Annotated in this window: 823 protein-coding genes, 11 tRNA genes, 5 pseudogenes, 7 riboswitches and 1 other annotated feature (1 of these 847 only partly in view); of the genes and pseudogenes, 610 read left to right on the top strand and 229 right to left on the bottom strand. The window is 51.7% G+C overall.

What is annotated here, in order from left to right; genetic code table 11:
* The 5 genes from KI809_RS04185 to adeC form a co-directional block, all read left to right on the top strand.
* Positions 1 to 319, top strand: partial view of a carbonic anhydrase gene (locus KI809_RS04185; protein ID WP_214170235.1) — the final stretch only. The gene continues 374 nt to the left of window position 1, outside the view; the window shows 319 of its 693 coding nt (coding positions 375–693); its start codon lies off the left edge, out of view; the stop codon is at positions 317 to 319.
* Between the two features lie 165 nt (positions 320 to 484).
* Positions 485 to 1,060, top strand: coding sequence for a TetR/AcrR family transcriptional regulator (locus KI809_RS04180; RefSeq protein WP_214170234.1), 576 nt, complete (start codon positions 485 to 487; stop codon positions 1,058 to 1,060).
* A 63-nt stretch (positions 1,061 to 1,123) separates the two neighbouring features.
* Positions 1,124 to 2,335 (top strand): efflux RND transporter periplasmic adaptor subunit, encoded by a 1,212-nt coding sequence (locus KI809_RS04175; protein WP_214170233.1) that lies wholly within the window; start codon positions 1,124 to 1,126, stop codon positions 2,333 to 2,335.
* Positions 2,336 to 2,360: 25 nt separating this feature from the next.
* Positions 2,361 to 5,528 (top strand): efflux RND transporter permease subunit, encoded by a 3,168-nt coding sequence (locus tag KI809_RS04170; protein ID WP_214170232.1) that lies wholly within the window; start codon positions 2,361 to 2,363, stop codon positions 5,526 to 5,528.
* A 1-nt stretch (position 5,529) separates the two neighbouring features.
* Positions 5,530 to 6,963, top strand: coding sequence for an AdeC/AdeK/OprM family multidrug efflux complex outer membrane factor (gene adeC / locus KI809_RS04165; RefSeq protein ID WP_435052241.1), 1,434 nt, complete (start codon positions 5,530 to 5,532; stop codon positions 6,961 to 6,963).
* A gap of 129 nt (positions 6,964 to 7,092) precedes the next feature.
* Here the strand turns inward: adeC and recQ are convergent, their stop codons facing one another.
* Both recQ and KI809_RS04155 read right to left on the bottom strand, forming a co-directional pair.
* A complete protein-coding gene (recQ, locus tag KI809_RS04160; RefSeq protein WP_435052240.1) occupies positions 7,093 to 8,922 on the bottom strand; it encodes a DNA helicase RecQ in 1,830 nt (609 codons plus the stop codon).
* A gap of 64 nt (positions 8,923 to 8,986) precedes the next feature.
* Positions 8,987 to 10,057, bottom strand: a complete 1,071-nt coding sequence (locus KI809_RS04155; RefSeq protein WP_214170231.1) for a glycosyltransferase — start codon at positions 10,055 to 10,057, stop codon at positions 8,987 to 8,989.
* 104 nt (positions 10,058 to 10,161) lie between these two features.
* Here KI809_RS04155 and KI809_RS04150 point away from each other — a divergent pair, with 104 nt between their 5' ends.
* On the top strand, positions 10,162 to 10,872 hold the full coding sequence (locus tag KI809_RS04150; RefSeq protein ID WP_214170230.1) for a response regulator: 711 nt from the start codon (positions 10,162 to 10,164) through the stop codon (positions 10,870 to 10,872).
* Here KI809_RS04150 and KI809_RS04145 read toward each other — a convergent pair whose 3' ends face one another.
* Positions 10,873 to 12,888 (bottom strand): molybdopterin oxidoreductase family protein, encoded by a 2,016-nt coding sequence (locus KI809_RS04145; protein WP_214170229.1) that lies wholly within the window; start codon positions 12,886 to 12,888, stop codon positions 10,873 to 10,875.
* A 338-nt stretch (positions 12,889 to 13,226) separates the two neighbouring features.
* On the opposite strand from KI809_RS04145, the gene KI809_RS04140 reads away from it, so the two are divergent.
* From KI809_RS04140 to KI809_RS04125, 4 genes are all read left to right on the top strand, one after another.
* Positions 13,227 to 17,459, top strand: a complete 4,233-nt coding sequence (locus KI809_RS04140; protein ID WP_214170228.1) for an RCC1 domain-containing protein — start codon at positions 13,227 to 13,229, stop codon at positions 17,457 to 17,459.
* A gap of 120 nt (positions 17,460 to 17,579) precedes the next feature.
* Positions 17,580 to 18,476, top strand: a complete 897-nt coding sequence (locus KI809_RS04135; RefSeq protein WP_214170227.1) for an ATP-binding protein — start codon at positions 17,580 to 17,582, stop codon at positions 18,474 to 18,476.
* Between the two features lie 105 nt (positions 18,477 to 18,581).
* Positions 18,582 to 19,571, top strand: coding sequence for an NAD(P)H-quinone oxidoreductase (locus KI809_RS04130; RefSeq protein WP_214170226.1), 990 nt, complete (start codon positions 18,582 to 18,584; stop codon positions 19,569 to 19,571).
* A 14-nt stretch (positions 19,572 to 19,585) separates the two neighbouring features.
* A complete protein-coding gene (locus tag KI809_RS04125) occupies positions 19,586 to 19,876 on the top strand; it encodes a Dabb family protein (protein ID WP_214170225.1) in 291 nt (96 codons plus the stop codon).
* A gap of 28 nt (positions 19,877 to 19,904) precedes the next feature.
* Here KI809_RS04125 and KI809_RS04120 read toward each other — a convergent pair whose 3' ends face one another.
* Complete coding sequence (locus tag KI809_RS04120) at positions 19,905 to 20,660, bottom strand: class I SAM-dependent methyltransferase (RefSeq protein WP_214170224.1); 756 nt, start codon at positions 20,658 to 20,660, stop codon at positions 19,905 to 19,907.
* A 50-nt stretch (positions 20,661 to 20,710) separates the two neighbouring features.
* Entirely contained in the window at positions 20,711 to 21,691 is a 981-nt protein-coding gene (locus tag KI809_RS04115) for a cytochrome c3 family protein (RefSeq protein ID WP_214170223.1), read from the bottom strand.
* 141 nt (positions 21,692 to 21,832) lie between these two features.
* On the opposite strand from KI809_RS04115, the gene rpsA reads away from it, so the two are divergent.
* Positions 21,833 to 23,026, top strand: a complete 1,194-nt coding sequence (gene rpsA / locus KI809_RS04110; protein WP_214170222.1) for a 30S ribosomal protein S1 — start codon at positions 21,833 to 21,835, stop codon at positions 23,024 to 23,026.
* The gene (locus KI809_RS04105) at positions 23,023 to 24,135 is read left to right on the top strand and encodes a S8/S53 family peptidase (RefSeq protein WP_214170221.1); all 1,113 of its coding nucleotides are present in this window, start codon (positions 23,023 to 23,025) and stop codon (positions 24,133 to 24,135) included. Before rpsA ends, KI809_RS04105 begins: the two co-directional genes overlap by 4 nt.
* On the opposite strand, the gene KI809_RS04100 is transcribed toward KI809_RS04105, so the two are convergent.
* The gene (locus KI809_RS04100; RefSeq protein WP_214170220.1) at positions 24,086 to 25,021 is read right to left on the bottom strand and encodes a YbgA family protein; all 936 of its coding nucleotides are present in this window, start codon (positions 25,019 to 25,021) and stop codon (positions 24,086 to 24,088) included. The two genes, KI809_RS04105 and KI809_RS04100, sit on opposite strands and share 50 nt — an antisense overlap.
* A gap of 88 nt (positions 25,022 to 25,109) precedes the next feature.
* Here KI809_RS04100 and KI809_RS04095 point away from each other — a divergent pair, with 88 nt between their 5' ends.
* The 7 genes from KI809_RS04095 (at position 25,110) to KI809_RS04065 (ending at position 39,267) form a co-directional block, all read left to right on the top strand.
* Positions 25,110 to 25,904, top strand: coding sequence for a DNA-binding protein (locus KI809_RS04095; protein ID WP_214170219.1), 795 nt, complete (start codon positions 25,110 to 25,112; stop codon positions 25,902 to 25,904).
* 170 nt (positions 25,905 to 26,074) lie between these two features.
* Positions 26,075 to 30,658, top strand: a complete 4,584-nt coding sequence (locus KI809_RS04090; protein ID WP_214170218.1) for a CxxxxCH/CxxCH domain c-type cytochrome — start codon at positions 26,075 to 26,077, stop codon at positions 30,656 to 30,658.
* 344 nt (positions 30,659 to 31,002) lie between these two features.
* Positions 31,003 to 32,631, top strand: coding sequence for a methyl-accepting chemotaxis protein (locus KI809_RS04085; protein ID WP_214170217.1), 1,629 nt, complete (start codon positions 31,003 to 31,005; stop codon positions 32,629 to 32,631).
* A gap of 281 nt (positions 32,632 to 32,912) precedes the next feature.
* Positions 32,913 to 33,368 (top strand): cache domain-containing protein, encoded by a 456-nt coding sequence (locus KI809_RS04080; protein ID WP_214170216.1) that lies wholly within the window; start codon positions 32,913 to 32,915, stop codon positions 33,366 to 33,368.
* Between the two features lie 58 nt (positions 33,369 to 33,426).
* Complete coding sequence (locus KI809_RS04075; protein WP_214170215.1) at positions 33,427 to 35,064, top strand: methyl-accepting chemotaxis protein; 1,638 nt, start codon at positions 33,427 to 33,429, stop codon at positions 35,062 to 35,064.
* Between the two features lie 193 nt (positions 35,065 to 35,257).
* A complete protein-coding gene (locus KI809_RS04070) occupies positions 35,258 to 38,089 on the top strand; it encodes a CxxxxCH/CxxCH domain c-type cytochrome (RefSeq protein ID WP_214170214.1) in 2,832 nt (943 codons plus the stop codon).
* A gap of 500 nt (positions 38,090 to 38,589) precedes the next feature.
* Positions 38,590 to 39,267, top strand: coding sequence for a PEP-CTERM sorting domain-containing protein (locus tag KI809_RS04065; RefSeq protein ID WP_214170213.1), 678 nt, complete (start codon positions 38,590 to 38,592; stop codon positions 39,265 to 39,267).
* A 29-nt stretch (positions 39,268 to 39,296) separates the two neighbouring features.
* Here KI809_RS04065 and KI809_RS04060 read toward each other — a convergent pair whose 3' ends face one another.
* From KI809_RS04060 to KI809_RS04050, 3 genes are all read right to left on the bottom strand, one after another.
* Positions 39,297 to 40,625 carry a radical SAM family protein gene (locus KI809_RS04060; RefSeq protein ID WP_214170212.1) on the bottom strand — a complete coding sequence of 443 codons (1,329 nt, stop codon included), beginning with the start codon at positions 40,623 to 40,625 and terminating at the stop codon, positions 39,297 to 39,299.
* A 98-nt stretch (positions 40,626 to 40,723) separates the two neighbouring features.
* Positions 40,724 to 43,240: a molybdopterin-dependent oxidoreductase gene (locus KI809_RS04055; RefSeq protein WP_214170211.1), complete on the bottom strand. Its 2,517-nt coding sequence runs from the start codon at positions 43,238 to 43,240 to the stop codon at positions 40,724 to 40,726.
* 33 nt (positions 43,241 to 43,273) lie between these two features.
* A complete protein-coding gene (locus tag KI809_RS04050; protein ID WP_214170210.1) occupies positions 43,274 to 45,292 on the bottom strand; it encodes an FAD-dependent oxidoreductase in 2,019 nt (672 codons plus the stop codon).
* A gap of 419 nt (positions 45,293 to 45,711) precedes the next feature.
* On the opposite strand from KI809_RS04050, the gene KI809_RS04045 reads away from it, so the two are divergent.
* The 3 genes from KI809_RS04045 to KI809_RS04035 all read left to right on the top strand — a co-directional run bounded on the left by KI809_RS04045 (position 45,712) and on the right by KI809_RS04035 (position 51,120).
* Entirely contained in the window at positions 45,712 to 48,237 is a 2,526-nt protein-coding gene (locus KI809_RS04045) for a PAS domain S-box protein (protein ID WP_214170209.1), read from the top strand.
* A 2-nt stretch (positions 48,238 to 48,239) separates the two neighbouring features.
* Entirely contained in the window at positions 48,240 to 49,379 is a 1,140-nt protein-coding gene (locus KI809_RS04040) for an aminopeptidase (RefSeq protein ID WP_214170208.1), read from the top strand.
* Between the two features lie 91 nt (positions 49,380 to 49,470).
* Positions 49,471 to 51,120, top strand: coding sequence for a flagellar assembly protein A (locus KI809_RS04035; RefSeq protein ID WP_214170207.1), 1,650 nt, complete (start codon positions 49,471 to 49,473; stop codon positions 51,118 to 51,120).
* Between the two features lie 15 nt (positions 51,121 to 51,135).
* On the opposite strand, the gene KI809_RS04030 is transcribed toward KI809_RS04035, so the two are convergent.
* Positions 51,136 to 51,540: an OsmC family protein gene (locus KI809_RS04030; protein ID WP_214170206.1), complete on the bottom strand. Its 405-nt coding sequence runs from the start codon at positions 51,538 to 51,540 to the stop codon at positions 51,136 to 51,138.
* A gap of 111 nt (positions 51,541 to 51,651) precedes the next feature.
* On the opposite strand from KI809_RS04030, the gene coaE reads away from it, so the two are divergent.
* Entirely contained in the window at positions 51,652 to 52,263 is a 612-nt protein-coding gene (gene coaE, locus KI809_RS04025; RefSeq protein WP_214170205.1) for a dephospho-CoA kinase, read from the top strand.
* Positions 52,264 to 52,313: 50 nt separating this feature from the next.
* Here the strand turns inward: coaE and KI809_RS04020 are convergent, their stop codons facing one another.
* Positions 52,314 to 53,096, bottom strand: a complete 783-nt coding sequence (locus tag KI809_RS04020; RefSeq protein ID WP_214170204.1) for an IclR family transcriptional regulator — start codon at positions 53,094 to 53,096, stop codon at positions 52,314 to 52,316.
* A gap of 292 nt (positions 53,097 to 53,388) precedes the next feature.
* On the opposite strand from KI809_RS04020, the gene KI809_RS04015 reads away from it, so the two are divergent.
* Entirely contained in the window at positions 53,389 to 53,844 is a 456-nt protein-coding gene (locus KI809_RS04015) for a universal stress protein (protein ID WP_214170203.1), read from the top strand.
* 44 nt (positions 53,845 to 53,888) lie between these two features.
* Here the strand turns inward: KI809_RS04015 and KI809_RS04010 are convergent, their stop codons facing one another.
* From KI809_RS04010 to trmB, 6 genes are all read right to left on the bottom strand, one after another.
* Entirely contained in the window at positions 53,889 to 54,683 is a 795-nt protein-coding gene (locus KI809_RS04010; RefSeq protein ID WP_214170202.1) for a sugar phosphate isomerase/epimerase family protein, read from the bottom strand.
* Between the two features lie 26 nt (positions 54,684 to 54,709).
* Positions 54,710 to 55,912, bottom strand: coding sequence for a putative nucleotidyltransferase substrate binding domain-containing protein (locus KI809_RS04005; RefSeq protein ID WP_214170201.1), 1,203 nt, complete (start codon positions 55,910 to 55,912; stop codon positions 54,710 to 54,712).
* 25 nt (positions 55,913 to 55,937) lie between these two features.
* The gene (locus KI809_RS04000; RefSeq protein WP_214170200.1) at positions 55,938 to 57,473 is read right to left on the bottom strand and encodes a VC_2705 family sodium/solute symporter; all 1,536 of its coding nucleotides are present in this window, start codon (positions 57,471 to 57,473) and stop codon (positions 55,938 to 55,940) included.
* A complete protein-coding gene (locus KI809_RS03995) occupies positions 57,466 to 57,792 on the bottom strand; it encodes a DUF4212 domain-containing protein (RefSeq protein WP_214170199.1) in 327 nt (108 codons plus the stop codon). The genes KI809_RS04000 and KI809_RS03995 overlap by 8 nt, the downstream gene beginning before the upstream one ends.
* 134 nt (positions 57,793 to 57,926) lie before the next feature.
* Complete coding sequence (gene truD / locus KI809_RS03990; RefSeq protein ID WP_214170198.1) at positions 57,927 to 59,141, bottom strand: tRNA pseudouridine(13) synthase TruD; 1,215 nt, start codon at positions 59,139 to 59,141, stop codon at positions 57,927 to 57,929.
* On the bottom strand, positions 59,138 to 59,773 hold the full coding sequence (trmB, locus tag KI809_RS03985) for a tRNA (guanosine(46)-N7)-methyltransferase TrmB (protein WP_214170196.1): 636 nt from the start codon (positions 59,771 to 59,773) through the stop codon (positions 59,138 to 59,140). Before trmB ends, truD begins: the two co-directional genes overlap by 4 nt.
* A 122-nt stretch (positions 59,774 to 59,895) precedes the next feature.
* Here trmB and KI809_RS03980 point away from each other — a divergent pair, with 122 nt between their 5' ends.
* The 4 genes from KI809_RS03980 (at position 59,896) to KI809_RS03965 (ending at position 62,937) form a co-directional block, all read left to right on the top strand.
* On the top strand, positions 59,896 to 60,633 hold the full coding sequence (locus KI809_RS03980; protein WP_214170195.1) for a DUF3108 domain-containing protein: 738 nt from the start codon (positions 59,896 to 59,898) through the stop codon (positions 60,631 to 60,633).
* 74 nt (positions 60,634 to 60,707) lie between these two features.
* Positions 60,708 to 62,039 carry a DEAD/DEAH box helicase gene (locus tag KI809_RS03975; protein ID WP_214170194.1) on the top strand — a complete coding sequence of 444 codons (1,332 nt, stop codon included), beginning with the start codon at positions 60,708 to 60,710 and terminating at the stop codon, positions 62,037 to 62,039.
* Positions 62,040 to 62,106: 67 nt separating this feature from the next.
* The gene (locus tag KI809_RS03970; protein WP_214170193.1) at positions 62,107 to 62,475 is read left to right on the top strand and encodes a hypothetical protein; all 369 of its coding nucleotides are present in this window, start codon (positions 62,107 to 62,109) and stop codon (positions 62,473 to 62,475) included.
* 33 nt (positions 62,476 to 62,508) lie between these two features.
* Positions 62,509 to 62,937 (top strand): hypothetical protein, encoded by a 429-nt coding sequence (locus tag KI809_RS03965; RefSeq protein WP_214170192.1) that lies wholly within the window; start codon positions 62,509 to 62,511, stop codon positions 62,935 to 62,937.
* 88 nt (positions 62,938 to 63,025) lie between these two features.
* On the opposite strand, the gene KI809_RS03960 is transcribed toward KI809_RS03965, so the two are convergent.
* The 5 genes from KI809_RS03960 to KI809_RS03940 all read right to left on the bottom strand — a co-directional run bounded on the left by KI809_RS03960 (position 63,026) and on the right by KI809_RS03940 (position 70,982).
* Positions 63,026 to 64,663 (bottom strand): methyl-accepting chemotaxis protein, encoded by a 1,638-nt coding sequence (locus KI809_RS03960; RefSeq protein WP_214170191.1) that lies wholly within the window; start codon positions 64,661 to 64,663, stop codon positions 63,026 to 63,028.
* Positions 64,664 to 64,928: 265 nt separating this feature from the next.
* A complete protein-coding gene (locus KI809_RS03955) occupies positions 64,929 to 66,542 on the bottom strand; it encodes a methyl-accepting chemotaxis protein (RefSeq protein WP_214170190.1) in 1,614 nt (537 codons plus the stop codon).
* A gap of 239 nt (positions 66,543 to 66,781) precedes the next feature.
* A complete protein-coding gene (locus KI809_RS03950) occupies positions 66,782 to 67,420 on the bottom strand; it encodes a response regulator (RefSeq protein WP_214170189.1) in 639 nt (212 codons plus the stop codon).
* Entirely contained in the window at positions 67,417 to 68,868 is a 1,452-nt protein-coding gene (locus KI809_RS03945) for a PAS domain-containing sensor histidine kinase (protein ID WP_214170188.1), read from the bottom strand. Before KI809_RS03945 ends, KI809_RS03950 begins: the two co-directional genes overlap by 4 nt.
* Before the next feature lie 80 nt (positions 68,869 to 68,948).
* Positions 68,949 to 70,982, bottom strand: a complete 2,034-nt coding sequence (locus tag KI809_RS03940) for an ATP-dependent helicase (protein WP_214170187.1) — start codon at positions 70,980 to 70,982, stop codon at positions 68,949 to 68,951.
* A 602-nt stretch (positions 70,983 to 71,584) separates the two neighbouring features.
* Between KI809_RS03940 and KI809_RS03935 the strand changes: the two genes are divergently transcribed.
* The 5 genes from KI809_RS03935 to KI809_RS03915 all read left to right on the top strand — a co-directional run bounded on the left by KI809_RS03935 (position 71,585) and on the right by KI809_RS03915 (position 76,766).
* Positions 71,585 to 72,340 carry a PEP-CTERM sorting domain-containing protein gene (locus KI809_RS03935; RefSeq protein WP_246559168.1) on the top strand — a complete coding sequence of 252 codons (756 nt, stop codon included), beginning with the start codon at positions 71,585 to 71,587 and terminating at the stop codon, positions 72,338 to 72,340.
* Positions 72,341 to 72,598: 258 nt separating this feature from the next.
* The gene (gene ligA / locus KI809_RS03930) at positions 72,599 to 74,614 is read left to right on the top strand and encodes an NAD-dependent DNA ligase LigA (RefSeq protein ID WP_214170186.1); all 2,016 of its coding nucleotides are present in this window, start codon (positions 72,599 to 72,601) and stop codon (positions 74,612 to 74,614) included.
* A complete protein-coding gene (locus KI809_RS03925) occupies positions 74,614 to 74,889 on the top strand; it encodes an acylphosphatase (RefSeq protein ID WP_214170185.1) in 276 nt (91 codons plus the stop codon). Before ligA ends, KI809_RS03925 begins: the two co-directional genes overlap by 1 nt.
* A gap of 53 nt (positions 74,890 to 74,942) precedes the next feature.
* Complete coding sequence (locus KI809_RS03920; protein ID WP_214170184.1) at positions 74,943 to 75,764, top strand: formate/nitrite transporter family protein; 822 nt, start codon at positions 74,943 to 74,945, stop codon at positions 75,762 to 75,764.
* Positions 75,765 to 75,782: 18 nt separating this feature from the next.
* Positions 75,783 to 76,766 (top strand): AMIN domain-containing protein, encoded by a 984-nt coding sequence (locus KI809_RS03915; RefSeq protein ID WP_214170183.1) that lies wholly within the window; start codon positions 75,783 to 75,785, stop codon positions 76,764 to 76,766.
* A gap of 87 nt (positions 76,767 to 76,853) precedes the next feature.
* On the opposite strand, the gene KI809_RS03910 is transcribed toward KI809_RS03915, so the two are convergent.
* The 3 genes from KI809_RS03910 to KI809_RS03900 all read right to left on the bottom strand — a co-directional run bounded on the left by KI809_RS03910 (position 76,854) and on the right by KI809_RS03900 (position 78,949).
* Positions 76,854 to 77,030 carry a hypothetical protein gene (locus tag KI809_RS03910; protein WP_214170182.1) on the bottom strand — a complete coding sequence of 59 codons (177 nt, stop codon included), beginning with the start codon at positions 77,028 to 77,030 and terminating at the stop codon, positions 76,854 to 76,856.
* A 217-nt stretch (positions 77,031 to 77,247) separates the two neighbouring features.
* The gene (locus tag KI809_RS03905) at positions 77,248 to 78,165 is read right to left on the bottom strand and encodes an RluA family pseudouridine synthase (protein ID WP_214170181.1); all 918 of its coding nucleotides are present in this window, start codon (positions 78,163 to 78,165) and stop codon (positions 77,248 to 77,250) included.
* A 25-nt stretch (positions 78,166 to 78,190) separates the two neighbouring features.
* Positions 78,191 to 78,949 carry a DUF4350 domain-containing protein gene (locus tag KI809_RS03900; RefSeq protein ID WP_214170180.1) on the bottom strand — a complete coding sequence of 253 codons (759 nt, stop codon included), beginning with the start codon at positions 78,947 to 78,949 and terminating at the stop codon, positions 78,191 to 78,193.
* Between the two features lie 284 nt (positions 78,950 to 79,233).
* Between KI809_RS03900 and KI809_RS03895 the strand changes: the two genes are divergently transcribed.
* Positions 79,234 to 80,304 carry a class I SAM-dependent methyltransferase gene (locus KI809_RS03895; protein WP_214170179.1) on the top strand — a complete coding sequence of 357 codons (1,071 nt, stop codon included), beginning with the start codon at positions 79,234 to 79,236 and terminating at the stop codon, positions 80,302 to 80,304.
* A 26-nt stretch (positions 80,305 to 80,330) separates the two neighbouring features.
* On the opposite strand, the gene thiC is transcribed toward KI809_RS03895, so the two are convergent.
* The gene (gene thiC, locus KI809_RS03890) at positions 80,331 to 81,632 is read right to left on the bottom strand and encodes a phosphomethylpyrimidine synthase ThiC (protein WP_214170178.1); all 1,302 of its coding nucleotides are present in this window, start codon (positions 81,630 to 81,632) and stop codon (positions 80,331 to 80,333) included.
* A 98-nt stretch (positions 81,633 to 81,730) separates the two neighbouring features.
* The gene (thiD, locus tag KI809_RS03885; RefSeq protein WP_214170177.1) at positions 81,731 to 83,209 is read right to left on the bottom strand and encodes a bifunctional hydroxymethylpyrimidine kinase/phosphomethylpyrimidine kinase; all 1,479 of its coding nucleotides are present in this window, start codon (positions 83,207 to 83,209) and stop codon (positions 81,731 to 81,733) included.
* Between the two features lie 76 nt (positions 83,210 to 83,285).
* A riboswitch (TPP riboswitch) is annotated at positions 83,286 to 83,391 on the bottom strand.
* A 249-nt stretch (positions 83,392 to 83,640) separates the two neighbouring features.
* On the opposite strand from thiD, the gene alr reads away from it, so the two are divergent.
* From alr to KI809_RS03670, 44 genes and pseudogenes are all read left to right on the top strand, one after another.
* Positions 83,641 to 84,768, top strand: coding sequence for an alanine racemase (alr, locus tag KI809_RS03880; RefSeq protein ID WP_214170176.1), 1,128 nt, complete (start codon positions 83,641 to 83,643; stop codon positions 84,766 to 84,768).
* Positions 84,765 to 85,730 (top strand): glycosyltransferase family 2 protein, encoded by a 966-nt coding sequence (locus KI809_RS03875; protein ID WP_214170175.1) that lies wholly within the window; start codon positions 84,765 to 84,767, stop codon positions 85,728 to 85,730. Before alr ends, KI809_RS03875 begins: the two co-directional genes overlap by 4 nt.
* Entirely contained in the window at positions 85,714 to 87,228 is a 1,515-nt protein-coding gene (locus KI809_RS03870; protein ID WP_214170174.1) for a hypothetical protein, read from the top strand. The genes KI809_RS03875 and KI809_RS03870 overlap by 17 nt, the downstream gene beginning before the upstream one ends.
* On the top strand, positions 87,225 to 88,259 hold the full coding sequence (gene selD / locus KI809_RS03865; RefSeq protein WP_214170173.1) for a selenide, water dikinase SelD: 1,035 nt from the start codon (positions 87,225 to 87,227) through the stop codon (positions 88,257 to 88,259). Before KI809_RS03870 ends, selD begins: the two co-directional genes overlap by 4 nt.
* Positions 88,228 to 89,529, top strand: coding sequence for an ASKHA domain-containing protein (locus tag KI809_RS03860; RefSeq protein ID WP_214170172.1), 1,302 nt, complete (start codon positions 88,228 to 88,230; stop codon positions 89,527 to 89,529). Before selD ends, KI809_RS03860 begins: the two co-directional genes overlap by 32 nt.
* The gene (locus KI809_RS03855; RefSeq protein WP_214170171.1) at positions 89,526 to 91,619 is read left to right on the top strand and encodes a tetratricopeptide repeat protein; all 2,094 of its coding nucleotides are present in this window, start codon (positions 89,526 to 89,528) and stop codon (positions 91,617 to 91,619) included. The genes KI809_RS03860 and KI809_RS03855 overlap by 4 nt, the downstream gene beginning before the upstream one ends.
* A gap of 118 nt (positions 91,620 to 91,737) precedes the next feature.
* The gene (locus KI809_RS03850) at positions 91,738 to 93,858 is read left to right on the top strand and encodes a tetratricopeptide repeat protein (RefSeq protein WP_214170170.1); all 2,121 of its coding nucleotides are present in this window, start codon (positions 91,738 to 91,740) and stop codon (positions 93,856 to 93,858) included.
* Positions 93,859 to 93,960: 102 nt separating this feature from the next.
* The gene (gene purH, locus KI809_RS03845) at positions 93,961 to 95,526 is read left to right on the top strand and encodes a bifunctional phosphoribosylaminoimidazolecarboxamide formyltransferase/IMP cyclohydrolase (RefSeq protein WP_214170169.1); all 1,566 of its coding nucleotides are present in this window, start codon (positions 93,961 to 93,963) and stop codon (positions 95,524 to 95,526) included.
* A gap of 103 nt (positions 95,527 to 95,629) precedes the next feature.
* Entirely contained in the window at positions 95,630 to 96,901 is a 1,272-nt protein-coding gene (gene purD, locus KI809_RS03840) for a phosphoribosylamine--glycine ligase (protein WP_214170168.1), read from the top strand.
* Positions 96,902 to 96,955: 54 nt separating this feature from the next.
* Positions 96,956 to 99,154 carry an STT3 domain-containing protein gene (locus tag KI809_RS03835; RefSeq protein WP_214170167.1) on the top strand — a complete coding sequence of 733 codons (2,199 nt, stop codon included), beginning with the start codon at positions 96,956 to 96,958 and terminating at the stop codon, positions 99,152 to 99,154.
* 38 nt (positions 99,155 to 99,192) lie between these two features.
* Positions 99,193 to 99,939: a glycosyltransferase family 2 protein gene (locus KI809_RS03830; protein ID WP_214170166.1), complete on the top strand. Its 747-nt coding sequence runs from the start codon at positions 99,193 to 99,195 to the stop codon at positions 99,937 to 99,939.
* Positions 99,940 to 99,956: 17 nt separating this feature from the next.
* Positions 99,957 to 101,597, top strand: a complete 1,641-nt coding sequence (locus KI809_RS03825; RefSeq protein WP_214170165.1) for an ArnT family glycosyltransferase — start codon at positions 99,957 to 99,959, stop codon at positions 101,595 to 101,597.
* Positions 101,598 to 101,600: 3 nt separating this feature from the next.
* The gene (locus KI809_RS03820; RefSeq protein WP_214170164.1) at positions 101,601 to 103,796 is read left to right on the top strand and encodes a hypothetical protein; all 2,196 of its coding nucleotides are present in this window, start codon (positions 101,601 to 101,603) and stop codon (positions 103,794 to 103,796) included.
* 27 nt (positions 103,797 to 103,823) lie between these two features.
* Positions 103,824 to 104,342, top strand: a complete 519-nt coding sequence (gene purE / locus KI809_RS03815) for a 5-(carboxyamino)imidazole ribonucleotide mutase (protein WP_214170163.1) — start codon at positions 103,824 to 103,826, stop codon at positions 104,340 to 104,342.
* 107 nt (positions 104,343 to 104,449) lie between these two features.
* Positions 104,450 to 104,710, top strand: a complete 261-nt coding sequence (locus KI809_RS03810; RefSeq protein ID WP_214170162.1) for a cytochrome c3 family protein — start codon at positions 104,450 to 104,452, stop codon at positions 104,708 to 104,710.
* A 183-nt stretch (positions 104,711 to 104,893) separates the two neighbouring features.
* The gene (gene resB, locus KI809_RS03805) at positions 104,894 to 106,258 is read left to right on the top strand and encodes a cytochrome c biogenesis protein ResB (protein WP_214170161.1); all 1,365 of its coding nucleotides are present in this window, start codon (positions 104,894 to 104,896) and stop codon (positions 106,256 to 106,258) included.
* Between the two features lie 78 nt (positions 106,259 to 106,336).
* A complete protein-coding gene (gene ccsB / locus KI809_RS03800) occupies positions 106,337 to 107,185 on the top strand; it encodes a c-type cytochrome biogenesis protein CcsB (RefSeq protein WP_214170160.1) in 849 nt (282 codons plus the stop codon).
* A gap of 134 nt (positions 107,186 to 107,319) precedes the next feature.
* Positions 107,320 to 108,315: a cytochrome c3 family protein gene (locus tag KI809_RS03795; RefSeq protein ID WP_214170159.1), complete on the top strand. Its 996-nt coding sequence runs from the start codon at positions 107,320 to 107,322 to the stop codon at positions 108,313 to 108,315.
* Between the two features lie 36 nt (positions 108,316 to 108,351).
* Positions 108,352 to 109,428: a 6-bladed beta-propeller gene (locus tag KI809_RS03790; RefSeq protein WP_214170158.1), complete on the top strand. Its 1,077-nt coding sequence runs from the start codon at positions 108,352 to 108,354 to the stop codon at positions 109,426 to 109,428.
* Between the two features lie 273 nt (positions 109,429 to 109,701).
* Complete coding sequence (locus KI809_RS03785) at positions 109,702 to 110,376, top strand: cytochrome c3 family protein (RefSeq protein WP_214170157.1); 675 nt, start codon at positions 109,702 to 109,704, stop codon at positions 110,374 to 110,376.
* 407 nt (positions 110,377 to 110,783) lie between these two features.
* The gene (locus KI809_RS03780; protein ID WP_214170156.1) at positions 110,784 to 113,036 is read left to right on the top strand and encodes a hypothetical protein; all 2,253 of its coding nucleotides are present in this window, start codon (positions 110,784 to 110,786) and stop codon (positions 113,034 to 113,036) included.
* Between the two features lie 69 nt (positions 113,037 to 113,105).
* Positions 113,106 to 114,047, top strand: coding sequence for a glycosyltransferase family 2 protein (locus tag KI809_RS03775; RefSeq protein ID WP_214170155.1), 942 nt, complete (start codon positions 113,106 to 113,108; stop codon positions 114,045 to 114,047).
* A gap of 46 nt (positions 114,048 to 114,093) precedes the next feature.
* Positions 114,094 to 115,041 carry a glycosyltransferase family 2 protein gene (locus tag KI809_RS03770; protein ID WP_214170154.1) on the top strand — a complete coding sequence of 316 codons (948 nt, stop codon included), beginning with the start codon at positions 114,094 to 114,096 and terminating at the stop codon, positions 115,039 to 115,041.
* On the top strand, positions 115,034 to 116,221 hold the full coding sequence (locus KI809_RS03765; protein WP_214170153.1) for a glycosyltransferase family 4 protein: 1,188 nt from the start codon (positions 115,034 to 115,036) through the stop codon (positions 116,219 to 116,221). Before KI809_RS03770 ends, KI809_RS03765 begins: the two co-directional genes overlap by 8 nt.
* Positions 116,218 to 117,363 (top strand): SDR family NAD(P)-dependent oxidoreductase, encoded by a 1,146-nt coding sequence (locus KI809_RS03760; RefSeq protein WP_214170152.1) that lies wholly within the window; start codon positions 116,218 to 116,220, stop codon positions 117,361 to 117,363. Before KI809_RS03765 ends, KI809_RS03760 begins: the two co-directional genes overlap by 4 nt.
* Before the next feature lie 22 nt (positions 117,364 to 117,385).
* On the top strand, positions 117,386 to 119,104 hold the full coding sequence (locus tag KI809_RS03755; protein ID WP_214170151.1) for a tetratricopeptide repeat protein: 1,719 nt from the start codon (positions 117,386 to 117,388) through the stop codon (positions 119,102 to 119,104).
* Positions 119,105 to 119,281: 177 nt separating this feature from the next.
* Positions 119,282 to 119,452 (top strand): annotated as a pseudogene (locus KI809_RS20910) (hypothetical protein); the annotation flags it as partial.
* Positions 119,453 to 119,467: 15 nt separating this feature from the next.
* Positions 119,468 to 121,228 carry a YncE family protein gene (locus KI809_RS03750; protein WP_246559166.1) on the top strand — a complete coding sequence of 587 codons (1,761 nt, stop codon included), beginning with the start codon at positions 119,468 to 119,470 and terminating at the stop codon, positions 121,226 to 121,228.
* 125 nt (positions 121,229 to 121,353) lie between these two features.
* Entirely contained in the window at positions 121,354 to 122,163 is an 810-nt protein-coding gene (locus tag KI809_RS03745) for an ABC transporter permease (RefSeq protein ID WP_214170149.1), read from the top strand.
* 79 nt (positions 122,164 to 122,242) lie between these two features.
* Positions 122,243 to 122,440: pseudogene (locus tag KI809_RS20905) on the top strand (four helix bundle protein); the annotation flags it as partial.
* Between the two features lie 520 nt (positions 122,441 to 122,960).
* Entirely contained in the window at positions 122,961 to 123,677 is a 717-nt protein-coding gene (locus KI809_RS03735) for a hypothetical protein (protein WP_214170148.1), read from the top strand.
* A 272-nt stretch (positions 123,678 to 123,949) separates the two neighbouring features.
* Positions 123,950 to 124,897 (top strand): glycosyltransferase family 2 protein, encoded by a 948-nt coding sequence (locus KI809_RS03730; protein ID WP_214170147.1) that lies wholly within the window; start codon positions 123,950 to 123,952, stop codon positions 124,895 to 124,897.
* 389 nt (positions 124,898 to 125,286) lie between these two features.
* The gene (locus KI809_RS03725) at positions 125,287 to 126,081 is read left to right on the top strand and encodes a hypothetical protein (protein ID WP_214170146.1); all 795 of its coding nucleotides are present in this window, start codon (positions 125,287 to 125,289) and stop codon (positions 126,079 to 126,081) included.
* A 141-nt stretch (positions 126,082 to 126,222) separates the two neighbouring features.
* Positions 126,223 to 127,095, top strand: a complete 873-nt coding sequence (locus KI809_RS03720; protein WP_214170145.1) for a Pnap_2097 family protein — start codon at positions 126,223 to 126,225, stop codon at positions 127,093 to 127,095.
* A gap of 32 nt (positions 127,096 to 127,127) precedes the next feature.
* Complete coding sequence (locus KI809_RS03715) at positions 127,128 to 127,364, top strand: acyl carrier protein (RefSeq protein WP_214170144.1); 237 nt, start codon at positions 127,128 to 127,130, stop codon at positions 127,362 to 127,364.
* A gap of 7 nt (positions 127,365 to 127,371) precedes the next feature.
* Positions 127,372 to 128,655 (top strand): dTDP-4-amino-4,6-dideoxygalactose transaminase, encoded by a 1,284-nt coding sequence (gene rffA, locus KI809_RS03710; RefSeq protein WP_246559164.1) that lies wholly within the window; start codon positions 127,372 to 127,374, stop codon positions 128,653 to 128,655.
* 20 nt (positions 128,656 to 128,675) lie between these two features.
* Positions 128,676 to 130,841, top strand: a complete 2,166-nt coding sequence (locus KI809_RS03705; RefSeq protein WP_214170143.1) for an ATP-binding cassette domain-containing protein — start codon at positions 128,676 to 128,678, stop codon at positions 130,839 to 130,841.
* Between the two features lie 189 nt (positions 130,842 to 131,030).
* The gene (locus KI809_RS03700) at positions 131,031 to 132,746 is read left to right on the top strand and encodes a hypothetical protein (RefSeq protein WP_214170142.1); all 1,716 of its coding nucleotides are present in this window, start codon (positions 131,031 to 131,033) and stop codon (positions 132,744 to 132,746) included.
* A 54-nt stretch (positions 132,747 to 132,800) separates the two neighbouring features.
* Positions 132,801 to 134,078 (top strand): ATP-grasp domain-containing protein, encoded by a 1,278-nt coding sequence (locus KI809_RS03695; protein WP_214170141.1) that lies wholly within the window; start codon positions 132,801 to 132,803, stop codon positions 134,076 to 134,078.
* 108 nt (positions 134,079 to 134,186) lie between these two features.
* On the top strand, positions 134,187 to 134,933 hold the full coding sequence (locus tag KI809_RS03690; RefSeq protein WP_214170140.1) for a class I SAM-dependent methyltransferase: 747 nt from the start codon (positions 134,187 to 134,189) through the stop codon (positions 134,931 to 134,933).
* A 5-nt stretch (positions 134,934 to 134,938) separates the two neighbouring features.
* Positions 134,939 to 136,084: a DegT/DnrJ/EryC1/StrS family aminotransferase gene (locus tag KI809_RS03685; RefSeq protein ID WP_214170139.1), complete on the top strand. Its 1,146-nt coding sequence runs from the start codon at positions 134,939 to 134,941 to the stop codon at positions 136,082 to 136,084.
* A complete protein-coding gene (locus KI809_RS03680; RefSeq protein WP_246559162.1) occupies positions 136,038 to 136,934 on the top strand; it encodes a glycosyltransferase in 897 nt (298 codons plus the stop codon). The genes KI809_RS03685 and KI809_RS03680 overlap by 47 nt, the downstream gene beginning before the upstream one ends.
* Positions 136,935 to 136,986: 52 nt before the next feature.
* Complete coding sequence (locus tag KI809_RS03675) at positions 136,987 to 138,360, top strand: glycosyltransferase (RefSeq protein WP_214170137.1); 1,374 nt, start codon at positions 136,987 to 136,989, stop codon at positions 138,358 to 138,360.
* Entirely contained in the window at positions 138,360 to 139,124 is a 765-nt protein-coding gene (locus KI809_RS03670; RefSeq protein ID WP_214170136.1) for an FkbM family methyltransferase, read from the top strand. Before KI809_RS03675 ends, KI809_RS03670 begins: the two co-directional genes overlap by 1 nt.
* Before the next feature lie 236 nt (positions 139,125 to 139,360).
* Here the strand turns inward: KI809_RS03670 and KI809_RS03665 are convergent, their stop codons facing one another.
* Entirely contained in the window at positions 139,361 to 141,073 is a 1,713-nt protein-coding gene (locus KI809_RS03665) for a hypothetical protein (RefSeq protein WP_214170135.1), read from the bottom strand.
* A 168-nt stretch (positions 141,074 to 141,241) separates the two neighbouring features.
* On the opposite strand from KI809_RS03665, the gene KI809_RS03660 reads away from it, so the two are divergent.
* From KI809_RS03660 to KI809_RS03635, 6 genes are all read left to right on the top strand, one after another.
* On the top strand, positions 141,242 to 142,528 hold the full coding sequence (locus tag KI809_RS03660; RefSeq protein WP_214170134.1) for a glycosyltransferase: 1,287 nt from the start codon (positions 141,242 to 141,244) through the stop codon (positions 142,526 to 142,528).
* A 200-nt stretch (positions 142,529 to 142,728) separates the two neighbouring features.
* Positions 142,729 to 143,637, top strand: coding sequence for a sulfate adenylyltransferase subunit CysD (cysD, locus tag KI809_RS03655; RefSeq protein ID WP_214170133.1), 909 nt, complete (start codon positions 142,729 to 142,731; stop codon positions 143,635 to 143,637).
* Entirely contained in the window at positions 143,637 to 145,508 is a 1,872-nt protein-coding gene (gene cysC, locus KI809_RS03650) for an adenylyl-sulfate kinase (protein WP_214170132.1), read from the top strand. The genes cysD (KI809_RS03655) and cysC overlap by 1 nt, the downstream gene beginning before the upstream one ends.
* On the top strand, positions 145,498 to 146,514 hold the full coding sequence (locus tag KI809_RS03645; RefSeq protein WP_214170131.1) for an ABC transporter substrate-binding protein: 1,017 nt from the start codon (positions 145,498 to 145,500) through the stop codon (positions 146,512 to 146,514). Before cysC ends, KI809_RS03645 begins: the two co-directional genes overlap by 11 nt.
* A 6-nt stretch (positions 146,515 to 146,520) precedes the next feature.
* Complete coding sequence (locus KI809_RS03640; protein ID WP_214170130.1) at positions 146,521 to 147,303, top strand: ABC transporter ATP-binding protein; 783 nt, start codon at positions 146,521 to 146,523, stop codon at positions 147,301 to 147,303.
* Positions 147,296 to 148,075, top strand: coding sequence for an ABC transporter permease (locus tag KI809_RS03635; protein WP_214170129.1), 780 nt, complete (start codon positions 147,296 to 147,298; stop codon positions 148,073 to 148,075). Before KI809_RS03640 ends, KI809_RS03635 begins: the two co-directional genes overlap by 8 nt.
* Here the strand turns inward: KI809_RS03635 and hpnH are convergent, their stop codons facing one another.
* From hpnH to shc, 4 genes are all read right to left on the bottom strand, one after another.
* Positions 148,076 to 149,074 (bottom strand): adenosyl-hopene transferase HpnH, encoded by a 999-nt coding sequence (hpnH, locus tag KI809_RS03630; RefSeq protein WP_214170128.1) that lies wholly within the window; start codon positions 149,072 to 149,074, stop codon positions 148,076 to 148,078.
* A gap of 164 nt (positions 149,075 to 149,238) precedes the next feature.
* Positions 149,239 to 151,149 (bottom strand): 1-deoxy-D-xylulose-5-phosphate synthase, encoded by a 1,911-nt coding sequence (gene dxs / locus KI809_RS03625; protein ID WP_214170127.1) that lies wholly within the window; start codon positions 151,147 to 151,149, stop codon positions 149,239 to 149,241.
* Positions 151,150 to 151,256: 107 nt separating this feature from the next.
* A complete protein-coding gene (hpnA, locus tag KI809_RS03620) occupies positions 151,257 to 152,252 on the bottom strand; it encodes a hopanoid-associated sugar epimerase (RefSeq protein ID WP_214170504.1) in 996 nt (331 codons plus the stop codon).
* A gap of 95 nt (positions 152,253 to 152,347) precedes the next feature.
* A complete protein-coding gene (gene shc, locus KI809_RS03615) occupies positions 152,348 to 154,393 on the bottom strand; it encodes a squalene--hopene cyclase (RefSeq protein WP_214170126.1) in 2,046 nt (681 codons plus the stop codon).
* A gap of 168 nt (positions 154,394 to 154,561) precedes the next feature.
* Here shc and mnmM point away from each other — a divergent pair, with 168 nt between their 5' ends.
* From mnmM to KI809_RS03600, 3 genes are read left to right on the top strand one after another with little or no spacing between them, the layout of a single operon-like run.
* Positions 154,562 to 155,170: a tRNA 5-(aminomethyl)-2-thiouridylate-methyltransferase MnmM gene (mnmM, locus tag KI809_RS03610; RefSeq protein WP_214170125.1), complete on the top strand. Its 609-nt coding sequence runs from the start codon at positions 154,562 to 154,564 to the stop codon at positions 155,168 to 155,170.
* Positions 155,167 to 156,306 (top strand): bacteriohopanetetrol glucosamine biosynthesis glycosyltransferase HpnI, encoded by a 1,140-nt coding sequence (hpnI, locus tag KI809_RS03605; protein ID WP_214170124.1) that lies wholly within the window; start codon positions 155,167 to 155,169, stop codon positions 156,304 to 156,306. The genes mnmM and hpnI overlap by 4 nt, the downstream gene beginning before the upstream one ends.
* Positions 156,303 to 157,163 (top strand): ChaN family lipoprotein, encoded by an 861-nt coding sequence (locus tag KI809_RS03600; RefSeq protein ID WP_214170123.1) that lies wholly within the window; start codon positions 156,303 to 156,305, stop codon positions 157,161 to 157,163. Before hpnI ends, KI809_RS03600 begins: the two co-directional genes overlap by 4 nt.
* A gap of 6 nt (positions 157,164 to 157,169) precedes the next feature.
* Here the strand turns inward: KI809_RS03600 and KI809_RS03595 are convergent, their stop codons facing one another.
* Positions 157,170 to 157,559, bottom strand: a complete 390-nt coding sequence (locus KI809_RS03595) for a PilZ domain-containing protein (protein WP_214170122.1) — start codon at positions 157,557 to 157,559, stop codon at positions 157,170 to 157,172.
* 597 nt (positions 157,560 to 158,156) lie between these two features.
* On the opposite strand from KI809_RS03595, the gene KI809_RS03590 reads away from it, so the two are divergent.
* The 10 genes from KI809_RS03590 (at position 158,157) to KI809_RS03545 (ending at position 167,449) form a co-directional block, all read left to right on the top strand.
* Positions 158,157 to 158,663: a chemotaxis protein CheX gene (locus KI809_RS03590; RefSeq protein WP_337833273.1), complete on the top strand. Its 507-nt coding sequence runs from the start codon at positions 158,157 to 158,159 to the stop codon at positions 158,661 to 158,663.
* Between the two features lie 196 nt (positions 158,664 to 158,859).
* Positions 158,860 to 159,219: a 30S ribosomal protein S6 gene (gene rpsF, locus KI809_RS03585; RefSeq protein WP_214170121.1), complete on the top strand. Its 360-nt coding sequence runs from the start codon at positions 158,860 to 158,862 to the stop codon at positions 159,217 to 159,219.
* A 26-nt stretch (positions 159,220 to 159,245) separates the two neighbouring features.
* Complete coding sequence (rpsR, locus tag KI809_RS03580; RefSeq protein ID WP_214170120.1) at positions 159,246 to 159,518, top strand: 30S ribosomal protein S18; 273 nt, start codon at positions 159,246 to 159,248, stop codon at positions 159,516 to 159,518.
* Positions 159,519 to 159,526: 8 nt separating this feature from the next.
* Positions 159,527 to 160,465, top strand: a complete 939-nt coding sequence (locus tag KI809_RS03575; RefSeq protein WP_214170119.1) for a YybS family protein — start codon at positions 159,527 to 159,529, stop codon at positions 160,463 to 160,465.
* A gap of 23 nt (positions 160,466 to 160,488) precedes the next feature.
* On the top strand, positions 160,489 to 160,932 hold the full coding sequence (rplI, locus tag KI809_RS03570; protein ID WP_214170118.1) for a 50S ribosomal protein L9: 444 nt from the start codon (positions 160,489 to 160,491) through the stop codon (positions 160,930 to 160,932).
* Positions 160,933 to 161,119: 187 nt separating this feature from the next.
* Positions 161,120 to 161,995 (top strand): glycine--tRNA ligase subunit alpha, encoded by an 876-nt coding sequence (gene glyQ, locus KI809_RS03565; protein ID WP_214170117.1) that lies wholly within the window; start codon positions 161,120 to 161,122, stop codon positions 161,993 to 161,995.
* 2 nt (positions 161,996 to 161,997) lie between these two features.
* Entirely contained in the window at positions 161,998 to 164,061 is a 2,064-nt protein-coding gene (gene glyS / locus KI809_RS03560) for a glycine--tRNA ligase subunit beta (protein ID WP_214170116.1), read from the top strand.
* Positions 164,062 to 164,195: 134 nt separating this feature from the next.
* Positions 164,196 to 166,856, top strand: coding sequence for a pyruvate, phosphate dikinase (gene ppdK, locus KI809_RS03555; RefSeq protein WP_214170115.1), 2,661 nt, complete (start codon positions 164,196 to 164,198; stop codon positions 166,854 to 166,856).
* Between the two features lie 104 nt (positions 166,857 to 166,960).
* Positions 166,961 to 167,161, top strand: a complete 201-nt coding sequence (locus KI809_RS03550) for a cold-shock protein (RefSeq protein ID WP_214170114.1) — start codon at positions 166,961 to 166,963, stop codon at positions 167,159 to 167,161.
* 63 nt (positions 167,162 to 167,224) lie between these two features.
* Complete coding sequence (locus KI809_RS03545; protein WP_214170113.1) at positions 167,225 to 167,449, top strand: outer membrane protein assembly factor BamD; 225 nt, start codon at positions 167,225 to 167,227, stop codon at positions 167,447 to 167,449.
* Here the strand turns inward: KI809_RS03545 and KI809_RS03540 are convergent, their stop codons facing one another.
* From KI809_RS03540 to KI809_RS03460, 17 genes are all read right to left on the bottom strand, one after another.
* A complete protein-coding gene (locus KI809_RS03540; RefSeq protein WP_214170112.1) occupies positions 167,450 to 168,106 on the bottom strand; it encodes a fumarylacetoacetate hydrolase family protein in 657 nt (218 codons plus the stop codon).
* 11 nt (positions 168,107 to 168,117) lie between these two features.
* Complete coding sequence (gene thiE / locus KI809_RS03535; protein WP_214170502.1) at positions 168,118 to 168,765, bottom strand: thiamine phosphate synthase; 648 nt, start codon at positions 168,763 to 168,765, stop codon at positions 168,118 to 168,120.
* Positions 168,766 to 168,772: 7 nt separating this feature from the next.
* Entirely contained in the window at positions 168,773 to 169,921 is a 1,149-nt protein-coding gene (thiH, locus tag KI809_RS03530; RefSeq protein WP_214170111.1) for a 2-iminoacetate synthase ThiH, read from the bottom strand.
* A gap of 46 nt (positions 169,922 to 169,967) precedes the next feature.
* Positions 169,968 to 170,747 (bottom strand): thiazole synthase, encoded by a 780-nt coding sequence (locus KI809_RS03525; RefSeq protein WP_214170110.1) that lies wholly within the window; start codon positions 170,745 to 170,747, stop codon positions 169,968 to 169,970.
* A 2-nt stretch (positions 170,748 to 170,749) separates the two neighbouring features.
* Complete coding sequence (thiS, locus tag KI809_RS03520; RefSeq protein WP_214170109.1) at positions 170,750 to 170,947, bottom strand: sulfur carrier protein ThiS; 198 nt, start codon at positions 170,945 to 170,947, stop codon at positions 170,750 to 170,752.
* 47 nt (positions 170,948 to 170,994) lie between these two features.
* Positions 170,995 to 171,100, bottom strand: a riboswitch (TPP riboswitch).
* A 76-nt stretch (positions 171,101 to 171,176) separates the two neighbouring features.
* Positions 171,177 to 171,716: a menaquinol oxidoreductase gene (locus KI809_RS03515; protein ID WP_214170108.1), complete on the bottom strand. Its 540-nt coding sequence runs from the start codon at positions 171,714 to 171,716 to the stop codon at positions 171,177 to 171,179.
* Positions 171,713 to 172,531, bottom strand: a complete 819-nt coding sequence (locus tag KI809_RS03510; RefSeq protein ID WP_214170107.1) for a HAMP domain-containing protein — start codon at positions 172,529 to 172,531, stop codon at positions 171,713 to 171,715. Before KI809_RS03510 ends, KI809_RS03515 begins: the two co-directional genes overlap by 4 nt.
* A gap of 39 nt (positions 172,532 to 172,570) precedes the next feature.
* Entirely contained in the window at positions 172,571 to 173,107 is a 537-nt protein-coding gene (locus KI809_RS03505; protein WP_214170106.1) for a cytochrome c3 family protein, read from the bottom strand.
* Between the two features lie 100 nt (positions 173,108 to 173,207).
* The gene (locus tag KI809_RS03500; RefSeq protein WP_214170105.1) at positions 173,208 to 173,462 is read right to left on the bottom strand and encodes a GSU3473 family protein; all 255 of its coding nucleotides are present in this window, start codon (positions 173,460 to 173,462) and stop codon (positions 173,208 to 173,210) included.
* 129 nt (positions 173,463 to 173,591) lie between these two features.
* A complete protein-coding gene (locus KI809_RS03495; RefSeq protein WP_214170104.1) occupies positions 173,592 to 174,362 on the bottom strand; it encodes a cytochrome c3 family protein in 771 nt (256 codons plus the stop codon).
* 19 nt (positions 174,363 to 174,381) lie between these two features.
* Positions 174,382 to 175,782 (bottom strand): polysulfide reductase NrfD family protein, encoded by a 1,401-nt coding sequence (locus KI809_RS03490; RefSeq protein ID WP_246559159.1) that lies wholly within the window; start codon positions 175,780 to 175,782, stop codon positions 174,382 to 174,384.
* Between the two features lie 3 nt (positions 175,783 to 175,785).
* Positions 175,786 to 176,697: a 4Fe-4S dicluster domain-containing protein gene (locus tag KI809_RS03485; RefSeq protein ID WP_214170103.1), complete on the bottom strand. Its 912-nt coding sequence runs from the start codon at positions 176,695 to 176,697 to the stop codon at positions 175,786 to 175,788.
* A 51-nt stretch (positions 176,698 to 176,748) separates the two neighbouring features.
* A complete protein-coding gene (locus KI809_RS03480) occupies positions 176,749 to 177,273 on the bottom strand; it encodes a cytochrome c3 family protein (RefSeq protein ID WP_214170102.1) in 525 nt (174 codons plus the stop codon).
* Between the two features lie 71 nt (positions 177,274 to 177,344).
* Positions 177,345 to 177,503, bottom strand: a complete 159-nt coding sequence (locus tag KI809_RS03475) for a hypothetical protein (protein ID WP_214170101.1) — start codon at positions 177,501 to 177,503, stop codon at positions 177,345 to 177,347.
* A gap of 24 nt (positions 177,504 to 177,527) precedes the next feature.
* Entirely contained in the window at positions 177,528 to 177,767 is a 240-nt protein-coding gene (locus tag KI809_RS03470; protein WP_214170100.1) for a hypothetical protein, read from the bottom strand.
* Positions 177,764 to 178,174, bottom strand: a complete 411-nt coding sequence (locus tag KI809_RS03465) for a response regulator (protein WP_214170099.1) — start codon at positions 178,172 to 178,174, stop codon at positions 177,764 to 177,766. Before KI809_RS03465 ends, KI809_RS03470 begins: the two co-directional genes overlap by 4 nt.
* 54 nt (positions 178,175 to 178,228) lie before the next feature.
* A complete protein-coding gene (locus KI809_RS03460) occupies positions 178,229 to 178,471 on the bottom strand; it encodes a hypothetical protein (protein ID WP_214170098.1) in 243 nt (80 codons plus the stop codon).
* A gap of 493 nt (positions 178,472 to 178,964) precedes the next feature.
* On the opposite strand from KI809_RS03460, the gene KI809_RS03455 reads away from it, so the two are divergent.
* On the top strand, positions 178,965 to 180,380 hold the full coding sequence (locus KI809_RS03455) for a sigma-54-dependent transcriptional regulator (RefSeq protein ID WP_214170097.1): 1,416 nt from the start codon (positions 178,965 to 178,967) through the stop codon (positions 180,378 to 180,380).
* Here KI809_RS03455 and KI809_RS03450 read toward each other — a convergent pair.
* Positions 180,371 to 181,990, bottom strand: a complete 1,620-nt coding sequence (locus KI809_RS03450) for a sensor histidine kinase (RefSeq protein ID WP_214170096.1) — start codon at positions 181,988 to 181,990, stop codon at positions 180,371 to 180,373. The two genes, KI809_RS03455 and KI809_RS03450, sit on opposite strands and share 10 nt — an antisense overlap.
* Positions 181,991 to 182,191: 201 nt before the next feature.
* Here KI809_RS03450 and KI809_RS03445 point away from each other — a divergent pair, with 201 nt between their 5' ends.
* From KI809_RS03445 to KI809_RS03350, 20 genes are all read left to right on the top strand, one after another.
* Positions 182,192 to 183,058 (top strand): polysaccharide deacetylase family protein, encoded by an 867-nt coding sequence (locus KI809_RS03445; RefSeq protein ID WP_246559157.1) that lies wholly within the window; start codon positions 182,192 to 182,194, stop codon positions 183,056 to 183,058.
* The gene (locus KI809_RS03440; RefSeq protein ID WP_214170095.1) at positions 183,043 to 183,738 is read left to right on the top strand and encodes a glycosyltransferase family 2 protein; all 696 of its coding nucleotides are present in this window, start codon (positions 183,043 to 183,045) and stop codon (positions 183,736 to 183,738) included. Before KI809_RS03445 ends, KI809_RS03440 begins: the two co-directional genes overlap by 16 nt.
* A complete protein-coding gene (locus KI809_RS03435) occupies positions 183,722 to 185,098 on the top strand; it encodes a radical SAM/SPASM domain-containing protein (protein ID WP_214170094.1) in 1,377 nt (458 codons plus the stop codon). The genes KI809_RS03440 and KI809_RS03435 overlap by 17 nt, the downstream gene beginning before the upstream one ends.
* Before the next feature lie 17 nt (positions 185,099 to 185,115).
* A complete protein-coding gene (locus KI809_RS03430; protein ID WP_214170093.1) occupies positions 185,116 to 185,991 on the top strand; it encodes a lysophospholipid acyltransferase family protein in 876 nt (291 codons plus the stop codon).
* A gap of 26 nt (positions 185,992 to 186,017) precedes the next feature.
* A complete protein-coding gene (locus KI809_RS03425) occupies positions 186,018 to 186,275 on the top strand; it encodes a phosphopantetheine-binding protein (RefSeq protein WP_214170092.1) in 258 nt (85 codons plus the stop codon).
* Positions 186,272 to 187,555 carry a B12-binding domain-containing radical SAM protein gene (locus tag KI809_RS03420; protein WP_214170091.1) on the top strand — a complete coding sequence of 428 codons (1,284 nt, stop codon included), beginning with the start codon at positions 186,272 to 186,274 and terminating at the stop codon, positions 187,553 to 187,555. The genes KI809_RS03425 and KI809_RS03420 overlap by 4 nt, the downstream gene beginning before the upstream one ends.
* The gene (locus tag KI809_RS03415) at positions 187,555 to 188,394 is read left to right on the top strand and encodes an ACP S-malonyltransferase (protein ID WP_214170090.1); all 840 of its coding nucleotides are present in this window, start codon (positions 187,555 to 187,557) and stop codon (positions 188,392 to 188,394) included. The genes KI809_RS03420 and KI809_RS03415 overlap by 1 nt, the downstream gene beginning before the upstream one ends.
* Before the next feature lies 1 nt (position 188,395).
* Entirely contained in the window at positions 188,396 to 188,818 is a 423-nt protein-coding gene (locus tag KI809_RS03410; protein WP_214170089.1) for an acyl-CoA thioesterase, read from the top strand.
* On the top strand, positions 188,818 to 190,197 hold the full coding sequence (locus tag KI809_RS03405; RefSeq protein ID WP_214170088.1) for a lipid biosynthesis B12-binding/radical SAM protein: 1,380 nt from the start codon (positions 188,818 to 188,820) through the stop codon (positions 190,195 to 190,197). Before KI809_RS03410 ends, KI809_RS03405 begins: the two co-directional genes overlap by 1 nt.
* Positions 190,198 to 190,418: 221 nt before the next feature.
* On the top strand, positions 190,419 to 191,159 hold the full coding sequence (gene fabG / locus KI809_RS03400) for a 3-oxoacyl-ACP reductase FabG (protein WP_214170087.1): 741 nt from the start codon (positions 190,419 to 190,421) through the stop codon (positions 191,157 to 191,159).
* Positions 191,159 to 192,364, top strand: a complete 1,206-nt coding sequence (locus tag KI809_RS03395) for a beta-ketoacyl-[acyl-carrier-protein] synthase family protein (protein ID WP_214170086.1) — start codon at positions 191,159 to 191,161, stop codon at positions 192,362 to 192,364. The genes fabG and KI809_RS03395 overlap by 1 nt, the downstream gene beginning before the upstream one ends.
* Positions 192,361 to 193,401, top strand: coding sequence for a beta-ketoacyl synthase N-terminal-like domain-containing protein (locus KI809_RS03390; protein WP_214170085.1), 1,041 nt, complete (start codon positions 192,361 to 192,363; stop codon positions 193,399 to 193,401). Before KI809_RS03395 ends, KI809_RS03390 begins: the two co-directional genes overlap by 4 nt.
* Positions 193,340 to 193,780 (top strand): 3-hydroxyacyl-ACP dehydratase FabZ family protein, encoded by a 441-nt coding sequence (locus KI809_RS03385; protein WP_246559156.1) that lies wholly within the window; start codon positions 193,340 to 193,342, stop codon positions 193,778 to 193,780. Before KI809_RS03390 ends, KI809_RS03385 begins: the two co-directional genes overlap by 62 nt.
* A complete protein-coding gene (locus KI809_RS03380) occupies positions 193,777 to 194,385 on the top strand; it encodes a LolA family protein (protein WP_214170084.1) in 609 nt (202 codons plus the stop codon). The genes KI809_RS03385 and KI809_RS03380 overlap by 4 nt, the downstream gene beginning before the upstream one ends.
* Positions 194,382 to 195,074, top strand: coding sequence for an outer membrane lipoprotein LolB (locus KI809_RS03375; protein WP_214170083.1), 693 nt, complete (start codon positions 194,382 to 194,384; stop codon positions 195,072 to 195,074). Before KI809_RS03380 ends, KI809_RS03375 begins: the two co-directional genes overlap by 4 nt.
* A gap of 2 nt (positions 195,075 to 195,076) precedes the next feature.
* On the top strand, positions 195,077 to 197,593 hold the full coding sequence (locus tag KI809_RS03370) for an MMPL family transporter (protein ID WP_214170082.1): 2,517 nt from the start codon (positions 195,077 to 195,079) through the stop codon (positions 197,591 to 197,593).
* A complete protein-coding gene (locus tag KI809_RS03365) occupies positions 197,590 to 198,858 on the top strand; it encodes a B12-binding domain-containing radical SAM protein (protein ID WP_214170081.1) in 1,269 nt (422 codons plus the stop codon). Before KI809_RS03370 ends, KI809_RS03365 begins: the two co-directional genes overlap by 4 nt.
* Before the next feature lie 64 nt (positions 198,859 to 198,922).
* The gene (locus tag KI809_RS03360; protein WP_214170080.1) at positions 198,923 to 199,531 is read left to right on the top strand and encodes a flavodoxin family protein; all 609 of its coding nucleotides are present in this window, start codon (positions 198,923 to 198,925) and stop codon (positions 199,529 to 199,531) included.
* Positions 199,528 to 200,997 (top strand): B12-binding domain-containing radical SAM protein, encoded by a 1,470-nt coding sequence (locus KI809_RS03355; RefSeq protein ID WP_214170079.1) that lies wholly within the window; start codon positions 199,528 to 199,530, stop codon positions 200,995 to 200,997. Before KI809_RS03360 ends, KI809_RS03355 begins: the two co-directional genes overlap by 4 nt.
* On the top strand, positions 200,994 to 201,287 hold the full coding sequence (locus tag KI809_RS03350) for a hypothetical protein (protein WP_214170078.1): 294 nt from the start codon (positions 200,994 to 200,996) through the stop codon (positions 201,285 to 201,287). Before KI809_RS03355 ends, KI809_RS03350 begins: the two co-directional genes overlap by 4 nt.
* A 32-nt stretch (positions 201,288 to 201,319) precedes the next feature.
* Here the strand turns inward: KI809_RS03350 and KI809_RS03345 are convergent, their stop codons facing one another.
* The 10 genes from KI809_RS03345 to pstS all read right to left on the bottom strand — a co-directional run bounded on the left by KI809_RS03345 (position 201,320) and on the right by pstS (position 210,584).
* Positions 201,320 to 201,919 carry a DUF4410 domain-containing protein gene (locus KI809_RS03345; protein WP_214170077.1) on the bottom strand — a complete coding sequence of 200 codons (600 nt, stop codon included), beginning with the start codon at positions 201,917 to 201,919 and terminating at the stop codon, positions 201,320 to 201,322.
* A gap of 132 nt (positions 201,920 to 202,051) precedes the next feature.
* The gene (locus tag KI809_RS03340) at positions 202,052 to 202,732 is read right to left on the bottom strand and encodes an outer membrane protein (protein WP_214170076.1); all 681 of its coding nucleotides are present in this window, start codon (positions 202,730 to 202,732) and stop codon (positions 202,052 to 202,054) included.
* A 208-nt stretch (positions 202,733 to 202,940) separates the two neighbouring features.
* Positions 202,941 to 203,897, bottom strand: coding sequence for a CsgG/HfaB family protein (locus KI809_RS03335; protein WP_214170075.1), 957 nt, complete (start codon positions 203,895 to 203,897; stop codon positions 202,941 to 202,943).
* Between the two features lie 147 nt (positions 203,898 to 204,044).
* On the bottom strand, positions 204,045 to 204,638 hold the full coding sequence (locus tag KI809_RS03330) for an acyloxyacyl hydrolase (RefSeq protein ID WP_214170074.1): 594 nt from the start codon (positions 204,636 to 204,638) through the stop codon (positions 204,045 to 204,047).
* A complete protein-coding gene (locus tag KI809_RS03325) occupies positions 204,632 to 206,050 on the bottom strand; it encodes a B12-binding domain-containing radical SAM protein (RefSeq protein ID WP_214170073.1) in 1,419 nt (472 codons plus the stop codon). The genes KI809_RS03330 and KI809_RS03325 overlap by 7 nt, the downstream gene beginning before the upstream one ends.
* A gap of 70 nt (positions 206,051 to 206,120) precedes the next feature.
* The gene (gene phoU, locus KI809_RS03320) at positions 206,121 to 206,792 is read right to left on the bottom strand and encodes a phosphate signaling complex protein PhoU (protein WP_214170072.1); all 672 of its coding nucleotides are present in this window, start codon (positions 206,790 to 206,792) and stop codon (positions 206,121 to 206,123) included.
* Positions 206,793 to 206,882: 90 nt separating this feature from the next.
* Complete coding sequence (gene pstB, locus KI809_RS03315) at positions 206,883 to 207,641, bottom strand: phosphate ABC transporter ATP-binding protein PstB (protein WP_246559231.1); 759 nt, start codon at positions 207,639 to 207,641, stop codon at positions 206,883 to 206,885.
* A gap of 8 nt (positions 207,642 to 207,649) precedes the next feature.
* On the bottom strand, positions 207,650 to 208,492 hold the full coding sequence (gene pstA / locus KI809_RS03310; protein WP_214170070.1) for a phosphate ABC transporter permease PstA: 843 nt from the start codon (positions 208,490 to 208,492) through the stop codon (positions 207,650 to 207,652).
* On the bottom strand, positions 208,489 to 209,487 hold the full coding sequence (gene pstC, locus KI809_RS03305) for a phosphate ABC transporter permease subunit PstC (protein WP_246559153.1): 999 nt from the start codon (positions 209,485 to 209,487) through the stop codon (positions 208,489 to 208,491). The genes pstA and pstC overlap by 4 nt, the downstream gene beginning before the upstream one ends.
* Before the next feature lie 77 nt (positions 209,488 to 209,564).
* Positions 209,565 to 210,584 (bottom strand): phosphate ABC transporter substrate-binding protein PstS, encoded by a 1,020-nt coding sequence (gene pstS, locus KI809_RS03300; RefSeq protein WP_246559152.1) that lies wholly within the window; start codon positions 210,582 to 210,584, stop codon positions 209,565 to 209,567.
* A 468-nt stretch (positions 210,585 to 211,052) separates the two neighbouring features.
* On the opposite strand from pstS, the gene KI809_RS03295 reads away from it, so the two are divergent.
* From KI809_RS03295 to KI809_RS03275, 5 genes are read left to right on the top strand one after another with little or no spacing between them, the layout of a single operon-like run.
* Positions 211,053 to 213,713, top strand: coding sequence for an ATP-binding protein (locus tag KI809_RS03295; protein WP_214170068.1), 2,661 nt, complete (start codon positions 211,053 to 211,055; stop codon positions 213,711 to 213,713).
* 22 nt (positions 213,714 to 213,735) lie between these two features.
* Positions 213,736 to 214,773: a sensor histidine kinase gene (locus KI809_RS03290; RefSeq protein ID WP_214170067.1), complete on the top strand. Its 1,038-nt coding sequence runs from the start codon at positions 213,736 to 213,738 to the stop codon at positions 214,771 to 214,773.
* Entirely contained in the window at positions 214,679 to 215,059 is a 381-nt protein-coding gene (locus KI809_RS03285; protein WP_246559150.1) for a response regulator transcription factor, read from the top strand. The genes KI809_RS03290 and KI809_RS03285 overlap by 95 nt, the downstream gene beginning before the upstream one ends.
* Positions 215,060 to 215,623: a CheB methylesterase domain-containing protein gene (locus tag KI809_RS03280; protein ID WP_214170066.1), complete on the top strand. Its 564-nt coding sequence runs from the start codon at positions 215,060 to 215,062 to the stop codon at positions 215,621 to 215,623.
* Positions 215,624 to 215,654: 31 nt separating this feature from the next.
* The gene (locus KI809_RS03275) at positions 215,655 to 217,370 is read left to right on the top strand and encodes a methyl-accepting chemotaxis protein (protein WP_214170065.1); all 1,716 of its coding nucleotides are present in this window, start codon (positions 215,655 to 215,657) and stop codon (positions 217,368 to 217,370) included.
* 80 nt (positions 217,371 to 217,450) lie between these two features.
* Here KI809_RS03275 and KI809_RS03270 read toward each other — a convergent pair whose 3' ends face one another.
* Positions 217,451 to 217,888 (bottom strand): phosphate-starvation-inducible PsiE family protein, encoded by a 438-nt coding sequence (locus tag KI809_RS03270; RefSeq protein WP_214170064.1) that lies wholly within the window; start codon positions 217,886 to 217,888, stop codon positions 217,451 to 217,453.
* 75 nt (positions 217,889 to 217,963) lie between these two features.
* Here KI809_RS03270 and truC point away from each other — a divergent pair, with 75 nt between their 5' ends.
* On the top strand, positions 217,964 to 218,752 hold the full coding sequence (truC, locus tag KI809_RS03265) for a tRNA pseudouridine(65) synthase TruC (RefSeq protein WP_246559149.1): 789 nt from the start codon (positions 217,964 to 217,966) through the stop codon (positions 218,750 to 218,752).
* 38 nt (positions 218,753 to 218,790) lie between these two features.
* Here the strand turns inward: truC and pnpS are convergent, their stop codons facing one another.
* Positions 218,791 to 220,560, bottom strand: a complete 1,770-nt coding sequence (pnpS, locus tag KI809_RS03260; protein WP_214170063.1) for a two-component system histidine kinase PnpS — start codon at positions 220,558 to 220,560, stop codon at positions 218,791 to 218,793.
* Complete coding sequence (locus KI809_RS03255; RefSeq protein WP_435052239.1) at positions 220,557 to 221,240, bottom strand: response regulator; 684 nt, start codon at positions 221,238 to 221,240, stop codon at positions 220,557 to 220,559. Before KI809_RS03255 ends, pnpS begins: the two co-directional genes overlap by 4 nt.
* A 172-nt stretch (positions 221,241 to 221,412) precedes the next feature.
* Here KI809_RS03255 and KI809_RS03250 point away from each other — a divergent pair, with 172 nt between their 5' ends.
* From KI809_RS03250 to KI809_RS03220, 7 genes are all read left to right on the top strand, one after another.
* The gene (locus tag KI809_RS03250) at positions 221,413 to 224,865 is read left to right on the top strand and encodes an alpha-amylase family glycosyl hydrolase (protein ID WP_214170061.1); all 3,453 of its coding nucleotides are present in this window, start codon (positions 221,413 to 221,415) and stop codon (positions 224,863 to 224,865) included.
* Between the two features lie 52 nt (positions 224,866 to 224,917).
* The gene (locus KI809_RS03245) at positions 224,918 to 225,439 is read left to right on the top strand and encodes a transposase (RefSeq protein ID WP_214170060.1); all 522 of its coding nucleotides are present in this window, start codon (positions 224,918 to 224,920) and stop codon (positions 225,437 to 225,439) included.
* Between the two features lie 215 nt (positions 225,440 to 225,654).
* Positions 225,655 to 226,041 carry a hypothetical protein gene (locus KI809_RS03240; RefSeq protein WP_214170059.1) on the top strand — a complete coding sequence of 129 codons (387 nt, stop codon included), beginning with the start codon at positions 225,655 to 225,657 and terminating at the stop codon, positions 226,039 to 226,041.
* A 275-nt stretch (positions 226,042 to 226,316) separates the two neighbouring features.
* A complete protein-coding gene (locus tag KI809_RS03235) occupies positions 226,317 to 230,738 on the top strand; it encodes a PEP/pyruvate-binding domain-containing protein (RefSeq protein ID WP_214170058.1) in 4,422 nt (1,473 codons plus the stop codon).
* A 74-nt stretch (positions 230,739 to 230,812) separates the two neighbouring features.
* The gene (locus KI809_RS03230; RefSeq protein WP_214170057.1) at positions 230,813 to 232,396 is read left to right on the top strand and encodes a glucose-6-phosphate isomerase; all 1,584 of its coding nucleotides are present in this window, start codon (positions 230,813 to 230,815) and stop codon (positions 232,394 to 232,396) included.
* Positions 232,397 to 232,458: 62 nt separating this feature from the next.
* Entirely contained in the window at positions 232,459 to 233,742 is a 1,284-nt protein-coding gene (locus KI809_RS03225; protein ID WP_214170056.1) for an HDOD domain-containing protein, read from the top strand.
* Positions 233,742 to 234,188, top strand: coding sequence for a hypothetical protein (locus KI809_RS03220; protein ID WP_214170055.1), 447 nt, complete (start codon positions 233,742 to 233,744; stop codon positions 234,186 to 234,188). The genes KI809_RS03225 and KI809_RS03220 overlap by 1 nt, the downstream gene beginning before the upstream one ends.
* 3 nt (positions 234,189 to 234,191) lie before the next feature.
* Here the strand turns inward: KI809_RS03220 and KI809_RS03215 are convergent, their stop codons facing one another.
* Complete coding sequence (locus KI809_RS03215; RefSeq protein WP_214170054.1) at positions 234,192 to 235,553, bottom strand: MATE family efflux transporter; 1,362 nt, start codon at positions 235,551 to 235,553, stop codon at positions 234,192 to 234,194.
* 175 nt (positions 235,554 to 235,728) lie between these two features.
* On the opposite strand from KI809_RS03215, the gene KI809_RS03210 reads away from it, so the two are divergent.
* The 3 genes from KI809_RS03210 to KI809_RS03200 all read left to right on the top strand — a co-directional run bounded on the left by KI809_RS03210 (position 235,729) and on the right by KI809_RS03200 (position 240,482).
* The gene (locus KI809_RS03210; RefSeq protein WP_214170053.1) at positions 235,729 to 236,589 is read left to right on the top strand and encodes a cytochrome C; all 861 of its coding nucleotides are present in this window, start codon (positions 235,729 to 235,731) and stop codon (positions 236,587 to 236,589) included.
* Between the two features lie 132 nt (positions 236,590 to 236,721).
* On the top strand, positions 236,722 to 239,427 hold the full coding sequence (secA, locus tag KI809_RS03205) for a preprotein translocase subunit SecA (RefSeq protein ID WP_214170052.1): 2,706 nt from the start codon (positions 236,722 to 236,724) through the stop codon (positions 239,425 to 239,427).
* A gap of 326 nt (positions 239,428 to 239,753) precedes the next feature.
* A complete protein-coding gene (locus tag KI809_RS03200) occupies positions 239,754 to 240,482 on the top strand; it encodes a substrate-binding domain-containing protein (protein WP_214170051.1) in 729 nt (242 codons plus the stop codon).
* 78 nt (positions 240,483 to 240,560) lie between these two features.
* On the opposite strand, the gene KI809_RS03195 is transcribed toward KI809_RS03200, so the two are convergent.
* Positions 240,561 to 242,261, bottom strand: a complete 1,701-nt coding sequence (locus KI809_RS03195) for a YpsA SLOG family protein (RefSeq protein WP_281416760.1) — start codon at positions 242,259 to 242,261, stop codon at positions 240,561 to 240,563.
* A 103-nt stretch (positions 242,262 to 242,364) separates the two neighbouring features.
* On the opposite strand from KI809_RS03195, the gene argJ reads away from it, so the two are divergent.
* From argJ to KI809_RS03165, 6 genes are all read left to right on the top strand, one after another.
* Positions 242,365 to 243,546 carry a bifunctional glutamate N-acetyltransferase/amino-acid acetyltransferase ArgJ gene (argJ, locus tag KI809_RS03190; RefSeq protein WP_214170050.1) on the top strand — a complete coding sequence of 394 codons (1,182 nt, stop codon included), beginning with the start codon at positions 242,365 to 242,367 and terminating at the stop codon, positions 243,544 to 243,546.
* Between the two features lie 17 nt (positions 243,547 to 243,563).
* The gene (locus tag KI809_RS03185; protein WP_214170049.1) at positions 243,564 to 243,968 is read left to right on the top strand and encodes a DUF2914 domain-containing protein; all 405 of its coding nucleotides are present in this window, start codon (positions 243,564 to 243,566) and stop codon (positions 243,966 to 243,968) included.
* A 72-nt stretch (positions 243,969 to 244,040) separates the two neighbouring features.
* Entirely contained in the window at positions 244,041 to 245,216 is a 1,176-nt protein-coding gene (locus KI809_RS03180; RefSeq protein WP_214170048.1) for a serine hydrolase domain-containing protein, read from the top strand.
* Between the two features lie 156 nt (positions 245,217 to 245,372).
* A complete protein-coding gene (locus KI809_RS03175) occupies positions 245,373 to 246,572 on the top strand; it encodes a response regulator transcription factor (protein ID WP_214170047.1) in 1,200 nt (399 codons plus the stop codon).
* Between the two features lie 111 nt (positions 246,573 to 246,683).
* Entirely contained in the window at positions 246,684 to 249,350 is a 2,667-nt protein-coding gene (locus KI809_RS03170) for a valine--tRNA ligase (RefSeq protein WP_214170046.1), read from the top strand.
* Positions 249,351 to 249,677, top strand: coding sequence for a hypothetical protein (locus tag KI809_RS03165; RefSeq protein ID WP_214170045.1), 327 nt, complete (start codon positions 249,351 to 249,353; stop codon positions 249,675 to 249,677). It begins immediately after the preceding gene.
* Positions 249,678 to 249,778: 101 nt separating this feature from the next.
* Here the strand turns inward: KI809_RS03165 and KI809_RS03160 are convergent, their stop codons facing one another.
* Complete coding sequence (locus KI809_RS03160) at positions 249,779 to 250,276, bottom strand: chemotaxis protein CheW (RefSeq protein ID WP_214170044.1); 498 nt, start codon at positions 250,274 to 250,276, stop codon at positions 249,779 to 249,781.
* A 249-nt stretch (positions 250,277 to 250,525) separates the two neighbouring features.
* Positions 250,526 to 253,153: an ABC transporter substrate-binding protein gene (locus KI809_RS03155; protein ID WP_214170043.1), complete on the bottom strand. Its 2,628-nt coding sequence runs from the start codon at positions 253,151 to 253,153 to the stop codon at positions 250,526 to 250,528.
* Positions 253,154 to 253,339: 186 nt separating this feature from the next.
* Here KI809_RS03155 and KI809_RS03150 point away from each other — a divergent pair, with 186 nt between their 5' ends.
* From KI809_RS03150 to KI809_RS03070, 19 genes and pseudogenes are all read left to right on the top strand, one after another.
* Positions 253,340 to 253,801, top strand: a complete 462-nt coding sequence (locus tag KI809_RS03150; protein WP_214170042.1) for a Fur family transcriptional regulator — start codon at positions 253,340 to 253,342, stop codon at positions 253,799 to 253,801.
* A gap of 108 nt (positions 253,802 to 253,909) precedes the next feature.
* Positions 253,910 to 255,850, top strand: coding sequence for a ferrous iron transport protein B (feoB, locus tag KI809_RS03145; protein WP_246559148.1), 1,941 nt, complete (start codon positions 253,910 to 253,912; stop codon positions 255,848 to 255,850).
* Positions 255,847 to 256,029 (top strand): hypothetical protein, encoded by a 183-nt coding sequence (locus KI809_RS20460; RefSeq protein ID WP_246559147.1) that lies wholly within the window; start codon positions 255,847 to 255,849, stop codon positions 256,027 to 256,029. Before feoB ends, KI809_RS20460 begins: the two co-directional genes overlap by 4 nt.
* On the top strand, positions 256,026 to 256,670 hold the full coding sequence (locus KI809_RS03140; protein ID WP_214170040.1) for a metal-dependent transcriptional regulator: 645 nt from the start codon (positions 256,026 to 256,028) through the stop codon (positions 256,668 to 256,670). The genes KI809_RS20460 and KI809_RS03140 overlap by 4 nt, the downstream gene beginning before the upstream one ends.
* Before the next feature lie 107 nt (positions 256,671 to 256,777).
* The gene (locus tag KI809_RS03135; protein WP_214170039.1) at positions 256,778 to 257,455 is read left to right on the top strand and encodes a heavy metal response regulator transcription factor; all 678 of its coding nucleotides are present in this window, start codon (positions 256,778 to 256,780) and stop codon (positions 257,453 to 257,455) included.
* A gap of 7 nt (positions 257,456 to 257,462) precedes the next feature.
* A complete protein-coding gene (locus KI809_RS03130) occupies positions 257,463 to 258,881 on the top strand; it encodes a heavy metal sensor histidine kinase (protein ID WP_214170038.1) in 1,419 nt (472 codons plus the stop codon).
* Between the two features lie 101 nt (positions 258,882 to 258,982).
* Positions 258,983 to 259,414 (top strand): Spy/CpxP family protein refolding chaperone, encoded by a 432-nt coding sequence (locus tag KI809_RS03125; RefSeq protein ID WP_214170037.1) that lies wholly within the window; start codon positions 258,983 to 258,985, stop codon positions 259,412 to 259,414.
* Positions 259,415 to 259,535: 121 nt separating this feature from the next.
* The gene (locus KI809_RS03120) at positions 259,536 to 260,012 is read left to right on the top strand and encodes a cytochrome P460 family protein (RefSeq protein WP_214170036.1); all 477 of its coding nucleotides are present in this window, start codon (positions 259,536 to 259,538) and stop codon (positions 260,010 to 260,012) included.
* 196 nt (positions 260,013 to 260,208) lie between these two features.
* Positions 260,209 to 260,625: pseudogene (locus KI809_RS21015) on the top strand (MCP four helix bundle domain-containing protein); the annotation flags it as partial.
* Between the two features lie 222 nt (positions 260,626 to 260,847).
* A pseudogene (locus KI809_RS21010) lies at positions 260,848 to 261,714 on the top strand (methyl-accepting chemotaxis protein); the annotation flags it as partial.
* A gap of 132 nt (positions 261,715 to 261,846) precedes the next feature.
* Entirely contained in the window at positions 261,847 to 262,719 is an 873-nt protein-coding gene (locus tag KI809_RS03110) for a CheR family methyltransferase (protein WP_246559228.1), read from the top strand.
* 10 nt (positions 262,720 to 262,729) lie between these two features.
* Positions 262,730 to 263,479, top strand: a complete 750-nt coding sequence (locus KI809_RS03105) for an Hpt domain-containing protein (protein WP_214170034.1) — start codon at positions 262,730 to 262,732, stop codon at positions 263,477 to 263,479.
* A gap of 27 nt (positions 263,480 to 263,506) precedes the next feature.
* The gene (locus KI809_RS03100) at positions 263,507 to 264,574 is read left to right on the top strand and encodes a protein-glutamate methylesterase/protein-glutamine glutaminase (RefSeq protein WP_214170033.1); all 1,068 of its coding nucleotides are present in this window, start codon (positions 263,507 to 263,509) and stop codon (positions 264,572 to 264,574) included.
* A gap of 40 nt (positions 264,575 to 264,614) precedes the next feature.
* Positions 264,615 to 265,859, top strand: coding sequence for an EAL and HDOD domain-containing protein (locus KI809_RS03095; protein WP_214170032.1), 1,245 nt, complete (start codon positions 264,615 to 264,617; stop codon positions 265,857 to 265,859).
* A gap of 131 nt (positions 265,860 to 265,990) precedes the next feature.
* Complete coding sequence (gene kdsB, locus KI809_RS03090; RefSeq protein WP_214170031.1) at positions 265,991 to 266,749, top strand: 3-deoxy-manno-octulosonate cytidylyltransferase; 759 nt, start codon at positions 265,991 to 265,993, stop codon at positions 266,747 to 266,749.
* Between the two features lie 25 nt (positions 266,750 to 266,774).
* Complete coding sequence (pyrG, locus tag KI809_RS03085) at positions 266,775 to 268,379, top strand: CTP synthase (RefSeq protein ID WP_214170030.1); 1,605 nt, start codon at positions 266,775 to 266,777, stop codon at positions 268,377 to 268,379.
* Between the two features lie 72 nt (positions 268,380 to 268,451).
* Complete coding sequence (kdsA, locus tag KI809_RS03080; RefSeq protein ID WP_214170029.1) at positions 268,452 to 269,276, top strand: 3-deoxy-8-phosphooctulonate synthase; 825 nt, start codon at positions 268,452 to 268,454, stop codon at positions 269,274 to 269,276.
* On the top strand, positions 269,273 to 270,238 hold the full coding sequence (locus KI809_RS03075; protein ID WP_214170028.1) for a KpsF/GutQ family sugar-phosphate isomerase: 966 nt from the start codon (positions 269,273 to 269,275) through the stop codon (positions 270,236 to 270,238). Before kdsA ends, KI809_RS03075 begins: the two co-directional genes overlap by 4 nt.
* 18 nt (positions 270,239 to 270,256) lie before the next feature.
* Positions 270,257 to 270,778, top strand: coding sequence for a KdsC family phosphatase (locus KI809_RS03070; RefSeq protein WP_214170027.1), 522 nt, complete (start codon positions 270,257 to 270,259; stop codon positions 270,776 to 270,778).
* On the opposite strand, the gene KI809_RS03065 is transcribed toward KI809_RS03070, so the two are convergent.
* On the bottom strand, positions 270,769 to 271,182 hold the full coding sequence (locus KI809_RS03065; RefSeq protein ID WP_214170026.1) for a response regulator: 414 nt from the start codon (positions 271,180 to 271,182) through the stop codon (positions 270,769 to 270,771). The genes KI809_RS03070 and KI809_RS03065 overlap by 10 nt on opposite strands.
* Positions 271,183 to 271,275: 93 nt before the next feature.
* Positions 271,276 to 272,184, bottom strand: a complete 909-nt coding sequence (locus KI809_RS03060; protein ID WP_214170025.1) for an SDR family oxidoreductase — start codon at positions 272,182 to 272,184, stop codon at positions 271,276 to 271,278.
* Positions 272,185 to 272,411: 227 nt separating this feature from the next.
* Between KI809_RS03060 and lptC the strand changes: the two genes are divergently transcribed.
* The 13 genes from lptC to metK all read left to right on the top strand — a co-directional run bounded on the left by lptC (position 272,412) and on the right by metK (position 283,045).
* Complete coding sequence (lptC, locus tag KI809_RS03055; protein ID WP_214170024.1) at positions 272,412 to 272,993, top strand: LPS export ABC transporter periplasmic protein LptC; 582 nt, start codon at positions 272,412 to 272,414, stop codon at positions 272,991 to 272,993.
* On the top strand, positions 272,990 to 273,505 hold the full coding sequence (gene lptA, locus KI809_RS03050; protein WP_337833272.1) for a lipopolysaccharide transport periplasmic protein LptA: 516 nt from the start codon (positions 272,990 to 272,992) through the stop codon (positions 273,503 to 273,505). Before lptC ends, lptA begins: the two co-directional genes overlap by 4 nt.
* Positions 273,486 to 274,226, top strand: coding sequence for an LPS export ABC transporter ATP-binding protein (lptB, locus tag KI809_RS03045; protein ID WP_214170023.1), 741 nt, complete (start codon positions 273,486 to 273,488; stop codon positions 274,224 to 274,226). The genes lptA and lptB overlap by 20 nt, the downstream gene beginning before the upstream one ends.
* Before the next feature lie 11 nt (positions 274,227 to 274,237).
* Positions 274,238 to 275,710: an RNA polymerase factor sigma-54 gene (gene rpoN / locus KI809_RS03040; protein ID WP_214170022.1), complete on the top strand. Its 1,473-nt coding sequence runs from the start codon at positions 274,238 to 274,240 to the stop codon at positions 275,708 to 275,710.
* Between the two features lie 89 nt (positions 275,711 to 275,799).
* Positions 275,800 to 276,339, top strand: a complete 540-nt coding sequence (hpf, locus tag KI809_RS03035; RefSeq protein WP_214170021.1) for a ribosome hibernation-promoting factor, HPF/YfiA family — start codon at positions 275,800 to 275,802, stop codon at positions 276,337 to 276,339.
* Between the two features lie 37 nt (positions 276,340 to 276,376).
* Complete coding sequence (locus tag KI809_RS03030) at positions 276,377 to 276,838, top strand: PTS sugar transporter subunit IIA (RefSeq protein ID WP_214170020.1); 462 nt, start codon at positions 276,377 to 276,379, stop codon at positions 276,836 to 276,838.
* On the top strand, positions 276,835 to 277,794 hold the full coding sequence (hprK, locus tag KI809_RS03025) for an HPr(Ser) kinase/phosphatase (protein WP_214170019.1): 960 nt from the start codon (positions 276,835 to 276,837) through the stop codon (positions 277,792 to 277,794). Before KI809_RS03030 ends, hprK begins: the two co-directional genes overlap by 4 nt.
* A gap of 1 nt (position 277,795) precedes the next feature.
* Complete coding sequence (gene rapZ / locus KI809_RS03020; protein ID WP_214170018.1) at positions 277,796 to 278,656, top strand: RNase adapter RapZ; 861 nt, start codon at positions 277,796 to 277,798, stop codon at positions 278,654 to 278,656.
* Positions 278,657 to 278,660: 4 nt separating this feature from the next.
* The gene (locus tag KI809_RS03015; RefSeq protein ID WP_214170017.1) at positions 278,661 to 279,053 is read left to right on the top strand and encodes a PTS sugar transporter subunit IIA; all 393 of its coding nucleotides are present in this window, start codon (positions 278,661 to 278,663) and stop codon (positions 279,051 to 279,053) included.
* Between the two features lie 148 nt (positions 279,054 to 279,201).
* Positions 279,202 to 279,468 (top strand): HPr family phosphocarrier protein, encoded by a 267-nt coding sequence (locus tag KI809_RS03010; protein ID WP_214170016.1) that lies wholly within the window; start codon positions 279,202 to 279,204, stop codon positions 279,466 to 279,468.
* Positions 279,449 to 281,212, top strand: a complete 1,764-nt coding sequence (gene ptsP / locus KI809_RS03005; protein ID WP_214170015.1) for a phosphoenolpyruvate--protein phosphotransferase — start codon at positions 279,449 to 279,451, stop codon at positions 281,210 to 281,212. Before KI809_RS03010 ends, ptsP (KI809_RS03005) begins: the two co-directional genes overlap by 20 nt.
* 46 nt (positions 281,213 to 281,258) lie before the next feature.
* Positions 281,259 to 281,774: a 3'-5' exonuclease gene (locus KI809_RS03000; protein ID WP_246559146.1), complete on the top strand. Its 516-nt coding sequence runs from the start codon at positions 281,259 to 281,261 to the stop codon at positions 281,772 to 281,774.
* A 98-nt stretch (positions 281,775 to 281,872) separates the two neighbouring features.
* Positions 281,873 to 283,045, top strand: coding sequence for a methionine adenosyltransferase (gene metK, locus KI809_RS02995; protein WP_246559144.1), 1,173 nt, complete (start codon positions 281,873 to 281,875; stop codon positions 283,043 to 283,045).
* Positions 283,046 to 283,125: 80 nt separating this feature from the next.
* Here the strand turns inward: metK and KI809_RS02990 are convergent, their stop codons facing one another.
* Complete coding sequence (locus tag KI809_RS02990) at positions 283,126 to 283,845, bottom strand: response regulator transcription factor (protein ID WP_214170014.1); 720 nt, start codon at positions 283,843 to 283,845, stop codon at positions 283,126 to 283,128.
* 50 nt (positions 283,846 to 283,895) lie between these two features.
* Positions 283,896 to 284,840, bottom strand: a complete 945-nt coding sequence (locus KI809_RS02985; RefSeq protein ID WP_214170013.1) for a sensor histidine kinase — start codon at positions 284,838 to 284,840, stop codon at positions 283,896 to 283,898.
* A gap of 134 nt (positions 284,841 to 284,974) precedes the next feature.
* On the opposite strand from KI809_RS02985, the gene KI809_RS02980 reads away from it, so the two are divergent.
* From KI809_RS02980 to KI809_RS02965, 4 genes are all read left to right on the top strand, one after another.
* Positions 284,975 to 286,072: an NAD(P)H-dependent flavin oxidoreductase gene (locus KI809_RS02980; RefSeq protein WP_214170012.1), complete on the top strand. Its 1,098-nt coding sequence runs from the start codon at positions 284,975 to 284,977 to the stop codon at positions 286,070 to 286,072.
* Positions 286,073 to 286,201: 129 nt separating this feature from the next.
* The gene (locus KI809_RS02975; RefSeq protein ID WP_214170011.1) at positions 286,202 to 287,161 is read left to right on the top strand and encodes an ArsR/SmtB family transcription factor; all 960 of its coding nucleotides are present in this window, start codon (positions 286,202 to 286,204) and stop codon (positions 287,159 to 287,161) included.
* A gap of 2 nt (positions 287,162 to 287,163) precedes the next feature.
* The gene (ahcY, locus tag KI809_RS02970) at positions 287,164 to 288,558 is read left to right on the top strand and encodes an adenosylhomocysteinase (protein WP_214170010.1); all 1,395 of its coding nucleotides are present in this window, start codon (positions 287,164 to 287,166) and stop codon (positions 288,556 to 288,558) included.
* Between the two features lie 134 nt (positions 288,559 to 288,692).
* Positions 288,693 to 289,439: an AAA family ATPase gene (locus tag KI809_RS02965; RefSeq protein ID WP_214170009.1), complete on the top strand. Its 747-nt coding sequence runs from the start codon at positions 288,693 to 288,695 to the stop codon at positions 289,437 to 289,439.
* Positions 289,440 to 289,457: 18 nt separating this feature from the next.
* On the opposite strand, the gene KI809_RS02960 is transcribed toward KI809_RS02965, so the two are convergent.
* The 4 genes from KI809_RS02960 to lptF all read right to left on the bottom strand — a co-directional run bounded on the left by KI809_RS02960 (position 289,458) and on the right by lptF (position 293,374).
* Positions 289,458 to 290,009: a hypoxanthine-guanine phosphoribosyltransferase gene (locus KI809_RS02960; RefSeq protein WP_214170008.1), complete on the bottom strand. Its 552-nt coding sequence runs from the start codon at positions 290,007 to 290,009 to the stop codon at positions 289,458 to 289,460.
* Between the two features lie 52 nt (positions 290,010 to 290,061).
* Positions 290,062 to 290,970, bottom strand: a complete 909-nt coding sequence (locus KI809_RS02955; protein WP_214170007.1) for a choice-of-anchor Z repeating domain-containing protein — start codon at positions 290,968 to 290,970, stop codon at positions 290,062 to 290,064.
* Positions 290,971 to 291,041: 71 nt separating this feature from the next.
* Entirely contained in the window at positions 291,042 to 292,121 is a 1,080-nt protein-coding gene (gene lptG, locus KI809_RS02950) for an LPS export ABC transporter permease LptG (RefSeq protein ID WP_214170006.1), read from the bottom strand.
* Complete coding sequence (gene lptF / locus KI809_RS02945) at positions 292,118 to 293,374, bottom strand: LPS export ABC transporter permease LptF (RefSeq protein ID WP_246559143.1); 1,257 nt, start codon at positions 293,372 to 293,374, stop codon at positions 292,118 to 292,120. Before lptF ends, lptG begins: the two co-directional genes overlap by 4 nt.
* 107 nt (positions 293,375 to 293,481) lie before the next feature.
* Here lptF and rpsB point away from each other — a divergent pair, with 107 nt between their 5' ends.
* The 9 genes from rpsB (at position 293,482) to tsaB (ending at position 300,946) form a co-directional block, all read left to right on the top strand.
* Positions 293,482 to 294,252, top strand: a complete 771-nt coding sequence (gene rpsB, locus KI809_RS02940) for a 30S ribosomal protein S2 (protein ID WP_214170005.1) — start codon at positions 293,482 to 293,484, stop codon at positions 294,250 to 294,252.
* Positions 294,253 to 294,328: 76 nt separating this feature from the next.
* Positions 294,329 to 294,979 (top strand): translation elongation factor Ts, encoded by a 651-nt coding sequence (gene tsf / locus KI809_RS02935; RefSeq protein ID WP_214170004.1) that lies wholly within the window; start codon positions 294,329 to 294,331, stop codon positions 294,977 to 294,979.
* 97 nt (positions 294,980 to 295,076) lie between these two features.
* On the top strand, positions 295,077 to 295,793 hold the full coding sequence (gene pyrH / locus KI809_RS02930) for a UMP kinase (protein WP_246559140.1): 717 nt from the start codon (positions 295,077 to 295,079) through the stop codon (positions 295,791 to 295,793).
* 1 nt (position 295,794) lies between these two features.
* Entirely contained in the window at positions 295,795 to 296,352 is a 558-nt protein-coding gene (gene frr / locus KI809_RS02925) for a ribosome recycling factor (RefSeq protein ID WP_214170003.1), read from the top strand.
* Between the two features lie 91 nt (positions 296,353 to 296,443).
* Positions 296,444 to 297,184 carry an undecaprenyl pyrophosphate synthase gene (gene uppS, locus KI809_RS02920; protein ID WP_214170002.1) on the top strand — a complete coding sequence of 247 codons (741 nt, stop codon included), beginning with the start codon at positions 296,444 to 296,446 and terminating at the stop codon, positions 297,182 to 297,184.
* A gap of 10 nt (positions 297,185 to 297,194) precedes the next feature.
* Positions 297,195 to 297,989: a phosphatidate cytidylyltransferase gene (locus KI809_RS02915; protein WP_214170490.1), complete on the top strand. Its 795-nt coding sequence runs from the start codon at positions 297,195 to 297,197 to the stop codon at positions 297,987 to 297,989.
* A gap of 21 nt (positions 297,990 to 298,010) precedes the next feature.
* Positions 298,011 to 299,168, top strand: coding sequence for a 1-deoxy-D-xylulose-5-phosphate reductoisomerase (gene dxr, locus KI809_RS02910; RefSeq protein WP_214170001.1), 1,158 nt, complete (start codon positions 298,011 to 298,013; stop codon positions 299,166 to 299,168).
* A gap of 30 nt (positions 299,169 to 299,198) precedes the next feature.
* Entirely contained in the window at positions 299,199 to 300,266 is a 1,068-nt protein-coding gene (gene rseP / locus KI809_RS02905; protein WP_214170000.1) for an RIP metalloprotease RseP, read from the top strand.
* The gene (gene tsaB, locus KI809_RS02900; protein ID WP_214169999.1) at positions 300,263 to 300,946 is read left to right on the top strand and encodes a tRNA (adenosine(37)-N6)-threonylcarbamoyltransferase complex dimerization subunit type 1 TsaB; all 684 of its coding nucleotides are present in this window, start codon (positions 300,263 to 300,265) and stop codon (positions 300,944 to 300,946) included. Before rseP ends, tsaB begins: the two co-directional genes overlap by 4 nt.
* Positions 300,947 to 301,032: 86 nt before the next feature.
* On the opposite strand, the gene KI809_RS02895 is transcribed toward tsaB, so the two are convergent.
* On the bottom strand, positions 301,033 to 305,886 hold the full coding sequence (locus KI809_RS02895; protein WP_214169998.1) for a choice-of-anchor D domain-containing protein: 4,854 nt from the start codon (positions 305,884 to 305,886) through the stop codon (positions 301,033 to 301,035).
* Positions 305,887 to 306,208: 322 nt separating this feature from the next.
* Between KI809_RS02895 and ilvD the strand changes: the two genes are divergently transcribed.
* The 10 genes from ilvD (at position 306,209) to KI809_RS02845 (ending at position 318,841) form a co-directional block, all read left to right on the top strand.
* A complete protein-coding gene (gene ilvD, locus KI809_RS02890; protein ID WP_214169997.1) occupies positions 306,209 to 307,864 on the top strand; it encodes a dihydroxy-acid dehydratase in 1,656 nt (551 codons plus the stop codon).
* Between the two features lie 99 nt (positions 307,865 to 307,963).
* Complete coding sequence (gene ilvB / locus KI809_RS02885; RefSeq protein WP_214169996.1) at positions 307,964 to 309,664, top strand: biosynthetic-type acetolactate synthase large subunit; 1,701 nt, start codon at positions 307,964 to 307,966, stop codon at positions 309,662 to 309,664.
* 87 nt (positions 309,665 to 309,751) lie between these two features.
* Entirely contained in the window at positions 309,752 to 310,243 is a 492-nt protein-coding gene (ilvN, locus tag KI809_RS02880; protein WP_214169995.1) for an acetolactate synthase small subunit, read from the top strand.
* A gap of 93 nt (positions 310,244 to 310,336) precedes the next feature.
* A complete protein-coding gene (gene ilvC, locus KI809_RS02875; RefSeq protein WP_214169994.1) occupies positions 310,337 to 311,347 on the top strand; it encodes a ketol-acid reductoisomerase in 1,011 nt (336 codons plus the stop codon).
* A gap of 84 nt (positions 311,348 to 311,431) precedes the next feature.
* Positions 311,432 to 312,076 (top strand): phosphatidylserine decarboxylase family protein, encoded by a 645-nt coding sequence (locus KI809_RS02870; protein WP_214169993.1) that lies wholly within the window; start codon positions 311,432 to 311,434, stop codon positions 312,074 to 312,076.
* A gap of 32 nt (positions 312,077 to 312,108) precedes the next feature.
* Positions 312,109 to 312,861: a CDP-diacylglycerol--serine O-phosphatidyltransferase gene (gene pssA, locus KI809_RS02865; RefSeq protein ID WP_214170489.1), complete on the top strand. Its 753-nt coding sequence runs from the start codon at positions 312,109 to 312,111 to the stop codon at positions 312,859 to 312,861.
* On the top strand, positions 312,858 to 314,507 hold the full coding sequence (locus KI809_RS02860) for an ArnT family glycosyltransferase (protein WP_214169992.1): 1,650 nt from the start codon (positions 312,858 to 312,860) through the stop codon (positions 314,505 to 314,507). Before pssA ends, KI809_RS02860 begins: the two co-directional genes overlap by 4 nt.
* 3 nt (positions 314,508 to 314,510) lie before the next feature.
* Positions 314,511 to 315,194 (top strand): glycosyltransferase family 2 protein, encoded by a 684-nt coding sequence (locus KI809_RS02855; RefSeq protein WP_214169991.1) that lies wholly within the window; start codon positions 314,511 to 314,513, stop codon positions 315,192 to 315,194.
* A gap of 64 nt (positions 315,195 to 315,258) precedes the next feature.
* Positions 315,259 to 315,479, top strand: a binding site (T-box leader).
* A gap of 52 nt (positions 315,480 to 315,531) precedes the next feature.
* A complete protein-coding gene (locus tag KI809_RS02850) occupies positions 315,532 to 317,088 on the top strand; it encodes a 2-isopropylmalate synthase (protein WP_214169990.1) in 1,557 nt (518 codons plus the stop codon).
* A gap of 112 nt (positions 317,089 to 317,200) precedes the next feature.
* Positions 317,201 to 318,841, top strand: a complete 1,641-nt coding sequence (locus tag KI809_RS02845) for an MXAN_6640 family putative metalloprotease (RefSeq protein WP_246559137.1) — start codon at positions 317,201 to 317,203, stop codon at positions 318,839 to 318,841.
* Positions 318,842 to 318,930: 89 nt separating this feature from the next.
* On the opposite strand, the gene KI809_RS02840 is transcribed toward KI809_RS02845, so the two are convergent.
* Both KI809_RS02840 and KI809_RS02835 read right to left on the bottom strand, forming a co-directional pair.
* Positions 318,931 to 319,131: a cold-shock protein gene (locus KI809_RS02840; RefSeq protein WP_214169989.1), complete on the bottom strand. Its 201-nt coding sequence runs from the start codon at positions 319,129 to 319,131 to the stop codon at positions 318,931 to 318,933.
* A gap of 211 nt (positions 319,132 to 319,342) precedes the next feature.
* On the bottom strand, positions 319,343 to 320,371 hold the full coding sequence (locus KI809_RS02835) for an LOG family protein (protein WP_214169988.1): 1,029 nt from the start codon (positions 320,369 to 320,371) through the stop codon (positions 319,343 to 319,345).
* A gap of 195 nt (positions 320,372 to 320,566) precedes the next feature.
* On the opposite strand from KI809_RS02835, the gene KI809_RS02830 reads away from it, so the two are divergent.
* The 6 genes from KI809_RS02830 (at position 320,567) to KI809_RS02805 (ending at position 327,083) form a co-directional block, all read left to right on the top strand.
* Positions 320,567 to 321,850, top strand: coding sequence for a 3-isopropylmalate dehydratase large subunit (locus tag KI809_RS02830; protein ID WP_214169987.1), 1,284 nt, complete (start codon positions 320,567 to 320,569; stop codon positions 321,848 to 321,850).
* A 166-nt stretch (positions 321,851 to 322,016) separates the two neighbouring features.
* Positions 322,017 to 322,544, top strand: coding sequence for a 3-isopropylmalate dehydratase small subunit (gene leuD / locus KI809_RS02825; protein ID WP_214169986.1), 528 nt, complete (start codon positions 322,017 to 322,019; stop codon positions 322,542 to 322,544).
* 215 nt (positions 322,545 to 322,759) lie between these two features.
* On the top strand, positions 322,760 to 324,271 hold the full coding sequence (locus KI809_RS02820) for a hypothetical protein (protein ID WP_214169985.1): 1,512 nt from the start codon (positions 322,760 to 322,762) through the stop codon (positions 324,269 to 324,271).
* Complete coding sequence (locus KI809_RS02815; protein WP_214169984.1) at positions 324,268 to 325,044, top strand: MlaE family ABC transporter permease; 777 nt, start codon at positions 324,268 to 324,270, stop codon at positions 325,042 to 325,044. The genes KI809_RS02820 and KI809_RS02815 overlap by 4 nt, the downstream gene beginning before the upstream one ends.
* Positions 325,045 to 325,075: 31 nt before the next feature.
* On the top strand, positions 325,076 to 326,146 hold the full coding sequence (locus tag KI809_RS02810; RefSeq protein WP_214169983.1) for an MlaD family protein: 1,071 nt from the start codon (positions 325,076 to 325,078) through the stop codon (positions 326,144 to 326,146).
* Between the two features lie 70 nt (positions 326,147 to 326,216).
* Positions 326,217 to 327,083, top strand: a complete 867-nt coding sequence (locus KI809_RS02805) for a carotenoid biosynthesis protein (protein ID WP_214169982.1) — start codon at positions 326,217 to 326,219, stop codon at positions 327,081 to 327,083.
* 1 nt (position 327,084) lies between these two features.
* Here the strand turns inward: KI809_RS02805 and KI809_RS02800 are convergent, their stop codons facing one another.
* On the bottom strand, positions 327,085 to 327,834 hold the full coding sequence (locus KI809_RS02800) for a phosphorylase family protein (protein ID WP_214169981.1): 750 nt from the start codon (positions 327,832 to 327,834) through the stop codon (positions 327,085 to 327,087).
* 161 nt (positions 327,835 to 327,995) lie between these two features.
* Between KI809_RS02800 and KI809_RS02795 the strand changes: the two genes are divergently transcribed.
* From KI809_RS02795 to rsmI, 13 genes are all read left to right on the top strand, one after another.
* Positions 327,996 to 329,570: a CHASE4 domain-containing protein gene (locus KI809_RS02795; RefSeq protein WP_214169980.1), complete on the top strand. Its 1,575-nt coding sequence runs from the start codon at positions 327,996 to 327,998 to the stop codon at positions 329,568 to 329,570.
* A 146-nt stretch (positions 329,571 to 329,716) separates the two neighbouring features.
* Positions 329,717 to 331,072 (top strand): signal recognition particle protein, encoded by a 1,356-nt coding sequence (ffh, locus tag KI809_RS02790; protein ID WP_214169979.1) that lies wholly within the window; start codon positions 329,717 to 329,719, stop codon positions 331,070 to 331,072.
* 45 nt (positions 331,073 to 331,117) lie between these two features.
* The gene (rpsP, locus tag KI809_RS02785) at positions 331,118 to 331,387 is read left to right on the top strand and encodes a 30S ribosomal protein S16 (protein ID WP_214169978.1); all 270 of its coding nucleotides are present in this window, start codon (positions 331,118 to 331,120) and stop codon (positions 331,385 to 331,387) included.
* A gap of 194 nt (positions 331,388 to 331,581) precedes the next feature.
* The gene (locus tag KI809_RS02780) at positions 331,582 to 331,812 is read left to right on the top strand and encodes a KH domain-containing protein (RefSeq protein ID WP_041974007.1); all 231 of its coding nucleotides are present in this window, start codon (positions 331,582 to 331,584) and stop codon (positions 331,810 to 331,812) included.
* Complete coding sequence (gene rimM, locus KI809_RS02775; RefSeq protein ID WP_214169977.1) at positions 331,812 to 332,333, top strand: ribosome maturation factor RimM; 522 nt, start codon at positions 331,812 to 331,814, stop codon at positions 332,331 to 332,333. The genes KI809_RS02780 and rimM overlap by 1 nt, the downstream gene beginning before the upstream one ends.
* On the top strand, positions 332,330 to 333,070 hold the full coding sequence (trmD, locus tag KI809_RS02770) for a tRNA (guanosine(37)-N1)-methyltransferase TrmD (protein WP_214169976.1): 741 nt from the start codon (positions 332,330 to 332,332) through the stop codon (positions 333,068 to 333,070). The genes rimM and trmD overlap by 4 nt, the downstream gene beginning before the upstream one ends.
* The gene (locus KI809_RS02765; protein ID WP_214169975.1) at positions 333,060 to 333,638 is read left to right on the top strand and encodes an RNA methyltransferase; all 579 of its coding nucleotides are present in this window, start codon (positions 333,060 to 333,062) and stop codon (positions 333,636 to 333,638) included. Before trmD ends, KI809_RS02765 begins: the two co-directional genes overlap by 11 nt.
* Before the next feature lie 57 nt (positions 333,639 to 333,695).
* Positions 333,696 to 334,052 carry a 50S ribosomal protein L19 gene (gene rplS / locus KI809_RS02760; RefSeq protein WP_041974017.1) on the top strand — a complete coding sequence of 119 codons (357 nt, stop codon included), beginning with the start codon at positions 333,696 to 333,698 and terminating at the stop codon, positions 334,050 to 334,052.
* Between the two features lie 46 nt (positions 334,053 to 334,098).
* Positions 334,099 to 334,764 (top strand): ribonuclease HII, encoded by a 666-nt coding sequence (rnhB, locus tag KI809_RS02755; RefSeq protein ID WP_214169974.1) that lies wholly within the window; start codon positions 334,099 to 334,101, stop codon positions 334,762 to 334,764.
* Entirely contained in the window at positions 334,761 to 335,150 is a 390-nt protein-coding gene (locus tag KI809_RS02750; protein ID WP_214169973.1) for a YraN family protein, read from the top strand. The genes rnhB and KI809_RS02750 overlap by 4 nt, the downstream gene beginning before the upstream one ends.
* 70 nt (positions 335,151 to 335,220) lie before the next feature.
* The gene (locus KI809_RS02745) at positions 335,221 to 336,081 is read left to right on the top strand and encodes a nitrilase-related carbon-nitrogen hydrolase (protein WP_214169972.1); all 861 of its coding nucleotides are present in this window, start codon (positions 335,221 to 335,223) and stop codon (positions 336,079 to 336,081) included.
* Positions 336,082 to 336,091: 10 nt separating this feature from the next.
* Positions 336,092 to 336,913 (top strand): NAD+ synthase, encoded by an 822-nt coding sequence (locus KI809_RS02740; protein WP_214170487.1) that lies wholly within the window; start codon positions 336,092 to 336,094, stop codon positions 336,911 to 336,913.
* A gap of 1 nt (position 336,914) precedes the next feature.
* Positions 336,915 to 337,754, top strand: a complete 840-nt coding sequence (gene rsmI / locus KI809_RS02735; RefSeq protein WP_281416749.1) for a 16S rRNA (cytidine(1402)-2'-O)-methyltransferase — start codon at positions 336,915 to 336,917, stop codon at positions 337,752 to 337,754.
* Between the two features lie 45 nt (positions 337,755 to 337,799).
* Here rsmI and KI809_RS20675 read toward each other — a convergent pair whose 3' ends face one another.
* Both KI809_RS20675 and htpG read right to left on the bottom strand, forming a co-directional pair.
* Positions 337,800 to 339,515 (bottom strand): DUF5666 domain-containing protein, encoded by a 1,716-nt coding sequence (locus tag KI809_RS20675; RefSeq protein WP_281416748.1) that lies wholly within the window; start codon positions 339,513 to 339,515, stop codon positions 337,800 to 337,802.
* Between the two features lie 155 nt (positions 339,516 to 339,670).
* A riboswitch (cyclic di-GMP riboswitch) is annotated at positions 339,671 to 339,746 on the bottom strand.
* 231 nt (positions 339,747 to 339,977) lie between these two features.
* Positions 339,978 to 340,054, bottom strand: a riboswitch (cyclic di-GMP riboswitch).
* A 117-nt stretch (positions 340,055 to 340,171) separates the two neighbouring features.
* Positions 340,172 to 342,118 (bottom strand): molecular chaperone HtpG, encoded by a 1,947-nt coding sequence (gene htpG, locus KI809_RS02725; protein WP_214169971.1) that lies wholly within the window; start codon positions 342,116 to 342,118, stop codon positions 340,172 to 340,174.
* A 124-nt stretch (positions 342,119 to 342,242) separates the two neighbouring features.
* Between htpG and KI809_RS02720 the strand changes: the two genes are divergently transcribed.
* The 3 genes from KI809_RS02720 (at position 342,243) to KI809_RS02710 (ending at position 345,600) form a co-directional block, all read left to right on the top strand.
* On the top strand, positions 342,243 to 343,427 hold the full coding sequence (locus tag KI809_RS02720) for a sensor histidine kinase (RefSeq protein WP_214169970.1): 1,185 nt from the start codon (positions 342,243 to 342,245) through the stop codon (positions 343,425 to 343,427).
* A gap of 125 nt (positions 343,428 to 343,552) precedes the next feature.
* On the top strand, positions 343,553 to 345,031 hold the full coding sequence (gene trpE, locus KI809_RS02715; RefSeq protein WP_214169969.1) for an anthranilate synthase component I: 1,479 nt from the start codon (positions 343,553 to 343,555) through the stop codon (positions 345,029 to 345,031).
* Positions 345,031 to 345,600 (top strand): anthranilate synthase component II, encoded by a 570-nt coding sequence (locus KI809_RS02710; protein ID WP_214169968.1) that lies wholly within the window; start codon positions 345,031 to 345,033, stop codon positions 345,598 to 345,600. Before trpE ends, KI809_RS02710 begins: the two co-directional genes overlap by 1 nt.
* A gap of 95 nt (positions 345,601 to 345,695) precedes the next feature.
* On the opposite strand, the gene KI809_RS02705 is transcribed toward KI809_RS02710, so the two are convergent.
* Positions 345,696 to 347,414, bottom strand: a complete 1,719-nt coding sequence (locus KI809_RS02705; RefSeq protein WP_214169967.1) for a SulP family inorganic anion transporter — start codon at positions 347,412 to 347,414, stop codon at positions 345,696 to 345,698.
* 30 nt (positions 347,415 to 347,444) lie between these two features.
* On the bottom strand, positions 347,445 to 347,948 hold the full coding sequence (locus tag KI809_RS02700; protein WP_214169966.1) for a MarR family winged helix-turn-helix transcriptional regulator: 504 nt from the start codon (positions 347,946 to 347,948) through the stop codon (positions 347,445 to 347,447).
* A gap of 214 nt (positions 347,949 to 348,162) precedes the next feature.
* Here KI809_RS02700 and trpD point away from each other — a divergent pair, with 214 nt between their 5' ends.
* The 4 genes from trpD (at position 348,163) to KI809_RS02680 (ending at position 352,160) form a co-directional block, all read left to right on the top strand.
* Complete coding sequence (trpD, locus tag KI809_RS02695) at positions 348,163 to 349,221, top strand: anthranilate phosphoribosyltransferase (protein ID WP_214169965.1); 1,059 nt, start codon at positions 348,163 to 348,165, stop codon at positions 349,219 to 349,221.
* 3 nt (positions 349,222 to 349,224) lie between these two features.
* Complete coding sequence (trpC, locus tag KI809_RS02690; protein ID WP_214169964.1) at positions 349,225 to 350,025, top strand: indole-3-glycerol phosphate synthase TrpC; 801 nt, start codon at positions 349,225 to 349,227, stop codon at positions 350,023 to 350,025.
* Between the two features lie 26 nt (positions 350,026 to 350,051).
* Positions 350,052 to 351,407 (top strand): TrpB-like pyridoxal phosphate-dependent enzyme, encoded by a 1,356-nt coding sequence (locus tag KI809_RS02685; RefSeq protein ID WP_214169963.1) that lies wholly within the window; start codon positions 350,052 to 350,054, stop codon positions 351,405 to 351,407.
* 141 nt (positions 351,408 to 351,548) lie between these two features.
* A complete protein-coding gene (locus KI809_RS02680; RefSeq protein ID WP_214169962.1) occupies positions 351,549 to 352,160 on the top strand; it encodes a phosphoribosylanthranilate isomerase in 612 nt (203 codons plus the stop codon).
* A gap of 53 nt (positions 352,161 to 352,213) precedes the next feature.
* Here KI809_RS02680 and KI809_RS02675 read toward each other — a convergent pair whose 3' ends face one another.
* A complete protein-coding gene (locus tag KI809_RS02675; protein WP_214169961.1) occupies positions 352,214 to 353,491 on the bottom strand; it encodes a substrate-binding protein in 1,278 nt (425 codons plus the stop codon).
* A gap of 248 nt (positions 353,492 to 353,739) precedes the next feature.
* On the opposite strand from KI809_RS02675, the gene trpB reads away from it, so the two are divergent.
* Both trpB and KI809_RS02665 read left to right on the top strand, forming a co-directional pair.
* Complete coding sequence (gene trpB, locus KI809_RS02670; RefSeq protein ID WP_214169960.1) at positions 353,740 to 354,936, top strand: tryptophan synthase subunit beta; 1,197 nt, start codon at positions 353,740 to 353,742, stop codon at positions 354,934 to 354,936.
* A gap of 331 nt (positions 354,937 to 355,267) precedes the next feature.
* The gene (locus KI809_RS02665) at positions 355,268 to 355,885 is read left to right on the top strand and encodes a transglycosylase SLT domain-containing protein (protein WP_246559132.1); all 618 of its coding nucleotides are present in this window, start codon (positions 355,268 to 355,270) and stop codon (positions 355,883 to 355,885) included.
* A gap of 108 nt (positions 355,886 to 355,993) precedes the next feature.
* On the opposite strand, the gene KI809_RS02660 is transcribed toward KI809_RS02665, so the two are convergent.
* A complete protein-coding gene (locus KI809_RS02660) occupies positions 355,994 to 357,751 on the bottom strand; it encodes a cytochrome C (protein ID WP_214169958.1) in 1,758 nt (585 codons plus the stop codon).
* A 267-nt stretch (positions 357,752 to 358,018) separates the two neighbouring features.
* Between KI809_RS02660 and KI809_RS02655 the strand changes: the two genes are divergently transcribed.
* The 16 genes from KI809_RS02655 to KI809_RS02580 all read left to right on the top strand — a co-directional run bounded on the left by KI809_RS02655 (position 358,019) and on the right by KI809_RS02580 (position 376,280).
* A complete protein-coding gene (locus tag KI809_RS02655; protein WP_214169957.1) occupies positions 358,019 to 358,300 on the top strand; it encodes a cytochrome c3 family protein in 282 nt (93 codons plus the stop codon).
* A gap of 85 nt (positions 358,301 to 358,385) precedes the next feature.
* Positions 358,386 to 359,774 (top strand): hypothetical protein, encoded by a 1,389-nt coding sequence (locus KI809_RS02650; RefSeq protein ID WP_214169956.1) that lies wholly within the window; start codon positions 358,386 to 358,388, stop codon positions 359,772 to 359,774.
* A gap of 16 nt (positions 359,775 to 359,790) precedes the next feature.
* Complete coding sequence (locus KI809_RS02645; protein WP_246559131.1) at positions 359,791 to 360,159, top strand: cytochrome C; 369 nt, start codon at positions 359,791 to 359,793, stop codon at positions 360,157 to 360,159.
* A gap of 33 nt (positions 360,160 to 360,192) precedes the next feature.
* A complete protein-coding gene (locus tag KI809_RS02640; RefSeq protein WP_214169955.1) occupies positions 360,193 to 362,376 on the top strand; it encodes a HAMP domain-containing methyl-accepting chemotaxis protein in 2,184 nt (727 codons plus the stop codon).
* Between the two features lie 86 nt (positions 362,377 to 362,462).
* Positions 362,463 to 363,254 carry a tryptophan synthase subunit alpha gene (gene trpA, locus KI809_RS02635; RefSeq protein ID WP_214169954.1) on the top strand — a complete coding sequence of 264 codons (792 nt, stop codon included), beginning with the start codon at positions 362,463 to 362,465 and terminating at the stop codon, positions 363,252 to 363,254.
* Positions 363,255 to 363,354: 100 nt separating this feature from the next.
* Entirely contained in the window at positions 363,355 to 364,209 is an 855-nt protein-coding gene (gene accD / locus KI809_RS02630; protein WP_214169953.1) for an acetyl-CoA carboxylase, carboxyltransferase subunit beta, read from the top strand.
* A 110-nt stretch (positions 364,210 to 364,319) separates the two neighbouring features.
* Positions 364,320 to 365,594, top strand: coding sequence for a bifunctional folylpolyglutamate synthase/dihydrofolate synthase (locus KI809_RS02625; protein ID WP_214169952.1), 1,275 nt, complete (start codon positions 364,320 to 364,322; stop codon positions 365,592 to 365,594).
* Positions 365,591 to 367,645, top strand: coding sequence for an LPS-assembly protein LptD (locus tag KI809_RS02620; protein ID WP_214169951.1), 2,055 nt, complete (start codon positions 365,591 to 365,593; stop codon positions 367,643 to 367,645). Before KI809_RS02625 ends, KI809_RS02620 begins: the two co-directional genes overlap by 4 nt.
* Before the next feature lie 56 nt (positions 367,646 to 367,701).
* Entirely contained in the window at positions 367,702 to 368,775 is a 1,074-nt protein-coding gene (rfbB, locus tag KI809_RS02615) for a dTDP-glucose 4,6-dehydratase (protein WP_214169950.1), read from the top strand.
* Positions 368,776 to 368,785: 10 nt separating this feature from the next.
* Positions 368,786 to 369,616: a dTDP-4-dehydrorhamnose reductase gene (gene rfbD / locus KI809_RS02610; protein ID WP_214169949.1), complete on the top strand. Its 831-nt coding sequence runs from the start codon at positions 368,786 to 368,788 to the stop codon at positions 369,614 to 369,616.
* 5 nt (positions 369,617 to 369,621) lie between these two features.
* Complete coding sequence (locus KI809_RS02605; protein WP_214170484.1) at positions 369,622 to 369,981, top strand: cupin domain-containing protein; 360 nt, start codon at positions 369,622 to 369,624, stop codon at positions 369,979 to 369,981.
* A 45-nt stretch (positions 369,982 to 370,026) separates the two neighbouring features.
* The gene (locus KI809_RS02600) at positions 370,027 to 371,085 is read left to right on the top strand and encodes a PilZ-like domain-containing protein (protein ID WP_214169948.1); all 1,059 of its coding nucleotides are present in this window, start codon (positions 370,027 to 370,029) and stop codon (positions 371,083 to 371,085) included.
* Positions 371,075 to 372,259, top strand: a complete 1,185-nt coding sequence (locus KI809_RS02595; protein ID WP_214169947.1) for a sensor histidine kinase — start codon at positions 371,075 to 371,077, stop codon at positions 372,257 to 372,259. Before KI809_RS02600 ends, KI809_RS02595 begins: the two co-directional genes overlap by 11 nt.
* A 36-nt stretch (positions 372,260 to 372,295) precedes the next feature.
* Entirely contained in the window at positions 372,296 to 373,372 is a 1,077-nt protein-coding gene (locus KI809_RS02590; protein WP_214169946.1) for a mannose-1-phosphate guanylyltransferase, read from the top strand.
* A 5-nt stretch (positions 373,373 to 373,377) separates the two neighbouring features.
* On the top strand, positions 373,378 to 375,117 hold the full coding sequence (locus KI809_RS02585; RefSeq protein WP_214169945.1) for an aldehyde ferredoxin oxidoreductase family protein: 1,740 nt from the start codon (positions 373,378 to 373,380) through the stop codon (positions 375,115 to 375,117).
* On the top strand, positions 375,114 to 376,280 hold the full coding sequence (locus tag KI809_RS02580) for a class II aldolase/adducin family protein (protein ID WP_214169944.1): 1,167 nt from the start codon (positions 375,114 to 375,116) through the stop codon (positions 376,278 to 376,280). Before KI809_RS02585 ends, KI809_RS02580 begins: the two co-directional genes overlap by 4 nt.
* A gap of 70 nt (positions 376,281 to 376,350) precedes the next feature.
* Here KI809_RS02580 and KI809_RS02575 read toward each other — a convergent pair whose 3' ends face one another.
* The gene (locus KI809_RS02575; protein WP_214169943.1) at positions 376,351 to 377,241 is read right to left on the bottom strand and encodes a phosphoribosylaminoimidazolesuccinocarboxamide synthase; all 891 of its coding nucleotides are present in this window, start codon (positions 377,239 to 377,241) and stop codon (positions 376,351 to 376,353) included.
* Between the two features lie 38 nt (positions 377,242 to 377,279).
* Positions 377,280 to 378,866, bottom strand: a complete 1,587-nt coding sequence (locus tag KI809_RS02570; protein WP_214169942.1) for a SurA N-terminal domain-containing protein — start codon at positions 378,864 to 378,866, stop codon at positions 377,280 to 377,282.
* A gap of 215 nt (positions 378,867 to 379,081) precedes the next feature.
* On the opposite strand from KI809_RS02570, the gene miaB reads away from it, so the two are divergent.
* From miaB to KI809_RS02535, 7 genes are all read left to right on the top strand, one after another.
* Positions 379,082 to 380,410 (top strand): tRNA (N6-isopentenyl adenosine(37)-C2)-methylthiotransferase MiaB, encoded by a 1,329-nt coding sequence (miaB, locus tag KI809_RS02565; protein ID WP_214169941.1) that lies wholly within the window; start codon positions 379,082 to 379,084, stop codon positions 380,408 to 380,410.
* Between the two features lie 33 nt (positions 380,411 to 380,443).
* The gene (locus KI809_RS02560; RefSeq protein WP_214169940.1) at positions 380,444 to 380,944 is read left to right on the top strand and encodes a bifunctional nuclease domain-containing protein; all 501 of its coding nucleotides are present in this window, start codon (positions 380,444 to 380,446) and stop codon (positions 380,942 to 380,944) included.
* 24 nt (positions 380,945 to 380,968) lie between these two features.
* On the top strand, positions 380,969 to 382,039 hold the full coding sequence (locus KI809_RS02555) for a M42 family metallopeptidase (protein WP_214169939.1): 1,071 nt from the start codon (positions 380,969 to 380,971) through the stop codon (positions 382,037 to 382,039).
* Between the two features lie 161 nt (positions 382,040 to 382,200).
* Positions 382,201 to 383,673 carry an IMP dehydrogenase gene (gene guaB / locus KI809_RS02550; RefSeq protein WP_214169938.1) on the top strand — a complete coding sequence of 491 codons (1,473 nt, stop codon included), beginning with the start codon at positions 382,201 to 382,203 and terminating at the stop codon, positions 383,671 to 383,673.
* Complete coding sequence (gene guaA / locus KI809_RS02545; protein WP_214170483.1) at positions 383,670 to 385,232, top strand: glutamine-hydrolyzing GMP synthase; 1,563 nt, start codon at positions 383,670 to 383,672, stop codon at positions 385,230 to 385,232. Before guaB ends, guaA begins: the two co-directional genes overlap by 4 nt.
* 95 nt (positions 385,233 to 385,327) lie before the next feature.
* Positions 385,328 to 385,654, top strand: coding sequence for a flagellar biosynthesis anti-sigma factor FlgM (gene flgM / locus KI809_RS02540; RefSeq protein ID WP_214169937.1), 327 nt, complete (start codon positions 385,328 to 385,330; stop codon positions 385,652 to 385,654).
* Between the two features lie 119 nt (positions 385,655 to 385,773).
* A tRNA-Gly gene (locus KI809_RS02535) sits at positions 385,774 to 385,848 on the top strand.
* Between the two features lie 514 nt (positions 385,849 to 386,362).
* On the opposite strand, the gene KI809_RS02530 is transcribed toward KI809_RS02535, so the two are convergent.
* From KI809_RS02530 to KI809_RS02495, 8 genes are all read right to left on the bottom strand, one after another.
* Positions 386,363 to 387,832, bottom strand: a complete 1,470-nt coding sequence (locus KI809_RS02530) for a Fic family protein (RefSeq protein ID WP_214169936.1) — start codon at positions 387,830 to 387,832, stop codon at positions 386,363 to 386,365.
* A 460-nt stretch (positions 387,833 to 388,292) separates the two neighbouring features.
* The gene (locus tag KI809_RS02525; RefSeq protein ID WP_214169935.1) at positions 388,293 to 389,180 is read right to left on the bottom strand and encodes a ParM/StbA family protein; all 888 of its coding nucleotides are present in this window, start codon (positions 389,178 to 389,180) and stop codon (positions 388,293 to 388,295) included.
* 202 nt (positions 389,181 to 389,382) lie between these two features.
* Positions 389,383 to 390,003 carry a hypothetical protein gene (locus KI809_RS02520; RefSeq protein ID WP_214169934.1) on the bottom strand — a complete coding sequence of 207 codons (621 nt, stop codon included), beginning with the start codon at positions 390,001 to 390,003 and terminating at the stop codon, positions 389,383 to 389,385.
* Between the two features lie 57 nt (positions 390,004 to 390,060).
* On the bottom strand, positions 390,061 to 390,549 hold the full coding sequence (locus KI809_RS02515; protein ID WP_214169933.1) for a hypothetical protein: 489 nt from the start codon (positions 390,547 to 390,549) through the stop codon (positions 390,061 to 390,063).
* A 36-nt stretch (positions 390,550 to 390,585) separates the two neighbouring features.
* The gene (locus KI809_RS02510; protein WP_214169932.1) at positions 390,586 to 391,143 is read right to left on the bottom strand and encodes a sigma-70 family RNA polymerase sigma factor; all 558 of its coding nucleotides are present in this window, start codon (positions 391,141 to 391,143) and stop codon (positions 390,586 to 390,588) included.
* A 194-nt stretch (positions 391,144 to 391,337) separates the two neighbouring features.
* Positions 391,338 to 391,655, bottom strand: coding sequence for a hypothetical protein (locus KI809_RS02505; protein ID WP_041969936.1), 318 nt, complete (start codon positions 391,653 to 391,655; stop codon positions 391,338 to 391,340).
* Positions 391,656 to 391,898: 243 nt separating this feature from the next.
* Positions 391,899 to 392,738: a plasmid replication initiator TrfA gene (gene trfA / locus KI809_RS02500; protein WP_214169931.1), complete on the bottom strand. Its 840-nt coding sequence runs from the start codon at positions 392,736 to 392,738 to the stop codon at positions 391,899 to 391,901.
* Between the two features lie 44 nt (positions 392,739 to 392,782).
* On the bottom strand, positions 392,783 to 392,956 hold the full coding sequence (locus tag KI809_RS02495) for a helix-turn-helix transcriptional regulator (RefSeq protein WP_214169930.1): 174 nt from the start codon (positions 392,954 to 392,956) through the stop codon (positions 392,783 to 392,785).
* A gap of 345 nt (positions 392,957 to 393,301) precedes the next feature.
* On the opposite strand from KI809_RS02495, the gene KI809_RS02490 reads away from it, so the two are divergent.
* The 15 genes from KI809_RS02490 to KI809_RS02420 are packed head-to-tail and all read left to right on the top strand — an operon-like array spanning position 393,302 to position 409,484.
* Positions 393,302 to 393,907: an OmpA family protein gene (locus KI809_RS02490; RefSeq protein WP_214169929.1), complete on the top strand. Its 606-nt coding sequence runs from the start codon at positions 393,302 to 393,304 to the stop codon at positions 393,905 to 393,907.
* Complete coding sequence (locus KI809_RS02485) at positions 393,904 to 394,656, top strand: DsbC family protein (RefSeq protein WP_214169928.1); 753 nt, start codon at positions 393,904 to 393,906, stop codon at positions 394,654 to 394,656. Before KI809_RS02490 ends, KI809_RS02485 begins: the two co-directional genes overlap by 4 nt.
* A gap of 51 nt (positions 394,657 to 394,707) precedes the next feature.
* On the top strand, positions 394,708 to 395,007 hold the full coding sequence (locus KI809_RS02480) for a hypothetical protein (RefSeq protein ID WP_214169927.1): 300 nt from the start codon (positions 394,708 to 394,710) through the stop codon (positions 395,005 to 395,007).
* Between the two features lie 57 nt (positions 395,008 to 395,064).
* Positions 395,065 to 395,331 carry a type IV conjugative transfer system protein TraL gene (locus KI809_RS02475; protein WP_214169926.1) on the top strand — a complete coding sequence of 89 codons (267 nt, stop codon included), beginning with the start codon at positions 395,065 to 395,067 and terminating at the stop codon, positions 395,329 to 395,331.
* 22 nt (positions 395,332 to 395,353) lie between these two features.
* The gene (locus KI809_RS02470; protein ID WP_214169925.1) at positions 395,354 to 395,932 is read left to right on the top strand and encodes a type IV conjugative transfer system protein TraE; all 579 of its coding nucleotides are present in this window, start codon (positions 395,354 to 395,356) and stop codon (positions 395,930 to 395,932) included.
* Positions 395,932 to 396,867 (top strand): type-F conjugative transfer system secretin TraK, encoded by a 936-nt coding sequence (locus KI809_RS02465; protein WP_246559129.1) that lies wholly within the window; start codon positions 395,932 to 395,934, stop codon positions 396,865 to 396,867. The genes KI809_RS02470 and KI809_RS02465 overlap by 1 nt, the downstream gene beginning before the upstream one ends.
* On the top strand, positions 396,857 to 398,134 hold the full coding sequence (locus KI809_RS02460; RefSeq protein WP_214169923.1) for a TraB/TrbI/VirB10 family type IV secretion system protein: 1,278 nt from the start codon (positions 396,857 to 396,859) through the stop codon (positions 398,132 to 398,134). The genes KI809_RS02465 and KI809_RS02460 overlap by 11 nt, the downstream gene beginning before the upstream one ends.
* Positions 398,131 to 398,625, top strand: coding sequence for a TraV family lipoprotein (locus tag KI809_RS02455; protein ID WP_214169922.1), 495 nt, complete (start codon positions 398,131 to 398,133; stop codon positions 398,623 to 398,625). Before KI809_RS02460 ends, KI809_RS02455 begins: the two co-directional genes overlap by 4 nt.
* Before the next feature lie 3 nt (positions 398,626 to 398,628).
* Positions 398,629 to 401,076 (top strand): TraC family protein, encoded by a 2,448-nt coding sequence (locus tag KI809_RS02450; RefSeq protein ID WP_214169921.1) that lies wholly within the window; start codon positions 398,629 to 398,631, stop codon positions 401,074 to 401,076.
* Complete coding sequence (locus tag KI809_RS02445) at positions 401,039 to 403,036, top strand: hypothetical protein (RefSeq protein ID WP_246559218.1); 1,998 nt, start codon at positions 401,039 to 401,041, stop codon at positions 403,034 to 403,036. The genes KI809_RS02450 and KI809_RS02445 overlap by 38 nt, the downstream gene beginning before the upstream one ends.
* Before the next feature lie 6 nt (positions 403,037 to 403,042).
* Positions 403,043 to 406,414 carry a conjugal transfer protein TraN gene (gene traN, locus KI809_RS02440; RefSeq protein ID WP_214169919.1) on the top strand — a complete coding sequence of 1,124 codons (3,372 nt, stop codon included), beginning with the start codon at positions 403,043 to 403,045 and terminating at the stop codon, positions 406,412 to 406,414.
* Positions 406,411 to 407,067 carry a hypothetical protein gene (locus KI809_RS02435; RefSeq protein WP_214169918.1) on the top strand — a complete coding sequence of 219 codons (657 nt, stop codon included), beginning with the start codon at positions 406,411 to 406,413 and terminating at the stop codon, positions 407,065 to 407,067. Before traN ends, KI809_RS02435 begins: the two co-directional genes overlap by 4 nt.
* Positions 407,064 to 407,534 (top strand): hypothetical protein, encoded by a 471-nt coding sequence (locus KI809_RS02430; protein ID WP_214169917.1) that lies wholly within the window; start codon positions 407,064 to 407,066, stop codon positions 407,532 to 407,534. Before KI809_RS02435 ends, KI809_RS02430 begins: the two co-directional genes overlap by 4 nt.
* Entirely contained in the window at positions 407,512 to 408,540 is a 1,029-nt protein-coding gene (locus KI809_RS02425) for a TraU family protein (RefSeq protein WP_214169916.1), read from the top strand. Before KI809_RS02430 ends, KI809_RS02425 begins: the two co-directional genes overlap by 23 nt.
* Positions 408,516 to 409,484, top strand: coding sequence for a type-F conjugative transfer system pilin assembly protein TrbC (locus KI809_RS02420; protein WP_246559127.1), 969 nt, complete (start codon positions 408,516 to 408,518; stop codon positions 409,482 to 409,484). The genes KI809_RS02425 and KI809_RS02420 overlap by 25 nt, the downstream gene beginning before the upstream one ends.
* Positions 409,485 to 409,498: 14 nt before the next feature.
* Here KI809_RS02420 and KI809_RS02415 read toward each other — a convergent pair whose 3' ends face one another.
* Complete coding sequence (locus KI809_RS02415) at positions 409,499 to 409,999, bottom strand: GNAT family N-acetyltransferase (RefSeq protein ID WP_214169915.1); 501 nt, start codon at positions 409,997 to 409,999, stop codon at positions 409,499 to 409,501.
* Positions 409,987 to 410,268 carry a type II toxin-antitoxin system TacA family antitoxin gene (locus KI809_RS20670; protein ID WP_337833271.1) on the bottom strand — a complete coding sequence of 94 codons (282 nt, stop codon included), beginning with the start codon at positions 410,266 to 410,268 and terminating at the stop codon, positions 409,987 to 409,989. Before KI809_RS20670 ends, KI809_RS02415 begins: the two co-directional genes overlap by 13 nt.
* A 152-nt stretch (positions 410,269 to 410,420) precedes the next feature.
* Here KI809_RS20670 and KI809_RS02405 point away from each other — a divergent pair, with 152 nt between their 5' ends.
* From KI809_RS02405 to KI809_RS02380, 6 genes are read left to right on the top strand one after another with little or no spacing between them, the layout of a single operon-like run.
* Positions 410,421 to 410,813, top strand: coding sequence for a hypothetical protein (locus KI809_RS02405; protein WP_214169913.1), 393 nt, complete (start codon positions 410,421 to 410,423; stop codon positions 410,811 to 410,813).
* The gene (locus tag KI809_RS02400; RefSeq protein WP_214169912.1) at positions 410,791 to 411,285 is read left to right on the top strand and encodes a S26 family signal peptidase; all 495 of its coding nucleotides are present in this window, start codon (positions 410,791 to 410,793) and stop codon (positions 411,283 to 411,285) included. Before KI809_RS02405 ends, KI809_RS02400 begins: the two co-directional genes overlap by 23 nt.
* Positions 411,286 to 411,307: 22 nt before the next feature.
* On the top strand, positions 411,308 to 411,559 hold the full coding sequence (locus tag KI809_RS02395; RefSeq protein WP_214169911.1) for a hypothetical protein: 252 nt from the start codon (positions 411,308 to 411,310) through the stop codon (positions 411,557 to 411,559).
* A gap of 9 nt (positions 411,560 to 411,568) precedes the next feature.
* Complete coding sequence (locus KI809_RS02390) at positions 411,569 to 412,309, top strand: hypothetical protein (RefSeq protein ID WP_214169910.1); 741 nt, start codon at positions 411,569 to 411,571, stop codon at positions 412,307 to 412,309.
* Positions 412,287 to 415,895, top strand: a complete 3,609-nt coding sequence (locus tag KI809_RS02385) for a conjugal transfer protein TraG N-terminal domain-containing protein (protein ID WP_214169909.1) — start codon at positions 412,287 to 412,289, stop codon at positions 415,893 to 415,895. The genes KI809_RS02390 and KI809_RS02385 overlap by 23 nt, the downstream gene beginning before the upstream one ends.
* A gap of 3 nt (positions 415,896 to 415,898) precedes the next feature.
* Positions 415,899 to 416,219, top strand: coding sequence for a hypothetical protein (locus tag KI809_RS02380; protein WP_214169908.1), 321 nt, complete (start codon positions 415,899 to 415,901; stop codon positions 416,217 to 416,219).
* Here KI809_RS02380 and KI809_RS02375 read toward each other — a convergent pair.
* The 6 genes from KI809_RS02375 to KI809_RS02350 all read right to left on the bottom strand — a co-directional run bounded on the left by KI809_RS02375 (position 416,207) and on the right by KI809_RS02350 (position 423,998).
* The gene (locus tag KI809_RS02375; protein ID WP_214169907.1) at positions 416,207 to 416,521 is read right to left on the bottom strand and encodes a hypothetical protein; all 315 of its coding nucleotides are present in this window, start codon (positions 416,519 to 416,521) and stop codon (positions 416,207 to 416,209) included. The genes KI809_RS02380 and KI809_RS02375 overlap by 13 nt on opposite strands.
* Positions 416,522 to 416,539: 18 nt before the next feature.
* Complete coding sequence (locus KI809_RS02370; RefSeq protein ID WP_214169906.1) at positions 416,540 to 418,534, bottom strand: ATP-binding protein; 1,995 nt, start codon at positions 418,532 to 418,534, stop codon at positions 416,540 to 416,542.
* 12 nt (positions 418,535 to 418,546) lie between these two features.
* Positions 418,547 to 421,195, bottom strand: a complete 2,649-nt coding sequence (locus tag KI809_RS02365; RefSeq protein WP_214169905.1) for a DEAD/DEAH box helicase — start codon at positions 421,193 to 421,195, stop codon at positions 418,547 to 418,549.
* A 10-nt stretch (positions 421,196 to 421,205) separates the two neighbouring features.
* On the bottom strand, positions 421,206 to 422,816 hold the full coding sequence (locus KI809_RS02360) for a site-specific DNA-methyltransferase (RefSeq protein WP_214169904.1): 1,611 nt from the start codon (positions 422,814 to 422,816) through the stop codon (positions 421,206 to 421,208).
* 75 nt (positions 422,817 to 422,891) lie between these two features.
* Positions 422,892 to 423,587 (bottom strand): RES family NAD+ phosphorylase, encoded by a 696-nt coding sequence (locus KI809_RS02355; protein WP_214169903.1) that lies wholly within the window; start codon positions 423,585 to 423,587, stop codon positions 422,892 to 422,894.
* A 3-nt stretch (positions 423,588 to 423,590) separates the two neighbouring features.
* A complete protein-coding gene (locus KI809_RS02350) occupies positions 423,591 to 423,998 on the bottom strand; it encodes an antitoxin Xre/MbcA/ParS toxin-binding domain-containing protein (protein ID WP_214169902.1) in 408 nt (135 codons plus the stop codon).
* 218 nt (positions 423,999 to 424,216) lie between these two features.
* Here KI809_RS02350 and KI809_RS02345 point away from each other — a divergent pair, with 218 nt between their 5' ends.
* The 3 genes from KI809_RS02345 to KI809_RS02335 are packed head-to-tail and all read left to right on the top strand — an operon-like array spanning position 424,217 to position 425,923.
* Positions 424,217 to 424,867: a type IV toxin-antitoxin system AbiEi family antitoxin domain-containing protein gene (locus KI809_RS02345; RefSeq protein ID WP_214169901.1), complete on the top strand. Its 651-nt coding sequence runs from the start codon at positions 424,217 to 424,219 to the stop codon at positions 424,865 to 424,867.
* Complete coding sequence (locus KI809_RS02340; protein WP_214169900.1) at positions 424,867 to 425,736, top strand: nucleotidyl transferase AbiEii/AbiGii toxin family protein; 870 nt, start codon at positions 424,867 to 424,869, stop codon at positions 425,734 to 425,736. Before KI809_RS02345 ends, KI809_RS02340 begins: the two co-directional genes overlap by 1 nt.
* 22 nt (positions 425,737 to 425,758) lie before the next feature.
* Complete coding sequence (locus KI809_RS02335; RefSeq protein WP_214169899.1) at positions 425,759 to 425,923, top strand: hypothetical protein; 165 nt, start codon at positions 425,759 to 425,761, stop codon at positions 425,921 to 425,923.
* Positions 425,924 to 425,929: 6 nt separating this feature from the next.
* Here KI809_RS02335 and KI809_RS02330 read toward each other — a convergent pair whose 3' ends face one another.
* A complete protein-coding gene (locus tag KI809_RS02330) occupies positions 425,930 to 426,157 on the bottom strand; it encodes a DUF2188 domain-containing protein (protein WP_214169898.1) in 228 nt (75 codons plus the stop codon).
* Between the two features lie 168 nt (positions 426,158 to 426,325).
* Here KI809_RS02330 and KI809_RS02325 point away from each other — a divergent pair, with 168 nt between their 5' ends.
* The gene (locus KI809_RS02325) at positions 426,326 to 427,462 is read left to right on the top strand and encodes a helix-turn-helix domain-containing protein (RefSeq protein ID WP_214169897.1); all 1,137 of its coding nucleotides are present in this window, start codon (positions 426,326 to 426,328) and stop codon (positions 427,460 to 427,462) included.
* Complete coding sequence (locus KI809_RS02320; protein WP_214169896.1) at positions 427,443 to 427,964, top strand: hypothetical protein; 522 nt, start codon at positions 427,443 to 427,445, stop codon at positions 427,962 to 427,964. The genes KI809_RS02325 and KI809_RS02320 overlap by 20 nt, the downstream gene beginning before the upstream one ends.
* A 76-nt stretch (positions 427,965 to 428,040) precedes the next feature.
* On the opposite strand, the gene KI809_RS02315 is transcribed toward KI809_RS02320, so the two are convergent.
* The 24 genes and pseudogenes from KI809_RS02315 to KI809_RS02200 all read right to left on the bottom strand — a co-directional run bounded on the left by KI809_RS02315 (position 428,041) and on the right by KI809_RS02200 (position 446,448).
* Positions 428,041 to 428,178, bottom strand: coding sequence for a hypothetical protein (locus tag KI809_RS02315; RefSeq protein ID WP_160295206.1), 138 nt, complete (start codon positions 428,176 to 428,178; stop codon positions 428,041 to 428,043).
* Between the two features lie 138 nt (positions 428,179 to 428,316).
* A pseudogene (gene radC, locus KI809_RS02310) lies at positions 428,317 to 428,691 on the bottom strand (RadC family protein); the annotation flags it as partial.
* Positions 428,692 to 428,885: 194 nt separating this feature from the next.
* The gene (locus KI809_RS02305; protein WP_214169894.1) at positions 428,886 to 429,401 is read right to left on the bottom strand and encodes a CHC2 zinc finger domain-containing protein; all 516 of its coding nucleotides are present in this window, start codon (positions 429,399 to 429,401) and stop codon (positions 428,886 to 428,888) included.
* Between the two features lie 35 nt (positions 429,402 to 429,436).
* Entirely contained in the window at positions 429,437 to 429,892 is a 456-nt protein-coding gene (locus KI809_RS02300; RefSeq protein ID WP_214169893.1) for a hypothetical protein, read from the bottom strand.
* 88 nt (positions 429,893 to 429,980) lie between these two features.
* Positions 429,981 to 430,502, bottom strand: a complete 522-nt coding sequence (locus tag KI809_RS02295; RefSeq protein ID WP_214169892.1) for a hypothetical protein — start codon at positions 430,500 to 430,502, stop codon at positions 429,981 to 429,983.
* Positions 430,499 to 430,924, bottom strand: a complete 426-nt coding sequence (locus KI809_RS02290) for a hypothetical protein (RefSeq protein ID WP_214169891.1) — start codon at positions 430,922 to 430,924, stop codon at positions 430,499 to 430,501. The genes KI809_RS02295 and KI809_RS02290 overlap by 4 nt, the downstream gene beginning before the upstream one ends.
* A gap of 83 nt (positions 430,925 to 431,007) precedes the next feature.
* The gene (locus KI809_RS02285) at positions 431,008 to 434,364 is read right to left on the bottom strand and encodes a DEAD/DEAH box helicase family protein (RefSeq protein ID WP_214169890.1); all 3,357 of its coding nucleotides are present in this window, start codon (positions 434,362 to 434,364) and stop codon (positions 431,008 to 431,010) included.
* A gap of 110 nt (positions 434,365 to 434,474) precedes the next feature.
* Positions 434,475 to 434,744, bottom strand: coding sequence for a hypothetical protein (locus KI809_RS02280; RefSeq protein WP_214169889.1), 270 nt, complete (start codon positions 434,742 to 434,744; stop codon positions 434,475 to 434,477).
* The gene (locus KI809_RS02275) at positions 434,728 to 435,291 is read right to left on the bottom strand and encodes a hypothetical protein (protein ID WP_214169888.1); all 564 of its coding nucleotides are present in this window, start codon (positions 435,289 to 435,291) and stop codon (positions 434,728 to 434,730) included. Before KI809_RS02275 ends, KI809_RS02280 begins: the two co-directional genes overlap by 17 nt.
* Before the next feature lie 78 nt (positions 435,292 to 435,369).
* Positions 435,370 to 437,088 (bottom strand): VWA domain-containing protein, encoded by a 1,719-nt coding sequence (locus KI809_RS02270; protein ID WP_214169887.1) that lies wholly within the window; start codon positions 437,086 to 437,088, stop codon positions 435,370 to 435,372.
* Positions 437,089 to 437,097: 9 nt separating this feature from the next.
* On the bottom strand, positions 437,098 to 438,057 hold the full coding sequence (locus KI809_RS02265; RefSeq protein ID WP_214169886.1) for a DUF3150 domain-containing protein: 960 nt from the start codon (positions 438,055 to 438,057) through the stop codon (positions 437,098 to 437,100).
* 78 nt (positions 438,058 to 438,135) lie between these two features.
* On the bottom strand, positions 438,136 to 438,552 hold the full coding sequence (locus KI809_RS02260) for a hypothetical protein (protein WP_214169885.1): 417 nt from the start codon (positions 438,550 to 438,552) through the stop codon (positions 438,136 to 438,138).
* On the bottom strand, positions 438,549 to 439,490 hold the full coding sequence (locus KI809_RS02255; RefSeq protein WP_214169884.1) for an AAA family ATPase: 942 nt from the start codon (positions 439,488 to 439,490) through the stop codon (positions 438,549 to 438,551). Before KI809_RS02255 ends, KI809_RS02260 begins: the two co-directional genes overlap by 4 nt.
* A 93-nt stretch (positions 439,491 to 439,583) precedes the next feature.
* A complete protein-coding gene (locus KI809_RS02250) occupies positions 439,584 to 439,985 on the bottom strand; it encodes a TSCPD domain-containing protein (protein ID WP_214169883.1) in 402 nt (133 codons plus the stop codon).
* Between the two features lie 40 nt (positions 439,986 to 440,025).
* Positions 440,026 to 440,295 carry a hypothetical protein gene (locus KI809_RS02245; RefSeq protein ID WP_214169882.1) on the bottom strand — a complete coding sequence of 90 codons (270 nt, stop codon included), beginning with the start codon at positions 440,293 to 440,295 and terminating at the stop codon, positions 440,026 to 440,028.
* Entirely contained in the window at positions 440,292 to 440,492 is a 201-nt protein-coding gene (locus KI809_RS02240) for a hypothetical protein (protein WP_214169881.1), read from the bottom strand. Before KI809_RS02240 ends, KI809_RS02245 begins: the two co-directional genes overlap by 4 nt.
* A gap of 85 nt (positions 440,493 to 440,577) precedes the next feature.
* On the bottom strand, positions 440,578 to 441,552 hold the full coding sequence (locus KI809_RS02235) for a PD-(D/E)XK nuclease family protein (RefSeq protein WP_214169880.1): 975 nt from the start codon (positions 441,550 to 441,552) through the stop codon (positions 440,578 to 440,580).
* 12 nt (positions 441,553 to 441,564) lie between these two features.
* Positions 441,565 to 441,729: a hypothetical protein gene (locus tag KI809_RS02230; RefSeq protein ID WP_214169879.1), complete on the bottom strand. Its 165-nt coding sequence runs from the start codon at positions 441,727 to 441,729 to the stop codon at positions 441,565 to 441,567.
* Between the two features lie 124 nt (positions 441,730 to 441,853).
* Positions 441,854 to 442,810 carry a hypothetical protein gene (locus KI809_RS02225; protein WP_214169878.1) on the bottom strand — a complete coding sequence of 319 codons (957 nt, stop codon included), beginning with the start codon at positions 442,808 to 442,810 and terminating at the stop codon, positions 441,854 to 441,856.
* 110 nt (positions 442,811 to 442,920) lie between these two features.
* Positions 442,921 to 443,337, bottom strand: coding sequence for a single-stranded DNA-binding protein (locus tag KI809_RS02220; protein WP_214169877.1), 417 nt, complete (start codon positions 443,335 to 443,337; stop codon positions 442,921 to 442,923).
* Between the two features lie 584 nt (positions 443,338 to 443,921).
* Positions 443,922 to 444,452 (bottom strand): hypothetical protein, encoded by a 531-nt coding sequence (locus KI809_RS02215; RefSeq protein ID WP_214169876.1) that lies wholly within the window; start codon positions 444,450 to 444,452, stop codon positions 443,922 to 443,924.
* Positions 444,449 to 444,823, bottom strand: coding sequence for a hypothetical protein (locus tag KI809_RS02210; RefSeq protein WP_214169875.1), 375 nt, complete (start codon positions 444,821 to 444,823; stop codon positions 444,449 to 444,451). The genes KI809_RS02215 and KI809_RS02210 overlap by 4 nt, the downstream gene beginning before the upstream one ends.
* Positions 444,824 to 444,847: 24 nt before the next feature.
* On the bottom strand, positions 444,848 to 446,059 hold the full coding sequence (locus KI809_RS02205; RefSeq protein ID WP_214169874.1) for a DUF4346 domain-containing protein: 1,212 nt from the start codon (positions 446,057 to 446,059) through the stop codon (positions 444,848 to 444,850).
* Entirely contained in the window at positions 446,056 to 446,448 is a 393-nt protein-coding gene (locus KI809_RS02200) for an ArsR/SmtB family transcription factor (RefSeq protein WP_214169873.1), read from the bottom strand. The genes KI809_RS02205 and KI809_RS02200 overlap by 4 nt, the downstream gene beginning before the upstream one ends.
* 122 nt (positions 446,449 to 446,570) lie before the next feature.
* On the opposite strand from KI809_RS02200, the gene KI809_RS02195 reads away from it, so the two are divergent.
* The 23 genes from KI809_RS02195 (at position 446,571) to KI809_RS02085 (ending at position 471,875) form a co-directional block, all read left to right on the top strand.
* Complete coding sequence (locus KI809_RS02195) at positions 446,571 to 446,939, top strand: ArsR/SmtB family transcription factor (protein WP_214169872.1); 369 nt, start codon at positions 446,571 to 446,573, stop codon at positions 446,937 to 446,939.
* On the top strand, positions 446,936 to 447,331 hold the full coding sequence (locus KI809_RS02190) for a hypothetical protein (RefSeq protein ID WP_214169871.1): 396 nt from the start codon (positions 446,936 to 446,938) through the stop codon (positions 447,329 to 447,331). Before KI809_RS02195 ends, KI809_RS02190 begins: the two co-directional genes overlap by 4 nt.
* A gap of 74 nt (positions 447,332 to 447,405) precedes the next feature.
* On the top strand, positions 447,406 to 447,804 hold the full coding sequence (locus KI809_RS02185) for a DUF302 domain-containing protein (protein ID WP_214169870.1): 399 nt from the start codon (positions 447,406 to 447,408) through the stop codon (positions 447,802 to 447,804).
* Between the two features lie 741 nt (positions 447,805 to 448,545).
* Positions 448,546 to 448,863, top strand: a complete 318-nt coding sequence (locus KI809_RS02180) for a hypothetical protein (RefSeq protein WP_214169869.1) — start codon at positions 448,546 to 448,548, stop codon at positions 448,861 to 448,863.
* 103 nt (positions 448,864 to 448,966) lie between these two features.
* A complete protein-coding gene (locus tag KI809_RS02175; protein WP_214169868.1) occupies positions 448,967 to 449,926 on the top strand; it encodes a hypothetical protein in 960 nt (319 codons plus the stop codon).
* 225 nt (positions 449,927 to 450,151) lie between these two features.
* A complete protein-coding gene (locus tag KI809_RS02170; protein WP_214169867.1) occupies positions 450,152 to 451,480 on the top strand; it encodes a hypothetical protein in 1,329 nt (442 codons plus the stop codon).
* A gap of 216 nt (positions 451,481 to 451,696) precedes the next feature.
* On the top strand, positions 451,697 to 452,905 hold the full coding sequence (locus tag KI809_RS02165) for a porin (RefSeq protein ID WP_214170481.1): 1,209 nt from the start codon (positions 451,697 to 451,699) through the stop codon (positions 452,903 to 452,905).
* Positions 452,906 to 453,799: 894 nt separating this feature from the next.
* Entirely contained in the window at positions 453,800 to 455,098 is a 1,299-nt protein-coding gene (locus KI809_RS02160; RefSeq protein WP_214169866.1) for a TolC family protein, read from the top strand.
* Positions 455,095 to 456,351: an efflux RND transporter periplasmic adaptor subunit gene (locus KI809_RS02155; RefSeq protein ID WP_214169865.1), complete on the top strand. Its 1,257-nt coding sequence runs from the start codon at positions 455,095 to 455,097 to the stop codon at positions 456,349 to 456,351. The genes KI809_RS02160 and KI809_RS02155 overlap by 4 nt, the downstream gene beginning before the upstream one ends.
* Before the next feature lie 14 nt (positions 456,352 to 456,365).
* Positions 456,366 to 459,470: an efflux RND transporter permease subunit gene (locus KI809_RS02150; protein ID WP_214169864.1), complete on the top strand. Its 3,105-nt coding sequence runs from the start codon at positions 456,366 to 456,368 to the stop codon at positions 459,468 to 459,470.
* 29 nt (positions 459,471 to 459,499) lie between these two features.
* Positions 459,500 to 459,841, top strand: coding sequence for a P-II family nitrogen regulator (locus KI809_RS02145; RefSeq protein WP_214169863.1), 342 nt, complete (start codon positions 459,500 to 459,502; stop codon positions 459,839 to 459,841).
* 51 nt (positions 459,842 to 459,892) lie between these two features.
* Positions 459,893 to 460,477, top strand: a complete 585-nt coding sequence (locus KI809_RS02140) for a hypothetical protein (RefSeq protein WP_214169862.1) — start codon at positions 459,893 to 459,895, stop codon at positions 460,475 to 460,477.
* A gap of 71 nt (positions 460,478 to 460,548) precedes the next feature.
* Positions 460,549 to 460,953 (top strand): hypothetical protein, encoded by a 405-nt coding sequence (locus tag KI809_RS02135; RefSeq protein WP_214169861.1) that lies wholly within the window; start codon positions 460,549 to 460,551, stop codon positions 460,951 to 460,953.
* Positions 460,954 to 460,982: 29 nt separating this feature from the next.
* On the top strand, positions 460,983 to 461,681 hold the full coding sequence (locus KI809_RS02130; protein WP_214169860.1) for a hypothetical protein: 699 nt from the start codon (positions 460,983 to 460,985) through the stop codon (positions 461,679 to 461,681).
* Positions 461,682 to 462,194: 513 nt separating this feature from the next.
* Positions 462,195 to 463,574 (top strand): cytochrome c biogenesis protein ResB, encoded by a 1,380-nt coding sequence (gene resB, locus KI809_RS02125; protein ID WP_214169859.1) that lies wholly within the window; start codon positions 462,195 to 462,197, stop codon positions 463,572 to 463,574.
* Entirely contained in the window at positions 463,571 to 464,419 is an 849-nt protein-coding gene (gene ccsB, locus KI809_RS02120; protein WP_214169858.1) for a c-type cytochrome biogenesis protein CcsB, read from the top strand. The genes resB (KI809_RS02125) and ccsB (KI809_RS02120) overlap by 4 nt, the downstream gene beginning before the upstream one ends.
* Positions 464,420 to 464,523: 104 nt before the next feature.
* Positions 464,524 to 464,922: a DUF302 domain-containing protein gene (locus KI809_RS02115; protein WP_214169857.1), complete on the top strand. Its 399-nt coding sequence runs from the start codon at positions 464,524 to 464,526 to the stop codon at positions 464,920 to 464,922.
* A gap of 47 nt (positions 464,923 to 464,969) precedes the next feature.
* Positions 464,970 to 466,544: a hypothetical protein gene (locus KI809_RS02110; RefSeq protein ID WP_214169856.1), complete on the top strand. Its 1,575-nt coding sequence runs from the start codon at positions 464,970 to 464,972 to the stop codon at positions 466,542 to 466,544.
* A gap of 56 nt (positions 466,545 to 466,600) precedes the next feature.
* Positions 466,601 to 468,976 (top strand): heavy metal translocating P-type ATPase, encoded by a 2,376-nt coding sequence (locus KI809_RS02105; RefSeq protein WP_214169855.1) that lies wholly within the window; start codon positions 466,601 to 466,603, stop codon positions 468,974 to 468,976.
* Between the two features lie 74 nt (positions 468,977 to 469,050).
* Positions 469,051 to 469,413 (top strand): response regulator, encoded by a 363-nt coding sequence (locus KI809_RS02100; protein WP_214169854.1) that lies wholly within the window; start codon positions 469,051 to 469,053, stop codon positions 469,411 to 469,413.
* A gap of 472 nt (positions 469,414 to 469,885) precedes the next feature.
* The gene (locus tag KI809_RS02095) at positions 469,886 to 470,194 is read left to right on the top strand and encodes a hypothetical protein (RefSeq protein ID WP_214169853.1); all 309 of its coding nucleotides are present in this window, start codon (positions 469,886 to 469,888) and stop codon (positions 470,192 to 470,194) included.
* Positions 470,195 to 470,269: 75 nt separating this feature from the next.
* Complete coding sequence (locus KI809_RS02090; RefSeq protein WP_214169852.1) at positions 470,270 to 470,842, top strand: hypothetical protein; 573 nt, start codon at positions 470,270 to 470,272, stop codon at positions 470,840 to 470,842.
* A 223-nt stretch (positions 470,843 to 471,065) separates the two neighbouring features.
* Positions 471,066 to 471,875 (top strand): transporter family protein, encoded by an 810-nt coding sequence (locus KI809_RS02085; RefSeq protein ID WP_214169851.1) that lies wholly within the window; start codon positions 471,066 to 471,068, stop codon positions 471,873 to 471,875.
* Positions 471,876 to 471,932: 57 nt separating this feature from the next.
* On the opposite strand, the gene KI809_RS02080 is transcribed toward KI809_RS02085, so the two are convergent.
* The 13 genes from KI809_RS02080 to KI809_RS02015 all read right to left on the bottom strand — a co-directional run bounded on the left by KI809_RS02080 (position 471,933) and on the right by KI809_RS02015 (position 482,960).
* Complete coding sequence (locus tag KI809_RS02080) at positions 471,933 to 472,334, bottom strand: hypothetical protein (protein WP_214169850.1); 402 nt, start codon at positions 472,332 to 472,334, stop codon at positions 471,933 to 471,935.
* A gap of 22 nt (positions 472,335 to 472,356) precedes the next feature.
* Positions 472,357 to 473,841 (bottom strand): conjugal transfer protein TraH, encoded by a 1,485-nt coding sequence (locus KI809_RS02075; protein WP_214169849.1) that lies wholly within the window; start codon positions 473,839 to 473,841, stop codon positions 472,357 to 472,359.
* A 40-nt stretch (positions 473,842 to 473,881) separates the two neighbouring features.
* Positions 473,882 to 474,724, bottom strand: a complete 843-nt coding sequence (locus KI809_RS02070; protein WP_214169848.1) for a conjugal transfer protein TraF — start codon at positions 474,722 to 474,724, stop codon at positions 473,882 to 473,884.
* Positions 474,709 to 476,130 carry a phosphohydrolase gene (locus KI809_RS02065; protein WP_214169847.1) on the bottom strand — a complete coding sequence of 474 codons (1,422 nt, stop codon included), beginning with the start codon at positions 476,128 to 476,130 and terminating at the stop codon, positions 474,709 to 474,711. Before KI809_RS02065 ends, KI809_RS02070 begins: the two co-directional genes overlap by 16 nt.
* The gene (locus tag KI809_RS02060) at positions 476,127 to 477,521 is read right to left on the bottom strand and encodes a type IV secretory system conjugative DNA transfer family protein (protein WP_214169846.1); all 1,395 of its coding nucleotides are present in this window, start codon (positions 477,519 to 477,521) and stop codon (positions 476,127 to 476,129) included. Before KI809_RS02060 ends, KI809_RS02065 begins: the two co-directional genes overlap by 4 nt.
* On the bottom strand, positions 477,493 to 478,221 hold the full coding sequence (locus KI809_RS02055; RefSeq protein ID WP_214169845.1) for a hypothetical protein: 729 nt from the start codon (positions 478,219 to 478,221) through the stop codon (positions 477,493 to 477,495). Before KI809_RS02055 ends, KI809_RS02060 begins: the two co-directional genes overlap by 29 nt.
* On the bottom strand, positions 478,202 to 478,714 hold the full coding sequence (locus tag KI809_RS02050) for a lytic transglycosylase domain-containing protein (RefSeq protein ID WP_214169844.1): 513 nt from the start codon (positions 478,712 to 478,714) through the stop codon (positions 478,202 to 478,204). Before KI809_RS02050 ends, KI809_RS02055 begins: the two co-directional genes overlap by 20 nt.
* A 91-nt stretch (positions 478,715 to 478,805) precedes the next feature.
* Complete coding sequence (locus KI809_RS02045) at positions 478,806 to 479,165, bottom strand: hypothetical protein (protein ID WP_214169843.1); 360 nt, start codon at positions 479,163 to 479,165, stop codon at positions 478,806 to 478,808.
* 150 nt (positions 479,166 to 479,315) lie between these two features.
* Positions 479,316 to 480,680 (bottom strand): nickel-dependent hydrogenase large subunit, encoded by a 1,365-nt coding sequence (locus tag KI809_RS02040; protein ID WP_214169842.1) that lies wholly within the window; start codon positions 480,678 to 480,680, stop codon positions 479,316 to 479,318.
* Between the two features lie 18 nt (positions 480,681 to 480,698).
* On the bottom strand, positions 480,699 to 481,883 hold the full coding sequence (locus KI809_RS02035; RefSeq protein ID WP_214169841.1) for a hydrogenase small subunit: 1,185 nt from the start codon (positions 481,881 to 481,883) through the stop codon (positions 480,699 to 480,701).
* A 100-nt stretch (positions 481,884 to 481,983) separates the two neighbouring features.
* The gene (locus KI809_RS02030) at positions 481,984 to 482,160 is read right to left on the bottom strand and encodes a hypothetical protein (RefSeq protein WP_214169840.1); all 177 of its coding nucleotides are present in this window, start codon (positions 482,158 to 482,160) and stop codon (positions 481,984 to 481,986) included.
* A gap of 20 nt (positions 482,161 to 482,180) precedes the next feature.
* Positions 482,181 to 482,342 (bottom strand): hypothetical protein, encoded by a 162-nt coding sequence (locus KI809_RS02025; protein ID WP_214169839.1) that lies wholly within the window; start codon positions 482,340 to 482,342, stop codon positions 482,181 to 482,183.
* 300 nt (positions 482,343 to 482,642) lie between these two features.
* Positions 482,643 to 482,960 (bottom strand): hypothetical protein, encoded by a 318-nt coding sequence (locus tag KI809_RS02015; protein WP_214169837.1) that lies wholly within the window; start codon positions 482,958 to 482,960, stop codon positions 482,643 to 482,645.
* 160 nt (positions 482,961 to 483,120) lie between these two features.
* On the opposite strand from KI809_RS02015, the gene KI809_RS02010 reads away from it, so the two are divergent.
* The gene (locus KI809_RS02010; RefSeq protein ID WP_246559124.1) at positions 483,121 to 484,143 is read left to right on the top strand and encodes an HD-GYP domain-containing protein; all 1,023 of its coding nucleotides are present in this window, start codon (positions 483,121 to 483,123) and stop codon (positions 484,141 to 484,143) included.
* A 4-nt stretch (positions 484,144 to 484,147) separates the two neighbouring features.
* On the opposite strand, the gene KI809_RS02005 is transcribed toward KI809_RS02010, so the two are convergent.
* From KI809_RS02005 to KI809_RS01995, 3 genes are all read right to left on the bottom strand, one after another.
* The gene (locus tag KI809_RS02005) at positions 484,148 to 485,419 is read right to left on the bottom strand and encodes a type II restriction enzyme NmeDI-related protein (protein ID WP_246559122.1); all 1,272 of its coding nucleotides are present in this window, start codon (positions 485,417 to 485,419) and stop codon (positions 484,148 to 484,150) included.
* A gap of 198 nt (positions 485,420 to 485,617) precedes the next feature.
* Positions 485,618 to 485,794: a PocR ligand-binding domain-containing protein gene (locus KI809_RS02000; protein WP_214169836.1), complete on the bottom strand. Its 177-nt coding sequence runs from the start codon at positions 485,792 to 485,794 to the stop codon at positions 485,618 to 485,620.
* A gap of 118 nt (positions 485,795 to 485,912) precedes the next feature.
* Positions 485,913 to 486,935 carry a transglutaminase family protein gene (locus KI809_RS01995; RefSeq protein WP_337833270.1) on the bottom strand — a complete coding sequence of 341 codons (1,023 nt, stop codon included), beginning with the start codon at positions 486,933 to 486,935 and terminating at the stop codon, positions 485,913 to 485,915.
* A gap of 348 nt (positions 486,936 to 487,283) precedes the next feature.
* Here KI809_RS01995 and KI809_RS01990 point away from each other — a divergent pair, with 348 nt between their 5' ends.
* From KI809_RS01990 to KI809_RS01860, 27 genes are all read left to right on the top strand, one after another.
* Positions 487,284 to 487,550 carry a nicotinamide mononucleotide transporter gene (locus KI809_RS01990; protein WP_214169835.1) on the top strand — a complete coding sequence of 89 codons (267 nt, stop codon included), beginning with the start codon at positions 487,284 to 487,286 and terminating at the stop codon, positions 487,548 to 487,550.
* Positions 487,551 to 487,563: 13 nt separating this feature from the next.
* Positions 487,564 to 487,995, top strand: a complete 432-nt coding sequence (locus KI809_RS01985; protein WP_214169834.1) for a heavy-metal-associated domain-containing protein — start codon at positions 487,564 to 487,566, stop codon at positions 487,993 to 487,995.
* Positions 487,996 to 488,009: 14 nt separating this feature from the next.
* Positions 488,010 to 488,483: a DUF2318 domain-containing protein gene (locus tag KI809_RS01980; protein WP_214169833.1), complete on the top strand. Its 474-nt coding sequence runs from the start codon at positions 488,010 to 488,012 to the stop codon at positions 488,481 to 488,483.
* Positions 488,483 to 489,643: an ABC transporter permease gene (locus tag KI809_RS01975; RefSeq protein ID WP_214169832.1), complete on the top strand. Its 1,161-nt coding sequence runs from the start codon at positions 488,483 to 488,485 to the stop codon at positions 489,641 to 489,643. The genes KI809_RS01980 and KI809_RS01975 overlap by 1 nt, the downstream gene beginning before the upstream one ends.
* Positions 489,644 to 489,656: 13 nt before the next feature.
* The gene (locus KI809_RS01970; RefSeq protein ID WP_214169831.1) at positions 489,657 to 490,334 is read left to right on the top strand and encodes an ABC transporter ATP-binding protein; all 678 of its coding nucleotides are present in this window, start codon (positions 489,657 to 489,659) and stop codon (positions 490,332 to 490,334) included.
* 19 nt (positions 490,335 to 490,353) lie between these two features.
* On the top strand, positions 490,354 to 490,746 hold the full coding sequence (locus KI809_RS01965) for a response regulator (RefSeq protein WP_214169830.1): 393 nt from the start codon (positions 490,354 to 490,356) through the stop codon (positions 490,744 to 490,746).
* 35 nt (positions 490,747 to 490,781) lie between these two features.
* Complete coding sequence (flgC, locus tag KI809_RS01960) at positions 490,782 to 491,186, top strand: flagellar basal body rod protein FlgC (RefSeq protein ID WP_214169829.1); 405 nt, start codon at positions 490,782 to 490,784, stop codon at positions 491,184 to 491,186.
* Between the two features lie 32 nt (positions 491,187 to 491,218).
* Positions 491,219 to 492,148, top strand: coding sequence for a cysteine synthase A (gene cysK / locus KI809_RS01955; RefSeq protein WP_214169828.1), 930 nt, complete (start codon positions 491,219 to 491,221; stop codon positions 492,146 to 492,148).
* 15 nt (positions 492,149 to 492,163) lie between these two features.
* Positions 492,164 to 492,739, top strand: coding sequence for a M23 family metallopeptidase (locus KI809_RS01950; RefSeq protein ID WP_214169827.1), 576 nt, complete (start codon positions 492,164 to 492,166; stop codon positions 492,737 to 492,739).
* Between the two features lie 34 nt (positions 492,740 to 492,773).
* Positions 492,774 to 493,328 carry an OsmC family protein gene (locus tag KI809_RS01945; RefSeq protein ID WP_214169826.1) on the top strand — a complete coding sequence of 185 codons (555 nt, stop codon included), beginning with the start codon at positions 492,774 to 492,776 and terminating at the stop codon, positions 493,326 to 493,328.
* A gap of 23 nt (positions 493,329 to 493,351) precedes the next feature.
* Positions 493,352 to 493,855, top strand: a complete 504-nt coding sequence (locus tag KI809_RS01940) for a hypothetical protein (RefSeq protein ID WP_246559121.1) — start codon at positions 493,352 to 493,354, stop codon at positions 493,853 to 493,855.
* Between the two features lie 129 nt (positions 493,856 to 493,984).
* On the top strand, positions 493,985 to 495,094 hold the full coding sequence (locus KI809_RS01935; protein ID WP_214169825.1) for an ATP-binding protein: 1,110 nt from the start codon (positions 493,985 to 493,987) through the stop codon (positions 495,092 to 495,094).
* Positions 495,091 to 496,449, top strand: coding sequence for a sigma-54-dependent transcriptional regulator (locus tag KI809_RS01930; RefSeq protein ID WP_214169824.1), 1,359 nt, complete (start codon positions 495,091 to 495,093; stop codon positions 496,447 to 496,449). Before KI809_RS01935 ends, KI809_RS01930 begins: the two co-directional genes overlap by 4 nt.
* 214 nt (positions 496,450 to 496,663) lie before the next feature.
* Positions 496,664 to 498,055: a TolC family protein gene (locus tag KI809_RS01925; RefSeq protein WP_214169823.1), complete on the top strand. Its 1,392-nt coding sequence runs from the start codon at positions 496,664 to 496,666 to the stop codon at positions 498,053 to 498,055.
* 25 nt (positions 498,056 to 498,080) lie between these two features.
* On the top strand, positions 498,081 to 499,514 hold the full coding sequence (locus tag KI809_RS01920) for an efflux RND transporter periplasmic adaptor subunit (RefSeq protein ID WP_214169822.1): 1,434 nt from the start codon (positions 498,081 to 498,083) through the stop codon (positions 499,512 to 499,514).
* 42 nt (positions 499,515 to 499,556) lie between these two features.
* Positions 499,557 to 502,694, top strand: coding sequence for an efflux RND transporter permease subunit (locus KI809_RS01915; RefSeq protein ID WP_214169821.1), 3,138 nt, complete (start codon positions 499,557 to 499,559; stop codon positions 502,692 to 502,694).
* Between the two features lie 350 nt (positions 502,695 to 503,044).
* Positions 503,045 to 503,512: a hypothetical protein gene (locus KI809_RS01910; protein WP_214169820.1), complete on the top strand. Its 468-nt coding sequence runs from the start codon at positions 503,045 to 503,047 to the stop codon at positions 503,510 to 503,512.
* Between the two features lie 82 nt (positions 503,513 to 503,594).
* A complete protein-coding gene (locus KI809_RS01905; RefSeq protein WP_214169819.1) occupies positions 503,595 to 503,864 on the top strand; it encodes a hypothetical protein in 270 nt (89 codons plus the stop codon).
* 57 nt (positions 503,865 to 503,921) lie between these two features.
* Positions 503,922 to 504,773: a GerMN domain-containing protein gene (locus KI809_RS01900; RefSeq protein ID WP_214169818.1), complete on the top strand. Its 852-nt coding sequence runs from the start codon at positions 503,922 to 503,924 to the stop codon at positions 504,771 to 504,773.
* On the top strand, positions 504,773 to 505,210 hold the full coding sequence (locus KI809_RS01895; protein ID WP_214169817.1) for a cytochrome c: 438 nt from the start codon (positions 504,773 to 504,775) through the stop codon (positions 505,208 to 505,210). Before KI809_RS01900 ends, KI809_RS01895 begins: the two co-directional genes overlap by 1 nt.
* A 526-nt stretch (positions 505,211 to 505,736) precedes the next feature.
* Complete coding sequence (locus tag KI809_RS01890) at positions 505,737 to 506,135, top strand: DUF302 domain-containing protein (protein ID WP_214169816.1); 399 nt, start codon at positions 505,737 to 505,739, stop codon at positions 506,133 to 506,135.
* Between the two features lie 12 nt (positions 506,136 to 506,147).
* Positions 506,148 to 507,383: a two-component system sensor histidine kinase NtrB gene (locus KI809_RS01885; protein ID WP_214169815.1), complete on the top strand. Its 1,236-nt coding sequence runs from the start codon at positions 506,148 to 506,150 to the stop codon at positions 507,381 to 507,383.
* Positions 507,380 to 508,732 carry a sigma-54-dependent transcriptional regulator gene (locus KI809_RS01880; RefSeq protein ID WP_214169814.1) on the top strand — a complete coding sequence of 451 codons (1,353 nt, stop codon included), beginning with the start codon at positions 507,380 to 507,382 and terminating at the stop codon, positions 508,730 to 508,732. Before KI809_RS01885 ends, KI809_RS01880 begins: the two co-directional genes overlap by 4 nt.
* Before the next feature lie 171 nt (positions 508,733 to 508,903).
* Positions 508,904 to 509,185, top strand: a complete 282-nt coding sequence (locus KI809_RS01875) for a hypothetical protein (protein WP_214169813.1) — start codon at positions 508,904 to 508,906, stop codon at positions 509,183 to 509,185.
* 21 nt (positions 509,186 to 509,206) lie between these two features.
* Positions 509,207 to 509,746: a MamS/MamX family magnetosome protein gene (locus tag KI809_RS01870; RefSeq protein WP_214169812.1), complete on the top strand. Its 540-nt coding sequence runs from the start codon at positions 509,207 to 509,209 to the stop codon at positions 509,744 to 509,746.
* A gap of 34 nt (positions 509,747 to 509,780) precedes the next feature.
* Complete coding sequence (locus tag KI809_RS01865) at positions 509,781 to 510,647, top strand: transporter (RefSeq protein ID WP_214169811.1); 867 nt, start codon at positions 509,781 to 509,783, stop codon at positions 510,645 to 510,647.
* A 26-nt stretch (positions 510,648 to 510,673) separates the two neighbouring features.
* Entirely contained in the window at positions 510,674 to 511,561 is an 888-nt protein-coding gene (locus KI809_RS01860) for a peptidase associated/transthyretin-like domain-containing protein (RefSeq protein WP_214169810.1), read from the top strand.
* A 135-nt stretch (positions 511,562 to 511,696) separates the two neighbouring features.
* Here the strand turns inward: KI809_RS01860 and KI809_RS01855 are convergent, their stop codons facing one another.
* Positions 511,697 to 511,975, bottom strand: coding sequence for an integration host factor subunit alpha (locus KI809_RS01855; protein WP_214169809.1), 279 nt, complete (start codon positions 511,973 to 511,975; stop codon positions 511,697 to 511,699).
* 160 nt (positions 511,976 to 512,135) lie between these two features.
* Positions 512,136 to 513,503, bottom strand: a complete 1,368-nt coding sequence (locus tag KI809_RS01850) for a tyrosine-type recombinase/integrase (protein WP_214169808.1) — start codon at positions 513,501 to 513,503, stop codon at positions 512,136 to 512,138.
* A 334-nt stretch (positions 513,504 to 513,837) separates the two neighbouring features.
* On the opposite strand from KI809_RS01850, the gene KI809_RS01845 reads away from it, so the two are divergent.
* From KI809_RS01845 to KI809_RS01690, 32 genes are all read left to right on the top strand, one after another.
* Positions 513,838 to 514,707: a shikimate dehydrogenase gene (locus KI809_RS01845; RefSeq protein ID WP_214169807.1), complete on the top strand. Its 870-nt coding sequence runs from the start codon at positions 513,838 to 513,840 to the stop codon at positions 514,705 to 514,707.
* Positions 514,704 to 515,210, top strand: a complete 507-nt coding sequence (locus KI809_RS01840; protein ID WP_214169806.1) for a shikimate kinase — start codon at positions 514,704 to 514,706, stop codon at positions 515,208 to 515,210. The genes KI809_RS01845 and KI809_RS01840 overlap by 4 nt, the downstream gene beginning before the upstream one ends.
* Positions 515,211 to 515,264: 54 nt before the next feature.
* Positions 515,265 to 517,076 (top strand): ABC transporter ATP-binding protein, encoded by a 1,812-nt coding sequence (locus KI809_RS01835; protein ID WP_214169805.1) that lies wholly within the window; start codon positions 515,265 to 515,267, stop codon positions 517,074 to 517,076.
* 74 nt (positions 517,077 to 517,150) lie between these two features.
* Complete coding sequence (gene gmd / locus KI809_RS01830) at positions 517,151 to 518,200, top strand: GDP-mannose 4,6-dehydratase (protein ID WP_214169804.1); 1,050 nt, start codon at positions 517,151 to 517,153, stop codon at positions 518,198 to 518,200.
* A complete protein-coding gene (locus KI809_RS01825) occupies positions 518,193 to 519,131 on the top strand; it encodes a GDP-L-fucose synthase family protein (protein ID WP_214169803.1) in 939 nt (312 codons plus the stop codon). Before gmd ends, KI809_RS01825 begins: the two co-directional genes overlap by 8 nt.
* A gap of 2 nt (positions 519,132 to 519,133) precedes the next feature.
* Positions 519,134 to 520,333: a GumC family protein gene (locus KI809_RS01820; RefSeq protein WP_214169802.1), complete on the top strand. Its 1,200-nt coding sequence runs from the start codon at positions 519,134 to 519,136 to the stop codon at positions 520,331 to 520,333.
* Positions 520,334 to 520,771: 438 nt separating this feature from the next.
* Entirely contained in the window at positions 520,772 to 521,578 is an 807-nt protein-coding gene (gene cysD / locus KI809_RS01815) for a sulfate adenylyltransferase subunit CysD (protein ID WP_214169801.1), read from the top strand.
* Positions 521,578 to 522,792, top strand: coding sequence for a GTP-binding protein (locus tag KI809_RS01810; protein WP_214169800.1), 1,215 nt, complete (start codon positions 521,578 to 521,580; stop codon positions 522,790 to 522,792). Before cysD (KI809_RS01815) ends, KI809_RS01810 begins: the two co-directional genes overlap by 1 nt.
* A complete protein-coding gene (locus KI809_RS20845) occupies positions 522,789 to 524,522 on the top strand; it encodes an alkaline phosphatase family protein (RefSeq protein WP_214169799.1) in 1,734 nt (577 codons plus the stop codon). Before KI809_RS01810 ends, KI809_RS20845 begins: the two co-directional genes overlap by 4 nt.
* Before the next feature lie 133 nt (positions 524,523 to 524,655).
* The gene (locus tag KI809_RS01800) at positions 524,656 to 526,500 is read left to right on the top strand and encodes a sulfatase (protein ID WP_214169798.1); all 1,845 of its coding nucleotides are present in this window, start codon (positions 524,656 to 524,658) and stop codon (positions 526,498 to 526,500) included.
* Positions 526,501 to 526,519: 19 nt separating this feature from the next.
* Positions 526,520 to 527,407 (top strand): class I SAM-dependent methyltransferase, encoded by an 888-nt coding sequence (locus KI809_RS01795; protein WP_214169797.1) that lies wholly within the window; start codon positions 526,520 to 526,522, stop codon positions 527,405 to 527,407.
* Positions 527,404 to 528,711: a lipid II flippase MurJ gene (locus KI809_RS01790; RefSeq protein WP_214169796.1), complete on the top strand. Its 1,308-nt coding sequence runs from the start codon at positions 527,404 to 527,406 to the stop codon at positions 528,709 to 528,711. The genes KI809_RS01795 and KI809_RS01790 overlap by 4 nt, the downstream gene beginning before the upstream one ends.
* Positions 528,708 to 530,078, top strand: coding sequence for an O-antigen ligase family protein (locus KI809_RS01785; protein ID WP_214169795.1), 1,371 nt, complete (start codon positions 528,708 to 528,710; stop codon positions 530,076 to 530,078). Before KI809_RS01790 ends, KI809_RS01785 begins: the two co-directional genes overlap by 4 nt.
* Before the next feature lie 8 nt (positions 530,079 to 530,086).
* A complete protein-coding gene (asnB, locus tag KI809_RS01780) occupies positions 530,087 to 531,961 on the top strand; it encodes an asparagine synthase (glutamine-hydrolyzing) (protein WP_214169794.1) in 1,875 nt (624 codons plus the stop codon).
* A gap of 3 nt (positions 531,962 to 531,964) precedes the next feature.
* A complete protein-coding gene (locus tag KI809_RS01775; protein ID WP_214169793.1) occupies positions 531,965 to 533,062 on the top strand; it encodes a glycosyltransferase family 4 protein in 1,098 nt (365 codons plus the stop codon).
* Between the two features lie 39 nt (positions 533,063 to 533,101).
* Positions 533,102 to 533,710: a class I SAM-dependent methyltransferase gene (locus KI809_RS01770; RefSeq protein WP_214169792.1), complete on the top strand. Its 609-nt coding sequence runs from the start codon at positions 533,102 to 533,104 to the stop codon at positions 533,708 to 533,710.
* A 70-nt stretch (positions 533,711 to 533,780) separates the two neighbouring features.
* Entirely contained in the window at positions 533,781 to 534,566 is a 786-nt protein-coding gene (locus KI809_RS01765; RefSeq protein WP_214169791.1) for a glycosyltransferase family 2 protein, read from the top strand.
* A 1-nt stretch (position 534,567) separates the two neighbouring features.
* Positions 534,568 to 535,644, top strand: a complete 1,077-nt coding sequence (locus tag KI809_RS01760) for a methyltransferase domain-containing protein (protein ID WP_214169790.1) — start codon at positions 534,568 to 534,570, stop codon at positions 535,642 to 535,644.
* A gap of 28 nt (positions 535,645 to 535,672) precedes the next feature.
* Positions 535,673 to 537,550, top strand: coding sequence for an asparagine synthase (glutamine-hydrolyzing) (gene asnB, locus KI809_RS01755; protein ID WP_214169789.1), 1,878 nt, complete (start codon positions 535,673 to 535,675; stop codon positions 537,548 to 537,550).
* Entirely contained in the window at positions 537,547 to 538,674 is a 1,128-nt protein-coding gene (locus tag KI809_RS01750; protein WP_214169788.1) for a glycosyltransferase family 4 protein, read from the top strand. The genes asnB (KI809_RS01755) and KI809_RS01750 overlap by 4 nt, the downstream gene beginning before the upstream one ends.
* Positions 538,675 to 538,746: 72 nt before the next feature.
* Positions 538,747 to 539,856 (top strand): DegT/DnrJ/EryC1/StrS family aminotransferase, encoded by a 1,110-nt coding sequence (locus tag KI809_RS01745; protein ID WP_214169787.1) that lies wholly within the window; start codon positions 538,747 to 538,749, stop codon positions 539,854 to 539,856.
* A 10-nt stretch (positions 539,857 to 539,866) separates the two neighbouring features.
* Positions 539,867 to 541,279, top strand: a complete 1,413-nt coding sequence (locus tag KI809_RS01740; RefSeq protein ID WP_214169786.1) for a sugar transferase — start codon at positions 539,867 to 539,869, stop codon at positions 541,277 to 541,279.
* 12 nt (positions 541,280 to 541,291) lie between these two features.
* Positions 541,292 to 542,293: a Gfo/Idh/MocA family protein gene (locus tag KI809_RS01735; protein ID WP_214169785.1), complete on the top strand. Its 1,002-nt coding sequence runs from the start codon at positions 541,292 to 541,294 to the stop codon at positions 542,291 to 542,293.
* A gap of 24 nt (positions 542,294 to 542,317) precedes the next feature.
* On the top strand, positions 542,318 to 542,812 hold the full coding sequence (locus KI809_RS01730; protein WP_246559115.1) for an acyltransferase: 495 nt from the start codon (positions 542,318 to 542,320) through the stop codon (positions 542,810 to 542,812).
* Between the two features lie 59 nt (positions 542,813 to 542,871).
* Entirely contained in the window at positions 542,872 to 544,473 is a 1,602-nt protein-coding gene (locus tag KI809_RS01725) for a capsule assembly Wzi family protein (RefSeq protein WP_214169784.1), read from the top strand.
* Position 544,474: 1 nt separating this feature from the next.
* Positions 544,475 to 545,449 (top strand): glycosyltransferase family 2 protein, encoded by a 975-nt coding sequence (locus KI809_RS01720; RefSeq protein WP_214169783.1) that lies wholly within the window; start codon positions 544,475 to 544,477, stop codon positions 545,447 to 545,449.
* 169 nt (positions 545,450 to 545,618) lie between these two features.
* Positions 545,619 to 546,608 (top strand): UDP-glucose 4-epimerase GalE, encoded by a 990-nt coding sequence (galE, locus tag KI809_RS01715; protein WP_214169782.1) that lies wholly within the window; start codon positions 545,619 to 545,621, stop codon positions 546,606 to 546,608.
* Positions 546,605 to 547,483, top strand: a complete 879-nt coding sequence (locus tag KI809_RS01710) for a YicC/YloC family endoribonuclease (protein ID WP_214169781.1) — start codon at positions 546,605 to 546,607, stop codon at positions 547,481 to 547,483. The genes galE and KI809_RS01710 overlap by 4 nt, the downstream gene beginning before the upstream one ends.
* Positions 547,484 to 547,498: 15 nt before the next feature.
* The gene (gene gmk / locus KI809_RS01705; protein WP_214169780.1) at positions 547,499 to 548,107 is read left to right on the top strand and encodes a guanylate kinase; all 609 of its coding nucleotides are present in this window, start codon (positions 547,499 to 547,501) and stop codon (positions 548,105 to 548,107) included.
* Positions 548,108 to 548,130: 23 nt separating this feature from the next.
* Complete coding sequence (gene rpoZ / locus KI809_RS01700; protein ID WP_214169779.1) at positions 548,131 to 548,340, top strand: DNA-directed RNA polymerase subunit omega; 210 nt, start codon at positions 548,131 to 548,133, stop codon at positions 548,338 to 548,340.
* A gap of 205 nt (positions 548,341 to 548,545) precedes the next feature.
* Complete coding sequence (locus KI809_RS01695; protein ID WP_214169778.1) at positions 548,546 to 550,690, top strand: RelA/SpoT family protein; 2,145 nt, start codon at positions 548,546 to 548,548, stop codon at positions 550,688 to 550,690.
* Positions 550,691 to 550,712: 22 nt separating this feature from the next.
* Positions 550,713 to 551,096: a RidA family protein gene (locus KI809_RS01690; RefSeq protein WP_214169777.1), complete on the top strand. Its 384-nt coding sequence runs from the start codon at positions 550,713 to 550,715 to the stop codon at positions 551,094 to 551,096.
* A 74-nt stretch (positions 551,097 to 551,170) separates the two neighbouring features.
* Here the strand turns inward: KI809_RS01690 and rpmB are convergent, their stop codons facing one another.
* Entirely contained in the window at positions 551,171 to 551,362 is a 192-nt protein-coding gene (gene rpmB / locus KI809_RS01685) for a 50S ribosomal protein L28 (RefSeq protein ID WP_214169776.1), read from the bottom strand.
* A 108-nt stretch (positions 551,363 to 551,470) separates the two neighbouring features.
* Here rpmB and KI809_RS01680 point away from each other — a divergent pair, with 108 nt between their 5' ends.
* On the top strand, positions 551,471 to 552,085 hold the full coding sequence (locus KI809_RS01680) for a YdcF family protein (protein ID WP_246559113.1): 615 nt from the start codon (positions 551,471 to 551,473) through the stop codon (positions 552,083 to 552,085).
* Here KI809_RS01680 and metG read toward each other — a convergent pair.
* The 4 genes from metG to tmk are packed head-to-tail and all read right to left on the bottom strand — an operon-like array spanning position 552,082 to position 556,188.
* Positions 552,082 to 553,611: a methionine--tRNA ligase gene (metG, locus tag KI809_RS01675; RefSeq protein WP_214169775.1), complete on the bottom strand. Its 1,530-nt coding sequence runs from the start codon at positions 553,609 to 553,611 to the stop codon at positions 552,082 to 552,084. The genes KI809_RS01680 and metG overlap by 4 nt on opposite strands.
* On the bottom strand, positions 553,608 to 554,564 hold the full coding sequence (locus KI809_RS01670) for a PSP1 domain-containing protein (RefSeq protein ID WP_214169774.1): 957 nt from the start codon (positions 554,562 to 554,564) through the stop codon (positions 553,608 to 553,610). The genes metG and KI809_RS01670 overlap by 4 nt, the downstream gene beginning before the upstream one ends.
* A 22-nt stretch (positions 554,565 to 554,586) precedes the next feature.
* Positions 554,587 to 555,546, bottom strand: a complete 960-nt coding sequence (gene holB, locus KI809_RS20840) for a DNA polymerase III subunit delta' (RefSeq protein ID WP_214169773.1) — start codon at positions 555,544 to 555,546, stop codon at positions 554,587 to 554,589.
* Between the two features lie 3 nt (positions 555,547 to 555,549).
* The gene (gene tmk / locus KI809_RS01660; protein WP_214169772.1) at positions 555,550 to 556,188 is read right to left on the bottom strand and encodes a dTMP kinase; all 639 of its coding nucleotides are present in this window, start codon (positions 556,186 to 556,188) and stop codon (positions 555,550 to 555,552) included.
* Positions 556,189 to 556,344: 156 nt separating this feature from the next.
* On the opposite strand from tmk, the gene rnc reads away from it, so the two are divergent.
* The 22 genes from rnc (at position 556,345) to holA (ending at position 580,997) form a co-directional block, all read left to right on the top strand.
* Entirely contained in the window at positions 556,345 to 557,070 is a 726-nt protein-coding gene (gene rnc, locus KI809_RS01655; RefSeq protein ID WP_214169771.1) for a ribonuclease III, read from the top strand.
* Positions 557,039 to 558,139, top strand: coding sequence for an elongator complex protein 3 (locus tag KI809_RS01650; RefSeq protein WP_246559111.1), 1,101 nt, complete (start codon positions 557,039 to 557,041; stop codon positions 558,137 to 558,139). The genes rnc and KI809_RS01650 overlap by 32 nt, the downstream gene beginning before the upstream one ends.
* On the top strand, positions 558,132 to 559,028 hold the full coding sequence (era, locus tag KI809_RS01645) for a GTPase Era (RefSeq protein WP_214169770.1): 897 nt from the start codon (positions 558,132 to 558,134) through the stop codon (positions 559,026 to 559,028). The genes KI809_RS01650 and era overlap by 8 nt, the downstream gene beginning before the upstream one ends.
* Before the next feature lie 22 nt (positions 559,029 to 559,050).
* Positions 559,051 to 560,136, top strand: coding sequence for a radical SAM/SPASM domain-containing protein (locus tag KI809_RS01640; protein ID WP_214169769.1), 1,086 nt, complete (start codon positions 559,051 to 559,053; stop codon positions 560,134 to 560,136).
* Positions 560,137 to 560,242: 106 nt separating this feature from the next.
* Positions 560,243 to 561,565 carry a ribosome biogenesis GTPase Der gene (der, locus tag KI809_RS01635; RefSeq protein WP_214169768.1) on the top strand — a complete coding sequence of 441 codons (1,323 nt, stop codon included), beginning with the start codon at positions 560,243 to 560,245 and terminating at the stop codon, positions 561,563 to 561,565.
* Positions 561,566 to 561,662: 97 nt separating this feature from the next.
* Entirely contained in the window at positions 561,663 to 563,357 is a 1,695-nt protein-coding gene (locus KI809_RS01630; protein WP_214169767.1) for a DUF4388 domain-containing protein, read from the top strand.
* Entirely contained in the window at positions 563,354 to 563,719 is a 366-nt protein-coding gene (locus KI809_RS01625; RefSeq protein ID WP_214169766.1) for a response regulator, read from the top strand. Before KI809_RS01630 ends, KI809_RS01625 begins: the two co-directional genes overlap by 4 nt.
* 29 nt (positions 563,720 to 563,748) lie before the next feature.
* Positions 563,749 to 565,800, top strand: coding sequence for a chemotaxis protein CheA (locus KI809_RS01620; protein ID WP_214169765.1), 2,052 nt, complete (start codon positions 563,749 to 563,751; stop codon positions 565,798 to 565,800).
* Positions 565,801 to 565,812: 12 nt separating this feature from the next.
* Positions 565,813 to 566,616 carry an ExeA family protein gene (locus tag KI809_RS01615; protein ID WP_214169764.1) on the top strand — a complete coding sequence of 268 codons (804 nt, stop codon included), beginning with the start codon at positions 565,813 to 565,815 and terminating at the stop codon, positions 566,614 to 566,616.
* A 28-nt stretch (positions 566,617 to 566,644) separates the two neighbouring features.
* Positions 566,645 to 567,589: a chemotaxis protein CheW gene (locus KI809_RS01610; RefSeq protein WP_246559110.1), complete on the top strand. Its 945-nt coding sequence runs from the start codon at positions 566,645 to 566,647 to the stop codon at positions 567,587 to 567,589.
* A gap of 12 nt (positions 567,590 to 567,601) precedes the next feature.
* Entirely contained in the window at positions 567,602 to 567,988 is a 387-nt protein-coding gene (locus KI809_RS01605) for a response regulator transcription factor (protein WP_246559108.1), read from the top strand.
* An 8-nt stretch (positions 567,989 to 567,996) separates the two neighbouring features.
* On the top strand, positions 567,997 to 568,479 hold the full coding sequence (locus KI809_RS01600) for a chemotaxis protein CheW (RefSeq protein ID WP_214169763.1): 483 nt from the start codon (positions 567,997 to 567,999) through the stop codon (positions 568,477 to 568,479).
* A gap of 6 nt (positions 568,480 to 568,485) precedes the next feature.
* On the top strand, positions 568,486 to 569,448 hold the full coding sequence (locus KI809_RS01595) for a response regulator (protein ID WP_214169762.1): 963 nt from the start codon (positions 568,486 to 568,488) through the stop codon (positions 569,446 to 569,448).
* 14 nt (positions 569,449 to 569,462) lie between these two features.
* Positions 569,463 to 571,478 carry a HEAT repeat domain-containing protein gene (locus KI809_RS01590; RefSeq protein WP_214169761.1) on the top strand — a complete coding sequence of 672 codons (2,016 nt, stop codon included), beginning with the start codon at positions 569,463 to 569,465 and terminating at the stop codon, positions 571,476 to 571,478.
* Positions 571,478 to 572,350, top strand: coding sequence for a CheR family methyltransferase (locus KI809_RS01585; RefSeq protein WP_337833278.1), 873 nt, complete (start codon positions 571,478 to 571,480; stop codon positions 572,348 to 572,350). Before KI809_RS01590 ends, KI809_RS01585 begins: the two co-directional genes overlap by 1 nt.
* Entirely contained in the window at positions 572,347 to 573,426 is a 1,080-nt protein-coding gene (gene cheB, locus KI809_RS01580) for a chemotaxis-specific protein-glutamate methyltransferase CheB (protein WP_214169760.1), read from the top strand. Before KI809_RS01585 ends, cheB begins: the two co-directional genes overlap by 4 nt.
* 32 nt (positions 573,427 to 573,458) lie before the next feature.
* A complete protein-coding gene (locus tag KI809_RS01575; protein WP_214169759.1) occupies positions 573,459 to 574,283 on the top strand; it encodes a GAF domain-containing protein in 825 nt (274 codons plus the stop codon).
* 31 nt (positions 574,284 to 574,314) lie between these two features.
* Complete coding sequence (locus KI809_RS01570) at positions 574,315 to 574,692, top strand: response regulator (RefSeq protein WP_214169758.1); 378 nt, start codon at positions 574,315 to 574,317, stop codon at positions 574,690 to 574,692.
* A 63-nt stretch (positions 574,693 to 574,755) separates the two neighbouring features.
* Entirely contained in the window at positions 574,756 to 576,885 is a 2,130-nt protein-coding gene (locus KI809_RS01565; protein ID WP_214169757.1) for a c(7)-type cytochrome triheme domain-containing protein, read from the top strand.
* 20 nt (positions 576,886 to 576,905) lie between these two features.
* Positions 576,906 to 579,380, top strand: a complete 2,475-nt coding sequence (leuS, locus tag KI809_RS01560) for a leucine--tRNA ligase (protein ID WP_214169756.1) — start codon at positions 576,906 to 576,908, stop codon at positions 579,378 to 579,380.
* A gap of 76 nt (positions 579,381 to 579,456) precedes the next feature.
* Positions 579,457 to 579,963: an LPS assembly lipoprotein LptE gene (lptE, locus tag KI809_RS01555; RefSeq protein ID WP_214169755.1), complete on the top strand. Its 507-nt coding sequence runs from the start codon at positions 579,457 to 579,459 to the stop codon at positions 579,961 to 579,963.
* Positions 579,964 to 580,001: 38 nt separating this feature from the next.
* Complete coding sequence (gene holA / locus KI809_RS01550) at positions 580,002 to 580,997, top strand: DNA polymerase III subunit delta (RefSeq protein ID WP_214169754.1); 996 nt, start codon at positions 580,002 to 580,004, stop codon at positions 580,995 to 580,997.
* A gap of 65 nt (positions 580,998 to 581,062) precedes the next feature.
* Here the strand turns inward: holA and rpsT are convergent, their stop codons facing one another.
* Positions 581,063 to 581,326: a 30S ribosomal protein S20 gene (gene rpsT / locus KI809_RS01545; RefSeq protein ID WP_214169753.1), complete on the bottom strand. Its 264-nt coding sequence runs from the start codon at positions 581,324 to 581,326 to the stop codon at positions 581,063 to 581,065.
* A 213-nt stretch (positions 581,327 to 581,539) separates the two neighbouring features.
* On the opposite strand from rpsT, the gene KI809_RS01540 reads away from it, so the two are divergent.
* The 20 genes from KI809_RS01540 to KI809_RS01450 all read left to right on the top strand — a co-directional run bounded on the left by KI809_RS01540 (position 581,540) and on the right by KI809_RS01450 (position 599,199).
* On the top strand, positions 581,540 to 582,583 hold the full coding sequence (locus KI809_RS01540) for a rod shape-determining protein (protein ID WP_214169752.1): 1,044 nt from the start codon (positions 581,540 to 581,542) through the stop codon (positions 582,581 to 582,583).
* Between the two features lie 138 nt (positions 582,584 to 582,721).
* The gene (locus tag KI809_RS01535) at positions 582,722 to 583,789 is read left to right on the top strand and encodes a glycosyltransferase family 2 protein (RefSeq protein WP_214169751.1); all 1,068 of its coding nucleotides are present in this window, start codon (positions 582,722 to 582,724) and stop codon (positions 583,787 to 583,789) included.
* Between the two features lie 16 nt (positions 583,790 to 583,805).
* Positions 583,806 to 584,375: a D-sedoheptulose 7-phosphate isomerase gene (gene gmhA, locus KI809_RS01530; RefSeq protein ID WP_214169750.1), complete on the top strand. Its 570-nt coding sequence runs from the start codon at positions 583,806 to 583,808 to the stop codon at positions 584,373 to 584,375.
* On the top strand, positions 584,372 to 584,977 hold the full coding sequence (gene gmhB, locus KI809_RS01525; RefSeq protein ID WP_337833269.1) for a D-glycero-beta-D-manno-heptose 1,7-bisphosphate 7-phosphatase: 606 nt from the start codon (positions 584,372 to 584,374) through the stop codon (positions 584,975 to 584,977). The genes gmhA and gmhB overlap by 4 nt, the downstream gene beginning before the upstream one ends.
* A gap of 70 nt (positions 584,978 to 585,047) precedes the next feature.
* The gene (gene rfbA, locus KI809_RS01520) at positions 585,048 to 585,950 is read left to right on the top strand and encodes a glucose-1-phosphate thymidylyltransferase RfbA (protein WP_214169749.1); all 903 of its coding nucleotides are present in this window, start codon (positions 585,048 to 585,050) and stop codon (positions 585,948 to 585,950) included.
* A complete protein-coding gene (locus KI809_RS01515) occupies positions 585,943 to 586,425 on the top strand; it encodes a dTDP-4-dehydrorhamnose 3,5-epimerase family protein (RefSeq protein ID WP_214169748.1) in 483 nt (160 codons plus the stop codon). Before rfbA ends, KI809_RS01515 begins: the two co-directional genes overlap by 8 nt.
* An 88-nt stretch (positions 586,426 to 586,513) precedes the next feature.
* Positions 586,514 to 587,338 (top strand): rod shape-determining protein MreC, encoded by an 825-nt coding sequence (gene mreC, locus KI809_RS01510; protein ID WP_214169747.1) that lies wholly within the window; start codon positions 586,514 to 586,516, stop codon positions 587,336 to 587,338.
* On the top strand, positions 587,331 to 587,819 hold the full coding sequence (gene mreD, locus KI809_RS01505) for a rod shape-determining protein MreD (protein WP_214169746.1): 489 nt from the start codon (positions 587,331 to 587,333) through the stop codon (positions 587,817 to 587,819). Before mreC ends, mreD begins: the two co-directional genes overlap by 8 nt.
* Complete coding sequence (gene mrdA / locus KI809_RS01500) at positions 587,816 to 589,717, top strand: penicillin-binding protein 2 (RefSeq protein ID WP_214169745.1); 1,902 nt, start codon at positions 587,816 to 587,818, stop codon at positions 589,715 to 589,717. The genes mreD and mrdA overlap by 4 nt, the downstream gene beginning before the upstream one ends.
* Complete coding sequence (gene rodA, locus KI809_RS01495; RefSeq protein ID WP_214169744.1) at positions 589,714 to 590,814, top strand: rod shape-determining protein RodA; 1,101 nt, start codon at positions 589,714 to 589,716, stop codon at positions 590,812 to 590,814. The genes mrdA and rodA overlap by 4 nt, the downstream gene beginning before the upstream one ends.
* 117 nt (positions 590,815 to 590,931) lie before the next feature.
* A complete protein-coding gene (amrS, locus tag KI809_RS01490) occupies positions 590,932 to 591,945 on the top strand; it encodes an AmmeMemoRadiSam system radical SAM enzyme (protein WP_214169743.1) in 1,014 nt (337 codons plus the stop codon).
* A gap of 61 nt (positions 591,946 to 592,006) precedes the next feature.
* Positions 592,007 to 593,341 carry a sensor histidine kinase gene (locus KI809_RS01485; RefSeq protein WP_214169742.1) on the top strand — a complete coding sequence of 445 codons (1,335 nt, stop codon included), beginning with the start codon at positions 592,007 to 592,009 and terminating at the stop codon, positions 593,339 to 593,341.
* Positions 593,338 to 593,991 (top strand): lysophospholipid acyltransferase family protein, encoded by a 654-nt coding sequence (locus KI809_RS01480; protein WP_214169741.1) that lies wholly within the window; start codon positions 593,338 to 593,340, stop codon positions 593,989 to 593,991. Before KI809_RS01485 ends, KI809_RS01480 begins: the two co-directional genes overlap by 4 nt.
* Positions 593,975 to 594,409: a ribonuclease HI gene (gene rnhA, locus KI809_RS01475; RefSeq protein ID WP_214169740.1), complete on the top strand. Its 435-nt coding sequence runs from the start codon at positions 593,975 to 593,977 to the stop codon at positions 594,407 to 594,409. The genes KI809_RS01480 and rnhA overlap by 17 nt, the downstream gene beginning before the upstream one ends.
* Positions 594,410 to 594,584: 175 nt before the next feature.
* A riboswitch (SAM riboswitch) is annotated at positions 594,585 to 594,689 on the top strand.
* A gap of 70 nt (positions 594,690 to 594,759) precedes the next feature.
* Entirely contained in the window at positions 594,760 to 595,908 is a 1,149-nt protein-coding gene (locus KI809_RS01470; protein ID WP_214169739.1) for a trans-sulfuration enzyme family protein, read from the top strand.
* Complete coding sequence (locus KI809_RS01465; RefSeq protein ID WP_214169738.1) at positions 595,905 to 597,041, top strand: trans-sulfuration enzyme family protein; 1,137 nt, start codon at positions 595,905 to 595,907, stop codon at positions 597,039 to 597,041. Before KI809_RS01470 ends, KI809_RS01465 begins: the two co-directional genes overlap by 4 nt.
* Positions 597,042 to 597,155: 114 nt before the next feature.
* A complete protein-coding gene (locus KI809_RS20835) occupies positions 597,156 to 597,266 on the top strand; it encodes a rubredoxin-like domain-containing protein (protein ID WP_337833268.1) in 111 nt (36 codons plus the stop codon).
* 42 nt (positions 597,267 to 597,308) lie between these two features.
* Positions 597,309 to 597,761 carry a ferritin family protein gene (locus KI809_RS01460; RefSeq protein ID WP_214169737.1) on the top strand — a complete coding sequence of 151 codons (453 nt, stop codon included), beginning with the start codon at positions 597,309 to 597,311 and terminating at the stop codon, positions 597,759 to 597,761.
* 124 nt (positions 597,762 to 597,885) lie between these two features.
* Positions 597,886 to 598,653, top strand: coding sequence for a slipin family protein (locus KI809_RS01455; RefSeq protein ID WP_214169736.1), 768 nt, complete (start codon positions 597,886 to 597,888; stop codon positions 598,651 to 598,653).
* A 30-nt stretch (positions 598,654 to 598,683) separates the two neighbouring features.
* Entirely contained in the window at positions 598,684 to 599,199 is a 516-nt protein-coding gene (locus KI809_RS01450; RefSeq protein ID WP_214169735.1) for a ferritin, read from the top strand.
* A 77-nt stretch (positions 599,200 to 599,276) separates the two neighbouring features.
* Here the strand turns inward: KI809_RS01450 and KI809_RS01445 are convergent, their stop codons facing one another.
* On the bottom strand, positions 599,277 to 600,341 hold the full coding sequence (locus tag KI809_RS01445) for a peptidylprolyl isomerase (protein WP_246559104.1): 1,065 nt from the start codon (positions 600,339 to 600,341) through the stop codon (positions 599,277 to 599,279).
* A 275-nt stretch (positions 600,342 to 600,616) separates the two neighbouring features.
* On the opposite strand from KI809_RS01445, the gene KI809_RS01440 reads away from it, so the two are divergent.
* The 4 genes from KI809_RS01440 (at position 600,617) to KI809_RS01425 (ending at position 607,356) form a co-directional block, all read left to right on the top strand.
* Positions 600,617 to 604,063, top strand: coding sequence for a pyruvate carboxylase (locus KI809_RS01440; protein ID WP_214169734.1), 3,447 nt, complete (start codon positions 600,617 to 600,619; stop codon positions 604,061 to 604,063).
* Positions 604,064 to 604,208: 145 nt separating this feature from the next.
* Positions 604,209 to 604,991: an HD domain-containing protein gene (locus tag KI809_RS01435; protein ID WP_214169733.1), complete on the top strand. Its 783-nt coding sequence runs from the start codon at positions 604,209 to 604,211 to the stop codon at positions 604,989 to 604,991.
* A 95-nt stretch (positions 604,992 to 605,086) separates the two neighbouring features.
* Positions 605,087 to 606,052 (top strand): Tim44 domain-containing protein, encoded by a 966-nt coding sequence (locus KI809_RS01430; RefSeq protein ID WP_214169732.1) that lies wholly within the window; start codon positions 605,087 to 605,089, stop codon positions 606,050 to 606,052.
* 185 nt (positions 606,053 to 606,237) lie between these two features.
* A complete protein-coding gene (locus KI809_RS01425) occupies positions 606,238 to 607,356 on the top strand; it encodes a THUMP domain-containing class I SAM-dependent RNA methyltransferase (protein WP_214169731.1) in 1,119 nt (372 codons plus the stop codon).
* 303 nt (positions 607,357 to 607,659) lie between these two features.
* Here the strand turns inward: KI809_RS01425 and KI809_RS01420 are convergent, their stop codons facing one another.
* The 3 genes from KI809_RS01420 to KI809_RS01410 all read right to left on the bottom strand — a co-directional run bounded on the left by KI809_RS01420 (position 607,660) and on the right by KI809_RS01410 (position 611,743).
* On the bottom strand, positions 607,660 to 609,756 hold the full coding sequence (locus KI809_RS01420; protein ID WP_214169730.1) for an NHL repeat-containing protein: 2,097 nt from the start codon (positions 609,754 to 609,756) through the stop codon (positions 607,660 to 607,662).
* A 223-nt stretch (positions 609,757 to 609,979) separates the two neighbouring features.
* Positions 609,980 to 611,062, bottom strand: coding sequence for a ribosome small subunit-dependent GTPase A (gene rsgA / locus KI809_RS01415; RefSeq protein WP_214169729.1), 1,083 nt, complete (start codon positions 611,060 to 611,062; stop codon positions 609,980 to 609,982).
* Positions 611,063 to 611,149: 87 nt separating this feature from the next.
* On the bottom strand, positions 611,150 to 611,743 hold the full coding sequence (locus KI809_RS01410; RefSeq protein ID WP_214169728.1) for a TetR/AcrR family transcriptional regulator: 594 nt from the start codon (positions 611,741 to 611,743) through the stop codon (positions 611,150 to 611,152).
* Positions 611,744 to 611,826: 83 nt separating this feature from the next.
* Here KI809_RS01410 and KI809_RS01405 point away from each other — a divergent pair, with 83 nt between their 5' ends.
* Positions 611,827 to 612,183 (top strand): hypothetical protein, encoded by a 357-nt coding sequence (locus tag KI809_RS01405; protein ID WP_214169727.1) that lies wholly within the window; start codon positions 611,827 to 611,829, stop codon positions 612,181 to 612,183.
* A 498-nt stretch (positions 612,184 to 612,681) separates the two neighbouring features.
* On the opposite strand, the gene purT is transcribed toward KI809_RS01405, so the two are convergent.
* Both purT and KI809_RS01395 read right to left on the bottom strand, forming a co-directional pair.
* Positions 612,682 to 613,866 (bottom strand): formate-dependent phosphoribosylglycinamide formyltransferase, encoded by a 1,185-nt coding sequence (gene purT, locus KI809_RS01400; RefSeq protein WP_214169726.1) that lies wholly within the window; start codon positions 613,864 to 613,866, stop codon positions 612,682 to 612,684.
* Between the two features lie 53 nt (positions 613,867 to 613,919).
* Positions 613,920 to 614,390: a tRNA (cytidine(34)-2'-O)-methyltransferase gene (locus KI809_RS01395; RefSeq protein ID WP_214169725.1), complete on the bottom strand. Its 471-nt coding sequence runs from the start codon at positions 614,388 to 614,390 to the stop codon at positions 613,920 to 613,922.
* 102 nt (positions 614,391 to 614,492) lie between these two features.
* Between KI809_RS01395 and serA the strand changes: the two genes are divergently transcribed.
* Together serA and KI809_RS01385 are read left to right on the top strand one after the other, a co-directional pair.
* Complete coding sequence (serA, locus tag KI809_RS01390) at positions 614,493 to 616,121, top strand: phosphoglycerate dehydrogenase (RefSeq protein WP_214169724.1); 1,629 nt, start codon at positions 614,493 to 614,495, stop codon at positions 616,119 to 616,121.
* A 10-nt stretch (positions 616,122 to 616,131) separates the two neighbouring features.
* Positions 616,132 to 617,577: a glycosyltransferase family protein gene (locus KI809_RS01385; protein ID WP_214169723.1), complete on the top strand. Its 1,446-nt coding sequence runs from the start codon at positions 616,132 to 616,134 to the stop codon at positions 617,575 to 617,577.
* A 66-nt stretch (positions 617,578 to 617,643) separates the two neighbouring features.
* Here KI809_RS01385 and KI809_RS01380 read toward each other — a convergent pair whose 3' ends face one another.
* The 4 genes from KI809_RS01380 to eno form a co-directional block, all read right to left on the bottom strand.
* Entirely contained in the window at positions 617,644 to 618,708 is a 1,065-nt protein-coding gene (locus KI809_RS01380) for a 3-deoxy-7-phosphoheptulonate synthase (protein WP_214169722.1), read from the bottom strand.
* 77 nt (positions 618,709 to 618,785) lie between these two features.
* Positions 618,786 to 619,373, bottom strand: coding sequence for a bifunctional nicotinamidase/pyrazinamidase (gene pncA / locus KI809_RS01375; protein ID WP_214169721.1), 588 nt, complete (start codon positions 619,371 to 619,373; stop codon positions 618,786 to 618,788).
* Positions 619,366 to 620,802: a nicotinate phosphoribosyltransferase gene (locus KI809_RS01370; protein WP_214169720.1), complete on the bottom strand. Its 1,437-nt coding sequence runs from the start codon at positions 620,800 to 620,802 to the stop codon at positions 619,366 to 619,368. Before KI809_RS01370 ends, pncA begins: the two co-directional genes overlap by 8 nt.
* Before the next feature lie 99 nt (positions 620,803 to 620,901).
* Positions 620,902 to 622,191: a phosphopyruvate hydratase gene (gene eno, locus KI809_RS01365; RefSeq protein ID WP_214169719.1), complete on the bottom strand. Its 1,290-nt coding sequence runs from the start codon at positions 622,189 to 622,191 to the stop codon at positions 620,902 to 620,904.
* 223 nt (positions 622,192 to 622,414) lie between these two features.
* Here eno and KI809_RS01360 point away from each other — a divergent pair, with 223 nt between their 5' ends.
* From KI809_RS01360 to KI809_RS01310, 11 genes are all read left to right on the top strand, one after another.
* Positions 622,415 to 624,820, top strand: a complete 2,406-nt coding sequence (locus KI809_RS01360; RefSeq protein WP_281416726.1) for an HD family phosphohydrolase — start codon at positions 622,415 to 622,417, stop codon at positions 624,818 to 624,820.
* Positions 624,717 to 625,172, top strand: a complete 456-nt coding sequence (ybeY, locus tag KI809_RS01355) for an rRNA maturation RNase YbeY (protein WP_281416725.1) — start codon at positions 624,717 to 624,719, stop codon at positions 625,170 to 625,172. Before KI809_RS01360 ends, ybeY begins: the two co-directional genes overlap by 104 nt.
* A gap of 16 nt (positions 625,173 to 625,188) precedes the next feature.
* Positions 625,189 to 625,896: a diacylglycerol kinase gene (locus tag KI809_RS01350; protein ID WP_214169718.1), complete on the top strand. Its 708-nt coding sequence runs from the start codon at positions 625,189 to 625,191 to the stop codon at positions 625,894 to 625,896.
* Positions 625,897 to 625,930: 34 nt separating this feature from the next.
* Positions 625,931 to 626,779: a hemolysin family protein gene (locus KI809_RS01345; protein ID WP_214169717.1), complete on the top strand. Its 849-nt coding sequence runs from the start codon at positions 625,931 to 625,933 to the stop codon at positions 626,777 to 626,779.
* A 7-nt stretch (positions 626,780 to 626,786) separates the two neighbouring features.
* Entirely contained in the window at positions 626,787 to 628,343 is a 1,557-nt protein-coding gene (lnt, locus tag KI809_RS01340) for an apolipoprotein N-acyltransferase (RefSeq protein ID WP_214169716.1), read from the top strand.
* Between the two features lie 9 nt (positions 628,344 to 628,352).
* Positions 628,353 to 629,469 (top strand): peptide chain release factor 2 gene (prfB, locus tag KI809_RS01335; RefSeq protein WP_214169715.1). Its coding sequence is split into 2 segments (ribosomal slippage): positions 628,353 to 628,421 and positions 628,423 to 629,469, totalling 1,116 coding nucleotides; the frame shifts between segments, so codons are not numbered across the junction.
* A 12-nt stretch (positions 629,470 to 629,481) separates the two neighbouring features.
* Positions 629,482 to 630,279, top strand: coding sequence for an NlpC/P60 family protein (locus KI809_RS01330; RefSeq protein ID WP_214169714.1), 798 nt, complete (start codon positions 629,482 to 629,484; stop codon positions 630,277 to 630,279).
* A gap of 49 nt (positions 630,280 to 630,328) precedes the next feature.
* Positions 630,329 to 631,570: a DUF1015 domain-containing protein gene (locus tag KI809_RS01325; protein WP_214169713.1), complete on the top strand. Its 1,242-nt coding sequence runs from the start codon at positions 630,329 to 630,331 to the stop codon at positions 631,568 to 631,570.
* Between the two features lie 53 nt (positions 631,571 to 631,623).
* The gene (locus tag KI809_RS01320) at positions 631,624 to 632,082 is read left to right on the top strand and encodes an FKBP-type peptidyl-prolyl cis-trans isomerase (RefSeq protein WP_214169712.1); all 459 of its coding nucleotides are present in this window, start codon (positions 631,624 to 631,626) and stop codon (positions 632,080 to 632,082) included.
* The gene (locus KI809_RS01315) at positions 632,069 to 633,103 is read left to right on the top strand and encodes a hypothetical protein (protein WP_214169711.1); all 1,035 of its coding nucleotides are present in this window, start codon (positions 632,069 to 632,071) and stop codon (positions 633,101 to 633,103) included. The genes KI809_RS01320 and KI809_RS01315 overlap by 14 nt, the downstream gene beginning before the upstream one ends.
* A gap of 23 nt (positions 633,104 to 633,126) precedes the next feature.
* Positions 633,127 to 634,419 (top strand): RCC1 domain-containing protein, encoded by a 1,293-nt coding sequence (locus KI809_RS01310; protein WP_214169710.1) that lies wholly within the window; start codon positions 633,127 to 633,129, stop codon positions 634,417 to 634,419.
* A 125-nt stretch (positions 634,420 to 634,544) separates the two neighbouring features.
* Here the strand turns inward: KI809_RS01310 and KI809_RS01305 are convergent, their stop codons facing one another.
* On the bottom strand, positions 634,545 to 636,539 hold the full coding sequence (locus tag KI809_RS01305; RefSeq protein WP_214169709.1) for an ATP-binding protein: 1,995 nt from the start codon (positions 636,537 to 636,539) through the stop codon (positions 634,545 to 634,547).
* Positions 636,540 to 636,703: 164 nt separating this feature from the next.
* On the opposite strand from KI809_RS01305, the gene KI809_RS01300 reads away from it, so the two are divergent.
* From KI809_RS01300 to KI809_RS01285, 4 genes are all read left to right on the top strand, one after another.
* Positions 636,704 to 637,108 (top strand): response regulator, encoded by a 405-nt coding sequence (locus KI809_RS01300; RefSeq protein WP_214169708.1) that lies wholly within the window; start codon positions 636,704 to 636,706, stop codon positions 637,106 to 637,108.
* 157 nt (positions 637,109 to 637,265) lie between these two features.
* Positions 637,266 to 639,482 (top strand): chemotaxis protein CheA, encoded by a 2,217-nt coding sequence (locus tag KI809_RS01295; protein ID WP_214169707.1) that lies wholly within the window; start codon positions 637,266 to 637,268, stop codon positions 639,480 to 639,482.
* The gene (locus KI809_RS01290; protein ID WP_214169706.1) at positions 639,482 to 641,146 is read left to right on the top strand and encodes a methyl-accepting chemotaxis protein; all 1,665 of its coding nucleotides are present in this window, start codon (positions 639,482 to 639,484) and stop codon (positions 641,144 to 641,146) included. The genes KI809_RS01295 and KI809_RS01290 overlap by 1 nt, the downstream gene beginning before the upstream one ends.
* A 103-nt stretch (positions 641,147 to 641,249) precedes the next feature.
* The gene (locus tag KI809_RS01285) at positions 641,250 to 641,939 is read left to right on the top strand and encodes a cytidylate kinase-like family protein (RefSeq protein WP_214169705.1); all 690 of its coding nucleotides are present in this window, start codon (positions 641,250 to 641,252) and stop codon (positions 641,937 to 641,939) included.
* Positions 641,940 to 641,998: 59 nt separating this feature from the next.
* Here KI809_RS01285 and KI809_RS01280 read toward each other — a convergent pair whose 3' ends face one another.
* Complete coding sequence (locus KI809_RS01280; protein WP_214169704.1) at positions 641,999 to 642,913, bottom strand: GGDEF domain-containing response regulator; 915 nt, start codon at positions 642,911 to 642,913, stop codon at positions 641,999 to 642,001.
* A 439-nt stretch (positions 642,914 to 643,352) separates the two neighbouring features.
* Between KI809_RS01280 and KI809_RS01275 the strand changes: the two genes are divergently transcribed.
* From KI809_RS01275 to KI809_RS01255, 5 genes are all read left to right on the top strand, one after another.
* The gene (locus tag KI809_RS01275) at positions 643,353 to 644,135 is read left to right on the top strand and encodes a hypothetical protein (protein ID WP_214169703.1); all 783 of its coding nucleotides are present in this window, start codon (positions 643,353 to 643,355) and stop codon (positions 644,133 to 644,135) included.
* An 84-nt stretch (positions 644,136 to 644,219) separates the two neighbouring features.
* A complete protein-coding gene (locus KI809_RS01270) occupies positions 644,220 to 644,558 on the top strand; it encodes a P-II family nitrogen regulator (protein ID WP_214169702.1) in 339 nt (112 codons plus the stop codon).
* A 38-nt stretch (positions 644,559 to 644,596) separates the two neighbouring features.
* On the top strand, positions 644,597 to 646,063 hold the full coding sequence (locus KI809_RS01265; protein WP_246559102.1) for an ammonium transporter: 1,467 nt from the start codon (positions 644,597 to 644,599) through the stop codon (positions 646,061 to 646,063).
* 291 nt (positions 646,064 to 646,354) lie between these two features.
* Positions 646,355 to 647,107 carry a sensor histidine kinase gene (locus KI809_RS01260; RefSeq protein WP_246559100.1) on the top strand — a complete coding sequence of 251 codons (753 nt, stop codon included), beginning with the start codon at positions 646,355 to 646,357 and terminating at the stop codon, positions 647,105 to 647,107.
* A gap of 148 nt (positions 647,108 to 647,255) precedes the next feature.
* Positions 647,256 to 648,029 (top strand): inositol monophosphatase family protein, encoded by a 774-nt coding sequence (locus KI809_RS01255; RefSeq protein ID WP_214169701.1) that lies wholly within the window; start codon positions 647,256 to 647,258, stop codon positions 648,027 to 648,029.
* Here KI809_RS01255 and KI809_RS01250 read toward each other — a convergent pair.
* The 3 genes from KI809_RS01250 to KI809_RS01240 all read right to left on the bottom strand — a co-directional run bounded on the left by KI809_RS01250 (position 648,013) and on the right by KI809_RS01240 (position 651,650).
* Positions 648,013 to 648,606: a hypothetical protein gene (locus KI809_RS01250; protein WP_214169700.1), complete on the bottom strand. Its 594-nt coding sequence runs from the start codon at positions 648,604 to 648,606 to the stop codon at positions 648,013 to 648,015. The genes KI809_RS01255 and KI809_RS01250 overlap by 17 nt on opposite strands.
* Positions 648,607 to 648,707: 101 nt before the next feature.
* A complete protein-coding gene (locus tag KI809_RS01245) occupies positions 648,708 to 650,192 on the bottom strand; it encodes a TolC family protein (protein WP_337833267.1) in 1,485 nt (494 codons plus the stop codon).
* 183 nt (positions 650,193 to 650,375) lie between these two features.
* Positions 650,376 to 651,650: a TolC family protein gene (locus tag KI809_RS01240; RefSeq protein ID WP_214169699.1), complete on the bottom strand. Its 1,275-nt coding sequence runs from the start codon at positions 651,648 to 651,650 to the stop codon at positions 650,376 to 650,378.
* Between the two features lie 135 nt (positions 651,651 to 651,785).
* On the opposite strand from KI809_RS01240, the gene KI809_RS01235 reads away from it, so the two are divergent.
* The 6 genes from KI809_RS01235 to glgA all read left to right on the top strand — a co-directional run bounded on the left by KI809_RS01235 (position 651,786) and on the right by glgA (position 660,254).
* Positions 651,786 to 653,753 carry a sensor histidine kinase gene (locus KI809_RS01235; RefSeq protein ID WP_214170463.1) on the top strand — a complete coding sequence of 656 codons (1,968 nt, stop codon included), beginning with the start codon at positions 651,786 to 651,788 and terminating at the stop codon, positions 653,751 to 653,753.
* 126 nt (positions 653,754 to 653,879) lie between these two features.
* Positions 653,880 to 655,268, top strand: a complete 1,389-nt coding sequence (locus KI809_RS01230; protein WP_214169698.1) for a sigma-54-dependent transcriptional regulator — start codon at positions 653,880 to 653,882, stop codon at positions 655,266 to 655,268.
* Between the two features lie 719 nt (positions 655,269 to 655,987).
* A complete protein-coding gene (locus KI809_RS01225) occupies positions 655,988 to 656,239 on the top strand; it encodes a hypothetical protein (protein WP_041969608.1) in 252 nt (83 codons plus the stop codon).
* 120 nt (positions 656,240 to 656,359) lie between these two features.
* Positions 656,360 to 657,424, top strand: a complete 1,065-nt coding sequence (locus KI809_RS01220) for a hypothetical protein (protein WP_214169697.1) — start codon at positions 656,360 to 656,362, stop codon at positions 657,422 to 657,424.
* A 202-nt stretch (positions 657,425 to 657,626) separates the two neighbouring features.
* Complete coding sequence (locus KI809_RS01215) at positions 657,627 to 658,577, top strand: aldo/keto reductase (protein WP_214169696.1); 951 nt, start codon at positions 657,627 to 657,629, stop codon at positions 658,575 to 658,577.
* 102 nt (positions 658,578 to 658,679) lie between these two features.
* The gene (gene glgA / locus KI809_RS01210) at positions 658,680 to 660,254 is read left to right on the top strand and encodes a glycogen synthase GlgA (RefSeq protein WP_214169695.1); all 1,575 of its coding nucleotides are present in this window, start codon (positions 658,680 to 658,682) and stop codon (positions 660,252 to 660,254) included.
* Here the strand turns inward: glgA and KI809_RS01205 are convergent.
* Positions 660,160 to 660,717: a DUF2721 domain-containing protein gene (locus KI809_RS01205; protein WP_214169694.1), complete on the bottom strand. Its 558-nt coding sequence runs from the start codon at positions 660,715 to 660,717 to the stop codon at positions 660,160 to 660,162. The genes glgA and KI809_RS01205 overlap by 95 nt on opposite strands.
* 270 nt (positions 660,718 to 660,987) lie before the next feature.
* On the opposite strand from KI809_RS01205, the gene KI809_RS01200 reads away from it, so the two are divergent.
* From KI809_RS01200 to KI809_RS01190, 3 genes are all read left to right on the top strand, one after another.
* Positions 660,988 to 661,665: a CAP domain-containing protein gene (locus KI809_RS01200; protein WP_214169693.1), complete on the top strand. Its 678-nt coding sequence runs from the start codon at positions 660,988 to 660,990 to the stop codon at positions 661,663 to 661,665.
* Between the two features lie 302 nt (positions 661,666 to 661,967).
* Entirely contained in the window at positions 661,968 to 662,639 is a 672-nt protein-coding gene (locus KI809_RS01195) for a spore germination YkwD domain-containing protein (RefSeq protein ID WP_214169692.1), read from the top strand.
* A 62-nt stretch (positions 662,640 to 662,701) separates the two neighbouring features.
* Positions 662,702 to 663,553, top strand: a complete 852-nt coding sequence (locus tag KI809_RS01190) for a PEP-CTERM sorting domain-containing protein (RefSeq protein ID WP_214169691.1) — start codon at positions 662,702 to 662,704, stop codon at positions 663,551 to 663,553.
* Here KI809_RS01190 and KI809_RS01185 read toward each other — a convergent pair.
* Both KI809_RS01185 and KI809_RS01180 read right to left on the bottom strand, forming a co-directional pair.
* The gene (locus KI809_RS01185) at positions 663,550 to 664,434 is read right to left on the bottom strand and encodes a carbon-nitrogen hydrolase (RefSeq protein WP_214169690.1); all 885 of its coding nucleotides are present in this window, start codon (positions 664,432 to 664,434) and stop codon (positions 663,550 to 663,552) included. The genes KI809_RS01190 and KI809_RS01185 overlap by 4 nt on opposite strands.
* A gap of 46 nt (positions 664,435 to 664,480) precedes the next feature.
* Entirely contained in the window at positions 664,481 to 665,512 is a 1,032-nt protein-coding gene (locus KI809_RS01180; RefSeq protein ID WP_214169689.1) for an agmatine deiminase family protein, read from the bottom strand.
* A gap of 331 nt (positions 665,513 to 665,843) precedes the next feature.
* Between KI809_RS01180 and KI809_RS01175 the strand changes: the two genes are divergently transcribed.
* The 5 genes from KI809_RS01175 (at position 665,844) to KI809_RS01155 (ending at position 673,272) form a co-directional block, all read left to right on the top strand.
* Positions 665,844 to 667,469: a methyl-accepting chemotaxis protein gene (locus tag KI809_RS01175; RefSeq protein ID WP_246559099.1), complete on the top strand. Its 1,626-nt coding sequence runs from the start codon at positions 665,844 to 665,846 to the stop codon at positions 667,467 to 667,469.
* A 65-nt stretch (positions 667,470 to 667,534) separates the two neighbouring features.
* Positions 667,535 to 669,181 carry a methyl-accepting chemotaxis protein gene (locus KI809_RS01170; RefSeq protein ID WP_214169687.1) on the top strand — a complete coding sequence of 549 codons (1,647 nt, stop codon included), beginning with the start codon at positions 667,535 to 667,537 and terminating at the stop codon, positions 669,179 to 669,181.
* Positions 669,182 to 669,276: 95 nt separating this feature from the next.
* Positions 669,277 to 669,783, top strand: a complete 507-nt coding sequence (locus KI809_RS01165) for a chemotaxis protein CheW (protein ID WP_214169686.1) — start codon at positions 669,277 to 669,279, stop codon at positions 669,781 to 669,783.
* 68 nt (positions 669,784 to 669,851) lie between these two features.
* A complete protein-coding gene (gene nudC / locus KI809_RS01160) occupies positions 669,852 to 670,718 on the top strand; it encodes an NAD(+) diphosphatase (RefSeq protein ID WP_214169685.1) in 867 nt (288 codons plus the stop codon).
* 163 nt (positions 670,719 to 670,881) lie between these two features.
* Positions 670,882 to 673,272 (top strand): hypothetical protein, encoded by a 2,391-nt coding sequence (locus KI809_RS01155; RefSeq protein WP_214169684.1) that lies wholly within the window; start codon positions 670,882 to 670,884, stop codon positions 673,270 to 673,272.
* Positions 673,273 to 673,333: 61 nt separating this feature from the next.
* On the opposite strand, the gene KI809_RS01150 is transcribed toward KI809_RS01155, so the two are convergent.
* The gene (locus KI809_RS01150; protein WP_214169683.1) at positions 673,334 to 673,657 is read right to left on the bottom strand and encodes a hypothetical protein; all 324 of its coding nucleotides are present in this window, start codon (positions 673,655 to 673,657) and stop codon (positions 673,334 to 673,336) included.
* Positions 673,658 to 673,761: 104 nt separating this feature from the next.
* Here KI809_RS01150 and KI809_RS01145 point away from each other — a divergent pair, with 104 nt between their 5' ends.
* The 4 genes from KI809_RS01145 to KI809_RS01130 all read left to right on the top strand — a co-directional run bounded on the left by KI809_RS01145 (position 673,762) and on the right by KI809_RS01130 (position 678,838).
* Complete coding sequence (locus KI809_RS01145; protein ID WP_214169682.1) at positions 673,762 to 674,676, top strand: DUF2156 domain-containing protein; 915 nt, start codon at positions 673,762 to 673,764, stop codon at positions 674,674 to 674,676.
* A 108-nt stretch (positions 674,677 to 674,784) separates the two neighbouring features.
* Positions 674,785 to 675,234 carry a FecR family protein gene (locus KI809_RS01140; protein WP_214169681.1) on the top strand — a complete coding sequence of 150 codons (450 nt, stop codon included), beginning with the start codon at positions 674,785 to 674,787 and terminating at the stop codon, positions 675,232 to 675,234.
* A 54-nt stretch (positions 675,235 to 675,288) separates the two neighbouring features.
* Positions 675,289 to 675,897, top strand: a complete 609-nt coding sequence (locus tag KI809_RS01135; protein ID WP_214169680.1) for an OmpA family protein — start codon at positions 675,289 to 675,291, stop codon at positions 675,895 to 675,897.
* Positions 675,898 to 675,988: 91 nt separating this feature from the next.
* Positions 675,989 to 678,838, top strand: coding sequence for a CHASE2 domain-containing protein (locus KI809_RS01130; protein ID WP_214169679.1), 2,850 nt, complete (start codon positions 675,989 to 675,991; stop codon positions 678,836 to 678,838).
* A gap of 15 nt (positions 678,839 to 678,853) precedes the next feature.
* On the opposite strand, the gene mnmH is transcribed toward KI809_RS01130, so the two are convergent.
* Positions 678,854 to 679,888, bottom strand: a complete 1,035-nt coding sequence (gene mnmH, locus KI809_RS01125; protein ID WP_214169678.1) for a tRNA 2-selenouridine(34) synthase MnmH — start codon at positions 679,886 to 679,888, stop codon at positions 678,854 to 678,856.
* Between the two features lie 182 nt (positions 679,889 to 680,070).
* Here mnmH and KI809_RS01120 point away from each other — a divergent pair, with 182 nt between their 5' ends.
* The gene (locus KI809_RS01120) at positions 680,071 to 681,402 is read left to right on the top strand and encodes an OmpA family protein (RefSeq protein WP_214169677.1); all 1,332 of its coding nucleotides are present in this window, start codon (positions 680,071 to 680,073) and stop codon (positions 681,400 to 681,402) included.
* Between the two features lie 120 nt (positions 681,403 to 681,522).
* Here the strand turns inward: KI809_RS01120 and KI809_RS01115 are convergent, their stop codons facing one another.
* The 3 genes from KI809_RS01115 to fliK all read right to left on the bottom strand — a co-directional run bounded on the left by KI809_RS01115 (position 681,523) and on the right by fliK (position 684,554).
* A complete protein-coding gene (locus KI809_RS01115) occupies positions 681,523 to 682,242 on the bottom strand; it encodes a Crp/Fnr family transcriptional regulator (RefSeq protein ID WP_214169676.1) in 720 nt (239 codons plus the stop codon).
* Positions 682,243 to 682,315: 73 nt separating this feature from the next.
* Positions 682,316 to 682,597, bottom strand: a complete 282-nt coding sequence (locus KI809_RS01110; RefSeq protein ID WP_214169675.1) for an EscU/YscU/HrcU family type III secretion system export apparatus switch protein — start codon at positions 682,595 to 682,597, stop codon at positions 682,316 to 682,318.
* The gene (fliK, locus tag KI809_RS01105; RefSeq protein ID WP_214169674.1) at positions 682,581 to 684,554 is read right to left on the bottom strand and encodes a flagellar hook-length control protein FliK; all 1,974 of its coding nucleotides are present in this window, start codon (positions 684,552 to 684,554) and stop codon (positions 682,581 to 682,583) included. The genes KI809_RS01110 and fliK overlap by 17 nt, the downstream gene beginning before the upstream one ends.
* Positions 684,555 to 684,851: 297 nt before the next feature.
* On the opposite strand from fliK, the gene KI809_RS01100 reads away from it, so the two are divergent.
* The 4 genes from KI809_RS01100 (at position 684,852) to KI809_RS01085 (ending at position 687,987) form a co-directional block, all read left to right on the top strand.
* Positions 684,852 to 685,661 (top strand): extracellular solute-binding protein, encoded by an 810-nt coding sequence (locus KI809_RS01100; RefSeq protein ID WP_214169673.1) that lies wholly within the window; start codon positions 684,852 to 684,854, stop codon positions 685,659 to 685,661.
* Positions 685,662 to 685,931: 270 nt separating this feature from the next.
* A tRNA-Arg gene (locus tag KI809_RS01095) sits at positions 685,932 to 686,008 on the top strand.
* Between the two features lie 476 nt (positions 686,009 to 686,484).
* Complete coding sequence (locus KI809_RS01090) at positions 686,485 to 686,994, top strand: prepilin-type N-terminal cleavage/methylation domain-containing protein (protein WP_214169672.1); 510 nt, start codon at positions 686,485 to 686,487, stop codon at positions 686,992 to 686,994.
* Between the two features lie 66 nt (positions 686,995 to 687,060).
* Positions 687,061 to 687,987 (top strand): hypothetical protein, encoded by a 927-nt coding sequence (locus tag KI809_RS01085; RefSeq protein WP_214169671.1) that lies wholly within the window; start codon positions 687,061 to 687,063, stop codon positions 687,985 to 687,987.
* Between the two features lie 152 nt (positions 687,988 to 688,139).
* Here KI809_RS01085 and KI809_RS01080 read toward each other — a convergent pair.
* From KI809_RS01080 to rph, 5 genes are all read right to left on the bottom strand, one after another.
* A tRNA-His gene (locus KI809_RS01080) sits at positions 688,140 to 688,215 on the bottom strand.
* Positions 688,216 to 688,234: 19 nt separating this feature from the next.
* A tRNA-Arg gene (locus KI809_RS01075) sits at positions 688,235 to 688,311 on the bottom strand.
* Between the two features lie 6 nt (positions 688,312 to 688,317).
* Positions 688,318 to 688,395 (bottom strand) — tRNA-Pro (locus KI809_RS01070).
* Between the two features lie 72 nt (positions 688,396 to 688,467).
* The gene (locus tag KI809_RS01065) at positions 688,468 to 689,064 is read right to left on the bottom strand and encodes an XTP/dITP diphosphatase (RefSeq protein ID WP_214169670.1); all 597 of its coding nucleotides are present in this window, start codon (positions 689,062 to 689,064) and stop codon (positions 688,468 to 688,470) included.
* Positions 689,061 to 689,777, bottom strand: a complete 717-nt coding sequence (gene rph / locus KI809_RS01060) for a ribonuclease PH (RefSeq protein WP_214169669.1) — start codon at positions 689,775 to 689,777, stop codon at positions 689,061 to 689,063. Before rph ends, KI809_RS01065 begins: the two co-directional genes overlap by 4 nt.
* 812 nt (positions 689,778 to 690,589) lie before the next feature.
* Between rph and KI809_RS01055 the strand changes: the two genes are divergently transcribed.
* From KI809_RS01055 to hgcB, 13 genes are all read left to right on the top strand, one after another.
* Entirely contained in the window at positions 690,590 to 690,901 is a 312-nt protein-coding gene (locus KI809_RS01055) for a YcgN family cysteine cluster protein (protein WP_214169668.1), read from the top strand.
* 2 nt (positions 690,902 to 690,903) lie between these two features.
* Positions 690,904 to 692,172, top strand: coding sequence for a DUF6178 family protein (locus KI809_RS01050; protein ID WP_214169667.1), 1,269 nt, complete (start codon positions 690,904 to 690,906; stop codon positions 692,170 to 692,172).
* A gap of 21 nt (positions 692,173 to 692,193) precedes the next feature.
* Complete coding sequence (locus KI809_RS01045) at positions 692,194 to 693,615, top strand: DNA recombination protein RmuC (RefSeq protein WP_214169666.1); 1,422 nt, start codon at positions 692,194 to 692,196, stop codon at positions 693,613 to 693,615.
* Positions 693,616 to 693,717: 102 nt separating this feature from the next.
* On the top strand, positions 693,718 to 693,870 hold the full coding sequence (locus KI809_RS01040) for a hypothetical protein (RefSeq protein WP_214169665.1): 153 nt from the start codon (positions 693,718 to 693,720) through the stop codon (positions 693,868 to 693,870).
* 88 nt (positions 693,871 to 693,958) lie between these two features.
* Positions 693,959 to 694,045 (top strand) — tRNA-Leu (locus tag KI809_RS01035).
* Between the two features lie 102 nt (positions 694,046 to 694,147).
* Entirely contained in the window at positions 694,148 to 695,020 is an 873-nt protein-coding gene (locus KI809_RS01030; protein ID WP_214169664.1) for an EamA family transporter, read from the top strand.
* 108 nt (positions 695,021 to 695,128) lie between these two features.
* Positions 695,129 to 696,409, top strand: a complete 1,281-nt coding sequence (locus KI809_RS01025) for a class II fructose-bisphosphate aldolase (protein ID WP_214169663.1) — start codon at positions 695,129 to 695,131, stop codon at positions 696,407 to 696,409.
* Between the two features lie 129 nt (positions 696,410 to 696,538).
* Entirely contained in the window at positions 696,539 to 697,594 is a 1,056-nt protein-coding gene (locus KI809_RS01020; protein WP_214169662.1) for an AI-2E family transporter, read from the top strand.
* Between the two features lie 37 nt (positions 697,595 to 697,631).
* Positions 697,632 to 699,347 carry a thiol reductant ABC exporter subunit CydD gene (gene cydD / locus KI809_RS01015; protein WP_214169661.1) on the top strand — a complete coding sequence of 572 codons (1,716 nt, stop codon included), beginning with the start codon at positions 697,632 to 697,634 and terminating at the stop codon, positions 699,345 to 699,347.
* The gene (cydC, locus tag KI809_RS01010) at positions 699,344 to 700,978 is read left to right on the top strand and encodes a thiol reductant ABC exporter subunit CydC (protein WP_214169660.1); all 1,635 of its coding nucleotides are present in this window, start codon (positions 699,344 to 699,346) and stop codon (positions 700,976 to 700,978) included. Before cydD ends, cydC begins: the two co-directional genes overlap by 4 nt.
* A 162-nt stretch (positions 700,979 to 701,140) precedes the next feature.
* A complete protein-coding gene (locus KI809_RS01005; protein WP_214169659.1) occupies positions 701,141 to 701,611 on the top strand; it encodes a MarR family winged helix-turn-helix transcriptional regulator in 471 nt (156 codons plus the stop codon).
* 19 nt (positions 701,612 to 701,630) lie between these two features.
* Positions 701,631 to 702,785 carry a mercury methylation corrinoid protein HgcA gene (hgcA, locus tag KI809_RS01000; protein ID WP_252989037.1) on the top strand — a complete coding sequence of 385 codons (1,155 nt, stop codon included), beginning with the start codon at positions 701,631 to 701,633 and terminating at the stop codon, positions 702,783 to 702,785.
* Positions 702,786 to 702,798: 13 nt separating this feature from the next.
* Positions 702,799 to 703,089, top strand: coding sequence for a mercury methylation ferredoxin HgcB (hgcB, locus tag KI809_RS00995; RefSeq protein ID WP_214169658.1), 291 nt, complete (start codon positions 702,799 to 702,801; stop codon positions 703,087 to 703,089).
* A 136-nt stretch (positions 703,090 to 703,225) separates the two neighbouring features.
* On the opposite strand, the gene KI809_RS00990 is transcribed toward hgcB, so the two are convergent.
* Positions 703,226 to 706,219 carry a PAS domain S-box protein gene (locus KI809_RS00990; protein ID WP_214169657.1) on the bottom strand — a complete coding sequence of 998 codons (2,994 nt, stop codon included), beginning with the start codon at positions 706,217 to 706,219 and terminating at the stop codon, positions 703,226 to 703,228.
* 175 nt (positions 706,220 to 706,394) lie between these two features.
* Entirely contained in the window at positions 706,395 to 707,774 is a 1,380-nt protein-coding gene (locus KI809_RS00985; RefSeq protein ID WP_214169656.1) for a sigma-54-dependent transcriptional regulator, read from the bottom strand.
* Between the two features lie 130 nt (positions 707,775 to 707,904).
* On the opposite strand from KI809_RS00985, the gene opp4C reads away from it, so the two are divergent.
* The 7 genes from opp4C to KI809_RS00950 all read left to right on the top strand — a co-directional run bounded on the left by opp4C (position 707,905) and on the right by KI809_RS00950 (position 714,838).
* Entirely contained in the window at positions 707,905 to 708,756 is an 852-nt protein-coding gene (gene opp4C, locus KI809_RS00980) for an oligopeptide ABC transporter permease (RefSeq protein ID WP_214169655.1), read from the top strand.
* A 204-nt stretch (positions 708,757 to 708,960) separates the two neighbouring features.
* Positions 708,961 to 709,440 carry a hypothetical protein gene (locus KI809_RS00975; protein WP_214169654.1) on the top strand — a complete coding sequence of 160 codons (480 nt, stop codon included), beginning with the start codon at positions 708,961 to 708,963 and terminating at the stop codon, positions 709,438 to 709,440.
* A 267-nt stretch (positions 709,441 to 709,707) separates the two neighbouring features.
* Entirely contained in the window at positions 709,708 to 710,517 is an 810-nt protein-coding gene (locus tag KI809_RS00970; protein WP_214169653.1) for a substrate-binding domain-containing protein, read from the top strand.
* 18 nt (positions 710,518 to 710,535) lie between these two features.
* Positions 710,536 to 712,560: a methyl-accepting chemotaxis protein gene (locus tag KI809_RS00965; RefSeq protein WP_214169652.1), complete on the top strand. Its 2,025-nt coding sequence runs from the start codon at positions 710,536 to 710,538 to the stop codon at positions 712,558 to 712,560.
* 219 nt (positions 712,561 to 712,779) lie between these two features.
* Positions 712,780 to 713,451, top strand: a complete 672-nt coding sequence (locus tag KI809_RS00960) for a hypothetical protein (protein ID WP_214169651.1) — start codon at positions 712,780 to 712,782, stop codon at positions 713,449 to 713,451.
* Positions 713,448 to 714,125 (top strand): FlgO family outer membrane protein, encoded by a 678-nt coding sequence (locus tag KI809_RS00955; protein ID WP_214169650.1) that lies wholly within the window; start codon positions 713,448 to 713,450, stop codon positions 714,123 to 714,125. Before KI809_RS00960 ends, KI809_RS00955 begins: the two co-directional genes overlap by 4 nt.
* 65 nt (positions 714,126 to 714,190) lie before the next feature.
* Complete coding sequence (locus KI809_RS00950) at positions 714,191 to 714,838, top strand: outer membrane beta-barrel protein (protein WP_214169649.1); 648 nt, start codon at positions 714,191 to 714,193, stop codon at positions 714,836 to 714,838.
* A 72-nt stretch (positions 714,839 to 714,910) separates the two neighbouring features.
* On the opposite strand, the gene KI809_RS00945 is transcribed toward KI809_RS00950, so the two are convergent.
* The 3 genes from KI809_RS00945 to KI809_RS00935 all read right to left on the bottom strand — a co-directional run bounded on the left by KI809_RS00945 (position 714,911) and on the right by KI809_RS00935 (position 723,075).
* Positions 714,911 to 716,176 carry a hypothetical protein gene (locus KI809_RS00945; RefSeq protein ID WP_214169648.1) on the bottom strand — a complete coding sequence of 422 codons (1,266 nt, stop codon included), beginning with the start codon at positions 716,174 to 716,176 and terminating at the stop codon, positions 714,911 to 714,913.
* An 11-nt stretch (positions 716,177 to 716,187) separates the two neighbouring features.
* Positions 716,188 to 721,008 carry an Ig-like domain-containing protein gene (locus KI809_RS00940; protein ID WP_214169647.1) on the bottom strand — a complete coding sequence of 1,607 codons (4,821 nt, stop codon included), beginning with the start codon at positions 721,006 to 721,008 and terminating at the stop codon, positions 716,188 to 716,190.
* Between the two features lie 300 nt (positions 721,009 to 721,308).
* The gene (locus tag KI809_RS00935) at positions 721,309 to 723,075 is read right to left on the bottom strand and encodes a M3 family oligoendopeptidase (RefSeq protein ID WP_214169646.1); all 1,767 of its coding nucleotides are present in this window, start codon (positions 723,073 to 723,075) and stop codon (positions 721,309 to 721,311) included.
* A 157-nt stretch (positions 723,076 to 723,232) separates the two neighbouring features.
* Here KI809_RS00935 and KI809_RS00930 point away from each other — a divergent pair, with 157 nt between their 5' ends.
* A complete protein-coding gene (locus KI809_RS00930) occupies positions 723,233 to 724,345 on the top strand; it encodes a sensor histidine kinase (RefSeq protein ID WP_214169645.1) in 1,113 nt (370 codons plus the stop codon).
* Positions 724,346 to 724,402: 57 nt separating this feature from the next.
* Here the strand turns inward: KI809_RS00930 and KI809_RS00925 are convergent, their stop codons facing one another.
* Positions 724,403 to 725,623, bottom strand: coding sequence for an ammonium transporter (locus tag KI809_RS00925; protein ID WP_214169644.1), 1,221 nt, complete (start codon positions 725,621 to 725,623; stop codon positions 724,403 to 724,405).
* Positions 725,624 to 725,909: 286 nt separating this feature from the next.
* On the opposite strand from KI809_RS00925, the gene KI809_RS00920 reads away from it, so the two are divergent.
* From KI809_RS00920 to coaBC, 13 genes are all read left to right on the top strand, one after another.
* Positions 725,910 to 726,362: an FKBP-type peptidyl-prolyl cis-trans isomerase gene (locus KI809_RS00920; RefSeq protein WP_214169643.1), complete on the top strand. Its 453-nt coding sequence runs from the start codon at positions 725,910 to 725,912 to the stop codon at positions 726,360 to 726,362.
* 34 nt (positions 726,363 to 726,396) lie between these two features.
* A complete protein-coding gene (gene mtnP, locus KI809_RS00915) occupies positions 726,397 to 727,260 on the top strand; it encodes an S-methyl-5'-thioadenosine phosphorylase (protein ID WP_214169642.1) in 864 nt (287 codons plus the stop codon).
* A gap of 18 nt (positions 727,261 to 727,278) precedes the next feature.
* The gene (locus KI809_RS00910; RefSeq protein WP_214169641.1) at positions 727,279 to 728,199 is read left to right on the top strand and encodes a PfkB family carbohydrate kinase; all 921 of its coding nucleotides are present in this window, start codon (positions 727,279 to 727,281) and stop codon (positions 728,197 to 728,199) included.
* Between the two features lie 119 nt (positions 728,200 to 728,318).
* Entirely contained in the window at positions 728,319 to 729,059 is a 741-nt protein-coding gene (locus tag KI809_RS00905) for a tetratricopeptide repeat protein (RefSeq protein ID WP_337833266.1), read from the top strand.
* Between the two features lie 8 nt (positions 729,060 to 729,067).
* Entirely contained in the window at positions 729,068 to 729,904 is an 837-nt protein-coding gene (locus KI809_RS20830) for a helix-turn-helix domain-containing protein (RefSeq protein WP_214169639.1), read from the top strand.
* 203 nt (positions 729,905 to 730,107) lie between these two features.
* On the top strand, positions 730,108 to 730,488 hold the full coding sequence (locus KI809_RS00895) for a response regulator (RefSeq protein WP_337833265.1): 381 nt from the start codon (positions 730,108 to 730,110) through the stop codon (positions 730,486 to 730,488).
* A gap of 19 nt (positions 730,489 to 730,507) precedes the next feature.
* Positions 730,508 to 730,951 (top strand): universal stress protein, encoded by a 444-nt coding sequence (locus KI809_RS00890; RefSeq protein ID WP_214169637.1) that lies wholly within the window; start codon positions 730,508 to 730,510, stop codon positions 730,949 to 730,951.
* 71 nt (positions 730,952 to 731,022) lie between these two features.
* On the top strand, positions 731,023 to 732,213 hold the full coding sequence (locus KI809_RS00885; protein WP_214170461.1) for a hybrid sensor histidine kinase/response regulator: 1,191 nt from the start codon (positions 731,023 to 731,025) through the stop codon (positions 732,211 to 732,213).
* Between the two features lie 17 nt (positions 732,214 to 732,230).
* The gene (locus tag KI809_RS00880) at positions 732,231 to 732,638 is read left to right on the top strand and encodes a response regulator (protein WP_214169636.1); all 408 of its coding nucleotides are present in this window, start codon (positions 732,231 to 732,233) and stop codon (positions 732,636 to 732,638) included.
* Positions 732,639 to 732,643: 5 nt separating this feature from the next.
* Positions 732,644 to 734,224, top strand: coding sequence for an NAD(P)/FAD-dependent oxidoreductase (locus KI809_RS00875; protein WP_214169635.1), 1,581 nt, complete (start codon positions 732,644 to 732,646; stop codon positions 734,222 to 734,224).
* A gap of 83 nt (positions 734,225 to 734,307) precedes the next feature.
* Complete coding sequence (locus tag KI809_RS00870; RefSeq protein WP_214169634.1) at positions 734,308 to 735,402, top strand: 3'-5' exoribonuclease YhaM family protein; 1,095 nt, start codon at positions 734,308 to 734,310, stop codon at positions 735,400 to 735,402.
* 126 nt (positions 735,403 to 735,528) lie between these two features.
* The gene (locus KI809_RS00865) at positions 735,529 to 736,158 is read left to right on the top strand and encodes an MBL fold metallo-hydrolase (protein WP_214169633.1); all 630 of its coding nucleotides are present in this window, start codon (positions 735,529 to 735,531) and stop codon (positions 736,156 to 736,158) included.
* Between the two features lie 31 nt (positions 736,159 to 736,189).
* Positions 736,190 to 737,392, top strand: coding sequence for a bifunctional phosphopantothenoylcysteine decarboxylase/phosphopantothenate--cysteine ligase CoaBC (coaBC, locus tag KI809_RS00860; RefSeq protein ID WP_214169632.1), 1,203 nt, complete (start codon positions 736,190 to 736,192; stop codon positions 737,390 to 737,392).
* Between the two features lie 12 nt (positions 737,393 to 737,404).
* Here the strand turns inward: coaBC and KI809_RS00855 are convergent, their stop codons facing one another.
* Complete coding sequence (locus tag KI809_RS00855) at positions 737,405 to 738,313, bottom strand: zinc dependent phospholipase C family protein (protein ID WP_214169631.1); 909 nt, start codon at positions 738,311 to 738,313, stop codon at positions 737,405 to 737,407.
* On the opposite strand from KI809_RS00855, the gene KI809_RS00850 reads away from it, so the two are divergent.
* From KI809_RS00850 to KI809_RS00830, 5 genes are all read left to right on the top strand, one after another.
* Complete coding sequence (locus KI809_RS00850; RefSeq protein ID WP_214169630.1) at positions 738,312 to 739,127, top strand: uracil-DNA glycosylase; 816 nt, start codon at positions 738,312 to 738,314, stop codon at positions 739,125 to 739,127. The genes KI809_RS00855 and KI809_RS00850 overlap by 2 nt on opposite strands.
* The gene (locus KI809_RS00845; RefSeq protein ID WP_214169629.1) at positions 739,124 to 740,407 is read left to right on the top strand and encodes an endonuclease Q family protein; all 1,284 of its coding nucleotides are present in this window, start codon (positions 739,124 to 739,126) and stop codon (positions 740,405 to 740,407) included. Before KI809_RS00850 ends, KI809_RS00845 begins: the two co-directional genes overlap by 4 nt.
* A 136-nt stretch (positions 740,408 to 740,543) precedes the next feature.
* Positions 740,544 to 740,981, top strand: a complete 438-nt coding sequence (mscL, locus tag KI809_RS00840) for a large conductance mechanosensitive channel protein MscL (protein ID WP_214169628.1) — start codon at positions 740,544 to 740,546, stop codon at positions 740,979 to 740,981.
* A 44-nt stretch (positions 740,982 to 741,025) separates the two neighbouring features.
* On the top strand, positions 741,026 to 741,985 hold the full coding sequence (locus KI809_RS00835) for a diguanylate cyclase (protein WP_214169627.1): 960 nt from the start codon (positions 741,026 to 741,028) through the stop codon (positions 741,983 to 741,985).
* 22 nt (positions 741,986 to 742,007) lie between these two features.
* Positions 742,008 to 742,457, top strand: coding sequence for a PaaI family thioesterase (locus KI809_RS00830; protein WP_214169626.1), 450 nt, complete (start codon positions 742,008 to 742,010; stop codon positions 742,455 to 742,457).
* On the opposite strand, the gene ptsP (KI809_RS00825) is transcribed toward KI809_RS00830, so the two are convergent.
* Positions 742,446 to 744,788, bottom strand: a complete 2,343-nt coding sequence (gene ptsP, locus KI809_RS00825; protein WP_214169625.1) for a phosphoenolpyruvate--protein phosphotransferase — start codon at positions 744,786 to 744,788, stop codon at positions 742,446 to 742,448. The two genes, KI809_RS00830 and ptsP (KI809_RS00825), sit on opposite strands and share 12 nt — an antisense overlap.
* Before the next feature lie 153 nt (positions 744,789 to 744,941).
* On the opposite strand from ptsP (KI809_RS00825), the gene KI809_RS00820 reads away from it, so the two are divergent.
* Entirely contained in the window at positions 744,942 to 745,733 is a 792-nt protein-coding gene (locus tag KI809_RS00820) for a tetratricopeptide repeat protein (protein WP_214169624.1), read from the top strand.
* Positions 745,734 to 745,806: 73 nt separating this feature from the next.
* On the top strand, positions 745,807 to 746,154 hold the full coding sequence (locus tag KI809_RS00815) for a YtxH domain-containing protein (protein ID WP_214169623.1): 348 nt from the start codon (positions 745,807 to 745,809) through the stop codon (positions 746,152 to 746,154).
* Here KI809_RS00815 and KI809_RS00810 read toward each other — a convergent pair.
* Positions 746,144 to 746,818, bottom strand: coding sequence for a DUF3047 domain-containing protein (locus KI809_RS00810; protein WP_214169622.1), 675 nt, complete (start codon positions 746,816 to 746,818; stop codon positions 746,144 to 746,146). The genes KI809_RS00815 and KI809_RS00810 overlap by 11 nt on opposite strands.
* A 16-nt stretch (positions 746,819 to 746,834) precedes the next feature.
* Positions 746,835 to 747,101 (bottom strand): cytochrome c3 family protein, encoded by a 267-nt coding sequence (locus KI809_RS00805; protein WP_214169621.1) that lies wholly within the window; start codon positions 747,099 to 747,101, stop codon positions 746,835 to 746,837.
* A gap of 194 nt (positions 747,102 to 747,295) precedes the next feature.
* Between KI809_RS00805 and murJ the strand changes: the two genes are divergently transcribed.
* The 3 genes from murJ to KI809_RS00790 all read left to right on the top strand — a co-directional run bounded on the left by murJ (position 747,296) and on the right by KI809_RS00790 (position 749,766).
* Positions 747,296 to 748,867, top strand: coding sequence for a murein biosynthesis integral membrane protein MurJ (gene murJ, locus KI809_RS00800; RefSeq protein ID WP_214169620.1), 1,572 nt, complete (start codon positions 747,296 to 747,298; stop codon positions 748,865 to 748,867).
* Between the two features lies 1 nt (position 748,868).
* Positions 748,869 to 749,429: a methylated-DNA--[protein]-cysteine S-methyltransferase gene (locus tag KI809_RS00795; protein ID WP_214169619.1), complete on the top strand. Its 561-nt coding sequence runs from the start codon at positions 748,869 to 748,871 to the stop codon at positions 749,427 to 749,429.
* 79 nt (positions 749,430 to 749,508) lie between these two features.
* Positions 749,509 to 749,766 (top strand): hypothetical protein, encoded by a 258-nt coding sequence (locus KI809_RS00790; protein WP_214169618.1) that lies wholly within the window; start codon positions 749,509 to 749,511, stop codon positions 749,764 to 749,766.
* 52 nt (positions 749,767 to 749,818) lie between these two features.
* On the opposite strand, the gene fdhE is transcribed toward KI809_RS00790, so the two are convergent.
* The 9 genes from fdhE to KI809_RS00740 form a co-directional block, all read right to left on the bottom strand.
* Positions 749,819 to 750,742: a formate dehydrogenase accessory protein FdhE gene (gene fdhE / locus KI809_RS00785; RefSeq protein ID WP_214169617.1), complete on the bottom strand. Its 924-nt coding sequence runs from the start codon at positions 750,740 to 750,742 to the stop codon at positions 749,819 to 749,821.
* Complete coding sequence (locus tag KI809_RS00780) at positions 750,739 to 751,371, bottom strand: formate dehydrogenase subunit gamma (RefSeq protein ID WP_214169616.1); 633 nt, start codon at positions 751,369 to 751,371, stop codon at positions 750,739 to 750,741. Before KI809_RS00780 ends, fdhE begins: the two co-directional genes overlap by 4 nt.
* A complete protein-coding gene (fdxH, locus tag KI809_RS00775; protein WP_214169615.1) occupies positions 751,361 to 752,242 on the bottom strand; it encodes a formate dehydrogenase subunit beta in 882 nt (293 codons plus the stop codon). Before fdxH ends, KI809_RS00780 begins: the two co-directional genes overlap by 11 nt.
* A gap of 10 nt (positions 752,243 to 752,252) precedes the next feature.
* Entirely contained in the window at positions 752,253 to 755,243 is a 2,991-nt protein-coding gene (fdnG, locus tag KI809_RS00770; RefSeq protein WP_492207404.1) for a formate dehydrogenase-N subunit alpha, read from the bottom strand.
* A gap of 119 nt (positions 755,244 to 755,362) precedes the next feature.
* Positions 755,363 to 756,754, bottom strand: a complete 1,392-nt coding sequence (locus tag KI809_RS00760; RefSeq protein WP_214169612.1) for a hypothetical protein — start codon at positions 756,752 to 756,754, stop codon at positions 755,363 to 755,365.
* A 520-nt stretch (positions 756,755 to 757,274) separates the two neighbouring features.
* The gene (locus tag KI809_RS00755; protein ID WP_214169611.1) at positions 757,275 to 757,487 is read right to left on the bottom strand and encodes a hypothetical protein; all 213 of its coding nucleotides are present in this window, start codon (positions 757,485 to 757,487) and stop codon (positions 757,275 to 757,277) included.
* Positions 757,488 to 757,552: 65 nt separating this feature from the next.
* Positions 757,553 to 758,551 (bottom strand): DUF2950 domain-containing protein, encoded by a 999-nt coding sequence (locus KI809_RS00750; RefSeq protein ID WP_246559096.1) that lies wholly within the window; start codon positions 758,549 to 758,551, stop codon positions 757,553 to 757,555.
* A gap of 53 nt (positions 758,552 to 758,604) precedes the next feature.
* The gene (locus KI809_RS00745; RefSeq protein ID WP_214169609.1) at positions 758,605 to 759,873 is read right to left on the bottom strand and encodes a DUF3300 domain-containing protein; all 1,269 of its coding nucleotides are present in this window, start codon (positions 759,871 to 759,873) and stop codon (positions 758,605 to 758,607) included.
* Positions 759,874 to 760,386: 513 nt separating this feature from the next.
* Positions 760,387 to 760,463: transfer RNA gene (locus KI809_RS00740), tRNA-Arg, on the bottom strand.
* A gap of 108 nt (positions 760,464 to 760,571) precedes the next feature.
* Between KI809_RS00740 and KI809_RS00735 the strand changes: the two genes are divergently transcribed.
* Entirely contained in the window at positions 760,572 to 761,429 is an 858-nt protein-coding gene (locus KI809_RS00735; RefSeq protein WP_214169608.1) for an MBL fold metallo-hydrolase, read from the top strand.
* Positions 761,430 to 761,434: 5 nt separating this feature from the next.
* Here the strand turns inward: KI809_RS00735 and KI809_RS00730 are convergent, their stop codons facing one another.
* Complete coding sequence (locus tag KI809_RS00730; RefSeq protein WP_214169607.1) at positions 761,435 to 762,118, bottom strand: DUF1573 domain-containing protein; 684 nt, start codon at positions 762,116 to 762,118, stop codon at positions 761,435 to 761,437.
* A gap of 180 nt (positions 762,119 to 762,298) precedes the next feature.
* Between KI809_RS00730 and KI809_RS00725 the strand changes: the two genes are divergently transcribed.
* A complete protein-coding gene (locus tag KI809_RS00725) occupies positions 762,299 to 763,684 on the top strand; it encodes a DUF3426 domain-containing protein (RefSeq protein WP_214170460.1) in 1,386 nt (461 codons plus the stop codon).
* Between the two features lie 60 nt (positions 763,685 to 763,744).
* On the opposite strand, the gene fdxA is transcribed toward KI809_RS00725, so the two are convergent.
* A complete protein-coding gene (gene fdxA / locus KI809_RS00720) occupies positions 763,745 to 763,972 on the bottom strand; it encodes a 4Fe-4S ferredoxin (RefSeq protein WP_435052237.1) in 228 nt (75 codons plus the stop codon).
* A 201-nt stretch (positions 763,973 to 764,173) separates the two neighbouring features.
* Between fdxA and KI809_RS00715 the strand changes: the two genes are divergently transcribed.
* Positions 764,174 to 765,439, top strand: a complete 1,266-nt coding sequence (locus tag KI809_RS00715) for an acetate kinase (RefSeq protein WP_214169605.1) — start codon at positions 764,174 to 764,176, stop codon at positions 765,437 to 765,439.
* Positions 765,440 to 765,557: 118 nt separating this feature from the next.
* On the opposite strand, the gene pta is transcribed toward KI809_RS00715, so the two are convergent.
* Positions 765,558 to 766,559 (bottom strand): phosphate acetyltransferase, encoded by a 1,002-nt coding sequence (pta, locus tag KI809_RS00710; protein ID WP_214169604.1) that lies wholly within the window; start codon positions 766,557 to 766,559, stop codon positions 765,558 to 765,560.
* A gap of 212 nt (positions 766,560 to 766,771) precedes the next feature.
* On the opposite strand from pta, the gene KI809_RS00705 reads away from it, so the two are divergent.
* The 36 genes from KI809_RS00705 (at position 766,772) to KI809_RS00530 (ending at position 804,915) form a co-directional block, all read left to right on the top strand.
* A complete protein-coding gene (locus KI809_RS00705) occupies positions 766,772 to 767,803 on the top strand; it encodes an NAD-dependent epimerase (protein WP_246559095.1) in 1,032 nt (343 codons plus the stop codon).
* 39 nt (positions 767,804 to 767,842) lie between these two features.
* Complete coding sequence (gene prsK / locus KI809_RS00700; protein ID WP_214169603.1) at positions 767,843 to 769,903, top strand: XrtA/PEP-CTERM system histidine kinase PrsK; 2,061 nt, start codon at positions 767,843 to 767,845, stop codon at positions 769,901 to 769,903.
* A gap of 22 nt (positions 769,904 to 769,925) precedes the next feature.
* Positions 769,926 to 771,290 (top strand): PEP-CTERM-box response regulator transcription factor, encoded by a 1,365-nt coding sequence (gene prsR, locus KI809_RS00695; RefSeq protein WP_214169602.1) that lies wholly within the window; start codon positions 769,926 to 769,928, stop codon positions 771,288 to 771,290.
* A gap of 45 nt (positions 771,291 to 771,335) precedes the next feature.
* The gene (locus tag KI809_RS00690; protein ID WP_214169601.1) at positions 771,336 to 772,943 is read left to right on the top strand and encodes an NAD(P)H-hydrate dehydratase; all 1,608 of its coding nucleotides are present in this window, start codon (positions 771,336 to 771,338) and stop codon (positions 772,941 to 772,943) included.
* A 43-nt stretch (positions 772,944 to 772,986) separates the two neighbouring features.
* Positions 772,987 to 773,445, top strand: coding sequence for a CBS domain-containing protein (locus KI809_RS00685; protein WP_214169600.1), 459 nt, complete (start codon positions 772,987 to 772,989; stop codon positions 773,443 to 773,445).
* Positions 773,442 to 773,912 carry a tRNA (adenosine(37)-N6)-threonylcarbamoyltransferase complex ATPase subunit type 1 TsaE gene (gene tsaE, locus KI809_RS00680; protein ID WP_214169599.1) on the top strand — a complete coding sequence of 157 codons (471 nt, stop codon included), beginning with the start codon at positions 773,442 to 773,444 and terminating at the stop codon, positions 773,910 to 773,912. Before KI809_RS00685 ends, tsaE begins: the two co-directional genes overlap by 4 nt.
* Before the next feature lie 106 nt (positions 773,913 to 774,018).
* Positions 774,019 to 775,236: an aspartate kinase gene (locus KI809_RS00675; RefSeq protein WP_214169598.1), complete on the top strand. Its 1,218-nt coding sequence runs from the start codon at positions 774,019 to 774,021 to the stop codon at positions 775,234 to 775,236.
* A gap of 131 nt (positions 775,237 to 775,367) precedes the next feature.
* The gene (gene cimA / locus KI809_RS00670; RefSeq protein WP_214169597.1) at positions 775,368 to 776,936 is read left to right on the top strand and encodes a citramalate synthase; all 1,569 of its coding nucleotides are present in this window, start codon (positions 775,368 to 775,370) and stop codon (positions 776,934 to 776,936) included.
* A 149-nt stretch (positions 776,937 to 777,085) separates the two neighbouring features.
* A tRNA-Leu gene (locus KI809_RS00665) sits at positions 777,086 to 777,170 on the top strand.
* A gap of 308 nt (positions 777,171 to 777,478) precedes the next feature.
* On the top strand, positions 777,479 to 778,774 hold the full coding sequence (gene tig, locus KI809_RS00660; RefSeq protein WP_214169596.1) for a trigger factor: 1,296 nt from the start codon (positions 777,479 to 777,481) through the stop codon (positions 778,772 to 778,774).
* Positions 778,775 to 778,810: 36 nt separating this feature from the next.
* On the top strand, positions 778,811 to 779,407 hold the full coding sequence (clpP, locus tag KI809_RS00655) for an ATP-dependent Clp endopeptidase proteolytic subunit ClpP (protein ID WP_214169595.1): 597 nt from the start codon (positions 778,811 to 778,813) through the stop codon (positions 779,405 to 779,407).
* Positions 779,404 to 780,657 (top strand): ATP-dependent Clp protease ATP-binding subunit ClpX, encoded by a 1,254-nt coding sequence (gene clpX / locus KI809_RS00650; protein WP_214169594.1) that lies wholly within the window; start codon positions 779,404 to 779,406, stop codon positions 780,655 to 780,657. The genes clpP and clpX overlap by 4 nt, the downstream gene beginning before the upstream one ends.
* Positions 780,654 to 783,083 (top strand): endopeptidase La, encoded by a 2,430-nt coding sequence (lon, locus tag KI809_RS00645; protein ID WP_214169593.1) that lies wholly within the window; start codon positions 780,654 to 780,656, stop codon positions 783,081 to 783,083. The genes clpX and lon overlap by 4 nt, the downstream gene beginning before the upstream one ends.
* Before the next feature lie 64 nt (positions 783,084 to 783,147).
* Positions 783,148 to 783,224: transfer RNA gene (locus tag KI809_RS00640), tRNA-Asp, on the top strand.
* A 13-nt stretch (positions 783,225 to 783,237) separates the two neighbouring features.
* A tRNA-Val gene (locus KI809_RS00635) sits at positions 783,238 to 783,313 on the top strand.
* A gap of 263 nt (positions 783,314 to 783,576) precedes the next feature.
* A tRNA-Asp gene (locus tag KI809_RS00630) sits at positions 783,577 to 783,653 on the top strand.
* A gap of 123 nt (positions 783,654 to 783,776) precedes the next feature.
* Entirely contained in the window at positions 783,777 to 784,769 is a 993-nt protein-coding gene (locus tag KI809_RS00625) for a peptidylprolyl isomerase (RefSeq protein WP_214169592.1), read from the top strand.
* On the top strand, positions 784,766 to 785,494 hold the full coding sequence (locus KI809_RS00620; protein WP_214169591.1) for a polyprenol monophosphomannose synthase: 729 nt from the start codon (positions 784,766 to 784,768) through the stop codon (positions 785,492 to 785,494). Before KI809_RS00625 ends, KI809_RS00620 begins: the two co-directional genes overlap by 4 nt.
* A 392-nt stretch (positions 785,495 to 785,886) precedes the next feature.
* Entirely contained in the window at positions 785,887 to 786,849 is a 963-nt protein-coding gene (locus KI809_RS00615) for a 6-bladed beta-propeller (protein ID WP_246559094.1), read from the top strand.
* The gene (locus KI809_RS00610) at positions 786,842 to 787,645 is read left to right on the top strand and encodes a cytochrome C (protein ID WP_214169589.1); all 804 of its coding nucleotides are present in this window, start codon (positions 786,842 to 786,844) and stop codon (positions 787,643 to 787,645) included. Before KI809_RS00615 ends, KI809_RS00610 begins: the two co-directional genes overlap by 8 nt.
* Before the next feature lie 20 nt (positions 787,646 to 787,665).
* Complete coding sequence (locus KI809_RS00605; protein ID WP_214169588.1) at positions 787,666 to 788,742, top strand: cytochrome c3 family protein; 1,077 nt, start codon at positions 787,666 to 787,668, stop codon at positions 788,740 to 788,742.
* Between the two features lie 47 nt (positions 788,743 to 788,789).
* Positions 788,790 to 789,215, top strand: a complete 426-nt coding sequence (locus KI809_RS00600; protein ID WP_214169587.1) for a cytochrome C — start codon at positions 788,790 to 788,792, stop codon at positions 789,213 to 789,215.
* A gap of 98 nt (positions 789,216 to 789,313) precedes the next feature.
* Entirely contained in the window at positions 789,314 to 790,522 is a 1,209-nt protein-coding gene (locus KI809_RS00595) for a type II secretion system F family protein (RefSeq protein WP_214169586.1), read from the top strand.
* 2 nt (positions 790,523 to 790,524) lie between these two features.
* A complete protein-coding gene (locus tag KI809_RS00590; protein WP_214169585.1) occupies positions 790,525 to 792,246 on the top strand; it encodes a GspE/PulE family protein in 1,722 nt (573 codons plus the stop codon).
* Positions 792,246 to 793,172, top strand: a complete 927-nt coding sequence (pilM, locus tag KI809_RS00585; protein WP_214169584.1) for a type IV pilus biogenesis protein PilM — start codon at positions 792,246 to 792,248, stop codon at positions 793,170 to 793,172. The genes KI809_RS00590 and pilM overlap by 1 nt, the downstream gene beginning before the upstream one ends.
* Positions 793,172 to 793,708, top strand: a complete 537-nt coding sequence (locus KI809_RS00580) for a PilN domain-containing protein (RefSeq protein ID WP_214169583.1) — start codon at positions 793,172 to 793,174, stop codon at positions 793,706 to 793,708. The genes pilM and KI809_RS00580 overlap by 1 nt, the downstream gene beginning before the upstream one ends.
* Positions 793,705 to 794,253: a type 4a pilus biogenesis protein PilO gene (gene pilO / locus KI809_RS00575; protein ID WP_214169582.1), complete on the top strand. Its 549-nt coding sequence runs from the start codon at positions 793,705 to 793,707 to the stop codon at positions 794,251 to 794,253. Before KI809_RS00580 ends, pilO begins: the two co-directional genes overlap by 4 nt.
* Complete coding sequence (locus tag KI809_RS00570) at positions 794,250 to 794,882, top strand: hypothetical protein (RefSeq protein WP_214169581.1); 633 nt, start codon at positions 794,250 to 794,252, stop codon at positions 794,880 to 794,882. The genes pilO and KI809_RS00570 overlap by 4 nt, the downstream gene beginning before the upstream one ends.
* A gap of 54 nt (positions 794,883 to 794,936) precedes the next feature.
* Positions 794,937 to 797,684, top strand: a complete 2,748-nt coding sequence (locus KI809_RS00565) for a secretin GspD/PilQ domain-containing protein (RefSeq protein WP_214169580.1) — start codon at positions 794,937 to 794,939, stop codon at positions 797,682 to 797,684.
* Between the two features lies 1 nt (position 797,685).
* Entirely contained in the window at positions 797,686 to 798,222 is a 537-nt protein-coding gene (locus KI809_RS00560; protein WP_337833264.1) for a type II secretion system protein, read from the top strand.
* A gap of 7 nt (positions 798,223 to 798,229) precedes the next feature.
* A complete protein-coding gene (locus KI809_RS00555; protein WP_214169579.1) occupies positions 798,230 to 798,637 on the top strand; it encodes a type IV pilin protein in 408 nt (135 codons plus the stop codon).
* A gap of 55 nt (positions 798,638 to 798,692) precedes the next feature.
* Positions 798,693 to 799,361 (top strand): cell division ATP-binding protein FtsE, encoded by a 669-nt coding sequence (ftsE, locus tag KI809_RS00550; RefSeq protein WP_214169578.1) that lies wholly within the window; start codon positions 798,693 to 798,695, stop codon positions 799,359 to 799,361.
* On the top strand, positions 799,348 to 800,295 hold the full coding sequence (gene ftsX, locus KI809_RS00545) for a permease-like cell division protein FtsX (protein ID WP_337833263.1): 948 nt from the start codon (positions 799,348 to 799,350) through the stop codon (positions 800,293 to 800,295). The genes ftsE and ftsX overlap by 14 nt, the downstream gene beginning before the upstream one ends.
* Before the next feature lies 1 nt (position 800,296).
* The gene (locus KI809_RS00540; protein ID WP_214169577.1) at positions 800,297 to 801,478 is read left to right on the top strand and encodes a murein hydrolase activator EnvC family protein; all 1,182 of its coding nucleotides are present in this window, start codon (positions 800,297 to 800,299) and stop codon (positions 801,476 to 801,478) included.
* Positions 801,479 to 801,546: 68 nt separating this feature from the next.
* Positions 801,547 to 802,890 carry a S41 family peptidase gene (locus KI809_RS00535; RefSeq protein WP_214169576.1) on the top strand — a complete coding sequence of 448 codons (1,344 nt, stop codon included), beginning with the start codon at positions 801,547 to 801,549 and terminating at the stop codon, positions 802,888 to 802,890.
* Between the two features lie 138 nt (positions 802,891 to 803,028).
* On the top strand, positions 803,029 to 804,915 hold the full coding sequence (locus tag KI809_RS00530; RefSeq protein ID WP_214169575.1) for a hypothetical protein: 1,887 nt from the start codon (positions 803,029 to 803,031) through the stop codon (positions 804,913 to 804,915).
* Positions 804,916 to 804,999: 84 nt separating this feature from the next.
* On the opposite strand, the gene KI809_RS00525 is transcribed toward KI809_RS00530, so the two are convergent.
* Complete coding sequence (locus tag KI809_RS00525) at positions 805,000 to 806,415, bottom strand: hypothetical protein (protein ID WP_214169574.1); 1,416 nt, start codon at positions 806,413 to 806,415, stop codon at positions 805,000 to 805,002.
* 103 nt (positions 806,416 to 806,518) lie between these two features.
* Here KI809_RS00525 and KI809_RS00520 point away from each other — a divergent pair, with 103 nt between their 5' ends.
* Genes KI809_RS00520 through KI809_RS00510 form a run of 3 tightly spaced genes read left to right on the top strand, consistent with a single transcriptional unit; the run spans position 806,519 to position 808,191 of the window.
* Positions 806,519 to 807,274, top strand: coding sequence for a TlyA family RNA methyltransferase (locus KI809_RS00520; RefSeq protein WP_214169573.1), 756 nt, complete (start codon positions 806,519 to 806,521; stop codon positions 807,272 to 807,274).
* Positions 807,275 to 807,619, top strand: coding sequence for a histidine triad nucleotide-binding protein (locus KI809_RS00515; RefSeq protein WP_214169572.1), 345 nt, complete (start codon positions 807,275 to 807,277; stop codon positions 807,617 to 807,619). It abuts the gene before it with no gap.
* 26 nt (positions 807,620 to 807,645) lie between these two features.
* Positions 807,646 to 808,191, top strand: coding sequence for a DUF4124 domain-containing protein (locus tag KI809_RS00510; RefSeq protein WP_214169571.1), 546 nt, complete (start codon positions 807,646 to 807,648; stop codon positions 808,189 to 808,191).
* A gap of 355 nt (positions 808,192 to 808,546) precedes the next feature.
* On the opposite strand, the gene KI809_RS00505 is transcribed toward KI809_RS00510, so the two are convergent.
* The gene (locus KI809_RS00505; RefSeq protein ID WP_214169570.1) at positions 808,547 to 809,842 is read right to left on the bottom strand and encodes an Nramp family divalent metal transporter; all 1,296 of its coding nucleotides are present in this window, start codon (positions 809,840 to 809,842) and stop codon (positions 808,547 to 808,549) included.
* Between the two features lie 12 nt (positions 809,843 to 809,854).
* Entirely contained in the window at positions 809,855 to 811,126 is a 1,272-nt protein-coding gene (locus tag KI809_RS00500; protein WP_214169569.1) for a magnesium transporter, read from the bottom strand.
* A 62-nt stretch (positions 811,127 to 811,188) separates the two neighbouring features.
* A riboswitch (M-box (ykoK) riboswitch) is annotated at positions 811,189 to 811,356 on the bottom strand.
* Between the two features lie 143 nt (positions 811,357 to 811,499).
* On the opposite strand from KI809_RS00500, the gene KI809_RS00495 reads away from it, so the two are divergent.
* Positions 811,500 to 812,816: a hemolysin family protein gene (locus KI809_RS00495; RefSeq protein WP_214169568.1), complete on the top strand. Its 1,317-nt coding sequence runs from the start codon at positions 811,500 to 811,502 to the stop codon at positions 812,814 to 812,816.
* Positions 812,817 to 812,845: 29 nt separating this feature from the next.
* On the opposite strand, the gene KI809_RS00490 is transcribed toward KI809_RS00495, so the two are convergent.
* Complete coding sequence (locus KI809_RS00490; RefSeq protein WP_214169567.1) at positions 812,846 to 813,769, bottom strand: TerC family protein; 924 nt, start codon at positions 813,767 to 813,769, stop codon at positions 812,846 to 812,848.
* Between the two features lie 174 nt (positions 813,770 to 813,943).
* Here KI809_RS00490 and KI809_RS00485 point away from each other — a divergent pair, with 174 nt between their 5' ends.
* Complete coding sequence (locus KI809_RS00485) at positions 813,944 to 814,768, top strand: energy transducer TonB (protein WP_214169566.1); 825 nt, start codon at positions 813,944 to 813,946, stop codon at positions 814,766 to 814,768.
* An 8-nt stretch (positions 814,769 to 814,776) separates the two neighbouring features.
* On the opposite strand, the gene galU is transcribed toward KI809_RS00485, so the two are convergent.
* From galU to KI809_RS00445, 8 genes are all read right to left on the bottom strand, one after another.
* Positions 814,777 to 815,640, bottom strand: a complete 864-nt coding sequence (gene galU / locus KI809_RS00480; RefSeq protein ID WP_214169565.1) for a UTP--glucose-1-phosphate uridylyltransferase GalU — start codon at positions 815,638 to 815,640, stop codon at positions 814,777 to 814,779.
* A 50-nt stretch (positions 815,641 to 815,690) separates the two neighbouring features.
* Positions 815,691 to 816,563 carry a methylenetetrahydrofolate reductase gene (locus tag KI809_RS00475; protein WP_214169564.1) on the bottom strand — a complete coding sequence of 291 codons (873 nt, stop codon included), beginning with the start codon at positions 816,561 to 816,563 and terminating at the stop codon, positions 815,691 to 815,693.
* Positions 816,564 to 817,211: a methylenetetrahydrofolate reductase C-terminal domain-containing protein gene (locus KI809_RS00470; RefSeq protein ID WP_214169563.1), complete on the bottom strand. Its 648-nt coding sequence runs from the start codon at positions 817,209 to 817,211 to the stop codon at positions 816,564 to 816,566.
* Positions 817,208 to 818,056 (bottom strand): bifunctional methylenetetrahydrofolate dehydrogenase/methenyltetrahydrofolate cyclohydrolase FolD, encoded by an 849-nt coding sequence (gene folD / locus KI809_RS00465; protein WP_214169562.1) that lies wholly within the window; start codon positions 818,054 to 818,056, stop codon positions 817,208 to 817,210. Before folD ends, KI809_RS00470 begins: the two co-directional genes overlap by 4 nt.
* Positions 818,057 to 818,181: 125 nt before the next feature.
* On the bottom strand, positions 818,182 to 818,433 hold the full coding sequence (locus KI809_RS00460) for an FmdB family zinc ribbon protein (protein WP_214169561.1): 252 nt from the start codon (positions 818,431 to 818,433) through the stop codon (positions 818,182 to 818,184).
* Between the two features lie 63 nt (positions 818,434 to 818,496).
* Complete coding sequence (locus KI809_RS00455; protein ID WP_214169560.1) at positions 818,497 to 818,814, bottom strand: DUF167 domain-containing protein; 318 nt, start codon at positions 818,812 to 818,814, stop codon at positions 818,497 to 818,499.
* The gene (locus tag KI809_RS00450) at positions 818,804 to 819,253 is read right to left on the bottom strand and encodes a DivIVA domain-containing protein (protein WP_214169559.1); all 450 of its coding nucleotides are present in this window, start codon (positions 819,251 to 819,253) and stop codon (positions 818,804 to 818,806) included. Before KI809_RS00450 ends, KI809_RS00455 begins: the two co-directional genes overlap by 11 nt.
* 2 nt (positions 819,254 to 819,255) lie before the next feature.
* Positions 819,256 to 819,567 carry a YggT family protein gene (locus tag KI809_RS00445; RefSeq protein ID WP_214169558.1) on the bottom strand — a complete coding sequence of 104 codons (312 nt, stop codon included), beginning with the start codon at positions 819,565 to 819,567 and terminating at the stop codon, positions 819,256 to 819,258.
* Positions 819,568 to 819,755: 188 nt separating this feature from the next.
* Here KI809_RS00445 and KI809_RS00440 point away from each other — a divergent pair, with 188 nt between their 5' ends.
* Together KI809_RS00440 and KI809_RS00435 are read left to right on the top strand one after the other, a co-directional pair.
* On the top strand, positions 819,756 to 820,925 hold the full coding sequence (locus KI809_RS00440; RefSeq protein ID WP_214169557.1) for a tetratricopeptide repeat protein: 1,170 nt from the start codon (positions 819,756 to 819,758) through the stop codon (positions 820,923 to 820,925).
* Positions 820,926 to 820,997: 72 nt separating this feature from the next.
* Positions 820,998 to 821,222, top strand: coding sequence for a GSU3473 family protein (locus KI809_RS00435; RefSeq protein ID WP_214169556.1), 225 nt, complete (start codon positions 820,998 to 821,000; stop codon positions 821,220 to 821,222).
* A 51-nt stretch (positions 821,223 to 821,273) separates the two neighbouring features.
* Here the strand turns inward: KI809_RS00435 and KI809_RS00430 are convergent, their stop codons facing one another.
* Genes KI809_RS00430 through KI809_RS00420 form a run of 3 tightly spaced genes read right to left on the bottom strand, consistent with a single transcriptional unit; the run spans position 821,274 to position 825,576 of the window.
* Positions 821,274 to 822,254 (bottom strand): ABC transporter permease, encoded by a 981-nt coding sequence (locus KI809_RS00430; protein WP_214169555.1) that lies wholly within the window; start codon positions 822,252 to 822,254, stop codon positions 821,274 to 821,276.
* Positions 822,254 to 823,870, bottom strand: a complete 1,617-nt coding sequence (locus tag KI809_RS00425; RefSeq protein WP_214169554.1) for a peptide-binding protein — start codon at positions 823,868 to 823,870, stop codon at positions 822,254 to 822,256. The genes KI809_RS00430 and KI809_RS00425 overlap by 1 nt, the downstream gene beginning before the upstream one ends.
* Entirely contained in the window at positions 823,867 to 825,576 is a 1,710-nt protein-coding gene (locus KI809_RS00420; RefSeq protein ID WP_246559092.1) for a tetratricopeptide repeat protein, read from the bottom strand. The genes KI809_RS00425 and KI809_RS00420 overlap by 4 nt, the downstream gene beginning before the upstream one ends.
* 256 nt (positions 825,577 to 825,832) lie before the next feature.
* On the opposite strand from KI809_RS00420, the gene KI809_RS00415 reads away from it, so the two are divergent.
* The 5 genes from KI809_RS00415 (at position 825,833) to KI809_RS00395 (ending at position 831,756) form a co-directional block, all read left to right on the top strand.
* Positions 825,833 to 827,392: a bifunctional aminoglycoside phosphotransferase/ATP-binding protein gene (locus KI809_RS00415; protein ID WP_214169553.1), complete on the top strand. Its 1,560-nt coding sequence runs from the start codon at positions 825,833 to 825,835 to the stop codon at positions 827,390 to 827,392.
* On the top strand, positions 827,392 to 827,637 hold the full coding sequence (locus tag KI809_RS00410) for a hypothetical protein (protein WP_214170455.1): 246 nt from the start codon (positions 827,392 to 827,394) through the stop codon (positions 827,635 to 827,637). Before KI809_RS00415 ends, KI809_RS00410 begins: the two co-directional genes overlap by 1 nt.
* 8 nt (positions 827,638 to 827,645) lie before the next feature.
* Positions 827,646 to 830,885 carry a sodium:solute symporter family transporter gene (locus KI809_RS00405; protein ID WP_214169552.1) on the top strand — a complete coding sequence of 1,080 codons (3,240 nt, stop codon included), beginning with the start codon at positions 827,646 to 827,648 and terminating at the stop codon, positions 830,883 to 830,885.
* 93 nt (positions 830,886 to 830,978) lie between these two features.
* A complete protein-coding gene (locus tag KI809_RS00400) occupies positions 830,979 to 831,314 on the top strand; it encodes an STAS domain-containing protein (protein ID WP_214169551.1) in 336 nt (111 codons plus the stop codon).
* Between the two features lie 13 nt (positions 831,315 to 831,327).
* A complete protein-coding gene (locus tag KI809_RS00395) occupies positions 831,328 to 831,756 on the top strand; it encodes an ATP-binding protein (RefSeq protein WP_214169550.1) in 429 nt (142 codons plus the stop codon).
* A 26-nt stretch (positions 831,757 to 831,782) separates the two neighbouring features.
* Here the strand turns inward: KI809_RS00395 and lgt are convergent, their stop codons facing one another.
* Genes lgt through nadB form a run of 4 tightly spaced genes read right to left on the bottom strand, consistent with a single transcriptional unit; the run spans position 831,783 to position 834,696 of the window.
* Positions 831,783 to 832,562: a prolipoprotein diacylglyceryl transferase gene (lgt, locus tag KI809_RS00390; RefSeq protein WP_214169549.1), complete on the bottom strand. Its 780-nt coding sequence runs from the start codon at positions 832,560 to 832,562 to the stop codon at positions 831,783 to 831,785.
* Entirely contained in the window at positions 832,559 to 832,774 is a 216-nt protein-coding gene (locus tag KI809_RS00385) for a hypothetical protein (protein WP_214169548.1), read from the bottom strand. Before KI809_RS00385 ends, lgt begins: the two co-directional genes overlap by 4 nt.
* Positions 832,758 to 833,054 carry a chorismate mutase gene (locus KI809_RS00380; RefSeq protein ID WP_214169547.1) on the bottom strand — a complete coding sequence of 99 codons (297 nt, stop codon included), beginning with the start codon at positions 833,052 to 833,054 and terminating at the stop codon, positions 832,758 to 832,760. Before KI809_RS00380 ends, KI809_RS00385 begins: the two co-directional genes overlap by 17 nt.
* A 46-nt stretch (positions 833,055 to 833,100) precedes the next feature.
* Positions 833,101 to 834,696, bottom strand: coding sequence for an L-aspartate oxidase (gene nadB, locus KI809_RS00375; RefSeq protein WP_214169546.1), 1,596 nt, complete (start codon positions 834,694 to 834,696; stop codon positions 833,101 to 833,103).
* Positions 834,697 to 834,903: 207 nt separating this feature from the next.
* On the opposite strand from nadB, the gene KI809_RS00370 reads away from it, so the two are divergent.
* From KI809_RS00370 to KI809_RS00350, 5 genes are all read left to right on the top strand, one after another.
* Entirely contained in the window at positions 834,904 to 835,485 is a 582-nt protein-coding gene (locus KI809_RS00370; protein ID WP_246559191.1) for a transglycosylase SLT domain-containing protein, read from the top strand.
* A gap of 7 nt (positions 835,486 to 835,492) precedes the next feature.
* On the top strand, positions 835,493 to 836,083 hold the full coding sequence (gene pgsA, locus KI809_RS00365) for a CDP-diacylglycerol--glycerol-3-phosphate 3-phosphatidyltransferase (protein WP_214169544.1): 591 nt from the start codon (positions 835,493 to 835,495) through the stop codon (positions 836,081 to 836,083).
* Positions 836,084 to 836,135: 52 nt separating this feature from the next.
* On the top strand, positions 836,136 to 838,598 hold the full coding sequence (locus KI809_RS00360; RefSeq protein ID WP_214169543.1) for an AMP-binding protein: 2,463 nt from the start codon (positions 836,136 to 836,138) through the stop codon (positions 838,596 to 838,598).
* A 111-nt stretch (positions 838,599 to 838,709) separates the two neighbouring features.
* Positions 838,710 to 839,999: a homocysteine synthase gene (locus KI809_RS00355; protein ID WP_214169542.1), complete on the top strand. Its 1,290-nt coding sequence runs from the start codon at positions 838,710 to 838,712 to the stop codon at positions 839,997 to 839,999.
* 197 nt (positions 840,000 to 840,196) lie between these two features.
* A complete protein-coding gene (locus tag KI809_RS00350) occupies positions 840,197 to 841,282 on the top strand; it encodes a hypothetical protein (RefSeq protein WP_246559091.1) in 1,086 nt (361 codons plus the stop codon).
* A gap of 146 nt (positions 841,283 to 841,428) precedes the next feature.
* Here KI809_RS00350 and KI809_RS00345 read toward each other — a convergent pair whose 3' ends face one another.
* The gene (locus KI809_RS00345; RefSeq protein ID WP_214169540.1) at positions 841,429 to 842,142 is read right to left on the bottom strand and encodes a CAAX prenyl protease-related protein; all 714 of its coding nucleotides are present in this window, start codon (positions 842,140 to 842,142) and stop codon (positions 841,429 to 841,431) included.
* A 165-nt stretch (positions 842,143 to 842,307) separates the two neighbouring features.
* On the opposite strand from KI809_RS00345, the gene prsT reads away from it, so the two are divergent.
* From prsT to KI809_RS00160, 37 genes are all read left to right on the top strand, one after another.
* Entirely contained in the window at positions 842,308 to 844,974 is a 2,667-nt protein-coding gene (prsT, locus tag KI809_RS00340) for an XrtA/PEP-CTERM system TPR-repeat protein PrsT (RefSeq protein WP_214169539.1), read from the top strand.
* Entirely contained in the window at positions 844,971 to 846,332 is a 1,362-nt protein-coding gene (locus KI809_RS00335) for a TIGR03013 family XrtA/PEP-CTERM system glycosyltransferase (RefSeq protein ID WP_214169538.1), read from the top strand. The genes prsT and KI809_RS00335 overlap by 4 nt, the downstream gene beginning before the upstream one ends.
* 17 nt (positions 846,333 to 846,349) lie before the next feature.
* On the top strand, positions 846,350 to 847,150 hold the full coding sequence (locus KI809_RS00330) for an XrtA/PEP-CTERM system exopolysaccharide export protein (protein WP_214169537.1): 801 nt from the start codon (positions 846,350 to 846,352) through the stop codon (positions 847,148 to 847,150).
* A 15-nt stretch (positions 847,151 to 847,165) separates the two neighbouring features.
* A complete protein-coding gene (locus KI809_RS00325) occupies positions 847,166 to 848,638 on the top strand; it encodes an XrtA system polysaccharide chain length determinant (protein WP_214169536.1) in 1,473 nt (490 codons plus the stop codon).
* A gap of 20 nt (positions 848,639 to 848,658) precedes the next feature.
* Positions 848,659 to 849,504 (top strand): XrtA-associated tyrosine autokinase, encoded by an 846-nt coding sequence (locus KI809_RS00320; RefSeq protein WP_214169535.1) that lies wholly within the window; start codon positions 848,659 to 848,661, stop codon positions 849,502 to 849,504.
* Between the two features lie 20 nt (positions 849,505 to 849,524).
* Entirely contained in the window at positions 849,525 to 850,685 is a 1,161-nt protein-coding gene (locus KI809_RS00315; protein ID WP_214169534.1) for an XrtA/PEP-CTERM system-associated ATPase, read from the top strand.
* Positions 850,686 to 851,924: a TIGR03016 family PEP-CTERM system-associated outer membrane protein gene (locus tag KI809_RS00310; protein WP_214169533.1), complete on the top strand. Its 1,239-nt coding sequence runs from the start codon at positions 850,686 to 850,688 to the stop codon at positions 851,922 to 851,924.
* A 1-nt stretch (position 851,925) separates the two neighbouring features.
* Positions 851,926 to 852,798, top strand: a complete 873-nt coding sequence (locus KI809_RS00305) for an XrtA system polysaccharide deacetylase (RefSeq protein ID WP_214169532.1) — start codon at positions 851,926 to 851,928, stop codon at positions 852,796 to 852,798.
* Between the two features lie 14 nt (positions 852,799 to 852,812).
* Positions 852,813 to 853,676: an exosortase/archaeosortase family protein gene (locus KI809_RS00300; protein ID WP_246559188.1), complete on the top strand. Its 864-nt coding sequence runs from the start codon at positions 852,813 to 852,815 to the stop codon at positions 853,674 to 853,676.
* Positions 853,664 to 854,341: an exosortase C-terminal domain/associated protein EpsI gene (locus tag KI809_RS00295; protein WP_214169530.1), complete on the top strand. Its 678-nt coding sequence runs from the start codon at positions 853,664 to 853,666 to the stop codon at positions 854,339 to 854,341. The genes KI809_RS00300 and KI809_RS00295 overlap by 13 nt, the downstream gene beginning before the upstream one ends.
* A 2-nt stretch (positions 854,342 to 854,343) precedes the next feature.
* A complete protein-coding gene (locus tag KI809_RS00290) occupies positions 854,344 to 855,486 on the top strand; it encodes a glycosyltransferase family 2 protein (RefSeq protein ID WP_214169529.1) in 1,143 nt (380 codons plus the stop codon).
* Between the two features lie 44 nt (positions 855,487 to 855,530).
* A complete protein-coding gene (locus tag KI809_RS00285) occupies positions 855,531 to 856,601 on the top strand; it encodes a glycosyltransferase (RefSeq protein WP_246559089.1) in 1,071 nt (356 codons plus the stop codon).
* Positions 856,598 to 857,704: a glycosyltransferase gene (locus tag KI809_RS00280; protein ID WP_214169527.1), complete on the top strand. Its 1,107-nt coding sequence runs from the start codon at positions 856,598 to 856,600 to the stop codon at positions 857,702 to 857,704. The genes KI809_RS00285 and KI809_RS00280 overlap by 4 nt, the downstream gene beginning before the upstream one ends.
* Positions 857,694 to 858,689 carry a GNAT family N-acetyltransferase gene (locus tag KI809_RS00275; RefSeq protein ID WP_214169526.1) on the top strand — a complete coding sequence of 332 codons (996 nt, stop codon included), beginning with the start codon at positions 857,694 to 857,696 and terminating at the stop codon, positions 858,687 to 858,689. The genes KI809_RS00280 and KI809_RS00275 overlap by 11 nt, the downstream gene beginning before the upstream one ends.
* Positions 858,686 to 859,294 carry a serine O-acetyltransferase gene (locus tag KI809_RS00270; protein WP_214169525.1) on the top strand — a complete coding sequence of 203 codons (609 nt, stop codon included), beginning with the start codon at positions 858,686 to 858,688 and terminating at the stop codon, positions 859,292 to 859,294. Before KI809_RS00275 ends, KI809_RS00270 begins: the two co-directional genes overlap by 4 nt.
* A 9-nt stretch (positions 859,295 to 859,303) precedes the next feature.
* Positions 859,304 to 860,308, top strand: coding sequence for a polysaccharide deacetylase family protein (locus KI809_RS00265; RefSeq protein WP_214169524.1), 1,005 nt, complete (start codon positions 859,304 to 859,306; stop codon positions 860,306 to 860,308).
* Positions 860,309 to 860,337: 29 nt separating this feature from the next.
* On the top strand, positions 860,338 to 861,447 hold the full coding sequence (locus KI809_RS00260) for an ATP-grasp domain-containing protein (RefSeq protein WP_214169523.1): 1,110 nt from the start codon (positions 860,338 to 860,340) through the stop codon (positions 861,445 to 861,447).
* Positions 861,444 to 862,454, top strand: coding sequence for a polysaccharide deacetylase family protein (locus tag KI809_RS00255; protein ID WP_214169522.1), 1,011 nt, complete (start codon positions 861,444 to 861,446; stop codon positions 862,452 to 862,454). The genes KI809_RS00260 and KI809_RS00255 overlap by 4 nt, the downstream gene beginning before the upstream one ends.
* Positions 862,455 to 862,509: 55 nt before the next feature.
* Entirely contained in the window at positions 862,510 to 863,805 is a 1,296-nt protein-coding gene (locus tag KI809_RS00250; RefSeq protein WP_214169521.1) for a glycosyltransferase, read from the top strand.
* Entirely contained in the window at positions 863,802 to 865,307 is a 1,506-nt protein-coding gene (locus tag KI809_RS00245) for an oligosaccharide flippase family protein (RefSeq protein ID WP_214169520.1), read from the top strand. Before KI809_RS00250 ends, KI809_RS00245 begins: the two co-directional genes overlap by 4 nt.
* Before the next feature lie 23 nt (positions 865,308 to 865,330).
* Positions 865,331 to 866,596 (top strand): O-antigen ligase family protein, encoded by a 1,266-nt coding sequence (locus tag KI809_RS00240; protein ID WP_214169519.1) that lies wholly within the window; start codon positions 865,331 to 865,333, stop codon positions 866,594 to 866,596.
* Entirely contained in the window at positions 866,574 to 867,482 is a 909-nt protein-coding gene (locus tag KI809_RS00235; protein ID WP_214169518.1) for a glycosyltransferase, read from the top strand. The genes KI809_RS00240 and KI809_RS00235 overlap by 23 nt, the downstream gene beginning before the upstream one ends.
* A gap of 47 nt (positions 867,483 to 867,529) precedes the next feature.
* Positions 867,530 to 869,410, top strand: a complete 1,881-nt coding sequence (asnB, locus tag KI809_RS00230; protein WP_214169517.1) for an asparagine synthase (glutamine-hydrolyzing) — start codon at positions 867,530 to 867,532, stop codon at positions 869,408 to 869,410.
* A complete protein-coding gene (locus tag KI809_RS00225; protein ID WP_214169516.1) occupies positions 869,403 to 870,575 on the top strand; it encodes a glycosyltransferase family 4 protein in 1,173 nt (390 codons plus the stop codon). Before asnB (KI809_RS00230) ends, KI809_RS00225 begins: the two co-directional genes overlap by 8 nt.
* A gap of 56 nt (positions 870,576 to 870,631) precedes the next feature.
* Complete coding sequence (locus KI809_RS00220) at positions 870,632 to 872,005, top strand: phenylacetate--CoA ligase family protein (RefSeq protein ID WP_214169515.1); 1,374 nt, start codon at positions 870,632 to 870,634, stop codon at positions 872,003 to 872,005.
* A 168-nt stretch (positions 872,006 to 872,173) separates the two neighbouring features.
* Complete coding sequence (locus KI809_RS00215) at positions 872,174 to 872,998, top strand: glycosyltransferase (RefSeq protein WP_214169514.1); 825 nt, start codon at positions 872,174 to 872,176, stop codon at positions 872,996 to 872,998.
* Entirely contained in the window at positions 872,985 to 874,127 is a 1,143-nt protein-coding gene (locus tag KI809_RS00210; protein WP_214169513.1) for a sugar-transfer associated ATP-grasp domain-containing protein, read from the top strand. Before KI809_RS00215 ends, KI809_RS00210 begins: the two co-directional genes overlap by 14 nt.
* Before the next feature lie 150 nt (positions 874,128 to 874,277).
* Positions 874,278 to 875,240, top strand: a complete 963-nt coding sequence (locus KI809_RS00205) for an NHL repeat-containing protein (protein ID WP_214169512.1) — start codon at positions 874,278 to 874,280, stop codon at positions 875,238 to 875,240.
* A complete protein-coding gene (locus KI809_RS00200) occupies positions 875,237 to 877,822 on the top strand; it encodes a CARDB domain-containing protein (RefSeq protein WP_214169511.1) in 2,586 nt (861 codons plus the stop codon). Before KI809_RS00205 ends, KI809_RS00200 begins: the two co-directional genes overlap by 4 nt.
* 338 nt (positions 877,823 to 878,160) lie before the next feature.
* Positions 878,161 to 879,519: a hypothetical protein gene (locus tag KI809_RS00195; RefSeq protein ID WP_214169510.1), complete on the top strand. Its 1,359-nt coding sequence runs from the start codon at positions 878,161 to 878,163 to the stop codon at positions 879,517 to 879,519.
* Between the two features lie 417 nt (positions 879,520 to 879,936).
* On the top strand, positions 879,937 to 880,692 hold the full coding sequence (locus KI809_RS00190) for a PEP-CTERM sorting domain-containing protein (RefSeq protein WP_246559087.1): 756 nt from the start codon (positions 879,937 to 879,939) through the stop codon (positions 880,690 to 880,692).
* Between the two features lie 148 nt (positions 880,693 to 880,840).
* The gene (locus KI809_RS00185) at positions 880,841 to 881,872 is read left to right on the top strand and encodes an endonuclease/exonuclease/phosphatase family protein (protein ID WP_214169509.1); all 1,032 of its coding nucleotides are present in this window, start codon (positions 880,841 to 880,843) and stop codon (positions 881,870 to 881,872) included.
* 177 nt (positions 881,873 to 882,049) lie between these two features.
* A complete protein-coding gene (locus KI809_RS00180) occupies positions 882,050 to 883,333 on the top strand; it encodes a nucleotide sugar dehydrogenase (RefSeq protein WP_214169508.1) in 1,284 nt (427 codons plus the stop codon).
* Positions 883,334 to 883,423: 90 nt separating this feature from the next.
* Positions 883,424 to 883,500, top strand: a riboswitch (cyclic di-GMP riboswitch).
* Positions 883,501 to 883,554: 54 nt separating this feature from the next.
* Positions 883,555 to 884,109: a fibronectin type III domain-containing protein gene (locus KI809_RS00175; RefSeq protein WP_214169507.1), complete on the top strand. Its 555-nt coding sequence runs from the start codon at positions 883,555 to 883,557 to the stop codon at positions 884,107 to 884,109.
* Positions 884,110 to 884,311: 202 nt separating this feature from the next.
* A complete protein-coding gene (locus tag KI809_RS00170; protein WP_214169506.1) occupies positions 884,312 to 886,009 on the top strand; it encodes an Ig-like domain-containing protein in 1,698 nt (565 codons plus the stop codon).
* Positions 886,010 to 886,103: 94 nt separating this feature from the next.
* Positions 886,104 to 886,580: a hypothetical protein gene (locus KI809_RS00165; RefSeq protein ID WP_214169505.1), complete on the top strand. Its 477-nt coding sequence runs from the start codon at positions 886,104 to 886,106 to the stop codon at positions 886,578 to 886,580.
* Positions 886,581 to 886,650: 70 nt separating this feature from the next.
* Positions 886,651 to 886,863: a GSU3473 family protein gene (locus tag KI809_RS00160; RefSeq protein ID WP_214169504.1), complete on the top strand. Its 213-nt coding sequence runs from the start codon at positions 886,651 to 886,653 to the stop codon at positions 886,861 to 886,863.
* An 11-nt stretch (positions 886,864 to 886,874) separates the two neighbouring features.
* On the opposite strand, the gene KI809_RS00155 is transcribed toward KI809_RS00160, so the two are convergent.
* Positions 886,875 to 888,329 carry a response regulator gene (locus KI809_RS00155; protein ID WP_214169503.1) on the bottom strand — a complete coding sequence of 485 codons (1,455 nt, stop codon included), beginning with the start codon at positions 888,327 to 888,329 and terminating at the stop codon, positions 886,875 to 886,877.
* 110 nt (positions 888,330 to 888,439) lie between these two features.
* Between KI809_RS00155 and mutL the strand changes: the two genes are divergently transcribed.
* The 4 genes from mutL to KI809_RS00135 all read left to right on the top strand — a co-directional run bounded on the left by mutL (position 888,440) and on the right by KI809_RS00135 (position 892,820).
* Entirely contained in the window at positions 888,440 to 890,251 is a 1,812-nt protein-coding gene (gene mutL, locus KI809_RS00150) for a DNA mismatch repair endonuclease MutL (RefSeq protein WP_214169502.1), read from the top strand.
* A gap of 4 nt (positions 890,252 to 890,255) precedes the next feature.
* Positions 890,256 to 891,191, top strand: a complete 936-nt coding sequence (miaA, locus tag KI809_RS00145) for a tRNA (adenosine(37)-N6)-dimethylallyltransferase MiaA (RefSeq protein WP_214169501.1) — start codon at positions 890,256 to 890,258, stop codon at positions 891,189 to 891,191.
* Positions 891,192 to 891,202: 11 nt separating this feature from the next.
* On the top strand, positions 891,203 to 891,427 hold the full coding sequence (hfq, locus tag KI809_RS00140; RefSeq protein WP_214169500.1) for an RNA chaperone Hfq: 225 nt from the start codon (positions 891,203 to 891,205) through the stop codon (positions 891,425 to 891,427).
* Between the two features lie 76 nt (positions 891,428 to 891,503).
* On the top strand, positions 891,504 to 892,820 hold the full coding sequence (locus tag KI809_RS00135) for a DUF512 domain-containing protein (RefSeq protein ID WP_214169499.1): 1,317 nt from the start codon (positions 891,504 to 891,506) through the stop codon (positions 892,818 to 892,820).
* 60 nt (positions 892,821 to 892,880) lie between these two features.
* Here the strand turns inward: KI809_RS00135 and KI809_RS00130 are convergent, their stop codons facing one another.
* Positions 892,881 to 893,906, bottom strand: coding sequence for a cytochrome c3 family protein (locus tag KI809_RS00130; protein WP_435052242.1), 1,026 nt, complete (start codon positions 893,904 to 893,906; stop codon positions 892,881 to 892,883).
* A 111-nt stretch (positions 893,907 to 894,017) separates the two neighbouring features.
* Between KI809_RS00130 and KI809_RS00125 the strand changes: the two genes are divergently transcribed.
* On the top strand, positions 894,018 to 894,560 hold the full coding sequence (locus tag KI809_RS00125; protein ID WP_214169497.1) for a DUF4124 domain-containing protein: 543 nt from the start codon (positions 894,018 to 894,020) through the stop codon (positions 894,558 to 894,560).
* Between the two features lie 9 nt (positions 894,561 to 894,569).
* Here KI809_RS00125 and KI809_RS00120 read toward each other — a convergent pair whose 3' ends face one another.
* Positions 894,570 to 895,124, bottom strand: a complete 555-nt coding sequence (locus tag KI809_RS00120; RefSeq protein WP_214169496.1) for an outer membrane protein assembly factor BamD — start codon at positions 895,122 to 895,124, stop codon at positions 894,570 to 894,572.
* A complete protein-coding gene (locus KI809_RS00115; RefSeq protein WP_214169495.1) occupies positions 895,121 to 896,464 on the bottom strand; it encodes a HAMP domain-containing protein in 1,344 nt (447 codons plus the stop codon). Before KI809_RS00115 ends, KI809_RS00120 begins: the two co-directional genes overlap by 4 nt.
* Before the next feature lie 183 nt (positions 896,465 to 896,647).
* On the opposite strand from KI809_RS00115, the gene nadC reads away from it, so the two are divergent.
* From nadC to KI809_RS00070, 9 genes are all read left to right on the top strand, one after another.
* The gene (gene nadC / locus KI809_RS00110; RefSeq protein ID WP_214169494.1) at positions 896,648 to 897,478 is read left to right on the top strand and encodes a carboxylating nicotinate-nucleotide diphosphorylase; all 831 of its coding nucleotides are present in this window, start codon (positions 896,648 to 896,650) and stop codon (positions 897,476 to 897,478) included.
* The gene (locus tag KI809_RS00105) at positions 897,475 to 898,476 is read left to right on the top strand and encodes a biotin--[acetyl-CoA-carboxylase] ligase (RefSeq protein WP_214169493.1); all 1,002 of its coding nucleotides are present in this window, start codon (positions 897,475 to 897,477) and stop codon (positions 898,474 to 898,476) included. The genes nadC and KI809_RS00105 overlap by 4 nt, the downstream gene beginning before the upstream one ends.
* A gap of 33 nt (positions 898,477 to 898,509) precedes the next feature.
* Complete coding sequence (locus KI809_RS00100; protein ID WP_214169492.1) at positions 898,510 to 899,274, top strand: type III pantothenate kinase; 765 nt, start codon at positions 898,510 to 898,512, stop codon at positions 899,272 to 899,274.
* Between the two features lie 42 nt (positions 899,275 to 899,316).
* Entirely contained in the window at positions 899,317 to 901,416 is a 2,100-nt protein-coding gene (gene fusA / locus KI809_RS00095; RefSeq protein WP_214169491.1) for an elongation factor G, read from the top strand.
* Positions 901,417 to 901,441: 25 nt separating this feature from the next.
* The gene (locus KI809_RS00090; protein ID WP_214169490.1) at positions 901,442 to 902,416 is read left to right on the top strand and encodes an SPOR domain-containing protein; all 975 of its coding nucleotides are present in this window, start codon (positions 901,442 to 901,444) and stop codon (positions 902,414 to 902,416) included.
* Positions 902,417 to 903,301, top strand: coding sequence for a hypothetical protein (locus KI809_RS00085; protein WP_337833262.1), 885 nt, complete (start codon positions 902,417 to 902,419; stop codon positions 903,299 to 903,301).
* Between the two features lie 10 nt (positions 903,302 to 903,311).
* The gene (locus tag KI809_RS00080) at positions 903,312 to 904,163 is read left to right on the top strand and encodes a GTP-binding protein (protein WP_214169489.1); all 852 of its coding nucleotides are present in this window, start codon (positions 903,312 to 903,314) and stop codon (positions 904,161 to 904,163) included.
* Positions 904,153 to 904,836, top strand: coding sequence for an MgtC/SapB family protein (locus tag KI809_RS00075; RefSeq protein ID WP_214169488.1), 684 nt, complete (start codon positions 904,153 to 904,155; stop codon positions 904,834 to 904,836). Before KI809_RS00080 ends, KI809_RS00075 begins: the two co-directional genes overlap by 11 nt.
* Before the next feature lie 124 nt (positions 904,837 to 904,960).
* Positions 904,961 to 905,785 carry a cytidylate kinase family protein gene (locus KI809_RS00070; protein WP_214169487.1) on the top strand — a complete coding sequence of 275 codons (825 nt, stop codon included), beginning with the start codon at positions 904,961 to 904,963 and terminating at the stop codon, positions 905,783 to 905,785.
* A 64-nt stretch (positions 905,786 to 905,849) separates the two neighbouring features.
* On the opposite strand, the gene KI809_RS00065 is transcribed toward KI809_RS00070, so the two are convergent.
* On the bottom strand, positions 905,850 to 908,822 hold the full coding sequence (locus KI809_RS00065) for a proline dehydrogenase family protein (RefSeq protein WP_214169486.1): 2,973 nt from the start codon (positions 908,820 to 908,822) through the stop codon (positions 905,850 to 905,852).
* A 2-nt stretch (positions 908,823 to 908,824) separates the two neighbouring features.
* Positions 908,825 to 909,916, bottom strand: coding sequence for a putative NPN-dependent ornithine cyclodeaminase (locus KI809_RS00060; protein ID WP_214169485.1), 1,092 nt, complete (start codon positions 909,914 to 909,916; stop codon positions 908,825 to 908,827).
* A 149-nt stretch (positions 909,917 to 910,065) separates the two neighbouring features.
* Here KI809_RS00060 and KI809_RS00055 point away from each other — a divergent pair, with 149 nt between their 5' ends.
* The 11 genes from KI809_RS00055 to KI809_RS00005 form a co-directional block, all read left to right on the top strand.
* Complete coding sequence (locus KI809_RS00055) at positions 910,066 to 911,397, top strand: cyclic 2,3-diphosphoglycerate synthase (protein WP_214169484.1); 1,332 nt, start codon at positions 910,066 to 910,068, stop codon at positions 911,395 to 911,397.
* Between the two features lie 106 nt (positions 911,398 to 911,503).
* Positions 911,504 to 912,670 (top strand): recombination-associated protein RdgC, encoded by a 1,167-nt coding sequence (gene rdgC / locus KI809_RS00050; RefSeq protein WP_214169483.1) that lies wholly within the window; start codon positions 911,504 to 911,506, stop codon positions 912,668 to 912,670.
* Between the two features lie 303 nt (positions 912,671 to 912,973).
* The gene (locus KI809_RS00045) at positions 912,974 to 914,332 is read left to right on the top strand and encodes a response regulator (RefSeq protein WP_214169482.1); all 1,359 of its coding nucleotides are present in this window, start codon (positions 912,974 to 912,976) and stop codon (positions 914,330 to 914,332) included.
* 31 nt (positions 914,333 to 914,363) lie between these two features.
* Positions 914,364 to 914,762, top strand: coding sequence for a response regulator (locus KI809_RS00040; RefSeq protein ID WP_214169481.1), 399 nt, complete (start codon positions 914,364 to 914,366; stop codon positions 914,760 to 914,762).
* Between the two features lie 138 nt (positions 914,763 to 914,900).
* Positions 914,901 to 916,733 carry a methyl-accepting chemotaxis protein gene (locus KI809_RS00035; protein WP_214169480.1) on the top strand — a complete coding sequence of 611 codons (1,833 nt, stop codon included), beginning with the start codon at positions 914,901 to 914,903 and terminating at the stop codon, positions 916,731 to 916,733.
* Positions 916,734 to 916,748: 15 nt separating this feature from the next.
* A complete protein-coding gene (locus KI809_RS00030) occupies positions 916,749 to 917,102 on the top strand; it encodes an STAS domain-containing protein (RefSeq protein WP_214169479.1) in 354 nt (117 codons plus the stop codon).
* A complete protein-coding gene (locus KI809_RS00025) occupies positions 917,102 to 917,467 on the top strand; it encodes a response regulator (protein ID WP_214169478.1) in 366 nt (121 codons plus the stop codon). The genes KI809_RS00030 and KI809_RS00025 overlap by 1 nt, the downstream gene beginning before the upstream one ends.
* The gene (locus KI809_RS00020) at positions 917,464 to 919,569 is read left to right on the top strand and encodes a chemotaxis protein CheA (RefSeq protein ID WP_214169477.1); all 2,106 of its coding nucleotides are present in this window, start codon (positions 917,464 to 917,466) and stop codon (positions 919,567 to 919,569) included. Before KI809_RS00025 ends, KI809_RS00020 begins: the two co-directional genes overlap by 4 nt.
* A gap of 186 nt (positions 919,570 to 919,755) precedes the next feature.
* Positions 919,756 to 920,361 carry a CheR family methyltransferase gene (locus KI809_RS00015; RefSeq protein ID WP_214169476.1) on the top strand — a complete coding sequence of 202 codons (606 nt, stop codon included), beginning with the start codon at positions 919,756 to 919,758 and terminating at the stop codon, positions 920,359 to 920,361.
* A gap of 2 nt (positions 920,362 to 920,363) precedes the next feature.
* Entirely contained in the window at positions 920,364 to 920,963 is a 600-nt protein-coding gene (locus tag KI809_RS00010) for an MBL fold metallo-hydrolase (protein ID WP_214169475.1), read from the top strand.
* A gap of 135 nt (positions 920,964 to 921,098) precedes the next feature.
* The coding region (locus tag KI809_RS00005) for an MCP four helix bundle domain-containing protein (protein ID WP_214169474.1) at positions 921,099 to 922,746 on the top strand (1,648 nt) is incomplete at its 3' end.

The raw sequence follows: 922,746 nt of genomic DNA, 5'->3' as shown, positions 1-922,746 counted from the left end.
TTCGCCGCTGGTCATGGTGCTTGGCCATGAGCGCTGTGGGGCGGTAACGGCGGCAGTCGATGCCAAAGGAAAGCCGGAAGGGAACATCGGCGCCATCATCAGCAAGATCACCCCGGCAGTGAAACAGGCCAAGAAGGAAGCTGCTGGCAAGCCCAAAGCGGAACTGGTTGAAACTGCCATTGACGACAATGTCAAACTAGTTTCTGCGGCGTTGACCAAGCAGTCCAAAGTTATCAAGCACCTGGTTGATGCCGGTAAAATCAAGATCGTCAGTGCCAAATATGACCTTGATGACGGCAAGGTAACGGTTCTTAAGTAAGTTTTTTTGCCATAGCTTGCGCCAAAGCCCGTTCGGCAACTGCCGGACGGGCTTTGTTTATCCGATTTCCAGAATGAATTCTTTTCGCCGCACAAATATGATCTTGACATTTTTCCCGGCGGCGTTAATTATTGAATGAACGTTCATTCTGAAAGGGGTATGCTGGTGTCTGGAGCAGACAAACGAGACGATATTGTACGTGCCGCCCTTGAGCTTATCGCCGAGCACGGCTTTCATGGCGCGCCGATGGCGATGATTGCCGAACGGGCCGGTGTGGCAGCAGGGACCATCTACCGCTATTTCGAAAACAAGGACGTTCTGATCAAAGAGTTGTATGGGGCATTGGAAAAAAAAATGTATCCGTTCATTCTGGAGGGGTATTCCAATGAGGCGCCGTTTCGAGCCCGTTTCCTGCACCTCGGTTCGGCGATGCTCCGTTTTTTTATCGAGAATCCCCTGGATTTCCGCTATCTGGAACAATTTCACAACTCTCCCTATGGCGTCGCATTCCGCCGCGACAAGCTCATGGGGAAAGCTGGCGGCTGTGATGTTTTTCGAGAGCTGTTCGAGCAGGGAATCAAGCAGCAGGTGCTCAAGGATTTCCCTGTCGTCATCTTCTTCGATCTGGCCTTTGGCTCCCTGGTGGCCTTGGCCCGGGATCACATTCTCGGTTTTGTACAACTGGATGAAACCTTGATCAACCGGGTCGTGGAAGCTTGTTGGGACGCTGTGAAAAGGTAGTTTGCCGTGTATTTGGTGGTAGCAGTGAATGAACATTCATTTCAATAGGGTGTCGAGGTGTTTATGCAAAGCAAATTCAGAGTAACATTTGGGGCCGTTGCCGGATTCCTTGTCTGCTGTCTTGCCATGGCCGGTTGCGGTAAGAAGCCGGCTGCCAAGCCGCCGGCAGGGCCGCCGGAAGTCGGCGTTATAACGGTTAAGACGCAGCGGGTCGCCATAACAACGGAATTGCCCGGTCGCACTGCACCCTATTTGGTGGCCGAAGTTCGTCCACAGGTTAGCGGCATTATTAAGAAGCGGGTTTTTACCGAAGGGAGCGATGTCAAGGCCGGTCAGGTGCTTTACCAGATTGATCCTGCCACGTACCAGGCTGCCTATGCCAGCGCCAAGGCATCAGAAGCGAGGGCCGAAGCCAACCTGATCCCTGCCCGTCTCAAAATGGAGCGCTATAAGGATCTGGTGAAGATCAAGGCGGTGAGCCAGCAGGACTACGATGATGCCTTTGCCAGCTTCAAGCAGGCCGAGGCTGATGTTGCCTCTACCAAGGCGGCGGTGGAAACGGCCCGGATCAACCTGGCCTACACAAAGATCACCGCCCCCATATCCGGTCGCATCGGTCGCTCGACCGTAACCGACGGGGCGCTGGTGACCGCCAACCAGGCGGCAGCATTGGCTACCATCCAGCAGTTTGATTCCATGTATGTGGATATTACCCAATCCAGCGCTGATCTGCTCCGTCTGAAACGGACCCTGTCCAGCGGTCTCTTGAAAAAAGGTGGCGCAGCCCAGGCTCCAGTAAGGTTAATGCTGGAAGATGGCACGCCGTATCCGCTGGAGGGAACCCTCAAGTTTTCCGACGTTACTGTTGATCAGAGCACCGGATCGGTGACGCTTCGCTGCATCTTTCCTAACCCGAAGCAGCTGCTGCTGCCAGGAATGTTTGTCCGCGCAGTGGTCCAGGAGGGAGTCAACGAGCAAGCGATCCTAATGCCGCAGCGCGGTGTGACCCGCAATCCGTCAGGCAGCGCCATGGTGATGGTGGTTGGTGCCGAAGAGAAGGCTGAGCCGCGGGTGATAAAGGTCGAGCGTACCGTCGGCGACAATTGGCTGGTAAGTGATGGCTTGAAGACGGGTGACCGGGTCATACTCGAAGGCACCCAGAAGGCGCGGCCCGGCACACCGGTGAAGGCTGTACCTTTCGGGACCAAGCCTGCTGAGGGGGCACCTGCTGCTGCAGCCACTCAGCCTACGCCGACTACGGGATCAAAGAAATAAACCTGTAACGACCAAGGAGTCTTTCATGCCTCGCTTTTTTATAAACAGACCGATCTTCGCCTGGGTTATCGCCATAATGGTCATGCTGGCCGGTCTGCTGGCGATCAAGAAACTGCCGGTATCACAGTATCCGCCGATTGCGCCGCCGCAGATTGCCATCAACGCCGTGTATCCGGGCGCCTCGGCCCAGACCGTACAGGATACGGTTACCCAGATTATCGAACAGAAACTGAACGGCATTGACAATCTGATCTATATGTCTTCTACCAGTGACTCGGCAGGAGCGGTATCGATTACCTTGACCTTCAAGGCCGGTACGGATCCCAATATTGCCCAGGTACAGGTGCAGAACAAGCTGCAGCTGGCCGTGCCACTCCTTCCGCAAATTGTCCAGCGTTCGGGGATTCAGGTGGTAAAGTCCACCAGGAACTTCCTGTTAATCGTGGGTCTTGTCTCGGAAGACGGTTCCATGGACCGCAACGCCTTGACTGATTACATGGTTTCAAACCTCCAAGACATTGTCAGTCGCCTGGAGGGGGTAGGGGAGTTGCTGCTGTTTGGCACCCAGAACGCCATGCGTATCTGGTTGAACCCGACCAAGCTGAATAACTATCATATGACCTCCAACGATGTCACCGCTGCGCTGCAGTCCCAGAACGTCCAGGTTTCGGCCGGACAGTTCGGTGCCGTACCAGCCAATCAGGGGCAGCAGCTCAATGCCACGATCAACGCCCGGTCTCTGCTCCAGTCTCCGGAACAGTTCGATGCCATTGTGCTGCGCACCAATCCAGACGGCTCAACCGTTAAGCTCAAGGATGTGGCCGAAAGTAAGATCGGCACCGAGAACTACGAAGTTCAATCATACTACAACGGCAAACCATTAGGTGGTATGGCGATTCGTCTGGCGGCCGGGGCCAACGCCCTGGAGACCGGCAACCGGGTCAAGGCCAAGATGGCGGAGCTGGAGAAATACATGCCGCCCGGCATGAAGGTGGTCTATCCTTATGACACCACCCCGTTCGTCAAGATCTCCATTGAAGAGGTGGTTCAGACCCTGATCGAAGCGGTCTTCTTGGTCTTTATCATCATGTTCCTCTTTTTGCAGAACATCCGCGCCACCTTGATTCCCACCATCGCGGTGCCAGTGGTACTCCTCGGCACCATGGGCGTTTTGGCAGCCTGCGGCTTCTCCATCAACACCTTGACCATGTTTGCCTTGGTTATCGTCATCGGCCTGCTGGTGGACGACGCTATTGTTGTCGTCGAAAACGTCGAACGGATCATGACCGAGGAAGGGTTGTCGCCCCATGATGCCACCATCAAATCCATGGGGCAGATCACCAGCGCCTTGTGGGGTATTGCCACAGTTTTGACGGCAGTTTTTCTTCCCATGGCTTTCTTCCCCGGCTCCACCGGTGTCATCTACCGCCAGTTCTCCATCACCATCATCTCCGCCATGATCCTTTCGGTGCTGGTGGCAATGATTCTTACTCCGGCACTGTGCGCAACGCTGCTCAAGCCTGTTGAAAAAGGGCATACCCCGGGCGAGTGCGGCTGGTTTTGTCAATTTTTCCGCTGGTTCAACAAGCTGTTTGACTTCTGCAGGATGAAGTATGAGGGGATTGTCGGTCGTTCCTTTGGCAAGCCGGTGCGCTATCTGGTGGTCTATGCTGCCATAGTCGGTGTCATGATATTCTTCTTCATGCATCTCCCTACCTCGTTCTTGCCGGACGAGGACCAGGGCTTCATTATCTGCCAGGTCCAGTTACCGGCCGGCGCCACCCAGGAACGTACCATCCAGGTGATACGGCAGTTGGAACAACACTTCCTGGAAAAGGAGAAAAAGGCGGTAGAAGGGGTCATTACCGTGGCCGGATTCAGCTTTGCCGGACGGGGCCAGAACATGGGGCTGGCCTTTGTCAGGCTCAAGCACTGGGATGTTCGTAAGAGCAAGGATATGAAGGCCGCCGCCATTGCTGGCAGGGCCATGGGGGCATTTTCCAAGTTCAGGGACGGCCTCGCCTTTGCTTTTTCACCGCCGGCCGTACTTGAGCTTGGCGTGGCCAACGGCTTCGATCTTCAGCTTCAGGATCGCGGCGGCCTGGGACATGACAAGTTGATGGAGGCGCGCAATCAGCTGTTAGGTATGGCGATGAAGAATCCGAAGTTGATGGCGGTACGCCCCAATGGTCAGGACGATTCGCCCCAGTTCAAGCTCGACATCGATGATGTGCGGGCCGGTGCTTTGGGCATATCCCAGGCAGATATCAACAGTGTCCTTGCCACAGCCTGGGGTAGTACCTATGTCAATGACTTCATCCAGAACGGTCGGGTCAAGAAGGTCTACCTTCAGTCCGACGCCAAATTCCGAATGGTGCCTGAGGACATCAACCGCTGGTATGTCAGCAACAAACAGGGGGAGATGGTGCCGTTTTCCGCCTTTGCCACTGCTCGATGGCAGTATGGCTCGCCCCGTCTGGAACGTTACAACGGGATTCCTGCCGTTGAGGTTTTGGGCCAGGCAGCCCAAGGGATAAGCACCGGCGAAGCGATGGCCGAGATGGAAAAGATGGTGGCACAACTGCCGCCGGGAATCGGCTATGAATGGACCGGGCTTTCCTACGAGGAAAAGAACGCCGGTGCCCAGGCCCCGGCACTGTACGCTATCTCGCTGCTGGTAGTGTTCCTCTCTGTGGCAGCGCTTTATGAGAGCTGGACCATCCCCTTCGTCAACCTGCTGATGCTGCCGCTTGGCTTGGTGGGGGCGGTGACGGCGGTAAAGCTGAGGGTCTTCCCCAACGACATCTATCTCCAGATCGGCCTGCTGACCACCGTGGGGCTTTCTACCAAGAACGCCATCCTGATCATTCAGTTCATCAAGGATCAGCTGCACCAGGGTCATGAGCTGGTTGACGCCACCCTGGCGGCGGTGAAGATCAGGCTGCGGCCGGTTATCATGACTTCGCTGGCCTTCTTCTTCGGCACGCTGCCGTTGGCACTTACCAAAGGCGCGGGCGCTTCGGCTCAGAATGCCATCGGTACCGCCGTTACCGGTGGTCTGCTTTCGGCTACATTCATTGACCTGATTTTTATTCCGTTTTTCTTCGTGTTGGTGTCGCGGCTGTTCGGCCGGAAAAAATACAAACCACACCCTGGAGAACCTGCTGCAGCCAATGCTACGGAGGGACATTGACATGAAACAGATGCGACAGATGACAACAGTTTTATGTTTCTCCCTCGGGGCGATGCTCTCCTTGAGCGGCTGTACCACCATGGCCCCGAAATACAGCCAGCCGGCGGCACCGGTGCCGGCAGTTTGGCCCAGCGGCGCTTCATACAAGGCTGAAACTGCCAAGCCTGCTGATAAGCCGGTTGCCGAGATCCCCTGGCAGGAGTTCTTTGTTGACAGCCAGCTCCGCAAGCTGATCGCCCTGGCTCTGGAAAACAACCGTGACCTGCGGGTGGCTGCGCTCAATATTGAGCGCTCCCGCGCCCTTTACCAGATACGACGCGCCGATCTCCTGCCCAAGGTAGATGCCTCTGCCAGTGCCAGTTTCCAGAGGATTGCCGAGGATCTGTCGGCATCGGGCCGGGCCACGACCGTTGAGCAGTACAATGTCGGGCTCGGGGTGAGTTCCTACGAGCTTGATCTGTTTGGCCGGGTGCAAAGCCTCAAGGATCAGGCTCTGGAGCAGTATCTCAGTACCGAGCAGGCCCAGCGCAGTGTCCAGATCAGCCTGGTTTCCCAGGTTGCTGCCGGTTACCTAGCTTTGGCCGCCGACCGGGAGCGACTGAAAATCGCCAAAGAAACACTGACGAACCAACTGGATTCCTACAAGCTTACCAAGAGTCGCTTCGATGCTGGTGTTTCTTCAGCCCTTGCTCTGTATCAGGCCCAGACCATCGTCGATACAGCCAGGGTCGATATCGCCCGCTATACGACTCTAGTGGCTCAGGATGAAAACGCCCTGAGCCTGGTGGTCGGCTCTCAGGTGCCACCCGAACTGTTGCCGTCTAATCTTTCCGAAACGCTGGCATCGCTCAAGGATATCACCCCTGGATTGCCGTCCGATGTCCTGCTGAGCCGTCCCGACATCCTCCAGGCCGAGGGTGATCTCAAAGGGGCTAACGCCAACATCGGCGCGGCACGGGCGGCATTTTTTCCGAAGATTACCCTTGTTTCCAGCGTTGGCTTCGGCAGTGACGAATTGGCCGGGCTTTTCAAGTCAGGTTCTTTTGCCTGGAAATTCGCTCCGCAAATTACCCTGCCGATCTTTGACGGCGGCAGTAACAAGGCCAATTTGACCGTGGCCGAGGTTGATCAGAAGATCGCCGTGGCCCGCTATGAAAAGGCGATTCAGAGCGCTTTTCGTGAAGTGGCCGATGCTCTGGCCCAGCGGGGGACTATCGACGAACAGCTATTGGCGCAGCAGTCTCTGACCGATGCCTCTGCCGAGAGCTTTCGACTGTCGCAGGCACGGTTCGATAAAGGGGTGGACAGTTACCTGCCGGTACTGGATTCCCAACGCTCTCTTTACGGTGCCCAACAGAACCTTATTTCTGTGAGACTTGCCAGACTAGCAAACCTGGTGACCATCTACAAGGTACTTGGCGGCGGCACAAAGTAGCCTAGTTATCGATTTGCCCTTTGGTGGGATGACAGACATGCAAAAAGACATAACGACAAAGGCCCGCCAGATTACTCTGGTGGGCCTTTGTACGTCTTGCTTACCTGCTTGGGCCGGCTGGCAGTACTGTCAATCCTGCCGGATGACCTCAAGGAAGGCGGCGCCGTAGCGCCCGAGTTTCTGCACCCCTACGCCGTTGACCTTGAGCAGCGCTTCACTGTCGAGGGGGCGAAGCGCCGCCATCTCCGCCAGGGTGGCGTCGCTGAAAATGACATAAGGCGGGACATTCTGTTCGTCAGCCAGCCGCTTGCGCAGGGCGCGCAACGACTGAAAGAGGTCTTCGTTGTACTCCATGTTGAGAACCGTCCCGCGGCGGCGCGGTTCCTTCTTTGCCTCAGCCACTTTGATCCGCGGCTTTGCCAGGACGAGCCGCTCCTCTCCCCGCAGCAGCGGCAGGGCTGAAGGGGTCAGCTTCAGTACCGAGAAGTTGGCCAGATCCTGCTGCAGGTAGCCTCGGTGGATCAACTGGCGAATGATGCTCCCCCATGCCTCCGCGGCGAGGTGGGCACCGATGCCGTAAGTGGAGAGGCGGTCGTGACCCAGTTGTCGGATTCGCTCGTTCTTTGAGCCCCGGAGTACGTCGATCACGTGGCCGGCGCCGAATCGCTGTCCTACCCGGTAAACACAGGAAAGTGCTTTGCGCGCCTCTTCGGTGGCATCGAAGCTGTCGGGCGGGTCAAGGCAGAGATCGCAGTTGCCGCAGGGTTCCTCAAGCCGTTGGCCGAAGTAGCCGAGCAGAGCTCCCCTGCGGCAGCTCCCGGCCTCGGCAAAGCCGATCATGGCGCTCAGTTTGTGCAGCTCTATCCGCACCTGCTCCGGGTTGGTCCCTGATTCTATCAGGGAGCGGCTGATGGGGATATCTCCGTAGCCGAATAGGAGCAGCGCTTCGGCCGGCAAGCCATCGCGACCGGCTCGGCCTGTTTCCTGGTAGTAACTCTCGATATTTTTCGGCAGGTCATAGTGGACCACGAAGCGGACGTTGGGCTTGTCAATCCCCATGCCGAAGGCGACGGTTGCCACCACCACGCGGATGTCATCCCTCAGGAACGCCTCCTGGACCCGGCTGCGCTCCCGATCTGCAAGCCCGGCGTGATAGGGTGCTGCTTCAATCCCAAGCTCTCTGAGTTTGCTGGCCACTTCCTCCACCCGTTTGCGGGAAAGGGCGTAGACGATCCCTGCCTCATCAGGCCTTGTCCCCAGGAACTCTTGCAGTTGCTGAAAAGGTTTGCGTTTTTCCATCACTGTGTAACGGATGTTGGGGCGGTCGAAGCCGGTAATGTAAACCTGCGCATCCGCGAGCCCCAGGCGTTCCATGATATCGTTGCGGGTCTGATGGTCGGCAGTGGCGGTTAGGGCGATCAGTGGTATTCCGGGGAAGATTCCCCGTAGCCGCCCCAGCGCCACATACTCAGGACGGAAGTCATGGCCCCACTGGGAGACACAGTGGGCCTCGTCAATGGCAAAGAGGGCAACTGGGATCTCCCGCAGCCGCTCCAGGAAGCTGTCGTTCATGAGCCGTTCCGGCGCTACATAGAGGAGGTCCAGTTCGCCGGCGTGGAGGCGGGCCAGCAACTGCCGGGAGTCGCGCTCGCCCAGGGAGGAGTTGTAGGCTGCTGCTGCCACGCCATTCTCCCGCAGGGCGTCAACTTGGTCCTTCATCAACGAGATGAGAGGCGAGACGACGATCGCGACCCCATGCCGGTGCAGGGCCGGTATCTGGTAGCAGAGGGACTTGCCGCCGCCGGTGGGCATAAGGACAAAGGAGTCATCACCAGCCATGAGGCGGTTGATTATCTCCTCCTGAAAGGGGCGGAAGGCATGGAAGCCGAAGACGGTCTGCAGGGTATGTAAAGGCAGGCAGTCCATTGAACCTGAATTTTTAGCTATTTTGGGCGACATAGAGAGCATCCTAGCAGAAGGACTGCCCAGGCGCCACCGGCATTTGAGCGGCGGCAAGCCCGGATCAGCTTCGGAACACCAGAGACTGCAGCCTGGTGAGGTTGAACCAGGCCCAGGTCAGAACGGTTGCCAGCAGGTTGAAGAACTGGTTGTCCAGTATTGGAGCGATAAACCGATCGTACCGGTCGAGAATCGGGGTTGAGCCTTGGCTGGGGGGCCCTCCTTTTTTGAAATTCCGCCGGACATCAAGAAAAAACGCGATCTGCCAGGCGTTGTAACGCACATACGAGCCGGTGTCTTTCCAGAAGCGGTATCGCTCATGGGGCGGAAGTGACGAGATGAGCTTTCTGATCGATGCAAACAGCGGGTAGAGCTGCAGCTTCCCGGTACACGACTGGCTTCGGTACAGCTCGGCTATGGCCAGGAATGGGGCATCCCAACCCTGGTTGGCGCAGTTCAGCAGGATCGCGTTGACCGTTTGCCTCTGAGGCAAACCTTCGCTTTCGAAGCGCCGTGCTGAGGTGAAGATCTCGGCCGGGATCAGGAGCAGCCTGCCGTTGTGCCGGATCTTGTCTGCTAGGCGGGTTTCTGCAAGCATCGCAGGGAATACTTCACAAGGACCCAGCAGCGCAAAGCAGTCCCTGGACATTATCAACCCCTGGTCGCCGTGGCTGCATTCCGGGCGCAGCAGTCGACCTTTTGTTTCGTAATAATAGTAGCCAAGGGAGGGAGAGGCGGCTCCCTTGGCAAATCTGAGGGCGAATTTTGCGGCAATGGCTTTGTCCTGGCAGTGGGCAACGGTGTCGACCCCTTTTCGCAGCGCAAACCGGTCTTCGAAGCTGGAGTCAGCATGCAGGAACAGGAGATACGACCCGCTGCTCGCGGCAACGCCTTCATTCAACTGGGCGCCGCGCCCCTTACCGCCGGCGACCAGCTTCAGCGGGATGCGGTACTGAGATGCTATTTCCGCTGCCCAATCGGCAGTACCGTCAGTGGAGCCGCCGTCACTGATGATGACCTCGAAATCGACCTCTTGCTGTCTTGCTATCATGGCCAACAGCTCGGCAATTGTACCTCTCTCGTCGAGCGTAGGAACGATAATGGACAGTTCTGGTTGCGTTCTTTGGTCTGTCATGGTGGTTCCCTGATAAAATCCTAAACTTTTTTCCGGCCGGGCCGATAGAAAAGTACTGGTAGTCTGCCTTAATTCCGGTTTCGCCGCTCATGGAGGCAAGCAACATGTCTGTTCCCAAAGTTCTTCTCGTTGATGACGTCAAGCTGCTTCTTGAGCTGGAAAAGAATTTCCTAAAGCATTCCTCGGTTCGCGTATTGACCGCCGGCAATGGCGAAGAAGCACTGGAGATCGCCAGAAAAGAACATCCGGACCTCATTTACATGGACCTGAACATGCCGAAGATGGACGGTAAAAGCTGCTGTGCCATCCTCAAGGCAGACCCCGAACTGCGCTCCATTCCGGTGATAATGGTGACCACTGCCGGTAGTCAGGTTGACGAACTGCGCTGTCGCGAAGCAGGTTGCGACGACTATCTCACCAAGCCGATTGATCGCCGGCTTTTTCTCGCAAAAGGGCGCAGCTTTGTTCCGGCAATAGACCGCCGAGAGCCGCGAGTCTCCTGCATGGCCGAGGTTGCCCTGGTAAACGGAGTTGTGATCGGCAGCGCCAGCTGTTCGGATATAAGTGTCGGTGGCCTGTACATTGCTGCTGAGAACAAACCGAAAACCGACCATGAGCTGCAAATCTCTTTTACCCTCCCTGGAAGCGGTCTCAAGATCAAGGCAAAAGGGCGTGTCGCCTGGGACAATAGCGGCAACCCCAGGAGCAAACCGAAGCTTCCGTCCGGATTCGGTGTTGAGTTCACCGAAATCGATACTGATGCCATAAAAGAGATCAAGAGTTATGTGGAAGGTCAACACATCAAGAATGGTTGATCAGGTCTTCCCCCTGATATCAACCCGGTTGTCGTAGAAGGTGCTCCCCCGACCCATGTCCGTAAGTCGCTGCGAAGTAAGGGCATTTACCGTTCTCCTCCCCGGAGAATGAGCGATCCACCAGGCCCCTTCAGTCACTGCAATACTGCTTGGCACCTTTTCGCTCAGCCCCAGAATGAAATCGACTTCACCGTACGAATTCCATGCTGTGACGACGGAACCGTCACTAATCCCGAGATCGGCTGCATCTTGGGGATTGATGATGATCCGCATCCCCCCCTGCTTGCTGCGCAGTTCTTCGCGCTCGAAAAATGAAGAGTTCAGGCCATAAAAGGCCGGAGCTGTCATGAGCCAGAACTGCCCCGGATCTTCTGCTGCATGGGGAGGCAAGTAGTGTGGCAACGGATTGGCAAGGGTTGGGTTCAGCAGTTCGATTTTGCCGGAAGGGGTCAGATAAGGGCGAGATGGGTCGCTGGGCACGGTGAGGCGAACTCCTTTGCCGGAATTGATGATGCCTGTCTCGATGTTGTTCGTCCAGGGGGAATCGCCGGACATGACTTTATCGATAAGTTCGTCGGTGCTCTGCCGAAAAAATGATTGCTCAAATCCCAGTTCCCCGGCTAGCAGGGCAAAGACCTCCCAGTTGGATTTGCTTGCGCCGACCGGGGGAATTGCCGCTATTGCTCGCTGGATGCAGTAACTCCCGTATGATCGGTAGATATCGCTATGTTCCATGGAAGAGGTTGCCGGAAGCACCAGATCGGCATATCGGGCAGTGTCGGTCAAGAACCGCTCATGCACCACAGTAAAGAGCTCTTCACGGCTAAGGCCTTTTATGACACTGTTTTGGTCAGGGGTGATTGCCGCAGGGTTGGAGTGATAGACATAGAGCGACATAACCGGCGGATCGGAAAGATTGTTCAAGGCCTCTCCCAACCGGTTCATGTTCACAATCCTGGTTGGCCGGGCCATGAAATCTTCCCTGGTGATCTCGTTCATGGCAAAGGCGCCGGAAGTGGCGGTGCCGCCGAAACAGCCTCCGCCGGGCTTGGCGTAAGCTCCGGTCAATGCCGGCAGGCAGGCGATGGTTCTGATGGTCATGGCCCCGTTGCCATAACGGGACAAGCCACTACCAAGCCTTATGAGCGGAGCATTTGCCTGCCCATATGTTGCTGCAAGTTGCTCTATCTCCCGGACACTAATGCCAGTGAGGGCGCTGACCTTGTCTGGCGAGTATTCGGGTAGGATATGGCTGGCCAGTTCCGGAAAGCCCTGTACGTTGTCTTTTATGAAATCCCGGTCGATGCGATTGTCTCTGTCGAGAATATGCATGATTCCCAAGGCCAATGCCCCGTCGGAGCCGGGACGAACCAGAAATGCGTGGTCAGCGGCTGCTGCAGTTCGGGTTAGATAGGTGTCGATCACCAAGAGCTTTGCGCCTCGTTTCTTTGCCTGTGCCGCCCGGTGAAGGAAATGCACGCTGGTGGCGGCGGCATCGATCCCCCACAGGATCACCAGGTCGCTCTCAGTTATGCTGTCTGGATCAACAGCCGGCGTATTGCCCATGACCGCTCGCCATCCCTCGTCTTTGGCCGGAGAGCAGATAGTTCTGTCAAGCCTGCTGGCACCGAGGCGGTGGAAAAACGAGTGGCCGCTGTTTCTCTGGATAATCCCCATGGTACCGGCATAGGAATAGGGGAGTATGGCTTCTGCTCCATGGGCGGCGATAATTCCTCGCCATTTTTCAGCGATCATGGCAATCGCCTCATCCCAGGAAATCGGCCGGAATTGCCCGCTTCCCTTGGGGCCGGAGCGGACAAGGGGAGTGGTCAAGCGATCCGGTGAGTGCACGGTGCGCTCATAATTATTCATTTTGGCGCAAAGCGTTCCCTTGCTGTAGGGGTGATCAGGGTCGCCAGAAACCGCAATTACCTGCCCGTTTTCAATGGTGGCGAGGATTCCGCAGGTATCGGGACAATCGTAAGGGCAGGCAGATCGTACTATGGTGCTGGGCATTGGTATCCCTCCAGTTACGAGCTTGAAACGCCGATTAAAACAAGGCAAAGAGGCCCTGTTTTTCCGTAGCAGATAAATAATTTCACGCATAAAGCATCGTGTCAATATATTGCGAATTTCCATTGTAAAAGCCGTTAGAAAACGTCATTTTCTTAGCGTGTATAGCAAAAATATACATGGATTTACCTTTAAAATCAGTCTGTTGTGTATCGGAGTGGATATTGCATTAATGGTGGTTAATGGCTTAACGTGCTGTACCTGTTTAATACTATTTTGGTAACCCAATGGAAATGCCCATTAAATATCTGACAATGAGTTCGAATGTATTAGGGGGGACTGTGATTGCCAGTATTCTGGTGACATTATGCCTGACCTTGGGATTCTCTTTCAGTGCCAGAGCTGAAACTCCACCGGATATTGCTGCCGGCAAGTATCACACGGCAACATTGAAAAGTGACGGTACGGTGTGGACCTGGGGGGATAATGTCAACGGGCAACTGGGGGATGGCACCTATCTGGACCGGAGTTCTCCGGTTCCGGTCAGCCAGTTGACCGGAGTAGTCGGTATTGCCACCGGCGGGTTTCATACCATTGCTGTAAAAGGGAACGGCACGGTCTGGGCATGGGGCAACAACGGTAGCGGCCGGCTTGGCAACGGTTCTACCACGCAGAGAAACACCCCGGTGCAGGTGACCGGGCTTACCGGAATGATTGCGGCAGGTGGCGGCTATGCCCATACCGTGGCCCTTAAAAATGACGGCACGGTCTGGGCATGGGGGAGAAACCTCGAAGGTGAGCTGGGGATTGGATCTTTTTCGGAGATGAATACCTCCCCAGTCAAAGTAAGCGGGCTTACGGGGGTGACGGCCATTGCCTCAGGTGATATGCATTGTCTCGCCTTGAAATCAGATGGCACGGTCTGGGCATGGGGCGCCAACGGCTACGGCCAGTTGGGGGATGGCGGCGTTGTCAATAGTAGCTTGCCGGTACAGGTGAGCGGGCTTTCACAGGTGGTTGCCATTGCTGCCGGCGGCTACCATTCGCTTGCACTTATGCAAGACGGCACTGTCAAGGCATGGGGATACAATTTCAATGGTCAGCTGGGCGATGGTACGGTCAGTAACAGGAGCACGCCGGTAGCGGTTTCCGTTCTGAGCGGCGTGCTAAAGGTTACTGCCGGGTATAGCCATTCTCTGGCCATTATGGCAGACGGAACCGTCCAGGGGTGGGGGTGGAATACCTATGGCCAGCTTGGCGACGGCAGCACCCAGGACCGGAGACTGGCCGTGCCGGTATCCGGCCTTAGCGGGGCAAGATTGCTTGCCGGCGGCTATGGCCATTCCGTTGCCATGAAGCACAACGGGCAGGTGGTAGCCTGGGGCAACAATGGCTATGGACGGCTGGGTGACGGCACTTTTGGTCAACAGACTGTTCCAGTCCGGATTAACGGATTGAATGGGCCGCTGTCTTTATCTGTCGGCCATTATCACTCGTCCGCTATAGCAAGTGACGGTTCGGTCTGGGCATGGGGACGGAATTCCGAAGGGGAACTCGGTGACGGCACAACAGCCATGAAGAGTATCCCTGCAAAGTTGTCCGGGCTTACCGCGTTCACTGCCGTTGCTGCCGGCGGCTACCATACCGTTGCCCTGAAGGGTGATGGTACGGTTTTCTCCTGGGGATACAATATCAATGGCCAGCTTGGCGATGGTACCTTGACAGACAGAATCTCCCCGGTGCAGGTCTCCGGCCTGTCAGGGGTTATCGCAGTGGCAACCGGATGTGATCATTCAGTGGCGCTTAAGAGTGACGGTACGGTCTGGGTGTGGGGCGATAACTATTATGGCCAGCTCGGCGACGGGACCACGACTGACAGAAACACCCCGGTGCCGGTCAGCGGTCTTGAAGGGGTGGTTGCCATTGCCGCCGGCAGTTACCACACCGTTGCGCTCAAAAACGACGGTACCGTCTGGGCATGGGGGTATAATAACTCCGGCCAGTTGGGGGATGGGACAACGATTGACCGGCATACCCCTGTCCAGGTTTCCGGTATTTCTGGAGTCAGTGCGATTGCTGCAGGGTGCTACCATACCTTGGCAATTTTGAGTGGAGGAGTTCTCAAGACATGGGGTGACAACACCTATGGGCAGCTTGGTGACGGCACACAGACCGGACGACTTGCTCCCGGTGACGTGAGCGGACTTACCAACGTGGTTGTCATCAATGGTGGCGGTTACCATTCCGTTGCCATCAAAAGTGACGGAACTATCTGGTTGTGGGGAGAAAACGCGGAAGGACAGCTTGGCAACGGCACTTTTACCGGTAGCTTGGTGCCGGTGACGTTGAGCTCGCTTTCCGGAGTTGCGGCTATCTCAGCCGGGTATTTCAATACAGTTGCCGTTTTGGGTGACGGTACGGTCTGGGGATGGGGTGACAATCTCTACGGCCAGGTAGGTGACGGTAATGGCAGCATGCTTCCCCATAACTCATTGATCAATCTGGATAGCGTGGCGCCCGTTGCCAGCGCGACCCCCGGTGGCGGAGCCTTCGCCGAGAGCGTTTCCGTTACGCTCGGCTGCAGTGATACCGGAACCGGCTGTACTGCTCTCTATTATACCCTTGACGGCACATCTCCGACCTTTCCGGTATCCGGCAGCACCGAGCTTTACCTCAGCCCGCTGAATCTCGTCGACAACGGCACCATTGCATTTATCGCAACAGACTTGGCCGGCAATGTCAGTGCTGTGCAGAGGCAGGCATACTCAGTTTTGCACTACTTCCCTCTCACGATCCAGCTCGGAGGGACAGGCGGCGGAAGGGTAACCGTGTTGCCGTCACCTCCGGGGATCGGTTGCTCCACCAATTGCAGCCAGTCATTTGTCGATGGCACTATCGTCACGGTAACCGCCATGGCCGATGATAGTTCGGTTTTCAGGTCCTGGACAGGGTGCGGCTCGGTCGTCGGCGCGGCTTGCACTGTTACTGTAAGCTCCATGCGTTCCGTATCCGTTGAATTTGCCAGGACCCCGTCGGCAGTAATTTCCGGAAAGCCGGCAACCACGACAAATCAGGTGTCGGCCGAGTTTATTTTTTATTCGGACGATCCGGGTGCCACCTTTGAATGTAGACTGGATAACAGCGAATGGTCCGCCTGTGCCAGTCCTCAAAGCTACAGTGCCCTTACCGATGCCGTGCATAGTTTTTCCGTAAGGGGGGTGGATGCTGCCGGAGACAGGACAGCAAACCCGCCGGTGTGGAGCTGGACTGTGGACACAGTCCCGGCTGATACCTCGTTTGCCGTCACTCCGCCGACGCAATCCAATAGCACCGGCGGTAGCTTCACTTTTGCTGCTACCGAGGCCGGGGCAACATTCGAATGTCAACTGGACAGTGCTAACTGGAGCGGCTGCAGCAATCCTTTCTCCTTCAGCGGTCTGACCGCCGGCAGTCACACCTTACAGGCCCGATCCATAGACCTTGCCGGAAACATTGATCCGTCTCCGGCAAGCTATTCCTGGATCATCGACACAACCGCTCCGGTTACCTATATCACTGACAAACCCAAGTCTCCGGTCAATCAGACCTCAGGCACTATCAGCTTTATCTCAAGTGAAGCGGGATCGACGTTCCAATGCAAGCTGGATTCGGGCCAGTACGGGCCATGTACATCACCCTACAGCTTCAGCAACCTGTCGGGTGGTTCGCACGTATTCATGGTCCGGGCAATCGACCCGGCGGGGAATGTCGACAACAGTCTGCTCGGATGTTCGTGGACAATCGACATCACCCCGCCGAATACCACGGTTACGGCCCAGCCGGTAAACCCATCCAACAAGGTGTCCGGCGGGATCGGCTTCACCTCGAACGAGTCAGGTTCTACCTACGAATGCTCGCTCGACAATGCCGCATTCACAAGCTGCACCTCTCCTTATTTTTTCAGCGGCCTGAGCAACGGCACCCATCAGTTCCAGGTCCGAGCGAAAGACCTTGCCGGCAACCTGGACCAGAGCCCGGCGGTGGTAAGCTGGACGATCGATACGGTCTGGCCAGATACGAGTATTATCTCCGCCCCCCCTCTGACCAGCGTCGAGAATTCCGGGAGTTTCACCTTCTCGGCGACTGAGGCCGGGGTGAGATACGAGTGCAGTCTGAATGGCGGTGCCTTTGCATCTTGCAGCAATCCCTACAGTTTCAGCGGGCTTGCCAACGGTCTTCATGTCTTGCAGGTAAGGGCCATAGATACAGCGGGCAATCTCGACCTTACCCCTGCTGTTTACAGCTGGACCATCAATGTCCCGCCACTACCATGCAATGCAATGATCGGCAGTAGTTGTTATCCCAGCATTACCAGCGCCTACAATTCGATTCAATCGCCGGGAACCGCTAAAATCCTGGTGAAAGGGGTTGTCTTAACTGAAGAGACTCTTGTGCAGCATGATGTCGCTGTAACCATTGAAGGGGGGTACGACGAAACATTTGCAGCGCGGCCCGAAGGAACTATCACTGTAATTGCCGGCAGTTTTACGGTAGGTCTGGGCAGCGTAGTCATCGACACCCTGGAAATTCGTTGACTTAAGATAACTCGCAAACGGTTTTTACCTCCTCATAACGGCTTTTTACTTGCCGCTCCAACTCCTTCCTGCTATAAAATCTTGGGCAGATCTCGTATATAAATCCGTCGTGAGGCGCCAATGGAACTGGATCGCGAACTGGCAGCACAACTCAAGAGGGTTCTGTGTTCACTGGAACAGCTTCTACCGAATCCGGTTGATAAAATTGACTGGAAATCCACGTTTGCCGCCAACTGGCACCGGCACTCATTTGCCGGATTTCTGGAGCCGCTGGAGGCGATCGAAGGGATTCGGCTCGATGACCTGCTCGGCATTGACAGCCAGAAACTGGCGGTTGAAGAGAACACCCGCCAGTTTCTGGCCGGTTACCCTGCTAACAATACTCTGCTCTGGGGCACTCGCGGCACCGGGAAATCCTCACTGGTGCGGGCGCTTTTGAACCGTTACGCAACAGACGGCCTCAGAGTGGTGCAGGTCGACAAGGATGATCTCGTGCATCTGCCGGACATTGTGGCCGCGATCAAGGATCAGCCTTACAAATTCATCGTATTTTCCGACGACCTCTCTTTCGAAACCGGCGAATCCAGCTACAAGATGCTTAAGAGCGCTTTAGACGGCTCGGTCTACGCCCCTCCACCCAATGTTCTGATCTATGTCACCTCCAATCGCCGACACCTTCTTCCCGAGTATGAAAGCGACAATCGTGGTGCCATGATGGTCAACAACGAGATCCACCATGGAGAGGCTGTCGAAGAGAAAATATCGCTATCCGGACGTTTTGGCCTCTGGGTGGGGTTTCACCCTTTCAGCCAGGACCAATACCTGGAGGTGGCCCGGCAGTGGGTGGATAAGCTCTGCGTTCGTCACGGCATTGTTGTTGCCTGGGGTGACGAGAGCCGGCATGCTGCCCTGGATTGGTCTCATAAAAAAGGTGATCGCAGTGGTAGGATTGCCTACCAGTTTGCCAGCGACTGGGTCGGAAGGACGCTGCTGCAACAAGCTTCAGTTAAGGACTGAAGGGCCTGATGGGATAATGGGCGATATCTACCTGTTGTTGCTTAAATAATTAGATATGAAATGTGGCCAATATAATAAAAGTCGGATAGCCAAGGGGGAACAATTATGAGAGCAGTGTTGATGGATGGTTTCGGCGGAGTTGAGGTGATGAAGGTCGGTGAGGTCGAGAGGCCGGTTGCCGGAGAGGGGCAGGTTTTGGTCAAGGTCCATGCCACCTCGATCAACAGGCCGGACCTGGTCCAGCGGGTCGGCAACTACCCACCCCCTGCTGGTGATTCCGAAATACTCGGGCTTGAGGTCGCCGGTGTTATTGAGGAGCTTGGCCCGGGAGTTACCGGCTGGCAGAAGGGTGAGCGGGTCATGACCTTGGTCGGCGGTGGTGCCTATGCCGAGTACGCTGTTGCCTATGCGAGCCATCTGATGCGGATCCCCGAATCAATGAGCTTTGAAGAGGCTGCCTGCGTCTGCGAGTCCTACATCACGGCATTTCTTAACCTGTTCATGGTCGGCGGGCTCAAGGACAAGAATACCGTCATCATTCACGGCGGCGGCGGCGGGGTGAATACTGCCGGAATCCAGCTCTGCAAGGCGCTGGTGCCAGAGACAAAGATCATTGTCACGGCAAGCCCGGCAAAGATGGGGCGGGTCAAGGAGATCGGCGCCGATCTCGTCATCGATTTCACTACCACCCCTGATTTTACCGATGCCGTCAAGGAGTTCACCAATAAGAAGGGGGTCGATGTCATTCTCGACCACGTCGGTGCCAAGTACCTGGCGCCGAACATGAATTCCCTCGGCTACGCGGGGCGGCTGGTCTTGATCGGCGTCATTAGCGGCATCAAGGCTGAACTCAACCTCGCACTGATGATGGTCAAGCGTCAACAGATCATCGGTAGCGTACTTCGCTCCCGCCCGGTCAAGGACAAGGGGGATATTGTTGCAGAGTTCACCAGGACGGCACTCCCCAAGTTTGCTGACCGGACCATAGTACCGATCATCGAGAAGGTGTTCCCGCTCGATCAGGTGGTAGAGGCGCACCGGATGATGGAAGAAGACAAACATTTCGGCAAGATTGTCCTGAAAATAGCCGGTTAAGGAGTAATGAACTGATGATAACCCATATAGTTTTGTTCAAGCTGAAGGAGCCGACGGCCGAGAATGTCGCAGCTGCTCGGGAGAAACTGGAGAGCATGGCCGGCAAGGTACCGATGCTCAGGCATCTTGAGGTAGGGGTGGATGTCGTGCGGTCGGAACGTTCCTACGATGTGGCGTTATACACGAAATTCGATTCAATGGCGGATTTGCAGGCCTACCAGGTTTATCCATACCATGGCGAGGATGTGGCGCCGTACATGCGGTCGATGAGTGCGGCGGTTGTAGCAGCGGATTACGAATCCTGATATAGAACTGGGGCGGGCAATCCCGCCCTTATTCTACTCTTCCAGCCTTCACGGTGAGGGGCCATTTCACAGTGCGCCGGACATGGGGATCGCCCCAGGCAGCTTCCAGTTCCTTGGCGATCAGTTCCAGGGGATCACAACCGTTGGCTGCTATATAGCGTCTCACTGCAGACCACGTTCCCAGATAACCGGTCAGACGCTTGAGGGTCCAGTGCTCTTTCATGGTGAGTCGAGGTGGTTCGAGCTGCTCGAAAGGGAATTCGAGTTCTGCATAGCCGGTATCGACATGGCGTCGCTCCGGAGGCCAGAACTGACCGACAATGTCGCTGTGTAGCTTTCTTATCAGCCGGTCGACTCCCGGTGATACCTCAAGCAGCCCATAGCTTACTGCCGCAACCATCCCTCCTGGTTTTGCAACCCGGCGGACTTCCGAGTAAAACAGGTCCAGATTGAACCAGTGCAGGGCCTGGGCCGCAACAATCAGGTCAGCGCATCCGTCAGCCAGTGGCGCTTGTTCTGACAGTGATGCCAAGTAAGCAATCTTCGGGTTGATGGGGGCCTGCCTGATCTGCTGAAAACTCAGATCAGTCGCCACCACCCGGTCAAACCATCCTGCCAGACCTGCGGAGAATTGCCCGCTGCCGCAACCACAATCCCACGCCAGCGAACGCCCTGGTGAGCGCGAGGCGAAAAATGCCGTAAGCGCGGGTGGGTAGACCGGCCTGAACTCATGGTAGGCTGCTGCTTGATCGGAAAAAAGATCTGGCGCGTGGATTGGGGACATAAGTCACTGGCTGCAGCTAAGGAGGCTCCGGGGGCGGAGCCTCCTGAAAGCTAGCGCTTGTAGTTGGACGGTGAGTGACAGGTCATCTTGCAACTGCCGCCGGCACCGGTTACCGTGACATTCAGAAGTATTTCGGAGCCATTTTTGGCTTTGGTCGCATTGTTAAGCAGCTTTTCCTGGGGCGCGGCATGGACACTATGGCAGGCCCTGCAGGAGAGGGATGCCCCTTTGACATGGAGCGCATGGAGGTTGGTTTTGCCGTCACGGAAACCGGTTGCCGAATTTATTTCGTCCTCGGTAAATGCCTTCTTTTCATGGCAGCTGAGACAGAGTGAATAGGCGTCTTCGCTGAAAGCTGTTTCAGGAACAACCGGATAATTACCTTTCAGAAATTTAGCCAGTACGCCGCCATGGGGTTCATGGCAGCCGGCACAGTCGTTTTCCGCAACCGGCGCATGCACTGATTTCCCTTTTGCCATTTCCGCATCGTGGCATTCGTAGCAGAGCGGTACCTTGCCGGCTTTCACCAGCTTTGCCAGCGGTGACTGGTGCGGCAAGTGACAGTCGCTGCAACTGCCGGACACCACTGGCGGGTGCGGGAATTTTTTGCCAGAGAACTTGGCCTTTTCATGGCATTCGAAACAGAGGTCAGCCAAGGCAACCTTGAGCAGTTTTTTGTACGGTGAATGGTGGGGCGCATGACACCCGGTGCAATCACCTTCCTTAACTGGGGCATGCACTGATTTTTCCTTGGCCAGGTTGTCGTGACATTCGTAACAGAGGGCGGCCCCCTGTTTTTTTACCCCGAAAAGCCCTTTTTGCCGCTGGTGGTTGCCCCCTTCCGAGTTGTGGCAGGCCTTGCAGTCTTTTTCCGCCACCGGGGGATGAGGTACTGCTCCGGTTACTTTGCTGGCGTGGCAGCTGTGGCATGGTTTGTCAGCAGCTGACGCAGCTCCTGGAAACAGCTGGGAAACCATTAGAATCATTGCTGCAGTTGCTGCCGTATTCAGAAATCGATAATTTATCTTCATTCCGGATTCCTTTCCGTTTATGATGGAGAACAATTATATAGTATCAGCAGACTATTGCTACTATGTGATGTAACTTTTATATAACCAAGCGTCCGAATGAAGCCGGACACACCATAAAAATAAAGATCCGGAGGATAGTCAATGTCGAATGAAAATGATCTGCGCCTAGAAGGGGAAGAGGATTTTGCAGCGCTACTGGCTGCAAGCGACAGCTCGTTTGCCCGTTTTACCCCAGGCCAAAAGATAGAGGCAACAGTCATCAAGGTTACTGCTGAATGGGTGTTTATCGATACCGGCACCAAGGGCGAAGGGGTCTTGGATCGTAAGGAGTTTCTCAAGGACGACGGCTCTCTTACCGTAAGTGAAGGAGATGTAATCCCTGCCTGGTTTATTGCCAGTCGTCACGGTGAGATGCGTTTCACCACGAGGCTTGACGGTTCCAGTGGTGGGAACGGCCAGCTGGAAGAGGCTTTCAATGGTGGGATACCGGTTCAGGGGTTCGTGGAAAAAGAAGTCAAAGGTGGCTATGAGGTGAAGCTGGGTGGAAGCCGTGCTTTTTGCCCCTTTTCCCAGACCGGACTCAGGCGGGACGAAGCACCTGAGACCTTCCTCGGCAAACATCATCAGTTCCGGATAACCGAATACCGCGAAAATGGCCGCAGTATTGTGGTTTCCCGGCGCGCCTTGCTGGACGAAGAGCGCCAGGCAAAGCGCGAGGCAGCATGGGATACGGTGCGCGAAGGGGAGATCGTCGTTGGGACTGTTGCTTCTCTGCGGGAATTCGGCGCCTTTGTTGAAATCGGCGGGATCGAAGGGTTAATTCCGATGTCGGAGCTCGGCTGGAAGCGGGTCAAAGATGCCGCCGAGGTGCTTACCGTTGGGCAACAGGTCAAGGTACTGGTCAAGAGGGTCGATCGTGAAGCCGGTAAGATCTCCCTGAGCCTGCGCGACACCCTTGCCGATCCCTGGGAGACGCTGGCAGGGAATTTCCCTGAAGGGTCCTATGTCAACGGTATGGTGTCCCGCCTGGCAAATTTCGGGGCCTTTGTCACCCTGGCCGATGGCATCGACGGCCTGATTCCGATATCGCGCTTAGGTAGTGGCAAGCGGATCAATCACCCCCGCGAGGTCCTGAAAGAAGGGGAGCGGATCGAGGTGAAGGTAGAGAGCCTTGATATGGCTGCTCGCAGGATATCTCTGTCATTAGGGGCCGCCAGCCGGGCGGTTGAAGAAGAGGAGAGCGAGCTGGCAGCTTTCCGGCAACAGGCTGTAGAGGGTTCGACCAAGTCTCTCGGCTCCCTGGGCGAACTGCTGAAGGCAAAGATGAAAAAATGAAGCATATCGGCTTCTTCTGCCGGATGATTGCGGCAACTGCCGCAATCATCTGCAGCTGCAGCACCTTTGTTCATGCTGATCCCGGCAGGGTGCTGAAACTCCGGGTAAATACCTCCCATGGTCTTGCCAATGCCCGCGGTGCGGTGGTTGACGCAGGGTTGAAGCTGCAGGACGAGGTTATCGTAACGCCGTCTTCTCCGGAAGACGGCCGTCCCTTCCTGCCCCCCGAAAAGTTCATAGTTGACGCGTTGAACGACGGCGCGTCTCTGATGTCGTCCAGCTTTAGTGGCTGGGACAGCCGGTTTGATTCGGCCCTCTACCCGAAGATGGTCGCCTATTCCCTTGCCCATGTCTATGCCTACGTCCCCAAGAAGCCGCAACCGAAAAATGTTCCCCCGCCGGCAGTATTTGTTACTGTTAATATGGTCGGAGGGCAGTCGGGCCATGGTATCGAGTTCGGTATGCCAACTACCTACATGGACGGCAAAGGCAAGAGCTCCTATCCTTCCGGGGTAACAGCGCAGCTTGCCGGGCTTCTTGCCTCTCTGAAATTCCGCCATCCTGACTGGAACTGGTTCGATGTGAAGGCTGCCCTGCGCGCAACTGCAGCCAATTATCTCTCCGGCTATGATCCGGCACGATACGGCTATGGCTTGATCGACTACTTTGCCGCAAACGCGTTAACGGATGCCGCCGCACTCCCTTTGTTTGCCCCTGCTGCTGTTGTTGCCCGGATTCGCAGCAGCAGTATCGATTTTGCCGTCAACTCTTTCCGGCAGTCTCGGCGTTCGGTTGACGCGGTTTTTACCTTTAAGACCCCTCCTGCAACCGGCGGCAAAGAGCTTACTTTGGGGGAGATAACTGCAATGGGGGGTACTCAGGCCTTTTCCGGAGAGACCTCGCTGCGCACCAACAGATACCGCTATACTGCAGCCAAAGAGGAAACCTTATTCTTTGTCTGGTTCACCAGAGATGCGCGCGGCTTTTACTCACGGATAGAGCCATATTCCATCATCGGGCCGGTCACGCTTAAACCGGGTTCTGGCCAACCCGGTGCCGCTAATTCAATTCTAAGAGAGGATTCGGATTTAAGTAGGTTTGCCCCTTGAGCCATGCCTGGTCATATGTTTCGGCATACTGCCTCAGCAGGGCGAGGGGCGCTGCCAGAGGAATGTTCCCCTGGCGGTAGCTTTCGATGGTTGCCGCTATTGCCTGTTTTTCTCCGCCGGAGAGATTTTTTTTGAAATATCCCATGACATGTTGCAGCACGTTGACATGTTTCCGAGGCGTTGCCTGCTGGGCGAGCGCTCTCATCAACAGCTTCCCGTAGCCCATTAACAGCTGTTCCCGATCGTGACCCATAGCTGTTGCCACAAGCCGCCCCATCTCCCGATAGATCACGATGCTATGCGCCATAACCTGTAGTTTGTATCTGGTATGAAACGCTACCAGGTCGCCATGCGACGGGCTATTCTTTGCAAACTGTTGCCAGTTGTGAATGGCGATCGCCCGTTCCATGAAATTTGCCCGCAGAGCCGGGTCGGCCAGCCTTTCCTCGTTCTCTACCGGCAGCAGCGGGAGCTCCCTGATCACTGCCGCAGCAAAGAGACCACTCCCGGATCTGGGGGCGCTTTTCCTGTTGGAAACCGCTACCCCGGAGATTCCGCAACTTGGCGAGCGCGCCTTGAGAATGAAACCGCACAGCTCCTCCCTGCGCAATTTCTCGATCTTTACCCCGCAGTATTCAAGCAGTTGTGCAGTCAGTTCTGCCCCGGAGCTGGTCACCACCAGTCGCGGGGCAGCAGGGTCACCCTCAAGATGCATTGCTTCCCGGGGGACCGGCAGGCCGCATTCCACCTCGGGACAAATCGGTACGAAGTCGAAGATAATGCCAAGGGTATCGGTGAGAAAGCGGTTGTGCTTATGGCCGCCGTCATACCTGACCTTTTCACCAAGCAGGCAGGCGCTTATGCCGATCCTGATCTTGCCTCCCATATATCACACTCCTAAATTTGACAATATTTGCCGGCTGCTTTATAACTGGAACGTTATCCCAATCTATTCCTGCGTCAAGGAGATTTACATGAAACGCCTTTTAATGGCAGTCGCCCTTTCTCTAAGCATAGTACCGGTCACAGCCTTCGGTTTCGGCAATATGGGTCAGCCACAGTGGAACTCTGCCAACCCCTCGACAGCTCCTGCTGCGCCGCAGTCTGCCCCACAGTCTCCCGCTCAGGGGGCTGACATCTCCGGACGGGTGGTGCAGACCATAAACAGCGGTGGATACAGCTATGTGCTGCTGAAAAAAGCCGATGGCGAAAAAGTCTGGGTGGCTGCGCCGGAGTTGAAGGTGAACGTTGGTGAGCAGCTGACATTCGAGGGGGGAATGGAGATGATCAATTTCCAGAGTTCCACTCTGAAGCGGACTTTTGAAAAGGTAGTATTCTCCAATGGTATTGCCAAGGGTAAAGACGGCAAGGCAAAGGAAGCGAAGAAGGATCAGCGTTCACCAGGGAGCATGGGTGCCGCAGTGGCAGTCACCGACGAGAAGATCAAGGTGAAGAAGGCCACCGGGAAAAACGCTTACTCCATTGCCGAGGTCTTCAAGAAAAAGGACAAGCTAAAAAACAAGCAGGTGGTGATCAATGCCAAAGTGGTCAAGGTGTCGTCCGGCATCATGAACAAGAACTGGATTCACCTGCAGGATGGCACCGGTAGCCACATGACTGCAGACAATGACCTGGTGGTCACCTCTGATGACATCCCGATTGTAGGTGACCTCGTCACGGTCAAAGGGAAGATCGAGACCAACAAGGATTTCGGGGGCGGTTACAAGTACAATGTCATCATTGAAAAAGCGAAGATAACCATCAATTAGTAGCCAAAAAGATAAAATAAGCTGTTTGCCAAGCCCCTGACTCAGGGGCTTTTTTTGTGTAATGGCCTGTTCGGGAGGGGCATGAAAATTGCTTAATTGTCTATTGTTAATTTTAATGCCGGGCTGTAGCTGACTGCAGCCTATGTATTGATGCGTGTTCCGGAGTTTTCATGATAAATATCTTTGCTGCCCTGATCCGGCTGTTTGCCGCTGTTCTGCTGTTTTTCACCGTTTCCATCCCCGCCGAAGCCCTTGCAATCGAATGTTATCAATGCCACGGCACTAAAATAGATGATACAAGCGGCGATTACCGGCCACTTGATGATTCGGTGCGGAATCCGCTGACCGGCGGTTTTCAGGGGAGTCACCGCAGGCATATGTCCGAAGGGGCAACCCCCTCGGCATGCGAAGCCTGCCACCCAGGCAGCGGGAGTTACCAGAGCGACCACCGGAACGGCTTGATATCAGTTTCGTTCACGCGGCCGGCAATTTACGGTAACCACTCTTCGCCTTTTCCACAGCGTCCAGATCAGGCGCCTGGCAGGTGTAGCAATGTTTCCTGCCACAGCGACGGAACCTCGGTGGCTACCGGAGTCGCCTCAAGTCTCACTCCCGTATGGGGGAGTTCCGGACAGCTCTGCTCCGCCTGCCATAGCAATCCACCGGCCTACAAGAACCATTCAAGCAAGGCTAACGCACACCAGAGGCATACTGCTTATTCCTGCAACTTCTGTCATTACGGTACCACCAGCGACGGTATTTCCATAACCGACCCCAACCTGCACGCTAACGGCGCCTATGACCTGTCTGACCCGTACGGATGGTATTTCAGCTACAGCTTTGCTGCTGCCGGGGGGAGCTGCAGTAACATCGTCTGCCACACTGACGGCACCGAAGTGGTGACTGAGAACTGGGTCTACCGCTCCGCCAACTGGGGGGACAGCGGCAAATGCACCGGCTGTCACAGTTATCCGCCCAACTACGCCAACGGCTCACCCAAGGCCAACAAGCACCAGATGCATCAGTTCAGCTGTAACCGCTGCCATTACTCCACCACCAGCAACGGCACATCGATAACCGGCCAGGGGTACCACCGCAACTGGAACTATGATATTTCCGGCCCTCCTGGCGAGACGTCGATGTATTACAATGGATCGTGGTGCGTAAACAGCTACTGTCACAGTAACGGCACCGGTGTTACCACCGGCACGGTCAGCAACAACAGTTCGCCGGGGTGGGGTGCCGCACCCTCACCTTTAACCTGCACAAGCTGCCACGCCTATCCGCCTGCTTACTCCAAAGGTTCCCCCAAGTCCAACACCCACCTGCTGCACAACTCCTATGGGTACAAATGCAGCCAGTGCCATTACGCGACCACGCAGAACGGCACAAGTTTGACTGCCGGCGGTAACAGCCACTTGAATCATGCCTACGATATCTCCGGCCCTCCGGATAAACCTTTAACCTACAGTTTCAGTTCAACCGGCGGAAGTTGCGGAAACAGTTACTGCCACAGCACCGGACAGGGGAAAGTGAATCCGGCAGACCCGCCGGTTTATGCCACGCCGACCTGGGATCAGAAGCGTACGGTCAGGTGCAGGATGTGCCACAAGGCTGGCTATCACGCCTATGACAGTTTTATGATGGATACCGGAAGTCATTACAAGCATATTCAGTTCGAGTCTACGCTCAGCACCTGCAAGCTTTGCCATTTTACCGAGAGATACAGCGGCATCGGGAGTTGCGGCGAGTGCCACAATTCAGGCACCACCACCATCGGCTCCGGCATCTATACCGATTTCTCGCCGCGAGGCCCGGAGCATGCCAATGGCGTGGTGGATGTGAGATTCATGCCGACTTATCCTGATCTCGGGAGTACGGTTAACTGGCAGTATACCGGGGATAGTGTGCCCGGAACAGCTTATGGTTCATGCCGCAATGTCTACTGCCACAGCAAGGGAACTCGCAATCAGCCGCCGTTCGAGTTCGGCAATATCTCGACGGTAAAATGGGGCGCAGGGCCGCTCCCGGTGGACTGCACCGGTTGCCATGGCGGCGACCTTGCCTCATCCAGTCCGATTACGACAAAATCCCACGGCAAACATCTTGGCCAGGATTGCAATAAATGCCATGCCGATACCGCTTACAACAGCCGTAGCGCAAAGCCGAACCGGCCGCTGAGCGATATGTACCAGATGTATTCAAAGGGGAGTTACCACACTGACGGTTATGTTGAGGTGAACTTCAACAATACGACCACAGCAATCGGCGGCAAGTATGCCGGGCAGACTGCAACCATCAACCGACTCCCGGGAGCAGCAACGGGAAGATGCAACAATGTCTACTGCCACACGAACGGAGTTGTGGTGGTTACCGGCGGAAGCTTTGGCAATATTTCAACGCCGCTCTGGGGAACCACCGGTCGGTTGAACTGCGGTTCATGCCACGGCAACCCGCCCGCCAATTACGATGGCCACCCCAAAGCGAATGCCCATCAAAAACATACATCAGACTGCAAGCAGTGCCATTATCAGACTACTGCCGACAATGTGACCATCAACAACCGGGCAAAACATGCCCAACACCGTTACGAGCTGAGCAGCGCACCGGGAACATCATTCATTTACACCTTTGCGGCCAACGGCAGCAGCTGCAGCAATGTCAGCTGTCATTCCAACGGCGGCGCCTCCCGCGACTGGGGCACCAGCTGTATCCATTGCCATGGCAATCCGCCAACTCCGGGCGGGCACCAGAGGAGCCATCTTGCCTATGGCTGCCAGAACTGCCATTACAGCGTGACCAGTAACGGCAACTGGATTACCAACACTGCCCTGCACAACAACGGCAGGAAAACCATCTCTGCCGGCCCTGGAGTCACTTTCACCAACCTTTCGACGATGACTAACTATTGCAGCAATGTCTCCTGCCACAACGACGGCACAAAAGTAGCTACCGGCCAACTCCACAACAGCGGGTACGGCTCCACCTGGTGGAACGCCACTGCCACTCTCAGCTGCTCTGCCTGCCATCGTGACCGGAGCTACTGGAGCGTTTACGACTACCCCAACGGCTCGCCCAAAGCCAACAGCCATCAGAAGCATTCCGGCACCAACCGGATCAGCTGTGTTTACTGCCACGCCTCCACCATGGACGGTGGCGGCAATCTTCTTGCCGGGCATAAGAACGGCCAGTACGATCTGAAGGCGTACTACAGCAGAATCAACTTTGCCTATACCTATGCTACCAGTACTGATCACAAGCTGGGGGGAACCTGCGCCAACATCTACTGCCATGGCGACGGCACCGCAGTTACCACCAATCTGCCGGTGACCGCAACGGCAACCTGGGGCGGCGCCTCGCTTGCCTGTAATTCCTGTCACGGCTATCCCCCTGCATACACGAGCAGCAATCCGAAAGTAAACGGTCATATGGGCAAGCATCTGCCGTACAGCTGCGATAAATGCCACTACGGATTCCCTTCCGGACACACCGACGGCTCTTACAATGTCTCTCCCGGAAATTATCTCAGGATGACCTATACGAAGTCATACTATTCGACCTGCAGCAATGTCTCCTGCCACGGAGACGGAACATCGACCACCACCTACATTGCGCCTGTGAACGGCCCTCTGCAGTGGGGAGCGACGCAGTCATTCAGCTGCACCAGTTGTCACGCAATGCCTCCGGCCTACCCTGACCGATCTCCCAAGGTCAATGCACACGGCAGCCACACCTCATACGGTTGCCAGGTCTGCCATTTCAACATCACCCCTGACGGTCTTACCATCAGTGACAAGAGTCGTCATGCAAACGGCTATTACAATATATCCAGCAACGGCAGCAACCCGTTCCGTTTTACATTCGGCTACAAAGGGAGTTCGTGCAGCGATATCTCATGTCATGCCGCTGGCGCAAAGCAGCGCAACTGGACCTATCAGCCGCTTGACCTCAACTACGTTATCCCCTCAGCCGACAGCACCGGTAATAATGTTACTACTCCGGTTCAGCTGGTGTTCTTTGAACCGGTGGATATGAACACTGTTAACGAAAACAGTTTCTACCTGAAGCAGGGAGAGACTCCGGTTGCAGGGAACTACAGCTACTCTAATCTCGGAGAGAACTACTATCTCGTATCGTTTACACCGACCCAGCCGCTGCAGTATTTCACAACGTACACAACTACATTTACCAACGACATAAAGGCTGCCACCGGAGTGAATGTGTCAACCGGCAGAACCTGGAGCTTCGCAACGGGTCACTCGCCTCAGTACGGAGCGGTTCTGACCCAGGAGTTCCCGTCTCCCTTTGATCTGAGCCCGTTCGCAGTTGCGAAAGGCTCGTGGGTACCAGATTATTATGTAAGCAAAACTTATATGAATGGTGTGTGGGCGACTTCTGCGGAAACATCGGTTGCGGAATCCGTTCTGCAGACACCGCAGATAGATTTGAGCATTTACAAAACCGTCATGCTCCAGTTCTCTTACAATCTGAAGTACACTGCACCAAACGCTGCATACGTTGATGTGAGTACGAACGGCATCAGCGGCCCCTGGACAACAATCTGGAGCAAAGCTGATCCCCTGGCTGCCGGTGTAACGGAAGGGAGTTATAGTGAAACGCTTGATCTTTCGTCGCTGATCAAGTACCAGCCAAACGTGATGCTCCGGTTCCGGTTCAATGTAACGCAGGTTCCGCAGGCCAACCAGGGGGCGTTTTCGGTGGACAACATCTATCTTTACGCCGACCCGAATTAGATCAGCCATTAAAACAAAAGGGCGCGACAGATGACCTGTCGCACCCCCCCTGACGGTTAAAGGGAAGATCGAGACCAACAAGGATTTCGGGGGCGGTTACAAGTACAATGTCATCATTGAAAAAGCGAAGATAACCATCAATTAGTAGCCAAAAGATAAAATAAGCTGTTGGATAAGCCCCTGACTCAGGGGCTCTTTTTTGTCTTATTAGGAGTTTGTTGAGTTTTGTTTAATATTGTGGATATCTGTGATTGACTTGAAACGGTTTATCGATATTCTTTTGTGTATACAGCCATTTGTGGTGTAACAACGGGTTATTCGGAATACAACTTTAGGAGGGGTTTATGGGACTGGCTAATTTCAGTGTGCGAACCAAAATATTGCTTGGGTTTTTCGTTGTTATTGCAATTACCGTAGCTCTCGGCCTCTTCTCTCTCTACGAGGAACGCAACTTGGGCGCAGAAGCGGAAAATATGGGGACTAACCTGATTCCGAGCATTGTGTCTCTGAGCTCTATCGAGCGAGGAATTAATGATACCCGGCGTGGCGAAATTCAGGCCAGCAACAAGCAGGATGACCTTAAGGCGGTTGATAAATACCAAACCAGACTTGGTGAAAAAAAAGAAGCTGTGGCAAAGTTTGCAACTGTATATGACAAGATGGAGTTGAGCAACGATGAAAAGAAAGAGTGGGTGGCAACCAAAGAGCTGATCGACAAATATTTTAAGTCAGCGAATCAGACCTTTGTTCTGATCAAAGAAGGGAAGAAGCAGGAGGCGCTCGACCACCAGAATAACGTCACGAAGACTGATTTTGACGAGCTATCGAAAAAGTTGGGAGAGTTGATCAAATATAATGAAAAAGAGGCCGAGGAAACCCTTAAGCGGGTTATCGCAGATAATCGCCAGGGGGTGGTGATGAGCATCGTGCTGCTGGCAATCTCGATAATTGTTGCCATTGCAATTGCCATTGTCATTGCCCGTATGATCAGTTCACCGGTGCAGCGACTGACCAGGGAGGTTGAGCGGGTTGCGCAAGGAGAATTGAACGTTCATATCGAGCATTCCGGCAGTGACGAAATAGCTCAGCTGTCTGCTGCTTTTGCAACGATGGTGGAAAGCTTGCGCACCCTTATCGGTAAGGTCAGCTCTACATCAACAACAGTCTCCTCGGCTGCCACCCAGTTGATGGCAACCTCAGAGCAGATTGCCACCGGTGCCGAGGAGGTAGCGGCCCAGGCCGGCACCGTAGCCACTGCCGGTGAAGAGATGTCAGCCACCTCCGGCGATATCGCCCAGAACTGCCAGATGGCGGCCGAGGGGAGCAATCAGGCGAGTCAGGCTGCCAGTTCAGGCTCAGAAGTGGTTAACAATACTGTCCAGGTCATGGCACGGATCGCCAGCCGGGTGCAGGAGACCGCCAAGACAGTCGAGAGCCTGGGGGCCAGGAGCGACCAGATTGGTGAGATTGTTGCCACCATCCAGGATATCGCCGACCAGACCAACCTGCTGGCTTTGAACGCTGCCATTGAGGCGGCCCGTGCCGGTGAGCAGGGGCGCGGTTTTGCTGTTGTCGCCGACGAGGTGCGGGCCTTGGCCGAGCGGACCACCAAGGCAACCCGCGAGATCAGCGAGATGATCAAGGCAATCCAGAACGAGACCAAGGGAGCCGTTGCCGCCATGGAAGCCGGAGTACAGGAGGTTGAGCAGGGGACCACGGAAGCAGCCAAGAGCGGCCAGGCGCTGCAGGAAATCCTTGAGCAAGTCAATGCTGTCACCATGCAGGTGAACCAGGTAGCTACCGCTGCCGAAGAGCAGACCGCTACCACCAGCGAGATCAGCAACAACATCCACCAGATCACTGAGGTAGTGCAGGAGACAGCCAAGGGCGCCCAGGAATCGGCTGCTGCCGCCAACCAGCTGGCCAGGACCGCCGAGGAGCTGCAGAGGCTGGTGGGGCAGTTCAAGCTGTAAGACCGCGATCTGCTATTTTTTTAAGGGGGGGGCTTTGCCCCTCTTTTTTTTAGTTATTCACTGGTAGGTAGAGAATGATGAACTGTTAATCTAAATTAATTTTAAGAGGATCTTATACAAACCGATATAAGTAGAATAGCGTTATAGGTATGAGTGTGGTGGTGTAATGGATAGGTATAAATAGTGTTCTCTCTATAGTCTAAGGGAGCCATGTCTAGAAACCTGACTCTTGGCATTCGTTATTAATGACTGCCAAACATCACGAAATATAGGAGGGTAAAATGAAGAGAATTGTTGCTTTGTGTGTGGGGATGATGCTTGTGATGGGCTTATCAGGGCTTGCTTCTGCAGCAACAACCAAAGCTGATGCTGAAGCGATGGTCAAGAAGGCGATTGCCTTCGTCAAGGAGAACGGCAAGGAAAAGGGGTTTGCTGAGATCAACAATCCCAAAGGGAAATTCGTCAAAGAAGATGTATATGTTACCGTTTATGACCTCAACGGAAAATGTCTGGCTCACGGCAGTAACGCCAAGATGGTCGGTAAAGACCTGATGGGGATGAAAGACCCTGATGGAGTAGCTTACGTAAAGGCACGTGTGGATATTGCCAAGTCCAAAGGTAAAGGATGGCAGGATTACAAGTTCAATAACCCGGTAACCAAGAAGATTGAGCCGAAAACGGTTTATGTAGAGAAATACGAGGATATGGCTTTTTCCGCAGGTGTTTATAAACACTAAGAGGTAGCGGTGGCCAGGCATAACCTTGTCTGGCCACCGCAAGACTGGAGGGGGTTGTATGGGTGCTGTAAAGAACCTTTCATTGGGTAAAAAGCTGTTCCTTTCCCCGGCTTTGCTGATGCTGTTCATGGTGCTTTCCGGTGTTTGCGCCTTCTGGGGGCTCAACAACCAGAACCGTGTCATAGATGATATGTACAACAATCGATTCGGAGCATATCGTTCATGCGCAGAGGTAATGGACAATTCCCTGCAAGTCCAGACCGATCTCTACAAGCTGCTGGGATGGGCAAACGCCAAATACGACTCCGCAAAAATAGAAGCACTTGCCAAGGAGCAGACGGTAAGTCTTAAAGCTACAGCAGATGCTCTGAAAAAATTGCATGATTCCCCAAAGACCAGTGCCGAAGAGAAAAAGCTCTATCAGGAGACCATGAAAAACCAGGCAGAGTATGCCAAGGCAGCTACTGATATGATGGACATGCTGCAGGCTGATCTGAATGCGGCAACCATGTTTATGGGGACGGCCGAAGAAAAATACCAGGTGCTGGGTAAGAGCCTCGCCGCACTGATTGCCCATCAGCAAAAGATAAGTGATGCCAGCTTTAAGTCATCCAACGAGAACTACCGTAAGGTGCTGTTAATATTTGCAAGCGTGCTGGTTGTCGCGATCATAATCTCGATTATCGTAAGCTTTGCCGTCAACAGAACGGTACTCTCGCCTGTCAGCCGGACTGTTACAGTAATCGAAGAGATCGCTGCCGGAGATCTGACAAAAAGAATAGATGTTGACTCCAATGATGAAATTGGCCAGATGGCCCAGCATTTTAACGGGTTTGCAGACAGGCTTCATGACACTGTGTCGAATATCGCCAGCTCTGCAACCCAGGTTGCTTCTGCATCCCAACAGTTATTGTCAGTGGCTGATCGGATTGCCACCGGAGCTGAAGAAGTTGCGGCTCAGGTTGGCACTGTTGCTACTGCAGGCGAAGAGATGTCTGCCACCAGTGGTGACATCGCTCAGAACTGCCAGATGGCTGCGCAGGGCGGATTGCAGGCAAGCAGTGCCGCATCCAGCGGGGCTGAGGTGGTGGACCGAACCGTTCAGGTCATGCACCGGATTGCCAGCCGGGTCCAGTCAACGGCAAAGAACGTAGAGAGTCTGGGCTCGCGGAGCGACCAGATAGGGGCCATTATCGGGACTATTCAGGACATAGCTGATCAGACCAATCTTCTGGCGTTGAACGCTGCAATTGAGGCCGCACGCGCGGGTGAGCAAGGGCGTGGTTTTGCCGTTGTCGCCGACGAAGTAAGGGCCCTTGCCGAGCGGACCACCAAGGCGACCCGTGAGATCAGCGAAATGATCAAGGCCATTCAGAACGAGACGAAGAGTGCTGTTGCTGCTATGGAAGAAGGTGTCAAGGAAGTTGAGAGTGGCACTGAAGAGGCAGCTAAGTCCGGGCAGGCGTTACAGGATATTCTTGAGCAGATAAATGCCGTCACCATGCAGGTGAACCAGGTGGCAACTGCCGCAGAAGAGCAAACAGCAACCACCGCCGAGATCAGTAACAACATCCATCAGATTACCGAAGTGGTTCAGGGAACGGCAAACGGTGCTCAGGAATCGGCAACTGCTGCCAGCCGGTTGGCCGGTTTAGCCAACGATTTGCAACAGCTGGTAGGGCAGTTCAAGCTATAAATGACTTAGGAGCACTTGCGGTAGCTTCTCTGTGTTGATTGTAGTTATGAAACCCCCTGATAACAGGGGGTTTTTTGTTGTGCTGGCGGTTTGGGGGGCATGAAAATTGCTTTAAAATAAGCAGGTTAAGCCCGTTTTACCTGTTGTTTTAGGCTAGAGTGCCTATGGGAGTTATCTCCTGGGGGGGATGCGCATGTTTCGATTAATGTCGGCTCCGCGATTTGCCTGCCTGATTACCTTCTTTTCACTTCTTTCTGCGATCCCTGTTTTTGCCATTGAATGCTATCAGTGTCACGGTGGGCAGACTCCACAGGATTACCGTCCGATCGATGCGGGATATCGCAATATCAGCACTGGCGGGTTCCAGGGAAGCCATCGTACTCATATGGCTACAACGGCTGTTCCGGTTACCTGCTCCCGCTGTCATCAAGGGGCCGCCGAATACGGCCCCGGACATGCCAATCGCCTGATAGAACTTGCTCCTAACATCAACTCCTCGCCATTGGCAGCGGTCTATCGTAACGGCAGCACCGCTTTCCCGCAAAGGCCGGTGCCGAGACTGGGGAGTTGCAGCAATGTCAATTGCCATTTCGAGCGGGAAACAAAGGTCTGGGGAGTTCCTCCACTGACAGTGCCGGATGGCTGTAAGGAGTGCCACGGCGCTCCTCCTGGGGGCGGCGATAGCGGCGCTGCTGGGAGCCATCCCCAGCACGATCTTTACTTTCCCGGTGCCAGTGGCTGCGTCAAATGCCATACGGATCACACTAAGGATGCTTTTCCGTTTAATCATGCAACCAGTGTCGGCAGAGGTTTGCTGCTTGGGATCCAGAACCCGGTCTCTTCAGTCCGCAGTCTTTATTCCGGGGCTCTGAACGATTATCTTCCTAAAAGCAGCAGTAACCAGTTTGGCAGTTGCAGTAACGTCTATTGTCACAGCAAAGGTGATAGTTTGACCAGCTATCAGCCGAATGTCGTGCCTTCCTGGGGAATATCGCTTCCGGGAGACTGCTCCGGGTGTCACGGCAATGGCCACGGAACCGGCACTGAGATTGTCAGCGGTTCGCACACTATTCATGTTGGCAAAGATTTTTACGGTCAATACGTCTATCAATGCTCAACTTGCCATTTCTACACCGCGGCAGGCAGCCAGGCCATAGCCAACCGTGCTAATCATGTCAATTCGCAGGTAGACGTATCGCTTGCCCCCAGTTTCGGTGGGGTCTATACCGCTGATGGGCATGCCCCGGGAGCGCCGGTCGGCACTTGCCAGAACGTCTACTGTCACTCCAATGTCCAGCCCGATGGCGGTATTGGCGGACCTACTGCCTATAACACACCGGAATGGGGCGATGCCGGCTCGATTCAGTGCGGGGGATGTCATGCCGGAGATGGTGGCCATGGCCACGGTGGTGTCAAGATGGCCACCGGCAGTCATACCAGGCACCTGGCTTACTCGTTTACCACAACAACCAACACGGTAAAATGCATGGTTTGCCACAAGTACACTAACCAGCCTTTTGTCACCAGCTGCTACGGCAATCCGCTCGCTGTTGAGTATGGGAACACGGTGTGCCACTGGGGTACCGGCGAACTACATGCAAACGGCAAGGTAAATGTCAGGATCGAGCCGACTTTCGGCAACATGAGCGCCTACCAAGGGAGCCCTGAGCCTGGTAATGGCTATGCAAATTGCACTAACACTTACTGCCACAGCAATGGTACCGCTATTGCCACCGGCGTCAACACGCCCAGCGCCACCCCCAACTGGGGAAGCGGGGCGATCGGTTGTACTTCCTGTCACGGCTATCCTCCGAATTATGCCAACGGTACGCCGAAGGCCAACAGCCACGCACGGCACTCAACCTGCAACCTTTGCCACTATGGCACCACCACTAATGGCGTTACGATCACCAATATGGCAACGCATGTCAACAAGGCATATGACCTAGCTCCGGGGAGCGGGGTATCTTTCAGCTACACCTATGCGTCAACCGGCGGCACATGCAGCAGCATCAGCTGTCATGGCGGCGCGAGCGCAGTTTGGGGGGCAACCATCCAATGCGGCGGCTGTCATGAGGTACCTCCGGCCACACCCTCTCACCTCAAGCATTTTTCCGGTTCCGGGGTAGAGGCAGCGTACGGCGACGTGCGGATCGCCCAGGATTTCTCCGCCAATGCCACCGGTTACCTTATGAACTGTGGCAACTGTCACCCGCTTGACCAGGCAAAGCATGGCAACGGTGCGGTTGATGTCGAGTTGTTCAATGCACTCGCTCCGGCAGGCTCGCTTAAGGCGCGGAACCCTTCAGCCGCGGCCTACAGCAATGGCACCACAGTTCACACCGACAGCAGAGGTTTTCGTTATACCAACGGCACTTGCAGCAGTGTCTATTGCCACAGCTATAACGAATGGACTACACCAGGCGGCGTGGCGAACTACACCAACTATTCAACTTACTTGCCACCGAACCTGGTCGAAACTAGAAATTACCGTCCTGTTACCTGGAACGGCTCAGCTCTCACCTGTTCAGGATGCCATGCCAATCCGCCTCGAACGAGGTATCCTGACAACGATCTTGGCTCAGGCGACAGCCATTCCTGGATAAATGCCGGTGGCGAGTACAATGCGCCATATGTGAACGGGGTGGAAGAGCGGCATAACGCGAATATGGGGTATGGGCCGATGTCTTGCCGGACCTGTCATTATGAAACCCTGAGAGTTGCCAATACTTGGACCCTCTATACCAGTAACAGTCAATACATGTGGAATGCCGGCGATGTCCCGATAAGCAATTATTCGAAGCATGTCAATGGCAGTGGCAGTGTTGATTTTGACCGGACCGACCCGGTTGTCTACAATACCTACTGGTCAGGCACTGTCACCATGAACCTCAATTCGGCTCAGTATGATGTCTCGCGCAAGACCTGCTCGAATGTTTCCTGTCATCAGGACCAGAAACTGATCCGGTGGGGCGTCCCGTACGACAGCTGGACTAACCAATGCTATGTTTGCCATAGCTATTGATGCTTTGTTTGCAGTGTGGTGTATCGCTAAAACTTATGCTCACTAACAAGTCACTTCCTGTTCTCAAGAAGTTACATTTTCATGCCACCGGAGACAGTCCGCCACTATTGCCGTAATGGTGGGGAGATTTCCTAGCGATTGAAGATGTTTTCCCTTGGTTTAGCTCTGTAAAGCCCAACGGGCTACTCCTTCAACTCTCTTTTCTTAACCAGGAGTGTCTTGATGCTTAAAGGTGATAGTCGAAAAAATTTACAGCGTGTAAGGACTAACAATTAGTTAGTTAGCTGTTTTTAAACGGAATCGTACAATATGCCCCCTCAACATTGTCGGCATAGCTTACAGTTATGTCATTAGTTGTTGTTGTTAAAACTAAAACCCTTTAATTATTGGGATGTTTACTCTGTGGCGCAAAATTTGCAATATTTTTCATTGGTGAGGTTTAAGGTGGGCCGTTTTTGAGTGAAATATGTAATTTTTTCTTGTATTAAATGGGGGGGGGAATGGTCATAAGTAAATTGGTTAATGTTTATACCAGCTCATTTCTAGTTTTGGTTGTGTGGTGCGGCACTGCGTTTGGAGCGTCATATACAAAACAATACACTATTGACCTATCTGACTCGGCTTATACTTTGAATTCCAATTACAGGTTTAATGTTGATAAATGGTCACCTTCTTTAGCGGGAGAGCAACTTACTTCTGTAGATGTATCATATAAGGTATCAACAGAAGGGCCCATGGTGTTTTATAATTGGAATAATCCTGGAATCTTATTAACCGGAGTGTCAGCTTCCTATCTTTTTAACCTTAACTTTCCTGTAAATGGCAGTCCTATCAACACTCAGAGTAATTTTTTCGGTGGAGATGTATTTGTTGATGCTGATTCTACCAATTACATTTGGGCTATCACTGCAGCAGAAGTTGGCTCAGGCGTTGATATTGCCCCGTTTGTTGGCAGTGGAACAATTCCTTTTGATTTTAAAGCCACTGTCGATTTGTTTTGGTTGGATAGAGGCGTTACCTGTTGCTATGATCAATTTTTAGTCCATTCTGATGTGTTCGTAACGTATCACACTCAAATCACACCTGACCCGCCACCTGTGCCAGAACCATCTACGATTCTTCTTCTCGGTGTTGGCCTTGCAGGACTCGCCTTCAAACGAATAAATAGACGTTTTTGATTAATCTTGTGGCCATCACAAGAGTCTAACTAGGCTGAAATTGGCCATCCCTTCTCATAACCCGCGGGATAGAATTTCTCTCTGGTTCGGTTGAAGTAGCCGAACTGGACCTGCGGGTATTCCTTTTTAATGGTTTCCAGAAGACGGTACATCCCAACCCCTTTCCCCTTCACCTCCATCCGCTTGTTGTAGAAATCAGGGTCTATGGAGAGGTTGCGCATCTGGATCATATCAACACCGGTCCGGCCAATGAAGGCCAGGAGCTGCTGCACTTCGTCGGGATGGTCCGAGACCCCCGGTGATACCAGGTAGTTGATCATGGTGAAGCGGCCGGCATCCTTGGCAATCCTCAGCGATTCCTCAACTGCAGAAAAATTGTAGCCAACTGGCCGGTAATAGGCATTGTACAGTTCTTCACGCACCGAATTCATGGAGAACCTGAATGAATCCATCCCGGCATCACACAGCATCCTGATCCGGTCCGGGAATGAGCCGTTGGAGTTGAAGTTTATCGTGCCGCGACTGGTGGCATTTTTCAACCGTCTGGTAGCTTCAGCAATGGTGTCTGCCTGCATGATTGGGTCACCTTCGCACCCTTGGCCGTAGGAGACGATCGGCTCATCTGCCTCGTTCAGGTGCGGCAGCATCAGTTCGCAGATCTCCTCAGGAGTGGGGACAAACGGTATCCGTTCGTGGTTGGAGGGACAGCAGTCGGACGGCTGGAGGCTGATGCAGCCAAGGCAGCGGGAGTTGCAGGCAGGGGAGGTGGGGATCGGGGCTTCCCAGCGCCTATAGAAAAGGTTTTTCGCGGCAAAACAGTGGTAATCAACGGCACAGCGGGCAAGCTGCACCAGCAGCCGGTTTTCCGGAAACTCCTCTACCCGCTTCTTTACCAGCGGGTCGAGCAGTCGGTCATCGTAATTACGCGGCAGCCAGTTTTCGTTGGTATCAACCCGGCTTGCTGCAACCACAAACCGCTCGTTCTCTTCATCCCACCCCACCGCAGTGTATGACCAGAGCGGGAGATGAACCTTCTTTTTGCTGTAGTCACAGGCCGGCAGCAGTGTTCTGACAAAACCGGGAGCCATGAAGGCCGATACTGCCTGGATCCGGTTCTCCCGCCTGCCTTCGCGGACCGTCTCTACGGTAACGTATTTTTTCTGCCTGTTGTCCCAGGCAATGGGCGGAGTGTTGGGGATGGTGAACAGCCGGCTGTCTTCCGGCAGGGGGATCAATTCGACATCTGCGGGGAGCACGGCAGTGTCACCGTTCATCCCTGCCATGCACAGCTGCGGATGATCGTAGATATTTCCCTGGGAATCAGCGTAGAGGAGTTTTGGCAGTCGTGACATTTTCATGCGGCTAATATGCCGTATCAATGACCTGTGGTCAAGAGCGTAAAAAAAGCCCCGGAGGTCCGGGGCTTGATAGAGTGCAGTCAGATAATGTCAATAAATCAGGTTTTTTCGATTTTTACCGTGGTGATGTTACCGCTTCGCTGAAGCAGTGCAGCAGCATTAAGTTCGCGGAAGTGGTAAGGGGCGAATAGCAATCCCGGCTGAAGTTTGGCGCTGACCTTGGCCAATCCCGAGATGCCGCCAGCTGTAGAGCTTACTTTGACGGTCGAGCCGTCGGCAATTCCGAGCCGCTTGGCATCTTCTTCGGCAATCTCGATGTAGCCGGTGCCGGAAACCGACAGGTTATTCTCCGAGCGGGTTGACATGGTGCCGTTATGGAAGCCGATGGCGCCAACGGAAAGGAAGAATGGAAACTGGTTGTCGACTGTGGCGGCACCAATGGTGCTGATGCCGTTAAAGTTGAAAGTTGCCGGTGTTGCATCAAGCTGTTTGACCAAACCGGAACAACGGCCATCTACCATTTGGCAGCTGCCGGTGTAAAAGGCGACTTCCTCTTTCAGCTCAGCCGTTACATCCGAGACTTTCCGGGCGTGCGGTTCACCGGTCAGCCGGTTGTACAGCTCGGCAATGATATCCCAATCCTCTCTTGCTTCGCCCGGAGGGGATACGGCGCGGGTCAGACACTGGATGCGATTGTCCGGAGTGGTGAAGGTTCCGTTCTTCTCAGCAGCGGCAGCCCCCGGAAAGACCACATGGGCCATCTCGGTCAGCTCGCTAGATGCGATATCCTGCACTATCAGCAGTTCGAGTTTGGCGAGGGCAGCCTTGATCCTGCCATTCTCGGGGAATGATGCCAGCGGGTCGGCACCGAGGATATAAAGACCTTTGATGGAACCCTGCTCAATGGCCTCGATGATCTGCCACAGGTCTTTGCCCGGTTTGTCAGCGTGCTTGTAACCAGGGAGGAAGTTGGGAGAAACCCCCATGTCGAGCATCCCCTGGATGTTGTTCTTCTGCTCGATCGCGATGATGCCGCCGTTTTCAGCAGTAGGAGCGCCGAGCAGCAGCGCGAGGTCGGTAATGGCATTGACGGCGTCGGTTGTAGCGTTGCCCCGGATGACATCGGCGCCGAAAAGGATCATGACATTCTTTTTCCCTTTCAGGTAACCGGCAGCTTCGTTGAGATCGGCTTCTGATACGCCTGCCGTTTCCGCAATGACCGACAGTTGCTGGGCTGCCAGTGATGCTTTGAGGGTGTCGAGCCCCGCTGTTTTCGCTGCGATAAAATCGGTCTTTTCTGCGCCGTTATCCAGGATAGCCTTGATCAGGCCGGCAACAACAGCTGTTTCCGCCCCTGGCTTGTATTTGAGATGGGTGTTGGCAAACTTCTTCATCTTGACGTCGCGGCTATGTGCCAGGATCACCCGGGCGTCATTCTTGGTGGCAGCCTTGATGGCCCGGTATTCCACCCCGGTTGATTCGGCGTTGAGATCGCTGCCGATAATGATGATCGCGTCAGCCTTGTCGATCTTGTCGATGGTCGGTCCGGCACCGGCGCCACCCAGGCGCTTCCAGAGGAGTTCCTTTGCCTGGGCAAAGCCAAATCTGGCCTCAGAATCGATATTGTTGGAACCGATCCCTTTTCTGATCAGCTTCTGGAACAGGAAGCTCTCTTCGTTGGTGACCCGCGGTGAACCGATTCCTGCAAAGGCATCGCCGCCGAGCTCCTTGATCTTCTGGGAGGCAAAGGCCATGGCCTTGTTCCAGTCGGATTTGGCTTGCGAAACCATCGGTACGGTAAGACGGGTTGCATCGTTGAGATAGGCATAGCCGAAGCGGCCGTTGATGCAGATGTTGCCGCTGTTGTAGGTGGAGTCGTCGCTGGTAACCCGCTCGACGCGGTTGTTGCGAGAGTGGTATTCGATCTGGCAGCCAGTGGAGCAGAAACCGCAGATGCTTTTGGTTACGGTAAAGGTCCAGGGGCGGCCGCGGAATTTGAACGGTTTGGAGATGAGGGTCCCGGTCGGGCAGGCGCCGACGCAGTTGCCGCAGAATTCGCAATTGAGAGGCTTAGCGTCAATCGTGTCGATAATGGTGTTGTCGCCGCGATTGACAACATGAATGGCATCGCAGCCAACGACTTCATGGTCGACCTTGACGCACTTTTCGCAGAGGATGCAGCGATTGGGATCGCTTTCGATCAGCGGCCAGTCGTAGCGGATCTGCTGACGCTCCAGGTTGGCTGAGTACCCCGGCCGATTGGCTTCCATCCCGTAGGTGCAGTTCTGCAGGTCGCACTCGCCGGCTGCATCACACACCGGACAGTCCAGCGGGTGGTTCACCAGCATCAGTTCCATGACTTTGCGCCGGATTACGGTAAGGTTCTCGGACTGGGTGGTTACCTTGATCCCTTCCTTGACCGGGGTGTTGCAGGCGGTCATGGTGCGGTCAACCCCTTCAACCTCGACTGCGCAAATTCTGCAGGCGCCGGTCGGGGAGACTTTTTCCAGCCAGCAAAGGGTTGGGATCGATATTCCTATCTGACGAGCGGCCTCAAGGATTGTGGAACCTTTTGCTACGGTTACGTCCCTGCCGTCGATTGTCAATGTGACCATATGCATTAACTCCCTGAAAGAGAAAAATATTTGTTAGACGGCGATCATTGCCATTCTATAGCAGCGCAGGCATCTCTCCGCTTCTTTGACCGCCTGACTATCCTTAAATCCCAGTTCTACTTCGCTGTAGTTACCGCAGCTTGCGCGCTCTTTGCCATGGACTTCGGCCTGGTGGGCCCGGCTGGCCGAATCAAGCCATGGCACCTGCTCGTTCTTGTCATAAACAGGGAGATAATTGAGGATATCTTCCATCAGGTCGTCATCCGACAGGTATGCCTTTCCTTCTTCGAGCCATCTCTGGATAACCCTGGCGGCGCGATGGGCGTTACCGATGCAGGCCACAACGGTCAGAGGCCCGATTTCGGCGTCACCACCGGCGAAAACTCCATCCATGTCGGTGATCAGGATCCGCGAAAGCGGGTTGCCCATGCCATCGAGCAGCGCCTTGCCGTCAGCCCCTTTGAGCGGGACGTTTTTGGTGACGACGGTATTCCACTTGGTGATGTCGATCCCGAGGTCAGGTGGAATGAACGACAGGTCCGGGTCCTGGCCGATAGCCGGGATTACGGTATCGCATTCAACGATGAACTCGCTGCCGGCAACCGGTTCCGGACGACGACGGCCTGAAGCATCAGGCTCACCCATGGCCATGCGAACGCATTCGACGCCGGTCACCTGATCCTTGTCATCGACAATGATCTTGGTGGGGAGCACCTGAAACTCGAAACGTACCCCTTCTTCGTCGGCTCCATCAACTTCCCAGACGTCAGCCGGCATTTCCTTGCGGGAGCGGCGGTAGAGAAGGATCGATTCGTCGGCGCCTTCGCGCAGGGCAACCCTGACACAGTCAATGGCGGTATTGCCGCCGCCGACTACGCAGACCTTTTTGCCCATGCCGGTCGGTTGTTTCATGTAAGCTTCGCGGAGGAAGTCGATGCCGCCTCTGAGGAATCCTTTATAACCCTTGTCTTCACCTTCCACGCCCATCGGCTTGGAGCGGTGGGCACCGGGCGCAATGAATACTGCCTCATGCTTCTGCTTCAGTTCTGTCAGCGAGATATCCTTGCCGACTTTGACGCCGTATTTGATCTCGGAACCCATGGAGCAGATAATGTCGATATCGCGCTGCAGCAGGTTACGCGGCATACGGTAGGGGGGGATGCCTACTGCGATCATCCCGCCGGCGAACCCTTCGGGGAGTGCCTCGTAAATAGTGCTGGTGTAGCCCTCCAGCGCCAGATAGTAGGCTGCTGCCACACCGGCCGGTCCGGCGCCGATGATGCCGACGGTCTTGGACTTTTTCGGTTTGGGAACCATGGGCGGCTTGATCTGATGTTGCCACTCATAGTCGGAGGCGGTACGTTTGAGCACCATGATGCTGATCGGCTCATCCACCTGCTTGCGACGGCAGGCGGTTTCGCAGGGGTGCGGGCAGACGCGGCCGCAGACGGATGGCAGCGGCATGTTTTCGCGAATGATCTCCAGCGATTCATCGTAACGATACTCTTTTATCGCCTCAATGTAGGCAGGTATATCGATGTGGGCAGGACATTTGTCCTGGCAAGGAGCGGTATAACGATGGATGAGGCGGTGTTTCGCCTGGGCGGTCTTGGTGCCGTTGATATAAGCGATGAAATCGTCACGGAAATGTTTTACCGCGTCGAACACCGGCACTGTCGAGGTCGGGCAAAGGGTGCATTTGCAGTTCTTCAACAGCTCTGCAAGATCCTCTACGACGGCCAGATCGGATTCCTTGCCTTTACCGTCGATAATGGCCGCAAGGGTATCCATGATAACCTTTGTCCCTTTTTTGCCCGGGGTGCATTTACCGCAGACATACATGGTCTGAAGGCGGCGCATGTATTCTGCCACCATTGCCGGGACGTCCACATCCCTGTCGTAAAGAATTATTCCGTCCCAGCCCATGAATGCGCCGAGGGGGGTCTCGCCGTTAAAGGTTGTAGGGAGGCGAAATACCGCCTCTTTTGCCTCACCGCTTGCGCGGTTGTCAACTATGTTTCTCCCCCAGCTGGAAAAAACCACCTGTGCCACGTGCGCCTCCAAATAACCGTGCGGCAGTGCCCGGAAATGTAGTAACTATTTGCTTTTGTTTGGGAAATTGCCTTGATGCCTGTGTATACAGTATGCAACTATTAGCACAACACGCCTTGTCTAATCAAGCTAAAAATAAAGTCCATTGGAGTTTGTTCAGAATCAGCCGGACAAAATCTTTCATATTTATCTGATGGCTGTTTAGGATACATGTGAGTATGATTATCAGTAAGGCGCCTATCTCAGTGGCTAATCTGGTTATTGCCATTATTTTATTGGCGTTGACAATTCACTTCTATGAATTATTAATAGTAACACACGCTTCGTTCTTCTTTCATGAGTTAGCGATTCTCTGGCAGACCATTTTCTTGCAGCAACCGGCACACCTCTGACTTTGGAGGTGCAGACTGGGAGTCAATATGACTGATAAGCGAGGCGCAACCGCGCGATACATCCCGTCAAGACCGGCATTCAAGATAGTATTGATATATTCTGTTGTCTCCAGCCTGTGGATTCTGCTCTCCGACCGGATGCTCTCACAGTTTGTCACCGACAAGGAACTTATAACGTTACTAGCTACCATCAAAGGATGGTTTTTTGTGCTGGTGACGGCAATTCTTCTGTACGGGTTGATCTCGCGTCTGGCGGCACGGATCGGAGTGGTTAAGGAGCTGAAGACCATCCTCGACACCACCCGCGACGGTTTCTATGTGAGCGACATGGAAGGCAGGTTTCTCGAGGTCAATAACGCTTACTGCTCAATGTTGGGTTACAGCCGTGAACAGCTCCTGTCGATGCAAATCTCGGATGTCGAAGCCTGTGAGAGCAGCGATGAGGTTGTGGAGCATTGCCGGGCAATCATTGATAAGGGCTATGACTGTTTCGAATCCGTGCATCGCAGGAGTGACGGTTCGTTGTTGGATTTGGAGGCCAGCGTCAACTACAGTAGTGACCGGGGAGGGATATTCTACAGTTTTGTCCGCGATATCTCAGAGCGTAAACATGCTGAAGCTGTGTTGCGCGAGAAGGATGAGCAACTGCAGATGGCGATATTTTCTCTGGACCGGATTGTCGATTCTATTTTCTGGCTCGATCACGAGGGGCGTTTCTGTCGAGTAAACGATGCTGCATGCTTGATGCTTGGCTACTCGCGAGAAGAGTTCCTGCAAATGTCGGTTATGGATATTGACCCCGGGTTCCCTACAGGCAAGTGGTCGGAGCATTGGCAGGAGCTTGCAGAGAAAGGGGGCCAGAGGGTTGAAACCATTCACAGGGCCAAGGACGGCAGGCTCATCGATGTAGAGGTGATGGCCAATTTTGTCAAGTTTCAGGGCAAGGAGTATAACTGCGCCGTAGCCAGGGATATGAGTGAGCGGAGGCAGGCGCTCCGGGAGCTGGCGGCAAGTGAAAGCAAATTCCGCTCCCTGTTCGAGAATATGGGCGAAGGGGTGGCATTGCATCGCATCGTGCGGGACAGCACTGGTGCCATTGTAAACTACCGCATTGTCGATGCTAACCCTGCCTATGAGAGTATCATCGGCCTTTCGAGAAGTACCGTTATTGGCAAACTTGCCACCGAAGCTTATAGTACCGAGTCGCCGCCCTATCTGGATGAGTTCCTGACGCCGATTTCGACCGGCGCTCCCCTGAACTTTGAGACTTATTTCGAGTCGATGGGGAAGTATTTCTCGATATCTGCCATAAAGTGGGAGGATGAAGGCTTTGCCACAATCTTTTCCGACGTGACATTGCGGAAACGGGCTGAAGAAGAAAAACGGCTGCTTGAAGATAAAATGCGCCATTCGCAAAAACTGGAAAGCCTTGGGGTCTTGGCCGGTGGGATAGCACACGATTTTAACAACATCCTTACTGCCGTTATTGGCAACGCCGATATTGCTTTAATGCAGATCAGTCCGGAATCGCCAATTGTGGAAAACCTGCGGCGGATCGAAAGCGCTGCTACTCGCGCAACCGACCTGGCACGCCAGATGCTCGCCTATTCGGGCAAAGGTAAGTTTGTCATCGAGTCGATCGATATGAACAGGCTGATTGAAGAGATGGGGCATATGCTGGAGGTGTCGATCTCGAAGAAGGCGGTGCTCAGTTTTAGCCTGACGAGACCTCTTCCCTTGGTTGAAGCTGATGCGACTCAGCTCCGGCAGGTGCTCATGAACCTCGTGATTAATGCCTCAGAGGCTATCGGCGAGAGGAGTGGAGTCATTTCCATTGCGACCGGCAGCATGGAGTGTAACAGTGCTTTCCTGCGGGACGTGTGGCTGGAAGATAACCTGCCCGGTGGTGTATATGTCTATGTCGAAGTCTCTGATAATGGATGCGGCATGGACAAGGAGACCATGAAGAGGATCTTTGACCCGTTTTTCACCACCAAGTTTACCGGGCGTGGCCTCGGGATGGCTGCCGTGCTTGGCATAATCAGGGGTCACAAAGGGTTAATAAAGATTTACAGTGAGCCTGGACAAGGGAGTGTGTTCAAGATCCTGTTGCCATCGACCAGTAAACCTGAAGAGCAGGCGAATGAAACTCGGGATGCCCGGGAAAGCTGGCAGGGTAGAGGCCTGGTGCTCTTTGTCGATGACGAAGAGACAGTGTGCGATATTGGCAGCGAAATGCTGAAAATGCTCGGTTTTGAAGTGATAACCGCTTTAGACGGCAGAGAAGCACTCGATGTCTTCCAGCGGCATCCCGAAATATCGCTGGTTATCATAGATCTTATGATGCCGCATCTTGACGGAGAGCAGACCTTTACCGAGCTCAGGAAGCTGAGGCCGGACCTCAAGGTTATCATGAGCAGCGGCTATAACGAGCAGGAAGTGACGCAGCGGTTTCTGGGCAAAGGGATTTCCGGGTTTATTCAGAAGCCGTACCGGCTTTCTGACCTGGAAACAGTCATTAAGAAGATATCTTTTGAGAGCCGGGAGGCCTGAACATGCAGTATGGCAGTTTTAACGATGCGTTTGCCTCGCTGTTTGAGGTTAATATGGGAGTTAAGCGTGGAGAGCGGATTGTTGTCTTTAGTGATCTGATCCGCGATGATGAGATGCCGGGGCCCGTGGAAACAGAGCGCCGCAGGAAGCTTTTTGAAGTAGCAGGGAGGGCTGCAGACTTTGCCTCAGACAAATACGGCAATGCCACATTTGTCGGCTTTCCGGCCACGTCCGGTTCCGGGGTGGAACCACCGGCGGCGCTGTGGCTGGCTGTGTTTGGCGATCGAAATATGGATCGGCTTAAGGAAAAGGGCCTTCTGGAGCCTTTAATCTCTAAGACCGCCGGGCACGCTGAGCTGGAAGCGGCAACGGCTATCGTGGTTGCCGGCAGGAATGACGTGGCTGATATTGTAGTGGCCCTTGCCAATAACTCCACGAGTCACACCAGGTTCCGGGCTCTGGCAAATGCTGCCGGGTGCCGCTTTGCCAGCCTGCCGCATTTTGACCCTGATATGTTTTTCGGATCGATGCAGGTCGATTGGGACCGCCTGAAGCTTCGCACTGAGCTTCTTGCTGCTGCCCTTCAAGGGGCTGTGGAAATCAGGCTTTCCACTCCGAACGGGACACGGATGACTTTTGGCTGCAGCGGCAGAAATGCTGCCGGCGATGACGGAATGCTTTCTGCACCGGGGAGTTTCGGCAATCTACCTGCGGGAGAGGTATATCTTGCCCCGGTCGAGGGGACGAGCAGCGGGGTCATGGTGCTGGAATATGCCCCTTCGCGAAAACTTGATGCTCCGGTGAGGGTGACGGTTGAAGGCGGCATTGCGGTAAGTGTCGAAGGAGACGACCTCCTTGCCGGCTTCTTAGCCGATACCTTTGCCGCCAATCCGCTCACCAGGAATATTGCCGAACTTGGTATCGGAACCAATGACCGGGCAACTCGGCCGGATAATATTCTGGAGGCCGAAAAGATCCTCGGTACCATTCATATCGCCCTGGGAGACAACTCCGGTTTTGGGGGTAATGTCCAGGTGCCATACCATGAAGACTACATCTTTTTTCGACCGACTCTGACGGCACTGTTCGCTGACGGCAGGGAGGTCCCATTATTAAAGGACGGAGGCCTGCTGGTTGGATGAAAATCCGCTAAAGACGGCTGCTTATCGACCGATACAGGATACATAGGACTGCTGAATCCCTTAGCACAAAAAGACAGGGAGAGTGTCGGCTATGGATGAGGAGAATCTGCAAGGCCGCGGGTTGAAGTTTCATCTCAGCGAAGACAATAATCGGCTGCAGGTTGACTATCAGCCTGACGGACCAGTGGTGCCGGTTGATTTCGCCTGGCTGAAGCATGCGCTTGATGCCCAGCGGGCGGCAACCGGCTTTTTCATCTTTGAACACGCCTCCGGCGATCTTAAAAAGCGTTACAACGAAGCGACCGAGGCCTTTACTCTTGATATCGGGGAACGACGTGACGGCTGCTTTACGGTCTCTCTCGCCCCTGACCGCATGTCCGCGATGCTGAATCTTTCCCCGGCATACGGCGGCATCCCGGTAGCCCGCGAAAAGATCCTCGAAACCCTCAATTCTATGCATATCGTCAGTGGCATCTTACCTGAACGGATCGATACTGCCCTTATGTCAGGGCGCGAGACGGAGAATCTGGTAATAGCCGAGGGGCGTCCGCCGGTAAACGGGGAAAATGCTCAATTGCTGAGCCTGTTGCCGGAAGTTGCCGAGCATGTGCCCGAAGAATCTGACACAGAGGTTGTGGATTATCGCAACATCAGTGACATCATCAGCGTAAAGGCAGGCACGCCGGTCATGCGAAGGATTCCACCGACGCTGGGGGTGCCCGGTGAGGATGTGACCGGGGAACCTTTGGCGGCTGAAGATGGTGTCGATCTGTTATTTGCCGACAATCTTTCCGGGGTCTGTTTTGACCCGGCAGACCCAGACCTGCTGCTTGCCGAAATTGGCGGGATGCCAGTGCTGGTGCCCGATGGGGTAACGATAGAACCGGTCATAAAGGTCAAGAATGTTGATCTCTCTACCGGAAACCTGCATTTTGACGGTTCCGTAGAGGTTGAAGGTGATGTCAAAGAGGGTATGGAGCTTAGAGTTGCCGGTGATGTGAGCGTCAAGGGGGTTGTGGAAGCAGCAACCATCATTTGCGAGGGAAATGTTACTGTCATGGGTGGTGTTATCGGTCATGGGCTGGAAGCGGCACACCCGGAGCACCCGTCTGAGCATGCAGTGATCAAGGCCCAAGGGAATGTCGCAGCTTTGTTTGTCGAGAATGCGATTATTGAGTCAGCGGCGGACATAGAGATCAAGGAACTGGCCATGAAGAGCGAGCTTACGGCATCGGGTCAGATTCAGATCGGCGAAGATGGCTCGAAAAAGGGGCACCTGATCGGTGGTAGCTGCCGGGCTGGTAAGAAGATCAAAGCGATTATTGTCGGTTCCCGGGCAAGCGTTCAGACTAGGATTGAGGTCGGAGTCGAGCCGATGGTAAGCGAACGTCTCAAAGAGACGCAGCAGCTCATTGAAGCCAAGGAAAAAGAACTGGAAGAGATAGAAAAGGATCGTGTTTACTGCCGGGAACACCCGGAGCGGTTTACCGCGGATCGAAGCCAACAGTTAGAACATGGCTATCAGGAGCTGCAATCGAACCTTGCGGAACTGTTCGGGCAAAAGAAACGGTTGCAGAAGCAGTTGACCCCTGATCCCGATGCCTGCGTAGAGGTCGAGCGGGACATCTTCTACGGGGTGTCGGTCAAGATCGGCGAGCATCATTTTCTTGTGGAAGACGACCAGTTCGGCGGCACATTCATGGTTGTCGGCGAAGAGCTTGTGCTTGCTTCCTCTTCTTGATTATTGGTTGCGGAACTAGGCAACAACCGTTGAGATTGAGAACTCCGGCGGGTCCATGACCGCTTTCTTGACGGCACAAAGTTCAGCGGTTTTTATCAAGGCATTGTGATATTTTTGCGGGAAATCCTCTGGCACCCGAATTTCCAGGGAAACTCTGGCCAGCCTCTTCTTGCCGTCTTCGCCTTCCGTGTGCTCCATTTTCTGATGAATCGTTATCCGCTCGCTACTGATCCCCCGTTGTTGGCAGAATGAGGCAATGTAGACCCCGGCACACGTGCCGAGCGAGGCCAGAAACAGCTGGAAAGGAGTGGGTGCTGACCCGTCCCCACCGGACGATGGCGGCTGGTCGGTTACAATGCTGAAATTGTCAAACTCTGCGGTTACTTTCATTCCGGTGCCAAGTCTTATAAGCATTTCCATCGGATCTCCTCTCTGACGCTTCTTAAGTTAATGATGACAGGTTTTTCTGGCAGTTCAACCGTCCAGGTTGACACCGATCATTGGGTGTGGAAATATTTCTGCGGAGGGTGTATGCGGATCATTGGTCTGACAGGTGGCATTGCCTCGGGGAAGAGTAGCGTGGCTCGATTGCTTGAACAGCTGGGGGCCTCTGTGGTCGATGCTGATCAGTTGGCGCGGGATGCCGTTATGCCCGGCACCCCCGCGTACCTGGCAATCGTTGAATTGTTCGGCTCGGAAATCGTGCATGCTGACGGTTATATTGATCGTGAGCGGCTCGGCAGGATCGTCTTCAGTGATAGTGGGGCGAGAAAGCGTTTGGAAGCGGTCGTCCATCCTGCCATAAAAGACCTGGCCGAAGAGCGGTTGTCCGCTTTACGCAATGCCGGGGACGGAGTGGCTGTCTATATGGCGCCACTTCTTGTTGAGGCCGGGGCTGTTGATCGAGTGGACGAGGTCTGGGTGGTATATCTGGACAGTACAAGCCAACTTGAAAGGTTGATGCAGCGGGACCATCTTTCTCGTGAGGCTGCGCAGCAGCGCATTGCCAGCCAGTTGCCGATGGAAGAAAAAAGAAAATACGGCAAGATTGTCATCAACAACAGCGGCCCATGGGAGGAAACAGAGCGTCAAGTCAGGGAGGTGTGGCAACGCGAGGTAGTTGCAGCAGGGACAGGGAATTAGGGGTTGGTTCAGGGGTTTTTTACCGTCAGGCAAAAAACCCCTGGTTATTACTATTTGTGGTAGCCGAGTTTTGTGGAGATCTCTTCACCGGCTTTTTTGACCAGAGGGATAAGCTCTTTCTCGATTCTTTCATCAGTGAAGCGCATGGAAGGTCCTGAGATGCTGACTGCACCGATTATGCGACGGGTATAATCGCGGATCGGGGCGCCAACGCAGCGAACACCGGCATCGAGCTCTTCGTTGTCAACCGCATACCCCTGCTCGGCAACCTTGGCAAGGAGCTTCCTGAATTCATCCTTGTCGACAATGGTATTAGGGGTATAGCGTTTAAGCTCTTTTCCCGGCAGATAGTTGTCAAGTTCCTCGTCGGTCATATATGCCAGCTGCACCTTGCCTGCGGCGGTGCAGTAAGCAGGGAGGCGTGATCCGACCCGCGGCACGACCCGTACGGTCAGATCGGTTTCCACGGTATCGAGGTACACGATGTGGAAGTCTTTCAGGATTGCAACGTAGGTAGTCTCATTGCACTCTTTGACCAGAGCCTCAAGGACCGGCCTGGATTGGCGGAGCAGTCCCATCTGCTTAATGAAAGTTTGCCCCAGCTCCAGGGTCTTCAAGCCGAGACGATAGTTCTCTGTGACCCTGTTCTGCTCAATATAGTTTCTTGACTCAAGCGTCGCCAGCAGCCGGAACACGTTGTTCTTATGGAGTTTGAGCCGCTTGCTGAGCTCAGTTACCCCAAGTTCGTCAACGTCGTCGTGAAACTGCTCAAGCAGGTCGAGCGCATGATCAACTGCCTGGATGATATATTCGGATTTTTCTTTTTTAGCCATATTTTCACCTGTGTACGGATTCAAAAACCTTTGATTTATAGGCGGAAGCTAGTTAGATGTCAAGACAAAAACAGGTGCCAAGAGTTCTGCGGATTGTTTTACTTGACTACATGTTCCCCTGATTGCTGGTATAATAATCAGCCGACTGTTGTTCGGAACTACTCATTATTCTAATGGTAAATGTTGTTTGAAAATGTAGAATAATGTTTTATAATTGTCAAGTGCAAATACCCGACTTTTTATTCATCCAAGGCTGCAGATCAGTGGACGCCTCGTTTGATAGGAGATTTTGATGCTTAACTTGCCCAAAAAAATTCTGGTGGCCATTGATGGCTCGCCGATATCAGACAAAGCCGCCGAAGAGGCTGTCAGAATGGCAGCCTCAAATCAGGGGCCATATAAGAGCACGATAATTGCGCTTTTGGTGTTGCCGAACGCTCCGCGCAGCACTTTCACTGATTTTGTCCCTGCACCGCCGGTAACTCAGACCGATCAATGGGATGATCTCCGCAAGCGGATCTTTTATGTCATTCAGAAAAATGCGGAAGAATCTGCAACCCCTCTGGATATCAGGGTGGCTTATGGCGATCCGGCCGATGAACTTCTGACTCTGGCCGACCGTGAGAAGGTGGATGTCATCGTGATCGGGAGTTCCGGCAAGGGGTTTATCAAGAGAAAGGTTCTGGGGAGCGTCTCCAACAGGGTGGTGCAGAACGCCAAATGCTCGGTCTACGTTGTGCGGGGATGAAGCCCTTTCTGCCAGGGACTTGATAGTGTGACGTCAGAGGTGCGTTACGGGGCGAATTTCTCGGTTTCACAGCGCAGGTAAAGCAGGATCTCCCGCAGGCTGGCAATGATAATCTCCTCGTCCTGCGGGAATTCATGGGGCGAGAGTTCCAGGGTCAAGGTGTAGTCATACTCAGTGTTGCGCAGGTGGTTGAGGAATCGTGTCAGCGGCAGTATGCCGTGCCCGGGGATAAGGTGTTCCTTGCCGTGACCGTAGTCGGAAAAGTGAATATTCTTGATGCGTCCGGTATTGTAGCACTGGTAAAAGTCGTTGATGAAATTGGTCTTGCCTGAACCCATGTGCGTACAGTCGAAGGTTAGGTCCAGATTTCGTTCCTGGATGAATTCGATCATTGCCCCGGTATCAGAGAGGATGTATGGGTTCATCTTGAACCGGCCAACCCAGGGCATGTTCTCAATAGTTACGGTGACATTCTCCTTTCCCACCTCCTTCTGGTAGTCCCTGACCCGGTACATCCAGCGCCAGAAACCGGCTTCAAGCCCCATCCATGAGGCTGGATGAAAATTAACCAGCGGTACTCCGCAGTCGGCGGCAATCTCCACGCAAAGTTTCAGGGCATCCACCGGCCCTCCCCAACCGTCCAGAGGCATGAATGGGGCATGTATCGAGTGAATCGGCAGAATTGCCGCTAGTTCACAGACCACTTTTCTGCTGTTTACTCTCTGGAAATCCTGGTTGATGATCAACTCCACGCCATCAAAACCGATTTCGGCCGCGATTTCGAAAATTCGCTTGATGGGGAAGGTGAACAGGGTTCCGGAAGAGATGGATATCAGCATTTATAAACATTCTCCAGGCGGAATAATCATCCTTCTACATTCTGGTAGACGATCCGCTGCAGGTTGAACAGGGCGTCGAGCCCCTGTTTCAGGCAGATCTCGTCATCGTGGGAAATCTCTTCCCGTTCGAGATAGAAGCCGTCTTGCTCGTTACCCTTGTGCGCCACTTCAGCTGACATCTTGATTCGATGAAAGTCGTGGTATGCTTTCAGCAATTTGGCGGCAAGGTCAACCCCGAGCTCACCGGCTGCCAGCAGCTTGCTGATCCGGTCGGATGTGGCTGTGTCGCTGATGGCTTTCTGTATTGCCATCATGCGGATAGTCACCACCATCGGGTTCAGGGCAAACTGGACAAGGTTGAATTCGCCCCGGTGGCTGCCGCTTTTCTCCATCCTCAATCTGCCGAAAAAGTTGAATCCCACCGGCATAATGGAAGCGCTCCGCAATGCGGCCATCAGAGTAAGCTGATCGCTGTTGAGTGAGCGAACTGCCATTGATCGCAGTTCCAGTGCCAGTTCCTGGCTGCCGAAAACCGGCCGCAGATCACAGAGGGCAACGGTCTCGCTTGACGGATCGGGTGTGCCTGCCTGGGAGGCAATGCGGCTCTTCCACAAACCAATGTCGCCACACCATTCCGGATCATCCAGCCTCATGAAGTTTGCCGAAAGCTCCAGCTGGTCAAGGATTGCTGATACCTTCCCGCTAAATGTCGCAAACCATTGCTCAGCCGAGGGGTCGCTGCTACCGTAAACCAGCAACAGGTCACATCGAGACGAGAAGGTCGTCTCGTGACGGCCATAATTGCCGAGGGCGCAAATTGCGAAAGGTGCCGGGCTTTCTCCGCAAGTAGCCAGCCCTGATCGGATTGCCCAGTGGATCATGATATCGCGGCTTTGGCTGCAAAACCGGTGCATGGAAAGCACTGACTGTCGGCGGGCGAAATAGCTGGTAGCGCTGTCAACCGCAGAGAGGTACTGCTGCTGCAGAGAGGCGATATCGGGCGCCTTTTCCAGGGCGGCCAGTGCGTCGTCTAGTTGTGCAGCGAACCGTTCTTCCCATTCCTGCTCTTCCAGAAGGTTTTGGGCAATGCCGTTAACCAGGGAGCGATGCTGCTCCGGCATCAGGTAAGCGGCCTGGTCAGCAATCATCCGGTCAAGGTCTGCCACCAGTTCCTGCATGGCCTTGCTGTTAACGATGTCGCCGTCCCTGCTGCCGAGAATTAGTGCCATTCATCACTCCAGTAAAGGTTTTCAGCTATGATCTTTCCAGGCGGCCGTGTACTTCTCTGGCCAGGAACTGCCGCATTGCTTCAGGAGGTGGCGGGGTGAGCATGGAAACAATTATGATCACCAGGATGACAATGGGAGCGCCGCACAGTGCCGAGGAGGTCAACGGGAAGATGGTGGCCGCCAGTGGAAAGATCCTGCCGAAAAGCGGTTCGGCAAAGGTCAGGACCATGCCGGTCAGCATCCCGGCGACCACGCCGTTGCCGTTGGCCCGACCCCACCAGATTCCGAGCAGGAAGGCGGGAAAGATCGTATTCCCTGCCAGGGCAAAAGCGGTTGCGGTTATCTCGGCGATCATCCCCGGCGGCTTCATGGCGCACAGGGTGGCGATGGCAGCTAAGACCAGGGTCGCCCCCTTGGCCACCGCCATCTTTGAGCCTTCAGAGGCGTGCGGATTGAGTACGCGGTAGTAGATATCATGGGAAAATGACGAGGCCCCGGTAATCAGCAGCCCGGCGCTGGTAAAGAACGCCGCACAGGTGGCTCCGGCGGCAAGGATGCCGACCATCCAGACCGGCACCTGTCCCATGACCGCAGACCTGATGACAATGATATCGGCCATCTGCCGCGCAGATGCCGATGGCTCGGGCATGCCGGCGCTTGCTTCCATCAGTCGGGCGAACACGGCATAGGCTGGGGCGGACCAGTAAATCAAGGCAATGAAGAACAGTCCCCAGGCCACGCTCCAGCGCGCGTCACGCACGTTGGGCACAATATAGAACCGTGACAGGACATGCGGCAGCCCGGCAGTGCCAACCATGAGGGTAAAGCAGAGCGCAACCCACTGAAAGAGCGTGCCATTGGCAAACGGGGCGCTGAGATTCACCTGGAACTCGCGCGCCAGGTCCTGGATCGCCACGCCGTAGCCAAACTGGGGCAGCAGCCAGAAGTAGCCAAGGCTGTGGGCAAGGTACATCAGCGGCACGATGAAAGAGACGATCAGTACGAAATACTGCATCTGCTGGTTCCGGGCAACTCCCAGCATTCCGGCCACGACGACATACGAGATGATTGCCCCGGCGCCGAGCAAAAGCCCGCGTGAGTAGTCCAGGCCGAAGAGCCAGCCGAATATCATGCCAATGCCTTTGAGCTGGGCAATGATGTAGATAAGCGAGATGCCGATTGACACTACTGCGGAGATAATCCGGGCCGTAGAGGAGCCGTAACGTTCACCGACAAAGTCCGGGGCGGTGTATTTGCCGAACCGGCGAATTTGGCCGGCCATCAGCACCAGCAGCAGGACATAACCCCCGGTCCAGCCGATGACATAGGCTAGGGCAAAGTATCCCTTCAGGTAGATCAGCCCGGCCATCCCCAGAAAGCTGGCGGCGCTCATCCAGTTGCTGGCAATTGCCGCGCCGCCGCCGATCCGGCCGATGTAGCGCCCGGCGAACAGGTAGTCCGAGCCTTCACGGGACTTGTTGATCAGGCCGACCACGATGAATGAGGTAAGAACTCCGGCAACGATGATAATCGGCCAGAGGTTGGCGCCGCTGTCACTCATAGGTGCGGTCTCTCCTGTGGCTGTGGCGTTCAGTAACCCGGTCGGTGTAGAGGTTGAAGATCACGCAGAGAACAACGAACCAGAGCGGCAGAAACTGGCCGGTAAACCAGAAATGGAACGGGAACGAGAGAAAGGTGAGGCGGGTCAGCATTCCGTCTCCGGTGGCCGATTCTGCCAGCAGGGACAGCAGCGCCTGAAAGCCGAAGTTGAGCAGCCCCCACCCCACCAGAATGGCAACGATAACGGCCAATTCATCGACCATCGAGCCCTCCTTCGGTTTGAAGGGGTTCACTTCATACATCTCTTCGTGATGTTGCATAAAGCCTCCCGGTTCATCGGCGCACAAGATCAATGATCCCAGTGCCACTCAGCAGCCGATTTCTGGTTGAGATGCGGGACAACTATAAAAGCGTATACGCCATTTTAACAGTAAAACAAAGGTTGTCCAAGCAACTACCAGTCTTTCATCACTTCTCTCAGCACCGCGGTGGCGTATGATCCCTTCGGCAGGGTGAAGCCGACCACCAAGTCGGGGCCATCGGCAGTAGAACTACAATCGAGTAGCGGCACCCGCAATGGACGGCGCGCGCCTTCAACTCTTTGCGGCCAGCCGTTGGCCGGCCCGGCCGGGGTCAGACCTTCCGCTGCCAGGGCCTGCTCTTCCCGAAGTTTCACCTCTCCGCCAGGCCAGGTCATGCTGGCGCCGAAGAGCGGCCCGCTCGGCGATATTTCAAAGGCAGCAGCACGCGGTGCCTCTGTTGCCGCATCTTCCACCAGGAAACAGGCGCCATTGACATGTTTCCAGGCAAGGTCGCCGGTTTCCAGCTGGTCGAGCGCGTTGATGCGCTGCCGAACCATCTTGTCGAACAGTGCTGACTGCCAGGCGGAAAGATAGAGTGACTTCATCCTTGGGTTCAGGGCATGCAGCGCTTTGTCCGGCTTGTCCGGCCGGTCTGCCAGTCTTTGCAGGATGTCGCGCTCGGTGCGGCAGCTGTTGGGAAACAGACCGAGGCTTGTCGCCAATTCTCCGCGCCGGTAAGCCTCGATCGCCGCCTGCCAACGCTCGTCGGTAATTGCCGAGGTATCGCCGATGATGGAGTCGATTGCTCCCTGGTGGTCGCCGCAGAGCAGGGCGCGGCCGATCAGGTGCGAGTTGCCCTGAATGCCGTAGCGCTGCGGTCCGAAGATATTGGGGACACCTCGCTTGGCCAGAATCCCGAGAACTGCTTTGGCGCGTTCAGCGGCACCAGCAGCGACGCCTCTGATGACCAGGCGAAAGCGGTTGCCTGCCAGGTGGCCGAGCTTCAGCTTATTCCGGTGCCTGATTGCCGACAGGATGCGGATTCCCGGGATTTCTACCCCGGTAAACTGCTCCGGCTTGACCCGCGGGATGGAAAGGGTCTGGCGGGTGATCCCCTTGGCGTCTTTCATCCCGGCATAGCCGATATCCCGTTCCTGGATGGCCAGGACCCGAGCGATGCGGCGGATCGCCTCCAGGGTGGTGATCCCCCTTTTTTCGATCTCCACGTAGAGGTGTTCACCTTCGCCGGTCGGCTGGTATAAAGGGATTTCCTCAACCAGGAAATCTTCGGCACTCTCCTTGATGACTCCGCCGCTGCCGGGGATGTCACCGGTAAGGTAGCTGTTTGCGGTTGGTTGAGAATTCACAGGGCACCCGTCATTTTCTTCCGGTAGTTGATAAAGTAAATGTTCTTTCCTTCAGCCATGAATTTCTTCATGTACTTGGAGAGGTGATATCCTGCCAGTTCGTGACGGAAAAGATCCGGGGCCAGGGCGTTTTCAAAGCCCTCGACCGACGGCATCATCCCGGCCACATCAATGCCGTAGTCGTCAAAATCGGTGGCAAAATAGAAATTGCCACCCGGCACCAGGTAGTCGCGGAGGAACTCCATGAACTGGCGGCTCACCAGCCTCCGTTTCCGGTGGCGCTTCTTGGGCCAGGGGTCGGGGCAGTTGATATAGACTGCGGAAAGAGAACCTTTGGGCAGCCGCTCAGCAATGAACTGGCGCGCCTCGATCCGCACCACCCTGACATTGGTCACGCCATGACGGTCCAGGCGGCGGCAGGTGCTATCGCACCCCTTGTTGTAATAGTCGAGGGCAATGATGTTGCTATCCGGATGGTCAACTGCGGTCTTGGCGATGAAGTCGCCGATACCGCACCCTATTTCCAGGGCCAACGGTCGTTCCGCGCCGAATAAGGCGCTCCAGCCGTCCGGTGCCGGGAGTTTTTCTGCCGGGATGTAACAGGGGGAACTGATTTTGATCATGGTCTGCATGCTGTAAGACTCTCCTGCGGTGTGATGGAGGGAACATACCACAGAGCCGAGCGTAACTGAAAGGGCCAATCTGCATCGTTGCCGCTCTGGACGTCGTCGTGCAACTGAGGTAAGCTTACACCATGAAATTATTAGCCAAAATATTTGCTTCGTCGCTGGCGTTGTTTGTCTTGTTTGCCTCTGGTAGCGTCTTTGCTGCGGGCCGGATACCGGAAAAGCTCATCTATCGGCTCTCCTGGTCCGGCATCCCGGTGGGAACCGCCACCCAGGAGATTGTTGACGAGGGGGAGGTGCGGCGGGTTGTTTCCACTGCCAAATCCAACGAGTGGCTCTCCGCGTTCTTTCCGGTCAATGATCGTACCGACAGCTTTACCACCAAAGAAGAGCCGTTTCCCGGCAAGTCTTATTACTTCAGAATGCAGATCCGTGAGGGGCGCAGGGCGCGCGACCGGGAGATCACCTTTGACCAGGCCGGCCGCAAGGCGGTCTACCACGATCTGATGGGCACCGAGCGGGTCGAAGTGCCGATTGTGGAAAATACCTACGATATTTATTCCAGTTTTCTGCATGCCCGGTTTCTCGACCTGCAGGTCGGCAAGCCGGTTTATCTGCATGTCCTTGACGGCAAGGAGTTGCAGCGGATCGAGATCCGGGTGCTGCGCAAAGAACGGGTCAGCACCCCGGTCGGCGAGTTCGACACCATTGCCATTGAGCCGATGGTCAAGCCGGAAGGGGTTTTCGAAGGGAAGAAGGGGGCGGTTATCTGGTTGACCGACGACCATCGGAGAATACCGGTCAAGGCCCAGACCAAGGTCAAGGTGGGGAGTGTCACGGCGCTGCTCATCGGCGGCAATTATTAGATGGCGTCGTTCCTTGCCATTACCCCCCTCCTGTGTTACGGTGATCGAGAAATTGCCAACTCTAAGGAAAATAAATGAAATTTAGTGAATTGAAACTGCCGGAACAAGTTATGAAGGGGATCGAGGATGCCGGGTTTGTCGATTGCACCCAGATCCAGGCTGAAACCCTACCGCTAGCGCTTTCCGGCAAAGATGTGGCCGGCCAGGCCCAGACCGGTACCGGCAAGACCGCAGCATTTCTAGTGACGCTCTTTACCCGGTTGTTGAACCAGGAGAAGCAGGGTGACAAGCAGCATCCGCGGGCGCTGGTTCTGGCGCCGACGCGTGAGCTGGTGGTGCAGATAGAACAGGATGCCCAGCTGCTGGGCAAGCACTGCGGCCTCTCGGTTCAAGCGATATACGGCGGCGTGGATTACATGCTGCAGCGGAACGCCCTGCGCGAGGGCGCCGATATTGTCATCGGCACCCCGGGCCGGCTGATCGATTACCTGAAGCAGAAGGTCTACTCGCTGAGCAAGATCGAGGCGCTGGTCATCGACGAGGCGGACCGGATGTTCGACATGGGTTTCATTGCCGACCTCCGGTTTATTCTCCGCCGGCTGCCGCCGTTCGACAAACGCCAGAACCTGATGTTTTCGGCTACCCTCAACCAGCGGGTTATGGAGCTGGCTTACGAGTTCATGAACCTTCCGCAGAAGGTCCAGGTAACCCCGGAGCAGATGACTGCGGAACGGGTACAGCAGGTGCTGTACCATGTGGGCCGCAAGGAGAAGTTTCCGCTGTTGCTGGGACTACTGCGCCGCGAGGGGATGGAACGCACCATGATTTTCATCAATACCAAGCGGGAGGCAGAGTTTCTCAATGAACGGCTGATGGCCAATGATTTCCCCTGCCGCATGATTTCCGGCGATGTTGACCAGAAGAAGCGGATGAGGATCCTGGAACAGTTCAAAGAGGGGAAGCTGCCGATCCTGATCGCCACGGATGTCGCCTCCCGGGGGTTGCATATCGAGGGGGTATCGCACGTCATTAACTACGATCTGCCGCAGGATGCCGAGGATTATGTCCACCGCATCGGCCGGACGGCCAGGGCCGGAGCCGAGGGGAAGGCGATTTCCTTTGCCGACGAGGATGGGGCCTTTCACCTCGAGGCGATCCACGAGTACATCAAGGAGAAGATCGAAGTAGAATGGGCCGAAGACGATCTCTTTGTTCACGACTACAAGCGGAGTAAGCCGAAACACAAGCAACTTGAAGTGAAGACCCACGGCAAAAGCCATCAGCATCCGCATGCGCGGCCGGGCGAGGCCACCGGAAATACTGCGCCGCCCAAGAAGAAGCGCAGACGACCGGCCAAGAAAAAGCCGGAGGCTGGCAGTGCGCAACCGGGAACCGCTGCAAACTGAACCTCTGGACAGGCAGCCGGAAGTTGTTATTCTGTAAGGATATCAATCTAACCATGGAGGTGCTTTCATGAAAAAAGGGATTATCGCTGTTGTCGTTGCTTTAACCTTTGCCCTGGCCGCTTCGGTTTATGCCGACAAGGAGCTGCCGGTCTACAAGAAGGGCGATGCTGTGTACGTCTGCGCCTGCGGCGCCGGGTGCGACTGCATGACTATGTCGCGCAAGGCAGGGAAGTGCAGTTGCGGCAACGAGATGGCCAAGACCACGGTTGAAAAGGTGGATGCCGGCAAGATCTTTGTCAAGGTCGAGGGGAAAGAGCTTACCTTTCCGACAAAGGCCAAGTATGCCTGTGCCTGTGGCGAAGGGTGCAGCTGCGGCACGGTAAGCCAGAAACCGGGCAACTGTAGCTGCGGAACCGAGATGAAAAAGGTCGAGTAGCATCATATCCAATAGCGTGGGGGGATTTCTCAAATGAAGAAGATGATGACACTTGTGGTAACTCTGGCAGCCTGTGCTGCACTGTGCGGCACCTGTCTTGCCGCTGAGCCGGTATCGCCTGCCGATAAGCTGCTCAAAAAGGAGTCCGAGCTGAAGGGCAAGCTGGACAAGGCTGACAAGGATCTTAACACCAAGGCCGAAGATGCCAAGAAGAAACAGGCTGACAAGAAGGCCGAGATGAAGAAGAAGCAGGATGAGCGCAAGGCCGAGCTGGACAAGAAAAAGCAGGAAGGGAAGAAGGCTGCAGACGACACCAAGGCTGAAGGGGAAAAGCTGAAGGAAAAGGCCAAAGGTGATGTCAAGGACCTGAAGAAAAAGAAAGACACCAAGAAACAGCAGCTCAAGGGCGCCCATGAGGATGCCAAAAAAGAGGTCAAAGAGATGAAAGAGGGGCTGAAGTAGCCGGTCTTTCGTAACTGCTCATGATGGATAACAAAAGGCCTTCCGTTTCCGGAAGGCCTTTTTGCATGAAAAGTGTCGCTTGAGGCTGCTATAGCTTGAACTGCCTGACGATCCGCTGCAGTTCCTCGGCGGTCCTGGCCAGCTGGTTGGCGGAAGTGGCCGACTCATGGGCGCCTTTTGAGGTCTCCTGCACCACCTCGGTGATCTGGTGGATGTTGTTGCTGATCTCGCCGGTGGTAGCGGTCTGCTCTTCGGCAGCAGTGGCCACCTGGTTCACCTGCATGGTAACGGCATTGATCTGCTCCAGGATCTCCTGCAGCGCAGTACCGCACTTGGCGGCTTCGCTGGTCCCCTGTTCAACCTCGCGCACTCCGGCATCCATGGCCGCTACCGCCCCTTTGGTCTCGTTCTGGATCGCCTTGATCATCTCGCTGATCTCGCGGGTTGCTTTGGTGGTCCGCTCGGCCAGGGCCCGCACCTCGTCGGCGACCACGGCAAAGCCGCGCCCCTGCTCACCGGCCCGGGCCGCCTCTATGGCAGCGTTCAAGGCGAGCAGGTTGGTCTGGTCGGCGATATCCTGGATGGTGGCGACGATGGCGCCGATCTGGTCACTCCTGGCGCCCAGGCTCTCGACGGTCTTAGCGGTCTCCTGTACCCGGCTGGCAATCCGTCCCATAACCTGGACGGTGTTGTTGACCACCTGCGAACCTTCGCTGGCGGCCCGGCTCGCCTGGTTGCTCCCTTCGGCGGCCATCTGGCAGTTCTGGGCGATATCGCCGGAGGTGGCTGACATCTCTTCGCCGGCAGTGGCTACGGTGGAAGCCTGGGCCGCAACCTCTTCGGCGCCGGTGGCAATCTGTTCTGAAGCGGTCATCAGTTGCGAGGCGGCAGCCGCCACCTGGGTGGTGTTGCTGGCAATGCTGGTGATGATCGCGTGCAGTTTGTCCATGAAGGTGTTAAACCCGGTGCAGATATCCCCCAGTTCGTCCCGCGACCGGTAATCGAGCCGTTTGGTCAGGTCTCCTTCTCCCTGGGCGATATCGATAACCATGTCATGCACTGCGGTGAGCGGTTTTTTGATGGAACGGATAACCACCAGCATCATGGCCAGGGCAAGGATGATGGCGACTATCGCCAGCCCCAGCATCGTGGTTTGGATTTTACTGCTTGTAGATTCAGCTTCTTTTACCTGTTTTTCCAGTTCGGCATCCTGCTCTTTTGCCAGATTAGTTATTGCAGCTTCGGCACCGTGAGTTTGCTCTTTGTACTGACCGATTGCCTTGTTGCCATCCTGCGGCGTGGTAATTGCGCCGCTCTTAACCTGCTCATAAACCTTGCCGAAGCCATCGGCATAACCCTTAATATTGGTCTTGATCGTTGCCAGGGTCTCTTTCTGTTTTGTCGTATCCGCCAACTTTTCCATAGAAGCGATGCGGTCATTAAAGTGTTCCAGTGATTCATTCCACTTCTTTTTATAATCCTCTACCTTGTCTGCAGAGCCGATATTCATGAACAAGTCTTTTTCATAGCGGCGGAGCATATTGATATTGGCGCGTGTGCGCTGGGCGTACTCGACCAGTTTGGCATCCTTTTCAGCTATTTCATAGATATAGAACTTTGATTTCTGCTGCCCAAAGTACCCGGTACCGCTGACAACCACCAGGATAAACAGGATGAGACTGAAACTGAGGATAAGCCTGGTAGAGATTTTCATGTTGCTGAGCATGTACACCCTCCTTGCAATTAATAACCAGTGTTGAGTCTGTAAAGAATTGTTACTGTTTGGTTGGTATTTAGTGTTGAGTCTGTAAAGAAGTATCACTGTTTAATTAATATGGTTTATCGGCATACATGAATATGGCTTTAGATTTTTTTAGGGAAAACCCTACTTGTGCTATCAGGGGTTCCCTGATAATGGTCTCTTTTCCCAATAAAAAAGAGGGCTGGGCCCCCTTTTTTATCCTTAATGATATGTGTCGTAAGCTGCATTATTACAGTTTGAACTGCCCGACAATCCGCTGCAACTCCTCAGCGGTCCTGGCCAGTTGGTTGGCGGCAGTGGCTGATTCCTGGGCGCCCTTGGCTGTCTCCTGAACCACTTCGGTAATCTGGTGGATGTTGTTGCTGATCTCGCCGGTGGTGGCGGTCTGCTCTTCGGCAGCTGTGGCCACCTGGTTCACCTGCATGGTGACGGCATTGATCTGCTCCAGGATCTCCTGCAGCGCTGTGCCGCTCTTGGCTGCTTCCATGGTCCCCTGCTCAACCTCCTGTACCCCGGCCTCCATGGCCGCCACTGCTCCCTTGGTCTCGTTCTGGATCGCCTTGATCATTTCGCTGATCTCGCGGGTCGCCTTGGTGGTCCGCTCGGCCAGGGCCCGCACCTCGTCGGCGACCACGGCAAAACCGCGCCCCTGCTCACCGGCACGGGCCGCCTCGATGGCAGCGTTCAAGGCCAGCAGGTTGGTCTGGTCGGCGATGTCCTGGATGGTGGCGACGATGGCGCCGATCTGGTCGCTCCTGGCCCCCAGGCTCTCAACGGTCTTGGCGGTCTCCTGTACCCGGCTGGCGATCCGGCTCATGACCTGGACGGTATTGTTGACCACTGCAGAGCCGGAACTGGCAGCCTGGCTCGCCTGATTGCTTCCCTCGGCAGCCATCTGGCAGTTCTGGGCGATATCGCCGGAGGTGGCTGACATCTCTTCGCCGGCAGTGGCCACGGTGCCGGCCTGGGCCGCAACCTCTTCGGCGCCGGTGGCGATCTGTTCCGCCGTAGCCATCAACTGGGTGGCGGCAGCGGCCACCTGGCTGGTGTTGCCGGCTACGCTGGAGATAATCCGATGCAGTTTTTCCACGAACTGATTGAAGAAGCCGCTGGCAACAGCGATTTCGTCCTTGCTGTCAGCATTGAGCCGCTGGGTCAAATCCCCTTCGCCTTGCGCCATATCCCGGAACATGGTTACCATGGCGGTTACCGGCTTGAGTATCGAATTGAGCAGCCAGCCGGCAAGACCCATCTGGAGCAGAATGCCGATCAACCCTATTATCAGCGATTCCGTGATGGTCTTACGGATTTCCGCATCATACTCCTTGTCCGCCTCTTTGGCTTCTTTGCGGATGGACTCTTCTATCTTCAACATATTTTCCCGAATGATCTGTACCTGCTTGTCGCTCGCCTCGTCCAGGGCAATGATTTCTTTGGTTATGCCGGTCGTGGAACGCAGCAGGGGCAAGGTTTTGTTTTCGAAGATGTTTGCTACCTCTACCGCAGCCTTTTTCGCCTCAACAGCCCATTCTTTTTCTTCTTTGGTGTCAGCGGCCTTTTCGACCTCATCCAGTCGCTTGAAGTTTTTCTCCTTGGTTTCGGGCCAGCTCTTGGCCACTTCGTCCAGGTCCCTGTTGATGATGGCACCGGAGATGACAGAGGATAGCGACAGTCCGACCCTGGCCCCGGTGCCGGCAAGTATGGCATTATCGGCCCGTTGTGCTCCCTGGTCCTGAAGATTTTTCAGCACGTTCAGCTCATGATATTCCATGCCGATGATCGCCACTACGGTCAGCAGCACAATGATTGCGTTTGCGATCAGCTTTGACTTGATGGTTGCCATGTTGCACATCTCCTTTGATATGATGATGAGGATGCAAGAACAGATCTAATGTTGCAGGGCTATTCCCGCCTTAACTACATATCGTTATCGCGTTATTTATATTAATACCGGCAAATGCGGAATCGGCTGTGCGGCATTTACCTACAACAAAAGTAGTGATGGGGATTTGTGGATTGAGTCCGTGGGGTTAGCTATGCGGTTTAACGGCAGTTGCGGCTGGTTGCAGGGGTGGTGAGCTGTTATGACACCAAGGCGTGGCGGATACAGTAAGAGGTCAGTTCGGCGTTGTTTCTTACGTTGAGTTTTTGCATCAGCCTGGAGCGGTATGAACCGATGGTCTTTACGCTCAGGCAAAGTTCGGCCGCCGCCTCTTGGGAACTCTTGCCCGAAGCCAACAGGCAGGCTATCTGCAGTTCCCGGTAGGACAACATCTCGTGGGGGAGTTTCCCCAGCGGTCTCCCCGAGGCTACTTCCGCTGCCAGGAGGGAAGAGAGGGCGGGACTGATATATTTGCCGCTGGTCGTTAGCTGCTTGATCGCGCAAATCAGGTCTTCCGCGGCCGTAGCCTTTGACAGATAGCCGTTGGCGCCGAGTTTGAGGGCGCGGATGGCATACTGCTCCTCAGGGTACATGCTGACGATCAGAACCGGTACCTCGTTTTTCCCGGTGCGGATCTCTTTCAGCAGGTCCAGTCCCCCCTTGCCCGGGAGCGAAATATCCAGGATCACCAGTTCAATAGGGTGACCGGCCAAGATCCGGGTTGCCTCCTGGGCCGTGGCTGTCTCAAAAAAGCGCGCTTCCAGCGAGGGATCTTCTTCGATGATCTGCATCAGCCCTTTGCGCACTACGGAATGGTCGTCCACAATCAGGATATTCATGGGTTTTCCCCGCACGGTATGGTCAGTTTTATTGTGGTGCCTTTGGTGCGATGCCCTTTGATGGCCACGGTTGCGTTCATCAGTTTTGCCCGCTCGCGAATCCCCATGATGCCGTAAGAATTCCCGCCTTCGGCTTGCTTTTGGGTAATGCCTTTACCGTTATCAGTAATTTCCAGGATACAGGAGTTCCTTTTCTTGTAAAAGGCGATTGAGGCTTCCGTGGCACGCGAGTGGCGGGCAATGTTGGTCAGGGCCTCCTGGCAGATTCTGAATATCGTGGTGGCGTGATCAGCAAAGATGCAGACAGCCGGGTCGACCTCGGCATTACAGCTGATGCCGGTCCGGCCGGTGAACTCCTTTGCCGACCAATCTATAGCTGCGCTTAGACCGACTTCGTCAAGCAGTGATGGCCGCAGCCTGGTGCAGATGGAGTTTACCGCTTTGATGCTATCCCGGGCAAGCTGCTCCAGCGCGGTTAGCCGCTGTTGGGCATCAGCATCATCTGGGGCGATTTTCTTTTTGAGATGGGACAGCTCAAAGGAAATAACAGTCAGATTCTGGCCCAGTTCGTCGTGGATATCCCGGGCGATATGCAGCCTTTCATCCTCCAGCCGCATTACTTGCTGCCGGGCATAGGCTTTCAGCTTTTCATGCTCCTCGCGCTGCCGCTGCTCGGCTTCCATTTCACTGGTCACGTCGAGGAACATCCCCAGAACGCCGCAGATCGAGCCGCGCTCATCTCGAACCGGGGACTTGCAGGTGTGGACCGATAGCTTGCGGCCATGAGCACTGACCTGCTCAATGAACTCTTCGGAGACGCCGTTGGCCATGATTCTCAGGTCATCCTCGCGAATTCTATCTGCTTCCTGCTGGGGGAGATAATCGAAATCGGTCTTGCCGGCAACCTCTTCCGGCGAACTCCCCAGGATTTGGGCAAATCTTCGATTGCACGCCACAAATACCGAGTCCTGGTTCTTGAGGAAGATCGACCGCGGGATGTTGTCCAGCAGGATGCGGTAGTTTGCTTCGCTCCGGTTGAGCGCTTCCTCCGCCGCCTTGCGCTGGGTAATATCCCTGCCGATGGACTGAAACTCTACGATGTGGTTATCATCGTCAAAGAGCGCCTTGGTGAACCATTCCACCCAGTGCTGGGAATTTTCGCCAAACTGTTGCTGGTATTCAAAGACATTTGTGGGGCTGGTGCGCTGCAGCGTTTGAAAATGACACTCTATGACCGTTGCCAGGGTGGCTCTGTTGGCGGCATCGAGCAGATCAAGAAAACGCTTGCCGAGCAGTTCGGTTCGGGGCATCCCGATAAACCGGCTATATGCCTCATTAACAAAAATAATGGTTGTGTCCGGCAGCCAGCGACAGATCAGTTCCGGATAGTCTTCGATCAGTGACCGGTAGAATAGGTCGGGTTCTTTGGGCAGGCTCTTAAGGGGCATTGTTCAGTCGGTTCCTGGTCCAGCTGATGATTTGGTCGAACTCGGGAAAATGTTGGCAGCAGATGCAAGCGGATCGGCTCTCACCCTAGCATCCCTTTCATCTTGGCAAAGAAGTCTCCGGCCATTTTCTCGGCCTCATCTTCGTTGAGCGCCTGGGCCCCGGCAACCTGCTGCAGGTTGACCAGCTGTTCCGGAATCTCTTCCAGAAAGCGGGAGGGGTGGCGCTCCTGCATCTTGCCGTACTGTTTCCGTTGCAGGCAGCGGGTGATGGTCAGGTGGCGCCGGGCGCGGGTGATCCCCACATACATCAGCCGCCGTTCCTCGTCAATGGAAAAATCCTCGTAGATCGACTTCTTGTGCGGCAGGATCTCCTCTTCCAACCCCACCAGCCACACCATGGGGAACTCCAGACCCTTGCTGGAGTGGAGCGACATCAGGGTGACGGCATCGCGGCCATGCTCTTTCTTATCTTTGCCGGAGAAACGGTCCTCGTCCATCAGGGTTACTTTTTCCAGAAAGAGCGGCAGGGTGGCTTTTGCTGAGCTGCTCTCGAAACCGGCCAGCGAATTGATCACCTGTTCGATGTTCTCCACCTTTCTGCGGGCAGTGGCCTGGTCGTCAATGGTGCGGTACAGCTCCTCCTCAAGGCCGATCTTGCGGAACAGCCGGTCGACCTTGTCCGCCAGGTGACCGGGGGCGGCGAAATTCGCGATTTCTCCGCTCAGCAGGTCATGAAACGCCTGCACCTTGGCCCGCACCGCTTCGGTGATGCCGTCGATCTCCGCAGCCCTCCCCAATGCCTCGAACAGCGGTATCCCCTGCTCCATGGACCACTGGTTGATCTTGAGGATGGTCGTCTCGCCGATGCCGCGTTTCGGAAAGTTGATGATCCGCAGCAGCGACTGCTCATCCTCGGGGTTGGCGATGGTCCGGAGCCAGGCCAGGGAATCCTTGACCTCTTTCCGCTCATAGAACTGCATGCCGCCTATCAGGACATAGGGGATGCCGGCAAAGCGGAGCTGCTCCTCGAACGGCCTGCTTTGGGCATTGGTGCGGTAGAGGATGGCGCAGTCGCCGTAGCTGACCTTGTCGCGGAAACAGGTGGTCTCGATCCGCTCGACCACAGTGGTGGCCTCCTCTTCGTCGTCGGCGGCCACGATCAGGTCGATCGGCCGTCCCGGCCCGCTTTCGGTCCATAGAGCCTTGACCTTGCGCTTGGTATTGTTGCTGATGACATGGTTCGCCGCATCGAGGATGTTGCCGGTGGAGCGATAGTTCTGCTCCAGCATCACCACCTTGCAACCGTGGTAATCGTGCTCGAAATTGAGGATCTTTTCGACGTCTGCACCGCGCCAGCCGTAGATCGACTGGTCGTCGTCGCCGACCACGCAGATGTTGCGGTTCTGTGCGGCGAGCATCGAGATCAGCAGGTACTGGGAGGGGTTGGTGTCCTGGTACTCGTCCACCATGATGTAGCGGAACTGTTGCTGCCACTTGGCCAGCACCTCGGGGAAGTCGCGCAGCAGCCTGACGGTCAGCATGATCAGGTCGTCGAAGTCGATGGCGTTGCAGCTCTTGAGCAGCGCCTGATAGCGGGGGTAGATGGCAACGGCCATCTGTTCGCTTTCGTCAAAACCGGTTGGCCGGTACTGCTCCGGAGTGAGCAGGGCGTTCTTAGCGCCGGAGATCTTCCACAGGATCGAGTCCGGGTCGAACTTCTTCTGGGTGTCGTTGGTTTCCCGCAACGCTTGCCGGATCAGGCCAAGCTGGTCGGAGGTGGAGTAGATCGAGAAATTCTTTTTGTAGCCGAGCTTGCGGATATCCTGGCGGAGGATCTTTACCCCGAGCGAGTGAAAGGTGGAGATTGTCATCCCTTTGCCGCGGCTCCCCACCAGTTCTTTCATCCGCTCCTGCATCTCGCGGGCCGCCTTGTTGGTAAAGGTGACCGCTAGTATGTTTTCCGGCGGCACCTCTTTGTTTTCAATGAGATGGGCGATGCGACAGGTGATGACCTTGGTCTTGCCGGAACCGGCGCCGGCCAGTACCAGCAAAGGTCCTTCAGTATGGGTGGCAGCGGTTCGCTGCTGGGGATTCAGTGATTTCAGGTCGAACATGACAGTTCCTTCTTATGACGAAAAGAGACCTGGCAGGGATAGGATCTGCCAGGTCTCCTTATCAACGTCGCGATTGTAATCTGTAAGTTTGCAGGTTACAAGTCGGTTTTTCAGTCAAGCTTCAAACGGCAGAAAGTGGCACAAGTTAAAGCAGTGGTTGCATGTGCCCAGCACCGACTATTTATTCTTGTGCCGCATAGATTAACTGCTTTGGCTCTATTCACCTAACCGAATTCTATCGCTTTAAGTTTTTCCATCGAAACCGGGCAACAGTTTCTTGAATCGCTAGTGCTGAACTTTGATGATTCGTTGCCTTTTGTCGAGATGATTAACAGTATTTAAACTTATCTGACGTTAAAGGTGTACTCTATCATAGTCTGCAAGAGCCTTGCATTAGGGCTTTTAGCTGGTAATGACTTGTCGTGGGCGTAAAACGTCGTTGTTAATCCTTGTCGACATTATTTACAAACTAATTCTTATCTGTTTTTTTGCGACGTTGAAATCAAGTAAATCAGTATGTTATACGGCTGGCACATAAAATGCTCGCTAATTAAATTAGATTAATTATATCCCACACTCACTTTAAAAAGGAGGATCTGATTATGAAACGCGTATTGGTAATAGGCGTCGCTTTTGTAGCACAGCTTGTCATAAGCCAGGCTGCTAATAGTGAAACAGTAAGTTTTGATGATCCGACAACACACTGGGCTGGTTGGGATTCTAGTGCTTATCAGGATTCTAAGGATGTTCTCGGCAAGCCTCAGATTACTGGCGGGACTTATGAGGTTTCTAATAACATGCTATCGAGCTTTTCAATTTCTAATGACCCTTCTTGGGAACATGGTATTGGTTGGGGAACATTCAAAGCCGGCGACCTGTTTATTAATGTAAAAAGTTCAGCCGATGATCATATATGGGATTATATTGTGAGGACCTTTGATAAATCAGCCGCCGGTGATTATGCATTGTACGATATTTCCTCGCTCAATGCATCGGATCAGAGGTTTTTGTATGGACCAAATACTAATTCTGGGCCGGGTTTTGGGCAAATCGGACCGTATATCACAGCTTATGAGCGTCATAATCAGCCTGTTGCAATAGCTGATGAGCTTCTGAAAGGTCTTCCATCGCTTGGAACGGTTTTCTTTAGCGGTTTAACCAATGATCCTTTCAATGCTTCGTATACATTCAATACTCCTCTTCTTGTTGGGGACAGTTGGAGTTATTCCTGGACATTGACGTGCGGCAATGATGTCGTCCAGAGCCCTGTTCCTGAACCGGCTTCTATAGTGCTCCTCGGGGCCGGACTTTTGGGGCTTGCGGGGTACGGTATCCGCAGGAAAAATAGGAAAGCGTAACTTGCAAATACAGGTTTTCCTGAATCAGTAAAAAAGGCGGTGCTTTCAAAAGCATCGCCTTTTTTTTGAGGCAATTGACTATTAATACTGTCCATTTATTTGTCTGCTTACAAAAACCTGAGAAGTTTTTGTAAGCAAAGGGCAATGCCTAACTTCACGCAGGGAACATGCAGTTCTAGTATGGCAAAACCTCATGTTGACAGCGACAGGCGCGATGGATACCATGTACGCCGACTAATCGACACTCTGGGAGCAGTTATGGACCTTTTCACACCATGGCAGCGTGTTGACGAACTCCGCCGCCTGATAGAACACCACAACCGGCTGTATTACCAGGATGACCGGCCGGAGATCACCGATGCGGAGTACGATGCGCTGTTTCGCGAACTGCTGGCGCTGGAGGAGAAGCATCCAGAGCTGGTTATCCCTTCGTCACCTACGCAGCGGGTCGGTGGCAGTCCTCTTGAGAGGTTCAGCCAGGTGGTACACCGGTTGCCGATGCTCTCCCTGGAAAACGCCATGGTCGAGGCGGACATCATTGAGTTTGACCAGCGGGTCAAACGGTTTCTCGGCCTGGTTGCCGACCCGGTCATCGAATATGTCTGCGAGCCCAAGATGGATGGCCTAGCAGTGGAACTGGTCTATGAAAAAGGGGTGCTGACCGGTGGCTCCACCCGTGGCGATGGTGTAACCGGCGAGGATGTGACCGCCAACCTCCGCACGGTGCGTGACATCCCGCTGAAGCTTAATACTGCCGAGCCGCCAGAGCTGTTTGAGGTGCGGGGCGAGGTCTTCCTGCCTTTGGAACCGTTTCGCAGGTTCAATGCCGAACGGGAGGAGGCCGGGGAACAGCCGTTTGCCAACCCGCGCAACGCCGCCGCCGGCTCGATCCGCCAGCTTGATCCGCGCATTGCTGCCAAACGGCCGCTGGCATTTTTCTGCTACGCCCCAGGGGTGGTGAGCGGCCATGGTTTCCTGGCGCAAAGCCAGTTCTTAAAGGCGGTGCAGCGCTGGGGCATCCCGGTGAATCCGTTGGCGCGGAAGGTTCATGGCGTGGCCGAGGTGGTGGCGTATTACCGTGAGATGATGCGGGACCGCGAAACCCTGCCGTACGAGATCGACGGGGTGGTGGTCAAGGTCGATCCCTTTGCCATGCAGGCTGAATTGGGGGAAAAGAGCCGCTCGCCTCGCTGGGCCATCGCCTGGAAGTTTCCGCCGCGCCAGGCCGAAACCGTGGTCGAGGCGATCATGCCGTCGGTGGGCAGGACCGGGGTGATTACGCCGGTTGCCCAGTTACGGCCGGTCGAGGTCTCCGGGGTGATCGTCTCCAGGGCGACTTTGCACAACTGGGAGGAGCTGGAGAAAAAGGATATCCGGGTCGGTGATACCGTGATCATCGAGCGGGCCGGGGATGTGATCCCGGCCGTGGTCAGGGTGATCGTCGAAAAGCGGACCGGCGTTGAACAGCCGTTGCCGGTGCCGGAATTCTGCCCGGAATGCGGTTCCCGGGTGGTGAAGATCCCGGACGAAGTGGCGGTGCGCTGCCTCGGACTCTCCTGCCCGGCGCAGATCCGGGAATCGATCATCCATTTTGCTTCGCGCCGTGCCATGGATATCGAGGGGCTGGGGGACAAGTACATTGAGCAGCTCCTTTCCCTGGGGCTGGTTCGCTCGGTGGCCGACATCTACCGGCTCACCAGGGATGATTTCGACCGCTTCGAGCGGATGGGGGACAAGCTGGCGGAAAATCTGCTGGCTGCCATTGACAAGAGTAAGCGGTGTGACCTGGGTCGCCTGGTCTTTGCCCTTGGCATCCGCCACGTGGGGGAGCATACCGCGGCATTGCTGGCGCAGGCGTTTGGCAGTATCGAGAACCTCGCCAAAGCTACCGAGGCAGAGTTGATGGCGATTCGCGAGGTTGGGCCGCAGGTGGCGCGCTCCATAGCCGGATTCTTTGGCGAGCCTGCCAACCAGGCGGTACTGACGGCATTGTTCAGCGCAGGGGTCACCCCGGCGGCCCAGGAGAAGAAGACCGGCGGGCGCTTTACCGGCTTGACCTTTGTCTTTACCGGTTCGCTCTCCCGCTTTACCAGGGACGAAGCCAAGCGGATGGTAGAGGCTGAAGGTGGCCACGCGGCCGGATCAGTCTCGAAAAAGACCAGCTACGTAGTTGCCGGGGAAGAGGCCGGGAGTAAGCTGGACAAGGCTCGGGAACTGGGCGTGCCGGTACTGACTGAAGACGAATTCCTGGAGATGGTTGGAGGTGAGGGATAATGCCAGTGCGGAAGAGGATTGTGATTGCCGGTCGGGTGCAGGGAGTGGCGTTTCGCAACAGTACCGAGATGGCGGCGGTTGGCCTTGGGGTGACAGGCTGGGTGCGGAACCTCCCCAACGGCGATGTGGAGGGGTGTTTCGAGGGCGAAGAGGCAGCGGTGCAGCAGCTGGTGGACTGGTGCCGTCGAGGCCCTTCTGCAGCCAGGGTTGACCGGTTGATAGAGCATGAGGAGTTTTACAGCGGCGAATTCAGCCGCTTCGAGATCAGGTATTGATTGACAATCTGCTGGTACATGCGAGAATTGCAGCTCAGGGGAGTACGGCATAAATGGAGAAGCGGTTCCTGACACCTGTTGAGACAGTTGCTGCAATCGTTGCCGGCGGCAAGCGGGTCCTGACCCAGTCACGGGGACGCACCTTTGTGTTGAGCCTTCTGGCAGGGGTCTATATCGCCTTTGGCGCGCAGCTGTCAACCGTGGTGACCTCGGATGCCGCGAACTATGCCGGCCTGGGAATCTCCCGCTTCCTTGGCGGGAGCGTGTTTTCTCTCGGCCTGATGCTGGTGGTGATCTGCGGCGCCGAACTCTTTACCGGCAACAGCCTGCTGGCCAACGCAGCGCTGCATGGCGAAATATCCTGGCTGAAGCTGGCGGAGAACTGGACCATCGTCATTGTTGGCAATCTGCTCGGATCGCTCTTCTTTGCCTGGCTGATGTTCGAGACCCGCTTGTGGGAAGGGAGCCCGGTTGCCGAGCATGCGATCCGGATCGCTGCGGCCAAGTGCCGCTTGCCGTTCATGGCTGCCCTGGTGCGCGGTATTCTTTGTAACTGGCTGGTCTGCCTGGCCGTGATGATGGCTACCGCAGCGTATGACATCCCGGGGAAACTGATGGCCTGCTATGTGCCGATCATGGCCTTTGTCACCAGCGGTTTCGAGCATTCCATCGCCAACATGTATTTTATCCCTGCCGGACTGTTCCTGGCTGGGGCAACCGGCAGGGTCGAGGCCGGGCTTACCTGGTCCGGTTTCTTTATCGATAACCTGGTGCCGGTGACGCTGGGGAATATTCTCGGCGGGGTTATCTTTGTGGCTTTTGCCTACTGGTTTGTCCATCGGCGCACTGTTGATGAGGGGAACAAATCATCCTGAACAGATGACGGAGGGGTAATGAGATACGGCATAATCGGTTTCGTTGCATTGCTGGCACTGGTGGTTACAGAGACATCCTTGCTGGCCGCCACGGCCACCATTGGTTCCATCAAGGTTGCTCCGGGTGGGTCCCGCATTGAGATCCAGGGTGACCAGCCCTTGACTTACCTGTATCGGAAGATGACCGGCGGCAGTGGCATCATGCTCGATATCGCACCGGGAAAGACCAGGGGGATTGTTGGTGAGATTCCAGGCGCAGGGTTGGTGACCGGCATCTGGGTCAAGGAGCTTCAGGTTGACGGCATTCCGGTGACTCGCCTGGTGATAGGCATGGAGAAAGATGTTGTGGTCAATGTCAACCGGGACGCGGCAGACGCTGGGCGGCTGGTGATCTCATTTCCGTCGCTGGCTGCGCCCAACGCTGCCATGCCTGGTGATCCCTCGCTGAACGATCTGCTTGAGCCGCAAAAGAAAGCAGTAGCCGAACCGTCGCCGGTTAAGGCGGACAAGCCGGTCGAACCGAAGCTTGCAGCAAGGTCGACTGTCCCATCAATTGCCCAAGAGCTTGCCGTTCAACCTGAAGCTAAGGCCAACACCGTGTCGGTTCCCGTGCCTGCTCCGGTGGTTGTGTCCAAGGCCGAGGCAGTCGTCGCCAGGACGGTTGCACCTATTGCCGGCGGACAGCAGCTGGAGTCTGTTGTTATCGGCAACGACGCAGTGGAAATAATTTCCGGTGTGGCCATTGCCCATTACGACGCGTTCAAGCTCTCTGGCCCGGAGCGGCTGGTGGTGGATATTCCAGGAGCAGCAACGACCCTGAAGAGCCGCGAAGTGAAGGTAGGTAAATTCGGGGTTTCCCGGCTGAGGGTCGGCGTTTACCCGGACAAGACCAGGCTGGTGTTTGATGCCGCTGATGCCAAGGCCGGCCTGCCGCTGCATATTATCCAGAAGACGGCTAAAGGGCTGAAAATAACCTTTGCTGCGGCCAAAGGGAAAAAATGACGTCTTAATCAATAGGAAATGCTGCACATAATAAAAGGCGCCCCCGGAAACCGGAGGCGCCTTAGTCGTTGTTTTTGCGGGCCAAAACTATTTGCGGCCGGAATACATGGGGGACTGAGCCGTGCCAAATAGTGCGCCGCATCCCTTTAGAAAACTGTCCAGAAAGATGCTGAGAGCGATCCGCAGCCGCATCGTATTAAAGCCGGTCTGATTGACCGGGGCCTTTCTTGCCTGCCACACACTTCCTTTTATCCTGTTTTCCATCGTGTTCTCCTTGCTGCATCAATGATACTGAACCGGCTCTTGATCTGATGCTATCAATTTAGCAACATCCATACCCACGGTAGAAAAAATGAGTGTGTAGTGTAAATGTCATGATATCAGGTTGTTACAGGTTTGGCTGCGTTGGCGGTCTCTCCAGAACTTTGCATTGGCGCAAAAAAAGGGGCATCCGGAGTTGCAAATTTAAGAAACGCTGTTCTTAGGAAAGGAGCTGCAGTTGCTGCAGGATGTTGGAGAAACTATCCTGGCTCGCTGAGCGGACCAGAGAGAGGAACTCCTGGGGGAGAGGGGCATGAATCACGGTTGCCTGACCGGTTTCCGGATGGGTGAATCCGGTCCTGAAAGAGTGGAGGGTGAATCCCTGGTATGCCGGGAGTGACGGCCCGCCGTAGCGTTTGTCGCCCATGACCGGATGGCCGATGTGTCGCAGGTGAATCCTGATCTGGTGCATCCGGCCGGTATCGGGGCGGAGGGCGAGCAGCGAACATCTGCTGGTGCTGAAGATGGCGCTGTAGCGGGTGAGAGCCTCTTTCCCTTCAACCGGTTCTCTGATCGTGCCGTTACCGGTGATGTTACCAGCTGCCAGTGCCAGGTACAGCTTGTCCAGGCCGCCCTCCATGACCAGCTTACCGAAGATCCCTGCTGCGGTGGAGGATTTGGCGAGGAATACCCCTCCTGAAGTGCCGCGGTCCAGGCGGTTGATCGGGCGCAGCTTGAAGGTCGGTTCTGCCGCATGGGGGTGGGCGGCGCGTTCGCGGGCATGCAGGTAGGTGGTGGCACGCTCGGTGATGGTTTCGCCGGCCTCGGCAGCGGCGTGCATTGAGATGCCGTTCGGTTTGTTGATGCACAGAACCAGGCTGTCTTCGTAAAGGATATCTATTTCTGGCGCGAGCAATTTGGCATTCAGCAAGGCACGGGTGCGGCCACTCTCTTTCAGTGACACGCAATCACCTGCAACTAGCGGGCGCAGCTCTGAAACTGTCCCGCCGTTGACCGTGACATGCCCTTTTTTCAGCAACTGGTTGATGTATCCGGCAGTTGCCGTTGGTATCCGCATTCTTAGCCAGCTTCCGGCCGGGCGGCAATGGTCCTCTTCGGTGATGCGGAATTCCAGCATAATGACTTGCGCCTTTGTTGTTCGGTTATTTTAACCAGGTTGCCAGGTTGGCTGCCAGTTTGGCGTTATTCTCATCCAGATACTGGTTCTGGAAGATGGCATCGTCGGCAAAAATCACGAATTTGCCGTTGCCGTAGCTGCCGCTGACGATCACCGCAAACTCCTGCACCGCGTCACCCTGTGACAGCTTGCGGTCACCGTTCAGGTCAATCCAGGCCTTTTCTCCGGTTTTGGCTACAACCGTCGTGCCCGGGCGCTCATTGAGCAGGGCCCAACCTCCGTAGAGGCTAAACTGTTCGATGCCGGATGTCAACGGTCCAGCTTCGAGCCGGGTAACCTTGAAATTGATGTCGTCGGTTTTGACCAGGTTCTCCTGTTCATGAATAACGCTGCCTGATACTATCACTCCCAGCATGTCGAGCAGCGGCACCAGGGGCGGACCGATATGGAGCATTACGGCGAGCTTGCCTCCCTTGTCCAGATAGGCGGCAATTGCCTCCAGCTCTTCCGGGGGGAACGTGTTGAAGGCGCCGGAGATGACCAATGCCTGGGCACCGGTCAACGCGTCCTTGGTCATAGGACCATCAAGGGTCTCCACCTTGAAGCCCTGCTCCTTGAAGACGCCTGCAAGCCCGGAAAGGTGCAGCGGCCCCTCTTTACCTGTAAGAAAGCGCTGGTTGTGGCCCTGGTCGAACATTACAACGGGAAGATCTTCTGCCATGGCCGGCAGGATGGACATGAGCGACAAAACAGCGGTAAGCAGGACCTTGATTAAACGTGGCATAAACGCTCCTTTTTTCTAAAAGACAAATAGGATTATTTTTATCTTTTGTAGCAGCAAATCAACTATTGTGCAACTCCTTTTATTGGCTGCCGCTTATGCCTGATCAGAAGTTTGTTCTGCAAGACGGGACTCAGGCGCTTTCCAGTTGCAATGACGGGTAGCTTATTATAAAAACTTACGGAATTCAGGGTAATGGAGTGGTCTTGCTAATCAATAACGGTGATTCTATATCTAATTGTCGGTGCGCCGCTCTGTCCTGCGGGCTTTCGGGGGCAACACACTAAATGACCGACCTTGTCCGTAATCATTATAATACTCATCCATATCCGCAGGTCAGTCTTCTTGCCTCAATTCGGCGGTGCGACAGCTACGCGCTCAATCTGACCAGCCTCTGGGCCAGATTCAACGGTGAACTGCTGCCGCCAGAGTCCCAACGATTGCTGCTGGCCGGTTGTGGGGCTTTTTCTCCCTATCCCTTCAGCATTGCCAATCCCCAGGCAGAGATCATTGCTCTGGACCTTTCCGAGGCCTCGCTGGCCAGGGCAAGGCTGCATCTTCGGCTCCATGGCTGCAGCAATGTCAATACTGTTGCCGGTGACTTGCTGCGGCACGCGCCGGAGGCGGCTCCGTTTCATTTTATCGATGCCTTCGGGGTCATCCACCATATGAGCGATCCGTTAGCGGGGCTTGCCGCACTGGCAAATAGCCTGGTCGACGGCGGCATCCTGCGTTTGATGGTTTACAGCAAGGGAGGACGTGGTGAGATCGAATCCATCAGGAGGGCGCTCAGGTTGCTGCGCGTGACAGATGAGATGACTGCCCGAAGGTTGCTGTCACGGGCGCCGGAGGGCTCCAGGGTTGCAGAGTGCTTGAACGGCTTGCCCGAGGCAAGGAATTCGTGGGGTTTTAGTGATGCCTTCCTCCATCCGTCTGCCATGACATTCAGAATTGACGAGCTGTTGGAGATGACCGAAGCGGTTGGGCTGACGCCGCTGCTCTTTGCCCATCCCGGCGCCGTAAGGGATGTGGCTGAGGAGGTGCTGCGGCTGAGGGGGGGAGAGATCTCTCACAACTATCTGCTCTATCTCGGCAAACGGTCGCTAGGGGCGGCCCCCATTGAGCCGGGGGCCAGGCTGATGTTGAATCCGGTTTTGCAGAAGGTGGTGGCGTTCCCCGGTCTGTTGCCTCACAGGATCGATAACCGGCTCGGATTTGCAAACCCGGCGCTCGACAATGCTGCACGACGCTTCTTAAGGCGGTTTCGGGAACCGGTGGCCGTTGCGTCACTCTCCCGGAGCGATATTGACCGGGTCATGCCGTTTCATGACGCCTTATTCCTGGTCAGCATCCGCTGACGCCGCTTCACTTTTTTACGATACGTTCAGTTATTGGCTGCCTGTCGTTCCATGGCATCATCCATAACCTTATAGGCGCAGAACTCGCCGCACATGGTGCAGGCGCCGTGTTCGGCGACTCCTGATTCGGCCCTGAGCTGACGAGCCCGGTCCGGGTCGAGCGCCATGTTGAACTGCCCCTCCCAGTCGAGCTTCTTGCGGCACCTGGCCATCTGGATGTCTTTTTCGATTGCCCCTTTAACCCCTTTGGAGATATCAGCTGCATGGGCAGCAATGCGCGAGGCGATCACCCCGTCGCGCACGTCCTGTACCGACGGCAGTTTCAGATGTTCGCTCGGGGTGACATAGCAGAGGAAGTCGGCCCCGGCAGCGGCGGCAATGGCACCACCGATGGCGCAGGTGATATGGTCGTAACCGGGCGCGATATCGGTTACCAGCGGTCCGAGGACATAAAATGGCGCTCCGTGGCAGAGGCGCTTCTGCAGAGTGATGTTCGCTTCGATCTGGTTGAGTGGCACATGTCCGGGGCCTTCGATCATCACCTGCACCCCTGCAGCCTGGGCTCTCTGGGTCAGTTCGCCGAGGATGATCAGTTCATGGATCTGGGCCCGGTCGGTGGCATCGGCCAGGCATCCCGGCCTGAAACCGTCCCCGAGCGACAGGGTCATGTCGTATTCCCGGACAATTTCCAATAGCCGGTCAAAATGCTCATAGAGCGGGTTTTCCTTGTTATTATAGGCCATCCACTCCACGGTAAAGGCGCCGCCGCGGGAGACGACATCCATTACTCGGCCTTCGTTGCGCATCCGTTCCACAGTGCTGCGGGTAACGCCGCAGTGGACGGTGATGAAGTCAACCCCGTCATCGGCATGCTTGATGATCCCGGCAAAGATATCGTCAACCGTCATATCGACAATGGCCTTCTTTTTGGTCCGTACCGCATCTAGAGCTGCCTGGTAGAGCGGCACCGAGCCGATGCAGGCGTTGGTTTCGGCAATGATGGCGCGCCGGATTTCGTCAACCGGGCCACCGGTTGACAGATCCATAATGGCGTCCGCACCGTACTTCACTGCAACGCGGGCCTTTTCCAGCTCCTTGGATATGTCCAGGTCATCTGCTGAGGTGCCGATATTGGCGTTAACCTTGGTGCGCAATCCTTTGCCAACAGCCAGGGGTCTGCCGGCGGTCCGCTTTATGTTGTGACAGATGATGATGTTGCCGTCGGCAATGCCGTTTCTTATGAATTCAGGCGTTACCCCTTCGGCTTGGGCAACCTCCTGCATGTTCTTCGAGATTATCCCTTTTCGTGCGTGATCCAGTTCGGTCATGGTATTCCTCTATTTATGGTTTTATATTGACATCTTTTGCAGTTGCGAATCGCTCGATTATCGGGTTGTTACCCCGAGAATCTATCAGAATGATTTTGTCATGATTGATCCCTGAAGGTGAGGGCGGAGATATAGTGGTTTACCGGCCCGTGGCCTTTGCCGATGGGCTGAGCGGTTTTAATGGCTTCGGTAATGAACTGTTTTGCCTTGGCGACCGCTATTTGCAGCGGTTCTCCCTGGGCAAGGAATGTGGCGATTGCCGACGCGAAGGTGCAGCCGGTTCCGTGGGTGTTTTTGGAATGAATCCGCTGCGCCGGATAACGGATAAAGGCGCTGCCGTCAAAGAGGATGTCCACGGAATTGTTGTCGCCAAGGTGGCCACCCTTGATCAGCACGTTTCTGCTCCCCATGCGGTGGATGGCCCTGGCTGCCTGCTGCATGCCATCTTCATCGATGATGTCGATGCCGCTCAGTCGCTCTGCTTCGGGAATGTTGGGCGTTATCAGATAGGCCAGGGGGAGGAGCCGGAGCTTGAGGAAGGTGACGGCTTCTCTGTCAATAAGCGCCGCACCACCTTTAGCGAGCATTACCGGGTCAAGGACCAGCAGACAGTTACGGTTCGACTCTATGGCAGAGGCAACGGCGTCAATAATCTGCGACGAAAAGAGCATTCCTGTTTTGATGACGTCAACCGGGATGTCGGACAGAACAGCGGTAAGTTGTTCGGCCACGAATTCAGCTGGCACCCCGTGAATATTGCTGACCCCTCTGGTATTCTGCGCCGTCAGCGCGGTCAGCACTGATGAGCCGTATGAACCGAGTAGGGTGACGGTTTTCAGGTCTGCCTGGATGCCGGCCCCTCCGCCTGAGTCGCTCCCTGCTACGGACATGACCGAGCCGCGGGGAAACGGCGCCTTCCTGTTGAACATGAGAGCCAGTTCGCTTGCGGCAACAGAGGGATCCCGGTTGTCTAGAACTGCCGAAATCACGGCTATTGCATCAGCGCCGCTGTCGATCACCTTGTGGGCGTTGTTCCTTGATATGCCGCCGATGGCGACAACCGGGATCCGGATGTGAGGACGGATCTCTGCCAGCCCGGCCGGACCGGCAAGGTGTTCAATCTCCTTGCTCCGGGAAGGAAACATGGCGCCGAAACCGATATAATCTGCTCCGGCTTGCTGGGCTGCCAAAGCTTCTTCCAGGTTATGGGTGGAGATGCCAAGGAGGCGATGAGGACCGAGGAGTTGCCTTGCTTCGGCCGGATCTCCATCCCCCTGGCCCAGATGCACTCCGTCGGCATCGAGCTCAAGGGTGAGAGCCAGGTCGTCATTCACGATAAAAGGGATGGCATTTTCTAGCGCCAGTTGGCGAAGTTCTGTGCCAAGCCGGACTTTTTCGGCCCGGTCGTGTCCCTTGTGGCGGAACTGGAGAGCAGCGACACCTCCGGCTATGGCTCGACGAACCCGCTCAACGAGGTTTTCTCCTCCGTCAGTCACCAGATAGAGACCTTCAATGCGGCTGTCCGCGCAGCTGCGGTCAACTACCAGACGGAGATGATCGGTTTTTCTTCGGACCATAAATAATTTCCACAGGGCTGGTTATCAGGCTGTCAGTGATTAGTGGCGAGGGGGCACACGGAGCAGGGAATGGGAGAGTATCGTGGCGCCGCTTCCCTACGCCGGTATTACCCGGATCAGGTCTTAAGGGTCTGGGACCGGAAGTCTCATCTCAGTTCTTGCGAACTCCCCCAGCAGGCATTGCTGTATGCACAAACTAAAATATCCTGATCGGATAGTCAATGAATTTCCTGGGAGATCTGCGGAAAATCAATAAAAAATGCGACGTTTTGCCATATCGTTTCCGCCCGCCAAATCAGCTAACGGAGCGCATAGGTAATGTTCCTATGAAATTGCCGGATAAGTCAATAGGTATAGGTATTTCGCCTTTACACCGGATAGCGTCCATGCTAGAAATTAACGTCAGTTCAATCTGAAACCACGAGCCCCCTATGGACAGTCGCCCGACAATAGCAGAAATCGATCTTAACGCGCTGCGGTCCAATTTTTTACAGGCCAAAAAGGCGGCCGGAGCGGGAGTCGGTATCCTTGCCGTAGTAAAGGCCGATGCCTACGGCCATGGTTTCATGGATGTCGCCACTTTACTGGAAAATGAAGGGGTTACCGCTTTCGGCGTCGCTTTTCTGGCCGAAGGGATCCAGCTTCGCAAAAGCGGCATTGACCGCCCTGTGCTCATACTGGGAGGGGTCTATCCCGGCCAGGAGAGAAAATGCGTCGGGTATAACCTGTCAACGGCTGTGTTCTCTCTTGACCAGGCCCGTTCTCTTGATGCGGTTGCCGGTCGACTCTACCGCAAGGCAAAGATTCATGTGAAGATCGATACCGGGATGGGTCGGCTGGGAATAACCCCTGCCGAAACCCGTAATTTCTTCGAAGCGTTGCGCGGGATGCGGAACATCGAACTCGAAGGAGTGATTTCTCATTTTTCCTCTGCCGATGAACTGGATAGTAATGGCGATGCTTACAGTGCCAGTCAGGCTGCACAGTTCGAACAGGTGGTTGCTGATTGCCGGGCAGCAGGATTCGAGCCGCGGTTTGTGCATATCGCCAACAGTGCTGCTCTGTTTACCAGAACCCTTCCTTTCTGCAATCTCGCGCGGCCAGGGATTGTCCTTTACGGTGCGCTTCCTTCGCCGGATTTTGCCGGTCGCCTGGATCTGAAGCCAGTGATGCGGCTTATGAGCAGAGTGGCAATGCTGAAGCAGGTCGAGCCCGGAACCAGTATCAGTTATGCTCGCAGATACACTGCCAGCGAGCCTCGGTTGATCGCGAGCGTGCCGGTCGGCTATGCCGACGGCTACCCCCGGTCGCTTACCAACCGCGGCGAAGTGATTGTCAGAGGCTGTCGCGCCCCTGTTGTCGGGACTGTATGCATGGACTGGATAATGATCGATGTGACTGGCGTCCCCGGAGTGGCGGTCGGTGATGAGGTGACGCTTCTCGGCTGTGACCGTGAAGGGAACTGTATCGGGGCGGAAGAGCTTGCGGAAAAGGCCGGCACAATACCATATGAAATCTTTTGCGGGATCAGCAAGCGGGTTCCAAGGGTCTATATATGAAAACCAGTGCAGAGAATAAGACAAAGCTTATTTCCATTGTCACCCCCTGCTTTAACGAAGAAGACAATGTGGCTGAACTCTACCGTCAGGTGCAGGAGGTTCTTGCAACCCTGCCGGAGTACCGGTTCGAGCATATTTTCATAGACAATGATTCAAAGGATCGAACGGTTGAGATCCTGAAAGGGATCGCCGCAAGGGACCGGAATGTTAAAATAATTGTCAACAGTCGTAATTTCGGTCATCTGCGCTCTCCTACCCATGGCATTCTTCAGGCCCATGGCGATGCTGTGATCTTGCTGGTGGCCGATTTGCAGGACCCGCCCCCCATGATTCGTGATTTTGTCCGTAAATGGGAAGAGGGGTACAAAGTGGTGCTGGGGGTCAAGACCAACAGCGAAGAGACCCCGGCCATGTTCATGATTCGGAAAATGTACTACAACCTGATCGGCAGGCTTTCCGATATTGAACTGACCAAGAACAATACCGGTTTCGGTCTCTATGATCGGTGCATCGTTGAACCGCTCCGGAGGATGGATGACCCTTATCCGTATTTTCGCGGCATTGTTTCCGAGATAGGGTTCGAGAAGGCCATCATCGAATACCTCCAGCCGGTGCGCAAGCGGGGGATCACCAAAAACAACTTCTACACCCTCTATGACACCGCAATGCTGGGCATCACCAACCATTCGCGGGTGCCGCTCAGGATGGCCACCATGCTCGGTTTTGCCATGTCTGCCTTGAGCCTGCTGGTGTCGATCGGTTATCTTGCCGCCAAACTGGTATTCTGGGACAGGTTCAGTGCCGGCATGGCCCCAGTGGTGATCGGGCTGTTTTTCTTTTCGTCGGTGCAGCTCTTTTTCATCGGAATTCTCGGCGAATACATCGGCCTGATTTATACCCAGGTGCAGAAGCGGCCGCTGGTGATCGAGAAGGAGCGGATTAATTTTGACAAAGACGCATAAATACCTGCCAATAGCTCTCTGGTCGCTTGTGTATCTCTGTGTAATCGGTGGCCTCCAGCTTTTCTCCACCTATCCATTTGACAACGATACCGCCTATCATGCTGCTGTCGGCGGGCTGATACGCAAATACGGGATACTCCACACCTTTCCGTGGACGACGTTCAGCGTCATGGCAGACCGGTATGCCGACAAGGAGTTGTTGTTTCATCTGCTGTTTGTGCCTCTTGTTGGACTCGATTTTGTCACTGCATCGAGAATAGTCGGGACTGTCGGTGGAACCGGCGTTCTCCTGACCGTCTATCTGATACTGCGAAAAGAAGGGGTCCGTTATGCCGGGTTGTGGGCTCTGGCACCGCTGACAGCTTCCGGATTCTATGTCTATCGCCTGGCACTCGTGCGGCCGCACCTGATTTCCATAACTTTGGCACTGCTACTGCTATGGGCTGCAGTGCGATGTCGCTATTGGACGGTTGCGATAGTTGCCGTTATTTACCCTCTGGCGTATGTGGCGTTCTGGCAGATTCCGCTGCTTCTTCTTTGTGCTGTTGAAACCGGAAGGTTTCTGAGCGGGCAGACGTTCCGCTGGAAAACTTCTGCGGTTGCGGTAGCGGGAATCCTGATCGGTGTGGCTGTGCACCCCAATGCGCAAAACCTGCTGCAGCTGAACTGGGCGCAGATGTCGGTGCTGATAAACGCCTGGCAGATGAAGGAGGGGTTCGACCTCGGCGGAGAATTCACCCCACCCCCGCTCAACATATGGATGATACACATCATCCCTCTGGTAATTATGGTCGGTATCAGTATTGCCGTCGCATTGTATAACCGTACCAGAGACACCCTGCTGATCGCCTGTTTGATTGCTGCAATAGCTTTCGGCATTCTCACGGCACGAACTATCCGTTTTGTCGAATATTTTGCGCCGTTTGCCGCAGCTTCGCTGGCGCTGGCGTCGCGACAGATACCGTATCGATACTTTTCCCACGCGATCCTGATTGTTTCGTTAATCAGCACCACCCTCTTCGGCCGCATGGAGATAATAAAACTGGCGATGAGGCCACACAACATGCCGAATAACGTTGACGCTGCCTTACGTCAGCTGATCCCCCCCGGCGCACAGGTGTTTACTCCTGACTGGCAATGCACCGGGGTATATATGCTTGCGCTGCCTGAAAGGCGTTTTGTTGTGGCGCTTGACCCGACCTTCTTTTATCTGAAAGATCCCGAATTATACAAAGTTTGGTATTCCATATCCCGTAAAGCACCTGCAGATACTGTTGACATCATTCGTAACAGATTCAGGTCACGGTATGTCCTATTCTTCCATCTTGCGTTCTGGGATCAGTTCGGCCCGCTGTTCAATCGCCTGTTAACAGACTCGCGAGTAAAAACTTTGTACCGAAACGAAGGCATAGCACTATTTGATATCGGTGAGGCGAACGGTCTGCCGGTGAGTTGGGGAGAGCAGATTCCAGACAGAAAGGAACTGACCAGAAAATGATCAAGCTATCGCAAATGGTCAAAGCTGCCGGTTGAGCCGCTAAGCTGGGTCCGGCGGGCCTGGAAGCAGCCATTAAGAAACTCCCTCTTTCGACAGATCCTGCCCTGCTGGTTGGGCCGGAAACAGCCGACGATGCCGGAGTTTATCTTCTTTCCCCGGAGCAGGCACTGGTCGAGACTGTTGACATCATAACGCCGCTGGTTGACGATCCGCACACCTTCGGCCGGATTGCGGCAGCCAATGCCCTGTCGGATGTGTATGCCATGGGGGGGCGACCGATCACCGCGCTCAACCTGGTTTTTTTTCCGGCCTGTCTGCCTGCGGAAATCCTGCCGGAAATTCTCTCCGGCGGGCTGGCAATGCTGGCAGAGGCTGGTGTCTGCCTGGTTGGCGGGCATACGGTCGAAGACGATGAGCTGAAATACGGCCTGAGTGTTACCGGGATCATTCACCCTGATTGCATTGTTCGGAATTCAACGGCCCGGCCAGGTGATAAGCTCTTCTTGACCAAACCACTTGGCTTCGGCATTGTAAGCACCGCGATCAAGGCAGAGATGGCTGACACCGCGACGGTTGAGGAAGCGATGCGCTGGATGACCACCCTCAACAACCATGCAGCGCAGCTGATGGTCGAGTGCGGCGCAACGGCATGCACCGATGTTACCGGTTTCGGGCTTTTGGGTCATGCGATTGAAATGGCCCGTGGCGCGGGTGTCGGCATGCGCATCGATTTTGCTTCAGTGCCGCTCGTGCCTGGGGTAACCGGCTTGATAAACGATGGTTTGGTTCCTGCCGGGTGTTACCGGAACCGGGATCATTTTCAGCGATTCATCCAGCCAGGACCCGGATTCAACAGTGGCGATGACCGTCTTTTGCCGCTATTCGATCCGCAGACATCCGGCGGTTTGTTGATCGCCCTGAAGCCTGCTTCGTCTGAGCGGTTTCTGGCTGAGGCCGCACGCCGAAAGCTTTTTGCCGTGCGGATCGGCGAGGTAACCGATGTCGGAGAACCCGTCATTGCCGTTGACTAACGCTCCATGCCTGGCAGTTGATCTGGGGACCACGACCATCGCCGCATCCATTATCGACGGTGAGACCGGGAAACGCCTGGCTTTGACAACGGCCCTCAATCCTCAGCGACCGTATGGCGCGGATGTAATATCGCGTGTTGCCGCAGCTGCCGGATCAGAAACTCTACGCCATGAAATGTCCCGCTTGATCAATCGGCAGCTTGAAGACCTGGCTGCTGCAATGCTCGAAGATATCGGACTGGCTGCCGGTGCCCTGAAGAAAGTGGCTATTGCCGGCAATCCTGCCATGGAGCACCTGTTGTTGGACCTGCCGGTTGATACTCTGGCCGGTATCCCGTTTCGACCGCTGTTTTCCGCGGGTAAGGTGTCTGACACCTCAGTGCTCGGCTGGGCCGACCATGCAGAAGCCTATATTTTCCCGGTGCCTGGCGGTTTTGTCGGTGGTGACCTTGTCGCGTTTCTCTATGGCCAGGGCCTCGGGCAAATCTCTGCAGCAGAGTTTCCGCGTCTGTTTCTTGATCTGGGGACCAATGCCGAAATTGCCCTTCATGTGGGAGAGAAGGTGTATGTTACCTCTGCAGCTGCCGGTCCTGCCTTTGAGGGGGGCAATCTTTCGTGCGGGATGCCGGCATTGGCCGGGGCCATAACGTCGGTCAGTATTGATCATGAACGAGTGGTTATTACCACGCTGGACAATGCCTCGCCACAAGGGTTATGCGGTACCGGAGCATTGACGCTAATTGCTGCGCTGCTTGCTGAAAACGTTATTGATGCCAGCGGTATGCTCCTTGAGCCGTCAAAGATCTCTTCCAATCTGGCCAATCGTATCAAAGATGTTAACGGGGTAAGGGCTTTCGTTGTTTACCGGGATGCCAGTCGGGAGATCCTGCTGACCCAGGAAGACATTCGCCAGATTCAGTTTGCCAAGGCCGCAATCAGGGCCGGTATCGAGATGCTGGTAGCACGTGGCGGCATGGAATTTAGCGATATCTGTGAATTGGTTATCACCGGTTCTTTCGGGGAACGCCTGGGAACTCAAATGTTGCAGGTCCTTGATATTGTTCCTCCCGGAGACTGTCGGCCTGCGTATGTGCTGCAAGGCCCTCTGCAGGGGGCGGAACGCTATCTGTGCAATGTTGACGGCAGCGATACGCCGGATACCCTCATGGGAAAACTGACAGTGGTTCCTTTATCCGGCAACCCCCGTTTTGAGGCAAATTTCATCAAGTTCATGGATTTCTGTAGCAATTGTTATACGGAGAAGATATGAAAGCCAGCCGTCTCCCTGCATTGGGGATTCTTGCCGTTTTAACCTTGGGGACCTATTGCCGGGGTGTTGTTAATGGGTTTGTTACCGATGATCATTTGTATCTTCTGGGAATGGATGCGTACAAACAGTTTGATATCATCAGGATTTTCACCACCCTTGCCAACGGGATCGAATATCTCCCGGTCAGGGACCTGACCCTGGCTGTTGATTATGCGATGTTCGGTGAAAGCGCTGCCTGGCTTCATTTTAGTAATTATCTCTATTTTCTGCTGGCGGTTTTTGCCGTTTATTTTCTTGCCGTGGAACTGGTCTTATTTACTAAGACCGTGAGAGATAAGGTTGACGATAACTGGTCGGGCTTTCTGCCACTTTTTGCCGCATCTCTTTTTGCCGTTCATCCCCTGAATGGCGAGGCTGCCAACTGGATCAGCGGTAGAAATGTCATTCTTGGCGGACTATTTTTTTCACTCTCGGCACTTTTTTACCTCAAGTCGGCTAATGCCGGAGAAAAATGGTATCGCAATTATCTGGTGTCCCTCGGAATCTTCCTGCTCGCGCTGCTGTCAAAGGCAACAGTAATAATCCTGCCGGCAGTACTCTTTTGTATAATGATGGTCTTCTCCGATGCCAGGAAACGCCATGCCGTCCGGCTCATTCCTTTTTTCGCGCTGTCGCTGGCCTTTTTCTTCGTATTGACCGAAGTGGCGAAGCAGTCGAAAATTATCGTAGAGAATGCCGTCACTGGGGCAACAGGAATTCAAGCCAAACTGGCTGTTGCTTCCCAGATTCCTTATTTTTATGTCGGAAAGTTCCTGTTCCCGGCAAACTTCACTACTCATTATGTTGTAAAGTTTTCCCGGGAGCTGCTTTCGCTGCAGGTTGTACTGGCAATTTTCGGCCTGGTGGCATTGATCTTATTGGCTTTAACCTGCCGCAAAAGATCCCCCGAAGTAACTCTCGGAATTCTCTGGTTCCTGATTTCTTTGATCCCGGTGCTCAATTTCTTTGCGACATATCCTGTAGTTGCAGACCGCTACTTATTCATTCCGATGTTCGGTCTGGTCTTCCTTTCCTCGGTGTTGCTGGTGCGGTTAGGTTCATTCTGCGGCGAGCAATGGCGAAACGGGGCAGCCGTGGTGGTGGTGCTTATCATGATAGCTGTTTCGTGCTACCGGGTTGGGTACTGGAAGGACGAAAAGAGTATCTGGGGAGTTACAGTAAAAAATTCACCGCAAAATATTGCCGGATATGTCGGTCTTGGAGCAGCATATTTTAATGAAGGTAGTTATGAAAAGGCCCTTGAATACTATTCTAAGACAAGGGAGATGAATCCACCCAATGTGATGTATGAAATAGCACTCGGCAAGTATTACACAATAAAAGGGCAGCTGGATGAGGCAATCAAGGTCTACGGACAGGCAGTGAGGAAAAAGCCGGATTCGATAGAATCGCTCTATTCTCTGGGAGAGATCTATTTCAACCGGGGGGATTTCGAGCAGGCCAGGGGATATTTTCTGAAGATCTTCGATTCAAGGGAGCAGGATCATAGACTGGTGGCAAAGGCGAAACAGAAGCTCAAGACGATCGCGGGAGGCTCTCAGGGGGATGTAGACTCTCTGCAGGCTAAGCTCGCGCAGGAGCCAGGCAACCTGTCCGTCAGGGGTGAACTGGCATTGAAGCTCGATGGCATGGGACTTTACGACGAGGCACTCCGGCAGTACCTTGAGATGGAGCGCCAGGGGATGAACCGGTGGCAGCTTCAATACAATATCGCCAATGTATATAAAAAGAAAAAAATGTTTCCCGACGCCGCTAACTATTTTCGCCTCAGTTTGAAGGCCAACCCTGAAAATCCGGATGCCTGGAACAATCTCGGCGTGGTCTGCCGTGAAATGAGGGAATACGCCGACGCGATTAAGTCTTTCGAAAAGGCAATGGCTGTGCAGCCTCTGTTTGCCTATGCTCCGCTCAACCTTGCCCTTACTTATCAACAGATGGGGGATAAGAAAAATGCCGACCGCCTCTTTGCATATACCAAGGATAGGTTTCCCGAGCTCTCGACTACTGTTGACAACTACATGAAAGAGTGACATACCCTGACGAGTTGTGGCATACTCCCGGTCCGGCCGGGGTGCTGCCTTCAGGGGTCGAGAACGGCTTGGATTAGAGTGATTCAAATATTATTTTGCTGAAAGCTGGAGGGGAAAGATGCGGCCGGCGTCGTTATTTGACAGGCGGATTGTGCAGATTTCGTTTCTTGGATTCATTGTCTGTGCCATCTATTGGCGAGGGGTTTTCAACGGCTTTGCCTACGATGACTGGTATTATCTCGTTGGCAACGAAGCGTACCGAACCTTTGACCTGAAGAGGATCTTCACCTCAATGGCCAACGGGATCGAGTTCCTCCCCATCCGGGATCTCACCCTGTTGCTGGATTACCAGTTCTGGGGAGAGAAAAATCCGGGGGGGTTCCATTTTTCCAACATCGTCTGGTTCGTCTTTGCCACGGTGGCACTTTATTATCTGGTTAACGAACTGGTCGCCAATGTCTCCTGCGATACGACTGAATCCAGAGGGATCAGCTATCTGCCGTTCCTGACCGCGGCCCTGTTTGCCGTACACCCGGTCAACGGTGAGGCCGTGAACTTTATCGGCGGCAGAAATGTTGTCCTGGCGGCTTTTTTCTTCTTTCTTTCGACCACACTGTACTGCCGCTTTTTGCGTACCGAGAAGCTTTCTCTCGTAATTTACGGCGCTTCCCTGTTGTTTTTTTTGTTCGCCATGCTCTGCAAGGCAACAGTCATCATGCTCCCTTTTCTCCTGCTTGCGCTGCAACTGCTCGCCTATGGACGGCGTACCGGGTTGCGCCGGCTCATCTGGCTCGACCCTTTCTTTGTTCTGTCGGCCCTGTTTTTTTACCTCTTTACCCGGGTGGGGGTCTCGGCAAAACTGATCGAAAAATCGCCGATGTTGCACGACATCTCCGCCTCCTGGCTTGTCGCTAAGCTGGCTAAGGCGGTCCAGATTCCGTTCTTCTATCTGGCCAAGCTGTTCGCACCAATAGGGCTGACCATCCGTTACGAGCCCCAGTTTGCCTCATCACTCTCCTCTCCCCTTGTCCTTGCGGCAGTCGCCGGGGTGCTGACCCTTGCGGCGCTTCCGTTCATCCTGGCGCGTACGGCCCCACTACTTTCCTGCGCTATTATCTGGTTCCTCGTCACGCTGCTTCCAGTGCTCAACCTCTATGATACCTATCCGGTGGTTGCCGACCGCTATCTCTTCATCCCGGGGGTCGGTATTTTTCTGGGTATTGCCCTCCTGCTCGTCAAGCTCTTCGACAGTGGCCGCAAGCCGGCGGCCATAGCGCTTGTCGTCGCCATCATCTTCTGCTCCGGTGGGTATTCATACGCCAGGGTCGGTGTCTGGAAAGATAACAAGAGCCTTTGGCAGGCCACCATCGCCGCGAATCCCTCAGCAGTGGAGGGGTATACTGCCCTGGGCGCAGAATGTCTGAAAGATGGGGATTATGACCGCGCTATTACGCTGTTCAAGGAAGCGAGCCGGATCAATCCGCAGTCGCTTGGTTATGAACTGGGGATGGGGAGCATTTACTTCATCCAGGGAGATAGCCGTAATGCTATCGCCATGCTTGTCCGGGGTCTCACCATCAATCCAAACTCGGCCCGTGCCCACAACCTCTTGGGTGATGTCTATTCCCGCATCGGCGAGACCGACAAGGCGTTGGAGCATTTCTCGGCAGTGCTGATGACCGGCCAGGAGGGACACCACCTGGTTCCAGGGGTACGGGCGAAAATGGCCCTTCTCAAGGCTTCGCAGCCAGAAAGTCTGGCGGCACTGAAGCAAAAGGCGGCGAGCGATCCGAACGATCTCAAGACCCTGGGCAATCTGGCGTTACAGCTGGACAAACGCGGCGAGTACCGGGAGGCCATGTCTTACTATCGGAGAATGGAAAGCCTCGGTATGAAGGATTGGCGGCTTTTCAACAATATGGCCAATATCCTGATGAAATGGAACATGTTCAGCCAGGCATCATCATATCTGGAACGGAGCCTGGAGCTCAATCCGAAAAACCCCGATGCCCTCAATAATCTGGGGCTGGTCCGGATGAATATGAGAGATTTCCGGGGAGCGATCAGCGCCTTTGAGAAGGCAATTGCCATTGATGGCAGTTACTCTTACGCCCAATTAAATCTGGCGCGTACCTATCTCAAAATGGGGGACCGGCAGACCGCCGAGCGTTATTTCAATTACATCACGACGAAGTTTCCGCAACTGAGAGATCGAGTGCGGGAGGCGATGCAGTCGTGACATGCTCGTGAATATTCGTCTGGCGGTTGGTTTGACAATTTGATATATTCAACCTCTTTAAAATTCAAGAACCGCTCAACGAACAAAGGAGATCAGACAACAATGGCAAAAATCACCCGTGCACTTATCAGCCTTTCAGACAAGGCTGGAATCGTTGATTTTGCAAAGGAACTCGCAGCCTTCGGCGTGGAGATCCTATCCACCGGGGGGACTGCCAAACTGCTTCGCGAAACTGGGCTTGCAGTAAAGGATGTTTCCGAATTCACTGGATTCCCCGAGATGCTTGACGGTCGTGTAAAGACCCTGCACCCCAAGGTGCATGGCGGTCTGCTCGGCATGCGTGGCAACCCAGAACATGTGGCAACCATGAAACAGCACGGCATTGAGCCGATCGATATGGTGGTGGTAAATCTCTACCCGTTTGAGGCAACTGTTGCCAAGCCTGACTGCACTCTTGAAGATGCTATCGAGAATATTGATATCGGTGGTCCGACCATGCTCCGCTCTGCTGCCAAGAACAATGCCGATGTTACGGTCATTGTGGATCCTGCTGATTATCAGAAGGTGCTGGCCGAGATGAAAGCTAACGGCGGGTCAGTATCAAAAGAATCCAATTTCCGTCTGGCTGTTAAGGTCTATCAGCACACTGCCGCCTATGACGGCGCGATCTCCAACTGGCTGGGCAGTCGCACCGGCGACGGGGTGGAGCGTTACCCCGACACCTTGACCTTCCAGTATCGAAAGGCCCAGGGGATGCGCTATGGCGAGAATCCCCACCAGTCGGCGGCTTTCTATGTGGAAAAAGACGTCAAGGAGGCCTCCATCGCCACTGCCCGGCAGATTCAGGGCAAGGAGCTCTCTTATAACAATATTGGCGATACCGACGCTGCGCTGGAGTGCGTCAAGCAGTTTTCGGAGGGCCCGGCGTGCGTAATCGTGAAACATGCCAATCCCTGTGGCGTGGCCATCGGCAAGACGTTGCTCGATGCCTATGACCTTGCCTACAAGACCGACCCTGAGTCGGCTTTCGGCGGGATTATCGCTTTCAACCGCGAACTTGACGAGGCGACGGCACAGGCGATCTGTGATCGTCAGTTTGTTGAAGTCATTATTGCCCCGAAGGTGTCTGCCGGTGCCAGTGCCGTTGTTGCCTCCAAGAAAAATGTCCGGCTTCTGGAGTGCGGCGAGTGGCCGGCAACTTCACTTGCCCGGCTTGATTTCAAGAGGGTCAATGGCGGGATCCTGGTACAGGACACCGATTTGGAGCTGCATGGGGATCTGAAAGTGGTTACTACCCGCAAGCCGACCGACAAGGAGATGATTGACCTGCTCTTCACCTGGAGAATCTGCAAGTTCGTCAAATCAAACGCCATTGTTTATGGCAAGGACGGCATGACCATCGGCGTCGGCGCCGGTCAGATGAGCCGGGTTAATTCAGCCAGGATCGCCGCCATAAAGGCAGAGCATGCCGGTCTTGAGGTCAAGGGGGCAGTGATGGCTTCCGATGCCTTTTTCCCGTTCCGTGACGGCATCGACAATGCTGCTGCTGCGGGGATAACTGCGGTAATCCAGCCTGGGGGAAGCATGCGTGACGAAGAGGTGATTGCTGCTGCCAATGAGCATGGCATGGCGATGGTGTTCACCGCTATGCGTCACTTCAGGCACTGATCACGCGTTAATAACGGCGTTGGTTGTGTCGTCGGCTCTCTCTTGCCGCCTCGCATCCGGCCATTTGGGAACATGCTTTGAAGATTTATACGAGGTGAACAAGATGAAAATTCTGGTAATCGGTTCCGGTGGGCGGGAGCATGCGCTGGTCTGGAAAATAAGCCAGTCGCCGCTGGTGACTAAGGTATATTGTGCGCCGGGTAACCCCGGTATCGGCCAGATCGCCGAGAATGTGGCGCTGAAGGTGGACGATCTGCCCGGTTTGCTGTCATTCGCCCAAAAAGAGGAAATCGGGCTCACGGTCGTGGGTCCGGAACTCCCCTTGTCCCTTGGGATCGTCGATCTTTTTGAAGAGTATGGCTTGAAAATCTTTGGAGCGCGGCGCAATGCTGCGCTGATCGAAGCGAGTAAGGCGTTCTCCAAGGATATTATGAAGAAGTACCAGGTGCCGACCGCGTTTTATGAGGTGTTCAGTGAGGTGGAACCCGCCATTGCCTACATAGAAAAGCATGGTGCCCCGATTGTGGTCAAGGCGGACGGTTTGGCAGCGGGTAAAGGGGTTATTGTCGCCCAGACCAAGGATGAGGCAATCGTCGCGGTCAGAGACATGTTGTCGGGTAACGCCTTTGGCGATGCCGGTTCCCGGGTGGTCATCGAAGAGTTCCTCCGGGGGGAAGAGGCGTCATTCCTGGCGATCACCGATGGTAAGAACATCATCCCGCTGGCCAGCGCCCAGGACCACAAAGCGGTCTTCGACGACGACAAGGGGCCGAATACCGGAGGCATGGGGGCTTACTCCCCGGCGCCGGTCGTTACCCCAGCCATTCATGAAAAAGCAATGACCGAGGTCATGCGTCGTACCATAGACGGAATGGCTGCCGAGGGGCGGCCATATCGCGGAGTCCTGTATGCCGGTCTGATGATCGACGGCGATTCCGTCAAGACACTGGAGTTCAACGCTCGGTTCGGCGACCCAGAATGTCAGCCGTTGCTGATGCGGATGAAGTCGGATATCGTTCCGGTTCTTCTTGCCGTGGCCAACGGCGATATCTCCGGGTTTACGCTTGAATGGCACGACCAGGCTGCGGTGTGTGTCGTGATGGCGGCAAAAGGGTATCCGGGGGATTATCCCAAAGGGGATCTGATCAGCGGCCTCGATCTTGCAGCAACAATGCCTCACCTGATGGTCTTCCATGCCGGCACCTCGTCTGCCGGGACCTCATTCGCCACCAACGGCGGCCGGGTTCTGGGCGTAACCGCACTGGGTGATACGGTGAAGGACGCCATAGATCGAGCATATGCCGGTGTTTCGGTCATCGGCTGGGACGGTGTGCATTTTCGCAGGGATATCGGCAGCAAGGCATTGGGGCGGTGAACACTAGGTCCGCAGTTGACAAATTGAGCCAGTTCCTTTCTCTCGGGAGAATAGATGTTGCCTAAAAGGGGTGGCCTTGATAGTTCCTGGTTATGCCTGACTGCAATAGCCATAATCGGGCTCGCTTTCCGGGCCGCATCATACGGGAATTTCCTGAACCCTAACGGCGGGTTCTGGTTTGACGGTCCTGATCCGTACGACCACCTTAGAAGGATCTTCCTGGGGGTAAAGTCTTTTCCTACCATCCCGTCCTTTGACAGTTATGCCGCTTATCCCAAAGGTCTGGGACAGATATGGTCGCCCCTTTACGATTATCTGTTGTCGGCAATAGCGCTTCTCTTCGGCGGCTCTGATGCCGTTATCCAGACCGTCGGGTTTTTGGCAAACCCGGTGTATACTGTGGCGACACTGATTCTCACCTTTCTGGTGTCCGCTCGATTATTAAACAGTAAAATTTCCGGATTGGCGGCGGCCTTCACTGTGGCGGTATTTCCGGGACACATCGCTTATACTCATGCAGCAAAGCTCGATCATCACGTCTGGGAGCCGCTTGCCATCCTGACGCTGGTCTCCTTCTCGTTTCTCGGCAGGAAAGAGACCTTCGAAGGGCGGAAAGCCGCGCTTGCCTCTCTGGCCTTTCCCCTCACGATACTGATGTGGCGGGGAGCCACGCTCTTCTGGGGGATACTTTTTCTGTATCTGCTGCTCCGGGGAAGGATGGAATATGCCAGGGGAAGGACCAGCTACCTGTACGAGTCTATTGTGGCCTGTTTTGGTGGCGCTGTATGGGTAAGTCTTGTTTGTCTGTTCAATACCTGGGGCTCCTCAGGGTTTTCGTACGGAATCGTCTCGTGGTTTCATGTGTGCGTGCTAGTCCAGTTTGCCCTTGTCCTGACAATCCTCGGCACAGCCGGTTCTGTTTCGGCCTTGGCCAAACGGTTGGCTGGGATAGCTCTGCTGGTGGGGGTGGCAATGCTGTTCCCGCCGGTCAGGACCCTGGGGTATGAAATCCTTTCCGGTCTCAGTTTCATCGGCGGAAGCGATTCCTGGCTCGACTCCATCGGCGAGCAGCAGAGTCTGTTTCGTTGGGGGGTAGCCGGTTTTTTCAGGTTTGTCACCCTGTTGTGGGTCGCTCTGCCAGTTGCGGTGATCCTGGCTTTCAGGGAATGGCGGCAGGGTGGTACTCGCGACATGAACCTGCTGGCTCTCATGGTGTGGGGAACCGGGATGTTGCCGTTGCTTCGTCTGCGGTACTCGGTCGTGCTTTCAATACCGGTTGCCCTGGGTACGGCTTATCTCTTCGGGAAGATCTGGCATCGATGGCCGCAGATCCGGCATCGGGTGGCTGCCTGTGGAGGCATTTTGCTTTGTCTTGCACCGGCCGGGCAAGACTACCGCTCTTTCCTGACCTTTGCCAGCCCTCCAGTGGTTGTCACAGGCGAGTATGGCAAGGGAGGGGTCTTCGAGTGGTTGAAGAACAACACTCCAGTCACTTCATATTACGATTGTCCGCTAACGGTGCCAGAATACGGCATTCTCGCGTCTTGGGGGTTGGGGTCGAAGCTTTACTACCTGGCACACCGCCCCTCAGTTGCCACGGCATTCGGCTGGGAGGCCCATGGGATCTACGAGATCTCAGGATTCCTAACGACTGGGAACCCAGCGATTGCCTATGATATTGCGACCAGGAATCGGGCCCGATACATACTGATACGGGACGAGGACTATAACTTCGAATTCGGGATCGCCAAGGACGGTGTGAAAAAGGGTAAACTCCCTCCGGGAACAGTCAGTGTCCCTGACCCGGACGGATCGGTCTATCAGCGGTTGAAATACTTCGACGGCTCTGCCATAAGCTCAAAGGTTAGGTTCCTGCCTGCTCTGGGTAACTACCGGCTGGTACACGAATCTTCGGAGCAGTTTGACACGCCGGTAATGCCGGTAAGCCACTACAAGGTCTTCGAAGTCGTTCCGGGGGCAATGGCGAAAGGCGTCTGCCTTCCCGGAGATCCGGTCACGCTCACGCTTTCGTTGCGCACCTCTACCGGTCGCACCGTGCCGTTTTCCGACAGGACAGAGGCCGACGCTGCCGGCAGATTTTCATTTCGGGTTCCGTACGCGACCGGAACTCGTCAGGGAGATACGGTCCCGTTGGGGAAGTATGCCGTGTCTTGCGGCAGGCAATCGAGTTATTCGTTCGCCGTATCTGAAGAAATGATAGTCCGCGGGGGTACGGTTTCTCTGGCCAAATAGGTCAGTGCCCAAAAACCTTCAACAATCAAGGATAGATCATGATAAATGGTAAAAAAATAGTTGTTGTGCTTCCGGCATACAATGCATCGAAGACCCTGGAAAAGACCTACAGCGAGATCCCGCTTGAATTCGTGGATGATCTGGTCCTTGTTGACGATGCCAGCAAGGACGATACTGCGGCAGTGGCGCGCAACTTAGGGATTAATACCATTGTTCACGAGCAGAACAAGGGGTATGGTGGCAACCAGAAAACTTGTTATCGGGCTGCCCTCGATCTTGGTGCGGACATCGTGGTAATGCTGCACCCGGATTACCAGTACACTCCCAAACTGGTCACCGCCATGGCGTCGATGATCGCCTTTGGCGAGTTTGATGCCGTTCTTGCTTCAAGGATTCTTGGTGTAGGCGCGCTGAAGGGTGGTATGCCGCTGTATAAATACATCTCAAACCGCTTTCTCACTTTCGTGGAAAATCTCCTGCTCGGCCAGAAACTGTCGGAGTATCACACCGGATACCGAGCCTTTTCCCGTGAGGTCCTGGAACGATTGCCACTTGATGCCAATTCCGACGATTTTGTGTTTGACAACCAGATGCTTGCCCAGATTGTCTGGTACGGTTACCGGATCGGCGAGGTAAGCTGTCCGACGAAATATTTCCCCGAGGCCTCGTCAATCAATTTCTTGCGCAGCGTAAAATACGGGTGCGGCGTACTAATGACTGCCGTTGAGTTTAGGCTCGCCCTCCTTGGCCTGATTTCTCCCGAACGTTTGCCGCGTTTGCGTTGATTTCATGGGTTGCTGAATTGAAATCTACTTTGAAAACCGATATGCGGCAAATGATGCTCCTTAGTGTTGTCTGCCTGATCTGCCTCATTCCATTTATCGGCAAACCACTGCATATTGATGATCCTCTCTATGTCTGGACTGCGAAACAAATCGCTGTTGCCCCGACTGATTTTTACGGCTACCGCATCAACTGGGACTGGGGTGTTGAACTCCCGGCATCGGACATCATCAAAAACCCGCCGGGGATGTCGTATCTTCTGGCCCTGGCAGGGGTTGCCGGCAACTGGAGCGAGACATGGCTCCATCTGCTCGTGGTCGTCATCTCGCTTTTTCTCATTCTCGGCACCTACTGCCTAGCACGTGAGCTTGAGGCCGATCCGCTTGTCGCTGCACTGGTCACTCTCTGTACTCCCCTGTTTATGATGTCAGCCACCGTCGTGATGGGAGATATCCTGATGGCGACGAGTTGGCTCTGGGCGGTTTTTTTCTGGATCAGGGGTGGGCGCACAAGCTCCCATGCCTGTCTTGTCGTTGCGGCACTGTTGGTCTCGGTCTCGTTCTTCACAAAGTACTTCGGAATCTGCCTCGTCCCGCTGCTTCTGTGCTACCAGTTGATCAAGCGGAAAAACCTGGCACTCTGTCTTCCCTATCTGCTGTTGCCGGTTCTCGCAGTTGTGGTTTACCAACTGTGGACCGCCGGACTGTACGGGCGGGGGCTGCTGTTCGATGCCGCGCGTTTCTCCGTTGCCAGCAAAGGGGGGAAACTCAGCCTGTTCGGGCAAGGGTTCGTCTGTCTCGTTTTTACCGGCGGCGGCATGCTTTCGCTGGTATCGCTCTTGCCGCTCGTCCCAGGAGCGAGGAAGGCCTGTTCCTGCCTCTTCGTCCTGTTCTTGGTGATCTCATCCGTGCTGTTCTTGCAGGGGGGATATGCTGGCCGTCCCTTTGCCGGTCCGGAAGGGTTTCAGTGGCTCCAGTTGCTGCATGCCGCTTTATTCGGTGCTGTCGGCACCGCTCTTATAGCTCTTCTCTTGTGGGCAGTCATTGTTGATCGATCTGCCGAAACCCTGTTCCTGGTGCTCTGGATTGCGGGGACGCTGGTTTTTACCGCATACCTTAACTGGACCATAAGCGGCCGCAACCTGCTCCCCAGCCTGCCGGCCGTGGGGATCCTTGCGGGACGGTTATTGCCCGTAACCGTCAATTCTCGATCCCCGGTGCTCAGGTATGGTTTCTTTGGTCCAGTACTGCTCCTCTCTCTCATGGTTGCATGGGGTGACAAGAGCCATGCCGAATCAGCAAGACTCGCCGCTGTCCGAGCCGGCAGTCTCAAGACCTCAGCTTCGCAAAAGCTCTATTTCCAGGGACACTGGGGGTTTCAGTATTATCTGCAGCTTCTTGGTGGTGTCCCGGCGGATACACGCAATATGGCCGGAAACAGGGGTGATGTCCTGGCAATCCCTGCCAACAACAGCTTTACCAGAATGCCGGATATGAACGCCGTAGATCTGCTCGAGACCGTTACCTACCGGGCCGGCCAGTTAGTTTCGGTCATGAATCCGGCAGCTGGTGCAGGCTATTATGCGTCAGCCCGCGGCCCTCTGCCGTACCTTTTCGCGAAAAAGCATGATGAAACGTATTATGTCTTCAGGTACAGGTAGGACATGAACAAGGAACGCCTTTCACTGCGGACAATCCTGCTGCTCTGCACGGTGTGCTTGCTCGGGTTTTTCCTGAGAACGGCTTGCTACCGGAATTTCATCCAGCCCAACGGAGGGTTCTGCTTTTACAGTCCAGATCCGTACGACCACCTGCGGCGGATCGTCCTCGGCGTAAAGTCATTCCCCCTCGTGCCTTCATTCGACAGTTATGCCGCATACCCCAAAGGGCTGGGGCAGATCTGGTCGCCGCTATTTGATTATCTGCTCTCAGCGTTTTCCCTCATCTTCGGCGGTTCAGATACAGTTGTCGAGCAGATCGGTTTTTTTGCCAATCCGGTCTTGAGCGTTGCCACCATTGCTGCGACATTCCTCATAGCCCGCAAGTCCTTTGGCAACAAGAACGCAGCCATTCTGGCCGCCTTTGTCGTGGCCGCGTCGCCTGGGCACATCTCCTATACCCTGGCGCCGAAACTTGATCACCATGTCCTGGAACCGATGGTAATCCTGATTCTTTACTCTTTCACCTTTCTCGGTACAGAGGGTCGCCTGTCGGTCCGGGAGTCACTTGCGGCCATTTCCGCGTTTCCGCTTACGATTCTCATGTGGCGGGGAGCCACGTTGTTCTGGGCATACCTTTTCATCTACCTGTTAATCCGGGGAGCCTTGGAGAGCGCCAGAGGCAACAGGAGGTGCCTTGATGACTATACAAAGGTCTTTCTGGGGGCCGCCGCAATCATTGCCGTGATATGCGTTGCCGATCCGTGGCGGACCTCTGCCAGGTTTTCTTTCAATATTGTCTCCTGGTTCCATGTCGTGGCGCTGGCCTTTTGCGCCCTGCTCCTGCAGTTCCTCGGAACTAGTGGTTCCGTCAAAATCTTTTGCCGGCGTTTCTTCTTTTTGCTGGCCCTTTTGCCGACGGCCCTCTTGTTTCCCTTTGTCAGGTCGTTCGGGACTGAGATCCTCTCCGGAATCAGTTTTATTGGTGGAACCCACGACTCATGGCTCGAATCGATACCCGAGCAGCAGTTCTTTTTCGTCTGGGGCTTCTGGTATGGGGTCATTGGTACCGTGACCCTGCTCTGGTTTCTGATCCCGCCGGCAGTGGTCCTGTCGTTTCGCGAATGGCGCCAGGGTGGGTTTCGCAATGGCACTCTCCTGGCGGTTGCTGTCTGGGGCGCAGGGATGTTTCCTTTGGTAAAACTCAGGTATTCCGGTGTGATGGCGATCCCGGTGGCCTTGGCTTCTGCCTGGCTTTTCAGCTGGGCATGGGTTAGATGGCATGCTGTCCTGCCTCGAATCGCTCTGGCCTCTCTGGCTCCCATCCTCCTTATTCCGGGATATAAGGGGTATGTGAGCAATGTGACCTTTACCAATTCTCCGATAACCAGGGTCGGCGAGTACGGCAGATCAGGTGTGTTCGAATGGATTCGCAAAAACACCCCTCAGACGTCCTACTACTTGAATCCTCAAAGGGAGCCGGAGTACGGCATCCTTGCCCCGTGGCGGTTCGGTGCCAAGCTCTATTACCTTGCGCAAAGGCCTTCAGTTACCACTGCTTTCGGCTGGGAAGCCCACGGGCTCTATGAAATCGGCGGGTTCATGGCTACGGATAAACTCGAGGTTGCGGCACAAATTGCATCTTTAAACAGAGTACGATACTTGCTGGCAGTGCCCGACGAATTCGCCCCATATTACCGGTTGGCGGCAGACGGGGTACGGAAGGGAGTTCTCCCGGCTGAGACCCTGGGGACGGTTGACGGAACCGGATCCATGCTGCAGCGTCTGGCCACACATGACGGGTCTTCATATCCCATGGGGGGGGGGTATGTAACGGCATCGCAGCGATATCGCTTGGTGTATGAGACACCTAACCCTGCAGACATGGGGGCTGAGAACAGTTTCTACAAGGTGTTTGAGGTGGTTCCTGGTGCCGTCATCTACGGCAGATGCGGTGCCGGTAATGCCGTCGGACTGGAAATGCCTCTACGTACCTCGTCAGGCAGGCTTCTTCGCTACACTGACAGGGCTATCACCAATGAGCAGGGCGAGTTTTTGTTCAGGGTTCCATATGCAACCGACGTTCGCCAAGGTGACACCCTCCCTCTGGATAGTTACTCCTTGTCCTGTTCTGGCGGGGCCTTGCGAAAAGTCTCGGTTCCGGAGCAGGCGATAGCATCAGGGCTGACAATTACAAGATAATAAGGCGATAAAAGGAGAGATATGACAATGAAGAATCCTCAAGTGCTGGTGATAATGGGGAGTGACTCCGATCTTCCGGTCATGGAAGAGACCTCCAAGATTCTGAAACAATTCGGGGTAACATTCGAGATGAGAGTTTCATCCGCTCATCGCTCTCCGCAGAGGACGGCAGAACTGGCAGCCGGGGCGGCAAAACGTGAGGTAAAGGTAATAATTGCTGCTGCCGGGATGGCGGCGCATCTGGCTGGGGTAATCGCTGCAGAGACAACACTGCCGGTTATCGGGGTGCCGATCGGTGGCGGTCCGCTTAATGGCGTAGATGCCCTGTATGCGATGGTGCAGATGCCAGGGGGGATTCCGGTGGCAACGATGGCCATAGGCAAGGCCGGCGCAAAAAATGCCGGGATACTGGCGGTACAGATGCTTGCCCTTGCGAATCCTGGGCTTGCAGAACAATTATCTGCCTATAAATCGCAGCTTTCTGAAGAAGTGGCGGAGAAGGATGCTGCTCTCCAGGTAAAATTGACGGCGGGGATTTCTTCTTGAGAGACAACACGCCGTAGCAGCATTAAACGGTTTTCCCTTGACAACGCGCGGTTGCTGTATTAGTTTCCTTTCAAAATTTTCATCTCAGGGAAAAGGGGGAATATTTAATGAAGACCATCGTTGCTTTGTTCGCAGTAGTTGCCTTTGCCGGAACCGCCTTTGGTGCAGATGTCATCGAAATGAAAAAAGGCGTCAAGTTCAATCACAAGGCTCACCAGGCTTCTGTTGGTGATTGCAAGAAATGCCATGAAAAAGGGCCGGGCAAGATCGCTGGATTTGGCAAGGAAATGGCTCACGCCAAGGGTTGCAAGGGATGCCACGCTGAGCTGAAGAAGGGGCCCACAAGCTGCAAGGATTGCCATAAATAATTACGCTTTTTGACAGTTTTTTTATTAAAGGGATAACGGCTAGTTCGTTGTCCCTTTTGTTTTTATATGGTTATAAAGCAAGTCTTTTTTGCCCGCAAAATAGATTGTAATTGTTTTAGTGATTCCTGTATAATCACCCGTTGTTTGGCGGTATGCACATAACTGGTACTTAAGGAGTAAATCTTGACAACGAATAACAAAGGCTTTCTACAGTCACTCTGGGATTTCTTCTGTTCACTCAAGCTGGCAATTTCCCTTATTATTGCTCTTGCCGTCACGTCGATCATCGGGACCGTGATTCCACAGGCTCCGAACATTCCCGAGCAATACATCCAATCACTGAGCCAGACAAAGCTCCAGCTCTATGAAAAGCTCGGTTTTTTCGACATGTACCACTCGTGGTGGTACATTCTGCTCCTCTATCTTTTTACCGTAAACCTGGTAGCATGCTCAATGAAAAGGCTCCCCAGGGTATGGAAGACGGTTACCGAGCCGAGCCTGACCCTTGATGAAGGGCTGGAAAAATCTCTGTCTTTGACTCGCGACCTTAAGCTGAAGGGTGGACTTGCCTCGTTGAAGGATGGGCTTGCCGGTTTTCTTTCCAAGGAGTTTTCTTCCCCTGTTGTAACGGAAAAAGATGGCGAAGTGCATCTTTATGCTCAGAAAAACCCCTGGTGTCGCCTTGGTGTTTATGTTGTTCATTTAAGCATTGTCATCATCTTTATCGGGGCTATCGTCGGATCGTTATTTGGCTACAAAGGATGGGTGCAGATAACTGAAGGCACAAGCGAATCAAAGGTTCTTGGCCGCAATAACAAGACAATCGACCTTGGTTTTGCCGTAAAGCTTGAAAAATTTTCGGTCGCTTTTTATGAGACCGGCGCTCCCAAAGAGTTCAAGAGTATCCTCACTGTGCTTGAGAACGGTAAGCCGGTTTCGGGTTATGTCAATATTCCGATAGTCGTCAATGATCCGCTGACCTACAAGGGAATAACTTTCTACCAGTCCAGCTACGGCCCTGCAGGCGAGGGTGGGACTTTTTTCTTTACCGTCAAGGATAGAAAGGGTGGGGCGCCCATAAAGATTACCGCTCGGCAGGGAGAGTCTGTTCAGCTCCCTGGAGGACGGACCATGCATGTTACCGAGTCTACTCAGGATGTGCGCCAGTTTATCCCGCAGATGTCGGGGCCCGCAGCCCGGATTGAAGTTCACTCACCAGGCAAACAGCCGGACAGCTTTATTGTGTTCCGCAATTTCCCGAAACTGGATGAGGATCGCGGGGGCGACTTGATCTTCTCTTATGACGGCTCAGATGAGAAGTTTTATACCGGACTGCAGGTTGCGAAGGATCCGGGAGTGTGGGTGGTCTGGTTTGGCTGCACTCTTATGGTCATCGGGATAATAATGGCCTTTTTCATGTCGCATAAACGAATTTGGGTCAGGATCTCGTCCAATGGTCGGGTTGTAGTTGCCGGCAGTGCAAGCAAGAATCAGCCGGCCTTTCAAGGTGCTTTTGAAGAGCTCACTGCTAAGATGGAAAAACTTTAACGCTCGAAAATCAGGCTTAATTGCCGCTGTTTCTGACTCAAGACTATCAACGATTTACGATTCCGGAGGATACAATCGATGTCCAGTTCTATGCTGTTCAATGTCACAACGATAGTTTACATGATATCTATGATTGTCTTTTTTGCCTTTCTTGCCACCAAAAACAAACAGATCGGTTTGGTTGGCAGCTGGGCGGCTTATGCCGGCTGGATTGTTCAGTCTGCTGCCATACTCCTGCGCTGGAAAGAGTCCTACGACATGGGGGTCGGCCATGCGCCTCTCTCCAATCTCTATGAGTCCGTGGTCTTTTTTTCCTGGACGATCATTCTTATCTACGGAATTATCGAGGTAAAGTACAAGTACCGAGTTATCGGTGCGTTTGTTGTCCCTTTTGCGCTTCTTGGCATGGCATGGGCTCAGCTTGGCCTCAATAGTGGGATAGAGCCACTGGTTCCAGCTCTTCAGAGCAACTGGCTCCTTTACCATGTTATCACATGCTTCCTTGGGTATGCTGCGTTTGCTGTGGCTTGCGGAATTTCAATCATGTACCTGATCAAGGAGCGTCAGGAATCATCAGATGGAGACTCTCCAGCTGGGGGTATTTTCTCGATGTTCCCGGCAATAAGAGTGCTCGATGATCTTAATTACAAGGCGATTATGATCGGATTCCCCTTGCTTACCTTGGGAATTGTGACTGGTGCTGCTTGGGCCAACTATGCTTGGGGTACCTATTGGAGTTGGGACCCTAAAGAAACATGGTCTCTCATCGTCTGGTTTGTATATGCGGCTTTTCTTCATGCAAGAATTACCCGTGGCTGGGTTGGGAGAAGGGCGGCAATCCTATCTATTGTCGGCTTTGCCGCAACTATTTTCTGCTATCTTGGGGTTAACTTGTTTCTCTCAGGGCTACATAGTTACGGAAAATAATATCTGCCATTTGTTGTTCAAGCGCGGTGATCTCACCGCGCTTTTTTTTCAACTATCAGCCGAATTGTTGATAGGATTGCAGTGGTTGTGGAAGCCTGAAATAACAACATTTGATCTAATTAGAAAGGCCTTTTATGGGATGTCGCAAGAAGGGCGTTTTCCTTGTTCTGCTGCTTCAGATGCTTTTGCCGGCAAGTCTCCACGCTGCTATGCAGTTAATTTATCCAGCAGAGAAAAGCTGGGTCTATCGCTCAGATTATCTTATCGTAAAGACCAACGATTCTTCTATTTCCGGGATCAAGTTAACTGTAAATGGGGTTGATTCTGAAATTTTGCAGATTTCATCATCTGACTATCGCAAACTGTTTCAGGATATTCTTATTGTGCAGCCGGTTTGGGATGCCGGAAAGAATACTCTCCTGATTGAGGGTTACAATGGCGGTCAGAAGGTGCAAAGTATTGCAACGGAAATCTTCTACAACCCTTTAGGGGATAGATCCTTAGTCCCGCAAGAATTTATTGAGACCACTTTGCATAGTGCCGAAAATGAGAAAATTTGTGCTATTTGCCATGTCATGACAGCGTCGAGTGATAAAAAAGCTTCACAGAATCCAGCTTCCAGCCCTTGCGCTACTTGTCATCAGAAATTAGTTAAGGTTAAGTATCCACATGAACCGGCAGTAAATTTTTCTTGCCAATATTGTCACGTAAAAACTGATAAGCCCCGGCACGGAACGGCAAGGCGTGACTCTACTCTTTGTGTAGAGTGTCATTCGGATAAGACTGATGAGATTAAGAAGAATACTTTCAAGCATGGTCCGGTGGCTGCAGGTTATTGTGAGATATGTCATGATGCGCATGGCAGTGACTTCCCTGGGTTTATGCGTCGGCCAATCAACGAGGTTTGTCTCTCCTGCCACGAAAAGATTGGCAAGGGGCCTCATGTCCTCCGGAATACTTCGCAAAAAGGCCATCCCCTTTCCGGGAAAAACGACATTTCTCCTAAAAGAAAAGGCAAGGAACTGTCTTGTGTTTCCTGCCATGACCCTCATGGTGGTGTAGTAAGGTATTTTCTGCAGAGTCGCAAAGAGGAAAGAATGGCTTTGTGTCAGTTCTGTCATAATAAATAGCTTTAATGCTCATAACTCAAAAGGAGGAGTACCACGATGCGTTTGCTTATTCTGATCTGCCTGTTAATCGTTTGTTGTGCCGGCGGGACTTTACTTGGGGGCTGCGCCGCAACTACGCAGATCGCTCCGGTTAAGGCAGAACGGTATTTTTGGCCACCACTGCCGGATACCCCACGTATTGAGTTTATAGGCGCCTATACCGGAACCGACTCATTCAAAAAGAAAGAGGGTTTCATGGACCTTCTTCTTGGCGAGGAGGCTGGTGGCGTGATGTTGGATGCCCCTGTCTATGTAACTGCGGACGGCTTAGGCAAGGTTTATGTTGTCGACCAGCGATCGCGCGGTGTTTATCTGTTCGACCTGAAGGCACGTACTGCGGCTCTGTTCGGAGGTGAGGGTTCGAGCAGTATCCTGACGCGGGGCACTGGCATCGCAGTAGATGGTAATGGCAATGTTTATGTGGGGGATTCGCAGTTCCAGAAGATATTTGTATTGGACAAGACTGGTAAGGTAACTGCGGTTTGGGATGCTTCGAAGTATGTAAAGTCGATTGCTGGGATAGAGGTCGATAAGTCGAGAAAGAGACTGGTTTTGGCTGATGTTGGTGGCCACAGGATTGTTTTATTCGGGCTTGACGGCTCATACATCGATTCAGTTGGAAAGAGAGGGCAGGGTGACGGAGAGTTCAACTTCCCCACTGCTGTGGCAGTCGATAGGGAAGGGAATATCATTGTCAGCGATTCACTGAACTCCAGGGTCCAAAGGTTTAGTTCTGACCTCAAGTTCATTAATAAATTTGGGAAACGAGGCGATGGGCTCGGAGAGATGGGGGTAATCAAAGGGGTGGCTGTTGATTCTGAAGGACACATTTATGTGACCGACGGAAAGATGAACAAGATCATGATCTTCAATGATCAGGGTGATTGTCTGCTGCAATTCGGAGGCAGGTATGTTGCCGGCCCTGGCATCTCTATCGGTCCAGGCGGCTTCCAGACCCCGCAAGGAATTTACGTCGATCAGAACGATACCGTATACGTGGCCGACCAGTTGAATTCTCGGTTCCAAGTCTATCAGTACATGAATGAAAAATACGTTAGGGAAAACCCGTATTAGCCGGGGCTGGCTATTCGGTTAAATGGCCGTGAAAATACCAGAAGTAATAGTTAATTCACAATTGATGTCAGCGATATTTCATGTAGTGTAAAAATTTTATTTAATGATATTAACATGTTGTGTGTATGGATGCAGTTTGGCACAAGAGGTGCTTATAAGTTAACAATTACTTGCTGGTGCTCAGTGTTTTAACGCTTGATAAGCGCTAGTGTTCACGAAACTGTTTTTCACGACTGCGCCAGACGCAGAAAAAAAGAAAGGAAGGAAAGAAACATGAAAAAGCAAATCGTATTACTCGCAGCAGTAGCATTGGCAGCAGCAGCAACATCGGCATTCGGCCTCGGTTCCATCGTCGGTACTGCCCACGACCTGAAGGGTACTTACGGCACGAAAAACCAGGGTGCAGACGAAATCTGCATCTACTGCCACACCCCGCATAATCCGGTACAGGCAATCCCCCTCTGGAACAGGAACAATCCTTCAGGCGCCGGCTTCACCCTCTACAAGACTAGCCCGACTCTGACCGCCGCTACACAAGCAGCTGCATTTAACGACAGCAGCGTTTCCCTCTTCTGCATGAGCTGCCATGACGGCGTAACTAAGCTTGGCAACATCAAGAACGCCATGGGCCACGACATGAGCGGTTCCGAAGTTATCTCCAATACTAATAACGATCGTCTTGGCACCAACCTCAGCAACTCTCACCCGGTAGGGTTTGACTATGCTTCCGCTCAGAGCACTGATGCTACTCTTCATCCGATTGCTTCTGCAGCAGCCAGCCTCGGAACCGTTTCCGGTGGTAGCTTCCCGTTCTTCAACAACGCTCTTGGTACAGGCACCATGATGGAGTGCGCCAGCTGTCACAAGGTTCATGATGACGAGTACGGCAAGTTCCTCCGCAAAGCCAATACTAACAGTGCTCTTTGTCTTGCTTGCCACAAGAAGTAATTGCTTGATTTAAGATGAAGCTGAGGGGGATGGGAAACCATCCCCCTTTTTTTTGCTTCAAATTTTTGACAGTAATAAGGGAAACCTACCGGATTATTGATTGCTAATAGTTTTGTCTTGACATCTTTTCCCTTCACTGATAATAATCACGTCTCCGTCTATTGACTGAGTCCGGGTTAAATCACCTCTTCATTGCTCCGTAAATACCGTTAATTATTGAGGAGTGTTAATATTGCGGTGCTATCTAATGACCGGTATACTGCGTGTGACGGGCTCTGAAGTGTTTTGTCGGAAATTTGACATGGCTGGGTACAACAGTTGCATTAATTGGATAAAGATTACGTTACGTAAGCTCTCAGTTATGAGTCCGCGATTATGCCCATGGCAAAAAACCATATAGGGAATCAATGTTGATTATGTGGAAACATGGTATTGCGTCGTTGACTGTGCTTGGTACCTTGCTTTTGGGTATCGTCTTGATGTTGCCAGGACGTGCTCTTGCCAAGATTTCGGGCGAAGTTGAAGTTTCCTATGATGATTATCATATCAAGGATAGCCATTCCGATATTGCCAAAAGTGCACTTTTTCAGCGATATACGATTCTATATGATAAAAAAGGCCGACTCGGTAAATTTGGCAATTACGGCTTTAATCTCGGCTATGAATGGGGTGCGCTCAATGTCTCCCAATCTGATAAGGGAGAGGATTCCAATTCATCTATAAAAAAGGGCCATCTTCTTTATGGCGCCGAGTACGCTTATAATAGCAGGACTCTGCCGTTGAACATTTCATTATTCAGTCGCGATCTAACTAGAATATCAAACAGTGGTGTTAGTATTAATTCTCTTGATTCGATCAATGGGATCAACATCATTCCTACGGTGACTACTCCAGAACTTCAAGGAGGGACAAAGATCACCTCTGGGGCAAAAATCGTTTTCGGCGAGATGTCGAGTGATTCGCTGGCCTCGAAATTCCCACGGCTGGTCGAATTGCCGAAAATAATCCTGGATTACCGAGAAAATTACGTTAGTAACCTGAATAGTGCTGCTCCTGAACACTCGCGTACACGGTTATTGAATGCCGGTATCGCTAAGAATTCCCTCTGGTTGACCTATAAAATGCTTGATACTAAGGATTATTTGAGTAAGTCCGATACGTTAGGTCTTTTTTATTCATTGGGTCAGAACACTCAGGAGCAATCATTTCGCCTTGGTACCGTCGACATTGTTGGCGAACGTATCTGGGTTGAGCTTACCAACTGGATTCGGATCTCTGCTGACGGGGTTATGACCAAGACATATGATCCTGCCAGTAAGACCAACTCGTTAACTGACTATACCCTGAACCTCTTTGCCTCGGCTAAGAGAGATAACTGGGATGCTCGATCATTCAATTCGCTTTCGCGGAAGCTTGACGGAAATAATCAGCTGGAGGAGGAGTTGAAGATTCCGCTTTATGTAAGCGGATCTTGGGGGACGGATACTTCTTGGCAGGCCAGGTTCGAGCAGAAAGACCACCGCATCTCAAATTCGGGTTTTGGGTCAAAGGAGCAGTCTTCCTTAGCATCGTTCAGGGTTGAGACTCTAAAGCGCTCGCTTTTTACTCTGACCCCAACAGTTTCCGTGGAGTTGTATAACACCGATATCACCAGGAAACTGGCCTTGCACGGAAGCATTGAGACCTCCAGCACGCGTCGATTTTCCGATAAGCTGGCCCTTAATGCATCGTACACTATAAAAAGCTTTTCCGAGGAAACGTCAAACAATAACTCCAAGCAGCTTACCCAGACACTGGTTGGTAAGGCGATTTACCGCATCAATAACTTGTTGGTTTTCAGCGCTGATCAAAATTTGACAATTAATCTTGGGGCAATTACTGCTACACAGGGAGCAGTCTCGTCATCCGAGAAATTTTCGGATTTCGGTTCCCGAGTTTCCGGGCGTACGGATAGTGTGACCAACGACTATTATCGATCGGTAACAAATGCTAAAATCGCTTGGTCTCCTGGGGAGCGTCTCAGGACAGATGCGCAGGCCACGGTGGATGTCTATGGGGTAAAGGGCGGTGATCTAGACTCGATTATGACGCTCACCGGGAGTATCAATTACTCATTGCCCCAATATGCGGTGGGTGCGAACACCCGTTACTCTCGACGGACTATCGGTTCTATATCCGGTGATGAGCTTGCTGTGACCGGTTTCGCGCAGGTTGCACCGTCTCCTTATGCTAGTTCGACTCTCAAAGGGACTTACACGAGAATCAACGAATTTGGCAATCTGAAAAATACCTCTGACATTTCTCAACGATTCACCTATATGGTACCAAGTAAAAGATTCAGGGGTACACTCTTTGAGGTGACCCAGCAATCGGCATTCCTGCAAAGTAGCGAATCCCCAATATACGCGAATTTGTATACTACGGCCCGTCAGTTCTCCTTACAGGGCAAATATTTCTTTAACAGTAATCTGTACGCAGCCGCTCTTTCTAGGTATTCGCTTCTCAGTCCCGGTAATGTTTCCGAGTGGATGGGAGGGGCTTCAATTGGCGTCCAGTACAAGTTGCTGCAGGGGAATGTTGAATACTATCAAGGCAAACGGACCGGCAACGACAATCGTACGGAGCGGCGCTTTTCCGCAAACCTGAAAAAGCAGTTCTAGGAGGTTCGTTGTGCTGGTTGCAAACCGGGGAATCCCCGGTTTTTTTATGCCCGCTGACGGAGAATGCACATGTACCCTTCTTGGAGCATTATCATTCCGGTAAAGCCCGGCGGCGAAGTCAAAGCCATCGAGGCGCTTAAGGGGATGGACTATCCGCACCACCTGGTCGAGATAATTGTCAGCGAGGGGTGCCGCCCCAGTTGCCAGAGAAACCGAGCTGCGGCCACCGCTACCGGCGAGCTGTTGTATTTTCTCGACGATGATTCCCAGGTTCGCCCCGACTTCCTGCGCCGGGCTACCACTCATTATGCGGATCGCCATGTTGCGGTTGTTGGCGGACCTTCCTTGACTCCTCCAAGTGATACCCCACTGCAGCAGGCCTTTGGTGCAGCGTTTAGCTCCTTGATCGGCGGGGGAAGCGTCAGGAATAGATACCGGCTAGCGGGAGCCGCCCGGTCAGCAGCTGAGAATGAGCTGATTCTGTGCAATTTGAGTTTCCGGCGAGAGATTTACAGCGGCTGTGGCGGGCTGGATGAGCGTCTTTATCCCAACGAAGAGAACGAATTGATGGATCGAATTCTTCATATGGGATGGGAGCTGATACACGATCCGGAATTGGCTGTCATGAGAAGCCAGCGAAGACGATATGCAGATTTTGTCAGGCAGCTCTTCACTTACGGCCGCGGCAGGGGCGAGCAGACAATAGTTAGCAGGAAGGTTAACTGTGCAAGCCTTGTACCCTCGGCCTTTCTTCTTTATCTTCTGATCGTCCCGTTTCTGGACAACCCTGTTTACACCCTCCCCCTTTTATGTTATGCAGGAACTGTTGCCATAACAGCTTTGTGGGAGGCTTGGCAGCGGAAGATGGCAGTGCTGATTCCGTTTTTGCTATTGGTAATCCCGACGCTCCACCTGTCATACGGAGCCGGCATGGTGGTCGGACTTGCCAGGCCGCGGTTTAGCAAAGCCTCGTCTCAGGCAGAGGTGAAATTACGCCGAGTACAGCTATGAATTTGACGGATGGCCACCTCATTATATGCAAGATAATGGACTAATTATGGACTTGAGTATCGTTATCCCGATTTATAACGAAGTGGAAAACCTTCCGATTCTCCATCAACGAGTTGTCGAGGCCGTCGCAGGTCATGGTTTTTCGTGGGAGCTCATCCTTGTGGACGACGGTTCTACTGATGGCTCCTGGGAATTGATGAAGCAGATGGCTCTCAACGACCCCTCGTGTAAGGTGATCAGGTTTCGGCGCAACTTCGGCCAAACCCCGGCAATGGCTGCTGGGTTTGATGCCGCATCCGGACATGTAGTGGTGCCGATGGATGGCGACCTGCAGAACGATCCTGCCGATATCCCATTACTGCTCGAAAAGATAGCCGAAGGTTATGATGTGGTTTCCGGATGGCGGAAGGACCGTCAGGACACCTTCATCAGTCGCCGACTGCCGTCGGTGATAGCCAATGGACTGATATCCAGGATGACCGGCGTCCACCTCCATGATTATGGGTGCACCTTGAAGGCGTACCGCCGTGAGGTACTCGATGGGATAAACCTTTATGGCGAAATGCATCGGTTTGTCCCGGCGTTGGCCTCCCAGGTTGGTGCCCGGGTGGCGGAACTACCGGTCCGTCACCATCCAAGGATGCACGGAACCAGCAAATACGGGATTTCCCGGACAATGAGGGTCGTGCTGGATCTAATGACGGTTATGTTCCTGCTCAGCTACTCTACCAAGCCAATCCAGCTTTTTGGCAAATGGGGGATCTATTCGTTTGCCGCCGGTTCTGTTACCGGTTGCATCACCATCTACATGAAGATTTTCGAACATATGAGCATGAACCGGAATCCCTTGCTGATACTGACTGCTTTTCTGCTATTCATGGGGGTGCAGTTCATTGCCCTCGGCTTGTTGGGCGAACTCAACGCCCGGACATACTATGAGGCCCAAGGGAAACCGATTTACTCAGTTCGAGAGCGAATCAACTTCAATGGCTGATTCGTCAGTCCGCTTGAAAGTAGCTGTGATTGCCCCCTGTCCTTTCTACATTGACCGGGGGACCCCGCTTCGGATCCGGCGGTTGGCAGAGGCAATGTCCACCGAGTTCGATATTCGGGTCATATCGTTCTTCCAAGGTGAACAAGGATGTTTCCCCTTCCGGATCCACCGGACAGTCCCGCTGCCGCTCACCATCAAGCGCACCGGCGCTAATATGGCAAAACTGCTGTATGATATCCTGTTGCTCTGGACCGTATTGCGCGTGGTGCGGGAGGAGCGGATCAGGGTCATAGACGGGCATCTGCATGAAGGGGCTCTTATCGGGATAATTGTCAGGCTGCTCACTGGAGCGCGGGTGATCTATAATGCCCACGGCACCTTTGTCCCGGAGTTAATCGCCACCGGGACTATTTCAGCAGCATCGCCTCTGATCAAGCCGCTGGCAAAATTTGAGCGATGGATCGAGCGGAGGGTGGACCGGATCGTAGCGCAATCGATTCTGCGGCGCGACGAGTTTATTGCGGCCGGTCATGATGCCGATAAGATCGTGCTGGTTGAGGATGTCCCGGAACTCGATTCCTTTTATCTGCATGATGAGCAGGTTGACCGGGAACTGGAGCGGCGCCTTCGCCCCAACAACGAAAAGCTCCTGATCTATTCCGGAGGGATGGAAGAGTATCAGGGGGTAGATTTTCTCCTAGAGGCGTTTCGCCGGGTTGTCGATCAACGTGATGACGTGCGTTTGGTACTGTTCGGCCGGCCTCTTCCCCCATACCGCACCATTGCCGGAGAGTTGGGTATCGCTCATCGGATCTCGTTCGTCGATAACGAGCCGTTTGAACGGTTGCCCCAGTATTTGAAGATCTGCGACATCGGCTTTTGTCTGCGGTTGTACGGCGACAATGTCCCCGGCAAGTTGCCGGTGTATCTCGCCAGCGGCATTGCCGTAATTGGAACCGATATTAAAGGGGTCAACACAGTGGTGACGCATGATTGCAACGGCCTTCTAGTTCCTCCGGGGGATGTTGACGCGCTTGTTGCCGTCATCGACAGGCTTGTCGATATGCCAGAGGATATCAGGCGTCTCGGAGAATCAGGTCGGGCAGAGGCGGTCAGGCGTTACGACCCAGTAGTGGCATATGCTGAACTGGCAAAGGTATATAGGGATCTGATGCAATGACAAACAACTCCAGTCTAGTACCCGGTTCTTTGATTTTAATCACCGGCGGTGCCGGTTTTATCGGCTCCCATACCTGCGATGCCCTGCTTACCAGCGGCTATCGCGTCAGGGTTCTTGATTCGCTCGATCCGCAGGTTCATGGCAAGGAAAGAAAGTTGCCTGCCTGGATCGATCGTCGAGTCGAGTTTTACCAGGGCGATGTTCGGTGTCGCGATGATTTGGCCCGGGCTATAGCAGGGGTGGATGCTATCTGCCATTTTGCGGCACAGACCGGGGTCGGCCAGTCGATGTACGAGATCCACAGCTACTGCGATGTGAATGTCGGCGGCACGGCCATGCTTCTGGATGTCCTGGCCAACAGCGATCACGGAGTTCGCAGGATTATTCTTTCTTCTTCCCGGGCGGTCTATGGCGAAGGTGCCTATCTATGCCCTGCCTGCGGACCGGTTTTCCCGCCGTTACGGAGCAGAGCGGCGCTTGAGGGATCGGAATGGCGGATATTCTGCCCCTCCTGCTGTGAGCCGCTCGAACCGCTCCCCACCGCCGAAGGGAAGCCGCTGGCACCGATTTCCGTCTATGCCGAAACCAAAAGGGTCCAGGAAGAACTACTCAGGATTTTTTCCGCCACCTATGGCATCCCCTCGGTGGTGCTGAGGTATTTTAATGTCTACGGGACCCGGCAGGCGCTCGGGAACCCTTATACCGGTATCGGGGCTATCTTTGTGACTCGCCGACTCTCCGGCAGCCCGATAGCGATCTATGAAGACGGTCTGCAGGGGCGTGACTTCGTCAATGTCCGCGACGTCGTCCAGGCCAACCTGTTGGCTCTGGCTCATGTGACTTCGGGGTGTGATGTCTTCAACATCGGGAGCGGCGAGCGATTGACGGTGCTGGATCTTGCTCGTCACGTCTGCCGGGAGCTGGCAACCCCGGAGGAGTTTCTCTATCAGGGCCAGTTTCGGGTGGGAGATATTCGGGACTGTTTTGCCGATCTCACCAAGAGCCGCTCCGAACTCGGTTATGAACCTGCGGTGCCTTTTGCCGCCGGCGTGGCCGAGTTGGTGTCTTGGGCCCGTGGAGAGCGGCGCGACGATCGACTCGAAGAGGCGGAATCAGCCCTCAGGGTGCGCAATCTCATGTAGGCCGGAAAGGGGTGGTGGTGGCATGTCACACCGGCTGGGCCGCTTATACAGCAGTCTTACTATTGTTCTACTTATTGTTTTTGGAGCCCTGCTTTACTCCGGAACCCTTCATGTCCCGTGGCTCTTTGACGACACCCAGAACATTACGGAAAACCCTATTGCGCACGACCTGACGAAAGCGGTCGCGGGGCTGTTCTCGGTCAGAGGGCTTGCCTACCTCTCCTTTGCACTTAATTATCACTTCGGCGCTCTCGATGTCACCGGTTATCACTTGGTCAATATCACCGTGCATCTCCTAGCTGCCTGTATGGTCTGGCTCTTGGCAAAGCGTGCCTTTGCTAACGGCCAGGAGCAAAGCCGCTTTCTTTTATCTGTCCCGGATTCAGTGATCTTGCCGGCAGCTGCCGCGTTCATTTTCCTGGTTCATCCAATTCAGACCCAAGCCGTCAACTATATTGTGCAGAGAATGACAATCCTTTCGTCGCTCTTCATCCTTGTTGCTCTCTATGCCTACTGTCGGGCCCGCGAGTCTCGCGCCACCTTCTCTGAGGCCGGCTTATATGCACCGACCATCTGGTTTGTCCTGTCGTTGATTGCCATGGTGCTTGCCTGTATGACCAAGCAGAATGCCGTCCTGATCCCTGCGGAAATTTTCCTGTTCGACTGGCTGGTTCTGAGCCGGGGCAGGTTTTCGGCACATGATTGCAGGCGCCTAGTCTATCTCGTGCCCTTCGTGCTCATATCCGTTCTGTTTATTTATCTGCATGTGGGCAAAGACGAACTGGTGCTCAAAGAGGCCGGTCGAGCCGAATACTGGGTGCGCGCAGAGGCTGCTTCTGCCACGCAAAAGCTTGTGCCCGGCCAGCCGCCACTGAAACCTGCCGACCTCGCCAAGCCCAAGAGGGCTGAGACCCCACCGGAAAACCTGCAGTCGCTCTATCTTGCCACTGAAATGACAGTGCTCTGGAAATATTTACGGCTACTGGTCTTGCCGTACGGACAGGTGTTCGACTATGGCTATCCGCTGGTTTCCGATCCGGTTGCTTTGCCGAACGTTGCGGCTGGTGCCGGGCACCTGTTGCTTATTGCTCTGGCGCTGCTGCTGGCCCGACGACGACCGCTGTTGTCTTTCGGGATCTTGTGGTTTTATGTCTCTCTCTCCGTAGAATCTTCGATCATTCCACTTGACGCAATGGTAGAACACCGGCTTTACACGCCGATGCTCGGTTTTGCCGTGGCGGTTACCGATCTTTTCCGATGGTTTTCCGGGAAAAGGGTTGCTCTGGTGCTTCTTTGCATAGTAATAGCTGGTTATGCCTTTGCTACCGTAAAACGCAACCTTCTTTGGTCGGATCCGATAGCATTTGCACTTGACGGCAGGGATAAAGCGCCTCACAACCAACGAAACCACCTGACTCTTGCCACTGCTTACGCCGATGCGGGGAGGTGGGGGGATGCCGAAAATGCTCTCCGTAAGGCGATTCCTGTTCGTCCTTATCATTATGTGCCATACGACAATCTGGGAGTAGCTCTTGCTCAGCAGGGTAAATATAACGAAGCTCGGACCTGGTTCAGTCTCGCTTCGTTGTTGAGTCCAGACTATCCCAATTCTGTTTATAATTACGGCTATGTCTCGCTGCGCCTGGGGGACACTGCTGCCGCGACCCGATCTCTGGAACGGTTAAGGGAGCTTCAGTCGCCATTGGCTACGCAGCTGGGTGCGCAGTTTATGGGCAAGTGATGGCCACGTTTGAACTTTGCCGGCCCGTTCTTTGCGGTTGATTTCAAGTCACCCCGCGTGATAGAGTGTCACAGCTTCGGCGGCGCTACTGTTTGCCAAGCGGTTAGAGTTGGTTTTAATTTTGCATATTATGAAGAAATCGAATCGAACATCGTCGTAACTGCACAGGAGGAAAAAATGTACTTCAGGGTAATACTCAGTGTCTTCAGTCTGCTAATGTATGCGGGAATCGCTCAGGCTGCTCCCTTCGCATATATAGCAAACAATGCCGATAACACGGTATCGGTTCTGGATACTGCCTCCAATCAAGTCACTGCGGTACTGCCTGTGGGCTCGAGCCCCGCTGGAGTGGCTGTTAACAGAATGGGAAGTAGAGTCTACGTCTCCAACCAGAACAGTAATACGATATCGGTCATCGATACCCTGGACAATTCCATCACATCAATTCCCTTGGCGATACAGCCCGGTGCTTTGGCGGTGAATGCCGCGGGAACGCGGCTATTTGTTGCCAACCCGGCTGATGACTCGGTGTCGATCATTAATGCAGTCAACAAGTCATTGATTTCTACAGTGACGATGTCGACAAGCTGCCAGCCCCAAGGGGTCGCAATCGGTCCTGTGGATGGCTCCGGTAATTACAACGCCTTTATATCCTGCTACGGTACCGCGAAAATGGCGGTGATCAATGCCAATGATACCGGTAGCTATGTTAAAAATGCTACGGAGGCCTTGGTGCCCTCCGGTCCAAGAGGGATTGCCGTATCGGCTGACGGTAAAAAGGTCTTTGTTGCCAGTTTTAATGCCTCTAAACTGACAGTAGTCAATGCATTGGATTTGACACAAACGCTGAGTATTGCGGTCGGCCTTACACCGTGGGGCGTTGCTGTTGACCCTACCATTGCTGACTCGGCAAACACGACCCGGGTATATGTCGCCAATACAGCCAGTGATTCTGTGTCGGCCGTAGACGCTTCGGGCAGTGGTGTAGGCAGCATGGCTGTCGTTGCCACCAAGTCCGTTGGGACAATGCCGATTGGGATCGCCTTTACTCCCGACGGCGTCAAGGCAATCACTGCCGACAATAATTACAACTCGCTTGGCACGGCATCCATCGTACTCAAGTCTAATAATAATGTTGCCACCACTACTGGCAGCTCCGGAGCTGGGGTAATCGGTACCGGTCCCTACTCCTTCGGCAAGTTTGCCGGCCCGGATTTTGTGGCTGTCACCACTGGCGTGAACGATTACAACTGTGGCTCGGTGACTACGGCTGAGCTGATCACCCCGAATGCCTCCGGTGTCTACCAGGTTGCAAAAAGTCAGAATATTACATTTGATATCACCCCGTTTACCAACTGCTCCATTTCCGATGTGGCACTTAATGGCGGCAGCATCGGTGCCGTGTCTTCGCGGGTCATTAATGCAACAACGGCGCAGGACCTCTACGCATCTTTTACTCGTACTGCTTATGTCGTTACGGTATCAAAGACGGGTACCGGCTCCGGCAAGGTTGTCAGTACTATTTCCACCGGTGGCCCCTATATCGCCGGGGGCGGGATAGATTGCGGCACATCCTGTTCCGGGACCAGCAACGCCGGCACCAAGATTCTCCTGACCCCTACTGCTGATCCAGGTAGTGCCTTTACCGGCTGGACGGGTGTTTGCGGAGGCTTGTCAGCTTCCTGTGGCTTTACGCTTGATCAGGCTACTGCATCACTGAAGGGAGCTGACGGCGGGACCTTTACGACCACAGCGATTTTCAATCTGCAAGCTGGCAATATCAGAACTAACCGGGGCGGTACTGTTCAATACAAGTCGACGCTGGACGATGCTTATTCTGCGATTGCCCAAGGTACGGCACTAAACCCGATCGACACAAAAGCTACTCCTGATATTTCTCTTAACAACTGTACCTTGGGTACTAGCTCGTCAATTGCAGCTGTAACTATTGTCGGTGGTTGGGCTGATTACACCACCAACAGCATCGGGACTATCGCCGCCGGCACCGCTTCTGTAATCAATACGGCTGCATGCACAACCAACGCTGGGAAACTGACAATCGCTTATGGCAGCGTGACACTTGGCTCCAACAGTGAAGGTAGGGGCGCAGTCATTATCAAGTAAGGACAAAAGTCAGCAGGCACTATGAACGGCGGTCACGGTATGGTGGCCGCCGTTTTTATGTCAGGGTTAATCATGACAAGAAGTATCATCTGGCTTCACCGTGTGTTCTGTAGGAGGATGGTGTCATGACCTATTTCAGGGTATTCATGGCTTTTATCGCCGAACTCTTTTCCCGGCGCCAGCTGATCTTGGAGATGACCCGTCGTGACTTCAATGCCAAGTACTTGGGCTCTTATCTCGGTATGCTCTGGGCATTCGTCCACCCCACGGTCTACATCGTGATCCTCTGGTTCATCTTCGGCTATGTTTTCAGGAGCCAGCCAGTCAGCGGCGTGCCGTACATTATCTGGCTGTCCGCCGGGATCATCCCCTGGTTCTTTTTCTCCGATGCCCTGTCCTCTGCCACCTCTTCGATCCTGGAAAACTCATTCCTGGTGAAGAAGGTTGCCTTCAGCATCGGTATCCTTCCGCTGGTCAAGCTCCTTTCAACCTTGGTGATCCATCTCTTCTTCATGGTGCTGATCGTGCTACTGTTTGCCGGTAACGGCTCTATACCGCCGCTCCAAACCCTGCAAATCCCATATTACCTCTTTGCTTCACTGGTGCTGCTCACCGGCCTCTCCTGGCTCTTCTCCGCCCTGATCATCTTTCTGCGTGACATCGGCCAACTGGTGGCCATGGCACTGCAGTTCCTCTTCTGGGGCACTCCTATCTTCTGGTCGGTCAAGCAGCTTCCATCCAAATACCAGCCGATTATCAAGCTCAACCCGGTGGTCTATATCGTTGAAGGTTATCGCGACTCGCTGATCAACCGTGTCTGGTTCTGGGAACACTGGCTACAGACCGTTTATTTCTGGGTGATCGCCATACTGCTGCTCTTGATCGGCGCTGTGGTGTTCCGCCGTCTCCGACCGCACTTTGCCGATGTGTTATAACTGCCAGTGAATGGTAAAAAGTCAAATGGTGAAAAGAGCACATAAGTACCTTGATATTTGTGAATAGGCCGTTTCGCTTGCAACGCTTGTTTATCGAATCACAGAAGGTTTTGCCAAATCTAAATTTTATGGAATTACCTTGCAAATGCGGCGAGCGGCTGTTTCAATACCGAGCAATATTGTGGGAGGAACAGCCCGTTTTTTCAGTAAAAGAGCTCTTAAGTTTTTAAACATTGCAGGTGGTTCCTTAAGTGAACTGGATACACAGGTGAGGTAGCCTGAACATTCCTTTGTTATCGCTGACGATTTGATGCAAGGTGAAAGTCAGCTTCAGTCAGTTTCCGGGCTGCTGGTCACTTAATCTCTAATGTACGTAAAAAACTATGAAATATGAAATGCTAATAGTGAATTACCCAGTGAAATGTTAGGAGTGTGAAGAGAATAAAATTTCTATCTATCCACTTTTCGCGGCTTCAAAATCACTATTTGCTGACTTTGGTTTTGGCCTCTGAATTGCATGATTTGTTTGTGAGCAACATGCATCAATCACCAGAATAAGATTTTTAGTTGCAGTTCTTTAATATTTGATTTATTGTTTCCCTGCAAACAGCCCGTGAAAGCAGAACCTTTGCAAACAGGCAGTTTCAGATAAACACTCACGAGTTAGTTGCGTAAACCAAAGTGTTACGCTAAATTGAGAAGCACTCGGCTAAATAACGACTCTCGCTTGTAACTTGGTCAGGATTCACTTTTTACTATTCACTCTTCACAGAAATAAAAACAAGGAGGCATTCACAATGCGGAAGATGATGAAGGCTATAGCAGCAGTACTTGCAGTTTCGGCCCTGACGGCTGGCTCGGCGTTTGCCGCGGACAAGTTGGTGGTTATGGGGACTGATGGGACAACAAAAAAGGTTGTAGTAACTGATTCCGGGCAGATAACCTTTAACTCTACTTCCACTGGAAAGACGCCGTCTCTTGTTAATGCTGAAGGTCCGTTGCTCAATTTTGGATTGCTTTCACTTTATGGTGACACCTCAGTTCCAAATGCAGGGGCATCTCTGCAAGTCGTTCCAAAAGGGACTGGCTATAATGCAAACATAAAAACTCAACTTTCTGTTTTTGCCACAGATTATAATGCTGATCCTGTCAATTATGAATTTTTGGTTTTAAGGGCTGGAAGTACAAAATATTCAATCAACGCTTCAACGGGTGGTACTGGACTACCTAAGCCTATAACCTTTGAAATGTTAAACTATCCTAAAGTTGTCTATGCCACCAATGGTTATGTTGGTATTAACCCTACCCTTTCAGGTACAAACGTTTCAGTAATGCCAACACATCACTTAGAGGTAGGTAATGCTGCTGCTGGACCAGGCAGCGGGACGGTTGCCATATATCCAGTCACACAGTCAGCTGCTTCAGCAGGTAGTGCATCCGCATTGCCTACTGCACCTGCAGGCTACTTCACTATTACAATTAACGGCGTTGATAGACTGGTTGCTTATTACTGATCTCAGCTAGTCAGATTTATCCAAAAGCGGCCACTTCTAGTGAGCCGCTTTTTTTATGGACATGTATGTTTATAAAACCAAGTGATTTAGATTAGCTGGGAAGAGACAACAGTAGATTACTCTTATTAAAGAAAGTATTTTCTGTGGCAATCCGATTGACAGCATAAAGATAATTGTCAATGATATAAAGCATGTAACTTCTTTTATCTTTTGATGAGCTAATTCACTTTGAAAATTTACCGCCAATTCCAGTTTGAGAGATTGAGAAAGATATGTCATTGATTTCTGTCGTAATTCCTGTCTACAAGGCGGAAGGCTGTCTGCATGAGCTATACCGTCGATTAAAGGCATCTCTCGAGACTATCACTTTCAACTTCGAGATTATATTTATTGAGGATTGCGGAGGTGACCGTTCGTGGGAAATTATTGAAGAGATGGCAGCGCAGGACAAGCGTGTCAAGGGACTCCAGTTCAGCCGCAATTTTGGTCAGCACTACGGGATTACTGCAGGACTTGATTACTGCGACGGCGATTGGGTTGTTGTAATGGACTGCGACCTGCAGGATCAACCGGAAGAGATAACTCGTCTTTATGCTAAGGCACTTGAAGGCTATGATGTAGTCTTGGCGCTTCGTGGTGTTAGGCAGCATCATCCACTCAAACTGCTGGCATCATGGTTTTTTTACCGTATATTTAGTTATCTGGCAGATATAAGATATGATGGTGATATTGGTAATTTTCGCATCATGTCGCGTAAGGTTGTATCAAACGTACTGCGAATGCGCGAGCAATTGCGCTTTTTCGGAGGATTGATTCAATGGTTAGGGTTTCCTACCGCGCGTATAGAAGTTAAACATGCTGAACGGTTGGAGGGTAAGTCCACTTACACCATTAAAAAATTATGGAAACTTGCTACTGAAACAATTATTGCATATTCTGATAAACCGCTTCGACTTGCGGTTCGGGTAGGTTTTTTAATGGCTTTTTTTTCGTTTTGTTATGGGTCATACATACTAGGGCGGGCTTTATTGTATGGTTCACCGGTACCAGGCTGGAATAGTATGATCGTATCGTTATATTTTATCGGAGGGATAATAATCAGTATCCTTGGGATCATAGGAATTTATCTTGGGAAAACTTTCGATGAGAGCAAGAAACGACCACTTTATGTTATAAATAAAGTAACAACATCACTTGTGAAATCAGAAGTCTTAAGATAGTTCATAAAATATTAGTGCCCGTAGGTAGTTATTTTAAAACTTTACCTGATTTTGATTGTTGACAGATTTATTGTTGTTAGAGTCTTGGTTTACTTGTGTTAATGGAGTGTAGTGAACTTGTATTTGACTTCATTATCAAGTGCCGATATGGTGTGTTTTACAATATGAATTAACAACACTTAAAAAATATTTATGGCTGGAAGTTCTTAAGTTAATATCTCGCTCTCAATTATTATCGTTCATCCGTGAGCCAATGGAGAAAAGATATAACGTTAATAGTATTGAGGGGTTCAAGCAGCAATTCCCTTGTTTATTAGCCAACGCTGAGCATGAAACAGAACCAGAGGGATTTGTTTTTATTGTTCTTAATATAGTGACGGAGACGATAAATGTCTGAGATTAGATGTCTGCGTGAGATACCTTGGGAAACGAGAAACCTGGGAGTTAAAAGTTTTGCAATAACTGAAGACTTTATCACAAATCCTGATCAAGCAATTCTACAGGATACGATCACACGTAATACTCTAGAATTTGGTAGCATATTCATACAGGCTCGAATAGGGCAGCCAGACAGGGGCACCGTCCAGTTGCTTGAACAGGCTGGCTTTTATTTTGTCGAAACTGCCCTTGTTCCATATTCGATCTTCAAAAATAACGACGTATTGTCCCGTTTCGTAGTAGACATGAGCGGTTTTTATCCTGACTGGTATGACCTTTGCGACCTACATGTATTCACGATAAATAAATCTGATAGTGCTCTTCGTTCTGAGGTCATGGACATTGCAGGCGAGTCATTTGTTGCCGACCGATTCCACCTCGACTTCAAATGCAGTAAAAAAATTGCTGATAGGAGATATATCTACTGGGTTGATGATATGTTAGGTGATAAGACGATTACCTTTGATGTTCTCCAATATATAGGCAAAACCGTTGCGTTCATGGCCCGTAAGGAAAGCTCTATCTTGCTAGCCGGCGTTTCTACGCAATACATCAATAGCGGTCTGGGTAGTTTTTTTTGGCTTTCCGTTCTCAAGCAAATGATGAACGAGGGGTTCACCCAGGTCAATTCCATGATTTCAGCAAACAACATGCCGGTGCTTAACATGTTTGCACGGATTGGTTTTAAGTTTAAGAACCCATCCGTGACTCTTCATTACTGGAGTCCCGGTGATTTGACAGGGTAAACTTCATTTATACATGACCGGTAAGGGATTTGGGGAAGCTAAGTAACATGCTGTTAAAAGACCATGCCTTGCAATCAACGTTACACTGAAAGTGCTGATAGCGATATCATTACCCATCCACACTAACGAGGACTTGATGATATGTTCAAAGGTAGAAGAGAATATAGACAGGTTGTAAATATGCCACAGATGGCAATGGGTGGCTTGTCCGAAAGCTGGTTGATGAAGGAAATCGGCGACTGCCATTGGCAAATGCTCTGTGCTGATCTTGGATTGAAATCAAACGAGATTTTTGATGAATTCGGTAACAGGTTGTATGCGACATTTATCCGCATAAAATTTGAGAGCCACAACAGCTTGAAAGATTATCAAGAAAATGACATTCTTAAGATAATGGGGGAAACTCAAAGACTCGGCAACAGCCTCTATTTTGGTAAGATTGATGTCTTATGTAATAAAAAAAGAATCAACTGTTCTTTGGCGACCACATTTTCAACAAGGGAAAATGATACAGACAACACTAAGTTGACTAAAGGCGTGCCTGCAGCCTCTGATAATGACGAAATTATAAAAGTTTCAGATTTACCTGAGCATATACTTGACATTATTAGACTCAGAAAAGCTTCTATTACTACTGTCAACGTTTCTGATCATACCTTTGAACTAACTGATAATGTTGTTTTTACAGAAAAGTATGAAATTAATCCGTATACAGACATTAACGGTGTTGGTTTGCTCTATTTTGCGGCTTATCCACTCATAAATGATATTTGCGAACTTACTTACTTTAATAAAAATGAACTTGTCGGTGCAAATTGGGCTTTAAATAGCTCTACTATGAGTAGAGATATATTTTATTTTGCTAACTGCAATATTAACGAAGCAATTTGTTATCGATTGAATTCTCTTACTAGAATTGGTTCTGACCATATGGCACTCCAATCCAGTCTATATCGAGAAAGTGATAACACCCTTATGGCTAAAATTTTTACTATTAAGCAATTTAGAAACTGATAAAGCGTCTATTCTAGCTTTTGAGGATATTTATGATTTATTTAGATGATTTAAATGATATTTTCAAGCACTTTTTCGGCGACGATTCCCTCGCCATTACCCGTGCAACTACAGCTGAGGACGTAGAAGATTGGGATTCTCTGACTCACATGAATCTGGTTTTGTTTCTTGAAAAGCAATTCAAAATCAAATTTACCTTTGAGGGGTTGCAGAGTCTACATAGCGTAGGTTCCATGCTGGACCTTATAAATATCAAAACAGCCCAATAAATACTTTTTGTTTTTGCGGGATTGGTTACTGACCCTTCAGTTTATTCGGAGTGGTAGAACACTAGCAACAAATTCTACTACACAAATTCAAAAGAACTTTTACAAGTTGCGGTATGTCTATAACAGTAACAATTATAATCAGGAATACAAAAGTATGGCTGCACAAATCACTTTCAACAAACCATTCATGACTGGCAAAGAGCTTTGGAACATCAGCCAGGCGCATCATAACCGCCAACTTTCTGGCAATGGCCCGTTCACCGCTAAATGCCAGGCTTGGCTGGAAACTCATTCAGGGTGCAGCAAAGCTCTGCTGACCCACTCGTGCACTGCCGCCCTTGAAATGGCGGCTATTCTGGCAGATATTCAGCCTGGCGATGAAGTGATCATGCCTTCATTTACCTTTGTTTCAACCGCAAATGCCTTTGTACTGCGGGGAGCTGTTCCGGTATTTGTCGATATCCGCCCCGATACCCTGAATATCGATGAAACGAAAATCGAAGCGGCAATTACCGACAAAACCAGGGCGATCGTCCCTGTCCACTATGCCGGCGTGGCATGCGAAATGGACACAATCATTGAAATAGCTCGCAAACATAATCTGATTGTCATTGAAGACGCGGCCCAGGGGATATTCAGCACCTATAAAAGCCGGCCACTTGGTAGTATCGGCAACCTCGGGACGCTTAGCTTTCACGAAACCAAAAACATCATCTGCGGGGAAGGCGGAGCATTGCTGGTTAACAAGGAAGAACTTGCCGAGCGCGCTGAGATCATCTGGGAAAAGGGGACCGACCGGAGCAAGTTTGCTCGAGGAGAAGTCGAAAAATATACCTGGGTCGATATCGGCTCTTCATTTTTGCCGGGCGAAGTGACAGCGGCCTTTCTTTGGGCGCAGATGGAAGAGGCTCAAATTATCACTGGGCGGCGCCTTGCAATTTGGGATGCTTATCATGAGGGTTTCGCCGCCTTGGAGCGTTCCGGCAGGGTTCGCCGTCCGGTTGTACCGGACGGGATCGCTCACAACGCTCATATGTATTACCTGCTGCTGCCCGATGCAAAAAAACGGACGCAATTTATGGATACACTTAAGGAGATGGGAATAAATACGGTCTTTCATTATATTCCGTTGCACAGTTCGCCTGCCGGGAAAAAGTATGGGCGGGTAGCGGACACGATGACCGTAACGGACAATACCAGTAACTGTCTGGTCCGCCTGCCGCTGTGGCTGGGGATGGAAGATTGCTTGCCTGAAATTATTAATCGAGTGGTTACTACAGCGGTATTGTAACCGCTTTTACTGGATTTGTCATGACTGACGATATAGCCATTAAGGTTGAGAATCTTTCAAAGGTGTACAAGCTTTACAACCTGCCCGTTGATCGGTTGAAGGAGTCATTGCACCCCTTTCGCAAGAAATACCATCACGATTTTTTTGCCCTGAACGACGTCAGCTTCGAGATCAAAAAAGGCGAAGCTGTGGGTATCATCGGCAAGAATGGTTCCGGCAAGTCCACTCTCCTCAAAATTCTTACCGGTGTTCTGACCCCATCATGCGGTGCAGTTCACGTAAACGGCAAGGTTGCGGCACTGCTGGAACTCGGCGCTGGCTTTAATCCGGAGTTGAGCGGCATTGAGAACGTGTATTTCAATGGCATGCTTATGGGGTATACACGGGAGGAGATGGAGAACCGCCTGGATGAAATCCTTTCATTTGCGGATATCGGCGACTTTGTGCATCAGCCGGTAAAAAGCTATTCAAGCGGCATGTTTGTTCGATTGGCATTTTCGGTGGCTATAAGTGTTGAACCGGAAATTCTTATTATTGATGAGGCGTTATCTGTAGGAGACATGTTTTTCCAGGCAAAGTGCATGACAGTGCTCGACCGGTTTCGCCGCAAAGGCTGTACTATTTTGTTTGTCTCCCACAATATCCAGACGATAAAATCGCTTTGCCAACGCGCAGTACATATAAGTAAAGGCAAGATAGTCGGAATCGGGGATGCCGCCCAAATATCCGATGCCTATATGCGAGAAATAAGGGAGGATAGCGAACATCGCATCGAAACGGCAGATACTCATTCCCGGGACGGTAAAGCCAATTTACTCTTGGATGACATCAATAGCAATTATTTCAAAATAGATGAATCTCTTGATAAGCTGGATAGTAAATTGCGTTATGGTTCCGGGGAGGCGAGATTTAAATCGGTTGAACTGCTCAATGAACAAGATGAGCCAATAGTGCATGCGGACTATGATGATATTGTGAAAATTAAATTATGTGTAGAATGTTATCAACACTGTGTGATATCGGTTAATTACAATATCAGAGACGAGTACAATATTAACATTATCGGCAGCGATTTTACCATAGAAGGGAGTGAGCTGATTGAGGTGGCTCCTCATGACAGATATATAGTAGAGTTTGAAACAAAACTTCCACTTGCTGCAGGAAACTATAACCTGCTTATATCGATCACCGAGCCGCTTATTGCAAATAAAAGTGCAAAGTTCATCGACGTTATCGAGGTGGCTAAGGTGTTTACCATGCTGGAGCGGCCCGGGGCAAGGTTGTGGGCAAAAACATATGTTAAAAACACCTTGAATATCCGCAAGGTACAAAATACTTGCCACCGCTCGTTTGCTATTCCTGAGCACGCCGTGACCAATGGAGGATTAAAAAAGAACTCGCCTACCTTCCTCATCATTGGTGCCCAGAAGGCGGGTACAACGGCTTTGTTTTCTTTATTGGCCAAGCACCCGAAGATTTTAGCCCCGAAAAGCAAGGAGCTGAATTTCTTTCAGGATGATAAAAACTTTTCAAAAGGCCGTGGTTGGTATCATGAACAGTTTCCAGGGGAAGAAGCTTTCAGTTCTGGTCAAATTACTTTTGAAGCCACTCCTGAATATTTATATAGGCTCCCGGCTGCTCAGAGAATATATGATTTCAATAGATCGATGAAACTCATTGTGCTCGTGAGAGATCCCGTTGAGAGGGCTTTTTCAGCATGGAATATGTATAAGAATTTCAGAAATTCCCCTTATTTCTCCGGCTTAACCGAGCACCGCAGTTTCGAGCAGGCCATTGGCCAGGAATTGTACGCAATTGCCAGTGGTGAACATGCACCATATAGCGGCTTTGAACGACAGGATAACTGTTCCATGCCATTTCCGGGCTACATCAGCCGTGGGATATATTGCGAACAATTGGAAAGATATTTTCAAATCTTCGATGCCGGTCAGTTATTAGTGCTTCATAGTGATGATCTGAACCTCAGAAAGCCGGAGACGCTTCGTAGGGTCACTGATTTTCTCGAATTGGAGGAGTTCACTCCGGAGACTCCTAAAGGGCGTGCCGCAAATGAAGGGACTTATTCTTCGGAAATCAGCGGCAGTCTGCGCGAAATCCTCAAAGAGTTTTATCGGCCTTATAACGACAGGTTATACCGTCTTGTCGGTGTTAACTATGGCTGGTAGTTTGTATGAATTTTAACTGTCCTAACAATGGTATTGCCAATTCCAGAGGATCGCTTGTATTTCATGTCTAAGCGTCTTAGTTCCGGGCATCGTAATTCTTACATCTTGACGGGCATTTCGTTCATAGGGGCGCTACTGCTGCCTTTTACCTTACTGTTTATGGTATGGGCGATACAAAGAGGTTTGAATATGACTGACGAGAGCATGTCTCTTGTCAGTTCTCAATTCCCCTCTGATGTAAGAGTCGGGTTGACCTCCTACCATCTGTATACGGCTCTTTTTTTTCATGCAGTAGGGCAAAATATCATTGCATTTCGCTTGGTACGATTGGTAATGGCGGTTATTGCCGGGGCTGTCTTTTATGTCGGGCTGAACAGATTCCTTGCAACCTATCAGATAAATAATCGTCAGGCTATTTTTGCTAAAGCTTCAGTAATCTCATGGTTGGGATTGGGCTCACTGTTCGCCTATGCCTGGTTTGAACCGTCACCAAACTATAATTCCTTGAATTCCTTCGCGTTGACCGTCTCCTCAGGTCTCCTGCTGTTATTAATGGGAGACCCCGAAAAAATATCCGATGGCAATCTGCTGAAGTCTCGTCTCATTCTTATCGCAATTGGTTTATGTATCGGACTAATCTTTTTCGTTAAATTTACCACTGCCATAATATTGCTGCTACTCTACGGCGTTTTTATCTGCAGCAGTGCACAACAAAGCATAAAGAATAAGTTACATGATCTGCTTATTGTCATTGGGGGTATATCTTTATGGCTACTCCTTCATTTCTTTTTCATTCAGTCGCCGGTTCTATGGTGGCGCTATTTTTTCAATGGATTGCAAGTGGCGACAACAATGTCAGCCGGCTACGATGCCAGTTCACTAAACAGGTATATTCTCGAAGTCGGTAGCTTAGCACGGAGCGCCATTTATGATTTTTGGGTGCTTCATCTAGTGCTATTATTGGGATTAGGAGGGATTCGTTCCAAAAAATCGGGTACGGAGAACGTTAAGCTGATTATAACTCTTCTTGTGGCTGTTTTCGTTGCTGCTTTCTGGTTATCCCTCCACCGTAACTTGTATGTTGGCGGTCAAAGTCAATGGTTTAACCTGGGCAGGTTTTATCTTAGTTGGTTGCTGTTATTGTCGAATGCCGTCATATCGAGTTGCCGCTATAATATTGCTAACGGTTATATAATCCCTAAACAGAACGTAGTAAAATTGTTTATAGTGGGGATATGGCTGTTCTGCCTTCCTTTTGCCGGTGCTGTGGGCACAGGAAACCATATCTATATCAACATGCTTATGAATATGGCGCCGTGGTTCGGGGTACTTCTGCTGCTGGTAACCCTGTTGTCCTGGCTGTATCGGTCCCCATGGCTTGCACAGGTAATGTGTCTGCTTTTTTCTCTATTTGCTTGCTCTCAAATTGTCACAGGAAGTTTCAATGACCCTTATCGGTTACTTACGGGGTTGTCGGGCCAAACGCAAGCTACCCAAGTCGGTTATCCGGCGACAACACTGAAACTCGACCCGATGACGAGCGAATACTTCAATCAGGTAAAGGCGTTGGCTCACAAGAGCGGGTTCAAACCTGGCGATGATGTGATTGGCCTGTATGATCTCCCCGGAGTTGTTTTTGCTATTGGTGCCAGATCCCCGGCCTTGTCCTGGTTCATCGGGAATCCTCGCAAGTCACCCGCGGCAACTGCGGAAAAGGCATTGTCATTTGCCGATCGGGAACGACTGAAGCATGCTTTTATATTGCAATCCTCGAAAAGCGATCGGATTATGCCGGATCTCGCTAAGTTTGGGTTAAACTTCCCTTCCGGATACATGCTCTGTGGCGAGGTTAATAACCCGTATGATTCGGCTGAAGGAACGGTACGTTTATGGAAGCCGCTTTAACTTTGGTTTCCGGACAAATTACAACCCATACCAGTGACAATAGGTATTGCACCCATGAACCAAGTTAATGTTCTCGTCTTCCCTTGCGGATCTGAAATCGGGCTTGAGATATACAACTCGCTGAAGTATTCGATCCACGTTTCTCTTTATGGTGCTTCGAGTGTTGTCTCAAATCATGGCAAGTACGTGTATGACAACTATACCGATGGACTCCCCTATGTTGATTCGCCTGAATTTCTAGACCGTATCAATGCCCTGATCGATGGGAACAAAATAGATTACGTTTTTCCTGCCCACGATAGCGTTCTGCTCAAATTGTCCAACGAGAGGCAAGGGCTTCACGCTCACCTGATCACTTCTCCGCAGGAAACATGTGCCATTTGCCGCTCGAAAAAGGCCACATACGAGAAGTTTAATGCATTACTGCCTGTCCCGACGGTCTACACCATGGACGCCATCGATAGTATCTTGCCGGTATTCATGAAACCGGACGTCGGTCAGGGGTCTAAGGGAACACACCTTGCCGTATCGAGAGGAGAGGCAGAGTTTTATCTCGCAAAAGATCCCACCCTGCTCATGCTGGAGTATCTCCCGGGGAAAGAGTATACCGTGGATTGCTTCAGCGACAGAAACGGAACGCTTCGTTTTGCGGGCGCACGGGAAAGGATACGGATTTCTAACGGGATTAGCGTCGATACGAAGCCGATTGTGAACGACACTTTTAAGAGACTGGCCACTATAATAAACGATAATTTGTGCTTCCGTGGGGCATGGTTCTTTCAAGTCAAGGAGAATTGGGCTGGTGATCTCACTCTCTTGGAGGTTGCACCCCGTATAGCCGGTTCGATGGGGCTTTATCGGTCATTGGGAGTGAATTTCGCCTTGCTGAGCCTCTTCGATGCCCAAGGGCTTGATGTAGATATCATGATAAACAGTTATGGCATTGAAATGGACAGGGCATTGGCCAACAGATATCATACCGATCTGAAATTTGAGCATGTATACATAGATCTTGATGATTGTATTATTAAGGGTGGAAGAGTAAATCCGTTGATAGTAGCCTTTCTGTATCAATGTATAGCTGACTCTATTAAGATACATCTGATCACACGCCATAACGGTGAACTCAAGGCTACGCTAGTGCAATACCGTCTTGATGCACTGTTTGACACGATTACGCATCTCAACCGAGAGGATCTCAAGTCCAGTTATCTTAAAGAAAGGAATGCCATTTTCATTGATGATTCCTTCTCTGAGCGGCGCGAAATTAATAAAGCTTTGGGCATTCCGGTCTTTGCTCCTGATGCGTTGGAATGCCTGATGAAATGGTAGAACCGGCAGGACTTGGGGAGATAATACAATTTGAAGTGCATTATTTGTGGCTCTAATACGGATTATTATTTTTCAAAGACCTACACGGAAAAGCCTTTCGAAGAGTTCATGCGAGAAATCGGAAAGGTTGACTACTACAAGTGCAAGAGATGTGGTTTTGTATTATCGAGGACACATAGCAAACTGGATGAAAATAGGCATATTAAATTGAATGGCCAATTCCATCATTTTCTTGAGAATCTTTCAGAAGATGAGTTTTTCGGCAATCAGCCTCCCTATGCAGAGCAAGCCATGATGATTGCCTTTCTTGCCAAGATCGGCGTTATTAGCACAGACAACATTATTGATTATGCAGCCGGCTACGGGACATTAAGCACCATACTGGCTAAATACTATAATATTGACCTCCCACTGTTCGATCCCTATGTTCAGTCAAGCAACTCGAACAGATATATTGCGGAATCTAAACTCAAGACTTACGATACGGTAATTAACTCTGCAATGTTTGAGCATGTTTTGAAAAGAGAAGATCTGGATCGAGTGAACAGTTTAGTTAATGACAATGGGGTTTTAATTATACATACCGTGGTCTGCGAGAATGTACCGTGCGACCCCAATTGGTTTTATCTTCGCCCTCCGGTACACACTGCATTTCACACAAATAAGAGCATGGAGATATTGATGCGCCAGTGGGGCTATCGTTCATCAGTATATTGCCCTCAAAGTAAGTGCTGGATCCTTAGAAAATCCAATATCGAAGCCATTGAAAGCAAGTTAGTTCAATTAAACAACGAATTACAAGCAAACTGGTTTTATTATAAAAACAGTTTTGTTGATTATTGGAAAGGGTTCTGATTGATATGCCGAAAAAATTCAAACCATTTCATACCCCGATATATGTTACGCGACCGCTACTGCCTGATCTTAACAATGTGACTGAAAAACTTGATGAGATCTGGAAGTCACAATGGTTAACCAACAACGGTCCACAACATGAATTGCTGGAAAAGGAGCTTCTCGGGGCATTGAAAGTGCCATACCTTTCCCTCTTCAATAATGGCACAATCGCCCTTATCGTTGCCTGTCAAAGCTTGAGGCTATCCGGCGAAGTCATCACAACCCCTTTTACTTTCCCCGCTACCCCTCATGTATTAACCTGGAACAACATAAAACCAATTTTCTGCGATATTGATCCTATAACCATGAACATTGATGCCAACAGGATTGAAACGCTTATAACGCCACAGACGACGGCTATTCTTGCGGTTCATGTGTTCGGCACCCCCTGCGACACGATAAAGATCCAAGAGGTGGCCGATCGATATGGCCTCCGGGTTATCTATGACGCTGCTCACGCATTCGGGGTCGAAATAGAAGGGACGGGAATTGGTACGTTTGGAGATATTTCGATGTTTAGTTTCCATGCGACCAAATTGTTTCACACTGCTGAAGGGGGCGCTCTGACCTTTAACAGCAGAGAACTCAAGTCTCGTGTTGATCTGCTCAAAAATTTCGGAATCAAGAATGAAGAAGAAGTGGTTATGCCGGGCATTAATGGCAAAATGAATGAAATTCAAGCTGCATTAGGGCTTGTGGTATTGAAGGATATCGACGAAGAGCGACGGAAGCGAAAAGTCCTGTATGATACCTACAAGGAGTGTTTGAAAAACGTAGAAGGAGTTACCTGTCTAGACAATGATAAGCCCGGAATCAAAAACAGCTACCAATATTTTGTTGTACGGATAGATGAGAGGGCTTTCGGTCGATCCAGAGATACTGTCTACGATGAAATGAAAAAATACAATATATTTACGCGCAAATATTTTTACCCTCTCTGTAGTGATTACCCATGTTATAGATATCTGCCTTCATCAGAGACCGCCAACCTGCAGATTGCCTATAAAGCCGCCGGTGAGGTGCTGTCATTACCATTTTATGGAGGCCTTTCTGAAAACGATATTGAGAAGATTTGCGGAATTATTCAGCACATACAAAAAAACGCTTAGACAAACGACTATTCTGGGCTCTGATAATATTATGGTGAGCGTCTGTATCACCGCCTATAATCATGAAAAATATATCGCCCAGGCAATAGAGAGTGTACTTGCACAGAAGGTCGATTTTGACTATGAGATATTGATTGGAGAGGACGATTCACCCGATAGGACCAGAGCCATTGTCAGTGAATACCATGCTCGTTTTCCGGACAAAATACGCCTGTTCTTGAATAGTCGAGAGAATGTAGTTTACATCAATGGGCGAGTAACCGGTCTTTGGAATTTTTATAATAACTTTCATAACGCCAAAGGGAAATATATAGCCTTACTTGATGGTGACGATTACTGGACAGACCCCAATAAGCTGCAAAAACAAATTGTCGCTATGGAAGCGAATTCCGACTGCACCATATGTTTTCATGATGCTCAAATGCTTATGGATAACGGGGCAGTGAAGCCGTATTTAAGCACCTTGGGAGTCAAGCGAAAATCAATATACACGATTGAGGATATCCTTTTCAGAAACTTTTTGCCTACCGGGGCAGTCGTCTTTCGAAATCGCTTTATCCGTGAAATCCCTGAAGCGGCATATCAAATCCTGGCCGGCGATTGGTTCTTGCACATCACTAATGCACAATATGGGGACATTCTTTATATTGATGACGTAATGAGTTGCTATAGAGTGCACCAGCAAGGGCTATGGACTTCTTTGGGGCAAGCGGGAATGATAAAGGAAAAGATACATATCTACAAAATTATGGATCGATTTCTGTCCTATAAATATTCTGATTTGATTCGAAAGAGGCTTGCCGATTGTGAGTCGGAACTGATCAGACTCAAGGATAGCAATCATGCATAATCACGAATTGCTTACACTGTAGCAATAATTACAGTCTTAATGAATTGAGAACATGCCAGTAAAAGAAACTAAAAACAGTGACAGCGAATCTATTAAAGTCTGCTATATACTGCTGCATATTCCAGTTCCTTCTGAAACCTTCGTCATCAATGAACTCATAGCGCTTCAAGCACTTGGCGTTGACGTCCATACGGTTTCTCTTTGGCCGTCCCGGAAGTGCCATGAAGAGCTGATGGCCCGCATACTGAATCCCGTCTACGACATCACAGGTGACGCCTTCCAGCAAAAAGCAGCAACAAGCGCACTGTATCCCGCAGCATGTAAGCTTGCGGAACGTTATAAAATTCCTGGCGGATTAGCTTTGCAGGCAGTTCTAGCGGCAGAGTACTGCAGATCTCTTTCAATTCAGCATATTCATTCGCATTTTGCTACGGAAGCAGCTTTGGTGTCGCTGCTGGTGTCAAAACTGACAGGGATTTCTTTCAGTTTTACTGCGCATGCGTACGATATCTTCAGGCTAAACGTAGCAGGCGAAACCTTTCCTGACCGACGCGTGAAGCTGCTTGTTGAAAATGCCGCAAAAACAATAACTATTTCAGAATACAATCGCAACCATATCCTTTCGATAACCGATCCGGCAGTTACCGAAAGACTGGAAGTAGTTCACTGTGGTATCGATCCTGAGCGGTTTAAACCTTGCGTACGAACAAGCCTGGGTAGTGTTACATTCCTGTCTGTGGGGCGATTATTCGGTAAAAAAGGGCATGAGTTTCTGTTACGGTCTTTTAGGCAGTTAGCTTTTACCTGTGACGCCCGCTTGAGAATCATTGGAGACGGTGAATTGCTTCCAGTTTTAACGAAGCTCACAAGGGAGCTTGATTTGGAAGATAAGGTGGTGTTTATTGGAGTTGCCTCCAGTGAAAGGGTGCTTGAGGAAATGCATGCTGCCGACGTTTTTGTCCTGCATTCCATTACAGGTAGTGATAATGATAAAGAAGGAATTCCTGTCTCTATCATGGAAGCATGCGCAACCGGATTGCCGGTTGTTTCGACCAGACATTCCGGCATACCGGAATTGGTTATTGATGGTGTAAACGGATTTCTTGTTGATGAAATGGATTGCAATGGTTTTGCGAATGCAATGCGCTTACTTGCCGAATCCCCATACCTAAGGGAACAGATGGGGCATGCTGGCCGCGAGCTGGTTTCGGAAAAGTTTAATCTCTTCAAAGAAACGCAAAAACTGAGAGAAATATTTTCTGCCCTAATACAGAAATCTTCTGCTCTAGAGACAACCAAAGTGGATCGAAATTTTCATGACGCTACAGTTATCTTCTCTTACCGAGTGAAAATGGGGCTACTGAAAAACAGGGTTAAAAATTATTTTAATCAACTTTTGCAGAAAGACCATGATAAGGGCTTTTAATGATTAGAAAAGTGCTATTGTCGTTAATTGATACGTTATTGCCGCCAAATCCGTTGATTAAGAATTCTGATTTGGCTGGCGGACGTACTTCATCAATGCCGAGATGGGATGAGCGAATCACTCATGCTAAAAAGCTGGGTTTTAATGTTACGTCATGCATGGATGTAGGCGCATTTTCGGGAACCTGGACCAGAACCATATCGGATATCTATCCTGGATGTAACGTTATTGCTATAGAACCAAACCCGCATATTCAAAAAGAACTAAAACGCAATCTTTTCAATATCGTTCCTCCTCCCAAAATCCTCCAAATGGCTGTTGCAGAAAAAACCGGAACGATGGATTTTAATATTTGGGGCGACCCACTCGCCGCAACAAGTGCTTCACTCCAAGACCACGTAAGGGGAGATGCAGAAAATCAAGTCACAGTTGAGGTAGATACTCTTGACAATATTGCTGCGAAATTTGCATTTAATCCGGAACTGGTGAAGCTGGATTTACAGGGTGCTGAAGTTAGAGCACTAAACGGTTCAAGTTCACTTCTTAAATCTGTGGAAATGTTTTTGGTTGAATTTGGCTGTTTGAATGCCTATTTAGACCGGGCAACCCCCCGACAGCTGCTGGACATATTTTATGATAATGACTATTGCCTTTACGATATTGTTGAATGCCATTACAGACCGTATGATGGGGCGCTCACAGGCGGCGATTTTATATTTGTGAAAAATAGCAGCCAGCTGAGAAGCTATAAAAATTGGGATTAGGGTCATCCCGGAATAAGGAGCAATAATCTCATGATATTTAAACTGCAAATGTTATATGAGCACTATTTTTCGAGGGTAGAGAGTTTAAGATTCATTGCCAGAGAAACTTCAGCTGTTTATTTATGAAGACAGTAGCCAATGGCCAACAAAGGAGTTCCTATTAAGGCCTCCGATTAAAGGTGAAAAGCACATTGATGTTGTCCCTATTTGTTGCGTATAAATTGCACTAGCCTGTCTCAAAAAGATTTCACCTTAGAAGTGTTTACAAAATCCGTCCATTTCCTCGCCGGGTCATATCCACCCCATAAAATTTCCTCAGAAGATAACCCCCTATTCTTGAGAAATTTCTGGTAATTCTCTATCCCCTCTCCCGAACCATATCTTTTCAATAAGTTGGTAGTAGCGTCAGTCGTGTAAATCGTCCACGCTGAGGAGCTTTTTTCTTTTTCAAGCCATCGAAGGAGATATTTCGGACGTATGAATGTGTTGTTTACACTTCTGAATAGATAAATAGGCTTCGAGACATCTAGCCCCCCCATTTTTCGAAAGTAAGCCCTGTCAGCCACCGAAAATTGATCGTAAAATGAATACTCATTCCCTATAATTCCAGATATTCCAGGCTTTTTAAGACAAAATGAGTAAAGGCCGGATGACCATTTGTAATGTTCTCCGGTGTCAGCATTGAATCCTGTGACAACCATTTGTGATCCGGGTTGTATGTTACCTAATACTTTCAATTGATCGCATAATGTGTTGAAGTTTTTGTTCTTGTATGCGTGACTTTCACTAAGGTGCATATGTCGGTGGACTCCAGCAAACATTGTGACAGACAATAGCGTAACTCCGGTAATTGTTGAAACGTATTGTGATGAGCGTAATAATCCATTTACGATTAGATAGATACACATAATATATAGGATGCAAATGCCGACATTTGCTACAAAAAAATACCGTGGAGCAATGAATGGGCTTGCAGTGATGAATGGAAAGGACGCACAGAGTGAAAACAGTGCATAGAACATAACTGCACTCATATAATTTTTTCGGTTGGGCAGATTTTTGTTGAATAGCAAAATAGTTATAATGGTAAAAAGGCTACATAACAAAAGAAGTGCTGTGCAAAACGAGTGATAATATAGATTAGTGAATGCCCTAGTTGGTATTAGTGATGACCAGCTTATAAATTTACCGATTCGTATAATTATATCTTGTCCATTTATGGCAATAGGCGTAGCTGCCCCCCTTGATTTACCAGAAGCTATTACTGACAATACCAGATATATTTTATAGCTTGAAATTAATGAAAATAATGTTAATATTGTTATCCGATCTTTTGTAAAACCTTTATTATGAATTAAGAATAGGATAAGTACAGATGGTGTCATAAAAATATTTAGCTCCGCCAAGGTAAAATGATATGTTCCCATATACCATGACAAACATGCCAATAATAGCAGTAACGGATTTCTAGATTGTAAATACTCAAGGGCGGCATTGATAGACGTAAAAATAAAGAGCAGCCCGATCAAAGGGTAACTGCCATCAAGGAATGTTGGTATCTGAATTTGAAAAGGAAGTATATTTAAAAGGATTGCGCTAAAAAGAGCAGTGCTGAACTCGAAATTAAAATATCTTCGATTCAAATAATAGACAGTGAGTGACAACGGGATTGCAAAAAATACAACATAAAAAAGACGAGCAAACTGAGCACTTACGAGCATTAACTGCTTGTTGAGAGCTTTGATTGCTCCCGGGATAAAACCGTATGGTTTTGGATTGAAGAACCCCCCGTTGATAGCATCCAGATACCGTGCAAAGTCATCTTCCATTAATGTTTTCAATCCGTATATTGCTTGAAGGTTGAATATTAGAACGAAAATGGAAATGATGCACAAGGCAATGATATTCTCGTGGGCTGATATTGTTGTACGCAAATTCTTCAATGGCATAGAAAGTTTTCTCGGAGACTTTATTGTTTATTTAAAATAAACAATAGCTTGAGTCATTTCTGAAATCAATTCTTTTGTGGCCGTCATATCATGGTCTTTTTTAGATTATGTGTTTATGGTATGTTAGCCGAAGTTTGTATGTCATATTAGTTGCCCGAGATCGTAATCATGAACATCCCGATAGTCATAGCCGCTTACAACAGGGACCATACCCTCTTCAGGCTTCTATCTTCCATTGCCAAATCCCTTTATGCCGGACCCGTCACTCTGATCATAAGTATAGACGGCGGCGGTCCGGAAAGCGTCAAATCGATTGCTCATGCGTTCAATTGGGAGCACGGTCAAAAAGAGGTCATCGAGCACCCCGAGAACATGGGCCTTCGTAGGCATATCCTGTCTTGCGGCCAAATTGCCACGCAATACGATGGCATCATCCTCTTGGAAGATGATCTGTACGTCTCTCCTTGGTTCTATGATTACACATTAGCCGCGCTGAAGTTCTATAAAGATTGCCCTTCAATCTGCGGGATATCCCTCTACTCCTACCGTTACAACGAAACCTCTCTTCTTCCGTTCATCCCGTTGAATGATGGTTCGAACACATACTTCATGCAGGTGCCTTGCTCTTGGGGGCAGGCATGGCTGAAGGAGCACTGGAGCGCTTTCGAAAGCTGGTATGAAGGCCATCGCGATTGCAATTATAGCGACGATCCTGCTTTACCCCCCAATATTGTTTCCTGGCCTGCGACTTCATGGAAAAAATACTTTTTTAAGTACATGGTCGAACAGGGAAAGTTCTTTGTCTATCCGGCCGGCTCATATACAACAAACTTTGGGGACAAGGGGCAGCACCATCAGGGATCACATCTGTATCAGGTACCTATTATGGTGGGGAAGACTGCGTCGTATATTTTTAAGCGGTTCGAGCAATCGTTGATCAAGTATGATGCTTGGAGTGAATTAATCCCTGAATGCCTGAATGGATTGGCCGGCAGTGCAATTGATTGCGATTTCTCTGTTGATCTGCATGGGACAAAAAAAAGAGAAAGTCTATCTGGGGAATATGTACTTACTTCCAAGCAGTGCAGGTCAAACATCAAATCTTTCGGAAGATCTATGCTGCCGGTCGAGATGAATATCATAAATCAGATCAGTGGAAGTGATATCTATCTGGCAAGGATCGATCAACTGGTAGATTACGGAAACATCAACGACTATATCTTTGAAAGAGCTACAAACATCCAGAACCAGCAATATTACTGCACCACGGATTCATTTCACTATTCCCTGCTACATCGGGCACAAAACAAGATGAACGATCTTTACCAGCAGGGGCAAATAATAGAAAGTGCCTACAGGGAAAGCACACGCCTCCTTGAATCGTTATATGCATCCCTCTCCTGGCGCATCACTGCGCCGTTACGCAAGCTACTGGATGCCGTGAAAAGGCTGTAAAGCATCGCTAGTGTAGATCTTTGAGGCGCTGGATTTGTCCCATTCTTGGAGCTTTGGGGCACGGGTAATCATGACTTGAGTCGGCTCAGTGTTGAGAATATTTGTCTCTGAAGCGGGAAAAGGTTTTGCTTTGCAGCCCGACGGGGTTGTGTTAAAAATGTTTGTTGTTTGATCTGAGTGGCTCCGCATAAAGAGGTATCATGTCTGAACGGCTTTCTCTTGGCCTTCTTGATGAACTTGAGGCTGAATCCATACAGATAATCCGCGAAGTTGCTGCCGAAGGGGAGCGGCCGGTAATGATGTACTCAATCGGCAAGGACTCTTCGGTGATGCTGCACCTGGCACGCAAGGCGTTCCACCCCGCCCCGATTCCGTTTCCCCTGCTCCATGTGGATACTGAGTTCAAGTTCCCTGAAATGATCGAGTTCCGCAACCGGATGGCGGTCGAGATCGGCTTTGACCTGCGGGTCTATACCAATCGCCAGGCGATCGACTCCGGAGCGAATCCGTGGGAGATGGGCACAGTTCGCTGTTGCGGTTTCCTGAAGACCCAAGCGCTGCTCGAATCCCTGAAACTTGGTAGCTATGACTTGGTCATTGGCGGCGCCAGGCGTGAGGAGGAACGGTCACGGGCCAAGGAACGGGTATTTTCCTTCCGTGATATCCATGGCCAGTGGGACCCGCGCCGTCAGCGCCCCGAATTCTGGCAACTCTACAATACCCGGATGCATCCGGGAGAGAGCATGCGGGTCTTTCCCCTGTCCAACTGGACTGAACTGGATGTGTGGCGCTACATCGCACGCGAGGGGATTGCGGTGGTGCCGCTCTATTTTGCTGCAGAGCGCGAGGTGGTTGAGCGCAACGGTCAGTTGATCCCGGTGGGCAAAGATACGCCGCTGCTAGCGGGTGAAACCTCGGTACAACGCCTCTGCCGGTTCCGTACCCTCGGTTGTTATCCATGCACCGGTGCCGTGGCCTCATCAGCGGTCACGGTTGAGGAGATCATCGCTGAGCTCGAACAGGCGCGGCTTTCCGAGCGGACCACCAGGATTATCGACCATGATCAGGATGGATCGATGGAGCGCAAAAAAAGAGAAGGGTATTTTTGATGAGCGAGCCGGATCTCCTCCATTTCCTGACTGCCGGCAGTGTCGATGATGGCAAGTCTACCCTGATCGGCCGCCTGCTGTACGATGCCAATGCCCTCTACGACGATCATGTAGCTGCTCTGCGCCGCACTGCCGCCACCGGCAATGCGGAGATGGATTTTTCGCTGATCACCGACGGTCTGCGGGCCGAGCGGGAGCAGGGGATTACCATTGATGTTGCCTACCGTTATTTCGCCACTTCCCGCCGTCGCTTTATTGTTGCTGACGCACCGGGTCACGAGCAGTATACCCGGAACATGGCTACTGCCGCATCCCATGCCGATCTGGCGCTATTACTGATCGATGCGGAGCAGGGAGTATCGACCCAGTCCAAGCGTCACGCCTTTATCTGCGCCCTGCTCGGCATCCCTCGTTTTGTGGTGGCGATCAACAAGATGGACCTGGTGGGGTACAGCGAGGAGCGTTTCCGCGAGATAGAGACCGAGTACCGGGATTTTGCGGTGCGCCTCGGTCTGTCCAACCTGCAGTTCATCCCGGTGTGTGCGGTCAGCGGTGATAACGTGGTCAGACGCGGTAATGGCATGGCGTGGTATGCCGGCACGACGCTGCTCTCTTATCTGGAAGAGGTCTATGTCGCCGGCGACCGGAATCTGGTGGATTTCCGCCTGCCGGTGCAGCGGGTGATCCATCTCCCCGGGACCTTCCGAGGTTTCGGCGGCCGGGTTGTGTCGGGCCTCTTGCGCGGCGGCGACGAGGTCATGGTGCTTCCTTCTGGGTTCAGGTCTAGGGTGACCTCTATAGCCATTGGCATGCAGCCTGTCGGAACTGCTGTGGCCGGTCAGTCGATTACCGTCTCCCTGGAGGATGATATCGATGTGGGGCGGGGCGATCTCCTGGTGCACCCCGGCAATGTGCCGAGAGAGCGCCGGGAACTGGAGGCGATGCTGGTCTGGACCGGTGATGAACCGCTGGTTGCCGGAGGCATTTACCAGATAAAGCATGCTGCCAGGTGGCTAAAGGCTCGGTGCGAGACGATCAGCTACCGGGTGGATCCCAATACCCTTAGCCGCGACACAGTGGATTCGCTCTCCCTGAACGATATCGGCCGGGCGCGCTTTACCCTGTTTACCCCGGTGCTGGCTGATGAATACCGCCGCAACCGCGCGCTTGGCTCGTTCATCGTGGTCTCGGTCTCCGGGAACGATACCCTTGGCGCCGCCGTTATTGTCGACCGCACCGACTATGATGCCGAGTTGAAGACCGAGCGGGCCGTGCCGGACCGCTCCAATGTTGTCTGGCATGAAGGGCAGGTTACCCTGGCCGCCCGGTCTGCGGTTATGGGGCATCGTCCGGCCACTGTCTGGATGACCGGCTTGAGCGGTGCGGGCAAGTCTACGGTTGCTTTTGCCCTAGAGCGAAGGTTGATCGAAGCGGGGCACCCATGCTTCGTGCTTGATGGCGATAATGTCAGGCATGGCCTGAACCGGGATCTCGGGTTTTCCCCAAAAGACCGGGCCGAAAACATCCGCCGGGTCGCGGAGGTGGCCAGGCTAATGAACGAGGCCGGACTGATCGTGATTACCTCGTTTATCTCGCCGTTCAGGGATGACCGGGAGATGGCCGGCCAGATTATTGGCAAAGAGCGCTTTATTGAGGTTCATCTCTCTACCAGGATTGAAGAGTGTGAGCGCCGTGACGTCAAGGGGTTCTACAGGAAGGCGCGGGCCGGAGAGCTGCAAGGCTTTACCGGAGTTTCCGCGCCGTATGAGCCTCCGGAGTCTCCAGCTGTCAGGCTGGATACGGAACTGTTGACCATCGACGATTCAATTAACATCTTGTTGCAGCATCTGGAGAACTATTATGAGTCGTAAGCCGCTAATCCTTTGGTGCCTTTTTGTCCTGTCACTGTTCACTGTCCAGGGGGCTATTGCCGCAGATGCCGTGCGTATCGGCCACTTTCCCAATATGACCCACGCCCAGGCACTGGTGGGGCGGTCACAAGGTATTTTCGAGCAAAAGCTGGGGGCAATTGACTGGAAGGTGTTCAATGCCGGTCCGTCGGAGATGGAGGCACTGATCGCTGGGCAACTGGACATCGCCTATGTTGGACCGAATCCGGCGGTCAACGCCTATCTCCGTTCCAAAGGGAAGTCTCTGAAGATCATAGCCGGGGCAGCCAGTGGCGGGGCATCGCTTGTGGTGCCGGCAAAGTCAACGGCCAGGAGCCCTCAGGATTTCAAGGGGAAACGGATCGCTTCTCCCGAGCTGGGCAATACCCAGGACGTTGCTCTGCGGCGCTGGCTCAAGAGTGCCGGAGTTGCTCCGGGACGCGATGTTCAGGTGATTCCGGTCAAGAACGCCGATATTCTTATGCTCTTCCAGCAGGGGCGTCTTGATGGGGCCTGGGTGCCGGAACCATGGGTGTCACGGCTTGTCAGGGAGGGTGGCGGGCGGATTCTGCTTGATGAGCGGACACTCTGGAAAGACGGCAAGTTCCCCACTGCTGTGGTGGTGGCCAGGAGTGAATTCCTGGAAAAGAACCGTGCCGTAGTGGAACGGTTTCTCGAAGCCCATGTTGAGATGACGGAATGGATCAAGAAAAATCCGGTTGAGGCAAAGAAACGGCTTAACGAACAGCTTGCCAAGCTGGCAGGAAAAGCTCTCCCTCCTCAGACCCTTGATGACGCCTTCTCACGGGTGTTGATCACCAGCGACCCGCTTGTCACGCCATTGAACACTTCTGCCGCGTGGGCCGGGGAACTCGGCTATCTGCCGAAGAAGACCGACATTGCCAGGGGCCTGGCCGGCATTGTCGATGCTGCCCTTTTGAACAGTGTGCTGGCCAAGCGTTCGCTGCCTGCTGTAAAGGTCAGATGACCACCGATGGCCACGGTCGAATTAAAGAAGGTCTCCAAGGTTTATGAGAGCCGGGCCGGCAGGCTTAATGTGCTTACCGGTATCGATCTTGAGATTGAAGACGGCGAGTTCCTCTGCGTCGTCGGCCCGTCAGGGTGCGGCAAATCTACCCTTCTAAACCTGCTGGCCGGGTTCGAGCGTCCCTCATCAGGCGAGATTCAGGTAAGCGGGAAGCAGGTCACCGGCCCGTCTCCCAGCAGGTTCGTTATTTTTCAGGAACCGGCGCTATTTCCCTGGCTTAACGTCTATCAGAACATCGTCTTTGGCCTCAGGATGGCAGGCGTAGACCTGGCAGAACAGCAGGAAAAGGCCCAGGCACTGCTCAAAGCGGTTCACCTGTCAAAGTTTGCCCATGCCTGGGTTACCCAGATATCCGGCGGCATGAAGCAACGGGTGGCAATTGCCAGGGCGCTGGCCATGGACCCAGACATCCTGCTGATGGATGAGCCATTTGCTGCCTTGGATGCCCAGACCCGCGACATGCTGCACGAAGTGCTTGAAGAGGTTTACCTGCAGACCCGCAAGACCATTGTCTTTGTTACCCACAATGTGCGTGAAGCGGTGCGTCTCGGTTCGCGGGTAATCCTGATGTCAGGGCAAGGTGGTGAGATCATTGAGCAGTTCCCGGTAAACCTGCCGCGCAACCGTTATCTGGAGGATGTCGAGGTAGTGACTATTGCCTCGCGGATCAGGGACCGGCTCAGGCAGGAAGTGCTCAGGACAAGTGGGGAAGGGGGAGCCGATGCCTGATGAAAACCCCGTTGCCCGCTGGAAAAGTTGGGGGACACGGCTTTCTTTCCTGTTTATATTGGCAATCCTGTGGCAGTCACTTTTCAAGGCAGGGGTTTGGAACGAACTGTTGTTCCCGTCACCCTGCTCAGTAGTCCAGTCGCTGCGGGACGGGATTGCCGATGGTACGCTACCAAAAGCGATTGCCGCAAGTATGGTGCGCCTCGGCATCGGCTACTCGATCTCACTGCTGGTCGGTATCCCGTTGGGGTTGCTGCTCGGCAGAATCCGGTTGCTTGATGATACGGTGGGGAGTCTGGCGGTCGGACTTCAGGCATTGCCCAGCATCTGCTGGCTGCCGCTGGCGGTGCTTTGGTTCGGTCTTTCCGAGAGCGCCATGCAGTTTGTCATTATCATGGGCTCACTGATGGCGGTTACCCTTACGGTCCGTGACGGGGTCAAGACTATCCCGACACTCTATCTCCGGGCGGCATCAATTCTGGGAGCCACTGGCTGGCGTTTTTACCGGTACGTGTTGTTTCCCGCCTCGTTTCCGTCGGTCATGACCGGGGCAAAGCTGGGTTGGACCTTTGCCTGGCGGTCGCTGATGGCGGCCGAGTTGCTGTACGTGACCACCGGCATCGGTTCCACGCTGATGATGGGGCGCGAACTGCACGACATGCCGCTGGTAATCGCTTCCATGCTCGCCATTATTGTTATCGGCCTGATCACCGATCGTTTGGTCTTCCGCTACGGCGAGCAGTTTGTCCATCGCCGCTGGGGCGTGGGCTAATCAGGTTAAGTTCCAGATCGCCATTTCCCAGATATCTTTCCAGCTCTTCGCAATTTCGTTGACCACCGTCGGTTCAAAGCCGCAGTGCATCATGCACTGGGCGCATCTCTCGTCTCTACCTACGCCATAGCGATTCCAGTCGGTGTTCGCCATCATCTCTCTGAAGGTCGGGTAGTGGGCATCGGTAATTAGATAGCAGGGGGCCTTCCAGCCCTGGGTATTCCTGGTCGGGTTCCCCCATGGTGTGCACTGGAGTTGCTTCTCGCCCTTCAGAAACCTGAGATACATCGGGGTGGACCAGAAGCGGAACCGCTTGCTCATTTCGTAGACCTGGGCAAAGCGCTTCTCGATTTCACGCCGTTGCAGGAACAGGTCCTCCCCGACATCTTCATAGTCAAAACCGGGGGCTGCCAGCAGGCCATCGACGCCGAGTTCGGTCAGGTGGGAAAAGAGCATCTCCATTTCGACCATGTCGGTGTTCTTGAAGATGGTGGTGTTGGTGCAGACCCGAAAGCCGAGGCGCTTGGCCTTCTTGATTCCTTCGATGGCGATCTTGAAGGTCCCTTTGCGCTCCAGGATCCGGTCGTGGGTCTCTTCCATGCCGTCCATATGCACGTTCAGGGTGAAATTGGGGTGTGGTTGCATCTTGTCCAGAGAGGCGGACAGCAGCAGGCCGTTGGTGCAGAACTGGATATGCTTGCCCCGCTTGAGCACCCCGTCGATCAGTTCGAAGATGTGCGGATAAAGGAACGGTTCGCCACCGGTAATGGTGACGATCGGAGCCGGGCATTCATCAACGGATCGCAGGCACTCTTCGAGAGACATCATTGACTGGATGGTGTCGGCATATTCCCTGATCCTTCCGCATCCGGAACAGGCCAGGTTGCAGAGGTGCGTCGGTTCCAGCATCAGAACCAATGGGTATTTCTCAACGTTGTTGAGCTTGTTGGAGATGATGTATTTGGTAAGGTCGTAGTTCAGTCGCCAAGGGAAACGCATTCATTGCCTCGTTGGCGATGCGGCTTTTCCGCGATCTCTGCGTTGTCCGGCGGGATTGAGTGCTCTACGTACTTGCGTGTACGCCTGCACACAGTCCCTGGGACGCCTTGAGCTCATCGAAAATTCACATCGCGGGTATATAGGATTTGGGTACTTCGCTTTTTTTATTTAACTCTTGTCAGTAACGGTTTAACTGCCGGTGATTTCAGAAACTCCTCGCAGGCAGCGGCAATTCCTGAGCCATCGAGGCCGAGGTCAGCGCGCAGCTGGGCCTGGCTGCCCTGCTCGATGAAACGGTCAGGGATACCGATCCGCTTGACACGGACATCTGTTTCCCCTTCGTCGGCAAGCAGTTCCAGTACGGCTGTTCCAAAGCCGCCCATCAGGGCATTTTCTTCGACAGTGACCAGATGTCTGGTCGCTTTGGCCACTGAGAGAATCAGGTCGCGGTCGAGCGGTTTGACGAATCTCGCGTTGACCACTGTTGCGCTGATGCCTTTCTCTTTAAGAACTGCAGCTGCCTCAAGGGCCGGGTATACAGTTGAGCCGATGGCCAGGATGGCAACATCGTTGCCTTCGCTCAGGATTTCGCCCTTGCCGATCCGGACCTCGCGCAGTTCTTCGTCCAGAGGCACTCCGTAACCGTTCCCCCGCGGGTAGCGAATGGCCATGGGGCTACCGGCATAAAGAGCGGTCTTCAGCATGTGCTGGAGTTCGTTCTCGTCTTTCGGGGCCATGACGGTAATCCCCGGCAGGTGGCGGAGATAGGAGAGGTCAAAGGCGCCGTGATGAGTCGGGCCATCGTCGCCGACCAGCCCGGCCCGGTCCAGGGCCAGGGTGACCGGGAGTTTCTGCAGGCAGATATCGTGAAATACCTGGTCATAGGCACGCTGGGTAAAGGTCGAATAGATCGCCGCCACCGGCTTGAACCCTTCTGCTGCCAGTCCGGCGGCAAAGGTCAGGGCATGCTGTTCTGCAATGCCGACATCAAAAAATCGATCGGGAAACTCCTTGGCAAACGGGGAGAGCCCGGTACCGTCGGGCATTGCCGCGGTAATCGCGACGATTTTATTGTCTTCGCGGGCCAGTTTGAGCATGGTCTGGCCAAAGATGCCGGTGTAGGAAGGCCCAGTTGCTTTGCCGCCGGAAACCTTGCCAGTAGCAATATCGAAGGGGCCGACGCCGTGGAACTGGTCGGGATTCTGTTCAGCCGGTGGGTATCCTTTTCCTTTGGTAGTCATAATATGGACCAGCACCGGTCCTTCCAATGCCTTGACATTACTGAGAATCTCGATCAGCTGCGGCAGGTCGTGCCCCTGGATCGGACCGATGTACTCGAAGCCAAGTGCTTCGAAGAGCATGCCGGGCGTGAGAAAACCTTTTAGAGAGTTTTCCGCCCTTCTGGCAAACTTGAGGATATTGCCGCCGAATGCGGGGATGTTTTCGAGCAGCCCCTTCATCTCTTTCTTAAGGTCGCGGAAATAGTTGCCGGTGAGCTTACGTGAGACGAAGCTGGAAAACGAGCCGACATTTTTCGAAATGGACATCTCATTGTCGTTCAGTACTACCACCAGGTTCTTGTTGAGGTGGCCGGCCTGGTTGAGTGCCTCGAATGCCATCCCTCCGGTCAGCGAGCCGTCGCCGATAACGGCCACTACTCTGCTGGGAGACCCCAGCAGGTCTCCGGCAACAGCCATTCCCAGCCCTGCCGAAATAGAGGTTGAGGAATGTCCGGCGCCAAAAGCGTCATGGGGGGATTCGCTCCGTTTCGGAAAGCCGCTGATACCCTTGTACTGCCGCTGGGTGTGGAACTGGTCGCGTCTCCCGGTAATGATCTTGTGGGTGTAGGCCTGATGGCCGACATCCCAGATGAAATGGTCATTGGGAGAGTTGAAACAGTAATGGAGTGCCAGGGTCAATTCGACTGCGCCGAGGTTTGACGCTAGGTGGCCACCTGTTTGGGATACAGTTGCCAAAAGAAATCGGCGCACCTCTCCTGAAAGTTGAATGAGTTCTTCCGGAGAAAGCCGCTTGAGATCAGATGGGCTATTTATTGTTTCCAGCAATGGATACATTTGGTTACCTCCTGGCAGTCTTTTACATAAATACTGCGGGGCCGGTCTGCATTGTTGTTGCACGGACAAATTTCTTATAGCTATGCACAGTCACGGTCGATCATATTTCAATTCTTTGCCGACACATAGCCGTTTACTTTAAACCAGGCCACTGCTCGTGCCAGCGCTTCGCGGGCAGGACGATGCGGCAGTCCGAGTTCCTGAAGCGATTTCGACGAATCAAAGAACATGATTTTTTTTGCCATCTGTACGCCGGCCAGCGGGATGAGCGGCGGCCGACCGGTGATTTTTGCTACTGCTTCGTTTATATGGGCAGCAACCAGAATCGGGGTGTATGGCAGCCGTACCTTGGGAGCCGGCAGGCCGGTAATTTCTTCGAGCAGTTTAAAAATCTGGCAGAGCGTGAGATTCTCATTGCCCAGGATGTATTTCCCGCCGATTTTGCCTTTGCTGGCCGCCAGGATATGACCCCGCGCGCAATCGGCAACGTCGATGATGTTAAGGCCGGTGTCCAGGTACGCAGGCATCTTGCGGTTCAGGAAATCGACGATGATCTTGCCGGTCGGCGTCGGTTTGATATCACCCGGCCCTACGGGTGTTGACGGGTTGACTATGACCAGCGGCAGTCCGCGCCTGAGAAACGATTCTGCCTCTCTTTCGGCCATGAACTTGCTTTTCTTGTAATCGCCGACCATGTCAGCAAATGTTACCGGGGTCTCTTCTGTTCCCGGGGTGCCGTCGCCAGGGTTGCCCAGCGTCCCGACACTGCTGGTGTAAACTACCCGTGAAAGCCGGTTTGCGAGAGCAGCCTCAAGGATGTTCCTGGTCCCGGTGACGTTGATCTCGTACATGTCCGAGGGTTTTTTCGTCCAGAGCCGATAGTCTGCGGCTGCGTGATAGAGCATCTCACAACCAGCAAGCCCTTTCACCAAGCGGTCTTTGTCGCGCAGATCGCCTTCGCAGATCTCCAGGTTCAGCCCGTCCAGATTCCTCCGGTCCGACCCTGCTCTGGCAAGCACCCTGACCTGGTGGCCGTCGGCCAGCAGCTCTCTGACCAGCTGACCCCCTATGAACCCGGTAGCACCGGTTACGAAAACTCTCATCATCTAAATAGCGTGAAATGTGAAAGGTGAAGAGTGAACATGCCGCGTTCGCCCTTCACCCTTCATGTGTTCACAGCGTATGCGCCCTTTCTCTGTCAGGCCTCTTCCTGTAACAGTCTCCGGTAGGTGCCGAGGGCGGTAAGCGGAAAACAGTTACGGTAGATATGGTATTTGATCATGAAAAATTTGGGGAAGCCGGTGCCGGTAAACTGCTCCTCGTCCCAGGTGCCGTCACTTTTTTGGGTGGAAAGCAGGTATTGCACCCCCTTGGCAGTTTCCGGAGCCTTGGCCTCGCCTGCCGCCATGAGCGCCAGCAGCGCCCAACCGGTCTGGGATGCGGTACTCGGTCCGATCCCGGCAAGGGTAGGGTCATAGTATGATTCGCAGGTCTCGCCCCAGCCGCCATCATCGTTCTGTTTTGATTTGATCCAGCTTACTGCCTTGCGGATGTAAGGCTGGGACAGGTCTTCTCCTATTGCCGCCAGACCGGAAAGAACAGACCAAGTGCCGTAGATGTAGTTGACCCCCCAACGTCCCCACCAGGAACCATCCTTTTCCTGCTCGCGCTTGAGGAATTCCAGGCCGCTGGCTGCGGCCGGAAACTCTCTGGAATAGCCGAACGTCCCCATCAGTTCGAGCATCCTGCCGGTAAGGTCGGCAGTTGGCGGGTCGATGAGCGCTTCAAGGTCGGCAAACGGAATCTTGTTGAGGAGGTGCTTGGTGTTGTCCTTATCGAACGCTCCCCAGCCACCGTTTTTGCTCTGCATCCCGAGGCACCAGTCGATGCCGCGCTTTATGGCGCCTTCCCGGGCCTTTTCGTTCTTTACCGCAATATCCTTGATGGCCATCATGACAAAACCCGAGTCATCGACATCGGGATACCAGTCATTGAGGAACTCGAATGCCCAGCCACCGGGCTTCAGTTCAGGGCACTTTACCTTCCAGTCCCCTTCCTTGCGTACTTCGCGATCCAGGAGCCACTGGGCAGCCTTCACCAGGGCCGGGTGATCGTTGGGCACACCGGAATCTACAAGGGCCTTCAAGGCAAGCGCCGTATCCCAGAGCGGCGATACGCAGGACTGGAGTACTATGCTTTCATCATCCTCGATGCAGAAGTTGTCCAGGGCCTTCAACCCTTTTTCCACTGCCGGATGGTCATTGGCGTAGCCAAGGCAGTGCAGCGCAAGCACGGAATTGAGCATGGCCGGCTGGATACCGCCCCAGTCGCCGGTTGGCTCCTGGTGTTCCAGAACCCACTTTTCCGCTGCTGCCATTGCCTTGCTCTTCAGGGGGCGGATCGGGTTCCCCTCGTAGATCTTCAGCATATGGTCAACGCCGATGAAAAAATTCTTCCAGGTGAAGATGCCGTCCTCTTTGGTAAAGGTATAGTCAATGGGGCGCGGTGGCCTGACGTAAAGCTCCTGTACCCTGGCCCGCGGCGGGAGCTTGCGCACCGGCCGCAGCGTCATGGTAATGGAAAGCGGGATGATCGTGGCCCTTGACCAGCTGGAGAGCTCATACATGTTGAAGTAGGCCCAGTTGGGGAACAGCATCAGCTCGATCGGCATGGACGGGACGCCCAGCCATGAGAATTCACCGAACAGGGCAAGAAAGATCTTGGTGAAGACGCGGGCCTTGAGTATGCCCCCTTTTGAGATAATGAATTCTCGGGCCTTGAGCATTGCCGGATGCTCTGCACTGTAACCGGCGAGTTTCAGGGCAAAGTATGCCTCAATGGTCGTCGAGAGGTCGCCGGGGCCGCCGAACCATAAGGCCCAATGGCCTTCCGGGGTCTGCTGGCGCAGGAGATAGTTGGCCATCTTCTTTTCTTTAGCCTTGTCTACCAGCCCCATGAACTGAAAGAGCATTATATATTCGGCAGTAATGGTAACATTGGACTCAAGCTCCGCCCACCAGTAACCCTGGGGGAGCTGCTCCCGGAAGAAGAAGTCGCGGGTTCGCTCAATAGCCTGGTCAAGCGGGCTATTTGCGCCACTTGCTTGTTTTTTCCATATTGACGGGGGAAGATGATGAATCTTGGCCCCTGGTTTGGGTAGCGGATTCGATTCCTGTTCGGCGGTCACTCCGTTGAACGAGGTGAGGGCATGGGATATGGGGTGCTTGAAGGGGGCAATCGCCATGGGTTTATTCTTACCTTTCAGGATATTGACGCTGAAAAATAAAAATAAATACCACAATTGTCTGGAAATTTATAGCCATTTTTCTAAAAACCCCGGTTGTTGCAACTTTCGGGGGTGTTGCTTTGCTCAGGTAGGTGTGGTACATCGAAATCAAATAAAGGTGCAGTGATGACAAGTACAGACAACCCAGCTGATAGTTGCGGGGAGAGTGCTGACCTGCGGGGTGCGGTGGCGCTGGCTCACCATTTTCTCCGGAATGTGGTAAAACCCGGTGACCGGGTGGTGGATGCAACCTGCGGCAACGGCAACGATACCCTGTTTCTGGCGAAGCTTGTTGGTGAACATGGGCGTGTCTGGGCTTTTGATATCCAGCCGTCAGCCATCGAGAAAACCTCGGCACTGCTTGCTGCTCACCAGTGCGCTTCCCAGGTGGAACTGATCGCCGGTGGCCATGAAGGCTTGTCCGCCCTAGTCAAGGAACCTCTCAGCGCCGCGGTTTTCAACCTCGGATTTCTCCCCGGAGGAGACAAAGGATGTATTACCCATGGCGCGACAACTATTGCGGCTTTGGCTCAGGCCGCTGCCTTATTGACGACCGGGGGGATCGTTACTGTTGCGGCTTATCCGGGGCACTCAGGTGGCGATGATGAGTCGCAAGCGGTGGAACAGTGGGCGTCAGGCTTGCCCCCTCATATATTCAATGTTTGGCGGCACCGGCAGCTGAATCGGTCGGCTGTTGCCCCATATCTGATCCTGGTTGAGCGAAGGCCTTCATGACAACCATCCGTGCAATCCTCCCGTTTTTAGCCATTGCCCCTGCCCTGATCTATGCCGTGCTGACTCTGAGGGCTGCTTACCTGTATTTCAACCGCCGGAAAACGCCGCCAGTCAGCGCCCCGCCGGTGACTATTCTGAAACCAGTCAAGGGGATGGACGCCGGCAGCTTTGATAATTTTGCGTCATTTTGTCGCCAGAGGTATGACTGCTTTCAGCTCGTCTTTGCGGTTGCCTCGCCCGATGACGAGGCGTTGCCGATCATTCGCAGGCTTATTCATGAATTTCCTGACGTTGATATCGATCTTGTCATTGATGACCGTATTTACGGGCCTAACTACAAGGTGTGCAACCTTATCAATGCCTTTCCCCGGGCAAAGCACGATATAATTATCATCTGTGACAGCGATATCCGGGTCGGCGAGGGGTATCTCGAAGCCGTTTGTTCCGCATTTGTCGATCCGGCTGTCGGCCTGGTTACCTCATTGTATCGCACCAGCGGGGTTGAAGGGTGTGCCAGCGCCATTGAGGCGCTGGGGTTTACGGTCGAGATGGTGCCCAATGTCATGGTGGCAATGAAGCTCGAAGGTCTTACCTTTGCCTTGGGCGCGTCCATGGCTGTCCGGCGCGAGGTCCTGGCGCAGATCGGTGGTTTCGAGGCGTTGGTTGATTATCTGGCTGATGACTATCAGCTCGGCAACCGTGTCTTCCGCGCCGGCTATCGCCTGGAGCTTTCCGATTACTTCGTGGAAAGCGTCATGCGTAGGGAGACCCTCTCCGCAATAACCTCACGCCAGCTTCGCTGGTGCCGGACAATGCGCGTTTCCCGGCCTGGCGGGTATTTTGCCTCAGGGGTAACGCAACCGGCGATCGCTTCTGGCATTGCCTTATTAACCGGGGGGCTGGAGTTGGGAGTTGCCGCTGTCCTTCTGCTTTATCTGGTGCGAGGTGGCGTCGGACTTCTGTTTAGCCGGAAGTATCTCCGTGATGGGCTGCTCCCCAGATATCTCTGGTTGTTACCCTTTCGAGACTTACTGGCCTCAGTGACCTGGGCCATGGCTTTTGCCGGGAACAAGGTGTCGTGGCGGGGCTATCGCTACAGAGTATTGCCCGGTGGCCGGATGGAGGAGGTATCGTGAAAATCATCATGCGATTATTAGGCCGGCTTGCGACGGTTACAATCTTCCTCTTCTCGGCGGGATGCATGTCTGCCGGCAAAGTGGTTCCCGGTGCGCCATTCCAGCGGGTTGCCGATAATCGCCAGGTGGGTTTTCATGAAATGCTCGCAGATTTTCGCGGTTCACGTGTGGTTTTCATCGGCGAACTTCATGATAATCCGGGACACCACCAGCTGCAACTCGAGGTGATAAACGGGCTGCACCGCTCAGGGGCAAAGATAGCGATTGCGCTGGAGATGTTTCGCGCCGAAGACCAGCTGCAGCTTGATAGCTGGGTAAGCGGCAACCTGGGGATTCTGGAGTTTATGGATGTTTATCGTCGCAACTGGACACTGCCGTGGGGACTCTATGATTCCATTTTTCTGTATGCCAGGAATAACGGGATTCCGTTGATTGCCATGAACGCGCCGGATAAAGTCATGCAAAAGGTTTATCGCCAAGGCTTTCAGGCGCTGACTGCCGAAGAAAGAAGGCTGTTGCCTTCGGAAGTCACCTGTAGCGTAGATAAGCCGTACATGAATTTCGTGCGCCGGAACTTTGTGTGGCACAGTAGCGATGAGGCTACCTTTATTCATTTCTGTGAGGCGCAGCTTCTCAGAAACAAGTTTATGGCCCATCACCTGTCTGCTTACCTTGATCGCAATCCGGGGGAAATAGTGGTTGTTGTTACCGGGGTGGGGCACGCCATGCGCAGAGGTATTCCCGACGAACTCGCCGAGCTGAAACCGGTGAAGATGAAGATACTGATGCCGCCTCTACATGAGCTTGCTGCTGAGTCGCTGCAGAAAGGGGATGCGGATTATCTTACTAAGATGTAACAGGTTTTAGGATGCAAGCAGTTCTTTGCGCGATAAATAGCTGTAAAATTCATCCATAACCAGGGTTTTGTTGTCACATCGGGAACTTATGACGTTCTTGAGATTGAGAAATGCGTCAACATCGACCTGTCTGAATTCGCAGCCGATACCTTCCTGATCTTGACGAACGACAACGCTGTTAACGTCGATGTAGTTATCGTCGTTTGTGGTGTCGTCACTGCCGGGAAGGTAAATGGTGAGTTCAACGATAGAGTCCAGCTTGAGTCTTTCATTCGACTTGATGTAGATACCATACAGTGAAAGGTTTTCCGACAAACCTCGGAACCATTGACCATTGGCATTCATGAGGACTTCGGACTGATATGGTATTCTGGTGAATCTCCTTGCCTCGCCCATTTTCTTATCCCCTCACACACATTCGCATAACATTGATTGCAGAAGCATTATCATGTGCCTGCTTCAGCAGCTCGGCAACTTTAGATGGTCCTTGATGCAACTTACTTAGGTTGTATTTGCTTAGCAAGTTTGGTGCCTGTCTTGTGCAAATGGTTTGGCCTAATTCTTAGATGTGGATTATTAGTTGTTATTATGACATTAATTCCAAATGGTATGTAATGCTTTCAAGCGCTTGCCGAAGCTCTGAAAGGTCGGTTCGGTAAATATGTAAAGAAAATCGACAGCAGGGTATCGCATAACCCTAATACTTCAGTTGCTAGCTCTAAAGATATATTGTCAAGTTCCGAGGTTAGCCTGCTGATATGTCGCGGAATATACGCATCATGTTGCCAGTACGGCTGAATCATATATCAACATGTTAACCGGTGCAACTGTCGGATTTTCGACATTAAACTGGTTTTGACGAAAATGACATTTATGTTGCGATTTCTGTTTTGGTTGCCGGCGATTATGAAATTTGGTCTGATTCTTGTGCTGACGAGATTCTCTGGTAATATTGCTTTGATTTGATCTCATACTTTTTCAGGAGGCCGGTTCGTGTCTAATAATGCTATTACCTTTGAAGAAATAATGTTTACGATCATGTCTGCCACCCAAGACACGTTTAAAAGCTATCTCGGCATGGAGATCTTTGCCGGCAAGGTTGAGAAAAAGATCGAGCCTGTGGATTCCGATGTTGTCGGAATTATCGGCGTTGCCGGTGAGCGGGTCGGTTACATCATGTTTGCTACTGGCAAGGATTCGGCGCTGCTGGTTTCCAAGGAACTGTTGATGATGGACGATCCGGATGAGGAGTCTGTACGTGATGCCATTGGCGAGTTGACCAATAATATTGCCGGGGTATTCAAGACCAAATACCACGAGTATTACGGGAGCGTGGCTCTTGGCCTGCCACTGGTTGTCTCCGGAAAGATCCGGCCATTGTCTGAACCGCCGGAGCCGGCAGCGGAAAAGCCCAGCATGAATGTGCAGTGCAAAGGGGTGACGATCCCTTTCAGATCTATGGATGGACGGGTGGAGTTCCGGGTAATGGTCTATATGTAAAAAATGAATTCGGGAATGTTTGTGACGCAACAGCCACCGCAGGTAACCTGGGTGGCTGTTTTATTTTTGTGGCTCAAGTAAATTTTCTTGAACATATTGCGGCGATGTGTTAATAACTCCTGTTTCGAGCAGCAATCCCGCTGCCACTCCTTGCTCCGGGTTGGACCGGGGCTGAGAAAACCGTGAGGAGGAAGTCATGAAAAGGATGTATGAGACGATTTATATCGTCCAGCCTGAACTGGCGGATGACGAGCTCAAAGGGCTCACTGCCAAGGTTCAGGAAATTGTAACCAGTATGAAGGGTGACCTGAAGAAGCTTGATGACTGGGGGCTCAGGAAGCTTTCCTATCCCATCGAGAAGTTCGTCCGCGGGCGCTATTTCTATCTCCGTTTTGACGGGGATGCCCCACTGATTGCCGAACTGGAGCGGAAGCTGCGTCTGGACGACAAAGTCATTCGTTACCAGAGCGTCAAATTGGAGAAGGAGGCAGCTGCGCCTGTTGCGGCACAGCCTGCAGCTCCTGAGGCAGAGGCCCCTGCGGCTTCCGAGGAATAATATTCTAATCCGGGAGGAACAGATAGATGAGTGAAGAGAGACCACAGAGAAGTTCAGGGCCCAGGAAAAAACGCCCGTTTCAGCGTCGCAAGGTATGCCGCTTTTGCGCCGACAAGCAAGTTTCCATCGATTACAAGGATCCGAGAACCCTTCGTTACTTCATTACTGAGCGTGGGAAAATTATTCCGCGCCGTATTTCCGGTAACTGCTCCAAGCATCAAAGAGAGATTACCGAGGCTGTCAAGCGAGCACGCAACCTTGCCCTTCTGCCGCTGGCCGGCTCGCATGTAATGCCGTAGAGGATGTCGTGAATCTCCCCTCCAAGGGAATTCTTCTGGATATTCTCAAGGGGAGTGCGGCAACTGTTGCTCTCTTTCTGGCGTATGCATCATTGCCGCTTGTAGGGGTGTTGGGTGGAATGCTGGCTCCGTTGCCGGCCACCTTTTATTCATTGAGACTCGGTAGAGGTGCTGGCGGAGCAATCGTGATTGTCTCCGCCTCTCTGCTGGGTTTGGTTGCCGATTCCAGGATTCTCGTTCTGTATCTGCTCCAGGCAGCAACTGTGTCAGTTTTGCTTCCCATCTTTCTCCAGGCGAAAGGCGTGGCAAGGTCTATTGTCCTTGCTGCAGCAAGCAGTCTGGCGATTATGGTTATTGCCAGCTTTGGCTATTCGATGGTCAGCGGCATCAACCTTGATGCCGAGATTCAGAAATGGCTCGGCGCCGGGATAGCCCAGACCGCTGCTCTTTACAGCAAAAGCGGGCTTAAGGATGCCGAACTGCAGGCACTGAAGGACGGGTTGCAGCAGGCCGGTTCGGTCATGGTGCGGGTATATCCGGCAATGCTTGCCATTAGCCAGGCGTTCATTGTCATTATAACCATGCTGGCCATTGCCGGTTTCGTCAGGCGGGGTCAACTGCAGCTTGCAATGGGTGAGTTCAGCGAATTCCGTAACTCAGACCATCTGATCTGGCTATTGATTGTCTCGGGATTTGCTTTACTGATTCCAGATGCACTGGTGGCCAGAGTCGCTCTTAATGTTCTCCTGGTTGTATGTTTCGCCTATTTCTTCCAGGGGCTTGCTGTGATGGCGAATTTTTTCACCCGGTTTGCAGTTCCTGCTGTCGGGAGATTTCTTTTCTATACCTTTCTGGTGTTGCAGCCATACCTGCTTGCAGGGGTTGCAATACTGGGGATTTTCGACATGTGGGGGAACTTCAGGGCCCCCAAACAACAAAACCTGTGACTACAGGCTAGGAGGATGAGAGCATGAAAGTTATTCTGAAGGAAAACCTGGAAAATCTCGGACACATCGGTGATATCGTAAAAGTTGCTCCTGGCTATGCCCGCAATTTCCTGCTTCCGCGCGGCTTTGCCATTGAAGCGACTCTCAAGAATGCCAAAGCGCTCGAACATGCCAAGAGGCAGATGGAGTACAAGAAGAACAAGGTTCTTGAGCTCGCCAAAGGTGTTGCTGCCAAGATCGAAGCCCTTACCCTGACCCTGACACACCAGGCAGGTGAAGAAGGCAAGCTTTTCGGCGCTGTTACCAACATGGAATTGGCTGAGAAGCTTAAAGAAGCAGGACTGGAGATCGATCGCAAGAAAATCGTGACCGATCCGATCAAGCAGACCGGTGAATTCACTGCCATTGTAAAACTCCATCCTGAAGTGACTGCTACTCTTAAAGTTGTAGTAAACAAAGCAGAATAGCCAAAGTTCAGGTTGTTTCTCAAGGCGATCGGGTCTCTATCCGGTCGCCTTTTTTTGTAATTCCCCTTGACACCTGTCTTGGGAAACGCTACTCTTTCGCGGCTAACTCATTGGTTTGAATCTCATTTTTCAGTTTCCCCAAATGAGATTTATCGCCGGTTAATTTCCCGAATTCAGGAGGGCCAGAGTGACCTTTCAGGACATGATACTCTCGCTTCAAGGCTATTGGGCCGGACAGGGATGCGTTATTCAGCAGCCCTATGATACGGAAAAGGGGGCAGGAACGTTCAATCCGGCCACTTTCCTCAGGGTGCTCGGACCGGAGCCATGGAATGTCGCCTATGTAGAGCCTTCCCGTAGGCCCACGGACGGCCGTTATGGCGAGAATCCCAACAGGCTCCAGCATTATTACCAGTTTCAGGTGATAATGAAGCCATCTCCGCAAAACATCCTTGATCTCTACCTCGACTCCCTGCGCGCGTTCGGCATCAACCCGAACCAGCATGATATCCGCTTTGTGGAAGATGACTGGGAATCGCCTACTCTGGGCGCCTGGGGCCTTGGTTGGGAGGTCTGGCTTGACGGGATGGAGATCACGCAATTTACCTATTTCCAGCAGGCCGGGGGCATAGATCTCAAGCCGGTTGCCGGGGAGATTACCTACGGCTGCGAGCGGATCGCCATGTATCTTCAGGGGGTGGACAATGTCTATGACCTGGAGTGGACCAAGGGGATCAAGTATGGCGATATCCATCACATGACAGAGGTGGAGTTCTCGACCTACAACTTTGAAGAAGCCAACGTAGCGCTGTTGCTCGAATCGTTCACCAACTTTGAGAAGGAATGCATCAGGCTTGTGGCAAAGGAGCTGGTGTTCCCTGCCTATGACTTTGTCATGAAATGCTCCCATACCTTTAACCTGCTGGATGCCCGCGGCGCTATTTCCGTCACCGAACGGGCGTCGTATATCGGCCGGGTACGGAATGTCGCTAAACTCTGCGCCGAGGCTTACGTCCGACAGCGCGAGCGCCTGGGCTATCCGCTCCTGAAGGGGGGACGTTAACCATGGCCAGAGAACTTTTTCTTGAAATAGGCACCGAAGAGATCCCGGCCGGCTTTCTCCCGAAGGCAATGGCCGATATGGATGCCCTGATTCGTAGGGAGCTGGATAATGCCAGGCTGGAATTCGCTGAGATCAAGACTCTCGCGACCCCCCGCCGTTTGGCGCTTTGCGTCAAGGGGATTCCTGCGGTTCAGCCTGATGCCGAGACTACAGCCATGGGGCCGGCGAAAAATATCGCCTTCGGTCCGGATGGCAAACCGAGCAAGGCAGCTGAGGGGTTTGCCCGTGGCCAGGGAGTCGATGTCAGTGACTTGCAACTGATTGCCACTGACAAAGGCGAGTATGTCGCGGCAGTGAAAAAGGAGACCGGCAGGCCCTCCCACGAATTAATGGCAGAGATCCTCCCGCGGCTTATGAGCGGTATCTCTTTCAGGAAGTCAATGCACTGGGGTGATTTCGATGTCCGTTTTGCCCGACCGATCCACTGGATTGTGGCCCTGTTCGACGGCGTTGTGGTGCCGTTCAGTTTCGGTCCCATTGAAAGCGGCAGCGTCTCCAGGGGACACCGCTTCATGGCCAACACCCCGTTCCCGGTACGCGATTTCAATCACTACCTGGAAGAGTGCGAGCGCCACTTTGTCATACCTGACCCCGCCGTCCGCAAAGAGATCATCAGGCGTGAGACGCACCGTGTAGCCAAGGTTGCCGGTGGGCAGCTGCTCCCGGACGAAGGGCTCCTCGAAGAGGTGACCTACCTGGTCGAGTATCCGAGCGTTGTTCACGGTACCTTTTCCCAGGATTTCCTCGCAGTGCCGAAAGAGGTGCTGGTAACCTCGATGCGGAGCCACCAGCGTTACTTCTCCATAGTTGACGATAATGGCCGTCTCATGCCAGGGTTCATTACTATCAACAATACCCTGACCGAAGACCCGACTGTTGTGGTCAAGGGTAACGAGCGGGTGCTCAGGGCCCGTCTCTCCGATGCCCGCTTCTTCTTTGAGGAAGATCGGAAGGTGAAGCTTGAAAGCCGCGTAGAGTCACTGAAGTCAGTGGTCTACCAGCAGAAGCTGGGGACGTCTTATGAAAAGATGGAGCGCTTCAAGGCTCTCGCTGAAGGGTTGGCTGACAAGTTTAATCCTGCTCTCAAGGCAAAAGTTGGCCGCGCAGCCTATCTCTGTAAGGCCGATCTTGTCTCCGCTATGGTCGGCGAGTTCCCTGAGGTTCAGGGAATCATGGGCCGGGAATACGCACTGCATGACGGCGAGGATGCTGACGTGGCTTCTGCCATCGCCGAGCATTACCTGCCGACCCAGGCCGGTGGCGACCTGCCGACCAGTGACATCGGCGCCTTTGTTTCCCTGGCCGACAAGATGGATACCATCTGCGGTTGCTTCGGCGTAGGCCTCATTCCGACCGGATCGGCAGATCCTTATGCCCTGCGTCGGGCTGCTTTAGGGATAATCAATATTATTCTTGAGAAGGAGTACCGGGAGTCGCTGAACGGTTTTGTCAAGGCGTCCCTTGATCTCCTTGAGCCGAAGCTCACCCGAAAGCGGGAAGAGGTCCATGCCGACGTGCTGGAGTTCTTTAAAGGGCGCTTTGTCAACCTGATGGCGGATCGCTATCCGTCAGATGTCGTCGATGCTGTTGTTGCCGTAGGCTGTGACGACTTGGTGGACGCTGCTGCCCGCATTGCCGCGCTTGCCGCTTTCAAGGGGCGCGACGACTTTGAGCCTCTGGCAGTAGCCTTTAAAAGGGTATGCAACATCGTCAAGGACGGGGTTGACGCCGGAGTTGATGCTGCGCTCTTTCAGGATCCGGTAGAAGGTGCACTGAATGACGCCTTTGCCGGAGTCAAGGCAAAGGTCGCTGCTGCAGTGGCTAAACAGGAGTATGTTGCAGCGCTTGCGGATATTGCCACGCTGCGCCCCCCGGTTGACGCCTTCTTCGACAAGGTCATGGTCATGGCGGAAGATGAACGGGTCAGAACCAACCGGCTGGCCCTGTTGACGGGTATAGCCAGACTGTTCGGCGGCATCGCCGATTTTTCGAGAATTGCCGCATAGCTGAGAAAGCCGCCCACTGGGCGGCTTTTTTGTTTACAGGCTTTATTTATACTAAACGGGATTGATTATCATTAAAATTATATTAATTTTTGCTAAACGGTTTTGATCGTAACTAAAAATGGAGGTTGGGCACAATGGCAAAATTCGTTTATTTCTTTGGGAATGGTGAAGCTGACGGAAGGGCAGACATGAAAAACCTTCTGGGAGGCAAGGGGGCGAACCTGGCGGAGATGACCAGCATCGGTCTTCCTGTTCCTCCGGGGTTTACCATTACCACCGAAGTCTGTACCGAGTTCTACAAAAATAACAGCGCTTACCCGGCTGGACTCAATGATGAGGTTGCTGCAAACCTGAAAAGGGTAGAGCAGCTCATGGGACGTACTTTTGGTGATGCCGTCAACCCGCTGTTGGTTTCAGTGCGCTCAGGAGCCAGGGCTTCGATGCCGGGGATGATGGACACGGTTCTCAACCTCGGTCTCAACGACACGACGGTTCAGGGGATAATTGCCCAGAGCGGCGACGAGCGATTTGCCTATGATGCTTACCGTCGCTTTGTCCAGATGTACTCGGATGTGGTCATGGGGATGGACAAAGAGGCCCTGGAACACCTTCTGGAGCAGAAGAAGGAGGAGAAAGGGGTGCATCTCGACACCGACTTGACTGCCGCAGACTGGAAGGATCTTGTTGCCAAGTTCAAGGCACGGATCAGGGAGGTACTGGGGCAGGAGTTTCCCGAAGATCCGCAGGAGCAGTTATGGGGGGCAATCGGCGCGGTTTTCGGATCATGGATGAACCAGAGGGCGATCACCTACCGCAAACTGAACAACATTCCGGCTGATTGGGGGACTGCGGTCAACGTCCAGTCCATGGTTTTCGGCAACATGGGGGACGACTGCGCAACAGGCGTAGCCTTCACCCGTGATCCTTCAACCGGTGACAACTATTTCTACGGCGAGTACCTGGTAAATGCCCAGGGTGAGGATGTCGTGGCCGGGATCAGGACACCCCAGCCGATTAACCTCCATCAGAAAAAGGAAGGCGATCTGCCGGCCATGGAAGAGGTGCTGCCGGAATGCTATCAGCAGTTGGCCGGTATCCGCCAGATACTGGAAAAGCATTATAAGGATATGCAGGACATCGAGTTTACTATCGAAAAAGGGAAGCTCTACATGCTGCAGACCCGCAACGGCAAGCGGACTGCCTGCGCAGCGATCAAGATCGCCGTTGACATGGTCAAAGAGGGGCTTATCGACGAAAAGGCTGCCATTCTCAGGGTTCAGCCGTCTCAGCTCGATCAGCTACTGCACCCGTCGCTTGATCCCAAAGCTCCCAAAAAGATTATTGCCAAAGGGTTGCCCGCATCTCCGGGTGCTGCGGCCGGTACCGCGGTGTTTACTGCGGATGAGGCGGAACTGCTGGCCCGCAATGGCCAGAAAGTAATACTGGTGAGAATTGAGACCAGTCCTGAGGATATCCATGGCATGCATGCCGCCCAGGGGATCTTGACGGCAAGAGGCGGCATGACCTCCCATGCTGCGGTTGTTGCTCGCGGCATGGGTAAGTGCTGTGTGGCAGGGTGTGGCGATCTCAAGGTGGATTATGCCAGCCAATCTTTCACTGCCCGCCATGGTGTGGTTATCAAAAAGGGTGACCTGATCACGCTCGATGGTTCTACCGGTGAGGTTATCATGGGTGAGGTTGCAACCGTGCCGCCACAGCTGACCGGGGATTTTGCCACACTGATGGAGTGGGTTGACAAGTACCGGAAACTCAAGGTTCGTACCAATGCCGACACCCCCAACGATTCAAAGGTTGCCAGGGAGTTCGGGGCAGAAGGTATTGGTCTGTGCCGCACCGAGCATATGTTTTTCGAGGCCGACCGGATCATGGCGGTGCGAGAGATGATCCTTGCCGAGGACCTGGAGGGGAGAGAGAAGGCGCTGGCCAAGATTCTGCCGATGCAGAAAGGTGACTTTATCGGCATTTTCCGCGAGATGAAGGGGCTTCCGGTAACGATTCGCCTGCTTGACCCGCCGTTGCACGAGTTCCTCCCTACTGAGGACAAGGACATCGAAGCGCTCACCAAGACCTTGAACGTGACAACTCAGCAGCTCAAGCACAAGGTTGAGTTCCTTCACGAATTCAACCCAATGCTCGGTCATCGCGGATGCCGGCTGGGTCTCACTTATCCGGAGATCTACGATATGCAGGTCCAGGCGATCATGGAAGCTGCTTGTGAGCTGGTTAAGAACGAAGGCTTCAGCATTGTGCCGGAAATAATGATTCCATTGATTGCCACCGTCTCCGAGCTGAAAGAGCTCAAGGCGAATGCTGTGGCTGTCTGTGAAGAGGTTATGGCCAGTTATGGGGTAAAGCTCGAATATCTCATCGGCACCATGATTGAGCTGCCGCGCGCGGCACTGACCGCTGACGAGATTGCCACTGAGGCGGAGTTCTTTTCCTTTGGTACCAATGACCTTACCCAGACAACCTTTGGCCTCTCCCGGGACGATGCCGGCAAGTTCCTGCCGTTCTATGTCGAGACCAACCTGCTCCCGGAAGACCCATTTGTTACGTTGGACCAGAACGGCGTCGGCAAACTGGTGAAAATGGCCTGTGAGCTGGGCCGGTCAACGCGTCCGGAAATTAAGCTGGGAATCTGCGGCGAGCATGGCGGCGATCCGGCATCAGTTATTTTCTGCCACAAGGTAGGGCTAGATTACGTTTCCTGCTCCCCGTTCCGAGTGCCTATTGCCCGTCTGGCAGCGGCTCATGCGGTTTTGGCTGGTAACTGAAAATCAGCTTGACACCGATGTTGTCTCCGGTGTAAATAAGTTCTAATCTGCGGGCACAGCCATATCCCGATTTCTTGCAGCAGATATGATCGAAGGAGGCAGTAATGGCTAACGGTGTTGTTAAGTGGTTCAATGACAGCAAGGGGTTCGGTTTCATAGAGCAGGAGAACGGTGAGGATGTTTTCGTGCATTTCTCTTCGATCCAGGGTGATGGATTCAAGAGTTTGGCCGAAGGTCAAAAGGTAACTTTTGACATTGTGCAGGGAGCCAAAGGGCTTCAGGCTGCCAATGTGAACAAGGCCTAGAAAGTCCTATGCAGTCAACAAAGGCCACGGGAGACCGTGGCCTTTTCTTTTCGGAGGATAGATATGTGGAGCAGATTTGCGATTATCGGGATGCTGGTCTTGTCCGTTGCCGTCGGTTGTGCCGGTGACAAGGGCAAGGAGCTGTTTGATACGGCGCAGTTCGAGGAAAAGCAGGGGAACCGGGAGCATGCGCTAAAGCTTTACCAGGAAATAATTCAGAAGCATGCCGGCAGCGAGCTGGCGAAGAAGGCCGAAGGCCGCCTGGCTGAACTCAGCAAGGCGCGCTAGTTATAAGGCTACTGATACTTCAACGCGAGCCACCCCGGGAATCTCAGCTACCAGCTTGTCGCCGGATATGATCCTGCCGACCCCTGCCGGGGTTCCGGTAAGGATGATATCTCCCGGCTCAAGAGTGAAGATCGTCGAGAGGTGACGGATGATCTCCCTGACCGGGTTGATCATCAAAGATGTCGGACCGTCTTGGCGCATCTCGCCGTTGACTGAGAGGCGGATCTGCAGCTGCTGCGGGTCCGCGATCTGTTCCGCCGGCGTAAAATCTGACAGCGGGCAGGCAGTGTCAAAGCCCTTGGCAATATCCCAGGGGAGTCCTTTCTTTTTCAATTCACCCTGCACATCCCGCAGGGTCAGGTCAATGGCAACTCCGTAGCCGGCAACATGCTCCAGAGCTTCGTCCAGAGGAATATCCTTGCCTGTCTTGCCGATCAGCACGGCCAGTTCCCCTTCGTGATGGCAATCATTAGAATAGGCGGGAATGACGATGCTCTCGCCATCAGATATGACCGAGCTGGCCGGTTTCATAAAGATTACCGGAGCGGCAGGCAGTTCATTGCCGAGTTCGTGGATATGATCGACATAGTTTCTGCCGATGCAGAGGATCTTGCCGATGGCGAATTCTTTGCCTGACTTGATGCGAGCGGTTTTCATGGTAAGTGCTCCTATGACTGGAGGGTAGTCTTGATTCGTCTCAGTGTCGACAGAACGCCTTCTGCTGCTTGTTGCGGTTGTTCGGCGGCGATTATGGCGGATATGAGGGCAATTCCGTGAGCGCCGCTATCGAGGACTTGCTGGAGATTACCGCTGGTTACCCCTCCAAGGCCGAACACCGGGATAGTTAGCCCGGCAACTGTTTCTGCCAGCCTGACCAGCCCTACCGGGTCACCATAGCACGCTTTGGATGGCGTGAAGAACACCGGCCCAAAGGTGATGAAGTCCCCACCTGAAGCTTCAGCCGTTACGGCACGTTCCAGGGAGTGGCACGACACGCCGATGAGTTTGTCCTTGCCCAGCAGATCGCGGGCGGCTGCTGTCGGAATGCTGTTTTCGCCGAGATGGACCCCGTCGGCGTCAACCGCCAGCGCAATATCTATCCTGTCATTGATGAACAGGCGGGCCTTGAAGCGTGAGGTCAACGAGCGAAACTCACGTGCCAGTTGGTAAAGCTCGTGGCTCGATAAGTTCTTTTCCCTGAGCTGGATCGCCCTGACGCCGCCATGAAGCGCCGCCTCCACCGTTTCAATCAGGTTACCGCTTTTGGCCTGGGAACAGTCCGTTATCAGGTAAAGATCGAAATCAACGGGCATGATGCCGCGGTCAGAGCGCAACGTCACAGTCTGAATACGGGGCTGACTTGTCGAGAAAGGCCCGGTCCCAGTCCTTCCAGACCGCCTCATACCCCTTGCTGCGGATCATCTGCTCTACCTCTTCGGCGGTTCGATCATCGTCGATGTTGAACTGGCGGGTGCTCTCTTCTTCTCCGGCATAGCCACCCGGCGAGGTGCAGGAACCGGCGCTCATCTGGGTTATCCCGAGCGGTAGCAGATTGTCGCGGAGGGTCGCACTTTCACGGGTAGACATCACCAGTCCGGCGTCGGGCAGCAACAGACGGAGCGCGCAGATAAGCTGCACGAACTCGCGATCGGAAACCGGGTTCAGCGGGGAGAATCCCCCTTCGGCCGGGCGCATCCGGGGGAAAGAGACACTCAAGTGGCTGCGCCAGAAATGCCGGGACAGATACAGGGCATGCAGGCCGGTATAAAAACCTTCCACCCTGAAATGACCCAGGCCGAGGAGAGCGCCAATGCCGATGCGCCGCAGTCCGGCAGCGCCGCCTCTTTCCGGGGCCAGCAGGCGAAACGCATAGTCCCGTTTTCTGCCGAAAGGGTGCATTTCTGCATACAGTTTCTGGTCGTAGGTCTCCTGGTAGATAGTCAAACCATCCACTCCGGCTTCGACCATCCGGCTGTAGCCGGCTTCGTCCATCGGGTAGACCTCGATGGCGATTGAACTGAAGAGGTGGCGGATGCGTTGCGCAGCCTCGGCGAGGTATTCGTTGTCTACCGCCTTGGGGGCTTCGCCGGTAACCAGCAGGATATGGCGGAATCCTCGCTCGTGGAGAACCCGCGCCTCTCTCTCGACTTCATCGAAAGTCAGCGTCTGCCGGGCAACCTTGTTGGCGGCATTGAAGCCGCAGTAAAGGCAGCCGTTGGTGCAGAGGTTGGAGAGATAGAGTGGGGCATAGAGCAGGATATTGTTGCCAAACCGCTGTCTGGTAACCTTGTGGGCCTTGACGGCCATCTGTTCAATGAACGGTGCCGCGGCCGGAGAGAGCAGGGCCATGAAGTCATCAATGCGCAACCGCTCCGAGAGCAGGGCGCGTTCTACATCTGAACCCGATTTAGCTTCAATGCGGGACAGTAACTCTTCCGGCGCGTATTTTTGAATTTCATCAAGAAAGCTCATAGCGTCATCCAATACCTAAATGCAATTGATTTATATGACACAACCATCAACCTAAAAAGCCGGTCAGCGGACTGGAAGCCTCGGCTCGATCTCTCTGTTCGCCGAGACCGGCGAGATAAGCCTCTCGCCCGGCTGCAACCCCTTTGCGGAACGCGGCGGCCATGAGGCCGGGATTGGGGGTTACTGCCAGTGCCGTATTGACAAGGACGGCATCCGCACCCATCTCCATCGCCTCGGCGGCATGCGACGGCGCGCCAAGCCCGGCATCGACAACAACCGGGACGATTGCCTGTTCGATGATGATTGCTATCTGGTCACGGGTCCTGATGCCGCGATTGGTGCCGATTGGGGCGCCAAGGGGCATTACCGTCGCTGTCCCGATCTCCTGCAACCGCTTGGCCAGCACCGGGTCGGCATTGATGTAAGGCAGGACGGTAAACCCTTCTTTGACCAGGATCTCCGCAGCCTTGAGGGTTTCTATCGGGTCCGGCAGCAGGTAATAGGGATCAGGAGTTACTTCCAGCTTGACCCACGGCTCGCACCCTGCCGCACGTGACAGCCGGGCAAGCCTGACAGCCTCTTCCGCGTCGCGGGCGCCGCTGGTGTTCGGCAGCAGCAGGTACTTGCTGCGGTCGATATGCGAGAGGATACTGTCTTCAGGGTTGTCAATATCGACCCTGCGCAAGGCAACCGTGACGATTTCACAACCGGAATGTTCCATTGCCGCTACCATTGCCGCATTGGAAGAAAACTTCCCGGTACCTGCCAACAGGCGGGAGTTAAAGGTGCGACCGGCAATCACCAGTGCATCATTGTTGATGCTCATGTTCAACCTCCACCGACGAAATGGACGATTTCTATCCGGTCGCCGTCATTTAGATTCATTGTCTGATACATGTCCTTGGGGAGTATTTCCAGATTCAGTTCAACCGCAACCTGTCTCGGATCGATCCCCAGGCCGGCTAACAGCTCATTGACGGTTAGGCAGCCTGTCTCCTGCAACTCCCCGTTTACGGTAAGTTTCATTACGCTCTCCAACAAAAAAAGGCCGCAAAAGCGGCCGGTGATGGTTATATCCCGTCAGTCCGCTTCCCTACACCGGCATTATCCGGATCAGGTTCAAAGGGTTTGAAACCGAAGGTTTCATCTCAGTTCGTACGAACTCCCCTAGCGTTGATTAAGAATCAATTGTAGCTAAGTTTTGGGTAACGTAACAGGAGCAATGCGAGGTGTCAATGCTTTTCTTCCCCGGTTTTCAGTGGATGAAACCGGATTGCTCCTTGCGGTCCAGCTGTTCAAGGAACGCCTTTTCCTTGCGGATTTCATAGCCGCAAAGTGTCCAGAGATGGTAGCTTTCAAGGAGAAGGACCGTCATGCCTGCAGCAAAAACGGCCCAGAAATTGTCCTGGAGAGAGTTTGAAAAGTGATAGAACGTGTAAAACGCCGAGAGGTAACCGACATGGGCAATTCCGCCGTACTTTTCGGAGCTGCTCACCATCCGGGTCAGCACGAGGATGATTGCCGAAAAGCTGTAGAGCACCAGCGCTACGCTTATCATATTGGGTGCTGGTGGATGTCCCAGCAGATCTCTGATGTCGTCAGGAAGCGAAGGAATTACGGAAAAATCCTGTTGGGCAATGATGCTGATTGCCAGGAACAGGGCGAGACATATCGGGCCATTTCCGGATTTACGCTGCAGGCGACCGATCCGTAACAGGCTTTCGCGTCTCAGTTGGCTGAGATCTTTTGCCGCTGGTTGCTCTCTATCATCGCTAATGGCTGGGTCGATATTCATTGTGACTGAGTGCTTGAGTTCTTTGCTTCGCCTTCGCTCCGCTGGACGATGGTTCGGATGTTTTCCGCCAGAGAAGCAAGTTCCGGACCGCATTGCGGTAGGTCTGAGGCGCTCTCTCCCTTGACAGCCCGGTCGACATATTCACTCAGTAGACGTACCGGCAGAAAGACATTGCGCCAGAGCAGGGCGGCAACGCCACCAACGCTAAGGATCAGGACCAGCAGGCTGAAAACAACCATTCTGCCGCGCATTACCGGCAGGTTCTTAAGCAGAACCGGCACCGACAGCCCTATATCAAGGGTTCCAAGAACCTTCTGTCCTTGCGGGTGGACATGACACGGAGCATTAAAGCACTCGGGCTCGTTGTAAATCGGCGCGGTGATGGCCAGCACCTCGACACCGCGTTCATCCACAAAGCGCCGTGCCTTCTGCATATCACCCAATGTTGCTTTGGGCACCGGGCCATCATGGCATTCCACGCAGCCGGCAGTTTTCTTATCAACAAGATGGCCGACTTCTTCCTTGTTGCCGGAAAAGATTATCGATCCCTTCTTGTTAAAAATACGGGTGTGCTCCAGCCCTTTTTGTTCACTTACGTTGGTTATGATCTGGCTGACGGTTTCGCGATCCTCTTTCAGCATGGCATAGCGGGTCGATTTAACGATAGTATTTGCCAACCCGTTGGAATAGGTGACCGCATCGTTGACCAGATCTGATTTCATAACCGAGTAGAGCAGAATGCAGCAGATGACGACAAAGCCGGTGATCGCAATGGTCACCGGTATGATCGCTTGGGCGCTTAAGGTTTTGAACATGACTGATTCCCGTTCCCTGCGGTTATTAAGTCGCAATGGTTACATCTTGTGGCATTCTGCGCAGTTGGCTGTCACTGGAAAAGCCATCTTGCCGTCATGGCAGGTGCCACAGGATTTCCCTTTTTCCATTTCGGTCATGGTGACAGGTTTTTTGTGTTTATTAAGACCAAAGATGGCAGTGTGGCAGTCATTGCAGCTGTTTCTTGCCGTATGAGTCTTGTGGCTGAACTGGACATTGCCAGCTCCCTTGACTGCTATGGTAACCTCTTTGGCCTTGTGGCAGCGAACGCATTCCTTGACATGGAACGCTTTTGAGCCGTTATGACATGAGCCGCATGACTTGCCATTATCCATCTCAGCCATCGTTGAGTGGGAGCGCTTTTTCATGTCGAATATTGCGCTGTGGCAGGCCTTGCAGTTATTGTTGATACTGGCTTGCTTCAGGTGATAGCCGTGATCGAAGACAACAGTTCCTGCAGATTTAGTCGTATAGGTCACATTTTTGATTGTTATAGCCTGAACTGTTGCAGTTGTGCAGAGCAGTACCAGGCAGCAGAGCATGGTTCTTGAGAGCATTGTCTCCTCCTTGGTGAAATCTGATTTTTCAGACCGCAGATTATAGGAGGAGTGCTTTGGTTAGTCAAATCTTATCTGCCAGGTTACTAGTCAAACTCCTTCATTTGAATGCCGTGCCTTGGGATAGTCCTGGGCGTTCATAACCTCTTGGGCATTCATCAGTTATACCCCCACGATCTCTTCGCTCCGGTCCACCGTAAATCCGGCAGTCTTTTCTTGTTTGGTCTTTGCCGATTATCGCCCAGGCATCAAGCCTGCGGAATGCCGCTATCGATCCGCTTTCAATCAGGCGGTCGAGTTTACCCTGGTCTACAAGGCCGATCTTCCTGTCACTATAGACAACCTGTATCAGCATCGTCTCCTCCGGTTGATCAAACAAGAGTTGTTTATTCAAAAAATGCGGGCCGTGACCTGTTTGTCTCCTAGAAGCCAACAGGACTCGGCCCGCTCCATTAAATAAGCTGCCTGCAAATCGGTGTTAGTGTCATGAGCTCTTGTGACATGTTGCGCAATCTGACTTTACCGTGAATGCTTTTTTGCCGTCATGGCATACTCCACAAGACTTACCTTCTTCCATCTTTGCCATGGATGTTTTCGGATTCCCTTTGCCTGGTTTGAAAATGGAATCATGACAATCCTTGCAGGAAAAAGATAAGTCGATGTGGGCTTTGTGGCTGAATACAACATTACCAGCATCTTTGACCTTGTAAAGCTTATCGCGGTATGGATGGCATTTCTGGCAATCGCTCAGGGGGAATGCCTGCTTGCCGGTATGGCATGCTCCGCATGATTCCCCTTTGCCCATTGCCGTCATAGTGACCGGCGGGTTCTTGCCGGTCTTGAACAGTGCATTATGGCACTTGGCGCAATCCTGGACTTTTTTCAAGTGCTTCTGGTGGCTGAAAACCACTGGCCCGGTTTGCTTAACATTGATGCTGACATCGCGCACCTTGTGACAGCGGACGCATGCCGCAAGGGCAAAGGCGCCGCGTCCGTTGTGACAGGCCCCGCAGGATTTACCCTTTTCCATTCCTGCCATATTGGCTTTTTCCGGGGCCTTTTTGCCGTTTTCGTGGCACGCCTTGCATTGTAGCGGGTCTCGTCGTGGTTTCTTTTCCAGATGCTTTTTGTGGCTGAAAACCACTTTACCCGCATTTTCGGTGTGGTAGGTAATGTCCTTAAGCTCTATCGCCCCGGCCGCTGTTGCTCCAAATACCAGCATGGCAAGAACGGTTGCTATCCGGCATAATTTCATCGGTTCTCTCCTGTGTGGTTTAGTGGGCGCTCTCAGCGCCGGAGAGCTGGCGTGCCGATACGGCAATATCTTCCTTTGCGCAGACGCTTTCCGGAATCATTTCTTCCGACAGGCTGCGAGCATGTTCACGGATTCCTTCAGTTGCCTCTACCGGCACTTCAACGGTCTTCCACTTGTAGAAGATCGGCAGACGGTAAAGGATGAAGCGGTAGACGACGATGTAAACGGAATAAAGGGTTATCGCAATTACCGCTTCCCTCCAGTGCGGAATCTCGCGTTCAGGGAGTTTCCAGTTGAAGGTGATCATGGCGGTGTTGACCCGGTTCAGCACTACGCCTATTACGGTGAGCCAAGCGCCGAAGCGGACCAAACCCACCTTGTTGTTCTTGATGGCAAAGGCAAAGATTGCCATCGGCGCAATGACGCCGAGCAGGATTTCCGTTGCATACCAGGCGCCCCAACCGGTTGCAATGTATTCCCATTTGTTGTCATGGGCAACGCCGATCAGTTTGATGGTCAGGTAGGTAGCAAGACCCATGGTGGCGCCTTTGGCCAGAGAGATCGTGAGTTTGTCGAGGTTTGTCTTGAAGCGGTCGTCAAAACGCCATGCCATGGTCTTGGCAGCAATGGTGCTGACTACGATTACCATGCAGAGACCACCGGGGATTGACGATACGAAGAAGTGCAGCCATTGGAACGATGCCGAGTACCAGAGCGGATGGACCTTGCCCGGCGCATAGGTGAACAGTGCTCCCAATGCCCCTTGGTGAAGGGTCGAGAGGATGATGCCGGATACCGTAAGGCCGAGCGTGATCTTTCTGATCGCCTTCTTTCCTGCAGGCCACCCCATCCACTCGAAGAAACCGGTTGCTACTTCGGCAATCTGGACCGAGAGGTAGGTAGCAACGTGCCAGGCGACCAGGAAAAGAACGGCAGCCGGGCCGAAAGCCACTACCATTGGATACGGGAGTCGCCATGGTTGCCCGAGGTCGAAAAGTAGAAAACAGACAGCAAAGAAATAACCGAGCAGTCCGTTAAGCAGGGCCAGTCGCTCGATCGGTTCAAGATCGTGGCGTCCGAAGACCTCACAGGCTGTCCCGAGCTGGAACCCTGACGAGGAGAGGGGGACCATGGCAAAGAGACCGAAGCCGAGGAACAGTCCCCAGGGATAGTCGCAGGAGCTGTGGGTAACCCATGAGAGTCCGAAGATGAAGCGGCCGATCATGATCGGCACGCCAATGGCGAAAATAACGGCAAATATCCAGTTAACAGGGTTTTTCAATGCCTGCTGCAGGTATTCCCTTGGTGTCAGCCCCAGAAGGAGCTTTTCCATAATCGTCCATTTGCGTCCGTCAGAGTTACGATGGAGAGCGTCAACAACTTCAACACTGTTTCCTTTTTCCTTAAGATACCGTTTCATGGTCTAGTGCCCCCCTGTTCCGTTATGAGAATCATCATGATCGTCATGGCCGTCCTTGTTCTTGGTCGAAAGCAAGTGAATCCCGCTGAAGAGGGCCGGCCAGATAGCAAGCACCATCGGCACCATGCTCAGGAAGTCCTTCACGTTAGAGATGATAGGCTCATTCTGGAGGGTAGTATCGAAACCGACCTTGTCAAACGGAACGCTGGAGAGATAGAGCCATCCGGTTCCGCCAACTTCTTTTTCTCCATATATCTTGTCGTAGTAGCGTGAAGGTGTTTCACGTATACGCTCATGGCCAAGCTTGACGAGATCTGCGCGCTTCCCGAACGTCATGACTTCCTGAGGGCAGGACTCGACGCATGCCGGTGGTTTCCCGTTTTTCAACCTGGTGTCATAGCAGAAGATGCATTTCTTGACCACAGGGTTAAAGGCACTGGAGTAGCTGTACCCAGGGACATTGAATGGGCAGGCGATCATGCAGTTACGGCAACCGACGCATATCTTCGGATTGTAGATAACAGCGCCTTCTTTTGTTTTAGTGTAGGCATTGACAAAGCATGAGGTGAGACAAGCCGGCTCATTGCAGTGATTACACTGGATTTTTCGGTATACCGGTTCGCTGCCGCCGGTTTCATAACGATTCACAACGGTAAGCGCCCTCTCTGTGGGGCGGCGTTTGTCTTCGAAAACAGATGTGTCGTCAAAAGGCACGTCCGGTTCCGGGAGCTTTTGCTCCTTATTGCATGCAGCTTCGCAGCTTCTGCACCCTACGCAGCGGGTCAAGTCCACCAATACACCCATTGCGTCGGGGTATCCTTCGAATGATCCGGCTGCCTGGGCTTTACCGCTTGTTCCGACTGCGGCTGCTGCGCTGCACATCAAGCATCCTTTGAGGAAATCTCTCCGTTTCATATATTCCGTTCTCCTTGTATGAGATTTGGATTCAATCGATGCTCTGGCGGCCTAATGGCCGCCATGCCCTTTTCCAGCCGGTTTTTTCGGTGCAAATTCACCAGCATTGAACATGGCGTCACCTTCGGCCTTGCGCTTGTGACAGTCCTGACAGCCTGTCGGGCCATTCATCTTTTTATGGCAGCCGAGGCAGCTCTGATGGTAGGCCCCTTTGAGGCCTGGTGTGTCGTTATGATAGCGGTTCGGATTTGCTTCCCTTTCTTTCATGGCCTCTACTGAGAAAGGATCCTTTTTGTGACAGTTTCTGCACGCCACAGTTTTTGTCGGATTGCTGGTCTTGTGGCAGCGGATGCAGTTCGGATCGTTTACCAGAGTGCCGGTCGTATGATGATGGCAGACGGCACAATCGAACACTGCCTTGATGTGGGCAGCGTGGTTGAAGTTGACTTTCTGATAGAGACCTTCGATCGGGTCAATGCTGATGTTGTCCGGGATGGCCGCAGCTTGCTGCGGTTGCGAAAGCGTAAATGTTGCAGTGGCTATTGCTAACATTATCCATGTGCAGGCAGTGCGCATATCATTCTCCTTGGCATTAAAATGGCTGTTCTCGTCAATCAGGGCTCCGTCGTTAGCCCATTCGACCGGAGCTATTTGTCCTTCTGGCTGTGAATGTGACGGTACAGGAGCGGGAACCCGACGAAAAAGGCCAAGCAGATCAGGTATTCAACCCCTTTGATGTACTGGTAGAAGTCAACCATTGTGTAGACTGACTTTACCTCTCCTATTTGCTGGAAAATCTCGAGCATGACACTCCCCCTTTCATTATGAATCTAGTCGTTAGCTTCTGCCTTGGCGGAATTCTTGGCGTTATCTGCTGCCCCCTTCAGCATTCCCCACAGGGTCATGATTGCCGGGATCAGCTGTACGACAACTACCAATGCGCAGAATGCGATAAATCCGAGGACAAAGATGCCGCTGCTGTAAACCCTGTTGGTGCTTACTGCGAAGGCGTCACCAAACATGGCCAGCCAGAGCAGTACCGTTGTTGTAGCAAGACGTGTCGTTTTCATTGTTTTCCTCCTTTCAGATCCTGATGATGTTGACTGCGGATTGTTTCGAAGGCACATTCCACGGCCTGTTTTAACTCTTGTTGATCTGTTGGTTCCAATGGCGGAAGGGCGTGGTAGAAAATCCCCTCATTCCTTAGTTTGCGGATGAGGGATAGCGATGCGTCACTGGAAACAAAAATGATGGTCAATTCTCGGTTGCACTTCTTGAGCAGGGGGATAAGATCCGTAGCAGCCACTTCGTCGAATTCATTGCCAATCAGCACTACCTGAGCGGTTTTTTTCAGAATCCCATGCAGCACGGTTGCTGCTGAGTTGGTTACTGTTACGTCATACCCTGCTTCAATGAAAAGATCGGCCATCAGTTTGCGTGAGTCGAGGTTGTCATCTGCGATCAGCACCCCTTGCATGGTCGTTCCCCTCTCTCAAATCCATTAATGATTAGATGCCTACCATTGTCCTGCTTAATCCTTTTTCCCTTCTTTTGCGACTGCCGGCTCCTTAGTTCCGGAAGTGAAAAGCCCTTTAGCCATGCCGAAAAACATCATGATTCCCGGCAGAAACTGAAAAGCGATGATCATGGCTGCGAACCCGATGAAGAGCCAGAAGAAGAGCCCTGTTTCATCGTTCTCGGCACCGCTCGCGGCGAATGCAGAGCTGGCGCTGCAGAGGGACAGTGCGAGGGTTTTCTTGATTGCTGATTTCATGGTCTCCTCCTTTTCATTGCAGCGATTATACTTTGTGTCGTTTGTCACCAGTATTGCAGTATATGTACCAGTATTAATCTTGACTAATTTATAGTTCTTAACTAGCTGTTTTGTGGCATTTTTTTAATTTAATTGCTTAAATGATGCTGCCGGGGGTAAGGTGAGGTGTATCTAAATTGTATACGCCATTGCATGGTTCTCCGTTTTCCGGCCTGCATGTGGTTGGGTTGTAAATGTCTAAAAAATAACGAAAAATTCTTCTGCACGACTAGGTGTATAAATATTTTGTACATGATGACCGGCTTCATAATCACCTGATTTTATTGATAAAAATTGTGGGTGGTTTGTTGGTGAGTGTCTTTTAGCGAGCTGAGTTGTATTTTACTGTTGACACTGGCGGTAAGCGGAAATAACATAAAAGTCGGTTAATCTTTGGTCGAATTGCTTTAATCCCTGAAAAAGTGAGAACGACAAATCTCCGAGGTGGGTTTTCATGACAGATGTCAAAAAAGTCCTGGTGGTTGACGATGAGGCGGTAATCAGGGAAGGAATGAAGCGGATCCTCGATGGGGCAGGGTATGCAGTTGAGACCTTTGCTTCAGGGTATTCTGCAATTGAGCGGATGCAGGATCATGAATTCGATCTGGTTATTACCGATCTCAAGATGCCGGGTATGAACGGCATTGAAGTCCTGAAGTCGATCAAGATTCTTCAACCTGAAGTCCCAGTGATCCTCATAACCGGTTATGCCGCAATAGATAATGCTATTGAATCGATGAAGAGCGGCGCGGCCGATTACATCCCCAAGCCGTTTACCCCGGACGAGATTCTGGCAAAAGCAGCCAAGGCAATTGAAGAGAGAGTGGTACTTATTGATGATATGTATCTGCGCAAAGAGTTGCGGGATACCAGCGGATTTGATTGTTTCATAGGTAAGAGCAAGGAGATGCAGAAGGTTTATCGCCGGATTATGCAGGTTGCCCCAACAGACAGTACGGTCCTTGTCAGTGGGGAAAGCGGCACCGGCAAAGAGCTTGTGGCGCGCTCCATTCACCGCAACAGTCCACGCCGTGAACAGCCTTTTGTGGCCATAGATTGCACCACTCTGGCCGAAAACCTGCTCGAAAGTGAACTGTTCGGTCATGTAAAAGGGTCTTTCACCGGGGCAATGCAGACCAAGACCGGTCTCTTCAAGGTAGCGGACGGCGGGACCCTGTTTCTTGATGAAATTTCCAACATCAGTCTCACCACTCAGGCAAAGTTGTTGAGGGTGTTGCAAGAGAGAGAGGTTACCCCGATCGGCGGGACGCAACCGATCCCGATCGATATTCGTCTGGTCGCTGCAACCAACAAAAACCTCCGTACCATGATCACTGAGGGTAGTTTCCGTGAAGACCTTTTTTTCCGGCTTAATATAATTCCGATCGATCTCCCGCCGTTGCGGGAACGAAAAGGCGATATCACGCTGCTGATCAGCCAATTCGTAAAGCAATTCGCTGGAGAGCTTGGGAAAGAGATCCGTGGGGTAACACCTGACGTCATCTCGTTTCTTGAGGAATACCCGTTTCCTGGCAACGTGCGCGAGTTGGAAAACATTATCGAGCGTGCCGTGGTGCTGACCGCTACTCCGCTTATTGAACGGGATGACCTGGAACTGTCACCGCAAGGCGGAACGCATCATGCTGAAGCTGATGATGCCCATGTGCCGCAGAACCTTGAGGAGCTGAAAGAGACGAAGCGTCAGATCAGGGAAAAGGCAATAGAACCGGTAGAGAAGGCCTTTGTTATCAATGCCCTTAAAAGAAACAACTGGAATGTCACCCGTGCAGCCGAAGAAACAGGGATGTTGCGCCCGAATTTCCAGGCGCTCCTCAAGAAGTTGGGGGTGTCAATCAGGAATCAGATGTGATCGTCCGGCACTAACTCTCCTGCCGGTTTATTGCGCGCATCATTTGTAGTGGTTTCTTGGTCAACCGGCAGCAGAATGGTAAACGTCGTCCCTTTTCCCACCTCGCTCTGTACCTCTATTCTTCCACCGTGGCTCTCAATGATGCCGTAAGAAACTGAAAGTCCCAGCCCTGTTCCCTTGTTCTCCTTGGTCGTGAAAAACGGGTCAAATATTTTCTTGAGGTTATCTTCCGGAATCCCGCATCCCTGGTCGGCAATTTCAATAACTATGAATTTGTTGTCTTCGCTATTGTTGATCCGCAGATGAAGGTCTCCTCCGTCATGCATGGACTGGCCGGCATTTAGCACCATATTGACCAATACCTGCTCAATAAGGTTTGGATCGACTGAGATCTCCTGCAAGTCTGCGGCGAATTCCGTCACTATGTTGATGTTGAGGAATATGGACTGGCTTTTGACCAGTGACAGAGTGGCATTCATAATTGCCGGAATTGACGAGAGTTTTTTCTTCGGGCTTTTTTCTCGAGAGAAATCCAGCAAGCCATTGACGATACGGGCACAGCGCTCGGTTTCTCTGACAATAATCGCCAGATCACTCTTTAACGCCGGGTTCAGTTTGTCGTCATGCTGCACCAACGAGGCATACATCAAGATGCCGGTGAGCGGATTGTTAATCTCGTGGGCGATACCGGCAACGAGCTCTCCCAGTGATGCTAGCTTTTCTGATCGCACCAGCTGATTCTGCACTTTTTTCAGCTCGTTGGTCCTGTCCTCTACTCGCAGCTCAAGGGTATGCGCCCAATCTTCGAGCTCGCTACGGGCTTTTCTGAGGTTCTGGGTCATCCGGTTGAATGAGTCAGAGAGCACTGCCAGTTCATAGCTGGAAAAGGTTGGAACGGTGCCGTCCAGTTCTCCCTTGGACAGCATCTTGATCTGGTAAAGCAGTTGCTTGATCGGACTATTGACAAAAATCATCATGAAAAAAGTGATGCTCGCCCAGATGGCGGCGATGATCAGGACCGTAACCGCCCCCAGTTTGTAGCGGTACGATTCCATCAGTTCGCGCATCGGCTGCAATGAGGTTATCACATCGAGAACACCAAGGATTTTGAAGGACTCCGGATGAAAATGACAGGCTGCGGTATAGCATTTTTCGGAGTTATATATGGCTTTGGCCAGCCCCATAACCTCCTGGCCATTTGAGTCTTTGAAAAACCGACTCCTGTTCATGCTGGACACATCCACTTGCGGCGTTTCGCTTTCGTGGCACATGTTGCAGGCTTCTGTTTTTTTGTCGAGCAGCCGCCCGACTTCGTTTTCATCGGTTGAGTGGATGATCCGCCCGGTCTTGCTGATCAGCCGGATATGGATGACCCCCTTCTGTTTACCGACCTCGTTGATCATCTGGAATACGCCGAAGAGGTTGTTCTCCAGCATCTGGTTGTGGGTACTGCTGATGATGGTTTCCGAGAGCCGGTCGCTGTCTGCCACAGCATTTTCGATCATCAGCTTCTGCAGGTTGTTGAAGTTCAGCTGGGTAAAAACGACCATGCAGACCAGCAGAACAATGCTCGTTGCAATGGCAATTTTGGTAATCAGGCTAAAATGCACAGGCGTACCCAGGAAAGTGATAAATTTTGCTTAATGTTATACAGAATTGAGTCCCGGTCAACTTCTTTTCTCTGCACAGTTTCGGAAGGAGAGGTGTGGGGTGAGTCGGGAGCAAGATCCTTGACGCAATGCTCGGTTGTTTTATCTGTGATTCATATGGGTCAAGCATGCAGGTCTTGACTTTTCAGGCGGTGAATTGGTATGTTTCTACGATTAATGAACCGTGCTCCTAATGCTGATGAACGGCTTTTTAACGCCCTGACCATTGATGTCGAAGAATGGTTTCACGTCTGTGGCGCTGCAGGGATTGATGGCCTTACGCTCGAACGGCGGCTCCGAAGAAACATCGAGCGGTTGCTGGCGGTTCTGGATGCCGGTCAGGTCAAGGCGACTTTTTTCGTGCTTGGCTCTCTGGCAGCTGCAGAGCCCGAAGTTGTTAAAGAGATAGCTGGCCGGGGGCATGAAATCGCATCGCACGGGTATTCGCATGCTCTGGTGCACTCACTGACTCCGGATGCCTTTCGTGATGAACTTCGCAGGACAGCCGATATCCTGGGGCAACTGACCGGTTGCCGGCCGCGAGGTTTTCGTGCCCCGCAGTGGTCTCTGTCGCGAGACCGGACTCCGTGGGCATTTGATATCCTTTTGGCAGAAGGGTATCATTACGATTCGAGTTGTACTCCGCTGCCGTTTATCGGGAACAAGCATGGGCAGCGCATCCCTTGGCGGATAGAGCTCGACCACGGAACGCTCTGGGAGATCCCGCCGCTTGTAACTCCATCATGGATAGGCAATCTCCCTACCGGCGGGGGGTGGGGCTTTCGGTTTTTCCCGATGCCGATGATTGAGCGTACCATTGTAAATCTCAACTCCCTCGGGGCTCCGGGTGTGTTTTTCCTTCACCCGCGCGAACTGGATCCTGACGGGCCAAGGTTGAAGATGTCTCGGTTTCGGGAGTTCGTTGCCTACGGCTCCAGAAAAGACGCAATGGAACGGTTGAAGAGACTGCTGGCTGGCTTCAGGTTTACTACCCTTGGCAAGATGGTGCAACAGTGGGAATCTGCGTAGTCATACCTGCATACAATTGCGAAAAGACCATTGAATCCGTTGTCCGGGAGACGCTGCAACAGGGATTTCCCCTGCTTGTTGTCGATGACGGCTCAATTGACCAAACAGCGGAACAGATTGCCGGGTTGCCGGTAAACCTCATCAGGCACGATGTTAACAAGGGCAAGGGGATGGCGTTGCGCACTGCGTTTGACTGGGCTCTGATGAATGGTTTTTCCATGGTGGTTACCCTTGATGCCGATGGTCAGCACGATCCGACCGCCATTTGCGCAATGGTGGCAGAGGCCCGCGGAAAGGGTTTTGATCTTCTTCTGGCATCGCGTTATTCGCAATTTCAGGAGATGGCCGGGCTGCGGCGTTATTGGAACCGTTTCGGCGCCTGGTGCATGAGAAAAAGGACTGGTTTCAAGATTGACGACAGTCAATCGGGATTTCGTGTATACTCGTCCAAGCTGTTGCGTTCGGTGAACCTTGTTAGTACCGGGTATGATCTGGAAATGGAAATCCTGGTCAAGTGCTGGAAGGCCGGATTTTCCATCGGTTCAGTCCCTGTGGCGGCTCGGGTTGCTGACGGCCGGTCAACAAGCCATTTCCGGCCGGTTCGTGATACTTGGCGCATTTGTATGACATTCTTAAAATTCAGCATACCCTGTGAGAGTCCTAATGCTGCAAAGCCTTAAAAACTATACGACTGAGAAGATTGTCTCCCTGTTACTCTCCATGGCCACCAGCTCTTCCAATGAGACCTTGGCCCGGATGACCCATCTGATGGAGATGATCCCCAAAAAAGACTATTACAAGGAGCGGATTCGCTGGATTCGGCAGCTGGTTCGGCAGGGGCATCCGAGCATCGAGTTCCCCCGGCGGATCCTGCGGGATATTCACCCCAATCAGCGGAGCAAATGGATTACCAACCTGGCGGTGAACCACCTGCTGTCCGGTACCAACAAGCGCAAGGAATGGGCTGACCGGCACGGCTTCTATCCGCCGTCCACCGTGGTCATCAGCCTGACCATGAAGTGCAATCTCTCCTGTTACGGCTGTTATGCCGGCGACTATTCCAAGACACTGGAACTCTCCAACGATGAGGTCGATTCGGCTCTGACCCAGATGAAGGCGATGGGGGTCTATTTTGCCGTCATCTCCGGTGGGGAGCCGTTCTTTAAGCAGGATATCTTCGAGCTGTTCAAGAAGCATTCGGACATGGCGTTCCTGGTCTTCACCCATGGTGGTCTCATTGATGAGGCGATGGTGGAGAAGCTGATTGAAGTGGGCAATGTCATGCCGGCCTTCTCCCTTGAAGGGTATGAGGCTGAAACCGATGCCCGCCGCGGCGCCGGCCATTTTCAGAAAGTCATGCATGCCATGGAGCTGCTCAAGAGTGCGGGGCTTTCCTTCTGCGGCTCATTTACCCAGACCAGCAAGAATACCGACATCATCACTGACGGCAAGTACATCGACATGCTGCTGGACAAGGGGGTCTACGCCCTTTGGCTCTTCACCTACGTGCCGGTTGGCAGGGAGCCGAACCTGGAACTGATGGCAACGCCCGAACAGCGCGACCTTTTGCGGACCAGGGTTGCAGAATTCCGCGACAGCAAGCCGATGCTGTTCGTTGATTTCTGGAACGACGGGCCGATCATCAGCGGCTGTATCGCCGGCGGTCGCAAGTATTTCCATATCAACGCCAACGGTGACATCGAACCGTGCGTTTTTTGCCACTTTGCCGTTGATAACATCCGCCGCACCACCATTGCCGAGGCGCTTGGGTCGCCGCTGTTCAAGGCCATCCGGGAGCGGCAGGCAGAGCATGAGAACCTGCTTCGCCCTTGCATGCTCATTGACCACCCCGATGCGGGACGCGAGCTGTTCAGCACTGCCGGAGCGTATCCGACCCATGACGGCGCCGCAAAAATCTTTACCGATCTGGCACCGCAGATGGACGAATATTCGGCCGCTTATGCCGGGATTGCCGATCCTGCCTGGGAGCGGGAGTTTGCCGGCACGGAGCGGAATCCCCGGAAGCGCTGTCAGCGTTGATGGCATGAGGTCGTACGTTGGCGCTTTATAGCAGTATCAACCTGTTCTTTATCAACCTGTTTACGATCATGGTCCCGCGGTGGCTGACCCCGCCGTTCGCCTATCTGACGGCCCTGATTTTTTACTGTGTTACCGGAGAGCAGCGCCGCGGCATCCGTGCCAACCTGCGGGTTGTTCTGGGGCGGCGCAATGTAGAGCGGACGGTTTTTTCCTCCTATTGCCATTACGCCCGCAACTGGACCGATATCATGAGGATGATCCGGCTCAGGGGGGAGCGGTTGCAGGCAATGATCGGCCGGCGCAGCGACCCGCGCCCCATGGAAGAAGCGCTCGCCAACAAAACCGGGGCCATCCTGATCTCGCCCCATTTCGGCAACTGGGAGCTGGGCGGACTGGGGCTGGCTGATCTGGGATACCGGATAACCGTGCTCACTTTCCGGGAACCGGATGACAAGGTGACCGACCAACGGCGCATGGTGCGGGAGGAGCGCGGCATCGGCGTGATCTACGTTGATCGGGACGACCCGTCGCCGCTGGCGATCATTGAAGCGGTCAATGCCTTGCGCCGCAATGAAATCCTCTGCCTCATCGGCGACCGTGACGGTTCGTCCAATAGTGTCACTGTTGATTTCTTCGGAAAACCGACCGATCTCCCGGCCGGCGCCGCCTATCTGGCACTGGCGACCGGCGCGCCGATCATCCCGGTTTTTGTCCCTCTGGAGCAGGGGCGATACGCCACCCTCATGGAAGAGCCGATCTACGTGGCTGCTCGGCCGGGCGACAACCGGGCAGCGGTCAGGGACGCCGTGCAGCAGATGGCTTCGGTATTTGAACGTTACATCAGGAACTATCCTGACCAGTGGTATACCTACTTCGATTATTGGCAAAACTAAAATTAACCTGGCACAAAGGAAGAACAATGGCCGAAGAACTTATAGCAGCAGTAAAACAGCTTATCATCGATGCCCTCAGGATCGAGGGGATGTCCGCCGCTGACATCGACAGTGATGCGCCCCTGTTTGGCGACGGTCTGGGGCTTGACTCAATAGATGCCCTGCAGCTTGTCGTGGCAATGGAGAAAGAATACGGAGTCGTGGTGCCTGATGCCGCCACCGGCACCAAGGTATTCCAGTCGGTGCGGTCCATGGCCGGCTACATTGCGGAAAACCGTAAATGAAGGTGCTTTTCGTCTCACCCGGGTGGCCGAAGGGCCGCCTGTGGGGCGAACTAGGTTTCAAGTTCCCCTCTCTTTCGCTGGCAGCCCTGGCTGCCGTCACCCCTGTTGAATGGTCGGTTGAACTGTGCGACGAAAATATTGAACCGCTGGCTTTGGCAACCGATGCCGATCTTGTTGCCATCACCGCCATGACTCCCCAGGCGCCCCGCGCCTACCAGATTGCCGCACAGTTCAAGGCGGTGGGCAAGACCGTGGTCATGGGTGGCTTCCATGCCAGCAATCTGCCGGAAGAAGCGCTGCAACATCTGGACAGCGTTGTGGTCGGTGAAGGCGAACTGATCTGGCCGCAACTCCTGGCCGACTTTCAGCATGGCCGATTGCAGCGGCTCTACCGTTCCTCAGACCTCATCGCAATGACCGCCATTCCCATTGCCAGGCGCCAGCTGTTTGCCGGCAAGAAATACCTCTTCACCAATACCCTGCAGACCACCCGTGGCTGTCCCTTTGACTGCGAATTCTGCTCGGTCACGGCCTTTTACGGCCGTCATTATCGCAAGCGCCCGATCGATAACGTGCTGGCCGAGCTGGAGGAACTGCGCCGCAGGAACTCCTTTGCCTTTTTCGTTGACGACAACCTGGTGGCTGACCGGAAATATGCCCTGGAGCTGTTCGCCGGCATGAAAGGGATGGGTTTTAAATGGCTCTCCCATGCCCCGATAGATTTTGCCGATGACCGGGAGTTCATCAAGGCCGCCGGCGAGGCCGGCTGCGTCGCCCTGTTTGTCGGGTTCGAGTCGCTCAACCAGGAGGCGCTCAAGGCGATGGGCAAGGTCACCAACACCGCCACTTCCTATCTTGAAGACGCCCAGGTCTTTCGTGACAACGGCATCGGCATCCTCGGCTCCTTTGTCATGGGAAACGACGGTGATACCCCGGAGGTCTTTGAGCGGACCCTGGCCTTCTGTGAGCAGGCGCGGCTGGAGGGGGCCATCTTCCCGATCCTCACCCCGTATCCCGGCACCGAAGTCAGGCGCCGCCTGGAAGCGGAGGGGCGGATCCTGTCAAATGCCTGGGAAGACTACGACATGGAGCATGTCACCTTCCAGCCCAAGGGGATGAGCGTGGCCGAGTTGCAACAGGGGTATGACTGGCTCAATAGGTCCTTTTACTCCTTCGGTTCCATGTATAAGCGGATCTGGAAGCTGCACCGCTCAGTGCAGGTCTTTGGCCCGATGAATATCGGGTTCCGGGCGGCACTAAAACGAAAAAAGGGTAATTGATGATCTGTTTCATGTTCCCCGGCCAGCCGTTGGCTCATGACGCCGGGTGTCCCGATAATGCCGATTTTGCCGAAATTAGCGCACTGACCCTTGACCGGACCGGCCTTGATCTGGCAACCTTTGCCTGGCGCGACGAGCCAGCCACCGCCCAGGTAGGGCTGCAGGTTTACGGTACTGCCATGAGCCTGTACCGCAACCGGGTCTTGCGGGCCGAGGGGGCCAGGCCTGCCATGGTTGCTGAGCACAGCATGGGGATCTATGCTGCCCTGGCCGCGGTCAATGCTCTGCCCGAGGGGGATGCCCTTGAGCTTACCTGCCGCATCGGCCGCGTCCTGGCCGGGATGAGCAACAGCGGGAACTATGCCCTGGGGTGCGTCACCGGCCTGGCGGCGACGCCGGTGCTGGCCCTGGCCGAAAACAATGGCGTCTATCCGGCCAATTACAATACCTCCCGTCATTTCCTGCTGGCAGGAGAGCAGCATGCCATCGAGGCTGCCATGGCCGAGGCGCTTGCCACCGGCGCCTTCAGCGTCAGCTCGTTTATCTCTGACGCGCCACTGCATACGCCGTTGCTTGAAGCTATTGCCGGAGAGCTGCGGGGGATTGTCGCTGACTATTGTTTTGCCGAGCCGACGGTGCCGCTCATGGAGCATATCGAGCAGGATTTCCTGGCCGCAGCCGATATCCCGGATTTTCTGGTGCGCGAGCTCTGCCTGCCGGTCAGGTGGGAGGCGACCTATCTTGCGCTCAGAAAGGCCGGAGTGACCTCGTTTGCTGAGGCCGGCGTGGGAGAGTCGCTGAAGAAATACAACCGCTGGATTGCCATGGAGCACAGCTGAGATGCGTTACCACGAAACCGTTATCACGGTCCGGTTCAATGAGGTCGACAGCTATCAGGTGGCCTGGCACGGCCATTATGTGGCCTGGCTGGAGATCGGCCGCAATGAACTGGCGGGCCGCTTCGGCATGGCTGCCGACCAACTGGCCGAAGCCGGCTTCCTGGGGCCGGTGGTGACTCTGGAGCTGAAATACCTTCGTCCGGCCCGCTTCAATGACCGGCTTACGGTCAAGACCACAGTACAGCGTAATGAGACCCCCACGGTAGAGTTTCGCTCAGTTATCCTCGGTGCGGACGGTTTACCGTGTGCCCGCGGGATAACGGTCCATGCCCTGACCGATATGCACGGGGTCACCCAGTACCGCTTGCCCGAAACCGTGGCCGAGCGGGTTGAGCAGATGCTTGCCTGGGCCGAGGGGGATTGATGAAGCTGCTCCTGATCTCCGCCAACCGCGAGCGCTCGCCATATCCGGTCTTTCCGATCGGCCTGGCATGCCTGGCGCCGTCGTTGGCCGCCAGCGGCCATGAACTCCGCGGTCTCGACCTCTGTTTCAGCGAAGAGCCGATAGCCGCCATTACCGCAGCGCTGGACGGTTTTAACGCCGATGCCGCAATAATCTCCATCCGCAACATCGATAATGTCACCTGGCCCGGGGTTCGTTCATACCTTGCCGGGGTCAGGGAGGTTGTGGCCGCCTGCCGTGAGCGGGCAATGACCATTGTCGGCGGGTCCGGGTTCTCCATCATGCCGTCGGAGCTGCTGGCCTTTCTCGGCGCTGATTACGGCGTTGCCGGCGAAGGTGAAGAGGCTCTGCCCAGATTGCTTGCCGCCATCGCAGCCGGTGAAACAGTCACAGGGATTCCCGGCGTGGTGCTACCCGGAAAGCCCTCCTTTCTTCCTCCTGTTCCGGTCCATGCCATTGCCACCCCGGACCGGACCCTGTTCGATGTCGCCTCATACCACAAACTGGGGGGGATGGCCAACCTGCAGACCAAGAGGGGCTGCCCGTTCAGCTGTACCTACTGCACCTATCCGCTCCTTGAGGGGGCGCAGGTCAGGATCAGACCGGTAGCGGAAATTATTGCTGAGATCAGGGCTCTCGTCGAAGGTTATGGAGTGAATTACCTCTATTTTGTTGATGATATTTTCAATTATCCGGTTGCCTTTGCCGAGGAGCTGTGTGGCGCAATGTCGGCTGCGAAGCTGCCGGTCAACTGGTCGGCGTTCATCAACCCGGATTTCCTCCCCTCCAGGCTCCTGGACGCCATGCTCGCTGCCGGTTGCGATGCCTTGGAGTTCGGCACCGACTCAGGGGCGCAAACGATGCTCACCAGTCTCAGAAAATCGTTCTCTGTCGAGACCATTCGCGAATCTTCGCGGCTCTGCCGGGAGCGGGGCGTTGATTTTGCCCATTACATCCTTTTCGGTGGGCCGGGAGAGACCGAAGCGACGGTGCACGAGACCTTCAGTCTGATGGATGAGCTGCAGCCAACCGCGGTAATAGGCATGACCGGCATTCGGATCTTTCCCGGCACGGAGCTGCATCGCCTCGCCATCGCCGAAGGGGTAGTCACAGCCGCTGAATCACTTCTGGAACCTAAATTCTACATCTCTGCTGCGGTGCGCGACACCCTGTGCGACCTGGTGACCGCTGAGGCGCTGCAGCGCACCAACTGGGTGGTGCCGGGGCTGGAGATCAACATCTCGGATGCCATGCTGGAAATGCTGCGTCATTTTCCGGTGCGCGGCCCGCTGTGGAAGCTGATGAAACGGTTGGGGCGAAGCAGAATCAGGCCTGTCTGATATCAATTTAATATCAAGACCCTATCCGTGTGGGCCTGCTGTAGGGGCGTATCGCGATACGCCCCTACCTATGCCTCGCCGACTTAATATTATCCTTGATCTGAAATTGGTCTGACACCCTGGACCCCTGCAGCAGCCTTACCCTGTAACCTCCCTCCCCGATGCTGGACTTTTTCCCCATTAAGCGCTAAAATCCCCCCACTTTGATTCCGGAGATTACAATGGATTTTACCGGCAAAACCGTGGTTGTGACCGGTGGCACCCGAGGGATCGGCAGGGCGGTATCGCTTGCTTTTGCCCGTGCCGGAGCTGCCGTCTATGCCGCTTACCTGCAGGACGACGCGGCTGCCCTGCAACTGCAAACCGATGCTGCCGGTGGCAACGGCACGGTTACTACCGTCAAGGCCGATGTCAGCAGCGCCGCCGGGGCAACACTGCTGATCGATACCGCTGCGGCAGCGACCGGCGCTATTGACGTGCTGGTGAACAATGCCGGCATCATCCGCGACGGTTACCTGGCAATGATGGCCGATAGCGACTGGGATGCCGTGGTACACACCAACCTCTCCCCCCTGTTTCACTGCTGCAAATGGGGTATCCGCAAGATGCTGGCCAGACGGAGCGGGGTGATCATCAACCTCTCGTCCATTGCCGCAATCACCGGCACTGCAGGCCAGACCAACTATGCTGCAACAAAAGGGGCAATCATCAGTTTTTCCAAATCGCTGGCTCGTGAAGTCGGCCCCATGGGGATAAGGGTCAACGTGGTCGCCCCCGGCATGATCGCCACTGATATGACCGCCGGCCTCAAGCAGGAGCTGGTGGCTAAGGTGGTGCAGGGAGCGGCCTTGGGACGGATCGGTCAGCCGGATGAAGTTGCCGCAGCCGTGCTGTTCCTGGCTTCTGACCAAGCGGCCTACGTTACTGGCCAGACACTGGTTGTGGACGGAGGGATTCTTTGATGTCTCGCGAACGGGTAGTCATAACCGGCCTCGGCGTTTTCTGCGGTGCGGCCCGGGACATCCCGGGGTTCCGCCGCGCCGTCATCGACGGCACCAGCGGTGTGGGACCGGTGGACCTGTTCGATGTCTCGGCCTTCCCATCCCATATTGCCGTGCAGGTCAAAGGGTTCGACCCGGTGGCTCATTTCGGCAGACGCACGGCGGCAAAGCTTTCCCGGGCTGATCAGTTCGGGTTGATCGCTGCTGGCGAGGCGCTGGGCGACAGCGGCATAGCAGGCGGCTACGATTCGTTCGCCATGGGGGTGGTTGTCGGCGCCGGTGCTGCCGGCATGTTCCAGTCGGAACAATGGCTGGCAGCAGCACTGCAGGAGCGGCAGATCTCGCCGAGCCTGCTGCGCGGTATCCTGCCGGACAAGACCTCGACCGTCATTGCCGAGACCTTTGGCCTGGCCGGCTACCAGGGTACAATCACCACGGCCTGCTCCTCTTCGGCCACGGCTATCGGCTGGGGAGCGGACCTGGTGGCGACCGGCAAGCTTGATGCCGTGGTCTGCGGCGGCTCTGATACCTTGTCGATGCTTACCTTTGCCGGATTCAACTCGCTCAAGGTCGTTGACCCCGAGCCCTGTGCGCCGTTCAGTCTTGGCCGCCAGGGGATTACCCTTGGCGAAGGAGCTGCGTTCCTGGTTCTGGAGCGGGAGAGTGTGGCTGCTCAGCGTGGCGCAAAGGTTTATGGTGCTGTTCTCGGATACGCCATGGCTGGCGAGGCGCATCATATGACCGCCCCTGATCCGACCGGCCAGGTGGCCGCCCGCCTCATGCACGACGCCATGGCCAATGCCGGAATTGCCAAGGGAGATGTCGGTTGGGTCAATGCCCACGGCACTGGTACGCCGCTCAACGACGTGGTTGAGTCCAATGCCATGAAACGGGTATTCGGGGAACGGGCCGGGAGCGTGCCACTGATCTCTACCAAGCCGATCACCGGGCATTGCCTGGGGGCCGCCGGGGCGATCGAGGCGGTGGCAACCATGCTGGCGCTCGGAGAGCGCACGATTCCGAAGACCCTCCATTTCCGGGGGCGCGACCCGGAATGCGATCTCGACTACTGCCATGATTCGGCGCGCCCTGCGACCGCCACGGTCGCCATGTCCAATTCGTTTGCCTTTGGCGGCAACATCACATCTTTGGTGCTTGGCCTATGATCCAGGATACTCCCGATATCGTCGTTACCGGATTGGCAGCCATCTCCGCTGCCGGTGTCGGTGTCGAGCCGCTGGTCACGGCGGTGCGTGGCGGTCAGAGCTGTCTGACCCCTGTTCCGGAAGCGATTGCCGGCAGGGCCGGACTAAGGTGGGGCAAGGCCGAAAAGTTTCGCGCCGCCGATTTCATGCCGCCGCTCAAGGCCCGCAAGTTTGACCGCTGCAGTCTGTTGGCCACGGTGGCGACCGGCATGGCGTTGGCCGATGCCGGAGTGACAAAGGATTCGCTAGCGCCGGAGCGGGTCGGGATCACCATGGGGTCCGGTTTTGGCGGCATTACTAATTCCGAGGAGTTCCTGACCGGTTACTTCCAAAAAGGGGTCGATGGCCTGACGCCGATGCTGTTCCCGAATACCGTGGCCAATGCCGCGGCCAGCAACGCTTCCATCGAGCATCACCTGCAGGGACCAAACGTCACCACAGTGCAGCGGTTCTGCTCCGCTGAGAACGCCTTCCAGCTTGCCTGCCGGTTCATTGCCGAGGGGCGGGCCGATGTCATGGTGACCGGCGGGGTCGATGAACTGACCTCGCGGATGTTGCAGGGGTTTCAGGCACTGGGGCAAAACCGTAGCTTTGCTGCTGATTATGCCGAAGGGTGCGGTCTTTTGGTTCTGGAGCGCAGGTCGCATGCCGAGGCCCGAGGGGCAAGGATCATGGGCGAAGTCACTGCCATCAGCACCTTGGGATTGATCCCGGCTGGTCGTGAATCCCAAGCAGTTAGTCAGCTGTTGCCGTCAGAATCTCCGAAACGACTTTGCCTGTCAGGGACAGCGGATCTGCTCCCCGCATTTGCCGCCCTGCTGCCGGATACGCCGCGGATTTGCCTGCCGCAAGTTACCGGTCGCTCCATTGCCATGGGCGGCCTTTCCATGGTTGCCCTGGTGGCGACACTTGGGGCAGGTGAACAGGGGCTGCATCTTGCCGCTTCCCCGGAAGGCCCTTATTACGCCATCTCTTTCACCGGAGGGAAGCCTGTTTAACCCCGATCCCACGGCATATCTCCCCCATCGCTTCCCGTTTCTCTTTCTCGATCGGATCACCGGCCGCGATCCCGGCATCTCGGCCACCGCCGTCCGGCAGGTGAGCAGCGGCGAGCACTGCTTTGTCCCGTTCCTGATGCTGGAAGGTCTTGCCCAACTGGCAGGAGTGGCCACGGTGCAGGAGGAGGGGGAGGGCGGTTTTCTCGCTACCATCGACCATGCCGAGTTTCTTGCCCCATATCAAGCGGGCGATACCCTTGAATTCAGCGTGCGTGTACTCAAGTCGTTCGGTCGGCTGTTCATGATGGAAGGGGAGGTGGCGGCAGCCGGGCAGGTTTTGGTGCAGGCCGTGCTGACCCTGGGAGTAGGGGCGTTATGAGGACTTTTTTCTATGCTGTTCTGCTGATTGCCTTGGTGCCGCTGACTGCCGCAGCTGCGCCAATGTCGCCGGTGGTGGCCCTGGAGCAGCTGCGCAAGGGGTTTGCCGGGATGCAGGATTTCACCGCCGAGATTACCCAGGAAAAGCAGCTGGCGGTCATGAAACGGAAGCTTGTTTCCACCGGCACGGTGCGCTTCAAAAAGCCTGACCTGTTCTTCATGGAACTAGTGCCGCCGCATGCCAGCAGGATGGTGTTGCGCGACAGCAGTCTGGATCTTTATTTCCCCAAAGAGAAGAGCCGCCAGCAGATCGCACTTCCTGCGGATGAAGGGCTCAAGCGGTGGCTTGGTCTGCTGGCCAAACCGGTAACCGCTCTTCCGGAAGCGGTTGACGCCAAGGCTGACCTGACCGGTGATACCCAGACTCTCACCATTTCGCCCAGGAAAAAGGGGCAGGTTCACTCCTTTACCCTTACTAGCGGCAGTGACGGCAGGTTGCGCAAACTGGTTATCGATGAGCGCAATGGCAACCGGACTGCCATCACCTTTCAAAAGATGCGGGCCAATGTCGGCCTGAGTGAGAAAGATTTCAAGGTGCTGGAATGAATTATCGCGTTTTCATGGTAATCATGGTTATGCCGCTGCTGCTCTTTGGTTGTGCTGCCAGGTCGGTTGCAGTCACTGTTCCGCTTAACCCGGCAGCAACAATCAATACCCTGACCAGCAGCGTGGCGCTGTCGATAAAGGCTGGTGAAAAAGGTCTTTCCGGCCGCGGTTACCTGATCATGCGCTCTCCTGACCAGTTTCGGCTGGTGATTCTTTCTCCGTTCGGTACCACCGTAGCGGAGATGTTTCTCAATGGTGACCATCTGCTCTATGTTGCCTCTTCCCAGAACCTTGCCTACCAGGGGTTGCTGTCAGATCTCCCCAACGCGCCGGCCCTGCAGGGGTGGCGGCTTCTGCGCTGGACCACCGAGCGGGTTTTCCCGGAAAAGGCCGGCCAGGAACATCTGAGTCGCAGGCGTGCCGACGGCGAACGGGAAACCATTGACTTTGATTCCCAAGGATTGGTCCTGAAGAAGAATGTTGACGGCGACGAGGTGCGCTATGAAGGGTACCAGTCGGTTGACGGCGTACCGGTCCCGACGACCATCGAGATCACGGACCGGCTCGGGATCACGGTGCGGATCACCCTGGATGAGCCGGAGGTCAACACCGCCCTCGACGAAAAGGCATTTGTTCCGGTCCTTGAAGGGGTAACCGTCCTTCCCTTGAGCCAGTTTCCAGTTTCTTGATCATGTCAGTAACCTCAGCCTTCAACAGCCTTATCCGCTGCCACCTGGTATGGCTGCACCGGATCGCCACCAGGCGTCCCGGCGCCACTCTGGCGGTTTCGCTGCTGCTGTTCCTCCTCTCCCTGGTGTCTATCGCCACCACCCGCTTTGAGGCCGATGTCTTCCAGCTTTTCCCGGCCCGGTCCGGAGCTCTACAACTCTTGCTCGACACCCTGCGCTGGACCGGCAGCGCCAACGAAGCTTACTTCCTGATCGAAGGAGAGCCGGCCATCCTGACAGCAGAGAGCGAACGGTTCGCCGGGCGGTTGCGGCAATTGTCAATCAACGGCCAGCCCGCCTTCAAGAGGGTCACCTACCGGCTCTATGAAGAGGCAGATGCTGCGCCGTTTGCCGCTTTTGTCGGTCGGGCAGTGCTGGCGCCGCAGTTGTTCCTCCCTCCTGAGCAGTTGCCCGCATACCTGCAACGCCTGACGCCGGACAGCCAGCGAAAAGAGCTGGCAGCAACGGTGACGGCCCTGGCCAGCCAGGCAGGGATGGGGATGACGGAGCTGTTGATCGGCGATCCGCTGAACCTGCGGGAACTGGTGCTACCGAGGCTCAAGAAAGGGGGCCAGGCCCTCGACCTGGACCCGGCATCGCCGTATTTTCTCTCCCGCGACAAGCAGGTGCTGATCATGATTGCTGAACCGGCCCGGCCGGTGCAGGACATGGCCTTTGCCCGCCAACTTGCCGCTGCCATCGATACGGCGCGGCAGGGGGCCAAAGTGAAGATTTCCTGCGCCGGTGCCCATGTCTCGGCGGCCATTGATGAAGCGACCATGAAAGGGGAAATCCTCGGCTGCATCCTCTCTTCCCTGGTGGTTGTGCTCGCTCTGTTCTTTTTTACCTACCGCCGCTGGCTGCCGACCCTGCTGCTGCCGCTGATCATTGCCTGGGGGGTGGCCCTGGCCCTGGGGCTGGCAGGCGCTTTCCTGGCCTCGGTCCATATCATCGCCTTTGCCTTTATGGCCCTGATTATCGGCCTTGGCACCGATTACTCCATTCATCTTTACGATCGCTTCCACATGGAGCGGTGTACCGGGGCTGACGGTGAGTCTGCTCTGGAACTGGCTGTAATCGATACCGGCCACGGCATTTTCACTGCAGCCACTACCACGGCCCTGCCGTTTCTCTGTCTAGCTTTCTCCGATGTCCGGGCGCTGTCTGAACTCGGGTTGCTGGTGGGGCTCGGCGTCCTTTCCACCATGTACGCCACGTTCCTGTTCCTGCCGCCGCTGCTGCTCTTCATGGAGCGTCGCTGGCCTACGGCCCGCTATGCGTCACTCCCCGGCTTCGGGCTCGGCACGGTCTGGCGACTGACGGGGCGCTATCCCGGTATGTTCCGTATTGCAACCCTTCTTGCAGTGGCAGTCGCAGTGGTCTTTGCCACTGGCATCAGGTTCGAAGGAGAACTGAAAAACCTGCAGCCGCGCCACTCCGAGGCATTCCTCACCCAGGAGAAGATCGAACGCCACCTGGCCATCAGTCCGAAGCAGTTGCTGGTGGCTATCGATGGCGCTGATCGCGATTCGGTCCTCAGGCAGGGGGTATTGGTGGACCGCCTGGCCTCAAAATACCTGCAAAGCAGCAAACTGACCGATTATTCGAGCCTCGGCATGCTGGTGAACGATGGCGACACTCAGCAGCGGGTCAGCGAGGGGCTACGCACTGCACTTACCGGCTGCAACCTAGCTGCTGAAGTTCGCGCCAATCTCGAACTGGCCGGCTTTAGCGTCGAGCCGTTTAGCCCGTTCCTGGCGGGCATGGCCGGGCTGGCCACTGCCGGCGAACAGCCGTTGGCTGCAGGTATCGACCTGCTGGCCGCATCGCCGCTCAAGGGGGTGGTGAGTCGCCATCTGAACCGGGATGCCTCGGGGTACCATCTTTTGTCTTACCTGCACTACCGTGGGGCAGAGTTCCCGGTGGACTCTTTCCTGGCCGATCTGCGCCAGGTGGTGCCCGAGGCCAGAACCACCAGCATAGACCTGGTAAGCCGGCAGCTGACGGAAATGGTGCGGCGCAGCTTCCTTTGGGGGGCGGCCTTGGGGGGAGTCCTGGTGCTGTTCCTCCTTTTTACCCATTTTTCCGGACTGGCCGGTATCGGTGCCGCACTGTTCCCGGTGCTGGCCGGGGTGGCAGCAATGCTCGGCATCATGGCCGGGATCGATATGGGGATCAACTTCATGAATGCCATGGTACTGGTTACCATCCTGGGAATGGGGAATGATTACGGCATGCATATCGCCCACCGGGTCGGCGTGGTTGCGGCAGCAGACCGCTGTGCGGTATTTGTCCAGAGCGGCCGGGCGGTTCTCCTGTCTGCCCTCACCACCATTGCCGGCTTTGGTTCCCTGGCCTTTGCCGACTACGGGGCGCTCGCTTCGCTAGGCTGGGCCACCAACTTCGGCATTGGTGCCACTGCCATTTTTTCGCTGGTAGCGCTTCCCGCTTTCTTCCGGCGGAACAGAGGTGGCGCATGAGCCGTCCCCGCCTGTTACTGGTCTATCCGGCTACCCACAAGCTGGGGTGGGTGAAACGCTTTCAGCTCCCGTCTCTGGCCCTGAAACAGGTGGCGGCTGCCACCCCGACCGACTGGGAGATTGTCCTGGTCGACGAGGTGCACGAGGATGTGCCGTTTGATGGCAATTTCGACCTGGTGGGGATCACCGCCATGACCCACCAGGCTGCCCGTGCCTACGAGATCAGCGACCGCTTCCGGTCGCAAGGAAAGACGGTGGTGTTGGGAGGGATTCACCCGACCGTGCTGCCGGAGGAAGCGGGCCGGCATGCCGATGCCGTAGTGATCGGCGAGGCCGAGCCGGTCTGGGCCGGGCTGCTGGGAGACTTTCTGGCCGGAAAGCTGCAACCGGTTTACCGGGCCGCCATCCCCGACGGTGGCCAGCTTTCAATCCCCTGGGGCCGGCGCGACATCTTCAGCGGCAAGCAGTATCTGACCACCCAGACCCTGCAGGCGAGCCGCGGTTGTCCCTACGACTGCCCGTTCTGCATCACCACCAACTATTTCGGCAAGAGTTTCCGCTACCGCGAGCCGGAGGATGTTCTGGCCGAACTGGCTACCTTCAGCGGCAAGCTGACGGTTTTTCTCGACGACAACATCCTGGGTGATGCCGCCCGGGCCAAGCCGATCCTGGCCGGAATGCGCGGGATGGGGTTGAAGTGGGGAGGCCAGGCTAACCTCCGCTTTGCCGAAGATCCGGAGGCGGTACGGCTGCTGGCTGATTCCGGCTGTATCGGCATCTTCGTCGGCATCGAGTCGATGGCCGGCGAACATGCCAATCACCCCAAGACCGGCAGCAGGTATTCCCAGGCAGAGCTGATCAAGCGGATCCGCGACACCGGCGTGGTGGTGGAGGCGTCGATGATCTTCGGCTTCGACGACCACGACGAGGGGGTCTTTGAACGGACGGTCCGCTTCTTGGAAGAGTGCAAGCCGAGTCTGCCGACCTTTCACATTCTCACCCCCTATCCGGGGACGGCGCTGTTTGATCAATTCGACGGCGAAGGGCGGTTGCTGCACAAGGACTGGAGCCGTTACGACCATGGCCAGGTGGTGTTTAAACCCAAATTGATGACCCCTGAACAGCTCTACCAGGGGTGGCAGCAGGCCCGCTGGGAAGCCTACCGCTGGCCGAAGATCATTGATCGGGTCATGCAGAGCCCGGGCAAACCGGTGCATCTGCTGTATAACCTCCTGCGCCGGGGAGGGATCAGCCGTCCCCAGTAACCGGCGGTTGAAAAAGGCCACAACGCAAAACGAGAACCGCAGCAGCAGGCAGATCGGAGCACCGGTGATAACGATACTGAATCTTTCCCGCCGCGAACAGGGCATTAATGACACTGTCTGCGATCTGTTACGCGCCGGGTTGGCAGAAAAGCAGCTTGCTACGCAGTACATCAAGTTGCGGGAGCTGACCATCGGCTACTGCAACAACTGCCGGTCATGCATGAAAGCGCCGGGCAAGGAGTTGGGCCGCTGTCCTCTGAACGACGACATGGATTCCCTGGTAACTGCGCTGCTGCAGTCGAAGGCGATTATCCTCTCGGCTCCGATCAATTGCTATGATCTGCCGTCAATTCTCAGAGTTGTTATCGAACGGATGGCGGTGTTTTGCCATTGGCCCGATGACAGCTATTCGCCCAAGGTCAGGGAGCTGGAGAAAAAAATCAATGGCATCTTGATTACCACCAGCGCACTGCCTGGGGTCATGGTTCCCATTGTCACCAGTGCCCGGAAGACGTTCAGGCTCTTTGCCAAGCCGATCGGCATCAAGCGGATTGATTATTTTCATATGGGGTTCAAGGGGAGAAAAAGCGATATGGCGCTGAACGAAAAGGATCAGCGAATGGTTCGGAAAATCATCGGTCAGCTTGCCGCCAGTGGAGCTGGTGCCCTATGAATACTCTGTTGTTGCGCCCTGATCCGGGGCATGAAAAATTCGGTCTCGGCCCATTTTTCCGGGTTGAGCCGCTCGGCCTGGAATATATTGGCGCCGCCCTGCTGGCTGCCGGTTATCCGGTGACAGTGGCTGACCTCCGTTTCCGACCCGGCGCCACTGCCTGGGTGCGTCGCACTACCCCGCGGATCGTCGGCATCTCCTGCCTTCATGCCCTGGAGTACGACCGGATCATCGCCACTGCTGCCGAGGTGCGCCGGGCTGCGCCTAATGCCTTTATTATTGTCGGTGGCCATGCTGCCGCTTCATATCCTGCGCCGCTGGAGCATGACCTGATCGATGCCATCTGTCTTGACGACGGCGAAGAGGTGTTGCCGGCCCTGGCCAAAGCCATTAAAAAAGGGTTGCCGCTGACTGAGGTGCCGGCCCTGCGGCTCAAAACCGATCATGGCTGGGTCACCACCCAGCCGCTCCCTGAGCGGACCAGCCTCGACCTGATCCGCCTCCCGGCCCGCCATCTGGTGGAGCGGCACCGCAGCGGCTATCACTGCCTGCTGTTCAAGCCGGTCTGGCTGGTGGAGACCGCTCGCGGCTGTCCTCATCGCTGCTCGTTCTGCTCGGTGTGGCAGTTTTATGGCCGTACCTGCCGGGAACGGAGCCTGGCTGCAGTGGTGGAGGACTTTGCCACTGCCGGGGACTCGATCTTCGTGGCCGACGACCTCTTCTGGTATGATCCGGAGCGGAGCATGGAGCTCGCCGCAGCCCTGAAGAAGCGCGGCGTGTTCAAGCGGTGGATTTTGGTGCAGACCCGCACCGACCTGATCACCAAGCGGGCCGAGGTGATGGCGGCCTGGCGGCCGCTGGCCAAGGACTTCGACATCTTCCTCGGCCTGGAGGCAGCCAGCGACTCCGGGTTGGAGGGGATAACCAAGGATTCGGAGGTCACGGACAGCGTCGAGGCGGTACGCTTGGCGCGGGAGCTCAGATACGGCATCAACGGCAACTTCCTGGTGGACCACAACTGGGGGGAAGCGGAATTCCAGGAACTTTGGGACTTTGTCGCCCGTCACGGCCTGCAGCGCGCCGGGTTCACGGTACTGACCCCGTTGCCGGGCACCGAGTTCTACGAGGGGATCAAGGCCCGGATACCGGATCAGCCCTGGAGCAATTTCGACATGCACCATCTGCTCTGGGAGCCGAAACTGGGGGCGCAGCGGTTCTTCGAGCTGTACGCCGAAACCTGGAAACGCTCCATCCTCAACACCTCCGGTGAAAAAAGCCTGCTGGACTGGGTGCGCCAGGTCAAGCCATCCCAATGGCCGTACATCATCAGGGTATTGTGGCAGACCCAGCGCATGATGAAGCCTGATGCATATATGACCGAGCATGCGCTAAGCCGAGCGCCGCTCCCTGAACCTGCCGCCCGCCAGCCGGGTGCGATCGTAAGAGATGAAGGAGGCCAGCCATGAAAAGCAGAGTGACACCCATGTTTCTCATCTGTACCCTTTTTGCCGCCAATAGTTTTGCCGACGATCTTAAGGAAGACCTGAAGAAGTCGGGCCACGAGACCAAGGAAGCGTTCAAGACCGAAGGGAAAAAGATTAAGGAGGCGCTCAAGGAAGAGGGGCGCGAGATCAAGGAAGGTCTGAAAAAAGCCGGCAAAGAGATCGGCCCTGGTCTGAAGAAGGCAGGCAAGGAGACCAAAGAAGGGGCGAAAAAGCTGGGTGAAGAGATTAAAGAAAAGCTGAAAAGCGAATAGAGTGGGGGGAGCCGATCGGCTCCCCCCATTGCTCAGTAGAGTTTCTCCAGGAACTTTGCCAGGTTTTCCCCGATGCTCTTGGCCTGGTGGGGGAAAAGATCCTCATAGCTTTCCATGGACATGGCGCCCCGGTAGCCGGTTTCCCGGTCTTCAAAATTAGCCAGTTCTTTGCCGGTTGCAGCATCAAGCAGCCGTCCCTTGAATTTCAGATAGGCCTTGCCTGCACCAAAACCAACCCAGAATTTGAGGGCGCGGCTGCCGGCATTGAATTCAGTGATCTTACCTTCGAGAATAACAGCCTTCCCCTTCGGCTCGCCGTTCTTGATGATGTTCTTGAAGAGCTTCTTCCCTTTTAGTTCACCTTCCATCGAGAGCGCAATATTCGACAGCAGCATCGGGGTCATGGTAGTGATCTTGGCCCTCTCTTCATCATCGACCCGGGAGTATTCTGCGCCGTCGGTCGAGAACTCCTTGATGACAATGGTGTCGTAGTTCTTCGAGAGTTTTTCGGTGAGAAAGATCGTTTCCTCACTGAGCGCTTCCGGTTTGGGTAGCGTGTCTGCTCCTAAAACAGTGAGCGGTGCTGTTGCCAGGAAAAGAACCAGGGCTATAAGGGTGAACAGTCTTTGCATGTAACGGACCTCCAAGCATAATGATGAAACGTATGTAATAGTTACCACATCATAAGAGTTTGACAATACGGGCAACGAAAAAGGCCGCTTCCGTAGCAGAAGCGGCCTTTTTGCTTGCAGTGTCGGTCTTGATCAGAACTTGAACCTGACGCCGACAGCCATGTTGTGGCTCTCGTATTTCAGGTCCGTACTCTGGGCCCAGTCTTTGTCAAAGGTCGCCCGAGAAGTGCCGAAGTAGCGATAGCCCAGATCCAGCGAAATCTTGCGGTTGATGGCGATATCTACCCCGGCGCCGAGCTGGTAGGCAAATACCGAGTCATTGTCTTTCAGGTAGAGGGTCTGCCGGATGCCGCTGTTGTCAACGCCGGTTGTCTCGCCCATGTAGAGCGTCGCCACCCCGATACCGCCCCCGAAATAGGGGGTGATCGGTGTGTCATTGTGCAGATCGAAGAAGCTGTTGGCCATGAAGGCGAAGACCCCGAGATCGCCGTCGACGCTCCGGTAGCGGGCGCCGGTGTCGCGGTCGGTTATCGCCTTCATCTCCGAATGCTTGTAGGAAAGTTCGCCTTCAACGCGCAAGTAGCCAAAATCGTAGCCGCCGGTACCACCGATGTTGATCCCCGGATCAAATTCCACCCGGTCTCTGAACGCTGGGGGAGAGGCAAAGACATCGGTGTTGACATCGGCGTCCTGGGCCATGGTGGCCCCCAGAAACGCGGATGCGTATGGGCCGGGCTTGGCCGGGGCGGCGCCGGAGATGGCCGGAATTGCCAGGGTTGCGATTGCTGCAATGGTGATTATGGTCTTTTTCATGATGTTCCTCCTGAAGATTCTGTTCGCTGCCAGCAAAGGTGCGTACAGCGCATGTACCAACTATAACGTCAAAGTTGGCAGCCGGTTGACCGCTGCAACAAAAAATGAAGAATTGACTCAATGAAGTAGATGTTCATGGAAAAGAGTAAGCCGGAGAAGTCCCCGGCTTACCTTGATTTAGGATTGTTAAATAGACAGGGGTGAAGCGCTATTTGGTGGTTGAAACCCGCATGCCTTCGGCAATAGCCTTGCAGTCGCCTTTGATGCATTCACAGGTGCATGTCTGCTCATCTACCTCTTTGACCTTTATTTCTGCGACATTGTCGGTAATGACCTTGATTACTGCGCCGGAGCTGTTTTTAATCTCCTTGACCACTTTGCTTACATAGAGAGGAGCCCCGGTGCTTATTCCGGCGGTCCGCCCGATGTCAGCAATGGTCGAATTCTTGGCAGCATCGCTGTAGACGACCGCACCGGTAACTGCGATTTCCTTGAGCTTGTTTTCTGACGTCTTGAGTTGCGCGATAACCTCGTTCAGAGCTTTCTTGGTGGCAATCCCCAAGAGTGAGTTTTCAGACCCGCTTTCCGATGAACCATAAAAGCTGCCGACCTGCGCATTGGAACTCTCCTCTTCACCCTTGCCCTCAGCCGTCGCAATGATCTCTCCGGTATTTGCATCAATAATCCGGGCATTCAAGCCAACCTTTGCCGTGTTTACCTTAACTCCGATTCCCAAAACACCCCGCTTGTGTGATTGGACAGTGAATTCATTTACGCTGCCGGTCACGATGGCGCTTACTCCCAGCAGCTTACCCAGTTTTGCCGCGCTTGACTGGTCAATAGCACCTGATTTGGAGATGTTCTGCTCATCAAAAATCTTCTGGATCTGGCTCCGTTCGAGGACCATGAAGGTGCCGTCTTTGGCGAGTTCGTTCACCAGCTGTCCGGCAACATTCTTTCCGATTTTACGCTCTGGCGCCTGCTGCTGTTGCTGGCCTCGGAGTGCTGCAATTATGGCAAACGGGTTGTCCGGATTCTGGCTGTTCTGTTCAGCGATGGCAGTATCTTCAAAATCAAGAACCGCAACCCTCTTTTTAGCCGCTTCTGCATTTCCAACTAGGGCAATCAGCGAAATAGAAGCGATCATAGCAAACAGTTTAATCATAATATCTCCTAATGTAGAATTGTCGGCCTTAAGACCGTAATGTGTAGTATATGCAGTAGGTTATAGCGAACTCACTCCAGTGGGTAACATTTTATAACCCATGGTATGGGTTTTTTCAAATAAAAACGTAATGAAATATTTCTATAGTTAGAATTGTTTGGAGATACCGAGAAGGATTTTGCTTGAATTGAGTGGTTCGTTGGGTTCGGCAGTGCCGGCGTTGGAGATGTGATGGTAGCGGTATTCACCGATAACGGCGACTCCGGGGCGGAGCAGGTACTGCATACCTACACCCCCTTGGTAGGAGTAGTTGAGCCTGGTTCCCTGGGTGGCCAGTCCCAGATCGTTGTACAGCGGGCCGCCTCCGGCAAAGGCATACGGATAAAGCTTCTGCTCACTGAGTCCGGTGAATTTCCAGCTGCCGAGCAGGTACAGGCCGGTCATGATCCGGGTGCGCGGATCGACGGTCAGGTGCAGCGGCAGCTCTACCAGCAGTTCGTGGCGTCCCTGCACCAGGCTCCCTTTGGCGACCTCATCGGAGAGGAAATAACCGTAACGGAGAATGGCATCGACGGTCTGCACTTGGGTAACGGTGGCGCCAAAGCCCCGGTGAGTAATGCCGTAACCGCCGAGAACGGCATATTCACCGCTGGCTGTGGCGGGGTCAGCCGCGTAAGACGGCATTACGGCGCAGAGTAGCAAAAATATGGTTGATACCGCCGACAGCTTGAGCTTTACCATTTCTTTTCCCGCTCCAGTTTTATGATGGCCGGCAGGTTCTTCAGGAACGATATGATGCTGTGGGGGGATTTCCAGAGCATGGTGGTATACCCCCAGTGAATGCGGTGCCGGCGGTAGAAACGGCGGATAAACTCGTCGTAGAGCAGTTGCAGCTGGTCCTTGGTCATGCCGTGAGGGATGAAGACCGGGTTGACGCAGTTCATCAGCGGCCATTCCTCGTTGAATTCACCATGGTCACGGATGGTGGCGTAGACCGGCGCGCCGGGAAACGGGGTGAACATGGTAACATTGATCTCGTCCAGCGGCAGCGCCAAGGCATAGTCGATGGTGCGGCGGATCGACTCCTCGGTTTCGCCGGGCAGGCCGACCATAAACAACCCCTTGACCCGCATGCCGGTATCCTTCACCAACTGCAGTTTCCGCTGCACCTCGTCCAGACCGTAGTACTTGCGATGCTTCTTGATCACCTCCGGATCGCCTGATTCGATACCGAAATTCACCTGCCAGCAGCCGGAGCGCTTCAACAGCTGCAGCAGTTCGGCGTCAACATGCTCCAGCCGGGCGATACAGTTATAACCGACCTGCAGCCCCCGTTTCTCCTTCAGTGCACAGAACTCGGCTACCCGCTTGCGGTCAGTAGTGAACAGGTCGTCGTAGAAAAAGACGTGGCGGATGCCGTAGTCGCGGTTCAAGAGCGCCATGTGCTCGACGATGTATTCGGGAGAGTTGAAGCGGAAACCGCGGTTGAATACCGAGCGGTCGCAGTAGGAGCACTGGTAGGGGCAGCCGCGGCTGGAGATGATGCTGGTGTTGGGCGCCTTCGGGTAGCTGAATAGTGGCAGGAAGTAGCGCTTAGGGAATTCCGGCAGCAGGTGATAGGCCGGGAACGGGAGCGAGTCGAGGTCGGCGATCAACTCCCGCTCGGCAGACAGCACTCCTTTGCCATTGATCCGCGCCGCGCAGCCGGGGATGGTCGCGATGTCGCGTCCACTGGCGGTCACTAGTTCGTAAAAGGTCTGCTCCCCTTCGCCGATCACCAGGTAATCGATGGCCGGAAAGCCGTCGAGCAGGCTTGCCCCGGCAGAACAGGCATGGGCGCCACCAAAGACCGTGGTAATCTCTGGCGCTGACTCCTTGACCTGGCTGGCGATATCGTATCCTTCGAGAAAGGAGGAGGTGGTGCAGGAAAAACCGACCACGTCGGGCCGGCGCCGGATGATCTCCTTTACCAGTTCGCTTTGCGGCAGCGGCGTAGCGTAGCAGTCGATGATTTCGGCCGAGACGCCGCGCTGCTCCAGGTAGGCGGCAATGCTCATGATCCCCAGGGGGGGCATGACATTGAAGATGGTGGTGATATCAGGGCCTGACCCCAGCCAGTTGCTGCCGTGGGGGTGAACGAAGAGGACCTTCACGGAAAAACCTCGTCAAAGGGTGGTGGAAAGCCCTCATGCTAATCGGTTTTAGCGGATAAAGCAAAAAATATTACAGCGCGGTGTGCCGGATATCCTTCCCCTTGATCATGAAGATCACCATCTCCGCCACATTGGTGGCATGATCGGCGATCCGCTCCACGCATTTTGCCACATGGTTGATCTTCATCGCCCGGGCGATCGCGGTTGGATCGGCCATCATGAAGGTCAGCAGTTCCCGCTGGATCTGCTCGTTCAGGTCATCGACAAACTGGTCGTCGCGGCAGACCTTGAGCGCCAGCTGGTCATCGCCGGCAACAAAGGCGTTGAGCGCTTCCTTGACCATGATGCTGGCGTGCAGGGCCATGCGCGGCAGGTCGATATATGGTTTGAGCGGCGGAAGCTCGTTTAGCTCAATGGAGCGTTTGCCGATGTTGCGGCACTGGTCGCCGATTCGCTCCAGGTCGGTCACGATCTTCATCGCCAGGGTAATGAACCTCAGGTCGCGGGCCGCGGGCTGGCGCCGGGCCAGCACCTCCAGGCAGCGCTCGTCGATCTCCATCTCCAGCCGGTTTATCTGGTGGTCAAAGGCGATGACCTTCTCAGCCAGCGCGGAATTCCGGTCCACCAGCGCCTTCAGGGCGTCGTTGATCATCAGTTCCACCTTGCCCCCCATCTCCAGGAGCTTTTCGCGGATCTCATTCAGTTCGGTATCGAATTGGCGGCTGTAGTGTTCTCTTTCCATAATTAATCCTCGTTAAAGGTTCAAGTTTAAAGGTTCGAGGTTCGAGGTTTCAACTTTGAACCTTGAACTAACTAACTTTGAACTGTTTTATTACCCGAATCTTCCAGTTATGTAGTCTTCGGTCTGCCGTTTCTCCGGCGTAGTGAAGATCTTCTTGGTAAGCCCGAATTCGATCAGCTCCCCCATGTAGAAAAAGGCGGTGCTGTCCGACACCCGTGCGGCCTGCTGCATGTTGTGGGTGACGATGATGACGGTGTACTGCTCTTTCAGTTCCTCGATCAACTCCTCGATCTTGAGGGTGGCGATCGGGTCGAGGGCCGAGCAGGGCTCGTCCATCAGGATCACTTCCGGCTGCACGGCGATAGTTCTGGCGATACAGAGCCGCTGCTGCTGGCCGCCGGAGAGGTCCATGGCGCTGGTCTTCAGGCGGTCCTTGACTTCATCCCAGAGTGCCACCCGCTTCAGACAGGATTCAACAATATCATCCGCATCAGACCGTTTCAAGCCGCCGGTCAGTTTGTAGCCGGCGACGACGTTGTCATGGATCGACATTGCCGGGAACGGGTTCGGCTTCTGGAAGACCATGCCGATCCGCCTGCGCACTGCCACCGGGTCCACGCTGCGATCGTAGATGTCGGCATTGTCGAGCATGATCCGACCGGTGACCCGGGCCGAAGGGACCAGGTCATGCATCCGGTTGAGGCTGCGGAGCACGGTTGACTTGCCGCACCCGGATGGGCCGATGATGGCGGTCACGCTGTTTTCCGGGAAGTCGAGAGAGACGTCCTTTACTGCGTGATTGCTGCCGAAATGGACGTTCAGGTTTTCAAGGGTCACTTTTGTTTGCATTGCATCCATTACGAATACCTTTTCTGCCTGCCGAAATATCGAGCTGCCAGGCTCAAAGTGAACATTATTACCACCAGTACCAGGGCTCCGGCCCAGGCGAGCTTATGCCAGTCCTCATAGGGTGCTATGGCGAAGTTGAAGATCTGCAGCGGTATTGCCGCCATCGGTTCCGTCAGTTTCCTGCTCCAGAACTGGTTGCCGAGCGCCGTGAACAGCAGCGGCGCGGTCTCGCCGGCAATGCGGGCAATGGCCAGGAGAATGCCGGTGATGATACCGGTTCGGGCACTGGCCAGGGTTACCTGAAGGGCCGTGCGCCACAGCGGTACTCCCAGGGCCAGCGAGGCCTCGCGCAGGGTGCCCGGCACCAGCTTGAGCTGCTCTTCGGTGGTCCTGAGTACAATCGGGATCATGATCAGCGCCAGCGCAATAGCGCCGGCCAGGGCGGAAAACCCTTTCATCGGCACTACCAGCAGGGTGTAGGCCACCATACCGGTGATGATCGACGGAACTCCGGCAAGCACGTCCGCCGAGAACCGGATCGCATGGGCAAGACGGTTGTTGCCGAATTCGGTGAGATATACCGCACCGAGAACCCCGACTGGCAGCCCGATCAGCGATGCCATGGCGATCATGATTGCCGATCCGGCCAGGCCGTTGGCCATGCCGCCGCCGGTCTCACCGGTAGGTTTGGGGATCTGGGTGAAGAAGTCGAGCGATATGGATGATGCCCCCATTCGCAGGATATGGATAAAGATGATCCCCAGTGGCGCCAGAACTGCGATGGTGGCTGCCACCATCAGCAGGGTCATCAGGCTATTCTTGATCCGGCGGATCGAAGGTGTCCGTTTCATGCATTTCTCCCTGCACTACCCCTGGTGACGCTCCAGATCAACAGACGGGCCATGACGTTGATCACCAGGGTAACTACCAGCAGGATCAGGCCGATCTCCATCAACACCGAGGAGTGAAACTTGGAGGTGGTTTCGGCAAACTCGTTGGCAATGACGCTCGGCATGGTGTAGCCGGGTGCGAGGAGCGACAGCGCTATCTGCGGGGTATTGCCGATGACCATGGTCACGGCCATGGTCTCGCCGATGGCCCGACCCAGGCCGAGAATGACCGCTCCCAGGATGCCGGAGCGGGCGTAGGGCAGCAGGGCGATGCGCAACATCTCCCAGCGGGTTGCCCCAAGGGCGTAGGCCGCCTCTTTCTGGGCAGTCGGTACGGCGGTGAGGACCTCTTTGGTGATGGAGGTGATGATCGGCACGATCATGATCATCAGGATGAAGACCGCTGCCAGCATGCTGACCCCATATGGGGCTCCCTGGAACAGCGGGATGAAGCCGAAATGATCGATGAGGAACGGCTGCACCGTTTTCTGCAGCCATGGCGCCATGACCAGCACCCCCCAGAGGCCATAGATGACGCTCGGGATCGCGGCCAGCAGTTCAACCAGCGATGAAACCGCCCCACCAAATTTCTTGGGGGCGATGTCGGTGATGAACAGAGCCGTGCCGACAGAAAGCGGAGTGGCCAGGAGTATGGCCAGGATCGAGGAGACCACGGAACCGTAGAGGAACGGCAGGGCGCCGAACTGCTCCTGGACAGGGTCCCAATCCTTGCCGATGGTGAATCCCCAACCGAACTTTCGTATCGCCGGCAGGCTCTCCTTGATCATTTCAAAGGCCATAAGCAGCAGAATCAACAGGATGCTGGCGCTGAAGCCGAGGGTAATCCAGCGGAACAACCGGTCACCCCAGGCGTTATTGCCTGAGATTATGACCGGTGTCTTGCTTTGCGTTGCTTCGGTGTTTACGGCGGAGGTCATGGTTTTCGTAATCTCCATCAGTTCGTAGCCTCGTTGAAACAATTATACCGACAAAAACAAGGGGGGCATTGATGCCCCCCGACAGGCCATATAAATCAGTATTTGATGGTTTTGATGGTTTTATCCACCATCTTGACCACGTTTTCCGGAAGCGGCGCATAGAGAAGCGGGGCTGCCAGCTTCTGTCCCTTGTGCAGGCTCCAGTTGAGGAATTCGACCAGCTTCTGGCCTTTGACCTTGTCCTTCTGCTGCTCGTAAACCAGCAGCCAGGTGAAGCCGACTACAGGGTAGGTGTCCTTGCCTGGCTGGTTGACCAGGGAGATACGATAGTCGGCCGGCATGTTCTTGGCGGCGCCTGCTGCTGCGGCACTGATCGACTTGATGGTCGGTTCGGCGAACTTCCCTTCCTTGTTCTTGAGGAAGGCGTACGGGAGCTTGTTCTCGACAGCATAGGCCAGTTCGACGTAGCCGATGGAGAACTGGGTATTCTTTATCTGGCCGGCAACACCTTCGTTACCCTTGCCGCCAAGCCCGACCGGCCATTTTACCGACGGTCCCTTGCCCACTTTCTTGGCCCACTCCTGGTTCACGCTGGTCAGGTAATCGGTGAAGATGCTGGTGGTGCCGCTGCCGTCAGAGCGGTGCACAACCACGATCGGCTTGTCCGGTATCTTGATGCCGGGGTTGTCGTTGGTGATCTTCGGGTCATTCCATTTGGTGATCTTGCCGAGGAAGATGTCAGCCACGTCCTCTGAGGAAAGCTTAACTCCGGTCGGGACACCCGGAAGGTTGTAGGTGACGACCACTGCGCCCATAACCGTGGGAATGTGGATCAGCTTGCCCGGTGCGCCTTGGAGCTCACTGTCGGACAGGAATTTGTCGCTGGCGCCGAAGTCAACAGTCTGGGCCGTGATCTGCTTGATCCCGCCGCCAGAGCCGATGGACTGGTAGTTGAATTTGACGCTTTTGTCGATCTTGGCGTATTCGTTGAACCACTTGGAGTAGAGCGGGTAAGGGAAGGTCGCTCCGGCACCGTTGATCAGGGTTTCGGCAGAGGCGAGGCTTGCCAGTGACAGCAGGCCGGCAGCAACAATGGCAGCAATCTTTTTGAACATGTATTGTCTCCTTCTTGTTTCGATCATGTCTCTTTTGGTTGATCTGATCGTAACCAAGTTTTGTTGCAGTTGTGTTACAGGGAAGAAAAGATCCGGTGAATATGCACCGAAATCGCTCTTCGGATTTGCCGACTGCCTTTCTCATGAGCTGAAAGCCGTGGTTCTCTCCGGCTGAGGATAAATTATCCTAAAGTCCACCTCCTCACCACCCGAAGAGTTTTATAGCAATATAACAGTATATTATTGTTGGCATGCTCTAAGTTTCTGCGCTCCTGCCACTGTTAAGGTCCGGACTTTAAAATATTTAAACCTCGGTTTGATTGCGATGGCGGCAGAGCCTTGGCCCGGTCCGGAGCGGCTTTATTCTTCGCAACTAAGATCACCCGGAGCAGATATGGTTTTGCTGAGACAACCGGTAGCTTCGCCTCCATGTGCACCCAATCAAGCTTGTAATCAGGTGCACTATTAATGACGGAGTCGCCGTTCCATAAACTCAAGCGGAAAATCCTTGCCGGTGTTGCCACCATTGTCCTTGCGGTGGCCTCTATCTCTGCGTGGAATTTCACTGACGAATACCGGCATACCATTGAGACCGCCAAGCGCATGACCGCCGGGTATGCCAAGGCGTTGGCCGAGCATGCGGAAAGCGCCCTGGCTGAATCAGACCTAGTATTAAAGGGGATAATTCGCGAGACCGCCAGTGACGGCCCGCTTGCTGCCATGGACCAGAAAAGACTTTTCGATGTCATCACCCATTATTCCGAGGGGGCGCCCCAGATCGGCATGGTTTTTCTGGTCAACCGAAACGGCCTGCTCTTCATGAACAGTAATGCGTTTCCACCGAAGCAGGTGGATGTGGCGGATCGGGAATATTTCCGGCATTTTTCAGCGCACCCTGAGACGGATTTATATATTTCCGATCCGCTCTTCAGCAGACTGACCTCTCAATGGCGCTTCAATCTGATGCGTCCCATTCGAGGTAAGGGCAACAACATAGATTCTCTGGTCTCAGTGGGCTTCAATACGGATTATTTCAAGAATTTCTTTCCCCAGGAAAGCATGGGTAAGGAAGGCAGAATCCTGCTGGTAAAAGACGATGGCACACCGATAGTGAATGAGCCTGGGGGAGAGGCTGAATACAAATTCAACTTCGCGAAGACCCCGCTGTTTGTCAAACATTTGCCGCAAGCGCCGGCCGGAACTTATTTCCTGAAAGCCGGCATCATTCATCCGGAACCACGCATTGTCTCCTACCACCGGCTCAAACGATTTCCTGTTATTGCCGTGGTATCGATAGCCAAGAATGAGGTGCTGTCTGCCTGGTATCGCCGCACTGTGTCCACAGTGCTGCTCCTCGCAGCTTTGAGTGCCGCTGCCATCTTTCTGGTTCGGATGCTTTTCAAGCATCTCGATCGACTGCACCTTTCCCAGACAACTATTTCCGATCAGCAGCAACAGCTGAAGACGCGGCTGACCTTGTTGGAGAATATCGCCACCGGTGTCGAACTCCCCACAATCCTGGACCAGGTTGTGTTGATGGTGGAAGCCGAATATCCCGGCTCGCTCTGCTCCATCCTGCTGGCAGACGAGGCCGGTGAGCGGTTGCGGCATGGTGCGGCCCCGAGTCTCCCGGATTTTTACAACAAAGCGGTCGATGGCCTTCCCATCGGGCCTCGCATCGGTTCCTGCGGCACGGCAGCCTACACTAGAAAAAGGGTGGTGGTGGAAAAAATAGAGGGGCATCCCTATTGGAAAGGGTTTGCTCCTGCCGGAGAGGCCGGGTTGAAATCCTGTTGGTCCGAACCTATTATCTCCTCGGCCCATGAGCTTTTGGGCACCTTTGCCATTTACCACCGGGAGGAAAAGTCTCCTGATGACAAGGCGCTTCACCTGATCGAGTCTGCTGCGCACCTGGCTGCCATTGCCATTGGCCGGGTCAGGCAGGAAGAAGCCCGGCAGAAGCTGGAGTCGAAGCTGCTGCATATGCAGAAGATCGAGGCTGTAGGGCAGTTGGCAGGGGGTATTGCCCATGATTTCAATAATCTCCTCACCCCTATCATCGCCTATGCCGACATGCTGTGCTACAGCCTGAGGCATGACGATAACGACCGGAGGAAAGCCGAAAACATCCTTTCCGCCGGTCACAAGGCAAAGGAGTTGACCCAGAAACTGCTTACTTTCGGGCGCAAACAGAACCTTCTCATGGAACCCCATGACCTGAACGATATCGTGCGGTCGTTCCAGGATATCATGCGTCGCACCATCCGGGAGAATATTGCCATCGGTTTAAGCCTTGCCGAACCGCATGCCTTTGTGTCCGTGGATCGAGGCCAGATCGAGCAGATCCTCCTGAACTTGCTGGTCAATGCCCAGGATGCCATCGAGGGGAAAGGGGAGATCAGGATAGAAACCGGTCACGTCTTGCTGGATGACGAATATGCACGGCTGCATCCCGGCATGCATAGCGGGCGCCACATCCTCCTGGCCTTCACCGATACCGGATGCGGCATGTCCGAAGAACTGGCCAAGCATGTGTTTGAGCCGTTTTTCACGACCAAGCCGGTCGGCCACGGCACAGGACTGGGGCTGGCAACGGTGTACGGTATCGTCAAGCAGCATAACGGCTATATCAAGATGTCCAGCAAGGTTGAGGTGGGCACGGCATTCATAATATACCTGCCCGAATACGTTGGCGAGTCGTCTGCTGCCTCCCTGCAGCTGCCGGCAGCGGCAGATCATGCTGCCTCACCGGTGTTCGGCCGCAAAACCATCCTGCTGGTGGAAGATAACATCATGGTTCGGGAAATGATGGGCGAGATCCTGAGCAGCAACGGCTACCTGGTGCTGGAAGCGGAATCCCCAGCTATTGCCGTGTCAATGGCATCTGCTCCGGAAAATCATATCGACCTGCTGGTGTCGGATGTGATCATGCCAGAAATGAACGGCAGGGAACTGTACGAAATAATCAGCAAGGGCCATGAGGCTCTGCCTGTCTTGTTTGTATCCGGCTATACCAGTGACATCCTTGATCAGGACAAAGCGATGGTGAATGAAATCAGCTTCTTGCCAAAGCCATTCACCGTGGAACAGTTTCTGAAGCAGGTCAACATCATGCTTCATCAGCCGTAAATGGTGCCCGATGAAATCAACCATGTCGGTTAAAATAATGCTGATGTTTCTGGCAGCCGCCATCGGGGGCATTGTTGCCCTTTGGGTCGCCACCACCCATGTTGTCGGTGAGAACCAGTGGCTCGTCGCCCTTATTGCCGGGTTGGTGCTCTCCTTCAGCGCCTTTATTGCCATCATTCTCCATTATCAGTCGGTCTTGGTTGAGGCCAAGGAGAATCTGGATGAAGCACATCTGTCGGTCGAAGGTCTTATCACGCAGAAAGATCAGTTCATTCGTCGCCTTGGTCACGACCTTAATACTCCATTAACGCCGCTTGTGGCGCTGCTTCCCATGATCCTTACCAAGTCTGGCGATGAAAAGCAGCAGCAATGGATAAAGGCCTGTATCGCCAATGTGCAGCATATCCGCGAACTGGTTGCAAACTCCATGCAGCTGGCGAAGCGGTTCAAGCCGACCAGGCTCAGGTTAAACCTCGACTGTTTTTCTCTGGCCCCGGCAGTGGATGATTTCCTCTCTCTCATGGATACCGAGATCGAAAACCACGACCTGAGGGTGGTAAACCTCATTCCGCAAGACCTTACGATCCATTCGGACCGCTCGGAGATCCAGGAGGTTTTCTCCCAGCTCGTGCAGAACGTGGTGCAGTTCGCTCCCCGCGGATCCAGGCTGATCATCGATGCAGAAGCTTCAGGGGATGAGGTGTGCGTCTCTTTGCATGATGAGGGGATCGGCCTTTCCGATGAAGAACGGCTACAGATATTCGATGAATTTTACAAGGCAGACCCTTCGCGGCATGAGTTGCGTTCATCGGGTCTCGGTCTTTCCATCTGCCGCCAGATCATTGTCAACCATGGCGGGCGGATCTGGGCCGAGAGTCCGGGTAAAGGGTTGGGGACCACGATAAAGTTTACGCTCAGTTCCGGAGGTAATCATGACAGCAGACAAGAGCTTTCCAGCAAAAGTGATGATTGTGGACGACGAACCTTATATCCGCGAAACAGTCCAGGAAATTCTCACCTTCCACGGGATCGGCCTCCTGTCTGCCGCAAGCGGCGATGAATGCCTACAGTACCTGCGTGAGGGGTTCAGGGGGGTGATTCTCCTGGATATCATGATGCCCGGGAAAAACGGCTGGGAAACCATCCGGGAGATAGCTGCGGCTGGCCTTCAGTCAGGCAATATCATTGCCATGCTGACCGCCCTTGATACGCCGGATGACCAAATGGACGGGCTCCAGGAACTGGTAATGGATTACATCACCAAACCGTTCGAGCCCTCAGAGTTCGTGGCGTCCCTGCGTTCTTACCTGTCTTGTCTTGAGCAGATGGAGCATGAGGTCCAATAGATGGCACTCACCAATCTCATCGTCATCGGCTCTTCTACCGGCGGTCTCAAGGTCCTGGAGGTACTCTTCCCCAAGCTTCCGGTCCTGAACGCCGCGGTTGTCATAGTGCAGCACATTACGCCGCTGGTTGACAAGTCGTTCGTCACCTCTCTGCAAAGGGTTTCGGCCATGCCGGTCGCCCTGGCAAAGGAGGGCGATCTCCTCCAAAGCGGCAAGGTCCTGCTGGCCCCGGGAGGGGTGCACCTGTATTTTGTCAATAACCAGAGCATCCACCTGGCGGCAGGGGAACGGGTCAACTCCGTATGCCCATCAATCGATGTGAGCATGCTCAGTCTCTGCCCTGGGAAAGGCGGCAAAATGGTTGGCGTGATCCTTACCGGCATGGGGCGTGACGGTGCCGACGGCATTGCGCACATGAAAAAATGCGGTAGCGTCACCATTGCCCAGGACCAGAAAACCAGCGTGATTTATGGCATGCCCAAGGCAGCGGCGGAAACCGGCGCCGTCGATTTTGTCCTGCCGACCGAGCGGATCGCGGCCAAATTGAAAGAGATTTGTGGATAACATCATAAATACTTAGAAGAAGGAGACTAACATGGGTTTCACGAGGTTCAAGAACTGGCGGATCCAGTACAAGATCATGACGATTTCGGTCATCAGCGTCATTATGATGATGGCAGGGCTTTTCGCTTACCTGCTGCCGTTGATCGAAAACCGGATCATCAAGGAAAAGCAGGACGCCACTCGCCACGTTGTTGAGATGGCAGTCGGCATTGTCGAGTTCTATGATTCCAAGGTGAAAGCCGGGGCCCTTCCGCTGGAACAGGCGCAAAAGGAGGCTGCCGAGCAGATCTCGAAGCTGCGCTATGAAAAAAAGGAATATGTCTGGATCAATGATCTTGGCAAGCCGGTCCCCAAGATGATCATCCATCCGACTGTTCCGGCGCTGAACGGCAAGGTGCTTGACGACGCCAAATTCAACAAGGCCACAAAATCTATTGACGGGCTGTCCGGAGAAACCAGAAAACTGGATAACAAGAACCTCTTTGTTGCCTGCAACGAACTGGTGGAACGGGCCGATCGCGGTTTCGTCAATTACGAATGGCCCAAACCGAAGGAAGGTGGGGGCACTACCGACGAGCTGTATACCAAGCTTTCCTATGTGCAGAAATATGCCCCATGGGGATGGGTACTGGGAAGCGGCATTTACATCGACGATGTCAAGCATGATGTCAGTAATGTCAAGTGGCTGCTGGTAGGGCTTAATATTGCCTTTGCCCTGTTCATGCTGCTGCTTTGCTATTTCATAAGCCGCGGCATTACCCGCACCCTTGGTTATGTTGACAAGAGCCTGGAAGAGATGGCCAGCGGCGGCGGCGATCTGACCCGACGGCTTCAGGTGGAGCGTGAGGACGAAACCGGTTCCCTGGCCCACTCGTTCAACCGTTTTCTTGATAATCTCAAGGTAATTGTGATGCGGATCAACCAGAACGCGGTAGAGGTTGCCTCATCCGCCGACCGGTTGAACAACAATTCGGAAACCATTGCCAATGGTACGGAAAAAGCCGCCAGTCAGGCGACTTCCATTGCCATTGCCTGCGAAGAGATGGCCGCCACCTCGGCGGAAATCGCCCAGAACTGCATCCGCACTGTGGAAATATCCAACCGTGCCACCGACACCGCCCGCAATGGCTCCGAAGTGGTCAGCCATGCCGTGCAGAGCATCCAGCGGATTGCCGACAAGGTACAATTGAGCGCCAAGACCGTGGAATCGCTCGGCACCCGTTCAGAACAGATCGGTAATATCGTCGGCACCATTGAAGATATCGCCGATCAGACCAACCTTTTGGCCCTGAATGCGGCCATTGAGGCGGCCCGTGCCGGTGAGCAGGGCCGCGGTTTTGCTGTAGTTGCCGATGAGGTGCGCGCCCTTGCCGAGCGTACCACCAAGGCGACCCGCGAGATCGGCGAGATGATCAAGACCATTCAGCAGGAGACCAAGTCGGCAGTCGGGGCCATGGAAGAAGGGGTTCAGGAGGTTGAGCGTGGGACCGAGGACGCTTCCCGCTCCGGCATCGCCTTACAGGAGATCCTTTCGGAGATCGCCGATGTGACCAGTCAGATCAACCAGATTGCCACTGCTGCCGAAGAGCAGAGCGCCACCACCAATGAGATCAGCAAGAGCATGCACGAAATTACCGAAGCGGTCAGCAGCGCATCGCACAATGCCAACGATACTGCCGGAGCAGCCGGCCAGCTCGCCGGCATGGCTGAGGAGCTGAAAAAAATAGTCGCCCAGTTCAGGATGTAAAGAAAAAGCCCCTGTCGCCGTCACATAACGGCGGCAGGGGCTTTACCTCTGGCGGCAGGTGGGTGCCGGGGAAACCGCAGTCAGAAATCGTTTTGCAGGCGCCGCGGCGAAAACCGCACCGCAATGATCCGGATCAGGGCCAGCGACAGCACCAATAAGATCACCATCGCCACTTCCTGCCATTCCATATCCCGATACCAGAAGGCCATTACCTCGGTTAGGACGGTCACGATGACCGTATCGATGATGTAGGTGACCTTGACCCTGCCTTCGGTGAAATAGGCCAGGGCGGTGCGCAACACTTCAACAATCGCCAGCACAGTCAGCATATCCACCAGCAGTGTCTTGAAAACCGTATGCACCTCACCCTTTAGGACTAGCCGCAGGTCGTAAAACGTAGTGCCGATGCCGGCCAGAATCGCCAGCAGTATCGCCACAATCAGCAGGGAGAGCAGGACCCGCGCCGAACTCTCGAAAAACCGGGAAATTTTCAAATCAATTGCCTCTTCACGCCACATCTGAGTTCTCCTTTTTGTATTGTCTGGGAGAGCATAGCAGGGTAATGTTGCATGCCTGTTACAGGCTGGTGAATTATGAAAGGCCCGAAGGATATGGATGAATGTCTTGAAGTTCTCTACCAGGACGATTACCTGGTTGCCGTCAATAAGCCGTCAGGGCTGCTGGTGCACCGGAGCCCGATCGACCGCCATGAAACCCGCTTTGCCCTGCAGACGGTGCGCAACCAGACCGGGCGCCGGGTCTATCCGGTCCACCGGCTGGACAAGCCGACCTCCGGGGTGCTGCTGTTCGCCTTTTCCCCGGAAATCGCCCGAAGTCTTGTGGAGTGCTTTGCTGCCGGCGAGGTAAAAAAATCTTACCTGGCCGTGGTGCGGGGCTATGCGCCGGATGAGGGGACCATCGATTACCCGCTGGTTGAGGACCAGGACAAGCACGACCATATTTTTACCGGCATTGAGAAGGAGGCGCAGGCAGCGGTTACCGTTTTTCGCTGTCTAGCGCGCATCGAGCTTCAGTCCTCTGTCGGCCGTTATGCCACCTCCCGTTATTCGCTGGTCTCGGCAGCGCCACGCACCGGTCGGCGCCACCAGCTGCGTCGGCATTTTAAGCATATCTTCCATCCGATCATCGGCGATACCCGCTACGGCGAGGGGCGGCACAACCGGTTCTTCCGGGAAGAGTTCGGCGTGCATCGGCTACTGCTGCATGCTGCTGAGCTGATGTTCCCGCACCCAATCACTGGCGCTCCGGTGGCATTGATCGCACCGCTCGATCATGAGTTCAGGACATTGATGGAACGTTTGGGATGGTTGGCTGCAGTGCCGCTGGAGTGGCGCGATCCCGCCCGTCCTCCCCATGTTTAGGGGAGGGGGCAGAGAGTTTTGCCATGAAGAGAGGGGTGTTACGGTTTCTTTAATATGACTCTGAAAATTGCCCCTTGGCCCGGCGGGCTGTCCACGCTGATGCTGCCGCCATGAAGCTGCACGATATGCTTGACGATCGCCAGGCCGAGTCCGGTGCCGCCTTGCTCCCGGCTGCGGGCCGCGTCCACCCGGTAGAAGCGCTCGAAGATCCGCGGCAGGCTAGGCAGCGGGATACCCGGTCCGGTATCACTGATGGTAACCGTGACGTTGTTGTCGCTACTGGCGACATTTATGGAGACTTCTCCGCCGGCAGGGGTATATTTGATGCCGTTGTCGAGCAGGTTGAAAAACACCTGCTCGATTCGTCTCTGGTCGGCGAGGATGCCGGTGCCGGCAGGGATTTCCCCTAATTTCAGGGCCACCCCTTTTTCGACACTTTTCAACTCCAGAAGTTCGGCGGCATGCCTGATCGTTGCTCCGAGGTCAACTGGTCCGAGTTTCAGGCTGAAATTGCCAGATTCCATCTCCGACAGGCTCAGCAGGTCGGAGATCAGTGCTGCCAGCCGTTCGGAGTGGTTCAGGATTATCGACAGGAACTGCTGAGATCGCTCCGGGTCTTCGGTCAGCACCCCACCCAGCAGGGTCTCGCTATACCCCTTGATCACCGTGACCGGGGTGCGCAGTTCGTGAGAGACATTGGCCACAAAGTCCTTCCTGATCTTCTCCAGCCGTTTCAGCTCGGTAATGTCGTGAAAAACCGCCACCATACCGGTTACATTGTCTCCGTCGAGCAGCGGTACCCAGTAGGTAATAACATTTTTCTCACTGGAAGCCTCTATGGTTATCTCCTGGATATGCTCGCTTTTCTTCTGCAGGCATGACCGGAAAGAGTCATTAAGGCCGGGGTGACGCGATATTTCAATCAACGGCCGGCCAGAGATATTCTCCTGCACCTCAAACAGGGTGCAGAAGGCAGGATTGACCAGGGTCATGACCCCTTCATTGTCGGTGACCATTACCCCTTCACCCATACAGCGAAGGATTGCATCGAGGCGATTCCGCTCGGATGCCAGGCTGTGAATCTGCTCCTGAAGCCGATCCGCCATGTCGTTCATGACTCTGGCCAAACCGCCGAATTCGTCGTCTCGCCGTATCTGGATTCGCCGCGAAAGTTGGCCTGCCCCGATCTCACCGGCAAGCTGGGATATCTGCCGCATGGGGCGGTAGACCAGCTGGGAGAGGATGGAACTCAGGGCAAGGGCGATAAGTGCGGCAAACAGGATCGCCAAGCCGAGGGTGACGTGGAGCTTCATCTTCAACTGGTCAACTGAGTTGAGCGGCAGTGCCAGCCTGATGGTGCCGATTCCGGTGTTGTGGAGGTTGACCGGTGCGGCAACGTAGAGCATTTCGGAGCGGAGCGTGGTCGAGTAGCGTATTGCACTCCCTTGCCCTGTTTGCAGTGCCTGAATGACCTCGGGCCGGTCTTTGTGGTTTTCCAGATCAATGAGTTTGTCTGGCGATACCTGGGAATCACCGGCCACTCTGCCGTCAGGGGCAATGATCGTCACCCGGGCCTTGCTTTGCCTGCCGATCTCGGCAGCGAGCCGCGGCGCATAATGGCTTAATTCCCCGGTTTCGTTACTTACGGCAACAGCCGCAATACCTGCCTGGCTGAAAAGGTGGTCTGACAGGTCAGTCAAAAGGTGACGCTCAAGGGTCGGCACCAGGTAGGCGTACAGGGCACCTCCCATGGCTGCAGTCAGCAGGATGAATGAGGCGAAGATTTTCCAGCGGATGGAGAAGGTCATTCAACCTCCATCTTGTAGCCGAAACCACGGATGGTCTTGATCAGGTCGCCGGCGGTGCCGAGCTTGCTGCGCAGACGGGTTATGTGGGTATCCACCGTGCGGGTGTCGGCATCACTGCTGTACCCCCATACATGGCTTAAAAGCTGTTCGCGGCTCTGCATTCTGCCGAGTCGTTCCATCAGTGTCAGCAGCAGTTTGAATTCGGTGATGGTCAATGTTATCTCCTGGCCGTCCGATGTTACCTTGTGGGATTCGGTGTCAATGGCCACCGGTCCGGCGCGGAATAGCTTGGCCTCAGGTTTTTCATTGGCGCTCCTCCTTAGGATTGCCTTGACCCTGAGCAGTAGCTCCCGCGTGGAAAAGGGTTTGACCAGATAATCGTCGGCGCCAACCTCGAACCCGACCACCTTATCGATCTCTTCCCCTTTGGCTGTTACCATGAGGACCGGAATCGCCGAACAGCTCTCATTACGGCGGATTGCCTTGCAGATCTCGATGCCGCTGATTTCCGGCAGCATCAGATCCAAGATCACCAGGTCCGGTTTTTCGCTGATCACCCGCTCCAGGCCGCTCCTGCCGTCAGTAGCCACATCTGTCTGATATCCTTCTTTGTGCAGGTTGAAGGCGACCAGATCAGCCAGGTCCCGTTCGTCTTCGATGATAAGAATTTTCATCGGCATAAACTCCTCATGGAAATGTTAACAGATTATCAAGAGATTGTTACAGTTGTGTGTCCGGTTTACTGAGAATGTGTGAAAAGAAGAAAAGGTTGTGAATGACCGCAACTGTGGCATAATCCAGTAACAGCCTGCTAACGCCAAGAATCTGCATTGATCGTCCCAGAGGAACCCGATGTCCCCAGAGAACAAACTTACGGAATATTTTTCATACGAAATCCAGGTAAATCGTGCATCGTGGCACGCCTTGGGGCTTGCCGAGGTCACACAAGGGATTCGTAGTCAGCAGCTCCCGGTTGTCATGTTTTTCCGGGAGCTTGCCGCTCGCATCTCAGCAAGGCCCGGCCGGAAAGGCGAGCCGGTCCAGGCAGGGGCTCTGAATCTTTATGCGCTGCTGAATCGCGTCTACCGCATTATCTGCGATCGTTATTTCTTCGAGCAGGAGCCGGGACTGCTGTCGATACTCCTGGAAAAGAGCGGTTTTCCCTTGGACTCTCCGGAATTTACCTCGCTGGCGGTCCGGTTCGGTGAAATCTTCCCACCCGAGGCAGTGCTTGCTGACAGCTATCTGGATTTCGCGACTTGGCTGAATGCCTCCGAGGGGCGCGATCAGCGCAACTATCAGCTGTTCCGGGAAATGCTGCTCATCAGGGTCGCTGCCGAGAACAGGGCAATCGACAGTTTCCGGGAGATCCTGGACGATAGCGAGCTGGTCGCTACCAGCCATTATCTGCAGGCATGTTCCGGTATAGAACGGGAGCTGATCAAGGCGCCGCCGGTGGCGCCGTTCGATCTGCCGCTGGCCGAACTGCTGCGTCTCCCGCTGAAGGCTGCGCCCAATTCCTTGTACGACCAGCTGGCCTTCATCCGTCGCGAGTGGCAGGCGGTCCTTCCCAAGGATCTCCTGGTCGAGATCCAGACCGTTTTTGCCATTGTCGAGCAGGAGAGCCGGGTCTTTGCCCCTCGTGGCGAGCCGGGCGGAATCGATGTCCTGGAGTTCGGTCCCGGGAGCGGGGTCAACGATTATTACCCGGAGCCGGAGCGGTTTTCCGCCGATACTGACTGGATGCCGAACGTGGTGCTGCTGGCCAAGATGGTCTACGTCTGGCTGGGGCAGCTCTCCAGTGAGTATGGTGAAGAGATCAGGACTCTTGACCGGATTCCGGACGCCGAACTGGACCGTCTGGCCCGCTGGGGAGTCACCGGGCTCTGGCTGATCGGCATCTGGGAGCGGTCGCCCGCGTCCCAGCGGATCAAGCAGCTCTGCGGCAATCCGGAAGCCATTTCCTCTGCCTATTCCCTCTTTGACTACACTATTGCCCATGACTTAGGGGGCGAGCCGGCGCTCTGGAACCTCAAGGAGCGGGCGCTGCAGCGTGGCATAAGGCTGGCCAGCGACATGGTGCCGAACCACACCGGCATTTACTCCAAATGGATCCTGGAGCACCCGGACTGGTTCGTCCAGCTCGATTACCCGCCGTATCCCGGCTACAGCTTCACCGGCCCGGACCTGTCATCGTCGCCGGAGATCAGCCTGCATATCGAGGACGGCTACTGGGAGCGGCGCGATGCCGCGGTGGTCTTCAAGTATTACGATCACCGGGACGGCCGGACCCGCTACATCTACCACGGCAACGACGGCACCAGCACCCCCTGGAACGACACGGCCCAGCTCAATTACCTGAATCCCGAGGTGCGCGAGGCAGCTGCCGGCACCATCCTCCACGTGGCGCGCATGTTCCCGATCATCCGCTTCGATGCTGCCATGACCCTGTCCAAGAAGCATTACCAGCGGCTCTGGTTCCCCCAGCCCGGTCATGGCGGGGTGGCATCGCGGGCCGAACATGGCATGACCAGGGAGCAGTTTGACAACGCCATGCCCGAGGAGTTCTGGCGCCAGGTGGTGGATCGGGTGGCGGTTGAGGCTGCCGATACCCTGCTGCTGGCCGAGGCGTTCTGGCTCATGGAAGGGTATTTCGTCCGGACCCTTGGGATGCACCGGGTCTATAACAGCGCCTTCATGAACATGCTGAAGATGGAGGAGAACGCCAAGTACCGCCAGACCGTGAAGAACGTCCTGGAGTTCAACCCCCAGGTGCTGCAGCGCTTCGTCAACTTCATGAACAACCCGGACGAAAAGACCGCAGTGGAGCAGTTCGGCAAGGAGAACAAGTATTTCGGCGCCTGCGTGCTGCTGGTGACCATGCCCGGCCTGCCGATGCTCGGCCACGGCCAGGTGGAAGGGTTCCACGAGAAATACGGCATGGAATACAAGCGGGCCTACTGGGACGAACCGGTGGATGAGCACCTGGTGCGGGAGCACGAACGGCGGATCTTCCCGCTGATGCGCCGCCGCTGGCTCTTCTCCGGGGCCGACAACTTCACCTTCTATGATTTCTGGGTGGGCGGCTCGGTCAACGAGGATGTCTACGCCTACTCCAACCGGGTCGGCGAACACCGGGCGATCATTGTCTTCCACAACCGTTTCGCCTCGACCGCCGGCTGGCTCCGGAGTTCCACCGCCTTTGCGGTCAGGACCGGCAACGGTGAAGAGATGGTTCTTCGCCAGACCTTGCTCGGCGAGGCGCTTGGCTTCAAGGGGGATGGTCGGCACTACTACATCTTCCGCGATTATGCCAGCGGTCTCGAATATATCCGCAACGGCCGGGAACTGTTCAATGAGGGGCTGTTCGTGGAGATGGAGGCGTACGAATACCATGCCTTCATGGATTTCCGCGAGGTGTGGGACGACGAATACGGCACCTGGGGTACTCTCTGCCACCAGCTGCAGGGGCGGCCGGTGGAGAGCATCGACGAAGAGGTGAAGCTGGTCAGGTTTGGCCCGCTGCTCGACAGTCTGGAGGATATTCTCGATCGCCATGCCGGGCTGCTCACCGGAGATTTCGGTGAACTGGACGCAAAAAGCCTGAAAAAGATCCGGGACGCCTTCCAAGACGATCTTCATCGGTTTATCGGGGAGCTGGCCGGTCTGGCCTTACTGACCGGTGCGCCGGAGCCGATTGTAACGGCAGTGGCCAAAGAGCTGCTCTACCTGGAAAGCCTTGCTGAGGGGAAATCAGCAACGCATCCTGTTTCCGGATATACCGCGCAACTGCTGGCCTTTGCCTGGCTCTGCCTGCACCGTATCGGTGAACTGGAAGAGGGGGATGAACCGCCAGCGGTGACCACTGAACTGGTGGAGCGCTTCGGGCTGGTCCGGCCGATCCGCGATGAACTCTATGCCGAGGGTGGCGGCGTGGATGACCCGCTGGCAACTCTTGATGTAGTGAGCATCATCCGCCTGTTCAAAGCCATGCTTCATTGGCAGGAGCTACTGGCTCTGCCGGTAAAGGAGCAGGAGGAGTGGCTGGAAGATCTCCTCCTTGACCGCAATGTCGCGGCCTTTATCGGCCGCCATAGCAGCGGCCCGCATGAATGGTTTGTCAAGGAGCGCTGGGAGCTGCTAGTCGCCTGGCTGGAGCTGGCTACTCTGGTCAATGAGGCAGGACTCGCCAGGAGCGGCAAGGTATCCGCTGCCAGGGAAAAAGCGGTAGCCAAGGGTGCTGCAGCGCTGGTGAAACGGGCCGAGACTGCCGGTTACCGGGTGGACCTGTTTCTGAAGCCGTAGGGGCGGTTCGCGAACCGCCCCTACATGCGAACCGCCTCAATATATGGGTAACATGATTTTCAATCGCGACATCCACCACCGTCGTTCCATCCGCCTGAAGAATTACGATTATTCACAATCCGGTGCCTATTTCGTGACCATATGCGCCTGGCAACGGGAATGCCTGTTCGGTGAAATTGTTGATGGGAAAATGCTGCTGAATGATTTCGGGCGGGTGGTTGTTGATTCTTGGAATTGGTTGGCATCACAATACGATTATGTTGCGTTAGAAGGATCTGTGGTAATGCCGAATCATCTTCATGGAATCATCGTGATTAACAACGTAGGGGCGGTTCGCGAACCGCTCCTACATGCTGAAAAGACGAAATCCCTGGGTCGTTTGATCGGGGCATTCAAGACCGTATCAACCAAGCAGATAAACATCATTCGCAACAACCCCGGCTGTACTGTCTGGCAGCGCAACTATTACGAACGGGTGATCCGCAACGAAGATGAATTGACTCGGGCTCAGGAATATATAATCAACAACCCGTTAAAATGGGAATTTGATAAGGAAAATCCGGCATGTCAGTAGGCCGCAATTAATTGTGTGATCGGTTGTTGTACGATTGGTAGGGGCGGTTCGCGAACCGCCCCTACAACAACCCCGCCACCTATCACCGTTTGACCCCTTCCCGCTGATATGTTACATGTCGTAAGCTTTTGACAATGAGATTGATTTAACTGAAATTTCTTTTGGAGACTCCAAAGCATATAATGCTAGATGCCATGGGGGCATATATTTGTTAGGTGCAAGAAATTGAAAGGGAAAGCATGCCATCTCGTATTTTTGTCCTTGTTTTGTTTTTAGCCATTACTGTCGGGACTGCTGGCGCGTTTGAGATAAAAGAACATAAACAATCTCAGATTAAAACTGAAGCTGAGTGTCGCAAACTTGGGGGAACGTGGTGGTCGCCAGGGATGCCAGGTAACCAACGGCCTAAGATTTGTGATTTGCCAACCAAAGATAAAGGTAAAAGTTGCTCGGATTCCTCTGAATGCGAAGGGTACTGCTTGAGCAGCAAAATATTTGGTATCCTCTCCTTTACAAAGGGTAAATGCTCTGGAAGTGTTTATCTTGTAGGATGCAATAAAATACTTGAAGCCGGCTCAGCAAAAGAAGTCTGTGTTGATTAAACCGAATAACTAGCGGCGACACACTGGCTTCGCTGAGCTTAGCTGGTACATCTTGCCCTGTCACGCAATCACGGAAATATATGGCATTTCAAGAATCCAATGAGGGAATTTCTGGGACGGTTACAAGACATCCCGAGATCTTAGGGTAAAATGGTCTATGACGTAGGGGCGGTTCGCGAACCGCCCCTACATGCGACCACCATTACGTGCGGGAAAGACGAAATCCTTCTGTCGCTTGATCTGCGCTCCAATAATGAAAATTTGAAAGAGCTTCCGTGAAATCCGATACCTCTGCCAATCCTACCAAAGATGACCTCTGCGCCCAGTTCATGGGGCGCGAAGAGCGGATGCTGGCCCTGGTCCGCCGTTATTTCTCTCTCGACGATTTGCAGGCAATCAAGGCGCGTATCATCGGCAGCGGCTTCATCGGCGGCAAGGCGGTCGGCATGCTGCTGAGCCGGGCCATCCTCCGGGCTGACCGGGACGGCGGCTGGGAGCAGATGCTGGAGCCGCACGACTCTTTTTTCGTCGGCACCGATGTCTTTGACGCCTTTATCGAGCACAACGGTTGGCTCGATATCATGCGCGAGCAGCGGAGCGAGGCCGGCTATCTGAGCGGCGCTGCCCGGCTGCGCGACCTGTTCCCGGAAGGGGAATTCCCACCAACGATCCGCGCCGAGTTCCGCAGGATGCTGGACCATTACGGCCAGTTCCCGATCATTGCCCGTTCCTCAAGCCTTATGGAAGACGGCTTCGGCAACGCCTTTGCCGGCAAGTACGACAGTTTCTTCTGCGTCAACCAGGGTCCCCTGGAACAGCGCTTGCTGCAGTTCGAGGCAGCGGTGCGGCGGATTTACCTCAGCACCATGAGCGAGGAGGCGCTGCAGTACCGTTTGCGGCGCGGTCTTGCCAGCCGGGAAGAGCGGATGGCAATCCTGGTGCAGCGCGTGTCCGGCAGGCGGCAGGGGGACTATTTCTTCCCGGCCTTTGCCGGGGTTGGCATCTCCTATAACACCTTTGTCTGGCACCCATCCATCGACCCGACTGCCGGGATGCTCCGGATGGTCGTCGGGCTGGGCACCAGGGCGGTTGACCGCGTGGAGGGGGACTATCCGCGGATCGTCTCCCTGGACCAGCCGATGCTGCTGCCGATGGGTGACCAGGATGACCTGCGGCGTTTTACCCAGCGGGATGTGGACCTGCTGGATATTGCGGCAAATGACATCCGCACCATCTCCCTGCGGGAGCTCCTTGGCCAGGAACACCGGCTGCCGCTGGAGCTGTTCGGTAACCGGGACGTTTCCGGCCTGATCGTGACCTTTGAGCGGCTCCTGACCCGGACCGGCTTTAGCGAGACCATGCGCCGGTTGCTGGCTACCCTGGAAAAGACCTACGGCTATCCGGTGGATGTGGAGTTTACCGGCAATTTCATTGATGAACGCAACCTGGCAATCAATATCGTCCAGTGCCGGCCGCTTCAGACCCGCGGCGTGCAGTCGATGCGGGTGGAGATACCGCTCAGACCCGATGAGGATTCGCTGTTCCGGTCGCGGGGGAGCTTCATGGGCGGGAGCATTGTCCAGCCGTTGCAGCGGGTGATCTCGGTCGATCCGGAACGGTACACCTCCCTGACCCTGTCCGACAAATACGAGCTGGCACGGATCATTGGCCGCCTCAACCGGATGATCCCGTCGCGGGAAGAGCTGCCGACGCTGCTGATGGGGCCGGGGAGATGGGGGACTACCACCCCGTCGCTCGGGGTTCCGGTGCGGTTCGCCGAGTTCAATTCAGTGAGCGTGCTGGCGGAAGTTGCCTTTTCCGCAGGCGGCCTGATGCCGGAGCTGTCGTTCGGTTCCCATTTCTTCCAGGATCTGGTGGAGTCGGGGATATTTTATGTGGCCCTGCACCCGGAGCGGAAAGGGTGCTTCCTGAACGACGGACTGCTGGCAGCGCTGCCGAATCGCCTGGAAGAGCTGCTGCCCGACGATGCCCGCTTTGCCGAGGTGATCCGCATTGTGGACTTGCCGGAACGGTTTACCCTGTTGGCCGATATTGTCAGCCAGGAGCTGGCCTGTTACCGGGAGGAGCGGTTCGAGCCTGAGCCGGTAAGCCCGGACGCGCCGGATCAGGATAAGCCTGCCGGATTCGTCACCACCGGTCTGCCCGGTCTCGACTCGATCCTCGGCGGACTGCGGCTCGGGGATAACGTAGTCTGGCGCGTTGACCGGATCGAAGACTTCCATGCCTATGTCCGGCCGTTTGTGGCATCTGCACTTGCTGCCGGCCGGCGGGTCGTGTATATCCGCTTTGCCGGCCACGAGCCGCTGGTGGAAAACTTGCCACAAGTTACGGTCCACAACCTCGATGCCCTGCGTGGTTTTGAATCGTTTACCGTCAAGCTCCACGAGATCATCGGTCAGGAGGGGCGGGAGGCATTTTACCTTTTCGACTGCCTGTCAAGCCTGCTTGACGCCTGGGCCACCGATGCCATGATCGGCAATTTCTTCTCAGTGACCTGTCCCTACCTGTTTGAGCTGGACACCATCGCCTACTTCCCCCTGATCCGGGGGACTCACCCTTTTTCGACCATTGCCCGGATCCGCTCCACCACCCAGCTGCTGCTCGACCTGCACAGTTTTGAGGGGGAGTCGATCCTGCATCCGCTCAAGGTCTGGCGCCGTTCTTCCCCGACCATGTTCCTGCCGCACCGTCATCAGGGCGACCGCTTCGAGCCGGTCAAGGCGAGCTGCGACGCTTCCACGCTGTTTATCGGGCTGCATGGCACCAGGACGGAAAAAGCGGTGCCGCATATCGATCATTGGGAATGGCTGTTCATGAAGGCCAGGAAGCTGGCTCGCGGCAAGGGGAGCGACCGGAGCCGTCAGGCAATGGTGGACAATCTCTGCCGACTACTGTTCGGCTCGGATAAGCGGATGCTGGCGCTGGCGCGGCGCCATGTAACGCTGGAGGACTTTCTCTGGATCAAGGAACGGATGATCGGCACCGGCTACATCGGCGGCAAGGCCGCTGGGATGGTTGTTGCCAGGGCCATCTTGGAGCGGGACCAGGATTTTGACTGGAGCGGCGTGCTTGAACCCCATGATTCGTTCTTCATCGGCTCGGACCTGTTTCACACCTATCTGGTGCATAACGGCTGGTGGAAGGTGTTCATGGAGCACAAGAGTCCGGAGGGCTACCTGGAAGGGGCGGCCAAGCTCCGCAAGCTTTTGCTGCTCGGCTCTTTCCCGGCCGGGATCTGCGAGGAGTTTCAGAAGCTGCTGGAGTACTTCGGCCAGTACCCGATCATTGTGCGGCTCAGCAGCCTGCAGGAAGACGGTTTCGGCAATGCCTTTGCCGGCAAGTATGGCAGCTTCTTCTGTGTCAACCAGGGGACCCCGGAGGAGCGTTACTGCCAGTTCGAAGAGGCGGTACGGCTGGCCTATGCCAGCACCATGAGCGAAGATGCCCTGCAGTATCGGCTGCAGCGGGGGCTGGACCGCCAGGAGGAGCAGATGGCGCTTCTGGTACAGCGGGTTGCCGGTGCCTACCATGGCCGCTATTTCTTCCCTGAGATTGCCGGGGTCGGCCTTTCTTACAATACCTTTGTCTGGGATGAGTCGGTAGATCCTCATGCCGGGATGCTGCGGCTGGTATTCGGCCTGGGAACCCGTGCCACGGCGCGGGTAGCAGGCGATTATACCCGGATTGTCTCGCTGGATCATCCGACCATGGTTCCGTTCGGCACTCCTGAGAGCGGCCAGCGGTTCTGCCAGCGGCAGATCGACCTGCTGGACATCGAGGAGAACGAGTGCCGCACCATGCCGATCTCCACGTTGCTGGCCGAAGGGGTGGAGCTGCCGGAGGTGTACCGGTCATACGGCACCACGCTGCCGCGGCGCGGGGGGAGAGGAGTCGAAAAAGGGCTGACCTTTGACCGGCTTCTTAGCGGCCAGGATTTCCCGGAGGTCATGGGGCGGCTCCTGGCCACCCTGGAACGGGCCTATAATTACCCGGTGGACGTCGAGTTTACCGCTACCTCGTCGTCGAGCGGCGGGCTGAGGCTGAACCTGGTCCAGTGCCGGCCGCTGCAGACTAGGGGAGTGCAGGTTCAAAGGGTCGAGATTCCCGGCGACCTGCCGGAAGATGCCGTGCTTTTCCGCTCCCAGGGGCATTTCCTGGGTGGCAGCATCCATATGCCGATCCGAAGGGTGATCCATATCCCCAGCGGCGCCTTCCTGGCCTTGCCGTTGAACGAGCGCTATGAAATCGCCCGGATCGTAGGGCGTCTCAACCGGTTGATCCCGTCGCGCGAGGAGCTGCCGACGCTGCTGATGGCTCCCGGTCGACTCGGCACCACTACGCCGGAGATGGGGGTGCCGGTGCGCTTTGCCGAGATTGACCGGATGGCGGCCCTTGCCGAACAGGCATTTTCCTTGGGAAGCCTGGCACCGGAGCTTTCTTTCGGCTCGCACTTTTTCCAGGACCTGGTGGAGTCGGGGATCTTCTATGTTGCCGTGTATCCAGAGGAAAAGGGGTGCCTGACCAATGAACGGCTGCTGTCGCAGCTCCCCAACCGTCTGGCCGACCTGCTCCCCGACGATGCCGGGCTTGCCGAATATGTGCGGGTTGTGGACCTGGCAGGGGAGTTCCGGCTGATGGCGGACATTGTCAGCCAGGGAGTGATCTGCTGCAGTTGACAGCATCCTGTTCCTGAGGCGCAGCTTGCCTGACAATAGTTACAATTTGCTACGAAGATAACAACGGAGGGGTCATGTCAGCTAACTGGGAACGATATCAGAAATATCTGTGTGATTGTCCTGAAGCCGGAATGCTGATCGATGTCAGCGGGATGGCTTTTAACGACGATTTTTTCGCAACGATGGAACCTGCCATGCAGGAGGCGTTCAACGCCATGACGGCGCTGGAGAGTGGGGCGATCGCCAACCCGGACGAGAACCGGATGGTCGGCCATTACTGGCTCAGGAATCCGGGGCTGGCGCCGGATAGCGGCATTGCTGCCGAGATCGAGTTCAGCGTCCGGGCGGTCAAGGAGTTTAGCGCTGCTATTCATGCCGGTGAGATTGCCCCTCCGGGGAGGAGCGGCTTCACCCGGCTCCTGGTGATCGGTATCGGCGGTTCCGCCTTGGGGCCGCAGTTTGTGGCCGATGCCCTGGGGGGAGCCAGTGACCGGTTAAAGCCCTATTTCTTCGACAATACCGATCCGGACGGCATGGACAAGGTGCTGGCCGAGATCGGTCCGGCGCTGGCTGAAACCCTGGTGGTGGTCATCTCCAAAAGCGGCGGCACCAAGGAGACCAGGAATGGCATGGTGGAAGCCCAGGCCGCGTTCGACGCCGCAGGGCTGGAGTTTGCGAAATATGCGGTGGCTGTGACCGGTGCCGGGAGTGAGCTAGACAAGGCCGCTGTCGCCGGGGGGTGGCTGGCGCGCTTTCCGATGTGGGACTGGGTTGGTGGCCGCACCTCGGTCACCTCGGCGGTCGGCCTGCTTCCGGCGGCGTTGCAGGGGATTGATATCGACGCTCTGCTCAAAGGGGCGCAGGTTTGCGACGAACTGACCCGACGCCGGGAGACCCGGAGCAATCCGGCGGCACTGCTGGCGCTGATGTGGCATTACGCCACTAACGGCCGCGGCGAAAAGGATATGGTGGTGTTGCCGTACAAGGACCGGCTGCTGCTGTTCTCCCGCTATCTGCAGCAGCTGATCATGGAGTCGATCGGCAAGGAACTCGACCTGACCGGCACGGTGGTCAACCAGGGCATCTCGGTTTATGGCAACAAAGGGGCCACTGACCAGCACGCCTATGTGCAGCAGCTCCGCGAAGGGATCAACAACTTTTTCGTAACCTTTATCGAGGTGTTGCAGGACCGGCCCGGAAAGTCGCTGGAGGTTGAGCCCGGTGTTACCAGCGGCGATTATCTTGCCGGATTCCTGCAGGGAACGCGCAAGGCGTTGGCCGGGAAAGGGCGGGAATCGCTGACCATTACCATCGAACGGCTCGATGCGGCAAGCATCGGCACCCTGATCGCCCTGTACGAACGGGCTGTCGGCTTCTACGCAGCGCTGGTCGGGATCAATGCCTATCATCAGCCAGGGGTGGAAGCGGGGAAAAAGGCGGCCACCGCGGTGCTTGCCCTGCAGGCGAAGATTATGGCGCGGCTCAGCTCCCAGCCGGGAGTCGAGTTTACTGCGCTTGAGCTGGCCGGGGCCGTGGGGGATGAAGGAGAGACTGAGACTGTTTTCCGGATCCTGTTGCACCTGGCCGGTAATCCTGACCGCAGGGTGCTCATGGCCCGGGGAGCGACAATAGCGACGAGCCGTTTTAAGAGCGCTTAACTTTTTGTTGCTGAGGCCGAACAGATTACAAAGGTGGCGATAACAAACAGAAGGTGAAGCTCATGGCAGTGCTTTTCAATGTCGATCTGAATTTTATGCCGATCCCGGATGTGCTGCAGTGGATCGACATGAACCGTCTCTCCTGTGTAGTGAATGTCACCCTTGAAAACGGCAATGACATGAACCTCTGCATGGAAAACGGCAAGATCGTGTTCGTGTCATCGCAGAAAAAGGGGTATCGCCTGGGTGAGTACCTGGTCAAGTGCGGTGCCATGAGTGAAGTCAAGGTCTTCCAGGCGCTGACCGAAAGCAGAAATTCCGGGCTGTCCTTCACCCGTTATCTGGTGGAAAACGGGCTGATCCCTGCGGCTGAACTGGCTGAGCACCTTGGGGAGCTGGTGGAGAAGATCCTGATCGAGGTGTTTATCAGCAAAAACGGTTCGGTAGCCGTGACTTCGCCACTTCCGGAAATCGTGGCCAACGGCCCGGTACGGCTGGAAACCGGACGGATTATCTTCGATGCGGTGCGGATCTTCGATGAGATGAACCGGGATTCCCGGCAGCGGGATGAGGCGGTCGAGGCGATCAACCAGCGCCTGTACCAGGAGGATTTTCAGCTCCCGGTGCTCCCCGGCATGCTGATGCAGCTGATTTCGCTCATGGAGGACGAGAAGACCACTTTTCAGGACATGGCCAAGCTGATCATGACCGACCAGGTCCTGATCTCCCGCATCCTGAAAATCGCCAACTCTGCCCTCTATGCCGCTTCAGGAGAGGTGGACTCGATTCATTATGCCATTGTCCGGCTCGGCATGCGCGAGATCATGAATATCGTCACCGGCATTCAGATCAACTCGTTGCAGAACAAGGATATTCCCCAGGAAAAGCTGCAGCAGATCCTGGATGATGCCCTGAAGACCGCCTTTGTCGCCAGCGGCCTGGCGCGTCATTGCCGGCTTGATCCAGAGGAGGCGTTTCTGGGCGGCTTGCTGCTGGATCTCGGCAAAACCGTGATCCTGAGTGTTGCCAAGGATTTCGAGATCGAGCAGTTGCTGCTGGAGGATCTGCTTAACTCGCGGCATGCCGAGATCGGTTCGCTGATTGCCAGGAAATGGAACTATCCGGAATCGATCCAGAACCTGATCCGCTATCACCATAAACGAAACTTCGGTGGCATCGTCAACCCGATGATCGCACTGATCCAGCTTGCCGACCAGGTGGTACAGGCCGGCTCCGAATCAGGTCTCGACCCGGAGCTGCTGCAGGCGATCGGTGTTGACCAGGAGACGGTCAACGATGTCTTCTCCAAGTCGATCAATTCCTTCAACCAGATCAAGGCAATGTGATGGCAACCCAGGAGATTGAACAGTACCTTAACCGCGGTGTACTGAAGCTGGGCCAGGGGGATGCCCTGAGTGCCCTGGTGCATTTCGAAAAGGCGGTGAATGCCGGCGGGGGGACTCCGGAGTGCATGTCCTATCTCGGCTACTGCATCGCCAAGGAGCGGGGGCAGACGGCACGGGGGAAGATCCTCTGTCGCGAGGCGCTGGATGAAGATCCGGGGAATCCGCTCCACTTCCTGAACCTGGCAAAAATCTGCCTGCTTTGCCGGGACAAGGATGGCGCTCTGGAAGCGTTGCGCCAGGGTGCCGCTTGCGGGGTCAATGAAGAACTCAGCGCCCTGCTTGAGGAGGTCGGTTCCCGCAAACCGCCGGTTTTCTCATTCCTGCATCGTGACCATCTGCTCAATAGGTATGCCGGGGTGGTTTTCAGCCGCCTGGGGCTGCGCTGATCCCTAAACCTTTCCCAGACCTTTGAATACCTTGCGGATCACCACCAGCGAGATCAACGCTGCCGACCAGTTTATCAGGACTATCCCACTCCAGACCCCTTTCAACCCCCACCCCAGATGATTCGAGAGCAGCCAGAAGATCGGCAGCGGCGCGATGAACTGCCGATAAACGCCTAGTGCCAGCGAGATCTGGGGCCTTCTGATTCCCTGCAGGGCAAAGGAATTGATGTAGAGCACCACATAGGCCGGGAAGACAAAGGCGGCAAACCTCAGATAAACGGCGCCGGTACCGGTCACCATTGGGTCTTTGGAAAAAAGGGCCATCAAGGCTCCGGCCCCGGCAAAAACCGCAGCCGAACCTAGAGATACTAGCATCAGCCCGCGGCTCAGGGCGCATTTCACGGTTTCCTTTACCCGGTCGAAGCGGAGCGCCCCGCTGTTCTGGGAGATCAGGGCCAGGGTGGCCACATTTAACCCCATGACCGGCAGGAGCAGCACCTGCTCGATCCGGGTGGCGATGCCGTATGCCGCAACAGCTTCGGAACCGTACCTGCCGACAAACCAGGTAATAACGAACACGCCGATGGCCACGGTCAGCATGGTCAGGCTTGCCGGGAAACCGAGGGCTGCCAGGTGGCGGAACGCTATGAAAGAGGGGAGAGCAAGGCGCCTGGTGCGCCATGAGATCAGGCCGGTTGCGTGGACCTTGCGAAACAGGTAGAGGCTGCCGACTGCCTGGATGCAGACCGTGGCCCAGGCAATGCCGGAGATGCCGAGCGGTGGGAGGCCGAGGCCGCCGTAGATGAACCAGGGGTCGTAGATCAGGTTGAGCAGAAAGGCCGTGATCAGGAAGTTACGGAAGCTTTTGGTGTCGCCGGAGGAGCTGAGGATGCCGTTCTGGGCCTGATTGAGGATAAAGAAGGCGGCCCCGCTGTAGATCGCGCCGATGTAGGAAAGGGCGAATTCGAGATACTCCCCTTTTGCGCCGAGCATGGCGACAATCTTCGGCGCCGTGGCGAGACCGACTATTGACAAGAGGATGCCGTGCAGAAGAGCGAAGGCGAAGGTCTGGGCCGCGTACAACTCGGCTTCTTCCCTGTTGCCGGCTCCCAGCGCGTGGCCGACCAGCGAGGTTGAGGCCGTGGAGATGCCGCTCCCCACGGCAATCATCAGGAAAAACAGCGGGAACGACAGGGAAATGGCGGCCTGGGCCTGGGTGGAGATGAGACCGGCATAAAAGGTGTCCACCACGTTGAACATGGTGTTGAAGAAGAATCCGACCCCCACTGGAAAGGCAAGCCGAATCAGCAGCTTCGGTATCGGCTCGGTCAGGAGGTCGTGCTGCTTTTTGCTTGCCTGATCCATTACATCCTCATACTCGCTCAAAGTACGACTGTCAACCCCGGTGAGACTTTTGGCGTAAGCGGTCAAGAATTGGATTGATTATTTCTCTCATTTGTGATTAGTAATGACCTCCGTATACAGCTGCTTATGTTGCCGTTTGTTATTCCGGCTTATTATTTGTTCAAGGAGGAAGGCGATGAAAGGGTTACGCAAAAATCTCATTCTGTTGGTCATGGCGCTGGTCTGCGCCTTTGCCACGACGGCTGTTGCCGCGTCAGGCGAAGGTAAACTGAAGGTCAAGATCCCCAAGGCCCCCGAGCTGTACAAGGCCGACCTGCAGCCGCTTACCGTCAGCCAGTGCGGCCAGTGCCATCCCGGCTATTTCAAGGATATCAAGCAGGACGGCGCCAAGCACACCTTTGACTGCCAGCAGTGCCATGCCGTGTTCCATGCCTATAACCCGAAGAAGGCCAATTATGACAGCCTGATGCCCAAGTGCGCCACCTGCCACAACGAGCCGCACGGAGCGAAGATCACCGATTGCGCCAACTGCCATTCCAATCCCCATACTCCCAAGAAGATGGTTGCCAATGCCCGCCTTGCCGGCGCTTGCGGTCAGTGCCATACCGGACCGCAGGAGCAGCTGACCAAGAACCTGAGCAAGCATAGCAAGGTTGCCTGCAGCAAGTGCCACACCTCGCACGGCTACATCCCGGCCTGTTCCATGTGCCACAAACCGCACCACGCTGGCCAGGAGTTCTCGACCTGCCTCAAGTGCCACCCGGTTCATAACCCGAAACTGATCACCTATCCCAAGGATTCACCGGCAGTGACCTGCGGTTCGTGCCACAAGAAGGTTTATGAAAAGTGGCAGAAGACCCCGAGCAAGCATGCCAAGGTCAACTGCGCCACCTGCCATCACACCAAGCACAAGTATGTGCCCAAGTGTACCGAGTGCCACGCTGCGCCGCACAACAAGGCATTCCTGTCGCGGTTCCCGAAATGCCTCGACTGTCACCTGGATGTTCATGACCTGCCGGCAGCTGGCAAAAAATAGCGGCTGTTAGCGCCAGTAGATATGCAGTACAGCAAAGGCCCTCGATTCGGGGGCCTTTTCTTATTGAGCTGAATTGCCCTTTATGGTACTTATACCTGTTTCCAAATTTGAATAATCAGGGAGAGCCTGTCGATGTTCGGTGCACTCATAAAGAAGTTTGTCGGGAGCAAAAACGATCGTGAACTGAAGCGGATGTGGCCTGTTGTCGAGAAGATCAACTCATTGGAGCCACAGATTGCGAGCCTCTCCGACGAGCAGCTGAAGCACAAGACCGTTGAGTTCAGGGAGCGCCTGGGGCGCGGTGAAACGCTTGATTCGATCCTCCCGGAAGCTTTTGCGGTCTGTCGCGAGGCGGGCAAACGGGTGCTCGGCATGCGCCACTTTGATGTTCAGCTCATCGGCGGCATGGTGCTCAACCAGGGACGGATTGCCGAGATGAAGACCGGCGAAGGTAAGACCCTGGTGGCAACACTCCCGGCATACCTGAACGGTCTGACCGGGCGGGGCGTGCACGTAGTAACGGTCAACGACTACCTGGCAAAGCGTGACTCCGAATGGATGGGGCGGATCTATCGCTTCCTCGGGCTTTCCGTCGGCATTATCGTCCATGGCCTTGACGACGAAGAGCGCCGCGAGTCGTACGCTGCCGACATTACCTATGGTACCAACAACGAATTCGGCTTTGACTACCTGCGCGACAACATGAAGTTCGACCTGGACGATTACGTACAGCGGCCGTTCTATTATGCCATTGTCGACGAGGTTGACTCGATCCTGATCGACGAGGCGCGGACCCCGCTGATCATTTCCGGTCCCACTGAAGATTCTACCGACAAGTACTACCTGATCGACCGAGTCATTCCCCAACTTAAAAAGGGGGAAATCAAGGAGGTCGAGGCAAACACCCTTTCCGGCAAGCGGAAGACCTACACCGGTGATTATACCGTTGACGAGAAGGCCAAATCCGCCTCACTCACCGAAGAAGGGGTGCTGAAGGTTGAAAAGCTGATGAAGATCGACAACCTGTACGATCCCCGCAATATTGAAATCCTGCACCATGTCAACCAGTCGCTCCGCGCCCACGCCCTGTTCAAGAGAGATGTGGATTATGTGGTCAAGGACGGCGAGGTCATGATCGTTGACGAGTTCACCGGTCGGCTGATGCCGGGCCGCCGCTGGTCTGACGGTCTGCACCAGGCGATCGAGGCCAAAGAAGGGGTCAAGATCGAAAACGAGAACCAGACCCTGGCCACTATCACCTTCCAGAACTTTTTCCGGATGTATGAGAAACTCTCCGGTATGACCGGCACTGCCGATACCGAGGCCGAAGAGTTTCACAAGATTTATAAGCTGGATGTAACTGTCATACCGACCAACAGGCCGCTGCTCCGCCCCGACTTTCCGGATGTGGTCTACAAGACCGAGCGCGAGAAGTTCATGGCAGTGATTGAAGAGATCAAGGAACTGCATGCCAAGGGGCAACCGGTCCTGGTGGGAACCATCTCCATCGAGAAGTCAGAGGTCCTTTCCGAACTGCTCAAGAAGCAAGGGATCCCGCACAATGTGCTCAATGCCAAGCAACATGAGCGCGAGGCAGAAATTGTAGCTCAGGCCGGTCGTAAAGGTATGGTAACCATTGCTACCAACATGGCCGGCCGTGGTACCGATATCGTTCTCGGCGGGTATCCCGACGGTCTTGCCAAGAACTGGCGTCGGGAAAACCCGGATGCCACCGAAGAGCAGTACGAGCTGATGCTGCAGAAGGCCATCGAGGTCTGCAAGGCGGAACATGATGAAGTGGTTGCCCTTGGCGGTCTGCATATCCTCGGCACAGAACGGCACGAATCGCGCCGCATCGACAATCAGCTCCGTGGTCGCTCCGGTCGCCAGGGTGACCCTGGTTCATCAAAGTTCTATCTGTCGCTGGAAGACGACCTGCTGAGGATCTTTGGCTCGGAGCGGGTGTCCAAGATCATGGATCTTCTCAAGATCGAGGAGGGTGAGGCCATTACCCACGGCATGATCTCGAAGGCGATCGAAAACGCCCAGAAAAAGGTCGAGGCCCACAACTTCGAGATCCGGAAGCACCTCATCGACTATGATGATGTTATGAACAAGCAGCGCGAGGTGATCTACACCCAGCGCAAGGAGATCCTTGCCGGTGATGACATCCGCAATATCTTCCTGGAGATGCTTGACGAGAGCGTTGGTGATATCGTCACTGAATACGCCATTGACAAGGTTCCGGGGCATGAGTGGGACTGGGAGAGCCTGACCGAGACACTTAGCAAGACCTTCGGGCTTGAGCTGGAGCTGCCGGAAGATACCATCCGCCGCCTGACCCCTGACAACTTCCGCAAGTTGCTCAAGGAAGAGGTTATGGCGATCTTTGACAAAAAGCTGGGGCATTTCGGCGAAGAAAACATGGATTATCTGATCAAGTGGATCATGCTTTCGACCATTGACCAGCAGTGGAAAGACCACCTCCTGAACATTGACCACCTCAAGGAGGGGATCGGCCTCCGTGGTTACGGCCAGAAAGACCCGAAGAACGAGTACAAGAAAGAGGCGTTCAACCTGTTCATGTCCATGATCGTGCGGATCAGAGCAGAGGTTGTCGAGAAGATATTCTGGGTGCAGCTGGCCAAGGAAGAGGACCTCGAAGAAGAGGTTGAGCGGCTGGAGGAAGAGCACAAGAAGAAGCGCAAGATCCAGTACAATATGGGCGAAGCCGAGGCTGCCCAGCATCAGCCGGCAAAGAGCGACAAGACCGCCGGCCGGAATGATCAGTGCCCGTGTGGCAGTGGCAAGAAGTACAAACGTTGCTGCGGCAAATAAAATAACTGCCCATTTGGCCGAACTGAAAGTCTCACCCAATTCGGCATTAACAGCATCAATGGCAACCCCCAAATCTTAAGTGGTTTGGGGGTTGTTTTTTAGGTCGTTGTAATGCCCCGGTTCGTGTCGGCTGTCAACTGAATCTAACGCTGCAGGCAAAATAAACGTAGCAATCTTACCTGTGTAAAGTTAAATAATTAGACGGTTAATTAGCGTGTTAGCTAAAGATCCCGCATTACTAACCGATATTATAAAAGTCTGAATGTCGGGATATGTTCTAATCAGTGCGATTGTCCCGGCTAACTACTTACTTCGGAGGTTTGCCCATGTTTAAAAAGTTGACTCTTTGCTTAGCTCTTATCCTGACAATGGTTGCTGCTTCAGCCTCTGCTGAAATCCGCATCGCCGGCGGCGCGTCCCCCATTGAAAAGGTACTGACCCCGGTCAAGGACAAGTTCACCAAGGAAACCGGCATATCTGTTGTTGCCTTCGCCCAAGGGCCGGATAATGCCCTTAAGGACTTTACTAACGGCAAGGTCGATGCGATGCTCCTCTTTCTGGTTCCGGAAGATCTGGGAAAGTTCGCCAAGAAAGTCAATGTGCCTTTGGATATGGCAGCCACCAAGGGTGACGTGATGCTGGAGGATACGGTCGTCTTTGTCGTGAACCCGGCAAACCCGGTCAGCAAGCTGACCAAAGAACAGCTGACCTCAGTGTTTTCAGGGAAGGTCGAGAACTGGAAGGCTGTTGGCGGAGCTGAGGATGAAACCATCGTTGTGCTTGGTGAACTGACCAAAGGGCTTACCGAACTGGCCAGCAGCAAAGTATTCGGCAGTGCTCCGATTACCAAGGAAAACCTGATGGTTCGCTCGGCCCAGGATGTTATATTTGCCGTGGCCGGCAACAAGGGGGCCATTGGCATCGCTTCTTCCGCAGTCCTCAATGACAAGGTAAAAGCTCTTGATGATCCTAAACTCACGGTCAAGGTGATGCTCTATACCAAAGGTGAACCGAATGCCGAGATGAAAAAGCTGATTCAGTACATGAAGAAATAAGTGGTGGGAAGGGCGCAGCCATAACCAGCCTAAATATCTGATCGCTGACCGTTGCCGCTATCACCCTGGCGGTAGCGGTCAGCGTCGGGACTGTTTATGACTTCTTCGCAAGGTTTCGATTCGTTTCTGCAGGATAAACTCCCCCCGGTGCTTCGCTGCCATCATCTCCAGTTGCAGCGGCGCGATCCCCAGTTCTTCGGTGGTCATCTCCGCAATCCGTAGGGTCTCCGGCCATCCGGGCATGACAGCAGGCCGCGGCTTGTCTGCTGCCGACACTAAAGGCAGGATCTCTGTGATCCTACTTTTGATAGCCTGTTCCGCTATTCTGATCCTGGTGCTATCCCGTAATTCCTCCCAGTTGTTGGCATTGCCGTGCAGCCGGTTGGTCCAGGCAAGGGCTCTCTTCCAAGCTGTCGGCAGCTTCAGTCGGTCACAGAAAGCAGTGGCCATCTCAAATCCTGCGTCATCATGGCCGTGGTGTTTCGGGTAGCATTCCGGGTTGGTGGCGAGTTTCCCCAGATCATGGAAAAACGCGCAGAAACGGGCCAGCGAGTCTGATGTGGCAGAAGATACTCTGGTTAGGACCTGGCAGGAGTGGCTGAACAGGTCGCCTTCCGGGTGATGCTCGATCGGTCCTGCCGGGATGTGCGGCATTCTGAACAGCTCCGGCAGGTAGCATGCTCCGGTTCCTGACTCCAGCATTCGCCTGAAAAAACGTGCCGGGTTGTTTCCTGCGAGCGCTTTAACCATTTCGCGAGAGAATCGTTCTACAGGGATCGTTGCCATTGTTGCAAGCCCGGGTGACTGCCGGATCAAGATTTCGGTGGCCTGGGTCATGGTCCAGCCGTCAGCTTCAAAACGGAAGGCACGAAAGATCCTGATCGGATCATTGTGAAACACCAAAGGGGTGCAGGCGCGCAGTTTTTTGCTCTGTAGGTCCCTTTTGCCGTGAAGAGGATCGATCAGCTTACCTTCCAGGCTCAGTGCCAGCGCATTACAGGTGAAGTCGCGATTTGCCAGGTCGCTGGCCAGTAATTCAGCCCTGGGAATAACCGTCACCTCTATCTTGCCGAACACCGGATCGTTGCGGAACATGATCGGTGCTGTGGTCTTGCCTTGGACTAAGTGGAAGCCTTGATCTCGCAGTTCTCCCTCAGGGACTGCCGCGACAATGTCGATATCCTGGTTGGCTTTGCCCATAAGGGTGTCGCGGACAATCCCGCCAACCAGAAAAATATCTTTATAACGGGCAGCAGGGAAAACGGTTTTCAGGTATCTTGTGGTTCTTAATTGCGTTTCTTTCCCTGCCCGGGATGAGAGTATCCTCAATAGTCGCTCGAGGAAGGCCAGGGCAATGCGGTAGATGCCGGGGCGCTTACTCTCCCTCGGCCCTGCGATATTGAGCATGGAGATGTTGTGCTTGGCAAGCCAGTCAGCCACATGGGCCGGTGTGTGGTTTTTGCTGTCAAGGTTTACCACCAGGCAAGGCTTGTTGCGCTTTGCGGCATACTCGACGGTCAACCTCGTTCCTCCGTCCAGTGCTCCAAGGTTCAGGATCAGGGTGCCGTCTGATTGCCGCACGTTCATGCGGGTGCGGACCGCATAGTCAGGAGAATCGGTCTCCATAAGCGGGTAGCACAGCGGGATTGTTCCGTCTTCCGCTCTCCTGCCGCGAGGGCAGTAGCCGCCTGTAGCAATGTTGTGGCGCAGAGCTGCGTCAAGCCCGGCGCGGTCGGCGCCGGTCTGACCGCCGGAGATGAGCTTCAGGGTTGCTGACATATTCAGGATAGTATCAGAGGAAAGGCCGGAAGGAAACCATGGCGAAAGCTTTGATTCTATGCTAATACAATTTTTAGAACAGATTTTAGCATTGGAGAACAGGATGCAGATCAAAGGGTTCAAGTTTTCTACGGTTGAAGCGGCCATCAAGAAGCCGGGTCGGAAGGATCTGGCTCTGATTTTATCAAAAGTGCCGGCGGTGTGCGCGGCTACCTTTACCTCCAACAAGGTCAAGGCAGCTCCGGTGTTGCTCGGCCAGGAGAGAGTGGCAGACGGGATTCTCCGTGCGGTTGTCGTGAACAGCGGCAATGCCAATGCCTGCACCGGCGAGCCGGGAATGGCCGCGGCCAGAGAAACAGCACGGCTTGTCGCTGAGGCTGCCGGGGTGTCTGAAGCCGATGTCGTACCATCATCCACCGGGGTGATCGGGGTACAGATGCCGATGGACCGTCTAAGCGCGGCAATACCGGCACTGGTTAGCGGGTTGGCGGATGGAACCCTTGATGACGTGGCCCGGGCGATCATGACCACCGACACTTTCCCCAAGATCTCTTCCCGGCAAGGTGTTGCCGGAGGCAATGCCTATACTATTGCCGGGGTGGCCAAGGGTGCAGGGATGATCAGGCCTGACATGGCTACCATGCTATCGTTCATCGTCACTGATGCTGCTGTGGAGCCGACATTTCTGAAGAATGCCTTTAAGTCAGCGGTTGCTTCTTCATTCAATTGCATCACCGTTGACAATGATATGTCGACCAACGATACCGCGCTGATAATGGCCAATGGCATGTCCGGCAATGCGCCGATTGACGCTGCTTCGCCGGATGCCGGACAGTTCGCAGCACTCTTATCCGAGGTGGCGCTGGATCTGGCAAAGGCGATTGTCAAGGACGGCGAGGGCGCAACCAAGTTTGTAACCATCAACGTCTCCGGCGCGGCCAGTGGTGACGATGCGCGGCTTGCGGCCATGGCAGTTGCCAATTCGCCGCTGGTCAAGACCGCATTCTTTGGTCAGGATGCCAACTGGGGTAGGATTTTGGCAGCGGTCGGCTATTCCGGCGCTGCAGTGGAGCAGTCGCAGGTTTCACTGTTCTTCGATGACGTGCAGATGGTAGCCGGTGGACTGTTTGTCGGTGGCGATGCAGAAAAAAAGGGCTCCGAGGTATTGAAAAAGCCGGAATTCGCCGTTAATATTGACCTAGCGCTCGGAAACGGTCGGTCCACTGTTTACACGAGTGACTTTTCATATGATTATGTTAAGATTAACGCGGATTACAGAACGTGAACTTGTATCGGGTCAGCATGAAAAAAATATCTTTAGCAACGATGGCGCTGGTTCTCCCCCTGTTGATGCTTTTTCAGCCTGATTCCGAAGCTGCAACGCTGAAAATAACAGAGATGGCGGTTACCACCAAGGTTGTGCGGGGCAACCCGATTGACTCTGTTCACCGGATTTCGTCAGCATCGGTTAAGCAGCTTTTCTGCTTTACCCGGCTGGTTTCCGATGACGAAGAGGAAACCACCATAAAGCATGTCTGGTATCGTGGTAACGAAAAGGTAGGGGAATCGGAGCTACCTGTCAAAGGCAAAAAATGGCGTACCTACAGTAGCCGGGTCGTAGAAAAAGGGATGGCTGGTGACTGGAGGGTAGATGCCTTGGACAGCGACGGCAAGCTGCTAAGGACTGTAAAGTTCAGGATGAATTAACAAGGGGGAGCTTCCCCCTTTTTCTTTGCCATCAAGCTATCGATATTTTGAGTTGGGCGAGCTGATCTTGATATGAATCAATGCCGGTTTATTCTCATAGCGATTATTCTCCTCCTTGTTCCGGGAGCGTGCAACGGCAATGCCCTGAGCAACCAGGTGTTCCATGCCGATCAGGTTGATCAGCTGATGGAAGATGCCATGGCTAAAGGGTTGATTGCCGGAGGGGTGGTCCTGGTCGGCACCGGCAAAGGGATCATCTTCGAAAAGCCTTACGGGCGTATTGCGGCGGTACCTGATTCCAGGCCAATGGCGGCTGATACTGTGTTCGATATTGCCTCGCTTACCAAGGTCGTGGCAACCACCCCCTCGATTCTGAAACTTGCCGAAGAGGGGCGTCTTTCCCTAGTAGACCCGGTCAAAAAGTGGATTCCTGAGTTTTCCCAGAGAGAGGACCTGTTAATCTGGCATCTCCTGACCCATACCTCCGGCCTTGACGACTTTTCCCTTTCCAATAGCAATCCGATACAGAGCGCCTTGGATGGAGCTGCCTCCCAGAAAGCAAAAGGGCTTGTCGGCAACAGGTTTCGCTATGCTGATATCAACTTCATTATTCTCGGGGAAATCGTTCGTCGCGTCAGTTCGCTGCCACTTGACCAGTATGCGGCATTAAACATCTTTGCCCCAAACGACATGCGCGACACCCAGTTTAATCCCGGCAAGGAGCAGGCACTGCGCTGTTCCGCGACCCTTGGTGGCGAGCATAATCTTCTTTTAGGCGAGGTACAGGATTCCCTTGCCCGCAAACTTGGTGGCGTTGCCGGTCACGCGGGCGTTTTTTCCACTGCCGCAGATCTTGGCCGCTTCTGCATGATGATTCTGAATCGAGGCGAGTCCAGCGGAAAAACAGTCCTTTTGCCGCGCACCGTGGAACAGATGACGGCGCCTTATTTTGCCAGGGGTGGGGCAGTGGTTCGCGGGCTTGGTTGGGACATTGCTTCGCCTTATTCCGCACCACGCGGCACCGGCTTCTCTGAGGGATCATTCGGCCATACCGGTTATTCCGGCACTTCTCTCTGGCTAGACCCGAGCTCCGACGTCTTTGTCGTCCTGCTGACCTCACGGCTCGATTACCGGCATACCAAGGAGTTGAGCCGCTTGCGGGGCAATCTCTCTACCATCGTTGCCGCTCAGCTTTCTCCGCAGCGACCTCTTGCCGATCTGCTCCAGGCATTGACTGTGGAGCGTTGATAACAGGTAATCGACTTGACACCCAGGGGCTTGTGTGTTAGCTTTTCACCGATTATTGCCAGTATTTAAGTGCTTTATGTTCTTTTCGAGATGCATGCAACTGACCATGAATAAGCAGGCATTGCATGCGACTTCGTATTAACGCCGGAGGGATGGATGGGCACCAAATTACTCCTCGCTGATGACAGTATTACCATTCAAAAGGTGGTAGGAATCATCTTTGCGAATGAGGATTATGAACTGACGGTTGTGGATAATGGCATTCTTGCCTTGGACAAGGCCCGGGAGAGCATGCCTGATGCCATGCTGGTAGATGCCCTGATGCCCGGCCGGAACGGTTATGAGGTGTGCCAGGAGGTACGAGCAGACGCAACGCTCAAGCATATCCCTTTGTTGCTGATGACTGGCGCCTTTGAGCCGTTCGACGAAAATAAGGCCCGTGAATGCGGTGCCGATGATTTTATCTCCAAGCCGTTTGAATCCCAGCAGTTGGTGGAAAAAGTCAAAGCGCTTCTGGAGATCGGCAAACAGCGAGTTGCAACGGCTCCTGCCGTGGCTGATGAACCAGCCATCCAGACTGACGAGCAGTTTTTCGCGTCTTCCTTGGCCGGCCCTTGGGATGAGCCTGCTCAGGAAGTTGAGACACCTTTCGAGCCTCTCCCCGAGATGTTTGACCTTAACCTTGCCGACGTAGAGCCTGTTCAGTTTGAAACCAGCAGCGTCGCTTTTGAGGAACCGTCATCATTGGCAGTCGAGATAGTTGAAGCTGCGCCGGGAGATGATCCCTGGGGTGTGTTCGATCTCGTTGATCTGGAGGAAGCTTCTGCCCCTCCTGCGGCTACCGAGGCTGTAGCCAGTGCCGAAGAAGAGATTGAAGAGCCGCAGACTATTGATCCTTATGGCGTGGAGTCTTTTGTTGAAGACTCTTCAGAAAATGTAGCATCCTTGGAACCTGTAGCTGAAAAAGGTTTTGAAGCTCAATGGCAGCCTCTGGAAGAGGAGGTCTTCAGTTATCAACATGAAGAGCCGACACCCCCTGGAGAGACCTTTGCCATCGGCATGGGAGAGCCTTTGGCCTTGCTGGCCAATGAGCCGGAACAGTTTACCGAGCAGGGCGATTTTGAGCCGCTTGCTGCCCAAGAGGAGCCGTTGCCGGTAACCAGTGCTCCTGAAATTTCGGCGGCTCCGGAGGTTGCACCACAAATGGCGCCTCTTGGTGAAGAGCAGCTCAGAGCCATTTTGAGCCAGATATCCCGTGAAACGATCGAAAAGATTGTGTGGGAGATTGTGCCTGATCTTGCTGAAAACCTTATTAGGGAAGAGATCAGAAAGATCAAGCAGGGGTTCGGCTCATAGAAACCAGGCTCAGGAGGGCAGGCGCTGCCCTCCTGAGTATTGAAAAAGGTTGTTTGAACACGGGGATGCAAATCCCCTTTTTTATTATCGTGCAGAGTTACGAGGTAAGGTATGACAGAGAAGGAACTGGCAAAGGTTTACGAGCCGCAGGCTGTTGAGGAAAAATGGTACCGGTATTGGGAATCAGGCGGGTATTTTGCTGCAGCAGAGACTTCCGATAAGAAGCCTTACAGCATCGTTATTCCTCCGCCCAATGTCACCGGTGCGCTCCATATGGGGCATGCCCTGAATAACACCCTGCAGGATATCCTTTGTCGCTGGAAGCGGATGCAGGGTTACAACGTCCTTTGGATGCCCGGTACGGACCATGCGGGGATCGCCACCCAGAATGTCGTTGAACGCCAGCTTGCCGCGGAAGGCAAGGACCGCCACGATCTGGGGCGTGAGGCTTTCATCGAGAGAGTATGGAAGTGGAAGGGCGAGTCAGGCGGTCAGATCATCGGGCAGTTGAAACGTCTGGGCGCTTCCTGTGATTGGGAGCGCGAACGGTTCACCATGGACGAGGGGCTGTCCAAAGCCGTGCGTACCGTCTTTGTAAAGCTGTATGAAGATGGCCTGATCTATCGGGACAATCGGCTCATCAACTGGTGCCCCAGGTGCCATACCGCGCTTTCGGATATTGAGGTGGAGCATGAAGAGAAGAAGGGGCATCTCTGGCACATCCGTTACCCGGTTGCCGGCGAACCCGGAAAATTCGTGGTTGTGGCCACGACTCGCCCAGAGACCATGCTTGGCGATACCGCTGTGGCAGTTCACCCCGATGATGAGCGATACCGCGGCCTGATTGGTAAAACAGTGATTTTGCCGCTGGTAAACCGGGAAATCCCGGTTGTGGCGGATGAATACGTTGACCTGGAGTTCGGCACCGGAGTGGTCAAGATCACCCCTGCCCATGACTTCAATGATTTTGAGGTCGGTTTGCGTCATGGTCTGGACAAGATCAATATCTTCGATGAATCCGGGATTATCAACTCTGCTGGTCGGCAGTTCGAGGGTATGGACCGCTTTGAGGCGCGCAAACGGATTGTTGCCGAACTGGAAGAGGCCGGTCTGCTCGAAAAGGTTGCTGATCATGCCATGGCTGTTGGCGGTTGTTATCGCTGCAAGACGGTCGTAGAACCTTATCTGTCCCTGCAGTGGTATGTCAAGGTCAGTCCGCTCGCCGAGCGCGCATATAAGGCGGTTAAAGAAGGCAAGACCAAGATCGTGCCGAAACAGTGGGAAAACACCTATTACGAATGGATGGAGAACATCCGCGACTGGTGCATCTCCCGCCAGATCTGGTGGGGGCATCGCATCCCGGCATGGTTCTGCGACCATTGCGGCGAAGTGACCGTTGCCATGGAGGATCCGACGAAATGCTGCAAGTGCGGCAGCGACGAGATTCGCCAGGAGACAGATGTCCTTGATACCTGGTTCTCTTCGGCGCTCTGGCCGTTCTCCACCATGGGGTGGCCGGAAAAGACCCCGTTGCTCGCCAGCTTCTATCCAACCTCCTGTCTGGTCACAGGGTTTGATATCCTGTTCTTCTGGGTTGCCAGGATGATGATGATGGGTCTGCATTTCATGGATGAGGTGCCGTTCGGCGATGTTTATATCCATGCCCTGGTCAGGGATGCCCAGGGGCAGAAGATGAGCAAGTCCAAGGGTAATGTCATTGACCCGCTTACCATCATTGACCAATATGGCACCGATGCTTTCCGCTTCACGCTTGCCGCTTTCGCTGCCCAAGGGCGCGACATCAAGCTGGCCGAGGAGCGCATCGCAGGTTACCGCAATTTCTGCAACAAGGTCTGGAACGCGGCCCGCTTTGCCCTGATGAACCTGAACGGCTTTGATCCGGATGCCGTCAACTATGACGATCTGCTCCTTTCTGAAGCGGATAAATGGATTATCCACCGTTTGAACGAGACGGCCCGGACTACCAGCGAGGCCCTTGCCGAATACCGGTTCAACGAGGCGGCCATGGGACTGTATCAATTCACCTGGAGCGAGTTCTGTGATTGGTATCTGGAACTGTCCAAGCAGGATCTTTACGGCAGTGACCCGGGACGGAAGGCTGTTGTCCAGTATGTACTCTGGAGCACTCTGGAGCAGTTACTCAGGTTGTTGCACCCGTTCATGCCGTTCATTACCGAAGAGATCTGGCAGACGCTGCCGGGGAGCAAGGATTCCCCAAGTATCATGCGGGCGTCGTATCCTGAGTATTCAGAAAAGCGTTCCTTTGCAACGGCTGCCGACAATATGGAAAAGGTGATGGCCGTTATCGGCGGAATCAGGAACATTCGCGGCGAGATGGAGGTCCCTCCTTCCAGGGAGATAGCGGTTATTCTTTCATGCAGCAGTGCTGACAGCATGAAGCTGATGAAGCATAATGAAGGGGCAATCGTCTCTCTGGCCCGAGTCGCCGACCTGGCGATAGGGATTGATCTCGAAAAGCCGGAAGACGCCTCGATTCAGGTCGCCGGGGATGTCCGGATTTTCGTGCCTCTCAAAGGGCTGGTGAATGTTGAAGAAGAAGAGAAACGGCTGCTGAAGGAGATTGCCAAGATCGAGAAAGAGATAGAAATGTTTTCCAAAAAGCTGGAAAACCCGAGTTTTGTGGACCGCGCGCCGGCTGAGATTGTTGCCAAGGAACGTGAAAAGCTGGTCGAGGTAACTGGCAAGAGAGAGGTGCTTGTCGAGAGCCTTGAGAAGATCAAGCGGCTTGGTTCGTAAATGCTGACTCAATATATCCTGATGGAACAGTACATCCCCTATGTATTCCTGGGGAATGCGCTGCTTGTGATCGTTGATGCTACTCTCGGCTATTTCATGGCTCCCTTGCTGCTCAGTAAAATGGAAGCTGCAAAAGCGGAGTCTGCGGCGTGGACTGCCAATTCCATTCGCAAACTGCTGTCAGTTGTTGTCGCGTTGTACATGTTTTTCAACTGCATGGCATATTTTGGGCAAAACAGTTTGCTACTGCTGATTGTCACTGCTGTGGTGATCCTTGATATCATGCTGCAGTTGGTTGTGCGTTGGAAGGTGAGGCGAAAGGAATGATGCGCCAACCTTGAACTCCATTCTTGTGTTCTCTCAAAAACAAAGAGGCCGCATCTGAAAAGACGCGGCCTCTTTGTTTGGTTTTTATGGCGAAGAGCCTGTCAAGCTGCCTGTGGAAGGAGTTCCGTCTCTTCCTGCTTGAACATTTTGTCCAGGTCCAGCAGCACGATCAATTTTTCGTTTACCCGACCAACGCCCATCAAACATTCGCTGTCATATCCCTTTATGACTTCAGGGGTGGCGGTAATCTGATCCGGCGCTATTTTCATGACATGCGACACTTTATCGACGATCAGCCCCACCAGGGTCTTGCCGAATGAAATCACGACAATCCTGCGATCATTATCATTTGCTTGCGTAGCTTCGGAAAAGTGCATTTTCTTGCGGAAATCGATGACCGGAATCACCCTGTTGCGGAGGTTGATGATCCCCTCAACATATTCAGGTGCATTAGGCATATGGGTGATTTTCACCATGCGGATTATTTCCTGCACCTTAAGGATATCTACACAGAACTCCTCTTCTCCAACGGTAAATCCAACCATCTGCAAGGCATTAAGTCCTGTTTTATTATCTGACGAAGTTTGTGTAGTTTCCATTGATTGATCCCCTTTCTCTATCGCAGGTGAACATATGCTTTTCTCTAGGAGTCTAATAACAACTATTGTGCCATAGTTGCTTAGGGGATTATCTGCGTAATTATAGGGTGTTAGCTGGGGCAAGCTAGCAGCTGATTGTCGGCAGTTGTGTTGGAAATGGAACAATTGTGCAACAATTGGCTAGACTCTAATGTGTGAGAGGGTTTAAGGATGGGCTGTTTCGCGTTGGTTGTGCTAAAGCAGATCGATTCAATGCTTTACTTTGAGCAGTTCATCTAAAACCATTACGATCTCATGGGCCTTATACGGCTTGGCCAGCACGGCCCGGAAACCGAATTTAGTATGTTCAGCCATGACCGGATCGTTGGAGTAGCCGCTGGAAACGATCATCACCGCATTTTTGTCAAAATCAAGGATCTCTTTCGCCGCCTCTCTGCCGCCCAAGCCGCCGGGAATGGTAAGGTCCATGATGACGGCAGCGTATGGAGTCCCTGCTTTGAGAGCAGCCTTGTACATGGAAATGGCTTCCTCCCCATTAACACAGGTCTGTACTTGGTATCCCAAGCTGGTGAGCATGTCTTCTGCAAGGTTCCGGATCATTACTTCATCATCCATCAAAAGGATCGATGCGGTACTGCTCCCTTTTGCCAGCAGCGCTGGTAGTTCATCCGCCGGTTCATCGGGTCTATCAGCGGTGGCCGGCAGGTAAATCTCAAAGGTAGTACCAATACCGATAGTTGAACGCACCGATATATGCCCACCATGCTTAACGATGATTGAGTAGACCGAAGCCAGCCCAAGTCCGTTTCCATCTGCTTTTGTAGTAAAATACGGATCGAAAATCTTTTTCTGGTTCTCTTCCGATATGCCATGCCCTTTGTCCGCAAAGCTGAACTTGACATACCTACCCGGATTCAAGGGGAGCAGGCTCTGTGCGTCAACAGTGGCGTTTTCTGCGCAGATGGACAATATGCCGCCATCCGGCATTGCCTGAACCGCATTGATAATGATGTTGTGGAATGCCTGAAATATCTGCCCCTCGTCTACTTCAAGCGCATTAATGGTATCCGGAAGCACTACGGAACATTTTACCTTTGAGCCACTCAGAACCAGCGAAGTAGCCGATTCTATCAACTGTTTGGCTGAGGCGACTTTTTTTATCGGCTGGCTCCCTTTGGCAAAGGTCAGCAACTGCTGGGTAAGCCCGGATGCTCGCTGAGAGGCCTTTTCTGCTTCAAGGAGAATCTTGTGCGCCTTATGGGATTCATCGAGCAACATCCTGGCATAAGAAATATTGCCGAGGATTCCGGTGAGCAGATTGTTGAAATCATGGGCGATACCCCCAGCAAGCACCCCAAGGCTTTCAAGTTTTTGGGCATGCAGGAACTGCTTTTCCAGGTATAGCTGATCCTGTTCAGCTCGTTTAAGTTCAGTGATATCTGATATGTGGCATACCAGGCTTATGAGGTCGCCATTGGCATCTTCGTGACGGCGCACGGATATATAGCCGTAGAAATCGGTCCCGTCCTTGCGGATATAGTGGCGTTCAGTGCTGACATGATCAATTTTCTTAGACAGAATCTGATGCATGAGGTCAGTGCCGAAGGTTTTCTGATCGGGATGTACCAGTTCCGGGTAGGGGAAACCGATGAGCTCAGCCGTACTGTAGCCAAACATTTCTTCCATTCGCTTGTTGGCAATGGTGATCCGTCCTGTCGGGTCGCACGTCAAGATACCGGCCATTGATGTTTCAAATAAGACGCGTAGTTGGCCAATGTTATGTTCCAATTCTCTGTGGGTATTGGACAGTTGCCGGTTGAGTCTTCTGAAAGTAATTACCAATCCGCTCAACACAGTTATAATTAGCGTGGCAACTGCGATAGACATTATCAGTATGCGATAATCCCTTGGCGGGCTCGGGTTGTAGATGATTGGTGTAGGATCGAATCCAGAAGGGAGCATGCCCAGGCCGACAAATGTCTGGCTAATGTGTTTCCAGCGTGCCGGATTTTGGTACCCCAGCTCGACCAGTTCGGGCTGGATAAGTGTGTACAGTTGATTGGCCTCAAACATCAGCCACTCTTTGCTTTTAACTTTTGAATATTTGGAAAGGATCAGGTCTGAAATTTCTGCTTTGTTGTCCAACGCGTAGCGCCACCCTTTGAGCGTGGCCTCCCGGAACGCTTTGACATATTCAGGACGATCCTTGGCGAGCTTGCGTGTGGTAAAGAAATTGTCTCCGTAGAAATCGATACCATTGGTTAATGGTGAAAACGTGAAATATGCCTCTCCTGACTGTTCAAGGATAAATGGCTCATTAAAGCTGTAGGCAAGCATGACATCGGCCTTGCCATTGATCAGATCGTACGGGTCTCCCTGATGATCAATCGGTGTAAAGTCGTCTTCTTCTATTCCATGTTTTCTCAAAAGAGCGAGCATGTCACCATGCTGGCTAGAGTACATAAATCTACGCCCAGCCATATCGGCAATCGTACGGATACCTGTTTTGCGAGGGGTCAGAAAAACGGCTGGCGAATGCTGAAACACCTGGCCAAGAACAACAAAATCTTCGCCATGGGCGTTATGCAGCAATAATGCAGATGTTCCGACGCCAAAATCGGCACGTCCTGCCGCGACGAGTTTTTCCACCTCTGTAGTCGGTCCGCCTTCAATTATTGAAACATCCAGACCGGCATCCCGGTAGAAGCCTTTGTCAAGGGCGGCATAATACCCGGCAAATTGGAAATGGTGCAGCCATTTGAGCTGCACAGTAGCCTTCTCCAAAGCATATGCTGTCTTGGTTAAGCCAAGCATGGCTAAACAAAGCATGCATGCGACAATGAGTGATACCGGGTTGTAGAGTCTCGCAAAGGCCATGTGGCTCCCCGCCTTCAGGCGGTTTTTAGTTTGGAGTACGGTAAAGTATTTACCACAAGGAAAAAATATTACCATTGTTGCAATTAAGCTACACCCGTGGCAGATGCTACTCCGGTGTGTGAGACTATAGTTGTAATTTTACATTTACAGAATTAATACTTGACGCACGATATTGTGAAATGTAAGATGAAAATCACTTTCAAAAAGGGGGGTGGCGTGAAACACACAAAGACCAACAAGTTTCGCCAGTTCATTGCCCAGAAAGGGCTGAAGTCCACCCGGCAGCGGGATATCATTCTCGACTGTTTTCTCTCTTCCAGCAGGCATATCAGTATTGAGGAGTTGTATCTTAAGCTTCGCACTAAGAACCCTAACATAGGCTATGCAACAGTTTACAGGACTCTCAAGCTGTTTGCTGAATCCGGCATTGCGCGCGAGATTCAGTTTGGCGACGGTCAGACCCGCTATGAACATGCCAACGAAGGTGAGCATCACGACCATCTGGTCTGTACCAGGTGCGGTACGATTATCGAGTTCGAGAACGAGACTATTGAGCAGTTGCAGCAGGATGTGGCCGCTGCGCACGGCTTCCAGATTGAGAACCACAAGCTTGAGTTGTATGGTGTTTGCGCCAAATGCAAGGCGTGATTTATTTTGCACAATAAGTGAAAATGATTTTCAAGAGCAATATGTTTGAGAGGAATTACCCTGATGTCCTTGTTATCCGGAAAAAATGCTACTGAGAACTCTTCAGAAATGAAATCACGCAAGCGGGTTGCGCTTGTCGGCAACCCGAATGTCGGCAAAAGTGCTCTTTTCAATGCCCTCACCGGGGCCTATGTTACGGTGTCTAACTATCCCGGCACCTCGGTTGAGGTTTCCCGAGGTTCGGCGCAGATCAATGGCGAGGGTTTTGAAATAATAGATACCCCCGGCATGTATGCTTTACTGCCGATTACTGAAGAAGAGCGGGTGGCACGCGAAATCCTCCTTACAGAAAGACCAGACGTGGTGCTACATGTCGTGGATGGCCGCAATTTAGAGCGGATGCTGCCAATGACTCTGCAGCTCATTGATGCTGGATTGCCGGTTGTCCTGGTTGTCAATATCATGGATGAGGCTGAGCGGCTTGGTTTGACGATAGACTTTCAGCAGCTTTCCCAAAAACTGGGAGTGCAGGCTATTGGTGCTGCTACAGCCAGAAAGCGCGGCTTGGATGCTATCCGCGATGCCATATCCTCTTTTGGGGAGGTTGGCCGATCTTCAGTCAGGTACAGCCCGACGCTGGAACGGGACATCGAAAGGGTTGCCGGCCAGTTGCGCGGAGATTACCCCTTGTCAAAGCGCTCGCTTGCTCTCCTTTTGCTGCAGCGTGACGATGAGGTTGCTGCTCTAGTCAGGGAAAAGGAGGGGGGAGGCTACCCTTCAATCGAGGAAGTGGTAAAAGAGATTGCCTTTACCCGGCGAGAAACCTTCAATCTTGATCTTTCACTGGAGTGGAAGGGGATCGTTAAGGGGATTATCCATGGCGTTTTGCAGTTGCCTGATAAGCGTATGGTTACCAATGGCGAGCGGTTGTCGATCCTGGCCGTGCGACCGGCAACCGGGATCCCTTTGCTTTTGATCGTCCTGTATTTTGGACTTTACAAGTTTGTTGGTGATTTTGGCGCTGGGACACTGGTGGATCTGCTGGAAGGGAAGGTGTTTGAAGGATTTTTTAACCCATGGATAATTGACGTGGTCAAGAGACTGGTTCCGTGGTGGGCAATTCAGGAACTTTTGGTCGGAGAATATGGCATCATAACCTTGGGGCTCCGCTACGCAGTGGGCATAATTCTGCCGATTGTCGCCACTTTTTTCCTGTTTTTCTCGCTACTTGAGGACAGTGGCTATTTCCCCCGCCTGGCACTTCTGGTTGACCGGATCTTTAAGAAAATAGGGCTTACCGGCCGGGCGGTTATCCCAATGGTTCTCGGCTTCGGCTGCGATACCATGGCAACGATGGTTACCCGGACCCTGGAAACGGTCAGGGAGCGGGTGATTGCCACATTGTTGCTGGCGCTGGCAATTCCGTGCTCGGCGCAGCTTGGGGTGATTTTGTCCATACTATCGAAAAATCCGGCGACACTTCTGGTCTGGGGCGCCTGCCTGCTCCTGATTTTTCTAGTGATAGGTTTTCTCGCGGCCAGGCTTATGCCGGGCGAAACCCCGATGTTTTACATGGAACTTCCGCCGATGAGGATGCCGCAGTTATCAAACATCCTGACCAAGACCTACACCCGGATGCAGTGGTATTTCCTGGAGATTCTGCCACTGTTCGTCCTGGCGTCGATACTGTTATGGCTCGGCAAGATCACCAACTTCTTCGTAAAGCTTATTGACTGGCTCACTCCGCTCATGAACCTCCTCGGGTTGCCCAAGGAGGTTACCGTGGCGTTCATTTTCGGGTTTTTTCGGAGAGATTATGGCGCTGCAGGACTTTACGACCTGCAGACCAAGGGTATACTTGACGCGAGGCAGCTTACGGTAGCTGCAGTAACACTGACTTTGTTCATACCATGCGTAGCCCAGTTCCTGATTATGAAGAAGGAGCGCGGCTGGACAGTTTCTCTGGCAATTGGGGCTTTTGTGACATTCATGGCCTTCGGCAGTGGTTATCTGCTGAATCAGTTTCTGGTAGTGACTAGACTGTTATGATTCGGTGCGGATACTGTGGCCATGAGTTCGGTGAGTCGGAAGGGATACGGGGATGCGGACAATGCGGCAAGCCCGGTGGCTGCCATATGGTCCGGTGCCCTAGATGTTTCTACGAAAACCCGGAAGAACCAGGAATTTTGAAAAAGCTGAAAGGGATGATAAAGGGAGCGAAACCATGAAATTGTCTGAAAAGTCCGAAGAGATCCTGGAATCGATGTGGATAGCTATAGAAGAGGAAGGGAAAGGGTTTGCAGAGTTGGAGTCGCTCAGTGTTGCCAGCGACGACCCGGCAGTCATGGAACTCACTTCTCTTGCCCTTGTCGAGCTGAAGCAGGGGAGGCTTTACTTCCGCCCCGAAGGACGCGAAGAAGGGAGGACTACCATACGCCGCCATCGACTTGCTGAACGTTTGATGATGGATGTCCTTAACATTCGCGGTGAGAATGCGGAAGACAAGGCCTGCCAGTTCGAACACCTGCTGAATGAGGGGGTGGACACCAAGATCTGCACCATGCTGAACCACCCGGCAACCTGTCCGCATGGCAAGGCGATTCCCGCGGGTGACTGCTGTGAAGCTGCTCGTAACAGTGGCGATCTGGGTGTGGTGTCGCTCACCGAGCTGAAATCCGGTGAAGAAGGGGAAATCGCTTACCTGCAGAGCGGGGACGACAAAAAGATGCAGAAACTTATGGCTCTTGGGGTGCTGCCTGGGAACAAAATAACTTTGTTGCAGAGCTTTCCATCCTACATTTTCAGAGTTGGGTTTTCCGAGTTTGCCATTGACACCGCGATGGCTCGGGAGATAATTGTTAGAAAATAGCCCTTGCCGACGGTAGGTTGACTCTCTTGCGAGTCTTGGCCGATAACTCAAACGTATGATATACTGAAACCCGTTAGTGTCAAAATGGATGTGGGGAGAAGTTTTTTATGAGAGTTCTGGTTGTGGAGGATGAGTTCAAAACAGCTGATTTCATTAAAAAGGGGCTACTGGAAAACGGCTTCAGAGTTGATGTTGCTCACTATGGCACGGACGCATTGAAACTTGCTACGTCCTCTGATTATGACATTATTATCCTGGATGTCATGTTACCTGGGATGGATGGCAGGGAGGTGTTAAAAAGCCTTCGTGAAAAGAGCAATTTGACGCCGGTCATATTTCTAACAGCACTGGATGGTCTTGAGGATAGACTGCAAGGTCTGAAACTGGGCGCTGATGATTATATCGTCAAGCCGTTTGCTTTTGCCGAGCTTCTGGCGCGAATCCATACTGTTTTGCGTCGGGGGCAGCCTAGATCGGTTGAGATCCGTTATGCCGTCGATGATCTGGAGCTTGATCTCGCCGCCCACCGGGTAACACGACAAGGGACCAGAATTGACCTGACTCCGAAGGAGTTTACCCTGCTTTCCCTGCTTCTTAAAAACAAGGGCGAAGCCTTATCCCGAACACGGATAGCTGAGCGGATCTGGAATCTTGATGATTTTCATGAAACCAATGTTGTTGATGTCCATATGCGTCGTTTAAGGGCAAAAGTTGATGACCCCTTTGAAAAAAAATTGATTCACACGGTAAGAGGGGTCGGATATGTTTTGGAAGACCGTGGCTGAGCGCTAAATGCCTCTTCCCGGGACATCAAAACTCTCTATTGCCAATCAACTCGCAGCGTATTTTCTGCTGTCAGTGTTCATTATTCTTTTCATCTGCATGATGATGCTTTACTGGGGGTTGTCGCAAAGCCTCAAAAGTCACACTGTTGCCTACATGCGGGATGAGGTGGCACTGATCGTCGCACTGGTTGATCTGGGCGATCTCGGCGGGCTTTCCAGGAAGATTATCAGTTCTGGAGAGAAAGAATATGCAAAGCTTTATGTCAGACTGCTCGATGCCAACGATGTGTCTGTCATTGAGACCCCGTCCATGGGTCATCTGATCCCGGTGAAGGCCTTTCATTCTCCAGTTCCCTACAACCTACCTGCACTGCATGATTTCGATAAGATAAAACTCAATGACAAAGTTTATTTAGCTGAAGCCTTTGCTGTGAACGTAACTGCAAGCAGATTAAGGACGGTGCAGATTGCGCTGGATATTTCCAACTTGGAACATGTCCTCAGGGATTATGCAATAAAGATCTTTGCTACTCTTTTGTTGGGGGTCTCCCTTGCCGGTTTGGCAGGGCGCTATATTACCTCGCGAGGCTTGCGTCCTCTTACGGCAATAGCAGACAAGGCCAGACAGATCACGGCAAGCAAGCTTGGCGAACGGTTCTCTTCGGAAATATGGCCTCGCGAATTATCAACACTTGCAAATTCTCTGGATGTGATGCTGGACCGATTGCAGGAGTCGTTTGATCGGATGAGAAGCTATGCTGCTAATCTTGCCCACGAGATTCGCACTCCGCTAGGCATTCTCAGGGGAGAGGCCGAGATCGCTCTCAATAGAAAGAGAAGCGGCGAAGAGTATGAAAGAGTTATAGAATCGAGTCTGGAAGAGTACCAGCGGCTGACAAGGATTGTTGAAAGCCTACTTTTCCTGGCGATGGCTGACTCCAGGGAAGTAGAGATGAAGTTCGAACAGATCAGGGTAAATGACGAAATTCATAATTTACAGGATTACTATGCTGAATATGCCCAGGGAAAGGCTTTCATCGTGCTGTGCGACCCCGGCGTTTTTGTCTGGGCCGATGCTACCTTGTTACGAAGGGCAATCAGTAATCTTATCTCGAATGCCATTAAATATGGTTCCGAAGGTGGCATTATTACTCTTGAGGCGGCAAATCAACAGCAATTTGTTGAAATATCGGTGTCGGATCAAGGTTGCGGTATTGACAAGGAACATCTGGACAGACTTTTTGATCGGTTTTACAGGGTTTCGGGCGGGGGCACGGCCAATATAAAAGGATCGGGTCTTGGACTCTCCATTGTCAGGTCTATCATGATCCTGCACGGCGGGACTGTTGCCATTTCAAGTGAACTTGGGAAGGGAACCACTGTGACGCTTTCTTTCCCGGTGCCTACGAATAATCTTTCTTCTTAGTGTGCTCTTGTGTAATAATTTCGACGTTTATTTCTACCTGACCGGGTTTAAATAGCTTTTAACTGTTAAACAAGGATCATTATCAAAGGAGGTAGCACTCAATGACAAAAAAAATGGCAATCGGCATTGCATTGGCTTTGACTGTTCTGGGAGGGACTGCTGTCTATGCCGGTATCGGTTGTAATGGTGGCGATGGGATGTTTGGGGACAATCCTGATATTGAGAAGGTGCGGATATTCCAGAAAGAGACGCTTACCGAGCGCGACGATATGATGATCAGGCGTTTGGAACTCAAGCAGGAGCTTGCAAAGAAGAAGCCCGATCAGGCCAAGGTTGATGCGCTTCGTAAGGAGATGGTCGGCCTTAGAGCAAAAATTCAGGATTCTGCAAAGCGACAGGGGCTTACCGGCGGCTGTTTGACCGAATGTGATCTTGACCCAGTGGATTGTTCCAAGGGTGGCTGCGGAAAACACAAAAATAAAAATAGTAAGAAAACCCATGATTGCGATAACTGCAACAAAAAAAAGAAATAGGGTGACTGGCCAGTAAATCGCTGCATGGCAGTGGACATCGAGGAACCGGAAGGGCCGTGGATTTTTTGTCGTGGCCCTTCCTCATTTTAATATTGAAGAAAAATACTGGAGGACTGCTTAAATGAAATGGTTTATCAGAAGTGTAGCGGCAATGCTCATAGTTGCCGGATCTTTTCAGGTTGCGTCGGCAGCAGGGATTCGTTTACCCAAGGGTTATGAAAAGTGGGATAAGAGCAAGGAAAAGGTTGTTACCGATAAGAGTTCCTTGTTTTATGGGGTGCATTATATCTATGTAGACAAAAAGGCGATGGCTACCTACCGGAATGGCGGGAAATATCCCGAAGGGAGTCAGTTTGTAGTTGATTACTACAATATTCGTGAAGAGGGCGGGAAACCGGTTAAAGGCAAGAAGAATATGGTGGTGCTGATGCAAAAGGACAAGAAGCAAAAGGCAACCGGCGGCTGGCTTTTTGCCGGTTTCACCCCTGACGGCAAGCATAACAAGTCTCTCGACCCGGTTAAGAATTGTTTTGAGTGTCATGCCAAGGATGCCGCTGCCACAGATTATGTGATTTCCCGATACGCGGATTTTAAATAGTCCTCATTTGGCTGAGACAATTTTTGCCTTTTATTGTTAGCTGCACACAAGTTGAGTCAGTAAGCTTGATCAAGCGCCACATTTCCTGTGGCGCTTTTTTTTGGTCCCTTGATAACTTTCCTGAAGGATTTCTCATATCTGTCGATAAGAGCATTTAATAGTCATTATTAGATGGCACGTATGTGGAGTAATTATTATGAAGCTTGGGAAAATGAGGGTTGGCAGGCGACTGTCAATCGCTTTTGGTTCTGTGGTGGTTCTTCTGGTGCTGGTGGCGTACATGGGTGGTGGGGGGTTGAAATCTGTGGAACATGTCACCATCGGCATGCTTGATGGAGATGCGGAAGTTGTGCGCCAGGCCGCAGCACTTAAAATCAGTGTTCTTGAAATGCGACGTTACGAGAAAGACCTGTTCCTGAACGTTGAAGTGTCAAAATCGATCAGGGATGATTATTACCAGAAATGGAAAGAGGCCGGCACTGCTCTTAACACCGCGCTAACTGCACTGGAAAAGCTTTCCCCCAGCGAAAATGACCGCCAGAGCATTCGCAAACTTCACGATAATGTGCAGATTTACCTAAATGGGTTCAACCAGATTTATGAGCAGATCGATCGTGGAAAACTGCTTAGCGGTGAGGACGCAAACAAGGCGTTGATGCCGGTAAAGGCAAACATTCGCACCATGGAAATGATAGCTGATGATTTTGCGCGTAATAGTGTTGCCCGGATGGATGATGTGCGCAAAGGCATTATAGAAAAATCTTCAAACATGTTTTACTCACTCATGATTTTCAGCGTGATCGCGATTGTTATCGCGATTGCTGAGACTATAGTTATCACCAGGAGTATTGTAACTCCTCTTGGGGTCGCGGTTGATCTTTCCAACAGGCTTGCCTCTGGAGATCTGACCATGCAGATTGATGTCGATGGGAGTGACGAAGCGGCTCAACTTCTTAAGGCGATGCAACAGATGGTTGAACGGCTGAAGTTTGTGGTTAAGCAGGTAAAGCAGTCGGCTGATTCCGTCGCAACAGGGAGCCGACAATTGTCGGCAAGCGCAGAGGAGCTTTCCCAGGGCTCCAGCGAGCAGGCTTCCGCTGCAGAACAGGCATCTTCTTCAATGGAGGAGATGGCTTCAACCGTGAGGCAGACCGCTGACAATGCATTGCAGACAGACAGGATAGCCATGCAGAATTCCCTTGATGCAAAAGAGGGCGGCAATGCTGTTAGTGAGACAGTAAGAGCAATGAAGGAAATTGCCGGTCGCACCTTTATTATTGAAGAGATTGCCCGGCAGACTAATCTGTTGGCTCTGAATGCCGCTATAGAGGCGGCGCGAGCTGGAGAACAGGGGAAAGGTTTTGCTGTTGTGGCAAGCGAGGTCAGGAAACTTGCCGAGCGGAGTCAGAAAGCGGCAGCTGAAATTTCAAGACTCACTACTTCTAGTTTGACCGTGTCTGAACGAGCTGGAGGTCTACTGGAAAAAGTCGTTCCGGAGATACAGAAAACAGCTGAATTGCTCCAGGAAATAAGCGCCTCTTGCCGGGAGCAGCATCAGGGGATTGAGCAGGTGTCAATCGCAATTCAACAACTGGACCAGGTCATTCAAAATAACTCCTCCCTGGCCGAAGAGACAGCTTCAACTGCGGAAGAGCTTTCCTTGCATGCCGAGCAGTTGCAGGAATCGGTATCGTTTTTTCGTCTCGATATAAAGTCGGATGCCGGTTATCAACTCTCAATCGACAGATCTTAAACCTCTCATCTTTATGGTCGTCCTAAAAGGGTTGGCTTGCCGAAATCAACATTGGTTACAGGGGTGCCGGAAATGAATGGAATGAAATCAGACATGGTTGTCGATACCTATATCTCAGATCGAGCTGGGTTAAACAATGCGGACTTTAACCGGCTCAGTCAGTTCATATACAGCCAATGCGGCATAAAAATGCCGATCGCTAAAAAAACCATGTTGGAGGCACGGCTGCAAAAACGTCTCAGGACGCTGCGGATGACATCTTTTTCGGAATACTGCGATTACCTTTTTAGTGATAAAGGGATGGAAGAAGAGTTGATCCAGATGATTGACCTGATTACAACGAACAAGACCGATTTTTTCAGGGAGCCGGATCATTTTGATTATCTTGTGCGTCAGGTATTGCCTGAATGGGAAAGAAAGCAGCATCCCGGTGCCGCAAAGCGGCTTCTGGTATGGAGTGCTGGGTGCTCTACTGGTGAGGAACCATATACGCTTTCAATGGTGTTGAGTAACTATGCTGAGGCCCATGCCGGATTTTCCTACAATATTCTCGCAACCGATATCTCGACGAGGGTTTTGGAAAAAGCCAGGACAGCTGTTTACGAGGAGGAAAAAGTAGATCCGGTGCCGATGGCATTGAAGAAAAAATACCTGCTCAGAAGCAAGGATCGCGAAAATCCCATGGTTCGCATTGTTCCCGAATTGCGGGAAAAGGTCTATTTCAGGCGCTTGAACTTCATGGATAGTGATTTCGGCATGCGGGAACAGGCAGAGATCATTTTTTGCCGCAACGTAATTATCTATTTTGACCGTGCTACGCAGGAGTGCTTGATCAACAAGTTCTGTCGGGTTCTTGTCCCGGGAGGGTATCTGTTTATGGGGCATTCTGAGACGCTAAACGGGCTAAATGTTCCGCTGAGTACCGTGCATCCAACCGTTTACCGTAAACTTTGAGGATCGCAAAATGAGACTTCTCTTTTTCGGATGTGATGAGAGCTGGGTAGCGCTTTTGGCAGAACGGTCAGACCTATTCAATGCACATCTTGAAAATACTGAGAACATGACGGAGGCGCTGGCTGCACTGGAACGCTACTGTTTTGATGGTATAGTTATCAACATGGATAATCCGGGGATCGATGGCATGGACTTGGTTGCGTTGGTCCGGAATGTCAGATTTGCCGGAACGAATAGTACTGTGCCGATTGTGGCAATCGGGTCAGATCGGGATGGTGCTCTTCTTGAAGGACAACAGCAGTCAGCTGTGAATAAGTTTATTGCTGCTCCGTTTGATGGCGCCGCTCTAAGCGATATGCTTAACTTTTTACAAAACGCTCGTGGCAATGAGGTCGCAATAGGAAAAGAGCGTCACCTTGATCCGGAATCAGTAAAAGCTAGGCTTGAGTGTGATGATGAGTTTCTTGTCGAGCTCTGGCAGACTTTTCTTGAAGAATCGCCACAGGTGCGTAACGAGCTTGCCTTGGCAATCCGGACAGAAGACCAATCCTCAACGGAGCGACGTGCTCATTCTCTCAAGGGAATTGCCGGAAATATCGGTGCCGAGAGGCTTAGATGTATTTCATTTGAAATTGAAAAATCTGCCAGAGAAGGGAATATGAAGCGTGTTGCAGATTTATTCCCGGAGTTGGAACGGTCGATGGACCTTGTTATCGGAGAAATCAACGCTTTGATTTCTCCAACTGATCTGAATGCCTGATACTACACATCTTCCGGGGGGCTGCTTATGAAAAAGATAATCAAGGTTCTGATCGTTGACGACTCCGCGGTAGTGCGTCAAACCCTTGCCGATATTCTTAATTCCGACCCTCAGATTCAGGTAATGGCCACGGCATCCGATCCGTTTGTTGCTGCCGAGCGGATCAAAGAAGCTGTGCCCGATGTCATAACTCTTGATGTCGAAATGCCCAGAATGGACGGGATAACCTTTCTGCAAAAAATCATGAGCCAGCACCCCATTCCGGTAGTGATGTGCTCCAGCCTGACGGAAAAAGGTTCGGAGACTGCTCTCAAGGCTTTGGAATATGGTGCTGTTGAGATTATTACCAAGCCGCGTCTGGGAACCAAGCAGTTCCTTGAAGAGTCACGAGTGAGAATCTGCGATGCTGTTAAGGCTGCCTCAGAGGCCCGTCTTGGGCGCATCCCCACGAGAAGCCACGAGGTCCAGCCGAAGCTGACCGCAGATGTTATCATGGAAAAACCGACATCGAGGGCCATGATCAGGACCACTGAAAAGGTGGTTGTTGTGGGGGCGTCAACAGGTGGCACCGAGGCGCTACGTGTGTTTCTGGAATCCCTCCCTGCTGATTCACCGGGGATTGTCATCGTCCAGCATATGCCGGAAGGTTTTACCCGGGCCTTTTCACAGCGTCTGAACGGCATCTGCCGCATTACCGTAAAAGAGGCTGAAGATAATGACTCGGTAGTGCGTGGCTGTGCCTTGATCGCTCCGGGTAATCGCCATATGCTTCTCAAAAGCAGTGGGGCTCGCTATTATGTCGAAATAAAGGACGGTCCTCTGGTGTCGCGTCACAGGCCTTCGGTCGATGTACTGTTTCGTTCGGCGGCTCGCTATGCCGGCAAAAATGCCGTTGGTGTCATAATGACCGGCATGGGTGATGATGGCGCCAAGGGGATGCTGGAGATGAAAGAGGCTGGCGCTGTAAACATTGCGCAGGATGAGGCGACTTCGGTGGTGTTTGGCATGCCGAACGAAGCGATCAAGCTTGGCGGGGTCGACCATGTAAAGCCGTTGGACATGATTGCCCGCGAAGTCCTAAGACTCTCGGCATGAGATACTAATCTCAACTTACTTAAGTTGCAGGGCTGGAATCATGGCAGAAGAAAAATTCTTTCTTGGGCGGCAGCCGATCTTGGATCGGGAGCAACAGATAGTTGCCTTCGAACTCCTGTTTCGTTCAGCCGACAAACAGTATGCCGACTTTACTGACCAGACCCAGGCCAGTGCCAGTGTGATTCTCAATGCAATGACCGATTTCGGAATCGACAATGTTGTCGGTCGCCATAAAGCGTTTTTCAACGTCAATACCGATATGTTGATGAGCGATCCTCTGGAACTGCTCCCCAAAGACCATGTCGTTATCGAGCTCCTTGAGAATATTGAGATTACCGATCAGGTCATAGCGCGTTGTCTTGAACTTAAAGAAAAAGGGTTCATGTTGGCTGCTGATGACCATACCTACTCTCCAGAGTATGAGCCGTTATACAACGTGATAGATGTCATCAAGTTCGATATTTTGCTGACACCCATAGACCAGCTCCCTGAAATGATGAAGCAGTTAAATCGCTGGCGGTTCACATTTCTTGCCGAAAAAGTGGAAACACGCGAACAGTACGATGCCTGCCATGCCCTTGGTTTTGAGCTTTTCCAGGGATATTACTTTTCCCGGCCAGTGGTGCTCAAGCAGAAAAGGATCGATACGGCGCGCGCAACCCTGCTGAAGTTGCTGAACCAGCTCCAGCTTGATTCAGACCTTGCAGAAATTGAAATCTCTTTCAGGCAGAACCCGAACCTGATTTATGGGTTGCTCAGGCTTGTCAATTCCGTTGCTTTCGGACTTCGGGAGAAGGTGCGGTCACTCAAGCATGCGATCATGGTTCTGGGACGGCAACAACTAAGGAGATGGGTTGTGCTTGCGCTCTATGCTGGCCAGGGTGCAGGGGCCACAGCGACAGTCAGTCCTCTTCTGGAGCTTGCATCGGTGCGCGGTCGCTTAATGGAGATGCTGGCGCTGCAGGTTCCTAATATGCCCATGCAGGACAAGGAATGGGGGGAGCGGGCTTTCATGGCTGGTGTCCTGTCGCTTGTTGATGTTCTCCTTTCGACAACTGTGGATGATGTTGTTGCTTCGCTCAATCTCACCGACGATATTCGAAGCGCCCTGCTTTACCGGGAGGGGAGTCTTGGGACACTGCTGCAGATAGCAGAAGAGATGGAAAAGGCGGACTTCAGTGCAGCAGAAGATCTGCTGACACAAGTTCAGCTTTCTGCCGCCCAGCTGGCTTCTGCCCAACTGGAAACCATTGCCTGGTCAAAGGGGCTCGCTGAATACTCCTGAGCTGATTTTCCCTCCTTGACACTATTCCACCATTTAGTGTAGCCTTGTTCGTCCCACCCCAGGAAGGGACGGTTTCACGGAAGCACATGATTGCTTTTGTGCTACTATTCCACCGCAAGGCGAAGAAACCCATGAAGATCACAGCGGTTATTCCCGCCAGATACTCGTCCACCAGGTTCGAAGGCAAGGCGCTTTCCGATATCCATGGTAAACCGATGGTTCAGCATGTATATGAGCGAACTGAAAAGGCTGCTCTTGTCTCGGAAGTCATCGTTGCTACCGATGATGAGAGGATTGCTGCTGCGGTAAGGTCGTTTGGCGGCCGGGCTGCGATGACGTCCAAAGATCATGAGACCGGGACTGATCGTCTGGCCGAGGTTGCTGCTCGCCTTGATAGCGACATAATCGTCAATGTGCAAGGGGATGAGCCGCTTATTGACCCTGATATGATAGATGCGGCGATTGCTCCACTCATCGAAGATGCCGCGATTGTCATGGGTACGCTCAAATCCCGTATCTGTAACCTTCACGACTTCCTTTCGCCCAATGTGGTCAAGGTGGTGACTGATTCTGCGGGATTTGCCCTGTATTTTTCCCGGTCGCCTTTACCGAACTTTAGGGACAAATGGAACGACTTGAAGGATGAGGCCTTTGTTTCAGGAAAACTCTTGTGTTACAAACACGTCGGTCTTTATGTCTATCGCCGTGATTTCCTGCTCAAATTCTCACAGCTTCCGCCTACCTTCCTTGAAAAAGCGGAAATGCTCGAGCAGTTACGGGCTCTGGAAAACGGCTACCGAATAAAAGTCGTGGAAACTTCCCATGAATCAATTGGGGTAGATACCCCTGCTGATCTGGAAAAAGTTCTGGCATGGCTTAAGAAACAATGAAAATGAGATACTGCTTGGAGTTGCTATGAAAACCAAATTTATATTCGTAACTGGAGGGGTTGTTTCCTCTATCGGCAAAGGGCTGGCCTCTGCATCCCTGGGTGCCCTTTTGGAGTCACGTGGCCTTCGCGTTACTCTGCAGAAGCTTGATCCCTATATTAATGTTGATCCCGGAACCATGTCGCCATTTCAACATGGTGAGGTTTTTGTTACTGATGACGGTGCGGAAACCGATCTGGATCTTGGCCATTATGAACGATATACCACGGCCAAACTTTCCAAAAAAAGTAACTTTACCACCGGACAGGTTTATTATTCGGTTATCGAGAAAGAGCGGCGTGGCGACTATCTTGGCGGTACCGTCCAGGTCATTCCGCACATAACCGATGAGATCAAAAGCAAGATTCTGGAAAATGCCAAGGGCCATGATGTCGCTATTGTCGAGGTTGGCGGTACTGTCGGCGATATCGAATCGCTGCCATTCCTCGAAGCAATCCGTCAGTTTCGCCATGACCGTGGGGCAGGCAATACGCTTTATCTCCATGTGACCCTGGTGCCTTATATCAAGACTGCCGGCGAACTGAAGTCAAAGCCGACCCAGCACTCGGTAAAGGAGCTACAGGAGATAGGGATCCAACCGGATATCCTCCTTTGCCGGTGCGAACAGGAACTCCCCAGAGAGCTGAAGGCGAAGATCGCCCTGTTCTGCAATGTGGACGAAAAAGCAGTTATAACCTCGGCAGACGCTGATTCGATATATGCCGTCCCGCTGAACCTTCATCGGGAGGGGATGGATGAGCAGGTGGTGGAAAAGCTCAATATCTGGACCAAATCGCCGGACCTTGCCCCTTGGCAGGAGATGGTGGAAAAGCTGAGAAAGCCGGCCAATGGCGAGGTGAAAATCGCCATTGTCGGTAAGTATGTAAACCTCGCAGATTCCTACAAATCGCTCAATGAGGCCCTTGTACATGGCGGGATCGCCAATGAGAGCAGGGTCAAGCTCACCTTTGTCGATTCTGAGAGAATCGAGCAGGAGGGGGTTGACGGTCTGCTGGACAATGCTGATGGCATCCTTGTTCCTGGTGGCTTTGGTGAGCGGGGCACTGAGGGGAAGATAATGGCCATCGAATATGCCCGTGTAAAAAAGATTCCTTTCTTTGGCATCTGCCTCGGCATGCAGATGGCTGTCGTGGAGTTTGCCAGAAACGTGTGCGGCTTGACGGATGCTTTCTCCAGCGAATTCAAGCCAGGGTGCGAAAACCCGGTCATACACCTGATGGAGGAGCAGAAGGGCGTTTCGAAAAAAGGTGGGACCATGCGTCTTGGTGCCTATCCGTGCAGTCTAGCCAAAGGCACCTTTGCCCAGAAAGCGTATGGGGCGACTGATATTTACGAGCGGCATCGACACCGTTATGAATTCAACAACAGTTATCGTGAGACTCTTAAGTCCAACGGCCTGGTGCTTTCAGGCGTTTATCCGGAAGTTGACCTGGTTGAGGTGGTGGAGATTGCTGATCACCCTTGGTTCCTTGGATGTCAGTTCCACCCGGAGTTCAAATCCAAGCCTCTGAACCCGCACCCCCTTTTCAGGGCCTTTATTGCGGCGGCACTCAACAATAGAAAGGGGTGAATCGGTAACATTGACAAGAGAGACAAACTGGTCACTCTTAGTTCTTCGCCGGTCACTTGCTAAGGTATGACAGTGGTTCGAGAAATATCTATCGGGGATGTGAAGATTGGCGGCAACCGGCCTCTTATGTTGATTGCCGGGCCGTGCGTCATAGAAAACGAATTGGCAACACTGCGAGCTGCAGAACGGCTGATGACGATCTGCAATGCCGTGGATATCCCTTTGATATTCAAGGCCTCTTACGATAAGGCAAACAGGACGTCTGTCACCTCATTCCGTGGCGTCGGAATGAAAGAGGGGCTGAGGATTCTGGAGAAGGTGAAGTCGTCGCTGGAAATCCCAGTGCTTTCCGATGTCCATTCCATTGAGCAGGTGCAGCCGGCTGCTGAAGTACTCGATGTTATTCAGATCCCGGCATTCCTGTGTCGCCAGACCGATCTTGTCGTGGCGGTGGCAAAGACCGGCAAGGTTGTCAATGTCAAGAAAGGGCAATTCCTGGCCCCGTGGGATATGGAAAATGCCGTTGGCAAGGCCGAGTCGACCGGCAACGAGCGTATTATCCTTACGGAGCGTGGGGTTTCTTTCGGCTACAACAACCTGGTTGTTGACATGCGCAGTTTCCCGATCATGCGTAATTCCGGATTCCCGGTGGTTTTTGACGCAACGCACAGCGTCCAGCTTCCTGGCGGCCAGGGAGGCTCATCGGGCGGCCAGAGGGAATTTGTCGAATACCTGTCGCGCGCTGCGGTTGCCACCTGCATTGACGGAATTTTCATGGAGGTTCATGAGAATCCCGACAAGGCACTTTGCGACGGCCCGAATTCAATCAAGCTGGATGATCTTGCCGATCTGCTCAAACAACTCAAATCCATTGATGCGATCGTGAAAAAACCATGATAATCGAAGAAGCGAGACGCGTGATAAGGGTTGAGGCTGAGGCCCTTCAAGCATTGGCCGACCGTATTGATGGCGACTTTGAGACAGCGGTGAACCTGATCCTAGCCTCAAAAGGGCGGGTTGTTGTTACCGGGATGGGTAAATCGGGGCTGATCGGTCTTAAGATCGCCTCCACCATGGCCTCTACCGGAACGCCTGCATTTTTCCTGCATCCTGCAGAAGGGATTCATGGCGATCTCGGGATGATCATGAAGGGTGACGTAGTAATTGCCTTATCGAACAGTGGCGAGACCGAAGAGCTGATCAGGATACTCCCGGTGATCAAACGTCTTGGGGCATCACTTGTCGCCATGACCGGCAACCCGGCGTCAACTTTGGCCCGATCCGGGGATGTAGTCCTAGATATATCAGTTAAGGAAGAGGCGTGCCCATTGGGGTTGGCGCCAACGGCATCTACGACCGCAACCCTTGCCATGGGTGATGCCCTAGCGGTTGCACTGTTGCAAAAACGCGGCTTCAGTGCCGAGGATTTTGCCCTTTTTCATCCCGGCGGCTCGCTCGGCAAGAAACTGCTGCTGACGGTCAATGACCTGATGCACGCTGGTGATGCTATTCCTCTTGTTGCAGAAAACACCCTGATGCGAGAAGCCCTGTTCGAGATAACGGCAAAGAAACTGGGGATAACTGGCGTTGTTGATGCCACTGGCAGGCTGATTGGCGTCATCACCGACGGTGATTTGCGCCGTGCCCTTGAAAAAGGGATCGATATCATGAACCAGTCAGCCGGCGTCATGATGTCCGGCAACCCCAAACGGATCAAGAGTTCTGAGCTTGCCGCACGGGCTCTGCAGCAGATGGAACAGTACTCGATAACCTCGCTTTTTGTTTTTGACGATACCCATGGGGAGGCCCCGGTCGGCGTCGTCCATCTGCATGATCTGCTGAAGGCCGGAATCGCTTAGTGTCATGACGGGTGAACTGTGAAGAACGAACAGCTGCAAAATATCAAACTGTTGCTACTGGATGTGGACGGGGTCATGACCGATGGCCGTATCGTCTACGACGCCAATGGCGTTGAAACCAAGTTTTTCAATGTCAAGGATGGGCACGGAATCAAGATGCTGCAGCGTGCCGGCGTAGAGGTCGGGATAATCTCCGGCAGGGCATCACAGGTGGTTACCAACCGTGCTGCAGAACTCGGCATAGCGATCGTTTACCAGAAAGCGCTTGATAAGCTTGCCCCTTATCTGGAGATCTTACTTGATAAGGGGTTGAAGGACGAAGAAGTTGCCTTCATGGGCGACGATATCATCGATATCCCGGTGATGCGTCGTGTCGGTTTTGCTGCGGCACCTCTTGATGCCATTGACTATGTCTCGGAACATGCCGATTATGTCGCTCGAAATCGAGGGGGATGGGGGGCGGTAAGAGAAGTTTGCGACCTGATAATCAAAGGCAAAGGGTTATGGGACGAGGTGACGGCACGCTATTATCAGGAGTAAGCAGGGCAGAAATTGGCAATGGCTTGTCCGATTTCCTCACTGTTGATAGGTTTGTACAGAAATGCCTTTGCTCCAAGCTCTAAACAGCGGTTCACCTCTTTTTCCTGTTTTGATGAACTGATGACAACCACTGGGATTTCGTGGGTCTTCAGGTTTGCATGGGCGGCTTCAAGAAACTCGATCCCATCAATCAGGGGCATTCTCATATCCAGCAGGATAAGGTCCGGCTTGTTCACCGGCACAGCTGATGTAAAATTCCGCTCTCCTCCAAATAGGTATTCCAACGCTTCCCCTCCCTGATGCACCACGTCTATCGCAGAATAACCCAGTTTAAAGAGAATACGCGTGGTCAGGAATTCGTCATCAGGATTGTCTTCAACCAATAGGATTTTTACTTTTTTCATTGTTGCCTCGTTGATCGACCTGATGGAATTACTCATTAGCTGCCTGCCAATTCTATTCAATTATAGCGAAAAATCAAGTAGTTCATTAAAATGCTACTGCTGGTTTGAGGTTGTGGGCCATTGTTCGGGTTTGCATGAGGGGAGGCCGTCAGCCAATGTCGGGTACAGCAGTTTTACTCCCAGTTTATTCTTCATAAGTGAATTGTCGATCCTGCGGCTTTCGGAAAAATAAGAATACAGCAGCGGTGGCATGGTGGCCGCTGCCTCCTCACGACTGACCTGCCGTGGTCGCGCGATCCCCAGGAGGTCGGCTATTGCATTGAAGTATTGGGTCATGGTCCCATGATCGCCATCACTTACGTTGACGATGTCGCCGTCCTCACCCCGGTCTGCTGCAGCTATGCAAACTCGGGCAAGGTCATCGGCGTGAATCCGGTTGGTAATGGGCGCCTCTTTTTCAGAAAGCAGCGGTGTTCCGCTCATCAGGTGTTGCAGGGGGAGCCTGCCCGGGCCATAAATGCCGGTTACTCTGAGAATTACGACCGGCACTCCATGATCACGCCCCCAACCGGTGATGGTGGTTTCGGCATCAAGGCGCCTCTTTGCTCGTGTTGTCTGAGGATTTACCGGGGTCTTTTCGGTAACCGTCAAGTCGCCACAGTCACCATACACACCACTTGTGCTGAGGTAGACAACTTTTTTCGGTTTCCTGTCCGGGGCAAGGGCAGCGCAAAAATTTCGCATGCGCGAGTCAATGATCCCGCCTCCGGGTGGCGGAGCCAGGTAGAAGATTGTGGCGTCCGCAGTAGGTAGAGATTCCAGCGTCGATGGATCATCGAGGTTAGCCTCGATGATGAGCTCAAAAATCTCTCTCATTGGATCGAGTTTGTTAGTGGTGCGGAGCAGGGCAGATGGCTGCCACCCCATAGCGTGCCCCAGTTTCGCAATTCTTCTGCCGATATCTCCACAACCGACGATGAAAATCTTTTCTGAATAGTGCATGGTCCCCCCCTGAGGATTAAGTGAGGCCATTGTAGCCAATACTATTCACAGAGAATAGCAAAAACTGGCTTGCGGCTGTCAGGTGTTTTTTAAGCTAACTCTCGTAGTTTTGTTAGTTATTTGCCTGGTTTTGATAACCCCTTGTTCAATCTTTGTGCCAAAGTCAATTTTTCCTGCCATAATGCACTTTACACACCCCCTGACCGATGCTATACTTTGGGCGAATTATGCTAACCGCAGGTAAAATCAGGCTACTGTTGGCCTTGGCGATTGTTGCGGCCGTTGTCTCTCTGATAGTGATGTCCATGAAAAAGTTTCCGACTCATGGGCAGTCACCATCTGCAGTGGCAACAGACGGAGAGCGTCAGGCCGAATTGACATTACGGGGCATACGCGTTAACGAGAGTTCGAACGGCTCTACCCGGTGGTTACTCATTGCGGAAAAGGCGGAATACGATACGAAACGTTCTCAGGTGAAGCTTGCTGATGTTCGGCTATCGGTGGTTCCCGTAGACGCCAAGCTGGGCGAACTGGTGCTGACTTCCCCGACAGCGACCTACAATACCGGAACCAAGGATGTTAATCTGGCAGGCGGGGTAAAGGCCAGAAGCTCTAAAGGTATGGAGTTCACAACCAGATCGGTTCGTTTTATTGGCAGTCATGGGGTTGTGACCACGGTTGACCCTGTCCGGTTTACTGATGATTTGCTGACACTTGAAGGTAATGGTATGGAGTTCAATGTGGCTACTTCCGCTCTCAAGGTCACAAGTGATGTGACCGCTACTTATAGAGGTGGTAAAAGCCAGTGAGAATTTTTGCTGTCCTGTCTGCCTCGCTGATCCTGGCAGCGTTTCTTGTCGGCACGGTCCAGAGTGCTGTTGTATCGCCGGCGCAGAGAAGCGATCTGCCGATTCAGATCAAATCAAATGAGCTGTCATCCGACGGCGCTGGCAAAGTTGCAACATTCAGCGGATCTGTTGTTGCACGTCAGGGGGATGTTACAATTTTCTGCGACCGCCTTGTGGTTCATTATGGTGCGAAAGAACGGGATATCTCAAAGGTGGAGGCGCAGGGGAATGTCAGAATAGTGCAGGGGAACCGCCAAGGCTTGGCTGGCCGGGCACTCTTTGACAATCAGGCAGGGACTATCGTTCTTGAAGATAATCCACGGATCAGCCAGGGTAGTGATACCATTACCGGGAAAGTTATTACCTTTTATCTCAATGAACAGAAAAGTGTGGTAACCGGCGGCACTGATCGACGAGTAGAGGCAGAGATAAAGCCCAAAGGCGCAGGGATCGATGTTGGCACCAAACCCTGATCATTGCCTGAAGGCTCGCGGCCTCAGAAAGAGCTACGGTGGCAGGGAAGTGGTCAGGGGGGTAGACTTGGAGGTCTCCTCCGGTCGGGTGATCGGGCTTCTCGGTCCGAATGGTGCCGGCAAAACCACTACTTTTTATATGGTGGTGGGACTATGCCGTCCTGACAGCGGTGCCGTGCTTCTGAATGATGAGGAATTGACTTCTCTGCCGATGCATATGCGGGCCCGCAAGGGGATAAGTTATCTTCCACAGGAACCATCGGTTTTTCGCAAATTGACAGTTAAGCAGAACCTCCTTGCTGTTCTGGAAATGATGGATCTTTCCAGGGGGAGCCGCCAGGAACGGGCTGAAGAGTTGCTGAATGACCTTGGGATCGAACATATCGCTGCTAGTCAGGGATTTGCCCTATCAGGCGGTGAACGCCGAAGAGTTGAAATTGCAAGGGCACTGGCGACCAACCCTTCTTTCATTCTGCTTGATGAGCCTTTTGCCGGGATCGACCCGATTGCGGTGGCTGATATTCAGGGGATCATCGTCGGGCTTAGCCGCAGAGGAATCGGTATCTTGATTTCTGACCACAATGTTCGTGAAACCCTTGGGGTTTGTGATGCTGCTTACATTGTCAATGCCGGCGAAGTGCTTGAATATGGCGATCCTCAGCAGATAGCCGAGAGCAAAAAAGCAAAAGAGATTTATCTGGGCGACTCCTTCAGACTGTAAAATGAGGTTTCATGGCTATTGAGATGCGTCAACAGATGAAGATGGTTCAGCAGTTGGTGATGACCCCCCAGCTGCAGCAGGCCATCAAGCTCCTTCAACTTTCCAGGATTGAGCTTCAGGATGTGGTTCGTCAGGAACTTGAGGAAAACCCTGTCCTTGACGAATCGCTGGAGCAGGAAGAAATACGGGACGCTGATCAGTTTGAATTGCAGGAAAAGGAGGAACTCCCTCCGGTTGACTCCGGGGATTTCAAGGAGGTTGCCGCCGGAGAAGAGACCAGGTCTGAGCTGGATTGGGAATCGTATCTTGAGGGGTACAACTACAGTGCGGGTGAACAGTATTATGATGATGACGAGGATCGTCCATCATATGAAAACATCCTGACCAAAAAGGGGACGCTGTTCGATCATCTTGTCTGGCAGTTGAACCTGAACCGTTTCAGCGATCAGGAACGAATGATCGGTGCCGAGATTATCGGCAACATCGACGAGGATGGCTACCTCAGGACGACTACTGCCGATATTGCCCATGTTTGCCAGGTTGATGAGCCGGCTGTCGAACAGGTGCTTTTGAGAATACAGGATTTCGACCCTCCGGGTGCAGGGGCCAGGGATCTCAGGGAGTGTCTTCTCCTTCAGGTTCGCAGCCTCAACATGGGTGGTACCCTGGTGGAAGGGATACTGCTGCACCACCTCAAGGATCTTGAGCTGAGAAAATACAAGCCGATTGCTAAAGCTCTCGGCTGCGAAGTAAATGATATCCTGCTTGCCGCCCGGGTTATTGCTTCTCTGGACCCTAAACCGGGCCGCATTTATGGCCAGGAAGATATCCAGTACATATCTCCCGACATCTTTGTCTACAAGGTCGGCGAGGAGTATGTGGTTACGCTGAACGAGGAAGGTCTGCCGAATCTTCGGATAAATCCTCTTTACGCACCTGAGCCAAAGGGAGAAAAAGTAGAAAAGCCTGAAAAGGACAATGGTGGGGCAAAGGTTGACGAGTACATCAATGACAAGATGAGATCGGCAATGTGGCTCATCAAGAGTATTCACCAACGCCAGAGAACCATATACAAGACAGCAAAGAGTATTGTGAAATTCCAACGGGAATTCTTCGATAAAGGGATTGAATATCTTAAACCGTTGGTTTTACGGGATGTTGCCGAAGATATCGGGATGCACGAATCGACGATCAGTCGCGTCACGACCAATAAATACATGCAGACCCCGCAGGGGTTGTTCGAGTTGAAATATTTCTTCAACAGCGGCATATCCACATCCGACGGCGACTTCATAGCTTCAGAAAGCGTCAAGAACAAAATCAAGGAGATCCTGGAGAATGAGGATCCCAAGAAGCCTTACAGCGACCAGAAGCTCGCTGAACTGTTGTCCGCAAACCAGATAAACATTGCCCGCCGCACGGTTACCAAATATCGGGAGATGCTCCGTATCGGGTCATCATCGGAGCGGAAACGACTTTTCTGATCAGCAGCACCTGGCACTGGAGCAGCCGCGGCATCAAGCCACGCGAAAGTGCCATTATCATATGAATACCGACACAGGAGGAGCGCATCATGCAAATTTCTACCACGTTCAGGCACATGGAACCAAGTGACGCCCTGAAGAGCTATGCCGAGGAAAAACTGGAAAGGATCAAGAAGTATATCGATGAACCGGTTGTGGTCCAGGTTTATCTGACTGTGGAAAAGATCCGCCATATCGTCGAAATATCCATCAATGCCAAGGGCGTCAGCACCAAGGCGTCAGAAGCGACCAACGACATGTATGCCGCAATCGACGCAGTCATCGACAAGATCGAGCGCCAGTTACGTCGTTACAAGGAACGCCTCAAGGGGCACAAGCCTGCTGATGCTCCTGAGCGCCAAGTACAGAAAAAGATAATTGCTGCAGAGGATCTTGAGCAGAGCAAGGAGCCGGTAGTTATCAAAACCAAGACTGTATCCATCAAGCCGATGTCAGTTGACGAGGCGGTCATGCAGATGGATCTGCTGCATAAAGACTTCCTGGTGTTCACTGATGCCGGTTCGGACAGTATCAATGTTATCTATCGTCGGCGTGACGGCAATTTTGGCCTTATTGAAACGGCGAAGTGAGAACCGGTCACATTTTCATCAATAGTGGTGTCTGAACATGCAGGGTGTATTCAGGTTTGAACCGGAAGATGTGATCCTGCCGCTGTCAGCGTCAACCAAAAACGGCGTGCTATCAGAATTTGCCGATAAGGTTGCTGCAAGGTGCTCCTTGCCGTCGGGCAGTGCAATTCTGCAACTGCTTCTGGAGCGGGAAAGCCTGGGGAGCACCGGTATCGGAGACGGTATTGCCATTCCTCACTGTAAGTCACCGGCGCTCAATGCGCCGGTGATTCTGTTTGGTCGGAGTGATGCCGGGATTGATTTCAAGTCCGTTGACGATAAGCCTGCTCGGCTTTTCTTTCTGCTGGTTACTCCGGAAGATGCTGCCGGAACACATCTGAAGCTTCTGTCGCGCATTTCGCACCTGCTTAAGGGGGCAGACGTAAGAAACAGGCTCCTGGAGGCAACTTCTGCCGAGGAGGTAGTTGAGATCGTGATGAGGCAGGGGGGCACCAGATGACTGCTATCAGTCTTTCCATTGATGATCTGCTCAAAGACGAAGAATATGGCCTGGACCTGCGGATGGTTTCCGGAGAACACGGCCTGTCTCACCGCTTGTACAGTTCCCGGATTCAAAAACCGGGGTTGGCGCTCACCGGGTATACCGAGCATCTCCACCCTGATCGGTTGCAGGTGCTTGGCAACACCGAAATATCATACATGCTCCAGATTCCGGAGCAACAGGCTGCAGCGAGTCTCAGCAAGCTCTGTTCTTTCCCTATTTCCTGTTTTATCGTCACCAAGGGGCTTGATCCGCCTCCGATGCTCAGAAGGGAAACAGAGAAAGCCGGCATTCCTCTTCTTGTGACATCATTGCAGTCATCCACGTTTATCTCCCTGATTACAAAATTTCTTGAAGAGCGTTTGCTGCCGACTACTCATGTTCACGGCGTGCTGACCGACGTTTTGGGCGTAGGGGTGCTTCTGCTCGGCAAGAGCGGTATCGGCAAAAGCGAGTGCGCCCTGGATCTGGTAATTCGTGGTCATCGACTGGTGGCCGACGATGTGGTATTTATCAAGAAAAAGATGCCGGCAGCTCTTGTGGGCCAGGCGGCCGAAACTATCCAGTACCATATGGAGATCAGGGGCCTCGGTATTATCAATATCAAGGATCTCTTCGGTGTTTCCTCAATTCGGGAAAAGAAGATAATCGACATGGTGCTGGAGCTTGTCGAGTGGAACCCCCAGCAGGAATATGATCGTCTCGGGATAGATGAAAAGGTTCATACCATTCTTGGAATAGAGCTTCCCCACCTGATAATTCCGGTCCGACCGGGGAGAAACCTGACCTCGATCATTGAGGTTGCTGCTCGCAACTATCTTCTTAAGGGGATGGGGTACCATTCTGCCAAAGAGTTTCACGAGAAGCTGATGGCGAGGATGGAGATCCGGCCCATCGGCGCCGAGGTGGAGTGAGATGCGGATAGTCGTTATCACCGGGCTGTCGGGTTCAGGAAAGTCTACAGCGGTAAAGGCCCTTGAGGATGAGGGGTTTTTCTGTATCGACAATCTTCCGGTTACCCTGATTCCTACGTTCATCGAGTTGGTTGAGCGGTCAAAGGACCAGGTGCGTGATGTCGCTCTGGTTATGGATATCCGCGGCAAAGATTTTCTCAAGGGTTGGGAGGAGATCCTCCTTGGCCTTCGGAGTATTGGCCACAACCTTGATATCCTGTTCTTCGATACCACGGACGAAGTCCTTATCCGTCGTTTTTCCGAGACGCGCCGTCGTCATCCCGCCCTGCCGGGGGCATCGGTACCGGATGCCATCCGTTTTGAGCGTGAGTCACTGGCCGGTTTGCACCGGATAGCCACCAGGGTTTTCGATACTTCGGAAATGAATGTGCATCAGCTCAAAGAGACGGTGCTGGCATTCATCCGTGGAGAAGATGGCAATGCAAAACGCCTTACCGTCCATGTCCAGTCATTCGGCTTCAGGTACGGGCTCCCGCTTGACTCCGACCTGGTAATTGACGTCCGGTTTTTGCCGAATCCGTATTTCGTGGAATCGTTAAAAAAATTCAGCGGGCAGGAACCCAAGGTCAAAGAGTTTGTCCTCGAACAGGCCATTACCAAAGAGTTTCTGGTCAGATACCGGGAGCTCCTTGATCTTTTGCTCCCTGGATATCAGCGTGAAGGAAAGACATACCTGACTCTGTCAGTCGGATGTACCGGCGGGCGGCACAGGTCAGTAGCCATAGCAGAAGAGCTGAAAAACTATTTTACCGATAAAAACGTGGAGCTTAAGGTTACGCATCGCGATATAGAAAAGGGATGACCAGATGATTGGACTTGTAATTGTAACCCATGCCGGTCTTGCACGTGAACTGCTCGCTGCCGCAGAGATGATAGTCGGTCCGATTGAGAAGGCGGAAGCCGTTGGAATCAATCCCGGCGAGCCTGTAGATGCCATCCGCAGCTCCATAGAAAAAGCTTTTGCCAGTGTTAACTCGGAAGAGATTCTACTGATGACCGACATGTTTGGAGGAACACCTTCCAATATGAGCCTGTCTTTTTTGGAAGAGAACAGGGTTGAAGTTCTCACCGGGGTCAATCTGCCGATGCTGATCAAGTTTTTTAGTGATCGGAGCCGCTTTGGTATTGCTGAGCTTGCGGCCCAGATCAAGGAGTGCGGCAGAGAGAGCATATCGGTTGCCGGGGATTATCTCCGTTAGCAGCACGATTTTGCAGGCTGCGTTATGTACACCCGCTGCTAGGGAGTTTCCGGGGATAACCGTTTTTTCATGTCTTGCACTGTGCACCCGAAGCTTTGCCCCAATACGCAAGACTTCTTACCGTCATACAGGAGAATAGTTCTGATATATGCTTGAACAGCAATTCACCATAATCAATAAACTTGGGCTTCATGCCCGTGCTTCCGCCCTTTTTGTGAAAACCGCCATGCCCTTTTCTTCTGAAGTGAAGGTTGCGCGGGATGACGTGGAGGTAAACGGCAAAAGCATCATGGGGATCATGATGCTGGCGGCAGCCAAGGGGAGCACCATCAGGCTCAGGATTGAAGGCAGCGACGAGGCCGAGGCTATGGCCTCCTTGGGAGAGCTTATCAACAATGGGTTTGGCGAAGAGTAGCAATCGACAAATTCAGGGTGTTGGCGCATCACCCGGTATAGCGATCGGGCGGGTCAGGATCACTGACCGCAGCCGGGTTGCTGTTCATGAAGAGTATCTGAAGCCTGGTGAAGTCCAGGGTGAAGTCGCACGCTTTATAGAGGCCCTTGATCAGGCACGCGAAGAGCTGGTTGCCGTCAGGGATCAGCTTTCTGAAGAGCATGGGCCGGAACACCTCTACGTTATCGAAACCCACTTGATGATGCTTCAGGACAGTATGTTCAAGCGGGAGACGCTTGCTTTGATCGAGTCCGAGGCGATCAATGCCGAATGGGCGCTCAAGAGGACAGTTTTAAAGTTCCGCGATTTTTTCGCGGCAATAGAGGACGACTACCTGCGTGAGCGGGTTGGCGATATTGAGATCGTTGGTGAACGGGTTCTGAGGAAGCTCGTGGGCAAGCAGCACGAACCGCTGAACGATGTTCACAGCATGTCCCTGGTGGTTGCCCACGATCTCTCCCCGGCAGACATCCTCCAGATTGACCGGCAGAAGATTATCGGTTTCGTCACCGACCTTGGGGGCAAGACCTCCCATTCGGCCATTCTTGCCCGGTCCCTTGAGATTCCGGCAGTGGTTGGCCTGGAGCGGATCACCTCAGAAGCTCTGGACGGGGAGCATATGATCATTGACGGCTCAGCCGGTATTGTGATCATAAACCCCGATGAAGAAACCTTCCGTGAATATCTCAAACGCAAACTGCATCATGAGTACATTGAGCGGGAGCTTGCCAAGCTCCGCGACCTCCCTGCCATAACCACTGACGGCTGCCGGATCAGCCTTAAGGGGAACGTGGAATTCATCGAAGAAATCCCTTCCCTGACAGGGCATGGCGCTGAAGGGATCGGCCTTTATCGCACCGAAATGCTCTTTTTTAATCGTGACGATCTTCCGGGAGAAGAGGAGCAGTTTGCCCATTACTCTGCCGTTGTCAAAGAGGTGGCGCCGCTGCCGGTAACCATCCGCACCCTGGATGTCGGTGGTGACAAATTTGTCCCGGATCTCAACCTTGACGACGAATTGAACCCTGCCCTGGGTCTTCGCGCCATTCGCCTCTCGCTCAGGAAACCGGAGACCTTCCGGCCTCAGCTCAGGGCTATATTGCGTGCCAGCGCTTTGGGGAAGGTCAGGATCTTTTTCCCCATGATCTCTGGCGTTGCCGAGATCCGGGCGGCAAAGAGGCTTCTGGAAGAGGCGAAGCTGGAACTTCTTGCCGAAGGTGTGCCATTTGACGAGCATATCGAGATCGGTATCATGATCGAGATTCCGTCAGCGGTAATAATCGCCGATCTTCTCGCGCAGGAGGTCGATTTCTTCAGTGTCGGTACTAATGACCTTATTCAGTATTCCCTGGCGATAGACCGCACCAACGAGCATCTGGCCAACCTTTACGAGCCGCTGCACCCGGCAGTGCTCCGTTCTCTGAAGATGGTGGTTGACGCTGCCCATGCTGCTGGTATTGATGCCTGCATGTGTGGCGAGATGGCTGGAGAGTCACAATATCTACCCATTCTGCTCGGGCTGGGGTTCGATGAACTTTCCATGAATGCGATTTCCATTCCCCGCGTCAAGGAGATCCTGCGCCGTTGCTCACGGGGAGAGGCGGAACAGCTTGTAAAAAAGGCGCTGACCTACCACACTGCCGAGGAAATCGACCGGTTTCTGAAGTCTGAAATAACGGCACATTATGCCGACAGCTTCGATTGATGCCTTGCTTCATCTATCCTATCCGCTGTCATGATTGAGTTAATCCATGGAACGCCTGAAACGTCATGTCATCGTTGATGTCGAGACCACCGGCATGTCGTCGAAAAACGGCGGCAGGGTGATTGAGATCGGCGCGGTTGCTGTAGAGAATCTGGAAATTGTTGGGGAACTCTCCAGCCTCATCAATACGGAAACCCCGATCCACTGGGGAGCGCAACGGGTTCACGGCATATCCTCAGCCATGTTGCGCGGCAAACCAACCCCGCAAGACACCTGGCCTCGCTTCCTTGATTTTGTTGGGGATGCTCCTCTAATTGCCCACAACTCATCGTTCGACAGTGCCTTTATCCGGTATGAGCTTTCCTTGCTTGCCCTGCAGTTGCCGAACCCCTGGCACTGTACCGTCCGGCTGGCCCGCAAGCACCTGCCACAGCTCCCCAACCACAAACTCGAAACCGTCGCCCGGCATCTCCTGGGGGAGATTCCGGCTGACTGCCGCCTGCATCGGGCGCTCGACGACGCCCGTATCACTGCACGGGTTTGGCTTGAGATGGTTGGTTAGGCCGGTTTTCGCTCTTGACTTCTCAAAGTATGGAAGTTATAAATTACAGTCTTTTTAAGTAATTTCAGTGTCAAATATATATCAAGGAGGAGCATGCCATGCAGGAGATGGACGATTTCATTTTTACTTCCGAGTCGGTTTCAGAGGGGCATCCGGACAAGGTAGCTGACCAGATCTCTGACGCCATTCTCGATGCAATTCTTGCCCAGGACCCAACATCCAGGGTTGCCTGCGAGACCATGGTAACCACCGGTATGGCGGTTATTGCCGGCGAGATCACCACCAACGCCATTGTTGATTATCCGAAGATTGTGCGCGAAACCATCAAGGAGATCGGCTACAACGATTCGGCAATGGGTTTCGATTGGGAGACCTGCGCGGTTCTCACCTCCATAGACAAGCAGTCACCTGACATCTCCCAGGGAGTTACCGAAGGTGAAGGCCTTTACAAGGAGCAGGGAGCAGGCGACCAGGGCCTCATGTTCGGTTATGCCTGTACCGAGACCAAAGAGTTGATGCCGATGACCATTCTGCTGTCCCATCAGCTGGTGAAGAAACTTGCCGATGTCCGCAAGTCCGGGCTGCTCAACTTCCTTCGGCCTGATTCCAAGTCCCAGGTTTCCATTCAGTACATCGACGGCAAGCCGGCATATGTCGATACCGTGGTAATCTCTTCGCAGCATTCCCCTGAAGTTACCCACGATACTATCAAGGAAGGGATTATCGAAGAGGTTGTCAAAAGGGTTATCCCGGCAAACATGATTAACGACAAGACCCGTTACCTCATCAACCCGACCGGTCGCTTCGTAATCGGCGGACCGATGGGTGACTGCGGCTTGACTGGTCGCAAGATAATCGTCGACAGCTATGGCGGTCACGGTGCTCACGGCGGCGGCGCTTTCTCGGGCAAGGACCCTTCCAAGGTCGATCGTTCCGCTGCTTACATGGGGCGTTATGTGGCCAAGAACCTGGTTGCTGCCGGGTTGTGCGAGAAGTGCGAAGTCCAGGTGGCCTATGCTATCGGCGTGGCTGAGCCGGTTTCGGTTCTGGTCGATACTGCCGGCACCGGCAAGATTCCTTCAAAGCGCATCGCTGAAATCGTGCGCGAGGTCTTTGACATGAGGCCGCGTGCCATAATTCAGCAGCTTGACCTCCTGCGTCCGATTTACAAAAAGACCGCAGCATACGGGCACTTCGGTCGCGAACTCCCGGAATTTACCTGGGAGCGGACCGACAAGGCCGCAATCATCAAGGAAAAAGCCGGGATTTAGTCGTCTGTTGTAACTAGTGAATGCAAAAGGCCGGAAGGGAAACCTTCTGGCCTTTTGCTGTAATAAACTCTAGCTTTAGATTACAACTCCCTGATAGTGCCTTTTCGAGAGAACCGGTAGCCGACGCCCCTGACGGTCTGGAAAAAAACCGGGCTGGCCGGATCAGGTTCAAAATATTTGCGGAGCCTGACAATAAAGTTGTCCAGGGTCCGGGTCTCAGCATCGGTGGCATATCCCCACACTCTTTCCAATAGCTGCTTTCTGGTAACGGCTTCCCCTTCCTTCTGAAAAAACAGAGAAAGCATCCTTACTTCAAGATCGGTGAGGTCGATCTCCCCTTGGGCGGTACGGGCATGGTAGGAGAGGAGAAACACTTCATTATCCCCGAACCGGTACGCCTCTTCCACGGGGTCGGGACGATACCAGGCCGACCGCTTGAGCATCCCCTTCACCCTAAGAAGGAACTCATTGAGGCTGAACGGTTTGGTCAGATAGTCGTCGGCGCCGCTCTCAAGCCCGGTAATGCGGTCTCCTTCGTCGGAACGGGCAGTAAGTATAAGGATTGGCACCTTGGTATCGCTTTTGCGGATTTCACGGCATACCGAGAAACCGTCCATTCCCGGAAGCATGACATCAAGGATCACCAGGGAAAAGCGATCGACATTGAGCCTTACCAGTGCTTCTTCGCCGGTTTCCACATGGCTTACCCGGTACTCTTCCATCTCCAGGTTGAAGCAGATTCCTCTGGCTAGGTTTATCTCGTCCTCTACCAGCAGTATGTGCGGTTTGTCGTCAGTCATGTCACATCCATGTCGAGAGAGTCATGAATCACCTTGTAAACCGTAAGCAACTAGCCGTTTCGGGCAATGGGCAGCCTGATAATGAAGGCGCATCCTTTACCCTGTCCCGCGCTTTCGGCAGTCACTGTCCCACCATGTTCGGTCACTGCCTGTTTGACGATATAAAGCCCCAGGCCAGTGCCGCGAATATTTTCTCCGAGCCTTCTCACCCGGAAGAACATCCGGAAAATCTTTTTGAGGTTTTTTTGGTCAATTCCGATGCCGTTGTCCCGGAACGTCAGCTGGCATTGATTTTTGTCCTGCTTCAGTTCCACCTTGATCTCGGGAGATACCGGGGAGTAGAGCAGGGCATTCTCAAACAGGTTACGTAATACCGATTCCATCTCCTCGGAATCGACCGCAACCTGGATATGCTCTTCGACCTCCAGTATCAGGCTGCCCCCTTCGGGAAGGGTAGAGCGCTTTTTCTCAAGATATTGGCTGACGAATTCAGAGAAATCGATCACTGGCATCGAACTGGAGCGACGGCGGTCTTCCAGCCGTGCGGCCATCAGCAGGTTGTTGATAAGCGCGTGGAGCCGGTCGGTATCGGCGAGCATGGTGTCCAGGAAGCGTTCCATTTTTTCGGGCGGAGGTTTCCTGAGACGAATCGTTTCAAGGTGCAGCTGAATGGAAGCCAGCGGCGATTTCAGCTCATGGGTCACCTGCGAGATGAAGTTTTTTTGCTCCCGGTACAGCGTAGACTGTCTGCGCCAGACCAGGAACAGGACATAAACCCCGGCAAGGATGACGATCAGGAGAATCAGCCCTTCTACCAGAACGATCCAGTCCAGCCCCCTGGCCGCGATTTCCGGGCGGTAGCGCTCGGCGATCTCCCGGAACTCCTTGTGGCGGCCGACGAACCAGTAAATCCAGAAAATAACGACCATGATCCAGACCAGCTGGATGCCGATGAAGGTAATGATTGGACTGAAGAGTTTCCTGTACCAGCGCATGAACTCTGTGTACCACCATAGTTGTCAATCCGCAAGCTTGTTGGCGTTAAGCTTTTACATTTCTATTACAAAAGAAACTCCGGTTGTCTGTTACTCTTCATTCTGTAAACAACAGCACGAAAGAGGGGGCCCAGATGGTGAAACCGCTTAAGATCGGGAAATATGAAGTGCGCTATCCGCTGATTCAGGGAGGGATGGGAGTTCGTATCTCAGGCGGATCATTGGCAGGTCATGTTGCCCTTTGCGGAGGGGTTGGTCTGGTTGCTGCGGCAGGAATTGCCCTGGGAAGCAACCGGTACGACGGTAAAAACTATATGCAGTCAGATCCGCAGGCGCTGCGCGACGAGATTGAAAAAGCCTGCCGAATAGCTCCGGACGGTGTTGTTGGTGTCAATGTCATGGTTGCCCTGTCTGATTTCGAGGATCTGGTCAGGGCTTCCATCGAAGGTGGGGCAAAGGTCATTGTCTGTGGTGCCGGACTGCCGCTCAGCCTGCCGGGACTTACCGCCCATGCGCCTGATGTGGCGCTGGTGCCGATCGTCTCTTCAGTAAAGGCTGCCCAGCTGATAGCAAAAAAATGGGACAAGGGTTTCAATCGTCTTCCTGATGCCGTGGTTGTTGAAGATCCGGATACTGCTGGTGGGCATCTTGGCGAGAAACTGGAAAATATCGGCAAGGGGACATACGACCAATATGCCACTGTCCGTGGCGTCAAGGAGTTCTTCATCGCTGAGTATGGCGTGCATGTGCCGGTGATTGCTGCCGGAGGTGTCTGGGACCGCGCTGATCTGCTATATGCCCTTGAGCAGGGGGCCGACGGCGTCCAGATGGCGAGCCGCTTTGTGCCGACTGTCGAGTGCGACGCTGCGCCGGAGTTCAAACAGGCGTACCTGGACTGCTGCAAGGAGGATATCGGCTTGATCATGAGTCCTGCTGGACTCCCTGGTCGGGCGATCCTGAAGAATCAGGACGATATAGTCAATTACGATCAGCTTAATAATACGATCTGCGACAACGGTTGTCTTAAAAAGTGTTCCTACAAGGAATCGGGTGAGCGCTTTTGTATTGTGAAGTCACTGGACCGCGCCCAGAAGGGTGATGTTCATACCGGTCTCGTTTTCTGCGGCACCAATGCCTGGAAGGCCGACCGGATCACCACGGTTCAGGAGATCTTCGACGAACTGTTCGGTGCAGGAGCTGCAACTGCTTCTGAAGAGGCGGAAGCCGCCTAGCGCTCCCCATATTTGTGTTTTATAAGGCCTGCCGGATTTGCTCCGCCAGGCTTTTTTTGTTTTACAAATCGCTAAAGCATGTTATATCAAGAAAAGTTGATATAGTTATTCTGGTTTAGTGGATGAATAATGCTTGAAACCCTGAAAGCCCTGGCTGATCCTTGTCGTTTGCGCCTTACGGCAGTGCTGCTACGCGGAGAATTCACCGTGCAGGAGCTGACCCGGATCATGGGGATGGGCCAGTCGCGCATCTCCCGCCACCTGAAGATTCTTACCGAGGCTGGCGTACTGTCGGTCAAACGACAGGGGACCTGGAGCTATTATCGTGTTGGCGACGGCAGTTCATTCTTTGCCGGCATCCGGCAACAATTAGAGCTGGAGATTGAAGCGCTTCCCGAGCGTACCGCAGATTTGGCTGCTGTGGCTGAGGTACTGGAGGAGCGTCGCAGGCGGAGCCGGGAATTCTTTGACCGGTATGGCCGCCAGTGGGATGACCTGGCCAGGACGCTGCTCCCAGTGCCTGACTGCCGGGAAAAGCTGCTGGCATTGATCCCCCGGGGGGTAACAGTGCTGGAGATCGGCATCGGCACCGGCGGGCTGCTGGCCGAACTTGCGGCACGTGGAGGGAAAGTGATCGGTGTCGATCATTCCCCTGCCATGCTGGAAGAGGCCCGCAACCGCCTGGCAAGGGACGGCATCGATTCTGTGGCGCTGCGCTTGGGTGAGATGGCCCATCTGCCGCTCCCCGATGCCTCGGTTGATTGTGTTGTGGCCAACATGGTGCTGCACCATGCTGCCGATCCGCTTACAGTGCTGGCCGAGATCCGGCGGGTTCTGCTTCCTGGTGGCCTCCTGGTCCTGGCCGATCTGGTTCGCCATGAGCGGGAGGTTGCCCGGGAGCGGCTGGCCGACCAGTGGTTGGGCTTTGATGAGGCGGAGTTGGCCGGCTGGTTGAAGAAAGGTAGTTTCATGAGCGTAGCTATCGAGCGTATTCCTGCGGGAGCAGGGGAAGAAGCGGTTTTGCTTGTTACAGGTAAGACAAAATGTCTGAAAATTGCTAAAGAATCAACATCACGAAAAGGAGCGTAATCATGTCACAAGATTTTATCGTAGCAGACCTTGGCTTAGCCGATTGGGGTCGCAAGGAGATCAGGATTGCCGAGACCGAGATGCCGGGATTAATGGCCATCCGCGAGGAGTTCGCAGCCGCTCAGCCGCTGAAAGGGGCACGCATTACCGGTTCGCTGCACATGACCATTCAGACCGCAGTGCTGATCGAGACTCTGACCGCGCTTGGCGCTGAAGTGCGCTGGGCGTCGTGCAACATCTTCTCTACCCAGGACCATGCTGCAGCGGCGATTGCGAAGTCAGGGGTGCCGGTCTTTGCCGTCAAGGGCGAGACCCTGGTCGATTACTGGGACTATACCCACCGGATCTTCGAGTGGTCCGATGGCGGTTTCTCCAACATGATCCTTGACGACGGCGGCGATGCCACCCTGCTGCTGCACCTGGGGACCAAGGCTGAGAAGGATATCTCGGTGCTGAACAATCCCGGCTCGGAAGAAGAGACCATCCTGTTTGCTGCCATCAAGAAGAAGCTCGCTACCAATCCCACCTGGTACTCCACTCGTCTGGCCCAAATCAAAGGGGTCACCGAGGAAACCACCACCGGTGTCCACCGTCTCTACCAAATGCACGAGAAGGGTGAGTTGGCCTTCCCGGCCATCAATGTTAATGACTCGGTAACCAAGTCCAAGTTCGACAATCTTTACGGCTGCCGCGAGTCGCTGGTGGACGGGATCAAGCGGGCCACCGACGTGATGGTGGCTGGCAAGGTCGCCCTGGTCTGCGGCTACGGCGATGTCGGCAAAGGTTCGGCCCAAGCGCTGCGCGCCCTGTCGGCCCAGGTGTGGGTCACAGAAATCGACCCGATCTGCGCCCTGCAGGCCGCCATGGAAGGGTATCGCGTAGTGACCATGGATTACGCCTGCGACAAGGCCGACATCTTCGTGACCTGCACCGGCAACTTCCATGTCATCACCCATGAGCATATGGTGAAGATGAAGGATCAGGCAATCGTTTGCAACATCGGCCACTTCGACAATGAGATCGATGTCGCTTCCATCGAGAAGTACCAGTGGGAAGAGATCAAACCTCAGGTGGATCATGTGGTCATGCCGAGCGGCAACAAGATCATCCTGCTGGCCAAAGGGCGTCTGGTAAATCTCGGCTGTGCCACCGGCCATCCGAGTTACGTCATGTCATCCTCCTTTGCCAACCAGACCATCGCCCAGATCGAGATCTTCTGCAACCCGGGCAAGTACCCCACCGGCGTCTACACCCTGCCGAAGCATCTGGATGAGAAAGTGGCGCGGCTCCAGCTGAAGAAGCTGAATGCTCAGCTCTCCACCCTGACCAAACAGCAGGCCGACTATATTGGCGTGCCGGTGGAAGGGCCGTACAAAGCGGAGCATTATCGCTACTGATCTGACGGTTTATTGTAGCGCTAGACGGGCGGCATCGTAAGGTGTCGCCCGTTTTCGTTTCTGCACAGCTTGACTTGACAAGACATTGGAGGAAAGTAGAGTTGATCCTGAGTTAAAAGACGGGAGTATTGTTCATGACCATGTTCAGAATTGAAGAAAATCCTCTTGCCGAAACGGTCGGGGTTGGCAAATGGCTGCAGCGGGAGCTGACAGTGCCCAAGCCGGAGGAATACCTGATCGACGGCTTGATCCCGGCCAATTCCCTGGTCTGTATGCAGACCAACGATGTTTATGGCAAAACCACCATGGCCGTGCAGTTGGCCATGTCCGTGGCCTTCAATGTACCGTTTCTGGACCGCTATCGCTGTCTGCAACCCGGCAAGGTGCTCTTCATCAACGCCCGTGATACCGACGAGGATTGTCACCGCCGCTTTAAACGGCTGGTCAGGGAATGGTCAAAAGGGGTGCCGGATTTACCGTCTCGGATTGAGGCGGATAGTGCCAATTTTACCCATATTTCTCTGTTCGATGAATGTTATGGCGTCTCGCCACACCTGATCGACGGCTCGGGGAGCATGACCAAGACCTATGCCTACCTGCAGCAGTTCAGCGAATACTACAAAACCAAACTGATCGTGATTGATCCGGTAGAGGATTTCTTTCCGGAAAACCTGAAAAATATCGCTGAGCTCTATCTGAAACTCAGGCATATCAAGGCGACAATCCTGCTGGTTGTCGGCGATCGGCGGCGCTTCGGTGCGTTTCACGAGGTTGAGGTCAGCATGTCGCTGCTGGATGATGGCCTGCGGGTGCAGAGTGACTATCTGGGACGTCGGGATATCAAGGTCAACATGGGGGCCGGTATCTGGAGTCTTTCCTGAAGCAGTTAGAACGTTTTCCTAGCAACCTTTCACGGCATATATTCCGGGCGCATTGCGCCAATACCCCTGGAAATCAAGCCCATAGCCGAAAAGGAAGCGGTCTTCCGTTTCCAGTCCGGTGAAATCGGCCCGAAAACCAGGCGTAACCTTGCGATCGTGTCGTTTGTCTACCAGAACGGCCATCAGTACCTCAGCTGCTCCCTGTTCCCGGCACCAATCGGCAATGGCTGCCAGGGTTATCCCCTCGTCAAGAATGTCGTCCAGCAGCAGCACGGTTCTGCCACTCAGGTCGCTTGCCGGGCGATAGAGCCAGTTGAGCTGTGCCCCATGGATTTCAGCGCCGTACCTGGTGGCATGCACGTAGGTCAGTTCCAGCGGAAATACCAATCTGGTCAGCAACTGCCCGGCAAACACTAGTCCGCCGTTCATGACGCAGATCACCACCGGCCGGGCAGCTTGCAGGCGCACAGTTATCTCTTCAGCCATCTGCCCTATTGCGGCAGTCACCTGTTCGGCATCGGCCAGAATATCGGCCTGCTGCAGCACCAGATTTGCTTCATCAACGGTCATCAGGTTTCCTTGCTCTGTCCTTATTGCAATTGGCGGCATGTCGGTCCAGGTGTTACGGGGTGCTGATTGTTACCACCGGGCTCTCTTCGTTTCCCGGATTCACCACCTGAACGCGCAGGGTCTTGGCTGCCGGGTCGGCAGGGTGGCGCTGGTAGATCAGACGGGTGCAGTCCATGAAAATCAGCTTGTCCCTGTTGCCGGGAGCCGGGGTGCCTGCCGCAATCCGCTCTCCGTCAACCACCAGCACCGAACCTTGATGAAAATTTTTGCCGTCTATGGAGAGTTCATAATAATTTACGAAATCCGCACCTGGTGTGATACCGGAAATCTCCGGCCTGCTGTCGATGAGCAGTGCCAACGGTGATGAAACGGTTTCTTCCGGGTTTCTGACCTGAACCTGGTGGATTCCGCCCCGTACTGCCGGTACGGTAAAACCGACGGATTCCGGGGACGAATACCGGCTCTTTATTCCGGCGCCGTCAAACAGGATCTGGGCACCTTCCTGGAAATTCTTGCCGGTGACCGTTACCTCCCGGCTGCCATAGGCGGTGCAGAACGGCACTGTATCCGGGGAAAGCGACTGGACAACCGGTTTGAGCGGCTGAATGGTGAAATTATAGGTTTTGCTGGTTGTCGCTTCGTCATTCTTAACAAACAGGGCATACAGACCGGGTTGGATCCGCGGGATCTCAAAGCTCAACTGCTTGGGCCCGAGCAGTTTTGCCGGGAGCTCTGCGCTGCCGAGAAATACCGTGCTCTTTTCTGAAAAGCCGGTGCCGGAAAGGGTAACGGTAATCCCCGGTTCACCTTGGGCAGGGATGATGCTCAGGATGGTGATCCTCTCTTGCTGGGATAGAGTCTTCTTAACCGGGGGCTTCACGGCTGGTTTCGGAGCAATCTCGGCTGCTGCTGCGGGGAGGGTAAGCAGCAGGGCAATAAGGATAGTCAATAATCCTGGCATGTTAGCTCCTTTAACGTCGAGGGGTGAATATCGTTACCGTCTATTGCATTAAATCACGGAGAGACCCGATGTCAACGGTTGATAGTCAACGCCAGCCAGATGCCGATGGCGCAAAAGATGATATTGGCTGCCCAGGCTGAGACCAGCGGCGGAAGGGCGCCGGCCTGGCCAAAGGAGATGAGGAAGGCATTGACGATAAAATAGGCGAGGCCGATTACCAGGCTCAGGCCGATGCCGATGGCCGGGCCGCTGGAGCGACCGGTACGGATGGAAAAAGGGATGGCAAGAAAGGCCATGACGATCGGGCTGAACGGGGCTGCCAGTTTGGCGTGCAGCAGCGTCAGATAGCGGGTTGGATCGTACCCCCCTTTTTGCAGGTTGTCGCAGTAGTTGTAGAGATCGACAAAACCCATGTTTTCGGCCAGTTTGCCGACGGTCTTGAGGTCGGTAGTTGACAACTTGATTTCCGCTTTCATGCCGGCTTTTTTCGTTGATTGCGTAATACCGCTTGAACTGTAGCGGTACAGAATCGCCTTGCTCAACTGCCAGCTATCCCCCTGCAGCTTCCCTTCGGTGGCTTCAATGCGTGCTATTGGCTGCAAGTTTTCGCCGACCTGCCAGATGGTTATCCCGCGCAGCGTTGCCGTGTCCGGGTCAAACATCCTGGCATTCAGAATGTCCCTGTGGTCGCGGTACCAGATGGCGCCTTGGCGAAAAAAGGTATTCGGGTTCTTTTTCTTGATCTGGACTTCTTCGATATAACGCATTTTTTCAAAGCTGCTGGGCACGACAATTTCGGAAAGGGCCAGGTTGATCAGGCTGGCCACCAGGGCGATACCGAGTAGCGGCGCAGTGATCCGCAGCAATCCTGCCCCGGAACATCTCATTGCCGTAATCTCCGAGGTCCTCGACAGGCTGCCGAGAGCCAGCAGAGTAGCCATCAGCACAGCCAGCGGAATGATCTGGATCGAAATCTCCGGCAATTTCCAGAGGAAAAAAAGCAGGATTTGGTCAGGCCGGCCGCCGGAGCGGGTCAGTTTGCCGACCCTTTCCAGGATATCGATGACCAGGTAGATCGAGGCAAACGCCCCATAGCAGAGCATCAAGAGCCTGATCTGTATCGATGCAATATATCGGGTGAAAATAGTCATCGCGTTTTTCCTGCGCCAGAGAAGATCTTAACGAAAAAGTCGGCAATGGCTGCCGGCGCCAGAGGCCCTAGCACACTCTTTTCTTGTGCTGATCTAAAGAAAAACCAGCCTCCCAGAGCCAGGAATATGACGTTGGGCAACCACATTGCCAGCGCCGCATTGAGCAGATCCTTTTCTCCGGCGGTCTTGGCTGCCGAGAGCACGATGTAATAGACAATCAGCAGACCGATGCTTACGGCAAAGCCACCCCCTTTGCCGGACCTTCGGTTCTGGATGCCGAGCGGAACACCGGCAAGCGCAAAAACGAAACAGGCGAACGGTGTGGCAAAGCGTCGATGGTACTCAAGCTCCATATCTTTTCTGAGCCGTGGGTCCTTGGCACTGCCATTGATCCCGGCATTGAGTTCGGCGAGGCTCATGTCAAGCTCGTTCCTGCTGATGGCGCGAATCGACTGGTCAAGTTTCAGGTTTAACTCGTATTCCCGGAAATTAACCAAGCGGTAGCTGTCTTCGTGGATGTTGTGGATGCTGCCCCCTTCAAGCAGAAGGTGGGCCCGGCGTGAGCGGGTGTCTATGGATACGGTGCCGCGCCCGGCAAAGATGGTCAGCGGATTTTCGGGTTTCCGGTCATCCTGGATCATGACCCCTTTCATGGTGCGGCTGTTGCTGTTGTAGCTTTCAACATAGATAACCAGTCCGGGGATGGTATCGACAAAGACCCGCTCGCGGATGTCGAGGTCGGTATTGCCCTCAATGGCCTTGGTCAGGAGTTCTTTGAAAGAGGTGTTGCCGGCTGGGACGGCATAGACAGCAATGGCAAGGGTCGAGATGGCAGTGATCACGGCGAATGCCATGACCGGGGCCATCAGTCTGGACAGGCCGACACCGCTCGCTTTCATGGCGATAATCTCACTGTCGGCTGAGAGCCGCCCAAAGGCCAGCAGGATCGCCAGCAGAAAAGCCATCGGGATGGTTACCAGGGCAAACGACGGGAGCAGGTAGGCTATTAGCAGGCAGATTTTGCTGAGCGGCACCCCTTTGGCTACCACCATCTCGGCTATTTTCAGAAACCGCCCCATGAGCAGGGCACCGGTGAATGCCGTCATCCCGAGAAGAAATGGAATGGTGATCTCTCGGAATATGTAGCGGTCGATGGTCGATGGCATGGCGGCGATGATACATGAGAACCGCTGCCAAGTAAAGCGCAGCGATAAAAATGCCTTGCCATGAAACAGGTGGTGTGATATATACATCCGCTGCCTTATCACGCACGCCTGTCGGTCCCTGGGGTGGTGTCCTTGATGAAAGGATTCCCGGGAAATGGCTGCAGGCGGAGGACAAACCACACGGAGGATAAAAAATGTCAAGTATCACCATGAAGGAACTTCTGGAGGCCGGCGTTCACTTCGGTCATCAGACCAAGAGATGGAACCCCAAAATGAAACCGTATATCTTTGGGGCACGGAACGGTATTTACATCATCGACCTGCAGAAGACGGTCAGGCTGTTCAAGAACGCCTACAACTTCGTAACCGATGCTGTTCGCTCGGGCGAGACGGTAATGTTCATCGGCACCAAGAAGCAGGCTCAGGATTCTGTTGCCGAGGAAGCAAGCCGTTGCGGCATGTTCTACGTAAATCAGCGTTGGCTCGGCGGCATGCTGACCAACTTTTCCACTGTCAAGCAGAGCATCGACCGCCTCAAGCGTCTTGATACCATGCTGACCGACGGCACTGCAGACGCCTACACCAAGAAGGAAGCTCTCAAGTTCGACAAGGAGCGCCAGAAGCTGGAAAAAATCCTTGGCGGTATCAAGGGCATGGGCCGCGTTCCCGGCGTTATCTTTGTTATTGACCCTAAGAACGAAGAGATTGCCATCAAGGAAGCAAAGAAACTCGGCATCAAGGTTGTGGCAATTGTTGATACCAACTGCGACCCTGACGATATCGATTACGTAATTCCGGGCAACGACGATGCCATCCGCGCGATTCGCCTGCTTACCAGCAAGATTGCCGATGCCGTCATCGAAGGTTCTGAAAATCGCAACACCGATCTCCAGAGCGATTCCGAAGGGGAAGATGCCGGGGTTGAAGTATCCGATAAGGACGCAGCAGAGGAATTGACTGCCTAACAAGTACCGGCGCACGCTAACGTGCGCCTCTTATAAAATTCAACTTTCGGCTGCAAGGCCGTTATGGAGGATGGACGTGAGTATTTCGGCTGCACAGGTTAATGAATTGAGGAAAGTAACGGGCGCTGGTCTCATGGACTGCAAGAAGGCGCTGCAGGAGACTGACGGCGATCAAGAAAAGGCCGTTGATTACCTTCGCAAGAAAGGTCTGGCTGCTGCTTCCAAAAAGGCCGGCCGCGTAGCCAGCGAAGGTTCGGTTGGCTCCTATATCCATGCCGGCGGCAAGATCGGTGTACTCGTGGAAGTGAACTGCGAAACCGACTTTGTTGCCAAGAACGATAATTTCCAGAATTTCGTCAAAGATATCGCCATGCACATTGCTGCTGCTTCACCGATGTTTGTGCGCCGCGAAGAGGTTTCTAGCGACGTGCTCGAGCGCGAGAAGGAGATTTACCGTTCCAAGGCTCGCGAGTCCGGCAAGCCGGATAACATCATCGAAAAGATTATCGAAGGCCAGGTCAACAAATTCTATGCGGATATCTGCCTTCTTGAGCAGCCGTATGTGAAGGATCCGGACAAGACGGTTCAGACCTACCTGAATGAGACCATTGCCACGATCGGCGAAAATATGTCGATTCGGCGCTTTGCCCGGTTCGTCCTGGGCGAAGGGCTGGAAAAGAAAGAGAGCGACTTTGCTGCTGAAGTTGCTGCAGCAGCCGGCAACTAGTTGCTGACCGGAGCCGGCCATTCAGATGGTCGGCTCTTTTTGCATTGGCGGCAATTTTTAGCTGAGCAGATGCCACCACACGAACCAGGGAGATATCATGAAGCCTACTTTCAAGAGGGTACTCCTCAAGCTGTCCGGCGAAGCACTGGGCGGCGATCAGGGATACGGCATTGATCCCAAGACCATTGAAGGCATTGCCCGCGAGGTAAAGGATGTAGTTGAGTGCGGTGTCCAGCTGGCACTGGTTATCGGCGGCGGCAATATTTTCCGCGGTCTGGCTGCATCTTCCAAGGGGATGGACCGGGCCAGCGCCGATTACATGGGGATGCTGGCAACAGTGATCAACTCTCTTGCCATGCAGGATGCACTTGAGAAGGTTGGTGTCGATACCCGTGTTCAGTCAGCCATTGCCATGCAGGAGGTTGCCGAACCTTACATCAGAAGGCGTGCCATCAGGCATCTGGAGAAAGGCCGGGTCGTGATCTTTGGTGCCGGCACTGGCAACCCCTATTTCACCACCGATACGGCCGCCAGTCTCAGGGCCATGGAGATCGGCGCTGAGGCAATCCTGAAAGGGACCAAGGTAGACGGTGTTTATTCCTCTGACCCCAAGAAAGACCCGAATGCCGTCAAGTTCTCCACGCTTACCTATATCGATGTTCTCAAGAAAGGGCTCCAGGTCATGGATGCCACCGCCACATCGCTGTGCATGGACAACAGCCTTCCCATCATTGTTTTCGATATCACCTCGCATGGCAACGTCAAGAAGGTTGTATGCGGCGAGACTATCGGCACCATTGTAAAAGGAGAATAAAATGACCAAGGATGTCATCGCCAATTTAAAAAGCCACATGGAAAAGACCATAGATGCCCTTCGTCGCGAGTATCAGAAGGTGCGTACCGGCAGGGCCAGTACCTCGCTTTTGGATGACATAAAGATCGATTATTACGGGACCCCGACAGCAGTCAACCAGGTCGCCACTCTGGCGGTGCCCGAGCCGCGCACCATCACCCTGCAGCCCTGGGAGGCAAAACTGATCCCTCTGATTGAAAAGGCGATCATGAATGCCAACATCGGGGTAACGCCGGCCAATGACGGCAAGCTGATCCGGTTGGTCCTTCCCCCTCTGACCGAGGAGCGGCGCAAGGAGATTGTGAAGCAACTCAAGAAGATGGCGGAAGAGGCCAAGGTTGCCTTGCGCAATATCCGTCGCGATGCCATTGATGGGGTCAAGAAGCTCGAAAAGGACAAGCAGATCTCTGAGGATGACCTCAAGCGTGCTGAAAAAGATGTCCAGGACCTGACTAAAAACTACGAGAACAAGATTGACGAAGTCCTGGCCCACAAAGAGAAAGAGGTCATGGAGGTCTGATCTGAATTTCCCTTGCACGGCTTTCTGAATTGTGCTTAAATCCGAAACCCCTGACGGAAGGGGTTTTTTTGTTACTGGAGCATATGAAAAGATGCATCGATTGAAACCGGACAGGTTGCCCCGGCATCTGGCCATCATCATGGATGGCAATGGCCGCTGGGCCAAACAACGGATGCTGCAACGGATCGTCGGCCACCAGAAGGGAGTGGAAACGGTCCGGATGATCGTAGAGGAGTGTTCACGGGTCGGCATCGGTTACCTGACCCTGTTTGCCTTTTCCTCCGAGAACTGGCTTCGGCCGAAGACCGAAGTACAGGCCTTGATGGCGTTGTTGAAAAAGTATATCCGCTCTGAAGTCCCGCGGATGATGCAGAACAATATCCGTTTTGCCGTCATCGGCAATCGTCATGAACTCCCCCCGGCAGTCAATAAGGAAATCGACGAAGCGATAACCAGGACAGCTACTAACAGCGGCATGCTCCTGACTCTTGCGCTCTCCTACGGTTCACGTCAGGAGATGCTTGGTGCTGTTGTCAGGATCGCAGCCGATGCTGCGTCAGGGAAGATTGATCCGTCCAAGCTGGATGAGAAGGTCTTCTCCGGGTATCTCTTTACCGATGGCATTCCTGACCCGGATTTTCTGATTCGCACCAGCGGCGAGATGAGAATCAGCAACTTTCTCCTCTGGCAGCTGGCTTATACCGAGCTGTATTTCACTGATGTGAACTGGCCGGATTTCGACGCCGCTCAGCTTTACAAGGCCCTCAAAGACTACCAGGACCGGGAAAGACGGTTCGGGCTGACCAGCGAGCAGCTGCGCTCGTGCTCATAAGGAGGACGCCATAAAAAGATTGCTTACCGCGGTCATCGCCCTTCCTCTGTTGATTGCCCTGATTGTTAAGGGGAGCCAGCCTCTTTTCGCCGCCTTTATCCTGGTCGTCGCCGTTATCGGTCTGGCGGAATTCTACCGGATGGCGCTCCCCGGTCGGAAAACAGAAGCTGTGGTCGCTTCAGTTCTGGGCGCTCCTCTGGCTCTGGTTCCACTGCTGTCCAATCCATTGCTGCTCCCGGTACTGACGGCGCTCGTGCTGATCGCTGCTTTGGCACTGCTGTTCCGTTTTAGCGATATCCGCCAGGCAGCCCAGGAATGGGCGCTTCTTGCCGCCGGTTTGCTCTATGTGCCGCTCCTCCTTTCACAACTGCTGCTTCTGAAAGCCGAGCCGTTCGGCGAGTGCTGGATCCTGCTGATGATGCTGATTGTCATGTCCGGTGATTCGGCTGCCTACTACGTTGGTTCCGCGCTTGGCAGGAATAAGCTCTATCCAGCTGTCAGCCCCAACAAGAGTATTGAGGGGGCGCTGGGCGGGCTTGCCGGGAGTGTGGCAGGTGCCTTCGTGGCAAAACTGACCTTCTTTCCGCAGCTCGGGGTAGTGGATTGCATAGCCACTGCCCTGGTCCTTGGGGTGCTCGGGCAACTGGGGGATCTCTTCGAGTCACTGCTAAAGAGGAGTTGCGGGGTAAAGGATTCAGGAACCATTGTCCCCGGCCATGGCGGCATCCTTGACCGGCTCGATAGTATTCTTTTCGCGGCCCCGGCGGCATGGTGGTATGCACATTTCATCTTTACTCGAGGTTAGTCGATTGCATCAGGAGACGGCATGAAGAAACTTACAGTTTTAGGGTCAACAGGGTCAATCGGCGTCAGCACTCTGGAGATAGTGGCGGCGCATCCTGACCGGTTTGAAGTCGTTGCCCTGACCGCAGGGAGAAACCTGGATCTGCTGGTGCAGCAGATCTCTGCATTCCGACCGAAGCTGGTATCGGTGCTTGATAATGATCTTGCCGCAGCACTCAAAAAAATGCTCCCTCCCGGTCCGGTGCCGGAAATCATGGCTGGCGTCGATGGTCTGATTGGGGCTGCGATCCATCCGGACACGGAGATGGTAGTGGCTGCCATCGTCGGTGCTGCCGGTCTGCTGCCGACAGCGTCCGCCATCAGGGCCGGCAAGGATATAGCCCTGGCCAACAAGGAGACACTGGTTACTGCCGGGCACCTCTTCATGGAAGAGGTGGCAAAGGCAGGAGTCAAGCTGTACCCGGTGGACAGCGAGCATAGTGCGGTCTTTCAGTCAATAGAGGGGCACCGTAGCGAGGATATCGAGAAGATCATCCTGACCGCTTCCGGTGGTCCGTTCCTCAACACTCCTCTTGAGCAACTCAAAAAGGTTACGGTGGCTGATGCCCTCAACCATCCCAACTGGAGCATGGGGCGTAAGATCACCATCGATTCGGCCTCCATGATGAACAAAGGGTTGGAAGTCATAGAAGCCCGCTGGCTGTTTGATGTTGATCCGGTGAAGATCGACGTCAATATCCATCCGCAGAGCATCATCCACTCAATGGTCGAATATGTGGACGGTTGTGTCATCGCGCAGCTCGGCACCCCGGACATGAAGGCTCCCATCGCCTATGCCCTGTCATATCCGGAGCGGGTATCTACCGGAGTCAAGCCGCTTGACCTGACCCAGTTGTCCGCGCTCACTTTTTTTAAACCCGACCTGGAGAAATTTCGCTGTCTGCAGCTGGCATACGATGCCATGGCTGCCGGCGAGAGCATGCCCGCAGTAATGAATGCCGCCAACGAGGTCGCAGTGGAGGCCTTTCTCAACGGCAAAATTCCGTTCCTGGGGATTTCTGAGCTTATTGTCCGGACCATGGATAGCCACACTGCTCACCAGCTTAGCTCGATAGAAGAAGTGCTCTCGGTTGATGCCTGGGGGCGAGCGAAAGCGTGTGAGCTGTTGCCTACGTTGTGAAAAGTGACGAGCTAACCGTAGAGGGGTAAAATGACCAGTATAATTGCTGCAATTATAGTGCTTGGCGCTCTGATCTTTGTTCATGAACTGGGGCACTTCCTTTTTGCCAAGCTGTTCGGTGTCGGGGTGGAAAAGTTTTCCCTCGGTTTCGGCACCAAGCTGATCGGCTTCAAAAAGGGCGAGACCGAGTATCTGATCTCAGCCTTTCCTCTTGGCGGCTATGTCAAGATGGTCGGGGAGGGGAGCGACGCTGAAGTGAGCGAGGAGGACCAGGCCCGCTCGTTTGCGGCAAAGCCGCCGTTGCAGAGAATTGCCATTGTTGCTGCCGGTCCGATTTTCAACCTGGTTTTTGCATGGGTCCTGTTCGTGCTGATCTACATGATCGGCGTTCCATCAGTCACCAGCAAGATCGGCGAGGTAATCAAGGACAAACCTGCGGCAAAAGCAGGGATTTTGACCGGGGATCAGGTTATTGCCATTGCCGGGAAACCGGTAAGTCGTTGGGATGAAGTAGCCAAGGAGATCGCGGAAAGCGATGGCAAAACTCTGGAAATACAGGTTAAGCGTGCTGGCGCGATTTTGGGGTTCAAGGTCACCCCTGAGACCAGGAAAGCAAAGAACCTGTTTGGCGAGAGTGTCACCTCGCCGGCCATTGGGATCGTTTCTGCCGGCGACGAAGTGCAGGAACGGTTCGGTCCGGGTGAGGCCCTGCTAAAAGGGAGTGCCCAGACCTGGAACATGATCCATCTCACGGTTCTTTCCTTGGTAAAGCTGGTTGAACGGGCCATTCCGCTCGACACGGTCGGTGGACCGATCATGATCGCCAAGATGGCCGGCCAGCAGGCTTCTGAAGGCGGGGTCAGCTTTATCGCCTTTATGGCGCTGCTCTCCATCAACCTGGGGGTTCTCAATCTCCTGCCGGTACCGATCCTTGACGGCGGACACCTCTTTTTCTTTGCCTGGGAAGTGGTCTTCAGGAAGCCGGTTAGCCAGAAAGCCCGAGAAATGGCCCAGCAGGTTGGGCTGTTCCTGCTGCTGAGCCTGATGGTACTGGCATTCTACAACGATATTATGAGATATTTTTTGGGGCAGGGTTGAAACTTCTTACCATCGACACATCCTCAACTGTCTGCAGTGTGGCGCTTACCGAAGGTGAACAGCTGATCGGCGAGTACCTGCTTGCCGGCGGCAAGGGCGCCTCGTCGCGGCTTTTCGATGCCATTGAGCGATTGACGACCGATTGCGGTGTAGCCATGGGGGCGATTGACGCTTTCGGGGTTGTCACCGGACCCGGCGCCTTTACCGGACTTCGGGTGGGTATTGCCGCGGTGAAAGGGCTGGCGCTGGCCACTGGCAAGCCGGTGGCAGGGATTTCTTCTCTGGCAATGCTGGCCATGAACATCCCCCTCTCGAATCTGCCGGTCTGTGCACTGTACGATGCCCGCAAAAACGAGGTGTATGCCGGACTCTATGCCTGCAGCTCAGCCCTGCCGGTCCCGATCAGAGGCGATGCGGTCATTGCTCCTGAAGCTGTTGCCCAATGGCTTACCGGGCCAACCATCCTGGTCGGTGACGGCGCTCTTCGCTATCGGGAGCAACTTCTGGCGTTGCTCGGTGATCGCGCCATTTTTGCCCCACCGCATGTCCACCTGCCAAGAGCCTCCAATGGCGCCATGCTGGCCTATGCCGCCTTGCAGCGTGGCGATGGCGTCTCCGCTGTTGACCTGCTCCCGGTTTATCTGAGGCTTTCCGAGGCGGAAATGGCCAAACAACGCTAGGCAGGCTTGCGCAGTATCAGATACACAATAGAAAGCCCCCTGGTCCATTCTGCGGTCCAGGGGGCTTTTGTCTGTCCGGGGTGGCACTACTGAATAACGATATTCTCCATGATCACCGAGCCGTTGGTGATGGTCAGGGTTCCTTTGAGGATGGTCTGGCCGCTGCTGGTCCCAAAGCCGTTGTCGTAACCGCCTTTGAGGGTAACGGCAATATCCCGGTCAAAGACCAGGTTCTCTGTTACCGCCAAGGCATTGGCGAAAATAACTGCCGCTGCATTGACCTGTAGGCTTGAGTAGGCATCTTGGAGCAGTGCGAAATACTGGTTATTCAGCTGCACCGGGCCGGGGTTGCCGGTTGCGGTGTTGGTGAAAACTGCGACAACTTCTCTGTCGCCGCCAATCTGGATATTGCAGGGTGCAGTACCGCTGCAGACGCCTCTCCAGCCGCTGAATGATGAGCCGCTGTCAGCGCTGGCAGTTAGGGTAACCAAGCTGCCGGCCATATACTGGGCCGCACTGCTCGGTTGATCTGTGAGGTTTATCCGGGTGTCTGGGGAGACGCTCAACACCTGGCCGCTGCCGCTGCCGATTTTCGTTGCCGTCAATGTGTAAGGGGTGTTGGGCGCGAATGCGGCCGAGATAAATTGCCCCCCTGACATGGTCACCATGCATTCATTCCCCACTACGGAACCGCACCCTGACCAGCCGACAAAGACCTGGCCGCTGTCGGCTGCTGGCGAAATCCCCACTGTTTCACCTTTGGCTAGCCATTGGGTGCATGTTCCGCTGCATGGTGGCGCAGTAGGTGAATAGACTGTGCCATTGCCGCTTATGCTGATTGTGAGCGGCATCCGTACTGTGGTTTCGGCCGTTGCCTTAACCGGGATGCTGCTATAGGTTAAAGTGCCGTCTCCAAGCTGGCCGGCGTAATTATTCCCCCATCCCCAGATGGTCCCGTCACTCTTCATGGCCATCACATGGTCTGACGCCGAAATGGCTGTTACCCCGGAGATACCGGCTACCTGCACCGGTGTGTTGAGGCCGGTCCACTCCCAGACAGTGCCGTCTGCCTTCAGGGCGATGCTGCTGCTCTCCCCGGCTGCTATTGCGACAACATTGCTAATACCGGTGAGCGACCACGGGTATGGTCCATAACTGCCACCCCAGCCATAGACGGTGCCGAGTGCGCTCAGGGCCAGTGAGTGAGAATTGCCGGAGGCAACAGCCACGATGCCGGACAGGCCGTTTATTTGCGCCGGAGTACTGCGCTGGGTGGTTGTGCCGTCCCCAAGCTGGCCGAGATCATTTCTCCCCCATGACCAGACCGTTCCGTCGGTTTTGAGTGCCAGGGTCGAGTGGCTGGTTGCCACAGCCTTTACTCCGGTGAGTCCTACTGCCTGAACCAGATCGCCACGCAGGTTGGTGGTGCCGTCGCCGAGACAGCCATCGCTGTTGTCGCCAAAGCTCCAGACGGTTCCATCCCCTCTTACTGCGGCCGTATACCAATGGCCAGCAGCTAGTGACGTTATTCCGGACAGCCCCATGATTTCTGATCTCGGACCGACCAGCCCGGAACCCAGCTGTCCTCTGCTGTTGCCGCCCCAGATCCGGACTCTCCCTTCGCTGGTTAGTGCTACGGAGTGCTCGGTGCCAGTTGAGATGGCCACGGCGTCAATCAGCTCGGTTAGCTGTTGGGGCACTGGAGAGCCGTTGAACATTCCGCCCCAGCGCCACACCGTGCCGTCATTTTTCAGGATGAGCGTGTTGGCCATTCCTGCGGCAACAGCTGGTTTGATCAGTGAGTCGCCAATCGCGAAGTGGGCTGAGACTCTTTTGGCTCCGGCCATCATCACAGTGCAGATGTTGCCGGATACAGAGTCACAGCCGGTCCAGCCGGAAAAGAAAGAGCCGGCTGCTGCTGTTGGCGACAATGTTACAGAGGTGCCGCCGGCAAAGGTTTTGCTGCAGCTTGCACTGCAGTCTGCTGTCGATATCGGCGCAGAAAAAGTCACGATCCCCGAACCCGGTCCGTCAACACCAAGATACAACGGGTAAGTGGCTGCTGCTATGCCGGTGCCGGTAAGGGAAGCGGCTAGCTCAATCGCCGGGCTTGCCGCGGAAATCAGCAAAGTCGCGCTTTTGGCGCCGACAGAGTCAGGGGCAAAAACGATCTGCACCTGGCAGCTTTCGCCGGCGGCAAGGGTTGGCGTAAGGCTGCTGCAACTGCCGGTGTTTATGCTGAACTGCGTCGCATCGGCTCCGGAGATTGCAACGGTGTTCAGTGATAGCTGACTCTGGCTTGAGTTGCTGATGGTGAATGAAGTTGCTGTTGACGAGAATACCGGCACGGTTCCGAAAGAGCGCGATACCGGGGCAAGCTGCAGGGCAGGCCCCAAAGCAGTAAAGCTCCAGGTGACCGGAGTGGCAAGGGTAATCCCTGCAAGACTGCGTACTCCACTTATGGCAGCGTGGTAGTTGCTGGCGTTGACCAGCGGTGCCGCTGGTGTGAATGACGCAGTTTGGGTGGCTTGATCATAGCTTACCGATCCGGTTACATTGATGCCGGTATGCAGATCTCCCGGAATTGAGATTTGGCCGTTGCCGTCATATCCCCAGCCAACCAGCATATTGTCATTTTTCACAACAAGGGAGTGGACATAGCCGGCGGCTATCCCTTTTACTCCGGCTAGCCCGCCCGGCACCAGCGACTGATTGAGAATGTTGTAGCCCCATGCGACCACGGTACCGTCGTTTTTCAGGGCGAGCGAGTGCAATCCACCCGCTGCGACCGCAATGACTCCGGAGAGTCCCTCCGGGACCGTTGTCTGGCCATAATAGCCATATCCCCAGGCCACCACAGTCCCATCGTTTTTGAGGGCAAGGCAATGATCCCCTCCGGCGGCAATCGCCGTTACATTGGAGAGACCTTCCGGGATAGTTGTCTGTCCGTTTATGCCATGTCCCCAGGCCACAACAGTTCCATTACTCTTGAGCGCAACGGAATGGGTGCCACCGGCGGCAATGGCGATCACCCCGGTAAGCCCTTCCGGGGGTGTTGCCTGCCCGAACTGGTTGCTTCCCCATGCCGTGACCGTGCCATCGCTCTTCAGGGCAAGGGAGTGCGATCCACCTGCTGCCACGGCAATCACTCCGGTAAGACCTTGGGGAACAGTTGACTGGTTGTAGTCGTTTTTGCCCCACGCACTGACCATGCCGTTAGCTGTTACTGCCAGGGTGTGGCTGTCTCCGGCGGCAATACCGGTCACTCCGGCCAAGCCTCCGGGCACCGTACTCTGCCCCGAGCTGTTGTCCCCCCAGGCTGTTACGCTGCCGTCGCTTTTCAATGCTACTGAGTGTGAACCTCCGGCAGCAATGGTGCTGATGGCAACACTGGTTAGCTGCGTGAGGTTGAAGGTCGTTGTTGTGATGGAAAATTCATCCATTTGTTCGCTGAAGGTGGCTTGCACCATGGTAGTGAGCGGGGCGGTAGTGCCGTTGGCCGGTTGTCTGGAGATAACCGTCGGTGCAGGAACAAACACGCCGACACCGTAAAGCGGCACTGAGCTGAGAGGTGTGACCGGGTCGTTGGATGAGATCATCAGGGTTGCATAGTGGTTACCTTCTGTTGTCGGTGAAAAACCTACGGAAATCGTACAGCTTGTCCCTGGGGCCAGGTAGGGGTTTGGGGTTCCGCAACTGCCGTATGAGGTGATGGCGTATTGCGCCGGGTTGGCATCGGTGATGCTGATGGAGCTGATTGCCAGGGGAGCCGCGCCGCTATTGCTTATGGTGACGCTTTGCTCCACTGACGCTGTGTTGATGAACTGATCACCGAAACTGAGTCCGGTTGGCGTGACAGATACGACAGGGGGTGCAGATGGAGATGCCAGCTTAAACAGGCCGGTGTCTGTGCCGGCGAATACAGTCAGGTCACTTCTGTATGCCGGTGAAACGGTAATTGCCCACGCATTGAGGTTGCTGAGGCCGTTGTTGATGGTGGTCCAGCTTGAGCCGCCATCATTGCTTCTGAATACCCCGCCGCCGAATGTTCCCGAGTACAGCGTGCGGTCGCCAGGGGAGCCCGGCGGCGTCGGGTCATCGGCATATCCGGGGGAGATGGCCATTGACAGGATATTCAGGTTGCTGAGCCCGTTGGTGACTGGTTGCCAGGACGTTCCTCCGTTCATGCTTTTTACAACACCGCCGCCACCGCCGATGCCGACATAGATGGTCTGGTCGGTTGCATATCCCGGTGAAACGGCAAGCGCGTGAATAGTATGGTTGTAAGTGATGCCGACCGAGTTCCAGTTTGCGCCGCCGTCGGTGCTCTTGAAAACTCCATTGGTCAAGGTGCCGGCAAATATGGTGCGGTCAACGCTATAGGCCGGCGAGAAGGCGAGGGAAGGGATATAAGGCTCGGTAATGCCGGTGCCGGAAAGGGCCCAGGTCATTCCGCTGTCTGAGCTTTTGTAAAGACCTCCCCCCCATGTCCCGGCAAAGATGTTTTGATCGTTCTGGTAGTTTGGCGACAGGGCCAGGGAGCGGACCGATTGGGGGGGGATGCCGTAATAGGCCGGGGCCCAGCTGGCACCGTCGTTTGTGCTCTTGAAGATTCCCACGTCAGTCGCGGCAAAGAGGGTATGGTCTGAAGAGTATCCGGGGGAAATCGCGATGGCCCAGATGGTCAAGTTGGTAATGCCGTTGTTCACCTGCGTCCAACTTGCTCCGCCGTTCGTGCTTTTCACGATACCGGCTGTCTCCGATCCTGCATATATCGTATGATCCAAGGCAAAATTGGGGGAGATTGCCAGTGATTTGCCATTTGGCCCGACACTTTGCCACTGGTCGCTTCCGTAAGATACTGAGGCCAGCGACAAAGCCACGATCGCAACAATGAGAATAGCTAGCCTGAGCCTTGACCACAAGGGACGGATAAGCATGGAATAGACCCTCCAATTCAATAAATGGCGAAACTATATATGAATGTTAGGGTTATTTAAATAATAAAATATATTTAAATAACTCATATTGAGATCGGTATGGCAATTTGGTGGGCTTTATAGCAACTTGCATTAACGGCATTAAACTTTTTGCAGATTTTTTTCGGTCTGCTGCAATCATCGGTTTGTAAACCATTTCTAAGGCAGCGTTCCTGTTGATTTTATTTCAATAACAGTATTTTATTCATGTTGACATCCCCCTGCAAAATACAGTATTTTCTTCATTCACATTTTTTCTAGCATATGCTGCCGGAGTGTACTCATGCGAAGCGACATGATTAAGAAGGGGCTGGAGCGAACACCGCACCGCGCTCTTATCAAGGGAACCGGAGTTCCCCAGAGCGAATTGGAGAAGCCTTTTATCGGTGTTGCCACCAGTTTTACCGACCTGATCCCCGGCCATGTCGGGATGCGGGACCTTGAGCGTTTCATTGAGAAGGGGGTTCACACCGGGGGGGGCTACTCGTTCTTCTTTGGCATCCCCGGCGTTTGCGACGGTATTGCCATGGGGCACAAAGGGATGCACTACTCGCTCCCGACCCGCGAACTGATCGCCGACATGGTGGAGTCGATTGCCGAGGCCCATCGTCTCGATGGCCTGGTGCTCCTGACCAACTGCGATAAGATTACCCCCGGTATGCTCATGGCTGCCGCGCGGCTCGATATCCCCTGTATCGTGGTTACTGCCGGCCCCATGCTTTCGGGCCGGGGCGACGGGGGGAGAAAGTACTCGTTTGTGACCGACACCTTCGAGGCAATGGCCCGCTACAAGGCCGGCGTGATTGATGCCAAGGAGCTGCAGGTTTGCGAAGACAACGCCTGTCCCGGGATGGGTTCCTGCCAGGGGTTGTTCACCGCCAATACCATGGCAATCCTCACCGAGACCCTCGGGATGAGTCTGCCCCGCTGTGGCACTGCTTTGGCCGTATCGGCCCTGAAACGCCGCATTGCCTTTGCGTCGGGCGAAAAGATCGTAGAACTGGTGAAAAACAATGTTACCCCGCGGCAGATAATGACCCGCGCTGCCTTTGAGAACGCCATCCGCGTTGACCTGGCGCTGGGCGGCTCGTCCAATACCGTGCTGCACCTGCTGGCAATCGCTCGGGATGCCGGTGTTGACCTGCCACTGGAGACTTTCGATATCCTGGCCAAGGAGACGCCGCAGCTTGCTTCGATGAACCCTGCCGGTGAGCATTTCATGGAAGATCTGGACGCTGCCGGCGGAGTAGCCGGGGTGTTGAAACAGCTTGGCGACAAGATCAAGGATAACCCGACAGTTTTGGGTCTTTCGACCCTGCAGATCGCTTCGAGCATCGCGAACGTAGACGAGACGGTTATCCGTCCTGTTGCGAACCCGGTGAAGAAAGAAGGAGGTATCGCTGTCCTCTTCGGCTCAATCGCGCCGAAGGGGGCAGTAGTCAAGCAGTCCGGCGTTTCTGCCCCGATGATGAGGTTCGAGGGGACGGCCCGGTGCTTTAATGCCGAGGAGCTTGCCATGGCCGCCATCATGGAAGGCCGGATCAAGTCCGGCGATGTGGTGGTCATCCGCTACGAAGGGCCGAAAGGCGGCCCGGGAATGCGGGAGATGCTGGCACCTACAGCTGCCATCATGGGGATGGGGCTTGGCGACAGCGTTGCGCTCATTACCGACGGCAGGTTCTCCGGTGGTACGCGCGGCCCATGTATCGGCCACATCTCTCCTGAAGCGGCCGATGGCGGCCCGATAGCTCTGGTTGAGGACGGCGACCGGATTCTGCTCGATATCCCGAACCGGAAGCTCGACCTGCTGGTTGACGAGGCGACCCTTTCGGCCCGCCGGGCCAAGTGGCAGGCGCCTGAACCGAAGATTAAAGGCGGCTGGCTGGCAAGGTATGCCAAGGTGGTTACCTCGGCGCACACCGGAGCAATTACCGAATAAATAATCTGTTGGGCGGCCCGATGTGGCCGCCTGCAATCCGGGCAGGCACATCGGCCTGCCCTACATAAAATCAATCCCTATCTAGGGGAGGACATATACATGAAAATGAATGGAGCAAGAATACTCCTGGAGTGCCTCAAAAAGGAGGGGGTCGATACGGTTTTCGGCTACCCCGGCGGCACGGTAATCAATATTTACGACGAACTGCACGGCTTCAAGGATATCCACCATATCCTGCCACGCCATGAGCAGGCAGGGGTGCATGCCGCTGACGGTTATGCCCGCGCCACCGGCCGGGTCGGGGTTGCCATTGCAACGTCTGGCCCCGGTGCAACCAATACTGTCACCGGGATTGCGACCGCTTACATGGATTCGATACCGGTCGTCATCATCACCGGACAGGTGCCGACGCCGCTGATCGGCAACGATGCCTTTCAGGAGGTCGATATCATCGGTATTACCCGGCCCTGTACCAAGCACAACTTCCTGGTGCGCGACGTCAACGAACTGGCCGGTATTCTCAAGAAGGCCTTTTACATTGCCAGGAGCGGTCGTCCCGGGCCGGTACTAGTTGATATCCCGAAAGATGTGCAGATCGCCCAGGCAGAGTTCAAGTATCCCGAAAAAGTGGATATCAGAGGGTACAAGCCGAACTTGGAAGGTCATCCGAAGCAGGTGGAGCGAGCGATCGAGATGCTGCTCGGTTCACGCAAGCCGGTGGTCTACGTAGGCGGCGGGGTCATTCTGGCCAATGCTGCTGAGGAGTTGACCAAGCTGTGCAATATGCTCGAAGTACCGGTAACCACCACCTTGATGGGGCTTGGCGCTTATCCTGAGGATTCGCCCAATTCCTTGCGGATGCTCGGGATGCACGGTACTTACTACGCCAACATGGCAATGACCAACACCGATGTGCTGGTGGCAATCGGCGCCCGTTTCGATGACCGGGTGACCGGCAAGCTGGCAACCTTTGCCCCGCATGCCAAGATCATCCACATCGACGTTGATCCGACCTCGATCAAGAAGAACGTGCCGGTTGATCTGCCGATCGTCGGTGATGTCAAAGACGTGCTTTTCAAGATGATCAAAGAGGTAGAGGCCCATCCCGATAAGGTAAAGGCCTTCAAGGAGGCGACAAAGGAGTGGCATGAAGAGATTGCCGCCTGGAAAGCGAAGCACCCGCTGACCTACAAGCATGCCGCCAATGTCATCAAGCCGCAGTACGTGATCGAGAAGCTGCGCGAACTGTCGGATCCCGATGCTATTGTGGCAACCGATGTCGGACAGCACCAGATGTGGACTGCCCAGTTCTTCACCTTTACCAAGCCTCGTACCCTGTTGTCGTCGGGTGGTCTTGGTACCATGGGGTATGGATTGCCGGCTGCCATGGGGGCACAGGCTGCCTTCCCGAAGCGGCAGGTAATTGTGGTCTGCGGTGACGGCGGATTCCAGATGAACCTGCAGGAGATGGCCACTCTGGTGCAGAACCGGCTTCCGGTAAAGATCGTCATCCTGAACAACAACTTCCTCGGCATGGTGCGGCAGTGGCAGGAGCTGTTCTTCGACAAGCGCTACTCACAGACCTGTATGGAACAGCCGATCGATTTCATCAAGCTTGCCGAGGCATTCGGCGCCAAGGGCTTTCAGGCAACCAAGACCGATGAGGTTGAGGATACCATCAAGCAAGGATTTGCCTATGACGGCCCGGTCATCATGGAGTTCAAGATCGCCCGCGAGGAAAAGGTGTTGCCGATGGTGCCGGCAGGGGCTTCACTGAACGAGATGGTGCTTAATGCCTAGAGCCATGTAGGGGCGGATTGCTATCCGCCCTGTTTTGGGCGCATCTCAATGCGCCTCTACAATCAATGTATATGGAGGTTATTCCTCATGAAGCATACAATTTCAGTATTGGTGGAAAACGAATTCGGGGTGCTGTCCCGAGTGGCGGCCCTGTTTTCCGGGCGCGGCTTTAATATCGATTCGCTGTCAGTGGCTCCGACCAATGATGAGACCATCTCCCGGATCACCCTGGTAACCCGGGGCGATGACCAGATCCTGGAACAGATCAGCAAGCAGCTCAACAAGCTGATCGATGTAATCAAGGTCATCGACTTCACCGACGGCAGTGGCATTGAGCGTGAAATGGCTCTGGTCAAGGTGACTGCCGAGGATGAAAGCAGGGCGGAGGTCCTGAGGATTGTTGATATTTTCCGTGCGAAAATTATCGATGTCACCCCACGCTCGTATACTATTGAGGCCACCGGGTCACCCGCCAAGATTGACGCGATTCTCGAACTCCTGCGGCCTCTTGGGCTCAAAGAGCTTGTCCGGACCGGGCCGGTTGCCATCGGCAGGGGCTCAAAGGGTTGGAAAGGGTAAGAACCTAGAACCTTGCGGAGTTGTTGTTCCGTTAACAGAGTAAAATATGCATATGCCAGAGATATCTGTGCAGAAAATACATGGAGGAAGTAAATGAACGTTTATTACGACAGAGATTGTGATCTCGCGATCATCAAAGGTAAAAAAGTTGCGGTGGTTGGCTACGGTTCTCAGGGGCATGCCCATGCCTGTAACCTCAAGGATTCCGGGGTTGACGTGACTGTGGCGCTGCGGCCTGGTTCGACATCGGCTGTCAAGGCGCAGAATGCCGGACTGAAGGTAGCGAGTGTTGCCGACGCCGTGGCTGCGGCAGACCTGGTGATGATTCTTACTCCAGACGAGTTTCAGTCCCGTCTCTACCGTGATGAGATCGAGCCGAAGTTGAAGCAGGGCGCTACCCTGGCTTTTGCCCACGGCTTTGCCATACACTATAACCAGGTTGTACCCCGTGCGGACCTGGACGTTATCATGATCGCTCCCAAGGCGCCTGGTCACACCGTTCGCTCGGAGTTCGTCAAGGGTGGCGGCATTCCCGACCTGATCGCGGTTTTCCAGGATGCCTCCGGCAAAGCCCGCGAGGTAGCACTGTCCTATGCCAGCGCCATTGGCGGCGGCCGTACCGGCATCATTGAAACCACCTTCAAGGACGAAACCGAGACTGACCTGTTCGGCGAGCAGGCTGTGCTTTGCGGCGGCGCAGTGGAGCTGGTCAAGGCTGGCTTCGAGACGCTGGTAGAGGCAGGTTATGCCCCGGAAATGGCCTATTTCGAGTGCCTGCATGAGCTCAAGCTGATCGTTGACCTGATGTATGAAGGCGGCATTGCCAACATGAACTACTCCATTTCCAACAATGCCGAATATGGCGAATACGTCACCGGTCCGCAGGTGATCAACGAGCAGAGCCGTAAGGCTATGAAGGAATGCCTGGCTAACATCCAGACCGGAGAATACGCCAAGCGCTTCATTCTCGAAGGTATGTCGAATTATCCGGAGATGACGGCCCGCCGTCGGCTCAACGCTGCCCACCCGATCGAGCAGGTCGGCGGACAGCTGCGGAGTATGATGCCCTGGATCCAGAAAATCGTCGACAAGACCAAGAACTGATCAATTTCGATCATAAATGCCGGGCCCCGCTTTCTCATTCCTGAGAGCGGGTGACCCGGTTTTTTAGTGAAGGATTCCTTATTGATGGACAGACCCGGAAATTTCCCAGTAGCACCTGAAGGATTCCCGTTTATTATTGCCGGGGGGATTGTTACTGCAGTCCTGGCTTGGCTTTGCTGGTCTCTACCTGCGGCTTTTATGCTGGTGGTAACGCTGTTTATTGTTTTTTTCTTCAGAAACCCTGTACGAAACGCACCGAGTGGCGAGGATAAACTGGTTGCGCCAGCCGATGGCGTGGTGATCTATCTTGGAGACGCAGTCGAGCCACATCTTGGCCAGGAAATGACCAAGATCAGTATTTTCATGTCTGTTTTCAATGTGCACGTCAACCGGGCACCGGTTACCGGCACGGTGCTGGATTCGTTCTACATCTCCGGGAAATTTCTCGATGTGCGGCATGAACGGGCAACCTTTGAAAACGAGCAGAGTGGCCTGGTGATTGCAACCAATGGTGGCAAAAAGATTGTTGTGGTTCAGGTGGCTGGACTGATCGCCCGGCGTATCGTATGCTATGCTGGTAAGGGCGATCTGCTGGAACGAGGTAAGCGCTACGGCCTGATCCGGTTCGGTTCAAGGCTTGATGTATATCTCCCCAAAGAGACCGAAATAATGGTAAAGATGGGGCAAAAGACCGTGGCAGGAGAAACGGTCCTGGGGATACTCGGGTGAACGAAAGCGAAAAAACCGAAAGAAGCGAGAGTATACGGAAAGGGATTTACATCCTCCCTAACCTCTTTACCACAGGCAGTCTTTTTGCCGGCTTTTACAGCATGGTCGCAACGTTGTCCGGAGATTACCGCACGGCCGCCATCTGGATTCTCGCGGCATCTATTTTTGACGGCCTTGACGGTAAGGTGGCGCGTGCCACCGGCACTACCAGTAAGTTCGGGGTAGAATACGATTCTCTGGCCGATGTGGTTTCGTTTGGCGTCACCCCCGGCTTTCTCATGTACGCATGGGCACTGCGACCATTTGGTCGACTGGGGTGGGTTGCCGCCTTCCTTTTTGTGGCCTGCGCCGCTTTGCGCCTGGCCCGTTTCAATGTTCAGGTGGATACGGTCGAGAGCAAACGGTTCATTGGCCTGCCGACACCTGCGGCTGCCAGCATGGTCTCGGCAACGGTCCTGCTTTTCTATCACTTCGGCTGGCCGAGTTCGTTCAAGAAGCTGGCGATTCTGGTTTTGATCTATCTCCTTGCCTTCCTGATGGTTTCCAATTTTAAGTTTTACTCCTTTAAGGATCCGGAACTGATCAAACGGCAGCCGTTCGGTTTCCTAGTGCTGATTGTCCTGCTGTTTGTCGTGGTCGCTGCAGAACCGGTGCTCATGCTCTTCACGATTTTTCTATGTTACATCCTGTCCGGCCCGGTCGCCTTTATTTTGACCTGGCCCCGACGGAGACGGCTGGAAAAAGCGATCCACAAGGGTCATGAGTCAAACAGGCCCCTCCAATGATCTGGAAGTCAGTTGGCGGATCAACGACAACTACTGATTCAATGTTCCGTCGCGACGATTTCCTGGTGATTGCAGGAGTTGTTATTCTCGCCCTTGCGCTGAGAATCTATACCTTTCCGATTGCCAGAGTCATTGCGGCCGACGGCATCTCATATGTGAACATAGCGCGCTCGATCTTTCGCGGAGAAGGGTTTTCTGGGACAGTACATTACCCCCCCGTGTTTCCCTTGCTGATCGGATTGATGAATGTGCTGGTGGGGGATGACGAACTGGCCGGCAAGCTGGTCTCCATGGTCATGGGGACCGCGCTCGTTGTCCCGGTCTACCTGCTTGCGAAAACTCTTTTTTCAAGGCAAACGGCAGTGGTTGCAGCACTTTTAGTTGCGTTATCGCCTGCTCTTGCAAAGCTCAGCAGCGAGGTGCTGACCCAGTCAACCTATTTGACGCTGGTGCTTACCGCTCTTTTCTGTTTGTGGAGGTCAGTCGAGCTTTTGCAGAGACGCTGGGGTATCGCAGCAGGACTGTTGTTCGGCGCTGCCTATCTGACCCGCCCTGAGGCGATCATCATCCTGGTTGCCACTTTGCTGCTTTTTTTTGTTGTCCCGATTGTTGCCCGGAACTGCGCCAAACGGCATCTCACGGTGCTGTGTTTTGTCCTGGGTGGATTCCTGGTTCTTGCCGTGCCATATATTCTCCTCCTCCATGACTTGACCGGTGCTTGGCAGCTTTCGGGGAAGTCCAGCGTAACCCTTGCGGATTCTCTCGGCTGGTATCTGGACCGGCCGGACATGAAACGTGAGCCTTCATTTGCCGGAATCGGTTATATGGATGTAATTCGCAAGTATCCGGATTTCATCTGGAAAAATTCAGTGCACAACATCAAGGCCTTATGGGATGAGACTCTGCCGGTGTATATCTGGTTGCTGATGCTCTTGGGGATGGTTGCCGGCACTGCGCGTGCTGGGTGGCTGAGAAGCCGACTTCTTATCCTTTGCGCCTGCTCGCCGCTTCTTGTCCTGATCGTCTTTTTTTTCCTCGGTAATGTATATACTGCGCCGTTTTTGCCTTTTTTCCTGATCTTTGCCGCCCAGGGGCTGGTTGCGCTCCAGACGCTGCTCCAGAAAATTCCTGCCCTTTGCGCTGAACGGCCTTTAAGCCGTTTCATGTTGCGCCTGCCGTTCGCAGCCATTGCTGGGGTGATCCTCGGTGTAATCATGCTGCAACCGCATCTGTCGTTCGGTACAACAAAACCTTATCATTATGCTGATGACGGCGCCCGCTACGATCATAAACTGATCGGCAAGATGCTGAAGCAACAGCTTCCCAAACGGTCAGTTGTCATGGCTCGCGATGCCAGGCTAACCTTCTACGCTGATATGTCACGGGTGGATATTCCCCAGGCAGGTTTTGACGAGATTCTTAATGAAGCCAGGAAGAATCATGCCCGCTATATTGTTGCCGACGGCACGCTTTTAGGGGCACGTCCCCAGATGTTGCCGCTGTTAAGCCCCTTGCTTTCATCTTCGTTAAAAGGGCTTATTATTGTCAAGGGTGAGGGGTATCGCCCAGTGCCAGATCTTCGTCTCGTGTTATTGTATAGTGACCCTGCCAGTGCCGGGGTTGCCGTTTACGAGTTTTTGGAGTAGCCAATGCTAAGTGTCATAATCCCTGTGTATAATGAGCGGGCAACTATTGCCGAAATCATCCGCCGTGTCGATGAAGTGCCTATCGATAAGGAGTTGATCATTGTTGACGACTGTTCAACTGATGGAACCCGCGATATCATCAGTCAACTTGTCTCTAAATACCCGGTGACCGTGGTCCGCCATGAAGTCAATCAGGGAAAGGGTGCGGCCATTCGCACCGGCATCCGCCACGTCCGGGGGGACATGTTCATTATTCAGGATGCTGATCTCGAATATGATCCGGTGGAATATCCCAAGCTGATCAAGCCGATTCTGGACGGCAAGGCCGACGTTGTTTTCGGTTCGCGGTTCGTGGGTGGCGAAGAGCACCGCGTCCTTTATTTCTGGCACTCTCTCGGGAACCGCTTCCTGACCCTGCTGTCCAATATGTTTACCAACCTGAATCTTACCGATATGGAGACCTGTTATAAGGTATTCCGCACGGAAATCGTCAAGGGGATCGCGCTGGAGCAGGATCGGTTCGGGTTCGAGCCTGAAATAACGGCAAAAGTTGCACGAACCGGCTGCCGTATCTACGAGGTCGGCATATCCTATAGTGGCAGAACCTATGCCGAAGGCAAGAAAATAGGGTGGAAAGACGGCGTCAAGGCGATCTGGTGCATAGTCAAATATGGGCTGTTACGATAAAAAATAAAATCTGAAAGAAATTCCTTGACATCAAACCGCTGTTTTATCTAATGTCATATAAATTTGAAAGGCAGTGAAGAGGAGTAGTAATCATGGAACCTCTTGAGAGAGCCGGCGGTTGGTGCGAGCCGGTGAGGGGAAACGATGAACTCGCCTTGGAGCCGCTCCGGTGAATGAACAGTAACTGGAGACGTAATTCCGCGTTAAGGATTAATTAAGGCCTGTCGATCTCTGGTCGGTAGGTGAAAAGGGTGGTACCGCGAGGCTCAAGCCTTCGCCCCTTGTTTGGGGCGGAGGCTTTTTTATTTCCGAATGCGGCACGAAAGGAGCGTACAACATGGCAAAAGCTACAAAAAAGGATGATCGCAGGCTGATAAGGATTTTTGATACGACGCTGCGCGACGGTGAGCAGTCACCGGGCAACAGCATGAACATCGAGGAGAAACTCCGTGTTGCCAAACAGCTGCAAAAGCTGAATGTTGACGTGATCGAGGCCGGTTTTCCAATCGCCTCCGAAGGGGATTTCGAGGCGGTCAAAAGGATTGCCCAGACCATCAAAGGGCCTGAGATTGCCGGACTGTGCCGTTCAAGCGACAAGGATATTGACCGGGCATGGGAAGCGCTCAAGCATGCCGGCGAGAAGGGGCGGATCCACACCTTTATCGCGACTTCTGATATCCACATGAAATACAAACTGAAGATGGAGCCGGGCAAGGTCCTTGAGGCAGCGGTTAAGGCAGTCAAGCGCGCTAGTTCTTACACACCCAATGTCGAGTTCTCGTGCGAGGATGCCGTGCGCACTCGCATTGATTTCCTGGCAGAGGTTGTGGAGGCGGTGATCGATGCCGGTGCCACAACCGTCAATATCCCGGATACGGTCGGTTACACGATCCCGTTTGAATACTTCAACATTATCAAACATCTCAAGGACAACGTCCGCAATATTGACAAGGCGGTTATCTCTGTCCACTGCCACAATGACCTTGGTCTTTCCGTGGCAAATTCGATCGCTGCGATCCAGGCCGGCGCAGGGCAGGTTGAATGCACCATCAACGGCATCGGTGAGCGTGCCGGCAACTGTTCGCTGGAAGAATTTGTCATGATCCTCAAGACCAGGGCCGATATCCTGCCGTTCCGGTGCAATGTAGCCACGGAACAGATAACCCCGGCAAGCCGCCTCCTTTCTACCATTACCGGTATTGCTGTCCAGCCCAATAAAGCGGTTGTCGGCGCCAACGCCTTTGCCCACGAGTCTGGAATCCATCAGCACGGGGTGTTGATGGAGAAATCCACCTACGAGATCATGACTCCTGATTCAGTCGGGTTAAAAGCCAATCTCCTCGTCCTTGGCAAGCATTCCGGACGGCACGCCTTCAAGAAGCGCTTGGTAGAACTGGGCCATGACCTGAGTGACGAGGATCTGAACAAGGCCTTCGACAAATTCAAGGCCTTGGCTGACCTTAAGAAAGAGGTTTTCGATGAAGACCTGGAAGCGCTTATTGCCGAAGAAGTGTTGCGACCGGCGGAAAAATACAAGCTGGACCATATCACCGTGACCTGCGGTTCTTTTGCCGTGGCCACAGCGACGGTACAGCTGGAGATTGATGGCTTGCCGGTAAGGACTGCCGAACTTGGCGACGGCCCGGTTGACGCAACCCTGAAGGCGATAAAGAAACTGACCAAAACCAAAGGGAAGCTGCTCCAGTACAATGTCGGTTCCATAACCGGCGGTACCGATGCCCAGGGGGAAGTTACCGTCCGTGTTGCCGACGGCGACAAGACCGTGATGGGCCGCGGCTCATCGACCGATATCATCGAGGCGTCGGCCAAAGCCTATATCAATGCCCTCAACCGTCTTCATTACCAGAAGGGTAAGTTCATCGAGGGGCTGTAATCAATTCTGGTCAACGAGCAGCTTGAAATCTGTACATGGGGGGTGCTTGGGCGCCCCCTTTCTTTTTATCAGGGAGTGGGTATAGGGAGAAATCTGTGGTAGGATATTTCCCATGATGTCTTTCACCTTGAAATTATTGACGGTCCTTATCGTCATGTCGCTTGCAGCGCCGGCTCTCTTTGCTGCCGGTCTGGATGATTACTATCTTGAGCGCTTTGGGGAGAAGCCGGGCCGGTCAACCCCCCTATCCGGCTTGTCAGCGGTGTCGCAAGCTACCGGAGAGCTTCCGCTGGACCGGTGTTACACTCCGGTTTACCATTCCTTGCGCCGTGACTGGCAAAAACTGACCGTCGGTACCCAGCAGGTGCTGGCCAAGTACCTTGCCAAGCCAGCGCTGGCAGATCCAGCTCAGTTTACTTCTTCTGGCGGACGCTTTACGATTCATTATGCTACCAGTGGCCTTGACGCACCGCCATTGACCGATGCCAATGGCAACGGAGTCCCGGACTGGGTTGAGACCGTTGCTGCGGTTTTTGAGACGGTTTATGCGGCTGAGGTGAACAGCCTGCACTACAACCCGGCTCCGACTGCCGGAGGCGTCCCTTATGACGTCTATCTGCAGAATCTTGGCGGCGGCATCGCCAAATATCTAGGATTCACCAATTCTGATATCCCATTCAGTACGGCATCGTATGGCAGTTACATAACTATCGACAACGACTTTGCCGAATTCAACCATGATAAGTATTCAGCACTGGATTATCTGCAGATTACGGCTGCCCACGAGTACCACCACGCCATTCAATACGGCTACAATGCCTATTTCGATCCCTGGTACGCTGAGGCGACCTCTACCTGGATCGAGGACGAGGTCTATGATTCCGTCAACCAGCTCTATGATTATCTTCCGCCATGGTTCCAGAATTTCGGTCTGCCTCTCAATGCAGCGGTAAGCGTTTCAAGCGGCGGCGGTTATGGCCGGTGGCTGTTCAACCGGTATATTGCCGAGACCCGTGGTCTGGACATGGTGCGCACCATCTGGACCAGGCTGGCACAGCGAGGGGCGCCGACCGACGGCAATGATATCCCGATGCTCCCGGTGCTGGAGGAGGTTCTGGGTGATGGGATTGGTACTGAGCTGATCGGCTTTGGCAAGAGGTTGGCCCTGCAGAACTGGGCTAGCCATCAGCATGATATATCGCGTATCTATGCTCACCCTCTGCCGTCACAGACCGGCACATCTCCTCTGCCGCTTTCAGAGTTTCCCGCCCAACCTTATTCCCTGGCATTCTTCAGCTATCCCCTCAATTCTATCGGCGGGGTCGATCTCTCAGCCAAGCCGGCAGAGGTGTTGGCAGACTCGGTATCGACCAGCAACGCCGACATCCTGGTGTTAAGCAATAGCGGCAGTGCAACAGCAACCACAACTGCAACAGGTGGCGGTGGAGGCGGGGGCGGATGTTTCATTGCTACCGCAGCTTATGGCAGCTATATGCACCCCAAGGTAATGGTTTTAAGGGATTTCCGGGATCGCTGGTTGCTGACCAATCTGCCGGGAAAGTGGCTGGTAAGCCTCTACTACCGGGTAAGCCCGCCTCTGGCGGCAGTCATATCCCGTCACCAGTGGCTAGCCAAGGGGTGCCGGGCACTGCTCGCTCCTCTGGTTGTCACTGTTGAGCACCCGGAGAGCGTTGCTCCCTTGCTGCTGGGGTTGCTGGCGTGGACACTGATCCGCGGGCGGATTACATCCTGACGTTTGAAGAACACAGTTGAATTCAAAAAAATGAAGGCCCTGCCGGATATCGCGACAGGGCCTTCATGTTGTGCGTCAAGCGGTTAATTTTAGGCTTTGCGTACGTTGGATGCCTGGAGCCCTTTTGGTCCGTTGATGACATCAAAGGTCACTGCCTGGCCTTCTGCCAGCGACTTGAACCCTTCGCCCTGGATTGCGGAAAAGTGAACAAATACATCCTCGCCGTTGTCCTGCTCGATGAAACCGAATCCCTTTGCGTCGTTGAACCATTTTACCTTGCCCTGTGCCATTTTCTGCTTCCTCCTTGTGTTGCTCCGGTTCTTGTTGCCGGATGTTTGGGGGTGACCGCAGTTGCCGGAGTCTTCTGACAGGGAAGAGCAAGGTCCAACGGGGATCTTCGCATTTCCTGGTTCTGCAAAAACGTCCGAAACCTACTGCAGCGTAAAACTAGCATGTGAGAAATAATAGTGTCAAGATTTTTGGTTTTAATTTCCAGTTTTGTCAAAATGTGTTGATTCTCCCGATAAAGGCGATCAGCAGACCATAATGCTGGTGGTCAAAACGGAACGCAATGCGGGGGAGGTTGAGCAGGTCTGGTTCGTCGGATTCTTCAGGAAAAGGCAGACAGCGATTGATGACCGTTCCTGGGTGCCTAATCTCCGGAAACTCGCTAGAGAGAGTTTCGATCTGGTCATCCGACAGTTCCTTGGTTAGTCTTACAACGAGTATTCCGTCCACAAACCGAAGCGAGTGATAGTTATGATAGAACCCCTCAATGACACTTATCGCATCTTCTACAGACTGGCTGATCGAGAAAATAGAAAAATCCTCGGCCGAAATCAGCCCTCTGCCCAACATCGAGGCTTTTACAAATTCAAAAAAGCGGTCCCAGTAACCACTGTCGTCGTCAATCAATACGAGCGGTTTCGGCGCTGTTTTCCCGGTCTGGATCAGGGTGAACACTTCCATGGCCTCATCCAGGGTGCCGAACCCCCCGGGGAAAACGGCAATGGCATCAGCCTCTTTGACAAATGCCACTTTCCTGTTGAAAAAGTATTTGTAGGTAATAAGACGGGGATTCTGGGCCATGACCGGGTTGGGGGACTGTTCAAAAGGGAGGCGGATATTGACGGCAAATGAGTTCTCGCTGCCGGCGCCCAGGTTGCCGGCCTGCATGATGCCGCCCCCGCCGCCGGTAATGGTCATGAATCCTCGCCTGACTAGCTCTCGGCTGAATTCGACGCATTTTTGATAAATCGGCTCACTCGGCTCGGTTCTGGCGGACCCGAAGATGGTCACCTTCTTCTTGCGCCGGTAGGGCGCGAAGACCTTGTTGGTGTAGCGCATCTCCTTCATGGTGTTGTTGAGCATCTTGAGGTCTGCCAAGTAATCGGTCTCCTGGCCGGCTTTAAGTGCTGAGATGATCATCTCCCTGACATATTCCGGGTGATGGATCCCTTCGGCTTTTTGAATAAGATCAAGGATTGCCTGATCAAGCTCGCCGTTGGACTTTGTAAAACTAAGTTCCATAGATGATGTTGTCTCCTTGGTCTTTGAATATGGGGGAGTATACCACCTACCTTATACACAGGCAAATGTGATGCGGGTTTAAAGAATAAAATACCGTTGATTTGCCCGTGCTGTTTGGGTTAGAGTATGGCCGGTTTCCAATTTGTTATTTGAAACTGAATAGTTTGTGAGTCTCATCTCGAAAGGATTGTTATCATGGGCAAGACAACAGCGGAAAAAATATTTGCCAGTCACCTGGTTGACGAACCGTTTGCCGGCACCAAGGTGCTGAAGCTTGATGTGGTGATGTGCCACGAGATCACCACTCCCATTGCCATCGCCGATCTTATGGCCCGTGGCAAAGACCGGGTTTTCAGCGCCTCAAACATCAAGGCAGTGGTTGATCATGTTACCCCGAGCAAGGACACCAAGACCGCCACCCAGGCCAAGATCCTGCGCGACTGGGCGCGGAGACATAATATCAAGGACTTTTTCGACATTGGCGCCAACGGCGTCTGCCACGCCCTGTTCCCGGAAAAAGGGTTTATCCGTCCTGGGTACACTGTAATCATGGGCGATTCTCACACCTGCACCCATGGCGCATTCGGTGCCTTTGCCGCTGGGGTAGGGACCACTGACCTGGAAGTGGGTATTCTGAAAGGCGTTTGCGCTTTCCGTGAACCGAAAACCATCCGCTTCAACCTGAACGGCACGCTGCCGAAAGGGGTCTATGCCAAGGACGCCATCCTCCATGTTATCGGGCTTATCGGCGTCAACGGCGCAACGGACAGGGTCATGGAGTTCCGCGGACCGGTCGTTGACGCTATGACCATGGAGTCTCGCATGACCCTGTGCAACATGGCTATAGAAGCCGGAGGCACTTCGGGGATCTGCATGCCGGACATGGTCACGGTTGATTTCCTCTGGCCGTTCATAAAAGACGAATATGCCTCCAAGGAGGCGGCACTGGCCGCTTTCAAGGAGTGGTGCTCAGACGACGACGCTGTTTACGATCAGGTCTTAAATATCGATCTGTCAAACCTGGAGCCGACCATCACCTTCGGCTACAAGCCGGACCAGGTAAAGCCTGTCAGCGAGATTGCCGGAGAGGCTGTTGATCAGGTTTACATCGGGTCTTGTACCAACGGGCGTCTTGAGGACCTGCGTATCGCGGCTCAGATTCTTAAAGGGAAGAAAATTGCTCCAAATGTCCGGGGGATTTTGTCCCCTGCCACCCCGCATATTTATCAGGAGGCGATGAAAGAGGGGCTGATCGATATCTTCATGGATGCCGGTTTCTGTGTCACCAATCCGACCTGTGGCGCCTGCCTGGGGATGAGCAACGGAGTCCTTGCCGATGGCGAGGTCTGCGCCTCCACTACCAACCGCAACTTCATGGGTCGGATGGGTAAGGGAGGGATGGTGCATCTGATGTCTCCGGCAACCAGCGCGGCTACGGCTATCGAAGGAAAAATCGCAGACCCTAGGAAGTATTTATAAGGGACAAGGCTTTTTCGCAATCGCGGTGTTGCCCATCGTGATTGCTTGTGCGACGTACAAAATGTACGCCTCCGCGCAATCTCTTGGGCGCCTGGCGCTTATCGAAAAAACCACGCTTCAGAGAAATTTTGCTGATATTGACTAATATTATCAAGGAGATCTACACATGAAAACATTTGGCGGGCCGGTTCTGTTTCTTGACCGCGCAGACATAAATACCGATGAGATCATCCCGGCGAAATATCTGACCGAGATCACCAAGGAAGACCTCAAGCCTTATATCCTCGAAGATCTGAAGCTCCCCGGTTTCGATCCCAAGGGGCCGAAGACCAAAGCTGCTCGGGTCATTGTCAGCCGGGGCAATTTCGGCTGCGGTTCTTCCCGCGAGCATGCGCCCTGGGTGTTTGAGGTCAATGGCATCACTGCGGTCATCGCCGAGTCATTTGCGCGGATCTTCCGCCAGAACATGTTTAACTGCGGCATGGCTGCCATTGAACTGCCAAAGGCGGATCTTGACCAGATCTTCTCCCACAGCAACGACGATGATGCCGCCATGACCCTGGACATCGAGGCCCAGACCCTGACCATGAGCGGCGGTGGCAAACAGAAAACCTTTAAATTCGAGATTTCTCAGTTTGACAAGGCCCTGGTGCTGGCCGGCGGCTGGGTGGATTACGCCGACAAGAAATACTGACAGTAGTGCAGAAAGTCTTGCTGCTCTGTTGAAAAACGGCAGAATTAATTATTGTCTCGGGCGGGGGCTTTTTGTCTTCCGCCCTGTTTTTTTTAATGATATACGGTATACGTTATGATCTGACGCCGGTCGTTATTGAATAAAGCTTTTTAGTTGACGATGATTGAAGGCGCGGCATAATATTCATGCGCCAATGGCTGTGGCATGGGGAGTGGATGACGCGATTAATTATTGCAATCATAATGCTGGGGAGTCTGACCCTGCTGTCAATGCCTGCTTTTGGTGCTGAGGCGGATGAGGCAGCTGCTGAAGGCACTATATTCACCCTGTGGCCGTTGATAGACTACCGGGAGAGCCCGAAGGAGCAGTTCAGCAATCTGGGGATACTGGGGCCACTCATAAAGGTGCAGACCAATAAGGGCGACCGGATTGTTGCTTTCAGGCCGCTCTTTCATAACAGCTCCAATGAAAAGCAGGGGACCTCGGTTACCGAGTACCTGTATCCTTTGGCGACTACCGAGACAACGCCGGAAGTCTCCCGGTTCCAACTGCTGAAACTGGTACAGAATAACAGCTTCCGCAAGGATGAAGCCGATGGCGGGGAAAAGGACAAGATGTTCTTCCCGTTCTACATCAGCGGCAATTCGAAAAAATATGGTCCATACACCTCGCTGTTCCCGATTTACGGGGACATCTATGAGCGATTCTGGAAAGACGAATATCATTTCTTGCTGTTCCCGCTCTATGGCAGCACGGTGAAAAAAGGGACAACCTCGCGCAACTATCTCTACCCGATTTTCAATACGTTGACAGGGGAGAAGGAGTCGGGGTTCCAGGTATGGCCTTTATATGGTCAGGCTGCGAAAGAGGCGGTTTACAACAAGCGGTTCATCCTCTGGCCGTTCTATATTCGGGAAAACAAGGGGCTTGATACCGCTAACCCGACGGAAAAGCTCTTTCTGTTCCCGTTGTACACGGCAACGGATTCGCCGGACAGGACGGAGCGAGGTTTTCTCTGGCCCTTCTTCGGCTATAGCGAGGACCGCAAGCAAAATCAGAGCGGCAAGGACTATTTCTGGCCGTTTATCTGGACAGTGCGCGGCGAGAACCGCACGGTTGACAGCTTCCTGCCGTTTTACTTTAACGAGCAGAAGAAAGAGAGCAGCAAGAGCTGGTATCTCTGGCCCCTGTACCGGAATGATACCCTTACTACCGAAACCTTCAGCCGCGACCGCGACCGGGTGCTCTATTTCCTTTATTCGGACAGCCTGGAGCGCTGGGTCAAAGATGGTTCCGAGCGAAGGCGCACTGCTTTATGGCCGCTCTTTGTCTATAAACGTGACAACCGCGGGGTAAAGACCTTTTCCTTCCCGGCTCCAGTCGAGCCGGTGCTGGATCGGGATGAGATTGAGCAGAACTGGGCGCCATTATGGCGAATTTACCAGCAGAAATGGACCGACAGCGGCGAGTCGGTGGTATCTTTCCTTTGGAGCCTTTACTGGCATGAGATTCGGGAAGATGCCGTTTCGTATGAATTCTATCCGCTGTTGTCTTATCGCGGCCAGCCTCGTACCACGGAGACCAGTGTCTTGAAGGGGCTGTTTCGCTACCGCAATGTCTCGGGAGAAAAGAGCCTGAAGCTGTTATGGCTCCCTTTCGGGTTCAGTTGGGGTGAGAAATTGCCGGGAAAAGGCACTGCTGCAAATAAACCCGGAGGTGGGTTGTGAACAGGCTGCTGGATGCTATCGGCCGAAGGCTGATCTATTTCCAGGAGATTCTCGGCGAGACCCTGATTCTGCTGGGGCAGACCCTGTATTTTTTCCGGGAGGCCCATCGCAACCTCCAGAGCATTCTGGTGCAGATAACGATCATCGGCTACGATACCCTGCCGGTTGCGGCAGTTATGGCCTTTTTCGTGGGGATGGTTCTGGCCCTCAATACCGGTGTCGAGCTGAACAAATACGGGAGCCAGGGGATAATCGGCGCCATTGTCGGTCATTCCATGGTGCGGGAACTGGGGCCGGTAATGACGAGTTTTCTGGTGGCCGGACGGGCCGGTTCGGCCATGGCTGCTGAGATAGGGGTAATGAAGGTCTACGAGGAGATCGATGCCCTCCGGACTCTCGACATAAATCCGGTGCGTTACCTGGCAATGCCTCGCATGATTGCCTGTCTGCTCTGTGTCCCGGCCCTAACCATCTTTGTCGATTTCATCGGCATCATCGGCGGTGCGGTGATCAGCGATCTGCATCCCAAGATATTCGTTTCTTATTCGATCTATTATGACAGCCTCACTGCTGCCCTGAAACTTCGCGAGATCGCCAATGGCCTGGTGAAGTCGGTGGTATTCGGGGGGATCATAGCTTTGGTATGCTGTTACGTCGGCTTTAAGACCTCAGGAGGGGCACGCGGGATCGGGCGGTCTACAACCAGGTCCGTGGTGTTGTCGTTCATGATGGTTCTGGTCGCTGATTATTTTCTGACACGCATATTGATGTAAGCAATAGCACCATAGAGGGAGAGTGAAAGTCATGGCAATGACAATTGAAAGAAAGGTCGGACTCTTCTTTGTTATATCGATCGTCGTGCTTGGCGTCATGATCGAGACAGGTGAGCGCTGGAACCCGTTAAAAAAGAAGGTCCCTTACAAGACTTTTCTGGGGAGCGTCACCGGTCTCAAGGTCGGTGATCCGGTCAAGCTGGTCGGCGTCGATGTCGGCAAGATCAAGCGGGTAGCGGTTCTGATGGACAAGGTTCAAATCGATTTTGAAGTTGAACCCGGAACCCGCATCAAGACTGATAGCGTTGCCGGGCTCAGGCTCACCAACCTGCTTGGCGGCCAGTTCCTCGGACTTTCGCTGGGGTCTCCCAATGCCCCGCTGCTCGAACCTGGCGGCACGGTCATCGGCAAGGACGTTGCCAATATTGATATTATCGTCGATAACGTCAGTGATCTCACCAAGGATGCCAAAATTCTGATCACGGAATTGAACAAGAACCAGAATGAGGTAATGCACAAGATTGCCGCTATTCTGGATGACAATCGAGGGAACCTCAGAAGCAGTATTGCCAATCTCAACAGTATTACCGAAAAGTTCGACCGGGGGGATGGCTCGCTGGCGCTTTTGCTGAACGACAAGGCGCTTTATAACAACGCCAATGAGGCCATTGTCAGCATCAAGAGTGTGACCGGCAAGATTGATAAGGGTGAGGGGACCATCGGCAAGCTGGTCAATGACGATGCCCTCTACACTGATGCCAGAAGCGCGATCACCAGCCTGAAAGATGGCGTTAATGAAATGACCGGCGGTTTCAAGGAGATCAAAGAGGTTGCCGGCAAGATCAATCGCGGCGAAGGCACTTTGGGCAAACTGGTTAACGAAGAGGTTCTTTACTCAGACCTCAAAGACGCCTCACGCAATATCAAGGATATAACCGACAAGATCAACCGTGGCGAGGGGACCATCGGCAAGCTGGTCAACGAAGACAAGCTTTACAAGGATGCTACGGCTACCTTGAAGAAGACGGAGAAGGCGATGGAGGGGCTGGGGGATTCGGGGCCGATATCGGTACTTGGTTCGATCGTCGGCACCTTGTTTTAGAACGCGCCACTTATCGACATTATTGGTTTTTGATGGCGCTTCGGCGCCATCACCATTTTGGAGGGGATGAATGGAAGAAGTCCTTAAAATAGCAGTCGGCACCTTTACCATGCGGCCATATGTGTTTGCCTTTTTTGCCGCCTATCTACTTGCCGCCGTGCCACATCTCGGCTGGAAAAAGGTTGGATTGGTCACTGTTGCCGGTTATCTGATCGCCTTTGCTTCGGAGTACTCGTCCATAAACAACGGCTTCCCTTATGGCTGGTACTATTACATCGACACCACCAAGGATCGGGAGCTGTGGATTGCCGGGGTGCCGTTCTTCGATTCCCTCTCGTATGTGTTCCTTGCCTACTGCAGCTACGCCACCGCTCTTTTCATCATCTCCCCCTTGCGAGGATGGCGCTGGAATCTTGTTACCCTGGAAACCCGCTCTATACGCCGTTCTTTTGCCGCTCTGTTCCTCGGCTCACTCCTCCAGGTCTTCCTTGACATCATCATCGACCCGGTGGCGCTTCAGGGGAGCCGCTGGTTTCTTGGCCAGATCTATGGCTATAAAGAGGCGGGGGTGCATTACGGGGTGCCGCTGTCGAATTATCTGGGATGGTGGCTGGTCGGGTTTGTCATGATCCTGGCCATGCAGATCATCGACAGGACAGTCGGGAGAAACGTTGAACAGGTGAAAGGGGTTGCCAATCTGCCGTTTCGTTCGTTGGTCGGCCCGATTCTCTATTTATCTGTCATCATATTCAATCTTACCGTTACCTTGTTGATTGGCGAACAGCGGATGGCGCTCACCGGAATTTTTACCTACATACTTCCGGTTGCCATTGTGGTGACCCTGGCTTTCCGCCGTATCAACCGCTACTCCAAGGAAGAGCTGGCCGATCATTTGCGGGATTTCCCATTGTCGGCAGCCGGCAGGCGTAAGGGGTAGTTCAGGGAGTCGGCACAAGCAGGCCGGCAACGGCCATCGCCAATTTTCTCCCGGCTTGTTTGGTATTGCCGGCCAGCCTGATCAACTGCGGAATAATCCATGGTTTTTTTGCCAGAGTCAGCATCACCCGCCATTTTTGCAGATTCAGATCCTTGTCGCAGAACTCGTCCAGGCTGAAGCCCAACTCATCGTCAAAGCCGTCGCTGATTGCCCGGAGTGCCAGCAACGGAATCTTTTCTTTGTTTGCTACTTGTGCAACCGCAGCTGTTTCCATCTCCACGACCGCTTGGGCAATCCCGGCCGGAAGACGCCCGGCAATTTCCTTTTTCGCAGTTATCGTGCGAGTGGTGACGAAAGATCCTTGGTGGATGAGGCAGCCACACTTTTCTTGCATGTCAGTATGCCGGCGGCTCAAGTCATTACTCAGACCCGACTGCTCACTGAACAGCCTGCCGTGCATGAACAGCAGCCGGTCTGCCATGACAATATCGCCAACGCACAGTGCAGAGGTAAGCGAGCCAGCAAAGCCGAAATTCACGATCAGCTCCGGTTTCTCGATATCAATGAGGAGCCGGGTGGCGGTTGCCGCGTTGTCCGGCCCCATCCCTGATTCAACGAGACAGATAGACTCGCTCTTACCGAGCCACCACACGTGGCGCTTTCCAATGACTTCCATCCGCGATGGTTTCACAATACGGAGCAGCGGTTGAATCTCTTCCTGCATGGCAGCAATCAGCCCTAAGCGTTGCACGATACCTCCCCCTCGAACCTTTTGCGCTACTCTAGCAGACCGGCTCAGCAACAGCAATCCTTGTGGCAATCGCCAGACAATTTGGTCTACTCCCCTTAAGGACAGCTCATTTTTGTCGATAATAATATTATTATACTTGAAAGCAACAAGCAGGAGATTACATGACTCTGCGACTGAAGGCATTTTTGTTGATTGTGCTGGTTTTGTCTGCACTGGCAGCAGTGCTCTATAAGGGTGCCGACACTGTTCTGAGCAGCAGCTTCAGCAGATTGGAACAGAAGGAGGCGCAGGAAAGCCTGCTCAGGGTTAAGAATATCATTCAGGGCGATCTCGTGGTGCTGGGGAGCCAGGTGGGTGACTGGGCATCTTGGGACGATGCCTATGACTTTGTGGCCAACGGCAACCAGCAGTTTATTAATAAGAACATCCTGACTGCCAGTTTTGTCGAGATAAAAACGAACCTTATCCTGTTTGTTAATAATTCCGGAAGCATTGTTTACGAGGGGTGGTTCGACCGCAAGACAAACCAGATCTCCGGAGGCAAGGTGAGCATGCACCGGCATCTGGGGCCGGAAAGCAGGCTTCTGAATCTCAGCTATCCCTCTAGTAGCGTCACCGGCATTATTAATCTCCCTGAAGGGCCGTTCATGGTGGCGGCTCGCCCTATCGTCACAACCAAAAGAGATGCACCGATCCGTGGCACGTTGATCATGGGCCGTTTCATCGACAATCTGGAGATTGATCGCCTTGCAAAAGACGCCAGGCTCTTGTTCAACGTATACCGCGTTGGCGATCCATATTTGACCCCGGAATTGGCAGCAGTGCAGAGCGATCTGGCAGTAAAGGGTGCCCCGCTCGTAAAGATAACGGGGGAGCATGACCTTGCGGTTTATGATTACCTGAACGACCTGTATGGCAAGCCCTCATTTATTGTCAAAGTGATTGTTCCCAGGCAGGTCATGGCAGAGGGGGAAAAGGCTGTTGGCTCTTACAAGCTTGTGATCGGGGTAGCAGTGGCGGTTTCAGTGTTATTGCTTGGGTTGCTGATGTCGCTATTTTGCTTCTCGCGGGTGCTGACCCTGGAAAAAAAATCGGTTCTGGCCTGGAACAGGGGAGAACTGGGTGATGATCTGCATCTGAGTTCTGATGATGAATGCGGGCGAATAGCTGCCACAATAAATGAGATGCTCAAATCTCTAAGGCTTTTTCATCAGGAGGCCGGAAACCAGGACAAAGAGCTGTACCGGCGTTTCTTTGAAGATGCCCCTGGCGGTTTTTATGTGATTGATGCCGATGGGATGCTGGTAAAGTGCAACGCTGCTTTTGCCCGTGCCCTCGGCTTTGATACCGTTGATGCTGCAATCTCTGCTAAGAATATCCAGCTCTTTCCGGATGATGCTGACCGGAGAAGTTCGCTGTTCGCCTCTTTGTCCCCTGGAAAGCAGCTGGTGGGCAAGGAGGTGGATTTTTCATGCCGCTTTGACAAGCGGCTGCCGACAGTCCAGAATCTTGCCGGGATTTTCACTCCTGATGGCAGACTGCTGCAGATTGAGGGGAGTTTGCTCTCGTCTAGTGACCCTGTTGATCCTCCGCGGGAAGAGGTGGCGGAGGTCGCTGCTGCAGAAGACCCTGATTCGCTGGACCTCAATGATTCTGAAAACGCAGTGCTGGTCGAGCCTGAAGAGATCTCAGAGTCTGAGGAAACGGCGGAAAGCCCCGATAACCTGAAGCCTTAAAGACTGCCCTGTCGCAATTCCCTGCTTTAAAATTAGCTTGACATGTCAGGAGTTATTCGCCTATATTCAATCCCTTACGAGTGGGCTATCTGCGTCCGGAGTCCGGCCAATGGCGGATTCAGGGCTCAAAGCCGCATGGAGTCTGAATGTTTGAGAATCTTTCTGATAAACTGGAATTAGTCTTCAAAAAACTCCGCGGTCAGGGAGTGATGACTGAAGATAATATCAAGGATGCCCTGCGCGAGGTGCGCCTGGTTCTTCTTGAGGCAGATGTCAACTTTAAGGTTGTTAAGGAATTTGTCGAGAAGGTTCGAGTTCGCGCGGTTGGGACACAGGTTCTGCAGAGTCTCTCGCCCGGCCAGCAGGTAGTCAAGATCGTTCATGACGAGCTTGTTTCACTTATGGGCGGTGACGAGGATAATAGTCTCGATCTGGCAGCCAAGCCACCGGTGGCCATCATGATGGTCGGGCTTCAGGGGGCCGGCAAGACTACTTCCTGCGGCAAGCTGGCGCGCCATCTCAAGAGTCAGCGGCGCAATCCGCTCCTGGTTCCGGCAGATGTCTACCGGCCGGCAGCTATTGAGCAGCTGCAGACCCTCGGCCGGCAGCTGGGGATTGAGACCTACGCTTCGAAGAGTGATCAGGATCCGGTAGTTATCTGCCGTGATGCTGTTAAATACGCAGAACTGAACGGTTTTGATACCGTTATTCTCGATACTGCCGGGCGTCATCAGATCGATGATTTCCTGATGAGTGAGCTGGTCAGGATCAGGGACGAGATCGATCCGCGCGAAATCCTGTTTGTCGCCGATGCCATGACCGGCCAGGAAGCGGTTAATGTTGCCTCCGGTTTCAATGAGCGGCTGGCAATATCAGGGGTCGTGCTTACCAAGCTGGACGGTGATGCAAAAGGGGGGGCTGCTCTCTCCATAAAAGCGGTTTGCGGCAAACCGGTAAAGTTTGTCGGCTTGGGTGAAAAACTTGATGCCCTTGAGGTCTTTCATGCCGATCGCCTGGTGTCCAGGATCCTGGGCATGGGCGATGTTCTGACCCTGGTGGAAAAGGCCCAGTCAGTTTTCGATGAGAAAGAGGCGGCTCGCCTTCAGCAGAAGTTCAAGAAAAACCAGTTTGACCTGGAGGATTTCAAGAATCAGCTCCAGCAGATCAAGAAGATGGGATCGCTTGACTCGATCATGGGGATGATCCCCGGTATGGGCAAAATGATGAAACAGCTTGGCGATGCCCAACCGAGCGAGCGCGAGATGAAGCGGGTGGAGGCTATCATTGACTCCATGACCAGAGATGAGCGGGCCAACCACACCATAATCAATGGCAGTCGCCGGTTGCGCATTGCCAAAGGTAGCGGGACAACGGTTCAGGAAGTAAACCAGCTCCTCAAGCGCTTCACAGAAGCCCAGAAAGTTATGAAACAATTGCAGAAACTCGGTCCGAAAGGGCTGATGAGGGGTATGGGCGGCATGCGCAATATGCTCCCGTTTTAACCGATAATTACACATCGACACAAAGTCGACATCAGGAGGAAAGAAATGGCAGTAAAGATCAGATTGGCCCGTGGCGGCGCAAAGAAGAAACCTTTTTACCAGATTGTCGTCACTGACGAGCGTTGCAGGAGAGATGGCCGCTTTATCGAGAACGTCGGCACCTACGATCCTAATCAGAATCCTGCAGCTGTAAAAATAGAAGAAGACCGCGCGCTTGAGTGGCTCAATAACGGCGCACAGCCTACCAATACTGTTAAGCAGATGCTGAAGACAACCGGTATCTGGGCTAAGTTTGCCGCCAAGCAGGCAGCATAAGGACAGTATCAGCAGGGTTATATGGTCTGATCATACGAAGGTGCTTCACATGGATGCGAAGAGGCGAGGAAGAGGCGACTTAGGCGCGTGCTCAAATTGCGTTTTAGGTCTTGGTTATGCCAACAACGTAAACTTTTGACAGCAGCTTTTTGTCCCGGCCAGCCGGAAATTCCACACCCACAGAGGAAACCGACATGAGACAGCTCGTAGAGACCATCGCGAAGGCACTTGTTGACGATCCAAACCAGGTCAGAACCAGCGAAGAGTTTGAGGAAGATACGCTGGTCATCAAGCTGACGGTTGCCAAGGAAGATATGGGGCGGATCATCGGCAAGGAAGGCCGGACTGCCAAGGCTGTCAGGACCCTTCTCAATGCTGTTTCCACAAAGGACAACAAGAAGGCCATCCTAAAGATTGTCGAGTAATGGAGTTGTCTGACGATCTGATTCTTCTGGGGAAGGTGTCCGGAACCCATGGAATCAGGGGCGAGTTGCGGATTTACTGTTATTCCGGTGATTACGGCACTCTGATGGGGCTTCGCACGCTTCAATTACGCGGTGCGACCGGCGATGTGCTCAACGCAGAGATGGATTCTGCAAGGCTCCATGGCGGCAAGGCAATAGTTAAGCTGAAACGGTTTGACAGCATTAACGATGTGTCGCATCTGGTAGGCCGTGAACTGGTGATTCATCGAGACCAGTTGCCTGAGACCGACGAAGGCGAGTATTACTGGCACGACCTGATCGGGCTGACGGTTGTTACCGATGATGGCCTTGAGCTTGGGACTCTCTCGGAGATATTCGATACCGGCAGCAATGATGTTTATGTTGTCCGGAACGGAAAGCGGGAGTATCTGATCCCTGCGCTTGTAGATGTGGTAAGGGAGATTGACCTGACTAGCCGCATTATGAAGGTCACCCCCCTTGAAGGATTGCTTGATCTATGAAATTTGATGTGCTGACGCTCTTCCCTGACATGGTTGCCGGACCGCTGAACGATAGCATAATCGGCAGGGGAATTGAGCGCGGGCTGATTGAGTTGAATCTCTGGAATATTCGCGATTATGCCGTTGACCGCCATCGTACTGTCGATGATTCGCCCTATGGCGGTGGCGCCGGTATGGTCATGAAGGTCGAACCGCTTTACTCCTGTATCGAGACGGTCAAGGCCAAGCGTCCAGAAGCAAGAGTTATTCTGACTTCTCCCCGCGGGGTTCCATTCAGCCAGGAAATGGCCAAGGAACTTGCCGGATTGACGGAACTGATTATTGTCTGCGGCCGTTATGAAGGGATTGATGAAAGGGTCACCGAGCTCTGTATCGACCAGGAGGTCTCGATCGGCGATTTTGTCCTGACCGGTGGCGAGCTGGCTGCCATGGTCATTGTGGACGCTGTCGGCCGCCTGCTGCCAGGGGTACTCGGCTGTGATGATTCATCAGTGGAAGAATCGTTCTCCGATGGTCTTCTGGAATATCCGCAGTATACCCGGCCTCCTGAATTCCATGGGTTGAAGGTGCCTGAAGTACTGTTATCCGGGAATCATCAGGAAATTGCCAAGTGGCGCCGTCAGCAGGCCATTCTTCGGACTGTGGCCGCCCGGCCGGAACTGCTTGCCAATGCCCAGCTTACTCCGGCAGAACGCACGCTGGTTGCCCATGCCTTGGAGATGCGGCATGAGCACTGAAAACAGCCCTGCGGCACGGGTGGCTGTAGCGCTGCTTCATCATCCGGTTTATGATAAGCACCGGCAGGTGGTGACAACAGCTGTCACCAATCTGGATCTGCATGACATAGCGCGGGCAGCGAAGACTTTCGGCTTGTGTCGTTACTTTGTCGTTACCCCGGTCGCAGATCAACAGGCGCTTGCCGAGCGAATTCGCGTGCATTGGCTCGGTGGGTGGGGCGCTGGCTACAACCCCAGGCGTAAAGAGGCACTGGAGTTGCTTCGGGTGCTTTCCGGGCTTGAAGATGCCATTGCCGAAATGACCGAGACTTTTGGTACACGGCCACTGCTGGTAGTAACCGGAGCCAAGGGGCGGCTCAACTCGGTAACTGCCCAAGAGTTGCGGGCGAAAATCGAAAGTTCCGCAGTCCCCATGCTGATCCTTTTTGGGACGGGGTGGGGGATGACAGAAGAGGTTTTTGATCAGGCAGATTTCGTACTGGAACCGATCAGCGGCAACAGTGAATATAATCATCTTTCAGTTAGGTCGGCAGTATCGATTTACCTAGACCGGCTTTTCGGAAGATGAAACTGAACAACAACCGGATACCAAATCAGAACTATTAATAGAGGAGGAAGTACTGAGATGAACAGAATCGATTACATGGAAATGGAACAGATGAAAAAGAACGTGGTCCCCTTCAAGCCGGGCGACACGGTCAAGGTGCAGGTCAAGATTGTTGAAGGTGACAAGAGCCGTATCCAGGCTTTTCAGGGAGTCGTAATCTGCCGTCAGAACGGTGGCATTCGTGAGTCTTTCACCGTACGGAAGATCTCCAACGGTGTTGGTGTTGAGAGGGTGTTCCCGATCCACTCCCCGTCGATCGAGGCGATCGAAGTAGTGACCCGCGGCCAGGTTCGTCGCGCCAAGCTTTACTATCTGCGCAAACTCCGCGGCAAGGCTGCCAGGATTCGCGAAAAGAAATACGTTGCAGGTCAATAGGCTACGATAAGCCCCGGTCACCGGGGCTTTTTCTTTTGGAGTCCGGATGAATCTCGAACTCTTCGCGACAACTGGAGCTGAACGAGACCTCTTCGCCTTTGAAGCCAGGGCGCGCAACAGGGGATTCCTGCAGATTGCCGGAATTGACGAGGCTGGCCGAGGCCCGCTGGCCGGGCCGGTGGTTGCTGCTGCCGTCATCCTGCCGCACGGGCTGGTTATCCCGGGGCTTGATGACTCTAAAAAGCTGACCCCACAGAAGCGTGAAACCCTCATCGAACAGATTAATGCCAAGGCGCTTGCCGTGGCTGTCGGCATCGCCGATCATTCCCTGATCGACCGGATCAACATCCTGCAGGCCACGCTCAGCGCCATGCTACAGGCCGTCTCAAACCTGCAGTTACCCCCAGATTATCTCCTGATCGACGGCATCAGTAAAATCCAGACGAAAATTCCGCAGCAGACCGTCAAAAAAGGCGATTCCCTCTCTGCCTCCATTGCTGCCGCCTCTATTGTGGCCAAAGTAACCCGGGACCGGCTGATGGACGATTTCGATCGTTGCTATCCGGGATACGGCTTCTCCGGCCATAAAGGGTATGGCTGTGCAGCGCATCTCGCCGCTATTGCCGAGCTTGGGCCGTGTGAAATCCACCGGAAAACCTTCCGCGGGGTCAGGGAGCACCTGGACCGTGGGCCGGCAGGGTGTGCTCCATGAAACCGGTAGAGATAAAGACCGGAGCCAACCAAATGCTCGGCAGTCGGGGCGAAGATCTGGCTGCCGCCTTTCTGGAGAAGCAAGGCTATGCGATCCTGGAGCGTAACTACCGGTGCAAGGGTGGTGAGGTCGATATCATCTCCCGTGACGGTAAAATCTTGGTCTTTGTCGAGGTCAAGACTCGTAGAACCGCATCCTATGGTGTGCCGCAGCTTAGCGTTACCCCGTTCAAGCAACGACAGATCATGAAAGCAGCGCTTACCTGGCTTGCCAGCCATCGAAAACTTGAAGCACCGGCACGGTTCGATGTCATCGCCATTACCATCCAGAGTGACAGAGAGCCGGTTTTTGACCATATCAAGAATGCCTTTGACCTGAATTATTGATCTCCCTTTCGTTGCAAAGCCGCTGCTACTGTGTTACCGTTACCGCACAAATTCCAAGGAGTTCCGACTTATGGAGTTCACCGTTGCCCTGGCCCAGATCAGGCCGAAATTAGGCTGTTTATCCGACAACCTGGCAATCATCGAAGCGTCTGTTACTCAGGCGATCGAGAGTGGCGCCGATCTCGTTATCTTTCCAGAACTATCCCTGACTGGCTATTTCCTGAAGGACCTGGTACCGGAAGTGGCGTTGCGCATCGATTCCCCGGAGATCGCCAAGCTCAGGGTCCTTTCGCGCCGGATCAGCATTGCCGTGGGGTTTGTCGAGGAGTCAGCGGACTATAGGTTTTTCAACAGCGCCATTTATCTCGAAGATGGTGAGATCAGGCACCGGCACCGCAAGGTCTACCTGCCAACTTACGGCCTGTTCGACGAGCAACGCTACCTCGCCTGCGGGGACCGTTTCCGCGCCTTTGACACTCGCTTTGGCCGGTTCGGCATGCTGGTCTGCGAGGATATGTGGCACCTTTCCGCCAGCTATACCCTGGCCATGGATGGTGCCACCACCATCCTCTGTCTCTCCAGCAGTCCCGGACGAGGGGTTGCGTCCGATGACGGTCTCGGCTCTGCTCAGGCCTGGCAGCGTCTGACCTCCACCACTGCCATGTTCCTTTCTTGTCGGGTGCTGTTCTGCAACCGGGTCGGCTATGAGGACGGGGTGAACTTCTGGGGCGGGTCGGAGATCGTCAGGCCAGGGGGCGACAGCACGGTTCGAGCGAAACTGCTCGAAGAAGAACTGATAACTGCGCGGGTTGACGATGGCGAGCTGCGGCGGGAGCGGATCTTTGCGCCGCTGTTGCGCGACGAAAATCTTGAGCTGACCATTCGCGAACTGCGGCGGATCGAAGAGGAACGGAGGAGCGCTCATGTCTGATGCAACTCAGGTGACAGGGCTTTCCATAAATGCCGCATTGGTGCGCCGGATCCTGGTCGGCTTTCTGGCTGAGGAGGTGCACAAGGTCGGCTTGAAGAGGGCAGTCCTTGGGCTTTCCGGGGGGATCGACTCCGCGTTGGTGGCGTATCTTGCTGCCGAAGCGCTCGGGCCGGAGAATGTCCAGGCCATCATCATGCCTTACAAGCAGAGCAACCCGGAGAGCGAGGCCCATGCGCGGCTGGTGGCGGAGCAACTCGGCATCGAGCATTGCGTCATTGGTATCACGCCGATGGTGGACGCCTATTTCGAAATGTTCCCGGATGCCGATTCCATGCGGCGTGGCAACAAGATGGCCCGCGAGCGGATGACCATTTTGTTCGACCACTCGGCAGCACGGGGCGCCTTGGTGCTCGGTACCAGCAACAAGACCGAGCTGCTGCTGGGCTATGGAACCCTCTACGGCGACATGGCGAGCGCCCTGAACCCGATCGGCGATCTCTACAAGACCCAGATCTGGCAGCTCTCCGAAGAGATGGGCGTGCCGCGCGAGGTGATAGACAAGAAGCCTTCGGCTGATCTCTGGGCTGGTCAGACCGACGAGCAGGAGTTGGGGTTCACCTACAAGGCGGTTGACGAACTGCTTTATCAGATGGTGGACCTGCGCAAGAGCCGCTCTGAATTGCTGGCTGCCGGCTTCGAGGCCGCTTTCATCGATAAGATCTACGCCAAGGTGCAGAACTCCCACTTCAAACGCCGCCTGCCGGTTATCGCCAAGGTGTCCAATAGAACCATTGACCGCGATTTCAGATATTCCCGCGACTGGGGCAAGTAAGTTGTCATCGGGCACCTTGTATATCGTTGCCACACCGATCGGCAACCTGGAGGACATGACCTTTCGCGCGGTCAGGATCCTGAAAGAGGTTGACCTGATCGCCGCCGAGGACACCCGCCACAGCCGCAAGCTGCTGAGCCACTTTGGGATTGCCACCTCGCTTACTGCCTATCATGACCACAACGAAACACTCAAGACCCCGTATCTGATTGAAAAACTCAAGGCCGGTCAGTCAATAGCCATTGTCACCGATGCCGGAACCCCGTGCATTGCCGATCCCGGCTACCGGATTATCCGGGCCGCCGCTGCTGAAGGGATCACGGTGGTGCCGATACCAGGGGCATCGGCCACCATGGCGGCGCTATCCGCCTCGGGCCTACCGACCGACGAGTTCACCTTTGCCGGCTTTCTACCCGCAAAATCGGGCAAGCGCAAGGAGCGACTGAGGGAACTTCTTGCGGAGCATCGGCTGCTGGTATTCTATGAGGCACCGCACCGCTTGACCGCTACTCTGGCTGATATGGCCGAGATCTTCGGTCCGCGCGAAGCTATTGTCTGCCGGGAGCTGACCAAGATCTACGAGGAGTTCAACCGGGGACTGCTCCCCGAGCTGGTCCAACATTACGCCGAGACCCCGGCTCGGGGTGAGGTGGTGCTGCTGGTAGCCCCAGGCGAAGCAGCGGACGAGGAACCGGTGGATATTGAGGGAATGTTGCGGGGCCTGCTGGTTGACGGGGCCACGGTCAAGGATGCGGTGCGGCAGGTAGCCGAAGCCAGCCACCAGCCCCGGAGCGTGGTTTATGATCTGGCGCTCCGGTTGAAAGAAGAGGGGAAGAGCTGAATAGAAGAGGGGCCTGCTTGCGCAGGCCCTTTTAATTTGCAGGAACTACTTGAGAAACGCCTTGAGGTCAGCGATCTGGGTGGCCGACAAGGTTATGCTCTTGTGGCCGGCAGCGCCGGCGGTTGGGAATTTCGAGCTGACCAGGGTGCTCTTGCCGGTCAGGTTCATGATCGAAGTGCCGGTAAGGGTGTGGCAACCACTGCAGTTGCTGTTGAATACCGTCTGCCCTGCAGTTGCCGAAGGAACCGGTGTTGGCGTTGGGGTAGGAGTCGGCGTCGGTGTTGGGGTCGGAACCGGCGTCGGTGCTGGCGCGGCCTGCGTATTCAGGTAGGCTGCCAGATCGGCAATCTGGGTCGCCGACAGGGTGATGCCGCTGTGACCGGCTGTCCCGGCAGTCGGGAATTTCAGGCTGACCTTGGCGCCTTTAGCTGCCAGGTTCATGATGGTGGTGCCGGTCAGGGTATGGCAACCACCGCAATTTGCTGTGTATACTGTCTGCCCTGCTGTTGCCGAAGGAGTTGGGGTCGGCGTAGGGGTTGGTGTGGGAGTAGGGGTTGGCGCAGGAGTCTGGTTATTCAAATAGGCGGCAAGATCTGCGATCTGGGTTGCCGACAGAGTTTTACCGTTATGTCCGGCCTGGCCGGCGGTCGGGTATTTCGAGCTGACCATGGCCCCTTTAGCGGTAAGGTTCATGACAGAGGTGCCGGTCAAGGTGTGACAGCCGCTGCAATTTGCCGTGAACACTGCCTGGCCGGCAGTTGCTGAAGGTGTCGGGGTTGGGGCAGGAGTTGTGCCGGTACCGTGGCTTATTACTTTGATTTCCGAGGCAATGAGGACACCGTTGACGAGTTTTCCTTCCACTTCCACCCGGTCGTTTATCGACAGTCCGGAGATGTTCAGATTAGCGGCATTCACGGTGATATTGCCAATGGTGAAGGCTTTGTCTTCGAGAGAGAGGTTTGCCACTATGCCTTCGATCTCGGCATGATCGATATCTTCAACCTCACGCGATTTCAACTCCACTTTTGCTGCGGTGAACGGGCCGTCTGCAGTTGCTATGGTTCCATGAACCTTAACCAGCGATCCTACTCCGATGCGTGGGTTTAGAGGCAGCACGCTGGTAATGGTCATCCCGCCGATGGTCAGGTTCTGTCCAGTTAACTGGGTTACCGTGCCGATAAGCTTTACCGGGGTCTGGTTGGCATTGAACGGGTTGTTCTTGCGCTCGATCCTGGTGGCCAGAATTGCACCATTGGCGTCGCTATAACCGCTGACTACCACCAGGTCGTTCCTGGAAAGATCTCCCAAATTGCTGAATCTTTTAAATACCGTGGTTACGGATACTGTGACGGTCTGGCCGAGGACTACCAGTGAGCCGTTATTCTCGTTTACTGATGCCACCGGTCCCTTGATCAGGTGGTCGCAATCGACTTCAAGCGCTTTTTTAGCGCTGCCCTGTCCGTCATGGCTCTTGACGGTTACTACCATGCCCACATCCAGATTGTCGTCGTCATCGTCTTTGTTGATTCTACTGCCGTCCAGGTCATATTCGGCGCCGTTGATATGGATGGTTGCGCCGCTTTGGGCTGCTCCGGCAATGGCGATCTCTTTACCGCTGGAGCTGCCGCCGGTTGCCGTGATTACTCCGGTAGCGACACCTGAAGCTGCCGGGGTGCCGCTGCCTGACCCCCCCCCACATGCGGATAGTGCTGCGATGCTGACCATGAGCGCCATGGCGCTGCAAATAGTTTTTAAATTCATTGTTTCCTCCAAGGTTAATGCTGTTGATGCGATCAGTCGATGTTAGTTGTCAGAGTAAATCTGCAAATTGCCGGTTAATAAAAGTTTGGGTTCTGTTGATCACCCCCTTTTTTAACCCCGGCAAAAAAAAGAGCCGGGGCCGAATGTGAGGGTATTTCGGCATCCCGGCTGTCTCTGAGAGACCCTTAGGCTTTCCGCCCCATCCTCGCGGATGGTTTAGTATTATCGTGTACCAAATGGGCTTCGCCAAAAGTTCATCTGCTGCGTTACGCTCTGCCTTCGTCGTTGCGACGTAGCCTATGGCTACGACTCATGCCTCAGACTTCGCAAGCCTTGCAGCTGGAGCTTTTTGCTGTGCCTTGGATTCAGGAAAAAAGCGTCTGCATTTTCCTCCTTGTTTGCTGTCGGTTTTGCAACCCAAAAACAAAAAAGCCGGGTCGCCTGTCATATCTGGTTGGATATTTCGGCGACCCGGCTGTCTGCTTGAGACCCTATGGGCTTTCCGTCCCATCCTCGCGGATGGTTTAGTATTGTCGTCTATCGGTGAAACCGTTGCTTACGTTTTTGTAAACTTTACTTTAATGAACGAATCGGTGTCAAGCCAAAAAATGTGCGCACCTATCGCAAAAGGTAAAAATGCCTGTAAAATTGCCGGCTCAGCCCACCAGTCCCTTGCCGTCGGCAACCATCAGCTCCGAGACCAGCCGGGTGAACCTGAGTGGGTCCTTGATTGGTGACCCTTCGGTCAGGAGCGCCTGGTCGAAAAGCAGCTCGCAATAGTCCGCCAGGCGCGGGTTTTCTTTGTCCTTCTCAAAAAGTTTACCCATGACGCTAACGATCGGGTGGTCCGGGTTCAGCTCCAGGACCCGTTTTGATTCCGGGATGTCCTGGTTCATCGCCTTCATGATCCGCTCCATGTTGGCGTTGATGCCGTATTCGTCGGCCACCAGGCAGCAGGAGCTGTCGGTCAGCCGGCTGGAGAACCTTACTTCTTTGACCCGGTCCTCAAGCTTGCCTTTGATGAAGTCAAGCAGTGAGCCGAACTGTTTCTTGGCTTCTTCGCGTTTCTGCTCGTGTTCCTTCTTCTCTTCTTCGGTGTCGAGTTCCAGGTCGCCGCGGTCGACGGCCTTCAGTTTCTTGCCGTCATACTCGTGGAGCGCCTGGGTAACCCACTCATCAACCGGGTCGATCAGGAACAGCACTTCGTAATCCTTCTTGCGTAACGCCTCCATGTGGGGCGAATTCTCTACTGCCTCGCGTGATGTACCGGTCTGGAAATAGATCTCCTTCTGCGTTTCCGGCATCCGCTCTACGTATTCCTTCAGGGAGACGAAGCTGCCGGGTTCGGTCTTGGAGCTTTCAAAGAGCACCAGTTCCTGGAGCTTTTCTTTGTTGGCGTAGTCGAAATGGAGACCTTCTTTTAATACCGGGCCGAACTCCTTGTAGAACTTGAGGTACTCCTCATTCTCCTTTTCCTTCATTTCGGCAAGCGTTGCCAGGGTCTTGGTGACCAGGCTCTTCTGGATCCGCTTGATCTCCACATCCTGCTGCAGGATTTCGCGGGAAACGTTGAGCGGCAGGTCGCTGGAATCGACCACCCCTTTCATGAATCGGAGCCAGTCCGGGAGCAGGTCCTCGCAATGATCGGAGATGAACACCCGCTTTACGTAAAGCTGCACCCCTTTTTTCTGGTCCTTGTAGAAAAGGTCGAATGGCCGGTGCGCAGGGATATAGAGGATGGAGCGGAACTCGCTGGTCCCTTCAGCCGAGTAATGGATGGTTTTCAGAGGTTTGTCGTAGTCGTGCGATATATGTTTGTAGAACTCCTCATACTCATCATCAGTGATCTCACTCTTTGGTCGGGTCCAAATCGCCTTCATTGAATTGAGGGTCTCTTCGGTGGTGGTCTCGATGTCGCCGCCACCCTCGATGACCTTGCCGTCAACCCCTTTGACCGGCTCCTTGCGGGTGATATCCATGCAGATCGGATACTGGACATAGTCGGAATATTTCTTGATGATCGATTTGATCTTCCATTCCTCAAGGTATTCTTTCATCTCTTCCTTGAGGTGCAGGGTGATAGCTGTGCCGCGGCTTTCCTTGGTGCAATCCTCGATGGTGTAGGAGCCATCGCCAGTCGATTCCCAGCGGCAGCCGGCAGCCGGGTCGCCTGCCTTGCGAGTAACGATCTCGACCCGGTCGGCAACCATGAACGACGAATAGAACCCAACGCCGAACTGGCCGATCAGCTCCGGGTTGTTGGCCAGGTTCTGCCCCTTGAGACTCTCCATGAACGCCTTGGTGCCGGAGCGGGCGATGGTGCCGATGTTCTCCTCAACCTCTGCCATGGACATGCCGATGCCGTTATCGAGAATGGTGAGGGTGCCGGCGGTCTTGTCGGGGACGATCTTTATTTTCCAGTCAGTATTCCCCTCCAGCAGCGATTCATTGGAGTGGGCCTCGAAGCGGACCTTGTCCACGGCATCGGATGCGTTAGAGATAAGCTCGCGAAGAAATATGTCACGGTTGGAATAGAGTGAGTGGATTACCAGGTCGAGCAGTTGTTGCACCTCGGTCTGGAACTGTTTGGTCGATTTGGACATGTGCTTTCTGGTTCCTCCTGCGTATTTTTGTATAACAGTGGACAAACATAATCATCGCTGCTGGGAATTGCAAGAGGAGATGGTATATTTATATTCTTTAGCCGAACAATATCGGTCTTTCAGGATGATTCGAGCAGGTCCTGTTAGCGCCACGGTAAAGGTAGTTGTGGAAACTCTGAATCATTTCAGCGCTTTTTTAACTATGTCCCGAGTTGGCAGGAGGTGCGATACCATTGTCGCTCTCGTGCTGATGTCGCTTCAGTTCCCTGTGCCGTATGTCTTTGGTGCCGGCCTGCAGGAAGGTGTTGCTTCTGCGAAACCGCACGAAATGGTCTGCGAAAATTCCCCGGCCCTTTTCTGGGGGATATTCGCGATTGTAGGGTTTCTTGTCACCATAATAGCATTGCTTGTCTATGTCTCGATTGTTCGCAAACGCGCAGCGCGGGCACTTGAGGAAAAGACCTTGGAACTGGAAGAGCGCGTTCAGGAGCGAACCAGTCAGCTGTTAGAAACCAACCGCATTCTCACGGAGGAGATCAATAGTCGTGCTGCGGCGCAAGAGGAGATCAGCTGGTTGAATGAGGATCTCCAGCGCCGGACCCAGGCGTTGGAAAATGCCAATAATGAGCTTGAGTCATTCAGCTATTCGGTGTCCCATGACCTTCGGGCTCCGCTCAGGCATATAGAGGGGTTTTCCCGCCTGCTGATGGAAGAGTGCGAGGGAAACCTTGATGAACATGGCAAGGAATACCTGCATCGAGTGTGCAAAGCCACCAAGCGAATGTCAATGCTCATCGACGACCTGCTGAACCTGTCAAAGGTTACCAGGGGCGGCATGAACTGCCAGTATGTCGATATAACCAAGCTGGGGAACGAGGTTGTCTCTGACCTGCGCGAGCTGCAACCGGAACGGCAGGTTGCCTTTACCATAGGAGAAGGGATGACGGCCTGGGGTGATCTTCACTTGCTGCGCATCGTCCTGGTTAACTTTTTGGGGAACGCCTGGAAATACACCAGCAAAAACGATGCGGCAGCTGTTGAGTTCGGCTGTAAGACTGAAGATGGCGAGCAGGTCTTTTTCGTCAAGGACAATGGGGTCGGTTTTGACATGACCTATGCTGACCGGCTTTTCGGAACCTTCCAGCGGTTGCACCATGCCAATGAATTCGAGGGGACTGGCATCGGTCTTGCCACGGTGCGCCGGATTATCAGCCGGCACGAAGGCCGGACCTGGGGCGAGGGTCAGCCCGGAATCGGCTCGACCTTCTATTTCACTCTTCCGCTGAAAATCGGCGCAGAACATCCCTGAAGCGGCTTGCCCGGCCGGTCTTGACACTCCCAACCCGCTGTGATACCTTAACCCGTCCGGGAGAGGCTCTCCTGGCCGATTCATTACACATTCCCCAAGCTGTCCTGCCTGTTACGGAGATCCTCATGTATTACCCCGATTTTGCCTCATTTCAGGGGCTTTCGTCTCAAGGGAACCTGATCCCGGTGTACCGGGAGATCATGGCCGACCTCGACACACCAGTGTCGGCGTTTCGCAAGATCGATGACGGTCGTTATTCCTTTCTGCTGGAGAGTATCGAGGGTGGGGAAAAATGGGCGCGCTACACCTTTCTCGGCTCAAGCCCGGAGGTAATCATCAGGACCCGCGGCACCACCGTGGAGATCATTGAAAACGGTGCGCCGGTCAGGAACCTGCAGACCGCCGATCCGCTCGGTTTTGTCCGCGATCACCTGGCAAGGTTTACTCCGGTTGAGGTCGAGGGGGTTCCCCGGTTTTTCGGCGGTGCCGTCGGCTATCTCGGCTATGACATGGTGCGCCACTTCGAGCGGCTCGAATCTGATAAGCCGTCAGTCATAGGCGCTTGGGACTCTTACTTTGTCATTACCGATACCATTCTCATCTTCGACAACATGCGGCAGAAGATCAAGGTGGTCTCCAACGTACATCTTGACGATGCAATATCTCCGGCAGAGGCCTATGCCGGGGCAGTCGCCAAGATCGACGCCATCATCGCCAAGCTCAAGGCCCCTGCAACCCAGTGTGGTTGTCGCAATAGCGCAAGCAAGGTCGAATTTGTCTCCAATGTCACCAGGGAACAGTTCGAGCAGTCAGTAACCAAGGCCAAGGAGTACGTCCGCTCCGGCGACATCATCCAGGTGGTGCTGTCGCAGCGGTTCTCCGGTGAACTGACCGTTGATCCGCTCGATATCTACCGGGTGCTGAGGACCCTCAACCCCTCTCCCTACATGTTTTTTCTCCGCCTCGAAGATACAGTTGTTGTCGGGGCCTCGCCCGAGGTCATGGTGCGCAAGGAAGGGGAGCTGGTTGAGCTGCGTCCCATAGCCGGGACCCGGCCGCGCGGCGCAACGCCGGACGAAGACCAGCAGCTGGCTGATGAACTACTGGCCGATCCCAAGGAGTGCGCCGAGCATGTCATGCTGGTGGACCTGGGCCGGAACGATCTCGGCCGGGTCTGCACAACCGGCACAGTTAAGGTTTCCGAGCTGATGGTCATTGAGCGCTATTCGCACGTGATGCATATTGTCTCCAACGTCCAGGGAGAACTGGAGGGTGGCAGGGATGCCTTTGACCTGGTGAGGGCCACCTTCCCGGCCGGGACCCTTTCCGGAGCCCCCAAGGTCAGGGCAATGGAGATCATCGATGAGCTGGAGCCGGTGAAGCGGGAGATCTACGGCGGCGCGGTTGGCTATTTCTCGTTCTCCGGCAACATGGATCTCGCCATTGCCATCCGGACCCTGGTGGTGAAGGACGGCAAGATTCACCTCCAGGCCGGTGCCGGTATTGTTGCGGATTCCGACCCGGCTGCCGAGTGGCAGGAGACGGTCAACAAGGCGATGGCAGTGATGCGGGCCATAGAAACCGCTGAGAAAGGGCTAGACTGATGCTCCTGATGATCGACAACTACGATTCCTTTACCTACAACATCGTCCAGTATTTTGGTCAACTGGGCGAAGAGGTGCAGGTATTCCGCAACGACCAGATTTCGCTGGACGAGATCGAGCGGCTGGCGCCACAACGGCTGGTGGTCTCACCCGGACCATGTTCGCCCGAGGAGGCCGGCATTTCGGTTGCCGCCATTCGCCACTTTGCTGGCAAGATCCCGATCCTGGGCGTCTGTCTGGGGCACCAGTCGATTGGCGCGGCCTTTGGCGGCACAATCGTGCGTAGCTCCACGCTGATGCACGGCAAGACCTCGCTAATCCACCACAACGGCAAAGAGCTGTTCGCAGGGCTTGCCAACCCGTTCAATGCCACCCGCTACCACTCCCTTGTGGTCGAGCGGAGCAGTTTTCCCGATTGCCTGGAGATCACCGCCTGGGTGGAAGAGGGGGAAATCATGGGGCTCAGGCATCGCGAACTGCCGCTCTGGGGGGTTCAGTTCCATCCGGAATCAATCCTGACCGAAGGTGGCATGGATATCCTGCGCAATTTCCTGGAGATGACCGCCTGATAGCAGCCATCTGAACGCTGCCGAAACAATAAAGCCGCCTCTTCCGTTACGAAGAGGCGGCTTTTTGCTAATCATCTGTCTAATAGATTAAGGTACTATCCGGGCGCTACGGCCAGGTCTTCGGCAAACTCATCGCCAATCCCGCCAAACCGCTCCTGGATGCTCTCGGCCCTGCTCAAGGCGGCGCGGATGTTGGGGAGGATGTTCCGGGCGCCGATGATCCTCGGCAGTGCCGAGGTATAGATCAGCCGTTTTGCCTGTCCCCTGCTGCCACACAGGATCAGGTGCTTGCCGGCGGCATGGAGCCTTTCGTAGAACTGCTCTATGGCGTACAGGCCGGTGGCGTCTATGGCGGTCATGTAGCGCAGCCGTAGGACCACGATCGGTCCCAAGGTATCAACGTCGGTGTCCAGCTGGTTCAGCTTCTCGGCAGCACCGAACAGGAACGGCCCCTGGATGTGAAAAATGCTGACATAGGGCGGGATGATATAGTCCTGCACGATGTGGGTTTTCCCTTGTTCCATTGCCTCGACGGTCAGCGGGGCAACCACTGTGGTCCTTGATACCTGGTAGATGTAGAGGAGCGCCGCCAGCGTCATCCCCACTTCAACGGCAATGGTTAGGTCTGCTGCGACAGTCAGCATAAAGGTGATCAGCCAGACCGTGATCTCCTTGCGCTCCAGACGGACGATGGTCTTGATCTCGCGCCATTCCCCCATGTTGTAGGCCACGATGAACAGCACCGCGGAAAGAGTGGCCAGCGGGATGAATGCGGCGAGTTTAGCGGCAAAGAGGATAATGCAGAGCAGCGTCACAGCATGGATCATCCCCGAGACCGGGGTGCGGGCGCCGGAGCGGATGTTGGTTGCAGTCCGGGCAATGGCCCCGGTCACCGGGATCCCGCCGAAGAGAGGCACCGTGAGATTGGCAATCCCTTGGGCGATCAGCTCTACATTGGAGTTATGGCGGTCGCCGCTCATGGAGTCTGCCACAACCGCTGACAGCAGACTTTCGATGGCGGCCAGCAGGGCAACCGTCACTGCCGACGGGAGTAGCGGCATGACCAGGTCCATGCGGAGCAAAGGCAACTGCATCTCCGGAAGACCGGTTGGAATCCCGCCGAATCTGCTACCGATGGTTTCCACGGGGATATTGAACATGGCTACGCAGATGGTGGAAGCGGTGAGGGCAACGATCGATCCGGGGATCCGTTTCGTGAATCTCGGAATGACGATCATTACCAGCAGCGAGGTCAGGGCAAGAACAACGGTTGTCAAATCGGTTTTGCCGATGTTGCTGAAGATCAGCACCATTCTCTCATAAAACTCGCCCGGTACCTGACCGATATTGGTAATGCCCAGGAAATCCTTGATCTGGGTCGAAGCGATCAGCACCGCGATGCCGTTGGTGAAACCGATGATGACCGGTCTAGGTATGAATTTCACGGCGTTGCCAAGCCCGGTAAGGCCTAGAAACAGCAGGATTATCCCCGCCATCATGGTGACCATGAGCAGCCCCGATAAGCCGTGTTTGGCTATGATCGAGGCAATGACCACGACAAAGGCGCCAGTCGGACCCCCGATCTGCGTCTTGGAACCGCCAAGAGCAGAGATCAGAAAACCGGCAATCACGGCGGTATATATCCCTGCCTGCGGCGTTACTCCTGACGAGATCCCGAAGGCCATTGCCAGGGGCAGGGCAACCAGGCCGACAGTAAGTCCCGAAGTGAGGTCCGCGGCAAAAACCTTATCATTGTAACCTTTCATACACTCTACTGATTTGGGGAGCCAGCGGCTCCAGTCAAGCATCTTCATCAAGCTCTTCTCCTGAGTGTTGCTGTTGCCTCATTTTCTCTTTTTCTTGGGGAGGTTGACCTCGGTGGTGCCGATCAGGGTTGGTGGCAGCCCGCTTGCGTCAAGGATCTGAGTAAGCTTGTCGAGGCCGTGGTAGATGATGGTAAGCTCCGGGAGGTTCAGAGACTCCAGGCCGTGCGTGATCTTGTTTGAGGCGACTTCCGGAGAGGTCTCGACAAGTTCCCGGCCTTCATCGGTCAGGGTAACTTCGACGACCCTTCGGTCTCCGGAGGAGCGGGTACGAGTGATCAGTCCGCGCTTTTCCAGGCGGTCGAGAATGCCGACCGTGGTTGCCGGATGCAGGTACATCATTTTAGCCAGATCAGAGACCCTCACCGGCGCTGATTCGAAGATGACCTTGATGGCCCAGACCTGGGGGCCGGTCAGCCCGGTTTCCTTTTCCACTTTCTTTGATTGTTCGTTTACTACCTGGAAGACGCGCCTGATGTTGTCCATGATCTCAGCGACCATGGACTCTGAGGTAGGTTTCGCCATAAGCTTGAGGATATCCTTGTAATTAATTTGTATAGAAATTGGTTTAGTACAAATCATTTTGACACAAATATATTTCAAGTATCAACATCTAAATTAATGAAAATCCTGATGCAGTAATCTATTATCTCTGTGCGAGTTCTTGATTTTTCGGGCCGAAACTGATAACTTCCGGCTTTCTTCGTTTGATCTGACACGATATTTTCAGGGGACGAAAATGATAAAACAGGCAATCGCCAAAGTTGTGGAAAAACGGGATCTCTCTGAAGGTGAGATGATCGAGGTGATGGACCAGATCATGTCCGGCGCGGCAACTCCAGCGCAGATCGGCGCGTTCATTACCGCCCTCAGGATGAAGGGGGAGACCATCGATGAGATCACCGGCGCCGCCAGGGTAATGCGGGAGCGGGCAACACCGATCAGGGTCGGCAAGAATGTGCTGGACATTGATCGCGACGAGATCAACATCGATCAGGAGACGATCCTGGATGTTGTCGGCACCGGCGGCGATTGTACCAACACCTTCAATGTCTCCACTACTGTCTCTTTTGTGGTATCGGCATGTGGCGTTAAAGTCGCCAAGCATGGCAACCGCTCCGTATCGTCACTATGCGGCAGTGCCGATGTCCTGGAAGCTCTTGGAGTCAATCTTGACGTGACTCCGGAAGTGGTAGAGCGTTGCATAACCGAGATTGGTATCGGTTTTCTCTTTGCTCCGGCGCTGCATGGCGCCATGAAACATGCCATCGGTCCGCGGCGTGAGATCGGCATCCGGACCATTTTCAATATACTCGGCCCACTGACCAATCCGGCAGGCGCCGATTGCCAGGTCATGGGGGTTTACAGCGACGAGCTAGTGGAAAAGCTTGCCGGGGTTCTGAAAAGGCTCGGTTGTAAGCACGGGTTTGTGGTCCATGGTGGTGATGGTATGGACGAGATCACCCTGACCACCGAGACCAAGGTTGCCGAGGTTACCCCCGACGGGATTTCCGTTACGTTAGTCAGGCCGGAAACCTTCGGCTTGCCCTCCTGCTCTATGGATGACCTCCGAGGTGGCGATGCCAAGGGGAATGCGGTGATAGTGCGCGCGGTCCTGGCTGGCGAGCATGGGCCGAAGCGGGATGTGGTGCTGCTGAACGCCGCCTATGCCCTTATGGCTGCGGGGATGGCAGAAAACCAGATGGCCGGAATTGCACTGGCCATTGACGCTATCGATTCGGGGCGCGCCCTGCGGCAGCTTGAACGGCTCGCGGCCATAACCAGTGAAGTGCGGTGATGAATGACTGATACTCCGGATATCCTGAAAAAAATAGTTGAACATAAAAAGACCGAAGTTGCTGCGGCCAAAGCGGCAATGTCTCTGACCGTACTCAAGGGGCACCTGTCGGATCGCGAGGACCAGCCGCGCGGTTTTGCCAGGGCATTGCGCGATGCCACTGCATCAGGGTGGACAGCGATCATTGCCGAGGTGAAAAAGGGTTCTCCCAGCAAGGGGTTGATCCGCGCCGATTTCGACCCGCTTGATATTGCCTCGACCTATCAGGACAATGGGGTTACCTGTATCTCGGTGTTGACCGACGAGAAGTTCTTTCTCGGCCATCTTCGCTACATTGCCCTGATCCGGGAACAGGTCGGCCTGCCGCTGCTGCGCAAGGATTTCCTGTTCGATCCGTATCAGATCTATGAGGCATATGTGGCCGGAGCCGATGCGGTCCTGCTGATCGCCGCAATGCTCGAACTTTCGCAGATGCAGGACCTGGCGGCTCTGGCCGCTGAACTGCAGCTTGACGTCTTGCTGGAAGTTCATGACGAGCGGGAACTGGAGCTGGCGCTGCAGACCGACTGCGGCCTGATCGGGATCAATAACCGTAGTCTCCATACCTTTGTCACCGATCTGGCCACTACGGAACGGCTGGCGCCGCTGGTGCCTAATGACCGGCTGGTGGTTGCCGAGAGCGGCCTGAACTGTCGCGCCGACATCGAACGGCTGCAGGCTGCCGGCGCCAAGGCGTTTTTGATCGGCGAGTCGCTGATGCGGGAAGAGGATATAGGGTTAAAACTTCAGGAACTGTTAGGGTAATTAATTTTCAATAGAGAGGTAACGCCATGGACACGAAGATCTTGCTCCCAGAAGACCGGATTCCGAAGCAGTGGTACAACATTATCCCGGATATGCCCGGCCCTCTGGCGCCGGTAATCCACCCCGGCACCCTCCAGCCGGTGACCCCGGACGACCTGCTGCCGCTGTTTCCCATAGGATTGATCGAGCAGGAGGTTTCGCCCAATCGCTGGATCGACATCCCGGACGAGGTGCGCGATATCTATCGGCTCTGGCGGCCGTCGCCGCTTTTCCGGGCGCATCGCCTGGAAAAGGCGCTCGGCACTCCGGCAAAGATCTATTACAAGTATGAAGGCGGCTCACCGGCTGGCTCCCACAAGCCAAATACCGCCATTCCCCAGGCATACTACAACAAGATCGCCGGGACCAAGCGGATTGCCTCTGAAACCGGCGCCGGCCAGTGGGGATCGTCCATTGCCCTGGCTTGCCAGATGTTCGGTCTGGAGTGCACGGTCTACATGGTCAAGGTATCATTCAATCAGAAACCGTACCGTAAGAGCATGATGCAGCTTTGGGGGGCCGAGGTGATTGCCTCCCCGTCAGACCGCACCAATGCCGGCCGCGCCATACTGGCCGAGCATCCTGACAGCAACGGCTCCCTGGGGATTGCCATCAGCGAAGCAGTGGAAGATGCCGCAACCCGCGAAGACACCAGATACGCTCTCGGCAGCGTATTGAACCATGTCTGCCTGCACCAGACCATCATCGGCCTGGAAGCCAAGGAACAGCTGGCCATTGCCGGAGATTATCCGGACGTGGTCATCGGTTGTCACGGCGGCGGCTCGAACTTTGCCGGAATCGGTTTCCCGTTCGTCGCCGACAAGGCCAACGGCAAGAACATCAGAATCGTGGCCATGGAGCCGACCAGCTGCCCGACCCTGACCAAGGGGGTTTACGAATTCGATTACGGCGACACGGCCAAGATGGCGCCGATATCAAAAATGTATACCCTTGGTCATGACTTCATGCCGCCGGGAATCCATGCCGGTGGGCTTCGCTACCACGGTGCTTCGCCGCTGGTCTCGCAGCTCGTGCATGCCGGGGTTGTTGAAGCACTGGCTGTTCCGCAGAACGCCTGTTTCGAGGCAGCAGTACTCTTTTCCAAAAGCGAGGGGATCATTCCGGCACCGGAGTCGTCACACGCCATCCGCGGCGCCATTGACGAGGCGCTCAAGGCCAAAGAAGAAGGGAAGGAGCGGGTGATCCTGTTCAATCTTTCCGGTCACGGCCACGTTGACATGACGGCGTATGACGCCTATTTCAGCGGTAAGCTGGAGGATTATGAATACCCGGAAGAGGCGATCAAGGAGTCGTTGACGCATCTTCCGAAGGTAAGTTTCTGAAACGCGGCTTTTGCGCAATCTCGTTGTTGCCCTTCATCGCGGAACAGTCAACGTACTCTAGTACGCCTCCTGTTCCGCTCTTCGGGCGCCTAGAGCTTGCATCAAAATCCACGTTTCCGGATAGTCAATACTGGTAAAGACATGGTCAAAGTCAAGATTTGCGGGATAACAAATCATGAAGACGCGCTTGCGGCAATAGACGCGGGTGCGGATAGCCTCGGCTTCGTGTTCCACGAGAAGTCGCCGCGCAATGTCTCGCCGCAAAGGGCAGCGGCAATTATTGCCAAACTGCCCCCATTTGTGCAGACGGTCGGCCTTTTTGTCGATGCTGACGTGGAGCGGGTCAACTGGGTGGCCGATTTCTGCGGGCTCGACCTGGTGCAGCTGCACGGCGATGAAGATCCGGATTACTGCCCCGAGATTCGGCGGCGGATTATCAAGGCATTTCGGGTAAAGGATGCCGCAACCCTGAAAACGCTTGCTAGGTACCAGGTGGCCGGGTATCTGCTCGATGCCTGGTCGCCGTCTGCCCATGGTGGTACCGGCACGAGCTTTGACTGGTCGCTGGCCCGGGAACTGGCCGGCAATCGACCGATCATTCTAGCGGGCGGATTGACGCCGGAAAATGTCCGGGATGCGCTGGATATTGTCCGCCCCTATGCTGTTGATGTCTCCAGTGGTGTGGAGGCTGCGCCTGGCAGGAAAGACCCGGACAAGATCCGGGCGTTTATCAGGGCAGTAAAGGGATATTAACGCAACCAGGCCTGCAAAAGCAGGCCTGGCAGTTGAACCCTGTCATTGTCAGGTTATTTCTCGGTATGATACTCGTCAAGGGCCGGCGGCATTCCGATCACATTCCTGATTTCGCTCCACTCCTTGAAATCCACGGCAGCATCATCACCCTTCATGACACTGATTACCTTGAAACAGTCCTGCTGATACTTGCTCTTTTTGACCTCGCTTGCCTTCTTGCATCTCACAGTATAGACCGACTGTACGGATTGGTGATCCCAGTCCCGCCAGTACTGCTCATCCTTGACCCCAACATACTTGTGTCCCTCAAGGGCCTTGATAACGGCCTTGGTCTCGAAAGTTCCGGCTCTCTCCACCGCATCCTTGTATTGATGAAGGATAATGTAGGCGGAAGCCCCTGAAGTGGTTGGATAGCGCTTATATTTGGCCTCGAAATTCCTGACGAATGCTATCCCTTTTGGATAATTGTTCGCCATCGGTACACTCCAGATCCAGGGGATGGTCCCGACAATTCCCTCCATTGCTTCGGGGCCTGCTCCCTGGGCCATATCATCATTGAGATTGGGGACAATGATCTGCATCTTATTCTTGAGCCCCATCTTGTGGGCCTGTTTGACCGCTATCTCCATGTCGCGGCCAAAGAGTGACAACACCAGCACCTTGGCCTTACTGTCCCTGGCCTGGGCAAGGGCCTTGCTGAAATCGGTAGCGCCGAGCGGAGTGAGAACTTCAGGGTGCTTGTCAACATCCGTGGTCGATGATACTGCTCGTATCACCGACTCGGTTGTCCAGCCCCAGGTGTAATTGGAGGTAATATAAAAGAACTTTTTCCCGGAAAAGTTCTTCTTCAGATAACTCTCCAAGGCCTTTGCCGCAAAATACGAGTCATAGCATTCCCTGAAAATGTGACGATGCCCGTACTCTCCAGTAGTTTCGGTTGAATAGGTCAATGTGCCGAAAAAAAGTTTGTTCTTCTGCAGCGCAACCTGTCCGGTCTCGATCGCCTCGGAACTGGCAGAACCGCCGAATATCATAGGGACCCCTTCCTTGTCATACAACTCCACGGCATTCGCCTTGGCAATCTTGGCGTTCGTCTTGGTATCCCTGTAAACCAACTGAACTTTTTCCCCCAGGATACCCCCGGCGGCATTGATCTCCTCAGCCGCGAGTTCAGCTGCCCTGCGCTGGTCAAGTCCTTGTTTTGCATAGGATCCTGTCTCTGGATAATTCAAGCCGATCTTTACGGTTTCCTGAGCGGCAAACGTTGTTAAAGGGGAGAATAGCAGGAATAAACAACAGATAATCAACTTGTTAAGCATAGACAATTGCATGTATTCAGTCTCCTTTTCAAAAGTTGTTTTAGTGTATCAGTAAACAAATCATTCTCAAGCAGTCGATATCGTTTGCGATAAATGGTAAGTAATTGTCAGTAACTGTATGCAAGCTCCTCAATGGATATGAGAAGTTTTCTGAAATCTTTGACTCTCGGTTGCTTTGGTCTTGTAATGTTGCTAGTATGTTGCCACCTGCGCCAGCAGATGAATTCTGACCAATATATCTTCAGAGCAGAGGAATTAGTATGTCATTACCCGATAAGAACGGTCATTTCGGAAAGTTCGGCGGACGCTACGTCCCTGAAACGCTCATGCCGGTGTTGCTGGAGTTGGAACAGGCATACCGTAACTACCGGAAAGATCCGGAGTTCAAGGCCGAGTTCGACTATTACCTGAAGCAGTACGTTGGCAGGCCGAGTCCGCTCTATTTTGCCGAAAACCTGACCCGGAAGCTTGGCGGGGCCAAGATCTACCTGAAGCGGGAAGACCTGAACCACACCGGTGCCCATAAGATCAACAACACCATCGGCCAGGGTTTGCTGGCCAAGCGGATGGGGAAGCGGCGGGTGATAGCTGAGACCGGGGCCGGGCAGCATGGGGTGGCAACCGCCACCATTGCGGCACTGTTTGGCATGGAGTGCGAGGTGTTCATGGGCGAGGAGGATATCCGGCGCCAGGCGCTGAATGTCTTCCGGATGAAACTGCTGGGGGCGAAGGTTACGCCGGTCACTGCCGGCACCGCCACTCTCAAGGACGCCATGAATGAGGCACTGAGGAACTGGGTGACCTATGTTCATGATACCTTCTACGTCATCGGCACCACCGCAGGTCCGCACCCGTATCCCGAGATGGTCAGGGACTTTCAGTCGGTGATTGGCCGCGAGGCCAAGGCGCAGTTCAAGAAGGCGGAAGGCGGCCTGCCCGATGTCCTGGTGGCGGCGGTCGGCGGCGGCAGCAACGCCATGGGACTGTTCTACCCGTTTCTGAACGACAAGGATGTGAGAATGGTCGGGGTTGAGGCTGCTGGCTTCGGCATTCCCACCGGCAAGCATGCCGCACCGCTCTGCGCCGGGCGGGTCGGCGTTCTCCACGGCAACATGACCTATCTCTTGCAGGACAGCCATGGCCAGATTGCCCATGCCCACTCGATTTCCGCCGGGCTTGACTATCCGGGGGTCGGGCCGGAGCACGCCTGGCTCAAGGACACCGGCCGGGCAGAATATGTGTCGGTCACCGACGATGAGGCGTTGGCAGGTTTCAAGCTCCTCACCGAGACCGAGGGGATACTGCCGGCGCTTGAATCGTCCCACGCAATTGCCCATCTGGTAAGGCTTGCGCCGCAGCTGGCCAAGGATAAAACAATCATTGCCTGTCTCTCTGGAAGGGGTGACAAGGATATTCATACAGTGGCCGAGGCAATGGGCGTAGTTTTACATGGTTAGCGTGATGATAATTGTCTAACTAGTTGAAATGAGGTAGTAAAATAAATAAAACGTTTGACATGTAACGATAACTAAAGTATAACGTTGCAGCCTGTCAGAAATGCAGGCAAAGAGAAAGGCTCCGGAGGAATAGGGGCCTTTTGGCGTTTCTGAAGTTATATGTTGGGTAACTGCTTTATATTACAAGGGGAAAGGGGGATTTTAGCCGGAATAGGAACAGCGCAACAGAGGGCCCGAGGGGCCGTCCGGCAAAGCCGATAACACTGACCAAATCTTACTTATGAACAGAAAAACACTTTATGGATGCTTCACAGTATTTGCGGGGATTCTGATGGTTGTCGGAGTCTCCTCGTGTAACCGTGCGAACCTGGTGCAGCAGGCCCCACAACCGGTGGCCGCCGTTGATACGGAACTGGACCTGGAGATTCGCAGAGTAATGGAAAAAGGGAATTCGCTTGAGGAGCGGAAGGCCCAGATTCCTGCGATAGCAGCGGCATTTGCCCGCCGGACCGACCCGGAGCGGGCGCGGTGGCTGGCAGCGCTCTGTTATTTAAAAACGCTGGGGACCAAGTTTTCGCCCATTGACATTGCCGAGATAGCCTTGGTGGAGACAGGCGGTCACGGTCTTTCGGGCAGAGCGGTTTCCCACAAAGGGGCACTGGGCGTTTGGCAACTGATGCCTCATCGTGCAGCAAGCCATGGCTACTCTCCGGAAGAGATGCTGAACGACGAGAAGTGCGCCGAGGCTGCAGTGAGGGAGCTGGCGAGCAAGCTGGCAATGGCCAACGGCAATCTGGTTCGGGCAAAGAAGCTTTACTGCGGAGTCGGTCCACAGGCCGACGCCTACGAGGTCAAGCGCCGCCAGATTCGCAAGGAGATCCTGGCTGATATCACCAAGGCCGCTCCGCAACGTGCCGAGCTTCGTTACCGGATCGAGAGGCCATCATAACTTTATAAGCTGGGAATATGCAGTTTTTTGATATTTTACGTTGTCCCATGACAAATGCCCTCCAGAAACCTTTTTCCGGAGGGCATTTTTGCGTTTTAGGGGAAGAAGTCAGCGGATCAGGTATGCTATTGCTAGGTTTCGATAATTGCCGCGATAGGCCGCCGGCAGGATTCCCAGTCTTGTTGTTGCCGGCAAGCCGAGAATTGCTGATGCGACATCGTTGTTCATGGTGCCGTCGTTCACCCAGTCGAGGGAATCGTAGATCAGCTTGCGCGTATAGGCACTGTTGTGAGCAAAAGCTCCGGAATCGCCTTTTAACGCCTCAAAGTTGAACGAAGCTCCCATCGTGTCGGCACCGGTTGCGCCTCCGTATGCAGATGCCCATTTGGTGGTGTAGGTGTAGCTCTTCACGGTGCTGTCGGGATTGAAGGTTTCTCCGGAGATAATTTTGGTCCCAATGGTAGGTCTGACCTTCTGCAATTCATAGAGAGCGGTAAGTGCGGCCAGATATCCGGTTTTCTTTTCCTGAAGGGTCTCCGGTGACCAGGCAGTGACACCGACATGGCATTTAATGCAGGCAGTTCCGGTTATCTGGGTGATTACTCCTTCACTGTCGATTGTGACCGGCAGAAACAGGTGGCTTTCACTGCTGCTCATGTGACAGGTTATGCACGGTCCACTGGAACCGGTTCCCTGAAAATTGCCGAGACCAATATTGTCGTGCTGGAATGTCACCGGCTGGGTATAGCTGCGTCCCAGATGGGTGTATTCGTAGCCTGTGGCTTGGAATAGTGAGCCACCTGCTACGAAATCATGGGCGTTAATCCGCGCGACGTTATCGAAGTTCAGCCCAGCGGCGGCAGCATCTTTGATGAGTTGGCCGATTGCTCTTCCGGAGTGGCAGACAACGCAGAGATTGGACGTCCCGGCATCAGGAAAAATAAACGGGTTGTTATTGATCCTGACGCTCGGGAAGAGGGTGGTTGCAGCAGCTGCCCTGCTGGAAGGGGCTGCGGAATAGTTATAGTAGACTCGTATCCCTCCGCCGTTAAAGGATACCTGTCTGACTTTAAAGCTATATGCGTTGCCGTTGCCGTCGTCATGGCAGGCAGGGCAGGCTAGTGTCTGTTTCGATCGGTCGCCCGCCGTAAGCTCAGCTGCTCCCCATGGTGACACATTTGTTAATCCCGAGGTAACATAGTTTATATAGCCTGTCGCGGTATGACACCTGACGCAACTGCTCTGGAAAGTGGTCTCTATCGGTTGCGTCGTGCCTCTGGACTTGAAGTCATATCTGTTCCAGGGTGTTGCCAGACTGTCGCCCTTGCCGCTTGCTGCCCACTGTTCGTTATAGGTAAAGTATTTGGACGGATTATGCGGGTCATGGCAGGACCGGCATTTCCCCTTGAACTGGGTGCTGACGAAAGCCGCCGTCACATTGCTGAAATGGGCACGACCAACGGTGGGGTCGATGAATGTCGGACGAGTATGGCATTTGTCGCATTTCAGGGCCCGGTCCGGGTTATGCTGCACCAGCGGGCCGCTGGCCGGGATTCCACTGCCATGACAGGTATTGCAGCTGTTAGGGTGCCCGGCCTCCGGTTCGTGGCAATCGCCGCAACTGGCACCGCGACCCGAAAAGTTGGCACTGCTTGCGGTGTTATGGGATGAGAGTTGCCAGGCATCGGTTATTCGCTCGTTGGTGACAGAGGAAACCGCTGTGGACTCATGGCAGTTAATGCAGTCTTGAGATGCCTCAAGGGTGGAAACTGGCGAAATATTGGGAGCTGAGTTGCTGCCGCAGCCGGAGATAATGAGAGTAAAGAGGAAAAGAATGCCTAATCCCCTGATGTTGTGAACTGCCATGCATTCTCCTTGTTGGTGCAGCGTGAGCTTAAATGCGATGATCGTGCAAGAAAGGTATCGGCCCTGACTTTTCATTACTTAAGTTTATGCTAACATGTACCATGACTTGATTTTGGGGGCTGTCAAGATACGAGCACATTTTACTGCCGATTCTGGAAAATGCAAAAAAAATGGCTCTCTCTCAAAGGTTGCATTAAAACTTTTCCGAGTTGCTCCGATACGGGTAGTTACTGCAGGTAGAAAATTATTCTGTTCGGGGTATGCTCAATGCGTAGCAGTATCGCGTCACTGGTGCTGATAGTTCTTGGTTTTGCTGTTGGGGCAATTGCTGCTGCCGCGCCGGATATCATGACCTTTCCGGCAACAGTAGGTGATGTTATTTTTAACCATAAAAAGCATGTTGATGGCGGCATAAACTGCAAAACCTGCCATGCCTACAAAGGTGGCAAGATCAAGGGGCTTGGCAAGGAATGGGCCCACAAGGTATGCCGGGGATGTCACGAGGCTATCATGATGGGGCCGACTAAATGCACTGGCTGCCATGCGTAGTATGGTGCGGATTTGTTGTCGACTGTGCTGGATTAAGGTGTTCATTTAGATTGCAGCTGAGAGATTGCTCTTCAGAGGGGGATATATGCCGGGTATGAGGAAAATGACGCTGGTAATGGCGATTCTGCTGTTATGCGGGGGGTATGTCGGGACTGCCTATGCAATCCCTGCCTTTAGCCGCCAGCACAAGGTGGAATGCACCACCTGTCACACTATATATCCTGAACTTAATGAATATGGCGAGGCCTTTCTGAAGAACAGCTATGTTTACACCCATACCAAGCTGCAGGTTGAAAAACCGGCAGCACCGGTAATTCTTGGCGGCGGAGGGGATCCGGCACTTCTGGAGAAACTTAAGGCACAGGCCCCTGAATCTGCTGCATCCAAAGTAGCCGGCCCTGCTGCGACAAAAAATGAAGGGCTCTGGCTGGCCGCGATTCCGGAGCAGCTCCCCCTTTCTGTAACGGCAACGCTGAATGCCAGTTACAACAAGAATGCGCCGAACAACGGCGAATACGACCTTTCTACCCGGGCAGTCGCCCTGCAGGCGGGGGGCAATTTCCGCGAAAAGTTCGGGTTCTTTGCCAAATACACCCTGTACAGCGAAGGGGTCTATAACCCTACCGTCGGCAATGCCCTGGCGAGTAATGCCAATGTCCCGAAAAACAACGGCTCTGAGCTGAATGAGCTGTTCCTTACCTGGCGGCAGCCGATGGATCTTCCCGTTAACCTCAAATTCGGCAGATTCAGACCAAAACTGAGCCTGTGGAAGTCCTCCAACAAGATTGCCGTTGCTTCTTTCGCCACCCATTCCTACACCGTCGGCAAATCTCCGTTCACCATTGATTCCCCACAGGATGGCGTGGAGCTCAACGCGGTTGTTGCCAAGCGGTTGTTCATGGCTGCCGGGGTTGTGGACCGCAACGGCCAGAAGAATAAGGAAGGCTATGGTCATCTGTCATACAAGATCGGGGGGGCGGATTTCCTTGGCAATGAGCCGATGATCGATCTGGATAGTGACAGCATCTGGGATTATCTGTCGATCATGATTGCAACGTATGGCTATTCAGGGCGTAACGCCAATATCGTTGCCGGTGTCGGCCAGAATTACAACGATTACTACCGGCTGGGGGTAGATCTGGAGATTCTGTACCAGAAGCTACGCCTGCGAGCCAGCGGTGTCAAAGGCAGAGACAATAACCCTGATTTCAGTACCATTAAGGGCTATATCAATTCCCTTGCAGTTTCCGCAGAGGCGGAATATATGTTTGACACCAACATTATCGCTGCGATGAGATACGAGTACCTGTTCGACCAGACCTATACCGGCGAAAGGCATGTCTATTCGCCGTATCTGGCGTACTCGCCGTTACAGAATATCAGGCTTGTTCTTGAATATCGCTATGAAGACTATGTGACACCGACCATAACCGACAACAAGATTGCCAATGTCGGCTTATCATTTAGTTTCTGATAAAACGGAGGAAGAAATGAAGTCAATGAAGATTGTCTGGGCGTTTCTGCTGGTGCTGCTGATGGCATTCCCATGTCATGCGGCTCTGAAGACGATAGGAAAGAGCGACAAGCTTACCTTCGATCCTACTAATTTTCCGCCTCAGATGAAATCCGATTGGCAGATTATGAAGGTCAAGTGCGTAAAGTGTCATACCATGGAGCGTACCGTGGTCTCGATAACTACCGGCGTTGCGCCGATATCGGGGCAGCCGTTCGACAGGGGCGCCACCAGGGCTTATGGTGTAAAAATGATGCGCAAACCAGACTCGAACATGAACAAGCAGGAGGTCAAGGCTTGTGTTGATCTAATGAATTGGATGCTGGAAGAGTCGGCAAAACAGTGACCTACTCTCTGATTTTACCAAGGGATTTAATCTATGTTAAATAATATTAAGCTCGGCAAAAGGCTGATCGGCTCATTCCTGATCATGGCTCTGATTGTCGGCATTACCGGTATTTTCGGCGCAATCAGCATGAAGGGGATTGGAGACAAGATTCAGGACATGCTCCAGAATCTGGCCAGTCAGCAGAAACTGGTGTTGCTCATGGGGGTTACCCAGAAGGAGTGCCGGGTTTTCCTGCTGCAGGCGTCATTCGTTCATAACGATACTGCCCGGTTTGAGGAATACTCCGAAGACTACCGGATGAAACGGGATCTGTTTAAAAGCCAGTGCGATGTAATTCTCAAGGGGAACAAGAAACTCGGCATCAAGCCCGCCCCTGCCGGCGGCATTATCGTACAACGGACCAACGAGGCGTTGAAAAGCTGGCAACAGTTCGAGGCAGTGGCCGAAGAGATAATCGCCTTGAAAGGGCGGCTCCTGGCGTCATCCGCTCCTGATGTCCTTTCCAATGAAAAACTGCACTCATTGGTTGAGACCAGCCTGAAAGACACCAGCGACAAATCCAAAGAAAGCGTGGACGACCTGATGGTTGCGGTCGGCACCCTGATAACCCAGGCAAACAACGACATTAACAGGATCCAGCGCATTGCTCCGTTCATGTTTTTACTGGCGATTGTTGTGGCGGTATGCGTGGCAATCCTCTTGGGAGTGCTGATCACCAAGTACATCTTAAGTCGGATCAAGAAGATGGGGTTTGCTCTTGACCGCAGTTCTGAAGGAGACCTCTCGGTACGGGTCGCGATCGATTCCGGCGATGAGCTGGGTAAGCTGAGCAGCGACTTTAATACCATGGTGGAGCGTCTTTGTGAAATGGTGTTGAACATCAACCGTTCGACCATAGAGTTGAATAGTATTTCAAACAAGATAACCGATGCCTCGCGGCAGGTTTCCAATGCGGCGCGAGTCCAGGCAAACGGGGTCCGCGAGACTTCAAGCGCCGTGATAGAAATCAGCTCTTCAGTCAAGAGTGTTGGCGAGAACGTGGACCGGCTCTCGGGATCGGCATCGGAGAGTTCTTCATCGATTCTTGAGATGGCTGCCAGTATTGAAGAAGTTGCCCTGAATGTGGAGACTCTGGCAATGTCGGTGGAAGAGGTCAGCTCGTCAATCGTGCAGATGACGGCATCGATCAAGCAGATCGGCAGCAGCGTGTCCAAATTGATGGATGCCTCGACAACAACCGCCTGTTCCATTGCCGAGATGGACAGCTCAATAAAGCAGGTCGAGCAGAACGCCCTGGATACCGTTGTTATCTCCAACGAAGTGCGGACCGATGCCGAGTCGGGCAAGAGTTCGGTAGATGCGACCATCCTGGGGATTAACGAGATCCGGCGGGCCTCCCGGATCACCTCGGATGCCATTGAGTCTCTCTATTCTAAAGCAGAAGATATCGGCAAGATCCTGCTGGTGATCGATGAGGTTGCCGAGCAGACCAACCTGCTGGCGTTGAATGCCGCCATTATTGCTGCCCAGGCAGGCTCATACGGTAAAGGTTTTGCCGTGGTGGCGGATGAAATCAAAGAGCTTTCCGAAAGGACCAGCAGCTCAACCCGGGAGATATCCCAGGTTATCAAGGGGGTTCAGGACGAGACCCGCCGCGCCGTTGATTCCATTGAACTTGCTGAAAAGAGTATCCATCAGGGCGAGATCCTTTCCCAGAATTCCGGGGAGGCGCTGAATAAGATCGTTATCGGTGTCCAGAAATCGACGGAACGGATGGAAGAGATCGCCAGAGCCACCGTGGAGCAGTCAAAAGGAAGCCAGATGATCCGCGATGCCATGGAGCAGGTCTCGGAAATGGTCACCCAGATCGCCAAGGCCACTTCAGAACAGGGCAAAGGGAGCGACATGATCATGTCCGCCGTTGAGAAGATGAAAGGTCTGACCAATGAGGTCAGGCGCTCCACCAGGGAACAGGCCAAAGTCGGCAACTTCATTGCCCAGGCTACCGAGAACATTACCGGCATGATCCAGCAGATCAAGCAGTCCACTGATGAGCAGCGCCGCGGCAGCGAGCAGATCGTCCACGCGGTCAAGGACATCCAGCAGTCTACCCAGATTACCATGGACGCGACCCGGGTGCTTGAGGATGCGGTGACCGGGCTTGCCGATCAGACGGAAGTCTTTCAGCAGGAGATGAGCAACTACAAGGTTTGATTGCCTCGCTGGGCCATTGCTGCTATACTCCTCACCCCGGGTCTCTCATGTCCGGGGTTTTTTAATGCAAAATCGGGGGCTGATTCATGTCGAGAATTCCTGAAACATTCAAGCGGCTGCAGCTGGAGGGGAAGAAGGCGCTGGTCACCTTTATTACTGCCGGTGACCCTGATCTTGAAACCACCGGACAGCTGATTCCATTGCTGGAAAACGCCGGAGCCGACATTATCGAGCTTGGCGTCCCATTTTCCGACCCGATGGCTGACGGTCCGACCATCCAGCTGTCTTCGGAGAGGGCGCTTGCTAGCGGGACAACGCTGGCAGGGATTCTGGAACTCGTGCAGAAGGTACGGCTCAAGACCCAGATTCCGCTAGTGTTGATGGGGTATTACAATCCGATACTCCAGTATGGATTGGAGCGGTTTGTTGCTGATGCGGCCAGGGCGGGTGTAGACGGGGTGCTGCTGGTCGATCTGCCGCCGGAAGAGGCGGGTGTGTTTAGAAAGCTTGCCGATGCCGCCGGGATAACCACCATATTCCTGCTGACCCCCACCTCTGACGAGGCACGGATGAAACGGGTTTTCTCTCTGGGAAGCGGGTTCCTTTACTATGTTTCGGTCACCGGGGTGACCGGGGCCAGACAACAGGTAGAAGTTTCGGTTGCCGACCGCGTATCGGCTATCAGGCAGCGCACAAAATTGCCTGTGGTTGTCGGGTTTGGTGTATCAACACCGGAGCAAGCGGGCCAACTCGCAGCGATCGCAGATGGCGTCGTGGTCGGGAGCGCTCTGGTCAAGCTTTTCGAGCGGCATAAGGGTGCGGAACTTGAGAAAATACTTGGCGAAAGTGTCGCTGCCCTGAAAAAGGGGATGAACTGACAGCTGGTCAGGCTTTTCTTGACTCTGTAGCCAAATTCTGCTAACAACCGCTTTTATTCATACTGAAAAAATTGAGTTCGCCTTAAATAGGAGATATTTCATGGCATGGTTCCGAAAAGCGAAAGGTCCGGCTTCTCCGGCTGATGAAAAAAAGGTAAAGGTTCCCGAGGGGCTCTGGACCAAGTGCTCGAACTGCGGCGAGGTAATCATCTCGAAAGAGATTGAGAATAACCTCAACGTCTGTCCCAAATGTTCCTTCCATTTCCGGATCAGCGCCCGCAAAAGACTGGAAATTCTCCTCGATGACGGGAGTTTTACCGAGCATGATAGCGGCATGGTTTCGGTGGACTTTCTGGAATTCAAGGATTCCAAGAGCTATCAGGACCGGATCGATGTTGCCGTGGCCAAGGGTGGTTCAAAGGACGCTGTCATCTGCGGCGAAGGGAAAATCGAAGGGATACCGGTCGATATCTCGGTCTTTGACTTTTCGTTCATGGGTGGCAGCATGGGGAGCGTTGTTGGCGAGAAGATCACCCGTTCCATTGAGCGGGGCATAAATAACCATACTCCGGTAATTGTCATCTCTGCCTCTGGTGGGGCGAGGATGCAGGAGAGCATTCTTTCTCTGATGCAGATGGCAAAGACCTCTGCCGCACTTGCCAAGCTCAAGGCCAAAGGGCTGCCATTCCTGTCGATCCTTACCGATCCGACAACCGGCGGGGTCACCGCCAGCTTTGCCATGCTCGGCGATATCAACATCGCTGAGCCGAAAGCGCTGGTCGGTTTTGCCGGACCCAGGGTAATCGAGCAGACCATTCGCCAGAAACTGCCGGAAGGATTCCAGCGCGCCGAGTACCTTCTTGACCATGGCATGGTGGATATTATTGTCGAGCGCAAGGATATGCGCAAGACAGTTGCCAATCTCCTGTCGATGCTCTATCGTTCTGCTGCTTAGTCTACGGCAATCCTCCGGGGGGATTCCCCCGGAGGATTGTTCCATAAGTCACGCTTCTCCCTCCAAATTCCTCGACTTTCACGCCTTGTTTCCCTATAATCGCGCCTGTCATGACTTATCAGGAGACTCTCGACCAAATCTACGGGCTGGCGCGTTTCGGCATCAAGCCAGGGCTTGAACGCATATCTGCACTGCTTTCAGCCTTGGGCAATCCGCACAAAGGGATCAGGACGGTCTCTATTGCCGGGACCAACGGCAAAGGTTCAACCGCGGCATTTCTCTCAGCCATCCTTTCGTCTGCAGGGCACAGGGTCGGCCTTTTCATTTCTCCCCATCTCATCAGTTTTACCGAACGAATCCAGGTCAATGGTTCGGAGATCTCCGAAGACGACGTCGTGAGGCTGGCCGGGATGGTACAGGCTGCCGCGCCACCTCAGACAACGTTTTTTGAAATAGTCACCGCCATGGCGCTGCTCTATTTCGCCGAGCAGGGGGTTGACCTTGCTGTCCTGGAGACCGGCATGGGAGGGCGTTTCGATTCAACGAACATTACCAATCCCCTGGTGTCGATCATAACGCCGATAAGCCTTGATCATTGCGAATATCTCGGCAGCAGCATTGCCGCCATTGCCCGGGAAAAGGCAGGCATTATTCGTCCCGGCCGGCCGGTGGTCAGCGCCGGTCAGGAGCCGGCCGCCATGATGGTCATCGAGCAGCAGGCAGCAGCAGAATCCAGCCCGCTTTATGTTGCCGGGCGGGAATTTACTGCCATGTGGCGCGACAAGCTCCTTGATTACTGGGGAATCAACGGCAGTATTACTGCCCTGGAGCCGTCCCTCCTGGGTAGGCATCAGGCAGAGAACGCTTCTTGTGCTCTCTGCGCTGCCGAACTGCTTACCGGGCATGGGTTTGTCACTGATACCGATGCCATGCGGCACGGGGTTTCACATGCCGCCTGGCCTGGTCGGATGGAGCTGTTCCAAGGAACTCCTGCTATTATCCTTGATGGCGCCCACAATCCCGGCGGCAGCCGGGTCCTTACCGAAGCGCTTGCCGATTTTCCCGGCAAACGGATTGTCATGGTAATCGGGGTGATGAAGGACAAGGACGTTGCCGCCATTATTGAACCGCTGCTCCCGTTGGTCTCTGTTGTTGTTACTGTTGCTCCGAAATTGGACCGGGCGATGCCTGCAGATGAGCTTGCCGCAATTATTAATGGTATGGGGATCACATGCCATGTCGCCGGAGAGGTCAGTGATGGTTTGAAGGTAGCTGTAGCGAATGCCGCAACGGACGATCTGGTGCTGGTCTGCGGTTCGCTATTTACAGTCGGCGAGGCCAGGGCGTCTCTTCTGGGCAGGTCCTGCGAACTGGTGCGGGGATGAGAGACGTCGTAAGGGTTGTTCCGTCAATCATCGGAGCGCTGGTTATCGCCGTGCTGACCGGCACGGCATCAGCCGAATCGAACGGGCTGGTTAAAATTACCGCTGATTCCATAGTCCAGGAGCGTTCCGGTGAAACCTTGAATGCCTCGGGGGATGTTACGGTCAAATGGCAGGATTACACCCTGTTTGCCGACCGGGTGGAGTATGTTGACCAGGGGAAAGCAGCAACAGCTTCAGGCAAGGTCAAACTGCTGAGGAACGATGATACCTTGACCGCGGATAGCCTGAAGATTGGCCTTGATTCCAGGCGAGGGGTAGCGACCAACAGCACTCTCAGGACCACCGAGGGGAATCTCAGGGTAAAGGGGGCGTTGATAGAAAAGGTTGGCGATGACCAGTACCGGATGGAAAAGGGGTCCTTTACCACCTGTGATGCTGATCCGCCCTCATGGAAATTCAGCGCCGACGATCTCGATCTTACCATGGAGGGGGTTGCCACCGGGAGCAATGTCGTGTTTTCGGTAGCAGATATTCCGGTATTTTATACGCCCTATGTGCTGTTCCCGGTAAAGCGCGAGCGCCAGACCGGGTTTCTTTTTCCCCGGCTCGGCAGTTCCACCAAGAAAGGGTTTTTTGCTGACATCCCTTTTTACTGGGTACTGTCCACCAGCGCCGAGGTCCTGTTCGATCTGGACATCCAGCTGAAGCGAGGGGTCGGCACCGGCGTACAGGGTGCGTGGCTGGGGAAGAACGACAGCCATGGCGATATTAACGCCTATACGATCTACGACACGACACTATCCCGGGAACGTGCCAATGTGGGGGCCGGCATCAAGGAGGTCATCACCACTGACAGCGATTTCAATGTTGATCTCAACCTTGCCACCGACCGTTCGTTTTTCCGCGATTTTTCCGAAGCCAGTGGTGACTACAACCGACAGGCCCTCGATTCGTCGATATCTTTAACCAAGCGGTGGCATAACTGGTATCTTGCCGGAGAGACACGCATTGTCAACGATCTCGACAGCACCGAGAACCAGCGGACCCTGCAGCGGCTGCCGGAGTTGACTTTGGCCGGTATTGGGCAACGGCTGGGCACGCTCCCTTTGTATGCAGGGATCGACAGCCGCTTTACCAATTTCTACCGCAGGGAAGGGGTCACAGGCCAAAGGTTCACGGTGCAGCCTCTGGTCTCTTATTATGCCGATCTGTCCGAAGGGTTATCGTTGTCAGGCTGGGGAGGGTACCAGCAGCGGCTTTATCAGGCAACAGGCGGCCAAGGCGAAGGCGCAAGGGAGACCGGGCTTGCCGTGGCAGGCGCCAGAGGATCGGCAAGCTTTTCCGGGCTGTTCGATGTCCCGGGCACGAATCTGAAAAGGATCAGGCATACCATCACGCCGGCCCTGGACTACTCATTCATTCAGGAAAAAGGCCAGGGTGATCTGCCGTTTTTCGACTACGATGACCGGGTTGTCGGCCAGAACCTGGTTTCCTGGTCGCTCAGCAATTCCGTCACCGGTCGTTTCGAGACTTTGGCCGGAGCCGAGTACTCGGAACTCTTCAACTTCAGGCTCAGCCAGGGATACCAGTTGAGTGGGGGACGCCGCGACCTGCTTGATCCTGCCGATGAACAGCGCCGCTTCACCGATATCAGGCTCGAAGCGGTTGCCCGTCCCCTTAAGATGCTTGCCATAGAAACCGACAGCCGTTTCTCCACGTACCATGCCGAGGTTACCGGCTCTGCGATTTCGGCAGCCCTGAACGACGGTAAGGGAAACGAAGCGGGGATTGGTTACCGGAGGATTGCCGGGGCGCTTGATTACCTTGAGGGAAAGCTGTCGGTAAATCTTTTCACCCCCTTTGTCTTTCAGTACACCGGTCGCTATTCCTTTGACCGCCGGGATTTCCTGGAAAAGTTTTTCGCCCTGGAGTACCGTCATCAGTGCTGGAGCATCACCGCTTCCTACCGTGACCGGCCTGACAACCGCGAATTCCTGGTAAACTTCTCTCTTGCGGGAATTGGCGGGCTTGGTAAAGTTAAGGTGTTTTAAAAGTCAGCTGCAGCGCGCTTAGTGGAATGAATTATTGATTGAGAGAGGTAATGACCATGCCGGAGCAGTTTTCAGCAAAATCGGTTCTCGTGACCGGAGGGGCCGGGTTTATCGGTTCCAATTTCATCCACTCGTTCATGGCCCGCAATCCGGGGTGCCGGGTGGTAAACCTGGATATCCTGACCTATGCCGGCAACCTGGAGAACCTGAAAGGGGTTGAAGGGAACCCGGACTATCGCTTTGTCCGCGGCGACATCGGCGACGCCGCCCTGGTGAGCAGCTTGCTGGCTGAAGCGCAGATCGACTCTGTAGTGCATTTTGCCGCAGAGTCCCATGTGGACCGCTCCATTACCGGACCGGAGATCTTCGTGCGCACCAATGTTCTGGGAACCCAGGTGCTGCTGGAAGAGTCGCGCAAGCATTGGCAGGCAGGGGTTGTGCCGCAGTTCCGCTTTCTGCAAGTATCTACGGACGAGGTTTACGGCAGCCTGGGAGATACGGGGTTCTTTACCGAAGAGACGCCGCTGGCCGCCAATTCACCGTATTCCGCAAGCAAGGCCGGTGCCGATCTTCTGGTGAGGGCTTATCACGAGACCTTTGGCATGCCGACGCTTAACACCCGCTGCTCCAACAACTATGGCCCGTACCATTTCCCGGAGAAGCTGATTCCGCTGATGATCCGCAATATCATCAATCGCCAGCCGTTGCCGGTTTACGGCGATGGGTTGAATATCCGCGACTGGCTCCATGTCAAGGACCATTCGGTAGCCATCGAGACGGTGCTCAAGGGAGGGCAGAGCGGCGGGGTCTACAACATCGGTGGCAACAACGAGTGGAAGAATATCGACATCGTCAACCTGGTCTGTGACCTGCTGGACAGCAGGCTTGGGAGGCAGAATGGCGAGAACCGGGGACTGATAACCTTTGTCAAGGACCGGCCCGGCCATGACAGACGCTACGCCATAGACGCCTCGAAGATGCGGCAGGAACTGGGCTGGGAGCCGTCATACACCTTCGAGTCAGGCATTGCCGAGACTATCGACTGGTATCTGGCCAACCAGGAGTGGGTGGAGCAGGTCACTTCCGGCGCCTACCGGGAGTATTACGCAAAGCAGTATGGTGAGAGATAGGGGAGATACAATGATTTTAGTTGTCGGCGCTAACGGCATGCTCGGCCATGATCTGATGCAGGAGCTTAACGGCGCGGTGCAGGGGGTTGACCTGCCTGATATTGATATCACCTCTTTTGAGTCGGTCCTGGAGGTTGTTGAGCGCACTAAGCCGCGGATTGTCGTCAATGCCGCAGCCTATACCGATGTGGACGGCTGTGAGAGCAACTCGGAGCTGGCAATGCAGGTAAACGGCGAAGGGGTGGCGTTCCTTGCCATGGCAAGCAGGACTGTCGGCGCCAAGCTGGTGCAGGTCAGCACTGATTACGTTTTTGACGGCGGCAAGGGATCGCCATACCTGGAAGACGACGCTCCGGGCCCGCTGTCGGTGTACGGCGAATCCAAGCTGGCCGGAGAGATGAACGCCAAGTTCAACCCTGACCACTTGATTGTCCGCACCCAGTGGCTTTATGGGGTTCATGGAAAAAACTTTGTCGAGACCATGCTGCGCTTGGCAGGAGAGAAGAATGAACTGGCCGTGGTTGTTGACCAGATCGGCTCCCCCACCTGGACCGTAGACCTGGCCCGGGCTATAAGGGAACTGGTCGAGCATGACTGCACCGGGATCTACCATGCGGCCAACAGCGGTTTCTGCTCCTGGAATGATTTTGCCGGGGCAATCTTCGAGGAGTCCGGGCTTAGCATCCGCTTGAATCCGCTCACCACTGAGCAATTGAATCGTCCGGCCCGGCGGCCGCTGTATTCGACACTTGATTGCAGCAAGCTTGCGGCAGACGCGGGTTTTGTGCCGCAGCCTTGGCGGGAGGCGTTGAAGCAATATCTTAAGTTGAGGAAGGGATGACTGATATGGAGCGTGGCGAGCGTCCTTGGGGGACTTATACCGTCCTTGAAGAGAACAAAAGCTATAAGATCAAACGGATAGAGGTATTACCCGGCAAGCGGCTTTCTTTGCAGAAGCACCACCACCGGAGCGAGCACTGGATAGTGGTTTCCGGCACGGCAAAAGTGACCTGCGGCGAGAATGAATTCATGGTCAACATCAATGAATCTACCTTTATTCCGATCGGGGAAAACCATCGCCTGGAAAACCCGGGGATGATCCCTCTGGTGATCATTGAGGTGCAAAGCGGCGAGTATCTGGGTGAAGACGATATCGTCCGTTTCCAGGATGATTTCAACCGGTGCGAGGCCGAAGGGTCTGAGTAGGAGCGGTGCTGCGGGAGGTCTCTTCTCGGCCCGGTAAGGGGAACTATGGAAGAAAATGGCACCATTGATTACTCTCAGCATTATCAGGTAGGAATGAGGGTAGGGATCGATATCCCCCTGGCAAGCGGCAATATTTTCCGTGAGTGGGGGATCATTATCGAGATGGAGCATGATTATATCCAGCTCCGTCTCTCCCGCGACATCCTGCCGCAAGAGATGAAGATCGAGGTCGGGACCATTTTTCTCCTGGTCACCGGCAAGGAAGGGTCCGGTCTTTGCTGCCGTGGCATTGTGGTTGCGGAAGCCAGCCGCCGGGTAGTTCCTCTCAGGCTGATCAGCGAGGTGCTGATCTATGAGCGCCGCAATTTCTTCCGCATAGCGACTTATCTGCCGATGGCCTGGCATTCATGCCGGTCCATGACGGGTCGTGATATCCGTGAGCAGTGGGACGATGCCCGGCTTTTCCGGGCCTGGCACTGGAGTGAAATCAACGAAGCCGTGCCGATGATGAAGCCGCTCTCCCAGGATCAGTTATCCCGTTTCCAGTCGATGCGCGAAACCTTCAAGGTCAAGCTCCAGCCTGTTGCTGCCAATATCAGCGGTAACGGCATACGTCTCAAGCTTCCCCAGCTTTTCTATCCCGGAGACCGGATTGCGATGCAGTTCTTTATTCCGTTCTCCAAGCCGAATATCCTGGAAGTTGTCGGCGAAGTGGTTTGGACCGCACCGGTGCTGAGCAGCTCTTCGGTGGAGCCGTTTTACTACACTGCCATGCAGTATTACTTTATCGATGAACGTGATCGTGAAAGCATTATCAGGTTCATTTCCCTGGAACAGCTCCAGCAGATCCAGCAGTTGACCGGTAGCCAAAACCGGCCCCTGTTACAGGACGAACCGCTAACCCCGCAAGAGCTGGCCAGGTTACGCCTTAGGAAGATCGGCGTTGCCCTGGTGGTGCTGGCTGTAATCGCAGCACTAGCGGCTTGGCTGATCCCGGTTTATAGGGATTACTATACCGGCAAGAGTGAGCGCAATATTATCGATCAGACATTTGAAAAAGGGATCAAACAGTATCGACAGGGGAAGGGCGCCGATGGAAATTAGCACTGCATCTACGGCAGAGTCAGCCTCACAGCGGCATTCTGAAGAATCTAACGTTTTTCAAAAACCGATTTCCAATGTGCTGAAGGTTCTGCTGGATGCCATACCCGACCCGGCCATGATCATGGATAGCGACCGCCGGGTCATCATGGTGAATGCCAAGCTGATGGCTGTCTTCGGGCTTACCCCTGAAAAGGTGCTTGGTCAGCGGCCGGGCGAGGTTCTCGGTTGCCTGTTCTCCGGTGAAAGCCCGCTTGGTTGCGGTGCCGGGGCACACTGCTCGGTATGCGGCTCATTGCAGTCGGTGCTCCTCTGCCAGGAGACCAAAGGCCAGTCTGTCCAGGAATGCCAGGTCCTGCTGGGGGATGCCGAAGAGAGCCATCTGGATGTTGAGGTGACGGCGACCTATGCAGTCATCGATAATATGCCGGTAACGCTGCTGGTGCTGCGGGACATCAGCGCCGAAAAGCGGCGTAGCGTTCTGGAACGGCTCTTTTTCCACGATGTCCTGAACACGGTCGGAGGTATTCATGGAGTTGCCGAACTTCTCAACGGAGCGATCCAAGGGCTCTCCCCCGAACAGGAGCAGGAATATCGCCGCTGGATGCTGGAGCTTTCCAAGAAGCTTATCGAAGAGGTGTTGCATCAAAGAAGGCTTATGGAGGCAGAGCGCGGCGAATTCAAACCGGAACTGGGGATTGTCGAGGTAAGTGAGCTGGTTGCCCAAGTCCAGGCCCTTTATGCGAATCACGAAGTTGCGGAAGGGCGTACGTTGCAGTTGGGAGAGGTGTGCCACGGCATGCTGATCACCGACCAGCAGATCCTGCGGCGCATCCTCGGCAACCTGGTGAAAAATGCCCTTGAATCAACGCCTGCTGGCGGGGTGGTAACCCTCTCCTGCTCTGATACCGACGATGAGGTGATCTTTTCAGTCAATAACCCCGGAGTCATCCCCCGCGACGTACAGTTGCAGCTGTTCCGGCGTTCCTTCAGCACCAAAGAAGGGAGCGGCCGCGGCATGGGGACCTACAGCGTCAAGCTGTTCGGCGAGCGGTACCTCAAGGGGAAAATCACTTTTTCGAGCGTGGCAGAGGAAGGGACCACCTTTACCTTTACCCTCCCCAAGACCGGTATCGAAGGCACTGTCGTTCTCAGTCAGGAAATGCATTCAGCTTAGTTTCAGACTGGTTCCACTACACTTCAGGAGATAGACATGTACGCAGTAATCCTTGCCGGAGGCTCCGGCACCCGCTTCTGGCCACTGTCCCGCAAGCGGACTCCCAAGCAGTTGATGTCGGTATTCGGCGGCAGGTCCATGCTGCAGAGGACGATTGACCGGGTGTTGCCGCTGAAGCCGAAACGGATCCTCGTGATTACCAATGCGGAACAGGCAGCTGCAACAGCAGAGCAGCTTGCCTACGTCAAGGGGGTGCCGCTCGATATCATTGCCGAGCCGGTGGGGCGTAATACCGCCCCGGCCATAGGGCTGGCCGCTGCCGTGATCGCCCGCCACGACTCGCAGGGGGTGATGGTGGTACTGCCTGCCGATCATTTTATCGCAGATGAAGAGCGTTTTCGGGCAACGCTGCTGGCGGCACGGGAACCGGCCTTCAACGGCTATCTGGTAACGCTGGGGATAACCCCGGACAGGCCGGAGACCGGTTACGGTTATATCGAGGCGGACAAGGCCTATCGGGGTGCCGGTCCCTATCCGGTAAAGCGGTTTGTGGAAAAGCCCAACCTGGAGAAGGCGCTGGAATACCTGGAAGCCGGTAGTTTTTACTGGAACAGCGGCATGTTTCTCTGGCGGGCCGATACCATTCTGGAAGAGATGTCAAGCCACATGCCCGAACTGTACCGGGAGCTGGACGGCCTCGATTCCGGCAGCGATATCTGGGAGATTGCCGATCTCAAGCCCCAGATCGAGGCCATATATGGCCGGATTGCTAGTGAGTCTATCGATTACGGCATCATGGAAAAATCCGAAAAGGTGGAAGTCCTGCCGGCCGAGTTTGGCTGGAGCGACGTGGGTAGCTGGAGCGCCATGCCGGCACTGCTTGAGGCAGACACGAACGGTAACGTGGCAATGAACGACACCCGCTTGATCGCCATCGATGCCAAAGGTTGCCTGGTGAACGGCAGCGGCAAGCTGGTGGCGCTGGTCGGGGTGAGTGATCTGGCAGTGGTCAACACCGATGACGCGCTGCTGGTCTGCCCGCTCGACCGCGCCCAGGATGTGAAGAAGGTGGTCGAGGAACTGGAGCGCCAGGGGAAGAAGGAGTTGCTCTGAGCGTCATGCACGGTTGGACTGGAAACATACTCAATGTTGATCTGACCTCAGGCCGGATCTGGCGCTCGAAGATCCCCGAGCACTTTCTACACGAGTATCTCGGCGGGCGGGGGCTCGGCGTCAGGCTGATGCGCGGCGCTTACCGGCTCGACCCGTTCGATCCCGAGATGCCGTTGATCTTCGCCGTGGGGCCGCTCTGCGGCACTCCAGCGCCCACTGCGGCGCGGCTGGCGGTGGTGTCGCGCTCGCCCCTGACCGGGACCATCTACGACTGCTCGGCCGGCGGGCGTTTTGCCTGGCGACTGAAAGCAGCAGGAGTCGATGTTCTACGGATTATCGGTCGCAGCGCTGCTCCAGTGGTGCTATCGATAAAGGGAGAGAATGCCGAACTGCTTCCAGCTGCCGAGCTCTGGGGGAAGCGGGTGAAAGAGACCGTTGCGCTGCTTGCCGAGCACGGCAGCGTGGCTGCCATTGGTCCGGCAGGCGAGAACGGCGTGCTTTACGCCAATATCATGATGGGCGAGGGGAACTCGGTCGGCCGCGGCGGCCTCGGCGCCGTGATGGGGGCCAAGGGGCTTAAGGCGGTAACTGTGAATGGCGACGCCAAGCTTGTCATCGCTGATCCCGACCGGTTCGACCATGCCAGGGCGGACGTGATGCGGCTCTTCCGGGCTTCCCCGGTGATTTTCGGCGAACTGGGGATTGCCGAGTTCGGCACCCCGGCCCTGGTCGACCTGATGCGGCAGCGGCGGATGGCCCCCACCGAGAACTTCCGCAAGACCGTGTTTGCCGCTTCGGAAAACTATTCCGGCCCGGCGATCAAGCGTGATTTCCAGGCAAAGAAGGATGGCTGCTACGGCTGCCCGATCCAGTGCAAGAAGAGCACTCCGAAGGGGGAACACCTACCGGAGTACGAGACGGTTTCGCACTTCGGCGGCTTGAACGGGATTGCCGATCTCTCTGCCATTGTCAAAGCCAATACCCTGTGTAATGAACTCGGCATGGACACCATCACCGTTGCGGCCACCATCTCGGCCTGGGGCGAGGCCCATGGGCGTTTCCCTGTTGCCGAAGAACTTTCCGGGCTGCTGGAAGATGCGGCGTTCCGGCGGGGCGACGGCGAGGCCCTGGCGTTAGGTTCCAGGCGCCTGGCGGAAGAGCTTGGGCGTCCCGAGCTCTCCATGAGCGTCAAGTCGCTGGAACTCCCGGCGTATGATCCGCGCGGCGCCTACGGCATGGCCCTGGCCTACTGCACCAGCAACCGCGGCGGCTGTCACCTGCGCGCCTACCCGATCTCCCACGAGATCCTCAGAAAGCCGGTGCCGACCGACCGCTTCTCCTTCTCGGGCAAGGCACGGATCATCAAGATCGCCGAGGACACCAATGCCGCGGTTGACTCGCTGGTTGCCTGCAAGTTCTCCTTCTTCGGCGCGACCCTGGAGGAATATGCCGAGCTGCTCAGTGCAACCACAGGGGTGGAGTATACCCCGCAGTCGCTGAAAGAGATCGGTGACCGGATCTGCCTGACCGAGCGCTTCTATAACTGCGCAAACGGCTTTACCATAAGCGATGACCTGTTGCCGGAAAGGTTCTTTAGCGAGGCCGGTTCCAGCGGCGAAGGGATCGAGGTCCCAGCGATCGACCGCAGCCGGTTTGACGAGGAGCTGCAAAAGTATTATCGAATCCGGGGGCTGACCTCACAAGGGACTTTTGAAGATTCGCACTGGCTGGAGCGTCAGCCATGATCGATCAGATCGCCAAATATAAGGCCAAGCTGTTGGCCGACCGCTCGGCACAGCCGGAGAGAATCGCCTTTAGCGCCAAGGACGATGTGGTCATTTCGGACGGGGAACACTCCCTGGCGGTGCTTGCTGAGAGCATCCTGGCCAGACTCAACTGTCTTGCCCTGGTGGTTGCTGCGCCGTCGCTGCCGTTTGCCGATTATCTCGTGGCCCGCGCCCCGCTTGCTGACACTGCCATTATCCCGCGCGACACCGAGACCCGGACCTTTCTCCACGATATCCCGTTCATTCGCGCCTCGGAACTGGGGGAGGGGGACCCTGCCGAGCGTATCGCCACGATCCTGGGCAGCAGGAAAGGCGTCATCGTCGAAGGGGTCGGCATCATTGCCAACGGCGCCCTGACCGTGGAACAGGCGTTCATTAACTGGTCATCGGTGTTTCACTCGACTTTTGTCAAATATCTCGAAGACCTCCTTACCGCGGGCTTTCTGCTCCCCGGCGAGGCCGAGGCGTTCCGGGAGTTCCGCACGAACTGGCTGAAGCCGCTTACTGCCGAGGGGCTGACGTTCCGCGACGGGCCGCTGACTGACCATGCAACGATTCTCGACGAAATGGCGCGGGTCGGGAGGTACACGGTAGAGCGGGGGTTGGTGGACTCCTTCTTCGGCAATATCTCCTGCCGCAATAACGACATGATCTACATCTCTCAGACCGCCTCCAGCCTGGACGAACTGGCAGGGTGCATTGATCCGGTGCCGTTCGGAAATTCATCCACTACCGGCATTACCGCCTCCAGCGAGCTTGCCGCCCATCGCCGGGTCTATGAGACCGGCGATGCCCTGACCATTCTCCATGGCCATCCGAAATTCGGCGTGGTGATGAGCATGGTCTGCGAAGAGCAGCATTGCGCCGTGACCGACTGCTGGCGGGACTGTGATAAGGTCCGGATCATGGGCGGAACACCGGTGGTTGCCGGCGAGATCGGTGCCGGGGGGCTGGCGAAGCGGGTGCCGCCGGTGATCGGCGGGCCGGGCCGGGCGTTGGTTTACGGGCACGGGGTCTTTACCATTGGCAGGCGGGATTTTGCCGAGGCGTTTCGCGCCCTGGTCGAGGTTGAAAACTGGTGCCGGAACGAGTATTTCCGGCGGCTGGATGCACGATTGTGAATTGGCTATTGGCAACAGAAAAGCCCCGGTTCCTTATGGGAAACCGGGGCTTTTTTATGGGTAATCGGGGCTACTTCCCTTTGCCGGTAAGTTTTACCAGCGCCTCCATGTACTTCTCGCCGGTCTTCCGGTAGACTTCCTCCGGCAGATCTGGCGCCGGGGCGGTTTTGTCCCAATCGAGCGTCTCCAGGTAGTCGCGCAGATACTGCTTGTCGAATGAGGGTTGGGCGCCGCCTGGCTTGTAGCCGTCCTTGGGCCAGAAGCGACTGGAATCCGGGGTCATGCATTCGTCGATGATGATCAATTCCCCGTTGTAAATGCCATACTCGAACTTGGTATCGGCAATGATGATCCCTTTGCTGTCAGCGATATCCCGAGCTTTGCTGTAGATCTTGAGGGTGACGTCGCGGACCTTTTCAGCCAGTTCTCTGCCGCACATCTCGACCATCTGCTCGAAGGTGATGTTTTCGTCGTGGGTACCGAGTTCCGCCTTGGTGGAAGGGGTGAAGATCGGCTCCGGTAGCTTGGATGACTCCAACAGCCCTTCCGGGAGTTTGATGCCACATACCGAGCCGGTTGCCTTGTAATCTTTCCACCCCGAACCGGACAAGTAGCCGCGCACAATGCATTCGGCAGGGAGCGGCTTGGCTTTTTTAACCAGCATGGAGCGGCCTTCCAGCTGATCAGCGTATTTCTGGCATTCAGCCGGGAAATCTTTCACGTCGGTGGAGATGATATGGTTGGGGATGATATCCTCCATCTGATGGAACCAGAAAGCTGATATCTGGGTGAGGACATATCCTTTATCCGGTATCCCCTCGTTCATGATGACGTCAAAGGCGGAGATCCGATCGGAGGTTACGATAAGCAGCGTATCGCCCATGTCGTAGATGTCCCGGACCTTGCCGCGACCGGCAAGCTTGAGATCAGGAAATTCGGTCTGCAGGATTGGTTTGCTCATATCAAGACTCCTGTATTGTATTGTAAAAGTCGCTGCCGTTACTCAGCCAGCAGTGCTGCGTTGATCTCGATCTTTGCCTTGGCCTTCAGCTCTTTGACCCAGGCGGCAAGCGCTTCCTGCTGCTTTTTGGGGAGGAGTTCCTTCTTCAGTTCCTCCTTGGTTTGCTCGAAGGCTTTCGTGTCGGCGGCAATACGGGTTTTAAGCTTAACGGCATACCAGCGGTCGTTGATCTTGAATGGTGTCTTTGCTGCCGGGGCCTGGCTGGTCAGATTGAAAGCAGCCTCCATGATTTCCGGAGAGCCGCCGATCTTGGGAATGATCGGCGCTTTTTCGGAAAAGGCGAATGCGCCTGTTTCCTGGACCTTTGCTGGTGCGGTGTTCTTGGCAAAAGCGGCAAGCGCCTCTTCGGCCTTTTTCTTGGCCAGCTCCTGGGCCTTATCAATGGCGGCGCGAGCTTCAACCTGGGACTTTATCTCTGCCAGGGGCGGCACTGTTGCCGGTTTACGCTCCTTGAGCTTGACGATGTAGATACCTTTCTTGGTTTCGATTGGTCCACCAAGTTCGCCCTGCTTGGTCATGAACGAGCGCTTGATCAGGTCGGCCTCGCCGGCCAGTTGTGCCGGAGGATCAATAGCAGTAAACAGTGGGGTCTCGCTTACCGGTACGCCAAGGCTTTTTGCTGCAGCGGTAAGATCTGCTCCCTTGATGCTCTTATTAAGGGCATCGGCAGTTGTTTCATATGCCTGCTTTGCCGCCTTTGCCTTGATCGCGTCTGCCTTGGCCTGCTCTTTTACTTCAGCAAAAGGGAGGATGCCCCCTTTGCCCTGGTAGCGGTCGATATTGCGCTGGTAAAAGGTCTGGATCTCTTCATCGGTGGCCGTAACCTTGGCAATGAACTTGGCCGGATCTACCATTGCATAGGAAATACTGATCTGTTCCTGGGTTTTGAACTGGTCCTGGTGGGACTGGAGATAGGCGGTCAGCTCCTGTTCGCTCAGCTTCACTTCGCCGCGAACTTCAGCCGGGGAGAAAGAGACGAACTGCAGGTCGACTTTGTCGTTTCTCTTCTTGAATGCTGCCAAAGCCTCGTCGTCGCTAACCTGGGCCTTATCGGATATCTTCTGCCGGGCCTTCTTGATCATCAACTCCTCTTCCTGGCTGTCTTCAAATTCCTGGGGCGTCATGCGATTGGACTTGAGCGTCTGCTGGTAAATATTGAAGTCAAAGGCCCCGTCCTTCTGGAAGGCCGGGACAGCGGCAACAGCAGCGACGATCTCGTCTTTGCTAACCTTGATCCCCATTTTCTTTGCTTCTTGGCTGACCAGAAGGGCATCCACCAGGTTATCAAGGGCAGCCTTTTTCAGCCCCAGCTGTTTTTCCTGCTCAGCTGGGATCGATTTTCCGTAGAGCTGCTCGTAGATCCCTCTCAGGCGATAATATGAGCGCTGGTACTGCTCGATGGAGATTTTCCCGCCGTTGACCTTGGCTGCATAGCTCTTCGGGCCGCCACCTGAGCCGCCTTCACCCCAGACCAGGAACATGGTTCCGACAAAAGAGGCGACAATGATGACAAAGACCACCTTGATTACAACTGATTCTTTGTATTTACGCATTATACCAAGCATCTCGGGTGTGACTCCTTATCGGTGTTAGATAGATTTAATGCCGCTTTGCAATGGCTGTGCATAGTAATACAAAAGGTGGTCAAAAGCAACAGCAACTATGGCTTTTACAGACAGACCAGCAGCGGTTGCGCTCGATTAAATGGCAAACGCTATTGACGGCTGCGGTGGAGATTGCGTACTATCCATGGCAATGCTTACAGTTTAATGAGGGGAATATGGAAAGTCCGAAGTTTCTCTATCTGCAAACATTCGGTTGTCAGATGAATGTGAGCGATTCAGAGAAAATAGCATCACTGCTTGCCGGGGTAGGGTATCAGTTGACGGAGGAATCGACTGCTGCAGACCTGATTATCCTGAACACCTGTACCGTACGGGCAAAGGCCGAGGAAAAAGTATACCGGCAGCTGGAGAATCTGCGACCGCTTAAGAGAAAGAAACCATCCCTGCTGTTTGGTGTCGGGGGCTGTGTCGCTCAGCAGGAAGGTGAACGTCTCCTGGAAAAGGTGCCCTATCTTGATCTGGTTTTCGGCACTCATAACCTGCACCGCATTCCCCAGATCGTGCTTGCGGCAGAAGAGGGGCGGCGCCTTTCGGAAACAGACTTCATCGACAATGAAACCAGGTTGGGGTTGTTTCCCAGCGATGACCAGCCGGGAGGGGTCACCCGGTTTGTGACGGTCATGCAAGGGTGCGACAATTACTGCTCGTACTGCATTGTGCCATATGTCAGGGGGCGCGAGATCAGTCGCCGCTCAGCGGATATCATTGCCGAGATCAGTCAGATGGCTGCCAATGGAGTGAAGGAAATCACCCTGCTTGGGCAGAATGTCAATTCTTATGGGCTGAACGACCCCGATCAGCCCGATTTTGCTGGGCTGCTCCGGATGGTGTCTGACATCGTCGGCATTGAGCGCATACGGTTTACTACTTCCCATCCCAAGGATATAACCAGGCCGTTGATCGACTGCTTTGCCCAGTTACCCAAGCTGTGCGGCCATATCCACCTCCCGGCCCAGGCTGGCAGTAGTGCTGTGCTGGCCAGGATGAACCGGGGGTATACCAGGCAGGATTATCTGGACAAGGTGGCGGCGCTGAGGGCTGCCAGGCCGGATATCGCCATAACCTCCGATATTATCGTGGGGTTCCCCGGTGAGAGCGAAGCCGATTTTGCCGAAACTCTGTCCCTGGTTGAGGAGACCAGATACACCGATATCTTTTCCTTTATTTACTCGAAGAGGCCTGGCACTGCTGCGGCAGAGTTCGATGGCGACTTGCCGTATGACCTCAAGCTGGAGCGGTTGGACCGTCTGGCCGAGGTCCAGAAGAAGATTACCCGCGAGTTTAACAAGGCCCAGGTCGGCTCGGTTCAGAAGGTTCTTGTTGAACGGGCAAGCAGACGCCCTGGCCAGATCTTCGGCAGAAGCAGCTACAATCAGATTGTGAATTTCGACGGCGATATTTCGCTGGTCGGCAGCCTGGCAGATGTCGAAATCATAGAAGGATATCAGAACTCGCTACTGGGACGGCTTGTCACTGGGCACTGACCGGGACACATTGCTGTCGGAGGCTTTTCATTTATGTATGTTGAGATGACGGTTTACGGATTCACCATAGATAGCGTTTCGCAACGGCCGGTAGTGCTGCTCAAAGATACCGAGGGGGCAAATACCGTCCCCCTTTGGATCAGCCTCAAAGATGGAGTGTCCATAGCTGCTGATCTGCTCTGTCGCGATCTTGCCAATAAGGAAGGCCGGTCGGATTTTCTCGACTCTCTGCTGAAAAAGCTCGAATTGTCGCTGTCTCGCGTCATTGTAGACATGGATGATGGTGGTGACATTGTTGCCCATGTCTGTCTGTCTGCTTCTGGCAATGAGGAGGTTGTTGCTGTGGGGCTCGCTGAGGCATTGAACGTGGTACTGAGCCGGAAACTTCCTCTCATGGTCTCTTCACGCTTGATTGACTGGGCAACCCGTTATGCCCTCAATGACGAGGTGGTGCTAAGCGAAAATAATGAACGCAGGTATGCCGACTTTCTGGAGAACCTCGACCCCTCGCAGATGAACAAGCTGCCGATCTGAAATTACAGAAAAGAGGTATTGAATATGCGCAATGAATCTTTTGAATTTCTTTCAAAGCTGGTAGCAGCGCCAAGCCCATCGGGTTACGAACAGCCGGCACAGCGGGTATTCCGTTCGTACGTTGAGAAATCTGCCATTGTGACAACTGACGTCATGGGCAATGTCTATGGGATGATCGAAGGGACTGGAAAGGATCGGCCGCGGGTGATGCTGGTTGGCCACTCCGATGAAATCGGTCTGCAGATTCGCTATATCGATGACAACGGCTTTATCTATTTCGGGGCCATCGGTGGTGTTGACGCCCACCTTACCCCTGGCCAGAGGGTTATAGTGCATGCGGGGAAGGGTGACGTGACGGGAGTAATCGGTCGCAAACCGATTCACCTGATGGAGCCGAAGGATCGCGATACTGTGACCAAGCTTGACAGCCAGTATATCGACATCGGGGCTGCGACCAGGCAAGAAGCCGAAAAGCTGGTACGGGTTGGTGACCCGATAACCTTTGCCGCTGGGATCGAGCGGCTTCAGGGTGACCGGGTGACCTCCCGCGGTTTTGACGACAAGGCCGGCAGTTTTGTGGTTGCCGAGGTGCTGCGCCAGGTTGCTGCCGCCAAAAAGAAACTGTCCGTTGATCTGTACGGAGTATCGTCAGTACAGGAGGAGGTTGGACTGCGCGGCGGCACCACCAGCAGTTACACGGTAAACCCTGATATCGGCATCTGTGTCGAGGTTGACTTTGCCACAGATCAGCCCGATGTGGAAAAAAAGCATAATGGTGATGTCAAAATCGGCAAGGGGCCGATCCTCCCCCGTGGCGCCAACATCAACCCGGTGTTGTTCGATCTGCTTGCTTCGACTGCTGAGGAGCAGAAAATCCCGGTTCAATTTACCGGCATTCCCCGCGCAACCGGCACCGACGCCAATGTCATGCAGATCTCCCGGGGCGGGGTTGCTACGGCACTGGTCAAGATTCCGCTTCGCTACATGCACACACCGGTTGAGGTGCTGTCGCTGTCGGACCTGGATAACGCCGTAAAGCTGATCGTTGCGGTGCTGTCGAAAATCAAGGATAAATCTCTTTTTATTCCGAGATAATGGCGGAGACTTTATGGGAATTTTATAACCCCTTTCTCCTTGACTTGCAGTAATTCCTGTACTAATTTCTTCTGTTAATCATCTTGCGGGGTGGGATATTCAGCCATTGGCCTATTCCGCCCCGTTCGTGTATCGTTAACCCATGGATAAAGGAGCCTCCCATGCTGGACGAGACTATTCTTGAAGGACTTACCTTTGACGACGTACTGCTTGTCCCTGCACACTCCCAGGTGTTGCCGCGCGATGTTGAACTGTCAACCCGACTGACAAAGAACATTTCCCTTAATATCCCGCTGGTAAGTGCGGCAATGGATACCGTAACCGAGGCTCGCACTGCCATAACCATGGCCAGGGAGGGGGGGATCGGCTTTATCCATAAGAATCTCTCGATTGCCGATCAGGCCATGGAGGTGGACAAGGTCAAGAAGAGCGAGTCCGGCATGATCGTAGACCCAATCACTATGCGGCCTAACCAGAGGATAGGCGAGGCTTTGGATATGATGGCCAAGTACCGGATATCCGGGGTTCCGATCACCAAGCCGAACGGTAAACTGGTCGGAATTCTCACCAACAGGGATCTTCGTTTTGAAACCGACATGAATCTGTTGATCTCCGAAAGGATGACCAAACGGAATCTGGTGACAGTATCGGTCGGGACTACGCTGGAAGAAGCCAAGGAGCATCTCAAGCATACGCGGGTGGAGAAGCTGCTTGTTGTCGATAATGAGCGCAACCTGAAAGGGCTCATCACCATTAAGGATATCGAGAAGGTCCGGAAGTACCCCAATGCCTGCAAGGACAGCCTGGGCCGTCTGCGGGTCGGTGCCGCGGTTGGCCCTACGGCGGACATGGATGCCAGGATTGATGCACTGGTCAAGGCCGGAGTGGATGTTGTTGTGGTTGATACGGCGCATGGCCATTCGCAGGGCGTTATTGATGCGGTCCGCGATGCAAAGTTGAACTTCCCCGGTATTGAGCTGATTGCCGGCAACATCGCTACTGCCGAGGCTGCAGAGGCGCTGATCAAAGCCGGGGTCGATGCGATCAAGGTTGGCATCGGACCCGGTTCGATCTGCACCACCAGGGTTGTCGCCGGGATCGGTGTCCCCCAGATAACCGCCATCAGCAACTGTGCAAAGGTCGCCCGCAAATACGGCATTTCCATTATTGCCGACGGCGGCATAAAGTATTCGGGAGATCTGACCAAGGCCATTGCCGCAGGAGCCGATGTGGTGATGATCGGCTCACTTTTCGCCGGGACTGAAGAGTCGCCTGGCGACACGGTTCTCTATCAGGGTCGAACCTACAAGAGCTACCGGGGCATGGGGTCTATCGGTGCGATGAAGGAAGGGAGCAAGGACCGTTACTTCCAGGGTGATGTGGAGAGCGAGGTCAAGCTTGTTCCTGAGGGGATCGAAGGGATGGTTCCGTTGCGTGGACCGTTGTCGATCAATATCCATCAGTTGATAGGCGGGCTCAAGGCAGGGATGGGGTACACCGGGTGCACCAATATCAGGAACCTGCAGCAGAAGGCCCGTTTTATTAGGATTACCGGCGCCGGGCTCAAAGAGTCGCATGTGCACGATGTAACGATTACCAAAGAGGCGCCAAATTATCGTGTAGGCGGCAACTGATGACTGACATCCATAGTGAAAAAATCCTGATTCTAGATTTTGGCTCCCAGTATACCCAGTTGATTGCCCGTCGGGTGCGTGAGGCCCATGTTTACTGCGAACTTCATCCGTTTGATATGGATATTGCTGCCATTCGAACTTTTGCTCCGAATGGGATCATCCTGTCCGGAGGTCCAAAGTCGGTATATGAAGAGGGTGCCCCGTCTGTTGCGGAAGAGCTGTTTGAGCTTGGCGTACCGGTACTGGGGATATGTTACGGCATGCAGTTGATGAGTCGTCACTTCGGCGGTGAGGTGATTCCAGCTGGCAAGCGGGAGTTCGGCCACGCGGACCTCCTGGCCGGTGGGACTCCGGGTCCTCTTTTCGACGGTTTTTTCGTGGAAGGAAAAAGTCCGGTCTGGATGAGTCATGGTGACCACGTCAGCAAGGTACCGTCCGGTTTTGAGGTGGTTGCCTTAACGGCGAATGCCCCGGTTTGCGCCATTCAGAATATTGCCCGAAATCACTACGGCGTACAGTTTCACCCTGAAGTTAACCACACCCCTCGCGGTGAGCTGTTGATCGATACCTTTGTTCGCAAGGTGTGCGGATGTGCCGGCAAGTGGACACCTGGGCAGATTATCGATGACGCGATAGCGCGTATTCGTCAGCAGGTCGGAACTGATCGCGTTATCCTGGGACTGTCCGGAGGGGTTGACTCATCGGTCGCCGCAGCTCTGATTCACCGGGCCATTGGCGATCAGCTTACCTGTGTCTTTGTTGATAACGGACTGTTGCGTCTTGCTGAAGGCGATCAGGTAATGGCAACCTTTGCCCAGAACCTTGGGGTAAAGGTGATCCGGGTGGATGCTGAGGAGCGATTCCTTTCGGCATTGGCTGGAGAGGCTGATCCTGAAAAGAAACGCAAAATAATCGGCAATCTTTTTGTCGACATCTTTGAAGAGGAGTCAAACCGGATCGTTGATGCCAAATGGCTCGCGCAAGGGACCATCTATCCAGATGTTATCGAATCTGCCGGTGCTAAAACCGGCAAGGCCCATAACATCAAGAGTCATCATAATGTCGGCGGACTGCCGGATTACATGAAGCTGCAACTGCTCGAACCGCTTCGCGAGCTTTTCAAGGATGAGGTTAGGGCCATCGGCGAGGAGCTTGGTTTGCCGCATCAAATGGTCTGGCGGCATCCCTTCCCAGGGCCTGGGCTTGGAGTGAGAATTCTTGGCGAGGTCAGGAAAGAGTTTGCCGACATTCTACGCCGGGCAGATGCCATTTATATTGAAGAGCTTTACGCTGCAGGGCATTACGACAAGATCAGTCAGGCTTTTGCGGTATTCCTTCCGGTCAAGAGCGTCGGTGTTATGGGTGACGGCCGTACCTATGAGTATGTTATCGCCTTGCGGGCGGTTGAGACCAAGGATTTCATGACTGCCGGCTGGTATCCCCTTCCTTATGAAGATATGGCCCGCATCAGCAGCCGGATTATCAATGAGGTAAAGGGTGTAAACCGGGTAGTTTACGATATTTCTTCCAAACCACCAGCAACTATCGAATGGGAATGATTGATAGAAAAAATCTATTAAATCACTTTTTTACTAAAGTTTTTTCAAGTGGTGCCGATATTTATTATAATTTAGCACTGCGGAGGTGAGATGGAATGAGGATTGAGCCAACCAGTCAACAGATAAACCCTGCATTCATCCGCGATGAATCGGTAAATCAGGTTCAACAACAGCAACAGTCGAATAAACAGTCAGAGCAGTCAAGCCGAGCCGGCAAGTCGGATAAACTGTCCATCTCTCAGACTGCCAACAGTATCAATGCAGCTGCCTCAGAGGTGAAATCGGCTGAACAGTTCAGGGCTGACAAGGTTGCGCAGATCAAGGCCCAGCTTGAATCAAATTCTTACGATCCTGGCAGCCGGAATGTTGCAGAAAAAATGATTACTCAGATTGGAGCTTTTCTGAAAGGCGCATCAGCCTAACACCAAGCATCATAATGTTTCCGAAAGAGCCCGCGATGAGCGGGCTCTTCTTTTTGGCATATGAGCGATTCAAAACTATTGACAACAGACGTCGTTGTACGATAAAAATACCACCTCACGCGGGAGTAACTCAGTGGTAGAGTGTCAGCTTCCCAAGCTGAAGGTCGTGGGTTCGAATCCCATTTCCCGCTCCAATAAAATCAAGGGGTTAGACGTCAGGTCTAACCCCTTTTTTATGCCTATCTTGCCCCTTGCATCCGTTTTTGCATCCGTTTGTTTCTGAGACAATAAGAAATAGTCTGCGACGTTTTGAACGTTGAAGAATCAGGCATACGTTATTCTTTACGTGTAACCTACTTGTATTATTAGACTTAGTGGTGAAACCGACATCAGTAAAAGTAAATTATTGATAAAAACGGCGGGAACGATGGGATGATTGCTGAAAATAATTCTGCCTCCTACTTTACACTTTCGAACACTTTGCATCCGTTTATGCATCTGCTTTCTGGATAACATATTGAGTTAATTGATTAATAGCGCATTATTCGGGGCTCTGTTGTTGCGGACAGCGCGGATAATGATGCAAGTCTCGCAGTGAGCACCGAATAAAAAAGTGGGTGAACCCGTAAGTTCACCCACTTTTCTATTTAAGCTCGATAGATTTTTATGCTGGATCGTGATGACTGTGCATCAGGAAGCCGTTGTTTGCTACGTTGAGAGATTGTTCGGGATAAGCAATTTCTTGTCATCCGCCGGATCATCAAAGGCATGGCATTCCTCCATCTGTAATCTGGCTGTGCCATAGTCTTCAAAGGAAACATTGAAGACGAACTCCCGCGCAAATGACATGACACTTATGAATGACTCCGGTTGCAGGTGATTGGTCAATCGTTTAAGCGAGGCAACATATTCATTCCTGAACACCGAGGGGATGATAATCCGTGTTTCGTCTGCAGCTACCAGCTCAGAATTCATCATGGCCCGTGCTGTTCGTCCGTTTCCGTCGTCAAAGGGGTGTACCTCTGCAACGAGGAACATTATCAGAAGAGCACGGGCAAACGGGTGCTCAAGTGACTTGTACATTCCAAAGCCTTGCATAAGGGTGCCTTGAACCAGATCGGGATCAACGAAACGGGTTGCACCGGCAAAGTTTGTTTCCTTTTTGAATTGCCCTGGTCTCTTGTCGGGTCGCCCGACCATGATGTCGGTGTGCCTGGCACGCAGAAGTGCAATCATCTCTTCCGCTGTCCCTGGTGTCTGTCGCATGTTATCCAGGCTGCTTACCACTCGATACGTGCCAAGGATATCGTGTCCGTCAGCAGGCCGTATTGTTGGGATGACTCCCGAATCCACGATTTCCTTGGCCTCGTCTACTTGGAACCGGGTCCCTTCGATGTAATTGGAAAAATATGAATCAAAGAAGGCAACAGTGTAAAATGACGGTCCAGAACCGCTACTCGTTGGACAGTATTTATACGGATTAGACGCCAGGACGGACCAGAGCGCTTCCACATGCTCCAGTGCATGCGGATCATATGGGGCGCCAAGCTGGTGTGCTTTGGCAATCGGGTCGGCAAGTGTGGCTTTACGTGTCCTGAGCAATGTGCCGATAATATCGTCCAGCTCGGCAAACTCTTTCTCCAGTCCCAGTTGTGGCGCAATGAGCCGGGCCTGATCACGCAGCCGGTTGATCGACTTTTCTTTCTCCACGTTCAACTGTTCTGCCAGCCGACGTTCAATCAGTTCGCGCGGAAGGTTTTTCAACTCGCCACCGCTTCGCTCCCGGGAGGGGGTAAGATTTTCAAGTAGAGCACGGGCACGGGATGACATGAATATTCCCAGCAAGGGGGTATCCCCTTCGACTGGTGGCGGTCCCTTTATTTGGATGAACTTTGTGCCATGCAGTTCGAGAGACCGGGGATATTCTCCGGTGACATATACCCGGCCAGCGGGAGAAACGCGACTTTCAAGTGCTGTACGGTTACTCACGACGCATCCCGGTAAAAGCAGGGACAATGCCTGCAACCAGTTCTGTCGAATGATGTACGCGGGGTCGTCATTGATGTTGGTTGTGTAGAGCCTTGGGCCGATTTTGCGAACACGCCCAGCCTTGACTTCACGGCTGATCGCCCCCGATGTATTTGAGTCGGAGAGAAACAGCAGTGGTAATTTTTTCATGTTTAGCGTCATGGGTAACTCGCAAAATAATGTATTTCGTAATAATAGATACCACAAAATGCTGATTTTATAAAGTTAAAGATATTTTTATAGTTTTAAGCTGTATAATTCGAAGGTGTGTAGTGCCGGCCTCCCAAACGTCATTCACTCCAATATACTGTCCAACACGCTACTGCTATCGTTTTGCGGCGTAAATGCAGAATGGGGCTTTGCTCCAACTCGTTGAACCGGTGTTTCTATACATTGTTTATCAGACTGCAAAGGAATAGACGGCGGAGAGGTTTCCGTAGCGGTCTTCCCCTCCATAAGCAAAAGCACTTGGCACCCCTTCTCCGTGGAAAGGAACTGTTTAAGCGCTTCATGGGTGAATGCCGCCTGCTTCCTGTTTTTGCGCAATCGATCAAACGCGTTGATGATTGTCGGATCATAGGTACATAGCTTGATGGAGTATTGGGGCATATTACACACCCTTTCCAAAAGCGAGTGACTGAAACCCTCTGGCATTAGCGTACTCAGGCTCGGGTAGGACAACCACTTCAATATTTCTTGCCGGCAATTCGTTTTTCAGCAAGGCAGCGCCACCGCCGAATAACAGGACCCGATCAAAATCAGCGTGCATGCCGACATGAGCCTGCAGTTCCCCCTGAATGTCCCTTATGATGTGCTCAATATATGCGACACCTGCTTCCTGGATCTCTCTCGTCACGTCGTGGCGTTCAAAGCCGTATTGCAGATAACCTTTTTCGATAAGGAATGCAATTTCGACCGGGGTGAAGGTTCCTGATGGTGCGAGCTCCTTGATCCGGGGAAGGAGAAAGCTGGTTGCCATCTGGTGGACACCACGTTTATTGAGGGTCTTGCCATGAATGATCTGCTTTCGATGCGGCGAGAACAGGGTAAAGATGATGGTGTTGAATCCGATGTCGATGCCCAGAACGTTTCCAGTCGGTCGTTCCGGCAAGCCATCCAAATAGTCCCTGAGTCCTCCCAGCCCCTGAGGGAAAACGGCAACATCCTTGATGGAACCTCCTGCCAGCGACTTTGCCAATGCGGGAACCGCCCCCCCGGGCTTGTGCTGCTCCTGCCAATAGGAATATGGGAGACCTACAGCAAGAAGAATATCTCCTTCGGTATCTGCCTGCTTTTGGCACTGCTCGACAAAGACCGGATAATAGCGAACCAGTTCTTCCATTGTTTTCAGATAGGAAGAGCCGGAAGACATCAAGGAGTCCTCACCCACCAACAGGCTGTCGCCGTTGTAACTGAACGCGGAGATTATTCTTCCCTTACGATCCCCATAGATCCACTTGGCCGAAGAAAATCCGAGATCACACACCAATACATTCATAACTACCCCCGATATTTTTGTGAGGCATTTACGCCTCCATAATTAATATCTATAGGGGGGGCAGGTTCCGGTGGCGAAAATGGGGTCCAAAATGGCTGCCATTTGGAGATATCAAATTTTAGTGGCATCTATGGCAGCGAAAAAGTAGCCATGAATGAGCCAATTTGCCGTTATTCTAAGGATGGTGGCTAAAATGCCACCATCAATGAGCCATACCGTCATTCAGTGAATCTGGATCGAGTCGGTTCAACCTCATGATGTACTCCTGCATTCTAAACGCGGATTTTATGGTGTAAAACGCTTCGTCCCAATCTTTTCCTCGTCCTTCGATCATCGGATACTCCGGAACAGTGGCAAAGAATGTTTTGCGTTCGACATCCCAGTCGATTCTGAGCGAAGCCGGCTGGGTGGAGGTTTTTCTTTTCTTCCTCTGTTTGAGCCTTTTGCCGCCAAACATGCTGAAGAATACTTCCGGGAAGTCTCTCTGTAGCGCTATATGAGCTGAGGTCGCGATTCCTTCTCCTGGTGCAGTTTTGAGTTCAGCCGTAGCCGATGAAGGGTCCATTTTCCAGCCAAGGCACCAGCGGCCAAAGGAGAAGCCCTTTTTACGAAATGCCAACGTCAATTTGGGATCGATTTCATATTGACGCCGGTATTCGCTTCTGGCCATGGCAGGAATATGCCCTGTTTCCCGCAGCAAGCTGTGAACGAAATCGACGCTGGTTTTCCTGAGTGCCTTGGTGATCTCCACTACGCTAAAGCCGGCCGAATATGACTCGATGATCCGGTTGTTGAGTATTTCTTCCAAATCCTCAATTTGCATCATGCCTCCTCAATGTAATACAAACTTTTCTACAAAGACTTTCCTTAGAAAAGTTTGTTATTTGGATTTTTTGACAGATTTCTCCAGACGTTTTTGGGATGACTTCCGTTCAAGAGCCGAAAGCGCAAGGAAAAGTTTTCTGGTTTCCCCCCGTCTGTTCCGTAGCATGTTGTAGGCGATCTGACGGATACGCATGATCTTGAACTCCGGGTATTCGATATGAAAAAACTCGCGGATACGCTTTGATACTTCCATGATCGAAACTCGCGATTTCTGCTTGAACTCATCGGGGAGGTAGGAGTTCAGGATGTAGCGCTCAATCTTTCCGAAATTGGGAAAGGCCAGTATGAGAGCTCTCTTGTCGGGTTTGAACGTCATGTTCATCTGGGCCACATACCATTCGCTGGACCAGATTTGACAGAGGACTGACAACGTGTGCTGATCCGAGTCGGTCAACGGCTCTGATATGAGGCCATCGTTGACCAATCGTTTAAGAGCTTTCTGTGATACCGGTCGATATGTTGCTGCTGCTTCCTCCAGGTTCATTGGTGATCTCCTGTGTTCGTTGTTGCTGAAAAATCGTTATGCGAAACGCTGGGGATCAATGGCCCCGCTGCTGACCAGAGTCTTGACCCGCACCATTGCCCTGTTGAGAATATCGCGCACATTTGAAACGACGCATCCCAAGCGTTCGGCAATCTCGTAGTTTGAGAGCCTCCCTTCCATTCCGATCCCCAGTGACAGATAGAGAACCTGCTGTTCTTTTTCGGTGAGGAGATGACAGATCGAATTGTAGATTGCCTCTGTATTCGGCTGTTTTTGTCTGCCTTTATTGCGTTTGCCGGATATTGCCGCGAGATCTTCGGTACACAGATGGGAGGGAATTGAGTTTGATCCGTGGGTCAGTATGTCCGGAGAAGGGGTTATGACACTTATCTGGCTGCGGAATACCTTCCAGAAGGCAGCCTCGAAGCGAATGTGCTTCTGTTTGCTGCGTACTGCCGCAATCATTGCCGCCTCAAATGCTTCTTGCATGTAGTCGCATTCTTCGTAAGGGGAGAATCTTCGGTATTTAGCGATATAGCCTTTGATTACTGGCTGATGGTCCTTTACCCATGCAGCCGCTTGCTGAAAGTCCATGATTGAACCCTCCAGATAAAAAAAGCCGGCCACGGAGTCGTGCTCCGATGACCGGCTTTGCCAGTGCCCAATGCTTTGAGCCTGGCCGTGCCAGAATGAAATTTCGATTCAGCAACCAGATACGGCTTACGTGCCGAATCCAGACGCGATACCACCCATTTGATGTGGCTTTTTCAGGAAAAAGGAATCAGCGGTTATTTCAACCTGATTCCCAAACATGCTGCTATGCGGATAATGTCCTGCTTTGATGCCGATTTACGAAGATGATCCTCAACTTTTCTGCGTAGCTTTATGGTATCCATCTCCGCTATGATCCTCACCCCGCATACCTGAATTGAGCCGTCCTCAGTCAGCGACACCGCACCGTTTGCATACGCTTGTCCAATTACGGTGAGATTCGGAGTCCCTTTATTAAGGACAAATGAGCCTTCGGAATAGACAACGGTCTGGCCTGATCTGCGCAGATACGAAACCACGGTTTTCATTGCTTCATCCGGAAATGGGCAGTTCATCGATATTCCTTCCTGTCAATCTGACGCCTCTTATTGGTTAAATAATGGTTAAAAGATGATTAGCCGGGTGTTGATAACCCCGTAACCAAACGATTGTTTTCTGGAAATGGAAACATGGCGGTCGGTCATAAGTCATGAGTGCGGTCGGTCTAAAGTCAGTATTCTGGTCGGCCATAAGTCAGTACCGGTCGGCCAAAGGTCAATAGGGGGTCGGTCATAAGTCAATGTCAGGTCGGTCATAGGTCAATACCTCCGGGTAACCACGACAAGTTCATTCTTAAATTCCCACGCTTCCAGAAAACCAACCTCCTTCAGAAGATCGAGGGCCTTCTTCAATTCCGCCTTGAAGTGCTTTGCTTTCATCCCGGAACCGCACAGCTTCAACAAGGTCTCGATCTTGACCGGATACGGTTTGCGATGACTCGCCCAGTAGCCGAAAAGCTTTGAAGCAATTCCGTCCGGCAATAACCGCCTGGTCTCCCAAGCCACCCTGGTCAGGAATTCTTCGTCGAACAGCAACTGCATTTCCTTGCCAACCCAGACCTGCCAGCGTGAAAGGTTTTCATCCCGGTCGTTTTTCGACATGAACTTTTGAATCAGCGAGATGCTGATGAAGCACTGCAGGCGCTTCGACTGGATACGCAGCGCCGTCGCCTGCATACGACTGAGACACGTTCGCAGCCGTTCATAATTCTGACCCTTGATAGGCCAGCCGAGAGCCTTGATGAATGAATAGGGAGTGAACTCAACACACTCCCCCAACGGGATCTTCTTGATCAGATGCATGAGATGCATCCAGACAAGCTCATCGTCCTGACGCAATTCTTCGCCACGGTAGATAACCTGGCCATCTCCAATCACGGCTATTTCAGCTTCCTTCATGAACACGCGAGAAAGATTCCTGTTCCGACAGTTGAAGAGTGCCGAACGCAATATTTCGTTCGGCATTGCCCTTTGTCCGTCTGGCCATTCGGGAAGATATTTGGGCCTTGCGGCAAGGCTTGCCAATATCTGCTCGAAGGAATCAGGCACACAGGAGTTTTTGGCGTCTGTAAACAGTTGTGGTTGTGATTCGTCATGCAAACGCTACCTCCCGGATCAGGTTCGCTCTTGTTCTCTGACCTGCCTTACTCACTTCTTCTTGCCTCCAGCCAGGATTCGAGATCTTCACGGCGCCACCGTTTGCAACCCATGAGAACAACCGGTTTCGGAAAATTTTGGTGTCTCAGCATTCTCCAGAGTGTTGCTCGCGATACGTTCATGATCTCCATCAGGTCACGCTGCCTCAAAAGAGCTTCCATTGCCTTTCCTCCGTTCGTGATGTTTCTCCTTGTTCAATAAATCTATAAAGGGGGCAGGTTTGACAGAGCCACTGGAAGAGAAATTCCCCCTAACATTCCAAATCTATTGATGATTATTTTATTTTAACTGTATCGGTAGCTAGATTAGACAACTTACAGTCCCTGCATCGACATGACCGAATCACGACTTAGAGAGACGAAAATTCATCAAATAAAAACTTCTGCTCCTGCTGTTTCACGCCGATTCCCCAATGCCCTCCCTGCCGCTCTCTGGTTTGCAGTCCATACCGATCAACCTGCCCCCCCTATAGATTGTTTCTATGAAGAGCTCGTTTAGGAGGGCCTATGCAGGTGAAATCATGGAGCATCGCCACGCTTGTTCTGCTTGTCCCGTTGGCAAGCCATGCCTCAGACATCCGACAGAGACCTTTCAGCTATTCGCTGGAAAGTGTGACAGCAAAGGTAGATGACCAATTCGTGGTCTGCTCAGATTGTGCTGATAATCGGCTCTCCATGATGCCCATGATTCCAAAACTGGCCCTGCGGATGACCACTCCACACAAGCTGGAGATTCCTGATCCGCGTGAAGTGCAACCAGACCAGAGCAATAAAGGCGATGCCGTTGTTACGCCGGTACGTCTCGATCCCATTCAGTTTGATTTCAACAGCGCCAAGTTGTCCCGGCAAGAACGTGAGAGGCTAAACGGACTCCTGACGGAACTGTCGAGAACCAGCACATTCGATCTGACTGGGTACACCTGCACGGTTGGAAGTGGTGACTACAACGAGGGATTGTCGATCAGGAGGGCGAATCACGTAGCCGGGATTTTTAAGGCTAATGGCCTGAATGTGGGGACCGTTGAAGGAAAAGGCAAGTGCTGCCCCATTTCCATCGAGAAGCGTCTTAACCGGAGGGTAGAGATTCTGGAACATCGAAAGGAGGAGAAGTGAAGCCGAGAAATGACAGGAGAATTACGGTTGGCGCTTTGATGCTGCTTCTCGTGGCAGCGGCGGGGTTCTCAATGGCAAGTGATGATGTGGGAACCGAGAAAGAGAACTTGATGAAAACTTTTCCGAATCTGCGAGTTGACTCCTTCAGGGAATCGCCGCTCAAGGGCCTGTATGAGATCACGGCAGGTGAACAGGTTTTTTACTTCAGCCCTGAAGGGTACCTCTTCTTCGGTGAGATCTGGACCAAGGAAGGCAAAAACCTGACCGCCGAGATGCGGGAGAAGGTTGCTGCAGAACGGATCAAGAATCTCCCCCTCGATAAAGCCTTAAAGATCGGCAACGGCCCTAAGAAGGTCATCGAATTTACCGATCCTGACTGTCCCTATTGCCGTAAGGTCAACAACCTTCTCTCGAAGCGAACTGATGTGACCCGTTACGTCTATTTCGTCCCCCTACGTAAAATTCATCCCGATGCCGAAAAGAAGGCCCGTTACATCCTGTCGCAACCTGACAGAGACAAGGCTTTCCACGACGTATTTGCCGGAGCCTTGGACGGAAAACCGATCTCAGTAACCGATGGCACTCAGCAACAACAGTTGGAGGAAATGGAAAAAATTGCGACAGGGCTTGGCGTACGAGGAACACCGGCACTCTGGATCGAAGGTGCTCACGTGAATGGTGCAGACATCCAACGGATAACCGGGTTGCTGGACAAGGGAAAGGAGGTGAGTAAGCAGGAATCGCGCTGAATCTCGCTGTACACATTCTGACCATCACACCAAAGCACAAAGGAGAAATGAATGCACAAGCGGAAAGTACTTCTGATGACCGTCGTCGCGATGATCGTGACGTTGGCGGCATCACAGGCCATGGCCCTCGTCGCCCCGGTAGCCGGTTCATTCGGGTTCGAGGCCTACGACTTTTTCATCAACAACATTCTCAAGGGTCCATTCGGCGCCATTGCCGGAGTCCTGTCGATCATCGCCGGTGTCGTCGTCATGATCCAGCAGAAGATGGTCCCGGCAGTCCTCTGCATCCTGGGAGGGGTACTTGTCATCAACTCGGACAAGATCGTCACCTCCCTTGGAATGATCATCTGACCTCAACCGGGGGGGCACATGCCCCCCTGGCATCTTGCAGTCCAATGGAGACGACACGTGATCCGGAAGTTCCCCCAATACCTGACGCAGCCGTTTCAGGTCCTCTGGTTCGAGCCCGACGACCTGGCAATCATGACGGCGAGTTTTATCTTCGCCCAGCAGTTCGGGGGGTATTTCTGGCTGGTGATGATCGTCGTGCCGTGGGCGTATAGCCGTTTCAAGCGGCAGTATCCGCGTGGCTTCCTGCGCCATGTCCTCTATTTCATCGGCCTGGCCCCGATGAAGGGATACCCGCAGTTTTTTGAAAGAGATTTTCTGGAATGACCACTACAGCTGGAGTGAAGAAGTGAACCTCGACATATTTCTACAGAAAAGTTCCAACATCTTTGCCGAAAACCGCCTGCTCAAGTTCGTTGTCGTGGTGATTGGCATTGCTGTTGTCATCAACACCGCCGGACTCTTCATTGCCTTGAATAGCCAGCGGGTGATCCTCGTCCCGCCAACCATCAATTCGAAGATTTCTGTTTCAGGCGACAAAGCATCGGATGAATACCTCAAGGAATTCACCCGTTACATTCTCAATCTGGCTCTTACCTACAATCCGGTCAATGCCCGGTCGCAGTTCAGTGAGCTGTTGGCCGTCTACGATCCCGCCGAGTTCCAGTCATCCCGTAAGGAGCTGTACGAGCTGGCGGATAAAATTGAAAACACCAAGGCGGCAAGCGCCTTTTACATCCACTCGATCATCAACGATGCCGAGAAGCGGCGTCTGGAAGTCTCCGGCACCAAGAAGACCTACATGGTGGACCAGAAGGCTGAAGACGTCCAGAAGGTCTACCTCATCGAATACCGCTTCGAGAACGGAAAATTTATCCTGGTGCGGCTCTATGAGAAGCCTGCACTGGGCGAGAACAAGGGGGCTTGATGCGCACGATTGCTTTATTGGCCGCTCTGCTGGTGCCGGCGTTGGTACACGCGACAGATCTAGGCGGTATCCAGAAACAGAAGGCTACTACAATTGAACAGGTTGTTGAGAAACCCACCGATGGAGAATTCCCCACCATCGTCCTTCCGGAAGCAACTACGAGCATCAGGCTGTCCAGTTCGGACATGAACCGCATTTCCTGCCCGGCTGATATCCGCGAAGCGCTGACCTCCACCGAGAAGGGGCTCACCATCAAGATCACCGGTAAGGATGCCTTTGTGAAGTTCAAGGTAACCAAGAAAGGCGACAAATTTGCCTATGCAACCACGCCGACCGAACTGTATGTCGTCTGTGGCGACGAGACCTTCAGTATGATCGTCTTCCCGCAGCGCATCCCCTCCCAGACGATTCGCCTGACTTCCGGCAAGGAGCGGAAGATCAAGGAGAACATCTCCCTCAACGCCGGTCTGCCGTTCGAGAAAAAGCTGCTCAAGGCCATCCGGGACGTTTACACCGAAAACATCCCCGACTCCTACAGCGTCAGCAGAAAGGAGAAGCGCTTCACCTCATACCGGGAAATCCAGCTGACCCTTAAACGGGTCGTGGATATCGAAGGAGAAGGCCTCCGGATCAAGGAGTATGAAGCGTCACTTCGTGGCGAGACCACCGAGTTCAAATTGAACGAAAAGATGTTTCTGAAAGCGGAACTGGCGGAAAACCCGGTCGCAATATCCCTTGAGCGCCACATCCTTCGTGCCGGTGACACCTCACGGCTCTACATCGTGGAGCAGCGGGCGGAAAAACTTGGGTCACAAAAACTTGCCGGTGATCTGCCGGTTATGGACGGTGCCAGACAAGGTGCCCAGGCAAAGCAGTCAGTGAATGCCAAGGATCGTCCAGCAGAATCGAATCAGGAGGCAGACGATGAAAAATAGGCTGCTCTCCGTCTGGAACAATCTGAATGGGAATCAACGCCGCCTGGTTGTCTGGATTGGTGGCGGTTGTGCCTTTCTGGCGGTCTTTTTTTTCGGGAACATGGCCATGAATCGGGGGAAAAACCAGTTGCCGGCAAAAAGCGCAAAGCTGACCACGTTGGATATCGAGCCAAAGCTCCTGGAAAAATCCCAGTTCCTCGAAAGCCAGAAAGAGATTTCCAAACGTGATGACAAGGTTGCCGAGCTCCAAAAGAGGCTCGACGAAATTACCCGGGAGAAGAGCGGCCAAGTCGTAACCCAGCCGCAGTTGGCCGCAGGTGCAGCGGCTACCGTTCAGGGCGATCCTCGCATCACGGCAAGCGCACAGCTACCCGGACAGTCACAAAAAGCAGGTTTCCCCAAAGCATTAAACAGTAAGCAGCCGTTGCCGCCACCACCGCCAATGCCGCAAGGCAGCATGCCACTCCCTCCACTTCCTTCCACAACACAAGGCATGCCGGCAGGACAGCCGTTATCTCCACCCGAGACTGAGATCGGCGATATCGCCATCGTCACCCATTCCGGGGCGGGCAAGTCCAGCAAGGTCGAAGCTGAGGATAAAAAAAAAGACACCGCAGCCGCATCGGTCTATCTACCTCCTTCCTTTATGGAGGCGACCCTGTTGAGTGGCTTGGACGCTCCCACAACTTCGGAAGCCAAAGGTAATCCGGTGCCAGTGCTGCTCAGGGTCAAAACCCCGGCGGTCCTCCCCAACAGCGTCAAGGCAAACCTCAAAGGGTGTTTCGTGATTGCCGACGGCAAAGGGAACCTGGCAACCGAACGGGCGGAACTGCTGCTGGTATCGCTGTCATGTCTCGACCGCAAGGGGCAGGCGGTTGTCGATCAAAAAGTCAAAGGTTTCGTTGTCGATGAAGACGGCAAGATCGGCCTGCGGGGGCGGGTCGTGGCCAAGATGGGCTCCATGATTGCCAGAAGCATGCTGGCCGGCTTCTTCGGCGGCGCCGGTGACGCCATCAAGGCTTCGGCCACAACCCTGGCGGTCAGCCCTCTCGGAACCACCCAGACCGTTGACCCCAAAGACATCGCCATGTCCGGAGTTGGGTCCGGCTTGTCGAGTGGCTTCAAGGAGATCCAGAAGTTCTATATGGAACTGGCCAGACAGACCATGCCGGTTATTGAGGTCGGAGCCACGAAGCCGGTGACCCTGGTCATCAGTGAGGGGATCAACCTGGAGATCAAGAGGATTGTCAAGGGAGGCAGAAAGTGAAGAAGGCCCTGATTGCCATAGGAATGTTGAGCATGAGCGGCTGTGCCCTGTTCAACCCATATGAAAGCAGTTTCAGCTGTCCGGAAAGCTACAACGGCAAGTGCGTCTCCGTGCAGACAGCATACAGCGAATCAGCCGGTGGATCGCTCAAGACCAAAGCCACCCCAGAGAGTAATCCAGCTGAAGAGTGCGCATCCGAGAATAGTGCTGCCGGTGCCTGTCCTGACGGGAAGAAGGATATGCCGTTAAATCCTGCGTCGCAAGAGAACGGCACCTATAACAGGTATCGCACTGCACTTTTCGACAAGTTCAGTGGCCTCCTGAAAGAGCCGGTCACGCCGGTAGTTGCGCCGCCCAAGACCATGCGGGTGCTGATGTTGCCGTACACCGGCCAGGACAATGAGTTCTACATGCTGCGTTACGTGTATTTCTTCGTTGACGAACCACGCTGGCTTCTGGGCGATACCGTTTCGTCCGGCGAAGAGGAGTAGAGCATGGGGATCATGTCGTCTCTTTTCGGCAAAGATGGCGGAATCACCCGGGGGGAACTGCGGAGGCTGTTACAGCGGGAGAAGTTTTCCGACTATCTCCCCTGGATTGCCTATGAACAAAAGAAGCAGATCTACCTGAATACCGACAACACCTTCGGCATGATGTGGGAGTGCGCTCCCCTGGCCTTTGCCAGCGAAACCAGCATCAAAACCCTGGAGGGTCTCTTCCGGGTCAACCTGCCGGAAGGTTCGATCATGCAGTTCATCCTCTTTGCCGATCCGTTCGTGAAACCTGTTGTTGACGCCTATGGTTCCCTGAAGACCCGTGACAGCAAGCTGGTGCGTGATGTTTCAGACAACGTCTCGCGTTTCTTTCAGGAGGGAGTGGAAGGTCTCGACTGCTTGAGCGGCATTCCGGTCCGTAACTTCAGGATGTTTTTCACGGTCAAGTTCCCGGTGAAGGAAAACGGTCAGGTGAACCTGGAGGAGGTCTTCGGCACGATCCAGGAGGTTTTGCGGGGAGCAGGCCTTTCCCCGGTTGTAGTCAGACCGGGAAGGCTGCTGGACTGGATGCGGCGGATGCTGAACGAAGATCCTTCCAGCAACTCCAGCCACTATGACGAACGGAATATCATCCGCAAACAGGTTCTGCTCGGCACGAAAGTCGAGAAACACTTTAGCTCTCTCAAGTTTGACAACCGGCACTTCCGCTGTGTGACGCCAAAATCATTCCCTCTGAATGGCGATCCGATCCAGACCAACCAACTCTTCGGCGGGATCATGGGGATGGCGACCGACTCCGACCAGATCCGGACACCGTTCTTTTTCACCCTGAACATTGTGCTGCGCAATCAGAAGAACAAGCTGCACACCAAGTGCAATCTGGTTCTGCAGCAGCAGGGTGTTGGAAGTTTCGCTCCTTCGCTCTCCCGCAAGAAAGACGAATACCTCTGGGCGGTCGATGAACTGGAACGGGGCACCAAGTTCTACCGAATCATCCCGATCATGTGGGTGTACGGCAGCGACGAGTGGCTGGTGAACGAATCAGTGACCAGGGCCAAGCGGGTATGGGAAGGCCAGGGTTATGTGATGCAGGAAGACAAGGGAATACTCCCCATCCTGTTCATCTCATCCCTGCCGTTCGGTCTCTATGATAGCGGCAGCAACATCGATACTCTCGACCGTGACCATATCATGCCGGTGGACAGCATCGCCGTGACGTTACCGGTACAGGGGGACTTCTCCGGCTTGGGCAAACCGGTAATGCTCTTTGCCGGGCGCAAGGGAAACCTGTTCGGCCTCGATATCTTCAACAAAGGGGTCAACAACCACAACGCCATGGTCTGCGCCTCCAGCGGCGCCGGTAAAAGCTTCTTCATCAATTACCTGGTCTACAACTACTTTGCCATGAAGTCGAAGATCCGGATCATCGACATCGGCGGTTCCTACAAGAAGATGACCAAGCTCTTCGGTGCCCGTTATCTGGACTTCAGCGAAGATTCCCCGGTCTGCCTGAACCCCTTCACCAACATCATCGATCCTGAGTACGACATCCCGGTTATCGCTCCCATTGTTGCCCAGATGGTCTTTTCAACCGGCAAGACCATCCCCAGCGAGACCGAGATGACCCTGATCAAGGGGGCTGTGCGCTGGGCCTGGCAGCAGGAAGGAAATGATGCCGGCATCGACACTGTTCACGAGTATCTGTTCAATTTCGACCGCTACTCCTCGGAGGGCGGCGAAATCAAGGAAGCCGCGTCCCGCCTGGCCTTCAACCTGGCCGATTTCAAGAGTGATGGCTCATTTGGCCGCTTCTTCAACGGCAGAAGCAGTCTTGACATCTCCAACGACGAGTTCGTGGTGCTGGAACTGGAGCATCTCAAGTCCCGTAAAGAACTGTTCCGCGTCGTCACCCTTCAGGTGATCAACGCCGTCACCCAGGATCTCTACCTTTCGGACAAGTCGGATCAGCGGCTGATCGTTTTCGATGAGGCCTGGCAGTTCCTTGGGGAGAGTTCGACCCTGAAGGAGGTCATTGAGGAAGGGTATCGTCGTGCCCGGAAATACGGCGGGAGTTTCACCATCATCACTCAGTCGGTGCTTGACATGAAGCTCTTCGGCGGGGTTGGCGATGTTATCAGGAACAATTCGGCCTTCAAATTCTATCTGGAGTCGTCGGACTTCGAAAAGGCGCTGGACGAGAAGTTGATGGACTACGACGAATTCACCATGCGGATTCTGAAATCCACCAAGAGCAACAAGCCGAAGTATTCGGAGATCTTCATGGATACGCCTTTCGGCGTCGGTATCGGCAGGCTGGCCGTCGACCCCTTCTCCTACTACGTCTTCACGTCGGATGCGACTGAGATCGCTGAAATTGAGGCAATGGTCGATGGCGGAGTGAGTTATGAGGATGCAATCCGTGAAATGGTCAAGAAATACCGCAGCTAGTCTGGCAATGGCCGTGATGATGGGGGGTTCGTCTGCTCTGGCTATCGACGGAAAGACCGCCGGTCAGGATGCCGGCAAGTCAGCGCTGTCGCGGTTCGGCAGCAAGAACGCCATCAACAGCAACATTTCGTTGCCGATGACCAATTCCTCGAACCTTATGCAGACCGTGAACGGCGCCACAAGCTTTCCGGCAACCCTTACCGCACCTTCTTCGGCAAAATTCCTGGAAGTGTTTATCCAGCCGTCCGGCACCGGTGACCTGCAGCAGGTGATTGTCAGTCAGGATCTCAATACCGATGGGACTATCGACAACGCCCATACCGTGCCGGCGCTCGTCTCAGGGGTTTGCGCCAACGGTTTCATCTCCTGCAACGCCGGCAGCTGGTCCAACTGCAGATACTACACCTGGGCAGCCGATGCGGATGGTCGGGTTTCTGAAGCCCCGGCCTCCATTACCGATCTTGGCGGCTGTTACTGCATCAACAGCAGTTGTGGCAGCAACCTGGTCTGGGTCAACAGTGCCATCGTGCTCAAAGACATCGGCGGTGGCATCGTCAATGCCGTTCATACCAGCAACACGTCTTTTACCATTACCAGCGTCAATACCGACATCACTACCATCACCTATTACGGGCAGGTGACCTCCCAGACGAACAACGCCGCATCCAGTGTCGCCGCCTTTGCCTCCTCGCCAACGGTATCCACCCTGACCGGCTATTACACCAACTGGCCACAGTTGACTGCCGCCCGGGATTCAGCTGCCACCTCCCAACCCTCCGATCCGAGCAGTTTCTACTACCTGATTTCCAACTCAGGTGCGGCACGGCAGGCTCAGGGAAAGGCAAGTGTCTGTACCGTTGACCGCGCAGGCAGGGTCGATACCACGGTCACGTCGTTCAACGACTCTGGCCCCGGTCAGGTCTGCACCGATCATCTGATCTACATGCGTGTCCACAAGGTCGATGATCTGACCTACCGCCTGCAATATCTGGATACCGGTCCCGGAGGGCCGGGAGCCGCCCACAATAACTGCAATGACAATCCGGGCGGTGACGGCTGGCACACCTACAAGAGCGTCGCCGTTTCGGCCCCGGACCCCGCCAAGCTAGGAAAGCTGATGTCAGCTACTTTCAATATCAACAACATGGGTGGCCCTGGCTGTTCTAACGCGTCGGCGTCGGTGGACGGAATCATCAACGGCTTCGATACATCCGTTCAGGTCGGTATGTCATGTCCGGCTGGGGGCGCCCAATGGCCAACCTTCAACTGGAGTTATTTCTTCGACTATAAGGAGGACCAGTACACGGAATCAGTGGAGGACAGGTGCGCAACGCTGGCGAATGACCCGGACTGCCGGTTGAAGGATGAGGAGATCGACAGTGTTGTGACCAACCAGAACTTCAATCCGACCGGTCTCAACCAGCTCCCTTCGTGCAAGCCGTTCACCGGCCAGGTGGGAACAAACAACATCTGCCGCGACTGGTGGCATAAGAAGCGTACCTATGTCTGCGGCAGTCAGCAGTACGACTTCTCAGATGTGGCAACCCGGTTCGGCCAGGTTGTTTCATCCGCCAGTGACAACACGGCAAATCTGACCTTCCAGGACCCGCGTCTCGGTCCCCAGGGATGGTCGGTTGCCAATGGCAGCATCAACCTGCCGCAACGGGACCCGGCAACAGAATGCGAGGTGGCCTGCAAGACCCGCATCGCCAAGACCGATACCCAGGTGACGACAACCGGGAATGTCACCGACATGCGTGTTCCCGCCCAGTCCTATGACATTTTCTACAAGACCTGCATCGACAACAGCTGCCCGGCTGATCCCGGAGAAGAGATCGTCATCGATTGCCAGTGCATCAACGAGTTCGCCGAAGCTGCCACGGTGATCCAGACACTCCGACTGGCGGGCAAGGACAACATCTGTTCCAGCGGTCAGAAACAGCCGATGCAGTCGAGGTAAGACCAGATGCTATTCCGTATCGCCTATTCAGTCCTCTATGCAGTTCTCCTGCTCTCCCTCTCCGGGGTGGCCACTACGGCGCAGGCCGTTGTCAGCTGTCAGGACGCGATCACAACGGGAACCACCTATCGCTATATCGATGCTCTGGCGTTCTTCACCGAGTTCAATGGCAAGACCTACGCCATCGCCAAATCGGCGGTCAGCGGCAGTCAGTCGCTTCCCGACGGTTATTTCGACTTTGCGGCCAACATCAGCCGGGAATACCTGATGACCGGTACTGATACGGCTTCACTCAAGCGGATGCTTGCCCTGGGCCAGTTCGGTGCTGCCAAGCCGGTCAGCATCGGCAGTCAACAGACGCTGGACTTCTTACTCAAGCGCTACGGTGCGTATCTCGGTGCGTCATCTTCTGCGAAGAGCACCTATATCGACGCCTGGAAGGAATTCGGTCCTGGCGGATTTACTACGCTTGACGGTACGGGACTATCCTTTACGAACTGGCCGGCAGCCGGTCCTTACGTCGGCCAGGACCCGCAGGCAGTTGTCATGGGGAGTAACGGCGTCTGGACCAGCGGTCTTGATGGAGCACGTACCTCACAGATCGTGGAGTTTCCCGGCAAGCTCGATTGTGCGCTTTCCTATGTCGATCCCGGCACAATCACTCCACCACCGCCGCCACCCCCGCCTCCGCCACCTGACCCCAATGCCATCAGCAACATTATGTGTGGCCAGGATCTCAACAATAACGGCTATGCGGCTGATCCGGGCGAGGTAGCTAACTGTATTCAGACGGCTCAAGGGCAATTCTGTCCGGTAGGCTCCACTGAATGCGTGGAGACCTATACCGCACCGGTCTGTCCGGGGGGCTCAACCCTGGAGCCGACCCGTGACATGTGCCAGGCAACGGCTCAGAACCTATGCGGCAGCGGTTACAGCTGGGATGCAGGTATCGATAAATGTACCAAGGCCGTAGTCTGCCCTGAAAACGGCACCTTTAATCCAGCGACTGACCGGTGCGAAAAACTGGTTCAGAACGATTGTCCCGTCGGCTACGCCTATGATGGTAACCCGGCAAGCCCCACCTATGACCGCTGCGTCAAGTCGGCAGCCTGCACTGATGGCGGAACATTCGTGGCGGCAAAGGACCGGTGCGAAAAAGCCTGGATGCCGGTGTGCGATGCTGCCAACGGTTATTCCTACACTGCCCAGACCGGTGTCTGCCAGCGTGCGCCGATCTGCACCTACGGCAGCTACAACGCTCAATACAATCTCTGCGTTCAACCCATCGTACCGTCCTGCCCGAGCGGCTACGGTTACAACAGCACCCGTGGACGGTGCGAAAAAACTCCGGAATGCCCGACAGGCACGACGTACAACGTAGTCACCAACAAGTGCGACGCCATTACCAATGCCAGTTCGCAACAGGTTTTGTCCTGCAGCCCGCAATCATTTCTCTGTACATCGTATGCCGATTCCTGCTGCAACGTGAGCATTTCCTGTCCTAACGGTCCCCAGGGTCAGGTCAGTGTCGTGGCGAATTATTGCTGCCTTGGCTCTGACGCCATGACGATCCAGTCTCCGCTGGACCTTCTTACCAGAACGGAGCTGACCAGCACCGGCTACGCCCTGTCGGCCCTGCAATGCGACAGCGTCGGCAACTGCAGCTACTACTTCATGGACCGATATTGCGACGGTTCGCCGGCCAGTGACTGGATGCTGTCGGGATCTTTCGGAATGTCCTCACCACAGATGATTTGTCCTCCCGGACAGGCGCTCATCAATGGCAATCAGTGTCTGTCTGCCACCAATCCCACTTGTACCGACGGCAATTTCGATCCCAGCCTGGATGTCTGTTGGACAACTTACTCACCAACCTGTAGCCAGGGAACATACGACAGCACTTCAGGACTCTGCATTCTTGCGCCCGCCTGTCCCAATGGAACGCTGAACAGTTCGACAGACCTCTGTGAGGCAACTATCACCAGGGATTGCGGCGCCTACTCGCTCGATGCCGCCGCCAATCTCTGTTATTCCGCCCCGGTGTGCGCCAACGGCGCCTATGACCCGAGCCTCAACGTCTGTCAGGCTACACTTACAAGGAATTGCGGCACGTACAGCTGGAGTCAGGCCGACTTCAAATGCCTCCAGGGGATAACCTGCCCGCAAGACCCCGGCTTCTCCCAGGCAGCAACCACCGCTTACTCGACCACACTCGACAAGTGTCTCTCCGAAACCCAGCACGACTGCCCGGCAGGAACGACCTACATGCCGCTGCCCGTCGGCAAATGCGAGGCGGTGCCGATCTGTTCAGGGGCCGGGATCTATAACACGCAGAAGGATAGCTGCTTTGAGGGGTTCAATACCTGTCCACTCGGGACGCAGTATGCCTGCATGGAATATCAGAGCAAGATGCAGTGTTCCCCTAACCCCTGTTTCAACCCGGGAACTCCCGGTGCAGAGATAACGACTACTCTCGACGAAACAATGCTCCAGGACGACGGACCACGTGACCCCAACGGCCAGTGTCTCGGCCAGCTGTACATCTTCAACGGCAAGGCCTCACGCTGTCGCCCACCTGGAATGAAGGTCGGTTATATCAACAACTGTTGCGAGAGTGACCAGGTCGCTTCCGAGGATACCGGCGGTAGCATCCAAGCGGCGGTACAAGGCATCCAGATGGCCTACGAAATCGGCCAGGTCGCCTATTACGGAAACGCCCTGGTGACCGGTGCAGCCCAGATTTCGGCCATATCGACCACCGCCACCGGAGCAGTGACGTCCATGACCGTGGTTACTGCAACCGGCACAACCACCACCCTCTCAGGGGCAGCGGCAACCGGGGCCTACGCTACCATGGCCAGCGGCGCCACCGGTGCCTCAGCTGTCGGTGCCGGCTTGCAGGCGTATGCTGCGGCTCTCTTCAACCCGGCCACCATCGCCATTGCAGTGGTCATACTGGTGGTCATGAAGGTGCTGATGGGAAGCGGCTGTGATCAGGGCGATATCCAGACCGGGATGCAGAACGCGGCCAAGGACTGCCATTACGTGGGGGACTATTGTGAGAAGAAATGGGCACTGGTGGGATGTGTGCAGAAGGCGAAAAGTTTCTGCTGCTTCAACTCGAAAATGGCAAGAATCATCCATGAACAGGGTAGACCGCAACTGCATGCCTTCCAGCCGAACGGTGCCTGGGGGGTGCCGGAACAACCGAACTGCCGTGGCTTTACCCCCGATGAATTCCAGGCCCTGGACTTTTCGCGGATCGATCTCACGGAATACTTTGACGATGTGCAGAAGGATTTGGCCACCAAAATCCAGGGGTCGCAAGAGACCATCATGCAGAACATCCAGAACAAGTACCAGGCGACACCGAAGTGATCAGGCGGTCAGGATTGGCAGTGATTGCGATGGCCATTGGCGCTACTTCGGTGCAGGCCAAGGTGCTCGGTACATTCGGCATGACGTACCGGATCTCGGAACGGGACGCCCTGACCGAGATCGAGGAACGGTCCCGGCAGGTGGACTGGAACAAGGTCCTGGACAAACGGAAGGTCGAAAACTACCAGGGGCCTCCGGACAGGATGAACCTGCCGCGAGCGAAACGGAGCCGGATCTTCCCGGTTGATATGACCTATACCACCGAGATCGACGTCCCCGACGGCAAGGGAGGGATTCTCTACCCCAAGGGGTACACCTTCAACCCGCTCGATTATGTGACCTACCCGAAAACACTGGTGGTCATTAACGGCAATGATCCTGATCAGGTCAAGTGGCTTGCCGCATCGGAGTATGACAAGCGGCTCGATGTGACGCTTCTCCTCACGGAAGGAAGCTTCGGAACCGTAACAAAGCGGGTCAGTCGTCCGGTGTTCTATGCCGACCGGAGGCTCATCGAACGTCTCAAACTGAAGGCCGTGCCATCGGTCATCAAACAGAATAGACGGTTGATGGAGGTAACTGAAGTGGCGTTGCCGGTCGGCAAGGCGAAGGCGGCATCAAGATTATCGCATGACAAGAAAGGGAATCCATGAAGCCACTGCTAGCTCGATGTCTCGCCATGGCCGGCATCCTGGCACTCTGCGCCGGTTGCTCCCACGAATCCTGGACGACTGTTGAGGAAACCACCCGGCTGCCAACCGTGGCGGCTCCTATTCTTGCTCCAATCAACTGGGTGGCCAAGGCGGGCCGAGCACTGACCAGCGGTGCGTCGGAATCGGCAACAACAGAACGTGGCAAGCAGTTCGTCCTGTCCCGCAGGGTCATGGATAGCTTCAGTGCCGACGGAAAGATCATGGACCAGGTCCTAACGGTGCAGAGTCGCTTCCGCTCTTTCGACTGGGGCGACATCTCAGCCGAACAGTTCCAGGCAAACGCAAAGCTTCAAGGTGGCAAAGGGGCTATTGGTCGGTATTTGACCGACAGCAATCTGCCGGCAATCATCATTACAGACGAAGGGTCCGAGTTCAGGGTGCGGTATGAGGACGAACCAGCTGAATAACATCTCGATCATCACCATGGTCATGCTTTTTCTGTCCGTAACGGTTGCCCATGCTGCCGGTGGGGCCTGCAAGGGAAAGGTGCTCAACCCGGTGACCGACATCTGCTGGCAGTGCATGTTTCCGGTGAAGATGGGCAGTGTCACCTATGGCAACGGCGCCGAATCAGCTCCCGGCAACATTACGTCGCCGGTCTGCGCCTGTCCGGACAGCAAAGGGATACTGATCATGGGTGTCTCCACCGCGTTCTGGGAGCATGCCCGCATGATCGAAACGGTCAAGGACCCGTACTGTTTTCCGGTGATGGGGACCGGCATGAATAACCCGAAACCCGGCTATTCTTCCGGAGAGAATCGGAGCAAGGAGTATGGCGATTCGGACTTTGCTTTCCAACAGGCCCATTACTACTATTTCCCGGCCTGGTCGATTTTGCGCCTCTTCATGGACTTCCCCTGCGCCGAGAACAAGGCATTCGACCTGGCCTATATGACGGAAGTCGATCCAATGTGGAATGACGACAGCCTGTCATTCATCATCAACCCGGAAGCGCTTCTGTTCGGTAACCCGGTCTCGCAACTGGCGTGTGTTGCCGACAGCGTAGCGGCGACCGTGACCCAGCCGATAGATCCGCTGTTCTGGTGCATGGGGAGTTGGGGCTCGTTCTACCCCCTGTCTGGCAGCATGATCGAAAACAACCCACTGAATGTGAATGCCGGATTGGCGGCCCGGCTGCTGTTCAAGCTCGGGCGGGAAACGCTTCTCTATGATACCGGCATCAATCAGTGTGCCAGCGCTGGGGTCGTGACGCCGATCCTGGTCAAGAGCAACTACCGTCTCCAGATAGCAAGGCCAGTGCGAGGCAATGACTGCATTCCCATCGGCAGGCCGTCACTAATCTGGGGAACGGCAAAGAACCCGCCCTTCGGCACGGCCAATACTTCACCGGACAATTTTCTCTGGTCTCTGACACGAAGGAGGGTCTGTTGCGTCGGTTATGCGCTCAATTGACACTGGCCGCCCTGGTCATTCCCGCAGTTGTTCGAGGGGACAATCCCCGGCAGCTCTTCATCGATACGCCGGACGCCTGTTACCAGACGGAACGACAGGATGGGGAGAGCATCTACCTGAAGGCCATCGGGACCTGTGCCGGCAAACCGGGCCGGGCTGTCATCAGCGGCGACCGGCAGCGGGTGAAGGTCTTTGTTGGTGGGAAGTTCTGGAATGAGCAGCAGCCTCAGCCGTTGGGCACTCCTGAGGTTTCGGCGGTGCTCGACAGTGCGGACCGGATGACCGGAACCATCAAAATCCCGGCCAATGTCGCTGAGCACGAAATGAAACAGGCAGCTGAAACATTAAACGCCTACTACCATTCCCCGGAATTTCAGGGTCGGCTGAAGAGCGAAACGGAGCGGATAACGGGAGAACTCTTTGGTAACACTTCAGCTAAGTTCTATCCGGACAGCAAGACTCAAGCTCACGGTAAGCTCGGCAGCGATGAACGGGTTTACGTCTTTATCTCAGCGGCCATGCCGTTGCAGACAGTCAGGAACTATGCGGCTTCGGTGGCCCGTTTGCGTGACCCGAACGTTACCCTGGTCATGCGTGGTTTTGTGGAGGGGATGACGAAGATCCAGCCGACCATCAGGTACATCGCATCGGTGCTGCAACGTGATGCGTCGTGCAATCCTGCAGATGGCAAGTGCGAGATGCTGCCAGCCAGCCTGGCTGTCGATCCGCTGTTGTTTAGACGATACGGCATCGACCGGGTGCCCGCTGTTGTCTATGCCCGTGGCGTTAAGGCTGAGGATGCCGCCCTGAGCGAAGGCGATGCCAAGAACACCAGCATTACGGAGAACCATACCGTCTACGGCGATGCCAGCCTCGAATATCTGATTGAACAGATACAGAGGGAAACCGGGTCTCGTTCTCTGAAAGATCTCTCTGGCATGTAGCGTGGGACAGGATTTTATCCGGTGGTGAGCATTCGAATTGTATCGATCGGTAGAAACAGATGAAAGGGTTGGTCAGGCAGCGCGACGAATCCATACCGTTCATAAAAGGTGCGAGCGGAATCGTTCTTTGCATCCACAAACAGACCGATGACTCCGGCCTGCGCGGCAATCAGGGCGGTGCGGTCAACAGCTTCCGTAAGCAGAAGTTCTCCATACCGTTTGCCCTGATGTTTGAGTGATACCGCCAGGCGGGCAAGCCGTACGGCAGGAAGACCGTGTTGTGGGTATTTCTTCGCATATGCGGCCGGGAGTTTCACCGCGACTACTTCGCACAGGGTAAGGGTGAAGAATCCCATAATGGCAGGACTGCTCTGGTCAGTCAGGACAAACGTTCTGGAAATGCCTTTATCGCCATGCTGTCGTGCGGTGGATTTGAGAAAAGCATTAAGCTCGGCCACTCCGCAGTCAAAACCGGTGCGGTCATGATGCTTTGACAGGGCTTCTATTTCGGGCACAAGGCCTTCTCGCGACGTTTCATGGCAGCTTTCAATTGCTCGTTAGGGACAGGGGGATTATCCATCAGGTCGAAAACGGTCTTTGCAGCATGTGCCGACAATTTGATAACACGCTCCTGTTCGAGAATCTCGTTGGCTTTTTCCAGAGCCGATTGAACCAGAAACTGATTGAGCGTAGCGCCAACAGCCTGGGCGGCTTCAACAACACGGTCGTACACCGCCGTGGGCATCCGTGCCGGGATTCGTTCTTCTGCTCGTGCATGTGCCACAGTACACCTCCTGTCAGGAATAAAGTGTAACCATGTGACGCCAAAATGGCAACAAATAATATGAGCGCTGCCTATCGTTCCAGTGGATATCCATAAAGACCTGTTCATCGCACCGGACAGGAAAATCTAATTCAGGAAAGAGAGCATACAGAATGAATGAAGGGAACTGCATGGAGACGACCTCCTCACAAGAACAGGCAGAGAGCAAGGTTGCTGTTTCGGTACCATCAACGCTACCAAAAGAGCATTCCAAAAAGCCACCGGGAATGATCCCCATTGTTGCGCTCTGTTTGGCGGTATCTTTTGGTGCATCTTTGGCCACCATTATTGGCTATGACCGCTGGTATGCCCAGAAGATCGTGGCCGTTGACCTCAAAGGGTACATCGCCCAGCAGCGGGACAATTACCTGGCCGGCAAGCTGAATGACGACGAACTGAAAAAGAGTTTCGACCGACTGGAGACCGTCATCACGGCCATTCCCAAAAACCGGGTGGTCATCATGGGTGACGCGGTGGTGCGCAATGCCGAAACCGTTAAACCTTGAGTTTAGCAACTGGCGGCTTTGGCTGGCAATCACGGTCCTGCTCGTGGCGGGGACGCTGCTTCCCTACAAGATCAGCGTCACCCTCACGCCATCACTCACGCATCGGGTCTACTGGCTCATCCGGTACCCGGACAAAGTGGTACGCGGGGATTACGTCCTGTTCCGGCACAGGCAATTGTCAGCCAGAATGGGGATTAAGAAATCAGATGACGTGATGAAGATCCTCGGTTGCAACGAGGGAGATCTGCTCACCGTCAACGCGGAGAAGAAATTCTTCTGCAACGGTAAGTACCTGGTCAGGGCCAAGGACTTTTCCCTGAAGGGGGAACCGCTGCAGCACTTTACCTTCAACGGTCCTGTACCCAAGGGATTCATGTTTGTTATGGGGCAACATAAGGACAGCTTCGACTCCCGTTACTTCGGCTTTGTCGACAAGAGCCGCATCCTGGCGAAAGCCTACCCGATCTTCTGACAGCCTGTTGAAAGGAGCTGCCGTGCCCATCGAAAAACTCAACCCGCTGCACTACATGGGGCAGGCGGAATATACCGGCTTCTGGCAGAAGCTCTTTGCCACGCTCCTCTATGGTTTCTGGGGTCGCTTTTTCTTCGTCGCCCTGGTGGTCACGGCATTCTGGGTCGGGGTGAGACAGCGAAACCCGACGCTGGCCGCCATCTGCCTGCTGTTGGCCGCTATTGTTGCCTATGGCGGCGGTGTCATGAACCTGGTCAGGTCATTTACGGGATAGGAGGACGCAGTGTCGAAGGATAGCAACAGCTCGCCGGATGTAATGCCGGTCCCCCAGAGTAACGAGATCCACCCACGAGGGCTCCTGGAGGCGATCTCCTACATCGATCAGAACTTCGCCAACGAACTGGGTGGCTGCATCATCAAGGCTCGTTTTCTGACCACCAAGCAGCGGCTTGAATTCATGGAGGTGGGATTCCGGAGTTCCTTTGCGTCAGGGATCGTCTCGGCGCTGCTGACCCCCGTGGCCATCGGTGTGATCGAGCAGTACATCCCCATGTTCGGTGATTCATCTCCCACCTTTTTCGACAAGTTCAGCGCTTTCCTGCTGGCTCTCGGTTTTTCGCTGGGGTATGCCATCTTCATGGCCAAGGCCTCCACCTGTTTCATCGGTGAGTACACCCGGGCGATGGTACTGAATCTCCTGGGCGGCATGGTCTTCGGCGCCATCGTCAAGGCGGTTCTGGCCTTCATCGCCTTCCACTTTCTCTATTTCAAGATCTTTACCGACAAGAACGTGCTGTGGGCGGTGGGTAAGCTCTATTACGCCAAGACTTCGCCCAGCACGGTCGCCTCGATCTACTACTGGGTGCAGGGTTTCAAGGGGATCTTTCTCATCTCCGCATACTTCGTATTGGTATCCACGGCAGTGTTTATCATCATCCCGATTGTTGCCATGCTGGTCGCCTGGCAGCGTAACCGCAAACTGATTGCCGCAGGAGTTGTGCATGTCGATACGGACAACTTCTAGTATTGCCATCACTGCACTGTTGCTGCTGATTCCATCCCTGGCAATGGCCCTGGACATGGAATTCTATGTCTGGGGCGGTCACGACGCGGTGGTGAATGCCTTCAGCAAGCTGGCGTTGATCTTCGGCGACAACGCCTACAAGTCGCTCTATTTCGTGGTCATCACCGCCGGGCTCTTCTTCGGCGGGGTGACGGTTTTTGCCAAATCGCTTGGTACCGCCAACGGTTCGGTCATGACCTGGATCGTGCCAACCATGATCGGCATCATGGTCTATCTTGCCCTGGTCGTCCCCAAGGGAACCATCCATGTCTATGATCCGATCTTCAATAAAAATCAGCCGGTCGGTGGCATCCCGGATGGGGTGGTTGCAGTGGCCGGCATCCTGAACAAGATCGAACGGGGCCTGGTGGATATCGTCACCACTGCCGGAGATCCCCTGAATTATCAGACTCAGGCTGGTGGTAAAGGATTCCTGGGGCTCGCCCAGCTCACCAGCATTCCCCTGACGGCCATCGACAGCAATCTGGATGCCTCCATGCGGCGCTACGTCAGGGACTGCGTCTCCTATGCGCTGATGAATCCCAATGCCGGGCTCACCGTGGATGAACTCCGTAAGACAACCACCAATTTTGTCGGTTCCCTGGACAAGGCGGTAAATCCCGCCATCTGGACGGTCTACTATGATGCTGCCAACCCGCAGGGGCAGGCTCTCACCTGTACCGACTCCTGGACCAGCATCAAAGCGGCGCTCACCCCGGCCAATCTGGGGAAGAACATCGAATCGGTTTGCGCGAATCTCGGCTATGACGTGACCGACGCTGCCGCCATGATCCAGTGCAAGACGGTTCTCAACAACGTCAACGCGGGGACCGGTCTGGGAGCGGCAAGCATTGATGATTTCCTGAAGCAGGCCTACATCTCCCAGCGACTGGAGGAGATCTTTCGCAGCGGCAATGCTGCCGGCGCCACCAACTACCAGTTCCTGCTCAATGCCTCCGGGGCCATGAAGTCTGCCAACGAATGGCTGCCGATTCTGAAAGCTGCGCTTACTGCCATCGCGGTTGGATTGTTGCCGTTCCTGGCGTTGTTCATTCCAACGCCACTGATCGGCAAGGCCGTCGGGATCATCGCCGGCTTCTTCATCTGGTTGACCGCCTGGGGTGTTACCGACGCCATCGTCCACCAGTTTGCCGTGGACTATGCCAATCGGGCCTATGAGATGGTGCGGCAGAACAAACTGGGCATGGATGCCCTCTACTTCTTCCCTGACCAGACCGTGAAGATCCTCGGCATGTTCGGAACACTTCGAATGAGCGGGATGATGCTGGCGACGGTTATCACCGGTATGTTGATCAAGTTCGGCGGTCATGCCATGGCAATGATGGCCGGAGGGATGGTCAGCCAGGTTCAGTCCGCAGGCAACCGGGCGACACATGAGGTTGAAGATCCTGCCGGCAGAGCTTCGGCCATGCAGCGCAATGTCACCGCTATGCCGACCCAGGCGTGGAGCAACGAGCATAGTTTCCAGGCCAGGCAGGCGCAGTCATTGGTTGGAATGTCCGGTAAGACGACCGCTTCCAGCGACATGATCCGGGATTTCGGAATGGAGTTTTCGAGCAGGATATCTGCTGACAGCGAGATTGGCAGGTCAATCGGTTTCGGTGGTAGCGGCAGGGCAATGCGTGAAGGCGGTCTCTCGTCATCGTATGAACTGAAATCGTTCGATGGCCGGCTGGGACTCGACAAGTCTGCTGCGACCAAGGATGTGGTTTCCGGCAGCTATGGCGGCGATACTATGGCCTTTGCCAAGATGGGAGTCGCCAATGACCGGGCCTTGGCAAATGTTTTTGGCTCCGGTGAAAACTACGCCGGGTTCCTGACCGCCAACATGGACAAAAATGTCGGACAGCTGCAGGGAGAGATGGGAGCCTACGCTGCAGCCAGGTCTCTCGGGTTCAATGGGAACTGGCGGGAGTTCAACGCCATGCGGTCAGAGGTTACCGCCCTGGGGGATTTTGCCAATGCTGATGCGGTGAACAAGATCGCCGATACCTACGGGATCTCATCCGGGCAGCTCATGCAGATGAACGCCCAGTTCCAGCAAGGCAAGCACGCCTCTGAGGTAACCGGACTTTCCGATCAGCTGGGTGGTCCGGTAGCTGCCGGCACGGAAGCTGGCCGTGTCGTAGCAACGGAGACCGGGGGTAAGATTCAGGGGATCTATGCAGGCGGTGGTTACGACAACTACCAACGGCTCACCAGCAATGATGTTTCAGGGAGGATTGCCCGCAATCAGCTGGTTCACGCGGCAGCGGATCAGATGGTTGGCAGGATTGCGCCGCAACTCAAGAACGATCCAGAGATGTACCAGAACGGCCACTTGACTGAACGGGGCTTTGCCGAGATGCAGAAGGCGATGGAAGGTCAGAATATCAACTTCACGACAGCTGACGGCAAGAGTGCGGTCAATGTCGGCATGGATGGCGGGATCGTCAATTCGTCTGATTCCGGTACCGTTGCCAAGGGTGATAAGGGACAGGCACTCGAACTGCAGAAGCAGCTTCGCTCTGCCGGATTCCAGAGTGCTGCTGCTCATGTCGCCAAACTGTCCGGTCAGGCCTTCGACTACAAGGCGGATTATGACCGGAACGGTAACCTTGCCTCGTTTGCCGTTGACCAGGGTGGCCGGGTGCAGAAATTTGATCTCGGCCAGAGCAGAACCGGAACTGATATCGAGCGTCTTGATCGGAACGTGTCGACTACTGACAAGGGGATGCGTAAGACGGTTGGTGATTTCATCAAGACAGGCTATGAGAATCAGGCCCTGAATGTCTCGCGCAAGTCCGGCAGTTACATGGTCCAGGCCGGCGGCAAGCAGATGATGGTCAATGGTGACTGGTACTATGCCAAGAACGACAAGACCGGCAAGATGGAGGTGGTAGGCGGATCATTTTCCAACGGGCTTGACGGCAATGTCCTCATGTACGCCAAGGACAAGGAAGGCAACCTGCACTATTCGCAGGTCCAGGGCAAGATGGACAAGAGCGGAAACCTGATTGCCGGGCAGCGCTCCGAGATTACAGAAGATCAGTTTGTTCAGATGTCGCAGCAAGGTGCAGCGGTGGTCAGTACGAGATCTGGTGGTGGGATTACCGGTAATATTCGAGCTGATGGCGGGGTCAAGGCGGATTATTCGAATTCACAGGTGGTCGGAACAAGAGTTGAGTCCAAGCAGAATCTGGCCGGGAGTGCAGCAACTCAGGAATTCAGGGATGGCCGTTCAATTGATGCAGGTACTGCCGCTACTGCGATTGCCGTTGGACAGGGAGCGTTGCATGAGACTGCGGGCGTTGTTGGAGACTTTACCACTGTAACTGCTCCCAATCGCTCAATGATTAAAAATAGAGAAGCAAAAGAAGCTGCAGCAGCAAAAGCTGAAGAGGTTACTGTTCGTGATTCGGCAAGAGTTATGGAAAATCGGGTTCAACAGCAAACGCAGAGAACCGAGAAAATTCTTCAGCAACAGAGCAAGACATCGAATTTACCAAAAGGCCCTGGGCCGGCACCGCTCAGGAGAGGAAAATAGGCAATGATGGGAAAGAAGATATTACTGGTCAATGACGGGATCATCGCTATTGTCAGTGAAGATTTTAGTAATCGAGAAAAGGTAGGGAATTCTGAAATTAAGCTTGCTCTTGCTGATTTTGGAGCAACCTTGACATTGGAGGGATATCAGTTCTGTTTGCCAAGTGATGTCTTAACACATTTGGAAAAGACGGATGGAGCAAACATCTATTTCTATGAGTCGTCACCGTATGATCTGATAGCCGAATATCAAGGTTGCATTTCCCTCGATAGAGACGAAATATTGAAGCTGAAAGGAGCTTTGGAATATAGTCAGCGTTTGTGATGATCGCTGTTATAGAGAAACCAGTATCGCCACTCCTCATCACTATTGTAGTTACTTGATCTTTTATCCGTACATACAAATCCGTATTTCAGGAGTGGCCAAAGGGGAAGCCCTCTCATTGCCCCAGCAAATAAACGAACAGGCACTCGATCCAGGCAGATGAAAAAAAGAGCAGGCGATGCGATGCCTGCAGTCCAGTACCAGAAGGATTTGATGAAGAATAGGCCAACGATTGCACCTGCAACTATTGCCGGCAGGATACTGACTAATGTTGCCAATAGAAGAGCTTTCGTTTTGTACATAAATTCACCTTTTTAAAATTAACTGCCTATCCCAAGCTTTTCAAAGAAGGCCTTATGCCGCTGTTTTGCATCTAGGACGATCTTGTCAAAGGCAACAAGCTCGACGTGAGCGTTATGATTCCGGTTATACGTATAATAACCAAGCTCTCCCTGGAGAGCTGCATAGTTGCCGTTCTCAGCAAACTCTTTGACTTGCGGAGTTAGGTCACATATTGCATAGCAATAGAAACGGGTGGTATCGTTTACTGTAACTTGTCTTCCGTTTGGCAACCATACGCCATTTTTCCGAATTTCTCGCACGTACCGAAATAACTGTTTTGTGGGGTCTTCGTCAAAGTTCGTTCGCTGGGGCTTCTTGAATTCAATCAGCGAAATTGCCCTCGCCATTCGATCATCTCCGACCTCCGAGAACACAACCACGTCGGGACGTTCTTCGCTGCTGGATGTAGTAATGTCACACAAGCGCTTGTCAGATGCGGCTAAAGAATGGAAAGCAAGTAATTCGTCAATTAGCCATAAGTTGTGATTCTCGTAACCGATAGTGTCCGTATCGGTTTTGCGCGGAAAAACGATGTCGTGAACAATATCTTCATTGCAGTATTTACGATCCGAATTCAGGCATAGCTTCTTATCCAGCAGGTCAATAATCATTTTGCGAAATAGCACATAACCAGCCAATTGATCCTTCTGTAAATCCTCTAACTTTTCTGTAAGTTCCTTGTACTGAACGTCAATTTCCTCAACGCTCTTAGCCTGAGTTCGCAATAACTTGTCGCTATTTTTCCTGATTTCATATTCCGCCTTACCCTTATATGCATAAAGGGTTTGGGTCATCTTCTCCTCAGTGGTGTTAACCTCGATTTCCTTCATGGCCTCCGGGCAATACTTCACTACTGACCGCAGCATGGGGGCTTGATTCTGGAGAAATTTAGAGACTTTTTCAGCCTTCTGCTTTTCGACCGATTCAATCACTGGGGCAAGATGGGTCCGAGTCCGTTGCACCGCTTCCTGCTCTATCTGCTCCATTGAGATTTCATCACTGCTGTAAAGGTTATTCTTGTCAGGGATATTGAATTCCTGGCGGTATTCATCAACATTTGCATCAAGGAAGGGAGAGGTAATATAGGCCGAGTAAAAGAACTTTTTACCGTCGTCGTCAAACTGGACGGAAGTCCCCAAAAGGCTTCCAATGGAACGGTTTTTCACATCCCTGCCATCGGCGCAATAAACGAGCTGATGGGCTTTCTCGTGGGTTTCATAGAGACGAATATGGTACATGGTGAAAGACGAATCGCGAACGCTGAAATCCTCAGTAACGATATGGCCTTTTATCTTATTGTAAAGGTCGTGCAGGTTGATTAGCACACCATCCCAATCGTCTATTATCTTTATTGTTGGAGCGCGGTCGCTGATAAACCTCGTAAGGCAATGCTCAAATATACGTTGAGCAATTTTGGGGGAAGATTTGAAAGCGCTCGGCAACTTCCGATATTCTTCTTTAAACCCGGTTAGCCGCACAATGGTATTGGCGTGATCAATGTTAAAGGGATGGGAAGTCAATTCACGAATACCGTCAGTAATAGTGAACTCTATATTTCGACCCGTGAGAGTGCCATCCGGGCTCAGGTAGATGCTCGTGATATCTACCCGTTCAAACGCCTTAAGCCATAGAAAACGCCCGACGCCTTTTCCGCCTTTGGCAATTTTATAGGTAGAATCTGCTGTTTGGAAAGATTCGTAGTTGTCGTTATTAAAGCCGATACCATTGTCTTCAATCTCGAAGCCGATAATATTGGGCAGAGAAGAATCTTCGTCATTGAATGCAAGGTTTCCTTGTCGCATATCCCGCCTGATGCGCACGGTAATAACACCTTGCCTTACATCGCCCATCTCTTCGATGGCTTGGATGGAGTTAACTACCGCTTCGAAAACTGGTAGTAACGCCTCAGTCTTAAAGGGACGGAGGTGGCGAATCTTCCCTGCAAGGCTAGTTTTAAGCATAGCATCCGGCATATTATTGTCCCCCTACAACTGCCCCAGTAACCCCAGCGCATCGGCCAGCTTGTGCGCCCCGTCGATCGGCTTGTTCTCGAACACCATGAAGTAGCGGAACTGCCTCCCTGCCTGTTTCTCCCAGGCATTGCTCAGTTTCAGCTTGCGAACAGAATCTGAGTTGTCCCGGTCGTCACCCTTGGTTTCCAGAATGATGATCTTGCCGGAAATTGTTCTGATGATGAAATCCGGGTAGTGGTTGATGAAGCCGTTGATCCTGAAGCCACTCTTCTCGATGTTGCGGTGCCAGAACTGGATATTCGGCAGGTTGGCAATGTCGTTGATGACCCGCTCTTCAAAGCCGTTGGCCTTTTTCTCGGACATATACAGGCTGTTGGCTATGGTCGGCCCCATCAGGTTCGGAGCGATAAACTCGGGAAGTTTGAAGCTGGGGGAGGTGACGATCTTTTCGGTTGTCAGCCAATCACCGAAGACTTTTTCACAGTAGTCCGTGGACAGCTCGCTGATCTTCTGCTTGATCTTGGCGACGTAGCTGTAATCCCGCTCAAGGCAGTCGTGCAGCTGCTCTGCCGTCAGACCTTCCATAATCCGCTTGATGTAGGCCAGAATCTCCCGGTCGGCGATGGGATACATATTGCCGATCATCTCGGCTAGACGGGCCGCCATGTTTTTCACCTGCGAGTCTCGCGGCAGGGATAGGATGTGAGCGTTCAGCAGCGCCTTCTGGCGGCTGTCGATCTTCTTGAAACTGGGACGGTAATCATCCTTGCCGGTCTGTTCCAGATCGACCCGGTACGCTTCCGCGTCGATCCCTTCAAAGTTGAGCGACGTATCGCAGGTGCTGAGGCGGAAATCCTTCAGCAGGTTTTCCTTCTCCAGCAGGGCCAGCTTCTCCGCTTCATCGAAGAAGCCTCCGGCAGGCACCTGGATAAAGAACTGCGGTATGGCAATTGCCCTGGCCTCTTCGAGGTAAATGCTCTTGATCGGGTATCGGTTCATTCTGGCTTCCAAGTCCGGCGAAAGTGATGAATCTGCATCCTTTGCTTTTTTGGTGAATTCCTGGTTGGCTTCCGTGGCGTGAGCGGTCAGTTGTTCCAGCGTCGTATCCGGTTCGACAGCAGGTTGTCCGGCTGATTCACTCTCAGTTGTCCCGCCATCGGCAACACATCCCTGTAACCGTTCGACATCGATCTCTTCCTCTACCGTCGGATATTCCGTCGTTGCAGGTGCTTCCGGAACAGCAGGGGGCGGCGGTGCGAACAGGTCCGGGTGGGCGGAGTCTGGAACTTTCGATTCCACGGCAGATTCCAGCACTGCCCGGTAATCCCGGTCGCTGAAACCGGCCCGGTTCAGCCCCTTGACCACTTTATCGAGCGTATCCATGAAACGGTTGGAGGCGGTGAACACATAGCTCATGTTCAACAGCGGTTCCTGATGAGCCACCACATGGGGCTGACGCAACACCCTGCCGACAACCTGCTCCACATCGACGGCAGACGACTTATCGGCCAGCGATGCCAGGATATAGGCGAACGGGCAATCCCACCCTTCCTTCAGGGCATTGACCGTGATGATGTAGCGTACCGGACAATCACGGCTCATCAGATCCACACCCTTCAGCTCATTGACATCTGCTGTCTTGATGGCGATTTGCGCTTCGGGGATCTTCAGCTTGACCAGCGTGGCCTTGATCTTCTGGAAGGTCTCCTTCTCCTCGCCGGTCTTCGGTTCGGCCTGGAAAAGGATAATCGGGCGGATGTACTTGCCGGTGATCTTCTCCTCGGCAATTGCCAGCGTTTCCAGCTTGCGCCGCAGCTGCAGGGAGTTGTTGACCACCTCAGTCTTGTCGGGCCGGTTGTAGACAATGACCGGCAGCTTGACCATGCACTCCTTCTTGAGCGCCAGGGCGTCCACGAAACTGACGATGTTGCTATTGTTGCGCGGGGTGGCGGTCAGATCGAGGATAAAGCTGGGCTTGAGGTTTACCAGCATTTCAACGGAAAGGTCGGACTCAGCATTATGGCTTTCATCCACAACCACGACCGGTCTTAGGGCACGGATGACGTTGATCAGGGCGGTCGGGTCGGCGCTCTCCAGCAGGTCGGCATCCAGCACATCGAAAGTTGCCAGGTTGCCGTTCTCCTGAAAAATCTTGCGGTCATCCTTGTTGCGGGCTCGCAGACTGTCAAAGCTCATCAGGATCAGGGAAAGCTGCCCCTGGATGGCGTCGGGAGAAAACCCGGCCCCCTGCAATAACGATTTCTTGCCGTAAATTTCAACGCGCCCCTTGAAATGGGTATTCAGCCGCTGCCGGTAGGGATGGGTCGGGTCGGCGAAGTTGCGTTCCGTCTGTTCCAGGATCGTCAGCGACGGCACCAGCCAGACCACCACGCGGGGCTGACCGGTCGATTCCGGTACCACAACGTCGAAGATCGGCTTGAGGGCATTGGCGGCCAGGAAGGTCTTGCCCCCGGCGGTCGGCACCTTCACGCAGACATGGGGAACACCGGGGACATTGTTCTTGTATGCTTCCATCCTGGTTGCACCACGGTCGTCCCAATAGGTGCGGAAGGCGGCCCGGATATCCTTGAGTTCCTCAAGATAGCTGAGGAAGTCGGTGAGGTCTTTGATGACGCGGCTTTGATAGTCTTTCAGTTCCATGGCTGTCCCGTCAAAACCGCGTAATGTCACGCGGGATTTTTTTGAAAATAATGCCGTGCTTGCGCAGCTGATCCTGCGACAGCAGGCAGTTGTCGGCATATACTACCAGTGTTGTTGGTCGCGCGTACTCTGTGAACCGGAGGCTGTTCAGAAATTCATAATCCAGCGCCGTTGCCCGATCCGGTTCGTAATGGAAGAGGTATGCAGCATCATTGGCCTGGCCGATATAGTACGGCGACATCTCGGAAAGTCCGTACTCCACACCTTCCGTATAAGCCACATAGCGCCTGATCTCTTCGACCGGAACGGCCTCGTTGAGATTACCGTCCTCATCGAACAGGGCCTCGCCGATGGTATAGTACTCGAAGCTGCCGCCAAGTCCGGCAACAACCTTGTTATCCTCGCCATAGCCACCCATGACCCGGCGTACCCTCTCGGCGGTAATGGTTTCGGCATAATCCATCATCTCGGTCAGGATGAAACGGCGATTCCCGCCATCCTGGGCATTCAGCTTCAGCACGGCATGAGCAGTGGTGCCGGAACCAGCGTAGGAATCGAGAACCGTATCGCCCGGATTAGTTGCAACCGAAAGGATTTTCTCTATCAGGGTTGTTGGTTTCGGCGTGATGAAATCAATCGCCTTGGAGTTATCGGAGAGGATGCCCCGGATTTCCTTCTTGGCTGCATCCGTATGACCGGCAAAGCTGTGCTCCCACCACGTTGCCGGAACAATGCCATCGTTTTTCAGCAGATGCTTGTACCGCTTGAAAGATGGTACTTTCCCTGTTCCGTCTTTGCCCCAGTAAATAAGACCCTCTGCAACATGCCGTTGGTATTCGTCCTGTGAATATGCCCAGACCCGTGTTCGTTTCGGCCAGATTTCTTCTCCGGTGTTCGGATTGGTAATTGGATAATACAGGTTCGGTCGCTCGTCAGCAGATTTGTTGCAAGTGTAATCGCTGTTTCTGAAAGTCCCTTTTTCATCCTCATTACGATACTGTCGGTCTTTCTCCTCAGTGCGGGGCAGCAGGTTCCGCTGCCACTGCTCGCTTTTCCGATAGACCAGAATATGGTCGTGCATCGGCGCTATAGTCTTGTGGTCATTGGCCACGGCATACTTTTTCTGCCACAACACATTGGCAACAAAGTTCCCCGAACCGAAAATCTCGTCCAATACCAACCGCAGATTGGCGACCTCGATATCGTCAATCGAAATCCAGATGCTCCCATTCAGCGCCAGCAGTCGATGCAGCAGTTTCAGACGCGGATACATCATGCAAAGCCACTTGTCATGCCGCGACAGGTCTTCACCTTCCTTGCCGACCACCTGATGCAGCCACTTCTGAATGCGCGGATCATTGACGTTGTCGTTGTACACCCAGCCTTCATTGCCGGTATTGTAGGGAGGATCGATGTAGATGCACTTCACACGCCCCTCGAACTCTGGCAGCAGCGCCTTCAATGCCTCCAAATTGTCGCCGTGGATTATCCGGTTGCCAGTCGAGTTGGCCGGCGTCCCTTCCGGCGCGGTATGCACATACTCACGCCGTAGGGTCTTGAACGGAACCTCGTGGTGATGCTTGACGACTTTATCTTTTCCTATCCAGTGCAGGGTTGGCATGAATTGTCTCGTTTGAAATCAGTGATATATAGCTGTATCTCTCAACCAATACTATAATGTGCCATAACAGCCGTGTTACACAGCAGCCGGTCGTATCTCCATAATAATTTCGCCGGGCAACCGTTCTACAGATACCGACTGCCTTTCAGGATAACACCGATACGTCAGGTAACAATGATTCCTGGGGTTGCTGAGAATAGAGGGAGTAAACGATGCCAGGTTGGTGCCTTTGCATCGAGCGGAAGGTGCCAATAGTCCTGGATGCCCCTCGCTATGCAGCCGCTCGCCAATCTGGTGGGTAAGGCTGTAATCCTGTGCAACCAAGCCGGGGAAGTGTTTCTCTTTCCCGCGCAAATCAATCAGCACTGCCCGACCATGGACGAGATAAACGGCGCGTTCCCGGATGACGGGGCCTTTAATGCCTTCGACCCGCAGTTCTTCCCGGATCATATGGTGTGCCGTTTCATGGATCGTGGTTTCCAATTCCAGTGAACCATACCAGACGCCAAACGCTCCATTCCCATAACGGCTGGACAAGTAGGGATCGGTCTCGAAGGGGTAGCCGATTGCGGTGGTATAATGAAAACCCCGCTTGATTAGTCCGGTCGGTATTTCGGTCTTTACCCGCATCTCTGCTGTAATGGCCACTTCGCTCGAATATTCGTCACCGTCAGTCAAATCTGAAAATAGATCGACCGACTCGCGCAAGGATACAATGTTGCGAAAAAGGTCATCGTTGAAATCGCAGGTTTTGTCGAATAGACACGGCATGAATCAGCGCCCACGGTAGAAATCGAGGTAGCGGGCTACCTTGGCGATGCCGATGATTCCCTGTTCCTTCATGACAGCAAGTGGGGTAAGGTTGTCAAAAGCCGTGTTCCGCCGGGAAACCCATGAATAGCGGATATCTTCATTCTGCGGGTAGAGAAGCCGCAGCGCCTTGTGAATGGCCAGGAGCCAGCCGACACGGTCCAGAATGTCGCGGGTGCCGGGCAGCGCTTCTCCCTTGCCGTATTTTGCCAGCATGGCCCGGCTCTTGGGGCTCAGGCCCAACAGATCGAGCTGATCGGCGGTCGAAAGATCCCAGAGGTGGAATAGTTTGATGACCATCTTCGATAGTGCGCTTCGTGAATCGTCGGAAGTGAGGTCAATGTCGGCTGTTTTTGCGTGAGCAAGTGCCATTGGATAATCCCCCTTACATGGTTTTATAATATACATAATTTGTTTACTTGGCAACTGTGAAGGTGGAAAAATTCTAGCTGAAAATTGGAATGGATGCTTATAGTGAACAGGTAATATATTCTGATATATGCTATACAACAACATAGTATGTCTAATATATGTAGACATACTATGTTGTTAACTGATAAATTGTCGCTATCACTCAGGAGATGGTGATCATGACTAACAGCCTTCTGCTCAAGAGCATTCCCTACGAGGAGTTTGACTATCAGACTCTGTTGGATTCTGTCCACGGATATACACAGCCACGGATGAAGATTTCCGGCATGCTGGCCAAAGGGGATATAGTCCGCGTCAAGAAGGGGCTCTATATCCTAGGTGAGTCATTGCGCCGGAGGCCATTTTGTCGCGAACTGCTTGCCAATCTCATCTATGGTCCGGCCTATGTTTCCCTCGAATATGCGCTGCACTATCATGGCCTGACACCTGAACGGGTTGAGACGGTAACTTCGGTAACCTGTGGCCGCTCCCGGACTTTCGATTCGCCGGTCGGTACTTTTTCGTATCGAATGATCCCGATGGAAGCATTCCGTACCGGTATGGACCAGGTTGAACTGGATGATGGCCGTTCTTTTCTGATCGCCATTCCGGAAAAGGCTCTGGCAGACCGGATCGTTGCCGACCGGGGCGCCGGCATTTCAACGCAGAAGGAGTTGCATGAATATCTGCTGGCTGATCTACGCATCGACCCTGCAAATCTCCGTGGACTCGATCCGGCCCGACTTGCGGAAATCGCCAGGCACTACAGATCTCGCAGAGTGAAGCTGCTGGCCGATCTGATTACCCGTCTGAGTAAAGGAGCACGATAATGCATGAGGCGGTGACCCGCATGCTTGCCAAATATGAACCGAAGAGCGTTGACGATTCAGTCAGAGCACTACGGGAGATTATTCAGGAAGTGGCGCTGCTCGGACTCTGGCGGGCCAAGTTTTTTGAGCACGCCGCATTCTACGGCGGTACGGCTCTGCGCATCCTGTACGGACTCGACCGGTTTTCCGAGGATTTGGATTTCTCACTCCTGACGCCATCCCCCGATTTTAATCTGGCTCGGTACACGGCATCACTTGAGGAAGAACTCCTGGCATTCGGTTTCAATGTCCGGGTAGAGATGGTTGACAAGGCGGTGGAATCTGCGGTGCAGTCTGCATTCCTCAAGGCGAACACCCGTAATGAACTCCTGGTCATTGAGGCCGGTGAGGAACTTGCCGGTCAGGTTGCAGCCGGCCAGGTGCTGAAGGTGAAGATCGAGGTGGACACGGACCCACCGCCCGGTTTTAACACCTCGACCCGCTACCTGCTGCAACCAATCCCGTTTGCCGTCAGGAGCTATACACTCCCGGATCTCTTTGCCGGCAAGATGCATGCTATTTTGTACCGCAAATGGAAAAACCGGGTGAAAGGCCGCGACTGGTACGATTTTGTCTGGTATGCAGCTAATCATCCGCAGCTGAACCTTGCTCATCTTGAACAGCGGATGCGGCAGACCGGCCATTGGAACGGTGAAGCGCCATTATCTTCTGCGGCGTTTCGTGATCTGCTGTTCGATACCATCACCCGACTCGATGTAAATCAGGCGAGAAAAGACGTGGCGCCGTTCGTCAATGATCAGCAGATGCTTACTCTCTGGTCGCACGACTTCTTTCACGATGTTGCTGGCCGGATTCAAACTGAAGGATAAACTACGCATGGAGGTTTCTGAAATGAGTAATGAAGATCTGCTGGCAGCGCTCCAGGAGTTGCTGGAGGCATCCAGTGTCATGACCAGCGGCCAGCTGCCAAGCGCCAGCCAACTGGAACGATATCAGCGGGCACGCGAATGGGCGCAACGGCTCCTTGACCGCGAAGAGCGGGCAAAAAACGCGTGATGGCGGTTAACCTCTGGGTGGAAATGGGTCGTTACCGTGACTGTCTGCCCCGGATATTCTGCCGTTCTTGTTGTGGATGATGAACTCTGACTGCTGATTCTGGCTGATTGTTCTCCCCTGATTAATTGCTTCCCTCTTTGTCTCCGTGTGAACGGATACTCGCTGAGCTCCCGGTTTGACAACATCCCACCCGCCGTTTGAGTTCGGCACTACATGATGTTCTTTTCGTGACATGGCAATCTCCTTATTGTTTTTGCACCACATATGGTATCTCGCTAACAATTGAATTCAATATATTGTGTGGTATTCGCTTTGTCAATCAACAATATAATAATTTATTATATTGTTGACATGCAAGTATAATTTATTTATATTTTTACTTGACAGAAAGGGGGAAATTTAATGTCGAGATTGGAATTGGCTGAACGTCTCCGAAAGGCCCGCGAAGCGGTTGGCTTGTCGATTGGCGATGCAGCAACTCGTCTTGGTTTCACCAATTACCAGACACTGAGTAATATCGAAAAAGGTGATCGGGAGGTAAAGGCGAGCGAGTTGGCTCAATTTGCCAAAACGTATTTCTGTAACTTGAACAACCTGCTCATGGGGGATGATGTACCACAGCCAGCCGTGCATTTTCTCTGGCGCCGGGCTCCTTCCGAACGAAAAAGTGAAATAGAGGCATCGATAAAGCACAGATTCGAGGAGTACCATCTACTTGAAAAATTGCTCGGCCTGGTAGAAGAAGGATCTGGTCCTGTTATTTCCGTTTCACCGGCAGACATCCGCACCTACCATCAGGTTGATGCATTGGCCGCCAAGGTGAGTAACCTTCTCAACATGGGCAGCAGGCCTGCACTTTCATTGCAGAAGGTTATGGAGCAGATGCTCCGTACCAAAATTCTCTTTATCGAGTTGTCCGAGTTTGGTTCCGCTGCTTCAACGGTTCACCCTGAATTTGGCGCCGCCATCGTCGTTAATAGCGAAGAAGCACCATGGCGCATCAATTTCACTCTTGCCCACGAACTGTTCCATATCATCACCTGGAATACGTTCAACCCTTCGGATCTTGAGCAGGATGAAGCACTGTTCAAGGATATTGAGAAAAAGGCCGAGCGCTTTGCCTCGACTCTGCTCCTCCCGGAAAGTGCAGTTCGTGAAGAGTTGAATGCGCGGATAAAGGAACAAAAGCTTTCCTTTTCGGACATTGTCGACATTGCCCGGGAATTTGGCGTTTCAACACAGGCGTTGCTCTATCGAATGGCGAACATGCGTTTCATCGAATGGGAAAAAGCGAACGATCTGGCAAGAAACGATGAGCTTTTGATGATCGACCGGCGCATCAGAAGGGATGCTGACTACGAAACCCCCTCTTCGGAAAGATTCACACTGCTTGCAGTGAAATGTCTCCGCAAGGGATTGATTTCTCGTGGCAAGTTCTCAGAACTGCTTGATATTGATCGCGCTGATATTGATGAGTTTCTTGAATATCGGGGATTGAGCGAGGCGGAGGGCGAGTCGATTGAAATTATGGCTTCTTGATGCCGACGTTATCATCAAACTTCTCGAAATCGACGTTTTTGACCGACTTGTAGCCATGCATGACCTGCATGTTGCCTCAACGGTGGTAGATGAGGTCAAGTATTACCGCAGAGCTGGGCGGAAATTTCAGGTAGATTTTCGACAGCAGTATATTACCACTGGTCTCGTGACTGAAACCCTAGCAACTGCCGAAGAGATGCAGGAGGTTCTCCGCCGGCTGCCGCTGTTGCGACAACAGGGTGTCCACGCTGGCGAGATTGAATCACTTGCCGTTCTGGTCAGACAGGAAGATCTCACCCTCTGTACATTCGATGCCGCGGCAATAAGGACTTTGCCATTTCTGGACGTGACTGAACGTGCGGTTTCGGCGGAGCGTCTATTGCGAACGTCTGGATTGACCCTGTCACCGGGATTTAAGCTTGATCCCAGGTTGAGTGAAGAATACTTCAGATCGAATGTTGATCAGGGGTTACGGGAGTTTGTTTATTCACGCGCCACCTGAGTCGATACACATAAATAAAAAGGCGACCACAAGGGCCGCCTCTATCCAGGCCGGACGGGTATCCGGCCTGAAGATGCTAGTAGGGTTTCACTCCCGAAATGATGGCAAGAACCTCGAACTCGCCTCCTGACAAATCATTCTTCATCAGTGCCTTCTCGAATTCCTCCCATGACAGCGTGAATTCCCTACCGTTAATGCGTGCGCGAACTGACATGACTCTCTCCCCCTTATCGATGTGATGGTGGCCCAAAAGGGCTCCCTGCAACCACCGTCGGGACGGTGACTCCAGGGAACCCTTTTGAACCGGGGGAAGAGTCGAGGGAGGGCGCACGAAGCGCCACTCCCTCTCTATCTACAGATATCCTTTTTCGACAAAACTCATGAAATCGTCATCGCCGACGATGATATGATCCAGCACCCTGATACCAAGGATGTCACCGCTCTCCTTGAGACGCGTGGTGATGGCAATATCTTCCTTACTGGGAGTCGGGTCACCCGTCGGATGGTTATGCACAAGGAGGATGGCTGCCGCATTGGACAGGCATGCCGTCTTGAACACCTCCCGGGGATGCACGATTGCCTGGTTGAGTGATCCGATTGATACCCGGTCGAAACAGACGATCCGGTTCTTGCCGTCCAAATGCAGAACAACAAAATGCTCCTTCGTCTCCCGCCGGAGATTCCGGAACATTTCAAATACCTGCTCTGGTTTCGTGAAACGCAGCGATACCCACTCAGGGGCATCGTCGCGCACGACCTCGTTGCGGTAACGGGCCTCGATAGACCTCACCATGATTCGTTTGGTGACCGGTGGTACCGGTTCACCGAATAGATTAAAGTTCATGTCCACCTCCGAAAATATTGAGGGCGGACTCCCCCTCAGGGGCAGTGGTCGCCCCCATAGGGTTGATAGTTATAGGTTTAGGTCTGGAGCGCCAGCACGGCCTCCCGAAAGGTCACGCCATCAAGTTCCATCGTGGCACTGATGGAATCCCATGTCCGGTTACAGACGAAACAGTGGACATGATTCTCGTACAGCGCCATGGATGGATTGCTATCTTTGTGAAACGGACAGCAACGGTGTTTTCCTTTGGGGAAGTCTATAATGCTGGTTATGGGATACTGCCGGGCCTGCTCTATCATCTCAGGGGTGATCTTGCCAGCTACCGGTCGCGCTTCCTTGCCGTTGACATGGTTAAGCAGAGCTGTTGCCTCCAGCTTCAGAGGTCGCAACTCCTTCTCCTGGTCATTGATTAAGGATGCAATAAGAGCCTTTGTCAGCGGGTTGGAACTTCGTTCGATCCGCTGTTGGGCTCCCCATATTTCACGCTCCAGATGTTTGATTTGCGGTTGCAGGAAGGCAAGCCGGCGCATGATCGCATAGCGTTCCGGTACGCCGAATTCCTTCGCCGCAGAGATGACGGTTTTCACGGTCATCCTTCTCGAACCTCCTGTCGTGTGAGGGCCTATGTTCATGCCGTACCTCCAACTACCCGTACCGAGCGAAACGGAGTCCCCCAGAGAGCTTCGCCTCCGGAACTGCTCCGGGATTTGATCTCCAGGTGGCATGGAATCCACCCGGTCGACCGGCCGACGATGAAACGTCGGCGATCCCCGTAACAGTCGATGACTTCCACACGTTTTCCCTCCAGGCCGATCAGATCGGCTGTAAGGTCAACACGCGAGCGCCATCCGGTTGCGATATTCTTCTGGCGGGCTTTATCAACCAGGTCAGCGTACTTACGATAAGCTGCCATGGTGCCGCGTTCGGTCGGAACAGGGGAGTATTCGGGAGAGTTCAGTTCCGTAGCCAGGGCTGCCGCTTTCTTCAAAACGACATCGAAGCCCAGGCAGGTATAGAACTCGCCATGATCGAGAACATAAACGCCGCCGGCATAGCCGGGGTTTATTGTGATTTTGGTGGGCATGGTCTGTCTCCTTTGCAATAGGCAGGAAGACAGACTTCCCCCTTGGGGATTGTCGTGTCTCCCCGCAGGATGAATTATTTATATTGGTTCAGCTGCTCAGTCGTTTGTCCCAGCAGCACTTGCCGATGAAATGGGCGTAGTCGTCCCGCTGGTAGAAGACACGTGCGGAGGATTGCGGGATCATGTTGCCGCAGCCGACACATTTTACGGCCCGTTCAATGGGGCTGTCTGCAACCGTCAATTCCCGGATGAAGGTTTCATCGCAATTCTGACAGTCAAAAATCTCCCGGTCGATCCCCAACAGGGTATCGGTTCGGGAGACTTCCAGAAAACAGCCGCATACCGGGCAGCCGATGGTGTTCGGCGTGCCATTTTTCGCATGCCGTTCATGTTCGTAGTTGTTGCGGGCGACGCGGAGATTCTCCTCGAAGTCAATCTCCATCCGCTCACAGAAGTGCATCAGATCCGTGAGCATGTCCTTGACGTCATCTTCGTCGCCGTCGAAATCCCGCTCTTCAAGGGTCAGACAGTAGGCCTGCATGACCGTGTCGATACGGTCGGCACGTTCCTCGTTGGTCGGTTCGTCTGTCGTTCGTTCAAGAGGGCTCATGCCGCGACCTCCTCTTTTACGCAGGTTTCCCGTTCATCGTGGACGTCAGGTTCATTGAGTACAGCAAGCCGCACCGTGTCGGTTTCCCACCGGACGTCGGTGTGCTTGTAGTAGCCAGACCAGAAGAAATCGTCATCGGTGACGTTCAGAGTGTTGCACTCCATCCGTCCCTCGAATTCCTTCAGGGCAACCTTACCGTTATCAGGTTCGGCGTCCACGTCAGTCGTCATGAACTCGCAGGTATAGTTGAATTCGCTGATCTTGCAGGCCTTCATCTGCCTGACAACCACCGCGAGCTTCTTGATCCGCTCGATGAGCGTGGCGTCGAGATCGATGATGGCGTAGTCAGCGTTGTCGGAGAAAAACTCGCTGTTGTCGTGAACGGGTATGATGAGGCGTTTTGCTGATATGGTGTCTGTCATGGTCTGTCTCCTTGTAATGTGCGGGAACAGACCGACCCTTACGGGGGTGTCAGTCCCCGCACGGGTTGATGGTTGAGGTTTCGTCAGGCGTATTTCCGCCTGGGGGCGGGATTACGCACATAGACGCCAAACAGGGTGAACTCCAGGGCTCCCGCATCCAGTAAGGTCTGGTACATGCCGAATGGCAGGTCCCGAGTGACCTCTCTGCCGTCTTCACAATGGATGACGGCAATGGATGGTGGAACTGGAGCAGGTTCCGGCCTGGTGATCGGTAGATGGATGATGTTGCTTTTGATCGGCGCTTCTCCCTTGTTGTCTCCCCTGACTCTGGCATTCTCGTGCTGGGTCATCTTCTTCAACAGGGACGACGGGTCCGTGTAGTTGAAGTTCCCCTCCTTGAGCGCCTTTGTCATCAGGGATGAAAACGACTGGCTGCTGCTGCATTCCGCCGGGTCAATGTCCGGAGTTTCTCCTTCCGCCAGCTTGGCGACCATCCTCTTCTCCAGGGTGTAGGCAAGCTGCAGTGCCTGGACTTCCGAAGAGGTGAGATACCAGTAACGGACGGGACGGACTTCCCCGAACTGGGCCCGGTGGATGTCAGCGGTATTGACGCGACGAATTCTGCCGTCTCCCTGTTCGGCCAGTCTGGTGTTGGACGTGTAGTCGTACCAGACGAGGTTGTTGAACTGGGATAGGTTGAGACCCGTGGCGACCCGGTGGAAGGAGACGACAACGACCTGGGCCGTTACCTGCTCGAACCAGCCGACCAGTTTTTCGGGTCCTACCGAGTCGGGCAGGATCTCAATGCTGGCGCCCTGCACGTTATCCCGAAGGATGCGTTTCAGGACGGGGCGCATGTCGATCTTCTGCGTATTGCCGGTATAGACCAGCAGACGCTCTCCCCGGTCGATCACCCCCTGGGCGATACCGATCAGTTTTTCTTCTTTTTCCAGCAGCAGCTCCCCGTCGGGAAGTGACAGCCGGTGCAGTGTGCCGAGCGGAATATCCCGCAGTTTCAGTTCGTCGTTGAAGTGCCGGAACGTGTCGCTGACGCGCAGGAACGCGGCATTGCGGACGGCTGCAGCTGCCAGGAGGTCTTCCGGCGGCAGGTCTGCCTTGTCGATGATGTTTTCGATGCTCCGGTGACAGGTTTCCACCAGGGCATGTGCCTGGCACTTGATGACCTCCCGTTCCACCGGTGGCAGGTCGTCGAAGTCGTCACTGTCCACGTTGACGAAGTTGGGAATCGTAAAGATCAGGGCTGCCGGTGAGATACCAGCCGTATCGTAGGTGGTGACACGCTCCGATTCACGGTGACGGTTTTTCTCATCGGTTTTCCTGACGGTCTTGAACGCACCGTACTTGGTCTGGAAATCAGTGGCTGACTTCATCTCCCAGCCGGCACTGCGCATTTGCATTGGATTCAACCCCCACAGGATGTTGTAGATGGATTTTGCCATGCCGTTGGTTACGGTGGCGGTGAGGGCAAGAACCTTTTTGGCAGTTGCGGCAAGCCGGATGAACGCGGTCCCCTGATTGCTCATCAGGTTGGCCGCGTTGTGGGCTTCGTCGAAAATGGCGAGGTCGAACGGTATCCGTTTCAAGAGCCGGATGTACGGAAGCTGCTTGTTGTGTGTCCGGGCTTCCGTGGCGGTACCGTTGTTCTCGATCTCGCTGATCCAGCGACGATAGGTCATGACAGGCCGGTCATTTTCAGGGATATAGGTAAAGAGCGGTTCGCCGCAGTCCGAGCACTTGGGTTTGTCACCCTTGCGGATCTTCTCGGACAGAGCCGAACGGCATGATGGGCAGACTTCCGTGTATTCAACGGAGCTGTGGCCATTCTTCTTGACGATGGTTTTGCGACTCTTGATGCAGAGCCGGTATTTCGGGTGCATCCTGAGTCGTGTGTAGGCAATCAGGTAGAGACCGTGCGGCCTGGTTGCAGAAAATTCCTTCAGGGCTTCCCAGGAGTCGATGACATGCACATTGAACCCCTCATTGGCGTATTCCTTTGCCAACTGGGGGATGAGCTGCGGTTCCGATACCATCACCGTGCGTTTGGCCTCAGTGAGGTACTTCACCGCTTTCGCCATCCATGTTTTCCCGGTGCCGGTGTTGGCACGAATGCCAATGCCCCGGCGGCCTGAGCGATAGGCCTTGATGACCGCCTTGACCGCTTCCCGTTGTGGGGGGAGCAGACCGATCTCCTGCAGCTCATCAACCAGGTATGTTTCGTCCTGGCCGATTTCATGGAGGGGCTGGTAGAGCCGCGAGAGTTTCTGCAGAAGCACCGATGAGAGACGGCTGTTGAGTTCGTAATAGTCGAACCCATGTTCCCGGGCCGGTTGAACGTACCCATGGCGATCCATCAGAAATGCTTCGACGGTGGGCTTGCAGACCATCGTCTCGCAGTTGTTCTCCGGGTCCTTGAAGGTCTCGGTTTTAGTGATGACCATGAATTTGGCCAGGAAGAAGTCGCCGTTGATGGTGACGGATTCGATCTGACTGTTCATAGCCGCAAGTTGGACGGCGTGCGCCGTTCGCAGGGTTGAGACGGGCTGGATACTGTTGTCGTAGGACGACGGATACTGCCGGTCCAGCACCATGACTGCCGCTTTGTCAAGCCGCTCCTCGCACTCCCGGTATAACTCCGAGAGGTCGCGGGCCGTCATGAGCGGGCGGTTGCTGCCATTGCTGCCGCCAAGGGAAAGAGTCTGGCGTTTGCCCGGCACGGTGTACTTTACCCGTACCGCTCCATCCCCCAGGTTGGCAACGGGCCAACTCTGGAATCGAGCGTATTGACGATAATACTCGCCGCTGTTGTCCTGGTTCTTTGCCAGAAATACGACCACCTGCTTGAAGCGGGCGTATTCCTCGCTCTGGAAGGCGTAGGCGAACGGAAATGTCCCCTGGATAATGTCCAGCAGTCTCCCTTTTAGCTCATACTCGGGAATGATGAGAACCATCACTCCTTCATAGGCCAGCAGAGGGGCTGTCTTTTTCATCCAGGTGACCAGTTCATTGCCGGCGGCCTTGTTGTAGGGCGGATTCAGCAGAATCAGATTGAACTTGCCGGAAAGCTCCACGTCGAAGAACGACGAGTTAAGCTTCTGGGTTGTTCCGTGAATCCTGGCGAACCTGCCGGCATCCAGTTCAACGGCATAGGAGAGGATTTCGTGTGGTGAACCGTTGGAGGCGGCAAAGCGCCGCTTGAGCCAGCGGGTCACCGTGGTCAGGAATTCGCCTTCACCCGCACAGGGGTCAAGGACGGAGATAGTTTTCAGGGCATTGTAGCGCCGGCTTTTCCAACCGAATGACGGCTCCAGAATACGGAGAACCGTCTGAACGTCAGATGGAAAGGTCGGGTAATACCCTTTGTTCAGTTCATTCCCCCGGGTGCGGGAAAACGAGCTGTTGATGGTAGTGGTAAGTTCCATGCCTGTCTCCTTGGTAACAGGGGCAGGCGGAGATGACGCACTCATCCCTTGGGGAGGTGGTCAAAGCCGCCTACCCCCGAAGCGGGATAGTTAAAAGTTACATCTTCGTCTCAGTGATCCCAATAGCGCTGGTCATACCAGCGGCCATTGATCTTGATCCGGTTGTCGGCATCGATGGAAACAGTACGGTCATAGCTGCCACCTTCCTTAAGGACGGTGCAGCGTCCCGTACCGACTTCGACCGTGGGTCCGAAGCCGGATACGTAAAACTGCCACGCTCCGTGAGTAGCGTTACGGTAGACTTCACGGTGTTGAACGTAGCCGTTTTTGATGATCCGGCGTTCCCAGTTGTCCGATACCTGTTCAATTGGATAACGCATGGCGTTCCTCCTTCTCGATGGTGAAGTGCGCTGTCGCGGGAGGCATTTTGAGCCCGCCGTACTTGAGCCGGTTGACTATCTCCGACTTGAGTTCGTGGGTCCGGAATTTCCAGCACCGCTTGTTTCCCACAAGGGGCTCTATTTCCATGGATACTTCGTTGAACAGCGTCTCATACCAATCGCGATGGACGAATTCCCGCTGATCGAGAATCCTGGTAAAGACCTGGTAGCAATCCGCCTTCGAGGTGCCGATCAGAAACGACGAGTCAGACGACGGCGTAATGTATGCCCCCGAATACCCTTCGCCCATCTTCGGTATGACCCGCAGGGGATGGTTGCTCCAGATGTTGGTTGATCTGTCTTCTTTACCGTGGCATTCAAGCGACCCCTTTATGGCAAGAATCTGGGCGAAAGCCCGAATCTCCTGAGTGGGGCCGTAGGCGGTGAGATAGAAGAGATTGCGGGCGCCGGGCACAGAATCGTCCAGGATCAGATCCCGGCAGATGACCGTTGCTGACGCCTTGTCGTTTGAAATAGTAATTTTCATGGTTCTCCTCGTGTAGTACCGACGGAGAACGCACATCTCCCCGTGGGGAATGGCATTCCCCGTCGGGGTGTGGGATGATCAGGCGACCAGCTTCTCCCGCAACAACTCCAGGAGGGCCGGTGTAAATTGGTCGAGGTTCTTGATGATCCGGTGATTGTCGGGCAGGTATCGTTTGATACTTGTGTCCTGGATACCGATCCCGATCACCTCAATCCCCGATTCCCGCATCCGCTTGATGGCGGCTTGGGTGACGGGGCCATCGCCGGTTTCTCCGTCGGAGAAGGCGATGCAGATCTTGCGTGTTTCCCGGCGCAGGCAGAGCTCGCCCCATGCCCACCAGAGAGCATGGCCAAGCCTGGTGCCGCCGGAACCGGTGATGTTGAATCTGCTGTGATCCGGCTTTTCCCCGAAATCAACCATGGGGAAAACGCGATTGTCGAAACCTTTAAAGGTCGCAATCGCCGTACGGACACCGGGAATGGAGTACAGAGCCTCCGAAGCCACAAAGCAGGCGCGGGAAGCAATACCCATCTTGTTGAGCAGGGTCGAGTTGCCCATGCTTCCGGAACTGTCCAGAAGCATGCAGACAGCCGTGTTGACTGCCCGTTTTTCCTCTTTCCTGTTGAAGACCCGTGTATCGCCGACACGAAGTCGGGTCAGAACACGAGAATCCAGTCGGTGTCCGATGCTGGCCGGGGTGGAGCGTTTCTGTTTTGATGCCTGGACGAGTCCCTGAAGGCGGGCTCGCAGAGCTGCCGTATGGACACGAAGAGCTGAGATGTCATCGTAGCCGCTGGCATTTCGTAGTGGTTCGGCGGTCGGGAGTCGTGGTGCAGCAGCTCCTGATCCGTTGAACGAGCTTTCGGTTGCGTTCTGACAGAGTAGTTCGGCAAGTTTCTCACCTACGTTTCCGTAGGACCCGATGCTCTTTCCAGACAGTGCTTCCGAGATGGCCTGCCGGGCTGTTTCAAGTGATTCACCCGACTGACCCGGTGTTTGTTGGCCGGAAGATGTGCCGTTGTCAGAATTGCCAGAAGGTTGTGATGGCGCTTGCTGCTTGCCATCGTCTTTCGTCTGTTGACCGCCATTGGTGCTCGTGGCGTTTTTCTGTGGCGATTGACCATCCTGATTCCCCTGGCCAGCGTTACCGTTACTGCCGGAAGCACTTTGAGATGTCTGGGACTGGCCATTTGTTTGCTTTGGCTGTGCAGCGTTACGAATGAGCTTCATCAATTCATCGCGAAGCGCTGCTGTCTCACGGGTTGACCGAAGAGTCCCGGTCCGATCCAGAAGCTGTACTGCCTGATTGAAGTACTCCCCAAGGATTTGCCGGACCAATGGTTCGGCGCTGTCCCTGGTTTGCCGCATCGAATTATGACCCAGCACCGCGATACGGGTCAGGGCCATGATCCAGGCAAGGATGCTCTGGGATGGATGGGACGGGTCGGGTCTGAACGCGCCATGCTGTTCAACCAGGATGCGCGTCAGTTCACGGAGGTTGGCAATGCAGCCGGGATACTCCCAACCGATTGACTGCTCGATCCTGACATCTTCCAGAATGTTGAGCAGATCCCCCGCGAAATTATCCGTCAGTTGCACGGAAAAGTCGGTATACCGGACGTGCGCCGCCTCATGATCGATATAGCCATGGGCAAGCGCTTCAGCATGATCTCCCGACACGACCGGGATGGTTATTTCCTTCCCGGTGGTACAGGCGATCTGTCCGGCAATGGTCACAGTGATGTCGTATTTCCGGCCAAGGACCTTGGCGATCAGGGCAAGAGGACGTGCTTTCATGGTGTCCCCCTACCAGAACCAGACAGCCGGGGCTTCAACCTGCTTTGCCGGCTGTGGTCTTCTCGCAATGGTCTTTGGCGGAATGATGGTTGGTGGGGCCGACTCGACTTCAGGTTCGGGGAGAGGTTGCAGCATCTCTTCCCGTTCCTCGGTCGTGATGAAACCGGCAATGTCGGACAGCTCGCACAGTACTCCGACCAGACCCATCAGGGTTGCCCCGGTAACGGGTCCGGATTTGGGTACGGTAGCGAGCGCCGCGTTCACGTTGGCAACGAGGGCGCTGATCTTGTCAGGGCCGACGAAGCTCAGGCTGGAGAGTTTGTCGAGAATCGCCTTCAGGGGACGAAGTGCCTTCCGGGTTACGGAAGTTCGCCCCCGGTACGATTCCTCCCAGGTAGATTTTGCCAGGGCGCCAATCTCATGGATCAGTTGATCCGCGAGTCCGCCTACCTGACGCTCCAGTGGTTGTGTTGCTGAAGCAGCTTCACCCGGGGCTTCCACCTTGAAGGCGGTAAATCCGCAGGCAAGTCGTTCTGCAACACGGCTGGCTGGTTCAACGGCACGGGCGACGATCTCCGACCATTCGCCAGCTTCAGCGAGCCAGTCTTTGAGATTGTCGTCGTATGCCGACAGAAAGTCAGTCTTTGCCGTAGCAAAGCTCTGTTCGATCTGTTCCATCTTCTCCATGAGGGGAACCAGCTTTTCCTCGGGAATGGCATAGCCGCCGAGGAACCTTACTCCCACCTCCTCGCAAGCCCGTTCGGCCTGACGCTTCAGGGTGGCGAACACCTTGAGTGCGTCAGGCGCAAAGATGCGCTTGGAACCGAGCGAGGCAAGTTTGTCTGGTGGCAGATTCGCTCCCTTGAGGTCTTCTGGTCGGAGTTTCTTCTTTCCGGACCAGACGGAGAAGCTGAGATGAATCAGGACAAGGCCCTGGAGAACCTTGGTGATGGTGGTTTGATTGTTCATGGTGTCTCCTTTTCAAAGGTAAGCCGGAAGGAGACTTCTCCACGAGGGAGTAGGTCTCCCCCAGTGGGGTTGTAATGATTACCAGAACCAGGTTTTCGGTCCGTCACCGCCAATTTCAGGTGCCGGAGCTGCTGGTTCAGGTTGCTTGGCTGGTTGCTGTTTTTCAGCCGTTTTTTCAGGGCCGAATGAAGTTGGCAGCAGATCCTTCCAGACGTCAGGTGTAATGCCGCTGGCATACTGGTACCCGTCGCCGTTGACCTGTTCCGCTTCCTTGCGGGTCATGAGATTGCTGGCTGAGCGATAGTCGCAGATGTTTTCACCACCTTTGAGGATACCGAGGCGCATGGTTGTGCCCCGGCGACCGTAACGGTACAGGACGTCGTAATTGCCGTCGTCCCGCTCGAATACCGCCAGATGGTAGACCTTGTCGTGGTTTCTTACCCTGTCCTGCAGGTGCAGATCCACGGAGGATTTGATGCACCTGTACCTGGTCATGGCGTCCTCCGGTCACCGAAATGCCGCTGCAAAACTGCATGCAGGGCGGTTCGGGTGTCGGGTTCAGCCCGGAAGCCGAGTGCCCGGTCGAAGGCCTTGGTCAATGTTTCGCCGTTGGACATGCCCTGACTTGCTGCAGCCCGTGCCTGGAAGGCGGTGATACGTGCCCACCTGGTCAGGGTTCGGGTCGAAAGCGTGACTTCTGCTTCACCCTTGATAAACAGGGCGCGGATTTCATTGGCGATGTTCACCATGCGGTCTCTGATGTCGCTCCCAACCGATGGTGCTACCTCGGTCAGGATTTTCTTTTCGATCTCAGGATCGGGATAACCGACCTCGATCATGTAGAAGCGGTCGAGAAAAGCCAGGTTCTGCCGCAAAATCCCCTGATAGAGACCCGTGGCATCACCTGCTCCGTTGGAGTTGGCAGTGGCAATGAAACGGAAATCCGGATTAGCCGTCACCACTTCTCCCGTTTCCGGAATGGTGATGGATCGGCCTTCGGCAACGCCGTTCAGTCCCGCTGCAGTGGATGGGTCGAGCAGATCGATTTCATCGATCAGGAACCAGCCACCTTCTTTCATGGCAATAATGAGTGGCCCATGCACAAAATCCATTCCTCCGCCGGCATTGAGCCGATAGCCGCCGATCAGTTCCGGTGTTTCCAGACGGGAATGGGCGACAACGTTCCAGAGGGGGATGCTGAGCCGTGCTGCGACCTCGATGATGACGGAGGATTTGCCGCAGCCGGTGGGGCCGGTGAGGTAGAGAGACCGCTCTCCCAATAGATACCAGGTGAACAGGTCAGACAGTGTTGCCTGACGGAAGATGTACTGCTCGTCCGCCGGTGGAACAGCTGGGTGTCCCGGTGTCCTGCCTTTGATGGTTACCGTTTTGGGCGCGTCGATTTTGAACGTGCTCCTGATTTCGTAGTTCATGTCTGCCTCCTGTGCAGGGTTGTAACCCGACAGGGAGACAGACCACCCCGCAGGGATGTCTATTCCCCTGCCAGGTGTTGAATTGGATTGGTATCAGATGAAGTCGTGAGTGCTGGCATTTGCTTCCGCCAGAGCTGCATCCTCGATCAGTTCGTTGATGTCGCGACCTGTTTCCAGATGCGCGAGCACAAAGCGGATCGATTCGGCTACGCAGTTGAGACAGGTATTGCTCCCGAGGTGACAGCCAATGCCGCTCAAAGCTTTGAAAGCATCAGTCGGCTCAAGTCCCGAACGGAGCCCGTAGGAGACCAGGCGAGCGATACCGTCGGCCATGGCGGAACCACATCCTCCGGCTTTGCCGAAGCGGATGAATACTTCCATGGGTTTCGCTGTTGTCGGAGACACTGTTACCGTGGTGTAAATTTTGCCGCAGGATGACCGGCGTTCGATGGTGAAGCCGGTGGCAGCCTTGGGCCTTGGAGTTTTCGGGCTCATGATGGCCTCCTTGTGATAGCAGTGGTCTGCCGTGAAATATCTATTGAGGTGGTGGTACCCTCCAGGCGGTAATGATCCTGGGAGAGCCGTTGACCAGTCGGGCAACGACCTGCACCCCCTTGTACCTGAACTTGAGTGGCTTATCGTTGAGGAGCGGCAGAAGGTGACGAACACCTTCGACAGCCTCCAGCGGGATGTTCCGTTCCAGAAAGCGGTTGGCTCCGTGCAGTGACAGATTGACCTCGTTCATGGCGGAATCCGCTGGAAGTGCTTCCTCTTCGGTATAGATAGTGATGTATGACTCCATCATCCGCGCACCTCCTCCCAACCAGCGGGGTATTCCCTCGGTTCAGGCGGAACGGCAGCGACCATGACTAGCAGAAAGATTGCTGCCATGAGGATCAGCGTCACAATGGTGTGCAGGGCCTCTTTCAGGTTTTCTTTTCTGTTCGTCAGGGAGAATGACTTAAGGTCGGGCGGCAATGTGCCGGTACGGAATGTTTTCATCGGTAATCTCCTTTCACTGGGGCAAACACGCCTCCATGAATGGAGATTTCCCATGGGGAGCGTGATGCCCCCTGGTGGGGTTGGTTCAGGCTGCTTGAGCTGCGAGCGGCGTGAATGGCTTAATTTCAAGTTTGACGAAACCGGCTTTCGGCTTCGTGACCTGGTCGTAGATGTCAGGATAGTTTCTCTTGAGTTTGAAACTGTCGATCATTACCGATTCCGCCACTGAAGTGACATTGATCAGTATCCCGTCCGATGCACCTTTGAATGCGCCATCCGCAAAGGTGAGGATGTCATTCTTCAGGATGTCCAAACGTGATTCGAGAGCCTTTTTCTGTTCGTTCAACTCCAGGTATTTCCTGCCGGCTTCCAGAATCTCCTGTGGGAGATCCAGACCTACGGCATGGGAAGGACAACCGGTGCGAAACGGACAATAACCGCAGAGTATGCCCGGCTCGGTTCGAGGTGCACATTCGCCGCGTGTTGCCGCAAGGATGTGCTGACCTTTTTCCATGAGCTGATTGAACACCAGCTTGTTAGGTGTGTAGCTGTTGAATTCCCGGTATGTTCCCGCATTGAGGTCTACTACCAGGATCGATCCGCCGATTTCCACTTCCGGATCGAGGGTGAGTTGCAACAGGCCCATCTGGACGTGCAGCTGATCCACCCAGGATGCGTAAGGTTCATCGGGGATGCCGTCGGTCGACTTCATTTCCACGATGTGCAGCCGTTTGGTCTGCCGGTTCGCATAGAACAGGTAGTCAATATGACACCTGAGCTCTGGGAACTGCGGATGTTTCACTTCGACTTCTTCCTCGAAGAGGGCACCGCCGGTCTTGAAGAACTCGGCATACATGGCTTGTGCAGCATGGCCACGGGAAAAACGGAGTAAGGTCTTGATGTCGTAATCAGATGGGAACTGTTTGCCGAGTGCAGCTTTACGCGGACAACCGGCGATATCGGAGGCTCCGACGTACACAGTTCGGTCACCAAGATGTGATGATTGTTTCTTTTGATGGGTCGGAATAGCCCGTCCCAGAAATGCAGCGAGTTTGCTCATGGCTGTCTCCTTTCAGATCAGAAACGGTATTGCTCCGACTGCGGTAAGCAGCGAGCCGAAGATGACACCGGTAATGATCCGGGTGACGTCTATGCTGACCTGGAGTTCCTTCTTGGGAGCATAGACCGGCACCTGATAGCCTTTGACAGTTACGTATTTGATGATGTGGGTATTCATGTTCTTGTCTCCTTGTCTGTGGGTTGTACCCGGCAGAGGAGACAAGACACCCCCGGTAGGGAGAAAGTAGTTGTCTCCCTGCTGAGGTAGGTTGTGAGTGAGTTTTATTCTGGAACGTCAGGCGCTACCGGTATTGCCAGCATTTGCCTTTGCCGTCCCATTTGAAGCCGTGGTCTTTCAGCCATTGGCGGGCTGAGGAGTCGTTGAAGTCCGGGAAGGCGGAGATCTCCGATTCATCTGCGGAGAGTTCCATCCTGATCCCCTTGGCCGTCAGATACCCGATGATCTCTGAAGTCGAAACAGGTTCGGCTTCGTGGGATGATGGGGTGCTGTCCGGTTTGGCAGTATGCGGAGTCCCGGAGGTGGTGTTGGTGTTGCCGACACTGTTTCCCCCGTTGTTTTCCGTCTGTCCGTAAAGGTCAGGATCTTCCTCAATGTCCTGGGTGAAGATGTCTGAGGCAGCGGTTGAGGTAAGTACTGCATCCACTAATCCCCGCTTCTTGGCCATTTTCAGGCAGGTGTTGTAATAGTCCGCCGGATTGTCGTGTTCGACCCTTTCTCCCTGGCGGGCAATCATCCAGTTGCCGCTTTCATCCTTTTTTGCACTGAAGCCGCGTCCACCGATGATCTCTTGCGCCTTTGCCGGGTTTTCCTTGCGAAGATCCCAGTATTTGTTTGGCACTGGTCTGTTGGTCAGTTCAATAGGTCCGACACGGAAACGATACTTGCTTTCCATGGTCGAACAGGAACCGACACCGGTACCGAGACGCTGGCCTGCCGGTGAGTAGAGCGTCACCTTGATGCGATACTCCCGATGGCCGAGATGCAGGTCGATGGTTTCCACATCCACGTCGTTTGCCAGTCTGAAGGTGAGCATGAGCTTTTCGGCGCCCGGTTTGAGAAGAACTGCTTTGTCTCCGCAGCCGGGAATGGTGCCGTAGTGCTCCCCTGATTTCATGACGTCACGCATGACGTATTGAATCAGGTTTACCTGGGCCTTCAGATCACTGATGTTGACGGCGTGGTGAGTGAGGGATGATGCGGTGGGACTGAGGGGAATGATTTGAGCTGGTGCGTTCATCTGTCTGTCTCCTTTTCTGAGGGTTGTGTCCGACAGAGAAGACAGACCAATCCCTTTGGGGATTTGGTATTGTCTCCCCGTAGGACTGTTGCGCTGTGGTTGCTGGTTACTTAGAACGGATCGTTGTCATCGGGTGGTATTTCTTCGTGTGCCTGGCTTGTTGGCTGTTCATCACTCCCGTCGGGAATGTTGCCAGTCTTGCTGCCCAGCATAAGAAGCTTATCGCCGATGATCTCGGTTGTGTACCGATCCTTGCCGTCCCGATCTTGCCATTTGCGGGTCTTGAGTTTGCCGTCGAGGTAGACACTCTTTCCTTTCGACAGGTACTCGCCAGCTACTTCTGCGAGACGTGCGTAGAGGACGATGTTGTGCCACTCGGTCCGGACTTCCCATTCGCCACTTTTGTTCTTTACCTTCTCACTGGTCGCGAGTGAAAAACTTGCGACAGCGGTGCCTCCTGGTGTGTACCTGATTTCAGGATCACGACCCAGGTTGCCGATGAGTTCCACGCGGTTCAAACTTGCCATACTGCCTCCTTGTTGGTTATCCCGAAGCAATGAGACAACGGTCTGTCCCGGAGGGAGAGAACAAAGTGTCTCCCGGTCGGGATGTGGTGAAAGTATCCGCCGCTTATAAGGCTTGTCGCGGAATTTGAGTAACAAAAAACCCACTCCGGCAAGTGCCAGAACGGGTCGTTATTCTTTATCAATATTTGATTTATCAGGCGGAGTCCGAAAAAGGACGCACCTGTACTTTGTATTTAAGTCGCTTTACCCAAACGACTGTTCGGAAGGCATAAGTGCCTGTACCGAAATTCATCCGAAAAGGGGCAACTGCGGCCTGATCTTTCCGGAGAGTTCATCCCTGCCGGGGCGATTCTTCCTCGGGCTATCCGAAGAAGTTTGTCCTGAAGCATAAAAGCTTGCGGAGTCTCTTTCTTTGAAAGAGTCTAAAATATGTTAGATATTTAGCAATGTTAGAATTGTATGTCAACCGGAATTGGTTCCGGGATTGTCGTTGAAACAGAGGGAATCATGATGCAACAAAAAGAGATGATAGAGCAGGTATTGGGAATGTGGGAGCAAGACAACTCCATACTTTATGCAGCATTTCACCCGATTTTGCTGTCAGAAGCAGAATTGCAAACGCAACGTGTATCACAACAAGCCGTTGCCAACTTTCGACGCAGGTACCAGTAACCCCAGCCCACAGAAAGTACAGTAACGGTTGCCATGAGTGGCTTGCCGATTCCCAGTGCCTTTGCCCCGAAGAGCCCCAGATACACTCCCAGCATGGGAGATCCGCAGCAACCAATGAGGAAACATCCCGTTGCCATGAGAACCCCTACCAAGGTGATGCTTCCGGCAGCCCCGGCGGCCATGGCAGCCTGCCGTGTCTTGAGATATTGACTCAGCGCCCAGACGCTGAAGGCCGCACCAAGAGCATAGGAAAGACCCAGTAGATAGTCCTGCTCCGTAATATAGAGACCAAACCCCCACCAATCACCATTGCCGACTCCTACATCAGCCCAGCCCTCGGCAGGAACCGCAGCCTGGTGACGAAGGTACAGTGCATGTGTGGCCAGCACGATGACGAAGACAAGGGACGGCAACCAGCGTTGAAGAGTAAATGTCTGCTTCACTGTTTTGTAACCCGTTCTGCCGTGAATGTATAGCCTTTGGCAGTCTTCGCCAGTGCGCCGTCAACTCGAACGACATCCTTTACCACGGGTGCGGCACCGCCCCAGATGAACGGAATCTGCTTCGTGGTCTTGTCGGTCAGGCAGTCCGTGGCGCAGGTGGAGCATTGTGAACTGTCGATAAGGGTGAACCCCCTGCCTTTTGTTGCGGTGGCAACTCGGCCAACGACCGCTACCTTACCCACAAAGGTATCGGGCTTTGCCGCCAGCTGGTTGACGGACAACGACTTGTCAGCCAGCGGTTGTTGGGCGCTCCATACCGGAGTGGATGCTACCGCAATTATTGCGGTGGCAACAAAGAATAATCTGATCATCTTCATTCCTTTCTGATGCATAATTTAGTGGCACGAACATTTGATATCGCTACAGGTAGCCGTTGTATCCGGAAGTTCTCCCAGGGCGGCATCCTGCTCATATGGCGTCCCGGTTTTGATGGTGCTTTCAGCCTTCGTCAACTCGCGTCCCAGATAGGCGGCATGATCGAGGCGGGTTACCATCCCCCGTTCTACTAGCGTGGCAGCGATAAGCGCCGCTTCTTTTCCCTCGATAATGTGTGCCAGGCGACCGTCGTTCCCGTAATGCTCGCAGACTATGACACCTGTTGCCCGGTTTGGAAGAATGATGAAAAAACCGGCGGGATCGAGTTGCAGGCTTTGTGGCGCTCTGGGGACGATCCTTTCGGGTTGATCAGTCGTAATGTCCGGCCCCATGCTTTCCAGCGGTGAGGTTGGTGCGCTGGCGCATTCCTGCACGGTAACCATAATGGCTGCAAGGTCAGTGTTCCCGATAAGATCCATGATCTCCACCTGGGCTCGAAATCGGGCAATCTCCGTGAGGGTCAGGTTCTTGAGGAACGGTCTCCATGAAGAGGCGTTCTGGATACGCAACAAGGCATCAACCCCGTGCTTTTTGAGGTTGCGCAGGGCATCTCCGGCACAGTGGCCGCGTGAATCCACGCCACACAACACCAGCCAGCGAATGGCCGGATTGCTGGTAATATTCTTGATGAGTTTCTCGATGCCGATGTTCTCGGTATCGCACTTGCCAACTATGGCAAGTGCGGGATGCTGCTCTGTGAAAAGAAGTGCTGGCAGTTCGTGGCTTGCCATGGTGCAGACAGCAACGGAGCCGGACCGGTTCCCGACCAGGTAGTCACCCGGCACTGCTGGCCAGACTGGTAAAACGTTAAGGTTCTCAGATAATGAATCATGAACGGGTTTGGAATTGCAAGAGCAGCCATACCCGCATGGTGCCGGTTCATCCCCGAAAATGTCCCCAATCAGTACGGTTGCCTCTGCGCCCCAGCAGGTTTCGCAACCGAGGCAATCGTACGCGATTTCTTCCATCTGCTGCAGGTGACGGCGCACCGTATCAACATAGGTGGAAATGTCTGGTTCGGCAGCATTGTTGAACGCCCGCTCGGCTGACTTCAGTGCCTCCAGCATGCAGCCGCAGGTGCGGCACTGAGGTAGAGCCATCCCTTTGCCAATCTTCTCTATGATCGATTCGACAAACTCTAGTCTGGATTGAGGAAGACCTTCTTTACTCACGGCAGCAGTGCTCGCTGCTGGCGATTTGCGTCCAGCGACTGTTCGATCCATACAATTGCCTGTGTTCCCTCAAGCAGTGAATAGTAGGCCATCCGGCCATCGGCGCGGTAAGTGATCAGGTTCAGGTTGCGCAACTGACGCAGCTGATGTGACGTAGCCGAAATGGAGAGACCAACCACGTGAGCAATATCGCAGACACACAACTCACCCTGCACCAGCGCGAGAAGAATCTTGAGCCGCGTCGGATCGGAGAGCGCACCGTGCAGTGTTGCAACCCGGCGGATGTCGTGCTCGTTGGGAAGTAATGATTTTACCTGCCTTACCAGATCCTCGTTGAAACAGGGAATTGTACAGGTATCGGCGCGTAGTGGAGTGGTTTTTTCCTTCATGGATGCCTTCCGTTTCGATGATTGCTCAAATATAGAATAAAGATGGTTTGTCTGTCAATCATGCTTGACAAGGATCTATCGAGAATGATTGAATGATTGTTCAACTATTGAGGGTATAATAAATGCCGGAATGTGCAGTCTGTTCCATAAACCTGATTGACGAAGCCAAGGTTGCCATTGTTGCCAATGCCATGCCATCGGATGCAATGATTGCTCGTCTGGCCGAGATATTTCGGCTCCTTGGCGACCCCACCCGAGTGAAGATTCTGCAAGCTCTGTCTATCGAAGAGCTCTGTGTCTGTGACATCGCCAGCCTTCTGGGAGCCACCAAGTCGGCAATCTCCCACCAGTTGCGGCTGCTCCGTTCACTGCGGGTAGTCAGGTACCGTAAAGCCGGCCGTATCGTTTACTACTCACTGGACGACAGCCCCGTGGAAAACCTGCTCCGGGAGGGACTCAACCATATTGCATCACAAAGGGTTACTGCATGATACGAAAGATCAGCGCCGCTTTCACGGGTGGCGCAATTGGCAGTTTTGTCGACAGCTTCAATATCTGGTTCATGGGCAAGGTTGGCATCAGTGACCTGATCGGTTTGAGCATGAAGCCCGAATTTTCAGCCCCCTGGCTCTGTCAACGGATGGTTTGGGGCGGGATCTGGATGCTGTTGCTCCTTTTGCCGTTGCTCAAGAAAAAGGTCGTCCTGCGAGGCTGTCTTTTCAGCCTGCTCCCCTCGTCCATGATGCTCTTCATGGTATTGCCGGAGATGGGCAAAGGGATGCTCGGGCTTGGCTTCGGGATAGTCACACCGCTTGTCGTAGTAGGCCTTAACTGCATCTATGGAATGGTGGCATCTCTTTGGTATCGTAAGGGGACGATCTGATATGGGAACAATCGAGCATGACAAACGTAGAGGACCTTAATAAGAAGTACACCAATGAGGAAAGGGGATAGTAAATGAACCTGAAAACACCGTATGCCTTTGGAAAAACCGTGGAACTGTCATATGCCGAAGCTGAACAGAAGGTGCGTGAGGAATTGGCGAAGGAAGGTTTCGGAGTGCTCACCGAAATCGATGTCAGGAAAAAATTTGCCGAGAAACTTCAGAAGGAATTCCGTGAATATATCATTCTTGGCGCTTGCAACCCGCCCCTTGCCTATGAGGCCCTGAGCCGGGAAATAAATCTCGGGACGCTGCTTCCCTGCAACGTCGTGATTTATACCAGGGACGACGGGAAGACTGCGGTCATGGTCATGGACCCGGTTGCTGCACTTTCCGTAATCGGTAACCCTGAGATAACAGAGGTTGCCAAACAGGTCGCAGAGAAGATGCGACGGGTGTTGGCGGCGGTGTAAATGTTGGCATAGCAGCTAATGACAGCCAATCATTTCTGAAAGCAGATTTTCGGATAGCGTTCGCGACTATCGTGTTGGGATTTTACAAGGCATTTAATATGATACTCGCTTTTTCAAACTTTATTAAAACAATGGTTGACAATCAATTTTAAAAAGATATATTTGCGTCTATGAGGTCAAGAATTCATAGGATTATTTCACTAATAGTTTTACTTGCTGTGGTTTCCATGGTTACCGGCCTCGGAAGCATTGCTCAGGCCGCTCAGGCCGTAAAGAGCGAAAAATGTTCCTGCGATGACGGCAAACAGAAGGACGGAGAGCAATGTCCTGAGGATGAAGGGCAGCAGTGTCCTACTCCCTGTGACAGCTCTTTTTGCCCGATTTTCACCTGCATGGTTGCCGATATTCCTTCACCGATTGCCCTACTAGTTACTCCCCTGCAAGACGTTCCTTTTTTCACATTCACCCCAACGTATATCCCTGACCCCTTCATAACGCCAATTTTCCACCCACCCTCACTCGCCTGAAATCGTAGTACCACAATTCGTCCCAAATTTACCGCTTAGTCTCTTGTATTAAACTCAGCATCTTGCTGTGTGGAATGCCAGTTATTTTTGGCTTACCCACATCTCCTGCGGAGTGCGTTTAATTCCATTTCTTCTTCGTATTGATGGGATTGGCTATATCCATTTTGTGGCTGGCAGTGGTGTATTCATAATCAAAGACAAAAGGAGAAAAACCATGGAAAACCGGTTAGTAATAGCGTTTGTGGTCGCAGTATCAGTGGCATTAGGTGGTGTAGCTTATGCTGGGGATGCACTTCTCAACCCCTGTGTGCCGGTCAACGCGGAAACTGTAAAGCTGTTTCGACAAAATACCGTAACTTTGAGAGACCAGCTCTCTGCCAAGGAATTGGAGCAGCGCCATGAGTATGGTTATGAAGGTTTCAATATGAGACGGGTTGATGAGCTTGAAGGTGAAATAAGAACCATCAAAGAAAAAATCAAGTCTGTAGCAAGAGACTTAAAAATCGAACCCGGATCATGCTACCAGCTGTAGTCCATGCAAAAGACGACATGCAATCATCGGAGAGGAGCCACTGGCTCCTCTCCGATGAAATACTGGCAGGGATTTACAGTCATTACAGTTAAAGGAGCACGATGTGCGCAATTACAGAATCTCAGTTGTTTTGCTGTTTCTTTTTCTACTCACTGCCTGTGCCGGCAACAAGGCCGGTACTCTTCCGCCAGACGGTTATGTAGAGATAGAAAACCCCGCATTCACCATGTCAAAGGATGCCCCGGCCACAATCTGGGTTCCCAGGAGTTATGTTGAGACAGGGGTGCCCCGTGGCGGTGAACTGCTGAAAAAGGGGTATGAAGCGGTAAAGCAAGAGGTGACGGATAACGCGCCTGCTCATCAGATTAACAGTAAGGCTCCACACGCAGCGGCAAATTTCCCCACCATCAAAAACAGAATCGCAACGCTTGAAGTCGGACAGAACGGGCTTTTACTACCGTTTCGAGAAAAGCTGAAAAGTGTCTCAGCTGGAATATTGCTTGAGCCTGATCAGGGAAGCATTGCCAACTTCGGTCCGATTACCAGTCAAGCGGAGCGTCTTGCATTGTCCAAGAGCCTATATCAGGACCTCAGCAGCAATCTGGTGCTGTTTATCATGGCACCCGATCAAATTGCGCCCGGCAAGAAATTCATGGTTGAAATCCATGACGGCATGGGTGGCGGCGTGCTCCGCGAGGTTGACACAATCATTTCGGCGTACAATGCCGCCGATCAGGCTACCAGGGATGCGGCTGTTGCTTCAGTCCTGGTCAGTGTAACGGGCAAGATGAAGGAAGTCATAGCGCTTGTCCCCTGGTACGGCAGGATAGTCGCTATAGACGGTGAAAGAGTTTATATCAACGCAGGCAAAGAGGCCGGGATAACTATCGGACAGGAAATGAAAATCTTTCGCGGCGGCAAATTCGTGCCCATGCTCGGGTTTGCTCCCGGTGAAGTTGTTGGCAGGTTGGTGATACTTGGTTTTGTCGGTCCCGACGGGGCATATGGCGTCAGTAAGGGTGGCCAGGGAGCCAGAGTTACCGATGTGGTTGGCTTCGAATAAGTTGCAGATGCGCAAAAAATTAACTAGGGCAGCACAGGCACTAAATGTGCCTCCTTCATATGGGGGGCTTTGATCCCCCAATTTTTCCTACAACAGACCTGTTTCTGCGGGTCTTTCTACCCATTAAATGTAGTGCGGATGCTAATTGAAAGGAGGAAGAAAGAGCTAATTGGATTTTTGAATTACGTTGCTAGCAGTTGAACTATCCAATCAAAGGAGGAAGGCATGAAAAAAAAGGTTTTAGGATTAATTGCTCTAGGTTTCACAATGGGAATCCCTGCCGCCATGGCCCAAGAGGTGCCGCAAGCCACTGCGCCGTCATACAACTGTGACTTTGAGCCGGCCTGCGAGGTTGCCCCCGGCATCTACGGCAAAATGGCCTCTCCCGTAACTAGCAAATTCAATCTCTCCATCGGCGGATTCGTAAAACTCGATTATGCTTACAACTCCGTCAACCTGGGGCCCAGCGGAGCACTTGCGCCTGGAAGCGGGGCAATCCCCAAGAGTTCTTCAGCCGCAGGCCAGCAAGACCAGTCGATCCTCACCGCCCGTCAGTCCCGCTTTTGGCTTAAGGTAGCCGGTCCGCCCCTACTTGGGGCCAAGACCACTGCGCTCATCGAAGCTGATTTTTACGGAGACCCATCTGCCGCTGCCGAAAGCCCGCAGTTGAGGATGCGCCAGGCATGGGGCTCCATGGACTGGGCAAATACGCAGGTGCTGTTTGGCCAGGCATACGACATTTTCGGGCCGATGATTGCCTCCACCATAGACTTCCGTTCCGGCTCGCCGTTCGGTACCCCGAACAATCCCCGCGTCCCCCAGGTCCGGCTTACGCAGAAGGTAAATCTGAACGCCGACAATTCCTTGAAACTGGTGCTTGGAGTCCAGGACCCGAATCAGAACGGCAACAACAATAACGCGGCCGGTACTACAGTCGGCAACATGGTCAACACGGCTGGACAGGTCATGTTTACCAGCAAGGCGTTGGGCGTGGCACCGGGTTACTTCGGCATGTCCATGAATTCGCTGACTGCCGGACTTTTCGGCCTGTACGGCAATGAAAAGGTCGCAGCCGGCGGCCGGACCGTGGATTCATACGGCTATGGCTTTTATACTTTCGTTCCGGTGTTGAAGTCCAAAGACGGAAAGAATAGGGCCATGACCCTGTCGCTTGAAGGGCAGGCTTACATGGCGGCCAACATGGCTTTCAACGCCGCAACCGCGGCAACTACAGTGGGAGCGGCCGGCAATGAATCCGCAGCCAAGGGCTACGGCTTGGCCGGGCAGGCGATCTTCTACCCGACCCAGAATCTGGGGATCACCGCCGGATACGGCAAGAGAAATGCCTACAACTATGCCAGCTACAGCAACAATCCCAATTTCCAGAAATCCAGTTCGGAGCTTTATGTAAATGTCGCCTATGATCTGAACGCTGCTATCAGGGTAGCGGCGGAGTATCAGAACCTGAATACTCAGTATGGCAATAATTCGGCAGGTACATCCGGTACCGGTAGCGCCAATGTTGCACGGTTTGCGGCATTTTACTTCTTTTAGGAATAGAAACGGGTAATGTAATAATTGTGGTGCACCTTCAATATTGGGAGGTGCGCCAGCTTTTTGCTGTTTATCCAATCATGACAATAAGAGCGATAACACATACCTTTTACTCAAGTGTAACATTGATGCAATATTGTATGTCTACCATTGGCGGTGGAAGCGTTTATCGCAGCCGGCCTACAACACCACAACAAGGAGGAGAAAAATTTGAAAATGAAAATGGCAGCAGCAGTTGTCCTGGCCACCGTACTTGCCGGCCAGAGCGCATTTGCGAAGACCCTTGAGGATGTCCTCAAGGAAAAGGGAGTCATAACCGAGGAAGATTACAAGGCGGTAACCAAGAGCAGACCACTGGATTACAAGCTCGGCAAAGGATTTACCTTTACCTCTCCGGACGAGAAGTTCCAGCTCTCCCTGGGTGCTTACCTCCAGAGCAGGTATACCTTTACCGACAACGAAACCGGACAGGACACCTCTGAATTCCGGGTGCGCCGAATGAAGCTCTTCACTAACGGCTACGCCTACACAAAGGATCTGACATATAAACTCCAGGTGGAGTTCACCGATTCTGCCAAGCTTCTTGAGGACGCGTATTTGAACTACAAATTGGTGGACGAGGCCCAGATCCGGTTCGGACAGGCGAAGACCCCGTTCGCCCGGCAGGAGATCACTTCCGCAGCGGCTCAGCAGTTCGTTGACCGCGCCAACGCAACCGACACCTTCAAGGTGGGGCGCGACACCGGCCTCATGCTCCACGGCAAAGTTGCCAATGGTCTGCTGAACTACAACCTGGGGGTTTACGGCGGTGTCGGGCAGAACACCCTGCGCACTACGAACAGCAACTCCCTTGCAGCCAGGGTTGTCTTCAATCCTTTGGGCGACATGCCTTATGCCGAGGCGGACCTCGAGCACAGCGAAAAGCCGCTTGTTTCGATCGGCGCCAACTACTTTATGGACACCCTTATAAAAACCAGCGCCACAGCATTCGAGACCAACAATCTGACCCTTGCCGGCTCCAGAGGCTGGCTTAAAGGCTCCAGTTTCGGCGCTACGGAAAAAGTGGACATCAATACCTTCGGCATCGATGCCGCTTTCAAATGGATGGGCTTTTCTGCCCAAGGCGAATACTTTGTGGGTCAAGCCGATGGGCAAACATCCAATAACACACTCCGCGCCCACGGCTTCTATGCCCAGGCCGGCTACTTCATCATTCCGAAGCAGTTGGAGGTTGCAACCCGCTATTCCTACGTTGACCCCAACCGTGACAGCGCCAATGATCTTCGGACCGAAACTTCAGGGGCGATTTCCTACTACTTCAACAAACACAACCTGAAGCTTCAGGCTGATGTGACCAACATCCACAAGCAGCCGGCCCGCTCAGACGACATGCAGTACCGAGTGCAGGCTCAGATCGTTTTTTGATTGCACTACACTACTTTTATTGGCGCCCTTGCTACTCCATCGGCAGGGGCGCCATTTTGCTTCTTCATTAAATACGAGCGCGAATTCGGGGGGGCGGAGTATCAGAATCTGAACCCCCAGTATGGCAATAATACGCCCGGCACATCCGGCACCGGTACCGCCAAGGTAGCACGTCTGGCGTCGTTTTACTTCTTCTAGGAATCTCTTTGTGAGAGTCAAGACATTTCCGTAATCGTTATTATGTGATTCGCCCACCCGTTCTCCCTCCTTCGAGCGGGTGGGCCATTTTTTCCTTTTCAGCTTAAGACGGATAGATTTCGTATATGTTAAAATTTGGGGGGGTCTATTCCCATTTTTGTTTCTTGACAATGCTTGTGCTAATTGATTATTGTTTAATTCAATATAACTATGCGAAAACTATCCTCCTTAAAATTTATTTCTCGGCTTATGCTTTTGGTCATACTGACCATGACGATCAATGGCGTGCACGAAAGTGCTCATGCCATGCAGAGTCACGTGACATCAGCAAACGATCAATCATATCTTTCAGAAGTTTCCGCATCTCACCAGTGCCCCTGTGCCCCTCTCGAACAACATAAAGATTACGATGGTTGCGACACATGCGTTAACTGCACTTGTCATGCGCCACTAACCAACGAAACCCTACAAATCAGTTACAATCCATTAAATCTACCACTACACACCTCTGACCCTTTCAAGCATTTGCCCGAAGTCTATCTTTCCAAGTTTATCCCCCCGCAAATACAAGCCTAAACATCACGACGGGAGTAGTTTGTCCTATCTAAGGATAAATGTTTCTACGTTTCCCGTCGTGGTACGTCCGTAATCCATTCGAATTGTCAAACCAAAACTGAATAAAAGGAGGTTTCTCCCTTGGGAACAACTGTATTGGCAAAAGGAGCGCGGCTCCTTGTACCCGGCATCATCTGTTTTCTTACGTCTGCACCGGTATTCGCAGAGACACAAAAGCTGGCACTGCCACAGGTAATCGAGGTTTCGTTACAAAATAACGGTGATCTCAAATCATTTCGCGAAGAAAAAGGTATCCGTGATGCCGGTAAAATCAGGGCGGGACTTTTACCTAATCCAACCCTTGATTTTGAAGCAGGCACAGGCGCTTTGACCGGCAGCAGCGCGGAAAACAGCTTGTCTCTTGGGGTGTCACAAGAGTTCTTCCTGGCTGGAAAGCGTGAAAAACGGCTCACCATCGCCGAACAGGAATTGGAGATGTACCGTTGGCAGTTGGCAGATCGCGAGAGAGCTCTGCGAGACGAAGTAAAGACCGCTTTTTATGACGTCATTCTGGCTGAGCAGCGAATCGTCCTGACAGATCGCGCCATTGCGCTCAATCGTCAGCTCCTTGATGTGACGAAAGAACGCTTGGCGGCTGGAGATATTCCTGAACTGGAAATGAACCTGGTCAAGGTGGAGCTGGCACGGGGCGAAGGTGCCAAAATTGATGTTGAAAGAGCACTGAACCAGAACCAGGCTAAACTCGGGACGCTCATGGGACTTTCAGTGGGCGAATATCCAGCGATTGTCGGGTCTCTGGAATCTGCAACCTCCATGACTAAAAACCTTCCCGAACTGAAACAGCTTGCCCACGGGAAACGCCCTGACCTCAAGGCTCTGGAGGCGGAGAAAAACAGGGGCGAATCAGATATTATCCTTGCCCAGGCCGAATCCATCCCAAACCTCACCGCTGGATTTGCTATCAAGCGTGACACGACGGCCATTGAGGTCGGCAGCGCGGAATACAAAGATACAGACTATATAATTGGTTTGAAGCTGTCGATGCCAATCCCGCTGTTCGATAAGAATCAGGCCGGCGTTCAGGAAGCCCGGGCCAAGCGGAGCAGCACCGAAAGCCGTTTGACTGCCGTAACCAGGAATGTGGAACGGGACGTAGAAACCGCCTACACCAGTGTTCTGAATGCCGAGAAGGTGCTGTCGCTCTATAAGTCAAACATCATTCCCCAGCTTGAGGAAAACCTGAAGCTGACCCAGGAGGCCTACCGTCTTGGCGAAGTCGGCATACTCTCGGTCATCCAGGAACAGAAAAAATTCTTCGAGGTCAGCGAAGGGTATCTGACGGCGCTCCATGCCCGGCAGCTGGCACTCGTAAAACTCGAATCAGCAGTGGCGACAGACATCAACGGAGGTGTGCAGTGAACAAGAAAGCTATCATCATCGGACTCATCCTGGCCTTGGCCCTGGGGGGCGGCGTTGCCTACCGGCTGACCCATTCCACAACCGGGGGCGGAGAAAAAGCCGAACATAATGAAGCCGGCCATAAGGACGAAAAAGGTGGTCACGACGAAGGGAAGGAAAAGAAGGAAGGGCATGAAGGACACGACGAACACGGCGAGGAGAAAGTCGTCAAGATGTCCGCCGAGGTGCAGAAGCAGAGCGGTGTGGTCGTTGCTCCGGCCAAGAAACAGCGCCTGGCCGGCGTCATCAGCGCCACCGGCAAGGTGGAGGCCAATGCCGACAAAATTGCCCATGTCTCGCCGCGCATTTCCGGCAAGATTGTCAGCGTCAAGTCCTCCCTGGGGGACAGCGTGGCTGCCGGCCAGGTGCTGGTGACCATTGACAGTGTCGAGCTGGGTGAAGCGCTCAACCGCTACCATCAATCAAAGACGAAGTTCACCCTGGCCCAGTCCAACATGGATCGGATCAAGGCCCTGGTGGAGAAGAAAATTGCGGCCCGCAAGGAGATCCTCCAGGCCGAAACCGACTACAAGACCACCCAGACCGAACTGCATACCGACGAGGAGCGGCTCTCATTGTTTGGCGTCTCTGTGGCAGACCTGAAAGACGATCATCACAAGAAACCGCTCCTGCCGGTCCGCTCTCCCATTAGTGGCATCATCACGGAGAAACATGCCATCGTCGGCGAGCTTGCCGACCCGTCCAAGAGCCTCTATACCGTGGCGGACCTGTCATCGGTCTGGGTGCTGGTGGATATCCACGAAAAGGACCTGGCCAAGGTCCGCCGGGGACAGACGACAACCGTCATCGTCGGCGCCTTTCCCGATCAGAAGTTTCGCGGTCGGATAACCTATCTTGCCGACCTGGTTGACGAGGCTACCCGCACGGTCAAGGCACGGGTCGAAGTGCCCAATCCGGGCCGCAAGCTGAAACCGGAGATGTTCGCTACCGTCGAACTGGCGATTGCCGCCGACACGCCGCCGGTGCTGTCGGTGCCGGAAGAAGCCGTACAGGAGCTGGACGGCAAGAAGCTGATCTTTGTCGCCGAGAAGGAGACCGAGTTCGAACCGAGGGCCGTGGGTTTGGGACGGACTGTGGGCGGCATGGTGGAGGTGGTTTCCGGCCTCAAGGAAGGGGAACGCTATGCCGTCAAGGGGGCGTTCACTCTGAAGTCGGAACTGAAGAAGGAAGAACTAGAGGGCGACGAACACTGAGGAGATAACCAATCATGCTGGAAAAACTCATTGCCTATACCTTGAAGCAGAGAGGAATGGTCATCTTCTTCGCGCTGATGATCGTTGCTTTCGGCTTCTACTCGTACATCAAATTGCCCATTGACGCCTTCCCGGATGTAACCAACATCCAGGTGGAAGTGGTCAGCCATGCCGACGGCCTGTCGGCGGTCGAAATCGAACGGAATGTCACTTATCCGATAGAAATGGCCATGCGCGGCCTGCCGAACATCGAGCAGATGCGCTCGGTGACCAAGTTCGGCCTCTCCATTGTCACGATTGTCTTCAAGGACAATGTGGATATCTACTTTGCCCGCCAACTGGTGTTCGAGCGGCTGGCCGAGGCGCGGGAAAAGGTGCCGAAAGGTGTTCAGGTCGCCATGGGGCCCATCGGCACCGCCATGGGGGAGATCTACCAGTACACCCTTGAAGGGAAAGCGCCCCAGGACCCGGAACAGAAACGGGCGTACCTGACCAACCTGCGCACCATGCAGGAATGGGTCATTACCCCCCAGTTGAAGAGCGTCGCCGGGGTTAATGAAATCAACTCCTTCGGTGGCTACTTCAAGCAGTATCAGGTGTTGGTATCACCGGAGAAACTGGTGAAATACGGCGTCACAGTTGATGACGTTTATACCGCCATCGGCAGCAACAACAGCAACGTCGGAGGCAATGTCCTGGAACGGGGCACGGACCAGTACATCGTGCGTGGAGTCGGCCTGATCCAGAGCATTAGCGACATCGAAAACATCGTCCTCAAATCGCAGGGGGGAACTCCTACTTACCTGCGGGATGTGGCGCAGGTCAAGGTCGGAGAAGCGGTCCGCATGGGTGCTGCCATCAAGAACGGCGCCGACGAGACAGTCGGCGGCATCGTCATGATGCTGCGGGGCGAAAACAGCCGCGACGTGGTTGCCCGGGTGGCGGCCAAGGTCAAGGAGATCAACGAGAGCAACATGCTGCCGGACGGGGTCAAGATGGTCCCCTATTACGACCGCAGCGACATCGTCAAGGCCAGTGTCGGCACGGTTAACAAGGCGCTCATCGAGGGTTCCATCCTCGTGTTGATCGTCCTCTACCTGCTGCTGAACAGCATCCGGGGAAGCATCGTCGTGCTGCTGGCGCTGCCGCTGTCGCTGCTGGCAACATTCATCGTCATGAAACTGGCCGGCATCACCGCCAACCTGATGTCCCTTGGCGGTCTGGCCATCTCCATCGGCATGATCATCGACACTACCATCATCCAGGTGGAGAACGTGCAGCGCCATCTGAGCGAAGAAGGGCACCTTCACCCCAAGCTCACCACGGTGCTCAAGGCGGTCATGGAGGTCAGAAAGCCGAGCATCTTCGGCGAACTGATCATCGCCCTGACCTTCATCCCGATCCTGACCCTGGAGGGGATCGAAGGGAAGATGTTCGGCCCGCTGGCCATTACCGTGGCCATTGCCCTGCTTTCCTCCCTGCTGCTCTCGATCTTTATCATCCCGGTGCTCTGCAGCCTGTTTCTCAAGCCGGAGGAGGAAAAAGACAGCAGGATCATGGCCTATGCCAAGAGCCAGTATCTGCCGATGCTGGAGTATGCACTGGACAAGAAAAAAGTCGTCATCGGCATTGCCGGCGGATTGCTGGTGGTCTCGCTGTTCCTGGTGACCAGGCTGGGTTCGGAGTTTATCCCGATCATGGACGAAGGCTCCTTTGACATGGATATTATCATGCTGCCCGGTGTCTCCCTGGCCAAGTCACTGGAGGTCAATCAGCAGGCTGCCGCCAAGCTGAAGAAGTTTGACGAGCTGGATGTGGTCGTCGGCCGCATCGGCCAGACCGGCGTCGCCCTGGATACCCGTGGCGTGGACAAGACCGGCTATGTGGGGGTGTTCAAGCCGAAGAGTGAATGGAAACGGGATATTTCCAAGGAAACACTGACCAACGAGATGCGCGAGGCGCTGGAAACCATCCCGGGAATCAGCTTCGGCTTCAGCCAGCCGATCCAGTGCCGCATCGACGAACTGGTGGCCGGCACTCGTGCCCAGTTGATTCTCAAGCTGTTTGGCGAAGATCTCGGTGTCTTGAATGATAAATCGGCCGAAATCGCCAAGGTTCTCTCCACCGTCCGGGGAGGGACGGACCTGAACACGGAAAAAGTCTCGGGCCAGCCGTACCTGACCGTCACCATCGACCGGGCAAAAATCGCCCGCTATGGCCTTAACATCAGCGACGTGCAGAATGTGATCGAAATAGCGGTGGCCGGCAAGGCTGCTTCCACCTTCTATGAGGTAAACCGGGGCTTTGACATAACCGTCCGGCTGCCGGAGGAAAAACGGAACTCGCTGGAGACCATCAAGAATCTGCTGATCACCACCAAAGCCGGGATGAACATTCCGTTGGAACAATTGGCGGAGGTGAAGATGGTGCAAGGCCCGGTACAGATCAGCCGTCAGGACGGCGTTCGCAGGATCGGCATCGAGATGAACGTCACCGGCCGGGACATGGGCAGCTTTGTGGCCGAGGCGAAAGCAAAGATCAAGGAGCAGGTCAAACTGCCGGCCGGCTACTACCTGACCTGGGGCGGTCAGTTCGAGAACCAGCAGCGGGCCATGAAGAAACTGATGATCATCGGCCCGGTGGCCATCGGCCTGATCCTGCTGCTGCTCTACGTCACCTTCCGCTCCATGCGCCTGGCGCTGCTGGTTATTTCCAACCTGCCGTTCGCCCTGATCGGCGGGATTTTCTCCCTGTTCCTCTCCGGCCAGTATCTCTCGGTCCCGGCGTCGGTCGGCTTTATCGTCCTCTTCGGGGTGGCAGTGCTGAATGGACTGGTAATGGTATCGCGCATATCGCAGCTCAGGGATGAGGGGCTGGAACTGGGTGAGGCCATCAGAAAAGGGGCCATTGATCGTCTGCGACCGGTGCTGATGACCGCATCCATCGCCATCTTCAGCCTTATGCCTATGCTTCTGGCCACTGGTACCGGTTCGGAGATCCAGAAGCCGCTGGCAACGGTTGTAGTAGGTGGCCTGATCACCTCGACCTTGCTGACCCTGCTGATCATCCCGGCGGTGTATGGATGGTTTGAAAAGCGTAAAACCGAAGAGGAAATGTAGGGTTTAAATAACTTCGAAAGGAGAATGCGATGAAAGAGATAAAAGCAATCATTCGGCCAGCAAAATTACGGGATATTGCCGAGGAACTTCACGCCATTGATGGGATGCCCGGTGTGACGGTTTCGGAAATCAAGGGATTCGGCAAGGGTAAAGCAAAAAACGCGAAAGACAAAATTCTCTACGAAATGGTGGACTTCATCCCTCGTGTCAAACTGGAGGTCGTCGTGGATGACGAAATGGTCGATGAAGTTGTTAATGTGATCCAGAAATATGCCCACACCGGCAATACGGGTGATGGGAAGATATTCATATCAACAATTGATGACGTAGTGAAGATCAGGACGAATGAACGGGGTAAAGATGCCATATAACATGGACATTCCTGAAGCGAATGACAACTTTATGATGAAAGGATCTGCGTTATGAAGAAGTTATGCCTCTTAGTTTTAGCGATTTCGCTATTAAGCGGTTGCGCCGAAAGTTCCGCCTTGATCAAGGCGAACAGTACCAGTTTACGTACCGATATCTTTGAGGAACTGACGAACGGTGTGACTGCGCCCCAAGGATTTGCAGATTTGCGCATCACTGCCACGCTAAAGACCCACAAACCGGGCATCTTTTCCGCGAAGGACATTCATGGAACGCCGGATTACAAGTTGCTGTTAAATATCGACGGTCAAGCGTTGCTGTTGCGCGGTAACCTGCAAAATGAAAACATCGATACATTGAAACTGACGGACCCGGAGGCTGGCGATGGGATCAGATATCGATTCAGTAATATTTTTCGCATGAAGTCAGGCACTCACAAAATTGTTATTGCCCTTCCCGATGACGATATCGCTGTTGCAAGGGAAATAACTCTGGCCGAAGGGAATGTAAACCATCTGGTTGTAGAGCCGGTATACAGCACAAAACCGGGGAAGAGACAGCCCGGTAGTTACAGCTTGACAAACTTCAAAGAGGGAATCAGATCCTTCAGACTGACCCTGAATGGCAAGGAACTTTAAGAGATCATGAATTCCTAGGTTATCGGTCCTGAGCATGACCTAAAAAGGCTCACCAGCCATAGGACAATATAATGATAGCACCTAAAACCAATATTACGCTGGCCACAGTAAAATACTTTGTACCGCTTATGGCAGTCATCTCATTTTTATTTGTCATTGTTGCCAATTTGTATGCAGAGGTGGATAAAGCCAAAACAGGACAGGCAGACAGGGTCTTCGACAAGGAGTTCTTGCAGTCGATAAAGAACGTGTTGTTCTACGAACAGATTGTCAAAATAGTAGGAGTCCAAGGAGTGAAGGTTGGGAATAGCAATCTCAAAATACCTGGTGACAAATATCACTGGAATGGCAGTGAAAATACCAAGCTCAACATCAGAGTGGTCTCCGGCAAAGTCATTGATGGTAATGTCGTGACACCCGCCGGTCGTATCATTACTCTTGAAGTCAATGGTGAAATAAATGAACTCGGAAAATAATTCGACATTTTACCCTGAAGAGGTGCCAAATGAGGCGATGTAACCTGTATGCTGTGCTGATCATGCTGTTTATAGTGGCTGCAAATAGCAGTGCATTAGCCCTTGAAGAGAAAATGGTAAATGGGGTGATTGTTCACGAAAACTCGAATCCTAAATTAATTACCAATTTCATTGAAGACGTCGTTTCTCTACTGCCGCCGGAAATGGTTCAGGCTCTGGAGCCTCACCTTGAAACGTTGAACAAGGCGGCCGACGTCAATGTTAGAGATGATTATTGGCGTAGGAAGGTAATTGGCCTTAAAGACTTCAAGGGCCGCCTTGAAGCGATCTCAATCAAGGATGGTCCTGAACTCGCCAGTCAACTTGGTGGAAGTGTAAATAATATCTTTGAAATTGCCCTGCGCCCCAATAACAGTGATGTGACGGGTGATGGGCTGAAAAAGAATTTAAAAGAAGCGCTTACCAGTTGGAAAAACGGAAATCATGTGGTGAGCTACAACGGCTATAAAGGGCAATCCCTGGACGCACTACTTGACAATCTATATGACCTGAAAAAATCCAGCAAAAAAACATTGTATCCGGAACTGGTCAAAACTACCGCTGATTTGTGGAGCGCCATCTGGCAAAGAGGCGGCGGTAAAACAGAAGTGGTAACCAAATCATTTGTTAGAATTCCGGCTGAGCTCAATTTCAGGAAAAGTAGCCCCGCGCCGAGTTTCAGAAAATAAAGGTATTGTCGTAATGAAATCACCAAACATTCCGAAATATCTGAGATGCTTATCCATGCTCTGCTTTTGCATTTTGATCGCCATGCAGTCCTTTGCGCAAGCATTCCCTCATGGCACTCTATCTGACAATCGGCAAACTACATGCGAAACTGTGCAGAGTTCGGATGATCATTGCCCCTGCAGTGATAACCATGAAAACAGAATGTGTGATTCGGTCTGTTCTTGTTGTTCAATCGTTGCCTCGCTGCCGGAAAGGGTGAATTTTCATTCTTCACCGCTTGCGGCCATTATTTCGCCGACAGAGCCTTTATTTGTGGTGCCCCAAGTTTATTTCCCCATTTTTGTCCCTCCCCAGAATTGCTCCTGAACGTAAACTTCTGACCCCATACTGAAACAGCACAGCATGGTTGATTATTACCCGAATCTATCAGGATAGTGCGGGTATCTCGACGCGTTATGTGTGCAACCTGTTTGCACCACTCTGACAAGAATTTCCAGCCAAGGAGCATAATCGTGACAACTAATGAACAATCAGGAATCCGACCCATCTGGGATTTCTTCTGCTCACTTAAACTTACCATGTTTACTCTCATCACCCTGGCAATCATCTCAATCATCGGGACGATCATCCCACAAGGATCGCCACCTCCGGAATATCTTCAGTCCATCAGTCAGACCAAACTGAAGCTCTACAATGTTCTCGGTTTTTTCGATATGTACCACTCATGGTGGTTTATTCTGCTGCTTTCCCTGCTGTCAATAAACCTGATTGCCTGCTCAATCAAGCGGCTCCCCGGTATCTGGAAAACGATCACTCAGCCGGTAATGGTCATGGGCGACAGCCTTGAAAAAACCTTGTCAAACCTCACGATCATCGAGACAAGGGGGGATTCTTCAACAATTAGAGATCGGGTCGCCGCTGTTATGAAGACGGAATTTGCCGATCCGGTGATCACCGAAGAGGGCGGAGCTTTTCATCTGTTCGCTCAGAAGGCGCCTTGGTCACGACTTGCCGTGTATGCAGTTCACTTGAGCGTGCTCGTCATATTTATCGGAGCAATCATCGGATCTCTTTTCGGCTATAAGGGGTTTGTCAACATTGTTGAAGGGGAGAGTGTCGGCAAGGTTATGTCCCGTTCAAACAAAGAAATTGATCTCGGTTTTGCGGTGCGCTGTGAAAAGTTCAGTGTTGCCCATTATCCTAACGGCGCGCCCAAAGAGTTCAAGAGTATTCTGACTGTGCTGGAAAACGGCAAGCCGGTAGCGGGGTTCGACCGGGTGCCGGTCATCGTCAATGACCCTCTGTCCTACAAAGGAATCACCTTCTACCAATCCAGCTATGGAAAACTTGGAGAGCACGAGTTTATCATCAGCGATCCTGATGGAAAAAACCCGCAGCCCCTCCGCATTCAAAGCGGCGGTTCTGCAAAACTCCCCGACGGCAGCGGCATCTGCCTCCAGGAAACAACTCAGGATGTCTCCCCCTTTCAGCCCGGAGTAACCGGCCCTGCGGCACAGGTTGAAGTGCATATGGCAAACGGCGGTAATAAGACGTTCGTCATTTATGGGAACAATGCCGCCATGAACCGGATGAACCTCTCGTATACCGGCGGCAAGCTTGTGCAGTACAGCGGGGGAGAAGAGTTCATGTACACCGGGCTGCAGGTGGCAAAGGACCCTGGCGTTTGGACCGTCTGGCTCGGCTGTACCCTGATGATGGTGGGAATCTACATCGCTTTCTTCATGTCGCATCGCCGTGTCTGGGTGCGCGTCCAGAATGGAACTGTGACTGTCGGGGGTAATAGCAGCAAGAACCAGGGAGGGTTTCACCTTTTCATGGAGCAACTGGTGACAAAGCTCAAAAAACAGCTCCCCTTGGAGGATAACCAATGACCAGTTCACTCCTGTTCAACATAACTACATTGTTGTATCTCGCGTCCATGCTGGCGTTCTTTGCCGCCATAGTCAATCGTACCAAGCTGTTCTTCGGCGCTGCAGGAAGCTACATTGCCTTTGGCGGCCTGCTTCTGCAAACAATCGCCATCGGCCTGCGCTGGAAAGAATCCTATACACTCGGCATCGGCCATGCCCCGCTTTCCAACCTGTATGAGTCAGTTGTCTTCTTTTCCTGGACGATCGTTCTCATTTACGGAATACTCGACCTGAAGTACAGATATCGGGTCATCGGCGCTTTTGTCATGCCCTTTGCCCTGTTAGGAATGGCCTGGGCGCAGCTGGGGATGAAAAGCGGAATCGAACCGCTGGTGCCGGCATTGCAGAGTAATTGGCTTCTGTATCATGTCATTACTTGCTTCCTGGGATACGCAGCCTTTGCCGTTGCCTGCGGTATCTCCATCATGTATCTGATTCGCGAAAAGCATGACAAAGTCGCACAAGCCAACGAACAGAGCATTGTCGCCACGTTTCCGCCGAGCCGGGTGCTTGACGACCTGAACTACAAGTCGATCATGATCGGCTTCCCTTTACTGACTCTGGGGATCGTCACCGGCGCCGCCTGGGCAAACTACGCCTGGGGAACTTACTGGAGTTGGGACCCGAAAGAAACCTGGTCGCTGATTGTCTGGTTCATCTACGCGGCCTTCCTCCATGCCCGCATTACCCGAGGCTGGGCCGGACGGAGAGCTGCCTGGCTTTCGATCATCGGCTTTGCCGCGACCATATTCTGTTATCTCGGGGTGAATCTGCTTCTTTCAGGGCTTCACAGCTACGGTGGGTAGTAATTTTCGGAGGGGGCCGTATGGTCCCCTCTGGCTAGCTTCCCTGGGGTGTAATGCGTGGACGAGTTGAAGCAGGCTTACATAATGAGGAAAGGGGATTACAAATGGACTTGAATACAGCATATGCATTTGGAAAAACAGTGGACATGCCGTACGGCGAAGCTGAACAGAAGGTGCGTGAGGAATTGGCAAAGGAAGGTTTCGGAGTGCTCACCGAAATTGATGTCAGGAGAAAATTTGCCGAAAAACTTCAGAAGGAATTCCGTGAGTATATCATTCTCGGCGCTTGCAACCCGCCCCTGGCCTATGAAGCACTGACTCGGGAAGTTGATCTTGGGACGCTTCTCCCATGCAACGTCGTGATCTATACCAGAGATGATTACAAGACAGCAGTTATGATCATGGACCCGGTTGCGGCGCTTTCCCTGATTGGTAACCCGGAGATGGTTGAGTTTGCGAAGAAGGTCGCAGAAAAGATGCGGCGGGTGCTTGCTGCTTTGTAACAGATAATAAGCTTTGCTCAGATTGTTGACGATGAAAAGGACTGTCGATGACGCCACCACATGCAACTATTGAACTGAATATTCATGGTATGAATAGCTCATGTGCCAGTCACTTTAATCGCATCATAAAGGCGCTAGTGATTTTCGTCATTCTTCTCAGCGGAGAGATAACGCTTGCGTCAGAGCATGCGTCGTCCGAATCGAAATGCGCATCAGATGCTGTACAGTCGCAGTATTCAAGCAGCGGCGCCTGTATTTCCCCGAACGGTATTTCCCCCCTGCCAGTGCCCGAAGGATCACTTCAGCAGCTATTTTTGCAGCAGAGTGCACAGGAAACAACGAAAAATACTCAGCGAACAGCCATAGACGCTGCAAGCCAGCAGAATCAGGCAAGCAAAAAAGTCATTATCTATTTTTTCTGGGGGAATGGGTGCCCCCATTGTGAAGAGGAGCGCCAGTTTCTTGATGAGTTGAGACGTGTGCATCCTTACCTGGAGATTTGGGACTATGAGGTCTGGCATAACAAGAAGAATGCCGGGTTGATGTCGGCAATGCTGCAGGCTCACGGAGTGAAATCTTCCGGGGTTCCGGTCACGTTTGTTGGTGATAAGATGTTTTCTGGATTCACGGAAAAGATAAGACTTTCGATGGTAAAAACCATCGAGAAATGCAGTTTAGTGCCGTGCGGCGATCCGGGGGATGCGCGCGGCAAAACCGGCAATCCGGAGCTGACTGACAAGGCTCGACCGTTCAACGTAGTAACCACGGCCACTGATGATAAGATTAAAGAAACTGAAATCTCTGTCAGCATTCCGTTCCTGGGAGAACTGGACAGCCGCAACTCCCCCTTGCCCGTGCTGACCCTGATCATTGCCGCCATGGACAGCTTCAACCCCTGCGCTTTCTTCGTTCTCCTCACGCTTCTCGGCCTGCTTGTTCATGCCCAATCGCGCAAAAAAATGCTGCTGATTGGCGGTATTTTCGTGTTTTTTTCGGGGTTTATCTATTTTCTGTTCATGGCCGCCTGGCTGAACCTGTTCCTCGTCATGGGGCAGGTTGCGGTCATTACCACCATTGCCGGCGTTGTTTCGCTGGTTATTGCCGGGATCAATATCAAGGATTTTTTCCTGTTCAAACAGTGGGTTTCCCTGACCATCCCTGACAGCGCCAAGCTGAGACTGTTTGATCGGATGCGAAAGCTGCTCCGTTCCACATCGCTATTATCGACCATGATCGGTGCTATAGTTCTGGCAGTCGCAGCCAATTTTTACGAGCTGCTCTGCACCGCCGGATTTCCCATGGTCTTTACCAGAATACTTACTTTGAACAACCTGTCGACAACAACATATTACCTTTATCTCGTTCTGTACAACATCGTCTATGTCATCCCGATGTTGATTATCGTCCTCGGGTTCACATACACGCTCGGCAGACGGCAGCTCACCGAATGGCAGGGAAGAGTACTGAAGCTCATATCCGGCTTCATGATGCTCGGCCTCGGTGTCATCCTCCTCATCAACCCGGCACTTCTTAACAGCGTACTGGTTTCGTCCATTATCCTGATGCTGGCATTGGGCGTATCGCTGCTTGTGGCTACAGTAACGAAAAGATTGGGATATTGAGGCAAGTTTTTCCTGATAAAATAATCGATTTCTTGCTTGAAAAATGAGGACACTTGATGACCCCTCCACATGCAACTCTTGAACTAAATATTGTTGGAATGGATTGTCCCAACTGCGCTGGGCATTTTGAGGGAGTCGTAAAAAGAATTGCCGGTGTCACCAAGGTAACAACATTGCTTGCTGACCGTAAGGCAGTAGTGCTTTTTGACCCGGCAAAAACCACATCTGCTTCGATTCGAGAGTATATCGAGACTGCAGGTTATTCCATTATTGTCGAGGGTGATGAAGAGGCGCTTGAGGCAGAGAGTGCCGAACAACCGATACAACCCATTGCTCAGGTAGGTCGCCAGGAGCAATTGCACATCGAAAACATGGACTGCCCGACCGAAGAAGCGCTGATCCGCAATAAATTGAAGGGATTCCCCGGCGTGACGGGACTCGAATTTAACCTCTTACAGCGGAACCTGATCATTTCCCACACCCTGCCATCACTGGATTCGGTGATAGTTGCCCTGAAAGCAATCGGCATGCAGGTCGGGACAGTGGATAAGCCTGACGAATTGCCCGAAGTTGAAAAGACCAATTGGTGGCCATTGATTGTTTCGGGTGCTGCCGCTGTTGGTGCCGAAATCATCGAGATGCTGAGTAGCGGCCATCACTGGCTGACACTCCTCCTGGTTCTTGCCGCCATTTTGACCGGTGGCCTGGAGACCTACAAAAAGGGGTGGATTGCGCTACGCAACCGCAACCTGAATATGAATGCCCTCATGTCCATTGCGGTGACCGGCGCATTGTGCATTGGTCAGTGGCCAGAGGCAGCCATGGTCATGTTCCTGTTCGCTTTGGCAGAACTGATCGAAATCAAGTCTCTTGACCGAGCCCGCAACGCTATCAGAGGTCTGATGGCCATGACCCCGGAAAGTGCAACAGTACAGCTTGCCGACGGCACCTGGAGCGAGGTCCCAGCTGCAAATGTTGTGTTGGACAGCATCGTGCGCGTCAGGCCAGGTGAGCGGATTGCCCTGGATGGGGTTGTGATTGATGGAAACTCAACGGTTGATCAGGCACCAATCACCGGTGAAAGCCTGCCGGTGGAGAAGGGACCGGGTGAACCGGTCTTTGCCGGCACCATCAACCAGGCCGGCTCGTTCCAGTTCAAAGTTACGGCGGGCGCCAAGGATTCGACGCTTACCCGGATCATCCATGCCGTCGAGGCTGCACAGGGAAGCCGTGCCCCGACCCAGCGGTTCGTCGACCAGTTTGCCCGGGTTTATACTCCGGTGGTATTTGCGGTGGCGTTGGCGGTGGCGGTTATTCCTCCGCTGGCCTTTGGTGGGGTGTGGTTTGAGTGGATTTATAAATCATTGGTACTGTTGGTCATTGCCTGCCCCTGTGCCCTGGTGATTTCGACACCGGTAACTATTGTCAGCGGCCTTGCTGCTGCGGCACGACACGGCATCCTGATCAAGGGTGGAGTCTATCTGGAGGAAGGGCGCAAGCTTGCCTGGTTGGCGCTGGACAAGACTGGCACCATCACTCACGGCAAGCCGGCGCAGACCGACTTTGAGCCGTTGGACGGAACTGATCCACAAGAAGTACGTTGTTTTGCTGCAAGCCTGGCCAATCGTTCCGATCATCCGGTTTCCAACGCCATTGCTGTGGCCGCCGAAGCTGACGGCATCATGTCACGGGAAGTGACGGAATTTTCTGCCCTGGCGGGCCGGGGTGTCATTGGGCGTGTCGGGGAACGGATGTATTTCCTGGGGAATCCCCGCTTGATGACGGAAAATGGCTTCAATGAGCCCCGTTTGTCTGCCCGGATTGCCGACTTGGAACGCCAGGGGAAAAGTGTAGTTCTATTGGCCAGTGTAGAAAAACCGCTGGCTCTGTTCGGTGTCGCGGACACGATCAAGGAGTCCAGTCGTGACGCCATCGCTGAACTGCACCGACTTGGTGTACGCACCATGATGCTCTCGGGTGATAACCAGCACACTGCCGAATCCATCGCCCGTAAAGTGGGTATTGATGAAGTACGGGCCGGCCTGTTGCCGGAAGACAAACTGAAAATCATTGAGACGTTTCAGGGGAATGGCGGTACCGTCGGGATGGTGGGAGACGGCATCAATGATGCGCCGGCCCTGGCGCGTGCCGATGTCGGATTCGCCATGGGGGCAGCCGGTACGGATACCGCCATCGAGACCGCCGATGTGGCGCTGATGGATGACGACCTGCGTAAAGTGGCTCTTTTCGTACAACTATCCCGCACCACTTCGGCAATTCTCAGGCAGAACATAAGCCTGGCGCTAGGGATCAAGGCGGTCTTTCTCGGGTTGACGATTATGGGGCATGCCACCATGTGGATGGCAGTATTCGCCGACATGGGGGCGAGTCTACTTGTTGTCGCCAATGGTCTGCGTCTGCTGCGCAAATAGATTGATCATTTACGTCGGGTTAATATTTTGAACAGAAAGGTTGCCGTAGAGCATCAGGCAGGTGTTCCCTCACAATGAAGTGCGTGTTGGTAGTTGATGATGATCGGGATTATTTGAGTCTGTTCGGTAATTTTCTTCTGCAGGCAGGCTTTTCGGTGCAATGCGCGACCAGCGGCGACGAAGCACTCTCGATACTGAAAGATTCCACTATTCATCTGATGATCACCGATCTGAACATGCCGAAAATGAGTGGGATCGAATTAGCCAAAAAGGCATTGATCATAATGCCACGCATGCCAATTATTTTACACTCAGGGAGCATATCCCCGGAACTTACCTTATTGGCAGAGGTTGTCGGGATATCCAGGGTTATGGCAAAGCCTGTTAACCCAGGCGCAATGTTGGAGGCAATACGAAATGAGATACGTGAAGTTTGACCTTCATATTCTTATTGTGATCGCGCCACTTGCAGTTAAGTAGTGCGACTCCTTAGATCTATTGGATATTTAATGCGGCCCCATGCATTTCGGATAATCTGTGTCTTTCTGCTTCTATCCTTCGGGATGATGTTTTCGGGAGTTACTCTCATTGCAACTGCTGAGTCTCCGGCGGTAACTGGCACAGTTAATAATCATTGCAACCCCGACGGGGCGCAAAGTTGTCCGCTTCCTTGCACCACACCTGTCTGCCCTTTATGTGTGTGCGCTATTGCCGAAACTGTTCAACCGGTTGAAATGCAAACCACCTTCCAGTTAGTAGAGTTTGAATTCCCGGATGTTGCGCGGTCGATTCCAGATCCGTATGTGATCGAGATTTTTCATCCCCCGAGACTAGAAAATGGTATTCGACGTTCTTGAGATCGTTTAGCTCAACGAAATCCGAATTAACACTATTTTCAAGGAGAATACGATGAAGAATAAAATTATGGCATTGGTGCTAGTTGCAGCAGTATTGGCTTTTGGGAGCGTGGCATTTGCCGAAACCGATCAAATAAGTGTGAAGGCTATCAGTGCCGATACGTTAAATAAATTCAGGCAACAAACGGTTGATTTAAGGGAACAGCTTAAAGCCAAGGATCTGGAGCTGCGTGGACTCTATGCTTTTGATGGTATTGATATGCGGCGAGTTGATGAACTTGAAGGGGATATAAAGGAAATCAAAACGAAGATAAAGTCCGTTGCCGTGACCATGAATCTTGAACCCTGCTGCTGTCTGTAGTCATGAGTAAGTTGGGTGAGAGGGAACTCCATGGTTCCCTCTCACCCACTCGTAAAAATTGGAAAGGTGAATAAAATGACAATAAAAATGAATGTATGTATGGCTGGAGCCGCTTTGATGCTCTGTGTTGTTGCGAGCGGTTGTGCAAATAACCGGGAATTGATCGCCAAGACGTCTCTTGCGACTAGAAAAGATGTATTTGCTGAAGTGGCAAGTTCAGATGTTCAGGCAGGCAAATCAATCATCGACTTCACATTTTCAGTCAAGAGTAATTCCTATCGATTTGCGGAAACCTATGGCAAACATTCTGACCCTCCCTATCGTGTGCATTTGAATATAGATGGACAAACAGCAGTGCTTGAAGCTGAACCGGTGCTGGAGGACAAATCCCCGATAGATCCAAATGTTCCGGATAGCGGCACGGGTTGGAAATATACGTTCAATAAACGATTTGCCCTTACACCTGGCAAGCATGAACTGACGATTGCACTTCCGATTGATGATGTGATTGTGGAGCGTGAGATAGAGTTGCGTGCCGGTGTTAATGCCGTCACGGTGACCCCAGTTTACAGCAAGAGAATGCTTCGACCGTACAAAGGTCAAAATTTTACTGGCGGGGTAAAAACCGTCGAAGTTCAAGTCAACTGAGTAGCTAATTAACTAACGGTAACTTGATAGGGGGAGCCATCACTGCTCCCATGAATAAAGAATAGGGCTTGACAAACTGCTTATTGAAAACTATTATCAATTTCATTTCCAGGTGTCGTTAATCAATTCATGCCCCCAATATAAATATTTTCCATTCCGAGCCGATTAATTACAGGTGGTCCATGCTCGCACTGTACGAGCAATTAAAACACAGGAGGAATGCATGTCGTTTGTAAGAGTTCTACCCTATTTAGTTCTTGCTGGATTGATTTTCTCAGGTAGGCCTGGATTCGCGGAAGAGGTCAAAAAGATTCAGGACAACTCGTTTCTGCTGGAAGAGGCCTACAATCAGGAAGATGGGGTTGTGCAGCACATTTCATTGTTTCAGTACATGAAAAAATCAAAGAGCTGGCAATACACTTTTACGCAGGAATGGCCGGTTCCAAAACAGACCCACCAGTTTTCCTATAGCATACCGGTATCACATCTTCATGACAATGATACGACTGGTGTTGGCGACATACTGCTGAACTATCGTTATCAAGCCATCTTCCAGGATAGAATTGCCATGGCACCTCGTCTTTCACTCATTTTACCTACCGGCGATTATAAGAAGGGACTTGGTACTGATACGGTCGGTTATCAGGTCAACATCCCTCTGAGTGTAGAGCTTTCCGACAAACTTGTGACCCACTGGAACATGGGTGCAACCTACACCCCCCGGGCAAAAGATAATGCTGGAGACAAGGCAAATGTTCGCGGATTCAACTATGGAGCCAGCCTGATTTATCTGGTGAATGAAAATTTCAACCTAATGCTCGAAGCAGCCGGGACCAGCACTGAAACAGCTCCGCTCAACGGCGTGAAAGCGACTGAAAGTACATTTTTCATCAACCCAGGTATGCGATTCGCGATAAACTGCGCATCAGGATTACAGATCGTGCCGGGGGTGTCTGTGCCGATAGGTATCGGTCCTTCTGAGGGTGAATACGGAGGAATCGTTTATCTTTCCTTTGAACATAAGTTGTTTTGATAGACGTGAAAAGATAAGGGGTACAGTAAGATGCCCCTTATCTTTTCTACTGATACATTATGGATTAGCAGTTGATGCCCCCTTCTTATTATCTTTCTCCTTTTCAAGGTCACTTTTCGCAAGTGGATTAGTAAACCCTCTGGGTGGTGTGTAGTCCCAATCCATCAATTCACACATTTCCGCATTCAGCTGGTTGATATCTTCGCGGATCTGCTGACTCCGCTCGATGAACTCCTGCGCTTTTTCAAAGGTGATATTTTTGTTGCGACCCATGGTCATCCGTAATCTGTGGAGGACGTTGTCATGGGTGTTGAGCATGGTTATGAAGTCACTCTGATCCAACGTTTTTCTGGATATTACATCAATGTCATCCCGGACTACTTTCTTCAATTTTCGATCCTGCCATGATTGCTTCCCCGATTCCTTTTTAACGCCAGCTTCTCTCTTGTTGTCAGCCATGATTTCTCCCTTGTGTTTGCTGTTAAATTCTCCCTGTTGCCCGTAGGGCAATGCCTTTCCCGAAGCGATCCGATAATTCTGAAAAAACCGTGTCGTCGAACTTCTTCATGTTCTGGACGATCATTTCCACAGCATTGATCTCCGATGCCGCATTGGCGTAACTCTGCTGGGCAACGCTCAGGAGTTGCAGGGTCTTTTCCTCCAGCGTCTGAATATGCTGCATTCCTTCGCCAAGAAGTGCCAGCTGGCAGGTTTCCGGTGATGCCCCGGCCTTGTTTCCTTTTTGACTGGACAGGATGTTGCGGGCCATCTCCTGCAACTGGGCCGCCCGACCGAACAGATCGAGCAACATGTAGTAGCCATAAGCCCGGGCAGTCAATTCAGCAAGTTTGCCGATAACTTCTCCCTCGGTATTGGTAGCTGTTGCATTTTTAAGGATCAGCCCGACTGAAAGTGGCGTACTTTTAAGAAACGCCTCTTCATCAGGGGTGAGCGCCGTCTTCGATTTGATCTTGCCGGCAATGGACTGCATCCTGCCGGCCACAAAGACCATCAGGTTCCTGTTGGCGTCGGTGATATCAGCGCAGGCCCCGGCGGTATCCCGCCCCTGGGCAGTGCCGCTGATGAAGGAATCGAAGCTGTTGTTCTTGTCGCACGGTGGAATATATTGGGCCTGGTAGGTGGTACCGGTCGTTGCCGGGTTCTGGATAACCACATCGCCTATGAAGCCGCGAACCAGTTTTACATACTCGCTGCTCATCTCTTTCTTGCCGGCCAGGTTTTCCAGAACTGATCCGTCACCAAAGACTTGAAGAACCTCTGTTGGACAGCCAGCGGTAGCGCTGGTGGCGGAAGTCTGGGTTGTGCCGGGGACGCCTGGTTTGTTGCCGCTATTGGTCTTCTGTTCGGTCTCGAACAGCTTGCTGACATCCTGATAAAGATCCTTGGCGCCGCTAGATACCATGAAGTCAGTCTGAGCAGTTTTCATCTCCGCCTTCAGGCTGTCGGACATGATCGACGAAAACGGGCTGGAAGCGGTAGCCACCAGCGCCTTGGAAGCCTTACAGTCATTCAGCTGCAGCGAGTTCAGCCTGTCGGTTATGGCTTCGAGCGTCTTGATGGTATCAGCCACCTGGGGAGCCAGGGTCTTCAGGGCGATGTCGAAAGCTGCCGCCGGAGCAGCCGACAGGATGTTCTGGAGCTTCTGCACGAGGTAATCCACGTTCAGGAATGAGAAGCCACCAAGGAACATGTCGATCCCGCCGCAGCCGGATTTCAGTTTCGGCAGGGAGGCAGCAAACAGATGATCGTCAGTATTCGCCCACCTGGCAGAGAAACTTCCCCCGGTGTAGTAGCCCCGCTTGGAACCTTCGTAATAGCTGGGAGAGGTGGAACTCTTCTGTTGGACCCAGTCATCGACCCAGCCTGACCAGGAAAGTACCGGGTTCAAGGCAACGGCTGCCGCCAGGCATGCGGCGGTGGTTCTGGTCGCTACGGTTCGTTTCACTCTGCCCCCTCATTTCTCTGTTTCAAATCAACGGCCAGTCTCATGGATTCGGCTCCTGGTTCTGGAGACGGCGCTTCTTAACGTCGAAGGCGCCACCTTTCTGGAATTCGTAGAGCGAATATTCTTCAGGAGAGATATCACCCTTGAGGAGCCGAACGGCCCGGTAGGCCTTATCTTCGATTTCGTCTGCGGATATGACCCCCGCCGAGACCGGCAGATAATCCTGGTTTCCTTTCTGAATCAAAACAAGAGCTGGCGTTATCTCTACATTGAACTTGGCAGCAAATCCCGGATTCTCCCTGGTATTGACACTTTTAACAGTCCAACCGGTCTCGTTGGTGAACCAGTCCAGGATTCGCGATTGTTCGTCGCAATAGCTGCAATCAGGCCGTTGGAAATAGATCAGAGCAAAGTCCTCCCGGTTGTCTCGCAATGTGCGCTGCCGCTCTTCGTTGATCTGGGCTATCCGAGCCAGGTTGCCGGGTGTCGTGATCGGGTAATCTTTTTTGGTCGTCAATTCCGGGTATTTCTGCCAAACGAACTGGGCCACGTTGGAGAAAGCCAGTGCCTTCTTGCGGGCAATCTCCTGGACCTCGAAGTACTCCTTAACGTTCTCTTCGCTGGGCTTCTGGACAGCCTTCTTCTTCAATGCTTCGGCAAATTCCTGGAACTGGTCCGGATGCATCTCCCAGATCTGCTCATAGGTGTAGTCCTTGAGAGACGGCACTTTGCTCGGCGATTTCTTCTTTTGTTCCGGTTTTCCAGCAGGCTTTTCCGGTTCCTTCTGGTACCACCACCAGCCCTTGGCCGAGTCATTGTAATAATTGGCGCTGGCTGTTGCTGGCAGAGAAAGAATGGCCAGCACCATCAACGACCTACGCATTGTTCCACCTCGGTTTGCTTCAGCTTGATCTCCTTGACCATCCGTTTCAGCTGCGCAGTTTTTAATTCCTCCAGTGCTGATGGCTTCTCTCCAAAGGCTTCTGCAGTGAAGGGTATCAGCAGGTAGGGAAGCCGTTTACCGCCTCCGGTGATGATTGAAATCTGTGTCGTATAATATCCGTCCGCAACGTACTGAGTGGCAATCGCATCTCTGGTCCTGGACAGTTCGGATACGACGGTGAACAGCAGATTCCGCTTTTCGGACTCGAACCCCTCTGAAGCAAGTACCTTGGGATCGTTATCACTCACTTCCTTGATTGCCGCCCATAGCCCATCCGGATTGACGAATACCAGCCCTTGAGAGGTGGAAACCGCTGACCACTTTTCTCCGTTTGGGGTCGATTCCACCACGTTGATCCGTCTCTTAAGCGCAGCAAGAATGGCAGCCGCATTGAACCATTCAGGGAGGTCCAGTTTGCTTGGATGAAACTTCTCACTGGACTCAAGGCTTTTTGGGGGGTGATTCCGCCTAACAGTGGGATGATGCGATTTTACCCCGGTACCTACTGATGCTGGGGATGCGATTGGCGATTTACCGGAATCTTCGGGATCATTCTTCCTCCGCTCCCGTGCTTCGGCATAGAGTGCTGCCAACTCGGTTTGCCGTGCTTCATGGTCGCTCAGCTTGAGTCCATCGGTCAGGATATTGTCGCTTTTCAGCAGATGGTGCCCGGTGATGGCTCGGTGGATATCGTCTCGGTTGGGAAGAGAAATATATTCCGGGATGTTGTTCAGGATAAGCCCCGCAATAACAGGGTGATCGCCACTGCTGTACATGCCGTCATGGTAGGACGGAATCTTGCCGATATCATGCGCCAAGGCGATGATGATCATGTCTGCCAGCAGGGCTTCCTGGTCGGCTTTGGCAATGAAGTTTCGAGTCACAGTCAGGGTGTGTCGATAGAGAGGAACGGTCGCCAACAGGGCATAGGAGTCATCCGAGTACATATGTTCTGCTTCATCCTTGTGGGCCCTGACGACAGACGGACAGTCTCCCTCCTCATCGAGCATAGTGAGGATCTTGATGATCAGGGTTCTCCGTACTCCGCTTACTGAAGGCCTGTCATCGATCACTTCGGTGAAGAACTGATTAATCTCGTCATGTCTGAATTCAGGCTTCGGCTGCTGATGGCACTGTTTTGTGGTGCGTTCACGCCAGAGACAGGCTGCATCCTTGATCTCTATTTCATCATCAGTCCAGAGGTGACTCAGCTCAGCTAAACTTGCCACTTCCGCATGCTCAGTTCTTTCGTTTGCAGGTTCTTCTGCAGGAATCCACTTCCTGGTCCCATAGAAGCCAAAGCCGATCCCGACTGCGGCAGATACGGTGAACAGAAGCATCGTCATTGAGCGCCGTTCTCGTCTGACTGGAACGGAGACATCATCGAGGTGATAACCGCCGGAGCTGCTGGGAAGATGATTTTCATTTTTGGATTACGGGCATCGAGAGTGGTTCCCTTGAAACGGCCCGAATAGGTCATCAAATAGAATTCACGTGGCTGCAGGCTAAGAACATCCTGTACCCGGAGGATATCCTGTTCGACTTCGCGGGTCGTGACCTGGTTTGATCCGAAAATCCCGGTCAGTACGTTTTGAACACCGAAATGTTTGACCACGTAATCGCTGGTCTCGGCATCGGAGCAGCGCATGAAGATCTTCGTGTTGGTGTTGTCAAGGATGCTCTTGCCAAACTCCTCACCAATGACCGCGTAGATCTGGTTCACTGACTGGGCGAAGGCGGTCACCATGACATCGGCTGAGCCCGCCTTGGCGAAAAGCTCCTCCACCCCTTGATAGAGGAGGCTCTGAGCTTCGTCGATGAAAATGGAAAGCGGTGGGTCAACCTTCTGCCGATTGGAGAGATACACTCGGCCCACAAAGGATTGGATCATGGAGAGGAGTACCTTGCCGAGGGTGGCGGATGCTTCGCGAGTGATCATGGCACCGGTGTGAACAACCAGGATTACCCGTTCACCGGCTTCCAATTTCTTGATAAACCGGTTTGAATCGGCCTGACCGATGATCTTGCCGATATTGCCAGAGGAAAGCTCCATCAGAGCGGTGCGCAGCGTTGAAGAAACCTTGGCGTAGTATTCCATGGGAGATTTGAGGATATCCTCCAACATGCCTGCCGTCAGTTCCGCCTCTGCAGTGCCGATACTGCGCAACGATTTCATGGTGGCATCAAGGGAGTCACGCCGGATGTGCTGCCGGATGGTGTCGATGTTCATGATCGGCAGATTCCCATGCTTTTTTGCCAGTATGATGTAGGCGGATATGACAGCGGTGGTGATCTCCTTGGCGATGTTACGGTAGAACGGTTCCCGACCGCCGAGAATGCCCGATACGATATGCCCCACCAGTTCGTCGGGCATGAAGTAAAAGGCCATCGGGTCGACAACTGCTGAGTATTCCGGAAAGATGGGGGTGACGAGCATCAACTCGTCCAGACGTTTAGCATCTCGGGCGACTTCGTAAATCTTGGTAAAGATCTGTTGGTCCCCCTTGGGGTCGAAATAGACCACCGAATATCCTTTGCGGATGTCTTGTTCGATCAAGTTCTCACACAGACGGGTCTTTCCGACACCAGTTGTTCCGAAGACAAATGTATGCCGTTTACGATGGGAGTCGGGAATGGCGATGGGAACAATCCTGGTTCGGTGCCCCAAATCGACGCCGGTTCCCAGGTTGGTCATCGGCTCGGTCGTTTTAGCGAGATGTTTTGAGAATGGAAACATGCAGATGTTCTTCCAGTTCCTTTCCAACAGAATTGATGACATCCTTGGGTATTCTTGACGGTGTCATGATGCAACTGTAGGCTCCCGGAATGCGCTTCAGGCATCGGATTCCTGATACTCGACTCCGTTCTTGCAGCAGAAGACGTGGCAGTTCTCTTGATGTGCGACTGAGCAGGATGCGAACTTTGGTCGATCTTCTGTTGACTATGACCGGAACGACACTTGAAATGTAGAACTCCTTAACGCTACCGTAGGTGTAATGTCCTCGTTCGTGAAACGGCTGAAAGCGGGGCGGACAGATCCCGGCAAGAATCAGACGCCTGTAGCAATCGGCAATTTCCAAGGAGACGAACAGTGCACCATCTGCATCTATCCGGGTGATTTCGCCGGAGGCTGAAACTCCCCTTAACGCCTTCAGCCGATCCGCCTCATTCAAGGTTCTGCGGCATTGAAGCTCCAGTTCGACTTGGTGCAGAAGGTGTCTCCGTAATTTCCGGTTGATGCTATCCAGGGAAATTTTGATAGGTTCGCCGCTCCCAATCGGATAGGCCAATATCTCCAGGTTATCATCGACCTTGACGCTGATATTGGTGTTGATGGCGCTGGTAAGAGTCCTGGTAATGGCAACTTCGACCGCATCCATTGCCTCGCTCATCGCAAGCCCGCTTTCGGAGAGCATTTCAGCGGGAAGAATTACCAAAGGCTTCCTCCCAAGGCGTCATTTTTGAAACATTTGTGATGCTGGCAATCTGTTCAACTCTCAGGTGTGCTTGTTCCTGTATCACGATGCTGGCAATTCTGGCGGCGTACCGGTCACGCTTGGATGGAGTTCGCGAGTTGTAGCATCCGACTGCTAACCAGGTGTAGCCATAGTCTCGAATGCATTGAGATAGCACCCAGGAACCGACCATGACATTGGTGCATGGATCGGCGAGGGTATTCCAGGGGATTCCCAGTTTTCGTAATGCAGGTTCCCATGACGAGTTGATCTGCATGAGTCCGTAGTCGTAACTGCCATTGGCATTATGATTTACAGCGAACGGATTAAAGTTGCTTTCTCCCTTGGAGATCGCATAGAGGAGGTGAGGCGAGATCCCGTACCTGTTACCTGCTTCCTCGTAACAGAAGCCAAATGCGGCCTCCGTCGAAAAGGCATTAACTCCCAGTAACAGTATCAGGATGGCAAAGTGCATGACTCCCCCCATGTATATAATCTATAGGGGGGGCAGGTTGAGGGTGCTAAATAGAAAACCGGGACGCCGTTGGCCCGGTTTCAAGGGAAAGCTATTTTGCCGGTTGTACCAGCAGAGATGTTGCATCTTTCTTTGCGATGTCGCCAATCTTGATTTCGCCCTTGACGATTTCCGCTTCGAAGTAATGCTCGCCGATGAAGGAAAGAACTTTTACCTGGCCAACTTCTTTCTGCTGGCGGTTTTTGCCGAGTTCCCGGTAGACAGTTATCACATCTCCAATCGTTATTTCTTTCTGGGCGTCCACTTTGCCACTATGGAAAAGGTGGAGCTTGTTCCCCATTTTCATGACCACTTCGCTTTTTGCCTTTTTCTCAACTGCGTGCCCGGTAAGCGGTGCCGCTACCATGATTGAAAGCGCCAGCATGGTAACCATCATTGTCAGTCTTTTCATGTTCGTTTCTCCTTAATTGAATTAGTTGTCATTATTGAAACAAAGACCTTTTTATGGGCACCCCCTTTCCGGCCATTCAGTGTCTGGATCAAAATATACCAGTTATTATGACATATGCAGTAATGCCTTTAAAAAAGCACAATACACTCATCAATGAACCGAACAACTGGTGCACGGGTCGAAGGAATGAATGATTCTCAGGAGTTCAATGGGCTGGTTCATGTCTTCTACATATGTACCTTCCAATGCCTTCTCAATTGGTCCCGGGACTCCGTTGTCATCACGTGGAGACGCATTCCAGCAGGTGGGAGTGATTATCTGGTAGCGGGAGATCATGCCGCCAGAGGTACATTCCATCCAATGGCCTAATGCACCCCGAGGTGCTTCGGTCAGTCCGACTCCGGTCCCGGATGGAGGAAGCGCGATATCGGTATAGGAAGTAAGATCGGGAACTAGAGCGTGCACCCACTGCGGAAGGCGTTCCGCTAGCAGTTTCGTTTCCTCCGCCCTCGCCAGAATCCGGTCCATGGTGGAACATCCGCCCCGGAAGTAGCCGTTGACCGTCATTCTGGCCAGGGGACCCGTCTCGTATGGTCTGCCGCGGTGCCGCGGTGCTTTTAACCAGGTGTAGCCGGGGGATCTTCCATATGATGGGGTTGTCTCACCATGACTGGGATGAAGGTCGGAAGGGCTTGAGTAGTACGCGTACCGTACGAATTCCCTTATATCCTGCAAGCTCAGCGACTCCCTCTCCATGTCGGTAAGCAGCCCCTGGCGGAAGACCGACTCACCACGTGGCAGATCGAAAGCGGAGAAACAGAGAAGATTACCGGTTCCTTTTCCGATCTTGAAGTAATCGGCGTAGACCTGTGAAAGGAGGTGCGCGTCGGGGTAGTACCTGTTGAGCACAAAATCCGTGATCGCCGGAAGGTATCCCTTGAGCGTATGAATCTGTTCATGCGACGGCGCCTGGGTCACCCCCCCGGGAACGATGCTCATGACATGCGGCATGCGTCCGGCCAGGATTGCCACCACTTCCTGGGCCTGGCGTCGAATTTTCAGCGCTTCGACGTAGTTATTCACGAGCTTTTCGGTTTGGCCCGCACTGAATCGCAGGTCACGGTTATAGGCAGGCCGTAGCGGAGCAACGTCCGGGGGGTAAATGTAGTCTGGAAGGTTCAGGTGATAGAAGTGCAGGATGTGGTCTGAGATGAAGTATGCACTCTGGATAATGGCGCGAATCAACAGGGCCTGGTCGTCAGGGATGAACCCGGCCATCTGTTCCGCCGCTTTGGTGGCGGTTATGGCATGTGAAATGGGACAAACGCCACATATCCTTTGCGTAATATGCACTGCGTCCCACGGTTTCCTCCCCTTGAGGATATTCTCGAAGTCCCTGTAGAGGTTTCCGGTCATGTAGGACTTTTTCACCTTCCTGTTATCGTCGAGATTCACCTTTAGCTTGAGATGTCCCTCTATCCTCGTTACGGGATCAATCGTGATAATGCTGCCCATTGAAATTCTCCTATGAGTTTAGTGTTGGTGTTCAGCTGAAGGTTCCGGCGTAGGGTCACTGTTCACTGGAGCGGGGTCAGCACTCACCGGAGTAGTCGTACCGGTATAGCAGGCGCACTGTTCGTTGGCGGGACAGTCGCCACAGAGGGCGGCGTTTGCGCAGTCGGCGCATTTCTCCGTGTTGTCGCAATCGGCGCACACGGAACAATTGGAGCAGTCCACGCAGTCGGTACAGCTTCCGAGATTGGCACATTTGGAGCAGTCGACGCAGGTGCTGCACTGCTCACAGGTAACGCAGCAGGGCATGATTTCCTCAAGCTTGCCGTAGAACGGGGTGCTGGGGAAATTAGGGGATGAGCAGCCAATACACAACGTATTGGTCTTGTCGATGCACCAGTTAACGCCATTGTTCCATTTGAGATTAGGGCAGGTAAAACTGGTGTGGGGACCTTTGCAACCGACATGCTCGTAGCAGCCGAATACCCCGATCTGGGTAACCATGGGCGCCGTAAGCCTTGGACAGATATGGTGTACCGTGGTTCCATAGTAGTCGGCAGGCCGTCCCCATGAATCCAGCGGAGGCATCCCGGTAGTCAACAGCCGGACAAGCGTTCCCACAAGAACGATTGGATTGACGGGACAGGCTGGCAGGTTGATCACGGGATTTTTTGTGTTTCCTTGAAGCACTTCTGCAAGCCTCCGCACCCCGGTGTACTCGGAGGGCTTCACGACCCCGCCGAATGATGCGCAGGTACCGACCGCAAGCACATATTTCGCCTTGCATCCCAGCTCCATAACGGCATCGAGCATCGTCCAGGGCTCGCCGTTCTTCTCGCCGATAATCGAATACCGCCCATTGATGCTTGTGGGAATGCCGCCCTCGACGCAGAGGATGAACTCTCCGGCACCGGCTTCGGCGGCGTCGGTAAGCGTGGCGATGGCAAGCTCGCCGGCTGCTGTCATCAGGTTGGGGTGATACTGAAGGCTGATCGTGTTGAAGAGGATATCGTCAACTGCTGGCGCCGCAGTGTTTAGCAGCGAGATGCTGCACCCAGTGCATACGGCGCCCTGGAGCCAGATTACTGGAGGCGCAGTGCCGCTTGCTAAAACCTCGCGGAGCCTGAAGAGGTCGACCCCCGTAAGCCCAAGGGTAGCTGCTGCGGTGGTTGCCAGCTTAAGAAAAGTACGGCGTGATATATTCATCGCTGCTCCTAAAAGAACGACAATTGGTAGAATGCTTTCAGGAAAGTCGTGGCCATGAGTTAATTATGTCCACATTGATCCACTGATTGACGGTACAGGTTCAGCAATGTTTAGCGCACTCATCTGCTGTCATAACGAGTGAACAGATTTTCTGCGCCCCCAAATGTGCTGCACTTGCCGCCGGTTTGGCCAAGGTGAGCGAGAAGACCGTTACCGCAAGAATGGTAAATTTCACAAAAAGCATCGGGCCGACAAAATTGAGTTTGGTCATGTTCATTGGATTACTCCTTTCATGAATCAGTGGGAATGACCGCCGCCGCTACCATTACCAGTACTGTATTGGGGGCGGTCGTAGTTCGGGGTATGGTTATAATGCTTGCCATCGAGGAAATCGATGACTGCGCAACCTGAAGAAACAAGAAGAACAGCAGCAAAGAAAACATATTGCATCAGTTTCATGATAACTCCTCTACAGTGATTGAAAAAATAGCGTACCCCAGCAAGGAGGGTGTTCTAGGGTACGCCCGATAACACCTGTATTGTTTCTATGAATTTTGTTGGAGCATGCTGAAAGCGTTTGCGGCACCTGATACTGCAGAAGTAATGCAACGAGCCATGATAACTGAGAACGGCGGCGGCCCGTTTCCCATAGGATCAATCCTCCGCAGACCGGATCAAGAACATACGTTTTCACCACGGAATTCTCTAGGGAAGAGCCGGGAAGTTATTGTTCCCGGCCCCTCATTTCGCTAATCATCGTTAACTGAGGCAACAGGAAGAAATGCCGTATTTATCCGCAGCAACCTTGATCTTTCCCTTCAGGTCCTTAATCTCTGCCTCAAGCACATCGGCCTTGCGAAGGTCAAAACCCTCGTAGCCGTACAGTCCGCGCAGCTCCAGATCCTTGGCCTTCAGTGTGTCAGACAGGGCAGCCGTTTCCTGGGAGAACTGCTGAACTACCTGTTTGTCAGCGCACTTTCCGTTGTCGCAACATAGATTGGCAGCCAAAGATGAAGTTGCCCCAACTGAAAGAATCCCCAACACTAATGCCATTCCCAAGATCATGTTCTTTTTCATTGTCTCTCTCCTTTGAGCTCGTTTTATTCGGGTGAAACCTGGTATTTGCTTATACATAGATCAACAAACATGCCAAATAGGTAACTGGAGGTTAATGTGCCGAAATTATGTAATTATTCTGTATCGAGGGTAGCTTAGTGGATTTGTGAAGGCTAAGAATATGCTACAATTACATCCCACAACCGGAGAGTATTCTCCATTCAGGAAGGAGCTGGCAATGGACCGGCAATCGAAAAGAAAAATTATCGCTCTCGTTCTATTAACGGGAATTATCGCCCTGCTTCATTATCTGACCCCTACCGAGCCGCACGATTACCATAAAATCCATATCGTACTGCGCAAGCTCTACTTCCTGCCACCGGTCATGGCCGCAGCCTGGTTCGGGCTAAGAGGGGCATGCATTACTGCCTTTGCCGTCAGCCTACTCTTTATCCTGCACGCTTTTCTCGACTGGCCGGGTAACTACATGGAGCAGGCAAATCAGGTAGGCGAACTGGTCGGATTCTGGGTGGCTGGTGTCATCCCTGGCTGGCTGTTCGACAAGCAGCGGACATTGCTGCAGGAACTTGCCAATGCCAATGAGGAGACCCTCCTTGGCCTCGTGTCGGCGCTGGATCTGAGGGAACACAACACTCGCCTGCATTCGCAACGGGTACGGGAGTACACTCAATTGATCGCCAACAGGCTTGGAGTTGATGAAAAGACGAAGCGTGAGATTGGTTTTGGCGCACTCCTGCATGATGTGGGAAAGATAGCCGTGCCGGATCAGATTTTACTAAAGCCGGGCAAGTTGACCGATCAGGAATGGGTTGAAATGCGCAAGCATCCGGAGGCAGGTTACCGCATTGTAAAGCGGATCGGTTTCTTGAAGAATGCGGCGGAAATAGTCTATGCGCACCATGAACAGTTTGATGGTCATGGTTACCCGCGTGGACTAAAAGGAGAGAGTATACCGCTCGGGGCGCGCATGTTTATGGTGGCGGATGTCTTTGATGCGCTAACTTCTGAGCGACCCTATCGATCACCCATGACGTACGAGGAAGCGTCGGCAGAGATCAAAGGTCAAAGTGGCAGTCATTTCGATCCGTTCATAGTGGAAGCATTCATGGCGATCGCTCCGGAGCAACTGCGAGCGATTATTGGGCGTTATCAGGATGGTCATGGTGATACGCTGGCCGGATGACTCGTCATTTTGAGTTACAGCTTGCATCTTTTGCCAACTTGAACAGTATCCGGTAATCTTCACCGAATTTACACAGTCCGTGGCAATGTTCTTCCAACTCGCTAAACAGTATATACCTGAGTCCGATGCAGGTGCTGGTCTGGAACGAAGGGCGATTCAGTTGTGCCAGCACTTCCTTTTCCCGTTTATCGGGAGCTACCAGAAAAAAATCGTACTGTCGATCCCCGAGTGAAGAAGCAAGGTCCATTAGCCTCAGCATGCCAGAGTATATGGATGTGCTCTTTTCTATTTCGAATGCGCATTCGATCTTCTTGGAATCCCGTGAAACCCAGATGACGTCGATCAGAGAGACTGTTTTGGCCACCTCCGGCGGGAAGTCCAGTGGTGGCAGTTCCGGTAGTGTCAGAAACTGAAGTGACCGTCCGTTTAGCGATTTATTGCGATCATTGGTAGCAACGAAAACATCATAGCCAAGATCATTCCCAATGTCAGTCAGCAGAAACTGCATCCGCAGATGTTCATTTTCTTCCCGAATCTCTTCCTGTACTTCCTGATGTCGCTTCTTTAGGGCTTTTTCTCGCTTCGCTTTCTCAAATTGCAAAGAATTTTCCCAATTCTGGTCCAGAATGATCTTGCCGACGCCAACATCGAACAAGAGGCCAGAAATTGCCCCCAGATCCTTGGAAAGGCCAGGCTGAACCTTTTCATTGGTACTGATAACAGTTTCTCGCATCTCCAGGTAACTTGTCCAGGAGCCAAGCTTTTTCTTGTCGTCAAAAATAGCATTGAATCCGTTCAGCATGGCCGTATTGAAAGGTGGCATCAAGGTGGGGTGGAGGAAGTAGAGGATATTGGCTACTGAAGGTCCGAGTCCTTTTATGCCGCAACCGTCCAGGGTGAGGATCTCTTTGATTATTTTGTCAGCAGACCCGGCAGACAAACATGCCTCAAGAAAAGAACCGAATGCTCGTTTATTCTCATCGTTCTCGTAAATGTCCGGGATGCGCAGCTTCGGTTTCCAGTAAAATGGATGTGCCGCTCCCTCGAATACCTGTTTTTGCTCGGTAATAGAGGCCAGAACGACCTCTAGGGGCGACCCTTTAAAGTCGTTGCCAAAGGTCCCGCTCTTTATCGAGTCAACGATGGTTATCACTCCACGTCGGATGGAGCGAAACGCCTTCATGCGGGTGTCGTTGTCAATGAACCATGTGTTGTAGACTGACTCAGGATCGGCTTTGTAGAGTTTGGCAAGATTATTGATTTTCGTAATGCTCACGGGTGGAACTCCTTGTTATTTCAATCGCGCAGCCTTTGAAAAGGCCATACCGTAAATTGGATTCAACTTCTACGTGACAGAGAATTGCAAGGGTGTTAGTGAAGTGTCAGTGAGGCCGTGAGTACAAGTAACTTCACATTCCGCTGACCATATTCCAAACCTTTGGCGATAGTCCGGTCACTTTTCATGCAGAGTTTTTCAGTTTTCCGGGTTTACCCGGTGGAATTTGGTGCAGAGGTCCTGCCAGCCGGAACCGGTCAGAATTGTCCCCTCAAGGTCGATGATTGCCGAGGGGATGCCAGATACGACATAGAGATTGTCAAGAATGGTCTGTAACTTGGGTAAATCGAGTAGTTCAGTGATGCTGTGCTTCATGGTGCGCTCCAACCAGCTTCATGGCAGTGTTAATAAATCAACTCAAATGTACCATAAAGCATTGCCAAAGGAAGAGTGAACCAGTATTGAGAGAATTACGATTACAAATCTTACGAAATTACTTTTCTGTGTAGGTAATGGAATATTTGAATGATGCCGGGTCGAGCCAGTCGAGAACTTTGCCCCCAGTCCTGGCAAAGGGATACATGAAATAATTGAGCGGTCCGCCCGGTTGCGGAGGATTAAGAGTCAGATCTCTTCCAACTGACAGTTTGACCCGGTATGGATCGATGCCGCCCCAGAAATAGGCCCGGTATTCGGCGGTCTTTGCATCTTCCAGTTTCAGGTTCTCAGTCAACATCGCCTTACGCACATCGGCGGCATCAACCGGCACCCAGCCATAGCCTGGGAGGTAGAATTCCGCCCAGCAATGCTGCCAGGTCGTGATCTCCTCGCGGGCTTTTTTCCCCATCCTGATGCCGAAAACCTCGCGAGCCGGTACTCCGGCTGCCCGGGCCAGGGCAACAAAGAGTGAATGTATGTCGGCACATTTTCCACCAGGATTCTTTAACATTGCACATGCGTCACCAACTCCACAGCCTTTGGTTTTGGGGTCGCGGTAGGTATTTTCGCAGGTCCAGTCATATATTGCTTTGGCTTTTTCCAGCACGGTCCTCTTGCCTGCCGTTATCTTTGCGGCCTGTATCCATACTTCACCATCAATCGGCGCGGATTTCGTTGCACTCAGATACTGGGCGTAATCGGCAGGGTCCCAGACGGCTTCCTTGAGCGGGAAATCTCGGCGAATAACTTCTTTACGGTCTGCCTTGAACGAAAAGGTCAGTTTGCGGCTTGTAGCCCCTTTGTCCCAGCGGGCGTAGAGCATTGGTGTGCTGTAAGCGGTGTCAGTGTACACGGCCGACGCCGCATAATCTCCAATAATTTTCACTTCGCTAATGGTCTGATCGCGATCAGATACTGGATAAGGCAGCCATAACTCGGTCTCTGTAGTTGAGCTTTTATCAGACAGATCGAAAGTCATGGTGATAAGCCCCGAATGGCTTTTAGTCGGAGCTGCTACTCCTGGATGGGCCGATGTTAAACAGAACAGTGCTGCGGCAAGAATAGTAAATAATCGCACGGGGACCTCTCGTTCAGGGAATACAGAAAAACATATTAAATATCCGATCTGGATTTCTAAAGCAAATTCAAATTATCGATAATATGGATATCAATAATTGAGAATATCGATAGTACCTGTTTAGCGCCCATGTGAGATTGTTGTTGGCAATTGAATTTCAGACCCAAAACCTACCCCTACGTTGAAGAATATTCTGCACCATAGTTGATTATTCTCACTTCTTTGTATCAAGGTCCAGTCAGTGTAACACTGCTTAATCTCGCAATTATAGCAAGTTACATATAATCCATGAGTTGGCATGATCCTTGTTAATCATATAGAAACTCTATTGGCACAAGGAATTGTCGGATGACCATAACTAGCAACAGCACAATGAACATAATCGAATGGGTCGGGGTTACCAGTTCACTTGCGGGTTCACTGCTCAATGCCCGCGGTCATCGCTGCTCGTTTGTCTTCTGGACAATATCGGCAATCCTGTTGGGTTTTATTGCTTACAATCTTGGTCGTCCAGGCTGGCTGACATTGCAAGGAGTCGGAATTGCCATCAACGTGTATGGGTTAAGTAACTGGCAAGGGGATGCTCCTACGCTGGCTCTTGCACAACGTGACTAATCGGAGGCTCGTCATGACTGCAAAAAGAATTACAACCGCACTTCTCGTCATTATGTCCGTCACCATTCTGGTGGCTCTCGCGTTTCGCGTCAGCATCGGCGCCACTGCCGATTCAATCGCCGTGATGCGAACCACCGGCATGACCTGCGGCAGCTGCGCCAGCAAGATTTCCAAAGCGCTTGAGTCAGTGAAAGGGGTGGCGCTAACAGAGGTTGATGTGAGCGGAGGGTGGGTCATTGTCGGCTATGACACCAAGACGGTAAAACCTGAAACGCTGGCGGAAACGGTCAGGTCAACCGGGTATTACAGCCAGGTAACCGATGTCGTCACCCCTGAAGAATTTAAAAAAATAACCGGTCGTAATGTCGGGCAGAATGCCGCACCCAAAAAAGGTTGCTGTGGTGGCAATGGTGGCGGTTGCGGTTCCAACAACAAACCAAGCTGAAAAAGGAGCAGAAAATGGGAGCAATCAAGTCGAAGCAGATTGGCTGGGCGGTGGCAATAGTCGGAGCGGTGCTTATCGGAGCGGCAAGCGTCTTTGCCCTGAACATCCCTGGGCTGGGGAAGTCCCAGAAGGTCAAGGTGGTAAATGGAGCAGTCACTATCCCTGTTGCTAAACTGGCAGATGGTTCGGCCCAGTTCTACAAGTTCGAGGATGGCGGCAAAGAAATAACCTTCTTTGCGGTTAAGGCCGCTGACGGCAGCTTCAAGGCCGCCTTCGATGCCTGTGATGCCTGTTTCAAGTCAAGAAAAGGGTATGAGCAGCAGGGCGACAAGATGAACTGCAAGAACTGCAACCAGAAGTTCGCCATCAATCGCCTTGGTCCCAATGCCACCGGCGGCTGCAATCCCGGCTACCTGCCAAGCCAGGTCAGCGGTAACTCTGTAACTATCAAAGCAGATGATCTCAGGGCAGGCGTGAGGTACTTTTGATGCAACTGCACACGATTTCCATCAACAACCTGAAACGGCGCAAGGCGAAGATGGCGTTCCTGACCATCGGCCTGATGGTAGGGATCGCCACCATCGTTACTCTCGTAACCCTGACCCGTTCCATGTCCAGCGACATCGAGCGCAAGATGGACGAGTTCGGAGCCAACATCCTCATTACCCCGCAGAGTAACGGACTGGCCATGAACTACGGCGGCATCAGCCTGGGTGGGGTGACCTTTGATCAGCGAGAAATTCAGGAAGCTGATCTCGCCAAGCTCAAAACCATCACGAACCATAAGAACATCTCGACTGTCAGTCCCAAGGTGTTGGGCGGCATTAAAATCAACAATCACGATGTACTACTGGTTGGTGTTCATTTTGAGAATGAATTGAAGATGAAACAGTGGTGGAAGATCTTCGGTGATGCACCTAAAGCAGACAACGAGATATTGCTCGGCAGCGATGCGTCAAAGGTGCTCAATGTCAGTTCCGGTGACAGCATCGCGATAAAGGATGAGACCTTTAAAGTAGCAGGAGTCCTGGATCAGACAGGTTCGCAGGATGATGCTCTCGTTTTCACCAACCTGTCCAAGGCGCAGAAACTGCTTGGCAAGGAAGGAAAGATTTCCCTGGCTGAAGTGGCAGCGCTCTGCTCAGGTTGCCCTATTGGCGACATGGTCACCCAGATTGCCGAGAAACTGCCGGATGCCAAGGTGTCTGCAATCCAGCAGGTGGTTGAAGGACGTCTCAAGGCCCTGGACCAGTTCAAGCGCTTTTCTTACGCCATGGCCGGGGTGGTGGTGTTCATCGGCTCGCTGATTGTATTCGTTACCATGATGGGGAGTGTCAATGAGCGGACCACTGAAATTGGTGTCTTCCGGGCCATCGGTTTCAGAAAGAGCCACATCATGCGGATCATCCTGTTCGAAGCGGCCCTGGTTAGCCTTTTGGCCGGTTTTCTGGGGTATGCCTTCGGCTTGGGCGGCGCCAAACTGGCGTTGCCGTTCATGGCTGAAAGCAAGAACGCCCACCTGATTTTGGACACGACGGTAGCCTTTGGTTCTATCGGCCTGGCCCTGACTCTGGGCCTCCTGGCCAGCCTCTACCCGGCACTGCATGCCAGCAAGATGGACCCGACCGAAGCCCTAAGGGCACTTTAACTACGAGGAAATCATGGCACTCATCGAGATCAAGAATGTAAAGAAACAGTACACCAGTGGCGAAGACACGGTCGAAGCTCTGCGCGGTGTTGACATCAGTATAGAAGCAGGTGAATTCATCACCATCATGGGTCAGTCCGGGTCCGGAAAGAGCACCCTGCTGTCAGTTCTGGGCGGCATGAACCACCCCACCTCGGGTGAAGTCGAAATGGCCGGTGTCAAACTGTATCAACTGCCTGGCGAAAAGTTGGCTGACTTTCGTGCTCAGAACCTGGGATTTGTCTTCCAGTCCTTCAATCTGATCCCCTATCTGACCGCAATCGAGAACGTCATGCTGCCGCTGGCCATCGTCAAGATGAGCTCACCGGAAAAAAGAGCTGCAGCTCGTGCAGCCCTTGAAAGGGTCGGTCTCGGTAACAAGCTGGATCGCCTCCCAAACCAGCTATCCGGCGGAGAGCAGGAACGAGTTGCAATTGCCCGGGCAATTGTCAACAACCCCCACATTCTTCTGGCGGATGAGCCGACCGGTAATCTGGATTCCAAAACCAGTGAGGAGGTCATGGCTCTTTTCAGGGATCTCAATGTTGCCGGACAGACCGTTGTCATGGTAACCCATAACCCGGAGAACGGTGCTTACTCGGACCGAACGATCAACCTGAAGGACGGCATGGTACTTGAGGCGCACGCTTGACAAATGCCGGGGGGGGGGTATGAATGATGTTGGTATCCTGGTGGTTGACGATGACCGTGCCATTCTCCAAGTCATCGAAAGGATGCTCAGTCACTTCAAGGTCAAAGTTGACTGCGTTATGAGTGCTACAGAGGCACTTGACCGTCTGAAGACCAAAGACTACAGAACCATGATCACTGATCTGGATATGCCGGGAATAAATGGCTTTGAGCTGGCCCGAAGGGCTCGCAAGCAGTTTCCTGATTTAAATATTGTACTGTTTACCGGCAACACAACTGAGCAGATTATAAATCTGGCTCTTGACCCCAAGGTTTCGGACATATCCGAGGTCCACCGGAAACCATCCGGCCTTGGCGAAATGTTGCGGGGCATCATAAAGAGAGAAACCGGCAGGACTTTTTTACTGGAATAGATTCAGATTCTGACTAAATCATCAGGAGGCATTAAATGGATGCAATGGAAATAAGTGCTTCTGCCCTGACTGCGGAACGGACGCGGATGAATCTCATTTCGTCTAACATTGCCAACGCAAATTCCACCAGGACTCCTGAGGGAGGACCGTACCGCCGCAAAGATGCTGTCTTTTCAACCATGCTGGATAAAGCCAATGCCAATATGAGCGGAGGGGTAGAAGTCGTTGACGTTATCGAGGATCAGTCTCCTCCCCGTCTTCAGTACGATCCGTCACACCCCGATGCCGATACAAAGGGGTATGTGGCCTATCCGAATGTGAACGTGGTTGAAGAGATGGCCGACATGATAGCGGCGACCAGGGCCTATGAGGCAAACGTGACAGCAGCAAAGGCATCCATGGATATGGAGATGAAGGCTTTGTCGATCGGCTCAAAATAAATTCAGCACTATGTGCACATCAAGGAGAACGTATGCCCAAAATTTATAACAATGTGACTGACCTCATCGGTAAAACACCCTTAGTCAGGCTTCCTCATCTCACCTCAGGTCTGGTGGCAGACGTAATTGCCAAACTGGAATCCTTCAACCCCGGTGGCAGCGTCAAGGACCGGATAGGTTTTGCGATGATTTCGGCGGCAGAGGCAAGCGGGCGCATTAAGAAGGATACCGTCATCATCGAGCCGACCAGCGGTAACACCGGCATTGCCCTTGCCTTTGTCTGCGCCGCCAGGGGATACCGCTTGATCCTTACCATGCCAGACACCATGAGTGTAGAGCGTAGAAATCTGCTCCAGGCATACGGCGCAGAGCTGGTACTGACATCGGGCGCAAAGGGGATGATGGGGGCCATAAAAAAAGCCGAAGAACTGGCTGCCGAGACACCAAATTCATTCGTCCCTCAACAGTTTAATAATCCGGCAAACCCTCAAATTCACCGGATCACCACTGCCGAAGAGATTTGGGCGGACACGGATGGAAAGATTGACATCTTCGTCGCTGGTGTCGGCACCGGCGGGACCATAACCGGTGTTGGTGAAGAGCTCAAGAAACGCAAAGCCGGCATACAGGTCATTGCTGTCGAGCCTTTTGATTCACCGGTGCTTTCAGGTGGACAAGCTGGCCCCCACAAGATTCAGGGAATTGGTGCCGGATTCGTTCCTGAAGTTCTGAACCGTGAGGTGATCGACGAGATTTTCAAGGTCAAGAACGATGAAGCATTGGTAACCGCCCGTCGTATTGCCCGTGAAGAAGGTCTGTTGGTCGGAATATCTTCAGGCGCTGCCGCCTTTGCGGCCCTGGCGATTGCCAGACGACCGGAAAACAACGGGAAGATGATTGTCGTGGTTCTGCCGGACACCGGTGAGCGGTATTTGAGTACGACATTGTTCGAAGATCAATAACTAACGATGGTTGAAATGAAACTTCTTATCTCGGTGATAATCGCCTTGTTGACCATTCCGGTGATGGCTCTGGCAGACAATGACCTGCCAGTTGAGAACGGTGTTGTTACTTCCGGTGTGGGCTGGCGAATTGACCCCTTCGGCACTGGCAAACTTCACTTTCATCGTGGCATCGATATCGCTGTGCCGGTCGGCACGCTAGTTCGTGCTACCCGTCCAGGACGGATACTGTTTGCCGGAGAGAGAAGTGGCTACGGCGCTACCGTTATTGTCGAGCATGGCAATGGCGACCGTACCTTGTATGGACACAACTCCCTGGTCAGGGTCACGCCGGGTGAACTGGTAGAGGCGGGAACCGTACTGGCGTTCTCCGGCAACAGCGGTCGCTCGACCGGGCCCCATGTTCACTTTGAGCAGATCGCCAGCGGGCGACCTGTCATTGAAGAAGAGATGGGAAAAGAAGAAGCGGCAGGATCGCAGCTTGCTGCTGGTAACAAGCAACGTTATCTGTTGGAGCAAAAAATGGAAGATTCTGTGAATTCCATTCTCCGGACACTCAGCAGATCCGCACTGTCAGGGCAAGGCGGCTAATGAATGTAATTATCAACCGACAATGGGAGACTACATGTCAGACAAAAGCATTAAAGAGTCAGTAGAACACCTCATAGCAACGGTTAAATCGAATCCAAAACTCGCCAATTCCGTTTTCCGGGCATCGACCTATTCAGACAACCCTGGATTCACCGTCCGCTCGGAGATTCGTGGCTTTACCGTCCACATTGACGAGCCACGGGATCTTGGAGGCAGTGACACGGCACCCAATCCGGTTGAACTGCTTCTTTCTGCTCTGGGAGGGTGCCAGGAGATCGTCTATCGGGCCTTCGCAGCGGTGCTGGGGGTCGATATCCAGAGTATTGAAGTCCATGCCAAGGGAAACATCGATCTTCACGGTTTTCTGGGGCTGGCGGAGGTTCCTGCCGGATTCTCCTCAATCAGTTTTACCACCCGGATTGTCTCGTCGGCTTCACCGGAAAGTATCAGTCAGCTCGTAAAACTGGTGGAGAAACATTGCCCGGTGCAGGATACATTGGCCCGGCCCATTCCAGTAAGCGGAAAAGTAGAACTATTGCACCCTGGCGATCCTGCCGGTGCAGTTGAGATCATAGCATCGTCTGTCTGACAACAAACAACGGAGTGCCTATCATGAAAAAACTGATCCTGTTTCTCTTGTTGATGTCTCTTCCCTCCGCAGCTTTTGCCCTTGAGCAGAGCTTCACTCAGCAAGGACTTAAAGCAACGGTCAAACTCTCACCGGACAAAATCGAACCAAATGCAACTGTTCAGCTTGCGCTTTCGCTGAGCAAGGACGGAATCCGCCTTACCGATAGAGATGTAACTCTTGAGATCTATGAGCAAGATGCAGAACAGCCACTTATCAAGCGTCAGGTCGATCTGCTCGATAACGAGTATGTCGATTCCTGGAAATTCGAGAAACCTGGTGACTACAGGGTGGCGGTAAAGATCGCGGATCGCCAGAATCAGTCAGAACTGATCCAGTACGAAGTGAATGCAAGTGTCACAAATGCCGGCAGTGAACACGATGGACACGGCTTTTTCTCCCATCATTTCGGTGGCGGTAAATGGGGTTGGTGGGGTTCTGGTTTCATGCTGCTCATGATGGTTCCCATGATGCTTCTTATTCTGTAAATCATGTTAGCCAGAAAGTTACTTTTACTATGTGCTTAATATCAGGCGGTTAATTGTAATTTCATTGTTATGCGGTAAATATTTAATGATCTGAATTGACGTGCTCGTTCTTCTGGAGACAACCTCTGCATGGAAAAATCATCGATTCTTCGTCCAGTTATTCTCTTTTTTTTCATCATTGTCATCAGTCTTCTTCATTATCTGACCCCCCTCCATCTTCCGTACCTGCACGACATTTTCCAGCGGCTCTATTACCTGCCGATAATTCTGGCAGCACTCTGGTTCGGTTTCCGTGGTGGTTTATCGTGCGCGGTCGTCGTCAGTATCGCCTATGCACCCCATCTTCTTTTCCAGTGGGGCGGCCACCTGACCATGGAGATGGAGAAATATCTGGAAATACTGATGTACAACATCGTTGGTGGGGTCACTGGCCTGTTGTCCCAGCGGGAGCGGGAAAAGACCGTTGAATTGCAGAAAACCGCCCGGGGGCTGGAGGAGTCGTATCAGAAACTGCAACACCAGTCGGAGCGGATCATCACCATTGAAGAGCAGTTGCGCCGGGCTGAAAAACTCTCCACCCTGGGCGAGATGGCAGCCGTACTGGCCCACGAAATCCGCAACCCGCTCGGTTCCATCCGGGGCACCGCCGAGATATTGAAGGATGACTACAAACCGGGCGACCCCAAACATGAATTCATAGAGATCCAGATTAAGGAAACCGAGCGGCTGAACCGGGTGGTAGAGGACTTTCTACACATGGCGCGCCCACAACCGGCTGACATGAAGCCTTGCCCAATACAGGAGGAGTTGGAGACGATAGTGACGTTGGTTGCGAACGATGCCAGGGAGCGGAACATCAAGCTCGTTGTGCAGCCTCCTCCTTCTCCAATTATTATCAAGGCCGATGGCGAGAAGCTCCGTCAGGGATTTCTCAATATTATCATCAATGCGCTGCAAGCCACCAAACCAGGCGGCAGCGTGATCATCGCCACGAAAACCTATGCAAACGGTTTGTGCGAGATTCAGTTCCGCGATACCGGTTCGGGAATGGACGAGGAGACCCGGAAAAGGATCTTCGAGCCCTTTTTTACCACCAAACCGGATGGTACCGGGTTGGGGCTGGCAATCACCAAAAAGATTATCGAGAGCAATGGCGGCACATTACTGGTCGAAAGCGAAGCTGATCACGGAACGACTGTCATCGTCAGGTTGCCGCAACCGACGGGAGAGAAATCATGAAACAGAAGATACTGGTCATCGACGACGACAACTCGCTGCGGCGGGTACTGGAATACAATCTCCAGGAAGAAGGTTATGAGGTGCAGGCCGCTTCGTCCGGCGAAGAAGGTTTGTACTGGTTCGGCCAATCCCGCCCCGACCTGGTTATTACCGACATGAACATGACTGGAATGGACGGACTGATGGTGCTCAAGTCCATCAAGGAGCGTTCGCCAGAGACGCTGGTCATCATCATCACCGCCTTTGGCACCGTTGATGTTGCCGTGGAGGCGATGAAAAGTGGAGCATACGACTACATCACCAAGCCGTTCAACAGGGATGAACTCAAATTGACCGTTAAAAAGGCACTCCAGTTTAACGGACTCACTGAAGAGAATAAGCGCCTGAAGAGCGAATTGTCGGACAAGGCCGACTTCCGCACTATTGTGGGGCAATCAAAAGAGATGGAAAAAGTCTTTACGGTAATCCGCAAGGTCGCCGATACGGATGCATCGATTCTGATCACCGGGGAATCCGGCACCGGCAAGGAGTTGGTAGCCCGCTCCCTGCACGCCAACAGCTCCCGTCGTGAGGCGCCGTTTGTGGCCATCAACTGCGCTGCCATCCCCCGCGATCTGCTTGAAAGCGAGCTGTTTGGCCATATGAAAGGCGCCTTCACCGGCGCAATCAAGGATAAAACCGGCAAGTTCCAACTGGCGGACGGGGGTACCCTGCTTCTGGATGAGGTGGGTGAACTGCCGCTGGAGTTGCAGCCAAAACTGCTCAGGGCCTTGCAGGAAAAGGAAGTGGAGCCGGTCGGCGGAACCAAAGTCGAAAAGGTGGATGTCCGGATTGTCGCCGCCACCAACCTGAATATCGATAAGGCGATTGCTGACGGCACCTTTCGTGAGGATCTTTATTATCGACTGTCGGTCATCCCGATGCATCTCCCGCCGCTACGTGAGCGGCGTAAGGATATCCCGCTGCTGATCCGCTATTTTTGCACCAAGCACGGCAGCGATAAGGTGTCCTTCGACAAGGATGCCCTGCATACTCTGGTCATGTACTCCTGGCCTGGGAATGTGCGAGAGCTGGAAAACAGTGTCGAACGGCTGCTTATAATGCGTAACAGTGATGAAATCAGCCTTGATGAGTTGCCGGAGAAATTCAGTGTGAATAGTGTTTCAGGGAATGCGATCATAAAACTGCCTGACGAAGGGTATTCTCTTGAGCAACTGGAGCGGGAAGTTGTCGTCGAAGCTTTGGAGCGCAACGCCTGGAACCAGACCGCTGCTGCACGTTTTTTGAAGATTCCCCGACATACGCTCATCTACCGGATCGAGAAATACGGCATAGTTCTGCAAGGTCATAATTAGTTGATAAAATACCATTAAAGAAAGCTCAATGATTTACGATTATATAACATGTGCTTTAGTCGGAATTACACAGCAGAATATTCGTAACATTGTGAAGGATATTCAGCAGTATTTTTTAGGGCTAGGTCAAAAAAACTATAAATATCAGCTTGGTATGTATTGGCATGACCTGTGTAAAGATACCTGTAATGTAAATATATGTTCAGGAGTTTCCATGAAAAACCTTCGCTCACTTGTTTTTCTTATGCTGCTAGCTCTTTCGCCAGTTGTTGCATGGTCGGAAGAAGTGAAATTACCTGCCGAAGATCTGGCAACTCTTGTTTCTTCTGCAGTTGCCAATAATCCCGAATTAAAGTCTTCCCAGGCCAAGTGGCAGATGTTTGCCAACAAGGCCAAGCAGGCATCAAGCCTAGAAGACCCGATGTTCATGTTCAAGCTGCAAAACCTTGTGGCTCGTGAGCCGTTCTCTTTTGGCGGCTCTGACCCTCAGACCGCAAAAGTAATCGGCATCTCACAGCAATTGCCTTTCTGGGGGAAGCGGGCCATCAAACAGGAAGTTGCCGACTATGAGGCAGAATCCTATAAATGGTCTATTGAAGAGCGCAAACTTGAACTGACCAGGATGGTAAAAGAGACCTATTACCAGATCTGGGCAGTGGACAAGTTTTTGGGAATTATCGACAAAAACCTGCAGTTACTTGGCGACATCAAAACAATTGCCGAATCGAAATACTCTGTTGGACAGGGAGTACAGCAGGATATCTACAAGGCCAGTCTTGAAAAGTCAAAGATGCTCGACATGCAGATCACCCTCAAACAGCAGCGGCAAAGTCTTGCGGCCAATCTCAACTACCTTCTGTATCGTCCCGGAAATACTCCTTTTGGAACTATTGCCGATTTCACCCTGCCGCAGATCACGCTTTCTGCCCAACAGCTCAACGAGATTGCCTTTGATAAAAGACCTCAGATAAAAAGCCTGATCAACCTGTCCAACAAGGGTCAGGCATCACGACGGTTGGCGGAAAAAGAATTTTATCCAGATTTTAATCTCTCATTCGAATACATGTTCCGCGAGAAGGTTGATACCGACATGGTGAAAGATCCCGGTTACAATATGTTCACTGTCGGCGTTACCTTCAACCTGCCGTTGCAGAAAGAGCGTCGTCAGGCCATGGTCGTTGAGGCGTCATCCGAGACAAACATGTCACTGGAAGAGCTCAACGGATTGAAGAACAACATCTCGTATACCATTAACGACACCCTTGCCCAACTGGACCGACGCAGGAAGCTTGTTGAGTTGTACAAGGGTGGTATCATCCCCCAGGCGGAACAATCCCTTGAATCAGCCGTCATCAGCTATCGGGTCAACAAAGTGGATTTTCTGACCCTTCTGGATGGCAGAATGAACCTGTTCAACTACGAGCGGGAACTGTACGACTCGCAGGCCGAGTACATGATGAAACTGTCCCAGCTTGAAGCGGCTGTCGGAAGCGATCTCATATCGACGTCTGCTATTCAGATAACGTTGCCATCGGCGGCAATGCCTGAAAAAACACAGACACCGGCTGAAACAGCGCCTGCGTCTGAACACTCTCAACATCATTAAAATTCATAGATACCGAGGTACAGCCATGGCCCTGAACAAGAAAATCGCAATCCCCTTGACCGTAATTATCCTGGCATCAGCAGCAGGTGGCGGCTGGTTCATGTGGCAGAAGCAGCATTCCGGCAAGGCAACCGAGCAAAAGGCGGCCCAGGGCAAACAACTTTACACCTGCTCCATGCACCCCTTCATCATCAAGGACAAGCCCGGCACCTGCCCGATCTGCGGTATGGAACTGATCAAGAAGATTGACGGCGCCACCGGTGGAGAGCAAACCGCCGAGCAGAAGCAGCAGGCCGACATGCTCGGGCATGTGTCCCTGTCACCAACCCAGCGGGTCATGGCCAACGTCGCTACCGTGGCTGCGAAACAGTCTACCCTGAATAAAGAGATCAACGCTGTCGGCATTGTCCAGTATGACCAGTCCCGCCAGGCCAAGGTCACCGCCTGGATCGCAGGTCGCATCGACAAACTGCATGTGAACAAAGTCGGAGATGTCGTCAGTAAAGACAAACCTGTGGCCGAAATATATTCTCCTGACCTGCTTGCCACTCAGCAGGAGTACCTGCTGGCAGTCAAAAGCCGCGATCAGCTGAAAAACTCTCCTATACCCTCCATCGCACAGAACGGCGATGGTCTGGTAGCATCTGCCAAACAGCGATTGATGCTCTTCGGCGTCAAGGAGAGCCAGCTTGCGGAACTGGAAAAGGCGGGCAAGCCGAATATCAGGCTCCCCATCTACACGCCACTCTCCGGCGTGGTCATCGAAAAAATGATGCAGGAGGGGCAGTACGTCAATACCGGCGAGGTGCTTTTCAATATTGCTGATCTCTCAAGAGTCTGGGTGGAGATCGATGTCTTTGAAAATGAAGTCCCGTATGTACGGGTCGGACAGCAGGTTGAAATCCGTTCATCTGCCGACGCCAAAGTTGCAACAAACGGCAGGATCAGTTTTGTCTATCCTTTCCACGACCCCAAGACACACACAGTCAAGGCCCGTGTCGAGATGGCGAATGCCGGACAGCATCTGAAGCCTGATATGTTCGTCAATGCGATCATCAAGGTTCCGCTTGCCACAGGGATCGTGGTTCCGGTAACTGCGATTATTGATACCGGCAAACGCCAGGTGGTCTGGGTGGAAACATCTCCGGGGATGTTCGAACCACGTGACGTGCAGGTGGGAGAGCGGGTTGACCAAAAGGCCCAAATACTCTCCGGCCTCAAATCAGGCGACAAGGTAGCGGTATCCGGCGGTTACCTGATCGACTCTGAATCGCAACTGAAAGGTGGCGGTGGTCAGGATCACAGCAAGCATACCGGCGCTAAACCTGACGCAAAAGGACAACAGTCACCGGCAACGGCTCAGCAGCCTACGCAAGGAGGCCACGAGGGTCATGGCGCCACACCGTCGCCGCAGGCTCCGGCAAAGAAGTCGCTGAAAATGGACGACATGAAGATGTAGCTTTAACCTGATAAAGACTTCAAGCCCGACAAGGACCCCCTTATGATAGAAAAAATTATAGAATATTCCGCTCGTAACCGGGTAATTATCCTGATGATCTTCGGGTTGATCATCGCTTGGGGTACATGGTCGGTCTACAAAACCCCCGTGGATGCAATTCCAGACCTCTCCGACAACCAGGTAATCGTTTTTACCGATTATCCAGGACGATCGCCGCAGGTGGTTGAAGATCAAGTCACCTATCCGCTGGCGGTCAACCTGCAAGGATTGCCACAGGTCCGCGCCGTGCGTGCTTCCTCCGCCTTCGGTTTTTCCATGATCTATGTCATCTTCGAAGACAAGGCTGACATCTACTGGGCTCGGACCAGGGTGCTTGAGCGGCTGAATTACGCGGCTTCGCTTCTCCCGCCCAACGTTGTTCCGACCCTGGGACCGGACGGAACCGGAGTCGGCCATGTCTTCTGGTACACCATCGAAGGTAAAGGGTATGACCTGGAGCAGTTAAGGACGCTGCAGGACTGGTTTGTCCGGTACCAGCTGAACACCGTTCAGGGGGTAGCCGAGGTGGCCTCCATCGGCGGTCTTGTACGCGAATACCAGATCGATCTTGATCCGAACAAACTCTTTGCCTACAAGATCAAGACCAGCACGGTAATGGAGGCGGTCAAGGCAGCCAACAAGGATGTTGGTGGCAAACTTATCGAACAGGCCGATGCCGAGTACCTGATCCGCGGTCGCGGCTATGTCAAATCAAAGGAAGATCTGGAAAATATTGTAATCGGCGCTGATATGCGCGGTACACCGATCTACATCAAGAATCTGGGGACTGTTCAGATGGGTGGCGCCATCCGACGTGGCCTTTTGGAAATGAACGGCGAAGGGGAAGCGGTTGGCGGTATAGTGGTCATGCGTTATGGAGAGAACGCCCATGACGTTATTCACCGTGTCAAAACCAAGATCAAGGAACTTGAAAAAGGACTGCCACCGGGCGTGAAGATCATGGTCTCCTATGACCGTTCCGACCTGATCATGCGGGCAGTGGATACCCTGAAGAAAAACCTGTTGGAAGAATCGGTCGTTGTATCGCTGGTGATCCTGATCTTTCTTCTGCACTTCCAGAGCGCCCTGGTGATCGTCCTGACCCTGCCGATCTCGGTACTGATCGCCTTTATCACCATGAAGCTGATGGGGGTCACGTCAAACATCATGTCGCTGGGTGGTATTGCCATCGCCATTGGCGTTCTGGTGGATGCCGGTGTCATCATGGTGGAGAACTGCTACCGCCACCTTTCCGAGATGCCACCGGAGGAACGAGCGGGAAAACGGCTGGAGGTTGTCATAACATCTGCCAAACAGGTCGGTCGGGCGATCTTCTTCTCCCTGGCGATCATCGTCCTTTCCTTCGTGCCGGTATTCATGCTGGAAGGGCAGGAAGGAAAACTGTTTCATCCGCTGGCGTTCACCAAGACCTTCTCCATGATGGGGTCGGCCATGATCGCCATTACCCTGGTACCGGTGCTGATGTACTACTTCATGCGGGGCAAAATGCCGCCTGAAAGCTCCAATCCGGTCTCCACTTTCTTCATCAAGCTTTATTCACCGGTTATTCGCTGGGTGCTGGTCTGGAAAAAAACCACCATCGCCCTCAATCTTGTCGCCCTGGCGATTGCCGTGCCTATGTTTATGAGCCTTGGCAGTGAATTCATGCCTCCGCTCGATGAAGGTTCGCTTCTCTATATGCCGGTCACACTTCCCAACGTATCCATCACCGAGGCCAAGCGTATCATCCAGGTGCAGGATCGGATCATCAAGGCCGTACCCGAGGTGGAACATGTATTAGGCAAGGTGGGACGAGCCGAGACTTCCACCGATCCGGCGCCGGTCTCTATGTTCGAGAGTATCATAATTCTAAAACCCAAAGAGCAGTGGCGACCAGGGATGAAGAAGGCTGATATCGTGGCTGAACTGGACGCAAAACTCCGGCAGATCGGGGTACGAAACGGGTGGACACAGCCGATCATCAACCGGATCAACATGCTTTCAACCGGAGTGCGTACTGACCTGGGGGTCAAAATCTTCGGTAATGACCTGAATGTGCTTAAAGACCTGGCTATACAGGCAGAGGCGATTCTCAAGCCGATCAACGGTGCCGCCGACGTGGTAGCCGAACGGGTCACCGGCGGCAACTACATCGACATCGACATCGACCGCGAAGCAGCCGCCAGGTACGGAGTTTCTGTTGGTGACATACAGGATGTCATCGAGACCGCCCTTGGCGGCGAGATGCTTTCAACAACTGTTGAAGGGCGAAACCGCTTCCCGATCCGGATTCGTTACCTGCGAGACTATCGCGACAATATACCTGCCATTCGCCGAATTCTGGTGGCAGGGATGGAAGGGGCACAGGTGCCATTGTCACTGGTGACGAAACTCAAAGTCTCCACCGGCGCACCGGAGATCAACAGCGAGGGGGGACTCCTGCGTTCACTGGTCTTTCTTAACGTACGTGGCCGGGACATGGGAGGCTTTGTTACCGAGGCGAAACAGATCCTAGAAAAACAACTGAAACTCCCTCCTGGCTACTACGTTATGTGGTCCGGCCAATGGGAGAACCAGATTCGCGCCAAGGCCAGGCTGCAGGTACTGATACCGCTGGGTATGGTAATTATCTTCATCCTGCTCTACTTCACGTTCCATTCTGCCCTTGAGGCGAGCATGGTAATGCTCTCTGTTCCATTCGCACTGGTGGGGGGGGTCTATCTGGTCTCAGCCCTAGGTTACAACCTGTCGGTTGCTGTCTGGGTCGGGTTCATTGCCCTGTACGGCATCGCCGTGGAAACCGGGGTGGTAATGGTCATCTACCTGCACGAAGCGCTGGACAAAAAGCTGATCAACGGCCCCTGTACCGAACAGGATATCTACGATGCCACTTTCGAGGGAGCGGTGCTTAGGCTCAGGCCCAAGCTGATGACCGTGGCTGTGGCTTTGCTTGGTTTGATTCCGATCATGTGGTCAACGGGTACCGGTGCCGACGTGATGAAGCCGATTGCCGCACCGATGATCGGCGGCATGATATCCTCCGCAGTGCATGTGCTGATCATGACCCCGGTGATCTTTGTATTGATGAAGAAACGGGATCTGAAAAAGGGTCGGCTGCATTATTCGGGGATGAAGCACTAGGATGCAAAATGAAAGGGGAGCTTAAATGAAAAAAGTCGCCAAGCTGTTAGCCTCGTTGATTGTTATGTCCATGTTATCTGCGTGTTGTGCGTTTATGAACAGTTCGAAGGACCAGTCTGATCCCAAAGACGAATCCGGTGGCAGTCACAGTGGCCATACACATCACTAATTAAAGGGAAAAGCATGTAGCAAAGGAGAATATGCTACACATCTGTCTAATATTCTCCATGTAGTATTGTGTCGATAATAGTAAATTACTATAAAAACAGCTTGTTACGCGTTGGCACGGCATATGCTTTAAGTTAAGTAATAGCTCAGCAATTTTATCTAGGTAAAGGAGAATTCGCAACATGAAAAAAATAACCGTACTAATCGCCGCGCTCTTTGCCCTCTCAGCTCCAGTGGCCTCTATCGCTGCAATGGATCATGGTTCCATGGATATGGGGCATGGCGCCCATCAGGGCGATGTAGCCCATGAAGAGGTAGTGGACGGCGTCAAGGCAACCTTCAAGGTCATGAGCATGAAAGAGCACATGAAAGCCATGAAAATGGAAATGCCCAAAGAAATGAAGGAGACCCACCATATAGCCGTAGAGTTCAAAGATGCTAAATCCGGCAAGGCCCTGACTGAAGGACAGGTCACGGTCAAAGTGCAGAACCCGGACAAGAGCGATCAGACCAAGGAGTTGATGGGGATGCAGGGACATTTCGGCGGCGATTTCGACCTGTCCAAGAAGGGTAAATACGGAGTCATGTCCAAGTTTCAGTTGAAGGACGGCAAGGTGCGCAGCGCCAAGTTCTGGTATACGGTTAAGTGACCGATTGACGTTAGCGGATAGTGATGTACAGTTTCTTGAATGGAGAGTTATCTCTCTTAATTCCATTAAGGAGGAAAAGGGTATGAAAAGGTTATTGGTAGTAGTAATGGCAGTAGGTTTGTTTGGCGCTATGCCGGCTTTTGCTGCAGATCATGCAGGGATGAAGATGGATACATCCGAAGGTGTACGAGAATGTGCTTTAAAGGCAGAAACGATTCAGGAAAAGATCAAGCGATTGGAAACAGAAGTTGCGAATGGCGATAAAAAGTATGATGCCAAGGTACTTAAAAAGTTGAAGCAAAAGTTGGATGAAGCAAACAAAGATTTAGATAGAATGCTCACCGGACCTTAAAATTTAGTAAACGAGGCGGGCCAAAAAGCCCGCCTCAATTATTTCAAGCAGGTTACCATGAAAAAAACCATATCCATTATGGTAGCATTAGCATTAACCGGATTTCTGATCTACGGAATCACCTTTCAAAAAAAGAAAATACCAGTCGAGAAGCCTGGAACGGTTATCGCTACACCTGCCTACGAAAAATCGTACGGCCCCGCACCTACCGTTGACAAAGGTACGGCTTACGCTTTTGTGATCTATTTTCCATCAGCCAAAGAATCGGGAAAAATTGTGCCGTTTCCGTTCTTCACTTTTGATGAAGGAAGTATCAAAAAGGTTGCGGTTGAGCGGCTTCTATCCGGCATGGAGACCGGCAGCTATCAGGGAGAATTCCTGTCAGCGCCACCCGGCAGCCGGATTGTTTCCTTGAGCGAGACTCAGGGAACAGTTATCCTTACCCTGAGTAAAGAGATTGCCTCACCTAACGCCAGCCAATTTGTCACTGCTCTCATCCAGACGCTGCGTCAGTTTAAAGGCGTTTCAGCAGTGAGCGTCAAGATCGAAGGGAGCGATAAAACGCTCGCATCCGAAGGAGACGATAGCAGCATCATTCAGCCGGGACCGCCGCGCCTGTTGAGCGTAACGGCCATGAAAGACAAAGGGGCCAAAGAGGTTGAGGAGGTGAATGCCTTTTTTGACCGGCCGGTTGACGTCAAGGAACTGAAACTTCTGGCAAAGGATGATAAGCAGTACGAAGGAGATCTGTATCATTCTGCGTTTGACATGGCGGGGGTGCTCAAGCCGAAGGACCGCTCACGGTTCACGGAACGCATGCCGATCAAGGTGCGCTGGAAAGTGGTGGATAAGCTTGGCAGGCAGGCGGAAGGTGATAATGTCTGGTTTTTGGAGGTCAAGGAACATTGATGAAGAGGACAATTGTTATCACAGTAAGTTGTTTAGCACTGGGATTGCTGTCAGTTGCCGGTTCGGCTCTTGCTCATGGCACAGAGAAGCACGATAAAGGGAAGCTGGCAGATGTTCAGATGAAAAAACTGCACACCATGATGCCGTTGTTTTCACTTGTGTCGGCCGAACTTGAAAAAGCAATTGAGAAGAGAGACTCGGCAGCAGTGGAGCTTGAAGCTGGAAAGATGCTGCGAGCCATACCCGAACTGAAGAAATCGAAACCGCACAAAAACGTCAATCAGCAAAAGAAATTTGTTGAACTGGCAGAATCTTTGGAGTTGGCCTTAACTTCAACAAACGTAATGGCGGAAAAGGGAGATTTTGCCGGTGCAAGAAAGGCATTCAAAAAGGTTGAGGAAACCTGCGCCGCATGTCATGCCAAGTTCCGTGATTGAACAGCAACTATCAACGGATATGAGGTAATGCCTGAGACAGACAAAGACCATGTCAAATTTGGGTGGCACAGTCTTGGCATGTTATGGCGGAGCAACGAAAGAATAATCTGATTGGATAGATAGAGTCATGCAGAAAACGCCTCAAGACTGCACAACTTGCAAGCACGGAATTTTGAGTGACACGCTAAAGCGGTGCAACATATGCTCAACGTTAACGCCCAAATTCACAAAATGGGAACCCGAAAAAACGTTAGAACAAGTAATAAAAGATCACAATAAACTATACGGAATTGTTGACAATACTGAAATTGATTAGATCGTTGCTAATCGATCCCCACCGCTCTCCAAACTCAAACCATAGTTTAGAATGCAAAAGAGAACCACTCTTCCAGACCCCTTGCTTGGCTGTTAAATATTTTATCGCACTGCAACTGAATAGAAGGATAAATTGTAGTGCGGCTGGTATAATTTACCCAGTAAAGTTTGTGGAAATATAAGTCAAACAGTTTGCACCTGGGAGGACGCTATGGAACTAAAAACCACCTACGCATTCGGCAAGGTAGTTGATGCACGGTTCGCAGAGATAGATCAGAAAGTACGAGCAGAGCTGGCCAAAGAAGGTTTCGGCATCCTAAGTGAGATCAATGTTCAAAACAAATTCAAGGAAAAGCTCGGCAGGGATTTTCGTGAATATATTATTCTCGGTGCCTGTAATCCTGCATTGGCTTGGGAAGCTTTTGCCAAAGAGATCAACATCGGCACACTACTCCCGTGCAATGTAGTGATCTATCGAGATGACAATGCTAAAACCGTGGTCATGGTAATGGACCCAGTTGCCGCCCTAGGCGTGATCGGTAATGACGAACTCACCGAAATCGCCGCTCAGGTCCGGGCCAGGATGGAACGCGTCCTGGCTGCCCTCTAAGAACATTACTGAATGAGAAAAGTATTATTATTTGGCGGAGTATTGTTGTCCGCTGTCCTTATCTGGTTCACTGCAAGCAATTACCAAAGTGCTCGACCGATTGCCGAAGAAAACTTGCGCGGTCTAGCCTTGTCCCTTACGTCCGCTATTGAAAATATCGCCATCCACGACCCCACTCTGCAGAACCTTGGTACATTCAAGTCTCAAGACATAGCATTTTTCGCACTGATAGATCGGAAGGGCTTGTATCGATTTCACACCAACTCTGATCTCATTGGTACGCCTATACAAGGTGTTCTACCACTACCTACACTCCAGGACGGAACAACGTCATATGAACGTATAAACCTTCGTACTGGAGAAATCGCTTTCGAGTTCAATGCTCCCATCTATCTCTCGGGAGAAACACTCGTCCTCCGGTTGACGCTCCATACCTATCGTGCTGATACCGTTATCAGACGGGCAGAACTGAACATGATAGTCCTACTCTGTCTTCTCGCTGCTGGATGGGTTTTGGCTCTGGCTCTCTACCGCTTTACCTGGCGGGAAGAACAGCGCAAATTGGAAATGGCGCATCGTGAAAGCTTGGCGCAGTTGGGCGAAGTGGGAGCTATGCTTGCCCACGAAATCAGAAACCCGCTGTCTGGGATTAAGGGGTACGCCCAGGTAATTGAAAAGAAACCTCAGGATGAGCGTAATAGCGGGTTTGCCCATCGTATCGTATCGGAAACTCTCCGGCTAGAGACTCTGGTCAGCGACCTGCTCTCATATGCCAAAAGTGATCGTGAATCGATGCTTACGCTGAATCTCTCAGCAGTTGTTTCTCATGTCGTAGCTCTTCTCCAACCAGAAGCTGAGCAACTCAATATCAAATTTATTTGTGAATTTACGGAAAATATCTTGATTTACAGTAACCAGGACAGGTTATCGCAAGTCCTGCTCAATGTAGTCAAGAATGCCATTCAATCTATATCTGAAAGCGGTTCTATCAAGATAACATCAAGTGTAGATGGGAAATATGCTTTAGTGAAAGTGAGCGACACCGGGCAAGGGATAAGCATGGAAGACCTGCCCAGAATTTTTGAACCATTCTATACTACCAAGGCCAGAGGAACAGGATTGGGGCTGGCTCTGTGCAAAAAGATAGTCGAAGAGCATGGGGGAAAGATCACCGTGCAAAGCAGTGTTGGGGAAGGAACTACCGTATCCATATCAATCCCCATTCGGCAGAGTAGGAGTAAAAAATGAAGGGACGCATTTTACTGGTCGAAGACGATGAAACATTCAGAAGTTTATTGCAGACGATCCTGGAGGATGATGGCCATGAGGTCTTGACCGCAGATGACGGGCTCAAGGGGTTGCAGCTGATCCGAAGTAAGAGCTTTGATCTGGTGGTGTCTGATTTGAAAATGCCCGGCAAGACCGGCCTGGAACTGTTTCGCGAAACACGGATTGATCCAAACCCGCCTCTGTTTATATTTATAACCGCTTTTGGCAGAGTAGATGAGGCGGTTGGCGCCATGAAAGAAGGAGCTGTGGATTTTCTCACCAAGCCGTTGGAAAATCCTGACGCCTTGCTTGTCTTGGTAAATCGCGCAATCGAAGGTCAGGGTCGTGCCCGAGAGTACGTTACTCTTAAAGAAGCCGAAGCCGCTGGACTGCCGCCTGAAGAACTGATTTTTGCGGGTCAGGCAATGCAAATGGTTCGCAAACTGGTACATGACGTAGCTTCTACCACAGCGAACGTTTTGATTTACGGCGAAAGCGGCACCGGCAAAGAACTCGTGGCTCGCACCATTCACCTGTTAAGCCCCAGAGGAAAGGCCAGCTTTGTACCACTTAACTGTGCCGCCATTCCGGAAAACCTTCTGGAAAGTGAACTGTTCGGCCATGAAAAGGGAGCTTTCACCGGCGCAATTCAGGCTCGACAAGGTAAATTTGAACTTGCCAGGGGCGGCACCATCTTTCTGGACGAAATTGGTGAAATGCCTTTGGCACTACAGGCAAAGCTGCTTCGTGTTCTGCAAGAGCGGGTATTCGAACGTGTTGGGGGCAGCAAAGAGATTAAAGCCGATGTTCGAGTCATAGCCGCAACCAATAGAAATCTCCAGGATGAAGTTACTCAGCGCAGGTTTCGGGAGGACCTCTATTATCGATTGAATGTTTTCCCAATACAACTTCCGCAACTCAAGGACCGGGCTGATGCCATTCCTTTACTGGCGGGTTATTTTCTTAACCGATTCAGCATGCAGATCGGCAAAAAGCTCAAAGGTTTCGAGAAAGAGGCATTAAGTGCGATGGAGCATTATGTCTGGCCGGGCAACGTTCGTGAATTGCAGAATGTCGTGGAGCGGGCCGTGATTCTGGCCCAGGGAACCATCCGCTGCGATAATCTGCCTGACACCGTGTCACGTAAAACTGAACCGGTACCCCAAGACAGCAGAGATGCCCTGAAATCCGTAGAACGGGAAATGATTATCAAGGCCCTTGGCAAGCACAGGGGGAATCGGCGACTGGCATCTGAAGAGCTCGGTTTGTCGCGTCGGGCATTACAGTACAAACTGAAAGAGTACAATCTCCTTGATGAAAAGGAGTGAGGTGCAATGTCTTTCTCATCAAGTGCAAATGTTTGCACCAAATATTTAGGTTCAGCTTGATACATTTAATTGATAGTAACGCAAATTAAGCATGTTATGCATAAATCATCTATTGGCACAATCCATGGAATATCTCCCTGCAGAAACACCAACCCAAGGAGGTATTACCAAATGAGAAAATTCACTACCGTAGCAGTTATTGCAGCACTGGCTCTCGCCGCTACCCAGGCACTTGCCATGGGAGGTGGTTCTAGGGGTGGGCAGACAATGTCATCAACCATGTCCACAACCAGTATGACTACTGGCTCCAAGATGACGACCGGTACCCATACTATGACTTTGACAGCAACGATGAGTGGTACCGGTACCATGACCACCACAATGCCAGCCAATGGGACGACTAAACCGCAGATGACATCCGGGACGCCGATGCAGCCTGCTGCAGTCAAGTAAAGAACACAGGAGTAGTTTTACATGACACCAAGCCGTTTTTCTTTAATCTGTATGAAAGCAATTCTTCTGAACAGCTTGCTTTTCGGTACAGCGTTCGCCGGTTTCTTTGGCAGCGACGACAAGGGGAAAAGCGGCCTGGATTTTAACGGTGGCTATGACATCAACACGGTTACCACAATGTCTGGACGGGTCATTTCACTGCCGCACCCAGGTGAGAATGAAAATACCATCATGGAAGTCAAGAGTGGTAACGAATTGCTTAACATCTGTTTAGGGCCGGGATCGTACTGGGATAAGAATGGGATCGCCATTAATGTGAATGACGACCTTTCGGTCAAAGGGTCAAAAGCTCAGGGTCAGGATGGAAAATCGTATGTATTGGCACAGAAGCTTGTGAACAAAACCACAGGTGCGCAAGTAGATCTGCGAAATGACAAAGGTGAACCGGCTTGGTCGGTAAGAAACACCAGCCGCACGCGAATGGAGAGCCCTGCCGGAGGCATGAGAAACCAGGGCGGTGGCATGATGCGGAGCGGTGGTGGTGGCATGATGAGGCGCTAAAGAACGAAAATAGTATTGGTAGCAACGAGGGGACATGAACTTGAAAAATTCTATCCAGATAATTGTCAGTTGCGTTCTGGGTCTGGTGACAGTACTTGCAGCGCCCTATCATGTGCAAGCAGAGCAATATATCTATTCCGTTAGTCAGGGATTTGAGTTCAGCTCTGGGAAATATGGCACCGACACTCGCACCGACACTATTTTTGCGCCTCTTACCATTTTTGCCAGCCCAACCGATCGTTTAAGCCTTTCGCTTGAAATTCCATTCGTCTACCAAAGTAACGGCAATGTAGTATCCAGTATCGCTCGTGGAGGCATGCAGGGGGGTAGAACCACGATGCTGTCGGCGGTTGGAATGAGTGGCATGTCCGGCACCGGCAGTGGCATGTCTTCCTCTTCAGGCAGCATGAATCAGTCAGAGAGCGGTCTTGGTGACATAACCCTCAAGGTCGGCTATATCCTGCTATCCGAAAAAGATTCGATGCCGCAAATTCGCCCTATGGCATTCGTCAAATTTCCAACTGCCGACAAGAACAAGTCTCTGGGAACCGGTGAGTTCGATGAAGGGTTTGCCGTAGAGATCACAAAGTGGCTTGGCAACTGGAACCCGTTCGTAGAAGCAGGCTACACCGTGCAAGGGAAGAGTACGCAACTTGCCCTCAAAAACTATATGGCCTACAACGCAGGTGTAGGGTACCAAGTTGCCGATAATTTTCGCCCGATACTTCTTATCAAAGGCACTACTCCTCCGGCTGATGGTGCAAGCAGTTTGTTGGAAGTCCGGCTGAAATTGAAATTTCAGGTAACAAAACAGACAGGTATTGACGGATATATAGCCAAAGGAATTACCACCAATAGTCCCGATTTTGGTACCGGATTATCGGTATTCTACGACTTCTAACACGAAAATATAAAAGGATATAAATTATGAAAAAACATCTAATTACAATTGCAGCAGCCCTTACAGTCGGCCTTGTCGCAGGTTGTGGTGGCGGCGGAAGCACACCGGCAACATCAACTTCCGTCTCTGGCGCAGTTGCGGACGGTTATCTTGTTGGTGCAACCGTCTTCCTTGACAAAAATAGCAACTATCAGTTAGACGCGGGTGAACCATCAGCTACCACTGACGCTAATGGAGCCTATACTCTGAACATTGATCCTGCCGATGTTGGTAAATATCCGATTGTTGCAATGGCCATCAAAGGACAGACCATCGACAAGGATACTAATCAGACGGTATCAAACAGCTATATCCTCAGTATGCCAGCGACCGCTATGTCAGGCACGGTCAGCAGCAACTTCATCAGTCCAATGTCAACTCTCATCAGGGAGAAGATGGAAGCGAATCCGGGCATGACCTTGAACGACGCCATGATTCAGCTCCGTAATCAAATGAACTTGCCATCCACTATGAACATGATGGCGGACTATGTAGCCGGGTCACAGTCAGGAACAAACGCCACTCAGTTCCAAACAATGCACACTACTGCCCAGCAGATGGTCGGGCTGATGGCAGGACAGGCGAGTTTGGTCATGAACGGTAGCGCTGTGAATCAGAGCCGCTACCGCAGTATGATGGGGACGATCAACAGTAATATGCCGGCAATTACAGCAAATGTTATCAATGGGATGAACATGAATAGTACATTAATGATTGGCATGATAAGTCAGATGCAGACTCAACTGGGAGGTATGCCGGTCGGTGGTGGATTTGGCAATTACTCGGGGATGTTTCGCAATATGACAAGTCACAGCAGTTTTTGGAGCAATACCGGAACCCCAATGACCCCTATGAGTGGCGGTATGATGAGATAGGAATGGTCCTGTACCAAATGAACAAAATAGCGGGTCGCATTCTTTCGGGAAGCGGCCCGTTGTCTTTTTGTCAAAAGGTCGGTTGTAGGAAACGGCAAGTTAAATCGATCAAAACGGGGTAAGGGAAAGTTTGCTCTACTTGCCTTGCACGGCATCTTTAAGGATAGTGCTCGGCTTAAATGATAGGATTCTCCGCGCCGCAATGATAATGGTTTCTCCTGTTTGAGGATTCCTGCCCCTGCGCTCGTGCTTTTCCCTTACCTCAAACTTGCCGAAACCAGAGACTTTTATATCTTCTCCGGATTCAAGAGTGGATTTTATGATGCTGAAGACCGATTCCACCATGTCGATGGAATCTTTCTTTGTTAATCCACATTGTTCAGCGACTCTTTCAACAATATCGGCCTTGGTCATACTTGCTCCGCTAAGCTTAAAATAAGTGATGAAAAGGTATTTGATTCTTCATAGCCCCTCCCCCGACATTGGGGGAGGGAGAGGGGAGATGAAACCTAGCTGCAATACACCAACTTTCCTCATTTCGTCAAGAAGAGGTGTTGGGTACTGAAGGTCTATACTAATCTGCTTTGACAAGATCATTTGTATTTTCTGGCTTGGTTTTCAGTATTTCAAGGAGAAGAGCTTCCCATTTCTGCAGGGCGATTTTTTTCTCTTCATCATAACGATACTTGTTGTACACCCCGACCACACCTGGTTTTATGTGGTTCATTACCTCCTCGCCAACCTCATCTGATACCCCGACACGTGCCATATTTGTGCGAGCAGTTCGTCGAAGATCATGGGGTGACCAGGGTTTCATGCCGAAGTAGGGCTCTTTTCGCGCTTTAATTTTTCTATTGCCAACTACTTTCACGACATCATCGGACAAGTAGCCGCGATTAATCGCCTGCGATAGCGCATTCTCAGAAATATGACCTCGTTTTCCTCTCTCAGATGGGAAGATATGACCTTTTCCATCCCCAATTAATTTGAGGGCTGTATCAGTCAAATATACCCTGTGTTCTCGTTCATTTTTACCAGCAACTTCGGCAGGAATTGTCCACCATTTATCTTTAATTTGATCGCGGTGTATTTGAGCAACCTCGCCGGGCCGCTGGGCTGTCACGAGAATCAGTTTCAATGCACGTTTCACTTCGCGTGAGCTTGATGATTTATTGATTTCGTACCAAGCCTTCACGATCTCGTCATCGTCAAGGTGGCGTTCATCGGCTTTCGGGGCAATTTTGGGCACCGATTCGGTAATTTCATGGAATGGCTGTATCTCGGCCCATTCTTGACGACAAGCATATTTGAACATTTGTCTACAGAACTTCATAGTATTGCGAGCAGATCCCGGGACGTTGACAGCAATTTGTTGAATGAGGGTTAGTGCGTGTTTGTGTCGAACTGAAGATATTTCCATTTTACCGATGTTAGGAATGATGTGTGTTCTGATAGCACTGAGAATGGTTTCTTGCCATCTTTTGGAGTGGTTTTCTTTAGAGTAGTCAATAAACCAAACTGCAGCAAGCTGTTCAACTGTAGTAGGGACGAAGTCCTCTGGAATCTCCTCTTGGGTGAGAGTTTCAAAGGAGTAGTTTTCCAAATGATCTGCTGCGCGAGTGGCAGCCTCTGCTTCCAGTGCGGCTTCCATTGCTATCTTGGCCTTTTCTTCGGCAGCAGCTTTCTTTTCTTCGCGAGGATCTATGCCTTTCTTGACTAAATTGTATGCATCGTTGTATGCTACCCGTGCGTCAGCCAGGGACATTGCGGGGTAGTTGCCAAGCTGATAATACCCTTTTTGCTTGTTCAGCTCGAAAATATACAAGAATGTCTTCGTGCCGGTGGGAAGAACTTGAAGTGCAAATCCTCGTCCTTCTCTCAGAACAAATTTTTTCTCTTGCGGCTTGATTGACGCAAGAAATCTTTCGGTGAATTGCTTCATTTTTTACCCTTTTTCGTGCATCCGTTTTGCATCCGTTTTGCATCCGTTTTGATCGTCGCCGGACCCCTTGCATCCGTTTTGCATCCGTTTTGAAGTTGGCAAATAGAGAATCAATTAAAGACACATAGAAACATAAATAAGATAAAAACGTTGAAATGTCAATATGATGAGTGGGGTAACTGATAGATTGGGATACATTTTGAAAACTCAAGAAACGCCAGTGTGTCGGCTTCCCAAGCTGAAGGTCGCGGGTTCGAATCCCGTCTCCCGCTCCATTGTTAGGTAAGGGGCTAGCTGGTAAAGCTAGCCCCTTTTTCTTTTTTAAGGAGGGGCTATGAAAAAGGATAGATCAATTACCACTACTACCCAGCTTTGCGCTGTTATTGGTAATCCGGTTGCGCACAGCCTCTCTCCGGCAATTCATAATGCCGCGTTTAACGAACTTGGTCTGGATTTCGTGTATGTTGCCTTCCGCGTAGAAGCATTGGGCAAAGCTTTGGATGGGATGCGCTCACTCCAGAATTTTCGGGGGATGAGTGTAACTATTCCCCATAAGATCGAGGCAATGAAGTTTGTTGATGAAATTGCTGAGGTGGATCGGGCAATTGGTTCGATCAATACGATAATTAATGAGAATGGAAAGCTTGTCGGTCTGGGCACAGATGGGCCCGGCGCGTTGAAGTCGCTGGTTGATGCAGGCGTCAAGCTTGCCGGTAAAAACATCCTGATGCTTGGAGCCGGAGGGGCTGCCAGGGCGATTGCTTTCACTCTTGCTCAAAAGGCACATCCCGGCAAGATTGTGCTGTTGGATGTAAACGAGACCCTGCTGAATGGGTTGGTTTCTGATCTTAAAACAGGCACTGAAACCATGATCGCTTCGGGGGCATTAAACGCAACTGTATTGCAGCAGGCGATGCCTGAGGCTGATGTTATCATCAACTGCACGCCCATCGGGATGCATCCTCATGAAGGGGTTTCACTTGTCCCTGTTGAGCTCTACCGTGCCGGACAGGTTGTTTTCGATGTCGTGTACACTCCACTTGAGACGAAACTGCTGGCAGATGCCAGGTCGCGTGGTCTGGTAACGGTCTCAGGGGTGGAGATGTTCATCAATCAGGCAGTCATGCAGTTTGAGCGTTTTACTGGAGCAGAAGCGCCTGTCGAGGTGATGAGGAGGGTGGTAATGGAGAAGCTTAACTCATGAATATTGTGCTGATTGGCTATCGCGGCACAGGTAAGAGCGAAGTCGGAGGCATTCTTGCCAAACGCCTTAACATGCAGTGCCTCAGCATGGATAAGGAAATCGTGCAAAGGGCCGGGATGTCTGTTTCGGAACTAGTCAACAAACATGGCTGGCCCGGTTTTCGGGATAGGGAGTCTGCAGTCGCAGCTGATCTGGCATTGATAGACAATTTGATAATTGATACCGGTGGCGGGGTTATCGAACGGCCGGAAAATATTGAGAACCTGAAAAAGAATGCCAGCATATTCTGGTTAAAGGCGTCTGTTACAACGATTGTTTCCCGGATTCAAAACTGCACTGATCGACCGTCTCTAACCGGCGGCAAAACCTTTACCGAAGAGATTGCTGAAGTTCTCGACCGCAGGACTCCCCTTTACAAAAAATCTGCAGATCATGAAATTGATACTGATGACTTAACCCCTGTTCAGGTCGCAGAAAAAATCATTGCTTTCTTGGGGGAGTAATCTCATCGCACCGAAACTATAGGTTTTTATGATATTAAGTCTCGAAGCTTTATCGTGAATTTTATAAGAACCATAAGAAAAATCTTTACCTTAGTTACTGCGCGAGAGCGGAGAAGAATACTGGCACTTTTTGTATGTATTCTTTTAACCGCTTTCATCGAGATGGTGGGGGTGGCTTCTATCATGCCGTTTATGGCTGTTGTTGCCAACCCTGGCTTGATACAGAAAACGAGCTTGCTGCTTGATTTTGGCAATTTCCTCGGCATTGCTGACCGCAGAGCTTATGTGATTTCGCTTGGGGTGATTGCCCTTTGTTTTCTGGTAGCGGGGAATATCTTTGCTGCTATAACGTCTGCATTTGTTATCCGTACTGGAGCCCGCCTTAACCAATCGCTGTCGCATCGCCTTCTGGCAGCATATCTTCATCGGCCATACGAGCAGTTCCTCAGAGAAAACAGCGCAAGACTCAACCGAAACATTCTCCATGAAGTTTATACTGTAGTTTTTCAGGTAATAAACCCGGCATTGAATGTCACTGCTCGTGTTGTCTCAGCCTGCAGTTTGATTATGCTGATGGTGCTGATCAAACCGGTGCTTGCGATCTTCATCGTATTGATACTCGGTGGTTTTTATACTCTCGCCTATATTATGGTGCGCAAGATCCTCAAATGGAACGGCGAACGCTACCATAAATTCAATAGGGAGTTGGCAGGCATTGTTGCCGATATCTTTGGCGGAATTAAGGAAATCAAACTGTTTGGCCGCGAGGCCGAGTACCTTGCCCGCTTTAAGGGACCGTCCTGTCATGTCATCAAAGGACAGACTGTCAGCGGCGTTGTGCCGCAGATGCCGCGATACCTGATGGAGGTAATCTCCTTTGGCGGCGTAATCCTGCTGGTAATTTATTATCTTGCTTCTGGCAAGGAGATCGCAACGGTTCTGCCGCTGATTACTCTTTATGCGGTGGCCGGGTATCGGCTGATGCCTTCTTTACAACAGACCTTTTCCGGAATTACCCAAATACGTTTCAACTATCCTGCCTTGAAGCTGCTTTGCCATGACTTGGGAGATACGCCCCTAGAATTCTTTGTAGATCGGGATAATAGCAGGGTCGAACCTCTTCACTTTGACAAGGAAATAAGGCTGGAGCAAGTGGCTTACCGTTACTACGGTGCTTCTACAAAAGCACTTGATGTTATAAGTCTGAGCATTCCGGCCAACAGTGTCGTGGCATTTGTTGGTGCGTCCGGATCTGGCAAGAGCACGCTCATAGACCTGATGTTGGGGTTATTGACCATGCAGGAAGGGGCTATGTTTGTTGACGGCATTCTCATAAAAGCTGAGAATATGTCGTCATGGCAACGAAATATCGGTTATGTCCCGCAGTCTATTTTTCTGTCGGATGATACCATAACCAGAAATATCGCTTTTGGTGTCCCAGCAGACCTCATAGATCATGTTGCTGTGCAGAAAGCTGCACAGATGGCAAACCTTCATGGATTCATCGAGACTGAACTCCCAGCAGGGTACGACACAGTAATCGGCGAGCGGGGGGTGAGGCTGTCAGGTGGCCAGCGGCAGCGGATCGGGATTGCCAGAGCTCTGTATCATGACCCCAAGATTTTGATCCTTGATGAAGCAACCAGCGCGCTTGACGTGATATCAGAGAATGCCGTGCTTGAGGCGATTAATACCTTGGCGCACAAGAAAACAATCATTATTGTGGCCCATAGGTTTTCAACCATACGGAATAGTGACCTTATTTATCTACTCGACAACGGTAGGATTGTAGATCGTGGGACTTATGAAGAACTCATGGAAACTTGTCCCAGGTTCCTGACAATGTCGGGAAGTCAAGGTGAATAGAGGGTTCTAGAGAGCTTAGGGATTGCCAATTTATCTATCGTTGTGTATACTCTGCCATTCTAAAGGAGGGGCAAATGAAGAAGGCGTTGATTACAGGTATTACCGGACAGGACGGCTCTTATCTTGCCGAACTGCTTTTGAAAAAAGGTTATGAGGTTCACGGGATCATCCGAAGATCCTCTTCTTTTAATACCGGCAGGATTGATGCTATTTACCGTGACCCACATGAGACCGGTGTTCGGCTTTTTTTGCATTATGGTGATTTGAACGATGCCAGTTCAATCAACAAGGTGCTGCGCGATGTCAGACCTGATGAGATCTACAACCTGGGAGCACAGAGCCATGTTCGGGTCTCCTTTGACGTTCCGGAATATACCGGTGAAGTTGATGCGTTGGGAGCGGTGCGCATCCTGGAAGGGATTCGTGAGACCGGCCTCAATACGAAATTCTATCAGGCATCTTCATCCGAGCTGTATGGCAAGGTCGTAGAAACCCCTCAGAAAGAGACCACTCCTTTTTACCCCCGCTCGCCATACGCCTGCGCTAAGGCTTATTCTTTCTATATCACCGTAAATTACCGAGAAAGCTATGGGTTGTTTGCCTGTAACGGGATCCTGTTCAACCATGAATCTCCCCGTCGCGGCGAGACCTTCGTAACCAGAAAAATTACCCGTGCAGCAGGCAGGATCAAGACCGGGTTGCAGGAAAGGCTATATCTAGGCAATCTTGACGCCAAACGCGACTGGGGCTTTGCAGGCGACTATGTTGAGGCGATGTGGCTGATGCTCCAGCAGACAGAGCCTGACGACTATGTGGTGGCCACTGGTGAAACCTGGTCGGTTCGGGAGTTTGCCGAACGGGTATTTGCCCGGCTTGACATGCCTATTTCCTGGCAAGGTATCGGTGTTGCTGAGAAGGGTATCGACAGCAAGACCGGTAAGGTGCTGATTGAGATCGATCCGAAGTACTTTAGACCTGCCGAGGTTGACCTTCTGCTTGGCGATGCCACAAAGGCTAGGACAAAGCTTGGCTGGCAGCCGAAGACCGATTTCGATGCTCTGGTAGAGATGATGGTTGTGGAAGATCTCGCGCTAGCCGAGCGGGAGAAGCGGGCCAATGGATAAACAGGCACGCATCTATGTTTCCGGGCACACTGGTTTAGTAGGTTCGGCAATCGTCAGGAAACTAGAGTCAGATGGTTACCAAAATCTCTCGTTGCGGACCAGCAAAGAGCTAGACCTGCGCAATCAGGCGGCCGTCGCCAACTTTTTCGAGAATGAAAAACCGGAATATGTTTTTCTTGCCGCCGCTCGCGTTGGCGGTATCGTAGCAAATAACAGCTACCCTGCCGAATTCATCTACGACAACCTGATGATCCAGACCAATGTCATTCATCAGTCATATCTCGCAGGGGTCAAGAAACTTCTATTCCTTGGCAGTACCTGCATTTATCCCAAGCTGGCGCCGCAGCCGATCAAGGAAGAATATCTTCTTAGTGGTCCCCTGGAGCCGACCAATGAGGCTTACGCTTTGGCCAAGATAGCCGGTCTCAAGATGTGCGAATTTTATAACCGCCAGTACGGTACCTGTTTCATCGCTGCCATGCCCACCAATCTTTACGGTCCCAACGACAACTTCGACCTCGAGACTTCTCATGTGCTGCCGGCTTTGATTCGGAAATTCCATGAGGCGAAGGTTAGCGGTGCCTCTTCTGTTACCATCTGGGGTACCGGGTCGCCGTTGCGGGAATTCGTCCATGTGGACGACGTGGCAGAAGCTTGTCTTTTCCTGATGCGGTCTTACAAGGGTGCTGAGTTCGTCAACATAGGCTCCGGTGAAGAGGTTTCCATAAGGGATCTTGCCTTGCTTATTCGAGACGTGGTTGGTTTTACCGGAGAACTTTTTTTTGACCCCACTAAACCGGACGGTACTCCGCGCAAGCTATCGAATGTTTCACGGTTACATGGTCTGGGGTGGCGGCACCGGTTTGGGCTTGAGGCAGGGCTGAAAATGACATATCAGTGGTATCTGCAAAATCAAGAGAGGTTTAATTAGAAATGACCGATAGCCAAGAAAGCCCGTTTTTACCGCAAGAGGAAGAGATCAATCTCTTGGACCTTCTGATGGTTATCGTAAAGCGTAAGCGTTTGGTTATTGGGCTGCCTGTTATTGCTGCAATTCTGTCAATTTGCTATTCGCTCAGCCTCCCCAATATTTACACCGCCACTGCTAAAATTCTTCCTCCACAGAAAGAAGGGGGTGGCGGAGGGCTATCTACACTTCTATCCCAGGCAGGAGGGCTTGCAGGGCTTGCAGGTGGAATCAGTGGGTTAAGTGGCCCGGCAGAGCTTTACGTTGGAATTCTCAAAAGTAGATCGGTCGGTGATGCAGTGGTGAAGCGCCTGAATTTGGTTCAAATATTCAAGGCGAAGTCTGTAGAAGATGCAAGAAGGAGCCTTGAAGGTACCGTTAAAATTCAGTCCAGTAAGGATGGAATTATAACCATCTCGGCAGACAACAAAGACTCCAAATTGGCTGCTCAGCTTGCAAACAGTTATGTCGACGAACTTGCCAGAACCAGTATTCGACTGAACCTGAGCAAGATAGGGACAGAAAGGGCATTTCTGGAAAAACGTCTTGACCTTGTTAGAGGTGACTTGAAAACTGCGGAAGAAAGCCTCAAGACATTTGCTCAGAAGAACCAAACCATTCAGATCGACTCACAGGCAAAGGCATCTATAGAAGGGATAGCTAAACTCAAGGCGGAATTGGCCACAAGGGAAGTTCAGTTGGAGAGCCTTCGTAGTTACCAGACAGATGAGAGCCCAGAAGTAAAGGCCCTTTTATCTACAATAGCCAAGTTACGCAAGGAAATTGGGGCTAATGCTGCAGCAAGTGGTAGTGGGGAGGGCATTCCGGGGCTTGGGTCAGTTCCGGGCCTTGGGCTCCAGTATGCACGGTTGATGCGAGAGCTTAAGACACAAGAGGCTGTTTTCGAACAGTTAACCAAACAGTACGAGATTGCAAAACTCTCTGAAGCCAAAGATTCTACAACCATTCAAGTTCTTGACGAGGCTGTTCCACCTTTAGGAAAAAGTAAACCCAAGCGGTCGATGATCGTTATCCTTGCAGCTGTCAGTGCTTTTTTTGTCGGAATATTTTGCGCGTTCATTCTTGAATATTTAGAAACACTAACCGATGAGGACCGCATGCGTCTTGCCAAGATGAAAAGGTTGGCTCTAAGCATGCGGGAATGATTACTAGTAATATGCTGAGAATTAGTACGTCTTTTCTTTATTAAATATTAAATTGTAGTTCAATTTTGTTAGTTATTGTAAGGATGGGTTTGAGAGCTTATTGAGAAATTAGCGAGTATTATGCGACTCATTATTTGACGAGGCTTGATCGAGAGGATACATGAAAAGCCGTAACTTTGTTGTTAGCCTATTTACAATACTTTTTGTATTTTTTTTGTGTAGAGATGCCAATGCCTACATAGATCCCAACACGGGAGGCTATGTATTTCAGATACTTTTTCCAATACTATCGGCTATTGCAGGAATTTTTCTTTTTTTTAAGAATCAGGTGGTTAAAATTTTTTGCAAAATTATTGATTACTTACGAAGTCGCTTCAAAGGTCCTTCCTGACTAATGACATCACTTCCAATATGTTCACCTTATAATGGAGGAAAGTAGTGGATTATCTTGATGCGTTGGAAAGCAAGAGTATTTGTGTGATTCGTGAAGCTTACCAAAAGTTCAGGGAGCGCACCGCTATGCTCTGGTCTGTTGGTAAAGATTCGACCACGTTACTTTGCCTTGTTAGAAAAGCATTTTTTGGTGAAATCCCATTTCCTGTCATACACATAGACACTGGATATAAGTTTCCGGAAATGTATGAGTTCCGGGACCGTCTTGCACGTGAGTGGGGATTTAAGGTTCTAGTTGCCCGCAATGAAGAACAACTTGAATGCGGTATGGGGCCTGGAAAAGGGGCAAAACTAGACTGCTGCACCGCATTGAAGACTAATGCATTGAAATATCTGATCGACCAGGAAGGCTTGCAAGCCATCCTTCTTGGCATCAGGCGTGACGAACACGGCATTAGGGCCAAAGAACGTTATTTCTCTCCTCGTGATGCTCAGTTTCAATGGGACTATGAAAACCAGCCAGCTGAGCTTTGGGATCAGTACAACTCATTCCTGAAAGATAATGAACATTATCGTATTCATCCGATCCTGCACTTTACCGAACTCGACATCTGGCGTTACGTCAAGCGCGAAAATCTACCCCTCGTTGATTTGTACAGAAGCTTTAATGGACGGCGCTACAGGAGCATAGGCTGTTTCCCTTGTTGTTCTCCTGTTCCGTCATCTGCATTTACGGTCGATGAGATTATTGCGGAATTGCAGTCTACAACCGAATCTGAGCGAGCTGGGCGAGCACAAGACAAAGAAAATCTCTACACTATGCAGAAGTTGCGCTCGTTAGGGTACATGTGATGCGCCCTTTCCCTATTGTCATCACCGGTCATGTCGATCATGGCAAAAGCACCCTAATTGGTAGGCTTCTGTACGACACTGGAGCACTGCAGGCAGACAGACTTGCTGAAATGCGTCAAAGCTCGCAAGAAATTGGGCGTTCAAATGAGTTTGCTTTCATTCTTGACGCCTTTGAGGAAGAGCGTCTGCGCGGTATTACTATCGATACATCACAGATTTATTTTTCCAGCAGCACTCGCCCCTATGTGATCATAGATGCGCCAGGACATCGTGAATTTATTCGTAATATGCTAACCGGTGCCACTTATGCAGAGGCAGCAGTCCTTATTGTTGATGCAGTGGAAGGAGTTCGCGAGCAGACCAAGCGTCACGCTAAACTTCTTTGTATGGTAGGTATTAAAAATATCTGTGTTCTGATCAACAAGCTAGATGCTGCTGGATATGATCGTAATAGATATCTTCAGCTTGTGGCCGATATCCGTGATCTATTTGATGAAATCTCTACTATTCCTTTCGCGATTATCCCTATCTCCGCGATGACCGGCGAAAATGTTGCCTCTCGTGCGAGGGACGGCGGGCTCTCTTGGTACTATGGCCCCTGTTTTCTTGAGGTGCTCGATGCGCTTGATATACCTCCTCTGGAAGAGCGGCCGTTTCGTTTTCCTGTACAGGACGTCTACAATCGCAAGGATGGGCAGATAGCTGTCGGCAGGGTGGATTCAGGCAAGGTGAAGACTGGCGATCATGTGCAAATATGGCCTGAAGGTCTCAGCGCAACGGTGCAGTCAGTAACAAAATATCCTGCTGCGGATGTGGGGTTTGCATCATATGGAGATGCCGTCGGCCTGGTGCTTGATAGATATGGTGCTTTGTCACGCGGCACTGTTATTACTAATGACCCTTCGCCCAAAACTACTAAGATCTTTACTGCAAACGTTTTCTGGTTCGGGGAGTCGTATTCGACGGGCAGACCTGTGGTAATTAGGTGTGCAACTCAGGCTGTTGAGGCTACTTTGGACCTCATGAAGGTTTATGATCCCGCTTCTCCTAATGAGGAACTTGATCCTGAGACGCTTAACATCGGAGAAATTGCTCGCTGTTCTATCTATACTGAACAGTTACTGGTAATTGATTCGTTCACTCATGTGCCTGAACTTGGTCGCTTTGTGATCGAATATAATGGTATTCCAGTCGGAGCAGGTATTGTATTGTGAGAGGCTTTATCTTCATCGGTGTTGATGGAATGGATCCTGTCATAACCGAGCAGATGATTGGGGTTGGCGCTCTCCCGAATTTTGAGCGTCTGTTGACAGGTGGAACATATGGCCGTCTTTCCACCATCAACCCTCCGCAAAGTCCTGTGGTCTGGTCAAGCATATCCACCGGAACAGTACCACGCGATCACGGTATTTTTGATTTTATTCATCGTGATCCGTCAACCTACACACCTTATCTCTCCCTACATCATCAAAAATCAGGTAAGTATGTGAATCCCGTATGTGGAGAAACTTTCTGGGAACGCCTGGCACAAGAGGGTGTTCCGTCCACTCTCCTTAAATGGCCAATGGGATTTCCTCCCCGTCATTTTTTAGGAGGAAAACTGCTCGCAGGTTTAGGGGTACCTGATGTGCGAGGGATGCTTGGTACCTATTCCTGGTACACCACAGAAAAGGGTTCACTTGCGGCAGATAGCAAAGGAAGAATTGTAGAAGTAGTCCCAATAAATGGCCGAATCGTGACCGACATTACTGGGCCTTTCGCAGTTTCATTTTCTGGGCGCAAAGCATCGACTCTGCCGCTTTTTGTCGAGTTTGATGACCGGCAGGCGACATTGAAAATCGGCAGAAAAACATTTCAACTTAAGCCAGGAGATTGGAGTCCATGGATATTTCTTTCATTTGATGTTGGTTTTTTCCGAACTGTTCAAGGTGTGTGCAGATTTTTGCTGCAAAGCACCAAACCAGATTTCCGTCTTTATCTGACTCCGATTCAGGTCGATTATGCAAGTTCCGAATTCCCTATCTCTACTCCTGATGGGTATGCCTCTGAACTACGAGACGCAATAGGCTCCTATGCGACCCTCGGCATGTCGGAAGACACAAACGCTCTTAATGACGGGGTTTTGTCAGATTGTGAGTTTATAGCGCTCTCTGATTCTATAATGTTAGAACGTGAGACTATGTTTATGTATGAACTCAACCGTTTTGCAGGCGGTTTGCTTGGGTGCGTCTTTGACACAATAGACCGCATTCAGCATATGTTCTGGCGCATGCGTGACACTGCCCATCCGCTGCATGATCCTGAGCTAGCAGTGCGGTATGGTGATGTTATCGGACGCTATTACTGCTGGATGGACCGAATACTGGGGACGGTAAGAGAGCGGCATCCGAATGTACAGATCATAATTTGCTCCGACCATGGATTCAAAAGCTACAATCACTCTGTACACCTCAACACTTGGCTTGAGCAAAACGGATATCTTGTTCGCAAGCCTGATGTCCCATCAACAGACTGCATGGCCGAGCTTTACGATTGGAATTGTACCGAAGCTTATTCAGTAGGTTTCAACAGTATCTATCTTAACCTCAAGGGACGCGAACGCCATGGCTGTATACTCCCAGAAGCGTCCCAACGTATTGCAAACGAATTGAAGAATGCTCTGGCAACGTTGGGTAATGGAAAGGTCTCTGCTGTACGTACCGTTCATTCAAGCCTCTGTCAGACTGGGCCGGATCTGGTGATTGGCTACAATGCAGGTTTTCGTGCATCCTGGCAGACAGCAGTCGGCAGCATTTCCGACGATTTAGTTATTGAAGACAACCTGAAAAAATGGAGTGGTGATCATTGTTGCGATGCGGATCTTGTGCCAGGGGTCTTTTTCGCCAGTGAAAAGACTTCTATACCACCAAATGTACTTGAAATAGCCTCCAAATTTTATGTTTAACCTCCCAGCTTTTACTAAAAGGGCCAATTATCTTTTCAAGCTTTGGGCTTGCTTCTTGGTATTTGTATTTCTGCCACTAGATCTTGTCTACCGACTTGATTCATTCTTGCTCTCAATGAGTTGGTTGGATGTAATGGTGAGCATTGCTGGTATGGTTCTGATACTGCTGCTGATTGCAGTGCTGATTGCTTTGGTAACAGTCTCTTGTTCTTTGCTGCTGGTCTTTACTGCAAGAGTTTTTAAAGCAAGTAGCAATTATTCATTTTGTGCTCAGCATTCACTTTTGACTCCGTACTTGCTACTCTTCTTGGCCTGTTATTTATTTGCCAGGCTATTCAAATTGTGGGTCATTAAGTTTCAATATGAGATTACTGTTAAGGCTTTGTTTATTGCCCTGCTGCTCGCAATCATAGTCTACTGGCGTAATCGACGAGATTTTCTGCATAAGATAGAAGTATTGGTTGCAAAGACATGGCTGCCTGCGTCGGTTATGGTCGTATGCTGTATTGTGCTGGTCGGGTGGAGGGTAACCACAAATAATCATAGTCAGACACATGTAATTGAGCGGGCAGGTAAACAGTATCCAGGCTCGGTCAAACAGCGGCCAAACGTCATTCTCATAACCTTTGATGCCCTTTCATCAGAGGATATGTCACTTTATGGGTATTACCTCAAGACTACCCCGAATATTGATGAATTTGGCAAGCAATGTTATGTATTTAATAATGCCATTGCAGCGGCGAATTGGACACGTCCTTCTGTTGCATCATTATTGACAGGGAAATATCCAGATACTCACAGATTGATAAACAATGGAGGTTTAGGGAATCTTTACCAGAAGCCCCAGGAATCTTTACCTGCCCTCTTAAAAGAATCCGGATATAAGACAATAGCTCTTGTGGCCAATTGGAATTATGCACATCCATATGCAACCGGTATTGCAGATTCCTTTGATATCAAACCATTCAGATACATTGCTTGGTATAATATGCCTGCTCTCCTTCAGCCAGGCATCAGATTCAATCATTATAGTTTACTTATTTCGTCAACCTATCGAATAAACACAATAGCATGGCTGCTTGAAATATATAATGAATGGGTTCAGATAGGATCTTTCAAGTTCAAGTCAGTGATGCCATTTTATCCACCAGAATTAGTGTTTAACGACGCGGAACATCTGATTTTAGAATTGAGTGACAAAGAACCAGCTACGCCGATCTTTATGTGGCTTCATGTTTTAATCCCTCATGACCCCTATCTACCACCAAAGCCCTTTAAAGGTAGTTTTCTTACCGGTGCAGATTTCAGCACATACGATCAGATGATTCGTTACGTCGGCAATTACGAGAAGGCTGATCAATCAACTATTGATCGTCTTCGTCTACGCTATGACGAGAATATTCTTTATGCCGATTCTGTATTTGGCAATTTCGTGGCAAATCTTCACAGATCAGGCAAACTTGATAATTCCATAGTCATAGTTTCTGCAGATCATGGCGAATCTTTTAATCATGGCTATCAAGGACATGGAGGCAACTCTCTGTTCCAGCAGTCAGTTAATATTCCTCTTCTTATCCGCGTTCCATTTAATTGCAAACCCAAAAATCGCGAAGTGAATGTCAGTCAAACTGATATTGCTCCAAGTATAATGAACTTACTAGGCTTAGATGTACCGATATGGATGGAAGGTGAGAGTCTGTTTAATTTAACTGAAAAGCAACTTTCAGTTAACAGGCAGATATTTTCTATGAACATTGATGGAAATTGTTTAAATGGAGCTATAACCCATGGATGTATAGCGGTAATAGCCAATGATTATAAATATATTTACAATATTGATAGCAAATCAGTTAAAATGTATAGCCTTAAAGCTGATCCTAAAGAAATTAATAATATTGCGCATGCAAAGCCATTAATTGCAAAAAAACTTCATAATATGATTAAAAGCAGACTGAAATTAACTAATGTAAACAAATAATTTGTGCATAGAGGGGTATATGGGTTTATTTATAGATAAATGCATAGTATGTGGAGAATTATCGGCAATCTATGATAAATATGCGAGTTCATATCTTAGCCTGCCTTCTTCAGTAAGAGTTAAAAAATGTAGTTGTGGGATGAGATGGTTATACCCTATCCCTGACGAAGAAGATTACATTAATATTTATTCTAATCAATACTATAATCATGATATGCTAGGTAAAGGTTCTTACAATAAGATGATCAAGTACAAATATACTTGGTTTAATTTAAGAATAGATCATTTAGCAAAAAAATATCCGAATCATAGGAGTATATTAGATATTGGCGCGGCTACGGGTGAATTCATCAAAATTGCAAAAGACAAAGGGTATGCAGCTGAAGGTATTGAATTATCAGAATATGCTTGTAAAGAAGCCTTAGCAAAGAACAATGTTTTTTTATATAACGGGACAATTGATAATTATTTAAAATGTAATCCAAATCGATTGTTCGACATTGTGCACATGGGACATGTTTTTGAGCACTTTGCTAATCCAGATGAAACTTTGAACAGTATTAGCTCACTTTTAAATGAAAACGGAATATTAGTAATTGAGGTTCCAAACCAGTTTAATTCCTTAGAAGACTTAATTAGGCTTTACCTTATTAAAGACAAAATTCAATTTACTTCTATGTCATTACACCATCCGTACTTCTACAGCAAAAGTGGCCTTCTTGCTTTAGTGCAAAGACATGGCTTTCAAGTTGACCATATAACAACTAATCCTAACGGCAGATATCTAAACAACATTGGTTATAATAAAATCATATTGCGAAATCTATTCAGGTTTGCCGAACTGGCTCTGGGGATGGGGCCATATATAGAATTGTATGCAATAAAACATAATGACCATTTGATATGAAATTGGGATTTTTTTTAAAATCAGCAGTAACTTTGAATACCATCTGGGCAACCATTTTTTCAGGCATAGGGAAATCAAGTGCTGCAATCATTCCTTTTTTTATCGCAGCCTGGTTTATTGACCAGAAGCAAACTGATGTCTTTTTTTACGTAAATACACTTGTTATGTTTTTTTACGGATTATTTTCGATTACTATTGAAGCCATTTCTGTCCCTTTTTTTTCTAAAGAGAAAACACATAACAACATTTCAGTTCTGTTTTGGAGGCTAACCTTATCATTAACAGTAGTCATATTTGCAGTTTGTACGCTAATTTATCTATTTTTCGATCCGTTGTTTGGATATTTTTCTAATTTTACTGCCATACAATTGGACATCGCTGCCGAACTTTTTATTGTTCTTATTCCATTTATTGTTTTTTCTGTTTTTAATTCAATTTTAGTATCTATATTTTATGTTAATAACGAATTTAGGCTGTCTTCGCTGTCATCGGGACTGAGATTTTTTGTGGCTTTGTTGTCTGGCTATTTATTGAAAAGCAATTTTGGGATTCATTCAATTGCGATTGGATATTCGGTTGGAGAATTGCTAAGGGCAATAATTATGCTCTTTAATGCGCATTGCATGGGTTTCATTCGCTTTACCTGGCCAAATTTTATTCTAACTGCAAGTGAAAAACAATATTTCAAGCATTTTTTACTTAATGCAACTGGCATGATATTTATTGGGCTGAATCCAATAATTACCAAAAGTCTTGCTTCTCAGTTTGGACCTGGTGGTGTTTCAGCTATTGAGTACAGTGAACGCCTTGGATTGCTTCCTAGCACCTTATTTGGTTTGGGCGCATCGAACGTTTTATTCGTATATTGGGCTAATACCTATAATTCGGATTCATTGTCGAATTTTAAAAGCAAATTTTATAAATCTAATTTCTATATTTGCGTAGCAATGATTATAATAATATCTATTGGTGTTTTATTTATTGACTTTTATTTGCCTCTTATTTTGCCTCCGCGTTTGCTTGGTGGTACATATGATATAAAATTGCTTATAATATTATTTATGATAATCAATTTGCCTTATATATTACAGGCTAATTTGGCAAGAGTTCAGTTTATCCGTCAGAACCAAAGATACTATGTATCTGTTCAAATTGTTTCTACATTGCTATATGCTTTGATGTCGTTTCAATTAGTTAAATTCCTAGCTCTTAAGGGACTGGTATTAAGTTGGTTCATTACAACGCTATTTCTCTTGCTAGCATATTTCTACGGATTTTTAATTTTGGGTAAATCAAATTCATGAGATATGTTAAATATATATTGTCTGTATATATCGTTCTTATACCATTTATTGAAATATATAAAAGTGGCTTTTTAGCTAGTCTTATAGATACTGGCTACGACAATAATAAATGGGTCGCATACATTGATGAAAGTATTGCATGTGTCTTGTTGGTGTTGTTAATAGTTTGTGCTCTTTTAAATAAAACAACTTATCAATTTAGGCTAATCCCTAAAAAAGCACTCGTTGCTTTTGTCTTCTTAGGTTTATACAGTGGTATTTACAATTACAATTCTATCTTGAGGACGATCTTGGGAATTGCTGACCTTTTGAAATATTTTATAATATTATTGGGTTTTACCATGTTTTGCAGGTGTAATGAGGCTGTGTTGAAAAAAGTTATTAATTGTCTGTATATAATCGGCGCCATCGCAAGTATAATGGCAATAATTGACGAAGCATTCTTACTAATTCAAAAAACAGATTTATTGATTCAGTTTTATCCGGAAACTACTAACATAGTTCGTTTTGTTAGAGGCCAGATCTGGGGTGCGATATCAATTTTCGGGCATCACAATGGGCTCGGTTATTTTCAGGCAGTTTTGACAACCATTTTGATTGCCGAATTAATGACACGGAGTAAGCCTCGTTCAGTTTCATTTTGTCTGCTTTTTTTATTGTTTTTAATTGGTCTTATACTTAGCACATCAAGATCATCAATATTTGCTGTAATTATCTCTTCAATATCGTTATTCACAGTTAGATTTTATGCTGGTCACGCAGTAGTGCGCAGAAAAACAGTAGCTTCCTATGTTTTCATTTTATTTGGAGTTTTTCTGGCGGCATTTTACCTTGCTAACTCAATCGAGGCTGAAACAAAAGCTTTATTTGAGGACCAAGAAAGTACATTACGCACAATGGCAGCGGCTAACGCATTGACTATAGTTACAAAATCACCTTTATTGGGGGTTGGTCCTGGAAGCTATGGCGGATCTGTTTCATTTAAGCTTCCTAGTCCAATATACGAAAACATCTATTTCCCTCCTAAGATATTCGAATTCGCGGAGAAAATACAATCGCTCGATTCCTTTTATTCTCAAATATTTGCTGAGTATGGAATTATTGGTGCTTTTGTTTTTTTATGGTTTATTTTTAGTCTGTCAAGTCATCTTAAAAAACAAGCCATGTTGTCCTTTAACAATGGCAATAAGACCGTGGCGGCGTTTCGTTTTGCCACAAGTGGCTTATTCGTTTCGTTTTACTTTTTATTCATGGGGGGTACTCTTAATAGCCCACTCTATGGATTGCTTACATGTGCCATTGCTGGCGCTGCGTTGGGTGCAAAGTTTAAAATTAAGTGCGTTTACTCCACTGTTTCAGCAACTTAAAGGACTTTATGTGTGGTATCGTTGGGATCATATCAGATCGTGAAACACAACTTTCTAGCTTGGAGAAGATGCGCGATACACTTGTTCATCGCGGGCCGGATGATTATGGAACCTGGACTGATTCTGGAGAGCTGTGGGTCGGCTTAGGCCATCGGAGACTCTCGATTATTGACCTTTCGCAAGCTGCACGTCAACCTATGATCTCTTCAGGACATAAAGCGGTTATTACCTATAATGGTGAGATCTACAACTTCAAGAGCATCAGAGATCAGCTTAAAAGCATAGGCTATAATTTCATCTCAAATTCTGATACCGAAGTAATACTGAATGCGTATCTTGAATGGGGAGATTCCTGTGTTGATCACCTTAGAGGGATGTTTGCCTTTGCAATTTGGGATTTGCGTAAAAAGCGCTTATTGCTAGCACGGGATCGTATTGGAGAGAAACCGCTTTATTATTTTTTTAATGGGAGGGATTTTGTCTTTGCATCTGAACTGAAGGCAATTGTTGCGTTCCCGTTTTTTAATAAAAAGGTTGACATGACCGCTGTTGCGGACTTCATGTCCTTTGGTTATATACCAGCACCTAAATCGATCTGGGTCGATTGCTATAAGCTTGAACCAGGCACTACTCTTTCATATGATCCGCGGACGTATCGCATTGAGAAGAGGCAATACTGGGACGTGGACTTTACAGCTGACTTCAAAACATCGAGGCACGATTGGGTGGAGGGGCTGCAGCAAAAGCTACGAGAAGCTGTTGATCTTACTATGGTTAGCGATGTCCCGATTGGTGCTTTTTTGAGTGGTGGTGTTGATTCCGGGAGCATCGTTGCAAACATGAGTGTTCTTTCTCGAGATGTTGCTACTTTTACAATTGGCCTTGAAAATGACCTTTTTAGTGAGGTGCCTTTTGCTCGAAAGGTTGCAGACAGATACCAGACTAAGCATTACGAAAAAATCCTGTCTCCAGATAATGTTGCAGAAATCTTTGATAAGATGTTATGGCATTTCGACGAGCCATTCAACGATTTTTCTTATTTCCCGACGTTCTATGTTTCACAAGAGGCCCGCTCTAGGGTTACAGTTGCTCTTTCAGGAGACGGTGGCGACGAACTAATGGCTGGTTATCCAAAATATACTCGATTAAAAAATTTTGAGATGCTTACGAAGGTAGTTCCTCGTTCAATAAGGTGCTTGACTATTGATTTGGCAGGGGCCTTAGTTGGTCGGCGCATTAAAGCGAATAGGAATTTCCAGCGACTTAAAACTACTCCAGAGTTAGTGCTACGTGATACCGTGGCACTGGTACATGCACCTGAAGATTTGGGGGGGATTCTTCATCAGGATTTGCGCAATTATCTTCACGAATATAATCCGCTTTCAATTGTTGATGACTATCTTAGTAATACAAAAGTTGATTCATGGGATATTGTTTCTAAAGCAAGATACCTTGATATGAAGATGAATTTGGCAGACGATATGCTAGTAAAGGTTGACCGCGCAAGCATGGCAAATTCGCTGGAAGTTCGCCCGCCAATCCTTGATTACCAATTTGTAGAATTTGCCAGCAAAATTCCGTCACATTTCCTTACGCATGGGTTACATGGTGGTAAGCACCTATTCAAAAAGTCACTTGAATCCACGGTGCCTCATGAAAACCTTTATCGCGCCAAAAGAGGGTTCGGCTTTCCTCTTGGAATATGGTTTAGAAGCCAGCTTAAGCCCAATATTGATGCACTCTTGAGAATGGAATTCTGTTTGTATTCTAAAGAGTATTTTCAAGATATTTTATCGAAACATTTGTCAGGCCAGATAAACGCACAATATCAGCTTCACAGTATCCTTTTCCTTGAAATGTGGAGCAGAAAGTGGTTGCAATAAAAAATGAAATCACAATTAAATATTATACTTGCACCTCATGCAACCTTTGAACGATGGCAGCAGGTTGGCCTTTTTGACCGGCAAAAGAAGTATTTTAAAAAAATGGCTTCAGAGTTTGATGTTTCAATATACTCAGCTGATACTGATGATTATTCAGAAAAACTGGGGATACTTCACCACTTTCCCAAGAAGCTAATTAACCGATATGGGATAAGGCACATTCAGTTTTACCAATTTATTCTGAAGCAGGCTCCAGCAATGAAAGGGATTATCCGCGTATATGGGACCTCAGTCCCTTTTCTCCAAACAGTTAAAAGAAAAAGTAATGCAAAACTGGTTGTAAGTTTCCATAATGATTGGGGCGCCGGTGTAAAAAAAGACCACCCATGGACCGTCGCTGCTGTAATTGGAAATCGAATTCAACGAAGTGCGCTTTGCGCCGCGGATCTAGTACTTGCAACCCATGAATGGCTAGCAATTCGAGCTGGCGAAATTACACCGGCTCCAATTGCCATTAATCCTAATTTTGTTGATGATTCAGTTTTCTGCTATTCGAATTGTAAAGAACCATTAATAGTTTTTGCTGGAAGAATTCATTGGTCAAAGGGAATTAAATATCTTATAGACGCATTTGCGAAAATTAAAGTTGAATTCCCTAGTTACCGTCTAATATTTGCTGGTGAAGGGGAAGAACGTCCTAACTTTGAAGCATATATAAAATCGCAACAGATAAAAGATGTAGTTTTTCTTGGAGCTGTTGAAAACAATAAACTTGCTGATCTTATGCGCCGAGCCGCGATATATGTATTACCTAGCGTAAATATGGAGGGGCATCCCAAAGCGCTCATCGAAGCAATGGCTTGTGGCGCTACTCCAATAGTTACTGACGTCCCTGGGAACAGAGATTTAGTGAGTGATGGCAAGAATGGTTTACTCGTAAAGTCTAAAGATACAGATAGTCTTTATAAAGCACTTAAGCAATTATGTGAGAATGTTTCGTTTAGGCAAATGCTCGGACAAGAGGCTTATAACAGCACAAAAAAATACGATTTCAATCGAGTAGTAAATAACGAAATTCAAGTAATTAGAAATAAATGCTAGTAATGTTGTTGCATCTTTATAGGTTCACAGGGGCTATTTATGTTTGATAAATTAGGCGAAATCAGGTATAGGCAAATTACTAAGTTAATTAATAGTTACAATCCAGTTAATAAAACAATATTAGATTTGGGGGCTGGCAATAACGCCATAAGCAATCATATATCATGCAATCAAGCGATTACTATCGATGCATTTGCTGATAACAATCCAGATATTGTCCATGATATCAGCAAAAATATTCCGCTTGATAATGGTATTATTGATATTTGTATTGCAGGAGAAATATTTGAACATATTTATCATGCTAAATTTCTTCTTGAAGAAATCCATAGAGTGCTTAAACCTCAAGGAGTTCTTATCCTGAGCGTACCTAATATAGTTGCTATTAAAAACAGAGTCTCTTTTTTGTTTGGTAGAATTCCGATGGTAGCAGCACGGGCTGATACTTTTTATACTGATGGGAGGCCGGGGCATATTAGAGATTTTAATCTCAAAGAAATGAAAATGTTACTACAGCAAACTTCATTTTGTGTGAAACAGGTTCTAGCAGATGGACTGTCTATTAGTGGAACAACTGTATTGATGCCGTGGATGCTTCCAAAGACATTTCAAGATAGCGTAATAATCGCTGCTGTAAAAAGTGAATAAAGTTGGGATCTGTAGATGAAAGTCAATTTCTTTCGCAACGATAATTAATTCAAGAATTAAGGTTAATTTGATGAGCTCATTGCATATTTCAGTCATTACACCATCGTATAATCAAGGTAATTTTATTAAGGAAACGATTGATTCTGTTATTGCTCAAAATTACGATAATTATGAGCATATTGTAATAGATGGCCTTTCAGCTGACGGCACCATGGATGTGTTGAAAGAATATCCTCATCTAAATGTAATTTGTGAAAAAGATAGCGGACAATCTAATGCACTTAACAAAGGTTTCAAAATGGCACAAGGCGATATTATCGCCTGGATCAACTCTGATGACACATATGAACCTGGAACTTTTCAAACTGTAGCGCAATATTTCGAAGAGCACCCTGACTGTAGCGTACTGTTTGGTGATTTTCACATTATTGATGTAAATGGCAGGAAGCTGCATCATAGGCAATGCCGGGAATTTTCTCTTAAAGAACTCCTCCAGAAAGGCAATTCTCTTGTTGGCCAACCCGCTGTTTTTTTTAGAAAATCGGTATTGGATACTATTGGTTACCTTGATGAATCCTTACATCTTGGTATGGATTATGATTTTTTTATCAGGATGCGGATGAAATATGATTTCCGCCATATCTCATGTTATTTTGCAAATTTCCGTAAGCACTTGGATTCAAAAACCATTGATGGCACATTGAAAGATATTGAGATCGGCTATAAAATTAGCAAAAAGTTTAATGGAGGAAGATATTTAATGTTATACATCAACGTACTGATAAGAAAGATATATTATTTCAATCCAACCTTTGGACATGGTTGTAATTATTTTAGATATAGGATGAGAAAATAAAATGAGATTATTTCTTGAACGGTTACTTAGATGTCCAAATACAAAGGCCACTTTAACAAAATTGGTATTTGTTGAAGTTGATGGTGAAACTATCGATGGAGTTTTTATTGGGCCAAATGGTTTTGCTTATCCAATTGTAAATGGTATACCTCGTATGCTTCCTGATGCCTTCGACTTGTTTCCTGAGTTTGTACTCAAGTATCAAAATGAATTAAATGCCAATGGTATCGAGTATCGCAAAGTCGGTTCCCTATCTAGTGCCGAACATGCTTTAAAGAAGAGAACTCAGGAAACATTTGGGTATCAATGGAATCAGTTCCCGGACATGGTGGAGCAGAACCGTAAATTTTTTATTACGAACTATAGTTCTGTTCCTGAAGCCTTTTTTAAAGGAAAACTTGGTCTTGATGCTGGCTGTGGCTTTGGTCGCCATATATATTATTCAAGTGAATGTGGCGCTACAATGATAGGTCTAGATTACAGCGCCGCAATCGATGCTGCAGCTAAAGTAACAAACGGAAAGCCTAATATTCACTTGGTTCAGGGTGATATATTTAACCCGCCTTTTGCTGATGAAACCTTTGATTTCTTTTATAGCTTTGGTGTATTACATCATTTGCCTGACCCTTTAAAAGGTTTTTGTTCACTGCTACCAAAAGTCAAAAGAGGGGGATCTGCTTTTGTTTGGCTCTATGGTAAGCAACGCAAAGTACTGAATGGAATTCTTGAAGCGATGCGCTTTTTTTCAAAACGATTACCGATGTCTGTCCTCAAACCGATTGCTTTAGTGTTGGCAGTTGTTGATTATTATTGTGTCATTCTCCCTTACAAAGTAGTTTCAACCATATTCCCTATTGAGAAAATATTTCCTGTTTTCAAAACTGGACGCTTTTCGATTTATACGAAGCTTCCTTTTAAGATTACTTACGCAGATTGGTTTGACCGACTGTCACCACCTCTTCGTTATTATTATGATGAGCATGACCTTAATGAATGGGTTGTTGCCGGAAACCTAAAAAATGAACGAATTCAGGCAACTGGCAAATTCGGCTGGAAGCTTTATGGCGAAAGAGAATAAAATCCAAATAGAAAGCTGTTGATATTTAATGTGTGGTATATGTGGCATATACAATCGAGATGAAGTAGTCACTTCTGCGGAGTTGCTGGCGATGAACGATACGCTTTTGCATCGTGGGCCAGATTCGACGGGACATTTTATTCATGACACTGTCGGTCTCGCTATGCGTCGCTTAAGTATTATTGATCTTATGAATGGCTCACAACCTTTTTTTAATGAGACCAAGTCAGTTGTATGCGTATGCAATGGAGAAATTTATAACTATAAAGAACTAACCGATGAGTTAGTTAATAAGGGACATCGATTTATTTCAAAAAGTGATGCAGAAATATTGCCACATTTGTACGAGGAGTATGGTGAGCGTTTTCTAGAAAAACTTGTGGGAATGTTTGCCATTGCTTTATTTGATATATCAAGGGGACAGCTATTTCTGGCCCGCGACAGAATGGGTGAAAAACCTCTGTATTATTCAAATCAGAAAGGAGTGTTTTTATTTGCTTCAGAATTAAAGGCGTTGCTCAGACACAAAGGAATCACTACTAAAACAAACTATTCAGCACTGTATTCATACCTTCAGTATCGATACATTCCATCCCCAGAAACAGCATACGAGGACTTTTTCAAGCTTCCTCCTGCAAATTATTTAGTATATCAGAATGGGACATATGTCATTAAGCCTTATTGGCAGCCAGAAAGCATACAAATTGATCCCAATAAAAGCTTTGCCCAGGCTAAGGAAGAACTCGCAACTACTTTACAGATGTCCGTAAAGTCACAATTGATAAGTGATGTTCCTCTCGGTGCATTTCTAAGCGGTGGTGTGGATTCTAGCATAGTGGTAGGTATGATGCGTCGGTGCGGCATGCAAGACATTCGAACCTTTTCTATTCGCTTTCCTGAGAAGTCATATGACGAATCAGCCTATGCTCGTCAAGTTGCTAAGCTTTTTGATACGAATCATACCGAATTTGAGGTGAACTGTGGCATCCATGAATCGGTCTCCGACATTATCTCCTCATTTGACGAACCATTTGCGGATTCATCAGCTTTGCCAGTCTATTATCTTTCTAAGATGACAAAACAAAATGTCACGGTCGCACTAAGCGGTGATGGCGGGGACGAGCTTTTCGGCGGGTACTCTCGTTACCGTGGTATGCAATTGAGTATGCGTTACTCAATGTTGCCTTTATTCGTAAGAAAGACATTCGAGGGTATTGTTAGATCAACTTTTAAGGATAATGATGAAAAAATTGAAACTAGTGTCAGGAGGAAGCTGCTTCGATTTCTGGACTTTACCCGTGAAGTACGAGCAAATCATTCATCCTTTCTGCCTTCGATTGCGACAAAGGAATTCGAAAGGATTTTCTCCGGCCGATTCTTAGATGAATTACGCTGCAGTAAAATATTGCACCTAGGTTTGAACTACGACTCGATTCCTAATAACAAGGTCCTTGATGCCATGATGCAGTATGATATCAATTGGTTTCTACCAGATGACATCCTCACAAAAGTTGACCGTATGAGCATGAGGCATTCGCTTGAAACAAGAGCACCTTTTCTGGACTACCGAGTGGTGGAGTTAGCGCTGAGCTTGCCGACAGCTTTTAAGGTAAACAATGGTCAGACAAAGCATATATTAAAAGAAACCTTCAAAGGGATGCTCCCCAATGATATCCTCTATCGCCAGAAGCAGGGTTTTGTTGTTCCTCTTGCAAAGTGGTTCAAAAAGGAGCTGAACAGTTTCCTTCGAGACTATCTGCTTTCCTCGACCATGGAGGAGTTATTTAATCTATCCTCCATTCTACAGATGATTGAAGATCATGAATCAGGCAAATCCGATAACGCAGATCAACTTTGGACGCTTCTTTGCTTAAGCGTATGGCGTGAGAAAAGCTTAAAATCATGAAAATAGCGTTTATGGGATTAAAAACGTTTCCTCCTGAACATGGAGGTATGGAGACTATGACCTCTGCCATAGTAGCGGAATTAATAAAAGATCCTCAATTCTCAGTAACTGTGCTCCCTCTTTACTGCTCATCTCAGCAAACCGGTACAGAAAACCTGAAAGTGGTACCGTTACGGGTGAGAAATATTCCTTATTTAAGATCAATACTTGGAGGGTTCGCTGGTGCAATAAAAGTCTACAGAATTAAACCTGATGTTATTCACTTAAATGGCCTCGAAAATGCTTATTTGTTGCCATTGTTACGTTTGGTCGGTCTTAAGGTAGTGTTGAATATTAGGGGGACGAAATGGACTCTATCTCGATGGGGTGGAAGCCGTTTAAGAATCTCCAACCTGCCAATCTTAGCAGGGATGTTGTTTTTTAAAATAAACATGAAATTTTTTTCATTGTGGGCAAATAAAATTGTAACGGTTAATGATGTCTCGCTTTCGCAAATGCCGCCTTTAGCGCGCCAAAAGGCTACAGTTATTTATAACTCGCTAGACGTACATCTGGATGAAGACAAAGATGTCCTTAAGCGGCACGCTCTTTCTCCAAGCGGTTATCTTATGTTTATCGGAAGGCTTGTTCCATTAAAAGGGGTACACTACCTTATAGAGGCTTACTCTAAAATTAACGAGCCAAATTTGCCTCTTGTTATTGTAGGCCGGTTTGATAAAAACAACCTATATCATGCTTATTTAAAGCAATTGGCGGGTGGGAGTGATGTGAGATTCATTGGTGCGTATTATAGCAATACAGCTTATACATTAATCAAACATTCGAGACTTATGGTTTTGCCATCTGAAACGGAAGGAATGGCAGTTACTATTCTTGAGGCAGCAATCCTTGGTACGCCAATTTTGACCAGTGATATTCCTGAGAATACAAAGCTATGGGGAGATTCTATCTTCTATTTTCAAAACAAACAAAGTCTGGAACTAAAAAATCAATTAAACACTCTAATAAAAAATAAACTGCTTTGCCAATCGAAGGTAGAAGCGGCTTTTGATATTGCTAACAATAAGTTTAACCATAAAAAACAAATGTCAAAGATGTTGTCTGTTTACAGAGATTGTGTTTGATCTAGCTCGGCTAATGTATGAAAAATAATTGTATTTATTAATTTGATTTAGTTATTTAAAAGGAGGGCATTAATGAACATCCCATTTCTTGACCTTAAAGCACAATACAAATCAATTAAAGACGAAGTCAATCCAGCAATTCAGGATGTCCTTGACAATACTGCTTATGTCATGGGTAAAGCAGTTGCAGATTTTGAAGCAGCATTTGCTTTTGAACATGGCGTGAAACATTGCCTAGGCACTAGTTCTGGCACTGACGGCAACCATATGGTGCTCTGGGGTCTTGGGGTAGGCTCTGGCGATGAGGTTATCATCCCTGCTAATACTTTCATTGCAACCGCGTGGGGTGCAACCCTGTGTGGTGCAACTCCAGTTTTTGTAGATTGCGACCCAATCAGCTACAATATTGATCCTTCAAAGGTTGAAGAGGCCATCACCTCGAGGACTAAGGCCATTGTTGCTGTGCATTTGTATGGGCAACCTGCTGATATGGATGCTCTGCAGGCAATTGCAACGAAACATGGCATTCACCTTATCGAGGACTGTGCTCAGGCGCATCTTGCAGAGTATAAGAACAAACGTGTGGGAGGTTTTGGGAGGGCAGCGTCATTCAGTTTCTATCCCGGAAAGAACCTCGGTGCTTATGGTGAAGCGGGCGCAGTAACAACTACTGATGATGACTTGGCAAAAAAGTTTAGAATGATTCGAGACCATGGGACACTTACAAAATACAACCATGAAATCTATGGCCACAACTATCGGATGGAGGGGATTCAGGGAGCTGTCTTAGGTGTCAAACTGAAACACCTCAATACTTGGACTGAAGGTCGGCGAAGAGTTGCTTCTCGTTACTGCGAGATGCTTTCTGGCCTAGATGAGCTAATGCTACCGACGGAGGTTTCAGATCGTCGTCATGTATACCACCTTTTTGTTGTACAGGCTCCGCTGAGACGGGACGATCTTGTGAAGTATCTCAATGAAAAAGGTATAGCAACTGGCTTGCATTACCCTGTACCGCTCCACATGCAACCTTGTTTCAGTCATCTTAACTATGATCGAGGTGTTATGCCTGTCGCTGAACAACTGGCTGAAAACGGCCTCTCTCTCCCAATGTATCCGGAGTTGACCGATGAACAGCTTACCTACATTTCCAATAACATCCGACATTTTTTTATGAAATGAAGTAAATGCAATGACTTGCTTTCCGGCCTATAAATTTGTCCTACTTGCATGCGATATCCTTTGCGTGATTCTCGCTTTTTGCTTGGCAGGCGTAGTAAGCAACAATACTGTTACTGTATGGGGAATTGTTGCACTTATTTTTTATATGGTCATTTTGGTTGTTTTTTTACAATACAACGACCTTTACAAGATAAACATATTTCTCAAACGATTTGCCGGATTCATTCTTCTTGTTAAAACTCTTACGTTTTCATATCTGGTTATAGTTTTTTTTGATTTTATTTCAGGCTTACATGTAATTACTTATCGTCGTCTAACCTTTATACTGTTTACTGGCTCGCTTGCCTCAATTTTGGTAGCTTACCGAGTGTTGTGTTTGCCCGTTGTCTTTAAGTATATTTCCCATATTTCAAACGCATGCCAACGTATACTTATAGTTGGTACAGGCAAGACAGCACAAAATTTTCTAATGGCTCTTTTAAAGCGAGATGATCTGGGGATTTCAATAGCTGGGTTTATTGATGACAATCAGCCAACAGGGAAAAAGATCCTAAAGGGATATTCTGTTCTTGGTGAAAGTTGTGGGCTTTACCAAATTGCTGGGGATTACGGTGTCAACGAAATCATCATTGCACAGGATGAATTGTCGGAGGATTCCCTAGTACACTTGACATCCGTTGCAAAGGCAACTGGTGCCCAAGTAAGAGTGCTTTCGAGCGTGTTCAATTTCCTCACGGATAAGATCGTCACTGAACAATATACCCATCATCCAACTGTTACTTTAACCGCTGGGCTTGATAGCTTGATTACTTCAGTATACCAGCGAATCGCTGATATAATTTTTTCTCTTGTGGGAATGGTGGTTCTTTCTCCATTGTTGATCGTTCTATCAGTAATAATAAAGACCACTTCTTCAGGGCCGGTTTTTTTTGCCCAGAACCGTGTTGGCAAAGATGGCAAGCATTTCAAGATGCTTAAATTTCGATCAATGTATTGTTCCGATGGAGACGATGAGAAGCGTAAGGTTATGATGATGGAGTTTATAAAAAAGGGCCAAAAAGCTAATGGAGACAATAAGATAGTTGATGACTCACGAATCACCCCAATCGGTGCTTTTATCCGAAAATATAGTATCGATGAACTTCCGCAATTGTTCAATGTATTGAAGGGTGATATGAGCTTGGTTGGCCCACGCCCGACACTCCCATATGAATATGATTCATACAAGCTATGGCACCGTGAACGTCATCGAGTACTGCCCGGGTGCACTGGTTTTTGGCAGGTTTATGGGCGAGGGAATGCAACATTTGATGAAATGGTTATCATGGATTTATACATGATTGAAAACATGTCTCCATGGTTTTATATGCAGTTGCTGCTCAAAACATTCCCTGTGCTTTTATTTGCAAGGGGAGGGAAATAAAGGGAGGATATCATGAAATTTGCCGTCGTAGGGCTCGGATACTGGGGGCCAAATCTTGTTAGAAATTTTCAGGCTCATCCGCAAATAACTTCTGTCATTGCCTGCGATGAACGCGAACAGAGACTTGAGTTTGCGCGTTCGAGGTTCCCTGGTATTAGTACATGCAACAGCATTGATGCTCTCATCCAGGACCCTGACTTAAAAGCTGTTGCAATTGCAACACCGGTAAATACCCATTACGACCTTGCTAAAAAAATTCTTGAAGCTGGCAAGCATGTCTGGGTTGAGAAACCCTTCACCGCATCATCCAATCATGCACGACATCTCATAGAAATCGCCAAGCAGAACAATCGGGTTATTTTTGTGGATCACACATTTCTCTATACCGGGGCGGTTCGCAAGATAAAAGAGGTTTTGGATAAAGGTGAACTTGGAGACGTGCTGTATTTTGATTCTGTCAGAATCAACCTTGGGTTGTTCCAACATGACGTGAACGTGATGTGGGACCTCGCACCTCATGATCTCTCGATTATGAGCTATTTGGTAGGCAAAAAACCTTATGCTGTTTCAGCAAACGGAATTGCAAATTTTAATGGGATGGAGAATGTGGCCCATCTGTCTGTTTATTTTGAAGGAAATTGTTTCGCACATTTCCATGTTAACTGGACGTCACCAGTCAAAATTAGGCGGATGATAATGGGTGGAACAAAAAAGATGATGGTTTTTGACGATATGGAGAACTTTGATAAAGTCAAAATTTATGATACCGGTGTCGCGATTAACACTGAAGAAGGCGTTCATCAAGCCTTGGTTGAATACCGAACAGGAGATATGTACTCTCCAAAAGTTAATCAAACAGAGGCTCTCAGCCTAGCTACTTCTGAATTTGTAAACGCCATAATTGAGGGTCGCAAACCACTTACGGACGGTGATAATGGGCTCTATGTCATAAGAATTCTTGAGGCCGCCGAGGAATCAATAAAAAATAAAGGACAACTGGTTTTGTTGAGTTAAAAATAAATAATTAATGGAGGCAATATGTTTGATGGTACATATTTGAAAGAAAACTTTATCCGCATATCACCTGATGTAAAACTTGGGAAAGGAGTGAAAATTTTCTCCTTCGTAAATATGTATGGGTGTGTAATAGATGATGATACGAAGGTCGGTGCATTTGTGGAAATACAGAAAGGCGCTAAGATTGGGAAAAACTGTAAAATCTCCTCACATACGTTTATTTGTGAAGGCGTTACTATTGAAGATGAAGTTTTTATTGGTCATAATGTAACCTTCATAAACGACCTCTATCCGCGCTCCGCCAATGATGATGGTAGCTTGCAGACAGAAGCTGACTGGCAAGTTGTGCCGACATTCATCAAAAAAGGCGCTTCTGTAGGCTCATCTGTAACGATTCTCGCAGGAGTCACTATAGGGGAAAATGCGATTGTAGGTGCTGGGGCTGTCGTGACAAAGGACGTCCCTCCCAATACGATTGTTGCCGGAGTGCCTGCGACTTTTATACGAGAAATATAATTACTGGAATGCTGTTTATATATTTATCTATAACAGTGCAAGCCATCTTTAGGGGCTGCATGTTATTCTTTGTTGCCATGCTTGTAGTATTTTTGTGGCACTCAAAAGCATATGCACTCTCCTCTGCAAATATCCCCTTGTCGAGTCCAGTATATATCTATTTAGAAAAATTGGCTGGAATGGGTCTGATTACTACCGATATCAAAGGAATCAGGCCTTATTCCAAGGCTGAGAGTGTTCGGTTGGTGTTAGAAGCGGAAAAGAATATTGAAGCTCACAATACGTCTTTCCCTGAACTTGCACATGACTTGGTGGCTCGAATCCGAGAGCTTTTACCTCGTGAGGTTTTCCTCAGATCTGCAACGTTAGATAAGCCCGAGTTGATAGATTACAACCTGATATCTTCCATGCGGTTGAACTATGTTTACCTTGATGGGATAGCACGTGATTACAGTCGGCCAGTTTTTATCAGTGGCCATCAGTCTGCATTCGGTTTTATCGGTGGAGATTTGAGACCTGAGCCCGGATATGTCGGACAACAAAGCGGCACCGAAGGTACTCCACTAGCTGAAAACAATAATGGTGTTTTTTATAAACACGGCAACAATGTTGAGTTACGTTGGACCTTAGAAGGCTATATTAGTGATAAAATAACTGCGTTGATTGAACCAATGATTTTGTCATCCGGTGGTGATACTTTAGTTAGAATGAACCGGAGCTATTTAAAGCTTGGCGGCGGTGGAGGTGAGTTGGAGGTTGGTCGTGATGAGAACTGGTTCGGACCTGGTCATCGAGGAGCATTGACCTTATCTAGTAATGCCCAAAATTTTGATCAACTTAAAATATCCAGTCCTGAACCACTAAATGTTGCATGGATCAAAAATTGGATAGGGGATTTAAAGTACTCCATAGTATTATCCCGTTTTGATGATACTGATACTGGGACAGCCAATCAACGTCGCCCATACTTCATTGGTGCTAAGCTATCAGTGAAGCCATACTACTGGTTTGAATGGGGAATCAACTTTGTGCGTCAGCAGGGAGGGCCGGGTTTTAGTGGTAAGACTAGTATTAAAGATGAAATATTTGGAGGTGGGGACACAAATCACAACAATTCTATAGCTGGAATTGATCTTCGCTTCCGCATTCCGTGGTTTTACAACACCGAGGTCTATGGGGAATATGTTGGCGAAGACTCAGCCTTGTTTTGGCCGTTCGTGGAGAGCTATGTTGCTGGGATATATGCTCCTTGCTTATCAACGTACTGCCATGATGATCTTCGCTTCGAATATTTTTGGGGCAACCCTATGCTGTATACAGATGCCAAGTTCCCTCGTGGTTATACATACCATAACATTACGCCCGGACATTTCCAAGGAGGCGGTGCACAGGATTTTTTCTTCAGTTATAGCCACTGGTTTTCAGCGCGTAATAATCTGGCATTTGAGTATTCTTATACCCAGCGTGGAGTTACTGGAAAGACTACTGGGCAGAATGAGGAGCAGGTCAATGCCCTTCGAGGACGGTGGCGTCTGCCGGTTTACGGTTTTTGGAACGCAGAGATAATGTACGGTTGGGAACATGTAAATAATTATAATTTATTACCGGGAGCAAAGCAGACAAACCAGATTGTCAATTTGGGACTTAGTTATAGGTATTGAAATGAACCGTGAAGTTATTTGCTTGGACAAGCGCTATTCGACAACTAGAAGAATTGTTCGAACTTTTCCTACATCTACAAATTGTTTGAAGACCAGACCTCTTTTAGAAGGTGGATTGAGAATAAAAGGATTTTCAAAGATTGGAGGAGTTCCAGATAAACCACTGATTAGCATTGTAATGGCGGTATTAAACAGGTCTTGGTGTGTGAAGAGGCTGATTGAAAGTGTTCTTAATCAGTCATACGACAATGTAGAATTTATCGTTGTTGATGGCGGTTCGACAGACGGTACCGTAGAGATATTGGAGCAATATAATAATCAGATAGATTATTGGGTTAGTGAGCCCGACAGTGGCATATATGCAGCTCTAAACAAGGGAATAACTCTTTCGACAGGAGACTGGATTAATATTCAGGGCTCAGACGACAGGCTTTACAATTCGCTACATTTAATTGCTAAAAACCTGAAGTGCACATCAACAGTATATTATGGAGATCTTTATTATCAGTACAGACTTAAGTGGAGAGGACACGGAAAAATCTCGAAATACAGCATTCTCAATAATAAGTTTGCTCATCATGCAATGTTTTTCTCTAAAAATTTCTTTAATGAATATAAATACAATGAATATTATGAACTCGCTGCTGATGCTTATTTAGTGATTCAAAGCTTTGCTGAGGGGAAATTTAGGTTTTCATATTTGCCAATACTCGTTGCGGATTTCGATGACCTTAATGGTTCCAGTGCGCGTTTATTTGACGATCGGTTTTATGCCGATAGATTCAAGATTTGTAATGAATTCTATCCTAAATATCTTGTAAGGCTTGTCTGGATGCGACAACTGCTTGTTGATATGGCCTATAGTCTTCGCGTCGCGAAAACTGTCAAGACGATTCTAAACTTTTTATTTAAAACCGCGTATTGTCTTGACCCCCCTTTTCGATCAAACAGTAACGGTGAAAGAGTTTCAGTATAAACCATAATGACAGCTAGTTATCTTGTGGCTGGCAGCAATTTCAGGCTGAGTTATAGTTGCGATTCGGCACGTCTATATTTGAATTCATTAAAAGAAGAGACTGCTTGAGTTAGTTGGTGTACGCTTTTGACAACCGACCTCCCTTCAAGTGGTTACGGAAGGAACTGATATGAAAAATGTTCTGGTAACAGGCGGTTGCGGCTATATTGGCAGCCATGTGGTACGTCAGCTTGCAGAGGCTGGCTACAAGGTTGTGGTGTATGACAATCTCTCGACCGGTTTTGCTGACGCACTTATTAATGGAGAGACGTTGGTGCAGGGAGATCTTGCGGACACGGCATCACTCGACGCGCTGTTGGCCGAATTCGGTTTCCGTACCGTGCTCCATTTTGCTGCAGCAATTGTTGCGCCGGAGTCGGTGACCGATCCCTTGAAATATTACGCAAACAACACCAGAAATACCCTGAATCTGCTTCAGGCCTGCGTAAAGCACAAGGTTGAACGGTTTGTTTTCTCAAGTACTGCCGCGGTTTACGGGATGCCGGCCAATGGTATTGCCTCTGAAGAGAGCCCGACGGAACCAATTAATCCATATGGTACCTCAAAACTTATGAGTGAATGGATGCTCCGTGATACCGCTGCTGCGCATCCTATGAAGTATGTGGCTCTGCGCTATTTTAATGTTGCCGGGGCTGACCCGCAGGCAAGAATGGGGCAGCGGACCCCTGAGGCAACCCATCTGATCAAGGTCAGCTGCCAGGCAGCCCTGGGGATGAGAGACAAAGTCTGCATCTATGGCACTGATTACCAGACTCACGACGGGACCGGTATCAGGGATTACATCCATATCGAGGATCTTGCCTCAGCCCATCTTTATGCACTTGACTACCTGGAAAAAGGAGGCGAGTCGACTCGTATTAATGTGGGCTATGGCTGTGGATCGTCTGTGCGAGAAGTAGTAGCGATGGTCAAGAAGGTGAGTGGCGTGGACTTCACTGTTGTCGAGTCAGAACGCCGCCCCGGCGACCCTGCAGAGCTTGTGGCAAAGGCGGACAATATCAGGGCAGTGCTTGGCTGGTCGCCGAAACACGCGGACCTGGAGACTATTGTTGCTGATGCCTGGCGGTGGGAGAGCAAGCTGGCGAGGAGAAACTCATGATTAAAAGCATGACAGGCTATGGCAAGGCCGAACGGGAGACATCGGCTGGACGCATTATCGTAGAGATCCGCTCGGTTAATCATCGCTACGGTGAAATTTCCGTCAAAATGCCTCGACATTTTCTGGCAATGGAACACGAAGTTCGCCGCCAGGTATTATCCCGTATCAAGAGGGGGAAGATAGAGGTATTTGTAAAGCATGAGATGACGGGGTCAGTCGGCGCCCAACCGCTTCTTAACATCCCCCTTGCCAAGGCTTATCACAAGTCATTTGTTTCGCTGCAAGAGGCTCTTGGGTTAGGAGATCCAATTACCCTTGCTTTAATTGCGGCACAGAAGGATGTGCTGGCAGGAGCTGACGATAACCTGCAGATCGATGAGCTGGCCGGTGATCTGTTTGCGGTTGTAAAGGGGGCAGTTGATTCCTTTGATCTGATGAGGGAGAAAGAGGGCGCTGCACTGCTTGAAGATATAACGCAAAGGGTATCAGCTTTGGAGTCGTTTATGGCAGCGGTGGCAGAACGGGCTCCTGCCGTCGTTACCGAGAATGCTGCACGCTTAAAGGAGCGGGTGGCCCAGCTTCTGGCAGGCCAGCCTCTGGACGATGCCCGCATTGCCCAGGAGATTGCCTTGATGGCTGATCGTTGCGACATAACCGAAGAGCTGGTAAGATTCAAGAGTCATCTTGCCCAGTTCCGGTCTGCTTTCGATTCCGCTGAACCAGTCGGCCGGAAGCTTGATTTCCTGCTTCAGGAGCTGAATCGTGAGGTTAATACAGTTGGTTCAAAGGCCAATGATGCTGGTATTGCGGCACAGGTGGTGGCGTTAAAGTCTGAGCTGGAAAAGATCCGTGAGCAGGTGCAGAATATCGAGTAAAACTCTGGGGTTATCATGAAACGCGAAGGCATCCTGTTTATAATCTCTGCACCGTCAGGCGCCGGGAAGACCTCACTTTGCAAGGAAGTAATTGACATTTTCCCGGGGCTGCGGCATTCTGTCAGCTACACTACACGGCAGGCCCGTCCCGGCGAGGTACATGGCCGGGATTATTTTTTTGTAAGCAGTGAAGAGTTCCGCCGCATGGTTGACTCTGGTGAGTTTGCAGAGTGGGCTGAGGTTCACGGGAATCTTTACGGCACAGCCATCAGTACCCTTGACGAGTACCGGAAGAGCAATATCGATGTGATCCTGGATATTGATTGCCAGGGGGCTCATCTCCTGAAGCAGAAATATTCCGGCGGGGTTTTTATCTTCATCTTACCTCCCAGTTTTCATGAACTGCGAAGACGGCTTGACCGGCGCAATTCAGATTCTGAGGCGGTAATTGAGCGGCGGATACTGAATGCTGCTGCAGAAATAAAGGAATCGCGCTGGTACGATTACATTATCGTCAACGATGACTTTAGCCAGGCGCTCACAGAGCTGAAATCGGTTATTCTTGCAGAAAGAAGCAGAACCTTGAGGGTCTTAGAGTCGATCAGCGAGAAATTTGATATATAAGGTTTATCTGAAAGGAGATTCATATGGCAAGAGTTACAGTTGAAGATTGTTTGGAGAGGGTAGACAACAGGTTTCTTCTGGTTATGCTGGCTGCAAAGCGCGTAAAGCAGCTTTACAAAGGGGCACGGCCTCTGATAGAGAACAAGAGCGGCAACAAGAACGTGGTTCTGTCATTGCGCGAGATTGCTTCTGGAAGAGTGAGTTACGAGTTGCAAACCCGCCGCAGCCGTTAGTCCCGGTTTATGCGAGGGCGGATACCGAAAGGTGCCGCCCTCTTTTTGTATCTAAAAACAAATTTCAGAAACATAAGGCACAGCAAAAAGCTCCAGCTGCAAGGCTTGCGAAAGCTGAGGAATGAGTCGTAGCCGTAGGCTACGTCGCAGTGACGAAGATTGAGCGTAACGCAGCAGATGGACTTTTGGCGAAGCCGCGGCATTTATGATCAGACTTAACGACATATTGGACAAAGTCCTTGCCTATAACCCGGCGGCAGAGCTGGATATTATTCGCAAGGCATATGTCTATTGCGCAAAGGTACACCAAGGACAGACCAGGCTTTCCGGTGAGCCTTATCTTATTCACCCCATGGAAGTAGCGGCTATCCTTGCCGATCTCAAACTCGATGTGGCGACTGTGGTTACCGGGCTTCTCCACGATACCGTTGAGGACACCTTGACCACTCTTGAGCAGTTGAAAGAGATGTTTGGCGAAGAGGTGGCAAACCTTGTTGATGGTGTGACCAAGATTGGCAAGATTCATTTCAAGACAAAGGAAGAGAGCCAGGCAGAGAATTTTCGGAAGATGCTGCTGGCAATGGCCATCGATATCCGGGTGATTCTGGTAAAGCTGGCCGACCGTCTGCATAACATGCGGACTCTGCAGCATCAGCCTGAAACCAAGCAGCGCTCCATTGCCAAGGAAACGCTTGATATTTACGCTCCCATAGCTAACCGGCTGGGGATTTCCTGGATCAAGAGCGAGCTGGAGGATCTGTCGTTCCGCTATCTCAATACCCAGGTCTATTACGATCTTGCTTCAAAGGTGACCAAGAAGAAGCAGGAGCGGGAGTCGGACGTTGAGAAGGCCCGGTCTGTCATTTCAGCACGATTGGCTGAACACGGGATCAAAGGCGAGGTGTCCGGTCGGAGTAAGCATCTCTACTCGATCTACCGGAAAATGGAGCACCGCAGTGTCGATATCGACGAAATCTATGATCTTATCGCAATGCGGGTCCTGGTGGAGGACATTCGCGAATGCTATGAGGTGCTGGGGATAATCCACTCGACCTGGAAACCGGTTCCCGGTCGGTTCAAGGACTATATCGCCATGCCCAAGGGGAACATGTACCAGTCGCTACATACGACGGTCATCGGGCCTTTTGGGGAGCGAATGGAGGTGCAGATCCGTACCACTGAGATGCACCGGGTTGCCGAAGCCGGCATTGCCGCTCATTGGAAGTACAAAGAGGGGAAAGGGTACGATGAGAAAGAGGTCCGGCGCTTTGCCTGGCTCCGGCAGCTGCTTGAATGGCAGCAGGAACTCCAGGATTCACGGGAGTTTATGGATACCGTCAAGGTTGAGCTCTTTCCGGAAGAGGTTTATGTCTTTACCCCGAAAGGCGATGTCAAGAGTTTCCCCAAGGGTTCGACCCCGATAGATTTCGCCTATAGCGTGCATACCGATGTTGGACATCGTTGCGTCGGTGCCAAGGTCAACGGCAAACTGGTCCCACTCAAGCATGAACTGAAGACCGGCGATATTGTCGAGGTTGTCACATCGCCTCATCACACACCCAGCAAGGACTGGCTTAAGGTCGTCCGCAGCTCGCGCGCGCGGAACAAGATCCGCGCCTGGATCAAGACCGAAGAGCGCAAGCGGAGCATAACCCTTGGCCGGGAAATCTGCGACAAGGAGTTTCGCCGCTACTCACTGAACTTCTCAAAACTGCTGAAGACCGGAGAGATCAAGAAACTGGCGGTAGATTTCGGTCTGGTTGCCGAGGACGACCTGATGGCGGCTGTCGGTTACGGCAAGCTTTCCAGCCACCAGTTGATCGGCAAAATCATCCCTGCGGAAAAGCTTGAGCAGCAACAGGAGCGTAAGGAAAGCCGGGTTGGCAAGGTCATTGAAAAACTGACCAGAAAATCATCAAGCGCCATTCAGATCAACGGGGTTGATGATGTACTGGTCCGGTTCGGTAAATGCTGTAATCCGGTTCCTGGGGACGATATTGTCGGGTTCATCACCCGCGGTCGAGGGGTAACGGTGCATACCGCTGATTGTCCTCTGGCCAGAGAAAGCGACCCGGAAAGGCGGATAGATATTGCCTGGAATCGTGACCGGCGGGCTGCACTTCCGGTAAAGATCAGAGTTTCCTGTCATGATGAAAAGGGGATTCTGGCAAATATTTCCCTGGCAATAACCAACTGTGAGGCCAATATTTCAAGCGCCAATATCCAGAGTACAGTTGACAAGCGAGGGATTAACAACTTCGAAATCGAGGTTACCGATCTGGATCACCTGAACAGGGTCATCAAAAACATAATGCAGGTCAAAGGTGTTACCAAGGTTGAACGCCTGTAAAGTTGTGGAGTGAGGTAATTCTATGAGAAAAATTGTTTCTTCCGATAAGGCGCCCAAAGCGATTGGGCCTTACTCTCAGGGGGTAAAGGCCGGAGGTTTTGTCTTTTTCTCAGGGCAGATACCTTTGGATCCTGTCACTGGGGAACTTATGGGGACTAGTGCGGCTGAACAGGCTAGCCAGGTAATGCAAAATATTGCTGCAGTACTGGAGGCGGCCGGTCTCGGTTTCAACGATGTCGTCAAAACAACGATATTTTTGACTGACTTGGCGGATTTTGCGGTGGTTAATGAGATTTATGGTGGATGTTTTTCCAGCGAGCCGCCGGCAAGGTCAACAGTGCAGGTCAGTGCATTGCCTCGGGGTGCCAAGATAGAGATAGAAGTTATTGCGGTTGAGCGGAGCTAGCGACGGCAAATGAAAAAGCCGTAGACACGCATGGTGCGCTACGGCTTGCAGATTTCCAACGTCAATCCCGCTTTTTACAGGGCTTTGGTGACCTTGTTTGAACGGATGCAGCGGGTGCATACTTTAATGCTCTTGATGCTGCCATCCTGGACTGCCTTGATCTTCTGCAGGTTGGGGTGCCACATACGGCGGGTCTTGTTGTTTGCATGGCTGACGTTATTCCCGAAACTGGGGCCTTTGCCGCAGATTTCGCATACCTTGGACATGATGAAACCTCCTCTTGGAAACTAAGCTTCACTTTCTATCAGATTGTACGGTGAAGTTCAAGTGTTTTTTCCGCTGTTCTGCTAACTGTACGTATATTGGGAAGTCAGATGAAACGGTTGCTGTTAATAATGCGAGGCGTCTTTTTCCTGCTGCTCATTCTGCTGATAGTTGCTGCTGTTCTTTTTGTTGATTTTACTTATAAGACCTTTTCGTTGAAGGGTCGCGATGTCAACACCGACGCCATAGTAGTCCTTACCGGAGGCCTCGGTCGTGTAGATGAAGGCGTACGGCTTTACAAGGCCGGAAAGGCCGGTTGGCTGCTCCTTGTTGGCGTCGATCCCTCGGTACGGAAAGTGGACCTTTATCAGGACAGGCCTGGCGAGCGGAGTTCCGAAAGGGTCATACTTGAGAAAAGCTCCAGAAATACCCTCGAGAATGCCCTTTATTCACGCGAGTTGATCTTGGGTAACAAAATAACATCCATAAAACTGATAACTTCTCGCTATCACATGAAACGGGCTACGTTGTTCTTCCGGGCCGTTCTTCCTCGGGATATTGCCATATATCCGCATCCTGTGGACAGCAGGAACCTGCTTCCGGACTGGTGGGGCCATAGCGGCAGTATCCGTCTTCTGTTCAGCGAGTTCTACAAGTATACGATGTTCAGGCTTTTCTTTCTGATTGCCCCTTCAGAGCTCAGACCCTCTCCGATTACAGGTTAGCTTTCCTTGGTATCTATCCGCGGGAAAAGCGGTTCCGCCTTGGTAATCAATATGCCGGGAAGCAGTTTGCCCCAGACGAGCCCAGTTTCATCAACATCACCCTGCCATCCCAAGAACTGGAGCGCCTTGGCTGAAGATGAAGGCATAAAAGGACTCAACAGAAAATGCACGATACGTTGAGCTTCGGCGAGATTATACATGACCGTCGCCAGCCGCTCCCTTGTTGCCGGCTCTTTAGCCAGGGACCAGGGGGCTGTTTCGTCTATGTATTTGTTCCCCGCTGAGATCACTTCCCAGATCGTTGCCAGAGCCTTGCTGAAAGCCAGTTCGTCGAGGTGTGCATCTACCTGCTGAATAGCTGATTCTGCCCGTGCGCGGAAAGTAGTGTCGATCTCCAGGTTTTCGCTGGGTGACGGCAATACGCCGTCGAAGTACTTGACGATCATCGCCGTGGTTCTATTCAGGAGATTGCCGAGATCATTGGCAAGATCGGAGTTAATCCTGAGCACCAGTGCCGAATGCGAGAAATCGCCATCAAGACCGAAGGGAACCTCGCGCAGCAGAAAGTAACGTATGGCATCCACCCCGTACTTGTCGATCAACAGGTTAGGTTCCACTACATTCTGCAGGGACTTGCTCATCTTTTGCCCTTCGATGGTCCACCACCCGTGGGCAAAGACCTTTTTGGGGAGCGGCAACCCCGCAGCCATCAGGAAGGTCGGCCAGTAAACAGCGTGGAACCTTAGGATGTCTTTACCGATAAGGTGAACATCGATCGGCCAGTACTTGCCGAAATTTCCGGATTCGTCAGGATAACCGAGCGCGGTGATATAGTTTGTCAGGGCATCGAACCAGACATAGATGACATGACGCTCGTTGCCAGGTACAGGTATCCCCCAACTAAAGCTGGTACGGGAGACAGAAAGGTCGCGCAGCCCTTCCTTTAGGAACGAAACAATCTCGTTTCGCTTGGATCTGGGCTGTATGAAGTCCGGATTAGCCTCAATATGCGCCAGGAGCTGTTCCTGGTATTTGCTCATTCTGAAAAAATAGGACTCTTCCTTCAATTTCTCCACAGGGCGGTTGCAATCCGGGCAGTTGCTGTCAATCAACTGGGTTTCGGTCCAGAAGGTTTCGCACGGGGTGCAGTACCAGTCTTCATATTCGCTGAGATAGATGTCGCCCTGCTCCAGGATCTTGCTGAATATCTGACTCACGCCTTGCTTGTGCCGCTCCTGAGTAGTCCTGATAAAATCGGTGTATTCAATGCCCAGCTTGTCCCATAACGCCTGGAACCGCTTGACGACGCGATCTGCCAGTTCGAGCGGTGTTTCGCCTGAAGCAGTGGCAGCCTTTTCTACTTTTTGACCATGCTCGTCGCTGCCGGTCAGGAAAAAGACATCAAACCCTTTCAGCCGTTTGTATCTGGCAATGACATCTGCGGCCAAGGTCGTGTAGGCGTGACCGATATGCGGTACGTCATTAACGTAGTAAATAGGGGTGCTGACGTAATAGGTCGGTTTCATTGTTTCTCCCTGGGTTTATCTTTATCCTTGTCTTTATCGCGCCCTCTGTCACGGTCTCTGCGTTTTTCCCTGCGGGGCTTGGTGCCGGACGCAGGTTCAGGTTTCGGCTCATTCTTTGCCTTTTCAGGGACTGGCTGCTTTTTGGGGCGTTCAATTATCGAATCGGGTGGTAGCTCATCCTTGCAGATCTCAACCTGTCGGTCATCATCGGTCTTGATGGTGAAACAGCTCCGAAGGATATCAACCTTAATGACCTCTCCTTCGTTGCAACCGCACTGGACCCTTTTGCCACATTTGGGCAGTCCTTGTCGCAGGCTGCAGTAAGTCTCGAACTCATATCCCAGGCAGCAGAGCAGCCGGCCGCATTGACCGGATATTTTGGTTGGGTTGAGGGCAAGGCTCTGCTCTTTGGCCATTTTTACCGACACCGGGGCAAAATCGCGCAGGAATGTGGCGCAGCAGAGCTCACGACCGCAGATGCCGATTCCGCCTACCATCTTGGCTTCGTCGCGGACCCCTATCTGGCGCATTTCAATCCTTGTGTGAAACTGGTGGGCCAGGTCTTTGACCAGCTCCCGGAAATCGACTCTGCCGTCAGCGGTGAAAAAGAAGATAGCCTTGCTGCCGTCAAACAGGTACTCGACCTTTACCAGTTTCATCTCCATCGAGCGTTCGGAAACCTTGGCCTGGCAGAAGGTGAACGCCTCTGCCTCCTTGGCGCGGATTCTTTCCAGAGCGGCAAGGTCTTCGGCGTGGGCCATCCGCATGACCTTTTTTATACCGTCAGGGACAACGGGGTCGTCATACTCTGTCGGCGGGACAACCACTGCTGCAATGCTGCGCCCACGTTCTGTTTCAACGATTACCTGGTCCCCGGCTTTTATCTGAAGGTCACCGGCATTGAAGTCATACAGCTTTCCGGCGTGCGTGAATTGAACTTTTACTATTCGCAAAAAAAACTCCTTAATTCATTGGTTATGCGGCGAAGCGCATCAGAAGCAGGTCCATCGCCAGCCTTGCATTGACATTGCGTTGCAGTGCCTTGCGGGCCTCTATTACATATTCTATCATTTTCATGACGTTTTCTGCACTGCGCAATGTTGCCTCTTGCCGTACCAGTGCCTCCAGGTCCCGGTTAACCAGTTCCGTGCTGCCGGCCTGCAACAGCAGCAGATCTCTGAAAAACGTTACCAGGAGATCCAGTAGTTCCGGCAGATTCTCCTTTTCAGCCGCAAGCCGTTCTGAGCTGGAAAACAGCTTGGATACGTCATCTTTGGGGAGAGAGAGGATCTGTTCCAGGAGTTCACGTCTTCCGTCAAGAATTCCTTCAGAACAGAGGGCCATTGCTCGCCCCGGACTTCCACCTGACAGGCAAGCGGCCAGATGGGCCGCCTCGGGGTCTACCCCTTTGCCAGTAAGAATCTGTGTTACGGCTTCTTCGGACAGGTTCCTGAAGTTGAGCATCTGACATCGTGAACGGATGGTCTGCAGTACCGCTTCAGGGTTAGAGGTAAGCAAGATAATCAAGGCGTTGCCGGGAGGTTCCTCGAGGGTCTTGAGGAGCGCATTCCCGGCTGCCTGATGAAACCGATCAGCTGCCTCTATGATACAGCTTTTGAATGGAGCCTCATACGGTCGGAGCGAGAGTTCCCGCTGTAACTGCCGTACCTGGTCAATTTTTATAAATGCACCGTCAGGCTCCATTATGTGGAGATCCGGATGCTGGAGTGATAATACCCTGCTGCACGCCGGGCATTTACCGCATCCGCATGAATCTTTGCAGTAGAGTGCCTCGATCAAGGCGACTGCTGTCTTTCGCTTGCCGCACCCTTCCGGCCCGGTGAACATGTAGGCATGGGCGATTCTCCCGGCGCTCAGGGCTCGCTCAAGAATGCCAGTAATCTGTTCATGCCCGACTATTTCGTCAAAAGCCACGGTCTATCCCTTTGCAATGCGAGACAGGACCGCATTGAGAACATCTTTGGCAACAGCTGCCACCTCGCGGTCTGCAGATACTTTGGTGATCCGGTCGGGTTCCTGTTCGGCAATGTTTATATAACCATTCCTGACGCGCTGGTGAAAGGCAAGAGATTCCTTTTCGAATCGGTCTTCGCGGATCCCGTGGCTATCCAGAGGGGAAACCGCTCTTGACAGACCTACCTCGACCGGACAGTCGAAAAGAATTGTCATGTCTGGCCTGATATTGCCGCTGGCAAGCTGGTTGAGACTTTGAATGAGCTTCTTGTCAAGATCGCGGGCAAATCCCTGGTAGGCCAGGGTGGCATCGGTGAAACGGTCACAGAGTACTATCTTACCTGTTGCGAGTGCCGGAGATACTATTTCAGCCACATGCTGTGCCCGAGCAGCAGCATACAGCAGCAGTTCTGCCAAAGGGGCCATGGCACTGTTAGCACCATTAAGCAGAACGCTGCGGATCTGATCGGCAATGGGGCAGCCGCCAGGTTCTCTGGTGACAATTACGTCATGACCGAGGGCTTGCAGCCGTTCAGCCAATAGGTTTATCTGGGTGGTTTTTCCGCACCCTTCGATACCTTCAAATGTGATAAAACAGCCCATTGCGTCCCCTGAATGAAAGAATGGAACATTATAGGAGAGGGGGAGGTATTAATCAAGTCCGAATTCGCCACAAACTGTCATATATATTGATAAAATCTGGTTATTTGTTATAGTTGATCCGCCATCACCCATATTTCAGCACTCTTGTCGGTAACCATGACCAAACTCCCGGATAAGCATAATGAAAGCATTGAACAACGGATCGGCTACAGCTTTTCCAACCGCACTCTTCTGGAAGAAGCGCTCACCCACAGGTCTTATCTGAATGAGTCCTCCGAAAAAGGGTTGTCTGACAACGAGCGACTGGAGTTCTTTGGCGATTCGGTGTTGTCGCTTTTTGTAAGTCATCGCCTGTTCAAAGATTTCCCTGAAAAGCGCGAGGGGGAATTAACCAGAATCCGCGCGGCTCTTGTCGATGAAGCTGCCCTTGCTCGCAGTGCCGTTGATCTTGATATCGGTAGCCTGATTCGTCTGGGGCGGGGAGAGGAGCTCACTGGGGGACGAACAAAAAAGTCAATACTTGCCGATGCCTATGAAGCACTGCTGGGGGCTCTTTATCTGGATGGCGGCGCCGGGGCGGTAGCTCCAATAATCGAGAGACATTTCTCTCTGCAGGCTGCTGGGTTGAAAACGCTGAGTTCCGGCCGGGACTGCAAGAGCCAATTTCAGGAGTCTTCGCAGTCAGTAATGGGGGCAACTCCCACATATAAGCTTATTGGTTCCAGTGGGCCTGACCACGCCACGGTTTTTACGGTAGCAGCCTTTCTTGGCGATGAGTTGATGGGTGAAGGTTCGGGCCGGAGCAAAAAGGAGGCGGAGCAGGAGGCCGCCCGTAAGGGGTTGGAAAGGCTTGCCGGGCGCTGTAGTTCTGGCCGGCAGTGATCAGATGATTGTCCCGTTTTTCATATCCCATCATGGTTGTCCCCACCACTGTATCTTCTGCGATCAGCGGAGTATAACTGGCCAGTGCCAACCACTGCCGTCGCCGGAAATAATCCTGGCAACTATAGCCAGTTACTGTGCCACTTCGCCAGGTAAGCCGGTGGAAGTGGCTTTCTTTGGGGGCACCTTTACCATGCTTCCTGTTGTTGATCAGCAAAGGTTGCTTGCACCTCTCCAGCCTTTGCTGAACTCCGGTGCTGTTTCTTCAGTAAGGCTTTCCACCAGGCCGGACGCCATAACTGCTGAACAGGTTGCTTTCCTTTGGGATAGCGGGGTGCGAACCGTTGAACTCGGGGTACAGTCGCTTGATGATCAGGTGCTGACGGCTTGCCAGAGAGGTCATTGTGCCGACGACGTCCGGGGCGCGGTCAGTATTCTCCGCGGAGCCGGGCTTTCTGTCGGTCTTCAGCTGATGCCTGGTTTGCCCTGTTCCTCTTCAGGGAAAGACCTGGCCACTCTTCATGAAGCGATTGGCCTTGCTCCCGACTTCCTGCGCATTTACCCGGGGCTCGTTCTGGCCGGGACTGCCCTTGCCGCGCTGTACCGGTCAGGCGAATTTGCTCCCCTGTCGCTGGAAGAGGCGGTCAGACTCTGTGCCGCCATGCTTCACCGCTGCATGAAGGCGGAACTGCCGGTGATCCGTATCGGCCTGCAGGCCAGTGATTCTCTTGCCGAACCGGGGAAAATAATTGCCGGTCCGTATCATCCTGCGTTTCGTCAACTGGTGGAGTCGGAGTTGTGCTATTATCTTTTGCTGCAACTTTGCACAGGAGTTGACGCGGGAACTAAATGCATTGTTCGTTGCGCCCCCTCTCGCGTTTCCGACGTTGCCGGTCAGCACCGGACAAACCTGAAACGGCTGGCTGCAACAGGAATTGTTCCGGACAGAATAGACGCTGACCCCACACTGCTGCCAACAGAGATCGTTTTACGCACCTCTTCGACCGAGCGCTACGGAAACCTGCTCACTGATCTTGACTTTAATGATGAAGGGAAACCATATGTCTGAAAAATTTCGTTCCGGTTTTGTCGCAATAATCGGCCGCCCAAATGTCGGGAAATCGACGCTTCTCAACTGCATTCTTGGCGAAAAACTGGTGATTACATCCGACAAGCCGCAGACCACCCGCAACCGGATCCAGGGGATTCATAATGTCGAAGGGGGCCAGATTGTTTTTATCGATACCCCGGGTATTCACAAGGGGCGGTCAAGACTCAACCGCTACATGGTGGATGAGGCCGGTGCTGCGCTTGAAGGGGTTGATGTCGTACTTTTTCTTGTGGATGCCACTGCTAAGCCGGTTCAGCAGTTTGAACTGTTGCAGGAGCGCCTCGGCCGGATCGATGCCCCGGTGATTCTTATCGTCAACAAGATAGATCTGATCAGCCGCGAACAGTTGATCCTGAAGCTGGCAGAGTATGGTAAGCTCCATAATTTCCGGGAAATTGTCCCGCTTTCGGCAGCCAAAGGCGAAGGTGTGGATCGACTTGACCGCCTGATCCTGCCGCTGCTCCCGGAAGGACCGGCCTATTTCCCTGACGATATCCTGACTGATGCCCCGGAGCGGTTTGTGGTCGCCGAGATTATCCGGGAAAAGGTCTTCCGCCATACCGGCGACGAAATCCCGTATGCCGTGGCTGTCAACGTGGAAGAGTTCGATGAGGGTGAAGAGGAGAATGGTCTGATTCGCATCTCTGCGGTCATTTCGGTTGAACGTGAAACCCAGAAGGGGATTGTCATCGGCAAACATGGCGCCATGCTGAAGAAGGTCGGAACGCTGGCGCGCAAGGAGATCGAGCAGCTTCTGGGGGCCAGGGTGTTTCTGGAACTGTTCGTAAGGGTGCGCAAGGATTGGACCGGCAATAAAAATATGATGAAGGAACTGGGGTACGAGTAGTCTTTCGTTATTGGAGTTTTGCATGGCTTATGATCTGAGAGAACTATTAAAAATAATTTCCAGAAATAGTGGGATAAGGGATTTCCTGCCAGGCTTCATAAAAGATCCCCTCTATGTTTGGATAAAAAAACATTCTCTTAAAAATGTTTTCCAAGAGTCTCGTGCTTGTCACTGCAATGAGCTGTTTGTTAAATCTAATGGGGAGGTTTATCCATGCTGCAGAGTTTGGAACCGAAAAGATATGAAGATAGGATTTGTTTCTGATAAGAATATCTTAGATAAGGTTATAGCTTTTGTTCCACCAAAGTGTTTATGCAATAAATACTCTATAAGAGCTAAAAACTCCAATGATACGCTCAAATATAACTTATTAAATATTGAATTATCCCTAGAATGCCAAGCTGTTTGCGCTATGTGTTGTGTCGATGCACCTATGTGGAAAGGCAAATACGAACTATATGATGACGTTATTAGATTAATAAATAAAATGGGTAAAATTGATAAGATTGTCTCTCAGGGAGGCGAGATTTTAATACAGAAAAAATCACTAGATTTTTTATCATCAATCAAGCAATCCTTGCCAAGAGATACCCATTTTTCTGTTATTTCGAATGCTAATGTTGATTTGACTCGCATCGATGAGATAGAGAGATTATTCGACAGTATAGACATCTCAATAGTTGGATTCCAACCAGAAACTTATAGTAAAGTTATGGGGCTAAAATTGGATAGGACTATCCAATTTGTAGAAAAATTGATAAAAAATGGTAAAATTTCAGTAAATACTAGATTTATTCTTACTCCATTGACCTTCCATGAACAAGATATGTTTTTAAAATGGGCATTGAGTCTGGCCCCCAAAACAATTATTTTATATGATACTAATTTCAGGCTTTATATAAACAAAAACACAAGGTACAAATTCTGGGATAAAATTATAGAAAGAACTATTTTAAATGTAAAAAAAGAATTGTTGAACTGCGATATTAGTAAACTAAGGCGTAATAATACGGTAATTGAAATTTATGATCTTGCCCTTTATGGGATTAATACCGAATTTATTCACTCCAATAGTTTTGAAGGAATTATCAAAGAATTTGATGCCTAACTTAGTGCTTCAACTCTAATTTTTTCAAGATAACGGCAACTTTAGATCGCATATCAATTTTTATTCTTTTCCAACGCACAAAGAATCTAAGTTAAAAGGATAATTCATGAGTAAACCGATAGTCGCAATAGTTGGCCGTCCCAATGTAGGGAAATCAACACTTTTCAATCGCCTTGTCGGCCACAGACGGGCGATTGTAGATGATATGCCGGGAGTGACCAGGGACAGGAATTATGCCACGGTCAATAAATATGAGGTGCCGTTCATCCTGGTCGATACCGGCGGGTTTGAACCGGTCACCGAAGATCGCCTGTTGCAGCAGATGCGGGAGCAGTCGCAGCTGGCAATGGAGGAGGCCGATGTCATCTTTTTCGTCATGGACGGCAGGGAAGGCTTGACTCCTGCCGATCGAGAGGTTGCGGGGATGCTGCGCAAGGTGAACAAGCCGGTCTTTTACCTGGTGAACAAAATAGACGGGGAAAAGCTGGAGCTTGCCTCGTCTGATTTCTATTCACTCGGAATAGACTCGATGCACACCATCTCAGCCGAGCACAATCGTGGCATCAATGATCTGATTGAAGAGCTGATGGGCATTCTCCCTCATTCACCGGCAGATGATGAGGATGAGATAACGAAAATCGCCGTGGTCGGCCGGCCCAATGTCGGCAAGTCTTCGCTGGTAAACAAGCTGCTCGGCTTTGAGCGGTCGGTGGCCAATCCGACTGCCGGCACAACGCGAGACTCGATTGATACGCACTTCACCTGCAATAAAAAGCGCTATCTCCTGATCGACACTGCCGGAATCAGGCGTAAGGGGAAGACCACCGAGAAGCTTGAAAAATACAGCGTAGTCGACTCGCTGCGGAGCATCGAACGGGGCGATGTGGTTCTCATCGTCATCAATGCTGAGGACGGGGTTACCGAACAGGACTCCAAAATTGCCGGTTACGCCTATGAGGCCGGAAAAGCTTGTATCTTCGTGGTTAATAAGTGGGATGCGCTGCAGAAAGACAATGCAAGCGTCGGCAGGTTTGTCGATCGCATAAGAACAGAATTCAAGTATCTCCCGTTCGCTCCGATTATCTTTGTATCTGCTGTAACCGGGCAAAGGGTTCCTAAAATCATCCAGGAAGTAGACAAGGTGATGACCCAGTATGCCCGCAGGGTAACCACCTCGGATCTTAACAAGGTCTTCACTGAGGCTACTGAGGCCAAGCATGCTCCCTTGGCAAGCGGCAGACGTGTTAAGTTTTATTTCGCGACCCAGGTCGGGACCAAGCCGCCGACCTTTGTAATTTTTACCAACCAGCCGGAAGGAATTCATTTCTCTTATGAGAGATACCTGGCAAACCGTTTCCGGGAGGCGTTTGGCTTCGAAGGTACGCCGATCAGGCTGCTTTTCAGGGGAAGAGAACGCAACAAGGCATAATGTCGTTGCCCATTTGTTTAGCCTAGGTTTCCGGATTATGGTCAGGCTGAGTGAATAATTTGTCAATTCTTCGTGCCCCACTTACGGAGTGCTTCACATGAGCCTCGTTGGAAACCTCAAAGACCTGGGGTTGGCCGAAATACTCCAGATTGTCAGCCTGAGCCGAAAATCCGGCGTCTTGGGGATCAGGTGCGACGAGCAGGAAGCCAACATCGTTTTCAGGCAGGGGCAGGTGGTCAAGGCTACCTCAACGACTTACCCTGTTGATCTTGCCGAAGCCCTTCTGGCAAGAGGTTTTGTGGAAAAAAATGCTTTGGAGCTTGCTAAATCCCGTCAGCAGGCTGAGGGGTTCAGCCGCAGGCTTGGCGATATCCTGATCCAAGAGCGGATCGTCGAGGCTGCTCTTCTCGAAGAGCTTGTCCATGAACAGGTGGAGCAGATCGTTTACTCTCTCTTTAGCTGGGAAGAGGGAACATTTGATTTCGACCTGCAGGATAATCTCGATACCGTTGATGATATCCGAACTGACCCGCTGCAGTTTATCCTGGTTAAGGGATTCAATGCTCAGTTTCTCGCAATGGAGGGGTCGCGCATCCTGGATGAACACAGGCATGCATCAGCCAAGGGCGAGAAGACCGGCGTTACCGCAGCAGCGAATGACAACGTCGATTTTGAATTTGACCTGGTGCAGGAGTCCGGCAGCGCAACAACTCATGAAGCAACGGAATCGGGCCAACATCAGGAGAGTTCGCCCGCCCTGCCTTTATTATTGGTCGATGACGACGAATTGATCAGAAAGTCTCTCGCAGATGCCTTGGAGAAGAATGGTTATAGCGTCACCTGCTTTGCAAAAGGCGAGGATGCTTTGATTTCCATTGATTCTCTCTGTCGCGAAGGGCTCACTCCTCTACTTCTTCAGGATCTCATCATGCCGAGGATGGACGGGTCAGGCCTATTAGGTGGACTTGAGCTTCTGGAACTTGTCCATTCAAATTTCCCTGAACTTAAGGTGCTGGTCATGACCGATCGGCATGATGTCACAGCGGAGCGCAAAATTGCCGCTATGAAGTATTCGCTGATCATGAAGCCGTCAACTCAGGAATTGTCCGAAGACTCGACTATCTTACGGTTCAGTGACCGCCTTTTGCAGAGTCTCACTGAACTGCGCTCCGGAGAGGTGAAGAGTGTATCGGATTCATTCAATATCGGCGATGAACTCAGGAGAGAAATGGGAGAGGATTCAGCAGCCCCGCTTGCAGCGCCTCAAAGCACCGGGATCTCTCTTCTAAGGGGCATGTTGGAGGAGTTGAACGATCCGGCGCTTGGTGGAGGGATAATTCTTCTGGTGCTCAGATTTGCCGCGGAGTTCATGGCCAGGGCTGTTATCTTTATTGTCAAGGAAGATGAAATCGTCGGCCTTGGCCAGTTTGGTATTGATGACGGCGAGCAGTCCGGCGATATGAGGGTCCGGTCCATGAAAGTTCCTATAAAGGAGCGGACCGTTTTCAGCGAGGTTGTTGAATCGCAACTTCCTGTTAAACTGCAAATGGATGATAGCCAGTGGTGTAACTATCTGAAGGAGCATCTCGGCGGCAACCCGACAGAGGCTTTCATGGGACCTATTGTAAGCGAGGGGAAAGTGGTTGCGGTCCTCTATGGGGATAACGGCTTTGATCCACGACCGATCGGCGATACCGATTCTCTGGAAATATTCCTTTCTCAGGCAGGTATTGCCATGGAAAAGGCGTTGTTGCAACGAAGATTGAAAGAAAAGCATTTGGAGGGGATGTGAAAAAGGTTCTGATTGCCGAAGATTCGCCTACAATGCGATCGCTGATAATTTCTACCATTGAGGCGCTTGACGGTTATGAAACAGTTGAAGCTGCCAACGGTTTCGAGGCGCTTCGCCTTCTACCTCGTGAAAAAGTCGATCTGGTGATAACAGATATAAACATGCCCGACATCAATGGTCTTGAGTTGATACGTTATATCCGGAACAATGAGAATTACGGAGCGATACCGCTCTTTATTATTTCCACGGAAAGCAGTGAGAAGGATCTTGCCAAAGGTTTGGCTCTCGGAGCGAATGAGTATTTGATTAAGCCGTTTGACCCTTCTCAGCTTCAAACCCTATTGAAAAAATATCTGGGCTGAGCCCGTTTCCAAGGAGTGACATACATACAATGTCAGGCGCAGGAGACACAATAGGCAAGGCAGTCAAGGATTTCCTTGCGGAAGCTGAAGAGATTGTCGACCAGCTGAATAACGATCTGGTCAACCTGGGGGACTGTGCTGATTCAGGTGATTGCAACCCAGACCTTCTCAACTCGATATTCCGTGGAGCCCACTCTTTGAAAGGGCTGGCCGGTATCTTCGGTTTCGGGGAAATCGGAGAGTTGGCCCATAACATGGAGAACCTGTTGGACTCCCTCCGCCTTGGGAAAATCAGTATTAATCCGTCGATCATGAATGTCCTTTTTGACTCCATGGATCTTCTCGGAAATCTGGTCAGAGGCGCCGGAGATGGCCAGGTTGATGGGGGTGGGATTCCGGCAATGGTTGCCAGGATCAATTCCTGTGCTAATACAAGCCAGCAACGTGCCGATGAATCTCCGCTGTCATCATTGGGGCTGTCTGACTCAGTGCTCAATGCTCTTACCGAGTACGAAGAGCATCGACTCGTAGAGAATGTTAAGAAAGGGAAGTCGATCTTCTCCCTGGTTGCCTCATTTAGCTTGACTACTTTTGACCAGGAATTGGGTGATCTTACCGACCTGCTGAAAAAGGAAGGCGAGGTTATCAGCACTCTTCCAAGCGTTGGCAGCGGTAATAGCGGCGGTATAGATTTCGAAATCCTTTTTGGTACGACCAGGAACAGTAGTGAACTGGCTGCAATTATTGATCGACCGGGAGTCTCCCTTACTCTTCTTGGCGGCGCCTCCTCAGTAGCAATGCCGGTTGTCCCGACGCCTGTACGTTATGAAGAACCGCCTACTGAAACGGTTGTACCGGTTCAGCTGAATAATGAAGCCGGCATGACCGCCAAGAGCATGAGCCGAATGGTCAGGGTCGATATCCTGAAGCTTGACGAATTGATGAATATCGTAGGCGAACTGGTATTGTCCCATTCGACAATTAGTGAGCTTGTCGGCAAGGTTCGTGGCAGCGGCTATTCCACCTTGGCGATCGAATTGGGCAAGGCGGCAAAAGGGCTGCAGCGCAAGCTGAATGAACTGCAAAAAGGGGTCATGGAAATCCGGATGATCCCTGTCGGGCAGCTTTATGAGAAGATGTCCCGCATTGTGCGAAAGATAGCCAGGGAGCAGGGTAAAAAGATCGATCTTCGCCTGTTCGGGGCTGATACGGAACTGGATAAACTGATCATTGAAGATATTTCGGACCCGATGATGCACATTATCAGGAATTCCATTGATCATGGCATCGAACCCTCTGCCGAGAGGATACGGCTCGGTAAGGATGAAAAAGGGGTTATACGGCTTTCGTCATACCAGAAAGGGAACCACGTTGTTATTGAAGTGGAGGATGATGGCCGAGGGATAGACGTTGAAAAGGTCAAGAATAAGGCTGTTGAGAAAGGGCTGATCCAGAAAGGGGAGGTCCTTTCGGAAAGGGAAGCCCTTGAGTTGATCTTTCTCCCAGGGTTCTCAACCAGCGAAAAAGTGACCGATGTTTCCGGCCGCGGTGTCGGCATGGATGTCGTGCGCAACAATATCGCTGCAGTTTCGGGGATGGTTGACATTGAGACCCGTCCCGGTCTTGGGAGCAAGGTAATCATTACCTTGCCGATAACTCTTGCCATAATCAAGGCGCTTATCATCAGTGTCGCCGGACGTACCTATGCAATGCCGATCACCTCTGTACTAGAAACCATCTTGGTAGAAAACACGGAAATTCTGACGGTTGAACGAAAGGAGGTCATACAGCTACGGGACATGACCTTGCCGCTTATTCGGCTGTCAGAGGTTTTTGAACTCAATGATAGGAGCGCAACCCCTGAACTGTTCTATGTGGTCGTCGTAGGCGTGGCGGAAAAGCGGCTGGGTATAGTTGTCGATGACCTTATCGGCCAGCAGGATATTGTCATCAAGTCTATCGGCGAGACCTTCAAACGCTTCAAGGGAATATCAGGTGCCGCGGATCTTGGCGACCAACGGACGATTCTGGTTCTGGACGTGGGCGGGATTATCGCTGAGTCGACACGAGGGAGTATTTGAGGGTTATGATTCATGTATAGGGAGTTCTACGGATTTACTGAAAAGCCTTTCAGTAAGACTCCAGACCCGCGCTATCTTTATCTGAGCAGAGGTCACAGGGAGGCTTTGGCTCGTCTCAAATATGTTCTTGAGGAAAAGGAGTTTGCCATACTGACCGGCGAAATCGGCTGTGGCAAGACCACTATTTCACGTGCACTCATGGACACAATGGGAGAGTCGTATCGGTTTTGCTTTGTGCTCAACCCCAGGCTTACCCCCATGGAGTTTTTACGGACCGTCGCCAGGAGCCTCTGCTGCGATCTCCCGGCAACGAGCAAGGAAGACCTGCTGCAGGAGATGACGGATTCCCTTTATCGCCTTCACTGCGAAGGGCTCAGTCCAGTTCTTGTGATCGATGAGGCCCAGTTGATCCCGGATCGGGATGTGTATGACGAGATTCGGCTGCTTACCAATTTTCAGCTCGATGACCGGAATCTCCTCAGCGTTATCCTGATGGGGCAGCCGGAACTGCGCACCATCCTCGCTGCACCCCAGTACGAGCCGTTCAGGCAAAGAGTGGCGATCAATTATCACCTGAAGCCACTGACCCTGGAAGAGACTCAGGAGTACCTTGATTTTCGCATGGAGATTGCCGGTGGCTATCCCGGATTGTTCACTCCGGATGCGGTGCAGAAAATTTACGAATTCTCCGGCGGTGTTCCCCGGATGATTAATTTGGTGGCAACAAACGCTCTGCTTGAAGGGTTCGGCAGGGAGCAGTCTTTTATCGATGCCGAGCTGGTGGAGTCACTTCGGAGTGAGTTGATACATTCATAGCAGAAAGCAGTATTTCGGGTGTCTATCCATGAATCTTGCTGAAATAAGAAAAAAAGCTAATCGTGATCGTGATGAAGCAGCCAACACGCCTGTTCGCGGCGATGCGTCTGTTGCCGAGGTCTACCAAGCGACAGAGGTGAATATCCCGGAACGCGATGCGGTCCGGATTGATCTGCATGTTGATGATGAGCCGGATCTGGAGCCGGCAGACGATGTCGCCGGAACTGTCGCTTTTGCTAGTGCGTTTTTAAATAGTTCTATAGAAGAGGAGCCTGAACCGAGAGAAACAATCGTAGTTCCGCCACCGATCAAAGCCCCGGCGATTCCTGCATCCGCTGCCATGGAGTATTCCGCTTCTCTTGCTGAACCTGTCGCGCCTGTCAAGCCGGATGGGGCTGCGTCGGCTGTTTCAGCGCCTGAGTCGGAGGATCATCAGGATCATCATTTCGACCCGCTGGCGATTCTTCTGGCAGGCCGCGCTTCGTCGGGGTTTGGAGATGAGCTGGTCCTGTCATCCGATGAGATTTCTGAGGCAGATGTCTTGGATTATCAGGAATTTCTCTGCTTTCGGGTATGCACCGAGCAATATGCAATCAACATTATGGAGATCAAGGAGATAATCAAGCCAAGGGAGATTACCGAAGTGCCGCGGGTTCCCGAATTTATCTCCGGTGTGCTTTCCTTGAGGGGGATAATCATCCCGGTATTCAACATGGGAATGAGGCTCCATCTTGAACCGGTTGCTGCAGGTACCAAGGAGCGGATTATTGTTGTCAGTAAAGGAGAAGAGCTGTTCGGCATCCAGGTGGACGAGGTACTCCAAGTTGTCAGGATTCCGGAAGGTGGTATTGAGCAGCCTCCTGCTGTGCTGGAAGGGATAGATCGTGATTTTGTCCAGGGAATAGGGCGTCATCCCAGCGGCATGCTGATACTGCTGAACTTGGCCAGTATTCTTGATGTCTCTCTTTACTGAAAGGAAGATGAGATGGTGGTGAAGCGGAACAGGATCTTGATTGTTGAAGATGAAGAGAGTCTTTTGAAGCTGGAGAGCATACTGCTCTCTTCAAAAGGCTACAAAGTTGTCGGTGTTGCTGACGGGGTTGCCGCCATTGAAGAAATCTTCAGTAATATTCCGGATCTCGTTATTTTGGATGTGATGCTTCCCGGAATCGATGGTTTTGAAGTATGCCGCAGAATCAAAGAAGATCCGGCCACCAGCAAGATCCCGGTAATCATGTTGACGGCGAGAAAAAACACTCAGGACATGGATCGCGGTTTGCAGTCCGGGGCCGATGCCTATATTACCAAACCGTTCAAGTCGGCCCAGTTGATAGGAACAATTGAGCGCATTCTTTCCAATGCTGTCGGGTAGGGGATTCAATGTATCGTGAAATTCAGGAAATACAGGTAGCCTGTTTTCGCTTAGGCGACGATCTTTATGCAATTGATATCATGCGCATCAAAGAGATAATCCGGCCCCTGAAGCTTACTTGCCTCCCCAAATTCCCAGATTTTGTCGAGGGAATTATCAACCTGAGAGGGATTGTAATGCCGGTTGTCGATCTCAGAAAGCGCTTTGGTCTTCCTGAGTTAGAGACTACATCGAATACCCGTCTCCTGATTGTTAATCTGGCAGGACAGGTTCTTGCGCTGGTGGTGGACGAAGTTACCGAGGTGGTCACTGTTGCAGTCAAGGATATCAAGCCTCCACCTAACCTGGGTGAAGGGATTGGCACCGAATATCTGCTTGGGGTTTGTTTGGTGAAGCAGGAAATGATCATGTTACTCAATATTGACAAGCTGCTCTCAACGCATGAGGCCCGAGAGCTCGGCAAGATTAATGGCGGTCTCAAGGAGGCGTGAGCGGATATGCAGATTGTTTGTCCAAATTGCAAGTCACGTTTCAATTTTGACGAGACACGAATCGAGTCCCAGGGGGTCAAGCTTCGCTGTGGCCAGTGCAAGGCTGTGTTCAAAATTACACGAAAAACCGGTGATGCCGAATCTGTTCCTCCGGCAGTGACCCCCAAATCCAAACTGTTTGTTGCCAATGAAAGCCCGGCATTCTGCGCTGCTGTTCAGCAGGTACTCGCCGCGGAACCGTTTGAGGTGATTGCATTCAATGACGGGTTGGAAGCGATGCGCGCCATTGAGCTGCACAAACCTGCGGCAGTCCTGCTCGATGTAGCATTGCCCTCAATGTACGGATTTGAGATCTGCGAGGCGGTGCGCCGCAATGCCGACCTTGATCAGGTCAAACTGATACTGGTTGCCTCTATTTACGATAAGACCAAGTACAAGCGGACTCCGTCATCACTCTATGGCGCTGATGCTTATATTGAAAAGCATCACATCCCGGATTCTCTTGCCGCGCTTGTTAAGAAGCTTGTGCGGAATGGCGAAGGTCTGATACCGGAAGAGCTCTCAGGGAAAGGCGGCGCAGACGGAGCCTTGCCAGAACCCGGTTGCAAAGAGGAGGACAATCCTGGCGATGAGCTTACGAGAACAGCTCTCAGGCAGGATGAAGAGCTGACAACAACGATACCTGCAGCGCCGGATGCCAATGTGCCATCAGAAGAGCTTTCTGCCGCAACCGTCAAGGCAAAACGGCTGGCACGCATCATTGTATCAGATATCCTGCTCTATAATCAGGACAAGGTATTGGACGGCATAAGAAGCGGCACTTTTTACGAATTGTTAAAAGATGAGATAAGGGAAGGAAAAGCACTTTACGCGCGTCGTGTTCCGCATGAAGTTTCAAATGGCAACGCTTTTCTGGATGAAGCCTTTGAACAGCTGATCTCCAGCAAGCGCAATGAGATCGGGATATAACTGTTGGAGTTACCATGGACAAGGAAAATGGTTTCTTGCAATCCCTGAGGCAACTGTTCCGATCACCGGAAGAAGAACAACGACGAGTTGCCGTGTCTTCTCTTATCAAGTTTCCTTTTGCCGATATCAAGGAACTATTGTACGAGGCGATGGGGGACGAGAGCTGGAGAGTTCGTAAAGAGGCGCTTGAAGTGCTTTCCCGCCATCAGGCGGAAGATTGTGTCGTCGAGGATATGGTGGTACTGCTCAGGGCCAGCGATAATGCCGGTCTGAGGAACTCGGCATGCGAGGCATTGGAGAAATTTGGTGAAAGGTCGGTGCCGGTACTGTGCAATCATATTGATGACAAAGACTCGGATGTCAGAAAGTTCGTCATTGATGTGCTTGGGAACATTGGTTCGCAGGAACCGGTTCCGCTTTTGGTAAAGGCGCTGAGAGACAGCGACCCGAATGTTTCCGCAGCTGCTGCTGAAAATCTCGGGAAAATAGCTGATCCCCGGGCGGTTCCTGACTTGGTGTCGGCCCTCGACCGCTCAAATATTTCACTATGTTATACGGTTCTCGAAGCCTTGGGGAGGATTGGGCAGCCGGTGCCTATCGATGCCGTCATCTCTCTTGCCGACGAGTCGTTGCTGAAAAAACCGCTGATCGACTGCCTGGGTGCAATTGGCGATGTCGAGGTGGTACCGTTTTTAATCGAGGGGTTGCACGAGAAAGCAAAGCATGTCAGGGCTGCAGCTGCATCATCTCTGCTCATGATCCGGGCTGGAGTTTCTGAAAGCATTGCCTGCCAAGCGATTGATATCCCTTTAAGGAAACTTGCCGGGACGGCATTTTCGCGCGATCTGATAAGCCTGATTTCTGAAACGGACAAGCATCTGACTGAACCGCTGGTTAAAATTCTCGGGTTATTGGGTGATCCCGCTTCGGTAATGTTGCTTCTTGACGGGTGTCGCGACGACAGGCTTCGTGGGGTATGTCTCAATGCCTTTAAAGAAATTGGAGAAGAAGGGTTAAACGCCCTCATCGCCGAGTATCCGGCAGCGGATGATGAACAAAAGTGCTACATTACTTATATCTGCGGTGAATTGGGGTGCCAGTCTAGTGCTGGTATATTGCGGTCAGGCATGCTTAGCAGGACCCATATGCTTAGACGTGTTGCCGTAGTAGCTGCCGGGAACATCGGCACTGCCGAAATAATACCTGATATCGAGCCATTGCTCGATGATGATGAACTCGATGTTCGAGTTGGCGCTGTTGAGTCTCTCGCCCGGCTTGTTGCCAAGGATCGTGAGTCAGTGGAGCGGATCGCCGTTACCTTGTCGGCATCTCCAGCTCCGGAAAAAAGGCGCAGCTCGACTACCCTGTTTACGGCCTTAAAGCTGACGGAACGCCTGGCTCGCCTGGTAAAGGACGAAGATGCAAATGTCAGGACAGCTGCGGTGTTCTCTCTAGCGGAACTGAAAGATCCAAACAGTATTAATCATCTGGTTATGGCTCTTGTGGATGAGGAACCTAATGTAAGAATGGCTGCTGCCGGGGCTTTGGGTGAATTCAGCGGAGAGTATTCGGCCCGTTCTCTTATGCTGGCCCTGAAGGATCAGAACCATTGGGTAAAATGTGCGGCACTGCGAAGTATCGGTTCGTTGCGTATCGCAGAGGCCGAACCAGCCATCGCTGAGCTTGCCGCTGAATCAGAGGGGATTGTTTTGATTGCCGCTCTCAAGACGATGCTTGAGATTAACGGTGAAGCTGCAAGGCAGCTATGTATAAGAGCTCTAGAACACAAAGACGATGAGATTGTAAAGTCTGCCATTGAGATTCTCATGAATATCGATGACAGTTGGCTGGATGAGCAATCAGACCGGCTGTTGTTTCATGAGCAGTGGGACATCCGCAGTATTTTTATCAAGGCACTTGCCGAAGCTCGTGGTGCCAAGGCACTCCCTCTGCTAAAGACTGCTTTTGACAGAGAGACTGATGATCTCGTCAAACGGCAACTACTGGACCTTATTGGCGAGTTCTCATGATTTTTGGCTCTGATCCCGAATACCAGATGTCCGATGAAGAGTTCCGGCTTATTAGGGATCTGGTTTACAATCACTGCGGGATGTTCTTTGCCCCGGATGCAAAGTACTTGCTAGAGAAACGCCTTTCTTCGCGGTTGGCTTTTCACAATTTGGCAAGTTATAAGGATTATTATCTCCTTCTAAAGTACGACATCAGAAAAGATCAGGAAATGTCTGACTTGATGGATGTCCTTACTACCAATGAGACCTACTTTTTCAGAGAAGCATTTCAGCTGAAAGCATTTACCGACGAGATCATCCCAGAGATTGTTGAAGCAAAGCTGAAAAAGGGGGACCGCTCTCTAAGAATCTGGAGTGCTGGCTGTTCGACAGGAGAAGAGCCTTACACAATCGCAATGTTGCTGCTTGAGAACAGTATGCTCAAGGGGTGGCGGATCGAGATAATCGGCACTGACATCAGTCATAGAGTTCTGCAACAGGCCAGGAAAGGAGTTTATGGTAAGAGTTCCTTCAGGGCAACCGACGCGGCATATGTGGGCCGCTACTTTGAGGAGCAGGAAGGCGGAAGTTATCGGCTCTCAGATAATCTTCGTGAACTGGTCACCATCAGCCAGCTGAACCTGTTCGATCAAAACCGCCTGGCCCTTCTTGGGAGGATGGATATCATCTTCTGCAGGAACGTAATCATTTACTTTGACCAGCTTGCCAAGAAAAAGGTTGTAGAGACTTTTTGCCAATCGCTTTATCCTGGCGGGTTTCTGTTACTGGGTCATTCAGAGTCACTGATGAACATAACCACCCTCTTCACCCTCAGGCATCTGAAAAACGACATGGTTTATCAGAAGCCTTTGACTGCCGGAGGGGGCCTGTGAGACCTATCAGGGTTGTTGTTATCGATGATTCGGCCTACAATCGTCGTACTATAACTAAAATGCTGCAAGAGATTGAAAACGTAGAGGTTGTGGGGTATGCCTCCAATGGAGAAGAGGGGTTGAGGCGCATTATTGACCTTCGCCCCGACCTGATCACTCTTGATCTTGAAATGCCGAGGATGGACGGATTTACGATGCTGAGGATAATGATGAACTCGTGTCCGACGCCGACAATCGTCATCAGTGCCAAGAGTGAGGATGAAAGGGTATTCAAGGCTCTGGAACTCGGAGCCGCTGATTTCATCGCCAAACCAACTAGTTCAATTTCGGAAGAGATCATCACCATAAAGGAGGATCTCTTTGCAAAAGTCCGGAACGTTTTCAACCTGAATATTTCCAGGCTCAGGCGTCACGACGAAACACAACAGGCAGATGAAGAGGCTGGCGGGTTTGACCTGTATATGCCGCTGAAGCCTGAACTTATTTCGCGGTTTGATGTTTTGGCTATCGGCTCTTCAACTGGCGGTCCTCCTGCGTTGCAGGCGGTATTTGCTTCATTGCCCGTCGAGATTCCTTTTGGTGTTGCGGTAGCACAACATATGCCTGCCGGATTTACCAAGGCCTTTGCCGAGAGGTTGAACAGGACTTTTTCGTTCGAGATAATAGAGGCTAGCGATGGCGACTATGTACGGCCTAACCGCATTTTTATTGCGCCGGGCGGAAAGAATATGATTTTTCAGAAGCTTTCTGATGGGGTTGTTGCCCGGATTGTGAAGCCGGATGACGGTGACCGGTATACTCCATCAGTTGATGCTATGTTTTCCTCATTGGCTGCGATTTATGGACCAAAGCTGCTTTCTGTGGTCTTGACCGGCATGGGTAACGATGGCAGTAAAGGGGTGCTAGATGTCAAAGCCGCCGGTGGCGAGGTGCTGGCAGAAGCAGAGGACTCTGCGGTTGTCTTTGGCATGCCCCGCGAGGCGATAGCAACCGGGGTGGTTACGTCGGTTGCCCCAATAGAACTCATGGGGAGAGAGATTGCACTACAGAGCGGTTTGTTGATGTATTCTGCCTGAGACTTTTCAGCTATTTTGATAGGAGTATTGCTATGCCACTGGATGACGACAAAGGTATCCTCAACAGGGCTGATGAATTCATGCAGGTATTCAAGAAGGGGGCCGAATTCACCCAGGAACTACTGCGCGAAAACGAGCGGCTCCGGTTTCGTATTCTCGAAATGGAAAATATCCACAGTGCTTCACCTGCAGCTCAAGCGGACTCTGGAGAAACCATGCGTCTCATGCAGCGTATCTCAGAGCTCGAGAGCGAAAAAACCGAGATTCTTGAGAGGATCAGGCAGATAGAGGAGGAGAATAAGGACTTTGCAAACCGATACGTCGAGATTGAGTCCGAGAATAACAACCTCGCCAATCTGTACATTGCAAGCTATCAACTCCATTCAACTCTGGATTTCCCGGAAGTGCTGCAGATCATCATCGAAATTGTAATTAATCTGATCGGCGCTGAGAACTTTGCCATAATGCTTCTTGATGAGAAGACCAGCATGCTCGAGGCGGTAGCATCTGAAGGTGTAGATCGGGAAGATGTTCCCAAGGTCCATATGGGGGAAGGGGTTATCGGCGATGTGGCAAAGACCGGTGATAATTACTTTGTGCCGGATCTTGATCTTTACGAAATGAATATGAACAGCCCTATGGTTTGCATCCCATTAAAAATAAAAGAGCAATGTATAGGTGTTCTGGTAATATACAAGTTGCTCATGCAGAAAAAAGCATTTGCCGATGTTGATTTCGAGCTTTTTACCCTGCTGGCAGGCCATGCAGCCACGGCAATTTTCAGCTCCAGGCTTTATTCGGATTCGGAGCGGAAGCTGAACACTATTCAGGGATTCCTTGATTTACTAACAAAATAGAGTTATATACAGTACTCCTGAGGGGGCAGACATGCAGGAATACAAGGTGCTGATTGTAGAAGATTCACCAACTATGCGCCAATTGATCTCCTTTGCTTTGAAACGTTTGCGCGGCATAAAGATCGTGGAGGCCAATGACGGGGTCGATGGCCTTAAGAAGTTGTCTTCGGAGAGCTTTGATCTTGTTTTCACTGACATAAACATGCCGGTGATGGACGGTCTCAAACTGGTCAGTCTTGTGCGGAGTGATCCGAACTACAAGCATATTCCTATTGTCATAATAACTACTGAGGGGGCTCAGGAAGACAGGGAGCGCGCCCTTGCTCTCGGAGCAAGCGACTACATCACCAAGCCGATCCAGCCTAACCGGATTCTTGACGTGACAAGAAGTCTTCTTAGTATTCCTTGACCCTCCGCCCGCAATTATTCAGCGAGCCGTCTTTCCCCATCGCTCCATCGCGAGGAGTCTGTCTTGAAACGCTTCTTCGTGTCGGCATTACTGTTATTAGCCGCACCGTTACTTCTGTTTGCCAAGGACTATAAAAAGGTAACCTTTCATACGGATAATGCCGGTAAGGTCATCTTTGATCATGACGTCCATCTGAAAAAGCTGGCAAACGATTGCACGGTTTGTCATAGCTCTCTCTATCAGATCGGCAAGAAGAATCCCGTTGTGACAATGGCTGAGATGGAGAAGGGGAAGTCATGCGGATTCTGTCACAACAAGGTTCGTGCTTTTTCTGTTTCGGAATGCGTAAGGTGCCATATCGTCGACAAGGTTCCGATTGTCATCCCTGATTTCGGGACCCTTCTTTTCGACCATAAATTCCATCTGGGACTCTATACCTGCGCTGACTGCCATAACAAATACTTCTATGCCCAGTCGGGCAAGAACCCGCATGTTACCATGAAACAGATGGAAGGTGGGAAGTCTTGTGGTGCCTGCCACGACGGCAAGACCGGCTTTTCTGTCAAGGGAGACTGTGTCCGCTGTCATATAGTCAAGGATATCTCTTTTGCTGCTGCAGACCCGTTCAGTCATTCCTATCATCTGAAAATGTTCGGTTGCTATGATTGCCACAGCAAACTGTTCATTGCCGGGCCCAATGCCAAAAGGCACACAATGAAAGAGATGGAGACCGGCAGTTCCTGTGGCGGTTGCCATGACGCAAAAACAGCCTTTTCTGTCAAGGGTGACTGCAACCGTTGCCACAAATCTGTTGGTGATGTGAGCTTCAAGGCGTCCAAAGCACTTTTCCCCCATACCTTCCATCTCACTATCTATCGCTGCGCTGACTGCCATAGTGGCATATATACTGCCGGTCCCCGGCGAACTCCTTACACAATGGCCGACATGGAGAAGAAGATCGGTCGCTCGTGTGGTGCCTGCCATGAAGGTGATATGGCTTTTTCTGCCTGGGGGAGTTGCAACCGCTGCCACACTGAGACAAAAGAGCTGGAGTGGAAGATCCCAGGTGCCGGAAAAGCTGTTTTTAGCCACAGCTATCACATGGGTAAAAAGTTCTCCTGTGGTGATTGCCATTTCGGCATATTTGCTACGGGCACTATGGCCAAACGTTTCACCATGAAGCAGATGGAGAAGGGCGATTCGTGCGGGGCGTGCCATGACGGTAAAGGTGCCTTCAGTGTTTCCGCCAACTGTGGCCGCTGCCACCCGGTAAAAGATATTGATTTTGTTCTGGGGGGCAAATTCAGCCATTCTGTTCATTACGCGTTGTATTCCTGCACGGCCTGTCATAATAAGCTGTTCAAAGATGGGGTTGGCAACAAGAGCCGAACCATGCCTGATATGGAGAAAGGGTTGTCGTGCGGCGCCTGTCATTTGAGCGGCAAGGACGCCTTCACGGTCTCCGGGAATTGTGGCAGATGCCACAATGGCGCACCTGAGTTGCAGATGCAATCCCAGGGCGCAGGTCCGACGCCGTTTAGTCACCAAATTCATACTTCGGTTTACAAGTGCGATGATTGTCACAATAAAGTGTTCACTACCGGTGTTGCGGCAAAGAGATACTCAATGTCTCAGATGGAGGCTGGAAAGTCATGCGGCGCCTGCCACAATGACAAGGATGCCTTTACTGCCGCCGCTAACTGTACCCGTTGTCATCCGGTAAAGGACATCCCGTATAAAAATTGGGGAGGGCTGTTCAAGCACTCAGTCCATATTACCCTTTATCGTTGCAACCGCTGCCATGACAGCATCTTTGTTGCCGGCCCCGGACGACGCTCATACACAATGCCCGACATGGAGTCGGGGAAATCATGCGGCGCCTGCCATGACGGTAAAGAAGCATTTTCAGTAAAGAAGGATTGCGACAAGTGCCATCCCCAGACAAAAGCAATTAAATACGATTTCCCCGATAAGAAGACGAGCAGCGCTTATTTCAGTCACAAGCTTCATAAGACCAAGGGGTATAAGTGTACTGACTGCCATTACAAGATTTTTAAAACCGGGGTGAATCGCAGGTCCTATTCGATGGCTGAAATGCAGTCCGCAAAATCATGCGGGGCCTGTCACGCCTACAATATCACCGGCAGCCCGAACTGCGCAAAATGTCACAAAGGCGATAGCGAAGTAATGTAACTTTTAATTCGGAGGATAGCGTGGAGGAGAAATACCAGCCAAAGGTTGTGGAAGAAAAATGGCAGAGTGTCTGGGAAGATAACAAGAGCTTCAAGGTTTCCCATGATGCTGCCAGATCGAAATATTACCTGCTTGAGATGTTCCCTTACCCGTCTGGTCGTATCCATATGGGGCATGTCCGGAATTATTCAATCGGTGATGTTGTTGCCAGATTCAAGCGAATGAACGGTTTCAATGTCCTGCACCCGATGGGGTGGGATGCTTTCGGAATGCCGGCGGAGAATGCAGCGATACAGCATAAGAGCCACCCTGCTGTCTGGACTTATGACAATATTGCCTATATGCGCGGCCAACTTAAAAAGCTGGGTCTTTCCTACGACTGGGACCGGGAGCTTGCCACCTGCGATCTTGATTACTACAAGTGGGAGCAGCGGCTGTTTCTCCAGATGTATGAAAAGGGGCTTGCCTACAAACGTAACGCTGCTGTCAACTGGTGTCCCAAATGTGAGACGGTCCTTGCCAATGAGCAGGTTGAAGACGGTTGCTGTTGGCGATGCGACAGTGAGGTAAACCAGAAAGAGCTTGATCAGTGGTTTTTCAGGATCACCGACTATGCCGAAGAGCTGCTTGACTGGACAAACAAGCTCCCTGGCTGGCCGGAACGGGTTCTGGTAATGCAACGCAACTGGATTGGCAAGAGCTATGGTTGCGAAATCGACTTTGCCCTTGATGGCAAAGCTGGGGCAATCCGGGTGTTTACCACCCGCCAGGATACGCTTTTTGGTGCAACCTTCATGTCCCTGGCCCCTGAGCATCCTCTCGCTCTGGAGCTGACAACTGATGACCGGCGCAGCGAAGTCGAGGCGTTTATCGACAAGGTCAGAAAGACCGAGAAAGCAAAGAGAACTGCCGATGACCTGGAAAAAGAAGGGGTGTTTACAGGCTCCTACTGCATTAACCCGGTAACCGGTCGGAAGATGCCGGTTTACCTGGCTAATTTCGTTCTTCTCGATTACGGCACCGGCGCGGTCATGGCTGTGCCTACCCATGACCAGAGAGATTTCGAATTTGCCCAAAAATACGATCTGCCATTGCAGGTGGTTATCCAGCCACCTGGAGAGCAGCTTGATGCGGTGAACATGAAAGCCGCCTACACTGACCCGGGGATCATGGCCAACTCTGGCGAGTTTGACGGTCTGAGCAGTACGGACGCCAAGGAGAAAATTGCTGATTACCTGGGAGCAAAGGGACTGGGCACCAAGACAGTCAACTTCAGGCTGCGCGACTGGCTGATATCCAGGCAGCGGTATTGGGGAAACCCGATCCCGGTTATTTATTGTGACTGCTGTGGGGTTGTACCGGTTCCGGAAAAGGATCTGCCGGTAGTTCTTCCCAAGGATGTTGCCTTTACCGGCGAGGGGGGGAATCCTCTTGCCCGGGTTGAATCGTTTGCCAAAGTTGCCTGCCCTAAATGTGGCAAACCGGCGCGGCGCGAGACCGATACCATGGACACCTTCGTACAGTCCTCATGGTATTTCCTGCGCTACTGTTGCCCTTCATTCAACAATGGGCCGATTGATAAACAAGAGGCCGAATACTGGATGTCGGTTGACCAATATATCGGCGGGATTGAACATGCGGTCCTGCACCTGCTTTATGCACGGTTTTTTACCAAGGTTCTGCGTGACCTCGGCTATGTCGATATTGATGAGCCGTTCACCAATCTTCTCACTCAGGGGATGGTAATCAAAGACGGGGCAAAGATGAGCAAATCCAAGGGTAATGTGGTTGACCCGGATGCGCTTATTCAGAAATACGGGGCTGATACTGCCCGCCTGTTCTCGCTTTTTGCCGCACCTCCGGAGAAGGACCTTGACTGGAGTGATCACGGGGTGGATGGTAGCTATCGTTTCCTGAACCGTGTCTGGAAGTTGGTCTTTGAGTTAAAGCCTTTGGTTGAGAAGGCAGGCAGGCTTGATCCAGGTAATCTGGGTGATGATGCCAAGGCGCTGCGCCGGGTGCTGCATAAGACTATTCGCAAGGTAACGGAAGATGTCGGGGAGAGGTTCCATTTCAATACCGCTATTTCCGCCATCATGGAGCTTGTCAATGCGGTATTCTCCTTTGAGCCTAAGAATGACCCTGCCAACGGTGCGGTGCTGAAAGAAACCGTCGAGGCAATGGTACTGATGCTGGCACCGTTTGTGCCTCATTTCGCCGAAGAATTATGGCATATCCTGGGGCATGAAGGTGGTGTCGAGGTTCACGGTTGGCCGAAATACGATGCTGCTGCTGCTGTAGACGAGGAACTCCTGGTTGTACTACAGGTTAATGGCAAACTCAGAGGTAAAGTTACCGTACCTGCAGATGCGACTCAGGAGTCGATAGAGCAGGCAGCACTTGCTGATCCGAAAATTCAGGTGTATCTAGAGGGGAAAACGGTTCGCAAGGTAATTTACGTACCTGGCAAGCTTTTGAATATTGTTGTCGGCTGATATCTGGTTTACGTGTTTATGATGTCACGACCCTGCAGGCAAGTTCTGCAGGGTCGTCGAGTATGGAGGTTTGCCAGTGTCCCGATCGATCAATGCGTTTGTGCTACTTGGTGCCATTCTGATGCTGGCCGGCTGCGGATATGGGTTGGCAGCCAGAACGATTCCCGGCAATCAGACCATTGCCATTCCGATATTCGCTAACAAGACTCTCAGGCCGAATCTGGAGGCGTGTGTCACCTCAAAGCTGGTGGAGCAGTTTGCGCGAGCCGGCGGAGGGCGCGTTGTAAACCATGACAAGGCTGAGCTTGAGCTTACAGGAGCGATTCTCTCTTACAGCGAATCAGCGAGTGCCTACACCGCCGGGGACAAGGTGGCATTGTATCAGGTTACCATGACAGTCGAGGCATCTTTGCGACAGCTCAGTACCGGCAATGTGTTGTGGAAAGGGACGTTGCGTGCGGTGCAGGATTATCCGACCAGCAACGATCTGGCTTTAAAGCTGAATGCCCAGGATGCGGCTCTCCGGGAACTTTGCCGGAAACTGGCAGAGGGTATTGAGCGAGAGAGCGGCAATCACTTTTAGTCTGAGATACATTTGCGTCTTGAGCATGGAGATCTGTTGTGAAGCCAGAAGAACTTGAAATTGCCATAGGCCGGGGGGAGATTGCGCCTGTCTATTATTTTTATGGGGATGAGCCGTACCTCATGGAGCGGGGGATAAGCAGACTCCTGGAGCGTCTCGTGGATCCGGCGAGTCGCGACTTCAATCTTAATGTTTACTATGGAGCGGAATGCAAGGGTGAAGAGATTGCCGATACCGCCCAAACCTTGCCGATGTTTGCCGACTGGAGAGTGGTCCTGGTCAAACGGGGAGAGGCGTTATCCGCGGCAGCACTGGATCAGCTGTTCTTCTATGTACAGAATCCATCGCCTACCAGCTGTCTGATCATCCAGGGCGAAAAAATCGACCAGCGGAAGAAGTTTTTTACTGAGTTGAAGAAACATGGCGTTCTTGTGGAATGCAAGCGGCCGTATGAAAACCAGCTTGGCGCTTTTATCAAATCTGAAGCAGGGGGCTACGGCAAGAAGATCAATGCTGCCGCTGCGGAAATGCTGGTCCATCTTGTTGGAAATAATCTCCAGGAACTCGCTTCGCAGATCGAAAAAGTTGCCATGTACGCCGGGCAACGCGGAACAATAGAGCTGTCAGACGTACGAAGCATTGTTTCGGATACCAAAGTAGACAATGTTTTTGAACTTGCCAATGCCCTTGGTGCGAAAAATCTGGCTACTGCCATGAGACGCCTGCAGACTATCTTACGGGACGGTGAAGCACCGTTGATGCTCCTGGCAATGATCACCCGTCATTTTCGGCAGGTTTGGCAAGTGCGGGAGTTGCTTGACAAAAAGGTAGCTGAGCCGGAAATCGCCAAGAAAACCGGAATTAACCCATATTTTCTAAAAGGGATGCTCAAACAGGCCAGTAATTTCAGCACAGGGGAATGTCGCAGGCTTTTCGAGCTGTTCTTCGCTGCCGATCTATCAATGAAGAGTGGTGGGCGGCCAACAATCGTTATTGGCGAACTTGTTATGAAGATCTGTGCCGGAAGTAGGTAATCTGCACGAAATAAAAGGGCGTGCAGAGCACGCCCTTTTTAAAAAATAAAGAGGCAGATGGTTAGTTAGTTAAGGGTATTAACCAACTTGGTCAGTCTTGAAACGCTCCGTGATGCATTAGAAGTGTGAATGACGCCTTTAGAAGCTGCCTTGTCGATGACAGGTATTGCAGCAGCAAGCGCTTCACGAGCAGCATCCAGGTTGTTTCCGGCAACTGCCTCACGGACGTTCTTTACGAACGTGCGCAAAGTGGAACGAACATGACGGTTGCGGAGCCGCTTTTTTTCATTCTGCTTGATTCTCTTAAGTGCTGATTTGTGATGAGCCAAACTACACCTCCATATATCTATTCAAGATGATTATTGATGTCTGAAAGAAAATATCTTTTAGCACCATCAGTATTCTGGTGTCAAGCAAATTCTTGTGATTCTTGGGTTTGAGCTCAATTTCATTCTTGCATCAATAGTATGATTCTGTTACGATTCCAAACTTTCGAGCAACCTAATGTGCAGTAATAGCCTCATCAAGGAGTTTACCATAACATGTTGAAGATATTTGATTATCTTTTCGGAATGTTTTCCAACGATCTTGCCATTGATCTTGGTACGGCCAACACCCTTGTTTATCTTAAAGGTAAAGGGATTGTGATGCGGGAGCCGTCTGTTGTGGCGGTTCAGAAGATGAATAACGGTCAGCAGAAAGTCCTTGCTGTGGGGATGGAGGCCAAGAAGATGCTGGGCCGGACTCCAGGGAGCATTACTGCAATCAGGCCGATGAAGGATGGTGTCATTGCAGACTTTGATATTACTGAAGAGATGCTGCGCTATTTTATTCACCGCGTTCACAACAGGAAAACCCTGGTTCGCCCCAGGATTGTGATCTGCGTTCCGTCAGGGATCACCCAGGTTGAAAAGCGTGCGGTTAAAGAGTCTGCCGAGTCTGCAGGAGCCAGAGAGGTCTATCTCATCGAGGAGCCCATGGCCGCTGCAATAGGGGCCGGCCTGCCGATTACCGAGGCCTCGGGCAATATGATTGTAGATATCGGTGGGGGCACAACCGAGGTAGCTGTAATTTCTCTGGCCGGTATCGTCTATACAAAATCGGTCAGGGTCGGCGGCGACAAGATGGATGAGGCGATTGTTCAATATATCAAGCGTAAGTACAATCTGCTGATTGGAGACAGGACCGCTGAAATTATCAAGATCGAGATCGGCGAGGCATATTCAGCCGGCGACCTTCACACTATGGAGGTAAAAGGCCGCGACCTCGTTTCCGGCATCCCCAAGACGGTCGAGATTAATTCTGATGAGATCAGAGAAGCACTGTCAGAGCCAGTCAATGCAATTGTGGAAGCGGTCAAGATCTGTCTTGAGAGGACTCCGCCGGAGCTGGCTGCTGATATCGTCGATAAGGGAATAGTCCTTGCCGGTGGCGGGGCACTTCTCAGAAACCTGGATCTTCTTCTTCGCGAGGAGACAGGACTTCCTGTCGTGACAGCAGAGGATCCTCTTTCCTGTGTTGTGCTCGGCTCCGGAAAAGTGCTGGACGAACTGAACCTTCTTAAGAGTGTTGCGATTACTTCATAGCGCTACTATTCTGTCAGGCAATTCAGCCTAAACGCAACGGCGCAAGTACACAGAGAATTCTCCGCTATCCGGGCTCTCTATGCTCACTTGATAAGTTGCGTTTTTTTATTTTTTCAGCTTTTAACCATTAATTTCCCAATGCCCAACGAACCCATCGACATAATAATTCCCGTATGGAACCGGCCGATTGAGACCCGCGCCTGTCTGGTGAGCCTTGTCCAAAACTCCTCCAATGCTCGCCTGATCCTTGTGGACAACAGTAGTGACAGGGAAACTGAACGGATGCTGGAGGAGTTTGCTGAAGCGCTTGACGTCAGAGTTCTGTATCTGAAAAACCGGGTAAACGAAGGTTTTGTCAGGGCTGTGAACAGAGGCCTCAGCTGCTCTGAAACGGAATATGTGGCAATTGTTCGCCAGAATTCGGTCGTCAGGCCGGGTTGGCTCGATGTCTTGAGTGGTTTCCTGAGCCAGGCTCCTGGAACCGGAATTGTTGTGCCGCATTTTCTCGAAAAAGGCGGCAAAAAGTCATTTAGGGTCAATGAAGCGCCTTCAGAAGCAATGGAGATATCTGCGGCAGATTTTGCAGCGCTCCTGCTGCGCCGTTCCCTGCTGGATTCAGTTGGTAGCTTCAACGAGGAGATGGATGGAGCGTTCTGGTGTCTTCTGGATTATTCTTGCCGGACGTGGCGGGCAGGGTATCGAACCTGTGTTGTCCCGAAGAGCGTTGTTGAGAGGTCTGCAGAAGTGACTTTGGGCTCAGAGTCTCGCCGGGCAGAACATGAACAGAAGATTCGGACGACGTTCTCCAAGACCTGGGGGGACGCAAGGGCCTTTTGCATTCATATCCCGAAAGGGTCTGATCTTACTCTGGCCAAGGATAGGTTTGATCTGATTGCAACTGCTGCGCGCCAGGGCAACAGGATCATGCTTGTGGTGCATCCTTCCATGGCAACTCCACTTGCCAAGGCCGGACTCAGACGCTTTCACGAAAACATCTCTATTCAAACCCTGTCACGCCTGCTGCCGGAACGTAGCGCTGTTCGTACAGTGGCTGCCTTTATTGAACATGGACTGCCAATTACCCAGGTGAGCTGGGGGGCTGAAATCTGTTGCAATAATTACGGCGAGCCGGTTGCTTTTTCTGAGCTGGAGAAACTTGTCAACGCTAATCAGTCCACCTATTATCAACGGACTATTCCGCATTAACTTTCGGAGGGGAAGTATGAAGGCCGAAATCGTCAGCCAACTTACAGAGAATCAGCAAGTAATGTCAGAGATGGCCTTATCCATGGCTGATCAGATAGAGCACTTTGTCGAGTTGTTGTGCGAAGCATTCAGCAACGGCAAAAAGCTGCTGGTCATGGGTAATGGCGGTTCCGCTGCCGATGCCCAGCATTTCGCCGCCGAAATAGTCGGTCGTTTCAAGTTGGAGCGCCGTGGCCTCCCTGCCATAGCTTTTACCACAGACACTTCAATTCTCACTGCTATCGGCAATGACTACGGATTCGACCGGATTTTCACCCGCCAACTGGAGGCCCACGGTCAGCCGGGCGATGTTGTCGTTGGCATTTCAACGAGCGGAACCTCAAAAAACGTGCTTGCAGCACTTGAGGCAGCCAAAGAGCAGGGGTGCCGGACTGTCGGGCTTCTCGGTCGAGGTGGCGGTACTATTGCCAGTATTGCCGATCTGGCCCTGGTGGTGCCGAGCGACAATACCCCTCGTATCCAGGAAGGACACATCACCATCATCCACATTGTCTGTGATTTGCTGGAGAAACGGCTGTTCTCGTGAATCGCACATCTCGGACCGGAGTGGCACAACCTGGCGTCGCTAAGCGGCGGGCAGTTTTTATCGATCGTGACGGCACGATCAACGAGGAAAAGGAGTATCTCTACCGTCCGGAGGCGTTCGAGTTTATACCGGGAGTGCCGGAAGCGATACGTATCCTGGGTGAGGCCGGTTTCCTGGTGGTTGTGGTGACCAACCAATCGGGGGTGGCCAGAGGGTACTATGGGGAAGATGATGTCCGGAGCTTGCACCGGTATATGGATGAGCTGCTCTTAACTGCTGGAGCCAAGGTTGATGCCTATTATTTCTGCCCTCATCATCCGGTTAACGGTGTGGGAGAGTACCGGATCGATTGCCGTTGCAGGAAACCTATGCCCGGGATGTTGCTTCAGGCAGTTTCCGATCTGGGGATAGACCTCTCGGCGTCCTGGATGATAGGAGATAAGCTGGCCGATGTGGAGGCGGGGATTGCTGCCGGCTGCCGCTCGGCCATGGTACTCACCGGATATGGAACTGAAGAACAAACTAAACTGCCGGTGGATGTTCCAGTCTTCAAAGACTTGTTGGCTGCTGCCCAGGCAATCTTAACAGAGCTTCCCGATTAATCGTTTGACGCATCTGTTGGCGCTGTGGTAATAAAAATCCAGTTTATATCAAGCTTTTCGGAGTGTTTGAATGGCTATAACCAAGGGAATTGTTCTTGCGGGGGGGGCTGGCAGCAGGCTCTATCCTCTGACGCTGGTGGCCAGCAAGCAGTTGCAGCCGGTCTACGACAAGCCGATGATCTACTACCCGCTGGCCACCATGATGATGGCAGGCGTCAAAGATATCCTGATTATCTCTACACCGCTTGATACCCCCAGATTCCAGTCGCTGCTCGGTGACGGGTCGCGGTGGGGCGTCAAGCTGACCTACAAGGTTCAGCCCGAGCCAAAGGGGATTGCCCAGGCCTTTCTGGTCGGCGAGGAGTTCATTGCCGGCGATCCGGTGATGTTGATCCTCGGAGATAACATATTCTACGGGAAAATTGGGTTGGATCGCCTGGCACGGGAGTTTGCCGGCGGGTCAATGGTCTTCGGGTATTACGTCAACGACCCTGAGCGCTATGGCGTGGTGGAGTTTGACTCATCCGGCAAGGCAATCGGTATCGAAGAAAAGCCGGAAAAGCCGAAGACCCATTATGCTGTACCGGGGTTGTATCTGTACGATGAAAAGGTGGTGGCAATTACCAAGTCGATCAAACCATCTCCCCGCGGTGAGCTTGAAATCACCGATGTCAATCTGGAGTACCTGCGCCGCGGAGAACTGCGGGTGGAAAAGCTCGGCCGCGGTATTGCCTGGCTTGATACCGGAACGCACCAGAGTTTGCTGGAAGCAAGTCATTTTATCGGTACCCTGGAGGCCAGGCAAGGTTTGAAAATTGCCTGCCTGGAGGAAATTGCCCTCAGGATGGGGTTCATCGACTGCCGCAGGATGGCTGAGGTGATTGCGGAGACTCCCAAGTCATCGTATCGGGAATATTTACAGCGAGTTTACAATGAGGCCGAGCTTTGTGGCACCGGAGGTGGCAATGTCTGAGCAGTATCGCAAGGGAAAGATTCATGACGTGGTTGTCCGGCCTTTAAGCAAATTTCTTGACGAACGAGGCTGGCTTGCCGAGCTGTTCAGATCCGATGAACTTGATGCCGGCCTAATGCCGGTCATGGCATACGTATCGATGACCCAGCCAGGGGTTGCCCGCGGTCCCCATGAGCATGTCGACCAGACCGACTATTTCTGTTTTATCGGGCCTTCAAACTTTAAAGTCTATCTCTGGGATTCGCGAACCGATTCTCCATCGTTCGGGGTCAGGCAGGTAATTTATGCCGGTCTGGATGCTCCGGTAATGCTCATCGTCCCTCCAGGTGTGGTGCATGCCTACAAAAACATTGGTAATGAGAACGGCATAGTCTTTAATGCCCCTAACCGGCTTTACGCCGGGGAAGGAAAACGCTCCCCTGTTGACGAGATCCGCCATGAAGAGGCTTCTGAAGCCAATTATCTTCTGGATTAGCATTGCCTGTCCATATCCGGACAAGATGAAAATTGCGTGACGCGAAGGGGGGACTGCAGTCTCCCCTTCCCCTTTTGGGGCTGGGATTATGTGGGAGTTGATCAAAAAATACCGTACAGGTTTTATTACCGGCCTGGTTTTGCTGACGGTCATTCTTGTTTTTGCCAGCAATCTGAAAAACAGAGAAGACGCCAACCTATTCGAACGCGGTCTGATTACCCTGTTCTCTCCGTTATTTGGTGCCGGGGCCAAGGTTGCCGGCAGCGCTGAAACGGTTTGGAGCGATTATCTTGCCCTGGTCAACCTGCGTAAACACAATAAGGAGCTGCTTGAGCAGCTAAGGCTCATGAACGGCCGGCTTATCGGAGAGCAGGATGCTTTGCTGGAAAACGAGCGGTTGAAAAAATTGCTCGACTTGAAAGGCACGGTTCCGGTTCCTGCTGTTGCCGCTTCGATAATCGGAGAAGACGGCGCTCCCTGGTTTAAGACGGTGCTTATCGATCGTGGCGAAATGGATGGCTTCCAGGAAGGGATGCCGGTTGTTGCTTCCGACGGTGTGGTCGGTCAGTTGATAAAGGTTGCCGGTCACAGCAGCCGGGTGTTGTTGCTCACCGATCATTCAAGCGGCATTGCTGCCGTTGTTCAGCGCTCGCGGGCGCGAGGCGTGGTGCGGGGGGCTGGCAGCGGCAGGCTGACTCTGGAATTTGCCATAAGAGAAGATGATGTCAAGGTTGGGGACCAAGTTGTCACCTCGGGCATGGGCGGGATATTTCCCAAAGGTCTCCCCCTGGGGGAGGTGACCATGGTAAAGAAAGGGGAGTACGGAATCTTTCAGACTGTTGAGATCAGGCCCTCTGTCATGATTTCACGGCTGGAGGAGGTGCTTGTCCTCTTGAAGAAACATAATGACTAGTTTCTTTCGTTCAATAATAGCCTTTGTTGTTGCGTTTGTTTGCCAGGTCGCCATTTTCCCGGCGCTACTGGCAGACCCCTTCAAACCGAATCTGCTGCTGGTTACGGTTGTCTGGGTGGGGTTGACTGTTTCCAGTTTGTGGGGTGCCGCACTGGTCTATTTCATCGGGCTTATGCAGGATACGGTAAGCGGCCTGTACCTTGGTCTCAACGGCATTACCTATCTTGCTACCTTTTTGGTCCTCCATAGCATCGCCCATCGTTTGTATGCTGACAGCCGTTATCTTATGACGCTCTCAGTGTTTGTTGCCACCATGGCCTGTGGCATAACCCAGCTGATTCTTCTGGCCCTTTTCTCGTCTGCAGGGGGCATAGCTGTAACCCTGCTTTACTCCCTCGTTCCGCAAAGCCTGATAAACGCCTTGGCAGCTTCCCTCTTTTTTGCATTTCTCGACAAGCCGGATACGGAGGAGTTGGCGTGAGCAGACAGCAGTTTCTCCGCGGCAACAAGCAGGGGAGCCAACGAGTCATCTGGGGTGCGGCATTTGTTGGCATTATCTTCCTCATCCTGGCAGCCCGTCTCTGGTATCTTCAGGTCATCGACTCTGACCGGCTTAAAACACTTTCGGAAATCAACCGGCTGCGATTTGTGCCGATTGCCGCTTCAAGAGGCAATATCCTTGATCGCAACGGCAAAGTGCTTGTGAAAAACACGCCCTCGTTCAGCGTTGCCATTGTTCCTCAGGAAGTAAAAGACAAGGACGCGCTACTGACATCATTGTCCGGATATCTCGGACTTGACCGTAATGAGCTTGTCCAGCGCTGGGAAAAAGGGAAGGGGCGGGCAAAGTACTTTCCCATAGTAATCGCCTCAGGAATCAACCGGGACCAGCTGGAATTTCTCGAAGAGAACCAGCTATGGCTGCCAGGCATAGATATCGAGATGAAGCCGATCCGCGAATACCCCTCGGGTATTCTCGCTTCACACCTTCTTGGCTACCTCGGGGAAATAACAGAGCAGGATCTTGAGAAAGAAGAGTTCAGCAACTATAACCAGGGTGACTACGTTGGCAAGAATGGTCTGGAGCGGAGCTGGGAAAAAGTTCTGCGTGGGGTCAATGGCGGGAGGCAGATTGAAGTTGATGCCCGTGGCCGTTATCTCAGGACCTTAATTGAGACAAAACCCACCGTAGGTAACAGCCTGGTTCTCACCATAGACCAGGCAATTCAGCAGGAAGCTGAGAAGGCATTAGGGGATAAGGCCGGGGCAGCGGTCGTCATGGAGATCGATACCGGCGAGATTCTTGCTTTTGTGAGCAATCCGGGATTTGATCCCTCGCTGTTTGCCGGTAAAATGCCGCAAGACGTATGGAAATCGTATCTTGACGACAAGAGGCATCCTCTGGAAAACAAGGCGCTCAAGGGCCAGTATCCGCCAGGGTCTACCTTTAAGATCATTACGGCACTTGCCGGGCTTGAAAGCGGTTTGATCGATGAGCATACCACAGTGTCGTGTAGCGGTTCATATGATGTGGGCAAGGATACCTTTAAATGCTGGGACAAGAAGGGGCATGGTTCAGTTGACCTGAAAAGGGCCTTGCGAGAGTCATGCGATGTCTATTTTTACCAACTCTCGGAAAAACTGGGGGTTGACAGAATCGCCGAGATGGCAAGACGGTTCGGGCTTGGCAACTCTCTGGGAATCGGGCTGGAGAATGAAAAAAACGGGCTTATCCCGACCATGGAATGGAAAGAGAAAAAGTACGGGAAAAAATGGTATCGGGGCGAGACCCTTCCGGTAGCAATAGGCCAGGGGTACACCCTGATGACCCCAATACAGCTTGCCTCAATGACTGCCGCGGTTGCCAATGAGGGAACGGTATACCGCCCCCATCTGGTAAAACGTGTCGTTGATCCAGACGGCCGTGTTCTCAAAGAGTACAAGCCGGAGGTATTGTATCGTCCCGCAGTAAAGCCCCAGAGCTTTCGTCTAGTCAAGCAAGGGCTGCTGGCAGTAGTCAATGAACCGCGTGGCACCGGCGCTGCCGCCAGGCTGTACGAGGTCAAGGTAGCCGGCAAGACAGGGACCTCCCAAGTGGTAAAGCAGCGCGACGGTAAGCGTGATGTTGCCTATCAGTACCGGGATCATGCTCTTTTTGTGGCTTTTGCTCCATTTGAAAAACCTGAAGTGGCAGTTTCCGTGGTCATAGAGCATGGAGAACATGGTGGCTCAGCTGCCGCGCCTATTGCCGGAGCGATTCTGAAAACATATTTTGAACAAAAGGGTGTAATAAAGAAGCCGGTAGCAAAGGTGCCTGACAGTGACAACAGTGAGGATGCCCCTGAGCGGACTGAACAGAAAGAGGGAGATCAGCAGTGATCGATCGACGGCTTTTTACAAATTTTGATTGGATGTTTTTCTTTCTGATCATGATTCTGATCAGCACCGGGATTATGAATATTTATAGTGCGTCAGCCTCGTACCGCTTCACCGGAATGTCGTTTTCCGTCAAGCAGCTTTACTGGATGACCGGCGGCCTCATGCTGATGATCGTCGTGTGCAGCATCGACTACCATATTTTTGAAGACCTGTCTTACTGGTTTTATGGTGCGGTGCTTTTGATGCTGGTCCTGGTCATGGTGGTCGGCAAGACCACCATGGGCGCGACCCGCTGGCTGAATCTGGGGTTTATGAGCATCCAGCCATCAGAGCCGATGAAGATCGTTATCATTATGACTTTTGCCAGGTATTTCAGTAAAAACTATGCGGTCGAGGGCATTGGTTTTCGTGAGATCTTTTACCCGTTGTTGCTTTTGGGAGTGCCGGCCCTGTTGATCATGAAACAACCCGATCTGGGGACGGCCATCCTGGTAATACTGGTTGCCTCATCAATAATGGTGTTCGTCGGTATCCGTTGGAAGCTTATTGTTTCCGGGCTTCTCGCGCTTGCCCCGGCAATTTATCTCGGGTGGCATTACTATTTGCGGGAATACCAGAAAAACCGCATCCTTAATTTTCTAAACCCTGAGCGGGATCCTCTCGGTAGCGGCTATCATCTCATTCAGAGCAAGATTGCCGTGGGCTCGGGCGGTTTTTTCGGCAAAGGTTTTCTGAAAGGGACCCAGTCGCAGCTGCGCTTCCTTCCTGAGCAGCATACTGATTTTGCCTTTTCTGTTTTTGCTGAAGAGTGGGGTTTGGTGGGGTGTCTGATCCTGCTGGTTCTTTACCTGTTTCTGGTACTTTGGGGGCTCCAGATTGCCGGGCGCTGCAACGACCAGTTTGGTCGGCTGCTGGCGGTGGGGGTGACAGCCATGATTTTCTGGCATATAGTTATTAACATCGGCATGGTTGTCGGCCTGTTTCCGGTCGTTGGGGTCCCGTTGCCCTTTCTCTCATATGGGGGAACTTCCCTGATAACCTCGATGACAGGAGTGGCGATTCTACTGAATATCAGTATGAGACGATTCATGTTCTAACTGCTGTGCCGCGCCGATTCAAAAGCTCTCTGCTTGTCTGGTCATCGGCCACTTTCTAGGCGGCTTGAGATTATCGTGAAGCAGACGGGCATGATATTGTGGGTAACGGAGGAGAGTATGAAAGAAGCGCTCTGCTACGAAAAACTCGCCGAAGGTAAAGTCCGCTGTAATCTGTGCCGCCATCATTGCCTGATAGCCATTAGGCAGCGCGGCATCTGCGGGGTCAGGGAGAACCGCGACGGGGTGCTCCAGACTCTGGTGTACGGAAAGCTGGTTGCAGAGAGTGTCGATCCGGTGGAGAAGAAGCCGCTTTTTCACTTCCAGCCTGGCAGCCGCACCTATTCAGTCGCAACTGTCGGCTGCAACTTCCGGTGCCGTCATTGCCAGAATTACAGTATATCGCAGGTGCCACAAGGGACAGAGCATATCCCCGGGGTCGATCGCACTCCGGAAGAGGTTGTGAGCCGGGCGATTGCCGCCGGCTGCCGCTCAATATCCTATACCTACACTGAGCCGACCATTTTCTTCGAATTCGCCCTGGATACTGCCAGGTTGGCCCGTCAGGCAGGGCTTGCCAATATCTTTGTCAGCAATGGCTACATAACCCAGGATGCCCTAGAAATCATTGCTCCTTTCCTGGATGCTGCTAATATTGATCTCAAGGCTTTCAGCGACCGGTTCTATAAAGAGATTGCCGGAGCACGGCTAGCTGGCGTTCTGGAAACAATACGGGATTACCATCGCCACGGCATCTGGATTGAATTGACAACACTGTTGATTCCGGGACTGAACGATTCCGTTGAAGAACTTGCCGGGCTGACCCGCTTCATTGCCGATGAACTCGGAGTGCATGTCCCTTGGCATATCAGCCGGTTTTTCCCGACATTTCAGCTGACGGATCGTGCCGCAACGCCAGTGGAAACTCTGCATAGCGCTGCAGAAATCGGTAAGACGGCAGGTCTAAGATACGTTTATCAGGGGAATGTGGTGGAGCCGGGAAAGGAAGATACGCTTTGCCCCAGGTGTCAGGCTACGCTGGTACGCCGATCCGGGTTTCAAGTTACGGAATTGAGGGTCAAGGACGGTGAGTGCCCTGCCTGTGGCGCGGCTATCTCCGGGCAATGGGCCTGAATTTTTCATCAACTTAAAGGACGGCGAGGGACCTTCGCTTTAACTTTCAGATGTGGGTTATATGCCGGAATTCAAGAAACTACATATAATTGTTATCGCCGTCTGCTGCATTGCCCTGTTTTGGGTAGCCGATGTTTATGTCGATGCAAAATTCTTCGGCGAGGGCGGGGTAGGTCAGCAGTTTTTTCATCCCACCGCTCAGGAACTGTGGTACCGGTCTGCATTTGCCGTTGCCCTTTTGGTTTTTACGGCATTCGTTTGTGTAGTCATCTCCCAGCGAGACCGACTCGACCGGCAGTTAACGTCTGCCCTTGAGGCAGCCGCGTCGGAAAAATCCAAAAGCGAGGCGATTATTGCCGCTATCGGCGACGGGATCAGTATTCAGGACACCGGGTTCAGGGTGCTGTATCAGAATGAGGTGCATCGCCAGATGGCTGGCGGCAATTTCATTGGCGAGCAGTGTTTCAGTGCTTTCGGCAGGGGGACATCTCCCTGCGAGGGCTGCCCCGTGGTGGCTGCGTTTAACGACGGCGGCATCCATACCCTGGTCAAGCAGACTCCGCCTGGGTCTGCTACAACTCATATCGAAATCATTGCCTCGCCGCTACGTGACGCCAGTGGCAATATTGTTGCCGGAATCGAAGTCGTCAGGGATATCTCCTCTCACATGCAGTCCGAGGCGAATCTGGCCCGCAAGGCTGCCGATCTCGAAGCGCTTAACCGCGAGTTGGAGTCTTTTGCCCATTCCGTTTCTCACGATCTCAGGAAACCGCTGACGGTGATATACACGGCAGCCCACTATCTCCGGGAGAATAGCGTTGCAGCCGAGGCAGATCCTGCATCCTATTTTATTAATACCATCTGCGACGCCAGCCAGAGAATGGAGGAGCTGATCGAATCTCTCCAGATGTTGGCCAACATCTCGCACCGGCAGATAAACCATGCTCGGCTGAACCTTTCCGAGTTGGCTTCAGTGATAACTGCCGATCTTGGGCTTATCAATCCGGAACGCCATGTTTCATGCCATATTACTCCAGGGCTTACCGCTTATGGCGATTGCGGGTTGATCCGGATTTTGCTGGAAAATCTCCTGGGCAATGCCTGGAAATATACCGCCAATGAGCCTGCTGCATCGATCACTTTCGGTGAGTGCGAAACGATAAGAGGGAAAGCATTCTTTGTGCAGGACAACGGAGCCGGATTTGATATGGCTTTTGCGGACAATCTCTTCAAGCTATTTTCAAGACTTCATGACAGCAAGCAATTCAGTGGCACCGGTATCGGCCTGGCTACCGTAAAAAGGGTTGTGGAACGTCACGGCGGTCAGGTATGGGGTGAAGGCAAAGTTGGAGAAGGTGCCACGTTTTATTTTATCTTGCCGGAGGGAAAAGGATGAAGGTCTCATTCGCCCGGCGTTTGTGGGTAACCTTTTCCGCCAACGTCATCGGTATTTATGCTTCCTTGTTCAATGATTTCAGGAGCCGGGGCGCTGAACATATACCTGAGTCAGGTGGGGTGTTGCTTGCTGCCAACCATATTTCCGCTTATGAGACGATCTTTCTCCCGTGGGCGATTATCAGGAGTTTTCCGATGAGCATGCTCTGGGCGCCGGCCAAGGAAGAGCTCTTTGCCAAAACCTTCACCCGGCTGCTGTACAGCTCATGGGGCGCTTTTCCGGTAAGACGGGGACGGGACGTTCGCGCCGGCAAAGCAATCAATGAACTGCTCGTCGACCAGCGAGTGATGCTTTTCCCGGAGGGAACCCGCCACAAGGATGGTCGCCTGGGCAAAGGCAACCGCGGCGTAGGCAAGATAATATACGATGTGCGACCGGCAGTAGTCCCTACTGCCCTGATCGGACTGAACCGCTGGAAGTTCCCAGGTGTACGGCAGCAGGGTATGGTGGTCTTTGGGGCGCCGATCGATTTCTCCGATCTTTTCCTGCGCGACGACTGCAAGGAGACCCATCAGTTGATTGTTGATCGGGTGATGGATGCGATTGAAGCGCTGCTCAAGGAAGAGGGGGCTTATGTCGGACGCTGTTGAAATCTTCTGCGACGGTGCCTGTAGCGGCAACCCTGGGCCTGGCGGCTGGGGTACGATCCTGCGTCTCGGCAATAATGAGAAAGAGCTTTCCGGCGGCGAACCGGCAACGACCAACAACCGGATGGAACTGACCGCAGCCATTGCCGGGCTTGCTGCCTTGAAACGACCTTGTCGGGTCGTCATCACCACTGATTCCCAGTATCTGGTCAAGGGGATGACCGAGTGGATATCCGGGTGGATCAGGAAAGGATGGATCAACAGCAAGAAAGAGCCTGTTGTGAACCGCGATCTCTGGGAACGGTTGCTGGAGCTTACCGGAATTCACACTGTTGAGTGGCGCTGGGTTCGCGGCCATGACGGCCATGCAGAGAACGAGCGGTGCGATGAACTGGCGAGGAATGCCATTGGGAAACTCTGACCTGTCGCCTACATTTTACCTGTGGGGTGAATAACTGCAGATTCCCTTGCTACCTGGCTTTGATGACACTGTAAAAAAAATGCTTTACATTTGTCCGACTAATACGGTAAAGAATAAAACATTGCTTGCTGGCAAAAATATGCAGCAAGTTCCTACAATCGAATAAGTACCACGTTTCTTATCAAGAGCGACCGAGGGACAGGCCCTATGACGTCGCGGCAACCTCCCGAAAGGGAAGGTGCCAATTCCTGCGAAACCGACAGGTTTCGGGAGATAAGGGAGCGCGGACGATCTGCAAAGAGAGTCCCCTTCCGCACCCCGGAAGGGGATTTTCATTTTGGAGGTCTATCATGAACATCGCATCTCAGGCAGCACAGATTGGACTTGATTGGGATACCCGTACCGGCGCAGTCACTGTCCCGATCTATCAGACAGCTACTTTTCGCCACCCCGGCCTTGGTCAGAGCACCGGCTACGACTACTCCCGTTCCGGCAATCCGACTCGTCAGGCGCTTGAAGACGGCATTGCCAAGCTGGACGGCGGTTGCCGCGGTTTTGCCTACGCTTCTGGGATGGCGGCCATCACCAGCCTGCTGTTCCTGTTCAGCCATGGCGACCACATTATCGTCACCGAGGATCTCTACGGCGGCACCTACCGGCTTTTTGAAAAGATCTTCAACCAGTACGGCCTGGAATTCACCTATGTCGATACCAGCGACACCAGTGCCGTGACGAGCGCAATTCAGCCGAATACCAAGGCGCTTTTTGTCGAGTCCCTGACCAATCCCCTGTTGAAGGTCGCCGATATCTCGGCACTCTCGGCCCTCTGTCGCGAAAAAGGTCTGCTGTGCATCGTCGATAATACCTTTCTCACCCCGTATCTGCTCCGGCCGCTGGACCTGGGAGCGGATATCACTGTCTACAGTGGCACCAAGTACCTGGCCGGTCACAACGATACTGTCTGCGGTCTGGTGGTTGTCAAGGACCCGGAATTGGCAGAGAAGGTCTACTTTCATCAGAACGGCGCCGGCGCTGTCCTTGGCCCCCAGGATTCCTGGCTCGCGATACGGGGGATAAAAACCCTTTCCGTGCGGCTTGACCGGCAGCAGGAAAATGCCCAGACTATTGCCGAATGGCTGACCAGGCACCCTCTGGTCAGGAAGGTCTATTATCCGGGGCTTCCCGGACATCCCGGACACGAGCTTCTGAAGGCTCAGGGGAGCGGTTTTGGCGCAATGATCTCATTCGAGGTTGCCGATCCCTCTCTTGTTGAACCGTTGCTGTTGCGGACCGGGCTCATTTCCTTTGCCGAGAGTCTGGGCGGGGTGGAAACCCTGATCACCTTCCCGGAAGTTCAGACCCATGCCGACATCGAGCCGGAAAAACGGGAGAAATTGGGGATCAACAAGGTGCTGTTGCGGCTTTCGGTGGGAATCGAGAATGTCGATGACCTGATCGCCGATCTGGACCAGGCATTTGCCATAGAGGAGGCGGCATGAAATTCGAGACGAGACTGATCCATGGGAGCCACACCATTGACCCGGCCACCGGGGCGTTGAGCATACCGGTTTGCCAGACCTCGACCTTTGCCCAGGGTTCTGTTGACCATTTCGGCAAATATGATTACGCCCGCTCCGGGAATCCAACCCGCGAGGCCCTTGAAGAGGCGATTGCCGGGCTGGAGGGCGGGACGCATGCCTTTGCCTTTGGTTCCGGCATGGCAGCCATATCCTCTACCTTGCTGCTTTTCCAGCCGGGAGACCATCTGGTGGTCTGCGAGGATGTTTACGGAGGGGCTTTCCGGGTCCTGACCAGGCTGTTCGGCCGGTGGGGGCTGACCGTGACCTTTGTCGATGCCACCAGCCTGGATGCGATCGAAGCTGCCATCAGGCCCGAGACCAAGGCAATCTACCTGGAAACCCCGTCAAACCCGCTGCTCAAGATAACCGATCTTGCCGGAGCGGCGGAGTTGGCACGAACCCGAGGGTTGCTGACCCTGGTAGACAACACCTTCATGACTCCGTACCTGCAACGCCCGCTTGATCTTGGCTGCGATATTGTCCTGCACAGCGGCACCAAGTTTCTCAATGGCCACAGTGATGTTGTCTGCGGCTTTGCCGTGACAAAAGACCGTGAACTGGCAAGCCAGCTCGCTTTTATTCAGAACGGCTTTGGCGCCATTCTAGGCCCGCAGGACTGCTGGCTGACCTTGCGTGGGCTTAAGACCCTGAAGATCCGCATGGAAGAGTGCCAGAGTTCGGCAATCCGTATTGCAAACTGGCTGACAACCAGATCACGGGTGAAGAAGGTCTATTATCCGGGACTGGCAGATCACCCCGGTTTTGCAACCCATAATCGGCAATCTGCCGGTCCCGGTGCGGTTCTGTCATTCGAACTGACATCGTATGAACTTACCAAGAGCCTACTGGAAGGGGTAGAACTGGCCGCCTTTGCCGTCAGCCTCGGCGGGGTGGAGAGTATTCTTTCCTACCCGGCAAAGATGTCCCATGCGGCAATGCCTCCTGAAGAGCGGGCTAGTCGTGGCATCAGCGATACACTGGTCAGGCTTTCCGTGGGACTCGAAGCGCCTGAAGACCTGATTGCAGATCTAGGTCGTTTTCTGGTTGATTAGTTTATGTATATCAGCCGTGCTGGCTATCTTACATTCAATTCATCGCATATTGACAATACTCCCCTCGGAAGGTAGAGTTAATCTTTACGAAATCTATAAGAGGAGGAACAGTATATGAAAAAGTGGCGTTGTGTTATTTGTGACTATATCCATGAAGGCCCCGAGCCCCCTGAAATCTGCCCCGAGTGCGGAGCCGGCAAGGAAAATTTTGAAGAAGTATCGTAGGTCCCTGTAGAAAATCTTAGTTTATTTTTATCGGAGGTGCATATGGGGTTTGTAACCCTTGAAGAAGTAATAAAATACGCAGTGAAGCGGGAAGAAGACGCAGTCCAGCTGTACACCCGGGCGGCAGAGCTGACTACCAGTATTGCTGCACGCAAGATGTTTGAGGAGTTTGTGGCGGAAGAGATGGGCCACAAGAAGGTCTTCAGCCAGATGGACCTGGCAAAGGCTGAACAGTATAAGGCCAGCAAGGTTCCTGATTTGGGGATAAGCAAATATCTTGTGGATCTTGAGCTGAAGCCTGACATGAGTTATCCTCAGATCCTCCAATTTGCCATTAAAACCGAGGAGAATGCCTACCAGCTTTACAAATCCGCCGCAGAAGTGACAGAAGACCCGCAATTGAAAAAGACCCTTGAGGTTTTCGCCGATGTTGAGCTGGGCCACAAGAAGCGGATAGAAGCGATCTACGACGAGAGAGTCTTGACCGAAAACTGAGACCGACGGGTACAGTTTTACCGGGCCGTTGCGTATAACCGTGACGGCCCTTTTTTATGGCTTTTTTTGACGGAAACGATCCTCGGGTTATACTTTAAGCAAATGGCTGATCAAGGAGCCCGTTATGTTTGATATCTTCAATTTCTTCCCAATGATCGTTTTCATTGTCGCGATGGTAGCTCTGTTAAGTAACGCCATAAAAATCCTGCCAGAGTACGAGCGGGGTGTGCTGTTTCGCCTGGGACGGCTTAAGGCGACCCGTGGTCCGGGTCTGGTCTTCATTATTCCCGGTATTGACAGGCTGGTACGGGTTTCGCTCAGGATTGTGGCGCTGGATGTGCCGCCGCAGGATGTCATCAGCCGTGACAACGTGACCGTAAAAGTCTCGGCTGTTATCTACTTTCGGGTAACCGAGGCTGAGAAGGCGATCGTCCAGGTGGAAAACTACCTTTACGCGACCAGTCAGCTTGCCCAGACCACCTTGCGGAGCGTGCTTGGCCAAGTTGAGCTGGACGAACTGTTGGCCAACCGGGAAAAGATCAACAAGGAGTTGCAGGAGATCCTCGCAAACCACATCGACCCCTGGGGGGTCAAGGTGACTGCGGTTGAGGTGAAGAACATCGACTTGCCGCTTGAGATGCAGCGGGCAATAGCCAAACAGGCCGAGGCCGAGCGCGAGCGGAGGGCCAAGATTATTCATGCCGAAGGGGAACTGCAGGCCTCGGAAAAACTTGCCCAGGCTGCCAAGATGCTTGCTTCGGAGCCTTCATCCATGCAGCTGCGCTATCTGCAGACGCTCACCGAGATCGCTGCCGAGAAAAACTCGACCACCATCTTCCCGGTGCCGATCGACCTGATTACCCAGTTTCTGGACAGAAAGAAGAGTGATTAACGACGTTACTTGATTCCAAGGAGGGATTTCATGCTGAGCAAAAAAAGTTACACTGCGTTGAACAAGCATATGAACACCGAGCTTTATTCTGCCTACCTGTACCTCAATATGTCGGCGGCTGCCAATGCCATGGGGTTCAAGGGGACAGCTAACTGGTTCAATGTGCAGTATCAGGAGGAGATGGTCCACTTTCAGAGGTTCTATGACTATATCAACAGCCAGGGGGAGCAGGCGGTTATTGGCCAGATTGCTGCCCCGGCAAGCAAGTTCAAATCGTTGTTGCACCTGTTTGAAGAGACCCTGAAGCACGAACAGTTCATAACAAAATGTATCAATGAACTGACTGAAGTTGCCACAGTCGAAAAGGATCATGCCTCCCGGATATTCCTGCAGTGGTTCATTACCGAGCAGATAGAAGAGGAGGAGAATGACCGGGACATCATCGGCAAACTCAAGCTCCTGGGGGATAATGGGTACGGATTGCTGATGCTGGACAGTGAGCTTGGAGCCAGGGTGTTTACCCCGCCGGCAACTCCGGCTGCATAGCGGCTTGTGAAATTGCTGCAGTAAAAGAAAAGCCCGCCGAAATGGCGGGCTTTTGTCGTTGCAGTGTAAGGCTCAGCTTACTTGAGCAGTTTTTCTACCTTGGTTTTTCCTTTGAGCTCGTTCACATATTCCTGGACCTTGGCCTGAACCTTCTGACCTTGGAGATATTCGCTTATCTTGGGTTTAACCTCTTCAAACGGAGTGGTCTGAGCTTCCTGTTTTTCGGTCAGCTTGATAATGTGGTAGCCAAACTGGGTCTCCACCACGCCACTGGTCTCGCCCGGTTTAAGCGCAAAGGCTGCTTCTTCAAAAGGCTTTACCATCTGCCCCTTGCCGAACATGCCGAGGTCGCCACCTTGAGCGTTGCTGGGACACGTTGAATTGGCTTTTGCCAGTTCAGCAAAGTCCTTGCCTGCCTTGACATCCTTAAGAATGCCTTCGATTTTCTCTTTCTTCTTTTTCTTGGCATCCGCATCGTCCTTTTGGTCGACGCCGATCAGGATATGGCTGGCCTTAATCTGCTCAGGTTTTCTGAAAAACTTATCGAGATTATCGTCATAAAACTTCTTGGCATCCTCGTCCGCGACCTTGATTTTGGAGGCCACTTCTTTTTCCACAAGATTGCTGACGATTATCTCCTTTTTGGTGTACTCACGCAGGAGCTTTTCGTCAAGATTCTGCTCCTTGAGGGCTTTTTCGAACTCTTCGGTAGAAGGGAAACGGGCCTTCCCTTGGCTGATCTTGTCGTTGATGGTCTTTTCCAGATCCTTCACTTCAACCTTGAGTCCTGCCTGATACAGTAGTTCTGCCGAGGAGAGCTGCTCGATAAGATAATCATCTACCTGCTTCATCTGCTCATTAGTAAGTGGTTGCTGGGGAGGATTCTGTTTCATCAGGATCGCCTTGGCTCTCTCCAGCTCGGCACGGGTAATGGCAGTAGTGCCGACTTTGGCCACCACATCAGTAGGCAAAGGTTTAGTCTGCTCTGCAGCTTTCGGTGCGGCAGCAGCTGTTTGGGCAACTGGTGCGGCAGCTTTTTCAGCAGGTTTTTGTTCGGCGCTTACTGCCGGGCGGAGAGGCTGCATCGCCAGGACGAAGGTTGCGCAGAGCGCCGTGACAACGAGCTTCATTGATGGATTCATCATTCTTCTCCTTTTGAGTATGCATTAGTGCGAGTGAATACTAACATGTTTTTCCGGCTCAGCAAAGTGAAACATGAAGGAATGACTGCTTGTTTTGCTCTGTATAACGGCTGTTTGTGGTTGACATTTGCATGAGTTTCTGCTTTAGTTGCTGCAAGTAATATTTGTTGTGTAACTATTTAAAATAACATGATAAATTTTTAGTAAGCCTAAAGTTTTAACAATACTTTAACTGTTTTATTTTGGATAAATATATCTCTGTCGGAGGTGGCACGGTGGCAGCACGAAAATTTCGCAAGGTTATGGCAGCCAATCGCGGTGAAATAGCAATCAGGATATTCCGAGCGTGCACAGAGCTTGGGATAAGCACAGTGGCTATATATTCAGAAGAGGACAAGCTCTCTCTGCACCGCTACAAAGCAGACGAGGCCTATTTTGTTGGCAAAGGGAAAAGCCCGATCGATGCCTATCTGGGAATCGACGAACTCATTGCCTTGGCCCTCAAGGCCGATGTCGATGCCATTCACCCCGGCTACGGCTTCCTGGCCGAGAATGCGGAATTTGCCGAGAAGTGTGAGGCAGCCGGCATTGTTTTCATCGGCCCTACTGCCGAGATGCAACGGGCTTTGGGCGACAAGGTTGCCGGTCGTAAAGCCGCTGTGGCTGCCGGAGTTCAGGTGGTGCCCGGTACCGAGGAGCCTATTGCCAAGGAAGAAGAGGCCCTGAAGTTCGCCAAGGAATTTGGTTACCCGATCATCATCAAGGCCTCGGCCGGTGGTGGTGGGCGCGGGATGCGGGTGGCCCGCAACAAGAAGGAACTGTTGGAGGGATTGGTGGCTGCCAGCAGCGAGGCCAAGGCATCGTTTGGCAATGCGGCAGTTTTTTTGGAGCGCTACATCGAAAACCCTAAACATATTGAAGTCCAGGTGCTGGGCGACAACCACGGCAACCTGGTGCACTTCTTCGACCGTGACTGCTCGGTGCAGCGCCGCCACCAGAAGGTGGTTGAGTTTGCCCCGGCGCTCTGCTTGACTCAGACCCAGCGCGAAGAGCTGTGCACAGCGGCTCTGAAAATAGCCGGCCAGGTAAAATACCGCAATGCCGGTACGGTGGAGTTCTTGGTGGACCAGGAAGGGAACCACTACTTCATCGAGATGAACCCGCGGATCCAGGTGGAGCACACTGTTACCGAGATGATCACCGGTCGCAACCTAGTTCAGTCACAGATTCTGGTGGCTGCCGGCCACAAGCTGTCCGACCCGGAGATCAATATCCCCAGCCAATCGGCTATCGATATGCGCGGCTATGCCATCCAATGCCGGATTACCACCGAGGATCCGGCTAATAACTTTGCTCCGGATTTCGGCACCCTCACCACCTACCGTTCGGCAGCCGGTGCCGGTATCCGGCTCGATGCGGGCAATGCCTTCACCGGCGCCAAGATCACGCCGCATTACGATTCACTGCTGGTCAAAGTCAGTTCCTGGGGATTGACCTTCAAGGATGCCGCTCACATCATGAACCGCGCCCTGCAGGAATTCCGGGTTCGTGGCGTGAAGACCAACATCGGCTTTCTGGAAAACGTGGTGACCCACCCGGTGTTTATCAAGGGGAACTGCGACACCTCGTTTATTGAAAAGCATCCTGAACTGCTCCAGGTCCGCGAGAAAAAAGACCGGGCCAGCAAGGTGCTGTCGTTTCTCGGCGATGTCATTGTCAACGGCTCTCCTGGGGTGGCCAAGCCGCTCAAGTCTGCAGAGTTGCTGGAGGCGCGGGTCCCAGAGATTGACTACACCAAGCCCCGTCCGGCAGGCAGCCGCGACCTGTTCATGCAGCTGGGGGCAGAAGGGCTCTCCAAGTGGATATTGGAGCAGAAAAAGCTGCTGCTGACTGATACCACCATGCGTGACGCCCACCAGTCGAACCTGGCAACCAGGGTGCGTACCTACGACCTGTTGAAGATCGCTGAGCCGACTTCCTATCTGGGTTCCGACCTCTTCTCCCTGGAGTGCTGGGGCGGGGCCACCTTTGACGTCTCCATGCGTTTCCTCAAGGAAGACCCGTGGCAGCGGCTGCACAAGCTGTCGGAGATGATCCCCAATATCCTGTTCCAGATGCTGCTGCGGGGCTCCAATGCTGTTGGTTACACCAACTACCCGGACAATGTGGTGCAGAAGTTTGTCGAGGAGGCCGCGAATTCCGGTGTGGATATCTTCCGCGTGTTCGATTCGCTGAACTGGACCACCGGCATGCGGGTGGCGATGGAAGCGGTCAGGAAGAGCGGCAAGATCTGCGAGGCGGCGATCTGCTATACTGGCGATATTACCGATCCGAAACGGGACAAATATCCTCTCGAATACTATGTGAGCATGGCCAAGGAGCTGGAAAAGATGGGTGCTCACATCCTGGCGATCAAGGATATGGCTGGACTGCTCAAGCCGATGGCCGGCTACAAGCTGGTCAAGGCGCTGAAGGAAAACATCGGCATCCCGGTTCACCTGCACACCCACGACACCTCCAGCAATGCCGGAGCCATGCTGCTGATGGCCAGCCAGGCCGGCGTGGATATTGTCGATGCGGCGCTGTCGTCCCTGTCCGGGCTTACTGCCCAGCCGAACCTGAACGCCCTGGTGGCTGCCCTGGAAGGATCTGAGCGGGATCCGCAGGTCAATGCAGCTGGTCTGCAGCAGCTGGCCAACTACTGGGAGACAGTGCGCGATTACTATGCCCCGTTCGAGTCCGGCTTGAAGAGCGGCACTGCTGAGGTCTACCACCATGAGATCCCAGGCGGCCAGTACTCGAACTACAAGCCGCAGGTTGCCGGGCTTGGCCTGCTTGATCGCTGGGAAGAGTGCAAGGAGATGTACCACAAGGTGAACCTGCTTTTCGGCGACATCGTCAAGGTGACACCGTCATCCAAGGTTGTCGGTGACATGGCCATGTTCCTGGTAAAGAACAACCTGCAGCCGGAAAATGTCTTTACCTCAACCGAGGAACTGGCTTTCCCTGAGTCGGTGGTGGGGATGTTCAAAGGGATGCTCGGCCAGCCATACCAGGGATGGCCCGAGGAGTTGCAGAAGATTATCCTGAAAGGTGAGCAGCCGATCACCTGCCGCCCCGGCGAGCTGCTGGAGCCGGTTGACTTTGATGAAGAGCGGCTCAAGCTGGAAGAGCGGATGGGACACCGGATTGACGACAAGGCGCTCATTTCTTCGATCCTGTATCCCCATGTTTATCCTGAATTTGACCGCCATCGTCAGGACTACTCGGACACCTCGGTTATCCCTACGCCGATCTTCTTCTACGGACTGGAGCCGGGCCAGGAGACCTCGCTGGATATCGAGCCGGGCAAGACTTTGATTATCAAACTGAATGCCATTGGCAAGGTGCAGTCTGACGGCACCCGCCAGGTCTATTTTGAGCTGAACGGCAATGCCCGGTCAGTCACGGTACGTGACCAATCGGTGCAGTCCGATGAGGCCGTGAGCGAGAAAGCCGACAAAGGGAACCCAAAGCATGTCGGTGCGCCGATGCCGGGCAAGGTTCTCAAGCTCAATGTCAAGGCAGGGGATGCGGTCAAGGCCGGCGATGTCCTGATGGTCACCGAAGCGATGAAGATGGAGACCAACATCAAGGTCAAGGAAGACGGCACTATTGCTGAAGTGAAGTGCAAAGAGGGCGGCAAGGTTGAAAAGGACGACCTGGTTATTGTCTTAGGCTAACCGATTTAACTGCCGGCATTGTTACTCGCCCCGTTTCCCTTGATTGGAGACGGGGCGGTTTCGTTTGGCTTTCCGGGATGATTTTTGGTTGCCCTGATCCGCTTCTCTGTTATACTTCGCCGCAATTCATTGAGGAAGAGGTGCAATGCAAGACGGAAAGTTATGCGAGCTGGAAGACTGGTTCACCGATTACTGTCGTACCTTTGAGAACGACGATGAATCGGCAGTGCGCAACTACACCCTCAAGGAGTTGCATACCGGTAAAGTAAGGGCTAACATCCGTTTGCTGGCCGAAGCGGCCGGTCTCTCTGGAGACCGCCTGGATCTGGCGGAGATGGTCGGTCTGCTGCATGACGTGGGCAGGTTTGAGCAGTATCGCAACTATCGGACATTTCAGGACAGTAAATCGGAAAACCATGCCGCGCTCAGCGTTAAGGTTATTCGTGACAATAGGCTTCTCGAGGGGTTGACAAAAGAGGAGGCCGCTATCATCTTACAAGCAGTCGGCCTGCATAATGCCTTTAAGATCCCCGCGTCAGTTACCGGGGAGCAACGGCTCTATCTCAATCTTATTCGCGATGCGGATAAGCTCGACATCTGGAGGGTCTTTGTCGATCAGTCGTCGCTACCCGACAATGAGCAGGCCTCAGCGGCGAACCTCGGTTTCCCGGATCTCCCGGACTGTTCTCCCGAGGTGTTGGAAGTCATAGGGCGGCGGCAGATGGTGGAACTGTCACTGCTGCGGACAGTCAATGATTTCAGGTTGCTGCAGCTGTCATGGGTGTTCGATCTTCATTTCCCGGACTCTTTCAGGCTGGCCAAGGAGCGGGGAGACCTGGCACGGCTCGCGGCAAAGCTTCCTTACTCCCCAAATGTCGAGCGTTCCTTGCGAACGGTGTGGGATGTCCTCTCGTCACGCTGTTGTTAATAACCGCCGGCTGGGTTTTTCCTGAAAGAGTCGGGAATGATGATACAATGCAGAGCATGGATCGCACTGCGTCACGCTACAAAGGAGGATCATAAATGAAACGATATGCAGCACAGATTTTCGTAATGCTCTTGGGGATGTTTGTGGTAACAGCCACCTTTATGGAAAGCGAAGCCCAGGCACGTGCCGGCGGCAGCCGCTCCATGGGGAGCCGCGGTTCCCGCAGCTATTCCCGCCCAGCGCCAACCACACCCTATCGCCAGGCAACTCCGGCGCCAATGCCGTCCAACCCTTCACCTTTCCGGCAACCGCAGCAGGGAGGTTTCTTCCGGGGCATGATGGGTGGGATTGCCGGCGGCATGCTGGGTGGAATGCTCGGTGGTATGCTCTTCCGGGGGATGGGCTTTGCCGGTCCTGGCGCAGGCGGCTACGGCGGCCCTGGATTGTTCGACATCCTGCTGCTTGCCGGGATCGCTTACCTGATCTACCGCTTCATCAAGAAGCGGCGAGAGGCACAGCCTGCTTACCAGTCTTACGGCGCAAACTATGGCCAGACCGATTACCAGCAGCCCCAGGTTTACGGCAATGCGGCACCGGCCTATGACCAGCCGCACGACGACACTGCGGCAGGACTCTCCTATATCCGGCAGATGGACTATAATTTTGATGAAAGCCGTTTCAAGGACACGGTCATGGATCTCTTCTTCAAGATCCAGGGGGCCTGGATGAACCGTGACCTCTCCACCGCTTCGGCAATGATGACCGAAGAGATGCGCGGCATTCTACAGCAGGATGTGCAGCGGTTGCTGCAGGAGAAGCGGATCAACCGCCTGGAGAACATTGCGGTCAGAAGTGTCGAGATAACCGAGGCATGGCAGGAGAGCGGCAGCGACTTCATCACTACCCTGGTCTACGCCAACCTTCTGGATTACACCACTGACGAGGCCGGTAATGTCCTTGAAGGGAGCAAGACCGACCCGGTCAAGTTCGAGGAATACTGGACCTTTACCCGCCCTGTTGGGCCGAATCAGTGGAAGCTTTCGTCCATTCAGCAGGTATAGCTCAAGGCAACGCCATATTTGAGCCCTCACGGCGTTGGCTCGTCGTCGGCCTCCTCGACGTACTGTTTGTACGCCTCCGGGGTCTCCTCCTCGCCGCCTGGTGATCATCTCAAATCTGACGTTGCGGAAGCAGTATACAATTGGCCGGGACGACCCTCCCGGCCGTTTTTATTAAGGAACTGACTATGGAATTTTTTGTAACCTGCGCCCGTGGCGTAGAAGAGATCCTCGCCGGTGAGCTTGCAACACTCGGCATGGCCGGCATCACCGTTGACCGGGGCGGCGTACGGTTCTCCGGAGAGATGACAGACTGCCGCAAGGCAAATCTCTGGCTCAGGACAGCCAACCGGGTCATGGTGCCGTTGGCAACATTTCCGTGCGATTCGCCGCAGTCGTTGTACGACGGGGTAAAGGCCATCCCCTGGCACGAGTATCTGACTCCGGAGATGACCCTGGCGGTTGATTGCTCCCTCCGGGATTCGGCTATGACCCATTCCCATAACACGGCGCTCAAGGCCAAGGACGCCATTGTCGATACCATCCGCGACCGCTGCGGCTCCCGCCCGAGTATTGATACCAAAGACCCCGGGTTGCGGGTTAATATCCATCTCCTCAAGAACCGCTGTACCGTAAGTCTCGATTCCTCCGGAACTCCGCTGGACAAGCGCGGCTACCGGACCGAGCGCAATGAGGCCCCGCTGCGCGAGACCCTGGCAGCGGCAATAGTACTTTCAACCGGATGGGATGGCTCTGTCCCTCTCAGCGACCCGCTCTGCGGGTCCGGCACGATCCTTATTGAGGCGGCCTTGATTGCGTCAAGGCGGGCACCGGGCCTGGGGCGCAGCTTCGGCTTCGAGAGATGGCCAGGATTTGATGCTTCAGCATGGAAAAGGGAGCTGGAAACCGTCAAAAGTCAGGCCCTTGAAAAACTTCCGGCCCCGATTCTGGGGAGCGACAGCGACGGCAGGACCATTGCCACTGCCCGGAGAAACTCCGAGCGGGCAGGGGTGAGAGACCTGATCGCCCTGACCCGGCACGATATGGCCGATTTCAACCCACCGCCCGGCAACGGGGTGGTCATCTGCAACCCGCCGTACGGCGAGCGGATGGGAGAGGTGGAGGCGCTCAAGCCTTTCTACCGGCAGATCGGCGACCTGTTCAAGCAGCGCTGCAAGGGAAACACTGCCTGGATCTTCACCGGCAGCCAGGAGTTGTCGAAAAATGTGGGGTTGAAGGCGACGCGCCGGATACCGCTCTGGAACGGGCCGCTGGAGTGTCGGTTGTTGAAGTACGAGCTGTATTGAGGACGGGCCGGGAGAACAGCGGCGGTTTTTAGGCAGCTACTTCTTCCAGGTTGGTCACTTGATTGGTTTATTAAGCACGTGCCTTAGCTGCTTGGCAGTATTTATAGAAGGAATCTGTGTGGTCCCATTTCATCCCTTGTACTGGTCGTTGGGATCTGCTTCTGTTGCCATTCTGAAAATCTGCCCCAGCGTCAAATCGCTTATAATACCACTCTTCATTTGTCAATATTTGAGATGGTATACCCGGCCCCGGCCTGTTCGGCTCAGCTGGCGAGAGGTAACAATCAAGCAGCAATTAGTGATTCATCTGATTGTACGGATAATGTTGTTGCCCTCAGCAACATACAATCTGGTTCCATCGGTTGTGATGCCGTTAGGGACATAAAACCTTGCCGAGCTGCCGGTGCCATCGGTGGAGCCAGCCACACCGGCGCTTCCCGCCAGGGTCGTTACTTCACCGGTGGCGATCACGATTTTGCGGATGGTGTAATTAGACCGATCCGCAACATAGAGATTGGTGCCATCGGTGGTGATGCCATTAGGGCGATAGAACCGTGCAGCACTGCCGGTGCCATCAATGGAGCCTGTTGCCCCGGCACTCCCGGCCAGGGTTGTGACCTCACCGGTGGCAATCACGATCTTGCGCACCGTGTTATTGTATGAATCAGCAACATAGAGATTGATGCCGTCGGTGGTGACGTCATAAGGATAAGTCAAACGTGCTTCAGTTCCCGTGCCATCGTCGGAGCCTGTTACCCCGGCGCTCCCGGCCAGTGTCGTGACCTCTCCGGTGGCGATCACAACTTTCCGGATGGTGTGATTAGAGGAATCGGCAACATATAGATTGGTGCCGTCGGTGGTGATGCCATTGGGACGATAGAACCGTGCAGCACTACCGGTGCCATCGGCGGTGCCTGTTGCCCCGGCGCTCCCGGCCAGTGTCGTGACCTCTCCGGTGGCGATTACGACCTTGCGGATGGTGTTTTTTAAATAATCGGCAACATAGATGCCGGTGCCGTCGGTGGTGATGCCATGGGGAGAAAAGAACCGTGCCGCACTGCCGGTGCCATCGGCGGTGCCTGTTGCCCCGGCGGCCCCGGCTATGGTCGTGACCTCGGCGGTGGCAAGCACCACCTTTCGGATGGTAAAGTTATCGGCAACATAGAGGTTGGTGCCGTCGGTGGTGATGCCATAAGGACCAGAGAACCGTGCTGCACTGCCAGTACCATCGGTGGTGCCCGTCGCCCAGCGGCTCCCGGCCAGAGTTGTGACCTCTCCGGAGGCAATCACCACCTTTCGGATGGCAGCGTCATCGGCAACATAGAGGTTGGCGCCGTCATTGGTGATGCCATAGGGAGAGTAGAACCGTGCCGCACTGCCGGTACCATCGGTGGTGCCCCTTGCCCCGGCGCTTCCGGCCAGGGTTGTGACCTCGCCGGAAGCGATCACGATCTGCCGGATCGTAGAGGGTTCGACGACATAGAGGCTGGTGCCGTCGGTGGTGATGCCATAAGGATAAGACAAACGTGCCGCACTGCCGGTGCCGTCGGTGGAGCCTGCTGCCCCGGCGCTTCCGGCCAGGGTCGTGACCTCACCTGAGGTTATCACTATTTTGCGGACGGTTTGATTGGACATATCAGCGACATAGAGATTGGTGCCATCGGTGGTGATGCCCTTAGGGAAATTGAAACGTGCCGCGCTGCTGGTGCCATCAATGGAGCCTGATGCCCCGGCGCTCCCGGCCAGGGTCGTGACCTCACCGGTGGCAATCACAACTTTGCGGATGGTGTTATTAAATGAATCAGCAACATAGAGGTTGGTGCCGTCGGCGGTGATGCCAACAGGAACATTGAACCGTGCCGCGCTGCCTGTGCCATCAATGGAGCCTGATGCCCCGGCGCTCCCGGCCAGGGTCGTGACCGCGCCGGTGGCGATCACGATTCTGCGGATGGTTTGATTGGAGGTATCGGCAACATAGAGATTGGTGCCGTCGGTGGCGATGCCCTCAGGGAAATTGAACCGTGCCGCACTGCCGGTGCCATCAATGGAGCCTATTGCCCCGGCGCTCCCGGCCAGGGTTGTGACCTCTCCGGTGGCGATCACGATTCTGCGGATGGTGTGATTATAGGAATCGGCAACATAGAGATTGGTGCCGTCTGAGGTTATGCCATAAGGACGATAGAACCGTGCAGCACTGCCGGTGCCATCTTGAGAACCAACAACTGAGATACCGGCAAGGATGGCTGTTTCCCCGCTCAATGTCATGGTAACACCTTGGCGCGCACCCCCCATCTGCTTGGTAGAATCTCCGCCGCCACTGCTCCCCCCTCCGCAACCGCCCAGCAAAAGTGTAAGGCTCACTAAAGCAATAACAACTACGAATATTAACGAACGGTTCATTTGAACACCTCCTGTTTTAGACAAGGGGAACTGGCTGAAATTGCCAATTTGGTTGATAGAAAAAGGAAAGAGGAGGCCAGGATACACGTAATCATTTATCTCTCATTTTATCGTTCAACGGCTTGGGAGAACACTGGCGGTTTTAGGCCGGTGCTTCTTCCTTGTTGGCAAATCCTCTTTCCGTTGCGCATTTAAGAGGGGAAATTCTTCCTATTCTCCATAGTTATTTGCGGTTGATTCCCAGATCTTTCTTGGCAGACTTAATGTAGCGGCCAAATGCTTTATCCTTGTTTCGCTTTTCAAGATACGACAGATCGTGAAACTCTGATTCAGTCCTCAGCTTGATAAAGTTCTGATAGTGTGCCCGATGAAGGCTTCCTTCCTCAACTGCAGCCAACACAGCACAACCTTTTTCATTCGAGTGGGAGCAATCACGATATTTGCATTTCGATGCTAACACATAGATATCAGCAAAGCTGTCGCCCATTCCTTCCTCAGCCCCCATAATGCCAAACTCACGCATCCCTGGGTTATCTATCAGCATTGCGCCATTACTCAATAGTATGAGTTCACGCCGCACTGTCGTATGTCGTCCTTCTCCAGTACCACTCACCATTTTGGTCTCAAGTATCTGACGGCCGATCAGCTGGTTTATTAAAGTGCTTTTGCCAACCCCTGATGAACCTAAAAGACTGTAGGTTTTCCCGGATTGTAGAATGTCGCGCACATTGTTAACCCCTTCTCCGGTGATATTACTAAGCGCGATTACCTCCGTAGTTATTCCAGCATTTTTAATTTCATCAATTAGTTCTTGGAGCGTTTCGGGACTTATCAGGTCGGTTTTTGTGAGCAAAACGACAGGGTCTACTTGCCCATTTCTCACCATAACCAAGTAACGTTCAAGTCTGTTAACATTGAAGTCGAACTGACAGGACTGGACTATTAATGCCACGTCAATATTCGCCGCGATCATCTGGTATTCAATAGTATCTCCTGCAGCCTTGCGCCGAAGAAACGACTTTCTCGGAACGACGTCATGAATTATTCCAAAATCGTCAGAGCCGCTGTATTGAATGGATACCCAATCTCCAACACAAGGGAAATCACTCGGTCGCTCAGTTGTATATAGAAAACGGCCGGCAAGCTTTGCGCGGTATTCACCAGATTCATCTATTACAAGAAGTTGTTCACGATCCACTGCAACAACACGTGCAACACGGTGCCCTGCCCAGATTATTTCTTGTGCCTTTGCATCAAACCATTCATTCCATCCAAATTGATTCAGTTGTTCAGAAACAGATATCATTTGATATTCCTCAAAATGTAAAATTAGAATTCTCTTTTTAGCGGCCAACGGGGTCGGCGTTGACCCGCCCGTCTTTTGGGGCGGCGTCTAACGACGTGGTTGGACTTTTCCATTTTTACTTTGTTCGGCGAAAACAGTCCATCTGGCTTCTCCTATCCCTTTCAAGGCGCTCGCAATATGTGTATCGAAATCAAGTGCATCCAAAAGGACAAATCCTTCAGTCATGGCAAAAGCCAACGATGCGAGTGGGATGCGTTCTTCCTCCCGCTCCACTTTCAGCATTGAGGTCAGTTTTCCAAAAAAAGTGTCGCATATCTGTTTAGCTATGGCGAGATATGGCTCTTTTTCTGCTGCGGTGAGTGGGACTAACTCAAGCCAGAGCTTCAAGTAGGGATTGATAAGAGGGTTTTTTATCAACTGGGCAAGATGCGGTAGCAAAATCTGTAAAGGCATCTGCTCTGAACTAGCACTATTTAATATACTAATAAGACGGTCATTGATGCGAACCAATGTAGCAGTGAGTAACTCGTCTTTATTGGTGAAATAATGCAGAAGCATCCGGTCGCTCATGTCGGCTGCCGTAGCTAATTGACGCAGACTTGATTCCTTCATGCCAAATTGAAGAAGGTGATCCGCAAGTTTTTCAATGATAATCTGTTTTTTCGCGTCTGTTTTGCTCATCTATATATCCCTTGACAAGAACTGTAGCGGTTGCTACATATTATTGTAGCAACCGCTACAATAATTGATTTGTGGAGAGAATCATGTCAACTGAAATTAATAGGTTGGTTCCGTTTCGTATACTATTGATTGCAATGATAATCTGCATCATTGTTTATACGAGCATTGTGGGGCTAAACCATGGTTGGAATTTATTTCCGCAGTTTTTCGGCGACATGGTAGCCATGACATGGCCTGGGCAATTCAATTTTGACTTCATGTGTTTATTGATTTTTTCCGGATTATGGCTTGCATGGCGTCATCAGTTCTCTCCCGGTGGAATAATTATTGGCATGTTAGGATTTTTCGGCGGCACAATGTTTCTTGCGCCATATCTTCTTTTTGTAAGCTTTAAGGCAAAGGGAGATATGAACGAGATTCTCTTGGGTTCTAGTCGATAATTATATCCCTTCTTGTCCAACTTATTATTGATCAGTTCTGGCCAACATACCTTTTAGTCTGCCAATAACAAAAAAACATATAAATGCTATTGGCGTAACTTATTGTATTTAAGATAAAAGCCATATTGGTCAACACTCTTAAAAGGATGCTGGCCAAATCTGGCCAACATCCATAGGCTGATTACGGTCATCTTCCAATCAGGTTGCGCTTGAAACAGCTAATGCATGGGTGTCAGCAAATTAGCGCGCATTATTTCCCTGTTTCTAATAAATGTCAAAAGGTTTGCAATGCTTTTAATCTTGACTGAGACCCGCCGTATGGCGGTCGGTTGGGAGAGGTGAAGGCGCGGCGAATACTGCTGTGGAATGGCCCGATGGATTGCCGGTTGCTGAAGTGCGAGCTGTATTGAGGACGTGGAAGACGACCTGACGGGCTGGTCAGGTCATCTCCTTGTTAATCTGTAACCTACTGTTGGAACACTTTATATCCACTAAGATTTACCCTTGCGGAACCAGCTGAACGCAATGGGCACTGGTCTCTGCCCGGCTTCTGGCCTCATCCGTGGATGCGCCCTGGGTCAGAGCAACCGCCATGCGGCGGCCGGGGCGGGTATCAGGCTTGCCGAACAGACGTAGCTTGGCGGTGGCGACATTAAGGGCCTCTGCAATGCCTTCGAAGCGCACGTTATCCTGGTTGTCTGCCGCCAGGATAACGTGGCTGGCAGAAGGGGCAAGGTTAAGGATCTCGGGTACCGGTAGCCCGAGTATGGCGCGCACATGGAGTTCGAATTGACTCAGATTCTGGGAAATCATAGTAACCATGCCGGTGTCGTGGGGACGGGGGGATACCTCACTGAACAGGACCGTGTCCCCTTTGATAAACAGCTCCACCCCGAAGATGCCATAACCGCCCAGGGCAGTGGTAACCGCCTCAGCCTGGCGGCGGGCTTCGGCAAGCGCCGCAGGTGACATGGCCATCGGTTGCCATGATTCGTGGTAATCGCCTTTGATCTGCACATGACCGATTGGGGGACAGAATGAGGTGCCTCCGGCGTGGCGGACCGTCAGTTGTGTGATCTCGTAATCAAAATCGATAAAGCCCTCAATAATAACAGTGTCGGAAGCGCCGCGTGCCCCGTCCATGGCATAGTGCCAAGCGGTATCGACTTCTGCGGCGGTTTTCACCACGCTTTGTCCCTTGCCCGACGAGCTCATGATCGGTTTCACCACGCAGGGGAACCCGATGGCAGCGGCTGCAGAGCGCAACTCTTCGGCACTCTGGGCAAAGGCATAGGGTGCTGTGGGCAATCCTAGTTCCTCGGCCGCCAGACGCCGTATCCCTTCGCGGTTCATGGTCAGGTTTGTGGCGCGGGCCGTGGGAATAACACGCTGTCCCCCCTGCTCCAGTTCCAGGAGAAAGGCGGTATCAATGGCCTCAATCTCCGGCACAATCAGGTCGGGCCGCTCTGCTTCCACCACCCGGCGCAGCGCATCCCGGTCCAGCATGCTGATGACATGGCTTCTGTGTGCCACCTGCATGGCCGGGGCATGGGGGTAGCGGTCAACAGCGATCACTTCCACTCCCAGTCGTTGCGCCTCAATGGCGACTTCTTTGCCCAATTCTCCTGATCCCAGCAGCAGCAGTTTCGTGGCGCCTGGTTTCAGCGGGGTTCCGATGTTCATACGATGTTGTCCTCCATGGTTTAGTGTTATTCAAAATGTCACGACCGGGAAGCTTACTCCAGCCTGCCACACTGCCGCAGCGCCTCGTAGAGCACGATCCCTGCCGCAGTTGACAGGTTGAGGCTTCTGACGTTGCCGAAGATAGGGATTCGGATGCTGGTGTCAGGGTTGGCCGCGATCAGGTCGTCAGGCAGTCCTTTGGTTTCCTTGCCGAAGACGATGAAGTCTCCTTCGTGGAACTGAAAGGCGGCATGGCTGGTTGCGGCCTTTTTGCTGGTGTAGACGAACCGGGCCTGGGGATGTGCCGCCTGCAAGGTCGCCAGATCGGGCCAGGTAACGACTTCGACCTCGCTCCAGTAGTCCAGTCCGGCCCGTTTCAGATAACGGTCGTCCAGGGAAAAGCCGAGTTTGCCCACAAGATGGAGCGGGGTAGCGGTGGCGCCGCACAGGCGGGCAATGTTGCCGGTGTTCGGCGGGATTTCGGGTTCGATCAAAACGATGTTGAATGGGATTGGCTGGTTCATGGCTCTTGTATACCACGAAAATTTCCCGGCGGTCTTGCATTTTTTACGCTTCAGGTCTATAGTTAGCCGCTTATAAAGGGACGTTCCCAGCAAGGAGATGATATGAAAATTATCGTAACCGATGAAGTCGCCAGCGAAGGGCTGGCTCTGCTTAAACAGGACCCCCGGGTGGAGATGGATGTGCGACTGGGGCTCAGCAAGGAAGAACTCCTCAAGGCCATAGGCGACTACGAGGTGATCATAACCCGAAGCGGTACTACGGTAGACCGTGATGTGCTCGATGCCGGCAAGAAGCTCAAGATGGTGGCGCGGGCCGGAGTAGGGATCGACAATGTTGATGTTGAGTATGCCAGCTCCCGAGGGGTAATCGTGGTCAATGCGCCGTTCGGTAACACCAACAGCGCTGCTGAACATACCATGGCGCTGCTGCTGTCGGCGTGCCGCAATGTGACCGTTGCCAATGCCTCTCTCAAGAAGGGTGAATGGAAACGGGCGCCCTTTACCGGTGTTGAACTCAAGGGTAAGACCGCAGGAGTCATCGGCCTTGGCAAGGTCGGGGGGAGGGTGGCGACCCGGCTCAAGGCGTTTGAGTGCGAGGTACTCGCCTGCGACCCGTACATTGCCGCAAAAAGAGCACACGACCTTGGCGTCAAGTTGGTCACGCACGACGAGATTTACAAGAACTGCGATATCATCACGGTCCATACCCCGCTCAATGACGAGACAATGGGGATGATCGGCGACCGTGAGTTTGGCCTGATGAAGAGTGGCGTCATTATCCTCAATGTCGCCCGTGGCGGCGTGATTGGTGAGGCGCCGCTGCTGGCCAATCTCAAGAGCGGCAAGATTGCCCTGGCGGCAGTAGATGTCTGGAGCGAAGAGCCGCCCAAGACCGATCTGTTGAAGGAGTTGATCAGCCAGGATAAGCTGGTGGTAACCCCTCATCTCGGCGCCAACACCTTTGAGGCGCAGGTAAATGTTGCGGTGGATGTTTCAAAGGAGGTGCTGAACTATCTTGACGAGCAGCCTCTGGAGAATGCCGTGAATATTCCACGCTTTGATCTGGCCTTGATGGACCAGATGCGGCCGTTCCTGAACCTGATGAGCACCATGTGCGATTTTGGCATTCAGCTGGTGGATACCAATATCTCCAAGGTCTCGTTCAGCTTTTTCGGCAGCATCGCCCATTACGACTGCACTCCCATCACGGTCTGCGGACTGGCGGCGCTGCTGAACAAGGTGGTTGAGCAGGATGTCAACATGGTCAACGCATCGCTCATCGCCGAGCAGATGGGGATTGCCGTTGAAGAGAGCAAGTCCACCCAGACCGATGCCTTTTCCAATCTCATTACCTTGGTGCTGGAGGGAGAGGGTGGCAAAAGACGGCTTATTTCCGGGACTCTGTTCGAGGGGATCCCGCGTATCGTGCGGCTGCGTGACTACACCATGGACTTCACCCCTGAGGAGCACATGCTGCTCATGCACTATGCTGACCGCCCCGGCATGATCGGCAAGATCGGCACCATCATGGGACAACATGAAATCAATATCGCCTCGATGAACCTGGGCCGCAGTGAGAAAAAGGGGGAGGCCATGGTCATTCTCTCTATCGACTCTGCCGTGCCTCCGGTTGTCGTTGAGGAGATCAAAAAGGCCACTGAAGCAACCTTTATCAAGGCGCTGCACATGCCTACCGCAAAGTGCAACCGCTGCCGCAGTTGTGGCAACTGATTCCGCTTTCATGAAACTGTTGCGGTGGCTTAAATCGGCAGAAGGCTTGCTCTTTGGTTCAGTGCTGGTGGTTGTCTCAGTCGTGACAGCTATCTATTATGGACCGTTCATCGATAATTTTTTTACCTACGATGATTTCGGGCTGATTGAACATGTCCAAAGTGGCCCAAAGGCGGTTTTGCTCGGCTACAACTACATTTTCAGGATTGTTGCCAACAGCGTCTGGCTGCCGTTGTATCATTTGTCAGGGCTTGATCCGCGGGGTTATAACCTGTTCAGCATTGCGCTGCACCTGGCAAATGCCCTCCTGGTCTACATAATGGTAGCCAGGCTTTTTGCTGACCGCGGCCTGGCAGCAGTCAGTTCGGTATTCTTTGCCGCCTCAGCCATTGGTGCAGATGCGATTCTCTGGCGCGCGGCAAATTCGACCCCGCTCAACCTGTTCCACTACTTATTAACGCTGACCGCATATGTCGAATATCGCAGAACTGGAGAGCGTCGCTATTATTGTGCGGCGCTCTTTCTTTTTATAATTGCAGTGTTGAGCAAGGAGGAGTCGGCGTCCCTGCCACTGGTCGCTGCCTTGTTCGAGGTCCTGTTTTTCGGAGGGTTCAGCGACTTCAAGGGGATAGTGCGGCGTACTTTACCGTTTGCCGTTATTATTATTGCCAATGTTGTTGTCAATTACCTGATCATATACCAGGTACTGCATGTGCAGTCAGAACTGGTGACCCACTCTGCATTTCGTCCGCTGCATTCTCTCTTTTCAGGCTGGGCGGTGTTTTTCCTTCAGCCCGATGGTCGTCTGAAGATGGCTGATCCGCGTATTTACGCGACAGCAATCATCCTGCCGGTAATGCTCTTCTGGGTAAAGGATCGCCGGCTGATGCTGTTTGGCCTAGGGTGGGTTTTCCTGTCGTTTCTCCCCCAAAGCCTGAGCAGTCTCTCGCAGTTCGAGCCCAAGTATATCTTCAACTCGATCAGCCGTCATATGTATCTGCCTTCGGTGGGAGCTGCCTTCTGTTATGCCGTGGTGTTAAGAGATGCCTGGTTGCGCTGGGGCAAAGTCATCGGCTATCTGCTTGTTGTTATCGCCTTTTCATTTTATCTCTGGCACAATTACGGTTTGATAAATAGCCGGGGCAAGGCCTGGGCTAGCGATGGTGAGCCGGTTAAAGTATTTCTGACGGCAATTAAGCAAAAAATTCCTCAGTTTCCTCAGAATACCTGGTTCTTTGCGGTCAACGGTCCGACGGGCCGGGCCTACATGCAGCAGTCGCTACGGGCTTTCTACGGGAACCCGACCATTACCTGGATTGTAGACCCGCTTAAATATGTCCAACAGCCGGGTCAGACCGCCATAATCCTGGATGTGGTCTGGTTGGGGGCAAACCGGATCTACGACATCAACGTCATGCCGTTTTCGCTGGCAGAGCTCCTGCGAAGAGCGAATTGATCTCTGACGAAAGAAGGCCCGCTGTTGTACCAGCGGGCCTTCTTTTTTTTCGTTCCTGCAGCTTAATCAGATTTTTCTGCCACCACACTTCTTGAGTCTTGCATGGGCTTCACGCAGCACTTTTTCGGTGGTTGCCCAGCCAATGCACTTATCGGTTATGGAAACCCCATATTTCATCTCACTGGGGCTCTTGGGCATGGGCTGGTTGCCATCTTCAAGGTAGCTCTCGATCATGACTCCCGAGATTGAGCGGTTGCCTGCCTCGATCTGGTTGATGACTTCCGCCAGCACCTGTGGTTGCTTCTCGTGGTTTTTCTCGGAGTTGCCGTGGCTGCAATCGACCATGATTGTGGGAAACAGCCCGGCCTTGGTCAGCATCTCCTCGGTCTTGGCGATATCCTCGGGGTGATAGTTAGGTTTTTTGCCACCGCGCAGAACCATGTGCACATCGGGATTACCGGTAGTTTGAACGATCGAGGTCAGTCCCTCGCGATTGATGCCGAGAAAGTGATGCCCGTGCTGCGCCGCAATCATGGCATCTATGGCAATCTGCATATTACCGTCAGTGCCGTTTTTAAAACCGATTGGAAACGACAGGCCGCTGGCCAGTTCCCGGTGGGTCTGGGATTCCGTGGTCCTTGCGCCGATGGCGCCCCAGGAGAGATGATCGGCAAGGTATTCCGGGGTGATCGGGTCGAGCATCTCGGTGGCAATCGGCAGTTTGTGGGCTGTAACCTTGCACAGCAGGCTCCGGGCCACGCCCAGACCCTTTGAGATCTGATGGGTCTCGTTCATGTCGGGATCGTTGATCAGACCTTTCCAGCCAACCGTTGTCCGCGGTTTCTCGAAATAGACCCGCATAATCAGGAAAAGCTGATCTGAAACCTCAGCCGCCAGCTTTGCCAAGCGATGGGCATATTCATGGGCCCCTTGAGGGTCGTGGATCGAGCATGGCCCGACAACCACCATCAGGCGGGGGTCTTTCCCCAGCAGGATGTTCTTGATGGTTGCCCTGCTCGATGATACGAATTCGCTCGACTCTTCTGATAGAGGGAATACCTGCCTGAGGTCAGCCGGCGCGATTATCGGTGTGATGCTTTTGATCTTGAGATTGTTGGTCTTAACGAACATGGCATTCCCTCTCGATTTCTGCATGTACTGGAATAGATTGGGCCAATGTAGCGAAGAATAAAGGGGAAGTCAAAGAGTTATTCTGGAAGATCGGCAGCAGTGGCCAGTTTTGCCCCTGATGCCATCATCTCGTGCACCGCTTTTTCTGAGTCTCCGGGCTTCAGGTCCACCCCTTTGATTGCATCGGTGAGCACCGTGACTGCAACCCGGTATCGCTGTGCCTCGCGGACGGTCTCCTTCACGCAATAGTCTGTGGCGAGGCCGCAGACATAAAGCGCATTGACCCCGAGATCGGCCAGGATCTCTGCGAGCATGCGCCCCTGGTCATCGCGGGCATGGAAGGCCGAATAATCATCATGATCTGCCTCGGTCCCTTTGGAGAGGATTAGCGCATTTGGCGGGAGTTTCAATGCCGGATGGAATGCCGCGCCAGCAGTTGCCTGAATGCAGTGCGGGGGCCAGATTCCGCCGTAGTCGCGAAAGTGGGAGGTTTTTTCCGGGTGCCAGTCCCGGCTGGCGATGATCGGCAGGCCCTGGCTGCTGAAAGAGGTGATTGCCCGGTTGACGGCCGGGATGATCTGGTCGCCTTGAGCAACAGCCAGGGCGCCACCCGGGCAGAAATCGTTCTGGACATCAACGATTAACAGGGCCGAATGTTTATCCATGCGTAGATCCTTCCTGGATTGCTTTCACCAGTTGCTGCCTGAGATCCAGCAGCCCTTTGCTGATAGAGATCTTGTAGCGATGAGGATTCATGAAGCGCAGGGTGCCTTGCGGCAGTTTCTGTAGCTGGTCGGCAGTCCGGTCTGCCAGGACGTTGAGGTTATCTGATGGCCCTAGAACAGCCTTGCCGTCGCTCATTACGACATCTCTCAGATCGATCAGTTGGGCAGTCACCGGAATTGTTTTGTACTGCAGGGGGTTGGCCGGGTCAAAAACCGTGTCTCCTGGTACGATCGATTCGCTGTCCAGAGTGATAACATCCTGAATGAAACTGCCATCCGGTGCCAGCGCCCGCAATAGCCGCTTACGGTCTGGGAGTGTTGCCTTGGCGGTATCGCTGGTCACCTTCAGCCGTGGCCGGTCACCGGAGCGGACTAGTTTATAGACCCCACCGAGCGCTCCGCCGCCGTCGCCATCACAGGTGACCAGCCTGGTGCCTACTCCGTAAATGTCGACACGCCCCCCTTCGTCGCGGATCGAGTCGATCACAAATTCGTCCAGCTCGTTGGAGGCAACGATCCTGACCTCCGGGAAGCCTGCCGCGTCGAACATCCTCCGGGCCTCTTTTGAGAGGTAGGCGAGGTCTCCGGAATCCAGGCGGATCCCGACAAGACGGTGCCCTCGCTCAGCCAGTTCTCCTGCCACGGTGATGGCGTTCGGGATGCCGCTTTTGAGGGTGTCATAGGTGTCTACCAGCAGTATGGTCGAGTCAGGAAACACTTCGGCGTATTTGCGGAAGGCGGTCAGTTCATCGGGAAAGGCCATGATCCAGCTATGGGCATGGGTGCCTTTGACCGGCAGTTTATGGATCATGCCGGCCAGAACGTTGCTGGTGCTGCGTATTCCGCCTACTGCTGCGGCGCGGGCTGCGGAAAGTCCGCCGTCAGGCCCCTGAGCCCTGCGGAGACCGAACTCGATGACAGTGCCATTGCCTGCTGCGTGGCAGATTCTCGCAGCCTTTGTGGCAACAAGGGTCTGGAAGTTGATGATATTCAGCAGCGCGGTCTCGACGAACTGGGCCTCAGCCAGAGTCCCTTCAACAGTCAGGAGCGGCTCATTGCCGAAAACAGCGGTCCCTTCCGGCACAGCGGTAACCTTGCCGCGAAAACGGAATTCCTCAAGATATTCGAGAAAAGTTGCTTTGAACAGGCCGAGTGAGTTGAGGTAGGAGAGCTCCTCGCTGGTGAAGCTGAGATTTTCCAGGTAGGAGAGCGCCGGTGCCAGGCCGGCAAAGATGGCGTAGCCTCCATTGAAGGGATTATGTCTGAAGAACAGATCGAAAACCGCCGGGGTATCGGCCATTCCTTCATCAACATAGCCGGCCAGCATGGTCAGTTCATACAGATCGGTAATAAGCGGCGAGTATCGCATCAGAACTACCTCCGCAAAAGTTAATTGTATCAAAAAAAGAGGGGGCTGCTTGCGCAACCCCCCGTTGGGAACATTATATTGAATGTTTTTACGAAGACATTACTTTTTAATATTGTAAAACACATCCTTGCCGCGGAAGATTGCAGTAGAGTCGAGTTCGTCCTCGATCCGGAGCAGCTGGTTGTATTTGCAGACCCGGTCGGTGCGGCAAAGGGAACCGGTCTTTATCTGGCCGGCATTGACGGCTACCGAGAGATCGGCCAGGGTGGTGTCCTCGGTCTCGCCCGAACGGTGCGAGATGACACAGGTGTAGCCGGCGCGCTTGGCCATTTCGATGGCGTCGAGCGTTTCGGTGAGCGTGCCGATCTGGTTGAGTTTCACCAGGATGGAGTTGGCGATCCCCTTCTGGATTCCTTCTTTCAATATCTTCGGATTGGTGACGAACAGGTCGTCGCCGACAATCTGGATCCGCTTGCCGAGCCGCTCAGTGAGCAGTTTCCAGCCGTCCCAGTCGTTCTCGGCCATGCCGTCCTCGATTGAGATGATCGGGTACTTGTTGACCAGGTTTTCGTAGAAATCAACCATCTGGGCCGGGGTCTTCTTCGAATCTGTTTCATTTTCGAGGGTATAAACGCCGTCCTGAAACAGCTCGGAAGAAGCAACGTCAAGAGCCAGGAGTACTTCTTCGCCAGCCTTGTAACCGGCCTTGGCGATTGCTTCCATGATTACTTCCAGTGCTTCTTCGTTGGATTTGAGGTTGGGAGCGAAACCACCTTCGTCACCGACCGCAGTGTTGTAACCTTTGCCTTTAAGCACCCCTTTGAGGGCATGGAAGATCTCAGCACCCATACGGAGCGCTTCCTTGAAGCTCTTCGCCCCGGCAGGCATGATCATGAATTCCTGGATATCGACGTTGTTGTCGGCATGGGCCCCACCGTTGATGATGTTCATCATCGGCAGCGGCAGTTCCTTGGCGTTGCAGCCGCCGATATACTGGTAAAGCGGAAGTCCCACCTCTTCGGCAGCAGCCTTGGCAACTGCCAGTGACACGCCGAGAATGGCGTTGGCGCCGAGATTGCTTTTGTATTCCGTTCCGTCAAGTTCGAGCATCTTGCGGTCAATGCCGACCTGATCGGTTGCTTCCATGCCGATGATGGCGTCGGCTATCTGGTTGTTGACATTATCGACTGCCTTCTGGACCCCTTTGCCAAGGTAGCGGGACTTGTCGCCATCACGCATTTCAAGAGCTTCGCGTTCGCCTGTTGATGCCCCTGACGGTACTGCCGCGCGACCCATTACACCTGAATCGAGAAACACCTCGACCTCCAGGGTCGGGTTGCCTCGGGAATCGATTATCTCTCTTGCGTAAACATCGGTAATCTGGCTCATGAACTCCCCTCCATGCTGAAAAAGTGAGAACGGGCTGGGTCAGCCCGCCAATTAAGGCTCTTTTATATCACAGAATCCCGAAAATGAAAGGAGAATTAATGCTGCAATACCCCGTCATTAGTAGCTGCAAGTTGACAGGACACGCTTCTGAGGCTATAGTTAGCTGCATCAACAGCGGTTTTTTGCGTCGCCACATTGCAGCCTGTGGCAGAGCGCCTGGATTATGATGCCCGTAGATGGCAACGAACAACCTGACAAGACACGAAGCACTCTGCTAATCGTTGGCGAGCGCCTCTTTAATTCGCTTTTGGAGCGTTTTTCCGCTCCCCAGAGCGTGAAGCGCAACCGGATTATCCTGTTTTTCCTCACCGTTACCCTGCTCACCCTTTTGCTCACCCCTGGCCAACAGTTTTCACGACCTGTTTACAAGGTCGGTGAAATTGCTGCATCCGACATCCGGGCAACCCAGGACTATCTGCTTGAGGATCGGCAGTTGACGGAAAAGAAGCGGCTGGATGCAGAGTCTGCGGCTCCCTATGTTTATGACCTGAATGTTGCGGCTCCCCATGAGATAACGCAGAGATTTGATAAGGCTGTTTCATCGATTGCCGCAGCGCGATCAGCAGAGAAGAGCAGTGACAGGGCGGGACTCAGGAATTCGCTTAACCAGATTCTCGGTATTCAGCTCAGTGACCCGGAGTTTGCCGCGATCATGAGGTTCCGCTCGGACCGGGTACTGGTCGGCGAGATCAACCGCCTGACCGGGCTGATCTTTGCCAACAAGGTTGTTTCGGACAAGCGGCTTTTTACCAGCGATCTGGCTCACGGCATTCAGATGCAGGACAGTCGCACCTGCGAACTGCTGGCCACTCTCGATCGATCTTTCACGGCAATTGACCTGTCGGAAGCTCAGAAGCGGGTCTTTGAAATCCATTTGAATCTCACCGCCGAGACCCATGATATCTTGTTGATCAAAAAGATCATCGCCAAATCTCTGTTGCCGAACCTGACTCTCAACCGCGAGGCAACCGAAGAACGGCGCCGGGCTGCCCGTGAAGCGGTGGCACCGATCCTTTTCCAGTTGAAGCGTGGGGAAATGATCGTCCGTTCGGGCGAACGGTTTACCGAAGACCAGGTGAGGCGTTTAGGGCAGATATATGCCGGGCGGAGCGTCGTTGCCCGACTGGCGATAACGGCAGGCACCTTCTGTCTGGTCATGATCCTTTGCTATTTCCCGTACCGTTTTGCCCGCAAGAACGTCCGGAAGTTCTCTCCGGGGAACAAGGACCTGATGCTGCTGGCGTTAGTGACCCTGTTCCATTTTACGCTGTTGCGGATAGGGCTGATGTTTTCGACCGCCATGGGTGGGGCTCTTCCCAGCGTCGGTGCGGCAAATTTCTACTACCTCCTGCCGTTTGCTTTTGCCCCGATGCTGGTCCGGATCATTCTCAATTCCGAGGTTGCCCTGGTCTATTGCGCGGTATGCGCACCTCTGGCAGGCGCCATGTTCGACGGCAGCATGCAGGTCGTCATCTTCGCCCTGATGGGTGGGGTGGTCGGCGCCCACGGAGTAAGGCAGTGCAAGGACCGTGGCGTTATCTACAGCGCCGGTCTGAAGGTGAGCGTGGTCAATGTTGCCTTGGCTCTTTCCTTTCAGATCCTGGGGGATGGCTTCTTTTCCCTGCAAACGGTCTACTGCGCCTTTTATGCCCTGATTGGCGGCATTGTCAATGCCACGCTGGTCACCGGAATCATCCCGGCCGTAGAGAGCCTGTTCCAGTACAGCACCGACATGAAACTGCTCGAATACTCGAACCTGAATTCACCGTTGCTGCACAACCTGATGGTTCGGGCGCCTGGCACCTATCACCACAGTGTCCTGGTGGGCAACCTGGTCGAGGCCGCTGCCGAAGCAATCCATGCCAACCCTCTGCTGGCAAAGGTTGCCGCTTATTATCACGACATCGGCAAGGTTTCCAAGCCGCTCTACTTCATAGAAAACGTCAGAGGTGGGGACAACAAGCACGACAAGCTTTCACCGAGCATGAGCGCCCTGATCCTGATCGCTCATGTCAAGGAGGGGGTTGAGCTGGCACGCGAATATCGCCTCGGGTCGGTCATCATCGATATCATCCGCCAGTCTCACGGCTCCAGTCTCATCTCGTTCTTCTATCAAAAGGCTAAGACCCAGTCCAGCGAACCGGCAGCAATAAACGAGCAGGATTTCCGCTATCCGGGGCCGAAGCCCCAGACACGGGAGGCCGGGCTCGTTCTGCTTGCCGACGCTGTCGAGGCTGCCAGCCGGACGCTTTCCGATCCGACTCCGGCCCGCATTCAAGGTCTGGTGCAGAAGATCATCAACAATATCTTTATCGATGGCCAACTCGACGAATGCGAGTTGACGCTGAAAAACCTGCACGAGATTGCCAAGAGTTTTAACCGAGTGCTGAACGGGATCTATCATCATCGGATAGATTACCCTGAACCGGCCTTTAAAGAGAAGTCGAGTGGAGGGAGGAAGCTTCTTGAAAATAGCGATAGTGAACCGCCAGCGGCGTCACCGGATGTCGATACCGCAGATAAGAAAAGTAGCGGAGAGGGTCTTAAGCGCCTTGGGAGCAGCAGGTAGCGAGCTTTCTCTTTCAATAGTCGGCGACGTGGCGATGCGCAGGATCAACCGGGAATATCTCGGCAAGGACCGTCCGACCAATGTGATCTCTTTCTCGTTGTTGGAGGGGGAGTTTGGCGATCTCAACCCGCAAATGCTCGGCGACGTGGTGATTTCGGCTGATACGGCTGCCCGGGAAGCTGAAGAAGCCGGCATTGCCTTCTTTGAGCGGTTCAGTTTTCTCCTGATGCATGGCATTCTGCACCTGTGCGGCTATGACCATGAGCGGAGCGGCGAACAGGAGGCTCACCGAATGGAGGCAAAGGAGCAGGAGATATTCGCGGTGCTGCAGCAGGAAGGCTTGATCGAGTGAGATCGGGAACCTTTCAATGAAACCGACCCGTTTTATCGATTCCGTCAACTGTGCCATTGAGGGGATCATCCACACCGCACGGACCCAGAAACATATGCGCAGGCATTTTCTTGCCGCGCTTTTTCTGTTTCCGCTGATGCTGCTGCTCAGAGTTACTGAGACGGAATTCATTCTCATCTCCATTTCCGTCTGTTTCGTACTCTTTGCCGAGCTGATGAATACTGCGGTTGAGGCAGTGGTAGATCTAGTTACTACTGAGTATCATCCGCAAGCGAAGATTGCCAAGGACGTGGCGGCCGGTGCCGTGCTCGTAGCTTCAATCGGCGCTGCAGTGATGGGCTATCTGGTCCTGTCAAAATATATTTTTCCCATTTACAAGGAGGCACTCGGCGTGGTAGGAAACCCTTCCGAGATGGGGACTCTGGTCTCTCTACTAACAGTGGTGATCGTGGTGGTAATCCTTAAGGCGATATCTGGTACCGGTACTCCCCTTGAGGGTGGCCTCCCCAGCGGACATGCTGCGGTTGCCTTTTCCGTTGCAACAGTGGTATCGCTTTCCACTCAGAATCCGCTGATTTCCGTATTGACCATCGCACTTGCCGTCATGGTTTCGCACTCCCGATTACTGCTTCATATCCATTCGATGCGCGAGGTTCTGCTTGGCGCTGTTACCGGTATTGCCATAACTTTATTAATCATGTTCCTGTTTCGTTATTATCAATAAATATGCAATCTTGATCTGTTGACAGGAGATTTTTTTGGACGACGCAGACAGTAGAAAAAAATCAGGGCTCTGGGAAAACCTGAACCGATTTTTGTCCGGCAGGAAAAAGGTAACTGAAGAAGAGATCCAGGAACTTATGGATGCCGGAGAAGAGGAAGGGATCATCAACGAGGAAGAAAACGCCATGATCCGTTCCATCTTCGCCCTTGGCGATACCGTGGTGAGAGAGGTGATGGTGCCGCGGACAGACATGGCCTGCATCCCGATCGATGCCCCGGTGCGGGAGGCGCTGGATACGATCATTGCGTGTGGCCATTCGCGCATCCCGGTGTATGAAGGAACCATGGACAATATCGTCGGGCTGCTCTATGCCAAGGACCTGCTCAAGCTTTGGGGCAAAGATGAGGGCGACATTCATCTCCGATCGATAATGCGCCCCTCCATGTTTATCCCGGAATCGAAAAACCTGGAGGAGATGCTTCAGGAATTTCGCAAGAAGCGGATTCATCTGGCCATTGTCGTCGACGAGTATGGCGGGACCTCAGGACTCTTGACCATCGAAGATCTGCTGGAGCAGATTGTCGGGGACATCCAGGACGAGTACGACACCGAGGAGGAGCGGCTGATTGTCGACGAAGACGGCTCAGTGCTGGTAGATGCCCGTCTGCCGATCGAGGAGCTTGAAGAGCATTTTGGGATCAAAATTGAGAGGGACAAGTTCGATACCGTCGGCGGCCTGGCATTCCATCTTACCGGGCGGATCCCGGAAAGCGGCGAGGTGGTGATCCTGGATAATCTGAGTATCACTGTTCTGGAGGCCGATGAGCGCCGGGTGATCAAGCTTAAGGTCGAGCGCCTTCCGGAGATAACCGGCGAGGATTGAACCGTTCATGCTATTTACTTTAAAGAGGTCCAACCGGGAGATCCCCATGGTCTCCTGCCTGCTTGCGGTTCTTTCCGGACTGCTCCTGGCGCTTTCGTTCCCCAAGCCGGGTCTGTCGTTGCTTGCCTGGATTGCGCTGGTACCACTGCTCAGGTCGGTGGACAAAGCGACTGCTACCCAGGCATTCAAGCTGGGGCTAATTGCCGGAATAATCGCTTATGCAGGGATAATGTACTGGCTGGTCATTGTTATGAACAGCTATGGCAAGTTGCCGCTGGTCGTCAGTGTCCCGTTGATGCTGATCATGGCGGCGTATCTTGCCTGTTACCTCGCCGGGAGCATGGCCCTGGTAAGGGCGGGAGAGCTGATCGGCATTGGGGCAGGTTTTTCCTTGCCGCTGGTCTGGGTCGGCATGGAGTATGTGCGGTCGTTTGCCTTGACCGGATTCCCCTGGGCTAGTCTGGGCTACTCGCAATACAAGATCCTGCCGCTGATCCAGATTGCCGATGTGGTGGGGGTTTATGGTGTCAGCTTCCTGATAGTGCTGGTCAATGTGGCCCTGTTCCGGGCGCTGATGTTTTTTGGGGGCGGAGAGCAGCTTAAGCAAAGGGTGTGGACCATTGTCACTGCAGTTGTGTTGATGATCGCCACTGTTGCCTACGGCTTCATCCGGTTGACAGCCCCTGAGACTGGTGTTCCTTTGAAAGTGGCACTAATCCAGGGAAATATCTCCCAGGATGTTAAATGGGACCCCTCTTTTCAGGAAGAGACCGTCAGGATCTATGAACGGTTGACCAATTCGGTGGCCTCGTTCGAGCCCGATCTTGTTGTCTGGCCGGAAAGCGCTACCCCTTTTTTCTTTCAGAGCGAGCCTGCCTACGCCGATCGGGTGAAAAGGCTGGCGGCAGGGTTGCATAGCGCGTTGATTTTCGGCAGCCCCGCATTCAAGAAGGAAGGGGAGCGTACCAAATACCTCAACAGCGCTTTTCTGATTAACAGCAAAGGCGAGGTTAGCGGTCGGAGTGATAAAATTCACCTGGTGCCGTTTGGCGAGTATGTGCCGTTGAAACAGGTCCTCCCCTTCGTCAACAAGCTGGTGGAGGGGATTGGCGACTTTGCGCCGGGAGCATCTGCAGAACCGCTTGATATCGGCAAGACCAAGGTTGGGGTGCTGGTCTGCTTTGAGGGGATTTTCCCCGAACTTTCAAGGGCATATGTCAACGCCGGCGCCCGGCTGCTGGTCAACATATCCAACGATGCCTGGTACAAACGGTCGTCGGCACCGTACCAGCACTTGTCAATGACCGTGTTTCGTGCGGTGGAGAACCGGGTGCCGCTGATAAGGGCCACCAATACCGGCATTACGGCGATTATTGACAGCAAGGGGCATTTTAACGGGATGACTCAGATTTTTCGTGAGGATGCCCTGACCGGCGAGGTAAGGGCTGGCAGCGGCGTTACTTTATACAACCGCTACGGCGAACTGTTTGCCGGGGTGTGCCTCGGCTTGACGGTGTTGATTGCTTTGTATTCGATCTTCAGGAATAGCAAAATCAAGGAATAGGAGTAACAGATGTTCAGAGAGGAAGTCGCACGTATAGAAGCAGTTGCCGACCGGATCGCCAAACTTCGGGGGTCTCTTTGACGTAGATACCAAACGCGAGACCATTCAGGAAATGGAGGCGCGGATTGCCTCGCCCGGTTTTTGGGACGACCAGGAGACTGCCCAGCAGGTGCTGAAAGAGCGGACCTCTCTGGAAAAGATCGTGGAGGCGTGGGACCGTTGCAACCGCCTTGCCGAGGATGTCAGGGTGATGATAGAGCTCGGTCAGGAGGCAGAGGACGCTGACGTTCTTGCTGAAGTGGCCGAGATGAACAACCGGCTGGAGCAGGAGGTTACGCAGGCCGAGTTTCAGCGGATGCTTTCCGGGCCACATGACCGGAGCAACTGTTTTATCTCCATCAATGCCGGGGCCGGAGGGACGGAATCGCAGGATTGGGCCGAAATGTTGCTGCGGATGTATCTCCGTTACTGCGAGCGCAAAGGGTGGAAGACTGACATCACCGATTATCAGGCCGGCGACGAAGCGGGCGTCAAAGGGGTTACCTTTGCCGTTACCGGAGAGAATGCCTACGGATACCTGAAAGCGGAAATCGGCATTCACCGGCTGGTGCGGATATCTCCCTTTGACAGCAATGCCCGCAGGCACACCTCGTTTGCTTCGGTATTCGCGTTTCCGGAGATTGCCGACGATATCGATGTCAAGGTCGTTGAGTCAGATCTCCGGGTCGATACCTATCGCTCCAGCGGTGCTGGTGGGCAGCATGTCAACACCACTGATTCGGCGGTAAGGATAACCCATATCCCTAGTGGTATTGTGGTTGCCTGCCAGACCGAGCGCAGCCAGCATATGAACAAGGCAACCGCCTTGCGGGTTCTCCGGGCAAAACTCTACGAGAAGGAAGTGCAGGAGCGTGAGGCCCAGGCCTCTGAGATCTCGGGCGAGAAGAAGGAGATTGGCTGGGGCAGCCAGATTCGTTCTTATGTGCTGCACCCGTACAAGATGGTAAAGGATCTCCGCACTGGAGTGGAGACCGGCAACCCGGACGCAGTGCTTGACGGCGATCTGGAAGATTTTATCGTGGCATTTCTTATGGGTGTGCGACGCAATGTCACTGATTCGGATTGATAGATACCGTATATGAACTATTTTCAGTTACAAGCGATTGCAACGGCACTGGTCCTGATGCTTGCGACACCCGGTTGTGCAACGTCAAGCAAGGGGGGGCTGTCCAAGCAACAGGGGATAACACGTATCGGTTATGCCATACAGGTTGGCGCTTTCCGCGAGGTTAAGAATGCGGAACGGCTTGCCGCAAGGTTGCAGGAAAAAGGGGTCGAGGCTTTTTACTTTCGGAAAGAGGACGGGGTCTATGCTGTTCGCTTCGGCGATTTCCGTACTCGCGATAGCGCTCGGCAGGCTGCTGTCAAGCTGCAGAAGGAAAAGCTCCTCACCTCTTATTTCATTGCATCCCCTCTGGAACCGGTGCTGAAGAAGGGGTATCCGGCAGAGGTCAAAAAACCGGTTGAGCAGGGTGCTGTGAAAAAGCAGACCGCTGCCGGCAGCGACATGGGAGGCATTGCGGCCCGCACTGCCGAGCGGTTTGTCGGAATTCCCTATCGTTGGGGGGGAGACACGGTTGTTGACGGCATGGATTGCAGCGGCTTTGTCCGGGCGGTGTACAATCTTTGCGGGGTCAATATCCCGAGGACGTCGCGAGAGCAGTACCGGGTTGGGGAGAGTGTCGCGATTGACGGGCTGAAAGACGGCGACCTGGTTTTCTTCGGTGATTCGGAAGAGCGGATCAACCATGTCGGCATTTATGTGGGCGATCGCAAATTCGTCCATGCGCCGCGGCGCGGTGATGAAATCAAGGTATCGGCACTTGATGAGGCGTATTTCGCAAAACGGTTCATTGGTGGTAAAAGATACTTTTGACGTTTAGTGTTTGGGACGTATCAAGCTTGGATTTAAAGAGAGGAATGGTATGGCAATTATCAAGCCGTTCAAAGCAGTGCGGCCGGTCAAGGAGCTGGCGAGCCGGGTTGCATCGCCCCCGTATGATGTCATGGATGCTGCGGAGGCTAGAGAGATGGCAGCAGGCGAGCCGGACAGTTTTCTGCATATTTCTCGTCCGGAGATTGATCTTGATGTTGCGATAGATCATTACAGCGATCCCGTGTATCTGCGTGGCAGGCAGAACCTTGCTGATTTCATGAGCCGCGGCGTGTTGTTCCAGGATAAAGCCGATTGCTACTATGTCTATCGTCAGCAGATGGGGGACATCATCCAGACCGGCCTGGTGACCTGTGCTTCGGTAGATGACTATGAGAGTGGTGTTATCAAGAAACATGAGCTTACCAGGGCCGACAAGGAAGATGATCGGGTCCGCCACATCGACTATATGGATGCCAACGATGAACCGGTTTTTTTCACCTACCGTTTCGACCAGGCCATAGCAGCACTGATCAAAGATGCTTCAAATGCTGATCCTGAGTATGACTTTACCGCTTCGGATGGGGTACGGCACACCTTCTGGATCATCAATGATCAGGCCGCTATCGACAGGCTTACCGGCCTGTTTGCCGCAATCCCGAATCTGTATGTGGCCGACGGGCACCATCGCAGCGCTGCTGCCGGCAGGGTGCGCGAGCTTCGGGCGGCGGCTAATCCCTCTCATAATGGCACTGAAGAGTACAACTACTTCCTGGCCGTTATCTTTCCTGACAACGAGCTGAACATCATGCCGTACAACCGCGCAGTCAAAGACCTTAACCATCTCACGGTGGCAGAGTTCATCTCCAGGGTTGCGGAGAAGTTCGATGTGACCCCGGTTTCGACGGCTGTGTCGCCGCAGGAACGGCACCAGTTCGGGATGTATCTGGCTGGTAAATGGTATGCCCTGACCGCCGGTAATGATTCTTTTGATGAGACTGATCCGGTCAACCATCTTGACGTGTCCATACTGCAGAATAACCTGCTCAATCCGGTGCTGGGTATTCGCAACCCCAGGACCGACCAGCGAATTCACTTTGTAGGTGGCATCAGGGGGGTAGAGGAACTGGTGCGCCTTGTTGACAGCGGCGAATACGAAGTTGCTTTTTCTCTGCATCCAACTTCGATCGGAGAGCTGATTTCGCTGGCGGATGCCGATAAGATCATGCCGCCCAAGTCCACCTGGTTTGAACCGAAACTGAGGTCAGGGCTCTTTCTCCATCTGTTAAAGTAACTTTGCTATCAGACGATTTATAATGAAAATTGAATTGAAAAGGAGACGTAACCATGAGGGGTGTTGAAAAGATTATTGCCGTGTTGCTGCTTTTCGTTGCTATTGCCATACCTGCATGTGCCCAGAAGGAGGCTCAGGCAGCTTCGGCAATTCCCGAACTAAAGGCCAAGACAACCACTACCGCAACCGGCCTTGCCTATCAGGATGCCAAAGTCGGCACCGGCGCATCGCCGGTCAAAGGGAAGTTGGTAAAGGTTCATTACACCGGCTGGTTGGTAAACGGCACCAAGTTCGACAGCTCGGTAGACCGGAGAGAGCCTTTTGAGTTTGCCATTGGCGCTGGCCAGGTCATCCCGGGTTGGGACGAAGGGGTAATGTCGATGAAGGTCGGTGGCAAGCGTCGCCTGACGATCCCGGCTCAGCTCGGATATGGGGCCCGTGGCGCGGGTGGGGTGATCCCTCCCAATGCGACCCTGATCTTCGACGTGGAACTGTTGGATGTTCAGAAATAGCTTTAGCGCAAAGGGCCTGCTGGCCTTACTGCTGCTGGCTTGCACAGCGATTCCTGATGCTGTTGCCGGCGGAAAGAGTATAACCTGGTATCTGGACGGGGCTAAGGTCGAACAGGTACTTGCCCTGGGAAATTCATATCGGGAACTACTGCTCCCTGCTACCATGTTGACTGGGTCGTTTCGTGCCAAGCCGCTTGGTGAGGCTCGCTTGGCCAGGGTTGAACTGGAGCCGGTAAAGCCGGGCAAGGGTGAAGAAAAAGAGTTGGCGTATCTTGACAAGCGCCGTGAAGAGTTGCAGGATCGCCTCAAGGCGCTAAGAGTCAAGGAAGAGATCTTCAAGGCCACTGCCAAGTCCCAGGGGAGCAAGGCGCCGAAACGTACCAGGACCAATCCGGAGCCGTTGGCCGCCATTCGCCAGGGGACTGACTTTGCGATTTCCCGGCTTGAAGAGGTTTATAGCGCGATGCGCAAGGCTGAGCGCGAATTGCGTGACCTTGATCGAAAACAGTCGGCCTTGCGGAAAAATGAAAAAGTTTCAGGAACTGTGGCCAAGCTGTGGCTTGCTGGAAAAAGAGGTACGGTTCAGCTCTCCTATATCATATCAGGTGAGGGTTGGACCCCGTGTTACGATATTCGGGTAGCCAACGGCAGCGCGGAGCTCACCCTGATGGCCAGGCTTCCTGATCTGCCGAAGGCCGATTCATTACTGGTGATTCCGGCGGAACTAGCGGCTTCCGGGAATATGGCGCCAATCCCGATTGTAGCGGGCAAGGCGGCAAAGGTGGCTGTTTTCCGACTGCCAGTGATTGCCGAAAAGCAGTTGCCGGCGCTACAGAAAACGGTTGAGATTACTTTAAGGAACGATTCCGGAAGGTATCTGCCATCAGGAGATGCCACCGGATTCTGGCATGAGGAGTTTCTGGGACGGACCGGCTTTGCCGGGCTCAAGCCTGCCGAATCAACGGTTTTGACCTTTGGGTCGCCTGTGGCAACGGGGCTTGAAACAAGAAAAGCTCAATGAATTCAAGGAAAGAGGTTAACTGTATGTATCGCTGGAAATCACGTTTGCTACTTGCCGTCGGAGTCGCCCTGTTAAGCGCTTGTGGCAGCGGCAACAGCTCAAACAGTTCAATGACTGCGACATCGGACCCACTGTCGTTCTATCAGCACAGTGCAGTTTTCGTCAACAACACGACCCTCTATGCTTGGGGGGCCAACGAATCCGGACAGATCGGCAACGGCACCACCTCAAACAGTTCCGTCCCGGTTCTGGTGACGCGGTTTGCCAATTACAGCGCCGGGAACGGCGTTGCCATAGGGTCCAACCATACGCTGGCATTTCAGAAATACAGCACTGTCAGGGCCTGGGGGTTCAACCGCTACGGCCAGCTCGGCAACGGGTTGACCGCTGATAACCAGACCCCGAACAGTTCGGTGCCGGTCACTGTGAGGAAATGGGGGAGCAGGGCCTCCCTTTCCGGAGTTACCGCAGTGGCAGCTGGGGGCTACTTCAGCCTTGCCCTGGACCGAAACGGCACGGTCTGGTCATGGGGTAAAAACGACCATGGCCAGCTGGGGCGGCTGTCCAACCAAAATACCTTTGGCAATTACAGCAGCCAGATGGCTGATAAAGTTGTTGTTGCCGCGGTTTCCAGCCCGTTGACCGGGGTCACTGCGATTGCGGCCGGCGGGGCCCATGCTCTGGCGCTCAAGAATGACGGTACTGTCTGGGGCTGGGGCTACAACGAATGGGGCCAGGTGGGAGATGGTTCTCCCCATGACAAGCCGAATCATTTCTTCCCGGTTCTGGTGCCTTTTAACGACACTCCGCCACGCACCGTCACTATTGCCAAGATCGCCGCTGGCAGTAGCCATAGCCTGGCACTTGACTCGGACGGCTTTATCTGGGCCTGGGGATACAACTACTTCGGTCAGTTGGGTAACGGTCTGCATGGGGAAAATGTTTATTCTGAAACCCCGGTCAAGATTTCAATACCGGCGCCAGGCTTGACCTCTGCAGCGCTCATTGCTGCCGGGGCGAGCCACTCGCTGGCCTACGACCCGGTCACCGACATCCTTTACGCCTGGGGTTATAATGTGTTTGGCCAGCTGGGCGATGGCACTACGATTAATAGGTACACCCCGGTGGCGATCAGCGGATTTACTTTGAAAGTTCTAAATGGGACTCTGCCGGCCTCTATTTCGGCATCTTGGGATCATAGCCATGCCAGAAAGACTGATGGTTCCTGGTGGAGTTGGGGAGAGAACTCCGTAGGCCAGCTGGGGATCGGCAACCAGACGAACCAATTTTCTCCAGTTAGGGTGCGGGGGATGTAAGGCCTGGTTAAGAACTGATAATACGGGGGAGCGTACTGCTCCCCTTTTTTTGTGTTTGCTGTTAAGGAATTACCACGGATGTCTGTAAATGAGGATCTCTGTTGTGTCTGGAGGCGTGTCGGCCGTCAAGCCCCGAGCGTGAAATAGAAGGTTGCGCCTTTTCCCGGTTCGCCGGTGGCCCAGATTGTGCCGCCATGACGATCGATGATCCGTTTGACTGTTGCCAGACCAATGCCGGTGCCATCGAACTCGTCAGCGCTGTGGAGCCTGCCGAACGGCCTGAAAAGCGAATCAGCCATTGCCATGTCAAAACCGGCACCGTTGTCGCAAACAAAGAAGACGGTTTTTCCATTCTCAACGGTCCGGTCAAAGGTAATCATGCCATCCGGCTTGTTGGCCGTGAACTTCCAGGCATTGTTGAGAAGATTTTCAAGGACCAGCCTCAGCAGCATCCCATCGCCGTAAGCATGCAGGTGCTCACCGATCTCGACATTAACGGTACGCTCAGAATGGCGGCCCTGGATCTCGGCAACAACGAGACGGGCGGTCAGGCTAAGGTCCACCGCTTCGCAACTGATATCGCCTTCTGTAACTCTGGCGAGCTTCATCAGGGCGCCGATGATGGCAGACATCTCTTCCGAACTATCGACAATCCGCTGCAGGGTCTCTTTGGTCTCCGGGTCAAGGGCGTCGGCGGATGTCATGAGCAGCAGCTGGCTGTAGCCGCTGATCGACGAAAGAGGCGATCTGAGGTCGTGGCATACTGATGAACTGAACAGCCGGAGGTCCTCGTTGGCCGTGGCAAGCTGGGCGGTTCTCTCCTCGACGCGTTGTTCCAGTCTGGCATTAAGTTCACGCAGATCGGCATGGGTTTTCTGTAGGCTGTCGGTCATGCTGTTGAATGACGATGCAAGTCTCCCCAGTTCTGTGGTTGCCGGCAGGGCAATCCTATGGTCGAGATTGCCGGCAGCGATGGAGGACGTCTCACTTTCGAGGATTGAGAAGGTTTTCAGGATTCCCTTCAAAGATGTCAGCAGGGCCATGATGACCAGCATGGCGCCAATGGTGACGACCCCTATCCCCTGCCAGCCGACGGTGCTGCTGAGATCCTGGATTTCCCGGTTACTGTCGTTAAGTGACTGTTTCAGATTCGGCGTCAAGCCCTCTTTCATCGCCTGGTCTATGACGCTGTCAGCGAGTTTGGCAGCCCTTACCACATCGCCGGCCTGACGAGTGGACATGGCCTGTTGGCAGAGAATGGTAAATTTAATGTACTGGCTTTCCAGTGTGGTTGCCTGGGAAAGCAGTTTGCTGCTGTTGGGGAGCCCGAGTTCGACCAGTTTGCGGGCCGAACGTCTGAAATCGTTCAGGGCAGTCTTGGTTTCATTGCCGGCCCAGCCAAATGGCCGGAGCGAATTTACCGGGGAAACCAGATCATCCATAACTTCCTTGAGTTGTTTGCTGATGCCGGTATTGATTCTGGTTAAGGCAAGGGCTGAGTCTACGGTCGATTGCACTCGCTCCAGGGTCCGGAGGGCCTTTTCGTTCGACCATGGGAGCCTCCCCAGGGCCATGACCAGCAGATGGAAGTCGGTCACAACTTTATTGTTGCCATCCTCCAATGCATTGTCTATTCCGTTGAGCAGGGCATTTTCCAGGACAAGATACGAGGTCTCGGCAAGGATGGCTTTAGCGCGTTCCACTTCCTTTTGCTCACATAGTTCTAATACCGTTACGGCAAGCCCCCGCCATTCACGGTAATTTTCTCTGATCTGCTGCAGTTGCTTCAGCTCGTCACTGTCGGTGACGGAGCCCCCATTTTGTTTGGCACTGATGGCTGCTTCCCATTTGGTGAACTGCTCTTCTGTTGTGACAGCAACTTTATCGAATTCATTGTGTGATGTGGTTGAGTGCGATATGAGGCAATCAACTACCTCTTTCATCTGCCTGGTTATGCTCGCCCTGGAAGAAGCCACTGCCTCCAGGTAATCCACGGACGGCACCATCCTCCCCAGCTGATTGCTGATCCTTATCGAACTCCAGCCGAGATAGCCTACGGTGGCCAGCATGACCGAAACGACCAGTAAGAGCGCTATCAGAAGATTTGTTTTAATGCTCATGGCCGGGGAAGATAGCTCCAGTGGCATGAAATTGCCAGAAAAATGTGAAAAATTGTTGGTTCATTAAAAAAACTCTCAAGTTTTCATTAGTGATGCCGATGTTCTCATTAATGTAATTGTCATTTGATTTTTTTTAGTTGTTTTCATGTAGGGAGGGGGGATTCATGAATTTGTGGCCTGTACTTCTTGTGGAAGACCAACCTGATGATCAGTTCCTGACATTACGTACCTTGAAAAAACTCAAAATTAACAATGTTGATGTCGCTAATGAGGGAGAGGAAGCTCTCCGGTATCTACGGGATAGGGTCGTGCCCGGTACCACGCAATCGTCATTACTCCCTGAATTGATAATTCTCGATCTGAGGATGCCGAAGGTTGACGGTTTTCAATTTCTTGAGCTTGTGAATGCTGATGACCGGATAAAAGAGATACCGGTAATCGTACTCTCCTCATCGCCTCAAGAGAGTGACAAGGCCAGATGCCGTGAACTGGGGGTTAAGGCGTACCTGAAGAAGCCCCTTGAGATTGACGCTTTTGATCGGGCCTTGAAAAAGGTTCAGCTTGCCTGATTGCCGCTTTTCTACATCTTAACTCCCCGCCACTATACTTCCTTTGCTGCCATGTTTATTGCTCTCGCATCATTCATCTTAAACTGCAGTCAATAATTACCGATAGCTAGTAGTATGTCTTAACCAATCCCTCATCGGGCATTGCCTCGGAGTCATTGTGAAAGAACACCTTCTGGATATATTCAAGGAGGAAGCCGGCGAACAGTTATCCCATCTGGAAACTGCTCTGCTTGACCTCGACAAAGGCGTAGACAACCCGGAACTCGTCAATGCCGTCTTCAGGGCTCTGCACACCATTAAGGGCTCTGCCGGGATGTTTGGTCTTGATGAGGTGTCCGGTTTTGCCCACAAGATTGAATCGATATTTGATCTTGTCCGGTCTGGCGAGCTCACGATCTCACCGCTATTGATCACACTGGCACTTCGAGCCGGCGACATTATTCGAAAGATGATCTTTGAACCTGCAGGCAACTGTTCTGATGAGGCGTCGCAGGTCATTGCTGTTCTGCAACAACAAATTGCCGACACTGGTGGCAGCAAGACCTTGCCGCTCTCTGAGGTACGCTCGGCTGGTTCTGCAAAAGCCTCGCAGAAGTGTTTTCGGATATCTCTGTCGCTACATGCTTCTGCTCTCAAACAGAGAGTGGATCCTCTTGAAAGAATCAAAGAGCTTTTTGCTCTCGGCTCATGTTCGGTCAATGCCAATGTGAGAGCCGTTCCCCTTCTTGAAGAGATTGATCCCGAAACCTGTTATGTGGATTGGGAGATCACTCTTATCACGCCAGTTGATGCCGATGAGCTGCGAGATCTTTTTATATTCATCGCAGATCAATGCAGTTTGGTGATCGAGCAAATAGAGCCGACAGTACCCGACGAAGATGATGATCTTGTGCCTGGTCCGATGCTGGGAGAGATACTGGTAAGTCGTGGCGACCTGGATCGAATGAATCTTGAAAAAGTGCTTTCCGGGAAAAAGCGTCTGGGCGAGATGCTGGTTGAGACCGGAGCGGTGCCACCGGAAAGGGTCAATTCAGCCCTGACTGAGCAGGCGCTGATCAGGGACTTTCAGCGTGAACGCAGGAATCAGGAGGCAGCTGCGTCCTTGCGGGTACCATCAACTAAGCTTGATCACCTGATGAACCTTGTCGGTGAACTGGTGACCACCCAGGGGCGGTTATCATTATGTGCCACTGAATTTAACAGCGTTGATATGTTTTCCTCTACAGATCCGCACCAGATGTTTGAACTCTGGGATGCTATCGGCGGAAGGCTGCGGGATGTGGCTGAAGAGATGGAACGGCACACCGTCGAATTGCGAGAGAATATCATGGGCATCAGGCTCATTCCCATCGGCACTATGTTCGGCAGGTTCAGCCGATTGGTGCGCGACCTTTCCGCGGAACTGGGTAAGGAAGTTGAACTGTTGTTCGAGGGGGGAGAAACCGAACTTGATAAGTCCATTATTGAGCGACTTGTTGACCCGCTCATTCATATCATTCGCAATTCAATTGACCATGGCATTGAATCAGGCGAACAGCGGCTGATAGCCGGGAAACCTGCGCAAGGGATTATTCGGATGGTAGCCAGGCATATAGGAGAATGCGTTGAAATTGTTGTGAGTGACGATGGCGCCGGGCTTGATGTCGACTTGATCCAGAGTATCGCCATTGCCAGAGGTTTGATAGACCCTGAGACGAGGCTTGAGGATCGGGAACTGTTCGCTCTGATTTGCCACCCCGGGTTTTCGACATCACAGACAGTAACTACAGTTTCGGGCAGAGGCGTTGGGATGGATGTGGTAAGCCAGGCGATCACTTCACTCAATGGTTCTCTTGAAATCAGCAGCAGTTACGGTTCCGGCACTACAATGACCATTCGTATCCCTCTAACCCTGGCAATTATCGAAACCCTGCTGGTAAAGGTGGCATCTGAACAGTTCCTGATTCCCCTTGCCCATGTCGAAGAGTGCATTGATTACAAGCGGGGCGGGTCTGAACCCGTAGAAAGTACCGGGATTGTAAATCTCCGTGGGGAGCCGCTGTCATTCATTTCCCTGCGAGACCGTTTTTTGATAGCCGGTGACCGGCCTGAGACCGAGCAGATAGTCGTGTCTAAGTCCATGGATAAACGGTTCGGAATTTTAGTCGATGAAGTTGTCTGTCAGCATCAGTCTGTAATCAAGTCGCTTGGCCGGTTTTACAAAAAAGTGAGAGGGGTTTCAGGAGCAGCGGTGATGGGTGACGGAACCGTATCACTGGTCCTTGATCTGCCTGTGATTTATTCGATGGAAGAGGGTAGGGATTTTTCTTTATTTGGTTCAGTTCGTTTCGGCCGCCCCGTTATTTCGCGAGAGACGGTTTCGGAGGGTCATTGATGAAGATATGGGACATGAGATTCGGCACACGATTGGCGATAGGCTTTGGCGGGGTTATTCTCTTATTCTCTTTGGTATCCCTGTTTCTGATAATTCAGGTTAACCATCTGAAAAGGCTCGAGGATGATGGGGAAAGACGCAGTAAAGACTTTGCAGCAATTCATACGATGCAACTGAACGCATTGACCGTTTATGCCAATATTGCTGATGCAATCATCAACAGGGGAGTTAGCGGACCTCGGGAGGAAATAGAGAAGATCAAAAATGATTCCCGAAACGATGTGGCCAGAGTCATAAAGTCTGTCGATACTCCTGAGGAAAAGGTGCTGGCAGAGCAATTGTCGATAATATATCCCCGCTATCTTGATCTTGTGTTGAACCGGTTGTGGCCGCTTCTGGAGAGCAGAGCTCCATCTGAGGAAGTATCCCGGGTTGACGCACGGGTTGATGAGGAGCGGGCGTTGCTTAATGGAGTCCTTAATAAACTTGGTCATCGATTGCAGGAAGAAAACAGGATCAGTAGCCTGCAATACGATGCAGCAAGCCGCCGGAGCCAACTGGTTGCTACGGCTGCGGTTGTCGTAGCGATTATTTTTGCCGGCGGTTTCGGCTTCTTCTTGACGAGAAGTATTGTAAGACCGTTGCAGCGTGGGGTTGAGTTTGCCAACAAGGTTGCCACAGGTGATCTTTCCGTACAGATTGTAACAAGCGGTACTGATGAGGCCGCTGAGTTGCTGTCAGCAATGAAAAACATGGTGGCTGGACTTCGTGAAGTAGTAGAAGCTGCAAAACAGGCTTCCTATCGCATGGCGGCGGGCAGCAGGCAATTGTCGGCGAGTGCCGAAGTAATGTCTGCGGGAGCCAGCGAGCAGGCATCTTCAGCGGAAGAAGCAACTGCAGTCATGGAGGAGATGTCGGCAACAATAAGGCATAATGCCGATAACGCGACAGTTGCAGAAAGGATTGCGGTAAAGGCCGCTGCAGACACGCACGAAGGCGGGGAAGCGGTCGCGAAGACTGTCAAGTCAATGCGAGAAATCGCCGACAAAGTGGTCATCATTGAGGAGATTGCCCGACAAACCAACCTGCTTGCTCTCAATGCTGCGATAGAAGCTGCTCGTGCCGGCGATCACGGAAAGGGCTTTGCCGTGGTAGCTTCGGAAGTTCGTAAGCTTGCCGAGCGCAGCCAGAAAGCCGCCGCGGATATTCTGGGCCTTTCCGGGAGGAGTGTTGAGGTGGCTGAATCTGCAGCCATGAAATTGGCTTCCATGGTGCCTGATATTCAGCGCACCTCTGACTTGGTGCAGGGGATAAGCGCTGTCTGCCGCGAACAGGATGCCGGGGTAAGCCAGGTAACTGTTGCTGTTGCCCAGTTGGAGAAAGTAATTCAGCAAAATGCAGCCACCGCCGAGGAGACAGCGGCAACCTCCGAAGAGCTGTCGGTACAGGCGAGGCAGCTCTCGGCAGCAATGGAATTTTTCAGTTTGGGGAACGATACGGAAGTTTCTCATCTCCCGCCGTTGCCAAAAAAGGGAAAGGCATGCAAATCGTCGCGGATAACCTTGCCACCCAGGCCACTAGGCAAGAAACGGATGCGAAGCGGGGTGGCATTGGACCTTGCCGGCGCCAAAGATGAACTAGACAAGGATTATGAACGGTTCTAAATCGGAAATTTGTATGCTGCACTTGACTCTGCGTAAAAACGAGGCGTAATTAATATATGACCGGCACAGCTTAGGTCGAAAACTTTCATGCAAGGAGGACCATATGCCGCATACCTTAATCCCCTCCATTGAAAAGAGGCTCTCCGGGCTTGTAGAAGTAACGAGAAGAGTTCAGGATGAATTATCTTCCAGCAAGTCAAAGTTGAAGCCCACAGTGACCATTTCCCGGGAGTTTGGCTGCGAAGCTTACCCCGTGGCGGAAAAGCTGAAGTCGCTACTGGAGAAAAAAACCGGTACAACATGGGCGCTCATGGACAAAGCGCTGCTTGAGGAGGTTGCCAAGAATCATAATGTGTCGGAAGAGATCCTTAGGAATCTTGGCACAAAGCCGAGTTTTCTCGATGATGTTATCTCCACATTTTCCCCCAACTGGAAAAACGACAAGGATTATTACAAGATTCTCTGTCGCCAGATCATCTCACTGGCCAATGCCGGTAATGTAATCATTGTTGGCCGAGGTGGGGCGGTCGTTACCAAGTCACTGGAAAACTGTTTTCACTTCAGACTTGTTGCCCCAGGAGAATTCAAGATTGGGTCGATTGCCAAACGTCTCGGAATTTCACGGAATGAAGCGCAGGAGCTGGTAAATAACCGACAGCAATTGCGTGACAAGTTTGTCAGGGATTTCCTTAACTGTTCACTGGATGAGCCGACTCTTTACCACGCGGTGTTTAACAATGCCAGAAGCTCTTCAGACAAGATTGCGGAGACGATGGCCTACTATATGTCTTAGACAAAGACTGAGAGCCAAGAGGTCAACGGGCGGTTTTCGAATGAAGACCGCCTGTTTTATTATTGGACAACTGCGAAGTGAGCCCTGATGGCCCCTTCAAGCGGGACCTTGGTGATAGCGGCATTAACCTCTGCAATCAGCTTTTCCTCAGCAATGTCCCCCTTGCAGGTCACAACTCCGATAGTTATCGAGAGTGGAAACTTGCCGCAGCTATGGGATAACTCAATTTCATGAACTGTCTTGTAGACTCGGTCGATGATGCCGGGCATTTCATCGCACACTGTTTCCGGAAAGAGAATCAGGAACTCATCATCTGAATAGCGACCAATAGAGTCATAGGATCGCACCGTTTTCTGGATCAGGTTTATGGAGTTGCACAGGAAGTCATCCAATTCCTTGGGACCTATTGTGCTTAACAATTCATGATAATTGTCGACTTTAAGGAGAGCTATGCTCTGAGAGCGCCCCTTTCTTTTCGACCTGTTAAGTTCAGCCTGCACAAGAGAAATGATCTTATCGCGATTCCAGGTTCGGGTGCCGATATCGTTAGATGAACTCGAAATAAGAACCCTTTTGCTTTCCAGCAGCTTTTCCTGCAGCTCCACGATGCGTCTCCCGGCATCGAGTCTTACCTTGAGGTCCTGAGGGATAAAGGGCTTTATGATGTAATCATCGGCACCTGCTGAGATCCCGTCTACCATGTCATACAGTGACGATTTAACAGTCAGGAGGATAATATAGGTATATCCATGATCGTTGTCAGAGTTTTTGCGAATCTCCTTACAAACGTCGATGCCAGCCATTTGGGGCATCATCCAGTCAAGGATGGCCAACTTTGGAGCGTCAGGTCTCTTAAGGGCTGCCAAAGCTGAAAGCCCGTCAACAACTATCTCCACCTCATAGCCCCATTTAACCAGGGAAAGCTCCAGAAATCCCAGAGCGATAGGATCGTCTTCGGCTACCAGTATTTTCATTAATTCCCTCGGATCCGTTCATTTAATAGCAGCAGTGGTCCACTCTTGTTGATTAGTATATCTGCTGCGTCGCTAAAATCCAGTGTGATGATGGATTCATTACTATTTTGTAAATTTACATGATTGCATAAAAAGTGTGCAATTTGCTCTGTGGGCTCTCAAATCGAGCAGCAATAAATGCTGAACTACATTCTGCTGTTGTGTAACGTATCGATATTGTGAATTAAATTTGTGTTGCCAAGTTGTGGCACGCCATGTGCTAAAGAGAAAGTCAAATCACTGACCGCACAACGTAGTGCGCTAGGAATACCAGGCAATGGCGCCGTCTCACCCGAAGTGAGCGGCGCTTTTTTTATAACTCTTTGAAAGGAGACAGTTAACAAGGGGTGGTTAACAGGAAGTGATTAACTGAAAACAAAAATATCAAAGGAGATTGAACATGAAAAAGACAGTTACAATTCTTGCAATGGCAGCAACACTCTCGCTTTCGGCAGCCGGCGCTGCTCTGGCTTCACCTTCAACCCAGATATGGATTCCTTCAACGGATGTGCAGGCGTATAAAACCCTGCATCTTAATTTCGACAACTATTTGCGGACCTCGAAAAGTGATGGCTATACTGCAAATGTTATTTCAATAGGACCGACAGTCGGTGTGCTGCCTTGGGAGAAATTGCAGGGTGAGATTGGGGCGGATTTTATCTCTGACGGGAGTTCTGCTCCAGGACAGAGCAATAATGCTGACAGTTACCCGGTATATTTCCACTTCAAACTCGGAACGCCTGAAGATTCTCTCTTCAAGAATTCTCCGGCCATCGCTGCCGGTATGTACAACATTGGTCTTAAATCCGGCGTAACCAACCAGAATATTGCCTATGGGCTCCTTGCTAAAACACTGCCTCTCGTTGGCCGGCTCTCGGCTGGTGGTTACTCCGGGAATGCAGCAGTGCTGCGCAAGCCGGACGCAAATGCGCCTTCCGGCACTGCCAGTGACAATAACGGTGTATTGCTTTCCTGGGACCGGACAATGACCGAGATATCCGATAAACTGTGGGTTGCCGTTGACTATATGAGCGGCAAGAATCTGAACGGTGCTCTGAGTTTTGGCGTTTCTTGGGCTTTTGCCAAGAATGTGTCAGTCATTCTCGGTTATGACATCTACAACGAACCACTTACTGGTGGTAAGAATACCGTAACGACACAGATAGACATCAATTTCCCCTGAAACCCTCTTCATGGGGCTTGGGGAGGGTAACTCCCTCCCCATTTTTTCAAGAATGCTGGGATAAAGGATGAAAGGGGTACGAAAATGAAAATGATAGAAGCGATAATCAAACCGTTCAAGTTGGATGAAGTGAAGGATGCCCTCAACGAGATCGGTGTCGAAGGGATTACGGTCTGCGAGGTCAAGGGGTTCGGCCGACAAAAAGGCCATACCGAGCTGTACCGGGGAGCTGAATACGTCGTTGATTTTATTCCGAAAGTGAAAGTTGAAATAGCAGTCGCAGACGAACTGGTGGCAAAGGTTGTTGAAACGATTGAGCGGGCAGCCAAGACTGGTCGAATCGGCGATGGCAAGATCTTTATCCTTCCGTTGGATGATGCGGTAAGGATCAGGACCGGTGAAAAGGGGCTGGAAGCAATCTGACGAATCAAAGGATTCAAGAATCGATTGGAGGTTTAATCATGAAAGCAAAAATAACTATTCTCTGGCTGGCTTTTGCCGCCTGCCTGCTCTCAGCTCCCTTAGCGCTCTTCGCTGAAGAGGTCAAATCCCCGGCAACTCCGGCCCAGGCAGCAATTTCATCTGCGCAGAAGGCGGCAGTAGCGCCTGCAGCGGTTGCTACACCAGCCCCTGCTGAGGCACCGAAACCCAAGAATGTTGATCCGGTGCTGAATACCGGTGATACGGCCTGGATGTTGATTTCCTCGGCCCTCGTTCTCTTCATGATTCCGGGGCTGGCCTTCTTTTACGGCGGCATGGTCAGGCAAAAGAACGTGCTGTCGACTATCATGCATTCCTTTGTTGCCATGGGGATCGTCGGGGTACAGTGGGCGATCATCGGCTACTCCCTGTCTTTCGGGCCGGATGCCTTCATGGGGCTGGTCGGCAATAGCAGCAAGGCGTTACTGAACGGTTTGATTACTTTTAAGGACGGTAATCCGGTCTATGCCCTGTTCCAGAACGTGACCACCGAGCCCGGTTCAATTCCCGAGTATGTCTTTGCCATGTATCAGTGCATGTTTGCCATGATCACCGTGGCCCTGATTTCGGGGGCGCTGGCAGAGCGGATCAAGTTCTCCGCCTATTGCGTGTTTGTCCTGCTCTGGACCACCCTGGTCTATGACCCACTGGCTCATTGGGTCTGGATGACAGATGGCTGGCTCTTCAAGAAGGGCGCACTGGACTTTGCCGGCGGCACTGTTGTTCACCTCTCTTCAGGTATCTCGGCGTTGGCAGCCCTTATTTTCCTCGGCAAGCGCCATGGATTTCCGACGGAACGGATGGCTCCCCACAGCCTGCCGCTTACTATGCTCGGAGTTGGTATGCTCTGGTTCGGTTGGTTCGGCTTTAACGCAGGTAGTGCAATTGTTGGCGCCAACTGCTCCGACGCTGCTGGCGGTCTGGCCGGTCTTGCCTTCGCTACCACCACTATCGCTCCGGCAGCTGGTGGGTTGTCATGGATGATTGCTGAGTGGATCCATTCCGGCAAGCCTTCTGCCCTTGGTTTCGGCTCCGGTGTCGTTGCCGGACTGGTTGTCATCACTCCGGCGGCAGGTTTCGTGCAGCCTGGTGCTGCAATCATTCTCGGTCTTGTTGCTGGTGTGGTTTGCTACGGCGGCGTTCTTATGAAAGCCAAGCTCAAGTATGACGACTCTCTTGATGCTTTCGGTGTCCATGGTATCGGCGGCACCACTGGTGCTCTGCTTACCGGTGTTTTTGCGACAGTAGGGGCAACCGGCCTCACCTCAGGCAATGTTAAGCAGTTCGTCACCCAGTTGATTGCCGTTGCAGCAGCAGGTGCCTATGCCTTCATCGTTACCCTGGTTATCTCGTTCATCCTTGACAAGACCATTGGTCTCAGAGTTGAGAAAGAGGATGAAATTATGGGTCTTGACCAGACACAGCACTCAGAGAGTGCATATAACTAAAATTGATTTTTAACTACCTGAATCGTGGCCGCCGTGACTGGCGGCCTTTTTTTTATGCAGATATTGGCTGAGTTTGACTAATTTATCGGCATTGCAGTACGGCTTGTTTTTTCTTTTCCTGGCAAAACACGCATAAAAAGGGGGGACTGGCTGATGGCACGGCTTGTGCCTCTTGTTTTGGTAGGATTCCAGTTTTTGCAAGTCTCCAGCAGATCGTCTCTTGGAAAAAATATTTTGATAAAGATTGTGGTTTTTCTCTAGAACATATCCCGGCTTAAGGTTAGGGGCTATATGAATCCGATGCTGGTTGAACAGTTGAAAGATGGTGATGAAGCTACGAGCAGCCGCTTTCTTGATCAGCTTGCCTATAGTGAAAAGATGGCTGAACTGGGACAGCTTGCAGTTGGGGTTATTCATGAAATAAACACCCCGCTTTCGGTTATTTCTGCTGCTACTCAGCTGATTATGCGCGAAGAAGGGCTGCCGGAGCATGTTCTTGAGTTGCTTGAGCGTATTGGCAGTGAAGCCCAGAGGCTTTCACAGATGAGCCGAAGTATGCTTACCTTCGGCCGTATGGATGGAGGTGACGTTGGTGAAGCTGACATCAATCTGGTCATAAGGGATGTGCTGCAACTGTTGACTTACGAAATCCAGAAAAGATCTGTGACCGTTACCCAGATACTTGATCATAAAATACCAATTCTGCAGCTGAATGCCGGTCGTTTGAAGCAGGTATTCATCAATCTCGTCATGAACTCTCTCCATGCCATGGAAGGGGGGGGGACGATTCGCGTGACCAGTAAGGTTTCAGGAGATACCGCTTGTGAAATCCGGGTTTCTGATACCGGGTGCGGTATTGCTGCAGCTGATCTGGAAAATGTTTTTGAACCATTTTATACGACCAAGGAAGCCGGTACCGGCACCGGTCTCGGTCTCTTTGTGACCAGAGAGATCATTCATGCCATGAGAGGGAGCATCACTGTTGAGAGTCGCCCAGGCGATGGTACTTGTTTTACCCTGCGTTTTCCTCTTGATTCCGAATAACCAATACCCATCTCAGTTTTTGACTCTATTGCTACCGAATCTTCGACAGTGTATAGTTTGTGGGCAATTGCACATACTGTAGGGTAATTGCCTCGGCAATCAGTTGTCGTGCGGCTTGAGTCTTCTACTTATGCATCGGAGCAGAATTATGAATGAATACCTCAGCGTTGCGGTAGCTGCTGCCCGAAAGGCGGGGGCACTTCAACTGGATCGTCTGCATGGAGAATTCAAGATCTCGCACAAAGGTGCAATAGATCTGGTGACCGAAGTGGACCGGGAGAGTGAAGCCTTGATCGTAGGGATGCTGCGAGAGGCATTCCCTGATAGCGATATTCTGGCGGAAGAGAACGATTACGGCGCACGTCGCTCAAACATGGCCTGGATTGTTGACCCACTTGACGGGACAACCAACTTTGCCCACCGTCTTCCCTGGTTCTGTGTTTCTATAGGGTTGGAGGTTGACGGTGAGATCTCAGTGGCAGCCCTTTATCACCCCTGCATGGATGAGATGTTTACCGCAGTCAAAGGGGAGGGGGCATTCCTCAACGGCAAGCAGTTGGCAGTTTCCGAAATAGTAAACCTCAAAAGCAGTATTCTTGCCTCAGGATTTCCCTATGACCGGACCTGGGATAACGAGAATAATCTTGAATTGTACTCCAGATTTACCATGGCGACGCAGGGTGTCAGGCGATTCGGCGCCGCTGCCCTTGATCTGGCGTATGTTGCTGCCGGGAGAATCGATGGTTTCTGGGAGTGCAAGTTGAAGCCATGGGATGTTGCTGCAGGGAAGCTGCTGGTGGAGGAGGCTGGCGGCAGAGTCACCAATTATGCCGGAGAAGCGTATTCAGTTTACGAGCATAGGATAATTGCCAGCAACTCAAGGGTGCATGATGAAATGCTCGGCATTATTGCTCCCCTTTAGGGCAGACATCTATAGAGTACGTAGCGAGTACTTGCCTTTTGGTGTTGTATTCGGTGATCGCTACCCGACAAAACCCGTCATATTTCGGTGAATAGGCATATTTGCCTTCGTACATTGCCGGCCGTGATGGCGCAGTGCCCATCTTGGCCTGCATTGCGACTTCGCGGGCATATTGTTCCCGTTTGTTCTTGTCCTCTCCTGTTTCAACCCTCTCATGGTACTCCGGATAACTATAGGCAATAAGCGCATCTTCCTGAAAACGATAGAGAGTTCTCTTCGTTGTCCCATTGTCTGCCGTTGACACCTGTTCGTCCACCGCCACCACAGAAAACGGCAGATCTTCTGACATTAACCAAGCCGAAAGGTTTCCGGATTTCTGGGGCTTTCCTCCATTTTTCAACACCTGAGCGGCAAGAAGTTCCGCATCTCCCGAAGTGGTCCCGGCGTTTTTCTCAAGCCATTTTATCGCAGTCGATTCTTCGGGGGCAAAGTCCATGTCCATTGCCGTATCAATCTCGAAGGCACACCCTGAAAGCAACAGTAATGTCAGGCTGAGAAAAGAAAATCGTGCAAGCATGTTAGTTGACCCTGATTATTTGACGTAGCATTGCATGATGCAATTTTACCGGAACTCGCCACAGAGGCAAGTGTACTGAATACGGAAAACAGATGGCAACGCTACCTCGACTTATTATAAAGATTGTCTGCCTGGGAACTATTCACTTTAATTCCTTCGCGGTCGAGCAGTTCACCTGTTGATTTCCAGTACTGCGAGAGGGCGTTGGTATAGGCTACCTGCGCCTTGATCTGATTCGTCCTTGCTGTTGACAGATCATTTTCGACATCAAGAACGTCCTTGTTGGTGGCCAGACCAACCTCGCTCTTTTTCAGATATGCCTTCAAGCGCTCTTCGGCATAAGCCCTGCCGCGATCAGCCACATCAAGCTGCTTGTAACTTGATGTTACCGCGCGGATTGCCGTTCGTACCTCGCTGGCCAAGGAAGAATTCAGGGCTTCCAGTTGAGTTCTGATTTGTTCGGTCCGGAGTTTGCTTTTCCGGAAATCGTTTTCAGCGGATTGATTGCCGAGGGGGTAGTCAAGCTTCAACCCCACACTCCAAATCGGATAATCGGTAGAACCGAGGCGCTCAAAGTCGCGCCCATAGGTGTCTCCAAGCCCCATTAGTCCGACTGAGGATGTCAGAGACAGGTCCGGCAAGGTTCGGCCCTTTAAGACCCGTGTCTGGATTTCGCTCGATGTGAGCTGGAACTTCAGGTCATCCAGTTCTGGGCGGCCGCTAAGAGCCTTCTTAATGGCATCATCCTCGTTTAGTGTATATTCGGTCCTGTTTGGTGCATCCGTAGGGATTATTTCTGCTGAACCGTCGAGCTGCAACAACACTCGCAGGATATCTTCCTGATCTTTTACCGCTTTTTCGGCGTCGATCGTATCTTTCTCCCTGGAAGAAACACCGAACTGGGCATTGAGAATCTCCATGGCCGGCAGAACCCCTGCTTTAACACGGGCTTCAGTTTCTTTAAGAATCCGTTGTGCCAGTTCCAGTGATGTCCTTTTGGACACAAGGTCTTCCTTCAAACTGTGCAGCAAAAAATATTCACTGTTTACCTGCGCAACCACTGTCAGCAGCTTTGTCTTGAAACGCTTTACTGAAGCATCTTTACTGAGTTCGGCAACCTTGATATTCAACTCGGTACTGTCTCTGCCGAAGTTCTTCAGCAGCGGCTGCGACAATGAGAGGTTGAGCATTGATTCCCAATAGGAGCCAAGCGTAGTGGCGACACTGTTTTTCTTATAGGAATTGTCAAATGAAAGATTAACGGTGCCACCTGTGGGCAGGAGTTTGTAGGCTCCGGGCGTAAAATTGAACTCCTTCTGGTCAACGCCACCACCCAGTGATGGAGAGTATGTTGTTGACTGGTTGTACGAGGTATCTGCAGTCAGATGGGTTTCGTATATTGCCCGGTTTTTGCGGATATCAGCCTCGGCTTGTGCCGGGTTATAGAGCTCGGTTTTGACGTCAAGGTTTCTTTCTACGGCGAACTTGACGGCGTCTTTGACCGAAAGTTTGAGCGTGTTTTCCTGGGCATCTGCATTGGCTGTCAGCATAAGGGATACGGCAGCAGCCGTGATTAGGTGTTTCACTCTTGATTCCTCCTAGTGAGTGCTTTTTCCACCAGCAAATACGGAAGTTTGCACTTTACAGAATGTATAGTCAATAAGAAGCTTACCAGTTATTTTTTTAAACAGTCAGGTGTATTCAGATGCAGTGAAGGCTGGAACCACGGGAGGTAGGGCAACGCCTTATAGCTGCCAGTGTTCGAAATCTCAAAGCTCTCCCATTGCCCGTTTGATGCGGGCGACGGCAACCTGCAAATCGTAAATCGAACTGTAATGCTCGGTCTTTGACTGTGTGAGTAGGGTCTGGGCATCGAGAACGTCAGTTGCTGTGCCAACTCTCGCCTGGTACCGGTCTTTATTGATCCTCAGGTTTTCTTCGCTCTGCCGTATCGCTGTTTCGGTGACGGCAATCCTTTCCCTGGCGACGCGGCTGTCGTTGACCGCAGTTGCCAATTCCAGTTGGAACTGTGCCTCGGCAAGCCTCAGAGTTTCGTCCGCACGTGCTTTTATGCTGACTGCCCGTTGCTTTGCGGTAGTTGTGGCGTAGCCATCAAAGATATTCATCTTGAGCCCGATGGTTGCCGACATGATTGTCTGCTCGCGGACCCTGTCATTCTGCACGTAATCGAGGGCCAGTCTGCTGAATATCTCCGGATACCAGGCGCTGTTGCTCTCGCTAAGGTCATATGCGCTCGCTTCTATCCTCTTCTTCAATGCACGAATCTCTGGCCGCTTCTCAAGCGCTTTTTTCGGCTCTGGAAGTACCGCTGTTTCCGACGGGATTTCGACCTGCTCAACAAGATCTTCCCGAGATGCCGGATCGGCTCCGGTAAGGAAATTGAGCTGGAGTCTGAGGTTATCAAGCCGGTTCCGCATTGACAGCAGCTTCTGCTTTGCAGATGCCAGCCGCACCTCGGCTTGAAGTACGTCGTTTCTGGTGACAACACCCTGGTCGAACATTATTGACGCTATCTTGAGGTGTTCAGCAACCTGCAATGCCTCTTCTTCAGCGGCCTTGACGAGTTTTCCCGCCTCCAGTATCCCGTAAAATGTTGCAATGATCTGCATGGAAGTGTCCTGCTCGCGGGTTAGCACATTGCTTTCTTCGGCGTCGGCAGACGACTGCGCCGACAGTCGCCTGGCGTCTCGGCGGCCGAAATCGTAAAGGGTATAAACCAGTGCTGCGTTGGCATAAGCAAAGTCTGCCTGCTGGGTTTCTGCAGAGCGGCCATTTATTTCGACTGCCTGAGACTCAAGCTGCATGGTGTAACCACCCTGCATGTCCAGTCGCGGATAAAAAGCGGCTTTTGCGTGTTTCGCGCCGATGGCGGCAATGGCACTGTCTCTTTTAGCAACAACAACGGAGGGGTTGTTGCGCTTCCCACGCTCCAGGCACTCCTTCAAGGTAAGGGGGGCTGCAACTGTCACCCCAGGGATGGCGAGCAGGGTGATGAAAAAAATACTGAGAGTGGAAAACTGCATATTGTTCTCCTTACAACGAAAAGCAATCCATGGTTTTCTATATACGAACCTCTTACTGCACTGGCAAGACAATATATTCAACCTGGAAATTAATTCTTGTCAACCGAATCCGTATACACGATAATCCGGCCAATCATGCATCGTTATCTTTTCAAATTCATGGACAACCTGAGACTTCGCTGGAAGATGCTGGTCGTGGTCATGCCGCAGGTGGTCATTCCCATATTTGTTGTTGGCAGTCTCGTGGGATTGATTGCATCGCGTCAGGCTTACCAAGGGATTACCAAGACCAGCAAAGACGATCTGCAACATATGGCGGCATTCACCACAGACCTGTTGAATGCCCATCACCAGCAGTTTCAGGTCTACAAGAAAGACAAGCAGCGAACGATCAATCTCGAACTCGCAACCTTGGCCAATCTCTCTTACAACCTGGTGGATAGTGAAAACAACCAGGCGAAAAAGGGGAGCATCGATCTCGCTACCGCCAGACAGGAGGCGCGCAAGGCTCTGAAGCAGGTCAACGTCGGCGCGACCGGCTATATCTATGCGATGAATACCAAAGGTGACCTGATGGTTCACATCGCGCGCGAAGGGGAGAATGTCTATAACGAAAAAGACGAGAATGGTCGCTATTTCATCCGCGAGATCTGTGAATCTGCCAAAAAATCGAAACCCGGGGAGATCCTTTACATAACCTATCCCTGGAGGAACGCGGCCATCGGTGATCAGCATCCTAGAACTAAGGTTGTGGCTTATCGTTATTTCCGAGAGTGGGACTGGATCATCGCTGCAGGGAGCTATGCTGATGAGACTTATGAAGATGCTGCATTCGAAAAGAGCGCGTTTGAAGATCTGAGGAGCAGGATCAAGAGCAAAAAGGTCGGCGATACCGGCTATATTTTCTGCATGGACCGCAAAGGCAAGCTGACCATTCATCCGGACAGCGAAGGTGTTAATATTTTTGATGCCCGCGACCTCAGCGGTTCCTATTTTATTCGCGAGATGTGCGCCAAAAAGAGCGGCTGGATCCGCTACCCATGGAAAAACAAGGGTGACAAGGCGCCGCGGATGAAGATTGTCCGCTATGAGTATTTCGAGCCCTGGGACTGGATTGTCGCGGTAGGATCATATGAGGACGAGTTTTATCGTGATGCCAACAAGATAAAGGGGACGATTCTCGGCGCACTCATTCCGCTGGTGCTGATAATGGGGGGTATTGCTGCGGGCATGGTGACCCTTGCCTCAAAGGTGCTCACCGATCCGATAAACCATATGATAGAGGTAATTCGCAAGGTTAAGAGTGGCAGGCTTGAGGAACGGATGGCCGTTGAGAGCGGCGACGAGCTCGGGGAGCTGGCGTCTGCCTTCAACCGGATGACCGAGATTATCCGTCACAACAAAGAGATGGAGGCTACTCTTGCCCAGCAGGGTAAGATGGCATCGCTCGGGGTCCTTTCATCAGGCGTTGCTCATGAGATCAACAATCCGCTCGGGGTCATTCTTGGTTACGCGAGTTACCTTGAAGGAAAGATGTCACCCGATGACCCCGGCTATCAATATATTCACGAGATCAAGCGGGAGAGCAAGAGGTGCAAGAAGATAGTTCAGGATCTGCTTTCTTATGCCCGTACCCCCAAACCTGACATGGAGATGACGGATATCAACCTTCTCCTTGACCAGATTGTCAATTTTGCAGCAAACCATACGGACATGTACCATGTAACCGTGGCAAAGGAGTTTGGTGCGGGCCTCCCGGAAATCCTTGTCGATGGCGATCAACTGAGGCAGGTTGCAATCAACCTGATCCTCAATTCGGGATCGGCCATGCCTAAAGGAGGCAAACTGGTTGTCAGTACCAGACTTGCAGAAGACGGTTTTATCGAGATTGCTTTTGTTGATACCGGCGCTGGTATTCCCCCTGAAAATCTGGAGAAGATCTTTGAGCCATTTTTTACCACAAAAGAGAAGGGTACCGGTCTTGGACTTGCCATAACCAAGCAGATTATCGAGATGCACCATGGAACGGTCAGTATTGATAGTAGGGTGGGAGAGGGTACTACGGTAACGGTTAGGTTGCCTGTCGACCAGGAAGAGCTGTAACAAGCCTCTCTTATTCATGAAATGAAAAACCGCTACGATCGAACTGCTGGTTTTTTCTGGAATAATCCCTTGAAGTTGGGTAAATTGCCGGGGAATGTACATATAACAGGATAGGTCTTTATAGATATGACGGACAAAAAGAAAAGAATAATGTTGATCGACAACGAAGAAGGGCTTTGCCGGATGATGCAGGCTGTTCTTGAAGACAGCGGCTATGATGTTAAGGCATACGTCCGTTCTTTCGAGGCGGTGGAGGATTTCAAGCCTGGAGATTGGGATATGGTAGTCTCCGACATCAAAATGCCGGGGATGGACGGGCTGGAGGTGCTGCAACGGATCAAACAGAAGGAACCGGGGATTCCGGTGATAATGATTACTGCTTATGCCACGGTAGAGATGTCTATCCAGGCCCTGCGCAAGGGAGCCTACGACATGCTTACCAAGCCGTTCGAGCCGGAGGAGCTGCTCTACAGGGTCAAAAATGCCTTGAAACACACCCAGTTGCTTGAGGAAAACCGGGAACTGCGTGAAGAACTGGTCGGCAAGTTCAGGTTCAACAATATAATTGGCGCTTCTGCTGCTTTGAAAGAGGTGCTTGATAAGGTCGAAAAAATTGCCATCCGCGATACCTCGGTGCTTATTACCGGCGAGTCCGGTACTGGCAAGGAGCTTATCGCCCAGGCAATTCATTATAACTCACTCCGCAAGGACAAGAAATTCGTTGCCATCAACTGCGGTGCACTCCCTGAGACGCTCCTCGAATCTGAACTGTTCGGTTCAAAGAAGGGGGCGTTCACAGGTGCAAGCGCTGACCGTCAGGGCCTCTTAGAGGCCGCTGACGGCGGGACGCTTTTCCTTGACGAGGTCGGCAACCTCCCGATGAATGTGCAGAAGACCCTTCTCCGCTTCCTGCAGGAGCAGGAGTTCAACCGCATCGGCGATACGAAAACAATTAAGGTGGATGTAAGAATCATTTCAGCTACCAATGCAGATCTGAAGGGGAGCGTAAAGGATGGCTCTTTCCGGGAAGACCTTTATTACCGGCTGAATGTTATGAATCTTCACCTGCCGCCGTTGCGGGAGCGGACAGCAGATATCCCTCTCCTTGCTGCGCATTTCATAACACTGCAGAACAAGAAATTCGGCACCCAGATTAAGGGGGTGGATGCAGAGGGCTTGGAAGCGGTTCTTAATTACCCTTGGCCCGGCAACATCCGCCAGTTGAAAAATGTTATTGAGGCATCAATGGCTCTTGAATCCGGAGATTACATATCCATGCAATGCCTCTCTCAATTTATCGAGATTCATCTCCCACATGAAGGCGGCGAGGCATTAGTCCTAGATGAAAGTGATTATTCGAGGGCGCTTTCGCGATTTGAGATGGATTACCTCAAAGGGCTGCTCAGGAAAAACAAGGGCAATATTGAGTCTGCCGCTAGAGAGGCCGGCATGAATATGGCCACAATCTACCGAAAGATAAAAAAATATAACATTCGCAAGGAGGATTGCTCGTAAGCTATTTGCATTTTTGCAAAAGAATCCCCCGCATCCCTTGCGTATCTGCTACTTTGAGAATCTCTTGTGGTGCCAGTCCTGCAGATGTTCGAAATTATTAAATTATTCCCCCGTTGGTGTGTTGTTTTTCAGAATGAGACCATTCAAATAATCCCCTCTTTGCATTTGCACTTCTGCAAAACCGAATCAACCCCTTTGTCGCATTATCTGAATCTAAATTGTGTAATTGGTTTAAATGTTTGAGCTTTTTACGCATTGCTGAAAAATGCCGCGTTTGGTATGACGGTTGCTCTATCCAAGTCAGTTACTCCTAACTTGGGAGAATGCAGGGTCGGTGACGACCGGCCCTGCTTCCCCTACCTACTGGAGTCTAAGGTTGATACCAGACGTCGGAGAAGAGGTTCCCATGAAGAAGGATAAAGCTGTGTGCCCCTTCTACGCAAAAAGTGACGACTATTGCGATGTTGGTTGTGGCTATATATCACCGTATGACGTTAATCTGATTATTAAGTTCTGTAGCTGTAAATATCGGGACTGTTTAAAATACCAGGAACTTGCTGAACGCTTTCCAGGCGAACTTGTTGAATTGGTGCAATGCTGATATAGGAGGAAACCCATGCTTTACATAACAAGCCTTCATCTCAACGAATTTCATATGGCAGCAGCTTTGGCATTAGCAATCGGCTTCGTAGTCTTCAGCATAGTAAAGGAGAAGTGTGATGAGCGAAAGAGAGCTTGAACTGCTGAATCGGATTGAGGAGCTTGAGCGGCACACATGGCGTAACAGCGCAATCTTGAGGGCTGTGGCAATGGTTGCTTTCACCGCGCTCATCGGAATTGTCGTTGCTTCAGGAGTGGTTGGTGGTGGTCGCGGCAGTCACTGGTCCGGTCCCGCATGGAACACCATGTGGCTTTATGGTCTGTTTGCTGCGAATGCGGTATCCATGTTTTGGACTACTCATAAAGAATAGGAAAGTGGCTCTATTTTGCATCACGGGCGTTGATCGTCGGTGGTTTTGTGAAGCGGGCCTTCCGCGTCACCCCATGGTTGCCTGATCTTGCAAAACTGCTCACTCCCTCAGGAGGGTAAAATGTCACAACCTATGAGCATCAAAAACGCAATCCTGTTGCTGGTGGTGGTGGCGATCTGCACTACCTTCTCCATGCGAATATTTCAGGGGCTTGACGAGATGATGGGCGAACAGTACTGGGTGGTTGACACAGCCCAGGGTGACCATGGTTGGTATTTCATTGGCCTTCTTCCTCACGTTAAGCTTGTACCTAAAGAGGTTGTTAAGGCAGCCAATACGGATGCTGACCCCAATAATAACTACATTATCTATTCACAGTCTGGCGACTTCGCCGGCAACAATGTTTACGGCATCTGTTTCGGCATTCCCTTCATAATGTTTCTTATTTGGTTCGCCTTTATTCTCGGGTTCCCTGACAAGGTAGATCCCTATCTTCTGCCGCGACGAATCTTTACTGTGACTGTAATAATGGTCTGCTCCATTGTGGCCAATCTGTTCCTGATGCGTATTGCCGCAGATTTTGCACGTGACCCCATGGCCCGTATTGCAAACGTCGCCGGTAACCATGCCTCATTACTGTTTCATAATGCCGGTATCTGGTTTGCCATACTTTTCTCAGCTCTTGGAACACATACTCATGCCGCACGCGAGATAGCCGCTCCTGACAGCAGAGCTTGGCAGAGTCAGGCTGATGAAAAATTTTCTTGGATGTTTACTCTGCTTGCAGCAGTCACAGTTCTTGAGGTGTTTCTCGTCAAGAGTAGGCTTGCACTCCCTGACGCTGCTGTTGATTACTCGGTGTGGCTCATCTGGGTAGTGATCTTTATGCGGATGTTTGGTTTTTCTCCCCGTTATTGGGTTAAAAGGACTCGCGGCATAGCAATTATGCTGGTAGGCACTGCCGCAACTCTTGTATTCTTTTACATGCTTGAAAGACTTACCGGCAACCTAGGGGCAGGCTTTGCATCACCGATCCTCTCAAAAGCCCTTGGTCCTGAGAATCAGAATATTGGTTTATCGGCAATGATATCTATCTACCTGATCTTCTGGATGGAGTTTGCCGCAGCAATAAGGATGAACGGGCCGGTGAAAAAGGTTGTTGTGCATCACGGATTGAAACCTTAGCATTGCTTCAAATATATACCTCCTGGGTGGCGCAAGCCGCCCTTTTTTTTTGCATTTTGCCATATCCCGCGGTATCTTCTCTTCATGTTATCAGCAACCGATAAATCCCTCTCCTCACGGTTTTCACCGGTGTTTTCACGTTTTTGATTATGATAGTCGTTACGGGAGTCACTGAATTAAAGCTCAGGAAGAAGGTTTGGATATGCAGCAGTCAATTCTTGGCAGAACAGGTATAACTGTAAGCCGTCTGGTATATGGCACTCTTCCGATGGGTCCTTTGCAAGCGGCTCTCTCTCCGGACGAGGGAGGCAGGCTCATCCGCCATGCCCTTGAACTGGGTGTTAGCATGCTGGATACGGCAGAGCTTTATGGTTCCTATCCTCATATTCGCGCCGGAGTCGAAGGTTATCGTGGGTCTGTCACTATTGTCAGTAAGACCCACGCTCTTGATGCTACCACAGCCAGGAGCCATATTGAACGTGGACTCAGGGAACTGGGGCGTGAGCGGATCGACATAGTTCACTGCCATGCGGCACGGGTGGCTGATCCTTTCGTAGATCGAGCTGAGGTGATTGCGGAACTGCTGAAGATGAAGGCTGAGGGCAAAATAGGACATGTCGGGCTTTCCACTCATTATATTTCGGCAGTGCGCAGGGCCGCTCAGCATCCTGAGATAGAAGTTGTCCACCCCTTGATCAATCGCACTGGCATGGGGATCATCGACGGGACTGCACAAGAGATGGCAGACGCCATCAAGGCTTGTGCTGACTCAGGAACCGGAATTTACGCAATGAAGGCCCTTGCCGGCGGAAACCTCATCTCTTCTGCTCGCGAAAGCATTGGCTATGTTCTGGGGTTACCCGGCGTTCATGCCGTTGCTTTAGGTATGCTCTCCCAAGAGGAAATAGAGGCGAATATCCGGCTTTTTTCCACCGGAGAGGCAGATGCTGTTGCCTGGCAGCATCTTGAGGCCCGGACGCGCCATCTTCGGATAATGGAGCGTTTCTGCAAAGGGTGCGGTCAGTGTGTGCCAGCTTGCGTCAACAGCGCACTTTCACTTGTTGAGGGTAAAGCGACGGTGGATGAGGAGACCTGCGTTCTTTGCGGGTATTGCGGGGCGGCTTGTCCCGAGTTTATTATCAGGGTTGTTTAACTAATTCCCTTATAGTGCGGGTTCAGCCTGGTTATGGCATTCCCTGTTATCTCTAGTACATCTGTGGCAATTTTTGTAAATGAATATTCATGTGAGGTTTGAATGGGTTTGAAAATATTAATGGCTGCTTCCGAATGTGTCCCTTTTGCCAAAGCGGGCGGTCTAGGTGACGTGGTCGGCGCCCTTCCCAAATACCTGGAAAAGCTCGGGCATGATGTAAGGATCGTCATGCCCCGCTATTATTGTGTTGACCGAGAGAAATATGGTTTGAAACTCCTTCCTGGTATTCTGGTTGTGCCTATGGGGGTAATCGGCAACCAGTACTGCGGAGTTTATGAAGGACGACTTCCAGGTAGTGACGTTGTGGTGTATTTCCTTGAACACGAAGGATACTACGGACGTGACGGTCTTTACGAGGTTAACAATGAAGGATTTCTGGACAACGATAACCGGTTTGCCTTTTTATCAAAGGCAGCACTGGAAATCTGTAAAATGCTCGACTTCCGCCCCGACATTGTTCATGCTCACGACTGGCATACGGCCGCCATTCCGGTTCTGCTGAATACTTTATACCTCAATGACCCTTTTGTGGGTGGTAGGCCCACATTGCTGACTGTTCATAACATGCAATACCAAGGGGATTTCTATGAAGGACTGATGGATGTTCTTGGGGTTGGCTGGGAGTGGTTCAATTTCCTTAACCTTGAGAAGGACGGAGCGGTCAATCTACTGAAAGGTGGTCTGTACCATGCCACTCTGATCAATACGGTGAGCAATGGTTATGCACGGGAGATGCACACTTCGGATTATGGGTGGGGGCTTGAAGGTGTCGTGCGCGAACGCTCTGCAGACCTGTTCGGCATTCTGAACGGAGTAGATTACGGAGAGTGGAGTCCTGAGAATGACCCCTTCATTCCTGCAACCTACTCAGCTTGTAACCTTTCGGGGAAAAAGATATGCAAGCGTGAGCTTCAAATGGAGATGGGGTTGCCGGTGCGCGATGACGTGCCTTTGTTCGGTATTGTCTCCCGGATGGTCAAGCAGAAGGGAATAGATATTTTGGCCGAAGCACTGCCTTGGATTCTTTCTTTGGATGTCCAGTTCGTTATGCTTGGCGGTGGCGAGCCGTGGGCTCATTTTTACTTTGGAGATGTGATGGCTGCGCATCCTGATAAGTTCAGGGTAAAAATTGGCTATGACAACCCTCTTGCCCACCGGATTGAGGCTGGCTGCGATTTTTTCGTGATGCCGTCAGCGTTTGAGCCGTGCGGACTGAACCAGATGTACTCACTCAGATATGGCACTCTGCCTATTGTCAGAGCTACCGGAGGGCTTGATGACAGTGTAGAAAACTTTCATGAGGGTGCTTTGACTGGGACTGGGTTTAAGTTCTGGGAGTATAAAGCCAGGGCGTTGTTTGATACTGTCGGCTGGGCTCTGCACACTTGGTTCAACCGTAAAGATGCGATGAAAAAGCTTATCTCAAATGCCATGCAACAGCAATTTACCTGGGAAGATGCAGCTGACAAATACCAAGCTCTTTACCTTTTGGCCATTGAAAGGCGGCTTGGAGGAGAGAACCTCAAGGGGCGGCTTGCTTCGGTCCATTCGCTGGATCGTCCTGCTGGAACTTTAAAGCAACAGATCCGGCGGCGTGCTCCTGCAAGGAAGCGATAAAGTCAATATGATGATTGATGAAGGTCAGGTTATATCGGCTTTCGAAAAGCAGTAGAGCGCTGGCGACAAACAGGAAGGCACCTCCGGACAGGGCGAACACTGTTGCCAGCCAGGCCAGGCGTCCGAGGGCTACAGAGAGTGCCACTGCAAGGCTTGCAGCAATAAACATCAGTGTTGCGCTGTAAAGAGATGCCAGAGCGCGTTGGATAAGGACACCACGCCGTCTTTGCAGTCTCAACTGCTCTTGCGCATAGGTGATTCGTTCTTCAGGCAGGTCTAATTTCCCAGCCATTATCCCCTCAAGTTCTCCTTTCAAAGTATTCAGCCGGTCATAGAGTCGGCCCAACCGGCCTGACGTTGAAAATATCAGTGTTCCGCATGCTGATATCAACACCACTGGTGTGATCATGGCGGTTAGCACCTGTGGACTGGCAAGTATTTCCAGTAGATTGTGTAAAGACATCTAAATTCTCTCCTGCTTATTCCTGTTCCTAGAATTGATTTTAACTCGAGTTTCAAATAATGCGTTGGTTGATCTCAAATTTCCCATGTTTATTGCCTGTTCAAACTATGATCATGTATCTGGCTGTGTGCAATATGTGAACAGATGTTTTAGCCCATTTCTCGGATGTTTATTCGCGTGTTGTTGTAAAAACATCGCATTATTAACAGGATATGGTGTGGGTATGAAATTTGCGCATAGGGTTCATAAGAAGGATTATCGAGGAGAGTCATGTTAAGCCAGAAAGCTCATAAAAATAACCTACTAAATAAAATCCTGAACCAGGCTCTGGTTGTATTTATCTTCTTAATATCTTTGCAACCAGCTTTTGCAAACGATAATATCATGAAGCAAGTCACTGAAGAAACCGGTGAATTTTCTTGCCTCACTGAAAAAGAAGCAAAGCTCTTTCAGATTATTAATGAATACCGTGAATCTTACGGCCTGCCCCCGATTGCTAATTCCAGATCATTGAACAAGGTTGCCCGTGTTCACGTGATTGATCTAGTTGAGAACAAACCAGCCGATGGAGAGGATAGTCGTGGGCTAAGCTGTTCGCTTCATAGTTGGTCAAACAAAGGTTCTTGGCGATCAGTATGTTACACAAAAGACCATGCCTATGCTGACGCAATGTGGGATAAACCGCGAGAAATAACGAATTATACTTATTCAGGGGATGGCTACGAAAATGCCTACGCCACCACGGATGAATCGGTAACTCCTGAAAAAGTACTTGAAGCCTGGAAAAGAAGTCCAAGTCACAATGCCATTCTACTTGAAAAAGAAATGTGGAAAGGTAGTAACCTCCTTGCTTTAGGCATAGGCATATACAAAAACCATGCTGTAATCTGGGTAGGGTCTCTGATTGATCCTCTTGGTGCACTACCGGTTTGTAAATCGACTATCTAATTGACTACAGGTTTGAGCGGGTTGTCCACCCATTTCTTGCGAGACCTTTCAATTTATAGATAAGACCTGCCACCCAAAAATGATGACACTCATTATCTCACCGCTTTAATTCTGATTGCCCTCAATTAATACACTTATTGCGCAATTTTTTGTCAATTGTTACAGACTGAAATGTACGTCATAGAACTATAATTTGACTAAATGTAGCGGTGCGACTTTTACTGCTGCACGAAATTTGTTGCAAATTATGTGAATCAAGGAGTACAAAGATTTGTTTTTTTTAGTCTTCATTGGGGGTGCTGATGATATTTAAACGCTTGGCGGTTTTGTTTTTTGTGTTGCTGGCATTTTCTGGGCATTCTTTAGCTGCTTCTATCACCGCTACTGATAAGTCTGGGATCGTTACAAAGACTATGCTGGAGGTGAAACCTAGTAACTGTTTGACCGAAGCTGAGGCTGAATTGGGCCGCTTATTGAATGGATTGCGCAGAGAGAGTGGTCTTTCACCATTGCCGATTAAGCAACCCCTTTACGCGGTTGCTAAATGGCATGTGATCGACTTGGCATCTAACGCCCCGCATCGGAATAGTAACGATGATCAGGGGATGGCATGTAACCTTCACAGTTGGTCCGACAGAGGGAAAGATGCCGGAGGATGGGAGCCTCTTTGTTACACACAAGATCACAAGCGCGCACTTGGGATGTGGAAAAAGCCACGTGAGATTTCCGGCCACCGATCAAACGGGTACGAGAATATCTACTGGACTTCGGCGCCTTTCACGCCGGTTATGGCGATCAATTATTGGGAAGGGAAAAAAGAAGAGTTGGACATGATGTTGCAACAAGGTAACTGGAAGAGGCATAAGTGGCAGACCATAGGTGTCGGAGTCTATGGGAATTACGCTGCAGTTTGGTTCAGTGAAAAGCCGACAGATGATCCTAGCATGACCCAGTGTGAGCAGTTAGTTAAGTGATATGGCATTTACGAGTGTTAATTCGGCGAGAAGTCTAGTTTTAGTCCGTCATGGAGTTTCAAATGCCACATAGAAAAAGATCAAATGTAAAGCGATATCGTAGTTCCTTTATCAAAGGGTTCGGTATTTCTGTGGCAATGGTTTTAGCTGTAGTGACAATTGTCATATTTGTGAAATCACTTTCTGCGAAGGATAATGTCACCACCAAGGAGCGGTCGAAGCAAATTGCCCTGTCTGAGGTTAAGGAGCCGGATGCCAGCAGTGAAATTGGAGGGACATATTATGGCTTGTGCAAGAAGAACAGTATACGAACAATAGAGGATTTCCGGAGAACCGTGGAACGGGATGTCATACTCTCAAACCACTTTGCTGGGTTTAACTGGGAAAACGCAAAGCTCGGAAAGCTTGACAAGGAAGCATGGACCTATGTCTCTTACCGGAGAGGCAATACAATCAAGCGTACTTCCAAGCCTGTCAGGCTTCCAGAGGGGGACGGGTACATTTCTGATGGTGTTCGTACAGTTCGTACATTTTGCTGTAACGATTATGTTATTGCCCCGCCCCCAGTTGATATCAGTATGGTTATGTCGCCAAAACCGAATGAATGTGTTGACGCTCCACCACAAAAGGCAACTAAGAGTGCGGAGCGGGTGGATGGACCTCCGCTTCAACTATCGAGCGGTGCTCCCGTAGAGGAATCTGTCGGGGCGATCCCCGAACAGCTGGAAAAGGTTACTTTCTACAACGTTCCCTATGAACATCATGATGTCCCCTACAAGGTTTACTCATCGCCGCGTCATGGGCATGTTGCTACCCCAGAACCCGGCACCATGTATCTAATGGGTGGAGGGATAGCGGTAATTGCACTCATGCGGCTTATGCGCAGGATGGGTGAAGACAAAAAACCGCTCTAATCCCTGTAGCGCTTCAAGAGATCACCAAATTCATCAATTCTTCTATCTCGCAGAAATGGCCAGATGCGTCTTACTTCTTCGCATCGATTCCTTTTAATTTCAATAATCAACAACTCCTCGTCGTCACTCCCTGCTCGCCCTAGGAACTCTCCTTGAGGTCCTACGGCAAAGCTGTTACCCCAGAATTGGATTCCTCCCCTGCCGACAGGTGATGGTTCCAAGCCAACCCTATTGGCGCAGATAACGGGAATGCCATTGGCTACGGCATGGCTACGCTGGATTGTTATCCATGCATCAATCTGGCGGTTCTTCTCTTCCTGAATATCGGTCGGATCCCACCCTATGGCTGTCGGGTAAATAAGCATTTCTGCCCCAGCAAGGGCCATCATTCTGGCTGCTTCAGGATACCATTGATCCCAGCAAACAAGCACTCCTAGGTTGCCAATAGATGTCTTGATCGGCGTGAACCCCAAATCGCCGGGAGTGAAGTAGAATTTTTCGTAAAAGCCCGGATCGTCAGGAATATGCATTTTACGGTAAATCCCAGCAATTGAGCCATCTTTATCGAGTACTACCGAGGTGTTGTGATAAAGACCAGGTGCACGGCGCTCGAAAAGCGATGTGACAATAACCACCTGCAGTTCCTCGGCGATTTTCCCAAATTCAAGAGTGGAAGGTCCTGGAATAGCCTCAGCTAGGTCAAATGCAGAAGTGTCCTCAGTCTGACAGAAGTATGGCCCACAGTGCAGTTCTTGTAAAACTACAATTTTTGCGCCTTTTTCTACGGCCTTTCGAATCAATGATATGCTTTTGTTAATGTTTTCAGACCGGTCATTGCTGCAGCTTTGCTGAACTATGCCAACAACAAGTTTTTGATTCATAAAAAACTCCTTCCGGGAAAACTCTAGTTTTAAAGCGCTTACATTCTTAAGCCTTGCAAAGTGTGCCTTTTGGCATCTGCATAGTGACACAATGAAGCGAGCCGTGTTGATAAATCAGCGGTAAACAGTCTATTCCGATGATTTTCCTGTCAGGGAATGCCTGACGAATTATATCAAGTGCCACCTCATCGGATAAATCACGATAAGTTGGAACCAGTACCGTGTCATTAATAATCAGGAAGTTGGCGTAAGTAGCAGGAAGCCGCTCGCCATCTTCATCATATTTTGCATTTGGCCAGGGAAGTGGCAGTAGGCGATAAGGCCTGTTGTCACGCGTTCTGAACCCCTTAAGCTCCTCCCTCATGGCGCTAAGAGACTCGAAGTGTTCGTCATCCGGATTGTCGCAAGCTACATAAAGTATTGTGTCTTCGGAGGCAAACCGGACTAAGGTGTCGATGTGGGAATCGGTATCGTCACCGGCAAGATAGCCGTTTTCCAGCCATAAAAATCTTTCAGCTCCGAGCAGAAGCCTGAGTTTTTCTTCTATCTCTTCTCTGGAAAGATGAGGATTGCGGTTCTGGTTCATCAGACATTCTGTTGTTGTCAGAATAGTTCCTTTGCCATCACTTTCGATACTGCCTCCTTCCAGGATCAAGCCAACAGTATCCAAGGGCAAGTCGCTGAACGCCCCGGCCGCATATAAGTGGCTGGTGATACAGTTGTCGAGATATGCAGGGAATTTTAGGCCCCAGCCATTGAAACCGAAATTGAGTAGAGTCGGCTCAGCCTGATCCATTACGGTTATCGGGCCGTAATCACGTGTCCAGGTGTCATTGGTGTCAAACTCATAGAGGCGCACATTGGCCATGTTGGCTCCAGCATTAATTAGGAGCTCTTCAACTATGGTCAGCTCGGGGGTTACAATAAGAATTTTTTCTTTGCGGCTTATTAACGAGGATATTTTGCAAAAAACAGGTATTACTTCATTAAGCAATGGGCGCCAATCTGTTTCTGGGTGAGGCCAAGCGATCAGAACTCCATCTTGCTTTTCCCATTCTGCGGGCATTCTCCGGACCATCGGTTGTTCCTCCTCAACTATATTCAAGAACAGAATCCTATAGAATTCGATTCAGAAATGCAAACAGACTTCATAACTTCAATAAACATAATACTTTTATGAGCATGTCAGTTTTTTTGCTGTTAGGTCCTTCTGTTAACAATAATGTGATATTATTAATTTAATTGGTGTCATGGGCTGACCGAATATAATGAGGCTTACTTTTGTACACAAAATTGTAGGTAATTATTTTTTTTTCAAGAGGTGGGCATCCTTTCCGATAGTTACAATAAAGCTACTATTTCATCTTTGTAATATATTTTGTCAAATGGAGGAGATCATGTTCGCGCAGATGAAAATAAGCACTAGATTGACGCTCAGTGCAGCTCTTAGTCTTGTATTTCTCGTGGTGGTAGGTGTGGCGGGATTCTGGGGCACGAACAAGCTTTCCTATTATCTCGAAACGGTAGGGAACCGGGAGAGCCAGCTCGTTGAGAATGCCCAGCGTTCCAGGGCGAATATCAACATGCTTCGTAGATACGAAAAGGATATGTTTATAAATCTGGGCGACAATAGCAAGGTCGAAGAATATGGCAAGAAATGGGATGACGCCCACAAATTATTTAACGAGCGCATTGACGCTATTCTCAAGCTTTCTGAGTCTCCGAAAGACAAGGAAGCTGTAGCAGCGATCAAAAAGAACATGGAGGAGTATCTCGGCGCTTTTGAGATGACTCGAGATAGCATTAAGAGCGGTTCGATCAAGAACGTCAGTGATGCCTACAAAGAAATGGAAGTATCAAAAGAAGAGATGCAAAAGGCCGAACTGATGATTGGTGAATTATCTGAATCGATCGACAAGCGAATGCAGGAAAACTTGAAGAGTGCTGAAGCCGCAGCCAAAGGAGTCAAATCTGTTCTTGCCGGTATGGTGGTCATAGCTTTTCTGGTCTCCGTCATACAGGTTTTTCTCATAATTCGCTCAATAAGGAAACCACTCGGTGAAATCCAGTTCATGGTCAATGATATTGCTCAGGGCGAGGGGGATCTTACCAAACGGCTGGCCTACACCGGCAGAGATGAACTTGGCGTTATCTGCAGCGGTTTTAATCAGTTTATGGAACGTCTCCATGAGATAATTTCCAAGGTTGCCAATAATACATCGTTGGTTGCTTCGGCATCTACGCAATTAATGTCAACCGCTGACCAGATAGCCACTGGTGCTGAGGAGGTTGCTTCCCAGGCCGGTACAGTGGCCACTGCGGCTGAACAGATGTCTGCTACCAGCGGCGACATTGCCCAAAACTGTCAAATGGCAGCTGAGGGAGGGCTCAAGGCCAGTGCAACGGCATCTTCAGGTTCAGAAGTTGTCGAAAAGACGGTGCAGGTTATGAGTCGGATTGCCGAAAGGGTAACCGACACTGCACGTTCTGTTGAGAGTCTTGGCTCGCGCTCCGACCAGATCGGTGCGATCATTGGCACTATTCAGGACATCGCCGACCAGACCAACTTGCTGGCGCTTAATGCGGCGATTGAGGCAGCCCGCGCCGGTGAACAGGGGCGAGGCTTTGCAGTAGTCGCCGACGAGGTGAGGGCACTTGCCGAAAGAACCACCAAGGCGACCAGGGAAATCGGCGAGATGATTAAGGCGATCCAGCAAGAGACCAAAGGTGCTGTTGCTGCCATGGAAGAAGGAGTCATTGAAGTTGAAAATGGGACGGCCGAGGCAGCCAAGTCCGGTCATGCCCTGCAGGAGATACTTGAGCAGATCAACTCCGTAACGATGCAGGTGAACCAGGTAGCGACAGCAGCCGAAGAGCAGACGGCAACCACCAGCGAAATAAGCAACAATATTCACCAGATCACCCAGGTTGTTCAAGAGACTGCTAAAGGGGCTCAGGAATCGGCATCAGCCGCCGGGCAACTTGCTCGCACTGCTGAAGAGCTTCAGCGGCTGGTAGGGCAATTCAAACTGTAAAAGTTTAGCAAAGTCTATTTGCTCAAAATTAAAAGAGTTTATTGTTTATTTTCTAGGGGGTTTTTATGGATTTTTGGGCAGATCTGCAGGTGAAAATGAAAATAATGATTCTTGTGGTTGCCGGTTGTTTTGGCCTTGCCGCGGTAGGTTTCTTCGGCATTGCCAACATGCACAAGATGAGCCTTGATCAAGGAGAACTGGCGCAGGGTATCAAGCATGTAGCACTACTTCAGGATGTAAAGAACCATTTCCTTGCCATGCGGCTTGATCTTGTGTACATGCTGGCGCTCAAAGACCCGGCAAAGATCGATGAAAAAGCGAAGGACTTTGCGGCACAGATCGAAAGCATCAAAGGGAAACTCGCTCAGTTCGAGAAGGCCGACTTGGACACCTCAGAGAAGGAGAAGTTAAAGGCATTCCGTGAAGGTTTTGAGTCTTATGTGACTGAAGGGACCAAACTTGGAGATATGGCAAAGGCTGCACATATCTCTGGTAACGCTGCTGCCATTGAGGAGGCTTTGAAGTTCGCGACCTCAACAGTAGCTCCGATTTACACTAAACCTGCAGCGGCAGTCGCTGAACTGGTTGATTCGAATGTAAAACTAGGCGAGGAAATGTTTGCACGTGATGCTGCCAGTTACAAAAGCTCGCGTCTCATATTTATAGTTTCAATATCCATTATAGTCATTCTTGCTCTCGGCTTTGGTAACCTGATCGCAAACTCTGTCTCCCGACCGCTTCAGGCGGTATTCGAGACACTTCAGCAGGTTGCTTCCGGCAACCTCACTGCTCGGTCTGATATAAAGAGCAAGGATGAAATGGGAATGCTGGCAGAGGAAGTCAACATAACAGCTGAAAAACTGAATGAAATCATATCGATGGTGGCGAGTAATAGTGAGAAAGTTGCATCTTCTGCTACAGAACTGCATGCTACTGCCGCTGAAATGGCGAGTGGCGCCGAAGAGATGGCCGCTCAGGCAGGTACTGTTGCCACTGCAAGCGAGGAGATGTCGGCTACCAGCGGCGATATCGCCCAAAATTGCCACGCTGCTGCGGCCGGTGCCGGGCAAGCCAGCCTTGCTGCCCAGGCAGGATCTGCTGTGGTAGACACCACCGTCCAGGTCATGAGCAGGATTGCCGGTCGGGTGAATGATACAGCGCGAACTGTCGAAACCCTTGGCGCGAGGAGCGATCAGATCGGCGAGATTATCGGCACTATTCAGGACATTGCTGACCAGACCAACCTTCTGGCGCTTAATGCGGCAATTGAAGCAGCCCGCGCCGGAGAGCAGGGCCGCGGATTTGCGGTAGTTGCCGACGAAGTAAGGGCGCTTGCCGAAAGAACCACCAAGGCGACCCGAGAGATCGGAGAGATGATCAAAGCTATCCAGAGCGAGACCAAGAGCGCGGTCGCGGCTATGGAAGAGGGGGTACGCGAGGTTGAAAGCGGCACGATGGAAGCGTCTAAATCAGGTGAGGCGTTGCAATCAATCCTTGATCAGATAAACTCGGTTAATATGCAAGTTGAGCAGATTGCAACCGCTGCCGAAGAGCAAACAGCGACAACTAGTGAAATAAGTAGCAATATCCAGCAGATAAACGATGTTGTGCAGCACACGGCTCGTGGTGCCCAGGAGTCGGTTATCGCTGCAAACCAGCTTTCTTCACTGGCTGAAGAACTTTCAAGGCTGGTAAGCCAGTTCAGAGTATAGAATTTTCTCAAGTTTCATGATTTTCAGTCGAAACATTGACTAACTTATTCGAATCTATCTAATAATTATTGAAACTGAATAATCGGAGGTAACCCATGGCATATGACGTTTCTACACAGGTAGTTTCAAATGGCAGGGCTAGCAGTGATTCACTTCATATGGTCGGGTTTACCGTTGGTACCGAGGAGTTTTGCGTGGATATCCTGAAGGTTCAGGAAATTATCCGGATGGTTGAGATCACCTTGATGCCGAACTCACCTGACTTTGTCGAAGGAGTCATCAACCTGCGTGGCAAGATTATTCCGATAATCGACTTCAGAAAGCGGATGCATCTCCCTTTCAGCGATAATCTTAATGAACAAAATCGGAGGATTGTCGTGGTTTCTTTTGGGCGCATCACTGTCGGACTTGTAGTTGACAAGGTGTCACATGTTATGAAACTCTCTCCTGATCAGATATCGCCAACTCCTGATGTGATCAAGGGGTTTGAATCAGAGTGTCTCATGGGGGTCGGGCGTTCCGGCGATCGGCTGCTGATACTGCTTGACCTGGAGAAGATGTTCAAGGAAGAAGAGTTTAACCAATTGGCGGACGCTGCCTGATCCTGGTTTCGATCATTAGCTATTAATGAGAGGCGGCCTATGGTCGCCTTTCTCTTTGGAGTTCACAAATGCGTTATCCTTTAGCCGCAAATTTGCCTTTCAATAGCAGAGCCATCGAGTCATGCTTTGTCAGAGGGGTTCCGGGTGCACCTATTCCTGAAGGCAGACCTTGGTATGCAGTTGTGACAGCTAATTCCCTTGTGGTCGAAGATGTTCAAAAGAATTATTCTCTGCTCCGCACTCTTCCTGACAGTTGGGGAGTAACCGTCAGCAACAGCCTTTTTCTTGGGAGTTGGTTCGGCGAGCCGCTTTATGCAGTCAGAATTGGCAAGGATTCAACGCTTGAACCGCTTTTGTTCGCAGAACCTTTCAATGCAGTAGAGGAACGACTTGATGATAGTCTCCTCACTATCGGCGGACTCAGCCAGCAGGTACTTTACTGGGATAGTATTAGCAGGCGCTGCGCCAAATGCGGAGGTGAGATGGCGTATCTTGTCGGTACCTGGGGGAAACGTTGCCTGTCCTGCTCCCATGAACGTTATCCCGCTGTGCATCCTTGCGCGATTGTCCTGATAAGAAGAGGTGATGAGTTTCTACTGATCAGAAAGCCGGAATGGGGAGAAGGGCGTTACAGCCTCGTGGCCGGTTTTCTTGACTTCGGCGAATCACTGGAAGAGTGCGCGGTTCGTGAAGTTAAAGAAGAAACAGGGGTTGACATCACTAATGTGCAATATGTCGGCAGCCAGTGCTGGCCCTTCCCCAGCCAGCTTATGGCCGGGTTTGTAGCTGATTACGCGGGGGGAGAGGTTGTTCCGGATGTTGCAGAAATTGCTGATGCCCGCTGGTTTACTCGACAGACTCTGCCGGTTTCATTCCCTCCATATCGAAGCATCGCGCGATGGATTATTGAGCGCTATGCTCTCAACCACCTTTGAATCTATTGGCATGTTGCTCAATTGTTGGACATTAAAAACAGTTAAAGTCCCGCGGGCTATACTCCGATAAACACAGATACCTCACCTAACTGAAAATTTAGTGGGCTCATGTTCCGTTTTGCCTAAAGTGTTTACGGCAGCATCGAGCTACAAGGAGGAGTGTATGAAGAAGGAATTGCGGGCTGCTTGTGTAATGTTTGCTCTTGCAGGTTTGGCAGGGTGTGGAGGCGGCGGGAGTGGAGGCGGCGGCAGTGCGACTGCACTGACAGTTGCAGGAAGCGTGAGCGTAGTTGACGCAAAGGCCGACTCGACAGTTACTGGTAAGGTAATGCCACTTGCTTTGCCAGGGGTAATTCCGACGACGGCAGCTTACTACACCGACAAAACTAACGTATATGTAGATGAACGGGCTGCTGACGCTTTGGGGACGGTTAACGAGATACTCTGCATGGTAAGTCAGACCAAGTATGACGCTATGCTGAACAAGGGACCTTACAAGGCTCTGGTAGACAAGAAGCTCTGTTCTTCCAGTAAGGGAGATGCCGCCAACAGCGGTGCTTCCAGCCAGCAACAAGGCACCTCTGCTGGCGAGGTACCTGATTATCAAACCTTCATCCTTGATGTCACCCGCGCCGATAATAATTCCCCACAAATTGCCCAGGTTTGGGTCGAACAGAGTGAGCAAGGCCAGAAGCAGATGATCCACGCCAAGTTCACTGTCTCTAAGTCAGCAGATACGACAAACCCCTATGGCGAATTCACAATGAGCTTCATTGGTTACCCGATCGTTGCTGGGGTAGAAGATACGGCAAACCCATTCATGAAAGGAACTATTGGCGCTCAAACTAACACTGCTACGGGCAAGGTGGAATTAAGTTTTTATGAAGAAGGAAATTACGGTTTTGGTGCCGAGTCGCGGGTAGCAAAGCTCAACAAGACTGATGGCAGTGGTTCTGTCAAATCAACGAATGCTAACGATGCGTTTGAATTTGATTTTGCTTTCAACGACAACTTTTTTATGCGTAAAAACAAATCAAATAATGCAGAATTTTGCATGGATAGAACCAATTTTGAAAGATCGGTATGGCGTTACGGCCTGTATGACGTTGCCAGTGGTGACCGCATCGATCGCAAAGGCGGATTTCCGGTAAAGTATTCGGCAGGCGGAACGGATTATTTCGGTTTTGTCGGTTACTGGGGAATCAATTTTTCTGAAAATGTGAACCCTGCCGATGGCGCCCAGATATTCAAGCAGGAATACGGGCCTACCACAACAGAGACCGCATATACTCTCTTCAAAAAAGACGGCAAGCTGAAGAAGCATATCAAGAAAGGCACCACACTCGGGATGATAAAAGGAATACCTCTAGACTCCTTCGAAGGGGGTACTAATAAGCGTTACGAATGGAACGGCAGCAATTTCGTTCTGAAGCAGCAGATGAACTGCAGCAACAATCAATGTTTCTGGGAAGACACCGCAAGTTCCAATCTCAATACCTCGTCCCTGCAGTTCAATGAACTCAATTTCTGGTCAGAATCGCTGGGTGGCCAAGTTCGCGTTAAATTGAGCTGCACCATGTCAGGCGACGGACCTGGTGTGCCGCCGACACAGAACTGCACTGCTCCCAACGATGCAAACAATGTTGTCTACTATGTAGAAAACGTCGTGATGCCTGGAGAAACGATACCTGCGTCGCTCGCCTGTTTTCAGAACTGCCCCAACCCGGCGACCGTAACCACCTCAAATCCATTTTTTGCAATGGGTAACATGTTTGTCGCCTCTGCACCAAGCCAGAACGTGATCACTGATAATGCAAAAAGCTACACCTTCGACAGCACGAACATGGTGCTCAAGTCTTCAGGGGCTCCAGTGGTTGCAACGACCCTTGATGCCAGCAACCAGTGGGGGGTCAACAGCGGTCCGCTCTTTGACCCGACTGATGCCACCAATCTTGATGCACTCGCCTGTAACATGCCTAATGGTATGGGCGGCACAACGGCAGCAACCTGTGGCTGGCAGACCGGTAATCTGGCTGTTTACTATACTTGGGAGACCGGCTCCAACAACTGGAACAAACTGACGGCGCTAAAGAAGAGTGATGGTACATTCGAGGCGTTCGAACAGCCTCTAAGGGTAACCTACGACAAGTCTCAGACAGGCGCAGGCCCGAACTACTCCTTGGATTACTCTGGCTTTGGCCAACTTAACGGTATTCCAGGTAAGTGTGTAAATGCAAACACCGGTGCGGATGTTACATGCACCAACAGCCGGGATGTCAGGTGGGTGCCGCAGTTCTATATCAAGCTAGGTGACAAGGTTGTCAATGGTACGACTGAATACCTGGTCAAGCCTCTGGACGTATCACAGAGGATGATAGGCGTTGCTCTAACGAACTGCACTGGGGCAGGGCTGGCTTATACCTCTTATACCCTTCCGGCTTCAATAGTCGCAGCTGGTTGGGTCGATCCGGCATTGGGGCTCAGGAATGCAACTACAACCCGGCAGAATGCCGTTAAGGCTGCACCTGCGGTCATAGGAGGAGTGCTGCAGTAAACGATAACGAATTGTTAGAATGCACAGGCGGGGCTTTTTGCTTCGCCTGTGTTTTTCGTTACTACTGATGATCTTTTGTGCGTTGTTGTTTTAGAATCTCCTCCTGCATCTGTTTCATCCCTTGCTCTCTAGCTTTCTGCATTTGTTGGTATTCTCGTCGTCGGGCTTCTATCCCCTGGCGCTTCCCTTCCTTTTCAGATTGTTTTCTTAGTCTTTCGATTTCCTGTCTGGAGATTCTTTTCTTTTTATACTTTAACGCTGAGTGTGGTTTTGCATTTTTCTTCTCAGGTGCTGGCGGCGGCGAGGGGAGCTGTTTACCGTTAATTGCCTCGCACTCGACCGAGGTGAATGCAACAAGAATGATGCATGGCAGGATTTGCTTCATAATTGCTCCTTCTGAGATTCTCATTCAGAATAATGTATCGTTAGATGTTGCATTTTCAAGCAGCCGCACTTTCCAAACTCATTTAGCATGGATATACTTACGCTATGGATACTAAATCCCTCATCCCCGAATTTCCTGTTGACAGGCCTCTTGAGCTTTCTGATAAGTCTCTTCTTGACCGGTTATTTACTGATCTTCAACCACAGGTGTCTGAATTGACATTCGCCGGGCTTTATCTCTTTAGAATAGCGCATGACTATCGTCTGACCATGATTGACGAATCTTTGGTCATTCTAGGAAAGGGGTATGATGGAGAGCCCCGTTTTCTGCCGCCTATGTCTGGAGATATAAGAGGTGCACTCCAGGTTCTGTTCGATGCAGGAATGACCCTTTACGGTGCTGACGACGCTTTTGTTGAGCGCTATCTTCAGGATGAAGGGCTTCTGGTTTCCGAAGACCGTGATGCCTTCGATTACCTTTACCTTAGGAGCGATCTGGCGGAGTTGCCCGGGAATCGGTACCACAAGAAGAAAAACCGGATAAACTACTTTACCAGTCGCCATGATTACCTTGTCGAAATTTTCAGGGATGAATTCATTGTAGGCTGTCTTGAACTGCTGGCAGAGTGGCAACGGGTAAGAGGTGCGGAAGCATCTCGCTCTTCGCTACTGGAAGTGGATGCCACTGCTGAGGCTTTGAGGCTGGCCGGGCAACTGGGGCTTGAAGGGGTGGTGGTACTTGCTGACGGCAGATTAAGAGCCTTTGCCCTGGGGGAGCGTTTAAATACAACAACTTCAGTTTGCCACTTTGAAAAATCCGATCCGTTCATGGAAGGGGTGTCACAACTTGTAGACAGGGAATTCAACAGGTTGCTGTTTACCGACTGCAGTTATGTCAACCGGGAACAAGACCTTGGGGAGCCCGGTTTGAGGGGAGCAAAGCTCTCGTATCATCCGGTAGGATTTGTCAGGAAATACCGAGCAGATAGGCAACTTACGCAAAGAAAAACGCTGTATTGACATTTAATGATATATAAGTGATAGTTAATATGCTTATTTTAAAGTAGCGGCCAGAGTTTCCAATCCAGTTATCGTTAGATTTTAAAGTGGCCCAAGAGGGTACAGAACATGAAAACTCTCTACTTGATGGTTTTAGTGGTTGCGCTGGTCCTTGTTTGCTGCCCTCTTTGCTTGGCGGCCGGGCCGGAGTATGTTGGTATCGTTAAGTCTCTACACGGTGATGTTGTAGTTTTGAGAGATAACTCCTCTGTCAAGGCAGATGGAAACATGAAACTTCGGCAAGGCGATCATATCAAGACTGGAGTTAATGGAAAGGCAGGCTTGATATTCGAGGACGACACGGTTATCGCAATCGGACCGAATAGCAGTATTGTCATAGACAGGTTTCTGTTTCAGCCGAACGAAAAAAAATTGTCGTTCATTGCAAGGATAATCCAGGGAACGGCATCATATCTGTCAGGACAGATAGCAAAACTGGCACCTAACAGTGTACGTCTTGAGACACCGCACGCGACTGTCGGTATGCGGGGAACACACCTTCTGGTTAAAGTTGATTGATGGTGGCTGCAGGCCCTGATCCGAGAATGGTTGAGCACCGCTACCATGGAGGATATGCCTTTGCGTTACTACATCCAGATCCCTCTGATAATCATCCTGCTTCTTGTTATCGCCGGTTGTGCTAATAATGGTACCTTGGTGGTCCTGGCTCCTGATTCGGACGGAAAGACTGGTGCTGTCACTGTTTCGAATCAGGCCGGAACGGTTGATATTGATTCTCCCAACCAGGTAACTTTTGTGACTAACAGCCAAAAGTCGCCAACTCCTCCTGCAAGTATAAGCAAAGACACCCTTATCGCTTTGTTTTCTGAAGCCCTTTCTATCGAGCCTAAACCCCCAGTGCATTATCTCCTCTACTTTGAGAAAGACCTTATTCTTACTTTGGAGTCAGCCAGGTTGTTCCCTGAGATTTTGCAGGCTATAAGTGACCGCGCATCAAGCGACATCTCTGTTGTCGGGCATACGGATTCTGTCGGCAGCAGGGAATATAACCTGACTCTTTCGAGAAACAGGGCGAATTCTGTAAGGGACAAACTGGTTGATAAGGGAGTTGCTGCCAATCATATTAAAACAACTTCTCATGGCAAGGAAAACCCCCTGATAAAGACTGAAGACAATGTTAACGAACCCAGGAATCGCAGGGTAGAAGTGGTAATAAGATAGCGAACTTAATGTGAAAAAAAGCCCTCAGCCTAATTACTCAAAAAGATTGACGCGAACTATTCTCCTTTACGGCTTAGCAGTTACTCTGCTGGTGATTACAGCCTATCTGATTCATCCCCGCTTCATCAGAGACATCAACAACAGAATTACCGATGCTGTCATGGCTTTCAGCAAGTCAAAACAGGCATCCGGTGCAGTCGTGATTGTCGATATCGATGAAAAAAGCCTGAATCAATATGGCCAGTGGCCATGGCCCAGATACCGCCTGGCACAGCTACTTACTAAAATCAACTTACTTGGGGCTGGCAGTGTCGGTCTCGATCTGATCCTGGCGGAACCTGACCGGACATCGCCGAAAAACTGGCAGGCAACAATAGGTCGTGAACTTGGATACCAAGTCGACATTTCCGGGATTCCTGAAAAAATCGCGGACAATGACCGGTTTCTTGCAGAGACCCTGGCAAAAGGTCCATTTGTCCTAGGGTATGAGTTTTTATTCAAAGGTGATTCCTCTAACAGGGCATTGTGCGGCCTCCATCCGGTAAACCCTGTCTGGCTTCACAATACCGGTGAAAGGGAATGGCAGTCCGGGTTTTTCAACGCTCAAGGTGTTGTCTGCAACCAAAAACTCTTCTCTGATGCCGTAAACTTCTCTGGTTTTCTGAATGCAACCCCCGATGCTGACGGCATTCTTCGTCGAGTGCCGCTGCTTATAAAGTTCGAGGACAGGCTATTCCCTTCTTTGGCGTTGGCAACGCTGATGCAGTCACGGCAGGTTTCGCAACTCCATATCTCACAGAAAGACAGTGGTTTCCTAAACCTTGTTGTCGGTGGAGCAATTATCCCGGTTGACAGACATGGAAATATGCTTGTCAATTTCAGCAGCGGCGAGTCAATACGCCATGTCTCAGCCGGCGATGTTCTTGGCAACATTATGCCACCCGGTAGTTTCAAAAATAAAATTGTCCTGGTCGGGTCTTCGGCTGCGGGATGGGCCCATGTTTACCAGACACCGGCCAGTCCGGTGCATAGCCATGTTGATGTCCATGCCCGGTTGCTAGAGAACCTTCTCTCTAATCAAATGGTCATACGCTCCCAGGAATTTCTAATTTGGGAAGCGCTGCTTGGACTACTCACTGCTGCCTTGCTCGGAGTCTGCGTAACAAAGATGGAAGTTTTGGGCAGTGCGCTTGTTGGTACGGTGTCTCTGCTTGTCATCTGGTCAGGTGCCGGCTTGGTTTTCCAGAAAACAGGCTTGCTCTTTTCTCCTTTTTTGCCCAGTTCGCTGGTTTTTCTTAATTATGTCGTACTGACAATTCTCAAGACCTGGAAAAACCAGCGGGCGGCAAGAGAAAGCGCCGACGATACCCTGGTGCTTCTCAAGGCTAGTGAACATAACCTCAATTCCATCATCAAGTCGGTTCCGGATATTATATTTAGACTGGATGCAACAGGTCGCATCACCTTTATCAGCCCTGCGATAACCAAATATACCGATACTCCCGAAAAGTTAATCGGGCAGCCTATTTTCTCCCTGGTTGCGCCGGATGATCTTAATAAGGCTCAGTACCGGCTGAATGAGAAGCGAACAGGCGAAAGAGCCACCTATGGACTAGAGATCCGACTATTGCTACCTCACAAGCATGAAGGTTGTTGTGAAGAAATCGGATATTTCAGTGTTTCTGCTGAGGGGATTTACCGAGGCGAGACCCCATGCTCGAAAGAGTTTGTCGGCACTCAGGGGATCATCCGTGATATCACCGATCAGAAGCGGCTTGAAGAGCGTCTATTGCACGCACAGAAGATGGAGGCAGTCGGTAAACTGGCCGCAGGCGTAGCCCATGATCTGAACAATATCCTTGCCGGGCTGGTTACTTATCCGGATCTGTTATTGCTGGAACTGCCAGGTGACAGCCCAATTAGAGACAAGGTGGCAATTATTCAGAGGTCCGGCCAGAAAGCGGCTGCTATTGTGCAGGACTTGCTGACGCTGGCTCGTCGCGGGGTAAAGGTTTCAGAGCCGGTAAATCTTAACAGGATTATATCCGACTATCTTGCATCCCCTGAGTTTGGCGCTGCATCAAGATATCATAGCAACGTAACTATTGAGACGGAGCTTGCCTCAGATCTTATGAACCTCAAAGGCTCGCGGGTACATCTCTCCAAGGTGATAATGAATGTTTTAAACAATGCTGCCGAGGCTATGCCAGCAGGGGGATCCATACTGTTATCCACATGCAACAAGTATCTGGATACCGTGTTGCATCTCTACGAAGAGATTCCTGCCGGGGAGTATGCCTGTGTGAGTGTTGCTGATGACGGGGTTGGCATTAGCGAAGAGGATCTGCAAAAGATCTTTGAGCCATTTTACAGCAAGAAGTTGATGAAACGCAGTGGCTCAGGATTGGGAATGACCGTTATCTGGGCCACGGTGAAGGATCATAACGGTTACATAGATCTGCAAAGCGCTGAAGGGGAAGGGACCCGGATTGTCATGTATTTCCCGGCAACCCGGGAAAGCGAAGAGTACCTTCCGCAGCGTATCGCATTGGATGAATATCTGGGGACAGAGCATATCCTGGTGGTTGACGATATGCCGGAACAGATTGAAGTTGCCTCCAAAATGCTTTCAAAATTGGGTTATCGGGTTGATACTGCGACTAGCGGCGAGGAGGCTGTTGCCTTCCTGCGCAGCAACAAGGTCGATCTGATTGTGCTGGACATGATCATGCCGGGGGGAATGGATGGCCTTGAGACCTATCAGCAGATCAGAGAGATCCATCCCGAACAAAAGGTTATTATTGCCAGTGGGTTCTCGGAATCTGAACGGGTTGTCACGCTCCAGAAACTTGGCGCCGGGGAGTATGTCCAGAAACCCTACACCCTTGAGCGGTTCGGTGTTGCTGTCAGGAAAGAGCTGGATCGGCAGGAGAATCCCTAAGTGTCGTTTGATTCGTCAGGGTGTTGGGATGCGGGACTTGAGTTGTTGTTCCAGTTCATCGGCTGCGGCAGTGAAATCTTCCAGTGAAAGGGTAAAATCCTCGACCCATTCCCTGGTTCTGTAATAATTCCTGTCATAGTAGCGATCCATTAACCCTTGCATGAATGGCTTCATCTCCCATCGTTCCAGATGGCCCATCAAGTCGCGATGATTGTCTCCCCCAAGCTTTTTCTTGATGCGATCGAGCGCTTCGGCCATTTCATCGCGGTACTCCGGTTTGCCATACTCTGAGGTTAGCCTGCTTACCCGGGTTTCCATTGAAGCATCGCACCACACCTTGATGCTGTCACGCATCACATCGTATAGGTTGCCAGGCAGGAAGAGTTTGCCGATCCGGCGGCTTTCCCCCTCCACTATTATCGGTTTTCCCGGTGCAGCGGCCCGAAATTCCTGCCAAAGAGCTGTTTCAAAGCTTTTCTGGGTCAGATGGGCCTGTGTCTGGCCAAGAGCTCCGAAAGCAGAACCGCGATGGCAGGCAATCCCTTCAAGGTCTATGACCGTATGGCCGCGCTTCTTAAGCAGCTCAAGAAAGGTTGTTTTGCCTATGCCTGTCATGCCATGCAATACGACAAGCGGGGCAGGAGTGGTGAGAGGATCGAAATACTCCACCACATGTTGTCGGAATGCCTTGTGGCCGCCTGTAAGCTGTACTGCATGGTAACCGGTAAGATCCAGGATTTCGGCTACCGTTCTGCTGCGCAGTCCCCCGCGCCAGCAATAGACAAGGATGGGACGGCTTGCTGCATTTGCCGCAATTTCAGCGACCATTGCCGGAAACCTTGCCGCAGTGAGTTCCAGTCCCCTGATCCTGGCCATATGTGGTCCCTGCTGCTTGTAGAGAGTCCCTACTTCGACCCGCTCATCATTGGTCAGCAACGGCACATTTATGGCCCCGGGGATGTGGTCCTCAGCATATTCCAACGGGGTGCGGACATCGACCAGCAGATGGCTATCCAGCAGGTTTTCTGAGAATGGGACGGTTTGTGGCATTTTCGGCTCTCCTGAAAAGTAGCGAGAGTATAGATCAGGGTAGAACTTTATGCAAGGAGGGTTGAAAGTTGCGATATGAGCAGTATACTGATTAAAAGTTTTGCAGATTAGGTGAAGTCCCTCGGTTTTTAGCAGTGCGAAAAGACGAGAGGACTATCATATTCAATATGAGGGGAGAAATCATGAAAAAGAGAATTTTGTCGATCGGCGCAGGTATTCTGCTTATCGGCGCAGCCACCGCCGGGGCGGAAAACAGGGCGGAAACCTTTTCCTTGACGCCGTTTGTCGGCGGCTACACTTTTGACGGCAAGCAGCATCTTGAGACCATGCCGGTAGTAGGTTTGCGGGGTGGCTATAACTTCACCGACAGGCTGGGTGCCGAGGCCGTGTTCGACTATGTCAAGACCGAGGGGACCCGTAATACGGCGAATAAAGCCAATGTCTATAATTACCATATGGATCTCCTGTATCATTTCCTGCCGACAGCAAAGGCGGTTCCGTTTCTGATGGCCGGCTACGGCGGGATGACCGTAGATCCTGACAATGCCACAAAATACACAAAAGGGGCTTTCAACTACGGAGCAGGGGTAAAGTATGCTCTTAGCGAGGCTGTTGAGCTGCGTGGTGAGGTAAGACACTTGCTGCATAAGAGATACGAAACCTTGAACAACGTAGAATATGGCTTGGGGCTTGGCTTCCTGTTCGGTGGGTCAAAACCGGCTCCTGCTCCAGTCGTTGCTCCGGTACCACCGCCGCCCAAACCTGCTCCTGTTGTGGAGCAGCCAAAGCCTGCTCCAGTCGTTGCTCCCCCCCCTCCACCAGCTCCGGCTCCGGCTCCGACTGCTTCGCTCTCGGTAGTGCCGAAATCAGTCATCAAAGGAACTCCCGCATCGCTGACATGGGCATGCCAGAACTCTACATCGGCTGAAATAAGACCGGAAATTGGCAAGGTTGCTGAGAAAGGCGTACTAGAAGTTATTCCATCCAACACAACGGACTACACACTCACCTGCTTAGGCGCTGGTGGAAAGGCTACCAGCTCGACCAATCTTGAAATCATCGAGATGGATTCTGATAAAGACGGTGTTCCGGATTACCGCGACAAGTGCCCGAACACGCCGGCTGGCATGCCAGTGGACAAGGACGGTTGCAGCCCGGAGACCTTGACCATCAAGCTTGATGTTGAGTTTGATACTGCCAAGGCGGACATCAAGAAAAAGTATCATGACGAAATTGGCAAGGTTGCCGAGTTTCTTGCCAAGTATCCGACTGTTTCCGGTACAATTGAAGGGCATACCGATGATGTCGGTGATGCCGGGATGAACAAAAAGCTCTCTCAGCGCCGCGCTGACAGTGTTCTGAAGTACCTGGTTGACAAGTATGGCATCGACAAGAAGCGACTGACGGCTGTTGGTTATGGCGAAGAAAAGCCAATCGCCGACAATAAGACAGCTGCAGGGCGTCAGAAGAACCGCAGGACAGTGGCCACTTTTGAGACTGTCATCAAGAGGTAAGGCAAGATGACCTGAAAACTGAAGGGCCGTCCCGGAAACGGGGCGGCCCTTTTGATTAACTGCAATATCTTTGGCTGATGAGCCTAATATAACTACTGTTTTTCCCTCAAAATAAGCTGCTTAAGTAGATTTTGCCGTTCTAAACTTCTGGTAAAACAGTTTTGTCAGCAATATTGCCTTGTTTTCCAAGACATGTATAACCCCTTCCTTTTCCAGCCTGTTCAGCACTCTGGTGACTGTTTCCCTGGCTACAGAGGCATAGCTCGCAATCTGCTGGTGGGTTAGTTTGACGTTGATTATCACGCCACGGTCGTCAAACACGCCGTAGAGTTCCTGAAGTCTGTCAAGCACTGCCATAACGCGATGCTCTGCATTGTCGAAACTCAAGATCTTGATCATGGCCCATGAGTCGCGCAACCTTGAACAGAGAAGATCTATGATCTTGCGCCTGATAGTTTCATGGCTCAACAGGTACCGTTCAAAATCGATTTTCGATAATAATCCTATGAGGCAATCTTCATGGGCGATGACTGTTGCCGGAGAAGTGTTGCCGTCAAGCAGTGACATCTCCCCGAAAAAGTCATTTTTCTTGTGAATGGTTATTATTTGCTCTCTGCCCTCGTCATTCAGTTTTACAACCCTGACCTTACCGGAATAGACGATGTACATGTAGTTGGCAGTGTCTTCCTCAAAAAGGACAATCTGGTCTTTGGAAAAACGCTTTCTGATAATAAGCCGGTCGACATGTTCAACCTCTTCGGCAGAGAGAGCGGCAAAGAACGGGATGTTCTTTATCAGATTACCGTCAGGTTTTGTTTTGGGCTCTATTCTCAGATCCATGTGTGCTCTTTCAGGGTCAGATAATACGAATAAACAATATCATGTAACTTATATAAAGCAATCAACCCTTGATTCAGTTCCCTTGATGCTCTCCGCCCGTTTCCATCCAGTAGATCCAGGCAAGTAGCTCTGCCACTGCCCGATACAGCTCCGGGGGGATGTCCCTGTCTATGTCCACTTGCAGTAACATCTCAACCAATTCCCGGGATTCATGGACGTAGACACCTGACTCGCGGGCAATCTCTATTATTGCCTCTGCCAATGCCCCCTTTCCTTTGGCAATTACCCGTGGGGCATAATCGCCTTTCTTGTAGGAGAGGGCGGCTGCCTGCCGGTCTTCACGGTGCCGGTTCATGCTTAACCTTCATACCGACCAGTGAAAGCCCGCCGCTCTCCATACCGTCAATCAACCGTTGTCGATGTTTTTCCATCATTTCTGCCGAGTCGGCCTCTACTGCAGAAACAGACAGCCTGACCTGCTTCCCGGTAACTGTTATGGCAGCGGCGATAGTTCCAAGACCGGGGAGCTCCAGGCGAAGCTCGGTATCCCATGATCTGGCACTGGGGGCCTTCCTTTGATGTTCATCGCCGCGAATTGTCCACTTCATCTGTTGTCCTTGCCATGCCTCTCCTTGCCAGACAAACTGCCCACTGTTCAACATTTCAAGCTGCTGCCTGATTACCGGGAGAGTCTGGCTGTCAGGTGGTTCAAACTGCGTAGGAAGCTTTGCCGGTTGGGCCGCCGCATCCCTCGCTTGATTCATGATGCTTTCCGGTTTTGATATTTCCGGCGATATGAGCGGCAATTGCCTGCCCGGTAGTTGCTCTGTATTATGTTTTGTTATCAGAGGTTTAGTGGCTGGAGCATCTGCTGGCTGCGGCAATGATTTGACGGCCTGCTCCTGGTTAAGTGCGGCGGGGTCAGCAGGATTGGTTATGTCGGGATCAATAGCTATCTTTAAGTCTGATGATGCCGTAATGGCATCTTTGGGCAGTGAGGGGGCACTGTTTGGTGCTGTCCCGGCGTCAGGTAGCAGGTTGGTTTTTGCCGGTTGGATAGCAGTTTGTGTGGGGTCAGTAACGATTTTGCCAGGTAGCGAGCTGTTTTCTCCTGAAGATTTCCCACTGGTTGCCCCATCGTCAGCAATAGGCCGGGCAACACTCTGTTTTTCAACAGTTGCAGCTGGTTCTTTTTCCAGGACAACCGCTTCTTTCGATATTTGCCCAGCTATCTCCAGATCCAACTTTTGAGGTGGTTGGGCAGTGGCTGGAGGAGTTCCTTGCGGAACAGGCTCTGCTTCAAGCCGCTGCCTGGGCAATGGCGCCAAAAAGTCAGATGAGTTGTCCGGAAGGAGCCGATCTCCCGTTGGTTCAGGCTGGGTCACAGGGAGAGGTCTGAAAGGCTTTTCTCCCTGAGTTGTTGTTGCCAAGGGTGAAAGTAATGAGCGGTTCGCAGAATCAGGCAGAGAAGGGGCTGAATCAGACGATTTCCTCGCAGCGGCTTCCGGTAGTGCTGTGTTGCTTGTCGCTTTGGCCGGTTCCTTTGGAGCATGAGCTGTCTCTGGTTGTGGGGTGATCTGTTTCGGTAACTTTTCGCTAATTGCAGGACGTTGGTCGGGTGGAGTGGTTTCCGCTTTAACAGTAGGCCCGGGGCTACTGTTGCCGCTTGAAGGTAGCGATACTTCTGCTGTCAATATGTTCTGCTTTACCGGAGCTTCAGCAGGCCGTTCCGGAGTGGCCTGCGCCAATGTTGAGAGCCGCCCTTGAGGCTCCTGCAGCAATTCCTCAAGCGGGTAACTGCCGTCGCTCCAGCGTTGCAGATGCGACTCATAGAACAAACCGCTCCTCCTGACAGTCTCTTTCAGCTTCAGGGCAATTGCCCCATTGTCCGCAGGAAGCGTGTCGAACAATCTGACACTTTGCAGATGCTGGTTGCTGTCCGCAGAAGAGGTTCCTGATGGGCCGGCAGCGACACTGCCGAGCCAGCGGCTCGTCGTGCTGATGTTTACCTCTGAACCTTTTACTGTTTGTGCAGAGATGGCAAAGGTCAAACGGGGTTGATCGCCAATATAGGTCATCTTGAGGGTTACACCGGTCTTGGTTTCGCCGGGTAGCGCCATGTCCAGAACTTCACCATTGACACGGACAAGGAATCTTCCGTTCGGCTGTTTAAGCAGGACCTCCCCGGAGACTTCGGCTCCCGGCGCAATTTGCAATGATTTTGAGGGGCTGCCTGACGCCTCGATCATCGAGGCGGTTCCATTTTTAATGGCGGTTAGAATGGCACTCAGTGATTCTCTCGAAATCTCCATTGCTCCTCTCTTTCATTTGAATGATAACCTTGAGCTCGGCTTATGGCAAGGAATGAGCAGTGTATGACGCTGAGTGTTGACTCGTTATTCTTGTAAAGGCAGGTACCACCACCAGATGGAGCTGGATTCTCCCATAACTGTGCAACTAATTATGTCGTTCAAGGAGAAGCAGACCTTTGAGGCGATTCAGCGGGTAAAGTGTCGCTGATCGGCGCAAGCTTGACTTTTTACTCCAGCACATTAAAATAATGACGGAAAAATTCTAACCTTAACATCCACGCAAGGAGAGATAAAGGCATGCGTATTATTGTTTTGACTTTATGTCTGGCTGTTCTGTCGTCAACAGCTGCTGCTGAAACAATCAAACTTGGCGGCACAGGGAGCATGATACCTATGGTCACTGATTTAGCTAATGCCTACATGAAGAAGCACCCCGCCGATAAAGTGGAGGTTAACCAGAAGTCCATGGGACAGCCGGGCGGGATAGCGGCGCTCAATGCTGGTGCGATCGATATCGCAATGTCTGGAATGAGGCTTACCGGCGAGCAAGCTGTACTCCCTATAAAGGCTTATGAGATTGCTAAAGTCGCAGGGGTTGTCGCGGTCACTAATGATGTACCGGTATCAAACATTTCAAGCCAGCAGCTTTGTGATATTTACGCAGGCAAGCTAAAGAACTGGAAACAGTTGGGAGGTAACGACTCAACCATTACTGTGCTTACAAGGCCAGAGAGCGACACCACAAAAATGACTTTCAGGAGAGGGTTTGCTTGTATGACGAACCTAAAAGAAGGTCCTGATGTCATGAGTCTCTCAAAATCGTCGGATATGTTTAACGCTCTGGAAACCAAAAAGAGCGCCATCGGTATCGTGGATTCTATTGCCCTGTCTGATGCTGCTGGGAAGTTCAAGGCATTGAAGGTTGACGGCATTAGTTATGAGCAGTATGAAAGCGGTAAATGGCCATATGGCCTTAGAAACCACCTGGTAGTGAGAATCGGCGAGAAGAAAGAAGCCGTTAAGAGGTTCCTGGAGTTTGTCAAAACAGCCGAGGCCCAAGCAATAATCAGGCATAACAAGGCCAAACCTGTATTCAACTTGCAATGAAAAAAAGAGCACCCAATGGTAGTCGATATATTACTCAATACTTAAAGACAGAAGAAAGAAGGGCTGGCACGCAGTTGCTAGCCCTTCTTTGTATTTCATGCTGGATTACTTCTACTAGACAAATGGTAGGTTAGAGTGCTATACCATGGGCGGGTTTTGTCTGAAATGTTCAAGTCTAATCATCTGTTTTAACTGTAGCTGGTTACATTTAGAAGTCTAAGGTCGGACCTAACCAAGTCTTTGGATTATTTCTGAACCCAAAATTTTTCTGCGCCCGTAGCTCAGCTGGATAGAGTACCTGGCTTCGAACCAGGGTGTCGGGAGTTCGAATCTCTCCGGGCGCGCCATATAAAACATTAAGCGGTTAGGCTGTTGCCTAGCCGCTTTTTTTGTATGTAAGGGGAAAATAAATAATTTCTAACGATTTGATTTTATTTGTTCAAATTTGTGATGCGCTCTCAATTTTACTGGAACTCTAAGGTTGTAGAATTGGACTGGCAGAGAGTTTAGCCCGCGGATTCAGCTAGGCAGTGGCAACACAGACGTTGACTCGCTGGCGCGCCACTGATGCCCCTGTTTTCTTCCTTGATTGCAAAATGACAAAAAAGCAATTTTTTTCGCCGGTTGGCAAAGAAATACTAATTGATGTGGTATTATTTGTTCAAGTTGTTATGGCTATGGTTAATGATCCTTATAAGAAATGTGAGATTTGTGGATTCTTTGACTTAAGCTGCCTATTGAATTGTCCGATTATATAAGAAAAGCACATCATTACATCATTGGATGAGCGATTATGAGACGTAACTTGAATAGGGGCGCTGGTATGCAGATTTGGTTCAAAAAGAAACAGGGATCATGCTGTACATCAGAGTTATTTGTTGCCCAGATTCATGGGGCCCAGGGCTTTAGTCTCGTAGAGCTTATTACGGTTGTGGCAGTAATTGCGGCTCTTGCAGCCATAGCTTTGCCAGCTGGGGCTAATTATGTAAATAGGGCTAAAATTGCAAGGTGTCTTGGCGATCTTCAAACAATCAACAACGAAATACAGGCTTATTATATCGATAGGAATTCTTATCCTGGCTCCTTGAGTGATATTGGCCGGGGATCCTTTACCGATCCCTGGGGACAGCTTTACGTGTATAACAACATCGTTACAAATGGGAACCCTCTGATGGGTACCATTGATCAGCTGAATTCCGGAAACGATTACGATCTGTACAGCAAAGGCGCAGATCTTCAAACACGCAGTCCTGATTATGATGACGCGGTATGTGAAGATGATATTGTCAGGGCTTCAGATGGCAGCTTTTTTGGCAAGAGAAAAGATTTTTAGGGTAAATTGCATGATAAAGGTACTGCTATGACCTGTTTGTGTCCAAAATGTGGCGCTTCCATCGAAATGGATCATACTGGAATTCCTAGTGAAGGATTGAAAACCGCTTGTCCGGTATGCAAAGCACGATTACAAATAGTCAGGGAATCGTTTGCTCGAATGGCGTATGGCAGTTCTTCCGGGAAAAGCTGTGCTTCCTGTGGTGGTCAGCTTGGTACTGGGCTTAACTGTACGGTTTGCGGAGTTCTTTATCCCGACTTCTTTATGGCAGCTGATCCTGCTGTAATAAAACGGCATGCACGTGAACTCAAGCGGCAGCAGATGCTGGCAGTTTTTAAAGATGTTGAGTTCTCTCTGCCGAGTTTCAAAGGGAGTGGCGCCGGCAAACCAAAACTTGCCTATAGTGCCAAAGCAGTGGTCAAAGGCAGTAGAGCCGCCTCAGGTATGTCACGTAGTCTCCCTGCATTGATTGGCGTAATTGTCTTAATTGTAGCGGTTTTTGGCGGCGGCTACGTTATGTATACCAAAAACAAAGCGGAAAAAATGTATGTGGAGACCTATTTTAAAGCACTCTACGGAATAAAAACTGGCAATGATCTAAGCACTAAGGTAATCAGTAGGATAGCGACAGAATGGAAGTCAGCCCAGGATTCAGGACGATCTTTCGCACCGTTTCCTTCTGCTGAAGATTTGACTAAACTCAACAAGGTGAAGTCGGAAGTCGAAAAAATTATTGCAAAGCAGTTGGCAGACCCCCCTGATAAATTTGCTGCATCCCGGGAAGGTTTGGTAAAGCTGAATGGACAGTATGGAAGGCTGCATGCATTGGCATCTACGCCGCCAAACTCTCTTCCAGAGCTGAATGATGCCTTTGGAAAGGCGTCAGCATCGTTTGCTGAATCAGCAAAATCGCTAAAATCTACGCTTCCAGAGGTTATGACTGCTGAGCTTGAGAATGCAAAGAAGAAATACAAAAATCTGAGGGAGTTCTAAAAGTGTGCGTGAGGAGCTTATAGAGCGGATGCTATGGGTGCTTAAATTGAAATTAGACAGATAAATAAAAAAAGCCGCCAAATTAAAGGCGGCTTTTTGATTCTAATTAGTAAAAAACTTGCTGTTAAGTTGTGGCAAGTGTTGTTAGTTAATGGGGTGGCTAGTGGGATTTGAACCCACGTATGTACGAGTCACAGTCGTAAGTGTTAACCGCTTCACCATAGCCACCATAAAATGGGTTTTCATTTGGCACGCCCGACAGGATTCGAACCTGTGGCCTACGGCTTAGAAGGCCGTTGCTCTATCCAGCTGAGCTACGGGCGCAGAGTTTGGTCGGGGTGAGAGGATTCGAACCTCCGACCCCCTGCTCCCAAGGCAGGTGCGCTAGCCAGACTGCGCTACACCCCGAAGTCCTGAGTTTTAACATAACTGCTGTGTTCGTGCAAGCATTTTTTGGCCAAAATAAAATATGGCATAAAATCAGTTATTGCAGCGAGAAAGGTAATTCGTAAATCGCCGGAAAGCCTCTGCTCGGTGGCTGATTCTATTCTTTATAGACATATCCAGTTCGGCAAGTGTTTTGTTGTACCCGGTAACCAGAAAAAGTGGGTCATAGCCGAATCCGTTGTTTCCACGAGGTTGTTCAATGATGCTGCCGGCAAGTTGTCCGGTAAAGGTGGCACATGTGCCATCGGGGGAGCAAAAGGCTATGCAGCAGCTGAATCTTGCTGTTCTTTCCTCGTGATTAATGTTTGCCAGTTCATATAATAATTTTTTGTTATTCTCCTGGTCAGTGGCAGCTTCTCCGGCAAATCTGGCTGAATGCACCCCAGGGCGGCCGCCGAGATAATTTACTTCTAGCCCGGAATCATCTGCGATAGTGGGAATGCCGGTCTCCCTTGCTGCATAGCTCGCCTTTATTATGGCATTTTCCTCAAAAGTCTCCCCTGTTTCTGGTGGCAGGATCATTTGCGGAAAATCTGCTAGGGAGAAAAGCTCGGTTACCTGATTGGACAGCAATTCCGAGAATTCACAGAACTTACCACGATTGGATGTGGCTATAAGCAGCTGCTTCATTTAGTCAAAGCCGTTTTTTGGATTTCGAACAGCCGCTTAATTCCTGCAATTGCATGATCGCGCATCCGGTCCATTTCCTCGATGGTGAACGGTTCGTTTTCAGCGGTTCCTTGTACTTCTACAAAGCGTCCTGATGAGGTCATGACGAAGTTCATGTCAACCTCAGCGTTTGAATCCTCGGAATAATCAAGGTCAAGCAGGGGTACGCCGTTTATGATACCGACACTTACTGCTGCAACTGCTTCTTTTATAGGTGATGATGCAATGACCTTGCGTTCCTGAAGCCCCTGCAAAGCGTCGGCGAGAGCAACGTAGGCTCCGGTTATCGAAGCGGTGCGCGTGCCGCCGTCAGCTTGAATAACATCACAATCTAAATGCACGGTCCTCTCGCCAAGTAGCGTCATGTTTATGACGCTACGGAGTGATCTCCCGATCAATCGCTGGATTTCGTGGGTTCTTCCCCCCACTTTTCCTTTTGAAGATTCACGAGGCGATCTGGTATGCGTTGCTCTGGGTAGCATTGAATATTCTGCTGTAACCCATCCAGTGCCTTTTCCTCTCAGAAATGGGGGTACGCTCTCTTCGACCGAAGCGGTGCAGATAACTTTGGTATGTCCGAACTCTACAAGAACAGAGCCTTCTGCATATCTGTTGAAATTTCTGGTGATGGTAACAGGCCGGAGGTCACCGGCATTTCTTCCGTCAGCTCGCATTGATTCTTCCTTTCGATAAGTTGCCGGTATAAGTATCAGAGGGGATTTCTGCTGTCAACGAGACTCTTGAAGGGGGAGGGCTGGCAAAAGAAAAGGGGCGCCCATGGACGCCCCTTGCTCTTTGTATGATGGTGATTTCTATCCCAGAAAATGATTATGGCTTCTTGCCCTGTTGGTGAGGATAGTAGGATCGAGGACCTCTCCACAACATGTGCATTTCCAGGCATCGAAGGATCTCACGTAATCATAAAACTTCTCGTTGAACATACGGCCTTTGCATTTAGGACATTTCATGATTTAGCCCCCCTCATGGCATAAATATCAAACAGACAAGCGATATATTCAGCTAACGTGCCTAACTGTGAGGGCTTGCAAAAATTAAAATATTTAATTAGCGGACCATGTTGGGTAAGTGGTGTAAATTCAAGCTGTTATGGGGTGCGAAAAAAATCATTGTCTTGGATTATTTATTAGGAATGCGCTTGAAATCCATAGACGAGCTATCAGCATGGCTTTACAGCTGACAATCTATTGACGCTTGACGCGGTTGATTAGGCCGAAGGAGCTTCTGAAATAGTGAAAAGCAACTGTGTGGTCGATATAGTGTATGGCAGTATTAACAGAATTATTAGCCAGATATTTCAACAAAAACAGCAGATAAGTGATTTATATCACGGAAAAGCCAGTCTGCTGGTTGTTGAGGGTTGCGGTCGTCATAATTGTGACGCTCGGAGGATGCGTATCCCGCGTTGTGCTTACTTGAAGGGGCAACTTCATTTGACGGAAGGACACGGATTCTGTATTCTCGTGCAATGGAAAATAATGAAGACCATAAATGGGAAGACCTTTGTCTGCAGTGTGGCAGATGTTGCTTTGAAAAGATCGAGAACGAAGACGGCACGATATTCTTTACGGCAACCCCTTGTCGTTACCTGGATGTCGTCTCTCGTGAGTGCAAGGTGTATGAGCGGCGTTTTACAATAAACCCTGATTGCATCGGGTTGACACCTGAGCTTGTCAAGTCGCTTACCTGGCTACATGATGAATGCGGGTATCGCAGTCATTTCGGGTTGAAACGTCGACCAACAAAGAAAGATGCCGGACCGAATGGAGATAATAAATAAGCATGAATCAGTTAATGCCGAATCTTAGATTAATACGTGGCGGGAAACTCTCTACCGCCGATTACTTGTCACTGACAGTAGATGATAAGCTGACCCATCTGAGGGCGCTCCCGGTGACACGGCGCCTTGAGCTCCTGATAGAGGATTCTGAGGCAAAGAAGGTTATCTCTGAATTTACCCCTCAGGAATTCTATCTCATGGTCAAGGAGATCGGTGAGACCGACGCCTCGCAGCTGCTTGACAACGGGACAACAGAACAGATCTCAGTATGCCTTGATTTGGATCTGTGGCAAAAATGGGAGTTCAGCCACGATAAGGCTATTATCTGGCTTGAGTATCTTCTCTCGGTAAACGAAGCAGATTCCATGAAGATTCTTTCCCGATTGGATCCTGAGCTTCTTCAGCTGATCCTGTTTGAGGAGATCGAGGTCGGCGGAGGTGGCGGAGAACTGGCAACCGACTCCGAGCGGCTGGGGGATTGGGACCACTCGTTTGACAGTGTTTACTACCTGACTTTCCGTAATGCCAAGCATGCACGGTTGATCGGCACCTTGATCGACATTATCTTCAGAAACGACCGAGCCCTTTATCTTGACCTGATGGAGGGGCGTAGCGCATCGGTAAAGAGTGAGATCGAAGATATGTGCTACCAGTTCAGGTGCGGTCGTCTGGCAGACCTCGGGTTTCCTTCATATGAGGAAGCCATGGAGGCTTGTGCCCCTTTGCCTCCCGAAAGATATGCCCCTGGCGAAGAGAAAATTTCGGTTATCTATGACACGGAAAACGCCATTTCTTTTGTGCCCCCTTTGGTTGATGAGACGCTCTTGTCCAGGGTGCTTGCGCGGGAAATGACCGAGTCGCTTCGCCAGGAACTGGAGTTGCTGCTGAATTGCGCCATGGTTGCCGAAGGTAGCTATGGCGCAGATCTGGAAAAGGCTCGCTCGGTAACGCTCAGGGTTTATGGCTGGCTGAACCTGGCCCTGGAGTATCTTTGCGGTTCCGATGAATCTGCGGCGGCAGCGGTTGTTCGGAAAGAGCAGTTCAAGCGGCTCTTTCGCCTCGGTCATGGCATTGTGCAGCAGGTCGCGCGACTGGCGAGAACGGTCACTTCTGCTGAATATGCAACCGGCAAGGCATTGAGAGGGTTCACCGCAGAACGTCCCCTCTTTTATCGAGGGCTGGATGACGATCGCGCGGATGGCTATCGTGAATTCAACTCCATGAACGATATTCGACTGGCCAACGAGTTTCTGAATCGACTGCGAGGATGACCAGGCGCTGAGGGGTAGTGAATGACGCAGTATGTGCTGCTGGCGACAGGAGTTGTTATCGGTGGCTTTGCGGGGTGGGCCATCGCCTGGTCACGCCTCAACCTTATCAGGGAAAGGGACAAATTCGACCTGGAAGCCGAGGCTGCCAGGCTTTTGGAGCGGCTTCAGTCGAGAGATCGCCAGATCGAAGAATTGAAGCAGCTGCAGGCACGACAGGAGAGCGAGCGGGGTGAAACAGCCGCAAATATTGCCCGGTTGCAGATCTCGCTGGCGTCGAAGGAGACCCTGCTTCAGGAAGAACGCAAGGGAGCTGCCGAAAAGCTGGCAGTTTTTAACGAAGCCCAGGCCAAACTGTCGGATGCCTTTCAGGCGCTTTCCGCCCAGGCGCTGCAGAACAACAACCAGGCGTTCCTCGATCTGGCCAGGACAACCCTGGAAAAGTTTCAGGAAGGTGCGCGGGGTGATCTGGAGCTGCGGAGGCGTGCCATCGATGAAATGGTAAGGCCGATGAAGGAGTCTCTGGAGCGGGTTGACCAGAAGATCGGTGAGTTTGAAAAGGTCCGGGCCACGGCATTTGACACCCTTGCCGAGCAGTTGAGATCGCTTGCCTCAAGCCAGTCGCAGCTTCAGGGAGAGACCGCACGCCTGGTAAAGGCGTTGCGCGCGCCTACTGTCCGGGGTCGCTGGGGTGAAATCCAGCTCAAACGGGTGGTCGAGATCGCCGGCATGCTTAATTACTGCGATTTCCTCGAACAGGAGAGTGTCAACTCCCCTGACGGCAGGTTGCGCCCCGATATGGTGGTCAAGCTCCCTAGCGGCCGCAATATTGTCATTGATGCCAAAACCCCGCTCATGGCTTACCTAGAGGCCTTGGAGGCCGGGGATGATGACACAAAGATCCGCCACCTTCAGGACCATGCCCGACAGATTCGCACCCATCTGACCAAACTCAGCGCCAAAGGTTATTGGGACCAGTTTCAGCCGACTCCGGAGTTCGTGGTGCTCTTCCTGCCTGGCGAGACCTTTTTCAGTGCTGCCTTGGAGCAGGACCCGTCGCTGATCGAGTTTGGGGTTGGTCAGCGGGTAATCCTGGCAACTCCGACAACTTTGATCGCCCTACTGCGGGCCGTTGCCTATGGTTGGCGCCAGGAACAGCTTGCCGAGAATGCCCAGGCCATAAGCGACCTCGGCAAAACTTTGTATGAACGGCTGCTCCTCATGACCGGGCACTTCACCGACATGCGCAAGGGGCTGGAGCGTGCCGTAGAATCATATAACAAGGCAGTCGGGTCAATGGAGTCCCGCGTTCTTGTCTCTGCCAGACGCTTCAAGGAGTTGGGTGCAGCCAGTGAGACCGGTATCGATGATCTGGCAACTATCGATACTGCTCCGCGCTCCCTTCATCTTGGCGATGTTTTACCATCCGATGCTTCGCGTCCCTGATGTACGGAGAGTTTTCTCGATGATTATTTTCTGCACCCCCTGTACAAGCGGCAATCTTTTTGGTATTCTCTGCAGCATCCACCCCGAAGGAGGCTATTGATCATGGCTGAAGAAGAAAACGGAATGGGCACCGGTATGGTTCTCCTGTCATTTCTGGTAGGTGCTGCTCTGGGGAGCAGTCTGGTGCTATTACTCAAGCAGAACGAGTCGGAAGATCAGGATTCCTCGTCAGAAGACGGGCCGCTTTTCATCTAGCACCTCGCGAATCTGCCCCGGTAACGGCGGCAGAGATATTTTTTCTTGCATCGGGAAGCGACTGATGATATAAAAACTCTTCCTTTGAGCCCAGGTGGCGGAATTGGTAGACGCGCTAGATTCAGGTTCTAGTATTCGCAAGGATGTGCTGGTTCGATTCCAGTCCTGGGCACCAAAAATTAAGGGGTTAGCTAATAAGCTAACCCCTTTTTATTTCAATGTTACGCAACCAAAGTCCTTCCATAATCACTGAAATCACCAGGCCGAACAGGGCGCTATGTCTCCACTTGCCTTTTTGCTCATAGTAATCTCGGCCATAATGCATGCGCTCTGGAACCTGCTGGTCAAGCGAAGCCGTCACAAGACCGTTTTCATCTGGTGGATGTTTGTCGCGTCATTAAGCCTTTTTTCACTGACGCTCCCGTTTGCTCCGGATAGCTTCAGAAGTCCGGAACCGTTCACACTCCTGATGATCTCCCTCGGCGCCATCTGTTTTGTCCTTTATCACCTTTTAAACGGCCGGGCCTACCGGGGAGGGGATCTCTCCGTTATCTATCCGCTCTGTCAGACATCGATGATCTATGTGCCGATCTGGGGCGTGACACTCCTTGGCGAGCGCCTCTCGGCAATCGGCCTGATCGGCATCTTCATGGTTATTGCCGGAGCCTATTCGATTCAGATGCAGAGCTTTTCCCTGGATCAGATCTTTCGCCCGTTCCGGGATCTTCGGAGCAGACCGGTGCAGGCGGCGCTGGCGGCCGGTTTCATCTACTCCATCGGTTCCATTGCGGAAAAGGTTGGAGTTAAGAACTATTCGCCATTTTACTTCACCTATTATCTGGTCCTGTTCATGTTTGTTCTGATGTCTGTAAATCTCTGCCGGTCGCGATACCGCAGCCAGATACTGCCTGAACTGAGAGAGCATTGGGGGCTTATCCTGATCAGCGGCCCGGTGATGATGACGTCATTTCTTACCTTTCGCTATGGCCTTAACCTGTCCCCGGTGAGCTATGCCGTGCCGGTGCGCCAGATAAGCATCATGATCGGGGTGGTAATCGGCATCCTGTTTCTCGGGGAATCATCGGGCCGGATCCGACTTTTTTCAGCGCTCTTGATCCTTGCCGGTGCTGTCGTGATCCGCCTGGGGTAAGTGTCAGGAATTCTTTCCGTTGCCGCCTTGATTTTGGCCGGATGGCGTGATATAAGACTTAAGTTTTGTTTACTTCATGAACTATATTTCAGTAAAGGGAGATTTGACATGGCGTATTCCGCGGAGTTCGAAAAAGCCCTACAGATTGGGCGTCCACCAAACATCAGGCAGCTTTTTCCCAATTCAAAGGCGCTTATCGTAAGCGGAAAAGTCATTGATCGGGCCATGATTGCCAAAGGCAAGGCAATTACCATGGCTGCCAACGGCCGCAATTACTTCGTAGTTCGCGGGGCGCTGATGGCTGCCCAGCGGGCCAACGCCCCGATTATCATCGAGATCGCCAAGTCGGAGGGGGGCCAGAAGGCTTACTGTCCGGTCAACTACTGGAACATGGCCCGCATTGTCGATGCAATCTGCAACGAGTTGGGGATTACGGTTCCGGTTGCCATTCATGCCGACCATTACGGGATCAAGAACGACAAGGACCTAGCTAGCGCCAAAGTCGAGATCCCGACCATGTTCGAGGCCGGTATCACCTCCATCGCCATTGACGCCTCCCATCTGCCGGACGACCAGAACCTGCTCGCCAACCTGGCTATCAATTCCTGCATCCCGAAATGGGCCGGGCTTGAGACCGAGGTCGGGGAGATCAAGGGGAATTCCGGGCTGTCAACGGTTGATGAAGCACTGTTCCTGATCCGCGGCCTCAATGCGCACGATATCTTCCCGGATTGGATCGCCCTCAACAACGGCACCACCCACGGGATCGAGGCATCGGATGCCGGAATCCAGGTTGGCTTGACCGCCGAAATTCACAAGGCGCTCATCCCTTATAAAATTAATGGCGCGCAGCACGGCACTTCCGGCAACAGCTCCGACCGCCTGCGCCAGATCGCCAACGAAACCGCCACCACCAAGGCCAATGTCGCTACTGCGCTGCAGATGATCTCCTGGGGCCTTGAAGTCAACGATTACGGCAACGCCCAGCTTGATGGCGATGGCAACTTCATCAAGGTAAAAGGCGAAGGAATGACCGAGGAGTTGTGGGCTGAGATGGTCAAGTACGCTGACGACAAGGGGTGGAAAAAGGGTGATTACAAGAACCTCAACCTGCCGTTTGAAAACAAGCTGCTGGCCCAGCCGAAAGAGATCCGTGACCGGATGGCAAAGCGGGTCGAGGATTTCACCTACAAGATGCTCACCGAGGTCCTGAATGCCAGGGACACCGCTCCGTTGGCCATAGACGCCATTCTCAAGGCCGGGTCCCATGACATCGGACCAAAGGGGAGCCGGATCGAGAATCCTGCCGAGTGGACCGAGGCAAAGATTGTCGAGAAGGCAAAGAGCATCAGCAGCGACAAAGGGGCTGCCGGCAACTTCGACGATTAACGGCAACATGGGCCGGTCTGCACGGTTGCTGTCCGCGCTGATTTGATCTTGAGCGTATTATTGTTACTATTATGGGGGCCAATCGGCCCCCATTGTTTATTGAGCCAATCAAACGAGGAACTGGGCATCATGCAAAAGTATTTTGGGATCCTGGGTATTTTGACGGTAGCTGGGCTGGCCTGCTGGGTCTTGCTGCCATTTCTGGCCCCCTTCATCTGGGCCCTGGTCATCTATCAGGTTCTGACCCCGATCCGTCGGAGATTGTCCGGGTATCTGTCCCGTACCTTGGCTGCTGCGGCAATGGTCGTCATTGTTACCTTGGCAGGAGTTGTCCCGTTGACGCTTGTCAGCGGACAGCTGGTCTATGAGGCGTCAGCGGCTATCCAGTCGATCCAGGGGAAGAGTTTCAATAAAATCACGGTGGCCTCGGTCCAGAAAAAGCTGGACAGCCTGCCGCTCCCTGCCGGGATCCGGAAACTGACCAACCGATATCGGATTGACGAAGAGGCCTTGGCAGCCCATGCGGCGACTGCAGGCGAAAGGGTGCTGCAATGGCTTGCAGTGGCTGCTACAAGCATTGCCAAAGGCGCCGGCACCTTTATTTTCGGGGTGGTTGCCTTTCTCTTCATCCTGTTCTTCCTTTGCCGGGACGGTAGCCAGTGGCACCGACAGCTCTCGCAGGTTGTCCCTCCTGAATTCGGCTTTGATTCCCTTTCCTCCCGGATGTCTTCAGGCGCGGCAGCCATATTCTATGGCGTAGCCGGTACCTGCCTGCTGCAGGGAACAGTCGGAGGGATCGCCTTTGCGCTTCTCGGGTTGCCGTCACCGTTTCTGGCCGGTGCCTTGATGACTATCTGCGCATTGATCCCTGCGATCGGCACCGCCCTGGTCTGGGTGCCGGCGGCAATCTGGCTCATGGTCTCCGGCTCGGTCACCAAGGGGGTTATCCTGGTGGCATTCGGCGCCGGCGTGATCGGCCTGATGGACAACGTCACCAGGCCAATGCTGGCACGTCTTGGCGGCTCAGAGCTATCGGTATTCACCATCACCCTCGGCGCTGTCGGTGGCATCGCTGCCTTTGGCTTGACTGGGATAATAATCGGACCGCTTGCCATAGAGGCCTTTTCATGGCTGCTTGAGCATCTTGCCGGGTGCCGCGTTGACAACAGCAGCTGCGACCAATGAGCAGGTGCAACCGGCATAGCGTAAAGACCGCCGCTCCATGACCGAGCCAATCCTGGAACATCAAGAGGTGGAGCCGGAAGCATGGCTGCGCCACCAAGCACGTTTGGTGCGACGCTCTCTGGCCATTGCCATTATCATCGGGGTGGTTGGTGGGCTGCTGATCATTGCTCAGGCAAGAGCCCTGGCCACCGCCTGCCACGCCCTGGTAATCACCACCACTCACCGGCAGAACATTCTCCCCCTTATCGTCACCATTGCGCTGCTTGCCCTGTTGCGCGGCGCCTGTGCCTACCTGGCGGAAAAGCAGGTGGTCCGGGCTGCGACCGAGGTCAAGCAGCAGATAATCAGCCGCTTGTACCGACGGTTGCAGCTGTTGCTGCCTGCCGGTGTTGCCGGCGAGGATGCCGGTACACTGGCCGAGATCGTTACCAGCGGCGTAGAGGGGGTGGAGAGCTATCTGACCCGTTTTCTACCGCACCTGGTGCTGGCTGCACTTTTGCCGCTTTTGATCCTGATCGTCATTGTGCCGCTCGAATGGCGGGCAGGGCTGGTGCTGCTCTTTTCCGCTCCTTTTATCCCGCTGCTGATGGTCTTGATCGGCAAGGGGGCACAGCGTCTGAACCAGCAGCAGTGGGGGGAGTTGACCCGGATGGCCGGGCATCTGCTCGACCTGGTCCAGGGGCTGCCGGACCTGAAGATCTTTGGCGCTGCCCGTCGTGAAGCAGCCATGGTTGCCGAAGTTTCCGATCAATACCGGCGCAGCACCATGGCGGTCCTCAGGGTCGCCTTTCTTTCGGCCCTGATGCTGGAGTTCTTTGCCACGGTCGGCACTGCCCTGGTTGCCGTGATTACCGGATTCATGCTGCTTTCGGGAAAGCTAGCCCTGATCGACGGCCTGTTCATTCTGCTGCTCGCACCGGAGTTTTATCTCCCCCTGCGTACCCTGGGGCTCTCCTGGCATAGTCGGATGAACGGCACGGCCGCAGCGGCCAGGATCGTGCCGCTGCTGCTCCGGCCGCTGCCGCAGCAGGAAAGCGGCGTTCTCCCCCCACCAAATACCCCGCCTGGATTGTGCCTGGAAAACGTAACCTTTCGCTATGGTGGTGAGCGTGGCGGTATTCGCGATATCAGCGTTAAAATCCCCGGGGCATCCCTTACTGCCATTGTCGGCGAAAGCGGCAGCGGCAAGTCAACTCTGGCCAGGGTGCTGCTCGGCCTCTCTGCCCCGGAGCAGGGGAGGGTGCTGGTTGATGGACTCGATCTCAACAGTTTCGAGCAGCGACGCTGGCGAGAGCGGCTGGCCTGGGTGGCACAACGCCCCTTCTTTTCCGCCGCAAGCATCAGGGACAACCTGCTGACAGCCGCAAGCGCAGCAAGCGATGACGAGCTTATGACAGCGCTGGATGCGGCTGCTTTGGCCGATGTTGTGAGGCGGCTGCCGCAGGGGCTTGATACCATGCTCGGCGACAGGGGCGCCGGTCTTTCCGGCGGAGAGCTCCGGAGGCTGGCACTGGCGCGGCTGATGCTGCGCAACCCGCTGTTGGTGGTGCTCGATGAGCCGACCGCCGGGCTTGACCTTGAAAACGAACGGTTGCTGCTCGACACCATCGAACGCTTGGCAGTTGGTCGGACCATGATCATTATCAGCCACAGCGAAGAGGCGCTCCGTTCCTGCGACCATCTGGTGCGGCTGGCTGACGGGCGGCTGGCGGCAATGACTGCCCAGACCGGCATGGCGGAGGTGATGGCATGAAAGACCTTGCCACGCTGTTCCAGGCAATGGCCAGCCGGCAATGGTCCTGGCTGGTTGCCGGCATTGTCGCCGGGATTCTGGTGATTGCCGCTAATGTCACCCTAATGGCGGTGTCCGGCTGGTTTATCGCCTCCATGGCGGTTGCCGGGGTTACCAAGGTAGCATTCAACTACGCAGTGCCTGCCGCGGCCATCAGGGGGCTGGCCCTGATTCGCACCCTGGGGCGTTACGCCGAGCGGCTGGTAACCCACGAAGCAGCCTTCAGGATGCTGGCCGATCTTCGGAGCTGGATGTTTGAACGATTGATCCCGCTGGCTCCGGCCGGGCTGGAAGGGTACGCCGGCGGTGATCTGTCGGGCCGGCTCCGGGCGGACGTCGACAACATGGAGAGCCTGTACCTGAGGATTGTCGCGCCGATTGCAACCGGATTTGCCGTTATCCTGCTGGCGCCGTGCGCGCTTGCTCTCTTCAGCCCGGCAGCCGGGTTGGCGCTTTTTGCAGCACTGTTTGCCGCCGGGGTGGTGCTGCCGTTGGCGACGCGGAAGATGGCTGCTGCGCCAGGTGAGCGATCGGTGCAGCTGGCCGGAGAGTTACGCACTGTGGTAACTGAAGGGTTGCAGGGGGCTGAAGAGCTGTTGTTGCTCGGAGCGTCGGCAGAACAGGCACATCGGGTTGAGCTTCTTTACGCCGGCATCGTCAAGGAGCAACGGCGCCTGGGGAGCATTAACGGCATCGTGATCGCCACGGTTACTGCGACAGGCGGCATCGCCCTTGCCGCACTGCTGGCGATTGGAGCCACCGAACTTTCCCCAAGCGGGATAACCGGGCCGGAACTGGTGATGATGCTGTTGTACGCTGCCGCGTCCTTTGAGGGGGTTGCGCCGCTGGCCGCCGCACTCCAGGCGGTGCCGGCCTCTGCAGCCACTGCCGGTCGCCTGAATGAGCTGGCAACGGCGCCACACCCTGTGCCGGAGTCTGCTGCTAACTGTGTGCCTGAAGGCCACGAGATTGTATTCCGTGATGTCTGCTTCAGCTATGGTGCCGGTGCCGAGGTCCTTAACAATTTTTCCCTGACTATCCGCGACGGGAGCCGGGTGGCGTTGACCGGCCGCAGCGGCAGAGGCAAGAGCAGCATTGTCGAGCTGCTGCTTCGCTTCCGCCCTTATCGCGGCAGCATTACCATCGGCGGCGCAGAGCTGCGCGACATCGACAGCCGGGCGGTTGCCTCCCTGATTACTGCTGTGCCGCAACGGCCGCACCTGTTCAACAGCTCGATCCGCGACAATATCCTGCTTGGTGCCCCGGATGCCGACAGTAACCGGATCAGGGAGGCACTTGGCGATTCAGGTCTGGCCGGCTGGGTGGACGGGCTGCCGGATGGCCTTGATACTGCGGTTGGCGTTGCCGGGAGTGCTGTATCCGGGGGGGAAGCAAAGAGAATTGCCCTGGCGCGGTCGCTATTGCATGACAGCCCGATTTTCCTTTTGGACGAGCCGACCGAGGGGCTGGATGGCGAGACCGAACGGATGGTGGTAGAGCGCCTGCAGCGGCGCCTGGCCGGCAAGACCGTGCTGCTGATCAGCCACCGGCCCGCCTGCCTGGCGCTTGCTGAGCGGGTGATCCGGATCTGACTGTTCCTCTTACTGGTTCTATAGCCTACTCATTGCCCATGATCATGACCTTGACCCCGACCTTCATGCGTAACTTGCAATTACAGCAACTCCCACCCCTTTTAAAATAAAACTTGCAAAATGCAAATAAAATAGCTACCGTTGTCATCAAGAGGGAAATATATGGAAACGGTCAGGGAAAAACTGCAGATATTTGTGCGGCGCTTCGGGCTACTGAACGCCTCCTGCTGTGATGAGTGCTGCGGAGAGCAGGTCTCCATGGTGCAAAGCCATATCCTGTACGAAGTGCGCCGACTGGGTAATCCATCCATGCAGAGGGTGGCGGAGGAACTGGGGGTTGATATCACTACCTTCAGTCGCCAGGTAAAGGCGCTGGAGGGACGAGGGCTTGTCGTGCGCCAGGTATCGGCTGACGACAGACGGGTGAACCTGCTGGGTTTGACCGAAGAGGGACTGCAGGTGCTGGAGCAGATTGACCGCTATATGTCGGAACGGCTGGAGCTGATCTTTGCGAATATGACCGCCTTCGAGCGTGAGACGGTTGTCAGGTCGCTTGCGTTGTTGAACGAGGCGCTGACCCAGTTGGGGTGCTGTGGCCCGCGCTCCGAGAATAAAATTGTATGTTGCAAGTAAAAATGGTTGGAGAGTAGCCATGAAGATCAAAGAAGTCAGAAAAATCGCAGAAGCTGACCAGCGGTTGGTCACCTCCTTAAGTTGCACTCCTTTAGGAGACGCCCCTGACAAGCCCCCCTGTTGAGGCCCTCCCACCTCCGCCGGCGGCGGAGTAATCACGGATAAGGTGCCAGGTTTCAAGGGGTGGCTGGAAACCCCGGCCGGCCGGGTGGCACAGATAGAGTCGAAACTGAGTTTCACTGACCACCTGGGGGCCTGCAAGGCGCGCTGGGGGATTGGTCGCATGAATTACATTGTGCCGCCCGGTCTTTACGCCATCGGTCAGCCAACTCCGGACGCTCCGGTGCTGGTGACCGCCAACTACAAGATGAGCTACGACATCGTCCGCCGGGCATTGATCGGGCGCAATTGCTGGCTGCTGGTGCTGGAGACCTACGGGATCAACGTCTGGTGTGCTGCTGGCAAAGGGACCTTTGGTACCGGTGAGCTGGTACGGCGTGTCACGTCGAGCGGTCTTGCCAAGGTCGTCAGCCACCGCCGCCTGATCTTGCCGATTCTGGGGGCTCCTGGTGTATCGGCCCATGAGGTGGCCCGACGTTGCGGTTTCAGTGTCAGTTATGCCACCATTCGGGCCGCTGATCTGCCGGAATACCTGGATAACGGTCTGATTACTGCTCCAGCCATGCGGCAATTGACCTTCTCCATGTACGAACGGCTGATATTGATTCCGGTGGAGATAGTGTCGGCCATGAAATCACTGGCCGTAATGGCAGTTATCGTGTTGTCGGCTTTCGCGGTTGCTGGTGGCGCGGCTGTTGGCCTGACGGCCTTTGGCGGCTATGTCGGGGCGGTCCTGTCTGGAATAGCGGTGGGGCCGCTCTTGCTGCCATGGCTACCGGGGCGCAGCTTTGTCGTCAAGGGGGCCGAGGTGGGGCTGGTCTGGGCGGTCTGCTTCTACCTGCTGGCCGGCGGGACGACGTGGAACATCCCGATTACGCTGGCTGTCTTCCTGGCCCTGCCGGCGGTTAGCGCCTTCTACACCCTTAACTTCACCGGTTGCTCGACCTACACCTCCCGCTCCGGGGTCAAGAAAGAGATGCGCCTGGGGTTGCCAATCATGGGAGTATCGTTAGCGATCGGGGTGCTGCTGCTGGTGGCTGGCCGGTTTATATGAGCGTGAGGTTGCTATGAAAGGTTTTCGTTATTTATCGAGCGTGGTGACTCTAGAGTTGGACCAGGCGGCCTGTATCGGCTGTGGTCGCTGTCAGGAGGTCTGTCCGCACCAGGTATTCGCCGTAACCGCGAAGAAGGCCGTTATGCAAGATCGGGATGCCTGCATGGAGTGCGGCGCCTGCGCCCTGAACTGCCCGGTCAAGGCCATCAAGGTTGATGCCGGGGTCGGCTGCGCCTCGGGAATGATCCATGAATGGCTGAGGGAGCACAAACTGGAGAAATTGGCCGGAGACTGCTGCTCCTGAGGTTGTCCTGCCTCGTGTTGCTGTGGTTCGGCATGGGGAAGACGTTAGGAAAAGACGTCGGGCCGGAAAGACCGTGCTGCTGATCAGCCACCGGCCCGCCTGTCTGGCGCTGGCGGATCAGGTGGTTCGGATGTAGCTATTTTGTCGAGTTATTGCATTTCTCCAGAACCTTGGCAATAGTCTCCACCTTGTACGGTTTTCCCATTGCCGCACAGAATCCGTAGTCATGGTAGTTTGCCATGACCGGATCGTCAGAATAGCCACTGGAAACAATCAGACAGGCGTCCGGGTCAAAGGCCCGGATGCGGCTGGCAGCCTCGACACCTCCCATCCCTCCGGGGATAGTGAGGTCCATGATTACGATACAGAATGGCGTCCCGGCTTCCATGGCAGAATGATAGAAAGAAATGGCTTCGTCGCCGTTGATGCAGGTTGTCACTTTATAGCCGAGTCTCTCCAGCATCAGCGAAGTAATGTCCCTGACCATTTCTTCATCATCCATCACCAGAATGGCACCGTGCTTTCCTGAGTTTTCCTCGTTTCCACTGTGCTCTATACCCTCTGGTGCCGTTGCTGCGGGAAGATAGACGGAGAACGTTGTCCCCTCTCCAACCGTTGATTCGACAGTGATCTGGCCGCCATGCTTAGTAATGATGGTGTGTGCCGAGGCCAGACCGAGTCCTGAACCGCCGGCTTTGGTACTGAAGTACGGGTCGAAGATTTTCTTCAGGTTGGCTGCGGGTATGCCGCACCCTTCATCGGTAAAAGCAATTGTGACATAGTCACCGGCTGGCAGCCCGATACTGTTTTCTGCCGGGAGTGCAACGGTTTCTCCACGGACTGCCAGTTTACCCCCTGACGACATCGCCTGCACCGCATTGTTGACTATATTGAGAAATGCCTGGCTCAACTGGCTTTCATCCACCTCGACCATAGGGAAATTCAGCGGAAATTCCAGGCTGAATTTTATCGATGTGTCGCTTAGAGCCGTAGAGATTGCTTTTTTAACGATGCTCTGCACCGTAACCGCTTTTTTGACCGGTTGTCCGCCCTTGGCAAAAATGAGCAGCTTTTTGGCCAGCTCTGCTGCTCTCAAAGAAGCCTTTTCCGCTTTTTCGAGAGGTTTAAACGCCTCGTGCGACTCGTCAAGCACTATTTTGGCAAATGAGATGTTCCCCATGATCCCGGTGAGAATATTGTTGAAATCATGGGCAATCCCTCCGGCAAGCACGCCAAGGGATTCCAGTTTCTGCATCTTGATCAGCTCGTTTTGCAGCTTCTCACGCTCGGTGATGTCGATGCCGATCCCCGCGAAATAGGTCTTGCCATCGATCTCCAGCCGCACAGCCGTAAAGTGGAACAGGATCTTTGAGCCGTCCTTGATCTGCAGATTGCCCGTGGCCTCGGCATATCCTTCAACCAGACATTGTTCCACCCCTCGGGTGATAGCTGCGATGTCCTCTTCACTCCCCCGGTACCAGTCGAGCAACGACATCCCTGCCAGCTCTTCAGCCGTATACCCGGTCATGGTCTCGTGCTTTTTGTTCCAGCGGACCAGTTTCCCCTGATCGTCATACAGATAGAGCAGGCCGGGAATGGTATCGAAAATGGCGTTGGTCAGCAGCTGCTCACGTTGCAACGCCTCTTCAACTCGCTTCTGTTCCGTAATGTCGCGGTTGATGCCGATCATTCGAACTGCCTTGCCTGCGGCATTGCGGACCACAATTCCATCAGCCTTTATCTGCACGACCGTACCATCCGGGTGGATCACCCTGAAAACGGTGTCGAATGCCTTTTTGCCGTCCAGTGCGTCCTGGCACTCTGCGACAGCCCGGTCTTTATCATCGGGATGCAGCCCGTTCATCCATGAGTCAACTGATGCGGTAAATGAGTCCTGGCTGATCCCGTAGAGTTCGAACATCCTGGTGTCCCAGAGCATGAAGTCTTCTTCAGGGTTCCAGTCCCAGACTCCAAGCTGCCCGGAGGCTGTAGCCAGCTGCAGGCGCAGCATGGCATCTTGCAGATATTGTTCTGCCTGCTCGCGCCGTGCGATGTCATCGGTTAACCTCTCCGCCATAGCGTCAAATGCGCGTCCCAACTCACCCAGTTCGCCCCCCTCAACCCGATTTGTGATTCGGGCAGAGAAATCCCCGCTGGCTATCTGGTGGAACGATGAACGAAGAACTGCCACCTTGTTAGTAATGGAGCGCCTGGCGATGAATACCGCCAGCAGGAATGCCGATGCGACAAAGGGGAGGAGCAGTGAGACATTGAGCAGCAGATCTCTGTTTGAAGCAGCGCGGACCTTTTGAGCTGAAATGGTAGCCCGGATATACATGAACGGTGAAGTCTCACCCTTAAGCCACAACTTGCGGGAGGTGAAAATCCGCTGGTCTCCGTCGCTCCTGGTAAACGTGGCAGTAAACCGGTCACCACCCTCCTGCATCATCCGGAACTGTTCTTGCGGCAACGGTTCTCCGACTTTCAAGCCTGCATCGCTACCGCTGCTGATAATGATCCCGTTGCGGTCAACAAGACGATAATTAGTATTGGCCGGTAATTGGAAGTGGTACAGAGTGGAACGCATGACCTCAAGGTTATAGCTCAGGATGATGGCGCCAGCGAACTCTCCCTTTTTGCTGGCCAGGGGATGGGCCAGGGAAATGGTGGGCGTCTGCAGCAGCTTGTGTGTCACAACCTCACCGGAGGAAAACCGCATGGTTGCCCGGGCATTCCTGAAATAGCGGCGATCGGCAACAGATATGCCTGTCATTCCCGGCAGGGACGATGCCCAGATAACGCCGGTTTCATCGGCAATCAGAATGCTCTTGTACTGTGCATTCCTTTGCTGTGTCTTGGTGAGAATGGCATCAATTTTTCCTTTGTTGCGGGTATGGACATCGGGGAGATCGGCGAGCAGGCTGGCCAGCAATTGCCCTTCGGTGATGATGTTTTCCTGCCGGGCCGCAAGATTGTCGGCAAGTTTCTGGGTTTCAACCATTGCGGCACGGTAGTTCTCGTTGCGATCCTTAACTCCAGAATAAACGATGATGCCCAATGCCGGCAACGTCAGCAACACGGCCAGCGCCAGCAACTGCATGCGGATCGGCAACATAGTGAAGCGAGACATAAGGCTTCTCCCGTACGCTCATTACCGGCAGGTTCATGGAAGAATAAATACAGTGAATTAGCTAAAGCTAATTTTACCACATAAGCTTCACCATAGAATCAGTATATCTAAAATTTAAAAAAACTCTGCGGAATTGGTTTTTGCGTTGATCAGCGGGGAGCTTGCTTGCGAGCCGCTAGCGCTGCATGCCGAGACGGCGCATTTTTTCCACTAGGGTGGTGCGGTTCAGGTTGAGGAGGGCGGCAGCCTGGGCCTTGACCCCATTGGAAAGGGTCAGCGCCTCGTCGATCATCTTCATCTCGATCCGGCTGACGGTCTTGGTCAGGTCGATGCCTGAAATCGGAACGCGAATGCTGTATTCGTCCGGTTCCTTGAAGGCGCCGCTGATGTTGGGCGGGAGATCGTCCATGGTTATATGGTTCAGCTCGGTGAGCGCAACGACACGCTCTATGACGTTTTCCAGCTCTCGGACATTGCCCGGCCAGTGGTATCCTTCAAGCGATTCCAGCGATTCCCGGCCGAGGTTCATCAGCGGGCGGTTCATCTCCTGGCAGTATTTTGCCAGAAAATGCCGGGCAAGGGGAAGGATGTCCTGAATCCGCTCCCTGAGCGGTGGCAGGATTATCGGAATTACGTTGAGTCGCCAATAGAGATCTTCCCGGAACCTTCCCTGCCGCACCTCTTCCTCAAGCTGGTTGTTGGTCGCGGATATGACCCTGACATCGAGCTTGATGGTACGGTGAGAGCCGACCCGCTCGACCTCGTGCTCCTGGAGCACCCGGAGCAGCTTGGTCTGCAGTTGCAGCGGCATGGTGCCGATTTCGTCGAGGAAGATGGTGCCGCCGTTGGCTGCCTCGAACTTCCCCACCTTGTCTTTGTTGGCGCCGGTAAACGCCCCGCGGACATAGCCGAACAGCTCGCTTTCCAGCAGGTTTTCCGGGATGGCGCCGCAATGGACGGCAACGAACGGCATGGTCTTTCTTGGGCTGTTGAAGTGGATCGCCTTGGCCACCACTTCCTTGCCGGTGCCGGACTCTCCCATGATCAGCACGGTGGAATCGGTTTTGACCACCCGCTTCAGGAGGTTGAACACCTGCTGCATCGCCGGGGAGTTGCCGATGATGTTGGAAAACTCGTACTTGTCCCGCAGCTGTTTCTTCAGGTAGACGTTTTCGTTGACCAGGTGATGTTTCTCAATCGCCTTGGCGAGGACGATCTTCAACTCCTCGAAATTCACCGGCTTAGTGATGTAGTCGAAAGCCCCTTCTTTCATCGCCTGCACCGCTGTTTCGGCAGAGGCAAAGCCGGTAATCAGGATGACTTCCATGGTGGAGGAGATCCGCTTGACCTCCTTGAGGATATCGATGCCGTTGGAGTCAGGGAGGAACAGGTCGGTGATGACGATGTTGAACTGCTCGGAAGCAAGGCATTGCAACGCCTCATGGCCGGTGCCGGCCCCCTTGACTACAAAACCGCTCTTCTTGAGCAACAGGGACAGTGGCTCGCGGCTGTATTCGTCATCATCGACAAGCAGGATTTTGATCTGATCTTTCACGGGGTGCAAGATATCATGTTCGACAAATATTGACAATACTCTGCAATGCTCTGCATGGAATCTGTGGCATGACGACGGAAATCGTGATAAATAATGCAGGCAGTTACCGACGATTGGGAGGCCGCAAAAAATGACAGGGACCGGTTGGCTGTCCGGCATATTCTGGCAACGCCTGAAGCGGAACCGCTTCGCCATGACCGGCGGTGCCGTGGTGCTGCTGCTGTTTATCCTGTCGCTGCTTGCCCCGTGGCTGACCCCCTATCATCCGGATGCGATCGATGCCTACCGGGTGCTGATGCCACCGTCACTCGATCATTGGCTCGGCACCGATGAACTGGGGCGGGATGTTCTCACCCGGCTGCTGTTCGGGGCGCGTATCTCGCTCAAGGTGGGTTTCGTAGCTGTCGGCATCGCTGTGGCCGTCGGCACTGCTATCGGCCTGGTTGCCGGGTATTACGGTGGCTGGCTGGACAGCCTGCTGATGCGGCTGGTGGACATCATGCTCTGTTTTCCCACGTTTTTCCTGATCCTGGCAGTGATTGCCATGCTGGAGCCTTCCATCTGGTACATCATGATCGTCATCGGCCTGACCGGCTGGATGGGAGTGGCGCGCCTGGTTCGGGCCGAGGTGCTGTCGCTCCGGGAGCGGGAGTTTGTCATGGCTGCCAGGGGGCTCGGCGCATCAGACCTGCGGATCATCGTGCGCCATATCCTGCCCAATGCCCTGTCGCCGGTGCTGGTTTCGGCTACGCTCGGCGTGGCCGGCGCGATCCTCACCGAATCGGCGCTCTCTTTTCTCGGCATCGGCGTCCAGCCCCCCACACCGAGTTGGGGGAACATCTTGACGTCCGGCAAGGACTACATCGAGTTTGCCTGGTGGCTGTCGCTCTTTCCAGGCCTGGCGATCCTGGTGACGGTGCTTTCTTATAACCTGATTGGGGAGGGGATACGGGATGCCCTCGATCCCCGCCTCAATAGATGATGGCTTCGCTAAAAGTCCATCTGCTGCGTTACGCTCAGTCTTCGTCGCTGCGACGTAGCCTCTGGCTACGACTCACTCCTTAGCCTTCGCAAGCCTTGCAGCTGGAGCTTTTTGCTGTGCCAATGAATTGATATCCTCGACAGCCTTGATCTCGCACAAAAATCACGTTTCACAATAAATAATCTTTCTGGGAGAACCTTTCTGATGCAGATAGAAAAATCAGCTTTCGATATAACTTCGCTGGACGATGAGATCCGGGTGGATGGCCTCTGCAAGGGGCTGCTGATGGCTTTTTACGAGTCGTTGCTGGCTGAGGGGCTTGATCAGGGGGCTGCCACCAAGCTGGCCAACGGGGCTGACCACTTTGTTCGCGATTTCGTGATTGGCGTAAAGATGCTCAACCTGTTCGACGAGCAACCCGACCTGGTCCGACAGTTTGCCGGGAACTGGTACATCGTCAACACCCTTGAGCCGAGCGTAGATTATCTGGCCTCTTCCCTGCCGGGAGTTGCCCGCTTTTATCGTTATCTGGCCGACAACGGCCTGATCTCAGCCGGCTTCAGCCAAATGGTCGGCCAGGAGTGCGGGGAGCTGCCCTACTACGCCTCACGCATCGCTTCGTTCTGGGAAATAACCGACAATTACCCGGAGTGGGACCAGGAATGCTCTCTACAGAACTACTGAGCCCGGGCAAAGGGCTGCACCGGGCCATGACAGCGGTCCGGCTCGCAGTTCCCGGACTGTCCGGCAGCGCAGATAAAGACTGCTGTTGGTTATCACCTTATAATCTTAAGTAAATTCCCCTTTGTCGAAAAAAACTTCTAAAGTTCTCCTCCCTTTTGCTGATAGATAAAACTCATGGATAGAGCTTCTTGCGCCTCTCACCGCTTGCAAAGCGGTTTTGTTAAGGTATACCTATTAAATATTCCATAGTCACAGAGGAGATTATCAATGAAAAAACTCGTTCTGCTATTGGCGATTGCCATGGTTGCCGCTACCTCGGCCCAGGCTGAAACCATCAAAATCGGCGGTTCCGGGAGCATGATCCCGTTGTTGACCCAGATCGGCAAGGCCTATGTGAAGAAGTACCCCCAGGACAGCGTCGAGGTGAACCAGAAATCGCTCGGCCAGCCTGGCGGTATCGCGGCCCTTAATGCCGGGGCGGTCGATATTGCCATGTCGGCCATGGAAATTACCCCTGAACAGAAGAAGCTCGGTGTGCAGCCGATTGAGATCGCCCAGGTTGCCGGGGTGATCGGCGTGAGCGGCAATGTCACGGTCAAGGAGCTGACCAGTCAGCAGTTGTGCGATATCTATGGCGGCAAGATCAAGAACTGGAAGCAGGTGGGGGGCGCTGATGCGCCGATAGCCGCCTTTACCAGGCCGGAAAGCGATTCGACCAAACAGATGTTCCGAAAGGGTGCTGCCTGCATGGCCAACCTGAAAGAGGCGCCGGAGATCATGAACCTGGCCAAGACTGCGGATATGCACAACGCCCTGGAGACCAAGCCGAATGCCATCGGTCCGGTCGATGCCATAGGGTTGGCAATGGCCAAGGGGAAGTTCAAGGCGATAAAGATCGACGGCAAGAGCTTCGAAGGTTTGGCTTCCGGCAAGTGGCCGTTTGTGCTGCACAACAACCTGGTGCTCGGTAAGAACAAGGGTGAGGCGGTCAAGCGCTTCCTCGGCTTTATCAAGTCTCCTGAAGGCCAGGCGATCATCAAGGGTGACAAGGCGCTGCCTATCCCATTCTCCTTTTAGGCCGCAACCGGAGCTGTTTTGACTAAAACCGATTCACAGCCGAAAACCTATTCAAGGAGCCTTACCAGGAGGTTTATCCTGAGGCTCCTCATTATTCTCCTGCTGGGGCAGTGCCTGGCCTTGGGCTGGTCGCTCTATACCAACGAGCAGATCCAGAAGAACGACATCAGGGAAAAGATCTCCCTGAGCGGGAAACAGTTGGCTTCCCTGGCGGTCGTCTCGCGCACCTCCTTTGATTTTACCTATCTCGGCCAGCTGATTGACGAGCTGATCAAGGATGAGGATATCCTGCGTATCACCTATGTCGACAAGGGCTTGACCATTATCGACCGCAAAGGGGGGAAGTCTGCCGCCAATGTCATGAAACTTGAGATCCCGGTAATGGATGCGGCGGAAAAAGTCGGGGCAATCGCCTTCGAGTATACCGATTACCGGGTCGTTAAAAACGTCTTCAAGCAGGCCGCGACCTCCATTGCCTTTATGGCGCTGCTGTTCGTGGTGCTGGCTCTGTTCATCTACTATTTCTTCAACAGGGACATCGGCTCAAAGGTGATTGCCATAAGCGGCACCATCGAGCAGATGACCCAGGGCGATCTGACCTGCCGCTCCAGCGAAGTGAGCGATGATGAATTCGGCGCCATTTCCGGCGGTCTGGATTTCCTTGTCAAGTGGCTGGCATCGACCATCGATCGCTACAAGTCGATCTCGATCAGCGTTGCCGATGCCACCGAACTGCTCAACAAGACCTTCAAAGACCTGATCAACGGCGTGAACCGGCAGCAGCTCTCCACGGAAAACGCCATGGTATCGGTGCAGAATGCCATCGATTCCTTGGAAAAAGTCATTGAATCGACCGATAACCTCCTGGAGCTGTCGGATGAGAGCACCCAGGCCTTGAACGGCATTCTGACAACCTCCCAGGGGATTGCCAACAAGATGGAGCGTCTCAGCAGAAATATCCACAGCTCCTATGATTCGGTGCTGACCATAACCCGGACCTCCCAGGACGTGGCGTCGTCCGCAGGCCGGGCCAACAGCTCCATGGCGTTTGCCGATCAGGCAGTCTCCAATATCAACACCTCGGTGACCAAGATCAGCGGCTTTGTCCGGGAGACCACCGAGCTGTCGAAACAGACTAACGCCATCATCGCCGAGCGTGGCATCAAGTCGGTCCAGGATGCCTATGACAGCATGCAGCGGATCGAGCAGTATGTGGCCTCGCTGACCTCGACCATGACCAATCTAGGCACCCGTTCCAAGGACATTGCCAAGGTACTCGATGTCATCAAAGAGGTCACGGAGCAGACCAAGCTGCTGTCGCTCAATGCCCAGATCCTCTCGGGTCAGGCCGGCGAGCATGGCAAACCTTTTGCCGTGGTTGCGTCCGAGATGAAATCCCTGTCGGACAAGACTGCGATTTCCACTAAAGAGATCGAAGCGATCGTTTCGATGATTCAGGGCGAGATCTCCGTGGCCGTCAAATCCACGCAAGAGACCACCAAGATGGTTGTCGACGGCAAGGCGGTTGCGGCCCGGGCCGGAGATGCACTCCAGTCCATCCAGGAATCGTCCGGCCGCTCTTCGGAAATGGTTACCAGCCTGGAAAAAGTCGCTTCTGAGCAGAACCAGAGCCTGGAGCAGATTATTGCCGCCTTTGGCGAGATCCGCAAACTGATCAGCGACGTGAACCACGCCACCAAGGAAGAGGAGCAGGGGATGACTGCGCTGCTCGAAGGGTTCGGCGCCATCAGGAACGCCATGGATGTGACCAGGAGCGCTTCCGAGGAGCAGACCCGCTCCATTCAGATGATCACCGAGAACCTCTCCCTAGCCAATGACAAGACCAGGGCCATCTCGGCATCGGCCAACGAGCAGAGCCAGGTCAGTCATGAGCTGATCAAGTCAATGAAGCGGATCATTCAGATCGGCGCGGAGACTGTCCACGGGGTCCGGGACGTCTCGGCCCGCATCGTTGCCATGAGCAGCGAAGTCGAGGCGCTCAAGCGCGAGATCAAAAGTTTCAAGACCGACAGCTCTGCATAGATTCCCGTCAATCCTCCCTTCATCGCCATATTTGGCAAAGACATTGCACAATTCCCTCAGACGCTGCAGTTATAACGGCTTGAGCGGCTGCACTATGGGCCTGCTCCGTGCTGTATGCCCGTCCATGAAGCGGTTGCGGCTGATCCAGCCGTGGCTGGTTGCCATGTCGGGATTTTGACTGGCAGGTGGCGGGAAGTCGTATATTTGAAGGGGGAACCGATGCGTATCACTTTATTATTACTCTCGGTCATGTTCTTAATCACGGGTTGCGCATCACAGCTCCCGATACCGGCAAACCATCCGATATCCTCCCAGAAAAAGGCCAGGGCCGCCCATCACTGGGATGTGCTGGCCGATGATATCTCCCTGCAGACGCAGATTGCCGCTTATGGCAAGGAGAGCGTCATCAAGGACAAGCCGGTCTATGTCCGGGAACCTCGGGAGGCCACGCCGTTCAACAAGGCGTTCCGCAATTTCCTGATAACCAGGTTGGTCAACCGCGGCATCGCCGTCAATGACCACCCGGTGAGCGGCACCATCGAGATCAATTACGATACCCAGCTGGTCAGGCATTCCAGCAACCGCTACACCCATATTCCCGGCAGCGTCACGGCTCTTACTTCCGGGCTGTGGGTCATACACGGCATGGTCGAGTCCGGCGTTGACGCCCTGCCTGGGGCGCTCGGCGTTTCAGCCCTCGTTGACTGGGGGCTTGGCCATTATGCCGGCAATGCCACCCACACCGAGCTGATCGTCACCACCTCGATTGTCACCGACAACCAGTACCGGCTCAGGAAAAGCTCGATTTACTACATTGAGGAAGAGGATTCGGATCTCTTTGTCGAGGCGTTGGAGCGGCCTTTAAAGCGGATGGAGGTAGTCGGTCGATGAAATGCGAACCCGGAAAAAGTCCATCTGCTGCGTTACGCTCACCTTTCGTCGCTGCGACGTACCGTCCCGGTTCGACTCACTCAAGATTCGCAAGCCTTGCATTTGGAGCTTTTTGCGGATTCGCTCGGCTGACGGTATTGCTGGTGCTAGTGCTCACGACCCTTCCGGGCTGTGCCTATCTCCGCGGGTGCCAGTCTGAGAGCTGCTGCTCCGACGAAGGTGATTGCCTGATGTCAGCCAGTTATCAGGCCGTGGACCAGATGCTGGCCGAGATTCCGGCGTCACGCCGTCTCCCCAAGGAACGGGCAGTGCTGGTGGCAACCCTGGTCGATATCGACACCCTGTCTGGTTCTCGCTTGGGCAGGACCCTGTCCGAGCATCTTTCGACCCGGCTCACCAAGAACGGCTACAAGGTGGTCGAGATGAAGCTGCGCGACTCTATCTTTGTCAAGCAGTCCGAGGGTGAGCTGATGCTGTCGCGCGAGGTCCGGGAGATCGGGCGCAATCACGAGGCCCAGGCCCTGCTGGTCGGCACCTACTCTGAGTCCCGCGGCAGGGTCTATGTCACCATCAGGCTGGTGGGCGCTGCCGACGGCACCGTTATCTCGGCCCACGATTACCTGTTGCCCATCGACGCCAATGTTCGGGCATTGTTGTGGGGCAATGGCAAGTAGTTCAAGAAACCGAGCAGAGCTGCTGACTTATTGTGAAATGTGGCTACCTTTCAAGGAGGGATTACGTGACTAAGAGATCTATGTTGGCAGTGGCCTTGATGGCTTCGGTGCTGGCCGTTGGAAGCGCGTCGGCGGCAGACCAGACCTATGTTGCCGCAAGAGGCGGCATCTTTCTTCCCAACGGCCGGGACGGGGGTGATTTCAAGGGGTTCAAGTATTTCGACACCGGTTACAGCTTTGATGTAGCTGCCGGCTACCGTCCGGTGCCGTACGCGGCAGTTGAGGTCGGCACCGGCCTTTACACCGCTTCCGGCAAGATCACTCAGCCGGGGTTCAGTATCGATCGGACCGCCTATGGCGTCCCGATCACCCTGACCGCCAAGGGGATCATCGAGTTCGACAAGCTGATCCTCTCCGGTGGCGGCGGCATCGGCCTCTACCAGGGGTTCATCGACAACAAGATCTCTTTCCCGAGTACCCCGGTTGATGAATCCAACCATGGAACGGCGGTCGGCTATCAGGCGGTGTTTGACGCCGATTTCAAGCTCAACGAAAAATGGGCGGTTGGCGCCAACTTCAAATGGTTTTCGGCGCGGCCCGAGATCGAGCTGACCACAGTGTCTCAGGATGGCAGCCGCCTGGTACGCAACTCAAAGGATAAATGGGAGATTGGCGGGACCACAGTCAACATCGGGGTCAAGTATTCATTCTGATTGACCTGCTAAAGGAACCATGCTCAAGGGGGCTTGCAAGCGCAAGCCCCCTTTTTTATTGCCTTGACTAGCTTAGAAAGCTGCGTTCACGCTCCAGTCAACGGTTGCTGTTGTCTGCGAATCCTTGGCGGCAAACGGGATCAGGGCGTTTTCGATGTTGTTCTGGTAGATATGTTTCACAATGATACTTGTAGGAGAGGGGTCAAAGCCCGGATTGGTCTTGATCCGGATGGTGGCCAGGTTAACGTTGGGGCTCAGGCCGGTGACAGCATTGGAAATCACCACGTTGAGCGCCTTTTTCACGGCAACGGTATCGTCAACCAGCTGGGCATCCCAGATGGTGGTTGTGCTGTCGGCCAGGACCGTTATCACGCTGCTGTTGGGTACGCCGCCGACGTTGTCCACGGTCAGGTTGTTATCGAGCAGCAGGGCGAACTGGACGACATTGGCAATGGTATCGGCTGTCAGGGTGTTCTGGGTGGCCTTGACGGTAACGATGGTCGTATAAAAGCCGATCTGCGGAAACAGTGGAATCGATTGGGCCATCGCGTAATTGTAGCCGGTGTTGTTGTTCGGATTGCTATCGAGAAATGCCGCAACTGCATTGAGCAGGGCGGTGATGTTGGCGCCGGAGATCCGGTTCGGCGGCACAGAGAGATTGGCGCTGTAGGTATTCAGGAGCGCGGCCACCTGGGCCGGAGTCGGCGCCAGGGTGGAGATCCCTGTCAGCACCATGGTATAGCGCTTCTGGGCTGTGGTTGCCCCAAACAGGGCGACTGCGCTCGGCGCTACCGGCTGGGTGGCCTGGATATCAAAGGTGAAGATATCGGAAACCAGGGTGTTGGCCGCCTCTACCGTTGCCTGCGACAATGCCGGCGGGGAAAGGGTGCTCCTGGAGTAGGCATTGAGCACTGCCAGTTCGGTGAGCGGTGTTATGGCCACATTCAAAGTGCCGCTGGGGCCGCCCAGGTAGAGCACTGCCCGCAGCGGCGCAGTATCGCTGATCGTTCGCTGGGTATTGGTTGATTCGTCGATGTAGGTGCCGGAGGCCTCAAGCAGCACGATGCCGCTGGTCCCTTCCATGTTCAGGGTATAGCTGCCGCTGGTGCTCAACGGCGCGGATTTGTACAGCGTTCCCTTGGTGGCCCCGGAAACGAAATACGACTTGACCACGCCGCTGGTAAAACCGCCTTTGGCCACGGTGCCGCTGATGATGGTGCTGGTGGGGGTGTTGGAGACGCCGGTGGCGCTGCCGCCTCCGCCGCAGCCGTTCAGGGCCGTAACCAATCCAACCGCCAGCAGCAAACGTACAATCCTTGTTGTTATAAACGTAGTCATTATCTGATTCCTCACCAGTTGTGCTTTCCTATGCTTTTTCCGAGAATAACCATTACGTCGCGCCCTTCAATGATCCCGTCCGGATCCGGGCCTTGGCTGCCAAGGGGCGCCACGTCTCCGTGACGCAGCGCCGCGGCGGAGACCGTGGTGCGCCCGACTGCCACGCGCAGCGCCAGCAGGGCATCGGCAATATCCACCCGGCCGTCCATGTTGATATCGCCATCCGGATCGGTGCTGAATGTCCAGATGCGCCCGGCAGCCAGCGCATTGCCGGCAGTGTCGCGGACGCCGACTGTAACGGTGACCGTGTAATCGCTTGCGTACGATAGATTGGCCGACGGTTCGAAGGTCGCCACCGTATTGGCCGTATTCAGTGAAATTCTACCGGCTATTGCTGTACTGCCGTTTACCAGCGAGAAGGTCGGGTCGGAAACGGTCGCCGGGTTCACAGGCTTGTCAAAGGTCACGGTGATTGCCGGATTAGAGATGCTGACCCTGGTTGCGCCGTTGACCGGGGTCACTGCGGTGATGATCGGTGCCACCAGGTCGATGAACCAAGTGTATGACTGTGGAGCAGCCTCTTGGTTGCCGGCAAGATCGGTGGCCTGCACCGCAAAGGTATGGAAGCCGGTGGCCTGGCCACTATAGCTCTTCGGGCTGGTGCAGGGTGTTGCGACACCGTCCAGGGTGCAGCTGAAGGTGGAGGTATGATCGGCAGAGAAGGAAAAGGCTGGCGCTGCCGAATTTGACGGGTTTACCGGTCTGCTGGAGATAGTGGTGATCGGCGCGACATTATCGAGGGTTACGGTCGCCAAGCCTTGAATACCCTGCTGGTTGCCGGCATTGTCGGTGGCGAGGGAGCGGATGGTGTAGCTGCCGTCAGGCAGGACACCGCTGCTGTAGGTCCAGGTCTTGCTGATGGTGTTGAACAGGGCTGGCCCTGTCGAGACGGTTTGGTTGCTGCTGTTGGTGATGGTGACGGCTATCCCGGCAACCCCGGAAAGGTTGTCATCGGCAGTGCCGGTGGCGTTGATAGTGGTTCCCTTGAGGTAGGGGTTGGCTGGCTGATCGACTGCCGAGGTCGGCGCAGTGACATCTACGGTGACTGAGCGGCTGTTGCTGCTGTCGCTTGCGGAAATGTTAGCGACGCTGTCGAGCGTTCTCGCCAGGATGGTGTAGCTGCCGTCACCGTTATTCGGTGGAGTCCAGTTGTAGCTCCAGCTGGTGGTGCCGACGGCATCAACCCAGGTCGGCGAGCCGGGCGGGGTTGCCGACGGGTACACCGCTACCTGGACCTTTTGCAGTGGCAGGCCACCGCCTGCGGCAGCGGCGCTTCCGGATATCACCTTGACGCTTGAGCTGCCGATGATGGCGTTGTCGGCCGGGTAGGTGATGGCAACAGTCGGCAGCGGGTTGGCAACAACTACGTTGGCGCTGGCTGCGGTCTGCTGGGTATTGCCGGCATTATCGACGGCCCGTGCTTGCATGGTGTAGGAACCGTTGATCGGCAGGGTCCAGAGATAGCTCCAGGTGGACCATGGGAGCGCCGGCCCTACCGCGGTGTCAGTGGCCGGAAACCAGGTGGTGCCGTTGAATGATACCTCTACCCGGCTGACACCGGAAGCGACCACCGACACCGGATCGCTGGCAGTGCCGGTAAAGGTGTGGCTGCTGCCGCTGATTTGGGCCGGAGGGGCGTCAATGTTCGAGGTCGGCTTGGTCACATCGATGCGCCAGGTGTAGCTGACTGGGGCCAGTTCCTGATTGCCGGCCGGGTCGGTGGCCTGGACTGTGAAGGTATGGTCGCCTTCGGTCAGGGTCGAGCGGTCGTAAGGCGAGGTGCATGGTGCCGGGCCGACGCCGTCGAAGGTGCAAATGTAGGTGCAGCCCGCTTCGTTGGCGGCAAAGACGAAATGAGCATCGCTGGAATTGATGTTTAACGCGGGCTTGGCGGAAATGGCGGTAATCGGCGGGGTAGTGTCCACGGTCCAGGTGTACGAAGCCGGTGTGGCATCGACATTGCCGGGTAGCGGCAGGGCGCCGTCGGCAGCGCGGACCGAGAAGGTATGGGCACCGTCGGTCAGGCCGTTATAGGTTTTGGGGGTGGTACAGGCAGCATAGGCGCCGCTGTCCAGCTTGCACTCAAAAAGAGCCCCGCCCAGGGGGGCGCCGTACTTGGTGGCCGAAAAGGCGAAGGTGGCGCTGTTTTGATTGGATAGTACCGCCGGTGACGAAGCAATCGCGGTATCCGGCGCGGTATTGGTCAGGGTAACGGTAACGCTGGCAAGGGCGGTCTGGACATAATCCTTGTTATCGGTGCCCCGGGCCAGAATGGTGTAGCTGCCGTCTCCGGTCACCGGCGGTGTAGTCCAGACATATTCCCAGGTTGCCAGGGTCGGCTTGGGTGATGCGGCCAGCCAGGTGGTGCCGCCATTCAGGGATACCTCGACCCTCTTCAGGCCGGTAGCGCTATTGTCCTGGGCGGTGCCGGTAATGGTGAACGGGTTCCTGATGGTTGCCCCGTTTGCCGGCGCGGTAAACGCCGCCACCGGCGGCACGCCGCCGGCCCAGCTGATCACCAGGTCCTTGGTGGTCGGGATCTCGGTGTCGTTGGATGAGAACTGCAAGGTTGCAGAATTGACCGTCGGGATGCCGGGGGTGAACTTGAACAGCAGGGTGCAGGAGCCGCCGGGAATTATGGTCGGCGTGGTGCTGTTGCAGGGGGAACTGCCGCCGACGGATATGCCGTTGCCGGCAGGGGTGAAGGTGGTAGCGTCGGCTGCGGTCAGGTTTGCGGTGATGCCAGAGACGGTCAGATCCAGGGTGCCGCTGTTGCCTACCGTTATCTCCTGGCTTGATGGCGGGCCGACGGTATTGGCGTTGCCGAAGCTGTGCGGAGTGGCCGGGGCAATGGTGATGGTCGGGCTGGTAATGAGCGAGGAAACGCCTCCTGTGGCGGTTCCGGCGTAGATGCGGGTCGGGGTGGCCGAGTCGATTGCCAACGACCGGACCACCAGGCTGTTGAGGCTGTTGTTGATGGCGCTCCAGTTGGCCCCCTGGTTGGTGGAGAGGAATACGCCGTTGCCGTTGGTGCCGGTGCAGAGGTAGTTGGGATTTGCCGGGTTTGTTGCCAGGGCAATGGTGTCCAGAGAGCCGATGCCGTTGTTGATTGCGGTCCACTGCGTTCCTCCCGGAACCGCAATTGAGTGGACCCCGGCTGCTGTTGCCGCGTACAGTGTCGAAGCGGTCAAGGAGAGCGCGGTTATCCGGTTGCTGTTCAGGCCGTTGTTGCTGGCAGCGACCAGGCTCCAGGCGCCGCCGCCGTTGCTGCTTTTGAAGACCCCGCCACCATCGGTGCCGGCATAGAGGGTGGTATTGGCCGCATCGATAAGCAGGGAGGTCACGTTCTGGTCGGGCAGTGCCGTGGTTGCTGCCCAATTGGCCCCATTGTTCACGCTTTTAAACACCCCGCCGCCGTAACTGCCGCTATAGATAGTGGCTGCCGGGGTAACGGAGCTGTCGATGGCGATAGCGCGGATATCACCGGTTGTTGGTTGCACGGTGGCCGCGGTCCAGGAGGTTCCGCCGTTGATGCTCCGGTAAATGCCGTTTGTTGTACCGGCATAGACACGGGCAGAGGCATTCTTGTCAATGGCGACGGCCTGGATGAAGCTGTTGGCCAGGCCGCTGTTGCTTGCCGACCAGGTTGCCGCCTGGTCAGGGGTGATATAAATCCCGCCGCCGCTGGTGCCAGCAAAGATTTTTGACTGGTTGTCCGGGCTGATGACGGTTGCTTTCACCTCAACAGCGGTAATGCCGGAGTTGATGGCATTCCAGGTGGCGCCGCTGTCGGTGGAGAGGTAGACCCCACCACCGGTTCCGGCGTAGATGCTGGCGGCTGAGGCCATTGCCAGCGAAGTTGTAAAGGCGTTGTCCGGTGCGGTAGTGGCCGGAGGATCCCATTGCCCCCCGCCATTAAGGGAAATGTAGATCCCGGCGGAGGTGGCGGCAAAAAGGGTGCTGGCATTGGTATGGTCGATGGTCAGGGACAGTATCGCCGCCCCGGCCGGGAGTCCGGTATTCACGGTAGCCCAGGTGGTGCCGGCATTGCTGCTTTTGAACACGCCACCGCTGGCAGTGCCGGCATAGATGGTATTGTCGGGAAGCGAGACGAACTCGGGTGAGATCGCTAACGCCGTCACCTGCAGGTCGGTCAGGTTGGTGTTAACTGCGGTCCAGGTGGCGCCGTCATCGCTGGTCTTGAACACGCCACCGCCGGCGGTGCCGGCAAAGGCGATGGTGTCACTGGCAAAGCCTGGCGACATGGCAACACTGGTTACATGCAGGTTGGTCAGGCCGCTGTTCACCTGGTTCCAGCCACCGCCGCCGTTGACGCTGCGGTAGACCCCGCCGGCGCTGGTGCCGGCGTAGATGGTGCCGGCCTTGATGGTAATGGCATTGACTGTGTCGCTGGCAAGTCCGGTGGCTGCCCAGGAAGTGCCACCGTTTGCGGTCTTGAATACGCCGTTCCCAGCGGTGCCGGCGTAGAGCGTGGAGCTGGAGAGCGGGTCAACGGCGAGCGCCGTGACGATCTTGTTGGTCAGCCCGGAGTTGACAGCGCTCCAGGTGCCGGAACCGGCAACAGTCTTGTAAACGCCGCTGCCGTTGGCGCCGGCGTAGATCGTCGGAGTTGCCGTCGGTGCGATTGCCAGCGATCTGATGTATGCGCCGGGCGGTCCAGAGCTGCTCCAGATGTTAGCTGCGGCGTTAGCTGATTGGATACCCTGAAAAGTTGGCGAAAACAGGAGCAGGGCGAGTATGATACGCTTCAAACTGTTGCTGTATAAGGCATTGCGCATAATGATGACAATAAACCCTTGCCTGATGGGAATTTAGGAATAAAGCCCCTTGGGCTCAGGGTAAATCAGCAATTTCCATGCCCTCTGCGTTGAACAGCATTTTAAACTGCCCGCGTCAGTCAAGCGGCGATGAATAAGGTTTTAGAGGCTGAGAGGCTGTTCGAGGAGCGGGTGATTTGGTGTTGTGGCTCGGCGGGAAGTCAATTAGTTGACAGAGAGGTGCCAATAAAGCTGAAAACGGCAGTTGCGCTGGCCGCAACTGCCGCAAACTGATCAAAGCTGCTGTTTGAGCTCCGCAATAAGCCCCCCTAGCATGTCATACCCCTTCTGCCAGAAACCGGGGTCATTGATGTCGATCCCGGCCAGGGCAGCGGTATCAGCTGGCGAGCGGGAGCCGCCACTTCTGAGCACGCTATCGAACGCCGGGACAAAGGAAGGGCCGGTTTCCTGGTAACGGGCGTAGAGAGAAAGGACCAGCAATTCGGCAAAGGTGTAGGCATAGCAGTAAAAGCGGGTATGGATGAAGTGGGAGATGTAGCTCCAGCCCCAGCGGTACGCTTCGATCATTTCCACGCTATCGCCGAACAGCTTAGCGTTCTCCTCCCACCAGATCGTGCAGAGTCGGTCAGAGGAGAGCAGCCCGTCTTTGCGCTCCAGGTGCAGCCGCTGTTCGAAGCGGGTCAGGACCACTTGGCGGAAGGTGGTGGCAATAATGTCCTCGATGGTGGCGCAGAGCAGCGAGATCTTTACCTCCCGGTCCGTCTCTTGGGCCAGCATCCGGCTGGTCAGCAGCATCTCGCCGAATACCGATGCGGTTTCGGCCAGCGGCAGCGGCGCATGGTAGTTGACCATGGTCTGCTCCTGCGAGCGGAGGTAATGCAGCCCATGGCCGGATTCGTGGGCCAAGGTAGCCACGTCCCGCAGGTTACCGGTGAAGTTGAGCAGCAGATATGGCGGCAGTTTGGGAGTTAATCCCATGCAGAAGGCGCCGCCTGATTTGCCCTGCCTTGGCTCGACATCGATGCGGCGCTCTGTGAAAAAACCTTCTATCAGCGGCGCATAATCCGGGTTGAAGCTGCTATAGGAATCGAGCACCAGCTGTTTTGCCTGGTCGAAACTGTAGGTCTTGTGGCACTCGCCAACCGGGGCATAGACGTCGGTGTTTTTCAGCCGCTTCATCCCCAGGAGCTTGGCCTTGATCCGGAAATACTCCTGGGCCAGCGGGAAGTTGGCCTCGGTCACGCTCATCAGGTGCTCTACCGCTTCCATGGAGAGTTCGTTACCCAGGTTGGTCGGCTGCATCGGGTCGCTGTAACTGCGGAGCTGCATCTCCTGGCTGTGATCCAGCGCCACGGTGTTGAACACGGTGGAGAGCACGATTCCCTGCTCGGCATGGCCATTAAGGAACACGGTCAGCGCCCGCTCCCGGACCGCTGCCTCGGGATGGTGGAGCAGCGAGATCAGTTCTTCGCCGGTAAAGTCGCGCTCTTCGCCGTCCAGCTCCATCCGGTAGCTGAGAGAGGCGGTCAGTTCGTCGAACAGCTTGGCAAAGGCCTGGATGCCGGTCAGGTTCTTCTGGGTAAGGAGCTGTTCTTCCTTTTCCGGCAGGGCATGCGGCTGGAAGCGACGGATGGCGCCGAGGTGGTGGCGATAGTTTGCCAGCCGCTCGTCAGCGGCGAGCGGGGCGAAATCCGCTTCCGGTATGGCCATCAGCTCCAGATCGAAAAACATGACCTCGCAGGAGAGGCTGTTGCCGAACTCCATGCCTCGCTGCATCAGCGCTTTGTTGCTGTCGGCCTCACTGTCGGAAGCGAACAGGAGATGTCCGTACAATTGCGGCAGCACAGCGGTCTCCTGGAGCTGCTCATAGCTTGTCAATGCTTCCAGCAGCCCGGCCGCATCGAGTGTTGCCACTTTGCCCTGGTAGCGCTCGCGAAAAGCTTGGGCTTCAGTGGTGGCTTTGCGGAAGTCGCGGTCGAGTTGCGGTGAATCAGGAGATGAATAGAGTCGAGTGGTGTCCCAGCGCAACATGTCGGTCATTTTTATGGTCTCCTGTGGAATGGGTCGTACCAAGGTTAGACGAGTAATCTTCATGCGTCAAGGCCAGGCTTGCAACTCGGCAATAATCTACTGTGTTGCTTTTACGTGAATATTTGTTAATTTTTGTAGTGCGGCACCACTACTGGGAATAAGCTAAATGAGACAGACAATCCTGCTGATAGTAATCATGGCGATCACCTCCCAGTTTCTGGCGGCCTTTCTCGCCATCCGGCTGATAAGGGTGAGCGGGGCTTATGCCGCCTGGATCTTCCTGGCTACCGGTTTTGTGGTGCAGGGGGTCAGGAGGGCCGTTACCCTTAAGCAACTACTCAGCGGCCAGCAGCAAGGAGACCTGACGTTGGAGGTTCTCGGCCTGCTGATTTCGCTGCTGATGCTTTGCGGCGTATGGAAGTTCGGTCCTTTGTTTGCCAGCATCCGGAGAGCGCACACGGAACTGCTGGATCGGCAGCAAGAACTGGCCGGACTCAACAGGGATCTTGAGGATGAGGTTGCCGAGCGGCTGATGCTTGAGGAGTCGATGCGCTCGATCAACGAAGAACTTGATCAACGGGTGGCGCTGCGGACCAGTGAGCTGAACCGGCTAAACAATGAGCTTGAATCGTTCTGCTATTCCATATCGCATGAGCTGCGGGCGCCGCTTGCCAGGCTTCAGGGGTACAGCAGCCTGTTGACGGAAACTGCGGAAACCGCAGACCGCGAGCAGCTCAGACATGTTGCCTCTCGGATCGGCATTGCCAGCGCGCGGCTGCGCAACGTTATCGACAGCCTGTTGCTGATGACCCGACTCAGCAGGGCCGAGGTCAAGACTGAGCCGGTCAAGCTGTCCGAACTGGCGGCGGAGATCATGGAGGAGCAGCTTGCCGCGCAGCCCGGGAGGATTGTCGATGTTCGCATCGTTCCCGGTCTCACAGTGCAGGGTGACCGGCGCATGCTCACCATCTGTCTGCGCAACCTGCTCGGCAACGCCCTCAAGTACAGCTCGCGGGTTGCCCGGGCCGAAATCGAATTCGGCATCCTGGATTCATCAGACCAGCCTGTTTTTTTTATCAGGGACAACGGCGCCGGGTTCAATATGGCTTATGCCGACAAGCTCTTTGAGCCTTTTTGCCGGCTGCATTCCGAGGAAGAGTTCGAGGGGAGCGGCATGGGGCTGCCGATCGTGCAGCGCATCGTCGAGCGCCATGGCGGCAAGATCTGGGCCGAAGCAGCCGAGGGGAAAGGGGCCATCTTCTATTTTACGCTGGGATGAAGGAGGAAGGGCTGCGCCCCGGTTTGGTGAACAGGGGCGCAGCCGGATCAGGCAGTTCTATCTGACGTGGTCTTCCGGGTAGGCGCCGATGGAATGGACCGTCAGGTCCGAACCCCGGTATTCATCCTCCTCATGGAGCCGGATACCGACGGTCTTCTTGAGGAGCGCATAGGTGATGAAGCCGGTTACCAGGGCGAAGACGATGGCGGAAAGCGTGCCGAGCAGCTGGGATATCAAGCTTACTCCCCCTGCGCCACCGAGCTGTGGCTGACCGAAAATCCCGGCCGCGATGCCGCCCCAACTGCCGATGATGCCGTGCAGCGGCCAGACACCTAACACATCGTCGATCTTCAGTTTTTCCTGCTCGATGGTAAAGCCGTAGACAAAGATAAAAGCAGCGATCAGGCCTACGGCGAACGATGCCAGCGGGTGCATGATGTCGCTGCCAGCGCAGACCGCAATCAATCCGGCCAGGGCGCCGTTGTGGACGAAACCGGGGTCGTTTTTGCCAGCCCAGATCGCTCCCAACACCCCGCCGACCATGGCGAGCAGCGAATTGACCGCCACCAGACCGGATACCTTCTCCAGATTGCCGGCACTCATCACGTTGAAACCGAACCACCCCACCGCTAGGATCCAGGAGCCGAGTGCCAGAAACGGAATGTTGCTGATCGGGATCGGATGCGACTTGCCGCGCATGTAACGACCCATACGCGGGCCGAGCAGCAGCACTGCCGGCAGTGCCAGCCAACCGCCGATGGAATGGACCACCACTGAACCGGCATAATCATGGAACTCTGCGCCGCCGATGCTCTTGAACAGCCCCTGCAGTGCCGAATTGTTCTGGCCCCAGATCAGTGATTCAAAGAGCGGGTAGGCCAGCCCGGCAAAGATTCCCCCGGCAAACACCTGCGGCCAGAACTTGGCCCGCTCGGCAATGCCGCCGGAGATGATAGCCGGGATGCAGGCCGCGAAGCAGAGGAGAAAGAAGTAATGGACCAGGTCGTAACCCTGGTTGCCGCCGAGGATAGCCGGCACCGGCTTCAAGAACGAGATGCCGTAAGCGATGGGAAAACCGACAACAAAATAGGCGACTGTCGAAACCGACCAGTCGGTGAGGATCTTGACAAAGGCATTGACCTGGTTTTTCTTCCGGACCGTGCCCACTTCAAGAAAGGCGAAACCGGCGTGCATGGCAAAGACCATGACTGCGCCGAGCATGAGAAAGAGAACGTCGGCACTATGCTTGATTGCTGTAGTCGCTGACACTGCGTCCATATTCCTACCCCCGTTGGCAGATATGACGCCACATCTTCGTGGCGCCGTCAACCTCTCAGCAACCTCTTTGCCAAAGTTGTAACAGGTTGTAATTATTGGAAATTAAATTCTATTTAAAGCCCGAATTGTATAATTAACCGCCGCGCTGCCTAAAAAATAGGCTAAAAGTCTGCCACCGCCTTTTCCGGTGGAATTCCTGTTGCCTCTCTGCTAGAGTGCGCTGGTAAGTCAATATCTCCAGACGGGTCGTTAGCGGACCCCTCTGAAATGAAAGGATGCACTGAGCATGCAAAAGGCAAAACAGGGGGATAAGGTTAAGGTTCACTATACCGGCAGGCTGGATGATGGCGAGGTTTTTGATTCTTCGGAATGTCACGATGATGACTGCGGCTGCGAAACCGGGCCTCTGGAGTTTACCATAGGCGAAGGGAATGTTATTCCGGGGTTTGAGGCCGCTGTGGTCGGGATGTCCCTTGGTGAGAGCAAGGAAGTCAAGATTCCGATGGACGAGGCGTATGGCCCGTATCAGGACGAGCTTGTCGGTGTTGTCGAGCGGAGCAGGTTACCCGAGGGGATGGTTCCGGAAATCGGCGGCCAGTTGGAAGTTACCGGCCAGGATGGCGAGGTCTTCCCGGTTTTGATCAAGGAAGTGACTGAAACAGACGTGACTCTCGACGCCAACCACCCGCTGGCAGGGCGTGATCTGACCTTTGATATCAAGCTGATAGAAATCAATTAATTGAACATTTATATCTGTTTTCGGAGGTGATTTCATGGGTGAAGCTGTAATCGGCGTCATTGGCGGCAGCGGCCTCTACGAGATGGAGGGGTTGGAGAAGGTTGAGCGGATCAGGATCGACACCCCGTTCGGCGAGCCGTCCGACGAGTATATAACCGGAGTGCTCAACGGCGTGAAGATGGTGTTTCTGCCGCGCCACGGCAGGGGCCACCGGCTGCTCCCGTCTGAGGTTAACTACCGGGCCAATATCTATGGGATGAAAAAGCTGGGGGTGGAGCAGATCATCTCTGTCTCTGCAGTCGGCAGTCTCAAGGAGGCGATCGAGCCCGGCCATATCGTCATTCCGGACCAGTTTATCGACCGCACCAAGGGGATCAGGAAAGACACTTTTTTCGGTGACGGCATCGTGGCGCATACCGGGTTTGCCGACCCGGTCTGCCACACTCTTTCCGAAACCCTCTATAAGGCGGCACAACAGGCAGGGGCAACGGTACACAAGGGTGGGGCCTATATCTGCATGGAGGGGCCGGCCTTCTCGACCCGGGCCGAATCGTTCATGTACCTGGGGCTCGGCGCTGCCGTGATCGGTATGACCAACCTTACCGAGGCCAAGCTGGCCCGCGAGGCAGAGATCTGTTACGGAATCATCGCCCTGTCCACCGATTACGACTGCTGGCACGATTCGCACGACGATGTGACGGTGGAGGCGATCATCAAGATCATCCATCAGAACGTGGCCATGGCCAAGAATATTATTCGCAACGCCGTGGGTCAGGTGACTATGGAGCGGAGCTGCCCGTGCGCTACTGCCATGCAGTATGCCGTGATCACCGACCGGAAGGTCATTCCGGAAAGCACCAAGCAGAAGCTTGCGCCAATAGTTGGGAAATATTTATAGATACAGGAGAACTGATTCATGGGGATTGTTGTTGTCGGCACCGTTGCCTTTGATACCGTGGAAACCCCGTTCGGCAGGGGTGAGAATGTGTTGGGTGGCTCTGCCACCTATTTTTCTACGTCCGCCAGTTTTTTCACCGATGTTTCCCTGGTTGCGGTCGTTGGGGAGGATTTCCCCGACGAGCATGTGCAGTTTCTCAAGTCTCGCGAGATCAATACCGATGGCCTGCAGCGGATTCCGGGCAAGACTTTCCACTGGAGCGGCAAATACGGTTATGACCTGAACGAGGCCCAGACTCTCGATACCCAGCTGAACGTGCTGATGGAGTTCAAGCCGGAGCTGCCGGAGACGTACCGCGATGCCGACTACCTGTTTCTGGCCAATATCGACCCGGACCTGCAGATGGAGGTTCTTGAGCAGGTGAGAAAACCGAAGGTGGTTGCCTGCGACACCATGAATTTCTGGATCTCCTCAAAGCCGGAGGCTTTGAAAAAGGTGCTGCAGAAGGTCGATATCGTGGTGATCAACGAGGGCGAAGCGCGGCAGTTTACCGGTGAGGCCAACCTGGTAAAGGCGGCGCGGCAGATCATCGCCCTCGGTTGCAAGCGGCTGGTGGTGAAGCGGGGCGAGTACGGGGTGCTGATGTTCACCCCTGATTCGGTATTTGCCGCTCCGGCCTATCCGCTGGAAGAGGTCTTTGATCCAACCGGCGCCGGTGATACTTTTGCCGGGGGATTCATGGGGTATCTGGCCAGTACCGGCAACATGACGGAAGAGGGGATTCGCCAGGCGATCGTCTTTGGTTCGGTCATGGCGTCGTTCAATGTCGAGGATTTCAGCCTGGACCGGATGAAACGTCTTGATTACCGCGAGATTGAGGCCCGCTATCGGAGTTTCAAGTCACTGACCCATTTCCAGGACCTTCCCGAAGGTTTGTAAGCGCATCTTGACCGGTGGCCGTTTGACAAACTCCCCGTTGTCTGGTAATTTTTGCCGGTAACGGGTTGTCAAGCGGCTTGTACCGGCTCTTGGGAGCGATGTCTGCAGATGGAGGATGTGTGCGTACTGTCTTGCTGTTTCTGCTTATTGCCATGTGCTGTTCAGCCTGCTCTCTGAGTGAGGCGAACCGGAAGAAGGCGGCCTATCATTTTCAGATGGGTGAGTCGTATCTTCGCGAGCAGAACATTACCTCGGCCCTGGTGGAGTTTACCGAGGCCGAGAAATACATCCCCGACGATCCCGAGCTGCTTAATTTCCTGGGACTGGTCTACTTTCGCAAGGGTAAGTATGAGATAGCCGAGCAGAAGTATCTCAAGGCGATCGAGCTAAAACCGACATTTTCCGAAGCGCGCAATTACCTGGCGGTCAATTACATGGAAATGCAGCGCTGGGACGACGCCGTTCTGCAGCTGAAAGCGGTTACCGATGACCTCTTTTATCAGGGGCAGGACTCTGCCGGGATCAATCTCGGTCTGGCCTATCTCGGTAAAGGGGATACGGAAAAGGCGCTTCAGGTGATGAAGGGTTCGGTAGCGGCCTATCCCCGGAACCCTCAGGCGAGAGTGACGCTGGGACGGGTGTATTTTGCGCTCAACAAGCTTGATCTTGCCATCGAGGAGTTCCGGCGGGCGGTCGAGCTTGCCAGAGAGTACGTCAATGCCCATTATTACCTGGGTCTTACCCTGATGAAAGCCAAGGAAAACAGCGCGGCAATCAACGAATTCAAAGAGGTAGTGCGTTTGGCTCCGGACAATGAGCTGGGCCGGCAAGCGCGTGAATATCTCGATCTGCTCAGGTGAGGTAAGAAGTGCCCGAAGCGACCAGGCAAACTGCAGACAGTTCAGGTCTTGGGCAATGGCTTTCCCAGGGCCGGGAGGCTAAAGGGGTTTCCCTTGAGACGGCGGCCGAAGTTACCAGGATCAGCAAGGGTTATATCGATGCCCTGGAGAGGGAGGATTTCAGCAGGCTTCCCGCTCCGGCATACTGCAAGGGTTTTCTGAGGCTTTATGCCGGATATCTCGGACTTTCTGCCGATGCGGCTGTTGCCCGTTATGATGCTATGGTTTCGGGTAGCGCGGTTGCCGACAAACAGGCAGTTGACGAACCTCCACCCCGCGAATCGACAAAGAACAACCGCAGGTGGCTGATGCCGTTGGTCCTGCTTTCCGTGGTGCTTCTGGTATCGATCTTTGTCGATACCAACCAGCGGCCACCGGTGAATCGCCCGGCTCCACAGCCGGATAAGGCGCAAGCAGTTCGTGCCGTCCCTGTGCAGCCCCAGCTTTCCAGTTCTGGGGCTACTGCCGCACCTTCGCCGATGGTCCCTGCTCCTCAGCCAGAGTCTCCCGTAACTGCGGCACCTGTTGTTCCGGGCGGAGAGCCGCCGCAGGAGGGCTTGATCCTGAAGCTGAAAGTGAACCAGGACAGCTGGCTCAACGTGGATATTGACGGTCGTTTTTCCAAACAGTATGAGCTAAAGGCCGGAGATCTGATTGAATGGAAGGCCGATAGCCTGATCACGCTCGATATCGGTAACTCCGGCGGTGTTGAGGGCGAGTTGAACGGCAAGTCGCTTCCCCCTTTCGGGGCGTCGGGCAAAAAGACGCATGTGGTGCTAAGGCCCGAAGGCGCGTCGATTCAGTAGATGCCGATCCACTGAGACTCTGTAGCCACAATCTGTCAATTGGTTGCGCGCTGCCGGCAATGCTGGAGACCGATGAAAACCACGGATAGATTACTATCGGATGAAACCAACCTGCTGCGGAGGAAGTAACTGACCCGGCTTGACACTCGCAAGACCCGTGCTAGACTTGAAAAACTATGATTCAGTATAGCAGGGAGCATATTGTGTCGAAACTTTCAAAACGTATCCTTGTCGTGGATGATGAAGAGAATGCGCGTTATGGTCTCTCAAAACTACTCTCAAACGAAGGTTTTACCGTAGACAGCGTTTCCAACGGTTTCGAGGCCCTCAATTTCCTGCGGCAACAGGAGGTGAACCTGATCGTAACCGACATCAACATGCCGGAGATGAACGGCATAACCTTCCTCAAGGAGCTGAACAAGAACTTTCCCAACAGCAATGTCATAATGATCACCGCCTATGGCGGGGTTGAGTCATACATCGAGGCCATGAACCTGGGGGCCTTTGAGTACATCAACAAGCCGGTAAAGATTGAGGAACTAAAATCAATCCTTAAAAAAATCTTTAAGGAGACCAGCCACTGATTGGCGGTACGGAGTCGATATGAAAAACATTGATAAAATACTGCTGGCAATCGATTTTTCCGACAGTTCGCAACATGCCTGCGAATATGCGTTGACGCTGGCATCGCAATTCAACTCGAAACTGCTCATTCTTCATGTTATTAATGAACCGGTTGATTTGCGCGGTTTCTATGTCCCGCATATCTCCTTTGATCGCCTGGAACAGGAGATTGAAGAAGGCGCCAGGAAGATGATGGACCAGTTTGTCCCCAAGGCCATGGGGTCTTTTACCAATTTCGAGACCTGCATCGTTTCTGGTATTCCGTACGATGAGATCCTTAAGAAAGCTGATGATGAGAATACGAGCATGATTATCTTGGGCACCCACGGTCGCACCGGTATCGATCATCTGCTCTTTGGCAGCACTGCCGAGCGGGTGGTTCGTACTGCAAAGTGCCCGGTGCTTACGGTTCGCATGAGTTGAAGAAGCATACTGCAAATATCTGAAAGGCTTAGGGGCAGCTGATGCTGCCCCTTTCTTCGTTTCGGCCGTCCATGAAGACCAAAGTTTCTCCAAAAAATCAAAACATCCTGATCATCGATGACGAGAAGGTCATCCTTGACCTGACTTCGATCATCCTGAGGAACCGTGGTTATACGGTTTTTACTGCAGGTGATGCTGCCGACGGCTTCGATATCATCGAGAACAGCCATCCGGAACTGGTGCTGCTCGATTACATGATGCCGGGGATTGACGGCCTTACTGCCCTCAAGATCATCAGGGAGCGGTATCCCGACACCTATGTCATCATGTTCACCGGCAAGGGGAGTGAGGAGATCGCCGTTGAGCTGATGAAGGCAGGCGCTTACGACTATATCCTCAAGCCGTTCAACAATCAGGACCTGGCCGACCGGATCGAGCATGTTCTCCGCATCCGCGAGGTGGAGATCAGCAACAAGGCGCTGATGAAGGAACGGGAGCGGCTGCTGGGAGAGATCGAACTCTGGAACCGGCAGCTGGAGATCAGGGTCCAGGAGAAGACCGAGGCGCTGCAAAAGGTGCAGGCGGAAAACGTCCAGGCCGAGAAGCTCGCTTCCCTCGGCTATCTCTCGGCCGGGGTTGCCCATGAGATCAGGAATCCCCTAAATTCAATCACGCTGTTTGTTCAGCTGATCAAAACCGGGGTCGATGATCCGGAGCTGTGCGGATATATCGACAAGATCCTCAAGGAGGTTGACCGGATCGACACCATTGTCCGGAAACTGCTCGACGCCTCGAAACGTCCGCGTTTCGAGCTGAAGGAGGTCATGATCGACCAGTTGATCGATCAGACTCTGGAGGCTTTTCGCCCCCAGATCGACCAGAACCGGATCGTGGTCGAGCGCGATTTTCGCAATATTCCGCCGGCAATACAGGCAGATCCTACGGAGCTTGAGCAGATCTTCATCAACCTCTTTCTCAATTCCATTCACGAAATGCCAAAGGATGGCCGGCTGAAGATCCAGCTCGAACACGATGGCAAAGAGATCGTGATCAGGGTCAGCGATACCGGCGGCGGCATCCCCAAGGAAAACCTTGCCAATATCTTTGATCCGTTCTTTACTACCAAAAACAAGGGGAGCGGTCTGGGGCTGTCGGTGGTGCTCAGGATCGTCAAGACCTATGGTGGCAAGATCGGCGTAGAGAAAAGCGACAAAACCGGAACCACATTTTGCATTGTACTTCCTCTCCAGGCGGCAGCATGAGATCGGAGGTTTTAGCCATGAGTGATTGGCCCCGCGCAAAAGTGCTTTTGATCGATGACGACCCGATATTTCTCCGTAACCTCGGCTACAGTTTCGAGGATATGGGGTTTGAGGTGGTAACCGCTTCTGACGGAGTCCAGGGGTTGAAGGCCTATCTCGATCATCGCCCCGCTGTGGTCATTACCGACCTGATCATGCCTCGCATGGGCGGAGTCAGCACCTGCATGGAGATCGCCCGGCGCGGCCTTGATCCCCAGCCGATCATTATTCTCATGACCTCGATGTTTCATGGTGCTCCCCACGAACACGACATCCCGGAAATGGGCGCCAAGGTCCACATCCCGAAATCCACCCCGCCACTCGATGTGGTCATCATCGTGGAACAGCTTCTGGAGCGGTCCCACTCTTCTGATTCCCGATCCTGACCTCGATGCCGTGCCTGCTTCGTAATCTCCTAGTCCCGCTCGGAACTGATGAATCCCGGATAACATCGCTTATTGCCACGCGTCTCGGCATATCCTCCGGGGAAATCCTCGACTGGGGACTGCTGCGGAAAGGGATTGATGCGCGCCGCAAGGGGCGAATCACATTTGTGTTGACCGTGCGCTTGACCGTTGCCGATGAAGAGGCGCTACTCCGTCGTCATGCCGCTGACAGCGATTTCTCCATTATCCCGGAGGATGCCGCGCCGGAGTTTCGGCAGATTTCGTCAAGCGAGCGGATTGTGATCGTCGGTACCGGCCCGGCGGGGCTGTTTGCCGCCCTCCGTCTGGCTGATCACGGCCTTAGCGCAACGCTGCTCGAACGGGGCAAGCCGGTTAGCGAGCGGTTGCAGGATGTCCAGGCGTTTTGGGGCAAGGGGCAGCTTGATCCGGAGAGCAATGTCCAGTTCGGAGAGGGGGGGGCCGGCACCTTTTCCGACGGCAAGCTGACCACCCGGGTTCGCGACGCCAATATCGATTATGTGCTGCAACGGCTGGTGGCGTTTGGTGCGCCCTCAGAGATCAAGTACCTGGCAAAGCCGCATATCGGCACTGACCGGCTGCGGAGCGTGGTCAGCAATGTCAGGGGCTTCCTGGAGAGTGCCGGGTGTCTGGTGCGCTTCGGGGCATGCATGACCGACCTGGTTATTTCCGGCGGGCAGCTGCGCAGCGTAGTTATTAATGGCAGCGATGAGCTCTCCTGCGACGCCCTCGTTCTTGCTCCGGGTAACAGCGCTCGCGATACCTACCAGATGCTTGAGCGGCAGGGGGTGCTGCTGGAGGCCAAACCGTTTGCCGTGGGGTTACGCGTGGAGCATCCGCAAGAGCTGATCAACAGGATCCAGTACGGACTCCCTTCCCACCCGCAACTGCCGCCGGCAGACTATGCCCTTGCCTTTAACGACCCAGCTACCGGGCGGTCTGCCTATTCTTTCTGCATGTGTCCCGGGGGGGTGGTGGTTGCCGGGGCCTCCGAGACCGGCGGTGTGGTGACCAACGGCATGAGCAATCATCTGCGCAATTCCCCTTGGGCCAACAGCGCCCTGGTGGTAACGGTCAACAAGGGGGACTTCCCCGGAGAATCGCCTCTTAGCGGGATGCTGTTTCAGCGGGAGCTTGAACGGAAGGCCTTTGCCGTCGGTGGTGGTTATCTGGCGCCGGCCCAGAACCTCATGGCCTTTATAGGGAAGGCTTCCGGAGGTTCTGCCCGCAGCAGTTACCGCCCCGGAGTAGTCGAAGCCGATCTTGCAGCCATGCTTCCCGGCTATGTGACCGATACCCTGAAAAATGGCATCCATAGCTTTGAACGGAGGATGCGCGGTTTCATGACCTCTGATGCAACCCTGGTCGGGGTGGAGACCCGCACCTCGGCGCCGGTGAGGATTGTCAGGGGGCCGGATCAGCAGTCAGTGGCACTCAAAGGTCTTTATCCTGCCGGGGAAGGGGCTGGTTACGCCGGCGGCATCATGAGTGCCGCCCTGGACGGAATCCGGGTGGCGGATGCGATTATCGCGCGGCTTGCAATCTGATTACAAAGTTTGAGTTTGCACCGGAGCTGTGATATTAAACCTGTGAAAATCGACAGGTTGTATCGTGCCTAAAAGGAGTTCGAGTGAGCAAGCTTTTTGTTTCCGCCATAAAGGACCGTGATCCGGTCGATTCGGTGTTCCTGGTCAAGGACAAGATCGCTGCGATGGCTAAGAACGGCAAACCGTACATGACCCTGCGGCTTATGGACAAGAGCGGAGAGGTCGAAGCCAGGGTCTGGGACAATGTGGATCAGCTCGGCGCCATGTTCGACAAGGACGATTTTATTGCCGTTCGCGGCAAGGCAACGGTCTATCTCGGCAAGATGCAGCTGGTTGTCGCCGAATTGAAACGGGTTCCGGAAAACGCGGTCGAACTTGCCGATTTCCTCCCCACGACAGCCCGGGACATTGCCGAGATGGAAGCGGAGCTTGCGGCAGTGGTGGCAACGCTCGCTGATCGTTACCTGAGCCAGCTGATGAAGGCGTTTCTGGCTGACAGCGATTTCATGTCCGGATACCGGGTTGCTCCGGCAGCCAAAGGGATGCACCATGTCTATCTCGGCGGCCTCCTCGAACATTCCCTGGCTGTTGCCAAGCTGGTTGACACCATTACCCCGCTGTACGCTCCGCTCAACCGCGATCTGCTGATTGTCGGCGCTTTGCTGCACGACATCGGCAAAGTCAGGGAGATGGTCTATCTCCGCTCGTTTGATTATACCGATGAAGGGAAGCTGATCGGCCATATCACCATCGGTGTGGAGATGATCCAGGAAAAGATCATCGCCATTCCGGGGTTCCCGCCTGAGACGGCGATCCTCCTCAAGCATATGATGCTTTCGCATCATGGCCAGTATGAATATGGCTCGCCGAAGCGCCCCAAGACCATTGAGGCGACGATCCTCAATTATCTCGACGATCTTGACGCCAAGATCAATGGCATCAGGACTCACATCGGCAAGGAGCCGGAGAGCCAGTCACGGTGGAGTTCCTACCACAAGCTGTATGACCGGTATTTTTACAAGGATTCGCCCGATAATGGCCAGGAAGCCCTGGCTGTTGCTCCAGAACCTGAGCCGGAGCCGGTCCGGAATACGCCGCCGGCTGTTGATCGAGAAAAGAAAGGGTTTCACAATAATCCTTTCACCAAATTGAATAACGAAAATCTGGATCTTTTTTGATGGCCGCTGCCTGCGGATGGTAATATGAAAAATACTGCTCTATGGCTGTGCTTGCTGATTGCCGCACTGTTGTCAATATCGTGCAGCAGAGGGGACAGTGCTCGAAAGATGACGGAGGGGAAAAGAATGCCTGATTTGCTGGAAACGCTGATTGTCGGTTCTCTGGGGGTCAACTGCCTGATCATTGATTGCGGCAACGGCGAGGGGGTTGTGGTCGATCCCGGGGCCGAGCCGGGGAGGGTCATTGCTGCCGTCAATCGGAGCAAACTCAAGATCACTCATATTATCAACACCCATGGTCATTTTGACCATGTTGGCGGTAACAAGGCGTTGCTGGAAGCGACCGGGGCAAAGCTGATGATTCATGCAGCTGATGAAGCACAGCTGGTGCGGGCTGCCGAGGTTTCAACCATGTACGGCCTGATGGCGGAAAATTCCCCGATGCCGGACATGCACCTTGAAGACGGCATGGTTGTGACTGTCGGCACTACTGCCATAAAGGTGATCCACACCCCCGGTCACACCCCTGGTGGCTGCTCCCTTTATTTTGCCGACCGGAACCTGGTTCTCACCGGCGACACCCTTTTTGCCGATTCAGTCGGACGTACTGATCTTCCCGGGGGATCGCACGATACGTTGATTGCATCGATTAAAAACAAACTTTTTGCTCTTCCCGATGATACTGTGGTGATTCCCGGTCATGGACCCTCGACCACCATCGGCAAAGAAAAGAGAGAAAACGAGTGGCTACGTTAGGCGGCCTCGCAAAATGGATCGGGGTAAGCATATGCTGAAAGGTAAAATAGTAATCCTCGGGGTGACCGGCGGTATTGCCGCCTACAAGGCGGTTGAGCTGCTGCGCCTGCTGACCAAGGCCGGCGCCGTGGTGCATGTCATCATGACCAAAGCGGCCACCGAGTTTGTGGCACCGCTTACCTTTCAGACCCTTTCCGGCAATCCGGTCCATCTGGAGCTGTTCAACCTGATTTCCGAGCAGGAGATCGGCCACATCTCTCTGGCTGATCGGGCTGATCTGTTTCTGGTGGCTCCGGCAACGGCAAATTTCATCGGCAAGGTTGCCAATGGCATCGCCGATGACCTGCTCACCACAACGATCATGGCGACCAAGGCCCCGGTGCTGATTGCGCCGGCCATGAACTGCAATATGTTTGATAACCCGATCTACCAGGAAAACGAACAGAAACTGCGCAGCAGCGGCTACCGGTTTGTTGATCCGGTTACCGGTCAGCTCGCCTGCGGCTGGGAAGGCAAAGGGAAGATGCAGGAGCCTGTCGTAATTTGCGAGGCGGCAATAGCTCTCCTCGCCAGGCAGGACCTGGCCGGGGAAACCGTGCTGGTGACGGCCGGTCCCACCAGGGAAGAGATCGACCCGGTGCGTTTTGTCAGCAACCACTCTTCCGGTAAGATGGGATATGCCATTGCCCGCGCAGCAAGGCGCAGAGGGGCAAAGGTAATTCTGGTCAGCGGTCCGGTATGCCTTGAGTCGCCTTACGGCGTGGAAACGGTGCGGGTAAAAACGGCAGTTGAAATGCGCGATGCCGTTATGTCGCGGGTAGCCGAGGCCGGCATCGTGGTCAAGTCTGCGGCAGTGGCGGATTACCGGCCGGTAAAGCGAGCCGGATCGAAAATAAAGAAATCGGACGGGGCGCTCTCAATCGAACTGGAAAAGAATCCCGATATCCTGGCAGAGATCGGCCAATCGAAACAAGGGGCGATCGTGGTGGGGTTTGCTGCTGAGACTGACGATTTGCTGGCCAATGCCGGGAAAAAGCTGGAAAAGAAGAATCTGGATATGATTGTTGCCAACGATATCGGTGAGCCGGGGGCAGGGTTTGATCTGGATACCAATATTGTGCGGATTCTTTATCGGGATGGGAGAGTCGAGGAGCCGGGGATAATGTCCAAGGATAATCTGGCTGACTTCATCATCGATCGAATCCTGCTTTTGAAGAGCCGGAGCAGTGATTGATGGTCGTCAGCATCACGCTGCCGCCAGAATCTCCCTGAGCAGGTCAGGGTCGCAGATTGCATCGCGTAGCTTGTTACCGATCTCCTCGACCTGCGAGTTGGCGTCTTCCCTGGAAATTTTACCGCTTCGGTAAAGCAGCCGCAGATTTTTTCTGATCCCCTCTGCTGCTGTGATGGCTCGTTCACCGGTGGGGTCTGCTGCCAGGTAACACGACCCTTCCATGTCGCCGAGAACATCAAGAACCGCTGTTTTGGAGAGTTCGAGGAATTCATCCCGCTCGCCTTCTTCCAGGCTGAACCGGGAAGCCTCGTTGAGCGTTCGGATCGCTTGCTGCCACTTTTCCAGACGGGTCAGCAGCATAATGGAATTAAAAATCCGCTTGTTGGTACCAAACGAGAACAGGGTGCTGGCAACGACGCTTCTGAGCAGTTCGTCGTTGTCTTCAAAATGATCCCGCGCCACGGTCTTGCCAGTTTCCCAGATCTCGCGATCAACGAAGCTGTCGAATCTCACTTCCCAGTAAGCGTGCTTCAGGGTAAGGGTGGAAAAACTGCCGATTGTCTGCAACGGGACATAGTAGTTGTGGGCGATGGTGTCTGCCGCCAGATGCGCCAGATAGCCATAAGCACAGGCCTTTTGCTGGTCGGTAGCGGCATGGCTCAGGACTTTCTGGCCGACACGCCAGCGATGGCAGTTCAGCAGGAAATGAGTGAACTTTTTCCCTACCGTGATATCAGCGGCCAGGCAGCCGTAGAGAAAATCGTTGGGATATGCGCCAATGATAGAAGCTATGGTTGACGGGAGCAGAGAAAGATTATTCAGGGCGTATGTGCCTAGCAGGAGGTGGGTTCCCCCTCCCCAGGCAAATGCCGAAGAGGGTATGGCCAGAACTGCAAGCAGCGCGAACAGGAGAGCGTGCATGTCTAATACCTTAATTCAAAATACCGCTAATGTAAAGGGAGCTGTGGCTGGTGTCGCCGAAGAGGCGGAATCGGTACTTGCTTCGGTAAAGGCATACCTTGCAGACCTCAGTGAAAGCGGAGTGGACGAACTTCCCCTCACCGTTTCTCCGCTGGTCTCTGCAGCGGAACGTGACATGTTACTTGGTCCGCCGCCTGATATCATTGACGGGATGGCGGGCGCTGAGACTCTCGACATGATCCGTCTTGATCTCGGAGATTGCCGGCGATGCCAGTTGGGGAACACCCGCACCAACCTGGTGTTCGGTGTCGGCAATCCCAATGCGCGCTTGGTTTTCGTTGGCGAGGGGCCGGGCCGGGACGAGGACCTGCAGGGAGAACCTTTCGTCGGCGAGGCTGGCAAGCTGTTGACCAAGATCATCGAGGCGATGGGGCTCACGCGAAGCGATGTTTATATCTGCAATGTTGTTAAATGCCGTCCGCCCCAGAACCGGGACCCGCTTCCTTCGGAGATCGAGGCTTGTTCGTCGTTTATGTTGCGGCAGGTCAAGGCGATCAACCCGTCGGCAATAGTCGCTCTGGGCAAGTTCGCAGCGCAGACCCTGCTTGGAGTCAAAACCCCGATTTCAAGGCTGCGGGGGGCTTTCCAGGATTATCACGGCATACCATTGATGCCGACCTTCCATCCGGCGGCCCTGCTGCGTGACCCGGCACTGAAGCGCGACGTCTGGGAGGATATGAAGCAGGTGATGAAGAAGATCGGGATGGAACTCCCTGCGCAAAAGACCGGTGCTGCTGGTGTCGAGCAACCGTGAACTATATCGCGGATCTCCATATCCATTCACCGCATTCACGGGCCACCAGCAAAGCAAGCAGCCTGGCAGGACTTGCCGGCTGGGCCGCAGTCAAGGGGATCAATGTCGTCGGCAGTGGCGACTTTACCCACCCCGCCTGGATCAATAGCCTGAAAGAAGAGCTTGAACCGGCGGAGCCCGGTTTTCTTCGGCTCAAACAAGGGCGCGTCGCGCCTGGGGCACTGCCTGACGTGGCAGCTTCCCCGGCAGACGTCCGGTTTCTCCTTTCCGCCGAGGTAAGCTGCATCTACAAACGCGCAGGCAAGGTGCGCAAGGTCCATAACCTCCTTTATGTGCCGGATGTTGCATCGGCAGAGCGGGTCAACTCCCGGCTGGCAGCAATCGGCAATGTGGTATCCGATGGTCGCCCGATTCTGGGGCTGGACTCGCGCGATCTGCTGGAGATCCTCCTGGAAGAGGCGCCGGATGGGGTCCTGGTCCCTGCCCATATCTGGACGCCGTGGTTCTCCATTTTCGGCTCAAAGTCAGGGTTCGACTCTGTAGAGGAATGTTTCGGCGACCTGGCCCATCATGTCTTTGCCCTTGAGACCGGCCTCTCTTCCGATCCGGCAATGAACCGGCTCATCTCCCGGCTCGACCGGTTTTCTCTGATCTCAAATTCCGACTGTCATTCCCCCCAGAAGCTGGGTCGCGAGGCCAATCTCTTTACTACCGGCTTTGACTACTTTTCCCTCTGGCAGGCCGTCAGAGAGAATAGCCGAAAAACCTTTGCCGCCACGATCGAGTTTTTCCCGGAAGAGGGTAAGTACCATGCCGACGGTCACCGGGAGTGCAAGGTCTGTCTGGAGCCGCACGAATCACGGCGCGCCAATGGCATCTGTCCAGTTTGCGGCAGGGGCTTGACCATCGGGGTGCAGCATCGGCTTCTGGAACTGGCGGATCGAAAGCTTCCGCTTTATGGAGATAATGCCCCGGCAGTATTCAGTCTGATACCTTTGCCGGAAATAGTTGCCGAGATCCTGGGGGTAGGGGTCGCTTCAAAAAAAGTGGCTGAGCGCTACTGCCGGATTATAGCCCGGTTCGGCTCCGAGTTCGAGCTGCTGCTCAATGCGGAACTTCCCGAAATCAGCCAGTTTTCTCCGGTGCTTGGCGAGGCGGTCGACCGGATCAGAAGCGGCAGGGTGATCAGGAAACCTGGTTATGACGGCGAATTCGGCGTTATCAAGGTCTTTGCCGAAGGTGAGCCGCTGGAGCATATGGGGGCACTTGGAGGAAAATAATCAAAGTCGCGATATAATGGAGCAATAACCCTGCAAGGGGCAGACTTTGCTGCCGGTTTTTGGTGGCAGTACCTCGAAGCTGTTGCTGAGAGTAGTCCGATTATTTTTGCCATTTCCGTCAAAAAAGGGGGTTGTCATGTCAGTGCTGCAGGAGTTCAAGGCCTTTGCCGTCAAAGGTAACGTGGTTGACCTGGCTGTCGGTGTCATTATTGGCGGGGCCTTCGGCAAAATCGTTACTTCCTTTGTCAGTGACGTAGTCATGCCCCCTTTAGGGCTGCTCATGGGGAAAGTGAATTTCTCCGATCTCTTTGTCGACCTCTCCGGCAAGGGGTTTACCACGCTGAAAGCCGCCAAGGACGCCGGTGCGCCGGTTATCAGTTACGGCTTGTTCATCAATACCATCATTGATTTTGTGATTATCGCCTTTGTTATTTTCATGGTGATCAAGCAGATCAACCGGTTCAGGAAAGAGCCGGCACCGGCACCCCCCAATACCAAGGATTGTCCTTTCTGCTGCGTGGCCATCCCGCTCGCAGCCAAACGCTGTCCGCAATGCACCTCGGCGCTGGAATAAGTGATTGGCAGTGACTTGTACCGTCAATAATTGCGAGGTTTCCGATGAATGACGACTCTCCATTGTTGCACCCGTTCCAGCATCCAATACTGATTGTTGACGACGATAATTTCATGAGAACCATCATCGAGGCGAGTCTCAAGGCTGCAGGGTATCAGGTGGTCACCGCCCGGAACGGTCATGAGGCGCTGGAGACCTTCCGGGGTGGTTATTTCCCCATTGTCATGACCGACTGGGTAATGCCGGAGATGGATGGCCTGGAACTGTGCAAGGCGATTCGTGCCGATGATTCTGGACGGTACACCTACATCATCCTGCTCACCTCGCAGGGGTCAAAGAATGACCTTATTGCCGGGCTGGACGCCGGGGCTGATGAATACCTGGTTAAACCTCCCCATCAACAGGAACTGTTGACCAGAATCAAGACCGGACGACGGATTATCGAGCTTGAGAGCAAGCTCAACGACTTTGCCCGGCAGGTTGAAAGTCTTTCGCTGGTCGATTCGCTGACTGGAGTTTTCAACCGGCGCTACATGGAAGAGCGGATTCCATCGGAGATCAAGCGGGCCTATCGCTATGGCCGTGCGCTGTCGGTGATCATGATCAGTATCGATTGCCTGGATCAGATGATTACGACTAATGGCTTTCTTGCTGGCGATCTGCTCCTCAAGAGCAGCGCCGGTTGCCTGCTCGAGTCGGTACGCAAGGAGATCGACTGGATTGCGCGTTACTCGGAAGACCGATTTGTTGCGGTACTGCCGGAGACCGATGCCCAGGGGGCCATGATTCTTGCCAAGAGGCTCAAGATCAGAATTGGCTCGCAGGTGTTGGCTAACCTTAAATCTGAGCTGAAAGTGTCCACCAGCATCGGCGTCTCAGGGTTTACCCCGACCGGAGAGAAGGAAGGGTTCAGTATGCAGATGTTGCTCACTAAGGCTGAGGACTGTCTGAGCCAATCGATTGCCGAGGGTGGCGACGCCATCAAAGGGGTCCAGATCAAATAGTTGTTTCGGGAGAATATAAAGGATGTATGAAGCAATATACGACAGGCCGGTGACTGCCGGAGAGGCGCTACCCTTTGCTCTCCCTGGCTGGATTGCCTGCGCGCCGTTTGAAGAGTACCTGGAGATGACCATTGAAGAGGCCGGCGCAGGGAGAGCCGTGCTTACCATGCCTTTCAGGGTAAAGCATGCCCAGGGGAAAGGGTTGATGCACGGTGGAGCAGTTACTTCCCTTGGCGACACGGCGGTTGCCATGGCGATCAAGAGCTTGCTGCCGGTTGATACCAATTTCGTCACTACCGAACTGTCGCTCAAATTCCATGCAGCGGTTGTCGGCGGCGGCTTAAAAGCGGTGGCAACAGCGGAACAGCTTGATGAACGGAGCTTCAAAGGGGTGGCGGAGCTGTTTGATCTCCAGGGGGTGAAGGTGGCAACCTTCACCGCCCTGTTCAAGATCCCGAGGTCAAAGGCCTAGCTCGGACGTGATGATCTCCAGGTAGGAATGGATGCTGCTGGCGCTTTCCAGGGACAGGGCATGGGCCGCTACTTCCCGGGCCGTTTCCAGCGAGACCTTCCTGATTACCTGCTTTATTACCGGGATGGCGGGTGCGGAAAGGCTGAAATCGGTAATTCCCATCCCCAGCAGCAGTACTGCTGCTATCGGGATGGAGGCCATTTCGCCGCAGATCGATACCGGTTTCTCTTCAGCGGTTGCCACGTCCACAACCCGCTTGATTGCGTGGAGAACCGCCGGGTGGAACGGGTCATAATAGCGCTTCACCTTCGGATTGTTGCGGTCGGCCGCCATGGTGTACTGGATAAGGTCGTTGGTGCCGATGCTGAAATAGTCCACTTCGTGTATCAGTATATGGGCCGTCTGCACGGCCGCCGGAAGCTCGATCATGATTCCCAGCTGCATCTCCTGGGAATAGGGAATTCCGGCACGGTGCAACTCCAGACAAACCTCGCCGATGATCTCCTTTATTTGCCTGATTTCGTCGATCCCGGAAACCATGGGAAACATCAGACTTGCCTGGCCATGTACCGATGCCATCAGGACTGCTGCCAGCTGGTCACGGAAGATGTCCTGCCGGTCCAGTGAGACCCTGATGGAGCGCCACCCCATGAACGGGTTGTCTTCCTTGGGATAGTCGAAGTAGGGGAGCCCTTTGTCTCCTCCGATGTCCAGGGTCCGGATGTTGACCGGAAAGCCGCTGAATCCTTCCAGGATTTTTTTGTAGATTTCGAACTGTTCACCCCGGTTGGGAAAGGATTTCCTTGCCATGTACGGGAATTCGGTCCGGTAGAGTCCCACCCCGGCGGCACCGTTGGCCAAGGCTACCTTGATGTCGGACAGCAAGCCGATGTTTGCCCGGAGATTCATCCGGCAGCCATCGGTTGTTATGGCCGGAAGATCGCGCATCCCTTCCAGTTCACGCTGCCGCTGGCTGTGGTCTCGCTGCAGCCTTTCGTATTCGGTTTTTATGCCGGCATCGGGGTTGATGTAGATATGGCCGGAGGTGCCGTCAATGATCACCTCATCCCTAGGGCGCACTGTTTTCAGCAGCCCTTCGATCCCCAGCACTGCCGGAATGCCGAGCGACCGGGCCATTATGGCGGCGTGGGAGTTCACGTCCCCCTTTTCGGTGATAATGCCGAGCACCTTGTCGGTGTTCAGGGTTGCCATATCCGAGGGGAGGATGTCGTCGGCGACAATGATCTTTTTGTCCCGGAGCCGGGTGCGGGACTCTTTCCCTTCAAGACAGTCGATGATCCTCCGCCCGATGTCGAGCATGTCGGCCGATCTCTGGCGCAGGTAAGGGTCTTCCATGTTGGAAAATGCCGTGACATAGTGGTCGATGACACTTTCCACTGCCGCTACCGCCCCGCAATCACTGTCGATCGCCTCGATGATCCGGGCGGTGACCCCCCGGTCTTCCATGATCATCAAGTGGGAGTGGAAGATGGCGGCGTCTTCCTTGGAAAGGGTTGCAGCGACCCGTTTTTCCATGTAAAGCGTCTGGATTTTGGCCTTTTCCAAGGCAACCAGAAAGCGCTTTTTTTCTTCTCCCCGGGAGAGGACTTTTATCGCCGTCCGTGTTCCTTTTCGTTCCCCCTGGTGATCCAAAATATAGAGCTTGCCCCAGCAGAAGCCGGGGGATGCCGAAGAGCCGGTCATGGACCGGCGTTGTTCCTTGCCGTTTTTCGCAGGCTGGCGCTCTTTACCAACCGCTTCCTGCTGTGCTCTTGCCAATTCGCGCTCAAAAAACGCCCGCTCTTCTTCCTTTGATCGCACCGAATCAAGCAGCTTGGCATTGATGACGATACTGGAGATCTGGTAGGCGATGGTGGCAATGGTGCTTATTTCGTGCTGGGTGAAGCTCCTGGCTTCTTTGGTCTGAACAACAATGACCCCGACCGGCGTTTTTCTCTCAAACAGCGGTACCCCCAGAAATGAGGTGAACTTTTCTTCGCCGGTTTCCTTGAAATACTTGTAGCGCGGATGGGCCGGCGCATTCTCGATGTTGACCACGCCGCGCTGCTCAACAACCAAGCCAGTGAGACCCTCGGAGATCTTCATGGTGATCTTGCCGATCGCGGATTTTGCAAGGCCTTTTGATGCCTGCAGAGTCAAGGTTTCCCCGTCATGCTCCAACAGGTAAATTGAGCAGACATCGCTTTTCATCCTTCTGGCAACCAGATTGACGATATTGTCGAGAGTCTCCTGGAGATCGTGGGAATGGAGGATCAGTCCGCTGATATCTTCCAGGGTGCGCAGGCCGATTGCCTCATGTTCGTGGTGCATATAAATGTCCTTGATTCATTTGTAATTAATATATTGTAACTTCTAAATGCCCAAGTTAAAGGGGGGAGGATATTTTTTTGCGCTTTTGTAGCGCTCTGGCCCTGCTTCTGATATAGTTCGGGCAATTGATTTGACGAAAAGGAGATACAATTTATGGGGGCTACTTTTGAGGAGTGCCTTGCAAAGGGGATTTCACTGGCAGAGGCTGGCGATAACTCGGGCGCTGTTACTGCATTCGGCAGATGTACCGAACTCGAGCCGGAACATGCCGAAGGCTTTTGCTATCTTGGCGAGTCTCTTGCTGCTGCCGGCAAGACCGACGAGGCTATCGTTGCCTTGCAGCGGGCCATAGCACTTGCTCCTGACGATGTTGATGCTCTTATTTCGCTGGGCGACCTGCTTTTTGAGACTGGCGACCACAAGGGGGCGATTCAGCAGTATAAGAAGGTTGTGGATATCGACCCGAAAAACGCCGATGCCTTTGTGAATATCGGGCTGGTTTACAGTAAAATGGAGCGGGTTGATGATGCGATCAAGGCCTATGAGACGGCCCTGGAGATTGAGCCGGACAATGTCTTTGCCTATAATGCAATTGGCGATGCCTGGTATGGCTTGGGGGAGAAGGAGAAGGCCATTGCCGCTTTCAGCAAGGGGATCGAGATTGACCCTGAAGATGCTGCCGCGCATTTTAATCTCGGAGAGCTTTACTACGATCTCGAAGAGCTGGAAGAGGCCGAGGATGAGTGCCTGGAGGCTGTCAGGCTCGATCCGGAGTTTACCCTGGCCTACCTTACCTTGGGCAGCCTCAGCATGGACCAGGAAAGAGTAGCTGATGCAATCAAGTATCTGGAGTTATATCTGCGTTATGAAACATCACCGCAGGCCGAGGAGATGGTTGCCGAGGTAAAAGCTGTGCTGGAAGGGCTTAAGGCAGAATCGGTTTAACAACCTTCACCGGTTTCAATTGTTGATTTTTCCGGTACAATTAGAGAACAGTTCACTGGTAAAGGAGATGGCTATGCAAGATAGAGACAAGACAGTAATGGTTGGGGCGTTGATGCTGGTAGCCGGAGGTATCATGGGGGCCGGGGTTGCACTGCTTTTTGCCCCGCAGTCTGGCAAAAAGACTCGTCAGGACATTGCCCGCTATTCACGGAAGGCCAAGCGCCGGGCGGAGGATATCGTCGATGATTTCTCGGAGAGCGTCTCAGAACTGACCGAAGCTGTCAGCGAGAAGGCATCAGAGATTCTGGACAAGGGCAAGGATGTTGCTGCAGACGCAAAACGTGAACTGCTGCGGGCGATCGAAGAGGGCCAGCACAAGCTGGAAAAGCAGAAGAGCCGTCTGTCAAAGATTATCGGCTGATTACCGTTGCCGGGGCGGGTTTTTCCCGCCCTTCCTTCTCCAGCAGATAAATATCGCCGTAATAAGCGGTGACCTCTTCCTGGGTATCATCAGTGTCGGTCATCAGTGCTATCGCGCCTATCTCCGGAGGATCTTCGCCGAAGATCTTGCGGTAGTCTTCAAAAATGTTCCGTTCTTCTTTTACCCACTGTCCGACTTTCTCGGGCCCAGACTCAACAATAACAATCATTGCATTACTGGTGTAGGGGCTGGGATGGGTCGATTCCTTCGGCGCTTTTGATGCCCATGCGTAGGTAATTGCCCTCATCCGCCAGAAGGATCGCGGGAATACTACATAAATCCTGGCGGGGAAATCGTCGCCTTCTTTCTTTTTGATGTCTTCCTTGGTTATCAGGTTATCGATTTTCCACGACCAGCGGAGCATCGGGAACTTTTTGGCGTCAACCGTCATTTTTTTTATCAGCCCGGATGCTGCCTTGACGCTGTGTGCCTTGAGGACGGTCTTATCCCCATCCTGGGCAAGGCTATAGCTGGTTTTACCCTTGAATTTCTTGTCAGACCAGCCGGTCAGATCGCCGGTACTGAACTTGCCGGGATGCAGCGGCTCCGCAGCTGATGATAACGCCGGAAGCAGCAAGATGACAATGAGGAGGAAGCATTTCATGGCAGAGGTCAATGGGTCAGGAGGTCTTGTGGCAATCGCTGCAGTGGCGTGACGGCCCTTTGCTTTCTTTTCGGTGGCAGCCGATGCAGAGCTTGTGGCCGGATTCGTGGTCAAGCTCGAAATGTTGCGGAGGCCCTTCATGGCATGCCTTGCATTCATAGAGCAGGCGGTGCATCCGGTGATCGAAATAGACATCGCCATTATAGGCAGAAAATTTCATTGCATATGCGCTGACCGACCAGAAACTGACAAGTAAAAAAACGAAAATTAAAGGGCGATTCATTGGTTGCTCCCTAGACCGCAATGCCTACTAAATGGCCTTCTTCAGGTAAATAAGATCCAGTTAAATTGATACTAATAATGCACCGACGGTGCAAAGTCAACGTTTATCGCCGTAATTACAAGGCTTGATAAATATTTTCCAGTTTACTGCATATCTATGATAAATACCGGACATTGCCACACACAGGGGACAGAATGTCGGAAAAGAAGAATATTGCCAGGGCTGCAGGGGTTTTGGGTGCGGCAACCATCCTTTCGCGGATCATGGGCATGGTTCGCGATATGGTCGTATCAAGGCTGTTTGGTGCAGGACTTTATACCGATGCGTTCTTTGCTGCATTTCAGATCCCCAACATGCTCCGGAGATTTTTTGCCGAGGGGGCGCTCACCTCGGCCTTTGTCCCCACCTTTTCCGAGACTCTGAGCCGGGACGGGGAGCAGGCTGCCCGCGAACTCGCCAATATCTGCTTTACCCTGCTGACAGTTATCATGGCAGGGATTACCGTTGTCGGTATTGTTTTTTCCCCCCAGATCGTCGGTCTCATGTTTCCCGGCTTCCGGGAGATCCCGGAAAAATTTGAGCTGACCATCCTTCTCAACCGGCTGATGTTTCCCTATATCTTTTTTATCAGCCTGGTTGCCTTGTGCATGGGGATTCTCAACACGGTGCGTCATTTCTTTACCCCCGCAATTTCGACGGTCTTTTTGAATATAACCATGATTCTCTGTGCCTGGCTTTTGCACGACCGTTTTGCCGTGCCTATCACCGCACTTGCCGTCGGTGTTCTGGTCGGCGGGCTGTTGCAGTTGCTGCTGCAACTTCCGACTCTGTATCGACTGGGGTTTCCTCTGCGCCCCTCGTTTTCCTTCAGCCACCCGGCAGTCAGGAGGATTTCTCTCTTGATGGGGCCTTCTATCTTCGGGGTCGGGGTCTATTACCTGAATATTACCGTAGGGAACATCCTTGCATCTCTGTTGCCGCAGGGGAGCGTCTCCTATCTTTATTATGCCCAGCGGTTATTCGAGTTTCCGCAGGGGATTTTTACGGTATCGGTGGCGCAGGCAGTGTTGCCCTCCATGAGCCGACAGGCAGCAGACGGGGATCTGGCGGCGCTTAAAGATACCCTGTCATTTGGTCTCAGGCTGACGCTTTACATCACCATCCCGGCAATGGTGGGGCTTATGGTCTGTGCAACGCCGATATTCAGCCTGCTGTTCATGGGTGGGGAATTCGGCTTCGACAAAGCACAGCGGTGTGGCGAGGCGCTAATCTTCTACTCGCTGGGGCTCTCAATCGTGGCCATGGTCAGGGTGGTCGTCCCGGCTTTTTATGCCCTTAAAGACACGCGAACCCCGGTTTTTACGGCATTTATCGCTTTTGTTCTGAATGCGATCCTGAGCCTGATCCTTATGCGACCGTTACTGCATGGCGGCCTTGCCTTGGCGTCAACGCTTTCCGCCCTGGGGAATGTGGTTCTGCTGGCGTTCTTTCTGCGGAAGAAGATCGGTGCTTTCGGCGGTCGGGCAATCGCTGTTGTTGCGCTCAAATCCGGTGTCGCCTCGCTGCCGGTCGCGCTACTCTCCTGGTGGGCCATGTCGCTCATTGATTGGTCCCAGACGGGAGGTCGCCTGTCGAAGGCTTGCTTAATGGGGGGCACCGTTATCTCAGCTGCGGTTCTTTATGTTGCTTGTACCTGGTTGCTGCGCTGCAGCGAGGTTGATGACGCATTGGCTATGGTGCGGAAGAAATTAAGAAGGAGGAGTTAACATGAAATCGGCACTGCTTGATGGTTGCTACTCGCTTTACCGCTGCTCTCTTGGCTGGGGTGCCGTTGTTGCCGACGCCGGAGGGCTGGTTGCAGCACTGCTTCCTTTCGGCGAGCAGACCAAAGAGGCCATCAAGAGCGATATTGCCGGTCATTGGCCGGAAATAGGGGAGGGGAGCGGTACTGCTGCACAAGCTGCAACTTTGCTGGCAGCCTACTTTGCAGGAGATAAGGTATCGTTTGACCTACCGATAGACCAGAGCCGCTTTACAGAGTTCCAGCGCGAAGTGTATGCCGCCGTATCCGCTATTCCCTATGGCTCGGTCAGGAGTTATGTTGAAGTTGCGGCCGCCGTTGGCCGGCCTGCTGCCGCAAGGGGAGTTGGTGTCGCTATGGCAACAAACCGGCTGCCGATCATAATCCCTTGTCATCGGGTGATCGCAAAATCCGGTCACCTTACCGGCTATTCGGCAACCGGAGGTCTTGATTCCAAGTCCTGGTTACTGAAACTTGAAGGGGTGGAGCTGTGTGACAAGTTCAGGGTTCATCGCTCTCTGCAGTGATAACCGGGGCTATTACCAGGATTTTCCAATCCAGATTCTGTTTTCGATGATATAATTCAGAAAAAACGGAGGTGTCGCAATGTCAACTCCTCAAATTACCCCCAATACCGTCCTCATGAACCCCGCTGAAGTAAATCCCCATGCCCAGACTGCCCAGATAATGACGGTGGCAAAAGCGAAAGATGCCTTCCTCAAGGCCGAGGAAAAGGCAAAGTCAGATTCGGTCAATATTTCCAAAGAAGCCTTGAGGATGTCGAAAGAAGCACAGGACATTGAAGACGAGGCTGAATACGACCGCCGCCGTAAAGCAGAGGAGGATCGTCAGGAACAGGTTTAACGCTTGCTTGCGATTGTTACGGTCTTACCGGTTAGCACTCTCCGGGCTCCACTCAATCAGTCCCGGGATGAAAAAACAGGTTAGGTCCGCCCCGCGACTTCCCTTCTCCGTCCATAAGCATGTCCAGGGTCAGGGTGGCCAGATCATCGGCCATGGCCTCCATCTGACGGTCCTTTTCCAGATACAGGAGTTTCAGATAGCTGTTGCAGTTGTCGCAGCTCTCCGCCTTGACGGCACCGTTAGCGCCTTCCAGAATGTAGTGGTTGATCCCCCCGGTGGCTTCGCATGAGCAGCATTTGATCCGCACCATGTGCCACTGCGCGGCACATAGCGAACAGCAGAGGTAACGCAGCCCTTGCTCCGAAGCCGGACTGCCGACAATGCCGCTGCTTGGCAATGACCCGCATACCGGGCATGTCCCCCCATGTTCCGTCCTGCCGAACGCAGCTTCTCCAAGGGCTGTCGCCATCTGCAGCCAATAGACCTGCAACGCGGCGGCAACAAACGGCAATTCCCGCGGCGAGACCTTAGCCAGCTCTCCGCTCAGAATCAGGTCGGCAATCTGTTCCAGCTCTGCCTCGCTCTTCTCCTGCAGGCTGGAGATGGACTTGCGGGTTGCTCCCGGCAGAGCGTCGCTACTCACCTGTTGCAGGAGCAAAGCGAGTCCCTGCTGCCAGGCAGAGTGCCGCTGCCAGGAGTGTACGTTTAGCAGCGGAATGCCGTGGCTGTGGCAGCTTGCCGACCAGCGTGGATCGGGTTGGGGTACCTCTGGAATTTGGTCCAGGGCTTGTTGCTGGGCATCGGCAACAGCGGCGAGAAAGTCGAGATATTCTCCCAGCGGATGGCCGGGTGCAAGCTGGCGGAACCGTTCAGCGCGGCGGCTGAACAGGTCTCGCTCGGGAAGTATGAGATGCCGGATCTCTCCGGCGGGCTTGTCAATTTGCTCTGGCGCCACGTTTTGGAATTCGCTGCTCATTTGTCTCCTCCGGTCATCTCCCGATACCATGCGGGATGGTGCTGCTTTGCCCAGGCCCGCCTGACCCGGCCGTACAGCATGGCGCCGATACTCTCCCTGGTCCAGATGGCTATGTAGATATGACCCATGATCAGGGCGATCATCACCACTCCAGCTGCTGCGTGCAAGACGGCGGCAAAGCGGACCACGACAGCCGGGAACAGGAACGAGAAATAGGCGCGCCAGATAACAATGCCGGACAGAATGAGCAGCGCCATGCAGGTCACCAGCGACCAGAACATAAGCTTCTGGCCGCCGTTCAGCTTGCCTGCTTCCGGCAGGTTCCGTTCATCGCCGTTCGCTATCTCGCGAAGATGACGCAGCCATTCCTTGTCGGCCGCGGTCATCAGGCTCACTTTCCAGAAGCGAAAAAACATGCCGCCGAACAGGAAGATCATCGCCACCCCGAAGAACGGGTGGAGGATGCGTGCCCAAGTGCCGCCGCCGAACAGCTGGTTCAGGGGGTAGTACAAGGGTTGGAAAAATACCAGTCCAGACAGGGCCATCAGGAAGAATGTCAGGGCAACCAGCCAGTGATTGACCCGCTCGGGGACCGTAAAACGGAGCAGTTTTCCGGAGTCATTTTTCATCTTCGAACTCCTTTTCGATCTCATCCGAGACCTCGTTGGGGCCCTTGGTCACATAATGTACCAATGCGCCGACGCCGATCGCGGCCAGGGCCAGGGATGCCACCGGTTTGGCCGCCCCCTTCCAGAGTTGGACCAGCGGGCCGATCGACGGGTCCCTGGGGAGAGCTGAGTACAGCTCGGGCCGGTCGGCATGCTGCAGCACGTAGAGTACATGTGTGCCGCCGACACCTTGCGGGTCATAGATCCCGGCCTTGGCAAAGCCGCGGCTCTTCAGGTCTGCTACTCTTCCCTCAGCATGGCGGAGCATATCCTCCTTGGTGCCGAACACGATGGCGCCGGTGGGGCAGGTCTTGACGCAGGCCGGTTCCAGACCGACAGCAACCCGGTCGGAGCAGAGGGTGCACTTGTAGACCTTGCTGTCTTTCTGCGACAGTCTGGGGATGTTGAACGGGCATCCGGTTATGCAGTAACCGCAGCCGATGCAGTTTTCCTCATGGAAATCCACGATGCCGTTAGAGTACTGGACAACGGCCCCTGGGGCCGGACAGGCTTTGAGACAGCCCGGATCGGCGCAGTGCATGCAACCGTCTTTGCGAATCAGCCATTCAAGGCCCCGTTCGGTCTCGACCTCGGCGTAGCGCATCACGGTCCAGGAGTTTTCGGTCAGGTCAGTCGGATTGTCGTAAACGCCATGATTGGTGCCGATGTTGTCGCGAGTGTCGTTCCATTCCATGCACGCCACCTGGCAGGCCTTGCAGCCGATACATTTGGAGACATCGATCAGCTTGGCCACTTCCGGGGTGTGACACTGGCTCGGCGATGGGGTGGTAGTGGCTGAGCGGCGGGAAATGTCGAGTGTTTGCTGTGCCATGGTCCACCTCCTATGCTTTCTCGATGTTGACCAGAAACGACTTGAACTCTGGCGTCTGGGAGTTTGCGTCACCTACGAACGGGGTCAGAATGTTGGCAAGGTAACCGCTCTTGGCAACCCCCTTGAAGCCCCAGTGGAGCGGGATGCCCACGTGGTGGACCGTTTTGCCGTTTACCTGGAGCGGCCTGATCCGCTTGGTTACCACTGCCACCGCTTTGATAAAGCCGCGACTGGACCAGACCTTGACCTGGTCCCCTGCCTTGACCCCTTTTTCACTGGCGAGTTCCGGGCTTATCTCTACGAACTGTTCCGGCTGCATGATGGACGCCAGCCGGGTGTGCTTGGTCCAGAAGTGAAAGTGCTCAGTGAGACGGTAGGTAGTGGCAGCATAGGGGTATTGCTTGCTTTTGCCGAACATCTCCCAGTCGTCCTTGAACACCCGCGCCGCCGGGTTACTGATCACCTTCGGGTGTAGCGGGTTGGTGTCGATGGGAGTTTCAAACGGTTCGTAGTGCTCGGGAAAAGGACCCTCCGCCATCTTGTCCAGGGCGAACAGCCGCCCCACACCCTCGGGCTGCATAATAAAAGGGTTCATCCCTTCAGCGGGAGCGGAGTCGATTTTGAAGTCCGGAACGTCCACGCCGGTCCATTTGGCACCGTCCCACCAGATCACCCGGCGGTTAGGGTCCCAGGGAATGCCTTCCGGATTGCAGGAGGCGCGGTTATACATGATGCGCCGGTTGGCCGGCCAGGAGAACGCCCAGTTGAGTGTGTTGCCCAGTCCAGATGGGTCGGAGTTGTCCCGGCGCGCCATCATGTTCCCTTTCTCGGTGTAGGAGCCGGAGAACAGCCAGCAGCCGCAGGCTGTGGTGCCGTCGTCCTTGAGTTGGGCAAAACCGTCCAGCTGCTGGCCTTTCATCAGGATGACCTTGGTCGGGTCCTTGGGGTCGCTTAGATCTGCCAAAGCCTTGCCGTTATACTCCTTGGCCAGTTCTACCGGGGCAGGCGAGTGGGGCTGGCGGTAGCCCCAGCTAAGGTTCAGGATCGGATCGGGAAAGGCGCCTCCCTCCTTGCGGTACAGTTCCCGCAGTGTGAGGAAGATACCGGCCATTATCTCTGCGTCGGGCTTGGCATCCCCGGGCGGTTCGGCCCCTTTCCAATGCCATTGCAGCCAGCGGCCTGAGTTGGTAAGGGAGCCGTCCTCCTCGGCAAAGCAGGTGGAGGGGAGGCGGATGACTTCAGTTTGGATCTTCGAGGGGTCCACGTCGTTGTATTCGCCGTGGTTTTCCCAGAAGCAGGAGGTTTCCGTGGCCAACGGGTCGATCACCACCAGGTATTTCAGCTGGGACAGCCCTTTGATCAGTTTGGCCTTGTTGGGGATGGCGGCCAAGGGGTTGAATCCCTGGCAGAAATAGCCGTGCATCTTCCCCTGGCCCATCAGTTCGAACTGCCTCATGATGTCATATTCCACATCCAGCTTGGGGAGCCAGTCGAAGCACCAGTTGTTTTCCTTGGTGGCCATGTCGCCCCACCATGATTTCATCAGGCTGACATGGAACTTGGGATAGTTTGACCAGTAGTTGAACTGGTTGGGCCGCAGTGGCTTCAGGGTGCGCTTTGCCAGGTAGGCCTGATAATCGGTCTCTTTCTCGTTGGGTAGTGTCAGGTAGCCGGGCAGCAGGTTGGAGAGAAGGCCCAGGTCGGTGAGCCCTTGAATGTTGGAGTGGCCCCGCAGGGCATTGACCCCGCCTCCTGCCATGCCGATGTTGCCCAATAATAGCTGCACCAGAGCCGCGGCCCGTATTATCTGTGAACCCACCGAGTGCTGGGTCCAACCCAGGGCGTACAAGAAGGTGGTGGTGCGATTGGGCACAGAGGTGCCGGCAAGGATGTCACAGATCTTGAGGAACAGCTCCTTGGGGGTACCGCAGATATTGTGCACCATCTCAGGGGTGTAGCGGGAGTAGTGCTGCTTCATCAGGCTGAGCACGCAGCGGGGATGTTGCAGGGTTTCATCGACCAGGGCATAGCCGTCCGGCCCGAGTTCGTAAGACCAGCTGGACTTGTCGTAGGTGCGCCCTGCCTCGTCGTAGCCGGAGAAAAGGCCGTCCTCGAACTTGTATCCCTCGTTAACGATCAGGGTTGCGTTGGTGTAGGCCTTGACGTACTGGTGCTGGATCTTGCCGTGCGAGAGCAGGTAGTTGATCACTCCGCCCAGGAAGGTGATGTCCGTGCCGGTGCGGATCGGCGCATAGAGGTCGGCCACCGCAGCAGAACGGGTAAAACGGGGATCTATCACGATAAACTGCGCATGGTTGTGCGCCTTGGCTTCGGTTACCCATTTGAAGCCGCACGGATGGGCCTCGGCAGCGTTGCCGCCCATGACGACGATGACGTTGGCGTTCTTGATGTCAACCCAATGGTTGGTCATTGCGCCGCGACCGAATGTGGGGGCCAAACTGGCCACCGTGGGGCCGTGTCAGACCCGGGCCTGGTTGTCGAACCCCAGCATGCCGGTACTGCGAATGACCTTGTGGGTAATCCAGCCGGTTTCATTGCTGGAGGCGGAGGCGGCCAGGAAGCTGGTGGTAGTCCAGCGGTTGACCGTGGCTCCAGCCGCATTTTGGGCAATGAAATTCCGGTCCCGGTCCTCCTTCATCAGCCGGGCGACCCGGGTGAACGCCTCATCCCAGGAGATGCGTCGCCACTCTTTGCTGCCGGGGGCACGGTATTCCGGGTACTTTAGCCGGTCGGGACTATGGATGAAGTCCACCAGTCCCGCTCCCTTAGGGCAGAGGGTACCCCGGTTAACCGGATGGTCCGGGTCCCCTTCGATGTGGAAAATCGACGATTCGGCGTTTTTCGCCCTGTCCCCCAGGCTGTGCATGATCAGGCCGCAGCTCACTGAGCAGTAAGGGCAGGTGTTGCGGGTCTCGCTACTGCGGGCCAGCTTGAACGTGCGCACCTCTGCCAGGGCCTTGTCCGCAGGAAAACCGAGCATGGCAACCGTGGAACCGCTCAACCCCCCGGCGCAAACCTTTAAAAACGTCCTTCGCGTCACTTTCATTGCCACACCTCCCTGGTTCGGATGAATTGTTAAACTCTATTCCTACGGCAGTATCAGAAAAAATAGTAGGCGCACAGCCGGACGGTGTTGTCCACGCCGCTCGCCTTGGCGCCACTGACACCGTTGACGTTGCCGTACTTGGTCTCGATGTTCTGATATTCAGTGGCCAGCCGGATCGCTGCATTGAGATCATAGGTGATATTGGCGTAGATCTGCCGCGACTGTCGCTGATAATTGGTGATGTTGGCGTAGTCGCCGTTGTTGTAAGCATAGCGGCTGCCGAAGCCGGCGGTGAAACCCAGGTCCTGGATTGGGAAAAACTTGAGCTGGCCGATGAAAGCCCAGTTCCGGGCTGGTTTCTGGTTGCCTGAGGCATCGAATGTGTTGGAGGTGCTTCCCTGGGTGCCACCAGCCGGTGTTGTGCCGACCACCGAGATTGAGGTAGCCCCGCTGTAGGCAAGGTTGCCTGCCGTGTACGCCTGCCCTTCAAAGGCCAGGGTTCCAGCTCGGTTCACTCCATCCTTTGACTTGAGGAGTGGGGCGAACGTGTAGAGCCCGTACCCCCAGGATGAGAGGCTGTTATCGCCATTGCTGGGTGCCTTTTCAGTGCCGTACAGGCCGAAAGCTCCTATGGTGAAAGGGTTCATGGAAAGGCTCATATAGCCGGGAGCGACTCCGAGCCCTTTGTTGACATAGAAGATCTGGCCGGCATAGTTCACGCTCGGCCCGTACTGGCCTGTTACGCTGCTCTGGTTGTCGCCGGTCTGGTTTGGGTCCTGGACGGCAAAGACCAGTTTTAGCTGATGTTCGGGCGTGAAATCAAGCTTGTGGGTAAGCCTGAGCTGCGGAACGCGAGGACCGTATGGCGCCCCTTGGGGGGCGGCGGTCCGGAAGTCCTCGGTGGAGGCGATCATTGGGGCGAACATGTCCCAGTACTGGCCGAACAGTACCTGGGTCTGAGGCCAGTCGATCGTGCCGTAGGCGTGGCGCAACCGCGGCATCGGACTTTCTGCGGCTCCGGAATTGTCGCCATAGAAGTCAACCTCCAGGAAGCCGCCGGTCTTAGCCCCTGACAGGGAGGGGCCGTCGATCTTGAACCAGATGCGTGACTGCTTCATGGAGAAGACCGACTGGTCCTGGTTGGCAAATGTTGCCGAGTTGGCGCCGGTGCCATTGATCGACTTTGAGGGGATTGCCCCGGAAATGGGGGTTATGACGCCGTTACTCCCGAGGTTGGTGGAGTTGTAGGCATAGTCGAGTTTAAGGTAGCCGCCGATAGAGAGATTAAATTTGCTCGTGACAGGAGTGACCATTTTCCCATAAAAGCCAGGGGCTACCTCTGGTGAAGGCTGCGCATCCGTGTTGTATCCCTGGGAGGCGGCCAGGACAGGGGCAGCCATAAAAACTAATGCAATGATCAAACCTGGAGACCGATACTTATTCATGTGTTACCTCCATAGAATGGCACTAATGCCAGTTTGACAATGCCCTCTAGATCTTTCAGCCTGTGTCTGCTGGGGTGTTGATACGGAGCAACTCAGCTGGCGAGAGGGTTGGTGAACCTGTTTGCTGAGCAGCTGAGTTACAAGTTTAGGCATTTTTATAACAGCTACTAGATTATGGCACAAACTGGGCCAAGCATGATTAATTGTGATAATTCAACATGTTATTGGTCGAATTGTGAGTGTCAGGCAGATGTTTAATTGTCGGTTCTGCAATAATTGTTGCAGCTGTACCGGTTTTGCGAGCAGAGAAAGTTGTTTCGATGAGATGACAGAAATTGCATCCTGAAAATTTTGTTGCTGGTTTCTGTCATATTGGGGAATGGCAGCGCCGCATTTCCAGGGGAAATACGGCTGCTATTGACGTGAATTATGATGCCGCTCTACACAGGAGGGAAGCCTGAATGGTAATGCCGGCACCAGACTTCCAGTGCCGACATCATCATCTTGTTGCAATGCACAATCAGCTGAGGTTGTCGTAGTCTCCGCTCACATGGGGGAATCCTTCGTGGCGCACCTCGCGATTAATGTTGGCGATTTTGCCGCATGTAACGCAACTGTATTTTTCCCCGATGCTTTGGTAACTACTATGTTGACACTCTCCCGACCAGATCCTGATGTCGCAGCTTTCTTCAGTGGTTTCATTTATGACTGTATTTCCGGAATTTTTTTTCATGGTGACTACCTCCTCCCTTCCAACATTATACCACTGACCGCGCATCATCAGACAGCATCTCTGATTCACTTTGTAGGCTTGAGCTCCTTACTCTTTGTGGAATGCTCATCGTCGGTTTTTACTCGCTTCCAGCTTTTATCGGGATTATATACTTTCATCTTTTCTGCAGTACGCCTGGAATTTTTACCAAGATCCTTCTCGTAAATAATCCCATCCTGATTTACCAGAAAAGTCATGACCCCGGAATTACCGTACTCCGCCGGATAGGCAACCAGTGCGAACCCCAGAAGCATCTTATCTTTCACCATGTAGGAATAAGCACCACCTGTTGCCTGCTTCCCCTGGCCCTTGAGGATCTTGAAATAGTATCCGTGAAAGGGGGAGAGATTTTGCTCCTTTGCATACCCCTCTTTTTCAGCTTGTGCGACCAGAGGACCAAGGGGGCTCTGTTGGGCGCCATCTTGAGATTCCCAGTACAGGCCGTCCCGTTTTCCCGGGGAACTGAACAGTCTCTGGGCAAATTCCACCATGCCGTTGCCCCGGCAATCCTTGCCGGCGTATTCCTGCTGGGCATCCACGTAGGCGTCGAGCATTTCGATTACATGCAGTTCGTTTCTGCCGATCCGCAGTTTCAGGATTTCTTTCTTTGCTTTTCCGGTATCAAAGATCCAGTTGGCTCCTTTTTTTGCGATCGGGATGGGGAGCGCCCAACTGTCGTCACCAACATGCAGGATTTGGGTGCCGGCAGATTTCTGAACCAAAGTGTTTTTGGTGTCATAGGCCTTGAGAAATTTCTCGCGACCGTTCTTGTCTGCCACCTCATCACCCGAGGAGATCAAATCTTTACCCCCAGGCCCCAAAATGGCCAGCATTTTGTTGGTATCTTCAGACCGAATCGCGGCAACAAAAGAATGCACCGCATCCTCGGCCGACGCAAAACTCTGCTGATGTAGACTCGCTGCGCTGGCTTGCGATTCCATCCCGAGAAAGAAAATGACAGCGGCGCTTATGCCGAATATGAAGGCCAGCCAGTGCTTTTCACCCTTCATTTGTGATGCCGACATGTTCATTGCTCCTCCCTTGCGCATGGTGCATTCTTGTTTGAACACGAACGGTTTCAGCGTCGTTCCCTGCGTGACCCGTCACCTAGTCCACCTCTCGAAAAACCTCCACCAGGAGAGCGAACCTCCCCGCCCCTGAATCCCCCTCCCTGAGGCTGTCCTCCACTTGGTTGTCTTATTTCACTGTTTCGGATGCTATAACCACCCCTTTCCACAGCGCGCCGCTCAAAGTTTCCTTCACCCACACCCCGGAACGTGGTATCACGCGGTGCCGATCTGGGTGTTGTTTCAAGTGGCCGGCCAACATCTTCCCGGCGTCTGCCGGTGTCTGGTTGCGCTTGGCGTTTTAGCTCCGTTTGTGGGACATTGATGTTTCCCCGGCGCTCGATAGCAGGATTAGCCCTGCTTGACGGCCGTACCGGGAAGCCTCGCGTTTCAGGAGTGAGAGGCGACACCCGTGGCGGTCTCGCACCGAAGAGCTCACTGGTTCTCCGGTCGCGATAGGCGACGCCTCTTCGATGGTAAGGGTTGTGTCTCCAGAAACGATCATCGAAGTCGCGCCTGGTTTGCCGGTGGAACCGTCTTGTCCTGTCAAAGTCTATATCGATACGCCGGACTCGCCAGTCAAACCAGCACCATGAGAACAGGTCGAAGCCGAGATAGATTCCGGGGCCGAAACCGAAGTACGCCCCAGTGACAAAACCTGGCGGATAATACCAATAATAAGGTGGATAATCCGGGTACCACCATGGGCCATACACATACAACGGATCATAGACCGGCACATAAACGACTTCCTGATCGACCGGTTCAATCCGGATATCCTCATCTTCGACAACTACCTTTTGTTGTTTGGTCGACTTAAGGGTTCCTGCAGCCTCGGCTTTGTGGCGCAGCTCCTGAATCGTGGCCATTACTTCGTCCTGCTGACGGAGGAAGGCATCGCCAAGTTTTCTGGTCTGGTCGAGTTTAGTGCTCATAGAATTGAGAATATTCGGGAAATGACAGAGCGAGGCGACACTCGGATCCCAATTCATTTTCAGCAGAGCATTGTCAAGATCAGTCCCTTTAAGGCTGTTGTTTTGCTTCAGCCAGCGCTCAGCCTCGACGATCTCGAGCGGGTAGGTGGCGGCCATCAGGATCTGCGCTGTTAAGGAATCAGGGTACAAGGCAATGGGAGCAAGCATCTGCGTCAGTTCTTTCTTGCTGAACTTCATCGAATTATCCGCGTCCCCGGCGTCCTGTGCCGATACGCCGATCGGCATCACGAGCATGACCGCAATGATCCATGTCATTACCCGAATTGTTGTTGATCCCGTTCTCATAGCATCTCCTCTATAAGGTTGCTTGATTACAGTTTGAATAAAGCAACGAATATGCCACTAGCAGTAAGGGCAAAATGCCACGCTATTACAGATGGTTACTTTGATTTGTTGGGCCATTGTGGAAATGTATAGGTGAAATCTTTCTTGCTATACATTGGGACATCGAATTGTAAACACTCCTTATTTCAGAGGCCTACGCAGTTATTGCCCGGCTACTTAGAAGCAACTTTGATTGCTCCAGTCATGGATGCTGGTAATCCCATAGTGAAAAACGAAATTAGACGACTTTTGGTTAATTGTTCTCAGAAATCACACTTCAACTGCAAAGTATGATCGGCTTTACAGCCTTGAGGAGAGGAGGGTACTTGAGTATTTCAGGTTCTTAGATTAAGCTGTGTCTTCAGGGCCAAGTCAATGAGGTAGATGTCATTCTTGTTCTCACCTGTGAGGCAAAAACGGGTACAAGGGAGAAGCAAGAGGGCAATTGACTGAAATAACTAAGGGGGGTAAATCTGGCGGGCGGCATGGGATTCGAACCCACGACCCCAGGCTTCGGAGGCCTGTACTCTATCCATCTGAGCTAACCGCCCGCGACTTCATATCTACACCAAATTCTTGCTTAACTCAAGGGCTAATCTGACATTGCAACTGCCCATCAACATACAATCAACAAGACTGAACGTCTTTTTGGGGGATTAATGCCGGTTCGATCAATGATAATGCTCTGTCTAGTGTGGATCTTTCTGTTTTGGGGTGCGGAATCGGCTTTTGCCGGCAAACACTATGAAATACAGAAGGTTTCCGATTCTGTGTACGCTGCTGTTGCCTTACCTGATGGAAAAGCCGCCAGCAACGCGATGTTTATCGTTACCGGGAGTCATGTTATTCTGGCTGGTTCTCATTTTGTGCTGGACGCTGTCAGAGAACTGGTGGCTGAGATCGCGAAAATCACTCCAAATCCGGTACGTGAGATAATCCTGACTCATCACCACAGCGGTTATAACTATATTGACGTAGATCTGCCGGCAAACGCCGAGATAATAACTTCGTGGCAAACCTGGTTGGCTTTGAAAAGCGAGTATCGTCAGGTTAAGAATCCTGTGACCTATTTTGAAAAAGGACTTACCCTGCAGAGAGAGAATCTGTCTATTGTCCTCAGCAACACTGATTTCGGCCACAGCAAAGGTGATCTGGTTGTTTATGTCCCTTCGGAAGGTGTGCTGTTTACCTCAGATTTGGTGTTCAATAAAGCCATTGGCTATATGGGCACTGGCTACATGCGTGATTGGGTGATTTGTTTGGAATTTCTCGAATCTCTTTCTGCCAGTATTGTCATCCCTGGCGTTGGAAAAGTAACCGATTCAGAGGGAATAACTCAGTTCCGAATGTTTATGAAGGATTTTCTGACAGAGGTCTTACGACACATTGAAAAGGGCGATTCCTTGGCTATTACCAAAAAGGATTTCAGGATACCGCAGTATAGCAACTTGCCGGGATATAAGACTTTCTTTGAAGTCAATATAGAGCGGGCATACGGAGAGTTGAAAGAAAAATGAAGTGATTACTTCAATAGCGATCCATAAACCGGAACCATTATTTCCTGCTTTTCAGGATTGTCAGTCGCTATAGTTATATAACCACTTAACATCCGGTCATCTTGTCGCGGGGTTATGGTCACTGAAATCCTGGCACTTTCACCGGGTTTGAGCATGGTTTTGTCTGTTTTTATAGATAATTGCGGCATTGGGGTTTTTACCGCTGTTAGCTTAACTGTTTTACTGCCGCGGTTCTCAACTGTGACGTAATTTGTGACTGCTACGTCTGGTTTTACCTGCCCCAAATTCAATTGCTTAGGTTTGACAGCAAGTTCTTCGATAATGTTTCCAGCCAATGTCAAAGTAATAACAGGTGTTGTCGGGTCATTACTTTCGACAGCAATGGTCTTGCTTACATTGCCAAAGAAATTTGCGGAATTGAATGTTACCTTGATCTCAGAGGTTTTTCCTGGGTTAACAACTGGGGAAGATGCATTTGCCGCGGTGCAGCCGCATGCCGGACGAATATGTAATATTTTGAGAGGGGAATCGCCCGTGTTTTTGATAAGAAACGTGTAATCCAGCTTTTTACCCTGAATAAGAGTGCCAAAGTTATGAGATGGACGTTGGACTTGGATCTGTGGGGCCGCTGAAGCTGTTGCCGCGGAGAGTGCCAGCAGTATGAAGCAAATGTATAGAGTGGCTTTCATCTAATTGCTCCGAACGTTGTGTTAAAAACCTCCATTACCATACCATAGTGATTCTGCAAAGGCCATAATGATTTGACACTCTTATGCCTTTCTGCTATAGAATTTCAGGCCCTTTCTAGGGTTTTTACCTAATAAAATGACTTGGTTTCAGCAATAGATATTAGGTCGGTAGAGGATCTTATGATTATACAGTGCGAACTTTGCTCTACTCGCTTCAAGCTTGACGATACAAAAGTGAAGGACGAAGGGGTACGGGTCCGCTGTTCCAAATGTCGGCATATTTTTGTTGTAAGAAAAGAAAAAGCAGATTCTGCCGATGATTCTGATTTTGATACACTGCTGAATGGCTTGGTGTCAGCTTCTCCCCAGGAGTCTGACCTTTTATCAGGGGAATCTCCTTCTCAAATAGATAACCAGTCAGTTTCCGATACGCTGGAAACTACTGCGTTTGCTGCGGGATTTGATTCTGATTCAAACCAAGGCAGCATAACGTTATCTGATGGGAAAAGCATTCAAAATGATTGCGAATCGACTGATTGCAATAGTGAGATGCAACCGTATTATGGAGAGAAGGCGGATTTCAGTTTTGATTTCTCTGGGGACACTTTTGAAGAAAACGGGCTTGGTGCTAGCGAAGATACTGAATCTGATTTAACTGCTGTCCCTGAGAAAAAAGAAGTCGATTTCAGTTCTGGCCTCACTGCAGAGGCAGCAGTGCCGTTTAATGTTGATGAACAGCCCAAAGAGGCTATCGTTGCTAACGATAAGGAAGAGCCTGTCTCCGGCGGTTTGCTGAAAGAGAGTGATCAGGCTTTTACCTCTGGAATCTCGTGGGACTCTCCTTTTACTGAAGTTTCTGAAGGGAATGAAACACTGTCTCCTATCCAGTCCGAGGGGCAGGAGGCTGAATCATTTAATAGTAATAATATGGTAGGGCAACCATCAGTTCATCTGACGACTGTTCCTGAAATTTCTGCTGATGAAATGCCTCCTGCTGCTATTGCCACTAGACGGTTGGGCAGGTCAAGGTTTCCATTGGTTGTGGTTTCGGTTTCGATTTTAATTGTTATTGTCCTAACAATTTCAGGCCTTTATTTATTAAATAAAGGGCCAGGTTTTATTGATAAATCAGGGCTGGCATCGCTGGTTAAGTGGGCGGGTATTGAGAATGTCGATGACGGGGGTATCTCAATCAGGAATACTTCCAGTGAGTTCATAGATAACAAGGAGACGGGGGAGCTTTTTGTCATAAAAGGTGAAACCGTGAATTTATTTAATAAGCCGAGGGCATCCATACAGCTGAAAGCGACAATCTATGATGCCAAGGGTGTTGCTCTCGCCAGTAAGAGTATTTATTGTGGGAATGTTCTGCAAAAAGACCAGTTAGCTACGCTATCGATGCCCAAGATTGAAGCAACCATGGGAAATCAGTTTGGTGATTCCTTGTCAAATCTTGGTGTCCCGCCTGGGAAAGCGATACCGTTTCTCGTTGTTTTTTCAAAGGTTCCGAAAGCTGCCAGCGAGTTTGGCCTCGAAATTGTTGGGTCAACAGTAGCTGACCGTTGAGAAAATAAAAAAGGCCGACAGAGATGTCGGCCTTTTTTATTTCTTTTAGTGCTTTTTCAATTAAGCGGCGGAAATTGCACTTACCGGACAGGTATCAACACAGGCACCGCAATCGATGCAAGTATCGGCGTCGATATTGTGCTTGCTGTCGCCAGCATTGATAGCATTAACCGGGCATGAGTCAACGCAAGCACCGCAGTTTGTGCAGTCATTGGAAATTTGATGAGCCAAAGTATTCACCTCCTTTGTTGAGAATTGATTATTCAAAATCGATGGTAAAGCTAGCATACGCTTTTTCAAAAGTCCAGTGGAAAGGTTGGAGATTTACCTGCGATGCTGCCAGAAATTATCTTGAATTGCTTACCTTCCTAAGGTATTATAAAAAACAGTTTTATTTATTCTAAATTATTTGGGTGAATTATTTAACATGACGGAAAATTCTCAGGTTTTCCGTTCAATTGTTTTAGATTATTAATTCAGGAGGAGCGAATGGATATTCTGGCCCTTAACTGCGGGAGCTCATCGGTTAAATACCAGTTGTTTGACTGGGACCGTAAAGAAGTCGTTGCAAAAGGCATGGTTGAGCGAGTTATCATCGGTGACTCATTCATTATGCATGAAGTCCCAGGCAAGGAGACTTATCGAGAGAATTCAGAGTGTTCCGATCATCAAGTGGCGATAGACTTGATTATCAAAACTCTACTTGATCCCGTGCACGGTGTGCTTAAGGATATCAATCAAATTTCTGCTGTTGGTCACCGCGTGGTTCATGGTGGTGAAAAATTTATACGATCTGTTATGATCGATGAAAATGTGCTTGATGCGGTTAAAGAAGTACAGCACCTTGCCCCTCTACATAACCCGCCCAATATAGCTGGTATTGAAGCTGCTCAGGCGCTCCTGCCGAATGTGCCGCATGTTGCCATATTCGATACTGCTTTTCACCAGACCATGCCGGAACATGCTTACCTATATCCTTTACCTTATGACTGGTATGAAAAATACGGTGTTCGCCGTTATGGGTTTCACGGGACTTCGCACCTGTATGTCTCCAAGCGTGCAGCTGTTCTTCTTGGAAAGCCGGCAAAAGATTGCAATATAATCACCATGCATATTGGTAATGGTGTTTCACATTGTGCCATACAAAATGGCATCTCAGTTGACACAAGCATGGGGCTCACTCCTTTGGAGGGTGCTGTTATGGGTACCCGTTGTGGTGATATCGATCCGGCCATCCCTGCATTCATGATGCAGAAGGAGAACCTTTCTGCCAAGGAAATCGACAGCATCCTCAATAAGAAAAGTGGGGTGTTAGGGATCACTGGTCGTTTTACTGACCGTCGTGATGTAATAGAAAATGCTGCTAATGGCGATCGTCTCTGCAAGATATCTTTGGATATAGAGGCATATCGTCTTAGAAAATACATCGGCTCTTACATGGCGGCCTTAGGCAAGCTTGACGCAATTGTTTTTACTGCCGGTGTCGGCGAAATGGGTGCCCCAATTCGTGAGCGAGCTGTTGAGGGGCTGGAACATCTCGGCATTTATCTGGATAAGGAGAGAAACAAGTCGGCAATGACCCGTAAACGCGAGACGCTGATTACCTCTGATGATTCTCCGGTTAAGGTTTATGTGATACCTACTGATGAGGAATTGGTTTTCACAGAGGATGTTGCGGCAATTCTTGCCGGCACCTATACTGATCACATGCAGTTTGAATATTCGTTTTCACGAAACGATTTTGTTCGCAACTAGCTAGTTGCTTATACTGCAGTAAATTTTATTACTATAAAAACAGTAACAAAAAAGCCGCTGGGTAGATTCCCGGCGGCTTTTTTGTGGAGTAAACCTAGCCGATACTCAACAATTGTGATTATCCTTGAGCCTGCACTGCCGTGATTGCAACAACATTAACGATATCTTCGACTGAGCAGCCGCGCGAGAGATCATTCACAGGTTTTGCCAGTCCTTGGATGATCGGGCCAACAGCTTCAGCTCCAGCAACCCTTTCCACGAGTTTATAGGCGATGTTTCCTGCATCCAGGTCAGGGAAGATCAGTACATTTGCTTTACCTGCAACAGTACTCCCAGGAGCCTTCTTCTCTCCTACTTTAGGTAGTAGAGCCGCATCAGCCTGTAATTCACCATCAATCTGCATCATAGGATCAATGCCTTTGGCGATCTCAAGGGCCTTCAAGACCTTGTCGGCATCAGGATGGCTTGCGCTACCTTTTGTGGAGAAGGACAACATGGCAACCCTTGCCGGCACATCAAGAAAAGACTTGCAGTTACGAGCTGTGGCAACGGCAATTTCTGCTAGTGCCTGAGCATCCGGATTTGGGTTAACAGCACAGTCGGCAAAAAGCAAGATCCCGTTTTCGCCAAAAGAGGGTGTCTTGGTTATCATGAGGAAAAATGATGATACTGTCTTAATGCCGGGTGCTGTGCCGACGGTCTGAAATGCTGCCCTAAGGACATCGCCAGTCGTGCCGGTTGCTCCGGCAACTTCTCCATCAGCGTCTCCTTCGCGAACCATCATTCCGGCAAAGTACAGATTGTCTTTTGCTGTCAAGAGTTTTTCGGCTTCTTCGCGAGTGAGTCCTTTGCTCTTGCGTAATTCAACAAGCGAATCAACATATGCCGCAAGTTTTGGCGCGGTTGCCGGTTCCAGAATTTCGACTCCTGACAGGTTTATTCCTTTTGCCGTAGCAATGTTTTGTACTTCGGTCTTGTTGCCCAGGATTACAATCTTCGCCAAACCTTGTTCCATTACCTGTTGAGCCGCAAAAAGCATGCGTTCGTCATAGCTTTCGGGCAATACAACGGTTTTTGGGTTCATTTTTGCTTTCGCTCTGATCTGATCTACTAGAGACATGAATTGATTACCTCCGTGCGATTTAAAACGAAATTTTATGCGTTATAGCGCAATTCTCGTTTAGTGGTCAACTGAAATCCGGGCTGCCTGGGAATGATATGTCAAGAGTGCCGGATGAAGGCTACATATGAACTGTTAGCTTTATTATGCTGGTTGAAAATTAACAGCAATACTGTATAGTACCGACAAGTTTTTATCAGGAGGTTGTATTGATGGGCGTGTCGGAGATTAAGTCTCAAAAGGTTCTTGTTACAGGTGCTGCAGGATTTATCGGGTTTCATTTGACCCGAAAACTTCTTGCATCAGGTCATGAAGTCATTGGCTTTGACAATCTTAATGATTATTACGATGTTAACTTGAAACTTGATAGATTGAAGCTCATTGAAGCAATTCCAGGATTTCGCTTTATCAAAGGTGATCTTGCCGACAGAGAGGCTCTTTTCACACTTTTCAAAGATGAACGCTTCGATATCGTGGTTAATCTCGCAGCACAGGCCGGTGTACGTTATTCACTGACTAATCCCCATGCCTACATAGACAGCAACATTCAAGGGTTCATGAACATCCTCGAAGGATGTCGTCACCATGGGATAAAACACCTTGTTTATGCTTCCTCAAGCTCGGTTTATGGCGGCAATACCCTGATGCCGTTTTCTGTGCATCATAACGTAGACCATCCTGTTTCTCTTTACGCAGCGACCAAAAAAGCCAACGAGTTGATGGCGCATACCTATTCCTCTCTTTATGGCCTTCCGACCACCGGGCTCAGGTTTTTCACTGTTTATGGACCGTGGGGGAGACCTGATATGGCTCTCTTTCTGTTCACCCGAGCTATCTTGGAAGGTAAACCGATAGATGTCTTTAATGATGGGAAAATGCAGCGGGATTTTACCTATGTGGATGATATTGTAGAAGGTGTTTTCAGGGTAATATTTCATACTCCTGAGCCTAACTCCGCTTGGAATGGCAAGAGCCCTGATCCGGGGACAAGTTTTGCCCCTTACCGGATATACAACATCGGCAACAACAGCCCAGTGGAATTGTTAAAATTCATCGAAGTGCTGGAAGACTGCCTGGGGATGACAGCCAATAAGATCTTGTTGCCGCTCCAGCCTGGCGACGTTCCGGCAACTTGCGCCGATGTGGATGACCTGGTAAGAGACGTAGGTTTTAAGCCATCCACTTCTATAGAGACCGGAATCGGCCGATTTGTAGAGTGGTATAAGAGCTATTTTCGCTGCTAGATCTCATTCAGTGTTTATTTTTTCTTGTTGACGGGGGATATGATTCTAACGGCTTTTTCCTGGATAGCGTGCGTTATTTCTCTATGCGTATCCGCTTTGATTTTTTTAAGAGGTGGAAGAAATGCCCCTACCTTTCTGCTTGCTACTTCTCTTATCACCGCTGCTTTTCTTGAGGGTGCGGAAGCTCTATCATTAACCCCTTCATTTGAATATCTCCCATTAAAAAGTTCAGTAATTTTTCTTGAAAGTGCATTACCGGTGCAGCTTTTTTTCTTCAGCCTCTTCTATGCCCGGGAGTTTTCTTGGAGAGATGCTTCCGCGATATCTCGTCTCTTAATAGTTTTATCTCCTCTTTTATTAGTATCCGGGCTGTTTCTTCCTCCGGACCGTCTTTTTTATTCACCTGATTTCCTGTCAGAGCGAATGCTTTTTTTGAGTAATCCAGGTTTTATATTCTATATTGTTGTTTTTATTTACTTAGTATCAGCTCTTTTTAATTTGGAAACGACATTTCGTTCGGCACTACGCCCAGAACAATGGCAGATAAAATTTAGCATCGTCGGAGTTGGAACCCTTCTAGGCTTTTTTATATTTTATTATAGCCAGGGGCTTCTTTATCGTTCAATCAACATGAACCTTGCGCCATTACGTACTCTGTCACTTATTGTTTCAGGTTTGTTTCTGGCTTATTCGCTTCGTCGCGCCAGGAGAAGGATCAGGGTCACTCTTTCACGGGAAATGGCGTTCAGGTCACTCGTGCTGGTAATTGTTGGTGGCTACCTGATACTTCTCGGCATGCTTGGCGAGGGGCTTAAATACTTCGGAGAAGCGTCTCAACAGATAGTTTTCATCTCGGTTTTTTTCCTAGGGTGTATTTTCCTGGTTGTGCTTCTGTTGTCGGAGCAAATGAAACGTAAAATCAAGGTATTCATAAACAAGAATTTCTTTGATAATAAGTATGATTACCGAGTGCAGTGGCTTAATTTCACAAGCAGGATTGCTGAAACTCGAAACAATACCGAGTTGGATCATGCAATTCTTTCAGGGTTTTGCGATACCTTTGCCATGGGGGCTGCCATGATTTATATCTGGGCTCCCGAACAGCAGGTATATTTCAACAGAGGAGCATATCGTGTTGGTCTTGAACGGTTCACTCTTACTAGGGATAATTCACTTATCAAGTATATGGCAAAACGAGGATGGGTATTTAATGCAGATTATTATGAATCTGCTGTTGATGATAGGGATATTAACTCACTCTCTTCAGAGAAAATTGCCTTCACTGTGCCGATTTTCATGGGGAGTGAACTGCAGGGTTTTGTTGTTCTGTTGCGACCGATAAACAAAGGAGAAGAGTATACTTACGAAGACTACGATCTGATGAAAACACTGGCAAGCCAAGCGGCCTTTGCTCTTGCAAGTGCAGGGCTTGCCGAACAACTTGCTGTGGCGAGGGAAATGGAAGCTGTCGGTAAAATTACTACTTTTGTCATGCATGACTTAAAAAACCTGGTTTACAGCCTTTCTCTTCTTACCGATAACGCCGTTGACTATATTGGCGAGCCGGAATTTCAGAAAGATTTATTGGACACACTTAGTAACACTGTTGCCAAAATGAAAGCCCTTATTGCTAAGTTAAAGGATCTTCCTGAGAGAGATCAACTTGATCTGGGGGAAGTGGACCTTCTTGATATTACCGCTGAAGCAGTTGCCTCTATCCCATGTGGTGATATAAAGGTATCTGGTTGTAATGTTATTGTGGTGGCTGATCAGCAGGAGCTGAGCAAAGTGCTGATCAACCTCTTGATTAATGCCTTGGATGCTTCAGAAACTGGGGCTGCGGTTAATGTGGAAGTGGGAGTGGCGGAGCAACAAGCGTATATCCGGGTTATTGACCATGGATGTGGGATGACGCCAGATTTTATAAGAGGGCAGCTGTTCACCCCTTTTAAAACGACCAAGAGCAAGGGGTTAGGCATAGGATTATATCAGTCGAAACAGATTATTGAAGCTCATCAGGGACGAGTTGAAGTAGAAAGTACGCTGGGTAGCGGATCAGTCTTTACTGTCTGGCTTCCACGTTCAGGACCTCTTTACTGACAATTTGGAAGGGTTTAGTAAAATGGAAAAACTGCTTATTGTAGATGATAATGAGGATATCCGAAAACAGCTCAAATGGGGGCTCAGCAAGGATTATCAGATAATGCTTGCAGCTAATGTGGCAGAGGCTTTGGCCTATTTCACTAAACACCGGCCATCGGTAATAACCCTTGATTTGGGGCTTCCACCATTTGTCGAGACCTCAGATGAAGGGTTTCGGTGTCTGACGGAAATGCTCAAAATCGATCCCTCCATTAAAGTCATTGTCATCAGCGGTAATGATGAGAGGGTAAATGCCCTGAAATCAATAGAAATGGGAGCCTATGATTTCATTCAAAAACCGGTGAACCTTGATGAATTGAAAGTTATCCTCTCAAGAGCGTTTCAACTCCATTTACTTGAGAACGAGAACAAGCGATTGCAGGGCGAACTTAAAAACCGCCCCGGGGAATATGGGGGCATTTTAGGCCAGTGCTCTGAGATGCAAACTGTTTTTTCAACAATTCGGAAAATTGCGGCATCTGATGTTGCAGTGATGATAAATGGTGAGAGCGGAACCGGTAAAGAGCTGGTGGCTCGCGCTATACATTCAGCAAGTCTCCGCAGTGGGGGACCGTTTATTCCGATTAATTGCGGTGCTATTCCAGATAACCTTTTGGAAGCAGAGCTTTTCGGTCATGAAAAAGGGGCCTTCACCGGCGCCATGGCAAAAGTGCAGGGAAAATTTGAATATGCAGACAAAGGCACACTCTTTCTCGATGAAATCGGCGAGTTGCCGCCCCCCTTGCAGGTTAAACTTCTGCGCTTTCTTCAGGAGAAGCTTGTTCAGCGGGTCGGTGGCCGGGAAGATATTCCAGTCGATGCCCGGATAATTGCAGCTACCAACATAGATATCACCAAAGCGATGTCCGAAGGGGCATTTCGTGAGGATCTGTATTACCGGATAAGTGTTGTTACCTTGGAACTACCTCCTCTGAGAAGTCGCGGAGAAGATATTGCCCTGCTGGCTACTTTTTTTCTGCGAAAGTTCAACGAAGATTTCAGGAAAAAGGTTCGTGGTTATTCCGCGTCTGCCATGGATGCATTGAGGGGATATACCTGGCCTGGAAATGTTCGTGAGCTTGAAAACAAGGTTCAGCGGGCGGTTCTGATGGCAACCGGCAATCTTATCGAACCTGAGGATCTGGGATTTACCCCTCAAACAGGCAGTGCCGCGGCTAGGGGCGGGGCGCTTACCTTGAGAGAAGCACGCGAGCGTCTTGAGATAGACCTTATCAGGGGATCGCTTTCCGCAAATGCAGGGAATATAGCGAAAGCGGCAGATGATCTTGGTGTGAGTCGTCCTACCCTGTACGACCTGATAAAGAAATATAGTATTGAGGTTTAAATCTCGGGCATTTGTATCCCTACTTGATGGTGAAAGTTTAAAAAAATGAAGGTCATAACTTCTGAAGAGATGCAGAAAATTGATCATGCCGCGATCAACAATTATGGCGTCCCAGGCATTCATTTGATGGAACGGGCCGGAGAGGCTTGCGCCGATGCCATCAGGTCTCGTTTTTCCACAGCTACTCGGAAAAGTGTGCTTATTTTCGCTGGTAAGGGGAACAATGGTGGCGACGGTTATGTAATCGCCAGTAAGCTGCATGCTTTCGGCTGGGACGTTTCATTGGTTATCCTTGCTCATCGCAGCGACATCTCTGGGGATGCGGAAATTAGTCTCAGCAGGCTTCCGAATAGTGTCATGCTTAAGTGCTGTTGCGACAACGAATCGTTGGCTGCGTTTTCAGACCTGGGGCAATATGCGCTGGTAGTGGATGCGATTTTTGGCACCGGACTCAAAAGCGAAATCTCAGGCGTGTACCGTCAGGCGATTAAGCTGATTAACTCGTCGGGGCTACCGGTTATTGCAGTCGATATTCCATCCGGTGTTGATGGCAACACAGGGGCAATCCTCGGTGTTGCCATCAGAGCTGATTTGACCATTACCTTTGCTGCGGCAAAATTAGGGCATGTTCTTTACCCTGGGGCTGTTTGCACCGGTGAGTTAATGATTGCGGATATTGGAATCCCTTCTGAAGTTGTGCAGCGTGCCCACGGATATGAATTTGTTGATGCAGGTTCTGCAACAGCTCTTCTCATGCCGCGTTTACCAGTTTCTCATAAAGGTAGTTTTGGGCACGTGCTTATTGTTGCCGGTTCAACCGGGCATACCGGAGCCGCAGTGCTGGCGGGAGCTTCTGCCGTGCGTTCCGGGGCAGGGCTGGTAACCCTTGCTGTACCCTCGAGCCTGAACCAGATATTTGAAATAAAAACAACCGAAGCAATGACTCTACCCATTGAAGATGCCGGGCGAGGATACTTGAGACGAGAGTCCCTAGCTCATATCTTGGCTGGTCTGGCCGGCAAGAATGTTGTAGCGCTTGGACCTGGGTTGTCGCGGCAACCTGAGACGGCACTTCTTGTTCAGGCGTTGCTGACAGCAGTTTCTCTTCCTCTGGTAGTTGACGCTGATGGTTTGAATGCTATTTCCGAAAATGTTTCTGTCCTTGGCAAGAGAGCAGCTTCCGTGGTGGTTCTCACTCCGCATCCAGGGGAGATGGCTCGACTTACCGGTCTTTCAATTGCCGAGATTGAAGCTGATAGAATCGGGGTTTCGACTAAGTTTGCTCAGTTACACAAGGTGTATTTGATTCTTAAAGGCGCAAGAACCATCATTGCGTCGCCTGACGGGGAAGTGGCGATAAATGGCAGTGGTAATCCCGGGATGGCTTCGGGCGGCATGGGTGATGTTCTTACCGGGATTGTCGCTAGCCTCATAGGCCAGGGGTATCCTCCATTTAATGCCTGCCGGCTTGCTGTATTCATTCATGGCTATGCTGCTGACCTTGTTGCACAAGAAAAGGGAGAAGTAGGTCTCATCGCATCTGATGTTGTTGCAAAACTTCCAGTTGCCTTGCAGCGACTATTGCGTGATTGTAAAAGCCGGGCTGGCTTGGACCTGCAAAATTATGGCAAGCAGAGTCCGCGGCTATCTTGATTTTCATTTGGTTTGGGACCGCCACGCACAAAAGGAGAAATAAATGCTTAAAGCATCTGATGTAATGACCAAGGATGTCATCACTGTAACCAGAAAGACAGATGTCAGGGAGTTGGCCGAGCTTTTTGTAACACATCGGATCAGCAGCATTCCCGTTGTTGAAGATGGTGTCCTGGTTGGCATGGTGACAGAGACTGACCTGATCGAAAAGGACCGCAATCTGCACATCCCTACGGTTTTTTCACTGTTTGACGGTGTCTTCTATCTTGAAAGCGGAAAAGTGCTGGAACAGCAGTTGAAGAAAATCACCGGGCATACCGTAGGGGATATTTGCTCCGGTAAGCTTGCTGCGGTCTCTCCAGACACTGAGATCAGTACTATCGCTGATCTTATGAGCGCCAACCGTTATAATGCCGTTCCGGTAGTGCAGGACGGGTCACTTGTCGGTATTGTTGCCAGAATTGACCTGATTCGGACTATGATCGCCCAGGGTGATGTGTGAATGAGTTGATCTCCGAGAGCGCCATTGATACCTTCAATTACGGGCGAATTCTTGGCGGCCTGCTGGAGAGTGGTGACTTTGTGGCTCTTATCGGTGATCTTGGCGCTGGGAAAACCCATTTCGTAAAAGGCATTGCTCATGGGCTTGGGGTTTCGCCCGATGAGCCAGTTTGCAGCCCTTCCTATACGATCCTCAATATACACCAGGGGCGCATTCCGCTTTACCATTTTGATCTGTATCGACTGAACGATGAAGGACAAGTTTCTGACCTTGGGTTTGAGGAGTATTTTGATGGGCCGGGAGTAACCGTTGTAGAATGGGCGGATCGCTTGGGAAGCCTTATGCCGCAGGATAATCTAAGGGTTGTTTTCTGCTTGGAAGGCGTGGAGAGGCGTAGACTCTGTTTCCAGCCAGCCGGCGATCGCTCACGTGGACTATTACGGCGTATCGCCACTGTTTTACCGTAGAAAAGTGTTTGACCTGCCGGGAAATTCTTGCTAAATACAAAACCTCCCTGATCATTGGGAATCCCTCAGCTTTGCTGTAATTATCCATCTAAGGAGGATTGAAGAGATGGCTTTAGTGGTACAAAAGTACGGCGGAACATCCATGGGTTCCATAGACCGCATAAAGAATGTCGCAAAAAGGGTTGCTAAGACCTATGATGCCGGGAACGACATGATTGTTGTTGTTTCTGCAATGTCCGGCGAAACCAACAAATTGGTAGCATTAGCAAATGAGACCTGCGAATTTCCTGACAACCGAGAATATGATGTTCTGGTTGCTGCCGGGGAGCAGGTGTCTATCGCCTTATTGGCAATGTGTCTCAAGTCATTGGGATACAAGGCAAAATCATATCATGGTTGGCAAGTGCCGATAATTACTGATAGTGTTTTCAGTAAGGCCCGGGTAGAAGAGATTCCTGATGAAAAGGTGAGAGCAGATCTCAAGGATGGCGTGATTGTTGTTGTCGCCGGTTTCCAGGGGATTGACCGCGAAGGAAACATCACAACCCTGGGGCGCGGTGGTTCGGATACCTCGGCAGTTGCGATGGCTGCAGCTCTGAAAGCTGATGTGTGCGAGATCTACACTGACGTTGACGGCGTTTATACTACGGACCCGAATATTTGCCAGGATGCCCGTAAGGTAGAGAAAATATCTTACGAAGAGATGCTGGAACTGGCTAGTCTTGGGGCAAAGGTTCTCCAGATTCGCTCAGTTGAGTTTGCCAAGAAATACGACGTAGATATTCATGTTCGTTCGAGCTTTAATGATAATCCCGGAACCATGGTTACCAAGGAGGATAAAGATATGGAAGCAGTACTCGTTTCAGGCATTGCCTATGACAAGAATGAAGCAAAAATAGCCGTTATGCATGTCCCGGATAAACCAGGGATTGCAGCAAAAATACTTTCCCCTCTTTCGGATGCCAATATTTCAGTGGATATGATAGTCCAGAACGTCAGCGAGGCCGGCAACACGGACTTTACTTTCACCGTTACCAAGGCTGACTTCAAAAAAGCCCTTGCCATAACCAGAGACACTGCCAAAGAAGTTGAGGCAAAGGATGTTGTCACTGACGAGAATATCTCCAAGATTTCCATCGTTGGTGTAGGGATGCGTAGTCATGCAGGAGTAGCGACCAAGATGTTCCAGTCGCTTGCGAAGGAAGGGATCAATATCCAGATGATCTCCACCTCTGAAATCAAGGTTTCGGTTGTGATCGATGCAAAGTATACAGAGCTTGCCGTGCGGATTTTGCACGACGCATTCGGCATGTCAGGAAACTAACTTTCATTATTTCCGATAATTTATTGATTCTTCAGGTTTTTTTTGTGCGGCTTGCGTCTGTGCAGCCCTCTGACAATTATGATCTTGTGAAAGACCGGACCTGGAAGATTTGTTGATAAGGGGTGTAACTAATGGGCATGGTTAAGTTATACGATACTACGTTGCGGGACGGTACTCAGTCCGAGGACATTTCCTTTCTTCTTGAGGATAAAATCAGGATTGCCCATAGGTTGGACGAATCCGGCATTCACTACATTGAAGGGGGATGGCCGGGTAGCAACCCAAAAGATGTGGCCTTCTTCAAAGAGATAAAAAAGGAAAAGCTTTCTCAAGCCAAGATTGCTGCTTTTGGCTCTACTCGTCGCGCCAAAGTTACTCCTGACAAGGACAATAACATCATTACGCTGATCAAGGCCGAACCTGATGTAATCACAATTTTTGGCAAGACGTGGGATTTTCATGTTCGTGAAGCTCTTCGGATATCTTTGGAGGAAAACCTTGAGCTGATTAACGATTCTCTCATTCACCTGAAAAAGAATGCTCCCGAAGTATTTTATGACGCAGAACATTTCTTTGATGGTTACAAGGCAAACCCGGAATATGCCATTAAGACTCTCCAGGCTGCAGAAGACGCCAAGGTCGATTGCATTGTCTTGTGTGATACAAATGGCGGTACTATGCCCTTCGAGGTGGCAGAAATAATCAAAGCCGTTAAGAAGCAGATCAAGACCCCATTGGGGATTCATACCCATAACGACGGGGAATGCGCTGTCGCAAATTCACTAGTTGCTGTCAATGAGGGGATCGTTCAGATTCAGGGAACCATTAACGGTTTTGGAGAGCGTTGTGGTAATGCCAATCTCTGTTCGATAATTCCGGCACTTAAATTAAAAATGAAACGGGATTGCATCAACGAAGAGCAGTTGAGAAAGATGCGAGACCTCTCTAGATTCGTCTACGAACTGGCTAATTTCTCTCCACCGAAGCATCAGGCATATGTGGGCAATGCTGCCTTTGCCCATAAGGGCGGAGTGCATGTCAGCGCTATTCAACGGCATCCGGAAACCTATGAGCATATCCGGCCTGAACTGGTAGGAAACTGCACCAGAGTGTTGATTTCCGACCTTTCCGGCAGGTCAAATATCTTGGCCAAGGCGGAAGAGTTTAATATTAACCTTGATAGCAAAGATCCGGTAACCCTTGAAATCCTCGATAACATCAAGGAGATGGAGCACCGTGGGTTTCAATTTGAGGGCGCAGAGGCCTCTTTTGAGCTTTTGATGAAGCGAGCGCTGGGAACCCATAAAAAGTTTTTCTCCATTATCGGTTTCAGGGTAATTGACGAAAAGCGTCATGAAGATCAAAAAGTAATCTCCGAAGCTACGGTTATGGTCAAGGTGGGCGGCAAAATTGAACATACTGCGGCTGAGGGGAATGGTCCTGTCAATGCACTAGACAACGCTCTGAGAAAGGCACTTGAAAAGTTCTACCCAAGGCTTAAGGAAATGCGCCTTCTTGACTATAAGGTTCGAGTTTTACCTGGAGGCCAGGGGACAGCTTCAGTGATTCGTGTTCTCATAGAATCTGGGGACAAAGAAAGCCGTTGGGGTACGGTTGGCGTTTCCGACAACATTATCGATGCATCATATCAGGCGCTCATCGATGGAATAGAGTATAAGCTCGACAAGGTGGAAGAATAGAATCTTATTGCAGGTTGTTTACGTCTCGCATGTTTTAGTTTGTTTTTGTCGAAATCTGTAATAGAGCCATCCTTCTAGGATGGCTTTTTTGCTAGGAGCCAGTTTTATGTTGAATCTGTTAAGCTAATATATTAATGTTAACGCTTTGAGCGGACATGGCGGAATTGGCAGACGCACCAGACTTAGGATCTGGCGCCGAGAGGTGTGGGAGTTCGAGTCTCCCTGTCCGCACCAATTGATGCAATCAAGAGTATATTATTAGTTAAGTGGATCTGAATCGCCACAATTTAAGGCTCGATATGAAGTTGTGGTACCGGGAGAATTGATACGGCAGTATCGTGTTTTGAGAGATTTCATTTTTCATCAATGGTTTGATTTTAACTTTTGCACCAACCTGCTTCAGGTTTTACCTACTTGTTTACCTGCCAATTTATCGTTTGAGCTTCTACGTGCTACAACTGCCATTTGAGATGCTTTAATACTTTAACAAATATATGAATTCTGTTTTTAAATAAGTAAATACTATCAGGAGAGTCCAATCAATGCAGATCACAATTGAAGAGTTAAGCTCAGTTAAAAAGAAGATCAATTTCCAGATACCTTCTGAGCGAGTTGCATCTGAAATAGACAAGGCATATGAAAAAATAAGAAAAAACGCTGCTCTGAAGGGTTTCAGGAAAGGGAAGGCGCCACAGTCTGTTATCGAGAAACATTATAGCGATGTCATGGCGGATGATGTGCTGCGCACTCTTTTCAATGAAGTCTACTATAAGGCCCTTGCAGACCATAACGTGACCCCGGTTTCGTATCCTGAACTTGAAAGTGATGATATAGTTCGCGGTGATAGCCTTAAGTTTTCTGCAACGGTTGAAGTTGTCCCCGAGATCACTTCTGTTGACTATAAGGGTTTGAAGGCCGACAAAGAGCTTTTTGTTGCTGACCCGGATAAAGTTGAGAAGCGTCTTCAGCAGATAAGGGAAAACATGGCAGAGTTCTCGCCAGCTGAGGCTGGAGTGACTGCTGTTCAAGGAGACATGGTTACTATTGATTTTGTCGGGTCGATCAATGATGTCCCTTTTGATGGCGGTAAAGGAGAGGATGCGCAGCTTCAACTCGGGGCTGGCCAGTTTATTCCTGGGTTTGAAGAGCAGATAATCGGAATGGCTGCTGGTGACCAAAAGGACATCAAGGTGACGTTCCCTGCCGATTACCATGCAGCAGATCTTGCCGGCAAGGAAGCGACATTTGCCATCAATCTTAAAGAGATCAAGAATCGGAAACTCCCTGAGCTTGATGATGACTTTGCTAAAGGCATGGGAGATTTTGAGACAATGGAACAGTTGCGTTCCAAAATATCCGAGTCTATTGAAAAGCAGGAAAAAGAGCGGATTGAAGCTGACTTGCGCGAAATGCTAATGAAGGCCCTTGTTGACAAAAACCCTGTTCAGGCTCCGAATGTATTGATCGATAGGCAGGTAGATCTCATGCTTGAAAACTCCAAAAAGAGACTTGCATCTCAGGGAATGACTCTGGAGATGATGGGTATGGATGAAGCTAGCTACAAATCTGAATTCCGCGACGTTGCAGAACATAAAGTCAAGAGTTCACTACTGGTAAGTGTTCTTGCTCGCCAAGAAGAACTGAAAGTGGAGGAGTCTGATATTGAAAAACAGCTGAAAAAAATCGCTGAAGAAAACGGCCACGATTTCGATAAGCTTAGAGAGTTCTACAAAAACAATCAACAGGCAGGAGAAACTCTTCATGATTATCTCCTCGATGAAAAGGTTTTCTCCTTGTTGATATCAAACGCAGAGATTACTGAGACCGCAAAAGCTTGAAACCAACATTTTAATCTTTAATCAAGGAGCAAATTGATGCTTGTGCCCATAGTCGTGGAACAGACCGGTAGGGGGGAACGTTCCTACGATATTTACTCCAGGCTGCTTAAGGACAGAATTATCTTTCTAGGTGGGCAGATCGACGATCAGCTCTCGAATCTCGTCATTGCTCAGCTGCTTTTTCTTGAGGCAGAAGATCCTGACAAGGATATCCATCTGTACATAAATTCGCCGGGAGGAGTTGTTACATCCGGGCTTGCTATCTACGATACCATGCAGTACATAAAGCCTGCTGTAGCGACGATTTGCGTCGGTCAGGCTGCATCAATGGCGGCTCTTTTACTGGCAGCAGGCGAGCATGGCAAGAGATTCAGCCTTAGTAACTCACGAATCATGATACACCAACCTCTCGGAGGATTCCAGGGGCAGGCTACGGACATTCAGATTCAGGCTCAAGAGATTCTGCGACTTAAGCAACGCTTGAATGAAATGCTTGCCAGCCATACCGGCCAGCCTTTGGAAAAAGTTCAGACAGATACAGAAAGAGATTACTTTATGTCTGGAGAAGAAGCCTGTAGCTATGGTATCGTCGATTCAATCATGAACAGAAACACCCTTGGAGGTGCCAAGTGAGCAGAAGAGACGACAGGACCGAGAACCTGATATGCTCGTTTTGCGGTAAGAGCCAGGACGAAGTAAAGAAACTTATTGCTGGCCCCACCGTATATATTTGCGATGAATGTATTGAGTTGTGCAATGATATTATAGCCGAGGAATCAAAGCTTGAAGAAGCTATGAGTCCTGATGTTCGCAAGTTGCCGAAGCCTCAGGAGATTAAGGATGTTCTTGATGAATATGTAGTTGGGCAGGATCGTGCCAAAAAGACGCTTGCGGTGGCGGTATACAATCATTACAAACGCGTTGAAGCGATGGGAAAACCATCAGAAGTTGAGATGCAGAAGAGCAATATTCTTTTGCTTGGGCCTACTGGATCGGGTAAGACGCTGCTTGCGCAAACTTTGGCAAGGATACTTAAGGTTCCCTTTGCCATGGCAGATGCAACAAACCTGACTGAAGCCGGTTATGTTGGTGAAGATGTTGAGAATATCATATTGAACCTTCTTCAGGCCTCAGATTATGATGTTGAAAAGGCCCAGAAGGGAATTATCTACATTGATGAGATCGATAAGATAGCGCGTAAGTCGGATTCTCCTTCGATAACAAGAGATGTTTCCGGTGAAGGAGTTCAGCAGGCATTGCTCAAGATTATCGAAGGGACTGTCGCCAGTGTTCCTCCCAAGGGGGGGCGTAAGCATCCTCAGCAGGAATTTTTGAAGGTAGATACGACCAATATCCTTTTTATCTGCGGCGGTGCTTTTGCCGGGTTGGACAACATAATTCAGCAGCGGATAGGGGTAAAGACCCTTGGCTTTGGGGCTGAGGTTAAAAAGAAGTCTGAGAAGAAAAGCGGTGAATTGCTGGCCGAAGTAACGCCGGAAGATCTGTTGAAATTTGGCTTTATCCCCGAGTTTGTTGGCCGTCTCCCTGTGTTAGCAACTCTGGCTGAGTTGAATGAGGAGGCAATGGTTCAGATTCTCAAGGAACCTAAAAATGCTCTGGTTAAACAGTATCAGAAGCTATTCGAGATGGAGCATGTGAAGCTCAAGTTCACTGATGGTTCGCTGGTGGCAATCGCCAAAGAGGCCTTGAAAAGAAAGACTGGGGCGCGAGGACTGCGCTCGATACTTGAAAACGCCATGCTGGATATTATGTATGAGGTCCCTTCTCAGACCATGGTCAAAGAAGTTGTGATTAATGAAGATGTTATTTATCGCAAAGAAAACCCTATTATCGTCTATGAAAATATGGCGGAGTCTGCATGAAAGACGAAAAAAAGCCTGTAAAAAAGAGTGTCCGTTCAGTCAAGGGAGGGGGTCTGAAAAGATTCCCTCTTTTAACATTAAGGGATATGGTCATATTCCCGCATATGGTTGTCCCACTCTTTGTCGGGCGTGAAAAGTCAGTCCGGGCTCTGGAAATATCCATGAGCAGCGGCAAAGAGGTATTCCTGGCAGCACAGATGACTGCGTCAACTGAAGATCCCTCTACCGATGAAATTTATTCTGTCGGGACAGTGTGTCAGATTTTACAACTGCTTAAACTGCCCGATGGTACAGTCAAGGTTTTGATCGAAGGTAAAAGGCGGGGTGAGATTACTGCATTTATTAATTTGCAAGATTATCTGCAGGTCGATGTAAGGGATATTGTTGATACTATAGACGGCTCAAACGAATTGGACTCACTGGTTCGAGTGGTTACTGCAAGTTTTGAGAACTACCTTAAGCTCAACATCAATGCACCACAGGAGAATCTTGAGTCTATCAAGAGCATCAAGGATCCCGGTCAATTGGCTGACAGCTTGGTATCGCATATCTCGATGAAACTGCCGGACAAGCAGGCACTTCTATCCATGCCTTCACCGGTTCAACGGCTTGAAAGGCTGCTTGTGCTGATGGAGGGTGAGATTGAGATCCTCCAGATTGACAAAAAGATAAAAGCACGTGTTAAGAAACAGATAGAGAAGACCCAGAAAGAGTATTATCTGAATGAGCAGATGCGAGCCATTCAGAAAGAGTTAGGGAATAAGGATGACTACAAGCAGGAGATCAGGGAGCTTGAGGAAAAAGTTCAGACGATCCCGCTTTCAGAGGAAGCCAAGAAAAAGGCTCTCGCAGAATTAAAAAAGCTGCAGTATATGTCTCCAATGTCTGCAGAAGCAGCTGTCTCGAGGAATTACCTTGATTGGCTTTTTACGCTTCCCTGGGGAAAGTTATCAGAAGAACTGGATGATCTGCTGCAGGCTGAGGAGGTATTGAATGCCGATCATTACGGTCTTGAGAAAGTCAAAGAGCGAATAATTGAGTTTCTTGCCGTACGTTCTTTAGTCAAGGACTTGAAGGGGCCTATCTTATGTCTTGTCGGACCGCCAGGTGTTGGCAAGACTTCTCTTGCGCGTTCAATTGCGAGAGCTACTGGCCGCAACTTTGTCAAAATGTCTTTAGGGGGGGTACGAGATGAGGCAGAGATCAGGGGGCATCGGAGAACCTACATCGGATCGATGCCGGGCAGGATCGTTCAGAGCCTGAAAAAGGCCGGAACTAACAACCCTGTTTTTTTGCTTGATGAAATTGACAAACTTTCATCGGATTTTCGTGGTGATCCGGCATCCGCACTGCTTGAAGTGCTAGATCCTGAACAAAACTTGGTGTTTTCAGATCATTTCATGGATATAGATTATGATCTTTCCCGAGTCATGTTCATAACAACTGCTAACTCATTACATTCCATCCCTAGGCCTCTTCTGGACAGGCTAGAAATTGTGAAACTGGAAGGTTATACCGAAAAAGAAAAGGTGGAGATCGCAAAGCGTCATTTGGTCAGAAAGCAACTGGTTGCCAACGGATTGCTGGATCGTGGTGTTTCTTTTAACGATAGTGCGCTCTCTGAGATTATTAGGCACTACACAAGAGAATCGGGCGTTCGTAATCTTGAAAGGGAAATTTCCGGGGTTTGCCGCAAAGTTGCTCGTTTAGTGGCAGCCGGATCGCGGAAAAAATTTGTTATCAGGCCAGTTCAGGTTCGTGAGTTTCTCGGGGCAAGGAAAATAGTCCCTACCAGTCCAGAGCTGGGTGAGGCGACAGGGCTGGTAACCGGGCTTGCTTGGACGGAGACTGGTGGCGATTTGCTAAGCATAGAAGTGGCAGTTTTGCCTGGAAATGGCAAACTGACGATAACCGGGAAACTCGGTGATGTGATGCAGGAGTCAGCGCATGCCGCTTTAAGTTATGTCCGTTCAAGGGCACAGATGCTTGGGTTGGCACGAGATTTTTACAAAAATTACGATCTTCATATACATGTCCCTGAAGGAGCGATCCCCAAGGACGGCCCTTCTGCCGGGATTACCATGGCGACAGCAATTGCCTCTGCTCTCTCAGGAATGCCGGTGCGCGCGAGGATTGCGATGACCGGTGAAATAACGCTTCGGGGAAGAGTGTTGCCAATTGGCGGACTCAAAGAGAAGTTGCTTGCTGCGCGTCGTGGCCAGATTAGGACAGTCATTATCCCGCAAGAGAACCAAAAGGATCTCGATGAAATCCCTGACGAGCTTCTGAAGGGGGTAACTGTAAAATTAGTATCTCACATGGATGAAGTGCTGGCTGCCTCTCTATCCGGAGATTTCAGCGCTTCCTGGCTTCTTGCTGCCTCGGATGTTAGTCGCAAAGGGTCAGAAACGTCTCTCTCACATTAAGAGAAAAAATGCTTGACTTTAGGTGCGGTGCTTTGTTATAAATCTGCTTCTGTTGAATGCGTATGGGGTAGTAGCTCAGTCGGTTAGAGTGCCGGCCTGTCACGCCGGAGGTCGCGGGTTCGAGCCCCGTCTGCCCCGCCATATTATATTCAACGGGCGAATAGCTCAGCTGGGAGAGCGCCAGCCTTACAAGCTGGATGTCGCAGGTTCGATCCCTGCTTCGCCCACCAAATAGATTAAGGACTTAGGCTGTATTGCTTAGGTCCTTTTTCTTTACATGCAAACGTGCAGTCTTTGTGCAACCGCACACCTCTATAGAAATACATACAAGCTCGCTAGGGTTAGCTTAATTATAGAAAATATTGTTTTTGAGAGAGTAACTAACAATTGACGATTCAAGAATTAGTGTGTTAATTAAGTTCCTCATGGCAACTGCTTCTTGTGCTGGGAGGCGCTACTAGATAAATGGGTAGGCGATTCTTAAATATTTTATGGGGTAGTAGCTCAGTCGGTTAGAGTGCCGGCCTGTCACGCCGGAGGTCGCGGGTTCGAGCCCCGTCTGCCCCGCCATTACTAATGAGGCCATGACATAATGTCGTGGCCTTTTTGGTAACAACTAATTAATCCCTTATCCTTGACTTGATCCTCGTAAATCGTATATCCTTTGCCTAACCTATCATGAAAGAGGAATTTATGAGACTTATCACAGTACTGTTGATAACGTGTTGTTTTGTTTTTTTTGCATCACTTGCTTTTGCAAATGAAGGTACTTCTACTGTAGTTTCAGTCAACGGAGTCGATCTGACCAAGGCTGAGTTGGATCAGGAAATTTCTAAAATAGTTCCAATGGAAAGGTCTTTTCATGGTGGACTATCTGAAGAGAAGCAGTTAGAAATTAATAAAAAGGGTATGGAAACCCTCATAAATATGGAACTGCAATATCAGGACGGTCTGTCAAAGGGCCAGAGGCTCGATAAGAAGGCTTTAGAGCGCGAAATTGACTTGTTGGTCGCAAAATTCCCGATGAGAGAGGCTTATTTAGAGGCGGTTGAAAAAGCAGGTTTTAGCGAACAAACAATGGAGCGTTTTGTCAGCCGTAATATAGTATCAAAAAATATGAAGAAATTTGAAGTAGACGATAAGGTTAATGTCAGTGATGCCATGGTAGTTTCATATTATGAAGAGAAGAAGGCTAGTTATATGAAGCCCGAAGAGTACCGTGCTAGTATAATCCTGGTCAAGGTTCCTCCTTCGGCTCTTTCAGAGGAACGCGAAGTCTTTAAAAAGAAGGCTGACAGTGTTTATCAGCAGCTCAAAACCGGAGCCGATTTTGCTGACCTTGCAGCAAAATTTTCGGATGACATGTCACGTATCAAGGGTGGCGATCTTGGATATTTTCATGCCGGTCAGGCTGATGATCAGGACTTTGATGCTCAAATTCAAAAGTTGCAAGTTGGCGAGGCAAGTAGTGTAATCAGGTCTCTCAAAGGGTTTTATATAATTAAGCTTACTGATAAAAGGCCACCGAGGCAGTTGCCCTTTGAAGAGATGAAGGATAAGATTAGGTTGCTGTTGGTTAATGCGGAGAAGGATCGACTCTATAAGCTATGGATAGACGGTTTGAGAGCGAAAGCCAAAATAATCTATCCCCCGGAAAAAAAGACAGACAAAGGTTCGAAATCTTGAAGGCTATAGTGGTCATCCCTACATATAATGAACGGGATAATCTAACAAAACTTGTTGAAACTGTGCTTTCCCAGAGTGAGGAAGTTTCGGTGTTGATTGTTGATGATAACTCGCCGGATGGGACAGGTGCTCTTGCAGATGAAATTGCTGCTGTTACTGACCGTGTAACGGTTCTTCATAGATCTGGAAAGCTTGGCCTTGGTTCGGCCTATCGTCAGGGGTTCAAACTCGCCTTGAACATGGGGGCAGACTGCATAGTTGAAATGGATGCTGATTTCTCTCATGATCCAGCCACTCTTCCACGTTTTTTTGAGATGCTTACTACTTACGATGTGGTAATTGGTTCCCGATACCTTAATGGGATCAGTGTTGTTAACTGGCCATTGAGGCGGCTTATGTTGAGCTATTTTGCCAGTGTTTATACTCGCACAATAACCGGGTTGCACATTTCCGACTGCACAAGCGGCTTCAAGTGTTTCAAAAGATCGGTTCTTGAAGAAATTGAATTGGACGATATTAAATCTGACGGTTATTCGTTCCAGATCGAGATGAATTACAGATGTATGGAGAGAGGTTTTCGTATTGGTGAAATCCCCATAATTTTTATCGACCGGCATGCCGGGACCTCTAAAATGTCAAAAAAAATTGTAAGAGAAGCTGTTGTAATGGTCTGGAAGCTGAAATTTGGTTCAATTATTCGGAGTTTTTGGGGAAGCGGGAAATAATGATTAATGAACAGTGGGCAATTGTAGCCGTATTTGGTTTCTGGGCATGGTTTTTTTGCAGTATCGGTTTCATTTTCAAGACGTTTCCAGGTAAACAACAATTTATACCTAGTTCTGCAGTCAAATGGGGCGGACTATTAGTCTCTTCTTTTTGTGTCTGGCTCATAGGAATGCTGTATGCTTGAGATGTCGCAATATGGCTTGAGTTGCACTATTATTTTAAGGCTAATGGTCTTGTCTATTTAATGCCTTCTAGACTTCACGCCCTATTTTTCTGGAGTAATAATTATGGGTCTGGATTAATTCCGAGTATGTACCGCTTAACTTTATACTGCTTGCTATTTGCTCTGACAGTTTTTTTTTCAGGGTGTAGTACTGTTGAGCCGCTACTGATGAGCGATCCATCAGTTAACCTCTATTGGCCTCCTAAACCTGATCCTATGAGAATAAGATTCCTTAGGGAGATCAAAGGTCCGGAAGACATTTTCCCAGATAAAAGCCGGGTTCAAAGACTTACCGAAATGTTGACTGGTGATAATAATTTAACTTTAGAGCTGGTGACCCCGTCAGCAATTACTGTAAGTCAAGATAACGTTCTTTATATATCAGATACTTTTTCAGGCGTTATTCACCGCTACGACTTGAAATCTCGTGAAGTCTCGTACATTACGCAAGCTGGAGATGAACAGCTCGCCAGTCCTGTAGCTGTTGCCGTTGATCATGAACAGAACCTTTATGTGTCCGATTCTATCAATGCCAAAGTGTACAAGTTCAACTCTCATGGATCGTTCCTCAATGCATTAGTCCCGCCAGATGGGTTTAGGCGTCCTGCGGGCATTGCCATTACAGACTTTGGGGACAAATTTATAGTAGATGCGTTGGCTAATAAATTGCATCGATTCACTTTACAAGATAAATATTTAGGTGAGTTCCCTAAGCAGGCAGCTGGGGAAGAATTGAACACACCGTCCCACGTTGCAGTGGATAATGCCGGCAATGTTTACATAACGGATGCCATGAATTTTGTAGTACGGTCCTATGACAAAAATGGGAATTTTCTGAGGCGTATCGGCGGGGCAGGCGATGTCCCTGGCAGCTTCTCCCGTCCAAAGGGGCTGGCCTTAGACAGCGACAGTAACATTTATGTAGTTGATGCAAACCACGACAATATCCAGATATTCAATAAAGATGGTCAGTTGTTGCTCTATTTCGGGCGCAGCGGCCAAGGTCCTGGCCAGTTTTACTTGCCAAATGGGATATGTATCGATGCAAGTGACCATATTTTCGTCGCTGATACATTTAATCGTCGGGTTCAGGTATTCAAGTATTTGAAGACAGGCGGGAAGAATGAATAACATTCGGAAAATATCTATTGTTGCGGTACTAGTTTTTTTGGGAAATGCAGTCAGCTCATTGGCGGCGGGACCGAAAATCTCAGATATGGTTGTTGGCGGGAACAAGCATAATCTATCCTCCTTAAACAAAAATGTTCTTTATAAAGCTGCTCCTCCACAATCAGCCAGAGACAAAAATACTGAGATTTGTGTGTTTTGCCACACTCCACATAGAGCCGTTCCCCAGACTACATTATGGAATAGGAGCAATTCTTCTGTTTTTTTCGGCCATTATTCCTCCGCTACACTTGTTATAAGACGCACTTCTGCTGCACAGTTTGGTGAGCCAAATGGTACATCCAGACTTTGCCTAAGTTGCCACGATGGGGTAACAGCCGGTGGGGTACCTCTCGGCGCCATCCTAAACGGCTCCCCTATAAACATGGGGGCAAATGACAGAATCACAGGCATATCACTTTTTACTGCGAGCAAGATAAAATCTGGGCATCATCCGGTATCATTTATTTATGATGATGCTGTGCTGAGGGCTATTCAGAGTGATGTTTTAAAAAAGACACAGAATTATCAGATGCCTAGGATTGTTAAGTTAGATACCGCGAATCGCATGCAGTGTACAACGTGTCATGATCCCCATCAGAATCAGTCAACTGAAGATTCTTATCAAGTGCCGCCAAATGAAGGTAGGAAGATTGCCCCATTCTGGGTTTATGGTGCTAATAACAATGCATCGTTAGACCACGATGCGGTTTGTATGGATTGCCACAGTATCCCTACCAACCCATTCCCTTTGCAGTAATACTGAACAGGACATTGCGTATGGCTTACTTGATATCAATTGTATTACTGGTTATGTCTTTATCAGTTGCGACAGCACAAGCCGCTTCATCTTTTACACCATTTCATCTCGACCGGCAGAAGCTCCCTTATGGGTGTGGCAGCTGTCATGTTGGGTTTGAGTTTCGTTCTGGTGGTGGTCAGGAGGGCTGTCTCTCATGTCATGGAAATCCAGCAAAAAGAAAGACAGGATTAATTCGGTCGACGGCAGATTTGGTTGATTTCGAAAAAGAACTGAAAAAAACCTATCATCATCCCATTTTAGAATCTAAGAATCTTCATTCTAATAAAGAGATACTTCCTGAGATCGACCATAAAGCGCCACGTCATTCAGATTGCGTTGATTGCCATAGCCCCCATCTCGTTTCTTCATCAAATAAGTTTGCTGGCATCAAAGGCAAAAAAAACGGTAACATTTTGACTGATGTAACTACTGAGTATCAACTTTGCTATTTATGCCATTCTGACAGTGCCAATCTTCCGGGAAGATTTGTGAATAAACGAATAGAATTTGCCGTTTCCAACCCTTCTTTTCATCCAATAGAGGGAGAAGGAAAAAATTTGGCGGTAGTCAGCCTAATAAGGCCATACAAAGAAAAGAAGACGACCGCCAATGATGTTTCTGTTTTAAAATGCGGCGATTGCCACGGTAGTGATGATGCTAACTCCCCAGCAGGGCCACATAGTTCGATCTACCAATATATTCTAAGAGAAAATTATTCTGCAAGAGATAATGAAACTGAAAGTATCTTTGCCTATTCACTCTGTTATAAATGTCATAATCGTAATAGCATTCTTGCTGATGAAAGCTTCAAATTTCACTCTATGCATATCAAGGGGAAGAAGAGCAGCATGCCGGGTAATGGAGGGACCTCATGCCATACATGTCACACCTCACACGGGAGTACCGAAAACCGGTATCTAATCCGATTCAATACTGATATTGTATCTGCGAGCTCTAGTGGTATGCTTAAGTTTAAAGAAAAAGGTGCCGGTACGTTTAGGGGAGAATGCTTTCTCACCTGTCACGGTGTTGATCATAACCCTAAATCATATTAAAGAAAATTATCCGCTATCTATACGGGTAAAGGAATAATGGCTTTTAAATGAAAAAAATGATTGCTCTCATTCTATGGATTGTTATTCCTGTTTCTTCAGCCGTTTCGAGTGAAAAAATGGGGGCCCCGACCGTAAAGGCACCTTCTCCGCATGGCGTTGCTGGAAAATGCCAAGTTTGTCACGTTGAGCCTGAGGACAGCCTCAATAGCTGGTTCACGTTCACCTCAACAAAAAAGAAGTTAACTCTTGATTTTAATGAGGTATGTCGACAATGCCATGGGCTAGATTTTGGCCATGGAGTAGGTAAAAAACCTGCATTGAACAGAGAGTCCCTCCCTTTAGATTCGTCTGGGAAAATTACGTGTGCAGTTACCTGCCACAATATTCATATAGCGTCTGACGATCCAAGGCAAAGTCAGTATCACCTTAGATTAATCGGTGCACCTTTATGTTTATCTTGCCACAAAAAATGACAGTTAATGATGATGTTACTTTGAAGTACCGAGGGAAGGCTTATTATGAGGTGTTTTAAGTTTAATTTTACCTGGAACTATGGTACAGATAAAGGCCTATGCCGCTCTATTACTGCAAGATAGGTTCGGCTGACGGACGCATCATAGAAAAAGAATTTGAGGCTGCTAATCCAGCGGTTCTCAAGCAAACCCTTGAAGAACAAGGGTTTTTTGTTTTTTCTGTGAAAAAGAAGTCTCTTCAATTTCTTTGGGAAACAGGGACTAAGCGCCGTCGGGTAGACAATAAGGAACTTCTGACCTTTAACCAGGAACTGCTTGTTCTTATGAAGGCAGGGCTACCTATTATTCAAGCCCTGGATACAATCTTGGATCGTGGAGGCAATGGGAAGCTAATAGAAGTCCTTTCTACTGTACGTGAGGAGATCAAGGGAGGAGCAGCTCTTTCCGATGCAATGGCAAAGCATCCCGGAGCATTTTCTCATCTCTATGTAGCCTCAGTTCGCGCCGGAGAGCGTACCGGCGACTTGCCGCTTACTATAAAACGGTTTACTGCATTTATTAAAAAAGCTGAGGCTATCAAGAAAAAAGTAATTTCCGCCTTGATCTATCCTGCAATATTGATAACTGTTGCATCTGCTGCAGTACTGCTACTCCTGGTCTATGTAGTCCCCACATTCAGCCAGGTATATGCAGATGCGGGTTCTCAGCTCCCGGCACCTACCCAAGCCCTTATTTTATTCACCAGTTGGTTGAAAAAGTATTTCTTGCTTATTGTTGCTGCAATGTTTGTCGCCTCTACTCTTTTTAAGAGGTGGAGTGCCACGCACAGTGGCAGATACATTGTTGATGGTTATAAAATTCGCCTGCCTGTTTTCGGTGAATTGTATGTGAAATACTCCTTGACAGGTTTTGTACGCACTCTTGCAACAGTGATTGGCAGTGGTATACCCATCGTCGAATCCCTGAAAATGTCGGTTGGCACACTCAATAACCGTGTACTTGAGCGCCGGTTGCTGGATGCGGTTGCCAAAGTTGAAGAAGGTGTTAGTCTTTCTTCAGCATTTGAAGGCGCAAAGATAATGCCGCCGATAGCACTTCGGATGATAGGTGTCGGTGAGACTACTGGGGCTCTGGAAGAGATGCTTTCTGATATATCAGAGTATTTTGAAGAGGAAATAGAAGCACGTCTTCATGTGCTGACTACTGCTATTGAGCCTGCCATTATGATAATAATGGGGATTGTGATTGGTGTTATTATTCTTACTATGTATCTGCCGATTTTTAAGATCGCCGGAACGGTAGGTTGATTATGGCATTACAGATGACCAGGAAAAAACTTGGCGATTTAATGTTGGAAAATGGTGATCTCACCATTGATCAGCTGCGTTATGCCATAGACAAACTTAAAAGCACCGGACACCGTTTTGGGGAGATATGCCTCGATGATGGTCTAATTTCCGAAGATGTTCTCGCGAAGTCCCTTGCAGAGCAGTTTGGTGTGGATTTTATCGATCTCCAAGGTTTCCGAATTGACGAGGAGCTTCTTAGCTCTTTTCCTCCCGACATCATGTACCGCTTCAGCTTTGTTCCGTTAGCCCAGGAAGATGAATCCATCGTGGTCGCGATATCTGATCCTACCGATGTCGTTAAACTTGATGAGCTGGAAATCCTTCTCGATCGGCCAATAATCATTAAAGTTGCCAGTGCCTCGCAGATTTCTCAGGTACTGAAACGTGGCGAAGGAACTAGCAGGGTCCTTAAAGAAGTCTCCGAAGATTTCATGCTCCAGCTGGTAACAGAAACAGAGAAGGGTGAAGAGGTCCTATCTGTTGAAAAAATCAGCTCAGACACCAGCCCGATAATCAAGCTCGTAAATTCAACGATTCTCGATGCATTGAACAGACGAGCCAGTGATATCCATATAGAAACCGCAATGAATGGTGTAATTATCAAATACCGGATTGACGGGGTTCTTTACAAGGCTACTGACCCAATCGATCTGCATTTTCAGGGTCCGATCATTTCCAGATTAAAAGTAATGAGCGAACTTGATATCTCTGAACGGCGTATTCCGCAAGATGGTCGGTTTAAGGTTAAAATCAACGATAAATCGATCGACTTCAGGGTTTCCATCATGCCGAGTGCTCACGGAGAGGATGCTGTAATAAGGATCCTTGATAAGGAGAGCATTGCCCAGGACATGAAAGGGCTTACTCTTGATACTCTCGGAATTGAAATGAGAGAAGTCAAGCGGTTGAGGAAGATGGTAAGAGAGCCGTACGGGATGGTTCTCGTCACAGGTCCGACAGGTTCCGGTAAGACCACTACCCTGTATGCGGCTTTATCTGAAATCCATACCGGCGAAGAGAAGATCATAACTATTGAAGACCCGGTAGAGTACCAACTTAAAGGTATCGTACAGATACCTGTTAATGAAAAAAAAGGTCTCACATTTGCTAGAGGCCTGCGCTCAATTCTAAGACATGACCCTGATAAGATAATGGTTGGAGAGATACGAGACCCAGAGACGGCCCAGATCGCCGTACAGTCGGCTCTTACCGGGCATCTTGTGTTTACAACGGTTCATGCCAACAATGTTTTTGATGTGCTTGGGCGCTTTATCCATATGGGGATTGACCCTTACAATTTTGTTTCATGTCTTAACTGTGTTATGGCGCAAAGGCTCGTAAGACGACTTTGTGTAAAATGCAAAATTCCGACAACCATTAAAGATGAAGTATTGATTGAATCCGGCATAGATCCTGAAAAATGTCGTGATGCTACTTTCTTCGATGCAAAAGGGTGTGATGACTGTAACGGTACAGGTTATAGAGGCCGTTCAGCAATTGTTGAGCTACTTGATTTAAATGATGAATTGCGTGAACTTATTGTGGCAAAGTCATCGGCGATCCTCCTGAAAAAAGCGGCAAGAGAGGCAGGCACCGTATTTCTTCGCGAATCAGCTGTTGAAAAAGTGCTGAGGGGTGAAACAAATCTCCGGGAGATCAACCGGGTTACATTTGTGGAGTGATGATGTTCTCCAGGAAGACAATTGGTTTAGAAATAGCTACGGACAGAGTTCGCATGGCACTGGTTGGCGGCTCTCGTTCGAAACCGGTAGTAGATTCTGTACAGGAGGGGGTTTTCCCTGCTGACACAGTCAGAGTTTCACTTCGGGAGCTGAATGTTCTTCAGCAGTCATCATTTGTCGCAACAGTCCGCGAAACTTCGCTAAAACTACTTGCGAAGACCTCAAGAACGGCGGTTTCGCTTCCCGATGCCTCTGGTCGCGTGGTACTTTTGGATCTTGATACCCGCTTCAAAAGCCGGGAAGAGGCTGTTGATATAATCCGCTGGAAACTTAAAAAAAACTTTCCCTTTGATATCAACGATGCTCATTTTGACTTTCAGGTTCTGCAGGAACGAGGCTCCGGTGAAATATCTGCCCTTGTTTCGATAGTTTGCCGTCAGGTAATCCAGCAGTATGAAGAGTTGTTGGTTGAAGCCGGGCTTGAGCCTAATCAGATAGATTTTACCTCATTTCGCTTGTTCGAGCTTTTTGCTTATAAACTTGCACTTGGCGAGAATTATCTCTTTGTCACCCATATGGCGGGAGTATTGAGCATAATGCTTTTTAACCAGGGGATACTTACCTTTTATCGGACAAAGGAACTTGCAGGGCGTGGTTTTTCCGTTAACCGGGTTTATCGCGAAATATCGAGTTCTCTTCTTGTTTGTCAGGATAAAAACCTAGGGTTTTCTGGTGGCAAGGTTTACTGCTTTACTGATAATGCTCATGCTGAAGAGTTCCGTTCAATTATGGCGGATGCAACCGAGCAGGAGCCGATTCTGCTTGATGTGGCAAAGGTTGTGGGTCTGTCGCCGTCATGCAATATTGATGCAGCAACCCTGTTCAAAATGTCGGCTGCCTTTGGTGCTGCAGTGAGGAATCTCTGATGCGCCTGACAATCAATCTAGCTACAAGAACCTACATCAATCGCGGCCAGCTTAACCTGCTGTTTGCAGTTGTTTTTGTTATTTTGATTGCTTTTTCAGCGGTTAACATTATCGAAATATCAAGCAATTGGGGAGAAGCAGACAGAATCAACTCCGAATTGCGAGCTTTGGAGCAAAAGTCCTCGACAAAGGGTAGAAACGTACCGGAGGCTGAATATCAGAACTTGGTCTCTCGGATACGCTTTGCCAACGGGGTAATTTACCGCAAGTCTTTTAACTGGCTTGGATTACTTGAAATGCTTGAAAATGTCGTGCCGGAAGGCATTTCTCTGAGCGCAATTGAGCCAGATACCAAGAAAAAGGCATTGAAACTGACAGGGACAACCTCAAGTTTTGCTAATCTTAGAAAGTTACTTGAGAATATGGAAGGTTCCAGTAACTTTTCCGATATTTATCTGCTCTCTCAGAATGATACAAAGGTTGGTGAAGCACAAAAGGGGATCACTTTCAGTATCAGCTGTCAGGTAAAGATATGATAAATAAGGCTTATTTTAAGGAGATACTTAACGTACGCATCAGGACAATTATTGTTCTTGTCACTATAGTCATAATTAATATCGGGCTTATGCTCTTTCTTAACTTCTATCAACGGCCCAAGCTTGTACAATTACATGACGAGTGGTTCAAAAAACGCAAATCATCGGGAACGGTTCTTGATAGGGGCGCGGCTTTTGAAAAGGGGAGCGCCGATATCATTCGTTGGCAAGCCATGATTGCACCAAAGAAGGATTTGGCGCGGATAGTTGGTGAGATTTATGAAGTTGCCAGATCGAATTCGCTTTCTTTGGGAGGGATCACTTACAAGCCTGAACTTCTTAAGACAGAAAAGATGCTTTCGTATGTAATAGGGTTCACTGTAACTGGCAGGTACGCAGCGATCAAGAGTTTCATCGGAGATGTAGGCCGACTTCGCGATATTGTCTCAATAGACAGTATTTCACTAAGTAACCCCAAATTAACCGAGGAGATCGTGTCTCTGAAGCTTAACCTGACCGTATATTTAAAGCTGGAGGGGCAATGAACAGGCAAAAAGCCCTTCTTGCTCTATTGCTGGTTTTGCTCGTAGGGGCATCCGTGACCAGTTATTTGCGAATGCCGCAACAAAAAAGCGTAGCTACTCTTAAATATACTACTGGAGCTATTGCAACTCCTAAAAAAGCAAATAACGCACTGCCTGCTCCAGAAGAAATCAGGTTGCGTCTGGACTTACTGGGACAAAATAATGCCCGATTTACCGGCTACAAACGCAATATTTTTAAGCCGATATTTCATGAGGAGCAAAAAGCGTTACCACTGCCTCTACCACCACCACCTCCCAAGCGCCAGGCTCCTCCAATAACAACTCCAAAAGCGGTTCCTGCTGTAGCTCCGCAGATTGCTGAGCCAACACCTGTGCAGCGCGACATGGCTGCATTTACGTTCTTGGGGTTTCTCAAAAAAGGGGACAAAAAGACAATTTTTCTTTCCAGTAATAAAGAGATTTTCCTAGCGCACAAAGGTGATCGTTTGGCTGGGAAATATGATGTTTCAACGATTACTGATGAAGCTTTGGTCATAACGTCTCCGGATGGAGCTGAAATAATTATCCCTCTTGTAGAAAACAAGCCGTTGGCAGCACCAGGGCAGTCGAGAGGGACTGTCGGCAGGTAGCTGCAGTTTAGAAATGGGTATTGAACCAGTGTAAATTAGCAAGGAGAGTACCTGATGCATAAACTTAAACCCATTTTCATAATATTGCTGGCATGTCAGGTGGCTATAGCTGGTTGCTCCGGCGGGAGATCTACGTTCAGCAAGGCCCAGAAGCTTGAGGCTGAAGGGAGACTTGACGAGGCTGTTGTTAAATACGCTGAGGCTGCTTCCGCAAGCCCTGAAGAGGGAGAGTACCGGTTGCGTTTTCTTGGTGTTAGTGAGAAAGCTGCGCGGGTGCATATGGATAAAGGTGAGCAATATCAGGAGAAAGGCAATCTGGATGATGCTCTCCGAGAATTCCAGGCTGCAGTAGCCCTTGATTCTTCGCTTGATAGGGCGCGTCAGGCCAGCGAAAAGGTGGTAAAGCTCAGGAACTCGCAGGTATACCTCAAAGAGGGCGAGGAACTCGAAAAGAACCGAAAAACCCGCGAAGCCATTCAGGCATATCAGAAGGCGCTTGAGTTTAATCCGGATAATGAAAAAGCAAGCGAAGCTATTACCAAATTGCAGAAAGGTCGCAAATCCAAGCTTGATGGCTCTGAGTTGAATCTTAAGTCATCGAAGCCGATAACCCTCAAGTTCAAGGACGCCAAGTTAAAGGATGTCTTTAATATAATTACCCAGCTTTCCGGGATCAATTTCGTGTTTGACGAAGGTATTAAGGATTCGAATATCACCATTTACCTGGAGAATGCCACTTTTCAGCAGGCGTTGGATGTTATAACCGGACTTCAAAAATTGGGGAAGAAAACACTCAACGAAAGCACAATAATCCTATACCCAAAGAGTCCTGAAAAGCTTAAGCAGTATGAAGACTTGATGATTCAAACCTTTTACTTGAACAAGCTTGATGCAAAAAAGGCGGTAAACCTGATCCGGACCATGCTGCAAGTTAAGAAGATCTATGTTAACGAAGAGATGAATGCTATTGTGATTCGTGATGTCCCGGATGTAATAGAGGTTGCCGGGAGGATTCTTGACGCCAACGATGTCCCGGATGCAGAGGTGTTGCTTGAAGTAGAAGTGATTGAAGTTTCTAAGAAAAATGCTGAGTCCTTGGGGCTTGTCCTGAGCAAATACGCCCTTTCTATGAATACCTGGACTCCGCAAGGTGCATTCTTTTCCGACGCATTGACGAACACGACAACTACAGCGTCATCAACGACTCCATCAACCACTACTTCTGTGGTAAGTCCGTCAAATCTCTTGCAAGCCTTCAGCTGGAAGAATTTTCAAGGGTATATGACGGTCCCCAGCGCTACGTTCAATTTTGGCAAGACCCTTTCCAATGCCGAAACCCTGGCTTCCCCTAAGATTCGGGTCAAGAACAGGGAAAAGGCCAAGTTTAATGTTGGTACCAGGGTACCGATAACAACAACCTCTTCTCCGACCGGCGGCGGGGTTAGTGTCAACGTCCAGTATGTAGACGTTGGGGTAAAGGTAAATGCCGAGCCGACCATTCAATTGAACAACGAAGTTAATATGAAACTGAGTCTGGAGGTCAGCTCCATCATCTCTAAAGAAAAGATCGGTGACTCTGCCTCTCTGACGACCGTAGTTACCATCGGCACCCGGAATCTTGATACGGTACTTTCGCTCAAAGACGGTGAAACCAGTGTTATCGGCGGCCTTATGCAGGACAGCAAGACCAGGTCCAAGCAGAAGGTTTCAATCCTTGGGGATCTTCCGATTCTTGGTCCGCTGCTCACAGGAAACGACGACTCAAACGACAAGTCAGAACTAATTCTTGCCATTACTCCGCGTATTGTAAGAGGCGTCGCTGTACCCGAAGGAGATGCTGCTCAGTTCTGGTCCGGCCGCGAGGACGAACCGTCCATTAAGAAGCCTTATGGTTCTTTTGTCTCTGATACCGAAGAGATTACAGACGATGCCAAGGGACCGGCGAAGCCGCCGCAGCTGTTCTACCCATCGTCTCCTAAGCCTGCTCCACCTGTTTCGTCGCCAAGCCCTGCGCAATCACCGGCTACGCAGGCTTCTCCACAGCCGCTGCAAACTGCTACCCCTGCAGCTGTCTCGCCGGTTCCGCCAGCGCCGCCTGTAACGCCGCCGGTACAAGGCCAAACAATTAATTCAAGCCAGCCTGCGACTACAGCTGTCCCGGTTGTCGGGAAAGCCGTGCCTCAGCCATTACCGTCAGCGCAACAGCCGCCAGCCCAGACTCTCCAAAACGCTTCACAAATTGCAGTGCCTGCAGTAGCACCGTTGCCGGCAAATGTACCGGCAGCAGCAAAGGACGCAGTCGCTCCTCAGACGACACCGAAGGCGTCAAATGATAAACCTGCTCAGGCATCACAACCAGCGCCGGCGCCGCAGCAGGAACAGAAACCATCCAGAGTTTCAGTGACGATTGCTGCTCCTCCTTTGGTAAAGATTAAAGATCAATTTGTTATTGAGATAAAGGCAACAGCCGTCAGCGGTCTTAAGAGTGCTCCGTTTGTTCTCGCTTATGACCCGATATTCGTGGAATTTGTTGGCGCATCAGCCGGTGATCTTCTGAAAAGTGATGGTAAACAACCGGTATTCCGGGCGACAAATGATAATAGTACCGGCCAGGTAACCTTCAATATTTCAAAAGCTGATGACGGTTCAGCTATTAATGGAAGTGGCAAAATAGCTCTTGTTACCTTTAAGGCGAGAAACCAGGGACCTGCTAGTTTTGGCCTGATGGGAGTTAATTTTATCGGGCAGGGGGGGAAGCAGATAGAAACCCTACCGTACAACACTGTAGTAGAAGTAAAGTAACGTGAACCTTAAAAAGTTTATTGGAAGATATGTTGGTTGCAGATCCGGCGTGAGCCTTGTGGAACTTGTTGTCACAATGGCTATTTTGACCATACTTGCCGGTCTGGTTCTTCCTTCCGTGCAGTTGACTGCCAAGAGAACCAAGGAGATTGAGCTTAGACGCAGCCTCAGAACTATCCGCACCGCACTTGACGAATACAAGAAGGCTTATGATGAAGCGATAAAGGCGCAGAAGATTACGCAAGGTCTGCAAACCAATGCCAGTAGTTCTGGGTATCCTAAAAGCTTGAAGTTGCTGGTAGAGGGCGACGACTTTGGGGGACTCGACAAAAACCAGACAAAGAAGAAGTTTCTCCGTCGTATCCCGGTTGACCCTTTTAACCCCGTTAAGAAAGGCGAAGAACCCAAGTGGGGCCTGCGTGCCTATAAGGATGAACCTGATAGCAAGACCGCTTCAGATGACGTTGAAGATGTGTATGACGTTTATTCGCTTAGTGAAGAGACCGCTATAGATGGCACAAAATACAAGGATTGGTAAAACGGGCATGAGATTGGCCAGGCTGCTCAAGGGCAGAAAAGGGTTTACACTTATTGAGCTGATGATTGTCGTTTCGATCATCGGCATTCTAGCCGCTATCGCTGTGCCTAACTACAGAATGGGCATCCTTAGGGCTCAGGAGGCGGTCCTCAGGGAAAATCTCTACAGCATCAGAACTTCCATTGACCAGTATTATGCTGATCAGGGGAAATTCCCGGATTCCTTAACCGAGATGGTAGACAAGAAATATCTCCGCGTTTTGCCGACGGACCCTTTTACCAAGAAAAACGATACTTGGCAAACAATGGCTCCTCCCCAGCCCACGGACGGAAGCAAAGTGGAAGGGTCTGTTTATGATGTCCATAGCGGGTCGAACCTGATAGGAACAACTGGTACCGCTTATAATGAATGGTAAGTGAAACCCCATCGCAACTTCCCACAGATAATCAAAGCCATACAGAAGTGATTTTATGATCCAACTCCATAATGTTTCAGTCTCTTATCAGGGCGATACCGCCCTGCCGGGTCTTAATCTGCATGTTCACAAAGGGGAGTTCCTGTTTGTCACCGGCGCTTCAGGAGCGGGTAAGTCAACATTGCTCAGGTTGATTTTTGCCGGCATTCAGCCAAATTCCGGGCAGATCCTAATTGATGGCCAGAACCTGACACGCATGACCCGAACTCAGGTTGCCATGCTACGTCGTTCTATCGGTGTTGTTTTCCAGGATTTCAAACTTTTGCCAAACAGGACTGTGCTCGAAAACGTTGCGCTAACCCTTGAAGTGCTTGGCTGGAATGCAAAGGATATTAGCAAGAAGGTTTATCACACGCTCAAGCGGGTTGGGCTTGAGCATAAGATAAATGCAACACCGCTGAAGCTATCCGGCGGTGAACAACAGCGAGTTGCCATTGCCAGGGCACTGGTTAACGAACCGAAGATACTGATTGCCGATGAACCGACCGGAAACCTTGATGACCTCAACAAGGAACAGATTCTGGAAATCCTTCGCGACGCGAATATTAGAGGAACAACAGTCATGGTGGCTACCCATGACCGCCGTTATATCGAGGCCAGTCACAGAGACTTTATCGCTTTGGAAAAGGGTATGATTGTGGAGGACACCCGTGAGCGGCGCTAAGAAAATGGCAACCCGTCAACGGGTATCAAATCCCAGTGTATTTGGGCGACTCCGCTATTTTATTGGCAGAGCAGTACTTAATATCAAACAGAATATATTTATCAATCTGGTGACAATGCTGACAATTGCCATTGGTCTTCTGATAATTGCCGTGTTTCTTCTCTTGCTGGTAAACCTAGAAGGGGTTGCTCATGAGTGGACCCGTCAGGTGCAGGTGACAGTCTATCTCGAAAAGGAACCTGCGTCTCAAGAGCTCTCACAAATTGTTTCCCGGATAAAGTCCCTCCAATACACTGATTCGGTGAACTTCATTACCAAAGAAGACGCTCTCAAGAGGTTCCGCGCCAGGCTGCGGGGCCAGGAGTCTTTAATGGAAGGGGTTACAGCTGATCTTCTCCCGGCCTCAATCGAGATCACTCTCAAAAAAGGGGGGCGAGACAGTGAATCAGTCGAAAGCTTTGTCAGTCGTTTGAAACAGATACCTGGCGTCAGTGAAGTACAGTACGGCGAAGAATGGGTAAGAAAGCTGACGACGTTCATGCAGTTAGCCAGATTTGTAGTAACTTTGATCGGTGGCTTTTTGCTGATATCGGTGCTTTTTATAGTTTCAAACACGATCAAGCTAACGATTTATGCGCGTAAAGATGAGCTGGAAATACTGAGTCTGGTTGGCGCAACGCGCTTTTTCATCAAGGCGCCCTTTCTCATAGAGGGGATTATTCAGGGGTTTGTCGGTTCTCTCCTGGCCTTGATTCTGCTTTCCGCCTCATATTATACCTTTCTTTATAACGCGGCCGACTTTCTCAGGCTAACGCCGACTTCTTCCGGGCTGCAATTTCTACCGCTTTCATATCTGGCAGTAATACTATTCGCCGGCATATTACTCGGGTTCATCGGCAGCCTTGCCTCTTTAAAGCGGTTTATAACTTTCTGATATGGGCCGAATATCACTTATCGTAATTGTTCTGGTTACAGGTCTTGCCGGTCTGTCTATCGCTGATGTGCGGGATGATCTCCACGGTATTAAACAGGAGATACGGGAGAAAAAGACTGAACTTAAAAAGAACAAGAAGCTAGAAAAACAGGTATCAGGCGAGCTGTCTAAAATCGACCAAAGCCTTAAGCAAAAAGAAGCAAACCTCAAGGCATTGGGGAATGATCTGGTTAAAGTTGAGCGGGTGCTGGGTAAAACTGGTGTTGAGATCGTGCAGGCCACTGCTGCCGCCGACAAAAAGCGTGACCAGATCAGACGCCGCCTTGTTTCATTATATAAGGCCGGGGAGTTAGGAGCTACCCGGATGTTTTTTTCTGCTGAATCCTTTCCTCAGATGTTGGAGAATCAACGTTATATGCAGGCAGTACTGCACAGTGACCAGCAGCTTTTTGCCGAATACAAATCCAAGATTGACCAGTTGAAAGGTCTCAAAAACGTTCTCGAACGTGATCTGGCAAAAAAAGAGAATATAATCGCCAGTATCGCGAGCAAAAAAGTAGAAATAGAAGAAGAAAAGGCTAAAAAAGCGGCATACCTCTCAAAAGTGCGGGACAAATCCAAGAGTCAGCAGGCATCCATAAAAGAACTGGAGGCTAATGCCCGCCGACTCCAAGCGATGATGGAAAGGCTTGAAGCAAACAGCAGAAAAAGCTATAATCAAAAACCTTCAAAAAAGCAGGCCCTTGGAGAACGTGAACCGCTACCGCCTGTTGCCGATAAAGGGTTTTCTGCTCAGAGGGGCCGATTGGCAATCCCGGTAAAAGGTGATATTCTTGCACAATTCGGGCGGCATAAGCACCCGGAATTCAACTCCTACACTGTTAACAACGGTATTTCCATAGCTGCTGCCAAAGGGACGGAAATAAGGTCAGTTTTTGATGGCCAGGTAATTTTCGCAGATTATTTTAAAGGGTATGGCAATATGGTAATTATTGACCATGGCGGCGGCTATTTCAGCCTCTACGGTCATGCTTCAAGGTTGAATAAGAAGGTCGGGGCGCAAGTCGCCCGTAATGAGGCAATTGCCAATGTTGGTGATGTCGATTCATCAAGGGGCACAATGCTTTATTTTGAACTTAGACATCAGGGAAAGCCGATCGATCCTGCTCCCTGGTTCAGGTGAGTTAGTTGCAGCAAGCTTGTTTTGATTAGAATTATCAAGGTCATGAAACCTTAAATTCTGGAGGAATGATGTTCAAGAACCGTAAAATACGTTTTACCGCCATTTGTCTGGGCGCTGTACTAGCCTTCTCTGTCGTGGTCGGTATCGGCTCCAAAGGACACACCGCACCGCAGGGCGGCGATTATGAGTCGATCGAGCTGTTCACTGATGTGCTTGCGATTGTCAAAAAGAGTTATGTCGAGGAAGTTGATACCAAAAAGCTCATTTATGGAGCCATAAATGGTATGCTGGCCTCTCTTGACCCACACAGTTCTTTCATGCCTCCCGAGAGCTACAAAGAGATGAAAATTGATACCAAGGGGCAGTTCGGAGGTCTTGGTATCGAGATCTCGATCAAGGACGGCATGCTGACGGTTATCTCTCCCATTGAGGACACCCCTGCATACAAGGCTGGTATAAAGGCCGGAGACCAGATCATCAAGATTGATGACAAATACACCAAGGATCTGAGCATCAACGAGGCGGTAAAGCGGATGCGCGGTACCAAAGGGACCAAGGTTACTCTTACGATAATGCGTGAAGGGTTCGACAAACCCAAGGATTTCCCGCTTACCAGAGATATCATTCAGGTGAAGAGCGTCAAGTATAAGACGTTAGATGATGGTTATGGCTATGTGAGACTTGCCCAGTTCCAGGAAAAGACCGATGATGATCTTGCCAAAGCGCTGAGCGCATTGAAGTCGGAAAATGGCGGAACCCTGCGTGGACTGGTGCTGGATCTGAGGAACGATCCAGGCGGACTGCTTGACCAGGCGGTCCGGGTTGCCGAGCACTTTGTGCCGGAAGGTGAGCTGATTGTCTATACCGAAGGGCGCGAAAAAGAGTCAAAGGTGCGTTACACCTCTCGCAAGGGGAGCAAAGAGCCTGGTTATCCGATCGTGGTGCTGATCAACGGCGGCAGCGCTAGCGCGTCTGAGATTGTTGCCGGTGCTCTTCAGGATCACAAGCGGGGCGTTGTCATGGGGACTCAGAGTTTCGGCAAAGGTTCAGTTCAGTCATTGATTGAGCTTTCGGACAATTCCGGTCTTCGTCTGACAACAGCTAGGTATTACACTCCAAGCGGTCGCTCTATCCAGGCAAAGGGGATTACTCCCGACATAACTGTAGAAAAAGTTGAACTCGCAGCTGCTGCTGAGAAGAAAGATGCGATGCACATTCGGGAAAAAGACCTTGAGAATCACTTTGAGGACAAGGATAAGGAAAAAGAGAAGGACAAGGATGCCAAGAAGGAAAAGTTGCCGCTCTACAAGACCGATGAACAGGTAAAGGCTGATTATCAGTTGCTCCGTGCCCTCGATCTTCTGAAAGGCTGGGAAATAATCAAAAAGGTGATGACAACAACCGGCAATTAAGCGTCGTTGTGCCAATATCCTGAACTGAACGGGGAGCTGCTGCTCCCCGTTGCTGTTTGTGGCTAGCGTTGCCAACTCTTTGCATTGTTCCATGCTTCTTGCTATAGTGAAACATCAACCCAATTGGAGGTTTCCTGCATGAAAAGTCTGGTAAAGGCGGGTTTATTGATTATCAGTGTCCTGACGCTGCTCGTTGCCTGCGGTGGCGGCGGAGGGGGCAGTACCCCTGGCCCTGTGACTCAACTTAGTGGGGTTGCATCAAAGGGGCTTGTAAGTGGCGGGACGGTGCGCGCCTATAAAATTGTTGGGGAGGCAGTAACCACCCAGATTGGAAGTGATGCTACAACGGCTGCTGATGGCACATATAGTATTAACATCGGTGATTACACCGGCCCATTAATGGTACAGGTGACAGGGGGCACATATGTCGATGAATCTACCGGACTCCCCACCCAGCTGAACATTCAAACTCAAAATGGTTTAAGGGCATATGTTGCCAATGCAACAAGTGGGACTCCGTTAACTGCTGCAGTTACGCCACTCACAGAGCTTGCAGTTCAATACCTGGGAACAGGAGCATTGAGCCCGGCCAATATAACCGCTGCAAACAGTAAAATCAGTAATCTTTACGGAGTAGCTGATATAGTTACTTCATCCCCCACATCAGGAACTTACCAAAGTACCCTGAGTGCAATATCCAGCATGAGCACTGGTGCTTCTACTCCTGTAACTGTTGGCGACCTGCTTGCTAGCATGAAAACCCAAATCCCCGTAAACCAGGATCCACTGCCGGTGACGGTTGGCATAACAAAGGATAAGGCATCGGCGATTGCAAATGGCAGCGATATTGTTACCCTGACCGCATCTGTTCTTCCGGTTAAGCCGGCAGGCACTCCTGTTGTATTTGCGATAACCTCTGGGATCGCAACCTTTGAGGACGGTTCGACGACCTATAACACTACCATGAACGCACCAACCGCGAAGATCAAAAGTGCAACTCTGGGTAGCGTGACCGTTACCGCTACCTGTGCCGCCGTTAGCGCTTCAACAACCATCACGTTTGGCGGGGCTCCCGTGATCACGCTGTCCGTCGACAAGAGCAGTGCTGTAGCCAGTGGTACCGACATTATTAACCTGAGTGTCACCTCGACGACTAATTTGCCTGTCGGTACCGATGTGACGTTCTCTATCGTTTCGGGTAATGCTGTTTTCGGTAATCTCGCCACGACCTATGCGACAAAGATCCTCGCATCTCCTGCAAACACCGCACAGGCAACTATCCTGAGCTCTGTCAACGGCGACGTGGTAGTAAAAGCCGATTGTCAGGGCAGTAGTGATACCAAAACGGTCACCTTCGGTAACGGTCTTGCTTCATATGCCTCTCTGAAAGAGGCGCTTGGACCTGTTTTTGTAATTGCTTCGGATGCATCTATCCCAACGGGAACGATTGTCAATTTCACGGCAACTGGTGCCGGCACGATACGCGTGTTTGACGGCAACTGGTCCAAAACAGGAGCCTATGGCACTTCTGCAGCTCCATCCGTAGCAGCGGCAGGCACTTTTGCTGGAAAGGCGGCAGTGTACCTCAGATGCAACAGCGCAGGTGATGTCACCATAACAGCAACCCGTCAGGGATCGAGCACTCCCATAGGTACGGTGACAAAGACCTGTTATGTTCAGACTTCGAGCCAGAATGTGAATGTATCTCTGACCCCGGCTGGTGCTGCAAAACTGGGGAGCAACACGGTGACAAAGCTTTGGTTCAATATCGTTGCCGCTCCGGGAACAAGCACCTCGGCGATAGCTTCATACGGCTCCGCAGTTGCAGTCGAGCAAAAGAATGCCGTTACGACTTTTGTCAATCTTGCCCCCAATACGGCGTTGACGAGCAGTACACCGATCTTTACCGCTACCTATGCCTACAATCCCTCTCCGGCGACGTTCACCGTTATGCCGATCGGGTCGGTTACCCTATCTGGAGGAAGTACGGTAACATTGACATCCAGCGATTTTGTTGTACAGTAACACCTTGGTAGACTTATAAAGAAAGGGCTTCACGGTTATCCGTGAAGCCCTTTCCTTTTATTACTGCAGATGCCGTTCAGAGGTTTATTCGAGCGTAAGTTCTGCCTTGCAGGAAATCCCCTTGCTGGTGCCGCCTTTAACCTTGAAGTTGATCAGGAACTCCTGAAGCCCGCCTGATGCCAGGTTCAACTGGCTGATTCTGATGGTCTCGCCGGAAACCTTGCTGAATGTCGCTGAGCCGTCTGTTACCGGGACATAGGACGCGGGGTGGTTGATGGTTATATTCAATGATGAAGCCTCGGCGCTACCGACATTAAGCACGGAAACCAGACATTGAGCCCGAGAATTGTCGCCATCGACCGAGTCAACCTTCTTGACCACCGCCCTGACAATCGGCGCGGATGCGGTCATGGCAATCTCTGTTGAGATTGGGCGGTCACCGGCAACCTGCGAGGTCAAGCGGATCGGCAAGGCCAGCTGCTGCCCTTCGAGAACGCTTACCGGAGGCTTAGCCTTAAGCTGTACTGTGGTCGAGGCGCCTGGGGCAATCTCGGCTGTGGTAGTGATTGGTTTACCCTCTATCTCGAAGCGGGACTGCCAGCCTTCGGGGAAGGCGGTAGCCAGAGTGAAGCTGTCTGCCATAATCCCAGGGTTGGTAATGGTCAGCGGGATAACCATCTCTTTGCCTGCAACCGCAACCAGGTCACCAGAAGAGACAGCCATCACCAGTTTTGGCGCACTGACTGCAGCGAAAATCGATGCCTTGTGATTGGCCAGCCGCTCAGCAGCAGCCTTTTCCCGAGCAATACGTTCGGCTTCGGCTTTCTCACGCGCTTTACGCTCTTCCTCGGCCTTGATGGCAGCCAGTTTTTCCTGCTCTGCCTTCTCCCGAGCAATACGTTCGGCTTCGGCTTTCTCGCGAGCTTTACGCTCTTCCTCGGCCTTGATGGCAGCCAGTCTTTCCTGCTCTGCCTTCTCCCGAGCAATACGTTCGGCTTCGGCTTTCTCGCGGGCTTTACGCTCTTCCTCAGCCTTGATGGCAGCCAGTCTTTCCTGCTCTGCTTTCTCCCTGGCAATTCGCTCAGCTTCAGCCTTTTCGCGCGCAATCCGTTCCTGCTCTTTCCTTGCCAGAATTGCGTTGATATCGATTTTGGCGGTTTCGCGCATCAGGTCCTGTTCAAGGGTAGTTTTCAGATTGCTGTCCGGGAACTCCTGCTTCCAGAGATAAAGAAGATAAGCCGACTCACTGGTATTGCCCTCTTTGAAATAAGCTCGGGCGAGAAAAACCAGAGACAGTTCCCTTAGTTGCGATTCAGGTTGGCCAAGGAGCGTCGAGAACTGTTTGATCGCTGATTGGTAATCCTTGTTCTTGAAAGAGTTGAAGCCTGATATGAAACTCTGCGCCTCCGGCGATTGGTAGGCGTGGGCAGGTTGGGCCAGGGTCAGGCAGAGCAGTGCTGCGGATGGAATAAGGGTGCGAGCAATTTTCTTCGTTTTCATGGCGTAGTGTGGTAATTATCGATCAGATTTGGCTCAAGTTGAGGTAATTTAATACAGTACATGGAAAGAGTCAATAATTCTTAATGGTTGTCCGAGGCACTGAATGAAACAGGCAAAGGAACGGCTTGACAAGGTCCTTGTGGAACAGGGGCTCGTGCCGTCCAGGGAGCGTGCCAGGGCCCTGATTATGGCCGGAATGGTGATTGTCGGTGATCATGCTGCCGTCAAGGCCGGTGAACAGGTTCTTCCCGACGCTGTCATCCGTCTGAAAGGTGAAGACCACCCGTATGTCAGTCGCGGTGGTTTGAAGCTGCAGAAGGCGCTTGATCAATTCGCTATTGATGTTACGGGAAAGATTGTCATCGATGTCGGCGCATCTACTGGAGGTTTCACTGATTGCCTGCTGCAAAGGGGAGCTGGAAAGGTCTACGCAGTAGATGTCGGGTATGGGCAGCTTGCCTGGAAGTTGCGCCAGGATGAGCGTGTAATAAACCTGGAAAAAACCAATATCCGTTACCTTGAACCCGCCATTCTTGATGAAATCCCGGATATCGCAGTGATTGATGCTTCTTTCATCTCGCTCGACAAGATCCTTCCGCACGTTATAATTCTTATCAAGCCGTTGGCAACTATTATTGCCCTTATAAAACCGCAGTTCGAGGTTGGCCGCGGTGAAGTGGGGAAGGGTGGGGTGGTAAGAGACGAAAGCAAGCATCAGGAGGTTGTGGACAAGGTTAAATCCCTGGCTGGCGAGCTGGGTCTTAAGGTTAAAGGGGTTGTCGAATCGCCAATCACAGGTCCAAAAGGCAACCGCGAGTTTCTTATCTATTTAGGTAAATCCGATCAAGAGGGGGAGTGAATGAGAGATTGCATCTTCTGCAAAATAATAAATGGTGAGATCCCTGCCAAGAAGGTGTTTGAGGATGACAGGGTTGTTGTTATTGAAGATATTTCGCCTGCGGCACCGGTACACTTGTTGATTATTCCGAGAAAGCACTTTGTGAACGCTTTGGATATGTTGCCGACAGACTGTGAACTAGTCGGCCATGTCTTTCAGGTAGCTGCAGCGATTGCCCGCGAAAAGGGTTTTGCTGAAAAAGGGTTCCGAGTTGTTAATAATAACAATGCCGGTGCTGGTCAGTCGGTATTTCATATCCATTTTCATCTGCTTGCCGGAAGAGACTTTATCTGGCCTCCGGGGTAGGATAAATATCGAAGAAGGGGAACATCATGAGAATTCTGCTAGCTTCAACGTTGGTTCTTGCACTCTTGGTTGCTGTTGATGCTTCGTGCGCCGTTTACATGTGGGAAGATGAGCAAGGTGTTACTGCCTTTACCGAAGATTATGGGAAAATACCGAAAAAATACCGGAATAAGGCAAAAAAGGTTGAATCGGACCAGCCTGACGACTCCGCTGCACCGGTTGCGGATACTCAAGGGACAAAAGCTGTAGTTGAACCTCCAGTAAACCTGAAGGGAGGCAGCGGGGCGACAACTCCGGCAAAAGCTGAAAAAAAGCAGCTTTTCGGCGGGAAAGAGGAAAGCTATTGGTTTAACGAATTTGGCAAGCTGAAGGCAGACCTCAGATCTTACAAAGATCAGTTGGATGCGATAAATGCCAGACTTAGCAATAGCGGCTCAATGTCGCGTTCCGAGTACAAGTCTCTTGAAAATACCAGGAAACTCCTTGAGGAGCAGGAAGGTGCTGCGAGAAAACGTTTTGAGTCATTAACCGACCAGGCCAACAAGGCCGGGGTTCCTCAAGACTTGAGGTAAGAGGAATATCAATCCAAATCTTAGTAGATTAAACAGAAAAAACCCGGTCTTGGGACCGGGTTTTTGCATTTACGCTCCAGTTTGCCGTAGCTGATTAAGTCACTGACCAGGGTTCTATCTTTGCCCGAGAAGACGTTTCAGGCTTCCCTGTTGATTGAGGGCATGCACACCACGTCTGGACTTGAGCCTGTTCACGACATTAATAGTCAGGTTCCTTAACTTGTCTTACCTGCAGCCCAGAGCATATTGTTAAAGATCATTCATCTGATTTAAGTATAGCTATTGGGGAAAATCTGTCAAGAGAGTTTTCTCGCTTTTGATAACCGTATCGACCAGGTCGAGCATTACTTGAGCGTCACGAGATTATTTTAGCGACGCTGCCGGGATATATCATATCCAGAGTCATGAGGAGGGTTAGCAGAATGGTTATTATGGCGGTCATCCAAGCGATAATATTGAAAACCGGCCCGTTGCAGTGACGACCCATGAGCCGCTTGTTGTTTATCAGGATGAGCATGAAGACAAGGACAAATGGAAGCATGATGCCGTTGACAACTTGAGACAGGAACATGATTTTAATAAGCGGGGCATTGGGGATAAGGATCAGTGCCGCACTGAGAATAATAATAATCGTAAATAACCAGAAAAACTGAGGAGCTTCCTTGAAGTTTCTGTCGATACCCGATTCCCAGCCCATGCCTTCGCAGACATAGTAAGAGGTTGATAGCGGCAGGATGCAGGCCGCAAACAGGGATGCATTGAAAAGCCCGAAGGCAAAAAGCGTCGAGGCATATTGCCCCACAAGGGGCTTCAGCGCCAATGCCGCGTCAGCAGCAGTCTCGATTTTGAGACCTTGGGTGTGAATGGTCGAAGAGCAGGCAACAACAATAAAAAAGGCAACAACTATTGCCATGATACAGCCGACGAAGACATCGAGGCGGGAAAAACTGTACTGCTCAATGGTAATCCCTTTTTCAACGACTGCGGCCTGTTGATAGAACTGCATCCAGGGCGCAATGGTAGTGCCGACCACGCCGATGATGGTCATCAGGTAGGCGCTGTCGGTATTAAGGGTGGGCACAACGGTAGCTGTAATGATGGTTCCCCAGTTGGGCTTGGCCATGAAGGCTGCGATCGGGTAAGCTATATAAACCGTGCAGGCGATCAGGAAGACCTTTTCTACGAGCTTATATGAGCCCTTCACAATAAGAAGCCAAACTAGAAGGCCGGCAGCTGGTACAGAAATGTATTTGCTGATGCCGAAAATCTCTAAACTGGCGGCAATGCCGGCAAATTCTGAAACCGAATTGCCAAGGTTGGTGAGCAGCAGGGCGACCATAACGTAAAAAGTTACCTTGACGCCGAACGATTCACGGATCAGGTCCGACAACCCTTTGCCGGTAACTGCTCCCATTCTGGCACACATCTCCTGGATCACCACCAGGGCAATCATTGTCGGTATCATTACCCAGAGGATGGAGTTACCGAAGTGCGCGCCTGCCAGAGAATAGGTGGTTACTCCACCGGCGTCGTTGTCGACGTTGGCGGTTATTATTCCAGGTCCCAGAATGGCAAGGAACAGTAAGATGTTCTTTCTGTTGACCTGGCCCAGTGGTTTTATGAATTTCATCAAACTGATACCGGTAAACATGGCTGCTCCTGATCAATGATACATGTGGCGCTTGCGACGTACGAGGTGTGGCAGGAAGTGTTGTAATATGTCGTCAACCGTGACGATCCCGGCCATCCTGCCTTCTTCATCCAATACCGGTATTGCCAGCAAATTGTATTTAGTCATCAGATGATAGATCTCTTCCGGTTCGGAGTTGACCTGTACTGTTTTCAGGTTGTCTTCCATAAGTTCAGATATGACCGTGTTGGCCGGGGTAACCAGGAGATCTTTGAGGCTGACAACCCCCTCGAGCCTGTCTTCATCATCAAGGACATAGGCATAATAGACGGTGTCGATATCCGGCGCTACCAGCCGAACCTGACGAAGGGCATCTTCAATGGTCATGTCGCCGGCGATTGAGAGAAACTCGGAGTTCATGAAGCCGCCGGCGGAGTCTTCCTCATGTTCCATCAACTCCTGGATCTCTTCGGCTTCGTCAGCTTCCATCAGTCCCAGTAGTTCCTGAGCTTTTTCTTCAGGGAGGTCGGCCAGGACGTCGGCAGCCTCGTCTGGGGCCATCTCCTCAAGAATGTCTGAGGCCTGTTCGCTGCCAAGTTGCTCAATGAGCTTGGTCCTGAACTCAGGCTCCAGTTCGTAGAGCGTATCGCCGGCAGTTTCAGAGTCTATGGTGTTGAGCACTGTCTGGATATTGGTTACCGGAATCTGCTCGATGATGTCTGCCAGGTCAGCCGGGTGGAGTTCCTTCATCTGGTCCCTGGCAACAGTCAGGGCCAACCTGGAAGTATGCATTTCCAAAGGTTGCACAAACTGCCAACTGATTTCGTTGTCCGGAATCTGTTGCTTGAGGATGCCGGCGATTGAGTCACCGAACCGCTCATATCCCAAACGTCTCAACAGGCCGCGAAAGCCGATGTCGACCGAAAAAATACAGAGCAAGTCATTAAAGCGACCGAGCTTGACGTCGTTGACTCGCACAACCTTGGCGCCATCCACATCGACTATTTGCTTGTCGAGGATATCGCGCTTGATGAAAATTTCACCATCTGCGTCTGTATGGAGAGGGAGTGAGTCGGCTGTTTCCATGGAGACTGAGATTACGGCCCGGTTGAAGAGCGATATCTGTTCCCATGATGCTGAACAGAGTCCCCGCCTGTTTTTTAGGATGATGTGGGATACTATGGGAAAGGTTTCACCCGGGACCATCACCAGGTCGATGAGTTTACCAATATCCTGCCCCAGATCATTTATGGCGTTTTTGCCAAGCAGGGAACTGATGAACAGTTCACCAATAATAACATTCATATTGCCCCCCAATAACGACAAAACCCTTCCACAGGGAAGGGTCTTATGCATAAGGCGGCACAGGACTTCCCCCTGGTCGAGTTTCGGCAGAGCACAACGTAGGTGTAATCACCAGCTACCTTAAGTAAAGCCTTAATCCGGCCAGACCTGGTCTACCACATTGGCGTCTTTCGACGTTTCTGGGCAGTAGCTTCTGTTTGTGCTAACGCCTCATCCTAACGAGGAATTCTAGAAATTTTATAGACCCGAAGCCCTTGTTTGTCAATCAAATTTCCCGTCCGGGTTTGGCGCGGAATCGCTGTATGTGCTAAGGTTTACAATGTGACCTTGAGGTGGTAAAACTTACTTCAGCGAACGAGGACGCTCCAATATCATGTTTTCAACAGCGCTCTATATTGTTCTGGTTATTTTGCTTGTGCTGGCAAACGGTTTTTTTGTCGCCTCAGAGTTTTCACTCGTGGCAGTACGCCGTTCGAGGGTCTTGACCATTGTCGAGGAGGGGACGGATAACCGTGCCAAAACCTTGCTGGAGTTGGTAGATAACCTTAACATTTACATCTCTGCCACCCAGCTCGGGATTACCATGTCATCGCTAGCTCTCGGCTGGATCGGCGAACCGGCGTTTGCCCGTCTCCTGGATGTCCCACTCCGGGGAATTGTTTCGGTTGCCGCCCGCCATACGATCTCTTTTACCCTTGCCTTTACAGCCATAACGGTAATGCATATAGTTCTCGGCGAACTTGCTCCCAAAACCCTTGCCCTTGAGCGGGCCGAAAAGGTTGCTTTGGCTATCGCCTGGCCGATGAGGTTTTTCCAGAAGATTTTTCGCTGGCCGATACGCTTTCTGGACTGGGCAGGCATCCGCACGGTGCGGATGGTCGGTCTTCACTCTACGGTTGACCATGCTTCAGTGTACACAGTTGATGAACTCCGGCATCTCATTGACGCTTCGCAAAAAAGCGGCAATCTGGAGCCGGAAGAGCAGAAACTTTTGCATGGGATTTTCGAGTTCTCCGATGCGGAAGTCATGGAAGTGATGGTTCCTCGCAATGCTTTCTCCGCATTGGATGTCTACGCCACACTGGATGAAACCAAAAAGGCGTTCAGGGAGTTGGGGTATTCGAGGTTACCCGTTTATCGGGAGCATCTTGACAGTATCGTTGGCGTCGTATTCCGGAGAGATATTGAACCATACCTGGAGCAGAGCATAGAGCAACCGTTCGATCTGGAAAAGCTGGTTCATCCGCCCATGTTCATTCCTGCCACAGCCCAGCTGAGCGTGGCTCTCAGGCAGATGCAGTCCGCCCGAACCCATCTGGCGTTTGCTGTTGACGAATACGGTGGGATCGAGGGAATAATCACCCTTGAGGATATCCTCGAAGAAATTGTCGGCGAAATTGACGATGAGTTTGATGAGGAAACGCAGGCTCAAATAGTAACAGAGGGTGAGACCTATCTGCTTGACGGGATGCTGACTGTGCGGGATGTCAACCAGCATCTGCATCTTTCATTGCCTGAAGAGGATTCTTATACCACTATTGCCGGATTTGTCCTTGCTCAGGCAGGACGGTTGCTAAATGTTGGGGACAGTGTCGAGTTCGGGGAGATGAGGTTCACTGTTGAAGCGCTGGAACGCCGGCGTATTCGCCGGGTTCGGATGTCTTTCGCTCGCGAGCCCGACCAGTCGTAACAGAAAGTACGGACGAACTCGTTACTGCTTCAATGCTTGCCATGCTGCTTGCCGATGGTGACCGATGTCAGGATCGCTATTGCCAGTGCGCCGACGATAACCCCCAGTGAGAAGTGTATCGGTACATGCCAGATGTCCACCAGGATCATCTTTATGCCGACAAAAGCCAGGATGAAGGAGATGCCGAGTTTCAGGTAGACAAACATCTCCATCACGTGTGCCAGCAGGTAGTAAAGGGAGCGCAGCCCCATGATTGCGAAGACATTTGATGTATAAACGATAAACGGGTCACGGGTCACTGACAATACTGCCGGGATGGAATCAATGGCGAAAATGACGTCGCTGGATTCAACCACCAATAAAGTAAGAAAGAGCGGGGTGGCGGCCGTTATCCCTTGTTTTCTTATGAAAAAGCGGTCATCGCGAATTCTTTTGGTTATCGGCATGAACCGCCTGACCAGCCGCACGAGCAGGTTCTTTTCCGGTTCGATCTGCTCTTCCTTGCCGAATGCCATCTTTAACCCGGTGACAATGAGTATCCCGCCGAAAATGTAGAGCATCCAGTGAAATCGTTCGATGAGTCCAATTCCGGCAAAAATGAAGATGGCCCGCATCAGAAGAGCGCCGATGATTCCCCATTTCAGGATCTTGGGCTGATGGGATTTGGAAATATGGAAATAGGAGAAGATCATGATGAAAACGAAGAGGTTGTCAACCGACAGGGACTCTTCGATCAGATAGCCGGTGAAGAACTCCAGAGCTTTGGTTGAGCCCATTTGGAAATAAATCCAGACATTGAACGCCAGCGCCAACAGCACCCAGGTTATGGTCCATCCCAAGGCCTCGCGGAACCTTATTTCGTGGCTTTTGCGGTTGAATATGCCCATATCAATAGCGAACATGATCGCCATGATACCGCCGAAACCAAGCCAAAGTAGCCCATTGCCTGTCATATTTATATATCCGTATCCTATTGGTTTGATGCGACAGCGGATAATAGGCCAAGGGGTTACCAGTGTCAAATGATTTACCGGCTACCATACTTCAGGCTGTAGAGGTTGCATTTTGCCGGATGCCGGAATACAATCCCCATAGGCTGGTAACCCTCTTGAATCGACTGATCTTGCATGCATCATAATCCCGGTGAAAAATCGTTGGGGCTCGCGCTTACTCTCTCCTTCATCGTCCATGTTGGCCTGTTCCTTCTAATAATGGCCATGCCCCAGGCTGGCAAGAAGGCCACCCAAGAGCCGATAATGGTGGATTTACAGGATCTCCCCGAGATTACTAAGCAACTGCCGAAAGGACAAAAAGAGGCAACGAGGAAATCAGAATCGTTCCAGAGGGTACCGGAGGAGATGGCTCCTCGTGGTACTCGCGAGCGGGAGAAACTGAGTCGTTTTGGTGAGGTACCCCCACAAAAGCCGCAGATAAGACCGCAGCAACAGCCAGTGGAAAAAGAGCGTGAAAAACTGTCCAAAGAGAGCCTGTTCAAGCCAAAGGAGCCGGTTGCTTCAGATATTGCGAAGCTTTATCCATCTGCGGGCAAACTGGCGAAGATCGAGGAGAGCTACCGCAAAAAATATGAAGAAGAAGTCAAGGAGAGTGATACCAAATTTCTCAATACCGACGATATCCTTTTCGGGTCTTTCCTGAGACGATTTGAGACGGCAGTTTACGGAGTTTGGCGCTATCCAGCCGAGGCGGTAAAATTAGGGGTCGAGGGGGTCACCCCGGTGCGCATTACTTTCAATCGCAGAGGAGAAATTGAGAAAGTGGAGATCCTGGAAAGCTCAGGCAGCAGGATCCTGGACGATGAAGTCAGGCGTACCCTGAGCATGATTGGTCCGGTTGGAGCCCTGCCAAAAGGCTATGACAAGGATCAGTTTCACCTGATCGCTTTTTTTCATTATGGCATCAGCAGCGGTTCAATTCGCGGCCGGCTCTATTGACTATGTCCTTATAAATTCAAACCTTTCAGATATTCTCTGAACTCATTGCTGAATTCTTCCCTTTTTAGGGCCATATCTACAGTTGCCTTGAGAAAACCAAGTTTATCGCCGCAGTCGTGACGTATCCCCTCAAACTGACACCCATAGACCGCTTCGTCTTGTGACAGTTTCAGAATGGCATCGGTCAACTGGATCTCTCCTCCCTTGCCGGGTGCCTGCTTTTCCAGGATAGGAAAGATTTCCGGGGTCAGGACATAGCGACCAATAATGGCAAGATCCGACGGCGCTTCTTCCCGTTTCGGTTTTTCAACCATGTCAGTTACTTCGAAGATCCGTTCCGAGATAGCATTGGCCTTCACGCAACCATAGGAAGAGATAAGTTCCATCGGCACCTTTTCCAAAGCCAGAACCGGTCCGCGGTATTTGCGGTACACCTCCAGCAGTTGCCCGAGGCAAGGACGTTGCGCATCGATGATGTCATCGCCCAAAAGAACCGCGAACGGTTCGTTGCCGATGAAATCCCGGGCGCAGAGAATGGCATGCCCCAAGCCTTTAGCCTCCTTCTGACGGACGTAAAAGATGTTCACCATCTCTGCAATTTCTCGGATATGAGAAAGTTCCTTGTCTTTTCCTTTATCATACAGGTGCGCCTCCAACTCAAAGGCGATATCAAAATGATCCTCCAGAGCGCGTTTGCCCCGGCCAGTTACGAAAAGGATCTGTTCTATCCCCGAGGCAACGGCCTCTTCGACGACATACTGCACGAGAGGTTTGTCGATAAGCGGTAGCATCTCTTTCGGAGAGGATTTTGTTGCCGGAAGAAATCTTGTGCCGAGGCCTGCAACCGGGAAAATAGCTTTTTTCACTTGCATTAGAGAATCTCCTTATGCCGATAGCTGATAGTCTGTAATAAAGGTCAACATCATGGTTTTAACGCGGCAATGATTTGCGGAATCAACTCTTCACGCCCCATGGCCATTATGTGGATGCCATTGCAGAGAGGTGCTGCCTCTTTGGCAAAACGGCAGGCAATTTCCAACCCCTTTGCCGCCGGATCAGCAGCGTCGGCAAGTTCATCAATAATATGATCAGGGATCGTGAGACCGGGAATATTCTTATTGATATAGCGTGCCATGCCGGCTGATTTGAGTACCAGAATCCCGGCAATTACTTTAACCGGCAGGTGACTAACCGCTTCCCTGAATCGGCCCAATCTTGGGATGTCGAAGATCGCCTGAGTTTGCAGGAATCCGGCTCCTGCAGCCGCTTTCTTCTCAATCTTTATCAGGGTAAGTTCGAGCGGTTCGGCATCAGGCGAGGCTGCAGCTCCGCAAAAGAAGGTGGTGCTGCCGGTCAACTGGTGCCCGTTCATATCCTTACCATTGTTGAGGCCGGCAATAACGTTAAGCAGTTGGACGGAATCGAGATCAAATACCGGTTTGCCTTGGGGATGGTCACCGAAGCTTATAAAGTCTCCTGTCAAGGCCAGGATATTGGTTACACCCAATGCCGCAGCTCCAAGCAGATCACTCTGCAGGGCTAGGCGGTTCCGGTCGCGGCATGTGACCTGGTAGATAGGCTCAATCCCCTCCCGAACCAACAGTGCCGCGGCGGCAAGAGGAGATATCCGCATGTTGGCACCCTGGTTGTCTGTGACATTAATAGCGTCCACCATGGCAGCAAGCGAACGTGAGATTGACAGAAAATCAGAGCAGTCTATGCCTTTGGGAGGGGATACCTCAGCGGTAATGACAAAAGTGTTGCTCTCCAGTTTGGCCTGGAATGATGACATCATCTATTTGTCCAGTTTCAGGCGACCGGGTTGCCTGCGAGTAGAGTTGTCTTTTGCTGACACGGTCTTCTTGATACGTTCGGCGTCTCCACGATCGGAAAGACGGTCAAAGATCATCTTCCAGGCGCATTCAGATTCAAGGTCAACTTCGCAGCGACCGTTGTCCATGCCGCCGCAGGGCCCATTGAGAAGGCTTTTTGGGCAGACCGTAACCGGGCAGATCCCGCCGGTTCTTGAGAGCAGACATTCACCGCAGAGGGAACATTTCTGTTCAAACTGGCCAAGTCGTTTTATGTTCCCCAGGAACTTGGTGTCTAGCCCGGCAAGCGTGCGCTTGGAAGTGGTTGCTGAAACAGACTGAACCCCTGCTCCGCAGGCAAGGACAACGATGGCTTCAGCTTCGTCGACCATTTCCTTGCGGGAACGCAAATCACGGGCCGTGCGGAGCATGTGGCATACTTCGTCGATAACGATGGAGCCGGTTATCTCCCTGCCAACGGCAGTGAGACTTTCCTGCATCTGCCAGACCTCTTCCTCTCCACCCGCCTTGCAAACGGTTGCACACTTGGCGCAGCCGATAAGGAAGACACGAGAAATGCCGTCTAGCTCCGAGAGTATCTCATCCAGCGGTTTCTGCTGGCTTACGATCATCGGCAGGTACGCCTTGCCGATTCCACGGTGTTCTGGAGGAGCATTGTTATCGTCATCGGGCCGACTCCACCTGGGACAGGTGTTATGGCAGAAGCGCGCTCTGCTGCAGGGCCAAACTCCACATCTCCAACCAGTTTCTTTTCCCCGACACGGTTGACACCGACGTCTATGACAACTGCTCCTGGCTTTATCCAGTTGCCCTTGATCATCTCCGGTACTCCGACAGCAGCTATGACTACATCGGCGTTGCCGACCTTTGCCGCCAGGTCCTTGGTTCTTGAATGACAGATAGTAACTGTTGCATGCTGTGCCAGGCACATGAGCGCCACTGGCTTGCCGACGATATTTGACCGACCGACAACCACCACCTCCTTGCCGTTCAGATCAATGCCGGTCTCCTTGAGCATTACCATAACGCCGTACGGGGTACAAGGTTGGAAGACCGGCTTCCCGATGACAAGTCTGCCGACATTGTATGGGTGAAACCCGTCAACGTCTTTATGAGGCGATATCGCCTCGAGTACTCTCTCAGTATTGATTTGTTTAGGTAGGGGGAGTTGGACAAGGATGCCGTGAATTCTGAGGTCACAATTCAGTTTGTCGATAAGGTCCAGAAGTTCGGCTTCTGTTGTATCTGCAGATAGCTTGTGCTCATCGGAGAAGATTCCAACGTCCTGGCAAGCCTTTTCCTTCATGCTTACATACACTTTGCTTGCTGCGTCTTCACCTACCAGCACTACCGCCAGTCCCGGGGTTATTCCTTTTGTCTTGAGGGCAGCAATTTCTGCTGTGATTTCTCCACGAATTTTAGAGGCTATTGCCTTGCCATCAATCAGGTTTGCCATCTTCTCTGCTCCTAAATAAATTTTTAGCATATTAAGACAGGTTGTAGTTTTTTGTAAAGGTTTACAATGTTCTGCAAAAAAAAACCTCCAATTAATGGAGGTCTTTTTACAGGTCAAAAAAACTGTTAGGCCGCAGCAGCCGAAGGACATCCGGCGCAACTCCCGCCGGAAGGGCAGGCAGGAGCAGCGTTAGTTGCGCTACTACTATATCCCTCGGAATACCAACCTCCTCCCTTTAAAGAAAATGCGGCAGAGGATATCAACTTTTGTACTTCTCCGCCACAGCTGGGGCAGATTTTTGCCGGTTCGTCGGAAAACTTCTGGCGAAGTTCGAAGTGGTGGTTACATGCGGTGCATTGATATTCGTAAAGTGGCATTGTTGATCTCCTTCTTTTTAAACAGGTTTCTACATGCAATATAGTTATTGGAACCTGGATTTGTCAAGTCTGTTCATTAAGAATTGCAGCAATGGTTGTTGCATCCGCTCCGCGGATGAGCAGTCTTTTTTGCCGAGATTTTGTCCCGGAGATGACCGATACTTTCGATTTTGCTATTCCGAGGGTCTTGGCGATAAACTCTTCCAACTGGCGATTGGCGGCATCTTCAACAGGAGGAGAGGTGAGGCGGACCTTAAGCGCATCACCCTGCATCCCGCAAATCTCCATGCGGCTGGCACGCGGTTGGACATGGACTGCAAAGGTCACCCCTTCATTTGTGGATGAGATATTTAACTGTCGGGTAGATGGCTCAAGCGACATTGGTGTTGAGAAGTTTCAGGTGGTTTTCAAGGATGGATTTGAAAGATGTTTCAAACTGAAGTTTTTCGCGGCGAAGGTCCTGAATTTGGGTGTTGAGTTGCAACAGTCTGTTTTCGGCGTCTGCAAGAATTCGTTCTGCTTTGATTTCAGCCTCAGATATAAGAAGAGTAGCTTCTTTCTGGGCATTGGCTTTCATCTCTTCAGTTATCTTCTGAGCTGCCAGCATGGTTTCGCGGAGGTTAGTCTCACGCTGGCGTAGTTCGTCCATTTCGGCAGCCGACTTACGGCATTGGTCTTTCAGTTCGGTATTTTCGCGAATCAGTCGTTCCATCTCCTGGGAAATCTGCTGGAGAAAGGCATCAACGTCATCGGGGTCCAGTCCGCCGATCATTTTACCCTTGAATTGTTGCTGTTGGATGTCTAAGGGAGATATCTGCATGTTCAGACTCCCAAGCCGAATTTCATTCGATCGGCCAATTCAAAAAGTGATGCGATAATGAATTTCTGGATAAAAAATATTGCCAGCAGGATCATCAACGGAGACAGGTCGAGTCCTCCGGTATTTGGCAGGACTCTGCGCACTCTTTGCAATACCGGTTCAGTAGCCCGGTACAAAAAATTTACGATCGGATTATATGGATCAGGATTTACCCAGGAGAGGATGGCCCTGGCAATCAGGATATACATGTAAATCGTCAGGACAGTGTCGGCAATGCTGGCGACTGCTTTGAGAAAGTTCGCAATAATGAACATATAAATCCCTTATCTGCAAGGTAAAACAGCTTGAAGCTTTATACAGAATTACCCTGAGTCTGTCAAGGATGTCCAGTGTCGCAGTCTTTTATATTTATCCGGAAATATTGCAAAAATTAAATTACAGTTGTTGCTGATATACCAGTCAGGTTATGATTGAACTGAATTTGGAGAAAAGGGGAGATGGTATGTTCTATAAAGGCGCATTGATGGGTATAGCAGTCATTCTCGTTTCGCAGGCCACCTTTGCAGACTTTAATTCTGCTCAGAAAGCCTACAATGAAGGGGATTTTGCGACGGCAATAAGAGAATTCAGAACCGATGGCAGTGCACGATCACTCTATCAGGTTGGCCAGATGTACTCAAACGGCAAGGGGGTCCGACAGGACCGGCGAGAGGCGGTAAAGTGGTATCGTAAAGCTGCTGAACTTGGCTATGCCAAAGCGCAGACAACCCTTGGTCTTTTTTATTCCATTGGAGAAGAAGTAAAACAGGATAAGAAGGAATCTGCCAAATGGTATAAAAAGGCCGCAGATCAGGGGCTTGCGGATGCGCAGTTTACCTTGGCTCAGATGTATGAGCGGGGGGATGGAGTAAAGCAGGATAAAACCGAGTCAGTCCGCTGGTATCAGAAGGCTGCGGATCAGGGGCATGCCAATGCCCAGCTTAACTTGAGCTTGAAATACGATGCTGGTGAAGGGGTCGAACAAAATAAAGAAAAGGCTGCATTCTGGTATCACAAGGCGGCTGAGCAAGGGCTTGCCAGAGCCCAATTCCAGCTTGGCGCTCTTTATGACAAGGGTGACGGAATTGAACAGAATAAAAATGAGGCTTTCAAATGGTATCGAAAGGCTGCAGACCAAGGCTATGCTCGGGCCCAGTATAGTTTGGGGCAGCTGTATGATAGGGGGGAAGGCGCTGCACATGATACCCGAGAGGCCTTGAAGTGGTATCGCAAGGCGGCGGAGCGCGGTGTTGCCGACGCTCAGTATGCAGTGGGACAAATATATTACAAAGGGATCATTGTCGCTCAGGACCGAAAAATCGCCTTGAAGTGGTACCGTAAGGCTGCCGAGCAGGGATTTGATGAAGCCCAGTTTGCGCTCGGACTGATGTATGATAAGGGCGACGGGGTAAAACAAGACCGTAAAGAGGCCTTCAAATGGTATAAAAAGGCTGCAGAGCAAGGTCTTGACATTGCTCAGTTTCATTTAGGGCTTATGTATTATAATGGCCTGGGGGTTAAGCAGAACAAGATAGAAGCGCTGTCGTGGTTTCAGAAAGCAGCTGAACAAGGGCTTGATCAGGCGCAGAAGACCCTTGAGTTCGTAGGTACGCGCAGAGTTCCTTTATTGTAGAATCATCGATTGACATGTGATTGGGCGACTATATACTTTTATTCATACAAACCGACTGCGCGGAGATTAGTGGTGTATATACAGGTTCGTGACAACTTGGGCAACGAAAGGTTTATCGAAGAGGAACTCCTTGAGTCCTGCATCGCTTCCGGAGAGGTTGTGGCATTTCGCCGGAGCGATGGCTGGATAACGGCACCGGCAGGATCAGTGCGCGGGATGGATGTTACGTCTGATAATTCTTATTCCGGCCAGGAACGGCGAAGAACTGCGTTGTCCAAAAAGAAGATGTTCTCCTGAATCGACAGAACGAAATTCCCTTACGATTCCATACTCTGTTTATCCTCCAGCTCAATTCTTGACCGACCTTATTCGTGGATCTGCAAACGCATAGGCGATATCCGCCAGTAGATTGCCGATAAGTGTCAATCCGGCACCAATCACAAGAATCCCCATTACCAAAGGGTAGTCTCGCGCCATAACTCCCATATAGAAAAGCTGACCCATGCCGGGGATTGCGAATATTGTTTCGAAGATGACGCTGCCCCCGATAAGACCCGGCAGTGAAAAACCTAGCAGGGTGATGACTGGCAGCAGGGCGTTTCTGAGCCCGTGGCGGAGAATAACAGCCCGCTCACTGAGTCCTTTTGCCCGGGCTGTGGTCATGTAGTCCTGACCAATAACCTCCAGCATGGTTGATCGCATAAAGCGGGAAACGCCGGCAAGGCTGCCGAAAGATGCAATGGTCAACGGCAGCACCAGGTGTCTCGCCAGATCCAATAAGCGTTGAACGAATGGCAACCGGTCACTGCCAAGGGAGTGTAGCCCTGAAATGGGGAGCCAGTTCAGCTTTACCCCAAAAAAGTACATAAGGAGCAGTGCCAACCAGAAGGTTGGTACTGCAAATCCCAGAAAGACAAAAATGGTGATACCTTTATCAAACAGCGAATTTCGATAGACCGCGGCCAGGATGCCGATCGGGATGGCAAGGCCGAATTCGATAATCAAGGCAACAACGTTGAGTGAGATGGTGATCGGCAGCCGTTCCTTGATTTTATCGATGACCGGTCGGTTATCCGGAGCGAATGACCGACCGAAATCCAGACGGGCAAGCCGATTAAGCCAGCTTACGTACTGGACATGGAGCGGTTTGTCCAGGCCGTAGAATTCGCGCATCTTTTCTCTGGTTTTTGCCGAAATTTTCGGGTTCATCGCCACTTGCATCTCCACCGGTTCTCCTGGGGCGAGGTGAATAACGACAAAAGTGATGAGGGTGATGCCCAGCATCAGCGGCAACAGCATAAGGATTCGTTTGAGTAAGTAGCTGTACATCAGTGGGTTTGCTCCATTTTGGGCACGTACCACTTTATGAGATTGTGCGAGATGCCGGCTGGCGCCGGCTCAATGCCTCGGAATCTTAAGTTTACGACGGGCAAGGCGTCGGGAACATAGAGAAAAGAATAGGGCTGGTCTTCCACCAGAATCTCCTGGATCCGGTAATAGCATTGCTTGCGCTTTTCCTGGTCAAAGGTGCTTCGCCCTTGTTCGATCAGCCTGTCGACCTCCTGATTCTTATAGCCGACAAAGTTTAGCTCTTTGGGCCCGGTCTTGCTTGAGTGCCAGACGTCATACAGGTCTGGATCTGGTGTAATTGTCCATCCCATGACCAGTGCTTCAAAATTCCCCTTGTCGATAAACTGTGAGAGCAGTGATGCCCATTCCACCACCCGGATTCGAACATCAATTCCGATCCGCTTCAATCGCTGTTGAATAATCTGAGCAGTTTTAAGCCTCACGTCATTTCCTTGATTGGTAAGGATTGTAAACTGGAATGGTTTCCCATCCTTGAGCAGGATCCCCTGGCTGTTTCTGGTCTTCCATCCGGCTTCAGACAGCAGTTTTATTGCGTGTTCCGGATCGTAAGGGATATCTTTTTGTCGCTGGTTGCAGGCCCAAGTGCCTGGTTTGAACGGCCCGTGCGTTGCCTGTCCCATCCCCAGAAGCGCACCATTAATTATCTCGTCCTTGTTGATGGCTGCAGTTATTGCCTGCCTGACCCGTTTGTCGGAGAAAAGAGGATGTCTCAGGTTGTATCCCAAATAGACATAGGATGAGGCCGGATAACGATACTTGGCAAAGCGCGCCAGAAAAGCCTTGGTATTGGTTTGTCTCTGGAACTGCACTGGAGAAAGGTTCATCATGTCGATGCCGCCTACTTTAAGCTCCATGTACATGGTCGAATTGTCAGGGATTATTCGGTAGACGTAGCTGTTGATATAGGGACGACCCTCGAAATAATTCTTATTGGCATCAAGAATAATCCTTTGGCCGGCAACCCATTCTTTGAATACAAATGGGCCTGTCCCGATCGGCTTCCTGGATAGGGGGCTCTTTGTGAGGTCTTTTCCTTCAAGTAGGTGCGAGGGAAGAATGTTCATGCCCCAGGATGCAAGGGCTGGGGCAAACGGTTTTTCGTACGTTACCTTGAAGGTGTAGCGATCTGGTGCTGTCGCGGTTTTTACCTGCTTAAAGTCTTCGGCGTAAGGGGTCGGAGTTTTGGGGTCGATGGTAACCCGATAAGTGTACATGACGTCACGAGCGCTGAATTCAGTGCCGTCATGCCATTTGACGCCCTTACGGAGGTGAAAGGTTATCGATAGGCCATCCCTGGATATTTCCCAAGATTCAGCCAGATCTCCGGTGAGTTCAAGGTTCTTGTCGTATTTCACCAGGCCGTTGTAGATAAGATTTGCTACTTCGTGAGACGCTGAATCAGAGGCAAGGATCGGAATGAGGGTGGTGGGTTCGCCGATAGTACTGTCAATCAGGCTGTCGCCATAGGCAGGAGGAGCTGCCGGGTTCCTGGTGGAGGGTGGTTGTTCGGAATCAGCCGCACACCCTGAAAAAAGAAGCAACGACAGCAGGCAAGAGGCCCACCAACGGTTCATTTTTCGCCGGTCTCCGTCTTGATTTTTCGAATCTTCTCAGCAGCATCGCGGTTTTCCGTATCAAGTTGAAGAACTCGCCGATAGAGTTCCAGCGCGTTCTTATAGTCCTTCTTCGCGGCATAGGCATCGGCAAGGTGGCTAATGACGGTGGTGTCTTCATCGATAAGCTCGTACGCATTTTCCAAGTACTTTATCGCTTCGTCATAACGCTTTAGCTTGTAGTAAACCCAGCCAAGGCTGTCCATTATGAAGCCATCGTCCGGCCGCATGGAGTTGGCCTTCTTTAGGAGCTGAAGCCCCTCGTCAAGATTCTCACCCATTTCGGCATAGGTATAACCGAGGTAGTTAAGCGCCTGGGGATCATCCGGCGTCAGGGTCAGGACTCGTTTCATCCGGGCAATCGACTCCTGTTTCTTCCCTTGTTTGTCAAAAAGGACGCCAAGACGGAACTGGAGAGCCGGATCATCCGGGAATTTTAATTCAATGCCGGTAAGGACGGTCAGGCCTTCCTCAAACTTGCTCTGAGAGTCGTAAACTCCGGATAGGAAAAGGTATGGTTCGAGTCGCTCAGGGTTTTGTCGAATTATCTCTTTTAGGTAAGAGATTGCCAGCTCAACATTACCTTTGTCCCGATAAAGAAAAGCGATGTGCCCAACTGCTTCAAAGTAGTTGAAGGAGGAAGTCGGGATTTTAAGGTATTCGGCTATAGCCTGATCGATACTCCCCTTCTCTTCATAGGCGTTGCCGATGTAAAAACGTATCTGATGGGCTTCCGGTTCCTGTTTAAGAATCGACTCAAATACGGCGATTGCCTCGTCGAATCGCTCTAGCTCAAGGTTGATCAGTCCAATCTTTCGCTTTGCTTCTAGGCCACCCTGGTTGTTTTCGTCAAGCTTCTTGAGCAATGACAAGGCTTCTTCCAGTCTTCGCTGCTGAATCAGTAGTTGAACGAGATGTTGAGCAATGGAAGAGTTCTTGGGGTTATCCTCCAGCAATTGTCGGTAAGCAGCAATGGCATCCCCTGTTTGTCCTTGCGATTCAAGGGATACTGCAAGGTCGATCATCGCCTGATCGAAATCCGGCTTAAGTTCGATCGCCTTCCGGTAATACTGAGGGGCTTCTTTGTGAAGCTTCATTTGGTCATAAGTCTTGCCGAGGTAGTAGTAGCCGAAAGCGTTTTCCGGAGCCACAGTGATGAGCTTTTTCAGGACGTTTACCGCTTCTTCGTAATCAAAGGATTTGACGTAGGAAACAGCCAGATGCAGGTATATCTCTTCTTTTTTGTCATTCAGCTCAATAGCTTTTTTGAAATGAACTGATGCTTCTTTGTCCCGCTTCATAGCTGCAAGGATATTGCCTGCCAATTGGTGCGCTTGAAAATTTTCAGAATCAATCCCGAGGGCAGTTTCGCATTCAGCAAGCGCCGCCGGAAGATTATTCATCTTCAGGAAGACTCCTGCCATGGCATTATGAATGTAGGGAGCCTCAGGGTCACTTTCCGCGGCTGCTCTAAGTAGCGCGAGGGCACCGTCATAGTCTCCTTCAAGCGTGTTGAGGCGAGCTTGGGAGAAGAGGTACATTGCTCGTGAATCAGCAATATAAGCGTGGGCTTTCGGAGCGTCGGCCATAGCAACCCGCTCTGTTGTGGCACAAGCGGAACTAAGTGCACTCACGGCAACGATGGCAAGGATTCTGGCTCGTATCATCTGATGACACCTGAATAACTATTGCTCAATGAAACCCGATAAGAGCAGATTCGGGAATCCGATCGACAGTTGGTTTTTCTGTGGAATTTGAGTTCGGCGAGAAGGGGAACTGGGCGAAAAACCGTCCCTTTTCACAAGGGTGAAACGTAGCATAATTAGGATGAGCCGTCAAATCAAATAACTCCCCGTCAGGCTTGCCTTTATGGTGTCGTATGTTAAAGTTTCTGCAGTAAATTCGATTCATTGTGGAGAGGAAATGGACCACGTTCTTCTTCAGTCGCTGTTAAGACCGGAGGCTTATGACGATATCCCAAAGTCTGTCGATTTCCGGCAGACTCATATCTCATATCTGTTCCTTACCGATCTTTATGTCTACAAAATAAAAAAACCGGTTGATTTCGGGTTTCTTAATTTCACGTCAATTGATCGAAGGCGTTTTTACTGTGAGGAAGAGGTCCGCCTTAACAGGCGCCTCTCGCCCGAAGTTTATCTGGGGGTTGTGGAAGTCAGGCAAAGTCCCGCAGGCGCTGCTTTTACCGGAGATGGCGCGGTTATAGATTATGCCGTAAAAATGCGGCGGCTCCCTAACGAGCGTATGCTTGATCGCTTGGTCGAAAGTGGTGACCTTAACGATACTGACATTCTGCGTATTGCATCTACTATTGCCCAATTCCATCTAAATGCAGGACAAAGTGAGGAGATTACCCAGAACGGTTCAGCAGATTCGGTCCAGCAGAGCTGGATAGAAAACTTCAGCCAAGTTGCTCCGTTTGTCGGAGACGCTATTTCCGAAAAAGGCTTCGCCTTCCTCCGTGAATGGGTGACTCGCTTCCTTGCTGAAAATAGAGAACTGTTCGCTCAACGTGTGGCCGGCGGATTCATTCGGGATTGCGACGGCGACCTGCATCTCGCCAATATATGCATTGGTGACAAAGTCTGGATCTTTGACTGTATCGAGTTCAACAACCGTTTTCGGTATATCGATACTGCTTCGGATATTGCTTTTTTGCTTATGGATCTGGATTATCATTACCGTCGTGACCTTGCGCGGGTTTTTCTCGATGAGTATTGCCGGCTGACAGGTGATTACGGCTGCCTGGCCGTGGTTGAGTTCTATAAGATATACCGTGCTTTTGTTAGGGGCAAGGTTGCCAGTCTTTTTATACGCGATTCTGAAGTGGCGCCTGAGGATAGAGCCATTGCGCAGGAAACGGCGAAGAGCTATTTCAGCCTGGCACGGGGGTATGTAGTGCGTCACTCACTCCCGCCAACCTTGATCATGGTCGGAGGCATGATTGGCAGTGGCAAGAGTACGTTGGCTGCTCATCTTGGTCGAGAACTCGGGGTGGAACATTTGTCTTCCGACCGTTTGCGCAAAGAGCTTTTTAGTTCGGGCATGCCGGCTGAGGATGAATATGGCCGAGGTATCTATAGTGACGAGGCGGATGCAACAACCTATTCGGAGCTGTTGCAGCGAGCCGTTGCTATCTTAGCAAATGGCGAAAGCGTCATAGTAGATGCGACTTTTCGACGTGTTGGCGACAGGCAGAGATTCAGGCAAGGTGCTGAAGAGGCCGGTGTTGCGGTTTGCCTATTGATGACCGATACGTCGGAACAGGTAATCATACAGCGCCTTGCCGCTCGTAAGGCAGTTCCCGATCGGTTTTCCGATGGCAGGCCGGAATTATACCGGGCCATGTGTGACTCTTTTGACTGGCCTGATCCTCTTCAAGAGCCTTACTTGGCTGTGCCAACTTCAGGCGATGTTTATGACGGGGTCGATACTGTGTTGACTTCACTGGGAATGATTGCATGATGTGGCCCAATGTAAAGAAAGGACTAGTTCGCCGCCTCAGGCTCCGGGAATCTTGGGTTATTTTCTTTGTCTTGGGCATTATCATGATGAACTACCCGTTTATCAGTATTTTTGATAAGGCGACGAAATTCATGGGATTTCCGCTGCTTTATCTGTATCTGATAATTGGCTGGCTTATTTCTATTGTTGTAATTGTCCTGTTTACAAAGGCAATAGACAGTCGTGACGACCAGGAGAGAGAGTAATCTCTGCAATGCTCAGCATCGAACTAATCATAGGCGTTACCTTTCTTTATATCCTGCTCCTGTTTATGGTCGCTTATTATGCCGATGGCCGGAAGGAGCAGGGGAGAAGTATAATTTCCAACCCTTTCATCTATTCGCTCTCCATTGCCATTTATGCAACCTCCTGGACATTCTACGGAAGCGTTGGTAAAGCAGCTACAACCGGCCTTGATTTCCTCCTTATTTATCTCGGGCCATCACTTGCTGCCTTTTCCTGGTGGTTTGTTTTAAGAAAAATCGTCAGGATAACAAAAGAGAATAATATAACCTCAATTGCTGACTTTATCAGTTCACGCTACGGCAAATCCCAATGGCTTGGCGCCCTTGTCACACTAATCGCCTTGCTGGGGATAATTCCATATATAGCTCTGCAGTTAAAGGCAGTTTCGACAACTTTCAGCATCCTCGCAACCTATATTCATCAACAGGCGCCGGCACTGCACAGGACCATTCCGGGGCAGCAGCATTCCGGGTTTATTGCAGCGGTTGTGCTTGGCCTTTTCGGGGTTATCTTCGGTGCGCGGCACCTGGTTTCGTCTGAGCGGCATGAAGGTCTTGTGGCGGCAATTGCTGTTGAGTCAATGGTCAAGCTCCTCTCTTTTCTGGCCGTGGGGGTGTTTGTCTGCTACTCGATGTATGGTGGCGTCACTGAAATCTTTCACGCCATGTATGATCGTGCCCCCGCGTTTTTTGACCAATTGACCACTTTTGGCTCTCCTAAAGAAACGTCGGCTTATACCTGGTTTACCATGCTCTACCTTTCTATGGGCGCTGTCATGTTTCTTCCTCGCCAGTTTCATGTGATGGTCATCGAGAACTCGTCTGAAGAACATATAAAAAAGGCGATGTGGCTCTTTCCGGCATATATGTTTGCCATTAACCTTTTTGTTTTTCCGATGGCGTTAGCCGGGATTCTTTCAACCGGCGGAAGCAAGGGGGCAGATTTTTTCGTATTGACCTTGCCTCTTAACGCCGGACATCATTGGCTTGCACTGGTGGCTTTTCTTGGTGGATTTTCTGCTGCAGCAGGGATGGTGATGCTGGAATCTGTGGCAATTTCCACGATGCTGCTCAATCACCTGATCATGCCGATCATTGTCAAACTTGAACCCCGAAACTGGTTCCCCTTCCTCTTGATTAATCTAAAGCGTTGCGGCATTTTTCTCGTGGTATTGCTCGGATATGCTTATCAGCAGATATTAGGCGAGACCTACATGCTGGTAAATATGGGGTTGATCTCTTTTGCCGCAGCGGCCCAGTTCGGGCCGGCCCTGATGGGAGGGTTGTACTGGCACAGAGGTAATAAGGCCGGGGCCATCAGCGGCATTCTTCTCGGCTTTATTATCTGGTTCTATACACTGTTGCTGCCGTCGTTCATCAAATCCGGCTGGTGGCAGACTGACATGCTTGAGATCGGCCCCTTCGGAATATCCCTTCTGAAACCGACCGAACTCTTTGGCCTCGCAGGTTTCGACATCTGGACCCACTGTATATTCTGGAGCATTCTTTTCAATGTCGGAGGATATCTCGTCTGCTCGATTCTACTAGGGCAGGGGGAGACTGAGTGTGAACAGGTAGGGAAATTTGTTGATGTCTTTCAACGCAGTGAAGTTGAGCGCGTCGAGACAAAGCGTCTTTCAAAGCCGATAACGATTGTTGAATTTGTTGGGCTGCTATCAAAGTTTATCGGGCAGGAGCAGGCCCATCATGCAATCAGCGAATATATGGGAGACCGTGAAATCGACGAAAAAGGCGGGGTGTCGGAGTTCGAGCTTCCTAACCTGAAGCGTTTCATTGAACGAACTCTTGCCGGTTCTGTCGGTGCTGCTGCAGCCGGAGCGATCGTTGAAAGCTATCTGTCCGACATCGGTTCACGGATGGAGTCGGTTTACGATGCCTTCAGTACTGTTCGGAGCTCTCTTGAAGAAAGCCGAGAGGCTCTGTATGTGAGGCTGAAGGCATCAGAAATCATGAATCGCACCCTTGATCTGGGCATTATAATGGATGACCTGCTGGAATTGCTGCAGCATGAATTCAAGTTCGAATTGGTCATTATCCGTTTGACCAATCAGGATGGAGTTCTAAGTGTTCGGTGTTTCAGGGGATTTGCCGGGAGCACTATCGTTGAGAGGGACTGGCTTCCGGAAATAGATACCTATATCGGTGAGGCCTTTCTGAGCAATAAACCGCAATTTATCAATGATACGCGCAATATAACCAAGCCCAAATCGCGGGACATAATGGAAACAGAAGGGGTTCGTTCTTTTGCCCATATTCCGATTGCCACCGAAGGCGACCGGCCTTTTGGTATGCTTTCCGTCTTTTCCAAGTCAATTGTCGGGATGTTTACTCAGCCTTTTCTCAGGCTGTTGGGGAGTCTGGCAGGTCAACTTGCGCAAGCGGTAAAGATTGAACGAGAACGAGAGGCAAAGGATCGCGAACGGCGGGAAAAAGAGCAGGCTCTGCTTGAAACTGCCCGTGTTACCAGGGATATGGAGCTCGCTCGGCAGATCCAATTGTCTCTGCTCCCTTCCAGCCCGCCGGATGTGCCAGGGTTGTTATTTGCTAGCAGATGCTTGCCTGCTGCCCATGTCGGTGGTGATTATTACGATTTTTTCCAGCGAGGGGAGTCTCTGTTGGATCTTGTCATCGCTGATGTTTCCGGACACAGTGTCGGCGCGGCACTAATAATGGTTGAGACAAGGAGTGTGCTCCGGGCGCAGGCTCAGAGAGCTGAAGGTGCAAGTGGCATCCTCACCGTTTTGAATCGCTTGTTGTATGACGACCTTACCAGTGCGGAACTCTTTATTTCGATGTTTTATGCCACATTTGATAAGGCCAATAGCTCTCTTACCTATGCCAGTGCCGGGCATAATCAGCCTCTCCTGGTTCGCGCCAGTATTGGAGTCTGTGAAGAGCTTGATGCCGAAGGGCTTATCCTGGGGGTCCGTCCGGAAGTTGAGTTTGAGGAAAAGGTCGTTTCGCTTACCAGTGGCGATATCGTTGTGTTCTATACTGACGGTGTTACCGAGGTTGCCAGAAGTGACGGGGAGCTTTTTGGCATGGAACGTCTGTCGAAACTAGTCACTTCACTGCGGGCCAGTGATCCTGAGACTATCCTTGAGGCAATTCTTGCCGCTGCGCGCGGCTTTGGCGAGGAGAATGTCTTTGTTGATGATGTCTCTTTGATTGTTATGAAGGTTGTTTGATCAGGAGTTTAAGAGGAAAGTATCATACAATCATTGTGATTGAATCGATATTTGATAGTATTTTAAAAACACACGACTGATTAGGAGCGAATTATGAATCTACTAACCGAGAAAAAAAACGAGGTTACAATCATTTTTGTACGAGAGGAGCGGCTTGATGCCCATAATTCGGGAGATCTTAAGGCCGAACTTGCCGCCCTTTTTGAGGGAAAGGAAAAAAATATCCTTGTTGATTTAAAAGATGTCCGGTTTATTGATAGTTCCGGGCTTGGGGCGCTTGTTTCCGGTTTCAAGAATGCGATTTCCCACCAGGGGAACCTGAAGCTTTCCGGATTGCAGCCGCAGGTCAAGTCGATGTTTGAGCTTACCAGACTCCACCGCGTTTTTGAGATCTTCAGCTCATCTGAAGAAGCCTTGGATACCTTCTGAACAAGAGGATGCAATGGAAGAGAAAAAGATTCAGGTTGATATAAAGGTTCCCAACCAGACCCGCTACCTTAGCCTTATCGGTAAGATCGGCGAGGATATTGCCAATGAGCTGTATCGATACAGCGGGGATAGGGAGACGCTTGCCTATCATATCAATCTAGTGCTTACCGAAGCTATGGCAAATGCCATAAGACATGCCAATGCCAGCGATCCTGACAAAGTCGTCAGAGTGGTTATCTTTTTTGCGGCAGATGAGCTGGTTATTCAGGTTCACGACAGCGGTCAGGGGTTTGATATCAACAATATTCCCACGCCGAATTCGGAGAACGTACTTGAAGACAGAGGACGAGGGATTTCATTGATCCGCTCGCTGATGGATTCGGTCTGTTACCGGAGCATGGCAGACGGCAATGTCCTAGAGATGACCAAAAAACTTTTGTGACGGTACTGGTTCCCCACGGCCCTCTATTACAGGTTGCGCGGGCGGTTAAGATAGGCGATCATAGCACTACCGACAATAATCATTGGTAAGCTTAATATCTGACCCATGGAAAATATCCCCGCAATATATCCAATCTGCTGATCTGGTTCCCGAAAAAATTCAACAAATGTGCGAAACAGGCCATATAGCGCTATAAAACTCCACAATACCGTGCCCGCTGGGCGCTTCGCCCGCCAAATAAGCCAGAGGAGCAATAACGTAAGCGGGCCTTCAAAAAAAGATTCATAAAGCTGCGAAGGGTGTCTGGGCAGGTTCCCTCCCCCAGGAAAGATTATCCCCCATGGTACGTCTGTGACCCTGCCATAGAGCTCTCCATTGATAAAATTGCCGATTCTGCCGAACATAAGGCCTATTGGTGCTGTCAGGAACCCAATGTCAGCTATTTCCAGGAAATTAAGCTTCCGCTTGTGGCAAAAAATGATACCACCTATGACAGCACCGGCAAAGCCACCGTGAAATGACATGCCTCCTTCCCAGACAGCCAGTAGCTTTAAAGGGTTGGCAATATAATAGCTTAGGTTGTAGAAGAGAATGTAACCGATTCTGCCGCCGAGTATTATGCCAAGGGCTACCGCAAATACGAGATCTGCTACTCCTTCTTTTGAGAGAGGGATCGCTCTTTTTTTGACTGCATGGTTGATGAGCAGATAGGCCGAGCTGAATGCAAAGATGTACATGAGGCCATACCAGCGCATTTCCAGTGGGCCAATACGAAGGAATACCGGGTCAATGACGGGGAAGGTCATTCAGCAGGGTCTTTCTTGATTCTTACCACCTGGCTGACACCGGGCATGGTTTCAATCAGGTGCTCATCGAGTGATTCCGTATCGCCAATGACTCCAATGATAGTTCTATTGGCACCAGTTGACTGGTGTATGTCAAATCCCTTGTTGATCAGGAATTCCTTTATTTCGTCAAGTGATTCTTCGGGCGCGTTTATTTTAGTAATTATTAACATCTTCATTCCCCTCAGCCTGTGACATGATCCTTTCAAGTCTTCTCGATTCATCAACAACACGTTCAAACAGCCTGACTATGGCACCGTCGTCAAGCGGTCCTGGATTCTCTCCTTTCATCCGGGTGAAAATCCTTTTTTCCCGCGAAGGATCGTAGACCGGTAGATCTAGGCCCTTCTTGATATGGCCGATTTGTAGTGCAAGACGAGCTCTCTCGTTGAAAATCCGGAGCAGTACGTCATCCATAAGGTCGATTCGTTTTCTTATGTCGTCAATGGTCATGTAAATTCCTGTGAGTCTTATAATCTAATGTAATGGGGTAACTTCATCAGAACTGCTTCCTGACAAAGGTGTCTTTCATCCAGTGGATATCATCACGCTCAGGATAGTCAATGGTGCAGTGAAGGCCACGCGATTCTTTCCTCTGCTGAGCGCAAAGGATAATAAGCTCGCCTACTGTGGCTATGTTTCTCAGTTCAATCAGGTCTGAGGTAATCTTGAAATCCCAATAGTAATCATCAATCTCCTCTTGAATTAACCTGATCCTGTTAAGGGCGCGTTCCAGGCGTTTATTGGAGCGAACTATGCCCACATAGTTCCACATGCAGCGCCGGATTTCGTCCCAGTTTTGCGAGACAACCACCATTTCGTCGCTGTCAGTGGCTGTACCGCTGTCCCATTCAGGGACTACGAGATCCGAGTGACAGATCTCCTGGAGGATTGAGCTTGAATGCTGGTAGGCCCTTCCGGCATAGACTGCGGCCTCCAGCAGAGAGTTGCTGGCAAGGCGGTTGGCTCCGTGCAGTCCGGTAAAAGCGACTTCACCAATTGCATATAAGTGTTTGATATCACTCTCAGCATCTCCGTTCACTGCCACGCCGCCGCAAAGGTAATGAGCTGCCGGAACCACTGGCAGCGGAGACTGGGTCATGTCCAGGCCGTACTCGAGGCAGGTCTGATAGATGTTGGGGAAACGAGATCTAACATATTCCGGCTCTTTATGGGTGATATCAAGGTAGACGCAGTCATCACCATGTACCTTCATCTCGTTGTCGATTGCACGGGCCACAATATCACGCGGTGCCAAATCTTTAAGGTGATGATATTTTTCCATGAAGGCAGTGCCATCTCGTCTGCGGAGTATCGCGCCCTCCCCACGAACGGCCTCAGAAATCAGAAAGGATTTAGCATGTGGATGATAAAGGGTTGTTGGGTGAAACTGCATGAACTCCATGTTAGCGATGGTTGCTCCGGCTCGGTATGCCATGGCAACCCCGTCTCCTGTTGCCACATCCGGGTTGCAGGTATACAGATAAACCTTTCCCGCTCCTCCTGAAGCTAGCAGGGTAATCTTCGCGGAGAAGGTCTTGACCACTCCGGATTCATTGTCGAGGACGTAAGCTCCGAGGCAGCGGTTCGGCTTGATCCGCTTGTGCGTGATCTTTGATTCTGTAATTAGGTCAACAGCAGTATGATTCTCAAGAATCTTTATGTTTGGGTTTTGCCGTGCTGCCGCTACAAGGGCCCGTTCAATTTCTCGGCCGGTAACATCTTCGGCGTGTAGAATGCGCCGTTGACTGTGTCCACCTTCACGAGTCAGATCGTAGGTGTCGCCACTTGTGGTAAAATTAACTCCCCAGTTGATAAGTTCACGAATTACTTGTGGGCCTTCCTCAACAACAAGTTTGACGACGTCTTCGTGGCAAATACCGGCCCCTGCAACCAGTGTATCGTCAATATGTGCTGAAAAGGTGTCTTCTTGAGAAAAAACCGAGGCAATCCCACCCTGCGCGTAATTGGTAGCTGACTCGGTTACTTCACGCTTGGTCACAATGACAACGCTGCCGTGTTTGGCCGCCTTCAGTGCAAATGAGAGACCGGCTATGCCGCTGCCGATGACCAGGAAATCACTTTGAAGTTTCATGTTTCCCCCATACTGCCGATAAGATACTTGTTAATGCCGGAGGCGATTATTTACCTCCGATGCGCAGTTGTCAAGGGATTGTGGCTGGAATAGTTATAGAATTTCTAATAAATGCTTGAAATAAGGTCTGTTAGAAGATAGTATTGCCAAACCGGTCTGTGTTGGCGGTTCTTGCCGGGAGTACTCATGAACTCAATCTTTATCCAAATGTTTGCTCTCATCGCGTTTTTTTTATGCATACTGCAGGTGGTACCCGTCTGTGCCGACATCTATAAGTACGAGGATAGTGAAGGAGTTGTACACTTTACCGATTCTCCCACGGATGGTCGGTTCAAGATCTTCATGCGCGATATCAAAAAGGATCTGAGGCTTCGCACTTCTTTTCGACTCATGGGCAATCCTGCAGAATACGAAACCTTGATCAATAAGTATTCTCAGCAGTACGGTGTTGACAGGGCGCTGGTAAAAGCGGTGATACATGCCGAGTCTGGATACAATCCCAATGCGGTTTCCCGCAAGGGCGCGCGTGGCCTGATGCAACTAATGCCCAAGACAGCTGAACACCTGAAGGTCGCGGACACCTTTGACCCGGCCCAGAACATTCGCGGCGGAGTTAAATATCTCCGGTTTTTGCTGGACACCTGCAAGGGTGATGAAACCCTTGCTTTAGCAGCTTATAATGCCGGATTATCCAAGGTTGCCCAGCATAACGGGATTCCACCATATATAGAAACACGTAATTACGTCGAAAAAGTAATGAGTTATAAAAACACTTACAAAGGGAACTGATTTTTCAATGCCAGTGGCTAACAATCCAATATGGAATATCCCCAACATCCTTACCTTGCTCAGGATTGCGGCCATCCCTCTTTTAGCGACCCTTCTTCTTTCACCGACAAGAGACGCCGGTTTCTGGGCTGCAGCTCTCTTTTCCGCTGCTTCGGTAACTGACTGGCTTGATGGTTATCTGGCCAGGAGAATGGGGATTGAGACGGTTTTCGGCAAGTTTCTCGACCCGATTGCCGACAAATTGATTGTCATGGCGGCACTCATCATGATTCTCCCCTTCGGGAGAGTTCCTGCCTGGATGGTTCTGGTAATACTTGGTCGCGAAATAATAATAACCGGGCTCAGAGGTATCGCTTCTACTGAAGGGATCGTTATTCCTGCGAGTGATCTAGGCAAATATAAGACAATTTTCCAGATAGTAGCGATTATCGGTCTCCTGCTCCACTATGACTACCATCCGTATTTTTCCATCGATCATCCACTACTTACGGTCAATATGCACAATGTTGGGATGTTTTACCTCTGGATTGCCACTGTCATAACCATCTGGTCTGGGGTGGATTATCTCGCCAAATTCATCAAAGTGATCGCCAAGTAATTCTCCTCTTTCGGTTGTTGCGTATCCTGCCCCACACTATACACTCTAATGCATGAATAACTTGATCGACCTATTCGGGACTTTCCCTTCATGGGGTGACCGTCCGGCGCTGATTTACAGGACTGGCATCAGACGAAGGGTAATGACCTATGCCGAGCTTCATAATAATGCGCGAAGAATGGCCGGCTGGCTGGCTTCCGCAGGTGTTGTCCCTGGCGATCGGCTTATAATCTGGGCACCGAATTCACCCTGGTGGGTAGTGGCATTCTGGGGTGCGATCCTTAGGGGTGTTATTGTTGTCCCAATCGATTTTGCCGCCGGTTTTGAGCGCTCCCAAGTAATTGCCCGGCTCACGTCTGCTAGATTGGCAATACAGAGCAAGGCAAAAGGGGAAACAATTGCCGGCGTGCCTTCTTTGTTCATTGAAGACCTGCCGCATATACTTTCGGAAGAGCTGCCGTTCGAAGCCATTCATGCTGCAGAACTACCTGAAATTGCAGAGTTGATCTACACTTCTGGCACGACAGGTGCCCCTAAAGGGGTGATCCTTACTCATGGGAACTTGATGGCAAACCTGAGGCAAGTCAATTCCCATATCCCGGTCGTACGTCAAGAGTATCAATTTCTCTCGTGCCTTCCTCTATCTCACATGTTTGAACAGATGGGAGGTCTTTTCATTCCGTTATCCCACGGATCATCAATTGTCTATCTTCGTACCATCAAACCTTCAGCGCTTATGGAGGCTTTTAGTAGCGAGGATATCCACGCGGTTATCGTAGTGCCAAGACTGTTGCAACTTTTAAAGAACTCTATTGAGAGAGAGTTGGCAGCAAAAGGGTTGGCACCTCTCTACCGGGGTGCTACTCCATTTTCAACAATATTTCGCAAGCTGATTAATTCTCAAATCAGGAATAAATTCGGAACTCATTTCCAGTTGTTTGTCTCAGGAGGATCCGCTCTTTCTCAAGATCTGTTTCGATTTTGGGCCGATCTAGGCTTTCGTGTGGTTGAAGGGTACGGGCTTACCGAGTGCTCGCCGGTTCTTGCAGCCAATACGTTTGATCGGCAGACTCCGGGATCGGTGGGGCTTCCTCTGCCTGGTGTTGAAGTTATCTTTGAAAAGGGGGAACTGCTGGCCCGCGGGGAGAACATTTCTCCAGGGTACTTCGAAAACGAGGAAGCCACCAACCAGGCATTCATGCCGGGCGGATGGTTCCGTACTGGCGATCTGGGAGAGTCTGATGCCAATGGTTTTATTCATCTTAGGGGGCGGCGTAAGGAACTGATCGTTACTGGCGCCGGCATAAATGTTTATCCTGATGAGATTGAAGAATTGCTCAACAAGATTCAAGGCGTCAGAGAGGCTTGTGTAATCGGGTTTGACAAGGGGGAAGGGGAAGAGGTCCACGCTGTGCTTATCCCAGATGGCAACGGTCGTATGCCGATTGAAATAATCCAGGAAGCCAATGCTCGGCTTGACGACCTTCAAAGAATAACCGGATTTTCGCTCTGGCCCGAGGCCGACTTCCCCAAGACAACCACCATGAAGGTGCAAAAATACCTTGTTAAGAAACTTCTTGTGGAAGGTATGGAGACGGCAACACTTCACAGTGAAGATCGCTTGACCGCAATTGTTGCCAAAATTACCGGCAGTAGCCCGGATCTGATTACTGAGGATGCATCACTTGTTGCCTCACTGGGGCTTACCTCTTTAGGCAAGCTTGAGCTGGTTAATGTCCTTGAGCAGGAGTTTCGGCTTGATCTTGATGATGCCCTTATCGGTCCTCAGACAAAAATTTCCGATTTACGAGCGCTCGTTTCACGAAGAGATAAGCGCTTTTCTTCCGACAAATTTCGCAGTTGGCCGAACACCAGACCAGTACAGGTATTGCGTGAGGTTTGTGATTACACGCTTCATTTCCCCCTGCTTGACACTTTTGTAGTCCTTAAAGTAAGTGGAATTGAACATCTTTCTGGAGTGAAGCCTCCGGTGCTTTTTATTGCCAATCACGTGAGCTACCTGGATCAGCCGACCATCATGAGGGCGCTGCCAAAAGCTTGGCGTTACAATACGGCAACAGCAGTCTGGGCCGAGTTTTTTTTCAAGAATTTTCGCAATGTTTTTCAGAAAATGTGGAAGCGCTTTACCTACGACTATGGCTCTGTGGCACTCAACCTCTTTCCCCTGCCACAATCATACGGTTTCCGTAGTTCTTTAGTTCATATGGGGGGGCTGGTTGACCGAGGCCGCAACATCCTGGTTTTCCCGGAGGGGGAACGCTCTGCTACTGGTGAAATGCTTACTTTTAAGGAAGGTTTGGGAATCATGGTAAAGGAGTTGGACATCCCTGTCGTGCCGATAAAAATCAAGGGACTTGAAAGGGTCTTCCCGAGAGGTGCCGGGTGGCCGAAACGAGGTATAGTGACTGTTGTGTTTGGAAAACCTCTCAGGTTCGGCCTGGAAAGTCCCCATGAAATAGTTGAGATTTCAAGAAAGGCAATTAAGATTATGTGATGTTAAAGGCATTCTTGTTTGGAGGATACCTGCGCATTAATGAAATTGACAATTCGTTATAAACATTATAGAAAGAGACATATACCATACTAAATTGATTGGAGAACGTATATGAGCGATGAAACAAGCTATCAAGCTGAGACCCTCGCATTGCATGCCGGCCAAGTTCCGGATCCGACCACAAACAGTCGTGCTGTTCCTATCTATCAGACAACGTCTTATGTCTTCAATGACGCTGACCATGCAGCGCGCCTTTTTGGGCTGCAGGAGTTTGGAAATATTTACACTCGGCTGATGAACCCGACGAGCGATGTTTTCGAGAAACGGATTGCTGCGCTGGAAGGGGGAGTCGCAGCCCTTGCGGTTGCATCCGGACAGTCGGCCATAACTCTCGCTATTCTTACACTTGCTCATGCCGGTGACGAAATTATTTCTGCGACAAGCCTCTATGGTGGCACATATAACCTGTTTCACTATACCCTGCCAACAATGGGGGTTACTGTGAAGTTCGTTGACCCGTCTGATCCGGAAAATTTCCGGAAGGCAATAACCCCAAAGACCAAGCTGGTTTATGCAGAAACGCTTGGGAATCCTAAACTCGACACCTTGGATATAGAATCGGTTGCGAAAATTGCTCATGAGAATGGCATACCATTGATCATCGACAATACGACTCCGTCACCATACCTGGTACAACCTTTGAAACACGGTGCTGATATTGTCGTTCACTCAGCTACAAAGTTTATCGGTGGTCACGGAACCTCTATTGGTGGTGTTATTGTTGACGGTGGAACTTTCAATTGGGGTAACGGCAAGTTCCCACAGCTTGCTGAACCTGATCCTTCATATCATGGCATAAATTTCTGGGAGGCTCTGGGAAATATCGCCTACATCATCAAGGTTCGGGTGCAACTGTTGCGCGACATCGGTCCGGCAATTTCGCCTTTCAATTCGTTTCTTTTTCTGCAGGGGCTTGAGACTCTACACCTAAGAATGGAGCGCCACAGTACTAATGCCTTGAAAGTGGCCGAATTTCTCAAATGTCATCCCAAGGTCGGCTGGGTTAACTATCCAGGGTTGCCGGATCACCCAACATACACCCTTGCCAAGAAATATCACCGGGATGGCTTGTTCGGGGCACTGATCGGCTTTGGTATTAAAGGGGGCGGCATCGAGGAGGGAAAGAGGTTCATCAACAACCTCAAACTATTCTCGCTTCTGGCCAACATTGGCGACTCAAAGTCACTGGTGATCCATCCTGCATCCACAACCCATCAGCAGTTAACCGCAGAGGAGCAGCTGGCAACAGGGGTAACTCCTGATTTCATCCGCTTGTCTGTCGGCACGGAGAACGTAAAAGACATAATTGCCGATCTTGATCAGGCCTTGGCAAAGGTATAACTACAATTGTGAATCAAAACGATTGGTTTGCTTGACTTAAAATGGATTCTGCAATATTCTGCTCGTGCTGTCGGGATGCTTGATGTAAATTCGTATCAAATCCCCCGCTACAATAAAAACAAGGGCTTAGGTTTTTCCTAAGTCCTTGAACATTTCCTGTTTAAAATAATTTACTAGTTTTATTGATGATGGAGCTTATGAAAAAAATCATTTTTCTGTTGATGATGTCGTGTGTTATCGCCGGCTGTAACAAAGGGAATAGTTCTGAGAAATCTGGGTCCAGCAATACAGATAAAGCATATCCTGCCAGAAGCTCTGCCTTTATCTCTCGATCTTCAGCCAAGCAGCCGCTAACGGCATTTGCCTCAGTTACAACTGCATCGGGTAAAACGGTTTCTGCGGCTGCTCCAGCAGTCAAGATAAAGTACAATGCTGGCGAAGACCCTGATTATGCAAAGAAATGTGGCTGGCCGGTTAATTGCCCCAGCTCGTTGCCAGGGTCGATTCTTCCACAGAAACGAATTGTTGCTTACTATGGCAATCCTTTATCGAAAAAAATGGGTGCTCTTGGTGAGTATCCAAAGGATGAAATGATCCGCCGCTTGAGGATGGAGGTTGCTAAATGGGAAAAAGCCGATCCTTCCATGCCTGTGCAACCAGCCCTTCATCTTATCGCCGTAGTTGCCCAGGGGGAACCTGGTAAAGCCGGCAAATATCGGATGATTATGCCAGACAAGATAATCGAAGATGTTTATGGCTGGGCTAAACAGGCTGGGGCTATAATGTTTATCGATATTCAGACCGGCCACGATGACATCAGGACGATACTGCCCCGTTTTGAGTGGATTCTGAAAAATCCTGATGTCCATTTGGGGATTGACCCCGAGTTCAATCTGATTGCCAGCAGGAAAAAACCCGGTACAAAAATTGGCACCTACGACGCAGCGGATATCAACTATGCTTCAGGTTATCTCCGGGATCTGGTGAAAAAATATAATCTACCCCCGAAGGTGTTCACTGTTCACCGCTTTACTCGCAACGGGGTGACAAACTCACGGAAAATTGTGTTACGCCCTGAAGTTCAGATGGTCATGCATATGGACGGCTGGGGCGCGCCCTGGCTCAAGCGTGACTCATACAAGGACTACATTGTCAGTGAGCCGGTACAGTACACAGGATTTAAACTTTTCTACCATAACGACACCAAAAAGGGCGATCAACTAATGACCCCGCAGGACCTGCTTAAACTGAATCCCAAGCCGGTTTATATTCAGTATCAATAGGATTAAGATCTTTGCAAATAGGCACAATTGAGAAGGGCCATCCATTGGATGGCCCTTCTCAATATTATTATGAGATAAATTTAAATCACTTTCTCTCTAATCTTAAACCTCAATATTGATGGTAATCTTGCAAACTTACTGGGGTATCACCAGAACTCCCATCTTGCTGTTTGAAGAACATAGATGCCAAGAAGAAAATTGGTTAAACCATGTGCAACTATACAGAGTGTGATGCTCTTTGTGCGATAAAGAAGTAAAGTGTAGATCGCACCTGCCATAATACCGGCTAGCCAGAGATTGTGTTCCAGTCCAAACATTATAGTGCCGATAAGAAATGATGGCAAAGTAAACTTCCCAATTTCAACTGACTGGAAATCCGAAGATATAATGTATCTGAGGAGCCATGAGCGCCAGAATATCTCTTCCATTATGGGTACTACAACAGCAGCACCTAAAATACGGGAAAAAATGAGGGTGTAACGTGTAACGTTGTCCGATAATAGTGATGGGTTAAACCCGCTGGACGTGCCAACAGTCGCCCATGACCAATCCATGTTAATCCATAGAACCAAGACAATGATGCCTGTAAATACACTTGTAAAGATATTTCCTATATTTGTGAGGCAATTGCGCGTGATTTCAGTATAGCTCTTCCTGTAACAGAACAGTAGCAATCCAACAGAAACTGTTTTTACAGGATATAAGTAGAGAAAGAGGTCCTCAGGTATTGCAAGAATACCATGTTTGCCAATGTATCGCATTCCTTCCTGGATGGCTATAAATGCCATGAATAGAGCGAATGGTGCGATTCTGGGAAAAGAACCTTCAGATGGGTCAAATAGATTTTTTGTATTGTGCATGACTTGGATTTAATATGTGATATCATTTCTAAAATCAAATGCTTTTTTTCGATGTCATCAGTCTTGATGCTGAGTAAAATTTCTGATATTGATGTTTTCTGTAATAATATCTCATTATAGTCTGGATTACATTTAAGTTTTTATTGTCTCTTCTGGGGGGGTACAGTGAAAAAATTAGTCATTTGTCTTGTTCTGCTTCTTGCTATTACGGCTTGCGTCGGCAAGTCAAAGGAAGAGCTCTATGCCAAGGGTGTCGATGAGATAAAGAAAGGCAATCCCAATGGCGCTATTGTCTTTCTAAAAAATGCCTTGGAAAAAGATCAAAATTATTTAGATGCCAGACAACAACTTGCTATAGCTTACATGAATACTGGAAAGCTGGAGCAGTCAGAACGTGAGTTCAGGAAGGTATTAAATCAGAACCCTGGTAATGCAGATATAAAATTGCTGTTGGCAAAAGTTTTCAATATGTCACAAAAGCCTCAGGATGCTCTCAAAATGATTGATGAGTATCTTGCCCAGAAGCCTGGGGACGCAGAGGGGTTGGAATGCAAAGGCACAGCCTTTGCTGTTAACAGGCAGCCTAATGAGGCAGAGCGCTATCTGCTTCAGGCTCTTCAGGTCGACCCAAAGCGACTTTCTTCAAAGCTTGAATTAGCTCTGGTCTATGCTTCTTCTGGCAGAGCTAATGATGCCCGCAGGCAAGTCGATGAAGTCCTAGCAATTGATGCAAACAATGTAAAAGCCTTCAGTCTCCTCGCTCAGTTAGAAATGTCTCAAGGCAACAGGAATAAAGCACTAGAACTCTATCGTAAACTTGCGGATATAAGCAAGAATGATCCTGCCCCTCTTTACAAAATGGGAATTGTTTACAGCGATCTAGGTGACATGGCAAAGGCTGAACAGATTTCTACTGAACTTTCCCAAAAGTTTCCTAAACGAGGTGAGTCTGCTCGTTTGGCTGGCATATTAAATTTCAAAAAGAAAAAATATAATGAAGCAAGTGCTGCCCTGCAAAACTCAATCAAGATTCAGCCAACTACGGATGGATATTATTACCTTGGATTGACCAATTACGCTAATGGCCAACTTGAGGGGGCAATTAGTCAGTTTCGGACTATTCTTGACCGAGTCCCAACTCATCATAGATCCCGTATCATGATAGCGATGATTCTGCTGCAGCAGAAGCGTTTGGATGATGCTGTTACTGAGGTAAAAAAAGTATTAGATGCTGATCCGCAAAATGCGTTGGCGCATAACGTCCTTGGAAGTGCTTATCTTGCCAAAGGGCAGTTTGAGGATGGAATGCGCGAGCTCAATAAGGCTACTGAAATTGATCCTAAACTCATTGATGCACATATTAAAAAGGGTGTGATCAACCTCAGTAAAGGCAAGGAGCGCGAAGGCGAGGCAGAGCTGCAAGCAGCAATAAATGTGAACCCAGAAGTTCTCAATTCTAGAATGATTCTTTATTCCTACTATATGCGCCAAGGTAATCAGGTTAAAGCCGTTTCCTTGTTAAACAAAGGGCTTACCGGAAAGCCTTCTGATGCGCCACTTTATAATGCTCTCGCTTCAACAGCACTATCACAGCGGAAACCGGATGATGCATTAAAATATCTGCAGAAAGCTAAGGCGGCAGATCCATCGTTCTTCCCGGTATATTTTAATATTGCCAACTATTATGCTGCTAAAGGGGAGCACGACAAGTCAATTGCTGAATATAATGCCATCTTAGCTAAAGACCCGACAAACTTGAGAGCTTTGCTGGCAATTGCTGCTACACAAGAGTTGAAGGGGCGTGAAACAGAAGCGCTTAATTACTATCTTAAAGCAAAAGATACTAAGAACACTACCGCTTTCATTGCTCTTGCAGGTTATTATGCGCGGAAAAAAGATATTGGGAAAGCTTTCAGTGTTGTTGATGAAGCCTTAAAGGCAGATCCTAAAAATGTTTCCGCCTTAGAGGCTAAGGGTAAACTGTTGATGTCTGAAAAGAAATACAATGAAGCTATCAAGGTATTTGATGACATTGAGCAAGTTCGTCAAGGGGCAGGCATCGGATTTAAAATTAATGCCTATATGGCAATGAAAGCAGTGCCAAAAGCCATTGACCAGGCTCAACGCGTGATAACTCTTAAACCGAATTCAGCCCTCGGTTTTATGGTGCTTGCTTCAATTTACGAGAGTCAGAATGACACTGCTAGAGCTATTGACGAGTTGAAAAAAGGTTTGAAGGCTGAACCTGCAAATCTTTCTGCAAAACTGCAACTTGGTAATCTCTATTTAAAAATGAAAGATTTTATAGCTGCTGGAACTACTATTAACGAAATAATAAGAACCAATGATGATTTTGCGCCTGCGCATTACGCATTGGGGTCTCTTTACGAGCAAACAGGTAAAAAGAAAGATGCCGTGAAAAAGTATCGTGATGCGCTTGCCAAATCTCAAAGTTACGTACCAGCTTTAAACAATCTTGCATATCTTGCTGCAGACGGATACGGCAGTAAAGAAGAATCCCTACAGCTAGCCATAAATGCGTTCAAGTTGGAGCCAGGGAATCCAGGTGTCATGGACACATTAGGGTATGCTTTATTGAAGAATGGGAAATATGGCGAAGCAGTGAAGGTTCTTGATAAGGCGACTGCCGCACTCCCTAATAACCCGACAGTACTTTATCATTTTGCACTTGCATTGAAAGGGAGCGGAGATCAAAAAAAATCCTTGGATAGAGTTCAAAAAGCACTGCAATTAGGAAATTTCCCTGAAATAGCACAAGCACGGCAATTGCATTCCGAATTGTCTTCTGGCGGGGGAAAAAAAGCTAAGTGACGAAACGCTTTCTCATTACAATCGCTTTTGATACGATATTTGCTATATTGGCGCTTTTTTCGGCCTATTTTATCCGGTTTGGTTTTATTCCGATCCTGAATAATATGTCTAGGTTTGAAATTGCAAGAATAATTGTATTTGTAATTGTTCTGTTGTTTTCTTCTTTTTTACTAGAAATATATACTTATTCAGTAGAAATAGGGAAAAGGGAATACCTGATAAGAATAACATTGTCTCTGGTAGTATCCTTTTTCATTCTTACCAGTCTTTTTTATTTGACAGAATTCCTACTTTTCGGTCGCATTGTTCTTTTGGTCTCGCTCCTTATATTTGGGATTTTGGAATACTTGTCCTATTTTATAATCCGAGTCACTTCTAATCTTCCTGGATTTGTCAATAAGGTTCTTATCCTTGGTACTGGTCCGCTAGCGCGACAGATTGGAAATCTTATTACTGCAAAGAATCATTTGTATACTTTGGCAGGATATTTTAACTGCGCCTCTGAACCTGTGATGGTTCCTTATCATAATATAATCAGTTGTGAAGATGGGCTTTGTTCTGCAGTAAAGAGGGTTGGAGCCCAAAAAATTGTAGTTTCACTGTCAGAGAGACGCGGGGTTTTCCCTTTGCAGGAGGTTCTCAGTTGCAAACTAAGTGGCATTGAGGTTGTTGACGCACCGTCATTTTACGAGCAGATTACTGGCAAGCTTTTATTGGAAAACATTACCCCGAGTTGGTTTATTTTTTCCCACGGGTTCAGGGTCACTCTGGCCTTAAGGCTCTTGAAGAGAATGACGGATCTTTTCTGTGCGGCAATTGGGCTTCTATTGATCCTGCCATTTATCCCTATTATTGCACTTGTCATAAGGATTGACTCGCCTGGGCCAATTCTTTTTCGACAGACGAGGGTAGGGGAGGGTGAGAAACTATTCAATTTATTCAAGTTTAGAAGCATGAGACAGGATGCCGAAAGTGGTACAGGTGCAGTTTGGGCAAAGGAAAAAGACCCACGAGTGACAAAGGTTGGGGAGTTCCTGCGCAAAAGTAGGATTGATGAAATACCTCAGCTCTTTAATGTGTTACGTGGGGATATGAGCTTGGTTGGCCCGCGTCCAGAACGTCCAGAATTTGTGAAGAAATTGACCGAGGTAATCCCTTATTATTCGGAACGACATTACGTTAAACCCGGCGTTACCGGATGGGCTCAGGTACGTTATCCTTATGGCGCTTCAGTTGAAGATGCCATTGAAAAATTGCGTTATGACCTTTACTACATAAAGAATATTTCTCTGCCATTCGACATCATGATTATTTTGGAAACTGTTAAGGTAGTTCTTTTTCGTCGAGGGGCTAGATGATGCGTGGAGGAAGCGTAATGAGAAGCTTGTTGATTGTTTTTGCGATCTGTTTTGTTTGTTCTGTCCCAGGGTATGCTGCAGATTATGTGATAGGTGAAGGTGACGGTCTTGATGTTGCGGTATGGGGAATTAAGGAGCTATCCTTTTCAGTTAAGGTCCGACCAGACGGTAAAATTACTGTTCCTGGCCTTGGAGACGTTGTCGCCAGCGGCTTCACTCCTTCCGGGTTGCAGGTCTCTCTTACGGATAAACTCAAGGAACTCGTAAAAAATCCGATAGTAACAGTAACTGTAAGAGAGATAACAAATAGTAAAGTTTATATTTTTGGTGGAGGGATTAGGTCGGGTATCTACGACCTGACTCGAAAATCATCGCTTCTGCAACTTCTGTGTTCCTTAGGTGATGTAAAAACTGCAGATTTGAGACGATCCTATCTTTTGCGGAATGGTAAAAAATTAAAAGAAGATTTTTTTAAACTTTTTGCTGAAGGTGATTTGAAAGAGGATATGGAGGTCGTCTCAGGAGACGCCATATTTATGCCGCTTTTGCTAGATAAAAGCGTCTATGTACTTGGTGCTGTAACTACTCCGAAATCGATTGAATATCGTGATGGAATGACGGTTATGGAGGCTATTCTTGAATCTGGGGGGTTCACAAAGTTTGCCAGTCAGAACGATACAGTAGTTCGTCGAAAAACTGGTGACAAAGAGGAAACTTTGGAGGTTCGAGCCAAGGAGATTACGAAAAATGGTGATTTTTCGCAGAATATCAAGCTAAAACCAGGTGATTACATAATAGTTAAGGAAGGTATTTTTTAATACAAGAGAGATTACATGCAAACTAAAGAATTTGACTATAGAATGTATCTTGACCTCCTGCTCCGCAGGAAGCGGCTTTTTATCTTAATTGCACTGCTTATAATGACAGGAGGAGTGATTTACAGTTACTCCCTCCCAAAGATATATGAAGCGAAGAGTACAGTATTTATTGAAAAGAATGTAATTAGCGAACTAGTAAAGGGAATAGCTGTTACTCCATCAATGGAACAGACTATTAAAGTTTTAACCTATGCCCTTACAAGTAGAACAATCCTTTCAAAGGTAGTCAATGAACTGGATATGAACGCTAAAAAACACAGTGATTCCGAGCTCGAAAATATTCTTCTTCGTATTAACAGGAATATTTCAGTCAAGGTGAAAGATAATAATCTTTTCATAATAACATACAAAGATACTAACCCTAAAATTGCTCGTGATTTCGTTAATACTCTTGTCACCACATATATAGAACAGAATATTTCCTCAAAACGTGAAGAGTCTTATGGCGCAATTAAATTCTTTTCTGACCAGATTGGCACCGTGAAAGAAAAGCTTGACAAGGCAGACGAAGAGTTGAGTAGATTTAAGGCTCAACAGGGTGGTGTCGTTAATATTGATGAGGCAAAACTGTTTCAGGAAATTAACTCTTCGGAACAGAAGCTTCAAGACATTCAACTACGCAGGCGCCACCTTGAGGGGCTTAAACCAGTCACTCGCCGAGAGTCTGACCCACTGCATGCTCAACTCCTTTCCCTCCAGAAGCGTCAGGATGAACTGAGAAACCAATTTAATGATAACTACCCAGAATTGATTCGTATTCGTGGAGAAATAGATTCGCTTAAACAGCAGATCGCAAAACGACCTGCTGCTGGTGTCGGTAATGCTGATCCACAGGAAGTAGCTAAAATTGAAGCCGAACTGAGCGCGCTAAAATTAACAGAAGAAAGTCTCAGGCGTTACATAGCGAAAAATCAATCTTTGATGCGGCAGATACCAACTGTTAAAGCTGAGCTGGAAAAGATGGATGTGGACAAGAAAAAGCAGAAAGAGTTGTATGATCAGCTACTTTCCCGTCAAGGGCAATCAGAAGTTTCCAAGCAAATGGAAGTGCAGGACAAGACAACCACGTTCAGAATTGTTGATCCTGCAGTATTGCCGGTAAAACCAGTCAGTCCGAATCGTGTAAGAATAATTCTTATGGCGATTGTTGCCGGCATTGGCGCTGCGTACGGCATACTTTTCGGGCTGGATCAGCTTCGGAGCACTATAAAATCGACTGAAATGTTAAAGCCCTATGGTTTGCCAGTATTGGCTGTTATTCCTAGGATTCCGGATTTTGCCCAAGAAGTTAAACGTCAGAAAGTTGATAGAATCATCTATGCTATGTCATCTTTTTATTTTCTGTTTATCTTGAGTTTTTTGGCAATAGAGCTTTTAGATCTTCAATATGTAGATAAAATAATTAATCGAATTTCTCAAATATTTTAATACTCCGCCTTGAGGGGACAATGAGCAGAATAGAAAAAGCACTCGAAAAAGCTTCACAATTACGGCAACGGGTACCGGATATTAGTCTAGATCTTCCGGCGAGCAATCAAATTAGTCAGTCTGAACCTTGCAAAGAACAGTACCCTATTCACCCGCAAAACAGGTGCATTAATAACGCACTTCTAGTTTCTGCAAATGGTTCAGGGTCTCCGATTGCCGAAGAGTATAAAAAACTAAAATCAAACCTTATCGGCTTGGTTAGACAGGGAAGTTTGTCAAATGTAATTATGGTTACTAGCTCTATTGCCGGCGAAGGGAAAAGCATTACGGCATTGAACCTGGCGTTGAGCCTAGCCCAAGAGATTGACCACACGGTCCTCCTGATCGACGCTGATCTGCGTAAACCCTCTGCTCATAAATATCTGGAAATTGAACATGACTGTGGACTAGCTGAGGTTTTAGAAAACAAGGTGGAAATCAGTAACGCTCTGGTTCACACAGGTATCGGAAGATTGGTGCTTATGCCTGCTGGCACGGTATCTCAGAATCCGGTTGAGCTTTTTACCTCTCAAAGGCTAACTCAAATTATCAAAGAAATTAAAAATCGCTATCAGGACCGTTTTGTGATTATTGATACTCCACCGATTCTCCCTTTTGCCGAAACCAGGACTTTGAGCAGGCTAGTAGACGGTGTAATTTTTGTTGTAAAGGAGAGGCTTGCTTCTCAAGCAACTATTGCTGAAGGGCTCTTAGCTTTAGAGGGGGCAAATAACCTTGGGATAGTATACAATGAAGCGTCAATATGTGCTTCTGATGATAGATACGGACATTATTATAACAAACATTATCAGCAAAATATTTCTTAGCATTTCCCGGGGTAACTTTAATGTACGAAGCCTTTTTCGGTCTTTCTCTCAAACCGTTTGATCTTGTTCCCAATCCTGAGTTCCTTTTTCTTAGTAAATCACATAAAAAAGCTCTTACTTATCTCGATTATGGTATTCGTGAGCGGGTTGGGTTTATTTTACTGACCGGCGAAGTTGGTTCGGGCAAGACAACCATAATACGAGATATGCTAAAAAAACATCATGAAGAAGTTGTTATAGCCAAGGTATTTAATACTCGAGTCAATTCGGAGCAGCTTATTGCTCTCATCAATGATGACTTTGGCTTACCTGTAGCTGGTAAGGACAAGACATCAATGTTGCGTGATCTCAATGATTTTCTGGTAGAGCAATATGCTATTGGGAATTTCCCTGTTTTAATTGTTGACGAGGCTCAAAATTTGACCCCAAAATTACTAGAAGAGATTCGAATGCTTTCGAATTTGGAGACTGATAGCTCGAAGTTGCTGCAGATTATTCTCGTAGGACAGCCAGAGCTTAGAAAAACTATGAACTCTCCAGGTCTCAGACAATTGAGGCAACGGATAAGTATTAATTGCCATCTGCAACCACTATCATGCCCAGAGATGGAGCAATATATAATCCATAGGCTTGAAGTGGCTGGGAATGCCTCTGCCGTTACATTCATGCCGAGTGCCATGGATCTTATATATTGTAGCAGTAAGGGAATCCCGCGTTTAATAAATATTATCTGCGATTTCTTGCTGATTTCCGCTTTTGCAGAAGAGACTAAGACCTTGGATGAAGAGTTAGTAAGGGATGTTATTGGAGAACTGGATTTTGATGGGCATTTTTGGGGAAATAACCAGATTGAAAATGAACTTGCCGATTTGACTCCAAATGCAACAGTTAATGAAGATTCAATATCTGCTCAGGTTGCCCAATCTTTGCTGAAAATTACTTCTCGTCTTGATGGGATGGAGAAAGAAGCTAAAATTCTATCTGATTCTATAAATAAGGAATTTAGTCAGAGGCTTACAGAACTCCAGAATGCTTTTATGTTTCATGTAAAAGAAACAGACGCATCGTTAAATGCCATTAATTCTAGAATCGAAAAAATAAGAAGCCATAGAGATACCAATGAGCAGGATTCTGCAAATGGATCAAAATCAAGCCTAGTTAGAAAAATATTGGGGAGTTAAATGAATTCTGTTACCCATAAAGTTTTCCTTCTTCTCATCAGCGGTTTCATTTTACTGCCACGGGCAGCAGATGCCGCTGATGTTGAATTTAAACCGCGCCTTGTAGTGAGTGAAGAATATAATGACAATATTTTAGATACTAAAACCAATAAAAAGACAGAATTCATAACGAGGGCTATGCCTGGTTTCTCTCTTAAATATTTTGCCAAACGGCTTGATCTGGACTCATCCTATAATTTTGATTACCGATATTATGCGAAGGGAACTAAAGGCGACGAATACACGCACAATCTGTTATCAAAGGCAACTCTTTCACTTATTGAAAACTTTTTTTTCGTGCAACTATCAGATTCTTACAAAAGGGTTACTCTTGATGTCGCACGTGATAATACCGATGAAAGCCTTTTTGTCAATCAAAGTGATCAAAATATAGGAGTTATTTCACCTTATCTTGTCTGGCGTGTGGGAAGTAACTCTACGATCAAGACCGGATACCGATATACGAATACCTGGTACAAAGAGCCGTCTGGTGTGGATAAGAGGGAGCATTATGCCTTTGCCGATGCCAGCCATGAACTTTTGTCCGGATTTTTTTTGACATGGGGCTATTCATTCTCCGATACCAACACATCTGTCAACAAGTTTGAAAGGCACAATGCCTATGGCGGTTTCAGGTACGAGTACGCTAACAAGTCATACATTTTCGGCAAGGTAGGAAATACATGGCAATCTTTTGATACCAGGAAAAATATCAGCAATGTCTTTTGGGATGCTGGGTTAACCCATGAATTCCCGATAGTAACTGCCACGTTGGAATCTAAAGTGCAATATTCTGAGGATCCGCTACGCTCTTCGATCAAGGAAACAGTTTATTCAGGCAAATTTGAAAGAGCTTTAGAAAGAGGGAGCTTAGTGTTTTCAGGCTCATATTCTGAATTTGAAATTACAGAAACAGGCGTCACTGATAGCAAGCGCGTATCTCTACGCGCCTTGGGAAAATATGAGATTACCGACAACCTGAAACTGTCTTTATCGGTTTTGGGTGATCGGTTCAACCAAAAAACACCTGATGATTACCCTTACAGATTAACCGGCATTGCTGGGGTTTCGTATTCATTCAATGATGGTCTGATTGCCTCTCTTTCATACACACATATAACAAACAGAAATCAGATTTTCGAGACGGCTGGTAACAAGGATATTAATCGATATTTTGTCCAACTTGAAAAGAGTTTTTGACATGCTTAACGCCCTGTCAATTGATGTAGAAGATTATTTCCAGGTTAATGCCTTTGCTAGACATGTCAAACGTGAACAATGGAGTCAATTCCAACTGCGTGTTGCCGCAAATACTGATCTTATTCTTGAAATGCTTGACGATTTGTCCTTGAAAGGAACATTTTTTGTTTTGGGGTGGATTGCTGAAAGAGAACCTGAATTGATAAAGGAAATACAACGAAGAGGTCATGAAATCGCTTGTCACGGGTATGGTCACGAGCTTATTTTTGACATCGGACTAGACCGTTTCCGTGAAGATGTTCGCCGTGCAAAAAGAATTATTGAGGATTTAACCGGTACTCAAGTTAACGGTTATCGCGCTCCAAGCTATTCAATTACGTATAATTCTCTCTGGGCTATTAATGTTCTCATAGAAGAAGGTTTTACTTATGATTCTAGTATCTTCCCTGTTTATCACGATACGTATGGCATACCAGATTCCCCTCGTTTCCCTTATCTCATAAAAAGTGCATCCGGTACTATTCGAGAGTTCCCTTTAACTACTTATCCTCTCCATATTGGCGGCAAGGTGTATCACCTCCCTGTGGCTGGGGGAGGGTATTTACGTTTGTTGCCCACGGCTTTTCTTTCCCATGCAATCCGCACTATCAACACTAAAGAAGGAAAGCCGGTTGTTCTATACTTTCACCCATGGGAGATTGATCCTGAACAGCCAAGAATCAAAGCCGGAATGAAGTCGCGTTTTAGGCATTATGTAAATCTCGATAAAACTAAGGCAAAACTTAGATCTCTTCTTTCTACAAATAAATTTGGTACAATGTTACAAGTTTTGGAGCATTCTACTAATCTCTCGGAATATAGTTACGGAGTATAACTACATTGTTGCCAATGGATCTATCCCAGACAAAGCCTGTAAACAGTCCGGATCGACACAATCATAAGGCAGTAATTGCATTTTCAGTATTATTGATTGCATTTTGCACTGCATATTATCCGGTTTTCAGAAGTCTGATAAAGACTTGGTATGCATCTGATGATGCTTCGCATGGTTTTCTCATTATTCCGGCTGCTTTGTATATAGTCTGGCGAAATAGATCTCGGCTGAGTGAACTTCCAATTGTTCCATCCTGGTGGGGCATGCTGCTTGTTGTTATAAGCTTAACGCTTTATTTGTTTGCAAAACTTGCAGGTATTGCAACTCTTTCTCCGCTATCTTTAATACTGACTATTGCTGGTTCAATCTTATTTCTAGGTGGATACAGATTTTTAGTCGCTTTATTGTTCCCTATAGCATTACTTTTATTGATGATACCGATACCATCACAGATTTATTCAGCATTAACTTTACCACTGCAGCTTATTGTTTCAAAAGTTTCTGCTATAACAACGACTTTGATCGGAATACCGGTCTACCTCGAAGGCAATGTAATAAATCTTCCCAATTACACCTTTGAGGTTGTACAAGCCTGCAGCGGTCTCCGCTCGATAATGTCGCTTTTTACCCTTGCCGCATTGTACGGTTACTTTACGCTTTCATCACCACTCTTGAGGACTTTTTTGTTCGTTTTGGCATTGCCGATAGCCGTATTAGTGAATATTGCCAGGATTTCGGTTATGGTAATTGCTTATTATTATTTTAATTTCAATCTCACTTCAGAGCCAATTCACACTTGGTATGGTATGGCTATCTTTGGGTTGTCTTTTATCCTGTTTCTCTTAACTCAGAAAGTGTTGTCTAAATGGGACAAATAAATCTCCTCAAAATTCTAATTCTTGTCACTATGTTTGTGCTTACAGCATTTGGCTTGTCGCTTGTCAAGCATGTTGAACCCAAGCCAAAGGATCAAAAACTTGTAAATGCTTTGTCTGTAATTGACGGTTGGCATATATCTGCAGACCAGCGTTTGGATCAAAAAGTCATTGATGCCTTAGAGCTTGATGACTATCTGTTTCAAACATATAACAAAGGTAATGATACTCTCACTCTTTATATTGGCTACTACCTTACTGCCAAAAAAGTTGGCTCCGCTCATGATCCGATGGTTTGTTTTCCCGGGCAGGGGTGGTGCCTGACTAAGCTGGGTCAACCTGTTATAACTGAAGCTGTTTCTGGTATTCCGGTCACGTACTCAGTGATGGTTGCGGAACGGGAGGGGCGTAAAGAACTTGTTGCTTATTGGTTCCAGGCAGTGAAAAAAACGCTTCCCGACACTTTTGGTCAGAAGGTCAGTTTGCTGAGACAGAGAATGGCTGGGAGTAATGAAGACAATGCTTTTGTTAGAATTACACTATCATTAGATAATCGTTCCAAAGAGGATGCTGTAAAGATTGTTGATGATTTCATCCGGTCTTTTTATCCAAACTTCCTCAATTATATTATTGGAGACCAGCCACCTAAAGGCACTGGGATCAAATAGAAATGCTGCTTCCGTTACTCATCTGGTCACTCCTTGCAGTTATCTACATTTATGTAGGTTATCCTATTATTGCCCTAATAATTGCCCGATTATCCCCCAGACCAATCAAGCAAGGCCAATCTTTGCCAACTGTCTCAATTCTTATTGCTGCGTACAATGAATCGCATGTGATTGAGGCTACAATTAAGAATAAACTTTCTTTGAATTATCCTTCTGATAAGTTGGAAATCATTGTTGTTTCCGATGGCTCAACCGATGGGACTGATGAAATTGTTGGGCGGTTTAACTGCAAACAACTTCGCCTACTTAGACAAGAACCGCGGGCAGGCAAGACCTCTGCTCTTAATATGGCGATTTCAGAAGTGTCTGGTGAAATTATCGTGTTTTCAGATGCGAATTCCCTGTATGCGCCTGATGCACTCTATCATCTTGTTACTAACTTTTCAGACCCTTCAGTTGGTTATGTAACGGGAAAAATGGTCTATACCAACCCGGATGGGACTGTTAACGCCGCGGGTTGCTCTGCTTACATGAAGTATGAAAATTTCCTACGTGAGGTAGAAAGCAAAATTGGTTCTGTTGTTGGTGTTGACGGAGGGATAGATGCCGTTCGCAAAAAACTGTACCGGCCTATGAGGCCAGACCAACTTCCAGATTTTGTCCTTCCGCTTAATGTGATAGATCAGGGGTACAGGGTTGTTTATGAAGAAAAGGCCCTGCTTCATGAACCCGCTCTCTCCGGTTCATCCGATGAGTATCGAATGAGAGTCAGGGTTTCACTGCGAGCTTACTGGGCTTTGTGGGATATGCGACATCTGTTGTTTAGATATGATAATTTGCTTTTTGCCTGGCAACTTTGGTCTCACAAAGTTTTGCGGTATTTATGCTTCATTTTTCTTGTTGTCGCCCTGATCACAAACATTGCTCTGTATTCACATGGCTTCCTGTTTAAAAGCTTGCTTGCCACCCAAATTTTTTGTTACGTGGGAGGGTATGCTTCGCCATTAATGGAAAAAATGGGTTGTTCTTCCAAGTTATTAGGCCTTTGCCGATACTTTACCTTGCTCAATATCGCTTCTGCTCATGCTTTTATTAGGTTTTTGCGAGGGCAAAAGCAGGTTCTCTGGACGCCGAGGAAAGGTTGAAGATCTTACATGTAATCGACAGTGGCGGTCTATATGGAGCAGAAATGATGCTTCTTGCCCTAATGAGTGAACAAGTTAGAATGGGGTTAGAGCCTGTCCTTGCAAGCATTGCCGAGCATTCCATTCAGGAAAAGTCTTTAGAAACAGAAGCGATTCGTCTAGGATTGCGTGTTATAAAATTTCGCATGATGCCAGGGCCAAATCCTTTTGGCGTAGCTGAAATCCTTCGTTTTGCCCAGGATGAAAGGGTTGATCTGATTCATTCCCATGGGTATAAAGGGAACATTTTTTTTGGTCTTTTGCCGCGCTTCGCACGACGTTTCCCCCTAGTTAGCACTGTTCACGGATGGACTTGGACTGGTGGGGTCAATAGAATGATGCTGTACGAATGGCTTGATTCGAAAGCCCTGTCAGGGGTGGACCGAATCGTTTTGGTCAACACTCAGATGCTGAAGCATCCACGTATTAAAAGAATCCCTATTAATAAGGTTTCGGTTGTTGATAACGGCATTGTTGGTGAACTGACTGTAGAGGATGATTCAGACTTTGATGCAGAGGTTGTTTCTTTCTGCGAAAAGGGTTTCACCATAGGGGCTATTGGCAGGCTATCTCAGGAGAAAGGGTTTGATATTCTCTTGCGGGCGTTTGCAGGTTTAACAGATGAATTCCCGGAGATACGGGTGGTTATACTTGGTGAAGGGGGATGGCGTGCTCAGCTGGAAGCTCTTACTGAAAAACTGGGCATTTCTGACCGTGTTCTTATGCCTGGTTTTAAAAATAATGCTCGTCGCTATATACCTTTCTTTAATCTGTTTGCCATCTCTTCACATACTGAAGGATTGCCGATTTCTCTTCTGGAAGCAATGCAGGCTTCAATTCCGATTGTGGCGAGTTGTGTTGGAGGAATTCCGGATGTGCTTCAAGACGGGCGCTGTGGACTTCTTGTCAATCCGGGGTCAGAGGAGGAACTTGGGCATGCGATTGCTCATGTAATTCAGAACCCGCGTGAGGCAGGAGTAAGAGTGACCGCAGCCAGGCAAAGGGCTATCATAGCGTATTCAAGCAGGAGAATGGCTGAAGAATATCTGGAAATATACAAGGGTGTGCTCCAGTGACTAATGAGAAAATAAATATACTCTATGTGATAGACAGCCTTACTCATGGGGGCACTGAGCGTCAGTTGGCTGAACTGATCCGTAACCTCGACCGCAACCGTTTCACTCCTCATCTCTGCACCTTGAAACCATCTCAGGGGCTGTTTGATGAGCTTGATGTGCCTAAATTATGTTTGAATTTTTCAAGTTTTGCATCTATGAAAATATTTGGAGTTGAAAAAAACCTTTCTCAATTTATTCATAGGAATAAAATTCAGATAGTACAGACATTCTTTCAGGATCCTTTCCTTCTTGCTGCTCTGATAAAGCCTTTAAACCAATATCGCTTAATAGGTTCTTTTCGAGATCTGGGTTTTTGGCGAACGCCATCTGAAAGCCGAAAAATGCGTTTTTCTTATCCTTTCTATGATGGGTTTATCGCAAACTCTGAGGCGGTAAAGGAAAGCTTTGCTGCTTGTGATGGAATAGATGGTGATAGGATAACTGTTATATATAATGGTTTTGATCTATCTGCCATAGCAGATACTCCCGTGCCAACCTCAACAGTGCCGATTATCGGAATCGTTGCCAATCTGAATAGGCCGGTAAAAAGGGTTAAGGATTTCATCCTTGCAGCGGGCAAGGTCCACTGCACGAACCCGGATGTACTTTTTGTTGTGATTGGAGGTGGCCATTTGCAGAAAGAATTACAAGAGCTGGCGCTCCAATCTGGAATTGCCGGTTGTACAACCTTTACTGGCATGATATCGAACCCCATCCAACAAGTTCTCGGATTCACTGTTGGTGTTATTACCTCAGAAACTGAGGGATTCTGCAACGCTATCATCGAATATATGGCCTGCGGAATCCCGGTAGTCGCGACACGGGCAGGGGGTAATGTAGAATTAATTTCAGATGGCGAAAACGGTTATTTGTACGAAGTTGGCAATACTGATGAGCTTGCAGACAGACTCCTGTTGCTTCTGGCTGACAGGAATAACTGCACGCGAATCGGATCTGCCAATGCCTTAAAGGTTCGTAATCAATATTCTATGGGACAGATGATCGAAGCCCATCAGAAGTTTTATTCAAGCCTCACCAGAGACATTTCACATGAGCGATGAAGAGGTAAAATATTTCTCATATCCTGCATCTGATGAACTGCTGGATAAATATTGTGCCCTTTTTAAAACTGTCTATGGGGACTCAGAATCTTTTCAAAAACGAATTCAATGGGAGTTATTACAATATCCTTCTAAGTTGCCAGTCACTCTTTTCTGTGCCGAGGTAAATGACACAATTGTCGGGGTAACAATCAGGCATCCTGTTGAGATATTGCATAAAGGGAAAGTGCTCTCAGCATTCTTTGCTTCAAACTCTATGGTACATCCTGAATACCGGGGTAAAGGTTTAATTCGAGAGCTATACACAATGGCGGCGGCTGCCGGAGGATTACAGCTTTCAAAGGGAACAGCCGATGAAATGTATAAGGTGCTTAAAAAGATTGGATATCAGGATATTATTCCTAATACCTACCAGGTTTGCATTGTTGACCCAATTAAGTGGGCGTTAAAGAAAATAGGTTTTAGAAACCTGGCTTGTAATTCATTGGGTATGGGAGCATTCCTGGTAAAGGGTTATTCAGAGTTACACACCATTTCAGATGATCTGCAAGATTTTTGTGATAGAGCACAGCGTGATGGCATCATAAAAGACTTACAATACCTAATGTGGCGATATCTTGAAATTCCTCACAGGAGTTACAGACTTTTCCTGAGAAAAAGTGATGATAAGGCTGTATCTCTGATAGTGTTGAGAGTTACTGGAAGTACTGTTTATCTTGTGGATCTTTTGTGGGATGTGAAAACTCTTGACGAACCTGAAGCCTCGGTTATGTTTGCCAAAAGTTTTGCTCGTGATGCGCGGGCAAGCAAATTAATTGCATGGGCAACATTGAAACAAATGCGCGATGCTTTGAGTAGGAATTATTTTTTTAATCGGGGAGAGACTCCCCATTTCAGTTGTTATTCAGGACAGTTGGATAATGAAATAATTGACTGGTCATCACTTCATTTTGTTCACGGTGATGGAGATATTGAATACCTATGAAAACACCTTGCAACCAGTATTTAAAGTTTGATCTCTACCGGTATTTTTACCCCAATGATGCAGTTAATTCGATTAGCTCTTTGGGAAAAGTCAAAAAGATCTTTCTGACTCAAGGAATATGGGCCTTAATTGTTTATCGGGCTGGGTCATGGTGTGTTAGAAATAAAAAACAATTTGGTCCGCTTGTCAAAGTGTTACTGCCGCTAATTACCATTTGGCAAAAGTTGGTTGAGATGACCACCGGCATTGAGATCCCTTTTACTGCCAAAATAGGACGAGGCTTGTATATTGGTCACTTCGGCCAGATCATCTTGTCTCCAATGGCAGTGCTCGGTGAGTGTTGCAATATCTCTCAGGGGGTTACAATTGGGCAAGCGGGACGTGGAGACCAGCAGTTTGTACCAGTTATCGGTGATCGGGTCTACATCGGCCCTGGCGCAAAATTATTTGGGAAAATAGTTGTCGGCAATGATGTTGCTATTGGTGCGAATGCAGTAGTAACTAGAGATCTTCCCAATAATGCTGTTGCGGTCGGTATTCCGGCCAAGATCATAAACTTTGGCTCAAGTCGAGATTTTGTAAACTTTAATAAAAACAAGATGTGAATCAATAATATGCGCCAGCATCTAAAGCGAACCCTAATTAGCAGCCGATTGCTTCTGAAGTTACTGAACAGAATTTTCGGATCTTTTCCCAAGGTCTTTGTCTACCATCGTTTTACTCCACCGGGCGTGTCATTACCGCATCGGGTGAACGCAGAGACCTTTGCCTGGCAACTAGACGTCATTAAAAAAGACTTTGATGTCATTACTTTACAGGATTGTATTGCTCGCTATATGCAGTACGGTAGATGGCCAACCGGATGTGTTGTGTTGACTGTCGATGACGGGTACAGCGATATGTATCAATGGGCTTGGCCAGAACTAACCAAACGGAAGTTACCGGCTACTTTTTTTGTGACCACTGGTTTTGTTGATGGCAATATCTGGCTCTGGCCTGATCGACTTGAGTATGCGTTGTACTTGACGACTCTATCTAGTTGTTCGGTAGCTGTTGATGGTAAACAGGTCACCTTATCTTTGAAAAATGAGCATGATCGATATATTGCTTGGAAGTTTTTCTCAGACTATTGTATTTGCTGCAAAGACAGGCAACGTTTAACTTTTATAAAACAGATAGAAGCGGCGTTGGAGATAGAATTACCTTTGCGTCCTCCTCATGAATATGCTCCTGTAACATGGGAACAGTTGCGAGAGATGAAAGCAGGAGGGGTAGAAATAGGTGGTCATACGGTCCACCACCCGATCTTATCGAAGATTGATACCGATATGCTTGATCTTGAAATCGGTGGCTGCAAAACTATTTTGGAGGAGCGATTATCAGCCTCGATTAAATCTTTTTGCTACCCGAATAGTGGTCCTGGTGATGTCAATGATTCCGTAATTGCTGCCGTGGCACGTGCGGGGTACATCGGTGCTGTTTTCGGGACTAACCTTGTCATATGGGATCGATATATGGTTCCCCGCATGGGCGTCAGTAATGACCGGGCTGATTTCCTCTGGAAGTTATACGGTGGTGAATCTCTTTCTTTTGCTAGGCAGTCCGCGAAGATGAATTGAACGCCTGAATGTAACTATGGAGATTTGCATTGAAAACTCGGGTGTTATTATTCGGGACAACTGCAGATGATATAAATATTTTCGTGCGCTGCTTTAGGGAAGTGGCCCACAAGTACGAAGTGACGATTCTTCTTGAACCACATAACTATGCAAACGTTATGACAAATTTTGGGAGGATTGCACTTAGCCCTCTAAATGAATTTTCAGCGGACTGTTTGATAGAGTATCTGCAAAAGTATGCTCACCTGTACGATGTGTTAATGCCGAGTGGATTTTGCAGTGTCAAGTTAATTTCTGCGTCGATCGACCGGTTGTACAATTTTATCCGCGTGGTTGAGCTACCGGATTTTGCGTTGATAAACGAATTGGATGACAAACTGAATTTTGCTCATTATTGTTCATCGCATGGCTTACCACACCCTGCAACAATTGCAGGAAAAGATTTTTTTAAGGATATGGACTCCTTCAAAAAATTTCCCGTACTTCTCAAACATAGACTTGGCGCAGGAAAACAAGGCATCCGGTTAGCTAAAACGCCTGAAGATGCCCTCGCAGGCCCTGAATCTGACATTGCAGAAGACTATATAGTCCAGGAGTATCTTCTGGGCCATGACTTTGCTTTTAACGGATTTTGTAGAAACGGGTCCATTGTTTCATGGACTGTGCAGAAATTCCATAGCATCAGCATATTAAACAGGGACAGACTCAGAATTAGTACCTTTGTTAAAAATGATCAGATTTTTTTCTGGGCTGAGAAACTGATCGCTATGACAAAATATTCCGGGCCAATTAATATCGACTTCAGATATATCCCAGCTGAGGAGAGCAATTATTTTATAGAAGTGAACCCCCGTTTTTGGTCAAATGTTCACTACTCACTAATTGATGGAGTAAATTTTGTCGATATAGCTATTGATCCTGAGATACCTGCCAATCGAATAAAGCCTCTCCATGCTGGAAAAACCTGGGGGGAACCGATTAAAACCTTAATTCTTATGGTCTGCTTTTTTCAGTTTGGTTTGCTGCGCTATATCTTGTCCCAGAGCATGCTGCAGTTTAAGATTGGGGTATTGGACAGGCTTGACAGGATGTACTCAAGGTACGTGTCTGCTGGTTCAAAGGCTGCGGCGTTGTTATGAGCCATTGGTCAATCAAAAGTATCCTGAAGTCTGCTTTTGTGAAAAGTCCTTTTCTTACCAATTGTGCAATGAAATTGACGCAGGATTACCCCAAAATATTCCTCTACCATCGTTTTTGCGAACCCGGTTCAACGATTTGGGGGGGAATCAGTCAAGATGAGTTTGAATGGCATATTGAGAGAGTAACTGAAAAATATGAAGTCATCTGTTTCGCTGAATTCCTTCTGCGGAAGCAACGACAGGCTTCCACTAGAAATTGTGCAATCATAACGGTTGATGACGGATACCGAGATTTTTACCAGTATGCCTATCCAGTTCTAAAAAAGTCATCGGTACCTGCAACGTTATTCGTTACCAGTGACTTCATCCAGCAGAGAATATGGTTATGGCCTGACAAACTTAAATACATTGTCCAACAACTCCAGTCCGGCAGATATTCGTTCGAGTTTAATCATGACTGTTTTGAGATAAATACGCTAGACAATGCTAGCCGCCTCGCTTCGTGGATGAGACTTTCCAATACATGTATCCGCCTACCCCTAACGAAACGGGAGATGCTAATTAAGTCACTGTCAGAATCTATGGGAATTGAAGTGCCTAGATTCCCGAGCAAAGATTATGAAGCATGCAATTGGAATGAACTCCGTGAAATGCAGATGAACCGTATTGAAATCGGGTCTCATACGCTCACTCATCCCGTTCTTTCGATGATCCCTGTTGATGAAATGCTTAAAGAGCTTAATGACAGCAAGGTTGAAATCGAACAGATGCTCAATGGGCAGGTGTCAACTTTCTGTTATCCGCATGGTGGGGAGAACGACATCAATGATGCTGTGGTTAAGGCGACTGCAGAGGCTGGTTACAGAGGAGCAGTTCATGGTAATCCTCCGCGAGAATGGAATCCGTTTCTTGTCCCAAGGATGGGTGCGGACGATGATCGTAAAGAGTTTATTTGGCGATTGTGCGGCATGGAGTATGTTACGGCTAGGATTAAGGCACTATTATGATCAAGTATAACCAAGTGGGAAGTAATATGTTCAATTACGTGTACAAATAATCGATATGAAAACTATTGCCATTATAACCAGTAATTTCCCTCCTACAAACATCGTAGGCGCATTGCGACCGTATCGCTTGTCTAAGTTTCTCTGTAAAGCTGGGTGGAGAGTTATCATTCTCACCCATCCACCTGATACAGGTCATGACTTGGACTATTCTCTATTGGATGAAATTGCAAGTGACGTACAGATTCACTATGTTTCCACTCCGAGAGTGAAAAAGATCTGGAATCGTGGGTTAGTGGCTCGTTTCATTGGTACTGGTCGGGACATTTTAGATGGTTGGGTTAAGCCGGATTTGGGAATTGCCCATGTCAATTCATTCTATAGAGCATTTATTAAGCTTGCAAAAGTGAGTCAAATAGATGTGTTATTGACCACCTCGCCTCCACATTCAATCCATCTTGCAGGTCTATTGATAAAGAGGAAATTTGACATCCCTTGGATTGTGGATTTACGCGACCCTTGGGATTATTATCCCACCAAGGGGCACCATGAACTGACATTTTTGGAAGGGTATCTTGAAAAAAGAGTTATGACTGAGGCAAGCGCCGTAATTTCAACCACCGGCACTTATTCAAAAATATTGATGGAAAAACACTCGTTTATTGATAAGAACAAATTTCACATTGTAACAAATAGTTATGACAGAAATAAGACTTCTTTGGCTGTAGAAAAAGACCCAGATCATTTTATTGTCTGCTACACAGGTATTTTTTACCCAGGAAAAGATCCTTACGGATTCTTTCGTGCGCTGAAGAGCTGGTTTGAGGTAATGCCATCTTCCGATAGATCCTATTACATGACAGTGTTACGCGTTCATCTGATCGGATCAGGTGATTATATTACGCGGCAGGTAATCAGTTCACTCGGACTTGATGGAGTAATTGTGTATTTTGACCGAATGCCACATGAACAGGCTATTGCAATGACACTTGCCGCAGACATGGTTCTTATTTCTACAGGATTTGGTGATCGTACCAGACCTGGGTGGTTACCATCAAAGCTTTTTGAGTACCTTGGTTGCAGAATCCCAATCCTAGCTCTAACACGTGAAGGAGAAACCGCAGAAGTTATTCGAAGGACAAAAAGCGGTTATGTGTTGTTATCTGAAGATCATGATAGTATCCACAAAATTCTTAGAACTGAAATTAGTCGAAAGTTTAAATGTGACAGCCAATCTGATAATACAAATTTTACCTTTGAAGGAACTGATAAATATGAAGAGGAAAATGTTATGAGTGGTTTTGCCGATATTATTGGGAATGTAATTTCTAGGCCGCCAAGAATTAGGACATGATACAAAAATTATTTAATAATTCAATATCAAATGTTGCGATATTGCTCCTTAGACTTGGAGTGTCGTTTGTTCTTACTCCATGCATTTTGAAGGCATTAGGTAAGCACGAATACGGTATTTATGAGATTGTTCTATCTGTTGTTGGTTATATGGGTATGCTTGAGCTTGGTATGCAGCCAGCAGTTACTCGTTTTATAGCCCGTTATGCAGCTGTTAATGATGAAGAGAAGCTCAAACGCATCTTTAGTTCCGCCCTTGTTTTTTCAACAGCTATTGGAGCACTGGTTGCCGTAGCTCTCATGCTTTGGGCTTTTGCAGGGGCGCAAGGCTTAGTTCCTCCCAATGCACCTTCTTCGCGATATACAGTTTTTTTGACCATAGTAGCTTGCCAGGTTCTGATAAGTTTTCCAGGGAATGTAATCACATCGGTTCACCATGGTCATCAACGCTATTGGCTTACAAGCGGCCTGACGGCTGTGAACACAGTTGTTGGAACATCTATTATATATTTTTTCTTGAAGCACGGTTATGGACTACTTGTTCTCACCTTAGCAAACACAATTGGTTTTACTCTCAAGTTTATTAATTATTATTTACTGTTGAGGTTAGATAAATATGGGGGATATAGATTTGCTTTCAAATATGTATCAGCAGATACTATCCGTGAACTTGTGGGATTTGGTTTCAAGAGTTTTGCACTTGGTATCGCAACCAGAATAAGAAACAGCACTGATTCTCTCGTAATAGGGACAGTACTATCTCCTTCAGCAGTTGCATACTATGTGATGCCTTCTAACCTTGTTAATCAGCTTCGTAATTTTATATCTGCTGCTACGCTTGGCTTCATGCCTTTTTTCAGTGAACTGAATGCAAATTCAACTCCAGAAAAAACGAGAGAAGTTTATTATACATCATCTCGGTATATGGTTGGAGTAGTGGTGTGCGGCTTTATTGCGATCGGTTTTTTAGGACCAAGGTTTCTTGATGTCTGGATTGGTTCTGAATATGGCCAAGAAGGTCGATTAATACTTTATATTCTGGCTTTTGCAACATTTATCCAGATGATAAACCCTTTCCACGGCAGAATATTAACTGGTATTGGTAAGCATGGAGTGCTGGCCAAGATAAGGACATACGAAGCCATTGTAAATCTACTAATTAGTATAGTATTGGCAAAAATCATTGGCAAAGAGGGGGTTGCTATTGGGACATTATTGCCTGCACTGATTGCTGAACCTCTAATTTTATATATTGTATGCAAGCAGATAGCTGGCCAGTTCTTTGATTATTTAATACAAGCGCTTCTACCATCACTGCTGCCATGTATCATAACTGCATTATTTTATTATGTGCTTATAGCCAATTTTAACCCAATTGGTTATGGGGGAATATTCATTGTAGGAGTATCAGGGAGCGTGCTATTTGTACTCTCTTTCATTATATTATTACATAGAGATGAACGATGTCGGTTATTTAACATAATTAAAACAAGAAGTATTTAAATGCCGATATAAAGAGCTGATAAATGTCATTTATTGTGTTGCTGTTGTATATATCAAGTAGTTTTCTACATTTAACTGCACGGATCCCGGTGTTGGGTTCGCTGCGGTTTGATTTACTGCTGGGAGTTGGGACGCTGTTGATAATTTTTGTCCAGCAACGTCAAGATACGCTACGTCTGGGTGAGGAAACTGCGCGTAGGTTGAACGGGCTTATTCTATATATCATTCTTAGTCTGCCACTTGTCACTTGGCCAGGCTCGGTCATTCAAAATAATCTTACGGAATGGATTAAGGTGGCTCTCTTTTATGTGCTGGTGGTAGGAGCCGTCCGTACAGAAAAACAGTTGCGCCTCTTTATCTGGGTGTTTTTATTTTGTCAGGTCTTTCGCGTGTTGGAACCACTTTATCTGCATATCACTGCCGGTTATTGGGGCAGCGTAGCATTTTCTCATACCGACGGTGTCATGACCGGCCTCAAGCGTTTAAGTGGCGCTCCGTCTGATGTGGTTAATCCAAATCAATTGGCTTGGGTGATTGTTAGTACTATTCCTTTCCTCTTTTATTTACTATGGCAGAAGGGTTCGTGGGGTAAGATTCTTTTTGTGGCGCTTCTAATACCCTCAGCTCAGGCACTGTTGTTAACTGGCTCGCGTAGTGGTCTTCTTTCCCTAGGTGCAGTCATTTTTGCGATGGTGCTCCTTAGTAAAAACATACGTCGTAATCTGATTATAACAGTTGTATTGGTACTCCCGCTGGCCGTTCTGCTAATGGGACAGCTTGGTTCGGATATGCAGACACGATATCTTTCTCTGATCGATTCCACAGTAGCTGGTGCTGACACAAGGCAGGGTAGAATCAATGGTATGATAAGACAGTTAGGAACTATTTCGAATAACCCTTTGTTTGGCAATGGGCTTGGAACCACAAGGGAGGCAAATTGGAATATTTTGGGTCATAGTTCCCAAATTACTCATAATTTGTATATTGAGGTTTTACAAAGCATCGGCATAATTGGGTTTTCCCTTTTCATCCTTTATATAGTTGCAATAGTTAGGTGCTTGAGACAAGCGCAGAAGCTTTTACTTATTAAAGGATATGACTCAAATGACTGGTTGATAAGGTTGTCTTCAGCCATTCTTGCATGGGTATTTATGGATCTGTTCTATAGTATTTCCTGTTTCGGATTGATCAGCTGGGAATGGTACTTCTTCGGTGGAACGGCAACAGTCTGTCATGCTTTGGCACAAGAACGAGAGGTAATGCTCAATGCAGAACCCCAATGTACCTGATTCTAACTCCTTGGTTAGTGTTATTATCCCTTGTTACAACCGCGAGTCATATATTGCTGAAACGGTTAATAGTGTTCTCTCCCAGACTTGGCCGAATATCGAATTGATTGTGGTTGATGACGGTTGTAAAGATGGTTCGCGCAAGGTGCTGGAGTCATTTGGCCGGCGTATAACCATTCTCGAACACCAAGGCTGCGCCAACCTGGGACAATCCGCGGCAATCAATCTCGGGTTGCGTCAGAGCAGGGGGGATTACTTGGCGATTCTTGATAGTGATGATCTCTTTGCTCCGGGTAAAATTGAAAAACAAGTGCGATTTCTGGAGAAGAATCCGGAATATGGTCTTGTGTATTCCAATGGCATGCATATCGATGAAAATGGCAAGGAGCTGTACCAGATGCATTATGGCGATCACCGGCCGCCTACCGGACCTGAACAGGTACTGGAAGACTGCTGCTACAATGTGCCTTCCAACGCGCTTTTTCGGCGGGCTGTGTTTGAAAAAGTAGGTTTTTTAAATGAGGCGCTTCGTTCTGCACAGGACCACGATTATGCTATTAGAATTGCTGAAGTTACGCGCATAGGTTATATGGACGAATGTCTCTGGAATTATCGCAGACATGGTGGCAGTATCAGTAATACACGGACATTGGAGCGCTGGAAGAATGGTTTTAAGATTCTTCAGGCCGCCCTAAAAAGATACCCATATCCTTTAGTAACAGTCAGGCGACGTAAAGCGGTTCTTCATTTCAGGCTAGGCCAATGTTATCTGAAGGAAAGGCAGTATGTTAAGTCAGCATACCATCTGTTTCTCGCCGGCATTCAGGATCCTTACCGATCTTTGCGAGTACTGGCTGGCAGGGAGAGGCTAACTGGACCGAATTAACAGCATAAGATAGCTTTATTTTCACAAAGATTAACTTAGGAATTAAAATGTGTGGGATTGCAGGCCTTATATATACTGACCAAGCGAGATTCGTTGATCCATCCGTGATCGAAGCAATGTGCACCGCTATCCACCACCGTGGGCCAGACGAGTGGGGTATGTGGCTGGAAGGTGCCGTTGGCATAGGAATGAAACGTCTCCAGATTATCGACTTGGCTGGTGGGCACCAACCGATGGCAAATCAAGACGCAACAATACATATTGTTTTTAACGGAGAGATCTATAACTATCGTGAACTGAGGGCGGATCTGGAAAAGAGGGGATACCGCTTTGCAACAAATTCGGATACCGAGTCTATCCTCCACTTGTATGAGGAGTATGGTCAGGAGTGCGTGACTCATCTGCGGGGAATGTTTGCTTTTGCTATCTGGGACTCAAAAAAATATCGCCTCTTTATGGCTCGTGACCGATTGGGGAAAAAGCCACTTCATTATCTGTATGACAGGGAAAAGATCGTTTTTGGTTCTGAGATAAAATCCATACTTCGGTTTCCATCTCTAAAGCCAGAGGTTAATAGCTCAAGTATCGCCAACTATATTGCTTATGGCTATTCACCGGATCCTGACACTCTCTTCAGAGGCATTAATAAACTGCCTCCAGGTCATAGGTTAACTTGGGAGAGCGGCCGCATCTCCATTGATTCCTACTGGGATATTGAATACCAGCCAGATTATTCGTTGTCGCAACAGCAGGTATTTGAGGAAACTGAACGTCTTCTAGAGGAGTCAATTAAGATCAGGCTCGTCAGTGATGTGCCACTGGGAGCTTTTCTGAGCGGAGGTATTGATTCAAGCCTGGTTGTTGCTCTTATGGCGCGAAACATGGGTGCACCGGTAAAAACTTTTTCTATTGGCTTTGATGAGAAAAAATACAATGAATTGCCCTATGCGCGGATGGTGGCCGAACAATATGGCACCGACCACCATGAAGAGATTGTGCGCCCTGATGCCGAAGAGGTTATTCCTCACCTTATAAAGATGTTTGATGAACCTTTTGCCGACTCGTCTGCTATTCCTACATATTATGTGTCGCGTCTGGCACGCCAGCACGTTACTGTGGCACTGTCAGGGGATGGCGGTGATGAAATGTTCGGAGGCTATGATCGTTACTTGGATAGCAAACTCAGTGTTTTCGCAGATAAAATGCCTTTGCCAATACGTAAGGCAATTATGGGGACTTCAGTTAGATATCTTCCTGAGTCATTCCCTGGGATCAACACGTTACGCTATTTGGCAGCGGATTTGGATGAACGTTATATTGCTAAAATGACCAAAGGTGTCTCTTGGATTCATGGAAAACTCTTCAGCCCTGAATTAATAGCTCAAGTTGGTACGAGTGACCCTTCCGGCCCGCTGCGGATGCTGCTTCCTAGAGTGAAGATGCACGACACTGTAACCCGTCGGCAATACCTCGACTGCAAGACCTATCTACCCGGAGACATCATGACCAAAGTTGACAGGGCTAGTATGTCGGTTTCCTTGGAGGCACGAGCTCCGATGCTGGATCATCTTTTTGTCGAATTTGCATTTAGGGTTCCGGTACAGTACAAGGTTAGTGGGCGCACGACAAAATATATGCTCAAGCAACTTGCGTATAAGTTGCTACCCCATGATATTGTTGATAGGCCCAAAATGGGTTTTGCCATGCCAGTAGCCCAATGGATCAATCGCGAATGGAAAGAAATGAGTGAGGATCTGGTTATCGGAACAAGGGCTCTACAGCGTGGCAATTTTAATCCTGGATATTTGAAAAATATGGTTGAAGAGCATCGTCGCGGACGTCGCGATCACAGCTACATCATATGGACTCTTATGGTGTTAGAAATGTGGTACAGAGAATTAATCGACGGGAAGCTTCGAAATGACTGAACCTAGTAAAAAAAATGACAATAATTACACGTTTCGAAAGAAAAGAATACTGCTTGTTGTCCGCTGGCCAGTAGGTGGTATTCGGACTTTTATGCGGTATGTCTATCGCCGCTTTGAACCTAAGCAGTATTATTTCTCAATTCTTGCCCCAGATAATCCTGAACTTGATCTACTTGAGCATGATTTCTGTGGGCTCGATTTTGAAATAATCAAAATCTCCCGTAATCCAGCATCTTCCGAACTTTTTTTGGCCGCACTCAAGCTGCTTGTCCGCGGCAAATATGACCTAGTACATTCCCATGGTTTCACTTCTGGCATCTGCACAGCACTTTCAGCTTATATCCTCCGCACTCCACACATACTGACCTCCCATGATATGCTCTCCTCTATGCTTTTTAAAGGGGTTCGCGGTAAATTGAAGCTGTTTGTAATGTGGGTGACTCTGAAACTGGTGGATGCTGTACATTTAGTAAGCAATGATGCATATACGAATCTGTTGCAGGTTTCGCCTTTATTTGAGGGGATTAAAGATAAATGCGTGGTTGTAACTCACGGAATTGAAACGGAACGTTTTCTTAATGCGGTTCCAAGAAATTTGCGTAATGAGTTAGGCATCGATGACGATTTCTTCTTAATCGGTTTTTTGGGCCGGTTTATGTCTCCAAAAGGGTTTGTCTATTTGGTTGATGCAATGGAACTCTTTAATAAATCTGGAAACTTGCCAAAAAAACCTTTAGTGCTTGCATTTGGCGAAGGTGGCTTCATTCGTGAAGAAAAAGCAGCCCTTGCAGAACGAGGGCTCAAAGAGTATTTCATTTTTCTGCCTTTTACCGATAATGTGGCAAGCGTGATTAAAGGGCTAGATTTGGTTGTCATGCCATCAATATGGGAGGCATGCGGGTTATTGGCAATGGAGACATTGGTTGCTGGAACACCACTGATTGCTTCCGATTGTATTGGACTGAGAGAAGTTGTCAGGGATACTCCCACTCATATCGTTCCAACTAAAGATAGCAATGCTCTTGGAAAGGAAATTTTGTTTTTTATGGAGAATTGTGTGAAAGAATCTTTCAATGAATTTGTGCCAATGGCGGCAAAAAGATATGATGTAACCCAGCAAGCGTTTTTAATTGAAAAGCTGATGTGTTCATTAATGGCTAAATGATGAATCTGGTATGTGTATTGGCCAGGGCTCGTTGTTTGGATTAACTGAGGAGTGACATGAATCCTTACATATCCCAAAAAATTGTTTATCCTCTCTTGTTTAGCCTGCGTCGAGAGCCCTTTTACGCGGATATTGAAAAACTGCGAAAATTTCAATGGCAAGATCAAGCTACTATTACGGAACGCCAACTTGATAAATTTCGTACCGTAGCCGCAGCAGGGATTTGTTCTTTTGATTTTTATAAGCGCATCGTTGCTGAGCACGAAGTCTCAGTAAAGGACATGCAAACTCTAGACGATTTGAAACGCTGGCCTATTATGAATAAGAGCGAGCTAAATCGGTCTGTTAGTGAACTTCGACGAAAAAAAGCGCTTCCAGCGCATACTGTTCGCATGACCGGCGGTAGTTCTGGAGATCCTTGTTTGGTTCTTGCTGATCGTTTAACTACAAGCATATCAGTTGCTGCACGCGCATTATTTCAAGAATGGTACGGTATCGGGGTTGGTGACAGGCAGATTCGGCTCTGGGGGCGTCCACTTAGCACTGGCTATTACCGCGAACAGCTTAAAGGTTTCATTCTTAACCGGATACGTCTTGACTCTTTAGCACTTGGGAAAGACTGCTTTAATAATACCTTCAAACAGATAATCAATTTTGGTGCAGACTATTTATATGGCTATGCCTCGTTGATTGCCCTTTTTATTGATACCTTGAACGATGAGCAGCTAGTAATGCTTCGTGGAGGTTTGAAAGCGGCAATCTCAACTTCTGAAACAATGTCTGACGACCAGCGTATGAAGCTCTTTAGCCGACTTGGACGACCAATAGTTGATGAGTATGGTTGCAGTGAAATAGATATTATTTCGTTCAGTTGTCCGGAAGGTGGTCGTCATACCGCTGCGGAAAACGTATTAGTCGAAGTTGTGAGAACTGGAGATGAACCTGAGGGATTTGGCCGTACCGTTGTAACAGACTTAAATAACACTTTGATGCCAGTTATTCGCTATTGTGTCGGAGACCTTGTTCCTTTGGACCGTCCTGTATGCCATTGTGGTCGCGGTTGGCCGTGTATCGGTCCAGTTCTGGGACGTATTCAGAATCAGTTTATTGAGCTAGAGGGAGGCGTCAGGCGTGTGCATAGCCAGTTTATCGTATATATGCTCGAAGGCTTATTTGATAAAGGATGGGGAATTCGTAGTTTTCAGATTGTTCAGGAGGATTTTGATCTGATTGTCGTGAAGGTTGTGCCGCAAGAAGGCCGAGCTATCGACTGTGAAGAACTGCGTAAAATACTCGCTGCAGAGGGCTGCCGCGCTCTGGGACCAAATACTAGGTGGCGAGTCGATCTTGTTGAAAAAGATGAGTTGGAAATTGCGGCAAGTTACAAATTTCAGCACTTTGTCAGCCGAATTTCGGCTAGAGAGAATTAGACCAAAATGCACACAAGAATATGGATATCATGGGAAGTCCAGAGAAGGACTATTGAACTATCTAAAATACTCAATTGCAAGTTACACATCCTTACTGCAGAAGGCACATTAAGACATTTAATATGTAGTTTGCAAACAATTAGTATATTGGTACAGGAAAAACCACAATTGCTTTTTGTTCAAAACCCTTCAATGTTACTAGCTTTTATAGCCTGTCTCTATCGATTAGTTAGTCACAATATCGTAATAGTTGATAGGCATACAACTTTCAGAATCAATAAAGAACCGAAATTGTCTGTTGACCATTTTATGTTTAAATTTTTTCATTGGTTTACCATTAGGTTTGCTGATTTGACAATGGTTACGAATAAGTATTTAGCGGAGCTAGTTGAAAATAAAGGGGGAATACCATTTGTATTGCCAGATAAATTACCTGAAATTAAACCAACGGAACAGCTACAATTAAAAGAAGGATTTAATATACTTCTTATATCATCATTTGGCTATGACGAGCCTATCGATATAGTTTTGCAGTCTATGAAAATGCTGGAAGGGGAAAATATTAATCTGTATGTAACTGGAAATTATAAAAAACTGGGGAATGCCATTGTGAATGGCTGCAAAGAAAATGTTATATTTACAGGGTTCTTACCAGAGGCTGATTACATTAATATGCTGTTTGCTGTTGATGCGGTAATGGTTCTCACAACTGCCGATCACTGCATGTTATGCGGATGTTATGAGGCAATATCTGCCGGGAAACCACTATTGACATCTGCTAAATTGGTTCTTCTTGAGTATTTCGACAAAGCAGTTTTTGTTAACAATACTTGCGACGAAATTGTTTCAGGTATCAAGCAAATAATTGATAATTATCCTGGGTGCGTAGATAATACAATGTTAATGCGGCGCAGCTTAGGGAATAAGTGGATGGAATTATATGAGCAATTGAATGTGACATTAGAGGACATAATAAAAAATGAAAATCAGTAACGAAATAGAAGAATTATATTTAAAGGTTTATGGGTTTGTCGAAAAAGTACCAGTTGTGTTGACGCCTTACATTAGGCGATTGATCAGGTTATGTGCTTTACCTTACTATTTCTTTTTTGTTATTGATTGGTCAAAATGTGATAAATCTAAACTTGCTGTTATTTCAGATCTAGCGTATATCTTTTTTTGTCTAAAGTATTATCCTGATAACTATATGTTGTGTAAGTTGTGGCAAATTGATAGGAGAGATTGGAAATTTTATTATGGTTCAATATATGACCCATATCAAAGAATGAAGCTTAATAGAGAAGTACAAAAAAAAGAATATAAAGTCGTGTTTAATGATAAAGAAGTTTGCTATGAGCTTTGTAAATCAAAAAATATTCCATTGCCAACCCAATTTTGTTGCTTGGATCCTGATGATAATTATGTAAAAATATTAGATAAAATCTTTTGTGAAAATGCAATAGATAAAGTAATTATAAAACCATGTATAGGTAGTGGAGGACATGGTATTTTGCTAGCCTATAAACAGAATGGTATTGTCATGTTAAGGGACGCAAATAAGCTCTTCAAGCTGGAAGATATGAAGCTCCAGGTCAGATCTGTTGTCCAAGCATACATGAAGCAGCATGAATTACTCGAAAATATCGCCTCTTCATTTAACACGGTAAGAATAGTAACTCTGTTGACTAAGAATAAAGAAACAATTATTGTTGGAGCATTAGCACGATTTGGTATAGGTGACGCTTATGTAGACAACACTTCTTCCGGTGGTGTGGCTATTGGCATTGATATTGAGAATGGTAGATTGAAAAAAATCGGCCATGATTTCAATAGTAATGAATATTTATTCCATCCAACCTCTAAAGTTGTTTTTGAAAATGTGGAACTTCCATATTGGAACGAATTGGTAGAACTGGCAAAAGATATCCAGAAAGGGTTTTCATTTTATAAAATGCTGGGACTTGATATAGGGATCACAAATGAAGGCCCTATATTAATTGAGATAAATCCATTGCATGACAATGTCGGACTCGAACAGAGTTATGGTCCGATATTATTAAATGACAAGGTGAAAAATTCGTTTATGGAATATGATTTATTGATTAATGACGCTCTTATTTAATATCTGCGAATAATTTTCACTCTTCATTGTTTATCACAACCATAATTATTCATCCTCTTACTTCCGTGACTTTTCATCGATATCAACTCTATCCTGAGCTATAAGTCAACATTACGTAATATTGTTGGATTCTTCAAGTGGAGGTATTAAATGAAGATACTCCCTGTAATAAAATATTTTGCTATTGTGTCTGTATTTGTTGTTTCAGTGCAGGATTTGTATGCACAGTCTGTAAAGAGTGGCAAGTATACTAAAACTATTGTCAAGGATATTAATTATGGAGCGCATATAGATAATGTCGGCATGCTTTCTAGTCAGGACCATTATCGAAGCGGTCCAGAATCATTTGCCCACGATGCAGAAGGTAATATTTATATTTGCGATACTGTTAATCGCAGTATTAAGGTCTATTCACCCGTAGCTAATAGTTTCTTTTCAATTCCATTAGAGGATGTCGTTGAAGCAAATGATGTGGCCTTGGATCGTCATGGGAATATTTATGTTCATGATGATAGGCAAGGTAAGCTTTTTCAGTATTCTAAATATGGGATATTACAATCGACGATTTTGGTTGATTTGAAGGGAATGACTAGTAAGGGGGAACTCCATATTGTTCATGACAATGTCTATATAAAGAATAGAAGCCTGCAAGAAGATATTTTAGTAGGAAGAATTGATTCTGGTTTATTGAAAGAAGTGTTGCAAAAGGATAGCCCCGCTATTCGTAATATAGGCATTCATAGTTTAAGCGGTAAGAGATATCTAGTTTCTTTACAGAGAATGAAAAAAGGCGAGATTACAGTGCTTAATTCAGATGGTTCATTGATGAAAACTATTGACTTGCCACTTAAGGGGCTCGTATCGATTCTATTTTTGCAGGAGGATATACGGGGTAATTTTTATATTCAGGCTGAAAGACTTGAAAGTAATAAGATTATATTGGAAGTTCATAAGTATAGTTCTTCAGGTGGTCACGATGATATCATACCTATACTAGATAACGACTATAGGTCCTTCGTGATAAAGCTGGTTTCTATTGATGAGCAAGGAAAAATATATCAATTTGTCCCCAAAACAGAAAAGGGCCAAGTGATAATCAGGAGTCCAGAATGAGAATTTTATTTTTTCGACTGCTGACTTTCTTTTGTATTCTTGTCCCCTCTTTGAACTCGTACGGTTGGATAGGAGATCAGTGGAGTTCAATTAGTCGGCAGACAATTGTACAAAATGCAAGTAAAATGATTGATTCTACTTGGACCCCTACGAATATTATTAATAACTATGTTTCGGGAACTTGGAAAGAATTTCTTCCTGGGACTATGTATGTGGGAGAACCATATTCTACTAATATTCCACAAGAAAGTTGGGAGGAGTTTAATAATGCCATTGATAAGGCTGAGGGGAATACTTATTTAGGGAATCACTGTTCTGGGTTTGTGAGTATGAGTTGGCAGTTGCCGTATGTGTATACGACAACAAATTTTGAACAAAATCTTGGGTTAAGTTACTTATATGCCTTAGGAAATGTTGGAGCCAGTGCCAATGTTAATTTGATGCCTGGTGATGCTCTCAATTATTCCGGGAGCCACATTTTAATGTTCGATAAATATAATCCGGATGGGACAATCCAATCCCTGGAGCAGGCTCCTTGGCATGCTCGTCGTAGAACATGGACATGGAGTAATCTTAATTACTATAGGCCTATCCGCAGAGATTTACTACAAGGTGGTCATGCTGTAAATGATAGGATATTGACGACTATTGAAGTTGAAGCGAGATCCTGTCCCAGTTTAAGTTGCGGCCAATCAATTTGGGTTATTCCACAGGATTCCACAGGGATAATTGTTGATGGACCGCAATATGGTGATAAATTTAAGTGGTGGAAAATTCAATACGATAATGGCATGTCTGGATGGTCCATTGAAGGATATCTTGAAAAAATCGTTGATAACTCTGTTCAGTGTGAAAACGTAATTGACAACAATTCCCCGAATGGAACTATATTAATAAATAATAATGCCCAGTATTCTAATAGTCGATCTTTATTACTTGCTCTTACGTGCACTGACATTGAGAGTGCATGTTCGTGGATGCAGTTTAGTGCTGACAACTTGAATTGGTCGCCTTGGGAGGCTTATCTACCGATAAAAAAATGGACGATGCCTGAGGGGAATGGACCAATGACTGTTTATGCAAGATTCAAGGATTCTTGTGGAAACGTTTCGGATGTGTATCGTGACGAAATAGTACTTCAGAGCGTAAACCCGGATTTGCAAATATCATTACTATCTGTCCCTGCGTACGGTGGGGCAGGTGCAGCAATCAACTTAACCGATACTACAGTGAACAATGGCCTAGGTGGAGCAAATCAATCAATAACGACTTTCAACTTATTGATTAGAACATCAGCTATTTCAGAGGACAGATTGCTTGGCAGCAGATGGGTATCTGCTCTTGAGCCTGGTGGAAGTAGCGCGGGAACTATTTCTGCAAACCTTCCTGCAGACATACCGCCGGGCAAATATACGATTACTGCGAAAGCTGATGGCGAAGTAAAAGATTCCATCTATATGTTTGGCACTAGCTCAATAGTTGAGTCTAGCGAAAACAATAACACGAAGTCAGCAACTATCCGCATCGGGCCTGATCTTGTTGTGACTTCGCTCTCTCTACCGGTTACAGCTGGTGCAGGTTCCACAGTAAATCTGACGGATATAACCCGTAATATTGGAAGTAGCAGCTCAGGTTCATTTACAACGGATTTCTTTTTATCAACCAACACAGCACTTGATTCATCAGACATTTTCCTTGGGCGTAGGGTCGTCCATGCACTGGCAGCAAATGAAAGCAATACAGGAACAACCTCATTGTTCATCCCAAATAATTTACCTGTTGCCAAGTATTACGTTATTGCAAAGGCTGATGCCTCTAATACTGTAGCCGAGGCTGATAAAACAAACAATTCAAGATATGCATCGGTAAGCATTGGGCCAGATTTAGTGATTTCTGCTCTTAGTGTGCCTCCAACAACGGCTTCGGGGGCTACTATTAATATTACGGACACTACTCGAAACATAGGTGGTGGTAGTGCCAGCGCAACAATAACAAGTTTCTACCTTTCTGCCAACACGCTACTTGATACCTCGGATATCTTCCTTGGTAGTAGAGCTGTCCCTTCACTTGCTTCAGGGGTATTAAACACTACGACTACTGAAGCGTCTATTCCTCTTAGTACTCCTGCTGGTAAATTCTATATTTTAGCAAAAGCCGATGATCCAATGGTTGTTACAGAAATCAATGAAACTAATAACACTAAGTATGCTACCGTAAGTATTGGCCCAGATCTTATCATTTCTTCACTTACAGTACCCGCTGCCGTAGTTGCCGGATCAGTGTTAATGGTATCTGATATAACGCGAAACTCTGGTAGTGCTAGTGCTAATGCCTCTACCACAAGTTTTTATCTGTCAACAAATACGACGCACGAAGTGTCCGATATTTTCCTCGGGAGCCGAGCTGTTTCTGCACTTGTTGCCGGCGCATCTAATAAAGCAGCTAGTGCCCTTGCTATCCCTTCAAGTACATCCCCTGGGCTGTACTATGTTCTATCTCAAGCTGACGCTTTAAATGAAACTGTTGAAAGCAACGAAAAGAATAATACTTCTTATAAGCAGGTAATGGTGCAGATAGAGTGATTTGTCAACTTAAAGCCAATGATTTCGAGTTGTAAGGTTTTAACGCGTGTGCTGCAGCAGGATCAGTTTAAAGGCGCACCCTCATTTGGTAAATGAAGCATTATCTGATTAATTTGTTATAATTAGACCAGAGCTCGGAGGCGTTTCGGTCTGCTGGTCAATGTATTATTGAATTTAATGTAACTCAAATCACATTTTAATTTTGCATATTACTGATAAGAGGTTTTAAGTATCTGAAAGGTGGAATAGTTTTTTAATTAATCAAATGACGGCTAACTGATGGTGCTAAGGAATGATAGTGTAGACCATAGACAGCAACAAAAAGAATGGAGGCTGTTATGAATGACCCAAATCAAATAAGCAGGTTATTTAAAACCAAGGTAATAACTCACAGAGTTAATCGGCATAGCGCATGTTGTAACTTGTTGCAATTATTGTTTTTTGTGGTTGGCTTGTCATCCGCAGCGCTAGCAGCACCAGCTCCAGTACCGACTATTTCCGCTGTGACTCCATCTGCGACCACTCTGACAATTACCGGAACTAATTTTGGTGACAAGTCTATTGCAACACCTATTCGTTGGGACAATTTTGAAGATGGTACTGCCGAAGCAACTGTTGATAGCACTGGATATTGGACTATGAGATCGGGAGGTACTCTTGAACCAAAGTTTTCGGTCGAAAATCCAAGACATGATGGGAGTAAATTAAGTATTAGACATGGCAGTGCGGGCACTGGGTTTTGCGCCACTTTAGACAACTGCCCCCAGACAGGTCATGCCGCGTTCTGGAGGAATGATGTTGGGTTTAAGAAAACCAAAAAAGCGTTTGTGAGTTTTTGGACTCGTTTTGACTGGGGGCCAGGGGGAGCAAGTGATACAGGAGGATACCAAATCAAAGCATTTCAATTGGCCCAGTCAATAGTAAGTACCTCTGGAGTTCTTGCTTACCCAGACTTAGGACATGAAAGCTGGTTTGATTTCAGTGGGTTGAAGCGAACATATACCCAGTCATACATGCCCGACGATAACAAACCGACAGAAGGGGCCTTTGGCTACACTAATACTACCCCTTCAATGACGAACAATTTCTCGGGAGCAACTAAAGTTTTGCCAAACACTGACAAGACACTACCTGATAAACAGTGGAGCAACATAAGAATTCAGTATTCAGCTAGCACTACTCCTGGCTCTGCAGATGCTACTTATAAAGTATGGTATCAAAAGGGAGATGCTTCAGGGTATGTATTGAAAGATGTAACAACCTGTTCAGGCTATACTTGTAGCTGGGTTCATCCTGGTGCAAGTTCAGTCGATTATTATAATAGAGATTTAATTGATGCCCTTAAAATTTCATATATCCTGACTAATGTGGAAGATTCTTATTTGAGCATAACTCCATATACCGATGATGTCTATATGGACAATTCTTGGGCTAGGGTTGAGCTGTGTAATGCCAATACCTATATTGCTTCTGGGCACTGTGAAATGCAACCACCGACTGCCTGGGCTAATGAAGTTATAACGACAACCTTTAACAAGGGGTCTTTTAAAGTAGGTGATACTGTTTATGTGTATGTAATTGACGAAAATGGTGTGCCCAATAGCACTGGTGCTTCATTTACTATAGGGGTTATCGCACCTGCAGTGCCAAAAGAAATTCTAGTAGAACCTGTAAAGCCGGTAGATCCAGTCAAATAATTATCTAAAACCGGATTGGCTATGAACTGATTTTAGACAATTGGCTGATCACTCACCAATCTATACAAATGATGATCGAAAAGGCGATGCTGAAAACAAGCATTGCCTTTTTTTGTCGGGATAATTTACAACTTCTGTTCTTTAGTGTTTTGGATGGCTAGAATTTGAATGAATATAGTATTATATCGTTTAATTTTAACCGGTTAGTGGCCATCACCCATAGTGTTCAGCAATGCATTGGATGATGCTGATTATGTCGAAAATCTTTACATGTGTTGGCTGAGATAAGCATGTGGTTAGAATAAATGCTTTATTATCAAGCTGGTATGCTGTTGGTATATTAATTGTATAATATGCTCAACAATGATTAGATAGTTTACAAATTTCAGACTGTAGCTAAATAAAGGAGGAGTTATTATGAAACGCATATTGGTGGGTATCGCCCTTGCAATGTTGCTTGTTAACAGCCAGACTGCTAATGCAACGACTGTAAGTTTTGGTGATCCGACAACACATTGGGCAGGTTGGGTTTCAAGCGATTATCAAAATTCGCATGATGTTCTGGGAAAACCACAAGTTACTGGTGGTAGTTATGTTGTAAATGATGGTTTGCTGTCAAGTATAACTTTTACTAATGACCCTACATGGAAAACAGGGGCTGGCTGGGGTGGACTTCATTCTGGCGACCTGTTTATTAATGTAAAAAATTCAGCCGATGACCATTATTGGGATTATATCGTAAGAACATTTGATAAAACTGCTGCTGGGAATTATGCTATTTACGATATTTCATCTCTTAATGCATCAACGGACAGAACTGATTATGGGGCAAATTTAAATACTGGTGCTGGATTTGGCCAAATCGGTCCATATATCACAGCATATGACCGTAAGAATCAGCCTGTTGCGATAGTTGGCAGTTTGTTGAATGCTGATCTTGAGACAGGAGAAACTGCTCACTTTACGGGCTTGGTTGATGATCTTTACAGTACAACATACACATTCAATGCACCTTTAAGAGTTGGAGATACTTGGGACTTTTCTTGGTCACAGTCATGTGGTAACGATGTTGTTCAGAATCCAGTACCTGAGCCAGGTACAGTGATGCTCCTCGGAGCCGGCTTGTTAGGGCTTGTCGGGTACAAGGCACGTCGGAAGAATAGAAAAGCCTAACGTCCTATTAATACAAGTAGAATTTATATCAATAAAAAGGCGATGCCCATGTGCATCGCCTTTTTTGTCGGAATAATTTACTACCTTGATTCAATATCTTTTAAAAATCTGTTTGCTTGAGCGAAAAAATCTTTAATTGGTGGTTAAATTGCTCCTACAAGAGTTTAAAAGTCGAAGCAGTAGGATTTCCAGTGCAATCATATCTATCTGCTTCATTGTTTATTTTATTATCGTCATCATCGCGTGGGTACTTGTTTTAGCTGTCGGCGACCTTTGGTGGCCGATAACTTTTTTACTGTTTGCTCCACGCTGGCTGTTTGCCCTGCCGGCTGTTTTTTTTATTCCGTTTGCGCTGTTAATAAACCGTCGCTTATTGCTGCCTTTGGTTGTAGCATTACTTATAATTCTTGGCCCTTTTATGGGGTTCAATGTCACTATAAATAAGATATCAAAGCCAGTTGCTAAGCCTTTGCGGATTGTTACCTGCAATCTTCAAAATGGCAAATTTGATTTAAATGCCCTGAATGCTTTAATCCAGAATACCCAGCCTGAAATTGTGGCGCTTCAGGAGCTACCCTCAAATATTATCATCAAGTCTCTTGATGGCTGGCAGCACCTGTTAGAAGGGGATCTTCATATTTATTCACGATACCCGGTCACAGCCGGTGATTTTATAAAAGCCAATGTACCTAAGCACAAGTGGCCTCGTACTTGTTTTCTATACTGCACTGTAAAAGCTCCTTCCGGTGATTTGACTTTCTGCACAGTGCATATGCCGAGCCCACGGTATGGGCTTCAGGCTATTCTCGATAAGTCGACGCTAATCAATCTTAAAAGAAAAAAACTGCTGATTGATGAAACGGAATACCGAAGGCAAAAATCGTTAGAAATTTCAGCTATTGTTGATAACCTGCCATCTCCAAAAGTAGTCGCTGGAGACTTCAATATGCCAGTAGAAAGTACAATCTATCGTAAATATTGGAGTGCGTATCAGAATGTTTTTTCCCAGCGCGGCTTTGGGTATGGCTGGACGGAGTGGGTATCAGTTCGGAGTATTCCTGTTGGTGTTAGAATTGATCATGTCCTTATCGGTAAAGGACTGACACCATTGGTTTGCGAAACTGGTACTGACGTGGGGTCTGATCACTTGCCGGTGATTGCAGATATTGTGGCACCGTAATCTGGTTTTAAGGATACTCTTTATTCGCATGAAATATTTGAAGTAAGACTTTTGGAGTTGAAATTTGACGATTGAATGCTTCTGATGTAGGGTTGAACAGTGTCAACTTTAAAGGGCTTATCTGTCTGCCAATCGATATTTTAATATATCTCAATCTGTTGAAAGGAACTTTAATTCATGAATGATCGTGTAGTTTCAGTTATCGGCCTCGGGTATGTCGGGCTTCCGGTCGCGGTTGCATTTGGGATGAGGAGAAAAACTGTAGGGTTTGATATTAATGCTGCCAGAATCAAGGAGTTGAAGGACGGTTTTGATCGGACTGGGGAGGTTGAGTCTGCAGACTTGAAGTCTACGGATATTCTTTTCACCGACAAAATTGATGAACTTAAAACCGCTGATTTTCATATAGTAGCTGTGCCAACTCCAGTGGATGAGGCGAATCAACCAGATTTGACACCTATGCTTAAGGCTTCTGAAACCGTTGGCAAGGCTTTGAAAATGGGTGATATCGTTGTTTATGAATCGACTGTTTATCCCGGAGTCACTGAGGATGAATGTATACCTGTTCTGGAGCGCATTTCTGGTCTTAAGTGTGGGACTGATTTTACAGTTGGTTACAGCCCTGAGAGGATTAACCCTGGCGACAAAGAGCATACTTTCACAAAGATCAAGAAAGTGGTTTCCGGTCAGGATGCTGATACGTTGGAAATTGTTGCTCAGGTCTATGAGTCGGTTGTCACAGCCGGTGTGCACCGTGCATCTAGTATCAAAGCTGCAGAAGCGGCAAAGGTCATTGAAAATACCCAGCGCGACCTTAACATTGCTTTGATGAACGAATTAGCAATTATTTTTGACCATATGGGTATTGACACTAATGATGTACTGGCTGCTGCAGGCACGAAGTGGAATTTCTTGCCATTCAGACCTGGTTTGGTGGGGGGGCACTGTATTGGGGTCGATCCATATTATCTTACCCACAAGGCCGAAAAAATTGGTTATATTCCTCAGGTAATACTTGCAGGCCGCAGAATAAACGATGGTATGGGAAAGTTTATAGCGCAGCGTACTGTCAAGGAGATGATTCATGCTGGACATAATGTGCTGGGGGCAATGGTAACCGTAATGGGGTTGACATTCAAGGAGGATTGTCCAGATCTTCGTAATTCTAAGGTTATTGACATTATCAATGAATTACAGGACTACGGTATCGAAGTTCAAGTTTGTGACTCTCTAGCTGATCCAGATGAATCCTTCCACGAATATGGTATTAAACTCGTGCCATTTGACAAACTTAAACCCGCAGCTGCTGTTGTGGCTGCAGTGGCACACAGTGATTATCGCAAGCTTTCAGCAGATACTTTGGTTTCGCTTATGGGCAAATCTCCTCTATTGATCGATGTAAAAGGCGTTTATGATCGAAATGCTTGTAAGGAGGCCGGGATTAAAGTTTGGCGATTGTAATAAACATGGTGTTTCATTAAAAATAAAGCAATTCTTTGTTGACATGTTATCAATATATAGTGTATTCATGCACAATCATTAGTAACAGGTAGACGATAATACTAAACCACCCGTGAGGGTGGGGCGGAAAGCCTATAGGGTCTCCTAGAGACAGCCGGGTTGCCGAAATGCCACGAGGGTATTCGGCCCCGGCTGTTTTGTTTTATCCCTCTGGAGGCATCATGAGCGCTTGTTTTCGTATCGTAATCGTTAGTGTTCTTGTAGTAAGTTTTTTTGTGAATTTCACTTCTTCATCGGTTGCTGGCGATTTTATTGTTAGATGGAGTCCTAACAGCGAAAATGACCTTGCTGGATACCGGGTTTATTACTGGAATAATGCCAGTGATGTTTTGAAGCTGGATCGGGTCGCCTCTTCTATCGATGTCTCTGATGTCACTTCCACAATCCTCCGCGGGCTCTCTCCATATTCACCTTATTTTATTGCGGTGACAGCCTATAACCAATCAGGCCTTGAAAGTTCATTTTCAGATATTGTGACAATTTATCCTGAGAAGTCTTGTTTGCCAGGAGATATTTCCGGCGATGGCTACGTTGATATCTCTGATGTAATGCTAGCTTTGAGAATTGCCGTTGGCAAGGTGAATGCTACTTCCGAACAGCTTGCATGCGGAGATGTTGCTCCTGTTAAAAATGGCGTGGTAGCCCCGAACGGCAAGATCGACACTGGAGATGCCATTGTTATGTTATCGAAAGTGGTAGGTAAGATAGCTTTTTAATTTTGACATGTTAGCAGTTTTTTTACGCGCTTTAAAGCCGCGTAGTTGATTGCCTTAAGGTATTCAACTACGCGGCTTTTTGCATTAATGCCACAGAATGGAATCTAGTGACTTCAGTCACAAACTAAAGGGGGGGACAGGCGAAATATAAAACAAAAGAATGTAAGGAAATTAATTCAGCACCAGGTTTAAGGAGAAGGAAATGAAAAAGAGATCGGAAAAGTTAGGGACGAAAGGAAACCTGCTCTTCGGTTTAATTGCCATGCTAACCCTTCTCAGTTGGGCAACATCTTGTTTTGCGGCAGATTTTATGGTTAAGTGGGCTCCAAACAGTGAGTCTGACTTGGCCGGTTACAAGGTTTATTACAAAGCTGGCGATACATTTGATTCTTACGGGGCAGTGTTGGCCGCAGAAGTCACTACAATATCCGCCACGCCTACAGCTAGAATCAATGGGCTTGATGCAAGCAAGAGTTATTCATTTGCGGTAACGGCCTATAATCAAAGTGGTTTGGAAAGCGGATTTTCAAATCCAGTTACAATAAAAGAATCAGTGTCTCCTACGGTATCAATCACCTCTCCCTCAACCTCAAATGTAAGCGGTTCAGTATTAATTAATGCTGAAGCTTCTGATGAAAATTCTGGTATGTCCAAAGTTGAATTCTATATAAATAATTCGCTTGTTTTTACCGATAATGAAGCTCCATACCAATTCGACTGGGATACTCTGGCAATAAGCACTGGTGCCTATACTATCACTGCAAAGGCTTATGACTTAGCAGGCAACAAGGCAGAAGCTAGTGCTTCTGTTAATGTTGTTAATGATATCGCAGCTCCGACTGTTTCAATTACTTCTCCATCAAATAACAGTACCATTAGTGGCAGCGTAAAGGTTGAATCCTCAGCCTCTGATGATGTGGCCGTGAGCAAGGTAGAATTTTACGCAAACGGTGAAATCAGCGCAGTAGTAAATTTCCCCCCATACAGCTACAACTGGAATACTGCCAACTCTACTAATGGTTCAGTTACTCTGATAGCAAAAGCCTATGATGCTAAAGGTAATGTCGGCCAATCCACAGTTTATGTAACGGTAAACAATATAGCCACCCAACCTGCACCTGCACCAGAGTCAACTCCTGCTCCAGATACCGCTGCTCCTGTAGTAACAGTATTCACAATGCCATCAACTTCAACTGCGCTGAATGTTGCGATAAACAGCTTAACTGCTACTGATGCAATAGGCGTAACCGGTTACCTGGTAAGTGAAAGTTCAGTGGCTCCTGCAGCTTCTGCAAGCGGCTGGTCATCATCAGCACCGACTATGTACAGCTTTACTTCGCAAGGTTCAAAGACCCTTTACGCTTGGGCAAAGGATGCGGCGGGTAATGTGTCGAGCAACCTGAGCAGAACAGTTACGGTTACCTTGCCTGACACCACTGCACCGGTTGTTGGCATTAATCAGGTTACCTCGCCTACAACGGCAACCTCTCAGACGCTGAGTGGTTCAGCAACCGATAATGTCGGCGTCGCAAGCGTTACGGTACAGATTGGTTCTGCTACGCCTTATGCAGCCTCACTAAATGGCAATAGCTGGAGTTTCAGTCTGGCGAATCTGCCGATTGGTGCAAATGAAATTACGGTGCGCGCTACAGATGCGTCAGGCAACAGCGCATCAGCAAAAACTTCAATAGTAGTTGAAACTCAGCCAGCCACTCTAAATATTGCTGATGCAACTTTGGCAATGCAGGTTTCTGTTGGCAAGATCAAGCCCTCAACATCACAAAAGAGCCGTTTGGATGTAGCGCCGGTCATAAATGGTAAGTCGAGCCCTAACGGCAAGGTTGATACCGGTGATGCGATAGTTATACTTTCTCAGGTCGTTGGAAAGATTGTCTTGTGATCAGATAAATCTGCGGTAAAATATAAAAACAACCAAAATGAAAGGCGGCGTTTCGTAACGTCGCCTTTCTTCTATTTTCGTTTCGGAGGTGCTAGTGAGACCACTTTCTTTATTAATAATCATGTTGTCGATTGTTGCATTTTTTGCTGGCTGCGGAGGTGGGGGGGCAACCGAAAAAACTGCCACACTTGTTGTCTCATCTCATAGCGCTAATCCCAGCGATGTGTTTGGTGGTTTTGACCTTACGGTTACACTCCCTTCGGGCTCATCGTTGAAGACAGATAGCGGTGGCGTGCCGCTTGCTTCGGTTGTCTATTTGTCAGGTGCGCTTGCTGGTTCGACGCTTTCTTCATCCGGAATTACCTATGATGCAGTGCAGCGGGTGCTGACAATTAGTTTTCCTAGTGCAAACAGTTATTCGCTTGGAGAGTTCCTGACAGTAAAATGCGATGTGCCGACTTCTTATACCCCTAATGTTTCGCAAGTAAACATAACGTCAACTTTCTATGCTCCGGGGATAGCTGGAGGAGGAGCTCTCCCTTCCATTACAACAAGTGCCACTTTCAATTAACATCAAGGAATTGGATTAGAGAGCTTTTTGAAGTGAAAGTGTAGTAGTCGTCTTTAACAAGGAGGCTGTTATGCTGATCATGGTTAGGTATATGGATGGTTCGTACGATATGGTGGTTGATCATCGTTTGGAAGGGCTGATAAAGGCGGGGCGTGTGCTTGAATTCCGCCGTGGAAACGGCTGGGCCCGGGTGGGCAGGGATCAACTGAGAGAGAACTCAAATAAAGATTTTAGAGGTGACGAGCGTAGGATGGGCGAGGCAACGAACCAGTTCATGATGTAGGTAACATGCTGTCATGAATCTTCCGACCCTGAACGGTACGCAGCAATCGCACTGGTACTGCTCACCACTCGATCAAAAAGCGACCGGTAGTTTTCCTCACTTGTACGTAAAGCTTTTTCCGCATACTTCCTTTCTGTAATATCTTCACCTGATAAGAGTGCGCCTGTAATCTTTGCGTCTTTGTCGCGCAGAAGCGATGCGTGGACTGCAAGGACCCTTTGGCTGCCGCTTTGCGTTACAATCGTTCTCTCAAAGTATTCCTGAAAACCAATTCCTTGTTCCATGAGACTTAAATAAGAGGCTTCAAGTTCAAGTTTTGAGTCTGCAGGCATAAAATCCGAAAACCAGTTTTTCCCAAGAAGGTTCTGTTGAGAGTCATCGAGAATCGAGCAACCTTTCTTGTTGATAAGCGTAATGTTACCGTTTGTGTCAAGGGCTACCATGAGCACTCCGGCGACATCAAGGTAAAGCTGAGCCTGATCCCGCTCTCTCTGCAACTCCTCTTCAAACTGGCGTCGTTCCCTAGCAGTTCGGGTCGAATTGATTCCGTATGCAAGGTTTTCGGCAAGTTTTATGAGGAGTTTGATTTCTTCACCATCAAATGCGTCCGGTTCCTTTGCGTAGATGTTGAGTGTGCCTTGCTGAGCCTGTGCAATAGTGAATGGTATTGAAACTAGAGAGGCAAATCCTCGTGACGCTGCTTCAACCAGACGGTGAGAGTAATTCTTGTTGTTCAAGATATTCCGTATGATTGCCGGCCGGCCGGACAGAATTGCTTTCCCTGCAGGACTCCTTGACGGGTCTGCATCGCTCCATGCCAGGCGCATAGCCTCCAGAGCGCCATTTTCGAATCCTGATTGGGCTATTGGCAAAAGCCGCAAATTGGGGCTTTCAGATGTAAGCCCTATCCAAGCCAGTCGATAGCCTGCACTATCGACCATTTCGTTGCAGATGTTCTGTAATAATTCATCTTCTGACCTGGCAGTAGCAAGCAAGTGATTGCTTTTATTGAGAAGCATGAGCGCCCGGTTTGACTTCCTCAATTCATTCCCTTGTTGCTGCAGTTCACTCATGCGTTCTTTGAGGCTATTTTGCAGTTCCAGGTACCGTTTACCAACCTCAACACGCGCCCTTAGTTCTTCAGCTTCAAAAGGCTTTGTTACATAGTCGTCTGCACCTGCGGCCAAGCCGGCGACTACATCTTCTTTCTGTCCACGGCAGGTGAGCAGAATCACGTACGGAGGGAATGAAGTCGAGAGAGATCGCAGGTTCTTACAGATGTCAATGCCGTCCATTTCCGGCATCATCCAGTCAAGGATGGCAAAATGAGGAGAATCTTTCTGTTGCAGTATGTTCCACGCTTCGCGACCATCCGCGGCAATGACAACAGTATATCCCCAGGCTGTAAGCATTGCCCCGAGTATCCGTCTGACAGAAGCGTTATCATCAGCAACAAGAATCTTCACTGCATATCTCCAGAGTACATTTTATCGTCAGATGTTTACCACAGTTCCGACTCCCTTTACAAGCAGATGGACGTGAGTTATTGTTATCGCCATTACTTGTTGAGGTGCTTATGTCTAGTCGTATCAGGATATTGCCGGAAAACCTTGCAAACAGGATTGCCGCTGGAGAGGTGGTAGAGCGTCCGGCCGCTGTGGTTAAGGAGTTAGTTGAAAACTCTATTGATGCCGGGGCTACTGATATTCTGGTTGAGATAGAGAATGGGGGTAAAAGGCTAATCCGGGTTGTTGATAATGGCTCCGGGATGTCTCGTGAAGACGCGCTGCTTTCGCTAGAGCGTCATGCCACCAGCAAGCTTACCTCGGACGCTGATTTGGCAGCCATTGCAACCCTCGGTTTCAGAGGGGAAGCGCTTCCTTCGATAGCGTCAGTCTCAAGAATGGTACTTGCCTCGCGTGAGAGCAGTAGCCTGGAAGGTGCAGAGATATATTCCGAAGGCGGGCGAATCGTCACTGTCAAGGCTCACGGTATGGCAGTAGGTACCTCGATAGAGGTAAGGGGACTCTTTTTTAATACTCCGGCTCGACTGAAATTCATGCGCAGTTCTGTGACTGAATCAGGCCATGTTGGCGAGTTGCTTGTCAGGCTGGCTCTATCCCGTCCGGATATCAGGTTTTCCTATATCTGCGATGCCAAGACGCAGTTTATTGCGCTGCCTGGCGATCTGCAATCAAGGATAGCCACGTTTATCAACAAGGATGCCTTAACTGATCTTTGGCCGGTTGAGTATGCTGAAACTGGCATCTCTATAACAGGGTTGGTTGGCGGGCCTTCGCTCACCCGCTCCAACTCTTCCGGGTTGTATACCTATATAAATGGTCGCTTCATAAGGGACAAAGTTGTTCAGCATGCTGTGATTCAGGCATATCGTGGGGTAATAGATAAAGGGCGGTTTCCGGTTCTGGTCGTGTTCATTGAGATTCCGTTTTCCGATGTTGACATAAATGTTCATCCCACCAAACATGAAGTGCGTTTCCGCGAACAAGGCAAAGTGCATGATTATATCTTTGCCGCGATTGGTGGTGTGCTGAGCCGATCACCTTGGATAACGCGGACTTCTTCGTCTCCGGCGAAGACCCTGTATGTGGATAACCAGCCGGCTCAAGATCGCTTGTCCGGGGTCAAGGATGCTCTTGCTCGCTATAATCCAGCTCAGGAAAAACAGCTTTCCGCATTCACCCCGGTATCCAGAATTCCCGACAGCAGTAGTTTACTCCGCAAAGATCAACTGCCGGAAGCAGACGTTGGTAACAATGCTGTTGGCTACTACTCATCACTTGCAGTGATTGGGCAGTACAAATCAATGTATATCCTTTGTCAGGATGGAGCTGATCTTGTTTTGATCGACCAGCATGCCGCACATGAAAGAATCGCCTACCAGCGTCTGAGGAGCGAGCATGCCAGAGGCGGGATCGAGAGCCAGATGCTTCTTTTCCCTGAAACGATTGAGTTGTCGTATGGGGAAGCAGCAACGTTGACTGAACATGCAGTCAGGATTGAAGGCCTTGGTTTCGAGGTAGAGCATTTTGGTGGGACCACCCATGCTATTAAGGCGGTTCCTAGGCTGATCGCGGCTACAGGCTATCTGGCTGCATTGAGAGAAATCCTGTCCGAACTGGAACAGCTTTCGCGCAGTGTCAAGGCAGAGCAGATGCTTGACAGCTTATTAGCAAGAGTTGCCTGTCATAGTGTTGTCAGGGGGAACCATGCTCTTACTATGCCGGAGATCAAGGCTCTGCTAAGACAGATGGATGAAACCGATTTTGCCGGCACTTGTCCTCACGGAAGGCCGGTTCTCGTGAAAATAACGCTTCCTGAAATCGAAAAGATGTTCAAGCGCTCAAAGAGTGCGGCCGGTGAGTGAGTTTATGACGTCTCAACCGGGAGATAAAATCAAGATTCTGGTAATTCAAGGGCCAACGGCATCGGGAAAGACGGGGCTTGCAATAAGGCTTGCCGAGGCAATCGGTGGTGAAATCGTCAACGCCGATTCCATGCAGGTATATAAAGGCATGGATATCGGAACCGCCAAACCTTCCAAGGATCTGCAAAACAAAGTGCCTCACCATCTGATCGACATTGTATCTCCGGAGCAGAATTTTTCGGTAGGCGATTTTCGCAAAGAGGCAGTGAAGGCTATTGCCGATATTCATGCTCGTGGGGCAAAGCCAATAATTGTTGGCGGCACCGGTCTCTATATAAGGGCCTTATTGAAAGGGCTTGCGGAAGTGCCGCCTGCAGATGACGAATATAGAATGGAGTTGCAGGAGCTCCTTGAGCGCAAAGGTGGAGAATTTCTTTTATCTCAACTTGCACTTGTTGACTTGGTCTCAGCAACTGCATTGCATCCGAACGACCATGTAAGAATCATAAGGGCCTTGGAGGTTTTCAGACTGACCGGGAAGCCGATATCCGAATTCAGAGGGTGTCATGGATTCATGACCGAGGATTACAGTTACCTGAAAATTGGGATTCGGGTCGAGCGTGCCGAGTTATACGCCAGGATCAATCATCGTGTTGAAGAGATGATTAATGACGGCTTTATCGATGAGGTCAGGGGGCTTTTGGCATTGGGATATGGCAGGGAATTGAAGTCCATGAGATCAATCGGCTATCGCGAAATATGTAGCTACCTGTCAGGAGAAACAGATTTAGATAAGGCTGTGTCTCTTATCAAACGCAACACCAGACATTATGGCAAACGCCAGGAAACCTGGCTGAGGGGAGACCCTGAAATTTCGTGGGTTGAATATCCGAAATCTTTTGATACTATACAAAACCATGTAATTGCATTTTTTGATTAAAGGAGATTTCTATGGCTAAGGCACCATTCAATATCCAGGATCAATATCTTAACCAGTCACGCAAGGAACGGGTTAAGATTGTTTTAAAGCTTATGACCGGAGAGTCTATGGAAGGGTACATTAAATCGTTTGACAACTTTTCCGTGCTCATGGAGATCCAAGGGGACATCCTTATTTATAAACACGCAATTGCAACCATAACCTCTTCTGATGGAACTTTCAGACTCCATCAATAGTTCCGGTTAACTACTCAAATACACTGAGGGCGGCCATTAGGTCGCCCTTCTTTTTGCTGTACAGGAGATTTACTGCATGAGCGGTCTGCTGATTGAAAGTATTACTGAAGGGGGCATTGCTTCGGAAATGGGGATAGAGCCTGGTGATCGGATTATCTCGATTAACGGGCATGTCCTGAAAGACATAATTGACTATCACTACTGGAACGATGGCGATCATCTTCTTATTGAGATTGAAAAGCCGGACGGCTCCCTTTGGGAATGTGATATTGAGGGGGGGGATGAAAACTCTCTCGGGATTGTTATCCCTGCTCCCAAACCGGCTCATTGCAAGAATAAGTGCATTTTCTGTTTTGTTCATCAACTTCCCAAAGGGCTCAGAAAAACGCTTTATGTCAAGGACGAGGATTATCGGCTGTCGTTTATTTATGGAAATTACGTAACTCTTGCCAATGTTTCAAAGTCAGATCTGTTGCGGATCAAGAAACAGAGGCTTTCTCCGTTATATATTTCGGTACATGCAACAGATCCGGTTCTTCGCGAAGAACTGCTGGGTAAGCAGGGCATAACTCCAATTATGGAGGTTATGGCAGACTTGGCTGCTTCCGGGATAAAAATGCATACGCAGATTGTGCTGTGTCCTGGTATCAATGATGGCGATGCCTTTAAGAAGACTGTTGCAGACCTGGTAGCGCTCTATCCCCAGGTAGCATCAATTGCCATAGTTCCAGTGGGGCTTACCAGTCACCGTAAGGGTTTAGCCGTTGTAGAGCCAGTAACTGCCGCATACGCTGCCTTATTTATCAACGAGTTGGAGCCGGAAATGAAAAGGCTTGCAAAAGAGCTTGGAGAACCGGTGCTCTTCCTTGCTGATGAATTCTACCTCAAGGCCAATGTGCCGTTTCCTGCTATGTCTTTATATGGTGATTTTCCGCAACTGGAAAATGGCGTTGGCATGATCCCACTTTTTCGGCAGGAAGCCATGAAGGTGCTGAAAAAGGCACGCATGCTAGGTGAGGGCAAGGCAATAATTGTAACTGGTTTTTCTGCTTATAATGAGCTGGGCCAGTTTCTTTCGGAGTTGTCCGCCAAGACAGGTCTTAGCCTGGATGTCGTGGCCGTTAAGAACAATCTGTTTGGGCCTTCTGTTACCGTTACCGGACTGGTCGCTGGCCGTGACATCATCAAAGCCCTTGATGGGGCAGAGTCTGGGGCATTGATTGTAATCCCCGACGTAATGCTTAAGGAAGGCGAAGGTGTGTTTCTGGACGATTTGACAACTGGTGATATTGAAAGGGCGTTGAATGTCAGGACCCTTGTTGTTGAATCATCTCCACAAGGGCTTTACGCGGGCTTGAAGAGGCAATTTCTCAAAAAGGGAAATAAGAATTAAATAAAAAGAGGGGGCCTCATCTGAGCCCCCTCTTTTATCAATACATTATGTGCTGTTTGTCTACATCTTATGGCACTTTTCACAGTTCGCTTTCACACTGAAAGCGTCTTTACCCTCGTTATGACACCCTCCACATGAAAGCCCTTTTTCCATATCCGTCATGGTTGCCTTTTTTACGCCAGCCTTGAATGGGAAAAGTTTGGTATGACAATCAACGCACTTGTAGACATTTAGATGGAAAGCATGGTTGAATTTGACCTCTCCGCCATCATTTTTAAAAGTAATCGGCGCCGGCTTGAATCCTCCATGGCAGCGCTCACATTCACCGCTGGTTGAGAACGCGTCTTTGCTGTTGTGACATGCACCGCAGGATTGACCCTGCTCCATTTGGCCCATGGTTTTGTGTGCTACGCCTGCCTTATAAGGAAAGGTTGCGGTGTGGCAATCACTACACTGATACATGCCGAGGTGGAACTTGTGGCTGAATACTGCATTGGTGATCCCTTTCAGCGGGAAGACGATCTCTCTGGGTTGGTAACCTTTATGGCACCGGTTGCAGTTTCCTGCGACCGTGAATGCTCCTTTGCCGTTGTGACATGCGCCGCAAGTTTTCCCTTTTTCCATCTCAGCCATGGAAACACTCTTGTCAGAGCCGGTAATAACCTTGCCGTTATGGCAGCTTTTGCATTTTCCCTTGGTCTTATCGATATGTAGCGAGTGACTGAAGACCACTTCTGTAGCCTTTTTCATTTTGAATGATATGTTTCTTGGCTTACCCTTGTGGCATCGAACGCAATCCTTCTCTTCAGCAACACTGAATGCTTTCATTCCAGAATGGCAGCCACCACATGACTTTGATTTTTCCATATCTGCCATTGTAAAGCGCTTGTGTTGTTTCAGGTTGAAGATAGCATTGTGACAAACCTTGCAGTTGTTGTTATATTTTAACAAGTGCACATCATGGCTGAATATTACCGGGTCGGCATTCTTGAAAGTGAAAGTAACGTTCTTGGTTTCCTTGGCATACGCCTGAGAGGCTAAAAGAATAATAAGGAGAGATTTGATCAGTGTGCTGAAGCGTGACATCATGTGTGTGCCCCTCCAATTGGGTGGTCGAAATTAATAAGGCAAACACTATACACAAGGTAACGCATATACGTCAAATTGAAAATTACCTGCTTTGAAGGAGCAAATACAATGAAAATTAAAGGGTTCTGGCTCTTGGTGATTGGTCTGCAGGTCGGTGCATTGGAGAGTACCTCCTTGGCCGCCATGTACAAGTGGGAAGATAGTAATGGCGTGCATTTCAGTGACAACCCGGCGTCAATTCCGGGTAAATATCGAAAAAAGGCTATTAACCTGGAACCTAAAGAGAGCAATGCAACAACAGATGCAAACCGTGATGTTGCTGTAACGCCTGAGCCGAAACAGTCGCAGCCTCCGCCTGCTCAAGAGCTGAAAAGTGCCGATAATGGCAGGGATTATTGGGTTCAGCGTTTTACAACAATCAGGAGCGAGTTGAAAGGGCTTAAAGAAGGGTTGAAAGGAAAGAAGGAGCGAATGAATGAATTCCGCAGGAAGTGGCTGGTAACCCAGAGGAGGGCTGAGCGGCAATCTCTTAACCTGATTGAGGATGAAATTAATAGGGATGAGGAGCGGATAACCGAGCTTGAACGGCAACTTGAAGCCCTGGATGCAGAAGCGGCCCGCAATTCAGTGCCGTTCGAGTGGCGACAATAGCCCGATTCGTTATCTCCGGTTCTTTTTTTCCAGCTCAATATCAAGTGACTTGAGCTTTTCAATTCTCAGATTTATTTCCTTGTTTTCCTTGGTCAGGGTTTGATTCGCGCTCTGCATCTGCTGATTGGCAAGAGATAACTCCTTGTTTTCCTTTAATAGCGAGTTGTATTTTTGCTTGAGGTTTTTCAGCTCGTTTCTCGAACTCTCCATCTGGGTGATGTATTCGGTAAGTGGCCAAGACAGCCTTGACCATTGGCTATCCGGGAAATTTGTCTGGAGCTTTGTTAGCCGTTTTTGAATACTCTGCATGGTCTCTGCCTCATTGTGTCTGCGTAATTGCAACAGGCTCAAGCGGAAAAGTGCATCATCGGTCACCCCTTCAACCGAGTATCGGCTGTTACTGATGTCTACAAGCAGGTTTTTTGCAGCTGTCTCATTACCCTTTTCAAGCTGGTTTATTGCCTCAGCAAGCTTGTCTTCTCGAGGGTAACCCAACTTGTCTTTTATGAATGTGCACCCTCCGAGAAGGAGCAATGCAGCAATGCACAAGGATATACGCTTCATCTGTTAAGTTTCCTCCGGTTGACGAAGTAATTGCTTCCCGGCTGGACTTTGACGTGATCTTTAATCTGTGCTGCTGTTCGGGCAATCTCAACAGCCGAATCATACTCTCCCTGCTGGCACACCAGCACCGCTATCGAGATGGTCATCAACGGGAATATGCGTTGCACCCCGTACCGGTCTTTCCCTTCGATGGCGCCTCGTTCTGCATCCTCAGTTGAGTAATGCGCAACTATTTCACGGTCAAAACGAGCAGTTATGGCATCGCAAACCTGGTCAAAATTATCCTCAGAGAGGACCAGGACGAAATCGTCACCACCAACATGCCCTATGAAGCAATCAACACCGCCATATTTCGAGGCCTCTTCGTAGATAATCTCCCCGGTGAGCTTGATCAGTTCGCTTCCCTTGATGTAACCATAACGGTCGTTGTATGCCTTAAAATTGTCGAGATCAGCATAGCACACCGCAAACGGCTCATCACTTAAGAGGCGTTTGTTGAGAATTCGCTCAATAGCGATGTTGCCGGGAAGCCGCGTCAAAGGGCTGGCATCAAGGCTCATCTGCTCCAGTTCCTTGAGGCGTACGGCCATATGGGTAAAATCTCTGGCCAGATCACCAATTTCATCACCCTCAGGGATCTGCGGATCATAGTCAAATTCGCCTTCAGCTATTCGGTGGGTCGCAGTTTTCAGTTTTCTTATGGCAGACGATATGGAATAGGTAACAAAAACGGCAACTGCAGTGGCAAGCAGGAACCCGGTAAAAGAAAGGATCAATGTGAGATTCAGCGTGGATTCTTCACGACGATCGGCGTCTTCCAGTTTTGAATTAAGACGTTTTTGCTCGTTCACCGAAATAGCATCTATTGCTGCCAGGGTTTGTACGCCAACCTTTTGCATCGGTTGGGGATCGCTCTCCTTGTTCGCGAAAACCTCTATGGAGGCTGCTTGGTATTTTGTGTAAAGTGCGGAAAGTGAAGGGAGCTCAGGAATGTTTTTCTCTCGCTGCATGGCGTTCAAGATTTTCCAGAACTCCTGAGACCGAGAATTAAAAAAATCACGAAATTCGCTGCTCCCGAGAATCAGGAATTTGCCGGCATAACGCTCTTGCGCAACCAAAGATTCTCTCAGTCTCTGGAGATTGCTTATAAATACCAGATCAGTACGGGCAATCTCCTTGGCCGTTCGATGCAGTGATACCAGCCCGTTTATTGAGAACCCCAGAGCTGCAATAGAAAACAGCGCCATTGCCGAGTATCCGACAATGATCTTCCGAATTATGGAGAGACGAGTGTAAGATTTTGATTTGATTGTGGTTGTAGAGCCATTAGTTGCGTTCATTACGGGTCATTCTAGTTCAGGGGGAGGTATAAGTCAACCTGCGAGACGGTTCATTGAGCATCAGCAATACCTGGTTTCAAGGAAATTATCTAGTTTTGTTGAGCGGCTTGGAGCCCTTCATTAGCGGTTGCTAGGCAGCCTAAGCTGTGTTATATGTTGCCTACCCTATCTTGGAGTTTTCTTATGACCGGAATCGACCGGATTATTGAAAATGCCCTTCATGAAGACATCCATACCGGAGATATCACAACATTAGCCGTTGTTCCCAATAAGCGGCATGCTAAAGCACGACTGGTTGCCAAGGAAGCGCTCGTTCTTGCCGGGATACTTGTGGCCGAGAGAGTTTTCAAGATCCTGGATCAGAATGTACTTTTCGCGCAAAAGAACTCCGATGGTGACAAAATCCCTCAAGGGGCTGTTATCGCCGAAATGGAAGGCGATGCCTCTATTCTGCTGCAAGGCGAACGGGTCGCTCTGAACCTTCTGCAGCGGATGTGCGGTACTGCGACATTAACCTCAAGATACGTCGAGGCTGTGTCAGGAACAAAAGCGCGCATCGTTGATACCAGGAAAACCACTCCCGGGCTTCGAGTGCTCGAAAAATACGCTGTGCGGGTTGGCGGGGGAATAAACCACCGCACTGGCTTGTACGACGGCGTCCTGATCAAGGAGAACCACATAGCAGCTGCCGGAGGAATAACGCAGGCAATCAATTCCGCCAGAGCTTACATTCCTCACACACTCAAGATAGAGATTGAGACGGAAACAATCTCTCAGGTTGAGGAAGCCTTAACTGCCGGCGCCGATATTATAATGCTCGATAATATGGATCTTGATACGATGCGCCGCGCTGTCTCCATCGTGGATGGCAAGGTCCTGTTGGAGGCTTCCGGAGGGGTTTCTCTCGAAACTGTCCGGGCTATAGCCGATACTGGTGTTGATATCATATCCGTCGGGGCTCTGACTCATTCAGCCAGGGCCATGGATATCTCCATGTTGCTGGAGGAGTATTGAAAAATCGGGAAGCGAATCCCCCAGCTCAATCAATAGACAGGAAGATCCTTGAGCTTTTCCTTGAGCGGGAGGGTATTGTTTCCGGCGAAGAGTTGAGCACCATTCTCAAGGTATCGAGAACCGCAGTTTGGAAGCATATCAAGGCGTTGCGGTTGCAGGGGTACAATATAGAAGCACGTCATTCGTCAGGGTACAGACTGGTGTCAACTCCGGATATCCTCACTTCAGCAGCTTTAACCGCAGGCCTTGACGCAAAGGTTCTGGGCCGCAAGGTGATCTGCCTGCCGTCAACAGGATCTACGAATAGCGAAGCCTATCGTCTTGCCGAGGATGGCGCTGAAGAAGGAACCGTCATTGTTGCTGATTCCCAACTTCAGGGTAAGGGGAGGCTCGGCCGCATTTGGCATTCTCCTCCCGGGGTAAACCTATACACTTCTCTTATTCTCAAACCACCGATTTTGCCGGTTGATGCTTTTCAGCTCACCTTTTTATCTGCAGTTGCTGTGGCACGGGCCATAGAAGCCTCTATTGCGACCCCGCCTTTTATCAAATGGCCTAACGATATCCTTTTGAACGGCAAGAAGGTGGCAGGGCTTCTCAACGAAATGAGTGCCGAGACCGAGCGGGTTAATTTCGTGATTCTCGGTATCGGCGTCAATCTCAACATGTTGCCTGACCAGTTCCCTGAAGATTTGCGCTATCCGGCAACATCTCTTGCAATAGAGTCTGGTCGAAAGATCAACCGTCTTCAGTTTGTCCGCCAGCTTCTGGAATCTCTCGATTCACTCTACACTGATTATCTGAATAACGGTTACGGTCCTATCCGTGACGAGTGGGTCGCCAGATGCGGCATGATAGGCTGTCGGGTTGCTGTCAGTGGAACAAGTGAGCAGATTGAAGGGGTTGCAACCGGGATAGACGACTCCGGGGCACTCCTGGTAAGAAAAGAATCCGGTGTCATGGCGCGGGTACTGGCAGGGGATGTAAAAGTCCTGTGACTATCAGGATTTATCAAGAGAGTGGAGGTCAGAGTGCTGCTTGTTATAGATGTCGGTAACAGCAACATTGTCATTGGGGCATATGAAGATGCCGTTTTGCGGCGCAATTGGCGGATCGCTACGGACAAGGCGAAAACCCATGACGAATATGGGATTCTGTTCCATGATCTTTTCCGGATGTCTGGCCTGGATCCTGAATCTGTTGCCGGTATTATCATCTCCTCGGTAGTCCCACCGTTGACTGGAGTTCTCGAACATCTTGCCCAGCAGTATTTCGGGCATAAACCATTTGTCGTTGGTCCGGGCATCAAAACCGGCATGCCGATTCATTATGACAACCCCAAGGAAGTTGGCGCCGACCGTATCGTGAATGCCGTTGCAGGGTACGAAAGATACCACTCTTCGCTTATCATTGTTGATTTTGGAACCGCAACTACTTTTGATTACGTGAATGCCAAAGGGGAATACTGCGGTGGCGCGATTGCCCCGGGGCTAATGATTTCCCTGGAAGCACTCTTTCAAAAAGCCAGTAAACTGCCACGCGTTGAGATAGCAAAACCTGCGTCGGTAATTGCCAAAAATACCGTAAACTCCATGCAGGCAGGTATTGTCTTCGGCTATGTAGGTTTAGTGGACGGGATCGTTACCAGGATGAAAGGGGAGAGTCGCGATAATCCGACAGTGCTTGCAACCGGCGGACTCGCGAAATTGATAGCCCCTGAGTCCAAGACCATAGAGCATATCGAGGAATTTCTTACGTTGGAGGGGCTGAGGATCTTATACGAAAGAAACAAATAGCTGTTTTTGCAGTATACATCCCAAACGCAAGGAGAAAGTCCGATGGCCAAGTACGACACGAGCAAGATCCGTAACCTGGGAATTGTGGCACACGGGGGGGCCGGCAAAACCTCCCTCTCTGAGGCAATCCTTTTCGATGCCGGAATGATCGATCGTTTGGGGAGGGTTGATGACGGCACCTCAACAATGGACTATGAGCCTGAGGAGATCAAGCGCAAGATATCAATAAGCTCTTCACTTGACCACTGCGAATGGGACGGCCACTCTATTCACATTGTTGATACTCCAGGTTATGGCGATTTCATCGCTGACTCGCGCGCCTGCATGCGGACCCTGGACTGCGCGGTAGTGATCCTTTCCGCTATTTCCGGGGTCAAGGTCCAGACAGAAGAGGTTTGGAACTGGGCCAACGAGTTTGAGATTCCGCGCATTGCCTTTGTCAACAAGATGGACCGGGAACGGGCCAGTTTTTTCCGGGCAATTGATGATATGGAGAAGGCTCTCAAGGCCCGTGGCGTTGCGATACAGATTCCTCTCGGTGCAGAAGAAAACCTTGAGGGGGTCATTGACCTGATCAAGATGAAAGCTTATCGCTTCAACAAGGACCAGTCAGGCAAGTTCTCTGAAATAGAAATTCCTGCGGAGTACCTTGACGAGGCAAAAAGGCTGCGCGAACTGATGGTGGAAACAGTTGCCGAAGCGTACGATGCCTTGACAGAGAAGTATCTGGAGGCTGGTGAACTTACAGAAGAGGAGATCATCGACGGCCTCAGGGTCGGAACGATGCGTAACACCTTTACCGCTGTTCTCTGCGGTTCTGCTACCCAGAATATCGGTGTGCCGCAACTCCTCGATGCAATCTGTGCCTACCTGCCATCGCCACTGGATCGTACCAAGGCCGTGGGTAAGAACCCAAAGACCGAAGCGCTTGAAGAACGAGCTCCCGATGAGTCGGAACCGTTTTCAGCCCTGGTATTCAAGACAACGTCTGACCCGTACACCGGGAAGATTACCATATTCCGTGTCTATTCCGGGGTGCTGAATTCTGACTCAACAGTCTACAATTCGACAAAGGGAGTTGAAGAGCGGATTGGCCAGATTTACGAACTTGAAGGCAAGAAGCAGAAGTCCATTAAACAGGCTGTTGCCGGCGATATCGTTGCTGTGGCAAAACTGAAGGAGACCATAACCGGTGATACGCTCTGCGACGCAAATAAGCCGATAGTCTATGAGCCTGCTCCGCTTCTCAAACCCTGCATCTCCTATGCTATCGAGCCCAAGACCAAGGCGGACGAAGACAAGATTCACGGTGCTCTTCACAAGATGATTGAGGAAGAGCCGATGCTTGAATCTCATCGCGATACCCAGACCAAAGAGTTCATAATATCCGGCATGGGCCAGGTCCACCTTGATGTTATAGTTGAGAAGTTGAAGCGCAAGTTCAATGTCGAAGTGCTTCTGAAAACACCGAAGGTTGCATATCTTGAAACTATCCGGGGCAATGCCCGTGTTCAGGGTAAATACAAGAAGCAGTCCGGCGGGCGTGGCCAGTATGGAGATTGCTGGATCGAAATGGGCCCACAGCCGAGAGGCGAAGGATATCTTTTTGAGGACAAGATTGTTGGCGGGGTAATTCCACGTCAGTACATCCCTGCCGTAGACAAAGGCATTCAGGAGGCCTGCGTTGACGGGTACTTGGCCGGATACCCTGTGGTGGATTTCAAGGTTGCCCTGGTTGACGGATCATTTCACACGGTCGATTCATCCGAGATGGCGTTCAAGGTTGCCGGTTCCATGGCTTTCAAAAAGGCAATGGAACTCTGCAAGCCGGTTATTCTCGAACCGATCATGAATATGAAGGTAACGGTTCCTGACGAAAACATGGGAGATGTTATTGGCGACATCAACTCACGCCGTGGCAAGGTAGTTGGAGTGGAGCCCAAGGCAAATTCCCAGATTATCCGCTGTGTGGTACCGATGTCTGAAGTGCTTGCTTACTCCAATGACCTGCGTTCTATGACCAGTGATCGCGGTATGTTCACCATGGAGTTTTCTCATTACGAAGATCTTCCGACGCATCTGTCTCAGAAAGTCATCGCTGAAGCAGAGGCAAATGGCTTTCACTCAAAGAAGGCTGATTAATTTTTAAAATGCAGTGGAGGGTTTCATGAAGAATGATATTGGGCCGACGACCCGCAATCGACGCAACGGAGAAGTTGGCGCCAGCCAGAACCTGCTTCTGGGAATACTGGCTGCCCTTATCGCACTCCTGGGTTATCTTTATTTTTTTACAGGAGTGATCAAGGAGCGTGATGTTCAGCAGAAATCGTTGCCAACAGCGGTTCAGAAAGTAAAACAGCCAATTCCTCCAAGGCCTGCTGCCGAAGACAGCAAGATGGCGGTGGTGCCGTCGACTCAAGACATTAAAAAAGCAGTTCCCGCACCCGCGGCTATTCCTGCTAAACCGCAGGCTTCTCCGCCACCGCTGCCGCCAAAGGCTGCAACTCCTCCGGCAAAGCCTGTAGCTGACCAGCAGAAGAAGGTTCCGCCACCGGTCCAGAGTCCGGCAAAGCCGGAAAAACCGGCAAGCGCACAAGCTCAACCGCCTTTGAAGAAAGCCGTTGGCACTGATGAGAGTTCTAAAAAAGCAGCTGTCAAGCCGACGGCTGTTACTTCCCCGATTGAGGCTAGTTACCAGATACTGGTATCCGGGATCTTAGCCCAGGACAAGGCTCAGGCTGTTGTTGCCGAGTTGAAAAAGGGGAAAGCAGAGAAGATTGTAAAGAAGCAGATATCAGAAGAGAAGTCAATGAAGCGCCTCTTTGTCGGTGAGTTTGATGACAGTCAATCGGCATACTCAGAGCTTGAGAAAATAAAGAAAATCTCTGCAGGCGCATTTCTCCTCCCTGTTGCCGGTAAGTATGAGCTTTATGCCGGATCCTACGATCAGGAGAACAGGGCCGAGGGCGAAATAAAGAGACTTGCCGGCCAAGGCCTAAATGCAACCCTTAAAAAGGCAAAGGTGAAGATGTCGGTAATCGGTATTGCTGCTGTGGCCCGGGATAAGAAGCAGGCTGATGAAATAGTAACACGGCTTCGTAAGCTAAAAGTTGCCGTAGAAGCTAAGAAGGTTGCCAAATAAGTGCCGGAGCCTTTGCACCTTGATATCTCTGTTGAGGCATCGCGCTGCATCGCTGAAGGAGTTTCTCGCGAATTCAGGATGCAGGCTGCCAGAGGCAAGATTCCTCTGGAAGCCGGGGATCTGGGCGCGGTTTTATTGTATCTTAGCCACGATACCGACACTGAGATAGCCGAGGCGGCAATAGCCAGTATTAGAGGTCTTTCGGGGAATCGGCTCATGTCGGTTTTGGAAGCACCGGAGACTCATCCATATCTTTTGGAAATTTTTTCCCGGCTGCATTGCAATGACACGGCAATAGGTGAGGTTATTGCTTCCCATCCATCAGTAGCCGTTGAGACGCTGGAGTTTTTGTCTTTGCATGGTGTCACGACGGCTACTGAGTTTTATGGGGTCTTGAGTTCCCTTGATGAAACCCCGGAAGGGGAGCAGCCTCCGCCGGAATTTGAAGAAGAGGAAGCCGATGAAGAGGAGTTCAAGTCCAAATATCAGCTTGCCCAGTCCATGGGGGTTGCCGAAAAAATCAAAATGGCACTCACCGGAGACAAAGAGTGGCGAGGCATACTCATCAAGGATTCAAACAAGCTCGTAAGCGGCGGAGTGGTTAAGAACCCGCGCATAACGGATTCAGAGATCATCACTATTGCGAAATCTGCTGTTCAGAATGATGATATCATTCGCGTTATCTGTTCCAACAAGGAATGGGTCAAAAACTATAACATCCGTAAGGCTCTGGTGGAAAACAACAAAACTCCTCTTCCTCAAGCCTTGCGTTTCTTGGCAACACTAAGCGAAAAGGACCTGGCCTCTCTCGCCAAGAGTAAAAACATATCTTCTGTCATCGCAACCCAGGCCAGGCGGTTACTTTTGAACAAGAACAAGAAATAGGGAGCTTTACATGGCACTCGTAAATCATGCCAAACGCGAAATTAATGCGAAAATAGTATTGTGCGGACCGGCAGGCGCCGGCAAGGCCACTCTCTTAAAGGCTATCTGTTCCAGATTGCCGATAATGAATCGTGGTCAACTGCGAAGTATGTCGCTCCAACAGGATAAGATGCTGTTTTTCGATTTTACCCATGCGCTAGGTGGAGATACCGATAAATATGCGCTTCGTCTCCATGTCTACACCATTACCGGTGAGGTAACTCAGGCCAGCGCCTGGAAAATGGTGCTAAAGGGAGTAGACGGCGTTGCCTTTGTCGCTGATTCAAGCGTATCCCGTCAGGATGCCAATAGACAGGCATGTGAACAGATGCAGGCTGCACTTAGTGTTAATGGCAAACAGCTTGAGGATATGCCTGCTGTCGTTATCTGCTCTAAACAGGATCTTCCTGAGTCATTGCCCCTGGATCAACTAGATCTTGGGTTGCAGCTTGATGTTCTACCGGTCTTCCCTGTTGATTCGCTCTCCGCTGATGCCGTACTTGATCCGCTGTGTGAACTCCTGGAGGGGGTCATTGCCAACCTAGAAGGTGTCGGCCTCTCCCTGCAACCGGCAGCAAGGGGACTTTGCGAGCTTTCCCCCGCAAGAGCTGAAAAAATGTCAGTCGATCTTGTTGCTGAGCCATCGGCCCCAGTTAAGCCGCTGAGCGAGATGGCCCGGCCATTGGATGATGAGTCTCCTGTCCTTTCATTTGCCGGCGCTCCGACGATTTCTACCGACGGGATTTTGTCGATCGGTTTGAATGTTACCTGCTGCGGAAAGTCATCCAAAGCCTCCTTAAAAATTTCGATTCATGGCTATTGAACTGAGCCTTGACATAGCGGTAAAACTGATGCTTGCTTCGATACTCGGAGGCATAATCGGTTTGGAGCGCGAGGTTCACGGACGGCCTGCCGGGTTTCGTACTCACCTGTTGGTATCTCTTGGGTCCTGCCTGTTCGTTATCACGTCGGTTTCATTCTATTTGAAATTCGGTAATTTGACCGGTCAGGGGCCATTGGGCGTCGATCCGAGCCGTGTTGCCGCACAGGTAGTTACTGGAATCGGTTTTCTCGGCGCCGGAGCAATTATTCGGGAGAAGGCATCAATTCGCGGCCTAACAACCGCAGCATGTCTTTGGGTGGCTGCAGCAGTCGGAGTGGCTGTTGGGGTCGGGATGTATTCGACGTCGGTCTTAGTCACGTCACTTGCCGTTCTTAATCTGGTTTTTTTGAAAAAGCTTGAAAACCGCTTGAAAAAGGACACCTATTTCAGAATCATTGTCTGGACTGATGATCTCGAGGGACAGACTACTCGGGTAGAACAGATGCTAACTGCATGCAAGATGGAAATTGTTACTCTGGTAATCGAGAAGGATCTTGCGCAGAAGTCTGTGCTTCTGGAAATCGATGTAAAGAGCCGGTCCCGCGAAGAATGTGGTCGTCTTACTGACCAACTCTCTTTGCTTGAAGGGGTCACAAAGATACGACTTGAATAAATCAAATACCACGGCCTGAGTCGATATACGCCATCCCTCTTGAACCGTTGGGGATTACATGCTAGCATCTGCTGCATTTTATCCAAGGCATTCTGTAGACTATTGAATCAGGAGGAAGCATTCAATGCCAATAATTACCATCTCTCGTGAAATGGGCACTGGTGCCTTAAGCATAGCTAAGGATGTAGCTAAAAAGTTAAAATATACACTTGTAGACGGGTCCAAAATATCTGAATTAGGCAGCAAGTACGGCCTTAGTCCGGAAATTCTTGAACGGGTTGATGAAAAGCCTCCGGTGTACATTACCGCCGAGGACAGGCAGCAGGCAGCCTACCTGAATGAAATTGAGCTGATTATCCTCGATCTTGCCCGTAAGGGGAATGTGATTATTTACGGGCGAGGAGGGCAGGATCTTTTGAGCGGCTTGAGTAATGTCCTCCGCATTCGTTTTATCGCACCGTTTGAAGAGCGGGTGGAGATGCTTGCTGAGCGCGAATGGATGGATCCGGATCTTGCCCGTCATCTGATCAGGAAAAGTGATCATCAACGTGGTGGGTTTATTCATTTTTATTTCAACCGGGATTGGAATGATCCTCTCGGTTATGATCTGATCTATAATACGTCGAATCTAACGCCGGCATGGATCGTGGACAGCATTGTCGCAGCTGCAAAAGACCCGCGTTTCAAAGATGCCGCCCCCACCAGCCGCGAGCTTATTGACAATATCATTATTAACAAGCGGGTTGAAACCGCGCTACTGGAATCACAGGAAATTGAGTATCTTCATTTCAATATAGAATCAGACCATGGGGTCGTTACTCTTTCAGGCCATGTCCATTCTGAAGATGAGCGTAAATCCGCACTGTCGATTATCAGCAAGGTAAAAGGGGTGAGTCGGGTCAATGATCAGTTGCAGGTGGCGAATGTTTCTCCTAAGATTCGTGAGTAGCCTGAACGCTTCTATTTTTTATCACCGATAGCCTGCTTGTGTGCAACAGATTGATATAACTCTGTCATTCCGTCGGCGCAAAGCCTCGTCTCACGGTGTTGTGTGTCACCACCCGTGGGTTGAGGAACTGGAGCAGGTATTCTTTACCTCCTGCCTTTGTCCCCCCGCCGGAAAGGCCAAAGCCTCCAAATGGTTGCCTCTCAACCAGAGCGCCAGTGCAACCGCGATTAAGGTAAAGGTTGCCAACCCGGAATTCACGGGCTGCACGTTCCAGATTTGCCGGACTACGACTGAAAACCGCGCCGGTAAGTGCATATTTCGAGGCATTGGCAATAGCCAGTGCTGCTCCGAAGTCCTTGGCGCGCATCACTGAAAGAACCGGGCCGAAGATCTCCTCCTGGGCTACCCTGTGCTCGGGTTTAATATCCCCTAGAATGACAATCGGCACATAATACCCTGACTCTGGCTTCGTGCTTTCATAAAGAACGGTGCCTTCTTTTTTGCCGATCTGTATATAGTCGAGGATTTTCTGTTGTTGCGCCTGATCGGCGACCGGACCCAGGAAACAGCCGGGGTCTTCTGCCGGGCCGATTCTCAAAGCCGCAGCAGCGGCAACAAAGCGGTTGGTGAACTCCTGGTAAATGCTTTCCAGTATAATCACCCGCGAACAGGCCGAGCATTTCTGCCCCTGAAACCCAAAGGCTGACTGGAGCAGGTGCGGAATGGCCTCGTCCAGATCGGCATCTTCGTCGATAATCGCAGCATTTTTCCCGCCCATTTCACAGATAACCCGTTTTATCCCCTTTTGCTCAGGATGACGTCGTGCCGCTTTCTCGCAGATAGCCAGTCCCACCTCGGCCGAACCGGTAAAGGCAATCAGGTTGATATCCGGGTGTGCGGACAGGTAATCACCGATATCATCACCACTACCCGGCAGGTAGTTGAATACGCCCGGAGGCACGCCGGCTGCAGTGTAAATCTCCACCAGTTGGCGACCGGTCAACGGCGTCAGACTTGACGGTTTATAAACAACACAGTTGCCGGTCACCAAGGCAGCAGCGGTCATGCCGCAACTGATGGCTAACGGAAAATTCCACGGAGCGATAACTGCTGCAATCCCACGTGGCTCAAAGTTAAGAAAATTCAGCTCTCCAGGCGCATTGCTTAACAGTTGTGGCTTGGCAAGGCGTATCGCCTCCTGGCTATAAAATTCAAGAAAATCTATGGCTTCGCTTACATCGGCGTAGGCCTGGTCCCATTGTTTGCCTATCTCCAGCACCTGCCAGGCGGCCAGTTCCACCAAGTGCCGGCGAGCATAGGAAGCGGCTTTTTGCAGTATTGCCCCTCGTTTGCTGGCTGGTTGGTCACGCCAGGAAGGGAAAGCAGTTAGTGCCGATGCCACTGCATCAGCCGCGTGGGTCCTGTCTGCCCGATGTACCGTGCCGAGTATCTCCTCCGGCAGTGCCGGGTTCACAGAAGCAAACCGGGCGTCGGTCATGACATCTCTCCCGTTTATGAAGAGGGGTGCTGTAACAGGTATCTTGGCGCGAATGTCATTTAATCGCTGCGGGAATTGTTTCCGCAGCTCTATTTTTGTAAAGTCGGCAGTCGGCTCATTTTTGAAGAGCCCTGAGGTGGCTCCACTGTCGGAAGTTTGAAGGTTGCGGTATCGCTCCGCAGTAATGACCGGGTCCTCAAGCAGTTGCTCCAGTTCATCATTTTCTGCAAAACTTCGCCGGAGAAATGATTCGTTCGAGGTGTTCTCCAGAAGCCTGCGCACCAGGTATCCCATGCCAGGAACCATCTTACCGTAAGGTGAGTAAAGGCGGATCCGGCCGGTCTCTCGCTGCAGTACCTTCCTGACTGGCTCTGCCATGCCGTAGAGCACCTGAAATTCAAAGCGGCTTGCCGGTACTGCCAACTCCTCGGCAAATTCCAGCACCGCGGCAATCGACCTGATATTGTGACTGGCACAGGCAAAATGGCACTGCTCGTGGTTTTCGAGTATCAGTCGCGCTTGTCGTTCAAATGCAGCATCGGTTTCAGCTTTCAACAGCCATACCGGCGGCAGCCAGCTGTTTTGGCCTGCCTTTATCATCTCGTAGTCCCAGTAAGCCCCTTTGACAAGACGGATGGCAATGGCGATCTCTTGGAGTTGCGACCACTCCAGAAGTTCGGCGAGGTCCCGATCAGTGTCTCTAAGGTATGATTGCAGGGCTACTCCGAGATAGGGATAATCCGGATGTGCGAGTTTCACTCTGCGATACACCTCCAGAGTGATGTTCTTCATCCGGGTCGATTCCATGTCGATGCAGAGAAAGCCGTTAACCTTCCTGACTGCAGCTACGATGGTTTCGAGGTTTTTAACAATCGCCGCTACAGACCCTTCAAAATCGCGCGGGTCAGCCACACAGTAGAGTGCTGAAGGTTTGACGGCAACGTTGATCTGCGGTGCATGCCCCCAATCCAGGTGGTGAGCACTGACTTCCCCCAAAAAAGGGCGCCAGTTGTGACTGGCTGCCTGCAGCGCCGAGAGCAGCTCCAGGTAGACATCGATGTAATGTTGCGTTTCCTGATGGGAGAGTGTTGCCTCTCCGAGCAGATCAACAGCGCTTGCAAAACCGGCTCCGCGCAGGTGTTCGATGGTGCGGACAGCCTCCTCGGTCGTCTCGCCGATAACGAATTGGCGAGCCATACCATGGATATTGGCGCTCAGGGCTTTGCCGAGTAACGCCCCTCCGAAGCTCCCCAGCATACCTGCGGTCTTCAAGCCGGCAGTGAGTACAGGCGGGAGCTGCTCGCCATCGCCGAAGTACTCCCGGATATGACTGGTGAGCCGCTCACTGCTTTTCAATACCGGAAAGACATCGACAAACCTGAACAACTGGCTTTTGAAGTGCTCGTCCTTCATTGCCCATTCAAGCACCTTGCCGACCCAGGTGCTGGAATCGAACAGTGACGGCTTTTCATCTTGGATGGCAATAAAAAGCTTTTTGCCCCGTGCTATTATCCGATCATTAAGGGAGGGAGCTAGCATTTTCACCCTTTCAGGTTGTGCCAGAGGTTGACTATGAAGTCCTGGACATTGGTCAGGATAGCTCGCGACTGGCCAGTCCCCCGGTTGGCGAGTTTGTCCGCGCCGAATTCCGACATGTCTACGATGTAGAAGAAGACCGGTCTTACTGTGCCGTCTGCCAGGATTCTGTAATTGGGAACCATGTTGCCGGCAGCGATGGCGTGAAGCTGGGTTGCCATGGCGATCACTGTGGTGGCGCGTCGAGCATGGAACCGCATGGCGTCCTGTGCCTTGCAGGAATCGGTAATGACTTCGGGAAGTGGTCCGTCATCCCGTATTGATCCGGTCAATACCAGCGGGACCTGGTGATTAAGGCAGGCGCGAATAATGCCGTCTTGCAGTGCCAGGTCGGCTATGGTCTGCGCCATTGATCCCCGGAGCCTGACCTCATTGATGACATCGAGATGATGGTAATGCCCGCCAGGCAGGTGTGCTTGGGTGTAGATGTCCTGTCCAAGGCCGGTACGGAAGATGGCAGCCTCAAGATCATGAGTGGCAAGGGCATTCCCGGCAAGAAGGGCATGGCAGAATCCGGCCTCTATCAATCCTGTCATGGCATTGCGGCTGTCTCGATCAAAGGCAACCGCCGGCCCGAGGACCCAGACAATATAACCTCGGTCTCGATCATGACGAAGGATCTCGTAGAGTTCATCATATGATCGCGAAAAAGGAGTTTCTCTGGTGCCGCGACTGCGGAAACTGAATTTGTCGTGAGGTGTTTCGTCTGCTGGCTGGAAACCGGCGGTATGGACGTAAATGCCCTCTTCGCCATCTTCAGTTCGGCCAAGCACTACATAGTCCCCTTGTTTTACCAGTCTTGGCTCCACAGCCTGGAGGGATCCATCCACCAGGAGCAGAGCCGCATCCATTCTGCTTTCAGGCGCCAGCAGCCATCTGCCGTTGCCTAAATGGATATATTCCGGATGGTTTGAAGTCGCGTGGAAGTTTTGCGGCAGGACACCGTCGCGAGGGGCCTGTCCCAGGGTCACTGCCGGTGCCGTTGCCAGTTCGGCACGAGTAAAATCCGGTGGGATGTATCGGGGGAGAATCGCCATATGCGCCTCATATTAATCGACTTTTCGAGATCGGGCCGGACGGCAAGAAGCTATTATAATAAAGTAAATCCCCAGCCCTGGATGTTGTCAATGGGTGCCGCCATTAATAGATCGCATCTTGTGGTAACATTATTGACAGGAGGTGCGGTGTGAAACGGAAACGGATCATTATCATGGGGGCAGCCGGTCGCGATTTTCATAATTTCAATTGCTGCTATCGCAATAATCGTTCTGCTAGGGTGGTCGCTTTTACTGCAGCCCAGATCCCGTATATCAGCGATCGTCGCTATCCGGCGCAGCTTGCCGGAGCCCTGTATCCGCAAGGGATACCTATTTATCCCGAAGACCGCCTGCATGAGCTGATTCAGCGCCTGAAAGCGGATCAGGTGGTTTTTGCCTACAGCGATATTTCGCACGACAAGCTTATGCATCTTGCCTCGGGCGTCCTGGCGTGCGGTGCTGATTTTACTATGATTGGACCGGATGCAACCATGTTGCGGAGCAGAGTGCCGGTTATCTCGGTATGCGCCGTTAGAACCGGTTGCGGCAAGAGTCAGGTCGTTAGATATCTCTGCGATATCCTCCGTAACCGCGGAGTCAGCCCAGTTGTTGTTCGCCACCCCATGCCTTATGGCAACCTTTCAGACCAGGTCGTAGAGCGGTTTGCCACGGCAGCCGATCTGGACCGTTTCCACTGCACCATCGAGGAGAGAGAGGAGTATGAACATCTTCTGGAGCACGGAGCAACGGTTTACGCCGGAGTGGATTATCAGCGGATACTCAGTCTGGCGGAACAGGAAGCGGCTGTTATCATCTGGGACGGCGGGAACAATGATCTGCCGTTTTTTCGACCAGAGCTGGAGATTGTGGTGGTGGACCCGTTGCGCCCGGGGCACGAGACGTCCTGGTATCCCGGAGAGGTCAACCTGCGGCGTGGTCACCTGATTGTCATCAATAAGGTGAACGCTGCTGACCCGGCAGCAGTTACAGCAGTAACAATTGCAGCACAGGCGGCTAATCCGTCTGCTTTGTTGGTGCGGACCGCGTCTGAAATATCGGTGCCGGATGCGGAACGAATAGCAGGCCGGAAGGTGCTGGTGATAGAGGATGGCCCGACAATAACCCATGGCTCAATGCCTTCCGGGGCAGGGCTGGCTGCGGCACTCCGTTTCGGCGCTGCATCGGTTGTTGATCCCCGGCCTTGGGCGCGCGGTTCATTGAAAGAGGTTTTTACCTCATATCCCCATATTGGGCCGGTGCTCCCGGCATTGGGCTACAGTGCTGCTCAAGTTGAAGATCTTAAAGAGACAATTGCCGCAGTTCCTTGCGATCTGGTTCTTGCTGCTACCCCTATAGACCTCAGCAGTTTGCTGGAAACGACCCGCCCGATAATACGAGTTACCTACAATATTGCCGAAGAAGAAGGTGAACCGCTCAAAGCAGCATTTTGGCAATTCCTTGACAAGTTGAACCTGTCCTAAACGGCACCTGAGCGCCATCAATTGCTGATTGCAGGATAATTAGCCCTTGATCTCTCCTTTAAAAAGATGTATCGATGTGACCCTTATTTTTCCAAAGGAGTATTGAATGGGGATTTTGTCTAATACCGTAAGCATCTGTCAGTTCATGGTTGTTGGGAATGTCCCAGCATCTGAAGTTTTTGAGTGGGCCTCGACAAATCTTGCCAGGGTCGGGTTTACTCCCATAGACCATAGTGTCGCAGAGCTTTCCGCGGGATGGGTTCATGTCGATGACCATCGCGAAAACAGTTTTGCAGTGCCGGCGGCATTCTGGCGCGATCATTATCTGGTGTTCACGCTTCGCCAGGACAAGCGCAGTATTCCGACGGTTTTGCTCAGATCCAATCTTCAACTCGAAGAACGAGAGTTTTTGGCTGCAAATCCAGGTTATACCAAGGTTCCGAAACAAAAAAAGGAAGAGTTGCGTGAAGCTGTGCGTACTAAGCTTCTGGCCAGAGTGCTGCCTGTTCCGTCGACGTATGACGCTGTATGGGACACCGACAGTAATATCCTTACCCTTGCGACCGTCGGTTCCAAGGCAGTGGAACAGTTTGAAACCCTTTTCAAGAAGACCTTCGAAGGGCTCCGCCTGGTTGTTATCCACCCCTATTCCCGTGCTGAGCGTCTGCTATTGCCAGAGACCTTGGCTCAGCTTGCCAAAGCCAACAAGGCAAATTCCGATGCGGTCCTGGATCTGATAAAGAGCAATCGATGGTTAGGCTGGGATTTCCTGCTGTGGATGATGTACCGAACCATGAACGAATCATCGGAATACCGGGTAAGCCAGCCTGGCCCGGCAGTGGTCGATGAATCTTTTGTTGCTTACCTGAATGACCGGATGGTGTTGGGAGTTTCCGGGGAAAATGGCGTACAAAAGTTCACGGCCTCAGGACCGATGGAGCAATTCGCTGAAGTGAGAACAGCTCTCAAGAGCGGCAAACTGATCAATGAAGCAACCCTTTATCTGGAAAGAGGGGAGTTGTCATGGAAGATGACCCTGAAGGGGGAGCAGTTTCAGTTTGCCTCATTCAGGTCGCCACAGGTCAAAGAAGAGAAGGACAATACCGTTGACGCGGTAAGTGAGCGAGAAGCTCTATTCTATGAGCGGATGTACGTACTTGAACTTGGGCTGCAGCTTTTTGACAGTCTGTACCTGGCATTTCTCGAACTGCGCCTTGGCAGTGAATGGGATGCTGAGCTCAAAAAAATCAACTCATGGCTCGATGAGTCGTAATAATATGGGTGCTTGATCCAAAAAACAACTTTGCATGGTGTGCTGCTTTGTCTTCCAAACCTCCTTCAACTCGGTGCTTGTTTCATTATTTCTCTCTTCGGCATGCCGAAATAGAGAAATAATGAAACTTCTCCGGGATCTTCTCTGACTGTTTCTTCCCTGGTTTAAATGCTAAATGGCCAAGTTAGATTTTCCTGCCCCCCTGTGTTGAAATAATATAAACATTAAATAAAGATAATGACTGCCGTTCCGATAAGATCAAATATCGAGATTTAGAGCCAGGGCTTGATGACGGGATTCTTGATGAATTTTACGTCGATAAAGGTTTTGCTTGTTGGCACTGAGGATGATTGCAATCTCATCCGCAACGCCTTGCATGCTGTTGATGCTCCGGGACTGGATCTTGATTGGGTTTGTACCTTTTCTGAAGGACAGGCATCGCTGGCTGCGAAGCAACATGATATCTGCCTCGTTGATTATTCTCTAGATGCAAAAACCGGAGTTGAATTCGTCCAAGACGCAATCAAGGAGGGGAGGGCGCTACCCTTCATTATTTTTTCCAGCCGGAATGGCAGTCTGATGGCAGAAGCTCTCAATGCTGGGGCTATGGACTATCTGTCACGAGATGAGCTACAACCTGCCATACTCTGGCGGGCGTTACGTTATGCGATCGACCGTAATAAGATTGCAAAGCATATTCCTCTAGCTTTTACAGAATCAGCCGATACTAACAATAACAAGGCTCGACTCATTGCCCAGTTAAGCCATGAAATGCGCACCCCGATGAATGGAGTTGTTGGAATGCTTGACCTTCTTGAAGATACAGAGTTGACGATGAAACAGAAAGAATATCTGGCTCATGCACGAACTGCGGCAAACTCAATGATTTCCATGATTGATCGCGTTCTTGATGTCACGCCAAACGGTATTCAACCAGATCTGTTGGAGAAGCCGGTTAAGAGCGTTAATCAAGGCTGTTACAAAGTGCTGCTTGCTGATGACAGTAAGGTTACCAGGAAGGTATTCGCTCATTTGCTAGAGAAAAACGGCCATCGGGTCGTGGCTGTTGGTGACGGTTATGAGGCTGTCTCTTGTTACATGAAGGAACCCTTCGATATCATCCTCATGGATTTACAAATGCCCAAGATGAATGGGCAAAATGCTGCTAAACTTATAAGAAATAACGAATTGTCAACTAAAACGCATACCCCGATTCTGGCACTGACAGCTACAGAAAGCAGTGAAGACATTGATCAGTGCTTGCAGGCCGGTATGGATGGCTACCTTCACAAAAATGTTACTGCATCTGAGCTGTTGACGGCCCTGGCAGGGTATGTGAAACCTTCTGCTGATTTATCCGGTAAAAGTGATAGTCCGGAGGGTGCGGTTTCCCCTGGAGATGGCTCTGATCTGGAAACTGTGCTTGCACGCCTGGTAGATGCTTTCCAGCAGCGGGATGAAGGGCTTTTTGAGAAATGCTCGTTCAGGTTGAAGGCTCTTGCGCTGCAAGCTGACATGTCGCATTTGGCAGATGAAGCTTTCAGGATCCAGCTGGCATTTCGCAGGGGAGATATGAAAAAAGTGACTATGCTGTTGACGTCACTCAATAATATTGTCAAAGCAAAAAAGACTGAAAAAGGTTTCAAAATAGATATGCACTAAAGACGCTTATTAATTAAGGAGAAAAAGGCAGATGAAAACATTGATAGTTGAAGATGATTTTATTTCACGCAAAATTCTTAAAGAAATACTGGCCCCTTATGGAGAGCTGGACATTGCCATTGATGGTGAGGAAGCGGTTAAGGCATTTCGTATGGCATGCGATGAAGGGGTTGGTTACGATCTTATATGCATGGACATAATGATGCCGAATATGGACGGGCAGGAATCGTTGAAGCTGATTCGGTCCATTGAAAAGGAAAGAGGCATTCATGAAGGCAATGAAGTGAAGGTCGTTATGATCTCTGCGCTTGGCGATCCTAAAACTGTTGTTGAGGCGTTTTATCGTGGAGGAGCAACATCCTATCTTGTCAAGCCGATTGGAAAACAGAAACTTCTGAGTGAATTGAGGAATTTCGGACTTATTCGTTAAACTTTGCATTAACAGTAAATACTATAGGTATCGAGGATAATTCAGAGATTCATATTTCTTTAAATAATTGTGATTAAAGGTCGATAAAAACATCATTAGCCAACTGCCGACTCTGACAAAGGTACTAGGATATAATCAATGTTCAAATTTCTTGACAAGGCTGCTTTTTCGAAGGGAATGGATGGGTCAGTGCCTGAGGCTGAGTCTTTTGAACCAAAGAAGGTGTTTCCGTTTGCCTCGTGGGGGGAATCTCTTGCTTTAGTGGCTGAAAAGCTGCAGAAGCTCTCTGGAACGACAGAGGTTGAATTTCTCTCAATTGGGGCCAGGTTGCATGATTTTTATGCCAGAGCCGGTTCCATTGATCACCTTTCTTCGGATGTGGCAGCTCAGGTTGGTGGCGAAGATATTCAGGAAGCGATAGACCGCCTCGTGACACTGCTCAATAAGGTGCAGGAGTATCTTGTTGATTCTGAGAGGGAAGCCGGACAGGACTGTGAATCGTTGAGGAAGGTACTGCTTCTTCTGGAGCAGGTTGTGGAACCGCTGAATAGTTTCGGTACTATCAATAAAGTTCTGCGGATGCTCGGCATCTCAACCAAGATTGAGAGTGCCAGGCTCGGTAACAGTGCTGCCGGCTTTGATACGATAGCCGCTGATGTTGCCAATTTGTCGGTGCAGGTGCTGGACAAATCTCAAACAATCCTGGTCCAGCAGACTGCGTTGAGCAACACCATTCGAAAAACATTGGAGGGTGTGGAGAGAATAAAGACCGAGCAGCTACTGCAGGTGCGGGGAATTCTGGATAGGATTCGTGCAAATCTCGAAACTCTTAAGGAGATCAACAGCAATTGCTCTGTCATTGCCTCTGTTGTTGCCAATGCTTCTTCTGAAATTTCACGAAGCATGAGTGGCGTTGTTACTTCCATGCAATTTCACGACATTGTGCGTCAGCAGATTGAACATGTCGAAACTGCGCTGACAGAAGTGCATCAGATGCTGTCATCCGGAGAACCTGGTAATATTGATGTTGCCGTGGAGACATCCGACATCTGTGAACTCCAAGCGGCTCAATTGCGTCAGGCCGGCAGCGAAATCTCTGATGCGGTTAGAAGTATTATTGAAAACCTTTCCTCGATCGCTGTTAAGGAATCGCATACTGCCGCTAAGACCCGTGATATGGCCGGAGTTGCCGACAAGGCGGGCAGCTCTTTTTTCAGTGACATGGAAGAGGACTTGAAGAGAATAGCTGCCTCGTTCGTAAGCAATGCTGAAGCCAATAAATCGATAACTACCGCGATGTCGAGTGTTGCCGGCACTATCGGCGAGATTGTCAATTATGTCGGTGATATCGAGCATATTGGTGAAGAAATCGAGTTGATTGCCATGAATGCCCAGATAAAGGCTGCCCGAACCGGTGATGTCGGCGCAGCTCTGGGAGTGCTTGCAGAGGCTATACAGCGACTTTCTGTAGAGGCCCAGGAGCAAACCGGTAATGTTTCTAAAACGCTGCTTGCCGTAACTGATACCACGGAACACCTTTTCCATGATGTCGGTGAAGATGCGGCAGCATTGGACAAGGAAGTTGACTCAATTGTAAATGAACTGGATTCAGTACTGCGTACGCTTCTGTATCTCAATGAAAGCATCATTGGAAAAGTGCTTGGCCTTGAGAGTGAAGTGCTGTCGTTTTCCAGTGACATTGAAAGCACAACAAGTTCTATAACCGTTCATGAGCTCATGGTTGATGGACTTGCCGATGCTATTGGTTGCCTGGATTCGATAGTCGGCGAGGTCGGATCACTGATTCCGCTCGATCTGGCCAAAGGGAAAACAGAACGGCTCAAAGAGCTGGCAACTCGCTATACGATGCACAGTGAACGTAAGGTCCATGCAGGGTTTACCGGCACAGATCTGTTTGATGCGTCAACGAACACCACTGACGATTTAGATGACAATGTTGAACTATTTTGACAATGGAGGAAGCGTATGGACGAGTTTGCAGCAAACAACACAGGTGCGCCGGATGATCTGGTTGTTCACCTGTCCGGCAGCATGACAATACATTATGCTGTCGAGATAAAAGATGCTCTGCTTACCGCCTTTAATGATTCATCTAAGCTTACCTGTAATCTCACCCAGGTAAGTGACATAGACTTGGCCGGGTTGCAGCTTCTGTGCGCGACCCACAAATCTTCTTGTGCTTCTGGAAGGAAATTTGAAGTGGTTGGCCTGGAAAGAGATGATTTTGTTAAGGTAGTGGAGTGTGCTGGATTTTCTCGCCATATCGGCTGCATGCAAAATGAGGCAAATCGTTGTATCTGGGTTGGAGGTGCACAATAATGGGAAAAATGATCATGACTGTAGACGATTCGGCCAGTGTACGGCAGATGGTAAGCTTTACACTAAAACAGAACGGTTATGATGTCGTTGAGGCTGTCGATGGAAAAGATGGCCTTCAGAAACTAGCCTCGACCAAGGTTGATATGATTATTACAGACCTTAACATGCCTAACCTTGACGGCATCGGCTTAATCAAAGGCGCGCGCGCCTTGCCTGCTTGCAAATTCATCCCGATTGTCATGCTGACAACAGAGTCTCAGGATTCAAAAAAAGCTGAAGGCAAGGCTGCTGGGGCAACTGGCTGGATTGTGAAGCCATTCAAGCCGGAACAGCTGATCTCTGTAGTGAAAAAGGTGCTGGGATGATAGACGCTCACAGACAGGCATTCAAGGAAGAGGCATACGAACTTGTGGCTGAGCTGGAGACCTCTCTTCTCGCACTTGAAGAAGTGCCGGATGACAAGGAGACCATCGGCAGGGTCTTCCGGGCCATGCATACTATTAAAGGTTCAGGAGCCATGTTTGGCTTTGAGGATATTGCGACCTTTACGCACGAGGTGGAGACCGTATTTGATCTTGTTCGCAATGACAAGATTCCGGTTACCAAGCAACTCATCAACCTGACACTGTCGGCGCGGGACCAGATAAAGTCAATGCTCGATGCTTCGGATAGCGGTTACCCGGTTGACGATGCCGAAGCCGCGGCGATCATCCTTGAGCTTAAAAAGCTTCTTCCGCAAAGCTCAGGTGTTTCAGAGCCGGTTAATGTCGCTTCTTCAAAAGCGAGTTCAATCCCGGAGGGTAGACCTGTTACCTACCGGATTCGTTTTAAACCTGCTCCGGAAATCTTCATGACCGGGACCGATCCTGTCAAACTGATAGCTGAACTGGCAGCTCTTGGGACGTGCCGACCGATTGCCCAACTAAGCGGGATACCTGCCCTGGAGGAGATGCAGCCGGACAACTGCTATGTCTATTGGGATATCATTCTCACCACGTCGCGGGGGAAAGATGCTATTGAGGATGTCTTTATTTTCGTCGCTGATGATTGTGAACTCAGCTACGAGGTTATTGACGATGGCAGTGCCGAGATTGAGGACGACTACAAGAAACTCGGAGAGATTCTTGTAGAGCGTGGCGATATCTCGCGTGAAGACATGGACAACATACTTTCTTTGCAAAAAAGATTCGGTGAGCTGGCTGTAGCAACAGGGCTGGCAAAGCCGGATGATGTCCAGGCCGCTTTGGTCGAACAGCAGCATGTCAAAGAGGTTCGCCAGGAGCGTCAGGTCCAACAGACCGATGCCGGCACCAGTATCAGGGTTCCTGCCGACAAGCTGGATGCTTTGGTCAACCTGGTTGGTGAGCTGGTCACCGTTCAAGCGCGCTTGTCGCAAACGGCCGTTTCCAAAAGGGATCCCGAACTGGTAAACATTGCCGAAGAAGTTGAACGATTATCCGCTGAGCTCAGGGACAATGCTCTAAATATTCGCATGCTCCCGATCGGCACCACGTTCAGCAAGTTTAAACGGTTGGTACGGGACTTGTCTAACGAACTGGGCAAAGAAATCGAGATGACAACCGAGGGAGCCGAAACAGAATTGGATAAGACTGTTATCGAGAGGCTTAATGATCCTTTGGTTCATTTGATCCGTAATAGTATCGACCATGGAATCGAAGGTCCGGAAGAGCGGGTGGCAGCCGGCAAGCCGCGGCAGGGAACGGTTCATCTTTCTGCAGTGCATTCCGGAGACAGTGTGCTTATTTCCATTACTGACGATGGCGCCGGCCTTGATCGCGATGCCATAAGAACAAAGGCTGTAGAACGAGGACTGATCCAGGCAAGTGCTGAACTCTCTGACAAAGAGATTTACGCCCAGATTTTTGCTCCTGGATTTTCCACTGCCAAGAAAGTTACCAGTGTTTCTGGGCGCGGTGTCGGGATGGATGTGGTCAAAAGGGCCATAGACGCCTTACGCGGTACTATTGATATAAGCAGTACTCGTGGCGTTGGCTCAAAGATAACGGTTAAGATACCTCTCACGCTGGCGATTATTGAAAGCCTCCTGGTAAAGATCGGGGCAGACTGCTTTGTCTTGCCGCTTTCGCTGGTTAATGAATGCATTGAACTCACCAGTGAACAGTCGGCAGTGTCTAATGGCCGGAATCTGGCCAATGTGCGTGGTCATATGGTCCCGTATGTTCCGCTGCGTGAACATTTCAAGATTACCGGGGCTCCCCCGGCTTTTCAGCAGATTGTCATTACCGAGGTCGACGGTTTTAGAGTCGGGTTTGTGGTTGATAATGTCATTGGTGAGCATCAGACGGTCATCAAGTCCCTTGGCAGGGCCTACAAAAATGTGGAGGGGGTTTCCGGTGCCACAATTTTAGGTGATGGCAGTGTCGCCCTTATTCTTGACATCCCGCATCTGATGCGGGGAGCAGAACTTGCCGAAAGAGCAGTTTGATGTTCCATCGTTAGAAATCAGGCGTTCCAGGATCCGGGTGTTGTCTAATGCTGTGCAAAGGGCAATTCCCGGATTATTGTTCCAGAGCTGATAGCTGTGCAGCATGCTTACCCTCAGAGCTTTTCCTTTCAGTAAGATGTTTTCTTGCGGTACTTCTACAATTCACTAAAACGGAGCATGTTAATTATGGCTTTCACCTTCTTTTTCCGCGACATCCACACTATCGAGCATATTGTCCGTCATGTAGTGCCATTTGCCTCAGGGCGCAGCGTGGTGAAAGTATGGGACGCGGGCTGCGCCATGGGGCCGGAACCGTATACCCTGGCCATTGTTTTTGCCGAGAACATGGGGAAATTTGCCTATAAGAATCTCAAAATCGACGCGACAGACATAGACGGCAGCAATCTGTTCGGTCCTATAATCGCAGAAGGGGTCTATCCCTTTGAAGAGATTCAGCGGATACCCGCAGATCTTTTGGAGAAATATTTCAAGCCGGCAGATAACAAGCCGGGGCACTTCAAAATCGATGAGGCCGTCAGGACTCGGCTGACCTTCCAGAAGCATGACCTGCTGACCCTTAAACCTATCGGCGATAACTTCAGCCTGATAATGTGCAAGAATGTGCTACTGCATTTCAGCCAGGAACAGCGGATCGAAGTTATCAAGATGTTCCATTCTGCTTTGGTTCCTGGAGGTTTTTTCGCGAGTGAGCAGACCCAGAAAATGCCAAAGGAGGTTGCGCACCTGTTCGAGCAGGTGACCCCGGATGCCCAGCTCTATAGAAAGCTCTGACCATGAAAGTAATTTCTTTACGTGGCAGTCCCGATATTTACAGTTGTCGTGCCTACCTGGTATTGGGCGACTGGAACCGGATCGAAGATGTCAATACCTTGATTGATGTGGGGACAGACGGGTCGATAATCGGTGAAATCGAAGCGATATCAACCGGAATAGGTAAACGTGCCGTAGAGCAGGTGATCATCACCCACAATCACTTCGACCATGTTGGTGGCATTGATGCCATTATAAAAAGGTTCAAGCCTCATATTTTCTCATATGGCGACCTCGGACGGGGTGAGTCTCGTTTGCGTGGCTGGGAGACCTTACGCATGGGCGATAGGGATTGCCAGGTATTCCATACCCCTGGTCACTCCAGTGACTCGATCTGCCTCTATTCTCCCGAAGAAAAAGCACTCTTTCCCGGCGATACGCCGCTGCGAATTCTTACTCCAGGCGGTACCTACTCCAGGGAGTTCCTGTCTTGTCTGCAAAAACTGGCATCGCTTAATATTCAGTCAGTATATCCCGGACATGATGACCCAATCCTCACAGACGCCCACAGCATGATTCTCCACACCCTCTCAGTTGTTCGAAAGAGCCAAATCAGCCCCTGAAGACACGATGTAAATATTTATTAGTTTTTATTAAAGTCATGCTTTGGGTGTCCGATATATAGCTATGTGGTTGTCAATCAGGTTTTACCTTATGGCTGGTTCAGGGTATTGCGAAAGCTAATTCAGGAGGAAGCTATGTTCAAGAACATGAATCTCAGTAAACGGCTAGGGTTGGGTTTTGGTGTGCTTCTTGTGTTAATGGTGGCCCTGATCTGGGTAGGTGTCAGCGGCATGGCCAAAATTGAAGATAGTATCGAACGGATCGTCACCATCAACATGGTTAGAATCGACATGGTAAATGACTTGAGCCGGGATATTGGCAACATCGGGATCAATGTCCGGAATATGATCGTCAATGACAACCCGGAAAAGAAGAAGGAGTACAGCGAGCGGATTGCCAAGTTCCGCGAGGAATATTCCAAGAGTTTCAAAAAAGTAGAAGAGTTGACCACCAAGACCGACACTAAGTCTTGGGAGCTTATTAACAACTTGAAGCAGGATATAACTGTCTCCAGCAACCTGAATAACAAAGTAATGGCCCTGGCCATGGCCGGTAAGGACAAGGAGGCTGCCCTGGTGCTGAGCAAAGAGGCGGCACCGGCTGAACGTGCCGTATCAAAAGAGGTTGAAGATCTGCTACAGCACAACATGGAGAGGAATAAAGCGCGCTACGAAGAGGCTGTGGCCACCTATAACAAGTCTCGTAATTTCATGTTTGGCCTGGGCGCTGTCGCTATTCTACTGGGAATCTTTACGGCCTTTTTCCTGACCCGTTCAACCTTAAAACAGCTGGGTGCCGATCCGAAAGAGGTCGGTGAAGTTGCCAACCTGGTCGCTGTAGGCGATCTCAACCGTGAGATTAATCTCAAGGTCGGCGACACGACCAGCGTCATGGCCGCCATGAAGAAGATGGTGGATACCATCCGGTTGCTGGTAGCCGATGCCTCCATGCTGTCCGATGCCGCCATTGCCGGCAAGCTGGACACCCGCGCTGACGCCTCCAAGCATCAGGGCGACTTCCAGAAGATTGTCGTTGGTGTCAATGAGACCTTAGATGCCGTCATCGGACCGCTTAACGTCGCCGCCGAGTATGTTGACCGGATCGCCAAAGGCGACATTCCGCCGAAGATCACTGACAGCTACAGTGGTGACTTCAATGAAATCAAAAACAACCTTAATCAGGCGATAGACGCCGTCAATGCCCTGGTGGCCGACGCCAACATGCTATCTGCTGCCGCCGTAGCCGGCAAACTCGACACCCGGGCCGACGCCAGCAAACACCAGGGTGACTTCAGAGCCATCGTTTCCGGGGTCAACGACACTTTGGATGCCGTCATCGGCCCGCTTAACGTCGCAGCCGAATATGTTGACCGGATCGCCAAAGGCGACATCCCGCCGCGGATCACCGATCAATACAATGGTGACTTCAATGAAATCAAAAACAACCTCAATCAGGCGATAGACGCCGTCAATGCCATGGTAGCCGATGCCGTCATGCTCAGCAAGGCAGCAGTAGAAGGCAAACTTGCCACTCGAGCCGACGCCAGCAAACACCACGGCGACTTCCAGAAGATCGTCTCCGGCGTCAATGACACTCTCGACGCCGTCATCGGGCCACTGAACGTTGCCGCCGAATATGTCGACAAGATCAGCAAAGGGATCATGCCGCCGCTCATCAGCGACAACTACAACGGCGACTTTAATGCCATCAAGAACAACCTCAACATCCTCATCGATGCCAATACCCGGATCACCGCCGCAGCGCGCGAAGTAGCAAGCGGCA

The organism is Geoanaerobacter pelophilus (assembly GCF_018476885.1).
Lineage (GTDB): Bacteria > Desulfobacterota > Desulfuromonadia > Geobacterales > DSM-12255 > Geoanaerobacter > Geoanaerobacter pelophilus.
The sequence above is the reverse complement of the archived record's forward strand: the minus strand, read 5'-3'. Positions and strand labels throughout refer to the sequence as shown.

Coding starts and splice junctions, on each gene's coding strand:
- KI809_RS04175 (WP_214170233.1), top strand. CDS start 1,124: ATGCAAAGCAAATTCAGAGTAACATTTGGGGCCGTTGCCGGATTCCTT.
- KI809_RS04170 (WP_214170232.1), top strand. CDS start 2,361: ATGCCTCGCTTTTTTATAAACAGACCGATCTTCGCCTGGGTTATCGCC.
- adeC (WP_435052241.1), top strand. CDS start 5,530: ATGAAACAGATGCGACAGATGACAACAGTTTTATGTTTCTCCCTCGGG.
- recQ (WP_435052240.1), bottom strand. CDS start 8,922: ATGTCGCCCAAAATAGCTAAAAATTCAGGTTCAATGGACTGCCTGCCT.
- KI809_RS04155 (WP_214170231.1), bottom strand. CDS start 10,057: ATGACAGACCAAAGAACGCAACCAGAACTGTCCATTATCGTTCCTACG.
- KI809_RS04150 (WP_214170230.1), top strand. CDS start 10,162: ATGTCTGTTCCCAAAGTTCTTCTCGTTGATGACGTCAAGCTGCTTCTT.
- KI809_RS04145 (WP_214170229.1), bottom strand. CDS start 12,888: ATGCCCAGCACCATAGTACGATCTGCCTGCCCTTACGATTGTCCCGAT.
- KI809_RS04135 (WP_214170227.1), top strand. CDS start 17,580: ATGGAACTGGATCGCGAACTGGCAGCACAACTCAAGAGGGTTCTGTGT.
- KI809_RS04130 (WP_214170226.1), top strand. CDS start 18,582: ATGAGAGCAGTGTTGATGGATGGTTTCGGCGGAGTTGAGGTGATGAAG.
- KI809_RS04125 (WP_214170225.1), top strand. CDS start 19,586: ATGATAACCCATATAGTTTTGTTCAAGCTGAAGGAGCCGACGGCCGAG.
- KI809_RS04120 (WP_214170224.1), bottom strand. CDS start 20,660: ATGTCCCCAATCCACGCGCCAGATCTTTTTTCCGATCAAGCAGCAGCC.
- KI809_RS04115 (WP_214170223.1), bottom strand. CDS start 21,691: ATGAAGATAAATTATCGATTTCTGAATACGGCAGCAACTGCAGCAATG.
- rpsA (WP_214170222.1), top strand. CDS start 21,833: ATGTCGAATGAAAATGATCTGCGCCTAGAAGGGGAAGAGGATTTTGCA.
- KI809_RS04105 (WP_214170221.1), top strand. CDS start 23,023: ATGAAGCATATCGGCTTCTTCTGCCGGATGATTGCGGCAACTGCCGCA.
- KI809_RS04100 (WP_214170220.1), bottom strand. CDS start 25,021: ATGGGAGGCAAGATCAGGATCGGCATAAGCGCCTGCCTGCTTGGTGAA.
- KI809_RS04095 (WP_214170219.1), top strand. CDS start 25,110: ATGAAACGCCTTTTAATGGCAGTCGCCCTTTCTCTAAGCATAGTACCG.
- KI809_RS04090 (WP_214170218.1), top strand. CDS start 26,075: ATGATAAATATCTTTGCTGCCCTGATCCGGCTGTTTGCCGCTGTTCTG.
- KI809_RS04085 (WP_214170217.1), top strand. CDS start 31,003: ATGGGACTGGCTAATTTCAGTGTGCGAACCAAAATATTGCTTGGGTTT.
- KI809_RS04080 (WP_214170216.1), top strand. CDS start 32,913: ATGAAGAGAATTGTTGCTTTGTGTGTGGGGATGATGCTTGTGATGGGC.
- KI809_RS04075 (WP_214170215.1), top strand. CDS start 33,427: ATGGGTGCTGTAAAGAACCTTTCATTGGGTAAAAAGCTGTTCCTTTCC.
- KI809_RS04070 (WP_214170214.1), top strand. CDS start 35,258: ATGTTTCGATTAATGTCGGCTCCGCGATTTGCCTGCCTGATTACCTTC.
- KI809_RS04065 (WP_214170213.1), top strand. CDS start 38,590: ATGGTCATAAGTAAATTGGTTAATGTTTATACCAGCTCATTTCTAGTT.
- KI809_RS04060 (WP_214170212.1), bottom strand. CDS start 40,625: ATGAAAATGTCACGACTGCCAAAACTCCTCTACGCTGATTCCCAGGGA.
- KI809_RS04055 (WP_214170211.1), bottom strand. CDS start 43,240: ATGGTCACATTGACAATCGACGGCAGGGACGTAACCGTAGCAAAAGGT.
- KI809_RS04045 (WP_214170209.1), top strand. CDS start 45,712: ATGACTGATAAGCGAGGCGCAACCGCGCGATACATCCCGTCAAGACCG.
- KI809_RS04040 (WP_214170208.1), top strand. CDS start 48,240: ATGCAGTATGGCAGTTTTAACGATGCGTTTGCCTCGCTGTTTGAGGTT.
- KI809_RS04035 (WP_214170207.1), top strand. CDS start 49,471: ATGGATGAGGAGAATCTGCAAGGCCGCGGGTTGAAGTTTCATCTCAGC.
- KI809_RS04030 (WP_214170206.1), bottom strand. CDS start 51,540: ATGGAAATGCTTATAAGACTTGGCACCGGAATGAAAGTAACCGCAGAG.
- coaE (WP_214170205.1), top strand. CDS start 51,652: ATGCGGATCATTGGTCTGACAGGTGGCATTGCCTCGGGGAAGAGTAGC.
- KI809_RS04020 (WP_214170204.1), bottom strand. CDS start 53,096: ATGGCTAAAAAAGAAAAATCCGAATATATCATCCAGGCAGTTGATCAT.
- KI809_RS04015 (WP_214170203.1), top strand. CDS start 53,389: ATGCTTAACTTGCCCAAAAAAATTCTGGTGGCCATTGATGGCTCGCCG.
- KI809_RS04010 (WP_214170202.1), bottom strand. CDS start 54,683: ATGCTGATATCCATCTCTTCCGGAACCCTGTTCACCTTCCCCATCAAG.
- KI809_RS04005 (WP_214170201.1), bottom strand. CDS start 55,912: ATGGCACTAATTCTCGGCAGCAGGGACGGCGACATCGTTAACAGCAAG.
- KI809_RS04000 (WP_214170200.1), bottom strand. CDS start 57,473: ATGAGTGACAGCGGCGCCAACCTCTGGCCGATTATCATCGTTGCCGGA.
- KI809_RS03995 (WP_214170199.1), bottom strand. CDS start 57,792: ATGCAACATCACGAAGAGATGTATGAAGTGAACCCCTTCAAACCGAAG.
- trmB (WP_214170196.1), bottom strand. CDS start 59,773: ATGCAGACCATGATCAAAATCAGTTCCCCCTGTTACATCCCGGCAGAA.
- KI809_RS03980 (WP_214170195.1), top strand. CDS start 59,896: ATGAAATTATTAGCCAAAATATTTGCTTCGTCGCTGGCGTTGTTTGTC.
- KI809_RS03975 (WP_214170194.1), top strand. CDS start 60,708: ATGAAATTTAGTGAATTGAAACTGCCGGAACAAGTTATGAAGGGGATC.
- KI809_RS03970 (WP_214170193.1), top strand. CDS start 62,107: ATGAAAAAAGGGATTATCGCTGTTGTCGTTGCTTTAACCTTTGCCCTG.
- KI809_RS03965 (WP_214170192.1), top strand. CDS start 62,509: ATGAAGAAGATGATGACACTTGTGGTAACTCTGGCAGCCTGTGCTGCA.
- KI809_RS03960 (WP_214170191.1), bottom strand. CDS start 64,663: ATGCTCAGCAACATGAAAATCTCTACCAGGCTTATCCTCAGTTTCAGT.
- KI809_RS03955 (WP_214170190.1), bottom strand. CDS start 66,542: ATGGCAACCATCAAGTCAAAGCTGATCGCAAACGCAATCATTGTGCTG.
- KI809_RS03950 (WP_214170189.1), bottom strand. CDS start 67,420: ATGAATATCCTGATTGTGGACGACCATTCCGTAGTGCGCAAAGGGCTG.
- KI809_RS03945 (WP_214170188.1), bottom strand. CDS start 68,868: ATGCCCCTTAAGAGCCTGCCCAAAGAACCCGACCTATTCTACCGGTCA.
- KI809_RS03940 (WP_214170187.1), bottom strand. CDS start 70,982: ATGTTCGACCTGAAATCACTGAATCCCCAGCAGCGAACCGCTGCCACC.
- KI809_RS03935 (WP_246559168.1), top strand. CDS start 71,585: ATGAAACGCGTATTGGTAATAGGCGTCGCTTTTGTAGCACAGCTTGTC.
- ligA (WP_214170186.1), top strand. CDS start 72,599: ATGGACCTTTTCACACCATGGCAGCGTGTTGACGAACTCCGCCGCCTG.
- KI809_RS03925 (WP_214170185.1), top strand. CDS start 74,614: ATGCCAGTGCGGAAGAGGATTGTGATTGCCGGTCGGGTGCAGGGAGTG.
- KI809_RS03920 (WP_214170184.1), top strand. CDS start 74,943: ATGGAGAAGCGGTTCCTGACACCTGTTGAGACAGTTGCTGCAATCGTT.
- KI809_RS03915 (WP_214170183.1), top strand. CDS start 75,783: ATGAGATACGGCATAATCGGTTTCGTTGCATTGCTGGCACTGGTGGTT.
- KI809_RS03910 (WP_214170182.1), bottom strand. CDS start 77,030: ATGGAAAACAGGATAAAAGGAAGTGTGTGGCAGGCAAGAAAGGCCCCG.
- KI809_RS03905 (WP_214170181.1), bottom strand. CDS start 78,165: ATGCTGGAATTCCGCATCACCGAAGAGGACCATTGCCGCCCGGCCGGA.
- KI809_RS03900 (WP_214170180.1), bottom strand. CDS start 78,949: ATGCCACGTTTAATCAAGGTCCTGCTTACCGCTGTTTTGTCGCTCATG.
- KI809_RS03895 (WP_214170179.1), top strand. CDS start 79,234: ATGACCGACCTTGTCCGTAATCATTATAATACTCATCCATATCCGCAG.
- thiC (WP_214170178.1), bottom strand. CDS start 81,632: ATGACCGAACTGGATCACGCACGAAAAGGGATAATCTCGAAGAACATG.
- thiD (WP_214170177.1), bottom strand. CDS start 83,209: ATGGTCCGAAGAAAAACCGATCATCTCCGTCTGGTAGTTGACCGCAGC.
- alr (WP_214170176.1), top strand. CDS start 83,641: ATGGACAGTCGCCCGACAATAGCAGAAATCGATCTTAACGCGCTGCGG.
- KI809_RS03875 (WP_214170175.1), top strand. CDS start 84,765: ATGAAAACCAGTGCAGAGAATAAGACAAAGCTTATTTCCATTGTCACC.
- KI809_RS03860 (WP_214170172.1), top strand. CDS start 88,228: ATGTCGGAGAACCCGTCATTGCCGTTGACTAACGCTCCATGCCTGGCA.
- KI809_RS03855 (WP_214170171.1), top strand. CDS start 89,526: ATGAAAGCCAGCCGTCTCCCTGCATTGGGGATTCTTGCCGTTTTAACC.
- KI809_RS03850 (WP_214170170.1), top strand. CDS start 91,738: ATGCGGCCGGCGTCGTTATTTGACAGGCGGATTGTGCAGATTTCGTTT.
- purH (WP_214170169.1), top strand. CDS start 93,961: ATGGCAAAAATCACCCGTGCACTTATCAGCCTTTCAGACAAGGCTGGA.
- purD (WP_214170168.1), top strand. CDS start 95,630: ATGAAAATTCTGGTAATCGGTTCCGGTGGGCGGGAGCATGCGCTGGTC.
- KI809_RS03835 (WP_214170167.1), top strand. CDS start 96,956: ATGTTGCCTAAAAGGGGTGGCCTTGATAGTTCCTGGTTATGCCTGACT.
- KI809_RS03830 (WP_214170166.1), top strand. CDS start 99,193: ATGATAAATGGTAAAAAAATAGTTGTTGTGCTTCCGGCATACAATGCA.
- KI809_RS03820 (WP_214170164.1), top strand. CDS start 101,601: ATGAACAAGGAACGCCTTTCACTGCGGACAATCCTGCTGCTCTGCACG.
- purE (WP_214170163.1), top strand. CDS start 103,824: ATGAAGAATCCTCAAGTGCTGGTGATAATGGGGAGTGACTCCGATCTT.
- KI809_RS03810 (WP_214170162.1), top strand. CDS start 104,450: ATGAAGACCATCGTTGCTTTGTTCGCAGTAGTTGCCTTTGCCGGAACC.
- ccsB (WP_214170160.1), top strand. CDS start 106,337: ATGTCCAGTTCTATGCTGTTCAATGTCACAACGATAGTTTACATGATA.
- KI809_RS03795 (WP_214170159.1), top strand. CDS start 107,320: ATGGGATGTCGCAAGAAGGGCGTTTTCCTTGTTCTGCTGCTTCAGATG.
- KI809_RS03790 (WP_214170158.1), top strand. CDS start 108,352: ATGCGTTTGCTTATTCTGATCTGCCTGTTAATCGTTTGTTGTGCCGGC.
- KI809_RS03785 (WP_214170157.1), top strand. CDS start 109,702: ATGAAAAAGCAAATCGTATTACTCGCAGCAGTAGCATTGGCAGCAGCA.
- KI809_RS03780 (WP_214170156.1), top strand. CDS start 110,784: ATGTTGATTATGTGGAAACATGGTATTGCGTCGTTGACTGTGCTTGGT.
- KI809_RS03775 (WP_214170155.1), top strand. CDS start 113,106: ATGTACCCTTCTTGGAGCATTATCATTCCGGTAAAGCCCGGCGGCGAA.
- KI809_RS03770 (WP_214170154.1), top strand. CDS start 114,094: ATGGACTTGAGTATCGTTATCCCGATTTATAACGAAGTGGAAAACCTT.
- KI809_RS03765 (WP_214170153.1), top strand. CDS start 115,034: ATGGCTGATTCGTCAGTCCGCTTGAAAGTAGCTGTGATTGCCCCCTGT.
- KI809_RS03760 (WP_214170152.1), top strand. CDS start 116,218: ATGACAAACAACTCCAGTCTAGTACCCGGTTCTTTGATTTTAATCACC.
- KI809_RS03755 (WP_214170151.1), top strand. CDS start 117,386: ATGTCACACCGGCTGGGCCGCTTATACAGCAGTCTTACTATTGTTCTA.
- KI809_RS03750 (WP_246559166.1), top strand. CDS start 119,468: ATGGGAAGTAGAGTCTACGTCTCCAACCAGAACAGTAATACGATATCG.
- KI809_RS03745 (WP_214170149.1), top strand. CDS start 121,354: ATGACCTATTTCAGGGTATTCATGGCTTTTATCGCCGAACTCTTTTCC.
- KI809_RS03735 (WP_214170148.1), top strand. CDS start 122,961: ATGCGGAAGATGATGAAGGCTATAGCAGCAGTACTTGCAGTTTCGGCC.
- KI809_RS03730 (WP_214170147.1), top strand. CDS start 123,950: ATGTCATTGATTTCTGTCGTAATTCCTGTCTACAAGGCGGAAGGCTGT.
- KI809_RS03725 (WP_214170146.1), top strand. CDS start 125,287: ATGTCTGAGATTAGATGTCTGCGTGAGATACCTTGGGAAACGAGAAAC.
- KI809_RS03720 (WP_214170145.1), top strand. CDS start 126,223: ATGTTCAAAGGTAGAAGAGAATATAGACAGGTTGTAAATATGCCACAG.
- KI809_RS03715 (WP_214170144.1), top strand. CDS start 127,128: ATGATTTATTTAGATGATTTAAATGATATTTTCAAGCACTTTTTCGGC.
- KI809_RS03705 (WP_214170143.1), top strand. CDS start 128,676: ATGACTGACGATATAGCCATTAAGGTTGAGAATCTTTCAAAGGTGTAC.
- KI809_RS03700 (WP_214170142.1), top strand. CDS start 131,031: ATGACTGACGAGAGCATGTCTCTTGTCAGTTCTCAATTCCCCTCTGAT.
- KI809_RS03695 (WP_214170141.1), top strand. CDS start 132,801: ATGAACCAAGTTAATGTTCTCGTCTTCCCTTGCGGATCTGAAATCGGG.
- KI809_RS03690 (WP_214170140.1), top strand. CDS start 134,187: ATGCGAGAAATCGGAAAGGTTGACTACTACAAGTGCAAGAGATGTGGT.
- KI809_RS03685 (WP_214170139.1), top strand. CDS start 134,939: ATGCCGAAAAAATTCAAACCATTTCATACCCCGATATATGTTACGCGA.
- KI809_RS03675 (WP_214170137.1), top strand. CDS start 136,987: ATGCCAGTAAAAGAAACTAAAAACAGTGACAGCGAATCTATTAAAGTC.
- KI809_RS03670 (WP_214170136.1), top strand. CDS start 138,360: ATGATTAGAAAAGTGCTATTGTCGTTAATTGATACGTTATTGCCGCCA.
- KI809_RS03665 (WP_214170135.1), bottom strand. CDS start 141,073: ATGCCATTGAAGAATTTGCGTACAACAATATCAGCCCACGAGAATATC.
- KI809_RS03660 (WP_214170134.1), top strand. CDS start 141,242: ATGAACATCCCGATAGTCATAGCCGCTTACAACAGGGACCATACCCTC.
- cysD (WP_214170133.1), top strand. CDS start 142,729: ATGTCTGAACGGCTTTCTCTTGGCCTTCTTGATGAACTTGAGGCTGAA.
- cysC (WP_214170132.1), top strand. CDS start 143,637: ATGAGCGAGCCGGATCTCCTCCATTTCCTGACTGCCGGCAGTGTCGAT.
- KI809_RS03645 (WP_214170131.1), top strand. CDS start 145,498: ATGAGTCGTAAGCCGCTAATCCTTTGGTGCCTTTTTGTCCTGTCACTG.
- KI809_RS03640 (WP_214170130.1), top strand. CDS start 146,521: ATGGCCACGGTCGAATTAAAGAAGGTCTCCAAGGTTTATGAGAGCCGG.
- KI809_RS03635 (WP_214170129.1), top strand. CDS start 147,296: ATGCCTGATGAAAACCCCGTTGCCCGCTGGAAAAGTTGGGGGACACGG.
- hpnH (WP_214170128.1), bottom strand. CDS start 149,074: ATGCGTTTCCCTTGGCGACTGAACTACGACCTTACCAAATACATCATC.
- dxs (WP_214170127.1), bottom strand. CDS start 151,149: ATGTATCCATTGCTGGAAACAATAAATAGCCCATCTGATCTCAAGCGG.
- hpnA (WP_214170504.1), bottom strand. CDS start 152,252: ATGAGAGTTTTCGTAACCGGTGCTACCGGGTTCATAGGGGGTCAGCTG.
- shc (WP_214170126.1), bottom strand. CDS start 154,393: ATGGCGATTGCCCCCTTCAAGCACCCCATATCCCATGCCCTCACCTCG.
- mnmM (WP_214170125.1), top strand. CDS start 154,562: ATGACAAGTACAGACAACCCAGCTGATAGTTGCGGGGAGAGTGCTGAC.
- hpnI (WP_214170124.1), top strand. CDS start 155,167: ATGACAACCATCCGTGCAATCCTCCCGTTTTTAGCCATTGCCCCTGCC.
- KI809_RS03595 (WP_214170122.1), bottom strand. CDS start 157,559: ATGGGCGAGGCAAGGAGATTCACCAGAATACCATATCAGTCCGAAGTC.
- rpsF (WP_214170121.1), top strand. CDS start 158,860: ATGAAAAGGATGTATGAGACGATTTATATCGTCCAGCCTGAACTGGCG.
- rpsR (WP_214170120.1), top strand. CDS start 159,246: ATGAGTGAAGAGAGACCACAGAGAAGTTCAGGGCCCAGGAAAAAACGC.
- rplI (WP_214170118.1), top strand. CDS start 160,489: ATGAAAGTTATTCTGAAGGAAAACCTGGAAAATCTCGGACACATCGGT.
- glyS (WP_214170116.1), top strand. CDS start 161,998: ATGGCCAGAGAACTTTTTCTTGAAATAGGCACCGAAGAGATCCCGGCC.
- ppdK (WP_214170115.1), top strand. CDS start 164,196: ATGGCAAAATTCGTTTATTTCTTTGGGAATGGTGAAGCTGACGGAAGG.
- KI809_RS03550 (WP_214170114.1), top strand. CDS start 166,961: ATGGCTAACGGTGTTGTTAAGTGGTTCAATGACAGCAAGGGGTTCGGT.
- KI809_RS03545 (WP_214170113.1), top strand. CDS start 167,225: ATGTGGAGCAGATTTGCGATTATCGGGATGCTGGTCTTGTCCGTTGCC.
- KI809_RS03540 (WP_214170112.1), bottom strand. CDS start 168,106: ATGAAAACCGCTCGCATCAAGTCAGGCAAAGAATTCGCCATCGGCAAG.
- thiH (WP_214170111.1), bottom strand. CDS start 169,921: ATGAGCTTTCTTGATGAAATTCAAAAATACGCGCCGGAAGAGTTACTG.
- KI809_RS03525 (WP_214170110.1), bottom strand. CDS start 170,747: ATGAGCATCAACAATGATGCACTGGTGATTGCCGGTCGCACCTTTAAC.
- thiS (WP_214170109.1), bottom strand. CDS start 170,947: ATGAAACTTACCGTAAACGGGGAGTTGCAGGAGACAGGCTGCCTAACC.
- KI809_RS03515 (WP_214170108.1), bottom strand. CDS start 171,716: ATGAATATCGACCCAGCCATTAGCGATGATAGAGAGCAACCAGCGGCA.
- KI809_RS03510 (WP_214170107.1), bottom strand. CDS start 172,531: ATGTTCAAAACCTTAAGCGCCCAAGCGATCATACCGGTGACCATTGCG.
- KI809_RS03505 (WP_214170106.1), bottom strand. CDS start 173,107: ATGCTCTCAAGAACCATGCTCTGCTGCCTGGTACTGCTCTGCACAACT.
- KI809_RS03500 (WP_214170105.1), bottom strand. CDS start 173,462: ATGCTGATACAGGTTGTCTATAGTGACAGGAAGATCGGCCTTGTAGAC.
- KI809_RS03495 (WP_214170104.1), bottom strand. CDS start 174,362: ATGAAATTATGCCGGATAGCAACCGTTCTTGCCATGCTGGTATTTGGA.
- KI809_RS03490 (WP_246559159.1), bottom strand. CDS start 175,782: ATGAAACGGTATCTTAAGGAAAAAGGAAACAGTGTTGAAGTTGTTGAC.
- KI809_RS03485 (WP_214170103.1), bottom strand. CDS start 176,697: ATGAAACGGAGAGATTTCCTCAAAGGATGCTTGATGTGCAGCGCAGCA.
- KI809_RS03480 (WP_214170102.1), bottom strand. CDS start 177,273: ATGCGCACTGCCTGCACATGGATAATGTTAGCAATAGCCACTGCAACA.
- KI809_RS03475 (WP_214170101.1), bottom strand. CDS start 177,503: ATGCTCGAGATTTTCCAGCAAATAGGAGAGGTAAAGTCAGTCTACACA.
- KI809_RS03470 (WP_214170100.1), bottom strand. CDS start 177,767: ATGAAAACGACACGTCTTGCTACAACAACGGTACTGCTCTGGCTGGCC.
- KI809_RS03465 (WP_214170099.1), bottom strand. CDS start 178,174: ATGCAAGGGGTGCTGATCGCAGATGACAACCTCGACTCACGCAAACTG.
- KI809_RS03460 (WP_214170098.1), bottom strand. CDS start 178,471: ATGAAATCAGCAATCAAGAAAACCCTCGCACTGTCCCTCTGCAGCGCC.
- KI809_RS03455 (WP_214170097.1), top strand. CDS start 178,965: ATGACAGATGTCAAAAAAGTCCTGGTGGTTGACGATGAGGCGGTAATC.
- KI809_RS03445 (WP_246559157.1), top strand. CDS start 182,192: ATGTTTCTACGATTAATGAACCGTGCTCCTAATGCTGATGAACGGCTT.
- KI809_RS03435 (WP_214170094.1), top strand. CDS start 183,722: ATGCTGCAAAGCCTTAAAAACTATACGACTGAGAAGATTGTCTCCCTG.
- KI809_RS03425 (WP_214170092.1), top strand. CDS start 186,018: ATGGCCGAAGAACTTATAGCAGCAGTAAAACAGCTTATCATCGATGCC.
- KI809_RS03420 (WP_214170091.1), top strand. CDS start 186,272: ATGAAGGTGCTTTTCGTCTCACCCGGGTGGCCGAAGGGCCGCCTGTGG.
- KI809_RS03415 (WP_214170090.1), top strand. CDS start 187,555: ATGATCTGTTTCATGTTCCCCGGCCAGCCGTTGGCTCATGACGCCGGG.
- KI809_RS03410 (WP_214170089.1), top strand. CDS start 188,396: ATGCGTTACCACGAAACCGTTATCACGGTCCGGTTCAATGAGGTCGAC.
- KI809_RS03405 (WP_214170088.1), top strand. CDS start 188,818: ATGAAGCTGCTCCTGATCTCCGCCAACCGCGAGCGCTCGCCATATCCG.
- fabG (WP_214170087.1), top strand. CDS start 190,419: ATGGATTTTACCGGCAAAACCGTGGTTGTGACCGGTGGCACCCGAGGG.
- KI809_RS03395 (WP_214170086.1), top strand. CDS start 191,159: ATGTCTCGCGAACGGGTAGTCATAACCGGCCTCGGCGTTTTCTGCGGT.
- KI809_RS03390 (WP_214170085.1), top strand. CDS start 192,361: ATGATCCAGGATACTCCCGATATCGTCGTTACCGGATTGGCAGCCATC.
- KI809_RS03380 (WP_214170084.1), top strand. CDS start 193,777: ATGAGGACTTTTTTCTATGCTGTTCTGCTGATTGCCTTGGTGCCGCTG.
- KI809_RS03375 (WP_214170083.1), top strand. CDS start 194,382: ATGAATTATCGCGTTTTCATGGTAATCATGGTTATGCCGCTGCTGCTC.
- KI809_RS03370 (WP_214170082.1), top strand. CDS start 195,077: ATGTCAGTAACCTCAGCCTTCAACAGCCTTATCCGCTGCCACCTGGTA.
- KI809_RS03365 (WP_214170081.1), top strand. CDS start 197,590: ATGAGCCGTCCCCGCCTGTTACTGGTCTATCCGGCTACCCACAAGCTG.
- KI809_RS03355 (WP_214170079.1), top strand. CDS start 199,528: ATGAATACTCTGTTGTTGCGCCCTGATCCGGGGCATGAAAAATTCGGT.
- KI809_RS03350 (WP_214170078.1), top strand. CDS start 200,994: ATGAAAAGCAGAGTGACACCCATGTTTCTCATCTGTACCCTTTTTGCC.
- KI809_RS03345 (WP_214170077.1), bottom strand. CDS start 201,919: ATGCAAAGACTGTTCACCCTTATAGCCCTGGTTCTTTTCCTGGCAACA.
- KI809_RS03340 (WP_214170076.1), bottom strand. CDS start 202,732: ATGAAAAAGACCATAATCACCATTGCAGCAATCGCAACCCTGGCAATT.
- KI809_RS03335 (WP_214170075.1), bottom strand. CDS start 203,897: ATGATTAAACTGTTTGCTATGATCGCTTCTATTTCGCTGATTGCCCTA.
- KI809_RS03330 (WP_214170074.1), bottom strand. CDS start 204,638: ATGGTAAAGCTCAAGCTGTCGGCGGTATCAACCATATTTTTGCTACTC.
- phoU (WP_214170072.1), bottom strand. CDS start 206,792: ATGGAAAGAGAACACTACAGCCGCCAATTCGATACCGAACTGAATGAG.
- pstB (WP_246559231.1), bottom strand. CDS start 207,641: ATGCAAACAAAAGTGACCCTTGAAAACCTGAACGTCCATTTCGGCAGC.
- pstA (WP_214170070.1), bottom strand. CDS start 208,492: ATGAAACGGACACCTTCGATCCGCCGGATCAAGAATAGCCTGATGACC.
- pstC (WP_246559153.1), bottom strand. CDS start 209,487: ATGGAGATTACGAAAACCATGACCTCCGCCGTAAACACCGAAGCAACG.
- pstS (WP_246559152.1), bottom strand. CDS start 210,584: ATGTTCAAAAAGATTGCTGCCATTGTTGCTGCCGGCCTGCTGTCACTG.
- KI809_RS03295 (WP_214170068.1), top strand. CDS start 211,053: ATGACGGAGTCGCCGTTCCATAAACTCAAGCGGAAAATCCTTGCCGGT.
- KI809_RS03290 (WP_214170067.1), top strand. CDS start 213,736: ATGTCGGTTAAAATAATGCTGATGTTTCTGGCAGCCGCCATCGGGGGC.
- KI809_RS03285 (WP_246559150.1), top strand. CDS start 214,679: ATGATTGTGGACGACGAACCTTATATCCGCGAAACAGTCCAGGAAATT.
- KI809_RS03280 (WP_214170066.1), top strand. CDS start 215,060: ATGGCACTCACCAATCTCATCGTCATCGGCTCTTCTACCGGCGGTCTC.
- KI809_RS03275 (WP_214170065.1), top strand. CDS start 215,655: ATGGGTTTCACGAGGTTCAAGAACTGGCGGATCCAGTACAAGATCATG.
- KI809_RS03270 (WP_214170064.1), bottom strand. CDS start 217,888: ATGTGGCGTGAAGAGGCAATTGATTTGAAAATTTCCCGGTTTTTCGAG.
- truC (WP_246559149.1), top strand. CDS start 217,964: ATGAAAGGCCCGAAGGATATGGATGAATGTCTTGAAGTTCTCTACCAG.
- pnpS (WP_214170063.1), bottom strand. CDS start 220,560: ATGACCTTCTCCATCCGCTGGAAAATCTTCGCCTCATTCATCCTGCTG.
- KI809_RS03255 (WP_435052239.1), bottom strand. CDS start 221,240: ATGCCGATGAAAATTCTTATCATCGAAGACGAACGGGACCTGGCTGAT.
- KI809_RS03250 (WP_214170061.1), top strand. CDS start 221,413: ATGTCCCCAGAGAACAAACTTACGGAATATTTTTCATACGAAATCCAG.
- KI809_RS03245 (WP_214170060.1), top strand. CDS start 224,918: ATGATTTTCAATCGCGACATCCACCACCGTCGTTCCATCCGCCTGAAG.
- KI809_RS03230 (WP_214170057.1), top strand. CDS start 230,813: ATGTCAGCTAACTGGGAACGATATCAGAAATATCTGTGTGATTGTCCT.
- KI809_RS03225 (WP_214170056.1), top strand. CDS start 232,459: ATGGCAGTGCTTTTCAATGTCGATCTGAATTTTATGCCGATCCCGGAT.
- KI809_RS03220 (WP_214170055.1), top strand. CDS start 233,742: ATGGCAACCCAGGAGATTGAACAGTACCTTAACCGCGGTGTACTGAAG.
- KI809_RS03215 (WP_214170054.1), bottom strand. CDS start 235,553: ATGGATCAGGCAAGCAAAAAGCAGCACGACCTCCTGACCGAGCCGATA.
- KI809_RS03210 (WP_214170053.1), top strand. CDS start 235,729: ATGAAAGGGTTACGCAAAAATCTCATTCTGTTGGTCATGGCGCTGGTC.
- secA (WP_214170052.1), top strand. CDS start 236,722: ATGTTCGGTGCACTCATAAAGAAGTTTGTCGGGAGCAAAAACGATCGT.
- KI809_RS03200 (WP_214170051.1), top strand. CDS start 239,754: ATGTTTAAAAAGTTGACTCTTTGCTTAGCTCTTATCCTGACAATGGTT.
- KI809_RS03195 (WP_281416760.1), bottom strand. CDS start 242,261: ATGTCAGCAACCCTGAAGCTCATCTCCGGCGGTCAGACCGGCGCCGAC.
- argJ (WP_214170050.1), top strand. CDS start 242,365: ATGCAGATCAAAGGGTTCAAGTTTTCTACGGTTGAAGCGGCCATCAAG.
- KI809_RS03185 (WP_214170049.1), top strand. CDS start 243,564: ATGAAAAAAATATCTTTAGCAACGATGGCGCTGGTTCTCCCCCTGTTG.
- KI809_RS03180 (WP_214170048.1), top strand. CDS start 244,041: ATGAATCAATGCCGGTTTATTCTCATAGCGATTATTCTCCTCCTTGTT.
- KI809_RS03175 (WP_214170047.1), top strand. CDS start 245,373: ATGGGCACCAAATTACTCCTCGCTGATGACAGTATTACCATTCAAAAG.
- KI809_RS03170 (WP_214170046.1), top strand. CDS start 246,684: ATGACAGAGAAGGAACTGGCAAAGGTTTACGAGCCGCAGGCTGTTGAG.
- KI809_RS03165 (WP_214170045.1), top strand. CDS start 249,351: ATGCTGACTCAATATATCCTGATGGAACAGTACATCCCCTATGTATTC.
- KI809_RS03160 (WP_214170044.1), bottom strand. CDS start 250,276: ATGGAAACTACACAAACTTCGTCAGATAATAAAACAGGACTTAATGCC.
- KI809_RS03155 (WP_214170043.1), bottom strand. CDS start 253,153: ATGGCCTTTGCGAGACTCTACAACCCGGTATCACTCATTGTCGCATGC.
- KI809_RS03150 (WP_214170042.1), top strand. CDS start 253,340: ATGAAAATCACTTTCAAAAAGGGGGGTGGCGTGAAACACACAAAGACC.
- feoB (WP_246559148.1), top strand. CDS start 253,910: ATGAAATCACGCAAGCGGGTTGCGCTTGTCGGCAACCCGAATGTCGGC.
- KI809_RS20460 (WP_246559147.1), top strand. CDS start 255,847: ATGATTCGGTGCGGATACTGTGGCCATGAGTTCGGTGAGTCGGAAGGG.
- KI809_RS03140 (WP_214170040.1), top strand. CDS start 256,026: ATGAAATTGTCTGAAAAGTCCGAAGAGATCCTGGAATCGATGTGGATA.
- KI809_RS03135 (WP_214170039.1), top strand. CDS start 256,778: ATGAGAGTTCTGGTTGTGGAGGATGAGTTCAAAACAGCTGATTTCATT.
- KI809_RS03130 (WP_214170038.1), top strand. CDS start 257,463: ATGCCTCTTCCCGGGACATCAAAACTCTCTATTGCCAATCAACTCGCA.
- KI809_RS03125 (WP_214170037.1), top strand. CDS start 258,983: ATGACAAAAAAAATGGCAATCGGCATTGCATTGGCTTTGACTGTTCTG.
- KI809_RS03120 (WP_214170036.1), top strand. CDS start 259,536: ATGAAATGGTTTATCAGAAGTGTAGCGGCAATGCTCATAGTTGCCGGA.
- KI809_RS03110 (WP_246559228.1), top strand. CDS start 261,847: ATGAAATCAGACATGGTTGTCGATACCTATATCTCAGATCGAGCTGGG.
- KI809_RS03105 (WP_214170034.1), top strand. CDS start 262,730: ATGAGACTTCTCTTTTTCGGATGTGATGAGAGCTGGGTAGCGCTTTTG.
- KI809_RS03100 (WP_214170033.1), top strand. CDS start 263,507: ATGAAAAAGATAATCAAGGTTCTGATCGTTGACGACTCCGCGGTAGTG.
- KI809_RS03095 (WP_214170032.1), top strand. CDS start 264,615: ATGGCAGAAGAAAAATTCTTTCTTGGGCGGCAGCCGATCTTGGATCGG.
- kdsB (WP_214170031.1), top strand. CDS start 265,991: ATGAAGATCACAGCGGTTATTCCCGCCAGATACTCGTCCACCAGGTTC.
- pyrG (WP_214170030.1), top strand. CDS start 266,775: ATGAAAACCAAATTTATATTCGTAACTGGAGGGGTTGTTTCCTCTATC.
- KI809_RS03075 (WP_214170028.1), top strand. CDS start 269,273: ATGATAATCGAAGAAGCGAGACGCGTGATAAGGGTTGAGGCTGAGGCC.
- KI809_RS03065 (WP_214170026.1), bottom strand. CDS start 271,182: ATGAAAAAAGTAAAAATCCTATTGGTTGAAGACAATCCTGATGACGAA.
- KI809_RS03060 (WP_214170025.1), bottom strand. CDS start 272,184: ATGCACTATTCAGAAAAGATTTTCATCGTCGGTTGTGGAGATATCGGC.
- lptC (WP_214170024.1), top strand. CDS start 272,412: ATGCTAACCGCAGGTAAAATCAGGCTACTGTTGGCCTTGGCGATTGTT.
- lptB (WP_214170023.1), top strand. CDS start 273,486: ATGTTGGCACCAAACCCTGATCATTGCCTGAAGGCTCGCGGCCTCAGA.
- rpoN (WP_214170022.1), top strand. CDS start 274,238: ATGGCTATTGAGATGCGTCAACAGATGAAGATGGTTCAGCAGTTGGTG.
- hpf (WP_214170021.1), top strand. CDS start 275,800: ATGCAAATTTCTACCACGTTCAGGCACATGGAACCAAGTGACGCCCTG.
- KI809_RS03030 (WP_214170020.1), top strand. CDS start 276,377: ATGCAGGGTGTATTCAGGTTTGAACCGGAAGATGTGATCCTGCCGCTG.
- hprK (WP_214170019.1), top strand. CDS start 276,835: ATGACTGCTATCAGTCTTTCCATTGATGATCTGCTCAAAGACGAAGAA.
- rapZ (WP_214170018.1), top strand. CDS start 277,796: ATGCGGATAGTCGTTATCACCGGGCTGTCGGGTTCAGGAAAGTCTACA.
- KI809_RS03015 (WP_214170017.1), top strand. CDS start 278,661: ATGATTGGACTTGTAATTGTAACCCATGCCGGTCTTGCACGTGAACTG.
- KI809_RS03010 (WP_214170016.1), top strand. CDS start 279,202: ATGCTTGAACAGCAATTCACCATAATCAATAAACTTGGGCTTCATGCC.
- ptsP (WP_214170015.1), top strand. CDS start 279,449: ATGGGTTTGGCGAAGAGTAGCAATCGACAAATTCAGGGTGTTGGCGCA.
- KI809_RS03000 (WP_246559146.1), top strand. CDS start 281,259: ATGGAACGCCTGAAACGTCATGTCATCGTTGATGTCGAGACCACCGGC.
- metK (WP_246559144.1), top strand. CDS start 281,873: ATGCAGGAGATGGACGATTTCATTTTTACTTCCGAGTCGGTTTCAGAG.
- KI809_RS02990 (WP_214170014.1), bottom strand. CDS start 283,845: ATGACTGACGACAAACCGCACATACTGCTGGTAGAGGACGAGATAAAC.
- KI809_RS02985 (WP_214170013.1), bottom strand. CDS start 284,840: ATGCGCTGGTACAGGAAACTCTTCAGTCCAATCATTACCTTCATCGGC.
- KI809_RS02980 (WP_214170012.1), top strand. CDS start 284,975: ATGGTGAAACCGCTTAAGATCGGGAAATATGAAGTGCGCTATCCGCTG.
- KI809_RS02975 (WP_214170011.1), top strand. CDS start 286,202: ATGCTTGAAACCCTGAAAGCCCTGGCTGATCCTTGTCGTTTGCGCCTT.
- ahcY (WP_214170010.1), top strand. CDS start 287,164: ATGTCACAAGATTTTATCGTAGCAGACCTTGGCTTAGCCGATTGGGGT.
- KI809_RS02965 (WP_214170009.1), top strand. CDS start 288,693: ATGACCATGTTCAGAATTGAAGAAAATCCTCTTGCCGAAACGGTCGGG.
- KI809_RS02960 (WP_214170008.1), bottom strand. CDS start 290,009: ATGACCGTTGATGAAGCAAATCTGGTGCTGCAGCAGGCCGATATTCTG.
- KI809_RS02955 (WP_214170007.1), bottom strand. CDS start 290,970: ATGCCAGGATTATTGACTATCCTTATTGCCCTGCTGCTTACCCTCCCC.
- lptG (WP_214170006.1), bottom strand. CDS start 292,121: ATGACTATTTTCACCCGATATATTGCATCGATACAGATCAGGCTCTTG.
- lptF (WP_246559143.1), bottom strand. CDS start 293,374: ATGTATATATCACACCACCTGTTTCATGGCAAGGCATTTTTATCGCTG.
- rpsB (WP_214170005.1), top strand. CDS start 293,482: ATGTCAAGTATCACCATGAAGGAACTTCTGGAGGCCGGCGTTCACTTC.
- pyrH (WP_246559140.1), top strand. CDS start 295,077: ATGAAGCCTACTTTCAAGAGGGTACTCCTCAAGCTGTCCGGCGAAGCA.
- frr (WP_214170003.1), top strand. CDS start 295,795: ATGACCAAGGATGTCATCGCCAATTTAAAAAGCCACATGGAAAAGACC.
- uppS (WP_214170002.1), top strand. CDS start 296,444: ATGCATCGATTGAAACCGGACAGGTTGCCCCGGCATCTGGCCATCATC.
- dxr (WP_214170001.1), top strand. CDS start 298,011: ATGAAGAAACTTACAGTTTTAGGGTCAACAGGGTCAATCGGCGTCAGC.
- rseP (WP_214170000.1), top strand. CDS start 299,199: ATGACCAGTATAATTGCTGCAATTATAGTGCTTGGCGCTCTGATCTTT.
- KI809_RS02895 (WP_214169998.1), bottom strand. CDS start 305,886: ATGCTTATCCGTCCCTTGTGGTCAAGGCTCAGGCTAGCTATTCTCATT.
- ilvD (WP_214169997.1), top strand. CDS start 306,209: ATGCGAAGCGACATGATTAAGAAGGGGCTGGAGCGAACACCGCACCGC.
- ilvB (WP_214169996.1), top strand. CDS start 307,964: ATGAAAATGAATGGAGCAAGAATACTCCTGGAGTGCCTCAAAAAGGAG.
- ilvN (WP_214169995.1), top strand. CDS start 309,752: ATGAAGCATACAATTTCAGTATTGGTGGAAAACGAATTCGGGGTGCTG.
- ilvC (WP_214169994.1), top strand. CDS start 310,337: ATGAACGTTTATTACGACAGAGATTGTGATCTCGCGATCATCAAAGGT.
- KI809_RS02870 (WP_214169993.1), top strand. CDS start 311,432: ATGGACAGACCCGGAAATTTCCCAGTAGCACCTGAAGGATTCCCGTTT.
- KI809_RS02860 (WP_214169992.1), top strand. CDS start 312,858: ATGATCTGGAAGTCAGTTGGCGGATCAACGACAACTACTGATTCAATG.
- KI809_RS02855 (WP_214169991.1), top strand. CDS start 314,511: ATGCTAAGTGTCATAATCCCTGTGTATAATGAGCGGGCAACTATTGCC.
- KI809_RS02850 (WP_214169990.1), top strand. CDS start 315,532: ATGGCAAAAGCTACAAAAAAGGATGATCGCAGGCTGATAAGGATTTTT.
- KI809_RS02845 (WP_246559137.1), top strand. CDS start 317,201: ATGATGTCTTTCACCTTGAAATTATTGACGGTCCTTATCGTCATGTCG.
- KI809_RS02840 (WP_214169989.1), bottom strand. CDS start 319,131: ATGGCACAGGGCAAGGTAAAATGGTTCAACGACGCAAAGGGATTCGGT.
- KI809_RS02835 (WP_214169988.1), bottom strand. CDS start 320,371: ATGGAACTTAGTTTTACAAAGTCCAACGGCGAGCTTGATCAGGCAATC.
- KI809_RS02830 (WP_214169987.1), top strand. CDS start 320,567: ATGGGCAAGACAACAGCGGAAAAAATATTTGCCAGTCACCTGGTTGAC.
- leuD (WP_214169986.1), top strand. CDS start 322,017: ATGAAAACATTTGGCGGGCCGGTTCTGTTTCTTGACCGCGCAGACATA.
- KI809_RS02820 (WP_214169985.1), top strand. CDS start 322,760: ATGACGCGATTAATTATTGCAATCATAATGCTGGGGAGTCTGACCCTG.
- KI809_RS02810 (WP_214169983.1), top strand. CDS start 325,076: ATGGCAATGACAATTGAAAGAAAGGTCGGACTCTTCTTTGTTATATCG.
- KI809_RS02805 (WP_214169982.1), top strand. CDS start 326,217: ATGGAAGAAGTCCTTAAAATAGCAGTCGGCACCTTTACCATGCGGCCA.
- KI809_RS02795 (WP_214169980.1), top strand. CDS start 327,996: ATGACTCTGCGACTGAAGGCATTTTTGTTGATTGTGCTGGTTTTGTCT.
- ffh (WP_214169979.1), top strand. CDS start 329,717: ATGTTTGAGAATCTTTCTGATAAACTGGAATTAGTCTTCAAAAAACTC.
- rpsP (WP_214169978.1), top strand. CDS start 331,118: ATGGCAGTAAAGATCAGATTGGCCCGTGGCGGCGCAAAGAAGAAACCT.
- KI809_RS02780 (WP_041974007.1), top strand. CDS start 331,582: ATGAGACAGCTCGTAGAGACCATCGCGAAGGCACTTGTTGACGATCCA.
- rimM (WP_214169977.1), top strand. CDS start 331,812: ATGGAGTTGTCTGACGATCTGATTCTTCTGGGGAAGGTGTCCGGAACC.
- trmD (WP_214169976.1), top strand. CDS start 332,330: ATGAAATTTGATGTGCTGACGCTCTTCCCTGACATGGTTGCCGGACCG.
- KI809_RS02765 (WP_214169975.1), top strand. CDS start 333,060: ATGAGCACTGAAAACAGCCCTGCGGCACGGGTGGCTGTAGCGCTGCTT.
- rplS (WP_041974017.1), top strand. CDS start 333,696: ATGAACAGAATCGATTACATGGAAATGGAACAGATGAAAAAGAACGTG.
- rnhB (WP_214169974.1), top strand. CDS start 334,099: ATGAATCTCGAACTCTTCGCGACAACTGGAGCTGAACGAGACCTCTTC.
- KI809_RS02750 (WP_214169973.1), top strand. CDS start 334,761: ATGAAACCGGTAGAGATAAAGACCGGAGCCAACCAAATGCTCGGCAGT.
- KI809_RS02745 (WP_214169972.1), top strand. CDS start 335,221: ATGGAGTTCACCGTTGCCCTGGCCCAGATCAGGCCGAAATTAGGCTGT.
- KI809_RS20675 (WP_281416748.1), bottom strand. CDS start 339,515: ATGAATTTAAAAACTATTTGCAGCGCCATGGCGCTCATGGTCAGCATC.
- htpG (WP_214169971.1), bottom strand. CDS start 342,118: ATGTCCAAATCGACCAAACAGTTCCAGACCGAGGTGCAACAACTGCTC.
- KI809_RS02720 (WP_214169970.1), top strand. CDS start 342,243: ATGATTCGAGCAGGTCCTGTTAGCGCCACGGTAAAGGTAGTTGTGGAA.
- trpE (WP_214169969.1), top strand. CDS start 343,553: ATGTATTACCCCGATTTTGCCTCATTTCAGGGGCTTTCGTCTCAAGGG.
- KI809_RS02710 (WP_214169968.1), top strand. CDS start 345,031: ATGCTCCTGATGATCGACAACTACGATTCCTTTACCTACAACATCGTC.
- KI809_RS02705 (WP_214169967.1), bottom strand. CDS start 347,414: ATGAAGATGCTTGACTGGAGCCGCTGGCTCCCCAAATCAGTAGAGTGT.
- KI809_RS02700 (WP_214169966.1), bottom strand. CDS start 347,948: ATGGCGAAACCTACCTCAGAGTCCATGGTCGCTGAGATCATGGACAAC.
- trpD (WP_214169965.1), top strand. CDS start 348,163: ATGATAAAACAGGCAATCGCCAAAGTTGTGGAAAAACGGGATCTCTCT.
- trpC (WP_214169964.1), top strand. CDS start 349,225: ATGACTGATACTCCGGATATCCTGAAAAAAATAGTTGAACATAAAAAG.
- KI809_RS02685 (WP_214169963.1), top strand. CDS start 350,052: ATGGACACGAAGATCTTGCTCCCAGAAGACCGGATTCCGAAGCAGTGG.
- KI809_RS02680 (WP_214169962.1), top strand. CDS start 351,549: ATGGTCAAAGTCAAGATTTGCGGGATAACAAATCATGAAGACGCGCTT.
- KI809_RS02675 (WP_214169961.1), bottom strand. CDS start 353,491: ATGCAATTGTCTATGCTTAACAAGTTGATTATCTGTTGTTTATTCCTG.
- trpB (WP_214169960.1), top strand. CDS start 353,740: ATGTCATTACCCGATAAGAACGGTCATTTCGGAAAGTTCGGCGGACGC.
- KI809_RS02665 (WP_246559132.1), top strand. CDS start 355,268: ATGGTTGTCGGAGTCTCCTCGTGTAACCGTGCGAACCTGGTGCAGCAG.
- KI809_RS02660 (WP_214169958.1), bottom strand. CDS start 357,751: ATGGCAGTTCACAACATCAGGGGATTAGGCATTCTTTTCCTCTTTACT.
- KI809_RS02655 (WP_214169957.1), top strand. CDS start 358,019: ATGCGTAGCAGTATCGCGTCACTGGTGCTGATAGTTCTTGGTTTTGCT.
- KI809_RS02650 (WP_214169956.1), top strand. CDS start 358,386: ATGCCGGGTATGAGGAAAATGACGCTGGTAATGGCGATTCTGCTGTTA.
- KI809_RS02645 (WP_246559131.1), top strand. CDS start 359,791: ATGAAGTCAATGAAGATTGTCTGGGCGTTTCTGCTGGTGCTGCTGATG.
- KI809_RS02640 (WP_214169955.1), top strand. CDS start 360,193: ATGTTAAATAATATTAAGCTCGGCAAAAGGCTGATCGGCTCATTCCTG.
- trpA (WP_214169954.1), top strand. CDS start 362,463: ATGTCGAGAATTCCTGAAACATTCAAGCGGCTGCAGCTGGAGGGGAAG.
- accD (WP_214169953.1), top strand. CDS start 363,355: ATGGCATGGTTCCGAAAAGCGAAAGGTCCGGCTTCTCCGGCTGATGAA.
- KI809_RS02625 (WP_214169952.1), top strand. CDS start 364,320: ATGACTTATCAGGAGACTCTCGACCAAATCTACGGGCTGGCGCGTTTC.
- KI809_RS02620 (WP_214169951.1), top strand. CDS start 365,591: ATGAGAGACGTCGTAAGGGTTGTTCCGTCAATCATCGGAGCGCTGGTT.
- rfbB (WP_214169950.1), top strand. CDS start 367,702: ATGCCGGAGCAGTTTTCAGCAAAATCGGTTCTCGTGACCGGAGGGGCC.
- rfbD (WP_214169949.1), top strand. CDS start 368,786: ATGATTTTAGTTGTCGGCGCTAACGGCATGCTCGGCCATGATCTGATG.
- KI809_RS02605 (WP_214170484.1), top strand. CDS start 369,622: ATGGAGCGTGGCGAGCGTCCTTGGGGGACTTATACCGTCCTTGAAGAG.
- KI809_RS02600 (WP_214169948.1), top strand. CDS start 370,027: ATGGAAGAAAATGGCACCATTGATTACTCTCAGCATTATCAGGTAGGA.
- KI809_RS02595 (WP_214169947.1), top strand. CDS start 371,075: ATGGAAATTAGCACTGCATCTACGGCAGAGTCAGCCTCACAGCGGCAT.
- KI809_RS02590 (WP_214169946.1), top strand. CDS start 372,296: ATGTACGCAGTAATCCTTGCCGGAGGCTCCGGCACCCGCTTCTGGCCA.
- KI809_RS02585 (WP_214169945.1), top strand. CDS start 373,378: ATGCACGGTTGGACTGGAAACATACTCAATGTTGATCTGACCTCAGGC.
- KI809_RS02580 (WP_214169944.1), top strand. CDS start 375,114: ATGATCGATCAGATCGCCAAATATAAGGCCAAGCTGTTGGCCGACCGC.
- KI809_RS02575 (WP_214169943.1), bottom strand. CDS start 377,241: ATGAGCAAACCAATCCTGCAGACCGAATTTCCTGATCTCAAGCTTGCC.
- KI809_RS02570 (WP_214169942.1), bottom strand. CDS start 378,866: ATGCTTGGTATAATGCGTAAATACAAAGAATCAGTTGTAATCAAGGTG.
- miaB (WP_214169941.1), top strand. CDS start 379,082: ATGGAAAGTCCGAAGTTTCTCTATCTGCAAACATTCGGTTGTCAGATG.
- KI809_RS02560 (WP_214169940.1), top strand. CDS start 380,444: ATGTATGTTGAGATGACGGTTTACGGATTCACCATAGATAGCGTTTCG.
- KI809_RS02555 (WP_214169939.1), top strand. CDS start 380,969: ATGCGCAATGAATCTTTTGAATTTCTTTCAAAGCTGGTAGCAGCGCCA.
- guaB (WP_214169938.1), top strand. CDS start 382,201: ATGCTGGACGAGACTATTCTTGAAGGACTTACCTTTGACGACGTACTG.
- flgM (WP_214169937.1), top strand. CDS start 385,328: ATGAGGATTGAGCCAACCAGTCAACAGATAAACCCTGCATTCATCCGC.
- KI809_RS02530 (WP_214169936.1), bottom strand. CDS start 387,832: ATGAAAAAATTACCACTGCTGTTTCTCTCCGACTCAAATACATCGGGG.
- KI809_RS02525 (WP_214169935.1), bottom strand. CDS start 389,180: ATGAATGTATTGGTGTGTGATCTCGGATTTTCTTCGGCCAAGTGGATC.
- KI809_RS02520 (WP_214169934.1), bottom strand. CDS start 390,003: ATGCAAATTGAGGATTTGGAAGAAATACTCAACAACCGGATCATCGAG.
- KI809_RS02515 (WP_214169933.1), bottom strand. CDS start 390,549: ATGAACCTGGAGGAAGCAGCAGCAACATATCGACCGGTATCACAGAAA.
- KI809_RS02510 (WP_214169932.1), bottom strand. CDS start 391,143: ATGGACTTTCAGCAAGCGGCTGCATGGGTAAAGGACCATCAGCCAGTA.
- KI809_RS02505 (WP_041969936.1), bottom strand. CDS start 391,655: ATGAACTGCCCATTTCCGGATGAAGCAATGAAAACCGTGGTTTCGTAT.
- KI809_RS02495 (WP_214169930.1), bottom strand. CDS start 392,956: ATGGAAGCTCTTTTGAGGCAGCGTGACCTGATGGAGATCATGAACGTA.
- KI809_RS02490 (WP_214169929.1), top strand. CDS start 393,302: ATGCAGGTGAAATCATGGAGCATCGCCACGCTTGTTCTGCTTGTCCCG.
- KI809_RS02480 (WP_214169927.1), top strand. CDS start 394,708: ATGCACAAGCGGAAAGTACTTCTGATGACCGTCGTCGCGATGATCGTG.
- KI809_RS02465 (WP_246559129.1), top strand. CDS start 395,932: ATGCGCACGATTGCTTTATTGGCCGCTCTGCTGGTGCCGGCGTTGGTA.
- KI809_RS02460 (WP_214169923.1), top strand. CDS start 396,857: ATGAAAAATAGGCTGCTCTCCGTCTGGAACAATCTGAATGGGAATCAA.
- KI809_RS02450 (WP_214169921.1), top strand. CDS start 398,629: ATGGGGATCATGTCGTCTCTTTTCGGCAAAGATGGCGGAATCACCCGG.
- KI809_RS02445 (WP_246559218.1), top strand. CDS start 401,039: ATGCAATCCGTGAAATGGTCAAGAAATACCGCAGCTAGTCTGGCAATG.
- traN (WP_214169919.1), top strand. CDS start 403,043: ATGCTATTCCGTATCGCCTATTCAGTCCTCTATGCAGTTCTCCTGCTC.
- KI809_RS02430 (WP_214169917.1), top strand. CDS start 407,064: ATGAAGCCACTGCTAGCTCGATGTCTCGCCATGGCCGGCATCCTGGCA.
- KI809_RS02425 (WP_214169916.1), top strand. CDS start 407,512: ATGAGGACGAACCAGCTGAATAACATCTCGATCATCACCATGGTCATG.
- KI809_RS02405 (WP_214169913.1), top strand. CDS start 410,421: ATGAATGAAGGGAACTGCATGGAGACGACCTCCTCACAAGAACAGGCA.
- KI809_RS02400 (WP_214169912.1), top strand. CDS start 410,791: ATGCCGAAACCGTTAAACCTTGAGTTTAGCAACTGGCGGCTTTGGCTG.
- KI809_RS02385 (WP_214169909.1), top strand. CDS start 412,287: ATGTCGATACGGACAACTTCTAGTATTGCCATCACTGCACTGTTGCTG.
- KI809_RS02380 (WP_214169908.1), top strand. CDS start 415,899: ATGATGGGAAAGAAGATATTACTGGTCAATGACGGGATCATCGCTATT.
- KI809_RS02375 (WP_214169907.1), bottom strand. CDS start 416,521: ATGTACAAAACGAAAGCTCTTCTATTGGCAACATTAGTCAGTATCCTG.
- KI809_RS02370 (WP_214169906.1), bottom strand. CDS start 418,534: ATGCCGGATGCTATGCTTAAAACTAGCCTTGCAGGGAAGATTCGCCAC.
- KI809_RS02365 (WP_214169905.1), bottom strand. CDS start 421,195: ATGGAACTGAAAGACTATCAAAGCCGCGTCATCAAAGACCTCACCGAC.
- KI809_RS02360 (WP_214169904.1), bottom strand. CDS start 422,816: ATGCCAACCCTGCACTGGATAGGAAAAGATAAAGTCGTCAAGCATCAC.
- KI809_RS02355 (WP_214169903.1), bottom strand. CDS start 423,587: ATGCCGTGTCTATTCGACAAAACCTGCGATTTCAACGATGACCTTTTT.
- KI809_RS02350 (WP_214169902.1), bottom strand. CDS start 423,998: ATGGCACTTGCTCACGCAAAAACAGCCGACATTGACCTCACTTCCGAC.
- KI809_RS02345 (WP_214169901.1), top strand. CDS start 424,217: ATGACTAACAGCCTTCTGCTCAAGAGCATTCCCTACGAGGAGTTTGAC.
- KI809_RS02340 (WP_214169900.1), top strand. CDS start 424,867: ATGCATGAGGCGGTGACCCGCATGCTTGCCAAATATGAACCGAAGAGC.
- KI809_RS02335 (WP_214169899.1), top strand. CDS start 425,759: ATGAGTAATGAAGATCTGCTGGCAGCGCTCCAGGAGTTGCTGGAGGCA.
- KI809_RS02330 (WP_214169898.1), bottom strand. CDS start 426,157: ATGTCACGAAAAGAACATCATGTAGTGCCGAACTCAAACGGCGGGTGG.
- KI809_RS02325 (WP_214169897.1), top strand. CDS start 426,326: ATGTCGAGATTGGAATTGGCTGAACGTCTCCGAAAGGCCCGCGAAGCG.
- KI809_RS02315 (WP_160295206.1), bottom strand. CDS start 428,178: ATGTCAGTTCGCGCACGCATTAACGGTAGGGAATTCACGCTGTCATGG.
- KI809_RS02305 (WP_214169894.1), bottom strand. CDS start 429,401: ATGACCGTGAAAACCGTCATCTCTGCGGCGAAGGAATTCGGCGTACCG.
- KI809_RS02300 (WP_214169893.1), bottom strand. CDS start 429,892: ATGCCCACCAAAATCACAATAAACCCCGGCTATGCCGGCGGCGTTTAT.
- KI809_RS02295 (WP_214169892.1), bottom strand. CDS start 430,502: ATGAGCCCTCTTGAACGAACGACAGACGAACCGACCAACGAGGAACGT.
- KI809_RS02290 (WP_214169891.1), bottom strand. CDS start 430,924: ATGACAGACACCATATCAGCAAAACGCCTCATCATACCCGTTCACGAC.
- KI809_RS02285 (WP_214169890.1), bottom strand. CDS start 434,364: ATGGAACTTACCACTACCATCAACAGCTCGTTTTCCCGCACCCGGGGG.
- KI809_RS02280 (WP_214169889.1), bottom strand. CDS start 434,744: ATGCGTTATCCAATTGAACAGGTATCGGACAACTGGGAACGCCGGATC.
- KI809_RS02275 (WP_214169888.1), bottom strand. CDS start 435,291: ATGAAAATTACTATTTCAAACGACAAGGCGTCAGCAACGGTCATCTGC.
- KI809_RS02270 (WP_214169887.1), bottom strand. CDS start 437,088: ATGAAAGCACGTCCTCTTGCCCTGATCGCCAAGGTCCTTGGCCGGAAA.
- KI809_RS02265 (WP_214169886.1), bottom strand. CDS start 438,057: ATGAACAATCAAACCACCATCACCAAGGTTCTCCAGGGCCTTGTCCTG.
- KI809_RS02260 (WP_214169885.1), bottom strand. CDS start 438,552: ATGACCAGGTACAGGTGCATCAAATCCTCCGTGGATCTGCACCTGCAG.
- KI809_RS02255 (WP_214169884.1), bottom strand. CDS start 439,490: ATGAACTACGAAATCAGGAGCACGTTCAAAATCGACGCGCCCAAAACG.
- KI809_RS02250 (WP_214169883.1), bottom strand. CDS start 439,985: ATGAGCCCGAAAACTCCAAGGCCCAAGGCTGCCACCGGCTTCACCATC.
- KI809_RS02245 (WP_214169882.1), bottom strand. CDS start 440,295: ATGATGGAGTCATACATCACTATCTATACCGAAGAGGAAGCACTTCCA.
- KI809_RS02240 (WP_214169881.1), bottom strand. CDS start 440,492: ATGAAAACATTCCGTACCGGCACATTGCCGCCCGACCTTAAGTCATTC.
- KI809_RS02235 (WP_214169880.1), bottom strand. CDS start 441,552: ATGAGCAAACTCGCTGCATTTCTGGGACGGGCTATTCCGACCCATCAA.
- KI809_RS02230 (WP_214169879.1), bottom strand. CDS start 441,729: ATGAATACCCACATCATCAAATACGTAACTGTCAAAGGCTATCAGGTG.
- KI809_RS02225 (WP_214169878.1), bottom strand. CDS start 442,810: ATGAACGCACCAGCTCAAATCATTCCCCTCAGTCCCACCGCATCATCC.
- KI809_RS02220 (WP_214169877.1), bottom strand. CDS start 443,337: ATGGCAAGTTTGAACCGCGTGGAACTCATCGGCAACCTGGGTCGTGAT.
- KI809_RS02210 (WP_214169875.1), bottom strand. CDS start 444,823: ATGATCAGATTATTCTTTGTTGCCACCGCAATAATTGCGGTAGCATCC.
- KI809_RS02200 (WP_214169873.1), bottom strand. CDS start 446,448: ATGAAGGAAAAAACCACTCCACTACGCGCCGATACCTGTACAATTCCC.
- KI809_RS02195 (WP_214169872.1), top strand. CDS start 446,571: ATGCCGGAATGTGCAGTCTGTTCCATAAACCTGATTGACGAAGCCAAG.
- KI809_RS02190 (WP_214169871.1), top strand. CDS start 446,936: ATGATACGAAAGATCAGCGCCGCTTTCACGGGTGGCGCAATTGGCAGT.
- KI809_RS02185 (WP_214169870.1), top strand. CDS start 447,406: ATGAACCTGAAAACACCGTATGCCTTTGGAAAAACCGTGGAACTGTCA.
- KI809_RS02180 (WP_214169869.1), top strand. CDS start 448,546: ATGGAAAACCGGTTAGTAATAGCGTTTGTGGTCGCAGTATCAGTGGCA.
- KI809_RS02170 (WP_214169867.1), top strand. CDS start 450,152: ATGAAAAAAAAGGTTTTAGGATTAATTGCTCTAGGTTTCACAATGGGA.
- KI809_RS02165 (WP_214170481.1), top strand. CDS start 451,697: ATGAAAATGGCAGCAGCAGTTGTCCTGGCCACCGTACTTGCCGGCCAG.
- KI809_RS02150 (WP_214169864.1), top strand. CDS start 456,366: ATGCTGGAAAAACTCATTGCCTATACCTTGAAGCAGAGAGGAATGGTC.
- KI809_RS02145 (WP_214169863.1), top strand. CDS start 459,500: ATGAAAGAGATAAAAGCAATCATTCGGCCAGCAAAATTACGGGATATT.
- KI809_RS02140 (WP_214169862.1), top strand. CDS start 459,893: ATGAAGAAGTTATGCCTCTTAGTTTTAGCGATTTCGCTATTAAGCGGT.
- KI809_RS02135 (WP_214169861.1), top strand. CDS start 460,549: ATGATAGCACCTAAAACCAATATTACGCTGGCCACAGTAAAATACTTT.
- KI809_RS02130 (WP_214169860.1), top strand. CDS start 460,983: ATGAGGCGATGTAACCTGTATGCTGTGCTGATCATGCTGTTTATAGTG.
- ccsB (WP_214169858.1), top strand. CDS start 463,571: ATGACCAGTTCACTCCTGTTCAACATAACTACATTGTTGTATCTCGCG.
- KI809_RS02115 (WP_214169857.1), top strand. CDS start 464,524: ATGGACTTGAATACAGCATATGCATTTGGAAAAACAGTGGACATGCCG.
- KI809_RS02110 (WP_214169856.1), top strand. CDS start 464,970: ATGACGCCACCACATGCAACTATTGAACTGAATATTCATGGTATGAAT.
- KI809_RS02105 (WP_214169855.1), top strand. CDS start 466,601: ATGACCCCTCCACATGCAACTCTTGAACTAAATATTGTTGGAATGGAT.
- KI809_RS02100 (WP_214169854.1), top strand. CDS start 469,051: ATGAAGTGCGTGTTGGTAGTTGATGATGATCGGGATTATTTGAGTCTG.
- KI809_RS02095 (WP_214169853.1), top strand. CDS start 469,886: ATGAAGAATAAAATTATGGCATTGGTGCTAGTTGCAGCAGTATTGGCT.
- KI809_RS02090 (WP_214169852.1), top strand. CDS start 470,270: ATGACAATAAAAATGAATGTATGTATGGCTGGAGCCGCTTTGATGCTC.
- KI809_RS02085 (WP_214169851.1), top strand. CDS start 471,066: ATGTCGTTTGTAAGAGTTCTACCCTATTTAGTTCTTGCTGGATTGATT.
- KI809_RS02080 (WP_214169850.1), bottom strand. CDS start 472,334: ATGGCTGACAACAAGAGAGAAGCTGGCGTTAAAAAGGAATCGGGGAAG.
- KI809_RS02070 (WP_214169848.1), bottom strand. CDS start 474,724: ATGCGTAGGTCGTTGATGGTGCTGGCCATTCTTTCTCTGCCAGCAACA.
- KI809_RS02065 (WP_214169847.1), bottom strand. CDS start 476,130: ATGACGATGCTTCTGTTCACCGTATCTGCCGCAGTCGGGATCGGCTTT.
- KI809_RS02060 (WP_214169846.1), bottom strand. CDS start 477,521: ATGTTTCCATTCTCAAAACATCTCGCTAAAACGACCGAGCCGATGACC.
- KI809_RS02050 (WP_214169844.1), bottom strand. CDS start 478,714: ATGCACTTTGCCATCCTGATACTGTTACTGGGAGTTAATGCCTTTTCG.
- KI809_RS02045 (WP_214169843.1), bottom strand. CDS start 479,165: ATGAAAAGACTGACAATGATGGTTACCATGCTGGCGCTTTCAATCATG.
- KI809_RS02040 (WP_214169842.1), bottom strand. CDS start 480,680: ATGGGCAGCATTATCACGATTGATCCCGTAACGAGGATAGAGGGACAT.
- KI809_RS02035 (WP_214169841.1), bottom strand. CDS start 481,883: ATGAATATATCACGCCGTACTTTTCTTAAGCTGGCAACCACCGCAGCA.
- KI809_RS02030 (WP_214169840.1), bottom strand. CDS start 482,160: ATGAACATGACCAAACTCAATTTTGTCGGCCCGATGCTTTTTGTGAAA.
- KI809_RS02025 (WP_214169839.1), bottom strand. CDS start 482,342: ATGAAACTGATGCAATATGTTTTCTTTGCTGCTGTTCTTCTTGTTTCT.
- KI809_RS02015 (WP_214169837.1), bottom strand. CDS start 482,960: ATGAAAAAGAACATGATCTTGGGAATGGCATTAGTGTTGGGGATTCTT.
- KI809_RS02010 (WP_246559124.1), top strand. CDS start 483,121: ATGCTACAATTACATCCCACAACCGGAGAGTATTCTCCATTCAGGAAG.
- KI809_RS02000 (WP_214169836.1), bottom strand. CDS start 485,794: ATGAAGCACAGCATCACTGAACTACTCGATTTACCCAAGTTACAGACC.
- KI809_RS01990 (WP_214169835.1), top strand. CDS start 487,284: ATGACCATAACTAGCAACAGCACAATGAACATAATCGAATGGGTCGGG.
- KI809_RS01985 (WP_214169834.1), top strand. CDS start 487,564: ATGACTGCAAAAAGAATTACAACCGCACTTCTCGTCATTATGTCCGTC.
- KI809_RS01980 (WP_214169833.1), top strand. CDS start 488,010: ATGGGAGCAATCAAGTCGAAGCAGATTGGCTGGGCGGTGGCAATAGTC.
- KI809_RS01975 (WP_214169832.1), top strand. CDS start 488,483: ATGCAACTGCACACGATTTCCATCAACAACCTGAAACGGCGCAAGGCG.
- KI809_RS01970 (WP_214169831.1), top strand. CDS start 489,657: ATGGCACTCATCGAGATCAAGAATGTAAAGAAACAGTACACCAGTGGC.
- KI809_RS01965 (WP_214169830.1), top strand. CDS start 490,354: ATGAATGATGTTGGTATCCTGGTGGTTGACGATGACCGTGCCATTCTC.
- flgC (WP_214169829.1), top strand. CDS start 490,782: ATGGATGCAATGGAAATAAGTGCTTCTGCCCTGACTGCGGAACGGACG.
- cysK (WP_214169828.1), top strand. CDS start 491,219: ATGCCCAAAATTTATAACAATGTGACTGACCTCATCGGTAAAACACCC.
- KI809_RS01950 (WP_214169827.1), top strand. CDS start 492,164: ATGAAACTTCTTATCTCGGTGATAATCGCCTTGTTGACCATTCCGGTG.
- KI809_RS01945 (WP_214169826.1), top strand. CDS start 492,774: ATGTCAGACAAAAGCATTAAAGAGTCAGTAGAACACCTCATAGCAACG.
- KI809_RS01940 (WP_246559121.1), top strand. CDS start 493,352: ATGAAAAAACTGATCCTGTTTCTCTTGTTGATGTCTCTTCCCTCCGCA.
- KI809_RS01935 (WP_214169825.1), top strand. CDS start 493,985: ATGGAAAAATCATCGATTCTTCGTCCAGTTATTCTCTTTTTTTTCATC.
- KI809_RS01930 (WP_214169824.1), top strand. CDS start 495,091: ATGAAACAGAAGATACTGGTCATCGACGACGACAACTCGCTGCGGCGG.
- KI809_RS01925 (WP_214169823.1), top strand. CDS start 496,664: ATGAAAAACCTTCGCTCACTTGTTTTTCTTATGCTGCTAGCTCTTTCG.
- KI809_RS01920 (WP_214169822.1), top strand. CDS start 498,081: ATGGCCCTGAACAAGAAAATCGCAATCCCCTTGACCGTAATTATCCTG.
- KI809_RS01915 (WP_214169821.1), top strand. CDS start 499,557: ATGATAGAAAAAATTATAGAATATTCCGCTCGTAACCGGGTAATTATC.
- KI809_RS01910 (WP_214169820.1), top strand. CDS start 503,045: ATGAAAAAAATAACCGTACTAATCGCCGCGCTCTTTGCCCTCTCAGCT.
- KI809_RS01905 (WP_214169819.1), top strand. CDS start 503,595: ATGAAAAGGTTATTGGTAGTAGTAATGGCAGTAGGTTTGTTTGGCGCT.
- KI809_RS01900 (WP_214169818.1), top strand. CDS start 503,922: ATGAAAAAAACCATATCCATTATGGTAGCATTAGCATTAACCGGATTT.
- KI809_RS01895 (WP_214169817.1), top strand. CDS start 504,773: ATGAAGAGGACAATTGTTATCACAGTAAGTTGTTTAGCACTGGGATTG.
- KI809_RS01890 (WP_214169816.1), top strand. CDS start 505,737: ATGGAACTAAAAACCACCTACGCATTCGGCAAGGTAGTTGATGCACGG.
- KI809_RS01885 (WP_214169815.1), top strand. CDS start 506,148: ATGAGAAAAGTATTATTATTTGGCGGAGTATTGTTGTCCGCTGTCCTT.
- KI809_RS01880 (WP_214169814.1), top strand. CDS start 507,380: ATGAAGGGACGCATTTTACTGGTCGAAGACGATGAAACATTCAGAAGT.
- KI809_RS01875 (WP_214169813.1), top strand. CDS start 508,904: ATGAGAAAATTCACTACCGTAGCAGTTATTGCAGCACTGGCTCTCGCC.
- KI809_RS01870 (WP_214169812.1), top strand. CDS start 509,207: ATGACACCAAGCCGTTTTTCTTTAATCTGTATGAAAGCAATTCTTCTG.
- KI809_RS01865 (WP_214169811.1), top strand. CDS start 509,781: ATGAACTTGAAAAATTCTATCCAGATAATTGTCAGTTGCGTTCTGGGT.
- KI809_RS01860 (WP_214169810.1), top strand. CDS start 510,674: ATGAAAAAACATCTAATTACAATTGCAGCAGCCCTTACAGTCGGCCTT.
- KI809_RS01855 (WP_214169809.1), bottom strand. CDS start 511,975: ATGACCAAGGCCGATATTGTTGAAAGAGTCGCTGAACAATGTGGATTA.
- KI809_RS01850 (WP_214169808.1), bottom strand. CDS start 513,503: ATGAAGCAATTCACCGAAAGATTTCTTGCGTCAATCAAGCCGCAAGAG.
- KI809_RS01845 (WP_214169807.1), top strand. CDS start 513,838: ATGAAAAAGGATAGATCAATTACCACTACTACCCAGCTTTGCGCTGTT.
- KI809_RS01840 (WP_214169806.1), top strand. CDS start 514,704: ATGAATATTGTGCTGATTGGCTATCGCGGCACAGGTAAGAGCGAAGTC.
- gmd (WP_214169804.1), top strand. CDS start 517,151: ATGAAGAAGGCGTTGATTACAGGTATTACCGGACAGGACGGCTCTTAT.
- KI809_RS01825 (WP_214169803.1), top strand. CDS start 518,193: ATGGATAAACAGGCACGCATCTATGTTTCCGGGCACACTGGTTTAGTA.
- KI809_RS01820 (WP_214169802.1), top strand. CDS start 519,134: ATGACCGATAGCCAAGAAAGCCCGTTTTTACCGCAAGAGGAAGAGATC.
- KI809_RS01810 (WP_214169800.1), top strand. CDS start 521,578: ATGCGCCCTTTCCCTATTGTCATCACCGGTCATGTCGATCATGGCAAA.
- KI809_RS01800 (WP_214169798.1), top strand. CDS start 524,656: ATGGTGAGCATTGCTGGTATGGTTCTGATACTGCTGCTGATTGCAGTG.
- KI809_RS01795 (WP_214169797.1), top strand. CDS start 526,520: ATGGGTTTATTTATAGATAAATGCATAGTATGTGGAGAATTATCGGCA.
- KI809_RS01790 (WP_214169796.1), top strand. CDS start 527,404: ATGAAATTGGGATTTTTTTTAAAATCAGCAGTAACTTTGAATACCATC.
- KI809_RS01785 (WP_214169795.1), top strand. CDS start 528,708: ATGAGATATGTTAAATATATATTGTCTGTATATATCGTTCTTATACCA.
- asnB (WP_214169794.1), top strand. CDS start 530,087: ATGTGTGGTATCGTTGGGATCATATCAGATCGTGAAACACAACTTTCT.
- KI809_RS01775 (WP_214169793.1), top strand. CDS start 531,965: ATGAAATCACAATTAAATATTATACTTGCACCTCATGCAACCTTTGAA.
- KI809_RS01770 (WP_214169792.1), top strand. CDS start 533,102: ATGTTTGATAAATTAGGCGAAATCAGGTATAGGCAAATTACTAAGTTA.
- KI809_RS01765 (WP_214169791.1), top strand. CDS start 533,781: ATGAGCTCATTGCATATTTCAGTCATTACACCATCGTATAATCAAGGT.
- KI809_RS01760 (WP_214169790.1), top strand. CDS start 534,568: ATGAGATTATTTCTTGAACGGTTACTTAGATGTCCAAATACAAAGGCC.
- asnB (WP_214169789.1), top strand. CDS start 535,673: ATGTGTGGTATATGTGGCATATACAATCGAGATGAAGTAGTCACTTCT.
- KI809_RS01750 (WP_214169788.1), top strand. CDS start 537,547: ATGAAAATAGCGTTTATGGGATTAAAAACGTTTCCTCCTGAACATGGA.
- KI809_RS01745 (WP_214169787.1), top strand. CDS start 538,747: ATGAACATCCCATTTCTTGACCTTAAAGCACAATACAAATCAATTAAA.
- KI809_RS01740 (WP_214169786.1), top strand. CDS start 539,867: ATGACTTGCTTTCCGGCCTATAAATTTGTCCTACTTGCATGCGATATC.
- KI809_RS01735 (WP_214169785.1), top strand. CDS start 541,292: ATGAAATTTGCCGTCGTAGGGCTCGGATACTGGGGGCCAAATCTTGTT.
- KI809_RS01730 (WP_246559115.1), top strand. CDS start 542,318: ATGTTTGATGGTACATATTTGAAAGAAAACTTTATCCGCATATCACCT.
- KI809_RS01725 (WP_214169784.1), top strand. CDS start 542,872: ATGTTATTCTTTGTTGCCATGCTTGTAGTATTTTTGTGGCACTCAAAA.
- KI809_RS01720 (WP_214169783.1), top strand. CDS start 544,475: ATGAACCGTGAAGTTATTTGCTTGGACAAGCGCTATTCGACAACTAGA.
- galE (WP_214169782.1), top strand. CDS start 545,619: ATGAAAAATGTTCTGGTAACAGGCGGTTGCGGCTATATTGGCAGCCAT.
- KI809_RS01710 (WP_214169781.1), top strand. CDS start 546,605: ATGATTAAAAGCATGACAGGCTATGGCAAGGCCGAACGGGAGACATCG.
- gmk (WP_214169780.1), top strand. CDS start 547,499: ATGAAACGCGAAGGCATCCTGTTTATAATCTCTGCACCGTCAGGCGCC.
- rpoZ (WP_214169779.1), top strand. CDS start 548,131: ATGGCAAGAGTTACAGTTGAAGATTGTTTGGAGAGGGTAGACAACAGG.
- KI809_RS01695 (WP_214169778.1), top strand. CDS start 548,546: ATGATCAGACTTAACGACATATTGGACAAAGTCCTTGCCTATAACCCG.
- KI809_RS01690 (WP_214169777.1), top strand. CDS start 550,713: ATGAGAAAAATTGTTTCTTCCGATAAGGCGCCCAAAGCGATTGGGCCT.
- rpmB (WP_214169776.1), bottom strand. CDS start 551,362: ATGTCCAAGGTATGCGAAATCTGCGGCAAAGGCCCCAGTTTCGGGAAT.
- KI809_RS01680 (WP_246559113.1), top strand. CDS start 551,471: ATGAAACGGTTGCTGTTAATAATGCGAGGCGTCTTTTTCCTGCTGCTC.
- metG (WP_214169775.1), bottom strand. CDS start 553,611: ATGAAACCGACCTATTACGTCAGCACCCCTATTTACTACGTTAATGAC.
- tmk (WP_214169772.1), bottom strand. CDS start 556,188: ATGGGCTGTTTTATCACATTTGAAGGTATCGAAGGGTGCGGAAAAACC.
- rnc (WP_214169771.1), top strand. CDS start 556,345: ATGACCAAACTCCCGGATAAGCATAATGAAAGCATTGAACAACGGATC.
- era (WP_214169770.1), top strand. CDS start 558,132: ATGTCTGAAAAATTTCGTTCCGGTTTTGTCGCAATAATCGGCCGCCCA.
- KI809_RS01640 (WP_214169769.1), top strand. CDS start 559,051: ATGGCTTATGATCTGAGAGAACTATTAAAAATAATTTCCAGAAATAGT.
- der (WP_214169768.1), top strand. CDS start 560,243: ATGAGTAAACCGATAGTCGCAATAGTTGGCCGTCCCAATGTAGGGAAA.
- KI809_RS01630 (WP_214169767.1), top strand. CDS start 561,663: ATGAGCCTCGTTGGAAACCTCAAAGACCTGGGGTTGGCCGAAATACTC.
- KI809_RS01620 (WP_214169765.1), top strand. CDS start 563,749: ATGTCAGGCGCAGGAGACACAATAGGCAAGGCAGTCAAGGATTTCCTT.
- KI809_RS01615 (WP_214169764.1), top strand. CDS start 565,813: ATGTATAGGGAGTTCTACGGATTTACTGAAAAGCCTTTCAGTAAGACT.
- KI809_RS01610 (WP_246559110.1), top strand. CDS start 566,645: ATGAATCTTGCTGAAATAAGAAAAAAAGCTAATCGTGATCGTGATGAA.
- KI809_RS01605 (WP_246559108.1), top strand. CDS start 567,602: ATGGTGGTGAAGCGGAACAGGATCTTGATTGTTGAAGATGAAGAGAGT.
- KI809_RS01600 (WP_214169763.1), top strand. CDS start 567,997: ATGTATCGTGAAATTCAGGAAATACAGGTAGCCTGTTTTCGCTTAGGC.
- KI809_RS01595 (WP_214169762.1), top strand. CDS start 568,486: ATGCAGATTGTTTGTCCAAATTGCAAGTCACGTTTCAATTTTGACGAG.
- KI809_RS01590 (WP_214169761.1), top strand. CDS start 569,463: ATGGACAAGGAAAATGGTTTCTTGCAATCCCTGAGGCAACTGTTCCGA.
- KI809_RS01575 (WP_214169759.1), top strand. CDS start 573,459: ATGCCACTGGATGACGACAAAGGTATCCTCAACAGGGCTGATGAATTC.
- KI809_RS01570 (WP_214169758.1), top strand. CDS start 574,315: ATGCAGGAATACAAGGTGCTGATTGTAGAAGATTCACCAACTATGCGC.
- KI809_RS01540 (WP_214169752.1), top strand. CDS start 581,540: ATGTTGAAGATATTTGATTATCTTTTCGGAATGTTTTCCAACGATCTT.
- KI809_RS01535 (WP_214169751.1), top strand. CDS start 582,722: ATGCCCAACGAACCCATCGACATAATAATTCCCGTATGGAACCGGCCG.
- gmhA (WP_214169750.1), top strand. CDS start 583,806: ATGAAGGCCGAAATCGTCAGCCAACTTACAGAGAATCAGCAAGTAATG.
- rfbA (WP_214169749.1), top strand. CDS start 585,048: ATGGCTATAACCAAGGGAATTGTTCTTGCGGGGGGGGCTGGCAGCAGG.
- KI809_RS01515 (WP_214169748.1), top strand. CDS start 585,943: ATGTCTGAGCAGTATCGCAAGGGAAAGATTCATGACGTGGTTGTCCGG.
- mreC (WP_214169747.1), top strand. CDS start 586,514: ATGTGGGAGTTGATCAAAAAATACCGTACAGGTTTTATTACCGGCCTG.
- mreD (WP_214169746.1), top strand. CDS start 587,331: ATGACTAGTTTCTTTCGTTCAATAATAGCCTTTGTTGTTGCGTTTGTT.
- amrS (WP_214169743.1), top strand. CDS start 590,932: ATGAAAGAAGCGCTCTGCTACGAAAAACTCGCCGAAGGTAAAGTCCGC.
- KI809_RS01485 (WP_214169742.1), top strand. CDS start 592,007: ATGCCGGAATTCAAGAAACTACATATAATTGTTATCGCCGTCTGCTGC.
- KI809_RS01480 (WP_214169741.1), top strand. CDS start 593,338: ATGAAGGTCTCATTCGCCCGGCGTTTGTGGGTAACCTTTTCCGCCAAC.
- rnhA (WP_214169740.1), top strand. CDS start 593,975: ATGTCGGACGCTGTTGAAATCTTCTGCGACGGTGCCTGTAGCGGCAAC.
- KI809_RS01470 (WP_214169739.1), top strand. CDS start 594,760: ATGAACATCGCATCTCAGGCAGCACAGATTGGACTTGATTGGGATACC.
- KI809_RS01465 (WP_214169738.1), top strand. CDS start 595,905: ATGAAATTCGAGACGAGACTGATCCATGGGAGCCACACCATTGACCCG.
- KI809_RS20835 (WP_337833268.1), top strand. CDS start 597,156: ATGAAAAAGTGGCGTTGTGTTATTTGTGACTATATCCATGAAGGCCCC.
- KI809_RS01460 (WP_214169737.1), top strand. CDS start 597,309: ATGGGGTTTGTAACCCTTGAAGAAGTAATAAAATACGCAGTGAAGCGG.
- KI809_RS01455 (WP_214169736.1), top strand. CDS start 597,886: ATGTTTGATATCTTCAATTTCTTCCCAATGATCGTTTTCATTGTCGCG.
- KI809_RS01450 (WP_214169735.1), top strand. CDS start 598,684: ATGCTGAGCAAAAAAAGTTACACTGCGTTGAACAAGCATATGAACACC.
- KI809_RS01445 (WP_246559104.1), bottom strand. CDS start 600,341: ATGAATCCATCAATGAAGCTCGTTGTCACGGCGCTCTGCGCAACCTTC.
- KI809_RS01435 (WP_214169733.1), top strand. CDS start 604,209: ATGCAAGACGGAAAGTTATGCGAGCTGGAAGACTGGTTCACCGATTAC.
- KI809_RS01430 (WP_214169732.1), top strand. CDS start 605,087: ATGAAACGATATGCAGCACAGATTTTCGTAATGCTCTTGGGGATGTTT.
- KI809_RS01425 (WP_214169731.1), top strand. CDS start 606,238: ATGGAATTTTTTGTAACCTGCGCCCGTGGCGTAGAAGAGATCCTCGCC.
- KI809_RS01420 (WP_214169730.1), bottom strand. CDS start 609,756: ATGAACCGTTCGTTAATATTCGTAGTTGTTATTGCTTTAGTGAGCCTT.
- rsgA (WP_214169729.1), bottom strand. CDS start 611,062: ATGATATCTGTTTCTGAACAACTGAATCAATTTGGATGGAATGAATGG.
- KI809_RS01410 (WP_214169728.1), bottom strand. CDS start 611,743: ATGAGCAAAACAGACGCGAAAAAACAGATTATCATTGAAAAACTTGCG.
- KI809_RS01405 (WP_214169727.1), top strand. CDS start 611,827: ATGTCAACTGAAATTAATAGGTTGGTTCCGTTTCGTATACTATTGATT.
- purT (WP_214169726.1), bottom strand. CDS start 613,866: ATGAACATCGGAACCCCGCTGAAACCAGGCGCCACGAAACTGCTGCTG.
- KI809_RS01395 (WP_214169725.1), bottom strand. CDS start 614,390: ATGAACCAGCCAATCCCATTCAACATCGTTTTGATCGAACCCGAAATC.
- serA (WP_214169724.1), top strand. CDS start 614,493: ATGAAAATTATCGTAACCGATGAAGTCGCCAGCGAAGGGCTGGCTCTG.
- KI809_RS01385 (WP_214169723.1), top strand. CDS start 616,132: ATGAAACTGTTGCGGTGGCTTAAATCGGCAGAAGGCTTGCTCTTTGGT.
- KI809_RS01380 (WP_214169722.1), bottom strand. CDS start 618,708: ATGTTCGTTAAGACCAACAATCTCAAGATCAAAAGCATCACACCGATA.
- pncA (WP_214169721.1), bottom strand. CDS start 619,373: ATGGATAAACATTCGGCCCTGTTAATCGTTGATGTCCAGAACGATTTC.
- KI809_RS01370 (WP_214169720.1), bottom strand. CDS start 620,802: ATGCGATACTCGCCGCTTATTACCGATCTGTATGAACTGACCATGCTG.
- eno (WP_214169719.1), bottom strand. CDS start 622,191: ATGAGCCAGATTACCGATGTTTACGCAAGAGAGATAATCGATTCCCGA.
- KI809_RS01360 (WP_281416726.1), top strand. CDS start 622,415: ATGATGCCCGTAGATGGCAACGAACAACCTGACAAGACACGAAGCACT.
- KI809_RS01350 (WP_214169718.1), top strand. CDS start 625,189: ATGAAACCGACCCGTTTTATCGATTCCGTCAACTGTGCCATTGAGGGG.
- lnt (WP_214169716.1), top strand. CDS start 626,787: ATGCTATTTACTTTAAAGAGGTCCAACCGGGAGATCCCCATGGTCTCC.
- KI809_RS01330 (WP_214169714.1), top strand. CDS start 629,482: ATGAACTATTTTCAGTTACAAGCGATTGCAACGGCACTGGTCCTGATG.
- KI809_RS01325 (WP_214169713.1), top strand. CDS start 630,329: ATGGCAATTATCAAGCCGTTCAAAGCAGTGCGGCCGGTCAAGGAGCTG.
- KI809_RS01320 (WP_214169712.1), top strand. CDS start 631,624: ATGAGGGGTGTTGAAAAGATTATTGCCGTGTTGCTGCTTTTCGTTGCT.
- KI809_RS01315 (WP_214169711.1), top strand. CDS start 632,069: ATGTTCAGAAATAGCTTTAGCGCAAAGGGCCTGCTGGCCTTACTGCTG.
- KI809_RS01310 (WP_214169710.1), top strand. CDS start 633,127: ATGTATCGCTGGAAATCACGTTTGCTACTTGCCGTCGGAGTCGCCCTG.
- KI809_RS01305 (WP_214169709.1), bottom strand. CDS start 636,539: ATGAGCATTAAAACAAATCTTCTGATAGCGCTCTTACTGGTCGTTTCG.
- KI809_RS01300 (WP_214169708.1), top strand. CDS start 636,704: ATGAATTTGTGGCCTGTACTTCTTGTGGAAGACCAACCTGATGATCAG.
- KI809_RS01290 (WP_214169706.1), top strand. CDS start 639,482: ATGAAGATATGGGACATGAGATTCGGCACACGATTGGCGATAGGCTTT.
- KI809_RS01285 (WP_214169705.1), top strand. CDS start 641,250: ATGCCGCATACCTTAATCCCCTCCATTGAAAAGAGGCTCTCCGGGCTT.
- KI809_RS01280 (WP_214169704.1), bottom strand. CDS start 642,913: ATGAAAATACTGGTAGCCGAAGACGATCCTATCGCTCTGGGATTTCTG.
- KI809_RS01275 (WP_214169703.1), top strand. CDS start 643,353: ATGAAAAAGACAGTTACAATTCTTGCAATGGCAGCAACACTCTCGCTT.
- KI809_RS01270 (WP_214169702.1), top strand. CDS start 644,220: ATGAAAATGATAGAAGCGATAATCAAACCGTTCAAGTTGGATGAAGTG.
- KI809_RS01265 (WP_246559102.1), top strand. CDS start 644,597: ATGAAAGCAAAAATAACTATTCTCTGGCTGGCTTTTGCCGCCTGCCTG.
- KI809_RS01260 (WP_246559100.1), top strand. CDS start 646,355: ATGAATCCGATGCTGGTTGAACAGTTGAAAGATGGTGATGAAGCTACG.
- KI809_RS01255 (WP_214169701.1), top strand. CDS start 647,256: ATGAATGAATACCTCAGCGTTGCGGTAGCTGCTGCCCGAAAGGCGGGG.
- KI809_RS01250 (WP_214169700.1), bottom strand. CDS start 648,606: ATGCTTGCACGATTTTCTTTTCTCAGCCTGACATTACTGTTGCTTTCA.
- KI809_RS01240 (WP_214169699.1), bottom strand. CDS start 651,650: ATGCAGTTTTCCACTCTCAGTATTTTTTTCATCACCCTGCTCGCCATC.
- KI809_RS01235 (WP_214170463.1), top strand. CDS start 651,786: ATGCATCGTTATCTTTTCAAATTCATGGACAACCTGAGACTTCGCTGG.
- KI809_RS01230 (WP_214169698.1), top strand. CDS start 653,880: ATGACGGACAAAAAGAAAAGAATAATGTTGATCGACAACGAAGAAGGG.
- KI809_RS01225 (WP_041969608.1), top strand. CDS start 655,988: ATGAGCGAAAGAGAGCTTGAACTGCTGAATCGGATTGAGGAGCTTGAG.
- KI809_RS01220 (WP_214169697.1), top strand. CDS start 656,360: ATGTCACAACCTATGAGCATCAAAAACGCAATCCTGTTGCTGGTGGTG.
- KI809_RS01215 (WP_214169696.1), top strand. CDS start 657,627: ATGCAGCAGTCAATTCTTGGCAGAACAGGTATAACTGTAAGCCGTCTG.
- glgA (WP_214169695.1), top strand. CDS start 658,680: ATGGGTTTGAAAATATTAATGGCTGCTTCCGAATGTGTCCCTTTTGCC.
- KI809_RS01205 (WP_214169694.1), bottom strand. CDS start 660,717: ATGTCTTTACACAATCTACTGGAAATACTTGCCAGTCCACAGGTGCTA.
- KI809_RS01200 (WP_214169693.1), top strand. CDS start 660,988: ATGTTAAGCCAGAAAGCTCATAAAAATAACCTACTAAATAAAATCCTG.
- KI809_RS01195 (WP_214169692.1), top strand. CDS start 661,968: ATGATATTTAAACGCTTGGCGGTTTTGTTTTTTGTGTTGCTGGCATTT.
- KI809_RS01190 (WP_214169691.1), top strand. CDS start 662,702: ATGCCACATAGAAAAAGATCAAATGTAAAGCGATATCGTAGTTCCTTT.
- KI809_RS01185 (WP_214169690.1), bottom strand. CDS start 664,434: ATGAATCAAAAACTTGTTGTTGGCATAGTTCAGCAAAGCTGCAGCAAT.
- KI809_RS01180 (WP_214169689.1), bottom strand. CDS start 665,512: ATGGTCCGGAGAATGCCCGCAGAATGGGAAAAGCAAGATGGAGTTCTG.
- KI809_RS01175 (WP_246559099.1), top strand. CDS start 665,844: ATGAAAATAAGCACTAGATTGACGCTCAGTGCAGCTCTTAGTCTTGTA.
- KI809_RS01170 (WP_214169687.1), top strand. CDS start 667,535: ATGGATTTTTGGGCAGATCTGCAGGTGAAAATGAAAATAATGATTCTT.
- KI809_RS01165 (WP_214169686.1), top strand. CDS start 669,277: ATGGCATATGACGTTTCTACACAGGTAGTTTCAAATGGCAGGGCTAGC.
- nudC (WP_214169685.1), top strand. CDS start 669,852: ATGCGTTATCCTTTAGCCGCAAATTTGCCTTTCAATAGCAGAGCCATC.
- KI809_RS01155 (WP_214169684.1), top strand. CDS start 670,882: ATGAAGAAGGAATTGCGGGCTGCTTGTGTAATGTTTGCTCTTGCAGGT.
- KI809_RS01150 (WP_214169683.1), bottom strand. CDS start 673,657: ATGAAGCAAATCCTGCCATGCATCATTCTTGTTGCATTCACCTCGGTC.
- KI809_RS01145 (WP_214169682.1), top strand. CDS start 673,762: ATGGATACTAAATCCCTCATCCCCGAATTTCCTGTTGACAGGCCTCTT.
- KI809_RS01140 (WP_214169681.1), top strand. CDS start 674,785: ATGAAAACTCTCTACTTGATGGTTTTAGTGGTTGCGCTGGTCCTTGTT.
- KI809_RS01135 (WP_214169680.1), top strand. CDS start 675,289: ATGCCTTTGCGTTACTACATCCAGATCCCTCTGATAATCATCCTGCTT.
- mnmH (WP_214169678.1), bottom strand. CDS start 679,888: ATGCCACAAACCGTCCCATTCTCAGAAAACCTGCTGGATAGCCATCTG.
- KI809_RS01120 (WP_214169677.1), top strand. CDS start 680,071: ATGAAAAAGAGAATTTTGTCGATCGGCGCAGGTATTCTGCTTATCGGC.
- KI809_RS01115 (WP_214169676.1), bottom strand. CDS start 682,242: ATGGATCTGAGAATAGAGCCCAAAACAAAACCTGACGGTAATCTGATA.
- KI809_RS01110 (WP_214169675.1), bottom strand. CDS start 682,597: ATGAACCGGCACCGTGAAGACCGGCAGGCAGCCGCCCTCTCCTACAAG.
- fliK (WP_214169674.1), bottom strand. CDS start 684,554: ATGGAGATTTCGAGAGAATCACTGAGTGCCATTCTAACCGCCATTAAA.
- KI809_RS01100 (WP_214169673.1), top strand. CDS start 684,852: ATGCGTATTATTGTTTTGACTTTATGTCTGGCTGTTCTGTCGTCAACA.
- KI809_RS01090 (WP_214169672.1), top strand. CDS start 686,485: ATGCAGATTTGGTTCAAAAAGAAACAGGGATCATGCTGTACATCAGAG.
- KI809_RS01085 (WP_214169671.1), top strand. CDS start 687,061: ATGGATCATACTGGAATTCCTAGTGAAGGATTGAAAACCGCTTGTCCG.
- KI809_RS01065 (WP_214169670.1), bottom strand. CDS start 689,064: ATGAAGCAGCTGCTTATAGCCACATCCAATCGTGGTAAGTTCTGTGAA.
- rph (WP_214169669.1), bottom strand. CDS start 689,777: ATGCGAGCTGACGGAAGAAATGCCGGTGACCTCCGGCCTGTTACCATC.
- KI809_RS01055 (WP_214169668.1), top strand. CDS start 690,590: ATGGAAAATAATGAAGACCATAAATGGGAAGACCTTTGTCTGCAGTGT.
- KI809_RS01050 (WP_214169667.1), top strand. CDS start 690,904: ATGAATCAGTTAATGCCGAATCTTAGATTAATACGTGGCGGGAAACTC.
- KI809_RS01045 (WP_214169666.1), top strand. CDS start 692,194: ATGACGCAGTATGTGCTGCTGGCGACAGGAGTTGTTATCGGTGGCTTT.
- KI809_RS01040 (WP_214169665.1), top strand. CDS start 693,718: ATGGCTGAAGAAGAAAACGGAATGGGCACCGGTATGGTTCTCCTGTCA.
- KI809_RS01030 (WP_214169664.1), top strand. CDS start 694,148: ATGTCTCCACTTGCCTTTTTGCTCATAGTAATCTCGGCCATAATGCAT.
- KI809_RS01025 (WP_214169663.1), top strand. CDS start 695,129: ATGGCGTATTCCGCGGAGTTCGAAAAAGCCCTACAGATTGGGCGTCCA.
- KI809_RS01020 (WP_214169662.1), top strand. CDS start 696,539: ATGCAAAAGTATTTTGGGATCCTGGGTATTTTGACGGTAGCTGGGCTG.
- cydD (WP_214169661.1), top strand. CDS start 697,632: ATGACCGAGCCAATCCTGGAACATCAAGAGGTGGAGCCGGAAGCATGG.
- cydC (WP_214169660.1), top strand. CDS start 699,344: ATGAAAGACCTTGCCACGCTGTTCCAGGCAATGGCCAGCCGGCAATGG.
- KI809_RS01005 (WP_214169659.1), top strand. CDS start 701,141: ATGGAAACGGTCAGGGAAAAACTGCAGATATTTGTGCGGCGCTTCGGG.
- hgcB (WP_214169658.1), top strand. CDS start 702,799: ATGAAAGGTTTTCGTTATTTATCGAGCGTGGTGACTCTAGAGTTGGAC.
- KI809_RS00990 (WP_214169657.1), bottom strand. CDS start 706,219: ATGTCTCGCTTCACTATGTTGCCGATCCGCATGCAGTTGCTGGCGCTG.
- opp4C (WP_214169655.1), top strand. CDS start 707,905: ATGACAGGGACCGGTTGGCTGTCCGGCATATTCTGGCAACGCCTGAAG.
- KI809_RS00975 (WP_214169654.1), top strand. CDS start 708,961: ATGCAGATAGAAAAATCAGCTTTCGATATAACTTCGCTGGACGATGAG.
- KI809_RS00970 (WP_214169653.1), top strand. CDS start 709,708: ATGAAAAAACTCGTTCTGCTATTGGCGATTGCCATGGTTGCCGCTACC.
- KI809_RS00960 (WP_214169651.1), top strand. CDS start 712,780: ATGCGTATCACTTTATTATTACTCTCGGTCATGTTCTTAATCACGGGT.
- KI809_RS00955 (WP_214169650.1), top strand. CDS start 713,448: ATGAAATGCGAACCCGGAAAAAGTCCATCTGCTGCGTTACGCTCACCT.
- KI809_RS00945 (WP_214169648.1), bottom strand. CDS start 716,176: ATGACTACGTTTATAACAACAAGGATTGTACGTTTGCTGCTGGCGGTT.
- KI809_RS00935 (WP_214169646.1), bottom strand. CDS start 723,075: ATGACCGACATGTTGCGCTGGGACACCACTCGACTCTATTCATCTCCT.
- KI809_RS00930 (WP_214169645.1), top strand. CDS start 723,233: ATGAGACAGACAATCCTGCTGATAGTAATCATGGCGATCACCTCCCAG.
- KI809_RS00925 (WP_214169644.1), bottom strand. CDS start 725,623: ATGGACGCAGTGTCAGCGACTACAGCAATCAAGCATAGTGCCGACGTT.
- KI809_RS00920 (WP_214169643.1), top strand. CDS start 725,910: ATGCAAAAGGCAAAACAGGGGGATAAGGTTAAGGTTCACTATACCGGC.
- mtnP (WP_214169642.1), top strand. CDS start 726,397: ATGGGTGAAGCTGTAATCGGCGTCATTGGCGGCAGCGGCCTCTACGAG.
- KI809_RS00910 (WP_214169641.1), top strand. CDS start 727,279: ATGGGGATTGTTGTTGTCGGCACCGTTGCCTTTGATACCGTGGAAACC.
- KI809_RS00890 (WP_214169637.1), top strand. CDS start 730,508: ATGAAAAACATTGATAAAATACTGCTGGCAATCGATTTTTCCGACAGT.
- KI809_RS00885 (WP_214170461.1), top strand. CDS start 731,023: ATGAAGACCAAAGTTTCTCCAAAAAATCAAAACATCCTGATCATCGAT.
- KI809_RS00880 (WP_214169636.1), top strand. CDS start 732,231: ATGAGTGATTGGCCCCGCGCAAAAGTGCTTTTGATCGATGACGACCCG.
- KI809_RS00875 (WP_214169635.1), top strand. CDS start 732,644: ATGCCGTGCCTGCTTCGTAATCTCCTAGTCCCGCTCGGAACTGATGAA.
- KI809_RS00865 (WP_214169633.1), top strand. CDS start 735,529: ATGCCTGATTTGCTGGAAACGCTGATTGTCGGTTCTCTGGGGGTCAAC.
- coaBC (WP_214169632.1), top strand. CDS start 736,190: ATGCTGAAAGGTAAAATAGTAATCCTCGGGGTGACCGGCGGTATTGCC.
- KI809_RS00850 (WP_214169630.1), top strand. CDS start 738,312: ATGTCTAATACCTTAATTCAAAATACCGCTAATGTAAAGGGAGCTGTG.
- KI809_RS00855 (WP_214169631.1), bottom strand. CDS start 738,313: ATGCACGCTCTCCTGTTCGCGCTGCTTGCAGTTCTGGCCATACCCTCT.
- mscL (WP_214169628.1), top strand. CDS start 740,544: ATGTCAGTGCTGCAGGAGTTCAAGGCCTTTGCCGTCAAAGGTAACGTG.
- KI809_RS00835 (WP_214169627.1), top strand. CDS start 741,026: ATGAATGACGACTCTCCATTGTTGCACCCGTTCCAGCATCCAATACTG.
- KI809_RS00830 (WP_214169626.1), top strand. CDS start 742,008: ATGTATGAAGCAATATACGACAGGCCGGTGACTGCCGGAGAGGCGCTA.
- ptsP (WP_214169625.1), bottom strand. CDS start 744,788: ATGCACCACGAACATGAGGCAATCGGCCTGCGCACCCTGGAAGATATC.
- KI809_RS00820 (WP_214169624.1), top strand. CDS start 744,942: ATGGGGGCTACTTTTGAGGAGTGCCTTGCAAAGGGGATTTCACTGGCA.
- KI809_RS00815 (WP_214169623.1), top strand. CDS start 745,807: ATGCAAGATAGAGACAAGACAGTAATGGTTGGGGCGTTGATGCTGGTA.
- KI809_RS00810 (WP_214169622.1), bottom strand. CDS start 746,818: ATGAAATGCTTCCTCCTCATTGTCATCTTGCTGCTTCCGGCGTTATCA.
- KI809_RS00805 (WP_214169621.1), bottom strand. CDS start 747,101: ATGAATCGCCCTTTAATTTTCGTTTTTTTACTTGTCAGTTTCTGGTCG.
- murJ (WP_214169620.1), top strand. CDS start 747,296: ATGTCGGAAAAGAAGAATATTGCCAGGGCTGCAGGGGTTTTGGGTGCG.
- KI809_RS00795 (WP_214169619.1), top strand. CDS start 748,869: ATGAAATCGGCACTGCTTGATGGTTGCTACTCGCTTTACCGCTGCTCT.
- KI809_RS00790 (WP_214169618.1), top strand. CDS start 749,509: ATGTCAACTCCTCAAATTACCCCCAATACCGTCCTCATGAACCCCGCT.
- fdhE (WP_214169617.1), bottom strand. CDS start 750,742: ATGAGCAGCGAATTCCAAAACGTGGCGCCAGAGCAAATTGACAAGCCC.
- KI809_RS00780 (WP_214169616.1), bottom strand. CDS start 751,371: ATGAAAAATGACTCCGGAAAACTGCTCCGTTTTACGGTCCCCGAGCGG.
- fdxH (WP_214169615.1), bottom strand. CDS start 752,242: ATGGCACAGCAAACACTCGACATTTCCCGCCGCTCAGCCACTACCACC.
- KI809_RS00760 (WP_214169612.1), bottom strand. CDS start 756,754: ATGAATAAGTATCGGTCTCCAGGTTTGATCATTGCATTAGTTTTTATG.
- KI809_RS00755 (WP_214169611.1), bottom strand. CDS start 757,487: ATGAAAAAAAATTCCGGAAATACAGTCATAAATGAAACCACTGAAGAA.
- KI809_RS00750 (WP_246559096.1), bottom strand. CDS start 758,551: ATGTCGGCATCACAAATGAAGGGTGAAAAGCACTGGCTGGCCTTCATA.
- KI809_RS00745 (WP_214169609.1), bottom strand. CDS start 759,873: ATGAGAACGGGATCAACAACAATTCGGGTAATGACATGGATCATTGCG.
- KI809_RS00735 (WP_214169608.1), top strand. CDS start 760,572: ATGCCGGTTCGATCAATGATAATGCTCTGTCTAGTGTGGATCTTTCTG.
- KI809_RS00730 (WP_214169607.1), bottom strand. CDS start 762,118: ATGAAAGCCACTCTATACATTTGCTTCATACTGCTGGCACTCTCCGCG.
- KI809_RS00725 (WP_214170460.1), top strand. CDS start 762,299: ATGATTATACAGTGCGAACTTTGCTCTACTCGCTTCAAGCTTGACGAT.
- fdxA (WP_435052237.1), bottom strand. CDS start 763,972: ATGCTAGCTTTACCATCGATTTTGAATAATCAATTCTCAACAAAGGAG.
- KI809_RS00715 (WP_214169605.1), top strand. CDS start 764,174: ATGGATATTCTGGCCCTTAACTGCGGGAGCTCATCGGTTAAATACCAG.
- pta (WP_214169604.1), bottom strand. CDS start 766,559: ATGTCTCTAGTAGATCAGATCAGAGCGAAAGCAAAAATGAACCCAAAA.
- KI809_RS00705 (WP_246559095.1), top strand. CDS start 766,772: ATGGGCGTGTCGGAGATTAAGTCTCAAAAGGTTCTTGTTACAGGTGCT.
- prsK (WP_214169603.1), top strand. CDS start 767,843: ATGATTCTAACGGCTTTTTCCTGGATAGCGTGCGTTATTTCTCTATGC.
- prsR (WP_214169602.1), top strand. CDS start 769,926: ATGGAAAAACTGCTTATTGTAGATGATAATGAGGATATCCGAAAACAG.
- KI809_RS00690 (WP_214169601.1), top strand. CDS start 771,336: ATGAAGGTCATAACTTCTGAAGAGATGCAGAAAATTGATCATGCCGCG.
- KI809_RS00685 (WP_214169600.1), top strand. CDS start 772,987: ATGCTTAAAGCATCTGATGTAATGACCAAGGATGTCATCACTGTAACC.
- KI809_RS00675 (WP_214169598.1), top strand. CDS start 774,019: ATGGCTTTAGTGGTACAAAAGTACGGCGGAACATCCATGGGTTCCATA.
- cimA (WP_214169597.1), top strand. CDS start 775,368: ATGGGCATGGTTAAGTTATACGATACTACGTTGCGGGACGGTACTCAG.
- tig (WP_214169596.1), top strand. CDS start 777,479: ATGCAGATCACAATTGAAGAGTTAAGCTCAGTTAAAAAGAAGATCAAT.
- clpP (WP_214169595.1), top strand. CDS start 778,811: ATGCTTGTGCCCATAGTCGTGGAACAGACCGGTAGGGGGGAACGTTCC.
- lon (WP_214169593.1), top strand. CDS start 780,654: ATGAAAGACGAAAAAAAGCCTGTAAAAAAGAGTGTCCGTTCAGTCAAG.
- KI809_RS00625 (WP_214169592.1), top strand. CDS start 783,777: ATGAGACTTATCACAGTACTGTTGATAACGTGTTGTTTTGTTTTTTTT.
- KI809_RS00615 (WP_246559094.1), top strand. CDS start 785,887: ATGAGCGATCCATCAGTTAACCTCTATTGGCCTCCTAAACCTGATCCT.
- KI809_RS00610 (WP_214169589.1), top strand. CDS start 786,842: ATGAATAACATTCGGAAAATATCTATTGTTGCGGTACTAGTTTTTTTG.
- KI809_RS00605 (WP_214169588.1), top strand. CDS start 787,666: ATGGCTTACTTGATATCAATTGTATTACTGGTTATGTCTTTATCAGTT.
- KI809_RS00600 (WP_214169587.1), top strand. CDS start 788,790: ATGAAAAAAATGATTGCTCTCATTCTATGGATTGTTATTCCTGTTTCT.
- KI809_RS00595 (WP_214169586.1), top strand. CDS start 789,314: ATGCCGCTCTATTACTGCAAGATAGGTTCGGCTGACGGACGCATCATA.
- KI809_RS00590 (WP_214169585.1), top strand. CDS start 790,525: ATGGCATTACAGATGACCAGGAAAAAACTTGGCGATTTAATGTTGGAA.
- pilM (WP_214169584.1), top strand. CDS start 792,246: ATGATGTTCTCCAGGAAGACAATTGGTTTAGAAATAGCTACGGACAGA.
- KI809_RS00580 (WP_214169583.1), top strand. CDS start 793,172: ATGCGCCTGACAATCAATCTAGCTACAAGAACCTACATCAATCGCGGC.
- pilO (WP_214169582.1), top strand. CDS start 793,705: ATGATAAATAAGGCTTATTTTAAGGAGATACTTAACGTACGCATCAGG.
- KI809_RS00570 (WP_214169581.1), top strand. CDS start 794,250: ATGAACAGGCAAAAAGCCCTTCTTGCTCTATTGCTGGTTTTGCTCGTA.
- KI809_RS00565 (WP_214169580.1), top strand. CDS start 794,937: ATGCATAAACTTAAACCCATTTTCATAATATTGCTGGCATGTCAGGTG.
- KI809_RS00555 (WP_214169579.1), top strand. CDS start 798,230: ATGAGATTGGCCAGGCTGCTCAAGGGCAGAAAAGGGTTTACACTTATT.
- ftsE (WP_214169578.1), top strand. CDS start 798,693: ATGATCCAACTCCATAATGTTTCAGTCTCTTATCAGGGCGATACCGCC.
- KI809_RS00540 (WP_214169577.1), top strand. CDS start 800,297: ATGGGCCGAATATCACTTATCGTAATTGTTCTGGTTACAGGTCTTGCC.
- KI809_RS00535 (WP_214169576.1), top strand. CDS start 801,547: ATGTTCAAGAACCGTAAAATACGTTTTACCGCCATTTGTCTGGGCGCT.
- KI809_RS00530 (WP_214169575.1), top strand. CDS start 803,029: ATGAAAAGTCTGGTAAAGGCGGGTTTATTGATTATCAGTGTCCTGACG.
- KI809_RS00525 (WP_214169574.1), bottom strand. CDS start 806,415: ATGAAAACGAAGAAAATTGCTCGCACCCTTATTCCATCCGCAGCACTG.
- KI809_RS00520 (WP_214169573.1), top strand. CDS start 806,519: ATGAAACAGGCAAAGGAACGGCTTGACAAGGTCCTTGTGGAACAGGGG.
- KI809_RS00515 (WP_214169572.1), top strand. CDS start 807,275: ATGAGAGATTGCATCTTCTGCAAAATAATAAATGGTGAGATCCCTGCC.
- KI809_RS00510 (WP_214169571.1), top strand. CDS start 807,646: ATGAGAATTCTGCTAGCTTCAACGTTGGTTCTTGCACTCTTGGTTGCT.
- KI809_RS00505 (WP_214169570.1), bottom strand. CDS start 809,842: ATGTTTACCGGTATCAGTTTGATGAAATTCATAAAACCACTGGGCCAG.
- KI809_RS00500 (WP_214169569.1), bottom strand. CDS start 811,126: ATGAATGTTATTATTGGTGAACTGTTCATCAGTTCCCTGCTTGGCAAA.
- KI809_RS00495 (WP_214169568.1), top strand. CDS start 811,500: ATGTTTTCAACAGCGCTCTATATTGTTCTGGTTATTTTGCTTGTGCTG.
- KI809_RS00490 (WP_214169567.1), bottom strand. CDS start 813,769: ATGACAGGCAATGGGCTACTTTGGCTTGGTTTCGGCGGTATCATGGCG.
- KI809_RS00485 (WP_214169566.1), top strand. CDS start 813,944: ATGCATCATAATCCCGGTGAAAAATCGTTGGGGCTCGCGCTTACTCTC.
- galU (WP_214169565.1), bottom strand. CDS start 815,640: ATGCAAGTGAAAAAAGCTATTTTCCCGGTTGCAGGCCTCGGCACAAGA.
- KI809_RS00475 (WP_214169564.1), bottom strand. CDS start 816,563: ATGATGTCATCATTCCAGGCCAAACTGGAGAGCAACACTTTTGTCATT.
- KI809_RS00470 (WP_214169563.1), bottom strand. CDS start 817,211: ATGATCGTAAGCCAGCAGAAACCGCTGGATGAGATACTCTCGGAGCTA.
- folD (WP_214169562.1), bottom strand. CDS start 818,056: ATGGCAAACCTGATTGATGGCAAGGCAATAGCCTCTAAAATTCGTGGA.
- KI809_RS00460 (WP_214169561.1), bottom strand. CDS start 818,433: ATGCCACTTTACGAATATCAATGCACCGCATGTAACCACCACTTCGAA.
- KI809_RS00455 (WP_214169560.1), bottom strand. CDS start 818,814: ATGTCGCTTGAGCCATCTACCCGACAGTTAAATATCTCATCCACAAAT.
- KI809_RS00450 (WP_214169559.1), bottom strand. CDS start 819,253: ATGCAGATATCTCCCTTAGACATCCAACAGCAACAATTCAAGGGTAAA.
- KI809_RS00445 (WP_214169558.1), bottom strand. CDS start 819,567: ATGTTCATTATTGCGAACTTTCTCAAAGCAGTCGCCAGCATTGCCGAC.
- KI809_RS00440 (WP_214169557.1), top strand. CDS start 819,756: ATGTTCTATAAAGGCGCATTGATGGGTATAGCAGTCATTCTCGTTTCG.
- KI809_RS00430 (WP_214169555.1), bottom strand. CDS start 822,254: ATGTACAGCTACTTACTCAAACGAATCCTTATGCTGTTGCCGCTGATG.
- KI809_RS00425 (WP_214169554.1), bottom strand. CDS start 823,870: ATGAACCGTTGGTGGGCCTCTTGCCTGCTGTCGTTGCTTCTTTTTTCA.
- KI809_RS00420 (WP_246559092.1), bottom strand. CDS start 825,576: ATGATACGAGCCAGAATCCTTGCCATCGTTGCCGTGAGTGCACTTAGT.
- KI809_RS00415 (WP_214169553.1), top strand. CDS start 825,833: ATGGACCACGTTCTTCTTCAGTCGCTGTTAAGACCGGAGGCTTATGAC.
- KI809_RS00410 (WP_214170455.1), top strand. CDS start 827,392: ATGTGGCCCAATGTAAAGAAAGGACTAGTTCGCCGCCTCAGGCTCCGG.
- KI809_RS00405 (WP_214169552.1), top strand. CDS start 827,646: ATGCTCAGCATCGAACTAATCATAGGCGTTACCTTTCTTTATATCCTG.
- KI809_RS00400 (WP_214169551.1), top strand. CDS start 830,979: ATGAATCTACTAACCGAGAAAAAAAACGAGGTTACAATCATTTTTGTA.
- KI809_RS00395 (WP_214169550.1), top strand. CDS start 831,328: ATGGAAGAGAAAAAGATTCAGGTTGATATAAAGGTTCCCAACCAGACC.
- lgt (WP_214169549.1), bottom strand. CDS start 832,562: ATGACCTTCCCCGTCATTGACCCGGTATTCCTTCGTATTGGCCCACTG.
- KI809_RS00385 (WP_214169548.1), bottom strand. CDS start 832,774: ATGTTAATAATTACTAAAATAAACGCGCCCGAAGAATCACTTGACGAA.
- KI809_RS00380 (WP_214169547.1), bottom strand. CDS start 833,054: ATGACCATTGACGACATAAGAAAACGAATCGACCTTATGGATGACGTA.
- nadB (WP_214169546.1), bottom strand. CDS start 834,696: ATGAAACTTCAAAGTGATTTCCTGGTCATCGGCAGCGGCATAGCCGGT.
- KI809_RS00370 (WP_246559191.1), top strand. CDS start 834,904: ATGTTTGCTCTCATCGCGTTTTTTTTATGCATACTGCAGGTGGTACCC.
- pgsA (WP_214169544.1), top strand. CDS start 835,493: ATGCCAGTGGCTAACAATCCAATATGGAATATCCCCAACATCCTTACC.
- KI809_RS00360 (WP_214169543.1), top strand. CDS start 836,136: ATGAATAACTTGATCGACCTATTCGGGACTTTCCCTTCATGGGGTGAC.
- KI809_RS00355 (WP_214169542.1), top strand. CDS start 838,710: ATGAGCGATGAAACAAGCTATCAAGCTGAGACCCTCGCATTGCATGCC.
- KI809_RS00350 (WP_246559091.1), top strand. CDS start 840,197: ATGAAAAAAATCATTTTTCTGTTGATGATGTCGTGTGTTATCGCCGGC.
- KI809_RS00345 (WP_214169540.1), bottom strand. CDS start 842,142: ATGCACAATACAAAAAATCTATTTGACCCATCTGAAGGTTCTTTTCCC.
- KI809_RS00330 (WP_214169537.1), top strand. CDS start 846,350: ATGAGAAGCTTGTTGATTGTTTTTGCGATCTGTTTTGTTTGTTCTGTC.
- KI809_RS00325 (WP_214169536.1), top strand. CDS start 847,166: ATGCAAACTAAAGAATTTGACTATAGAATGTATCTTGACCTCCTGCTC.
- KI809_RS00320 (WP_214169535.1), top strand. CDS start 848,659: ATGAGCAGAATAGAAAAAGCACTCGAAAAAGCTTCACAATTACGGCAA.
- KI809_RS00315 (WP_214169534.1), top strand. CDS start 849,525: ATGTACGAAGCCTTTTTCGGTCTTTCTCTCAAACCGTTTGATCTTGTT.
- KI809_RS00310 (WP_214169533.1), top strand. CDS start 850,686: ATGAATTCTGTTACCCATAAAGTTTTCCTTCTTCTCATCAGCGGTTTC.
- KI809_RS00305 (WP_214169532.1), top strand. CDS start 851,926: ATGCTTAACGCCCTGTCAATTGATGTAGAAGATTATTTCCAGGTTAAT.
- KI809_RS00300 (WP_246559188.1), top strand. CDS start 852,813: ATGGATCTATCCCAGACAAAGCCTGTAAACAGTCCGGATCGACACAAT.
- KI809_RS00295 (WP_214169530.1), top strand. CDS start 853,664: ATGGGACAAATAAATCTCCTCAAAATTCTAATTCTTGTCACTATGTTT.
- KI809_RS00290 (WP_214169529.1), top strand. CDS start 854,344: ATGCTGCTTCCGTTACTCATCTGGTCACTCCTTGCAGTTATCTACATT.
- KI809_RS00285 (WP_246559089.1), top strand. CDS start 855,531: ATGATGCTTCTTGCCCTAATGAGTGAACAAGTTAGAATGGGGTTAGAG.
- KI809_RS00275 (WP_214169526.1), top strand. CDS start 857,694: ATGAGCGATGAAGAGGTAAAATATTTCTCATATCCTGCATCTGATGAA.
- KI809_RS00270 (WP_214169525.1), top strand. CDS start 858,686: ATGAAAACACCTTGCAACCAGTATTTAAAGTTTGATCTCTACCGGTAT.
- KI809_RS00265 (WP_214169524.1), top strand. CDS start 859,304: ATGCGCCAGCATCTAAAGCGAACCCTAATTAGCAGCCGATTGCTTCTG.
- KI809_RS00255 (WP_214169522.1), top strand. CDS start 861,444: ATGAGCCATTGGTCAATCAAAAGTATCCTGAAGTCTGCTTTTGTGAAA.
- KI809_RS00250 (WP_214169521.1), top strand. CDS start 862,510: ATGAAAACTATTGCCATTATAACCAGTAATTTCCCTCCTACAAACATC.
- KI809_RS00245 (WP_214169520.1), top strand. CDS start 863,802: ATGATACAAAAATTATTTAATAATTCAATATCAAATGTTGCGATATTG.
- KI809_RS00240 (WP_214169519.1), top strand. CDS start 865,331: ATGTCATTTATTGTGTTGCTGTTGTATATATCAAGTAGTTTTCTACAT.
- KI809_RS00235 (WP_214169518.1), top strand. CDS start 866,574: ATGCAGAACCCCAATGTACCTGATTCTAACTCCTTGGTTAGTGTTATT.
- asnB (WP_214169517.1), top strand. CDS start 867,530: ATGTGTGGGATTGCAGGCCTTATATATACTGACCAAGCGAGATTCGTT.
- KI809_RS00225 (WP_214169516.1), top strand. CDS start 869,403: ATGACTGAACCTAGTAAAAAAAATGACAATAATTACACGTTTCGAAAG.
- KI809_RS00220 (WP_214169515.1), top strand. CDS start 870,632: ATGAATCCTTACATATCCCAAAAAATTGTTTATCCTCTCTTGTTTAGC.
- KI809_RS00210 (WP_214169513.1), top strand. CDS start 872,985: ATGAAAATCAGTAACGAAATAGAAGAATTATATTTAAAGGTTTATGGG.
- KI809_RS00205 (WP_214169512.1), top strand. CDS start 874,278: ATGAAGATACTCCCTGTAATAAAATATTTTGCTATTGTGTCTGTATTT.
- KI809_RS00200 (WP_214169511.1), top strand. CDS start 875,237: ATGAGAATTTTATTTTTTCGACTGCTGACTTTCTTTTGTATTCTTGTC.
- KI809_RS00195 (WP_214169510.1), top strand. CDS start 878,161: ATGAATGACCCAAATCAAATAAGCAGGTTATTTAAAACCAAGGTAATA.
- KI809_RS00190 (WP_246559087.1), top strand. CDS start 879,937: ATGAAACGCATATTGGTGGGTATCGCCCTTGCAATGTTGCTTGTTAAC.
- KI809_RS00180 (WP_214169508.1), top strand. CDS start 882,050: ATGAATGATCGTGTAGTTTCAGTTATCGGCCTCGGGTATGTCGGGCTT.
- KI809_RS00175 (WP_214169507.1), top strand. CDS start 883,555: ATGAGCGCTTGTTTTCGTATCGTAATCGTTAGTGTTCTTGTAGTAAGT.
- KI809_RS00170 (WP_214169506.1), top strand. CDS start 884,312: ATGAAAAAGAGATCGGAAAAGTTAGGGACGAAAGGAAACCTGCTCTTC.
- KI809_RS00160 (WP_214169504.1), top strand. CDS start 886,651: ATGCTGATCATGGTTAGGTATATGGATGGTTCGTACGATATGGTGGTT.
- mutL (WP_214169502.1), top strand. CDS start 888,440: ATGTCTAGTCGTATCAGGATATTGCCGGAAAACCTTGCAAACAGGATT.
- miaA (WP_214169501.1), top strand. CDS start 890,256: ATGACGTCTCAACCGGGAGATAAAATCAAGATTCTGGTAATTCAAGGG.
- hfq (WP_214169500.1), top strand. CDS start 891,203: ATGGCTAAGGCACCATTCAATATCCAGGATCAATATCTTAACCAGTCA.
- KI809_RS00135 (WP_214169499.1), top strand. CDS start 891,504: ATGAGCGGTCTGCTGATTGAAAGTATTACTGAAGGGGGCATTGCTTCG.
- KI809_RS00130 (WP_435052242.1), bottom strand. CDS start 893,906: ATGTCACGCTTCAGCACACTGATCAAATCTCTCCTTATTATTCTTTTA.
- KI809_RS00125 (WP_214169497.1), top strand. CDS start 894,018: ATGAAAATTAAAGGGTTCTGGCTCTTGGTGATTGGTCTGCAGGTCGGT.
- KI809_RS00120 (WP_214169496.1), bottom strand. CDS start 895,124: ATGAAGCGTATATCCTTGTGCATTGCTGCATTGCTCCTTCTCGGAGGG.
- KI809_RS00115 (WP_214169495.1), bottom strand. CDS start 896,464: ATGAACGCAACTAATGGCTCTACAACCACAATCAAATCAAAATCTTAC.
- nadC (WP_214169494.1), top strand. CDS start 896,648: ATGACCGGAATCGACCGGATTATTGAAAATGCCCTTCATGAAGACATC.
- fusA (WP_214169491.1), top strand. CDS start 899,317: ATGGCCAAGTACGACACGAGCAAGATCCGTAACCTGGGAATTGTGGCA.
- KI809_RS00090 (WP_214169490.1), top strand. CDS start 901,442: ATGAAGAATGATATTGGGCCGACGACCCGCAATCGACGCAACGGAGAA.
- KI809_RS00080 (WP_214169489.1), top strand. CDS start 903,312: ATGGCACTCGTAAATCATGCCAAACGCGAAATTAATGCGAAAATAGTA.
- KI809_RS00075 (WP_214169488.1), top strand. CDS start 904,153: ATGGCTATTGAACTGAGCCTTGACATAGCGGTAAAACTGATGCTTGCT.
- KI809_RS00070 (WP_214169487.1), top strand. CDS start 904,961: ATGCCAATAATTACCATCTCTCGTGAAATGGGCACTGGTGCCTTAAGC.
- KI809_RS00065 (WP_214169486.1), bottom strand. CDS start 908,822: ATGCTAGCTCCCTCCCTTAATGATCGGATAATAGCACGGGGCAAAAAG.
- KI809_RS00060 (WP_214169485.1), bottom strand. CDS start 909,916: ATGGCGATTCTCCCCCGATACATCCCACCGGATTTTACTCGTGCCGAA.
- rdgC (WP_214169483.1), top strand. CDS start 911,504: ATGGGGATTTTGTCTAATACCGTAAGCATCTGTCAGTTCATGGTTGTT.
- KI809_RS00045 (WP_214169482.1), top strand. CDS start 912,974: ATGAATTTTACGTCGATAAAGGTTTTGCTTGTTGGCACTGAGGATGAT.
- KI809_RS00040 (WP_214169481.1), top strand. CDS start 914,364: ATGAAAACATTGATAGTTGAAGATGATTTTATTTCACGCAAAATTCTT.
- KI809_RS00035 (WP_214169480.1), top strand. CDS start 914,901: ATGTTCAAATTTCTTGACAAGGCTGCTTTTTCGAAGGGAATGGATGGG.
- KI809_RS00030 (WP_214169479.1), top strand. CDS start 916,749: ATGGACGAGTTTGCAGCAAACAACACAGGTGCGCCGGATGATCTGGTT.
- KI809_RS00025 (WP_214169478.1), top strand. CDS start 917,102: ATGGGAAAAATGATCATGACTGTAGACGATTCGGCCAGTGTACGGCAG.
- KI809_RS00020 (WP_214169477.1), top strand. CDS start 917,464: ATGATAGACGCTCACAGACAGGCATTCAAGGAAGAGGCATACGAACTT.
- KI809_RS00015 (WP_214169476.1), top strand. CDS start 919,756: ATGGCTTTCACCTTCTTTTTCCGCGACATCCACACTATCGAGCATATT.
- KI809_RS00010 (WP_214169475.1), top strand. CDS start 920,364: ATGAAAGTAATTTCTTTACGTGGCAGTCCCGATATTTACAGTTGTCGT.